The sequence below is a fragment of the Nocardia salmonicida genome (genome assembly GCF_036142455.1).
Taxonomy (GTDB): domain Bacteria; phylum Actinomycetota; class Actinomycetes; order Mycobacteriales; family Mycobacteriaceae; genus Nocardia; species Nocardia salmonicida.
Window position 1 is genome coordinate 5,907,445 of record NZ_CP108014.1, and the last position, 922,746, is coordinate 6,830,190.

The following is a 922,746-nucleotide window of genomic DNA, read 5'->3' on the forward strand; positions in this document are numbered from 1 at the left end:
GACATGGCCGATTTCGTCAGGCGCCGGGCCGCGACGGCGACCTTGTCCTCGCCGAGTGCCTCGATCGCCGCCGAGACCGCCTCGTGTTTGCCGTAGAGCGAGGTGGTGGTCACCAGCAACTGGGCGATGTCGGTCTGACGTTGCGACTCGGCCGAACCGAATTCGGCGGCGGCGAAACCGCCGAACAGGGTGTCGCCCTGGCTGACTCGCACGAAGTCGGGTTGCAGATCGCCGAGGCTGATCTGGTTGTCGTGCAGGCGAAGCAGCGAACGCCACACTCCGGGCAGCACCTGCGCCGACAAGGTCGCGATCGGCGTACCGCGAGGCATGGTGTGCGCGTACAGCATCCAGCCGCGACTCAGGCCCGCCACCACGACCTGATGGCTGTCGGCCATCCCGAGGTCACCGATCGCGATGCCGAGCAGCGCCCGATGTTCCACCGCACGGTGCATCGATCCGTGCAGCGGTGCGGTCTCGCTGGAGCGGAAGGTGATCCAGCGCCACACCTGCCGGAGCGCGCCGAAGCTGCGCTGGTTCTTGCCGTACAGCTCGACGACGATCTCGTCTTCGGGCCCGTCGACCTCGGTGGCGAGCAGCAACGGTCCGCGCCCGGCAGGCCGGTCCACCCGGAAGGCTTTCACGGTGTGCCCCCGCCCGGCGAGCACTCGGACCGCGGCGTCGAGGGGCACCTCGAGCGCGGGCGTGCCGACCAGCCAGACGATCACCGCGCCGACCAGCCAGCCGACCGCCAAGCCGAGCATCGCCCGCGCGGGCACCACCGAGCTCACCACCAGGTGGATCGGCGCGAACATCAACAGCAGAAACCACATCCAGCGCCGGGGCCGCACCGGCAGCCACGGGCTCGACACGGTGAGCATGGCCGCGAGCATCGCGATCCAGCGTGGATCGTCGAGGAACTGGGAAAGGAAGGTGTCGAAGCGGTCAGGGACCGGCATGTGCCATTTCGGCGTGGAGATGCCTGCGCCGGTGATCGACAGGGCGAGCACCGCGAACAGGCCCGCCGCCCCGTACCCGGCCAGCAGCTTCCACTGCCTGCGCAACACGAGTTCGATGAAGATGGCGAACGGCAGTGCCAGGATGAGCATTCCGTAGATCAGATAGACCATGGTCGCCTGGTCCTGGCTGAGGAAGTCCACGATCTTGGCGACCGAGCGTTCCAGCGCCAGCCACTCCGGCCGGGTGATCAGCGAGCCCGCGACCACCACGGCTACACCTATCCCCGCCAGCACCACCCGGACGATGTCACTGGTACGCCGGATCAGCGGTTGCAGGAGTTTTCCCGTGACCGGGATCTCCCGACCGTCGACTCGCATGAGCCGCACGATACACACCGACACGCCGCAGACCCGCCGGGACATCACCCAACCAGCACGGTCGTTCCCGCGTGCCGTGAAGCCGATCACAGGCCGTCACAAACACTGGCGTTACCCCGTCCAGGAAGTAGGAAAACCTCCACTCAGCCGGAAGGAACGATCATGCAGCTTCTGCTCGCAGGTGAGCCGGTTGGCCAACGACGAATTGGGTTGGAGTCCTCGATATTCCAGCGTTTCCGCCGGTCTCGCCGCCTGACGGATCGATCCACCGCTTCCGGATGCGTTACGCGGGTCAGTGCGGCGCTCTCGCCATGACAGCGGCGCGGTCGTGGCCGGGGATCACTTCGATATCGGCCGGAAGGGCGTGCAGTCGGTGAATGGTTTCGAAGGCCCGGTCGCGGTTGGCGTCGAGTAGTTCGCCCAGGAGCGGAGCCTTTTCCCGGATGAGGTCGATCTGCAGGGTGCTCCAGACCGCGTCGCCCGCGAGCAGGACGCGGGAGCCGTCGTCCACGGCGAGCAGGATGCCGACACTGCCGGGAGTGTGGCCTGCCAGGTCGACGATCAGGACGGAGCCGTCACCGAACAGGTCGTGACTACGGGCGAAGGTGAGTACCGGCGGGCCGTCGAGTTCGTAGAGGTCGAAGGCGCGCCCGCGCAGCGGCCCTCGGGCGACGCCGAGCGGCACCTGCGCACCGGCCATGGCCCACCGGTACTCGATATCGGGCACGCGGATCGGGACCAGGCCGGGCAGTTCGTACAGCCCCGCGACGTGGTCCCAGTGCAGATGTGTCGGCAGCACGAAGTCGATGTCGTTGCCGGTGAGGTCGTGGTCGGCCAGTACCTCGCTCAGCCCGTGCACCGGGCTGTCGGGGGCGACCAGCAGCGGCACCGGAAAGGGCAGCTCGGGCAGCACTCGCTGGTGCACGCCCGCGCAGATCGCCGGGTCGACCAGGAAGGTGGCCTCCGGGTGGCGGATCAGGAACGTCGACATGGTCAGCTGCGTGGACCGTAGGGTCCGCACACCCTCGGCGACGATCGCCGTCGGCGCGGACAGCTCCGCCTGCACGAGCGCGGTCAGACCTACGGTGTTGTGCGCGGGAGGGACGGGAACGCACTCCAGCCCGTCGAGAAATGCGGTGTCGGCGCCGCGCGGCCAGAGCAGCCGTGGACCCGTGGTGAGGACACCGACCCAGCAAGCGAGAACAGTCGATAACATCGTCGTGCGCTCACCCATATGTGCCACCGTAGGCGATCGCCCACACCCCGACCACCGGGCCAGGTCGAGCCGCTGTTGTCAGCGGCCAACGCCCGATAACATTCGGCGTCTAGTCGGTGCGGCCCATCAACCGATCTGTTTCGCGTCGTTCACGTTTCGTGGGCCGACCCGCACCACGCTCGCGCTGCGGCAGGGTGGCGAGGACTTCTTTCGGAGGCGGCGGCGGGCTGCGATCGATCAGGCACTGGGCGGCGACGGGCGGACCGACGCGCTTGTGGATGATCCGCTCGACGACGACGATGCGCTCGAGGCCGGCATGACGGACTCTGATCTCGTCACCCGGGCGGACGGTCAGCGCCGGTTTCGCCGTTACCCCATTAACGCGCACATGCCCGGCGCGGCAAGCTTCTGCCGCGGCCGAGCGTGTTTTGAACAGGCGCACTGCCCAGGTCCACGCGTCGACGCGGGCCTGGGTCTCGGAGTGCTGGGGGGTCACCCCTTAGACGATACGGCGAGCCGTGACGACGTCGTCTGCGCTGAGGTGGGTGTAGGACACCGGGGTGCCCGACTGCACGGCGTTGAGGAGCTGACCGTTGCCCGCGTAGATACCGACGTGGCCGCCACCGTTGGTGATGACGATGTCACCGGCCTGCAGGTTGTCGAACGAGACGGGAGCGCCGACGTGCGACTGCTCGAAGCTGGTGCGCGGCAGTTCGACACCGGCCTGGCGGTATGCCCACTGCACGAGGCCGGAGCAGTCGAAGCTCTGCGGGCCCGCGGCACCCCAGTTGTACTGGGCGCCCAGCTTGCCGCGAGCGGCATCGAGGGCGACGTTGCCTGCGGTCTGCTGCTGCGGCTGGGAGAACGGGTTCTCGAAGTTCACGCTGGGGAGCTGCGGTGCGGCCTGGCCCTGAGGGGCGACCATCGCCTGCAGCTGCTTCTCGACCTGCTGTGCCGGCTGCTCGAGCTCTGGCGGCAGATCGAAGTTGCCCAGACCGGGGATGTTGATCGTGGCAGCCTGCGAAATCGCGGGCATCGCACCGGTTGTAGCGGCCACCGCGCCCATGACGAGGGCGCCCTTGACGGAATTCGGCAGTCGAGAATCCCGCTGCAAGCTGTGTTTACCCACCGAGACGAGTCTCCGATCTTGCTACTCTCCCGCCGCTTCGTCGCGAATCGCTTGGCGATCATGACTATTCGGCGGTGACCCAGTGGCGCCGCTTCTCTGACGAACCGACAGACTCCACTAAGTCACGAGAAGATTACGGCCTGTGATGAGCGCTGTCCAGCGAAGCACGCAAGTTGTTTTCTTCCGACCGGAAAAGCCCAGAACAAGGGTTACGACACCGGCGTGTCGGCGCGAGTAACGGTTTCATCGTCATCGCCGCGCGGCGCGTTACCGATCGCGCAGCGCGCGCTCGAGTTCGTCGATGCGCGTCCTGGCGTCGGCCAGGTCGACCTCCAGCCTGCCCAACATGATCATCAGCGGCCCGATCGCCAGGTCGGCCACCACCTGCGGATCCGGGTCGTCGTAGCCCGCGCCGATCGTTGCCAGCAGGCCGCGCCGGATCGTGTCGGCCAGGTGCGCGCCCTGCGGCAGCGGCCAGCTCGCCACGATCTCCGCGGTGGTCTGAGGTTCGGAGGACATCGGGCTCCATTCCGGAATCGACGGCAGTTCTCGGTTTCGCTAGCAGTATCTAGGACACAGCCGAGAGTTACCGAGATTCTCCCGTGCCCACGCGCTACGGTTATCCGGCATGGACCCCGTGCGCAATCCGTATGCACCCGGCGCCGGCCAGCGTCCACCCGAATTGGCCGGGCGCGACAAACAACTCGCGGCGTTCGACATCGTGCTCGAGCGCATCGCCCGCGGCCGACCGGAACGCAGCGTGATGCTCACGGGCCTGCGCGGTGTCGGGAAGACCGTGCTGCTCAATCAACTTCGCTCCGCCGCCATCTCGCGCGGCTGGGGCACCGGCAAGATCGAGGCACGGCCCGACCAGGATCTGCGCAGGCCACTGTCCTCGGCTTTGCACATGGCGGTGCGCGCGATCGCGATGTCGCACCGCAATCCCGAGCGCGTCGACGATTTCCTCGGCATCCTCAAGGCCTTCGCGTTGCGCGCCACCGCGGACAAGGGCATGCGCGAACGGTGGCAGCCCGGTATCGATGTGCCCGCTGTGACCGGCCGCGCCGACTCGGGCGATATCGAGATCGATCTGATCGAACTGTTCAAAGAGGCGGCCGCCCTCGCCGCCGATATCGGGGTCGGCATCGGCATTTTCATCGACGAAATGCAAGACCTCGGCCCCGCCGACGTGTCCGCGATCTGCGGCGCGTGCCACGAACTGAGCCAGGACGGCGCGCCGTTGATCGTCGTCGGCGCTGGCCTCCCCCATCTGCCCGCAGTGCTCTCGGCCTCGAAAAGCTACTCGGAGAGACTCTTCAGCTACCACCGCATCGATCGCCTCGACCGCCAGTCGGCCGACCTCGCCCTCATCGCGCCCGCCGAACGCGAGGAGGTGAAGTTCACCGAAACCGCGCTCGATTCGCTCTACCAAAGAGCTGACGGCTACCCGTATTTCGTCCAGGCCTACGGCAAGGCCGCCTGGGATCAGGCACCCGAGAGCCCGATCACCGCCGAGGACGTCGCGGTGGCCTCCCCCGCGGCCGAAGAGGAACTGGCGGTCGGCTTCTTCGGCTCCCGCTACGAACGCGCGACCCCCGCCGAACGCGAGTACATGCGCGCTATGGCCGACCTGGCGGGCGACGACGCCCCGGTCGCCACCTCGGCGGTGGCCGCCGAGCTCGGCCGCAAGCCGGCCTCGGTCTCCCCCGCGCGTGACGGCCTGATCAAGAAGGGCCTCATCTACTCGGCCGAACGCGGCACGATCGGCTTCACCGTCCCCCACTTCGGCCGCTACCTCCGGAGCGTATGAGCGTCTTCGGGTTTCTAGTAATTCACCTAGAGATACGAAGAATGCCCTGCGGAGCTACGCCTCGACAGCAGTCTACAAATTTCTAGTGAAAGTGCTAGATCTCCGAAGATTGTCCTGAGTAACGATGCGCGCCCACCCGGAATCGTTTGCGCATCGAGTGGATAACGCGAGGGTTGACCGGTTAACACGCTGGAAACCTTCTCCGAAACACCAGGCAGGAACGCATATTCCTCAGGGCGTCCCGCCGCAGACGGAGGAGGCCGCAATGTCGAAGACCTTCCCTATCACCGGCACCGGCGGTCGCCGCTGCACTGTCGTCGCCGATGACGGTGTGCCCATCGCGGTCCGCAGCTTCGGCGACAATGACGCGGCCCTGACCGTCGTTTTCGTCCACGGCCACTGCCTGCACACCGAATCCTGGTCGTTCCTGCGCGAACATCTGCTGCGGGATTGGGCCGCCGACGCCCGCATGGTCTTCTACGACCATCGCGGCCACGGCGAATCCGGGCACGCCCACCACGCCACCTACACGATCGACCAGCTCGCCACCGATCTCGACGCGGTGCTGCGCGCGGTCGTACCGACCGGGCCCGTGGTACTCGTCGGACATTCGATGGGCGCGATGGTGGTGCTGGCCTACGCCCGCCTCTACCCGGCGGCCATCGGTCACCGGGTCGCCGGGATCGGCCTGATCGCGGGCGCCGCGGGCGGCATCACCGAGGTCGGCCTCGGCAGACTCCTCAATCGGCACGCTGTGGCCTCACTGCAGCGCGCGGTCGTGGCCGCGCCCAGGGTGATGCAGGCGTCGAAGCGCTTCTCCCGCTGGATCTTCGGTCCGCTGATCCGCGAGGCGAGCACGGGCACCCGGCGCCTGAACCCGCGCGTCGCGGCCATCGCCACCGCAGTGCTCAACGAGACCGCGCTGCTGACCATGTCCGGCTTCCTGAGCTCACTGCTCGACTTCGACGAGGCGAACACCCTCGCCCGCTTCGGCGATCTGCCCGCTCTCGTCCTGGCGGGCTCGGCCGATCTCATGGTGCCGTTCACCCACTCGGTGGTGCTGGCCTCGCAGCTGGCGGGCGCCGAGCTGGTGCGGATCGAAGGCGCCGGTCACAGCGTGATCCTCGAACACGCCGAGGACGTCGCCCACTCGATCACCACGCTGGTCGACCGGGCGAGGATCGGCGCGCGCACGGGCTACGCCGTCGCTGGGTGAGCGCAACAGTTACCGGACGGCAATCCTGTGTTCTCCCACAACATCGGGCGTAAACCGAAAAGATCCGTTATTGTGGTGGAGATCACGTTGTGTGGTGAGTCACACGGCTCGGTGCAGTGCGGCCCGGGACTTTTCGGGCGTACCCGTGATCCGGCGAGTCGGTATGCCCGCCATATACACAGGAGGTAACGATGACACGCAGCGATATCGCGGAACTGCGCTACGCGGTCGGCCAACTCCGGCAATCGATCGGCGCACTGCGCTCCAACTACGGCGACGCGGCCACCATCCGTCGTCTGGAGAACGACCTCGAGCGGCTCGTCATCGACGCCGAGGACTTCGAGCAGGCACCACCGCCGGAACTCGCCGTCCCACGCAGGTCGGAGCCGATCTACGTCCCCGACAGCAAGTCCGACGAAGCAGCATGGATGGGCGCCCAGGACGAAGGCCTCGGCTTCCACTCCCGCCCCAGAACGAAGTAAGAACCTGATCACCGGCGCGACGGCCCTGCCATCAGGGTCGTCGCGCCGACCAGTATTTCTGGAGCGCTGGCGCGCTCGAGCGGGGCCCTTCGGGCCCCCGATCTTCCCTCCCTACGGGTACTCCTTCGTCGCACCCTTCGGTCAGTCCAGATCGGGGCGGGCCCCTTCGGGTAAGGACATATCAGGACTACCCGGCTCGGTGTCGGCCCAGTTTGCGGGTTCGGGAGCCGTGGAAGCGGGCGCCTCGTGGGACTTCGGTCGGTTCGTCGGCTTCGGCCGATTCGAACAGGGCCGCGATCCCGTGATCGTGGCCGAGCGCGATGGCCTCCAGTCCGTAGCGACCGCCGGTGCGGCCCAGTTCGTGCAGCATCGTGGTCATGATCCGCAGGCCCGTGGCCCCGACCGGGTGCCCGAGCGCGATGTCGGAGCCGTTCACATTGAGCCGGTCGAGTGGGTCGAGTTCCCATTCGGTGGCCAGTGCGAGCACCTCCACCGCGTAGCCCTCGTTGATTTCGAGCAGATCGATCTCGTCCAGCGAGCAACCGGCTCGCCCGAGCAGCTTCGAGACCGCGGGCGCTGCCCCCAGTCCGGGACCCGCGTTGTCACACCCGGCCGCGGCCCAGCCCGCGAGAAACGCCATCGGCGTCACCCCGAGCTCGCCTAGCCGGTCCTCGGCGACGACCAGGCACGCCGACGCCCCGAGCCGATGCGAACTCATGTTTCCGACTGTCACCACGCCCTCGCGCAGCAGCGGGCGCAAACCGGCCAGCGTGTGGGTCGACAGGTCGTCGCGCACGCCCTCGTCACGGGTGATCTGGTGATCGCCGAACCCGGCGGCCACCCCGACGACCTCGGCCGCGAACGCGCCCTGCCGCCAGGCACGAGCCGCCTTGCGATGACTGGCCACCGCGAACTCGTCGGCGGCATTGCGGTCGATCCCGTAGTAGTGCGCCAACCGCTCTGCGTTGTGCAATCCCGCGGCCCCACCGGGTAGCCCCGCATGGGTCGTCGCACATTCCACCCCGCCCGCGACCACCACATCCGCGGCGCCGGTCTGGACCATCATCGCCGCGGTGATCACCGCCTGGAGACCGCTACCGCCGTGTTTGTCGGTGACGAAACCGGGTACTGCGAAAGGTAATCCGGCACCGCGAGCGGCGAGCGAACCGACCGCGGGCACATCGGAGAGGCCACCATCGATACAGGCCATGGCCACATCGTCGATGCGTAGCGGGTCGATTCCCGAGCGTTCGATCACGGCGGACAACACCGTGGTCGCCAGCCACTCGGCGGGCATCCCCGACAACGCACCGCCCTCCACGCCACTGGGCGTGCGGACGGGCGCCACGATCGCGGCTCTTCTCATTGCGCGTCACGCTCCTCTCCCCGGCACGGGGGAATACCTGTCACAGGGCACCACAGGTTTGTTGCGCAGGCATGACGGGTCGTCACGACCTTCACGCCTGTGATCGAGATCACCGCCATATGTGGTGACCGAGTGCGTGAGACCCACCGCGAGCGGCATGAACACAGGCGTATGGTGCTCCACATCACAATCCATCGCGGTGGGTAATGATCACTGCCGCAGACCCGAAGATCAGCGAGGCATCCACCGTGAGTGCCGCACCGACCGCTTCCCCCGCTTCCCACTCCGCGGGCACCGGCGTCTTCAGCAGAACGCGCGCCCGCATTTCCGCGCGCACCCTCCGCACCGACCGCTGGTGGCTACCGCCGCTGTTCACCGCGCTCGGGCTCGCCGCGTTCGTCACCTACGCGACGATCAGATCCTTTGTGCGGACGGCCTATTGGGTGCCCGAGTTCCACTATCTGACGCCGTTCTACTCCCCGTGCCTGAGCGACTCGTGCGTACCGGGATCGGCGCATTTCGGTACCCCGTTCCCCGAGCTGCCGATGTGGATCCCGCTGGGTTTCGTGGTGCTGCCGTTCCTGCTCGGCTTCCGGCTGACCTGCTACTACTATCGCAAGGCCTACTACCGCTCGGTGTGGTTCTCGCCGCCCGCCTGTGCGGTGGCCGAGCCGCACGCGCGCTACACCGGTGAGTCGCGGCTGCCGTTGATCATCCAGAACGCGCACCGCTATTTCTTCTACGTGGCGCTGGTGGTCTCGCTGATCAACACCTACGACGCGATCACCGCGTTCCACGGCAGCAGTGGCGGTTTCGGATTCGGCCTCGGCAATATCGTCCTGCTGGTCAACGTGATCCTGCTGTGGGCCTACACCCTGTCGTGCCATTCGTGCAGGCACATCGTGGGCGGGCGGCTCAAGAACTTCTCCGCCCATCCGGTGCGGTACTGGTACTGGACCCAGATCTCCAAGCTCAACACCCGCCACATGGCGCTGGCCTGGACCACCCTCGGCACCCTCGTGCTCGCCGACTTCTACGTGATGTTGGTTGCGAGCCAGACCATTTCGGACCTGCGGTTCGTCAACTGAGCCGCGACAACGCGAGGAGCTTGTATTTCAATGCCAGACGTGGAACGGCACGACTACGACGTCGTGGTGATCGGGGCGGGCGGCGCGGGTCTGCGAGCCGTGATCGAGGCACGCGAACAAGGTCTTTCGGTGGCGGTGGTGTGTAAGTCGTTGTTCGGCAAAGCGCATACCGTGATGGCCGAGGGTGGTTGCGCGGCGTCGATGGGCAACGCCAATGAGAAAGACAACTGGCAGACGCACTTCAAAGACACCATGCGCGGCGGCAAGTTCCTCAACAACTGGCGCATGGCCGAACTGCACGCGCAGGAGGCGCCCGACCGGGTGTGGGAGCTGGAAACCTATGGGGCGCTGTTCGATCGCACCGCCGACGGGCGGATCAGCCAGCGCAACTTCGGCGGCCACACCTACCCCCGCCTCGCCCATGTCGGCGACCGGACCGGCCTCGAACTGATCCGCACGATGCAGCAGAAGATCGTCTCGCTGCAGCAGGAGGACTTCGCGGCGACCGGCGACTACGAGGCCAGGATCAAGGTCTTCGCCGAATGCACGATCACCGAATTGCTCACCGACGGCGGGGCGATCGCCGGCGCGTTCGGCTACTGGCGTGAATCGGGCGGCTTCGTGCTGTTCAAGGCGCCCGCGGTCGTGCTGGCCACCGGCGGAATCGGCAAGTCCTACACGGTGACATCGAACTCATGGGAGTACACCGGCGACGGCCACGCGCTGGCACTGCGCTCGGGCGCGACGCTGATCAATATGGAGTTCCTCCAGTTCCATCCCACCGGCATGGTCTGGCCGCCGAGCGTGAAGGGCATCCTCGTCACCGAGGGTGTGCGCGGCGACGGCGGCGTACTGAAGAACTCCGACGGCAAGCGGTTCATGTTCGACTACATCCCGCCGGTCTTCAAGGGTCAGTACGCCGAAACCGAGGAAGAAGCCGATCAGTGGTTGCGCGACAACGATTCAGCGCGCCGCACTCCCGACCTACTCCCCCGCGACGAGGTCGCCAGGGCGATCAACGAGGAGGTGAAGGCGGGCCGCGGCACCGAACACGGCGGCGTCTACCTCGACATCGCCTCCCGGATGCCCGCCGACGAGATCGTGCGCAGGCTGCCGTCGATGCACCACCAGTTCAAGGAACTGGCCGACGTCGACATCACGGCCGAGCCGATGGAAGTCGGCCCCACCTGCCATTACGTGATGGGCGGGATCGAGGTGAACCCCGATTCCGGCGCGGCGCTCGTTCCCGGGTTGTTCGCCGCCGGTGAGTGTTCCGGTGGCATGCACGGCTCGAACCGGCTCGGCGGCAACTCGCTGTCGGACCTGCTGGTGTTCGGCCGCAGGGCAGGGCTCGGCGCGTCGGCCTACGTGCAGCAGCTCACCGACAAGCCGACCCCCGCCGAAGCCGACATCGAAGCGGCCGCGAACACCGCACTGGCGCCGTTCGACTCGCGCGCGGACGGCTCCGGCGAGAACCCGTACACCCTGCACTCCGAGCTCCAGCAGACGATGAACGACCTGGTCGGCATCATCCGCAAGGAACACGAGGTGCGCGCGGCGATCGACAAACTCGCCGAGTTGCGAGCCCGCTACGCCAACGTGGCGGTGCAGGGCAAGCGGCCGTTCAACCCCGGTTGGCATCTGGCCCTCGACCTCGCCAACATGCTGATCGTCAGCGAATGTGTCGCGCAGGCAGCGCTGTTGCGTACCGAGAGTCGTGGCGGCCACACCCGCGACGATCACCCCGGCATGAACCCGGACTGGCGCAACACGTTGCTGGTCTGCGCGGTCGATCCGTCGTCCGATGCCCAGATCCCCGACGTCACCGTCACCAGGGCCGATCAGACGCCGATGCGCGAAGACCTACTCGCCCTTTTCGAACTGAGCGAGCTCGAAAAGTACTACACCGAGCAAGAATTGGCTGAGCACCCGGCAGCCGAGGGAAAGGCGTAACCATGGGATACGACGCCCGGTTCCGGGTCTGGCGCGGCGACATCGAGGGCGGCAGCCTCGAGGACTACACGGTGGCGGTGAACGAGGGCGAGGTGGTGCTCGACATCATCCATCGCCTCCAGGCCACCCAGACTCCCGACCTCGCGGTGCGCTGGAATTGCAAAGCGGGCAAGTGCGGTTCGTGTTCGGCGGAGGTGAACGGGCGCCCGCGTCTGCTGTGTATGACGCGAATGTCGACGTTCACCCAGGACGAGGTCATCACCGTCACGCCGATGCGGGCCTTCCCGATCATCAAGGACCTGGTCACCGACGTCTCGTTCAACTACGAGAAGGCACGGGAGATCCCCTCGTTCACTCCGCCGCCCGGTCTCGCGGCGGGTGACTACCGGATGAAGCAGGTCGATGTGGAGCGCTCCCAGGAGTTCCGCAAGTGCATCGAGTGCTTCCTGTGCCAGGACACCTGCCATGTGGTGCGTGATCACGAGGAGAACAAGCCCGCCTTCGCGGGCCCGCGCTACCTGATGCGCATCGCGGAGTTGGAGATGCACCCGCTCGATACCCGCGATCGACGCGAAATGGCCCAGGAGGAAGCAGGTTTGGGCTATTGCAATATCACCAAGTGCTGCACCGACGTGTGCCCCGAGCACATCAAAATCACCGACAACGCGTTGATTCCACTGAAAGAACGGGTCGTGGATCGACAATTCGACCCTATTGTCTGGCTCGGCAATAAATTGTTCAGACGGTAGGTACTGTTGTCGCTGCGGGGTGCGAAGCCCCGCAGCGACGGCTGCCTACAAGACAGCGACAGTCCCTACAGCGACTAATCCGACCAGTAATCCGATGAACAACGCCGACAGCAAAGAGCTGGTGAGAACGTAGATTCCGATCGCCGATACCGCGAACAGCAGGATCACGATCAGGCGTTCCACCCCGTCCTCAGGCGCTAGCCTCCGGTACCGGGGTGGCATTTTCTTCAACCCTCGGTCCATATACCCGGGTTACCCGACCGAGCGTCGCATCAAACCTCGGCCTATGCCGAATATCTATCGTTCTGTGATCTAGCGTGATCAAGGACGATCGAACTCACCGTCGTGCACGCCCGCGGTGAAGGCGGTCCATTCACTCGGGGTGAAGATCAGCACCGGACCCTCGGGATTCTTGCTGTCGCGCAAGGCCACGTGCCCCTCTGCCAGCATGGCGACCTCCACGCTCCCGTCACCGGAGCCTGCCCGCAACCAGGTGGCGCCGGTGGTGTCGATGTCGCGCTTGGTGTTCACGCGAACGCGCCGGTGTCGATGCCACGGGTGAAGTCGTCCCAGCTCGCGCCGTCGAACACCAAGGCGGGACCCGCGGGATTCTTGCTGTCGCGCACCCCGACGTGCCCGCCGAACAGGAAAGCTACTTCGACGCAATCCTTGCCTGCACCACTCCGAGTGCTCTTGAACCAGTGTGCGTCAACAAGATCGAAACTCATGCCACATACTCCTTCGCGACCTGCCGTAGCAGGTCTCTACTCGGTGGGATATCCAGCGCATGGCGCTGGAGGCATTCGTGAGCCCGGTCGTACCTTCGAACATCCGCGCGTCGTTCCAGGTAGAGGTCGCCGGTAAAGCCTTCGGCGTACACCACCGGCGGTTCGACCGGTTGCCCCTTGCTGTCGGTACCGAACTCGAGAACCGTGAAAGGTCCGGTCGAGACTCCGAGTGGAACTCCGGCGGCAAACGGCAGGATGCGCAATGCGACATTACTTCGGGAACTCGCGTCGGCGAGGTGTCGCAACTGCGCAGCCATCACCTTCGCATCACCGACGATGGTACGCAATACCGATTCGTGCAGAACCACATCGATCTCGGCGGGTGAATGCTTGCGGGTGATCAACGCCTGACGTTGCATCCGCAGTGCGACCCGGCGATCGAGCTCGTCGACCGAATCCTTGGGAAAGCCGAGATGATTCAGTGCCCGTGCGTATTCCGCCGTCTGTAGCAGACCGGGAACCAGTTCGGATTGATAGGCGCGCAACCGGTGCGCCGATGCCTCCAGACCCACATAGATATCGAAATTCTCGGGAATCAGGTCCCCGTAGGCGTGCCACCAACTTTTGACGGCAGCCTGCTGCGCGAGGCCGGTGAGACCGCCGGCGAGATGGTCGGGAATGCCGTAGATCCGGCACAGTTCGTGGACATCGATGGTGCGGATGCGGTCGGCCTGCCCCTTTTCCAGCCGCTGCAGGGTGCTGGCGCCCCACTCCATCAGCCGGGCGGCCTCGGCGATGGTGAGCCCGGCCTGGGTGCGCCAGTCGCGCAGGTAGCGACCGAGTTGGCGACGCGGCAGGGTCGAGGAGACGCCTGCCTGCCCGTCTGTTCCGTTCGATGCCACAGCCCCACTCCTTCTGTGTCGCACGCCGCCATCCGCTCCGAGCCCCGCGGTGACGGTGGAATTCGTCCACTGTGGGGAATCCTGCACTCCCCCTTGGATCTTGTGCTGGGAATTCGTGCTAAATCTAGCCGATCGGGCGTGTACTCACCGTTAGCCGGGTATTTGCGTGCTGTGCTTGGTCCATGCAATTGAGCGAAGTGAACATGCGCGTCGCCACAGCACTGCTGAGTTGCTCCACCGATCCGGGTCCGATGGAGCCCGAACAAGCCCATGCCGCAATGCAATTGCACCTCGACTGCACCGTCGAAGAGTGTCGAGTGCGCAGGCGGGCGCGCAATACCCTCGTCGAAGCGGGCCGCTGCGTACTGGACGCGCGCGCTTCGCGCTAGTGGTGGCTCGCATCAGGGGTGGCCCGGCTCAGTGTCGGCCCCACTCAGCAGTGTCCCAACTCAGTGGTGACGATGGTCGGTGAGCGGGTCGCGCGGGCCGAACTTCGGTTTGTGCGCCTGCCCGCTCAGCCCGAGCAGTCGCACCGCGCGGTAGCGGTGCGGTTGTAGCGGTCGCAGGTATTCGACCATCGCGTCGTCGTCGATCGGGTGACCGAGCAGGCTCCAGCCGACGACGGCGGCGAGGTGGTAGTCACCGACCGAGAGGGCATCGGCATCGCCGAAGGCGCGTTGCGCGGTCTCGGCCACCGTCCATACCCCGATGCCGGGCAGGCTGCGCAAACGTCGCGCGGCCTCGACCGGGTCGAGGGTGGCGGTACGTTCGATCGAGTCGGCGACTCTGGCGGCGCGCACGATGGTCTGTGCGCGCTGCGGGCCGACATTGGCCCGGTGGTATTTCCATGACGGGATCAGCCGCCAGGTGCCGGCGTCCGGCGCGACCATCAGGCCGATCGGCGCCGGGCCGGGTGCCTTCGTCCCGAACTCGCGAACCAGGGTGCGCCAGGCCGCGAACGAGGACTTCGTGTGCACCTTCTGTTCGAGGACGGCCGGGATCAGCGACTCCATCACCAGGCCGGTCTTCAGCATGCGCAGGCCCGGAACCGTGCGATGGGCTTCGACCAGCTTGGGATGTTCCGGGGTGAAGTCGTCGAGGTCTTCCTCGAGGCAGAGCATGCGGTCGAGACCGGCCAGGAATTCCTCGGCGCCGGGGCCCCAGGCGCGGGCGGTGGCGCCGTCGCGGCCGTCCTGGGTCAGGCGGTAGGTGACCACGCCGGTGGGCAGTCGTGAGGCGTGCCAGTGGGAGCCGTCGGGGCCGACGTGGTGGCAGGGGTCGCCGCCGCCGCGGCGCAGCGGTGACACGGTGATGCCGACGTCGAAGGGTCTGCTCGACCGGACGGTCCTGGACAGCCCGGCCGACGCCAGGTCCTGGTCCAGGGTCTGATCACGCATCCGACCATTGTGCGCCTGTGATCGGGGTCAACCGATAGCCGGTCCGGTCGAGCAATCGAGCAGGTACCTGGCCAGATGCAGGCCGGGGGTGTGCGCGAGTTGATCGGCTTGGGTTCGGCACGAGAAGCCGTCGGCCAGGAACACGGCGTTCGGTGGCGCGTTTCTCAGCGCCGGGAGCAGCGCGTTCTCGGCGACCGCCACCGAGACGTCGTAGTGGCCGTTCTGCATGCCGAAGTTGCCCGCCAGGCCGCAGCACCCGGCCAGTTCCTGGACGGTGACGCCCATCGCGGCGAGGATTCGGCGTTCTGCGTCGAAGCCGCCGACGGCGTGCTGGTGACAGTGCGGTTGGACCACGACGGTGTCCTGCGGCCGCCGGGGTGGTTGCCAGGCGGGGTGCGCGAGGAGGAATTCGGCAAGGGTCCGGACGGCGGCGGCGACCTGTTTCGCTCGTGGATCGTCGGGGAGTAGTTCGGGGAGGTCGGCGCGCAGGGTCGCGGTGCAGGAGGGTTCGAGGCCGATGATCAGGCCGCCCGCCGCCGCGTGGTCGGCCAGTGCGTCGAGGGTGGCGCGAAATCGGGTGCGGGCGCCGTCGAGTTGGCCGGTGCTGATCCAGGTGAGGCCGCAGCAGACACGCGCTTGCGGGATGCGGACGCGGTAGCCGAGTTGTTCGATCAGTTGTCTGGCGGCGATCGCGTTCTCGGGGTCGAAACTGTCGGTGAAGGTGTCGATCCACAGCATGACTTCAGTAGCCGTCGACTCGTCGGCACCGGTTCGTTCGTTGTCGTCGGACCAGCGGCGACGCAACGACCTCGGGGCGAGTTGTGGCGCTTCTCGCCTGGGATCGATGCCGGCCAGCCGCATGCCCGCACGGCGGAGGCGGGGGCGGGCGACGACGGCGTTGGCGAGGCGCGGGAAGTGCTGGGCGATGGCGAGCCAGCGGGGGAGTCGGCCGAGGACATAGTGATCCAGAGGGCGTAGGCGTCCTCGGTAGCGGCGATACAGTGCCTCGGATTTGTAGGTGGCCATGTCGACGCCCGCGGGGCAGTCGGAGGCGCAGGCCTTACAGGACAGGCAGAGGTCGAGGGACTCTTCGACTGCCGGTGCGCGCCAGTCGAGTTCGCCGCGGACCACTTCCTGGAGCACTCTGGCTCGCGCCCGCGTGGTGTCCTTCTCGTCGGCGGTGGCCAGATACGAGGGGCACATGAAGCCGCCGGAACCCCCGGTGTCCGCGCGGCACTTGCCGATTCCTACACATCTGTGCACAGCTGTGGATAAATCGCCGGAGTCTGTGGACAGGGCGTAGCCGCGTGCTGGAACCGGCGTGAGCGCGACTACTCGCAGGTCGGCGTCGACGGGTTTCGGGGCGACGAGGACACCGGGGTTGAGGATGCCGTCGGGGTCGAACAGGGACTTGAAGCCCGCGAAGGCCGCACGGGCGGCCGGCGAGTACATGACTTCGAGCAGTTCGGATCTGGCGCGGCCGTCGCCGTGTTCGCCTGACAGCGATCCGCCGTGTCGCACTACGAGTTCGGCGGCGTCGAAGAGGAAGGTCCGGAATCGCCGTGGGGCGTCGGCGATCGGGAAGTCGAGGCGGACGTGGATGCAGCCGTCGCCGATATGTCCATATAGCAGCCCGCTCACGTCGTATTCGGCGGTGAGCGTGGCGAATTCGCGCAGATATGCCCCCAGATTCTCCGGCGGGACAGCGGCATCTTCCCAACCGGGCCACGCTGGATTCCCCTCGGGAGTTCTTCCGGCCAGACCTGCCCCGTCGGCACGGATACGCCAGAGTGCCGCTGTGGCAGCGGGATCGGTGACGATCCGGTGGTCATCGGCATTGCTCACCGTGCACAGTCGCTGGGCCGTAGCCAGTGCCTCCGCCGGGCTCGCTCCCGCGGTTTCGACGAACAGCCATCCGCGACCTCGCGGCAACTCGGGCACCGTCCCACGATGCGCGCGAACCACATCGACGAGTCCGGCATCGATACCCTCCACCGCGATCGGCGCGCATCCGGTCACCGCGGCGATATCGTCTGCGGCCGAGGCGATATCGGGATAGCCGAGCACGGTGAGCACGGTCGCGGCGGGCACCGACGTGAGCGCGACCTCCGCTTCCAGGAGTAGTCCACAGGTTCCTTCGGAGCCGACGAATGCCTTCGCCGCCGACGAACCACGTTCCGGCAGCAGATGTTCCAGACCGTAGCCGGATGCCTGACGATCGAACCGTCCCAGTTCGGTGCGCAGCACAGCCAGGTTCGCCGTGGTGAACTTCGCCAAGCCCGGCACCGCCGTCAAGTCGGCGCCTAGCGTTCTTCGCGCCCCCGCACCATCGAGAATGCGCAGCTCACGCACGGTATCGGAGGTGCGCCCCCAGGCCAGCGCGTGCGGTCCGCAGGCATTGTTGCCGATCATTCCGCCGAGCGTGCAGCGGTCCTGCGTCGACGGATCCGGCCCGAACCGCAACCCGTGCTGCCGCAGCCGCCGTTGCAGATCCGACAGCACCACCCCCGGCTGCACTCTCGCCGTTCGCGCCTCGACGTCGACCGCGCGCACCGCGTTCATGTGCCTGCTGAAATCCAGCACGATGCCGGGCCCGATGGCATTGCCCGCGACCGAGGTGCCCGCGCCGCGAGCGGTAATCGAGAGCCCGTTCTCGCGCGCGAAGTCCACCGTGGCGGCGACATCGTCCTCGGCACGTACGAACACCACCATGACCGGGCGGATGCGGTAGTTCGAGGCGTCGGACGAGTACTCGACGCGCCTGCGCACCGACGCGTCGACCGTGCAGTCGACCCGCGTGCGCAGGGCATCGGCCAGCATTTCCGCGCTCCGGTCGTCGTCCACCCGACCAGCCTATTCGGGTCGACGGACTGTGGTTCCGTGCTCGGCCGTCGTGGGCGCGACGGGCCGGTTCCAGATGGTCCAGGCGCGATTCGGTGGCCGGTTTCGCTCTGCGCGCAATCCGGTGCCGACGGAAAGTATTTGCTGTCAACCTTTGTTGAGGTTTTAGTGTCAGAGGGCAGGAGTTCAATGGGTGGGGAGCCTCGAGGAGAGTGGCAGTGAGTATCGAATCAGTGGCCTACAGCCAGATGTACCGACGCGTGAACGCGCCGGAGGAAAAGCGCCCGTTCAGCATGGTGACGGCGCGGCGGATCGTGCGGTTCGCTGAGCATCATCGGCGGCGGATCGGCGGGTTCTTGCTGCTCAGTGTGGTGGCCGCGGTGCTCGGGGTGGCTACCCCGGTGCTGGCGGGCCACGTTGTCAACGGGATCGTCGACGGTTCGGCGCCACGAACGGTGGTGCTGCTGGCGCTCGCTATCGCGGCGTTGGCAATCCTCGACGCTGGGCTCGGTATCGCTATCCGCTGGCTGTCGGCCCGGATCGGCGAGGGTCTGATCCTGGATCTGCGTACCGCGGTGTTCGATCACGTGCAGAAGATGCCGGTCGCGTTCTTCACCCGGACCCGTACCGGCGCGCTGGTGAGCCGACTGAACAGCGATGTGATCGGCGCGCAGCGGGCCTTCAGTGACACCCTCTCCGGCGTTGTCACCAACCTGGTCACCCTGGTGCTCACCCTCGCCGTCATGCTCAGCATCTCCTGGCAGATCACCCTGCTCGCGCTCGTGCTGCTGCCCGTCTTCGTCATCCCGGCCCGGCGCGCCGGCGACAAGCTCGCCGGCATGCAGCGTGAAGCCGCCCAGCTCAACGCCGCCATGAGCACCCAGATGACCGAGCGTTTCTCCGCACCCGGCGCCACCCTGGTGAAGCTGTTCGGCAGGCCGAACCAGGAATCGTCGGAGTTCGCGGAGCGCGCCACCCGGGTGCGCGACATCGGTGTGCGCACCGCCATGCTGCAGACCACCTTCGTCACCTCGCTCACGCTGGTCTCCGCGCTCGCGCTCGCCCTGGTCTACGGCCTCGGCGGCTGGTACGCGCTGACGGGCAGTCTCGACGCGGGCTCGGTCGTCGCGCTCTCGCTGCTGCTCACCCGCCTCTACACCCCGCTCACCGCGCTGGCCAGCGCCCGCCTGGAGATCATGTCGGCGCTGGTGAGTTTCGAGCGCGTCTTCGAGGTGCTCGATCTCAAGCCGCTGATCGAGGACGCCCCGCACGCCGCCCCGGTGCCCGACGGCCCGGTCGCGGTGGAACTGGACGCGGTGAACTTCGGTTACCCGTCGGCCGACAAGGTCTCGCTCGCTTCACTGGAAGACGTCGCGACCTTGGACGGCCGTGGCGGCGTCGAGGTGCTGCACGAGGTGTCGCTGCGCGCCGAACCCGGCCAGCTCATCGCCTTGGTCGGCTCCTCCGGTGCGGGCAAATCCACTATCGCCCAGCTGGTTTCACGTCTCTACGATGTCGACTCCGGCGCGGTCCGGCTCAACGGCTCCGACGTGCGCGACCTGACCACCGAATCCATCCAGCGCACCGTCGGCCTGGTCACCCAGGACGGCCACCTCTTCCACGACACCATCCGCGCGAACCTCCTGCTCGCCCGGCCGGAAGCCACCGAGGAACAGCTGTGGGACGCCCTCGATCGCGCCCGCCTGCGCGACCTGGTCGACTCACTGTCCGACGGTCTGGACACCGTGGTCGGCGAGCGTGGCTACCGCCTCTCCGGCGGCGAACGCCAACGCCTCACCATCGCCCGCCTGCTCCTCAAGCAACCACGGGTGGTGATCCTCGACGAGGCGACCGCCTCCCTCGACTCCACCTCCGAAGCAGCCGTTCAGGAAGCTCTCACCGAGGCCCTGATCGGCCGCACCGCACTGGTCATCGCGCACCGTCTCTCCACGATCCGCGCCGCCGACCAGATCCTGGTCCTCGAAGACGGCCGCATCGTCGAACGAGGCACCCACGCCACCCTGCTCAACGCCGACGGGCGCTACGCCGAGCTCTACCGAACCCAGTTCGCCGACGACCCGGTGGCCCCGGCCGTCGTCTGAGCGAAAGACCTGTTCAGCCCAGCTCCCAACGACCAGTCGACCGAGACAGAGGTCCGGGCGACTCGGTCGCGGGAGCTGGGCTAACCGTCGGCGTCCGGACTGTTTCCGAGGTCCGCGTGCCGTAGGGCGGTGACGATGGCCAAGGTGGGGGTACGGCCCGCCTCGGTATGGCTGAGCATGGCGTATTCGGCCAGGCGTTCGTCGCCCGAGGTGATCGCGTCGATGAGGTGTTGGTGTTCGTCACGCTGTTCCTCGGTGTTGCGTTCGGTGGTGAGGAAGAACAGCCAGGCCATGCGCGCGAGGATGGTGCGCATCAGCTGGGTGAGTAGGGAGTTGCCGGACAGTTCCACGATGGCGCCGTGCAGCTTCGCGTTCGCTTCGGCGATGCGCAGCGGATCACGAGACTCGGTGGCCACCTGCGCTTCCCCCAACGCGGCCTGCAACGGAAAGCTGTCGTGGCCCTGCCTGATGCGGGCGGCGGCCAAGCGGGCGGCGAGCGGTTCCAAGCCGATGCGGACGTCGAAGAGTTCTTCCACCGCGGTGGCATCCCAGGAACGCACGACCGCGCTGCGCCGCGGCAACGCGCTGACGATGCCGTCGAATTCGAGTAGTGCCAGGGCCTCCCGCACCGGAAGACGGGAAGTGCCGAGCATGGCGGCCAGGCGCGCCTCCGGCAGCTTCTCACCTTCTCGGTACTCCCCCGTGATGATCGCGCGACGCAGATCGTCGTAGATCCGGCGCGTCTGCGAAGTGTCGTCGACGGCTTCTACCGCCGGACGTAGGTTTCGGGCCACTCGGTCAGTCTACGAAGGTGTACAGGCGTCGGCGGTCGGCCGCCGCGCAGTGTAGCGACACTCATGCGAATTTCCATTCGGTAGACCAAATATATCTTTGACTCCTGTAATGACCTGCGCGCAAGCATGCCGAAACGGTCGAAAACTGGGCTTGACGTCTGCATTGCCGCCGGTTGCCAGCGTTGAATCATTCACGGACCCGAAACTTTCAGAACACAACGGGGATACACGGAAAATCAATTCTGTATACCGAATGACATTCTCGGCCCACAGAGAGGATCAGTGTTGGCCGTCTATCTGATCCGCCGCCTCGCCCAGGCGGTGATCACCGTGTTCGCCGTCATCTCCCTGGCGTTCCTGCTCGGCAGACTCACCGGCAGCCCCGTGGCTTCCCTCCTGCCGGAAACGGCGAGCGAGGCCGACATCGCGGCGCTCGAAGCCGAACTCGGCTTCGACAAACCACCGCTGACGCAGTACCTCGACTATCTGACCGGGATACTGACCGGCGACTTCGGGGACTCGTACCAGCAGTCCGGCACCTCGTCGATGACGCTGGTCCTCCAGCGCCTACCCGCGTCACTGCAGTTGGGTGCCGCCGGTTTCACGATCGGCCTCGCACTGGCCGTGGCGGTCGTGCTGGCCATCCATCTCAGCGGCCGCTGGTCGCTGCGCGGGGTGGCGCTCGGGGTCGGCGCGGCACGACTCGCGGTGCCGGACTTCCTGTTCGGATTGCTGCTGGTGCTGGTGTTCTCGGTGACGCTCGGCTGGTTGCCGTCGCTGGCCGGCGCCGATCCACTCGCGATCGTCATGCCCGCCGTGACCATCGCGACGGCACAGTTCGTCGTCTACTCACGCCTTCTGGACAACTCACTGGTGGCCGAAAGCTCCCAGGACTACGTGCGCACCGCGTATTCGCGCGGCGAGCGGCGGTCGTCGGTGCTGCTGCGTGAGGTGCTGCCCAACGCGCTGCTACCGGTGCTCACCATCTCGGGAATCACGCTGGGCACCTTGCTCGGTGGCCTTGTAATCGTCGAAAACGTCTTTGCCTGGCCTGGATTGGGCCAGCTGATGCTGGATGCGGTGTTCAACAGGGACTTTCCGGTGGTCCAGTCCGGATTGATCGTGATCGCGACCATCTTCGTGATCGTCAATTTCGGCATCGACGTCCTCTACGGCGTCATCGATCCGAGAGCGAGACTCCGTTGAGCCGTCCCCGCAATCCCGCCACGATCTTCGGCGTCGCGATGATCCTCGCGGTCGTGCTGTTCTCTCTGCTCTATCCCCTCCTGCCCGGCTATGACCCGTACGCGCAGCAACTCGCGTCGGCGTTCGTCCGGCCCTTCACCGACGGGCACTATCCGCTCGGCACCGATTCCCTCGGTCGTGACCTGGCGAGCAGGCTGGCGCTGGCCGGACGGATCACGCTCGGACTCGTCCTGGTGATCGTGGTGGTCAACGCACTGATCGGGATGACAATCGGGACAGTGTCCGGCTACTTCCGCGGAATCGTCGACAACGTCTTGATGGGCGTCGCCGATGTGCAACTCGCTGTCCCGATGACCTTGGTGATCATGGCGGTGTCGGCCATTCACGGCCCGAGTACCGCGCTGATGGCGACGATCCTCGGCGTCACCTTCTGGGTCGGCTATGCCAGGGTGGCCCGCTCGGTCGCACTCGGTCTGTCGGGCCGCGATTTCGTGATCGCGCCGAAGCTGCTCGGCGCACGCTCGGGCTGGGTGATGCGCAAGCACGTGGTCGGGCACGTCACCGTGCCGGTGCTGATTCTGGCCACCGCCGATCTCGGCAATGTGCTCATCATGATCTCGTCGTTCGACTATCTCGGGCTCGGCGTACAGCCACCGACCCCGAGCTGGGGCTTGATGATCACCGACGGGCAGAAGTACCTGCGCCAGGCCCCGTATCTGACGATCGTGCCCGCTGTCGCGTTGCTGCTGGTGATCGGCGGCACCTTGCTGGCCAGTAGGCGATTCACCGATGAGGGCCAAGGGCTACGCCGGGTCCGGCGAGCGCCACGTGCCCGCCGCGGCGCCCTCGCGAAAGAGGTTATGGCATGAACGCGCTCTTGGAGATCACCGATCTCACCGTGGGTTACGAGACCGCCGGTCGCCGGGTCGTGCTCGTCGACTCGGTGAGTCTGCGCCTCGACGAGGGCGAAGTGCTCTGTCTCGTCGGCGAATCCGGTTCGGGCAAGTCGGTGACGATGCTCGCCGTCCTCGGCCTGCTCCCGCCGCCGTTGACGATCTTCTCTGGCAGCGTGCGCTTCCGCGGCGATGAACTCGTCGGCGCCGACGACGAAACCCTGCGGCGGCTGCGCGGTGCGCAGCTCGGCATGGTCTTCCAGGATCCGATGACCACGCTCAACCCCGTGCGCCGGGTCGGCGCCCAGATCGGCCGTGCGCTGGCGGTCCATCAACGGCTCGATGCCAAGGCTCGCAAACGCCGGGTGATCGAACTGCTCGCCTCGGTCGGCATTCCACAACCCGCGCACCGGGCGCGCGCCTATCCCCATCAGTGGTCGGGCGGTATGCGTCAGCGCGCGGTGATCGCCATGGCCATGGCCAACGAGCCGGCGGTACTCATCGCCGACGAGCCGACCACTGCCCTCGATGTGACCATCCAGGCCCAGCTCATGGAGGTGCTCGCGCAGGCGAGGGCGCGCAGCGGCGCGGCAATGGTGCTGATCACCCACGATCTCGGACTGGTCGCCCAGCACGCCGATCGGGTGGCGATCATGTACGCGGGCCGGGTCGTCGAAACCGGGACGGTCTGGCAGATCTTCGCCGCCGCGGCCCATCCCTACACCCGTGGTTTGCAGCGCAGCCTGCTCGGGCAGGCGGGCGCGGGCCGCGCCTACGCCATTCCCGGCTCGCCACCCTCCCCCACGAAGCGACCGCCCGGCTGCGGCTTCGCTCCCCGCTGCGAGTTCGTGGGCAAGAACGGCGAATGCGACACCGCCACCCCAGCTCTCGTCGACTTCGGCGACGGACGCGACCTCGCCTGCCCGCCGGTGCTCACTGCCCCTCTCCGACAGGACCTTTCGGCATGACCGCGATCGATACCGCCGAGGAAGTGATCCGCGTCGACGGACTGGAGGTCAGCTTCACCAGCCGCCGCGGCCTCACCGGCAAACGCAGGCTACGTGCTCTCGACGGCGTCAGTTTCGGAGTCCGACGCGGTGAAACCTTCGGCCTCGTAGGCGAATCCGGCGGCGGTAAGTCGACCTTGGTACGCACGATCTTCGGGATCAACACTCCCACCGCCGGTTCGGTGCGCATTCTCGGCCGAGACCTGGCCACTCTGCGGCCCGCCGCGAGCCGGGCGCTGCGCAACAGGGTGCAGCTGGTGTTCCAAGACCCGTATTCCTCGCTCGACCCCCGAATGACAGCGCACGACATCGTCGCCGAACCGCTACAGATCGCAGGCGGTTACTCCCGCGCACGCGTCGTGGAACTGCTCGAACAGGTCGGCCTCGGCCAGGACGCGCTCGACCGGCGTCCCGCCGAGTTCTCCGGTGGGCAGCGGCAGCGGCTCGGCATCGCCAGGGCGCTCGCGCCGCGACCGGAGGTGCTGGTGCTCGACGAGCCGGTCTCCGCGCTCGACGCCTCGGTGCAGGCGCAGGTGATCAACCTGTTGCAAGACCTGCAAGCACAACTCGGGCTGTCGTATCTGTTCATCGCACACGACCTTTCGGTGGTCCGGCACCTGTCGGACCGGGTCGCGGTGATGCATCTGGGCAAGCTCGTCGAGATCGGCGCGACCGAAGACGTGTTCACCGGGCCCCGGCATCCGTACACGCGGGCACTGATCGCGTCGGCCCCCGTCCCAGACCCGCACCAACGGCGTCACGACACCTCCCTGCTGGTGCGCGGGGAACTCCCCGATGCGGCGAACCCGCCGAGCGGCTGCACCTTCCGCACCCGTTGCCCACTGGCGACGGACGAATGTGCGACACGCATCCCGGAACTCGAACCACAAGGTCCCGCCGACCATGTCGCGGCCTGCCTGCACCCGCTCGCACGCCCTTCGAAAGGAAACTGATGAAACCGATCACCCGCAGTGTGGCAACAGGACTCGCTGTCCTAGCGTTCTCCACCTTCACCCTCAGCGCCTGCGCACCGGCGGGCACCGAAACCGCGTCGACGAAGACGCTGGTCGTCGGTGCGGTCACCGAACCGACGGACGTGCCGGACCCGATCACCGACGGGTCGCTGGCCGGCTACAACTACTACTTCGCGACATTCGACCAGCTCGCCAGGTTCGACAGCGAAGGTGTGATCGGGCCGAAACTGGCGACCGAGTGGGAGCACAACGCCGACTTCACCCAGTGGACCTTCACGATTCGCGACGACGTGAAATTCCACAACGGCGAACCGGTGAAGGCCTCCGATGTGGCGTTCACCTACAACAAGATCAAAGCCACTCCCACCGGCGATCCGGCCACCTACATGGAGATGTTCGCCTCGGCGGCCGTCGGACCGGACAACACGGTGGTGTTCAGCCTCAACGCCCCCTTCTCCGCGTGGCCGACGATCACCACCGGCGTCTCGATCGTGCCCGAATCCGTCTACACCGCACTGGGTTCCGCCGGATTCGCGGCCGCGCCTGTCGGCTCCGGGCCGTTCGTCTTCAACCACTACACGCGCGGCGTCGAATACGTCGTCAAGCGCAATCCGGACTACTGGGGCGACAAGGCCACGCTCGAGACCGTGACCTTCAAGACGGTGGCCGACGCCGACGCCCGCCTCAACGGCGTTCAATCCGGCAGCCTCGATGTGGCGCTGGTGGCGCCGAATCAGGTCGCGGCCGTCGATGGTTCCAAGAATGTGCACATCGAGTCGCGGGTCTCCAATGGCGTCACCTTCCTCGGCATGAACGCCACGGCGGGCCCGCTGGCCGACCAACGGGTGCGTGAGGCGATCGCGCTGTCGATCGATCGGGACGGCATCGTCAAGAGCTTGCTCGCGGGCCGTGCGACGGTCGACAACCAGCTGGTCGCCAAGAATGTCGGGGGTTACGACCCCAAATATCCCGCTCCGGTGCGTGATACGGCCAAGGCCAAGCAACTGCTGGCCGCAGCGGGTTACAACGGCACGCCGATCCCGTTCCAGTACGCGACGAACGGGCGAATTCCGCTGAGTTCGGAGATCGCCCAGTCGATCCAGGCCAACCTGGCAGAAGTCGGGATCACCATCAGTCTGCAGGGCACCGATCAGAGCAGTCTGTCCCAGATGATCTACACGAAGAAGGCCGCCACCGGCATCTACCTCAATACCTACGCGCCGTCGACCATGGACGGTGACGCGCCGATCGCCTCGATGTTCGGCGGGCAGTGGAACGACTACGCGATGCTGCCGGAAACTCAGGCGCTGGTCGCCAAGACCCGCACCGTCGCCGGCCAGGCCAGGATCGATGTCTACCGCGACCTGTTCACCCTCAACGATTCGAAGGCGCTGCTGCTCGGCCTCTACACGCCCGATGCCAGCTACGCGGTGGACCCCGCGTTGAACTGGAAACCACGGGCGGACGGGATGATCACCGTCGACGCCGCGACCTTCGGCAAGGACTGAGCGCGTGGGTGATTCGCTTCTCGTCACCGATGTCCGCCCCTGGGGTGGCCCGCCGGTGGACCTACTGATCGAAAACGGGACGGTGGCCGCGATCTCCGCGGCCGCCGACTCGGCGACGCCTACCGGTGAGCACGTCGACGGTGCGGGCCGGTTGATCCTGCCCGCGCTGTCGGATGTGCACCTGCACCTCGACTCGAGCAGGCTCGGACTGCCCTTCCGTGCCCAGACCGGGATGCCGGGTCGGTGGGGCCGGATCATGAACGATCGCGAGCACTGGCGATCGGCGGAACGTTCCGTAGCCGAGCGGGCCTCGTTCACCCTCGCGGTCGCGGTAGCCAACGGCGCCACCAGAATTCGCAGTCACGCGCAGGTCGACGCCGACACCGGACTCACCAAGCTCGAAGGCGAACTCGCGGCGCGGGAACGCTACGACAAAGTATGCGATGTGGAGATCGTGGCGTTCCCGCAGGTCGGACTCCTGCTGGAGCCCGGTGTCATCGATCTCGTGGACGCGGCGCTGTCGGCCGGAGCCGACCTGGTCGGCGGGATGGACCCGTGTGAACTCGACCGCGATCCGGTGCGGCATCTCGACGCGGTGTTCGGGTTGGCCGCGAAACATCAAGTCGGCGTCGATATCCACCTGCACGAAGCGGGTGAGCTGGGACTGTTCACCTTGTCGCTGATCGTCGACCGCGTACAGGCGCTGGGGATGTCGGGCCTGGCGACCATTTCGCATGCCCGCTGTTTGGCCAGTGGGCTGCCCGGCGTGCCCGCGGCGATCGAGCGGCTGTCGGAGTTCGACATCGCCCTCACTCACGCGGCAGGCGCGCAGGGCTGGGCGCTGCCGTTGCTCGACCTGGCCGCGGCCGGTGTGCGCGTCGGGGTGGGTATGGATGGGCAGCGGGATTACTGGTCGCCCTATGGCAACGGCGACATGCTCGACCGCGCGTGGCAACTCGCGTTCGTCAACGGGTACGGGTCCGACGAGCACGTCGAACACGCGCTCGGCGTCGCGACCTGGGGCGGGGCGAGCGTCATCGACCGGACCCTGCGCCCGCTCGACGGCAGCAACGCGCATCCGGGTTTCGCGGTCGGCGACCCAGCCGAATTCTTCCTGGTCGATGCGGTGAGCCCCGCGGCGGCCGTGATGGATCGACCGGCCGAACGCACCGTAATCCACAGGGGCCACGTGATTTCCGTCGACACCGCACTGGATGGATTCGAGATTCCCGGTCGCTGGGGCGGGGAGAGGAGCTGAGGATGCGTCGCAGTATCCGTGCTCGCCACGTGCTCGCGTATGCAACGGCATCGGAGGCGCAGGTCCTGCTCACCGATGCCGAAGTGGTGGTGGAGGACTCGCGCATCGTCGCCGTCGGTCCACGCGGCTCGGAGCTCGTCGACGAGGTGATCGAACTCGGGGACGCGGTGCTGATGCCCGGCCTCATCGACCTCGACGCGCTGACCGATATCGACCACACCATCTTGGATTCGTGGCAGTCACGCGAGTTGGGGCTCGGCCTGCAATGGTCGCGTGACTACGCGACACATCGACGGCGAGCGGTGTTCGATGCCGAGGAGCGGGCGTTCATCCGGGAGTACGGGTTCGTCCAACTGCTGTTGCACGGAGTGACGACGGCGATGCCGATCGCGTCGGAGGTGCACAGCGATTGGGCGGAGACCTTCGCCGACGCCGTGGCGATGGCCGAATCCGCGCGGCGGCTGGGCCTGCGGGTCTATCTCGGGCCCGCGTACCGGTCCGGGGTCAACGTGGTCGATGCCGACGGCTCGCGGTCCATCTACTGGAACGACGAACTCGGACTCGACGGATTCGAGGACGCGGCGCGGTTCCTGGAGTGGGCCGCGGCGCAGGACACCGATCTCATCCACCCGACCTTGCTGCCCTGCCGGATCGAGACGTTGTCCGAGGATTTGCTGCACCGAACCGCGGCGCTGGCCACGGAGACCGGCGTGCTGGTCCGCCTGCACGCCCTGCAAGGGTTGCACGAGCGAGCGTTCGTGATCGAGCGGTTCGGGGTGCCACCGCTGGCGGTACTCGAGCAGACCGGCTTGCTGGGACCGAATCTGCTCATCCCGCACGGGATCTACATCGATTCGAATCCCCGCGTCGACGCCGATACCGATGACGATCTCGGGACGCTCGCGGCATCGGGAGCATCCATCGTGCACTGTCCGCTCACCTCGGCCAGGCACGGATCGGCGCTCGACAGTTTCGGTCGGTACCGTGCGGCGGGCGTGCGGATCGCCCTCGGCACCGACTCGTTCCCACCGGATCTGCTGCGCGGCATGGATATCGGCGTCACCTTGGCCAAGGTGCTCGCGTCTCGACTCGACGCGGCGACCTACAGCGACTACGTATCAGCCGCCACGCTCGGCGGGGCCGAGGCACTGCACCGACCGGACCTGGGCAAGCTGGTTGTAGGGGCGACCGCCGACCTGGTCGCCTTCCGGCTCGACGACCCCCGCGACGGAGTCCTCGACGATCCGATCCGCACCCTGTGCATGAACAGCACCGGGCGCGCCGCGGACTTCTCGATGATCGCAGGCCGAATCACCCTGCGCGACGGAGTGATTCCCGGCATCGATCTGCTTGCCATGACGCGGCGCGCGCAGTCACTGTTCGACCGGATGCGCGAGGCCTACACCGAACGCGACTACCTACGCCGCCCCGCCGGTGAACTGTTTCCGCCGTCCTTCCCTGCGAAGTAGTCAGTTCCCGGCGTCGGCGCACTGGATTCAGAACTCGTTGGCTACGCCGATCACGGTGCGGCCGGAGTGGGTACCGTCCTTGATCGACTGCAGGACGGTACCGACTTCGGTGATCGGGGTGAAGGACTCGATCGTCGAGAGGTGCTGCGGGCGAAGCTGTTTGCCCAGCGCGGTCCACAGGGCGCGGCGCTTCTCGATCGGCAACTGGACCGAGTCGATGCCGAGCAGGCTGACGCCGCGCAAGATGAAGGGGAGCACGGTGGTGGGAAGTTCGGCGCCGCCGGTGAGACCGCTCGCCGCGACCGCGCCGCCGTAGCCGATGGCGCTGAGAACGTGGGCGAGCGAGGCGCCGCCGACGCTGTCGACCGCCGACGCCCAGTTGGCCTTGTTGAGCGGGCGCGGCTTGGCGTCGGGGTCGAGGGGGAGTCGGCCGATCACCTCGTTGGCGCCGAGTTCGGCGAGCAGGTCGCTCGCGTCGGTCTTGCCGGTGGAGGCGATGACCTCGAAGCCGAGGCCGGAGAGGATGTCGACGGCGACGGTGCCGACACCGCCGGTCGCGCCGGTGACCAGGACGGCGCCGTCGTCGGGGGTGAGTCCGTGGTCGAGCAGGGCCTGCACGCTCATGGCGGCGGTGAAGCCCGCGGTGCCGATGGTGGCGGCGTCACGGGTGTCGAGGCCATCGAGCTTCACCACCCACTCGGCAGGCACCCTGGTGTATTCGGCGAAGCCGCCGTTACGGGAAACACCCAGGTCGTAGCCATGCGCGATCACCTGATCGCCGGGGGCGAAGTCATCGGTGTCCGAGGAGACCACCTCGCCGGTGAGGTCGATGCCCGGCACGATCGGATAGTTGCGAACCACCCCGCCGCGCGGCGTGATCGCCAGCAGATCCTTGTAATTCGCGCTCGAGTAATGGACCTTGATCGTCACGTCGCCGACGCCGAGGAAGTCGTCCCCCACCGTTTCGCGGGCGAGCACGATCCCACCGTCGGATTCACGGGCAACCATCGCTGAGAACTCCATCGCCCGAGCATACGAGTTCGCAGCCCCGATATGGAGGGGCCCGTGACGAAGGTCAGGGTGGGAGTAGTTCCAGGCGGACGCCGAGGAGGCGGACGGGGCGGTCGAGGTCGAAGCGGGCGATTATGGCGAGGGCGGTGTCGACGATGGTGGGGATGTCGTCGGTGGGGGTGGGGAGTTTTTGTTGTTTGCTGCGGGTGTAGAAGGTTTTGGTGCGGACGGTGACCGAGACTCGGGTGCTCGTTCGGTGGTTTTCGCGCATTTCCTCGGCGACTTCGGTGGCCAGGCGGGCAACCTCGCGGTGGATTTCCTCGGGTTCGGTGAGGTCGTGGGGGAAGGTTTCGGATTTGCTGCGGCCTACCGGGACTCGTGGGGTCGTCGAGAGTTCGGTGTCGCCCTTGCCGTGGCCGAGGACCCAGAGGTAGGGGCCGGTGCTCGGGCCGAATTCGGCGGCCAGGCGGGCGCGGTCGGCGGACATGAGGTCGGCGACCGTGGTGATGTCGAGGTCGGCCATGCGTTTGGCGATGCGGGCGCCGACGCCCCAGAGTGCGTCGGTGGGGCGGTGGCCCATGAGTTCGGTCCAGTTGGCGGCGGTCAGTTCGAAGATGCCCGCGGCGGCGCCCTCGTCGTGTTCGGGTTCGGCGGAGGTCTTGCCGGTGGATTTGGCGAAGCCGGTGGCGAGTTTCGCGGTGAGCTTGTTGTCGCCGATGCCGACCGCGCAGGTGAGTCCGAGTTCGATGATGGCGGTGCGGATTTCGGCGGCGAGCTGCCATGGATCGGCATCGGTGGCGACGAAGGCTTCGTCCATGCCCCAGACCTCGACGGCACCGGCCACCTGGCCGAGTGTCGCCATGATCTCCTCGGAGGCCGCCTCGTAGGCGGCCATGTCGACCGGCAGGAAAACGCCCTCGGGGCACTTGCGCTGCGCCATCTTCAGCGCCATCCCAGCACGCACGCCGAAGGCCCTCGCGGGATAGGAAGCGCAGGTCACGACCTTGCGGGGCTGGGCTGGATCGCCCTCACCACCGACGATGACGGGCTGACCGCGCAACTCAGGGCGACGCCGGAATTCCACCGCCGCCTGGAATTGGTCGAGATCGACATGCAGGAGCCACCGGGGCACGGTTCTGTCATACCCCATGGCACCGACAATCCGGCGTAACCGGGCGTGGCAATATCCGTAGCGCGCCAACCGATCACGACTGAGCTCGAAGAACGGAACACCCGATGCCGACCGAAGCCACCACCCTCGACCTCGACCTGGCGCGCCAGGTGCTCGCCGCGCAGCCTTTCGCCCGTCTGGTCGGCACCGAGCTCACCGAATTCGGTGATGGCGCGGCCACTCTCGTCATCGATATCCAGCCCGAACACGGTCAGCAGTTCGGCTTCGTGCACGGCGGGGTGCTCGCCTACGCCGCCGACAACGCCCTCACCTTCGCCGCGGGCACCGTCCTCGGCCCCAACGTGCTCACCGGCGGCTTCACCATCACCTACCTGCGCCCCGCCCAGGGCGAACGCCTGCGGGTGCACGCCACCGTCCTCGGCGCCACCCGCCGCCAAGCCGTCACCCACTGCGATGTGTACGCAGAAACCGAGGGTGAGGAACCCATCCTCTGCGCGGTCGCCCAGGGCACCACCCGCCGCGTCGAAAAGGACCTCGCTCCCTCCGCCGAGGAGGACGAATTCGACGACGATGTCGAACTCGACGACGACGACCAGGACAACTACGACACCGACCAGCTGGCAGTGGTCATCGTCGACGGCCCGGTACTGCCGCCGACCGTGAGCCGCTAGCGGGGCTGCGGATACGACGAACGGGCCGCGCGCGGATGACTGCGCACGGCCCGTCGACGGTTCGGATCAGGCGCTGACGGCGAAGGTCTTGCCGTCGGCGGCGGGTTCGGCGATGGGTTCGATGGCGTAGGCCAGGATGTCTGCCACGTCGGCGACGGGGCGGACGTTCAGTGCGGCGAGGACCTCGGCCGGGACCTCGTCGAGGTCCGGTTCGTTGCGGGCGGGGATGAAGACGGTCTTCAACCCGGCTCGCTGGGCGGCGAGGAGCTTCTGTTTCACGCCGCCGATGGGCAGGACGCTGCCGTTGAGGGTGACCTCGCCGGTCATCCCCACATCGCCGCGGACCGGGCGGCCGAGGGCCAGCGACACCAGGGCGGTGACCATGGTGACGCCCGCCGACGGGCCGTCCTTCGGGACAGCGCCCGCGGGGAAGTGGATGTGGATGTTGCGGTCGAGGACCTTGGGTTCGATGCCGATTTCCTCCAGGTGCGAGCGCACGTAGGTGAGGGCGATCTGGGCGGACTCCTTCATGACGTCGCCGAGTTGGCCGGTGAGCGTGAGGGAGCGTTCGCCCTCGGCGCCGTTGGCCTCGATGTAGAGCACATCGCCGCCCGCACCGGTCACCGCGAGGCCCGTCGCCACGCCCGGGACCGAGGTACGTTCCATCGAATCCGGGGTGAAGCGGGGACGGCCGAGGTAGTCGGTCAGGTTGTCGATGTCGACGACCAGTGACGTCACCGCTCCCGCAGGCTGCGCACCGGATTCGAGGTCGATGACATTGTCGTAGCCGAGCGTCGGGTCGTAGCCGAGCGCGGCGTCCTCGTCGTGAGCGGCTGCGTCACCGGTGACGAGGCGAGTCGCCGCCTTGCGCAGGGCTTTTGCCACCAACCGCTCCATCTGACGAACACCGGCCTCGCGGGTGTAGTTCGCCGCGATCTCGCGCAGCGCAGCGTCGGTGATCGACACCTCCTGCGCGGTCAGCGCATTGCGTTCCAGCTGGCGGGGGACCAGGAAGTCGCGGGCGATGGCCACCTTGTCGGCCTCGGTGTAACCGTCGACGGTGATGAGCTCCATGCGGTCCAGCAGGGGACCGGGGATGGTGTCCATGACATTGGCCGTCGCGATGAACAGGACATTCGACAGGTCGAGGTCCAGGTCGAGGTAGTGATCGCGGAAGGTGTGGTTCTGCGCGGGGTCGAGGACCTCGAGCAGGGCCGCCGCCGGATCACCACGGAAGTCGGAGCCGACCTTGTCGATCTCGTCCAGCAGGACAACGGGATTCATCGAACCCGCCTCCTTCACCGCACGCACGATCCGGCCGGGCAGCGCGCCGACGTAAGTACGGCGGTGACCACGGATCTCGGCTTCGTCGCGCACACCGCCGAGAGCGACGCGAACGAACTTGCGGCCGAGAGCCTTTGCGACAGACTCACCCAGCGAGGTCTTACCGACACCGGGCGGACCGACCAGCACGAGCACCGCGCCGGAACCACGTCCGCCGACGACCTCGAGACCACGAGCGGCCCGCCGCGTTCGCACCGCCAGGTACTCGACCATGCGGTCCTTGACCTCTTCGAGGCCGTGGTGATCGGCGTCGAGTACCGCGCGAGCGGCCGAAACATCGGTGCTGTCTTCGGTTTTCACCGTCCACGGCAGTTCGAGCACGGTGTCGAGCCAGGTGCGGATCCAGCCCGATTCCGGGCTCTGGTCGCTGGCGCGCTCCAACCGGCCGACCTCGCGCAGCGCCTCGGCGCGCACGTTCTCGGGCAGGTCGGCGTTCTCGACGCGGGTGCGGTAGTCGTCGGCGCCGTCGGGTTCGTCCTCGCCGAGTTCCTTGCGGATGGCGTTGAGCTGCTGGCGCAGCAGGAACTCGCGCTGGCTCTTCTCCATGCCGTCGCGGACATCTTCGGAGATCTTGTCGGTGACCTCGACCTCGGCGATGTGGTCTCTGATCCAGTCGATCTGCTTGGTCAGCCGCACGGCGACATCGGGGGTCTCGAGCAGCTCGCGCTTCTGGTCATCGGACAGGTACGGCGCGTAGCCCGCGGTGTCGGCGATGGCCTCGGCGTCGGCGAGCTGGTTCACGATGTCGATGATCTGCCAGGCCTCACGGCGCTGGAGCACGGCGACGACCAGCTTCTTGTACTCGGCGGCCAGCGCGATGGTGTGCTCGTCGGGCTCGACCGCCTCGACGAGTTCGGCCTCCACCCACAGCGCGGCGCCCGGCCCGGTGACCCCGTGCCCGATCCGCGCCCTGCGCTCGGCCTTCAACACGGCCGCGGGCGCGCCGCCGCGCATCCGGCCGACCTGTTCGATGGTGGCGACGACGCCGTAGGACGCGTACCCCTCGTCCAGACGCGGTGCGACCAGCACCGAGCCGGTTTTGGCGGCCTGCGCCGCGTCGATGGCGGCCTGCGCGGATTCGTCCAGTTCGATGGGCACGACCATGCCCGGCAGCACGATCGGATCGGTCAGGAACAGCACCGGCAGGTTCTGAGCTGAAGTCATGTCGACCCTTCCAGAGTTGAGCTTTGCTGACTCAACATGGGCCCCCGGTGGTTTGTTCCTGCAGGTGGCGCCGTTCACTCACGGCGAAAAAGTTCTCCGAAATATCTTTCGTCGGGGATGTCGAGAACGCGCGGGCGGCTCCGTCCCAGGGGTACGAGCAGCCGAACGGGCCTCGACGACATCGAAGGAGCGACCGCCATGGAACAGCACGAGATCACCGAGATCCTGAACCGCCCGCACAGCCAGGAACTGCTGGCCCGCGACCTGCTCCGCATGGCCTACGTCGCCAAGGACGGCACGCCGCGCAATGTCCCGGTCGGTTTCGCCTGGAACGGCGCGGAGATCGTCGTCTGCACCTCGACGAACGCACCGAAGCTGCCTTCGCTGCGCCACAACCCCGCCGTCGCGCTGACCATCGATACCGAGGTGCACCCGCCGAAGATGCTGCTGATCCGCGGGCGGGCGGAGCTGGACGTGGTGGACGGCATCCCGGCGGAATACCTGGAGATGAACGGCAGCTACGAGATGACCGCCGAGCAGCGCGTCGTGTGGGAGGCCGAGGTCCATTCGCTCTACGAGAGCATGGTCCGGATCGTCATCACGCCGACCTGGGTCAAGCTCATCGACTTCGAGACCACCCTGCCGTCCGCGGTCGAGGAACTCATCCAGCAGCGGGCCGAGCGTCAGAACGCCTGAAACCGACCTGTCCCGGCCAGAATGGGCCGAAACGAATCGAGGAGAACATCATGGCCAAGTACCTGCTGCTCAAGCACTACCGCGGCGCTCCCGCCTCGGTGAACGACGTGCCGATGGATCGGTGGACGCCGGAGGAAGTGACCGCGCACGTGCGGTACATGGAGGATTTCGCCGCACGGCTGCAATCGACCGGCGAATACGTCGACAGTCAGGCGCTGACCACGCAGGGCACCTTCGTCCGCTCCGACGGCGAGGGGCGCCCGCCGGTCACCGACGGGCCGTTCGCGGAGACCAAGGACCTGATCGCGGGCTGGATGATCATCGACGTCGACACCTACGACCGAGCCCTCGAACTGGCCGGTGAGCTGTCGGCGGCGCCGGGCGCGGGCGGGAAGCCGGTCCAGGAGTGGCTCGAACTGCGGCCGTTCTACGCGGAACTGCCCACGGTGACCGAATGAACGAAGCGCTGGTGCGCGAACTCGTCCCCGCGGTGATCGGGATCCTCGTCCGCCGCGGGGCCGAGTTCGCCGCGGCCGAGGACGCGGTACAGGAGGCGCTGATCCGTGCGCTGGAAACCTGGCCCGACGATCCACCGCGCGATGCGAAAGGCTGGCTCGTCGCCGTCGCCTGGCGCAAGTTCATCGATGCGACACGAGCCGAAACATCGCGGCGGGGTCGGGAATTCGCGGTCGATGCCGAGCCGGAAGCCGGACCGGTGCCCGCCACGGACGACACACTGTGGCTGTATTTCCTGTGCGCGCACCCTTCGCTGTCTCCCGGCTCGGCCGTCGCGTTGACCTTGCGCGCGGTCGGCGGCCTGACGACTCGGCAGATCGCGACGGCCTATCTCGTGCCGGAATCCACTATGGCGCAACGGATCAGCCGGGCGAAGAAGCGGATCGCGGGCTTGCCGCTCGACCGGCCCAGCGATCCGACGACCGTGCTGCGCGTGCTCTACCTCGTCTTCAACGAGGGCTACAGCGGCGATGTCGACCTGGCGGCCGAAGCCATCCGACTCACCCGCCAGCTCGCCGCCTCGACCGACGAGCCCGAGGTCTCGGGACTGCTCGCGCTGATGCTGCTGCACCACGCTCGCCGTGCGTCACGCACCGAAGGTCCCCGCCTGGTTCCACTCGCGGAGCAGGACCGAACACGGTGGGACACAAAACTTATCGCTGAAGGGGTGATCATTCTGCAGGCAGCGTTGGCCCGCGACCGGCTGGGCGAATACCAGGCCCAAGCCGCGATCGCCGCCCTGCACGCCGACGCCCCGAGCACCGCCGAAACCGACTGGGTACAGATCGTGGAGTGGTACGACGAACTGCTGCTTCTCATCGACAGCCCGGTGGTGCGCCTGAACCGCGCGGTCGCGCTCGGCGAGGCCGACGGACCTCGAGCGGGCCTGGCCGCACTGGCCGACCTTGACCCAGAACTGCCGCGCCACAACGCATCCCGCGCCTACCTGCTCGAACGGGCGGGCGACCTCGCGCAGGCCGCCACCCTGTACACCGAGGCCGCACACACCGCCACCACCGTGCCCGAGCGCGACCACCTCACCCGCGAGGCAGCCCGGGTACGGCAGCTGCTGTCCTGAGTCGCCTGCTCGTGAACCGTGGGCTAAGTGGACCGCGGCAGCCGATCGTCCGCGACCAAATAGGTGATGCCGAGATCGCGCAGGACGATGCCGGGCTCGCTCGTGTGAACCGGACCGAGCGCCTTCACCAGCTCCACCGATGTCAGATGATCGGCCGGGTGAACGCCGTCGGTGGGATGGAAATCGACTGTGGCCGTAGCGGTTCCAGCTGCGGTGGTGGTGACAAGGCGATAGCGCAGCGGAACGGCGCCGGTGCCTCGGGTGCGGATCGAACGGTAGGTGATCCGGTCACCCAGGGTGTAGACCGCATCGGCCTGCTCGGGAGTATCGAAGCGCGAGCCGGTGAAGGCGGCGTCTTCCAGTACGCGCAGACCGGAGAAGTAGTAACCGGACACCATCTCCTCCGGCACCGTGTTCCACGGATACACGCCGTCGTCGGGTAACTCGAGCTCCTCGATCAGTTCGATGCTGGTGATCTCCCGCGTCGCCGCGGCGAGCGAGCGGGTGAGCCGGGCCGCCACCGCCGACTGGAAGCCGCCGGTGGCGTGCAGGGTGGACGATCCGGTGCGGCAGGCATCCCGCACCTCGTCCAGGGGGAGGGCTTCGAGGGGCAGCGCGGTCACCACGTCGCGACCCGCGCCGAGCTGGGCGACTACCGCATCGACGTCGGCCGTCAGGTGGATGACCACCGCGGCCGAGGAAGGCGGTGCGACAGCGATACCGGGGTGCGCGGCGATCCGGTCGGCGAGCGGCCCGGCGCCGAGCACCGCGACCGGAAGCGGGGAGGTCATGCTGTCTCCAGACGGTATCGAGGGCTCAGATCGGGCGTCGCGACACCGGCCGGCGCCGCACACAGTTCCGGGATGACGTCGAGCATCGCCTTGACCGAGATGTCGGTGACCGCGGACCAATCGCCCTCGTACGACTCGTCGTCGAGTTCGTTGCGCATTTCGATCCGGGCGGGGCTGCCGTCCAGCGTGATCACGTGCCCGCCGGCCAGGCTGCGCGGATGGTCCGGCCCGAGGTGGGCGTTGCCCGGGCCGACGTGCCAGCATTCGGCGTTGGTCATGAACAACCGGTCGCCGAGGTAGCCGCGGTAGCTCATGTGGATGGCGCCGACCGTGCCCGGCTCGATCACACTGCCGCCGGCCCGCACCCGGGTCCGCGCAGGCACCGGATAGACGTGCCGTTCCACCCGAACGTCCTCGGCGCGGGCGCCGAACAGCGTGTGCGCGACGTTGGCGAGCACCGCGTCGAAGTAGAAGTGCTGCATGAGCGCGATGGCGTGGTTGGAGTCGACCGCGCTCAGCGGCATCCCGAAACCGAGGCTGGCCAGCCCGCCCCACATGCCGTCCGGTGCGGCCGAAAGATCGCCGACCTCCAGGAATTTCACCTCGCGCACCTCGTCGAGCAGCCCCGCCAGGCGTAGCAGCAGTTGCTCCACCATGAGTCCGGGGTGCAGCCCCGTGCCGTGCAGCGATACCCCGCCCCGCAGGCAGGCGGCCTGAAGTCGCTCGCCTGTGGCCCGGCGTGGGATAGCCCGGTCCACCACCGGCGCGGCCAGACGCTCCAGGACCGGACTGGCGAACCGGACCGGGCCCGAATCCGCTATGCGCATCAGTGTTTTCAGCGCCGACAGTGCCTTGGGCAACTGCGGCCCGAAGGCGCCTCCGGTCACCCGCATCTGCGCGACAGTGCGCAATACCTCCAGCGGCGAACGCGATTCGGACAGCCAGGTGGGCATGGCCGGATTGTGATAGGACGCCGCGGACACCACGTTCTTCCCGGACTCGAGCAGGTCGAGCACATCGGCGTCCGCGCCCTGCACCAGCGACGGTGTCGTCGGCGTGTGCACGACGCAATCCGCTGTCAGCGCAAGGATTTCCGCCTTGGACGTGGTCGCCGTGATACCCACCGGCGCCAGCCCGACCAGTTCGCCGATGTCCTTGCCGTGCTTGTGCGGACTGAACACCTTGACCCCGACAACCTCGAAATCGGAGGATTCCAGCGCCGTGCGCAGTGCCCGCCCGCCCATGTCGCCGGGACCCCAGATGATCAGCCGATACGGACGTGTCACAACCGCCTCCTTGCCATTGGCGGTATTTCTAACACGCCGAGTCGTGAGATATATGGGCTTTGACTCTCTTATTGTCTCGTTGCGCGATCTGCCGTAGCTTCCCCTTCGAGTCAATACGCTGATTTCGTTGAAGTTCTCTCACGATGGCGACAGCGCCAGAGGTGTCACTGTGCAGAATCAACCACCCGCAGCCGAGCTGCTGGAGTCCCTGGCCGAACTACTGGAGAGCACACTGCTGCCGGCCTTGCCGCCCGCTCTGCAGCACCGTGCGCGGGTGGGGGCGAATCTGGCCAGGATCGTGCGGCGCGAGATCGATCTCGCGCCTGCGGCGACGCGACATGAACACGAACTACTGGGCGCGGCCGACGACGAGCGCGCCTTGTGGCAGGCACTTGTCGAGGTGGTGCGCGCCGACCTGGCGATCGCCAAACCCGGTTACGACAGCTGGGAGGGGGAGTGACCACCGATCTCGTCGCAGGTCTGGCCGAGTTCCTGACCCGGACCTCGGCCGCGCCCACGCGAGTAGACGAGCTGGAGTACCTCTCGGCCGGCGCGCGGCGGCGCAATGTCGGCTTCACCGCGCACGTCGAGGGGGAGCGCGCCCGCAAGCTGGTCGCCACGCTCGTGCCTGCCGCCGTGCAGATCATGTCGGTCGAGGACGAGGCGGCGGTGCGCGAGCTGGCGCGCACGAACGGAGTGGCGGTGCCCGCGGTGGTAGCGGTCTGCGCGGATCCGGCCGTGGTGGGCGAGCCGTTCGTCGTCAGCGAGCATGTGGCCGGGGAAACCGTCCCGCGCAAGGTATTACGCCTCATCGCGGCCGCGGGCAACGCCGAGACGGTGGCCCGCGAGTGGGGCGAGGCGATGGGCAGGCTGCACGCCATCGATCCGGCCGCCGCTGCGCGCACCGTGCCCGCCGCGGGCGCCGATCCGGCCGCCGCCCTTTTCGCCGCGGCCGAGGCGGACGTGCGTGCGCTGCTCGGCGACCGGCCGGTGTTCACGCTGGCGCTGCGCTGGCTCGAACAGCGGCTCCCGGGCCCGCCGCCGCGCACCGCGCTGCTGCATACCGACCTGCGCAACGGCAATATCGTCGTCGCCGCGGACGGTGTGCGGGCCGTGCTGGATTGGGAGGGCGCTCAGCGTTGCGGCGACCCGATGCGTGACGTGGCCTGGCCCGCACTGCGAATGTGGCGCTTCGGTGCGGACGAACGGGAGTTCGGCGGTTTCGCCGACCGCGCGAGCTTCCTGCGCGGCTACCGGGCCGCGGGCGGTGACTTCGATCTCGACAGATTCCGCTGGTGGAAGGTGATGGGCACGCTGGCCTGGGGCGTCGGCCTCGCCGCCCAGGCCGCCGCGCATGTAGACGGCAGTGTGCGCGACATCGTCATGGCCGCCAGCGGACGTCGTGTTTCGGAAATCGAGTGGGACCTGCTCATGCAGATTCGCCCCGAGGCGAAAGTTTAGGAGAGACAGTGGATTTCGAACTGCCCGAAGATCTGGCCGGATATCTGACCGAGCTGGACGCTTTCATCGAGGCCGAGATCATCCCGCTCGAGCAGCAGGCCGACAATATTCGCTTCTTCGACCACCGCCGGGAGGACGCCCGCACCGACTGGGACCGTGGCGGCCTGCCTACCGCGCAGTGGGAGCAATTACTGGCCGAAGCGCGTCGTCGTGCCGATGCCGCGGGCCACTACCGCTATGCCTTCCCGCGCGAGTTCGGCGGGCGCGACGGCACCAATCTCGGGATGGCCGTGATTCGCGAGCATCTGGCCGGCCGGGGGCTCGGTCTGCATTGCGACCTGCAGAACGAGCACGCCATCGTCGCCAACAATGTGGGTCTGCTGCTGATGCTCGAGTACGGCACCCCAGCCCAGCGAGCCGAATGGGTGGACGGGCTGGCCGCGGGCACCAAGTTCTTCGCCTTCGGCATCACCGAGCCCGATCACGGTTCCGACGCCACCCACATGGCGACCACCGCTGTCCGGACGGGCGAGGACTGGATCATCAACGGGGCCAAGACCTGGAACACCGGAGTCCACATCGCCGACGCCGATCTGATCTTCGCCCGCACCGCGGGGCGACCCGGCGACGGACACGGCATCACCGCGTTCCTGGTGCCGACAGACGCGCCCGGCTTCCGCGTCGAGGAGTACCTCTGGACCTTCAACATGCCCACCGACCACGCGCGCATCTCGCTGACCGAGGTGCGGGTCCCGAATTCGGCGATCTTCGGGCAGGAGGGGCTCGGACTCGGCGTCGTCCAGCATTTCTTCAACGAGAACCGGATCCGCCAAGCGGCCTCCAGTCTCGGTGCGGCGCAGTACTGCATCGACCAGTCCGTGGCCTACGCCAAGGAGCGCAAGCCTTTCGGCAAGCCGCTGGCAGTCAACCAGGCCATCCAATTCCCACTGGTGGAACTGCACACACAGTGCGAGATGCTGCGCGCGCTCATCCACAAGACCGCCTGGTCCATGGACACCTACGGCACTTTCGCTGCCTCCGAACAGGTTTCGATGTGCAACTACTGGGCCAACCGGCTGTGCTGTGAAGCCGCCGACCGGGCCATGCAGGTGCACGGTGGTCTCGGCTACTCGCGGCACAAGCCGTTCGAGCACATCTATCGGCACCATCGGCGCTACCGGATCACCGAGGGGGCGGAGGAGATTCAGATGCGGCGGGTGGCCGGGTATCTGTTCGGGTTCATGGACCGAACCACGGTCAAAGGGGTGTGAGTCCGCAGATAACGACCTCGGCCTCCCCGGGTTGAGGACCGGGGAGGCCGAGGGCGTTGGGACAGGCGGTCTAGAGGTTCGAGGGACGAATCCGCTCGGTCGGCGGGTCGATCGTGCGGCGGGAGTTGGAGGCGCCGCTGCTGAGGAAGCCGAGGACGGCTCCCGCGATCAGGGCGATGGCGCCGACGATGCCCAGGATGATCGGCAGGGTCTTGCCGAAGAGGTCGAGCTTGTCGAGGCTCTCCTGGGTGACGGCCATCTGGGCCTCGATGGTCTCCTCGTCGAAGACGAGGTGCGACTTCAGCACGGAGACGTCGACCTGGTTGGCGCTACGGCCGTAGTACATGTGGATCTTCTCGCCACCCTTGAGGACCGCGCCGGTCCTCGGCTCCACCCACACGTCGCGGGTGTTGGTGTAGAAGCGGGTCATGGTGACCGGCTCGGTGCCCTCGAGGCCCCACTTGGCGGCGGGCAGGGCGAGCTGGTGGGAGGGGTGCTTGACGACGTCCCACATGTTCGTCACCGGGATGTCCTGACGGAAGTGGTAGACCGGCACGCCGTTGATCTCCGACTCCTCGATGAAATCGATGTCGTAGGTGGCGCGGGCGTTGAGGTCGAAGTACGGGTACGACTTCTTCTCGGTGCCGATCGGGAAGCGGTACTGCAGGCCGCGGCGCTGCTGCTCGACGGGGATCGCGGCGCCCGACTTGGGGTCGGCGGCGACGGCGATCGAACCGTTGGGCGAGGCGTCGATCGGCGCGCCGGTGACGCGGTCGAGGGTGACGCGGTCGACCGAAGCGGTGAGCAGGCCCTCCTTCGGATCCCGGTCGTCACGACGCAGGGTCTGACCGGCCTGGACGGTCATCTCCTCGGCGTCCGAGGGCTCCTCGACCGTCAGAAAGCGCTGCGAAACGAGCGGCACGTTGGTGTTCACCGTGGCCGCGCCCTCGGTCGCGGTGAGCGACTTCGAGTCCAGCACAAGGCTTTCCTCGCCGGGCACGCTCTTGGCGACCGTGGTGATGCGCAGGTCGAGCGGGGTCTTGGCGACCTTGTCGACCGTGTAGGTGGGGATCATGACGGCGGCCGCGAGCAGCAGCGCGCCGAGACCGACGAGGATGCAGGCGATGAGCCTGCGTACGTTGCTCATCGCGAGCCGTACTGCACGTTGCCGAGCAGCGACGAGCCCGGATCACCGGACTCCTCGGGCGCCGGGATCGAATTCTGTTGCGCGCCTGCGGTGATGCCGAGCACGGCAATCACCCCGATGACCGCGCCGGCCAGGCCGCTGACCAGGCCGGGGACGACAAACTTCATAAATCGAACTCCAATTGCGTGGTGCGAGACTCAGCCGACGGAGAAGAAACCGAGGGTCGGGGCGAACGAGCAGGTGCGGTCACCATCGGCGGTGGCCGTGGTGAGCGATCCGGTGATCACTGCCGCGACCCGGCCGGGACCGGTGTCGGCGATAGCGGTGAGAGTGGCCGGGCCGTCGGCGTTGATGCCGGCCTCGGTGGTGAGCGGCTGGGTGCCGGTGCGACGGTTGTCGAGGTTGACCCACTGCACCGTCATCGGCGGATTCTGCACGACCGTGGCGGTTTTCGTGCCGAGCGCGGTGAAGACGAAGCCGGTCTGGCCCGCGGCCGGTCCGGGCGGCGGCAGCTCGGCGGGGCCGGGGACGGCCAACGCGGTGCCGACGGAATCCGACGTCGGGCCGATGCAGCCCTTGCCGATGGTGGGGTAGAGGAACTGCGCGATGCGCGGACCCTCCGAAGGCGGCAGTTCGGGACCGCCGCCACCGCTGCCGTCGAGGAAGGTGATGACCTTTTCGAGAGTGGCCTTGACCTGCGCGGGGATACCGGGCGTGGCCAACAGCACGCGGGCCTGAGCCAGAATCGCGGCCTGCCCGCCGTCGGCGATGGGGCCGGGGGCGGAAATCGCGCCTACGATCGTCGGTGCCAGCGCGGCCAAAGTCTCGGAGGGGACATTCTCCGCGATGGCAGGGACGCTGGGCTGTGTCGCGGCGGACTGCGGGGCAGCCATCGTCGGCGTGGGTGCCACGAGTGCCGCACCCGCCGCTAGTACGAGGGCGGACAATGCGGTCCGCGATGCTCGGGTGCTCAGCACTGGTCGGCCGTCCTTTGTTCGGTGGATAGATGAAGCGACTCGGAAAGGTCAGTGTTATTCCGAGTTTCAGATACTTTGGAGAGGTGACTACAGCGGACAGGCGGTATGGGGGTCGCACGGTCGTCGCACGTAAAGCCGAACGACGACTGCGATTCCTGGAAGCAGCGACGCGAATTTTCGCGGAACGCGGGTACGCCACGTGCTCGCTCGCCGAGGTGTGCGCGGCAGCCGGGCTGTCCAAGCGGCAGTTCTACGAGGAGTTCGAGACCCGAGAAGACGTGCTGGTGGCGGCCTACGACCGGATCCAGGACGACGCGGCGGCCGCGGTGGGCACCGCGCTGATCGCGCTCGGTTCCACCGATCCGAAGCTCGCGCTGCGGGCCGGTTTCGGCGCGTACCTGGAGTCGCTCGGCTCCGACCCGTATCGCGCGCAGGTGGCGGTGATCGAGGTGGTCGGGGTGAGCGATCGGATGGAGACCCATCGCCGGACCCGCAGGCACGCCTGGTCGGCACTGATCGAGGGGGCGCTGGTCCAGGTCGGCGTGCGACTGCGTGGCGATGCCGAGCTGACCACCGCGTTGATCACGGGCGCGGTCACCGGCGTGGCGCACGAGTGGCTGCTGCGCGAGTCGCGCCCGCCCGTCGACGAGCTGGTCGATCTGCTCACCGGCGCGGCCCTGGCGCTGGTCACTTTCGACTGACATCAGGGCAGCCTTCGGGATGGTGGCAACAACGCTCACCTGCCGCCTGCTCAATCGACTCCCTTTCCGGACAATGTGAGACCGATCGGCTTCACAGTGTGGGCGAGAGTTTGACATATTAGTGACCCAGATCGCAATGCCAGAATTTCTGAGACCGGTGTCACCTGGGGTGATGCCATGACGGCAGCCATCGCTCAGCAGCCCACACAGGGCCCTGCCCGGGCGAGCACTCCTGGACAAATGACCGGATTTGCCCGCGCAGTGGCAGCCGTGGGCAATCCAGCGGCAACATGTTCCAGTTCGGTGGGGGTGCATCGTCAGCCTTTGCGGAGGGAGCCGGCGATGGTGCCGCCGAGATAGCCGGGTGTTCGGTAGGCGAGCGTGCCGTCGGATTGCAGGGTGACCGTCGAGGTGGCGCCCTGGTCCATGCATCCGCTCCCGGCGGTGAGCCTGGCGCGGAAGGTGAGACGGTCGGTGGTGGCCTCGGTAAGGGTTTCCGCGCGGGCGCAGCGGTCGTGGGACAGCGTGCCGGTGTTGGCGGAGGTGGCCAGTTCCTGACCGACGGCGCCCGCGGCGATGGTGAGTTCGATGTCGAACTGGACCGGACCGTCGGCGGCGCGGCCCTTCCAGGTACCGACGAACTCGGTCGGGACGGTGGTCGCGCCCGATCCGGTGGCGGTCGAACCGGGTGGAGCGGTGGTCGGACTGATGGCGACGGAGGTCTCGGCGAGTGCGGGGCTGGTTTCGGTGCCGCCGGTGGGCTTGGCGTTCAGTTGGGTGCCGATCAGATAGGCACCGATCGCGACCGCCACCGCGACCGTCGCGGAGGCGGCGATCAGCAGAGTCCGGGTTCGCCGCGACGCGGTAGCGGGCGGCGGGCGGCCGGTGAACGTGTCGGCTGGCTTGTGCGCGACTACAAAGGGCCGCGGGGTGAATTCGCTGCTCATCGCCGCGGAATACGGTCCCGGGTGAGTGGCCGGTTGCCGGGGCGCCTCGGCGGAACCCGAGGTGAATCCACCGGACTGGTTATAGGGAGTCGGTGCTGATCCGCTGGTGGCGGTCGGCCCGTACGGTCTCGACGAGCCGGTCGGCGAGGTATGCGTCGGGTTCGCGGTTGGCGAGTTCGGCACCGAAGTGGCCGTCGACCAGCCCGGTGCGGAAGTCGCGCCGGCGTCGGGATGCGAGTCGGCGGGGCCGTGATCCAGGTCGAGTAGACGGACGGCGGCGGTACTGATGTGCGCGACTACTTGTGGCGGCAGCCAACCGGAGCGTTCAGGCGCGCCGATGCCGTCCAGCTCCGAAAGGACCTGTTCCGGTGTCGGTCTGGCGGCGGGATCCTTGGCCAAGCAGGACGAGACGAGCGGTCGAAGGGCCGGGGGTAGGGCCTCGATGCGGGGTTCCTCGTAGACGATGCGCCAGAGCATCTGCATCACCTCGGCCGTGCCGAAGGGGCCGTGGCCCGCGGCGGCGAAGGTGAGGACGCCGCCGAGCGCGAAGACATCGCACGCGGGACTGAGGGTTTCGCCGCTCACCTGCTCCGGACACATGAAACCCGGTGAGCCGAGGAATTTTCCGGTCGTGGTGAGGGCCGAATCCGCGATCACCCTGGCGATGCCGAAATCGATCACCTTGGGTCCGTCGATCGCGAGCATCACGTTCGACGGTTTCAGGTCGCGGTGCACGATGCCCGCCGCGTGCACCGCGACGAGCGCTTCGGCGAGCCCGTGCGCCAGCGCCAGCAGCGCGGGCTCGGCGAACGGCCCGAACTGGGTGACCGCGTCGGTCAACGAGATCCCGGCGACGTAGCCGGTGGCCAGCCACGGCGCCTCGGCGTCGACATCGGCGTCGAGAACCGGTGCGGTGAAAGCGCCGCCGACACGTTGGGCGGCCGCGACCTCGCGACGGAACCTCGCGCGGAACTCCTGATCGATCAGATCCGGTCGGATCACCTTCACCGCGACGGTGCGCCCACCCGGATTCCGGCCCAGATACACCTTGCCCATGCCCCCGGCACCGAGCACGCCCAGCAGTCGGTAGTCGCCGATCCGCCGAGGATCGTTCGGGTCGAGCGGTTGCATCGCGGGTGGTTCCTTCGAATCAGGCGAGCTGGGCTCGGGTTTCGGCCAGTAGCTCCGACAGCATCGGTCTGGCCGCGTGATCGTCGGCCAGTGCGGCGACGGCCTCGGTGAGGATCTTCTCGGCTTCGGTGGGGCGGTTCAGGTCGATCAGGAGCACGGCACGCTCGTAGTCGGCGCGGGTGGCTTGGTCGGCGGCATCGATGGCGCGGAAGCCGATGGCAGCGGCCTCGGCGCGCGGGAGCGCGTCGGCGCAACGTTCGGCACGGCGCAGGATTCGGGCGGCATTGTGGTTGTGCCGGGCCGTGTGCCAGGTGAGGAGTTCGGTGTCGGGGTGGGCGGTGGCGAGCTGCGCGATCGCCGCGTCGGCGGCCGCGATGGCCGCGACCGCGGCCACGGAGTCGCCGGTCCAGTGCAGTGACAGCGCGGCGCTGTAGCGGGAGTAGGCGACGCGGATCGGGTCGCCGTGCCGCTCGGCGGTCTCGGCGGCCAGCGCGTAACGCTCGGCGGCCTCGGCGTCGCGATCGAGCGTGTCGAGTAGATCGGCGCTCTCGACGAGAGAATAGGACTCGCCGACGAGATTGCCGGTGGCGCGATCGAATTCGATGATCTCGTCGAGGACGGTGAGTGCTGCTTCGTCCTCGTCCAGTTCGCGATGCAGACCGACCAGCAGGAAGCGGCAGTTCCGGGCTTGCTCGTCGGCCCCGGCCCGCTCCAGCCCGGCGATGGTCTCTTCGGCCTGGTCGGCGGCGTCGAGGAATCGGCCGATGGCGCGGTAGGCGACAGCCAGATCCCACTGCACGTACGGCACGTGCGCACTACCTGCCGCGGTGCCGATCGCGATCGCGGTGAGCAGCTCGCTGACCGCCTCCTCGTGCCTGCCCAGGTGGATGAGCAGGGCGCCGCGCCGCGCGTGTAGGACAAGGCGCAAGCTGTCGGGAAGGTCGGCGTCGACCAGACCCACTGCCTCATCGATCATTTCCAGCGCCGCGGCCGAATCGCCTGCGTCACTGAGAATTCCGGAAAGGTATTGGGCCGCATCGGCCACCCGCCACGCCCGACCGGCCCGGCGATACGCCGCCACCGCCGCCTGTCCGGCCGTCGCGGCCTCGGCGAGTTCAGCGTTGTTCTGGTGCAGATACATTCGGTGCCTGGCCACATCGCCGAGCAAGCTGTCCTCGGCTGCCTCGGCGGCGTCGACCGCGGCCCGATCGAGCAAGCTCGGCAGCTCGGCGGCATCGTCACTCGACAACTCGCCTCGATCGAACAGTGCGAGCAGGCCGCCGGAAAGACGTAGCGTCGCAGTCGCTCTGATGTGCGGTTCGGACGAGCTCGCCAGGTAAGACAGAGAATCTCGAAGCAGCCCAACGGCTTCCGTCGCGTCGCCGTGCCTACTGAGTAACAGGCCGAGGCGACCCAGATCGGTCTGGCGACGGTCTTCCTCACCTGCTGCGGCGAAATACTCTGCCGCCCGACGCAATAGCGATTCTGCGCCGATGCGATCGGTCGTCTGCAAGGAACCGCCTGCCATCGCGGAGAGGCGTCTGCCTGCCAGGCTCGGCTCGGTCGGCTCGGGCTCGTCTGCCAGCCGCTGTGCCAACGCCCGCAATTCGGCGAGGGCGTGTTGCTCGTTCGCCTGCTCGGCGCGTTCGATCAGTTCGATGGTGGTGAGCTGGGGGATCTCGACGGCCGCAGCTGTCGCAGCCGACTCGACCGGCACCCGGTGCGCGGTGGCCGCGGACAACGGCAGGTAGTCGACAATCGGTGTACTCGCCAGCTTCGCGTGGACCAACGCGGTCTGGTGGTCGGTGCCGTTGCGCCGGTCGAAGCGGGCGGCGATGGCTAGTGCCTCATCGGTGAGATCCACTTGCATTGCGCGCGCTGTCGATTCGACGGCGGGCCGGTCGGCGTTGGCGGGGCGGCGCAGCTCGGTGTCGCCGTGACCCTTGTCGACGAGGGTGCGCAGGAGCAGTGCCGCGGAGGAGAGGAAGGTGAGCGCGTCTTTCGGACTCGGCGCGCGATCGAGCCAGGAGAAGTGGCGGTCGAGCAGTTCCAGGCCGCGCACCTGATTGCCGGACAGGGCGCAGAACTCGAGGTGGTCGCCGATCGCGGCGAGGTCCTGGGGTTTGGTGCGCAGCAGGCGGTAGGAGCGACGATGCGCGCTGCGGGCCTCGTCGAGTTGCCCCGTACGCAGGTAAGGCAGCAGGAGTTCGGTGAGGATCAGCTGCGGTTGCTCGGAACAGCCGAGTTCACCGCCGAGGACCGGGGCGGCCAGCTCCACGGCTTCGACGTCGCGGCCCTGGCTCGCGAGCCAGGCCACGCGGTTGGTCGGATCGCAGCCCTCACAGTCCGAATTCTCGTCGCGCGGTGTGGTGCACCATCTTTCGTACCATTCGGCAGCCGCGGTGAGGTCGCCGATGTGTTCGGCCACCCGGTGCCTGCGGCCGTAGACCGCGTTCAAGCTCTGGCCCTCGACCCGGTAGCGCCGTTCCATCTGATCGAGCGCCGCCAGCGCCCGATCCTTGGGCACCTCGGGGAATTTCGTCATCGCGCCCACCGCGGTCTTGAACTTCCACCGCAGCGACGGCGCCACCCACGACTCGTGGGCGCCGGGGTCGCGATCGTATTCGGCCAGGCAACGGGCGAACGGGACGAACAACTTGGCCGGGCTCATCCCGTGGCCGTACGCGTCGATCATCGCCATCCGGATGTGGAAAGCGAGCTGAGTGTGCCCGCCTGCCTCGGCATGGCGCAGGACCTGTTCCAGCAGTGCGTCTTTGGCGTCGCCGTAGGGCAGATCGTAGGCCTGGAACAGCAGCCGCTGTAGGTCGTCGGGGGTGTTGGCGGCTTCCGACATCAGAGCTCTCCGCGGGGATCGTGAACCGCCCAGTCGAGCAACCCGACGAATGATTTGTTCAGCAGCGCGGTGTCGACCGGGCGCATCGGATGCTGGCCGAGCAGCAGCGCCTGGCTGTAGAGCGCCTCGACCGCCGTCGTCACCAAGCGAGCATCCGCGAGCCCGGTGATACGGCGTACCAACGGGTTGCGGTAGTTGAGGACCAACTGTGGACGGTCGCCCGCCTGCTCGGTGTCGAAGGCGCCGAGGACATCGGCCCACAGTTCGTCGGCGACCTCGCGGGTGGCGCGCAGTTCGGCGCGGTGCTGGGCATCGCGGTCGAGCAGATACAGCGCGGCCAGCGACGGTGGGTCGAAAGTACGCAGCACCACTTCGCATTCGAGGCGGTCGAGCACGCGCTGGGCGGTGGTGAGGAAGGGGCGGAGCGCGAGTTCGGTGGCCGGGTCCACGAGGTCGAAATGGGTGGCCAGCTCGGCGGGATCCAAACGGAGCACCCGGATTTCGGGATCGATCGCGGGCAGGCGCTCGAGAATATCGGTGATATAGGAGTAGCCGCCGTTCACCAGGCCGATGCCCGCGGCACTCGCCACCGCGGCGAGCTGACGGAACTCCTCCACCGACGGGGTGTAGCGGACGACGCCGAAGCGACGGCGGAATTCGGCCAGCGGGATCTGGCCCGCATTGGTCTCCACCGGCAACCAGCGGTCCACCAAGCGCAACATGTCGTCGTCGTGCAGGGCCAGTGCCTTCACACCGAGGTCGTGAATGCGCAGGAAGCGGTGCAGCGCGGCCGGATCGGAGGTGGACAGTTCCACCAGCCAGTCCCTGATCCGGGCGCCGAGCGCTTCCCTTGTGCTCTCCAGCAGGTCGTCCTCGTAGAGGGCTTCGCGGCTCGCGGTCGGGCGCAGTTCGGTGGTGTCGACGACGCAGCGGACGAAGAAGGCCCAGTCGGGCAGCAGCCCGGTGACGCTCTCCGCCAGCAGCATTCGCTTCAGATATACGCGATGCCCGGCCTTGGCCGCCGGGTTCACCGGTTGGGGGAGCACGAAAGCCACACCGGTGACGCCGGATTCGGCACTGGCGAGATCGAAGGTGGCGAAGGGGGTGAACCCGAAGGTGTCCTCGGCGTAGGCGGCGAGCGCGTTCGCGCGGTCGGCGGGAGTGGGATGAGTGGCGCGCCACGGTACTTCGGGCTCGGTGATCGACTGCCCGTCGACGGTGACCTCGACGGGCAGCAGGCTACCGAACAGCCGTGCCAGCTCGACGACGGTCGTCGGGGTGAGCCACTGCTCGGCGCCGCGGCGGGGCGCGAGAATCACGGTGGTGCCTGGTTCGTCGCGTTCCTGCGCGGCGGGCTCGACGCGGTAGCGACCGTCGGCGAAACCGGTCCAGCGCACGGTCGGGCCGCCGCGGGCCGACCGGGTGAGCACCTGGGCCTCGTCGGCGACGAGGAAGCACGACAGCAGACCGATGCCGAACTGGCCGAGGAACTCGTGCCGGGCGAAGCCGAGGTCGTCGCGCTTGCCGCTGCGGTCGATCGTGGCGAGGAAGGTGTGCACCTCGGCCTCGGTCAGGCCGACACCGCTGTCGTGGACGCGAATGGTGCCGTCACCGGTACTCGCGGGCGTCTCGATCCTGACCTGTGCGCGAGCCTGCGGGTCGAGGGCGCGGCGGGCGGTGATGGCGTCGACCGCGTTCTGCAGCAACTCGCGGACGTAGACCCGTGGACTGCCGTACAGGTGATGACTGAGCAGGTCGACGATGCCCCGCAAGTCGACCTGAAATACCTGCTCCACCGGGGTTCCCTCCCACAACGCTGACCTTCTGCTCGGTCACTGTAACTGGATCTGCGACGGCTGGCGCCGCAGTTCTCTGTGTCTATTTGCGGCTGGCGCCGCGGTTCTCGGCGCTTGACTCCACCTCTTCCCTCCCTACGGGCACTCCTTCGTCGCACCCTTCGGTCAGTCCATCGGCGGAGGCGCGCCGAGAACACGGAGACTGCTGATCAGAATTGGCGGAAAGACAGCGACGGGGTTCGGGTCAGCGGGGGCCTCGGGTGATCTCGGTGCGGTTGGTGATGGCGAGTTTGGCGAGGATGTTGCGGACGTGGGTCTCCACCGTGCGTTCGGAAAGAACCAGGTGGGTCGCTATTTCCCGGTTGGTCAGGCCGGTGGCGACGAGGTCGTGTACTTCGCGTTCGCGGCGGGTGAGCGGGTCGGCGGTGCGGGCGGCCGTGGTGATCTCGGCGAGCAGGGCGTCGGCGGATCGCAGGCGGTATGGCATGTCGAGGCGGCGGAAGGCGGTGGCGGCTTGTTCAGCGGCGGTGCGGGCGGCGCGGAGATCGCCACGGGCGAGGAGGGTGCGGGCCAGGCCGAGGTGGCCGAGGGCGATGGCGGGACGGGCGCCGATCTCGGCGTCCATGGCCAGGCCCTGGCGGTAGAGGTCGACTGCGGCCTCGAGGTGGCCTGCCACGCGGGCGTTGTCGGCGCGGATGCGGGCGATCGAGCCGACGCAGAAGAGCGCGCCGGTGCCGTCGGCGGCGTAGTGGTGTTCGCGGCCGTCGAAGGCGCGGTAGACGCGGTCGGCGGTCTCGGCGTCGTCGAGGAGCTCGGCCACGATGCCCACCGAATACACGGTGCCGGACCAGCGCGGGCCGATCTCGAGGGTGTCGGGCAGCAGGCGGAACGGCGCGAACAGCGCCCTTGCCTCCTCGAGATCGCCCGCCAAGGCGTGCATCATCGGCGCGAACAGCTGGGCGATCGTGATCTTCGGGGCGAATGCCAGCGAAGCCAGCGTCGCGGTGAGCTCCTCGCGGTCGATGCGTCCGACGATCACGGCGTGCATGCCGCGGAAGGCATGGTGCAGACCCGCGAGGGAGTAGTCACCGATGCCGGCTGCCAGCTCGTAGGCGGCGGTGTCGAAGTCGAGGGCGGCGGGGAAGTCGCCGATCAGCGCCGCGCGAGTGGCACGAAGGCGCAGCAGGTGCCAGCGGGCGATCGGTAGGCGGCGGCGATCGGCGAGGAGCTCGATGTGGTCGAGGGCGTCGTCGAAGGCGGACAGGTCGCCGCGTTGCAGGGACGCGTCAGTTGTCCACACGTATCCCCAGAGTTGCGCGAGTGGCTGTTCGGCGTCGACCGCGATCTCGATCGCCCGTGCCGCGAGCTCGCTGCGCTCGTCGAGGAACTCGAGGGCGGCAAGGGAGAGATGACGGGCGTGGATCGCGTCGAGGACGACATCGGGGTCGGTGGACCGTTCGGCGGCGCGCATGGCCTGGTCGGAGAGTTCTCTTGCCTGGATACCCGCGCCTCGGTCGGCGGCGGACAGGGCGCGCTGGGCGAGAATCCGGGCGATCGAGTCGGGATACTCGTCGGGGTCGAGCAGGCGTAATGCTCTGCCGCAGAGCAGGTCCAATTGCGTCATCACCGCCGGGGTGGTGACGCCCTGGACGACGAGGCCCGCCTCGGCGAGAAGGTCAGGGCGTTCGGCCCGTTCAGCGAGGGCGCCCGCCTCGACACAGTGGTCGAGGCTGGTGGCGACCCAGCCCGCGGCGAACTCGTCGCGGGCCAGCTCGATCAGCAACTGTGCGCGTTCGGCATCGGGCGTGGCGGTACCCGCGGCGTCGATTGCCCACTGGCCGAATCGAATTGCCTCGGCGTACGCGGCGCTCGCCCGCGCCGACCGCGCGGCTCGACGTGACCAGTGGCGGGCCTGCGGCGAGTCGGCGCGGGCGCAGGCGTGGCGCCAGTGGGTCGCGATCGCGCCTGCCACTGCCGAATCCGGTCCACCGCGCGCGGCCAATGCCTCGGCCGCCGCGCGGTGGTAGGCGGCTCGCCGCGAGGGGACGAGATCGGCGTACACGGCATCGCGCACCAAGGCGTGCGTGAAACCCGTTGTCTCGTCGGCGAAGCGACGAACAATGCCCGCCGTGGTCGCCGTATCGAGCGCCTTCGACACCTGATCATCACTGCTCGGGGCGTGCTCCGACACCGAGGTGTATACCCGCGCCAGTAGATCGGCATCGATACGCTCGCCGAGAACACCGGCCGCACCGAGGATCTCGACTTCGGCAGGGTCGAAGCGGTCGAGCCGCGCGAGGATCAGGCGGCGGATTCCGGGGACCGAGAGCAAGGGGTCGTCTCCGAGATCCGTGCCGGATTCGATGACGAGGCGAACGAGCAGAGGAGTGCCGTCGGTGCGCTCGTGCACATGCTGTGCGAGATCGGTCGTGCGGCCACGCTGTTCGAGCCAGTAGCGAACCTCGTGTTCGGAAAGTCCTGGTACCGGCAAGGATTGGAAGTGAGGCAGGCGCAGCCAATCGGGCTGGTCGGCGAGCAGGGTCTCGCCCATCGGTTCGCGAGCGGTGCCCACGATGAGCACCTTGGTGCGCGGCGTCTCGGTGGCCACATGGGTGAGCAGGGCCAGCGAGGTGGGGTCGGACCAGTGCAGATCCTCGAGGACCAGCAGCAGCCCCGACGGCGCGGCGGCCGCGGTGAGGACATCGGCGACCTCGGTGAACATGCGGAAACGCTGGGCGGCGGGCCCACCGCCCGGTTCGGTGACGGTGTCGAGGGCGGCGGCCAGTTCGGGGAGCTCGCGGGCCGCGCGGCGCCACGGCCACAGCGGCGGCATCCCCGCGTCGTCGAGGGCATTGCCGCGGGCGACCCGCAAGCCCGCCTCGACCGCCAGCGTGGCGACACACTCGGCCAACCAGGATTTGCCGATCCCGGCCGGACCGCTGACCAGCACGAACCGGCCCGCACCCGAGGCCGCGGCCACGACCGCGGCGCGCAGGCGGGCGAGCTCCTCATGCCGTCCGACGGCCGGAGTCTGCACGCCTAAGTATCGCGCGCGGGCGCGAGTTCAGTACTGCGAATACGTACCGGCACTGATCCGCGCGCCACCGATCAGCGCGAGGCTTGATCTGTCCGATTCACCAGGTCAGGAGCAGAAATCATGTACGCACACCTCATTTGGTTCGACCAGCCACGCACGGCCGCCGAACTGGCCGCCGTCGACTTCGCCAATGCCAACCGCATCGAGCCCGCCGTCGCCACCGTGGCGGGCCTGCTCGACTTCTACGAACTGCGCCGCGCCGACGGTTCCGGCCTGGTGATCGGCATCGCCGAGACCGAGGAGTCGCTGCACGCGGTGCGCGAGGCGATCCTGGCCACCGAACTGCTGCCGGGGGAGGACCCCGCCTTGCTGCCCGGCCCCGACCGGGTGGAGATCTGCCCGGTGCTCACCCATCGCGACCGCGCCGCCATCTACGCGGAGGGGGCGATGTCATGAATCTGATCGTGCTGGGTGGCCGGATGCCGGTCGGCCGGTGTGTGGGCCTGGCCGTGCAAGCCGTCCTGCGCTACAGGTCGGCCAGCGCGATGCCCGTGAGCGGGCTGCCGAGCCGGACCAGGTCGGTATCGAAGCCGGTGCCGACGTGGACCAGGCGGATCGTGCCGGCGAGATCGCTCACATAGAAGCGGGAATCGAAACCGGTCACGCCGATCGCCTCGTGGTAGCCGGTGGAGATGATCGTCGGGGTCCCCACCTCCGGCTGGACCTCGGCCGCGTAGAGCGCGTTGCCGTGGGGCGCGGCGCCGCGGTCGGTCCAGACGAGATCGCCGACACCGTGGAGTTCGACATCGATCGGCTCCGGCAGGTTCTCCCAGAGCAGTTCGATATCGGTGCGGGCGGCGGGATCCGCACCGGGCGGCAGGTCCATGGGAACGCGGAAGATCCGGCCGTCGCCGGCTTTGGCCGCGCCCTTCTGGGTCCAGTAGAGCAGGCGGCGGTCGAGGTCGAGACAGATGCCGACGCACCAGTTGCGGGCGCTATCGGCGTCGACCTCGCCCTTGCCGGTGATCACGAGGGCGTGCAGGTCGTCACCGCGTAGGTCGCAGGTGAGGACCTGCATCCCTTCGCGATCACACCAATACAGCCGTCCCGCTTCGAAATCGGCGGCGAGTTGCTTGCCGGTGGTGAAGGCGCCGATCGGGACGATCGTGGTGCGATTGCCGCCGTCGAGGTCGACCCGCTCGACGGAACCGTTGCGGGAGAAGAACTCCGGCTCGACGCCGCGCTCGGGTCGCGCGTCGGGTGTGCCCATATTGGTCCAATAGATATGGCCGCGCAGTTTGTCGACGACAATACCGTCGGGAAACCGATCGAGGCCGTCGACCACGGTGCGCACCTGTTTACCGTCGAGCGAAATGGCGTGCATAGCACCGGCTTTGAGATCCAATGCCACAATTTCGGTCATGGGCTCAGCCCTACTTCGATTTCGGGTAATCGTCGTAGAAACCCGCACCGGTTTTCACGCCGAGTTTGCCCGCGTCGACATATTTCTTCAGCAGCTCGACCGGGCCCTTCGGCAGATTCGGATTCTCCTGCTCGTAGTGCTCCTCGATATCGAGCACCACATCAAGACCCACCTGGTCCATCATCCGGAACGGACCCGCCTTCGTGCCGAAGTTGCGCGAGAACATCTCGTCGACGTCGTGCGGTGTCGATACACCCTCGTAGACCACCTCGAGCGACTCACGCTTGATGGCGGCCCAGATGCGGTTGAAGATGAAGCCGGTCGACTCCTTGTGCACCAGGAACGGGTGCACGCCGTATTCCGGGAAGGTCTTCAGGACGAAGTCGAGAATTTCCTCGGACGTCTTGCCGTCCGACATCACGTCGAGCACCGTCGACTGCGGCGGCATGTAGAAGTGGGTGTTGAGCATGCGGTCGTTGGTCTTCAAGCCCTCGGTGAACAGCCGGCTCGCGTACGACGACGAGTTCGAGGCGACGATCGCATCGGCGTCGGCGTCGGCATCGAGCTGGGCGAAGACCTTCTTCTTCAGATCGAGGTTTTCCGGAACGGCCTCGACCACCAGCCACGCGCCCTTCACGCCGATGGCCTGATCCGGCACGTACTCGGCGGTGCCCGGCTTGCCGTCGGGCACCGTGGCGGCCACCTCGGGCAGCTGTTTCTCCACGAAGGCCACGGCCGCGTTGCCGACCTCGCCGTCGGGATCGATGATGCGGACCTCGCCGCCCCTGGTGGCGAACATCAGGGCGATCCGTCTGCCCAACGTGCCACCGCCGATCACAGCGACCGGACGCGCGAAATGATTCTTCGGAACAATGCTCACAGCGACTCCCTTTGCACAGGCGACGGGGATGAACTCGGTGACGCATACGACAGCCTTGCCAGCCTAGCGCCGACAGCGGATCACCAGGCTGTGGGACGCACCCGCTTGCGTGACACCCCGTCACCACCGGGCAGAATGTGGTTGCCTTATCCTCACGTTCTTCACGTATTTCGCGCGTCAGCACTAGGGGGCTCTTCGATGACCACACTGGCCTCCGGACTGTTCATCGATTGGGAAGAGCTGACGGGGCAGTCGAAGTTCGTCGTGGAGCTGATCAGTTTTCCGATCTTCAGCGCGCTCGCAGGCTGGCTCACCAACTGGACCGGCGTGCTGATGCTGTTCTGGCCGCTGTACTTCAAGGGCTTCCGGGTCCCGCTGCTGCACGTGCTGTATCCCTACCTACCTCGGCGCGTGCAGGTGTTGCCCACGTTCTCCGGTGACGGGCGCCAGCTCGGCTTCCAGGGCTTCATCCCGGCACGCGCGGAGAAGATGGCGAGCATCTGCGTGGACTCGGCGCTGTTGCGGATCGGCAGCCCGCGCGACTTCATCCACGAACTCGACCTCGACGGGATCGGCGACTATCTCGCCGAACGGGCGCGCGATCAGGTGCAGCCGATCGTCGACGAGATCATGTCCCGGGAGAACCCCGACCTGTGGCGCTCGCTGCCACGACCGGTGAAACAGGCCATCTACCAGCGGATCGACCGGCAGTTGCCCGCGCTGTGCCGGCGCGCGTTCGAGACTCTCGGCGACAATATCGACCAGTTGCTCGACGTGAAGAACTTCGTGATCCGGTATCTGGAGAAGAACCCGGCCATCCTCAAGGATCTGACCACCACCATCGCCGCGCCCGAGCTCAAGTTCATGGCGCGGATCGGCCTGCTCGGCGCGCCGTTCGGCCTGATTCTGGCGCTGTACCTGCACGTGCACTCGAAGATCCCCTACTTCGGCGCGATCCCGGCCTGGGTGATCGTGCTGTTCGCCTCGGCCATGATCGGCGTGACGGTGAACGTGATCGCGATCAAGATGGTGTTCGAACCCGGCGATCCACAGCCGCGCTACAAGTACCTGTGGCGCCAGGCGCTGCTGGCCAAGCGCCAGCCCCAGGCCGCCACCGACCTCGCGCACATCCTGGCCTACCAGGTGCTGACCGTGGAGAACCTGTCGGTCGAGCTCTTGGAAGGGCCGAACGGGGACAAGACCCGTCAGCTCATCGAACGGGTGGTGTCGGAGGAGATCCACAAGCAGCTCGGTGCGACCGCGTTCGTGGTGCGTGCCGCGCTCGGCAAGAAGCAGTTCGAGAACCTGGCGGTCTCCGGCGCCGGTGCCGGGGTGCTCTCGGCGCGCACGATGATCGAGGACGAACAGTTCGTGCTGGAACAGGCGAAGAAGATCGACGACTTCGCGGCGCGCAAGCTGCGGACTCTGACGCCCGGCGAGTTCATGGAGATGTTCTACGCGTCGGTCGAACAGGACGCGTGGTTGCTGTATCTGCACGGTGGGGCGCTGGGTATCGGTGTCGGCGCACTCCACCTCGTCACCTTCGGTTGGTAGTTCTCAATAACAAGCACGCGTGCTTGCATTTTTTGACGGTCGCTGCGACTCTTGGTGACGACGGCGCGCCGCTACCGGGTCGCGCCATGATCGGCAAGGGAACTCCATGGCTGACCTCGCAGCGCTGCTCGACGATTTCGCCGCCGAATGCGCGGATCTGGAAAACCTGGTCGCACCACTGACCCCCGAGCAGTGGAAGACGCCGACGCCCGCGCCACGCTGGGACATCGCCACCCAGATCGCCCATCTGACCTGGACCGACGAGGTGTCGGTGCTGGCCGCGACCGACGCCGATGCCTTCACCGCGTTCCTCACCGAGGCCGCGTCGCGAGCATTCACCCTCGTCGACGAAGGCGCCGAGGAAATCGCGCAGACACCACCCGACGAGCTGTTGGTCCGCTGGCGCGCAGGCCGCGAGCAGCTCATCGCCGCACTGGCCGCCGTGCCTCCCGGCACCAAACTGCCGTGGTTCGGCCCGCCGATGAGCGCCGCGTCGATGATCTCGGCCCGCATCATGGAAACCTGGGCCCACGGCCAGGACGTCGCCGACGCCCTCGAGGTAACCCGAGTCCCCACGGCCCGCCTGCGCACCGTCGCCCACATCAGCGTGCGCGCCAGGAACTACGCCTACCTGGTCAACGGCGAATCCGGCCCCACCGAAGAATTCCGCGTAGAACTCACCGCCCCCGACGGCACCCCCTGGACCTGGGGCCCCGAAGACGCCCCCCAGCGCGTCACCGGCCCCGCCCTCGACTTCTGCCTCGTGGCCACCCAACGCCGCCACCGCGAAGACACCGCCCTGATCACCGAGGGCCCGGATGCCGACCACTGGCTCGGCATCGCCCAAGCCTTCGCAGGCCCGCCCGGCCCAGGCCGCGAAGCAGGCCAGTTCACCTAACCACCGAACCCCACGTCGGCAAACCCCAAATCCGCCATGACCGCACTCCCAGCCCCGCACCCGCGACCCCTAGGGAGCGGCGGCCACGAAGTGGCCGGTCCGCGGCCGGGTCGCCGGTCAGGCGCCGGTGCGTAGGCGACGAAGGAGCAAGCACCGGTGCCTGACCGGCGGCCCCTCAGGGCCGCGGACACGCGCGCGCCAGCGCGCCAATAAACACAGCGTCAAACCATCTGGGACTACTGAACACCTGTTCACACCCCCCACATCAATCCCCCGAACAGGCGAGCGCCAGTCTCAGAGCGCCATTCGTGCCGACTGCCCCGGACTTCATTGGCCGGGGGTGACCACCGTGGCAGTCGTGAATGACGCTCGCCTGCTTCCATCAGATACCCGATACGCGGTGTGAGAAACACTTGCCCATGCGAAAACCCGCCCCGACTAGGAGTGATACGACATCGTTTCGGATGTGGCTCTGATCTCACTGCGGTGGAGCGGTTACTGTGCGGCTCAACACGTAACGTGGAATCAGCACGTGGCTTTCAACGATGCGGGCCCGTTCAACTCGGGTATACCCACAGCCACAGGAGGGAACCGCATCGTGACCGCACATCGGCCTGCTCAGATCGTGCGCCTGTCCGCGATCGTGATCTCCGGCGCAGCCAGCCTCTGCCTCACCTTCGCCGCGGGCGCCTACATCGTCAATCACATGCCGGAGCTCGGCCCGCCACCCGCGCACGATCAGGCGGAACCGACCGCGACGCCGAACCCCGGCCCTCATCGACCCTTCCCGCTCGAGGACTCCGCACCACGCGCCGGCGTCGAGCTGGCCATGTATTTCGGGGCGCCGACGCTGACCACCGAGCGCTCGGAACCCGCCGCCACGCGCACGCCGATCACTGCCCAGCAGTCCGGAGTCGGTGCGCGACCGGCCAATTCGCCGCTGACCGGACGGGTGGGGATCGGCGGTACCTATGTCGGCGCGCAGGTGGCGCCGCCGCGCAGCGACAGCGTGTCGTTCACCGTGGACACGAACCTCGTGACGGTGGCGGCGAAATACCTCGGCCTGACCCCGGATCCGGCTGCTGTGACCGCATTGCACACCGAATTCGACGCGCGCCGTGGGGAATTGGTGTTCGTATTGTCGGACCCCGGCCTCGGCAGCCACACGCTGCGGGTCGAGGGAACGGGCACCGAACCGGCCGAGACCCCCAGCTCCGAGACCTCCGGCACTGCCACGGAATCGGCCGACGACGACGGCGACGCCGAGGCACCGCGGTCCTCGATCGAGGACACCCCGACTACCGTCGGCGTGTGACTCCACCTCACGGCACCTCGAGCGGTGCGTACGACTTCTGCGTCGTCGGCGGCGGCATCGTCGGCGTGGCCACCGCGCACCGGCTGCTGACCGAGTATCCCGATGCGAGCCTGGTCCTCATCGAGAAGGAAGCCGCGCTCGGCGCGCATCAGACCGGGCACAACAGCGGCGTCATCCACTCCGGGATCTATTACCCCCCGGACAGTTTGAAGGCACGGCTGTGCCGGGCCGGTGCGCGATGGACGAAGGAATTCGCCGCGGCCCACGACATTCCGTTCCGTGAATGCGGAAAGTTGCTGGTAGCCACCGATTCCGCCGAACACGAGCGGATGCTCGCGCTCTACGAGCGCTCGATCGCCAACGGTGTGGAGGTCGAGGCGATCGATGCGGCCGAGCTGAGGCGGCGCGAACCACGGATCAGCGGCGTCGGCGCGCTGTTCGTGCCTGCCACCGGCATCATCGACTACACGAAGATCACCGCCGCGCTCGCCGCCGAGGTCGTGGCGATGGGCGGGGAGATCCTGCTCGGCACGGCTGTCGACGCGATCACCGAGAGCGCCTCAGCTGTCACGGTTTCGGGTCCGAGGGGCTCGGTCACCGCGGGCACGCTGATCGTCTGCGCGGGCTTGCAAGCCGACCGGATGGCGCGAAAGGCCGGGATAGACACCGATTTTCGTATCGTGCCGTTCCGCGGCGAGTACTACCGGCTCCCCGCCGAGCGCTCGGATCTGGTACGCACGCTGATCTATCCGGTGCCCGACCCCGCGCTGCCGTTCCTGGGCGTACACCTGAGTCCCACCATCGACGGCGAACTCACCGTCGGCCCGAACGCCGTACTCGGCCTGTCGCGGGAGGGCTACCGCAAGGGCAGCGTGAACCGACGCGACGCCATCGACGTGCTGAGCTTCGCCGGCGTGCGCCGGGTGGCCCGCGCCCATCTCGCCACGGGGGTGCGCGAACTCAGCAATTCGGTGTTCAAGCGCGGCTACCTCGCCGAATGCCGCAAATACTGCCCCGAACTCACCACCGACGACCTGCTGGCTCACCGCGCGGGCATCCGGGCCCAGGCGGTGCTCCGCGACGGCACCCTGGTGCACGATTTCCTCATCGAACGCACGCCCCGCTCGATCCACGTACTCAACGCGCCCTCCCCGGCCGCCACGTCGGCGATGCCGATCGCGGAATACCTGGTCGAACAACTCTATTCCGCTAAATAAACCGGAGATTTGTAGTACTTTTGGCTCCTGTACGCGTGGGCGAGGAAACCCATCCGGATCAGGGAGGGCCGATGGGCCACATCAGGTTTGCGAGTGACGTCGGCGCGACGGTAGACGCCGCCTTCGCCTATACCGAGGATTTCCGCCACGGGCAGCAGTGGATGTTCGGCGTCACCGAGGTGACGCCGCTCGGCGAACCGGATCAGGGGCTCGGTGCCGCTTTCGCGGTGAAAGTCCGGTTGTTCGGAGTGATTCCGCTGCGATCATCGGTGGAGATCACCGAATATCGGCGCAATGCCGTTATCGGGTATACCCTGCGTGGGCGGGTATACGGAACCGTTACCCTACGCTTCGATCCACTCGGCTACGAACGGTCGGTACTGACCTCCGAAGCCGACTATCCACCACCACGCGGCATGTTCGGCCGCCTGTGCCACGGCCTCGTCGACGCGGCCGCGAAATCGGCACTGCGCCGAACGGAATCGCGGTTGCGAAGGGAGATAGAGGCATTCCACGGTACCGATCTTGTCGGCCGCATCGCCTAGGGTGGCGGTCATGATCATCGTGAGCACCGACGGGTCCTGCCTGCGCAATCCCGGTGGTGCCATCGGCTGGGCATGGGTGAATCATTCCGGGCCCGCCGACAGCGGCGGTGCCGCCAGCGGCACCAACCAGATCGCCGAGCTCCGCGGCGTGCTGGAAGCCATCCTCGCCCACCCCGGCTCCGAACCGATGCTCATCGAGAGCGACTCCCAGTACGCCATCAAGTGCGCCTCGGAATGGATCACCAGCTGGCGACGCAACGGCTGGCGCACCTCCACCGGCGGCGCGGTGAAGAACGTAGAGATCATCAAGCAGATCGACCGGGCGATCACCGGCCGCGAAGGGCCGGTACGTTTCCGCTGGGTGCGCGGGCACGTGGGCAACTACTTCAACGAACAAGCCGACAAACTGGCAGGCGAGGCCGCGCGGGCAGTCCGCGACGGTGTACTGATACCTGCGGCGCCAGCCGCCCCGGACCCGGTTCTCGGCCGCCTTGATTCTGGACTGACCAGAGGGTGCGACGAAGGAGTGCCCGGCGGGAGGGAAGAATCGAGGCTTCGGGGCCGAGAACCCGCGGCACCAGCCGCAAATAATACGGTCTCCACAGGGAAGTCGGTCGCAGCTGACGCGCCGGTGGCAGGGACTCTCACCCTGTTCTAGGTGCGGTGCGACCGGAGTGGGACCGGACAACGAAACGCCGCGGGCGATGAATCTGCCCGCGGCGTTTCGGTTGGCTCAGTTTCCTGACGTGCTCAGTTCCCAGGTGTCGGGGCGGGCGCCGGAGCGGGAGCCGGTGCCGGAACCGCCTGACCGGGAGCCGTGCCGCCGCCACCGGCCGCGGCGCCGCCGCCGTTCTTGAGCAGCGGCGAGTCCAGCTTGCTGACCAGCCACTTGTCGCCGGAGCGCTCGAGGCTCATCTCGATCGCGAACATCATCCGATCGGGCTGGGTCTGGGTGAAGTTGGTGCGGTACTGGGTCATGGTGACCATGGCCTTGACGTCGTCGGTGCTGCCCGACATGTAGGCGCACTGCACGTCTTCGCCGGTCGACTTGACCTGGGCCTGCACCATCGCGCCCTTGAGCGCCTCGCTGGCATCGCTGAACTCCTTGAGGTAGTCGCCGGTGGCGCCCGCCTTCATCGACGCGATATAGCCGTCGAGATCCTTGGAGTAGTCGTAGTTGGCCAGGATGGCGCCGTAATCGCAGGCTGCCTTGGTGGACTCGGCGATAGCGTCGAGCTTTTCGGCCTTGTTGTTGTTCTGCAGGAAGAACACCACACCCGCGGTGATCGCGCCGACTGCGACCACACCGGCCACACCAGCGGCGATCCAGCCCGTCGAGCTCGATGTCGCGCTCGGGGCAGCGGCCGGAGCCGACGCCTCGGTCACGGTTTGCGCCTTGACAGTCGGCTGATCGACCTCGGGAGTCGCCGCCGCACCCTTCACGGTGTCGTCGGCCTTCGCCAGATCGGGCTTGTCTGCCGCGGCGGCATCGGACTTGCTCTGGGCATCGTCGCTGGTCATCGAATCAATCCTGCTCTTTCCCGGCGCACATAATCGCACCGATTTCCGATTGTGGTCCGTGAGCCGGGCCACACGTCTTCCCCGCGAGTATGCCCGGTCAAGCTGTGAACAGCCTGGCCGGGCACCATCTCACTTGGCGGGAATAGGTGTCCGCTCCTTCGGGTCGACACCGGGCGGCATCTGCGCGCCGTTATTGGGCACGTTCGGGCGCGGGGCGTTGGCCGAACCACGGATCTGCAGGTCAGAGGTCGGGTTGGTGCAGTAATTCCACTTCGGAATGCTGCCGTCCTGGACCTCTTCGTTGCGCCGGTACTCGGTGTCGTAGTTACACGTCGGACGTGGCCAGATATCGAGGATGGTGTGGAATTCGCCGTCGTGCGCCGGGGCGCCGATCGACCCGAGGCCCAGTGCCAGCGACGGGAACAGCAGTCGCAGGGCGGGCTGACGCAGCTGCGCCGCCTTGGTGATGGCCACGAAGTTGGCCGCCAGCGCGCTGATCGGATCAGCCGTCGAGTCCAGCACCGCACCGAGGGTTTCGAACTGCGCGGGCGCGTTGTCGAGCACGCCCTGCAGCTCGGCGTTGGCGTTGTTGAACTGGGTGAGCAGCGCGCCCGAATTACGGGTGAGCGTCTGCAGATCCGGCTGAGCGTTCGAGGTGGTCTCGGCGATCACCCGCAGGTTGGCGATGAGGTTCACCGTCTGCGGAAGCAGGTTGTCCAGACCCGCGACCACCAAGCTGACGCCGTTGATCAAGCCGCGCAGCTGATCGGGACCGGCACCGAGCGCGATATCGAGCTCGTCGAGGATCACGTCGAACTGCTTCGGATCCACCTGGGCGATCAGCGCGCTCGTGTCGTCGAGCACGGCCCACACCGGAACCGGCGTCTGGATCTGCTCCGGGCTGTACTTGATCACCGCGCCGTCGCTGAGGAACGGGCCGACATCGCTCTTCGGACGGAAGTCGATGTACTGCTCACCCGCCGCCGACAGCGCCGCCACCTGGATCATGGTGTCGACCGGGATCTTGAAATCCTTGTCGATCTGCGTCTTGGCGGCGATCGCCTCGCCGTCGTTGATCAGTTCGATCGAGGTGACCTTGCCGATCCGGAAACCACGCATGGTCACGTCGTTGCCCGGCTGCAGACCACCGGAGCGGTCCAGGTTCACGGTGACGTCGTACTCGGATCGCAGCGGATTGACCCGCATCACGTTGACCAGCAGGTACGTCCCGCCGAGCAACAGCACGACTACGAGCGCGCTGTTGGCCAGCAGGATCTTGCTGCCGGCGAACTTCTTCAGCCTGCTCATCGGTGGCCTCCCACTCGGCCCTGAACGATCTGCAGCACCTGGATGAAGCTGCCGACGAAATCGTTCACATCTTTCATGTCCCAGAGCTTGCTGTTCGCCGGGTCGGTCAGCGCGCCCACATCGAGGTTGGTCAGCGTCGCGTACGGCGCCAGACCCTTACCGAGGAACGTCTGGTTGGCGCCGGGGCGGATCGCGTGCAACTGATCCATCACATATCCGAAGTCGTTGCCGGTCGCGGCCAGCGCGTTCATCAGATTGTCGAGATTGGTGAGCAGGTCGGAGAGCTGATCACCGGTGGTGTTGGAGTAGTCGCCGAGGGCGGCGGTGGCCGTTGCCAGCTTGGTGAGCAGGTCACCGATCGCCTTGTTGTTCTCGGCGATCGCGCCGATGGCCTGGGGCAGCGTGTCGGCCACCTGGCCGAGCTGGCCCTTGTTGGCCTCGATGGTGTTGGCGAGGGTGTTGAACTCCGTCAGTACCGAGTCGACCTTGGCGCTGTTGTTGTTCAACTCGCCGATGACACCGGTCATCTCGTAGATCAGGTGGCCGAGTTCACCGCCGTGCCCGTTGAGGATCGAGCCGAGTTCGGTACCGAGCCTGCTCAGGCTGGCGACGCCGCCGCCGTTGAACAGCATCGACACCGAGACCAGCAGCTCTTCCACCGTGGCGCCGGCCGAGGTGGCTTCCAGGGTGAACGTGTCACCCGCGGCCATGTCGGGCCCGCCCGCGGCGTTCTTCGGGCTGCTCAGCGCGATGAAGACGTCGCCGAGGGGAGTGGCCTGGCGCAACTCCGCGGTGCTGCCCTTCGGCAGCTTGTAATCGACGTTGATCTCCATGTCGACCATGGCCTCGAAGTTCTTGGTCGTGATCGCCGACACGACGCCGACATCGGAACCACCGACCTTCACCTTGGCCTGATCGGGCAGGTTCAGGGCGTTCTCGAACTTCGCGTGCAGGGTGTAGGTCTCGCCGCCGGTGCCCGGCTTGGGCAACGGCAGATCCTCCACGGTGAAGCCACAGCCGGTCGTGATCGCGACCGTGGCCAATGCGGCCGCGGAGAGCAGCGCGCGGCGGGCCTTCATCGTCATTCGTCGGTTCATTTCGTCAGTCCGAGCAGTGCGGCGGTGAGCCCGTAGTCGGGGCCGAAGTCCTGGACATTGCCGGTGCGGCAACCATCGGGCCGCATCTGGATCCGCTCACAGAACACGCTGACGATCTCGCCCGAGAGAGCGGTACCGATCAGCGCCTGCAAGCGGACGAAGCCCTTTTCCTTGTTGATAGCGCCGTCGATGTTCTCCATGAGCAGCGGCACCACGTCGACGATCTCGATCATCGCGCCCGAGTTGGCACGCAACTGGTTGGTGACCGTGGTCAGGCCCGTCAGCGAGGCGGCCAGTTCTTCCTGATGCCCGGCGAAGGTCGTCGAGGTGTTGTTCAGGAACTGATTGAGCTGGTCGAGGGTGGCCTGTAGGCCGGGTGCCTGGTCGGCGAGCAGTCCCGACATGGCGGTCACCCGGTCGCTGAAGTCGCGCACGGACTGATCGTTGTCGGCCAGCATCGTCGTGAGCTCGTTGAGCTTGATGATGATGTTGGAGATGGCGTCCTTGTTGTCGACGCCGACCTTCAACGCACCCGAGAGCGCGTCGAGGGTTTCCCTGATCTTCTGGCCGTTGCCGTTGAGCACCGGGTAGAGCACCCGGCCCGACAGCGGGCCGAGACCCTCCTGGCCGGGTTCGGGCTTGAGGGCCGCGGCGAACTGGTCGATGGTCTTGATCATCGTGTCCAGCTCGACCGGAGTCCTGGTCCGCGCCTTGGGCAGGTGATCGCCGGACTTCAGCGTCTCACCGCCGGTGAAGGGCGGACTCACCTCGATGTGACGGTCGGTGACGATCGAGGGCGAGATGATCGCCGCGATCGCGTCCTTCGGGATCTTGACGCCCGAGTCGATGGTCATGTGGACCTCGACGTAGGTGCCCTTCGGCACGATCTTGTCGACCTTGCCCACCGCGAGGCCGAGGACCATGATCTCGTTGCCCTCGTACATGCCCGCGATGTTCTCGAAGTCGGCGGTGATCTTGGTCGAGCGGCCGAGCGCGTCGTCGAACTGGCTCGGCAGCAGCGAGCAGCTACCGAGGGCCAGCGCGGTGGTGGCGATCATCATCGTCCGCGCGATGCGGAGTTTGTTGGTCAGTTTCATCCTTGGCACCCCTGGATCACCTGAACGAAGCACAGCCAGTTGTCGGGGAACAACCACGGCAGCGCGACCGAGCCGTAGTTGCCGTTACCGAGGGCGTTGTTGAAGTAACGCGCCGTCGGCTGTCCGATCTGCAGCAGCTTGTCGAGATTGTCCTTGTTCTTCTGCAGGCCCTCGGCCATGGTGTTGAGCTGGCTGATGGTGCCGCCGAACTGGTCACCGTTCTGAGCGCCGATCTCCTCCAGCTGACGGGTCAGCGTGGCGACATTGTCGAGCAGCTGGCGCAGCAGACTCTGCCGCTCCATCACCCGGTTGGCGATGGCCTCGCCCTGGGTGATGACGAGCAGGATCGAGTTGCGGTTGTCGGCGAGCAGCTGCGTGACCCGGTTGAGGTCCTTGAGCAGGCTGTCGACCTCACCCTTGCGCTGATCGACCACCTTGGCGACCGCGCCGACGCTGTCGAGCGCCTGCGCCACCAGCTCCGGCGAATCGCCGAGCTGGGAGTTGATGGTGTTGAGCGAGGCGGCGAGCTTCTTGGTGTCGAGCGCCTCGAACTTCGGCGTACCGACCTGCACCACATCGGCGATGTTGTACGGCACGTCGGTGTTGTTGCGCGGGATCGTCTTGTCCTTCAAGCCCGATCCGTCGCCGGGCTGAAGGTCGACGTAGCGCGCGCCGAGCAGGGTCGCCATCTTGATCGCGGCGTGCGCGTCGGGACCGAGCTTGAGCGAGCTGTCCACGTCGAGGGTGACCACCACGTGATCGCCCTCGATCTTGGCGCCGGAGACCGTGCCGACCTGCACACCGGAGACCGCGACCTTGTCGCCGGTCTTGATGCCCGCGGCCTGCACGAACTCCGCGTCGATGGACTGTTTTCCGAGCCCGATGAACTGGTAGATGCTCGAACCGACCAGCAGCAACACGATGCACAGCGCACCGATCACACCCAGCCAGAAGTTGCGGTTACCGGCGAAGGCCGACTTGATCTTGCTCATCTGCACACCTCGGAATGGCTGTTGCCACCGATCTGGCTGAACAGACCGCGCGGGAAGAGGACCCCGTACAGCGAGACGTCCAGGCCACACAGGTAGGCGTTGGCGTGAGTGCCTTCCGACGTCATGCGGCCGAGGTCGGCGAGCATCGAAGGCATGTCGATCGCGACCTGGTCGAGCTTGGCGCCGTTGGCGAGCAACAGATTCAGCGCCGCGGTGGTCGAGTTCTGGGTCGCCGCCAGCTTCGGCTGGATCTTGCTCATCATCCCGACCAGCGCGGTCGTCGAATCGGCGAGGGTGACCGTGGAAGCCTGCAGCGACTGTCCCTGGTCGTAGAGCCCGCCGATCAGCGCCCTGGTCTGGGTAATCAGGGTCTCCAATTCGTCCCCTCGCTTTGCCAACCCGGCCATCACACCGGACAGGTTGGTGATCACGTCCGACAGGATCGCGTCGCGACGCTGGAAATCAGTGGCGAGCTGGGCAGCCTGGATGATGAACGCCGACAGCGAAACCCCGTCGCCCTGCAGCGCCTGGATCAGGGTCTCCGACATCGCGTTGACCTCGGCGGGCTCGAGCGCCTGGAACAGCGGCTGGAAACCGTTGAGCAGGGCCGAGATATCGAACGAGGGCTCGGTGCGGTCGAGCGGAATCGTGGAGCCGCTCTTGAGCGCCTCCGGACTCGGCGTCGCGCCCGGGGTCAGCGCCACATAGCGCTGGCCGATCAGGTTCTGGTACCTGACCAGCGCCTTGGTGTCGTTGAACAGTGTCTGGTCGCTCTGCACGATGAACGACACCTTGGCGTCGTTCTTGCCGTCGAGCTCGATGGCCTCGACCTTGCCGACGCGCACGCCGGCCATGCGGACATCGTCGCCGGGCCGCAGCCCGAGAACATCGGTGAAGATCGCGGTGTACTTGCGGGTGTCACCGTCGACCGTGCGAGCCAGTGTGTTCCACACGACCACGGTGACGAGCAGTGAGACGAGCGCGAAGATACTGAACCCGATCAGTGGCTTACGGATACTCATGCGCCACCCCCGTTTTCGGACACTTGCAGGGTTCCGCCCTTCAAAATCGGACCGAGCAGCAGATATTCGGACGCGTTCGGCTTGCGACCGAGCAGCTGAGTCATCGCCGCGTCACCGGAGTAGGAGATCGGTGTGGCGGCAGGCACCGTCGCCGGAGCGGGCGCCGAGGCCGGAGCGGCCGCGGGAGCGGGCGTACCACCGAGCAGACCGGGCAGACCCGGAACCTGGATCGTCGGGACGAGTCCCTCGAGCGGCGTGCCCTGGAACGGCTTGATCTCGGTGCCGTTGGCCGTGTGCATCGGCGAGACGCCGGGACTGGTCAGACCCGGGATGTCGGGCATGCCCGGGATCGACACCAACGGCGGGAGGCCGGCGGCCGAGTCGAGCCTGCGCGGACGCAGGTTCTCCGGAATCGGCGGCAGGGAGACCTGGGCCGGTGCGGTGAAGCAGCTCGGTCCGAGCAGATCGCCGTAGCGCGGGCAATCGGCGACGGTGTTGGGCTGGTACGGCGTCAACGTGATGCCGGCGTTCCAGACCATCTGCTTGCCGCTCGGGCCACCGTGGAAGGTGGTGTTGAGCTGGGCCAGCGAGGGACCGAAGACCTGGAAGGTCTTGGTGATCGACGCAGGATCGGCGGCCAGCGCACCCAGGGTGGCGTTCATGCCGACCGTGACTTCCTTGCCCACGTCGGGGTTCGACGCGAACAGGTCGTTCACCCGATCGGTGGTGGCGCTCGCACCGGCCAGCAGCGCGATCAGCTGTTCGCGTTTGGTGGCGATGGTGTTCGCGGTCTGCACCGAGGAGCCGAGCACATCGAGCAGTTCCGGCGCCGACTGGTTCAGCGCGTGCGCGGAGTCGGAGAAGTTGTCCAGCATGCCGCCCAGGTTCGGGCCCGCGTCGGCGACCGTGGTCAGCCAGTGGTCGAGGCGCTGGATGGTCGAGCCGGGAACCCGGCCGCTGCCGTCGAGGGCCTGGGTGAGCGTGCCGAGCACGCGACCGAACTGCACCGGGTCGACCTCGTCGAGGATGTCGCGCACCGTGGTGAGCGTGTCCTGCAGCGCGATCGTGCCCTGGCTGCGGTCCTCGGGAATCTGCGAACCCTCCTTCAGGTGCTGGCTGTTCGCACCGTTGTAGACCAGCTCCACGGAGGTGACCGCGAACAGGTTGGAGGGCACGACGCGTGCGGTGACGGTATTCGGGATGCCGTCGGCGAACTCGGGCTTGAGCTCGATGTTCACCTTCTGCTCGGCACTCTCGCCGATGTCGACGTTCTTCACAACGCCGACGAGCACGCCGCGGAACTTCACATCGGCGTCCGACGGCAGACCGTCGCCGGTGGTCGACAGGTTCGCGACCACGTTGACCTTGGGTACGAAGTAGCCCTGGTACCTGGCTGTGAGGAAACCCAGGATGATCGCGAAGACGATCAAACCGGCGGCACCTGCCACGTACAACTGCTTCATGGTGGGGCCGCGCCCACTCGGATCGATGATCATCGCGCCCTTACCCCGAGATCCTGATGCCGGGGTTGATGCCCCAGATCGCCAATGTCATGACGAGGTCGGCGAACACGACCAGGATGATGCACATCTTGATCGCGCGGCCGGCCGCGACGCCGACGCCTTCGGGACCGCCCGAGGCGAAGAAGCCGTAGTAGCACTGGATGAACGTCGTGATCATGACGAAGATGATCACCTTGAGCAGCGAGTAGAGCACGTCCGTCGGCACCAGGAATTGGAAGAAGTAGTGCGAGTAGGTGCCTGCCGCGGTACCTCCGATCAACTGCACGGTGACCGAGCAGGCCAGGTACGCGGTTGTCAGACCGACGGCGTACAGCGGCACGATCGCCATCACCGCGGCCATCATCCTGGTACTGACCAGGTAGGGCAGCGGGCGGATGGCGATCGACTCGAGTGCGTCGATCTCTTCGGAGATGCGCATCGCGCCCAGCTGTGCGGTGAATCGACACCCCGCCTGGGCGGCGAAGGCCAATGCCGCCAGCAGCGGGCCGAGCTCGCGGGTGGTGGCGAAGGCCGAGATCGCGCCGGTGATGGGGCTCAACCCGAGCAGGTTCAGCGAGGTGTGGCCCTGAATGGCCACCGTCATGCCGCCGAAGGCGCTGATGATCAGGATGACGCCGATGGTGCCGCCGCCGACGACGATATTGCCGTTACCCCAGGTGACGTCGGTGAGCAGACGCCAGACCTCCTTCGGGTACTGCTTGAAGGCCAGTGGGATGGAGCCGACCGAACGCAGGAAGAAGAAGACCTGATGGCCAAGGCGGGCGAGCAGGTCGCCGGGCGCCTTGCTGGCCTTCTGCAGCGACCGGATCGGCCGCAGTAGCGGAGGTACGTAAGTAGAGGACATGGCTCAGACCACCTGTGGGGGGAAGACGGCGGCGTAGATCTGGGTGATCGCCACGTTGACACCGAGCAGCATGACGGTGGAGCTGACCACCGCGGAGTTCACCGCGTTGGCGACACCGCCGGGGCCGCCGCGCGCATTGAGGCCGCAGTCGCAGGCGATGATCGAGGCGATCAGACCGAACAAGACCGACTTCAACAGCGCCACCGCGAGGTCGCGGGTCACCGCGAACGAGGCGAAAGTGCTCATGTAGGAGCCGGGCGTACCGCCCTGGGCGAAGATATTGAACATGTAGCCGGTGAGGAAGCCGACGAAGACGACGAAGCCGCAGAGCAGGAAGCTGACCAGCATCGCACTGCCGAGGCGGGGAGCCACCAGGCGGCGAAGCGGGTCGACGCCCATGACCTTCATCGCGTCGATCTCTTCACGGATGGTGCGTGAGCCGAGGTCGGCGCAGATGGCCGAACCGACGGCGCCCGCGATCATCAGCGCGGTGACCAGTGGGGCGCCCTGCTGGATGATGCCGAGACCGTTGGCCGCACCGATGAACGAGGTGGCACCGACCTGACCCGCGACCGCGCCGACCTGGATCGAGACGATCACCGCGATGGGGATGGCCACCAGCAGCGTCGGCGCCGCGGCGACGCTCGCCATGAAGGCGGACTGCCGGACGAACTCATCGAAAGGAAAACGCCGACGGAAGATCGCGACGAACAACTCCGTGATCGCTTCGATACCCATCGTGATCTGTCGACCGAAGGTTTCCAGCGACTTCTTCGGGTGGTCGTCCCAAAGGCCCTTCGTCCAGTCGACAGCCTCGCTGACTCGTGAACGTGTGGGCGGACTCTCGGTCGACTGCACTGCCATAACCCCTCTCGACGCCGGACCCTCAACGCTCCGGCGACTTGTTTGCTTGACGCACCTTACTACGGAGTAGCGCAGAACACATCACCGACATGTGAGCGCTGTCATAGATAGAGGTCACTGTCCGAAACGGCTATGAGACCCGCCATGCCGGACCCTACAGCCCATAATTCCAGGGTTTCGGAGATTACGCTCGGACGTCTTTTCCTAGATGGTTTCCCAGTACCGGCGGTCGCGGTAAAGAAATATTGCGGAAGTTTGTCATTCATAACGAACTCCACGCCGAATTATCCGAACACTTCACGCGAGAAACACGAACGACGCGCTGCGACACGATTTCAATAGGGAATCGCTATGACAACCACGTGGGAAGGCTTGTACGACTCGGCGGCAAACACACCGGTCCGAGGGCGCGCCCGGGATCGAATACAGGCACGATAGACAGACCGTATTGATATCGTGCGAGCTTCCGACATCTGGAGGGACATGTTCAGCAAACTCGCCAAGGTGGCCAACACCGCCTTCGCCCTCGCCCTCGGTGCAGCACTGCTCGGCACCGGCGCGGCCAACGCGCAAGCAGGCCCCCCGGTGATCGGCGGCGGCTCCGGCATCGTGATCGACAACGCGTTCGAGTGCACAGTCACCACGGTCGGCTACGACGGCGCGGGCAGGCTGGTCGGCCTGACCGCGGGCCATTGCGGCGACGCGGGCGCGACGGTCAGCGCCGAGGCGGATCGAGGCTACGGCGAGATCGGCCGTTTCGTGTACAGCAACTCCGAACTCGACTACGCGGTCATCCAGTTCACGCCGGGCCGGATCACCCCGGTCAACCGGATCGGCAACGTCACCATCACCGGCGTCGGCGGACCCGCGCAGTTCCCCACGATCGTCTGTAAGGAAGGCCGGACCACCGGCAATACCTGCGGCATCACCTGGGGCGACGTCTTCGCGACCAATACCGAGACCTGGTCGCAGATGTGCGTGGTCGAAGGCGATTCCGGCGCGCCGGTCGTCGTCGGCTCGACCCTGGTCGGCATGGTCAACGCCTATCTGGCCCTGGCCTGCGTCGGACCCGAGGTCGGCACCAATATGAACTCGATCATGGACGACATGAACGGCCGCGGCGGCGTGGGTTCGGGTTACCGCCCGATCTAGTCCCTCGCCTGTACTCCCCGGATGTCGAGCGGGTCGCGTGGTTGTCCACGCGACCCGCTCCTTTTCTATACGTCGTGTACGGCAAGCGATTTCGGTGCGAGCGCGGGGCCGTCGGCGCCCGCGCAGTGCGGCAGGCAGTCGACGCGTTCGAGCTGCGGCGGCTGACGCGGCACCCGGAGCAGCACCGCCGCGATGCCCGCGCCGATCAGCAACAGCAGCGCGCACCAGCGCATCGCGGTGTCGAAGCCCGCGGCGAAGGCGACGGGGTCGTCGAACGCACCGGACAACCCGGCCAGACCGGGCAACGCCGCCACGGCGAGTAGCTGTGCCGTTCGCGCGACGGCGTTGTTCACCCCGGACGCGATACCCGCCTCGCCCTCGCGCACCGCGGCGAGCACCGCGCCCGTCAACGGCGCCACCAGCACCGAAAGCCCCAGCCCGAAGACGAACACGCCGGGCAACACATCGGTGACATAGTCCGCGCCGGGTCCGATCCGCTGCAGCGCGAACACCCCGCCCGCGGCCAGCAGCGGACCGATCGTCATCGGAATCCGCGGCCCATGGCGCTGCGCCCACCGTCCCGCGGGCGCCGACAGCACCAGCATCAGCAGCGTGACAGGCAATCCCGCGGCGCCCGACGCCATCGGCGAGTAGCCGGCGACCAGCTGCAATTGCAGAACCAGCAGGAAGAAGACGCCGCCGAGCGCGGCGTACACGAGCAACGTCACCAGATTCGCCACCGTGAACATCCGCGAACGGAACAGCGAGGGCGGTACCAACGGATTCGGGCTACGCAGTTCCACCAGCACGAAACACACCAGCGCGACCACGCCGACCGTCGTCAGCACGACCCGCGAACCGATGAGTCCCAGGGTGAGGGCGCCGAGCGCGAGCGCGACGATCACCGCTCCCGGTACGTCGATCCGCGCGGGCGCCTGCGGATCACGACTCTCCGGCACGTATCTGAGTGTGACGACGGCGACCACCAGCGCGAGCGGCACATTGAGCAGGAAGATCGCCCGCCAGCCGACCAGATCGATCAATCCACCGCCGAGCAACGGCCCGAACGCACCGGCCACCCCGCCGAGTCCGGACCACAATCCGATCGCGCTGCCCTGATCGCGCCGATCGATCGACGCCGAGATCAGCGCCAGACTCCCCGGTGTGAGCAGCGCACCCGCCACGCCCTGCAGCAACCGCGCGCCGACCAGCATCTCGATATTCACCGCGGCCGCGCACAACAGCGAGGTGATCGCGAATCCGACGATCCCCCAGACGAAGACGCGACGGCGACCGAGCCGGTCACCGAGCGAACCGCCGAGCAGGATGAACGAGGCGAGGGTGAGGGTGTATCCGTTGACGGTCCACTGCAATCCGGCGACATCGGTGTGCAGCGATTCGCCGATGCGTGGCAGCGCCACGGAGACCACGGTGGCGTCCAGCGACGCCATCGACGAGCCGAGGATGGTGGCGAGCAGAATCCACCGACCCGATGCCGAGCTCAGCCGAACCGTCTGTGGCACGACTCCAAACTAGCCGCCACGCACGTCGTTCGTCGGACTACAGGCTCTCCACGCAGACGACGACGCGGCGCTCGGCGTACTTGAAGCCCGAATCGGCGGCGTCGGGGCAGTCGTCGACGCTGTCGGAGTTCTTGTTGATCGTGATCACCTTGACCGGTTCGGTCCCGCCCGCGTTGCAGTCGATGCGCTTGGGTTCGTCGCCGCCCACGTCGATGCAGCCGCCGATGACCCAGTCGATGTCGAGGCACAGCGCGCCGGTCTCGATGCCGTTGAGCGTCTCGGCGTAGAAGTTGTCGCGGTCGCCGACACAGCCGTTGCTGGTCTTGGCCTTGCCGATCACCTTGTAGTTCGACGAGCGGCTACCGCACGCGGCCTTCTCGATGGTCGCGTCGTTGACGGTGCCGCCGAGCGACACGCAATCGCCGATATTGGCCTGGAAGTCGGTCTTGCCGCCCTTGCTCGACGTCGGCGCCGGCTTGCTCGCGGTGGGTTTGCCGGTGGTCTTGCCCGGCTTGGTGGTCGGAGTCGCACTGCTCGTCGCGGGGACGACGTCGATCGCCGGCTGTGCGTGGCCGTCGATGGTGCCTCCGCAACCGGTCGAGACGAACGCGGTCACGGTGATGGCGATCGCGCCGACGAGCCGGCCGATTGGCAAATCTGCAAACACCTACTGTGAATACACCACCGGAGCTACCCCCGTCGACTCCAACCCGGCGGGTCTTGCCTGCGATACCCTTGGGATTCCGGTCGCCGAGTGCGGAGCGGGGCCCCCGATCGCGTATCAGGAGGTAGCCATGGTGTTTCCGAGGCGAGGCCGTCCGAGTAGTCCACGCACATCGTGAGTAGTAACCCGGCGCCGGTCGGCGATTTCGCGGCCCCACGGCAGATGGTGGTCGATCCGCGCTTCATCCGCCTCGCCGATCATTTCTTCGGGATGTTCTCCCAGCCCAGTCGTGGTGGCGGTGCGCTGGCCATCTATCTGGACGGGCGCCCGGTGGTCGATATCTGGGCGGGCTGGGCGGCCAAGGATCTGCGCTGGACCGGCGAGAACATCGCGCTCACCTTCTCCACCGGCAAGGGCGTCGCCGCCACCGTGCTGCACCGGGTGGCCGAGCGCGGGCTCATCGACTACGAGGAGCCGGTGGCCACCTACTGGCCGGAGTTCGGGGCACACGGCAAGGACGACATCACCGTGCGTGACGTGCTGTCCCATCGCGCGGGCCTGCATCGGGTACGCGGCCTTGTCCCCGGCCGCGAGGGCATTCTCGACTACGACGCGGTGGTGACCGCCCTCGCCGAGAGCCCCGCCGACCCGCGCCGCATCCGCACCTCGGGCTATCACGCGATCACCTTCGGCTGGTTGGTCGCCGAGATCGTGCAGCGGGTGACCGGTGAGCCCTTCACCGAGGTACTGCGTCGAGAAGTGGCCCAGCCGTTGGGTATCGACGAGTTCTGGTTCCAGGTACCGCCGGGCCAGCGGCACCGGATCGCGAAGATCTTTCCGCACCTGGCGCCACCGGGGATCCGCTGGAACACCGCGTCGTCGGTGCTGTCGTGGGTGCGGCCCGCGCGCGGGCTCGCCGAGGCGGGCATGCCGGAGAGTTTCGACGAACTCGTCCGCGATCCGCGGGTGCACGATGCGGTGATGCCCGGCTGGAACGGCGTGTTCTCGGCACGGGCGCTGGCCAGGATGTACGGGGCGCTCGCCAATGGCGGCCAGGTGGGTGAGGTGCGGTTCCTGCGGCCGGAGACGATCGAGACGATCAACCGGACCCAGCAGACCAGCAGCCGCGACTATGTCCTCGGACTACCGCTGCGGTTCACTCTCGGCTACCACCGGCCGGTGCTGATGACCAAGCAGCAGCCGCGAAATGCCTTCGGCCACTACGGCGTCGGCGGGTCTGGTGCCTACGCCGATCCTGATCTGGGGATGTCGATCGCGTTCGTCACCAACCGGCTGGGTGGGGCCGTCACGGCGCTCGGTGACGCACGGCTGGCCAAGCTGGCGGCGATCGCGCAGGGGACCGTACGCGCGGCGCGTCGCTGATCGAACCGCCGGGAGGAGCCCGCCGTAGTAAAGGACATGAGTTCGCTGAGCCCCGCGCCCGCCGCGCCGCGCCTTTCGCTGCTGCACGGCGTCGCCGCGGGGCGGGATTTCGAGGGCTACCTGCGACGACGCGCGGCGCGCAGTGATCCGTTCGCGGTCGGGTTCCCTGGGTTTCCGCCCGTGCTGTTCACCGGAACGGCCGAGGGCGCGCGCGAATTGTTCCGGGCGCCCGTCGCACTGCTCGAGCCGCCTCGACCCAATCCGATCGAGCCGATGGTGGGGGCCGCATCGCTGATTCTCAGTTCCGGGACGCGGCATCGCACGGATCGCGCGCTGCTGGCGCCGGCGTTGCACGGCGCTCGGATGCGGTTGTTGGGGAAGGTCATCCGGGATGCCGCACTGCACGAAATCCAGTGTGGCGCAGGTGGTCCCTGGCAACTCGGCACTCGGATCGATGCGCTCACGGCCGCGCGCGCCATCACCCTGCGCGTCATCCTCGCCGCGGTGTTCGGTTCCGATTCCGATCGCGCGGCCGAATACGGCCCTCCGGTCACCGATTTCCTCGCCGCGTTCACCACCCCACTGATGGTGGCGCCCGTATTGCGCCGCGGCATGGGCGGTTTCGGCCCGTGGGAGCGGTTCACCGCGACTCGGGAGCGACTGGACGAGCTGATCACGGCCGACATCACCCGGCGCCGCCGCACCGGCCCGTCCGACGGTGATCTGCTCGATCTACTCCTCGCCCTGCGCTACGACGACGGTACCGCGCCCACCGACCCCGAACTGTGCGACCAGCTACGCACCCTGCTCGTCGCGGGCCACGAAACCACCGCGACCACGCTCACCTGGGCGCTCTATCACCTGCACCGCGAACCCGGCCTGCTCGATCGCGTGCTCGCCGAGCTGCCCACCGCGGGCGACGACCCCGCCGAACAGGCCCGACTACCGCTGCTCGACGCCGTCTGCCAGGAAACCCTGCGCTTGCACCCGCCGGTGCCGATCGTGCTGCGCACGGTGAAGGAACCGTTGCGCTGGCGCGGAGTCGACGTGGCCGCGGGCGCCACCATCGGCCTTGCCGTCGGCGTCCTGCACAGCCAGCCGTCCACCTGGCCGGCGCCGCACCTGTTCCACCCCGACCGATTCCTCGGCCGCGCGGTCACCCCGTTCGAGTTCGCGCCGTTCGGCGGCGGCCACCGTCGTTGCATCGGCGCGACGCTGGCCGACTACGAGCTGCGGATCGTGCTGGCAACGCTGCTGACCGAGGTCAGGTTGGCCCTCGAGCCGTCCCTGGCGCTCGGTAGGCGACCACGCACGGTGCCGCGCAATCTCGCGACCGCGCCGGATCGAGCGATCCACTTCACACGCACCGAGTGATTTGCCTCACGTGACGTTTGAGACTCACACCTCTGTGCTTCCCGGCTGTTCGCGCGCACTGCCATCGACTCGCCGCTGTGAGCGCGGCGTTTGACGAAAGCCGATGAATAACAGCACGTTATGTGACCCACAGCACATAGTTGCCGCCCTGTTATCACCGCGCAACACGGCTGGCACCCGGTCACCTGGTGCGGGTAGTAATGGAGGGTCAGGGTCGGGGACGTCGTTACCCCGTAGAGACCCGTTGCGGCCTCTGCGTCAATGAGAAAAAGCGTCAATGAGTAGATCTCGGGCCGCCGCACGCGGAACGAGAGATGGAATGGACGAGAAACCTATGCACTACGAGGCAAATATGCGGCAATCGCGCTGGCTCCGCCGGGGTCTGCTGCTGTCGGCGGCGATCGCGGCGACCGGCGCGCTGATCGCCGTGCCCGCGCAGGCTCAGCCGACTCTGCCGGGCTTCGGCGCCGGTTCGAGCCAGCCCGCGGTGAACGAGCCCGCGCAGCAGGCGCCGTTCGCGCCGCCGAACATCAACATCGCCGACGGTGAGACCGTCGGCGTCGCGCAGCCGATCATCATCACCTTCCAGGAGCCGGTCGAGGACCGCGCGGCCGCCGAGCGGGCCATCAAGGTCACCTCGAGCACCAACGCGCCGGGCTACTTCTACTGGACCTCCAGCAAGCAGGTCCGCTGGAAGCCCGCCGAGTTCTGGCCCGCCAACACCAACGTGACCGTGGCCGCGGGTGGCACCACCAGCGCGTTCCACATCGGTGACGCGTTCGTCGCCACCGTCGACGACGCCACCAAGATGATCGTCGTGACGATCAACGGTGAGGTCGTGCGCGAGATGCCGACCTCGCTCGGCAAGACCGGTCACGAGACCCCCAACGGCACCTACATCGTGGGTGAGCGGCTCGAGAAGATGACGATGGACTCGTCCACCTACGGCGTGCCGGTCACCGATCCCGAGGGCTACAAGCTCGAGGTCCAATACGCCACCCGCATCTCCAACAGCGGCATCTTCGTCCACGCCGCACCGTGGTCGGTCGCGCAGCAGGGCTATTCCAACGCCAGCCACGGCTGCCTCAATGTGAGCACCGAGGACGCGAAGTGGTTCCTGGAGAACTCGCGCCGCGGTGACGCCGTGGTCATCACCGGAACCCAGGGCGGAACCCTCAGTGCGGGTGACGGTCTCGGCGACTGGAACTGACGTACTGAGCGCAACGCGCTGAACAAAACCCGAACAATACGATCAATCGAGGTCGTGTTGTTCGGGTTTTTGCTGTAATCGGCACTGTGTGCCCGATGTTCAGAAAATCGGCGGGCAGGGTTAACCAACGGTTCGCCATGCACCGTAAAGCTGCCGCGGTGCGAAAGAGTCCAGAGCGGGTACTCCCCGGGAGAAGCCGTCCGTGGCAGGACTACGCGCTGTTCGCAGTACTCGTGGTGCCGAACCTGGCGCTGCTCACCCTGTTCGTTTACCGACCGCTTGCCGATAACATCCGGCTATCGTTCACCGACTGGAATATCGCTGATCCAGTGGCGAATTCGGTCGGGTTCGACAACTACATCGAGTGGTGGCAGCGCGACGACTCATGGAAGGTCGTCAGCAATACGGTGATCTTCACCGTGGCGGCCGTCGTGGTGAGTATGGCGCTCGGTCTCGCGCTCGCCGTGCTGCTCGATCGAAAACTGTTCGGGCGCAATGTAGTCCGCTCCGCCATTTTCGCGCCGTTCGTGATTTCGGGCGCGGCGATCGGCGTAGCTTTTCAATTCATCTTCGATCCGAGTTTCGGTCTGGTACAAGATGTCCTGCACCGGCTCGGCGTAGACAATGTGCCGGATTTCTATCAGGACCCGGAATGGGCCCTGTTCATGGTGACGCTCACCTACATCTGGAAGAACCTCGGCTACGCCTTCGTGATCTATCTGGCCGCGCTGCAAGGCGTGCGCGCCGAATTACTCGAAGCCGCCGAAATGGATGGTGCGAACAGCTGGACTCGATTCACGAAAGTCCTTCTGCCACAACTACGCCCGACAACCTTCTTCCTGTCGATCACCGTATTGCTGAACTCGCTCCAAGTCTTCGACATCATCAATGTGATGACGCGCGGCGGACCGCTCGGCAACGGCACGACCACGATGGTGTTCCAGGTGTACGAGGAGTCGTTCCGCAATTTCCGGGCCGGGTACGGCGCCACCGTGGCCACGATCATGTTCGTGGTGCTGCTGGTGGTCACGTTGATCCAGGTGCGCGTGATGGACCGAGGCGAACGATGAAACATGTGGGCCCGCAGACGCTTTCGTACCAGCGTCGCCAACGCGCCGTCACCCTCCTCGGCTACGCGGCCATGGTGTGCGTGTTGATCATCGTCGGGGTCCCGATGTTCTGGATCCTGATCACCTCGCTCAAGGACCGCTCCGACATCTACACCCAGCCCGCGGTCTACTGGCCCCACAGCTGGCACCCGGAGAACTACAGCCACGCCACCACCACGGTGCCGTTCTGGACGTTCCTGCGGAACTCGCTGATCGTCACCGGCGTGGTGTCGGTGGTGAAGTTCGCGCTCGGTGTGTTCAGCGCCTACGGCCTGGTGTTCCTGCGCTTCCCCGGCAAGAACATCGTGTTCCTGGTGATCATCGCGGCGCTGATGGTGCCCAACCAGATCACCGTCATCTCCAACTACGCGTTCATCGCGCAGCTCGGCTGGCGAAACACCTTCCAGGGCATCATCGTTCCGCTCTGCGGCGTCGCCTTCGGCACCTTCCTGATGCGCAACCACTTCCTGTCACTGCCCGCCGAGGTGATCGAGGCGGCGCGGATGGACGGGGCGAACTGGTGGCGGCTGCTCACCCGCGTGGTGCTGCCCATGTCGGGGCCGACGATGGTGGCGTTCGCGGTGGTGACGCTGGTCAACGAGTGGAACGAGTACCTCTGGCCGTTCCTGATGGCCGATTCCGCCGACGTCGCGACGTTGCCGGTGGGCCTGACCCTGCTGCAGAACACCGAGAACCCCAGCGTCACCAACTGGGGGCCGGTGATGGCGGGCACCGTGCTCACCATGTTGCCGATCCTCATCGTTTTCCTTGCCCTGCAACGTCACATGATCAAGGGCCTCACCTCCGGTGCGGTCAAGGGTTAAATCTCGAACAGGAGTTCGCCAGTGTCCAACTCACGATTCCCGGCGTTGAGTCGCCGTGGCTTCCTCGGCCTGACCGGCGGCGTCGCCGCTGCCGCCGCGCTGTCCGCGTGCGCGGGCACCGGCGGCGGATCCGGCGATTCCGGTGACGCCGGCACCATCACCTTCTGGTCCAACCACCCCGGCACCTCCAAGGAACTGGAGCTGGAGCTGATCAACCGCTTCCAGGCCAAGTACCCCGACCTGAAGGTGAACCTGGTCGACGCGGGCAAGAACTACGAGGAGGTGGCGCAGAAGTTCAACGCGGCGCTCACCGGCGGTGAACTGCCCGATGTTGTTGTGCTGTCGGATGTCTGGTGGTTCAACTACGCGTTGAGCAAAGCCATCGAGCCGCTCGACGGGCACTTCGGCGCCGCGGGTGTGCAGCTGGGCGACTACGTCGACTCGCTCGCCGCCGACTACCTGTTCGACGGCAAGCACTACGCGCTGCCCTACGCCCGTTCGACCCCGCTGTTCTACTACAACAAGGACGTCTGGGCGAAAGCCGGACTGCCCGACCGCGGCCCGAACTCCTGGCAGGAATTCGACGAGTGGGGCCCCAAGCTTCAGTCCCTCGTCGGCGCCGACAAGTTCGCGCATGCCTGGGGTGACGCCAAGAACTACCTCGGCTGGACCTTCCAGGGCCCGAACTGGACCTTCGGCGGCGCCTACTCCGATCAGTGGAAACTGAAGTTCACCGATCCGGGCTCGATCGCCGCGGCCACGTACCTGCGCGACTCGATCAACGTCAAGAAGTACGCCGCGATCCGCCCGCAGATCGCGGTCGACTTCGGCACCGGTGTCGCCGCCTCGACCATCGCCTCCACCGGCGATTTGAAGGGCATCAAGAAGAACGCCGACGGCAAGTTCGAGGTCGGCACCGCGTTCCTGCCGCATCCGAACGGTCCCGGCGTCACCACCGGCGGCGCGGGTCTGGCCGTGCCTTCGCGGATCTCCGAGGCGCGAAAGGTGAATGCGCTCAAGTTCATCGAGTTCATCACCAACGCGGCCAACACCGCGTACTTCACGCAGAACACGGGCTACATGCCGGTGCGCAAGTCGGCCGTGACCGACCCGAGCGAGATCGACTTCCTGGCGAAGAACCCGAACTCCAAGGTCGCCATCGACCAGCTCTCGGTAGCGAAGTCGCAGGACTACGCCCGGGTGTTCGTGCCCGGCGCCGATCAGATCATCGGCACCGGTTACGAGCAGATCGGCCTCCAGAACGCGGATCCGGCAACGGTTCTCGCGAAGGTGGCCGCCGACGTGCAGGCGATCATCGACCGGCAGATCACGCCCAAGCTGCCCAAGTAGTTCCCCACGGGCCGGTGGTTCGTTGGACCACCGGCCCGTTTCGCATTCCCTGCTAGGAGAAGTCCCCATGGCGACAGTGCAGTTCGACGGTGTGACCCATCGCTATCCCGGCGCCGACGCTCCCGCCGTCGACGCACTCGACATCGACATCGCCGATGGTGAATTCCTCGTGCTGGTCGGCCCTTCCGGCTGCGGCAAGTCGACGAGCCTGCGCATGCTGGCCGGACTGGAATCCGTGGAGGCGGGCACGATTCGGATCGGTGAACGCGATGTCACCGACCTGCCGCCGCGCGCCCGCGACGTGGCGATGGTGTTCCAGAGCTACGCGCTCTACCCGAATATGACCGTCGCCGAGAACATGGGCTTCGCGCTGCGCAATGCGGGCATGTCGAAGTCCGACACCTTGGTTCGGGTGAAGGAAGCCGCGGCAATGCTCGAACTCGAGCCGCTGCTCGACCGCAAACCGGCCAAGCTCTCCGGCGGCCAGCGGCAGCGCGTCGCCATGGGCCGCGCCATCGTGCGCCGCCCGCAGGTGTTCTGCATGGACGAGCCGCTGTCCAACCTGGACGCGAAGTTGCGGGTGAGTACCCGTTCCCAGATCGCCGCGTTGCAGCAGCGTCTCGGCACGACCACGGTCTACGTCACGCACGACCAGGTCGAGGCGATGACGATGGGTCACCGGGTGGCGGTGCTACGCGAGGGCACGTTGCAGCAGATCGCGTCTCCCCGCGAGCTCTACGACAATCCGTTGAACACCTTCGTCGCCGGATTCATCGGTTCACCCGGCATGAACCTGCTCGAAGCACCCGTGCTCGATGGCCAAGCCGTGCTCGACGGACTGCGAATCCCGGTGCCGCGCGGCGTTTCCAGCGCTCGCGTGGTGCTCGGCATCCGTCCCGAGTCCTGGGAGGTCACCACCGACCCCGCCGGCATCACCGTCGTCGCCGAACTACTCGAGGAACTGGGCGCCGAATCGTTCGTCTACACCCACGGCGCGGGCACCGACTGGTCCACCCGCTCCGGCAAGATCGTGGTCCGCGTTGACCGCCGATTTCAGACCACCCTGGGCGAAACGCTGCATCTACGGCCGAAGCCCGAAGAGGTGTTCTTCTTCGACGCGGACACCGAACTGCGCCTGCGCTGAGACCTGCGTGTCAGGACAGGCCCGCCGCGGTGCGTCGGCCGATGGCCGCGTTGAGGGCGCCGAGTTCGGCGAGGATGTCTGTGGCGGCCCAGATGCGGTTTCGTTTGGAGTCGGAGACGACTTCGAGGATGCCGGCGGCGGTGAGGCGATCCAGAGCTCGGTAGGTGGCCGAGTCCGATGTGGTGGTGCTGGCCTTCGCTTCGGCGATCGTGAGGATCGGGTGCTCGAGCAGATTCGCCAGGAGCGCCTCGTCGGCGGAGCCGGCGCGGGGGCGGGCCCGGTCGCGCCAGCCCTGGGGGAGCGCGGTGAGTGCGCGGGCCGAGTCGATCGAGGCCTCGCTCGCGTACACCGCCGCGAGTGCCAGGTACACGACGAATTCCTCGGCGGCGCCGGTTCGGTAGGCGGCCAATTGGGCGAAGTAGCGCGAGGTGTCGGCGAGCATGACCGAGGAGAAGGGGACGGTCACCCGGTCGGTCAGGCCGCGTCGGCGCAGAATGGCGGCCACCAGGGCGCGGCCGATCCGACCGTTGCCACTGACGAACGGGTGGATCGACACGAACTGCGCGTGCGCGAGCGCGGCCTGCACGAGGATCGGCAGGTCCCCACGGGCGACGAAGGCCAGCAGGTCTGCCATCAGTTCGGGCAAGAGTTCCGGTGGGGGCGGCACGTAGAGCGCGTTGAGTGGCGTGTAGTCACTGCCCCCGATCCAGGTCTGGATGGTGCGGAAGCGCCCGGCCTTCTCCCACTCCGGGGCGATCAGCACCCGATGCGCACTCAGCAGACTCGCCTCGGTGATCCGGCCGTTCTCCGCCGTGTCGACCAGGCCGGTCAGCGCCCGCACTGCGGCCACTTGCGACGCCGCCTCGGGGCGAGCCGTCGCGCCACCGAAGGCTTTGCTGAATGCTCGCCAGCCCGCGTCGATGTGCTCGATTCTCGATGATGCGACCGCCTCGCTGCGCAGCAGGAACTCACGCAGGGGAGCCAGGCCACCGTGGCCGGCTTCGAGATGGGTCACCGCGATCGCCGCTGCCTCGCTGGCCGATGTCGTTCGCCTGGTGGCGAAATCGAGGTCGGCGATGCGCGGTGGGATCGACACCCCGACCTGTTCGGGCAGAGGGCCCACCCGCGCGCCGCGCGCCGTCCACTGTCGCTGTTCGACCTGGTGCGCTGGCCAATTCATCGGTTCTTGCAATACTTTCTGCTATCGAAACGCCACAAGCTTGCGAATTACTCGCGTTTTCCGGCTGGAACGAGAGTAACTAGTTCACTACTCGCGCGGTGAAAATCAGGTGAGATCGGCGGCCGCGTGGGCCCGAGCTCGGTCGACGGCTTGCCCGATGCCCTCGGTGAAGGGGTCACCGTGGCCGGGGAGGACCAGGTCGGCGGCGAGGGATTCGAGGGCTTCGAGGGCTGCCAAGGTTTCCGGGGTCGAGTGGTTGAAGAAGTCAGGGAGTAGTTGGGGGCCTTGGATTTTCGACGTGGGATGGGCGGTAACCAGCATGTCGCCGGTGGCTACCGCTCCCGCGTTCGGCAGGTAGAAGGCGCTGTGCCCGGAGGTGTGGCCGGGGGAGGGGATCGCGATCGGATTGCCGGGGAAGTCCAGTGCGCCTTCTGTGGGGAAGGGCCGGATATGAGGAACCGGGTTCTTGCGAAGGCCGCCGGCGGCGGTGATGCGGGCTGCCCAGCCGATCGTGTCGAGGTCGGTGAGGCGTTTGATCACATCGAGCGGGGTGGCGGATTCGTGGACCTCGCCACGGGCGTGGGCGACTTCGATTTCGCTGGTGTAGACCGGGATCCCGTAGTGGCGGTGCAGGTGGTTCAGTGCGCCGACGTGGTCCAGGTGGGCATGGGTCAGCAGGATCGCCTTGATGTCTTCGGGGCGGTGGTCCAGGGCTCGGATCGACTTCTCGATAGTGGCGGCGTCGCCGTGCCAGCCCGCGTCGATGAGCGTCAGATCGCGGCCGTCGCGGAGCAGGACCATGTTCACATGGGTGCCCGCGATGGTGAAGATATTGTCGGCTACCTGCTGGTGACGCATGGGTCCCTCTCCGGAGCAATGGATTTCGACCCTACCGGCGGGCAGGCCACCGGCAGGGTCGAGTCGCATCACCAGATTGTCACGCGCTCCTCGGGCTTCAGGAACAGCTTGTCGTCGGGGGTCACGTCGAAGGCTTCGTAGAAGCTGTCGATATTGCGGATCACCGCATTGCAGCGGAACTCCGGCGGGGAGTGCGGGTCGACGGCGAGGCGGCGGATGGCTTCCTCGGTGCGAGCCTTGGTGCGCCAGACCTGCGCCCAGCCGTAGAAGACGCGCTGCAGCCCGGTGAGGCCGTCGATGACCGGAGGTTCCTTGCCGTCGAGCGAAATCCTGTAGGCGGCCAGGGCGATGGACAGCCCGCCCAGATCGCCGATGTTCTCGCCGATGGTGAACTCGCCGTTCACGGTGTGCTCGTCGTCGAGGTCGGCGGGGGAGAGCACGTTGTACTGGTCGATCAGGGCCTTGGTGCGCTTGCCGAACTCGGCGCGGTCCTCGTCGGTCCACCAGTCCTGCATGTTGCCGTCGCCGTCGTACTTGGCGCCCTGGTCGTCGAAACCGTGGCCGATCTCGTGGCCGATCACCGCGCCGATCCCGCCGTAGTTGGCGGCGTCGTCGGCGTTCATGTCGAAGAACGGCGGCTGCAGGATCGCCGCGGGGAACACGATCTCGTTCATGCCGGGGTTGTAGTAGGCGTTCACCGTCTGCGGGGTCATGAACCATTCGCCGCGATCTACCTCACCACCCAGTTTGCCCAGGTCGCGATCGTGGTCGGCGGCGTGGCCACGGCGGTAGTTGCCGACGAGGTCTCCTGCGTCGATCTCGACCGCCGAGTAGTCACGCCAGGTGTCGGGGTAGCCGATCTTGGGGGTGAACTTCTCCAGCTTGGTGAGCGCGGCGGCGCGAGTGTCGGGGCCCATCCACTCGAGATCGGCGATATTGCGCCGGTATGCCTCCTGCAGGTTGGCCACCAGCTCGACCATCCGGGCCTTGGCCTGCGGCGGAAAGTGCCGGGCCACATACAGTTTGCCGACCGCTTCGCCGAGCAGTTCCTGCACCAGCGACACGCCGCGCTTCCAGCGCTCGCGGTTCTCCTCGGCGCCGGTGAGGGTGCGACCGTAGAAGTCGAAGTACTCCTCGACGATCTCGTCGGTGAGGAATCCGGCGCGCGCGTGCAGCACCTGCCACGCCGTCCACGCCTGCCAATCCGCTCGCGGCACCTCGGCCCACGCGGTGGCGAAGGCGCGCAGGTAGTCGGGCTGACGAACGACGAGCTCGGCGAACAGATCCTCGCCGTCACGGTCGAGACCGGTGGCGACGCCTTCCACCCAAGCGGCCCAGTCGAATTCCGGGTGCTCGGCGACCAGGTCGGCGAAGGTCGTGAGGTTGTAGCTCTTTTCGGCATCGCGGCGCCGAACCACATCCCAATGGCCCGCGGCGAGTGTGCGTTCCAGCTCGAACACGCGGCGGGCGGCGTCGGCCGGGTCCGCGGGGAGCAGGCCGTCCAAGGCCGCGTCGGCGGCGGCAATGGTGAACATCTTGGTGATGTGCGCGAGGTAGGCGTCGCGGATCGGCGCGAACTCATCAGAGCGGTAGTAGGACTCGTCGGGCAGCCCGATGCCCGACTGGGTCGCGTGCACCAGGTACCGGGTGGAGTTCTTGTCGTCGGTGTCGACGTAGTAGGCGAGCGCGCCACGAACTCCCGTGCGCTGCAAGCGTCCGAGCAGCGCGGCGAACGCGCTCGGGTCGGCGACCTCGGCGATCGCGCGCAGCTCGTCGGCGATCGGGGTGAACCCGGCCGCCGCGACCACATCGGTAGCCATGAAGCTCGAGAACAGATCCCCGATCTTGCGGGCATCGGCATCGTCGGCCGCACCGGAGGCACTGTCGGTGATGATCGCCTGCACATCGAGCTCGGCCTGGTCGTAGAGCGTGCGGAACGCACCGTCGACGGCCCGGTCGGCAGGAATCTCGTACCCGGCCAACCACTGCCCGTTGACATGCGCGAACAGATCGTCCTGCACCCGCACATCCTGATCGCGGAAGGACAGATCAATACCGGAGGGAGCACTCAGATCAGAAGTCACGCTCCCCAGTATGCCGAAACACCGGTGGTCGGCGACGTGGTCTTACACGCAGGCGAACTCGTCGTCTCGGACGCCGGCTACGAAGGCTTCCCATTCGGGGGCGGTGAAGTGGAGGAGGACGTCTTCGTGGCGGAGGGTGGTCGAACCGTCGGGGGAGGTATGGGCGACGAGGTCGGGGTGGCGGCGCGCGGTCCGGAGGTAGTGCAGGAAGGCTGTCCACAGGGGGGCGTCGACGGTGATGATGGGCTCGTCCAGGCCGGTGTTCATCGGGTTGCGGCGGAATTTGCTGTCTCGTACCTGGACAGAGTTTCCATCGAAACGAACCTCGACACATTGGTTGCCGTTATTGGAGTGCGACGAGCTGAACCAGCCGTGTTCGGCCGGGCGGCGACGAGCTGTGGTGGACATACCTCGAATCTTACACGCTCGCATACTCCCTGATCAGGGCGAGAGATTCGGTGCGAGAAAGAGATTGCTCGCGGGCACGCACGTAGGCGAAGCCGAGATCGCGGACCTGTTCGGCATCGTCGACATGACCACCGAACACCGCGCTCTCGGCCCATGCGAAGGTCGGTAGCTGATCGCTTGCGAAGTCGAGCAGATGGAAGCTGGAACCGCCGAGCACGGCTCCTTCGGGCGCACTGAACGGGATGACGCGCACGTCGACGGTGTCGAGCTCACGCACCAGCGTGACCAGGTGACGCAACTGCTCACGCAACACCGCACTACCGCCGGTCTGCTGACGAAGAGTGGCCTCGCCGAGGACGGCGGTGAGTTCGAGCGGATCGGGTTCGCGCAGCCGCCGCTGACGGCGCAGTCGTATAGAGACTAATTGGTCCACCTGCACCGGGCGGATCATCACATCGGCGCTGATCAGCGCCCGCGCGTATGCCTCGGTCTGCAACAGCCCCGGCACGATCATGCTGTCGTAGCTGCGAATACTCTCCGCGCCCGCCTCCATCCCGTACAACCGCTGCAATTCGGGACCGATCAGAGCCGAGGAGGCCGTCGTCCACCAGCCGCGTTGCTTGCTCGCCTCGAGCAGTGCGAGCAGTTCGCGGCGTTCGTCGGGCGTGACGTCGAGAACGTCGAGGACCGGCTCGATCGTGGTGCGGGTGAGCACCCGCCTGCCCTTCTCGACATGGGACCAATTGGCGGGAGTGAACCCGACGCGGCGGGCGAACCCGGCCGAATCGAACCCGCGCTGCTCGCGCAGTTCACGCAGGCGCAGGACGAGTTCCCACCGTGCGACAGTCGGCGAAACGGGAGCCATGGGCGAATATCGTACGCTGATCGACACGCTAGCTACTGACTATTGTCAGCGCGGTTGTGCGGCTATAGGCTGTCCGGAACGGTCTTTTTCTCTCATGTCCTGCCGTTATGAAAAAGTTTCCCGCGCCACCGGGCCTTGATGGTCCACCCCTTACCGAGATTCGCCCGAAGCGAGCGAACTCCCAGCTACATCGAGCCACCGTCGACAGAGACGAGGTCGTGATGAGCACGTTGCACACTGATGAGGACAAGGGCGGGTATACGGCGGCCGAGGAGTACTCGGCCACCCAGGACGCTTTGGCGCGCTGTCGCCACTACCGCAAGCACCATGGCCTCTACGGCGTCGTCGACGCCGCACTGGGGCGGATCGTGCTCGAGATCGGCGCGGTCGGCGCGGTGGTGATGCCGTCGACGCTGGGCGAACGGGTCCGCGGGCTGCTCGTCACGCGCGGCCTGCGCTGCGGGCCGATCATCGCCCATCCACGGTCCGGTCGCTGGACCTTCCTCACCGGGCCGGTCGACAACTCCTACCTCGACACCGTGCTGTTCGCCGAGCTGTTCCGGGTGTGCGCCTCGGTCGCCTTACCTGGCAGCGACATCGTGCTGCCGTCGCCGGCCGACGAGCGCAGTGGATACCGCACCTGGATGCAGGCGCCCGACGGTGATTTCCGGCCGGATTTCGCGACGATCGTCGCCGTGACCCGGACCAACGCCAAGTCGGCGACCTTGGCGCGCCAGCCGGGTTCGGCCTGAGTTCACCCGCCGCCGAGGCGCGCGTGCATCTCCCAGACCAGCACCTCGGCATCGCCGTGCGGACGGATCAACTGGCCGCCGGAGCGGGTCAGCCGGATCGCGTCGCCCTGCGACAGGGTACCGAGCCCCTCGACGTCGATCTCGCCGCGCGCGACGAAAACATGCAGGTAGGGCGCATCGGGGAGGGTCACACCGGGACTGTCGGCGGTCATCCTGGCGACGTGCATGGCGGCGTGTGAGGAGTTGATCGCGATGGCGGTGCGGTCGCGATAGCGGGGTAGGCCCGACGCGACCGTCACCAGATCGCCGCGTGCGAGCTCGTCATCGATCTCGAGCTGCTGGTAGCCGGGGTCGACGCCGGGCTCGTCGGGGACCACCCACATCTGCACGAAATGCACGGGCTCGTCGTGGGATCTGCCGTCCAGGCGCCACGAATCGTTCTTCTCGGAGTGCTGGATGCCGGTGCCCGCGCTCATCCGCTGGGCCAGACCCGGATAGATGACGCCGTTGTGTCCGAGCGAATCCTGATGCACGAGGCTGCCGCCGAGCACCCAGGTGACGATTTCCATGTCTCGATGCGGATGCGTGTCGAAGCCCTCGCCGGGCAGCACCACGTCCTCGTTGTTCACCAGCAACAGCCCGTGATGGGTGTTGTCCGGGTCGTAGTGCTCGCCGAACGAGAACGAATGCTTGGAGTCGAGCCACGGGATCCGCGTCTTCATCCGGTCGCCACCGCGGTGTAGTTCTAACCGCGGGGGTGTCGTCGATGGGGGCGTCACAGTTCAATTCTGGCACCAATCGTGGCGATGTACCGCTCACGGTGTGCGTGGTCCGCGGGCCGGTTCGCCGTGGCACTAGGGTCATGGCGTGTCGACTCATCCCTCTGACGGCTCGAATACGGCGGATGAGCAGCCGATCTCGATGAGACATCTGCTTCGCGACACCCGCGAGGTGATCCGTCGAAACCCGCGGATGCCGCGCCTCGCCCTGCTGCGCCTTGCCGCGCAATTCGGTGACGGGATGTTCCAGGCTGCCCTGTCGGGAGCGATCCTTTTCAATCCGGAACGCGAGACCGATCCGCTGGCCATCGCCGCGGGTTTCGCGGTACTGCTGCTGCCGTATTCGGTGCTCGGGCCCTACGCGGGCGCGCTGCTGGATCGATGGGATCGGCGCAATGTACTGCTGGTCGCGAGTGCGGCGCGGGCGATGTTGATCGCCACGGCCGCGATCACCTTGTTCGTCGGGGTTGGGGAGACGCCGCTGCTGGTGCTGGCCTTGGCGACGGTGGGGATCAGCAGGTTCGTGCTGGCCGGTGTGTCGGCGGCGCTGCCGCGAGTGCTCGAACAGCGTTGTCTGGTTCCGATGAACTCGGTGCTGGCGACGGTGGCCTCGGTGTGTGCCGGCATCGGCGCGGCGACATCGGTGTCGGTGATCGCGCTGATCGGCGCGGGTGACGCGGCCTCGGCGGCGGCGGTGGCGCTCAGCGGCATCGGCTCCTTGGTCGGCGTGGTGCTGGCCTACGGATTCCGCCCGCATGTGCTCGGGCCGGATCGCGGTTCGGCCGAGACCGAGACCGCCGTGCACGCCATCGCGACCGGTCTGCGCACCGGCGCGCGAGCGGTCTGGCATTCGGCGCAGGTGACGACGGCGATGATCGGAATCGGCGCGCATCGCATCGTGTTCGGGATGAACACGCTGATCATGGTCCTGGTGCTGCGTCAGCCGACCGACAGCGACGAGATGAGCGGCGGGTTGGTCGGCTTCGGGGTCGCGATCGGGTTCGCGGCGGCGGGGATGCTGGTGGCCGCGGTCGGCGCGCCGATCCTGATCCCGCGTCTCGGCAGACCGCGCACCGTGCTGCTCGGGCTCACGACGGCGGTGATCGTGCAGCTCACGCTGGTGACACCGATCGCGCTGGCCACCGGTCCGGCCGTCGACGATGCGCACCGGCTGCTGCTGATCGGCGCGTTCGGGCTCGGCCTCGCCGGTCAGACGATCAAGCTGACCGGCGACGCGAGCATGCAGATCGACATCGTCGACGATCAGCGCGGACAGGTATTCGCCCTGCAGGACACGGTTTTCAACGTCTGCTTCGTCTTGGCGATCGCGGTGACCGCGCTGGTGATTCCGGCCGACGGACGCTCTATCGGAGTGGTGCTGGCCGGCGCCGGGGTCTACGTGCTCGGCATCGCGGCCATCGCGCTCAATTCCCGTCGAGCCGGGGTGGGCCCAGCTCAACTCCGGGGATAGCCGAACACGCCTATGGCAGTAAGCCATCGTCGCCGTCGCTGAGGGTGCCCGCGGGTTCCTGCGCGAGGACCGTGCGGTGGTCGACGGTCGACAATGGGATGTCGGGGAGGAAAGCGTCGTAGTCGATGCCGGAGTCGTAGTCGACCCAGAGGGTGTCGACGACGCTCGTGTCGGCCAGTTCGTCGTGGCTCGACCAGTGGTGCACGACCGCGTCGCCGGTTCCGAAGACGTACTCGATTTCGCTCACATCTGCTTGGACGCACAGCAACAGCGATCGGTTCCGGTAAGTTCTCACAAGATCACAGGTGTTCCTCGCCGACACCGATTCCAGGGAGCCAGATGCGCGCAAGACCGGTATCGCACGGAACTGCCGCCGTGGGTGTGGCGCTGTCCGCGATCCTCGCTGTTCCCGCGCAGGCGGGACCGTTGCCCTGGCTGCCGCCGCCGGTGAATATCTGCGGGGAAACGGGATTCGACCCGGTCAACCGGCTGCCCGACCCGGCCGCGCCGCCCGCGCCGATCCTGCCGCCGAGCATCGATATCCCGATCTGGGTGCCGCAGCTGACGCCGGTCCCGATTCCCGACCCGCCGCACGACAACACGCGCGTGGCACAGGTTCCGCTGCCCTCGGATCCGTGCCGCAATCCGTGCCCGGAGGTACGGGACACGCCGGAACCGGAACCGGAAAGTACCGACGAGACAACGTCGACCGGTTCGGCGGTCGCGTTGCCGCGGATCAGAATCAATCCGGAGATCGAGCCCATCCCGATCCCGGTACCCGGCGGTGAGGGCGAGCCGGCCCAGGAAGCACCCGAGCCGGTGGTCCGGCCGACCGAACGGGGCCCGCTGGGAGCGCCGGTCATGCCCGCGAAGGTGGAGTCCGTGCGGCTCGTCGACCAGGTCACCGGGCACGGCTCGGCCAACCGGACCGATATGCGCTGGCAGGTCGACGGCACCGATCTCGGGCTGTTCTGGGAAACCGAGCCGGGCAAGGTGGCCATGGTTTTCGGCGACACCTTCGGCGAGGGCTGGGCTTACGGCGGCGCGGGCTCCGATTCCGCCGACTGGCGATCGAATGTGCTCGCCTACAGCACCGACAAGGATCTGAGCGACGGGATCACCATCGACTCGATGGTGCAGGACAGCGCCTGTCACGCCGCCGAGCTCCTCGGCAGCCGCAAGATCAGGAACTGGGAGACCACCACGATCCCGACCTCGGGATTCGCGCTCGGCAAACGGCAGTTCATGAGCTACATGTCGGTGAACCACTGGTCGAAGATCCCCGGCATGTGGATGACGAACTACGGCGGACTGGCCTACTCCGACGACGGCGGCTCGACCTGGACCAAAGATCAGCATGCCCGCTGGGAGAACATGTTCGGGCTCGGACAATTCCAGGTGGCGGCGATGGTGCCGCACGGCGACTACGTCTACATGTTCGGCACGCCCAACGGCCGGATCGGGATGATCGGCCTGGCCAGGGTGCGCAAGGCCGACGTGCTCAACAAGACGGCCTATCAGTACTGGGTGGACGGTAATTGGGCTCCAGCGGCCCAGAATTCGGCGACACCGCTCGTGCAAGGCACCGCCAGTGAGCTGTCGGTGCGGTACGACGAGGAGAGCCGGCAGTGGCAGATGGTCTATCTCGACTCGGCCGCGGGCCAGATCGTGCTGCGGACCGCGGGCCGGCCGCAGGGCGCGTGGACATCGACGGTGCCGCTGGTATCCACCGAGATGTATCCGAAGGCGTACGGCGGTTTCATCCATCCGTGGTCGACCGCGCAGGATCTGTACTTCACGATGTCGGCGTGGGACAGCTACAACGTGTATCTCATGCACGCACGGTTGAATCCGCCACGCTGATCGCCGGTGCCGCCACGAACACCAGTTTTTCTCCCGGGCGGGCCTGCGCGACACGGTCGACATCGGTATCGAGGACGACGGCGATCACCGGGTAGCCGCCCGTGATCGGGTGGTCGGCCAGGAACACCACCGGCTGACCGCTCGGCGGTACCTGCACCGATCCCAACGCAGTACGAGGCGATCCAGGCGCGCGCCGACCCGGTCGGTATCGGAAGAAACGATCCAGGAACCACGGAACAGCTGGTCGGGATCGGTGAACCAATCGGCGCGCGGGCCCGGACACGCCCGGATCGTGAGTAGTTCCGGTCGCCGCGGAACCGGCGCGAACTCCACGGTCGGAAGGGTGCGCGGCGGGGGCCCGACCGGTAACTGCGTGCCGATTGCCAGCGGGTCGGGGCCGATGCCGGACAACGTGTCACGGCTGCGCGAGCCGAGCACCTTGGCCACATCGATGCCGCCGCGCACCGCCACATAACTACGCAGACCGGTGCTCGCCGAGCCCAATCGCAGCACCTGGCCCTCGTCGAGTTCGAGCACGCTGGCATGTCCGACCGGAGTGCCGTCGACGGTGGCGGGGGCGGGCGCACCGGTGACCGCGACGGTGAGGTGACCGTCGGCGCGCAGGGCGAGGCCGCCGAGCAGTACTTCGATGGCGGCGAAATTCTCCGGATTGCCGACCAGCCGGTTCGCCAGCCGCAGTGACCCGCGGTCGGCCGCGCCCGCCTGACCGACGCCGGAATCGAACCAGCCCTGTCTACCCAGGTCCTGCACCGTCGCGAGCGGCCCCACCCGCTCGATAAAGATCAGCATGCGATCTCTCCCCGATTCGCTGTCGAGGCGGCACACCATTGAGCAGCCATTGTTTTCCGCCGAAGCGGCTATTCCGCGGAAGCGATGAATCTGACCGCCGAACCCGCCCGCACCAGCGCGGGTGGATCTCGGTCCACCGCCCACATTCGCAGATCGGTGGTGCCGATCAATTGCCATCCGCCCGGTGTGCCGCGCGGGTACACCGCCGAATATCCGCCCGCGAGTGCCACCGCGCCCGCCGGGATGGCCGTGCGGGCGCTGGTACGACGCGGCACCGTGAGCCTGCCGTCAGGCGAGGTGAGGTAGCCGAAACCGGGTGCGAAGCCCACGAACGCGCACCGCCAGACGGTGCCGGTGTGCGCCGCGATCACCGCCGGGATCGACAGGTCGAGCAGCCGGGCCACCTCGGGCAGATCCGCGCCGTCGTAGCGAACGGGAATCTCCACGACCGACTCCGTATCGGCCACTGTTCCACGGGAAACATCCGGCGAATCCGCTTGCGGTGGCTCGTGATCGAGCCGGTCGAGCAGCGCGACGAGTTCCCGGCGGACCTGCACGCCGTAGCTCACCGAATGCATGGTGACCAGCACGGTTTCCGCCGCGGGCAGCACATCCTCGACACCGGCGATCGCGTGCACGCGCAGCGCCGAGGCAAGGCGCTGCACCGGGCGCGGGTCGTCGAGGGTGATGAGCACGGCGCGGTCACCCGCGGGTCGGATCCGCGCGTTCCAATCGATGTCCATCGTGCCTCCCACCCCTCAGCTGAACGGCTCCACCGGTATTCCGGCTTCGTCGAGCGCTCCCCGAATCCGGCGAGCCATCTCGACGGCCGCCGGAGAGTCGCCGTGGACGCACACGCTGGCCACGGACACGGCGACCGTACCGGGACCGTCTACGGTACGCGCGGTCCCCGACAGCGCAAGAGTTGTCGCCTGCGCCACGGCGTCGTCGGCCGACAGCACCGCCCCGGCAACTCCGCGCGGGGCCAGCGAACCTGTTGCAGTGTAGGCCCGGTCGGCGAATCCCTCACCGACGAAACGCACGCGCTGCGCGGCACGTTCCAGTTCGGTGCCCGCCGGACCGAGCAGCGTGAGGCCCGGTTCTGCCTCGGCCACCGCGGCGACAAGGGCCTCGGCGAGCAGACGATCGCGCGCGGCCGCGTGATAGAGGGCGCCGTGCGGTTTCACATAGCGCACCCGATCACCCGCGGCCCGGGCGAAGGCGGCGAGGGCGCCGATTTGATAGAGCACCTCATCGCGCAGATCGGCCGGGGCGATGGCGACATCGCGGCGGCCGAAACCCACCAGATCGCGATAGCCGACATGCGCGCCGATCCGCACACCCTTGGCCACCGCCAGTTCACAGGTGCGGCGCATGATGGTCGGGTCGCCGGCGTGGAATCCACACGCGATATTCGCGCTGGTCACGATGTCGAGCATGGCGGCGTCGTCACCCATCCGCCACGGGCCGAAGCCTTCGCCCAGATCACTGTTCAGGTCCAGCGGCATGTGCTGCCCTCCGGTCTTCGCGGGTCACTCGCCGGGTATGTACCCCGGTTATTCGAGCATGAACGCACAGATTCATACCGTTATCACCGAGGGCGTGGTTCAGCAGGCGTACACGCGGACCTCGGTGGCCTTCACCGCGAAGTGCACCCGCGCACCGACGGTGAGCTGGAGTTGAGCGACGGCTGCCGGGGTCAGGTCGGCACACAGGCCGGGCGTCCGCGGTGCGTCACCGCGGACTCGGACGATGCCGCCGCGGTCGGTGATCTCCGCGATGTCGACGGTGAAGACGTTGCGTGGGCTGCCGCCCGGCCGGGTGCGGAACACCGACACCGCGGCCGGGGAGAACACCGCGGCCGCGCGGGCGCCGGGGACGAAATCGCCGACGACGCAGCCATCGACGCCCAGGTCTTCGACGAGCACGGTCCCGAAGGTCGGGGCAGGATCGCCGAGGTGCGTCCGCGGCATCGACGGTTCGCCTGCGCCTGAACTCGGCTGATCCCAGGACCGATCCTCGGCCGGCAGCGCTGACTCGACGCCGGTGCCGCGCAGGAGGTTGAGGCCGGCGATGCGGGCGGCGAAGGGGTTGCGAGGGTGCGACATCACCTCGGCGACCGGACCGGATTCGACGACGCGGCCTGCCTGAAGGACGACGAGCCGGTCGGCGAGGGTGATGGCGTCGATGATGTCGTGGGTGACCAGGACGGCGCAGCGTGGGTGGTCGCGGCCCGGTTCGTCGCGCAGGACGCGGCGCAGCAGGGTGCGCATGGCCGGGGCTACGTCTACGTCGAGGGCTGACATGGGTTCGTCGAGGAGCAGCAGGTCGGGGTCGACGGCGAGGGCGCGGGCCAGGGCGACGCGCTGGGCTTGGCCGCCGGAGAGTGCGCCGGGGTGGCGGTCGGCGAGGTCGGTGGCGTCGACCGCTGTCAGCCAGTCGGTGGCGATTCTTCGCGCGGCGGAGTTCTTCGCGCCGCGGCTGCGTGGGCCGAAGGCGACGTTGTCGAGCACGCTGAGATGGGGGAACAGCAGTGGATCCTGGGCGAGGAGGGAGACCGCGCGTCGATGTGGGGGGAGCGCGATGCCTTTCGCCGAGTCGGTGAGCGTGCGGTCGCCGAGTCGTACATGTCCTTCGTCGGGAACGATCAGCCCGGCGATCACCTGTAAGAGACTGGATTTACCCGCGCCGTTCGGACCGAGCACGGCCAGGACTTCGCCGGGGGCGACGTCGATCCGCAGGTCGAGATCGCGGGCGGCGATCCGCGCCGAGACCGAGAGCCCGGTCGAATCCCCGGTCACTTCGCACCGCCGATCACCGGCGCGTCACCGGTCGTCCGGGTGCCGGCGCTGCGGAGTTGTGTGCCGGGGATCGGACTGGTTCGACGGTAGGCGAGCAGGACTATCAGGACGGCGACGATGATCAGCACCACCGAGAGCGCGACGGCCGCATCGGGATCGGCTTCGCGCTGGAGGTAGATCTCCAATGGCAGGGTGCGGGTACGCCCCTGCAGGCTGCCTGCGAAGGTGAGCGTGGCGCCGAACTCGCCGAGCGCCCGGGCGAAGGCGAGGACCGCGCCGGAGATCAGGGCGGGGCGAAGCAGAGGCAGGGTGATCCGCCACCAGACCGTGCCCGGGCCCGCACCGAGCGTCGCGGCGATCTGCTCGTAGCGACTACCCGCCGTCCGCAACGCCCCCTCGATCGTGAGCACCAGAAAGGGCAGTGCCACAAAGGTTTGCGCCAGGACCACCGCGGTCGTGCTGAAGGCGATATGAATTCCGGCCGCCTCCAGATGTTCGCCCAACAGCCCACGCCGACCGAACACGTAGAGCAGCGCGATACCACCGACCACCGGCGGTAACACCAAGGGCAGCAACACCAGTGCCCGAAGTACCGGCAGCCCACGCCATCGAGCCCGTGCCAGCACCGCGGCCATCGGCACACCGAACACCACACACAACGCGGTGCTCGTGGTCGCCGTTCGTAGGCTCAACCACAATGCTTCCCTTGATGCTTCGGTAGTCACGAGTTCGACGAATCGCCCCCACTCGACCCCCCAGGCCAACGCCGCCAGCGGAAGCACCACCAATGCGAACCCGACTACGGCGGGTACCAGTAACCACCGGGGCAGCCCGGTGGTCACGCGGCGCCGACCCGCGCCGATCACGGTGCGCCGAACCCCGCGGCGGCCAGGGCTGCTCGGCCGGTGGGCCCGGTGACCAGTTCGGAGAACTTTCGCGCGTTCGCGGCTTGCTTCGAATCCGCCACCACCGCAATCGGATACGTGTTCACCGCGGCTGAGGCCTCGGGTACCGCGACGGTGCTCACCTTCGCTCCCGCGCCCGACGCGTCGGTGACGTAGACGAAGCCGGCGTCGGCTTGTCCGGAGGTCACCTTGGTGAGGACGTCGGCCACCGAGGATTCCTCGCTCACTGGACGCAGCGTGGCACCCGCGGCATCGGCGACCTTCTTCGTTGCCCGGCCACACGGGACCTGGGGGGCGCAGACGACCAGAGTGGCGTCAGCGAGGTCGTTGATCCCGTTGATGCCCTTGGGGTTTCCCGCAGCGGTGACCAGTGTGAGGACATTGGTGGCGAAAGTGGTGGGCGTAGCGGTGATTCGGCCACTGTGGACCGCCTTGTCCATGGTCGGCTGGTCGGCCGACGCGAAAACATCGGCGGGAGCACCGGCTTGGAGTTGCGCGGCCAGGTCGGACGATCCCGCGAACGAGAACTGCACGTCCACATCAGGATTGGCGGACTCGAAGTCCTTCTCCAGATCGGTGAAGACGCTCTTCAACGAGGCCGCGGCGAACACTGTCAGCGTGGATTTCTCTGTGCCACCGCTGTTCTCACCCCCACAGCCGCTGGCCGTGAGCACCACCAGCGCGGCGCCGACCGCGACCCGGCGGATCATTCGGCGGCCTTTTCGACCACCACGGTCGTGGCCTTGACGCTCGCCAGCGCGACGCTGCCCGGCTCGAGCCCCAGCTCGCGCACCGATTCGCTGCTCATCAGCGAGACCACCGTGAAAGGACCGCATTGCATCTCCACCTGTGCCATCACCGTGTCGGTCACCACGCGGGTGACCAGACCGGGGAACCGATTGCGCGCCGAGCTGGCACTACCCACCTGGGTCTGTGGCGTGCGCGCCTGGTCGACGGCGTGTTCGGCGAGCTCCCTGCCGTCCAGCACCAGGCGGCCCGCGGCATCCTTGGTCGCCGTCAGGGCGCCCGTATCGATCCAGCGACGCACCGTGTCGTCGCTGACGCCGAGCAGTTCGGCCGCTTCCTTGATTCGCAGTTTCGCCACGCGATCAGGATAGTTCCGCAGATTCGGACATAACAAGCAAACAACTCCGCACCTTCGGAAAGAACAGGTCGTGATATCCCATAATCGGGTCACACTTCATGGCCACCGACGATTCGGCCAAGTACGCTCATAGCCATCATGGCCACGTATTTCGATCCGAAGTCCTGGTCACTGGCGGGCGCTGTCGATATGGGCAAACGCCTGCTCGACCCGTCTTGGATCGACCAGTGGCTCGGCTTCACCACGTCCTGGGCCGATCCCGTCGCCGACCTGGGCTCCGGCACCGTCACCGCGCTCATGCCCGATGTGCTGATGACCGTGCTCAGCGAGGGCATCCTCAGCCGTTTCGGCGGTCAGGAGATCAGCGCCACGCTGCTCGAGCACGACCTCACCGCCACCCTCGACTCGTTCAAGCTGCGCAGACGCGGCGCTCACTTCCAGAGCAAGACGGTGCTGTCGAACCTGGTGTGGGACTCGCATCCCTTCGACACGGTCACCGTGGTCGCGCACGGCGTGCGGCTGATTCCCGGTGTGCCGACCAAGGTCCGGGTTCAGCAACTCGACATCGAGGGCGCCATCGGGATCGGCGCGATGGCCGAATGGGTGGACGCCCAGAACCTGGACTGGCGGGTGCGGCTCGACGAGCGCGGACACATCGTCGCGACGCATCGCACGCGCAAGATGCGGGCGGTCGTCGACGGGCAGGTCTATGACAACCTGCTCACCCTCGACATCCGCAGGGCCAGTTGGTACGGCATCCGGCTCCCCAAACGAGTCATCCCCGCACCCGCGCTACTGCTCGACGACCTGCCCAACCGGGCGAGCATTTCCTACGCGCACCGCCGCGGCGACGTGGTGAAATTCCGGCTCGAATTGCCGGAGACCACCGGCTCGTTCGACCTGACCCAGATCCGCGACGCCATCATCGCGGGCACGACACTGATCGTCTTCTGATCAGTTCTGCTGGGCCCACCATTCTCGGAGGGCCGCTTCGGCCTCTTCCCGCGTCATCGGACCGCGGTCGAGGCGCAGGTCTTTCAGGTACTTCCACGCTTTACCCACCTGCGGACCCGGCGGCAGCCCGAGCAATTCCATGATCGCGTTGCCGTCCAGGTCGGGTCGCACCCGTGCCAGATCCTCCTGCTCGCGCAGGGTCGCGATCCGCTCCTCCAGCTCGTCATAGGTCGAGCTCAGCGCGGCGGCGCGGCGCTTGTTGCGCGTGGTGCAGTCGGCGCGTACGAGCTTGTGCAGCCGATCGAGCAGGTCGTCGGCATCGGTGACATACCGGCGCACCGCCGAATCCGTCCACTGGCCCTTGCCGTAGCCGTGGAAACGCAGGTGCAGGAACACCAGGCGCGCAACCTCTTCGGTGAACGCCTTCGGGTACTTCAGCGCCCGCATCCGCTTGCGCACCATCTTCGCGCCGACCACCTCGTGGTGGTGGAAGCTGACGCCGCCCGCCGGCTCGTTGCGCTTGGTGTCGGGCTTGCCGATGTCGTGCAGCAGCGCCGCCCAGCGCAACACCAGGTCGGGGTCGCCTTCCTCCTGGTCGATCGCCTGCTGGAGCACGGTCAGCGAATGCTGGTACACGTCCTTGTGCTGGTGGTGCTCGTCGATCTCGAGCTTCATCGCGGGCACCTCCGGCAGCACCCGCTGCGCCAGACCGGTGTCGCACATGAGGTTGATGCCGTCGATCGGGTGGTCGGCGCCGATCAGCTTGTCGAGTTCGGCACGCACCCGCTCTGCGGTGATCCGGTCGATCTGATCGGCCATCTCGACGATCGCCGCCCGCACCCGCGGCGCCACCTGGAATCCCAGTTGGGCGACGAAGCGCGCGGCCCGCAGCATGCGCAGCGGATCGTCGTCGAACGAATCCTGCGGCGCCGCAGGGGTGTCGAGCACGCCTTCGAGCAGCGCGTCGATGCCGTCGAGCGGATCGACGAATTCCAGCGACCCATCGGCGGCGATCTTGACCGCCATCGCATTCACCGTGAAGTCGCGGCGCACCAGGTCGCCCTCGAGGGTGTCACCGAACGTGACCTCGGGATTGCGCGAGACCCGGTCGTAGGTATCGGCGCGGAAAGTGGTGATCTCGAGCTGCTGATCGTCCTTGGCCGCACTGACCGTGCCGAACGCGAGGCCACCGGTATCCCACAGATGGTCGGCCCACCCCCGCATCAGCTCCTGCACAACCTCCGGCCGCGCATCGGTGGTGAAGTCCAGGTCGTTGCCGAGCCGACCGAGCACCGCGTCACGCACGCTGCCACCGACCAGATAAAGAGTGTGCCCCCGCTCGGCGAACATCCCCCCCAACGGCGCCAAAACATCATTGAGCTGCCCCAACGTCACCGCCGCCCCCGCCAGCAGGCGAGCACGACGATCCGCCACAGCATCAGGGACAACATCGGGAGAAACCACATAGGCACTTTACCGACCCCGTCGAATCGTTTCCCTTCAGTCCACCACCCCCTACCCACACCCCACCCGAGCCCGCCAGAACAACACGACCAGCCACACCGCCCACCCCATACCCGCCGAAACCCCACGACCAACCACACCGCCCACCCCATACCCGCCATGACCGCACTCCCGACCCCGCACCCGCGACCCCTAGGGAGCGGCGGCCACGAAGTGGCCGGTCGCGGCCGGGTCGCCGGTTAGGCGCCGTTGCGTAGGCGACGAAGGAGCAAGCAACGGCGCCTAACCGGCGGCCCCTCAGGGCCGCGACTCGAGCGCGCCAGCGCTCCAATAAACACAGCCCCAAACCTCCCAGGACTACCGAACAACAAATCCCGCCCCCGCACCCTCACCCGCGCCCACACTCAATATGCACAGCTAAGCTGGCGGAGTGTCTCCTCCGGCCGATCGCGCGAACAGTCGACGCCGCCAGCCGCGGCGGCGCGGTTCGGCGAACACTGCCGGCAAACCCCGCATGCGCACCGTCCGGGAAACCTCCGCGGGCGGGCTGGTCGTAGAAGGTCTCGACGGTCCGAAAGAGCAGCGCACCGCCGCGTTGATCGGGCGGACCGACAGAAGAGGCCGTCTCCTGTGGTCGCTGCCCAAAGGCCATATCGAAGCGGGCGAGACCTCCGAGCAGACCGCGATCCGCGAAGTCGCCGAGGAAACCGGAATCGACGGCGAAGTGGTCGCCGAACTCGGCAGTATCGACTACTGGTTCGTGACCGAGGGCAGACGGGTACACAAGACCGTGCACCATTTCCTGCTGCGATGTCTCGGCGGTGAGCTGTCCGACGCCGACGTCGAAGTCACCCAGGTTGCGTGGGTTCCGTTGAGCGAGTTGGATTCCCGATTGGCCTACGCCGACGAGCGGCGGCTGGCCGAAGTGGCGAATCGATTGATCGACCGGATGGAGACCGGCAAGCGATGACGGGTGGACTGATCCGGCTGATCACGGCGGTCCTGACCATCTTGGGTTCGATGACGCTGCTGCCCGCGCACGCGCACGCTCAAACGGACGGGTCGGGAACACCGAAGTTTCTCAAGCTCACCCTGGACGCGGTGGCGCCGGGCACGGTGACCACCGGCAGCGATCCGAAGCTGACCGTGTCGGGCACGGTCACCAATATCGGCGATCGGGTTGTCGACGATGTGAGCGTGCGAATCCAGCGCGCGCCCGCGGTGGATTCGCCGAGCGGGCTGCGCAGTTCGCTGCGCCTGGACCAGGTGAACTACGAGGTGACAGGTCCGTTCCAGGATGTGGCGCCGCAGTTGAGTCCCGGTCAGCGCAAACAGTTCTCCGTGAGCATCGCATTGCGCGCGGGCTCGGAGGCCTCGCTCGGACTGACCGGTCCCGGGGTGTATCCGCTGCTGCTCAATGTCAACGGCGAACCCGCCTACGGCACCCAGGCCAGGCTCGACGACGCGCGCTTCCTGCTGCCCGTGCTCGGGTTGCCCGGCACCGACGACGCCAACCCACCGGTGTCGACGCCGCCGGAGGCCACGCCCGTCGCGACCACGATGATCTGGCCGCTGGCCGACCGGCCGCGCATGGTCGCGGGCAAACCCGGCGCGGTGAACGGCCAGGCCGAACTGCTCGATGACGAACTGGCGGCCTCGGTCGGCAAAGGTGGGCGTCTCGAACAGCTGGTCGCGGCGCTGGAATCGGTGGTGCCCGCGCCGGGCAAGGACAAAGGTGTGGCCGGATCGGTGTGTATCGGCATCGATCCGGACCTGGTCTCGACCGTGCAGACCATGACGCGCGGCTATCGGGTGCTGGCGAGTCCGTCGGATCCGAGCGGGGCGACCAGGGAGGGGACCGGGGCGGCGAGTGCGCTGGCCTGGCTCGACCGGTTGCGCTCGCTGGCCGGCTCGATGTGCACGGTGGCGTTGCCGTTCGCGCAGGTCGACGTGTCGGCGCTGGCCGCGGTGAACGATCCGGGACTGTCCGCGCGTGCCCTGCTCGCGCCCGCCGATGTGGTGGACTCGATCCTCGGCACGCAGTCGTTGCGCGGAGTGAGCCTGCCCGATTCGGGCAGCATCGACGATCCCGCCGGACGGCTGTTGCGCGAGCACGGATACGGCACGGCGGTGCTGGCCGGTTCGGCGGTCTCGGGTGACGGGGCGCCTGCCGATACCGACAACGCGCTCACCACCGCGCCGACCACGCTCACGCCCGATGTCGTCGTCGGAGGGGAACAGCCCGCGCCCGATGTCGTCCGGGTGCCGGATGTGAGCGTCGCCCCGCCCGTCGGCGCCGCCGCGGGCACCGATCCCGCGCTACGCGTGACCACCTTCGATATCTGGTCGGCGACCGCGCTGGCCGCGGTGGGTTCGAATCCGCCGACGCCGTCGTTCACGCCGTCGAAGGTGCGTTTCGACGTCACCAACGACTCGCGCGCGGCCCGGTTGCAGGACGCTCTCGGCGCGATGGCCTGGAGCGCGCTCAACCCGGCGCCGGACCGGCCGCGTTCGCAGCTGCTGATGCCGCCGCAGCAGTGGGGCGCCAGCCGGGAGGAGGGCGTGGCGCTGCTCAAGCAGGTCGAACTGCTCACCCGCAACAACCTCGCGAGTCCGCGCAGCTTCACCGATCTCGTCGCCCAGGCGCCCGATCCGCGCCCGTTCGCGCTGGAGTATCTGCCGCGCGCCGCACAGGATGCCGCGCCGGAACAGTTCATCGGACCGGTGCACGCCCAAGGCGCCCGGGTGACCGAGCTGATGCGCGCTCTGGTCGAACTGCCCGAATCCGAGCTCACGCCGCACGCGTTCCTGACCCCCGCGCGCGAGGATCTGCTGCGCGCGCTGAGCCTGTCCGACCGCAGGGCCGACAACGACACACTCGCCGACCTGCACGCCCAGCGACGCATCGATCAGGCCACCCGCGAACTGGACACGATGTTCTCCTCGGTGTCGGTGCTGCCGCCGGGCGGGGTGTACACGCTGGCCTCCGAGCAGAGCCCGTTGTTGCTGGTGGCGCGCAATGAACTGCCCGTCGCCATCCGGGTGATGTTCCGGATCGAGGCACCGGCCGAGACGAACATCACCGATATCGGCGAACAGCTGCTTCCGCCGTCCGGGACCCGGTCGTTCCAGATCCCGACCGAGGTGAGCGACAGCCGTAAGCTGGTAATTCCGATCGCCCTTACCACCCCGGACGGGATAGCGCTAGGAGAGGCCACCTCGGTCTCGGTGCGCTCGAACGCCTACGGTCAGGCGCTGGCCATAATTACCGCATGTGCCGCGATACTGCTGTTGCTGCTCGCCGGGCGCCGACTGCTGCGGCGGTTCCGCGGGCAACCCGATCCCGCCGACGAAGGGTTCGCCCCGGAGACGGTCGAACGGGCGGGTCGGCTGCGACGCGCACGTCAGCGGCTGCAACGGCAGTGAACCCCCGCGCCTGACGCGCGGTCAGGGGACCATGACAGACAAGGACGAGAGTGGCACTGGTGAGCGAAACGCTCATCGGACCGGCGGGATTCGCGGGTTACGCCGGGTACAGGAGGCATGATGGGCGACGATGATTCCGCTCATCGGCGCGACCACGACGACGACCCGACCCTGCGCCGGGCCCCCAGCGCTCCGTGGGAACGTGGGATGACGGCCGGGCAAGACGCCGATCGCGACGAGGCCGTGCCGCACGTGGATCGACGCCCTGGCGCGCCTGGTCATCGACCGGAGTTCGTCGCGCCCCGCGACGGCCGTCCGCCGGTCCGACCCGGTGATCCGGCCGTCGATCCGCCTGCGATGCCGCGTCATCCCGCTGCCGGCCAGCCCGGCACACCTCGTCATCCTGGTGTCCCCGGCGCCGAACTTCCGCCCGAGAATCCGGGTCGTGGCGGCTACCGACCTGTCGAACAGACCGGTTACCGGCCGGGATCCGCCGACCCCGGCGCACCGGCGCCGCCCTCGGCGCACCGCGGCCCCCGCCCTGCCATGCCGCCGGGTCAGCCGGGCTATCGCCCTGAACCGCCGCCGCCCGGGTACCGCCCTGGACCGGACGTGCCCGCTGGACAGCGCCCAGGACCCCGACCGGGTCCGCCCCAACCACCCGCCGGCTATCGCTCCCCGGATCCGCAGCGTCTGCCGCAGGGCGAACGGCCAGGGCCGGTCCCGAACCCGCGTCAACAGCCACCCGGTCCGGCGAATCGCTCGGGTGAGTTCCCCCAGCAGCAACGTCCCGGCGGCGTGCCGCCTCAGCGCGGCGGTCCTCCCGGACGCTCCGGCGAACCACCACGTCCTGCTGCTTACGGCCCCGACGGTCGGCCTGTACCTCCACCGCAACGCCGCGCACCGGGTTCCGCCGCGCGCTCGGGCGAGTTCCCACAACAGCAGCGCCCCGGGCCCGAGGGGTTCGCCCCACGGCGGCCCGGCCCGAACCCCTCGGGCGAGTTCCCCCAGCAACGACCGCTCCCGCCGCGTGGTGCGCCTTCCGGCGCCATTCCGAGACAGGATCGGCCCGATCAGGCCGGTGGACGCCGACCGGTTGCGCCGGAGCAGGGGCGGCCTGTGCCGCCGCCGCGTGGAGGTTTCCCCGGGATGCCTGCCGCGGATCCCGCGCGGGACGGGCGCCAGGCAGGATTCGACGACCGTGGACGAGCCGTGGGCGGTCCGCCTGCTGCTGATCGGTCGGCGGAGCGGACTCAGGTCATCGCCAGGCCGAAGAAGGTGGCGGCCGAACCTGCCCACAAAGCGGGCACCGCCCCGATGAGCGCCAACGCGAAGCTGCTCAAGGACTCGGGTTCGATCGCGGTCGCGACGCTGATCAGCCGGATCACCGGGTTCGCCAAGCAACTGTTGTTGCTGACGGTGCTCGGTCCAGCCATCGCGAGTGCGTTCATCTCGGCGAACCTGATCCCGAACATGGTCGCCGAGCTCGTTCTGGGCGCCGTTCTCACCGCCATCGTCGTGCCGACCTTGATCCGTGCCGAGCAGGAGGACGCCGACAACGGTGCCACGTTCGTGCGCAGACTGGTGACGGCGGCCTTCGCTGTGCTGTTCGTCGCCACCGTGCTGACCTTGGCGGCCGCGCCGATCCTGGCCGGTCACGTGCTCGTCTCCTCCGACGGCAAGGTGAACACGAACCTCACCGTCGCGCTCACCTACCTACTGGCGCCCGCACTGCTCTTCTATGGCATGTCGGCATTGTTCACCGCGATCCTCAACACCAGGCAGGCGTTCAAGCCGGGTGCGTGGGCCCCCGTGATGAACAATCTGGTCGCGTTGACGGTGCTGGCGGTCTACGCGCTGACACCCGGCGAGATCACCCTCGATCCGGTGCGGATGAGCGATCCGAAACTGCTGGTCCTCGGCCTCGGTATCACCGCGGGCGTGGCGACACAGGCACTGTGCCTGCTGCCCGCGATCCGCAGGCACGGGATCAACTTGCGGCCGCTGTGGGGAGTCGACGCGCGCCTCAAGCAGTTCGGCAAGATGGGCATCGCGATCATCCTGTACGTGCTGATCAGCCAGGTGGGCCTGGTGGTCGCGAACAATGTCGCCTCCCAGGCCGACGTGGCGGGTCCCGCGATCTTCGCGAACGCATGGGCACTGTTGCAGCTGCCCTACGGCGTGATCGGGGTAACCCTGCTCACCGCCATCATGCCGAGGCTGAGCCGCAGCGCCGCCGACGACGACACCCCCGCGGTGGTCGACGACCTGTCCGTAGCCACCCGACTCACGATGATCGCGATGATCCCGATCGTCACCTTCATGACCCTCGCGGGCCCCGAGATCGGCCAGGCCCTCTACGGCTACGCGCGATTCTCCGGGGACGCCGAACGGCTGGGCAGCGCCGTGAGCTGGTCGGCGTTCTCGCTCATCCCGTATTCGCTCGTGCTCATCCATTTGCGGGTGTTCTACGCGCGCGAGCAGGCCTGGACACCGACCTGGATCATCCTCGGCATCACGACGATCAAGATCCTGCTCTCGGCCCTGGCACCGGTCATCGCCCGCGACAGCGACGACGTGGTGATCGTGCTCGGTGTCGCCACCGGCCTCGGATTCACCGCGGGCGCGGTGATCGGCGGCGTGCTGCTGCACCGCAGCCTCGGCGACTTGCGGATGGTCAATGTCGGCCGAACTGTGACCAGAGTGTTGCTCGCCTCGATCGCGGGCGGCGCGGTGATGCTGATCGTCGACACGGTGACCGGACTCGACCGGGTCTCCGGCGGCGCGGGCTCGTTGCTGCGCGTCGTCATCGATTCGGTGGTGATGTTCTCGGTGGCCTTCGGCCTGATGCGTCTGGCCGGTATCCCCGAGGTCGTCGCTATCACCGTCGCGATCTCGCGCAAGCTCGGCATCACCCCGCCCGCGCCGGATCTCGGACTCGACGACACCCCGGCAGACGACATCTACGCGACCACCGTGCTCCGCCGTCCCGATACCTATGGATTCCCCGCATACGGGCAGTCTTTGGATACCCAGACCATGGTGCTCCCCGTCATTCGACCGGGCGCTGTTGACAGCACCGGTAAAGCACAGTTCCCGTACGCTGTTCCGCAGACCGACACGGGTTTTCAGGCCGAAGGAGGACCGAGGGTGAGCGATGACGCGGTGGGCGGCGTCCCGGCCGCTGATTCTGCGGCGCGCGCGGCAGCAGGAATGTCCACCGAGGTCGGGCCCGATGCGCCGAACTCGACGGATTCCGAGCATACCGACGCGCCAGACGAAGGCGATACGCACGAAGACGGCGCGCGTTCGGCCATGCCGCCGCACGATCCGACATACGACACCGGCATGTTGCCGATTCCGCCGCAGGTGCCCCCGAGCGCCGCGGCCAACCGTGGGCAACGTGGCCCCAAACTCATCCCCGGCGCGTCCGTCGCCGGTGGCCGATACCGATTGCTGGCCGGTCACGGCGGTGCGCGTGGGCTGAAGTTCTGGCAGGCACTCGATATCAAGCTCGATCGCGAGGTCGCGCTGACCTTCGTGGACGCCGATCAGACCTCCGGCGAGAACTCGGGTCACGACGGCCCGCAGGCGGTGCTGTCGCGCACGCTGCGACTGGGCCGGATCAATGCGCCCGGCTTGGCCAGGGTCCTCGACGTGGTCCGTGGCAGCTCCGGCGGCATCGTCGTGGCCGAGTGGACCCCCGGCCGTTCGCTGCGCGAGATGGCCGAGACCGTGCCGTCCCCGGTCGGCGCGGCCAGGGCCATCAGGGCGCTCGCCTCGGCGGCCGAACTCGCCCACCGTGGCGGCGGCTCGCTGTCGATCGATCATCCCGATCGGATCCGGATCAGTGCCTCCGGCGATGCCGTCCTCGCGTTCCCCGGCACCCTCGGCGATTCCGACGCGCAAGGCGATGTCCGTGGCCTCGGCGCGATGCTCTACGCCCTGATCACCGCGCGCTGGCCGATTCGCGTCGGCGGCGTCACCGGCTCGGCGGCCACCATCGGCGGTCTGCGACTGGCCGATTTCGGGCCCGACGGCACGCCGGTGGAACCGCGGCAGATCCGGCCGGAGGTGCCGTTCGAGATCTCGGCCGTCGCGGTGCGCTCGCTGGAATCCAACAAGGGCGTGCGCACCGCTGCCACCGTGCAGCACGTGCTCGAGCAGGCCTCGGTCGTCGACCAGAAGACCGACTTCATTCCGGTCTTACGACTGGGTCAGCGGGCGGTTGCCCCCGGCGCCGATTCGCTCGCCGACCCGGAACTGCTCGCCGCCGAGCGGGAACGCTCCAAGCGGATGATGTGGATCATGGTCGCCCTCGGCGTGCTCGCGGCGCTGGTGGTCGGCGTGCTGATCTGGTGGATGGTCAGCATCTTCGCGCCAGGCGCGTCGGACAAGCCACTCGACCAGCAGATCAATATCGGGCTCACCTCGAGTGTGGCGCCGCCCGCGGCGTCCGCACCGCCCGCCGAGGACCCCGCGGCACCGCCGACGAGTGTGCCGGTGCCGGTCGCCGGTGCCGCGGTGTTCTCCCCGGAGGGCACTCCCGACGGCGCCGCGGCGGCGGGTGCGGTGCTCGACCAGAACGCGGCGACGGTGTGGCGCACCGATCAGTACTTCCAGCAGTTCCCCGCCCTCAAGAAGGGCGTGGGGCTGCTGGCCACGCTGCCCACACCGGCGAAGCTGACCAATGTGTCGATCACCTCGCCCTCCGCGGGGAGCACCGTCGAGATCCGCACCTCGCCCACCGAGGCGCCCACCCTCGACCAGACCCAGCTGATCGGTTCGGCCAAGCTCGGTGACGGGGTCACCGATATCGCCGTGCAGACCGATCAGGCCGCTCGTTTCGTGCTGGTCTGGATCACCGGGCTCGCCAACTCCGGCGGTCAGTTCCAGACCGCGATCGCCGACGTCCGCTTCGACGCGGCCCCTTAGTCTCACTGCGCCGTAAAACTCTCCCGCCTCCGCATCGCCGCAGGTGGTCGATCATTTCCGGGTCCATCGCCGAGCTTTGTCGAACCGCGGTCCGGTTGGTGCGTAATTGTTATCAACGATATGATTCCTGCGCGCTCTCGGTTGAGAGTTACCCAGGATTTGTCGACGTCGATCCTGGACGCCGCGTTGTGGTCAGGTGATGGATCGGCCTTGTTTCGCCGACTCGAAGTCGCCGTAACGAGCGCTGTCCGAGGGATCAGTTTTGTCGCCGGAAGTCAACGAGCAAGTCCGCGGTGAGCCACCGCGGCAGGTCGCGTCCAGCGTCCGCTCGTTCCTCGAGAACGGCAGCGACAAGCAATTGCTGGCTGCCCACGTGCGCGGGGAACCGCATGTCTTCGCCGAACTACTGCGCAGGCACTCCGACCATCTCTGGCAGACCGCGCTGCGCACCTCCTACAACCGCGAGGACGCCGCCGACTGCCTGCAGGACGCCCTGTTCTCGGCCCATCGCACCGCCGCCTCGTTCCGCGCCGAGTCCGAGGTGCGCAGCTGGCTGCACGCCATCGTCGTCAATGCCTGCCTCGACCGGATCCGGCGCAACAAGACCCGCCGTGCCGTCTCGATCCTGCCCGACACCATGCCCGAGGCGGTCGACCCGCACGACGCATTCGCCGACTACGAGCTGTCCACCGTCGTGAGCGAGGCGCTGTTCACCCTCCCTGACGAACAGCGGTTGGCCCTGGTCATGACCGAGATGGAAGGCCGCAGCGTCGCCGAAACCGCCGCTGCGCTCGGCGTGGCGCCTGGCACGATCAAGAGCCGATGCGCCCGAGCGCGCGTACGTTTGCAAGAACGTTTGGAATTTTTCCGGGATCCAGGGAACCGGATGTAGCCGGGATGCGTCATTAACAGTGACGAGTAAGTCAGCGATGTAAATCCTGCGATCCGATATCGACAGAACAGGGGAGGTGCGAGGATGTCTCGATCCGTGCCGCAGCCTCCGTTCCCGTCGGAACTGCTGGCCGATCTGCATGCCGACAATCTCGCGCCCGAAGTGCGCGAGCAACTGTGGCCCGTGGTCCGCACCGACGTAGACGCGCTGCACTACCTGAACAAGCTCGACGAGGTGAACACCCACCTCCGCACGCTGGCCACCGACGAGCGGGTCACCCACCGCATGCCCGACGACGTGGCCGACCGCATGTTCCGTTTCGTCGCCCAACTCGACGCGGGCGACGGGCCGACCGACCGCATCACGCCGCTCTCGGCCGCCCAGACGCCTGCTGCCGAGCCGGTACCCACCGCCGACGAAGCTCCCATCTCGCTCGACCGCTACCGTTCCCGGCGCCGACTGGGGCTACTCGCCGCCGCCGCGGCCACGGTGGCCGTCCTGGCGGGCGCCGGTGCCGTGTTCAGCACGTTCGACACCACCGAGGGCACCCCCACGGCCGCACCGTTCACCGAACCGGCGGCCGCCGACGAGCTCACCACCGCCGCCGCACTGCGCACACTGGGCAAACGCGACGTGGTCGGCCCGCTGGCCGACGAGGCCGCCCTCACCCGCTGTGTGCAAGCCAACGGCATCGACCGAGCGGTGCTCGGAGCGTCGAATATCACCTTCCGTGGCTCCGACGCCGTCCTCGTCCTCGTACAGGGCGCCGAAGCTCCCACCATCACCGCACTCGTCGTCGGAACCGGTTGCACCACCGGCACCCCCGAGCAGCTGACCCTGCGCGACATCGGCTGAGAGCCGCCGGCGAACCGGCACCGAGAAGCAGCGGTGCCAGCCGCGAAGCCATCACCGGGAACAACACCGATTAGGGTGTTGTTGACCGACACGTCCCCAGATTGTTTTTTCGGAAGGGCCCCATGAGCACGCCAGTTCGCGACCTGATCATCGTCGGCTCAGGACCCGCCGGCTATACGGCGGCCGTCTACGCCGCCCGCGCGGAGCTTTCGCCGCTGGTCTTCGAAGGCACCCAGTTCGGCGGCGCCCTGATGACCACCACCGAGGTGGAGAACTTCCCCGGCTTCCGCGACGGCATCATGGGTCCCGACCTCATGGAGCAGATGCGCGACCAGGCCAAGCGTTTCGGCGCCGAGCTGCGCACCGAGGACGTCGACGCGATCGACCTGTCCGGCCCCGTGAAGAAGGTCACCGTCGGTGACGAGACCTTCGAGGCCTACGCCGTCATCCTCGCGATGGGCTCGGCCGCGCGCTACCTGAACGTGCCGGGGGAGCAGGACCTGCTCGGCCGCGGTGTGAGCGCCTGCGCCACCTGCGACGGCTTCTTCTTCAAGGGCCAGGACATCGTGGTGGTCGGCGGCGGCGACTCCGCCATGGAGGAAGCGACCTTCCTCACCAAGTTCGCCGCGAGCGTCACCATCGTGCACCGCCGTGAGGAGTTCCGTGCCTCACGGATCATGCTCGAGCGCGCCAAGTCCAACGAGAAGATCAAGTTCCGGCTCAACTCCGAGGTCGTGAAGGTCAACGGGGAGAAGAGCGTCACCAGCCTCACCCTGCGCGATACCCGCACCGGCGAGGAGTCCGAGCTCGACGCGACCGGGCTGTTCGTGGCCATCGGCCACGACCCGCGCAGCGAACTCGTCAAGGGCCAGATCGCGCTCGACGGCGAAGGCTATGTGCAGGTGACCGATCCGGGCACCGCCACCGATGTGGCAGGCGTGTTCGCCGTGGGCGACCTCGTCGACCACACCTACCGGCAGGCGATCACCGCCGCCGGCACCGGCTGCCGCGCCGCGATCGACGCCGAACGCTGGCTCGCCGAGCAGGGCGACATCACCGCCAACACGCTCGACCACGCCGACGGCCCGGCCGCCGTGCGCACCAACTGATTTCGAGTTCCACCCCTGTCGAGGAGACACCCATGGCCGAGAGCGCCAACACCATCACCGTCACCGACCAGTCCTTCGCCGATGACGTCTTGCTCAGCGAAAAGCCGGTGCTCGTCGACTTCTGGGCCGACTGGTGCGGCCCGTGCAAGATGGTCGCCCCCGTCCTCGAGGAGATCGCGGGCACTCACGCCGACAAGCTGACCATCGCCAAGCTCGATACCGAGGCCAACCCCGGTATCGCCCGCGACTACCAGATCCTGTCGCTGCCCACGATGATCTTGTTCCAGGGTGGCAAGCCGGTGAAGCAGATCGTCGGAGCCAAGGGCAAGGCCGCACTACTGCGTGAGCTCGACGGCCTCATCTAACACAGAGCATCCGATAAAAGCGTCTCCTACCGGCCGACGCGCCGTAGGATGCCTGGACCCGGGATTCCCGCAAAGCGGCCCGGGTCTGAGACAATCGACGGACGCTCCGGCCGAAGGAAAGGGCTCTTACGCATGCACCGACTTCGTCACGGCGATTCAGGACCAGCCGTCGCAGAGGTTCGGAGCACCCTCGCAAGCCTCGGCTTCCTGCATCTCCCACACGTCGAATCCACTGACGGACCGGAGTATTGGAAGGACACCGAGGCGGTGTTCGACCGACCGCTCGATTCGGCGATCCGCGCGTTCCAGCAGCAGCGCGGTCTTCTCGTCGACGGGGTGGTCGGTCCGGCCACCTACCGCGCGCTGAAGGAAGCCTCCTACCGGCTGGGTGCTCGCACATTGATCTACCAATTGTCGGCGCCGCTCTACGGTGACGACGTGGCCACCCTGCAGCGCAAGCTGCAGGACCTCGGCTTCTACGTGTACCGGGTGGACGGGCACTTCGGCCCGCACACCCACGAGGGCCTCAGCGCGTTCCAGCGCGAGATCGGCCTGTCCGCCGACGGTATCTGCGGACCCGACACCCTGCGCTCGCTGGATCTGCTCGGCGCGCGCGTCACCGGCGGCAACCCGCATCGCATCGCCGAGGAAGAAGTGGTGCATCGGGCGGGGCCGCAGCTCACCGGCAAGCGCATCGTCATCGATCCCGGATTCGGCGGCGCCGACAAGGGTTTCGCGGTGCCCACCGAATTCGGCGATGTCTTCGAGTCGGAGATCCTGTGGGATCTGGCATCCCGACTCGAGGGCCGGATGGCCGCGACCGGCATGGAAACCTTCCTGTCCCGGCCGTGGGGCGCCAACCCCACCGATGCCGAACGCGCCGACACCTCCAACGCCTTCGATGCCGATCTGATGATCTCGCTGCGCTGCGCGACCAGTGACAACCCGTCCGCCAAGGGAGTGGCCGGTTTCTACTGGGGCAACTCGCACGGTTCGGTATCGATGATCGGTCAGGTGCTCGCCGGCTTCATCCAGCGCGAAGTGGTGGCCCGAACCTCGGTGCAGGACTGTCGGACCCATCAGCGCACCTGGGACCTGTTGCGCTTGACCAAGATGCCGACCGTCCAGGTCGATCTCGGCTACCTCACCAACGACTACGACGCCTCGGTACTCACCAACCCGCGCATGCGCGACGTGATCGCCGAAGCGATTCTCATCTCGGTGAAGCGGCTCTATCTGCTCGGCCAGGACGACCAGCCCACCGGCACCTACACCTTCGCCGAGCTACTGGCCGAAGAGCTGGCTGCCGCAGACGCGGCCCCGCGCGTGTAGTTCTTCAGACAACAATGGCCCCGCGGTTTTCCGCGGGGCCATTGTTGTCGTCTCGGGTCAGTGCGCGCCGACGCGCGACGGCGGTTCCATCGACGCGGCGGCGAGGAGTTGGTCCAGCGCGCGCTCGACGTCTTCCTTCCAGCCGTGGTCGGAGTCGAGCTCCAGCCGCAGGCGCGGGAAGCGATGATGCGGGGCCACCACTTCGAAACCGACCTCGGCGAGGAAATCCGCGTCGATCATGCAGGTTTCGGGGGTGCACCTCGTCGCCGACGACGGGTCACGCAGTGGCGCCGCGATCCGTTCCATCAGCCGCATCGACGATCCGAAGCCTCGATCGGCCACCGAACTGGACGGTGGGCCGTTGCGAATGCCGAACGCCTCGAGCGCTCGCACGCCACGACGCACCAGATCGGCCACCACGGCCTGAACCAGGCGGTGGGCTACATCGGCCTCGTCGTAGGGGAATTCGGCCTGCAGCGTGGTCAGCAGGACCGCGTCCGGGCTTACGGGGGAGGTGGGGAACAGTGCGGAGCGCGGCACGGCGCTCGGAGGAGAGTACAGCGCGCAGCCCGCGAGGTTGTTCTCCACGTGTGCCACCTGCCCGCACGAGCCCCACTCGAGCATCACCGTCGAGAGCCAGGCTTCCTTCTCGAAGACCGGATCGCTGAATGCGTGCGAGTCCTCGGCGACGGCCGGATCGAGCTCCCAGAACACACACCGCCGGGTGTGCGCCGGGAGCTGACCCAACCCGTCGAGAGTCAAAGCCGTGACGCTGGTCGGCACCGCCCTGTTCAGCCTCCAGCTGTCGGATTCATCCACGCTCACGCCACATCACTATCCACAGTACGTGCCGCCTCTTTCAGTCACAGTGACGTTTCGGGGCCGACTTGCTCCATCAGCGCCACGATGCGCTCGAGATCTTCGACGGACCCGAACTCGACAACGATCTTGCCCTTACGTTTACCCAGGCTCACGGTGACCCGAGTGTCGTAGGAACCCGACAGCCGCTCGGCCACTTCTTGTAGACCCGGCATGTGGATCGGCTTGCGCTTCGGCGCCGGGGGAGCGGTCTCCGTGGGATTGCGGTTGGCGAGAGTCACCGCTTCCTCGGTGGCCCGAACCGACAAACCCTCGGCGACGATCCGCGCCGCCAATACTTCCTGTGCGTCCGCGCCGGCATCCAAGCCGAGCAGCGCCCTGGCGTGTCCAGCCGAGAGCACCCCGGCGGCCACCCGACGCTGCACGGGAATCGGCAGCTTCAGCAAACGAATCATATTCGTCACCACCGGTCGCGAGCGACCGATTCGCGAAGCCAATTCCTCGTGGGTGACATCGAATTCCTCGAGCAGCTGCTGATAGGCCGCCGCTTCCTCGAGGGGGTTCAGCTGCACCCGGTGGATGTTCTCCAGGAGTGCGTCGCGCAGCATCGAGCCATCGTCGGTATCGCGGATGATCGCCGGGATCGTGGCGAGTCCGGCCTCTTGGCACGCGCGCCAGCGGCGCTCGCCCATGACCAACTGGAACTTGTCGACGCCCGGTTCGACGCGGCGCACGACGATCGGCTGCATGAGACCGAACTCGCGAATCGAGTGCACCAGCTCGGCGAGTGCGTCTTCCTCGAAGACCTGACGCGGCTGCTTCGGGTTCGGCTCGATCAGTTCCGCGGGGACCTCGCGATACACCGCGCCGCCGGGGGAGACCAGATCGGATTCAGGCTCGGGCTCGGGCTCCGGCTCTGCGTCCGGTACCCGATGCAGGAATGCCTCGGCCGGTTGCGGGCCGATCGGATTGATCCCGATCACGCTCGCCGCGGCACTACTCAAGCCCGGCGCCACTGCCGGACCCGTCGGGATCAATGCGGCCAACCCGCGACCGAGACCGCCCTTTTTCGCCTGACTCATCGGCTACCGATCCCTTTCTCGTTCCAACTCACGCTTAAGACGCGTCTTGCTTCAGCTGCGCACGAGCGGCGAGCTCGCGTCCCGCGTCCATGTAGCTCATCGCACCGCGCGAGCCTGGATCGTAATCCAGCACGGTCATCCCGTAGCCCGGCGCCTCCGAGACCTTCACGCTGCGCGGGATCATCGACTTCAGGACCACGTCGCCGAAGTGGTTGCGCACCTCCTCGGCCACCTGGTCGGCCAGCTTGGTTCGGCCGTCGTACATCGTCAGCAGGACGGTCGACACGTGTAGTTCCGGGTTGAGGTGAGCCTGGACCAAACCGATATTGCGCAGCAGCTGACCCACGCCTTCGAGCGCGTAGTACTCGCACTGGATCGGGATCAGCACCTCCTTGGCTGCCACGAGCGCGTTCACCGTGAGCAGGCCCAACGAGGGCGGGCAGTCGATCAGCACGTAATCGATGTCGAAGCCGACCATGCCCGCCTCGCGGATCGCGGTCTTCAACCGACCTTCCCTGGCGACCATCGAGACCAGTTCGATCTCGGCGCCGGCCAGATCGATCGTGGCCGGAACACACAGCAGGCGTTCACTGTGCGGGCTCACCTGGATCGCGTCCTTGACCGTCACCTCGCCGATCAACAGCTCGTAGCTGGACGGCACACCCGAGTTGTGCGCGACGCCCAGCGCCGTACTCGCGTTGCCCTGCGGATCCAGATCGACCACAAGGACCGTCATTCCCTGGTGCGCTAGCGCCGCAGCGAGATTGACCGTCGTAGTCGTCTTACCGACGCCGCCCTTCTGGTTGGCGATAGTGATGATCCGTTGCTCGCGAGGTTTCGGCACATTGACCTTTCCTGGATGCAGAATCTGGCTGGCGCGTTGCGCTTCCGCCGCGATCGGGGTCTCGGCCGGGGAGATGTGCCCGAAAGGAGTATTCCCGAACGTCTCCGCGTCGAAGCTGCTGGAATCCAGCATCCCCGGGACCCGCGACGCTGTTTCCCGTGAAACATTCGCCGGACCGCTCGACATAGATTGCTCCTAACCCGAGAAACTTCAGATCACGTATCCCCGACGAACGTCGGCGCCGTGTCGTCACAAACAAACTGTGTCGGTGGAGAACTCGAAGACTCGAGGAGGGTGGCTCACTCCCGCCCGACTCTGACAGCTTGCCAGCCCCAAGACAGTTAGGAAAGCTGAATCGCGGCACGCCGACAAGGACACACCCAACACTCACGGATTTAATCCCGCGATCGATGTTTCACGGGAAACAACGGGGGAGTGGGGCACCAGAATCCGACGACCGTTGAGCGTCACAGCACCTAGGACGAGCTCGTCCAATCAGCTCCCACGCCAACTCAGTCCCGTTCCGCCCTGCCATGCCGCGCCCTGCCCTGGCCTACCCGTTCCGCTCCGGCCTGCCCCGACTCGCTCCGGCCTGGTCCACCCCGGTCTGCCCCTGCCCGCCCCGGGAGTCCGGGACCACGCTCCAACTTTCACTTACACGCACCGGCCCAACACCTCACGAAGCCCGCACCCCGACTGCTTGCCTCCCAACCAGCTGGGTGTGTGGGACAAGGGGTCAGTCCGGAGGATTCGATGCATCGCCGCGTTCGCCCCGCAGGGGTGAGCCCGCCAGTTCGGGCTGGATCCGATCCGCTTCCCTGGTAGCCAACCGCTTCCCCCGGCTCCTCCCGAACCAAGTCCTCACGCACGCCCAACCACACGCACGCCGCCCTCCCAGCGCCACGCCGTACCTACCGAGGACCACCGCCCTCCCGCGCTCCCGGCCGCACCGCGCCCCAAGTCCAAACCCTCCCGCACTCCGCCACAAGTCCACACCCTCCCGCGCCCCCAGCCGCGCTCCCAGCCACGCCGGGCTAAAGGCCCAAGCCCACCCGCACTCCCAGCGCCCCGCCGGTACACGCCAAAGTCCGCCACCCTCCCGCACTCCCAGCCACGATGCGCTCCCCAGATCCGCCATGACCGCACTCCCAACCCCGCACTCCCAACCCCGCACCCGCGACCCCTAGGGAGCGGCGGCCACGCAGTGGCCGGTCCGCGGCCGGGTCGCCGGTTAGCGCTCGAAGCGCATGCGCCGCAGGCGCGAGTCTCGAGCGCTAACCTGCGGCCCCTCATGGCCGCGGACACGCGCGCGCCAGCGCGCCAACAAACACAGCGTCAAACCGCCTGGGACTACCGAACATCCAGCCCCACCCACCATCACCCCGCACTACCCACCACCAAGCCACCCCCGAGTCCAGCCGAGAACACCCCTCAGCATCAACCCACCACCAACAACACTGACCTTGGAACACCGCCCACCGAACACAGTCACCCACTCGCCCCAGGCGCAGTCCTCGGCGTGGGCACCGAACCGCCACCCCGCAGAGTCAGTGCGGCGATCCCGCTCCCACATTCACCGCTCACCACACACGCACTTATCGCGCGCAGATCCATATGCCGCACGCAGTTGTCAGCGAAGGCGTCAGCTCACATCCCCAGCTGACATCCGACCTCCAAGCTTCCGCCCCCGCCTCACAGCCGGACCGGATACGCCCAGACAACCGCCAGACTTCCTCCCACACCGAACTCCACTGAACCACCATGGCCGCACTCAACAAGCGAACCGACTGCCGCCGAGAAGAACCGAAGCCGCGCAACTTCCCATCAGAACACCAACACCCAATACCGAACTGAAAGCGCGAACTGCCGCGCCGCAATTGGGCTAGCCCTTCTAAGCGCTGACAACGGGGGGAAGCCGGCGCGTATGAAGTGCCCGGAGAACGGGTTGGGTCCAGGCCCGCGAAACGTTCGACAGTCTCGTGCGCCTGGAACACACTCACCCACGGCGACTTCCATCCCCGGAACTGCCACACGACAAACGACCACATTCCCACCCTCGACTCCGCCGAACCTCACCCCACCCGACAGACCCCACCCGGCGATCACCCCTCCAGCGAGCCGAAGATCCGATGCCGCAGGACGACCCAACCCACCACACAGCGTTTCCGAGACAATGTCGCTCAGCTCACTCACGTCCGACAGAGCCGTCGACTCACTCAGCTACAAAGAGCATCTCGATGCGAGCAAGGCGAAGCAAGGAAAGGGCCGTCGCGTTCCACGTGAAACACTTCCACTCCACGAACACGCCACCCCTCCGCAACTACCGAAAATAGCCCCGCCCGAGCCCCATACAACGACCCTCGCCACGATTCGTCACGTTACGAAACGCACAAACCCGCAAGGCGGAAGAAATTTCAACCCGGTCAGCTTTCGCGACGCTTCCGAGCCTTCTTCTCCACCCCGGCAGCCTTCCGTTCACTACGACGAGTCGGACGCTCGGCACGGGGGAGTAGCTCGGCACTGATGACAAGCGTAGGGATTTCCACGATGCCGGCACCGCACCCGACAACACGAAGATCAGTAGCACCGTCGCGAATCAACTCAGCACCATCGCGCTCGAGTTCTTCGGCGGCACTGGTTCCTTTGAGAGCAAGCATGCGTCCGTGGTCACGGAGAAGGGGGAGCGACCAGTGAGCAAGTTTGGCGAGCGGAGCCACCGCGCGCGAAGTAACAACATCCGCTCCGCCCGCTTCCTTGATCACGCCGGACTGCTCCGCACGACCGCGAACCACCGTGACATCCAACCCTGCTTCTTCGATGAACTCGCTCAGGAAGATGGTCCGACGCAGCAACGGCTCCACGAGGGTGATGCGAAGATCTGGCCGGGCGATCGCGAGGGGGATTCCGGGAAGCCCGGCGCCGCTGCCGATATCGACAACCGAAGCACCCTCGTCGATCAGCTCGCCGATGACGGCACAGTTGAGGATGTGGCGCTCCCACAGCCGGGGAACCTCACGGGGACCGATGAGACCGCGTTCCACGCCGGCCGTCGCCAGGGCCGCGTAGTACCGGCGGGCGATGTCCAAGCGGTCGCCGAACACTCGGGCTGCGGCGGCGGGCGGTTCCTGCTCGTCGGACGGCGCACCCAAATCTCGTTCCACGTGAAACATCCTTCTCCGTTGAGGGCAAATGAAAAAGCCCCCGGTCCGAGACCGGAGGCCTAATCACATCGTTCGTGGTTGCGGCGGAAGTCAGCCTACTCGGGCACTACCACCACGTGACGATTCGGCTCGACACCTTCGCTCTCGCTCGCCACACCCTCGATATCGGCGACAGCGTCGTGCACGATCTTGCGTTCGAACGGGGTCATCGCGGACAGCGCCTCGGGCGCTCCCGACTCGAGCACCCGCTTCGCGGCAGCGACGCCGATCTCGCTCAGATCGGCCCGGCGCTGCGCCCGCCAACCGGCCACATCGAGCATCAGCCGGCTACGCACGCCGGTTGCCTGCTGCACGGCGAGCCGGGTCAGCTCCTGCAGCGCGTCGAGCACTTCACCATTGCGCCCGACGAGCTTGGTCAGATCGCGTCCCCCGTCGATGCTCACGATGGCGCGGTCGCCCTCGACATCGAGGTCGATATCGCCGTCGAAGTCGAGCACATCGAGTAGCTGCTCGAGGTAGTCGCCCGCGATCTCGCCCTCTTCGATCAACGCTTCTTCGGCGTCGTTCACGACGTCAACAGCAGTCGTCGCCACAGTGGCGTCCCCTCCGTCGGTCTCGGTCTCAACAGTCATTGGATTCCCTCTATCCGATCGCCGTCTCAGCGCTTACGCTTCTGGTTCGCACGGCCGCGGTTACCCGGCCGCTGCTGCCCGCCGGGCCTGCGCTTGCCGCCGCTCTGCTTGGCCGACTGTTTGGGGGCGGTGCCGTTGGTTGCCGCGGTGCCGTTCGTCGACGACTCGTCGTCCGCCGGGGCGTCCTGCTTCTTGCGGACGTCGACAGGCTTGACACCGGGCTTGGGTGCGTTCTGCGCCCGCAGCTCCAGCTTCTTCTGCTTGCGCTCTTCGTCTTCCTTTTCCATCCGGCCGAACACCAGGTGCTGCTGTCCGTAGGTCCAGATGTTGTTGGCCACCCAGTAGAGCAGGATGCCGATCATCAGGAAGGGGCCACCGACCATCACGCCGAGCGGGAAGACCCACAGCGACAGCTTGTTCATGATGGCGGCCTGCGGGTTGGCGGCGGCTTCTGGCGTCTGCCGCTGGACCGAGGCACGGGCGTTGAAGTGGGTCGCCAGACCCGCGATGATCATCAGCGGGACGGCGACGAGCGCGATGTTCAACTTCGTCGGGGTGCCGCCCCAGTCCGCGAAGGCTTCGAGCTGCTCGGGAGGCGCGGTGATGAACGCCGCGATCGGCGCACCGAAAATGCGGGCGGTCAGGAAGGACTGGACATCCGTCGCGCTGAAGATGTAGTTCGCGGTGTGCGCGTTGTCGTAGTTCGACATCCCGACCTGGCCCCAGCCGGTACCCGTCCGGTTGAACGAGCGCAGCACGTGGAACAGACCGAGAAAGACCGGCACCTGCACCAGGACCGGCAGGCAGCCCATGAGCGGGTTGAAGCCGTGCTCCTTCTGGAGCTTCTGCATCTCCTTCGCCATGGTCTCGCGGTCGTTCTTGTACTTCTTCTGCAGCTCCTTGATCTGGGGCTGCAGCTCTTGCATCTGTTTGGTTGTGCGTACCTGCTTGACGAACGGCTTGTACAGCACCAGGCGCAGCGTGAACACGAGGAACACGATCGCCAGTGCCCAAGTGAGACCGCTGTCAGGCCCGAACACAAAGCCGAAGGCCTTGTGCCAGAACCACAGAATTGCGGATACCGGCCAATAGATGATGTCGAGCACGGCTCTAGGTACTCCCGTCGTTCGTATCGCCGATCAGCGCGGGCGATGACTGTGTGCAGGCTTTCGACCCGCGCTCAGGCACGGGATCCCACCCTCCAGGGTGCCAGGGCGCGCATTTCGCGAGCCGCACGACCGTGAGCGCCGATCCGACGAGCAACCCGCGGGTACGCAAGGCAGTCACCGCGTACTCACTGCAGGTGGGGGTGAACCGGCAGATCGGCATCCGGGTGGGGGAGACATAGGTCCGGTAGAGCTCGATCAGGGCGATCAAGGCTTTCGCGGGCAGGCGGGTGAGGGTCCTCATCGCCGTTCACCGGCCGAGGTGCGACCGAGCGCGAGCTCCGGTTCCCCGCGCAAGCCGAGCTTGCGCAGGCCGGTGCGCAGCTGGCGCAGCAACTCGGCGGAATCAGCGGTAGCGGCGCCGGGCAGGGCCCGGATCACAACGTCGGTGCCGACCGGTAGTTCGTCGACCACCTGGGCGCACATATGACGCAGGCGGCGGGCCACCCGGTGGCGAACCACCGCGTTACCCACCGCCTTGCTGACAATCAGCCCGAACCGAGGACCGCCTACGCGGACCAGGGAATCGCCGTCGGCGACATCGTCGTACCCGTGCGTTAGCGCGTGTACGACGAGATCTCGCCTCCCGATTCGCTGACCGCGGCGCACCGTGCGGGAGAATTCGGCACGGTGGTGCAACCGATACGGCTCAGGCAACACCCGAGCGTCCGACTACGCGCGATCAGGCAGTCAGTTCGGTACGGCCCTTACGGCGACGCGCCGCAACGATGGCGCGGCCCGCACGGGTCCGCATCCGGAGACGGAAGCCGTGGACGCGCGCCCGACGACGGTTGTTCGGCTGGAACGTCCGCTTGCCCTTGGCCACGGTCAACACTCCTGTAGTAGGTGGGCACCATTCGGCGCCCGAAGTCTGTACAAATGATTTGTCTGCGCTGCGGACCGCGGTCTACGCACAGATTGCCTTGGCGATCGATGTGCAGCAGACAGCCGCCAACCGCGCCAAGGGGTGACTGTACGAGGGTACTTACCCCGAAGGAACGGGTCAAACTCGGCCCCCACGTACCTGTCACCGGCACGGGTCAAGGCTACCGGACTCCCGAATGGACCAGGGGATCGGCCCGACCAGGCACGACACGCCCGGGCTACAGTGACGCATCCGGCCACTTTTCGTGAGTTCTTCCACACCCCTGGCGTTGCGTGGCGCGGCCAGCTAACCTCTGTAGCCGGGGGATTGCTGAAGAACCGCAGGTCCAGCCCCATTCACTGCCACACGCTGGCAGAATTCCTTTATCCCCAGGTTTGTCCACATCTGTGGATAATTATGTGGACAGACGGCCGCAGTGGCATATTCGTAGGGCCGTCGGTGCCCGCGCCGCAGTCCGGAATCACCGGACCACAGCGTTCGAACCGGCTTCGGTTGTACGCAGGATCACTGGAATACACCTGTTCACGGGTGCTTTCCGGCGTGCGCGAAGGCCGTGGGCCCCAACAAACCGGTCCGGGGAGGACGCTGTATGGACGACGAGCAGAACGTGCTGGCCACAGTGTGGCCGGAGGTGGTTGCCGAACTCACCACCGGCTCGGCCGACGGCGCCATCCCCGCGGTGAGTCGCGCACAGCAGGCCTGGTTGAAGCTGGTGAAGCCGCTCACCGTCGCGCAGGGTTTCGCGTTGCTGTCGGTTCCGTCGTCGCTGGCACAGGAGGCGATCGAGCGTGATCTGCGCGAGCCGATCCTGCGCTCGCTCGCCCGTCGATTGGGTCCCCAAGTGGAAGGACTCGGCGTGCGCATCGCCGCGCCGAGCCCGGCCGCGGGGGAGCGGGCGGGTAGTTCGCCTCGGCACGCCAGGATGACGAGCAGGCCGGAACGTCCGCGCGAGCAGGTCCGTCCGCCCGCCGGATATCCCGGCCCCGATTTCAGTGTTCCCGACTATGCGGCCCGTGGTGAGTACGGCAGGCCGCGCTACGGCGCGGGCGAGTACCCCGTCCAGGGCGGCGAGTACGGCAACGACTATCAGTCGTCGCCCGACTATCCGGCCAATGGCGAGTACCCGAACAGCTACGGCGGCCGCGAGTACCCCGGACAGGCCGGCGAGTACGGCGAGCGCAACGACTACGCCGGGCACCGCGAGTACCCGATCGAACCGGACTACCAGCAGCAACAGCCCGAGTACCAGCAGGCACCCGCGGAATTCAGCCAGCCGACGGAGTACAAGCAGGCTCCGTCGGACTACGGCCAGCAGTCCGAATATCAGCAGGCGCCCTCGGAGTACGGCCAGCAGCCGGAGTACAAGCAGCCACCCTCCGAATACCCCCAGCAACCCGAGTACCAGGGTGAACGCAACGAGTTCCCCGGCAGCGATTTCGAGCCGACCGTTTCGTATCCGGCACCCGACTACCCCGGTGGCGAGTTCGGCGGCCGCGGTGAGTTCCGCGGTGCGCGTCCGGACCAGCGTGTTCCCGAGACCGCACCGCCCGCACGCCGTGAGCAGCCGGCCGCGCCGCGCCGCGACCACTCCGGGCAGGAGTCGCTGTTCACTCCCGAGCCGTCCGCGCAGCGCGCACCCAACCGCAGGCCGTCCGAAGAGCCCGCACCGGCCCGCGCCGAGGAGTCGAACGCCGACGGCCAGGACAAGCCGTTCCCCGGCCAGCCCGGCGCTCAGCCGGTCGACGACGAACCGGTGGTCAGCAACCGCAACAACTGGCCGACCTACTTCAACAAGTCGCCCGAGGCGCCGCCGCAGTCGTCCTCGTCGGCCAGTCTCAATGCCAAATACACGTTCGAGACCTTCGTCATCGGCGCGTCCAACCGGTTCGCGCACGCTGCCGCGGTCGCCATCGCGGAGGCGCCCGCACGCGCCTACAACCCGTTGTTCGTCTGGGGCGCTTCGGGATTGGGCAAAACCCACCTGCTGCACGCGGCGGGTCACTACGCGCAACGACTGTTTCCCGGCATGCGGGTGAAGTACGTCTCCACCGAGGAATTCACCAACGACTTCATCAACAGCCTGCGCGACGACCGCAAGGTCGCGTTCAAGCGGCGCTACCGCGAGACCGACATCCTGCTGGTGGACGACATCCAGTTCATCGAGGGCAAGGAAGGCATCCAGGAGGAGTTCTTCCACACCTTCAACACCCTGCACAACGCGAACAAGCAGATCGTGGTGTCCTCGGATCGCCCGCCCAAGCAGCTGGCCACCCTGGAGGAACGGCTGCGGACCCGCTTCGAGTGGGGCCTGATCACCGACGTGCAGCCCCCTGAGCTGGAGACTCGCATCGCGATCCTGCGCAAGAAGGCGCGGATGGACCGGCTCGATGTGCCGCACGACGTGCTCGAACTGATCGCCAGCCGGGTGGAGCGCAATATCCGCGAGCTCGAGGGCGCGCTGATCCGGGTGACGGCCTTCGCCTCGCTCAACGGCCAGCCGCTCGACCTCTCGCTGGCCGAGGTGGTGCTGCGCGACCTGATGCCCGACACCGCGGCCCTGGAGATCAACGCGGCGACGATCATGGCCGTCACCGCCGAGTACTTCAACACCACGCTCGAGGAGCTCACCGGGCCCGGCAAGGCGCGTCCGCTGGCGCAGGCCCGTCAGATCGCGATGTACCTGTGCCGTGAACTCACCGATCTGTCGCTGCCCAAGATCGGGCAGGCGTTCGGTCGCGACCACACCACGGTGATGTACGCGGAGAAAAAGGTGCGCAAGGAGATGACCGAGCGCCGTCGCGTCTACGACCAGGTCCAAGAACTCACAGCCCGAATTAAACAGCGCTCCCGCTGATTTCATCCCCAACCTCGAACACCGCCCTGACCTGGGGCGGTGTTCTTTTTTGCCCTGTGGATTCCTCGAGGAATTCCTGTGGACTCCTCAAGGAATCCACACCTTTGTGCACCGGTCGGTGCACAGGGTGTTGGGCGCGGGTGTGCAGCGTTCATGCACAGGCAGTTGTCCACATCATCCACAAGACGCTCCACTAACACCTGTGCACTAGCGGTGACCTGCAGTGTCACCGAATCCGGCCTGTGGATTCCTCGAGGAGTCCCTGTGGAGTCCTCGAGGAATCCCCACCGTTGCCACCAGGCTGGCCCGACGTGTGAACAACTGGGTGAATCCGGTGGAACAACTCGAGGACAACTCGAGGATGGAATGGGGACAACTCCGCCCCTCCACAGCCACCGCCGATTCATCCTCGAGTCACCCCAAGGCCATCCCCATGCCACCAAGCGCTCTGACCTGCGGATTCGGTCGAAATCCACAGATTCCACAGTGCCTACTACTACTTCAGTTCTCCTTCTAGAGAGAACTCTTTTAAAACAGGGTGTGTGGAAACTCGGTTGGGGAGGCTCGGCTTCGTCGGTTGTCCACTCACAGGCAGGCAAGGAGGAACAGGGGTAGTTCGACCAACAGGAATCGACCGGGAGGGTCGATGCGGAGTTCGCGCACTGCACGGGTACCGTTTGGTTGTCGGTTGGTTGTGCGAGACTCAATGCGCGGCCGACACAGCAGTTCAACTCCGCTGACACACCCCCGCACACGGATTCGAAACTCGGAGAGGACAAATCGGGCGATGGAGCTTGCGAGCATGAAGTTTCGGGTCGCCCGAGAGGACTTCGCCGAATCGGTGGCCTGGGTGGCGCGCAGTCTCCCGTCCCGGCCTCCGGTGCCTGTTCTGGGCGGTGTGCTGCTGGTGGCCGACGAGAACGGCCTGACGGTCTCCGGGTTCGACTACGAGGTCTCCGCGCAGATGCGCGTCGCGGCCGAGGTCGCCGGTCCCGGTCAGGTGCTGGTCTCGGGTCGCCTGCTCGCCGACATCACCAAATCGCTGTCGAACAAGCCGGTCGACGTCTCGGTCGACGGCACCCGCGTGCTCATCGCCTGTGGCAGCGCGAAGTTCTCCCTGCCGACCATGCCGGTCGAGGACTATCCCCAGCTGCCCGAGGTACCGCAGCAGACCGGTGAACTCACCGTCGAGGTGTTCGCCGAGGCCGTCGGCCAAGTCGCCGTCGCCGCCGGCCGTGACGACACCCTGCCCATGCTCACCGGCATCCGAGTCGAGATCGAGGGCAACGACGTGGTGCTCGCCGCCACCGATCGCTTCCGCCTCGCCGTGCGCCACCTGCAGTGGCAGCCGACCCGCTCCGATATCGAGACCGCGGTGCTCATCCCCGCGCGCACGCTGTCCGAGGCCGCCAAGACCCTCGGTGCCGCCGAGGCGCCCGTGCAGCTGTCGCTGGGCAGCGGTGGCGGCGCCGACGGCCTGCTCGGCATCGTCAACGGCGGCAGGCGCACCACCACCCGGCTGCTCGACGCGGAATTCCCCAAGTTCCGCCAGTTGCTCCCCAAGGAGCACACCTCCATCGCCACCCTGCCCGTCGCCGTGCTGTCGGAGGCGATCAAGCGCGTCGCCCTGGTGGCCGAGCGCGGTGCCCAGGTGCGGCTCGAGTTCTCCACAGACGGCGTGCTGTTGTCAGCGGGTGGGGACGACGCGGGCCGGGCCGAGGAATGGCTGGAGGCGGATTTCCGTGGCGAACCGCTCACCATCGCGTTCAACCCCGGCTACCTGACCGAGGGCCTCGCCGCGCTGCACACCGACCGGGTCACCTTCGGGTTCACCACCCCCAGCCGTCCCGCCGTGCTGCTGCCCGCCTCCGACGAGGAACCCAAGGTGCTCGAGTCGGGCGCGTTCGCGGCGCTGGAGAGCCAGTACATCTACCTGTTGATGCCGGTCCGGCTGCCCGGCTGAGCCGGCAGGCGCCGGTAAGGCCCGCATGTTCATCCGTGAGCTGTCGGTCCGTGATTTCCGTTCGTGGGAGCACGCCGACCTCGAGTTGTCCCCAGGGCGCACAGTGCTGTTGGGGGCGAACGGCAACGGCAAGACCAATCTGCTCGAGGCGGTCGGCTATCTGGCGACGCTCGGCTCGCACCGGGTCTCCGCCGACGCCCCACTGATCCGGATGGGCGCCACCCAGGCCAGGATCGGGGCCACCGTGGTGAACACCGGCCGGGAACTGCGCGTGGACGTGGAACTCAAGGCGGGCAGTGCCAATCGCGCGCAGATCAATCGCTCGCCGGTGCGCCGCTCCCGCGAAATCCTGGGGATTCTGCACACCGTCTTGTTCGCGCCGGAGGATCTGGCGCTGGTGCGTGGGGATCCGGGGGAGCGGCGTCGGTTCCTCGACGAGTTGTCCACAGCCCGGTTGCCCAGGCTCGCCGGTGTCCGAGCCGACTACGACAAGGTGCTGCGCCAACGCTCGGCCCTGTTGAAAACCGCTGGACGCCAATCGCGTTCGCGTGCCGATCTGGGCACTCTGGACGTGTGGGACGGGCATCTCGCCGACCACGCGGCGGTGCTGCTCGCCGAACGGCTGCGCCTGGTACATGACCTGTATCCCCATCTGTCCCAGGCATATCGGTCGATCGCGCCCGAATCGCGCCCTGCCGCAATCACTTACCGCTCGGGGTATCTCCCACCGGAACTCATCGATCCGGCCAGGGCCCCGGAGGCCGGTGACACACAGCTGCTGCACGAGATCATGCTGCGCGAGCTGGCCGCCGCACGGAACCGGGAGCTCGATCGCGGGGTCTGTCTGGTCGGCCCACATCGCGACGATCTGGAGTTGCTGCTCGGCAGCGCGCCCGCGAAGGGCTTCGCCAGTCATGGTGAATCCTGGTCGTTCGCCCTCGCGCTGCGGTTGGCCTCGTTCGAGCTGTTGCGCAGCGAGGGTTCCGAACCGGTGCTGCTGCTCGACGACGTGTTCGCCGAACTCGATCGTCGCCGCCGCGCCGCGCTCGCGGAGGTGGCCGCGGGTGCCGAGCAGGTGTTGATCACGGCCGCGGTGGCCGAGGATGTGCCGTCGGAACTGGCCGCCGAACCGTTGCGTGTGCAAACGACCGGCGAGGCCGACTGTCGTACCTCACATATCGTCACCGAAGTCGTCGAACACGCCGAAGATATGCACAGATCGCGATAGTTATCCCCAGCCCCTGTGGAAAACCGGCAACATGCTGGACATATGCCGGATCGGCGCTCGACGAGCCAGTCGGCGCCCCGGCGTAGACTCCATCCACACTCGGCCACCCTCGACACCGGAAGGCGGAAACCCGTGCCGGAAGAACCCGCACCGGAGCTGCGCGGCATCGATCTGGCCCGCCGCGCGCTGGAAGAGGCGCGTGCCGCGGCCAAGGCGAGTGGCAAGTCCATCGGGCAGGGCAGGGCCTCGCCGGTACGCAAGTTGCGGGCAGGCGGCAGGCGCCGCAGCGGCTGGTCGGGGTCGGGCCCCGACGCTCGCGATCCCCAGCTCCTCGGCGCGCTCAGCGGCTCGCTGGCGAAGAATCGTGGCTGGTCAGGCAAGGTAGCCGAGGGCACGGTGTTCGGCAGCTGGCAACGGGTGGTAGGCGAGGACATCGCTTCACACGCCACCCCGGTGACCCTCGAAGGCGGTGTGCTCAAGATCGCCGCGGAGTCCACCGCGTGGGCTACCCAGCTGCGCATGTTGCAGAGCCAGATCCTGGCCAAGATCAACGCCGCGGTCGGTCACGGCGTGGTCACCTCGCTGCGCATCACCGGCCCCGCCGCGCCGAGCTGGCGCAAGGGCGATCGACACATCAAGGGCCGTGGCCCGCGCGATACCTACGGGTAGCCGCGCGGTGACCGGGGCGAGATCCGTTGTGCCTGCGCCGCTCTCGCGCCTCGAGTTGTGGACATGTGCACAACGCCTGTGGATAACTTTTACCCAGAGCGACAGGCCGGATCTCGCACCACGCGCCCGCCGCCTCGGACGCGCCCGCCTATTCGCTCCCACGACCGTCAAAATTCCCGTAGAGGCGGAAATGTCCCGCGGTTGGGCGATTTCTTGCATTCACGGCGACGCCAGGGGTGTCGTAGGTGCACTGTAAGTTGGGCTTACCAGTAGGATGGTGACGTAACCAGCGGCGAACCTTCGGCGCGTGCTGTGCAGTCCGTGATATCTGATGGCTCTTTCCGAGCCGTGCGCGTGCTGCCCGGATCGCTGCGCCAGGGATCAGCAAGTAAGGAGAGCTACCGAGAAGTGGCTGCCAACGACTCCAACGCATCGGGCAACAATTCAGGCTACGGTGCCTCTTCCATCACGGTCCTCGAAGGCCTCGAGGCGGTGCGCAAGCGCCCTGGCATGTACATCGGGTCCACCGGTGAACGCGGTCTGCACCACCTCATCTGGGAGGTTGTGGACAACTCGGTCGATGAGGCGATGGCCGGCTACGCGAGCAAGGTCGAGGTGACCCTGCTCGCCGACGGCGGCGTCGAGGTGATCGACGACGGTCGTGGCATCCCGGTCGGGATGCACGCGCAGGGCGTGCCGACGATCGAGGTCGTCATGACCCAGCTGCACGCCGGTGGCAAGTTCGACTCCGACTCCTACGCGGTGTCGGGTGGTCTGCACGGTGTCGGTATCTCGGTGGTGAACGCGCTCTCGACCAAGGTCGAGGTCGAGATCGATGTCGACGGCTACCACTGGACCCAGACCTACAAGGATGCCAAGCCCGGCAAGCTCGCGCAGGGCGAGGCGACCAAGGCCACCGGCACCACGGTGCGGTTCTGGGCCGACCCGGACATCTTCGAGACCACCACCTACAACTTCGAGACCGTGGCGCGGCGCCTGCAGGAGATGGCCTTCCTGAACAAGGGCCTCACCATCAAGCTCACCGATGAGCGGGTCGCCGTGGGCGACGTCATCGACGAGGTGGTCAGTGAGACCGCCGAAGCGCCCAAGGACGCCGAGGTGGTCGCCGCGGAAGCGGCCGAGCACAAGGTGAAGACCCGCACCTACCACTACCCGGGCGGCCTGGTGGACTTCGTCCGCCACATCAACCGCACCAAGTCGGCCATCCACAACTCCGTCGTCGGCTACACGGTCAAGGGCACCGGCCACGAGCTCGAGGTCGCGATGCAGTGGAACTCGGGTTACTCCGAGTCGGTCCACACCTTCGCCAACACGATCAACACCCATGAGGGCGGCACCCACGAAGAGGGCTTCCGCGCGGCGCTCACCACGGTGGTCAACAAGTACGCCAAGGAGAAGAAGCTCCTCAAGGAGAAGGACGGCAACCTCACCGGTGACGACATCCGCGAGGGCCTCGCCGCCATCGTGAGCGTCAAGGTCGGCGAGCCGCAGTTCGAGGGCCAGACCAAGACCAAGCTCGGCAACACCGAGGTCAAGTCGTTCGTGCAGCGCGCCTGCAACGAGCACCTGCAGCACTGGTTCGAGGCCAACCCGGCCGACGCGAAGACCATCGTGCAGAAGGCGGTGTCCTCGGCGCAGGCCCGGATGGCCGCCCGTAAGGCGCGTGAGCTGGTGCGTCGCAAGTCGGCGACCGACCTGGGCGGACTGCCGGGCAAGCTGGCCGACTGCCGGTCGAAGGATCCGGGCAAGTGCGAGATCTACATCGTCGAGGGCGACTCCGCCGGTGGTTCGGCGAAGTCGGGCCGCGACTCGATGTACCAGGCGATCCTGCCGCTGCGCGGCAAGATCATCAACGTCGAGAAGGCCCGCATCGACCGCGTCCTCAAGAACAACGAGGTCCAGTCGATCATCACCGCGTTCGGCACCGGTATCCACGACGAGTTCGATATCGCCAAGCTGCGCTACAACAAGATCATCCTGATGGCCGACGCCGACGTGGACGGTCAGCACATCGCGACGCTGCTGCTCACGCTGCTGTTCCGCTTCATGCGTCCGCTGGTCGAGCACGGTCACGTGTACCTGGCCCAGCCGCCGCTGTACAAGCTCAAGTGGATGCGTTCGGAACCGGAGTTCGCCTACTCCGACCGTGAGCGCGACGCGCTGGTCGAGGCCGGTCTCGCCGCGGGCAAGAAGATCAACAAGGACGACGGCATCCAGCGCTACAAGGGTCTGGGCGAGATGAATGCCAAGGAGCTGTGGGAAACCACGATGGACCCCGCGGTTCGGGTACTTCGTCAGGTGACGCTCGACGACGCGGCCGCGGCCGACGAGCTGTTCTCCGTGCTGATGGGCGAGGACGTGGAAGCACGTCGCAGCTTCATCACCCGCAATGCCAAGGACGTCCGTTTCCTCGATGTGTAAGCGGCGCAGCGCCTGAAGGGCGCGCCCGCTCGCATGTCGGCCCCTCGAAGGAGATTTGATGACTGAGACCACGCTGCCACCGTCCGGCGGTGCGGGCGACCGGACCGAACCGGTCGATATCCAGACCGAAATGCAGAACAGCTACATCGACTACGCGATGAGCGTGATCGTGGGCCGCGCGCTGCCCGACGTGCGCGACGGCCTCAAGCCGGTGCACCGTCGCGTGCTCTACGCGATGTACGACAACGGCTACCGCCCCGATCGCGGCTATGTGAAGTCCGCGCGTCCGGTCGCCGAGACCATGGGTAACTACCACCCGCACGGCGACTCGTCGATCTACGACACCCTCGTGCGCATGGCCCAGCCGTGGTCGCTGCGCTACCCGATGGTCGACGGCCAGGGCAACTTCGGTTCCCGCGGCAACGACGGCGCGGCCGCCATGCGGTACACCGAGTGCCGTCTGACGCCGCTCGCGATGGAGATGCTGCGCGATATCGACCAGGAGACGGTCGATTTCGTCCCGAACTACGACGGTCGCTCGCAGGAGCCGACCGTGCTGCCCGCGCGCGTGCCCGCCCTGCTGATGAACGGCAGCAACGGCATCGCGGTCGGTATGGCGACCAACATCCCGCCGCACAACCTCAACGAGCTGGCCGAGGCCATCTACTGGGCGCTGGAGAACTACGAGGCCGACGAGGAATCCACCCTCGCCGCCTGCATGGAACGGGTCAAGGGCCCTGACTTCCCGACCCACGGCCTGATCGTCGGCGGCCAGGGCATCCACGACGCCTACACCACCGGTCGCGGTTCCATCCGCATGCGCGGTGTGGTGGAGATCGAGGAAGACGCGCGTGGTCGCACCACGATCGTCATCACCGAACTGCCGTACCAGGTCAACACCGACAACTTCGTCAACTCCATCGCCGAGCAGGTGAAGGACGCGAAGATCGCGGGTATCTCCGATATCCACGACGAGTCCTCCGACCGTGTCGGGATGCGCATCGTGGTCACGGTCAAGCGTGACGCGGTGGCGAAGGTGGTGCTGAACAACCTCTACAAGCACACCCAGCTGCAGACCAGCTTCGGCGCGAACATGCTCTCGATCGTCGATGGCGTGCCGCGTACCCTGCGCCTGGACCAGATGATTCGCTACTACGTGAATCACGAGCTCGAGGTCATCGTCCGGCGCACCCGCTACCTGCTGCGCAAGGCCGAGGAGCGGGCCCACATCCTGCGCGGCCTGGTCAAGGCCCTCGACATGCTCGACCAGGTCATCGCGTTGATCCGCGGCGCGGCCAACACCGACACCGCGCGCACCGGCCTGATGCAGCTGCTCGACATCGACGAGATCCAGTCGACCGCCATCCTCGACATGCAGCTGCGTCGACTGTCGGCCCTGGAACGTCAGCGCATCATCGACGATCTGGCCAAGATCGAGATCGAGATCGCCGACTACAAGGACATTCTCGACAAGCCCGAGCGTCAGCGCGCGATCGTGCGCGACGAGCTGGCCGAGATCGTCGAGAAGTACGGCGACGACCGTCGGACCAGGATCATCGCCGCCGACGGTGACGTCGCCGACGAGGATCTGATCGCGCGCGAGGACGTGGTGGTCACGATCACCGAGACCGGCTACGCCAAGCGCACCAAGACCGACCTCTACCGCTCGCAGAAGCGCGGCGGCAAGGGCGTGATGGGCGCCGGTCTCAAGCAGGACGACATCGTCAAGCACTTCTTCGTGTCGTCCACGCACGACTGGCTGCTGTTCTTCACCAACAAGGGGCGCGTCTACCGGGCCAAGGCCTACGAGCTGCCCGAGGCCAACCGGACCGCGCGTGGTCAGCACGTGGCCAACCTGCTGGCCTTCCAGCCGGACGAGAAGATCGCCCAGATCATCCAGCTCAAGACCTACGAGGACGCTCCGTACCTCGTGCTCGCGACACGCGCGGGCCTGGTGAAGAAGTCCAAACTCACAGACTTCGACTCCAACCGGTCCGGCGGCATCGTCGCGGTGAACCTGCGCGACGACGACGAATTGGTCGGCGCGGTGCTGTGCTCGTCCGACGACGACCTGCTCCTGGTCTCGGCGCACGGCCAGTCGATCCGCTTCGCGGCCACCGACGAGGCCCTGCGTCCGATGGGTCGGGCCACCTCCGGCGTGCAGGGCATGCGCTTCAACACCGACGACGAATTGCTCTCGCTCAACGTGGTGCGTCTGGAGACGTATCTGCTTGTCGCGACGGCTGGTGGGTATGCCAAGCGCACGGCGATCGAGGAGTACACGGCCCAGGGCCGGGGCGGAAAAGGCGTATTGACAATCCAGTACGACCCGAAACGTGGCAGCCTGGTGGGTGCGCTCATCGTCGACGACGAGGACGAGTTGTACGCGATCACTTCCAGTGGTGGTGTCATCCGCACCGCAGCCAAGCAGGTTCGTAAAGCCGGACGCCAGACCAAGGGCGTGCGATTGATGAACCTCGCGGATGGCGATACCTTGCTAGCGATCGCGCGCAACGCCGACGAGCCCGATCCCGATCAGCTCCTCGGCGACGTGGCTTCGGAGTAACACACCAAATAGCGGCGGCAACGAACGGATCTGAGGATTCCATTGACCACACCGAATCAGTCGAACGACGATCGGAACCAGACCAACGGCGTCACCGAGCGAATCGCCACGTCTCCGATCCCGCCGCGACCGATCCCACGCCAGGGCGGTCCGGCCGAGGGCGCAGCGCCGGAATCCGGTGCGGCCGGTGCCGATTCGCTCGACGGTAAGGGCAGCAAATCCTCGCCCTACCAGGACGGGTGGGCTCAGCTTCCGCAGCGTGAACCGCAGTCGAACCTGTACCGGCCCGGTGAAGCGCCGAGTCAGGGCCGACCCTCGTCCGGGGCCTCGGCAGGCGGGCTCAAGGGCAGTGGCGCGTCCAACGCACGCACCACCGCCGACCTGGCGGCCAAGGCGGCTCGCAAGGAAGCGGCGATGGTGAAGTCCGTCGGTATCGACGGGCCGACTCGCAGCATCGCGCGTCCGGAACTGGTCAAGGACATGCCCGACCTGTCCGACGTGCGCCACCCGGCACCCGAGGCGCCGGTGGCGCCGCCAGGGCTACCGATGGCGCCCCAGCCCCAGCAGTACAACCCGGGGCCGAGTGCGCGGGCAGCCGCGGCGGGCACGGTCTCGCCCGCGGTACCGGTGGCCATCGCGGCCGCCGCGTCGGGTGAGCCACTACGCGCGACGGTGCAGATTCGCCGGATCGACCCCTGGTCGACCCTGAAGATCACGCTGGTGATCAGCGTCGCACTGTTCTTCGTGTGGATGCTGGCCGTCGGCCTGCTCTACATCGTCCTGGCCGGCATGGGCGTCTGGGACAACCTGGACAACTCGCTGGGCGAAATGCTGAACCCGGAGGGCAACTCGTCGAGCCTGATCGACGCGGGCACGGTGTTCGGCTACGCCGGTGTGATCGGCCTGATCAACGTGGTGCTGTTCACCGCGCTTGCCACCGTCGGCGTGTTCATCTACAACCAGTGCTGCGATCTGGTCGGTGGCATCCAGGTAACCCTGGCTGATCCCGACTAGAACTGGGTTTTCCCGAACGGCCGGTCGGCTCAGGAAACTGGGCCTGACCGGCCGTTTTGGTTATCGGCAGCCAGGTAAGGTAACCTCGTTTCTCGTTGCGGTTCACTGCTCCGGCAGGGGATCGAAATGAGTTCGGGCCTATAGCTCAGGCGGTTAGAGCGCTTCGCTGATAACGAAGAGGTCGGAGGTTCAAGTCCTCCTAGGCCCACTCCCGAACAGCACAGTAGGGTGGGAATCATGAAGATTGTCCTCATGGTCGGTGTTGTGATCGCCGTTCTCATCGGTGTCAACAAATTCCGCAAGCGCGACGACGCAGACCTCTGGCGCGAGGTCACCACCCGCTGATTTCGGGTTGCCAACTGGTCAGCGACCAGTAAGGGGCCTTAGCTCAATTGGCAGAGCACTGCCTTTGCAAGGCAGGGGTTAGGGGTTCGATTCCCCTAGGCTCCACATCTGTGAATTCCTCGGTATTCGATTTTCTCCTCACCGCCACCCCCGCCGACTCGGTTTCGACTGACTTCGCGGCGGAATGGGCACGTCACCGCGCACGGTCCCGCGATTTCGCGAGTTCCATCGACCGCGCGGCGATCGCCGGATTCGACAGTGCCGGCACAGGTCCCGCGTTTCTCGGGGGATATCAGGAAGCGCTGCACGCGCTGGTGCCCTCGCTCGATCCCACCGAGCTGTCCTCGATGTGCGCGACCGAAGGCGCCGGCGCGCGGCCGTCGACGATGACCACCACGGTGGGCGAGGACGGCGCCGTCAGCGGAACGAAATCCTTTGCCACGCTCGGTACGTTCGCCGATCGGTTCCTGGTGATCGCCCGATCCGGTACCCAGCCCGACGGCAGGCCGATCCTGCGAGCTGTGCTGGTGCCCGCCGGTGCGGCCGCCGCGGTGTCGCCGTTGCCCGCGTTGCCGTTCGCGCCCGAGATCCCGCACGCGGGAGTCACCTTCGATGCCGCGCCGGGCGAAATGCTGCCCGGTGACGGCTACACGGACTATCTGAAGCCGTTCCGGACGGTCGAGGACCTGCATGTGGTGGCCGCTGTGCTCGGTCAGCTGGTTCGGGTGGCCAGGTTGTCCCAGTGGCCTGCTGAGCCCGTAGAACAGCTGCTGGCGCTGTTTGCGGCGGTACGTGGGGTCGGCGCCGAGGATCCGAGCTCTCCGGGTGTGCACATCGCGCTCGGCGGTCTCTTCGATCGGCTGACCGGCTTGCGGGCCGAACTGGAGCCACTGTGGGCGCCGGTGGACCCCGAGGTCAGGAAGCGCTGGGAGCGTGACGTTCCGCTGCTCGGGGTGGCGGGCAAGGTCAGGGCGGCGCGGCTGGCGACCGCATGGCGCGCGCTCGCCTGATCAACCGCTCTTGGCGAAGGTGCCGAGGCCGTTCTCGTCGAAGTAATCGATGGTCAGCCTGCCGTCGGTGAACCGTGCCGAGGAGACGCTGCCGGGCGGGGCGTTCTCGCCGCTGGGCTCGAAGGCGAAGGTGTCGCCCTCCCAGTGCCGCAGTGGGTACTCCCGCCGTGCGGGGCCGATGGTGAGGACCAGGCCGGTCGGTGTCGCCGAGATCGTCGCGGGGCCCCAGTAGTCGCTGTCGTAGGTGCCCGTGTAGGTCGACAGTGCCTGTGCGGGAGCCGGATCGGACGGGGCAGTCTTGCCGGACAGGTCGCCTTCCGGTGCGTCGGCCGCGACGAACGCGTCGCGGTACAGCCCGCGCCAGTCCTCGCGCACCTCGCCGAACTGCACCAGATCGCCGAACTCGGCGGTCAGGGTCTCCGGAATGCCCAGCGGCGCCGCGTTCGTCAGCGCGACGATGGCCACGTCGGCGGACGGGATCACCAGGAAGTTGGTCGCCGCGCCGAGGGAGAAGGCGCCGGAATGGCTGTTGGCGGTGCGACCCGCCGAGGAGACCGACACGTTGAAGCCGTACCCGTAGCTGCCTGCCCGTGCGGTGGGGGTCGTGGGCGGCGCCGAGACGATCTGGGGTGTGACGGCGGGCAGCAGGGCTTCGGGCGGGGCGATGGTGGTCGCGCCCGTCGTGCCGTCGCCGAGCAGCATCGTGAGCCAGCGGGCCATGTCGTTCACCGACGAGCTCGCGCCGCCCGCGGGGGACTGGGGGTCGGGGTCGCGCACGTAGCGGGCGACCCATTCGCCGTCGATGTTCACGTGCCCCACCGCGTGATTCGGACGGGCACGGAAGTCGTCGAAGCGAGAGCTGGTGTCGCGCATGCCGAGCGGTGTGTAGAGGGCATCGGCCGACAGCTGGGCCCAGTCCTTGCCGGCCGCCGCGGCGACGGATTCGGCCGCGGCGGTGAGCCCGAAGTTGGTGTAGTGGTAGGTGACGCGGAACGGGTCGAGGGGTTCGAGGCGAAGTTTGTCGAGGATCGCGGCCTGGTCGTAGCCGAGGTCTTCGAGCCGATCGCCCGCGTGGTCGGGCAGGCCGCTGCGGTGCGCGAACAGGTCGCCGACGGTGAGTTGGGCCGTGGTGGCGGGATCGGCCAGCGCGAACGACGGGAGATGAGCGACCACCGGCGTCGTCCACTCGACCGTGTTCGCGCCGACCTGGTTGGCCACGACGGTCGCGGCGAGCGACTTCGACACCGAGGCGAGCTGGAAGACGGTATCGGCGTCGATCTTGTCCGGAGCGCCGGCTTCGCGAACTCCGAAACCCTTGGCATACACGGTCTTTCCACCGTGGACGACGGCCACAGCCATCCCTGGGATACCACTGGAGTCCATCAGCGAGCCCGCCAGTTCGTCGAGGCGACCGATGGCCTTGTCGACCGCGTCGGCGGGCAGGGCGACGCCGGCGACTTGATTCGGGGGGACCTCGGCGGAGGGCGTCGCGGTGGGGTGTTCGTCGTCGGTGGAGCCGGTGCAGCCGACCAGGATCGTCATCGATAAGACGACCCCGGCGATCGCACCGCGACCAGGCACCATGGGGCGACGATAACCCTGGTAGCCGGGTGATCGCCGGAACGTGGCCGGACTGTGACGCTCGGCGTATCGGTGCGCATCGGGTGGTGTACCGAGCTGCGACCTTGCCGGAAAATGGGGAGCGGGCCTCGGCGAAGGGGGGGAGTTAGCCGAGGCCCGCGTAGGGTCGGCCCGGGGGGGAGGGGCCGACGTGAACGATCCTACGCGATACGCGCGGAATTAGTGTGCGCGCACCTGGCGAGTTGGCGAGATTTTCCTGGTGTCGGCGCGGGTATCGGTGGTGGTCCGGGGTGCGGCGAGGGGCCGGTGTGGGCGCTCGATACCTGTCAGGTGTCTTACGAAGAACGGAATCGGCTGGTACGCAAGGTTTTACGGGGAATTGCCGGTGAACATGTTCTCGTGCCGCGCCTGGCAACCACCCAGGGAACCGACGTACTCGTTCGTGCTCTGTGACAGAAAATCAGTCCGATTCGCCGCGTGTCGCATCGCGTCGGCATGTCGAACAATTGTGTACGTCTGAAGCGCGGGCCCGCTGAAATTTGGGGTGCGACTTGTCGGTGGGTAGGGCAATACTGGGCAAAACATCGCCAACCACGACTTCAGGAGAATCATGCCCGACGCAATCGTCGCCGAGGGTCTGGTCAAACGGTACGGGCAGCTCGTCGCCCTGGACGGACTCGACCTGTCCGTTCCGGAAGGTACCGTCACCGCGCTTCTCGGCCCCAATGGCGCGGGAAAGACCACGACTGTTCGCGTTCTCACCACTCTGCTGATACCCGATGAGGGCACCGCCACCGTCGCGGGCATCGACGTACTCAACAATCCACAGGCCCTGCGCTCGCGCATCGGCGCCTCCGGCCAGTATTCCGCGGTCGACGAATACCTCACCGGCTTCGAGAATCTCGAGATGGTCGGCAGGCTCTACCACCTCGGCACCCAGCGCAGTAAGGAACGGGCCCGCGAACTGCTCGACCGCTTCCGGCTCAGCGACGCCGCCGACCGTCCGGTGAAGGGCTACTCCGGCGGTATGCGCAGGCGCCTGGACCTGGCGGGCGCGCTGGTGGCCAATCCGCCGGTGCTGTTCCTCGACGAGCCGACCACCGGTCTCGACCCGCGTGCCCGGCTCGATCTGTGGGATGTCATCGAGGAACTGGTCGCCGGCGGCACCACGCTGCTGCTCACCACCCAGTACATGGACGAGGCCGACCGCCTCGCCGATTCGATCGCGGTGATCGACCGCGGCAAGGTGATCGCGCGCGGCACGGCCGACGAACTCAAGGCCCTCGTCGGTGGCGACCGGATCGAACTCACCGTCGGCGCCGTCGACCAACTGGCCGTCGCCCAGCAGGTGCTCAGTGGGCTCGCCGATGGCGAGATCCATCTCGAACCCGGGCTGCGCAAGCTCATCGTGCCGGTGGCCGACGGATCGCAGGACCTGGTCACCGCGATCGGCAGGCTCACCGAGCACAAGGTGGACATCAACGATGTCGCACTACGCAGACCCTCGCTCGACGACGTCTTCCTGACGCTCACCGGGCACGAGGCCGAAGAACTCGTCAACGGCGATCGCGAGTCGGAGACCGTGGGCGCCGCGGAAGGAAAGAACCGATGAGCGTCGCACTCGACAAGGCCGAGGTGCACCGTCCCAGCCTCGGCGAACGACTGTCGATGGTGGTGAGCGACAGCATCACTATCGCCAAACGCAATGTCATCAAGATCAAGCGCGTGCCCGACGTGCTGATCTTCACGACGATGTCGCCGATCATGTTCGTGCTCATGTTCGCCTACGTCTTCGGCTCGGCGATCAAGGTCGAGGGTGTGGAAGGCGGCTACCGAGAATTCCTGATCGCGGGCATCTTCGTTCAGACCGTGGTGTTCGGCGCCTCGTTCACCGGCGCGAGCTTGGCCGAGGACATGCAGAAGGGCATCATCGACCGATTCCGGACACTGCCGATGGCGTCATCGGCAGTGTTGGTCGGTCGCACCGTCAGCGATGTGGTGATCAACATCGTGAGCCTGGTGGTGATGTCGCTGACCGGCCTGCTCGTCGGCTGGCGTATCCGCGGGTCGTTCCTCGATGCGGTGCTGGCCTACGCGTTGATGTTGCTTTTCGCGTACGCGTTGTCGTGGATGATGGCCGTGGTCGGCCTGCTCGTACGGGCACCGGAGGTGTTCAACAACGCCAGCTTCATGGTGATCTTCCCGCTGACGTTCCTGTCCAACGCGTTCGTGCCGATCGACGCTCTGCCGACACCGCTGCGGGTGTTCGCCGAGTGGAATCCGATGTCCGCGGTCACCCAGGCGGTGCGCAACCTGTTCGGCAACGTCAACCCGCTGGCGCCACCCTCGCAGGCTTGGACGATGCAGCATCCGATCACCACATCGCTGGTCTGGATCGTGGTGATCCTGGTCGTGTTCGTGCCGCTGGCTCAGATCCAGTACAAGAAGTCGGTCAGCCGCTGATCGACAGCCGGAACTAGTGCGCCGAGCCGTTGCGGGAATACCCCAGACGCGGCGGCTCGGCGGCCGGTTCCGGCAGTTGCGGACGCTTGGCGCGGGCCAGGTAGGCCAGGGCGCCCGCCCCGGCGAGCGCGAGCGACGCGAGCAGTGGATTACGAAGCTTCATTCGACCACTGTGGCACAAACGGATTCGGCGTGCCGCGTGGCACCATAACTGCGTGACCTCACCCAACCAGACGGCCGTGGCGACTCTGCACACCAACCACGGCGATATCAGGATCGCGCTTTTCGGTAACCACGCCCCGAAGACGGTGCGCAACTTCGTCGGTCTCGCCGACGGCACCGCGCCGTACTCCACCGTCAATGCCGGAGGTACGGAAAGTGGCCCGTTCTACGACGGCGCCGTCTTTCACCGGATCATCCCGGGGTTCATGATCCAGGGCGGCGATCCGACAGGCACCGGCCGAGGTGGGCCGGGCTTCGAGTTCGCCGATGAGTTCCACCCGGATCTACGCTTCGACCGCGGCTATCTGCTCGCGATGGCCAATGCGGGCGCCGGTACCGAGACCAATGGTTCACAGTTCTTCATCACCGTCGGCGCGCAGCCGCATCTCAACCGCAAGCACTCGATCTTCGGCGAGGTGGTCGACCCCGATTCGCGCAAGGTGGTCGACGCGATCGCCTCGGTGAAGACCGATCGCAATGATCGCCCGACCGACCCGGTCATCATCTCAGCCGTGAGTATCGACTGATCACAGCCACAAAAAACTCCCCGCCGTGACGAATCACGGCGGGGAGTCCTTTGCTTCACGTGAAACAACGTCAGTCGGAGGTCACCGAGGCGAAGCCGTTGACGACCAGCGTGTCGTACACATCGTGGGGGTTGGTGCCGAGGTCCCAGCGGCCGAAGATCAGCAAGCGCTCGGTGCCCTCGTGGTGCACGTCGACCTCGAGCATCGCGCTTTTGCGGCCGATCCGGCGGTAGGACACCATCCGAATCCGGTCGATCCGGTCGATCGGGTAGTCTTTCGGACCGGTGAACGTGCCGACCACCAGGCGCGGCGCGGCGCCGGGAATCATGGTGAGCCGGGGGCGCTGCCGGAAACCGAGCACGGCCGTTGCCAGCACCGCCACAGCGGCGACGCCGACGAGTAGCCTGCTCGGCCCGTCCTGAGCGAGAATTGCGGCCACGACCAGCAGGATTCCGCCGCCGGTGACGACGAGCAGGCCTGCGGTAGGGGTCGACCACGAGACAGGTTGTGCGTCGTTCACGCGGTTGTTCGCCCCTCTATCCTCGAGTTGTGCACAGGGTTATCCACAGGTGTGCATGAATAACACGGGTGTAATCCGCTGCGATCAGCGCCATCGCATGGTCATGATCAGGCCGACGACCATCAGGCCGAACCCGATCAGGAAGTTCCAGGCACCCAGATCGAGCATGAAAGCGATGTGGTCCTGTGCCAGGTAGTAAACGATCAGCCACACCAGGCCGGCGAGCATGAAGCCCAGCATGATCGCGACGTACCAGACCGGCGACGGCCCCGCTTTCACCTTCACCGGCGTACGGCTGGCGGGGCTCGGGGTGTAGTCGGCCTTCTTGCGGACCTTGGACTTGGGCATGACGTCCTCGAATTCGGAGTACAGGTAACTCCTAGGCTATCCCACCAGGTAATGGATGCGACGACCTACTGGGTCGCCACGTACCCTCGACGCATGCGTGTATTGGTCGTCGACAACTACGACAGCTTCGTGTTCAACCTGGTCCAGTACCTAGGCCAGCTTGGTGCCGACGTCGTGGTCTGGCGCAATGACGATCCCCGCCTCGACGATCTGGACACCCTGCTCACCACCGGCGACGAGGGCGGCGCGTTCGACGGCGTGTTGGTGAGCCCCGGCCCCGGCAGCCCCGACCGGGCGGGAGCGAGCATCCCGCTCGTGCACGCGGCCGCGAAGCACACCATGCCGCTGCTCGGCGTGTGCCTCGGACATCAGGCGATCGGCGAGGCGTTCGGCGGCACCGTCGACCGAGCGCCCGAACTGCTGCACGGCAAGACCAGCGACGTGTTCCATCTCGGGTCCGGCGTGTTGGCCGGGCTACCCGACCCCTTCACCGCCACCCGCTACCACTCGCTGACCGTTCTCCCCGACACCATGCCCGACGAACTCGTGGTCGTCGGCCACACCGAGAGCGGCATCGTGATGGCGGTGCGTCACCGCACTCTGCCCATCCACGGCGTGCAATTCCACCCCGAGTCCGTGCTCACCCAGGGCGGGCACCGGATGCTCGCCAACTGGCTGGAGGTCTGCGGCGAACGTCCGTCGGAGGCACTCGTCGCCACGCTCGAGGCGGAGGTCGCCGCGCTGGTGACCAAATGAAGGTTTTGCTCTCGGTGGCGGCCAGTCTCGACGGCTATATCGATGACGCGAGTGCGCAGCGACTCCTGCTGTCGAACACGGCCGACTTCGATCGGGTCGACCAGATCCGCGCCGAATCCGACGCGATCCTGATCGGTGCGCAGACACTGCGCAGCGACAATCCCCGGTTGCTCGTGAACAGCGCCGAGCGCCGGGCCGCGCGGGTGGCGGCGGGCAAACCGGAGTATCCGGTGAAAGTGACCGTCACCGATTCCGGTGATCTCGATCCACACCTGAGCTTCTGGCACACCGGCGGCGACAAACTCGTCTACACCTCCAGCGCGGGCGCCGCGAAGCTGGGCGATCGGCTCGACGGACTCGCCGAGGTGGTCAGCCTCGGTGAGCGACTCGCGCTCTCCGCTCTCGTCACCGACCTCGGCGACCGAGGCATCCACAGGCTCATGGTCGAAGGCGGCACCGGCATGCACACCGGCTTCCTCGCCGCCGACCTGGTCGACGAGATCCGCCTGGCGATCGCTCCGATCCTGGTCGGCGACCCGGCGGCCCCACGCTTCGTCGGACCGGCCGATTTCCCCGGCGGCGCCGGTCGCAGGCTGCACCTGGCGGGTGTGGAACAACTTGGGGATGTCGCTGTGCTGAACTACCTGGTCAGACCTGATTCCAGGCCCCGCAACTAACTGGTACCGCGAATGGAATCACTGCACTGACCTGGGAAAATCGCACTGTCCACAGTTCGCGGACAACTTTTCTCCACACCTGAACATGACAGATTCCACATCACGCGAGGGTTGTGGATAACTCGCCCACCACAGGGAAAAGACATGAGCTACGACGACACCGACCACCGGTTCATGCACAGGGCGATAGAACTCGCCAGGAACTGTCCCCCCAGCGAGACGGCCTATTCGGTCGGCGCGGTGATCGTCGCCGACGGGGTGGAGATCGCGACCGGCTTCTCCCGCGAAACCGACGCGAAGGTACACGCCGAAGAGGCCGCGCTGAACAAGCTCGACCCCGACGACCCCCGCCTGACCAGGGCAACGATCTACAGCACCCTCGAACCGTGCTCCACCCGCGCCACCGCGACCCGGCCGCCGTGCACCGATCGCATTCTGGCCGCGGGCATTCCCACGGTGGTCATCGCCTGGCGCGAGCCGAGCCTGTTCGTCGCCGCCTGCGAGGGTGTGGACAAACTCCGCACCCACGGCGTGCGTGTAGTGGAGCTCACCGACCTGGCCACCGAAGCCATGTCGATGAACACCCACCTGGATTTGAGCTAGCTCACGGCCGTCCGTAGATGGCGGTCACGAATTCGCCGAGCTGATTGTCGTCGAGGTGGCGAGCGAGATCGGCCTCGCTGATCATTCCGACCAGGCGCTTGTTCTCGATCACCGGCATCCGCTTCACCCGGTGCGACTCCATCTGGTCGAGCACGTCTTCCACATCGGCGTCCGCGCTCACCCATCGCGGTGTCGACTCGCAGAGTTCCGCGGCCGTCGTCAGATCGGGAGACAGTCCGAGCGCGACGCACTTCACCACGATGTCGCGGTCGGTGATGATGCCGCACATGCGCTCGTCGTCATCGGCGACGACGAGCGACCCGACTCCGAGATCGGCCATCGCCGTCGCCGCGGTCGCCACGGTGTCACCGCGGGTGATCCACTGCGCACCGGGCTTCATGATGTCCCTGGCTGTCGTCATAGGGGCTATACCTCCTCGTCAGCAACGCTGGATGGGATGAAAGCAGCCTCATTCTGCGCCCGTGTAGGCGCGACAGACGCGTTCGCCATCCAATCGAGACCTCAACGCGGAATCGGTGAAGCTCCTACATGCAGCACCACATTGCCGTTGATCGTCACTGTCGAACCGGCCGCCGGACTCTGCCCGACGACCTTGCCCGAGGCATTGCCGTCGAGGGTGATCACCGTGGTCTGGCTGAGCTGACCGGTCCACCCTTCGCCGCGCAGTCTTTCCTGGGCCTGCACCGGCGTGAGCCCGGTGAGATCGGGGACGGTGATGCGGTCACCGGCGGAGACCTGGACCGTGATGGTCGAGCCCTTCTCCGCGTTGCTGCCGCCCGCCGGGTTGGTGGCGAGCACCTGGCCCTTCGGCAGCGAGGACTTCACCTCCTGGATCTCGACCTTGAAACCGGCGGGGTCGACCAGATTCGGCTGGGCGATCGAGATGTCCTGGCCCACCACGGTCGGCACCCGGACCTGCTCCGGACCGCTGCCGATGGTGACGACGATCGGCCGGTCGATGTCGACCCGCACGCCCTCGCTCGGATCCTGCGCGATCACCTTGCCGTTCTCGGCTGTGCTCGACGCCTTGCGCACCACGTTCGGATCCATTTGCAGGCCGATCGAATTCAGCTTCTGCTCGGCCTCGGTCTGGCTCATCCCGAACAGTCGCGGCAACTGCACCTGCGTCGGGCCGGTCGAGACCTGCAACGTCACCGTGCTGCCCTCGTCGATGCGCGAACCGCCGAGCGGCTGGGTCGCGATCACATTGCCCGGCGCCACCTTGCCGTCCGGCTTCTCCTGCACGGCCACATAGAAACCGGACTGCTGTAGTTCGTTCTGCGCCTGCTGAGCCGGCTTGCCCGACAGGTCGGGAACGGCCACCTGATCAGCCCGGCTGCCCGGCCCGACCAGCACCCAGAACAACCCGAACGCCACGGCGAGCGCGGCCGCGACACCGAGCGCGATCAGCCCGGTGCGGTTACGTTCCTCGCCGGGCGGCCCGACCGCGGGGTGCTCGGAGGTGTCGTCGCGGCGATCGTGGAAGGTCCGCGGGCCCGGCTCGTCGTCGTAGTCGGTGCGGTCTTCGTCGTTCATCACCATCGGCGCGCTCGGCTTCTGCCCGCCGAGCACCCGGATCAGGTCGGCCCGCATCTCCGCGGCCGTCTGGTACCGGTTGGCCGGGTTCTTGGCCATCGCCTTGAGGATCACCGAATCGAGCTCGCGCGGTACGCCGGGGTTGACCGACGACGGCAGCGGGGGATCTTCCTTCACGTGCTGGTAGGCGACAGCGACCGGCGAGTCACCGGTGAACGGCGGCTGCCCGGTGAGGATCTCGAACAGCACACAGCCGACCGAGTACACGTCGGAGCGCGCGTCGACGGTCTCGCCGCGTGCCTGCTCGGGTGAGAGGTACTGGGCGGTGCCGATCACCGCGGCGGTCTGGGTCATCGGGTTGGCGCTGTCGGCGATCGCGCGCGCGATGCCGAAGTCCATCACCTTCACCGCACCCGCGCGGTTGATCATGATGTTGGCCGGCTTCATGTCACGGTGCACGATTCCGGCCTTATGGCTGAAATCGAGCGCGGCGCACACATCGGCCACGACTTCCATCGCCTTGCGCGGCGCCAGCGGTCCCTTGCCGCGCACGATGTCGCGCAGGGTGTCGCCCTCGACGTACTCCATGACGATGTAGGGCAGCGGCCCGCCGTCGACGGTGGCCTCGCCGGTGTCGTACACGGCCACGATGGCCGGGTGGTTCAGCGCGGCCGCGTTCTGCGCTTCGCGCTTGAACCGCAGGTAGAACGTGGGATCGCGGGCCAGATCGGCGCGCAGCACCTTGATCGCCACGTCGCGGGACAGGCGAACGTCGCGGGCGCGGTGCACCTCCGACATGCCGCCGAACCCGATGATCTCGCCCAGCTCATACCGAGAGGAGAGATTCTTCGGGGTCGTCATGGTTGTCCTATGGTCGGGCCTACGGCAGTGTCGCTGTCGGGGAACGGCAGGTCGAAGGTGGGCAGCCGGGGGCGGCCCACGGTGGTTGTTCCGCCGGCGGGCGCCGTGGTGGTCGCTTCCGGTTTGGTTGTCTTCGGCGTCGTCGTCGGCTTGGTCTTGCTGGTGGTGGTCGGCGGCGCCGTGGTGGTGGTGGGCTCGGTGGTCGTCGTCGGCGGCTCGGTGGTGGTCGTCGGACGCGGCGGTTCCGTCGTGGTCGGCGGTTCCTCGGTGACGACCGGCGGCGGCACGGGCCTGGTGGTGGTCACCGGCGGCGGCACCGGCTTGGTGGTCTGCACGGTGGTGGTCGTGGTGCCCGAATCCCGGTTCGGTTCAGTGCCGAACAGCAACCACAGCACGCCGCCACCGAGCAGCAGCGCGCCGACACCGAGCGCGATCAGCCACTTCTGGTTGTTCTTGGCGTTGCTCGCGGGGACCGGCGCCGGCGCGGCCGCCTGGGTGGCCGGACCGCTGTAACCGCCGGTCGGCGGACCGACCGGGCCGCCCGGCTGATGGCCGAAGCGCATGGTCGCGCCGTCGTAGTCGGCCGCGGCGGCGGCACCGGCCGCGGCAATCGCGACGGTCGGGCCGGGCGGCAGCACCCGGGTCGCACCGGTCATCGACGGACCGGTGGCGCCGCCGGGGATCGGCGGCATGTGTCCGGCGCGCACCGCGGCCACGGCGTCGGCGAACTCGCCACCGCTGCTGTAGCGCTGCAACGGATCCTTGGCCATCGTGATGGCGATCAGTTCGTGCACGTTCGCGGGCAGGTCGTCGGGCATCGGCGGGGGCGCGTCGCGCACATGCTTCATCGCGACGGTGATCGCGCCCTCACCGGTGAACGGACGGACTCCGGCCAGTGCTTCGTAGCCGACGATGCCGAGGGAGTACACGTCGGAGGCCGCGGTGGCGTCCTCGCCGACGGCCTGTTCGGGCGCGATGTACTGGGCGGTGCCCATCACCATGCCGGTCTTGGTCACCGGCGAGGCGTCGACCGCCTTGGCGATGCCGAAGTCGGTGATCTTCACCTGACCGGTCGGCGTCACCAGGATGTTGCCCGGCTTCACGTCGCGGTGCACCACGCCTGCCGCGTGCGCGACCTCGAGCGCGCGCCCGGTCTGCTCGAGCATGTCCAGACCCTGGATGACCGAGAGCCTGCCCATGCGGTTGAGCACCGCGTTGAGCGGTTCGCCCTGCACGAGCTCCATCACCAGGTACGCGGTCTCGCCGCCCGACGGGTCGGTGGTCTCGCCGTAGTCGTAGATGCCCGCGATCCCGGGTGCGTTGAGCTGCGCGGTGGTGCGCGCTTCCACCCGGAACCGCGCACGGAAGGTCGGGTCGGCGGAGAACTCGGTTTTGAGGACCTTGACCGCCACCCGGCGATCGAGCCGGGTGTCCATCGCTTCCCACACCTGACCCATACCGCCCGTGGCGATGAGCCGCTGCAGGCGGTAGCGGTCGGCGATCATGGCGCCGTTGTTCAGCATCGGGGCCCCCGTGTTGTCACTCGCACACTCATTTCGTTCAGCCCCCTGCCAGGCCCGCGTCTAGCACAGACCTGGCGATCGGTGCCGCCACCGAACCTCCGGTGGCAGCCAACTGCCTGTTGCCGCCGTTCTCGACGATCACCGCGATGGCGATCTTCGGGTTCTGCGCGGGCGCGAAGGCCATATACCAAGCATGTGGCGGGGTGTTACGGGGATTACTGCCGTGTTCGGCGGTTCCGGTCTTCGACGCGATCTGGTAAGGCGACCGCCCACCGCCCACGGTATTGGCTTCCGAGGCGACCATCAGATCGGTCAGGGTCGACGCTACCTGGGGGCTCACCGCCTGCCCGACGCTGACCGGTTTGGTCTTGCTGAGCTCGGACAGATCGGGCGCCTGGGTCTGATCGACCAGATACGGCTGCATCCTGGTGCCGCCGTTGGCGATGGTCGCGGCGATCACCGCGACATTGAGCGGTGTCACCGACACGTCGCGCTGACCGATGCTCGACTGGCCGAGCGCGGCGTTGTCCGGGATCGGGCCGACGGTCGATTCGGCGACCGGGATCGGCACACTGGGCGGATCCTCGACTCCGATGCCGAACGCGGCGGCCTCGTCCTTGAGTTTGGCCGCGCCGACCTTCACGCCGAGTTCGACGAACGCGGTGTTGCACGAACGCCGGAACGCGTCGTAGAGGCTGGCCGTCGGCATGTCACCGCAGGTGGTGCCGTTGTAGTTCTCCAGCGTGGTGCTGGTCCCGGGCAGGGTGATGTTGGGCGCCGCCGTGAACTGGTCGTTCGGACCGGCGACACCGTTGGACAGCGCGGCCGCGGTGACGACGGTCTTGAACGTCGACCCCGGCGGATAGGTCTGCGAGACAGCGCGGTTGAGCATCGGCTGACTCGGGTCGGTGCTCAGCCGCTCCCAGGCCGCCCGACCCGCCGCGCCGTCGTGGCCCGACAGTTCGTTGGGGTCGTAGCTGGGCGTGGAGACCATGGTCAAGATCTTGCCGGTGCTCGGCTCGATCGCCACGACCGCGCCGGTGTAGCCCTTCGAGGTCATCTGTTCGTAGGCGACCTGCTGCATCATCGGATTCAGCGTGGTGAGCACGTTCGCGCCGCGCGGATCGCGCCCGGAGAACATGTCGATGAGCCGACGCCCGAACAGGCTCGAGTCGTTGCCCGAGAGCAGCGGGTCCGCGGCCAGCTCGAGCCCGGTCTTGCCGTACTGCATCGAGTAGAAGCCGGTGACCGGTGCGTACGCGGAGGGGTCGGAGGGGTATTCGCGCAGGTACTTGTACCGGTCGTCGGTCGCGACCGAGCCGGCGAGCACGGTGCCGCCCGCGGAGATCTGACCGCGCTGGCGCGAGTACTCGTCGAGCAGCACCCGTGAGTTACGCGGATCGCTACGCAGATCGTCGGCCTTGACCACCTGCAGGTAGGTCGCGTTCACGAGCAACGCCACCACCATCACCATGACGGCGACGGCGACACGACGCAGAGGTGTGTTCATTCGCTCACCCTGCTTTCCGGCCTGCGGACCAGTTCCGTGGCCGCGTCGGCGATCGGTGCGGGCGCGCGCTTACGGGCCGGTGCCGGTGCGCGAGCCGCATCGGAGATCTTCATCAACAGCCCGAGCAGCGCGTAGTTCGCCAGCAGCGACGAACCGCCGTAGGAGATGAACGGCGTGGTCAGACCGGTGAGTGGAATCAGTTTGGTGACACCGCCGACGACCACGAAGATCTGGATCGCGATGGTGAACGACAACCCGGCCGCGAGCAGCTTGCCGAAGCTGTCACGCACGGCCAGCGCGGTGCGCAGCCCGCGGACGATGAAGATCAGGAACAGCATCAGCACCGCGGTGAGCCCGATCAGGCCCAGTTCCTCGCCGATGGTGGTGACGATGAAGTCGGTCTTGGCGAAGGGCACCTGCTGGGGTCGTCCGCTGCCGAGGCCGGTGCCCGCGAGCCCGCCGGTGGCGAAGCCGAACATCGACTGCGAGATCTGGTAGCCGGTGTTGTGGTAGTCGTCGAACGGGTGCAGCCAGGTGTCCACGCGCACGCGCACATGCCCGAACAGCTCGTAGGCGAACACGAATCCGAGCGCGAGCAGCCCGCCGCCGATGATCAGCCAGCCCACCCGTTCGGTGGCGATGTAGATCATCACCAACACCGTGCTGAAAATGAGCAGCGAAGTGCCGAGGTCTTTTTCGAGCACGAGCACGCCGATGCAGACGATCCACACGATCAGGATCGGGCCCATATCGCGTGGCCGCGGCCACTCCATGCCGAGGAAGTGCTTGCCCGCCGCGGTGAACAGATCACGCTTGGCCACCAGAACGCCCGCGAAGAAGATGATCAGCAGGATCTTCGCGAATTCGCCCGGCTGCATGCTGAATCCGGGCAGCCGGATCCAGATCTTGGCGCCGTTGACTTCGGAGAACCGGCTCGGCAACAGTGCCGGAATCGCCAGCGCGACCAGCCCGACCAGGCCTAGTGTGTAGGTGTAGCGCGCCAGCGTGCGGTAGTCCCGCAAGACGATGAGCAGGCTGATGAACACCACGATGCCGAGGCCGGTCCACATGATCTGCTGGTTGGCGTCGGGGGAGGGGACCGCTGTCGCGTCGTACGCCGCCTTCTGCGCTTCGGCGAGATCGAGCCGGTGAATCAGCACCAGCCCCAATCCGTTGAGCAGCGCCACAATCGGTAGTAGGAGCGGGTCCGCGAACGGCGCGAACCGGCGCACCGCGAGATGCGCGATCCCGAACAGCGCGAGGAACGCCACCCCGTACTTGGCGATGTCGGTGGTGATCGACTGTTCCTGGCTCGCCTCGACGATGAACAACGACACCGTCGTGATGCCCGCCGCGCCCGCCAGCAACAGCAACTCCTGGTTGCGTCGCGTCGACGGCGGCGGCGCCGGCGCGAATCCACCAGGGGGACTGGGGAACGCCCCAGCCGACGGCGGTGGCGGTGCGGACATCAGTCCGTCACCCGGCAGTTCTCCCCTGAGATCTGCGGGGTTGTCGGAGGAACAGTTGTGGTGGTCGGCGCCGGGGTGGTCGTGGTCGGTGTCGAGGGCTGGTCAGGGCCGGGAGTCGGTGCGCCACCGGGGATCACCGGGGTCTGCTCGGGCGGCAGCACGCCGGGCTGGGGGACCGTTTCCTTCTTCGGGCAGGGCGGAAGGAGCTCGTTCTGCGCCAGCACCTTCATGCTGCCGCGCGCCTTGTCCAGCGAATCCGGCGGCAGGCCCTTCTGCACCTGTTCGCGCCCGGTCTGCTTCAGGTCGCTGACCATCAGCGTCTTGCAACCGCTCGGCGCGGGCTTGCCCACCTCGACGAGAGTGAGCTCGCTCTTGCTGTTCACACAGCCCGTGAGCTCCACGTCGTGGATCGAGTAGCCGAGGATCGAACCGGGCAGGCCGCGCATCACGACCACCTTGTCGTTGTCGGCGCCCACGTAGTAGTTGCTGCGAATCATCTTGTAGCCCACCACGAGTCCGATGGCCACCGCGGCGATCAACGCCAGCGACAACAGCAGCCAGCGCAGCTTGTGCGACTTCGTTTCCGGCGGCGGCGGCGCGGCGGCGGCCCGGCGCGGTTGCGCGCGGGGCGGACGCATGGCGGCGGCTCGCCCTGCCGCGGTATTCGGCGGCGGGGAGTCTTCCTCCTCCTCGGTGGAGGCGGCGCCCGCGAGAATCGGGTGGCTCTGGCCGTAGTCGAGGTCGATCACATCGGCGACGACGACGGTCACATTGTCCGGACCACCGCTGCGCAGCGCCAGCTCGATGAGCCGGTCGGCGCACTCGTCGGTGTTGCCCTCGCGCATGGTGTTGCCGATGGTCTCGTCGCTCACCACGTCCGAAAGTCCGTCGGAGCACAGCAGATAACGGTCACCGGCGCGGGCTTCGCGCATGATCAGCGTCGGCTCGATCTCGTTGCCGGTGAGGGCACGCATGATCAGCGAACGCTGCGGGTGGGTGTGCGCCTGTTCGGCGGTGATCCTTCCCTCGTCGACCAGCGACTGCACGAACGTGTCGTCGCGGGTGATCTGGGCGAGTTCGCCGTCGCGCAGCAGGTAGGCCCGCGAGTCGCCGATATGGACGAGGCCGAGCTTGCGGCCCGCGAACAGGATCGCGGTGAGCGTGGTGCCCATGCCGTCGAGTTCGGGTTCGGCCTCGACGTGGTCGGCGATGGCGGCGTTGCCGGAATGCGTGGCGTGGTCGAGCTTGCCGAGGATGTCCTCGCCCGGCTCGTCGTCGTCGAGATGCGCCAGTGCGGCGATCATCAACTGCGAGGCCACTTCTCCGGCGGCGTGCCCACCCATGCCGTCGGCCAGCGCTAACAGGCGTGCGCCCGCGTAGACCGAATCTTCGTTGTTGCCCCGGACGAGTCCGCGGTCGCTTCGCGCGGTGTAGCGCAGAACAAGTGTCACGATCGCAGCTCGATCACTGTTTTGCCGACTCGCACCGGAGTGCCGAGCGGAACACGGACGGCGGTGGTGACTTTCGCGCGGTCGAGATACGTGCCATTGGTGGAACCGAGGTCTTCCACGTACCAGTCGTCACCACGCTGAGACAGTCGCGCGTGCCTGGTCGAGGCGTAGTCGTCGGTGAGTACCAGCGTCGAATCGTCGGCGCGTCCGATGAGAACCGGTTGCGTGCCGAGGGTGATTCGAGTGCCGGCGAGTGAACCATGAGTCACCACTAGATACTTGGCGCCCTTCTGGCTTCGGCTGAAGGAGGGCAGACCGATGGATCCGCGATTACCGCGGGTTGCCCTCGGCTGTATCCGTATGCCGGATGCCGCGTAGATATCGCTGCGCAAGGTCCGCAGAACGGCCCAGACGAACAACCAGAGCAGCAGCAGGAACCCCGCGCGGGTCAATTGCAGGATCAATCCCTGCACGGCGTTCCACCTCCTGTTTGCCCGGGTACGTCGGTACGGCAGGTGCGGGCCGAACCACCCCCACCAGCGTGCTGGCTTGCGGGCCCCGAGGTCGGGACCGTGCGTGTAATGGCAGCATCATAGAGCCGACAGCGTCGACTCGTGACGTGCACCGCGCAGCTTACGGGATCAGACGATCCGGATCAGGATCTCGGAATGTCCGGCCCGGATCACGTCGCCATCGGCGAGCTGCCAATCCTGCACGGGGGAACCGTTGACGAGCGTCCCGTTGGTGGAACCAAGGTCCGAGAGCATGGCCGTCTGGCCGTCCCAGCGCACCTCGATATGCCGACGCGACACGCCCGTGTCGGGCAGCCGGAAGTGGGCATCCTGGCCGCGGCCGATGATGTTGGAACCCTCGCGCAGCGCGTAGGTGCGGCCGCTGCCGTCGTCGAGCTGGAGCGTGGCCGAGTAGCTCGACTGAGCGGCGGCGTAGCCCGCGCCCTGCTGCTGGCCGTAGCCCTGCTGGCCGTAGCCGCCTGCGGGCTGGGCGTAGCCGCCCTGCTCCTCCTGGCCGTAGGCGGGCTCGGCATAGCCGGGCTGCGCGCCGTAACCCTGCTGGCCATAGCCCTGCTGTTGGGGTTCGGCGTAGCCCTGCTGGCCGTAGCCGCCCTGCTGGTCGTAGCCCGGGTCGGCGTAGCCCTGCTGGCCGTAGCCGGCCTGCTGGCCGTAGCCCTGCTGTTGGGGTTCGGCGTAGCCCTGCTGGCCGTAGCCGCCCTGCTGGTCGTAGCCGGGCTCGGCGTAACCGGGCTGGGCGCCCTGCGCGCCGTAGCCACCCTGCTGGCTGTACGCCTGCTGGCCGTAGCCGCCCTGCTGGTCGTAACCGGGCTCGCCGTACGCGGGCGCGGCGCCGTAGCCACCCTGCTGGCCGTAGCCCTGCTGAGCGGGCGCGGCGGGGTCGTAGCCGTTCTGGTAGTCGCCACCCTGCTGGCCGTACGCGTCGCCATATCCGGGCTGCGCCTCGGGCGCGCCGTAGCCGCCACCGCGGCCGTAGTCGTCTGCCGGGTAGGGAGCCCCTGGCGCGCCGGCGGGCGGCGGTGCGTACCCGCGGTTGCGTGGATCGGACTCCGCGGGCTCTCGGCTTGGCTCGTAGCCTGAGTTATGCGTCATGGGGCCAGCTCCTGGTTGCGGGTGTGCGGGTCGTTGTGGCGGTCCGGTGCGAGGTGGGGCCGTCCCGCGACCGGCGTCGGGGTCGACGCGGCCGCTCGCTCTGAACATTCCGGTGTGCAGCGTAGGTGATGCCTCGAACGCCACGTGTACTTCGCCGTAGGTCTGCCAGCCCTGCTCCCGGATGTAATCCTGCAGATGTTTGGCGAACGCTTTGGTTGTCAGGTCGTGATCGGCGTCGAGCTTGCCGTGATCGGTTTCGTTGATCGTGATCACGTAGCTGTTCGGCGCGAGTCGATGTCCACCGTCCAGATCCTGGATCTGATCTGCGGCTTCGCGCTGCAGCGCGGCCTCCACCTCTTGGGGAACCACACTGCCGCCGAACACCCTCGCGAACACGTCACCGACAGCGCCCTGTAAGCGACGTTCGAATCTCGACACGATGCCCATCACAGCCCTCCCTTCGGTGCGCGTGTCCGCCCTCCTCGACACGCTGGTTACGGCGTGTCCGGACCCGACCACGTTCCTTGCATGATATCCACGATCCTCTACCTGGGTAACTCCCGGCGGCGCCCCCCGGTTCCCCGGCTGGATTCCGCGGCTTCGCCGCAGGTCAGGGAATCGATTTTATTTTCGCCCGCGGGGCATGTTAGATTTTTCCAGTCGCTCGGGCGAGTGGCGGAATGGCAGACGCGCTGGCTTCAGGTGCCAGTGTCCGTAAGGACGTGGGGGTTCAAGTCCCCCTTCGCCCACAAGACTAAAGGCTCGATCCTTCTGGATCGGGCCTTCTGTCGTTTCCGGGGTCAGGGGCGGGCGATGCGGAGCAGGGCGGCGCGAAGATCCGGTCGCGGGGACTGTGTGTCCAACTCGAGTAAGGCGGTTTCGGCTGTTGCCGCTACCAACAGGACGGCGACGGGCTCCGGGTCTGTCCAGCCCATCGCCGTGAGGTCGGTGGTGAGCAGGGTGGCGGCGGCGGAATTGCGGGCGCTCACTTCGGTGGCAAGGCCCGCGTCGGTTCGCGCCTGTACTAATAGGCCCTTTGTCGCGGGAGCGGCCAGGCAACCGTCGAGGTAGGCGGTGATCCCGGCCGCGAGGCGTTCCTCGCCGGGGGGTAGATCGGCGGTCGCCGTGCCGACCCGGGCGTCGAGCTCGTCGTGAAAGGCGCGGTGCAGGGCGAGTAGGTAGGACTCCCTGCTGGGCCAGTGCTGGTAGAAGCTGCCTTTGGCCATCTCGGCGGCGGCTGTGATGGCGTTGACCGAGAGCTTGCTCAGGTTCTCGGTGGCCAGCAGCTGCCTGCCCGCGTTCAACAGCGCCCGGCGACCGGGCTCGGCGGATCTCATTGCCGCATTCCAGCACGGCCCGCGAGAAACTCGCGCACGGCTTCGAGGAACAGCTCGGGGACCTCGGCGAACGGTTCGTGCCGGGTGGGCAGCAGTGCGACCGGTGCCGCGGGCAGGGCGCGGGCGATGCCGCGCCGGTTCACCAGCCAGGGGTTGCTCGGGTCGTTGCGGCCCCAGACCACCTGAACGGGAACCTCGGGGAGCAGCGGGGCGGCGCCGGCCAGGTCGACGCGCGGGTCGTCCAGGCTCCGCCAGAGACTGCGGTACACAGCGAGCCGGATCGGATCGCCCGGTATCTCACGAGCCCGCTCGAAGAGGGGCTGGACACCCTCGTTTCGTGGCGATCCCAGATACAGCCGTGCGTTCACGACCACGAACCGCCGGGCCACCGAGGGCCGCGCGATCAATCGGAACATGGCTCTGGTCACCACATTCAGTGGTGCGAACCCGGCCGACTGCACCAGCACCAGCCCGCGCACCAGGTCCGGTACGCGCTCGGCCAGGCGGACTGCCGCGTATCCGCCGACGCTGTTGCCGATCACCGTCAGCGAACCGAAACCGAGCTGCGCCAACGACTTCGACACTCGCACGGCTACGTCAGCGAGCGCGTCGACGGTGATCGCGTCCGGATCGATGACCGTCGACGCGCCGTAGCCCGGCCAGTCGATCGCCGCCACGGCCCACGTCGTGCCCAGCGTGGGAACGATCTGATCGAAGTCGCGGTGGTCGCCCGGATTCGCGTGCAGCAGGAGCAGTCCCGGCGCATCGGCGGGCGAGCGCCCGCTCAGGTGCACGACCACGTCGCCATGCGGTGTGGCGACGGTGATCGGTGTGCTCATGTCCCGACGGTAGCCATGACCGACCGGTCGGTCAAGAGTCCGATCACACCTTGCGGGCGACCAGCAGGTGGTGCGGAATCGGCGGATTCGCCAAGGTGCGCTGCTCCACGGTGAGTCCGGCGGAGCTGAGCGCCGCCACCACATCGGCGACCGGACGCAGCGTGAATCCGTAAGGGGTGAACGGCATTTTGGCCATGGCTTCGGGATCGCCGATGCCGATCACCGCGGTGCCGCCGGAGCGAAGGACGCGGGCGAGTTCGACGCAGGCGGCCGGGAGGTCGTCGAGGAAGTAGATGGTGTTGACGGTGATGGCGGCGTCGAGGCTCGCGTCGGGCAGTGGGAGCGCGGTGAGGGTGCCGTCGGCGAGCGCGAGGCGGCCCTCCGCGAGCTCCATGGCGAAACGGCCACGAGCGCGGACGTGCATATCGGCGGACGGCTCGATGCCGTGCACCATGCCTTCGGCCCCGACGCGGGCCAGCGACAACTCCAGTCCCACCCCACCGCCGAAGCCGATATCGGCGACCGTCGCGCCGGCTGTCGGCGACGCGGCATCCACAGCCGCCGCGATGGCGCGCTTGTTCCCCCGATTGAGCACGAACGCCACGCCCTTACCGAGCACACCGTGCGGATTGCCGAGCTGCCCGGCGATTGTCGTGAGCAGGCGATCTTTGACCCCGGTCATTTCGTCATCGTAGGCGGCGTTTTCGCGCCGTCGGTGCCGCAAGGTGAGCGGAATACTTCTCCTGAGCCCGGAATTCGGGTTCGATACAGACCGTGCCGTCTTCAACCCGCCGCCGCTTCCTTGCCCGCGCCGCTGTCCTGGTCCTCGCCTCGGCGTGCGCCTGGTCGGGTCCTGCGTCGGCGGACCCGGCGCCGGTCACCGGTCCGCTCGCGGCCAACCCCTTCCTCGGTCCGCTCGGGACGGCGACCATGCACGGGGACGCGGGGTCCTCGGATGTGACGCCATTGGCCGGGCCTGCTCCCGGGGCCGACGTCACGGTGTATCCGCTCGGCGCGGCTTGCCCGACACTGCTCGAAGGCGCGGATGGGCTGGTGGTGGGGCTGTGCACCGCCATCGCGGGGCAGACGCCGACGGTGTTCCTGTTCGACCCGGGTGCGTCGGGCTCGGTCGGTGGGGCGCTTGCCTCGTTGCCGTTGGCCAAGGGGAGCTTGCTCGGCGGGGTATACGCCTTTCTCGACAACGAGAATCGACTGGTGGTCGTCGACGGTGGGCGGCGGCTGTTGCGGGTCGCGCATGTTCGGGGTGAGGACGGTGCGTGGCGGTTGGTCGCCACCGTGCAGGCGGATCTGAGTGGCTCGATTCCGCAGGGCGACAACGTGACCGGACTGGTTCCCGATTGGACGGGCGATGTCTGGTTCGCGACCGGCCACGGGGTCGTCGGGTTCGTCGGACGAGAGGGGCGTGTCGCGACGGTGGCGCTGCCGTCCGGGGAACTGGTGGCCAACAGCATTTCGTCCGCGCCCAATGGTGGTGTGGCCGTGGCGAGTACACACGCGCTGTACGAGCTGCGCGCGAAAAACGATGAACCGGAGATTCTTTGGCGGTCTGCCTACGACCGTGGCACCGCGCGGAAACCGGGTCAGCTCAGCTGGGGTACCGGCTCGACGCCGACGTACTTCGGACCGGTGCGCGGCGACGAATATCTCGCCATCGTCGACAATGCCGACAACGGGGTGCGGCTGATCGTGGCGCGCTCCGGCTCGGGTGAGCAGGTCTGCTCGGTCCCGGTCCCCGTCGGCGGCAGCGAGAATTCGCCGATCGGGGTCGGTTCGTCGATCTTCGTCGCGAGTACCTACGGCTATCCGTATCCCACCGTTCCCGAGGGCGCGGGCCCGGCCGTTCCGGCGAGCGCGCCGTTCCGGGGCGGCCTGAGCCGGGTCGACCTCACTGCCGACGGATGTGTCCCGGTGTGGGACAGCGGGGTACGCAGCGCTGCCGTTCCGCGACTGTCTCTCGCCGACGGCGGCATCCACACCCTGCGCCGCATCGGACCGGACGCGACAACCCCCCTCGACGGATTCGACTATGTCGTTATCGACCCGGCAACCGGCGCTGTTCGCACCTCGACTCCGCTGCCGGGCACGGTCGCGGAGGACCCGCTGCAGATGGCCGCGCTCATCACCCGCGGCGGCGCGCTCTGGCAGGGAACCGTCACCGGGGTCGTCCGAATCGGGTGAGTGCGTCTCACACCCTGGATCCGACCTCACGCCTGTTTCGGCGGGCCCCTGACTACTGCCGCCGCGTGCCGACCTCGAAACGCCCGCCCAGCCGAAGGTCGGGTTCCTTTGCCCGCGGGCGGGTCGGATACTCCTGATTCCCGCAGGTGAGGCGAAAGTCACACTGCCCGTGCAACCTTGTATTCCGGATGTTCTTCTGCCGATATCTGTCCGTTCGGCGGCCCGTTCGCAACCAGTCGTCCGTCCAGTTTGAGGCGATGAATTCGGTGTTTCAGCGTGATTGCTGAGCGCGCATCTCGTTTGCAACGCAGTTAACAAACTTCAAGTCTCTTTTACCGTTTCAAGTAGGCGGCAACCGTAATTCCGTTGCCGAAACCCCAGGTGACAGCTATGTCCAGGACTCGGTGTGATCCGGGGCAACCTTGCTCGACATTCGCGCGCGGACTTCGCCGAGGATGCGCGACTCGTTATCGAAGGTTTGCCCGAGGTGAATTCTCGGTGCTGTCGACTGCTCGATGAATGCGGTGCCAGAAGTTTGCTGAGGGTGTGAAAATCGGTGCGTCCACAGGGCTTTGCATGTTCGCAGTTCGTACCCCGGACCTGCGCGTTGGGGGTTGCGTGGGGATAACGATTGTGTACAGTTGACGGTAACGCTGGCCGCAGTTCGAGCCCGACTCGCTGCGGCCAGCGGAACTCAAATGGGGGAGTTCGAAACCATCTCTTGACCTTCTGTAGCTGCCGATTGTCCGGTGCTGTCTCCGGGCGGTGTGCTCGGAGTTGTCGGCCTCACAGATGTACGTGCAGATGCGTGCTCACGCCCGGTCCAGAGCTTGTGGCTGCGCCATCAGCCACCGATCAGCCGGATCCGCCGACACGACCGGTACCGCTGCCTCGGCATCCTGTTCCTCGGCCACTCGCCTGCCGATCCCGAAGACGTAGTAGAGGAACAGCGCCTCGGCCGTGAACCCCAGCGCGATCCGCACGGGTACGGGCAGCGGGCTCGGCGTCACGAAACCCTCCAGCAGCCCACACACCAGCAGCACGCACACCAGCCCGAGCGCCACCGTCGCGGTCGCACGCCCCTGCCTCGCCATCGCGGCCGCTCTGCTGCGCGGTCCCGGATCGACCAGCGTCCACCCGAGCTTCAATCCCACCCCGCCCGCGACGAACAGCGCGGTGAGCTCGAGCGTGCCGTGCGGCAGGATGAAGCCGAAGAACGAATCCAGCCGCCCCGCCTCGGCCATCAATCCACCGGTTATCCCCAGATTCAGCGCATTCATGAACAGTGCGTACACAGCCGGGAGGATCAGTACGCCTGTGAACAACGCGATCGCCGACACCAGCGAATTGTGGGTCCAGACCTTCGCGGCGAAGGCCTCGTTGGGGTGCTCGGAGTAGTACGACTCGAACGAACCCCCAGGTCCGGTGACATCCGACAGGTCACCGGCGGGTATCCCCAGCGCGTCGCGGGCCGCGGCCGAATGATTCACAAGCACGCCGATCACCCCCGCGACGGCGAGCAAGATCGCAGTTGTCCCCAGCCACCAGGGCCAGGCTCTGTACACAGCCGCGGGAAAGTGCCGGGTGAAGAACCGGCCCACTTCGCGCCACGGTTGCGACCGCGCCGCGAGTACTCGCCCCCGGGCCCGCGCCAGCAGCGCACTGAGCCGGTCCACGAGCTCCGGATCCGGATGGTGCCCCTGCAATCTCGCCAACTGCTGCGAGGTCGACCGGTAGAGCCGGACCAACTCGTCGGCCTCCGCGCCGGACAACTTCCGCTGGCGGACCAGCTGATCGAGCCGATACCACGACCGTTGATTCGCCCAGCTGTAGGCATCGGTGTCCATATCGGGAATGCTAGCCACATGGCTGAATTCACCACCGGCGAAGCGGTGGCGCTCGAACTCCCGATCGCGCGCATTCCCAGCCGTGCGGGCGCCTTTCTGCTCGACCTGATGCTTCAGCTCGCGCTCGCCGCGACACTGCAATACGTCTTGATGCTGGTGCTGCTGGCCACCGACGCCGATTCGGCCTGGTTCTCGGTGACGGCGGTCATCACGTTGGTGACCGTGCTGATCGCCTATCCGGTGTGCAGCGAAACCGTCTCGCGCGGGCGTTCGCTGGGCAAACTGGCGTTCGGGTTGCGCGTCGTGCGGGCCGACGCGGGGCCGATCGACTTCCGGCACGCGCTCACCCGTGGCCTGGCGGGCGCGATCGTTGATTTCTGGCTGCTCGGTGCGTTCGGCGCGGTGGCCGTTGTCGCGTCGCTGTGTTCGCGCGATGGCAAGCGGGTGGGCGATGTGCTCGCCGGAACGGTAGTTGTGCACACCCGCCAGACCATGCCGATGCCGTCGCTGGCCGTCGCGCCGCCGTGGTTGACCGGCTGGTCGGCGCAGCTGGACCCGAGCGGGATCTCCGACGAACTGGCCGGGGCGGCGCGACGGTATCTGACCCGGCTGCCGACGCTCACGCCGCCCACACAGCACTATCTGGGCACTCAGCTCGTCGAGGCCATGTGTGCGGCGCTGCGCTGCCCGGTGCCCGTCGGCTACCCGCCATATCACGTACTCGGCGCGATTCTCGCTCGGCGACAGCAGCTTTCACGGGTGTAGATCACCAGCCTGTGCACGAACCCACCTGTGCACAGACCACCCTGTGGATGAATCTGTTGGCGAGTCGGTGGATGAACTGTGAGTACCGGTGGAAACTGCGGTTATCCACAACCACGTGCGGTTGTGCACAATTCGCGACGTCCACAGATCACAGCGAGCCGGACTGCTTCAGTTCGAGGTATTCGTCGGCCAGCGCCTCTGGCAGTTCGTCGGGGGCCGCGGCCACCACGGCCACCCCGCGCCTGCGCAGTGATTCCTGCACGAGAGCGCGTTCGGCCAGCACGGTTTCGGCGGCGGCCGCCGTGTAGACCGCCGAACGATCACGGGCAGCAGCGGCGATGTCAGGATCGGTGACAGACACGATCAGCACCCGATGACGTCGCGTGAGCGTCGGCAGTGCGGGCAACAGGTGCTCGGTGACGGTGGGCCCGTCGAGACTGGTGAACCACACGATCAACGCCCGCCTGCGAACCCGCGAGATCACGGTGCGGACCAGCCCGTCGGTGTCGGTGTCCACCAGCTGTGGAGTAACCCCAGCGAGGGTGTGCATAAGTTTGAGAGGCAACTGATTGCCGCCGACTCCACTCACTTCCGCGCGCACTCGCCGGTCGTAGGCCATCAGATCCACGGTGTCGCCGGCGGCCGCGGCCAGCCCACCGAGCAGCAACGCCGCTTCGATCGCACTGTCGAGTCGGGTTCCCTCGCCGACCCGGCCCGCACTGGCCCGCCCGGTATCCAGAACCATCAGCATGTGGCGGTTGCGTTCGGGCCGCCAGGTCCGCACCAGCACGTCGTTGGCACGTGCGGTGGCCCGCCAGTCGATGCTGCGCACGTCGTCGCCCGCCACGTACTCGCGGAACGAATCGAACTCGGTGCCCTGCCCGCGCGTATTGGCGACATTGCGCCCCTCGAGATGATGCAGCCGCTTCACTTTCGAACGCAGCAGCCGCTCACTGCGAAACGCGGGCAGCGCGCGCACCCTGGCAGGTACCTCGACGCGGCTCTGCCGTCCGGCCAGCCCCAGTGGTCCGAGTAGTCGAAGCGTCACCGGACCCGCGACCCGATCACCGCGATAGATCGGAGTCAGGCTGGTACGCAATCGGATTCGGGTGTGCGGGGTCAGATCCAGGTGCCTGCCGTCGATGTCGGCGCGGGCACTGTCGGGCCAGGCGTCCCACAGCATGCCGCGCACGGTGGCCGGGCCGGTATTGGTGACCACCAGTTCCACCTCGGTGCCGCGACCGAGCCGCACCACCGTCAACGGATCACGGGTCAGCGACAGCGAATCCGCGCGCGCGGTGAGCGCGACATCGGTCAGCAGCAGCGCCAGCAGCACCGCGCACGCGCCGAGCACCCCGACCCCTGTCGGCACCACGAACATCACCACCGCCGCCGCGACGGTGGCGAGCAGCGCGAATCGGCCTGTGACCACCACGTCGCTAGACCGGAACCGGCACCGAGACCAGCAACGACGAGAGCACGCCCTCGGTGCTCACCCCGTCCAGCTCGGCCTCCGGCCGTAACTGCAGGCGATGCCGAAGTACCGCCATCGCCACCGTTTTCACGTCGTCGGGCGTCACATACGTGCGCCCGTTGAGCCAGGCGAAGGCACGGGCGGCGGCCAGCAGCGCGGTCGCACCGCGGGTGGACGCGCCGTGTGCGACGGCGGGGGAGGAGCGGGTGGCACGGCACAGATCCACGATGTAGGCCAGCACCTCCGGGCTCACCGCCACCTCGCCCACCGCGGCGCGCGCGGCCGCGATGTGCGCGGGTCCGGCGACCGGCCGCAGCCCGGCGGCGCCGAGATCACGCGGGTCGAAGCCGCTCGCATGGCGTTGCAGGATGCGGAACTCGTCGTCGCGGTCGGGCAGACGGATGTCGACCTTGAACAGGAACCGGTCGAGCTGCGCCTCCGGCAGCGGATAGGTGCCCTCCTGCTCGATCGGGTTCTGCGTGGCGACCACCACGAACGGATCGGGCAGCGCACGCGGCTGACCGTCCACCGAAACCTGGCGCTCCTCCATCGATTCCAGCAGTGAGGACTGGGTTTTCGGTGGGGTGCGGTTGATTTCGTCGGCAAGCAGCAGGTTGGTGAAGACCGGGCCCTTGCGGAAGGTGAACTCGGCCGAATGCGGATCGTAGATCTGGGATCCGGTGACGTCGCCCGGCATCAGATCCGGGGTGAACTGCACGCGCGCGTGGTCGAGCGCCAGCGAGGTGGCCAGCGCGCGCACCAGCAGCGTCTTCGCTACGCCAGGAACACCTTCCAGCAGCACATGCCCGCGGCACAACAGGGCGAGCACCAGGTACAGCACGGCCTGGTCGTTGCCGACCACCGCCTTGCCGATCTCGGTGCGCAGCGCGGCCAGCGCCGCCGCGGCTTCCTGTGCGCTCGGCGCTTCCAGCGCGACAGCGTCCTTGGAAATATTTGTCATCCGAGCTCCGTCTCGATCCATTCGAGGTGTGCGGCAACATCATTGAGAGTCGTCTCGTCCGGCACGTCACCGAACAGGACAGTGCCGATCTGTTGAGCGGGGACGCCGAGTCGACTCGACACGACGGCGACGAGTTGATCGTCGGTGAGCTCGCCGCCCAGCCGAGGCTTGATCCGGCGCAGCGTCGCGGCGCGCAGGATGTGCGCCACATGGGCCACGTCGCCGGAGCGCCGGTACAGCCCCGCCTGCCCCGCGAGCAGCTCGTTCGCGGCGACCTCGACCGGGCGCGGCTCGCCGACCAGCGCGCCACGCCTGCGTGCTCGCCACCAGATCAGCGCCACGAAGGCCAGCAGGAACTGCAAGCCGCCGAATGCCAGCCAGCCGGGCAGCCGGGTGAAGATCGAGTCCTTGCCGCTGCCGAAATCGAGGTCGCTGTCGTCGGGCGGCGGCCTGTCGGGCGGGTCCGGCGGGTCTGGCAGGTCAGGGGCGTCGGGCGCGTTGGGGGCGCCGCACGACTGCATGGTGGCGTAGATCAGCAGCGCGATGGCGAGTCCGGCGGCCAGCGTTGCCCAGAAACGGGGGCTGCGCAAGATCCCGGGCAGCGGCGGAAGTTTCCTGCGCTGCTTGGGTTCTCGTTCGACGACCTCGATCTCGAGCGGGTCGAGGACCGGCGGCGGCGCGGATTGGGAGTACCGGTCGGCGTACTCGAGACGGCGGTACTCGTCCTCGGTGGCCGCGCGTCCGCCGTAGACGACTTCGTCGAAGCTGCGTGCCGCCGGATGCAATTCGGTGGATTGCTCCAGCGGGAGTGCGGTGGTCGCGTCGTCGGCGGTCTCCTGCGCTGTGCGCGAGCGGCGCACCGGCAGGCTGCCGTCCTGTTCGAGTCCGCGCAGGACGGCGCGGAAGCGTTCGCGCAGGGCGCGGTCGTAATCGCGTCGGCCCGCGGCATTCTCGGCGGCGGCGCGGTGTTCGGCGGCGGCGCCGAGGCGGGGCCGCGGTGGGACGCCACCGGGGGAGTCGGTCACCGGCGATCACCGGGGATTCGAATGTCCATGCCTTCCCGGACGCAGCGCCTGCTGATGTAGCAGAGCACGCGGCTGGTCGCCTCGACGATCTCGCTCACCGTCACCACCAGCAGGAACCCGCCGACGAGCAGAGTGATGACAGCCCAGCGGTGGGTGCCGGAGAAGTCGGAGAGGAAGAACGGAATACCGAACGCGGGCACCGCGAGTACGGCGAAGATGCACCGCTGGGTGAGCCACAGACCCGCCGTCGACCAGACGCCACCGTGCACGAGCTCCTTCGAACGGGCCACGCCCACACCGAAACCCGCGTGTTCGGCAACGATCACCGGTTCGGCGACGAACCGTCGCGCCCGCACGTGCGAGAGCCAGATCAGCGCGAGCGGGTAGGTGATCACCAGAATGCTGCCGAGCAGCAGCACCCCGATTCCGGTGAGCGTGAACATGATCTGCGCCAGCGCCAGCGGCATCGCCCGTCGGCCCGCGGCCCGCAACCCGTCGAGCACGCCGTAACGCACCCCGTGGAAATCGGCGAGTCCGATGGCGACGGTCGCGCCGCGCAGGACCAGGCGCACCAGCCACACACCTGCCGCGGTGGCCAGGATCGCGGCCCACGCGGTACCCGCGTCGGAACCGTCGGTGAGGTGGGAAACCAGCCCGGTGAGCCCGAGCACGCCGAGCACTGCCAGCACCAGCGCACTGCCGCCGAGCACCGCGAAGGTCCGCAGATGGACCTGGATCAGGGCGAACGGCTCATCGAGCAATTCGCGGAAACGCAAGGGGCGGATCGGCACCGTCGGCGGTGTTGGCGGCCCCGGCGCAGGCGCCCGTGCCGGATCGACTCCCGCCCCGACGGCGCCAACCGTTTCGACGGCGGGACGCACGGGCCCGAGTGTAGTCAATCCCACCCGAACCACCCGGTCATGCGTACTGCGCCCTACCGAACGTCGGCGGATCCACGCCCGGCAGAGGCGCCCTCGTCGGCCCGCTCGGACAGCCTCGGCAGCGCGACCTGCGTGGGCTTCAAACGCCCACGCAGGGTGACCGTCTCACCGAGAATCCACTGCGCGGATTCGGAGTCGGCGGCGGCGGCGAGCGTGGTCGCCGACGTGAGTAGACGTTCGTCGTACTGCTTGGACAGCTCACACAGCCGAGCGGCCTCGTTGACCGCATCGCCGATCACCGTGAACTCGTACCGGTTGTGCGTACCGACATTGCCCGCGACCACCCGTCCCGCCGCGACGCCGATCCCCGCGTCGAGATCGGACGCACCATGCAATCGACGCTGGATCGCCCGTCCGCACGACAGTGCCGAGCCCGCCAGGTCGTCGAGCGGAGCCGGAGTGCCGAACACGGCCAGCGCGGCGTCGCCCTCGAACTTGTTGAGCAGCCCACCGTGGCGTTCCACCTCGTCGACGACGATGTCGAAGAACCGGTTGAGGATGCCGACGATCTCGGGCGCGGGCAGGGTGGCCGCCATCGTGGTCGAGCCGATGATGTCGATGAACAGGGCAGCGGCCTCGGTTTCGGTGCCGCCGAGCACCGGCTGGGAGGCGATCGCCGCCATCGCGACATCGTGGCCGACGTGCTTGCCGAACAGGTCCTCGATCATCGCCCGCTCGCGCAGGCCGTGCACCATCGTGTTGAAGCCGCTCTGCAACTCGCCCAGTTCGGTGCCGTCGTAGAGGGCGATCTCGGCGTCGAGGTCACCGTTCTCCACGCGGCGCAGCGCCTGGCGCACGCCCTTGATCGGGGCCACCGTCGCCGCGACGACCTGGGCCATCAGGATCAACCCGAACACCAGCGCCGAGCCGCCGAAGCAGAGCATGCACACCGCGAGCCTGGCCTTGCTCACCGCGGGATCGGCCAAGGCCCAGATCGCCACCGTCATCGTCAGCGTCACCGGTACCCCGACGCCGACGAACCACGACAGCATGGTCCGGCCGAACACGCCGATGCCGCGGCGGCGGTGAGGGTCGGCGGCCAGCACGCGCGCGGTCACCGGACGCAGCGCGAATTCGATGATCAGATAGCTGTTGGCGCACACCACGATCGCCGCGGCGCCGATCGCGAGGACGACCTTGGGGATCAGCGCCGGTTCGAGCACGCCGTAGACAATGGTGAGCGCGGTCAAGGTCAGCGTCCACAGGAGGGCCTGCTGCAGCACCATCCAGCGCGGCGCCGACACGGTGACCTGCTGTTCGGCCGGCGTCGGCACATGCTCGGGATCGGTGGCCCAGCCCATCGATCGCACACCGGCCACGGTGCCCCACGTGGTGCCGACCGCCAGCGCGAGGGCGGCGCACACCGGCGTGAAGACGCTGTTCACCAACAGCAGTTCCTGGGTGAACACGGTCGGTCCCGGCAGCACGAAGCCCGCCAGCACCACCACCATCGTGATACCGATCAGATTGGCGATGAGCAGCGGAACGGTGAGCAACAACTGCACTCGAACGCGCCGGGCCGTCGACTTCTCGTCGGCTGGTCCGAGCAGTGGAGAGCCCCACGGCGCCGATCCCGCCGCGCGTGTCGATCCATCGCGGTTGATCACACTCGAACTGTAAACCGGCGAAACGACCAGTGACCACAGAGTTGCGTAGGTCACTGTTCGGGTCAGGTTGCTATACCAACTGGTGGCGATGGCTTTTGTGAGCCTCCACTGGCCCAGTGGTCGTGTCGTTGTTTACAGCGGAGTTCGGTGTACAAGCGTCCACTCAGTTGCGCGCTCGTGGGTTGTCAGCGTTGCAGCAGCCGGTCGACGACGGCGCGGTAGCGCGCGGGCTCGATCTGCGGCAGGCCGAGCAGGGCGCGCAGGTAGACCCCGTCGCCGACGAGGCGGATGATGTCGGCGCGGACGGGGTCGTCGACCTCGGTCTCCAGGTTGTCCGACCAGGCCGCCATCACCGCGTCGAGCGCGCGCTGCACTTCGTCGGGTTCGCTGCCCGCCGAGGCGTCGATGGTGCGCATGGTCGCCAGCAGCGAACGGTACAGGGCGAGTTCGACGGCATCGGCCTGCGCGGTGGGGTCGGGGGTCTGGAGGTACCACTCGGCGATCGAGCTCCCGCTCGCTCTGGCTTCGTCGAGTTGGGTGCGGGCGCGCTCGCCGAGTCGATGCACCAGCCCGACGAGCAGCGCGTCCTTGCTCTTGAAGTGGTAGAGCAGTCCGCCCTTGGACACCCCCGCCGCCGCGGCGACGTTGTCGAGGGTCATCTGGGCCGTGCCGCGTTCGAGCAGCAGGGTTTCCAGGGCGTCGAGGATGCGATCGCGGGTGCCGGGGCTCACAGCGCTCACTGTACCGTCTGGACGGTTTTCCTGTTACTGTACCGGCTGGACGGTTTACCAACCTGAAAGTCGAGAGACCGATGAACACCCCCACCGCACTCGCCCCGCCGCGCGCCACCCCGCGTGAGTGGGCGGGCCTCGGCGTACTCGCCCTTGCCCTGCTGCTGCTCGCCGTCGACGCGACCGTGCTCGACCTGGCCGTGCCCGCGATCAGCGCCGACCTGGCCCCGAGCACCCCACAGCTGCTCTGGATCATCGACGTGTACTCGTTCGTGCTCGCCGGCCTGCTGGTCGTGATGGGCAACCTCGGCGACCGGATCGGCAGGCGCAGACTGCTGCTGATCGGCGCCGTCGGCTTCGGCATCGCCTCGGCGCTGGCCGCATGGGCGGTCTCGCCCGAAATGCTGATCGCGGCGCGGGTGTTGCAGGGTGTGGCCGGCGCCACGCTGATGCCCGCCACCCTGGGGCTGATCCGCTCGATGTTCCAGGACGCGCGTCAGCGCACGATGGCCATCGGCGTATGGAGCGCGATGGCCGGTGGCGGCGCCGCGGCGGGTCCGCTGGTCGGCGGCTGGCTGCTCGAACACTTCTGGTGGGGCTCGGTGTTCCTGGTGAACCTGCCGGTGATGCTGGTGCTGCTGGCACTCGCGCCGCTGCTCATCCCCGAATCACGTGACCCGAATCCGGGTCGGTTCGACGCGCTGAGCGCGCTGCTGTCCATGCTGGCGCTGGTCCCGGTGGTCTACGCGGTGAAGGAAACCGCCGCGCACGGTCCCACGGTGAGTGCGCTACTGGTCGGCCTGGTCGGTGTGATCTCGGCCGTGCTGTTCGTGCGCAGGCAGCGTCGCCTGACCGATCCGATGCTCGACCTGCGGCTGTTCGAGTTGCCGAGGTTCCGGGTCGCGGTGTTCACCAACCTGCTCGCGGTGTTCGCCCTGGCAGGCGTGCTGTTCTTCGGCTCGCAGTATCTACAGCTGGTTCTCGGCCGCACGCCCCTGCAAGCGGGTCTGCTGATGCTGCCCGGACTCGCGGCGAGCGTGCTCGGCTCGCTGGCGGCTGCCCTACTCGTGCGGCGCTGGCGTGCGACGGTCGTGCTGGCCGGTGCGCTGGTTGTCACCGCGCTCGGCACGGCGGCTTTCCTCGCGGTCGACGTGGTGAGCGGCGCCGAAGCGTTCGTGCTCGGTTTCGTCGGAATCGGTCTGGGCGCCGGCGTGGCCATGACGGTGGCCTCCGACCTGGTCGTCGGATCGGCTCCGGCCGAACGTGCCGGTGCGGCCGCGGCGATCTCGGAGACCGCCTACGAGACCGGACTCGCACTCGGTGTCGCCCTGCTCGGGAGCACCGTGATGGCGATCTTCCGCCGTGGCCTCGACCTGTCCCTGCTGCCCGACGACGCGGTGGCCACCGCATCGGGTTCGCTCAGTGGCGCGGTCGAGGTGGCCGCCGAGCTGCCCGCCGCGGTGGCGCAGGAGTTCCTGTCCTCGGCGAATCAGGCGTTCGTCAGCGGCATCCATCTGACGGTGGTCGGCATCGTCGCGGTGTTGTTGTTCGCGGCCTACAGCGCGGTCCGGACGAAGACCACGCGCGGCTGAGCGGGAGTTCGGGACAGCGGGCACGGCCTGCTGTCCCGACTCGTGCGATCAGCGAGCGGGCGGCAGCTGACGACGGCCGCCGGGGAGCTCGCCCGCTCCGCCGCCGGGGAGTTCGTCGTGGCCCTGCGCCTCGGGCAGACCGTTGCCCTGTCCGGCGGGCAGGGCGGTGTAGGTCGGCGCCGATTGGTACTGACGCGGGTCCGGGTGGAAGCGGCTCGACGGCGCGTCGACCACGTTCGAGGCGATCTGCTGGGCATAGGGCTGATACGGCTGCTGGTACTGCTGCTGCGGGTAGGCGCCGGGCGGCAGGAAACCCTGCGCGGGCTGTCCCTGCAGCTGGTATCCGGCGGGAACCTGCTGCTGCGCCGAGGAATCCTGGGTGTCGACGGTGACCTTGCGCGAGCGGCGCAGCGTGAACGTCACCTCTTCGACCTCTTCGAACGCCTGTCGCGCGGTCCGCATCGGGTGGGTGGCCGAGTCGAACGCGTTGGCGACGAACGAAGGCACCAGCGGGCGAATCCAGCGGGCCGCGGTGTCGGTGAACGGCACTGTACCGATGATCGGCAGTTCGAGGCCGCCACCGCCGGTCGGCGCGGGCGCGGGGGCCTGCTGAGCAGGGGCCTGGTGCGCGGGGACAAGCGTCCCGGCGGGACCGGTGGGCAGCGCGTGCTGGACATAACCGGCGGGCAGCTGCGATGGCACGTTCGGCTCCAGAGACACGGAGTCGTCCTTTCGATGCGGCTCGGAGAACCCGAGCTCGAAACCGCCGATCGCGGCGATGATCCTGGTGCGCTGACGTTCTCGATCGATCACGGTATCGGCTTCGATGGCCAGTTGCGCGGCGGTGAGCTCGTGTTCGGCGCGCAATGCGGCCGTCTCGGTGCGAACCTCGGCGCGTTTCACCGCGATGGCGGCGTCGGCTTCGCGCTGGGCCCGGTCGGCCACGTCCGCGGCGTCGACCCGGCGGTCCAGCGAGGTTTCCCCCCGCCACCAGCGCAACAGCAGCGGCAGCAGGGCCACCACGATCCCCGCGAGCAGGATGAGAAGGCGCAGGGCAGCAGCCCCCGCGTGCGAAGCGGTGTAGCTGTTCATGGCCAGCCAGCGGGCGCCGAGACCACGGTCGCCCTCGGCGATCGCGCTGGTCCGCGCGGCGGCGAGGGTGGCGGATTCGGTGCGAATCCGCTGGTCGAGGCCCTCGACGCGGCCCTGCGCCGTGGCGAGCTGTTTGCGGGCGTCGTCGAGCATGTCGTTGGCGGTCTGGGTTTCCGGACCGCGACCGGGCACCCCGGTGATCCTGGTCCGCGGGCATTCCGGAGTGGGGTTGTACTCGCATCGGGCGATCACCAGCGCGCGGTCGATATCGGCCTGCGACTTGGCGATGCTCAGGTCGAGCGCGGCGCGGTCGGCGGTGGCCAGGTCGAAGGTGGTGCGGGCGGCGACCACGGCGGGCGCGTTCTCGGCGCCGGCCTGGGCGCGCACATCCAGTTCCCGGTCGACGGTCCCGCCGAGCAGCACAGTGGCGGCGAGTTCGGCGACGAACACCCCCGCCAGCACCCCGACCCCGATCCGGGCCGCGACGCCGAACCGGTCATCGTCGGCCCCGGGACGCGTGGTCGCCAGCGCCCGCCCGAGCGCGCCCACCGCGCCCGCGACGACCAGCGCGAACAGCACCGCGCCGACCACGCCGACATCGGCGGCGAGCAGCGCGCACAATGTGACGAGACCGGCGATCAGCGCGAACGACGACACTGCGGCACCGGTGACGAGATAGCGGCCTTGTTCGTGGCTGAAAGCCAGGTCAGCACCCGTTTCAGGGTCCCGGCGCCGAGGCGAGGCGAGGCCTCCGCCGAGCCAGGTGAGTAAGCCGGTCATGAATTCTCCCCGGGTCGTGCGCTCCACTGGGCATGGCGAAACTGGTAGGCATGGCAAAACTGGCATGGATTCGTTGTGTCAGCGTGACAGGCCGGACACCGACACACCGAGTGCCGAGGTGCTGCTTGTGGTCAGCCTCACAGTCGAGTGAGTCCAGCCATCGCGTCGACCGAGATATTTCCGTGCCCACCTCGGCGTGTCGTACGCGGCGAGCCGGGCTCGACCGCCGTCCGCGCCCGATTTGTGTCGAACGACACTGCCAAAAGTTAGCTGAGGGTGTGCTGTGGCGCACATTTCGCAATACAGACCGTACGGTCGGCTGACTGGCGCGCTTGTGGGGGCCTGTGTCGGGAATATCTCACAGTCCCCACCCCCGGTTAGCGGAGGTGGGAGGTTTGACCAGGGCATCTGTAGGGAAATCTGCTGCGGTGCAGGTGAGTTCAGCTTTCGACCCCGGGTCGGCGGCTGATTCGAGTCTGTTCGTCCACGGTGTTCACGCAGGTAGGAACGGGTTGTCCGGGATCGATCCGGTCCCCAGTCTGCTTTACACTGGACGACGCGCGCGACGATGCAAGCAGCCGTTACAAACCCCAGCTAGACGGGTTACTTAGCACAACCTTAGTTGGTTGGGTCTGCGGTCTGACTTATCGTTTGCTCTTACGCCGAACACACCCATGTTCGGCCAACCACCTGTTCGAGGCCCGGTGAAACCGGGCCAAGAGTAGCGGGTGAAACCCCGCGCAGAGGTAAGGGAGAAGTAAGCATCCCGTTACCTCTGAGCACCCCAACTACGTCAACGCCGCAAACCACCACCGTCGCTGGTTTCGGATCGTACGGACGCAGTCTTGACGGAGGCGAAACGACGAAGGGCCCACGCTCAGCTTGCTGGGTGGCCGACATCGACAGCCGACTTTCTTGAAGGCAGAGGCATGACGCAACTTCCTGGCCACAGGTCACCCGGAGTCACCGGGCTCTACGATCCGGCATTCGAACACGACGCCTGCGGCGTCGCGTTCGTCGCCGACATGCATGGACGACGCAGTCGAGACATCGTCGACAAGGCCATTACGGCCCTCCTGAACCTGGAGCACCGCGGTGCTGCGGGTGCCGAGCCGAACTCCGGCGACGGCGCGGGCGTCCTGATCCAGCTCCCGGATAAGTTCTTCCGCGCGATCATCGCCGAAAGTGCCGCCCCCTTCGAGTTGCCGCCGGAGGGCTCCTACGCCTCCGGTATCGCCTTCCTGCCGCAGGCCCGTCGCGAAGCCGCGCGTGCCGCTTACGGCGTCGAGAAGATCGTCACCGAAGAGGGCCTCGCCGTACTCGGCTGGCGCGAGGTGCCGATCGACGAGTCCTCGCTCGGCGCGCTGGCCCGTGATGCCATGCCGACCTTCCGGCAGATCTTCATCGGCTCGCCGAAGAACTCCGCCGAGCAGCTCTCCGGCATGGACCTGGAGCGTCGCGCCTATGTGATCCGCAAGCGGATCGAGCACGAGCTCGGTAAAGCAGGCCCCGGTGAGGGCACCGTCGGCAAGGAATCGGTGTACTTCCCGAGCCTGTCCGGCCAGACCTTCATCTACAAGGGCATGTTCACCACGCCCCAGCTGCGTGCGTTCTACCTGGACCTGCAGGACGAGCGCGTCGAGTCGGCCATCGGCATCGTGCACTCGCGCTTCTCCACCAATACCTTCCCCTCGTGGCCGCTGGCGCACCCGTTCCGCCGGGTCGCCCACAACGGTGAGATCAACACCGTCACCGGCAACGAGAACTGGATGCGCGCCCGCGAGGCGCTGCTGCGCAGCGACGTGTTCGGCAAGGACGAAGCGGGCAAGGACCGCCTGCAGAAGATCTTCCCGGTCTGTACCCCCGGCGCTTCCGACACCGCGCGCTTCGACGAGGTGCTCGAACTGCTGCACCTCGGCGGTCGCGAGCTGCACCACGCCATCATGATGATGATCCCCGAGGCGTGGGAGCGTAACGAGAACCTCGACCCCGAGCGGCGCGCGTTCTACGAGTACCACTCGATGCTGATGGAGCCGTGGGACGGCCCGGCGGCGGTGTGCTTCTCCGACGGCACCAAGATCGGCGCCGTGCTCGACCGCAACGGTCTGCGCCCCGGTCGTATCTGGGTCACCGAAGACGGTCTCGTCGTGCTGGCCTCCGAGGTCGGCGTGCTCGACATCGATCCCGCGACCGTGGTCCAGAAGATCCGCCTGCAGCCGGGCAAGATGTTCCTGGTCGACACCGAGAAGGGGCGCATCGTCACCGACTCGGAGGTCAAGTCCGAGCTGGCCGCGGCGCAGCCGTACCAGGAGTGGCTCGACGCCGGCGTGAGCCGGCTGGCCGATCTGCCCGATCGCCCGCACGTGCACATGTCGCACGACCGCGTGCTGATCCGTCAGCAGATCTTCGGCTACACCACCGAGGACCTGAACCTGCTGATCACGCCGATGGCCAAGACCGGCGGCGAGGCGCTGGGCTCGATGGGTACCGACACCCCGATCGCGGTGCTGTCGAACCGTTCGCGTCTGCTGTTCGACTACTTCTCGCAGCTGTTCGCACAGGTCACCAACCCGCCGCTCGACGCCATCCGCGAGAAGGTCGTCACCAGCCTCAAGCGCAACCTCGGCCCCGAGGCCGATCTGCTGCACCCGGGCCCCGACTCCTGTCGCATGATCGCGCTCGAACAGCCCATTCTCGACAACGACGAGCTGGCCAAGCTCGTCCACATCAACGACGACGGCAGCCAGCCGGGCCTGCGCTCGGTGGTCGTGCGCGGTCTGTACCCGGTCGCCGAGGGTGGCGAGGGTCTGCGCAAGGCGCTCGAGGCCATCAACACCCAGGTCTCGGCCGCCATCGACGGCGGCGCGCGCATCATCGTGCTGTCCGACCGTGAGTCCAACGAGAAGCTGGCGCCGATCCCGTCGCTGCTGCTCACCTCGTCGGTGCACCACCACCTGGTGCGCGAGCGGACCCGCACCATGGTCGGCCTGGTCGTGGAGGCCGGTGACGCCCGCGAGGTGCACCACATGGCCCTGCTGATCGGTTTCGGCGCCGCCGCGATCAACCCGTACATGGCCTTCGAGACCATCGAGGACATGCTCGAGCGCGGTTCGCTGCAGATTCCGGGCAGCACCGGCGATCTGTCCGCCGACTTCCGCAAGGCCGTCGCGAACTACTGCACCGCGGCCAGCAACGGCGTGCTCAAGGTGATGTCGAAGATGGGCATCTCCACCCTCGCCTCCTACAACGGCGCCCAGCTGTACCAGGTCATCGGCCTGGCCCAGGACCTGGTCGACGAGTACTTCACCGGCCTGCGCTCGCCGCTGGGCGGCATCGGTCTCGACGAGATCGCCGAAGAGGTGGCCATCCGCCACCGCGTCGCGTTCCTGGAGAACCGCAACGAGCGCGCGCACCGCGAGCTCGAGGTCGGCGGCGAGTACCAGTGGCGTCGTGAGGGCGAGTACCACCTGTTCAACCCGGACACGGTGTTCAAGCTGCAGCACGCGACCCGCACCGGTCAGTACTCGATCTTCAAGGAGTACACCAAGCTGGTCGACGATCAGTCCGAGCGCTTGGCCGCGCTGCGTGGTCTGTTCAAGTTCAAGTCGAACCAGCGCGCGTCGATCTCCATCGACGAGGTCGAGCCCGCGAGCGAGATCGTGAAGCGTTTCTCGACCGGTGCGATGAGCTACGGCTCCATTTCCGCCGAGGCGCACGAGACCCTCGCCATCGCGATGAACCGCATCGGCGCCCGCTCGAACTCCGGTGAGGGCGGCGAGAGCCCCGCTCGCTTCGAGGTCGAGGAGAACGGCGACTGGCGTCGTTCGGCGATCAAGCAGGTCGCGTCGGGTCGTTTCGGCGTCACCGCGCACTACCTGACCAACGCCACCGACATCCAGATCAAGATGGCCCAGGGCGCCAAGCCGGGCGAGGGCGGCCAGCTGCCCGCGCACAAGGTGTACCCGTGGGTCGCCGAGGTGCGTCACTCCACGCCGGGCGTCGGCCTGATCTCGCCGCCGCCGCACCACGACATCTACTCGATCGAGGATCTGGCCCAGCTGATCCACGACCTGAAGAACGCGAACCCGCAGGCTCGGATTCACGTGAAACTTGTCGCGGAGCCGGGTGTCGGCACGGTCGCCACCGGTGTGTCCAAGGCGCACGCCGACGTGGTGCTCATCTCGGGTCACGACGGCGGCACCGGCGCTTCGCCGCTGACCTCGCTCAAGCACGCCGGTGGTCCCTGGGAGCTCGGCCTGGCCGAGACCCAGCAGACCCTGCTGCTCAACGGCCTGCGTGACCGCATCGTCGTCCAGGTCGACGGTCAGATGAAGACCGGCCGCGACGTGATGATCGCCGCCCTGCTCGGCGCCGAGGAGTTCGGTTTCGCGACCGCGCCCCTGGTCGTCTCGGGTTGCGTCATGATGCGCGTGTGTCACCTCGACACCTGTCCGGTCGGCATCGCCACCCAGAACCCGGTGCTGCGCGAGCGCTTCACCGGCAAGCCGGAATTCGTCGAGAACTTCATGATGTTCATCGCCGAGGAGGTGCGTGAGCTGCTCGCCGAGCTGGGCTTCCGCACCCTCGACGAGGCCGTCGGCCGGGTCGACCTGCTCGACACCGCCAAGGCCAAGCAGCACTACAAGGCCGCCAAGCTGGACCTGTCGCCGATCCTGGACATGCCGGAAACGGCGTTCATGAACCAGAACACCCGGTGCACCACCACCCAGGACCACGGTCTGGACAAGGCTCTCGACAACGAGCTGATCGCGCAGAGCGCCCCCGCGCTCGAGCGTGGCCAGGCGGTCAAGATCGAAACCAAGATCACCAACGTGAACCGCACGGTCGGCACCATGCTCGGCCACGAGGTGACCAAGCTCTACGGTGGCGCGGGCCTGCCCGACGACACCATCGACATCACCTTCACCGGTTCGGCGGGCAACAGCTTCGGCGCGTTCGTCCCGGCCGGCATCACGCTGCGGGTGTTCGGTGACGCCAACGACTACGTCGGCAAGGGTCTGTCGGGTGGCCACATCGTGGTGCGTCCGTCGGCTTCCGCACCGGAAGCCTTTGTCGCCGAAGACAACATCATCGCGGGCAACGTGATCATGTTCGGCGCCACCAGCGGTCGCATCCTGATCAACGGTGTCGCGGGCGAGCGCTTCGGCGTTCGTAACTCCGGCGCCACCGCGGTCGTCGAGGGTGTGGGCGACCACGCGCTCGAGTATATGACCGGTGGCCGCGTGGTCATCCTCGGTGACACCGGCCGCAACCTCGGCGCGGGTATGTCCGGCGGCGTGGCCTACGTCTACGACCCCGAGGGCAAGCTGCCGGGCCGGGTCAACCCGGATCAGGTCGACGCGATCGAGCAGCTCTCCGGTGACGACTTCACCTGGCTGCGCGACATCATCGCGACCCACCGCGACGAAACGGGATCGGCTGTGGCCGAACGCATCCTGAGCGACTGGTCCCAGCAGGTGAACCACTTCGTGAAGGTCATGCCCCGCGAATACAAGAAGGTTCTACTCGCCATTTCCGAAGCCGAGAAGGCAGGCAAGGACGTGGATACCGCGATCATGGAGGCGGCTCGTGGCTGACCCACAGGGATTTTTGAAGCACACCTCGAGGGAAACCCCGGCCCGTCGTCCGGTCGAGCTGCGTCTGCTCGACTGGAAAGAGGTCTACGAGGAGAAGAAGTTCTCCCAGGACACCTTGAAGAGCCAGGCCAGCCGCTGTATGGACTGCGGAATTCCCTTCTGCCACCAGGGCTGTCCGCTCGGGAACCTGATTCCCGAATGGAACGACCTGGTCTACAAGGGCGCGTGGCGCGAAGGCATCGACCGCCTGCACGCCACCAACAACTTCCCGGAGTTCACCGGCCGCCTGTGCCCGGCTCCGTGTGAGGCGTCCTGTGTGCTCGGCATCAACCAGGAGCCGGTCACGATCAAGCAGGTCGAGGTCGAGCTCATCGAGAACGCCTTCGACGAGGGCTGGGTCACCCCGGTGTACCCGACCCGTCTCACCGGCAAGAAGATCGCCGTCGTCGGCTCCGGCCCGGCCGGTCTGGCCGCCGCCCAGCAGCTCACTCGCGCCGGTCACACCGTGACCGTGTTCGAGCGTGACGACCGCATCGGCGGCCTGATGCGCTACGGCATCCCGGAATTCAAGATGGAGAAGTCGGTCATCGACCGTCGTCTGGCCCAGATGGAAGCCGAAGGCACCATCTTCAAGGCGGGCGTCAACGTGGGTGTCGACATCACCGCCGAGCAGCTGCGTGAGCGTTTCGACGCGATCGTGCTGGCCGGTGGCGCCACCATCGCCCGCGACCTGCCGATCCCGGGCCGCGAGCTCGACGGCATCCACCAGGCGATGGAGTTCCTGCCGCTGTCCAACCGGGTGCAGCTCGGTGACGACATCGCCGACGCGGACGGCCTGCCGCCGATCCACGCCAAGGGCAAGAAGGTCATCATCATCGGCGGTGGCGATACCGGCGCCGACTGCCTCGGCACCTCGCACCGCCACGGCGCCGAGTCGGTCCACCAGTTCGAGATCATGCCGCGTCCTCCCGAGGAGCGCGCGGGCTCGACCCCGTGGCCGACCTACCCCCTCATGTACCGGGTCGCCTCGGCACACGAAGAGGGCGGCGAACGTCTGTTCTCGGTGAACACCGAGCGTTTCGTCGGCAAGGACGGCAAGGTCACCGGCCTCGACGCCCACGAGGTCAAGATGGCCAACGGCCGCTTCGAAAAGGTCGAAGGCACCGACTTCACCCTCGAAGCCGACCTGGTCCTGCTGGCCATGGGCTTCGTCGGCCCGCAGAAGCCGGGTCTGCTCACCGATCTCGGCGTCGGCTACGACGGTCGCGGCAACGTCCAGCGCGACAAGAGCTGGGCCACCAACATCCCCGGCGTCTTCGTCGCCGGCGATATGGGCCGTGGCCAGTCGCTCATCGTCTGGGCCATCGCCGAGGGCCGCGCCGCCGCGTCGGCCGTCGACAAGTTCCTCGAGGGCGAAACCGCGCTGCCCGCGCCGATCCCCCCGACAGCTGTCGCCCAGCGCTGATCGCGTAACCACCGAGGCGCCCGCGGACTTTTCGAGTCCGCGGGCGCTTTCGTGTTGCCGAGGGGATGCGTAGGGGGCTGAACGACGAAGTTACTCAATGGTTTCGATGGCTACGCAAACGACATGGCTGATCTTCCCTGCAGCACATAGACTTTCCGTGTCGAGGTGTACGGGAAGATCCGAGGGGGAGCTGTGCCGTTGCCGCCGGAAGCATTGGCGAACCTGCGTCGCGCCGCGGAGCGTGGTGACGGTACCGCTATGCACAATCTTGCCCACTTCTACCACGACCACAGCGATTTCGAGGCTGCCGAGTACTGGTTCCGGCGCGCCGCCGCCGCGGGACACACGCGTTCGATGAACAACCTCGCCGTCCTGCTCGATCAGTTCGGTGAACTCGACGAGGCCGAATCCTGGTACCGCCGTGCGGCGGCCGCGGGCAACTGCAACGCGATGTTCAATCTGGCCACCATGCTCTACCAGTGTGGTGACCGCCGCGATGCCGAGACCTGGTACCACCACGCCGCCATGGCGGGACACGTCGACGCCATGTACAACCTCGCCCGGCTCTTCGAGGACCAGCACCGCCTCGACGACGCCGAAGCCTGGTACGGCGAGGCCGCCGACCACGGCGACATCGACGCCGTCAACAACCTCGGCATCCTGCTGCGTCACCGCGGCGCCACCACCGAGGCCCGCCGCTGCTTCCGGCGCGCGGCCGACCTCGGCCACCCCCGTGCCATGGCCAACCTCGCCGCGCTCCTGGAATCCCAAGGCGCCCACCGCGAAGCGGAAACCTGGTACCGCCGCGCGGCGGGCTGATCGCGCAATTCTCGAGCACATCGGTGTGGCAGTGGTGTGCGCCGAGTCAGGCGAGGTCTGCGAAGACGCTGATTCGTAAGTTCGCCCGATGATCGCTGGAGGATGGAAAAGGCGAGTGATCACCGGTTATGTCGATGGGCAGCGAATGACCGCCGAAGTTACTGAAAAGTATTGATACCGAGCGGTTTTCCAGCAACCATCAGCAAACATATTGTGCGGCAGCAATTTTCCGGCGTACAAGATGCGAAGAATAGCGGCGGGGTATAACGTCTCGTCTCGATCAATAGTCGATGACGGTCGGGGGCTCGGTGAATTCGCTTGATGGGTGTCTGAAACGCATCATGGATATTCCCGGAGCGCGCAGTGCGACGCTGGTGGACGGGGCGAGCGGGTTGGCTGTCGCCGCCGCCGGAGAACACCAGGGCGTCGACGAGCACGAGGACGCGGCGGGGACCACCGATGTGGTGCGAGCCGCGCTCGGGTGCCCGGCACTGGGGAGTTCCGATGACGACCTCACCGAGATCGTGGTGTGCCGGACCAGGGGGTTCCATCTCCTACACCTGGTTGACGGTGACTTCGACGGCAGGTTGTTCATGCATGTCGTATTCGACGGCGATACAGGAAATCTCGGGATGGCGCGCTATCAACTCAGATCGGCACTGGAAGATTTGACGGGCGGGGGCCGATGAGTGTCGCGCTCGCCGATGAATTGCATCGGCTCGGCGAAGAAGGGTCTACCGGAGTATTGCGGGCCGGGGACGGCGAATTCCACTTGGTCCGTGGCGCTATCGCCTCGGTAGGCTGCGGGCGCACGATCGGGCTCGACCGATTGGTGGTCGAAGCCGGGGTGGCAACGGCGGAGGATTGGCGTCGCGCGGGCGCGGGCGATCCCGGCCCGCTGCTGGAACAACCGCAACTGGAAACCCTCGCGCTGCTGTCGGTCTTCGACGCTGCCTACTTTTTGCTGGCCTCGGCGGGCGAGCCGGAATTCCGCCCGACACCCGAACATTGGCTGGCCCCGGTCTGCCACATCGCCCCGCGCGCGCTTGTTCACGAATGCGAACGCCGCAACGACAACGACTACGGTCCGTGGTCGCCCGACCTGGTCACCACGGTCCCGGTGGTCCCGGCCCGGCGGGTCAAGCGAAACCAGGTGGTGATCACCGGAAGTCAGGCCGAAGTCCTCGCCGCCGCCGACACCCGCCGCAGCATCGCCGACATCGCGCGCGATCTCGGTCGCACCACCTACGGCTGCCTCGTCGCGGTTCGCGACCTCACCACAGCGGGCTTGATCGAGAACCCGGAGCCCATCCGGACCGAACAACCGCAGCGCGGACGTCATCTCGCCCTCGCCCCGGAACCGGCCGACCACCCGAGCTCGACACTGTCGACAACATCCGTGCCCACGCTGCCCAGGCGTATTCCCGGCAGCGCGGGACCGACCCGTTTCCAACAGGAGACGGGTGCACGAGCGGGCAGGCACGCGATCGACGAGGAAGCGACCGCGACCGCCCGACACCGCGGAGACCAGGGCCGAGCGGAACCCGAACGCTGGCGACAGGTCGACCGCGAAACACTCATCCGGCTCAGGGCGGCGTTGGAGGAGCTTGCGTGACCGTGCGGAAGAAGCTGCTCGGTGAATGGAGGGGAAGGTTGACCAAACCGGCGATGACCGCGCCCGAACCCCGGGTGCCCGAACATGCAGCACCCGAACACTATCCGGCCGTACTGGCCGAATTGAAGGCGTTGCGCGAGCGGCTACCGCAGCTCACCGGGTCGCTGGTGGCCTCGAGCGACGGGCTGCTCATCGAACACGACCTACCCGTCCATCTGGAACCCGCGGGCATGGCCGCGCTGTCGGCCGCGCAGTTGTCGCTGTCGTATCGGCTGGCGAACGTCGCGCACGGCGGCGGGTTCAGCGAAGTCGTCGTGCACGGCACCGAGGGGCAGGTGGTGATCTACGCCGCCGGCTACACCTCGTTGACCGTGCTCGCCGGACCAGAAGTGAATGTCGGTCGGCTCCACCTGGAGTCGCGACCTGTAGCTCGCGCCATCGCCGGCCATCTGGCGGCGGCGCACTCGCCCGGGAACGACCTGGCGAAGATCGACGAATGAAAGGCACGATATGTCGAATATGGATCTGGCTCTGAAGGACATGATGGTGATCGAAGGCGCGATCGGCGCCGCGATCGTCGACTACAGCAGCGGGATGGCGCTCGGAATGCTCAGCAGCACCAAGTCGCTCGACCTACAGGTCGCCGCGGCGGGCAATACCGAGGTGGTGCGGGCGAAGATGCGCACCATCGAGCAGCTCGGTCTCAACGAGGACATCGAGGACATCCTGATCACCCTCGGCACGCAGTACCACCTGATCCGCCCGATGACAGGGCGCAAGTCCAAAGGGCTTTTTCTCTACCTCGCCCTCGATCGTAGCCGGGCCAATCTGGCGCTGGCGCGGCACAAGCTCAAGGGCATCGAAGAAGACCTGGAGGTGTGAGTTCCGCGAACAGGGGGTGAGTCGGCGGTGACGTGCCGCCGACATCCCGTCACTGCGGTTGCGTAGCCGTGGGTCCGTCGGTGCAAACTGTCATAAGATCGAGAGGTCGTGTGGCACGGGATGGCTCGTACGCCTATTCTGATTCGCGGCGAGATCTGGGGCCAAACGTCCTTAATCGGGGTTGCTCTCACATCGATGGAGCAAGGGTGAACTGGAGCGGTATGCAGGTGAAGAAGGTTGTCGCGGCTCTGGGAGCATCCGCGGCGATGATGTCCGGAATTGTTGTCGGCAGCACGAGCGCGAGCGCGGCGCCCGCCTGCCCGAGTCTGTATGTGGTCGCCATTCCCGGTACCTGGGAAACCGGCCACGAGAAGACCCCCGGCCCCGGCATGCTCGCCGGCGTCACCAACGGCCTACCGAGAAACACCGACGTCGACTACGTCACCTATGCCGCCACTGCTTTCCCCTGGGAGGGCGATGTCTACGGCAACTCCAAGAAGCAGGCGGTCGACGCCGCCCGCGGGCTGATCAGCGAGAAGCTGGCCGCCTGCGGCAACACCAAGGCCGCGATCGTCGGCTACAGCCAGGGTGCCGACGCCGCAGGCGATCTGGCCGCCGAGATCGGCACCGGCATCAGCCCGATCCCGCAGGACCGGGTCGCCGCTGTCGGCCTCATCTCCGATCCGCGCCGTTCGCCGACCGATGTGCAGGTCGGTCCGTTCGCCCCGGGTGCCGGTGCCGGTGGCGCCCGGCCGGGTGGGTTCGGTTGGCTGAGCGATCGCACGCGCACGATCTGCGCGGTCGACGACCTGTACTGCGCGACCGCCAGCGACGACTTCGTGACGCGGTTCGCCGGGTTCCTCGCGCAGAGTTCGGATGCGAATCCGGCCAACCTGTGGCGCTACCAGCTCGAGGCCGGGGCGATCGTGACCGACCTGATGTCGCTCGGCGGCATCCCGACGCTGGGGGCGCAGCTGACGGACGCGGCCAACCAGAAGCGGGCCAAGGATCTCGAGCAGTTCTATCGGTCGCAGGCTCATACTCTGTACGGCAGTTACTCGGTGGGTGGCGGGCAGACCGCTATCACCTGGATGCACAACTGGATCGCTCAGGCTGCCTGAGTTTTTCGTGAAGGGCCCGGTATCGCTTCGGCGGTACCGGGCTCTTTTGTTTGTTGGGGCTACAGGGGTTCGGTAGTCCCGGACGGTTTGACTGTGTTTATTGGCGCGCTGGCGCGCGCGTGTCCGCGGCCCTGAGGGGCCGCCGGTCAGGCACCGGTGCTTGCTCCTTCGTCGCCTACGCACCGGCGCCTGACCGGCGACCCGGCCGCGGACCGGCCACTTCGTGGCCGCCGCTCCCTAGGGGTCGCGGGTACGGGGCTGGGAGTGCGGTCATGGCGGACCTGGGGTGGACGATGTGGCTAGGCAAGGTGGCAAGGTGGCGGTCTTGGGGTGCGCGGTGGGTCGGGAGGGGGGTTTCGGCGGATCTAGGGTGTGGTTCGGGACAGGGCCCTCGGGAGTAGGTTCCAGACGTGGCCGTTTTCGTTGATGGTGGCGGCTGTGCGGGTGCCGGTGCGGGAGTAGAGGATTCGGGTGATCGAGCAGTAGTCGATCGGGAAGGTCAGGGGGCGGGGGAGGGCCAGGATGTCGGCCAGGAGGGCGTTGATCACGCCGCCGTGGGCGAAGGCTACGACGGTGTCCTCGGGCGCTGTTGTGGAGACGAGGTTGTCGACGGCGGCCAGTACTCGGGCGGTGAACGCCGGGCCGTCGATCTGGTCGGGGAGGTGGCCCGCTTTGATGCGGGCGTAGGCCTCGGCGAATTCGGTTTTCGCGTCTTCGATGGGGATGTAGGCGGGCAGGTCGCGGTCGTACTCGGCCAGGTCGTCGATGACCTCGACGGGCAGGTCGCGGGCGGTCGCGGTGGGGAGCGCGGTGTCGCGGGCGCGGCGCTGGGGGCTGCTGACTACGCGAACGATGTCGTGGGGGGCGAGCGCGGCGGGGACACGGTCGGCTTGGAGTTTGCCGATGTCGGTGAGGCCGGGGTCGGCGGCGGCGGTCTCGCCGACCACGCGTTCGGGTTGGGCATGACGCACGAGTATCAGCTGCACGCTCACACACTTTGCCGTATCGAGGTATCCGGGGGGACTACGGCTCTTCGAACGGATGCTCGTTCGAGGACTCGCGGGGTCGCCTCGTCGACCGAGGGGATCGCCGCGAGTCCTCCGGGTCAGGACTGGCCGTAGGGCGGCTGGCCGTACGGCGGCTGACCACCCTGCGGGCCGTTGAACGGCGGCTGACCACCGTTGTGCGGCGGCTGGTCGTCCTTCTTCTTGTTCTTGAGCAGGTAGATGCCACCGACGATGAGCACCACGATCACCAGGCAGCAGATGCCGCCGATGATCAGGAAACTGCTGTTCTTCTTTTTCTTCTTCGCCGCGAGTTCCATCGCGGTGTTGACAGCGTCCGAACTGGCCAGGGTGTCGAAGCTGCTGGTGAACATGTGCGGATCGACGAGTGCGGCCGTGGTCAGCAAGTCCAGATACATGTGATCCCATCCCGATGTGTTGGTGGTCCGACATCCTCCCGGTGCCGGAACTCCGAGACTAGCGGTCTCGCTGCGACTTTCACTACGAAAGTCGCACGCGGGCCGGACGGAGCAGTTGTTGATCGCGAACGCGTCGCGATCCGTATACACCTGTACCCGTTCTCACCGTGGTTTCACCAAGGGGAACGGCAGCGTCTCGCGGATGCTGCGTCCGGTGATCAACATGACCACCCGGTCCACCCCCATGCCGAGCCCGCCGGTGGGCGGCATCGCGTGTTCGAGTGCGGCCAGGAAGTCCTCGTCGAGTTCCATCGCCTCCGGATCGCCGCCCGCGGCCAGCATCGACTGTTCGGTGAGCCTGCGCCGTTGCTCCACCGGATCGGTGAGTTCGCTGTAGGCGGTACCCAATTCGACGCCCCAGGCGACCAGGTCCCAGCGCTCGGCCACGCCGGGGATGCTGCGGTGCGAGCGGGTGAGCGGGGAGACCGAGGTGGGGAAGTCCAGATAGAAGGTGGGGTCGGTGGTCTGCGATTCCACCAGGTGCTCATACATCTCCAGCACCACCTGGCCCGCGTCCCAGCCGTGTTGGTAGGCCACGCCCGCCTCGTCGCACAGTTCGCGCAGCCGGGCCAGCTCGGTGCGCGGGGTCACCTCGGTGCCGATCGCCTCGGAGACCGCGCCGTGCACGGTCTTGACCCGCCACTCGCCGGAGATGTCGACGGTGTCGAATCCGCCGTCGTCGTTCGGGCGCAACGCCACCTCGGCCCCGTTGGCGGCCATCGCCGCGTGCTGGATCAGCCGACGGCACAGGTGCATCATCTGCTGGTAATCGCTGTGCGCCTCATAGGCTTCCAGGATCGTGAACTCGGGGTTGTGGCTGAAGTCCACACCTTCGTTGCGGAAGGTCCGGCCGATCTCGAACACCTTCTCCATGCCGCCGACGCACAGCCGTTTGAGGTACAGCTCGGGGGCGATGCGCAGGTAGAGATCGAGGTCGTAGGCGTTGATGTGGGTGCGAAACGGGGTCGCGTTGGCCCCGCCGTGCACCTGTTGCAGGATCGGCGTCTCCACCTCGAGAAAGCCCCAGACATAGAGGGAATCGCGCAGTGAGTGCAGCACCGCGCTGCGCTTGGCCATCACCTCGCGGGCCTCTGGGTCGATCGCCATGTCCACATACCGCTGCCGGACCTTGGCTTCCTGATCCGCCAGCCCACGCCACTTGTCGGGCAGCGGGTGCAGGCACTTGCCGTTCATCCGCCAGTCCTGCGCGAGCAGCGAGAGCTCACCGTTGCGGCTGGCGCCGATCTGCCCGCTCACCTCGATGAGATCGCCCAGGTCGAAGAATTCGGTGAACTCGTTGCTGCGATCGGCGCCGACCCGCTCGCGGTCGATCAGTAGCTGGATCTCGCCGGTCCAATCCCGCACCAACGCGAAGATCACGCCGCCGTAGTCGCGAATCCGCAAGAGCCTGCCCGCGATGCGCACCGTGGTGCCCTTGGGGCAGCGCCTCGCCGCGGCGATGTCGTGGGTCGGCGGGTAGGCGGGCGGATAGGCGTCGACGCCGGACGCGGTGAGCCGGTCGAGTTTGTCCAGGCGCACCCGTACCTGCTCCGGCCTGCGCGGACCCTGCTCGTCGTCGGCGCTTTCCGGCGTCTCCGGCGCGCTGCCGTCGGGGTGGAGGCCGGTGACGGTCGCGGGGACCGCCGCCTTCGTGCCGGTGTGCACGCCCGCGTCGGGCGCCTTGCCGAGGCGCGGCAGGAAACCTTCGGCCAGCCCGCTCGCCGTGGCCACCCGCGGCAGCTGCCTGCGTTCCTCGAACAGGAAGAACCGCGGCACCCAGCGTGGGTGATACTTCACATTCGACCGGTACAGCGCCTCGAGCTGCCACCAGCGCGAGAAGAACAGCAGCACACCGCGCCAGGCCCGCAGGATCGGACCGGCGCCGATCCGCCCGCCCTCCTCGAACACCGAACGGAACACCGCGAAGTTCAGCGACACCTTGGTGATGCCGTACTGATCGGAGTTCAGGGCGAGCTGGGAGATCATCAGCTCCATCACGCCGTTGGGGCTCTGCGGGTCGCGGCGCATCAGTTCCAGTGATGCGCCGGTGCGGCCCCAGGGGACGAGCGAGAGCATGCCGTGCACGCGGTCGTCGTGATCGACCGCCTCGACCAGCAGACAGTCACCGTCGAGTGGGTCACCGAGGCGACCCAGTGCCATCGAGAAGCCGCGCTCGGTCTCGGTGTCGCGCCAGGCGTCCGCGCGGGTGACGATCTCGGCGAACTCCTCGGCCGGAATGTCGCGGTGCCTGCGCACCCGCACTTCGAGGCCGTTCTTGCGCAACCGGTTCGCGGCCTGCCTGACCTGTTTCATCTCCGGGCCCGCGAGCGAGAACGTGCGGGTGTCGAGGATCGCCTCGTCGCCCAGACGCAGCGCCGACAGTCCGGCCTTGCGGTACGCGGTGGCGCCGAGTTCGCTCGCGCCCATCACCGCGGGTTGCCAGCCGAACCGGTCGGCCTGCTCCAACCAAGCCCGGATCGCCTGCGGCCAGCCCTGTTTCGGGCCGATCGGATCGCCACTGGCCAGGCACACACCCAACTCGACGCGATAGGTGATCGCGGCCTTGCCATTCGGCGCGAACACCACGGCCTTGTCGCGGCGGGTCGCGAAGTAGCCGAGCGAGTCCTCCACATCGCCGGCGGCCAGCAGTCCGCGGATAGCCGACTCGTCCAGGCCGGTCATCGCGTTGTCGGCACGTTGTGAGCGCAACAGCACGATCACCGCGGCCAGCAGCGCGATCGCGCCGAACAGGCCGAGCAGGAAGTTCACCCAGGCGTGCGGATGCCCGTCGAAGTGCTCGTTGTTCACCAGCACGGCGGCGGTGACCCGATACACCGCCCACAGCGGACGCTGCACGCCCTCGGGCAGTGAACCGGGGAACAGCTCCACCAGCCCCCAGCCGAGCAGGCAGCCGAGCGCCAACCCGGCCACCAGCACGCCGAGCGCTTTCCACAGCGCTCCCGGCCGAACCCGGGTGTAGAACTCCTTACGCGCGGCCAGCAGGATCGCGATCACCACCGCGTGCACGATGAAGGCGACCAGCGCGTCCACATCGTCGTCGGCGAAGAAGTCCAGGATGTTGGCCACCGCGTACAGCAGCAGATACACCACCAGCAGCCACCAGGCGATCCGCTTGCGGGCCGCGGTCGCCCCGGCGAGCAAGCCGACCACCAACGCCCACACCAGGCTGGTGTCGGGGGCGTCGAAGTAATAGGTGTCGACGTAGTGGCGTGGCACCTGCGTGAGGATCCGCAGGCTGGGCGAGAGGCTCCACAGGGTCAGCAGCACCGCGAACACACCGAGGGTCAATCCGGCGATGTGCGGTACCTCGGAAAGGCGGCCGTGCGCGCGATGCGGCACCGGCGTGCGGTCCTCGACGATGGGGTGTTGCTCGGCCTGCGTGGGAGTCACCGATCCAGTGTGCGTCCATTCGGGCCGGATCGGTGTGGCGGTGGCTGCGGCGTGTTCCACACCGCGGGCAACCGCGGGGCCGGTGCTCACCGGTTTCGCGTGACCGGGTAAGTATTAGCGCATGTCGGAACCAGTTGATGTGCCGATCGATGACGTTGTCATCCGGCTCGGGCAATTCCTGAAACTGGCCAACCTGATCGATTCGGGTTCCGAGGCCAAGACGGTGATCGCGCAGGGTTTGGTGCGCGTCAACGACGAAGTGGAGCTACGTCGCGGCAGGCAACTGCAGATCGGCGATGTCGTCATCCTCGCGGGCAACAAGGTACGGGTGTCCGAGGGCTGACCCTCGAACACCCGCGTCGCCCTCAGTCTTCGGCGCGAACCACGACGCCGTCGGAGTCGCTGTAGAGCATCTCGCCGGGCACGAAGGTGATGCCGCCGAATTCGACGGGCACGTCCTGCTCGCCGCTGCCGGTCTGGGTGCTCTTGCGCGGGTTGGTGCCAAGCGCCTTCACCCCGATGTCGAGGGTGCGCAGGATCGCGGAGTCGCGCACGGCGCCGTTGACGATCACGCCGGCCCAGCCGTTGTCCACGCCACGCCCGGCGATGATGTCGCCCACCAGCGCGGTGTGCACGCTCGCGCCGCCGTCGACGACGAGCACCTTGCCCTCGCCCGGCCCGCTCAGGGTCTGCTTGACCAGCAGGTTGTCCTGGAAGCAGCGGATCGTGGTGATCCGGCCCGCGAATTCGGCGCGGCCGCCGAACTGGATGAACTGCGTATCGCAGCTCCGGATCTCGGGGCCGATCTCATCGGCCAGATCGGCGGTGGCCACAACATTCGCTGATTCGGTCATAGGTCAGATTGTGTCAGGCCCGCCGGGCCGCGCCATTCGTAGGCTCTCAGACCTGCTCGCTGTGTGATTTCTCGATCTCGCGGATGAGAGCGTCGGTGGTGTGCTGAACCGCGATCTTCACGAACGGCTCGATCGTCTTGCCGAGCATCTTGCCCGTGATACCGCCGCCGACGGAGAAATCGATGTCCGCGTCCACTGTGCACGCGATATCGCCCTTGGGGATGAACCTGAAGGTCGCGACGATCTCGATGCCCTTGATCGACTTGGTGGCGATCAACCGGCCCTCTTCCCAGCCGACGACCTCGACGCGCGAGGTCAGCGACGCGGGGCCGAGCTTCATCTTCCCGTCGAACGTCGCGCCGAGGCCGTCGGTCTGCGCGGTGAGGGGTGTGAAGGATTCGATGCCGTACCAGAACTTCGGCAGATTGCGGTAGTCGTTCATGAACGCGAACGCTGCTTCGGCGGGCGCGGCGCAATCTTCGGCAATCCTCACTTCGGTCATACGAGTCACTCTAATTGGTGCGTATCGGCGTCAAATGGCATCGAGGCCGAACGTGACCGAGGCGACTACGCAGTGACGGCCAGTGTCGCCGCAAGGCCGAACGCCAGCGCCATCATCAGTACCTCGGCGGCCGCGTTGCGTAGCGAGGTCTCGGCGGTGACGCGGTGGTCGGCGGCCTTGCGGACCCAGGTTCGCCGCCACCACCAGCCCAGCGCGACCAGCACGCACAGGATGGCGAGCTTCGCCAGCAGGATTCGTCCGTAGCCGGTTGTCCACAGGGGGGTGATGCCGCCGAGTCGCACCACACCGTTGACCAGGCCGGTGAGCGCGACGACGCCGACCAGGGGCGCGGCGATCGCGGAGTAGCGAGGCAGGGTCGCGGCCCACTCGCCGCGCGTGCGCAGGATCAGGACCATGGCCAGCAGCAGGCCGAGCCAGCAGGCGGCGGCGAGCGCGTGGATCGCGGCGAGCACCGAACCGAACATCTGCTGGGACATGTGCCCGGTGATCGGACGCAGCGACAGCGCGACCGCCGCGAACACCAGCACCAGATCGGCCGACGCGGTATCGGGCCGCCGGAAGGCCAGCGCCGCGTAGCAGGCGATCGCGCCGGTGCAGAACAGGATCGCGATGCCGATCTGGCCGCCGCTGAGCCTGCCGAGGAAGGTGATGAAATCGCTCGCGTCGAGCTGGGTCACCGCGACGCCGACGATCTCGGCGGCCTCGCACACCAGCACGGTGAACTCGGCGGCGAACCAGACACCGGCGAAGGCGGCCAGCGGTCGCCACGCGACCGTCAGCCGGTCGTTGAGCCGGGGCAGCGCGGCGAGGCCGAGCACGACCGCGCCCGCGCAGTCGGCGAGTACGCGCGCGAACGCCACCCACGCGAAGTCGCCCGACCGGCGCAGGATCCAGGCCAGCACCACCCCGGCCAGCGCGGCGACAACGACCGGCGCCAGGACCCGCCACTGCCGCAGCGCGGCACCGGATTCCCGGCGACCGGTCGTCATCGTCGATTACTTCTTGCTACCGGACCGGCCGCCGAGCAACGCCACCGCGAGGCCGGCGCCGAACAGCACCACCCCGCCGGCGATGAACACCCACACGGGCACACCGCCGTCGCCGCCGTCGTCGGCCTTGTCCTCGCCCGGGCGGGCGCCCGGCGTGCCGGTGCCCGCCTTGCTCAGCGTGAAAGTCCTCGTCCCGCTCACGGGGTGACCGTCGGCCGAGGTGACCCGGAACGCGATCGTGTACTCACCGACCGGCCCCAGCTCACCCAGTTCCACGCTGACGCTGCGTCCTTCGACCAGCGCCTTGCCCTTGGACCACAGCCTGCCGTCCGGGCCGACCACGGTCAGCGACGGAAAGTTCTGCTGCAGTTCCTCGTTGAAGGTGATGCTGGCCCGCGCCGGTCCGACCTCCACGGTCGAACCGTTCTCGGGAACGCTGCTCACCGCGCCGGAATGCGCACTCGCCGTGCCCGCCGCCGCGAAGGCGCAGGCGAACAGGACCGCGAGTACGCCGACGAGCATCTTCCGCATCACGACGACCGCCGCGAGCGGAAGACGAGGCCGAGGCCGAGGGCTGCGGCGAACAGGCCGAGGGCGAGACCGATTCCGCCCATCCAGCGGGCGACCGAATCGGTCTGCGCCTCGGTGGATTCGCCCGAGGCGACCTGGTGATCGCCGCCCTCGGCACCGCCGTTCGCGGACAGGGTGAGCGCGGGCGCGGGGTGTTCCGGCTCGGCGCCATCGGTGCTCGGCTGATCCCAGGCCACGACCTTGCCGTCGCTGTAGGTCTGCTGCGCGGGGAAGTTCACGGTGTCCTGGGTGGGCAGCGGGCCGAGTGAGAGCACGAACCGCTGGAACTGGCCGGGCCCGACGCCGGGGTTACCCGGATCAGTCGACCACACTACGGCGACGCTCTCGCCCTTGTCGTTGCGCTCGATCTTCGATGTCCAACCCGGCATCGGCTCGGTGCGAACACTTTTCAGGTTCGGCACGGTGACGCGCAGTGCGGTGGTGGACGCGGTCTCGGATTCGGTCGGCACCTTGAAGGTGGCGACGGTGTACTTGCCCTGGGCGGCGCCCGGTGCGTCGACAGTCACGTGAGCGGCCGCCGAACCGCAGGCGGCGAGCACCACACCCGCCGCGAGGGCGGCGGTACCGGTGCTACGGGTGATGAAGTTGTGCATGGGATGCCTTGTCGTCCGAAGAATTCTGATGTCGTGGTGAATCAGGCGAACAACGGCGGTGCGCGCGGACATCGCGCACCCCTCGGACGAGCTCCGCGCGCGACGGCGACAGCGGCGAACCAGCGGACAGTGCGGTGCGCGAGCGCAGCGGGACTGCTGAGTACGGCTCGAATCACGCTCGACGCAACGAGATACATGCGCTCGGCGACGAGTATCAGTGCGGCACAAGCACCCGCCGCGACGAGGTGCGCGGCGATCATCGGCAGACTCGGCAGGTGGAGCAGCCCGTGATGGTCGAGCGTCGCCGACAGCGCGAAGTGTCCGGCCCACTGACCGCCGATCAACGCGGCGGCCGTGCGCACCGTCGCGGGCCGACGGTACGAATGTGTCCGCAGCCCAGCGCGTTCGGCGGTGACACCCGCGGCGAACATCCCGGCCGTCAGCGAAACCAGCAGCAGCAGTGCGATTTCCGACGACTTCGGCACTGTGCCGCCGCCGATCCCGTGCGCGGCCACAGCCAGCCCGCCCACGAGAACGCCGCAGCCACCACCGCGCAAGCGGGAGGTGAGCTGCGGCGTGGTCACGGCAGGCTCAGCGAACGCCGAGGCGGGCGAGCACGTCGTTCTCCAACACGGCCAGTTCGGCCGAGATCGACGCGTGGACAGCCTTGCGGCGCGCGGCGGGCATCTGCTCGGCCGTGCGCACCGCCACGTTCAGGTCGGCCAGGCGCGAGCGCGCCGCTTCGACGAACTTCTCGGTGTCGGCATCGCCCGCCTTGTCGGCGGCGATCTTCGCGAGGGCATCCTCGGTGTTGGTGATGCGGGCCTGCAGGCGCGCACCGTGCCCGCTGAACTCGCTGAGCTGGTCCATGCCGATACCGAGCTGCTGCGCCTTGCGGGCGTCGAGCTGACCGCGCACCATCGTGGCGCCGCGATAAGCCAGCGGGGCGAGCACGGGGATGAGGACTCGGGCCACCCCGATGTACTTGCGGACCTGACTCGCGCTGAACAGCTCACGATCGGCCCTCGCGGCGGCCTTCTGCGCGGCCTTTTCCTCGGCATGCAGGGTCGCGATCTGTGCCTTGGCCACCTTGTCGGCCGTGCGGGCCTGGGCCTTGGCCGCGCGTCGGTTCACGCGCTCGCCCGCCTTGGCCGCCTTGCGCTCGTTCTTGGCGCTCAGCTTCGCCTCCACCGCGGCTTTGTGCTTGAGTGCTTTCGCCTCAGCGCGTCGGCTCGGCCGCCGCTTCCGCTTGCTGAACAACCCCATGGGATCAGGCCCTCCGTCATGCTCGCCAAGTCATGAGGCAGCACCGCCTCCAAGCGGCCTGCCGTTCTCCGTAGCGTAGTGCGATCAGGGTAGCGATTGGGCATTGTGTCGGGGGTAAGGCCCATACTGCTTGCGTGCGTGCAGCCGAGGACGACTTCGACGGCGGGCCGGTGCGTAGCCCGGTCCCCGCTTCCGCTGCGGATTTCCGCACCGCCTTCCTGGACGCGCGTTCACTGATCGGATGCAGGCACCGGCTGCGCCTCGATGCCGAGAATCCGGGCGTGCTCGCCGAGGTCCGCGAGGATCCGGGCGTGCAGCAGCGGCGCGACGCCGCCACCGCTCACCGCACCAGGATCCGCGACGAACTGGTCGCGGCCGCCCCCGCCGACTGGGTGGTGATCGACCCGGAATTGCGTGGTGGCGCCAAAGCCGCCGCGACGATGGCGGCCATCGAGGCGGGCGCCCCGCGCATCTGGGGCGGACTGCTGCCGCAGGAAGCCGATACCGGTCGACGTGGCGGTGTCGAGATCCTGCTGCGCGACGACGATCGCGGCGGTTATATCCCGATCATCGTGGTCAACCACAAGGTCACCGACCCGCGCAGGCCCGACCCCGCCGATTTCCACCCGCTGACCTCGGATCTGTTCCAGTGGCAGCCCCGCCGCGACAAACACGTGAAACTGCGCCCGCAGCCGCGCGACCAGCAGCGCCTCGCTCACCTGTACCGGATGTTGCAGCGCTACGGCATGGCCAGTCCCGCCCTGATCGGCGGTGCGATCGGCCTGGTCGCCGACCGGATCCTGGTGCACGACCTGACGAGCGTGCTGGCCGATTACGACCAACGCTACGCAGACCGCATCGCCGTGGTGCGCGGAGAACTGCCGACCCAGCCGTCGAAAGTGCCAGAGTGCAGGCAGTGCCCCTGGTGGGTGCGCGGTCCTGAGGGCCAACCCAGCTGTGAGGCGACGCTGGCGCAGATGCGTGATGTGAGCCTGGTCGCACCGGGGTCGCGCGCGGATGTTCTGCGCCTGCACGGGATCGAGACGGTCGACGAACTCGCCGCCTGGGAGGGTGAGGAACCCGACGACTGGCAGCACGGGCCGTTCGCCGAAACCGTCGTCACCGCCCGCGCCTGGATCGACGGCGCCCCCCTGGTGCGCCGGTTCGAGCAGGTGAGCGTGCGTCGCGCCGATGTGGAGATCGACGTCGACCTGGAGAGCTACCAGGAAGACGGCGCCTATCTGTGGGGCACCCTGCTCGACGATGTCTACCGCCCGTTCTTCACCTGGGATCCGCTGCCCACCGAGGACGAGGGCCGCTCGTTCGGCGAATTCTGGACCTGGTTGATGGAGCGGCGCGCCGAAGCTCATGCCGCGGGCAAAACCTTTGCCGCCTACTGCTATTCGCGCACCGCCGAGGACAAGTGGCTCTACGAATCGGCCCGCCGATTCGCCGGGCGCCCCGGCATCCCGACCCACGAGGACGTGCGCGCGTTCGTCGACTCGAAGGAATGGGTCGACATGTTCCAGGCCGTCACCGAGCAGTTCATCTGCCCGAACGGTAAGGGGCTCAAGAAGATCGCGCCCGTCGCCGGGTTCGGATGGCGTGATCCGGAGGCAGGCGGGGAGGCCTCGATGGGCTGGTACCGCCGTGCCGTCGGGTACGACGACGTCATCGACATGTCGCAGCGCACCCGTCTGTTCGTCTACAACGAAGACGATGTGCGCGCCACCCAGGTGCTGCGCGATTGGATGTCGAAGCGGGCGGTCGCCGAGGTTCCCTCACTGGCCGATTTCGGCGCGGTGCGACCGGTGAGCTAGCGCGGCGTCACCACACAGGGTCCTCGGGAGAACCGCGACAGGCGCCGTAATACCATCGGGGGCGTGACTGAGCAGCACGTCGAAACCCTCGAGTTCCAGGCCGAAACCCACCAGCTCCTCGAGCTGATGATCCACTCGGTCTACTCCAACAAAGACACCTTCCTGCGGGAGCTGATCTCGAACGCTTCCGACGCACTGGACAAGCTCAAACTTGCCGCCTACCAGGACAAAGACCTGGGCGCCGACACCTCAGACCTGCACATCGAGCTGGAGGTCGACCAGGACGAGCGTGTCCTGACGGTGCGCGACAACGGCATCGGCATGTCCCGCGCCGAAGTGATCGACCTGATCGGCACCCTCGCCAAATCCGGCACCGCCGACCTGCGCCGCAAGCTCACCGAGGCCAAGTCCGACGCCGCCGCCGAGGAGCTGATCGGCCAGTTCGGCATCGGCTTCTATTCCACCTTCATGGTCGCCGACAAGGTCGTCCTCACCACCCGCAAGGCGGGCGAGACCGAAGGCACGCGCTGGGAAGCCGCCGCGGGCAGCTCCACCTACTCCATCGACACCGTCGCCGACGTACCGCAGGGCACCTCGGTGACCCTCGAACTCAAGCCCGCCGACGAAGACGATCACCTCTTCGATTACACGCAGGAATGGAAGCTGCGCGAGATCGTCCGCAAGTACTCCGACTTCATCGCCTGGCCGATCCGCATGCAGGTCGAGCGCACGGTGACCGAGGGGGAGGGCGAGGACAAGGTCGACAAGACCATCGTCGAGGACCAGATCCTCAACTCGCAGAAGGCTTTGTGGACGCGCCCCCGGAGTGAGGTGAGCGAGGAGGAGTACAAGGAGTTCTACCACCACGTCTCGCATGCCTGGGATGAGCCGCTCGAGATCATCCCGATGAAGGCCGAGGGCACCTTCGAATACCAAGCGCTGCTGTTCATTCCCTCGATCGCGCCGTTCGACCTGTTCACCCGTGAGCACAAGCGCGGTGTGCAGCTCTATGTGCGTCGCGTGTTCATCATGGACAACTGCGAAGAACTGATGCCGGAGTACCTGCGCTTCGTCAAGGGAGTCGTCGACGCGCAGGACCTCTCGCTCAACGTCTCGCGTGAGATCCTGCAGCAGGACCGCCAGATCCAGATGATCCGCAAGCGCCTGGTGAAGAAGGTGCTGTCCACGGTCAAGGACCTGCAGGGCGCCGAGGATCAGACCAGGTACCAGACGTTCTGGTCGCAGTTCGGTCGCGTCATCAAGGAGGGCTTGCTCTCCGATACCGACAACCGCGAAACCTTGCTCACCGTCTCCTCTTTCGCCTCCACCGCCTCCGAGTCCGAGCTCACCACGCTCGCGCAGTACGTGGAGCGGATGAAGGACGGCCAGGACTCGATCTACTACATGACCGGCGAAAGCCGTGCGCAGGTGGAGAATTCGCCACACCTGGAGGCCTTCACGGCCAAGGGGCGCGAGGTGCTGATCCTCACCGATCCCGTCGACGAGATGTGGGTCGGCTCGGTGCCCGAATTCCAGGGCAAGAGTTTCCAGTCCATCGCCAAGGGCGAGGTAGACCTGGAAACCGAGGACGAGAAGAAGGAAACCGAAGCCCTGCGCGAACAGCAGGACAAGGACTTCGGCGACCTACTCGCTTGGCTCGGTGGCACTTTGACCGATGTCGCCAAGGAGGTCCGCCTCACCAACCGCCTCACCACCTCGCCCGCCTGCCTGGTCGGTGACGTCTACGACTTCACCCCCATGCTCGAGCGCATGTACCGGGCCTCGGGTCAGGCGCTGCCGGAGTCCAAGCGGATTCTCGAGCTCAACCCCACCCATCCGCTGGTCACCGGCCTGCGCGACGCCTACGACGCGCGCAAGTCCGACGCCGACGAAGGCAAGGTTCCCGAGCTCGCCGAGACCGCCGAACTCCTCTACGGCACAGCGGTTCTCGCCGAGGGCGGCGAACTCAAGGACCCCGCCCGCTTCGCTCAGTTGCTCACCGAACGGCTCACCCGCACGGTCTGAGATCACCCGCACTGTGGACTGCCCGCTACCGGTTTCGGTGGCGGGCAGTTTTGTTCACCGCAATTCTGGTGCTGACAAGTCACGTCGGGGCACCATGGAGTGATGGTGGGGCACGAGATCCGACGGGCGAGACCCGACGACTACGACACCGTCATCGGCGTAGTCGACAACTGGTGGGGCAGAGCAGCGGTCCACAACCTTCCCCGCATGTTCCTCGACCACTTCCACCGCACCAGTCTCATCGCCTCCGATGACAACGGAATCTCCGGCTTCCTGGTGGGTTTCGGCTCACCGTCCGACCCGTACACGGCCTACATCCACTTCGTCGCGGTCCGTCCCGACGCCCGCAAGGCCGGCCTGGGCAGAACCCTCTACGAAGCCTTCTTCACCATCGCTCGCTCCGACAATCGCACCATCGTCACCGCGATAACGTCGCCCGCCAACTACACCAGCATCGACTTCCATCGCAGCCTCGGCTTCACCGTCGCGGGTCCCGTCCCCGACTACAACGGCCCTGGCCGCGCCCTGATCACCTTCACCCGCCCCGTGTAACCGCAGGTCATCCTGCCATCACCGCAGGTGGAGTAAATCTGTCGTGTCGGGTGTAGACATTCTCGGGTTCGGGGGTATATAGTCGCTCTCGTTCCTGTTAAGAAATCAGATGGCCGGGCAGGTGAACTGCCCGGAACGACAAGTTCGACCGTCCCTTCCGGCGGAGAAGAGAATCCGGTGCAGCAGGCCGGACCGCCGGAGTGGGCGAAGAAGCAAGGCAAGTGAAGTAGTAAGTGAAAACCGCAGGTATAACCGACGATTCAGGAGGTGGTGGCCACTGATAAGCCATTTACATGTCCCGCATCCCGGGAGTTGTCGGATGCGGTGTCTCAGAACATTCCCCCAGTCGTAAATCACGGCCCCGGCGCCCAGCGCCGGGGCCTTCCGGCGTTGAACCCGAGAGGCCTCGTGCAGCACCCGAACATCAATCCCGCCGACGGTCCCAGCGCGGCGGACAAGCTCGATGACGACACCTACCCCGCCTACAGCATGGGACGCGCCGCGGAGATACTCGGCGTCACCCAGGCGTTCCTGCGCGGCCTCGACGCCGCGCGGCTACTGACCCCGCAGCGCTCGGCCGGCGGGCACCGCCGCTACTCGCGCTACCAACTGCGCATCGCCGCGCGCGTGCGCGAACTCGTCGATGCGGGCAACGCGCTCGAGTCGTCGTGCCGGATCGTGATCCTCGAGGATCAGCTCGCCGAGGCACAGCGGATCAACACCGACCTACAGCGCGAACTCGACGACCGCCCCGACAATTGACCGGGGCAGCCTCACCCGAAAAACGAACGGCGCCTGGCCAGTACAGGCCAGGCGCCGCCGAACAGCAGATTTCTAGCGCGGTGCCATGCGCAGCGCGCCATCCATGCGGATGGTCTCGCCGTTGAGGTAGTCGTGGCTCGCGATGTACTCGACGAGCTGGGCGTACTCGTCCGGGCGGCCCAGGCGCGAGGGGAACGGGACGCCGGCTTCGAGGCCCGCGCGGTACTCGGGGGTGACGCCGGCGAGCATCGGGGTGTCGATGATGCCGGGGGCGATGGTGTTGACCCGGATGCCGAACTGGGCGAGGTCGCGAGCTGCGGGGACGGTCATGCCGTGGACGCCGCCCTTGGAGGCGGAGTACGCGATCTGGCCGACCTGGCCTTCGAAGGCCGCGACCGAGGCGGTGTTGATGACCACGCCGCGCTGGCCGTACTCGTCGACCGGTTCGGTCTTGGCGATGGCGTCGGCGGCCAGGCGCATCACATTGAACGTGCCGAGCAGGTTCACGGTGATGACGGTGCGGAACAGCTCCAGGTCGTGCGGGCCGTTCTTGGACAGGATACGACCCGCCCAGCCGACGCCGGCGCAGTTGACCACGATGCGCAGCGGCGCCGGGCCCTCGGTGATCTGGGCGATCGCGGCGGCGACCTCGTCACCGCTGGTCACGTCGGCCGCGATCAGGGTGACGCCCGCGGGGACGTTGTCGCCCGCGCGCTCGATGGACTGGGGGACATCCAGGCCGAAGACGGTGGCGCCCGCGTCGGCGAGACGCTTGGCGGTGGCGGCACCGAGGCCGGACGCGCCTCCGGTGACAATGGCGGCGGAACCCGAAATCTCCACTGATGGTCCTCTCTGTGTTTATTTGCGGCTGGTGCCGCTGTTCTCGGCGCTTGACTCCGCGCGCCGAGAACGCGCTCCTTCGTCGCACCCCCTACGAGGAGGGGTGCGCCTGGAACTCTATGGCCTACGGCTTATTGTGCCGGTTGCCAATAAGGGCACCTTAGCGTGAGGCGGGTGTGGTCTGGAACACCCATATCGGGCGGTGGGGAAATCGTCGTGAACACCGGTGTTTACCAGTGGTAGCGTGCCGTCATGAGATCGTTCGCCGGTCCTTCCGTGGCCGGACGCAAGGTCCTGATCACCGGGGCCGCACGCGGGATCGGCGCCGCGCTGGCTCGAAGATTGGCCGCTCACGGCGCCCATGTGGCTCTGCTCGGGCTCGAACCGGAACTGCTGGCCGAAGTGGCCGCCGAATGCGGTGGTGTGCCGTGGCGGTATTGCGATGTGGCCGATCGGGGGCAGGTCGAACGGGTGGTCGAGGCGTTGGTCGCCGAACTCGGCGGGCTCGATGTGCTGGTGGCCAATGCGGGGGTCGCCAAGCAGATGGCGATGATCGGCGGGGATCCGTCGGTGCTCGAGGAAACCCTCGCGGTGAATGTGCTCGGCGTCGCCTACACGGTGTCGGCGGCGGGGGCGCATCTTTCGCATCCGGGCGGGTATGTGCTGTTGATGTCGTCGATCTCCACGGCCGTGCAGTTGCCGCTCGGCGGGGCCTACAGCGCCTCGGCGGCGGCGGTGGCCTCGCTCGGCGCCACGCTGCGCGCGGAACTGCGGTCCACCGGGGCGAAGGTGGGGGTGAGCTATTTCGCCGGGATCGACACCGACATGACGGTGCGCGGATTCGGGACAGTCGCCGCGCGCACCGTGCTGGGGGAGACCAGCCTGACCGGCAGCTCGCCGGTCGGCCCCGCGGTGGAAGCGATGGAACGAGCCATCGCGCGACGAAGGAAGACCGTTGTCTCGCCCTGGTGGGTAGCGTTGGTCCGGCCGTTTCGGCTGCTGGCCCAACTGGTCGTGCAGCGGGTGCAAGGCGATCGCCTGGCCCGCGCCATCGACATCGCCCGCACCGAAGAGGTCCCCTTCACCACCGAACAGCCAGCCCGACCCCGCAGAATGGAACGGCAATCATGAACGATTCGACACTGCGGCAACAACTTCCGCGTGGACGCCACCACCTCTCGCGCGAAGAAGTCGTCGCCTCTCAGCGTGAGCGCATTCTCGTGGCGATGGGCGAGGCGATGACCGTGGGCGGCTATGTCGGCACGCCGGTCGCGGCCGTACTCAAGCGGGCCGGGGTTTCACGGGAAACGTTCTACGAGCTGTTCCGCTCGAAAGAGGACTGCTTCAACGCGGCCTTCGATCGGGTGTCGAACTCCCTGGCCGCGAAGCTGCAGGCGGTGATCGCCGACTGCGTCGACACCGACGCGCTCACCAGGATGGACCGCATCCTCACCACCTACTTCGACCACATGATCGACGACCCGGCCTCGGCGCGTCTGTTCCTGGTGGAGGTCTACGCGGTCGGCCCGTCGGCCATCGAGGCGCGCATGGACTTGCAGCATCGTTTCGTCGAGGTGGTGGCCACCATGCTCGGCGCCGAATCCGAAGACCAGCAGTTCGCCTGCGCGACCCTGGCCGCCGCCATCGGCGCGATGGTCACCGGCCGGATCGCCGCCGACGACCCGGAAAGCCTGCGCGGCATCAAAGACCAGCTGATCGCGTTGGCCGAACGCTCCGGCACGCTCTACGGCAACGCCTTCGCCCGCTGAGTCAGCGCGCCGCCATCTGCGTCGGGTCGGGCGCCGTCCGCCGCGCGGCGCGCCATACCCCGACGCCGAGACCGGCCAGTGCGGGGGCGAGCAGTGCCAGTCCGGCCGACGCCCAACCGCCGAGACCGGGCACGAACGCGTCGAGCACGGTCTTCGCGGCGAAGAACAGGAACAGCAGGCCCGATGCGATGGCGATGCCGCGCTCGGGCAGGTGCTTGCCCGCGATCTTGCCGACCAGGATCGCCAGCGCGCCCGCCGCGACCATGCCCGCGACCGAGCCGATCCAGACGGCCAGCCAGTTGTTGTTGGAGGCGAGGGCGGCGGCGGCGAACATGGTGCGGTCGCCGAGTTCGGCGAGGGTGAAGGCGGAGATCACCACGAGAAAGGCATTGCGGGTGCTCGACGGCGCGGGGGCTTGTTCGGAGTCGTCGTCGCCGGTGAGCGCATCGCGCAGCGTCCAGAGGCCGACCGCGAGCAGGGTGAGCGCGGTGATGACGGCGATAGCGTCCGCGGGGAGCGCGGTGCCGAGGAAATGGCCGACGCCCGCGGCGATGAGATTCACGGCCACGCTGGCGACGCTGATGCCCGCCAGCACCACCCACCAGCGGTAGCGCAGCGAGAAGGTGAGCGCCATGAGTTGCGATTTGTCGCCGAGTTCGGCGAGGAAGAGCACGCCGAAGCTCAGCAGGATCGTGGCGATCATGAAGTCAGCTCCCAGGAAAATACTCCGGCCTGTGGCTGAAAGACGGGTGCGCCTTCAGCCACACCGGTCGACGGATCGGTTCGTGGCCGAAGGTCTCGCCCACCGGTGGTCACCGGTTCACGCAGCCGGACCGCGCCGAATTCGGCGGCGATCAGTATGTCGACTGGGCGATTGCGGGCTACTCCCCTTCGCTGTTCATCACTCTAGCCCGATTGCTCCCGGTATGCCAAGCGCTGGTAATCCAAATCTCAATGGGCACAATAAGTTTGGGTGTACGGCGGCGATAGTTCGGTTTCCCTGATTTCTGTACAACGCAGACCCGTTGCCAGGCATTCGCCCGACCGTCACAGTCGAAAGACTCAGGACGCCAGCAGCATTGCGAGCACGGCGGTGTCGGGATCGCTGATCAGATCCATGCCGACCCGGCTCACCAGTGAGGTGATCGTGCCGTCGAGTTCGGCCTCCGCCCACGCCGCGCGATGCTCCAAACCGAGATGCGGCACGCCGGGCAGCAGCACGCAGCCCGAGGCCGCGCCCGCGCATTCGGGCAGCGACGGACGGGTCTCCGAGGGCGGATGCAGCATCAGCAGCGCGGGCGGCACGTGCGCGGCGAACCGGCCGGGTTCGATCGCCTCGTCGCCGAGCACCGGCCCTTCCGCCATCACCAGCCCCACCGTGCCGGGTTCCGGATCGTCGGGCAGCTCCTCGCGCACCCCGAATACCGTGGTGGTCACCAGCAGGCCGGGCATCGACGCGACCCGCACGGCCAGCACCAGTACCTGCGCCCATTCCTTGGTGGTATCCGGCCACCGCCCCGAAACCACGAATCCCCGTAGTCGACCGCGCGCCTGAAACGGCGTGATCCCGATCGGACCCTGTGTGTTCATGATGGCCTCCCGACTAACGGGGGCGACTGTGCCCGTATATGACAGGAATAGCCCCTAACCCATCTGGCACACAAGTACCAGTGAGTGCCAGAACGGGCAATCTACGCAAAAGACCCCCCAGTGAATAACTGGGAGGTCTTTCGCGCAACGCCTGATTTCGCAAGAACATGGGTAACTCGCCGGGCACGCCCAGAAGCCTGGGGCACACGACCGCGAGTCCGGTCAAGAACCCGTGGAGTTACCTACGGCCGGCAAAATACGCGGAGAGGCGGATCAGCCGAAGATGAGGCCCTTGCCCTGGCCGACGGCCCGGGCGAAGCGGTCCTGCACGTCAGCCCAGTTGACGACGTTCCAGAACGCAGTCACGTAGTCGGCCTTGACGTTCTTGTACTGCAGGTAGAAGGCGTGCTCCCACATGTCGACCTGCAGCAGCGGGATGATGCCGGTGGGCACGTTGGCCTGCTGGTCGTACAGCTGGAAGGTCAGCAGCTTCTGGCCGAGGGTGTCGTAACCCAGGACGGCCCAGCCGGAGCCCTGCAGGCCGTTGGCGGCAGCGGTGAACTGCGCGCGGAACTTGTCGAACGAACCGAACTGGTCGGCGATGGCCGCGGCCAGGTCGCCTTCCGGCTGGTCGCCGCCGTTGGGGGAAAGGTTCTTCCACCAAACGGAGTGGTTGTAGTGGCCACCCAGGTGGAAGGCCAGGTTCTTCTCCAGCAGCAGGATGGCAGCCAGGTCGCCGGATTCGCGAGCTTCCTCGAGCTGCTCGAGCGCCTTGTTGGCGCCTGCGACGTAGGCAGCGTGGTGCTTGGTGTAGTGGATCTCGTTGATCTCACCGGAGATGTGAGGCTCCAGTGCGCCGAAGTCGTAATCCAGTTCCGGCAGCGTGTAGACGGCCACGATGTCCCTTTCCGTGTGTCGGGCTGTGTGCGCCCAGTTCGGACGACAACACCAACCATCATTCGTACACCCGCCCCTTGCAACCCGCGAACCGTGCCCCCGATTCCCCGTAGGTCTCTACCGGCGGGGCCCGCCCTGATCTGGACTGAGTGGAGGGTGCGACGAAGGAGTGCCCGGAGGGAGGGAAGATCAGGGGCCCGAAGGGCCCCGCTCGAGCGCGCCAGCGCTCCAAAACTACAGCGGCGGCGCGATGTCGGCCTTCGTCGTCCTGGCATCGCCGGTGGCGTGCGCGTCCCACCAGCGCCGGCCGCCGTCGATGAACTCGTTCATCGGAATCTCGCGGCCCGCGGTGTCGGTGACCGAGATCTTGTCGAACCACACGCGGACGTCGAGTTCGCGCGGGTCGATGCCCTCCTCCTGGGAGAACTCGATGACATGGGCGGCGATGCGCTGATCGAGCACGGTGTCGAAGCTGAGCAACTCACTCCACAGCGTCCATCCGCTGTCGTCGAGGTCGATGAACTCCCACCCGTGCAGCCCGCCGCCGCCGAAGCTCTCGATGGCCTCGTCGAGCTGGTCGAGGGTCAGGGGAAGTACACGGGCGTCGACATCGTCCCAGCGCTGGATGCGCAGGGAGGCCGCGACGCGGGTGACTCCGGTGAAGGTGAGCAAGACTTTCGTGTCGATCGGCGCGGGTCCATCCGTGGGTAGCGTCAGCACCTCCAGAGCGAGTTGCAGCCTGCCCGCCGCGGCATCCACTTCTACCCCTAGACACGTGGATTCGGACAAAGCGGTATTCAAGCCGTTGATGTCGAAACTGTCGAGTAGCCCCCTGCTCACGTTCATGCGCCCAGGCTACCGATCCGGCCGCCCAGATCCCAGGATTTAAGATTTTCTCTAGTGTTCTCGTTTTTATGGAACCGAATCGGTCCCGCTTGCGTCCAAGTAGATGTCGGGACAGAACACAGTCCACGAATCCCGACGTCAGCGGCGAACGACCGCTCCGGGATGACATGGAGGGGAGTCCCGGATCGGTTGTTCCCGGCTGGTTTCACCCGGCTGTCGGCGTCGTCGGCAGCCGGTTCCCGTTGGATGTGTGCTGACCGATAGCTGAGGCTCGTGGATCGCACCGTCCTCGCACAGCCTCGCCCGGCGATCCGTGCGGCATGGCAGGATCGAGGCGTGACGAGCTCCGATGTCCCCACGGTGCCGGTGGGTGCGGTACCCGCCGCGTTCGATGACGCGGACCCGGCGCCGGGCGCGCAGCTGCTCGACGTGCGCGAACCCGACGAATGGAACCTCGGCCACGCGCCGGGCGCGGTCCACATCCCGATGGCCGACGTGCCCGCCCGCCTCGACGAGCTCGATATCGACGCCGAGCTCTACGTCGTGTGCAGACAGGGTGGCCGGTCCATCGAGGTCGTCCGGTATCTCGCCCACATCGGGTACGAAGCGGTCAATGTCGCGGGGGGCATGGTGGCCTGGCAGCAGACCGGCCGCCCGGTGGTCGCCGACGGCGACCACGAAGCCAAGATCTACTAGTCCGGAAGCGGGGTGCGCGGGTGAGTTCGGTGGTGCAACCATGTGCACGCTGTGGTGCGCGGTGGGCCGTACAGGGCGCGCCGATGCACTGGTGCCCGCGCTGCCGAGGGGTGCTGCTCTCGCCCGGCAGGGTCGACGCACCGGCCACCCAGCGCAACTACCGCTGGGTCGCGCGCCGACCCGATCACCGCACCCGTAAGGCGGGCGCGACCACCTCGGCCCCGCTCGGGCCGACCCCGCGCTACACCGAGACCCCGCGCTGGGGGCTGCTCGATCCGCCGCCGTCCGCGGCCCGCCCGTCCGAGCGCCCCCTGCGCGGCCTCGCCGTCCGCCGCGATCGGCTGCTGGTCACGACCGCGCTCGCGTTCCTGCTCGCCGGCCTCGCCGAATACGGCCGCTACCTGATCCTGTTGCAGAACCGCGCCCGGCTCATCCCCGGCTGGCTGCTGTCGATCTCCGACGCGACGGTGCTGGTGTTCGGCGTCATCGCGCCCCTCTGCGCGCTGGTGGCGGCCGTGTCGCTGGTCGCCTGGCTGATCGAAGCGCGCACGATCGTGTTCACCGCCTACGGCAAGCGTGACCCGCGCAAACGATGGTCGCTGATCGCGGGATGCCTGGTGCCGGGCGTCAATCTGATCTGGCCCGGCGTATTCCTCACCGAACTGCTCGGCGCCGACCCCGATCCACGTTCATGGCGGGCGGTGCGGATCTGGTGGGCCGCTTGGGCATTCAGCGGGCTGCTGTTGATCGCGGCGACGCTGTGGCGCGACGCGTCGACCCTGCAGGCCGAGGCCGACGGTGTCTCCTTCACCGGTTTCACCGACCTGTGCGCGGCCGGGTTCGCGGTCCTGACGTTGTGGATGGTGCGCACTCTGGAGGGCCGTGACCTGCGTGGGGAGGTCAGATCGGCGCACCGCTGGGTGATGGCGGCCGATCCCGCCGAGGTTGTCATCGCGCCGGTCGAGCCGGGCGCTGCGGCGGCGCGCGATGACGTGGCGCGCGATGACGTCGGGCACGATGAGGCCGAACGCGCGGATTCCGTCCGGACAGGCGAGAATACGCAGGAGGAGGTCGTGGCCAAGTGAGCCAGAGCAATCGCCCACCCTTCGTGGTGGCGCATCGTGGTGCGTCGGCGGCACGACCCGAGCACACCCTCGCCGCGTACGAACTAGCGCTGCAGGAGGGCGCCGACGGTGTCGAATGCGACGTCCGGCTCACCCGCGACGGCCACCTGGTCTGCGTGCACGACCGCACCGTCGACCGCACCGCCGATGCCACCGGCCTGGTCAGTGAGCTGACGCTGGACGAGTTGCGCGACATGAACTTCGGCACCGACGAAGAGCCGCAGGGTGTGCTCGCGCTGAGCGATCTGATCGGCCTCGTCCTCGACTGGCGCACCCGTCCGACAAAACTGTTCATCGAGACCAAGCACCCGGTGCGCTACGGCGCCCTGGTGGAGAACAAGGTGCTCGCCGAACTCCAGCGTTTCGGCATCGCCACGCCGGCGTCGGCCGATCACTCCCGCGCGGTGGTGATGTCGTTCGCGGCGACCGCGGTCTGGCGGATCCGTCGTGCCGCCCCGCTGTTGCCGACGGTGCTGCTCGGCGAATCGTCGCGGTTTCTCGGCGGGGGCGCGGCCACCACGGTCGGCGCGACCGCGGTCGGCCCTTCGGTGAAGACGCTGCGCGAGCATCCCGAACTCGTCGACAAGGCCGCCGCGGCGGGCCGGGCCACCTACTGCTGGACCGTGGACGAGCCCGAAGACGTGACGTTGTGCGCCGACCTCGGCGTCAGTTGGGTCGCGACCAACCACCCGGGCCGCACGAAGGCGCTACTGGCCGGAGTCTGATCGCCCACACCGGACACGGCGGGCGTGGGCAGGGGGCGCGGTAAGCGAACTCGCCGCTCGGCCATAAACTCCACGCGTGGGTAAAAGCAAGCGGAACAGTCCGAAGCCCGACAGTAATCGGGCTCAGCGTCTCGCGCAGCGGCGTGCGGCGCAGGAGCAGGCATCCGCGGCCGTGACACGGCCGTTCGAGGGTCTTGCCGCCGAATGTGATCTGGTGGCGCTGCGGGAGTTCGTGCCGTCGGCGACCGCGACCTTGAAGCTCGCGCCCGGTGTGGCCGCGCAGCGTGAGGTCACCCTGGCGACGGTGCTGCCCGGCGCGGTGGCCGCGCTGGTGCGCGCCGGTGACGAGCCCATCGGCTTCGTCGGCACGCAGATGCAGTTCCGCGGCGAAGACCCGTCGGCCGATATCGCGGCGGCGATCCTGTGGACCCAGTCGGCCGAGCCCGGTGAGTCGCTGAACTCCGCCGACGCCGTCGACGGTGGTCCGCGCCTTGCCGATGTCATCGATCCCGGCGCCGACCTCGAGCTCACCGTGCACCAGGACTTCGACTGGTGGGTGCCCGAGGGCGTCACCCCGGATCCGCAGGTGGCGGCGACGATCGAGCAGGCCAAGCAGGCCATCATGCCGTCGGCGCGCCTCGACCTCGGCCCGGATTCCGTCGGCGCGGCCTGGTGGGTCGACGCGGGCGACAAGGCGCATGTGCGCTGGGTGCGACCCGAGGACGAAGACGCGCTGATGCTGGCCCTGGCTCGCGTGCACGCCACCGGTGGCCTGCACCTCGGTGAGGGTTCGCGCTTCGCCGGTTCGTTCCGCACGCACGGCCTGCTGGTGCCGGTGTTCGACCTCGATCCCGAGCGGCACCCGGCCGAATGGGAAGCTCCGGCGCGGGAATTCGGTGCTCGCCTGGCCGAAGCGCTGGCGTCCGACGCGCCCATGACCAGCGAAGAACGTCGTTCGCGCGATGGTCTGCGTTCGCGTCAGGTCACCCTGCGCTGAACTTAATGAAACATGTCTCTTTCACAGATTCGGTCCGCTAGGTTCACGACTGAACCGGACAATCGGTGATGAGGAAAGTAAGAGGCATCGTGGAATTTCTCGGATCTATCGCTGGACTCGCGCAGATCTTGATCGGCACCGTGCTGGCCAACACCGGCTCGGGTGGCTCCGGCTCCGGCTGGTAAACGCGCACACAGGATTCGGCTCGCTGCCCGCGAGCCGAATCCTGTGCGGAAGAGCTAGACGCTGCCGCCCGCGACCGACGGTGCCCCGGCGGCATCCTTCGGGGTGCTCAGCTCGCGCCACATGAACTCCTCCAGGTCGAACAGGTTCGACCCGGCGCGATCGGCGATATTGAGCAGCGTGGTCATGTGCGCCACTTCTTCGACCTGTTCCTTCAGGAACCACTGCATGAACTGCTCGCCGAGGTAGTCGCCCTCTTCACGGGCGGTGCTCGCGAGCTGCACGATCTGATCGGTGACCGTCTTCTCCTGGGTCAACGCCAGTTCGATCGGCTCACGGGCGGACTCGAACTTCGACTTCGCCGCGTCGATGCCCGAGATCTCCACGGAGATGTCACGGTCCACGAAGTACTGCACGATCATCATCGCGTGATTTCGTTCTTCCACGGACTGGGCGTAGAAGCGCTTGGCCAGCTGCGGCAGGTCGTGGTTGTCGAACCACACCGCGATCGCGATGTACTGGTGCTCGGCATTGAACTCATGCCGGATTTGATCTTGGAGCAGAGTGTGGAACTTGCTTCGCGGGGCTTCCGGATGAATCGACATGGCCGCCACATTAATGCTGGTCATCAGGGGTTGTCATCCAAGTGCAGCCTTATTGAGGGCAGTATTCCCTAACCAAGTATTTCCTAAGTCGCGCCTGCCATTCGGGGTGCGGTGGTATCGACTCGCACCGTCCCGCGCAGTTCACGGCGGATGAATTCCTCGACGTCGAACAGATTGTCCTGCCGGTCGAGCACGGTCAACAGCGTGGTCATCGCGGCGACATCGTCGACCTGCTCGCCCAGGAACCACTGCATGAATTGTTCGCCCAGGAAATCGTTGTTCTCGCGCGCGGCCGCGGCGAGAGCGCTGACCTGCGCGGTGGTGACCCGTTCGCGGTCGAGCAGAAAGGCGATCGTGGCGCGCGGGGAATCGAATTCCGAGCGGACCTCGTCGAGCCCGCCGATCGCGATCGGCACATCGCGGTCGAGCAGGTACTGCACCATGCGCATCGCGTGCCCGTGATTCGACGTCGAACGCGCGTAGGTTTGCCCGGCCAGCTCGGGTAAATCCTGCGCGTCGAAATAGACGGCGGCGGCCAGATACTGGTGCGCCGCGGTCAGACCGGCTCTGACCTGGTCACGGAGGAGTTCGGTGAACGACAGGTTCTCGGGCATACCTCGACGTTACCGCGTCAGCAGCTCCTCTGGGATCTGCTGATCGGTGGCGAGCGCCTCGAAGAAATCAGAGGCCTTGGTCTTGTCCCAGAGCAACACGTTGCCCACGTCGGTGTCGTCGAATCCGCCGATCGGAACGGTGGTGGTCACGGTGTCGCCGCGCATCGCCCAGCCGAGTGCCGCCAGGTTCCAGATGTGATCGCCGTCGTCGACCTTCAGTGAACCGGCGACCCCGGTTGCCATGGGCCACAACGAGAACGGATTCGCGAGGGTGCCCATGCTCGTGGCCTTCTTCAACAGCGCCGCCATGAACATGCGCTGATGATTCATCCGGTCGACATCGGCGTTCGGGGTGGCCCTGGTGCGAACGAAACCGAGTGCTTGCGGGCCCGACAGTTCCTGGCAGCCCGCGGGCAGGTCGAGCCCGGCCAGCGGGTCGACGATCGGTTCGTCCAGGCACATCTCGAGCCCACCCAACGCGTCGACGACACTGGCGAAACCGCCGAAGCCGATCTGCGCGTAGTGGTCGATCCGCACGCCCGTCGCTTCCTCCACCGTTTGGACCAGCAGCGACGCGCCGCCGATCGCGAACGACGCGTTCAGCTTGTCCTTGCCGTGGCCGGGGATGTTCACGTAGGAGTCGCGCGGGAGGCTGACCATGGTGGTCGGGCCGGAGGACGCGATGTGCACCATCATGATCGTGTCGGTGCGTTCGGGTCCGGTGTCGCCGCCGGTCGCGAGTTCCTGCTCCTGCTCGGTGGAGAGGTCACCACGGCCGTCGGAGCCGACCAGCAGCCAGTTGGTGCCGGGGGTATTGCTCACGCGGTCGCTGTAGGAGGGCAGCGCGGTGATACGGGCGAGTGAGTTGTCCAGGTGCACGACCGCGGCGATCAGTCCGGCGATCAACAGCACGACGATCACCATCAGCCACCGGAACGGATGACGTTTGCGCCTGCGCCGGGGCGGCTGCGGCTGCCTGCCCCCGGCGACCGGCGGGGGAGTGCGCCGGGGCGGGAGGGCGTCGTGGTGGGGCACCGGCCGCTGGGTCGGTGCGTGTCTGACCTGCTCACGAGGCGGTCGCGGCGGCGGTGGTGGTGGCTGACGCGGCTTCTCACGCTCGTAGGGCAGCTGCGAATAGGCCAGTGGCTGGTCACCGGAGTTGCCGCGGTGCATCACCTGGGTAGGTTCGATGTGTGACGCGCCGCGTCGAGGCGCCGGGTTGTAGCGAACCGTCGGACCGTCCTCGGGCTGCGGGCGCCGGTCGTCGCCGGGCGGGCGGCCGTAGCGCGGATCCGGAGGCATCGCGCGACCCTGAGGCGGCAGGGGGCGACCTTGTGGGGGCACCGCGGGACCGCCGGGGCGGCCGGACGTCGGCGGCACCCGGCGCCTACGGGGGTCCTCGCGGGGATCGTCGCCGTTCATCACCGTCAAACTCTACTGATCGTGGGGAGTGCGAGTCGGTTTCCGCGCGCTCGTTACTACTGGGATACCCCGCGCGAGGGCCACTGTTAGCGCGAAACGCGGTGATGTGGTGAAACTCGCCGCGACACGCCGTTCACATCAGTGATCATGGCAGCCAGCCGACCCGCCCGCGCAGCACGTTGTAGCCGAGATAGGCGACAGCGTCGATCGTCGCGTGGGCCAGGATCAAGGGCCACAGGCGGTTGGTCCGCTGCCAGTATCGGCCGAAGATCAGGCCCATCACGATATTGCCCAGCCCGCCGCCGATCCCCTGGTACAGGTGATAGCTGCCGCGCAGCAGCGCCGACGCGGCCAGCGACGAGTTCTCCGACCAGCCGAGCCTGCGCAGCCGGGTGATCAGATAGCCCACCACCACCACTTCCTCGGCGACCGAATTCGCACAGGCAGACAAGATCAGGACCGGCAGCCGCCACCAGTGTTCCGACAGCGAACTCGGCACGATGGTGACGCTCACCCCCATCGTGTGCGCGACCAGATACAGCGCGAGCCCCGGCAGCCCGATCACCGCGGCGAGCACGAGGCCTGCCACGATGTCGCCACGCCGGATCCGGGCCAACCCGATCATCCGTGGCGCGATCCCGCTGCGCCACAACAGGTACAGCGCCAACGCCGCCCACGCCATCAGCCGGGTCACCCCGACGAGCTGGAACAGCAGATCGAGGAATGAATTGTTCGACCGCGACGCGTTCAACGCCACGGTCCGCCCACCGACCCCACCCGGCGACAGCGCCGAATCCAGCAGGGAAAGTGCGGCACTGATCCCACTCAACCCGAAGGTCACGAGCAGAACGATCGTGATCTCGACTCGCAGCCCGAACCTGTCCCGCTCGCTCAGCTGGGTATCCGGAGGATCGACGCGCATGCCGCGCAGTGTAAGCAGTGTTGGTCGGCGCGCTGGCGCGCGCGTGTCCGCGGCCCTGAGGGGCCGCCGGTCAGGCACCGTTGCTTGCTCCTTCGTCGCCTACGCAACGGCGCCTGACCGGCGACCCGGCCGCGGACTGGCCACTTCGTGGCCCGCCGCTCCCTAGGGGTCGCGGGTGCGGGGTCGGGAGTGCGGTACGGCTGTAGGCATCGGCGTGGGGAACGCGAAGGATCGTGGGGAAGCGCGAATGATTCAGATGCGGCGCAGGCCGTTCAGGAACGGGCAGCCCGCCAGGACGCGGACCGCGCGGCTCAGCGATTCGATGTCGTCGGCGGGGGTGGGGAAGGGCAGCCGGACGTCGTGGTCGCCGTCGTTGCTCTCGACTCGCAGGGTCAGGCCGTAGCGGTCGATGGCGAGGGGGTGCACGAGGCCGCCACGCAGCCGGGTCGGCAGGTGGCGGGCCAACTGGGCCACCACGTCGGCGTGATCCTCGGACATGTGTTGCAGCCAGGCGCTTTCCAGCTCGCAGAACGGGTCGGCGGTGGCGGCGCGCAGGTCGGCGTGGTCGACGGATTCCGCGCCCGCGGTGTCGGCCAGTACCGCCGAGTTCACCACGATCCGCAGCAGTGTGACGCCGTGGCCGACGTCGAGCAGGCCCGGATGCGGGAAGTCCTTGGCGATTTCGACGGCGAGCGCGCGCTGCGCCTGCTCTGGCACTTGTCGCACCCAGCCGCGCAACCACACCAGCGCCCTGACCGGCTCACGCAGCGGCAGGGGCGCGTGATCGGTGAGTTCGAGGACCGCGGAGGTCTCGTTGGCCGTGGCGGCCAGCGCGGCCGCGAGTGAGGACCCTGGCACCGCGATCACCGCGTCGCCGCACCGGCGCAGGTGGTGCAGCGTGGTGGGGACAGGGTCGATCCCGGGGAGCGCGAGCACCGCTGTCTCGGCGTGAGCGCACGCACTCCGCACCCGCTCGGCGGTGGTCGGCGCGAGGATCGTGGTGGGGCTCGACATGACAACCTCCGCGAACGTTTGATTAGGTAAACCTAAGCTAAGTTACTAACGCCCGCCACGCAAGAGGACACCCCGATGAATCGAGCCGATACGGTGAACGGATGACGCACGACGACCACGGCGACGACCATTCCGCCCCCGCCGCCCCCGTCCTGCTGAGCCTGTCGGCCCCCGCCCGCCGCAGCCTCGTGGCCGACCTGGTCCGCCCCGACGGCAGTTCCCCCGCCCCGGTCGACGTCGACATCCCCGACCCCGACCTCACCGCCTTCCTGGCCGGCATCGCCCACGCCGACCACGGCTTCACCGCCCGCACCACCAGCGGCCCCCGCGCCCTCGCCGTGGTCGCCGGCACCGTCGCGGCGCTCTGCGGCGAAGACATCCCCACCGCCCTCACCACCCCCGACCTCGCCTTCCTGAAGTCGCTGAAGCCCGCCGCGATCGAGGCCACCCGCACCGTCCTGCTGGCCATCGAGACCCCTGACGAACAGGCGATCACCGACGCGCTGCGAGTACTGGACAACTGACCCCGCCGACCGCCACGCGTTAGCTGCCGCACCACATGCCCGGCCTTCGAGTCCGAAAAGCAGTCGGCGCCAGCCGCTAAAGTTGCAGTGTGCCGCGTATAGCGTATTTCGGACCGTCCGGGACCTTCACCGAGATGGCTCTGGCGAAGTTCGAGAACTCGGGGGCCTTCGACGGGCCGGTCGAGCGAGTCGCCGCGCCCAGCCAAGGGGCAGCGCTCGACCTGATCCGGACCGGACAGGTCGACGGCGCGGTGGTGCCGATCGAGAGTTCGGTGGAGGGCTCGATCCCGGCGACCCTGGATTCCCTCGCCATCGGACCGCGTTTGCAGATCATGGCGGAGACCGAGCTCGAGGTGACCTTCACGATCTTGGCGCGCCCCGGAACCGCGCTGGCCGACGTGCGCACCCTGGCCGCCTATCCGGTGGCGGCGGCGCAGGTCAGGGAATGGGTGGCGCGGAACATGCCGGATGCGCGCCCGTTCACCTCGGCATCCAACGCGGCCGCCGCCGAAGACGTGGCGGCCGGCACCGCCGACGCCGCGATTTCGACCGCACTGGCGGGTGAACGACTCGGCCTGGTGACCCTGGCGAGCGGCGTGGCCGATCACGACCAGGCCATCACCCGCTTCGTCCTGGTCACTCACCCGGGCCTCGCACCGGGAGCCACCGGCGCCGACCGGACCTCCGTGGTGCTCGAACTGCCCAACGAGCCCGGTTCGCTGATGCGCGCGTTCGCCGAATTCGCTACGCGTGGAGTCGATCTCACCCGCATCGAATCGCGCCCGACCCGCACCGGCATGGGCACCTACCGGTTCTATCTCGACTGTGTCGGACACATCGATGACCCGGCGGTAGCGGAAACACTGAAAGCCCTGCACCGCACCACCCAGGTCCGCTTCCTCGGATCTTGGCCTGCGACAGCGGCAGTCGGCACACCGCCGCCGTCGGACGAACCGGCCGCAGAATGGTTGACGCAATTGCGAAAGGGGGTCGCGGACCTATGACTACCCGCGCGAAACTGATTCTGGTGCGCCACGGCGAGACCGAGGGCAATGTCGCGAAGATTCTCGACACCGCGGTTCCTGGCCTGCCGCTGACCGAACGTGGTGTGGCGCAAGCGAAAGCGTTCGGCGCCGGGCTCGAGCGAGCGCCCCAGGTGCTGGTGTCGTCGGACGCGCTACGTGCCCGCCAGACCGCAAGCCACATCGAAGAGGCCACCGGCACGCCGGCATACGTCCTCGACGGCCTGTACGAGGTGCAGGTGGGCGAACTGCACGGCCGCTCCGACCGGGAAGCGCACGAAATCTTCCAGCAGATCTATCGCGGCTGGCACCTCGGCGAACTCGACGGCAGAGCCCCCGGCGGCGAATCCGGCCACGAAGTGCTGGCCCGCATCCTGCCCGTCCTCGAGGGCCTGCGCGCGGAGTTCCTGACCGACGACGCCGACGGTGACGTGGTGGTGGTGAACCACGGTGCCGCCATGCGCCTGATCGGTAAGGCGCTGGCCGGGGTGGCGCCGCCGTTCACGACGAACAACCACCTCGACAACACCGAGACCATCGAACTGCTCCCCACCGAAGACGGCGGCTGGGAATGCCTGCGGTGGGGCAAGTTCACCCCACCGTTCACCATTCAGGCCGACCCGTCAGCCGACGACCCCATGGGTTGAACGCTCCGGCTGCGCCTACGGTTCACGGCTGAGTTGTGGGGGCGTTTGGTGGGGCGGTTTCGATGGGGGTGGGCTTACGCCGGGTTACTGGCTGCCGCGGTAGGGAATTCGGTGCGGACCGGGAGGGACTCGATGAGGTCGGCTACCGCGGTGCGTAGGCGGGCGTTGGTGCCGCTGGCGATGGACGACCACTTCACGCCGTCGTCGGCGACGCTGGCGGTGATGATGAATCTGCCTGCGCGCGTGTTGAAGACGGCGATGTGGTTGTCCTGGATGTCGCGGGTGCCGTCACCGTAGGCCACGCCGACGATCTCGGCGTAGGAGTGGATCTCCACCAGCGCCGAAGCCAGTACCTGGGCATCGGTGGTCGGATTGCCCACCGCGAGCAGGCGCCGCGTGGTGGCGGCCGCGTCACCGGTGTCGCCGAAGATCGGCGCCAATTGTTCGGTGGGAGCGTTCATCCCGTACAGCTCGAGCGCTTCGACCGGTCCGAGCGCCTGCAGCACCGCGCCGGGCAGATCGAGGCCGGCGTCGTCGATGACGTAGGACTCCGGCCCGCGCAGGGCGACGACCGCACGGTCGTCGCCCTGCGCCAGGCAGAATCGGTTGACCTGACCCGCCACCACCCACCGCAGCGCGATGATCCACTGCGGCCGGTAGAGCACCCGTAGCCGTTCGGCGAGCTCGGGTGCCACCACCTGGCCGAACAGCAGCTCGCGTTCGGCCAGGGCGGACTGTGCCACGTTCATGGCGGCGTCGTGCGCGGTGACGTTGTCATAGCGGCCCATGGCGTCGAGCACCACGGGCATCTCGTCGAACTCCAGTTTCTCCAGGAGGAACTGCATGTCGTCGAGCGAGAGCACGACGGCGCCGAGCAGCGAACCTCCGCTGCCCGTGCCGAGAACCGTCACTTGGCCGATCCGGTGAGGTCGGCGCCGATCACACCTTCGGCCGCGTAGCGACCATCGGTGAACTCGTCGGAGCGCACGTAGTCGACGCCATCGTGCTCGTCGTCCTCCTCGCCCTTCTGCCGGTTGCCCATCAGCGGGTTGCCGCCGCTGCCGGTGTTGCGCACGGGTGCGCTCTCGACCCGGTTGACGATCGATTCCGACACCGGCGCGCTCGCGGACGCGCTCGCGGCGGGCGCACCCCAGCCCTCGGGCAGCTTCAGCGAGCCCGCGCTGACGCCACCGAGGCTGGCCGACGTAGTGGCCATGCCACCGACCGCGGCACCAGCGGCACCGACACTCGCCATGGCAGGAGCGACGGCGGCACTCGCGGGCGCGGTGGCCGTAGCTGCCGAGATCGCGGAAGCGCCGATGTTGCCGGCCGTGCTGACACCGCTGGTGAGCACGCCGCCCGCGGTGTTGGCCGCCTGAGTGGCCGCGCTGACCACACCGGGGTTGGAAACGAAGGCCTGCGCGGCGGCGACCGCGGTCTGCAGCGGATCGCCACCACCGAAGTCGCCCTCACCGGCGGAGCCCGCACCGCTGGCGATGGCGGGCGGCATGGTGAACTCGCTGGGTACGGCGACGGTGGCCGAGGTGGCGGCCTCGTAGGTCTCCATCACCAACGCGGCGCGGATGTCCATGGCGTTGCGCGCGACCTCGGCGACCTCGAAGGCACCGGAGACGACACCGGGCGGGTTGGCCGAGGCGGCCACCGCGCCGTTGGTGGCGATGATCTCGGGCAGGCTCGGCATCGCGATCGACGCGACGGTGTAGGCGGTGGCGTTGGCCGCGCACTTGGCGCTGATCGCCGCGGCCGCGATGCCTTGCTGGCTGGCCCAGCCCGCGAACGGGGCCAGACGGGCGAGCACGGCGATACCGTTGACGCCCTGGAGGCCGACACCGACCTCCGCGATCACGCGCGTGATCGTGAAGGCGGCGTCGCCCCACGCGGCGGCCAGCCCGCCCCACGAGGTGGCCGCGGCGCTGATCGGGATCGCGTGTGCGCCCGTATTGAGGGTTGTCGAGTTCACTTCGGCCATACGAGGCAGCCAGAACACCCCGGTGATCCCTGCGGTCATGCTTGTTTCTCCCCTGAGTAAATGATCGTCGACAGGATCGGTGCGACTACACCTGGATGGCGTTGATCGTTGCCCCGCGGACCACGTCTTCCCCGATATGAGTGGTCAGCTGCGAGCGCAAGGTCGCGGCCGCGTGATGCAGCTCGAGGATCGCCTGGGCGACCGAACCGTCGTGCTTGCCCGCCGCGGTGTTGAAGTGGGTCGCCGCGAGCAGCGACACCTCTTCGGCGCCCGAGGGCAGCACGTGCGTGGTCGGGCCGGCGAGCCCGGCCGCGATGGCGAGACGCTCGGCGAGCAGATCCAACTCCGCGGACGCGGCGAGGACGATTTCAGGTGCAACGAGAACGTGTCCAACCATGACCCGACTCCTTCTGGTGGCGGCTATCGGGAACCACGAGAATTCCCCCTACGAGTACTAGGACGCGAGAGCGGGTCATTCGGTTCCATCGATTCCCCACCCAGTTTCGCTAACCCCATCCCAGCTCATGCAACCGGTCGTCGTCAATCCCGAAATGGTGTGCTATTTCATGGATCACGGTGATCGTGACTTCTTCGACCACCTCGTCGTCGGTGTTGCAGATGTCGAGAATAGCTTCTCGATAGATCGTGATGGTATCCGGCAACGATCCGGCGTAATAGCTGTCGCGCTCGGTGAGGGCGACCCCGTGGTACAGCCCCAGCAGCGACGGTTCCTCGTCGTTTCGGGGCTCCACCAGCACCACAACATTGTCTATGGCACTGGACAGCTCAGCCGGGATCTGGTCGAGGGCATCACTCACCAACTCCTCGAAACGCCACTCCGGCATCCGCTCGGACAACGTCACCTCGGCTGGGGCTGCGGTGGCAGTGGCGCGGCGCCCGGCAGCGGGGCCGGAGTGGAGCGTCCGGTGTTCGGCGGGGGCACCGGGGCCTGGCCGTCGATCAGGATCTCACCGCGAGCCGAGCCGACGATGGGCGCGAAACCCTCACGGTCAGCGCCTTTTCCGAGCCAGCAGTCCAGTTTGTGGCTGCCCGCGAGCCAACTGGCGGGCTCCAGATAGTCGAAGAACAGGGTCAGCGTCTTGTTGCGGATGGCGTCGGGGCTGCCGAGGTAGTCGCCGGAGAGCCGATTGCATTCGGCCTCGACGAACTTGTCCTGATCGGCTTCCGACGGCGGCCCGCCGGTGAAGGCGGTGGACAGGTCGACGGTGCCGACGATCTCCACCGAGTGCGGTTGGGCGCAGTCGATCGGGTCGGTCGGCAGGTTCTGATTGATGCCGAGGCAGGTACCGGTGGCATGGATCTTGGACTGATCGCTGTCGGCCAGGCTGCCGGTGGTGGCCGGGCTCGTGGCGGTGGCGGCGACCTGGACGCCGCAGCGCAGGGTCCGGTCGCCGTGTTGCCAACCGGCCGGGCTCGGCGACATCACATTCACCATGAACTTGCCGCGCGGATCGAATCGCCCGCCCAGATACTTCTGGACAGCGGTCACGCAGTGCTCGTCCCGCAATTCGGTCATGCGCAGTGAATCGGGGTGACGGGTGCCGTCGGCGAACTCACGCCCGGGATAGGCGCTGAGGTCGATGACGCCCGCCACTTCGAACAGGTGCTTGTCGCCGCAGCCGACCTTCACCAGATCGCTTCGGTCGGGTCTCGACCAGGTCAGACAGTCGCCCTGCGCCGCGTTGCTGAACTCTTTGTCGCGTACGACCGGTTCGGCACCTGGCTGGTGCGCTTCCACCTTGTCGGTGTCGAAGCCTGTCACGGTCATGGTGACCATGGCCGCGATCACCGCCCCGAGGGCGCCTATCAGCAGCCCCCAACGCAGTTTCGTCGCGGACAGGTGCAGGGCGCCGCCGCGACTGGGCGCGGCGGGTCCCTCGGCTGGGTTGCTCTGCTTCTTCGACATCGTCGACGAGTGTATTTGTCGTGGCGGGCCGCCGGGTCAGCCCCGCAGAGCTGACACGAAGATGCCCGGGATGCGGCGCAGTTTGCCGTCGCCGTAGAAATCGGTCAGTTTGCGTCCGGTGGCGGTGCCGGTCTTGTTCGAGACGAACCACGGCGGCTTCGGGGTGAGGGCGAATTCGCCGCGCAGAATCGAGCGCGGAGCGGGGCGGAAGGGGCCGCGGACCACGGTGCGCTCGACGTCGTCGAGGAGGAAGGCGTTGTGTACGACGCCGATACCGCTCTGGATGTCGTCGAGGGTGTGGCCGGGGTAGGCGCCCCAGCTGGCGCGCGGGGTCAGGAACGCGAGACCGGTCCAGGCGTTGAGGGCGACGGTGCCGTAACGCAGGTTCTCGATCGCGGTGTCGAGTTCCGCGCCGAGCGTGGCGATCGTCGCGGGGTCGGCGATGATGTTGGCGCCCAGGGTGCCCATCAGCTCGTCATTGGCGAAATCGACCGCATTGCTGAGGAATTCGGCCCCGGTGCCGGGCAGTTCGACCACGCCGAGAACGGGCGAGAAGTACTCGGTGCGCAGCAGGGGAGTGTCGCCGGCGGGCAGGTTCTCGACCAGCAGCCGGCCGTTGGCGCGGGCGGCGTCGGGGTAGGACTCGAGTGCGCCCGCCACGCGGTTGTCGCTGCCCGGGTAGTAGGCGGTGCGCGCGGGAGCGTTGTCGATCGCGGCGCGCAGTTCGGTGAGGAACTGTTCCTTGAGCGGCCAGTCCGCGGCGAGCACCACGGTCTGCGCGGCGACACAGTTGTAGCCGCCGTTGTGCAGGCGCTGGGTGGCCACGTGCTCGGCCTGGAACTTCAGATCGGCGGCGGCCCAGTCGCCGGGAACCACGATGCACGGCGCGACACCGCCGAGTTCGCTGGTGATCGGCTTGTCCAGGATGGGCTCGCCGGTCTTGTCGGCGCCCGGCCCCCACACGATCGCGTCGTGAGTCGGCGCGCCGCCGGTCATGTGCACGTGCGCGACGAGCGGATGGTTCACCAGGTAGCCGCCCTCGGGGGCCCCGCCGGTGAGGATGCGCACCACGCCGAGCTCGATGAACGGTGCGAAGATCGCCTGGAACACCGGCAGCAGCGGATCGGTGATCGGGTTGAGCTTGAGCGCGACGACGCGGTTGTTGGCGTAGAGCTCGTAGAGGGTGTCCAGCGGCGCGATCGACATGATGTTGCCCGCGCCGAGCACCGCGCCGACACCGTTGGTCTTCGCGGGATCGCGCTGGGCAAGGCCCGCCTTGCGACGCGCGGTCGCGGCGTCGACACCGGGCTTGAGCCACACATCGGCGCTGAATCCGCTCAGCAGCAACTTGTCGTAGATGCCGTGGGGCAGTGCGGGCACGGCTACGCGGCCGCCGGGGGCGGTGACGAGTTCGACACCGTCGAGCGGGCTCGTGCCCTTTTCGAGAGCGGCCATCGACTCACTCAGCGCCTGCGCACCGGCGAGCATCGTCATCGGGCCCGACATCCACTCCTCGCCGAGCAGCGGGCTGTCGGCATCGAGTTTCTTGATGGTGCGGGCGGCGGCGACCCAGGCCTCGGCGTCGCGGGCGGTGAGCGCGTGCAGTTCGTCGAGCAGTTCGCGGCGGCGACGCAGGTCCGTCGCGGCCCAGGTCTTTTCCCCTTGGGTGAGATCGGCGAGCGCGGTATCGATGACAGCGGTGTCGAAAGAGGTACTCACACCCCAACTATGCCCCTTGTACTGCCCGATTGGCACTTCAACTAGGCTGTTTCCTCATGATCGACCTCCGATTCCTGCGCGAGAACCCGGAAGCCGTCCGTGCCTCGCAGCGGACCCGCGGTGAGGACCCCGCGCTCGTCGACGCCCTGCTCGAATCCGACGCCGCGCGTCGGGCCGCCGTGGCCACCGCCGACAACCTGCGCGCCGAGCACAAGGCGATGGGCAAGGTGATCGGCAAGGCGAGCAAAGAGGAGCGCCCCGCGCTGCTGGCCGCCGCCACCGACATGTCCGCCAAGGTCAAAGAGGCCGAACTCGCCGAGGGCGCCGCCGACGCCGAACTCGACGCCGCGCAGCGCGCCATCTCCAATGTCGTCCAGGACGGTGCGCCCGCGGGCGGCGAGGACGACTATGTCGTACTCGAAACCGTCGGCACCCCACCGGTTTTCGACTTCGAGCCCAAGGATCACCTCGAGCTCGGCGAGTCGCTGCACATCATCGACATGGAGCGCGGCGCGAAGGTGTCGGGCTCGCGGTTCTATTTCCTCACCGGCTACGGCGCCTTGCTGCAGATGGGCCTGTTGCAGCTGGCCGCGCAGAAGGCCGTCGCCAACGGCTTCACCATGATGATCCCGCCGGTGCTCGTGCGCCCGGAGATCATGGCCGGTACCGGATTCCTCGGCCAGCATTCGGCCGAGGTCTACCACCTCGAAGAAGACGACCTCTACCTCGTCGGTACCTCGGAGGTGCCGCTGGCCGGGTACCACTCGGGGGAGATCCTCGACCTCAGCGCGGGCCCGAAGCGGTACGCGGGCTGGTCGTCGTGCTTCCGCCGCGAGGCCGGTAGCTACGGTAAGGACACCCGCGGCATCATCCGCGTGCACCAGTTCGACAAGGTCGAGATGTTCGTCTACACCACCCCTGAGCAGGCCGATGCCGAGCATCAGCGGCTGCTGGCCTGGGAGCGCGAGATGCTGGCCGCCATCGAGGTGCCCTACCGGGTGATCGACGTGGCAGGTGGCGATCTGGGTAGCTCGGCGGCGCGCAAGTTCGACTGCGAGGCCTGGGTGCCCACTCAGCAGACCTACCGCGAACTCACCTCCACCTCGAACTGCACCACCTTCCAGGCACGCAGGCTCTCGGTGCGCTACCGCGACGAGAACGGCAAGCCACAGGTGGCGGCCACGTTGAACGGCACGCTGGCCACCACACGCTGGATCGTGGCGATCCTGGAGAACCACCAGCAGGCCGACGGTTCGGTGCGCGTGCCTGCGGCATTGGTCCCGTTCGTAGGCACCGAGGTACTGAAGCCGTAAGATGCTCATTGTTTGCTGACGTTCATTTGGCGGATGTGGCAAACACCCTGACCCATCAACATCTAGGCTGGTGCTCGTGCGAGGAATCGGGGCGCGCGGCGATACCCGAACCCGGGTGCGGGCGGCATCGGCGTTGGCGACGGCAAAGGTCATGGCCAGGACAACGGGGGCGTTCTACGTTCTCGGTGGTGTCCTCGGCCTGATGATCACTGCCGTCGCACCGGGCGACGACGGTAATCGCGCTGTTGTCGGTACCGCGGCGGCCATCTCGGTCCTGCTCGGGCTCACGATGCTCGCGTGGGGCCCCCGGATGCCGCACGGCCTGCATCACGTCTACCTCGCCACCGCGACCGTGCTCGTCGCGATCGCGGTCTACGACTTCCCCAATTTGGTCGGCGCCATCACCCTGGCCTCGTTCTTCGTGTTCGTGGCCTGCGACGCGGCGCTGTTCTTCGCCTGGACCCAGGCCGCCGCGCATATCGGTTTCGCGATGGTGCTGTGTCTGCTGGTGTTGCCCGCGCGCGGGTTGCCGTGGTGGTCCGGGCTGATCCCCGCCGGTGTCACCTTCGGCGCGGGCGTGGTGGTCGGCATCCTCACCAGAATGGCGTCGGAAGCCGACATCGACGTGCTCACCGGTCTGCTCAACCGGCGCGGCTTCGAGAAGCAGCTCAACCCGGCGATCGATGCGGCCAGTCGCGGCGGTCAGGGCATGGCCCTTGTGCTGGTGGACCTCGACCGATTCCAGAAGATCAACGACCACCTCGGCCATCGCGCGGGCGACGCCGTCCTGCAGCGGGTCGCCGACACCTGGCTCGACCTGCTCGCGCCCGGTCAGGTGCTGGCCCGTTTCGGCGGCGACGTGTTCGCGCTGCTGTTGCCGGGGACCACCGAGCAGGCCGCGATCCTGCTCACCGAACAACTGCGTGCCGCGGTCACCATGGGCTGTTCGGCCGGTGTCACCTCCTGGCAACCGGGCGAGTCCGGTTCGCTGCTGGTCAGCCGCGCCGATGTCGGTCTGTATCGGGCCAAGCAGGCGGGCCGCAACCGCACGGTGCTCGAATCGTCGCGTCAGCTTCCGCTGGCGGTGGAATTGCGCGAGGCCATCGATCGCGGTGCGCTCGACGTGCACTATCAGCCGATCGTCAGCCTGACCGAGGACGGCGGCCAGGCGGTCGGCGTCGAGGCGCTGCTGCGCTGGTCGTCGAGCGCGCAACCCGAGGTCACCACCGAGGGCCTGATCCGCGTGGCCGAGGAATACGACCTCATCTCCGATCTCGACGAGTTGGTCCTTCGCCGCGCCTGCGCCGACGCCGCCCGTCTCCAGGAGAGCTTCGCCTCGTTGAACCTCACCCTCAACGTGAATGTCTCCGGCCTCGAACTGGCCGAGACCGAGTACGCCGAGCGGGTCGCGACCATCCTGTCCGATACCGGCTGGCCCGCCGACCAACTCGTCCTCGAGGTCACCGAGAGCGAACTGGCCGCGGAATCCCAGACCGCGATCACCAACCTGCACACCCTGCGCGACCGTGGCGTGCGCATCGCCATCGACGATTTCGGCACCGGGTACTCCTCGCTGAGCCGCCTCGCCACCATCCCCAGCGACATCCTCAAGGTCGACCAGTCCTTCGTCGCCGCCATCCGCTCCGATTCCCCCGCCCCGCCGCTGCTGAGCGTGATCGCCGCCCTCAGCAAATCCCTCGACTTGCAGGTCATCGCCGAGGGCGTGGAAACCGAGTACCAGGCCGCCGTTCTCACCGAACTCGGCTTCGCCCTCGCCCAGGGCTACCACTACAGCGACTCGCATCCGGTCTCCGAACTCATCAACGACCTCAACGACGGCCGCCCCCTGGTCGGCACCACCGACGACGATGATTCCCTCGCTGCAAACGGCTGGATCCCGCTCGGATAATCGCTTGACCCGGCCGGTCGCGACGCGAACGATAGAACCCATGCGGATGCTCTTCTACGGCTGTTGACCTTCCCCGCTCCGGCACGCGGTGGCCTGGTTGAGGCGTGATCCGACCGGTGTCCGCGACCTCACGGTGCGCGCGGTCCTGTTCAAGGGCACGCGTGACCTGCTACCGATCTATGCCCTCTACGGCGTTCTCTTCGCCGATCACGGACTGAGTACCGCACAGATCTCGCTGTTGCTGGCGATCTGGTCGGTGACCGCGTTCCTGCTCGAGGTGCCCTCGGGCGCGTGGGCCGACACGGTGTCGCGCCGCCGACTGCTCGTCCTGAGCTGCGTGTTGCAGGCCGCGTGTTTCGCCCTCTGGATGCTGGAGCCGTCGTTCGTCGGCTTCGCGCTCGGCTTCCTCGTCTGGGGTATCGCGGGCGCACTGGAATCGGGGACGTTCGAGGCGTTGATCTACGACGATCTGGTCGCACGCGGCGAACCGTCCGCCTACGCGCGAATCATGGGTTGGGCGCGTGGTGCGCAGGAGAGCACCGTACTCGTGGCGATCCTCGCCGCCGCACCGCTGTTCGCGCTCGGCGGCTATGAACTGGTCGGCTGGGTCAGTGTCGGTGTCGGTCTGCTGCACACGCTGACCGCACTGGCTCTGCCCAGCGCGCCCGTCGCCATCTCCGCGACCGCCGTCGATGATCTCGACGACGAGCCGGCACCAGGACCGGTCGGCCCGCACGTCAAACCGGGAGCGGCGTCGGCTGGCGCACCACCGTCGAATTCGCACGGGTCCACTTCGTCGCGCTATCTCGCCATGCTCAAAACCGGCCTCTCCGAAGCACTTCACGTCCGCAGGGTCCGCCGAGGTGTGCTGCTCGGCGCACTCCTGTACGGCGTCACCGCCTTCGACGAATACTTCGGCCTACTCGCGGTCTCCGGCGGCGCTTCGACCAGCACCTCGGCATTACTGGTCGGAGTCACCGTCGCGGGTTCGCTGATAGGTTCGTTGTCGGCCGGCCGTACCGAGGTCGTGTCGAATCGAACGTTGGCCATCGCGCTGTTCGTCGCCGGAATCCTGTTCGTCGCGGGCGCGTTGGCGGTCGGAGCGGCGCAGGGCCCCGCGCTGGTCTGGGTGGGATTCGTCGGTATCGGCATCGCCTACGGCATCGACTTCAATGCCGAGGTCATCGCGGGTGCTCGGCTCCAGGATGCGATCGAAGGCCCGGCCAGGGCTACCGTCACCTCGGTCTCCGGGCTGCTCTCCGAGATCGTAGCGCTCGGTGTATTCGCGTTCGTCGCGCTCGCGACCCAGTGGCTCGCGATGTCGACGACTATCGCGTTGCTCGGGTTGGTCATCTTGGTCGCCGCCGCGTTGACGCCTACCTGGCTGCCGCCGCGTCCCGTCGCCGCGCGTGATAGGACTGAGAACGCAACCCCGGATCAAGAGGGAGAACGTGAGGCCGACCGCTAGCCGTCATGACCCCGGACGACCCGCAGGAGCCGCGGGCAGGCGGATGAGCCTCGGGCTGATATTCGGGTTCGCTATCGGGGCGGGTGTCGCGGTGCAGGGGCGGATCAACGGGGCGCTGGGCGCGCGGCTGACCGATGGGATCGCGGCGGCCACCATCAGCTTCGGCACCGGTCTGCTCGCTCTGCTGATCGCTTTCGCGTTCAGCCCGGCGTTGCGAGCGGGTGTCACCAAGGTGCGTACTGCGGTGTCGGAGGGCGGATTGCCGCTGTGGCAGTTGCTCGGCGGATTGTGTGGCGCGTTCTTCGTGGCTGCTCAGGGCCTCACCATCGCCGCGATCGGCGTCACCGCCTTCACCGTCGCGGTGGTCGCGGGTCAACTCCTGAGCAGCCTCGTCGTCGACCGACTCGGCCTCGCCCCGAACGGTCGAACCCCGATCACCCCATGGCGTGTATTCGCGGCCGCCCTCGGCATCACCGGGGTCGTGCTCTCGGCCGGCGGCAGTTCCGCCCCGACCACCGTCGTCACCGGCGTCCCCGACCTCCCCGCCCTACTCATCGTCCTTCCCGCCCTCGCGGGAATCGGCCTGGCCTGGCAACAAGCGGTCAACGGCCGAGTAGGCGCCACCGGCGGCCCCTTCACCGCCGCCCTGATCAACTTCGCAGTCGGCCTGACCGCCCTACTCCTGCTCGACCTCTACATCCTGTCCACCACCGGCCTGCCGACCGAATTCCCCACCGAACCTTGGCTTTACACCGGCGGCCTGATCGGCGTCGCGTTCATCGCTCTGGCCGCGGTCACGGTAGGCATGATCGGTGTCCTGCTGCTCGGTCTCACTTCGGTGGCGGGTCAGCTTGTCGCCGCGATGGTTCTCGACGCGGCCGACGGAAGACTGTCGCCAACGACCGTCGTGAGCTGTGTGATCGTGCTGGGTGCGGTGGTGGTGGCGAGCCGGAGCAGTCGCTGACCCAGACGCCGGAATGCTAGGTTTCAGGCGAAATGCGGCCGGGTGATTCGGCCGGTCTGCCGGTGCGGCGGACAGGGAGTTGGGGGAGTACCGAATTGATCGATCCGCTGTCGACGAGTGAATCGCCGATGATCGGGCGCTACCGGGTGCACGGTGTGCTCGGTGCTGGCGGGATGGGTCGGGTGGTGCTGGCAACGGGGCCCGACGGCCGATTCGTCGCCATCAAACAGATTCATTCGCATCTACTCGACGATCGTGAATTCCGGGCCAGGTTCGAGCGAGAGGTCGCCATCTCCGCCCGGGTGTCGGGAGCGTTCACCGCCGCGGTGGTCGACTTCGATACGGCAGGCGAAACACCTTGGCTCGCTTCGGTGTTCATCGCAGGTGTGCCTCTGGACAAAGCGGTACGAGAGCTCGGCCCACTGCCGGTCCCGGCGCTGCGCACGCTGGCCTCTGGAATGGCCTCCGCACTCCACTCGATCCACAGCGCGGGCTTGGTGCATCGAGATCTCAAGCCCGCCAACGTGATTTTGGCCGCCGACGGACCGCGCGTGATCGACTTCGGCATCGCGCAGGCGGTCGGTACCGGGGCGCAGCTCACCGAAGTGGGCGCCGTGGTCGGCTCGCCCGCGTACATGTCACCGGAACAGGCGAACAGCGAACCGATCACCTCCGCGAGCGATGTCTTCTCGCTCGGCTCGCTGCTGTGCATGGCCGCGACCGGAACGGCACCGTTCGCGGCGTCCTCCGCTCCCTACGCCCTGTTCAACATCGTCCACAGCGAGCCGCAACTCGACCAGGTCCCTGCGCCGCTGCGCGACCTGATCGCGGGATGTCTACGCAAGGACCCGAGGGCCAGACCGACACCCGCTCAGATTCTGGACTACCTGGGTGTCCTGCCCGTTCAATCGCAGCCGTGGCCCGCGCCGATCCATGCTGAAATCGCGGCGCAGACGCAGAAACTCGTCGCGCTGACCTCAGACCCCGAAGCGACGCAGATTATTTCGGCGCACACACCGATCGCACCGCCGACCGTCGAGGTTCCTGCCGAGAAGCGCCGGACCGCACTTCGGCTGGGAATTGTCGCGGCGACCGCGGTTGTAATCGCGGGAGCGATCACAGCGGTTGTCCTGCGCGGCAACGAGTCCGCGACAACACCTCAGGACAAGCCACAGGCGATACCGACCGCGACTCTTCCCGGCCTCGACAAGCTGCGTGGCACCGATGCGTGCACCTGGCTGCCACAGGCTCTCGGAGAGAGACTGCCCACCGAGGTCGCCGAGAAGGCATCGCCGGATGTCTCGGCCTGGCGCTGGCAGGCGACGTCGAGTTGGGGATGTGACGGCACCTCGGGTGGTGCGCGCATGGCCGTCGAGATCGGTGCCGCGCTGGACGGATTCGAATCCGGCAAGCAGGTGGTCAACGGTTACGCGATTGCCCGCCGCAGCGACGACTGTGCGTTCGCGATCGAGGGCGGCGAGCAAACCGCACGTTGGGGCATCATCGTCGACACCTTCTCGAGCGGCGAATGCCGCCTCGCCGACCATGTCCTCGAACGGCTCACCGCCTCGCTCGGCGAACTGCGTCCCGACACCGCTGCGCAGAAATCTCTGTCGTCGGTAGATCCCTGTGCCCTGGTAGACAATTCGGCCTTCGCCGCCCTCGGTCCCGTCGTGGCGAAATCCGCTCACTCCTGCGAGTGGTCAGGTGACTCCACCGTGCGGATCACCTTGTCGCAGCCACGGCAACCAGCGACCTCCATGGAGGAGAAGGTGATCGATATCGGCGACGGTGTGCTGGTCGACAATCGCGACAGCGTGATGCTGGGGCCGAACGAATGCCGTCGGGTGTATCAGTTCCGCAAGGTCGGCGAGACTTTTCGCGAGGATGTCGAAGTGTCCGTCAGCAATCCGAACCAGCGCGAAGAGCAACTCTGCGCGATCGCCGATCCGCTCGTGAAGCAGGCGGTCGGCCGGTTGCCCGCGCGGTAGCGGCGCCGAACTCGCAGGTGATAGTTTCACGGCAGAGTTCGGGAGGGGCCTGGCGTTCGACGCTGCGGTCGGAGGGGAATGTTCGTGCGTATTCGGTTGCGTTGGCTGGCGCCGTTGTTATCCCTCACCCTGCTCACCTCGGCATGCGGTGACAACGCCGCACCCGATCACGGTGACTATGCCCTCGAACCGGTGGCGGGCGACTACGACGACGCGCCGAATGCGGTGCGTGGAACGCTGGTGGAATCCGTGCGCATCGGCGAGCGGTTGCTGCTGGCCGACCGCGTCGACCCGGAATTGACCGAGGGCGACGGTGACGGGCTGATCGTCGGGGTAGGCGGTGTCGACAGAATGCTCTCGGGCGTACAGCGAAGCGCGCTCGGGCCGTTCGACGTGCTGGCCGGCTACGGCGCGATCGCGAGCAACGGCCAGTCGGACAACGAATCGAAGCACAAGTTGCTGTCGATCGCGATCCTGTCCCTACCTGATGAGGCCCAGGCGACGGCGGCCGCGCAGGCAATGGCTGCCGCGGATTTCACCGCGAACACCGAGAACGCTTCGTTGACTCTCCCGGAATATCCGGCCGCACTGTCACATTGGAGACCCGGTGTGCCGACGGTCGGAAGCTGGTTGGTGTGGAAGAACCTGGTGATCAGGTTGTACGCCAAGATCATCGAGCCCAGTCCCGAACTGTTGACCGATCTGCTCACACGGACTTACCGCGCACAGTTGACCGAGCTCGGCACCTTCGTTTCGACGCCCGCCGCCGATGTGCCGAAGCTGAAACTCGACAGCGACAAGTTGCTCACCCATGTGGTGAAGACCGGCGACTACTGGCCCGACAAGTGGGACTTCATGGTGTACGGACCTCGTTCCTATGCCCTGTTGCGCGACCATCCGTCGGTCAACTTGCGTGAGTTCGAACAGAGCTCGATCGACGCGATCGCGGTGTCGTACAACAAGTTCCTGTACCGCGCGCGTGACGCCGAAGCCGCGAAGATCTACGCCGACACCGAGGAAAAACATTCGCTGGCAGCTGATTACACGCCGATGACGGGTCCGCCGGGACTTTCGGGTGTTTCCTGCTACCGCGCGGCGAGGCCGGACAACAGGTCGGTTGCCGCCCGGCGGTTCTCCTGCCTGGTGCGCCACAACGAGTTCGTGGTCCGCCTCTACAGCAACCAGGAAACCGACATTCGACAGCAGGCGGTCGCGCAGCAAGCGCTACTGAGCGGGTCGTGGTGAACACGGGAGGCGCGGCGATGAAACCGCTGGGATCGCAGGATCCCGAACAGCTGGGCCGCTATCGCCTGCTCGCGGCAATCGGCCGGGGTGGCATGGGCCAGGTGCTGCTCGGCCAGGGCCAGGATGGTCGGTTGGTCGCGGTGAAGCAGATCCACCGCCAGTTCACCGGAAATCCGGAGTTCCGTGCCAGGTTCCGGCGGGAGGTGTTGGCCTCACAACAGGTCACCGGCGCGTACACCGCGGGGGTGGTCGACCATGACGCGGATTCCGAAACGCCATGGCTGGCTTCGGAATACATCGCGGGTCCCGGCTTGCAGGACATGATCGGCGAGTTCGGCCGCCTCAACCTGAACGGGCTGAAACTCCTGGCCACCGGCTTGGCGATGGCGCTGCTCGAGATCCACCGCACCGGCCTGGTGCATCGCGACCTCAAGCCGAGCAACATCCTGCTCACCAACGATGGTCCACGCGTGATCGACTTCGGCATCGCCAGGGCGCTCGAGGACGACGTCAACCTCACCGCCACCGGCGCGGTAATCGGCTCGCCCGCGTACATGTCGCCCGAGCAGGCCGAATGTCGAACCCTCACATCGGCTTCCGATGTTTTCGCCGTCGGTGCGGTCCTCGCGATGGCGGCCACCGGTGCGAGTCCGTTCGACGCGGCCTCCACCCCGCAGGTCCTCTACAACGTGCTCTACAGCTCCCCGGACACCACCGGAATTCCGGAGCCGATCCGCGCGCTGGTCGATGCCTGCCTCGCCAAGGACCCGTCGGCGCGCCCGACCCCCGAGCAGTTGCTCGACGCGGCGAGCCGGATCGACGCCGAACCCGTCTGGCCGGTCCGGATCCGCCGACGCATCGCCGACTGCCAGGCCGAGGCTGGTCGCTGGGCTGACGGAACCGCCGCTGCCGCAGCGTCGATCGCGCCCGAACCACCGAAACCGAAGTGGGCGCGACTGGCTCCCGCCGCCGCGGCGGTGTCCGCACTGGTGCTGGCCGCCATCGCGTTCTGGGGCGTCGGCGTAGAGGGCAACGCGGTGGCGATGGACGATCCGCCACTGGCGCTGACTCACGACGAATCCCGCCGTCTCGACATCTGCGCGCTGCTCGATCCGTCGGTGCTCGGTGAACTGGGTACGGCGACAAGTGAAGAAGTTTCGGACGCCATCGGCGGCTGCACTGTCGGGTATCGCGATCAGGCCGGCCGCAAGATGTCTTTCAGCCTGAGTACCGGCGAGAGTGTCGCCGACGTGCGTGACGACAAACAGCCGATGGGTAGCACCATCAATTGGATGCCGGTGCTCGGACGCTACAAGGAGTCCGCCTCCTGCGACCGCATGGTGGTGACGCAGAGCGGTTTGCCGATGGTACTCAAGATGAGTGCGAGCACCTTTCCGCCCGCGGGGGACCTCTGCCCGGAGTCCGAACGCGCACTCGCGGCGGTGGTCCGGCGACTGTCGGTCAATCCGCCACTACGGACCTACCCGCAGGGCTCGCTGCTGCCGCTCGACCCGTGCACGCTGATCGACCTCGCGGCAACCCGTTCGTCGCTCGGTGATCTCGTGCGCTCAGCGACCCCCCACGGCTGCGCGTTGACCGGCGCCAACGGCCTTTTCACGGTCGACGTCGTCGAGACCATCCGGCCGGACAATGTCACGAGCCGAAAGGCCCGGCCGACACGCACGATCGGGGAGCACACGGTCTATCTCGACGGCAGCGGTCCCACATACTGCACTTTCATCCTCATGGTGATGCCGACCAAAGACGATCAGGCCGAGCAGCTGCGGGCCTCGTACTACCCGAACAACCCGGGGGGCGATGGTAACTGCGAGATCGTCGCCGATCTGTTCGAACCCGTACTCGAGAAGTTGCCCCCATCATGACGATCCATCCGCCCGGTCCCAGCGATCCGCCCACCATCGGCCGCTACCGTGTGCTCGGCACGCTCGAGTCCGCGGCCGGATTCCGGTCCGTGCTCGCCACCGGCCCCGATGACTCGTTGGTCGTCGTGCGGCAGGCGCTACCGGAACTCCTCGACGAGCCGGAGTTCCGGATCAGGATGCGGCACAGTGCGATTGCCGCGATGCGTGTCTCCGGCTCCGCCAACACCACGGTGATCGACGTCGACGCCGACGCTGAGAAGCCTTGGTTGGCATCGGCATTCGTTCCCGGTGTGCGCCTCGACACCGCTGTTGCCGAACACGGGCCGCTGCCTGTGCCTGCCGTTCGCATCCTGGCCGCAGCCCTCTCCTCGGCGCTGCGAACCGTGCACGCCGCTGGCCTCGTGCATAGAGGCATCCGGGCCGACACGGTGCTGTTGGCAAGGGACAGTGGTCGTCTCGGTGAAGTCGGTATCTCCCCGGCCGCCGGGACCGCCACCGCGTCGGCCATGGGCACGCCGGACTTCCTGTCACCGGAACAATCGCTCGGGTATGAGCTGACGCCGGCCTCGGACGTGTTCTCCCTCGGTTCCGTCCTCGCGTTCGCCGCCTCCGGCGTCGCACCGTTCGCCGCGCCGTCGGTGCCGTACACGCTGTTCAACATCGCCCAGCGCGAACCCGATCTGAGCCGGGTGCCGGAGCCGCTGTTCGAGATGCTGGCCGCGTGCCTGCGCAAGGATCCGGCGGCCCGCCCCACTCCGGGGCAGATCCTCGACTATCTAGGAGCCCAGCCGAGCGGTCCGCCACCGTGGCCCGCCCCCGTGCTCGATGACATCGGGCGCCAGCAGCACGAGATCTCGGCACTGCTGGCCGCACTGCCCGCGATCACCGCACCGGAACCCGCACCTGGACGACCCTTTGCGGTGGTCATGGTCGACAAAGGTCGTGCGAGCGTCGAATACGGCAGGCGTGTACTGGAATCCGGGCGTCGTCGCTGGAGTGCGGCGAGTCCGAGGGCCCGGAGCGGCCTGGCAGGTGGCCTGGCAGGTGGCCTGGCGGCACTGCTCGTGGCGCTCGTCGGGATCACCTACTTCGCGACGCGCGAAGAAGGTCAGCCGGGGCCGGTGACCGGGCTGACCCTGGCGCAGCTGCGGCAGATCGACGCCTGCCCCTGGCTGGCCTCGGCCTTCGGCGACTCGGTGCCGGTCGCGCCGACACCACTGGCCGCGGATACCTGGGAGCTGAGTCCGTCCCCGAGCTGGGGGTGTACCGCCAGTTCCAACCGCTATGCCTTCTACCTGCATCTGGGGAAGGGGGACCAATACCTGACACCGAATAAGACAGTGGTGGAAGGGGTTCCGATTGTCGACGGCAGCTCGGCTGGCTGCACGCGGGCCATCGCGAGCCCAGGCGCCGAGCACGAATCCGGCATCGTCATCATGCTCAGCAATCCGTCCGGGGTGAAGGAATGCGCGGGTCTCGACTACATCGCGGCTAACCTCGCCCGGTCACTGACGACCGCGCCGCGCGCCGAGGGCAGGGAGTCCTCGCTGGCTCTGGCGGAACCGTGCGCGCTGCTCGACCGCGACACCGTCGCCGAGAAGATCGGCGTCCTGCCACCCGAGCCCACGATCGCCGACGCGCACACCTGCCAGTGGGACGCGCGCGTGCGAGTCACCCTAGAGCTTGTGAGCACCAGTACGAGCACTACGGGCAAGGATCTGGAGATCGTCACGGTCGACGGGGTCCAGATTCATCTCGGCAAGGGCGGTTCGAAGGCCATCTGCTCCCGCGCTTATTTGATGCCGGATGCCGGGAAGGAGACCATCGAGGTCTCGGTACACGGAAACGAGGAAATCCGCGACGAGATTTGCGCGATTGCCTCGTCCCTCCTGCGACAGGCGGTCGGGAAACTGCCCGAGCGCTGAGACAAGCCCGGCTACGGTGAACACCCGACCCCGCAGACCACCACGAAAGGGCAGCCATGGACCAGCTCGGAGTAGCGGTAGTCGGATACGGCCTGGCCGGGTCGGTGTTCCACGCGCCGCTCATCGCCGCCGATCCGCGGATGCGAGTGGCCGCGGTGGTGACCTCCTCGGAGGAGCGGGCCGCGCAGGCGCGGGCCGAGTATCCGGGAGTGCGGGTGTGGAAGTCGGCGCAGGAGATGTTCGTCGAGGACGAGGACGTCGATCTCGCGGTGATCGCCACGCCGAATCGCTCGCACGCGCCGCTGGCGCTGCAGGCGTTGGCCGCCGGGTTGCCGGTGGTGGTGGACAAGCCGTTCGCGGTGACGGCGGCCGATGCCGAGGAAGTGGTCGACGCTGCGGCGCGGGCCGATCTGCCGCTGAGTGTTTTCCAGAATCGCCGCTGGGACAACGATTTTCTGACCGTGCGCGCACTGATGGATGCCGGTGAACTGGGTGAGGTCCGGCGGTTCGAGTCCAGGTTCGAACGGTGGCGGCCGGTTCCCAAGGGTGGTTGGCGCGAAGTCGGCGATGCCGAGGACGGCGCGGGCATTCTGTTCGATCTGGGCAGTCACCTCGTCGACCAGGCGCTGACGCTGTTCGGCCCGGTCATCGAGGTCTACGCCGAACTCGACCGTCGCCGCCCCGATGTCAAAGCTGACGACGACGCCTTCATCGCCCTCACCCACGCCAACGGCACCCGGTCGCAATTGTGGATGAGCGCCGTTGCGCCGCAACTGGGTCCGCGTCTGCGCGTGCTCGGATCCGCCAACGGCTACACCGTGTCCGGCCTCGACCCCCAGGAAGACGAGCTGCGCGCAGGCCGCCGCCCGGACGACGGAAAACCCTGGGGCACAGTCGCACCCGAAAAGTGGGGCACCTTCGGCGCGGGCGAGGAGCTACGCCCGATCCCCACCCTCCCGGGCGACTACCCCGCCTTCTACGCGGGAATGGCCGCCGCCCTGCTCGACGGAGCTCCGGTCCCAGTCGACCCCCGCGATGCCGTGGAAACCCTGCGCATCCTCGAATACGCCCGCCACGTAGCGGAACCCGCCGATCTCACTTCTTGAAGATATCCGGCGACTACTGCGCCGGTGCGATGTTCTGGTTCAGGTGGAACAGGTTGGTCGGGTCGTAGGTCTTCTTGACGCCGGCCAGACGGTCGAAGTTGGGGCCGTAGTTGGCGCGGATGCGGCCCTGGTCGTCGGAGGCCATGAAGTTGATGTAGCCGCCGTCGGCGGTGTGGGGCTCTAGCGCGGAGTGGTAGTCGCGCACCCACTTGATGTTGACTTCGTTGTCGGCCGGATCGGGCCACATACCAGCGATCACCGGGGCGAAATTCGCGGTGCGGTACGCGAACGCGGTGTCGTCCACCGCGACATCCTGCACGGCGCCGTCGATCGAGTAGAGGTGCATGGTGGACTGCACCGCGGGCACGCGCGGGCCGAACTCGAGGTGGGTGGCGAGGGCGCCGTCGGTGAGTTCGGGTTGGAACGCCGCTTTCCAGTAGTGCTGCAGGCCAGGGGGCAACAGACCGTCGAAGGCGCTGTTGAGGGCCGGGTAGGGCATTCTGCCGACGTGTTCGGCCACCGGTGCCGCGACCGCCCGCAAGTCCGCGAGCAGTGCTTCGGCCTCTTCGTCGGCGCCGTTGAAGCAGGACACCAGGAGTACGAACGGCTCGCCGACGCGTTCCGGGGGGATGAACGGCAGCGGCGGCGCGATCTGGAAGCCGGGAAAGGCGCCCATCGCGCGTGGTGCCGCGGCGATCCAGTCGCGGTAGGTCCGCAACAGTTCTTCGGCGACGTCGAGCTCGAAGAACATGGGTCCGCCGTAGATCGTGTCCACCGGGTGCAGGTCGAACTCCATTTCGGTGACCACACCGAAGTTGCCGCCGCCGCCACGCAGCGCCCAGTACAGATCGGGGTGCTCGGTCGCGTTCGCGGTCACGAAGGATCCGTCGGCCAGCACCACATCGGCGGACCGGAGGTTGTCGATGGACAGACCGTAGGCGCGGGCAAGGTAGCCGATGCCGCCGCCGAGGGTCAGGCCGGTGACGCCGGTGGTCGAGATGATGCCGCCGGTGGTAGCGAGCCCGAAGGAGTGCGCGGCATGGTCGAAGTCGCCCCAGTCGCAGCCGCCCTGTACGCGGGCCGTTCGCTGCTCCGGGTCGATGCGGATGCCCTTCATCGCGCTGAGGTCCAAGACGATGCCGTCGTCGACGGTGCCGAACCCCGGCACGCTGTGGGCGCCTGCGCGGATGGCGAGGTCGAGTCCGCCCTCGCGGGCGGCATCGACGGTGACGCGCACGTCGGTGACGTCGACCGCGCGGACCACCGCGAGGGGTCGGCGGTCGATCATCGCGTTGTACACCGAGCGAGCCTCGTCGTAGACAGGCGACTGCGCGGTGATCACCTCGCCGCGGACCGCTTCGAGCATGGTCAGTACGGGTGTGCCGTTCATTTTCGCTCCCTGGACGGGTCGGATCGGTCAGCTGAACAAGCGCAGTGCGTGTTCGTGGAACTGGCGCATCGGCGCCACGTGGCCGACCTCGAGGAAAACGGCTCCGTCGGCCGAGGTCGCGGTGTGCCCGGCGGGCCAGTAGTAGACCTCGCCCGCGCTCGCGGTCTCCACCGTGCCGTCGGCGTGCTCCAGCCGCAGCGACCCCTCGAGCACGATTCCCCAGTGCGGAGAGGGACAACGGTCATCGGGCAGGCCCCGCAGCACCGGACCGAAGTCGGTCCCGGCAGGCACTCGGGCGTGCCGGACAGCCATGTCACCCAACTCGATATACCGGGTTTCCATCTCGCCCTTGGCGACCTCGATGGGCAGATCCTCGATCGGCGTTGCCATGGTGTGCTCCTTCGGCGGGCGCTGTGGTTCTTCTGACGGTACGAAGAACCGGTTGCGCGCACCTGACCTGATCTGACCGAATCGGCGCGTTGGTGAGGGGGTCAGATCGGACTATTCGCTGGTCATAGAATCCGGCTATGGTCGACAGGTGACGGAATCGGCTTCGCCGAGCAGCGGCACCGACTTCGTCGGTCGGCATGCGGAAGTCGAGCGGCTCGAAGCCGTCTGGGCGGCCGTCGAGAGCGACCGGCGCCAGGTCGTCTTCGTAGGTGGGGAACCCGGCGTCGGTAAGACGAGATTGGTCGCCGAGGCCGCCGCCGCGTTGCGTCCCCACGCCACGGTGCTGTGGGGTGCGTGCCGCGAAGATCTCGACATCGCCTACCGGCCCTTCGTCGCGATCCTCGAACAAGCACTCGAGCAGTTGCCGCCGGAGGTCTTGACCGACATCGCGCCCACGGCGGCGGCCCCGCTGCGACGCCTCACCGCGAGCGTGTCGCGGTACTGGCCGACCGCGGAACCGATTCCCGGCGGGCCGGACTCGCGGCCCGCCCTGTTCGACGCCGTGTTGCGGGTATTGCTGGCGACCGCCGAGCGACGCCCGCTGGTGCTGGTTCTCGAGGATCTGCACTGGGCCCAGGAACCGACCCTGGCGATGCTCACCCATCTGGTCGAGTCGACGGCAGGTGAGCGACTACTGGTACTGGCCACCCGCCGGACCACCGCCCCTGATCTCACCGACGCGGTCAGCTTCGCCCTCGCCGATCTGCACCGCCTCGACGGCGTCGCCCGGATGGACCTGGTCGGCCTGAGTACCGAGGACGTGGCCGAATACCTCGTCCGGGCGGCCGGGGTGTCGCCCGGCTCGGCGAGATCGGCCGCGCCGGTACTGCGCGACCACACCGGCGGGAATCCGTTCTTCCTCCAGGAATACTGGCACGACCTGGCGAATCGCGGCGGCCTCGCCGCGGTTCGTTCCGGCGTCGCCGCGCCGCGTTCGGTCCAGGACGCGCTCGCCCGCAGGCTCGCGGTGGTCGATGTCGACCACGCGCGAGTGATCGAGCTGGCCGCGGTGGCAGGCGACGCCGTCGACCCCGCGCTCTTGGCCGACGTGCTCGGTTCGGCCGAAGTCCTCGCGGGGATCGACTTCGGTGTGCGCGCCGGACTTCTCGTCGCGGACACCGACGGTGAGTACCGCTTCGCGCACGCCCTGGCTCGCCAGGCCGTGCTCGACCGAATGTCATCGAGCGATCTAACGGCGGCGCACGCCGGGGTCGCGCGGGCGATCGAAGCGCGGGATCCAGCTCTCGTCGTCGCACTCGCTCACCATTATTTCCGTGCCCGCGCCGGCGGGTACGCGGACAAAGCAGTGCACTATCTCGTGCTCGCCGCGCACCAGGCCGAGCGAGGTATCGCCCACCGCGAGGCCGCGGTGCTGTACGAGCGCGCCGCGCAGGTGCGGGTCGCGCAGGGCCCGACGCGGGTCGAGCTTCTTTCGGCGGCGGCGCGCTGCCACATGCACGGTGGTGACTTCGCCACGGCTAGAAGGCTTTACGAAGATCTGTCCGCCGACGAGGACCCCCGCGTTCGGCTGGCGGCCGCGATCGGGCACGAGGACGCGTCGTGGCGTCCCTCCGCGAATGGTCAGCGTTCGCTGGCACTGCTGCGCGAGGCGCTCGCCGCCGCCGACCTGGACCGTGACGATCCGCTGTCGGTGCGCGCCGGCGCGAGTATGGGGCGGGCCGCCGCGTTCACCGGCGATTCCCAGCAGGCTCGACAGATCGGCGAGGACGCGCTGACGCGCGCCAGGGCTCTGGGCGACGAGGAACTGCTCGCGCACGCGTTGAGTACGACACTGTGGCAGGGCCTGCGCCCGGACCTGGCGCCTGAGCTGCTGGCCAGAGCGGTCGAGCTCAACGAGATCGGCGCGCGCCTGGGCGACGACGACCACCGCGGTCCCGCCGCCTTCCACCGGGCGCTGTTCGCCTACCTGCTCGGCGACGAGCCCGCCTGGAGCAGCGCCCAGCGTGATCTGACCGAGCTGGCGCTCGCACGCGGGCAGCCGTTCTTCCGCTATGTCGCTGGTTGCTCTCGCTGCGCGCACCGGTACGCGGTCGGCGACTTCGCGGGCACCGAGCGCATCATCGAGTGGCTCGACGACCAGTTCACCCACGAGTTCGGCGGCGCCACCGAAGGCTCGTGGGGCGTACAGCAATTCATGCTCCGGCGGGTCACCGGCGGCCTGGAACAGGTCCGCCCGCTCATCACCGGCGCAGAGAGCTTCGACGACCACTGGTTGCCGGGCCTGCTCGCCCTGTACACCGAGCTGGAGATGTGGCCGTCCGCCGCCCGCCTGCTGATCCACCTGTGCGCCAGGCTCGACGATTACCGTTCGGGCGCGCAATGGGCCGGGGTACTGGCTTTCGCGACCGAGGCGGCGGTCCGGCTCGACGACACCGTGGCGGCGGTGACGTTGCGACCGTTGCTGGCCGAATACGCCGGGGCCAACCTGATGGCAGGCGCGAGCGTCGCGGTGTTCGGCAGTGCGGATCGCTATCTCGCCGAGCTCGACTCCGTGCTCGGCGCGCAGACCGCGGACCAGAACTTCGAGCGAGCCCTGGCGATGGACCGGCGGATGGGCGCGGTGACCCACCAGACCGAAACGCTGGCGGCCTGGAGTAGGCACCGGCTCCGTACCCCCGACGCCGTGGCAGGCCCTTCCGCGGCCGACCTCGCCACTGAGGCACGCGCGCTGGCACGGCGGATCGGTCACCGCCGCATCCTGCGCGATCTCGACGCCGACCCGGCGCCGCATGCCGACCACATGCCGTTGCCGAACGGACTGACCGATCGCGAGATCGACGTACTCCGCCTCGTCGCCGATGGCCTGTCCAACCGGGAGATCGGCGAACGGCTGTTCATCAGCGCCAATACCGCCGCCAACCACGTGCGCAGCATTCTGATCAAGACCGCGGCACCCAATCGCACCAGGGCCGCGATCTTCGCCACCGAGCACGGGCTGCTCTAGCTACATCGACGCGAAAGTGCCGTCCGGTGTGATCGTGCCGGACAGTTCCATGATCGCGTCGGCGGGGATTCCCGCGCGGACCGCCGCGGCGCGGATCGCGTCGACGTTGTCCGCCTCGTAGAGACAGAACGTCTTGCGTTTGTCCGAGGACAGGAAGGAGCTGAGCCAGCGCACCCCGGCCTCGTCATTGATCCGGTTGATCTCCGCGGCCGTCTCCGGGGCGATCTCCAGCTGTTGCGCGAAGTGCCGCTCCACCATGAATATCGGCATCGACTGTGCCCTTCATCGTGCTCGGTCCCCGAACTCAAGCTACCTCGGCGGCCGTCCCCGGTTCAAGGTTCAGAGCTTGCGCGAGCGCAGTTCGTGGCCCTTGGAGGTCTTGCAGCGTCCCGACTCCAGGTCCCACTGCCAGCCGTGCAGGTTGCAGGTGAGGTTGTTGCCTTCCACCACACCGAATTTGGACAGGTCGGCCTTGAGGTGGGGGCAGCGGCGCTGGACTTCCCAGCCGTCGAGTTCGGTGACGGCGGAGTCGTCGTGCGCCTCGGAGAACCAGCCGTCGGCGTAGGCGATCCGCTCGTCGGTGAGGCACTTGAAGAAGGTGTAGAGGAACTCGTTGTAGCCGCCGATGCGCCACGCCTGGAAGCGGGTGGACAGGAAGATCGTGTTCACCCAGTCCGGCTCGTTGTCGCGCAGCACGGTGCGCACCAGTTCCGGGGCGATACGGAAGCCGTAGCGGTAGCGACCCTCGCCTTCCAGCGGTGCGCGCACGGTGCGGTGCGGGAAGTCCAGAACGACGGTCTCCTCGCCGATCACCAGGCCGACGGGGTAGCCGATGCCGTCGCTGATCAGCGCGCTCTGCTTCATGATCGGTTCGAACAGCTCACGCAGCGGCTCGAGCAGCGAACCCTCGCCGGTCTCCCACGTCGCCTTCTCCGCGGCCAGCACCGGCGCGAAACGCTGCGCCATCTCCTCGATGTAGGCGGCCTTGTCGCCGTAGATCCGATCCGGGTCGAACGGGTGCGCGAGGTCGAGTTCCTTGCCGCGCACATCGGCGACCGAACCGGGGATCATCAGGATCCCGCCCGGGTTGCCGTGGATGCTCATCTGATCGAGGAAGACGATCTGATCGGGGAAGATGTTGCCTTCGTCGCCGCGATCGTCGTTGAGATAGCGCAGCTCGGAGTCGAGGAACACCGGCGGACCGGCCGACGGCACCACCCAGGTCGCGCCGACCTGCTCGATGTAGGAGCGCGCGCGATCCATCCCGCGCTGACGCTTCTGCTTGCCGAAATTGGCCTTGGTCCGAGCCGGGATGTCGTACACCGCCGGGTACCAGATCGCGCCCGAGTACTGCAGCAGGTGGATGTCGATGTCGCCGAACGCGTCGTGGATGACGTCCATATCCACCGGACGGGCGTCGTTCATGTTGAAACAGGTGGTCTCACCGTCGGAGATGAGAATGCCGGAGTCGCCGATCGGGCCGTCGGCGGGCGCGCGCAACGCCACGATCATGATGTCGACGGAGCCCTTCGGCCCGGTGATCGTGTGCTTGACCGAGTCCTCGGTCTCGAAGAACTTGGTGAACCCGAGCGCCTCGAGCTCACGGCGCAGGTCGAGCACCGGGTAGTCGGGCAGCAGGATCGTCGCGTCCTTGTTCACGTACTTCGCCAGGTGCGCGGCGTCGAAGTGGTCGCGGTGCAGGTGCGAGACGTAGAGATAGTCGACATCGCCGAGGGACTCCCAGTCGAGCTGAGAGTTGTCCGGGAACGGAAACCACGACGCGAAGTACGCGGGGTTGACCCAGGGATCGCACAGGATCGTCCCGGCCTCGGTTCGGATATGGAAGCCGGCATGTCCGACGCTGGTGATCTGCACGAGCTGTTTCCTCCTACCAGGATCTGATTCGCCGGATCAATGGCGAGCTACCGCCTCAGGCCCCCTGATTGCTTCGGCGTACCAGCCAACCAGGGTAGTGGCTAAATCGTTACGTCACCGATGCAATAGCCCTCAGCGGTCGCGACAACGGTGAAAGTGCGTGTCCGCGTGCCTCCGGGAGAGGTGGTCACAGGGACGTGAACTGCCAGGTAGTCGCCACGAACCTGGTCGGATCGTAGCTCCTCGCCGGTGAAGGAGGTGACATTGCCTACTTTGCCCGAGTCGCCTGTCAAGGGGGCTGCTGTGGGGTTGCCGGTGCCCTCGGGATCCCAATTGGCGGGAGAGGCCTTGCAGGTCAGTGGATGGTCTGCTTCGATGTCGGCCGCGTCGAGCGGTTTGCCGGTGGCGCGAGCTAGATAGCGGCGAACGGTGTGGCGCGCGTCCGCGTCGTCGTAACCGGGCTCGACGCCCGCCGCCGACACCCTGCCGCAGGCATAGCCGGACGCGACGGACTCACGGTCGACGGTGACGGTGGTGGTGCGGTTACGCCAGGTCACGGTGTCGGCGGTCGCGATGCCCGGTGCGGCGAGCGCGGCCAGCACCGACTGTGGGTCGGCGTACATCTTGGCGACGGTGGCCGGGGGAATGGTCCAGCAGTTGTCCTGGAGCTCCTTCACCGTGCCGTTTTGTAGGTCGGCCGCCCAGCGGCGCACGGCGGTGACGGCATCGGCATGGCCGGCGACGGTGCCGACCTGCGGTGCATCGGCGGGGAGTGGACTGTTCGGCGCCGGTTCGCCGGGTGCGATGGCCTGGGTCGCCGTGGTCGTCGGCACGGCTGACGTGGTGGACGCGGTAGTGGTCGCCTCGACCGGATCGCCCGGGATGCCCGATACCGAGTCGCATCCGGTGACCAGGGCCGCCACGGCGAGTCCGGCGACCAGCGCGTAGGCGCGGCGAGTCGTAGCGATCGGGGTCGATTGAGCGCGTTCCACTTCGACGTTCCTCAATTCCTAGGCCGTGGCACCCGCGTGCGATGCGGGCGGTGACTGTCGGGGCGAGCGGACTCGCCGGGTGTAGACCGGTGTGCGCGAAGCGGATTGGCTGCGCGGGCGAACGCCGCGATTCTACGGTGATCGGGCCCACCGAACGCACCCCTGCCGACGGGAAGATCTACGACTACGCTTGCGTAATTGTGGAACCCCTCTACTTCTCGATCATCGGCGTGGCCCGAACACTGTTCTTCCTCGAAGGTCTGAAGTTCACCGTCAAGGGAGCGGAGAACATCCCCGCTACCGGCGGTGCCGTGCTCGCGGTCAACCACACCGGCTACATGGACTTCACCTACGCGGGTCTGCCCGTGCGCACTCCGCGTCGCTACATCAGGTTCATGGCCAAGCAAGAGGTGTTCGACAACAGCATCTCCGGCCCGATCATGCGCACCCTCAAGCACATTCCGGTCGACCGCACCGCGGGCGCCGACTCCTACCAGTCGGCGGTGCAGTACCTGCGCGACGGCGAGCTCGTCGGCGTCTACCCGGAGGCCACGATCAGCCGTAGCTTCGAGATCAAGGAATTCAAATCCGGCGCGGCCCGTATGGCGCTGGAAGCCGAGGTGCCGATCATCCCGATCACCATCTGGGGCGCCCAACGCGTGTGGACCAAGGGCTTCCCGAAGCGACTCGGCCGCACCAACACCCCCATCTCGATCGCGGTCGGCGCCCCCATCCAGCCTTACGAACCCGTCGCCGACCTCACCGCACAACTCCGCTCCACCATGCAGGAAATGCTCGCCGACCTGCAGGAATCCTACGAACACGAGCCCGGCGCCTACTGGGTCCCGAAACGGCTCGGCGGCAGTGCCCCGACCCTCGAAGAGGCAACCGCGCTCGACGACGCCGAAGCGGCTGAACGTTTCGCCCGCAAGGCCGAGAAAACGCAGGAGAACGAAGGCTGACGTTCGCCCTCGCGCGGGCATACGCTCGATAGATGACCACCGCGGCGGAGTTGAAGGCCCTGCAAGCTCCGGTGAAACAGCGCTACCGGGAAGACCCGGCCGCCGCGGTCACCGCGCTGCGCGGTGCGGGCTCGTTCACCGACCCCGGCATCACCTGCACGGTGCGGACCTTCGCGGGCCCGGTCCGCGCGGGCCTGCACCGCGCCACCGGCGGTGACGGCACCGATGCCTGCTCGGGCGACATGCTGCTCGAAGCGGTGGCGGCCTGCGCCGGGGTGACGTGCCGCAGCGTCGCCACCGCGATGGGCCTGCCGCTCACCGGGGCCGATGTCGAGGCGACAGGCTCGTTCGACGCCACCGGCACCCTCGGCATCGATCGCACCGCTGAAGTCGGGGTTTCGCCGATCGCCGTGACGATCACCGTCACCACCTCGGAAGCGGTCGACGACACTGCTCTGGCCAAGCTCGCCGAACTCACCGAGCGCTACTGCGTGGTCGGCCAGAGCCTGCGGCATCCGCCGACGATCCGCGTGGTGCGCACTCCCGCGCCGTGATCGCGAACCACTCAGCGTGGCATCTGGCAGCGGGTCGGTGTGGGGAGCTTGCCGCGCAGGTAGGCGGCGGGTGGGACGCCCATCAGGGTGCGGAAGTCGGCGGTGAGGTGGGATTGGTCGTAGTAGCCGGTGTCGGTGGCCAGGTGCGACCACGGGGTGTTGCCCGCGAAGGCGAGCACGCGGCGCAGGCGTTGGATGCGGGCGAAATGCTTGGGGGACAGGCCGATTCCCGCTGTGAACAGGTTGCGCAGCTGGCGTTCGCTGACGGCCAGCTGGGCGGTGAGTTCGGCAAGTGCGGGGGCATTGTCGGCGGTGAGCGCGGAGATCGCCTCGCGTAGCACGATCCGGTGCGCGCGTTCGGTAGGTGATTCCGAGACATGCTGCGGCAGTTGGTCTTCCAGGTAGCTGATCGCCTGCTCGGTCGGCAGCTCTGTCAGCTCCGGTGCGAAACCACCCAGCGGACCGGGCAATTCGTCGAGGCGAAGGACGCGGTCGGTCAGTTCGGTGGCGGCGACGCCGAGGAGCTGACGTGTGACACCCGGTTCCAACCGCAGCCGCACGCAACCGGCTGGCTCATCGGGTCGCGAGTAGGACGCCTTCGTCTGCGCGCCGACGACGAATGCCCTACTGCGGCCGGATTGTTCGGTGCGCAGCACCACCGTGGTCGTCGCCGCGGGAGGATGCGTGAACGGCTGAGCGAGATCGTCGAACATCGGCGTGCTGGTGAGTTCGGTGAGCCAGGGGCGCAACGATTCCGGTGTCGTCACGGGGGTCTCGATGTGCGCCGAGGTCAGATACTCCACCTGATCGACTGTAGGTGGCGCGAGCCGCCGTGTCCGTGCCGATTTCTCCTATATTCGCAGGTAGCCCGGCGGCCATGCTCATTCCATGATCCTGATCACCGGTGCGACAGGCACCATCGGAAGCGACATCGTTCGACAGTTGGTAGCCGAGGGCGTCGCCGTCCGGGCGGCGACCCGCGACCCGAAGCGGACCGAGTTCCCCGCCGGGGTCGAGGTGGTTCGGGTCGATTACCGCGACCCGACAACGTTCGGGCCGGCCATGCGGGGTATCGAGGCCGCGTTTCTCGTCGGGATCCCCGGCCCGGACGACACCGGCACCGATGCCGCACTGGTGGCTGCCGCGCGCGAGGCCGGTGTGCGGCGCGTGGTGAAGCTGTCCGCCGTCGGCACCGGCGATCCACGGTTGGGCGTGCCGGGCTCCTGGCATGTGCCGGGGGAGCAGGCCGTGCGCGACTCGGGTCTGGAGTGGACGATCCTGCGCCCCAACACTTTCGCCTCGAATACGTTCAGCTGGATCGAACCGCTCAGCAACGGTCACCCCGTCCCGAACCTCACCGGCGAGGGCAGACAGGCCGTAGTCGACCCGCGCGATGTCTCGGCGGTCGCCGCAGCGGCGCTGCGCTCCAACGACCACCACGGCCGCACCTACACCCTGACCGGCCCCACCCTGCACACCGGCCGCGACCAGGCCGCCGTCCTCGCCGAGATCATCGACCGCCCGATCGCCGTCACCGATATCGCCGAAGCCGACGCCCGCGCCTTCATGGTCGACGCGGGCCTTCCGCCCGCCTTCGTGGACGGCGCACTGACCGGCCAAGCCTTCATCCGCGGCGGCCACAACGAACTGATCACCGACGACGTCGAACGCGTCCTCGGCCGCCCACCCCGCAGCTACGCCACCTGGGCCGCCGACCACCGCGCCGCCTTCATCGACCGCGCCGCGGCAACCCCCCGCTGACCAGGCAGACGGGTCCGGCGCGTGGCGGCGCACCGGACCCATCGGCTCAGTTCATCGTCAGCACCCACGACCCGTTGCACCCCCTGCGGGCGTTCATATTGCCGTCGTAGACCCAGTTGAACCTGATCGGCGGGTTGGTGCGCACATTCCAATTCCCGGACGGCGAGGTCACCAGCTTGCCGTTGCGCGTCAGCACACCGACCTGGTCATGGTCGAACTGCCACTTTCCCCCGCTGGTCGGGTAGTTCAACCGCACCGTCACCCGCCCGCCCGTGTGGTTCTGCACCACCAGACACGACCCCGGTTCGGTCCGGCTGACCGCGTACTCCCCGAAACCATCGTCCTCCACGTTCTCCCCACTGTCGGTGTACTCCACCGGATCGGTGAAGTCGGCGTGCGCGGGCCCGGCCCCCAACACGGCCACCGCCGTCACCGCAACGCCCGCCGCAATCATCCCCAGAGTCTTCATGCTGTTCCTCCCACTATTCCCGCAGCGATTGCTGCTGTCGAAAAGCCTTTCCCCGCACCGATATCCTGCGCAGAACGGGCATCGGTCAACTCGCGGTGAAGATCCACGACCCGTTGCAGCTCCCGCCGCGCGTGGCACCGGTGTCGAAGACCCAGGAGGCCTGCACAGGTGGGTACACACGCAGCTGCCAGTGGCCGCTCGGCGAGGTCACCGGGGAGTCGCCCCAGTCGAGCCAAGTGACCTGTTCGGGGTCGATCTCCCAGTGGCTGTACCCGGTGGGGTAGTCCATCCGGACGGTGAGGGTGTCGCCGATGTGGTTCTGCACGATCAGGCACGACTGCGGGTAGTCGGTTGCCGCGTAGTTGTCGGTGCCGACGAAGTCATCAGCCTGTGCCGAGCCCGCGCCGACGGCTGATAGCGCCACGGCCACGAGGGGCGTGGCGAGTAGTGCGGAGACTTTCATGGTGATCCTCCCGTTGTTGTGAAAACCCTCCCGCACAATGTCTTTCGATTGCTTGGCGCGCGCTTAACGAGCCTCGTCGGCACCAGATCCCACAGCTACCCGAGCCGGGTGGGTGAGCCCGGATTTCGTAGTTCGGGAGTTTCGCGCTAGAGTTCCTTTTCGCACGACGAAGTCACCGGCGGTCGCCGGATCGGCTTCGGAAGGCACGCGGATGTGGCGCAGTGGTAGCGCATCACCTTGCCAAGGTGAGGGTCGCGAGTTCGAATCTCGTCATCCGCTCAACGAAAAGCCCGGCCATCGTGCCGGGCTTTTCTCATTGTCGGCGCTGTTCGAGGCGCTCGCGATTGAGCGGCGGCAGGAACTCGCCGATCAGTGTTCGGCGCCACCAGATCCGCTCGCGGAACAGTTCGGCGGGCGTACTGAAGTGGTACTCGTACAGTCGGGCGCGCAGGTAGCGCGGCGGTGTGTCGGGGAAGGGGCAGTGCCGCAGCAGGCGCAGGGTGTCGGGGTCGTTGTCGAGCAGCCGGATGACCAGCGGCAGCGCCCACGAGCGCGCGTAGGAGGGGGACAGCGCGGCGAACCACATCAGCCAGTCCAGTCGCAGGTGATACGGCGCCCATTGGCGCGGGCGAGACCGCAGGGCACCTGGTTTGCCCTTGAACTCGTATTCGCGCCACACCGTGTCCGGCTCCAGATGTGTGGCGTCGGTGCCCTCCAGCACGATCTCCTGACGTACCCGGGTGATACTGCCGAACGCGCCATAGGTGTTGACCAGGTGCAACGGTTCGAAAGAGGCATTCATCGCCTGCCGCGCGGACAACAGGTTGCGCACCGGCCAGAAACTCAGCACGACGACCGTCGCGACGAAAGCGAGGACAGCGCCGAGGAACCATCGGGGCGGCTCGGCCACCGCCTGCGCGTCCGGCAGCACCGGGTACGCGCTGACAGCGGTCGTCGCCAGGAGCAGGGTCACCCAGTTCAGCCAGGCGAAATTGCCCGAGATCACCAGCCACGACTGCGTGACGATGATGATGCCCGCCGCGACGCTCGCCACCGGCTGCGGCGCGAACAGCCCGAAGGGCACGATCAGCTGGGCGACATGATTGGCCGCCACCTCCACCCGGTGCAGCGGCCGGGGCAGATGGTGGAAGAACCAGCTCAGCGGGCCGGGCATCGGCTGGGTCTCGTGGTGGTAGTACAGGCAGGTCAGGTCACGCCAGCACCGATCGCCGCGCATCTTGATCAGTCCGGCCCCGAACTCCACCCGGAACAGCAGCCAGCGCGCGGCCAACAGCACCAGCAGGGGCGGCGCGACGGTGTCGTTGCCGAGAAAGATCGCCAGAAAACCCGCCTCGAGCAGCAGCGTTTCCCAGCCGAACGAGTACCAGGCCTGCCCGACATTGACGATCGACAGATACAGCGCCCACAGCGCGAACCACAGCGCCATCGACGCCCATAGCGGCACCAGATCCGCGACTCCTGCCGCGATGGCCGCCGCCAGCACCGCTCCCGTCCAGGCCAGGACGGCATAGAACCGGTCGGAGTAGTGCAGGTGGAACAGGCTCGGTGACCGGCGGAACGGGGTCCGAGCCAGGTAGCGAGGCACGGGCAGCATCCCCCGCTCGCCGAGCAGCGCGCGGAACTGCAGCGCGGCGCCGAGGAACGCGAGCGCGTAGACCACCGCCAGGCCACGCTGGAAGATCAGCCTGCCCTGCCAGTACTCGGGCGCCGTGAACCACTCCATGCACTAGCTCCCGCACGGTCGGCCTCCCCGGTTCGATTGTCCTCTTGATGCCCGCTCGGCGGAATGCCCTCGTCAGTCGCTGAGCAGGACCCGCACATCGTCATCGCGCCACCGCCCGACGACCCCCGGGCATACCCGCAGATACTCGACGATGCGATCGGTGTCCCAACCGTGTGACTCGCGCAGGCCCGCGCCGATCATGGTGAGGTACCGGGCCGACGGTCGTTGCGGTGCAACAGTTTCCGGATTCCATGGCGCGGTGAAGGTAAGAATGGGCACACCGTCTCTCGTGCCCGCGTGCAGCACGGTCTCGTAGCGACCCGGCCCGAGACGCACCGCGCCATCGGCGAGCACCCGCGCCAGGTCGAAGTCGGCGCCGGGTTCGCGGTACATCTCCTGAGCTTGAAGATCGGCGAACTGATCGACCGTGAGCAGATACCCTCGGGCAGCGGTCGGCCGATCCACGGTGGGCAGGTCGGCGTAGAAGGCGACGCCGCCGGTCCAGACCGGGCTCTGCCAGGCGAAATACAAGCTGCCGCGCAGCGTGAGGGCGGTGACGGCCGTGGGTGGAGTGGGATCGCGGAACCCCGGATAGGTGTGCGTGGTCTCCGGTGGCGTGCCGCCGCAGCGGTAGAAGTCGAAGCGCGCGGCATGCATATTGGAGCCGTACGCGGCGTACCAGACGTGCTGAGCTGTGGTCACGGGCTCACCTAGTGGGTCACGGTTCCATGAGCGAAGGAAACGAATTCGCTCCCGCTCTCGATTCTTCCTTCGAAAGGTCACCGAGGACATCGAGGGGGAGAGTTCATGAGATCAGTCATCGTGGTGGCCGCGCTGGTGGCACTGGCGGGAGGTCTCACCGCCTGCGACAACCAGGATTCCGCCACGCGGCCCACCGACTCGTCCACATCCCAGACCGCCGCGACCGGCACAGAACCGACCGTTGCGCCCGGCAATGCCGCCCCGACCGACCTGCCCTCCCGCGACGCCGCCACCGTCGACGCCCGCGACTACCAGCAGCGCGACAACTTCTACTTCCAGTCGCCCACCGGCAATATCCTGTGCGGCTTCGTCGAGGAGGGCACGCTCGGCGTCGGCTGCCAGCTGGCCGATACGCGCGTGATCCCGCCCGAACTCCCCACCTGCGACAATTCCCCGGCCCGCAAGGTCGCCGCCCATGTGTACGGCGGCACAGCGGAATTCCTGTGCACCAGCCAGGGCGTCTTCGTCGGCGAACCGGTGGACGGCACCGACAAGGGTGGCGGCAGAACCCTGAACTACGGCGACACCATCATCGTCCGCGGCGCCGCCTGCACCTCCACCGAACAGGGCGTCCGCTGCGACGTCGGCGGCCACGGCTTCTTCATCTCGGCCGACCGGCAATACCTGTTCTGATCCTGGTCATTGCCCTACTGTGCGGTCGACTCGAACCGGCGCAGACGCAGGCTGTTGCTCACCACGAAGACCGAGCTGAACGCCATGGCCGCGCCGGCCAGCATCGGGTTGAGCAGGCCCGCCATGGCCAGCGGGATGGCGGCCACGTTGTAGGCGAAGGCCCAGAACAGGTTGCCCTTGATCGTGGCGAGGGTGCGCCGCGACAGGCGGATCGCGTCGGCGGCGGCGCGGAGGTCGCCGCGGACGAGGGTGAGGTCGCTGGCCTCGATGGCGACATCGGCGCCGGTGCCCATCGACAGGCCGAGGTCGGCCTGGGCCAGGGCGGCAGCGTCGTTGACGCCGTCACCGACCATGGCGACGACCTTGCCTTCAGCCTGCAGCCGCTTGACGGTGTTCACCTTGTCCTGCGGCAGTACCTCGGCGATGACCTCGTCGATGCCGACTTCGTCGCCGATGGTGCGGGCCGCGCGGGCATTGTCGCCGGTGAGCAGGATCGGCGTCAGACCGAGCTCGCGGAACTGGGCGATGGCCTGCGCCGAGGTCGGTTTCACCGCGTCGGCGACAACGAGCACGCCGCGCGCTTTGCCGTCCCAGCCGATGGCCACCGCGGTCCTGCCCGCCGATTCCGCTTGCGCCAGTGCGGTTTCCAACTTCTCGTCGAGCGGCTGCGACCAGTCGGCCAGCAGTCGCGCCCGGCCGACGATCACCGCGTGCCCGTCGACCACGCCCTGCACGCCGAGCCCTTCGGCATTGGCGAAGCCCTCCACCGGCAGCAGCGTGCCGAACTCCTCCCGCGCGCCCTTGGCGATCGCCTGAGCGATCGGGTGCTCGGACGAATCCTCCAGTGCACCAGCGAGTTCGAGTACCTTGCTGCCCAGTTCGCCGTCGGCGGGGATCACGTCGAGCAGGGTCATCTTGCCGGTGGTGACGGTGCCGGTCTTGTCCAGCACGATGGTGTCGACCTTGCGGGTCGATTCCAGCACCTCGGGTCCCTTGATCAGGATGCCGAGCTGCGCGCCGCGTCCGGTGCCCACCATCAGCGCGGTCGGCGTGGCCAGGCCGAGGGCGCAGGGGCAGGCGATGATCAGTACCGCCACGCCCGCGGTGAAGGCGGCGGCGATGGAACCGCCTGTACCGAGCCAGAATCCGAGGGTGGCGACGGCGAGCGCGATGACGATCGGAACGAAGATGCCGGAGATCTTGTCGGCCAGCCGCTGTGCCTGCGCCTTGCCGATCTGCGCGTCTTCGACGAGCTGTGCCATCTGGGCGAGCTGGGTGTCGGCGCCGATCCTGGTGGCGCGCACTACGAGTCGGCCGCCGACGTTCACGGTGGCGCCGGTGACGCCGTCGTCGACGCCGACCTCCACCGGCACCGACTCACCGGTCAGCATGGACGCGTCGACCGCCGACGTGCCCTCGGTGATCACACCGTCGGTGGCGATCTTCTCGCCCGGCCGCACGATGAACTCGTCGCCGACGGCCAGCTGCTCCACCGGAATTCGCGTCTCGACTCCGCCGCGAAGAACCGCGACGTCCTTCGCTCCGAGCTCGAGCAAGGCCCGCAGCGCCGCGCCCGCCCGTCGCTTCGACCGCGCCTCGAAATACCGCCCGGCCAGGATGAACGTGGTCACACCCGCCGCCGCTTCGAGGTAGATGCTGCCGGTGCCGTCCATCCGCGCGATGGTGAGTTCGAACGGGTGCTTCATCCCCGGCGTGCCCGCCGTGCCCCAGAACAGCGCGTACAGCGACCAGCCGAACGCGGCGAGCGTACCCATCGACACCAGCGTGTCCATGGTGGCGGTGCCGTGCTTAAGGTTGGTCCACGCGGCCTTGTGGAAGGGGAGCGCGCCCCAGATCACGACCGGCGCGGCCAGCGTCAGCGACAGCCACTGCCAGTTGGTGAACTGCAACGCCGGGATCATCGCCATCGCGATCACCGGGACGGTGAGCAGCGCCGACACGATCAGCCGGGTGCGCAGCGAGGCCGTCGGGTCTGCTTCGGCAACGGGCGTCGGTTCGGTCTCGGGCTTCTTCGGCGTGGGGAGCGCCGCGGTGTACCCGGCCTGCTCGACGGTGGAGATCAGCTCCTCGGGGGAAACGTCACCGGTGAAGTCGACGCGCGCCTTCTCGGTCGCGTAGTTGACCGTGGCGGTGACCCCGTCGAGCTTGTTGAGCTTCTTCTCGATCCGGTTCGCGCAGGAAGCGCAGGTCATGCCACCGATCACCAGTTCTACCTGGCCGGTGCCCGGTGGGTGCGTCACGGTGGTCATGGGATGCTCCTTCGTTCCTGATAGCAATTCTTGCTGAGAGGTCGCGGGTAGAACAGGTGGGGTCAGTGGCCGTGGCCGGGTATGCCGAGGTCGGCGGGTGCGCTGGTCGGGGCGGGGTTGCTCGCACCGGCGGCGTTCGGCGTGGCGACCCGCACCGTGAACTCGGCGGTGCGCACCACGCCCTGGTGCTGGAAGTCGAGGAACAGGCGGTAATCGCCCGCGCTCGGCGCGTTCACCACGAAATCGATGCCGGGCCCGGCGGGGGTGACTCCGTCGCCGGGTGAGCCTTCGGGGTGAACGTGCAGGTAGGCGAGGTCGGCGGCCCGGAGCGCGACCAGGTGGCCGTAGGCGCCGAGGTAGGGCTGGAGGTCGGTGACCGGGGTGCCGTTGCGGCTGACCGTGAGCGTCACCTCCGACGCGGTACCCGGCGTGACCGCGCCGTTCAGCGCGACCGTGTACTCGCCGACCTGCGCGGTGGCGGCCGGGGCGGGGAGTGCCTGCACGTCGTAGTTGCCTGCCACGCGCAGATCGGCGCCGAGCGTCAGGTTCGACCCGCCCACTGGGGTGAAATCGGCGTAGACCCGGTAGTCACCGCCCCGACTGAGGTTCAGCGGAACAGTCCAGGTCCCGGCCGGATCGAGGACGGGGTGGACATGCTGGAAACCCGCCATGTCGCGCCGGACCACGATCAGGTGCAGGTCCTTGTCGTGGCTGTTCACGTACTTCGTGACCGGCACGCCGTTCGCGTCGAGGATGCGAAAACTCGTCGGCGACTGCGGTGCGGTGGTGGTGTCGGGCTTGTCCAAGGCGAGTGTGTAGCCCTGATCGGTGGCGAGTAGTCCGCCCGGCAGATCGGCAGACGGCGCCGCCGCGCTCGCGTGCTCGCCGTGCCCGGCCGGTTCGGAAGGTTCCGGACCGACCAGGGCGCCGACGGCCAGAGCGATCCCGAAGACCGCCGCGAGGCCGAGGGCGAATCCGGCGAACTTGCCTGTTGCGTTCATCGGGATGCTCCGTATCCGTTCAGTCTGCGAGTCGGTTAGTTTTTACCATACCCCCCTAGGGTATTTTGTCAACAGTCGCGTCGGCCTTGTCCGCGGCCGGGGTCCGCATGGTCGCCGCGGTGATGCCCGCGCCTGCCAGGGCGAGCACGCCCGCCCCGAGGAAGGCCGCGGAATAGCCGTCGGTCAGCGCCGAGGTGTCGCCGAGCTTGCTCGCGCCGAACGCGGCGGCCACCGCCGTCATCGCGGCCAGGCCGAGCGCCGAACCCACCTGGTAGCTGACGTTGACGATGCCCGAGGCCAGTCCGCCTTCCTCGGGACGCGCCGCCGAGATGGCGGTGCCGAGCGAGGGGATGAAGGCCAGCGACATACCCCCCGCGGCTATCAGTGAGGCGGGCAGCACGTCGACCCAGAAATTGCCGGTCGGTCGCACCAGCGACATCACCCCGAGGCCGAGGCCGAGCATGATCAGGCCGGTGACGATCATCGGCTTCGCGCCGAAACGCTGCATCGCCTTCGGCGCGAGAACCACCATGCCGAGCATGATCAGCGTGGTCATCGGCAGCAGTGCCGCACCCGACGGGAACGCGCTGTAGCCGAGTACCTGCTGTAGGTACAGGTTGAGGAAGAACCACATCGGTACCCACGCGGCGGCCAGCGCCAACTGGGCGAAGTTAGCGGCGGCCAGGTTCGGTGCGCGGAAGATGCTCAGCCGCATGAGCGGTTCACCGCGCCGGGACTGGATCACGACGAAGCCGGCCAGCAGCGCAGCGGCCAGCACCAGCACGCCCCAGGTCTCACCCGAAGCCCAACCGACCTCCGGTGCCTGCACGATCGCATAGACGGCGGTGGCCAAGCCGGTTGTCACAGTGACGGATCCAGCGATATCCAGAGATCCCTTGCGCGCCGGGGCAGCGGGCATCAGCAGCGGCACAGCGATCAACGCGAGCACCGCGATCGGAATATTGATGTAGAAAACCCAAGGCCAGCTGATGTATTCGGTGATCACGCCACCGAGAAACACCCCCGCCGTACCACCGGCGGGCGCGGCCGCGCCATACACCGCGAGCGCCTTGGTGAGCTCCTGCGGCGAGCCGCCGAACAGCATCATCAGCAGCGTGAGCGCCGACGGTGCGATCAGTGCCGCGCCACCACCTTGAATCGCCCGACCCGCCAACTCGACGCCGACATTGCTTGCCGCACCGGCGATTACGGACCCGACACCGAGCACCACCCACCCCGCGGCGAACACCCGGCGAGCGCCGAGCAGGTCGGAGAGCCTGCCGCCGAGCAGCAGTAGACCGCCGAAGGCGACCACGTAGGCGTTGAACACCCACGTCAGATTGCCCGGCGTGAATCCGAGTTCGGCCTGCATCTTCGGCAGTGCGATCCCGATGATCGAGGTGTCCATGATGACCATGAACTGCGCGGCGGCGATCACCGCCAGCGCCCACCGCTTCCGGGTGGATTGCGATTGCGTAGTCACGACTTTCGTCCTTTCGAGCGGAGTGCTTCTCGTGCTCGGTACCATACCCCCCTAGGGTATTTACCTGTCAAGCAAAAACCCGGCTCGCGTAGTGGTGCGAGCCGGGTCTGAGTGCTGTCCCGAGGTGGTGCCTCGGACCTAGTCGGCGTGGAGGTTGCGCGCCGTGGGGGAAGTCGGTGTCGTGGCCGGGTCGGGGGCCGTGCCGAGGAGGCGGTCGGCGGTGCCGGAGGTGGTCACGGTGAACCAGTAGTGCTCGTTCTTGTAGTGGTGGTGGCGGTGATTGCGCCAAATTGCCCGGTAGAGGGCATGTTTCGGCTTGTAGTCGGTGTGGATCAGGTAGTGCGTCCACTCGTAGAGCAGGCCGAGGGTGGTGATGGTGAGCAGGAAGGTGAGGCCGAGGCCGGTGCGGGGGAAGGCGAGTAGGGCGATCGCGACCAGGGCGACGATCGTGAGCAGCAGAGACTTCGGCGGGATGAAGATCAGCGGGATGTCGCGCGGATCGACGTGGTGCTCGCGGTGTTTGCGGGCCAGTTCGCTGTCGATGGTCAGGGGGCCGAGATGTCTCGGGCGCCAGTGCAACACGGTGACATGGATGACCCATTCGATCACCGGGAACGCGGCCAGGATCAGCACGGGGACGAGAGCGTCGGTGAGCTGCCAGTCGCCGATGGCGACGCGAGTGGTCACCGCGACCACGAAGACCGCGGCGATCATCCAGGGTGACGGATGCCGAAGGAATTCGCGGGCTGCCTCGCTCAGGGGCATACTGCGCCGGATCGCACGCGGCGAGCCGCGGTCGGGAGTTCGGCGGCGTTCGGTCGCACGGGTTTCGTCGGCGTTGTCGTGCGACGTCGTTGTCGGACGGTGCTCGGTCATATCATTCCTCGGGTAATTCACGCCACGTCGAGGGCATGGATCAGGGCGGTGGTCGCCGGCTCGAGCAGTGCTCGGGCGGAATCGGCGGCCCGTTCCGGCTCGCCCGCGGCGATCGCGGCGGCCAGGTCTCGATAGGCGTCGGCATTGCCCACCTCGGCGGACATGATCGGCGCCAGCGCGGCCAAGGCGGGTTCGTAGGCGGCGCGCAGCATGGAATACATCAGCCGGAAGGCGATCGAATCGGCCAGATCGAGGATATGGTCCCAGAATTCGAGGGCGATCAGCTGCTGGGTAAGGGGATCGGATTCGGCGACAAGGGAATCGACGGATTCGCGCAACACCGCCAATTCGCCCCCGATCCGCGGATCGGTCGCACCTCGCGATCGAACCCGCGCGGCGGCGAGCTCGGCGATCTTCGGTCCGTTGTGCAGCCGCGCCTCGAGAATGCTGCGTGCGACCGCGGGATCGATGGAATTCCCCCGAAGCAACAGTCGCGGCAGCACCTCCAGCCCAGCGCTGCGCCGATAGTCGAGCACAGTCGTCGCCTCGCCTTGCCGAACGGCAACCAGCCCGGCCGCGGCCAGCCGCTGCAACGCCTCCCGCACCGCGGGTCGTGAAACTCCCAACGCCTCGGCCAACTGCCGCTCACTCGGCAACGTGCTCCCCGCCGCCAACTCCCCACCCAGCACTTCGGCGGCGATCTGCTCGAACACATCACCGGAAACCGAGCGCTTCACCACGGGAGTCCATGCCATACCCCGATAATGCGCCTTCGATGGTAAGAGGTCAAGTGGTCAGACCAGTTGCGGCCACTGAGGTGAGTATCGGCCGAGTAGAACCCCCAGGTCAGCTGGGGTCGGAGCCTCGGATGGCGGAGAGCCAGGTGAAGGCAGCGGCGGCGACCGTGGTGGTGGCGACGAACGCTCCGAGGCCGCCGCCCATGACGTAGACCCAGAGCAGGCCGACCAGGGGAGCGCCGATCGCGGGCTGGAGATCGAGGATCACACGGCGGGCCACCCCGACAGCGGGTGGATCGGTGGGGCGAGTGGGGTTGTCGACGAGCTTGCCCGTCGGCTCGGTGGTGCGAACGCGGCCCGACGGGTAGAAGCGAGTGTTGCCCTGGCGGATGGATCGGCCGAGCAGTTCTAGTTCGGTCGGAGTGAGCACCGACAATGCCGGCTCATAGAAGACCGGCTGCCACACCAGACGATCACCACTGCCGATCTCCAGCCACGACCGGCTGACCAGTCGATATTGCTGCCGAACCCGTTTACCACGCACCGTTCCTATCGCAACCAACCCCGTGGGAAACACACCGAAGGCAAGCCCCAATTGATAAGCGGTGTAAGCGAGTACAGCGAGAGCGACCACGGCGAGCGCACTCAGCTGATCGATATCCGCGAACGGCACCCACGCGGCGACGACCGCGAGGGTGCCGCTCGTGACGAGCAGCGGATAGGTGAGTGCGCGCGCCGGGCCGGAACTCACTTCAGGAAGCCGACCTTGGTGTAATCGGCCGAGGCGAGGCCGAACGCGCCGAAGTTCGCCAGATTCTCGCGGGTCGCCACGGCTCCGGCGGACTGCACGAGCGGCAGCGAGAACCCTTCTTCGAAGATCATTCGATCGGCCTTGTTGGCCAATTCGATCGCCTTCTGTGGATCGAGTTCCGCGATGGTCTCCTTGATGAGCGCGTTGAGCTCAGGGGAACCGATGCTGCCGTAGTTGCTCAGCTTGTTCGCCGGATCGTAGTAGTAGATCTGGGGGAGCGCACCGAGTGGGAAAATGCTCTTCATCCAGGCGAATTGGGCGATATCGAAGTTGCCGGGATCGATGATGTCAGTGAAAAAGGCTGTACCCGGATAGGTTTCGATGAGCAGCTTCACCCCGATCTCCGCCAGGTTCTGTTGTGTGATCGTGGCGACCTGGACCTGTACATCGTTCTGGGCCATCACATCGCGGATCACCAGCTGACGGCCGTCCTTTTCGCGGACGTCACCGTTGAGCTTCCAGCCCAGTTCGTCGAGCATGCGGGCCGCCGCGGCCGGGTCGAAGGACACCGACTCGGCATTGTCCTCGAAACCGGTCTGGCCGACCAGGTACAGGTGGTTGTTCAGCGGCTTCGGGTCGGTGACCAGACCGTTCTGAATGGCGGTGGCGATCGCCTGCCGATTGATGCCCTTGGAGATCGCGATGCGCAGTTTCGGATCCGCGAGCAGGGCACCGGGTGCGCCGTTGAAGGTCGTGTGCATGAACCGATTGGCCGGGGCTCGGCGAACCTGGATGCCGGGTGTATTCGTCGCGGTCTTGATCTCGTCGATGGTGCTCAACGGATCGACGGCGTCGAGTTCGTTGTTCTGCAGCGCGCTGAGTTGGGCGGCGCTGTCGAGGATGCTGTAGGTGACATTGGTGAGTTTGGGAGTGTCACCCCACCATTTCGGGTTGCGGCTGAGCACGATCCGCTGCTGGGCGCGGTCGATGGAGGTGATCATGAACGGTCCCGCCGACAGCGGCATATCGTTGCGATAGAAGTCGTCGAAGGCTTGCGGTGTGGCAGTGGCCTGCTGGGGATACAGGGGGTTGAACAGCCCCTTCCACTCCGCGTAGTGCTCGGCGAAGGTCACGATCGCCTGCCTGTCGTCGACGCCGCGCTCGACCTTCTCGACGCTGCTGTAGGCCTGGGTCGCCGAGACCTTGAAAGCCGGGTCACGACCGCTCAGTGCGCCGACTTGGGACCGCAGGTCGTTCCAGGTGATCGGGGAGCCGTCGGACCACACCGCTTTCGGGTTGATCGTGTATTCGATCGTTTGCGGGTTGGTGTTGATGAGCTCGACGGAGGTGAAGTAGTTGGTATCGGTGGTGAGATTTCCGGCGGCGTCGGCGGTGATAGTGCCCGGGATGGTCCAGCCGGTCACCTCGCTCACATAGCCATCTGAATCGACATGGCTGCTGTTGAACGTCGCCGGGAAGCCGGGAATGGCCAGCCGAAGATTGCCGCCGTCCTGCACGGCATCGCGTTCCTGCGGATTGATGTCATTGACCGAGCCGATTGTGCTCGAACCCGATTGCACGTCCGTACCGGACCCACAACCGCCGAGCACCAACGTCAAGGCGAAAACAGGTACCGCGATGCGGAGACCGGCCCGGCGTAAACGCCTGGCGTGAGTAGCAGTGGTCATTTCGTGAATCCGATCTTCGTGTAGTCGTAGGTTGCCAATCCAGGGGAGCCGATGTTGGCGAGGGTGGTGCGGGCGCCGAAGCTGCCGTCGGACTGCATCAGGGGCAGGGAGTGGCCTTCTTCGAATACCTTGCGGTCGACCTGGTTCGCGAGGTCGATGGACTTCTGTGGGTCCAGTTCGGTGAGGGTTTGTTCGATGAGAGCGTTGAGTTCGGGGGAGCCGATGCGGCCGTAGTTGGCTTGAAGGTCGGTGGGGTCGTAGTAGTAGATCTGGCGGATGCTGCTCAGCGGGAAGGGGTCGCCCTCGTAGACGTACTGGGCGGCGTCGAAGTCGCCGGGCTGGATGACATCGGTGAACAGACCGGCGGCGGGCTTGGTGTCGATGTTCAGCTGCACGCCGATGGCGGCCAGGTTCTGCTGGATGATCTGGGCGATCTGGACCCAGGTGGGGTCGTTGTACATGACATCGCGGATGACCAGTTTGCGGCCGTCCTTCTCGCGCACCTCGCCGTTGAGTTTCCAGCCGAGGTCGTCGAGTTGCTGTGCCGCGGCGGCGGGGTCGAAGCCGAGACTGTTGTCCTGGTACCCCTTTTGGCCTTGCAGGAAGACATGGTTGTTCAACGGCTTCGGGTTCTCGACCAGCCCGTTCTGCATCGCGTTGACGATCCCCTGACGGTCGATGGCCTTCGAGATGGCCACGCGGACGCCTTCTTCGGCCAGGATCGAGCCGGGTGCGCCGTTGAAAGTGATGTGGCGCCAGCGATTACCGGGAGCGCGACGTACCACCAGTCCCTCGGTGCCACGCACCGTCTTCACATCGTCGAGGGTGGTCAGGCGAATGAGGTCGAGTTCGTTGTTCTGCAACGCCTGGACCCACGATGTGGCGTCGAGCACGCTGTAGGTGATGGTGTCGAGAACTGGCTTGTCGCCCCACCACTTCGGGTTGCGACCCAGGGTGATTCGACCCTGAGCGCGGTCGGTGGCGCTGACGACGAACGGCCCGGCGGTGAGCGTGATCGCGTCGGTGAGGCTGGTGTTGAAGGCCTCCGGCGTGCTGGTCACCGACTTCGGGTAGAGGGCGGAGTTGCCGGAGAACTGACCGCGCCAGTCGGCGTAGGGCTTGCTGAAGGTGAGGACGGCCTGTTGGTCGTCGACACCTCGCTCCACCTTGTCGACGAATTCGAAACCATTGGTGATCGCGATCAGATAGCTCTTGTCCCGGCCGCTGAGCGCGTGCGCTTGCGAGGCGAGGTCTTCCCAGGTGATCGGCGAACCGTCCGACCAGACGGCTTTCGGATTGATCGAATACGTCACCTGCATCGGATCGGAGCCGGTCAGCTGGATATCGGTGAAGAAGTCGGTGTCGACGCTGAGCTGGCCCGCCGCGTCGATCTCGTAGGACCGCGGCAGCATCGCGCGCACGATGTAGCCGATCTCGCCGTTGTTGCCGTCATTGGAGAGGATGTTCCAGTTGGCGGGGTAGCCGGTGGTGGCCAGGCGCAGGTTGCCGCCCTCGCGGAGTTGGTCGCGTGGGGTGGGGTTCACGTCGCTGGTGGTGCCGATCGCATCGCTGAGACCGGTGGCCGATTCATCGGCGCCGCCACACCCCGCCACGATCATCCCGGCCGCCACTACCACTGCGGCACAGCGCAATCGGGCTCCACGTGCGTGCATGCGTCGGGTTCTCATGGCACCTCCTGCTCGGGTCCTACCCGCTGACGACGGGTTCCGGTACGGCCGCGATGAGCGAGCGCGTGTATTCGTGCTGAGGATCGGCGAAAATCTGCTCGGCCGGGCCGGATTCGACGATCTTGCCCTGCAACATCACCGCGATGTCGTGGGCGAGATTGCGCACCACCGACAGGTCGTGGGAGACGAACAGGTAGGACAGGCCGTGCTCGGCCTGCAGGTCGCGCAGCAGGTTGAGCACGCCCGCCTGGATCGAGACGTCCAGAGACGAGACGGGTTCGTCGAGTACCAGCAACTGGGTGTCCAGGGCCAGCGCGCGGGCGATGCTGACGCGCTGCTTCTGGCCGCCGGAGAAGTCGGACGGGTAGCGATCGGCGTGTTCGGGACGTAATCCCACCTGCCGCAACAACTCCGGCACCCGGCGATTGACCTCTTCGCGAGACCGGCCATCGATGCGCAGTGGTTCGGCGAGGACGTCGAAGATCGGCAGGCGCGGGTCGAGTGAGGAGCTGGGGTCCTGGAAGACGATCTGCATCTTGCGGCGGATCTCACGGGTGCGGGCCTTGGTGAGGGTGGCGACGTCGTTGCCGAGCACCTCGATGCTGCCCGACTGCGGTCGCGCCAGGTCCATGATCTGCGACAGGGTCGTCGACTTGCCCGAACCGGATTCGCCGACCAGCGCGAGGGTGCGGCCCGCGCGGACCGAGAAGCTGATGCCGTCCACCGCGCGGACCTCGCCGGTGCGGCGGCGCAGCAGCACGCCCGAGGTGAGGGGGAAGGTCTTCACCAGGTCGGTGACCCGCAGGACCACCTCGTCGTCGGTGCGGTCGGGGTGGGCCGGGGTCGGGATCTCCTCGCGGTAGGCGTCGAAGAGCTGGTGGCTGCCGACCTCGGCCGTGCGGATGCAGGCCACCGAGTGGCCGGGGCTCACCTTTTCCAGCGGGGGCTCGGCGGCGACGCAGTCGCTGATCGCGACCGGGCAGCGCGGCGCGAACGAGCAGCCGGGCGGCAGGGCGTGCATGGCTGGCGGGGCGCCGAGGATGGGGATCAGCGGGGTGCGCGGCGGGCCGTCCATGCGCGGGATGGAGCCGAGCAGGCCGACGGTGTACGGCATGCGCGGCGTCGCGAAAAGCTCTGCGACCGGCGCGGTTTCGACGACCTTGCCCGCGTACATCACCGCGACCCGGTCGGCGACGGTGGCCGCGATGCCCATGTCGTGGGTGATCATGATGACGCCCGCGCCGGTGATATCGCGCGCCTCGCGCAGCAGGGTGAGGATCTGCGCCTGCACAGTCACGTCGAGCGCGGTGGTCGGTTCGTCGCAGATGATCAGGGCGGGATCGTTGGCGATGGCCATAGCGATCACCACGCGCTGGCGCATACCGCCGGAGAACTCGTGCGGGAAAGCCCTGGAACGAGCCCTGGCATCGGTGATGCCGACGAGTTCGAGCAGCTCGACGGCTCGCTCGCCCGCTTCCTTGCGGCTCATTTTCCCGTGCGCGAGAAGGGCTTCCGCGATCTGATCACCGACGCGGTACACCGGGGTCAGCGCGGAGAGCGGATCTTGGAAGACCATGCTGATCGAGGAACCGCGCAGCTTCGACATCTGCTTGTCGCCGAGGCCGAGCAGTTCGCGGCCGCGCAGGCGCACCGATCCCTGCACCCGTGCCTGGTCGGGCAGCAGGCCGATCACCGCGAGCGAGGACACCGACTTGCCCGAACCGGACTCGCCGACGATGGCGAGCACCTCGCCGTCGGCGACGGTGTAGTTCACCCCGCGCACGGCCTCGACGCGGCCTTCCTCGCCGGGGAACGAGACCCGCAGGTCGGTGACTTCGAGCAGGGGTGCGGTCGACGCGGTCATCGCTTCTCGGCTTTCTTCAACTCCACCTGCGCCTCGTTCTTGTGCTCGGCGACTTCCTTGCGCGATTTGCGCGCGCCACGGGCACCGGGGTCGAAGGCATCACGCAGACCGTCGCCGACCAGGTTGGCGCTCAACACGATCGTGATCAGCAGGCCACCGGCGAACAGGAACAACCACGGGTAGGTGAGCGCCGATTTGGTGCCCGCCGCGATCAGCGAACCCAGCGACACATCCGGTGGTTGCACGCCGAAACCGAGGAAGCTCAAACCGGTTTCGGCGCTGATCGCCGCACCGACCGCGAGGGTGGTGTCGATGATCAGGATCGAGGCGATGTTCGGGATGATGTGACTGAGGATCACAGTGCGGGTCGGTGCGCCCATATACCGTGCGGCGCGGACGAATTCGCGATCACGCAGGCTCAGGGTGAGGCCGCGGATGATGCGCGCGGCGATCATCCAGCCGAACACGCTCAGCAGCACGATCAGGATCGCGATCGACCCCGAACCCTTGGTGCGCGGCGCGAACAGCGCGATGATGATGAAACTGGGGACCACCAGCAACAGATCGACGAACCACATGATCGCGCGGTCGGGCCAGCCGCCGAGCAGTCCGGCCACCGCGCCCGCCGTCGCGGCGATGACGCTGGAGCAGATCGCCACGCAGAAACCGATGATCAGGGACTTCTGCAGTCCGCGCATGGTCTGGGCGAGTACGTCCTGACCGATCTGGGTGGTGCCGAACGGGTGCTCGAGGCTCGGCGGCTTCAGCAGCGCCTTGTAGTCCATCTGCTGGTAGTCCCACGGCAGCAGCGGCGGCAGTACGAAACTGGCCACGAACATCAGCACCAGGATCACCGCACCGACCACGGCGGGCTTGTTGCGCAGGAAGCGTCGCCACACCAGTTTGCGGCGACCGGCCGCGGCGATCTCGGGCGCGCCGACGGCGATGAGTTCGGTTTCGGTCATGAGACACGCACCCTCGGATCGAGCAGGGCAAGGACGACATCGGAGAGCAACCCCGATACCAGCACCACCAGGCCGGCGAACGCTGTCACCGTCACCACCACGTAGAGGTCCTGGGAGTTGATCGAATCGATCAGCCATTCGCCGACACCGTGCCAGCCGAAGATCTTCTCGACGAAGGTGGCGCCGGTGATCAGGGCGCCGAGACTGTAGGCGAACAGCGTCGCCATCGGGATCAGCGCGGTGCGCAGGCCGTGTTTGTAGAGCGCGTGATTGCGGGTCAGGCCTTTGGCTCTCGCTGTTCGGATGAAATCGCTGCCGAGCACATCGAGCATGGCGTTGCGCTGGTAACGGCTGTAGCCGGCCATGGCGCCGAGCGCCAGCGCCAAGGTGGGCAGCACCAAATGCTGTGCGCGGTCGACCATTTGGTTCCAGAACCCGTTGACCTGTGTGGCAGACGTTTCGCCGGTATAGAGGAAGATCTGCGTCCCGGTCATCGTATTCACCTGCAGTGCGCCGTATTTCAACAGCGTCGCCAGCAAGAAGATCGGCGTCGAGATGATCAGCAGCGACAGCACCGTCGAGAAATAGTCGCTGAACTTGTACTGCCGGATCGCCCCCGCCGCGCCGATCAGCACGCCGAGCACGGTGCCGATGACCGAACCGAGAATCAGCAGCCGCAGACTCACCGCCACCCGTCTGCCCAGTTCCTCGCTCACCGGCTGCCCGGCCAGGGTGGTCCCGAAATCGCCGTGCACGACGCCGCCCAGCCAGCTGAGATAGCGCTGTGGGATCGGCTCGTCGAGATGCAACTGGTCGGCCTTCGCGTCGATCACCGACTGCGGCGGGCGCGGGTTGCGCTGCTCGAGGCTCTCGAGCGGGTTGAATGTGAGTGAGGCGAGGCTGAAAGTCAGAAATGATGCCAGCAGAAGGAGCACAACGTAGTTGAGTGTGCGCCGCACCAAGAAGCCGGTCATCAGTCCCCTCTGGATCGGGTAATCAGGCCCTGATCATAGGGACAGTCCGTCGTCCTCGCGTGGCGACGTGCGGCAGGATAGACGGGATGACGAACCTGCACCCGAAACCGCAGCTGGTGGCCAGCGACGTCGACGGCACATTGATCGACGACTCCGACAAGGTTTCGGCGCGCACCAAGGCCGCCGTCGGAGCGCTCGTCGCCGACGGCGCCACCTTCGTGCTCGCCACCGGCCGCCCGCCCCGCTGGATCGACCCGGTCGTCAGCGAACTCGGGTACGCACCGCTCGCGATCTGCGGAAACGGCGCTGTCATCTACGACAGTGCGACCGATCGGGTGCTGTCCAGTCACACCCTCGACGTCGACACATTGAGCTGGCTGGCCGAAGTCGCCGAACACGCGCTGCCCGGTTGTGGGCTGGCGACCGAGCGGGTCGGGGCCAGCGCCCACGACGCCGTGACCCAGCAGTTCGTCAGCTCGCCGACCTACGAACACGCCTGGCTCAATCCCGACGACACCGTCGTCTCGCACGCCGAGGTCATCGACTCCCCCGCGATCAAGATGCTCATCCGGCTCAGCTCGGCCCGCAGTTCCGAGATGCGCGCCGCCCTCGCCCCGCTCATCGGCGACCGCGCCGAGATCACCTACTCCACCGAGAGCGGGCTGATCGAGTTGGCGGTGCCGAAGGTGACGAAGGCGTCCGGACTGGCCGAGGTGGCCCGACGGATCGGCGTCGAGAATTCGTCGATCGTGGCGTTCGGCGACATGCCCAACGATGTGCCGATGCTGGCGATGGCCGGGCACGGCGTCGCGATGGGCAACGCGCACCCGGAGGCTCGGGCGGCGGCGGACGAGGTGACCGGCAGCAATATCGACGACGGTGTGGCGATGGTGCTCGAGCGCTGGTGGCGATAGCTCCGACGACACAGTAAAACGGCCGGTGCCCCTCGCTCGGAGGGTGCACCGGCCGTTCTTCGCCGTGACCGGGTTCAGCCGGTCGGGGCGGGCTCGGGGGCAGGCGGGTCAGCCGGGGCTTGTTCGGCAGGTGCCGGTTCGACCGGGGGAGCCTGCTGTTCGGCGGGTACCTGTGGAGCTTCGGTCGGGGCAGGCACGGCAAGTTCGAGCGTGGGGTGGGTCGCCGCCTGTCCTGGCTTCGGCTGTCCGTTCATTTCCTGCTTGTAGGTCTCGTCGTAGGTCTTCCAGAACGTGGTGACGATGCCCGTGAGCTCGTTGAGCACCAGTGAACCGTGCTGGAAATCGGTGCGGAGACCGTTCGGGACCAGGTAGGAACTGGCGGTCGGCAGGCCGAGTACGCCCGAGTCGGCGCCGAGGCTCAGGTAGCGGTCGAGAATCGCGCCGACCACCTCGAACACCGCACCGCCCTCGTCCGCGTAGACGAAACCGTTGGCGAATTTCGCGTACTGACGGCCCTGCGCGCCCGCGAGCAGGTCCGACTGCGGCGCGCCGAGCGGCCCGTCGACCCCGCCCTTTGCCACCCAGTGCTTGGCGATCGCGTTGTCGCCGGACAGGCCGAGGAACTTGTCGACCATCGCGCCCAGCTCGGCCATGTTCCCCTGCGGGGCACGGGCCTGCTGACTCGGCGGGCGATTCGCCGTCGGGGGCGAGGTATAGGTGCCGGAATTGCCCGCCGCGATCCCGCGGATGCGATCCATCAGCGCATAGGCGGCGTCGCCGGGGCAGTCGGTGTTGCCGACATCGCGGTGGGCGAACACCACCGGCAGGTCGACCGCTTCGTCGTACTCGTACGGCGTGAACTCGGTGCCCTCGGAGTACATCGTGGTCGTGCCCTTGGGGTTGATCCCGGCGAGCTTGGCCCGCCAGCCGATGAACTTGCCGATCGCGTTGAGCGACTCGTTGCTCGGGTCCTCGTTCTCGTAGTTGCCCATCAGCGCCACACCGGCGGTGTTCTCGTTGAAACCACCCGCGTGCGCGCCCTGCACCGCGCGGTCGAGGCCACCGTAGCGGCCCTCGAAGATCTGGCCGTACTGGTCGACCAAGGCGTTGTAGCCGATGTCGCACCAGCCGAGCGTTTCGGCGTGATAAGCGTAGATCGCGCGGACGATGCCCGCCGATTCGGAGCGGCTGTATTCGTTGCGACCGGCCGTGTGGTGCACGGTGATGCCGCCGACGCCGTCGTCGTAGGTGGGTTCCTGGCAGCGGATCGACTCGTCGGCACCCCATTGCGCGCGGGTGATGACCTTCGGTCCGCCACCGGGCAGCGCCGCCGCGACGTCGTTGAGCGCGGCATCGATCGCGGCCCGGCCCGGATTGATCAGGACGGCCTTGAGCGCGGCCTCGGTGAGGTGGGCCGGGTCGTGGTCGGGGCCTGCGGCGGGCTTGCGGGTGACCAGCATCTGCACCGCGGTGGTCTCGCCGACGTAGATCGGTTCGGTGCCGGTCGGTGCGTCGGCGGGAGTCTGATCGGTGGCCCTGGTGTCGACCGGATCGGCGTTGTACCAGGGGCCCCAGTTGCCGTCCAGCTGGCGAGCCCGGAGCTTTGTTGTGGTGTTCGCCAGGTCGCGGGCGGTGAGAGCGACCATGCTGAACGGCGTGTCCTGGGTGATTTCCTTGACCTGCGCGCCCACCTGGTCGATGACGTCGGAGCCGACCGCGCCGGGGGAGAGGGCGGGGGTGTCGGGGGTGGTGCCGGGTTCGAGATTCTCCGGGTCAGCGATGAATTTTGCTCCGGTGGAACGGCTTTGGGCTACCGGTGCGCCGGCGGGAGGTGCGGCCGCGGCGGGGGGCGGTGCGGCGGGCGCCGGTGCCGGTTGAGCGGGAGCCGCAGGTGCGGCTGGAGGCTCGGGGGCCGGGGCAGGCGCGGCCGGAGCCGCTGGCGCACCGGGCGCGGGAGCCGCCGGGGCAGGAGCGCCCGGAGGTTGGGCTTGGGGGACCGCGGCCGGCGGAGCCGGGGGCGCGGTGGGGACCGAGGTACTCGGGACCGGTGGGCGCGCGGGCGGTGCGGCGGGGGCGGGTGTCGCGGCGCCCGGCGTGGCCTGCTGCGTCGGGGTCGACTGCGGCTTGGTCGGCAGCTGCGGCAGCGGGATCTCGGTGGGCAGCGCCACGCCCGGGGGGACCGGCAATCCCGGCGGAATCGGAATCGAACTCGGCAACTGCAACATGCGCAGGTCCGACAGGTGCAGGTCGGGCAGGTCGAGGCCGGTCAGGTCGCGCAGCGGAACCGTGATGTCGGGAATCGAGGTCAGCGCGACCTCGGCCAGCTGCGTCGGCACGGCCGCGACCTGGGAATCGTTGGCGCTGCGGTAGTCGGTCGAGTCGCTGAGAGCGAACGCGCCGATCGGTGCGGCGACAACGAGGGTGGTGACCACCGGGAGCACGTAGGAACGTTTCGGCTTTCGGTATCTCACGTGCGGCTCCTATCAGGGTCGAGCTCGTGTTTTTCCCCGCATGTGATGCTTGCTTCCTCTAACCTCACGCATCACACTAGTTAACATACGTCACATATCTCAACCTCAACTCGAGACTTATGTGATTGCTCGAATGTAGCCCTCGGATCCCGCCCGGCGACGACGACATGCCGACGCGAGCTCCGCCGGTCGAACCATGAAACCGTGGGAGCACAGTATGAGAGCGGACACCAAGATCACCCGCAGTACCGGCCGTGGCACCCGTCGCCGGGCTGTGCCGGTCATCCGAACCGTGCCGCTGCCGCTGCTGGTCAGCGGTACTGTGCTGGCGTTGACCGGGGCGATCGGGCTGTGGCAGATCCTGCCGGGTCAGATCACGCCGACCGCAGGCGCGGGACACGGTCGCGGGATGAGCCAGGTCGGCGCCTTCGACAACGCGCGGGCGGGCTGGACGGCCGAGGAGATTCTCGGCCACTACTACCCCGGAGCTGATCTCGGGCAAATCGGGGCGACAGAGATCGGTGTCCGCCTCCAGGCGCAGGACGACGCCACCCTCGACACCTTCGCCGCCGCCGGTGCGCAGGTCGCCGGTCGCATGATCGGCCCAGGCGACGCGGCCCATCTCACTCCGCTGCCCGACGGCGGGGCGAACGTGGTGGTGACCGCGGGCTGCGACGGCGAGGTGTTGTGGCAGGCCGCGACCGACGATCCGTTCGTCTATCCGATCGGCGCCGGTGCGGGCAGGCCTGCCGAGGAACACCTGACCCTGTGCGGTGGCACGGCCTATCGTGGCGCGCTCGGTGTGGCGCTCGAAGGCGAGTCCTTCCGCACCGTCAACCAGGTGGACCTCGACGACTACCTCGCCGGCGTACTGCCCGCGGAGATGCAGGCCAACTGGGCCGACCAGGGCGCCTTCGAAGCCTTACGCGCGCAAGCGATCGCGGCCCGCTCCTACGCGCTGGCCGAGAGTCGTTACGACTACGCCCAGACCTGCGACACCACCGACTGCCAGGCCTATCCCGGTACGGTGAAAGAGGATTCGCGCAGTACCGAGGCGGTCGCCGCGACCACGGGCACGGTGTTGTTACGTGACGGGCAGATCCTGCGCTCGGAATACTCCGCGGCTCCCGACGGCGGTCGGCCCGCCGATATCGAAACCTTCGCGGTCGGACCGGCGCCCAGTGACCTCGTCGAATCCGCCCCGCCCCCTGCGGTTCCCGCCGTACCGGCCGAGCCTGATCTGACCATCGAAGCGCTGGCGGGTGAGTCGGTGATCGACACCGAGTATCGGCGGATCGGCGGCGCCAACAGCGCGGTAGGCGAGCCGATCGGCCCGGAAATGCTGCTGCCGCAACGGGCAGGCACGTATCGGCTGTACACCAACGGTGTCATCGTCGCGACACAGACGCTCGGCGCGCAGGTCGTCGACTTCTCCACGCTGCTCCAGCTCGTCCCCGACGCGGGTGATCAGTTGCCCGCGACGGCTTCGGGCAAGCCAAGGCTGAAGATGCCGGAAGGTGGTTTGTCCCAGTTGGGTTCGCCCGGCGGTGCGGGGGGCGTGCAGATTCCCTCGGTTGCCGACGTCAGGGGCGAACCCGTCCACGGCCCGGTGAACCCCGGGGTGCACGACGGCGGATACGGCCCGGCCGCTGGTCCCGGCATCCACGACGGGGAGTAACCGCGCTCGGCGCTGTTCTGGTCAGTCCAGCGTGGTGTCGTCCAGTGCGACGGCCAGGGTGCGCAGCAGGTCGGCGAGTTGCTCGCGATCCGTGGCACCGAGGGTGGCGAGCAGGCGCTGCTCGTTGGCCACGTGCAGCGGCAGCAGCCGGTCGACGAGTTCGCGGCCCTCGGCGGTGAGCTGCACGAAGACGCAGCGGCGATCGTCGGGGGACGGGACGCGCCGGACCAGGTTCTTCGCCGCCAGACGGTCGATGCGGTTGGTGATGGCGCCCGAGGTGACCATGGCGGCCCGGTTGAGCGCGCCTGCGGTGAGGCCGGTCTCGCCACCGGAGCGACGCAGCGTGGCCAGCACGTCGAACTCCCAGAACTCCAGGCCGTGACCTGCGAAGAAGCGCTTCAGATCCTGTTCGAGCACGCGCGAGAGTCGGGTGATCCGACCGATGATCGCCATCGGTGACACGTCGACATCAGGGCGTTCGATGTTCCAGTGCTCGGTGATCAGGTCGACCGCGTCGCGCATCTCTTTTCCCTCTCGGTTGAAACTCTTAATGTTCATCTACTTGACGAAGAGATATCTCGGCGAGTAGATATTTCAATGTTGAGATTATCAATCAGGAGTGAACATGACGACCGCAACCCGCTCCACCGGCTACGCGGGCACCCTCGCGCTCACCGCCCTCACCCCGATCGTGTGGGGCTCCACCTACGCGGTGACCACTGAATTCCTGCCGCCCGACCGGCCGCTGTTCACGGCCCTGATGCGCGCGCTGCCCGCCGGGTTGGTGCTGCTCGCACTGACCAGGGTGCTGCCGCACGGTCAGTGGCTCGGTCGGGCCGCGGTGCTCGGCGTGCTCAATATCGGCGCGTTCTTCCCGCTGCTGTTCCTGGCCGCGTATCGGCTGCCGGGTGGGGTCGCGGGGGTGCTCGGCGCGGTGGCGCCGATGTTCGCGCTCGGATTCGCCGCGGTACTGCTGGCCGAAGCGCCGTCGAGGCGGAAGGTGATCGCGGGTGTCGTCGGTGTGCTGGGAGTCTCGCTGGTGGTGCTTCGCGGCACTGTCGAACTCGATCTGATCGGCGTGCTCGCCGGGCTCGCCGGTGCGGCCTCGATGGCGGCGGGCACCGTGCTCACCAAGAAGTGGGGACGACCCGATGGCGTCGGCCCGCTGGCGATGACCGGCTGGCAGCTCACCGCGGGCGGACTGTTCATCGCGCCGCTCGCCCTGCTGATCGAAGGCGCGCCGCCCGCGCTCGACGGACAGGCCATCGGCGGGTACCTGTACCTCGGCGTCATCGGCACCGCGCTGGCCTACTGGCTGTGGGTGCGCGGAATCTCGCGGGTGCCTGCGACTTCGGTGTCATTCCTCGGGCTGCTCAGTCCCGTGTCGGCCGCGGTGATCGGTTGGATCGCGCTGGGTCAGGCGCTGACCGCTCTGCAGATCATCGGCCTCGGCGTCGCTCTCGCGGCCACGGTCTTCGGACAGATGCCGTCCAGGTCGGTCGACCGTTCGGCCGGAGGTGTTGTGGGAGAACAGGTGCCGCCTGTGGGTGATCCGGTCGAACGCCGCGACGATGCCGAGCCGACAGTGAACTCGGTTGCGCCGGAATTGGTTTCGGCGGCTAATCGGGTCTGAGCGTGCCGATCGGGTCAGCCGCGCATCGCCTGCATCAACTGGTCCTCGGTGAGGGCCGGAACCGGCAGGGGGTGCGCGGCTTTCGCGCGTAGGCCGTCGAAGATGAGGGCGAGGTTGCGCCGCCAGATGTCGGGGGCGACGGTGCTGGTGGCGGCGAGAACGCTGATGTGGGACCAGGTGATGAAGGCGATGTCTTCGAGGGTCCAGTCCGGACGCAGGGCGCCTGCCTCCTGGGCGCGGGCGATGATGCGGCGCATGAGGCCGTGGCCGTATTCGCGTGCGCGCTCGACGGCGGCGCTGGGGGGATTTCGCAGGGCGAGATCGCCGAGAATGCGGTCCGCCGCCTGGAGTTCGCAGATCTTCTCGACCAGAAAGACGAACGACTCCCACGGGTCGGTGAGCGCGAGTGCCTGTTCGGCGACCCGGCCGCCTGCTTCCAGGCGGTCCGCGGCGGCGGCGGCGATCAGTGCGTCGCGGGTGGGGAAACGGTTGTAGAGGGTGCCGATCGCGACGCCCGCGCGGGCGGCGATGTCTTTGAGCGGGGCGTCGAGGCCGCGTTCTTCGAAGACCTCGCGGGCTGCCGTCACGAGCGCGGCGCGGTTGCGTTCGGCGTCGCTGCGCAACGGCTTGTCCTCGGGCATCCGCTGATCCTACAAATCTGGTGGTCGAAATATCTTGAGCATAGGTTCAACTTAGTGCTACGTTCGGCATAACTTGAACCAACACTCAACTTAGGAGCACCTGATGAGTACGCTCGCGATCTTCGGCTACGGACCAGGACTCGGCGCCGGGACGGCACAGCACTTCGGCCGCAACGGTTTTCGGATCGCGGTGATCGGCCGCGAACCGGTAGAGCGCGCCGCGGCCCTGCGCGCGGAGGGCATCGATGCCGAACCGTTCGTCGCCGACGTCACCGATCCCGCGCAAGTGCTCGACGTGGTCGGCCGGGTCGAGGAGAAGCTGGGGCCGATCGATGTCGCGCTGCATTCGGCGGCCGCCGACATGTCGGTACGCAGCGCCACCACCATCGACGTCGACCTGCCATCACTCGAGCTACCGATCGCGCTCAAGGTGTACTCGCCGATCCTTCTCACCCGCGCCTTGCTGCCCGCGATGATCGCCCGCGGCAGTGGCACGCTGCTGTTCACCTCCGGCGCCTCGGAGGAGTTTTTGCAGCCCTACCTGGCGAATGTCGGGGTCGCGCTGGGAGCGCAGCGCGCCTACGTGCGGCAGTTGGCGCGCGAAGTGGAAGGCACCGGTGTCTACGTCGGGCTGTTCGCCATCGGCTCGCTCATCGAGAACAGTGCGGTCCAGTCGGTCATCGACGCGAATCCCGACCTCGTGCCCGCCGGGCTGGTGCTGCCGCGGATCGGTAATGCCGAGCTGGGCGCGCGGTTGTGGCGCATGTACACCGAGCGCGACACGGTGGAGGTCGAAGTCGGCTTCGCGTCTTGACCTTGACGTAGCGTCAACTTGCAGAGTGGAGGAACCGGCGAGAAAGGGAGCAGGTCATGGTGGGTGAATGGTCCATTCAGGACCTCGCGAAGGCCGCGGGAACCACCAGTCGTACGTTGCGCCACTACGGGCAGCTCGGGCTGTTGGAGCCGAGCCGGATCGGGGCCAACGGCTATCGCTATTACGACCAGACCTCTCTCGTTCGACTGCAGCGAATCCTGCTGCTGCGCGAACTCGGCCTCGGCCTTCCCGTGATCGCCGAAGTCCTCGCCGGCGAACAGGACACCGCCGGTGCGCTGCGGACCCACCTGGAACTGCTTCGGCAGCAGCAGGATCGGGTGGCGCGGCAGATCGAGTCGGTGTCGACCACTTTGCACAAGACGGAAAGAGGTGAACCGCTTATGGCCGCAGAGGTTTTCGACGGTTTCGACCACACGCAGTACAGGGACGAGGTCACCGAGCGCTGGGGCAAGGAGGCCTACGAGAGCGGTGATCGCTGGTGGCGCTCGCTGACCGATGCCGAGAAGAAGCGTTTCCAGCAGACCCAGCTCGACATCGCCGCCGACTTCGGGAAGGCCTTTACCGCAGGGCTTCCCGTGGAAGGCGACGTCGTCCAGGCGATCGTCGCCCGGCATCGTGCCTGGCTCGGTGACGGCACGCAGGGCAAGCCGGTGTCGAACGAATACCTGCTCGGCCTCGGCGAAATGTACGTCGCCGACCCGCGCTTCCGCGGCAACTACGACGTGCACGGCGAAGGCGTTGCCGAGTACATCCTGGAAGCCTTCCGGGCTTACGTCGCAGCGCATCCCGCCTGACGGGCTGGTGGGCGGGCGGTCGCACTCCGAGCGGGCATCCGCACCCGGGCAGTCGGTGTCCGGGTGCGGTTGTCGTCGAGGACACTAGGCTGCCGAAGACCGAATGATGTGCTGCACGAGGTCGCGAGGGGGAGCGATGGATGACCAGCAAGGACCGCAGGGTCATGTGCCGCAGAAGAGCGAATCGTTGTCGAGTCCGCCCGTCGCTGTCTTGCTCGGCGGCATCGGGTCCGTCGTGGTCGGGCTGTTCGGGCTGAGCCGAGCCGCGGCGGCCCTCTCGGCTCTGCACGCTACGTCCACCCGATGGAAACAGTCGCAACTGCCCGTCGATTGGAATCTCCAGATGCTCGAGCATCAAATCGACCTCGCGGTCGGCGCGGTGCTCGCGGTGTTGCTCGGGTTGGGCGGAGTCCTGGTGCTCGGTCGGCGTGCGCGCGGACTGAACATGGTGATCATCGGTAGCGGGCTCGCGATATTCGCGCTCTGGGGCGCAGCGTCGATGTCTGCCAGCTCCGACGAGCTGGTGTTCTTCGTCCTGTACTCGCTGCTCCCGTGCGGGACTCTGCTCGCCGCGCTGCTCCCATCGAGTCAACGATGGATTGATTCCGGGCCGAACGCCCAGCTCGCACAGTCGAACACCCCGCACCCGCCGGTTCCGCCGTATAACTGACGGCGACGTCGACAGATTTGCGGGGGCAGTGGTGGAACAGGTGCGGCCGGAGCGGCCTTCGCGAGCGGTGACCGCGCTGATCGCGGGCCGGCTCGGGGTGCTGGTCGGCGCGGCGGGAATCTTCGTCGGCACGGCGACCGCCGTACTGCGGGCAACAGGGCGCGAGATCGACCTCGATTACGTGGGCGCTGGGATCGTGGGTGGGCTCGGGGTGGTCTATCTGGTCGGGGCGATGCTGCTGTTGCGGCGACGGATGGTCGGCAGGCGGTTACTGCTCAGCACGGCGGCGGTGATGGCGGGGGCGACCTTGCTGGTCATCGTGCTCAACGGGGCCAGCCATGGATGGGGGGTCGGGCCGCTGGATTTCTGGTTGATCGTCAATGTGGTGATCCTCGCGCTCAGTCTGAGCGAGCCGACGCGGCGTTGGACCACTACGCGTTGAGGCTGTCCGGGATACGGTCGGGGGATGGTCGTGCTGGAGACGAAGTCGAAGAGCGGTGAGGTGGCGGCGATCGTGGCCGTGTGCCTCGCGGGGTGCGCCGCGGTGGCGAATCTGGTGGGGGCCGTGGTTCTCGTGCGGTCGTTCCTGAGCGATCCGGGCGAGCTCGACGACTCGCTGACGCTGTTCGCCACGCTCGGCGCGCTGGTGTCGGTGTTCGCGTTCGTCTACGGCGGCGTGCTTGTGGCGCGGCGGGACGAGGCCGGGCGATGGGTGATCATGGTCGCCGCGGGCACGCAACTCGCCCTCGGCGTCCTCGGCCTGCTCGCCACGCTCGTGAACTACGACTCCGGGTACGGGATCCACTGGTTCGCCGACGAATCCGTCGTTCGTTCGCTTCTGATCGGCCTCGGTGGGGTACCCGGTGCCGTGACGGCGATCGTGAATCACAGTTGGGCGGCGGCACTTTCGGGTGCGGTGTTCGGTGGGCTCGTGCTGTCGGCCGCGGCGCTGCCGCAGACCGCGGCGCACACCCTCGCTCGCCCGGAAAGTGTTGTCGGACCGAACGTATAGTTTCAGCAGGTCAGCATCGCCGCGGCGGGTGCTGCGAGGCCGCGACGCGAGATGCGGCCACAGGTACAGCTTGTCAGGAGGGGGACACCATGGGGTATCCGTACGGTCCACAGCAGGGCCACGACCCATACGCGGGACAGGGGTACGCGCAACCCGGCTACGGGCCCGACCCGTACGGGGGTCAGCAGGGTTACCCGCAGCCCTATGGCGCACCCGTCCAAAATGGTTATGGCGCACCGGCTTACGGCGCACCCTATTCGTACGCACCGGGCTACGGTGAGCCGCGAGCAGGCGGCGGCACGGCGATCACCGCCGCGGTGATCTCACTGCTGCTGTCACTGATCGCATTGGGCGGCCTCGGTATCGCCGCGGCGTTCCTGTTCGGCGAGGACACCGGCCGCGCCGCCGGGGACGAGGTTCGATCCGCGGCAGCCGTCAGCCTGCTGGTCGGGGCCGCGGTGAGCCTGCTGTGGTTGCTCGGCGCGATTCTGCTGTTCCGTCGCAAGACCGCGGGCCGGGTGATTCTCATCCTGCTGTCCACGCTTGCCCTGATCTTCAGCGCGATATCGATCGTGGCGGCGGTCTCGAGCGGGTCGGAAGAGCCGGCGGTCACCCTGATCGGCGGCATCATCACCAGCCTCATCCCCCTCCTGATCCTGGTCCTGGCGGCCGCTCCGTCCACGGGCCGTTGGATCCGAGCAGGGCGGTCCGGCGGTTATCAGCACTACCCGCAGTACCCGCCTCAGGGGTACTGACGGTGGACTCGGGGTCGGTCACTTTCATCTGGGATGAATCGGCCCTGGTCAAAGCGTGGTCGGAGACTCCGCCGGGACAAACGGTGGTCTTCCGATACGCTGGGCACCCGTGACCGCCGCATCGTCCTCGGGTAATTCCGTCAACGCAGATTCCAACGCCCCGGCAAACCAGTACGACCTGATCGTGGTCGGCTCCGGTTTCTTCGGGCTGACCGTCGCCGAGCGTGCAGCGAACGTGCTGGGCAAGCGGGTGTTGGTGATCGACCGCCGCTACCACCTGGGTGGCAACGCCTACTCCGAACCCGAACCGGAAACCGGTATCGAGATCCACAAGTACGGCGCGCACCTGTTCCATACGTCGAACAAGAAGGTCTGGGACTACGTCACCCAGTTCACCGAGTTCACCGGGTACCAGCACCGGGTGTTCGGGCTGCACAAGGGCCAGGCGTACCCGCTGCCGATGGGTCTCGGCATGATCTCGCAGTTCTTCGGCCGCTACTTCACCCCGGAAGAGGCCCGCCAGCTCATCGCCGAGCAGGCCGCCGAGGTCGAGTCCGCCGACGCGCAGAACCTCGAGGAGAAGGCGATCTCGCTGATCGGGCGCCCGCTCTACGAGGCGTTCATCCGCGACTACACCGCCAAGCAGTGGCAGACCGACCCGAAGGAACTGCCCGCGGGCAACATCACCCGCCTGCCCGTGCGCTACACCTTCGACAACCGCTACTTCAACGACACCTACGAGGGCCTGCCCAAGAACGGCTACACCAAGTGGCTGGAGAACATGGCCGCCTCCGACCTCATCGAGGTCAGGGTGAACACCGACTGGTTCGACGTGCGTGACGAGATCGTCGCGGCCAACCCGGACGCCCCCATCGTCTACACCGGCCCCCTCGACCACTACTTCGACTACGCCGAGGGCGAATTGGGCTGGCGCACCATCGACTTCGAGACCGAAGTCCTCGAGACCGGCGACTACCAGGGCACCTCGGTGATGAACTACAACGACGCCGATGTCCCGTTCACCCGCATCATCGAGCCGCGCCACTTCCACCCCGAGCGCGACTACCCGACCGACAAGACGGTCATCATGCGCGAGTTCTCCCGCTTCGCGCAGACCGGCGACGAGCCGTACTACCCGATCAACACCCCGGAGGACCGCGCCAAGCTGCTGGCCTACCGTGAGCGGGCCAAGCAGGAGACCGCCGAGAAGAAGGTGCTGTTCGGCGGCCGTCTCGGCACCTACCAGTACCTCGACATGCACATGGCCATCGGTTCGGCGCTGAGCATGTTCGAGAACGTGCTCCGCCCGCACCTCGAATCGGGCGCGGCGCTGGTGGACGAGGCATGACCAAAGCGATGCTCGAAGACGTGACCACCGAAACTCGCGCCATCTCGCTGCTGCAGCGGGTGATCCTGCCGCGACCGGGTGAGCCCCTCGACGTGCGGACCCTCTACCTGGAGGAATCCACCACCAACGCCCGTCGCGCGCATGCCACCAGCCGCACCGCGCTGTCGATCGGCGCGGAGTCGGAGGTGTCGTTCTGCACCTACTTCAACGCGCTGCCCGCCAGCTACTGGCGTCGCTGGAGTGTGCTGAAGTCGGTGGTCCTTCGCCTGGAACTGGCCGGGCACGGCCGGGTGGACGTCTACCGTTCCAAGGCCGACGGCTCGCGAATTCACGTGCAGGGCAAGGAGTTCGCCGTCGCGCAAGGCGCGGACTCGGTGGACGTGGAGTTCGAAACCGATCTCGGCCCGTTCGAGGACGGCGGCTGGATCTGGTTCGATATCACCACCGACACAGCCGTCACGCTGCTGTCCGGCGGTTGGTACGCACCCCAGCAAGCGCCGGGGACGGGCTCCATCGCGGTCGGCATGCCCACGTTCAATCGCCCCACCGACCTGGTCAAGACGCTCGGCGCGCTCGGCTCGGATCCGTTGGTGCTCAACAACATCGCCGCGGTGATCGTCGCGGACCAGGGCAACCGCAAGGTCGTCGACGAGCCCGGTTTCACCGAAGCCGCCGCGACCCTCGGCGACCGGCTCGCCATCTGCGACCAGCCCAACCTCGGCGGCTCCGGCGGGTACAGCCGGGTCATGTACGAGGCGCTGAAGACCGACGCCGAGTACATCGTCTACATGGACGACGACATCGAGATCGAGCCCGACTCCATCCTGCGCGCCCTCGCGTTCTCCCGGTTCGCGAAGTCGCCGCTGCTGGTCGGCGGGCAGATGCTGAACCTGCAGGAGCGTTCGCACCTGCACAGCATGGGCGAGGTCGTCGATCGCTCGATCTTCATGTGGTCATCGGCGCCGAATGTCGAATACGACCACGACTTCTCGAAGTACCCGCTCAAGGACCGCGACAACTCCAAGCTGCTGCACCGACGTATCGACGTCGACTTCAACGGCTGGTGGACCTGCGTGATCCCGCGTCAGGTCGCCGAGCAGATCGGCCAGCCGCTGCCGCTGTTCCTCAAGTGGGACGACGTCGAGTACGGCCTGCGCGCGCGCGACGCCGGCTACCCGACCATCACCCTTCCCGGTGCTGCCGTCTGGCACATGGCCTGGTCCGACAAGGACGACGCCATCGACTGGCAGGCGTACTTCCACCTGCGCAACCGTCTCGTGGTCGCCTCCCTGCACCTGCCCGGTGACGGCAAGCCGATGATCGTGAACACGATCAAGGCCACCCTCAAGCACCTGCTGTGCCTGGAATACTCCACGGTCGCCATCCAGAACGAGGCGATCCGCGACTTCCTGGCAGGCCCGGAGGGTCTGTTCGACCTGCTCCCCACCGCGCTGGGCAAGATCCACGGCATGCGCAAGGAGTTCCCGGACGCGGTCGTGGTGCCCTCGTCCACCGAACTGCCGCTGGCCAATCGCCACGGTGTCGGCGCGGTCGGCGAACCGGGCAACCCGCTCGCCAAGGTCGCGCGCCTGGCCAAGGGCGTGGTGCACAACTTCCGCAAGGCCGATCCGGCCGCCTACGAGACGCCCCAGCTCAACGTGCCGACGCTGGACGCGCGCTGGTACCTGCTCTCGCAGGTCGACGGTGTCACCGTGACCACCGCCGACGGTCGCGGCGTCGTCTACCGCAAGCGTGACCCGCGTCAGGCCCGCGACCTGCTCAAGGAAGCGATGCGCCTGCGCAAGGAACTCACCGCCCGCTTCCCGGAGATGCAGCAGCGTTACCGGGCCGCGCACGCCGAGCTCACCAGCACGGCGGCGTGGGAGAAGACCTTCGGCCTGAACGGAACCGAGAAGTGACCGACACCGAACTGCCCGAGCTCGAACTGGCCGACGAAGGTTGCTGCGGCGGCTGCGATTGCAGCGGCGACTACGTCGAGGTCCCGGTCGAGGTCGCGATCCTCAACGCCGTCCAGGGCACCATCGGCAACAACCCGGCCGTCGTCTCCGCCGCGCGCGGCATGTCGCATTTCGGCGAGCACGCGCTGGGCTGGGTCGGCATCGCCGCCGCGGGCTGGCTGGTCGACAAGCCGCGTCGTCGGCAGTGGGCCGGTGTCGCTGTCGGCGCTGTGGGCGCGCACGCCGCGTCCATCGTGATCAAGCGGATCGTGCGGCGTCCTCGCCCCAATGATCCGTCGGTGCAGGTCAACGTGTCGACGCCGAGCAAGTTGAGCTTCCCGTCCTCGCACGCCACGTCCACCACCGCGGCGGCGGTGTTGCTCGGTCGCCTGACCGGGCTACCCTTGCCTGCGGTGATCGTCCCACCGATGCTGCTGTCCCGAGTTGTGCTCGGGGTGCATTACCCTTCCGACGTGATCGCCGGTTCCGCTTTGGGGGCCGCGTCGGCTGCTGCCGTGCTAGCCGCCGAAAAGAGACTCCGACAGTGACCGCAACTGAAAGAACCTTGGCTGAGATGAGCGAAGAACCGTCCGCTGCCGTCCTTGACGAGGGTGCTGTGAAGGGCCCGCCGAAGACGCTGCTCGGTGGTGTCATCAAGGCCATGCGCCCACGTCAGTGGGTGAAGAATGTCCTGGTGCTCGCCGCACCACTGGCCGTCGGACCGGAAGCGGTCGGCGACGCGAGCGTGCTCGTGCATGTCGCGATCGCCTTCGTCGTGTTCTGCATGGCGGCCTCCGGCATCTACCTGGTCAACGACTCGCTCGATGTCGACGCCGACCGGGCCCACCCGACCAAGCGGTTCCGGCCGATCGCCGCGGGCGTCGTTCCTGTCAACCTGGCTTACGCCCTCTCGGCCGTGCTGCTGATCGGCTCGATCGCCGGTTCGTTCCTGGCGTCGTGGCATCTGGCCGTGGTGATGGCGATCTACATCGGCATCCAGCTGGCGTACTGCCTCGGCCTCAAGCACCAGGCCGTGCTCGATATCTGCATCGTGTCCTCTGGCTTCCTCCTGCGCGCTGTCGCCGGTGGCGCGGCGGCGGGCATCGCCCTTTCGCAGTGGTTCCTGCTGATCATGGCGTTCGGATCGCTGTTCATGGCCGCGGGCAAGCGCTACGCCGAACTGCAGATCGCGCTGGACACCGGCGCCAAGATCCGCAAGTCGCTCGAGTACTACACCCCGACCTACCTGCGCTTCATCTGGACGCTCGCGGCCACCGCCGTCGTGGTCTTCTACGGCCTCTGGGCATTCCAGCAGGACTCGGCTCGAGACACCCAGTGGTACTCGATCTCGATGATCCCGTTTACCATCGCAATCCTGCGTTACGCGGTCGACGTCGATGGTGGCGAGGCCGGTGAACCCGAAGAGATCGCGTTGGGGGACCGCATCCTGCAGTTCCTCGCTATTGCCTGGATCGGAGCGGTAGGTGTCGCTGTCTATCTCACCTGACGAGATGTTGGTAGCGGAGCAGGATTCAACCGAAGACGAGCAGCTACGCGACGACGAGTCGCCGCGTAGCGATGCGCGTTCCTCGGTTCTGTCCCGCGCCATCTTCGTCGGTGGGGTGGTCATCACGGCCGTGCTGTTCACGGTCGGTGCGTGGCAGCGGCGCTGGATCGCCGATGACGGCCTGATCGTGCTGCGCACGGTCCGCAACCTGCTCGCGGGCAACGGCCCGGTCTTCAATGTCGACGAGCGGGTCGAGGCCAATACCAGTACCGCGTGGACCTACCTGATCTGGTTCTTCTCCTGGCTCACCCAGGCCCGTCTCGAGTACGTGGTGCTCGGGGTGGCGCTGGGGGTCTCGGTGCTCGCGGTGGTGTTCGCGATGCTCGGCACCGCGCGGCTGTGGGGTGGAACCAGTGGTCAGCTGCTGATTCCGGCCGGTGTGCTGGTCTACATCGCACTGCCGCCCGCGCGTGATTACGCCACCTCCGGGCTGGAGAGCGGTCTGGTGATCTGCTGGGTCGGGCTGCTGTGGTGGCTGATGATCCGCTGGAGCCAGGCCGCTGTCGTTCGCGTGCCCAGCCTGTTGGGCCTGGTCTTCCTGGCCGGGCTCGCGCCGCTGGTTCGCCCCGAGGCGACGCTGATCGGCGTGCTCGCGCTCGGCATGATCTTCCTGACGCCGATGCCGCAGTTCCGGTTCGGGCCGGTCGCGCTGCGCGCGTTGATCGTGCTCGTCGCCGGGATCGTGCCGGTGGGCTACCAGATCTGGCGGATGGGCTACTACGGCCTGCCCTATCCGAACACCGCGGTCGCCAAGGACGCGGGCGGAGCCAAGTGGGGCCAGGGGGCCACCTACCTGTGGGACCTGGTCGGACCGTACTACCTGTGGATTCCGCTGCTCGTGCTGCTGATCGCAGGTGTGGTCGCGGGGATCGCGCGTGGCTTCGCGCTGCCGAGGTTGTCGGTGGCGGGTGTGCGGGCGTGGCTGCGTTCGCCGAGCGCGGTGGTCGTGATGGTGCTGGGCAGCGGTCTGCTGCTCACCGTGTACGCGGTGCGCGTCGGCGGCGACTTCATGCACGGGCGAATGCTGCTCACCCAGCTGTTCCTGCTGCTGTTGCCGGTGGCTGTGCTGCCGATTCCGACGCGCCTCGGGAAGGCCGATTGGTCGGTCGTGGCGCTGCTGATCGCACTGCTCGGCACCGCGGGCTGGTCGCTGTACGCGTCGAACACGACCGCGATCACGACCGGCACCAAGATCCGCTCGTCGGGCATCGTCGACGAGCGCATCTACTACGTGCTCAACACCGGCAAAGACCACCCGATCCGGGCCGAGGACTATCTCGACTATCCGCGGATGCGGGCCATGGTCAACGACATCGCCGCTAACCCAAAGGGCGGCCTGCTGCTGAACTCGCCCGCGTTCACGTTCTGGTACCTCGACCCGCCGCCGGAGCCGATCCCCGATGGGGGCTCCGGGCACACGGTCTACTTCCTGAACCTGGGCATGACGAGCATGAACGTGCCGCTCGACGTGCGCGTGATCGACCCGATGGGCCTGGCCTACCCGCTTGCCGCACACTCGGACCGGCTGGCGGACGGCCGCATCGGCCACGACAAGAGCCTGCTGCCCGACTGGGTGGTGGCCGACTCGGGAATGGTCGACATCCACCCGTGGATGCCCTGGTACATGGATGAACAATGGGTCACCCAGGCGCGCACGGCGATGTCGTGCCCGCAGACCCAGGCGCTGATGGTCTCCGTCCGCGAGCCGCTCACCTTCGCCCGGTTCAAGCACAACTTCCGCAACGCCCTGGCGTTTTCGAAGTACCGAATCGATCGGATCCCCAAGTACGAGATCCAGCGTTGTGGTCTCATCGACCCGTTCCCCGAACCCCCGCGCTGAATCGGCCCGGTCGGTCGGTATAAGTACCCCTAGACCTATGACTTACACCGGCTGGCCAGCGCTTATTTAGTGGCGTTCGCCGCTAAATCACTTTTCGGTAACGCCAAGCTATCGATGTAGCGATATGGTCACTGGAGGAACGGCCCGTCGGCGCACTGGTGTGCCGGTAATCAGTCGGCGGTCATTGCAACCGCGGTTCCGCGCGAACCGCATGAGGAAAGGCCCATAACAGAATGCGTGGCGGACGTCTCAGAGCCCGGGGAGCCGGCTGGCTCAAACGATCGGTGCTTCTCTCCCTGGCTGTAGTGCTGCCGATCGGTGCGGCGGTGGCCGGTCCCGCCGGCACCGCGACGGCGGCTTTCGATCCCACAGGTTTCGACTTCTGGGTCGACTCGGAGATGGGCCCGATCAAGTCGCGGATCTTCCGCGCGGCCGATGGCAACACCAATCGGGTCGTGTACGCGCTCGACGGTATGCGTGCGGGCGACGACCTCAGCGGCTGGGAGAAAGACACCAATGTCGCCCGCGCCCTGATGGACGCCAACATCAACGTCGTGATGCCGGTCGGCGGCCAGTCCAGTTTCTATGCCGACTGGAACGCACCGAGCAGCTACTTCGGTCTCGATGCCGGTTCGGGTGGTAGCTCCACCGGTTCGGCCGCGACCGGATCGTCGATGACCGGTTCATCGGTAGCGCCCACCCAGGTGGCAGGCAAGAAGAACACCTACAAGTGGGAAACCTTCCTCACGAGCCACCTGCGCAACGCGCTGTCGGCGCGCCTGGGCTTCAATCCCAACAACAACGGCGTGTTCGGTCTGTCGATGGGTGGCTCCGCTGCCCTGACGCTGGCCGCCTACCACCCCGACCAGTTCAGCTTCGCGGGCTCGTTCTCCGGATACCTGAACATCTCGGCGCCCGGTATGCGTGAAGCCATGCGTGTCGCGATGATCTCGGCCGGTGCCTTCAACATCGACGCGATGGCGCCGCCGTGGGGCCAGCAGTGGTTCCACATGGACCCGTTCGTCTTCGCCCCGCGTCTGGTCGGCAACGGCACCCGCATCTGGGTCTCCGCGGCCAGCGGTATCCCCGGCGCGGGCGATGTGTCCAACCCGATGGAGATCGTCCAGGGCGTTCCGCTGGAGCTGCTCGCGATGGTGAACAGCCGCGCGTTCCAGGTCCGCATGGCCACCCTCGGCGGCGGCAACGCCCACTTCGACTTCCCGATCACCGGCGTGCACAACTGGCGCAACTGGGAGACCGAAGTCAACCGCATGATCCCGGACCTTTCCGCGAACATCGGCTAGTCGAACCCGCAAGACCCGAAGCCGCCCGGTGCCTCGTCGCACCGGGCGGTTTCCTCGTTTTCGTCACGATCCGAGCGACACGCGGTGACGAATCATGTGCGACAGATCACCGGGAGTTGTGCTCCGGGTCACTTTCCAGCAACATGTAGACCATTCGTCACCGATTAATACACAGAGAGCATGCGTCGAGGTTGAATCGTCCGTTTTGCCCTGGATCGATTCCCATCGACGTCCGATGAGGGATCCGACTGCGTAGCTCGGGATTTGCGCGTTCGGTCTGCGAGAAAGGTCTAGTCGAATGCGAACACTGCGCCGCAAGCGTGGGCCCGTGAAGGCCGCAGCCCCTGGTTCGTGGGCTCGGCGCTGGGCCGCGGGCGTATCCATGGCTCTGCTCGTTCCGATCGCGACGGCTGTTACCGGGGGAATCGCGCCTGCCTCGGCCGGATTCAACGGCAATGCCTTCGATTTCTGGGTCGATTCCGGGATGGGTCCGATCAAATCGCGCGTGCTGCGCGCCGCCGACGGCAACACCAACCGCGTCGTCTACGTCCTCGACGGCATGCGCGCACCGGAGAATCTCAACGGCTGGGAGATCGAAACCGATATCCCGAATGCGCTGGCCGCGGCGAATATCAATGTGGTGATGCCCGTCGGCGGTATGTCCAGCTTCTACGCCGACTGGAACGCGCCGAGTGATTTCTTCGGCATTCCCGGCAACGGCGCGCCGTCCTCTGGTTCGGGCGCGGGCAACGCGCTGTCCGGTGGACCCGGCAAGAGCTACCGCTACCAGTGGGAATCGTTCCTCACCGGCGACCTGCGCAACGCCCTCGCCGACCGCCTCGGCTTCAACCGGTTCCGCAACGGTGTGTTCGGTCTGTCGATGGGTGGCTCGGCCGCACTGACGTTGGCCGCCTACCACCCGGACCAATTCTCCTTCGCCGGTGCGTATTCCGGTTACCTGAACATCTCGGCCCCCGGCATGCGCGAGGCGATTCGCATCGCGATGCTCGACGCGGGCGGTTACAACGTGGACGCCATGGCACCGCCGTGGGGCCCACAGTGGCTGCGGATGGATCCGTTCGTGTTCGCCCCCAACCTGGTGGGCAACAACACCCGGCTGTGGATAGCGGCGGGCTCAGGCTTGCCGACCAGTACCGACGGCCCGAACATGGGCACCGTCAACGGGATGGCGCTGGAAGCCTTGGCGCTGGCCAACACTCGGGCTTTCGAAGTCAGGATGGCGACGCTCGGCGCCCGTAACGTCACCTACTCTTTCCCGGCCTTCGGCATCCACGCCTGGAACAACTGGAATGACGAAGCCCTGCGGATGATCCCGGATTTGTCCGCCAACATCGGGTGAACATCACGGAACCGGCACCGCGAGACTTGCGGTGCCGGTTCTGTCTGCCCGGACCACCGCAGCGACTGAACAATACGTTCATATGACGACCACGCCACGCAAATAACTCGACAGCCACGGGTTTTCGGCCGCCTCGGATCCGAAGGGCGAGACGGAACGCCGAAGGCGCAGTATCGCCCTTCGGATTCGAGGCCCGCAGGGCCGAAAACCCCGCGGCGCCAGCCGCCAATGTCACTGCCCTTGCAGTTAATTCGCGCGTGGAATATCCTCCAGCGAGCGTAAGTGTGACCAGATCGTTGTTTCATCCGTCTGATCGACCGGGCTGTCGGGGCCGTGTCGGCGGCGGCCAGCGTGTCTGGCATGCCATAACAGCAGAAAGAGAGCGGAATTCACATGCGTTTCGGCAAGGCCGTCGCGCCGGCATCTCGTAGTTGGCGTAATCGAATTCTAGCTGTCGGCGCTGCAGCCCTTGTGCTGCCGATCGCCGCGGGAGCGGCCCCGACCGCGCTCGCCGCACCGGTGTCGGCACCCGCGCTGCGCGCACCGGCCGGTGGCTACGAAGAACTGATGGTGCCCTCGAAGATGGGCCCCGTGAAGGTCCAGGTGCAGTGGGCGCGCAACGGCGGCAACGCCGCGCTCTACCTGCTCGACGGCCTTCGCGCCCGTGACGACCGCAACGCCTGGTCGTTCGAGACCAACGCGATGCAGCAGTTCAGCAACGACAACGTCACCCTGGTGATGCCGGTCGGTGGCCAGTCCAGCTGGTACGCCGACTGGACCGCCGCCAGCAACACCAACGGTCAGAAGACCACCTACAAGTGGGAGACCTTCCTGACCGAAGAGCTCCCCACCTTCCTCGAGGGCTACGGTGTGTCCCGCAAGAACAACGCGGTGCTCGGCCTGTCGATGTCGGGTCCGGCGGCGCTGCGCCTCGCCGCTCTGAACCGCGATCAGTTCAAGCACGCGTCCTCGCTCTCGGGCCCGCTGAACTGGAGTGCCCCCGGCATGCGTGAGGCCATCCGCGTGATGATGCTCGACGCGGGCCGTTTCAACGTCGACGCCATGGCCGCTCCGTGGAGCTCGGCGTGGCTGCGGATGGACCCGATGGTGTTCGCCCCCGAGCTGCGCGGCCTGCCGCTGTTCATCTCCTCGGCCAACGGCCTGCCCGCCCAGCACGACAACCCTGCCGGTGCCGGTGCCGCCTTCAACACGGCCACCGCGATGGGCATCGAGGCCATCTCGTTCGTGAGCACGCTCGCGTTCCAGCGTCGCCTCAACACCCTCGGCATCAACGCCGTCTACGACGTCGGTGCCTCCGGTACCCACTCGTGGAAGTACTGGGAAGACGAGCTGTGGAAGGCCCGTCCGCACATCCTGAATGCACTGGGCGCCTAGTAGTTTCCGCCCAGCAACTTCCTGAAGACCGGCTCACCCCCAGGGTGGGCCGGTCTTTTTGCTGTATCCATCCCTCGCGTGTCCTCCCCAGTTATCGCCGCTGACTGCGGTACAACCGACGGTGAGGCTGTGTCCCAATTCCGGGATGAGGAAGGTCGCGTGTGATGAAACATCGTGTCTCGGTACATAGTGTCTCAGCGCCGATGCGGCGGATCCTCGGCATCGCGGCCATGTCGGCGGCGCTGTTCGCGCCTGCTGTGGCCGTTCCCGCGCAGGCCCAACCGGTGGTGTCCGGGGTACAGCGGGTGGACTGGCTCTCGGACCGGCGAGTGGCGCTGTGGGTGTACTCGGCCGCCATGAAGACCCCGATCCAGGTGCAGATGCTGTTGGCGCGGGACTGGAATGCGCGGCCCGACGCGAAGTTCCCGATGATGCTCATGCTCGACGGTCTGCGCGCGCAGGACGACGAGAACGGCTGGACCAAGGACGCCGACGCCGAGGGCTTCTACGCCGACAAGAATGTCAATGTGGTGCTGCCGGTCGGCGGCCAGTCGAGCTGGTATTCGGACTGGCTCGCGCCCGACAACGGCTTCACCTACAAGTGGGAGACATTCCTGACCAAGGAACTCCCGCCGATCCTGGAACGTGACTGGCGAACCACGGATGTTCGTGGCGTGCAGGGACTTTCGATGGGTGGCACGGCGGCGATGAACCTGGCGGGGCGCAACCCCGGGCTGATGAAATACGTGGCCTCGTACTCGGGCCTGCTCACCACGACAACGCTCGGTATGCCGCAGGCGATCACCTTCGCCAACAAGGACGCGGGCGGCTTCGACGCGGGCGCGATGTGGGGCCCGCCGGGCAGCCCTGAGTGGGACGCGCACGACCCCTATCAGCTGGCCGACAAGCTCAAAGGCGTCAGCATGTACGTCTCCAGCGGCAGCGGACTGGCGGGCTCGCACGATCAGCTCGGGGAAGTGCCGTTGATGAGCGAGAACTGGGCAGGCACCGGCCTGGAGATCCTCTCGCGGCTGTCGACTCAGAATTTCGTCGCCAAGCTCGAGAAGCTGGCGATTCCGGTGCAGGCGAATTACCGGCCCGCGGGCACACACACGTGGCCGTACTGGGATTTCGAGATGCGGCAGTCGTGGTCACAGGCCGCGGCGGCGCTCGGTACCGATCCCGGCGGCTCGACCTGCGCGCTGGGCGGGGCGATCGGCGGGGTCGCGCAAGCCGCGAACTGGCTGGGCAACTGCCTGACCGCCGAGTACCCGGCGGGCGCCGGAATGGTGCAGGACTTCCCGAACGGTCGGGTATTCCACTCCGCCGCGGCGGGCACGCACGCGGTGGCGGGGCGCATCGGTGGCACCTACGCCGGTATCGGCGGCGCGTCCTCGCCGCTCGGCCTGCCCAACGGTGACGAGCGCGGTCTGCCCGACGGGCGCGGCCGCATGCAGACCTTCGAAGGCGGCTCGATCTACTGGACCCCGCAGACCGGCGCGCAGGTGATGCGCGGCGCGTTCCTCGAGGAGTGGGGCAAGCAGGGTTACGAGGGCGGTCCCGCCGGCTATCCGGTGGCCGCCGAGGCGCCGACACCCAGCCGTGCAGGCTCGGTACAGGCCTTCGAGAACGGCCCGATGTTCTACAGCCCGGCCACCGGCGCACACCGGGTGCAGGGCTTCGTCCTGGACAAGTACAGCCAGCTCGGCTTCGAGAACAGCCCGCTCGGTTTCCCGGTCGCCGGGGAGGCGCCGCTGAAGGATCTCGGGCGCTACAGCCGGTTCGAGGGCGGCAATATCTATTGGAGCCCGCTGTCGGGCGCGTGGTCGGTGCGCAACGGCGCGCTCGCCGACACCTGGGGGGCGCAGGGGTTCGAAAACGGCAGACTCGGGTATCCGGTGAGTGACGAGTTCGCCGTTCCCGGCGGAATCCAGCAGAACTTTCAGACCGGGTTCATCGTGGTGCGAGACGGCAAATCCGAAGTACACGGGGTGTGATCTCGGGCTGAGAACTCTCTGAGCTTCGCCGCTCGGTGCCCGGCACCGCCGATTGTCCGGCTAGCCTGGTCTGCGACCGCTTCCCTGACGAACGATCGAGGAAAGACATCTTCATGCATCGGATCTCTGGCAAGGTAGCCGGATCGGTCGCGGCCCTGGCTGCCGTCGCCCTGCTGTCCGCCTGTGGCGGCAACGACTCGACCGCGTCGCAGACGCCCACCCTGTCCACCAGCGCGGCCGCGAAGGTGACGACGACGCCGCCCGTGGTCATCGAGCCGCCGGCCGAGGCCCCGTCGAGCACCGCACCGGAGACCAGTGCGTCCGCCGAGGAGCCGACACCGCTCCCGCAGACCAGCGCCGCCGCGCCCGCGACCGGCAAGGACAAGGCGTTCCTGAACGAACTGGCCAAGAACGGGATCACCCCGGGCGACCAGACGACCGCGCTGACCACGGCGACCTACATCTGCTCCACCAAGGGCACCGGTGCCAGTGACGCCGATGTGGCCACCTTCGTCGGCGCGATGGCGGGCACCGACCCGTCATTCGACGCGTCGAAGATGGATGTCAACAAGGCAGCACAGATCTACATCGCTGCCGCGAACTCCACCTACTGCTAGTGACGCCCCGACCGACGCGACGCTCCCGCGGGTTCTGGCCTGCGGGGTGCTTCACCGTGCTGGCGCTGCTCGTGCTGGCGATCATCGTCATCGTGCTGCTGTGGTACCTGCTCGCGGGCCGGTTGAAGGAGCCGGGGCCGACGCCGCCCGGCCCGCCGCCGCCGACCTCGCAGTCGGCGGATTGCCCCGATGTGATGCTGCTCTCGATCCCGGGCACCTGGGAGTCGTCGAGCGCCGACGATCCGTACAACCCGCAGGCGAACCCGATCTCGTTGATGCTCAGCGTTTCCGGGCCCCTGCGCGCGCAGTTCCCGGACAACCGGCTCGAGGTGTACACGGTTCCGTACGTGGCGCAGTTCTCGAACCCGATCGCGTTCCCGCCCGACGGCCAGGCTTCCTACAACAACAGCCGCACCGAGGGCACCGCGCGCGCCACCGACGTGCTGGCTCAGCGCCACAAGGAATGCCCGTTGACGAACTTCGTCATCGCGGGCTTCTCCCAGGGCGCGGTGATCGCCGGTGACGTCGCCGCGCAGATCGGCGCGGGCAACGGCCCGATCCCGGAAGCGAATGTGCTCGGCGTGACGGTGATCGCCGACGGCCGTCGCACCGCGACCGGTCCCGGTCAGCCCACCGAGATCGGCGACCCGCCGCCGGCGGGCGAGGGCGCCGAGGTGGCGCTCAAGGGCGTCAACGTCCCCGGCATCAGCATGACCGGTCCCCGCCCCGGCGGTTTCGGCACGCTGGCGCCCAAGGTGAACTCCGTCTGCGCACCCGGCGACATGATCTGTGACGCACCACGCCAGGCACTCAATCCGGCCAACGCGCTGGGCAGCCTCGCGGCGCTGATCCGCTCCGCGGGTAACCCGGTGCACGCGCTGTACGCCTCGAATCCGGTAGACGGCGACGGCACAACGGCGACCCAATGGACGGTCAACTGGGCTGCGGGGCTCATCGAGAACGCACCGCATCCGCCCCATTCTTGACGGAGTTGTCACAGTCACAGTGGGGGCATGATTGCCATGGATCATGCCTCGCTGTGACATCCGCACGCCGGATCGCTCGCACGCTGTAAAGTGCGCTGGGAATTGCGCCCGAGTACACACCAGCCAGGAGCGAAGAGTTCATGACCGAAGCTGCCGCACCCGTCGGTGAATTGACCGCGCTGGGTACGCCGCTGCGTCCGTTCCGCTTCGGAGCGGCCGGAGAGGGCAACAAGCAGGAGGGTGGCGCGCGCAAGTTCGTTCAGACGGCGCAGGAAGCCGAAGAGATGGGTTACGACACCTTCTTCGTTCCTGATCACCTGGGCGATCAGATCGGCCCGATCGCCGCGCTGGGCGCACTCACCCAAGCCACCTCCAAGATCCGCCTCGGCACTTCGGTGCTGGCGAACGGTTTACGCCATCCGGTCGTGGTCGCCAAGGAATTGGCCACCCTCGATGTCCTGTCCAAGGGACGGCTCGAGGTCGGCGTCGGCGCGGGCTGGATCAAGGAAGAGTTCGACAACGCGGGCATCCCGTTCGAGCGTCCCGGCATCCGGCTGGAGAAGCTCGACGAGTCGCTGACCATCCTGGACACGCTGCTGCGCGGTCAGGAGTGCAATTTCGAGGGCAAGCACTACCAGGTGCGTGGCATCAAGGGCACTCCGCGCCCACGGCAGGGCCCGCGCCCGCCGTTGTGTACCGGTGGCGGCGGTCCGAAGATGCTGGCACTGGCGGCCAAGCACGCCGACATCGTCTCGGTCGTGCCGCAGACCACCAAGAACGGCAAGGGTCTGCTCTCGGGCATCACGCTCGAGAAGACGATCGAGAAGGTCAACATCGTCAAGGCCGCTGCCGGTGACCGGTTCGCCGACATCGAGCTGAACTGGGCCATCACCGCTATCGTCATCACCGACGACCGGGAGAAGACCGCCGAGATGGCGCTGCGCGCGATCGAACGCGGCCTGCATCCCGACCTCGAAGTCGACGTCGAACTGACCGTCGAGGAAATCCTGAGCTCGCCCTACATCGCGATCGGCACGTTCGAGGAAATCGCCGAACAGGTCAAGCGTGTGCGGCAACTCACTTCGATGTCGTATGTGGGCATCTTTCCCACCCAGATGGACGCATTCGCGCCTGTCATTCCGCTGCTGCGGGAGGACTGAGCGGGGGCTCTCTGTAACATGACTCTGGTTTGAGAACATCTAGCCGATAGCGGTCACCGCGCAGACCGCTCGAAAATCCGCAGGCTGTCGACGCACGTTCGTGTGAGTTCGACGGCCGGTGGCGATATAGCGAGTCGAGGCCGCAGAGCTTGTCATCGCGTCCTCGCAAGGAGAAGAAGGAATGGAAGAGACTTTCGACGACTACCTGGACGCAACCGGGAATATCAACATTCCCGAGGGTCGGACCCTGGTCGATCACGTCGAGAAGCACACCCGTAACGATGCGAATACGCTCGCGTACCGCTACATCGACTATTCGCGGGAACGCGACGGCGAGGTGCACGAGCTGACCTGGCAGGAGTTCGGAGTACGGCTGCGCGCGGTGGCCGCTCGCCTGCAACAGGTGACCAACCCGGGCGACCGGGTCGCGATCCTCGCGCCGCAAGGCCTGGATTACGTGATCTCCTTCTTCGCGGCGATCTACGCCGGCACCATCTCGGTGCCGCTGTTCGATCCCGACGAGCCGGGTCACACCGACCGCCTGCACGCCGTCCTCGGTGACTGCGAGCCGTCGGCGATCCTCACCGCGACCTCTTCGGCCGCCGGTGTGCGCCAGTTCTTCCGCTCGCTGCCCGCCGCGCAGCGTCCGCGCATCATCGCCGTCGATGCCATCCCGGACACCCTCGGTGACTCCTGGGTGCGCCCCGACACCGCGATCGACGACATCGCCTACCTGCAGTACACCTCGGGTTCCACCCGGGTGCCCGCCGGTGTGGAGATCACCCACCGCGCGGTCGGCACCAACCTGCTGCAGATGATCAACTCGCTGAACATGAACGAGAACTCGCGTGGCGTCACCTGGCTCCCGCTGTTCCACGACATGGGCCTGCTCACGGTGATCCTGCCCGCCGTCGGCGGCAAGTTCATCACCATCATGTCGCCGAGTGCGTTCGTGCGTCGTCCCTCGCGCTGGATCAACGAGCTGGCCGCCGTTTCCGACGGTGCGGGCACCTTCGCGGCCGCGCCGAACTTCGCCTTCGAGCACGCTGCCGCGCGCGGTGTGCCCAAGGCCGGCGAGTCGCTCGACCTGTCGAATGTGATCGGCCTGATCAACGGGTCCGAGCCGGTGACGGTCTCCTCGATGAAGAAGTTCAACGAGGCCTTCGCGCCGTACGGGCTGCCCAAGACCGCGATCAAGCCCTGCTACGGCATGGCGGAGGCGACGCTGTTCGTCTCGGCTACCCGCGCCGAGGACGAGGCCAAATACGTCTACGTCGATCGCAACGAGCTCAACGCGGGCCGCATGGTGCGCGTGGACCAGTCCGACGAGACCGCCATCGCGCAGGTGTCGTGTGGCTACGTCGGGCTGTCGCAGTGGGCCGTGATCGTCGATCCGGAATCGGCGGACACCGCGCAGGGTCGCGAGCTGCCCGACGGGCAGGTCGGCGAGATCTGGCTGCACGGCAACAACATGGGCATCGGTTACTGGGGTCGCCCCGCCGAGTCCACCAAGGCGTTCCGCAACAAGGTCACCGAGCCGGTCGAAGGCGGGCACGCCGAGGGCACCGGCCCCGATGCCGACTGGATGCGCACCGGCGACTTCGGCGTCTACTTCGAAGGTGAGCTCTACATCACCGGTCGCGTCAAGGACCTGGTGATCGTCGACGGGCGCAACCACTACCCGCAGGACCTGGAGTTCTCCGCGCAGGAGGCGTCCAAGTCGCTGCGTCCCGGTTTCGTCGCGGCCTTCGCGGTGCCCGCCAATCAGCTGCCCGCCGAGGTCTTCGCCGCCGACAGCCATTCCGGCCTGAAGTTCGACGTGGACGACGCGTCCGAGCAGCTGGTGGTCGTGGCCGAACGTGGTCCCGGCGCCGGTAAGGCCGACCCCGGCCCGATCGCCGACGCGGTGCGCGCCGCGGTGTCGCTGCGCCACGGCGTGACCGCTCGTGACATCCTGCTGGTGCCCGCGGGTTCCATCCCGCGTACCTCCAGCGGCAAGATCGCCCGGCGCGCCTGCAAGGCCGCCTACCTCGAGGGAACGCTGCGCGGTGGTTACACCCAGCAGGCTTTCCCCGATGCACCGGAAGAGTAATTCGGCACGTCCGAAAAGGAGGTGACGCCCGGTGTGCGATGCAGGCCGGGCGTCATTCCACGGCGCGCCCTGTACGCAGACAGGTAGCTTGAGGAATTGATGGCTAACAACGAGGGCACGCCCACCCCGAACCCTGACGTCCCTGCCGAGACGAACGATCTCTCGGTGGCCGAGCTGCGTGAATGGCTGCGCCGCTGGGTCGCCGATGCGACCGGGCAGTCTGTCGACGCGATCACCGTCGACCGGCCGATGGAGGAGTTCGGGCTCGCCTCGCGCGACGCTCTCGCCCTCGGTGGTGACATCGAGGACCTCACCGGTGTGGTGCTGACTCCGACGGTGGTCTACCAGCACCCGACGATCGCCTCGCTGGCCGAGGTCATCGTGCACGGTGAGCCGGAGCCGCCTGCCGAGGACTCCTCGGAGTACACGGCCGCGTTCGCGCCTTCCGAGGCGCATGATGTCGCGGTGGTCGGCCTGTCCACGCGTCTGCCGGGTGCGGGCACCACGCCTGAGTCGACCTGGGAGTTCATCATCGGGCGCGGTGACGCGATCCGTGAGCTGCCCGAAGGTCGCTGGTCGGAGTTCCTGACCGATCCGTCCGTGGCCAAGACCATCGACCAGGCCAACACCCTCGGCGGCTACCTGGAACAGGACGTCATCAAGGGTTTCGACGCCGAATTCTTCGCGATGTCGCCGATCGAGGTCGAGCAGGTCGACCCGCAGCAGCGGCTGATGATGGAGCTCACCTGGGAGGCGCTCGAGCAGGCGCGCATCCCGGCGAGTGACCTCAAGGGCGGGCAGGTCGGCGTGTTCGTCGGCTCGTCCACCAACGATTTCCAGATGATCGCCTCGCTCGGCCTCGGCGACACCGATCCCGACGCGCCTGCCTCGTCCCGCGGATACGCGCTGCTCGGCGGCTCGACCGGCATCATCGCCAACCGCGTCTCCTACTTCTACGACTTCCGTGGCCCGTCGGTCACCGTCGACACCGCCTGCTCGTCGACCATCGTCGCCGTGCACCAGGCCGTGCGCGCGCTGCGTACCGGCGAGGCCGACGTGGCGCTCGCCGGCGGCGTGAACATGATCCTGGCCCCGGTCATCACCCTCGGTTTCGACCAGAACGGCGCCGTCGCCAAGGACGGGCACATCAAGGCGTTCTCCTCCGATGCCGACGGCATGGTTCGCTCCGAGGGCGCGGGCATGATCGTGCTCAAGCGCCTGGCCGACGCCGAGCGCGACGGCGACAACATCATGGGCGTCATCAAGGGTTCCGCGGTGAACTCCGACGGCCGTTCCAACGGCCTGTTCGCGCCCAACCCCGACGCACAGGCCGACGTGCTGCGCGCCGCCTACCGCGACGCGGGCATCGTTCCCAACACCGTCGATTACATCGAGGCGCACGGCACCGGCACTCCGATCGGCGACCCGATCGAAGCCGAGGCGCTGGCCCGCGTGATCGGCCGTGGCCGCGACGCCGACAAGCCCGCCCTGCTCGGTTCGGCCAAGACCAACTTCGGTCATCTCGAATCCGGCGCGGGCGCGGCGAGCCTCGCGAAGGTGCTGATGTCGTTCCAGCACAACGTGATTCCGCCGAGCATCAACTATGCGGGTCCGAGCCCCTACATCCCGTTCGAGCAGGCCAATCTCAAGGTCGTCGACGAGGCCACCGAGTACCCGCGCTACAGCGGCGTCGCGACCGTCGGCATCTCCGGCTTCGGTTTCGGTGGCACCAACGCGCACGTGGTGCTGCAGGAGTACGTGCCAACGGCCCCGGTTGTCGAGGACGTGACCGCCGAGCAGGTCGCCGCCGAGGAGATCGTGGGCGAGGAGATCGTGGGCGAGGAGACCACCGATGTGGTCGCCGAGGCCATCGCGATCACCGAGGCCGCCGTCGAGCCGGTGGAGCCGGTCGTCGAATGGGACGGCGAGCGCGACGAGCCGCTGCCCGTGGTCCTTGCCGTCTCGGCCTACCTGCCCTCGCGTCGCAAGCGCGCCGCCACCGAGTTGGCCGACTGGCTCGAAGGCGCGGGCAAGGATGTGCCGCTGGCCGACGTCGCCCGCGCGCTGGCCAAGCGCAGCCACCAGCGTTCGCGCGGTGTGGTGGTGGCCAAGACCCGCGAAGAGGCCGTTGCCGGCCTGCGCGCCATCGCCGAGGGCAAGCCGGGCGCCGGGGTGTTCACCGCCGATTCGCCCGCGTCCAACGGGCCGATCTGGGTGTTCTCCGGTTTCGGCTCGCAGCACCGCAAGATGGCCAAGCAGCTCTACGGCGAGAACTCGATCTTCCGCAAGACGGTCGACGAGGTCGACGAGCTGGTGCAGGACGAGGCCGGTTACTCGATCCGCGAGATGTTCCTCGACGACGAGCAGGACTACGACGTCGGCACCTGCCAGGTCGGCATCTTCACCATCCAGCTCGGCCTCGCCGCGTTGTTGCGTGCCCACGGCGCGGAACCGGCCGCGGTGGTCGGTCATTCGATGGGTGAGGTGGCAGGCTCCTACATCGCCGGTGGCCTGTCGATCGAAGACGCGGTGCGCGTGATCTGCGCCCGTTCGCGCCTGATGGGCGAGGGCGAGCAGATGCTCACCGACGACGAAGTGCGCAATATGGCGCTGGTCGAACTCAGCGCCCACGATGTGGCGCTGCTACTGCCGAAGTACCCCGACGTGGAGTGCGCGGTGTACGCCGCGCCGACCAACACCGTCATCGGCGGGCCCCGCGAGCAGGTGGAGCAGATCGTCGCCGAGGTCGAGGCGATGGGCAAGTTCGCCCGCATCCTGCCGACCCGCGGCGCGGGCCACACCTCCCAGATGGACCCGCTGCTCGGCGAACTCGCCGCCGAACTGGCAGGCATCGAGCCGACCTCGCTGAAGACCGGCCTGTACTCCACCGTGCACGAGGGCCTGTACTTCAAGCCCGGTTCCGACCCGATCCACGACGAGCCCTACTGGGTGAAGAACCTGCGCCACAGCGTGTGGTTCACCAACGCGGTGAAGGCCGCCGTCGACTCCGGGCACACCACGTTCCTCGAGCTGGCGCCCAATTCCGTTGCGCTGATGCAGGTTCTGGGCACCACCTTCGCGGCGGGCGTGCACGACGCGCAGCTCATCCCGACGCTCAAGCGCAAGGAAGACGAGTCCGCCGGTGTGATCGGCGCGCTCGCGCAGCTCTACGTCCACGGCCACGCCGTGAACCTGAGTTCGCTGCTGCCCGAAGGTGATTACGCCGACGTGCCGCGAACCGCGTTCGTGCGCAAGCCGTACTGGCCCAAGGTCTCGATGTCCTCGGGCGGCGGCAACACCCGGGTGCCCGGTGCGCACGTCGCCATGCCGGACGGCCGTCACGCCTGGGAGATCCAGGCTTCTTCGGTGAGCGACCTGGCCGCGCTGGTGCAAGCCGCTGCCGCACAGGTTCTTTCCGATGTCGCGGTCTCGGTCTCACATCCGCACGCCGCGCTGCCCACCGCGGGCACGCTGACCACCACGTTGACTCCGCACCTCGGTGGCGCGTCGGTCCAGGTGCACGCCAAGTCCGCGGCCGGGTTCACCCTGCTGTTCGACGCGGTCGTCACCTCCGGCGCCGCTCTCCCCGAACCCGTTGCCGCCGTGGCGGTTCCGGCCGAGGAAGCCGCACCGACCGCCGCCGAGATCGCCATCGCCACCGGCGACCGCTGGAGCGCCGACAGTGGCGAGACCATCGAGCAGCGGCTGTGCGTCATCGTCGCCGAATCCATGGGCTACGCCGTCGAGGATCTCCCGATGGAGATCCCGCTGATGGAACTCGGCCTCGATTCGCTGATGGCGATGCGCATCAAGAACCGCGTCGAATACGAATTCGACATCCCGCAGCTGCAGATCTCGGCCGTGCGCGACGCCAGCCTCAACGAGGTGTCGAAGGTGCTGCGCTACGCGATCGAGCATCGCGACGAGGTCGCGGCGATGGCGGAGAAGCAGGCTGCCGCCAAGGCCGCGGGTGAAGATGTCGAGCTGGGTGTCGACGCCAACTTCGTCGAGGCGGCTCGGGCCGCGATCGCCGCGGGTGAGGATCCGCTGGCGGTGGCGAAGAAGGCCGAAGCCGAGCTGTCGCCGGAAGCCGCTGCTGTCGAACCGGTTTCGGAAGCCGATGCCAGTTCGCCCGCCGCTGTCGCCGAACCGGTTTCGGAACAGGCGCCGGCCGAGTCGGCTGTCGCCGACATCGACTACTTCGCTGATGCGAGCGCCGACGAGGACAACGTTCCGCCACGTGACGCTGCCGAGCGTCTCGCCTACGCCACGTGGGCGGTTGTCACCGGCACCTCGCCCGGTGGCGTCTACAACACCCTGCCGATCCTCGAAGAAGAGGTCGCCGAGAAGATGGCGGCCCGCCTCACCGAGCGGGTCAAGGCAGAGGTCACCGTCGACGATGTGCTCGATTGCGAGTCGATCGAGCAGCTCGCCGAGATCGTGCGCAATCTGCAGGACAGTGGCGCCGATGTCGACGGCTTCGTGCGCCCGCTGCGTGCGCGTACCGAGGGCTCGGACGCCGTGCCGGTCTTCGTGTTCCATCCGTCGGGTGGCAACACCCTCGTGTACGAGCCGCTGTTGAAGCGTCTCGCCTCGGATACCCCGATGTACGGATTCGAGCGGGTCGAGGGCGATATCGAAGAACGCGCCCGCCAGTACCTGCCGGAACTGCGCAAGCTGCAGGGCAACGGCCCGTACGTGCTGTACGGCTGGTCGCTCGGTGCGGTGCTGTCGCTGCAGGTCGCTCAGCTCCTTCGCGAAGAAGGCGCAGATGTGCGCGTCGTCGGTCTGATCGACCTGGCGCTCCCGGTCAAGGGTGAGGACAACAGCCCCGAGGAGCGGGTTCGCCGCATTCAGCGCTACCAGCAGTTCGCCAAGACCACCTACGGCGTAGAGGGCGAGTTGCCCGACGAGCAGCTGCAGGAACTCGCCCAGGCCAACGACGAGGAGCAGTACGACATCGTCGCCAGCCTGGTGAAGCTGACCGGCGCGAAGATCCCCGGCGGTGTGCTCGAACACCAGCGCACCTCGTGGATCGAGAGCCGCCATCTCGCCAAGGCGAAGCCGACCCAGTATGACGGTGACGCGGTGCTCTACCTGGCCGATCGCTACCACGATGGCATGATCCAGCTCGAGCCGCGCTTCGCGGACCGCAAGCCCAACGGTGGCTGGGATGAGTACATCCCGAACCTGGAGGTCATCCACATTCCGGGCGACCACCTACAGATTGTCGACGAACCGCGGATCGGTCAGATCGGTGCCGACCTCGCCGCCAAGCTGGCCGCGATTTCCGCAAAGGGAGAGTAAGTAAGTGAGCACGACCGCCGAAAAGCTTGCCGATCTGCACGAGCGGCTCGAGCTCGCCAAAGAGCCCGCGGGCGCGAAGGGCATCGCGAAGCGGGCGCACAAGGGCATTCCCAGTGCCCGCGACCGGATCAACCAGCTGCTCGATCCCGGCACCTTCGTCGAGATCGGCGCGCTGGTGCGTAAGCCCGGCGACGCGACCGCTCTCTACGGTGACGGTGTCGTCGTGGGCCACGGCAAGGTCGAGGGCCGCCCGGTGGCGGTGTTCTCCCATGATCAGACCGTCTACGGCGGTTCGGTCGGTGAGGCGTTCGGTCGCAAGCTGTGCGGCCTGATGCAGTACGCCTCCAAGGTCGGCATCCCGCTGGTCGGCATCAACGATTCCGGTGGCGCGCGTGTGCAGGAAGCGATCAGCTCGCTGGCCTGGTACGCCTGGATGGCGACCAACCTCGAGCCGCTGTCCGGCATGGTGCCGCTGGTCTCGGTGATCCTCGGCAACTGCGCCGGTGGCGCGGTGTACGAGCCGATCTGCACCGATGTGGTGGTCGCGACCGAGTCCGCGCACATGTTCGTCACCGGCCCGAAGATCATCAAAGAGGTCACCGGCGAGGACGTGAGCCTCGAGGAACTCGGCGGCGCGCGCACGCAGGCCCAGTACGGCAACATCCACCACGTCGCCAAGGACGAGGAGGCGGCCTTCACCTGGGTGCGCGAGTACCTGGGTTATATGCCGAGCAGCTGCCAGGAACTGCCGCCGGTGGTGAATCCGGGTCTCGAGCCGGAGATCACCGACTCCGACCGCGAGCTGAACACGTTCATGCCCGACTCCGACAACGCGGGCTACGACATGTACGACATCCTGCTGCGCATCTTCGACGACGGTGAGTTCAAGGAGATCAGCGCCGACACCGGCCAGAACATCATCACCGGTTACGCCCGCATCGACGGCCGCACCGTCGGCGTCGTCGCCAACCAGCCGATGTCGGCGGCCGGCGCGCTCGACGCCCGCGCCTCCGACAAGGCCTCGCACTTCGTGCGCCTGTGCGACGCCTTCGAGATCCCGCTGGTCTTCGTCGTCGACACCCCCGGCTTCCTCCCCGGTGTGGAACAGGAGAAGGTCGGCGTCATCAAGCGCGGCGGCCGCTTCCTGTTCTCCTACGTCGAGGCCTCGGTCCCCAAGATCACCCTGGTGGTCCGCAAGTCCTACGGCGGCGGCTACGCGGTGATGGGCTCCAAGCAGCTCGGCGCCGACATCAACCTCGCCTGGCCGACGGCCCGCATCGCGGTCATGGGCGCCGAGGGCGCCGTCAGCCTCCTCGGCGCCGCCCAGATCGCCGCCGCCCCCGAAGACCAGCGCGCCGCCATCCGCCAGAACCTCATCGATTTCTACAACGCCAACGTCGCCACCCCGTGGGTGGCCGCCGAACGCGGCTTCATCGACGCCATCATCGAACCGGCCTCCACCCGCCTCGAACTGCGCCGAGCCCTGAAACTGCTCCAGGACAAGAAGATCCAGCGCAACCCGCGCAAGCACCACGTCCTGCCGCTGTAGATCGAACCCGAACGGGCCGCCACGGAAAACTCTCCGAGGCGACCCGTTCGTTCAGTCTGGATCAGATTATCCCGAGGTCGATCTCCACGGGAAAGGGAGCCGAGACATCGACCGCTCCTGTGAACATGTCGCCGGTCCGGTATGACCCGGTCGCCGGGTCGAGAATGTAGGTACAGATCAGCGGGACACCGTTGGCCGCCTGCTCGATCCGCCAGTAGAAGGCGATGCCCGCCTTCGCGTATTGGTCCACCTTGACGATGCGGTCGGTGGTCTCCGAGCCGGGCGAGACGACCTCGACGACCAACAGCACGTGTTCGGGCCGGGTCGGCGTCAGGTCGATCGTATCGGCGCGATAGACAACGACATCGGGTCGCCGATTGGTGAGCGGAACATCCTGGAGTCGGACGTCGAAGTCGGTGTCGGCATTCCAGTCCGGTCCGGCCGCGGCGTCGAGCGCGTTGGCAAGGATCCGAGCCAGCCGGTTATGCCGCTTGGACGCACTGGGCCTCACAACAACCATCCCGTCCACGATCTCGATGCCCGCACACTGCTCCTCGGACCAGGTGTCGTACTCCGCAGCCGTGATCTGCTCGTGCATCCACGCGGGGGCGATGGCAGTCATGGCGCTCCTTCCGGACATCTTCGAGCGGTCGGCGAACCCGCTGGACCAAGTCTAATCGTGTGACTTGGAAGCTCGAAGGAATGACCCGTTACCGCCGGTAGTTCGGGTTCGGGTTGTACCCGGCGCCCGGGTGCGGTGCGGGCGGTTGGTTCTGGGGGTGTGGCGCGTAAGCGGGTGCGTTGTATCCGGGAGCTTGCTGCGGCCACTGGCCCTGGGGTTGCGGCGACCCGTACGGAGCGGGTGCGGCCTGCTGCCATTGGCCCTGTGCCTGTGGCAGTCCATGCGGGGTGCCGGCGGGCGGGAAACCCCGCGGCGCGGTAGCGGCGCGGCGAGCCCGGCGCGAACGAAGATTGCTCCGCAGCCAGAACGCGGAGCCGATGCTCATCACGGCGCCGCCGCCGATCAGCATCCACCCGGTGCGCTTGTTCTGGGCTTCTTGTTCGGCGGCGTCACGCTCCACCGACGAACCCTTACTGGTCGTCACGCAGATCTCGCGCGCCGACATCGCCTTGCCGTCGCAGTCGGCACCGCTGTTGAGCGTGACGATTCCGCCGAAAACGAGGAAGGCGCCGAACACTACGCCCAGCGCCGAGTAAAGAAGGTCTTTCACGTATTCCCCCAAGAACTTTGAACAGTCGAAACACCGTACCGCGTGCGCTGCAACACCTTCACGATCGCATCGGTGACGACTCGATAATCAAAAAACGGGCCGCCACCGAGGAATTCGGTGGCGGCCCGCCGCACTGCGTCGAGAAATCAGGCGACAGAGGCGGATTCGATGATGACGTCGTCGACCGGGACGTCCTGGTGGGGGCCGGCGCTGCCGGTGGTGACGGCGGCGATCTTGTCGACTACCTCGAAGCCGTCGGTGACCTTGCCGAAGACGGCGTAGCCCCAGCCCTGGCCCTGGGGGGCGGAGTGGTTGAGGAAGGCGTTGTCGGAGATGTTGATGAAGAACTGCGCGGTGGCCGAGTGGGGGTCGTTGGTGCGGGCCATCGCGACGGTGTACTTGTCGTTCTTCAGGCCGTTGGTGGCCTCGTTCTGGATCGGCGCCTGAGTCGGCTTCTGCTTCAGGCCGGGCTCGAAGCCGCCGCCCTGCACCATGAAACCGGGGATGACGCGATGGAACACGGTGCCGGCGTAATGGCCCGAGTTCACGTAGTTCACGAAGTTGGCGACCGTGTTCGGCGCGGCCTGGTCGTCCAACTCGAGCACGATCGGTCCGTAATTGGTTTCGAGATTCACCTTGGTCATGGAGTCGAGTCTAGGGCGAACCGCCGAGCGTTCTGGCAGGTGCTGCACGGTCGGAGTGCCGGGCCGAAAGCCTCGGGCGTAAATCTGCTGGTGATGAAGGTCAGCTCGCCAGCGCGGAGAGTTGGCCGGTGTCGCCGCCGAGCAAATGGCGGGCGCGTACCAAATGATCCGCGGCGGCGATGATTCGGTCGTAGCGCGTGGTTGTGTCGGGGATGCCGTAGTGCTCGGCGAACCACCGCGCGGCTTCGGTCCATGAGTACAGCGCGTAACCGTCACCGCTCATCGGCGCGGGGAAGCCGCCCGGCCCGCGATCGCCATTGGCGAGTCGACGAACGCTTTCGTATGTGCGACCGGTCCTGGCTGCGATCGTTTTCAGGGTCACCAGGTTCTCGGTGCGCACGCCCACGACGGCGAAACCGGCGGTCTCGACCTGGCCGACAGCACTGATAATGGCCGATGCCAGGGAGTCATCATCACGATGCAGGTGCAGTAGAGGGGTCGTGCGTGGGCCGAACTCGGGAGTTGAATCGTCGAGCCCCGCGTCGTAGAGCGCGTCGAGGTCGTCATCGGTTGGCGTGTGATCGAGTACCAGCGTGAATTCATGGCGACCCATGACGATTCCTTTCAATCGGTCGACCAGATAGCAATCGTGTCACCGCTGGAACGGTGGCGGACGACGCCCCAGCGGTGTCCGCGGTGGATTTCTTCGACCTCGAAACGATCGAGGTCGAGCTCTGCGAGGGCCGTATTGATTGCCTTTTTCGGATGCCGCCCCCTGCTGACCATGTGGTGTGACTATGCACCGATGGTGCATAGTCACACCAGCTATTTTACCGACTCGGCGTGCGACCCCTCACAAGTACCGAGGGACCGATAGCATGTCGAACCGTGCCAGACGCCGCTACAGCCGTTCTTACCAAGCCTCCTGCCGAACCGGTGGCCACCGCGAAGGACTTCCGGATCGCGCGATGGATCGCGATCGTCGCCGGGATTCTCGGTGCGCTGTTCGCGGTGGCCACGCCGTTTCTTCCGGTCACCCAGACGACCGCGCAACTGAACTGGCCGCAGAACGGCACGCTCGCGAACGTGGCCGCACCGCTGATGTCGCAGGTGCCGATCGACCTGAATGTGTCGATCCCGTGTTCGGCCGTGGCGACGCTGCCGGAACAGGGCGGCATGCTGCTGGCGACCGCGCCGCCACAGGGCGATCGCGCGGCCCTGGAGGCGCTGTTCGTGCGCGTGTCCGATACGGCCGTCGATGTGGTGGATCGCAACGCGGTGGTCGCCTCGGCGGACCGGTCGGCGATGGACGGGTGCTCGGCGATCCGGATCAGTTCCGATCAGAACCGCACGAGTGCGGAGTTCGTGGGGCTGAGCAAGCAGGTCGAGCGGCCGGTCGCCGGTCAGCCGGGCGTGGTGGAAACCGTGCAGGTGCCCGTGCAGGGGCAGCTCGCCGGTGACCTGCGGCCCCAGATCGTCGGCGTGTTCACCGATCTCGAAGGCGCGGTGCCGCCGGGTCTCTCGCTGACCTCGACGATCGACACCCGCTTCTCGTCGAGCCCGTCGCTGATCAAGCTGGTGGCGATCATCGCGGCCGTGCTGTGCACCCTGCTGGCGCTCGGCGCGCTCGGTCGTCTCGACGGCAGTGACGGGCGTGGGCACCGCCGCTTCCTGCCGCGCAACTGGCTGAAGCCTACCTGGGCCGACGGCGCGGTGGTCGGCACGCTGCTGGTCTGGCATTTCGTCGGCGCCAACACCTCCGACGACGGCTACATCCTGTCGATGGTGCGCGTGGCCCCCGACGCGGGCTATATGGCCAACTACTTCCGCTGGTACGGCGTCCCCGAGGCGCCGTTCGGCTGGTACTACTACGTCATCCAGGTGTTCGCCGAGATCTCCACGGCCAGCCCATGGGTGCGCGTGCCCGCGCTGATCTGCGCGATCCTGTGCTGGATGGTGATCAGCCGCGAAGTGGTCCCTCGCCTCGGCAATGCGGTGAAGCGCTCTCAGGTGGCGCTGTGGACCGGTGGACTGGTGTTCCTGGCGTTCTGGCTGCCCTTCGACAACGGTCTGCGCTCGGAGCCGATCGTCGCCCTCGGCGCACTGCTCACCTGGGTTTCCATCGAACGCGCCATCGCCACCGGCCGCCTGCTGCCCGCGGGTATCGCGGTGCTGATCGCGGCGTTCACCCTCGCTGCCGCGCCCACCGGCCTGATGTGTATCGCCGCGCTGCTGGCCGGTATCCGGCCGCTGGTGCGGATCATCGTGCGCCGTCATCGCGAGTTCGGCACGCTCGCGCTGCTGGCTCCGATCGCGTCGGCGGGCGTGCTCGTGCTCACGGTCGTCTACGGCGACCAGACCTTCGCGGGCATCCAGGAAGCCAACCGGGTGCGTCAGGCCACCGGCCCGAACCTGGCCTGGTACGAGGACTACCTGCGCTACTACTACATGTTCGTCGAGACTGTCGACGGCTCGCTGGCTCGCCGTTTCGCCTTCCTGGTGATGCTGCTGTGCCTGTTCACGACGCTGCTGGTGCTGCTGCGCCGCCGTCAGGTGCCGGGGATCGCGTCGGGTCCGACCTGGCGTTTGATGGGCATCGTCTTCGGCACGATCTTTTTCATGATGTTCAACCCCACCAAGTGGACCCACCACTTCGGCGCCTACGCGGGCATCGCGGGTGGGCTCGCGGCGGTGACCGCGGTGGCGGTGTCGCAGAGCGCGCTGCGGTCACGCAAGAACCGGGCGATCTTCCTGGCCGGATTGCTGTTCGTGCTCGCGCTGTCGTTCTCCGGCATCAACGGCTACTGGTATGTGTCCAGCTACGGCGTGCCGTGGTTCGACAAGACCATCTCGCTGCGCGGCGTGCACTCGAACACGGTGATGCTCATCCTGTTCGGCGTGGCATTGGCCCTGGTCGGCTGGTACGCGCTGCGCGAGGACTATGTGCGGCCGGTGCCGTCGGCGAAAACCAAGCGCGGCAGACGGATCCGCAAGTTCGCCGCCATCCCGCTCACCATCGTGGTCGGCCTGATGGTGCTGTTCGAGGTGCTCTCACTGGTCAAGGGCGCGACCCAGCAGTACCCCGGCTACTCGCTCGGCCGCTCCAACATCGACGCGTTGAGCAACAACTCGTGTGGCCTGGCCAACGACGTGCTGGTCGAACCCGACCCGAACGGCGGCAGGCTCGACCCGATCGTCGACCCGGCCCGTCCGTTCACCGACCCCAACGACCCGCTCGCGGGCACCGGCTCGGTCGGGTTCACCCCCAACGGGGTGCCGAGCGACCTGTCGGCAGACGCGGTCGAGGTGAAGCCGGGCACCGGCAACACCAGCAACCAGTCGGTGGGCGCGGCCTTCGCCGAAGGCGAGAGCGCGGGCACCGGCGGCGGCGAGGGCGCACGCGGCATCAACGGTTCGACCGTGGCGCTGCCGTTCGGCCTCGACCCCGCTCAGACCCCGATTCTGGGCTCCTACCAGGAGGGCATGCAGCAGCCTGCCCACCTGGAATCGGCCTGGTACGGTCTGCCCGCCCGCTCGGACGACTCGCCGCTGGTCGTGATCAGCGCGGCCGGTCGCATCGCCTCCAAGGACGACTCGGGCTCCGACAAGTACGGCCAGGCGCTGTTCGTCGAATACGGCACCCGCAACCCCGACGGCAGTGTCACCACGCTCGGCGCTTACCAGCCGCGCGATATCGGCCCCGCCCCGTCGTGGCGCAACCTGCGGGTGCCGCTGGCCGACCTCCCGGCCGAGGTGAACGCGGTACGCGTGATGGTCAACGACCCGATCCTGATCGGCGATCAGTGGCTGGCGTTCACCCCGCCTCGGGTGCCCAAGCTGCAGACTCTGGACACGTTCGTCGGCCGTGACCAGCCGGTCCTGCTGGACTGGGCCGTCGGCCTGCAGTTCCCGTGCCAGCGTCCGTTCGCGCACAAGAACGGCGTGGCCGAGGTGGCGAACTACCGGATCCTGCCGGACCGTCCGCTGGCGATCTCGTCGACCGATACCTGGCAGGCGCAGGAGTTCGGTGGTCCGCTCGGCATGACGCAGATGTTGGCGAGCCGGGTCACCATCCCGACCTATCTGAAGGACGACTGGGCTCGCGACTGGGGCTCGCTGGAACGCTACGACCAGTACGCGCAGGCCACGCCCGCCGAGCTGGAGACCGGCACCGCGCCGCGCAACGGGCTGTGGAGCCCGGGCCCACTGCGGGTGTTCTGACCTCGGCCGGACAGTAAAAGGCGCGGATCACAGGATGTGGTCCGCGCCTTTGTGGTCGTATGAGGGACAGGAGTCAGACGTTGAGCATGCGACGGTTCAGGTCGCGGCGTAATACCTCTTGTGAAGGCAGTCTTTCCAGTACCCGCATTACGGCCGGTCGTAGTTCTTGCTTCTCGTCGTTGCTGAGCAACTCGACGAGATCTCGTAGATCCATGTCATCGAAGGCTCCTGTCATACCCACAAGGGTACGTGCTCAAACGTGCAGGCACAGGACCTTTACCATGTCATTTACAGGTGTTTCATCAAATCGAAACCCTAACGGGCACTGAAGGTTTCATGAGAGACCTGCGCCAATGCCCGGTCACTGCCCTTACGCTGCCAGTGTCCCTACGTAGTCCTACTGTGCCCGAATTGCCGGTTCTTTGGCGCGTCCTGTCTGATCGATCACAGTCACGCCGATCTTCGCGGGCGGTGCGGGCTGATACGGCGTGAACCGCTCCAGCGAGCCCCAGTCACGGCCGAGATCGTGGTCGAGATAGGTGGGCACAGTCTCGGCCTTCAACAGCAGATTTGTCCACCCGAGCGGGCCGCCGCCGATGTCGTCCTGCCAGGCGTTGGACGCGTCCGAACCGACCCTGTCGGGCATGATCCGCCACTGTGGGGCCTCCGCGACGCCGTCGTGGTGCTCGAACGGACGCTGGCAGGGGAACGCGAGGCCGACGTGCCAGTCGAGCAGCACCGGGTCCGTCCGGCCGACCACCGAGTCCAGGGTGGCCAGTTTCGGCAGGCGCGGCGGTGTGACCGCGAGCCACTGCTTGCCGGTGATGTCGTTGTCGGCGGCGACCAAGCGAACCGCGTTCACGCCGACGGGCAGCTGATCGATCGGCACGCGCAGGTTGCGCCACGACGGGGCGGGGCCGATATCCATCGGCGCGACCGAGCCGGTGACCTCGACGGAACCGTCGGGGGCGCGGGTGCCGTATTCCAGGCGCAGATCCTGGCCGTAGTGCACCACGCCGTCGGTATCGACGTAGCGGATCCGCCCGGCCGCGGTGACCACGAGGGCCTGATAGGCGGGATCGTCGCGCACGCTGTCGCCGAGGTCGACGCGATACCACTGTGAGGTCAGCTTCGCCTGCTGCTGCACGCCGTCCTGGAAGGAGCCGAGGACCGGTGTTCGGGCGGGGTCCAGGCCGAACGGCAGGGCGACGGTGCTGCCGTTGATGCCGGGTTCGGCGCTGGTGCCGCCGCCGGTGCCCGCGCCGGTGGTCTCGGTGGTCTTGTTGGCGGAATCGGTGTCGACCGAGTTGGCGCCGCCGACCACGGTTTCGTCGGCATCGGCGGTGAGATCGTCGGCGACGCCGTCCGGGGTGAAGCCGGTGGATTCGGCGTTCAGCCCGTCGGCGGGGGCGCCGGTGTAGGGGGTGAGCAGTGAGTCGGCGGTATTCGTTTCCACCAGAACGTCATTGGCGAGGCCGCACGTATCGCCCTGCAGCGAATTGATATTCGACTTCGCGATGGAATAGGCGGGGTACTGGGTGATGGCCCCCTTGGCCATCGACGCCACCTCGAACAGCACGAGCAAGGCAGCCGCGATGGTCAGCGGCATGGTCGCGAAACGATCGAAACGCCCGGTATCCGAAGGGGTTCGGTAGGGGTCGCGCAGGTGGAAATACAGCGCGACGAGGAGAGCGAGGATGCTGAGTCCGAGGAACAGGGTCGACACGCCCTTGCCCGCCACCATCGGCGCCTTGTCCCAGAACGGCACGCCGTAGCTGGACACGTACCACCAACCGTTGGAGCCGGTGAAGGTCATCGCGAGCAGGAACAGAACGGCCGCCGCGAACAGCGAGCGATTGCGGGGGGCGCGAATTCCGTTGGTGCCCACAGCCACCGCCGCCAAGGCCGCCAGCGAGCCCGCGAGGCCCGCGTAGACGCCGAAGTGGTGGGTCCACTTGGTCGGCGTCCACATCATCAGCAGGAGTGCCGCGAAGACGATGCCGAGGATGCGCACCGAGGGGCCGCGTGAGGTGCCGGGAATGCGGCCCTTGCGCAGGACCTGCAGGATGCAGACGAGCAGGCACAGCAGCATCACCAGGACGCCGAAACGGCGGGCCAGCGAGCCGTCGGGGGAGAGCATGAACAGCGAGTCCCAGCGGGTGCGCTCGTCGAACCAGGCGACGTTCGGGCCGACGAGAGTGCGGACTCGGGTGGCTTCCATGACGGTGGCCAGCGTCTGGTCGGCGAAGACGATGATGAGCACCAGCGTGCCCGCCGCGACGCCGGGGGCAAGGAGCGCGGCATAACGGAAGATCTTGGTGCCCAGTGAGAGTCGTTCGGGCTTGCGGCCGGCAGGCGCGGAACTCTGGTCGGCGGCGTCGACCGCATTGTCGGCGGCGATCCGGCGTGGTCGCAGACCTTGCGCGCGTTTGATGATGATCTGCATGACCGGGCGGGTGCCCGCGAGCAGCGCGGCGATGCAGATCAGTCCGGTCGGGCCTGCCGCCAGCGAGAAGGCGGCCACGAGGACGGCCAGGGCGGCGGGCAGCAGTCGCGCGGTGGCGATGGCGCGTTCGATGAGGCACCAGGTGAGCAGGGCGCCCGCCGCGATCAGCGGTTCGGGGCGAAGGCCGTTGTCGTAGGGGAGCCAGAAGGCGAGGAACACCAGCCCCGCCGTCCACAGCGCCACCTTGTCGCGGCGCACGCGAGCACCGAGGCGGGGCAGCACTTCTCGGCTGATCACGGCCCAGCAGACCAGTCCGGCGGCGAGGGCGGGCAGGCGCATCCACGGGCTGGCGTCGGAGACCTTCGTCATCCAGGCGAGCAGTTCGTAGGACCAGCCGAACGGGGCCTCCGGCACGCCGAACCAGCGGTAGTAGTTCGCCATGTAGCCCGACGGGCCCGACGCGCGCGCCATATTGAGGATGTAGCCGTCGTCGGAGGTGTTGGCGCCGATCACATGCCAGCCGAGCAGCGTAACGACCACCACCACGTCGGTGGGAGTGATCCGCCACCAGTGCCGGGGCAGGAAGCGCCGCGCGCGGCGGCCGTCGGCGGTGTCGAGCAGGTGCAGCGCGATCAACGCGAGCAGGGTGAAGACCCCGGCGCCGATCATCGCCACGAGTTTCAGCGTGGTCGGCGTCGAGGTGAAGCGGGAGTCGATATCGGCGTGCAGCCGGGCGCCGGTGAGGGCCGCCGCGTCGAGGTCGGTGTAGACGCCGACGATCTGCGGGCGCTTGTCGACGGTGACGGTGTTGCGGAACGGGGTGCCGTCCTGGCGCGCGGCGCCGATGAACTCGACGGTCGTCGCCTCGATGGTCGAGACGATGCTGATCCGCTCGCAACCGCCGATCTCGGCGATCGGCGCCGACAGCATCGGCACATCGCGCGCCTGCACTCCCACCACGCCGTCGCGCACGCTGACGCTCAGCCCGCGGTCGGCTTTGCCGGAGGCGACCGGAATCGTCGTCAACAGGGTGGTCGTGCTCGGGTTCTCCGCGCCGGGGCCGGGCAGCCCACTCAGCATCGTGCACGGCAGCTGCGCATCGAGCCGCTGCGGCACATACGACACCAGCGGTGCCTCGACGCTGGTCGCGCCCGCCTGCGGCCAGTCCAGGCTCGCGCGGTCTTGGCGCACCGGCAACAGCGGTGTGAGCAGGGCAAGCACGAACCCGAGCAGCCCACAGACAAGGGCGATCAGGCGGTATCGGGTGAACGCTCGTTCAGATCGGTCCGGTCGCACGGGGACTGATGCTAAAGCGTGCCGTCGCACTTTGGTGTGAGTGGTACGGCACCGCCCTTCTCGGGCGTCCATCGGTTCAGACAGCGGATGCTGGCCGAACGTCGGTTCCCACGTCATTCAGACCTGTTTCACCGACACGGAGGTGGCGGCCAGAGCGGGACTGTCGGTGGGCGTTGATGACCGGGCCTCCTGCTTGGGGGTCCCGGACCTGGGTGGCACGCTGTTCGGCCCAGGTGGCGAGATTGATCGCGGCATTCAGGTCACGATCGAGCGCGGCGCCGCACGTGTCGCAATTGAACACTCGCTCGTGCAGTCTCAGATCAGCGCGGGCGCAACCGCAGGTGGAGCATGTTTTAGAAGACGGGTACCAACGCTGCGCTCTCACCAATTCACCGCCGCGCCACTGCTGTTTATAGGTGAGTAGCCGGGCGAATTCGGCCCAGCCGGCATCGCTGATCGCGCGAGCGAGACTGCGGTTGCGGAGCATGCCCTGCACGTGGAGGTCTTCGATGACGAGCCGGTCGTGGCTTTTGACCAGCTGATTCGAAACCTCGTGCAGGAAATGGCGGCGGATGTTTGCGATGTGGTGGTGGTACTTTCCGAGCTGGGCAGCAGCCATCCGCCTGTTGCGTGAACCCTTCTCCTTACGCGTGACAGCTCGGGAGAGGTAGCGCTGCCGCCGCAGCCCACCCGTCAGGGGTTTCGGATGATCTGTGATCCGAACACGCTCTTCGCCGTCACTGGTCGCCGCAACGGCAAACGCGGACAGTCCTCGATCCACGCCTACCCATCCACCTGCATCACCGCTCGGCCGTGCAGTGTGCTGCATGGCGGGATGCGTGTCCGCGGCCTCCACAGTCACGCTGATCCACCATCGTCCGGCTCGCTGGCTGATCGTGGCGAACAGAATATTCGCCCGACCGCTTCCGAGAAGTCGCCGCAGGCGCCGGGTGTCATCGTGTACCGGAATCAGGCCGAGTCCCGGCAGTGTTACCGATCTCGGCCGCTGCCCGTCGCCGATACGGATGGTGGGCTTCTTGGGAGATTTATTGCGCAACCGGAACGAAGGCAGGCAGTGGCCTTTCCGCTTGAATCGGGGATGCCCCACCCGGGGTCCAGCGCGTTTGTGACGTCGGGAGTCCGTCCATGCTTTCAGCGCCCGGCCGCAGTCGACGGCTGATTCTTCGAATACCTGCTGACAAACGCTGTTCCGCCAAGCCAGCCCGGTGGCCGTGACATCGGCGCTACCTGTGCTGTCGACGGTGATGACGCGGCCCGCATGCACGGTCTTCTTCCATGCATTGAAGACGTTGATCAGATCGAATCCAGTCCACGGCACTGGCACAGCGGCCTGCCGTTTGTGGGCACGTCGTGCAAGCAAATGCAGTTGCAAACATTGGTTGAACGCGAACCTTGCCGCGCCCGCATGCCGAACAAGGCTGTTCAGCTGCTCGACCGTTGGATCGAGGCAGTAGCGGAAGGTGGTGTGCCTGCTCATGACAGCGGTCAGCCTGCCATAGAGCACTGACAGCTATCCGGTGCGGCGGTCGGCCCAGTCGAGCTGGGTTCGGGCCCAGTCGGGGATCTCGGTGTCGGGGCGCGGGAAGGCGGTGAATTCGGCGCGCAGGTCGTCGGCCGAGACCTCCGGCATCCAGTCCGCGACGGCGACGGTGGAGTAGTTGGTCTTGTATCGCGTGGGGCCCGCGATGAAGATCTCGGCGCTGAGCCAGGCCCCGGTCTCGGGGTCGTAGGACATGCGCTTGTGATCGGTCAGGTATTCGAGCACCTCGGTGGGCGGCATCAGGTTGGTGACCGTTCCATTGCGCTCTTTGATCTGTACCCCGGCGACGGTCTGCTCGCCGACCTGCAGCGACCACAGCAGTGCGAATTTCTGGCCGGGCGCGAGCAGGGCGATGGTGGCGTCGATGACGACCCGTTCGATCGCGGCGAGTGAGTCGAGCTGCTCGCGCGGTTCGGGTTCACGGCCGAGACGTTGCGTCCGTGTCAACAAAAGATCGATCCGCTCCGGTCGGTTGAGCGTCATAGCTATACCTCTGCATCCGTACCGATCAGCGCTACCAAAACCTGATTTCGGTCGGCCGAACTTCCAACATTTCGCAGCGTACTCGCCCCGCGACACCGACCGCGCGGTTTGTTGACACTGACCGGACATATTGTGGTCTATCGAGCTCCCGCACACCAGTAGCTATCGGGTGTCGATAGACACAGGGTCGATGCCGTCACACCGCGGGGATCGGCTCACGCCGCCGATGCGCGCAGCGCGAACCAGCCATCGCGCGGGTCGGCGAAGCCGTGATAGACGAGGGGAATGCGCTGGTCGATCGCGAAATACCGATAGACGGCCTCCATCGCCTGGCGGACCGAATGCGCCTGGAAATCATCGATGCGGCGCACGCCGATGCGTCGTTCGGGCAGCATCGCCAGCCGGGTGAGCTCGGCCGGATCGTCCACATCGAGCCCCCACGGCGCGGGTTCTTCGATGAGATGGTCGTGCAGAACCTCCCGCGCGACCGGCGGATCGTGGCGCGGACCGGAGAACGCGACCTGCTGCGCGCGAGCGAGCCCACGCGTATCCAGCGGCGTGCGCACGGCCTGGATCAGGTCGATCAGTTCGGTGTCGGGGGTGGGTTCGAGTATTCGCCCGGCGACCGGGGCCTGTTCGAGCAGGTGCATCATCTGCCCGCCCAGAACCAGCGGTTCGGGCACCAGGAAAACACTGATGCTCGGGCAGGAGCAGTTCAGGCCGGTGAGGCACACCCTCGTGTGCAACGGATCGGACATACGTCCTCCTCCGGTAGCGGGTCGCCGGGACCCGTGACGTGCAGGATCTGATTCCAACAGCCGCCGATGGGGTTGTGCCGCTCCGTCGGCGACGACCGTGCCGCACCCGTCAGTGTAGTGCCGTAGGGCGGGATGAACACCTGGTTCCGGCACGGATCGGACACGATCGGCACCGCGTCACGGTGCGACCGATTCGGTGTAGCGGCGGGCCAGGGTGCGCAGGTGCGCGACCAGTTCCGGCGGGCCGTCGACGCGGAAATCCATCATCAACATGCTGAGGTAGATCGCGATCGTCTCCATCGCGTCGGCGCCGGTGAGCAGCACACAACTGTGCTCGTCGATGGGCTCGACCACACCGACCGCCGGGTTGATCCTGGCGATGACGGACTCGGCCGGTTCGAGGACGGTGACGCGGGCGTGCACCCGCCAGCCGGTGGACGCGATGTGGCGCATGACGAAGGCGACGAGGTCGTCGTCCGGGAGTGCGCGCGGGGCGAAGACGCGAGCGCCGGCCTCGGCCCGGGTGATCCCGGCAGCTGGGAGGGCCGTCCAGTCATGGGTGTTCATGCTGTAGGCGACGAGGTACCAGCGGCGTTGCCAGTTGATCAGCCGGTAGGGCTCGAGCTCTGTGGTGCCGTCGGATGTTTCGACGGTGACGGCGGTGGTGCGGCGGACGGCGTCGGCGAGGGTGGTGAGGATGCCCGTGGCGACCGGTGCGTCCGGTTCGCGTGAGCCGGTGGTGGCCGGGCCGATCTCGGTGGCATCGCGCAGTGCGGAAACCTTGCGCTGCAGGCGTTTCGGGAGGATCTGTTCGATCTTGCGCAGTGCTCGGGTGAGCTGCTCGCCGATGTCGGAGACGGCGAGCGAGCCGTCGTGGGCGACAGCGATGGACAGCGCGACCGCGACGGCTTCCTCGTCGTCGAGGAGCAGCGGCGGCATGGTCGCGCCTCGGCCGAGGCGATAGCCGCCGATCGCGCCCCGTTCCGCGTGCACGGGATAGCCGAGTTCGCGGAGTCGCGAAATGTCGTTGCGCACGGTGCGTTCGGTGATGTCGAGTCGCTCGGCGAGTTCGCGGCCGGTGTAGCCGCGGTCCTGCAGCAGGGCGAGCAGACGCAGGACGCGCGGGGTTGTCGCAGCCATTTTCCACCTCGGAGAAAATTAGGAAAGAAATGAGCCTAATAGGTTTCTAGGCTGGAGTCATCACCGAAACGAAAGGCACCATCATGAACAGCACCGCAGCCCTCGAAACCGTCTGGCGCGACGTGGTCGCCACCTCCTACCAGGCCCTCAGCGACGCCGTCGCCGGTATCGCCGACGACCAGTGGGACCTGCCCACCCCCTGCTCGGACTGGACCGTCACCCAGGTCATCCAGCACGCGGCGGGCGATCAACTCGCCTACGCCGCTGCCCTCGGAGTCGGCCCCGGCCCGTCCTACAACCCCTTCGACCCCTCCGGCGCCATCGACGGCACCGCCGCCGCGCTGGTCCGCGAAGCCATCGACCAGACCGCCGCGGCCTGGGCCACGGTCGCCGCCGCCACCGCCACCGTGCCCACGCCTCTCCCGCACGGCGATCTCCCCACCCCCGTCGCCGCCACCCTCGCCGCTCTCGACGCGGCGGTGCACGCCTGGGACATCGCGATCGCCACCGGTCAGCCGTCGCCCCTCACCGACGAACTGTCGGCCCACCTTCTCGCGGCCGCCCGCACGATCCACCCGGCCCCCGGTTCGGGCGCCGACGCCGAGATCATCGAACCCCTCCGGCAGTGGGGCGCCTACGCCCCGATCGTCGAAGGACCGGCAACCACGCCCACCGCCGAACTCCTCCACTATCTCGGCCGCACCGCTGCGTGAACGGGGATCGGCCGAACGTGGCCTCGGATCAGCGCACGGTAATCAGGGTGAAGGGACCGATCTCGGTGGCGGTGAAGGCGGGATCGGTGAACAGGGACTTGGGGAACGACACCGTGTAGCGCTTGACGTTCGGGTCGTTCGGGTAGACGTCTTCGGCCAGGCGCAGGGTGTAGTTGTCGCCGTCGTTGCGGAAGAGGAAGGCGTCGGGGGCCCGCCACGGCGACTTCGACAGTGCTTCGACCAGGGCGGGGGAGTCGGGGAGCTTGCTCCAGTCGGCGATGGTGGCGGCGCGAGCCTTGAAGTCGGACAAGGGGTTCGCGTAGTGGGAGGTGAGGGCCTGGAAGCCCCAGTAGGGGTAGAAGGCCAGGAAGGTGGTGTCGGCGGTGAGGACAACGGATTCGTCGCGGGGCCTGCCGGTTCGGGCCAGGATGGCCTCGTCGACGGCGTGGTAGTACGCGACCGCGGAGGGCTTGCGCTTGTCGGCGCGTTCCCCGTAGGTGCCGTCGGCGTTCGGGACATCGGTGGGCACGGTGTCGGTGTAGGCGGTGTCGATTTCGTGGGTGAGGACGGTGGGGATCATCTGGGCGAAGGCGAGAGCGCCGAGGACGGCGATCGCCGCCGCGGCGGTTCGGAAGGGGGCGGGTTCGTTCAACGCCTGGTAGACGGCGGTCGCGCCTTCGACGAAGCCGAAAACGCCGGCGGCGGCGAGCAGTGCGAGCAGGACCGGCTCGAGTCGGAAGGACAGCAGGGTCGTGCCCGCCGCGGTCGCCGCCATCGAGAGCAGCGTCCACAGATAGATCGATACGACGCCGATGCCCAGTGCCTGTGCGCGCCTGGATGATCCGGCCCGAATCACCAGCCACAGCACACCGAGCAGGCAGAACGCTCCGCGCAGGGAGAACTCGAGCATCGGGAACGCGAGCTGGGCGCCGGATTCGGGCAGGTAGTGGAAGGCGTTGCCGGACGGCAACTTCGCGCCGGACAGCATCTTCAGCAGATACGGCGTCCACACGACGAGGGCCAGCACGACGGCGATACCGCCGATGGCCGCCAGCCTGGTCAGCGGCGCGATCGCGGCACGCCACGCGGGCGACGCGCTGCTCGAAGTAGCTCCGGCGTCAGTGGCCGCCGAGTCGGCCCGTGCTCCGCCGACCCGGTGTGCCCGACGCCCGGCTGCCCGCTGCGAGTAGACCGCGAACCCGGCCGCGACCACCCCCATGATCACCACGGTGAACGCCGCGATCGCCAGATACAACGTGTAGAAACACGCGGCCACCCCGAGGAACACCCCGGTTCCGAGCACCGCGCCCCACCCGCCGGAACGACGATGCAACGCACCCCACGCCAGTACCAGCACCGGCGGAATGAACACCACGAGCACCGCGCCATACGCCTCCGGCGAGGCGTAAGCCAACGTCATCGCCGTGACAGCGGCAGCCGCCCCCACCGCCATATCGGCCCGCACCAATTGCATCCACAACACCAGCGCCACCGCGGCGGCAATGGCGAGCAGCCCGATCGCGTACGGCTTGAACACTTCCCAGCCGTCCAGGCCGAGCACGTTGCCCACGCGCCCGCCGATCCAGAACCACCCGGCCGGATAGAACGGCGGCAGATCCACATAGGTCATATCGCGCAGAGCGGCGCTGTCGGTGAGCCGCGTCAGATACTCGGTCCGGAATTCCTGATCCACCGAGACACCGAACAGGTACAACTTCGTCGCGGCCAGCGGCATCCCCAGCGTGACGGTGACGAAGCTCGAAATACCGACCCAGGACAGCAGTTTCGCCGCCACCGGCCACTTCCGCAGGCGGATCAACAGCACCGAGACCACCAGCAGCGCGATCGCAACGACCTGGCCCACCGTGGTCAGGGCGCGAGTCACATGGGAGGAGTTGAACGCGGGCCACTGCACCGCCGAGAACGCGAACAGTCCCACCGCGGCGACAACGAGTGCCACCACCGCGGCGGCGACCCCTTCACCGACCCCGGTCCAGATCCTGCGCCCCGCCCGCACCTCGTCATTGGTCGTCATCGGCGCGCAATCCTCCGGCTCCACTGTGCTCCACGGTCCGGGCCAGCCTAGTGGAGCCCGAACGCAGAACTGCCGCACCATCCGGGGATGATGCGGCAGTCCGAAACGCAGTCGATCAGATCGGGAGCTTGCGGAAGATCGGGCGCGGCACGTGGCGCAGGGCCGACATCAGGAAGCGGGCCTCGCCGGGGGCCCAGACGATCTCGGTGCCCTTCTCCGAGGCGGCGACGGCGAGCTTGGCGACGTCTTCCGGGTCGACGGTGAGCGGGGCTTCCTTGGAGCCGGTGGCTTCCCAGTGGGCCTTGGTCGCCGAGGTGCGCACCTGCATCGGGCGGATGACGGTGACGCGAGGGCCGAAGGGGCGCAGCGCTTCGCCGAGACCGAGGTAGAAGCCGTCCAGGCCCGCCTTGGTGGAGCCGTAGACGAAGTTGGAGCGGCGAACGCGCTCACCGGCCACCGAGGACATCACGATGATCCGGCCGTGGCCCTGTGCCTTGAACTTGTCGCCGACCAGCACGCCCACCGAGACACCGGCGGTGTAGTTGATGCCGACGGTCATGACCGCCTTGCGCTGGTTCTGCCACAGCTCCTCGGCATCGCCGAGCACGCCGAACGCCACGATCGCGACATCGACGTCACCCGCGGCGAACGCCGAATCGACGACCTTCGGGTGCGAGTCGGTGTCGAGCGCGTCGAAGTCGATGACGTCGACCTGGGTCGCGCCTGCGGCCTTCAGCGTGGTGACGGCGTTCTCGAGCAGCGGATCGCCGGGCAGGTTCGCCAGGATGACCCGGGCCGGGCTCTTGCGCAGGTACTCGGCGCAGATCGCGAGACCGATCTCGGAGGTGCCACCGAAGAGCAGGATGGTCTGCGGGTTGCCAACTGCGTTGATCACTGGAGCTCCAGCCTCCTGGCCATATCGGACATGAACACGCCATTCGGGTCGACGCTGCGGCGGACCTTGATCCACTCGTCGATCCGCGGGTACATCTTGTGGAACGCCTCGGCGGAAGTGCGTGAGTCCTTCGCGGTGTACAGCCGCCCGCCGAACTCCATCACGCGCCGGTCCAGATCGGTGACCAGCTCGTTGAGGCCCTTCTTGATCGGGAAGTCGACGCAGATGTTCCAGCCCGGCATCGGGAAGCTCAAGGGAGCCTGGTTACCCGGACCGAACAGCTTGAACACATTCAGCGCCGAGTAGTGCCCGGACGCCTGGATGTCGATGATGATCCGCTTGAATTCTTCGACGGCCTCGGTCGGCACCACGAACTGGTACTGCAGAAAGCCGTTGGAGCCGTAGCCGCGGTTCCACTCCGAGATCATGTCGAGCGGGTGGTAGAACTGCGTCAGATTCTGCACCTTGCCGGTGTAGTTCCCGCCCATCGCGTAGTACGCCTCACCGACGGCCGACAGCGTCAGCTTGTTCATGGTGAAGTTCGGGAAGATATCCGGCACCGTCATCAAGTGGGGCGCGTCGAACGCGAGCGGCTTCTTCTGCAGCTTCTTTGGCAGCTCGTCGAGCTTGGCGAGGCGTCCTCGGGTGATCGTGCTGCGACCGAGCTTGGGCAGCGGGCTGATCACGTCGAACCACGCGCTCGAGTACGTGTAGTCCGCTTCGCTGCCGTCGCTGTGTGCCGCGATCGTCTCGTCCAGCGTCGAGGTCTTGACGCCGTCGTTGAGGAAGTACGCGGTCTCGGTGGGCGCCATCTCGATGGTGGCGCGCAGGATGATGCCGGTCAGGCCGTTGCCGCCGACAGTCGCCCAGAACAGCTCGGCGTCCTCGGTCGGCGAGATCGTGCGCACCGCGCCGTCGGCGGTGAGCAGGTCGATCGAGCGGACGTGGTTGCCGAAGCTGCCCTCGCTGTGGTGGTTCTTGCCGTGGATATCGGAGGCGATGGCGCCGCCGATGGTCACCTGGCGAGTACCGGGTAGCACGGGCACCCACAGACCGAACGGCAGCGCGGCCTTCATCAGCTGGTCCAGGCTCACACCGCCGTCCACCTCGACCATGCGCGAATCGCGGTCGATGCGGTGAATGCGGTTGAGCGCGGGCATGTCGATGACCAGCCCGCCCGCGTTCTGGGCATGATCGCCGTACGAGCGGCCTAGGCCACGCGCGATCACGCCGCGTCGCAGATGCGCCGGCTTCGAGTCGTTGTCCTGCGCCACCATGCTCACGGCCTTGGCGATCAGTTCCGGATCGCTGGTCGAGAGCACTTCGGCGGAGGTGGGTGCGGTGCGACCCCAACCGGTGAGCTTGCGGGTGCGCGTGGGTAGCGCGAACGCGTCATCGTTGGTGGTCGAAATGTTCTCAGACATCGGCTAAGAGGCTACATGCATGGCGCGAGGAGCGACCGGTCTCGTAGTCTTCCTCACGTGCAAGCCCAACCGCATCTGCCGCTGCCCGCCGAAATTCCCCTGGTCGACGAGCCAGGAGGGACCGATGTAGACCTCAAGACGCAGATCGTGCGGTTCACGCTGACCGGTGGTTTGTCGGCTGTCGTCGACTTCGGCCTGCTCACCCTGCTGTCGAACGTGCTCGGTTTGCCGGAGGTTCTCGCCAAGGCGATCAGCTTCATCGCGGGCACGACCACCGCGTACCTGATCAATCGGCGCTGGACGTTCAACGCCGAGCCGAGCAGGGCACGGTTCCTCGCGGTGGTCGCGCTGTACGCGGTGACCTTCGCCGTGCAGGTCGGGATCTACGCGGCGATGTACTTCGCGCTGGCCGACGAGTGGTGGCGTCAGCCGCTCGCGTTCGTCGTCGCTCAGGGCACCGCAACGGTCATCAACTTCGTGGTGCAGCGTGCGGTGATCTTCAAGCTCGAGTAGGTCAGCCCGCTTTGGCCTCGACATGCTGTCGGCCCGCCTTGACGCCGAAGTAGTCGCCACCCTTGGCGCGCACATTGTCGGTACCCCATTCGCGCTGATCCCGGGCGACCGGCACCATCTGCGGAATGTGTTTGCGGCAGTGGATGTAGGCCTCCTCGACATCGACGACGACCCACACCTGCGAGGTTTTCCCCCGCTCGGCAGGTGGTAGGTCGGTGACGGTGCCGCGCAGCTCGCTGTCGGCGACCATGCGGGCTTTCCCGTTGATGTGCAGGCCGATGAGATCGCGAACGAAGTCGATCATCAGGATCCCGACATGCGGGTTCTCGAGGATATTGCCCAGGCTGGCCATCACCCCGTTACCTCGATACTCGGGGTACGCAATCGTGCGATCGTCGATCACGTGCAGAAATCCGGGCGGCCCCGCCCGGAAGCTGGAGTCACATTCCCCGTGTGAATCGGCAGTGGCGATGAAGGCCATGTCCATGCGGGCGACGAAATCCACCATTGTGGGGTTCAGGTAATCGATCACCTGGTCGTCGTAGAAGCGCTCGGCCCTGTCCGAGGTTCCCAACGTGTCCTGTAGCTCGTGTTCTCCGTCGCTGCCGACGAATTTTTCGGGCATCGGGCCCCCTCTGCTAGCCGTACCGGTTGATGCGGGCCTCTAGACGAAACCCCCGCTGTGACCGCAATCTCACCCAGTCTAGGGGACTCTCACTGTCGGTGGGGCGTCTCCATTGTTGCGAATGGGATGAAAGCCGAGTTTGCGCAACAGTTTCCAGGCCGGGACCGATCAGGCCGGACCTACCGTCACCGGCACTCCGTTGAACACAGCGGTGCCGGAAACCGCGTCCACCACCGAATCATCGGTCAGCACATTGGCATTCACCCCGGCGTGCGCCAGCGCGACCGACTGGGTGGTGCTCGCGCCGTGGCCCCAGCCGTGCGGCAGGCTCACCACGCCGGGCATGATCGTCGGCGTCAGCTCCACTTGCACCGTCAACGAGCCGGCCGCCGAGGTGATCTCGGCCTGTTCGCCGAGACCGAGACGGGTCGCGTCGTCGGGGTGTACCTGCAGCGTGCAGCGGTTGGAGCCGCCGACCAGGCCCGAGATGTTGTGCATCCAGCTGTTGTTGGAGCGCAGCTGACGTCGGCCGATCAGCACCATCGCGGGCGCGATGTTCGCCAGGCCGGCCCGCAGGCGCGTTACGTCCGCCAGCAATTGCGGCGGGGCAAGCTCGACCCTCTTCGACGCGGTACGCAAGATGCCGGGCAGCCGCGGCCGCAGCGGGCCGAGGTCGATGCCGTGCGGGTTGTCGAGCAGGGTTTTCAGGCTCAGTTCACCACCGTTCCAGGCACCGTACGGGCCGAGCTTGAGCATCAGATCGAGGCGCTGCTCGGTGGTGTTCGCGCCGGTCAGCTCCTCGCGGCGTTCGCTCATGTCGGCCTTGTGCAGGGTGCCCGCGATGACGAGTTCGTCGATCATCGCGATCGGGCTCGCCGCTCCCGTTCCGGTATGAGGCTGACCGCTCACCGCGGCCGCGAGGCGGGCCACCACCGCCGATTCCGACGGCCGATCGCCCAGGGGGACCACCGGCGGTGAGTAGCGCGCGTAGTTGCGTACCGCGAACTGCAGCAGCGCGAAATCGAAGTGCGGCGACTGCACCGAGCGCGGCGGCGGCAGGATCACATTCGCGTGTCTGGTGGTTTCGTTGACGTAGCGATCGACGCTGACCATGAACTCCAGCCCGGCCAGACCCTTGTCCAGTCGCGCACCGCTCGGCGCGGAGAGCACGGGGTTGCCCGCGACCGTCACCAGCGCCTTGATCTGCCCCTCACCCGGGGTTTCGATCTCGTCGGCCAGGGTGGCGACGGGCAGTTCGCCCATCGACTCCGGCAGCTCGCGAACGCGGCTGGTCCAGCGGCCCAGCCGGAACGGCTTGGATCGCTGCACTCCGCCCGCCGCCGCGTCGGCGAACATGGCGCCGCCGGGGGAGTCGAGGTTGCCGGTGAGGGTGTTGACGGCGTCGACCAGCCACTGGGTGAGCGTGCCGAACTCCGCGGTGCAGGTGCCGATCCGCGCGTAGACCGCTGACGTGGGCGCCGCGGCGAGTTCGCGGGTCAGTACGCGGATCGTGTCGGCGGAGATGCCGGTGCGCTCGGCCACTGCTTCGGGCGGGAACTCGAGCGCGGCAGCGCGTAGTTCGTCGAGCCCGGCGACGTCGACGCGCACGTCCGTGAGACCTTCGTCGAACAGCGTGTGCACCACCCCGAACAGCAGATAGGCATCGGCGCCCGGCCGGATGAACAGGTGCTGGTCGGCGAGTGCGGCGGTTCTGGTCTCGCGCGGATCGACCACGACCAGCTTGCCCCCGCGAGCCCGCAACGCCTTGAGCCGGCCGGGAAAATCGGGCGCGGTGCACAGCGACCCGTTGGACTCGAGCGGATTGGCGCCGAGCATCAGCAGGAAATCGGTGCGGTCGAGGTCGGGGACCGGGACCTCGAGCGGGTCGCCGAACATGAGCCCGGCCGCGACCTGTTTCGGCATCTGATCGGCCGAACTCGCGGTGTAGACGTGGCGGGTGCTCAACGCGCGGATGAGCGCGGGCAGATAGAGCGCGCCCGCGACGGTGTGCGCGTTGGGATTGCCCAGGTACATGGCGGACGAGCCGCGGGGGATCTCGGCGAAGGCGGCCGCGATGAGGTCGAACGCCTCGTCCCAGCCCGCGGCGCGGAATCCGTCACCGTCGCGGATCAGCGGGGTGGTGACCAGGTCGGGATCGTTGTCGAGTTGGCCGAAGCTGGCGCCCTTCGGGCACAGGAAGCCCTTGCTGAACGGGTCGTCGCGATCACCGCGTACCGACAACACCCGGTCGGCGTCGTCGAGAGTGAGCGTGAGACCGCAGACGGCCTCACACAGCGGACAGGTACGCAGAGCGGTCCGAGAAGACAGCGAACGAGAAGCCATATCTCATGCTTACGCCCACCGGGGTGGGCGATGGCCGGAAACGCCGAAAACCCGCGAGCTGCGACGTCGGGGAGGCGTCGCGGCTCGCGGGTTCGGGCTGGTTCAGGTCAGCTGGCCAGAGTCAGCGCGGTGCGCTTGCCGGTCTGCTTGGTGCCGGTCTGCTTGCGCGCCATCGCCGAGCGCACGGCCGCGCCGAGGGCGACGACCGGCGGGATCCAGCGAGCCTCGGTGGGAGCGACACTCCAGGAGGCGCTGCCCGCGGCCAGCTGGGTCGGCGGCAGCGGGATGCTCGCACCGTCGGTGTGCACGATGACGCCGGCCTCACGCATGGCCTCGATCGCCATGGCGGCCTTGCGGACTCCGGTGACCAGGTGGATCTCGCGACGCTCCTGGCCCGGGATCTCGATCACGGGGCCGGACAGGTTGTTGGCGCGCAGGAAGCGGCGGACATCGCCCGCGATCTCACCGGTGATCTCGATGGCCGAGACCTCGTCATCGGTGATCAAGCACAGACCATTGGTGGTTTCAGCGACCGTCCATCCACGCGCGGTGTACTCCTGCGCGGCGGCACCTTTGTCGGCGGCCGTAGTGGTGGTCGGAAACGTCGTGCGCACTGTGTGTTCTCCATTCCCCGAAGAGCTCTGTTCCTGCGTTCATGGGCGTATCGGCGCGGGGTAGTCCACTTGTTACGCCGTTACCGAAAAATATTCGAGAGTGTCTGCTTCGTCTCAGTTCGGTAACCTTCGCTATCGCAGGTATGGCGCCGCCCGGGTTGGCGTAGGGGCCGAAAGCGGGCAGGATTCGGACTATGACCGAAGCGCCTGGCACCCCCGAGTCGAACGACGAGGATGCCGAGGAGTTCGAAGCCGAATCACGTTGGCTCTCTTGGAAAGAGAGCGACGGAAAGCGTCCGGCTCGTCCTGCCGAGGGTACGTATGAGGCAGACCTGGCACGCGACGCGGGGTTCGAAGAGCCCTTCCGCACTACCGGTTCGGCCAAACAGTGGGCTGCCGAAGCGGGCCGTTCCCTGCTCGACGTGCAGTTCCGTAGGCCCGCGACCAGGACATTGCTGCCGCTCGCCTACGTTCTCGGCGTCGTTTCCTTCGGCATCGGCGTGCCGATCGCGCTCACGGTGCTGATGTGGAGGGCCTCGGCGCTGCTGGGGGTGCTCGCCGCGCTCGTCGCCGTGCCGCTGGGGCTCACCATCGCGGCCTCGGTGCGCCTGATGCTCGAATTCGCCGACAACGCGGCCCGGCTGGCAGGCCGCGTCGAGCACATCAGCGAACTGGCCGATGGCCTGTTCCAGGCCCTCTCCGATGTCGCCGAGCCGGTGAACCAGCTCTCCGAAGATGTTCGAGCAGTGCAGTTCTGGCGGTTCCGCAAGAAAAAATAGGTCTTGCGCAGTGTCCGATTCATTGTGAAACAATCCGTACGCAGATCCGACGATATGTCGGCCGCGTAGGGCGGTCTCCGAAAGTTCTGTCCGGAGACCGGAGTTCGGATACAGGGGGGAAGTATGGCTTCACCACAGGGCGTCACGGGTTCCACGATGCCGCGCAGGCAGTTGGGCAGGCACCTACGTGACCTGCGCAATCGTGCGCGGATGACAACGAGAACCGCGGCGGCGCAACTGGAGTGGTCGGAAGCGAAGATCTGGCGGATCGAAACGGGGCAGACGTCGTTGCGCAGCCTCGACGTCGAGGCCATGTGCAAGGTGTACGGCGCGCCGGCCGATCTGGTCGAACCGCTGGCCGCCCTGGCTCGCGAAACCAAGGCACGGGGTTGGTGGACGAGCTACGGCGATGTGATCGCGGAGGGCTTCGAGGTCTATATCGGCCTCGAGGAAGCCGCGTCGGGGCTGGCACTCTACGAGGACGGCCTGATCCCGGCACTGCTGCAGACCCAGGACTATGCGAAAGCGCTGTTCGAGCAGACGATTCCTGACCTGACCGAGGCGGAACTCGAGCGCAGGCTGCGGGTGCTCGCCGCCAGGCAGGCTCTGGTCACCAGGGCCGATGCCCCGTTGCGGCTGGACGTGGTGCTGGCCGAGTCGGTGCTCACCCGCTTCATCGGTGACGAGCGCGTGCGTGCGGGCCAGCTCGCGCGATTGCGGGAGCTGGCCGAGCGCGACACGGTCCGCATCCAGGTGGTTCCCGGCGATTCCGGCTATCACGCCGGTCTCGAATCCGGCCGGTTCGTGATCCTGGATTTCGGGGTCGACGATTCGGTGGATCGACCGGAGCCGCCGGTGGTCTACGTGGAAACCTTCGCGGGCAGCAGCTATCTGGACAAACCGGCCGAATGCGACCGCTACCGGCGGGCGTTCACCGATATCACCGTGGCGGCTACGGGCACGCTGTAGGGCTGTCCCACGAACCGGCGAGCACCGAACGGTGGGTGGGCAGGGCGCGGTCGTAGACCGCCCTGCCCTTGTCGGTGAGTTGGACGAAGATGGCGCGACGGTCGAGATCGCACATGCTCCGCTCGACCAGTCCGTCGCGTTCCAGTCTGGCCACCGCGCGCGACAGCGCGCTCTGGCTCAGGTAGATGTCCTGGGCCAGTTCCGTCATGCGGTACTTCTGACACGCCGCGTCGACCAGTCGGTCCAGCGTTTCGAATTCGCTGAGGCCGATCTCGTGGTCCCTTTGGAGCGCCTTCTCCAGGGCGCAACTCACGGCGGCATGCCTGCCGAGTAGTTCGCGCCACTGACCGACCAGCTCGGTGGGCGCTTCAGTGCGCCGAGCTGACGTTACGGCCGGGGGGTTCATGGCCCCATCTTAGTGGTCCGCGCATGTTCATGCAACGGCATTTTATGTGTTGGCAATTAATGCACACGCATGTAATGTCCTCCGCATGACTTCGCCAGCAACGCTCTCGGCCGCAGATCAGGCGACCGATCCCACCAGGTGGCCCCTCCGGCTCTGGGGCATGCTGATCACTCTGTGCATCGTTCTGTTCCTCGACGGGCTCGACGTCTCGATGATCGGCGTCGCGCTGCCGTCCATCGGCGCCGAACTCGATCTGTCCACCTCCACCCTGCAGTGGCTCGTCAGCGGCTACATCCTCGGCTACGGCGGCCTGCTGCTGCTGGGCGGACGCACCGCCGACCTGCTCGGACGCCGCAAGGTCTTCCTCATCGCACTCGCGGTGTTCGCCGTCGCATCACTGGTCGGCGGCCTGGTGAGCGACCCCGCTCTGCTGATCGCCACCCGTTTCGTCAAGGGCCTGGCCGCCGCGTTCACCGCGCCGACCGGTCTGTCGATCATCACCACCACCTTCGCCGAAGGAAAAGCGCGCAACAAGGCGCTGTCGATCTACACCGTCTTCGGCGCGGGCGGCTACTCCATGGGTCTGCTGTTCGGTGGCCTGATGACCGGCGTCGGCTGGCGCTGGACCTTCCTGCTGCCCGTCCCGATCGCCGTCGCCGCGCTGATCGCCGCGTTCGCGCTGGTGCCCAAGGACGGTAAGGCCGAAGAGGGCGGACACGATCTACTCGGCGCTCTCCTGTCGACGGCGGGCATGTTGTTGCTGGTCTACACCGTGGTCACCGCGCCGGAAGTCGGATGGGCCTCGGGCCGCACCATCGGTTCGTTCCTCGCCGTGATCGCCCTGTTCGCCGCGTTCGTCGTCACCGAGCAGCGCGTGAAGCACCCGCTGGTTCGCCTGGGCATCCTGCGCAAGGCCTCGCTCGTGCGAGCCAGCCTGGCCATCATCGCGGTCGCCGGTTCGTACTTCTCCTGGCAGTTCATCGTGACCCTGTACATGCAGGACACCCTGGAATGGTCGGCGCTGAAGCTGGCGATGGCCCTGCTGCCGGTGGGCATCCTGGTCGTCGGGTCGGCGTTCTTCTCCGAGAAGCTGATCGACCGTTTCGGCACCGGGCCGGTCATCGCGGTCACCATGAGCGTGATGGCGATCGGCTACCTGCTGTTCCTGCGGATCGACACGGCACCCGGCTACTTCACCGTGCTGCTGCCCGCGATCCTGTTGATCGGCATCGGCTGGGTCGGTTTCCCGGCGATCAATGTGCAGGCCACCAGCGGTATCGAGGACGACGAACAGGGTCTCGCGGCAGGCGTGCTGCAGACCTCCATGCAGGTCGGCGCGGCCATCGTGCTCGCGGTGACCACCGCCATCGTCACCTCCGGCGGGCACGGAACGAGTGCCACTCCGCAGCAGATGCTCGACACCTACCGGCCGGGCCTCGAGTTCGCGGCGGGCGTCACCATCGTCGGCGCACTGGTCGCACTGACGGTCTTCCTGCCCCGGTTCCGCAAGCCGGTCGCGGTCGCCCCGGTCGAGGCGAAGCTTCTCGAACCGGTCGCCTGATCGGAAAACGCTGAACGGCACCACCTCTCGCAGGTGGTGCCGTTCGTGGTTTCACGTGAATCAGTCGGAAAACTTCGGCGCTGCTTCGTCTTTCGCCGAGCGAACGTAGGTCAGCGGGCGGCCGTCGCGGCCCTCGGTCGGCCAGGAGATACCGAGGCGCGGATCGAAAGCGTCCATGTCCCTGTCGAATTCGGGAGAGTACTCGAGCGAGCAGAGGTAGGTCACCGTCGAGCGGTTCTCCAACGAGAGGATGGCATGGCCGAGGCCCTCGGACAGGAACACCGAGCGGCGCGACACGTCATCGAGCAACACGCTGTCCCACCGGCCGTAGGTCGGCGAGCCGGGTCGCAGGTCGACCACCACGTCCAGGAACGCACCGCGTACGCAGGTCACATACTTGGCCTGACCGGGGGGATCGTCGGTGTAGTGGATCCCGCGCAGCACCCCGTCCGCCGAGACGGAGGTGTTCACCTGGTGCAGTTCGAACGGGCGCCCGGTAGCCTTCTCGAACTCCGAGGCCTTGAACGACTCACAGAACATGCCGCGGTCGTCGCCGAGCAGGCGCGGGGTCACCACCCAGGCGCCGGGGATCGCCAGTTCACGAAACTCCATGCGTTACCAGTCTTTTCCGCGGTCGATCAGATCCAGCAGGTAGCGGCCGTAGCCCGAGCGCACCATCGGTTCGGCGAGCTTGCACAGCTGTTCGTCGGAGATCAGGCCGCGCCGCCACGCCACTTCCTCCGGCACGCCGATCTTGAGGCCCTGACGTTCCTCGATGGTGCGCACGTAATTGGCGGCATCGAGCAGGGAGTCGAAGGTGCCGGTGTCGAGCCAGGCGGTGCCGCGCGCCAGCACGTCGACGCTGAGCCGGTTCTGCTCGAGATAGGCGCGGTTGATGTCGGTGATCTCGTACTCCCCGCGCGCCGACGGGCGTAGCTCGCGGGCGATCTCGACCACGTCGTTGTCGTAGAAGTAGAGGCCGGGGATGGCGTAGTTCGAGCGCGGGACCTTCGGCTTCTCCTCGATGGAGACCGCGCGGCCGTGATCGAACTCCACCACGCCGTAGGCGGTGGGATCCTTCACCCAGTAGGCGAACACCGCGCCGCCGTCGATGTCGTGGAAGCGTTCCAGGCTGGCGCCGAGACCGGGTCCGTGGAAGATGTTGTCGCCGAGGACCAGCGCCGCGGGTTCGGTGCCGATGTGGTCGGCCCCGAGTACGAAGGCCCGTGCGAGGCCGTCGGGTTCGGGCTGCACCACATAGCTGATCGCGACGCCGAACTGACTGCCGTCGCCCAGTAATCGGGAAAACGCGTCGGCGTCCTCCGGCGTGGTGATGACCAGAATGTCGTCGATCCCTGCCAGCATGAGGGTGGACAGCGGGTAGTAGACCATGGGTTTGTCGTAGACCGGGACGAGCTGCTTGCTCACCCCGCGCGTGATCGGGTGCAACCGTGAGCCGGTGCCGCCCGCCAAGATGATTCCGCGCATAGGTGGCAAGTCTGCCAGTTCCCTCCTCCCCGGAGACGGGGAGGTTCCGACACGTCGTCGAATTGGTCACGAACGTTTGATGGCCGGGTGTGTCGGGCGATAACTGAGACAGACATGGCGCTCATCTGATTATGTGAGCTCCGATGTGTGAAACATCACTGTGTTAGATGTCAGCGCCGACATCCGATCCGGGGGGTTACGCCTTGGTCAGGGGTCGACGCGCCAGCTGTGAGGTAGGTGCGCGATGGTAACCACGAAGATCACCGGCGTGATGGGTGGGCTCGCGCCCGTGGCCCCGATCGGCACCACGAGTAGGCCGGAGCCGGGCATCATCGTCAACTCCGGCCGGACCAGCACCTCCTCGCGGGTCCTGATGGGCGCCTGCCTCGGCCTGATCGGACCGCTGCTGCGCACCGTGCCGATCAATCGGGCCACCATTCCGGTCGGCGCCGTCGCGGTCGACCTGTTGTCGCGGCTGCGGCCCGAACCCCACGGCATCGAACGCGAGCAGATCCAGCTCAGCGATTTCAAGATGGAGATGGTGCGGCCCGCGGGCGGCTCGCGCGCGCTGCGCCACGGCGCGGTGCTGTACATGCACGGCGGCGGATTCGCCGTCTGTGGATTGCAGACGCACCGTGCGATCGTGGCCGGACTGGCGAGGCGCACCGGGCTGCCCGTGCTCAATGTCGAATACCGGCAGCTGCCCGGTTCGATCGACGCCTCGATCGACGACTGTGTGCTCGCCTACCGCTGGCTGCTTCGCCACGGCGCCGACCCGTCGCGCATCGTGTTCGCCGGTGATTCGGCCGGTGGGTTCCTGACCTTCGCCACCGCGATCCGCTCCCGCGAGATCGGCCTGCCGCTGCCCGCCGCCCTCGTCGGCCTCAGTCCGCTGCTCGATCTGGATTACCGGGCCAAAGAGGGGTACGTCAATGTCAACCGGGATGCCTACCTTCCGCTGAAAGGGCTCGAGGCGGTCGTCCACCTCGGCGCCGAGCACGAAGGTCCGCTCGATCCAGCGCTGTCGCCGGTCAACGCCGACCTGGCGGGAATGCCGCCGGTCCTGCTCATCGCGGCCGAAGACGAACTGCTGCGCTACGACTGTGAACTGATGGCCCAGCGGCTCACCGCCGCGGGCGTACCGAACACGCTGGAGCTGTGGCGGGGGCAGGTGCACGCATTCATGAGCATCCTGCCGAGCATGCCGGAGAGTCGTTCGGCGCTGGGGCGGGTGGCGAAGTTCGTCCGCACCGCGGTGGAACCGGCCCAGCGGGCCCGCACGGCCTGAGAACGGCTCGGGCGGTTCTGATCGCGGTCGGCCGACCGAGCCACCCTCGGTAGACAAAGAAGCGGCCCCCGCTCGGATTTCTCCGGGCCGGGGCCGCTTTCCTTCTGTCCTACGGCGAAATTACTTGGCCGGGGGGGTGAAGGGCTGGCCGATCGTGGCGAAGTACTGGATCGCAGCACCGATCGCGACCGGGGCGGTGACGAAGATCTGGCCCAGGATGACGCCGAGGGCGCCGATGCTGGTAGCGCCGACGACGCAACCCGCGAGCGGGCCCGCGCCGAACAGAGCGAGCAGCACGCCGGTCGCGACCAGGCCGATCGCCGCACCGGTGACACAACCGATGGCAGCGCCGGCGAGGCCACCGCCCAGGGTGCCGATGGTGGCGCCCATGGAGATGGTGGAGGTCAGACGGCTCCAGGCGGCCTGCTCACGCTCGTACTCGGTCTTCCACGGCGCCACGTTCTCGTAAGGCAGGGCGACCGGCTTGTAGACAGCCTTGGCCGGATCCAGCTGCGGGGTCAGGGTCGCGGTGTTGCCCGAGATCTCGGCCGCGATCGGCAGCTCGAACTCGTCGAGACGGAAGCTCAGCGGGGTACCGGCGACGGTGGTGCCGTTGGCAGCCTTGATCTTGAAGGCGCCGTCTTCGACGACCAGCGAGCCCGCGTCGGTGGTGATGACGGACTTGGAACCGTCGACAACCTCGGCGGTGTAGTTGATCGGGGCGGCCTCTTCGACCGGCGCGGCGTTGACGGTGCCGGCAGCAACGCCCATGGCAGCGATCAGCAGCGCCGACGTGGCGGCGAATTTCCTCATCAGCATTTTTGTTGAACCTCAAGTTTGGAGCGTGCGGAGGGGACTTGTAGATCAAAAGCTCTCGCAGCTAACCAGAGGTGAACCCGCTGTGACCGTTAGTTCAAGTTTTGTTCACCATTGATACCCCGGTGCCGGTGCGCTGATAGAAACCTGAGCGTTGACCGGGGTTTTTCTCAGTAAAACCAACCCTGAGTCTTAACCTACTTACAGGTAGTGTGACGGAGATCACTGTGCGAATAGATGGCGGGTCACAGGTCAGAGACGTTCCAGCAACGCATAACGGCGGTCCTTTCGTCACGAGGGCTCTCGGAATGCCCGTATCGTTGACCGAGTGCGAGTGCTCGTAACCGGCGGGGCCGGGTTCATCGGTGCGAATTTCGTCCAGCAGACCGTGGCGACGCGCCCGGATGTCCAAGTGACCGTGCTCGACGCGCTCACTTACGCGGGCAACCGGGCGTCGCTGGATCCGGTAGCGGATCGGATCGAATTCGTGCACGGCGATATCGCCGACCTCGATCTGGTCGACAATCTGGTCAGCGGGGTGGAGGCGGTGGTGCATTTCGCCGCCGAATCCCACAACGACAACTCCCTGGCCGAGCCGTGGCCGTTCGTGCAGACCAATATCGTCGGCACCTACTCGCTGCTGCAAGCCGTGCGGCGCCACGATGTGCGCTACCACCACATCTCCACCGACGAGGTGTACGGCGATCTCACCCCCGACGAGCCGGGTTTCACCGAATCCACCGCCTACAACCCGTCGAGCCCGTATTCGGCCACCAAGGCGGGTAGCGACATGCTGGTACGCGCCTGGACCAGGTCGTTCGGTATCCGCGCCACCCTGTCGAACTGCTCGAACAACTACGGCCCGTACCAGCATGTGGAGAAATTCATCCCCCGTCAGATCACCAATCTGATCGACGGGGTGCGCCCGCGCCTCTACGGCGCAGGTCATCAGGTACGCGACTGGATTCACGTCGAGGACCACAACCGCGCGGTCTGGGACATTCTCGAGCGCGGCCGCACGGGTCGGACATATCTGATCGGGGCGCAGGGCGAGCTCGATAACCTCACTGTCGTCCAGCTCATCCTGCAGGCATTCGATCGTGAGCCCACCGATTTCGATCATGTGACGGATCGTCCAGGCCACGACCAGCGCTACGCCATCGACGCGAGCCTACTTCGCGAGGAACTGGGCTGGTCACCGCGCTACGCGGACTTCCGGGCCGGGCTGGCCGACACCGTCGCCTGGTACCGCGACAACGAGAACTGGTGGCGATCGAAAAAGGCCGATACCGAACGCGCCTACGCGGCCGCGGGCGAAAAGACGCTGTAAACCCCCACCGTCGTCTGGGGAATTATCCCCAGACGACGGTGTAATACGTTGCAACAGTAGCGATAAGCGCGAAAGTCGACGCACAGGCCACGGTGATGGCGGTTCCGCGGGTCGGAATCACCCCGTCGGCATTCGAGAGCCGCAGTGGTACCACGCGGGCGAGCACCGCAAGCGCCATGATCGCCAGCGGCACGAAATACCGGCCCTGTACGCCGTCGATGATATAGAAATCGACCGGCGTGAACGACATGTACAGCGTCACGTAGATCATCGCCACGCTCGCCAGCACCGTCAGCGCCACGATCAGCGTGCGACGGAAAGTGGCGGTGGCAGTACTCATTCGGTCGACGATGCCGAAACTCACCGCGAAAGCGAGCAGGCACGCCAGCATCGAGATAGCCGGTGCGTCCACATACGCGAAACCGAGTTCACCGAAGAACTGGTTGAACCAGCGATGATCGCGCAGCGCGATGCTCTCGCCGAAGGTATGCACGAATTGCACCGGATCGCTGAGGATTCCCTTCAGCTGATCGCCCGGTCGCACCTGACCCCACTGATGGGGCGGACGCATCAGGCCCATGCCGTCGCCGGTGGGCGCCGCGATCTTCGTCCAGGCGAGGAAAAGTACCCCGCCCGTCACCGCGAATGCCCACGGCAGGAATTTCAGCTTTCCGGCGAAACCGAGCCGGTCGGCGGGGACCACCACGACGAGCATCGCCAGCAGCACGTAGGTCGGTTTACTCAGCGGCAGCGCGATCGTCGCGGCGAGCAGTGCGGCGGTTTCGGCTCGGTGCAATCGATCACCGACGAAAAGCGCTTTCAGCAGCAACGCCGACACCATCATGGCGAGTGCGTTGGTGAGCGTGTCCGCGGTGACGGTGCCCGCCTGGAACAGTGCGATCGGCAGCACCGCGACGGTGAATACCAACCACTGGCTACGCCGCTCACGTAGCGCGTAGAGCCCGAATCCGACCACCGCCAGATAGGCCACCAGTCCGGCGAACCGTGCCAGCAAATACAGGCCACCCACGTTGAGGCCGAGCGCCTCACCCAGCCGAATGCCAACGGCCGCAGGCACATACGGCACCGGCGAGTAGGCGGCGGTGTTGGTGAACCACATCTGCCGCGTCGTCGAGGAGATCTCGGCCGCGCCGAGCCGGTCGTAGGCGGCAGGGTCGGCCACCATCGCGTCGGGCTCTTCGGGGTTGTCGTTGTAGTCGATGAACGCGTAGCCCATCAGCTCGTCGACGGAGACCGGAATCTGGCCGCCGTAGGCCACACCGCGATCGTCGACGATGCGCTGGGGGAACACCCCGCCGTGCGCGACCTGGTAGGCGCGGCCGAACTGGGTGATCTCGTCGTGGCCCCAGAAGGCGGGCGTGAGCACAGCGAACACGGCACCGAACACGGTCGCGACCATCGCGAACGCCACCGTGGCGGCGCCGAATCGCTGGGTCAGCGCGCGCACCGGCGCCAACGCTCGATCCTTACGCGCGGGGGTCTCGCTGGGTTCGACAGCCGTCGTCTCGGGCTCGGTAGAGGTGGTCACCGAGGCTCTCCGGCCGCGACGTCCTCGCTCACCCCGGCGGCCGCATAGCGCAGGTAGACCAGGCGCGCCGTCTCATGGCGCGAGCGACGGATGCCGTCGAGGATCAGGCCCGCTGTCCAGGCGAGGCTGCCGAGCAGCAGCAGCGTGAAGGCCAGGAACAGCGTCGGGAACCGCGCCACCAGGTGGGTGTTGTAGTAATCGATCACGATCGGCACGGTCAGGATGACCGAGATCAGCCAGGCCACGGTGCCGAACAGGCCGTAGAACGCCACCGGGCGTTCGTGGCGGGCCAGGCCGAGGATCAGCGCGAGGATCTTGGTGCCGTCGCGGTAGGTGCGCAGCTTGGACTCGCTGCCCGCGGGGCGGTCACGGAAACCGACAGACACCGAGGTCTGCGGAACGCGCAGGTGCAGCGAATGCACGGTCAGCTCGGTCTCGATCTCGAATTCCCGCGACACCGCGGGGAAGCTCTTCACGAACCGGCGCGAGAACACCCGGAAACCGCTCAGCATGTCTTCGACGTTCTCGCCGAAGACCTTGCCGACTACGCCGTTGAGCACCTTGTTGCCGGTCTCGTGGCCGCTGCGGTAGGCGCTGGCATCGGCGGCGTCCTGCTTGCGCACGCCGAGAATGTGGTCGTAGGGGCCCTCTAGCAGCGTCTTGATCATCAGCGGAGCGGCCGACGCCTCGTAGGTGTCGTCGCCGTCGATCATCAGATAGACGTCGGCATCGATATCGGCGAAGGCGCGGCGCACCACATTGCCCTTGCCCTTGGTGTTCTCGTAGCGCACGATCGCCCCGGCCTCGCGGGCACATTCGGCGGTGCGGTCGGTGCTCAGATTGTCGTAGACGTAGACGACGATCCCCGGCACGGCGGCTTTGAGGTCGGCGACGACCTTGGCGACCGCGGCCTCTTCATTGTGGCAGGGAACCACGGCGGCAATGCGAAGCTCGGTGGAGTCCACCCGGGTCAATCCTCGGAGTTAGGCAGCAGTGGGACACCGGGAGGCTACAGGATTTTTGGCGGCGCGGGCGCCGCGTGTTCGCGGCCCTGAGGGGCCGCCGGTTAGACGCCGTTGCTTGCTCCTTCGTCGCCTACGCAACGGCGTCTAACCGGCGACCCGGCCGCGAACCGGCCACTTCGTGGCCGCCCCTCCCTAGGGGTCGGGGGTGGGGTTGGCTACCGTCATGGCGTGTCGCAATCAGTTGAACCGTCTGCTGTTCCCTTCATGTCGAAGGTGATAGCTGGGTTGCGGCAAGGTGCGGCGTTCCTTGTTGTCGGGGCTATCGGGTTTCTCGTCGATGCGGGGACTTACAACCTGTTGGTGTTCTGGGGTGGGGGTTTTTCCCTCTCCGAGGGTGTGCTGTATCACTCGCCGCTGGTCGCCAAGATCATCGCGATCGTGGTGGCGACGGTGGTCACCTACTTCGGGAACAAGTGGTGGACCTACTCGCACCGCAAGTCCGACAGCCCCGCTCGCGAATATCTTTTGTACGCGATCGTCAATGTGGTAGCGATCCTCCTGCAACTCGGCTGCCTCGGGTTTTCCCGATATGTGCTCGATCTGTCGTCGCCGCTGGCGGACAACATTTCCGCCACCGTGGTCGGCCAGACGATGGCGGTCGTATTCCGCTATTGGGCCTACAGCAAATTCGTTTTCACCGGTTCGTCGGCAAGCGGTGAGCAACACGCGCGGGGTGCGGCTACACCTCACTGACCACGCGAGGGCGGCGCGCGATTGATATCCTCGCCCCGCCCGCCGCGACGCCCACTTTTACGTGACTCCCTGCGCCGGCGCAGTCGATACCGAGAATTTCGAGGACTTCATGGAGCAGTCGGCTACCAAAGCCGTGACCGAATCGAACGATCGGCGCGAGGCCGCGCCCGCATCGCTGCGGGGTGAACACTCAGCGCCCGAGCGGCTCGTGCTGGCGCGAGGCATCTTCACCGGGCCGTCGGCGCGGGTGAGCGATGACCTCTACGCGGTCGTCAAGGGGGGTGCCGCGGTCCGTGAACGGCACTCGCTGCACCTGCCGAAGGGCGCGACCGCCCACACCAACACCTACTTCGGCCGGTTGGCTGCCAGTTACTGGCAGCGCTGGACCACCGTCACCGAGGTGTCGGTGGGTGCGCAGCTGACTGTCGGTGACAAGGCGAACGTGCGTCTGGTGGCCTCCGATATCGCCGGGCACCGCCGCATCATCGCCTCGCTGGTGGCCACCAGCAGCGGGTACGTCTCGCTCACCGCGCCGTTGGATCAGTACGTCGACGGTGGCGCGCTGTGGCTCGAGTTCGATGCCGTCGGGGGCGAACTCGACATCACCGAGCTCGCCTGGACCGCGCAGGCGCCCGAGAAGGTCCGCCCGGTCGCCATCGCGATCTGCACCTTCAACCGGGCCGAGGACTGCGCGCACACCGTCGCCGCGCTGGCGTCGGACGCGACCGTACTGGCCGCGATCGACGCGGTGTACGTCGTCGACCAGGGCACCGATCTGGTCGAGGATCGCCCGCTGTTCCAGCAGGTCCGCCCCGACTTCGGCGACAAGCTGCGCTACATCCGCCAGCCCAACCTCGGCGGCGCGGGCGGCTTCACCCGTGGCCTGTACGAGGTGTCGGCGGCCAACGAGCACGCCGACGTCATCCTGATGGACGACGACATCCTCTGCGAGCCCGAGACTGTCCTGCGCCTACAGGCGTTCGCCAACCTGACCGTCGAACCGACCCTGGTCGGCGCGCAGATGCTGTTCCTGCTCAACCCCGACTACCTCAATGTCGGCGCGGAAGAAGTGCATCTGCACGAGCTCAAGCACGGCCAGAAGGTGCCAAAGGCACTACGCAACACCTCCATGCTCAAGAAGAACCAGGAGCGTCGCGTCGACGCGGGCTACAACGCCTGGTGGACCTGCCTGATCCCGGCCGAGGTGGTCGCCGAGATCGGGCTGCCGGTGCCGATCTTCTTCCAGTGGGACGACGTGGAATACGGCATCCGGGCGCGCGAGCACGGTTTCGTCACCGTCACCCTGCCCAACGCCGCCGTCTGGCACGCCGACTTCTACTGGAAGGACTACGACGACTGGGCGCGGTACTTCTCCACCCGTAACTCGCTCATCGTCGGCGCCCTGCACACCGATCTCGACGGCAAGGCGATCACGCGCGAATTCTTCCGCTACATCGCCGAGCACCTCGTCGGCATGCAGTACGGGCTGGTGCACACCACCCTGCAGGGCATCGAAGACTTCATGAAGGGCCCGAAGGCGTTGCGCGACGGCGGTATCGACGCACTCGCCGCCGCCCGAAGCACTCGCAACGACTATCCCGAAACCATCAAGCACCCCGCGGCCACCCCGCCGGTGAACTCCGCCGACATCTCCGTGCGCCGGGCCGGCGGCGAACCGAGCCGCGTCACCCTCGTGCTGATCAAGCGCGCGATCACCCAGTGGACCGGCCGCACCCAGCCCGGTCTGATCGGCGTCACCCGTGAGGACGCGCACTGGTGGCACATCGGCCTGTTCGAGCACGTGGTGGTCACCGATGCTTCCCAGTCCGGCGTGCGGGTGCGTCGCCGGGACAAGGCTCGTGCTCGCGCCCTGCTCATTCGCGCCTACCGCACCTTGCGCAAGCTCCGTAAGGAACTCCCGGCGCTGCAGGCCGAATACCGAAGGGCCGTACCGGAACTCACGAGCCGGGAGAACTGGGCGCGGCTGTACGGCATCGACCCGAGCTGACCCATGACCCGTTTCGTCCGGCCCGCCTCCGCTGCTGACGCGGAGGCGGCCGCCGGGCTGCTGACCGAGTTGCACGCGCATTTCGAGGTGCACCGTCCGGCCGACATCGTGCGCCGCACGCGGCGGCTCACCCAGAACGACTACTCCGTCTGGCGGCCGGCGCCACTGCTGATCGTCGAGGACGAAACACCGCTCGGATTCACGACCTACGAGTTGTTCCAACCGAGCAAGTGGTCGGCGGGCGATCTACGGATCTCGGAATTCCTGATCACCGAGTCGGCGCGCGGCACCGGTGCGGGCGCCGACCTGCACTCCGCCTTACAGGAGCTAGCAAGCGCCGCGGGAGTATCGGTGAGCGAGCCGAACCAGGCCGACCCGGATGTGTTCACGACCGTGGAGCGCTACATCGGTTCCCATGTCATCGACTTCGCCTACGAGCGGCGTAAGGCCGGGCACTGGTCGTCGCTGCGTGCCGAAGCCGCGGAAAAGGGTTGGCCCGCGCCACGACTCAACGACCTGTGGCACACCGAACTCCACGACGATCCCGAGCCCGGCCACCTGTACGCCGAGGGTGAGGTCCCGTTCATCCTGCTGCCCGACGGCCGGGTGGTCACCGCACGATTCCGGACGATCTATGTCGAGGAATACCTCGGTCACGGCCCGGAGAACCGCTGGACGCTGGCCCTGTCCGGGAGCGAGTTGCGCACGGTGGGCGGGCTGGAGATCGACCACAGCTGGTCACGTGCGGAGAACCGTCCCGCGCTCGCGGTGACCATGGACGACGGCCGACTCATGGTGAATTACTCCTACTACGCCGGCAATCACTTCGGCTCCGACCGGGGCGACATCGACTACTTGATCGACCTGTCCGAGGCCACCGCGTCCCAACGCGCCCACGTCATCTTCGAACAGGATTAGCGAGATCATCAGGCACTGTGAGTGCCTGATGATCGACTGCTCTGGCTCAGCGTCGGCCGCGTTCGCGGTACTGCTTGCGGTGCTGTTTGCTGATATCGCGCCAGACTCGCTCGCGTTCGGCGGCCAGGCGCTTGTCCGTGCGGGCCGCCATCCACTCGTTCTCTCTGGCGAGTTTGCGATAGCTGGTCAACCTGCGTTCGGTGATGGTGCCATCGGCCAGTCCGGCCTGGACCGCGCAGCCGGGTTCGGTCTCGTGGGCGCAGTCGGCGAAACGGCAATCGGCGGCGAGGGATTCGATGTCGCTGAAGGTCTTGCCGATGCCTTCGGCGGCGTCGTAGAGGCCGATGCCACGCAGGCCGGGAGTGTCGATGAGTGTGCCGCCGCCGGGCAGCGGTCGCAGCTCACGGTGCACTGTGGTGTGGCGGCCTTTGCCGTCCACCGCGCGAACCGCGTTGGTGGCGAACACTTCCGCGCCTAGCAGTGCGTTGGCGAGGGTGGATTTGCCCGCACCGGACGGCCCGATCAAGGCAACGGTGCCGCTGAGGACAGCCGTGAGCACATCGAGACCGACCGCGACGGCGGCAGAGACCGCCACCACGGTCGCGCCGGGCGCGACCGCACGCACCTCGTCGAGCGGAAGATAGTCCGCCGCATCGGCTTTGGTGAGCACGACGACCGGCTGGGCATTGCTCTCCCAGGCCAGCGCCAGCATCCGTTCGATCCGCCCCAGGTCGACATCACCGTCGGCGGCAGAACAGATCAGCACGGTATCCACATTGGTGGCGAGCACCTGCGCCACCGAGCGCCCCGACACCGACGATCGCATGATCGCCGAGCGCCGTGGGAGCAGTTGTCGCACAGTGCCTTCGGCATCGAGTCCGACCCAATCGCCGGTGCACAGTCCGGTGATGTCACGCGGGCAGGAAGCGCGCGCCTGGCCGTGCGGGGTGACCACATCGCATTCGCTGCGGTCCATCCGAACGATGCGGGCAGGCGCGAGATCGCCGAGCAGCGGCAGATATTCAGAAGCTACGGTTTCGGTCCAGCCGTAAGGGACGAGCAGGTCGTAGTCGACCATTGTAAGAAATCCTTCGTCGGGTGCCGAACCCGAACGAGGGGTTCAGCGAGCAGAGGTGATGTCCGGAGCAACCTGGGCAGGCGCACAATCGCGCCGCCCGGCCACGGCAATCCACACGTGTGTACTCACGGACATCCACCTCCTCTCCAACGTTCGATTTCCTCACTCTGCCCCAACGCTCTGGGGCAGAGCAACCTATTTTTTCGCCCTGGTGAGGTCGACTGTGCGACAGTCGATCAGGGAACGAAGACCTCGGTTGTCTGGGGAAGGTTGGGCTTGTCGGTGCGGACGGTGACCTGGACCCGACCGGGGCCGGTGTTCGCGATCACGTCCTGGACCGGGTAGGTGCTGGTCTTGTCGGCCGGGACGAAGCGGGTCACCGAGCCGGTGGCGCCGTTGTCCAGGTTCTTCCAGTCGACGACGACGTTCACATCACAGGCCAGCAAGGTGGGTGCCCAGTTACCGAGCGGGGAGAATCCCTGCGAGAGGGTCAGCGCGATGCTGTGGGTGGCGCCGGGGGCCACGCTGGGGGAATTGAGCGGTCCGTCGAACGCGGTGCCCGCCACGTTCAGGATGCCGACGCAGACGCCGTTGCCCAGGGTCGCCACCGGTGCGGTCCGAAGTTGGTTCATCACGCAGGAGCGTGGGCCGACATTGGACCAGCCGAGCTGGCAGGTGTCGTCCGCTTGGGCGGTGCCGGGTGCGGCGAGACAGAGCGCGGCGCCGGCGAGCACGGTCGCCGCGGCGGAGGCAAAACTCTTTGCGAAGGTCACGTTTCGCATAGTAGGACCGAACCACCGATTGTTGCCAGAGCGAACTACCCCCTAGTTTCAGGGGCTAGTCGGGTTTACCGAAGTGCTCGTTGCGGCCCAGAGAGCGCAGCCGGAACCATTCCTTGAGCCCGGCCGGGTCGCGGCGGGTCACCAGGAAGAACCAGGAGAAGCGGATCCACTCCTGCGGCAGCAGCTTGCGCATACCGGGCTGCGACATCAGGTAACCGCGATTGCGGTAGGTGAAGTAGCGCTTCACCGGGTCGTCCGGGTACTGGGTGTGCATCCGCCCGCCCAGGATCGGCTTGAACTCCTCGGCACCGTTGGGATGCAGGTAGGCGGTTTGCAGACAGGTGCCGAACGGCAGCCCGGAGCGAACGAGGCGGCGATGTACCTCCACCTCGTCGCCACGCACGAACAGGCGCAGGTCGGGCACACCGATCAGATCCACGGCTTTCGCCGAGATCAGCGCGCCGTTGAACAGCGACGCGATGCCGGGCAGGAAGTCCTCGTCACCGAGCTCCGAACGCAGCCGCCGCCACACCACGCCACGGCGCAGCGGGAACGCGAGACGATCCGGTTCGTCGATATCGCAGACCACCGGCGACACCTCGACCAGGTTGTGCCTGCGCGCGCAGTCGATCAGTTTCGCGAGCACTTCGGGGCCGTCGGGGCGGCCGTCGTCGTCGGCCAGCCACACCCAGTCCGCACCCTGGGTGAGCGCGTGCAGCATGCCGAGCGCGAAACCGCCCGCGCCGCCGAGGTTGTGGCGTGAGCCCAGGTAGGTGGCCTCGATCGGCTGCTGCGCGACCAGCTCGGCCACCGCGTCCTCGTTGGCATTGTCGACAACGATCAGATGGTCGACCGGACGTGACTGCGAGGCGAGCACTTTCAGCGATTCGGCGAGCAGCTCGCGGCGCTTGTGCGTGACGACCACCGCGATGATCCGCGCGGTCGGGCCGGTGTCGGTCGTGATGTCGGCGGGTTCCGCGCCGACCGGCAGCTCCGCGTCGTCGGCCAGTACAACGGGTTGCGCGGGCTCGGGATCATCGGGCAGCACAGCGGCGGGTTCGACGGGTGCCGGAGTCGCCTCTAGTCGGTCGGTCATGCTGAACCCACCCGGCACGGCAGCCGGGGCAGCCTCGTCACGTTGACCGCTCATACCTGATTCTGCTCCAGCTTCTTCTCGCCCGCCGCGCCGCCGGCGCTCTCGGTCTCCAGTTCGCGCAGCACCTGTGCCACGTGATTACCCGCCTCGGGCCCTTCATACGCTCGCACAACGTCCTCGATCCCGCCCTGTTCGCGGATCTGACCGTGGTCGATCCACATCGCGGTATCGCAGAGTTGGGCGAGGAATTCGTTGGAGTGGCTGGCGAACACGAGGATGCCCGAACGCGCGACCAGCGACTGCAGCCGCGTGCGCGCCTTCTTCATGAATTCCGCGTCGACCGCGCCGATGCCCTCGTCGAGCAGCAGGATCTCGGGATCGATCGAGGTGACCACACCCATCGCCAGCCGCACCCGCATACCGGTGGAGTAGGTGCGCAGCGGCATCGACAGATATTCGCCCAGCTCGGTGAAGTCGGCGATCTCGTCGATCTTGGCCATCATCTGCTTGCGTGTCTGGCCGAGGAACAGGCCGCGGATGATGATGTTCTCGTAGCCGGAGATCTCCGGGTCCATGCCGACGCCGAGGTCGAACACCGGGGCCACCCGGCCGCGGATGCGCGCACTGCCGCGCGAGGGTTCGTAGATGCCCGACAGCAGGCGCAGCAGCGTCGACTTGCCCGCGCCGTTGTGGCCGACCAGGCCCACCCGGTCGCCTTCTTTGAGCGAGAGGTTGATGTCGCGCAGCGCCTCGACCACCACCACATCGGAGCTGTTGCGCCCGATCGCGCCGCCCGCCTTGCCGAGGAACGCCTTCTTCAGCGACCGCGACTTGGCGTCGAAGATCGGGAACTCGACCCACGCCTCATGGGTTTCGATACTCACACGGCTCATCGAGAACTGCTCCTAAACCCAGTACGGGACGCGGGCACGGTACTGCTTGAGCGCCAGGACCGCGACGGCCCAGCCGACGACGGTGAACGCGCAGACGATCGCCCAGTGATGCCACTCCGACGGTTCGCCGAGCAGGGGAGCGCGCACGATCTCCAGGTAGTGATAGGTGGGGATGATCTCGAGGAGCTTGGCGCGTTCGCCCGCGCCGCCGACCGAGTTCTCCAGCGCCTTCGTCGACCACATCACCGGGGTCAGCACGAACAGCATCAGCGTCATCGAGCCGAGGATCGGGGCGATATCGCGGTAGCGGGTGGAGAAGATGCCGAAGACGATCGTCACCCACATGGCGTTGAGGAACAGCAGCAGGATCGCGGGGATCACCAGTAGGAACGACCAGTCCAGATCGCGCCAGATCGAGAACGCCACCACCAGGACCGCGTAGATCGCCGCATTGTGGATGAAGAACAGGAACTGCCGCCACACCAGGCGATACACGTGCACGCTCAAGGCCGACGGCAACTGCTTGATCAAGCCTTCGTTGGCGATGAAAACGTCGGAACCCTCGAGGATTGCCCCGTTGATCACGTTCCAGACGATCAAGCCCACCGTCACATACGGCAGGTACTCACTGATCGGCTGATCCAGCAGCGTCGAATACAGCAGACCCATCGCCAGCGCCTGCAGCCCGGTCGCGATGGTGATCCAGAACGGACCGAGCACCGACCGGCGATACCGCTGCTTGATGTCCTGCCAGCCCAGCGAGAGCCATAGCTCCCGCTGATGGAAGCCCTCCCGCATGTCTTTGAACGCACGCCCGAAGGTCTGCGAATCCGACACCATCGGCGTCTTCACCAGCAGCGGCGCGTCAGCGGTGTGCTCGGCAGCGGCGGCTTCGGCCAGCTCTGCCTCGGTGGGGGTGTCTTGGGGATGCACGGGGCTCTCTTCGGTACGCACGTCACTGCGATCGGAGACCGAATCAGGACGAGCGGCAGCGGCGGGCACGGTCCCCGACCTTACAGTGTTGTTTTCCGGCTGGCGCCGGGTGTTCGCGGCCCCGGGGGGCTTAAAGGGACTCGGCGGGTCTACAGGTACTGGCCGCCGCCCACATGGCCGCCTGCCTTGGCGTCGGCCGCGTGCATTCCCGGCGGCAGCGCACCCTGGCGCATCTGCTCGAGCTGGGCGCGGGCGGCCATCTGCTGGGCGAACAACGCGGTCTGGATGCCGTGGAACAGGCCCTCCAACCAGCCGACGAGCTGAGCCTGGGCGATGCGCAGTTCCGCGTCCGACGGCACCGAGTCGTCGGTGAAGGGGAGAGTGAGGCGTTCGAGTTCCTCGCGGAGTTCCGGGGCGAGACCCTGTTCGAGTTCGCGGACCGAGGACTTGTGGATCTCCTTGAGGCGCGAGCGGCTGGCGTCGTCGAGCGGTGCGGCGCGAACCTCTTCGAGAAGCTGCTTGATCATCGTGCCGATGCGCATCACCTTGGCGGGCTGCTCGACCATGTCGGTCAGCGACTCGGCCGACTCGCTCGCGGCCTTCTCGTCGTCGGGCACGACCTGCGCGGTGAACGCGGACGCGTTGTCGGCGTCGGCGGGCACGGTCAGTGGACGGCCGTCGGGACCGATCACGACGATGGATTCGGGGACATCCTCCGAGTGCGTCATATCCCCATCATTGCGCGTGCGCCGGCTTCGCGCTAAAACCCCTACGCGGTTACACCGGGAGGCCCCCTGCCCTTAAAGTGGCCACCATGACTTATGACGTCGCGAGGGTTCGGGGCCTGATACCGTCCCTGGGCGACGGCTGGATCCATCTGGACCCGCAGGCGGGAATGCTGGTTCCCGATTCGGTATCTCGCGCCGTCTCAACGGGTTTCCGTACCTCCTCGTTTTCCCATATCGGCCGCCACGGTGCGGCATCGCGCAGCGGCGCGATCCTCGACGCCGCCAGGGAAGCGGTCGCCGATCTGGTCGGCGGAGATCCGGCCGGCGTCGTGCTCGGCCCTGATCGTGCGGTACTGCTGGCCTGGTTGGCCGAATCACTGAGCTCACGCCTAGGCCTCGGTACCGGCATCGTGCTCTCCCGCTTGGACGACGAGGCCAACGTCGCCCCGTGGCTGCGCATCGCCAACCGGTACGGCGCGCATGTGCGCTGGGCCGAGGTGGAGATCGAAACCTGTGAGATGCCGTCGTGGCAGTTCGAGGAGCTGATCGGACCCACCGCGCGCCTGGTCGCGCTCACCGCCGCATCGCCGATCGTGGGTTCGGCGCCCGGCGTCCGGGTGGCGGCGGATCGGGTGCACGACGTGGGCGGACTGCTGGTGGCCGACGCGTTCGGCGCCGCACCCTACGCGCTGATCGACATCGACGACCTCAACGCCGACGTCGTCGCGCTGAGCGCCCCGTCGTGGGGCGGGCCGCAGGTGGGCGCGCTGGTTTTCCGCGACCCCGCGTTCCTCGACCGCATCCCCTCGATGTCGCTCAACCCCTATGCCAAGGGTGCTGAACGCCTCGAGGTCGGCGGACATCAATACGCCCTGCTGGCCGGGCTCACCGAATCGATCGACTTCCTCGCCGGACTCGACGAACGTGCCACCGGCACCCGCCGCGAACGCCTCGAGATGTCGATCACCTCGCTGCAGGACTATCACGACCAGCTCTTCGACCACCTCATGCAGGTACTGGAGAAGATCGACAACCTCACCGTGATCGGCCGCGCCTCCACCCGCATCCCGACGGTCAGTTTCACGATGGCCGGGATGCAGGCGGAGAAGGTGGCGGCCAAGCTGGCCGATGCCAGGATCGGCACGGTCAGCGGGGTACACGGCGGGAGTCGACTGCTCGACGCGCTCGGCGTGAACGATGAGGGCGGTGCGGTGACGATCGGTCTGGCGCCCTATACGACCCGCCACGAGATCGACCAGCTCGGTCGCGCCCTCAGCGCCCTCGAATAACCCGCGCGTCCGTGCGCTCGGCGTGGCTCTCAGTCACCGACGCGCAGGATCACCTTGCCGAAGGTCTGTGAGTCGTCGAGCATCTCGTGCGCGCGGGCGGCCTCGGTGACCGGCAGTTCGGTGGAGATCACCGGAACGATCTCGCCTGCCACGACCTGCGGCCACAACTGGGCGCGGACCGCCGCGATGATCTCGGCCTTGCTGCCCGGACCCACTCGTGGGCGGCTGCGCACATTGGTCGCGTGCACCGAGCCCCACTTACGCAGCAGCGTCGCGACATTCAGCTCGCCGGTGGTGCCGCCCTGCATGCCGATCACCACCAGCTGTCCGTGCGCGGCCAGCGCTTCCACATTGCGTTGCAGGTAGACAGCGCCCATGTTGTCGAGGATCACGTCGGCGCCGCCCTGTTCCGCGAGCACCGCGACGAAGTCCTCGCTCCGATAGTTGATCAAGATCTCCGCCCCCAGTTCGGCGCACTTGGCCAGCTTCTCGGCCGACCCGGCCGTCACCGCCACCCGCGCCCCGAGCCCTCGCATCACCTGGATCGCGTGTGTCCCGATCCCGCCGCCGCCACCGTGAATCAACACCAGCTGCCCCGACCGCACACCCGCCGTCATCACCAGATTCGACCAGACCGTCGCCGCCACCTCCGGCAACCCCGCGGCCGCGATCGCGTCCATCCCCTCCGGAATCGGCAACAGCTGCGTCACCGGCACCGCCACCAACTGCGCGTACCCACCTCCCGCCAGCAACGCGCACACCCGATCCCCGACCTGCCAGTCCGCGACCCCCGCCCCCAACTTCACAATCGTCCCCGAACACTCCAGTCCGAGTATCGAACTGGCGTCGGCAGGCGGCGGATAGAACCCCTTCCGCTGCATCACATCCGCCCGATTGACCCCCGCTGCGGCAACTTCCACCAATACCTCACCGGGCCCCGGCTCCGGATCGACCGCCACGGTCCACTCCATGACTTCCGGCCCGCCGAACCCGTTCAGTTGAATCGCATACATAGGGTGCAATCCTGCCCCCGCCGACGTCACGGAACCAGAACCCACGCCGCCTCTGATCTGCCGATCAGCTACGATCCAGGGCAGGGAGACGTGGCAGAGCGGCCGAATGCACTCGCCTTGAAAGCGAGCATGGGTAAAACCATCGGGGGTTCAAATCCCTCCGTCTCCGCCAAAGACCGCAGGTCAGCCAGCGGACTTGCGGCGCGACACGGTTTGTCGTACACCGACCGAGAGCTGCCGCCGATGCCGACGCCCGCCTGTCCCGCCGCGGTTCGCCCCGATGTCGAGACGCTGTGGCAGTACAACCAACTCGACCATGACATCCGACCGACCGACGTCGGCATCGGTCTCGGTAGCCATGATCCAGGCGTCGCCACCCACACCGCACAGCTCTATCAGGCCGGGATGTTCCCACTCATCGTGTTCACCGGCGCGAACGCCCCGACAACAGTCGAACGATTCCCACGTGGTGAAGCCGTGCACTACAGGGAACACGCCATCGAGCGAGGAGTGCCCTCCGAGGCAATCCTTCTCGAACAAAAAGCCGAGAACACCAGCGAGAACATCGATTTCACCCGCGCCCTGCTCGCGGATCACGGCCTGGCCGACTCGATCCGAACCGCAACCCTCATATCGAGGCCGTACCAGCAGCGACGTAGCTACGCCATATTTCGCAAACACTGGCCGGAGGTCGAGGTCATCTGCTCGTCCCTCCCGCTCGAACTCGACGATTACATCGCCGCTATCGGTGATGCCGATCGAGTCATAGACATGCTGGTCGGCGACACCCAGCGCATCTGGCTGTACCCCGAGCGCGGTTGGGCTATCGAGCAAGATGTCCCAGCAGCTGTCGAGAACGCCTACGAACGACTCGTCAACGCCGGGTACACATCTCGACTCCTTCCTACTTGACCTACTGGATCGTGGTCATCGGCATCTCCCGAAACCGTTGTCCTGCAGCCTTTACGACGGTACGGCGAGCCGGGTCATCCCACGCCGCGTAGGCGCAATCGCGGCACTCTTCGAGGTGGCGGAAAAAGTGATCAGGTGGGTGACAGATGTAGTGGTCGGTCCCATCGCCCGAGGCCGGATCGCATCCGCTGAGCGTTCGGTAGATAATCGAACGTATGTGCGAATCGGTCCGGCTCTATCTGCGCAATGGGCGCTGGACGGAACCGGCTCCCCGCTACTGTCCGAACGGTCACCGGCTCGGCCCCGGCCAGGTACTCATCGGCGCGGTGCCCTGTATTCGGATCGGTGGTCACCATCGAACGCACACGTGCCGGGCCTGCCTCGCGACGACCTACACCCCGCCACTGCACGCCGACTGTGATCACTACTCGTAGAGATGGCCACTGCCGCAGGTGTCACGCAGCGGTGACAAAAGGCCCCGGACACGACGAAACCCTCACGGACGAATTTCAGCAGACGTCGAGACCGTCACCATCGGACTTACAAGCGAGCGCCACGATCTCCTCCGCGCGGATGCTCACCCACTCCAACAAGCCATGGAGCTTGTCGGCTACCTCGTGACCCATCGGTGTCAGCGCGTAGGAAACCCGTGGCGGCACAGTGGGTTCGACTGTGCGCTCGGTCAGGCCGTATTCGGTGAAGGTGCGCAGGTTCTGCGACAGCATCTTTTCGCTGATGCCACCTATTCGGTCGCGCAGGACGTGGTATCGCATCGGGCCGTCGCGGAGCGCCGCCAGGATCAGGACGCCCCAGCGGCTGGTGACCTTGTCGAGGATGGTGCGGGCCGGGCAATCCTTGTCGAATACGTCACGTCGTCCGACGGGTGTCTGCTCGCTGTCCGGGACTCCTACCGTCATGTCATGAGCTTACTTGTGGGTATGTCCTATCCAGAAGTAAGTGCCCTTCGTACGGTTGGCCCATGGCGGATATCAGCAAGGTTCTGGTGATCGGGGCGACCGGTCATGTCGGCGGCCAGGTGGCGGCCCAGCTCGTCGCGGGCGGGACACCGGTGCGGGCGTTGGCTCGCGATCCGCGGGCGGCGTCGCTGTCCCCGGATATCGAGGTGGTGCAAGGGGATCTGACCGCTCCCGACACTCTGGACGGCGCACTCGATGGCATCGACGCGGTCTACCTGACCTGGCCGATGTTGTCGGCGGAGATCGCGGAGCAGGTGGTCGCCCGCATCGCCGCACACGCGCGCCGCATCGTCCTGCTCTCCTCCGGCGCGGTCCGCGACAATCGGGAGCAGGACCATCCGATCGGCCGGGCACACGCCATTGTCGAGCAGCCGATCACCGAATCCACCCTGGAATGGACCTTCCTTCGCCCCGGCGGTTTCGCCACGAACACACTCGAATGGGCACCGCAGATCCGCGCAGGCAACGTAGTGCGCGGCGCGTACGGTTCCGCCTCGGTGGCCCTGGTGCACGAGGCGGATATCGCGGCGGTCGCCGTGCGTGCCCTGACCACCGACGGGCACGCCGGGGCGAAGTACATCTTGACCGGCCCGGCCCCGCTGAGCCGGATCGACCAGGTCGAAGCCATCGGCGCCGCACTCGGACGCACGCTGGTCTGGGAGGAGATCAGCCCCGAAGCGGCGGTGGCGCACATGGGTTGGCTCCCACCCGACATCGCCCGCGTAGTGCTGAGCGGGCTCGCCGGCTACGTCGACACACCGGGCACTGCGACCACCACGGTGCAGGATGTCACCGGATCGCAGGCCCGCGACTACCGCCGGTGGGCAGCCGACCACGTCGCTGATTTCCGCTGACTACCCTTCGTCCCACGCCTGGATCGAGGTCTGGTCGATGATGCGGCCATCACGCAGGTCGGCCATCGAATGCGACAGCACGCGGGTGCCGTCCGGGTAGCGGCACGATTCCACGAAGGCGATGTGGTCGCCATCGATCAGGACGCTGTCGAGGGAGTGGGTCATCTCCCTGGCGCACACGTCGTCGAACATCGCGCTGATCGCCGAGCGGCCGTGCATCACCCGGGGATGGCTGGGTTGGTCGCGGTGGTCGACCATGCGGATCTCGGCATCGTCGCTGTAGAGCGTCAGCAGTGTTGCGGCATCGCGGCTTTCGATTCCGCGGCGCAGTGCATCGGCATCGAATCCTGAGCTGGACGCGGTGCTCATCGGAGTCTCCCTCGCTCGTCGAAACGAGCCGGACCAGGGCGATTCGGCCCGTATGAGAACCCTACGCTCGCCCGCGACCGGGCGAAACCCGCTCGGACCTCCAGCCGCCCACCGGATGGTGGGCGGCTGGTTCGACTGATCGAACGGTGCGCTGTGGGGGCTAGGGCGCCTCGCGGCGCCGGTCGTCGACGCGCAGCTGCTCCTCCGAGCGCACCATCGAGTCGTCGGTGTGCCTGGCCTGCGCGGGGTCGCCGTGGGTCATCGGCATCTCGTCACCGGGGCGGATCTGCGGGCGACCGTAGGTATTCCACCCCGCGGCCCGTGGATCCACGTGATAGTGCTCGAACAGCTCTTGCTCGGACTCAGCGCTGATCCGGCCGCCGTCGTCGAGGTGCGGCGCGGACTTCACCTGCTCCTTGGCGACATGCAGCTTCAGGGTGTTGTCGTCGGCCTGATGCTCGGCGCCTGCCAGCGGTACCAGCGAGTCGTGGCTGAACAGTCCGGTCGAGACAGCGGCCCACGTCGGCGAGCCGGAGTTGTTGTCGAGGTAGATCTGCTTGACCTTGCCGATCTTGGCGCCGTGATCGTCATAGGCGGTGGCGCCGATCAGCGATTCCAGGGTTGCCTTGGTCATGATGATTCCCTCCTACCTGACGCGGAGGCCGAACGCGGACATGTGAGGTCCGTTCGTCGGTCCCGCTGGGTTGTTGGGCGATCAGTCGGTCCGCAGCGCCCGGCACGACCGGGCTCGGCTACGTCATAGCAAATACCCGGCCGCGCACGGGCCAAACAACCCGCCGTAGATCAATCTCGGCGGACGAAATTCGGTCGAATGTCCAGGTCAGGTGCGTCGTAGTATCGATGGAAGGTGGGCGTGAGTCCGGAGGAGATGGGCGGATTGACCCAACTCCAGTCGGTCGGGCACGCGCGCCCGGCGGCTTCCTCGCGCTGCACGTGATCGCAGAACTGCTTGGCCACGGTGTGGTGGTCGACCATGTGTACACCGGAGGATCGAAAACTGTGTAGCACAGCATGATTGAGCTCGATCAGGGCCTTGTCCCGCCACAGCGTCCGCACCGATGACGTGTCGAGACCCATCATGTCGGCGATCAGCGGCAGCATGTTGTAGCGATCGGCGTCGCTGAGGTTGCGTGCGCCGATCTCGGTGCCGACATACCAGCCGTTGAAGGGAGCGAAGGGGTAGCAAACCCCGCCCACGTCCAGATCCATGTTCGAAACAGCGGGCAGCGCATGCCACTTCAGGCCGAGCGCGGCGAACCACGGGTAGTCGGGATGGACCAGGTCGACCTCGCGGACCAGCTCGCGTGGAACGTCGAAATACTGCACGTCCTCGGTGGGCGTGCTGATCAGCACCGGCAGCACGTCGAACGGTGTGCGCTCGCCGCGCCAGCCCAGCTCCAGCGCCTGCTCGGTGGCCGCGATATTGGCCGGATCGCCGGTGACGGTGCCGTCGCCGTTCGGGTATCCGGCGTAGCGGATCAGCTGCGAACTCTCGATCCGGTATTCACCACGGCCGGGCACGGCCGCCGGGCCGACCGTGATCATCGACTGAATCGCGCCGCCATTGGTTGCCAGTCGCAAATGCTGCCAGCACACTTCGGAAAGTTCCCGCGCAGAAGTAACCAGACGGGCATCGAGTAGTTTCAGCGATCGCCAATGTTTGCGTCCCACGCAGCGAGCGTGGTTGCGCCACGCCAATTTCGCGCCGATCAGAATCTCTTCGGCGGTCTGTGTGTAGGTGCCGGTATCACGCAATTCGGCGAGCGCGCCGAGGCGACGCTGGGTGGGCAGATGCCCGAGTTCGGGGTAGCGGAAGAACTCGTCGCAGTCGCGTAAACGGCGATCCAGCTCGATCGGCGGCGGCGCGGTAACCGCGACCTCTGCTGCCAATATGGCTGTAGGGGTTGGGTTTTCGCAGACTGCGGGGCGAGAGCTCTGGTTCACGGTACATCTCCGGTCGGGCAGCAGGGTGCGGGGCCGTGCGGGCGTACCCTCCGTCGCGGGAAGATTGCCCGCCGAGAACACATTCACTCGACCGGTGGCGCGCGTCGACCAGGTAATCGGTCGGTCGTCGCCGCATGCATATTCATCCTGTTCGAACACCGAAATCAGTTTCGAGCCAGCCTACGACCGGTGTGCTGGCAGTGTGCTCCAATTCGCGGTAATCCCACCGCAAACCAGCGTCAAGGGATGCTGACCCTGTCCCGAACTAACGGAATCGGGCCGCCGTTTCGGGTGCGGTGGCGAAGTCGAGGAACTGCTCGTTCTCATGCGGATCGCCGACCGTCACCCGCACGCCGTCGCCGGCGAACGGCCGAACCAGCACTCCCGCAAGGGCACTCGCCTCGGCGAACTCGATACTGCGCTCGCCCAGGGGCAACCACACGAAATTGGCCTCGCTCGGCGGCACTTCGTAGCCCGCGGCCAGCAACGCGTCACGGAGCCGATGCCGTTGTGCCACCAGCACATCCGTGCGATCGAGCAACTCTCCCCGCGCCTGCAACGAGGCGATCGCGGCGACCTGCGCGATCCGGTTCACGCTGAACGGGATATGCACCTTCAGCAGCGCGGCGATCACCTCGGGATCGCCCACCGCGTAGCCGACGCGCAGCCCGGCCAGACCATAGGCCTTCGAGAAAGTGCGCAGTACAACGACATTCGGCCTGGCGCGACCGATCTCGACGCCGTCGGGGCGAGTCTGCGGGGTCAGCCGCAGGTACTCGTAGTAGGCCTCGTCCAACACGACGAGAACGTGCGGGGGCACTCGATCGAGGAACCGTTCCAGCTCTGCACGCCCGTGGGCGGTGCCGGTCGGGTTGTTCGGGTTGCAGACGAAGATCAGCTTGGTGCGCTCGGTGACCGCGTCGGCCATCGCGTCCAGATCGTGCAGATAGCCAGGGGCGAGCGGCACCTGCACCGCGGTCGCGTTGCCCACCTGCGTGACGATCGGATACGCCTCGAACGAGCGCCACGCGAACACCACCTCGTCGGTGGGTGCGTCGCAGGTGATCTGCACGAGTTCCTGGCACAGCGCCACGCTGCCGCAGCCGACCGCGACATGGGCGACGGTGACGTCGAGGAACTCGGCCAGCGCCGCCCGCAGCTCACTGACCTGATTGTCCGGGTAGCGGTTGGCCTGCTCGGCGGACTCCGCGATCGCCTTCGTAGCGCTCGGCAACGGACCGAACGTGGTCTCGTTGGACGCGAGCTTCACCGCATCGGGGTGGTTACGCCCGGGAACGTAGGCCGGGATGGTGGCGAGGTCGGGACGGATGTGCGCGGTCACGCCTCCACCCTACGATGATCGGTCGCCAGGACATGCGGCGCGGCCTTCTAGGCCTACCCAAGTCCAGTTCTGCCGCCTACGCTGGGTTTATGCCGGGCACTTACGACGATGTCGCCCCCTTGCGGCCGGTTGATGTCGACACGGACACCGTCGCGAGACGCACTGCCGTGCCGATCACGGTGGTCGAGCCCGAACGGGTGGCCCGCGGCGGCATCGTTGTCCTGCACGAATCCCGTGAATTCTCATCCCAGCTGCTCGACCTGATGCGTGCGTTGTCCGCCGAGGGCTGGATCGTCGTCGCGCCGCATCTGTTCGACCGCATCGCCGACCCGCTGGCACAGGAGGTCTTCGGCGAGGAACTCTTCGACGACTTCGACGCGGGCTTCGACTGGCTCACCGGTCGCGGCGTCTTCCCCGACACCATCGGCGTCCTCGGCTTCGACAGTGCGGGCACCGCTGCCTTCCTCGTCGCCGCCACCCGCCCGATCGGCGCTGCGGTGAGCGTGTCCGCCCCCGGCATCACCGAACCGCTCCCCGATCAGAACGCCGCCCTGGTCGATGTCGCCGCCGACCTCCAAGCTCCCTGGCTCGGCCTCTTCGGCGCCGACGATCCGGCCACCCCGCCCGAGGCGGTCGACCGCCTGCGCGAGGCCACGGCGAAGGCGGATGTGGCCAGTCTCACTATCAGTTATCCCGGCCTGAGTCACCGCGCCGATCGCCCCGATCCCGAGGACGAGGCGGCCGCCGCCATCCGCATCGATTCCCAGACCCGTATCTACGACTGGTTCGACAGCAATTTACGCTGATTGACCAGGCGTTTTGGACTACTACGACTGCTCGTGTAATCTTCATTCCCGGCGGTTCGACAAGGACCGGTGCCCTCGAAAGAGAAGGCTCCAGGAGGCGTGCCAGAGCGGCCGAATGGGACTCACTGCTAATGAGTTGTCCCTTCACGGGGACCGGAGGTTCAAATCCTCTCGCCTCCGCCACGCCCAGTTCGCTGGGTAACAACTGAAGATGCACGACCATGCGCCCGTAGCTCAACGGATAGAGCACTTGACTACGGATCAAGAGGTTAGGGGTTCGAATCCCTTCGGGCGCACAAAGAACCGCCCCTCACCAGGACTTCCTGGTGAGGGGCGGTTCTACGTTTCGGGGAAACTCCCCAGATCCACTACTTTCCCCCTACGGACGATCCACTACTTTCCTCGGCGAGCCTGGTCACCACGTCTTGTTGACCAATTCACCGCCCGGCGTAATTGCGTTGTTTCCGCTGCTCGAGAAATCGATGGAACAGGTCGCATCAGAACTCGAAGTCACCGGCTCGGCCGGGCATGCACTGGATTTCGAGCATGTCCTAGAACGAGCGATCGCGGGATGGAGCCCCCACTGGGCTGAGCTCGCGGTTGCCTGGCTCGAGGCCGGATTCCCTCGGAATCCTTGAGAACGCGACGCCACACGCTGTATTCGGCAATTAGAGGACGTTCGATGTCGGACAGCTCGCATGGGACCAACCTCCCGAAGTTGTCACGCAGGTGCCGCAACTCGTGCATACGACCCCGGACACGACGAAACCCCACGGAAGCATTTTCAGCACTTCGCGTAGGGGTACGGACGTCAGTAGACTCCCGGCGGACGGTCGCCAGTCGACGTGAAAGCGAGCATGGGTAGACCATCGGGGGTTCGAACCCCTCCGTCTCCGCAAACGCCGGGCTCGAGGCCCGATGCTCAGCTCGAGGGGAAATCTCATGACCGGTGTCGTACCCGGGCCCGCCGTTCCGGCGCAGCAACAGTTCCGTGCGGTGCCGGGGGAGACCGGCATCGTCGTCCACACGTGGAAGCTGCCGATCGCCTTCGGTATCGGCACGAAGGTCGCGGTCAACGGCTATCCGATCCCGAACACCAAGTGGGGTGCCAACTTCGTTCCCGGACCGCCCGGTGTGCACACGGTGGCAGTCGACGCCACGCAGTGGGGGACGGCCTACGGTGGCAACTTCGCCCAGGTTCAGGTCTTTCCCGGGCACACCACCGAGGTGCACTACACCGCGCCGGCGCAGATCTTCATGAAGGGCGCGCTGGCCGCCGAGCGTCAGCCCGCGCCCGGTGCGGTGCTCAGCTACGTCGCCATGGTGTTCGTCGTCATCATGATCGCGGCGTACGTTGCGCTGATCGTCATGTGAGCAAGCCGCCCACCGGGCACACCGACTTTTTTTGCGGGGCTGGTCGCTCCGGGACTCTGTTGAGGCGGAGGTGCTTTCGCCGAAGCGGGCTACTTCCAGGCCGGCAGCGGCGGTAGGGGGCCGGTGAGGTTGTTGCCCGAGGTGCGGCCGACGAGCCACCCCAGGAGAGCCCAGGCGGGGCCCAGGACGGTGTGGTGGGGGCGGCCGGGGCCTACGGTGGCGATGAAATCCGTGTCGGTGGACTGGATGTCGAAGGTGGGGGTGGCTTCGGGGAGGAGTTTGGCGGAGAGGTCGGTGATGGTTTCGGGGAGCAGTCGGGCGACGAAGGGGGCGGGCCAGTCGGCGGGGGTGTAGCCGATGTCGAGGTCCACGTGGTGGATTTCGGTCTCGCGCAAGCGCATCCAGGGGATCTGGTCGGCGGTGAGGGTGCCGCCCTGGCGATTGCGGACCTCGGCCTGCCAGTCGGCGGCGGGCATGGTGGTGGCGACAGCCTGCCAGCGGTGCGCGGTGGCGGTGAAGTCCGCGTGCTGCACGGTCAGCGGGCGGGGTGCGCCCGCCTCGATGTCGGCATCGCGGACGGCGACGTTCGGATACTGCGGCAGCTCTATGCCGGTGCGGGCCCACAGCAGCAGGTTCAGCAGGCTGTCGGCATTGCGGGACAGGTGGGCGAGCACGTGACCGCGGGTCCACCCCGGTAACAGGGAAGGTTCGGCCAGGGCCGCATCGGTGAGCGTGCCGATCGCGGTGTCGATACGCGCGGTGGAGTCGGCGAGCTGATCGAGCAGGTCGGTGGGAGTAGCCGTTTCGCTGGTCACAGATTCGAGAGTAGTGGTCAGGTCTCCGGCGCACAGGCGATAACGACGGCATCGAAACTTGCCCTGTGGATAACTCTGAGCCTGTGGATAACCAGGCGTTTTCCGCTGTCGGCGCCGGAGAGCCGGAGTTGGCCCGTGTGACGATTCAGTCAGCGATGATCGCGTCCGCCTCGATCTCGATCAGCAGTCCGGGCGCGATCAACGCGGTGACCTCGTACATGGAGGCCGCGGGGCGGATCGTGCCGAACACCTCGGCATGCGCGGCCGCGACCTCGGGCCAGCGGGCGATATCGGTGACGAACATGCGCGTGCGCACCACATCGCGCACACTCGCCCCGGCCTGCTCGAGTGCTGCGGCGATACGGGCCAAGACCTCACGGGTCTGCGCGCCGATGTCGTCGCCGCCGACCGCGCCACCACCGGCAACGGCCGCCGTGGTGCCGCTGACGACGACCTGGTTGCCGACCCGTACCGCCCGCGAATACCCGACGACATCTTCGAAATCGGAGGCTGAGGAAATGTTCACCCGAGTTGTGGTCATGATCGCCAGAATGGTCCACCGAGGGGTGGAGGACAATTCATTTGCCGGTCGTCTACTGGTCGGCTCGCGACGGTATGCATGCCAGGTGAACGCACGTCCAGGTCTACGCCTCCTTCCTCTCACCGCCGCTCTGTGCGCTGCCGCCGTTGTGGCGGGCTGCTCGGCGCCGGATCCCGACGCCGGTTTCACCGCTGGCAAGGACCAGCCGCTGGTGATCTCGCTCGATGACCTGGTGGCCCAGGCCGGTACCAGCGCGGTGCTCGGGGTCAGCCTCGAGCCCGAGCACGGCAACATCACCCGTCGGGCCGACGGCGCCTACGTCTACACACCGAGCGCCGGCTACATCGGTCTCGACCAGTTCACGGTCACCACCACCGACGCGGTTCGCCTCTACACCACCGACATTCCGGTGCTCGGCGAACTCGGCGGCACTACGGTGCAGGGCAGTGGATTCGGGTCGGCCTGGACTCCCGTGCCGGGTAGCGCCGACGAGTTCTACGGACTCACCGACCGCGGCCCGAACGTCGACGGTCCGGCCAAGAATGAAAAGCTCTCGCCGACACCGAATTTCGTGCCCAAGATCGGCCGGTTCAAGCTGGTCGACAACAAGGCCGTGCTGCAGTCGAGCATCGAGCTGCGCAGCAAGTCGGGTGCACCGTTCAACGGCCAGGTGGACATCTCGGCCACCACCGGCGAGACCATCAAGGACCTCCAGGGCAATGTCCTGCCGCCCACCGATCACGGTATCGACCCCGAAGGCCTGGTGGCACTGGCCGACGGCACATTCTGGATCTCCGACGAATACGGGCCGTTCCTGGTGCATTTCGATGCCAAGGGCACCGAGCTCGAGCGGCTCGCCCCGGGCAACGGCCTGCCGAAGGAGATCGCCCTTCGCACACCCAATCAGGGCATGGAGGGGCTGACCATCACTCCCGACGGCAACACCCTGGTAGGGATGGTGCAGAGCGCGCTCAACACCCCCGGGCTGAGCGGTTCGGCCAAGGAGGTGCCGTTCGCGCGCATCGTGACGGTGGACCTCAAGACCAAGGCGCAGAAGGAATTCCTCTACCCGCTGGAAAACCCGAAGCAGTCCAAGGTCGCGGTCTCGGAGATCACCGCTCTGAGCGCCACCACCTTCCTGGTCGACGAGCGCGACGGCAACCTCGCACCCGAGTCGAACAAGAAGATCTGGACCATCGACATCGCGGGTGCCACCGATGTCGGCCCGCAGGCCGCGGTGCCCGGCGCGACCTACGACGCAGAGAAGGGCGGACTGCTGATCGACGGCAAGCCGCTGGAAACGCTGATCGGCGTCACCCCGACCGCTGATGCCGTCGCCGCGCTCACCAAGGCTGGCGTCATCCCCGTCGCGAAGAAGAGCAACCTGGATCTCTCCGCGTTGGTCGCCGCGCTCGACGAGAAGGGCCGGTTCTTCGGTCACGACAAGATCGAGGGCATCGCCACCCTCGACGGTGGCAAGACCATCTACATCGCCAACGACAGCGACTTCGGTCTTGCCGCTAGCCAGGGGGAACAGCCCCCGTTCGGCCTGAAGCCCAAGACATTGCCCAATGGCATGCAGGACACCGGCGAGGTGCTCGCGGTCGACACCACCAAGCTGCCCGCGAAGATCGGCGGTTACACGGTGAAGATCACCGTCAAGTAGTCCACTCGCGGGCTTCGACGAGGACCGCGGTGGCCAGGGCGAGCAGCCACAGCGACATGGTGCCGACCTGGATTCGCTGGGCGATGCCGAGTGCGTAGGAGCCGGACAGGTTGTCGGCGACCATCATCCAGATCGTCGCCGCCGACCCGAGAATCAGCACGGCGAGGCCGAACTCACGCAAGATCCGCCACCGGTGGTAGCGATAGGCGGCGGCGCTGAACGCGAACGCCGCCACCGCGATCGAGGTGACGGCCAGGGTGCTCGTCAGCGCGTGTGGTTGGTGCAGTTGCGGGAACAGGCCGCTGTCGCCGCCACACGTGCTGTCACCCGGGTCGCAGTCGTGCAGCGGGAGCAGTGCGTCGGCGATGGTGGACGCACCGAAGCAGAGCAGGGCTGTCCAGCCGATCGTGGTCAACCGGCGGCGCCGGAAAACGAGCAGTCCACCCAGCGCCGCCGGGATCAGCAACAGGCCGACCACTTTGTCGGCGGTGCCGAACACCTCGCGGTACGGCTTGCCCTCGGCATCGAGTTCGCTGAGGAAGTTGTTGACCGGGTCGGTATCGATCGGCAGCACGAATTCCAGCAGCCAGGACGAATAGCACAGGCCTGCGATCGCGATCGCGAGGGCGATCAGCAACGAGTAGCCACGGGTGTGCCGTGCGGATTCGGTCACACCGACCATTGTGCGTGTCCTGCCCACGCCGCCCCGATCAGGCACGTCTAGAACGCGGACGTGGTTTCATCGAGCAGCACAGGCACGCACACAGGTTGCTGTCAGGTTCACCGTGCAGGGTGGTTGGTAACCAACGGAGAGGTCTTCGATGAGCTATGTGATCGCGCTGGCAGGTTTCGCCACGATCCTGGCGCTGGCCGTGTCCGGCTTCGTAGCGGCGGATGCGTCGCGCGTACGGGTGCGGGTTCGCGCCGAAAGCGCTCCGCGTCGTCGCTGAAATTGTAAATCGCAGGTCAGCTGGGCTTTGATCGCTCCACCAGTGCGGTGATCCGCTCAGCTGCCGCGTGCGGATCCTCGTGCTCCCACACCCGCACGACCCGCCAGCCCGCCGCCGTCAGCGCGGCATCGGTGGCCCGGTCGCGGGCGACATTGCCTGCCAATTTGTCGGCCCACCACTGCGCGTTGTTCTTCGGATCGGTCGCGTGAGCAGGGCAGCGATGCCAGAAACACCCGTCGACATACACGGCGATGCGCAGCCGGGGAAACACCACATCCGCACGCCGACGTTGACCTTTGATGGGCGGTCGGTCGACGAAATAGCGCAGGCCGGCGCGGTGTAATTCGCGGCGTAGCGCCAGCTCGGGAGCGGTGTTCGCGCGTCGCTGCTTGGACATGCGTGCGCTCGTCGCCGCGTCGGTCGGTGGCGACATGACCCGCCGCGCGCTCATGCCGCCCAGCCGCCCATGCGGTCGAGGTGGTCGCGGACATCGTCGAGGAATCCGGGCGGAAAGCGCAGGTTTCCCATCTCGGTGCGACGCAGGAATCCCGCCGTCGCGCGGGGAGAAAGCAGGCGGGGCTCGGTGAGGAAGTTCTTCAGGTCCTCGTAGGGCTCGTGGACCGGCCAGGTGGAGAGGGGAACGCGGTGCACGACGCCCGCGTGACCCCAGGCCGCGCTCGGCCACGGTTGGCCCGCGGCTATCGGTTCTCCCACGGTGAGCGGGTCCGACGGTGCGGCCAGGCGTTCACCGACCCAGTTCGCCATCCGCACACTCACCGCGTTGCCCACCAGTTTCCAACGATGACCGTGGCGCACGCCGGGAACGTCGATGGCGGGGGCGGTCCAGTCGGCGTCGAAGCCTTGTAATCGTTCACCGTCGACGATGCCCGGCGTCACGATCTCGCCCGCGGGCAGCCGGATCGCAGGCGGACTGGCGATGCCGAGCCCGGAGCCACCCTTGAGGGTCGGCACGGCGTTCACCGCCCAGCCGAGGCCACGCACACCTTCGGTCCAGTAGAAACCACATGGATCGCGCTCCGGGTCGCCGTAGTCGCGGGGGCCCGCGTCGTCGCCGAACAGCACCTGACGGGGGTCCTCGGTGCGCGAAGCCAGCATCAGCACGCGCTGACGCCGCTGCGGCAAGCCGAACGCGCGGCCGTCGACGACCCGGTACGCCCAGGCGTACCCGAGCTCCTCCAGCGCGGCGGTGATGTGGCGCATCGCCGCACCACGACCCAGCTGCAGCATGAACGGGACATTCTCGATCAACAACCAGCGCGGCCCACGCTGCCTGCGAACCAGCCGGAACACCTCGTCGACCAGGCCGGATCGACGCCCGGTGATGCCCGCCGTGCGCCCGGCCTGTGACAGGTCCTGGCAGGGAAAACCGGCCGCGACGAGCTCGGTGCCCGCGGGCAGTGAACGCAGTCGGGTGATGTCGCCGTGCAGGTCGGTATCGGGGAATCGAGCCGAAAGGACGCCCTGGGCGCCGGGGTCGATCTCGCACAGCAGCTCCGAGGTCCAGCCATGCCTGCTCAGACCGAGTTCGAGCCCGCCGATCCCGGCGAACAACCCGACCATCCGCATCAACGACCCCTGTGTCTTCGGAGCGCGGCCGCGCTCGAGTTCGCGGCCCTGAACGGCCCGCTGGTCGGCGGCCGATACTCGTGCCTGCGCCGCATTGTATCGGGCCCGCTGAACAGCAAGCCGACCGCGAACGAGGGGCCGACTGCTTCATCAGATGGACGGTGGGGCGGCGTTGGGTCACATAGGTGGACGAAGGGGCGTTGCCGGGAGGAAAATCGGTGGCTGGAGGTGGGGGTGCTCTGGGACTCTTGAAGGGCCGAACTTGTCGGACCCCGGTGCGAACATCACCTGGCGTCCGTACCGGAAAACCAACCAGCCGACCGGGCATCAAGGGGGAGTTTTGTCTGTCACATCAGAGCTGGCGGCCGCCGAATCGGAGGCCGACAGATCGGAGCGGCCTGCGCCGCGGTCGAGTGGGGGGATGCGGTCGCTGAGGCGATTTCTGCCCTTTCTCCGCCCCTATCGGGTGCCGCTACTGCTGGCGAACGCGCTGGCGATCGTTACCGCGAGCACCGCGATCGCGATTCCGCTCGTTATCGCGCGGGTGGTCGACGGGCCGATCGCACAGCGGGATTTCGTCGGCTTGCTGGCGCCCGTCGCGCTGATCTTTCTGCTCGGATCGCTCGAATCGTTCGGCATGTGGGGCAGGCGATGGCTGGTATCGAAGCCTTCGACGATGTTCGAGATCACCATGCGCGCCAAGCTTTTCACCCAGCTGCAGGCGCTCTCGATCGGACGCCACGACGGCTGGCAGTCGGGCCAGCTGCTCTCGCGCGCCATCGACGACCTGTCGGTGCTGCGGCGGTTCGTCGCGTTCGCAGGCCCGTTCCTCGTCGTCAACGGGGTGATCATGCCCATCGGGCTGATCGTGCTGTTCGCGATGAATTGGCAAGTGGGACTGATCTTCACGGTCACGTCCCTGCCGTTGACGCTGTTCTGCGCGCGATTCGTCCGCCGGTTCGAGGTGGCCTCGCGCCGTTCGCAGGACCAGTCCGGCGACCTGGCCACCATCGCCCAGGAATCCGCGCAGGGCGTACGGGTGCTCAAGGCGCTGGGTCGTGGCCAGTTCTTCGGTACCCGCTTCACCGCCCTGTCCAGGGAACTGCGGCGCACCGAGATGGAGAAGGTGCGCCTCGACGCGACACTGTGGGCGGCGTTGGTGACCCTGCCGACCGCGTCTATCGCGGTGTCGCTCGGGGTGGGCGGCTACTCGGTGGTGCACGGGTCGATGACGATGGGCACGCTCGTCGCGAGCATCACCCTTGCCACGTTCCTGCAGTGGCCGATCATCTGGTTCGGATTCCTGTTGTCGGAGCTGTTCGAGGCGCGCACCGCGGCCGATCGCTTCTGGGAGATCATCGATACCCCGCTCGACATCGCCGACCCACCGAACCCCGCGGAACTACCCACCACCCTGCGCGGGGAACTGGTGATCGACCGTGTCCGCTTCGCCTACCCGCGATCCGGAGACGGGCCTGAACACACCGTGCTGGAAGAGATTTCGCTGCGGATCAGGCCGGGGGAGACGGTCGCGCTCGTCGGCGCGACGGGCAGCGGTAAAACCGCGCTGCTCGAGCTGATTCCCCGGCTCTACGACGTGAGCGGCGGCAGCATCACCATCGACGGCGTCGATATCGCCACCCTGCGGCTGGCCGAGCTGCGCCGGGTGGTGACGGTGGCCTTCGAGGAACCGGTGCTGTTCTCGGCGAGCGTGCGCGAGAACGTCGCACTGGGCGACCCGCGCGCCACCGACGCCGATGTGCGTCAGGCGCTCGATATCGCACAGGCGGGCGAGTTCGTCGACGCGTTGCCGTGGGGGCTCGACACCCGCATCGGCGAGCAAGGCATGAGTCTGTCCGGCGGACAGCGTCAGCGGCTGGCTCTGGCCAGGGCCGTGCTCACCGGTGACACCGCGGCGACCGGCCGGATCATGGTCCTCGACGATCCGCTCTCGGCCCTGGACGTGGAAACCGAAGAGCGCGTGCAGGATCAGCTGCGCTCGGTGCTCTCCGGAGCGACCACGCTGCTCGTCGCGCACCGGCCGTCCACCGCCGCACTGGCCGACCGCGTCGCCCTACTCGCCGACGGTCGCATCGTCGCCGAGGGCAGCCACGAAAAACTGCTGCGCACGAGCAGCCACTACCGCGAACTGATGGGAGGTGAGGCATGAGCACCGAGACCGTGACACCGGAAGAGGCAGCGCCGGAGAAGGAATCCGATCTGGCCGCCGACTGGCGGGGTATCGCCAAGGAGGACGACACCGTCACCGGAACCGGAAACCTGGTGCTGGCCGGTCGATCCCGGCGACTGCTCCTCGATCTGGTGCGCCCCTACCGCAAGCAGGCGATCGGAACCTTCGTCCTGATCCTGCTCGACAACGCGGCCAAGGTGTCGCTGCCGCTGTTCATCGCCTACGGCCTCGACCACGGCATCAGCCAAGGCCGCCAGGGCAATTGGACGCCGATGCTCGCGACCGTCGCCGGCTTCGTCGGGGTGACGGTGCTGTCGGGGCTCACCACGTTCGCCTTCCTGCGGGCCTCCGGGTGGCTGAGTCAGCGGGTGCTGTTCGACCTGCGGGTGCGCGCGTTCCAGCACACACAGCGGTTGAGCGTGTCCTTCCACGAGAAGTACACCTCGGGCAAGGTCGTCACCCGGCTCACCAGCGATATCGAGGCCCTACAGGAGCTGCTCGAAGGCGCGCTGAATCAGGCGCTGAGCGCGGTGATCTCGGTGGTGACCATCGCGGCGCTGCTGATCTGGCTCGATCCGATGCTCGCCTCGATCGTGTTGATCGGGTTCGTGCCGCTGGTGCTGGTCACCCGGTGGGCGCAGCGGCGTCAACGGGCGGGCTACCGGCGCACGCGCGGTGCGATCTCGCGCGTTGTCGTGCAGTTCGTCGAATCGATGAGCGGTATGCGCGCGGTGCAGGCGTTCCGTCGCGAACACCGCAACGAGGAGGTCCTCGGCGCCGAGGACTCGGTGTACCAGAAGGCGACCACCGGCGCGGTTCGCGGAATGGGCGACTATGTCGGGCTGTCGAATTTCATCGGCAAGCTCACCACGGTGATCGTGCTGCTGGTCGGCGCGTGGCAGGTGATGGAGGGCAACCTCGCGATCGGTGTACTGGCCGCGTACCTGCTCTACCTCGACCAGTTCTACGGCCCGCTCGACGAGCTCGCGCAGGTGTTCAACTCCTACCAGTCCGCCGCCGCGGCGCTGGAGAAGATCTCCGGCGTGCTCGAGGAGGAACCGGCCGTCGCCGAACCGCAACGCCCGGCCACCCTCGACCGCTCGACCGGCGCGGTGCGGATGGACAAGGTCAGCTTCGGCTACAACGCCACCTCGGTGCTGCCGGAGTTCGACCTGGAGATCCCGGCCGGACAGGTGGTGGCGCTGGTCGGCGCCACGGGCGCGGGCAAGTCGACGTTGGCGAAACTGCTCACCCGGTTCTACGACCCGAGCGGTGGCGCCATCACCCTCGACGAGGTGGATCTGCGCCACCTGGCCGATGCCGAGCTGCGCAGGCACATCGTGATGATCACGCAGGAGGCCTACCTGTTCTCCGGCACCATCGCCGACAACATCCGGCTCGGCAGGCCCGACGCGACCGACGTCGAGGTCGCCGCGGCCGCGCGTGCGGTGGGGCTGGACGTGTTCGTCGCGGGACTGCCCGACGGGTATGCCACCGACGTGCGTACGCGCGGCGGCAGGCTGTCGGCGGGGCAGCGTCAGCTGGTGGCGTTCGCGCGGGTGTTCCTGGCCGATCCGGCGGTGATCGTGCTCGACGAGGCCACGTCCAGCCTGGACATCCCCGGTGAGCGGCTGGTTCAGCACGCGCTGGAGACGCTGCTGCGCGACCGCACGGCCGTGATCATCGCGCACCGACTGTCCACCGTGGCCATTGCCGACCGGGTGCTGGTGCTCGACGGCGGCCGGATCGTGGAGGACGGCGCACCGACCGAGCTGATCGCGGGCCAGGGACGCTTCGCCGGATTGCACGCCGCCTGGCGGGATTCGCTGGTGTGATGCGCCCGTGTTGTGTGGCGGCGGGGCTGGTGTCGCTTACCGTAGAGAGGTGACGACCCCAGCCCCGGGCCCGGCCGACGGCCCCACCGAGATCAAACCGGCCTCCCGGTGGCCTACGGTGCTCACCTGGCGTGCCCACGACAACTCCCGCATGGAATCGGTGCGTGTGACGGTGAACGGCAATCGGATCAGGGCGGCGGGCCGACTGATAGGTAGTGCCGGCGACGAGCACCCGGCGTTCAGCGCGTCTTACGACCTTGTCACCGATGAGGCGGGCGCCACGCGGCGGTTGTCGCTGCGCACCACCACCGCGGCCGGTGAACGCCACGCCTCGATCTCGCGTGACGAGGAGAACTACTGGCTCGTCGACGCGGGCGGCACCCACGTGCGCTCCACCTTCGGCGGCGCACTCGACGTCGACGTGGTGCTGAGTCCGTTCTTCAACACCCTGCCGATCCGGCGGTTCAGCCTGCAACACGCCGTCGGCGACGTCCAGGTCCCGGTCGTCTACGTGCGACTACCCGACCTGCTGGTGCAGGAGGCCGAGCTCACCTACTCGAGCGCGGCCGACGGCATCAACGTCCTGTCCCCGGTGTCGAGCGCCACCCTGACGGTCGACCCGGAAGGTTTCGTCCTGGACTATCCGGGACTGGCCGAGCGCGCCTGATCCGGCGAAGGCAGGGACTCAGAGTGCGCGCAGCACGCCACCGTCGCGACCCGCACGATGCAGTTCGCCGAGCCAGTCGCCGGTGCCGGGAGTGATGCCGGTGATGTCCCAGGTCGTGCGGTCGTCGTAGGCGGTGCGACCGCGGAAACCCGTCTCGACAAGTTCGCCGAGGTCGCCGTCCGCACGCAGGGAATCGCGTGCGGTGACGAGTGTCTCGATGGCTTCGTCGAGGACCCGTCCCAGCGCGGCCGCGTTCGGTTCGCAGATGGCGCGCACGAGGTCGGGGGCGGTACCCGCGACGCGGGTACCGTCGCGGAACGAACCCGCCGCCAAGCCGAGCGCCAGCTTTCCGCCCTCGGCACCCGCAGCGGCCAGCGCTTCGGCCAGCACGTGCGGCAGATGCGAGATCCGCGCGACGGCCTGATCATGTTCCTCGGCGAGCACCGGAACCACCACCGACCCGCAATCCAAGGCGAGCCGTACCACTCGCGACCACGGTTCTACCCGCGTGCCCTCGTCCACCCCGACGGCCCACACGGCACCCTGGAAGAGATCTGAATCTGTTGCAGCCCAACCGGATTGGGCGGTGCCGGTCATCGGATGCCCGCCCACATACAGTGCCTCGAGCCCATGCTTTCGCACCGCGTCCAGCACCGGCCCCTTCACGCTCACCACATCGGTCAGCGGGCAACCGGGCGCGAGCGCGGCGATGTCGGCCAGCAGAGATGCGACGGCGGGCATCGGTACCGCGATTACCAGCAGCGCGTTCGCTTCGGCGGCCCGAATCAGCACCGCGGGCAGGTCGCCGGAGACGTCGAAGCCGTCCTGACACGCCGCGGAAACCCCGGATTCGGAGCGGTTGTAGCCGAACGCCCGGTAGCCCGATGCGGCGGCGGCGCGCAGCAGTGAACCGCCGATCAGACCGGTCCCGAGGACGCAAACAGCCCCACGCTCGTCGATGCTCATCGGAACAGATTGGCACACGAGTTCATCATTAGGGGTGGGACAGACTACCGTTTGGTCCATGGCAGCACAGCGCTCGGGCACGAACAGGGCGACGTCGGATGACGACTTCGACGTCGAAGGGTTCGCAGTGGCCGTGGTCCGCGAAGAAGGCACGTGGCGGGTCAGCCCGCTCAGCTCCGATGCCCTGCACGATCTGTCGGCCGCGGAGACCGAACTGAAGGCTTTGCGCAGCTCAGGTGCGGTGTTCGGCCTGATCGACGTCGACGACGAATTCTTCATCGTGTTGCGTCCCGCGCCGAGCGGCACCCTCCTGCTCGTCTCCGACGCGACCGCGGCGATCGACTACGACATCGCCGCCGACGTCCTCGACGCGCTCAATGTCGAGATCCCCGATATCGACCCCGACGACCTCGACGACGTCGAACCGTGGGAAGAGGGCGACCTCGGCGTCTTGGCCGACCTCGGCCTCCCCGAACCGGTCCTCAGCGTGATCATCGCCGAAACCGACCTCTATCCCGACGAGCAGCTCGGCATGATCGCCCAGCGCCTCGGTTTCGCCGACGAGTTCGCCGCGGTCCTGGACAAAATGCCGAGGTGACCGACGAAGAGATGATGCGTGCCGCCCTGGCGGCCGCAGCCGACGCCGACCCGCGCGATGTGCCGGTCGGCGCTGTCGTCTTCGACGCCCGAGGCCGCGAACTCGCTCGCGCCACCAACGCCAGGGAAGCCCTCGGCGACCCGACCGCCCACGCAGAAGTGCTCGCCCTGCGCGCGGCCGCGGCTGTCCACGGTGACGGATGGCGTCTCGAGGGCGCGACGCTGGCCGTCACCCTCGAACCGTGCACCATGTGCGCGGGCGCGCTGGTTCTGGCCCGGGTCGGCAAGGTCGTCTTCGGCGCGTGGGAACCCAAAACCGGTGCCGTCGGCTCGCTCTGGGACGTGGTCCGCGACCGCCGCCTCAACCACCGCCCCGAAGTCCGCGGCGGCATCCTCGAATCGGACTGCGTCGCCCTCCTCGACACCTTCTTCAAAAACCAACGCTGACCAGCCGATTTAACAATCGCCCACCCACTCCGGTACCGTAGTCGGCGGTGGCGTGTCCGAGCGGCCTAAGGAGCACGCCTCGAAAGCGTGTGAGGGGTAACCCCCCTCCGAGGGTTCAAATCCCTCCGCCACCGCCAAGAGCCCCCCACTTGTTCACGCAGGTGGGGGGCTTTTTCTTGTCTGGAAAGTGCGGCGGTAGGACGAGGGTGAGGTTCGGACGGCTCGGGTGAAGTGGTGCCGGAAGGTGACCGGGGTGGCGAAACCGGCTGCGGTCGCGATCTCTTCGATCGGTGCGTCGCCGGTCTCGAGCATTGCCAGGGCTGCCTGAATCCGCTGGGCGATCAGCCATTTGCTCGGGGTGGCACCGGTTTCCCGGACGAAATGGCGCAAATAGGTGCGGGGGGACAGGCCTGCCACCCTGGCCAGGTCGGGGACGCCGATCGGATCGGCGAGGTGTTCCAGTGCCCAGGAGAGGCTGCGGGCGATGGGCGCGTCGAGGGGTTCGGGGGGCATGGGGGATTCGATGTACTGGGCTTGGCCGCCCGTGCGGTGTGGCTGGATGACGAGTCGACGGGCGACCGCGTTGGCGACGGAGGCGCCGAGGTCGGTGCGCACCAGGTGCAGGGCCAGGTCGAGGCCCGCGGCGCAGCCCGCGCTGGTGAGGATGTCGCCTTCGTCGGTGTAGAGCGGTTCGGGGTCGACGTCGACAGCGGGGTAGCGCTCGCGCAGTAGGTCGGCGTATCGCCAGTGGGTGGTGGCTCGGCGGCCGTCGAGCAGGCCCGCGGCGGCGAGGGCGAAGGCGCCCGAGCAGATCGACACGATCCGGGAGCCGTTGCTGTGTGCCCGGCGGAGCGCGTCGATCAATTCCGGCGAGGTCCGCGCGTGGGGGTCGGCGACGCTCGGGACGACGACCGTATCGGCGGCGGCGAACTCGGCGAGACCGTACGGGGTGGTCATGGTCGCGCCGCCGATCACGCGGATGGGGTCGGGGGTTTCGGTGCAGATCTTCAGCTCGTACCAGGGCTGCTCGATATCGGGCCAGGTCAGACCGAAGACCTCGATGACGATGCCGGTCTCGAACGCCGTCATCCCGTCGTAGGCAAGCACGGACACAGAGCTCATGTCTAAATCTTAGCGATAGTCGTCATCTACGCCACTTCTCCCGATGACGCGGAAGTCCGACCATGGAGATATGTTGAAGCAACTGAAGGACTTCGCCATCGGAATCCACGCCGCGAACGCGATCAGGCACGGCATCCGCCCGCCTGTCGAGGCTCGGCGCGGAAGCCGGAAGCCACAGTGCGGGAGCGAGTGCGGCCCCCGATAACGGTCGCGGTTCGAGAGCGGGCACGATCTGTCGTCGGGTATTCACCTGCGTCCGACCTGCGGTGTATTCCTCGCGTAATAGACTGGGTTACACCGAATCCTGGAAGGAACGATGTTTATGCGCGGGCGACAGCCGCCACCCGCGAAGTCCGGGATGGGGCTCGGGGGAAAGCTGATGGTTCTCATCGTGCTCGGCTGGGTTGCCGTCGGGCTGCTCGCCGCTGGTCAGCGGCACCACTTCGCTCACCTGCCCAAGCAATGTTCGGACTGGGCGACCATCGCGGTCACGGCCGCGGCGGGGCCGGCGAACTACATCGGGCTCAATCCGCGTGTCACCGAATGCCAAGTGCCGCAGCCGAGTCAATAGAGAAATGGCCGGGGAACCAGAGTTCCCCGGCCATCGATGCTCAGCCTTACGGTACCGGTGCGACCTCGCGCTGATCGGCCTGGATCTCGCGCAGCCGCGAGCCTTCGACGTCGATATCGGGCACGATCCGGTCCAGCCACGTCGGCATCCACCACGCCCACTTGCCCAGCAGCACAAGCAAAGCGGGAATGAGCACCATCCGGACGACGAACGCGTCCAAGGCCACGCCCGCCGCCAGCGCGAAGCCCATCGACTTGGCGGTGACGTCGGATTCGAGCAGGAACGAACCGAACACCGAGATCATGATGATCGCCGCCGAGGTCACCACTCGCGCACCGTGGTGATAGCCCTTGATCACGGCCTCGGTGGGATCGGAGCCGTGGACGTATTCCTCGCGCATGCGAGTTACCAGGAACACCTGGTAGTCCATCGCCAACCCGAATACCAAGCCGATCAACATGATCGGTAGGAAGCTGACCAGCGGATGTGGATCCTTGATCAGCCCGAGCTCGCCCTCCTGGAAGATCAGCACGGTCGCGCCGAAGGTGGCCGCCATGGACAACAGGAAGCCGAGCGCGGCGGTGAGCGGGACCAGGATCGAGCGGAACACCAGGATCAGCAGGATGAACGCCGCACCGGCCACGATCGCCATGTACGGAACGATCTTGCTCAGCAGTACATGGTCGATATCGGCGTAGATGGCGGTGGTCCCGGTGATGCCGTACGACATGTTGTACTGCTCGTTCAGATCGGATTCCGCAGCGCGCGCCGACTGCACCAGATCCTTCGTCGACTGGGCGTTGGGTCCGGTCTCGGGGATGCCGTTGATCAGCGCACCCGCCCCGTCCTTGCTCATCTGCGGCTCGGTGACCAGATCCATGTCGGGGTAGGACTGCAGCTTGACGCGCAAGGCATTCAGCGCCGCCGGACGCTGGTCGACGGGGGTTTCGCTGAGGTCGACGGCCACCTGGAGCACACCGTTGCTGCCCTCTCCGAAGCCTTCGGTGCGCAGGTCGTAGGCCTTACGGACGGTGGTCGACTTGGGCAGGCTGTCCTCGCCGGGCAGGCCGAGGTTCAGGTTCAGCGCCGGTGCGGCGAGCAGGCCGAGCACCACGATGGCCAGGATCATCGTGACCGCGGGGAATTTGGCGATCACTCTCGCCACGCGGGTGCCGTTGGTGACGACGCTGTCGTCCTCGGGATCGTGCTGGGCGATCACCGGCAGCTTCGGCTTGAACAGCGCCTTGCCGAACGCGCCGAGCAGTGCCGGCATCAGCGTGATGGCAGTGAGCACGGCGAACGCGGCGGCGATGGCGCCGCCCAGACCCATGAACGTCAGGAATCTGACCCCGACGATGCTCAGCCCGACCAGCGCGATGATGACGGTGAGCCCGGCGAACACCACTGCCGAACCCGCAGTTCCCAATGCCGAGCCCGCCGCTTCCTCGGCGGAATCCTGCACCGCCAGTTCATGTTTGTAGCGCGAGACGATGAACAGTGCGTAGTCGATCGAGAGCGCGATGCCGATCATCGAGGCGAGGAATGTGGTGAAGCTCGGCACCGACACCACCGACGTCGACAGGAAGATCAGCGAAGTCGCCGCGCCGAGTCCGACGATCGCGGTGATGATCGGCACGAACGCGGCGACGATCGCGCCGAACGCCACGATCATCACCACCAATGCCACAGCCATACCGATCATCTCGGACTTGCCGCTCGGCATCTCCTGTTCCATCGCGATGGTGCCGCTGATCTCGACCGTCAGCCCGGCCGCGCGGGCGGTGTCGCCCGCGTTGTAGGCGGCCTCGCGTTCCTCGGCGGTGATGTCGGCGAAATCGGTGATCGCGAACGGGACGCTGAAGTACGCGACAGTCTCGGGTGCGGTCTCGTTCAGCACATTCAGGGGTGCGCCACTGCAGGTCGACGGATCGGGTTGCCCTGTGAGGCAACCCATTTCCTCGGTAGCGGTGATCGGATTCACGATCGGCTCGGCGTGGTCGACGATGTCGAGTTGCTCGAGATTGCCGATCAGCTCGTCGATCGCGGCCCGGTTGGCCGGGTCGGTGAGTTTCTGGCCCGCGGGCGCGCCCACGACATAGGTGCCGGTCACGGCGTCGAACGCGAAGGCCTCCGACATGCCGGGGAAGTGCTTGTCGAGGATTTCGGTGGCCCGTTCCGAGGGCAGGTTCGGCATGCTGAAGTCATCGGTCATCGGCTTCTGCAACGAGGATCCCAGCCCCGCGAGCACCATGAAGAGCAGCAACCAGACGGGCAGCACAATCCATTTGCGGCGGAAGGCCAGCTTGCCCCACCGGTAGAGATAGACAGACACGGTTCTTCTCCTCGTGGATCGGTGCAGAGCGCGGATCGGAGGTATAGCCGGGTCGAACTAGCCCTGAGTCTGGTGCCCAGCAACGGCGATATCAAGCACCGGTGCAGCGCGGATGCCGAAAACGAACGGCCCCGCGATCCGGTAGCGGATTGCGGGGCCGTGCGGTTCAGTGACGGATCAGCCGACCGAAACCGGGTGTTTCACCGTTTCGACGGTCTCGTTACGCAGCTGCTCGAGCTTCGCGCCTTCGACGTCGATATCGGGCACGACGCGGTCGAGCCACTTCGGCATCCACCAGGCCCACTTGCCCATGATCACCAGCAGCGCGGGGACGACGATCATGCGGACGATGAACGCGTCGATCGCCACACCGGCGGCCAGCGCGAAACCGAACGACTTGGCGGTGACATCGGTTTCCAGGATGAAGGAGCCGAACACCGAGATCATGATGATCGCGGCCGAGGTCACCACGCGAGCACCGTGGTGGTAGCCGGAGACCATCGCGTCCTTGGGCGATTTGCCGTGCACGAATTCCTCGCGCATGCGGGTCACCAGGAACACCTGGTAGTCCATCGCCAAACCGAACACCAAGCCGATCAACATGATCGGCAGGAAGCTGACCAGCGGCTGCGGATCCTCGATCAGGCCGAACTTGCCCTGTTGGAAGATCAGCACGGTCGCGCCGAAAGTGGCGCCCATCGACAACAGGAAGCCGAGCGCCGCGGTGAGCGGGACCAGGATCGAGCGGAACACCAGGATCAGCAGGATGAACGCGGCACCGGCCACGATCGCCAGGTACGGCAGGATCTTGCTGAGCAGCACGTGATCGACATCGGCGTAGATGGCGGTGGTGCCGGTGATGCCGTAGGCCATGCCGTACTGCGCGTTCAGATCCGCTTCCGCGCCACGTGCTTCGGCGACCAGATCCTTGGTGTCCTGGTTGTTCGGACCGGACTTCGGGACACCGTTGAGCATGGCGCCCTGGTTGTCCTTGCTCCACACCGGCTCGGTGACGTAATCCATGCCTTCGTAGGACTCGAGCTTGGCACGCAGCGCACCGACCGCGGCCTTACGCTCGGCCTCTGGCGTCGCACTCAGGTCGGCGGCGACCATGAGAACGCCGTTGCTGCCTTCACCGAAGCCTTCGGTCCGCAGGTCGTAGGCCTTACGGATGGTGGAGGTCTTCGGCATGCTGTCGTCACCGGGCAGGCCCAGGTTCAGACCGGCGGCGGGTGCGGCGAGCGCACCGAGCACGAGCACCGACAGGACCAGCGCGACCCACGGCGCCTTGGCGATCACCTTGGCGAAACGCTGACCGTTGGTGACCGAGTTCTCGTCGTCGGGATCGTGCTGCGCCACGATCGGCAGCTTCGGCTTGAACAGCGACTTGCCGAAGGCGCCCATCAGGGCGGGCATCAGAGTGACGGCGGTGAGCACCGCGAACGCGGCGGCGATGGCGCCACCGAGACCCATGAAGGTCAGGAACTCCACGCCGACGATGCCGAGCGCGCCGAGGGCGATGATGACGGTGAGACCGGCGAACACCACGGCCGAACCGGCGGTACCTAGCGCGGTGCCCGCGGCTTCTTCGGCCGAATCACGCACGGCCAGTTCGTGCTTGTACCGCGAGACGATGAACAGCGCGTAGTCGATCGACAGCGCGATACCGATCATCGAGGCCAGGAAGGTGGTGAAGCCGGGCACCTCCATCACCGAGGTACCGAGCATGATCAGCGAGGTCGCCGCGCCGAGGCCGACGATGGCGGTGATGATGGGCACGACCGCTGCCACGATGGCGCCGAAGGCCACCACCATCACGATCAGCGCCACACCCATGCCGATTAGTTCGGACTTGCCGCTCGGCTGTTCCTGCTTCATCGCGATCGAGCCGCTGAGCTCGACGGTGAGTCCGGCGTTGCGGGCTTCGGTGCCGACAGCGAAGGCGGCGTCGCGCTCGGTGTCGGTCACATCGGTGACCGCCTTGATGGTGAACGGAACGCTGAGCACGCCGACGGTGTCGGGTGCGGTCTCGCTCAGCACGTTGAGCGGGGCGGACGAGCACTTCGACGGGTCAGGGGCGGCGAGGCAGCCCATCTCCTCGGTGGCTGCGACCGGGCTGGTCAGCTTCTTCTCGTGATCGACGATCGACAGGTCGTTGAGCTTGGCGATGAACGCCTCGATCGCGGCCCGGTTGGCCGGGTCGGTGAGCTTCTGCCCCTCCGGCGCGCCGATCACGTAGGTACCGGTGACGGCATCCATCGAGAACTGCTTCGACATGCCTTCGAAGTGCTTGTCGAGGATCTCGTTGGCGCGAGCCGACGGGAGCTCGGGCATGCTGAAGTCGTTGGACATCGGCTTGCTCAGCGTGGCGCCGAGGCCGCCGAGCAGCACGAACAGCAGTAGCCAGGCCGGCAAGACAATCCATTTACGGCGGAAAGCGAACTTTCCCCATCTGTACAGGTATACGGACACGCGGGTGCTCCTAGCGCGAATAACGGGTGGGTGGCATGGCTCGTAGACAGCACTTGCGGGCCACCCCTGCGGGACCCGCCTCCACAACATCGTTTTCTGCCTACCGTGCGGTAGGTAGACTACCTAGGAGATAAGTGGAGGAGCAACCTCGATATCGGGAGCTCCGGATGCGTCACACCGAATCATGGGAGGATTGCCGCCATGCCCGCCCGAGACATCGCCGAGCCCGTCACCGCAGGTGGGGGTACTAAACAGGCGATCCGTGATGCCGCGGTTGCGTTGTTCGCCGCCAAGGGTTTCGAGCAGACGAGCCTGCGCGAGGTCGCGGATGTGGTGGGAATCACGAAGGCTTCGCTCTATTACCACTACGCTTCGAAGCTCGATCTGCTCCTCGCGATCATCGATCCGATCATCGATCACATGCGCGACATCGTCGAAGACATCGACGCCGTGCCCTATGACGACGAGGGTATCCGCGCGGTCCTGCGCACCTATCTGCGCGGCATGATCCGCCACCGCGCAGCGGGCGCGCTCTGCGTGCGCGATACCGCGGCCATCGTCAACGCCATCGCCGACCGCTACCCCGACCTGATGGAACCCACCCGTGAGCTGCGGCTGTGGCTGGCCGGACCCGACCCGACCCAGAACTCGATGCTGCGCGCCGCCGCCGCCATCGAGGTGCTCGGGGTGGCGCTGCTGTCCTCGGAGCTGGCGCCGGGCGCCACCGACGAGATGGTCGAGAGGACTCTGCTCGACGCGGCAACCTGCGTACTGACCGCGTGCGGCACCGCGTAAGTTCGACACCGTGCATATCACCGCCAGGGTCGATTACGCGGTGCGAACGCTGCTCGAGCTCGCTGCGGCCGATGGAGTCGTCAAGTCCGAGGCCATCGCCGCCGCCGCGCAGATCCCACCGAAGGTGCTGGAGACGGTGCTGGCCGAACTGCGTCGCGCCGAGCTCGTGCTGAGCAGGCGAGGGCCCGACGGCGGGTATCGCCTCGGCAGGCCGGCGACGGAGATCTCGGTGGCCGATGTGATCCGCGCGGTGGAGTCGCCGCTGGCGTCGGTGCGCGGGCAGCGGCCCGAAGACGTCCGATATCCCGGTGCGGCGGAACCGTTGCAGCAGGTGTGGATCGCGCTGCGGGTCAATATCCGGGCCGTGCTGGAGAACGTCTCCATCGCCGAGATCGCCGCCGACCGACTGCCCGATTTCATCGGTGAGCTGGTCGCCGACCCCGGCGCGTGGGCGCGCCGTGAACCACGCACACCGGCAGGCGCCTGAGTTATCCACAGGCTGAGAGTTATCCACAGGGCTGGTAAAAGTACGAGGCGCGGGTCATCGACGCGCTGTAGCCTTCGTCCATCATGTTGATCACCCTGCTGCGGACCTACTTGGCCCCGTACCGCGCTCAGCTGGCGGGTGTCCTCGTACTCCAGCTGATCTCGGTTATCGCGATGCTCTACCTGCCCAGTCTCAATGCCGACCTCATCGACAACGGGGTGACCAAGGGCGATATCGGTTACATCTGGACCACCGGATTGTGGATGCTCGCTGTGAGCTGCGTGCAGATCGTGGCCTCGTCGGCGTCGGTGTATTTCGGCGCGCAGGCGGCGATGGGCGCCGGTCGGGATATGCGCGGTGGCGTGCTGCACCGGGTGGAGACGTTCTCGGCCAGGGAGGTCGGGATGTTCGGCGCGCCATCGCTGATCACCCGCTCGACCAACGATATCCAGCAGGTCCAACTGCTCATCGTGATGTCGGTGACGATCCTGGTGATGGCGCCGATCATGTGCGTCGGTGGCGTCATCATGGCGTTGCGTGAGGATCTCGAACTGTCGTGGTTGCTGTTGATCGCGGTGCCCCTTCTCGCGCTGTCCATGGGCACGATCGTGACCAAGATGGTGCCGGGATTCCGGGAGATGCAGGCCCGGATCGACAGCGTCAACCGGGTGCTGCGCGAGCAGATCACCGGCATCAGGGTGGTGCGCGCGTTCGTGCGTGAGCGGCAGGAGATCTGGCGCTTCGGGATGGCCAATACCGCACTCACCGATGCTTCGCTGCGCGTCGGCAAGCTGATGGCGTTGATGTTCCCCACCGTGATGTTGATCAGTAATCTGACCGCAGTCGGGGTGATCTGGTTCGGCGGTCACCATGTGGACAACGGCACGATGCAAATCGGTTCGCTCACCGCGATGCTGTCCTACGTCATGCAGATCCTGATGGCCGTCATGATGGCCTCGTTCCTGGCGATGATGGCCCCGCGTGCGGCCGTCTCCGCCGATCGGATCGGCGCGGTGCTCGAGACCGAGTCCTCGGTTCGCCCGCCGCGACTGCCGCAGGCGTTCAAGGGCGACCCGGCAACGGTCGACATGCAGTTCGCCGAATTCGCCTACCCCGGCGCGGAGAAGCCGGTGCTGCGCGGTATCCGATTCCAGGTCACGCCCGGTACCACCACCGCCGTCGTCGGTTCGACCGGTGCGGGCAAGACCACACTGATCAACCTGATCCCGCGCCTGATCGACGTCACCGACGGCGCGGTCTACGTCGGCGACACCGACGTGCGCCACCTCGACCTCGAACTACTGCGGGGTGAGATCGGATTGGTGCCGCAGAAGGCCTACTTGTTCTCCGGCACCATCGCGACCAACCTGCGCTACGGCAAGCCCGACGCCACCGACGAAGAACTCTGGCACGCGCTCGAGGTCGCCCAAGCGGCCGATTTCGTGAGTGAGATGCCGCAGGGTCTCGACACTCCGGTGGCCCAGGGCGGCACCACGGTCTCGGGCGGCCAGCGCCAGCGGTTGTGTATCGCCCGCGCGCTGGTGCGCCGGCCGCGCATCTACCTGTTCGACGATTCCTTCTCCGCGCTCGATGTCGCCACCGACGCCCGGCTGCGTGCCGCGCTGAAGCCCGAGACCGCCGACGCGTCGGTGATCATCGTGGCCCAGCGGATTCAGACGATTCGCGATGCCGACCAGATCGTCGTGCTCGAAGACGGTGCGATGGCTGGCATCGGTACCCATGACCAATTGATGCAGCGCTGCTCGGAGTACCGCGAGATCGTCGAGTCGCAGCTGAGCGTGGAGGAAGCCCGATGAGGCCAGGTGGACCCGTTCCCGGAGCGCCGGGAACGAAGGCCAAGTCGTTCACACCGTCGCTGAAGCGACTACTGCGCAGACTGGCGCCCGAGAAGTTCACCGTCGGCCTGATCGTCGCGCTGGTGATCACCTCCGTGGTGCTCAATACGCTCGGCCCGTATCTGCTCGGCAAGGCGACGAACCTGGTGTTCGACGGCTTCGTCGGCAAGCAGCTCGAACCCGGGCTCACCAAGGACCAGACCATCGAGCTGCTGCGCGAGCAGGGCCAGACCACCCGCGCCGACATGCTCTCGGCGATGAACGTGATCCCCGGTACCGGCATAGATTTCGACGCTGTCGGGCGCGTGCTGATGCTCGTGCTCGCGCTGTATGTGGCCGCCGCGGTGTTCGGGTGGCTGCAGGGCTACCTGCTCAATATCGCCATCAACCGGACCGTGAAGCGCCTGCGCGACGACGTGGAGCAGAAGCTGCACCGGCTGCCGCTGCGCTACTTCGACACCGCACCACGCGGTGACGTGCTCAGCCGCGTCACCAACGACGTCGACAACGTCTCGCAGAGCTTGCAGCAGACGATGAGTCAGCTGCTGGTCTCGCTGTTCTCCGTGATCGGCATCCTGATCATGATGTTCTGGATCTCGCCGCTGCTGGCGCTGATCGCGCTGCTCACCGTGCCCGCCGCGATCGTGGTCACCGCGCAGATCGCCAAGCGATCCAAGCCGCACTTCGTCAACCAGTGGAAGTTCACCGGCGAGGTGAACTCCTCGGTGGAAGAGGCATACACCGGCCACGAGATCATCACCGCGTTCGGTCGTGGTCGTGAGGTCGGCGAGGAATTCGACCACCGCAATCAGAAGCTCTACGACGCGAGCTTCAAAGCGCAGTTCATCTCCGGCTTGATCATGCCCGCCATCATGTTCCTCGGAAACGTGAACTTCGTGTTCATCGCGCTGATCGGCGGGCTGCGGGTGGCCACGGGCAACCTGTCGCTCGGCGACGTCCAGGCGTTCATCCAGTACTCGCGCCAGTTCAGTCAGCCGCTCACCCAGATCGGTGCGATGGCGAACCTGCTGCAGTCCGGCGTCGCCTCGGCGGAGCGGATCTTCGAGATCCTCGATGCCGAGGAACAGAGTCCCGATCCGCTGGTGGAGAACTCGCGCCCGGTGGATCGAGGGCGGGTGGAGTTCGAAGCGGTGTCCTTCGGTTACAGCCCGGAAACGCCTGTCATCGAACGGCTTTCGCTGGTCGCCGATCCCGGTCATGTGGTCGCCATCGTCGGCCCCACCGGCGCGGGCAAGACCACCCTGGTGAACCTGCTGATGCGCTTCTACGAACTCGACGCGGGCACCATCGCGATCGACGACGTCGACATCACCACCATCACCCGCGACCACCTGCGTTCGCGCATCGGCATGGTGTTGCAGGACACCTGGCTGTTCAAGGGCACCATCCGCGAGAACATCGCCTACGGCAACCCGACGGCCTCCGAAGCCGATATCCAGGCCGCGGCCCGCGCCGCCTACGTGGACCGGTTCGTGCACTCGCTGCCCAACGGGTACGACACGGTCATCGACGAAGAGGGCGGCGGGGTGAGCGCGGGCGAGAAGCAACTGATCACGATCGCCCGCGCGTTCTTGGCCAAGCCGTCGATCCTCATCCTGGACGAGGCGACCAGCTCGGTCGACACCCGCACCGAGTCGCTGGTCCAGCATGCCACCGCGGCCCTGCGTCGTGATCGCACCAGTTTCGTGATCGCGCATCGTCTGTCGACGATTCGAGACGCGGATCTGATCGTCGTGATGGACAAGGGGCGCATCGTCGAACACGGCACCCACGACCGGCTGCTCGCCGAGCGCGGACCGTACTACAACCTGTACAACGCCCAGTTCGCGGCGGCTCAGTAATACCGCCGTCTCCGCCCTGGCACGATGGGGCCGTGGCCGACAGCAGCGAGTTCTCCTTCGAAGTAGGCACCCGTCTCGACGGGGGCAGGCATGGTCGGACCGGGGTGATCGGCACCCCACACGGCGAGATCGCCACGCCCGCTTTCATCCCGGTGGGGACGAAGGCTTCGGTGAAGGCTGTCCTGCCGGAGACGATGAAGGAGATCGGGGCACAGGCGCTGCTGGCCAATGCCTATCACCTGTACCTGCAGCCCGGCGCCGATGTGGTCGACGACGCGGGTGGGCTCGGCAAGTTCATGAACTGGCCGGGACCCACCTTCACCGACAGCGGTGGGTTCCAGGTGATGTCGCTGGGGGTCGGGTTCAAGAAGGTCCTCGCCATGGAGGCCGTGGACATCCGGTCCGACCAGGTGATCGCGGCGGGCAAGGAGCGGCTGGCCACCGTCGACGACGACGGGGTCACCTTCCGTTCGCATCTGGACGGTTCGAAGCATCGATTCACGCCCGAGGTGTCGATGGGGATCCAGCACCAACTGGGGGCCGACATCATGTTCGCCTTCGACGAGCTGACCACCTTGATGAATACCCGCGGCTATCAGGAGAAGTCGTTGCAGCGCACGCACGAATGGGCACAGCGTTGTATCGATGAACACGAACGGCTCACGGCCGCGCGCGGTCATCGGCCGTACCAGGCGCTGTTCGCGGTGATCCAGGGTGCGCAGTACGAAGACTTGCGGCGCAAGGCTTGTCGTGAGCTGGAGACGATCCGGGGTAGCGGCGGAACGGAATTCGACGGTTACGGCATCGGCGGCGCCCTGGAGAAGCACAATCTCGGCACGACCGTCGGGTGGTGCTGTGATGAGCTGCCCGAGTCCAAACCGCGCCACATGCTGGGAATCAGTGAGCCCGAGGACATGTTCACCGCGATCGAGAACGGGGCGGACACCTTCGACTGCGTCAATCCGTCGCGGGTGGCGCGCAATGCCGCGATCTACGTCGACGAGGGTCGTTTCAATATCAACACCGCGCGGTTCCGTCGGGACTTCACGCCGATCGACGAGAACTGCGACTGCTACACCTGCGCGCACTACACCCGCGCCTACCTGCATCACCTGTTCAAGGCCAAGGAGATGCTCTCGGCGACGCTGTGCACGATTCACAACGAGCGCTTCACGATTCGGCTCGTCGATCGGATCAGGGCCAGCATCGAGGGCGGGTACTTCGATGAGTTCAAGAAGGAGTTCTTGGGGCAGTGGCGAGGGCGGATCAAGGTGCCGGGGGAGTAGGCGGCGGACCTTACGATCCGCCGCCGGCACCGCGAACTAGTCGTGCAGGGCGTCGACCTTCGCCGGGGCGTAGGTCGGTTCGGTCTTCTTGAGGATCGCGATGACGCGGTAGGTGATCGGCATGACGAGTACCTCGCACAGGGTTTTCCACAGGAAGCCGACGATGACGTAGTTGATGAACGACTGCCAGGTGTTGATGCCGATGGCGGTGGCGGCGATCGAGCAGAAGATCAGGGTGTCGGCGAACTCGCCCACGACGGTGGAACCGATCAGGCGGGCCCACAGGTGCTTTTCCTTGGTGCGCTCTTTGATCAGCACCAGGGTGGCCGAGTTGAGCAACTGGCCGACGAAGTAGCCGGCGAGACCGGCGAGCACCAGCTGGGGGGTGGTGCCGAGGACCGTGCGGAAGGCTTCCTGGTTCTCGTAGAAGCCGGCGGGGGGCAGCTGGATGGCGATATAGAAGCAGGCGACGGTGAGCAGCAGCGCGCCGAAACCGGTGTAGATGGCGTGGCGGGTGGCGCGGAAGCCGTAGACCTCGCTGAGCACGTCGCCGAGGATGTAGGCCAGCGGGAACAGGAAGAAGGCGCCGTCGGTCGCGATCGGCAGGATCTGGATCGGGCCGAGCATCACCGAACTGTCGGTGAAGAACTCCACGCCCTTGGTGGCACAGATGTTGGAGATGATCAGCGTCGCGGTGAACAGGGCGACGATTACCGGATAGAACCCCCGCGCAACCTGGGCGAATGCCGCATGTTCCGGCGCGGGGTGCCCAGATTCAGCTGGTTTGTCGAGCGAGTTTGTATCAGTCACGCCCCCATTCTCCCAACCCTGACCCCGTCCACCACCCGGACCCGGCAAACCCGATATGTCCTACCCGAGGGGCCCGCCCCGATCTGGACTGAGTGGAGGGTGCGACGAAGGAGTACCCGGAGGGAGGGAAGATCGGGGGCCCGAAGGGCCCCGACTCGAGCGCGCCAGCGCTCAAAAGACACAGATGGAATACCCTGTAGCAATGACGAATCCCGGCGATTCCGACGAGTGGTGGAAGCAGTACGGCGGCTCCGGCGTGTCTCCGGAGTCCGGCGCGCCGGGTTCGGTGCCGCAGCATCCGACCGCCCAGCCGTCGCAGCCTTCCAATTACCCGTCGTCGCCGCAGTATCCCCAGCAGCCGGCGCCGCCACCCTCGCAGCCGCAGTACCCGCAGCAGCCGCCGTCGCAGCCGCAGTACCAGCAGCCCAACCAGCCGCAATATCCGCAGCAGCCGCCCGCTTACGGGCAGCCTCCTGCCTACGGCGGTTATCCGGCCGCGGGTGCCTATCAGCCGTACGGGCAGTACCCGCAGCCGCAGGGCACCAACGGGCTGGCGATCGGCGCGCTGGTCTCCTCGCTGATCGGCCTGTGCAGCTGTGGCCTCGGCGCGATCGTCGGCATCATCCTCGGCGTGATGGCGCTCAACCAGATCAAGGAGCGCGGCGGCGAAGGTAAGGGCATGGCGCAGGCAGGCATCTGGATCGGTGTCGCCGCGATCGTGGGCTGGATCCTCTACATCCTGTTCTTCGTGGTGCTCGGCATCGCTGGTGGCCTGGATTCGTCCACGACCTACTGACGTCGAAAAACAACAGGGGCGCTTCCGGATTCCGGAAGCGCCCCTGTTGTTTTCGTCAGGTGAAGGGAAATCAGCCCTTGACGACCTGCGTGCCGCCGGCGAACTTGTCGTGCCAGCCCTGATTGTTCGGGTCGTTGCTGATCGTGACCATGATGTAGATGGCAAGGCCGAGGCTGACGAGGCCGCCGACGCAGGGGATCAGGCCGACGATCGTGAAGAGGTTGCGCTTGAGAGACTGCTCGGGCGTCAGGCTCGGCGCACCGCCGGGTGCGAGCACGCGCAGGCCGAGGATCTTCTTGCCCAGTGTCTGACCGTTCTGCGTGACCTCCATGGCCACGAAGTAACCGTAGATGGCCAGCGACAAGATCAAAGTGGTGACGATCTGGCCGCCGGTGCCACTGCCGACGATGAGCCCGAGCAGGATCGCGACGGGGATGCCGACGATCAGGTAATCGATCAAGCGCGCACCGATCCGGATTCCCAGATCCGCGGACTGCACGCCGCCGAAGCCCTGCTGCTGACCGTACTGGCCCTGCGGCTGACCGTATTGGCCCTGCTGCGGGTAGCCCTGCTGCTGACCGTACGGGTCCTGCCCGTAGGCCGGCTGCTGCTGACCGTAGGGGTCCGGCTGGCCGTAACCGGGCTGGGGTGCGCCGCCGTGTCCGGGCTGGCCGTACGGCTGCTGCTGGCCGTAGCCGGGCTGCGGCTGCTGCTGGCCGTAGGGGTCCTGGCCGTAGCCGCCGGGCTGACCGCCCTGCGGGTACTGGTTGGGGTCGTAACCACCGCTGGTCATAATCTCAGTCCTCGTATTGATCTTCTAGATCGGTCAATGCGTACGTTACGGACATCCCTCTGGTCGGAACAACCCGATAGGCTCGAGTATCCACGGTTTCTCAGGGATGCGTGCGGGGTCGAAAACTTCGCGTAGTTCGGCAGTGGTCCGCGCGGTATATCCGAGGGACTCCGTGATCGCCGCCACTACGTCCTCGGGAGTGTGACCCAGGGCGCGTTGATCCGAAAGGCTCACGGCCCCGTCACGTTTCGCGAGCCGCTTGCCTTCTTCGTTGAGCACCAGCGGTACGTGGGCGTAGGTCGGAGCGGTGAGTCCGAGCAGTTCCGCGAGATAGGCCTGGCGCGGGGTGGACTGCAGGAGGTCGTCACCGCGAACAACCTGGTCAACACCTTGGGCGGCGTCGTCGACGACGACGGTGAGGTTATAGGCGGGGATACCGTCGCCGCGACGCAACACCAAATCGTCGACAGCGCCTCGATATCGGCCGTGTAGCAGATCGGTGATCTCGTACTCGGTGACCTCGGCACGCAATCGCACTGCGCCGGTGCGCCCTTCGGCCCGCTTGGCCGCGCGCTCGGCCTCGCTCAGCTGACGGCAGGTGCCGGGGTAGGCGCCCATCGGTCCGTGCGGCGCGGTGGCTGCCTGCTGGATTTCGCGTCTGGTGCAGAAGCATTCATACGTGCGTCCGGCCGCGGTAAGTTCGGCGACAGCGGCCGCGTAGATCGGCAGCCGGTCGGACTGGTAGACCACCGGACCGTCCCAATCGATACCGATCGCGGCGAGGTCGTCGAGCTGGCGCTGCGCGGCGCCGGGACGAACGCGGTCCAGATCGTCGACACGAATCAGGAACTCGCGCCCCGAGGTTCGCGCGAAAAGCCAGGCGAGCACCGCGGTACGCAGGTTTCCCACGTGCAGCTCGCCCGAAGGGCTCGGCGCGTAGCGGCCCGCGCCTCGACTGGTTGGCACCCCTCGATCCTAGGTGGGCTCTCGGCACAGCCGCGTCCGTAGCCGTTCCTCGGTGATGGCGTCACCGGTATCGAGCGCGACGAGCAGCTCCTGCGCGTGCGCGACGAGCCCGGCGCGGTCGACATCGTGCTGCTGGGCATTCGCCGGATAGGACTCGAGCCGCTCACTCGCGCGGCGCAGCAGAGTACCCGCGCCTTTGGCGTTGCCCCGCTGGATGTGGGTGAGGCCCACGGCGTATTGGGCCAGTCCCTGCCAGAGCATCCGTTCGGCAACCGGCCCGTTCTTCCACGCTGCCTCCAATACCTCGTGGGCATTGAATGCCAATCCGTCGTCCAGCAGTTGCTGAGCGAAGGCCAGAGTTTGCTGGGGCCCGAGTTGGAGATCGTCGGGAATTCGGGCGACTCCGGCACTGCCGGGAGGCAGCGGTCGGCCGAGTCGGTCGCGGGGTCGGTCGTTACGGGCACGACCTGCGGTGTCACGGTCACGGGAGATCATTCCCCCATGATCCACGTCTGCCCTCGATGGTGCTCATGTGACTGTTGGGACGCTCGAGAAATTGACGTATCACGGACTAATCACATGGAAGTAAATCGGGATGTGTCAACCGGATCGAGAATGGGTAAGAGGGCTGGCAATGCCCCCGCAAACGTGAAGCTTCGCAAGGTTGGCAAAACGATATGGGAAAGCAAATTCTCTTCCGCAACATTGCGGAAGACCTGCTAGTGTTTCTTCCGCGGGGGCAGCCCCCGGAGGCGGAAACGCCTCGATGCGCTGGTTCGTGCCGGTCAGTTGCGCGCGCCGTGTGGCAGTGCCTTGTGTGCCACGAAGTAACTCATCGGTCGCGCCGGATTTCGGAATGTTGCAACGATTCCAGGAGTTATCCCTCTTCTCGATGGACCAAAGGAGCAAGTGCCGTGGAAGTTGATGTGACCGATGCTGTGTGGCGGAAGAGCACCTACAGCGGACCCGATGGGAACTGCGTCGAAGTAGCCTTTCTCGCCGGCGGCGATATCGCCGTTCGCGACACCAAGGATCGCGGCCGCGGACCCGTGCTGGCCTTCGGTCCAGGGCAGTGGCGAGCCTTTCTCTCCGATGTCACCGCGGGAGAGTTCGCGCGCGGCTGAGCCGCGAGATGCATCTCGAATGGGCAACACCGGCCCCGAGTCGAGCGGACTCGGGGCCTTCTCAGTGACCTCGGAGGTTTGGCCTATCGTGGCCGGATGACCACGATGGCCGCGCGTGACGCGACGATGTACTGGCTGTCACGCCGCACCGCCAACGACGTGTTCCTGCTCTACTCTTTTGCCGAAACCGATACCGCCACTGACGAACTCCATGATTTCGTCGCCGCGCGTGCCGCGCGCATTCCGGATCTGCGGATTCGGTTACAGGAGATACCGGGCGATCTCGGCTATCCGCGCTGGGTTCCGGTCGAATTCACGTCCCAGCAATTCACCCACCACCACCCCGACGGCCTGTCGTGGCAGGCGTTGCTCGCGGATCTGGGCGAACTCTTGGGTACCCGTGTCGTGGCGACCGAATACCCATGGCGCATCCATGTTTTCCGGGCTGTCCACGGTGCCCCGCGATCGACGGAGCCCGTTGTGGTGGTGGTGCTGCAGCTTTCGCACGCACTCGCCGACGGCACTCGAGCCGCCGCCATCGCGCGAGCGCTCTTCGGGACGGCTGTGGATGAAGCTGTTGTCCACAGCACACCCGGTGCGCCTGTGGATAACTCGGCATATCACCCGGTCGGGCCTGCCCAAACTTCCACACCGCCTGTGGATTCCTGTGGACAACCCTGTGGATGGATTGCGCGACGGGTAGATCCGAGAGTGATTGGAGTGCTGCGCTTTCCCGGACAGCTCGCCGCGACAGCGTGGCGCGGGCGGGCCGCGTACCTGGCCCAGCGGGAATTGGCTGACCGGACGGCAGCGGGTGAAGTTCCGGCGGCCGCACCCGGATTCGCGCCGAGTGCGCTGAACCCGGCCTCCCCGGTTGCCGACCACACGGTGCGAATGCTGGTCGTCGATGTGGACGACCTCCGCATTCCGGGCAAAACCGTTACTGTCGTTGCGCTGACGGCGATTTCGTCCGCGCTGGTCGACTACCTCACCGAGCGCGGTGAGCGACCGGAACGGTTGGGGACGGCGCTACCGATGGCTCTTCCGGCGCCGAGCACGGCGCGCAACAACTACCGCGGACTGTCCATCGACCTGCATATCGACGAACCCGACCTGCGTCTGCGCGCGAATCTCATCGCCGATGACCTCGCCACCCGTCGTGAACGGGCGCTCAATCCGCTGCTCTCCGCACAGGATCGAGTCGGCGAGGTGGTCCCCGCTGTCCTGGCGGTGCGTGATGTCGAACGCGCCGACCTCGACGACGTGCCCGCGATGCTCGACGGCAACACCGTCGTCTCCAGCGTCTACCGCGGCCAGGGCGACCTCGCCTTCGCCGGTGGCCCGGTCCTGTTCACCGGTGGTTTCCCTGCCCTCGGCAGCGTCATGCACCTCACCCACGGGGTCCACGGAATCGGTGAAACCATCACGCTGTCCGTGCATTCCGATCCGCGGGTGATGCCCGATCCCGACCGCTACCTGCAACTGCTCGCCGAGGCGCTCGACAGGGTCGTCGCCGCGCACCGCTGAGCGCCCGGTTTCACCGAATTCGTCCGGGGCCGGTGCTGTTTCCCGGCCGGTTCAGCTCGGCGCCCACCGCGAGCAGCGCCGAGCGCACAGCCGTCGCCGCATCGGTTCCAGCGGCTTCGCCCTCGAGCACACCGTCGATGCGGAACGGGCAGAAGTACCCGGTTCCGCTGTCTCCCTGGTGTGGTCGCCCGATCTCGATGAGCGGGCCCGTCCGGTGTGCGGCGGCGATCGCCGCCGCGAGTGCGGCGTCGGCGGCTCGCGGATCGCGTCGGCGAGTGCCGGGTAGCGCGGGCCTCGATTGCGCGTGTACCCGCTCGTACCAGGCAATCACCTCGAAAGATGCTGCTCGCGCACCGGTTTCGTAGTGACCGAGCGCCGCCCTGCTGTACGGAACGCGAGTGGCCAACGCGGCCAGTGACAACCCCGCCTCTTCCCGCAGTCGCCGCAACCGAGCTCCGACGATGCCGTTCCCCTGCTCGCCCCGACTGGACATGGACTCATCGTAGAGAACTGTAGACGTTTGTAGACGCTTTTTGCTGTCCAAAAGGTCTTGACGGCGACCATACTTTTCGTGGCGGCTCAGAAGCCACAATACCGCGCCACTCGTGCAAGCACTGACTCGTTCGGAGGGGAACCGATGGAGATCTTTCTGTGGATTGCTCTGGGGCTGTTCGTATTCGGGGCGCTGAGCCGCTACCTACTACTTCTGCCGCCCGAGGACGACGGGCGTCCGAGCGTCGCCGAGATCCGGCGGCGGCTTCAGGCCGAGCGAGAGGGGCCGGGCCACGATTCGACACTGCCGTCGGTACGCAACATTTCCGCCAGAAGCTTTTCGGCGTCGGACTTCTCCCGCGCCAGGACGCTCCAGCCGCGCACCAGGCCGTCGGGGCCCGATTTCGTCGTCCACGAGCCGACCGCATGAGCACCCTGGGGATGGAGCGAGTAGTAGATGGTGCCTACCGGGAACGCGATATCCATGCCGCGGACCCAGCCGGTGAGCGCCTCGCCCTCCCAGACCCGCATCTCGCCACGCACCTGGGTGATCGGATCCGATTCAGGCGCAGGCGATTCGGTGGCCGAGTCGAGCATCAGATGGTCGCCCTCGTGCCGGATGGTCACCGCCGCTACCTCGACCTCGTCCGGGTGGTTCGCCGGTTTCTGCCAGGCTGCCCACCAGTTACCCGCCAGGTCGACGCGGTTGTCCACGATGCCGGCCAGCTCCGCCAGCGAGACCTGCAGCGCGTCGGCCAAGCGGACCGCGACCGGCAGCGTCGGCGATTGCTCTTCGGACTCGTACCTGGTGATCTGGCGCGAGCTCACCCCGATCGCGGTGGCCAGCGCGGGCTGCGAGAGCCCGAGCAGCCTGCGCCGCTCCTGGATCACCTTCCCCGTCCCGGTGTTCATACAGTCATCGCCTCCATAGCCTGCCCCTCCCGTCACACCCTGCTGGACACATCCGCACCAGACCCGCCGACATCGCGGGCCGCCGTCCTCCGTCACGAAGACCACTGGCGCGCCGCACATGCCGACTGTGTGGCCGATTCTTCCATTTCTTCGCTCCAGCAGGCCCGTTTCGTGCTGACTCAGCACAATGGCTGTGGTCCTCGCTGCCTCCAGCACCTGGCCGCGACGGCCTACAGCACCGGACTGATCGACGACATCTGAGGGTGAACTCCAGGTCAGCAGGCCCGACACGTTGACGAACTGGTTGCGAGACGGCGAAGGCGCTGCGATCGCCGTTACCGTCGAGGTATGAGTGCGGACCCCCTGGCGGAAGGCGACGGCGCCACGATTCTCGAACGCCCAGGTCTGCGCCGCCGGTGGTGGCGGTTGCGCCGACCGTTCGTGCTGCCGTCGCAGCGCGCCACCGCCGACAACATCGTCGCCGCACCCACCCCGCTGCAACCGATCGATCTGGCCGACGACGCCGAGGTGTCGCAGGTACTCGACCTTGCGGTGCGGGTGGGTGAGGTCGTGCTCGCGGCGGGCACCGGTGTCGGCGACACCACCGCGCAGGTCCGTTTCATCGCTTCCACCTACGGTTTGAACAGCTGCGATATCGACGTCACCTTCGACGCGATCCGTATCTGGGCCGACCGAGGACCGCGACTGCCGCCGGCCAGCGATATGCGGGTGGTGAAGTATCGCTCGCTCGACTTCACCCGATTGGCCGCGGTCGACCGGCTCACCCGACGCATCCGCAGCCAGATCGTCCCCGTCGACCAGGCGCACGCCGCCCTCGACGAGCTCATCTCGTCACGGCACCCCTATCCGCGCTGGGTGTCGACGGCGGGCTGGTCGTTGCTCGCGGCGGCGATCGCGGTGCTGCTCGGTGGTGGGTTCATGCTCGCCGCCATCAGTTTCGCGACAACCGCGGTGATCGATGTGGTGAACCGGGTGCTGCATCAGCTCGGTCTGCCGTTGTTCTTCCAGCACATGATCGGCGGTGTCATCGCCGCCGCCCCCGCCATCGCGCTCGCCGCGTTCAGTGAGCACTGGCGGGCTGATGCCGCGCTGATCGTGGCCGCGGGGATCACGGTGCTGCTGTCGGGTCTGCAGTTGGTCGGTTCGGTGCAGGACGCGATCACCGGCGCGCCGATCACCGCCGCGGCCCGCATGCTCGAAGTGGTGATGATGACCGCGGGCATCGTCGCGGGTATCGGTTTGGCGCTGCGTATTTCGACGATGATGGGGATCGCGGTGCCGGAGATCGCGGCGAGCGCCGGTCGCGATATCGAATATCTGCCGATCAAACTGATCGCGGGTGCCGTCGCGGCGATCGCGTTCGCGCTGGCCTGCTACGCCGAGCGGCGGGCGCTGGTCGCGGCCGGGCTCAGCGGTGCGGGCGGCATCTTGGCCTTCCTCGGCGCGCAGGATATCGGCTTCGGGCCGGTGGTGGCGGCGGGGCTGGCCGCGACGCTGATCGGTCTCGCCGGTGGTCTGATGGCGCGTCGCGCGCTCACCCCGCCCTTGGTCGTCGCGGCGGCCGGAATCACACCGCTGCTGCCGGGTCTGAAGGTGTATCGCGGGTTGTACGCCCTGCTCGAGGACGAAACGCTGCTCGGTTTCGGGCAGATCCTCGGTGCGTTCGGTGTCGGCTGCGCGCTGGCCGCGGGCGTCATTCTCGGTGAATGGTTCGACCGCTTGCTGAGCCGCCGCGGTGCGCCGCGCGACTTCGATCCGACCTACACCAGCGACCGGTGAACGGACCGGTACGCGGGTGGGCTAGATCTGCACGAGGGTGCGAGGCCCGTCGGCCGCCGTGTCGGCGGGCGCCGGGTCCTGGATGCGCGGCTTGCCTGCCGCCCAGCGCATCTGGCTGCGGGCCGCGGGCGCCTCGGTGGCCGCGGGGATGACCAGCAGCGCGAGCGCGGCGCCGTTGCTGCCGACCACGTGCATGATGCGCGCGGCCTGGTCGGTGCGGGCCGTGCTGTCGCCGGATTCACCGGCGGTCCAGTCGAATCCGAGCCGGGCCAGCTTGCCGATCCGCGGTCCGACCGCGGCCACCAGCTGGTGCAACTCGGTCATCGGCTGGTCGGTTCGCGGCCACCAGGCGCCGTCGATCGGCCCGGTGGTGGCTGTGCGGTCACGCAGCATCAGCCGGATCTGCCCGGACGCGTCGCGCCCGATGCTCGTTTCAGGTGATGTCTTCACTTCGTCGTTTACTTTCTGATTTCTGTGCGATCGACGCCGCTCACGGCATCGATCGGCGCGGTCCCAACTCGGACCGGCGCGAAAGGTTGGGTACCCACTGGACTGTGTCGGCACGCACGTTAGTTTTTGGGGGGCGGCGACGACGGTATATGGGTGTGGTGGGGGTCTCCCGCACCATCGGGGCTCACTCTACGGAAGCCCACTGACAGATCCACCGATTAAACGAACAGGGCCCCGACCGGCGAACCGATCAGGGCCCTGCTGTTGCGGAGGATAGGGGATTTGAACCCCTGAGGGCGTTAACCCAACCCGCGTTCCAGGCGAGCGCCATAGGCCACTAGGCGAATCCTCCGTGGAGCAGCATAGCGGGTTGCAGGGGGTCGATGCCAAACCGGCCCCCTGCGACGGGTTCTGACCTGCTACTTCTTCAAAGCTGCCAGCACCTTGCGAACCTGCGTCTCGGCGGCGGTGCGCATGGCCGCCTTGTCGACGGTGCGCATCGTCGACACCTCGATCTCCACCTTCACCGAGATATTGCTGTCCTGCGCGGCCACCACGACGGAGTAATCGCTCGGGATGGAACCGTAGGTGTGCTGCTCGCTGGCGTAGTACGCCTCGGTGCCGAGACCGCTCACCGGGCCGTGGTCGTAGTCCTTGCCGGTTGTCTTGGTGTCGTAGCCCTTCCAGCGCGCGTAGTCGGACTCGGTCTCGCTCTCGGTCTTGAACTCGACCTCGAGCCCCAAGCTCGCGTCGTTGGCGTTGCGGCCCGTCTCCTTGTTCTTGGCGTCGCAATCGTAGGAGCCGCCACCGATGTACTCCGACGGTCCGCGCTCGGTGTGGGTGGTCGTCTCGCGGGTGGACGACCACTGGTTCAGCACCGTGAGATCGACCAGGTCGCAGGCATTCTTGCCGTCCTTGTAGACGTAGCTGCCCGCCCACTTGTCCGGATCGGGTCCGAAGGGGTTGTCGTCGACCTTGTTGGCCGTGAACGCGATCAACCCGATCACGAGCGCGCCGACCGCGACGATGGCACCGCCGACGATCCACCACACCGCCTTGTTGCCCGACGAGGGCGGCCGCGGCGGTGGCGCACCCCACTGCGGCTGCGGCGCCTGATAGGCGCCCGCTTGCGGATGCGCGTACTGCTGCGGCTGCGGGTACGGCTGTGGGTTCACGCCGCTCTGGTAAGGCCCGGGTGGGGCGGTATAGGGCTGTGGGTTCGCGCCGCTTTGATACGGCGTGGGCGGTGCGGTGTACGGACCGGGCGCGCCGATATTGCCGCGCAGCACGGTCGGGTCGGCTTGTGCGGGGTTCTGACCTGCGCCTTCGCCTGGTCGTTCCCACCACGCGACAGTGGGATCGGACGGCGGCACACCGTCGCCGGGTGGTTGTTGATTCGGGCCGGTCACGAGCGGGCCCCCTCTCCAGTCATGGGGAACCGGAACCCCCCGCTGCCGATATCGGATAGATCGTAGCCAGCGTCACCGTCGGGGCGGCGGTTATACGGCTGCGTACACTCGAGTATCGACTGGTCGGGTGTGGTCGTCGTCGATGGATATGAGGTGGAACACGTCGTGGGTACCGCGCGAACTCCCCGGATCAGATGGGTCGAGGAAGGTCTGGCCGTGCTGGCGTCCTCGGGCGTCGACGCGGTCCGGATCGAGGCGCTGGCCAAACGCATCGGCGTGACCAAGGGCGGGTTCTACGGTTACTTCGCCGACCGCGACGCACTGCTCACCGCGATGCTCGACGCGTGGGAGAGCGAGGCGACCGACCAGGTGCTCGACCACGTCGAGCACGCGGGACTCGACCCGAAGACCAAGGCGCGCGTGGCCGGGCTGCTCACGTTTTCCAGCCACCGTCTGCTCCCGATCGACCTGGCGATCCGTGACTGGGCTCGCCGCGACGACGACGTCGCCGAACGCCTGCGCCGCGTCGACAACAAGCGAATGGCGTTGCTGCGCGAGACAATCGGCGTGTTCTGCGAAGATCCCGACGAGGTGGAAGCCAGGAGCCTGCTCGCCTTCTGCGCCACCATCGGCAGCCACTTCCTCGCCGCCGATCACGAGGGCCGCACTCGCGTCGAAGTACTCACCCGGGCCGCCGACCTGCTGTTCGAAGACCGGAATCGCTAGTAGGCAGAACTACCGCTACACTGGCCGACGGATCCCGCGCGGCGAGCATCCTGTGAACTCCCCCAGGGCCGGAAGGCAGCAAGGGTCAACGGGCTCTGCCGGGTGCGCGGGGTCCCCTTTAATTTCCGGGGGTCCCTTCTCCGACTGATCGGCCTACGCACCTTCGCAGCGTGCGAGCCTGATCCGGGTACGGATACCCCACCGATTCCGACCAGCCGCCGGGTAACGTTGCGGAAGTCAGCACGCGCAGCGTGCACACCCCCACCTTGCTGCTTCGAAAGGCTGCCCAGGATGCCCCGGCAAACGCAGATCGGTTTGATGAGCCACGAGGAACTCGTGTCCGAGCACGAGTCCCAGACCGCGAATTACGCGACGCTCCGAACCGAGAAGCTCACCCTGGACCTCACCCGAGGTAAGCCGTCGCCGGAGCAACTCGACCTGTCCGTGTCGCTGCTTTCCCTGCCGGGCGACGGTGACTTCCGCGACAGTTCGGGCACCGACTGCCGCAACTACGGCGGCCTCACCGGCCTGCCGGAACTGCGCGCGATCTTCGGCGAACTGCTCGGCATCCCGGTCGAGCGGCTGCTGGCGGGCAACAACGCCAGCCTCGAGATCATGCACGACCTCATCGTGTTCTCGATGCTCTACGGCACTCCCGACTCCCCGCGCCGCTGGGCCGACGAGCCGATCAAGTGGCTGTGTCCGGCCCCTGGCTACGACCGTCACTTCGCCATCACCGAGGCGCTCGGCATCGAGATGATCACCATCCCGATGCGCCACGACGGCCCCGACACCCACGCCATCGCGACGCTGCTGGCGAACGATGCGCAGATCAAGGGCCTGTGGGCGGTGCCGAACTACTCCAACCCCACCGGTGTCGTCTACTCCGAAGAGGTTGTCCGCGAACTGGTTTCGATGCCCGCCGCGGCGCCCGACTTCCGCCTGTTCTGGGACAACGCCTACGCGGTACACCCGCTCACCGATACCGCGGCCCCGGTCATCGACGTGCTCGGCCTGGCCGAGGCGGCGGGCAACCCGAACCGTCCGCTGGTGTTCGCGTCGACCTCCAAGATCACCTTCGCCGGTGCGGGCGTGAGCTTCTTCGGGGCGTCGCAGGCCAATATCGACTGGTACCTGTCGCACGCGTCGAAGAAGAGCATCGGCCCCGACAAGCTCAACCAGCTACGGCACCTGCGCTTCTTCACCGATGCCGAAGGTGTGCGTGAGCACATGCAGAAGCACCGCGCGCTGCTCGAGCCCAAGTTCGCGCTCGTGCGCCGCATTCTGGAAGACCGTCTCGGCGCCTCGAAGGTGGCGTCGTGGACCGAACCCAAGGGCGGCTACTTCATCAGCCTCGATGTGCTCGACGGCACCGCGGCTCGGGTGATCGCCCTGGCCAAGGAGGCCGGCATCGCGCTCACCGCCGCGGGCTCGGCCTTCCCGTACAGCAAGGATCCCGAGGACAAGAACATCCGCATCGCCCCCAGCTTCCCGCGGCTGCCGGAGCTGGAGAAGGCGATGGACGGATTGGCGACCTGCGTGCTGCTGGCGGCCACGGAAAAGCTGCTCGAGAGCTGAGTTGGCGGCTGGACTCAGGTCGGTTTGTGGACCAGGGCGCCGAACAGGGTGACGGAGATGTGGATATCGCCGCGGTCCGCGCCTGTTCGTAGGTCGGCGAGGAGTTGGTCGCGTTCGGTCGCGGTGATCACGCCGCGCAGGACCGCGAGGTCTGCGATCCGGCGCACCAGCGCGCCCGCGCCGACCGTTCGGTCCTGCACCAGCGCGTGCGAGCCGATCTCGTCGACCACCAGTCCGGTTCCGCTGAGCAGCCCGGCGAGCCGGCGACCCGACAGCGGATTGGTGGTCGAGGAGATCAGGGTGTCGATCACCGCGCTCACCACCCGCGGGTTGCCCGGATGAACGATCGCGGTCGCCCAATCGCAGTCGACCACCACCGCGCGCCCACCGGGTCGCAGCACCCTGGCGATCTCGGCCGCCGCTCGCGCGGGTGCGGTGAGATGCTGGAACACCCGCTCGCACAGCACCGCGTCGAAGGTGTCGCCGCCGAACGGCAGGCCGTAGGCGTCACCGGAGACGAACGCCGCCTTCGACCCGGACTCGACCGCGCGGCGCTGCGCCGAGGCCAGCAGATGCGGGTCCGGCTCGACGCCGACCGCGGTGCCGCTGGGCCCGAGTTCCTCGGCGAAGGTGAATACCTCCGATCCGGTGCCCGACCCGACATCGAGAGCGCTCTCGCCGGGCCGCAGCGCCAGCGCGCTGTGACTCCAGGCGCCCAGCGCGCGCATTCCGGGTCGGGTGACTTCCAGATCATGGGCGTCGATCAGCTGATCCTGGCCTGCTTGGTCGAAGCGGGCCGGGCGTGGGGTGTAGTCGGTCATACGCACCGCCAGTGTGGGAGCAGTCCTCGTGAGCATGGACTCAGAGGCTACTGGTGAAATGTGTCACGATGAATGTATGACTCGCACGCTGTGCCTCGCGCAGGAATCCGAGGCCGACGAACTGCTCAGCACCGACGATTTCGCGCTGCTGGTGGGGATGTTGCTCGACCAGCAGTACCCGATGGAGCATGCGTTTCGTGGGCCGCGCAAACTCGCCGAGCGGATGGGCGGATTCGATCTGCACCGGATCGCCGAAGCGGATCCGGCCGAATTCGAGGAACTCGCGGCCACCCCGCCCGCGATTCACCGCTATGGGCGGTCGATGGCGCGGCGGGCGCAGGCGCTCGCCCAGTATGTGATCGAGCATTACGACGGTGTACCTGCGCAGATCTGGACCGCGGGCGACCCCGATGGCAAAGAGGTGCTGCGCCGATTGCAGGACCTGCCGGGGTTCGGGGCGCAGAAGGCGAAGATTTTTCTCGCGCTGCTCGGCAAACAACGTGGGGTGCAACCGGACGGCTGGAAGAAAGCGGCCGGATCCTACGGCGACGACGGATCGCGACGGTCGGTCGCCGATGTCGTCGACGCCGAAACGTTGTCAGAAGTAAGGGAATTCAAGAAGCAGGCCAAAGCCGCGGCGAAAACCGCAGGGTGAATTCTTAGTTACGATCCGGTTGCTTTTATCCCTCGTCACCGGGGTGGATCTGTTCGAAGCTTGTTTCTCGAACAGCTCCACAACAGATGAGGGATTGGCAGTTTTATGAAGATGAGGAAGTTCGCCGTTGTCGCGGCGCTGTTGACTGTGGCTACCGGCATCACCGCAGGAACCGTCAACGCCGCGCCGACCGCGCAGGCCGATACCCCCGTGAACTTCACGGCCCAGGAGGTCAACGGCACGTCGGTGATCACCACCGATGCCGGCTCGCTGGTCGCGGAGGACGGCGCCTTCAAGGTGAAGGCTGCGAACGGCACGACGATCGCGGCCACGCCGCTGACGTTCCGGCTCGACGATTTCGAGCTGCCCATCGCCGCGGAGATCGCGGGCAACACCGCGACCCTGACGCCCCAGCTCGACGTGTCCAAGGCCGTGTACAAGCCGGTTGCCCTTCCGTTCGAGGACAAGGCGCCGTTCAAGACCGAATACGACCGTGAGGTCGCGGCCTGGAACCGGTTGACCAGCACGATCTCCCTCGGTGCTGCGGTCGGCACCCTGCTCGGTGGCCTCACCGGCGGTGCCGTCGGTTGCGTCCTCGGCGGCATTGCCGGCGCGACCGTCGCCGCGGCGACCATCGTCGGCCTCTTCGGCCCGTTCCTGCCCGCGGCGGCTATCGGCTGCATCGGCGGCATTCTGGCGGTCGGCGCCCTCGGCACGCTGGTCGGTCAGATCTTCATCACGGCTCCGGTCGCGATCGGTGCCGCTATCCAGTACTTCACCACTGTCAACGCACCCTTCACAGCCCCGGCCAAGTAGCCACGCGCAACCCCTCCCGGAACTTCGGTTCCCGGAGGGGTTTTGCCGTTTTCGGGATGATGCGCACTGTATTGCGCGCCCAGGGCGCCGCGCTGAACTGGGAGTATGGTGTGCCGCACCGCACAATTCGCCGGTTTGGGTTGGATGGGTCGGGATTCGGTGTTAACTTGATTGTTATGTCCAGCAACCGTCTGTCCGCCCAGCGGGTCACCTACGTGACCGCCGCTCTGGGCTTGCGGTTGCCGTTGACGCGCGAACTGTGTCGTTCCTGCTTCTGCAGCTGATCCCCTCAGGTTCGCGAGCTGCCACGCCCCACGTGTAGGCAATCCCGTTGAGATGACGGGATTTTTTGGCAAGGAACTTCATATGTCTGCTCCCATCATCGATCGCCCCGCCTCCCGGACGGGCGCCGCTCGACCTCGTGTTTCCCGCCCTGTCGTGCCGCCGGAGCTGCGTCGCAGCGACAACCCCGCCGCCGCGGTGCTGCGAACCGCAGCTTCTGGTCCCGTCTCGCGTGACAACGCCGCGCGGGCAACGGGTTTGAGTATCGCCACCGTGAATCGGCAAGTGGCGTCGCTGCTTTCGGCCGGACTGCTGCGTGAGCGGCCCGATCTGACCGCCGCGGGTGCGGTCGGTAGGCCGCGGGTGCCGTTCGAGATCGATCACGACGCCTATCTGACGCTCGGCATCCATATCGGTGCCGAGGCAACGAAGATCGTCGCCGCTGATCTGCGTGGGCGCATTCTCGGTGGGCTCGCCATCGCCACACCGCAGACCGGGCAGGAGTTCGCGGTCACCACCGTCGCTCGCAGCGCCAAGGCGTTCCTGCAGCGCTGGCATCGCCGGACCCCGCTGTGGGCGGGCGTGGCCATCGGTGGCCGGGTGGATCCGCAGAGCGGTGTGGTCGACCATCCGAAGCTGGAATGGAAGGGCGCGCCGATCGGGCAGGTGCTCGGTGACGTACTCGAGCTGCCGGTTTCCGTCGCACCGCACGTCGAGGCGATGGCGGCTTCGGAGCTGCTGCTGCCGACCTTCGATGCTCGTCGGCCCGAGCCCGATACCGAACTTCCCGCTGTGCAGCACGGCAGCAGCCTCTACTTCTATGTTCGTGAGACCGCGGGCATCGCCGTGACTCTCGACGGACGGGTCCATACGCCGAGCAACGGGCCCGGGTCGATCGCGCACCTCCCGACCGGGTCCGATGTGCAGTGCACGTGCGGACGGCGTGGGTGCTTGGAAGTGACCGTCGGTGACCGGGCTCTGCAGGCTCGGGCTGTCGGTCGCGGAATCATCCCGGCGCACAACGGGACTGCCGGCACGACGATCAACGATCTGTATCGGGCCGCTGAGTCCGGGTCCGAATCGGCGCGGGAATTGCTCGCCGAGCGGGCGACGATGCTCGGGCAGACCGTCGCGCTGGTTCGGGACATGCTCAACCCGGACCGAGTTGTCCTGGGCGGACAGGCATTTACGGGTTACCGACCCGCGCTGGGGCATGTGGCCAGGGCGTTCTCGCAGAGTACGCAGTTGGCGGCCACGGATATCCGTATCAGTGGATTCGGCGGCAAGGTACAGGAATTCGCCGCGGTGGTCACATCGCTGAGCGCGCTGTACGCCGACCCGCTGGCGGCTATTCGTCGGGTATAGAAACCAGGACATAGAAAACGCCCCGCGACTCGTCAAGAGTCGCGGGGCGTTTCGCGTAGGCGGATCAACGCGGGTTGAACGCGCCTTCCAATGCCGTGATGAAGAACGGGAATTGCGCGGCGAAGCGGTGCAGGTTGGGGTCTCGGTCGTAGCCGGCGAACCAGTAGAGACCCGGTTGTGAGTCGGCGGCCGGGTTCATATCGCGGAAGGTGCGGATCCAGTTGTCGACTCTGCCGCTGATCACCGTGTAGGGGAGCGCGCGGGAGAAGATCGTCTCCTGGTCGATGGGGGGAATCCGGTCGCGGGTGACGGTGTCGAGGCCACGGTGCATGGCGCGGATTCGGCCTGCGACGGTGTCGCCCAGTGGGGTTCGGGTGGGGAGGTAGTTGGGGAGCAGCAGCGCCGCGCCACCTGCGAGGGCGATGGCTACGCCCACCAGGGCGTGGCCGGAGGTCAGGGCGAGCGTGACCGTGATGATCACGCCGAGGGCGATCAGGGCGGCGCCGATCCAGCGGGGCAGCGCCCGCTGCTTCGGGTCGGCGAAGGCGCCGGTGGCGACCGCGTCGTTGCGCATGGCGGCGCGGATCGGGTCCAGCTGCAGGCGGCCCGGGGTGCGCAGTTCGCGGACAGCGACGGTGTCGGTGCCCTCGGGGAGCAGCATGTCGTAGACGGTGCGTTCGTAGTCGCGCAACTGGTCGTCGGGGGCGTTGACGCGGCTGATGCGCCAATCGTCTTCGCCGCGCGCGTTCACCGGGGTGATCCACAGGTAGCGGCGGACGGCGAGATCGACGACGGTGGCGGCGATGTCGACCGGATCGGCGTGCTCGTCGATGATCAGGCCCGCCTCACCGGGGAGCACACCGTCGGGGGAGACGAACTCGACCCGGCCGCCCTGCTGGATCAGCGGATCGAAGTCGTCGCTGCCCCTGACCGCGGCGGCGGCCCGCTTCCGCGCCAGCAGCACGTAGGCGATCATGCCCGCCAGTGCCAGCAGCAGGGCGCCGAACGCGGCGAGCACGGGCGTGGTGAAGGCGAAGGGGCCCGTACCGCCGCCGCGCACATCGGCATTCGCGGGCACGGTGCCGGGGGGCATCTGCAAGGTGAGGTCGATGGCATCGCCCTTGCGCAGGTCGGTCTGGTGCAGGTACAGCACGCCGTCGGGCTCGGTGTGGACATCGGCGCACGGCTTGGCATTGCCCGCGGAGCCGAGTTTGCAGTCCACGATGCCCATTTGGAAGCTCGGGCTGATCACCGAGACGTCGAGCACGGCGATATCGGCATTGAGCACGCCCAGCCAGTGGAACACCTGGGTGCCCGGCATGTCGGAGACGGTGTTGTGCACCGTATACGTGAACTTCGATTCGCCAGGCTCGGCTTCGACGACGAACTGGTCGTTGACGGTGGTGGCGGTGCCCGAACCGCTCGCGGTCACATCGGTGACCTTGAAGACCCGCTCGACATCGTCACCGACCTTGAGGCGCAACGGCAGCGACATCGTGAAATTTCCGTCGGCGGGCACCGCGACAGTTTCGATGACCTCGAGCACACCGGTTTCGGTGAGCGTGAGGTCGGCGGTGATCGAAACACCGGTGGTCGCGGGCTGCGTGTTGGCTACCGGCGCGGCCATGAGCAACCCCGCCGCAGCGAGCAGCAGCGCGCCCGCGGCGCCCCCCCGAAAAGTCAGCATGGGTGCTTACTCTAGACAGCTTGCTATTCTGCGTCAGCGGCTGTCGACGACTCATGAGACGAGGGGGGTACGGGGGAGTGACTCAACCACCGTACGGTTATGGGCCGAACGGCCCAGGTGGACGACCGGTTCCGCCGCCCCCTGGCTATGGTCCGCCCCCGGGATACCGGCCACAACCGGGATATGGGCAGCCAGGTTATCCACAGCCTCAGGGTTATCCACAGGGTTACGGGCAGCGTCCGGCGTACGGTCCGCCGCCGGGATACCGCCCGCCGCCCATGCCCTACGGACCGCCGGGCAGGCCGACTCCGCCGCCTCGTAAGCGCGGTGGTGGCTTCACCTCGGTAATCCTCGTCGTCATCTTCCTGCTGGTCGGTGGCTTGGTGAAGTACGCCGTCAACACCGGCGTCGACCTCGGCATCGGCGCGATCGGCCCGAAACCGACCACCACCTACACCCCCCAGCCCGGTACCGCGCCCGCCGCGACCGGGGACAACCCGCTGCTCACCGACTCCGACGGCACCCTGGTACCGGCATCGTGCAACTACGCGCCGTGGGGCACCCAGGTGGACAGGGCACGCGCCTTCTTCGAATCGGCCGCGGAGTGCCTCGAGTCGGCGTGGAAACCACTGCTGGCGGAGAACAATCTGCCCTTCGAGTCGCCGACGCTCAGCGTCACCGCGACCACCGACGGCATCACCACCCCGTGCACCGGATCGACAAGCAACTTCGCCGCGTTCTACTGCCCGGCGAACAAGACCATCTACATGCCGATCAGCCAGCTGCAGACCGAGCAGTTCCGCGACAACTGGGTCGTGTACCTGTCGGTGTTCGCGCACGAGTACGGCCACCACGTGCAGGCCCAGTCGGGCATCCTGCGCAAGGCCAACAGCGAGCGCGTCGACGCGGGCGCCCGCTCGGCCAAGGGGCTCGAGCTCTCGCGCCGAGTCGAGTTGCAGGCCAACTGCTTCGACGGCATGTTCATCGCCTCCTCGAAGGGCGGCGGCTCGCTGACCTCCTCGCAGGTCACCGTCGCGACCAAGGATTCCCACGGCCGCGGTGACGGCCCCGGCGACATGCGCGACCACGGCACCGCGGAGCACGGCGGCCAGTGGTTCGAAACCGGCTTGGATCGCAACCTCACAGCTCAGTGCAACACCTTCACGGTGTCTGCGAGCGAAGTGAACTAACTGATGTCACAACCGCCCGGCTACGGGCCCTATGGGCCCTACGGCCCGCCGGGATATCCGCCGCAGCAGCCCTACGGGTATCCGGCCTCGCAGGACCAGCGACCGATGTCGCCGCCTTACGGTCGGCCGCTGCCGCCGCCGTACGGCTATGCGCCGCAGGGGTATCCGCCGCCACCACGTCGTGGCGGATCCGGCGCGGTCGGTGTGGTGCTGACGGTGTTGACCGTGTTCGGCGTCATCGGGCTGCTGTTGGTCGCGGTGACAGTGTCGGATCAGAGCTCGCCCGGTTCGGTCGCTAAGACAACGCCGCCGAGTTTCACCTACAGCTCGAATTCGCCGGTGCCGACCACGAATCCGACGTCGGCGCGAACCACCACCACCGCGCGTACCACCGCGCCGACGACGACCAAACCCGCAGGCCCGCAACCCGTTATCGCTCTCGGCCAGCATCCGCTGTTCAAGAACGACGATGCGGGCCTGACGAACATGGACTGCGATCTGCCGCGCTGGTCGACCGACGCGGCGGTGGCCAAGGCCTACTTCGCAGCGGCGCAGGTCTGCCTCGATCAGATGTGGCGGTCGAATCTGGCTGCCGCGAATCTGCCGTTCACGAGCCCGGGTCTGGTTGTCGCCGAACAGCCTTCGCAGCTGTCGTCACCGTGTGGCGGCGCCACCAGCGACGCGTTCTACTGCAGTGCCTCGAGCACCATCTACATGTCGACGGCGGGTCTGGTCCTGCACAACACCCCGTATCCGCCGATGGAAGCGCTGTCGGTCTACGCACACGAGTACGGCCATCACATCCAGGGGCTCACCGGCCTGCTGCAGGCATCGTCGAATCAACGTCGTGAGCAGGGCACGATGTCGGCGGGTGGACTGGAGACCTCACGCCGAATGGAGTTGCAGGCCAGCTGCTTCGGCGGCATGTACATCGGTTCGTCGGAAGCGGGCGGTTCGTGGACCTCGCAGGAGGGCTACGCCGCGGTGAAACACAACTACAACCGCGGTGACGGCAACGGCCGCCACCGCGATCACGGAACCCCGGACCACAACGGCAATTGGTACAACCAGGGCTACTCGAAGAACCGTAACTTCGAATGCAACACCTGGCTGGCACCGTCCGACGAAGTGAGCTAGGTCCCGTAGTGGCCCTCGCCGAAGCGGCGGGGGGAGGAACCGTGCACGCCTTCGGCATAGGCGGTTTCGGCGTGGAGGGCGAAGTCGATGCCCGCGGTTTCGTCTTCCTTGCTCACGCGGAAGCCGATGATCTTGTCGACCCCCTTGCCCAGCACCCACGAGACCGTGAAGGCATAGGCCGCGACCACGAATACCGCGACCAGCTGCTTGCCGAGCTGGGTGAAGCCGCCGCCGTAGAGCAGGCCGTTCACGCCGCCGGTCATCACCTGGGTGGCCAGCAGGCCGATCAGGACGGTGCCGACGATGCCGCCGACGAAGTGCACGCCCACCACGTCGAGCGAATCGTCATAGCCCGCTTTGTGTTTCCAGCCGACCGCGAACGAACACACCACACCGGCGGCCAGACCGACGATGACCGCGCCGAGGGTGTTCACCACGCCGCAGGACGGGGTGATCGCGACCAGACCGGCCACCGCACCCGAGGCCGCGCCGAAGGTGGTGGGCCGACCGTCGCGGACCTGTTCGACGATGAGCCAGCCGAGCATGCCGAGGCTGCCCGCGACCAGGGTATTCAGGAAGACCGCCGCCGCGGTCCCGGTGGCGCCCAGCGCGGAGCCCGCGTTGAATCCGAACCAGCCGAACCACAGCAGGCCGGCGCCGAGCAGCACGAACGGCAGGTTGTGCGGACGCATCGCATCGATGTTGAATCCGATCCGCGGCCCGAGGACCAGCGCCAACGCCAAGGCCGAAGCGCCGGAGGCGATCTCGACCACCAGGCCGCCCGCGTAGTCGAGCGCGCCGAAGTTCAGCAGCCAGCCGTCGGGTCCCCACACCCAGTGCGCGATCGGCGCGTACACCGCCAGCGTCCACAGCGGAACGAAAGCCATCCAGCCCGCGAACTTGGCGCGGTCGGCGATGGCGCCGGAGACCAGGGCCGCGGTCAGGATGGCGAACGTCAGCTGGAAGGTGACGAACAGCAGCTCCGGAATGGTGCCGCGGACGGAGTCGGGGGTGATCCCGGCCAGCCCGAAGTGCTCGAGATTGCCGATCAGGCCACCGCCCGCGTCGTCGCCGAACGCGAGGCTGTAGCCGGCGACCAGCCAGACCACGGTGACCAGCGGGATCGCGATGAAGCTCATCATCAGCATGTTCAGCACGCCGGTCGAGCGCACCATCCCGCCGTAGAACACGGCCAGCGCCGGCGTCATCAACAGCACCATGGCGGTGGCCGCGAGTAGCCAGGCGGTGGCCGCCGGGTCGATCGTTGCGGGCACGGGAACTCCTTTCACGCGTGAATGCGTTGCAAGGAAGTTACCGAACGCGCACAGGATAAAACCCGTCAGTCCTGTCGGCCGACCAGCGCGGTCACCCGGATCTCGACGCGCATGCCGGGGGCGCCGAGGGCGGCTACGCCGATCTGAGCTGGCGCTAGGCCCGGTTCTCCTTGGCCAGCGCCCGCACGCCGCGCTTGCCGGGAACGGGCAGGTCATCGCCGTCGGCGAGCCATTCGGCGGTGGTGAGCCAGCGGCGCTGAGCATGCGCGTCGGCCACGTCGAAGAACAGGCGGCGGCCGCGATCGTCACGCGCGTCGCGGGCGAGCACGGCCCAGCTCGGCGGCTTGCCCCGTTCGGCGGTGTGTTCCACGACGAAGCCCGCGACCAGCTTGCCGACCATGTTGACCGGCTTCTGCGAGACCCGATTGCCGTATTTCGTGGTGTGCCAGCGCCGCGCCGGGCACAGCGAACCCGGGCTCGCGTTCGAGGCGATCCAGCCGGCGCGTTGCGCCCGCTCGATCAGCCACAGATGCTTGACCGCCGACGGCGCGATCTCACCCACCCGTTCGGCGATGAGTTCGCAGACCTCGGTATCGGCGAGGATGTCGCGCCTGGTCGGACCGATATTGTGGTCGGTCCAGTGCGCGGCGGCGAGGCGGGCGAGGATGCGACCGAACTCGTCGATGCTGCGCTGGGCGCGACGGCCGAGCCGCTCGATCCGCTCGGCCTCGCGGCGCATCTCGTTCTGCGCGGTGAGCGTGCGAATGGCCGCCATCGTGGGTACCTGCCCGCGTTCGAGCAGTTGCAGGATGGCGTCGGCGGTTGCCGGGTCGGCCGCGGCCGCGACGGGTAACGAGTCGCGTTTGATGTCGAAGTCTTGTGGGCTGATCGCCCGACTCAGTAGCCCGACCGCGGCGTTGTCGCCGGCGAAGTCGGTGTGGGCGAGCCAGGCGGTTGCGATGTCATCACACGACAGCACGGTGAAACGTTCCTCCGGTCGGTGCGGTGGGGGAGCGATCGGTGCGCGAAGGTTGTGCCCCGGTCGGGATGAGGGACCGGCCGGGGTCACCAACCTGATGAAGGTTTGGCCACCGAAGTTGCCGAGACCCACGGTAGCCAGGCACTTGCGCTGCTGTCACGACCGTTCATTGTTTCGTTACATCTAGTAAGAAGCCGTCAATCGGGGATTGAGTATGTATTTCTGCGGCAACCAGGATCGATAGATTGGTCGATAGCGGATTCGCCGCGAGGATGGCAGTCGATAGCTCGACCGTTGCGTATGTTGGACCGCTTTGCTCCTACGCTTCAGACCGCACAATTCAATGTGATTTGCATCACAACATGGTCATCGCTTCGTTACCGCGTGACCGCACAGTGCCAGCCGCCGATAAAGCCTGTCGGACACGCTCGGTAGCCTGTGGGTCGTGGCTCTGTACCGGAAGTATCGACCGGCGACATTCGCGGAAGTAGTGGGTCAGGAGCACGTCACCGACCCGCTGAGTACGGCGCTGGATACCGGCCGGATCAGTCACGCGTATCTATTCTCCGGGCCGCGTGGCTGCGGTAAGACGTCGTCGGCTCGCATCCTCGCGCGCTCGTTGAACTGCGTGGACGGACCTACCTCGACGCCGTGCGGTACGTGCTCGTCGTGTGTGGCGCTCGGGCCTGGTGGGTCGGGCAATCTCGACGTCATCGAGCTCGACGCGGCCAGCCACGGTGGTGTCGACGACACCCGTGAGTTGCGCGATCGCGCCTTCTACGCGCCCGCGGAGTCGCGTTATCGCGTGTTCATCGTCGACGAGGCGCACATGGTCACCACGGCCGGTTTCAACGCGCTGCTCAAGATCGTCGAGGAGCCGCCTGCCCACCTGATCTTCATCTTCGCCACCACCGAGCCCGACAAGGTGCTGCCGACGATTCGCTCACGCACGCACCACTATCCGTTCCGTCTGCTGCCGCCCGCCACCATGCGCGGACTGCTCGGCAAGATCTGCGAGCAGGAGAACGTGCCGGTGGAGGAGGCGGTGTATCCGCTGGTCATCCGCGCCGGTGGTGGTTCGCCGCGCGACAGCCTCAGCGTGCTCGACCAGCTGCTCGCCGGTGCCGGACCCGACGGTGTCACCTACCCTCGCGCGGTCTCGCTGCTCGGCGTCACCGATGTGGCGCTGATCGACGACGCCATCTACGCGTTGGCCGCCGATGACGGCGCCGCCCTGTTCAATACCGTCGATCAGGTGATGGAGGCGGGTCACGACCCGCGTCGTTTCGCCGTCGACCTGCTCGAACGGCTGCGCGATCTGATCCTGCTGCGCGCGGTCCCCGACGCCGCCGACCGCGGTCTGGTCTCCGGTCCCGGCGATGTCATGGAACGGATGCGCGACCAGGCCGAACGCCTCGGCCCCGCCACCCTCACCCGCTACGCCGAACTCCTGCACGAGGGTCTGGGCGAAATGCGCGGCGCCACCGCCCCGCGCCTCCTGCTCGAGGTGATCTGCGCCCGCATGCTCCTGCCGTCGGTGTCCGACGCCGAGTCGGCGACCCTGCAACGGCTGGAACGCCTGGAACGCGGATTCGCCGGTGGATCGGTCCCCGCGCCGGTCCGCCCGGGTCCTGCCGCAGGTGAGGCGCCGGTGGAACGTCCTTCCGCGCCTGCGTCGAGCGGGGAAAGCCGCCGTCGTGGCGCCGAACTTCTCGCCGCTGCCCGCGCGGAGAAGGAAGCGGCGACCGGTGGTTCGTCGGCACCTGGCGCCGTGAGCCCTGTTGTCGCGGAACAGAAGACAGCTCCTCCGGCCCCCGCGACTTCCGTCCCGACGGTGCCGTCGGCTCCCGCAACCGCCGCGTCGACTACGCCCTCGGCGGCCGTGACCCCGGAATCGACCGTGACGTCGGCGGCCGTGACTCCGGACTCGACTGTGGCGTCGGCTGCGATGACCTCGGATTCGACTGTCCTCCCGACGGCCGTGACCTCCGACTCGACCCCGGCGGCCGCAGCGCCCGCCCCACGTGGGCAATCTGCACCGTCGGTGCAATCAGCGGAGTCCGAGCCGCTCGCGGAGTCCGCACCGCCCACGCAGTCCGCACCGCCCGCTGTGCAATCTGCGGATGCTGTGCCGCCAGTCGATTCCGGCCGAGATGTTGCCGGAACGTCCTCACAAGAGGCTGCGCCCGAACCGCTTACGACAGAAGTCTCGCCGACCGAAGATGAGAACGCCGCGCGGTCCGACCTCGGCGCACGACCGGAAAGCTCTGGCGCCGAGCGGCTCCCCGCGCCGCCGACCGAAGCCGCCGCGCCGCGCCGCGCCGCCGAATCGAGGCCGGTTCCGGAAGCGGTAGCACCGCAGGCGGATTCGCCGGCGCAGCCCGAACCCGCTCAGGCGCCGACACCGGTCGAGGACGCCCCGCCGCAGGCGGAGCCGCAGGTCAGCGCAGCCGGGCCGCAGGCTGTGGCCGAGGACCTGGTCGCCATCGTCGATGCCGCGTGGCCGGAGATCAAGGGTCGAGTGCGGGAGTTCGGGGCCACCTTGCAGGCGCTTTTGTCGGGCGCGGCGGTATCGCGGGTCGACGGTGACGTGATCGTGTTCGCGCATCAGAGCCCGCCGTTGGCGCAGCGACTGTCCGATCCGCGCAATATCGACGCCGTGCGTTCGGCGGTACGGGCCGTGCTCGGGCGTGAACTGGATGTGCGCTGGGAGACCGGAGCTCCCGCGCCGCGACCCGCGCCCGCCGCCAAGGCCGGGGCGGCACGGGGGACGGGAACTCCCGAGAGCAAGCCGGCGGGTCGGCCGAAGTTCTCCCGGCCGAGCCAGGCCGGGGGCAACCAGTCGTCGAACCGGGCGAACCGGCCGCCCGACGATGACATTCCGCCGCCCGATTTCCCCGACTTGCCCGACGATCCCGGCCCGGACGACGGGCCGGAGTCCCGGTCCGGCTCGGATTCCGCGCGCAACGCCGCCGTTCTCGCCCCGCCGACCCCCGAAGAAGAACGAGAGATGCTGGCCGCCGCGGCGGTGCCGGTGGCTCCCGGTGACCGCCAGGACCCGGACGAGGTCGCTCTGGCGTTGCTACGTGAACAGTTCGGAGCAAAGAGTCTGGATGGTTGACACCCACCGTCCTCAGCGCGTTAAGTTAACCGGAGTTCGCACACCACGGTAGTATGAACGGGTGGCCGGGATCGCCGGATGGGCATGGTTCTATGCTCCGCTGGTGCTTGCCGGGATTTGTACGGCGTCGAGACAATTGGTCGTGGCGTTCGTGCGGCCACCGCACCCCAAGGAAGGAAACACTCCGATATGACCACAGAGGCCTACATCTACGAGGCCATCCGCACTCCGCGCGGCCGCGGCAAGAAGAACGGCTCGCTGCACTCGGTCAAGCCGATCGATCTGACTGTTGGTCTGATCCAGGAGCTGCGTGGCCGCTTCCCGAACCTCGACGAGGACCAGATCTCGGACCTGATCCTCGGCTGCGTCGCGCCGGTCGGTGACCAGGGCGCCGATATCGCCCGCGTCGCCGTGACCGTGTCGGGCCTGCCCGACACCGTCGGCGGCTTCCAGCTCAACCGCTTCTGTGCCTCCGGCCTCGAGGCCGTGAACCTGGCTGCGCAGAAGGTTCGCTCCGGCTTCGACGATCTCGTCATCGCCGGCGGCGTCGAGTCGATGTCGCGCGTCCCGATGGGCTCCGACGGCGGCGCCTGGGCGATGGACCCGGCGACCAACTACGACTCCTACTTCGTGCCCCAGGGCGTCTCGGCCGACCTGATCGCCACCATCGAGGGCTTCTCCCGCGACGATGTCGACGCCTACGCCGTGCGCTCGCAGGAGCTGGCCGCTGCCGCGACCACCGGTGGGTACTTCGCCAAGTCGATCGTTCCGGTCAAGGACCAGAACGGCCTCATCGTGCTCGACAACGACGAGCACATGCGTCCCGGCACCACCGCCGCCGACCTCGGCAAGCTCAACCCCTCCTTCGCCGGCATCGGCGAGATGGGTGGCTTCGACGCCGTCGCGCTGCAGAAGTTCACCTACATCGAGAAGATCAACCACGTCCACCACGGTGGCAACAGCTCGGGCATCGTCGACGGCGCCGCCCTGGTGCTGGTCGGCTCCGAGGAAGCGGGCAAGAACTCGGGTATGACCCCGCGTGCCCGCGTCGTCGCGACCGCCACCTCCGGCGCGGACTCCACCATCATGCTGACCGGCCCGACCCCCGCCGCCAAGAAGGCGCTGGCCAAGGCCGGTCTGACGATCGAGGACATGGACCTCGTCGAGATCAACGAGGCGTTCGCCTCCGTGGTGCTGAAGTTCCAGAAGGACCTGAACGTCCCGGACGAGAAGCTGAACGTCAACGGTGGCGCGATCGCGATGGGTCACCCGCTGGGTGCCACCGGCGCGATGATCACCGGCACCATGATCGACGAACTCGAGCGTCGCAACGCGCGCTACGCGCTGATCACTCTGTGCATCGGTGGCGGCATGGGCGTTGCCACCATCATCGAGCGCGTCTGATCCCCGGCCGAAACTTCTCATAGGAGAGAACGAAAAACTATGACTGACAACATCATCGGCTGGGAGAAGGACGCCGACGGCGTGGTCGTCCTCACCATCGACGACCCCAGCCAGGGCGCCAACACCATGAACGACGCGTACATCGCCTCGATGGCCGCGACCGTAGACCGCCTGGAAGCCGAGAAGGACGACATCACCGGTGTCGTGCTCACCTCCGGCAAGAAGACCTTCTTCGCCGGCGGCGATCTGAAGAACATGATGCAGGTCGGCCCGGACAACGCGGCCGACGTCATGAAGATGCTCGACGACGTCAAGGGCCCGCTGCGCCGCCTCGAGCAGCTCGGCAAGCCGGTCGTCGCCGCGATCAACGGCGCCGCCCTCGGCGGTGGCCTGGAGATCGCGCTGGCCACCCACTACCGCGTCGCCGCGGATGTCAAGGGCGTCGTCATCGGCCTGCCCGAGGTCAGCCTGGGCCTGCTGCCCGCCGGCGGCGGTGTGATCCGCACCGTGCGCATGCTCGGCCTGCAGAACGCGCTGATGCAGGTGCTGCTGCAGGGCCAGCGTCACCGCGTGAGCAAGGCCAAGGAACTCGGCCTGATCAACGAGGTCGTCGGCTCGATCGAGGAGCTGGTGCCCGCCGCCAAGGCGTGGATCGCGGCCAACCCCGATGCCGCGCAGCCGTGGGACAAGAAGGGCTTCAAGATCCCCGGTGGCGCCCCGGCGTCCCCGGCGATCGCGGCGAACCTGCCCGCGTTCCCGGCCAACCTGCGCAAGCAGATCAAGGGCGCCAACATGCCGGCCCCGCGCGCCATCATGTCCGTGGCGGTCGAGGGTGCGCAGGTCGACATCGACAACGCGTCGCTGATCGAGTCGCGCTACTTCACCGGTCTGCTGACCGGTCCGGTCGCGAAGAACATGATCCAGGCGTTCTTCTTCGACCTCAACCACATCAACGGTGGCGGCTCGCGTCCGTCCGTCGCGGATGTGCCCAAGCGTGAGATCAAGAAGATCGGCGTCATCGGCGCCGGCATGATGGGCGCGGGCATCGCGTACGTCTCGGCCAAGGCCGGCTACGAGGTCGTGCTCAAGGACGTCGAGCTCGCCAACGCCGAAAAGGGCAAGGGCTACGCCGAGGCCATCGAGGCCAAGGCGCTCTCGCGTGGCAAGACCACCCCGGAGAAGTCGGCCGAGCTGCTGGCTCGCATCACCCCGTCCGCCGACGCGGCCGACTTCAAGGGTGTCGACTTCGTCATCGAGGCCGTGTTCGAGAACCCGGACCTCAAGAACAAGGTCTTCCAGGAGATCGAGGACATCGTCGACGCCGATGCCCTGCTCGGCTCGAACACCTCCACCCTGCCGATCACCCTGCTCTCCGAGGGCGTGAAGCGGTCCGAGGACTTCATCGGTATCCACTTCTTCTCCCCCGTGGACAAGATGCCGCTGGTGGAGATCATCAAGGGCAAGAACACCTCCGACGAGGCGCTGGCTCGGGTGTACGACTACACCCTCGCCATCAAGAAGACCCCGATCGTCGTCAACGACAGCCGTGGCTTCTTCACCTCGCGCGTGATCGGTACCTTCATCAACGAGGCCATCTCGATGGTCGCCGAGGGTATCGACCCGGCCACCGTCGAGCAGGCCGGTCTGCAGGCGGGCTACCCGGCCGCGCCGCTGAAGCTCAGCGACGAGCTGAACTTCACCACGATGCAGAAGATCTACAAGGAGACCTCCGAGGCCATCCTCGCTGCCGGTGGCGAGCTCAACGCCGCGTCCGCGAAGACCGCCGAGGTCCTCAACACCCTGATCGACAAGTACGACCGCAAGGGCAAGCTGGGCGGCGCGGGCTTCTACGAGTACGTCGACGGCAAGGCCACCGGTCTGTGGGACGAGCTGCGCGAGATCTTCAGCTCGAGCCGTGAGCTCCCGGAGGGTGTCACCTTCCAGGACCTCAAGGACCGGATGATGTTCGCCGAGTCCATCGAGACCCAGAAGTGCTTCGACGAAGGCGTGCTCACCAGCACCGCCGACGCGAACATCGGCTCGATCTTCGGCATCGGCTTCCCGGCCTGGTCGGGTGGCTCGCACCAGTTCATCGTCGGCTACCCCGGTGGCCAGGAGGCTTTCGTGGCCCGCGCCGACGAGCTGGCCGCGAAGTTCGGCCCGCGTTTCGAGGTTCCGGCCTCGCTGCGCAAGTAAGTCGGTAGTTCCGGTTTCGGCCGGGTCCGGACGCCCGTCACCTCGTTGAGGTGGCGGGCGTTCGCCGTTTATCGCGGCTTGGCGTAGTCGGCGTAGCCCTGCCAGTCGAGCACCACGCACGGCTCGGCGCCGACGACCCAGGCATCGTGTCCGGGGGAGGCGATCATGACGTCGCCGGGGCCGAATTCCAGCTGTTCGCCGTCGTCCATCTCCACCACGATCCGCCCGGACAGGCAGTACCCGATGTGCGCGGCCTGACAGCTGTCGGTGCCCGCGATCGGTTTCACGTGCTCGCTCCATCGCCAACCGGGTTCGAAGATCGCACGGCCGACCGGGCCGCCTTCGACGTTGACCAGGTCGAGTCGACCCTTGCCCTGCTCGAACGGCCGGGTTTCCTCGGGCGCGTCGAAACTCATGCGTACCAGCGTGGACATGACATCTCACTTCTGCTCGGGTGATGAGCGGTCATGTCGTGGTCCACCGCGTGGAGCCCAGTGCGGCCCACGGCCGAGCCCACCGAGGATCCAATTCTTCGCCGATTCGCGGAAGGTAGCAAGGGGCGCCGGCGGAGGTCCGACAGTTCGGGTGGTGTTCACCTGGGGGTGTGCTGGGGTGGATAGCTTGTCGTCCATGGGACATCGGGTGGCCGCAGTGGTGCTGGGAATCGTCGTCGCGGGGGGCGTGGTGCCGGATGCGGGGGCTGAGGCCGGTGGGGTGCGGGTACTGGGTGAGCAGGTAGTCGAGCACGATCTCGAATTCGACGCGACGGTGGTCGGTGGGCTGTCTGGCATCGATTACCTGTCCGGCAGTGGGGAATTCGTATTGATCAGCGATGACCGGTCGGAGAAGGGACCTGCGCGGGTATACACGGCTCGGATTCCGTTGGGGGAGGACGGGATCGGTCCCGTGAGCTTCGTCGGCACGAAGCCGCTGCTGCGGCCTGACGGAAGTGTGTATCCGCCGAAATCGGTGGATCCAGAGGATATTCGGGTCGATCCGTGGACGGGGGACTATTTCTGGACGCAAGAGGGAGAGCGCGCCGGTGGGGTGCTCGCCGATCCGTCGGTGCGGGTAGCTCGCGTGGACGGTGGGTTCGTCGCGGAGTTGCCGATTCCGGAAAACGAACGGATGCGCGCGGATTCGGGGCCGCGGCAGAATCAGGCGCTCGAAGGGGCGACGTTCGCGGCAGGCGGTGCGTTGTTCGTGACCGCGATGGAAGGGCCGCTGCTCCGGGACGGGCCGGGCGCGACCACGACGGCGGGGGCGACGACGCGCATCACCGTCCAGGCCAGGTTCGGGCCGGTGCTGGCCCAGTACGCCTATCCGCTGGAGCCGGTATTCGCCGAGTCCCGGCCGGAGGCCGGCCAGGCGAGCAACGGCGTGACCGCGATCCTCGCCGAGGACACGCTCGCTCCGACTCGATTCCTGGTGGTCGAACGGGCTTTCGCCAAGGGTGTGGGAAATCGGGTGCGGATCTTCGAGATCGACACCGCGTCCGCGAGCACTGTGCTCGACGCGCCGATCTCGGGTGCTCGTCCGGTCACGAAACGGCTGGTCGCCGATCTCGCCGACCTCGGGATCGAGGCGGTCGACAACATCGAGGCGATGACGTGGGGCCCGCGCCTGCCTTCGGGTGAACGCACGTTGGTGCTGGTCGCGGACAACAACTTCGCGTCGGAACAGCGCACCCAGTTGATCGCGCTCGCTGTGCGCTGAGTTCCGGTTCGGACAACCGATGCCGCCACAGCGTCGAATCTCCACCCGATAGATGCCGGATCGCGCTAGCTTGGATATGTGCGGTGATGCCGGTGACGGCCCGCATACCGACCGAAACGCCGGTGACGCCGATGGTGAGAGGTGGTCACATGGATCCGGAGCAGACGCGTATGCAGCGCGGGCCTGCCGAGGCGGCGCCGGTGGGGCTGAATACGCAGCGGACGATGGCGCCGGGGGTGCCCGACGAAGCCGTGATCGCGGAACTCGATGCCATGGGGCTCACGGGCGCCAAGGAGATCGGGCGCGGCGGGTTCGGTGTGGTGTACCGGGCATTGCAGCCGGCGCTGGATCGCGTGGTCGCGGTGAAGGTGCTGTCCTCGGAGATCGACGTGGAGAGCCGGGAGCGGTTCCTGCGCGAGGAACAGGCGATGGGCAGGCTGTCCGGTCACCCGAATATCGTCGACATCCTGCAGGTGGACGTGACCGAGACCGGGCTGCCGCTGATCGTGATGCCGTACTGCTCGCGTGGCTCACTCGAACGGCTCATCCACGATCGCGGCCCGCTGACCTGGTCGGATACCCTGCGGGCCGGGGTGAAACTGGCGGCGGCGATCGAGTCGGCGCATCGGGCGGGCATCCTGCACCGGGATGTGAAACCGGCCAACGTGCTGATCAGCGGCTACGGCGAACCGCAACTCACCGACTTCGGCATCGCCCGCATCCCCGGCGGTTTCCAGACGTCGAGCAGCCTGATCACCGGCTCGCCCGCGTTCACCGCGCCGGAGGTACTCAAAGGCAATGAACCGACCGTTCGGTCGGATATATACGGCCTCGGCGCGACCCTGTTCGCCCTGCTCACCGGCCACGCCGCGTTCGAACGCCACGCGGGGGAGAAGGTGGTTGCCCAGTTCCTGCGCATCACCACCCAGAACGTTCCCGACCTGCGTGCCCAGGACATCCCCGGTGACGTGGCGGAGGTGATCGAACGCGCCATGTCCCCCGAGCCCGCCGACCGTCCGGCCTCGGCCTACGAGTTCGGCGAGATGCTGCGCGAAGTCCAGCGCGCGCACGGCCAGATGCCGGACGAAATGGCGTTGCTCGACTCCGAGGAGACCATCGACGACGCCCCGGAGGTTCTGAAGTCGGTCACCGGCCGCCGCAGCTGGCCGCTGACCCTGCAGCCCGCCGGCGCCTCGGTACCCATGCCGAGCTCGACGACGGGCACCTTTCCGCCGACCGCCGCCACCAAATTCCGCCCGCCCACGCCCGCGCGCGAGCCCTTCCCCCGCCAGCGCCTGCTCGACGTGCTGCGTGAGGGCGGCGCGCGTCGACTCGCCCTGATCCACGCGCCCGCCGGTTTCGGCAAGAGCACCATCGCCACGCAGTGGCGCGCGGACCTGGCCACCCGCGATATCCCGGTGGCGTGGCTCGGCGTCGACCAGGACGACGACAGCGAGATCTGGTTCCTGGCCCACCTCATCCATGCCATCCGCCGCGTGCGCCCCGATGTCGGCGCGGGCCTGGAACAGGTGCTGGAGGAGCGTCCCGCCGACGCCGTCGCCTACGTGATCGCCACGCTGATCGATGAGATCCACGCCAGCGGGCAACCGGTGGTCGTGGTGGTCGACGACTGGCACCGGGTGCGCGACCCCGGCGTGCAACGGGCGATGGCGACGTTGCTCGACAACGGCTGCCACCACGTGCGGTTCGTCATCACCAGTCGCGATCAGTCCGGCCTGCCGATCAGCAGGTTGCGGGTGCGCGACGAACTGGTGGAGCTGGACGCCGCCGCCTTGCGGCTCACCGAATCGGAGACTCGTCAGATCCTGGTGGAACGCAACGGTTTCGCGCTCACCGACGAGCAGATCGAGCAGATCCACCTCGCGACCGACGGCTGGCCCGCCGCGATCCAGTTGGTGAGCCTGACGCTGCGCGGTAAGGCCGACCCGACGCAGCTGCTCGCCTCGCTCGCCGAGGGCGGCCACGGGATGCGGGAGTACCTGGCCGAGAACGTGCTCGACGCGCTGGCGCCGGAGCAACTGGAGTTCCTGATGGCGATCTCGGTGGTCGAGCGGGTGAACGGCTCCCTGGCCGGGGTGCTCGCCGACGTCGCCGACGGCGCCGCGATGCTGGCCCAGGCCGAGCAGCGTGAACTCTTCCTGCATCGGATCCAGCACGATCCGGAGTGGTATCGCATGCAACCGCTGTTCGCCGAGCATCTACGCGCCCGGCTCGATCGCGAACATCCCGGGCGTTCGAAAACACTGCACCGCAAGGCCGCTCGCTGGTACGCCGAGCATCAGCTGCTGCGCAAGTCTGTGGATCACGCACTGGCCGCGACCGATCTCAAACTCGCCGCCGACCTGCTCGAAAGCGGCGGCATGGACCTGATCGACGGATCCCGGCTGGGCACCCTGCTCGGCACCGTCTCGAAACTGCCCGTGCAGCAGGTGACGTCACGGTCGAAGCTGTTGATGGCGGTGGCCAGGGCGAATATGAACATGCAGCAGACCGGGACCGCCCGCAACGCGCTCGGCAGGCTCTCGAACCTGCTGGCCCGCAGCGCGCCCGGTGCGCCGGAGCTGACCGAACAGCGGTGTGTGGCAACGGTACTCGACGCCGCCGATCGGGTGGCCCACGATGACATCGCCGAGGTGGCCGACAGCCTGGCCGGCATTCTGGAAGAACCCGGCGACCTGCCCGCCTGGACGGTGTCGACCGCCGCCAATCTGATGTCGTTCGTTCGGCTGTGCGAGTTCGACTTCGACGCGGTGACCGACCTACAGAATTGGGCCGCCGACTATCACACCCAGTCGAAGGACCCGCTCGGCCCGGTCTTCGGGCTCTGCGCGTTGGGCGACGCCGCCTACGAGCAACTCGACATCGCCGCTGCTACCACCGCTTTCGAGCAGGCCTACGAGACTGCCAGAACCAGGGCGGGTCCGCGCTCGGACGCCGCACGCATCGCGGCCGCGCTGCTCGGCGATCTGGCCTATCGCCGAGGCGATCTGGCGCTGGCCGATCGGCTCCTCGACGAGAGCCATGAGTTGGTCACCCGGGTCGGTCCCGTCGACTTCCTGATCGCGACCTTCGTGACCGGGGCCAGGGTGAAGGCCGCGCTCGGCGACCAGTACACGGCCTCGGCGCGCCTCGACGAAGGCGCGCGCGTGGCCGCGGAGAACGGATTGGCCCGCCTGGATGCCCAGGTGCGGGCCGAACGGTCCAGGCTCGGATTCCCCACCGGCGACGACGGCTTCGTTCCTGACACCTCCGGCAACGGCGCGCGGCGCAAGAAGGGCGCCGCCGCGCTGATCACCGAGGCGCGCGCCATCGCCGATATCCGGATTCTGCTGGCCGAACAACGGCTGCGCGCCGATGATCGCGCCGCACGCCATGCCAGGGTGATCTACGCGAAGACGCTCGAACAAGGCCGTCCCCGCGCGGAATTGGACGCGACCTTGCTACTCGCCGAATGCCTCGCATCGGCGGGATGGGTCGGGGAAGCGACCGGGCTGGTGCTGCCGGTCCTGCGCACCTGTGCCGAACTGGGCTGGAGCAGACCACTGCTGGACGCGGGCCCGGGGGTGGTCGGCCTGCTGCACGTGTTGCGCACGCAATCGCATGACGGGCAGGACCATCCGATCCTGCAGAACCTGCCCGGTCACTTCCTCGACGAACTTCTGTAATTTTGGCGGCTGGCGCCGCGGTTCTCGGCGCTGAACTTCACCTCTTCCCTCCCTACGGGTACTCCTTCGTCGCACCCTTCGGTCAGTCCATCGGCGAAGGCGCGCCGAGAACACGGCAAACGCTACGGCTGCCACCACGGACGCAACGGGACATCCCAGGCGCCGTTCGAATCGAGCTTCACACCGAGCACATGGTGCAGCTGGATCACATTGCGCTGGAAGCCGAGTCGACAGCCCGCCATGTACAGCCCCCACACCTTCGCGGTGCCCTCGCCGACCTCGGCGACGGCCGCGTCCCAATTGGTGACCAGGTTCTTGCACCATTCGTGCAGCGTCAGCGCGTAGTGCTCGCGCAGGTTCTCCTCGTGCAGCACTTCGAGGCCGACGTTCTGGATATCGGAGATGATGCGGCCGGAACCGATCAGCTCGCCGTCGGGGAAGACGTAGCGGTCGATGAAATCGCCCGCCTTGGTGGTGCGGGTGTTGTCGTGGCGGGTGATGCAGTGGTTGAGGAACAGCCCGCCCACCCGCAGCTTGTCCTTGATGTAGCCGAAGTAGAACGGGTAGTTGTGCACGCCGATGTGTTCGGTGAGGCCGATCGAGGAGACGGCGTCGAATTCGCCCTCGGGGATGTCGCGGTAGTCGCTGTGCCTGACCTCGGCGAGCTCGCCCAGACCTTCCTCGGCGATCTTCTGCTGCGCCCAGGCGGCCTGTTCGGCCGACAAGGTCGCCCCGATCACCTTCACGCCCCGGCGTGCCGCGTAGCGGACCATGCCGCCCCAGCCGCAGCCGATGTCGAGCAGCCGGTCGCCTTCCTTCAGGCGCAGCTTCTCGAAGATCAGGCGGTACTTGTTCTCCTGTGCCTGCTCGAGCGTCCAGTCCTCGTCGCCGTACACCGCGCAGGTGTAGGTCATCGACGAGCCGAGGACGTACTCGTAGAACTTGTTGGAGACGTCGTAGTGGTGGTGGATCGCCTCGGCATCGCGAGTCTTGGAGTGGCGCAAGCCTTCCAGTGCGATCCGGCGCCAGCGCGGCAGCGTCTCCTGCGGCGGAGGCGCGATCGGCTTGAGCCGCTCCCAGCCCAGCGATCGGGCGATGGTGACCAGCGACAATGCCGAAGGACGATGGAACTTCATGTCCTGCATGGCTTTCAAGATGTCGTACGGGTCACCGGGATGCACCCCCTCGGCGATCATGTCCCCGGCGATGTAGGCCCGCGCCATCCCGAGGTCGCCGGGGGCGCCCGCCAGGTAGTTGATGCCGCGTGGGGTCTTGATCTCGAGGGTGTACGGCGCGTTCTCCGGGCCGGTCGCGCTGCCGTCGTAGGCGGTCACGCGCACGGGGATCTCGCCGTCTACCAGGCTTTCGACGACCTCGGCGATGTTGAGCCGGGTCCCCAGCTCTGCCAATACCTCGGATCGGTCCTTGAATGTCGTCACTTGCGTTGCACCGCCTTCGAATACAGATTCAGCAGTCGTTGGTCCGGGTCGTAACGGGTCTTCAGTTCGATATAGGTGTCGCCGCCGTAGAGCTCGGCGAACTCTGCCTCGTCGTAGTAGGAGTCCGAGTAGAGCGATTTGTGTCCGTCGAACGCGGACACGATCTTCTCGATGGCGCGGTTGGCCGCCCCTTCCGGTTGACCTCGCTCGGTCGGCACCGCCGACCAGAATCCGACATTGACGTAGGTGCGCTGTGGCTCGAGCGGATACAGCGGCCACGGACGCGCGCCGTCCGTGGCCGGCGCGTCGTCGAGCGCACGCAAGCGCAATGGGCACAACCAGATCGGCTCGATCGGTATTTCCCGCAGGAACCATTCGACGAAGTCGGCGGTGTGTTGCACCGGAACCTCGATGTCCTGCACGACGCGTTCCTGCGGGGGATTGCCCTTGCGGGCCTGCCTGCGATCATCGATGTGGTACTTGCGATCGAGCGCGACCAGTTTCCAGTAGAAACTGCTGCGGCGCTTCGACTTCGGCCAGAGTCTGCGGATCTTCGGATTCTGGGCGCCGAACGCGCGTGAGCACCAGAACCAGTCCGTGTCCCAGCGCCACAGGTAGTCGTGGATGGTGAGCCGATCGCGGGTCACGCCGTCGGGGTGCTGCAAGGAGCGGTAGAAGATGTCCATACCGGTGTAGTCGCTGACCGGGCCCGGCTCGTCGGTCTGGCGACCCAGAGTCAGGTAGCTCTCGCCCGCGCTGAACACCACGCCATCGATGTAGTCGACTTCTTCACCCTCGAAGCGGCGTTCGATGACGATCCGGTCGAGTTCGGCTTCCAGTTCGCGCAGGTCGTGGAAGCGCACGTGCCGCAGTTCCACGAACGGCAGGACGGGCTCGAGCTCGATCTTCAGCCGGACGGAGTAGCCGAGAGTGCCGTAGGAGTTGGGGAAGCCGTGGAACAGGTCGGCGTGCTCGCCGGTGGGCGTCGCGGTGACGATCTCGCCGGAGCCGGTCAAAATGTCCATTTCCAGGACGGATTCGTGGGGCAGACCGTTGCGGAACGAGGTCGATTCGATGCCGAGGCCGGTCACCGCGCCGCCCAGGGTGATGGTCTTGAGCTGGGGTACCACCAGCGGCGCCAACCCGTAGGGGAGGGTGGCCGCCACCAGGTCCTCATAGGTGGTCATGCCCGCGACGTCGGCCGTGCGGGCCTGCGGGTCCACCGCGATCACCTGCCCGAGGCCGGACACGTCGAGACCGGGCGCAGTGGGTGCCGCCCTGGCCCGGAACAAGTTCGATGTCTTCTTCGCCAGTCTGACCACGGCACCGGATGGAATGGCGCGATAGCTTTCCAGCAGTCGCTCCACACCCGCCCGATGCGCGGCATATCCGGACTCGCGTGTGGCCGGTTCGTGACCAGCCCTACCCAAAAGACTCACTGCCACCCTTTGACGCTAGTACGACCGTGTCCGCCGGGCCACCGGATACTTGCGTGCCGCGACAAAATGTCACGCATATGTTCCCGCACCGCCCCGACCTGGTCGGGTGAACCGGTCGGGGACAGGGCAGGATGTAACACGGTCGAGATATCGCCACACCCCCCAGCAAGGAGTCAACAGTGGGACAGGTCAGCGCCAGCAGTTCGATCGTCGTCGCCGCGGATCCGCAGCGCACGCTCGCAGCGATCGGCGATTACGAGACGATCCGGCCGCGCATTCTTTCCTCGCACTACCGCGACTACAAGGTTGTCGAAGGCGGCAACGGCGCCGGCACCGTGGTGGAGTGGACGCTGCAGGCCACCGAGAAGCGCTCACGCAACGTGCGCGCGACCGTGACAGTGGCGGATTCGGTGCTCACCGAACGCGACGCCAACTCCACCATGGTCAACACCTGGACCGTCACCCCCGACGGCACCGGCTCGAAGGTCACCGTCGAGACCACCTGGAAGGGTGCGGGCGGCATCTCGGGCATTTTCGAGGGCATCTTCGCCCCGCTCGGCCTGAAGAAGATCCAGGCCGAGGTGCTGGGCAACCTCTCGCGCGAACTGGCCTGAGCTCAGTTCACGGGTCAGTCCTTGCCGATGTCGAAGAGGTTTCCTTCGGGGTCGGCGAGGGTGGTCCACTGGATGCCGTACTCATCGAAGTCGCCGATGTGCTTGCCGCCCAGGCTGACTGCGCGTTCGATGTAGTCGGCCCACTCCGCCGTGTGGAAATCCAGGTGGACCACATTTTTGCCAGGGGTCTTGTCGGGGACCTGGATGAACATCAGGATCGGGGCGAGGCCGGCGGATTTGCCGACGGTGGCGAAGAACGGCGATGCCTCCGGGTCGACGGGCACATCGAGCAGTTGTGCGTAGAACTCGGCCTGGGCGGTGGCGTTGTGGCAGTCCATGGTGATGTTCGCCAGGGCGATGGGCATCAGATCTCTCCTTCGGTGATCGGCCAGCACACCTCGGTGCGGTAGTCGGCCTGGTTATCGGTGGTGTCCGGTCCGACGAGGTAGCGCTCGCGGACCGGTTCGTCCGGCAGCGCGGCGCCGTGCTCGGCGACGTGGCTGCCGAGCGCGCCATAGGTGCGGTCGAAGTCTTCGAACGGGCCGTCGTGGACGGCAACGGCGAAGTGGCGAGCCGGGAATTCGACGACGGCGAAGGCGCCGGTGGGAACCAACTCCGCGCCGGGCGGTAGCGGCACGAACGCGGTGACCGCACCGTTGTCGTTGGTGAAGAATTCGTTCGAATATGTCGCTCCCGCAACACCTCCCGGGTCGACGCCCGACGCGAGCAGAGTCGTGTACAACTGCTCGAACGCGGTGCCGCACCAGTCGGCGATGGCGATGCGCTCGATCCGGTCGGTGACTGTGAGCGCCGTGAACGCGGGCTCGATCCGGTAATCGACCTCGATCGGTGATGAGGGTGCGGTGAGCAGGGCGCGCAGCGAGACCACCACCTCGCGGGTGCGTTCGAGCGCGGCCTCCATCCTGATCAGGTGCGCCCGCAGCGCGGTGTCCCGCTCGCCGGGATCCGCGGTGGCGAGCACGGTGCGGATCTCCGGGAGCGGCATGTCCAGGTCGCGCAGTCGGCGGATCAGATGGGCCTGCTCCACCTGGTCGGTGGAATATCGGCGATAGCCGGTACCCGCGTCTACCTCGACCGGCTCGAGTAGCTCGATCTCGTGGTAATACCGCAGCGTCTTGACGCTCAGGTGGGTGAGGCGGGCGAACTCTCCGATCGCCACGGTTGCTGTCATGACGTCCAGACAACACCCTCCAGCGGGTGGAGGGTCAACAACGATCAGGCAGGCGTCAGGACGAAGGCGGCGAGCAACGGCCACTCGCCCTCACGCCACCACGAATAGCCGAACCAGACGCCCGGAGTGACCTCACGGATCTCGTCGTAGACCTGCGGGGTGGGCGAGGGCGCGTAGTTCAGCGCCCAGGTGGGGGCGCCGTCGAGGATCGACGGTGCTCGATAGACATCGGCCGGGAACGCCTCGATCCCGGCGCCGGTGACCCGGTTGGTCAGTGTGCCGCCGTCGGGCCCGGTGTTGAACACTTTGCCGATCCACAGCGCCGGTGCGGCGGCTCCGAGTTGCGGCGGGCGCGTCACCCAGCCGTTCGTGACGCCGTTCGCCACCGCGCCCGCCTGTGCGTCGCGGTAGATCTGGTCCTGCTGAGTGACGCTGCAGCGGAAGCGCAGCGAATCTACGGTCGCCGCACGATTGCCCGGATCGAGTACGCAGCCGTTGCCGTAATTGGTGATCCCGTCCCCGGGCTCGGCCGATACGACGGCGGGTGAGAGAAGGAGCAGGCTGAAGATGGATGCGCTCGAGGCTATGATCGATGCCAGGCGCGCACGGGATGCATTCATCGACTCTCCTAGAGATTGCTGAATCATTGCCCTATCAGGGCTGATCGTATGCCCGAAGTCCCGGCGGAGCCATTCATTCAGCCCCCATTTCCCACGACTAAACTGGCAACGGCACGCGGCCATGCCCCGCACCCGACGTACCCCCACGGTTTTCGGCCGCCTCGCACCCGAGGGGCGAGACGGAACGCCGAAGGCGCAGTATCGTCCCTCGGGTGTGAGGCCCCCAGGGCCGAAAACCCCGCGGCGCCAGCCGCCGAAAATACAGGAGCGTTGTGCAACCCGGTGATGGTCAGTTCGATATGCAGGCACTGCTCGCCCAGGCTCAGCAGATGCAGCAGGCAGTGATGCAGGCGCAGGCCGAGCTCGCCGAGACCGAGGTGGCCGGTCAGGCCGGCGGCGGTCTGGTGCAGGCCACGATCAAGGTCAGCGGCGAGGTGATCGCACTGACGATCGACCCGAAGGTGGTCGATCCGGAGGATGTCGACGGACTGCAGGACCTGGTGATCGGCGCGATCAACGACGCGATGACCAATGCGCAGCAGCTCGCGGCCGAGCGCCTCGGCCCGCTGTCGCAGGGCCTCGGCGGCGGTTCGATGCCCGGTCTGCCCGACTTCTGATGTATGAGGGGCCGGTTCAGGATCTGATCGACGAGCTGGGCAAACTGCCCGGCGTCGGTCCGAAGAGCGCACAGCGCATCGCTTTTCATCTACTGCAAGTGGAGCCGCCGGATATCGACCGTCTGCAGGCCGCCCTGCAGAAGGTGCGCGACGGCGTCCAGTTCTGCGTCTCGTGCGGCACCGTCGCCGATGGTGAGCTGTGCCGAATCTGTGCCGACCCACGCCGCGACCGCACGATGATCTGTGTGGTCGAGGAACCCAAAGACGTGCAGGCCATCGAGCGCACCCGCGAGTTCCGTGGTCGCTACCACGTGCTCGGCGGTGCGCTCGATCCGCTCAGCGGCGTCGGCCCCGATCAATTGCGGATCAGGGAGTTGCTGACCCGCATCGGCAATCAGGAGGACGGCATCGATGTGAGCGAGGTGATCATCGCGACCGACCCGAATACCGAGGGCGAGGCGACGGCCACCTATCTCGTGCGGATGCTGCGCGATTTCCCCGGACTCACCGTCACCCGGTTGGCCTCCGGGCTGCCGATGGGCGGCGATTTGGAATTCGCCGACGAACTGACGCTCGGCCGGGCGCTTTCCGGCAGGCGGACGTTGTAGGACCGACGCGGCTCAGAGCTCGACGCGGGTCCAGGTGACGCCCTCGCTGGTGGCGGGCTTGCCGTTGGCCCAGTCCCAGATGATGCGGGCGACCTCCGCCGGGTCGTCGAGGGTCGTGCCGAAATGCCGGTCGGGGGCGCCGTCGCGGTATTCGAGGGTGTAGGGGCCGCTCGCATCGCGGTAGGTCTGGATGTAGCGCTGTTCGCCCTGCTCGACGATGAGGTACGGGTTGGGGGCGGCGAGCCCGGCGACCCACTGGTGCGCCAATTCCTCGGTGAGATAGGGGAATTCGCCCGCGCCGCCGTGCGTGACATTGATCGCGATGTGGTCGGCCGGGTCGATGATCCAGGTCAGCTGCGGATCGTAGACGGCGTAGCCGCGCGGGGTGGCGAGGTCGAAGAGCAGGTTGCGGACGAAGCCGATGGCGTCGTACGGCGAGGGGATGTAGAGCGTGTCGCCGCTGGGGCCGCCGACGGATTCGACGCTGAGGAACGAGTCGTCCACCGGCAGTTCGGCGTTGCGCGCGTTCAACTCGGCCGCGATCTCGGCGATCGGTTCGGACTCGGTCAGGCCCTCCTGGGCGGCCAGGTAGGCGTCGATTTCGTCGACAGAGCTGGCGACGCCGGACGGCAGCAGGATGTGGTCGTAGCTCACGCTGTCACTCTAGCGGCTGGCCCCGCGGGTCTCGGCCGGCTATTACCGGGGTGTTTCGAAAGGGGGGCCGGTCGGGAAACTCCGGTTTCGTCGGCCCGCGCGGTGCCGGGGGTATGTGGTCAACTTGGTGAATGGGCATCAAGGTGTCACTCGAGCACCGCACGGCATATTCCTTCGATCGTCTCGTCGAGGTGCATCCGCATGAAGTGCGGTTGCGCCCCGCACCGCATTCGCGCACACCGATCGAGGCGTATTCGCTCGAGGTGTCACCGGCCGAGCACTTCGTCAACTGGCAGCAGGACGCGTTCGGCAATTTCGTTGCGCGCCTGGTTTTTCCGAATCCGACGAAGGAGTTGTCGATCACCGTCGGGTTGATCGCCGACCTCGAGGTGGTCAACCCGTTCGACTTCTTCATCGAGGACTACGCCGAGTTCTTCCCGTTCGAGTACGACACCGCACTCGCCGAGGATCTCGGGCCCTATCTGCGGCGCGTCGACGAGGCGGAGCCGGGCAGCGGGCCGGGGAAGTTGCTGCGCGACTGGGCGCAGGCCCACCGGCCGCAGGGCCCGACTCGTGCCATCGACTATCTCGTCGAACTCAACTACGCGCTGCGCAACGCCGTCGACTACACCGTGCGTATGGAGGCGGGTGTGCAGACGCCCGACCACACGCTGCGCACCGCGCTCGGATCCTGCCGCGACTCGGCCTGGTTGCTGGTCGGCGTGCTGCGTGAGCTGGGATTGGCCGCTCGTTTCGTGTCCGGCTACCTGGTCCAGCTCACCTCCGACGTGCCGTCGCTGGACGGTCCGTCCGGCCCGACCGCGGACTTCACCGACCTGCACGCCTGGACCGAGGTGTATCTGCCCGGCGCCGGCTGGGTCGGGATGGATCCCACCTCCGGCCTGTTCGCGGGTGAAGGCCACATTCCGCTCGCCGCCACCCCGCATCCCGGCGCCGCCGCCCCGATCACCGGCGCCACCGGGATCACCGAGGCCACCCTCGACTTCAGCAATGTGGTTCGCCGGATCCACGAGGACCCGCGAGTCACGCTGCCCTATACCGATTCTCAGTGGGACCGCATCGTCGCCTCCGGTGCCGCGATCGACGCTCGGATGGCCGGGGCCGATGTCGGCCTCACCATGGGCGGCGAGCCGACCTTCGTATCCATCGATGACCAGGTCAGCGCCCAGTGGACCACCGACGCCGACGGCAGGCACAAACGCGAGCGCGCTGTCGACCTCGCCGACCGCCTCCGCTCGATCTACGCGCCGACCGGCATCGTGCAGTACCGCCAGGGTAAGTGGTATCCCGGAGAACCGTTGCCCCGCTGGGAGATCGCGATCGCCTGGCGGGCCGACGGCGTGCCGATCTGGCAGCGGCAGGACCTGCTCACCGATCCGTGGACGCCGGTTTCGCGGCATACACCGGCCCCGAAGGGTGCCACCGAAACGGCGGGCTCCACCCCCTCGAACGGATACGCACCGGCCGGCGCCGAGGTCGCGACCGCCGTGGTCGCGCTCGGCCTGGCGGACGAGTCCGGCCCGATCGCGGCCGATGACGTGCCCGCGTCGGTCGACGCGGTATCGGTGCTCGATGAGCGCCCGCCCACGGTCGTCCCTGTCGACATGGTCGCGGTCCTCGACCCGCGTCGTCGGGTCGGTGGTGACGAAGTCGCTGCCGCTGTCGTCGCGCTCGGCCTCGCCGACGATGACGACTTCCGACGCGACGGCGAGATGAGCGGTGCCGACCAGGTCGACGACGCCGTTGCGGGCGATCTCGCGCAGGAGGCAGAACCTGCCGTCGAGGTCGAAGGTCTCGAAGAGGTGGAGTCCGGCGACGGACCGGTGCTGATCGACGAGCCCGTCGAGTTGGTCGCCGCCGAGCATCGCCGCACCGCGGAGAGCCAGCAGGCCTGCGCCGACGCCGGTGGCAGTGATCGCCCGGTGACGAAGGCCGAGGTGTCGAAGCGGGAAGCGAAGGCGTCGGCCGAGGCTGCCGAGAAGGCCACGGACGAACTGCGAAGGATCCTGGGGATAAAGAAAGTTCGCGGCAAGAACGACAGGAGATCCGGGAGTGCGCCGCAGACGGCCCACCCGCACATCCAGCTGACCCGCTCCCAGCCGAGCAACTCGGCCGCCGGGGTGCTCCACGACCGGGTGCCCGCCGCCGAGATCGGTGCGGCCAAGGCCTTGATCGCCGAGATCGCGGGCACCCTCGGCTTGCCCGATGCGCAGGTGCGGCCCGCGTTCGAGGATCCGTTGGCGCGGTTGGCGGCGACAGTGAGTGCGCCGTACGGCGATCCGCCGCCCGCCGATATCGACCCGACCGAGGACTCGCCCGAGGTGCGGCGGGTATTGCTCGAGAGTTTGGAGGAGTCGGTCGATCAGCCGTCGGCGTATGTGCTGCCGATTCATCGGCGGGCCGACGGGGCGGGCTGGGCCAGTGCTGACTGGCAGCTGCGTCGTGGACGGGCCGAGGGCGGTCGCGGTCGGATCGTGTTGGCCGATGGCGATTCGCCTGCCGGACTTCGTCTGCCGATCGGATCGGTGTCCTGGCACGCACCGCCGATCCTGCCCGACAGCGACCCGCTCTACCAGCAACCGCTGCGCGCGGAACGGGTCGAGCCGCCCGCCGCGGTGGAGTCCGCCGATTTCACGCCGACGACCGCACTGGTCGCCGAGGTCAGGCAGGGGCGGCTGCATGTGTTCCTGCCGCCGGTCACCGAGCTCGACGACTTCCTCGATCTGATCGCCAAGGTCGAGGCGGCGGCGGTGGCGATCGGGCAGCCGGTGGTGCTCGAGGGCTACGCGCCGCCGAGTGACGCTCGGCTGCAGACGTTCTCGGTGACGCCCGACCCCGGCGTGATCGAGGTGAACATCATGCCGACCAGCTCGTTCGCCGAGCAGGCCGAGGTGCTGAACACCCTCTACGAGCAGGCCAGGCTCGCCCGGCTGAGCACGGAATCCTTCGACGTGGACGGCACACACGGCGGTACCGGCGGCGGCAACCACATCACCCTCGGTGGCGTCACCCCGGCGCGTTCGCCGATGCTGCGCCGCCCCGACCTGCTGGTTTCCATGCTCACCTACTGGCAGCGTCATCCCGCGCTGTCGTACCTGTTCGCGGGTCGTTTCGTCGGTCCGACCTCACAGGCGCCCCGCGCGGACGAGGGTCGTGAAGGCGCGCTCTACGAACTCGAGATCGCCTTCGCCGAGGTCGCCCGGCTCACCGCCGAGCAAGCACCCGGTCCGACGCCCTACGAAATTCAGTCGGCCCCTTGGCATATCGACCGCGCGCTGCGGCATCTGCTCACCGATCTCACCGGCAATACCCACCGTGCCGAGTTCTGCATCGACAAGCTGTACAGCCCCGACTCGGCCCGCGGTCGACTCGGACTGCTGGAGCTGCGCGGCTTCGAGATGCCGCCGCATTTCCAGATGGCGATGGTGCAGTCGTTGCTGGTGCGCGGTCTGGTGGCGATGTTCTGGGACAAGCCGCTGCGCGCGCCGCTGATCCGCCACGGGTCCAACCTGCACGGTCGCTATCTGCTGCCGCACTTCCTGATGAACGACATCGCCGAGGTGGCCGCCGACCTGCGCGCGGCGGGCGTCGACTTCGACACCGCCTGGCTCGACCCGTTCACCGAGTTCCGCTTCCCCCGCATCGGCACCGCCATGATCGGTGAGGCGGAGCTGGAACTGCGCGGCGCGATCGAGCCGTGGCTCACCCTCGGCGAACAGACCACCGGCCAGGGCACCGCTCGCTACGTCGACTCCTCGGTGGAACGGTTGCAGGTGCGCCTGGTCGGCGCCGACCGCGGCCGCTACGTCCTGACCTGCAACGGCATGCCGGTACCGCTGCTGGCCACCGACAAATCCGACGTGCAGGTGGCGGGCGTGCGCTACCGCGCCTGGCAGCCGCCGAACTCCCTGCACCCCTCGATCACCGTCGACGCGCCCCTGGTGTTCGACCTGGTCGACGTCGCGACGGGTATCTCCCGCGGCGGCTGCACCTACCACGTCGTGCACCCCGGCGGCCGGGCCTACGACGACGCACCGGTCAACGCGGTCGCGGCCCAGTCACGCCGAAATCGCCGTTTCGAGGCCGCCGGCCATACGGTGAACCCGATGGATCCCGCCGAACTCCGTGCGAAGATCTCGGCACAGTCGACCGATGTCGGAGCACCAGGCATCCTTGACCTACGCCGCGCACGAACCGTGTGGGGTACATAGTCGGTCATTTGGCGCCAGCCGCAATCAACACAGGAGGCTCGGTGGCTCAGCGCGACGAAGCGCAACGGGGCGGGAATCGGCAGGGATCGGGCGTACGCGCCCAGGTTGCCGAGCAGTTCGCGCGGTATCGGGTTGAAAGCTCGGCGGGTTCGCGCTTCGACGAGTGCGGCAGGCCGACCACGGGCTATTACGACGAGTTGGTCGACGGGCGCGGGCGGGTGCGGTCGATGTGGTCGGAGTTGTCCGCCGACTTCATCGATCAGGGGATCGGCGGGATCGATCGGATCGATCACCGGGTGCGCAGACAGATCGAGGACGACGGCGTCACCTACACCGAGGTCGGTCTCGGCGGCGAGGACGACACCGCGATACCGCAACCGTGGCGCCTCGACCCGATTCCGCTGCTGGTCTCCGCCGAGGACTGGACCCGCCTGGAAACCGGGCTGGTGCAGCGCTCGCTGGTGCTCGACGAGGTGCTCACCGATGTGTACGGCCCGCGCCGACTGCTGAGCTCGGGTCTGCTGCCGCCGGAGGTGGTGTTCGGCAATACCGGGTATGTGCGGGCAGCGCACGGCATCACGATCCCCGGCACCCACCAACTGTTCCTGCATGCCTGTGACATCAGCCGTTGGAGTGACGGGCAGTTCCGGGTGCTGGCCGACTGGGCGCAGGCTCCTTCGGGCGCCGGGTACGCCCTGGCCGACCGGCGCGTTGTGGCCTCGGCGATCCCCGAGGCTTTCGAGCACGCGGGGCCGCGTCCGCTCAGCCCGTTCGCCAGGGCAATGCGGTTGATGCTCGAGGAGGCGGCGCCCGAGCTGGCCGACGAGGAAGAGCCGGTCGTCGTCGTGCTCAGCCCGGGTTCGCATTCCGAAACTGCTTTCGACCAGGCATATCTCGCGCAGATGCTCGGTTTTCCGCTGGTCGAGAGCTCCGATCTGGTGGTGCGCGACGGCGCGTTGTGGATGCGCTCGCTCGGCAGCTTGGAACGGGTCGATGTGGTGCTGCGGCGCGTCGACGCCGAGTTCTCCGACCCGCTGGATCTGCGACCCGATTCGCGGCTGGGTGTGGTGGGTCTGGTCGAGGTGCTGCGCCGCGGAGCGGTGACGGTGGTGAACACCCTCGGCAGCGGGCTGCTGGAATCGCCCGCGCTGAGCCCGTTCCTGCCGCGCATCGCCCGCTCGGTGCTCGGCGAGGATCTGTTGCTCGACGCGACCCCCACGTACTGGGGTGGCGACGACACCGAACGCGCGCACCTGGTGTCGCATGTCGGTGATCTGGTGCTGCGCTCCGCCGTCGACGGCTCCACGATCTTCGGACCGAGCCTGTCGGCGGCCGAACGCGCCGACACCGCCGCCCGGATCGAGGTCGAACGGTGGAAGTGGGTGGGGCAGGAACCCGCCGAATTCTCGGTCGCGCCCGCGGTCGACGGCCCGGCGGGGTTGGCGCCCGCGCCGGTGGGCATGCGGTTGTTCTCGCTGGCCAGGCGGGGCGGCTATACGGCGATGTCGGGTGGACTCGGCCAGCAGCGCATGCGGCTCGAACCGACCCGCAGCGTGATCAAGGTCGCCGCCAAAGACGTGTGGGTGCGCGCGGCCCCGGCCACCGTGCCCGCGGTGGGTTCGGAAGCGCCGCCAGAGGAGCGGTTGCGCAGGGCGGTGCCGGTCGTCGAGGCGATCAGTTCACCGCGTGTGCTCAACGACCTGTTCTGGATGGGCCGCTACAGCGAGCGCGCCGAGTCGGTGGTGCGCTTGCTCGCCGCCACCCATGACGTCTACCAGGACTACCGCTACCGCCCCTGGCTGGACGGCGCCGAAGCCTTGCCGATCCTCATGCGCGCCCTGTCGGTCACCACGGGCACCGTCGCTCCGCAGTCGGTGCTGCCCGACGGAATCGGTCAGCTGACAGCGGTGCGGTCCCGCGATGCCGCTGCCGCGGAGGTTTCGAATTCCGCTGCTGAGCGAGATGATTCGGCAGGTGTCGAAGAACCCGCTCGCGACGCACCGTCATCGAGCGACGAAGAAGCAACGGACGCGGTGCGTCACGACGCTCCGTCCGAGCCGAAGGCAGCACAGTCGGCGGTGCAGAGCCAGAGCGCCGGGCAGGATCGATCCACAGCTGGCGAGCCCGAACCCGATTCCGGGGTCGATGAGGCGGAGGCGCCTTGGGAGCGGGCAGGAACCAGTGCGCTGGCGCGCGCGTTGCGCACCACCGGCGTCACGCCCGAACGTGGTCCGGAGCCGGTTCCCGACCCCGAGCCCGAGCCGGTTCTCGCCCGGTCGCGGCAGGCGCAGGGCCAGTTCACCCATCGCGCGATGGATTCCAGTGGTCAAGAGGGTGTCGCCGCGCGACGTGCGGTGGCGGGGGCTTCGGCCGAGGGATTCCAGTACCTGGCCTCGGTGACCGGCGATCGTGAGCTGGCCGGGTCGCTGTCGTACGCGGTGGATCACTACGGGTCCGCCGCGCGGGCGGTGCGCGATCAGCTCTCCGGAGACACCTGGATGATCGTCGGTGCTGTCGATCGCGCGCTGGCCGAATTCCGCAGTGCCAGTACCGAACAGGAGACGGCGCTGTCGGCGGTGCATTCGCTGACGTTGGCGGCGTTGCTGTCGCTGTCGGGGATCGGCGCCGAGTCGATGGTGCGCGACACCGGCTGGTACGTCATGGATATCGGCAAACGGATCGAGCGTGGACTCGCCGTGACGTCGCTGATCAATGCCGCTCTGGGGCAGCGGAGTTCGGCCGAGGCGCAAGGAGTGGTCGCCGAGGCCGTGCTCGCCGCGACCGAGTCGGCGGTGAGTTACCGTCGCCGCCATCGTGGTGCGCCGCGCGTTGCCGCGCTGGCGGGATTGCTGCTGTTCGATGCGGGCAATCCGCGTTCGCTGATCTATCAGCTCGACCGTCTCGAGGCCGATTTCCAGGCACTGCCGGGCGGTTCCGGCGTCTCGCGCCCGCAGCGGCTGCTCGCCGATGCCCAGCGCATGCTGCGCCGGGTCGACCCGGCCGACCTGGAGAACACCGATGACGACGGCGTACGGACCGAGCTGGTGGAACTGCTGGAGGGGGTGCACTTGCGACTGCGCAAGTTGGCCGAATCGTTCGAAACCACCAAACTCGCTGTCCCGGCGGGTATCCAGCCTCTCTGGGGTAACACCAGGATGGTCGGATGACCCGGCGATACATGGTGGTGCACCGCACCACCTACAGCTACTCCGACGAGGTGACCAGCTCCTACGGTCGCGCGTACCTCACCCCGCGCGAGTACCCGGGCCAGCGCTTGCTCGAGCACGAGATCTACATCGACCCCGTCCCCTCGGACCGCTCGGTGGGCACCGACGTCTACGGCAACACCACGACGTATTTCCATGTGACCTCCGAGCATCGCAATCTCGAAGTCACCGGTGAATCCCTGGTCGATGTCGACGGCGAACACCCGGGGAGCATGCCGGGCGTCGATATGCCCTGGGAGGCAGCGCGTCCGAGCACCGCCACCGGACCGCTCGCCGTCGAGTTCACCCTCGATCTGCTCCCGCCCGAGATCACCCCCGACGTGATCGTCTACGCGGCGGAGAGTTTCCCGCCGGGCAGGCCGCTGCTCGAAGCCGTCACCGAGCTGAACACGCGCATCCACAACGACTTCCAGTACCGCTCGGGCTCCACCACGGTGAGCACCAGCGTGGCCGACGTGTTCGCCGCCCGCGAAGGCGTCTGCCAGGACTTCGCCCGGATCGGCGCGGCCTGCCTGCGTTCGCAGGGCCTGGCCGCCCGCTACGTCTCCGGCTACCTCGCCACCGACCCGCCTCCGGGTAAGGAGCGCATGGTCGGCGTGGACGCCACCCACGCCTGGGCGGCGGTGTGGTTGCCGAGTACCGACGACGCCGATCGCACCGGGCGCTGGATCGCCTTCGACCCCACCAACGACCAGTTCGCCGACGAGCGGTACGTGACGGTGGCGTGGGGCCGCGATTACCAGGACGTTCCGCCGCTGCGTGGCATCATCTACACCGATGCCAAGCAGTCCACAATCAAGGTGTCGGTCGATGTAGCTCCGGTGGAGGTGTAGTCCGTGCGTGACTTCGTTTGTCCGAATTGTGGTCAGCAGCTGGCTTTCGAGAACTCGGTCTGCCTATCGTGCCGCAGCGCACTGGGTTTCAGCCTCGGCGAGCGTGCGCTGGTGGTGATCGGTGACCCGCCGAGTGACGAGGCGATCGACCACGTGGCGGGCGTCGTCGACAGCGACCGCTTCCGCCTGTGCGACAACCTGCATGTGGCGCAGTGCAATTGGCTGGTCGACGGTGACGCGTCCGGCCCCGGTCTGTGCGTGTCGTGCAAGCTCACCAGGACCAGGCCCAACGACACCGATACCGACGGCCTCGCCGCCTTCGCCGAGGCCGAGACGGCCAAACGGCGATTGATCTTCGAACTGGTCGAGCTCGGCCTGCCGATCGTCGGCCGCGACGAGGATCCCGAGCGCGGGCTGGCCTTCGATCTGCTGTCCAGCCGGACCGACGACGTGCTCACCGGCCATATGAACGGCGTGGTCACCCTCGATTTGGCCGAGGCCGACGACCCGCACCGCGAGCAGTTGCGCGTCGAGATGGCCGAGCCGTACCGCACTTTGCTCGGCCACTTCCGGCACGAGACCGGGCACTACTACTTCTCCGTGCTGGTGGCCGATGACGCTGCCCTGCAACGCTTTCGCGACCTGTTCGGCGATCCCTTCGCCGACTACCAGGCGGCCCTGGACCGCCACTACTCCCAGGGCGCGCCCAGCGGCTGGAAACGCGACTACGTCTCCTCCTACGCCACCATGCACGCCGCCGAGGACTGGGCCGAGACCTTCGCCCACTATCTGCACATCCGCGACACCCTCGATACCGCGGCGGCCTTCGGCCTCGCCCCCGCGGGCGCGACCCTCGACCGCCCGCAGATCGGCCGCGCGGGGTTCGACAAGATCATCGAGCTCTGGCTGCCGCTGACCTGGTCGCTGAACATGGTCAACCGCTCGATGGGCCGCGACGACCTGTACCCCTTCGTCCTGCCCGAACGGGTGCTGGAGAAGATGCGCTTCGTCCACGATCTGTGCACCGGCAGTCATGCCGCCGCCCCGGAGGCTGTCGTCTCGACGGGGTGATACGTTCTCGATTCCACTGCGACGAGCGTCACAGCTGGCTACGCTGCTTGATTGAGACCGATGCGTCTCAATCCGGTCGGTACCTCGACTCGGACTGCTCGACGAGAAGTGTGTGGCTATGAACTCTCCACTGGTATCAGTCGGTCTGCCGTTGGCGCTGGCGGTGATCATGTTCGGCCTCGGGCTCTCGCTCACCGGCGCCGACTTCGCCCGCATCGCGAAGACTCCGCGCATCGTCGCCATCGCGCTGGTCTGCCAATTGCTGGTGCTACCGGTGGTCGCGTTCGGTCTGGTGCTGCTGTTCGACCTGACGCCGATTCTGGCAGTCGGCATGATGCTGCTCGCCGCCTCGCCCGGCGGGACGACAGCGAACCTGTTCAGCCACCTGTTCCGTGGCGACGTGGCGCTGAATGTGTCGCTGACCGCGGTCAATTCGATCATCGCGGTCGTCACGGTGCCGCTGGTGACGAACTTCGCCATCGGCTACTTCGAGCCGAGCGGCGAGGACGGTTCGGTCGGTCTGCAGCTGACCAAGGTGATCCAGGTATTCGCGATCGTGCTGGTTCCGGTCGGCCTCGGCATGCTGGTGCGCCGCTGGTCGACGGAGTTCGCGGATCGGATGGACAAGCCGGTGCGCATCGGGTCGGCGATCACGCTGCTGCTGGTGATCGTCGGAACGATCGTCAGCGAGCGCGAGACGTTGGCAGGCTCGCTCGCCGACGTCGGCGCCATCACCGTCGTGTTCTGCCTGATCAGCCTGACGGTCGGCTACTACCTGCCGCGCCTGCTCGGCGTCGCCGACCGCCAGGCCATCGCCTGCTCGTTCGAGGTCGGCATCCACAACAGCACGATCGCCATCACCATCGCGATCAGCGTGCTCGACAGCAGCGAAATGGCCGTTCCCGCAGCGGTGTACGGCGTGCTGATGTTCCCGCTCGCCGGGCTCGTCGGCTGGCTCATCACCCGTGGACAGGTGCGATCAGCTGTCGCCGCGGAGTGAGTCAGGCGTGCGCCGCGTAGATGTGGCGGGCCAATTCGTCTCGGAGGGCACTGAACTCGGGGTCGGCGCGGATCGTGGCGAAGTCCGCGCCGGCCTCGAACGTGGGCGTGACGTCGTGCACGATCCGGCCGGGCTCGGTGCCCATCACCAGGATTCGGGTGCCGAGGAGAATCGCTTCCTCGATGCCGTGGGTCACGAACAACACCGTCTTGCGGCGATCGCGCCACAGGGTGAGCAGCTCACGCTGGAGTCGCTCCCTGGTCAACGCGTCGAGTGCGCCGAAGGGCTCGTCCATGAGCACGATGCCGGGATCGTTGATCAGCACGCGGGCGATCTGCGCGCGCTGCTGCTGGCCGCCGGAGAGCTCGTAGGGCTTGCGGTCGCCGAGCTGGTCGAGTCCGACCAGCTCCAGCAGCCGCTGCGCGTCGGCCCGCCGAGTCTGCTTCGACACGCCACGGACTTTCGGACCGAACTCGACATTGCCGCGGACCGAGAGCCAGGGGTAGAGGTTAGCCTGCTGGAAGACCACGCCGCGGTCGGGATCGGGTCCGTCGACCACCCGATCGCCGACCCGCACCGCACCCGAGGTCGGTGGGAGGAATCCGGCGAGGATGTTGAGCAGAGTGGACTTGCCGCATCCGGAAGGGCCGATGACGCAGACGAATTCGCCGGGTTCGATGGTGAGGTCGGTCGGCGCGAGCACCACGACATCGCCGTCTGGACCGGGGTAGCTCTTGCTCACCCCGGTCAACGTCACCCGCTCGGCGTCGGCGGCCACCGGCCCCGCGGTCACGAGCCCGCGCCCGCCGCGGCGGTGGCGGAGATGCCGTCGCGGTACTGCTGATCGGTGCCGACCGCGGCGATGCCGCCCTGGCTCAACAGGAATCGTGCGGTACCGGCGAGGTCCGCGCTGAAGCCGCCACCCAGGTACTTCGCGCCTGCCTGTTCGGCAGCGGGCAGATACTGGTAGCCCGCCAACTGCGGAACGACCTTGTCGGGGGCGATACCGAGCTGCGCGCCGATCGACACCGCTGCCTCGGCCTGCTGGTTCTTCAGCTGACCGACGGCGTAGTCCTGCACCTTGGCCCAGGTCTTCGCGAACGCGGCATTGTCGGCGAGGAATTTCTTGTCGGCGATGGCGACGTCGAAGGTCGGCGCACCGCCCGCCGCGGTCTCGGCACTACTGGTGAGCACCGTGCCACCCGCCGCGGTGAGCTTGGACAGCGTCGGGTCCCAGACCCAGGCCGCGTCGATCTGATTGCCCTGCCACGCACCGGGAATCGCGTCCGGAGCGAGGTTGATCAGCTCCACCTTGCCGGTGAGTCCGGCCTTGTCGAGCGCGGCGAGCAAGCTGTAGTGGGAGGTGGAGCCGAAGGGCGTCGCCACCTTCTTGCCCACCAGCCCGGCCAGGCTGGTGATCGACTTGTCCCGCACGACAAGCGATTCCGAGGTGCCGATCACGTCGTGGATCCACACCACCTGCACGGGCAGGTTCAGCGGTGCGGACAGTGCCTTGGTCGCCGGGCTCGAACCGAGCGTGCCGATGTCGAGTCCGCCCGCGCCGAAGGCCTGCACCACGTCGGCGCCGGAGGAGAACTGGCTCCAGGTGATCTTCGCGTTCGGCAGGCACGCCTGCAGCAGGTTGCGGTCCTTCACCACCAGATCACCGTTGGGGATGGCTTGGAAGCCGAGGCGAACGGTGCTGGTCACGCTCGGATCGGCGGCGAACGGGCAGCTCGCGGCCGCCCCGGTGTCCTCGCGCCCCGATTCCACGCAGCCCGCGGTGACAGCGACTACGGCGGAGAGTGCGGCCGAGGTCGCGACGACCCTGCGCAGTGCGGTTTTCATACTTTGCCTTTCCATGGAACAGCTCGGGCGCCGATGAACACGATCACCGCGTCCAGCAGCATCGCCGCCACGCCGATCACGATGATGCAGGCGATGGTGAGCGGCGTATTCAGTTGCGTGCCCGCGATATACGCGAGTCCGCCGATACCGGGAATGCCGTTGTTGAGTTCGGCGGCGACGACCGTGGTCCAGGCGAAAGCCGTCGCGATGCGGACACCGCTGATCACAGTGGGCAGGGTCGCGGGAAGCACGACGAGTGAAATGACCTGTGCGCGACCGGCACCCAGTGAGCGCGCCGCGTTGAGGTAGTCCTGTTTGACGCCGAGTACGCCGTCGAGCGTCGCGATGACGATCGGCGGGAACGCGGCGAGGAACAGCAGCCAGATCTTGGCGGTGTCGCCGATACCGAACCACACGATGAGCAGACCGATGTAACCCAGCGGCGGCAGGGCGCGCAGAAAGTTCAGGATCGGCTCGGTGACCCACCGCACCGGCGCCACCATGCCCATCACGAACCCGACCAGCGGCCCGACGATGATCGCCGCACCCACCCCGATCGCGATCCGCTGCAGACTGGCCAGCAGGTGTTCCCAGAGGTAGTAGTTCTGCTCACCGACAACGAACCGGTCGATGCCGTCGGCGATCCGATGCGTGGAATTGGCCCGTACGAAGGCATCCCACACCGCGCGCGGCGAGGGCAGATACAGCGGGTCGACCACACCGGCCGCCGTCACCACCGTCCACGCGACCAGCACGATGCCGAGGGCCACCACCGCGGCCAGCACCGAACCACCCCGCCGCGGCGCCTTCACAGAGGTGGGTTTCGGACCGGCCGCCTCGTCGACGTCCACAGTCGACACCACTGCCGTCACCCAGCACTCCTCACCTCCGGTGCTGCGGCGGATACGCCGAGCACTGCGAGGCAGACGCTATCGGCGCAGGTAGCCGTCGAGGGAGGTTAAAAGTCGCGCTGAGCGGAAGTCGGCTCGGCGGTTCAGGCGCGCAGGCGCTCCTTGCGGAGTCGATCCACCTCGGGGAGGTCGAAGGGGGCCAGCTCGGCGGCCGGGATGCCGAGGGCCATGGCGATGAGGAGGTCGGCCAGCTCGGGGTTGCGGGCCAGCGCGGGGCCGTGCAGGTAGGTGCCGAAGACCGAACCCTGGACTACGCCCTCGGTGCCGTCACCCACGCCGTTGCCGACACCACGGGTGACGCGGGCGAGCGGAGTGGCGTCGGCGCCGAGAGTCGTTCCGCCCCGGTGGTTTTCGAACCCGGTGAGGGGTGCTTTGAGCCCGGGGACGAGGGGAGTGGTCGTCACTTCGCCGATGGCGCGAATCTTCTGGGGGGAGGTGGTGACGTCGAAAAGGCTCACGCCGTCGACCTTTTCGCCCGCCGAGGTCTCGTACCAGTTGCCGAGCACCTGGATGGCGGCGCAGATGGCGAGGACCGGAGCGCCCTTGGCGGCGGCCTGCTGGAGACCTGGGTACTTCTGGAGATGACGGGTGGCCAGCCGCTGGGCGGAGTCCTCGGCGCCGCCGAGGGTGTAGATGTCGAAGGAGTCGGGGACGGGATCGGCGAGGGTGATGTCGATGATCTCCGCCTCGTAGCCGCGCATGCGCAGGCGTTGACGCAGGACCAGAGCGTTGCCGCCGTCGCCGTAGGTGCCCATCACGTCGGGCAGGACGAGGCCGATACGAATGGTTGACTCGCTCACTTGCGGGCCTCCAGGTCACGGTTGAGATCGCGGAACGCGGTGTAGTTGGCCAGCACCTCGACGTGCCCGGCGGGACAGGACGCGATGGCGCGCACCGGATCCGGGATGAGCGTGTGTTCGACGCCGGCGTAGGTCAGGCGCACCGCGAGGTCGGTGGCGCGCTCGCCCGAGGCGACCACCTGCACGCCTTCGAAGTGCTCGAACCGCACGTCCCACAGCCACGACAGGTCCTCGCCATCGGGCACCTGACCGTTCACCGCGATCACCAGACCGGCCGAGGTCGGCTCGATCATCGACAGCGCTTCCTGCCAGCCCGCGGGGTTCTTGGCCAGCAGCAGACGGGCATCGTGTTCGCCGACGGTGACGGTGCGGTAGCGGCCAGCGATCTCGCGCACGGTGCCGGTGGCGTCGGTCGCCTTCGCCGGCTCGGCGCCCATCGCGACCGCGGCGGCCACAGCCTGGGCCGCATTGCCGCGATTCGCGCGGCCGGGCAGGGCCAGATGCAGCGGAGCGCGGAAACCGTCGGGGCCGCACAGGTCTTCGCCGTCGAGCCACCACACCGGTTGCGGGCGGTGGAAATCGGCGCCGGTCGAGCGCCAGTTCTCGCCCTCCCAGACGATCGGCTCGCCGCTGCGCGGACAACTCGTCGCGTCGACGGCCCAGCCGCTGCCCGCCGACACCCACACCACATTCGGGTGGTCGTAGGCGATGGAGGCCACCAGCACGTCGTCGCAGTTGGCGATGACGACCGCGTTCGGATGACGCAAGAGCCCGGCGCGCAGCTTGCGTTCGATCATGTTGATCTCGCCGACCCGGTCGAGCTGGTCGCGGCTGAGATTGAGCAGCACCACGGCGGCGGGGTCGAGCGCGTCGCTCACGTGCGGCAGATGCAGCTCGTCGACCTCGATCGCGGCCAGCGCCACACCGGGGTGCAGTCTGAGCGCGGCCACGATGCCCGCGTCCATATTGGCGCCGTCGGCCTGGGTGGCGACATCGCCGAGCGTGCCCAGCGCCGCGGTCGTCATCCTGGTGGTGGTCGACTTACCGTTCGTGCCGGTGATCAGCACTGTTCGCCGACCGCGTCCGAGCTGCGTCATGATCGACGGATCGATCTTCAACGCGATCAGGCCGCCGATCATCGAACCCTTGCCGCGACCTGCCTTCTGCGACGCCCACGACGCTGCCGCCGCTGCTCGCAAGGCCAATCGCCCACGCACCGAGATGTCTGCCACGCCGCGAGTCTATGTGCGTACCGTCCGGGCGCGCGTGCGGGAGCGGTGTGAGCTGCGTCCGGGTCAGGCCGGGTCGTCGAAAAGGTTGGGCAGACCCTTGGCGTAGCGGTCGATGTCGAGAAGCCGCAGCGGCTCTAGTTCGGGGGTGCGCCGCAGGCGGAAACCGCGGCAGCGCTGCGCCGACGAGCCCGCCACGTCGAGCAGCGCGTTCACCGCGGCGCGGGCCGACTCGTTGGCGCCCTCCATGGTCGCCAGGTCGATATCGGTGCGCACGTAATCACCGGCGAGGAACAGGTTCTCGATCGATCCGTGCGGCTCCGGCCGGGCATCCCACGAGCCCGCGGTATTGATGAGCAACGGGTCGGCATTCGCGTTGCGACTGCCCTGCCAGGTGATTCCCGGATCGAGAAACCAGGAATGCACGTCGGCGGGGCGAAGCAGTTGTTCGCGATCGTTGAGATGGCTGCTCAGCTGCTCCCAGACTTCGCGGAAGATCTCCTCGTGGGTGCATTCGACGGCGGGTTTGCCGTAGAGCATTCCGGGCGAATTCCAATCGGAGATATCGACCGAAAGACAATCGGCCACCGACCCGTCGCCGAAGGAGGGAAGTTTGTCGGCCCACAGCTGATTCTGGCTGATCGAGGTGAGTGACCACGGCGAATCCACATAGGCCGTGTGTCCGCGCGAAATACGCAGTGGCGCACGGAAATAGATCTGCATTCCGTTCATCCAATCGACGAAGAGCCGATCCGTCACGGCGAGTTCCGGCGCCACGGCGAGCACTTGCGACGACCACAGTTTTCTGGCCTGTTCCACCGGCAGCGCCACCACGAAATAGTCGGCCTCGACGGTGCGCGCCCCCGTGGCATCGGTGATCCGCGCGGCGCGGATCCGCCGGTCGCGTACCTCGAGTTCGCTCACCCGTGCGCCGAGTTCGAAACGAACGCCGAGGTCACGCAGGTGGCGTACCCACGGGTCGATCCAGGCGGTGTTGGTCGCGTTGTTGAGCACGCGGTCCAGGCCGCCGTCGTTGCCGAGGCCGAGCGGATTGCCGAGGAACTGTTCGCCCATGCTGCCGATGGTGCGGGTACTGGCCAGGTTCTCCTTGGCGGCGACCATGATGGAGGTGAGCGACCTGGACACGACCGCGCGGAACTCGTGCGAACGCTCGTGCCCGCGCACGAAGTCGTACCAGGAGGTGTGCTCCCACTGCCCGAATCGGCGGGCATCGCAGCTGGTGTTGAACACCATCAGCCGGTTGGCGAAGAACATGCCCTCCGCCGCCGACATCCTGGCGGTCGTGGCGATGGTGGCGGCCAGGGTTTCCCTGATCGAATCCGGGGTGGCCTGTGTGGCGGTGATGCCGTCGGGCAGGGCGAGCAGGATGTCGTCGCCGTCGCGGCGCGAGAACCTGGCCTCCGGCACCGAGACGAGGTTGTTCCACACGCCGTCGGCATTGCCGGCGAACGGAATTCGGCGCATCGTGTCGGGCAGGTTCTGATAAAAGCCGGGGAAGAAGCGGAACCCGTGCTCGCCGGGCAGATCGGGTCTGCCGTCGCGGCCGGTGCCCGGCACGCCCATGCTGCGCGCCTTGCCGCCCAGCCCCCGCGCCTCGTACACGGTGACCTCGAACCCGCGTTCGGCCAATTCATGGGCGGCGGTCAGTCCGGCGACACCGCCGCCGAGAACGGCGACCCGTCGGCCGGGTGGCGCGGCGAATCCCGGCGCTCCTGCTACGGCCCCCGCCGATATCACCCCCGCTGCGACCGTGCCGCGAAGTAGGTTCCTTCGCGAAACGGGCCACCGCTGTTCCGCCATATGCTGTTCAGCTGCCTTGCTCGAGTATTGCCTGGGATTTGCTACCACTCTAGAGCGCGGCGAAGACCTGGCTGTATCGACCTGTGCGTCGTTCGCGAGCTCGAAACCGGCCGGTCGCACAACAACCGCATCGGCGACCGGTCACATGCTAGCCAGAGCTCGCGCGATCGTGGGTCGAAATCGGGTTCAGGCTCGGGCCAATTCGGGAGTGGGGGCGGGCGACGCTGCCTTCGTGAGCCCACGGCCGGTGGTGGCCGCGAAGGCCCCCGCGATCACGATCGCCCCGCCGACCAGCGCGGCCACCGACGGCTGCTCGTCGAGAACCGCCCAGGCGGCCGCGATGCCGACGACCGGCACGAGCAGCGACAACGGCGCGACCGTCCCCGCGGGGTAGCGGCTCATCAGGTAGGTCCACAGGCCGGAACCGCAGACGGTGGCGAGGACGGCGATGTAGGCCAGCGCGGCCAGTGCGGGCAGGCCGTCGACGGAGAACGCGGCGCCGATCGCGCGGAAACCGGTTCCAGGCCCCTCGACAACCATCGACAGCGCCAGCATCGGCAGCACGGGGACCACCGACATCCACAGCGTCAGGTGCATCGGGTTGTAGCCGGGGGAATCGGCGCCGGCCTGGCGGGCGCCGATATTGCCGAACGCCCAGCCGAGGCCGCCTGCCAGGGTCAGCAGGACGGGCAGCAGGGTGGCATGGGCCATCCGATCGGCGCCGATCACCACCATGCCGAGCACGGCGACGGCGAGGCCCGCCATCTGCACGGGCCGTAACCGCTCGCGCAGCAGTACCGCGCCGAGCACCACCGTGAACGGCGCCGACGACTGCAGCACCAGTGAGGCGAGACCGGTCGGCATCCCGGTGCGCATCGCCGTGAACAGGAACGCGAACTGCAGGATGCCGAAGCCGGTGCCGTAGAGCAGCAGCCAGCGGGTGCGCACGGCGGGGCGCGGGATGAAGATCAGCACGGGGATCGCGATCACGGCGAAGCGCAGTGCGACGAAGAAGAAGGGCGGGAAGTGGTCGAGGCCGATGCGGATGGCCAGGAAGTTCAGGCCCCAGAGCACGACGACGGTCAGTCCGAGCAGGCGGTCACGGGAGGTCACGCCCTTATCGTGCGGGCCGCTAAAGATCAGCACAATCGAATAAATGTGGACGAATAACGTAGTTTTACTTCATGTTCTCGATCGAGCGATTGCGGATCCTGCGCGAGCTGGCCGACCGTGGCACGGTCGCCGCCGTCGCCGAAGTGCTGTCGATGACGCCGTCGGCGGTCTCGCAGCAGTTGAAGGTGCTGGCCAGGGAGGCCGGGGTCGCGCTGCTCGAACCGGACGGGCGCCGGGTGCGGCTCACCGACGCCGGGCAGGCGCTGGTGTTGCGGGCCGACGACGTGCTCGCCGCGATGGAGCGGGCCACCGCGGAGATGGCCCACTATCGGGGCTCACCACGCGGGCAGGTGCGGGTGGCGTCGTTTCCGTCCGGGGCCGCGCTGCTGCTGCCGCCCGTGCTGGCCACGCTGGCCGCCAGCGGGGTCGAGCTGGTGGCGGGTGACGAGGACCTGCCGCCGAGTGAGGCGTCGAAACTGCTGGCCGACTACGACATCGTGCTCACCCATCGCGACGAACGCGCGCCGTCGCTGTCCGCGCCGCGGCTGGCGGCGCGGGTGCTGATGCGCGAGCCGATCGATGTCGTTGTCGCGCCGGATCATCCACTGGCCGGGCGGTCTTCGGTGCGTCCGGAAGAACTCGCCGATGAGACCTGGGTGAGCGTGCGCGGTGGGTTCCCGGTCGACGATGTGCTCGAATCCATTGCCACCGTCACCGGGGTGCGGCCACGGATCGCGCAGCGGCTCAACGAGTTCCGAGTGATCGAGACGCTTGTGGCCTCCGGCTACGGTGTCGCGCTGATGCCGCGCTACGCCGTAGCCCACCCCGACCTGTCGGTACTACCGCTGGCCGGGGTCCGCGCGGCCAGGGTCTACGAGATCATCACCCGCCCGCAGGCGCACCGCAGCCCGGCCGTCGCCACGGTGCTCGACGCGTTCGAGGCCGCGGCGCGCGAAGTCATCGCGCGGTGACGGATCCGCGCGCCGAGAATTCGTGCTGCGTCAGAACTGGCCTGGCTGATACTGCTGACCCGGGTAGGGCTGGCCGGGCTGATACTGCTGTTGCTGGGGCTGACCGTGGTAGCTGAAGTCATCGGCGACCATCGCGGCCAGTTCGAGCAGGGCCCGCCTCGTCGGCTTGCTGACCAGCTCGAGGTCGATCTCGGCGCCCTCGGCCAGGTGATCGTCGAACGGAACGATCTGCACGGCGCGGGTGCGGTCGAGGAACAGCTTGCGTAGCTGGTCGAGGTCGACCGTGGACGCGCCACGGCGCGAGGCGTTCACGACGACGACGGTGCGCTCGACCAGCTTGCTGTAGCCGTGGTGGTCGAGCCAGTCCAGCGTCGCCGAGGCGCTGCGCGCACCGTCGATAGCGGGGGAGGTGACCAGCACCAGCGAGCTCGCCATATCCAGCACGCCCGACATCGCCGAGTGCATCAAACCGGTGCCGCAGTCGGTGAGGATGATGTTGTAGAACGACTGCAGGATGCCGATGGCCTTGCGGTAGTCGGCCTCGCTGAAGGCCTCCGACACGGCCGGATCCTGTTCGGAGGCAAGCACTTCCAGTCGGCTCGGGGCCTGCGAGGTGTGCGCGCGAACATCGGAGTAACGGGTGATCTGCTGGTCTTCGAGCAGGTTGCGCACCGTCGAGCGGGTCTGTCGCGGCACACGGTGGGCGAGGGTGCCCAGGTCGGGGTTGGCGTCGATGGCGATCACGCGGTCGCCGCGCTGGGAGGCGAAGGTGGAGCCGAGACCGACCGTGGTGGTGGTCTTGCCGACGCCGCCCTTGAGCGAGAGGATCGCGATCCGGTAATCGCCGCGGACGGGCTGGTTGACCCGCTCGCCGAGATCGCGGTAGACGACATCGGCCGCCGACTCACCGGGGTTGATCACACCGCCGGACACCTTGTGCACGGCCTTGCGCCACCCGCTACGCGGTGACTTGCGCGCGCGCTTGAGCAGGTTCAGATCGTTGACCGAATGACCGGGCTGGTTCGGTGCCTGCATGTGCTGGGGCTGGAACGGCTGCTGCTGCGGGGGCGGACCGCCCTGCCACTGCTGGCCGGGCGGCGGACCCGGCTGGCCGAGCTGACCCGGGAACTGCCCCGGGTGACCGGGGAATTGTCCCTGCTGCTCGGGCTGGCCAAGTGGCATCCCACCCTGCATCGGCTGCTGGTACATCGGCGGCGGCGGAGGCGCCCAGCTGTAGATGGGCTCGGACTGCGGCCCCTGCTCCGGCGCGGGGAACTGTTGCTGCTGTTCGGGTCCGGGATAGGGCGGGCCCTCGGCGCCCGGGTACTGCGGCTGCTGTTCGGCGCCGGGGTACTGCGGCGGCAGGCCCGGTTGCGGCTGCTCGCCGGTCGCATGCGGGCCGGGGTAAGGCTGTTCGGCGCCCGGCTGACCCGGCAGCCACGGCTGCTCGCCCGGCTGGCTCGGCCACGGCTGCTGCTCGGGGCCGTTCATCGGCGGCGCGCCGCTGTGCTGATACGGATCGGGCACCGAGTACGGAGCACCCTGCGCGAACTGACCCGGCGGCGCGAAACCCGCGGGCTGATACACGGTTTGGTCGGCGAGGCCGGCATGGCCGGGCTCGGCGACGGGCTGGTCACCGGTCGACGGATCGCTGCCTTCACCGACTGGGTCGGCGGCGGTTTCGGCGGGCTCGATGTCGTCCTCGGTCGCGGTCTGCACACCGGAGGGACCGGACGCAGCCTCGGACGCGTCAGCCGACGGACTCTGCAGCCACGGCGGCGAGGTCGGATTATGGTCGTTGTTGGTCACAGTTCCCCCACTTGCTCGCTGAACGAGCAGGAAAGCTCGGCGCTGAATATGCCCTAAAACGCTAACACGGAGCCAAATTTCGCGCGCCGGTGGCAGCTGCCACGCACGGGCGGATGGGAATCGAAAGCGCCCAGCTCAACCGGTATATCCGGCGCGAAGCCGACCAGCCGGACCGCGGTTATCCACAGGATCGTAAAACTATCCACAGGTCAGCATGGTGGCCGAGACTCCGGTCCCGGCCACCATGGAGCAACCTATTGCGCGGCGCGGTTCACGGCCGAGACGACCGCGCGCAGCGAGGCGGTGGTGATCGAGGTGGCGATGCCGACGCCCCACACGACCTTGTCGCCGATCGCGACCTCGACGTAGGCGGCGGCCTGCGCGTCGTCACCGGCGGACATCGCGTGTTCGCTGTAGTCGAGCACGCGCACGTCGAAGCCGACGGTCGCGATCGCGTCGACGAACGCGGCCAGCGGGCCGTTGCCCGAACCGCTGATCTCCTGCTCGACGCCCTCGACCTTGACGGTCACCACGATCGAGTCCACGCCACCGTCGGTCTCGGCCGCGGTGACCTTCTGCTTGATCCGCTCGAGCGGCAGGATCGGGTTCAGGTACTCGGTGGCGAAGACATCCCACATCTCCTTGGGCGTCACCTCGCCGCCCTCACCGTCGGTGATCGCCTGGATCGCCTGCGAGAACTCGATCTGCAGGCGACGCGGCAGCACCAGCCCGTGATCGGTCTTCATGATGTAGGCCACGCCGCCCTTGCCGGACTGCGAGTTCACCCGGATCACGGCCTCGTAGGTGCGGCCGACATCCTTGGGGTCGATCGGCAGGTACGGAACCTCCCAGACGATGTCGGATACGTCGGCGTCGCGCGCGTCGGCGGTGGCCTTCATCGCGTCCAGGCCCTTGTTGATGGCGTCCTGGTGGCTGCCCGAGAACGCGGTGTAGACCAGGTCACCGCCGTAGGGGTGACGCTCGGCGACGGCCAGCTGGTTGCAGTACTCCACCGTGCGACGGACCTCGTCGATATCGGAGAAGTTGATCTGCGGGTCGATGCCGCGCGAGAACAGGTTCATGCCCAGCGTCACCAGGCAGACATTGCCGGTGCGCTCACCGTTGCCGAACAGGCAGCCTTCGATGCGGTCGGCGCCGGCCTGGTAGCCCAGCTCGGCGGCCGCGACGGCGGTGCCACGGTCGTTGTGCGGGTGCAGCGACAGCACGATCGAGTCGCGTCGGGCCAGGTTGCGGTGCATCCACTCGATCGAGTCGGCGTACACGTTCGGGGTGGCCATCTCGACGGTCGCGGGCAGGTTGATGATCAGCGGCTTGGCCGGGGTCGGCGCGATGATCTCGGAGACCGCGTCGCACACCTCACGGGCGTAGTCCAGCTCGGTGCCGGTGTAGGACTCCGGGCTGTACTCGTAGCGCCACTCGGTGTCGGGGTAGCGCTTCTCGATCTCCAGGCACAGCGCCGCCGCGTCGGTGGCGATCTTCTTCACCGCGTCGCGGTCGGCGCGGAAGACCACCCGGCGCTGCAGGATCGAGGTGGAGTTGTAGAAGTGCACGATCACGTTCGGTGCGCCCGCGCAGGCCTCGAAGGTGCGCTCGATCAGCTCGGGGCGGCACTGGGTGAGGACCTGGATGGTGACGTCGGCGGGGACAGCGCCGTCTTCGATGATCTCGCGGACGAAATCGAAGTCGGTCTGGCTCGCGGCCGGGAAACCGACCTCGATCTCCTTGTAGCCCATCCGCACCAGCAGGTCGAACATGCGGCGCTTACGGGCCGGGCTCATCGGGTCGATGAGGGCCTGGTTGCCGTCGCGCAGGTCGACGGCACACCACGCGGGCGCGCGATCGATGATCTTGTCCGGCCAGGTGCGGTCGGGCACCGTGATCGGCTCGACCTCTTCGGCGAAGGGGCGATACCGGAACGCCGGCATCGAGGAGTTCTTCTGGGTGTTCCAGGCGGGCTGGTCGGCCGGTGCGGGTTTGCCGGGGGCCGAAATGGTGCGCGAAGCGGATACGAATGCGTCAGCCGAGGACATGCAAGTTTCTCCGTGGGTGTGATGGATTCCCTGAATGGGAGCGGGTCGACCGGCGCGTTGGAACCCCGCGACGGGAGCCGGTCCGTATCAGGACCCGTCGCGGCGGCCGAGAAGAAGAGCCCGCTGCAGCATGATCCTTCGAGCTTACCGCGTGCCCACCCCTGCTTGTAAGCGGCCCGGACCAATTCGACGAATCGAGTCCGCTGCCTTTCGCTCACCGGTTGACCAGTACGGTTTCCCCCATAACGCACGCTTGTACGGACTTCACGTCCGACGAGACGTACCAAAGGAATTCGAATGACTTGGCTACAACAGGTGGCCATCTTCGCCGCGGGTATCGCGGCGGGTGGCATCAATACGATCGTCGGATCGGGCACGCTGATCACCTTTCCCACGCTGCTCGCGTTCGGGTTGCCGCCGGTGACAGCGAATGTGTCGAACACGATCGGTCTCGTCCCCGGCTCGGTGAGCGGGGTCATCGGCTATCGGCGGGAACTGGAAGGACAGCGGTCCCGACTGCTACAGCTGGGCACCGCGTCGCTACTCGGCGGCATCACCGGCGCGATCCTGCTGCTGACCATGCCCGCGGCGGCGTTCAAGGCGATCGTCCCCGTCCTCATCATCGTGGCGCTGATCCTCGTCGTCGTGCAGCCGCGACTGGCCGCATGGGTGAAGAAGCGCCGGGCGGACGGCGCGTCGGCGACGCCGGAACACGGCGGGCCCATTCTGCTGGTCGCGGTCTTCGCCACCGGCATCTACGGCGGCTACTTCGGGGCCGCCCAGGGCGTGCTGCTGATCGGTCTGCTCGGGGTGTTCGTGCACGAGGACATCCAGCGGCTCAACGGCGTGAAGAACGTGCTCGCCCTGATCGTCAACGGGGTGTCGGCGGTGATCTTCATCGCGATCGCCGAGGTGGACTGGCAGGTGGTCGCGTTGATCGCGATCGGCTCGATCATCGGCGGGCAGCTCGGCGCGAAGGTCGGGCGGAAGTTGTCGCCGACTGTGCTCAGAGGGGTGATCGTGGTGGTCGGCACCATCGCGGTGATCCGCCTGCTCACCAGCTGAGGCCCCGGTAGCCTCACGCGCTCGTCGTGACTTGTGACAAATGTGGTCGCCACCGGGCGATCCTTCATGTTGCGGGGTATTCTTCGCGTCGGCCATGCGTGATGAGGGAGGTGGCCTGGTGCACAGACGTGCCTTTTTCAAGGCGGCGGGACTGGCGGCTGTTGCCGGTGCCGTGGGAACGACGCTGGCGAGCGTGCCCGCTTCGGCGGATCCGCGCGAGACGATGTTCCAGTCCTGGGTACCGGAGATCTTCGCCCCGATCCCGGACGCGCCGGCGCATACACAGGCGATCGTCATCGGATCCGGCTTCGGCGCCGCCGTCACGGCGCTGCGCCTGGCCGAGGCCGGGATCACCAATACGGTGCTGGAGCGCGGTTCGCACTGGCCGAACGATCCGTGGCGCGAGATCTTCACCGGCGACGATCTGCCCGACGGCCGCGGGTTCTGGCATCGCACCAGCTTCACCGGCGTCACCAAGGTGCCGATGAGTTTCAGCGCGTTCGGCGGGGTGCTGGATGTGACCGAGTATTCCGGTATCGACGTGTGGCGGGCCGCGGCTGTCGGCGGCGGATCGGTGATCTTCACCGGGGCGATGGTGGCGCCGGAGCGCAGGCTCTTCGACCAGGTCTTCGGTGGTGTGGTCGATTACGGCGAGCTCGAAAGCGTCTACTACCCGCGGGTGCGCCAGATGCTGCGGCTCGACCAGATGCCCGCCGACATCTATCACTCCTCGCCGTTCGCGCACTCGCGCGCCTGGGACGAGCAGGTGCGTGCCGCCGGTTACCAGCCGCTGCCCAACGATTCGATCTTCACCTGGGACGTGCTGCGCAGCGAACTCGCGGGAAGCTCGCGTGCCTCGGCCACCTCGGCCCGCTCCAACCTCGGCAACTCCAACGGCGCCAAGTTCGACCTCAACCAGAACTACCTGCGCTACGCCCGCGAGACCGGCAGGTCCCAGGTGTTCCCCGGCCACCGCGTCGACGCTATCGCCCAGGAGGCGAGCGGCAGGTTCGTCGTCGCCGTGTCGAAGCTCGCGCCGAGCGGTCAGGTACTGAGCACCCGCCACCTGACCTGCGACAAGCTGTTCCTCGGCGCCGGTTCGATCGGCACCTCGGAGCTGCTGGTCCGCGCCCAGGCCACCGGCACGCTGCCCAACCTCAACGAACACATCGGCGACGGCTTCGGCACCAACGGTGACGTGGTGCTGGCCCGCGGCGCGAGCGCCATCGCGGGCCAGGGCCAAGGTGTGCCGAGCGCCAGCCGGATCCACGACGATTCCAACGTGCCGGTCACCCTGGAGAACTGGTACATCCCCGGCATCCCGTTCGAGACCGGCGCGCTGGCCTCGCTCGGCATGGTCCTCGATCCGACCCGCGCTCGCTTCGGCTATCACGCCGCGACGGGCGGCGTCGGCCTGAACTGGTCGACGGCCACGCAGCACGCGGTCGCCGCGGCGGCTCGCGTCGTCGATCACCGGATCGCCGACCGCGCGGGCGCGGTCGCCGAATACGGCGCGCTCGGTTACGACGCCAACGCCCAGTTCACCGCGCACCCGCTCGGCGGCGCGGTCCTCGGCAAGGCCACCGACGCCTTCGGTCGTGTTCACGGACACCCCGGCCTCTACGTGATGGACGGTGCCGCGATCCCCGGCAGCACCGCGACCGTCAACCCGTCATTGACCATCACCGCACTGGCAGAACGCAATATCGAGGCCGTCCTGCGCGGCTGAACACGCCATCGACCGGCGTCCGCAACTCCCCTCGCGGCGCCGGTCCACCAATTAGCGTGGGCAGTGATGTCAAGGCCGACCTACGCGGCGCCGACCGCCAGATATTCAGGAGCAACAGTGGCTTCACCGGGGATCGAACGGGTCGAGGCCCTGCCGGACGTGCGCTCGAAGACGCCCAGCCTGCGCACCGACATCTTCATGCTGATCCTCGCCATCGTCTCGGTGGTGCTGGTCGTGTGGATCACCTTCTTCCAGGTCAGCGGGCCGACCTACCACGCGATCGTCGTCGTCGACACGTCGATCTGCGCGATCTTCCTGGTCGAGTTCCTGTGGCGCTGGCGCCGGGCGGGCTGGCCGTGGTCGTTCCCGTTCATCTACTGGTACGAGGTCCTCGGCATGATCCCGGTGACCACCCCGCTGTTCCGCGGGTTCCGGCTGTTGCGCATCGTGGTGATCTTGATCCGGCTGGGCCGGGTCGCCGACCGGGCGCTGGGGGAGCGGGTCACCGCGACGATCGTCAACCGGTTCGTCGGGACGATCGTCGACGTCATCAAGCGTCCGATGACGATCGCGATCCTCGACGAGGTCTCCAAGGTCCTGCGCGCGGGCCACTACACCCAGAACATCGCCGCCGCGCTCGAGGAGAACCACGCCGAGGTCGATCAGCTGATCATGGACCTGATCAAGAACGACCCGCAGACCGGCAAGCTGCGCTACGTCCCGTTCCACGACGACATCATCCGGCTCGTCGCCGACACGGTCTACCGCATGCTGCGTCAGCTGCTCGACGACCCGCGCACCGACGAACTCGTCGCCGACATGCTGCGCGAGAACCTCGACCAGATCAACGACGCCGTGCGGGCCGGGGTGACGGTGCCGCCCTCACACCGTGGGGCGACGCCCGCCGAGCACAGCGTGCGCCACCACATCGGTCAGATCAAGCGTGCCTGATCTGGTCACGCGGCTGCGCGAAGCGCAGGGTCTCGAAGATCACCAGCGCGGCCAGCACGGTGCACAGCACGGCGAGCGAGGCGAGCGCGGGCAGGTGCGCGGCGGCCGGGATCAGCGCGAGCAATAGGACCACGGTGATCACGCGCGCGATCGACACCGATTTCGAGGCATAGTATTTCGCCACGACGACGCCGAGGATGAACAGCGCTGGTCCCGCGTAGAGCGCACCGAGCGGGATGCCGTAGAGCGGGTCGGTGAGCTTGTGGTGCGAGGAGTCGCCCACGTAGTACAGCACCTTCTTCAACCCGAGCGAGAGCGCGATCACGCCGACGATCATCGGAAAGTGCCAGTAGGTGTAGCTGTTCTGCGCGATCTTGATCTGCGCGGCGCCCTTGGCATGGGCCAAACTGTGTTCGATCGAGAGCGCGGCGACGTCGAAGTAGAGCCACCACAGCAGACCCGAGACCGCGAGCCCGAGCATCGAGCCGAGCGCGATCGGCCACGAGATCGGCAGTCCGGCCACCCCGATCCCGATCGAGACGATCGATTCGCCCAGCGCCACGATGACGATCAGCCCGTAGCGTTCGGCGAAGTGCTTGGCCGAATTGAGCCGCCAGTCGGTGCCCGCGACGAAGGTCCACACCATGTCGCCGACGATCGCGGCGATCCACAGCAGGATCTGGGTGAGTCCCGAGGTCATCGCGGCGATCACCAGCAGCGTGGTGCCGACGGTGATCGAACCGAGCGCCCAGCGCAGCAATTGCCCGCGCAGCTGGGAGTCCTCGGCGCTGACCGCCCAGAAGATGGCGACGTGCACCAGCCGCACCACCAGGTAGGCGATGGCGAAGACCAGCGGACCGAACCAGCCGCCGGGCAGGTCGGTGAACGCCTCGGGAATGGTGAGCGCGGCGATGAACGCACCGCCCATCGCGACGAAGATGCCCACCCGCGCGATGCCCTCGTCGGCGCGCACCACATTGCCCAGCCACGAGTAGGCGATCCACAGCCACCACATCAGGGCGAGGACCAGCGTGGCCCGCAGCATGTTCGCCGCCGTGGTCTCGTCTGCCGCCAGGTCGGTGACCATGGTGAAGGCGAAGACGATCACCAGGTCGAAGAACAATTCGAGCTGGGTCACCGAGCTGTCCGCGGTGACCGGACGGAACCGGACCCGTCGATTTCCGATCATGCGTCAATGTTCGCACCCGAGGCCCTGATCCGCGCGCGGCGACGATGGTTTCGCAGACGGCGCAATCAGCCGGCCACGTAGCCCCCGATCTCGGGATATCGCTCGGCGAAGTCGATGAAGTTCGCGACCGTCTCGTCGTGCAGCTTGCGCAGTGTGCGGTTGAACAGGATGCCCGGAATGGGCAGCGGAAGTGAGAGCTCCACGTGGTAGTCGACCTCGGTGCCCTCGGGAGTCTCGAGCAGCTCGATCCAGCCCCCGCCCTTGGAACCGCGACTGCTGTCGACCACCTGCCACGACGACCGGTACTGCTCCCAGGTGTACTCGAGCACCTGGGCGTCGGAGTTTCCCATGAAGTGGGCGGTGGCGAAGACCCGGCGCGGCCTGCCGTCGGCATCGCGCGGGCCCACCCGGACATCACTGAGCGAGGTCGACCATTCCGACATCAGGTCAACGGCCAGTAGTGCGTCCATCACTTGGTCGATCTCGGCGTCAACGGTGAATCGGATGTCGATCTTCGAGCGCATCTGTGTCTATCCTCCGAACCCCCGCAGCTTTCGCGCCCGATTGTGCACAGTCGTACTAGTGATCGTCAACACGTCTATGGTCTGGACAAATGACCGGGTCAGGTGCGTATCACACGCTCGACGGCCGTTTCGATCAGCGCCATGCTCTGTTGCTCGGTGAAGATTCCGGGCAGCGTGAGGTGTTCGACGATGAGCCAGTTCAGCGACAGGTAGAGCAGTAGTACCGACTCCGCGTCGCCTGGCATGCCGGATGCCAGATGGTTGCGCACGTTGAAATCGATGTCGGCGCGGACGCGTTCGGTGAGCACCGTGCGGAGCTCGGGACGCCGGGTGGCCTCGAGGCGGAGTTCCAGCAGCGCGAGATAGGCCTTGCGATGCGATTCGATGCGTCCGACCACCTCTTTCATCAGCGTGGTGATGTTGTCGATGTCCTTCGGTCCATCGCTGACCAGTGCCATCGTCTCCTCGCTCGGCTGCACCACCTCGTAGAAGCGCACCCCGGCCTGCGTCAGGAGCTCGTCACGATTGGCGAAGTAGTTCGACGCCGTGCCCGCGGGGACCGCCGCCTGTTTGTCCACCGCGCGGAAAGTGAGGCCGCGGGCGCCTTCGTCGGCGAGGACCTCGATGGCCGCGTCGAGGAGAGCTTGTCGTCGTTCGGGGTTGGTACGCACTTGACACCACTCCATCTGTAGTACTACCTTGAAACCACTTCAATCATAGTACAACAACTAAGGCGGTAACCATGCGAAAGCTTGTCTATTACATCGGCGTCTCCCTCGACGGCTACATCGCAGGTCCCGGCGGTGAATTCGAGTTCTACCCGACCCCGCCGGAATACTCGGGCTGGCTCAACGGCGAATTTCCCGAAGCGATCCCGGTCCACCTCCGCCCGCATTTCGGCATCGACGTCGATACGCCGAACAAGAACTGGGACACCATGCTCATGGGTCGCGGCACTTACGCGGCCGCCTACGACGCGGGCATCCTCAGCCCTTTCGTCCACATGAAGCAGTACGTCTTCTCCTCCTCGCTCGGCCCGGTCGACGCCCCCAACATCGAGATCGTCGACGGCGATCCGGTCGAGCTGGTGCGCGAGCTCAAGCAGCAGGAAGGTCTCGACATCTGGCTGTGCGGCGGCGGGAAGCTCGCGGGGCAGCTCCTCGACGAGATCGATCAGCTGATAGTCAAGACCTACCCGGTCATCGCTGGCGAGGGCATTCCCGCCTTCACCGGCGTCTTCAAACCGACACTTTTCGCTCCGACCCGACGCAAGGAATTCGACAGCGGCGCGCAGGTCACCTGGTTCGATCGGAGCTGAATCCGGCGGTTATCCACAGGTGACAAGCCTGTGTCGTTTTCCACAGGCAGGGCAGGTAGCAGCAAAACCGGTGGCCGGGGCCCGGTACTCTTGGTCGCTGATACCAATCTGACACTCGATCGTGAAGGACCTGCTGTGGCTCTCGTAGTTCAGAAGTACGGAGGATCCTCGGTGGCTACCGCCGAGCGGATCCGGCGCGTCGCTGAACGGATCGTGGAGACCAAGAAGCAGGGGCACGACGTGGTTGTCGTGTGCTCTGCCATGGGCGACACGACCGATGAGTTGCTCGATCTCGCGGAGCAGGTGGCCCCGTCGCCGCCTGCTCGCGAGATGGACATGCTACTCACCTCGGGCGAGCGCATCTCGAATGCCTTGGTGGCCATGGCTATTCACACTCTCGGCGCCGAGGCTCGCTCGTTCACCGGTTCGCAGGCAGGCGTGATCACCACCGGCGCGCACGGCAACGCCAAGATCATCGACGTGACCCCCGGCCGTCTACAGGAGGCGCTCGCCGAGGGCCAGATCGTGCTGGTGGCCGGCTTCCAGGGCGTGAGCCAGGACAGCAAGGACGTCACCACGCTGGGCCGCGGCGGTTCCGACACCACCGCCGTCGCGCTGGCCGCGGCGTTGAAAGCCGACGTCTGCGAGATCTACACCGACGTCGACGGTATCTTCTCCGCCGACCCGCGCATCGTGGCCGACGCCCAGAAGCTCGACAACATCTCCTACGAGGAGATGCTCGAGATGGCGGCCTGCGGCTCGAAGGTGCTCATGCTGCGCTGCGTGGAGTACGCGCGCCGCTACAACGTTCCCGTTCATGTTCGGTCGTCCTACACCGACAAGATCGGCACCACTGTTTTCGGATCGATGGAGGACATTCCCGTGGAGCAGGCAATCCTGACCGGCGTCGCGCACGACCGCAGCGAAGCCAAGGTGACCGTCGTCGCCCTACCGGACGAGCCGGGCTACGCGGCCAAGGTGTTCCGCGCGGTGGCCGACGCCGAGATCAACATCGACATGGTGCTGCAGAACATCTCCAAGGTCGACACGGGCAAGACCGACATCACCTTCACCTGCCCCAAGACCGACCTGGTCCGCGCGGTGCAGAAGCTCACCGAGCGTCAGGCCGAGATCGGCTTCGCCGAGATCCTCTCCGACGATCACATCGGCAAGGTTTCCCTGGTCGGCGCCGGGATGAAGTCGCACCCGGGCGTCACCGCCACCTTCTGTGAGGCGCTGGCCAACGCGGGCGTCAACATCGACCTGATCTCCACCTCGGAGATCCGGATCTCGGTGCTGGTGCGCGACACCGAACTGGATGAAGCGGTGCAGGTGTTGCACAAGGCATTCGATCTCGGCGGCGAAGAGGCCGCTGTCGTCCACGGCGGAACGGGGCGTTAGGCAATGGGTGTACGTGTAGGTGTTGTCGGTGCGACCGGTCAGGTCGGCACCGTCATGCGCAAGCTGCTCGAAGAGCGCAACTTCCCGGCCGACGAGGTGCGGTTCTTCGCCTCCGCTCGGTCCGCGGGCAAGACGCTGCCGTGGCGCGGCGGCGAGATCATCGTCGAGGACACCGAGACCGCTGATCCCTCGGGTCTGGACATCGCGCTGTTCTCGGCAGGCGCCACCATGTCGCGTGTGCAGGCCCCGCGCTTCGCCGCGGCAGGCGTCACCGTGATCGACAATTCCTCGGCCTGGCGTAAGGACCCCGATGTGCCGCTGGTGGTGTCGGAGGTCAACCCCGAGGCCACTCGCAACCTGCCAAAGGGCATCATCGCCAACCCGAACTGCACCACCATGGCCGCGATGCCGGTGCTCAAGCCGCTGCACGATGTGGCCGGTTTGCAGCGCCTGATCGTGTCGAGCTACCAGGCAGTTTCGGGTAGCGGGCTGGCCGGTGTGGAGGAGCTCGCCTCGCAGATCCGCGCGGTGGCCGCCGATGCGGAGAAGCTGGTGCACGACGGTTCGGCCGTGGAGTTCCCCGCGCCGAACAAGTACGTCGCGCCGATCGGTTTCAACGTGATCCCGCTGGCCGGCGCCCTGGTCGACGACGGCTCCTTCGAGACCGACGAAGACCAGAAGCTGCGCAACGAGAGCCGCAAGATCCTCGGCCTGCCCGACCTGCTGGTGAGCGGCACCTGCGTGCGCGTTCCGGTCTTCACCGGGCACTCGCTGTCGATCAATGCCGAATTCGCCGAACCGATTTCGGTGCAGCAGGCTCAGGAACTGCTGGCCAAGGCGGCGGGCGTGCGTCTGGTCGACGTGCCAACCCCGCTGGCTGCCGCGGGCCAGGACGACTCGCTCGTCGGCCGCATCCGCCAGGATCCGGGCGTGCCGAGCGGTCGCGGTCTGGCGCTGTTCATCTCGGGTGACAACCTGCGAAAGGGCGCTGCCCTCAACACGATTCAGATCGCGGAAGTTCTGCTCGAGAACCGCTGACCGAGCACGCGATCGGACCGGGTCACCACTCCAGGTGGCCCGGTCTGCTGCGTTTCACGTCCGGCGCAGGCCGTCGAGTATCACCGAGAAGGCGAGTCGGCGTCTGCGGTCGTCCGCATCGCGGGTGGCGTTGAACCCTGCTTTCAGGATGAGCATCAGGTCGTCGACGTCGATGTCGGGTCGGATCGCGCCGGTGCGCTGTGCCCGCGCGAGCAATGTGCCGATCGCCCCGGACAGATCCGCCGACGCGCCGAGGGCGGCGAGTCGATCCGATCCGACGGCATCGGCGAGGTCGCGTTTCACACCGTTCTCGCGCGCCAGGAAGGCGAGGAATTCGAAGAAAGCGACACCTGCGTCGTCGGCGGTGGTGAGTTCGCGGGCGTACGCCACCGCGCGTTCGACGCGATCGATGATCGCGGCTGTGAAGAGCGCTTCTTTGCTCGGGAAATGCCGATAGACCGTGCCGGCGCCGACACCGGCCCGCCGGGCGATCTCGTCGAGGGGAACCGAAATGCCCTCGCTGGCAAAGGCTTCCTGCGCCGCGCTCAGCACGAGCTCCCGATTGCGGCGGGCGTCGGCGCGCAGTGGGCGTGGGTCGTCGGACACGGGTCTCAGTCTAGGCGAGGTCTTGACAAACGGGGCGAATGTTCCGGATAGTAACCGGGGTAATCGTTCCGCTTATCGGTGAGGTGCCTGATGCCCGAGAGCCCGGTCCAACTCGTCGAACGGCTACTGGCCGTGCTGCCCAGCCGCGATGCGGCGGCTTTCACCGCCGGATTCGCCACCGACGCCGCCTTCGAGATGCCGTTCGCCCCGCCCGGCGTACCGACCCGCATCGAGGGCAGGGCGGCGATTCACGCAGCCCTCGAACAGCGCTGGACCGCGACGTCGGCCGTCCGGTTGCACGCCATCCACCCTCGGATCTACGCCACCGACGATCCTGAGATCGTTGTTGTCGAAAACGAGGTGGAGGTAACTCGGCCGGGCGCGGAACGCACCAGGGTCCGGTCGTCGGTCAACGTGATCCAGGTGCGCGACGGCGAGGTGGTGCTGTTCCGCGACTACATAGACTCGGCCCGTTTCCAGGCGGCCGCGCTCAACGGATAGTTCGGATCCCCGGGGTGCGCGGGTCGTTGCCGACGCACGCCAGGATGGCGCAGCCCGGTGGGATGCTGGCGAAGGGGGCGGCCAGCGGTTGGTTGAGGCAGTTGAAGACGGTGCAGCCGGGGTAGGCGCCGGGGCCGATGCCGAAGACGGCCAGCAGGATGTTGGCGTCGATGAGTTTGGCCGCGTCGAACTCGAGCGGGGGCTCCACATAGGGTTCGGCGACCGGCGCCTGTGTGTCGGTGAAGGCGGCGAACAGGCGGCGGAAGAATTCGTGGGGCAGTTCTTCGGCGTGGGCGAGGATGCCGCTCGGGCCGTAGGCGGTCTGGTTGCCGAAGGGGCCGGTCCACATCACCGTCAGGTCGAGGCTCGGCAGGAAGAAGACGTTCTGCAGGCCGAGCCCGGACATGAAATAGCTGTCCGGGGGCATGAAGTCGGGGGATTCGCTGCAATCGGCGCCGAGCCAGAACAGATAGCCGTAGCAGCTGTTCGCCTTCGACGGTGTGCGGGCTTTGCGCAGATAGTCCGAGGAGACCACGCGGTCGGCCCCCCAGCGGCCGTCGTTGGAGACGAGCAGTCCGATCTTGGACAGGTCGTTGGGCGGCAGCATGAGATGGGCGTAGCCGTAGGTGTGGCCGGATCGGTCACTGGCCCAGTAGTAGTCGCTGCGCGGAATGCCGAGCGGGTCGAACAATTCGCGCTGCGCGAACTGCTGCAGCGGTTCGCCGACGGCCAGTTCGATCACGTAGGACAGCAGGTCCACATTGCGCTGGCTGTAGCTGAACGTGGTGCCGGGCGGGTTGGTCAACTGCACCGACAGCGCCTGCACCGCCGAGTGCGGGTCGATCGGGATCACCGCGGTGACGCCCTCCGACAGCACTCCGACCTGCATGCCCGAGGATTCGGTGAGCAGGTTCTCGACGGTGATCGACCGGTGCACCGCATCGCCGAGGCCGGGCGGCAGATAGCGATCGATAGGGGCGGCGATATCGATTTTGCCTTCGTCGGAAGCGATTCCGGCCAGCATCGACACCACCGATTTGGTGACGCTCCAGATGTTCCACGGCGTATTGCCGGTCTCGTCGTTGCGCAGCCCTTCACCGACGAGGCAGTTGTGCCGGAAGATCTGGACGTTGAGGCGGTTGCGAGTGGCGGCGAACTGCAGTGCCGCTTCGAGTTTCGCCGAATCGAGCCCGACCTGTTCGGGTTGGGCGCGTTCCAGCTCGCGAGCCGACGTCACCCCACAGGTTGTGCTCGGCGCGGCGTGGGCCGGGACGGCGAATAGGCTCGCCGAGGCCAGCACCGTAGCGATCGTTCCTGCGAAAACGCTCGTGATGGGCCGCATGCGGCCGAGAGTAGCCCTTGCCGCGCACCGTAACCCGTATAGCGTGGCCGCCGAACCCACTGATCACAGGCATGTTCACCTCCTGGCAACGCGGCGGATCCCGTACACCCCCGCACCGATCGCGAGCACCCCGAGCCCCGCCAGCACCGACCCGATCGGCAACGCGAACCCGAGCACCACACATCCCACCGCGCCGAGCACCGGTACCCACCGCTGCGGCCTTCCCTCCGCGGCGGTCAGGGTGGCCGCCGACAGATTGGCGATCAGGTAGTACGCGAGCACCGCGAACGACGAGAACCCGATCGCCGCCCGCAGATCCACCGTCGCCGCGAGCACCGCCACCACCACACCTATCGCCAGCTCGGCTCGATGCGGGACGGCGTACTTCGGATGGATCCGGGCCAGGCTCTGGGGCAGATGGCCGTCACGCGCCATTGCCAGCGAGGTCCGCGAAACCCCGAGGATCAACGCCATCAGCGAACCCGCCGCCGCCAGTACCGCACCGATCCGCACCACCGGCGTGAGCCAGCCCGCCCCCGCCGCCTCGACGACCCGCGCGAGCGGATCACGCGCCGCCGCAAGCCCGCCCGACCCCAGCGTCAGCAACGCGGCCACCGCCACCAGTGCGTACACCGCCAGGGCCACCGCCAACGCGAGCATGATCGCCCGCGGAATCGTCCGCTCCGGCTCACGCACCTCTTCGCCGAGCGTGGCGATCCGCGCATACCCCGCGAAGGCGAAGAACAACAGCCCCGCCGCCTGCAACACCCCGTACGGCCCGATCTCCTTGTCGAGCACCGCTGCCCCCGAATGATTCCCGCCCACGCCCACCACGACGACCGCCAGCAGCACGGTCAACACCACCGCCACGATCACCCGCGAAGCCGATGCCGACTTCTGCACCCCCACGTAGTTGATCCCCGTCACCACCACCACGGCCCCCACCGCCACCGCGTGCGCCTGCCCCGGCCACGCGTAGCTCCCCACCGTCAATGCCATCGCCGCACACGACGCGGTCTTCCCCACCACGAACCCCCACCCCGCCACATACCCCCAGAACGCCCCGAGCCGCTCCCGCCCGTACACATACGTCCCCCCGGACACCGGATACAACGCAGCCAGCCGCGCCGACGACATCGCATTGCAATAGGCGATCACCGCGGCCACCCCCAAGGCCACCAACAACCAAGACCCGCCCACCCCCGCCGCGGGCCCCAACGCCGCGAAAACCCCGGCCCCCACCATCGCCCCCAACCCCACGACCACCGAATCCCGCAAGCCCAGCCCCCGCCGCAACTGCCCATCCGAAGTCATAGACCCATCCTCGAGCATGGGTGCGGGGCCCGCGACCCGGAGACGACAAACGCCGCCAGGTCGATGAGGGTGACCTGGCGGCGTTCGAGTCGATGGGCCACCTCGAGGACGGCCCGTCAGGGTGTCGACGCCCCACAAGCGCCTCTCGGCGGGTGGTCGCTCGTAGCGACAAAGGGGTGAGGCCCGGGGCTGTTCGGACGTCGACAGTGTGTCCAACCGCGGCTGCCGGTGAACTATTCCGGCGGCTCGATGTGACCCGCGCTACGCCTCATCTCATAGGCGGGCGCGGGCTTGGTTCCGGGCTCCAGTGGTCGATGACAGGGGTCAGAAGTTGCTGAACCAGTACAGAAGGCATGCCAGCAACCAGACGATCGCGGTTTCCATAGTCGATCTCCTTGCGTCGGTCCATCCATCATCGCCGAAAACCCGCCTTCGCCGACAAGTTGTTCTTAAGAAGCTCTAGAGACCGACACCGCATTGTTGCTTCAGACACCGGAACAACCGGGTCCGATCGGTCTCGAGGGGTGATCGGTCGGACCCGGCGGTGCAGACCAGAAGGTGGCTCTTCCAGACGCTGAAGACGCACTGCCGACGGTAACCACACCGACGGGCTGGGCCGAAGATGTTCCACGTTGTGTCGGCGAGTACGCGTGCCGGGCCGGTCGGTCGAGGGGTTGATCGGCCCGGGCGTTTGCGTATGGCTCGAATTCGGGTAAGTGTTGGGGGGTGGTCGATATTGCCGAGCACTCCGACGCGCTCGACCGTGCCGAGGCGCGGCTCCGCGAAGAATTCGCGACGATGTTCGATCTGCAGACGATCCATCGTTTCCTGCATACGTCCTATGAGAACTTCGCCGCTCGCGCGACGGTGACGATGTACTTGCCGCTGCTGGCCGAGCGATTCGGGCGGCAACGGTTGCAGGCGCTGGCCAAGATCGAAGGCAAGGTGGCCCGGCCGCGCCCCACGGTGCTGTTCCTGTGTACGCACAACGCGGGCCGGTCGCAGATGGCCCTCGGCTTCTTCGAAGATTTGGCGCTGGGGCGGGCGGTGGCCTGGTCGGGCGGGTCGGTGCCGGGCGGGCAGCTCAATCCGGCCGCGGTGGCGGTGATGGCGGAGGTGGGCGTCGACATCTCGCGTGAGTATCCGAAGCCGTGGACCGATGAGATCATCCGCGCCGCCGACGTGATCGTCACGATGGGCTGCGGCGATACCTGTCCGCTGGTGCCGGGGGTGCGCTACGAGGAGTGGATCATCGAGGATCCGGCCGGGCTCGATGTCGAGCTGGTGCGGCCCATCCGCGACGACATCGGTCATCGCGTGACGGGCCTGCTCGCCGAGCTCGGCATCGACGTCACCGATCCCGTAGATACGCCACCCAACTCCCGAACCGGGTGATGTCGGTGGCTGCGACGGCGGCGTCGTAGCTGCAGGCGAAACCGACCACCGCGCGGCCATCCGACAGTTCGATGCTGGTCAGTGCCATCGGTGGCGGTAGTTCGGCGAGGAATCGGCCGAGGCCCGCGGGGGATACCAGGAACAGTTCGCCGAGGATCGGTGCGCCCTGTCCGTCACCGTGGCGGACCAGACCGGGTTTGGACGGCGTGGTGTCGAGGGCGGTGAGGCGGTAGGCGTCGGTGGTCGTGATCTCGCCCGCGAAGCGCGCGCCCAGCTGTTCGAGTTGCCAGTGCAGGGGTTGGCCGCGCAGGTGGGCGCCGAAAACAGCAAGGGGCACACCGGTTTCCACGAGAAGCGGCGCCGGGGTGCCGGTGATGCGGGCGGCGAGGTCGACGGCGAGTTGGTCGGCGAAGGCGGGAACCACGACCGTCACGCCGAACGGGAGACCGTCGGCGGTGGGTTTGCCGGGGACCGCGACGGCGGCGAGGTCGAGCAGGTTGCAGAAGTTCGTGTAGGTGCCGAGGCGGCGGTTGATCGCGAGAGGGTCGGCTTCGACTTCGGCGATCGAAGGGTGCTCGGTGGTGGTGGGGAGCAGCAGGCCGTCGAAGCCGGCTAGCAGTGTCGTCGCGGTGGTGCGTGCGCGGGCCAAGGTGTCCAGGTCGTGGGCGAAGGAGTGTGCGTCGAGTTCCTTTGCGGCGCTGATTATTCCGGCGACGGTAGCGTCGAGACCCGGAGCGCCCTTGTCGACGAACTCGCCGACCGCCGCGTATCGCTCGGCGACAATCGCGCCGTCGTAGAGCAGGCGGGCCGCGTCCAGAAGTGGCGAGATGTCGATCTCGGTAGCGCGCAGGCCCTGATCACGCAGGGCGGCAACGGTTTCGGTGAAGGCGGTGCGGTAGGCCGGGCTCAGCGGTTCGAGGTCTTCGGGTCGGGGGATGGCGATCTCGGGTTCGGCGGATGCCGAGAGACGGATGTCGGCAGGCCATTCGCGGCTGCGCGGGTCTCGAGAATCCTTGCCCGCCATCGCCTTTGTGGCGGTGACCGCCAGGTCCAATTCGGCGGCGAAGACGGTGACCGCGTCGTAGTCGGCGCAGGCGGCGACGACGCCATGGGTGGGGATCACGCCGAGGGTGGCCTTGATGCCGACGATTCCGTGCAGCGCGGCGGGCACGCGGCCCGAGCCTGCCGTATCGGTGCCGATGGCGAGGTCGGCGATGCCGAGCGCGACAGCAGCCGCCGAGCCGGAACTCGAACCGCCCGAGATCAATGCGGGGTGCAGTGCGTTGCGGACGGCGCCGTAGGGGCTGCGCGTGCCGACCAGGCCGGTGGCGAACTGGTCGAGGTTGGTCTTGCCGAGGACCAGTGCGCCCGCCGCGACCAGCCGCTGCACAGCTGCGGCGTTTTCGGTCGCGTCATAGGCGAATTCGGGGCAGGCGGCGGTGGTGGGCAAACCCGCCACATCGACGTTGTCCTTCACCGCGAGGAGCAGACCCGCCAGCGGGAGTTTCTCGCCCGAAGCGACCCGGCGTTCCAGGTCGACGGCTTCGGTCGTCAGATCCTCCTGCGAACGCAGCGTGATCCAGACCTCCGGCCGATCCACCTCGGCGATCCGTGCGTAGGCGGCGGCGACCCGCGCGGTCGGGGTTACAGACATTGACGCTCCTCTGATTCCTACGGGCTCTACTCGCTGAGAGACATGGCGGCGACGGCACGCGAGATCCGCTCGAGCACCACATCCAGCGAATCGCCGATGTGGGTGTGCAAGAGCTGCTGAGCGAGCGTGAGGTCACCGGCGAGAACGGCGTCGAGGATGCCGAGGTGCTCGCTGATCGTGGTCTCGATGCGGTTGTTGATCATGAAGTCGTACATGCGCACATGCCGGATCCGGGAGTTCACCGCCACCAGGGCGCGCACCATCTCGGCATTGCCCGCGGCGGTCAGCAGTGCGACATGGAACTCCTCGTCGACCACGACGAAACCCGGTTCCTGGGCGGGCGGGTCGGCCTGCAGCGTCAGCCATTTCTGCCGCTCGGCACGCAGCAGCGCGGTGTCGTGGGTGATCCGCGGATCTACCCGCACCCGCGTCATCCCGCCCAGTTCCAGGGTCAGCCGCAGTTCGTAGAGATCGCGAATTCGCGACACGCTCGGCCGCACCGGACTGAACCCGAACTCCTCCCGCTGCAACAGCCCGTCCGAGCAGAGCATCGTGAGCGCCTCCCGAACCGGTGTGCGGGAGATCCCGAATCTGGTCGACAGCTTCGGCTCGGTGAGTCGCTCCCCGAACCGGATGTCGCCGTTCATCAACTCCCCCCGCAACGTCGTGTAAACGACGTCGCGCAACGGCCTTCCCGAGCCATCGCCCGGTGCATCCACCCTTGTCGACATGGGTGTATACGCTATCGACCGCTAATTTCTATCAAGTGACAGAAAGTAAGCGCCAGGTTATCCCTTGCTCACACCAGCGTCCTCACCACGCAGAGCCTGGCGTGGGGAGAACTTCTCAACCAACCCCGAACACGCAGGCAACCCCACTTGTCATGGATACGGCCACACTCGAACCACGAGCCCACCGCCGCGCTCCCACCTCCGCTCACCCCGGAAGGGCGACCCCCATGTGCCCCACCATTCTGGCCCTCATCCTCGGCTTGCTCTCCCTCACGGCCCTCACCATCTGCTGGCCGAACCCCCTCGACCGCAAGCCCCCACAGGCGAGCGAAGAGCCCCTGGCCGGTGAACTGGTCAGGGGCTCTTCCGCATCTCGGCCGGCACGTCGGGATGACAGGATCTGAACCTGCGACCAACGCGGGAGCTCCTTCGCGGATCTTCACCGACGAGGACCTCGCCGACGTACATGGCCGAAGAGTCTGGAATTCGTCCAGGTCCAGACGCTGGGGGCAGGCCCGTGGCCCGCGGGGATGTCGCGCCGGCTCAGCAGCGCCGCTGCTGAGAAGCACAGTGCGCCGAGGAAAGTTCCGAGGTTCGCCCACAGCTGGCTGACGAAATCGGAGGTGGCCGGGACAATGTACGCCCCGACCGCGGACACCCCGAAGAACACCGATCCCACCATGTTCAGCCAGGTACAGCGCCACGTCCGCGCTTTCGGGTCCCACAAGCGGTCCCGCTCGGTCGTCGCGACGACCGCGAGCGCACTGGCCACCAGGAAGCAGACCGATCCCCGGGCGTCCGGGCGCCAGCCCGATCCGACGCGCGCGTTCTCGTTCACGGCACTGATGAGAGCCGCACTCGTGCTGAGGTTGAAGAAGAGCGTCCCGACGAACTGCACCACGGCTGCCCACCAATCAGACCGAACCGCCCGATCGGAGCCTCGGCGAGCTGGGCGCCGACCGCTGAGCGCCAGCTGGATGAACGCCGCCAGCGTGAAGAAGATCGCCCCGACGAAGAACGTCGTGTTGGTGACGACGGCGCCCACGGCGTCGGCGTAGAACGGCACCGCTCCGACGGCGAAGAACACAGATCCGATCGCGAATCCCCACGCTTCACGGCGGAGGCGCACCCGGCGCTCTGGCGTCATGATTCGAGCGTACGACCGGCCGCGGCGTGAACGTCATATGCGCGGCACGACGCAGGGCGCGACTTCTGGGATGGTCGGCGGCGCTCACTCCCGATACGTACACAGACCCCTCGGAAACGTGCTGCGTACCCACCCGGCAGTCGAGGGCGGATAGCAAAGAACCCCTGACCCAGGAGTCCCAGGTCAGGGGTTCTTTTGTGTCTCAACCAACACGTCGGGGTGACAGGATTTGAACCTGCGACCTCTTCGTCCCGAACTATGGCGTTCTGTAAAATCCCAGTTCAGGGCGATTTTGGTAGCTGTTGGGGATGTTGGCTGACCAGCGGTTTCAGTGCTGGCGAGGTTGGCTACAACCGAGAGCCCTCGGTGTTGCTGCGTACAGATTGCGTACGGCGAAGTCCCACTCGTCCAAATGCTCGCGATCTACAAGATCAAGCATGTTCCGACAACGGCGCCGATCTATCGATGTGAAGGGCAACCTAGAACTGGCTAGTGAGCGGTACTGCGGGGTGACGGTGGATGCGCATGGGCGGAGTTCATTGTGCAGGCCACAGGCGGCTTGCGCACCCACGAGATTGCCACGAACCACACCAGTGTTGGGGCGGTCGAGGCCAAGGACCCCGTTCGCAGTTGGTGAGGTTCTGCTCATAAGGATCGCCGAGTAGCAGGCAGTGTTCGGAAACGACCATATATTGAACACTGGCCGAGACGGCAGCGTCAGCGGAGAGAGTGTTCGGGAGCCCGATTGTTTCCCCGTAGCGCGGCTCATCGTCAGCGACCTGCCGGTGATGCTCTCGATCGGCCGATGAAAGTATCGCTCAGCTCGTCTCGTCCCCCGAGGAAGCAGATCTCAACCAGTCGGCCACCCTATGCGTTCGTTCCATATCGGCGTTGTACAGCACAGGATGCTGTTCGGCCAGGCGTTGGTAGATCCGGACCGCCTCCTCGATCGCGGTCAGCCCGTCCTCGCGGCGTCCCAACGCCCCCAACCGGATCGCGAGGTTGGTCAAGCTCGAGGCGAGGTCGGGGAGGTAGGCGTCAGGATGCTGTTCGGCCAGACGCCGACGGATCCGGACCGCCTCCTCGATCGCGGTCAGCCCGTGCTCGTGGCGTCCCGACGCCCCCAAATCGATCGAGAGGTTGTTCAGGCTCGAGGCGAGGGTGGGGAGGTAGGCGTCAGGATGCTGTTCGGCCAGGCGTTGGTAGATCCGGACCGCCTCCTCGATCGCGGTCAGCCCGTCCTCGCGGCGTCCCGACGCCCCCAAATCGATCGAGAGGTTGTTCAGGCTCGCGGCGAGGGTGGGCAGGTAGGCGTCAGGATGCTGTTCGGCCAGACGTTGGTAGATCCGGACCGCCTCCTCGGACGCGGGCAGCCCGTCCTCGCGGCGTCCCAACGCCCCCAACCGGTTCGCGAGGTTGGTCAAGCTCGAGGCGAGGGTGGGCAGGTAGGCGTCAGGATGCTGTTCGGCCAGACGCCGACGGATCCGGACCGCCTCCTCGATCGCGGTCAGCCCGTCCTCGTGGCGTCCCAACGCCCCCAACCGGATCGCGAGGTTGTTCAGGCTCGAGGCGAGGTCGGGGAGGTAGGCGTCAGGATGCTGTTCGGCCAGACGCCGACGGATCCGGACCGCCTCCTCGGACGCGGTCAGCCCGTCCTCGCGGTGTCCCAACGCCCCCAAATCGGCCCCGAGGTTGGTCAAGCTCGAGGCGAGGTCGGGGAGGTAGGCGTCAGGATGCTGTTCGGCCAGACGCCGACGGATCCGGACCGCCTCCTCGGACGCGGTCAGCCCGTCCTCGCGGCGTCCCAACGCCCCCAAATCAACCGCGAGGTTGTTCAGGCTCAAGGCGAGGTCGGGGAGGTAGGCGTCAGGATGCTGTTCGGCCAGACGTTGGTAGATCCGGACCGCCTCCTCGGACGCGGTCAGCCCGTGCTCGTGGCGTCCCGACTCCCCCGACCAGTTCGAGAGGTTGTTCAGGCTCGAGGCGAGGTCGGGGAGGTACGCGTCAGGATGCTGTTCGGCCAGACGCCGACGGATCCGGACCGCCTCCTCGATCGCGGTCAGCCCGTCCTCGCGGCGTCCCAACGCCCCTAACTGGACCGAGAGGTTGTTCAGGCTCGCGGCGAGGTCGGGGAGGTAGGCCTCAGGATGCTGTTCGGCCAGGCGTTGGTAGATCCGGACCGCCTCCTCGATCGCGGTCAGCCCGTCCTCGCGGCGTCCCAACGCCCCCAAATCAACCGCGAGGTTGTTCAGGCTCGAGGCGAGGCCGGGGAGGTAGGCGTCAGGATGCTGTTCGGCCAGACGTTGGTAGATCCGGACCGCCTCCTCGGACGCGGTCAACCCGTCCTCCCTGCGCCCCAACGCCCCCAACCGGTTCGCGAGGTTGCTCAAGCTCGCGGCGAGGGTGGGCAGGTAAGCGTCAGGATGCTGTTCGGCCAGACGTTGGTAGATCCAGACCGCCTCCTCGGACGCGGTCAACCCGTCCTCCCTGCGCCCCAACTCCCCTAACCGGACCGAGAGGTTGTTCAAGGTCAAGGCGAGGAGTGGGTAGTCGCCGGTTTCGCGGTAGTGACCGGTGAGGGCCAGGGTGAGAGTTGCTGCGGTGTCGGCTAATACCCGGGTCTGGTGTGGGATGGCGTCGTGGAGTGCGCCGAGTGTCTCGGGTGGAATGTCGGGTGTCGTGGTGATCCGGTCGAGTGCGGTGATCAACGGTTCGGGGTTCTCGACACGGGTAGCGACCCGGACCGCAGCCACATGCAGGGTGGGATACTCGACACACCACTGGGTGAGCAGGGCGCCGGTGTCGGTCAAGGTGGAGTGGCTGTTCGCGCGCGAGCACACGGTGAGCAACTGCTCGGCTTCCCCACCGTCGGTGGTAGCGGCAAGGCTCTCGATGACGCAGTCGCGAGTCGGGTCGAGCATCAACCTGCCGATCAACTGCTCAGCGAGCCGGTCGGGCACCAACCCGGAATACGCGCCCGGAACCGGGCCGGGATACAGGCTCATCAACCAACCACGAACCTTGGTGTGGATCAGACCCGGTTGATCGGCGAGGTCGGGCACCCGCCGCAACACCTCGTCGAGGCCTTTCCGTGTGGTGGTGCCGAGCACGATCGTGGCAGCCAGGACATCTTTGAGCGTGGCGATTCCCAGCCCGTCGAGACCGTGGCGGCCGGCAGTGGCAGTCCAGTACCGGTGTTCGTGGTCGAGGACCCGGTCCTCGAGACTCTGCTGCCCCGCCACCGCAGGCGGGTTCGGGTGTCGGGTGTCGAGAAGGTCGGCGAGCGCACTCATCTGCACCCCGAGCACCGTCGTACTGTCCCCGAGATCGCGAAACGGTCGCGCCGACACCGCGGTCGCGGCCTGTTCCCAGACCGTCTCGTCGGTGTCCTCGAGCGCAGGCAGCTTTTCGGCGAAGGCGTGCACGGCGTCGCGGTAGGTGACCTGACGAGCAGCAGGGTCGGCATCGAGTGGGAGCAGCCCGGTGTGACGGGTGTAGGCGGTGATGTCGGCGACCGCGTCGCTGGTGGCGGTGAGCTGGGTCCACCACTCCCCGACGGTCCGCGCCAACAACAACACCTTCACCGGCCGATCTCCCAGGTGAGCGGCGAGTTCGGTGAACAAAACCCCCAACTGGGCCGCGCGGGCCTCGGCGTAGTCGACGATCACCAGCAACGGCGTCGTGACCTGCCCCAGAACCTGCAACCCTGGGGCGGTGTCGATGGTGGGATCGAGCCACACCACCGACCACCGCCGCGCGGTCAGTTCGGTGCCGAGGTGATGAGCCAACCGGGTTTTGCCCTGCCCACCCGCACCTTGGACCAACCACGCACCCACCCCAGCCACCTCAACCCACGCCCGGAGTTCGGTGAGCAGGTCCTCACGCCCACGGAACCCGACCACCGCCCGCCGCGCGGCCAGCAACGTTGCCGGCGTCCGGGCCGGGGTCGTGTCCCGGGTGGGAGATTGATGATCGGCCAACTCCTGCAACTCGACCGGCGCCCAGTCCAACCCGGTTACTCCGCAGTGCTGTTCGACCACCGCCCGGAACAGTGGCTGTTCCAGCAGAACATAGGCGGGGACCACTCCGAGGGCAGCGTGATCGCGGCCCTCGGGATCGGTGGCGACCACCCCGGTCAGCAGATTCCCGCAATAGACCGCGGCTCCGGAGATCCCTTTCCACGGCGACTGCACAATCCCGGTGGGTGGGTGTTCGTTGAGGTGGAGGATGTGGTGGTTCCCGACGTATCCGTCGCCGGGGTTAAGCGTGCCGGTCGGCTGCTCGGTATCGGTGGGTTTGTTCGCGCGCTGGGCGAAGTCGGGTAACCCCCATGTCCGGCAGGCGATTCCGGGCTGATGGGTGACCGTGCGACCCCAGATCACCGGCCCCACCGCCGGTGGTTCCCATGACAGGTCGTCGATCTCGACGAGCGCGGCGTCACTGACACCACCCGCGCGTCCACACCAGCGCACCGTCGCGGTGTACACGCCGCGCTGGCCCGGCTGCGTCACCGTCAGTTCGGTGCGGTTTGTCCCGACTACGTGTGCCGAGGTCAGGACCAGCCGGGGTGCGATCAAATACCCCGATCCCGACTCCGTACCGGTCACACCGACCAGTTGCTTCCACCGCACCTGCCCGAATCCCTTCTCACGCCACCGAACCCGCCGATCCGAGAACCCGGACGGGTTAGGGCTCGTAGTGCTCGTCGTCCTCAGCGGGGCCACGGTGTTCCTGATCGCTACCGACCAAGACGTCCCCACCGCCAGGGTTCTTCGGAGTCAGGGTCAAGGTCACGCGCTGTTTGCGGGAGTGCCCGGCCCCGGCTTCGACGTCGCCGGTGACCACCCACGCCTTGAACCCGGCCTTGGCTTTCGCGTCGCGGCGCAACTCGACCTCGAACGACAACTCGATCGGCCCCACCTCGAACTGCAAACCCGCTCCGGCACCCCTAGCGGATGCCGTGAGCAACTCATCACGCAACGCGGCGACTGCATCCGCCAACTCGATCTCCATAACCACCCCTATCGCCACCGGCAGCACTACTGCTACACGCCCCGCTCATCCTGCCTCAACGCAGCAGGGCGAGCACGAAAACCTGCGCGCGAAAACGTGTTTCACCGACAGATCAGGGCCATCGGCTCAACAGTGGTGCTCACCCTAGGCTTCTTTGCCGCGCTGAGGTCAAACGGCGGACAGTCAGAACGCCGGTGGAACCGCCTGTCGCGTCGCTACGTCGAACCGGGCATGGGAATGGACTCTGTCGACCGCGACGCACTCACCGATGCAGGCCTCGATCCAGATGACCCGAAGGTTTGGGCCGACCAGCAATGTGTGAGCGATCTGCTCGTCTGCTACGGGCTTTCGCTACGAATGTGATCGCACGGACATGAGCTGGGGCGACGACGTTTGGAGGGTGCCAAGCTGAATCATGCAACCGCAGCCGACGGCGGGCGGTTGCATGGCCAAAGCGTTGATGCTGTCCGGGACTCGTCCGGGACTTGTCTGGGATCTATCCGGGACTTGTCCGGGACCTACTGAGTCCCGGACAAGTCCCGGACGATCTCGCCCGATACCCCAGCTGAGCTGGGGTGTTTTGCGCCGCCTTCCTCCCTCCCTGGGTGTCACTCTCTCGCTTCGCTGAGAGAGTGACACCCAGGGAGGGAGGAAAACAACACAAAACAAAGAAGGGGGAGGGGAAGTAGGAGTGAGAGTGAAGAGAAGAGAGGAAGAGAGGACCACAAGGAAGGGACAGAGTTGGGAGCGTGGCTGGGTTGGATAGCGCCCGTTGCGTTCTCGACGTAGTCGGTGAGCGGTTGCGTCAGAGTGAGCGTCGGGGTTCAGGACGCGCGTAGCGGGTCTGGTTCAGCGGGTTGCCGCGGAGCGGTTGCTAACGCAGCAAAGAGGACCACAACGAAGGGGTCGCCTCAGTCGGGGAAGTCCGCGCAGACGCGGACACTGGATCATCGCGCTGCAGGCAAGGCATGTGGGCGACCGGTGGTACCCGCCGATCCGGACGCGTTTCTGCACGCTGCTGATCCACAACGAGGAGCGATCGGCGGCATCAGTCCAACGAGGTGCCCGCCGTGCATGGCATGCGCCGGCGATCCGTCATCGGACGTGGTGGCCTCAGGCACGGAAAATGGTGCCGTTGCAAAAGGCTGTTCATGCGAATACTCGGCAGAATTTCGTCACCCGCTGACGAATTGATTTCGGGAACTACCTGAATCGCGTTTTAGTGGCGCCCTGATGTCATTGATGGGTCGTTTGCGCTCTCGCCGGGCGGGTTTGTCAGCCGCTACTGAACTGATCCTTTGTCCAGCTTTGGCGAAACTGGCGTCCGCTGCTCAGGTTTGCCCGAACGCCCCCGTGCCCCCACGGGTGAGGCGAGTGAACGAGCGAAACTGGTTACCGGCCAGTAGATTACCCCAATTTTGGGGACCATACTCGTGTTCCTCGAGGGAAGTGTGCTGCTCGTCCGAAATGTGGTGGACATCACAAAACAAACCCCCGGGGGGTTATGTGTTGCTGGTTATGTGCTAGCCAATTCAACCCTGAGCAGGGGAGATGCGCTGTAGGCGTCGCGTTATCTACCCGTAATAGCTATCGGGCCCGTTGTTCTGAACGCCACAGCTCCGGTGTCGAAAGTGCGTTCGACAGTTGTGCGACGCAATTCTGTCGGGGTGACTTGCTACGATTAGTTCGGCTCCATGCGGACATCCCCGGGGATTTCTGGGGATGATCCACATGGAGCCGAATGATGTCTGGACCGCCGCGGTGGAACGCGGCGAACCAGGCGTCGAATGCTGGGCGCGGACGCCGCATCAGGTGACTCTTGGTAGGGGTCACTCAGTAGCGTACCGGGGTTCGTGTGGGTCGTCGACCCCGCCCCGTTCGTGTCCGGCGCCCTACTGAGTTAAGGAGTTGAAATGGCAGCAATCAGCAGCCACTACGGAATCCTCGGGCATGTGCCGTTCATCGATGTCGAACTGACCGTCGACAATCGCCTCTATGTGGACCCCCACCGGATCCGGTTGATGAGCGGGCCCGAGCCGCACGCGAGTGACGCCCGCAAGGCGATGGACACCTTTACGGCCGAGGTGGCCCGCTGCGTCCTCTCGTCCAACGCCGCTGACCACCGGCGCGGTCGTGATCTGCTCCAGCATTTCAACGAGCCGCGCGAGACCCGCCTCGGCATGTCCGTCGCAGGAATCAATGGGCATGGTGGCGCGAAGTTGCTCGGTGCGTCGATCTGGGACTCGCTCACTGGCCCTGACATTCGGCCCTTGCTCGAGTTCGGCATCTTCCGCGAGTTGGAAGCAGTGCCGGTCTACGTCGAGGGGATCGGCAACGACATCACCAGCGACTTGACCACGCGCATCATCTTCGCTGCGCTCGTTGCATTTACCGCTGAGATGGTCGCGAAGTACCCCGAGTTCCGGCGTCACCCCGAAGGGATGACAACGGTTCAGCGACCCGTATGGGACGGGAGTGAGCGGCGGTGGCGCGATCAGTTCGTCGAGCTTCCGGTTGCCGATGGCCGACCTCTGCTGCTCGTTCCGGAAGGTTGGGCCGGGAACAGCCTGATGATGTCTCATGGTCGGTTTTTCGACACCGAGGTCCTGAGTTGGGCTCAGTTGGAGCAGGCCGTGTTCCGGGATGGGCGGGTCCTGAAGACGTCGAAGCACGATCTTCGGCGGCAGCCGGGCCTTTCCCGCGGACGGTCCACCACCATCGCAGTCACTATGCGTGCGTTTGAGAACGAAGATGTCGATCTCTTCGCCCGCTTCCGGGCGTACGTCGATGGGAAGTGGGAGCCGCCGCACCGCCGCACTGCCGCGTAACAAGCACGGAAGGGGCGCCCTGGTGTGAGCAGGTCGCTGCCGCCCGCTATTGGGGCAAGGCGTGAGTCGTTCGATTCGCCCTTCCCTCGATAGCGGGCGGCCTCTTTCCGTCACAGCCGGTGCATGACCACCAATGGATTCTTCTAAAATGGTCGTCTACCAGCAGCTACTTTGCTGGTCAGTACAACGCTGAAAGTGTTTGATCTCATAATCTGCGGCTGCTCAAGCGGCGCGAAGAGGGTCCCGCCAGACGGCTCGGACGATTCGCGTTATCTCGTCGGCGAACGTCCGCGCAGTGTCGCCCGAATTCGCCGACACTGCAACATGTTCGAGGGTTCTTGCGAGTCCTGAGCGGGCACAATGATGTGATGACCGCCTTCACGCTGTCCCCAGAACGCCGAGACCAACTGGCCACGCTTCTCTCGGATGAGGTGAGGCTGCAGACCGAGTATCCGAAGGTTGCCGAGTATCTCGACACCGCCGCCAGCTTGGCAGGCGGCGCGGATCCTGAGCAGGACCGACTGCTGGATCTTCGGATGCTCCACTTCCTTGCAGGCGGCGAGAGTGCGAACCCGTACTGGGAGATTGTCGAGCCGCTTGTCGGCGTCAGACCGGATGGGCGGCGCCGGATTCCAGGGGACGCTGAGAAGGGGAGCGGCCGACTCGGGTACGCGCAGACCGTTCTCCAGGAGACTTACGCATATGCGGTCCCGTCGCCGGGCACGCTGGAGTGGATCGATCGGATCGTAGGTGGCCGTGGGCTCTGTGAGGTCGGCGCGGGCCGAGGCTATTGGGCGGCAATGCTGGCGGCGTACGGGCTGAGCGTTGTGGCATTCGATTCGGAACCGCCGCAGCTCACTGCCAACCCGTCTTTCCCTGGCGCGCCAGGACGGCGATCCACCTGGCACCAGGTGGATGGGCTCGAACAGCTTGCGGAGGGGTGGGAATCACAGGCCCTCGGCGACCGGGTGCTGTTCTTGTGCTGGCCTCCGGGATGGGAAGACCCGATGTCTGAGCAAACGTTGAACGACTATGTCGCCGCCGGGGGCAATCGCGTGATCTACATCGGCGAGCCCAAGGGTGGGAAGACTGGTTCGAATCAGTTCTTTGATCAGCTCTCCGCTGATTGGATTCTCGACACTTGTGACGAAACGTTCGTGTCTTGGTGGAACCTCGACGATGTAGCCCAGAGCTGGAGCTTGCGCTGACGGCGTGACGCCACGGGCGGCACGCCGCCGCTGGTGTGTCGGACTTATTGCCGTACATTTTCTGCGTATACGCAGGCTCTTCGTTTGCGGCTTCTAACCGAGAGGGGTGCTCGATGCCAGAGCCGAAATACGTGGCGATCGCGAACAAGTACGCCGCCGATATCCGGAAGGGCGCGATCCCGCCGAACGTTTGGCTCCCCAGCCATGCAGAGATCGCCCGCGAGCACGGCGTGTCCGAGATTGTTGCCCGTCAGGCGATCGGCCAGCTGCGACGATGGGGGCTCGTGACGACTGTCGAGAGGCGGGGGACGCAGGTTCTTGCGCAGAGGGATGGCACCCGAGTCTCTCCGGAGCGGCAGACGGAAAGTCCTGAGACCACCTACGAAAATGAGACGACCGCAGATGTCGAGGTAGTCATCGACCGCAAGGTCACCGAGGTTGCTGCCAGCGAGGCGCTCGCCGACGAGTTTGGCCTCGATGTTGGGGCGGTGCTGGTGCACGAGCTTGTTCGCGCATCGGAGGATGGGCGGCCGATTTCCATATCGGACACGTACCACCTGCCGAATCAGTCGCCGCCGGCGGCGGACATCCTTGAGGAGGAACTGTCCGAGCGCGTGCCTCCCGAGTTGCATACAGAGTGGCTCGGGATACCTGCTGGTGAGCCGCTCATGATGGTCAAGCAGCGGTTCCTGACGTCCGCCGACAAGCTGCTCATGATGTCTGACGTCTCCTACATACCTGGGCGGTACCGCACTTTTTCTTTCCGGATGGTTCTGCCCCGCGAGTGATGCGGAGTCGGCGCATGCCGTCGTGACTCGCTGTCAATAGCCCTGATCAGTCTTCTGATCAGGGCTTTTTGCTGCTCACTTCACCTTGCGTATACGCAATGCTTGAGCGTATACGCAGTTGCGTATACGCTCGTGTGTATACGCAAGCTGCATATGTGGAAGGAGCTGCATAGATGAACACAGGGGATAGCTCGAAGGGACCCGTTCTGATCGGGCTTCGGGATGCTGGGGTGCTCGCTGGCGGAGTGCATCCGACCACCGTTCGCCGGTGGGTCAAGTCGGGCCTGCTGCAGGCATTCCTGGTCGGCCCGCGGCTGATCAAGGTCGACCGCGACGAGGTTCTGGCGCTCAAACGCCCGCTCATCGAGGGCGGTGCGAAGTGAGCGCGCCGGTTCGAATCAAGCGGAGCATCGCCGGCGCGGTAAGCGCGGATGGCAGTGATCGTCCGATCAAGCGGAAGTCGCGGACCGTGACCACGGCGCCCGACGTCTCCGACTACCTCGACGAAATCGTCGACCAGGCCCCTCCGATGTCCGCCCAGGCTCACGCCAAGCTCGCAGCGCTGCTGGGCCGCTTGGCGCGGAGGGCGGCCTGATGCGCGCCAGGACAGTTCTGACCGCCGTTGCGCTGTTGTCCGTGGGCTACATGGTCCTGACCGCGCCGGACGTATTCGGGTTCGTGCTGATGGTCGTCGGTGCTGTGTGGTTCTGGCGCGCGACGAAGCGTGCGGGAGTCCGGCGGTGAGCGGGCTGTTCCGGTCGCCGCGCGAGGACCGCAACGCGGTAGGGCGCAGCGCCGGTCAGTCGATGACTCGCCCCGAGTTCGTCGGTGTCGGCGCGGTCTACGCCCCGATCAACCACCTGCCGCCTGCGCTGCGACTGATCGTGCTGGCCGTATGTGTGCTGATCGGAATGGTCGGTTGCTCGATCGCCTGGGTCGACCAGCAGAGCCACCAGCCCTCGCTGAACATCTGCCGCACCGCCGACGAGAACGTGCGCGTCGCGCAAGTCGAACCGTGCCCGGTCAATTCGCGGCTGTGAGCAGACATTCCGAAGCAGGGAAGGAGCGAACATGAAGATCGACCACAAGCAGAAAACGGCCCGATGGGCTGCGCTGGAAGTCGAAGCGCGCGACGAAATCATTGCCGGACTGCGTGATTCGGGCCTGACCTACCGCGACATCTCCCGAGTGCTCGGTGTCCGAGCCCGACGAGTCGTGGCCGCCCTCGGCGAAATCAGTGCGCTACACAGCCGCGGTCTGAGCCTGACAGAGATCAGCGCACGGGTCGGGTTGCCGCGGAGCACCGTCCACGTCCTGGTCGGTGCCGCCCGCCCACTGTCGACCGGTCGCAAGACCGCCGTGCTTGCCGCGATGTCGCAGATGCACGGCATGCAGGTCGACACGCTGGGCTGGTTCCTTGGGATGGAACGCAACCATGTCTACGCGCTGGTCGCCGACCTTGTCCGGGCGAACGAGGTGCACGAGCTCAAGCAGGTCCAGCCGGGCGAGAAGTGGGTTGTCCCGACCAGGATCACCGCGGCCCGGTACCTGGGGTGGCGACCGCCGGAGTGGCAGCCACCGCTGATGTTCGCCGAGCACTACCGTGCCGTCGCCCAAGCGCGGGTGATGTTGGTCGGCTCTGATCCGCAGTCTTGGGTTTCGGAGCGGACGTTGCGTCACCGCGTCCAGGGCGAGACCCAGCCGGGGCCCCGCAAGTCGACGGCCACGGTTTCGAGCGGGCGCGAACCGAAGCTGGGTCGCCCGCATATCCATGACGGCCGGTCGGGCACAAGTCGGCTGCGCTCACCCTTGATACGTACGCGGATCTGTTTCCGGACGATCTGGAGGCCGTCGCCGAGGCACTCAACGCGGCGGCACTGGCTGCTCGAAAACGCGCCGCAGGCTGACCGGAGAAATCGCGCTGCGTACAGCCTGCGTACAAGGCGCCGATCCAGCCCCTTACTGCGGGTGCAATGCAAAAAGCCTCTGACCTAGAAAACCAGGTCAGAGGCTTTTTGGTGTCTCAACCAACACGTCGGGGTGACAGGATTTGAACCTGCGACCTCTTCGTCCCGAACGAAGCGCGCTACCAAGCTGCGCCACACCCCGTGAGGCGAACCTGAAGTAGCTTACAACGCGGGGTCGGGAAACGTTAAATTGGCTGGTCAGGCGGGGACTAGTCGAGGGATCTTATGGTGCTGAAGATGCGCTTGGCTTCTGCGGCGTCGATGGCGCCGGGGACACCGGTGTCGGCGATCATCACCATGACGAAGCTGCCGTCCTTGGCGCCTTTGAAGGCGTAGGTGTAGACGGAGTAGGTGGCGGCGCAGCCGGGTTTGGGGGCGGGGACGGTGCCGGTGGTCTCGGTGAACATGCCCTCGGTTCTGCCGTCGATCGACTTCAAGGGCTGGGCGGGGCCGGGGGTTCCTTTGGAGCCCTGGTACGCGAGGGGGGCGGCCTTGGTGCCGAGTTCGGCGCCCGCTGCGGCGTTGTCGGCGTTCTTGGAGCCGGTGAGCAGCGACATGGTGCGGGTGGAGTTGGGGCAGTAGTCGCGGCCGTCGGAGGCGTAGCCCTTGCCGACCACCGAGTCGCCGGGGGGTTCGCCGACGCCGCCGATGGTGGTTTCGGTGGCGACCTTCCATCCCGCCGGGACGTCGTAGGCGGCGCCACGGTCGGGGGAGGCGACTACCTGGTAGCCGTCGATGAGAGGTTTGCGGTTCGACGCGGCGCCCGGGGGGGAGGGGGTGGTCGTGCTGGGTTTGGGCTTGCTCGACGAGGACGGTCCCGGGGTGGTGGACAGGGCGCTGACCATCGACGGGGTGGCGCCCGCGGTGGTGTTCGGTGCGTCGTCGCCTCGGGTCAGCACGACCGCGGTGATCGTGCCGCCGACCAGGAGCAGCGCCGCCACGCCTGCCGCGGCCCAGATCGCCGCCTTGCTGCCGGATTTCTGATCGGGAGGGAAGGGCTGGCCGTAGGACTGGACGCCACGGTGATCGAGCGGGGGGATTTCACCGTATTGCTGCTGCGGCGCCTGCTGCTGCCAACTCGGTGCGCCCCACTGCTGCTGACCGGGCGGATTCACCGGACCGCCTGCACCCCATTGTTGCTGTCCACCACCGGCGGGCGCGCCCCACTGCTGAGTAGGAGGTACGGGCGCGCCCCACTGGCCCGGAGGTTGTTGTCCGGCAGGCGGATTCATGCCCGGCTGCCACTGCTGATTCGAACCAGGTTGGCCGCCTGGAAAATTGGCGCCGACCGGGCCACTCAGCTGCGGGCCTCCGGGATGCCACTGCTGGCCAGGCTGTCCGGCAGCCGGATTCATACCGGGCTGCCACGGCTGACTCGAACCCGGCTGACCCACAGGCGGATTCGCGCCTGGCCAGGGCGCCGGCTGACGCAGCTGGGTGGGATCGGCCTGTCCTGGCTGCGGAACCTGCTGTCCCGCGGCAGGGTTACCGGAATCCTGCCAATCCTGCGGACCCGCCGGTGCCCATTGCGTCGGTTCGGGGAGCCCGGGTGGCGGGCCGGAACCGTCCCACCGCAGGGTCGGTGGGAGGCCGGTGCTGCCCGGCGTCCAGACCGCGGTGGGATCAGGCGTACCAGGATTCGGCTGTTCCGTAGCCGGATCCGGCGAACCGGGCCGCTGCCACTGCTGATCGGGCTGGTTCGGTGCGCCGGGGCCGCCGAATACGGTCGGGTCGTCGCGCCTGTCGTCGGATCCACTGCTCACGGTCGCGACCCTAGCGGGCTACGGCCTCCGAGGTGGAAATGCCGAAGCCGGTATCGGCGGAGGGCCGCTTGGGCTGGGAGCCGACCAATGTCAGCAGCGTGGCTTCGGGGCGGCAGCAGAAACGGTAGGGCGCCCACGGGGAGGTGCCGATGCCCGCCGAGACGTGCAGCTGGGTGTGCGCGCCCCACTGGGAGGCGCCCTTCACGCGCGACTTGTCGATGCCGCAGTTGGTGACCAGCGCGCCGTAACCGGGAACGACCAGCTGCCCACCGTGGGTGTGCCCGGCCAGCACCAGGTCGTAGCCGTCTTCGGCGAAGCGATCGAGCACGCGTGGCTCGGGCGAGTGCGTGACACCGATGCTGAGCTGGGCCAACTGGTTCGGTGCGCCCGCGACGGTGTCGTAGCGGTCGCGCTGCAGGTGGGGGTCGTCGACGCCGGCGCTGGCGATGCGGATGCCCGCCACCTCGAGGTCGCGCCGGGTGTGGGTCAGGTCGAGCCAGCCGCGTTCGGTGAATGCCGCCCGCAGGTCCTTCCACGGCAGCGGATCGCCGTAGACGCGACGGTGATCTTTCTTGAAATACTTCAGCGGATTCTTCGGCACCGGCGCGAAATAGTCATTCGAACCGAACACGAACAAGCCCGGTCGAGCCAGCAGCGCACCGAGGGATTGCACCACGGCGGGCACGGCCTTGGGATGGGAGAGATTGTCGCCGGTATTCACGACCAGGTCGGGTTCGAGGCGGTCGAGTTCGCGCAGCCACTGTTGTTTGAGCTGCTGGCCCGGCATCATGTGCAAGTCGCTGACGTGCAGAATGCGCAACGTCGGCGAACCGGGCGCGAGCACCGGCATCGTGGCTTCACGCAGGACGAACGCGTTCCGTTCGATCAGCGTGGCGTAGCCGATGCCTGCGACGGCGGCCCCTGCGGCTCCCAACGCGGTTCGGCGGACAGCGGACGTCGAGATAACGGGCATTTGCCCAGCATAGGCGACCCCCTCCCGGATCGGCGCGTGTGTTTCCGCACAAACGGTCTGGAATTTCCGTCGCGACGAAAATGTGATGGGACTCCACACAGCGAACGACTACGGTAAACCGCATGTCGGAACTGAAAGCCAAGCTGCGCGCGGATATGACCACCGCGATGAAAGCCAAGGACAAACTGCGTCTCGCGACCCTGCGGATGCTGCTCGCCGCTATCCAGACTTCCGAGGTCTCCGGTACGGAGGCGCACGAACTCGCCGATGCCGATGTCGTATCGCTGTTGCAGAAGGAAGCGAAGAAGCGCAACGAAGCGGCCGTGATCTTCGAGCAGAACGGTCGCGGTGAACTGGCCGCGAACGAGCGCGCCGAGCAACAGATCATCGAGGAGTACCTGCCGACTCAGCTCGACGACGCCGAGGTGGCCCAGATCGCCGACACCGCGATCGCCGAGGTCGCCGAGCAAATCGGTGAGCGCCCGAGGATGAAGCAGATGGGCCAGGTCATGAAGGCCGCTACCGCGCTCGCCGACGGCAAGGCCGACGGTTCGCGACTGTCCGCCGCGGTCAAAGCCAGGCTCTGAAAACGTGAAGGCCGCCGTCCGATTCGGACGGCGGCCTTTGTCGTGTGACTAGCGCGGCACCGGGATGGGGATCGGTGGCAGGCGCGGAATCTGCGGCAGCCCCGGAATCACCGGTGCGGGCGCGGCGGGCGGGGGAGTCGTCGGCGCGGGCACCCGCACGGTCCCGTCACTGATGTAGATCGTGACCACCGAGCCCGGAATGGCCGAGCCGTTCGGCGAACTGCCCATCACCGTGCCCTTGGGCTGCGAGCCTGCCCCCGTCACCGCGGAGACCTGGAAGCCCGCGCCGGACAGGATCGAGGTGGCCTCGCCCTGCGACTTGCCCGCGACATCGGGGACCTGGGAGTTGTTCGCGCCACGGACGTACTTGTCGTCCACCGGCGGCAGCCCCGGCGGCGGGAATCGGTCCATCAACGGTTTGATGGCGTTGAACCAGGTGCGGGCCGGTTCGTTGCCGCCGAACAGGCCGGAGGCGTCACTGGCGCCACAGTTGCGCAGCGGGAACGAGCAGATCTCGCCGGGGGTCGGGCTGTCGCCGTAGACGTAGACCGACGATGCCAGCGCGTTGGTGAACCCGAGGAACGCCGAGGAACGGTGGCTCTCGGTGGTACCCGTCTTGCCCGACATCGGCGCTGCCCACCCGGCGGCACGTGCCGCGCCCGCGGCGGTACCGCTGACGTCGTCCTTGCTCATCGCGTTGGCGAGGGTATTGGCCAGGCCCGGGTCCACCACCTGCTCGCAGGCCTGCTGGGTGAGCGGAACGGCCTTGCCGCTGCGGTCGACGACTTCCTTGATCGGCGAGGGCGGGCACCACTTGCCGCCGGAGCCGAGCGTGGCGGCCACATTCGACAGTTCGAGCGGGTTGATCGCGAACGGGCCGAGGGTGAACGAGCCCATGTTGTTGTTCTTGATGTGGTCGGCCAGGCTCGCGTTGCCGTGCCCCGAGGTGCCGGGATCGGTGTAGGACCGCATGCCGAGGCGCACGGCCATGTCCACCGCCGAGGCGACGCCGACGTCCTGGATCATCTTCACGAAGGCGGTGTTGGGCGAGGTCGCGAGCGCGTCGGTCACCGACATCGACCCCGGGTAGTTGCCCGCGTTCTTGACACACCACGAGTCGGCCGGGCAACCCGGCGAATTCGAGTAGCCCATGCCCCTGGCCGCGTAGGTGCCCGGTACATCCACCTGGGCGGCGATACCGAGGCCCTTCTCCATCGCGGCGGCGGTGGTGAACAGCTTGAAGATCGAGCCCGCGCCGTCACCGGCCATCGAGTACGGCTGGCCGAGCAGCGTCTCGTTGGCGTCGCGGTTGAGGCCGTACGTGCGGCTCGACGCCATCGCGAGAACGGGGTGCGAATCCTGACCGGGCGCGACCACCGACATGACCTCGGCGATGTTGTCGAGGTCGGGTTTGGCCTGCTCGTTCACCGAACGCTTCACCGATTCCTGCAGCACCGGATCGAGCGTGGTCTTGATCAGGTAGCCGCCCTTGTCGATCTGCTCGCGGCTGATCCCGGCCTCGGCCAGGTACTGCAGCGCGTAGTCGCAGAAGAAGCCCTTGTCGTTGGCGGAGATGCAGCCGCGCGGCAGACCCTTGGGCTCGGACAGCACACCGAGCGGTTCGGCCTTGGCCTTGCGGAACTCCTCGGCGCGGTGCGGGATGTTCTGAATCAACGTGTCGAGCACGGTGTTGCGGCGGTCGGTGACGCCGGCGACGTTGGTGTAGGGGTTCAGCTTGGAGCTGGACTGCACCATGCCCGCCAGCATCGCCGACTGGGTGATGGTGAGCTCGGACGCGTCGACGCCGAAGTAGGTCTGGGCGGCGTCCTGGATGCCGTAGGAGCCGTTGCCGAAGGGCACCAGGTTCAGATAGCGGGTGAGGATCTCGTCCTTGGACAGCTCGCGGTCCAGCGTGAGCGCCATCCGGATCTCGCGCAGCTTGCGCGCCGGTGTCGTCTCGATCGCGGCGCGGCGCTCGGCATCGGTCTTGGCGACCACGAGCAGGTTGAAGTTCTTCACGTACTGCTGGTCCAGGGTCGACGCGCCCTGCTGCACCGCACCCGAGGAGGTGTTGGTGAGGAACGCGCGCAGCGTGCCCTGCCAGTCCACGCCCTTGTGGTCGGCGAAGCGCTTGTCCTCGATGGACACGATCGCCAGCTTCATGTTGTTGGAGATGCGATCGCTCGGCACCTCGAAGCGGCGTTGCTCGTAGAGCCACGCTAGGGGCGACCCGTTCGCGTCGACCATGGTGGAAACGGCGGGGACGGTGCCCTCCACCAGTTCGGCTGAGACATTGTCGACGGCATCGGCGGCGCGGTTGGAGATGAATCCGAACCCACCGGCCATGGGGAACAACAGCCCAGCGACAAGCACGGCGGCCAGCGCGCAGCTGCCGGCCAGCCTCGCGAGCGTTTGAGTGATCGGCACGATCCCAGACTAGAGGGTGGGGTGGTGAGGTTCACGGCTGTGCTGCTCGACGGGGAATGTCCGGGCGGTGCCAGGGGGGTTGCTCGGGCGTGTCAACAAAATGATCACATCGGCGTGTCGCGACCGGCCACGCCGGTGATCAGCACTACTGCGCGGTTCTGACCCGATTTGAATGGACGCCCGTACCAAAAAATCGGGGGGCGGTCTTGCGTAACCGCCATACCTTTACCTAGATTGAGAACCCAGTGTGATAGAGCTAACACTCAAAGTGGAATGTGGTGCGGGCCGCAGCGGTAGTTGGGTTGCTGTGATCCGCGCTCGCGATTCTGGAGCGCCGCACAACGGTGTTCGGACTGCAAAGGGGCACATCAAATGCACATCACAACCCCCATCGCTCGACTGGATGTAGAGCAGGCCGAGGCAAGGATCGCTTGGGTTGCCCAGGCGCGATGCAAGGAAGTGGACCCTGATCAGCTGTTCGTTCGCGGTGCGGCGCAGCGCAAGGCGGCAACGATCTGCCGGCACTGCCCGGTGCTGATGCAGTGCGGCGCCGATGCGCTCGACAATCGGGTCGAGTTCGGAGTGTGGGGCGGGATGACCGAGCGACAGCGGCGTGCGCTGCTCAAACAGCATCCCGACGTGACGTCGTGGGCGGAGTTCTTCAACGCCCAGCGGCAGCACCAGGTGGCCATCTAGCCGACGAGACCGGACCGCTATCACAAACGGCGCCGAGACCGCATGGTTTGCGGAATCGGCGCCGTTCGTGAGTGTTACCGGATTGTCAGCTATAGCGGATTTGTCTGAATCAGTCAGGCCGAAGCCGGAGTACCTGTCAGTTGATCGCCTACCGCGCGCAACGCTTCGAGGTCCGAGACCTCGAAGGGCAGCGCCGTCACGGAGACGATCCGCACGTGCGGATGCGCCCCGGTGAACCGATGCAGCAGCCGCCGCTCCCGTGCTGCCGTCGACACGCGATCGGCGTGGATGCGCAGCACGGAGGCGATCAGCGGGTCGGAACCGGCCAGCTGGTCCGCCGCGGTCAGCGCGTGATCGCCGGACAGCTCCGACAGCGCGGGATGGGTCCGGTTCAGCACCAGACCGGCCAGCGGCATCTTCTCGGTCGACAGCCGGTCGACGAAGAACGACGCCTCGCGCAGCGCGTCCGGCTCCGGCGCTGCGACCACCAGGAAATGGGTGCCCGGCTTGGACAGCATCGCGAAGGTGCGCTCGGCCCGATCCTGGAACCCACCGAACAGCGATTCCAGCGACTGCAGGAACGTCGAGGCGTCCTTGAGCATCTGCCCACCGACGATGGTCGAGACTCCACGCATCGCCAGGCTCATCGCCCCGGTGACGATCCGGCCGACACCGCGCCCCGGTGCCATGATCAACCGGATCATCTTGCCGTTGAGGAAGGTACCGAGCCGTTTGGGCGCGTCGAGGAAATCCAGCGCGTTGCGCGAGGGGGGAGTGTCGACCACGATCAGGTCCCACTCCTTGCGCGCGGCCAGCTGGCCGAGCTTCTCCATCGCCATGTATTCCTGTGTGCCGCCGAACGAGGACGCCACCGTCTGATAGATCGGATTGGCGAAGATCTGCTCGGCCTTGTCCGCGCTGGTGTGCTCGAGCACCATGTCGTCGAAGGTGCGGCGCATGTTCAGCATCATCGCGTGCAGCTCGCCGGGCACCTCGGGACCGAGTTCCACGCGCTGCGGGTTGTTGTCCAACTCGGCCACGCCGAGCGACTGCGCCAGCCTGCGCGCCGGATCGATGGTCAGCACCACCACCTTGCGACCCGATTCCGCCGCGCGCAGCGCGATCGAGGCCGCGGTGGTGGTCTTGCCGACCCCGCCGGACCCGCAGCACACGATCACCTTGGCGTTCGGATCGGCGATGATCTTCGAAACGTCCAATAAGGGCGGGGTGGAAACGTGCTCGCTCATCGGACTCCCTGCGCGGATAGCTGTTCGGCCAGTTCGTAGAGGCCGCCCAGGTCGATGCCGTCGCCGAGGGCGGGCAGCGACAGCTGGGGGATATCGATCTGCGCCAGTTCGGCGGCACTCACGTTCTGTGCCGTGAGCACCGTCGCGTGGTCGACTGTTTCGGCGATCAGGCCGTCGAAGTCGGATTCGGACAGGGTGATGCCGGCCTTCGTCAGGCCGGCGGCGACGGCGGTGGTGTCGAGTTCGCCCGCCACGACCGCGTCGCGCTGGGCCGGGGTGAGCTCGGCGGTGGCCGCCCGGTTGACGATCACCGTGCCGATCCGCAGATCGTCGGCGGTGAGTTCGGCGATCGCGTCGGCGGTCTCCTGCACCGGCAGCGCCTCGAGCAGCGTCACCAGGTGGATCATCGTCTGATCGGAGTGCAGCAGCTTGGACACGCCCTCGGCCTGCGAGGCGATCGGGCCGCCCTTGGCGATCTCGGCCATGGCCGTGGTGACGTCGAGGAACCCGGCGATCCGGCCGGTCGGCGGCGCGTCGACGACGATGTCGTCATAGGCGGGCTTGCCGTCCTTACCGACCCGCACCACGCATTCTTTGATCTTGCCGGTGAGGATCACATCGCGCAGACCTGGCGCGATGGTGGTAACGAACTCGATGGCGCCCATCCGTCGCATCGCCCGCCCCGCGAAGCCGAGGTTGTAGAACATGTCGAGGTATTCGAGGAACGCGTACTCGATGTCAAGAGCCAGCGCCGTCACCTCGCCACCGCCGTCGGCGCTGGCGATCAGGGTCTCGGTGGGCGGCAACGGTGGCCGGTCGAAGAGTTGCGCGATGGACTGGCGACTCTCGACCTCGACCAGCAGCACTTTGCGTCCCCCCGCGGCGAGCGCGAGTGCGAGTGCGGCCGAAACGGTCGACTTGCCGGTGCCTCCCTTGCCGGTCACGTAGTGCAAGCGGGCCTCGGCCGCGCGCTGTGGCCATCCGGTCGACGGTTCGGGAACCGACGAAACCGGCTCTACTGTTGGTGCTCCCACGTCGCCGAGCCTATAACCCGTTTCTCCCAGGCGTTCGGGGTGAGCCCTAAACTCACACCATGAGTGAAGTCACCCTGTGGGAGTACGCGACCGTGCCGCTGTTGACGCACGCGACAAAGCAGATCCTCGACCAGTGGGGGTCCGACGGCTGGGAGCTCGTTTCGGTGCTGCCAGGACCGACCGGCGAACAGCACGTCGCCTACCTGAAGCGGCAGAAGTAGCCGTGGCCACCGCGTGGAAGGACGCGCTCGACCGGCTCGGTGTCACGCTGCCGCCGGTCGCCGCTCCTGTCGCGGCCTACATCCCCGCTGTGCGCACCGGTTCGCTGGTGTACACCTCCGGTCAGTTGCCCTTCGTCGACGGTGAATTGTCGGCGGTCGGCAAGGTCGGGGCCGAGGTGGATGTGGAGCAGGCCAAGGAGGCAGCTCGGCTGTGCGCGTTGAACGCGCTCGCCGCCGTGCACGATCTGGTCGGACTCGACCAGGTGGTGCGGGTCGTGAAGGTCGTCGGATTCGTCGCCTCGGCGCCGGGGTTCGGCGATCAGCCGATCGTGATCAACGGCGCGTCGGAGTTCCTCGGTGAGGTGTTCGGCGAGGCGGGCGTGCACGCGCGCTCGGCGGTCGGCGTCTCGGAATTGCCCAAGAACACGCCCGTCGAGGTGGAATTGATCGTCGAGGTCGGATAGGTAGCCGTCATGGCATCAGAACATCCCGCGTACGGCCAGGTCAGGCAGGTCACCCCGACGGCATCGGTACTTCTGGCCGACAACCCCGGTCAGATGACGCTCGACGGAACCAACACCTGGCTGCTGCGCGGCCCGGACAGCGACTCCTACGTGGTCGTCGATCCGGGACCGAAGGACAGGAAACACACCGCCGACATCGTCGAGGCCACCGGCGGCCGGATCGCGCTGACCCTGATCACCCATCACCATCACGATCACACCGGCGGTATCGATCACCTGGTGAAGGCCACCGGGACGCCGGTGCGTTCGGTGGATCCGGCGTACCTGCGCGGTGCGGTCGTGCCGTTGGCCGACGGCGAGGTCATCGAGGTCGCCGGTGTGGGGATCACGGTGCTCGGCACGGCGGGACACACCACCGATTCGGTGAGTCTGCTGCTCGACGACGCGGTGCTCACCGGTGACACGGTCCTCGGCCGTGGCACCACGGTGCTCGAATCCGCGCCGGGTGCGCTGGCGAACTTCCTCGCGTCGCTGGAAAAGCTCCGTGAGCTGGGCGCGGGCAAGGCATTGCTGCCCGCGCACGGGCCTGATCATCCCGATGCGGTACCGGTGGTGCAGTACTACCTCGACCACAGGCGTGAGCGGCTCGATCAGGTGCGGGCCGCGCTGGTGGAACTGGGTTCCGACGCGGGCGCCCTGGCGGTGGTCCGCAAGGTGTACGCCGATGTGGACAAACGGCTGTGGCCCGCCGCACGCAGTTCCGTGCAGGCGCAGCTGGAATATCTGCGGGCCGAACAGAACTGATACCGACTCGATCGCCGACGCGCTTGCTCGCTCGGCGATCGAGTCGTGTCACGGCGACAACGCAGACGTCCCGGCACGACGAAACCGCGCTGGTGTGGACGAGGCCCTCTCCTCGCAGCCCACACGCAGACGCGGTCCCGTCGTACCGGGACGGCCGTGTGTCAGAACGTCAGCGAGCGCGACGTGCCAGACGCTCGGAATCCGAGATCAGCACGCTCTTGCCCTCGAGCCGCAGCCACCCGCGATGAGCGAAGTCGGCGAGCGCCTTGTTGACGGTTTCCCGGGAAGCACCGACCAGCTGGGCGATCTCTTCCTGGGTCAGGTCGTGGGTCACGCGCAGCGCGCCCGCTTCCTGGGTGCCGAAACGCTGTGCGAGCTGCAGCAGCGCCTTGGCGACGCGACCTGGCACGTCGGTGAAGATCAGGTCGGCGAGGTTGTTGTTGGTGCGGCGAAGGCGTCGTGCCAGCACGCGCAGCAGCTGTTCAGCGATCTCGGGGCGCTGATCGATCCACGACTTGAGAGCGTCGCGATCCATCGTCACGGCGCGGACCTCGGTGACCGTGGTTGCGGTCGAGGTACGCGGGCCCGGGTCGAAGATCGACAGTTCACCGAACATGTCGGACGGCCCCATGATGGTCAGCAGGTTCTCCCTGCCGTCCGGGGACCGTCGGCCGATCTTCACCTTGCCCGTCGTGATGATGTACAGCCGATCGCCGGGTTCGCCCTCGTTGAAGATGACGTGGCCGCGCGGAAAATCTACCGGCTGCAGCTGCTTGGCGAGCGCGGCCACCGCGGTGGGCTCGACGCCTTGGAAGATGCCTGCTCTGGCGAGGGCCTCGTCCACGAATGTGCTCCTTATGGGATATGGCTTGCGAACCTGGTCGAGCGAATCGACCAACCGCGCAGTCTACGCGGCATTCCGGCACCGCAGTGACAGACACCACGTAAAGAGTGGATTGCGCGTTGAGAATCGATCGTTTATCTATCGGTCAGCTTGCCCGGGCCACATCCAATTCGGAGGTGCGGGAACGGCGCTTGCGCACGCGCGCCACGGCGGCGGGCAGGCCGAGCTTCGTCAGCTCTTTCACTTCGGCGTTGCTTGCGTTGTCCAGGTACTGCTGAACCTCTTCGTCGGGTTCGAGAAGCTTTCGGAGCCGATTCTCGACCCGCTCCATCCCCAGCGCGAACAGCATCAACAGCACTGGGAAGAGCACCACAGCGAGTCCTTGCATGACTGGCAGTAAACACGGTCCAGGTCTCAGATGGAACACAGCGGGCAAACTGGCCGGGCAATGTTGTCGTAGTGGTTCCGTATGGTGAAGCAGTGCCCGTTTCCCCTGCCCCCGCCGCCGCGGGCGATGCCGATCCGGCCGTGGAAACGGCCGCCGCGCCCACCGGCATCACCGCCGCCCGCAAGCGTAAGAACCGTGCGATAGCTGCGGAAACGCGGATCGGACTCGTTCGCCGCGCACGTCGGATGAACCGCACGCTCGCCGAGGCGTTCCCCGACGCGCACTGCGAGCTCGACTTCACCACTCCGCTGGAACTGGCCGTCGCGACGATCCTGTCCGCCCAGTGCACCGACGTCCGGGTCAACCTCACCACTCCGGCCCTGTTCGCGAAGTACCGCAGCGCTTACGACTACGCGCAGGCCAACCGGGTGGAGCTGGAGGAATACATCAGGCCCACCGGCTTCTACCGGAACAAGACCAGTTCGCTGATCGGCCTCGGCCAGGCGCTGATCGAAAAATACGACGGTGAGTTGCCTCACACTCTGGACGAATTGGTGAAATTGCCCGGCATCGGGCGCAAGACCGCCAACGTCATCCTCGGCAACGCGTTCGATGTTCCTGGCATCACCGTCGACACCCACTTCGGGCGGTTGGTGCGCCGCTGGAAGTGGACCGACGAAGAAGATCCGGTCAAGGTCGAGCACGTGGTCGGCGCGCTGTTCGAGCGCAAGGACTGGACGATGCTCTCGCACCGGGTGATCTTCCAGGGGCGCCGGGTGTGCCATGCGCGCAAACCGGCCTGTGGCGCGTGCGTGCTCGCTGCCGACTGCCCCTCGTTCGGACTCGGCCCGACCGATCCTGCGGTGGCCGCGGAGTTGGTGAAGGGGCCCGAGCGCGAACACCTGCTGAATATGGTCGGCCTGTGAGCGAACCCTCGCTGCTGCGGCGGCCCGCGTTGCGCTGGGTGCTCGCCGCGGTGATCTTGGTCGCGGCGGCCACGGTCGCGCTGTGGCCGCGTGAGGGCGCCGAGACCGCAGGCACCGTTTCGCAGACATCGCGACAGGCGTCGGGCGTGTCGGCCGAGGAACGAGCAGCGGCGGGGTCGGCGCCGTGCCCGGCACCGGCGACCGCGACGGCGACCGGGTCGGGTCCCCTGGCCGGTCTCACGCTGAGCTGTCTGGCCGATGGAAAGCCCGTCGATCTCGCGGCTGCCCTCGGCGGAAAGCCCGCGCTGCTCAATCTGTGGGCCTACTGGTGTGGCCCCTGCGCCATCGAGCTGCCCCACCTGCAGGAATTCGCGCAGCGGGCAGGTTCGGAACTCACGGTCATGACCGTGCACAGCGATCCCGACGAGGCGAAGGCACTGTCGCGGCTGAGCGGGCTCGGCATCACCCTGCCCGGTGTCGAGGATCCGCAAGCCGCGGTGCGCAGCGCGGTGGGTGCGCCCGCGGTCCTGCCCGTTTCGGTACTGGTGCGGGCCGATGGCACCATCGCGAGTGTGGAGGTGCGTACCTTTGCCGACGTGGCCGACATCGCGGATACGGTAGCCGCGAAGCTCGGTGTAACGGTATGACAGAGGACGTAATGGTGGCGTGCGGATCGAAGGCGATGGCGTGAACGATGTAGCGAGGCTCGACGATTCCGGCATTCCCCCCTGGTTGCGCACCGCGACCAGAACCGGCGGCCCCGATGCCGACGACACCCTCGCTACCTCCCGCGCACTACGCCGGGCCATGTCGATCACCGGCAAACCACGCCAGGCCGCCGTCCTCGTGCTGTTCGGCGGCTCGCCCGACGCCGACGAGTCGGCCCCCGGCGGCGTGCCCGCCGACGCCGACGTCCTGCTCACCCAGCGCGCCTCGACGATGCGCCAGCACCGCGGCCAGATCGCGTTCCCCGGCGGCGCCGAGGATCCCGGCGACGGAGGCCCGGTCGGCACCGCGCTGCGCGAGGCAGCCGAGGAAACCGGTCTCGACCCCTCGGGTGTCGATCCGTTCGCGCTGCTGCCGAAGCTGTTCGTGCCGCCGTCGAAATTCGACGTCACTCCGGTACTCGGCTATTGGCGGGCACCCAGCGCGGTCCGCGTCGTCGATCAGGGCGAAACCGAGCGTGTCGTGCGTGTGCCGCTCGCCGAATTGCTCGATCCAGCACACAGATTCATGGTGCGTGGCAGTCTCGGCTACCAGAGCCCCGCGTTCCAGGTCGACGGCATGCTGGTGTGGGGACTCACCGGCGGTATCCTCGCCGGCATCATCAAATCCGCTGGGTGGGAAAGAAGCTGGGATCGGGGCGACGTGCGTGACCTGGAGAGCTCGCTGGCTGCGGTCGGAATGACCCTGTGAGCGCCTCGGTATGGCTCGATATCGCGGTGGTATTGATCGCGTTGGTCGCGGCGTCCACCGGCTGGCGGCAAGGCGCGGTGGCGTCGGCGCTGGCGTTCTTCGGCGTCGCGCTGGGCGCGGTCGCGGGCATTCTGATCGCACCGCACATCCTCAAACACCTCAGTGAGGGCCGCAGTCGGGTACTCGGCGGCATCCTGCTGATCGTGCTGCTGGTGATCGTGGGCGAGGTCGCGGGCATGGTGCTCGGCCGGGCCGCGCGCACCAGCATCCGTCAGCCGGTCGCGCGCAGTGTGGACAGCGTCGTCGGTGCGATGTTGCAGGCGGTGACCGTGCTGGTCGCGGCCTGGCTGCTCGCGTTGCCGCTGGCTACCGCGTCCCAACCCGCGGTCGCCGCCGCGATCAACGGGTCGAAGGTTCTCGCCGACGTCAACTCCGTCGCGCCGGACTGGCTGCGCAAGGTACCCAACGAATTCTCCAGGCTGCTCGACACATCCGGTCTGCCCGATGTGATCGGCCCGTTCGGCCGCGCGCCGATCGCCGCCGTCGAACCACCGGATCCGTCCGTACTGGCGAGCCCGGTGGCGGCCTCGTTGCAGCAGAGCGTGCTGCGCATCCGCGGCACGGCACCGAGTTGCCAGCGGGCGCTGGAGGGTTCGGGCTTCGTCGTCGCGCCGGAACGTGTGATGACCAACGCGCACGTCGTCGCTGGCACCAACACCGTGTCGGTCGACACCGCCCGTGGCGCGCTCGACGCCACCGTGGTGCTGTTCGACCCGTCCAAGGACATCGCGGTCCTCGCGGTACCGGGGCTCACCGCTCCGGTCCTGAAACAGGCCCCCGAGCCCGCGGATTCGGGCGAGAGCGCGATCGTGCTCGGTTACCCCGGTGGCGGGCCGTACACGGCCAGCGCCGCTCGCGTGCGCGAGACCCTCGACCTCACCGGCCCGACCATCCACCGCGACGGCACCGTCGAGCGTGAGGTGTACACCGTCCGCGGCCAGGTCCGCGCCGGCAACTCGGGCGGACCACTGGTCGACGCCGAGGGACAACTGCTCGGCGTGGTCTTCGGCGCGGCCGTCACCGACGACGACACGGGCTACGTGCTCACCCTGAACGAAGTCGCCTCAGAACTGAAAGCCGCAGCCCCGAGCAGCGCCCCGGTGAACACCGGCGCCTGCGTCCTGACCTGATCATCCCCTCCCCCGGGCCGGGTTCACCCCGTATGTCTCTACCCAAGGGGCCCGCCCCGATCTGGACTGACCGAAGGGTGCGACGAAGGAGTACCCGCAGGGAGGGAAGATCGGGGCCTCAGGGGCCCCGCTCGAGCGCGCCAGCGCTCCAAAAACACAACCCCCAGCAACCAGGACCCGGTCAAACCCGATATGCCCTAGCTCCAACTTACGGAGAGACCAGGTCGTCATAAGGCGACCCGTTCACCCCGTTCTGCTCGCGCCAGCGCGTTGTCAGCACCTCGTTGACCCTGCCCGGGTTCTCCTGATGCGCGTAATGCCCGGCATCGGGAATCGACACCAGCGTCCGATGTGGAGACCACACCTCGCCACGCTGGAATGTGGCATCCAACAGATACCGATCGTGCTCGCCGCGCAACATCAGTACCGGAATGTCGATCGGCGTGCGCATCGTGGCCATGAACCGCTTACCGTCGGGCCGCCACTGACTGCGAAAGGCCCAGCGCTGATATTCCAGCGCACTGTGCGCTGCCCCCGGAATCCGGATGGCATGGCGCATCCGCGACGCGGTCTCGACGAATTCCGCACTGCGTGACCAGGGCTCACCGACCCGATCGTGCAGCAGCCGTTCGACCTCGGCTCCACCACGCCGGGTAAGCAGGTTCTCGGGATAGCGCGGCAGCTGATACCGCAGGAAATCGGGTAACCAGGTCGCACGTTGCGCCGGATCGCGCAGGACAGCGCTCTTCAGCGCGGCGGGATGCGGCGAGCTGACCAGCGCGATCGAGCGGACCAGTCGCGGATGCAGCACCGCGGTGGCCCAGCAGACCAGTCCGCCTTCGGCGTGTCCGACGAGTGTGGCCTCGGTGTGTCCGAGTGCCCGGATCAGTCCGGCGATGTCACCGGCGAGGGTCCACCCGTCGTAGCCGCGCGGTGGTTTGTCGGTGTCGCCGTAGCCGCGCAGGTCCACCGCGACGGTGCGGTACCCGTGGTCGGCGAGCGCGGTCAGTTGATGCCGCCACGACCACCAGAAGTCGGCGAAACCGTGCAGAAGCAGCACCAGGGGCGCCTCGGAGCGGTCCGTACCGTCGGCTTCGACGACATGGAATCTGATTCCGTTGGCGTGCACGTCCCGGTGGGTCCACGGTCCGTCGAAACGGACGCTGGAGGGATCCGGGAATGAGTTAGCCGACACGCCGATCGAGCCTAGTGGGCGGGTCCGGCTGTTGCGACCGGGCCCGCCCGGCGCGTCATCGGTTGCTCGACTTGTCCAGCGAAGTGGCGCCCGCACCGCGAGATCCGATGGCCGCATGCGCGTCGGCCGCGTCGCGGTGGGTGAACGCCGCGGGCAGCACCTCGGCGGCCTGCTTGAGCGAGCCGATCGTCTTCTCCGGCGCGCGCACCTTCCGCACCTTGAGCCACCCGAGCAGTGCCAGCAAGACAGTGGTGAGCACCATCAGCAGGAACACGATCAGGAACGCGGCCCAGCGCCACAGCCACATGTCGAGCAGCTCGGCGAGGAAGAAGAAGAAAAAGAACGAGCTGAACAGCAGCACTGTCAGCGCGAGGATGAAGAAGACGCTGCCGGTGAGGCCCTTCTTGATCTCACCGGTGACCTCGGCCTTGGCCAGCGCCACCTCGGCGCGAACCAGTGTCGACATCTGCTCGGTGGCATCGCGCACGAGGCTGCCGATGCTTGCCGATCCGGGCGGATTGGCGTCGGTCAACGGGATCGAAGTGACCGTCCGACCGTCATTTCCGCCTTGGGTGTAACTCACTTCGTCGACCCTTCTCCCTGTGGTAACTGGTCTGCATCGCGGCGCGCCTGGTGCACACGTCCTCGGCGCAACAGTAGCGCCGATCCGATCAGCGATGCTGCCATCGAGGTCACCAGAACGGCGGCCTTGGCAAGATCGACTGCATCGGTGCCGACGTCGGCGAGCGCGAGTTCCGCCACGAGAAGGCTAACGGTGAACCCGATCGCGCCGAGTACCGACAGGGCGAACATGTCGCGATACTCCAGTCCGCCTGGACGTTTCGCCCAGCCGAACTTGATGACTACCCAGCTCACACCGAAGATCCCGATCGTTTTGCCGAGCAACAACCCGAGGATGATCGCCAGGGAGAGCCGGTCGGTGAACAGTGATCCGAACACCGCGCTGTTGAGTGGCACACCGGAGGCGAACAGCGCGAACACCGGCACACAGAACCCGGCCGAGATCGGTTGCACCACATGCTCGAGATGCGTCGCGGGCGCGGTTTTCTCGCCGGGATCCTTGCGGACCCTGGTGAGCAGCCCCAGCGCGACACCGGCCAGCGTCGGATGGATGCCCGCCTCGTGCAGCGAGTACCAGCACACCAGCGCGACCGGAATGTAGAACAGCGGCGTGTGCAGTCGCAGCTTCTGGGCCAGCGCCCACGCGCCGCAGCAGGCGATGGCGGCGGCCAGCCACAGCAGCGACAGCGAGGCGGTGAACAGCACCGCGATGAGAATGATGGCGAGCAGGTCGTCGACCACGGCCAGGCTCAGCAGGAACACCCGCGCGCTGGCGGGAATCCGCGAACCGGTCATCGCGAGGATCGCGAGGGCGAAGGCGATATCGGTGGCGACGGGAATGGCCCAGCCCTTGTCCATGCCGGGCACGCCGTGGCCCACCGCCAGCGCGATCACGGCCGGGGTGATCACACCGCCCACCGCGGCGATGATCGGCAGCGCGGCCCGTTTCGGGTCGGCCAGCTCACCGACTGCGAACTCGCGTTTGAGCTCGAGCCCGGCGACGAAGAAGAAGATCGCGAGCAACCCGTCTTTGGACCAGTCGGCCAGGGTGAGGTCGAGGTGCAGCGCGGGAATGTCGAGCTGGGTGTCGATCATCGTCTGATAGCTCGCGCCCCACGGCGAGTTCACCCAGATCAGGGCCACCGCAGCGGCCACGAGAAGTAGCGCACCGCCGACCGTCTCGGTGCGGAGATAGCGGGTGAGCTCCGAGCGAACGCGCGTGATCAAGGGCAAGCCTTCCGGCAGGGGTCGACTGAGTTGCGGGCGCTCATCAACTCGATTCACGACCGCATGCCGACCAGACTTCCCGGCACACCTTGACGTGATCCTAACGGACCCGGCCGGCGACATCGGGTGTCGCCGGCCGGGTGCACGTCACTTGCCCTCGGCGCGAATGGCCTCGAAAACACCCGGATCGACCAGCGTCGAGGTGTCGCCGAGCTCGCGTCCCTCGGCCACATCGCGCAGCAGCCTGCGCATGATCTTGCCGCTGCGAGTCTTCGGCAGCTCCGGCACGATGTGGATCTCACGCGGCCTGGCGATGGGGCTGATCTCCTTGGACACCTGCGCCTTCAGCTCGGCGACGAGCTCGGGCCCCGCCGATCCCGCCGCCTCACCGGTGAGGATGGCGAACGCGACGATCCCCTGCCCGGTGGTCGCGTCCGTGGCGCCGACCACCGCGGCCTCGGCGACGGCCGGATGCCCCACCAGCGCGGACTCGACCTCGGCGGTGGAGATGCGATGCCCGGAGACGTTCATGACATCGTCGACCCGGCCGAGCACCCACAGGTCACCGTCGGTGTCGAGCTTGGCGCCGTCGCCCGCGAAGTACCACCCCTGCTCGGCGTAGCGCTCCCAGTAGGTGGAGCGGTAGCGATCCATGTCGCCCCAGATGCCACGCAGCATCGACGGCCACGGCTTGTCCAGCACGAGGTATCCGTTGGCCTCGGTTTCCCCGAGCTGCACCGGGTTGCCCTCTTCGTCGACAACCGTCGCGGAGATCCCGGGCAACGGACCCATCGCCGCGCCGGGCTTGGTCGCGGTGACGCCCGGTAGCGGCGAGATCATGATGGCGCCGGTTTCGGTCTGCCACCAGGTGTCGACGATCGGAGTCTTGTTCGCGCCGAACACTTCTCGGTACCAGCGCCATGCTTCGGGGTTGATCGGTTCGCCGACGGAGCCGAGCACGCGCAGGGTGCTCAGATCGTGTGCGTCGGGGATTTCACGCCCCCACTTCATGAAGGTGCGGATCAAGGTAGGCGCGGTGTAATAGATGGTGACGCCGTATTTTTCGATGATCTGGAAGTGTCGGTGTTCGTCGGGGGAGTTGGGGGTTCCCTCGTAGACGACCTGGGTGGCGCGGTTGGCGAGTGGTCCGTAGACGATGTAGCTGTGTCCGGTGACCCAGCCGATGTCGGCGGTGCACCAGTAGACGTCGTGTCCGGCTTTGTGGTCGAAGACGTTGTGGTGGGTGTAGGCGGTTTGGGTGAGGTAGCCGCCGGTGGTGTGCAGGATGCCCTTCGGTTTACCGGTGGTGCCGGAGGTGTAGAGGATGAACAGTGGGTGCTCGGCGGGGAAGGGTTGTGCCTCGTGGGAAGTCGAAGCGACAGCGACGGTCTCGTGCCACCACAGATCGCGCCCATCGGTCCACGGCACCTCCGTGCCGACCCGGCGCACCACGAGCACGTGCTCCACCGACGACGGCACGTCGCCCTTGGCTGCCAGCGCCTCGTCGACGGCCTCCTTGAGCGGTGCGGGCTTACCGCGCCGCCACTGGCCGTCGGTGGTGATGATCAACCGGGCTTCGGCATCGTCGACCCGCTGGCGCAGCGCGCTCGGCGAGAATCCCGCGAACACCACCGAGTGCGTGAGCCCCAGCCGCGCGCACGCCAGCATGGCCACGATCGCCTCGGGCACCATCGGCATGTAGACGGCAACGCGATCGCCTGCCTCCAGCCCGAGCTCGGTCAGGTAGTTCGCCGCCCGCGAGACTTCCTCCAGCAGTTCGCGGTAGGTGATGTCGCGCGAGTCGCCCGGTTCGCCCTCCCAGTGGATGGCGACCTGGTCGCCGTGCCCGTCGACGACGTGGCGGTCGACGCAGTTGTAGGAGACGTTGAGCTCGCCGTCGCCGAACCAGCGTGCGACCGGCGCGTCGGTCCAGTCGAGCACCTCGGTGAAGGGTTTGTGCCAGTGCAGTCGGTTGGCCTGTTCGGCCCAGAAGCCGTCGCGGTCGGTCTCGCCTCGCTGGTAGAGCGCGGCGTCCGCGTTGGCGGCGGCGGCGAATTCCGCACTCGGCGGAAACGAATCCTGTTGTCCTGCAGCGGTTTCGGTCACGTCGTTTCAGCCTCACATGCCTGGTGCGGTCGGGTCGGTCGCCGGGGTGCGGCCCGGCTGTCTCGACACTAGTCAACAGACCCGCACCGAGGTGGACTGTTGTCCCGGCGACGTTTCGCGGCGGTCAATAGGGCTAGTTCATCCGATGACTTCGCGGACAGACCGGCCGGTCGCGGGCTATCGTTTTTACTCAACGGTTCAGCTGATGGTTTCCGATTATTGTTCATATTTTTCTGCCGAAGGCGAGGGGCTCGGCAATTCTTCCCGCGTTTCCAGCGAGTAACCGTACTGATACATGTGAAGTGAAAATGGCTCGGATCGCTGAAAAATCCAGCCGGAGCCGCTAACCTCCGACCGTTAGCCACGGAATCGAACCGGGAGAGAGCGTTGAGATTCATCAGAGCGACCGCGCTGGTCGCGGCGGGACTGGCGGCCACAAGCCTCGGTCTCACCGCGTGCTCGTCCGACGACAGTGTTGATTCGAGCATTGTCACCACCAATGCGGGCGAGCCGCAGAATCCGTTGGTGCCGAGCAATACCAACGAGAACATGGGTGGCCGCGTTGTCGACCGTTTGTTCGCCGGGCTGAAGTACTACGACGCCAACGGTGAGGCCCGCAACGAGGTAGCCGAGAAGATCGAGACGGCGGATCGGAAGTCCTACAAGATCACCATCAAGCCGAATTGGAAGTTCACCGACGGCACCACGGTGACCGCGAAATCGTTCGTCGACGCGTGGAACTACGGCGCACTCGCCGACAACGCGCAGTTGCAAAGCTACGTGTACAGCCCGATCGCCGGGTTCGACGAGGTGAGCGCCGAGAAGCCCACCGTCAAGACGATGTCGGGCTTGAAGGTCGTCGACGACCGCACCTTCACCGTCGATTTGAAGTCGCCCTCGATCGACTTCGAGAGCGCGCTCGGCTACGCGCCGTTCTATCCGCTGCCCGATTCCGCTTTCAAGGATATGAAGGCGTTCGGTGAGAAGCCGATCGGCAACGGCCCCTACGCGTTCGGTTCGTGGGAACACAACGTCAAGATCGATCTCACGCCCAACCCGGACTATCCCGGTGGTCGGCCCGCCAAGAACAAGGGCCTCCGATTCGTGATGTACCAGTCCTACGACACCGCGTACGCGGATCTGCAGGCCGGAAATCTCGACACGCTCGACACCATTCCCGACAGCGCGATCACCACGTACCAGAGCGACCTCGGCGACCGTGCGATCACCAAGCCGACCGCGCAGAACCAGCACATCGGCATCCAGACCACCGTGCCGCATTTCGGTGGCGAGGAAGGCATTCTGCGTCGTAAGGCCATCTCGATGGCGATCAACCGCCCGCAGATCATCGACAAGATCTTCAACGGCACGCGCACGCCGTCGCGCGACTTCACCGCCGCGACCCTGCCCGGCTACAACGCGAACCTGCCCGGTTCGGAAGTGTTCGATTACAACCCCGACCAGGCCAAGAAGCTGTGGGCACAGGCCGACGCGATCTCGCCGTGGTCGGGTCAGTACCAGATCACCTACAACAGCGACGGCGGTCACCAGGCCTGGATCGAAGCTGTGGCGAACAGCGTGAAGAACACCCTCGCCATCGACGCGGTCGCCAACCCGATGCCGACGTTCAAGAACATCCGCGACGCGGTGAACGCCAAGACGATCGGTACCGCGTTCCGCTATGGCTGGCAGGGCGACTACCCGACGATGATGCAGTTCCTCAGTTCGCAGTACTACAGCTTCTCCGAGACCAACAACGTCAACTACAACAATCCCGAGGTGGACCGGCTGTTCGACGCCGCCCTCGCTGCCCCGACACAGGCGGATTCCTACAAGCTGATCGCGCAGGCGCAGGCGATCATGATCAAGGAGATGGCAGACATCCCAGTGTTCGACTACGTCGCCAACGCGGGTCGCTCGGACAAGGTCACCAAGGCCGAGCTCGCCTGGAACGGCCTGTTCGACTTCGAGAACATCGAGAAATAGAACTCGACAGCTGGGCCGGGTCACTGCGAAGTGGCTCGGCCCCAGTTCGTTTTCGGAGGAAGCGATGGCTTGGTACGTAGTTCGGCGTCTGCTCCAGATGATCCCGGTGTTCCTGGGCGCGACGCTGCTCATCTATGCAATGGTCTTTCTGATCCCGGGTGACCCGATCAAGGCGTTGGCCGGTGAGAAACAGTTGACGCCGGCGGCCGAGGCGGTACTGCGCGCCCGATATCACCTCGATCAGCCATTTATCGTGCAATATCTGCATTACTTGAAAGGGATTCTCACTTTAGATTTCGGCACCTCGTTCTCGGGCAGGCCGGTCCGCGAAGAACTCGAACGCGCCTTCCCGATCACCATCAGACTGGCGTTTCTAGCCGTATTCATCGAAGGTTTGTTCGGCATCGTTTTCGGCATGATCGCGGGGTTGCGCAAGGGCAAACTCTTCGATTCGACCATGCTCATCGCGAGCCTGGTGATCATCGCGCTGCCGGTATTCGTCGTCGGTTATCTCGCGCAATTCTTTCTCGGCGTGAAATGGGGGATAGCCCCGGTTACGGTCACGGGTAAAGCGAGTCTGAGCGAGTTGATCGTACCCGCGTTCGTGCTCGGGTCGCTGTCATTCGCCTATGTGCTGCGATTGACCCGGAACTCGGTGGCGGAGAACAAAACCGCCGATTTCGTTCGCACGGCGACGGCGAAGGGACTCGGACGCCGCCGCGTGGTGTCGGTGCACATTCTGCGGAATTCGATGATCCCTGTTGTCACCTTTCTCGGCGCCGATTTCGGTGCGCTGATGGCGGGCGCGATCGTCACCGAGGGCATCTTCAACATCCCCGGCGTCGGCGGCACCATGTACCAGGCGATCATCCGTGGCGAGCCGCCGACCGTGGTGTCGTTCGTGACGGTGCTGGTGGTGGTGTTCCTGATCGTCAACCTCGTGATCGACCTGCTCTACGCCGTCCTGGACCCGAGGATCCGCTATGCATGACAACCAACAGCATTTCGTGGCCCCCGCCGACGAGGTGGAGGTGCTCGCCACCGATCGTGTCCTGGACAAGGGCACTCCGACCAGCATCTGGGGCGACGCGTGGCGACGACTGCGCCGCAACCCGGTGTTCGCGGTCTCGGTGGTGTTGATCGTGTTCGTCATGCTCGTGGTGGTGTGGCCCGCGCTGTTCACCGATCAGGACCCGCGGTTGTGCCTCGGCGAGTTCGGCATGGACGGCCCGCGCGAGGGTCATCCGTTCGGATTCGACAAGCAGGGCTGTGATGTCTACGCGCGCACCATCTACGGCGCGCGTGCGTCGGTGAGCGTCGGCATGGCGTCGGCAATGCTGTTTCTGCTGGTAGGCGGAATCCTCGGTGCGGTTTCCGGCTTCTACGGTGGTCTGCTCGACACGATCGTCTCGCGCATCGCCGAGATCTTCTACGCCATTCCGATGGTGCTGGCCGCGATCGTGCTGCTGCAACTGCTGCGGCCCGCGGGGATCATGACGGTCGTCGCGATCCTGGTGGCATTCACCTGGCCGCAGGCCGCGCGCATCACGCGTGGCGCGGTGATCGAGGCCAAGAACAGCGAATATGTCACCGCCGCCAAGGCGCTGGGTGTCTCGCGGCTCGGCCAACTGATGAAGCACGTGCTGCCCAACTCGGCTAGTCCGCTGATCGTGGTCGCCACGATCTGGCTCGGCGTCTTCATCGTCACCGAGGCGACGCTGTCCTACCTCGGCGTCGGCCTGCCGCCGAGCATCGTGTCGTGGGGCGCCGATATCGACCGCGCCAAGACCGAGATCCGTACCTCGCCGATCCTGTTCTATCCGGCGACCGCGCTGGCCATCACGGTGCTGAGCTTCATCATGCTCGGCGACGCGGTGCGCGACGCGCTCGATCCGAAGGAGCGCACCCGATGAAGCCCCTGCTCGAAATCCGCGACCTGGACGTCGGTTTCACCTCCGACGGCAACCAGATTCCCGCCGTGCGCGGGGTGAACCTCACCGTCTATCCCGGCCAGACCGTCGCGATCGTCGGCGAATCCGGCTCCGGCAAGTCGACGACCGCGCACGCGATCATCAACCTGCTGCCCGGCACCGGCAAGGTGACCGGCGGCTCCATCCTGTTCGACGGCAAGGACCTGACCGCGGCGTCGGAGAAGGAGATCGTCGCGATTCGCGGCAACGGCATCGGCCTGGTCCCGCAGGATCCGATGTCGAACCTGAATCCGGTGTGGAAGATCGGCTTCCAGATCAGGGAAACCCTGGTGGCCAACGGCATCGCCACCGGCGACGCCGCCCGCAAACGCTCCGTGGAACTGCTGGCGGAGGCGGGGATGTCCGATGCCGAACGCAGGGTGAACCAGTATCCGCACGAGTTCTCCGGCGGTATGCGCCAGCGCGCGCTCATCGCGATCGGCCTGTCGTGCAGGCCGAAACTGCTGATCGCCGACGAACCGACCTCGGCACTCGACGTCACGGTGCAGCGCCAGATTCTCGGCCATCTCGAACAGCTCACCACCGAGCTCGGCACCGCGGTGCTGCTGATCACCCACGACCTCGGCCTCGCCGCGGAACGGGCCGAGCACCTGGTGGTGATGTATCGCGGCAAGGTGGTGGAATCCGGTCCCGCGCTGCAGATTCTGCGCGATCCGCAGCATGCCTACACCAAGAAGCTGGTGAACTCCGCGCCGTCGTTGGCGGCATCGCGAATGTCGTCGTCGCGGCAGCGGGCCGAAGTGCGCACTCGAGCCGTCGAGGTCGCGGAGAAGGTCTCCGACGATCTTTCCGACTCCGTGCTCGAGGTGCGAAACCTGTCCAAGGCGTTCAAGATTCGCGGCAAGCGACCATGGCAGTCGGCTGACTTCGTTGCCGTCGACGACGTGAGTTTCACGGTCGGCCGAGGTACCACCACCGCGATCGTCGGTGAGTCGGGCTCGGGCAAATCGACCATCGCGCAGATGGTGCTCGGCCTACTCGAACCGACCTCGGGCACCGTGGCTTTCGACGGCAAGGACGTCGCCAAGCTGGACAGCAAGGGCGCGTTTGCTTTCCGTCGCCGGGTCCAGCCGATATTCCAGAACCCGTATGGATCGCTCGACCCGATGTACTCGATCTTCCGCACGATCGAGGAACCGCTGCGGGTGCACAAGATCGGTACCGCTGCCGAGCGCGAAGCGGTGGTGCGCGATCTGCTCGACAAGGTGTCGCTGCCGACGACGGTGCTGCGGCGGTATCCCAACGAGTTGTCGGGTGGGCAACGTCAGCGGGTGGCGATCGCCCGCGCGCTCGCCCTCTCACCGGAGATGGTGGTCTGCGACGAGGCTGTCTCGGCCCTGGACGTGCTGGTCCAGGCGCAGATCCTCACCTTGCTCAACGACCTCCAAGCGGAGCTGGGGCTGACATACCTGTTCATCACCCATGACCTGGCCGTCGTCCGGCAGATCGCGGACAACGTACTGGTCATGCGTGAAGGGAAAGTGGTCGAGGCGGCAACGACCGACGAGGTGTTCGCGTCGCCGCGTGAGGAGTACACGCGGGCGTTGCTCGAGGCGATTCCGGGGCGGGAGTTGCTCACGGGATAGCGGTGTTCTGCCCTGAGGGCCAGCAGTGCGGTGGGCGGGGTGTGGAGAAAGTCGGGACGGGCTGGTGGGTAGTTGGGCTCTCGAAACTCTTCGAGCGTTCACCCGCGGCGGCGTACCGTGGGTTCGTCCGAGGTGGTGCGGTGTGGATCGCAGGGGTTGGAGACGCCGGTGGATCGGATCGATGCTGAACGGCTGGCCGAGCGGGAAGCGCGGCGGCGCAGGGCGGTGACCCCGGCGGCCAAGCGGCTCGCCGAGGTGCCGTGGCCCGATCGCAGCTGGCCGACGGTGCGCGGGATATACGTGACCGTGGGGGCCCCACTGTACGAGCGGTAACCTCCATGCCGTGACTGATCCGCTGCAGCCCCTGGTCGACCTGCCCGGCGTGCGCGAGGCCGCCGACAAGGCGCGCGACGCGCTCGCGGCCGTGCACCGGCACAAGTCGAACCGACGCGGCTGGGCGACCACCGCCGCCGAAGCCGCCGTCCGAGCCGCCCGTTCCTCGGCCGCCATCGAAGGCGCGAGCACCGACCTGCCCGCCGACGGCCAGGTCAGCGATCCGGTACTGGCCGGCGCGTTGCGGGTGGGTCAGGCGCTCGACGGTGACGCGCTCACCAACCTCGTCGGGACCTGGCGGCGCGCGCCGCTGCAAGCGCTGGCTCGGCTGCACCTGCTCGCCGCCGCTGATCTGGTGACCGACAAGCAGGAGCTCGGCCGCCCGCGTTCGGCTCCCGGCGTCGCCGAACGGCTCGATATGCTCGCGCAAACCGTCCAGTCGAATAAGGCGCCCGCCCCCGTGGTCGCGGCGATAGTGCACGGCGAGCTGCTGTCGCTGCGTCCGTTCGGCACCGGCGACGGGGTGGTCGCGCGCGCTGCTTCGCGCCTGGTCGCGGTGGCCAGCGGATTGGATCCGCGCAGCCTCGGCGTGCCCGAGGTGTTCTGGTTGCGCCGCCGTCAGGCCTACTTCGACGCGGCCGCCGGATTCGGCATGGGTACCGCGGAGGGCGTCGGCGGCTGGGTGCTGTTCTGTGCGGGGGCGCTGGAAGACGGGGCCCGCGAAGCGAACTCGATCGCCGACGCGGCGGCAGGCTGAGCCGACCGCACACATCGAAACGGGCGGCGTTGTCGATTGCTCGACCTCACCGCCCGCTAGCACGGAACACCCGGTTACCAAGCGTGCAGGGTGGGTTGTGTTCGGTGGCCTCGGCGATCATCCCAACCTCGCCGGTTCATCCCCGCAACCTGTGCGAGGCGTTCGCCGACGTCGGCTCGAATTTCGCAGGCCCACAACTCTTTCGGCCTTGTCGCGGCGCGCTCCGCGTGGGTGCCTGGTGTCCGTGCTGGGAAGGGTGGGATGGGAGGCGAAACCTTCTCTTCCGGCTCCGTCTTGGCCTTCCGTCCTTCCGTGCCTCCATTCTTACACTGTGACGGCACTCACATCAAGGGTTTCGGAGGCATTGCCGAATCCCGGTGAATTCGGCGTGTCGCTCGGCGATTCGTGCTGACGGGAGCTGGTCAGCGCCGTTTGCGGAGCAGTCGATAGCTGATCGCGCCCGCGATGATCGCGCTCAGTCCGACGGCGGCCGTCGCGGCGACGGTGGTGGTCGACGGCGTCTGGAATCGCGACCACAGCGATACCGGATTGGAGAACGCGAGCACAGGCCAGCCGCGGCTCGCCGCCTCCTTGCGCAGCGCGCGATCGGGGTTGACCGCGGTCGGATGCCCGACGGCGCTGAGCATCGGCACATCGGTCACGGAGTCGGAGTAGGCGTAGCACCGCGACAGGTCGTAGCCCTGCTCGGCGGCGAGCTTCTCGATCGCGGCGACCTTGCCCTCGCCGTAGCAGTAGAACTCGATGTCGCCGGTGTACTTGCCGTCCTGGACCACCATCCGGGTCGCCTCGGTGTGCGAGGCGCCGAGCACCTCGGCTATCGGCCCGACGATCTCCTCGCCGGAGGCGGAGACGATCACCACATCGTGCCCACGGATCTTGTGATCGGCGATCAGATCGGCGGCTTCGGCGTAGATCAGCGGGTCGACCAGATCGTGAAGTGTCTCGGCGACAATGCTTTTCACCTGCTCCACATCCCAGCCCGCGCACATGTTCGCGAGGTTTGCCCGCATCCGTTCCATCTGGTCGTGATCGGCACCGGAAAGGAGGAACAAAAAGTGTGCGTAGCTGCTCTCCAGCACGGCTCTGCGGTTGAGCAGACCCTGTGCGTAGAAGGGTTTGCTGAACACGAACGCGCTCGACTTCGCGATCACCGTTTTGTCGAGATCGAAGAACGCGGCCACCCGCCCGCCCGGCACCGGGCCCGAGCCCGTTTTGCCGAGTCTTGCGTCCGTAGGCGAGGTCTGGTCGCGTTCTGGCGTCACGTCAACAGAATAGGCACGACCTGCGCTCACCGCAGATTCGACTGTCCGCACCGTGGAAAAGGGTTTGCCCTGAGGACGCCCGGCGGCGCGAATCGCCGAAGAATGTCGGCGAATGCTACTTGCGCCCGAAGCAGGGGGTGGGTGTAGTATTGCTGGCACCTGGACTTAGTCCAGGCGCGTTCAGCCCGACCCCCCGGGGCTGAACCCGACGGCCCCAGCCTCCTCCCCCCCGGCTGGGGCCGTCCTCTATTTCGGGGACGATCGTAAAGTTCTCCACACCCCCGAGTTATCCACAATCGCCCTTTTCGGGGTGTTGACAACCTCCTCGCTCGGCAACGCTGAGTCGCATGAACCCAGCCCCGATACGCAGTGGCACCCCACCTATCGCGCCCGCTCTCGTGCTCGTACGTGACGACCGGTTGCGCGCGGAGGTACGCCGAGTCGCGGCGGCCGCCGAGCGTGTCACCGACGAACGGGTGATGCCTGTCGGCAGGCACGCGTGGGCAGGGGCCGGGATGGTGATCCTCGATACCGCCGCCGCTGTTTCGGCCACAGTCGCCGGCTGTCCGCGCCGGTCGGGCGTGGTCCTGGTCACCGAGGGGGAGCCTGCCGTGCCCGACTGGCAGGCGGCGACCGCGGTAGGCGCCGAGCGGGTGGTCGCGTTGCCCTCGGGCGCGGTCGCACTGGTCGAACAGTTCGCCGAACACGCTGAATCCCGCACGGGTGAAGGGATAGTCGTCGCGGTGGTAGGCGCGGGTGGCGGCGCCGGGGCATCCACGCTCGCCGCGGCCACCGCGCTGCGCGGAGCCGCCCGCCGGGTCCGTCGCGACACGGTACTGATCGACGGTGCTCCGCTCGACGGCGGGCTAGATCTGGTGTTGGGCATGGAGAACGTGCCAGGGCTGCGATGGCCCGACCTGATCATCGAGGACGGCCGGGTATCGGCCGCGGCACTGCACAATGCGTTGCCCGCCGCGTCCGCGGGCCTGGCGGTGCTGTCCTGCGGGCGAGCCCGTCCAGCTGCCGCGGGCCAGGGCCGGTCACCGACTGTCTCGCCTGCCGAGGCCGAGCAGCCGCGGATCGGCCGCTCATCGACCGAGCTGTCTCCGGCGGCGGTGCGCGCGGTCATCGAATCCGGCAGGGATGCGGGCGATCTCGTGGTCTGCGATGTCTCGTCCGAGCGTGGTCCCGCAGCCGACGCGATGCTCGACGCCGCCGACTTGGTCGTCCTCATCGTCCCGGCGCGGCTGCGCTCCATCGCCGCGGCGGAAGTCGTCTCGGCCTATCTGGGCGAACGAAACCCCAACCGAGGCTTGGTTGTTCGCGGTCCGGCGCCGGGCGGCCTGCGCGGCGCGGAAGTGGCGGAATTGCTCGGGTTGCCGCTGCTGGCCGCTGTTCGCGGACAAGCAGGCCTGGCGTCGCGCCTCGAACGCGGAGGACTGAGTGTGCGCCGTCGTGGCCCGCTGCGCGACGCCGCCGACGCCGTCCTGGCGATGGTAGGGGCTGAGGCCTCGTGACTACTTCTGCCCTCGCTGGACATTCGAGCCACTCGGGTAGGGCCGTTCGCAGGGACGGAGCAGGCGCGCCATGACCACATTCGTCACCGCCGATCTTCTCGAGCGCGTCCGTGAGCGCCTTGCCGAACATCCGGGCGTCCCTGACGCCGCACAACTCGCGGCTGCGATCCGTACCGAAGCGGGCGGTGTACTCGCCGACACCGACCTGCTCCGGGCGCTACGGCTGCTGCAAACCGAGATGACCGGGGCGGGGCTGCTCGAACCGTTGCTGCACGATCCGCAGGTCGCCGATGTGCTTGTCACAGCACCGGACTCGGTCTGGATCGACCGTGGTCGCGGGCTGGAGCTGACCGATGTCCGCTTCGCCGACGAAGCCGCTGTTCGCCGCCTCGCACAGCGCCTGGCTCTGGCAGCGGGCCGCCGACTCGACGACGCCCAACCCTGGGTCGACGGCAAACTCGCCGGAACCGAAGCGGCCCTTGGTGATGCGTTCGGCGTCCGACTGCACGCTGTGCTGGCACCAGTTGCCCATGACGGCACATGCCTTTCCCTACGCATCCTCCGCCCGGCCACGCAGGGCCTCGACGCGCTGGCCGCCGCCGGTTCGATACCCCAGGACGCCCGCCGACTACTCGGCGATATCGTCCGCGCCCGCCTCGCATTCCTCGTCGTGGGTGGCACCGGCGCCGGGAAGACCACCTTGCTCTCGGCGCTGCTCGCCGCCGTCGATCCCGCCGAACGAATCGTGTGCGTCGAAGACGCCGCCGAACTCGCTCCGGTCCATCCTCATGTCGTACGCCTGGTCGCCCGGACCGCCAATGTCGAAGGGGTGGGCGCTGTTACGGTCCGCGATCTGGTTCGCCAGGCATTGCGAATGCGCCCGGACCGCATAGTCGTCGGCGAGGTACGCGGCGCCGAAGTCGTCGACCTACTGACCGCACTCAACACCGGTCACGACGGCGGCGCGGGAACGGTCCACGCCAACTCGCCCCAGGAGGTCCCCGCTCGTCTGGAAGCGCTGGCAGCCCTGGGCGGTATGGACCGCGCTGCCCTGCACAGCCAACTGGCGGCGGCGGTTCAGGTGGTCCTGCACGTCCACCGGCGATCAGATGGCACTCGCGCGCTTCGCGAAATCGGCGTCCTGCAACGCGATTTCGACGGCGTCCACATTGCCCCGGCCTGGCGATCGGACACCCACCCGACTCCCGCCGCCGACGAACTCCAGCGACTACTCGAGGTGCGGGTCGGATGAGGAGTCGGCAGCAGGGGATCGGTAGCAGAGCAGCAGGTTTCGTTCTGAAGGGGGTGAGTTCGTGGGTAGCGCATTGCTCTGTTGTGCGGTGGCGATGCTGGTACTTCCTGTGGCGGGCGGGCAACGGCGGTTCACGCGGTTGTTCGGCGTGGGCGGGCGCAGTGCACCGAGGCGGGTGCCTGTGGAGTGGTGTGCAGGAATCGGACTCGGGTGTACGGCATTCACGTTCGGCCCTGGTGTCGGGCTCGCGGCTCTCATGCTGGGAGCCACTGTGGCCGTGCGGAGGCGGCGTGGTCGAGGTGACCGCGAGCGACGCCGTGAATGTGGATATCTACTGGCCGGCCTCGAAGCCGTGGTCGGTGAGCTCCGCGTCGGTGCGCACCCGAGCGCGGCGGCCGAATCCGCCGCAGGCGAATCGCGGGGCGAAGCCGCGCGAGTACTGGCGATCAGCGCGGGCCGCAGCCGCCTCGGCGGGTCCGGCGCCGACGGCTGGGTCCAACCGGATTCGATTGTCGCCGAAGAACTGTCGAGGATCGCTGCCGCCTGGCGAGTGGCCGAAGAACACGGCCTTGCCCTGGCGGAACTGCTCTCGGCCGCCAGATCGGATCTACTCGGTCGCATCCGCTTTCGAGACCGTACCGAAGCCGCACTGGCCGGCGCCCGAGCATCGGCCACCGTCCTCGCCGGCCTCCCGCTGGTCGGCATCGGCCTGGGTCAGCTGATGGGCGCAGCTCCGCTCACCATCCTGTTCACATCTCCGGCCGGCGAACTACTTCTTCCACTGGGCGCCGCTCTCGCCTGCTGTGGACTCCTGTGGACAGATGTCATCACCCGCAAGAGCACAGCCTGACTCCCCGTCCCATCGCTGCTGAACGGTTGGCGGAAGTGGCCGCCGACTCGAATGCCTGTGGACAGATGTGCATCCCACCAGACCGCAGGCTGACCCGCGTGGTGTTCGGGAGGTCGGCTCGGATCAGGTGTGGACAGGTGTGGATCAAACTTCGAGGAGGGATTGCTTGTGCAGGGGATGGCTGGAGTTGCCTCGCCGGAGGCGTTGCTGATCGCGGCGCTGGCGATCGTGGTGTTACCAGGGCGCGTTGCCGTCAGTCGACGGGTGCGTGCGCTCGGACCGGCATCAGTCGGCGTGTCCGGGGCACAGGGCAACGCCGCGAAGGTCGACCCGCTCGGGTCCGCCTCCGCATTCGATCTGCTGGCCGCGTGTCTACGAGCGGGACTGCCGATGGCCGCGGCCGCACGAGCGAGCGCTCCGACCGCACCGCCGATTCTTCGGGCCGCATTGCTGAGGGCCGCAGACCTTCTCGCGCTGGGCGCCGACCCGGCGACGGCATGGGAGCGGGCAGCCACCGACGCCGCCGGGTCCGTCGGCGCCGATGACGTGGAGTCGCTGGCCAGGATGGCCCGCCGTTCGGCCCGCTCCGGTGCCTCGTTGGCGACGGCGGTCGGCGAACTGGCCACGCAGCGCCGGGAAGCCGTGGAAGACGCTGCCGTCGCACGCGCCGAACGCGCGGGCGTGCTGATCGGCGGGCCGCTCGGTCTGTGCTTCCTACCCGCTTTCGTCTGTCTCGGCATCGTCCCGGTCGTCATCGGCCTCGCCGACAGCGTGCTCGGAGACGGAGGACTGCTGTGACCGGCCTCGACGAGGCCACCGAAGCTTCACCGCGCGGACCAGCCGCGCGGTGCAACCAGAGAGGGGATCACGATGACGTTCGTCCACGCCGTATACCTGGGGGCCCGCACTCGATTCACGCGCCTGCTGCTCGACGACGACGGCATGTCCACAGCGGAATACGCGATCGGCACGATCGCCGCCGCAGCCTTCGGGGCCGTGCTCTATGGGGTCGTCACCGGGGACAGCATCGTCAACGCGCTGACCGGCATCATCGACAAGGCGCTCAACACCAGCGTGTAAACCATCGCGACACAAGCACTCTCGGTGCCGATGCGGGCGCGGTGACGGTCGAGGCCGCCATCGCCCTCGCGGCACTGGTGTGCGCCGTCGCCCTGTGTGTCGGCGCCCTCCTCGCCGGATCCACCCAGGTCCGCTGCACCGACGCGGCCCGCGAGACCGCCCGCCTGGCCGCTCGCGGTGACACTTCGCGCGCGATCACCGCGGGCAAGGCCGTTGCTCCGGCAGGGGCGAGCGTCGAACTCCGGATCGAAGGAGACCGAGTGATAGCCACCGTCGCCGCGAACACTCCGCTCCTGCCCGGCCTGCGGCTGCGCGCCGAAGCTGTAGCCGTCACCGAGCCGGGAGTGGAACCGTGACGGCAAGCCACGATGGATCGGCGAACGCACAGATCCGGGCGCCGAAGCTGCCGCGAGAGTCCGGGGCGGTCTCCCGGAGATCGATGTGGCGTGGGCTGGCTGGCGATGCCGGCGGGGCGTCGGTGTTCGTCTGTGTGGCGTTGGCGGGATTGATCTGTCTGACGTTGTCAGCCGGGCAAGTGGGCGGGGTGGTGGTGGCTCGGCACCGGGCGCAGGGGGCCGCTGATCTGGGGGCGTTGGCCGCGGCGGGGGTATTGGCGGAGGGCGCCGAGTCGGGTTGTGGGGAAGCCGGGGAGATTGCTCGGCGGATGAGGGTTCGGGTGCGGCGGTGTGTCGTCGCGCAGTGGGATGTCGTTGTCGAGGTCGAGGCGAATGTATCGGTGGGAGTGTTCGGCGTGCGCACTGTGCGGGCTTCGGCACGCGCGGGTCCGGCGGAAGAGAATGAGTGACTCGGAAGAGTTATCACTGGTCGGTGGTTGTTCCGCACCGAACCAATTCTGAATTTACCGGAAGCGCATTTGCGCTATTTCATGCGCATTCTTTGATCTTGGCCTGAAAAAAATGAAAAGAACGATGTAGTCCTGCCCAGTGATCCCGGTTGGCTATGAACCAGTTAATAGAAGAGTGGTCCTTTTTAATCGACGGCCGGATGCATGTCACGATATCTTCGCTGGTCAACACCAATTCGGACGAGTGACCAGCATTCTTTGAGTGCGGTGTATCCCCGGTCACGTAGTGGGTTGGTGCACATCATGTGTCGGCGGGCCCGTCGCAGTGGGTCCGGAGTTCGCTGAGAACAGCGGCTAGCAAGCGTGCGGCAGCGTCCTTGTCCAGGGGGTTGTTGCCGTTGCCGCACTTGGGCGACTGCACGCACGAGGGGCACCCGTCCTGGCACGCACAGCTGCGGATCACGCTCGCGGTGGCGGCCAACCAGTCCGTGAGCTGGGCGAATCCGCGCTCGGCGAAGCCGGAACCGCCGGGCTGCCCGTCGTAGACGAACACCGTGGGCGCACCCGTATCGGGATGTTCGGCGATGGAGACACCGCCGATATCCCAGCGGTCGCAGCCCGCGACCAGCGGCAGCATGCCGATGGCGGCATGCTCGGCCGCGTGGAGTGCGCCGGGTAGCTGTTCGTCGGAGATGTCCGCGGCGGCAAGCAGCCGGGGTGTGACGGTATAGAGGACAGCCTTGGTGTGCAGCGTGTGCGCCGGCAGATCGAGCTCCACCTGGTCGAGCACCTCACCGGTCACCAGCGTCCGCAGGTAGCCGACGACCTGGTTGGTGACCGCGACCTGCGCGGATGCCGCGGTCACCGCGCCGAACACGCGTTCCTCGATCACCCCTTCCACAGTGATCGAGGTGATCTGCCGGGAACTGGTGGTGAAGCTGGGATCCACCTCGTTGACGAACGCGACGCCACCCTCGAGGTCGAGCTCGTCGACGAGATAGGTCTCGCCCTGGTGCAGATGTACAGCCCCCGTGTGCAGGGTGGCCGGGGCTCGGCCCGCGTCGGCGGTGCCGAGCAGTCGTCCGGTTTCGGCGTCGACGATCGCGACCGGCGAACCGAGCCCACCGCGCACATCCACGTCGTCGTGCGGGTGGGTGTGCGCGGTGACATGCCAGCGCGCACCCGCGCCACGGATACTCGGCCTGCGCCGGATCAATCCCTGTTCGGCCAGGTCAGCAAGCACTTCATCGGCTCTGAGCTCGCTCACCTCTTCATCGGTGAGTGGCAGCTCCATCGCGGCGCACAGCAACTGGGGGCCGAGGATATAGGGGTTGTACGGGTCGGTGATGGTGGCCTCGATCGGCCGGTCGAGCAGCGCTTCCGGGTGATGAACCAGGTAGGTGTCGAGCGGGTCGTCGGTAGCCACGAGCACCACCAGCGAACCTTGCGACCGCCTACCCGCCCGCCCGGCCTGCTGCCAGAACGAGGCGACCGTCCCGGGAAAACCGGCGATGACCACGGCATCGAGGCCCGCGATGTCGACACCGAGCTCGAGCGCGTTGGTACTGGCGGCGCCTAGCAACGTCCCCTGCGACAGCGACTGCTCGAGTTCGCGCCGATCCTCGGCCAGATAGCCCGCCCGATAAGCGGCAACTCGTTCTTGCAGCTCAGGAGCGGTTTCAGCAAGGACGCGCCGAGTGTCGAGCGCGATCAGTTCAGCACCGCGCCGCGAGCGAACAAAGGTGAGAGTCCGAGCGCCCTCGGTCACCAGCGCCGCCATGATCTTGGCTGCCTCGCTGGTCGCGGTCCGCCGCACCGGCGCCCCGTTCTCCCCGGTCAGCGACGCGCTCAGCGGCGGTTCCCAGAGCGCGACGGTCCGGGCGCCGCGCGGCGACCCGTCCTCGGTGACAGCCACGACCTGCGCGCCGATCAGCCTGCTCGCCGACGCGGCCGGATCGGCGCTGGTGGCCGAGCACAGGATGAACACCGGATCGGCGCCGTAGAACCGGGCGAGCCGACGCAGCCTGCGCAGTACCAGCGCGACATGCGAACCGAACACTCCTCTATATGCGTGGCATTCGTCGACGACCACATACCGCAGGTTGCGAAGCACCCGCGCCCAGCGCTGATGCGAGCGCAGAATCCCGACGTGCAGCATGTCGGGATTGGTGAAAATCCAGCGTGCGTTGGCCCGAACCCACTGCCTGACCTCGGCGGGAGTGTCGCCGTCATAGCTCGCCGGATGCGCCTCACGCAGCGGATTGTCGTGGATCAGGCTGCCGACGGCGCGGAGCTGATCGGCGCCGAGCGCCTTGGTGGGGGAGAGGTACAGCGCGGTGGCGCGCGGGTCGTCGAGCAGCGCGGTGAGCACCGGCAACTGGTAGCCGAGCGATTTCCCCGATGCGGTTCCGGTGCTCACCACAACGTGGTTTCCGGTCGCCGCGAGGTCGGCCGTGCGGGTCTGGTGTCCCCACGGCAGTTCGATTCCCTGCGCGTCCAGGGCTGTGACCAGCTCCGATGGCACCCATTCCGGCCACGCTGTGGTGTCGGCGCGCTGTGCGGGCAGCTCCGCCACATGGGTGAGCGGGTTGCCGCCGGCTGCCGCTTCGGTCAGGACACGATTCAGCAACGATCGCCCGTAGCTCTCGCTCGTATCGCGCTCCCGAACGCCGGTCCGGTCTGCCGGATTCATCCAGTCCTCCTCTCACGCGACACGCGAAGTGTGAAACGTGTGTGTGCGACAACCACTACCTGGTATTTCGTAACCCAGTAGCGATCTGGGTCACAGCATGTTTGCTGGAAGCTCACTCGGTTATCAAGAAGCAAACAGACCGAAAGTACGGATACACCCAATCTCTCCCTTACCTGCACATTCGCAAGATCATGAATTTTGCAAATACTCGGTAACTCGACTGTCGAATTGCTCAGAGACATGGTTCACTGGGTCTCGGTCGCAAGCTTCTGTGTTCGAGGGACGGATCCAAGGTCCAAACCATCAGCAGGATCGTTGTTGCGAACGCCGTGCTCAGGATTTCCTTGCAGGGGGACCAACGGTACAGCGGTCGGAACGGGCCCGGTGGACGAACCCAGTTGTCCGCCGTTTCCGGTAGAAAGAGAAGGAAACAGAATGGCACAGGGAACTGTGAAGTGGTTCAACGCGGAGAAGGGGTTCGGCTTCATCGCGCCCGAGGACGGCTCAGCTGACGTCTTCGTCCACTACTCGGAGATCCAGGGCACGGGCTTCCGTACCCTTGAGGAAAACCAGAAGGTCGAGTTCGAGGTCGGCCAGGGCACCAAGGGCCCCCAGGCCACCGGCGTTCGCGCGCTCTCCTGAGCTGCGAAACACAACAACGCCTCGTCCCCCTCCTCCGCATGCGGAGGAGGGGGACGAGTCATTTCCGGGTAGCATCGCCCAGGACAGCGCCCGCGACGTGAAACGCCGCAAATGCCTCTACCCCAAGTGCGCAGGGTATAAACGTCACTGGTGGTGATGTCCGAACGTCGCCGTCTGCCCCAGCCGCGCACCGAGCGGACCTCCCGACGCGCGGATCTAGAAGGAAGGTGTTCGCCGGTGGCAACACGAGACCGCAGTTCAGCCGATCAGGGCCGACCCCTGCGTCGTCTCGTGATCGTCGAGTCGCCGACCAAGGCCCGCAAGATCGCGCCCTATCTAGGTCGCAACTACACGGTCGAGGCCTCGGTGGGCCACATCCGTGACTTGCCGCGCGGTGCCGCTGACGTGCCGGCCAAATATAAAGGTCAACCGTGGGCCCGCCTCGGTGTCGACGTCGATCACGACTTCGAGCCGATCTATGTGGTGAACCCGGATAAGAAGGCCAAGGTCGCCGAGCTCAAGAGCTTGCTGGCCGACGCCGACGAGCTCTACCTCGCCACCGACCCCGACCGTGAGGGTGAGGCGATCGCCTGGCACCTGCTCGAAACGCTCAAGCCGAAGGTCCCGGTTCGCCGGATGGTCTTCCACGAGATCACCGAGCCCGCCATCCTCGCCGCCGCCGCCGACACGCGCGAGCTCGATAACGACCTGGTAGACGCCCAGGAAACCCGCCGCATCCTGGACCGCCTCTACGGCTACGAGGTCTCTCCGGTGCTGTGGAAGAAGGTCATGCCTCGGCTTTCCGCCGGTCGCGTGCAGTCCGTCGCCACCCGGGTGATCGTCCAGCGTGAGCGTGAGCGCATCGCTTTCCGCTCCGCCGGGTACTGGGATATCGCCGCCAAGCTCGACGCGGGTCCCGACGAGAAGTCCGATTCGACCAACCCGCGCACGTTCGGCGCGCGCCTGGTGCAGGTCTCCGGCGACCGCGTCGCCTCCGGTCGTGATTTCGGTTCCGACGGTCAGCTCAAGTCGGCCACCGGTGTCGTCGTGCTCGACGAGGCCTACGCCCGCAGGCTGGCCGAGGCGCTCGACGGCGCCGCGCTCGAGGTCAGCTCGGCCGAGGCCAAGCCGTACACACGCAAGCCGTATCCGCCGTTCATGACCTCCACGTTGCAGCAGGAAGCGGGCCGCAAGCTGCGGTTCACCTCCGAGCGCACGATGCGGGTCGCGCAGCGGCTGTATGAAAACGGCTACATCACCTATATGCGTACCGACTCCACGACGCTGTCGGAGTCGGCCATCGCGGCGGCTCGCTCGCAGGCGACTCAGCTCTACGGCGCGGAGTACGTCTCGCCGTCGCCGCGCCAGTACACCCGCAAGGTCAAGAACGCGCAGGAGGCACACGAGGCGATCCGTCCCTCGGGCGACACCTTCATGACGCCAGGTCAGCTGGCCTCCAAGGTCGACAACGACGAGTTCAAGCTCTACGAGATGATCTGGCAGCGCACGGTCGCCTCGCAGATGGTCGACGCGCGCGGCACCACGCTGACCCTGCGCATCACCGGCACCGCGGGGACCGGCGAGGAGTGCGTGTTCTCGTCCTCGGGCCGCACCATCACCTTCGCCGGGTTCCTCAAGGCCTACGTCGAGAGTGTGGACGAGGAGGCGGGCGGCCAGTCCGACGACGCCGAATCTCGTTTGCCCGCACTGGAAGAGGGTCAGAGCGTCACCGCCGTCGAACTCACCCCCGACGGCCACAGCACCAACCCGCCCGCCCGCTACACCGAAGCCTCGCTGATCAAGACACTGGAAGACCTCGGCATCGGCCGCCCGTCGACCTACTCCTCGATCATCAAGACGATCCTCGATCGTGGGTACGTCTACAAGCGCGGTAGCGCGCTGGCCCCGGCCTGGGTGGCGTTCGCGGTGGTGGGACTGCTCGAGGCCTACTTCGGTCGGCTCGTCGACTTCGACTTCACCGCCGCGATGGAGGACGACCTCGACGCGATCGCCGGTGGACGCGAGCAGCGCGGAAACTGGTTGTCCAGCTTCTACTTCGGCGGCGAATCCGGCGCGGAGGGTTCGGTCGCGCGCTCGGGTGGCCTGAAGAAGATGGTCTCCGTGCAGCTCGACGACATCGACGCGCGCGAAGTGAACTCGATCAAGATGTTCGTCGACGAAGAAGGCCGCGATGTCGTGGTCCGCGTCGGCCGCTTCGGTCCGTATCTGGAGCGGATGATCATCAATCCCGATGACCCCGAGGGTGATCGGATCTCGCAGCGGGCGAACCTGCCCGACGATCTGCCGCCCGACGAGCTGACGCCCGAGGTCGCCGAGAAGCTGTTCTCCACGCCGCAGGAGGGTCGCTCGCTCGGCGTCGACCCGGTGTCGGGGCACGAAATCGTTGCCAAGGAAGGACGTTTCGGCCCGTACGTCACCGAAGTACTGCCGGAACCGCCCGCACCCGACCCGGACGCCGCGCCCGCGAAGAAGACCAAGAAGGCCGCGGAGGTCAAGCCGCGCACCGGTTCGCTGTTCAAGTCGATGGACCTGGCCGAGATCACCCTCGACGACGCGCTGATGCTGCTCTCGTTGCCCCGTGTGGTCGGCAACGACCCCACCTCGGGCGAGGAGATCACCGCGCAGAACGGCCGGTACGGCCCGTATCTGAAGAAGGGCACCGATTCCCGTTCGCTGGCGACCGAGGATCAGCTGTTCTCGGTCACCCTCGACGAGGCGCTGAAGCTCTACGCCGAGCCCAAGCGTCGCGGACGTCAGGCCTCGGCCGCGGCCCCGCTGCGTGAGCTGGGCAACGACTCCGCCACCGACAAGCCGATGGTGATCAAGGACGGCCGCTTCGGTCCGTACGTCACCGACGGCGAGACCAATGCCAGCCTGCGCAAGGGCGACGAGGTCGAGTCGATCACCGACGAGCGCGCCTCCGAACTGCTTGCCGATCGTCGGGCGCGTGGTCCGGTGAAGAAGGCGGCGAAGAAGACGACCGCGAAGAAGGCGGCCAAGAAGGCGCCGGCCAAGAAGGCCGCGGCGAAGTCGACCGCGACCAAGACGGCTACCAAGACCGCGGCCAAGAAGTCGACCGCGGCCAAGAAGGCTCCGGCGAAGAAGGCCGCAGCGAAATCTGCTGGGACCGAAGACGATTGAGCAAGTGGTGAACCTGGCCGCCGCATCCGCTGGTTGTCGATGATCCAGGCGTCCGGAAGTGTTGTCGGACCCCGTGGCTAGGGTGTAGCGCGTGGCAGGTGTCTTCGATCGACTGGTCGGCCAGGACGTGGTCGAGACCGAGCTGGCCGCTGCCGCGAAGGCGGCGCGGGCAGGGGTGGTCACCGGGGCGATGACGCATTCGTGGCTGTTCACCGGGCCGCCCGGGTCGGGGCGGTCCGTCGCGGCGCTGTGTTTCGCGGCGGCGCTGGAGTGCACCGATCCCGACATCGTCGGCTGCGGGAAGTGTCACGCGTGCACCACCACGATGGCCGGTACCCACGGCGACGTGCGGCGCATCATCCCCGAGGGGCTGAGCATCAGCACCAAGGAGATGCGCGCGATCGTGCAGATCGCGGCCCGCCGTCCGAGCACCGGTCGCTGGCAGGTGGTAGTCGTCGAAGACGCCGACCGCCTTACCGAGGGTGCTGCCAATGCCCTGCTCAAGGTCGTCGAAGAACCACCGGACCGCACGGTCTTCCTGCTGTGCGCCCCCACCGTCGACCCCGAGGACATCTCCGTCACCCTGCGCTCGCGCTGCAGACACGTACACCTGGTGACCCCGACCGTCCCCGCTATCGCACAGGTCCTGCGCGAGCGCGACCAACTCGACGCGAAAACCGCCGACTGGGCGGCTTCGGTCAGCGGCGGCCACGTCGGCCGAGCCCGGCGCCTCGCCACCGACGAAGACTCCCGCCAACGACGCAAGCGCGCCCTCGCTCTGGTCACCGCGACCGAACGCCCCGGCGCCGCCTACGCCGCCGCCGACGAACTGGTGAAATCCGCCGACGACGAAGCCAAGCTGATGAGCGCTGACCGCGACGACCGCGAACGCGACGAACTCGCCACCGCCCTCGGCGCAGGCGGCACCGGCAAGGGCTCCGCCTCGGCCACCCGCGGTTCGGCCGGTGTCCTCAAAGACCTCGAACGCCGCCAGAAATCCCGCGCCACCCGCACCGGCCGCGACGCACTCGACCGCGCCCTCATCGACATCGCAGGCATGTACCGCGACGCCCTGGCCATGCGTTTCGCAGGCCGCGGCACCCCCATCACCCTCACCCACCCCGACATGGCAAGCGAGATCACCGACCTCGCCACCAATGTCCGCCCCGAAGGCCTCCTGCGCAGCATCGACGCCGTCCTGGCCTGCCGCGAAGCCCTCGACCTCAACGTGAAACCTCGCTTCGCCATCGCCGCCATGGTCGCCACCCTCATCACCGCCCGCACCACCTGACCACCCGTTTTCGCGTTCTACCGGTTCCCGCGATAGACTCGCGTCGCCGAAATGGCACGCCGCCTTAGCTCAGTCGGTAGAGCGCTTCACTCGTAATGAAAAGGTCGCGAGTTCGATTCTCGCAGGCGGCTCAAAAAGCCAGTAAAGGGCGGGCACCGGATACATCCGGTGCCCGCCCTTTCTGCATTTCTCTGAACATCGACCGGGGCAGGTCATCCGGGCTCGGATGCGAATCAGCCCACCTGTCGCGGCCTGGTCTTACGGCGGAGGCGGTCGTTGCCGGCGTTGGTGCCTTCGAGACTCAGGATCCGTGCAATCCCAGCCAGGTTCACGCCCGGCGGTGCGGTAGCGGCGGGTACCGCCGTCGCTCCAGCTCGGCTGTTGCCGAGATCGCGTACACCGCCTGCCTCGAGCGGGTATGACCACGGCAAATGCTGGTGAGGTTAGCCCTCATCGGGTTAGAAAAAATCTGCTGTGCCGGGTGTAGACATTTTTCTGGAGGCGGTATACAGTCGCTGTCGTTCAGAAGATAAATCCAGAGGCCGGGCAGGTGAGCTGCCCGGGAGTAGGTAGTTCGACCGTCCCTTCCGGCGGAGAAGAGAATCCGGTGCAGTAGGCCGGACCGCCGGAGAGGGCGAAGAAGCAAGACGAAGAACGAAGTGAACAAGCAATGAGGGCAAGACCGGCGATCCAGGAGGTGGTGCCCACTGAGTAGTCATTTATCAGTTCCGCGTCTCAGGGAAAGTCGGATGCGGTGTACGGCATCGGCCCATTCGGCCGGTGAGCAGAGTTGACATTGAATCCAACCTCGTAGTCCCAGGCCCCGGCGCATGTGCGCCGGGGCCTGCTGGTTTCGAACCCCGTCGTAGAGTGTTGTTGCATAAACTCTTTGCACAGATAACTGTGCAAAGAGTACTGTGCAACTATGGCCGACGAGGTACCACCCAGAGAGATCACCGATCCCGCTGCCCTGCGCGCGCTCGCGCACCCGCTGCGGCAGCGGATCTTGCGCGCCCTTGCCGAGAACGGGCCTGCGACCGCGACGGCTTTGGGGGCGCAGTTGGGCGAGAACACCGGTGCGACCAGTTATCACCTGCGCCAACTCGCCGAACACGGCTTCATCGAGGAGGCGCCCGAACTGGCCAAGGGCAAGGAGCGGTGGTGGCGTTCGCCGCCGAAGGACCTGCGCTACCGGATGGATCGGGAACAGTCGCCGGAGTTGCGTGAGCTGATGGAAGGTCTTGTCGCCCAGCACATCACCGAAGACATCGAGATGTTCCAGCGCTTCCAGGCCGAGCGTGCCGAGTTGAGTGAGTGGGCCGACATGATGCCCTTCTCGCGCGGCGCGATCTACGCGACGCCCGCCGAACTCGAGGAATTCTTCGAGGACTACATGACGCTGCTCAAGCGTTTTCAGCAGTCGCACCCGCAGGATCGCCCTGGCGTCCGCCGCGTGCTGACGCGCTTTCTCGCCTTCCCGGCACCTCGCACGAACACCGCAGACTAGGACATGGAGTGCTCTCGATCTTCCGACGAATCATTCTGCTCGCCATCATGATCGCCGCCGTCGCTGGGTTTCCGGCGGCGCATGCACAGAACACCGTCACCGTCGACATCACCTTCACCCGCACAGACGGCACAACCACCTCTGGCACAGTGCACGCCCCCGCGGGAGCGACCGGCAGGCCGGGCGTCGTGCTCGTCCACGGCTCGGGCAACGGTAGCGGCGAGCACTACGACCTGGTCGCCGAGGCATTCGCCCGAGCGGGCATCGTCGCGTTGCGATACGACAAGCGCACCGAGGGATACACGCCATCGCACCGTGACTATTCACTCCTGGCCGACGATGCGCTGGCAGGCCTTGCCGCACTGCGGAATCGGCCCGAAGTCGATCCGGCGCGCGTCGGCCTGTGGGGACTGTCGGAGGGTGGATGGGTCGCACCACTGGCTGCTTCACGATCCACCGAGGCCGCGTTCCTGATCACGATCGGCGCCAACTCGGTCCAACCGGCCGCGCAACAGGCGTGGGCCAACGAGACCCGGTTCGGTGCGGCAGGCGTACGCGGCTCGATGGTTGATGTATTGGCCCGCAACGGTATTCGTCAGCTGGTAGCCGCCGATCAGTTCGCGCAAGCCGATTACGACCCGATCCCGGTACTGGAGAGAATCCCGCAGCCGGTTCTCGCGATCTGGGGTGACCAGGACCGCCTCACCCCACCCGGTGACAGCCTGCGCGGCTTCCAGACCGCCTTCGACCACGCCGGAAAGACGAACTACACGCTGCGCACGCTCCCGAACGCCCAGCACGCCGGACAGCCGACCACCGATGGCTTCGACAAACTTCCTGGCTTGGCGTCGGGATACGGCGAGCTCATGGGTGATTGGGTCAACGGTCTTCCCGGTTCGGCGACACCGCCGACCACGGATCAGCCAGCAGCACAGGGATATCCGGTGCGGGCGCTGGCGTCGGCCTCCTGGTGGGAATCGACCGCGGTGCAACTGACCCTGTTGTTCGGCATGATCCTGGCGCTGAGCGGTTACGCGTTCACCGGGATGGTCGGGCGATGGCGGCTGCCCGATCGGCTGCCCGCGCGAGTATTGGTGTGCGCGATAGTGATCGGCATCGTGGGCACTGTGGTCCAGCTCGGCTACATCCTCACCACCCGTGCAACCTCGTTCGGCCCCTTGTTGTTCGGCCGCACCCTGCCGTGGCTGGCACTGCAACTGGTCGCCCTCGGCGCGGTGGTCGCGCTCGGTGTCGTGCTCGCCCGCGCCCGCCACACCCTGGGCGGAGCAAGCGATGGTGCGCGGATCCGATGGACCCTGTTAGTTTGCGGCGGAACAGGTTTCGTGCTCTGGTCGCTGTATTGGGGCCTGCTGCTCCCATGACCCGACGACAAAGGCCCCCGACGAGGTCGGGGGCCTTCTTCGCGGTTACTCCTGAGCCGATCGCCGTTGATCGGTCTCAGGAGAACTGGCTCGGGTCAGCGGACAGCGACGTTGCGGCGGGTGGCCCGAGAGTTCGAGGAGCTGCGCAGGATCTGGTGCACCACGGCATCGAAGGCGTCGGTGTCTTCGACATTGCTGAGGTGACCGTGCGGCAGCACATGGAAATCGGCCAGGTGGCCGGTGCGGCGCAGGATGTCGACGATCGGGCGCGAAAGGCGCTGCGGGAGCAGCCGGTCCCTGGCGCTGGCGATCACAGTGGTCGGCACGGTCAGGTTGGCGGTGCCCGCCGACAGATCCATATCGGCCATGGCGGCGGCGTGGCGGGCCCGCGCGACCGGACGGCAGGAGCGGACGATGCCCATCGCGAAGTCGACCTCGTCGGCGGTGGCCTCAGCGGTGAGAACCCGACTGCGGAGAATCTGCTGGGTGAGCCAGCCGCCGGGGATCGGCAGCGGCGCGAACAGCAGCGACTCGCTGACCGGCTGCGGCATCCGCACCGGCGCGCCGAGCAGGGTGACCGGGTACTGCCCGACGGTGAGCTGCTTGTTCAGCACCGGCACCATGTCGGTTTCCCAGCGGATCGCGGCATTGGCGGTGTTGGCCAGCAGCACGGCGGACGCGCGCTGCGAGACCTGCTCGGGGTGATGCTTGGCCCAGGCCTGAATGGTGAGCCCGCCCATGCTGTGCCCGGCCAGGACGGCCTTCTCGTCCCCGCGCAGCGTCGCGTCGAGGACGGCGGACAGATCGTCGGCGAGGGTGTGCTCGCTGGGGACGGCGGTGCCGAGGGTGGACTCGCCGTGGCCGCGCTGGTCGTAGCTGACCACGCGGTACTCGCCGGCGAAGGCGGTGATCTGCGGGTTCCAGTATTCGATACTGCAGGCCCAGCCATGGATGAGGACCAGGGTGGGGGCGGTATCGGGACCGTAGACGTGGACCCGGAGCTGCGCGCCGTCCGCGGTGGCCACCGGGACGACCCGGTGCTCGGCGGTGGGAGCGTTGAGTTTCGCGGTGGCGAAACTGCGGGTACGCAGCCCGGCACGGAACTGTGCGGTCAGTGCGCCGGTCTCGAGGTGAGAGACCATGGTTCGCGCTGCCGCGAGCGTCATCATCGACTTCGCAAGCATGTGGCACTCCTTTGTGTCGTAGGCCACCGTACAGTGCGAGCTGGGGTGCTAGCTAGTGTTAGCGGGTCACAGTGTCCCACTTGTTGTGAACTGAGTCACCGAGCATGCCGGCACTGTGAAATCGCCAGAATCCGGCGAAAGATTACACGGAAAGAGCACGATCAGGCATCGTTCGCGCCAGGCTTCTGCTGGCGGCGGTGATCGGCCGCCGCTACCGTAGGGGAGTGGACAAAACGCACGTCACGGCCGAGTTTTCCGGCGCAGACCCGAACCGGGGTGGCCCGCGCTCGACCTGGCAGCGGATGACACCCCCGGTGATCGCCGCCGGTCTCGGCATCGGGACGCTGGCCCTGCTGCATTTCCGCGACCCGCACGTCGAGGGTTCCTACGGCCTGTGCCCGGTCTACGTGCTGTTCGGGGTGTACTGCCCCGGCTGTGGTGGCATGCGCGCGATGCACAACCTCACCGACGGCAACATCATCGACTCGCTGCACAGCAATCTGCTCGCCGTGCCGCTGACCGTCGCGTTCGCGGTCTTCGTCATCGACTGGATCCTGCGTGCTCGCCGTGGACAACGGTGGCGTCTGCCCAGTCTGAGCCCGGTGATCGTGTGGTCCTTCTTCGGGCTACTCGCCGTCTACTCCGTACTCCGCAACACGCCGTGGGGAACCTGGCTCACGCCTGTCTGACAGTGGTTCGCAACCCGAATACCGGGCAAGCTGGACCTATGGGCGATTCACTGAAAGACAGAGTCAGACAGAAATTGCAGCGCCAGCTCGCCCAGGACGGGCCGGATCCCGAGCACGACGACGCCAGGACCATCTCGGTGGCCGACGACCTCGAGGCACTGGAGATGGTGCAGGCCGAGGATCCGCTCATCGAGGAACTGGCCCAGCGCTACCTGGTGTTCTGATGCGCCTGCCCGCCCAGCGGCGGTAGTTGTGGCAGCGGCTTGGTCCCGAGCCAGATCGCGAACAGCCCGCGCAGCGGCGCCACACTGTAGTGGCCTGCCAGGTCGACGAATTCCTCCGTAGTAATAGAGGAGTGCCGGTATCGCGCGGTCCACTCCCTGATCAGTTCGAAGAACAGGTGATCGCGCAGTTCCAGCCGCAGCGCGTGCAGGGTGAGCGCGCCACGCTTGTAGACCCGGTCGTCGAACATGTCCTTGGGTCCGGGATCGCCGATGATGATGTCCTGCGGCTGACGCGCGAGGTTCGCCCGCGCGGCCCGGGCCAGCTGATCGGCGGTCGGCCCACCGGAGGCTTCGGACCAGATCCATTCCGCGTAACAGGCGAAACCCTCGTGCAGCCAGATGTCTTGCCACCGCTTCAGCGTGAGGCTGTTGCCGAACCACTGATGCGCGAGTTCGTGTGCGACAAGACGTTCCGCGCCGCGCTTGCCATCGCAATGGTTGGCGCCGAAGATCGAGATCCCCTGCGCCTCGATCGGGATGTCGAGTTCGTCGTCGGTGACGACCACGGTGTAATCGTCGAACGGGTACGGCCCGAACCGCTCGGTGAACAACGCCATCATCTCGGGCTGGCGCGCGAAGTCGTGGTCGAAGCTCGCTCGCAATCGCGGCGGGATGACAGCGTGCATCGGCACCGGTTCGCCTGCGGCGCCGACCCGGTACTTGCGGTAGCTGCCGATCTGGATCGTCGCCAGATAGCTCGCCATCGGCTCGGCCATCTCGTACACCCAGGTGGTCTGGCTGGCCTTGGGCTGCTTGCTGAGCAGGGTGCCGTTGGCCAGCGCGTAGAACGGGCTGTCGGTGGTGATCGAAATCCGGTAGGACGCTTTGGAACTCGGGTGGTCGTCGCACGGGAACCAGGAGGCCGCGCCGTTGGGCTGACTCGCGACCAGCGCGCCCTCGGTGAGCTCTTCCCAGCCGACCTCGCCCCAGGGCCCGCGCACCGGCTTGGGGGTGCCCGCGTAATGGACGGTGATCTCGAGAACGCCACCGGCGGGGATCTTCTGCTGCGGCGTGAGCGCGAGCTTGCCCTGCTGATGGACGAATTTCACCGCCTTCGACCCGTTGACGAGCACCTTCGACACCATCAGCGCCTGCGATATGTCGAGGGTGAACCACGGCCGCACCGTCGTGGTGACCGCGATGATCACCGCGCGTCCGGCGAGCCGGTTGCTGGCCGGTTTGTAGCTCAGCTCCAGCTCGTAGCGGGACACGCGATAGCCGCGATTGCCGTTCTGCGGCAGGTAGGCATCGATGGGTTCCTCGTAGAACTTGCTCCGCATCAGGCGGCTCCGCGCTGCCTCGACTCCCGCGTCACGGCAGGATCGGTCCAGTGCGAGATGGGGTTGCCCCACCAGCGAGTCGAGGGCGGAACCACATCGCCACGCATGACCAGCGACGCCGGTCCGATGGTGGCGCCCGCGCCGATGTGAGCGGCGGGCAGGGCGACGCAGTGCGGCCCGAGGGTGGCGCCCGCTTCGAGGGTCACCGTGTCCATGGACATGATTCGGTCGTGGAACAGGTGCGTTTGCACCACGCAGCCGCGCTCCACGGTCGCGCCGTCACCGAGTGTCACCAGGTCCGCCTCCGGTAGCCAATAGGACTCGCACCATACCCCGCGGCCGATCTTGGCACCGAGTCCGCGCAGCCACAGATTCATGACGGGAGTACCCGTGGCGGCACGCGCGAACCACGGCGCCGCGACGGTTTCGACGAAGGCGTCGGAGACTTCGTTGCGCCACACGAACGAGCTCCACAGCGGGTATTCGATCGCGCGAATTCGCCCGACGATCAACCACTTCGCCGCCACGGCGATGGTTCCCGCCAGCGCGCCCGCGGCCATCAGGACCAGGCCCGAGACAAGTGCCGCGACCAGGTAATCGGTGTGCTGAGCGATCAACGCGAGCACGAGCAGTACCCCGAGACCGATGGCGAAGGTCACCATCACCGGGATCAAGCGGCACGTCTCCACGAAGGCCCGTGCCAGCTTCAAGCGCAGCGGCGGATCGAAGGTGCGCGAGGTGTCGCTGGACTCGGTCGCGCGACGCAACCGCACGGGCGGACTGCCCAGCCACGACGAGCCCGCCTTCGCCTTGTTCGGGGCGGCCGAGAGCACCGCGACGAGGCCGTTCTTGGGCACGCGCCGACCGGGCGCGGTCATCCCCGAATTGCCGAGGAAGGCGCGCTTGCCGACCTTGGATTCGCCGATGCGCAGCCAGCCGCCGCCGAGTTCGTAGCTGCCGATCATGGTGTCGTCGGCCAGGAACGCGCCGTCGGAGATCACGGTGAACTTGGGCAGCATCAGCACGGTCGACGCCTCGACGTTCTTGCCGATCTTCGCGCCGAGCAACCGCAGCCAGACCGGGGTGAGCAGGCTGGCGTAGAGCGGGAACAGGAAGGTGCGGGCGGAGTCGAGCAGGCGCTCGGTGGCCCACACCTGCCAGCCGGTGCGGCTGCGCACGGGGTGGTAGCCCTCGCGCAAACCGATGCTGAGCAGGCGCACCGCGATCACGGTGGCCACGGCGTAGACGCCGAGACTGAGCAGCGTGGCGAGCGGCAGGATGGCGAAACCGCGCAGGGCGGCGGCGCTGATGGTGGTCTCCTCGCGGACCCACCAGGCGATGAAGGTGCCGCCGACGGCGAGGCCGAATACGGGCATCGCGGCCAGCACCATCGACGACAGACCGAACACGACCAGCCAGTGCCTGGCGCGTTCGGGGGAGTGGTCGGGCCAGCGGCGCGGCGCCTTGCCGGTCTTGGTGGCGGGTGAGCCCGCCCATTCCTGTTCGCCCTTGACCTTGCCCGATACCGCGGAGCCGGGCGCGATCTCGGCCTTCTTGCCGATCTTGCTGCCGGGCAACAGGATCGAGCGGGCGCCGATCACCGCGCCGTCGCCGATGGTGATGGCGCCGATGTGCACGATGTCGCCGTCGACCCAGTAGCCGGACAGATCCACTTCGGGTTCCACGCTGGCGCCGTCGCCGAGTTCGAGCATGCCGGTGACCGGGGGCAGGCTGTGCAGGTCGACGCCCTTGCCGATCTTGGCGCCGAGTGCCCGCGCGAACGGGACCATCAGCGGTGCGCCGGAGAGACTTTCGGCGCCACTGGCTTCGGACAGCCGGACAGCGGCCCACAGCCGTAGGTGCACGGACGACCCGCGGGGGTAGGACCCGGGACGCAGCCCGGCGAGCAGGATTCTCGCACCGGCCACGCAGATCGTCATCCGGCCGATCGGCGAGATGAACAGCACGAATGCCAGCAGGATCCACCACCACGACAGGCGCGGCAGCCACGGCAGCGAACCCGACCAGCCTGCGATGCCGGAGACCACGGTCAGCCAGGTGACCCACTGCAACCCGGTGAGGGTGGTCAGCGGAATCGTGGCCAGTACCTGGGTGATCTGCGCGCGCAGCGGTGTCGGTTCGACGACGCGCACGTCGACGGCCGCGACCGGTGCGCTGCCGTCGAGGAGTTCGACCAGCGAGCCGAGGCGCGGGTGGTCGTAGAGATCGGCGACGGTGACGTGCGGGTACCGCTCACGCAACGCGCCGACGAGCTGTGCCGCCGAGAGCGAGCCGCCGCCCAGATCGAAGAATTCCGCATCGAGGTCGGTGGCCTCGGCGCCCAGGATCGCGTCCCACAGACCCGCCACCCACGCCGCCGTGCCCGACAGTCCTGTCTCGGCGGGTTCGTCGGTGCTCGGCAGCGGCCACGGCAGTGCGTCGCGGTCGACCTTGCCGGAGGTGCGCGTAGGCAGATCGGCGACGATCGCCAGGCGCGGCACCAGCGGCGCCGGAAGTTGTTCGGCCAGAATCTCTCTGGCCTTCTTCACGTCGAAGTCGGGACCAGGTCCAGTGAGGTAGCCGACGAGGATCTTGTTGCCCGCCTTGGTGGTTCGGATCGCGGCAGCGGCACCGCTGACACCGGGCAGGTGCTGTAGCGCATTGTCGAGCTCGCCGAGTTCGATGCGACGCCCGCCGATCTTGATCTGGTCGTCGGCGCGGCCGAGGAAGATCAGGCCCTGGTAGTCGTTGCGCACCAAATCGCCACTGCGATAAGCGCGTTCCCAGCCGAGCGAGGGCAGCGGGGCGTATTTCTCGGCGTCCTTGGCAGGATCGAGATAGCGGGCGAGGCCGACGCCGCCGATCACGAGTTCGCCGGTTTCGCCTTCGGCCACCGGGTTGCCCTGGGGGTCGACGACGGTCAGATCCCAGCCGTCGAGGGGCAGGCCGATGCGAACGGGCATCTCGCCGGAGAGCAGCGCGGCGCAGGCGACGACGGTTGCCTCGGTGGGGCCGTAGGTGTTCCACACTTCGCGGTCGGCGCCGGCGAGCCGTTCGGCCAGTTCCGGGGGCACCGCTTCGCCGCCGAAGATCAACAGCCGCACCGATTCCAGCGCTTCGGCGGGCCAGGTCGCGGCCAGGGTGGGCACCGTGGAGACGATGCTGATCTCGCGGCGCATCAACCACGGGCCGAGGTCGGCGCCGGTGCGCACCAGGTCGCGCGGAGCGGGGACGAGGCAGGCGCCGTTGCGCCAGGCCAGCCACATTTCCTCGCAGGAGGCGTCGAAGGCCACCGAGAGTCCGGCCAGCACGCGGTCGCCGGGACCGATCGGGGCCTTCCGCAGGAACAGGCGGGCTTCGGCGTCGACGAAGGCGGCGGCGTTGCGATGGGTGACCGCCACACCTTTGGGGGTGCCGGTGGAGCCGGAGGTGAAGATGATCCACGCGTCATCGGCGGGGGTGGGCAGGGTGTTCCAGTCGTGTTCGCCCGTAGCCGTGGTGGCCGACTCGATGCCGTCGCCGGTGGCGATCGCGCTCACCCTGGCCTCGCCGAAGACGAGCTTGGCTCGCTCCTGCGGGTCGTCGGCGTCGACGGGCACGTAGGCGGCGCCGCAGTAGAGCACGGCCAGAATCGTCACGTAGAGCGCGGCGGTGCCCGACGGCATCCGTACGCCGACCCGGTCGCCCGGCCGCACGCCCGCCTCGGTGAGTTCGGCCATCCTGGCCTCGATCGCGGCGATCAATTCCATGTAGCTGAGCACGACGGTGCCGTCGTCGACGGCCGGTGCGTCAGGGTGTGCGAGGGCGGTGCTGGTCAGGATGTCGACCAGGGTCCGTGGCGGTGCGGCGAGATCGGCGCGCAGCAGCGGGTCGCGAAGAACCGCCGCTACCTCAGTGTGTGGCTCGAGCATCGTGCTCAGTCCACCTCTCATCGGTTGACCCCCATCGGTGGTGTCTGTTGTTTCATGAGCGGGTTACCGGAGGGCAAACAGGATGGTCACCAGATGCCAACGGTACTCGGTGCGGGTGTTGCCGGACGGCAGCGAAGCGCGTGCCGTCGGCGCTGTTCACGACGGCGATTCCGGCATCTCGCCGAGGGCGGTGACCGCCAGCCGGTGCAGCGTCCGCTGTTCTTCTTCGTCCAGGCGTCCCAGCACGCGGGCGGTGGCCTCGGCGATCAGCTTGTCGGTGCGTTTGCACTGCTTGCGCCCCGCCTCGGTGATCCGCAGCCGGTACTTGCGGCGATCCTTGCCGTCGCGGGTGCGTTCGACCAGTTCGGCGCGTTCCAGCGCGTCGATCAGGCGCACGACTTCACTGCGGTCGATACCGAGCGCGTCGCCCACTTTCTTCTGCGTCAGGTCGGCGTTCTCGGCGATGAAGGTGAGCACCCAGTGATCGCGCAACGGGACGTCGATCTCGGCGTGCAGGGCCTTGGTGAGCCGTCCGAGCGCGTACACCGGGTAGCGCGGCAGGCCGCGGACGGAGTTCGTGTTCGTGGACATGAGTGGGAACTCTAGCAAATGGTGGAGGTGCCCAATCATTCGGTTCCTCCATCATGGGGTGTGTAGATGGTTGAGAATTGGGTGTGAGCAGGCAACTCGGGGGCAATCCCGCGCATTCGCGTCGGAGACCGGGTCGGCGTGTCGAACCGGGCGAGGTCGTGTGCGGTCGGCGGCGACTCGGAGCGCGGTCGGCGAAAGGTGGTTGACAGGTCCGGCGGTCGTCTGTCACTCTCGTTTCAGGTCACGAGTACCAGCGTTCAGCCCCGGCTTGCTGGTCGGCAACCCTCCTCCGCGGTGGGGTGCTCCGGGTGACGACCAGGCTGACGTCCGAATTGGGCGCGGCAAGCGCGGGCCACCTCTCTGGAGCGGGTCCCTGAGCCGACGGGATTTCGTCATGACTGCTGTAATCGACCCCACCTGTGCCATCGCCGCCGTTTCCGGTGCCGACCTGCAGGTTCCGCTCGTTCAAGGCGGCACCAGCTCCTACGCCAACTTCGACTACGCCGCGAGTGCGCCGGCATTGAAGCAGGTCACCGACCGGATTTCGCAGTTGCTGCCGTACTACGCCAGCGTGCACCGGGGTGCGGGCTACGCCTCGCGGATCTCGACCGAGTGCTACGAGGCTTCCCGTGGCGCGGTCGCCCGGTTCCTCGACGCCGACGACGACCAGGTCGTCGTGTTCACCCGCAACACCACCGATTCGCTGAACCTGCTGGCCGGATGCGTGCCCGGGGAGACCGTGGTGCTCGATATCGAGCACCACGCCAACTTCCTGCCGTGGACCGCGCACGGTCGCCGGGTGGTACGGGCCGCCGCCACCGTCGAGGAGACGATTCAGCGAGTCGTCGCCGAGCTGTGCAGCAAGCCCGCCGCGCTGCTCGCGGTGACCGGGGCATCCAATGTCACCGGTGAGGTACTGCCGCTGGAGCGCCTCGCGACCATCGCCCACCTGTGCGGTGCGCGCATCCTCGTCGATGCCGCGCAGCTGGCTCCACATCGACGGATCTCCTTGCGCGAGAGCGGGATCGACTATCTCGCGTTCTCCGGGCACAAGCTGTACGCCCCGTTCGGTTCGGGCGTGCTCGTCGGCCGACGCGACTGGCTGGACCAGGGTGAGCCCTACCTGGCGGGCGGCGGTGCGGTGCGCAATGTCGGTGTGTCGGAGGTCGAATGGGCTTGCGCGCCGCAGCGGCACGAGGCCGGTTCGCCGAATGTGTTGGGCGCGGCCGCTATCGCCGCCGCGTGCGACGCACTCGCCGCGATCGACTCCACTGAACTCGTTGCCCACGAACGCTTTCTGGCGGACCGTCTTCGTGACGGTTTGTCCGCGATCGCAGGCGTCGACCTGGTCACCATCTGGTCCGACAGCCCCGACTGTGTCGGCATCGTCGCCTTCACCGTCGCCGACCACGCCCCCGGTAAGGTCGCCTCCTACCTCTCCGCAGAACACGCCATCGGCGTACGCGACGGCCGTTTCTGCGCCCACCCGCTGCTCACCAGCCTCGGCCTCGACGCGGCCCTCCGTGCCAGCATCGGCCTCGGAACCACCGCCGCCGACGTCGACCGCCTGATCGGCGCGGTCGCTACCTTGGTCACCAACGGGCCCACCTGGGAATACGCCGCCACCGACGGCCACTGGAACCCCACCCCCGAAACCCGCCCCCTCACCGCTTCCCTCGACGGCGCGGCCCCCTGCCTGATCGGCTGAATCGCAGGCAGGGCTAGACCACCCCGAATGTCGGCCGCTGAGAGCTGTTCTCGGCGGCCGATACCCTCCGAAAAATTGCAGGTTTGATGTGTTCCCAGCTGGGTAACGCATGTCGAACCGGTCGCGATGAAGCCCCCGAGATCGCCCGATAATCGAAGGGGACACAGTGACTCGACCGATTCAGCCGCCCGATCCGTGGGCGCGTCCGCCCAGGCAGTCCGAGAAGAAGCGGCGTTGGCCGTTGGTGGCGGGAATCGGAGTTGTCGGCGTACTCGGTCTTTCGGTGGTCGCCGGTCTCAACGACGGCGAGCCGACCGCACGGACATCCCCGACCTCCACCACTCGCGTAGTCGAATCATCAACGACGACAAAGGCTTCGACAACTACCCCGGCACCGACCACCATCGCGTCGAGCGCGCTGACACTCGCGCCGACCACGACGGTTGATCTACCAGTGGCTCCTGCTGTGCCGACTACGACTGTCGCGGCACCTCCGCCGCCTGTCGTTGTCCCTGCGCCGACTACAACAGTCGACATCCCCGCGCCGCGAATCGCGGCGGTACCGGAGCCGGAAGCGCCCGCGCCTGCCAGCGCCTATTACAAGAACTGTGCCGCCGCCAAAGCCGCAGGCGCGGCCCCGCTCCACACGGGCGACCCCGGCTATCGCTCCGGTTTGGATCGAGACGGCGATGGCGTGGCCTGCGAATAGGCGCCCCGTCACGTATTTATCGAGTGGATCACGTCATCGACGCGGACGTGTCGGGAGATCTCATCCGAGAAGGTGAACGAGAGTTCGCCTCTCGGGGAGCGATGGATTTCGAACGCTCGAAGGACTCCTCGAGCGATGACCTCGCCCGCCCGCCGGAGCTCGACAGCGCTGCCGACGTCGAAATTGCCGATCGCGTGGCCGACGACAAACGGGTCCGGTCTGAAGCTGACCGGGAAGATGCCGGTCACCCGAAACTCACTCATGAAGACAAGTTTCCGATCAGGTATCAGTCGAGATCCGCATCGAGGGCGTCCCAGGTGATAGTGACGTCGAGCGGATCGGTGATCGCGATCGCGGTGGGGCTGTGGGATCGGAAGCGGGTTTCGGTGGAGACGTAGACGGCTGCGGTGTTGAGACGGAGGATTTCGATGGACTTCACGCGGCCGTCGTTGTTCTCCATGCGGACGATCCAGTACTGCTCGATTCCCAGGCGGGCGTATTCGGCTCGCTTGTCCACGCAATCGGCGGTAACCGTCGCCGGTGATACCACTTCGACGACCAGCAGGGTGTCTCCTGCTGTCGGCTTGGTTTTCCACTTGTCGCGGTGGTCTTCGACGCAGCGGTACACAATGGCGTCGGGGCGACGGAAGTTGAAGGGGACCTCGGAGACCAGCATGTCCAGTTCGCCGCCGGCCTTCAGGCATGGTTGCCCGGTGGCGCGTTTCCGGATGGCTTCCCGGAGGGACTGTTCGATCACGTCGGCGATGGCGATGTGATTCGGCGAAGGTGAGTCACAGTGCACCAGCAGGCCGTCTTTGACCTCGATCACCCGAGAGAGGTCTTCCGGCAGCGCCAAGTACGTGTCCAGGTCGATGGCCGGAACACCGGCGCGCAACCACGACCAGTCGTATGCCTCGCTCACCGGACCAACACTAGCTGTCGCAGGCTGAGGTAGACGCTCTGATCAGGTGTCGAGTGGGGTGGGGCGGTGGTATTTGCCGTTGTAGTACAGCAGCGGTGCTGCTGAGGGTGACTCTTCGGTTTGGTCGTGGACTCGGGTTACCAGGCCGACGGCGAGGGTGTGGTCGCCCAGGTCGATGAGTTTGTGCAGGGTGGTGCGCAGCCAGATGGGGGTGCCGTGCAGGACTGGTTCACCGGTGTCGAGGGTGGTCCAGAGGGCGCGGTCGGAGAAGCGGTCGGCTGCGGTGCGGGAGAAGCGGTGGGCCAGGTGTTGTTGGTGTTCGCCGAGGAAATGGATCACCACCGAGTCCGCGGCTCGCAACGCGTCGATGCTCGATGACGTGTGCGCGATGTTGAACGACACCAGGGGCGGTTCCAGTGACAGCGAGGCGAACGAGGTGGCCGTGAAACCCACCGGTCCACTCTCGGCCCCGAGCGTCACCACTGTGACGCCGGCCGGATAGTGCCGCATAGAGCCTCGATATTGATCGGCCGTTATCCCGCTCAGATCATCGGGAACCACCAGTCCGGCCTCAGAAGGTTGCACATCGCCCACCGCCCCCAACTTACGCCCGCCCACCCTGCACCCTCACGTCCACTGTGTCCGTTTGATCCAACTCGCCGGTCGGGATCAGAACCCGAATTCAGTCGATGTCGATCGGCAGGCCCGCTGTGATGCGGACCAGTTCGCGGAAGTTGGTGCGGAACACGGTGTTCGGGTGGCCTCCCGCTGCCCAGACTTCGGGGTGGGCGGCCAGGGCGGTGTCTACCCAGGTGGGGAGGTTGGTGGGGTGGCCGAGGGGGGCAGTGCCGTCGATGGGTTGGCCGGTGATGCGTTCGACCAGGGCCGTGGGGGCGGGGGTGAGGGTGCCTTCGAGGCGTTTGCCGGTGCGGACGAGGTCGACGTGGTGGTGGTCGGCTACCAGCAGCAGGACCGGGTCGTCGTCGAGGAGGAAGACCTGGGCGGTGATGATCGCGGTGGGATGGACGCCCATGGCGCGGGCGGCCTCGGCCGCGGTGAGCGACGGCGTCTCGGGGCAGACGATGACGCCGTGGTGCCCGCGGGCGATGAGAGTTTCCGCGACCCGGCATGCGACCGGCGGCAATGACGACCTGCGCATACACCCAGAGTAGGTCGATTGCGGGAAATGCGCTGTGTTACTTGGAGTTCTGGCGAACTCGAGTTCGCGGCCCTGCCGGTCCCGTCGATCAGGCACCATTGCTTGCTCCTTCGTCGCCTACGCAACGGCGCCTGATCGACGGGACGGCCGCGAACCCGGCCGCTGCGCGTCCGGCCCCTCCCTGAGGGTCGGGGGGTCGGGGCTGAGTGGGCGGCATGTTGGCGTGGTGGCAATAATCGGGGCATGAGTGAATGGAAGGCTTTTACCGTCGAGATCGCCGACAACGTTGCCCAGGTCACGTTGATCGGGCCGGGTAAGGGCAATGCGATGGGACCCGACTTCTGGCGTGAGCTGCCGGAGGTCTTCGCCGAGCTCGATGCCGATCCGCAGGTGCGGGCCGTGGTCGTCACGGGATCGGGCAAGCATTTCTCGTTCGGTCTCGACCTGGCTGCGACGGCGGGAACGCTGGCGCCGGTCCTGGCCGACGACGCGAAGGCAGGGCCGCGCACGGAGTTCCTCAAGGAGGTCCGCGGGATGCAGGCCGCGGTGACGGCGCTGGCCGAGTGCACCAAGCCGGTGATCGCGGCGGTGTCGGGTTGGTGCATCGGCGGTGGCCTCGATCTGATCGCCGCGGCCGATATCCGGCTGGCCAGCGAGGACGCCAAGTTCAGCCTGCGTGAGGCGAAGGTGGCGATCGTCGCCGACATCGGTTCGCTGCAGCGGCTGCCCGGCATCATCGGCGAGGGCAATCTGCGTGAGCTGGCCTTCACCGCCAAGGACATCGACGCGGCACGGGCCGAGCGGATGGGTCTGGTGAACGAGGTGTTCGCCGACCAGGAGGCCGTGCTGGCCGCCGCGCACGCGATGGCGCGCGAGATCGCGAGCAACCCGCCGCTGGTGGTGCAGGGCATCAAGGACGTGCTCGAGCAGCGGACCAGCCCTGCGGTGGCCGACGGCCTGCGGTATGTGTCGACGTGGAACGCGGCGTTCCTGCCGTCGAAGGACCTGCCGGAGGCGATTTCGGCGGTGTTCCAGAAGCGCGCGCCGGAGTTCAAGGGCGAGTAAAGGCAGTTCAAACGGTTGCCCCGGTGACCGTTCTGCCTACATACTTGCATCACACAACTAATTGATTGATGCAAGTAAAGGTAAAAGTGTGAGTGAGAGTGAGCCCGCGATCGACGCGATCGCTGTCCAGCTGGCGCGCCTGCACCGGCTGCGCGACCGGGCGATGGCCCAGATCAAGGACCGCTCGGGGATCGACCCGGCGGGCTTCATGGTGCTGTTCCGGCTGGTGTGTGACGGGCCGATGCGGTCGGGTGCGCTCGCCGAGGCGGTGCATTCGGACGCGTCGACCGTGAGCAGGCAGGTAGCGCAACTGGTGGAGCGTGGCCTGGTGGTCCGCACCGCCGACCCCGACGACGGGCGGGCCACCGTGCTGGAGGTGACCGATCACGGGCGCGAGACCGCCGATCGGATCCGGTCACGCCGCCGGAACTCCGTCGCCATCATCACCGAGGACTGGTCGGCCGACGATCGCGCGCTCTTCGCCGGACTGCTGACGCGGTTCGTCGAGGACTACGACGCGGCCCGCCCGGTCCTGCTGACCCAGCCGCCCGCACTGAGTACTACGGAGAACGTTTCGTGACGACAATCGCGGCCCCGGTGGAATCACCGGCAGGCTTCACCCATCGCCAAATCCTGACCATCCTGTCGGGCCTGATGCTCGGCATGCTGCTGGCCTCGCTCGATCAGACGATCGTGTCGACGTCGATTCGCACCATCGCCGACGATCTCGACGGCTATTCGCTGCAGGCCTGGGCCACCACGGCCTACCTGATCACCGCGACGATCAGCACTCCGCTCTACGGCAAGCTCTCGGACATGTTCGGCCGCAAGCCGTTCTTCCTGGCCGCGATCGGTCTGTTCATCGTCGGTTCGCTGCTGTGCACGCTGGCCACTTCGATGTATCAGCTGGCCGCGTTCCGCGCGTTCCAGGGTCTCGGCGCGGGCGGACTCATGTCGCTGGCGCTGGCCATCATGGGCGACATCATCGGACCTCGCGAGCGTGCCCGCTACCAGGGCTATTTCCTCGCGGTGTTCGGTATTTCGAGTGTGCTCGGCCCGGTGCTAGGCGGTCTGCTGGCCGGACAGGACACCATTCTCGGCATCACCGGCTGGCGCTGGGTGTTCCTGGTGAACGTGCCGTTGGGGCTGCTCGCCCTGGTGGTGGTGACCCGGGTGCTGCACCTGCCGCGCAAGCCACACGCCACCCATCGCATCGACTTCGCGGGCGCGGTGGTGCTCGCGGTCGGACTCGTTCCGCTGCTGATCGTGGCCGAGCAGGGTCGCGAATGGGGTTGGAGTAGTACCTCTTCGGTGGTCTGTTACGCGATCGGCGTGTTCGGCCTGATCGGGTTCGTGGCGGTCGAGAAGTACATGGGCGACGCGGCGCTGATCCCACTGCGGATCTTCGACAACGTGACGTTCGCCCTCGGCGTGGTGATCTCGTTCGTCGTCGGTGCGGCGATGTTCGGCGGCATGCTGCTGCTGCCGCAGTACCTGCAGGTGGTGCGCGGTGCCGGGCCGACCGAGGCAGGTCTGCAGATGCTGCCGATGGTGCTCGGGCTGATGACCGGTTCGATTCTCTCGGGCCGGCTGATCTCGAAGACCGGGCGCTACCGGGCCTTCCCGGTGATCGGCGCGACCATGCTGACGCTCGGGTTGTTCCTGCTGCATCTGCTCGACGCCGACAGCCCGCTGTGGCTGGCGATGCTGTTCATGGCGGCCACCGGCTTCGGCCTCGGCAACCTGATGCAGCCGCTGACCCTGGCTCTGCAGAACGCGTTGCCGCCCAAGGACATGGGCGTGTCGACCGCGTCGGCGACCTTCTTCCGTCAGATCGGCGGTACCCTCGGCGCCGCGGTGTTCCTGTCGATCCTGTTCTCGCTGCTCACCCCGAACATCACCGAGCAGATGCAGCAGTCGGCGGCTGATCCGACCTATCAGCAGGCTGTGATCGAGGGTGCGCAGAGCACGAACCCGGCCGACGCCGCCCTGGCGAAGGGCCTGCTCGCCCACGACACGTCGGCCGCGGGCAAGGTGCTGCAGGACAGCTCGATCATCCAGCAGCTCGACCCCGAACTGGCCAAGCCGTTCCAGGTGGGCTTCGCCGACTCGATGTCGACGGTGTTCCTCGTCGCGGCCGCGGTGGCCCTGATCGCACTGCTGCTCGTGCTGTTCTGGAAGGAAGTTCCGCTGCGCATGTCGGGCGGAATCCAGGCTGTCGGCGATGCCAAGGCCGCCGAAGGGGTTGGTGCGTTGATCGACACCGCCGCGCAGTCCAGTGCTCCCACCGAAGATCGGCATGGCCCACAGGCGGGTGGTCGCCCGGGGACAGGCGCGCCCCCGGCATGATCATCGGGTGAGTCGATTCGGCAGCGGCGGTGTAGTGCGACGGTTACGTCGGCTGCCCGCCGCTGTCGGCTATCTGGTGGTCGGTGGGCTGACCGGGGTCGCGTCGTTGTTCGCGGTGGTCGCGCTGGCGATCGTCGCGGCCGCGAGCCTGATCGGGATCGGCATTCCCGCGTGGCCGGAGGCGGTCAAACTGATCCGGCCACTGCTCGGTGTCGAGCGACGCAGGGCGGGCAAGCGGCTCGGCACGCCGATTGTGCCCGCCTATCAGCCGTTGACCGGCGACCTGCGTCATCAGCTCGCGACGCTGGCCGCCGATCCGGCGAATCGGCGTGATCTCGCCTGGCTGGTGCTGCACGCGATCGTCGGATTGCCGCTGGCCGCGCTGGCGGTGGCGCTGCCGTTGAGCGCGGTGCAGCATCTGGCCGTTTCGAGCTACTGGGGTGCGGGGGGCCGCGGTGCGGTATCGAGCGGCGGCATCGTCATCGATTCCTGGACCGCCGCCGTGGTGAGCGCGGTGATCGGCATCGTCTACGGCGCCCTCGCGCTGCGTGCGCCCGAGGCGGCGACCGCGCAGGCCCGGGTGGCGGCCGCGTTGCTCGCACCGGATGAGAACGCCCTGCTGGCCGATCGGGTCGCCGAACTGACCGCGACCAGGGCCGCCGCGTTGGACGCGCACGGTGCCGAACTGCGCCGCATCGAACGCGACCTGCACGACGGCGCCCAAGCCAGGATCGCGGCGGTGATCATGCAACTGGGGCTGGCCGAGCAATTGCGCGACCGTGATTCCGAGGCCGCCGATCGGATGGTGCGGACCGCCCAGGACACAGCTTCGGCGGCCCTGGCCGAACTCCGCGATGTGGTGCGCAGCGTCTATCCGCCGGTGCTCTCGGATCGGGGTCTGAACAGCGCCGTTTCCGCGCTGGCCGCCCGTAGTCCGATCCCGTGCGTACTCGAGACGAACGGCATCACCCGGCGGCCGATGGCGGTGGAGGCCGCCGCCTATTTCGTGATCGCCGAGGCGATCGCCAATGCGACCAAACACTCCGGCGCCGCCACGCTGTCGATCGAACTGGGCGGGCCGCCCGATCTGCTCACCGTCGAGATCCGCGACGACGGTGGGGGTGGAGCGCGGGTGACCGACGGCGGTGGCCTGGCCGGCATCCGGCGCAGGGCCGAGGCGCTCGACGGGCAGATGACGCTGAGCAGCCCCGCCGGTGGGCCTACTGTGGTGCGGGTGGAGTTGCCGTGCGGGTCGTGATCGCCGAGGACGACGCCCTCCTTCGGGAAGGCCTCGCCCTGCTGTTGAAGACGGCCGGAATCGACGTGGTCGCCGCCGTCGACAACGCCGATGATTTCCTTGCGATCGTCTGCGCCGACCGGCCGGACGCGGTGGTGGTGGACGTGCGGCTCCCGCCCACCTTCACCGATGACGGCCTGCGCGCCGCGGTACACGCCAGGACCGTCCACCCGGGGCTGCCGGTGCTCGTGCTGTCCTCCTATGTGGAGGACAGTTACGCCTCCGAACTGCTCGGAGACGGTGGCGGCGGCGTCGGGTACCTGCTCAAGGAACGGGTCGGCAAGGTCGACCGGTTCCTCGAATCACTGCACCGCGTCGCGGCCGGTGGCACCGCGATGGACCCGGAAGTGATCGCGCAACTCTTGGTGCGCCGCAAGGCCGACGATCCGCTGTCCACGCTGACCGCCCGCGAACGCGAAGTGCTCGCGCTGATGGCCGAAGGACAGGACAACTCCGCCATCGCGGCACGCCTCGTCGTCACCGAAGGCGCTGTGCTCAAACACATTCGCAGCATCTTCGCCAAGCTCGGGCTCGCCGCCGACGAATCGGGCCACCGCCGGGTCCTCGCCGTACTGGCCTACCTGGACTCGCGGCCCGGATCGTCCTGACAGATCAGGTCGGTGTCGGGCAGCGTGCCGTCGCGGAGATAGGTGTTGACCGTCGTGTCCACACAGGTGTTCGGATAATTGCCGTAGATCCAGTGCACCGCAACGTCTTCCAAGGTCACCATGCGTGAGCCCGTCATTGCCCGGTGCATGACCTGCGCGCCCGCATGGGTGGTGCGGGTGTCGTCGGTGGACTGGACGATCAGGCTCGGCACCGCATTGCCGATCACGGTCGGCCGCTCGACCGGGGGAGCCCAGAACGCGCACGGCGGGATGTTGTTCGCGAACGCGCCGAACAGTGGTTGATCGGCACGGCTCGCCTCGATATTGCGCCAGTACCAGGCCGGATCGCGCGGTACTTCCACATCGCCGCACAGGACGGCCAGCGCCGGTGAGTAGTCGCGTGGCTGCGCGGTGAGCATGAAGGCGAGTGAGGCGGCCAGCTCGGGTTCGGGCCGGACCTCCATGCCGTCGGCGGCGTCGGCGAGTTGCCGGATCTGGCGCGCCAGCAGCGGATAGTTGCGCGGATCGTCGAGCCCGCGGTAGAGCACCATCGGCAGGCTGTGTTCGTCGACGGTGAACTCTCCGATCCGGATCGGCACGTCGTTCGCGCGGCGGACCATGTTCTGCACGGTCTCTCTGACCGCGAAACGATCCGCGCCGAAACGGAACTCGGCGTTGTGCGTGGTCACCCAGTCGGCCCATCGGTCGAACGCCGCCTCGTTGACCGGGCCCATGGCGCGGATCATTCCGACCGATCCGTAGTGCTCGGGGTCGACGGCACTGTCGAGGACGAACCGGTCGCTGCGCTCGGGAAACAGCTGGGCGAAGACCGCGCCGAGGTAGGTGCCGTAGGAGGTGCCGAAGTAGCTGATCCGGTCTTCGCCGAGGGCTGCGCGGATGACGTCCATATCGCGGGCGGTGTTGCGCGTGGTGATGTGGTTGAGCCGAGGCCCCTCATTCGCCACGCACAGTGCGGCGAGTTCGGCTTGCTGGGCAACGCTTTCGGCGAAACCGACACCGTCGAGACCGGCGGACTCCAGCCCGAACCCGTGCTGCCAGCGGCAGTTCACCGGAGTGGAGCGGCCGATGCCGCGCGGATCCATGCCGATCAGGTCGTAGCGGTCACGGACGTCAGAGCTCATCGCCTCGCGCACGTCGATCATGAAGTCGAGACCGGGGGCGCCGGGGCCGCCCGGATCGGACAGCAGCACGCCGCGACGTTTCGCCGGGTCCGTGGCGGGGAGCCGGGAGATGGCCACGGTCATCGTTTCCGCCTGTGGCGCCGAGTAATCCACCGGCACGGTCACCTCCGCGCATTGGGCACCCGCCGGATCGAGGCGCGGATCATCGCAGGGCTGCCAGGTCAGCGACTGCTGGCGGAAGCGTTCGAGCGGGTCGATATCGGCCGATGCCGTTGTAGCGCCGAGTAATCCGGCGGCGATCGCGGAAACCGCGACGGCCATGATCGCGCGTCTCACGAGGCGCACACCACGGTGTCGAAGGCCCGCTCGACAACCTCTGCCTGCTCCTTGCTGCTCGGCAGCTCGTTCACGGTGATGGTTATCGCGACGCCGTCGGCGGTGACGCCGGTACGGGTGTCGAAACCGGGGATGCTGCCGCCGTGGGCGACGGTCTTCCTACCGCACGAGGTGGTCTGCTCGACCAGGCCCAAACCGTAACCAGCCGAGGGCATTCGATCGAACGGCACCGTCTGGCGCATCTGTTCCAGTTGCGCCGCGGGCAGCAGCTTGCCGTCCAGCAGGGCGAGGAAGAAGCGGTTCAGATCCGAGCCGGTGGCGATCATCGCACCCGCGGTATCGCCCCAGGAGGGATCGAAATCGGTGAAATCGATACGGGTGCCGTCGATTTTCTGGTAGCCGCGCGGGTGTGGTGCGCGCAGACCGATGTCGCCCGCAGCGGGAAAGTAGGTGTCGCGCAAGCCGAGTGGCTCGATGATCCTGGTGCTGATCTCGGTGGCGGCGGGGCGGCCGGTGACCTGCTCGATCAGCATGCCGAGCAGGATGTAGTTGGTGTTGGTGTAGACCGAGCGGGCGCCGGGTTCGTACTGCGGCGGCATCGTCATCGCGATGCCGACCAGCTCGGCAGGCGAGAAGTGGCGCAGGCGGATGACCTCCGGGTCGGGTGCGATCTGCTGCGTGCCGGGGGCGGCGCGCAGGTTGGGATCGCCACCGGCCAGGTAGTCCGGTAGACCGCTGGTGTGCTGGAGCAGTTGGCGCACGGTGATCCGAGCGCCGTCATTGCCGCTGCCTCGGACGACACCGGGTAGGTACCGCTCGACGGGACCGTCGAGGTCGACCTTGCCCTCGGCGACCAACTGCATGACCACGGTCGCGACGAAACTCTTGGTGTTGCTGCCGATTCGGACGTAGGCGTTGTCGGGAATCGGTGCGCCGGTGCCGATATCGCCGACCCCGGCGGTAATGGTCTGTTCGCCCGCCGCGTCGGTGATCACGGCCTGGGCGCCGGGGAATCCCGCCTGCACCACCGATTCGAGCGCCTGCCGGATCTCGGGACGATCGGGTTGCGCCGCGGTGGCGCTGTTCTCGGGCCCGCACGCTGTGACGGCGAGTAGTGCGAGCATTCCGGTTCCGGCCGCGAAGGCGCGCAGTGACTTACTCGAAAAAGTGGTGTTGAGCTGCATGATTCGAGCCTATGAACTGGCGGCGGCCGTGCCTATGCCGTGCGCGCCCGAATCGAAGGTGGTGCCAGCACTACCGATCCGAGGGTGGGGTAGGTGAAGCGACCAAGGGGAGAGCGAACCTACCCCTAGGGGTGGCTGTTCGAACCGCTGCGCCGCAATAACTTCGAGAAGTCGGAATTGCCCGCGTCAGGAGAAACAACATGCGCATCAAATCCACTATCGCCGCCGCTCTGCTGGCCGTCGCGACCGTCGCCGGGGTGTCGGCGGTCGGTGCGGGCAGTGCCGCCGCCGCGCCGTATGGGACCTATTACGGCACCTACTACGAGCTCTACCAGTGCCGCGCGGCCGGGGAGGATCCCTACACCGGCGGGTACTACTGGGAGTGCACGGAGACCTGGGACGGCTGGGATCTGTACATCTGGTACTGACACGAAAACGGGAAGTCCGAAAACTCTTCGGACTTCCCGTTTTTCGTAGGGCTATCGGCTCAGTGGCCGGATTCCTTCAGCCGGGTGAAGGACTCGTCGATGATCTTCTCGGCCTCGGCGCGGCCCAGCCACTCCGAACCCTCGACGTACTTGCCGGGCTCGAGATCCTTGTAGCGCTCGAAGAAGTGCTTGATCGCCGACAGTTCGAACTCCGAGACGTCGCCCAGGTCCTGGACGTGGTCCCAGCGCGGGTCGCCCGCGGGCACGCACAGCACCTTGTCGTCGCCGCCGGCCTCGTCGGTCATCCGGTACACGCCGACAGGGCGGGCCTCGACGATCACGCCGGGGAACACCGACTCGGGCAGCAGCACCAGCGCGTCGAGCGGGTCGCCGTCCTCGCCGAGGGTGTTCTCGATGAAACCGTAGTCGGCCGGGTAGCCCATGGAGGTGTACAGGTACCGGTCGAGCTTGACCCGGCCGCTCTCGTGATCGACCTCGTACTTGTTCCGAGAACCCTTGGGAATCTCGATGGTGACGTCGAACTCCACGCCATCTCCTTGTTCGTTCGGTGCTGGTCTGTGCCGAATCGCCAGATCGTTCTGGGGAACCGTTGCGCAACGAGGATAGTGTGGTGTGCTGGTACACCGGTGCGGCAGGCGGCTGTAGTCGCGCAGTCGAGGCGTGTCGGGCGGCGTTGAGGGAGACACGGGCGTGGTCGGTACAAGCGGCAGCAATCCGGGATCGCAGGTGCAGGGGCGCCGCGGGTCCCGCTGGATCTGGTTGTCGGCGGTGATCGTCGCGCTGTTGGTGATCGCGGGCGGTTTCGCGGCGATCGCACGGCCGTGGACGCCGGAATTCCGGCACGGCGGGCTCACGGTGGCGCCGCCGCCGGACACGGGTCAGGTGTTTCCCGAGGTTGCGCCCGCGCGATCGGACGCGCCCGCGCCGACGGCGGCGGGAATCGCCGCGGCGCTCGCGCCGGTGGTCGGGAACCCTGATCTCGGTGCGTTCGCGGGTCAGGTGACCGATCCGAGCAGCGGAGCGGTGCTGTGGAGTCAGGACCCGACCAAGGCGATGATTCCGTCGTCGACGGCGAAGATCATGCTGGTCGCGGCCGCGTTGCTGACGTTGCCCGATGATCAGCGGGTGGCCACGAAGGTGCTCGCCGGTGTGCCCGGCGAGCTGGTGCTGGTGGCCGGCGGGGATCCGACGCTGACCACCCGCGCCACCGGCGGTTACTACACCGACGGCGCGCGGATCTCGGATCTGGCCGCGCAGGTGCGGGCCGCGGGGACGCAGGCGAAGGCGATCGTGGTCGACACCTCCGCCTACACGGGGCCGACGATGGCTTCGGGCTGGGATCCGGTCGACATTCCGGAGGGGTCGATCGCGCCGATCGAACCGATCATGCTCGATGGGGGCCGGTTCGACCCTTCGGCCGACTATTCCCCGCGCACCGCGAACCCCGCGCTCGACGCGGGTCGGGCGCTGGCCGCCGAGCTCGGTATCGATCCCGGCGCCGTGCGGGTCGGTCCGGCCGCGCAGAGCGGGGTCCAGCTGGCGAAGGTCGAATCGGCGCCGCTGCGAGTTCGGCTGCACGACATGATGATTCATTCCGACAATGTGCTGGCTGAGACCATCGGACGTGAGCTGGCGGTGGCGTCGGGGCAGGCGGCGTCCTTCACCGGTGCTGTGGCGGCTACTTCGGCGGCCCTGACGGCGGCCGGGTTCGATGTCACCGGGTTGCATTTGGCCGACAACAGTGGACTTTCCGTGGATGACCGGGTGACGCCGAAGCTGCTCGATTCGATCATCGCCACCGCCGCCGAGCCGACCGGCGCCGCGGCAGTAGCGCCTGCCGGAACACAGGCCAAGCCCGAAAACGACCCGCGCGCAGCGGCTCTCGCGCCGATGCTGGACTACCTGCCCGTCGCGGGCGGCACCGGTACGCTCGCACCGCGCTTCGTCACCCAGAACCGGCAGGGCGCGGGGTGGGTGCGGGCCAAGACCGGAACTCTGAGTGTGGCCAGCGCGTTGGTCGGATATGTACTCGACCGCGACGGCCGGGTGCTCACCTTCGCACTCATGTCGAACGACCGGTTGCCGGAGCTCAGCAGGCCGGCGCTCGACGCGGTGGCGGGTGCCCTGCGCAACTGCGGATGCTCGTAGAGAACGGGTGGTTTATGACCGACAAGACCGAGCGCAAGAGTTCCAGCTTCAGCGGAGCGGTGGACTGGCCGTTGGCCGCGCGGACCGGGGCGCTGCTGGCGCCCTCCGGCCCGCGCGCGTCCAGGGCCACGGCCGAACAGGTCGTCGCCGAGTTGGCGTCGGCCTCGGTGCTGGCAGAACTGCCGGTCCGTGAGGTCAGTGGGTTGCTCGACGATCGGCCGGTACCGGAGGCGCGGATCGTCGACCGGCCGGGCTGGATCGCCGCGGCCGCCGATTCGATGGCGGTGCTCACCGGCACCGAATCCACGGACGGCGGCAAGTTCGTCGGGAAGCCCGCGGGCGTCCAGGCCGGGACCATGCTGGCGTTCCTGTCCACCGCGATTCTCGGGCAGTACGACCCGTTCACCGGCGAGGACGGCACATTGCTGCTGGTCGCGCCCAATATTCTCGGCGTCGAGCGGGCGCTGGGTGTCGATCCGAGCGACTTCCGGTTGTGGGTGTGCCTGCACGAGGTGACGCATCGGGTGCAGTTCTCGTCGGCGCCCTGGTTGGCCGGGTATATGCGCACCAACGTCGACATCTTGAGTGAGGTCGGCGAGGAACCGATGAGCGAGCTGCTCACCCGGTTGGTCGGCGAGGTGCGGTCGCGGCGCAACGGTGACAACGCCGACGATCCGAACAGCCGTGGCGTGGTCGGGCTGTTGCGTGCGGCCCAGGCGCCGCCGCAGCGCGAGGCGCTGGATCGGCTGTTGATGCTCGGCACGCTGCTCGAGGGGCACGCGGATCATGTGATGGACGCCGTCGGGCCCGCGGTGGTGCCCACTGTCGCCGATATCCGGGCGGCCTTCGATCGGCGCAGGCAGCGGCCGTCGAATCCGGTTCAGCGGCTGCTGCGGGCGCTGCTCGGGGTGGACGCGAAGGTCGCGCAGTACGTACGAGGCAAGAAGTTCGTCGACGCCGTGGTCGAACGGGTGGGGATCGCGGAGTTCAACACGGTGTGGACGAACGCGGACACACTGCCGTTGCTGGACGAGGTCGACGAGCCCGAGCGGTGGATTCGCCGGGTGCTGGGGTAGATGACGGAACCGGGCGGTATCCGGCTGCCGGAGACGGCGGCGGTGCTCGCTGTGCGGCGGGGGGTGCGGGAGTGGGTGGTCGCGCAGGGTGGCCGGCGGCCGGTGGTCGTCGGGTTGTCGGGCGGGGCCGATTCGCTGGCCTTGGTGGCCGCCGCTGTCGTCGAGGCCGGTGAAGTGACGGCCGTCGTGGTCGATCATCGGTTACAGGACGGTTCGGCGGAGGTCGCTGAGCGGGCCGCTGAGCGGGCGCGCGCGCTCGGGTGTGCGGCGGCGGTGGTCGTTCCGGTCGAGGTGGGGCGCGAGGGTGGCGTAGAGGCGGCCGCGCGCGCGGCTCGGTACGAGGCGCTGGAGTCGGTGCGGGCGGGGCGGCCGGTATTGCTCGGGCACACGCTCGATGATCAGGCCGAGACGGTGTTGCTCGGGCTGGCGCGCGGGTCCGGCGGGCGGTCGATTCAGGGGATGGTGGCGTGGAAACCCCCGTGGGGGCGGCCGTTGCTCGGGGTGCGGCGGGCCCAGACGGTGCGGATGTGTGCCGATCTGGGGATCGAAGCGTGGGACGACCCGCACAACGCGGACCTCAGATACACGCGAGTGCGAGTCCGCAACGAAGTGCTCCCGCTGCTCGAACAGGTGCTCGGTGGTGGCGTGGCCAAGGCGCTGGTTCGCACCGCCGATCAACTACGGGAGGACGGGGCGGTCCTCGATGTCTACGCCGACGAGCTGCTGCGGACGGCGCGCTCGCACGGCAGTGGCACCGGCGACAACGATCGACCCACTGTCTCGATCGAGATCCTGGCCACTGCGCCGCCCGCGCTGCGTCGCCGGGCCGTGCGCGCCTGGCTCGCCGATCAAGGCGTCACCGGGCTCATGAATGCCCATTTACAGGCGATCGACGAGTTGGTTAGCAATTGGCGCGGGCAGGGCGGGGTGGCCGTGGGAGGCGGGCCGAGGGGCCACAGGTTGGTCGTGACGCGCGAACATGGCACGCTGGCGGTGCGAGCACAGCCGCGCATTTGATGCCACGAAGGGACACCCACTTCCGTGTACGGAGACGACATCGCATCGGTGCTGATCACCGAAGACGAGATCAAAGCCAAGATCGAGGAACTGGCCGAGCTCGTCGCCAAGCGATACCCGCCCGATTCCCCCGAAGGTGACCTCCTGCTGATCTGCGTCCTCAAAGGCGCGATCTTCTTCATGACCGACTTCGCCAGGGCGCTGTCGATTCCCACCCAGCTCGAATTCATGGCCGTGTCGTCTTACGGTTCGTCCACCTCGTCCTCGGGCGTCGTGCGCATCATGAAGGACCTGGACAAGGACATCGCGGGCCGCAACGTCCTGATCGTCGAGGACATCATCGACTCGGGTCTGACCCTGTCCTGGCTCAAGCGCAACCTGTCCACCCGCAACCCGGCCTCGCTGGAAGTAGTCACCCTGCTCCGCAAGCCCGACGCCTTGCGCACCCCCGTCGACGTCGCCCACGTGGGCTTCGACATCCCCAACGAATTCGTCGTCGGCTACGGCCTCGACTACGCCGAGCGCTACCGAGACCTGCCTTACATCGGCACCCTCAACCCAGCCGTGTACTCCTAGTTCTGACCGGGGGATCGACGACTCTGATCAGTGCCCGGATATCGGCTTCGATCGCGCGGAACAGCACGTACGAGCCGATGAAGGCGACGACGCTGCCGAGGTAGACCGCGCGCAGCGAGACCAGGGTCGGCAGCAGGTCCTCGGTGGGGAGCAAGGTGATGGCGACCATCGCGATCAGCGGGATGGACGCGGCTACCGCCAGGTACCAGCCGCAGCGCTGCAGGAGTCCGCGCAGCGTTGCGGCATCGGTGTGGAACAGGTGGCCCTGCTGGAGGAAGATCGGGTAGACGCAGCGGACCATGTAAAAGGTGATGAGGAAGAACGCGTAGGTCGCCGCGACCGCGCAGCCGATGGCGTTCGACGTCAGGAATTGCACCGTGGTCCGGGCCTCCAATTCGCCGGTGCTCGCCTTCACCGTGGCGGGCAGAATCGCGGCTGCGGTGATCCAGAACAGCAGCGCGACAACAACTGCCCGGTCACCCAGAAGTAGCGATTGCCTTCCGGCCCGCCCCAACTCGTCGGTACTCACGCGCCGTCCCGCTCGCAATGCGCGCGGGATGAGGATCGCGTGGCGGGACAGGAAGACCAGCATCACCGCGCCGAGGGCGAACGAGATCACGTTGGTGACCACCGAGACGATGTGCAGCGCCTCGCGAGCGGCGGGCTCGAGCCGATGCACCAGCAGGCCGGAGTTCTGCCAGGTCTTGTATCGCACGGCGAGCGCGTTGGGTACCGCGATCGCCAGTGCCATCAGCACAACCATGAAGGGCCGCAGGCGAATTCGATAGGAACCAGCGGGTGGGTCGACCAGGTTTCTGCTGCGGGGGTCGAGGCACAGATCGAACTGTTCGGCGAGAACGGTGCCATCGGGCCAGCGGTCTGTTCGTTCGGGTTCCAAGCAGCGCAGCAACACTCGACGCAGTGCGGGCGGGCAGTTCGGCGGAAGTTGCCGCAGCGCGGAACTACTCACGCCCGCGCGCCGTGCGGCGAGCATCGCCTCGAGTCTGGTCTGATCGCCCCAGGCCGGGTCGTCGGCACCGGTGTCGTCGAATGGTTTTGTGCCGGTAAGTAATTCCCACAGCAGCACGCCCAGCGAGAAGAGATCGGAGCGAGCTTCGAGGTCGGCGGCACTGCGGTCGTGGCCGGGATGGCTGGCCTCGAGCTGTTCGGGCGACATGTACGCCAGCGACCCGCCGAAATACGAGAGCGGGCTGGTACCCGCGTTCTCGCTGAAACTGATGTTGAAATCGGCGAGCTTGGGCACACCCTCGGCCGTGAGCAAAACGTTCGCCGGCTTCACATCACGGTGGAGCACACCCCGGTCGGCCGCGTGATCCAGCGCCGCGGCCAGCCGTCGACCCAGCCAGGCCACGGTGTCGGGCCAGCTGAGGTCGGCGATCTCGCGGCGCACGCTCGAATCCGCGGGACGGATTTCGCCCTTCTCCGTCATCGCCGCGTCGATCGCGTCGAGCAGGAGTCGGCCGCTGCGTTCGGCGGGTGGGGTCGCGCGGACCCAGCGCAGCAGGCCCAGCAGGGTGCCGCCGGGCAGGAATTGCATGTACAGCAGGCGCAGGCGGGGTGAGCCGTCGTCGGGCGGATCGAGCACCAGCTGATCGAAGACTCGCACGATGTAGTCGTGGTCGAGCTGGGCCAGGGTTTGTGGCTCGGTGCCGCTGTCGGCGGAGATCTTCACCGCGACCAAGCGCTGCATCGAGCGTTGCCGGGCGAGGAAGACCCGGGCGAACGCCCCTGAACCGAGCTCGGTGAGCAGCTCGAAGTCGCCTACTCGCGCGCCCACCTCGAACCGGTCGAGCCCGCGACGAACGGTGGGGTGCATGGTGGCGGTGCGGTCGAGCGAGGGGCGGGTCGCCTCGGTGATCACTGTCGAGCTCACGACGGGGGATACGGACGCGGGCGCGCGGAAGTTCATCCGTGCAGGGCAGCGTCAGCTGACTACGCGTTCCAGCGCCTTCAAGTCGGCTTCGAGTGCTCGGAACATCAGGTAGGAGGCGATGAAGGCGAAGATGCCGCCGACGCAGAGGACCCGGACGGCGACGATCACGGCCGGGATATCGCCGGGCGGGAGGAAGGTGACACCGGCTACGGCGAGCAGAGGGACCGAGGCCGCCACCGCGAGGTACCAGGTGCAGCGGCGGCTCAGCGCGCGCAGCCAGATGCCGTCGTCGGTGCTGGTTTCGCCGTGCCGAAGGAAGATCGGGTAGATGCAGCGGACCAGGTAGAACGTCACGAGGAAGAACGGGTAGGCGACCGCTATCGCGCCGCAGACCAGCAGGGACGCGAGGAAGTGGACCACGGCGTGGCCGGGGACGTCACCCGCGGCCAATTGCAGGGCGATGGGGAAGGTGAGTCCCGAGATCGCCCACAGCGAGAACGCGACGATCACGACCCGATCGCCCATGCGCAAGGTGTCGTGTCTGGTGCGGCGCAGGGTCGGCGGGTCGTAGCGGCGGCCGTGGCGAAGGCCGCGCGGCACGGAGAGCACGAAACGGGCGAGGTAGATGAGCATCGCGGCGCCCAGTGGGAAGAAGACCAGGTTCACGCCGGCGGTGATCACGACGAACGATTGCTGGGCGGTCTCATTGAGCCGACTCACCACCAGGGTCTGGTTGTGCAGGATGTTGTACCAGGACGCCAGTGCGTTGGGGATGCCGATCGCCAAGACCATCACCAGCAAGGGCCATTTGCGCCACACCATCCGCCAGCTGTTCGGCGGCGGGTCGACGAGGTCGCGGGCGCGCGCGTCCAGGCACAGGTCGAACTGCTTGGCCAGCACCGCACCCTCGGCCCAGCGGCGCGACCTGTCCGGGTCGAGGCAGGTCAGCAGGACCCGGCGCAGGGCAGTGGGACAGTTCGCCGGAACCCGGTCAAGCGCGGCCTGGTCGACGCCGACGGTTCGGCGTTCGAGCATCGCTTCGAGCGTGGTTTCGTCGCCACGACCCTCGGCGGCGGCGGTGCTGTCGTCGAAGGGCTTCGCGCCGGTCAGCAGTTCCCACAGGACCACACCGAGGGAGAAGATATCGCTGCGGGTGTCGAGGTCGGCGGCGCTGCGGCCGAGGCCGGGGTGGCAGGCCTCGAGCTGCTCGGGCGACATGTAGGACAGCGATCCGCCGAAGTAGGCGACCGGGCTGGTGCCCTCGACGCTGCGGCTGAAGCTGATGTTGAAGTCGGCGAGCTTGGGGACGCCCTCGGCGGTGAGCAGCACATTCGCCGGTTTCACATCACGGTGCAGCACACCGTGCGCGGCCGCGTAGTCCAGGGCCTCGGCCAGCCGCCTGCCCAGCCAGGCCACCGTTTCCGGCCAGGTCAGGGCGGCGATCTCGGAGCGCACGCTCGAATCGGTCGGGCGGATCTCGCCCTTCTCCTCCATGGCCGCGTCCACGGCGTCGAGCAGCAGTTTGCCGCTGCGTTCGGCGGGCGGGGTCGCGCGGACCCAGCGCAGCAGGCCGAGCAGGGTTCCGCCGGGCAGGAACTGCATGTAGAGCAGACGGAGGCGACGCGAACCCGAGGGCGCCGAGTCGGTGTCCATCAGTTGCTGGTCGAACACGCGCACGATGTAGTCGTGGTCGAGCTGGGCCAGCGTCTGCGGCTCGGTGCCGCGGTCGGCGGAGATCTTCACCGCGACCAGACGCTGCATCGAGGTCTGCCTGGCCAGGAAGACGCGCGCGAACGCACCGGAACCGAGCCCGGTGAGCAGCTCGAAATCGCCGATGCGCTGGCCGATTTCGATGCGGTCGAGCGGCTCGAACGACCCGGGATTCGAGAGTGCGTCCGTCGACGACGTCGCGGCCGAGGTGGCGGTCGCGGTGAGGTCGAGCTGCGGGCTGGTCATCTGGGTACTACGGGTCGAGTCCAGCGTTTGGTTCACCGTCGCGTCGAGATCGTCGGCCCGGTGGGTGCTCTGGTCGAGTTCCTCGGTATTGAGCAGGCCGCGCAGACTGGCCGCCTGCTCGGGGTATTCGCGCAGACAATCGCGCGGATCCACGCGTTCGCCGCTGTGCCTGCGGATGACGAATTCCTCGAACACCAGCCCGGCGGGCAGCGATGCCCGATCGAGCTCGGGGAACTCGGCGCAGTAGTTGATCAGTCGCTTGCGGGCGATGTCGGTGCCCGTGTGATGCAGCCAGCGCTGGCGCAGGTCGACGCGGATCAGTTCGTGCAGCGCCTGCGCGCGCAAGGTGGCCGCGTCGGGAAGGAACTCGGCGATCTCGGGCGGGTGCTCGGCGGCCGTGCCCCACGCGGCGGCGAACGCCTCGACCATGTCGAAGCGCACATTCGTGCCCCGACCGGGCGTCGCGTCGGGTTGTTGCCCGCTTGCGGTGCTATCGCTCATCACCCGACCTAAGTGTTCGCGCGGATCGGTGCGAAATTCATTCCGCCACACCCGCCGCCATCGCCGGAGAGCTGTACTAGAAATGATAACTTGCGCCTCTAGAGCTGATCACCCGAATTTCGACGACCATGCGACGGGGGCGAATCCGCAGATGAACGAAGACCTCACAGCGGTAGCATGGGAGTCCGTCGACGACGACGGCGTAACGGACGCTGAGGTGACGATGGACTCGTCCCGCCCTGCCGACGAATACCCCATCGGGGGCCCCGCTGCAGCACTGGCTGCCCGGGTCCGCGCGGGTACCATCACGCCCGCCGACGTCACCGCCGACGCACTGGCCCGCATCGCCTCGGAGAATCGCAAGATCAACGCGTTCACGGTGGTGCGAGGCGAGCGGGCAAGGGCCGAAGCGCGCGAACTGGCCGCCAGACAAGACCTCGACGAGCTCCCGCTGGCCGGTGTGCCGGTGGCGGTGAAGCAGAACATCGCGGTGGCGGGGGAGCCGACCCGCGCGGGTTCGGCGGCCACCTCCGCCGAACCGGCCGACGCCGATCACCCGGTGGTGGCCAGGTTGCGGGCCGCGGGCGCGATCGTCGTCGGGTTGACGGCCATGCCGGAACTCGGATTGTGGGCGACTACCGATTCCGAAGGAAGTGTCACGCGCAATCCACGCGATGTCGGCCGGTCGACGGGTGGATCCTCGGGTGGCGCGGCCGCCGCGGTGGCCGCCGGACTCGTCCCGATCGCGCACGGCAACGACGGCCTCGGTTCTATCCGGGTGCCTGCCGCGGCGTGCGGAGTTTTCGGCATCAAGCCGGGTAGACATGTCGTGCCCTCGCAGATCGGCGCCGATTCCTGGGCCGGACTCGCCGAGAACGGCGTCCTCGCGACCACGGTGTCGGACGCGGCGCTGGCGCTTTCGGTGTTGGCGGGCCGCTCCGACCTGGCCGAACTACGCAAACCGCAGCGACTACGTATCGGACTGGCCGTGGCTCCGCCGTCGCGACTGGTCCGCATGGATCGGCATTGGACGGCGGCGGCGCGCACCGCGGGTGCGCGCGCGGCAGTGGCCGGGCACGAGGTGCAACCGGTCGAGCTGCCTTACGGCGATGCGGCGCTGCTGATGCTGCTGCGCTGGCCGAGCGCTGGTCTCGGTGACGCCGACGCGCTCCCGAAGCCCGAACTACTCCAGCAACGGACCCGACGTCATCTTGCGCTCGGCAGAGTGATCCGGCGGCTCGGTCTGGTCCGTCCCAGCCAGATCGACCGGACCGAAGCCAGACTGCTCGAATTCTTCGAAGACTTCGACGTGGTGATCACGCCGACGCTCGCCGCGCCGCCGCCGAAGGCCAGACAGTGGAGCGGGCGCGGTTGGCTCGCGAACGTCGTGTCCTCGGTGCGCTACGCGCCGTTCACCGGACTGTGGAATCTGCTCGGCTGGCCCGCGGCGTCACTGCCGATGGGTACTCACCCCGAGGCGCATACGCCGTTGGCCGCGCAACTGATCGGTCCGCCGGGCAGCGAGGCCACCTTGCTCGGCCTCGCCGCCCAACTGGAACTGTCGAACTAGGCGCGCCCTAGACCGCGATCGGCTGCGGCTGCGGTGTCGGCTCGGAGAAGCCGCCGTCGACGGCGCGACCGGCGAATTCCAGAATGGTCGGGCGAGTGTCGTCGGCCCGCCACGCCACCGCCAGCTCACACGGGGTGAGACCGGCGACCGGACGCGCGGTGAGCCCGGGCCAGCGGTACATCGGCACATTGTTCTCGGCCAGCAGGCACACACCGAGGCCGAGGCTCACGGCCTCCAGCTTGTCCTCGGGGGTGGCCGCCTCGGCGCCGATCTTGGCCGCCTTGCCGCCACGGGCGTCGTTGCCGAGCCAGAAGTCGCGGACCGCGCCCGCTTCGGTGGGCAGGGCGACGAACGACTCGTCGAGCAGATCGGCGAACTCGATGCTTTCCTGCTCGGCCAGGGGGTGCGTCTCGGGCAGCAGCACCCAGCGCGGCTCGGTGCGCAGCACCTGCCAGCGATAACGGTTGGGGTCGGGCAGCGGCAGCCAGACCAGCGACAGGTCGGCCTGTCGACCGGCCAGACCGCTGGACGGGTCGTTCCACGACGCCGCGTGCAGGGCGAGACGATGCCCGCTCGCGCTCTCGAGGTCGTTGAGCAGGCCGCGGCCGAGTGCGGACTGGATACCGACGCGCAGCACCTCGCCCGCTTCCTGGAGGGACACGTTGGTCACCTCCCACAGCTCGAGGATCTTGCGGGCGCCTTCGAGGAGTTCCTTACCGGCGACGGTCAGGGCGACACTGCGCTGGTTGCGGTCGAACAGGACCACGTCGAGCTGGCGTTCGAGCTGACGGATCTGGCGTGACAACGTCGGCTGAGCGATGTGCAGCCGCTGTGCGGCGTTGGTGAAGTGCAGTTCCTCAGCGACGGCGACGAAATACCGCAGATCGCGCAAATGCGGGTCCATAGCACCTTGCTATCAGAATCAGTCGGGAAAATCCAGCCAAAACAGGCAAGGAAGTTCGCGGAAGTGGATCAAAACAGTCACCAGGTTGGTAATGCACAGCATATGGCCTGACATGGTGAGCTGCACCATCGGATTGCGTTTTGTTCACTGCGATCGGTCGCTGAGCGGATCGACGGCGAAGCTGGGCGGCTGACCAGCGAAAATGCGTCGACATTCACACTCGCTGCCCGAATGTAAGCCCCGCCGTGTCGCCGTCGGGCACGCCGAAAGGTGCCGCTGACCACGGCGTGCGGTACGGGGAGGGCTTGGTCGGTGACGTTGATCACAAAAAGTTTCGAGCGGCGAATCCGGCTGCGCGCGAGTACGCGTCGCAGCCGGAAGTCAGCTAGTCGCTCTTCTTCAGGCGCAGCACCGTCGGCAGGTCGATCCGGCGCATCCCGCGCGCGCCGGCGGCCCGCATCGCCGCGACCGCGAAGACCAGCTTGTTCATGTCATAGGGGTACCAGAACAATTCCTTGCCCATGGTCGGCAGTTTCGGCTTCGTCATCGCCTGCGCGCGACAGTATTTCCGCAGGCCGGACGCACCGCCCCAGCGCGCGCCGACGCCGGACAGGCCCCAGCCGCCCATCGGCATCGCGGGATTGAACAGGTTCGAGAACACATCGTTGATGTTCACCGCGCCGGTGTTCAACTGCCTGGCCACGCGTTCGCCGCGTGCCTTGTCGCCGGTCCAGACCGACGCCGAGAGTCCGTAGATCGAGTCGTTGGCCATCCGGATCGCCTCGGCCTCGTCGGCCACCTTCATCACCGGCAGCGTCGGGCCGAAGGTCTCCTCGGCGACGCACGACATCGAGTGGTCCACATCGACGAGCACGGTCGGCTCGAAGAAGGTGCCGACGCCGGTGCGTTTGCCGCCGGTGGTCACCCGGGCGCCCGCGGCGATCGCGTCGTCGACGTGGCGCTGCACGATCAGCACCTGGTTCTCGTTGGCCAGCGCGCCGACGTCGTTGCTCGACTCGCGACCGTCGGCGCCCTGGCGCAGCGCGGCCACCGCCGCGGTCAGCTTCGTGACGAACTCGTCGTAGACCGGCGCCTCGACGTAGACCCGCTCGACGGAAATGCACACCTGACCGGCATTGAACATGCCGCCGAAGGCGATGCCGTGCGCGGCGCGGTCGATGTCGGCGTCGGCGAGCACGATCGCCGGGTCCTTGCCGCCGAGCTCGAGGCTGTAGGGCACCATGCGCTCAGCGCAGGCGGCCGCGATCTTGCGGCCGGTCGCGGTGGAGCCGGTGAACTGGATGTAGTCGGTCTTCTCGACGACGGCCGCGCCGGTCGCGCCCGCGCCGGTGACCACCTTGAACACCGGCGGCGCACCGATCTCGGCCCAGCCGCGGGCCAGCTCCACCGCCGACAGCGGCGTCACCTCCGACGGCTTGAGGATCACCGCGGCGCCGGCGGCCAGCGCGGGGAACACATCGATCGCGGGCATCGCGAGCGGGAAGTTCCACGGCGTGATCACCCCGACCACGGGGTACGGGCGATAGGCGACCGTCAGCGTCTTCACCCGCGCGAGCGGGCTGTGTGGGGACGGGTGATCGTCGGCGAGGAATTTGGCGGCCCGGCGCGCGTAGTAGCCGAGGATGTCGACCGCGAACGCTGGATCGATGATCGCGTCGACGCGCGGCTTGGCGGTCTCCGACTGCAGCACCGCGGCCAGGTGCTCGGTGTTGTCGATCAGCCAGTCCTGCATTTTCAGCAGCCACTTCTTACGACCGGCGGGCCCGATCGCCTCCCACTCGGGCTGGTACAGACGCAGCTCACGGACCGCGGCCGCCACCTCGTCCGGCGGGGTGACCGGCACGGTGCCGGCGAGTTCGCCCGTCGCCGGATTGTGTACTTCGATCACCGCGGTGGTCTTGTCGAGTTCGCTCACTGGTCTTTCTCCTTGTGCATCCGCTGAATTCGATCCACCGACTATTGCGGCACGACCAGAGGAAATGGCGTGCCCGCTCAGGCCAATTAGAACACGTTGCAGTATGGAGTTCGCCGATCCTACGAAGTCTCGCTGACCTCGTTTTCGCGGGCCGCGATCCGGCGCAGCGGTGGCTCGGTAGGCGGCGGGACTCGCCGATCGGGCAGTTCCGCCAGCAACGCCGTGGTGGCCGCGGCGATAGCCGCGACCGCTTTGTCGACCGCGGGCTTGGTGGCGCTACTCAGGCCGGAGATGCCGCCGACTTTGCGCACATATTGCAAGGCGGCAGCGTAGATCTCCTGCTCGGTGGCGGCAGGCTCCAGACCACGCAAGACGGTGATATTTCTACACATGTCAGAACCATAGACCTGTGCGGCATGACACGACAGGTGAAGAATGAGGCGATCTGAAAATCTCGTAATGCAGGTGAGATTCGCAGGCCGCACGTGATCGCGGTCACCGCACTAGACTCGGCCGCATGCCTGCCAGGGGAGTACCAGCGCTGACCACTTTTCCGTATCCGGAACTAGACGAGCGCGAAGAAGACCACTGGTCGGGCGCGGGAGTGAGCGACGACGAGCTGCGCGCGCTCGCGCTCGGAGCCTTCTACTCCACGCGCTGGGACGCCTTCCACGACGCCATGCTGCTCGGCCCCGAACGCGAGCACCCGCTCGGTGACCGCCGTGAACTCGCCATCGACACTCTCACCGGCGCCTGGGGCATCACCGACGGCACCGAAGCCCGCGCCTCGATGGAGCAGTTGCTCGAAGGCATGCACGCACCGTTGTATTCGCTGGTGCATCCGCTGGTGATGGCCTCGGTCAACGCCAGCGAGCGCGACCGTTTCGGTGAGCGTGCCGACAAGCAGCGCGCGTTTCTGCGTCAGGTCGGTTCGTTTCGGGGGATGGACAATCCCGAGGCGCTGGTCCGCGACTACGACATCTGGGCCCAAGCCATCAAGATCGGCTTCACCGACCACCTATCGCGTCCGCTACCCAACGACATCCACGCCTGGGACCTGGCCCGCGTCGTCGCGGTGGCCCGCATGGCGTTCACCGCGGGATATATCGACGCCGACGTGGCGTGGGAATACTGCATGCGCGCGCTGGTGCCCGCGCAGCGCCGCTACCGCAACTGGCGTCAGTTCGGCGACGCCTACCTCACCGGCTGGACCTACTGGCAGGCCACCGAGGACCTCGCCGAGCTGAAGAACGGCGGCGTCGACCGGCGGATGGAACTGGTGCGCCTGTGGACCCGGCCGACGAGCCCGTGGCGCCGTATCGAGCTCAACGAGCCCGAGCAGAAGGCGGAAACCGAAGCAGCCGAACCGAATTGATCATTCGGTTCGGCCGCCGGTGACTACAGGCTGCGGAGGATCCCGCGGCCGTAGCGCTGGAATTGCGTGTCGTCGACCATGCCGAGCGAATGCCGCTCGACCAGCAGTTCCCACTCCGCGTAGAGCTGGTTGACGCCCGGATCGGCGGGGCCTGCGGCACCGTCGGCGGCCTGTCTGCGGACGGCGAAGTTCACCGCGCAGGTGACCCGCTCGGTGTCGGCGCGATCCACGCCCGCGAAATGCAGGGTGCGATTGCCGTCGTTGATGTCGATGCCCGATCCGCCGTGGCGTGTATCGACCTCACCCGGCGCCGAGCGCGTGCCCTCGATGGTGCGGGCGCCGAGAACGGCGGCCACCGCCAATTCGAAGGCATAGCGTTCGCCGCTGCTGCCGATCGAGATGAACAGCACGCGAGAGGTCGTCGCCGCGAGCAGACCGGTACCGGATCCCGCGGGCGGGGCGGCCACGGCGATCGCCGTTTCCAGGACGTATTCGTCGGGGGTGACGTACCGATTCAGCGCGGTGACGGCCGTACGGGCGTCCTTGCGCGGGGCCATCCGGCGCACGGCGCGCTCGACATCGGCGCGGGTCGGGCCCGACTTTCCCCACTCGGGCGGGGGCGGGGTCAGATCCGGCGCGGCCACGTCGATGCGCTGGGTCGTCATGATCTGGTCGTTGATCCGGTCGACGATGCCGAGGGCGGCAGGCACGTCGTGCTCGGCGATGAGCACCGGAAGGGGAGTGCGGTCGGCGGGAACGCCGGTGAGGACCGCCGTGGGATAACGCAGATATATTTCGATGACCACCGCTTCGTCGGCGCGCCGATTGAGGCGCACCTTGAGCAGGTCGGCAATGGGAACGTCGAGAACACGTTCGCCGTCGGTACCCGGCCGGAGGACGACAAGCCGTCCACCGCCGTGGCGCAGAATCGCTGTGGGTGTTCGTAGCTCGACGATGTCTATACCCCCTGCGCTGTAGTTGTGTCGTCGCCCACGATAAGGCGGGCATGACATGATTGTGGCCACTTGCCACAACCCGGTCGGAGCGTTCGGGAACCTCTTGCGTTCTCCGGCCGTTTACCAGTGCAACTGCACCAGCAGCCGAACTGCGCGATGTATCGAACTAGACCGTACGCGGTAACGTGGCATGTCCGCATCCGAAACCCGCCGATCTCGACGCTTCGCAAGCACACCCGGAGTAATAACCGGAAAGGACTGGGCCGTCCGGCCGACGCTCTATGAACCGCAAGACAGTGTTTCGCACCTTGGCGATCATCTCGGGCATCATGCTCATGATCTGGCTGTTCAGCTTTCTCAGCGATGACACGCGCGGTTGGGAGAGTGTCGACACTTCCGTTGCGCTGACCCAGCTCGAGGACAAAGCGAACGTCAAGAACGTGCAGATCGATGACAAGGAGCAGCAGCTCCGCATCGAACTGAACAACGGCAACGAGGCCACGAGCAACAACTCCAAGATCGTCGCCAAGTACCCCAGTGGCGGGGAGAACTCCGCGCAGGTCCTCAACGCTGTGCAGAAGTCCGGCGCGCCGTACGACACCGTGGTCAAGCAGGAGAGCTGGCTTTCCCAGCTGCTGCTGTTCATCGTGCCGATGGTGCTGTTGGTCGGCCTGTTCATCTTCGTGATGTCGCGCATGCAGGGCGGCGGCCGTGGCGGAATGATGGGCTTCGGAAAGTCCAAGGCCAAGCTGCTGACCAAGGACATGCCGAAGACCACGTTCTCCGACGTCGCCGGTGCCGACGAGGCCGTCGAAGAGCTCTACGAGATCAAGGACTTCCTGCAGAATCCGGCCCGCTACCAGGCGCTCGGCGCGAAGATCCCCAAGGGCGTGCTGCTCTACGGGCCGCCCGGAACCGGTAAGACGCTGCTGGCCCGCGCCGTCGCGGGCGAGGCCGGGGTGCCGTTCTTCACCATCTCCGGTTCGGATTTCGTCGAGATGTTCGTCGGTGTCGGCGCCTCCCGCGTGCGCGACCTGTTCGAGCAGGCCAAGCAGAACAGTCCGTGCATCATCTTCGTCGACGAGATCGACGCGGTCGGCCGCCAGCGCGGTGCCGGCCTCGGCGGCGGTCACGACGAGCGCGAGCAGACCCTCAACCAGCTCCTCGTCGAGATGGACGGCTTCGGCGATCGCTCCAACATCATCCTGATCGCGGCCACCAACCGGCCCGACATCCTCGACCCCGCGCTGCTGCGTCCGGGCCGGTTCGACCGGCAGATCCCGGTCGGCAACCCCGACCTGGCCGGTCGCCGCGCGATCCTGCGGGTGCACTCGGCGGGTAAACCGATCTCGCAGGACGCCGACCTCGAGGGCCTGGCCAAGCGCACCGTCGGTATGTCCGGTGCCGATCTGGCCAACGTCATCAACGAGGCCGCGCTGCTCACCGCGAGGGAGAACGGCACGGTCATCACCGGCGAATCGCTCGAGGAGTCGGTCGACCGCGTGATCGGCGGCCCGCGCCGCAAGAGCCGCATCATCAGCGAGCACGAGAAGAAGATCACCGCCTACCACGAGGGCGGCCACACCCTGGCAGCCTGGGCGATGCCCGATATCGAGCCCGTCTACAAGGTCACCATCCTGGCGCGCGGCCGCACCGGCGGTCACGCCATGACGGTGCCGGAGGACGACAAGGGCCTGATGACCCGCTCGGAGATGATCTCGCGGCTGGTCTTCGCGATGGGTGGCCGTGCGGCCGAGGAACTGGTGTTCCACGAGCCGACCACCGGCGCGTCCTCCGATATCGACCAGGCCACCAAGATCGCCCGCGGCATGGTCACCGAGTACGGCATGAGTGCCCGCCTCGGCGCCGTGCGCTACGGCCAGGAGCAGGGCGACCCGTTCCTCGGCCGCTCGATGGGCGTGCAGGCCGACTACTCGCACGAGGTCGCCCGCGAAATCGACGAGGAGGTGCGCAACCTCATCGAGGCCGCGCACACCGAGGCATGGTCCATCCTCAGCGAATACCGCGAGCAGCTCGACGCGTTGGCCACCGCGCTGCTCGAGCGCGAGACGCTGCACCGCAAGGATCTCGAGACGATTCTGGCCGGTGTCGAGAAGCGTCCGCGGATCACCGCGTTCAACGATTTCGGTGACCGGCATCCGTCGGACAAGCCGCCGGTGAAGACGCCGGGCGAGCTGGCCGTAGAGCGCGGCGAGCCGTGGCCGCCGGTGCAGCCCGCTCCGGTGCCGGTGCCCAACGGGGCGCCGCCGGTCGAGCCCAACGGGTACCAGGGTCAGCCTTACGGCCAGCCCGCACCGCCCGCGGCCGGCTACCCGCTGCCGACCGCGCCGACCCAGGCGTTCCCCCGGCAGTCGGGGACGCACGGTTCGCGGCCCGATTACGGTGCACCGGCGGGTTGGTCGGCTCCCGGCTGGCCGCCGCGCGACGAGCAGCAGCCACCGCAGCAGCAGCCTCAGCAGCCGCAGCAACAGCCCCAACCGTCACAGGATCAGGGCAGTGCCTGGGGTCGACCCGAGCAGCAGCCGCGGCACGCCGGCGACGGCTTCCAGCCGTGGGGCGTCCAGCCGCAGCCGCCCGCGCGTGACGCCGATCCTGAGAACAAAGACTGGGAAGGGCCGAACGGCCGCCACTGACCGGTGGCCAACTACGCTCGAACGTCGAATGCCGGACGATTACCGGCGTCGACACAGGTTCTCGGCCCGCACTGAAGGATTTCGGCGGTGCGTCCCGGTTCGCCAGGGACGGACGTGGTGAACAGGGCCGAGAACCGCGGCGCCAGCCGCAAATATCACGGAGGTGCGGAGAAGTTGTCGGCCAACAAGCAGGATCTCGATCCGGCAGGTGAGCTGGGTGCTACGAGTCCGTCGGTGCTGACGGCGCTGGCGACCGGTTTGCCGTTCGATCAGCAGCGCGCGGAGAACGCGGTGCGTGAGCTGCTGATCGCGGTGGGTGAGGATCCGGACCGCCCCGGTCTGCTCGATACGCCCGCACGGGTGGCGCGCGCGTACCGGGAGATGTTCGCCGGGCTCTACACCGAGCCCGACGCGGTACTGGCGACCACGTTCGACGAGGGCCACCAGGAACTCGTGCTGGTCCGCGACATCCCGATGTTCTCCACCTGTGAACATCACCTGGTCTCGTTCCACGGCGTCGCGCACGTGGGTTACATCCCCGGCTCGCACGGCCGGGTGACGGGGCTGTCGAAGCTGGCCCGCGTCGTCGACCTCTACGCCAAGCGCCCGCAGGTCCAGGAGCGGCTGACCAGCCAGATCGCCGACGCGGTGATGCGCAGGCTGGATCCGCGCGGGGCGATCGTGGTGATCGAGGCCGAGCACCTGTGCATGGCCATGAGGGGGATCCGCAAGCCGGGCGCCAGCACCACCACCTCGGCGGTGCGCGGCCAGCTGCAGAGCGATGCCGCCTCGCGATCCGAGGCGCTGGACCTGATCCTTCGCAAATGAGCGAGCCACTGGTGACCGCCCGTGACCACCGTTCGTGTGTGGTCATGGGTGTGGTCAACGTGACCGCTGATTCCTTCTCCGACGGCGGTCGCTACCTCGATCCCGAACTCGCGATCGCGCACGGTGTCGAGTTGTACGAGGCAGGCGCCGACATCGTCGATGTGGGTGGTGAATCCACCAGGCCGGGCGCCGACCGGGTCGATCCCGCCGCCGAGGTCGCTCGCGTCACCCCGGTGATCCGCGGGCTGGTCGCCGCGGGCGTGCCGACCAGCGTCGACACCATGCGCGCCGAGGTCGCCGAGGCGGCGCTGGAGGCGGGCGTCTCGGTGGTCAACGACGTCTCCGGCGGCCGCGCCGACCCGAACATGGTGAAGGTCGTCGCCGAAGCCGGTGTGCCGTGGATTCTCATGCACTGGCGGGCCGGCGCCGACTACCGGCACACCGGCCCCGCCGACCACTACGACGACGTGGTCGCCGAGGTCCGCGCCGAACTCGACGCCCAGGTCGAACTGGCTGTCGCCGCCGGGGTGACCCCGGACCGGCTGATCCTCGACCCCGGCCTCGGTTTCGCCAAGAACGCCGAACACAACTGGGAACTCCTGGCCGCCCTGCCGGAACTGGCGGCGCGCGGCTTCCCGATCCTGATCGGCGCCTCCCGCAAACGTTTTCTCGGCGCCTTGCTCGCCGACGATTCCGGCCCCCGGCCCCCTGACGGCCGAGAAACCGCCACCGCGACGTTGTCCGCCTTGGCCGCCACCCACGGCGCCTGGGGTGTGCGCGTCCACGACGTCCGTGCCTCCCTCGACGCCATCGCCGTCGTCGATGCCTGGCGTCGAGCCGCCGAAGCCCGTGCCACCGCCGCCCGAGGAGTCCATCGATGAACCTGCCCCTGCTGCCGCCGCCCGCAGGCAGGTCCGCGTCGTCGCGGATCGAGCTGCTCGGGCTGACCGCGTTCGGCAGGCACGGTGTGTTCGATTTCGAGCGTCGTGACGGCCAGGAGTTCGTCGTCGACCTGACGGTATGGGTCGATTTCGCCGCGGCCGCCGCGTCCGACGACCTCGCCGACACGGTCGACTACGGCGCGCTCGCCGAGCGTGCCGTTCGCATCGTGACCGGTCCGCCGCGCAATCTGATCGAGACCGTGGTCTCCGAGATCGCCGACGACGTGATGGCCGACCCTCGGATCGAGGCGGTGGAGGTGGTCGTGCACAAGCCCTCGGCGCCGATCCCGCACACTTTCGCCGACGTGCGCGTGGTGGCCACTCGGTATCGCACGGTGGTCCCCGGGTCGCGGCGATGACTCGCGCGGTGCTCTCGATCGGCTCGAATCTGGGCGATCGGCTCGCGCATCTGCGCAGCGTCCTCGACGCGCTGGGGGAGCGGGTCGTGGCGGTCTCGCCGGTGTACACCACCGCGCCGTGGGGCGGCGTCGACCAAGACGATTACCTCAATGCTGTTGTCGTAGCGGAAGATCCGGCCTTCGACGATTACGCGTGGTTGCGGTTCGGTCAGCAGCTCGAGCAGGCGGCGGGCCGTGTGCGCGAGATCCGCTGGGGTGCGCGCACCCTCGACGTCGACGTGGTCCAGTGCACCGACGACACCGGCGCCGCGATCGCCCGCGCCACCGACTCCACGCTGATCCTCCCGCACCCGCAGGCCCACAACCGGGCCTTCGTGCTCATCCCGTGGCTGGCCGTCGAACCGTCCGCGCACCTGCTCGTCGACGGCGTCGCCCAGCCGATCGCGGAGTTGCTCGCCGGACTCGACCGGTCCGAGAAGGACGGCGTGGTCGTCACCGATCTGGTGCTGCGTGACGAAAGCGCCCGCCCGTGCTGAAACCCACCCGGGTACTCGACCTCGCGCTGAACGTGGTGGTGGCCGCCGCGGTGGCCTGGGTCGCCACCCGGTTCGCCTATTCCAGCTTTCCGTCGATCTCGGTGGCCGCCGGTGCCTCGCTGCTGCCGGTCGCCGCGATCGAGGCGGCGCTCGGCTTCGCGATCAAGGCCAAGATCGCCGATGAGCAGATCGGCGACGGCTCGGGCCAGATGCACCCGATCAACGTCGCCAGGGGTGTGGCGTTGGCCAAGGCGTCGTTGCAGGTGGGTTCGCTGGCCGCCGGTGTATGGCTGGGTTTCCTGCTGTGGGTTTTCCCACAGCGCGGCACCGTGACCGCCGCCGCTGCCGATTCGCCGGGCGCGGTCGTGGGTCTGCTGGCCGGTTCGACCCTGGTTGCTGCGGCTTTGTGGCTGGAGTATTGCTGCCGGGCGCCCGAGGACCCGCACGACGACCCCGCTACTACATAGCAACTTGCGAATGGAATCACCGCCACCTTTGGTGGGCCGACCAGCCGATTCCGGCTACCCTGGCCCTCATGGTTTCACCCTCCCGCAGCACGGCGCCCCGACGACGGCGGGACGACGCGGGAAAATTCTTCGTCGGTTTCCTCATCCTGCTCGGTCTGACGGCCAGTGTTTTCCTGATCTTCAGCGAAAACGTCCAGTACGTCAGGATCGGCCTGGTAGCAGCCCTGTGGGCAGCGGTGATCGGCGCGCTCGCGGCCACCCGCTACCGCAAGGACGCGGCCGTCGACAAGGCGAAGGTGCGCGATCTGCAGACGGTGTACGAGTTGCAGCTCGAGCGCGAGATCAACGCGCGCCGTGAGTACGAGATGGGTGTCGAGGCGAGGGTGCGTGCCGAAGTCGGCGCCGACTCCTCCGAAATCGCCGCGTTGCGCGCCGAGCTGACCCTGCTGCGCCAGAATCTGCAGGTTCTCTTCGACGGCGCGCTGCCCGACGAGCAACCTGCGCTGCAGGCCGACGCGGTGCGGATCGACGCGTTGCCCGCCGGTGGCTTCAATGCCTTCGACGAGCCCGACCACGATTTCGACGTTAGCCCCGAGGATGCCACCGCCGCCTGGTTCGGCCCGTGGCAGCAACCGCCCAGCGCACTGAAACCCGTCTTCATGCAACCGGTTTCGGCCAATTTCGCCGACCCGTACGACGACCCGGTCACCGCGGAAACCTCCGCCGTCCAGCTGGACGAGTACGCCGAAACCCAACAGCAGGCGGCCACCCCGCCGCAGCCCGCCGCCCCGCAGCCCGCCGCGCCGACCACATCATCGGGGAAGACGCCCCCGCCCCGGCTGTCCTCGCCGAACACCCGCAAGGTGGCCGACACCGTCCTCCCGGCCGAGCCCGCCACCAACGGCGACTCGTCGACCCCGGCTCCCGCCGAGCCCGTCGCCGAGCCTGTCCCGGCTCCGGTCGCCGCGGCCGAACCCGCCCCGGCAGCCACACCCGACCCGGAACCGGCCCAGCCCCCGGCCACCCGCCCCGACAAGGCCCCAGCGGTCGGCACCAGCTCCCGTCGACGCCGCCGTGCCGAAACCGAAGGCACCGCCCGCCTATCGGTGGCCGACATCATGGCCAACCTGGAATCGGAATCCACCCGCTGACGCACCACACCACCTAGATCCGGCCTGGAGACGCGGGGAGGCGTAGATCACGGCGGGGGTGATGGCGCCTCGCCCACGAACCCCTCTATCCTCGACTCGTAACGTCTGGTACCCGCACCGCGGGACTGGAACGCAAATCGAGAGGACAACGTTGACCTCGAGAAGTGTCAACCCTGATGGCGCGACCACGAGTGTTGACCCAGCGCCCGCACGACTGACGGTAGGAATCGTCTCGGCGGGACGAGTGGGTTCCGCACTCGGCGTAGCGCTCGAGCGAGCCGGCCATGTGGTCTTCGGCGTCGCCGCGATCTCCGACGCCTCGGTGCATCGCGCCCGTACCCGGCTGCCAGAGGCCCAGGTGCTGCCGATCGAACAGATCGCCCAGCGCAGTGAACTGCTCCTGCTCGCCGTTCCCGATGCCGAACTGGCCGGGCTGGTGCGCGGGCTCGCCGGTGCGAACGTCGTGCGCCCCGGCACCATCGTCGTGCACACCTCCGGCGCGAACGGTGTCGCGATTCTCGAGCCGCTGACGAAACAGGGCGCGCTCGGCCTCGCGATCCATCCCGCCATGACCTTCACCGGCCACGACGAGGACATCGCTCGCCTGGCCAACGCCTGCTTCGGCGTCACCGCCGCCGACGAGGTCGGTTACGCCATCGCGCAAGCGCTGGTGATCGAGATGGGTGGCGAACCGGTTCGCGTCGAAGAGAACCAGCGTTCGCTCTATCACGCCGCTCTCGCGCACGGCAGCAATCACCTGGTCACGGTCATCGTCGACGCCGTCGCCGCGCTGCGCGAATCCCTGTCCGGCCCCGGCCTGCTCGGCCAGCCGATGGTCGACGATCAGCCCGGCGGCCTCCCCGAACGGCTGCTGGCCCCGCTCGCCTCGGCGGCGCTCGACAACGCGCTGCGCCGCGGCCAGGCCGCGCTGACCGGCCCGGTCGCCCGCGGTGATGTCGACGCCGTCGCCGCCCACCTCGCCGCGCTCGAGCAGGTCGACCACCGCCTGGCCGAGGCATACCGGGCCAACTCGCTGCGCACCGCCGAACTCGCACAAACCGATCCGGCACTGCTGGAGCTCCTCGCCAAGGAAGGCCACTGATGGAACCCCGAGAAGTGCACCACCACCAGGGCGGCCCGCGCGCCACCGGCGCCTTCAAGGCAGGCGTCCTGACCGTGCACCACAACCCCGAGGTGCTCGACACCGTCGCCAAGGCTCTGCGCGGCGCCGGGCGCACGGTCGGCTTCGTGCCGACCATGGGTGCGCTGCACGAGGGTCACCTGGCGCTCATCCGCCAGGCCAAGCTCGCCAACCAGGTCGTGATCGTCTCGATCTTCGTCAACCCGCTGCAGTTCGGCGCGAACGAAGACCTCGACGCCTACCCGCGCACCCTCGACGCCGACCTCGAACTGCTCCGCACCGAGGGCGTCGACCTGGTCTTCGCGCCGACCGTCTCCGATATGTACCCGGACGGCATGCGCACCACCATCCAGCCAGGCCCGCTCGGCGCCGAGCTCGAAGGCGGCAGCAGGCCGACGCATTTCGCGGGCATGCTCACCGTTGTCGCGAAGCTGCTCAACATCACCCACGCCTCCGAGGCGTATTTCGGTGAGAAGGACTACCAGCAGCTCACGCTGATCCGGCAGATGGTGCGCGACCTGAACATGGACGCCAAGATCGTCGCCTACCCGACGGTCCGTGAGCCCGACGGCCTCGCCCTTTCCTCGCGCAACCGCTTCCTCGACGCCACCCAGCGCGAATCGGCGCTGGCGCTGTCGGCCGCGCTCGCCGCGGGCCGTCACGCCGCCGGCCTCGGCGCGGACGCGGTCGTGCAGACCGCTCGCTCGGTTCTCGACGCGGTCGACGGCCTCGACGTCGACTACCTCGAACTGCGCGATGCCAACCTCGGCCCTGCCCCCACCGCGGGCAACGCTCGTCTGCTGGTCGCGGCCAGAGTCGGCGACACCCGCCTGATCGACAACGCTGCTGTAGTACTGGGCGCCCAAATCGATGGACACCCCGACGCGAACTCCCTGCCTGCCTCGCAGGCGCACTGAAAGGCGACGACGATGTTGCGCACCATGATGAAGTCGAAGATCCACCGTGCCACCGTGACCCATGCCGACCTGCACTACGTCGGCTCGGTGACCGTCGACCAGGACCTGCTCGACGCCGCCGATCTGCTCGAGGGTGAGCAGGTCTGCATCGTCGACATCGACAACGGCGCCCGCCTCGAGACCTACGTGATCGCCGGCGAGCGCGGTTCGGGCGTGATCGGCATCAACGGCGCCGCCGCCCACCTCGTGCACCCCGGTGACCTGGTCATCCTCATCGCCTACGGTCAGATGGACGAGGCCGAGGTCCGCGACTACGACCCGAAGGTGGTCTTCGTCGACGACCACAACCGTCCGGTGGAGCTGGGCAGCGACCCCGCGCACGCACCGGAGGGCTCTGGCCTCACCTCACCGCGTTCGCTGTCGTTCGTCTGAGCCGGGCGGGGGACCCAGGGCAATGCTGCTGACGATCGACGTCCGCAACACCGGTATCGAACTCGGTCTGTTCTCCGGTAGTGGCGAACACGCGAACCTGGTGCGGCACTGGCGGATTCACACGAATCCGCTGATCACCGCGGACGAGTTCGCGATGCAGGTGCGCGGCCTGGTCGGCGAGGATCTCGACCGGATCGTCGGCGTCTCCGCGCTGTCGACCGTGCCGCCGGTGCTGCGCGAACTGCGCGCGATGCTCGCGCGCTACTGGTCGCATGTGCCGCACGTGCTGGTGGAACCCGGTGTGCGAACAGGCATTCCACTGCTGGTCGACAATCCGAAGGAAGTCGGCGCCGACCGCATCGTCAACTGCCTCGCCGCCTTCCGCAGCTTCGGCGGGCCCGCGATCGTCGTCGATTTCGGCACCGCGATCTGCGTCGATCTGGTGTCGGCCAAGGGCGAATTCCTCGGCGGGGTGATCGCGCCCGGTGTGGAGATCTCCGCCGAGGCGCTGGTGGAACGCAGTGCGATGCGCCGCGTCGAGCTGGCGCGGCCACGTTCGGTGGTGGGCAAGAACAGCATGGAGTGCATTCAGTCCGGCGCGATTTTCGGCTTCGCCGGTTTGGTCGACGGTCTGGTCGACCGCATCCGCGACGAATTCGACGCGTTCGCGGGCACCGATGTCACCGTGGTCGCCACGGGGGCGGGCGCACCGCTGATCGTGCCGGAGTCCGAGACCATCGACCAGCACGTCCCACATCTCACGCTGACGGGACTGCGTCATGTCTACGAGCGCAACAAAAAGTAGTGTCTGCTAAACTATCGCTCGTGATCTTCCGTGTGAGCACCCAGGAGTGTTGTCGAGGCTAATCTGCCTCGACCGTTCGAGGCTGACGTTTTCCCTCGACCGATTTCTCACCTTCTGGAGATGCGCTCATGCGTTCCTCTGTTCTTTCCCTTTCGTCCGCACGCGACGAATACTCCGCGACGCCCCCGCTCGACCGGGCGATCGCTTCGGCCCTGCCAACCCGGTTGCGTCCCGCTGACCTGCTGCGACTCACCGACGAAGGCGCCGAAGACGTGATCTCCGGCCGCTACGACCACCTGCTGCCCGCCGATGGCATCTGGCCCACCGAAGAGCGCTGGGCGACCCGTCTTTCGCACGACGACGAGGTCGATGTCTGGCTGATCAGCTGGACGCCGGGGAAATTCACCGATTTGCACGACCATGCCGGCTCGCTCGGCGCGTTGACCGTGCTGAGCGGCGCCCTCTCGGAATACCGCTGGAATGGGTCGGAGTTACGCAGGCGCACGCTGGCCGCGGGTGATCAGGCGTCGTTCCCGATCGGTTGGGTGCACGACGTGGTGCGCGCGCCCGCCGCCGCGGAATCCGTCGGTCCGCTGGATCCCACCTTGAGCGTGCACGCGTATTCCCCGCCGTTGTCGGCGATGTCGTATTACGAAGTGACCGGCCATGGAACGTTGCGCCGAACCAAAACCGTCCTCACCGACCAGCCCGAAGGTGATCTGTGATGAGCCGTTTGACGATTGATCAGATGCTCGAGAATGCTCGCGAACGACTACATCGGGTGTATGTGTACGACGTGGCCGCCGCGCTGGAGCGTGGCGCGATTCTGGTCGACATCCGGCCCGCAGCACAGCGCGTGCGCGAAGGCTCGCTGCCCGGCGCCCTGGTGATCGAGCGCAATGTTCTGGAATGGCGACTGGATCCGACCTCGTCGGCACGGTTGTCCCTCGCTGTTGATCATGATGTGGAATGGATTATCTTCTGCTCGGAGGGCTACACGTCGAGTTTGGCCGCGGCCGCCCTGCAGGAGTTGGGCTTGCACCGGGCCAGCGACGTGATCGGCGGCTACCAGGCGCTGAAGTCGGCGGGGTTGCTGACCGTGGGTGTCGGCGTCCCGCATTTCGCCCGTGAGATGGACTCCCTGGCCTCGCTGTAAGCTCCCCCGCCTCTCCGCGAATTCAGCGTGCCGTTCGCGAATTCGTGAGGTTCGCCCTCGGTCTCACGTCCGGCGCGCGACGACTCCGAGGTGGTTGGGGAGTTACCCAGGTCGTCGCGAAATCAGTGAGGCACTTCACAATTCATAGGCGGGTGGCGCGGTGAGGCGGGGGAGGGGTAAAACCCTTTCAGGCGACCGCTAATGTTGTCGGATGTGAGCACTCCTAACCCCGCCGCACCCGGCCGCGCCGCCACTTCCGCCGTGGACATCGATGTTCCCGAGCAGATGCGGATTCGTCGGGACAAGCGTGAACGGCTGCTCACCGAGGGCGGTGAGGCCTACCCGGTGGTGGTGCCGCGAACCCACACGCTGGCCGAAATCCGTGCCGCCTACCCGGATCTGGAAGCCGACACCCAGACCGGTCTGCAGGCCGGTATCGCGGGCCGCGTCATTTTCGTTCGTAATACCGGCAAGCTGTGCTTCGCCACGCTGCAGGAGGGCGACGGCACCAAGCTGCAGGCGATGATCAGCCTCAACGGCGTCGGAGCCGACGCGCTGGCGGCCTGGAAGGCCGATGTCGACCTCGGTGACTTCGTGTTCGTGCACGGTGAGGTCATCTCCTCGCGCACCGGGGAATTGAGCGTGATGGCCGATTCCTGGTCGATGGCGGCCAAGTCGCTTCGCCCGCTGCCGGTGGCGCACAAGGAGATGAACGAGGAGTCGCGCGTTCGTCAGCGCTATGTCGACCTGATCGTGCGTCCCGAGGCCAGGGAAATGGCCCGTACTCGCGTGAATGTGGTCCGTGCGCTGCGCAACGCGCTCGAGCGCCGCGGCTTCCTCGAGGTCGAGACCCCGATGCTGCAGACCATCCACGGCGGCGCCGCCGCGCGCCCCTTCGTGACCCATTCCAATGCGCTGGACATGGATCTTTTCCTGCGTATCGCGCCGGAGCTGTTCCTCAAGCGTTGTGTGGTCGGCGGCCTGGAGAAGGTCTTCGAGATCAACCGGAACTTCCGCAACGAAGGCGCCGACTCCACCCATTCACCCGAGTTCGCGATGCTGGAAACCTACGAGGCATACGGCACCTATGACGACTCGGCGACGATGACCCGGGAATTGATCCAGGAAGTCGCGCGGGAGGCATTCGGCACCCTCCTTGTGACACTTGCCGACGGCACTGAATATGATCTCGGTGGCGAGTGGACGACCGTCGAGATGTATCCCTCGCTGTCGGAGTCGATCGGTGTCGAGGTGACTCCGGAAACCACTGTCGAGGAATTGCTCGCACTCGCCGATCGGGTAGGTCTGGAAATTCCTTCCGACAAGGGCTACGGTCACGGGAAACTGGTCGAAGAACTGTGGGAACACGCGTATGGCGACAAGCTCTACGCGCCGACTTTCGTTCGCGACTTCCCGGTCGAGACTTCACCGCTCACCCGTCAGCATCGCAGCAAGTCCGGTGTCACCGAGAAGTGGGACCTCTATGTTCGCGGCTTCGAGTTGGCAACGGGCTATTCGGAACTGGTAGACCCGGTGATCCAGCGTGAACGCTTCGTCGACCAGGCGAGGTTGGCCGCGGCAGGCGATGACGAGGCCATGGTGCTCGATGAAGACTTCCTCGCCGCGATGGAACACGGCATGCCGCCGACCACTGGAACGGGTATGGGAATCGATCGCTTGTTGATGGCACTCACGGGTTCGGGAATCCGGGAAACGATCCTGTTCCCGATTGTCCGACCCACTAGTCGCTGACCAGTGAATTCTCGGGGTGAAGACCCCGTGTTGGAAATTTCGCATTTCGGGGTATTCTTGCCTCGGGTATTCGGCCTGGAGGCAGGCTTGACGATTTCGAGAGGACGTTCATCTCATGGCAAAGAAGGTCACCGTTAGCCTGATCGACGATGTCGACGGTGAGTCCATCGCGGACGAGACCATCGAGTTCGCTATCGATGGGGTGTCGTACGAGATCGATCTGTCGGACGCAAATGCGGCGCGCCTGCGTGAAGGCCTGGACGAGTGGGTCGCCAACGCCCGCCGTGTGAGTGGCCGTCGCCGGGTGAAGGCTGCCGGTGCACCCGCGCCGCAGGGTAAGAGCCGCGTTTCCATGGACCGTGAACAGAGCGCCGCAATTCGCGAATGGGCTCGGCGTAAGGGCCACAAGGTCTCGGCCCGCGGTCGTATCTCGGCGGAAATCACCGACGCGTACAACAAAGAGGTCGGCAAGAACTGAGTTATTTGCGGCGTGGGCGCCGCGTGGTTCGCGGCCCCGCCGGTCCCGCTGTTGAGGAGCCGTTGCTTGCTCCTTCGTCGCGTACGCAACGGCACCTCAACAGCGGGACGGCCGCGAACGGCAGGCTGCGCCTGCCTGCCCCTCCTCGGGGTCGGGGCGTGTGGGGTCGGGTTTTGTGGGGTCGCCCGATTTCTGGTCGGGTTTTCGAGTCCGGGTCGTGTGGGGTCGGGGTGGTAGGGAAGTAGACTGTTGGCCGTGCACAAGGTGTTTCGAGTATCCGGCGGAGTCGCGCAGTGAGTTCCTTCCTGCGGTATACCGACGACACCGGTAAGCAGCATGAACTGGCCCTCGAGGCCGGGCAGCAGCGTGTGACCATCGGGCGCAATGTGCAGGCCGACCTCGTGCTCGCGTGGGACGTCGAGGTGTCCCGTCTGCACGCGGCCGTCGAACATCTCGGTGCGCACTGGACCATCATCGATGACGGACTTTCGCGTAACGGCACCTTCGTCAACGGTGAGCGGCTGGTCGGTCGGCGTCGATTGAGTCCTGGCGACCGTATTCGGGTCGGGACCACGCTCGTACATTTCTTCGATTTCGGCGGTGTGGTGGACGACGCCACGCATACCGCGTCGGGGTCCATCCCCACGATGCGTTCACTGACCGAGACCCAGCGCGCGGTGCTGGTCGCGCTGTGCCGTCCGTACAAGCACGGCACCGGATTCGCGACGCCCGCGTCGAATCAGCAGATCGCCGAGGAATTGTTCCTCTCCATCGACGCGATCAAAACCCACCTGCGCGCCTTGTTCGCGAAGTTCGGGGTGGAAAATCTCCCGCAGAACCAGAAGCGCACCCGACTGGCCGCGCTGGCCATGCAGAGCGGACTGATCTCCGACCACGATTTGTGACCGCGACGCTCGCGTAGATCCGTGAGCGCCTGAACTATGTCGCGGACGCGCGCTGGGCGGTTGACTTACTCGTATCACCGGAGCACGGGATCGAAGCTCCGGACCACGAGTCAGGAGACATCGCATGTTCGCAGTTCGGATGGCCACCATGGTGCTGGCCTTGCTCAGTACCGGACTCATCGCCGGGGTGTTCTACGCGTACGCGATCTCGGTGATGCCCGCGCTGGCTCGCACCGATGACCGCACGCTGATCGACGTCATGCAGAAGATCAATGTCGTGATCATCAACCCCTGGTTCATGTTCGGCTTCATGGGCACGGTCGGATTCACCGCGCTCGCGGCCGCTCTGCACCTCGGTAAGGAGCAGCGCTCGACGCTGATCTGGATCGGAATCGCGTTGGCGCTCAACGTGATCGCGTTCGCCGTCACCGCGGGCCTGAACGTGCCGCTCAACGACGCGCTCGCCGCGGCGGGTGATCCCGCCTCGATCGCCGACACCGCCGCCGTGCGTGCGGATTTCGAGGCGACCTGGGTTCGCTGGAACATCGTGCGCGCGGTGGTGCACACTGCCGCATTCCTGGTGCTGTGCGGTGCGCTGTTCGCGGCGGGCGTGCAGCAGGGCAAGTCGAGTTCGTCCGCTGACGTGGCTGCCGGACAGTCCTTCTCACAGGGTCAGAGCTTCGCTCAGGTCGGCGGCCCTGTTGCCGGACAGCAGTTCGCGCAGCAGTCGGGCGCTCCGATCGCCGGAGCGCCGCACGGCGCGCAGCACCAGCGTCGATGATTTCCGGCCGGTAGCGCCACGCGATCACTAGAACGTGTTCCATGATAAGTGGAACACGTTCTAGTGAGGAGTCGTTCATGCGACGTAGTTCGCTCGCGGTGCTGGCCGCGGCCCTGTTCGCCTGTCTGCCCGCCACCGCATCGGCCCAGCCGCTCCCGGTCGACTACAACTTCTTCGCCGGCATCCCCCCGGAGCTCACCAACCCGGGCGGCTCACTTCCCGGCTCGAACGACCCGGGCTGCGTCCCCTCGGCCGAACATCCGGATCCGGTGGTCCTGCTGCACGGCACCGGGGGCGGAGCGCAGACGAACTGGGGCGTATACGCCCCGCTGCTGGCCAACGAGGGCTATTGCGTCTTCTCTCTCACCTACGGCGCCTACGCCCTGCCATGGCCCGTCTCGGCGATCGGCGGGATGCGTCCCATCGAGCAGAGCGCCGCCGAGGTCGCGGCCTTCGTCGACGGTGTGCTGGCCCGCACCGGCGCCGAGCGGGTCGACCTGATCGCCCATTCGCAGGGCAATATCGTCGGCAACTACTACGTCAAGCGGCTCGGCGGCGGGGACAAGGTCGGCAAGCTCGTCGGGATCGCGCCGCCCTGGCTCGGCACCAACGCGTTCGGGGCGGGCGATATCGCCCACTTCAGCCGGGCGCTCGGCGCGGGACCCGCTTTCGACGCGGTCAGTTCGTCGCTGTGTCAGGCCTGCGGACAGATGTTCACCGGCTCGCCCTTCATGACCTCGCTGAACGCCGACGGCGTGTACGACCCGAGGGTCACCTACACCAATGTCGTCTCCGCCATCGACGAGTTGGTCGTCCCGCACACCTCGGGCCTGGTCCCCGGCCCGAACGCCACCTCGTTCGTCGTGCAGGACGGTTGTGCGCAGGACTACTCCGAACACCTGGCCATCGCGGGCAGTCCCCGCGCGGCCGGTCACGTTCTCAACGCCCTCGATCCGGCCAGACAGGCCCCCGTTCCGTGTGAATTCGTCCCACCCTTCACCGGATAACACCCCGACGGCGATTTCGCTGTAGGCAAAACTGAACAGGAAACGAATGCCGCGACGTGCGCGTTGTCAGTAGGTGACCATGTTGTCGCCGGTCTTCAATAGGGTGGACCGGCGGCGGCGGAATCCCCTGCCAACTAGAGTGGATGGCGGGGGCCGCAACCCCCGGGCTTCATGGCAGGCTGACGGCGAAGTTGTCGGTCCGACGCCCTAGGTTGTATCGAGCATACTGCGGCGTCTGTTGCCAGAATGTCGGAGCAGGAGAGTGAGGGAGCGATGTTCGAGAGGTTCACCGACCGCGCGAGGCGTGTCGTTGTCCTGGCCCAAGAAGAGGCCCGGATGCTCAACCACAACTACATCGGCACCGAGCACATCCTGCTTGGGTTGATCCACGAGGGCGAGGGCGTGGCGGCGAAGTCGCTGGAGTCCCTTGGTATCTCGCTGGAGGGTGTGCGTAGCCAGGTCGAGGAGATCATCGGGCAGGGCCAGCAGGCGCCGTCCGGTCACATCCCCTTCACCCCGCGTGCCAAAAAGGTGCTGGAGCTGAGCCTGCGCGAGGCGCTGCAGCTCGGCCACAACTACATCGGTACCGAGCACATCCTGCTCGGCCTCATCCGCGAGGGCGAGGGCGTCGCGGCCCAGGTGCTGGTCAAGCTGGGTGCCGACCTCAACCGTGTCCGTCAGCAGGTCATCCAGCTGCTGTCCGGGTACCAGGGCAAGGAGCCCGTCGAGGGCGCCGGTCCGCGCGGCGAGGCGGGCACTCCGTCCACGTCGCTGGTGCTCGACCAGTTCGGCCGCAACCTCACTCAGGCCGCGCTCGAAGGCAAGCTCGACCCGGTCATCGGCCGCTCGAAGGAAATCGAGCGCGTCATGCAGGTGCTGAGCCGCCGCACCAAGAACAACCCGGTGCTGATCGGCGAGCCCGGTGTCGGTAAGACCGCTGTCGTCGAGGGCCTGGCACAGGCCATCGTCAACGGCGAGGTCCCCGAGACCCTCAAGGACAAGCAGCTCTACACCCTCGACCTGGGCTCCCTGGTCGCGGGCAGCCGCTACCGCGGTGACTTCGAAGAGCGCCTCAAGAAGGTGCTCAAGGAGATCAACACCCGCGGCGACATCATCCTGTTCATCGACGAGCTGCACACGCTCGTCGGCGCGGGTGCTGCCGAAGGCGCCATCGACGCGGCCTCGATCCTGAAGCCGAAGCTGGCCCGTGGCGAGCTGCAGACCATCGGCGCCACCACTCTCGACGAGTACCGCAAGTACATCGAGAAGGACGCCGCGCTGGAACGACGCTTCCAGCCGGTCCAGGTGGGCGAGCCGACCGTCGAGCACACCATCAACATCCTCAAGGGTCTGCGCGACCGCTACGAGGCGCACCACCGGGTCTCCATCACCGATGGCGCTCTCGTCGCCGCCGCCACCCTGGCCGACCGCTACATCAACGACCGGTTCCTGCCGGACAAGGCGATCGACCTGATCGACGAAGCGGGCGCGCGCATGCGCATCCGCCGGATGACCGCTCCGCCGGACCTGCGCGACTTCGACGACAAGATCGCCGATGCTCGTCGGGAGAAGGAAAGCGCTATCGACGCGCAGGACTTCGAAAAGGCCGCGCGTCTGCGCGACAAGGAGAAGCAGCTCGTCGCCAAGCGTGCCGAGCGGGAAAAGCAGTGGCGTTCCGGTGATCTGGACGTCGTGGCCGAGGTCGACGACGAGCAGATCGCGGAGGTGCTGGCCAACTGGACCGGCATCCCCGTCTTCAAGCTCACCGAGGAGGAGACCACCCGTCTGCTCCGCATGGAAGACGAGCTGCACAAGCGGATCATCGGCCAGGAGGATGCCGTCAAGGCCGTCTCCAAGGCGATCCGCCGCACTCGCGCCGGTCTGAAGGACCCCAAGCGTCCGTCGGGCTCGTTCATCTTCGCCGGCCCCTCGGGTGTCGGTAAGACCGAGCTCGCCAAGTCGCTGGCGAACTTCCTGTTCGGTGACGACGACGCGCTCATCCAGATCGACATGGGCGAGTTCCACGACCGCTTCACCGCTTCTCGTCTGTTCGGTGCCCCTCCCGGGTACGTGGGCTACGAGGAGGGCGGCCAGCTCACCGAAAAGGTGCGCCGCAAGCCGTTCTCGGTGGTGCTGTTCGACGAGATCGAGAAGGCGCACCAGGAGATCTACAACACCCTCCTGCAGGTGCTCGAGGACGGCCGTCTCACCGACGGTCAGGGTCGTACGGTCGACTTCAAGAACACCGTGCTGATCTTCACCTCGAACCTGGGCACCTCCGACATCTCGAAGGCTGTGGGCCTGGGCTTCACCCAGTCCAGTGTCGAGGGCTCGAACTACGAGCGGATGAAGCTCAAGGTCAACGACGAGCTGAAGAAGCACTTCCGTCCCGAGTTCCTCAACCGCATCGACGACGTGATCGTCTTCCACCAGCTCACGAGCGAACAGATCGTGATGATGGTGGACCTGATGATCGCTCGCGTCGGCAAGCAGCTGAAGAACAAGGACATGGCCATGGAGCTGACCGATCAGGCCAAGAGCCTGCTCGCGAAGCGTGGTTTCGACCCGGTCCTCGGCGCTCGTCCGCTGCGTCGCACGATTCAGCGCGAGATCGAAGACCAGCTGTCGGAGAAGATCCTCTTCGGCGAGATCGGCGCGGGCCAGACCATTCTGGTCGACGTCGAAGGCTGGAACGGCGAGGGTCTCGGCGAGGACGCCAAGTTCACCTTCACCGGCAAGACGAAGCTGACCAAGGCTTCCGCAGGCGACGACAAGCCAGAGGTTGTCCTCACCGGCGCCGCCGAGGGCACTGCGCCCGAGGCCGCCGCCTCCGGCGAGTAATCAACTGAACCGAAAAGCCCGCCCCCTAGAGCAGGGGGCGGGCTTTTCGCTTCTCCGATTACTGACGCGCGCGTTCGAGCACCGGGGCGAAGGCGGTAGCCAGCTCGCCGGGGACGATCAGTTCGTCGATTCCGTAGCGCTCGCTGCGGGATTCGAGGATTTCCACAGCGGCCTGTGGATCGCTGGGGAGAAGTCCGGCGGCACCCGCGGCGCGGAGTTTTTCGGGGGTGTGGCCGAGCCGTGTGCTCAGCCAGGTGGGCAGGTGCTCGCCGATACCGACGAGTTGGAGGGTGAATCGGACGTCGCGGTCGGTGTGGGCGGTGACGGTGCCGACCATCCGGGCGAGGTCGTCTTCGGTCGCGTCCGGTGCGGCCGCCAGCAGGATCCGATCGGCGTACTCGGCCGCGGTGGTGAGCATTCGCGGGCCGCTCGCCGCGATCACCACCGGTGGAGCCGGGTCGACCTGGGTACGCACCGCGGTGATGGTGTCGATCAGCTGGTTGCGTCGTTCGGCCGCCGAACCCCATGGCATGGCGAGCCTTTCGGCTTCCACCCGAGCGTCCGGCCTTCCGGTGCCGATTCCCAGTTCGAACCGTCCGTCCGAAAGTAGTTGCAGCGCAGCTGTGTCCCGAACGGTGGCGGTGGACGACCGGAACGGCGCGGCCAGCACATTCGGTCGCAACCGCACGTTCTCTGTCACCGCGGCGGCCGCGGCCAGGGCGATGAGTGGTGAGGGCGTGTACAGCGTGTCCGGCAGCATCAGCGTGTCGTAGCCCTGCGCCTGCGCTCCGGTGACCGCACGCGCCCACTCCGGTCCGGACCGCGGCATGAGCACGATTCCGAATCGCATCCCGATCCCTCCCTACTTCTTCTCGCGCCCGCGCGGTTCGTTCAGCACCGCGAGCCTGCCGCGGTACTCGTCCTCGGTGATCTCGCCGCGAGCGAACCCTGCCCGCAGGGCGGACACCGCGCCACCGCGGCCCACGCACCGTCGGCGGGCGAAGAACACCACCGCGATCACCGTGATCCAGAACAGCAGCGGAAAGATCCAGAAGAACGGCCAGGGATGCCACCCTCCGTCGTAGTGGTCGGCCAGCAGAGTCAGCGTCGTCGCGCTGTCGAAAATGTTCATGGCTCAACCCTGCTCGCCCGGACGCGCGACGACATCGGCCGCGAGACCCGATCCGGCGTACGTCCCGACGCGTATGTCCCGACCGGTACCGTGAAGTGCATCGAAGTTCCATCACGAGGGGTGCGCAGTGACACAGGCCGAAGGTGCGCAGAGCCTCGATGATGTGCTGGCCGGTGTGCAGTGGCGGTTCGCGGGACGCGACGAGTTCACGCTGACGCCAGGTCAGTGGGAGTTCATGACCGAGCCGAGTGCGTTGGTCGTGCTGGACGGGCTGGTCCGCGTCGAGGGACTCAGCACGACAGAGGATCTGGCGAGCGGCGACTTCCTGTTCGTTCCCGGCACAGTCCGGTTCGCGATCAACGCGCTGTCGGCGGGCCGGGTGCTCCGGGTGCGCCTCGATCCCGTCGGGACCGGCGGCGCCATGACCGCGCTGCCGCAACGACTGCTGCTGACCGGTTTCGTCGAGCACACGCCGTTGGCCGCCACCATGTTTCGCCACCTGGTCGAGCAGTGCCCCGACCCGTTCGGTGTTCAGGGCGACCGGGTGGCCACGTTGATCACCTCGATGGCGATCGAGTCCTGGCATGCCCGTGGATGCGCGCCGCAACGGTGGCTACTGAAGGTGAACGAGCCCGGAGTAGCGCAGGCGGTGGCCGCGATGCATGCCGATCCTGGGCAGGAGTGGACAGTCGAGGGGCTGGCGAAGATCGCGCTGGCCTCGCGGTCCGGGTTCGCCGCCCGGTTCCAGGCGGCGACCGGCCTCACGCCGGGCCGGTACCTGACGAAACTGCGGATCGAGCGGGCGCAGCTGTTGCTGACCGACCACGCTGTGCCGGTCGGCGCGGTGGCGCGCCGCCTCGGCTATCGCTCGGAGACGGCGTTCGGGCGGGCCTTCCGGCGGCACACGGGCCACACGCCGACGGATTGGCGGCGTGCGACCCGAGCGCCTGCGGATGTCAGCGCGCCGCCAGGGTGAGTGAGCGTCGGATCAGCACACCACCGAGCACCGCGGCGAGGGCGCCGAGCGCGTAGGTGGCGGCCAGGCCGATGCTGTCCACCCCACGACCGCCGACCGCCGAGCCGAGGATGATCGCCAGCTGGAAACCGCCGACGATCAGCCCGCTGCCCGCTTCCATCCGATCGGGCAGCACCCGCGACACCCACACCTGCACGAGATTGAGGATGCCGCCGAACGCGGCGCCCCACACGACCACGGCCAGGTAGGCGAGCGGGGCGAACGTCGCGGAGGCGATGATCGCGAGCAATGACAGGCCGATAGCCGTGGGCACCGCCAGCAGCAGGGCGCCGAGGTGGCGGTCGGCGAGGGCGCCGAGAACGAAGTTGCCGAGCAGTCCACCGACGCCGAACAGGGCGAGCAGGACCGGGATCACCGCCGGGCCCGCGCCGAGCAGTTCAGCGAGGGCCGGGCGGATATAGGTGTATCCGGCGAAGTGTCCTGCGACGACGGCGACCATGCTGAGCAGGCCGAGCGTTACGCCCGGAGCCCGAAGGGCGCTACCGAGTGCGGCGAACCCGACGCCCTTGCTCGGTGCGATCGGCGGCAACATCAGCCGCACGGCGACGGCAGTGGCGGCGGTCAGCGCGGCCGCGATCAGGAAGGTCGTCCGCCAACCGGCGTAGGTGCTCAGCAGCACACCGAGCGGTACTCCGGCCACCGTCGCGACCGTGGTCCCCGCGTTCACGATCATCATCGCTTTGCCGAGCCGCTCGGCGGGCACGAGCTTGGCGGCGATCACCAGCGCCATCGACCAGTAGCCGCCGACAGCCAGCCCGAGGAGCAGACGCGCGATCAGCAACAGCACGATGTTCGGTGCGAGCGCCACCACCACGTTCGACACCGCCGCGCCGATGGTCAGCCCGATCAGCAGGGTGCGTCGATCCAGGCGGGGAAACAGCGCGCCCAACCCTAGTGCGGCTAGCAAGGCGGTCAGGGCCGTCGCGCTCACCGAGAGCCCGACGACTCCCTCGGGCACATTCAGATCGGTTGCCAGCGCGGTGAGTACGCCGGGGGGCAGGAATTCGGCGGTCACCAGCGTGAAGCTGCCGAGGAACATGGTCAGCAGGGCGGGCCAGACCCGGCGATCGGTGTTCTCCACCGTCGCGTCGGCCGTCGAAGTCGTTGTCATGCCAGGTGCAACAGCGCCATTCGCCGCCGTCCTCGCCCGAAACGCCACCGCATCCGACTCAAACGCCGCGTTCGAGCGGCGTCGAGAACGAGCCGAAGTCGCGGCTATTCGAACCGGGAGAGCACGGGCGAGTTCTTCGCACTGGCGAACAGCAGGAATTCCACCAGTCCTTCGTAGTGTTCCCGCAGATATTCGTGGCAGAAGTCGGTGTCCCAGATATCCGGGTACACGTCGTTGTCATCCATGTCGTCCGGGGCGAAGTGTTCGGCGAGGGCGGTGAACGGTGTCGCGGCCAGAGTGTGAGCTGCGGTGGACACCTCGTCGGGTGTCCAGAGGCGCGGCTCGCCGTCGCCTGCCCACGGGTCGAGGTCACGGAGCAGGTCGACATCGACTCTTGCGGCTGCCAGTAGGTAGCGCAGTCCGTCCCAGGACTTGTCGATGTCGCCGACTGGTTCGCCGGTGTTGTCGATGGCTTCGACGAGTTCGAATGCGGCCTCGGCATCGGCGGTGATGCGGGCGGCGTCGGCCTCGGAGATGCGGTGGAATGCGAGCACTGGTCCCATGGTGGGAAAGGTAGAAATCCAGGCTTGGCGATACCTTGGCGACTTCTTTTCGCCGGTCGGAGCGCCCTCTTTCGCGGCGTACGGTGGGAATTGCTCGTCCAACCGACACGGGGGTGTTCGCACACATGACTGATTCCGACCGCACACTGATCGCCGTTCTGCTCGACCGCTCCGGGTCCATGCAGACCATCAAGGCCGACACCGAAGGTGGGTTGGCCGCCTATTTCGAACAGCAGCGCTCGGTGCCGAAGAAGATCGAGGTCACGCTCGCTCAGTTCGACACCACCTACGACGTGGTCTACGCGAATGCGCCGTTGGATCGGGTACCGGCGCCGAGCTTGCATCCGCGCGGTGGGACTGCGCTCTACGACGCACTCGGCAAGCTCGTCACCAGCGTGGGCGCCGAACTGGCCGACCGCCCCGAACACGACCGCCCCGGCACCGTGATCATCGTCGTCCTCACCGACGGCCACGAGAACTCCAGCCGCGAATGGACCCACGCCGCCGTGAAGTCGCTCATCACTCAGCAACAAGACGCCTACAACTGGACCTTCGTTTTCCTCGGCGCCAACATGGACGCCGTCGAAGTAGGCTCCAACCTCGGCTTCGACCCCGGCTCGGCGATCACCTACGCACCGGTCGCCGGTGGCGTCCGAGGCGCCTTCGACGCCCTCTCCGCCTACTCCGCCCGAGCCCAAGCCGCCCCAGCGGGCGCCGCCCGCCGCGCTCGCTTCTCCGCCTCCGAACGCCGACAAGCAGACCAGGGCAAGTGAGTCGCCTACTGCCAACCCGGGCGGACCAGGCCTGATTCGTAGGCGAGGACTACGAGTTGGGTGCGGTCTCGGGCGGCCAGTTTGGTGAGGATTCGGCTGACGTGGGTGCGGGCGGTGGCGGGGGACATGTAGAGGCGGGCGCCGATTTCGGCGTTGGTGAGGCCCTCGGCTACCAGGATCATCACTTCGCGTTCGCGGTCGGTGAGTTCGGCGAAGGCGGCGGGGGGTGGTTGTTTTGCGTGGGTGGAGAACTCGGCGAGCAGGCGGCGGGTGACGCCGGGGGACAGGAGGGCGTCGCCTGCCGCCACGACGCGGACGGCGCGCAGCAGATCGGCGGGTTCGGTGTGTTTGACCAGGAAGCCCGCGGCGCCAGCGCGGATCGCTTCGAAGACGTATTCGTCGAGTTCGAAGGTGGTGAGGACGACGACGCGCACCGGCGCCAGCTGGGGGTCGTCGGCGATCATGCGGGTGGCGGCCAGCCCGTCGAGGATCGGCATGCGGATGTCCATCAGCACCACGTCCGGGACAAGAGCGCGGGTCATCCGGACCGCCTGCTCACCGTTTTCGGCCTCACCGATGACTTCGATGTCGTCCTGCGCGTCCAGCAGGGCGACGAAACCACCACGCACCAGCGCCTGATCATCGGCGACGAGGAGACGGATCTTCGCTCGGCCCGCTCCGATCGGCGGCAGTTCGGCAGGGTCGCTCACGCGCCGGCCTCCTTGCCGGATGACTCCGAAGACCGCGCCGACGTGCTCGAAGCCACGGGGCGAGCGGGCAATCGAGCCGCGACCCGGAACCCGCCCGACGGTCGCGGACCCGCGGTGAGCGCCCCGCCGAGCGCATGTGCCCGCTCCCGCATCCCGATGATCCCGTTGCCGCCGATCCCGGTTCGAACAGCGGTCTCGGTCGGGCGGGTGTTGTCGACGGTGATGTCCACCGATTCCGGTGCGTAGCGCAGGGTGATCAGCGCCGTCGCGCCGGGCGCGTGGCGCACCACGTTGGTCAGCGATTCCTGAATGATCCTGGCCGCCGCTACATCGATCACGCTCGGCAGCTTCTTGGGCGTACCGATGATCTTGGTGTCGACGTCGAGCCCGGTCGCCCGGGTGCGTTCGAGCAGGGTGTCGAGGTCGTCGAGGGTCGGTGCGGGAGCGCGCGGCGCGGGGCGGGGCGGAACAGGTACGTCATCGGGGACGCCGACATGTTCGGGGTACTCCGGCACCACGGCGGTCCCGCTGCGAATCGCGTGCAGCAGCGTGTGCACCTCGGTGAGCGCCTCTTTCGATGTCGTCTTGATGGTCGCCAGCGCCGCGGCAGCCTGCTGTGGCTTGCGGTCGAACAACTCCAGCGCCACCGACGACTGCACATTGATCAGCGAAAGGCTGTGCGCGAGAACATCGTGCAGCTCGCGGGCGATGGCCAACCGCTCCTCGGACGCTGCCCTGGCCTGCTGGGCCTGTTCGTCGCGCTGGGCGGCCTCGGCCCGCTGCTTGCGCGCGAGCACCACCGCGCGTCGCTGCCGCATCCCCTCCGCGATCGCGACCAGCACGCCCATCCACGCCAGCAGCCCGAATATCTGCCACGCGTCGGAGTGCCGCCCGAGCAGGGCGGGCAACGGCCACACCATCGTCAGGTAGCCGATCGCGACCACCGGGTATGTGCGCCAACGGGATCCAGTGACGGCTGCCGACAGGAAGGCGATCACCAGCGAGAGGAAAATCGGCCCGTACCCGTAATCACGCAGCACATAGGTCACTGTGGCGACCAACGCCACCAGCAGCACCGGTTCGGGCAGCACCCGCCGGAAACCGAGCGCGATCGGCCCCGCGAGCAGCAGCAGATACGCGAACGCGTCCAGCGACCGCACTCCGGTTTGATGCGAATTCGCACCGGAACTACCGGCCAGCTGGATCACCGCGACCACCACTGCCAGGCCCCAGTCCTGAACGACCGAGCCACGCTCCCACTTCGCAGACGCTCCCACGTGCTCAACCCTATTGTGTGCGCCCACCCACCGCGTCGGCCTGCGCACGTATTTCCTGTGCGAGGCCGCGTAGTCCGCGCGGCGTAGCGCCGAGCACGCCGCGGGACGGATGCCCGGGCACCCCTCGAACGCGGATTCTGATTCCCATGAACGAATCGATCGTGGTCACCACCGAGTTGACCAAACGCTATGGCGAGCACCTCGCGGTGGACGCGGTGAGCATGCGGGTCGCGGCCGGGGAGATCTACGGATTCCTCGGCCCCAACGGCGCGGGCAAAACCACCACGTTGCGCATGCTGGCCGGCCTCATCCGACCCAGTGCGGGCACCGCGACCGTCCGGGGCCGCACGCCGGGCGACCCGGAGGTACTGCGCGGAATCGGCGTCCTCATCGAGGGCCCAGGCTTCTACCCCTACCTCTCCGGCCGCGACAACCTGCGGGTACTGGCCCGCTATCGCGGCCACGGCGATGCCGAGGTCGAGACGGCGCTGGAACGGGTGGGCCTGGCCGACCGGGCAGGCGACCGTTTCCGCACCTATTCGCTCGGCATGAAGCAGCGTCTCGGGGTCGGCGCGGCCATGCTCGGCGACCCGGATCTGCTGATTCTCGACGAACCGACCAACGGCCTCGACCCAGCGGGCCTGGCCGAGATGCGCACGCTCATCACCGATCTCGCGGCCGACGGACATACCGTGCTGCTGTCGAGCCACCAGCTCACCGAGGTACAGGAGATCTGCCACCGTGTCGGCGTGATCTCCGGTGGTCGCTTGCTCGCGGAATCCACGGTGTCGGAATTGCGCGGCACCGCGACACTTCTGCTGCGCGCCGAGCCCGTGGACGTGGCGCTCGACGCGGTGCGCGCGGTCATCGACGCCCCCGCACGAGCGGGTGCGGACGGAATCAGGGTCGAAACGAGCGCCGCGATGGCGCCGGAGGTGGCGCGGGCTGTCGTCTCGGCGGGCGCGGACCTGCTCGAACTGCGGGTGGACGAGAAATCCCTGGAAGAAGTGTTCTTCGAGATGACAGCTGTGGAGGTAGCGAAATGAACACCATGACAAGGGATCTCGTTGCCAGCGTGCGCGCGGAGGCGGTACGTCTCGGACGCTGGCCCGCCTTCTGGATCGTCCTCGGCACCTGGATTCTGCTCAACCTGACCTTCGCCTACCTGTTCAACTACCTCGCTTACACCTCCGGCGAGAGCAGCGCGATGTCGGACGGTCTCCCACGCGACGTTCTTCTCGGCCAACTCATGCCCGCTGCCGTTCCCGAAGTGTTCACGCAGGGCATGTCGATGTTCGGCGGCGCGCTGGTGCTGATCCTCGGCGCCCTGGCCGTCGGCAGCGGATACGGCTGGGGCACCTGGAAAACCGTGTTCACCCAGGGGCCGAGCAGAGCCGCGGCGGTAGCGGGACTGCTGTTGTCCCTGCTGGTGGTGGTCCTCGCGCTCGTCCTGGTCGCCTTCGTCGTCGACATCGGCATCGCCACCGTGATCGCGGCGGGCGAGTCCCAGCCGATCACCATGCCGTCGCTCGATGACACCCTGATCGGAATCCTCACCGGTACCGCCATTCTCGGCATGTGGACCCTCGCGGGCGCCCTCATCGGCGCCATCGCCCGCGGCCCCGCCCTGGCTGTCGGTCTCGGTCTGGTCTGGGTCCTGGTGGTGGAGAACCTCCTACGTGGCGTGGCGGGCATCTTCGGCCCGATCGAAGCCGTCACCAACCTGCTTCCGGGCACCGCCGCGGGCTCGCTGGCGGGCGCGATGCGCACCGTGGAGGGTCCAGCCAACCCTGGCGTTCTCGACATCCTCACCCGCGGCGAATCTTTCGCTCTCCTGGCCGCGTATGTGACGGCCTTCGCGGGCGGCACGATCTGGTTGATGACTCGCCGCGATCTCACCTGACCTGCGATCAACCGGTAGCGGCAGTCCGAAACGGGCTGCCGCTACCTACACTTCGGCCTCACCTCGAGTCAGGACCAGCCTGCCGGGTTCGAGGCCGTTTCGCGGGAGATGCCCGAGCCGGTCTTCGGAAATCCGCCGAAGCGCTCATTGTGTAGGTGGGCGAAGAAATAGCACATTCTCTCGCATTCGGCGTCGGTGATCGCGGCCTCGGGGTCGGAATTGACGGCGTCGTAGTAGTCGCGGCCCATGGCCACGATGAATCCACGGGCGTAGAGGAAGCCGTCGTCGGAGCCGTCGGTGATCGCCTGGATTTCGGCGCGGTCGATGTCGTAGAGCGCGCGTTCGGCGACACGGTCGAGGGCGGTCAGTTCCTCGCTGGTGAAATCTGTCGACAGGGCGCTCAACTGGGCGAGGAACGCGTCGAGTCGGTTCTGGAGGCCGTCTTCCGTCGATCGCAGAACGGCGGCCGGTTCGGTACCGGTGGCCGCCCAGGCCGATGCGATCAGATTCCAGAATCTGGCGTTGTCTTCGGGGGTGCTCGTCACCCGTCGGACGGTACTGCTCGGGTCCGACACGTAGCTGCTGTCAGTGGTTCTCGGTCAGACACCCAGCAGGCGCTGGGCCAGTGTGGTCAGACCGGCGGTGATCTGCTCGGGTGACAATCCGCGTTCGCATTGCTGGAGGTAGACCTCGGCGGCGAGTGGCGCGAGGACCGTATCGACCAGCGAATCCGGTTGTGGCACCTCGGCTTCGATCAGCAGCGAGCGCACGTGCACCGACCAGAAGCCATAGGCCCCGGTGCTGAAACGGGCGCCGCCGGTCTCCGCGCCGAGCACCAGATGGGCATGGGCGGTGAGTAATTCGACCATCGCCGCGTAGAAGGCGGCGAGTCGATCGGCCGGGGGCGCGCCGGGGCCCAGCGGGGGCGCGCCGCGTAGTAGCTCTTCCTGAAGGGCGCGTTCGTGCTCGTCCAGGAGGGCGACGGCGATCGCGTTGCGGTCGGGATAGCGGCGGTAGAGGGTGCCGCGACCGACGCCCGCGGCCTTGGCGATGTCGTCCATGGTGACCGTGCGCGGGTCGCGGGTGGCGAAGAGTTCGGCGGCCGCCGCCAGCACCTTCGCGCGATTGCGCGCCGCGTCGGTGCGCTCAGAGGGCGGCGGCGCATCCAGCGACGCGCCGGTGAGCAGGTCGGATCGGGACTCCATGGGTCGACTGTAGCCCAGAAAAGAATATGTGGACATCATGTCCACTTGTGTTCTATCGTCGAGAAATCGACAAGCGGACATCATGTCCAGTTAGGAACCCTGTGATGACACACCTGCTGCACCTGGACTCCAGCGCTCGTGCGAACTCCCTCAGTCGTGAGCTCGGCAGGGAGTTCGTCCAGGCCTGGCGCGACGCGGAACCCGGCGGTACTTACACCTACCGTGACCTCGCCGCCGAGCCGACGCCGTTCATCGACGAGGGGTGGACCGAACTGTGTGACGCTGCGCTCGCCGCCGGGGTCACCGACCTCGACCGACTCGCGGAACTCGCCGTGACGCCCGCGGCTCGGGCCGCGTGGCGGGTGGTCGAACCGCTGCTGGCGCAGGTGCTGGCCGCCGACGTGATCCTGATCGGTACCCCGATGTACAACTACTCCGTCCCCGCCTCGCTCAAGGCATGGCTCGACCAGGTCACGTTTCCTCGAATGTCGTTGGGGCGGCGCAGATTCGTGGTGGTCACCGCCCGTGGCGGCGCGTACTCGCCCGGTGCGCCGAAAGCCGCGTTCGATTATCAGGAACGCTTCCTGCGTGACTTCTTCGCAGGCCACTTCGCCGTCACCGACACGGTTTTCGTCAACGCGGAGCTGGCCAATGCCGTTCAGGATCCGAACCTGGCTCACCTGCGCGACGCCCACGAGGCATCGCTCGCCGCCGCGCGGGCCGAAGTGCGCTCTCTGGCAAAGGACTACGCGCGATGAGCTGGCTGGTGCTCGGCCTGGCCGGGCTCGTCGAAATTCTCTGGTCGCAGACCATCAAACCGACCGAGAACTTCACCAAACTCGGCCCGACCCTGCTCTGTGTCACGCTCGGCTCGCTGGCCGTGTATCTGCTCTCGCGTGCCATGCAGACCCTCCCGGTGGGCACCGCCTACGCGGTATTCACCGGTATCGGGGCGCTCGGCGCGATCGGTCTCGGTGTGCTCGTGCACAAGGATCCGCTCAGCGCGGGCCGCGCGCTGGCCTTGTCGCTGATCCTCGGCGGCATCGTGCTCGCGCGCGTGACGAATCCTGAGTAACGCTGTCGCACACCCGATGAGAGGATCGGCCGGTCATGACCGGTAAGGTCGGCTGATGGACCAGCCAGTTCGCCCCCCGGACCTGTCCACGCGGCCACACGAGCTCACGGTCGAGCGCGTGATGAAAGCCTCGCCCAGCCTGCTCTACGCGGCCTGGACCCAAGGCATGGACCTGTGGCTGGCCGTTCCCGGATCGGTGCTGATGCGCCCCGCCGTCAACGAGCCCCTCTACTTCGACACCGGCTCGCCCGAGAAACGCAACCCCCATTACGGCCGCATCCTGCTGCTCGAGCCGAACCGGCGCATCGAGTTCACCTGGGTCACCGCCGCCACCGACGGCGTCGAAACGGTGGTCGCCGCCGAATTCCTCAAACAACCACGCGGCATCCGCCTGCGCCTGCGCCACTCCGGTTTCCCCACCGCGGCGATCCGGGATCTGCACAAGCAGGTCTGGCCGGACAAACTCGAGCGGCTCGACGAAATCACCAGCGCCACCGTCTGACCGGCATACCGGGCCGATCGTCGGCCGAGCGCTGTTCGGCTCGCGTAGGTTCGACACCGAACGCAACACCTCCGAATCGAAGGGATCGCAATGCCGACTCGTAGCGCACGCACACTCTGGTCAGGCGGACTCCAGGACGGGTCCGGGCAGGTCGAACTGGTCAGCTCGGGTGTGGGCAAGTTCGATGTGAGCTTCCCGCGCCGCACGGCCGAGACGGCCGAGGGCACCAGCCCGGAGGAGCTGATCGGGGCGGCGCACTCGTCGTGCTACTCGATGGCGCTGTCGGCGGAGATCGCCAATGCGGGCGGGACGCCGGAAAGCCTCGACGTCAACGCGGACGTGACCCTCGCGCCCGACCCGGCCGGTGGTTTCCGGATCAGCAAGATCAAGCTCACCGTGCGCGGACGTGCGTCGGGCCTCGACGCCGACGGGTTCGCCGCGGCGGCCCTCGCGGCCAAGAACGGGTGCCCGGTCAGCAAGGCGCTCGCCGGCGTGGCCGAGATCGAGCTCGACGCCGCATTGGGCTGACCAGCTCCGCTGTGATCGTGCGATCGGCCGCGACCGATCGCACGATCACGCCGGTCGTCAGTGCCGGGTGAACCAGCGGTGCGCGGCGGGGGTGTACATCGCCGGAATCGCGATGACGACCGCCAGGATGTGAACGGTTCGGCAGCCTGCCAGCACGGTCGAACTGGGGGACATGCCGTCGAACAGTGTCGTGTAGTCGTCGGTGGACAACACGACCGCCAGCGGCTCGATGATCAGCGAGACCAGGCCCACCACGCCGATGCCGACGGTCAGCAGAGCGCGGGCCACCCGACTGCCGTTGAGCATGTACAGCGCGACCCCCGCGACCGCCAGGTAGATGGCGAGCCGGGGTAGTAGACCCGCGGCGGTGGCGCCGAACTCGTCGCCACCACGCGCGGCGCGCAACAGTCCTTCGGCGACACCCGCGGCGAGAGCGGTGACGAGTCCGCCGAACGCGACGTTCACGGCGCGGGGGCGAGTGGTGGAAACAAGAAAGGCAGGGCCGGTCATGACACCGACACTGCCGTTCTCAGCTGCTCGCGAGGATCACCCTGCGGTAGGAACCTTGTCCACTACCGGAGTGCTACGCCGCGAAGCGAATTCCGTGAGCGCGGCGAACGCCAGCCCCAAACTCACCCACAGAGTGGTGGTTTCGGCCAGCGAGGCCACCCGGAAATTCCACAGCAGAGTGGCGGGGAAGTCGTCGGCCACCTCGTTCACGCCGGGCAGCAGCACGTAGCCGACCGTGGTGACCACGACGAACGCGCCGACCCCGGCGATGAGCCGGAGCGTGTCCGACGCGGCGACCGCGCGGTAGGCCGCGACGGCTGCCGAGACGGCAAGAAGGCCGAGTACGACGGCCGCGACCCACAGCCAGGTGCGGTCGTTGATGGTGTCCGGATCACCCACCGCGGGCGGGTTGGCCGGATACTTGAAGAACGGCACCGCGACGATCGCCGCCCACGCGAGAACCGCTGTGGTCAGCGACAATTGGGGTCCGGACAGGGTGGTGAACCGGCGTGCCGCATTCACCGCCGATGCGAACAACGCGCCGAACGCCATGCCCGCCAAACCGAGTGCGAGGAACTGTCCCGCCTTCTGGCCCGACCGGCTGACCAGCGGTTCGTCCTCGTCGCCGTGGGAATGGCCCTGCGGCTGCGCGGCTTCGTGGCCGTGTTCGGCCGGAGCGGCCGCGGCTTCTTCGATGGCGATCGCGGCGTCCACCTGGGGCTCGCCGACGAAGTAGCCCACTGTCGCGGCCAGCAGGCCGGCGATCAGGCCGGCCAGCAGGCCGCGCAACAGCAGGGTCTTGAGTGATCCGATCAGTGGCACGGAACGCCCAGCAGGTGACGTCCGTCGTGCATCAGCTCGTGCAGGAACATCCCGCTACGCGAGACGGCCCCTTGGTCGAAACCGACCAGGTACAGGGCGAGCAGTGCAAGCAGGACGACGCCGACCGTGACGAGCACGGTTGCGAGGGTGTCGAGGCCGGTAGATCGGCTGGGTGAATGAACGATTGCCATTCGGGTCCTCCTTCAGGGATACGCGTCCCACGGTTGAAGTGTGGTGCGAAGGTGCCGGTGTCTGGCTCTCCGGCACCGGGGACCCGGTACTTGGATACAGTGGCGCGACCGCTCCGGATTCACACCGGAATTACCGCGCACCCTCGCGTATGTTCCCTCGAACTGTGACAGCCGCGAGCCGTCTACGTCAATACAGGCAACCGCATGTCCAGCGGAAACGCCGCTGTCAGCCCTTCGCGGGCACGTCGAGGACGACCTCGAACTCGAGCAGCGAGGCGCCCGTCGACACCGGCTTGGGACGCTCGCCCTCGCCGCCGTTTCCGGCGTGCGCCGCGCGGGCCGGACCGTCACGCCACGTGGCGAACGATTCCTCCGAATCCCATTGCGTCACAACGAAATACCGGTTGTCACCGGCGACCGGGCGCAGCAACTGGAAGCCGAGGAATCCGGGGGAGTTCTCCACCGCACCCGCACGCGCGGCGAACCGCTTCTCCAACTCGGGGCCTGCGCCCTCGGGAACCTCGATCGCATTGATCTTCACAACAGCCATGGTGGTGATTATTGCGGCTGGTGCCGCCACGTGACAGGGCTGGGGCAGTATCGGGGTGTGTTGAACGACGAAGGTGGGTCCGGTACCCCGATCCTGCTGCTGCACGGGCTGATGGGGAGCGCGCGGACCTGGGCCGATCAGGTGCCGTGGTTGCGCGGTTACGGGCACGTCTATGCCGTCGACGCCGCCGGGCACGGGCGGCCGACACCGGCCGAGCTCACCACGGAGGCATTCGTGGCCGACCTGGCCGAGCTCACCGCCGAGATCACCGAACCGATGGTGATCGTCGGGCATTCGATGGGCGCGATCCACGGGTGGGTCTTCGCGGCGACCTATCCCGAGCGGGTGCGCGCGATCGTCGTCGAGGACATCGCCCCCGATTTCACCGGCCGTACCGCCGCCCACTGGGCCGAGCTGATCCACTCATGGCCGCAACCGTTCGCCGACGAACAGGCGGTGCTCGACTACTTCGGCCCGGTCGCGGGCGCCTATTTCCTTCGCGCGTTCACCGCGGCGCCCGACGGCTACCGCCTGCACGGCGAGGTGGACACCTTCCGCGCGATCTCCGAAGAGTGGGGTACGCGCGACTTCTGGACGGAATGGAAGTCGCTGCGGGTCCCCGCGCTGCTCATCGAAGGCGAGCACACCATCACCCCGCCGCGGCAGATGCGCACGATGACCGAGGTGCATCCCGATGCGGAGTATGTGCGCGTCGCGGCGGCGGGGCACCTGGTGCACGACGAACAACCCGAGGTCTACCGCGAACACGTCGGCCGGTTCCTGCAACGCGTCACGGGGTGAGCCGGTCGGCCTCGCTACGCGCGAAGTGTCACCCGGCGGCGCTTCCCTCGCCCGCCAGGGCGAACAGTCCGTCATCGGTCTGCTCGATCAGCCCGTCGACCAGCAACGAATCCAGCGCCCGCGCGCGCTGACCCGGATCTCGGGTCCAGGCCAGGTCGAGGCGGATCCGCTCGACCGGGCCCGAGGCGTCGCGAAGGACATCGAGCAGCCGGCCACGAGCCTGACGGTCGGTGCCCTCGAACTTCTGCACCTTGCGGGCCACCGCGGCGGCGGGTTTGCCCGCCTCGACCCACGCACAACTGGGCAGCGGGCAGCGGGCGCAGTCGGGATTGCGGGCCGTGCAGACCAGGGCGCCCAGCTCCATCAGGGCCGCCGAGAAGGTCGCGGCGCGCGGCACCGGGACGGGCAGCAGGGCTTCGGTCTCCGCGAGATCGCGCGAGGACGGGTTCCCCGGCTCGCGGCCGTGCACCGCGCGCGCGACCACGCGTCGAACGTTGGTGTCCACCACGGGAACCCGCTGTCCGTAGGCGAAGCAGGCCACGGCGCGGGCGGTGTACGCGCCGATTCCGGGCAGGCTCAGCAGCACGTCGACGTCGGCGGGAACCACGTCGCCGTGTTCGGCCGCCAACACCCGCGCGCACTCGTGCAACCGCAGCGCCCGGCGCGGATACCCCAACTTGCCCCACGCCCGCAGCACCTCGGCTTGCGTCGACGCCGCCATCGCCGACGGCACCGGCCAGCGCGCCACCCACTCGCGCCAGATCGGCTCCACGCGCACCACCGGCGTCTGCTGCAGCATGATCTCGCTCATCAGGATGTGCCATGCGGTCGCGTCCGGCTCGCGCCACGGCAGCGCGCGCGCCGTCTCGCCGAACCAATCGAGCAGGGCTTCCGCGTCGATGCTCACCGTTCCCGTTTCCTCTGAGCCAGTCTCTCTTTGCCGACGCTTAACGTGGCGGACTCGCTGGTAACCAAGGGCCTGTGCACAATGGTCGGTATGCCTGGTTCCAATCCGATAAGCGCCTGGAAGTCGTTGCGCGAAGGCAATGAGCGTTTCGTCAACGACACCCTGCAGCATCCTAGCCAGGGCGCCGCAGACCGAGCCAAACTCGTCAAGGGCCAAAACCCTCACGCGATTCTGTTCGGCTGCGGTGATTCCCGCGTCGCCGCCGAACTGATCTTCGATCAGGGTCTCGGCGACATGTTCGTGGTGCGCACAGCGGGCCACGTCGTGGACAGTTCGGTGCTCGGCTCGATCGAATACGGCGTCGAGGTGCTCAATGTGCCGCTGATCGTGGTCCTGGGCCACGACAGCTGTGGTGCGGTGAAGGCCACCATCGACGCACTCGACGGCGGCGAAGTACCCGGCGGGTTCATCCGCAGCGTGGTCGAGCGGGTGACGCCGTCGATCCTGGTCGGACGACGCGAAGGGCTCACTTCGCTCGACGACCTCGAAGCGCGTCACGTGGTGGAGACCAGCAAGCTGCTCATGCAGCGGTCGATGATCATCTCCCAGCGCGTTGCCACTGGTCAGTGCGCTATCGCCAGCGTCACCTACAAGCTCGAAGACGGGCGTGTGCACCTGCGGCGCACCGTCGGCAATATCGGCGAGGTGGTCTGAGCCGGGGACTCACGCCCGGTTCGGCTCCCGACACGCCGAGGTCATCGAGCGCGCCCCCGCGCGCTGCGCTTACCTTTGAGGTGTGCTGGAACCGAATGGACCGCTCTCACCGGAGATCTACTGGCGCCGCCGTGCACTCGCGATCGGCGTCATCGTCGTCGCGCTCGCGATCGTGATCTGGCTCGTCACCATGGTCGCGCGCGGTGGGGACTCGTCCGGAGCCGGCAGTGCGGCAGCGAGTACCACCACGTCGGCGGAGTCGAGCGCGAGCGCGTCCGCGACCAGTTCGACGCCGAGTAGCTCGTCGAGCAGTGCGTCGGCCACGCCGAGCGCGACGACCTCCGCCGCCGACCAGCCCGCGGCACAGCCGTGCTCGGATCAGTCGCTGGCGCTGAAGGTGACGGTCGGGCAGCCGACCTACCGGGTGGGCGACCAGCCGGCGTTCGGCACCGTCATCACCAACATCTCGTCCGCGGCCTGCGCGCGCGACCTCGGTGCGGGCCCGCAGTTCCTCGTCTACACCCTCGACGGGCAGCGCAGGCTCTGGGCGAGCAACGACTGCAACCAGGACGACCCGGCGGAAATGAAGACGCTCAAGGCCGGTGAACAACTCTCGTACAAGGGCACCTGGTTCGGCACCACCTCGCAGCCGCAGTGCGCGGGCGACCGACTGCAGGTGCCCGCGGGCGCGTACATGGTCGTCGCCCAACTGGGCGCCGTTCGCAGTGCCGCGGAGCCCTTCAACCTCGCCTCCTGACGCCGCGTTCCCGCTGCCGGGGGCATTGTGCGGGTGCGCCATTGGTCACATGTTCGAGTTGGGTCGATTTGCAGTGTTCGCAGGATCGGTCAGCCCGTCAATGGACATTGGCGTGGAAATGGATGATCGGTGCTGATTCGGGCGGTTGCCGGGGTTATTCCACTGCCACGACCTCGCGGGGTGCGCGGGATTTGCGGAGCTCGGCCAATCGCAGCGCCGAGCGTAGGTCCCCGACCTCGTGGATACGCATCGTGCCGGTCTTCGTTTTCTCCGAACCGGGCGGGACGAGAGCGGTGGTGAACCCCAAACGCTCGGCTTCGGCCAGGCGCCTGCCGAGCCCGGTGACCTTGCGGACCTCACCCGCCAAGCCGACCTCGCCGAGGATCACCCAGCCCGCGGGCAGGGCGATATCGGCCTCGGCGGACGCGATGGCCAAGGCGATGGCCAGATCGGCGGTCGGCTCGAGCAGACGCATGCCGCCGACGGTCGCCGCGTACACATCGTGCTTGCCGAGGAAGACCCGCCCTCGGCTCTGCAGCACCGCGAGCACCATGGCGACGCGGTTGTAGTCCAGCCCGCTCACGGCTCGGCGAGGCTGCGGGATCTCGGTCTTCACGGTGAGCCCTTGCACCTCGGCCACCAGTGGTCGTTTGCCGTCCATCGCGACGGTCACCGCGGTGCCGGGGACGGTGTCGGTGCGATGGTGCAGGAACAGCCCGGAGGGATCGTCGACGCAGGCGATGCCGTCGTCGTGCAGTTCGAAGCAGCCGACCTCATCGGCGCTACCGAAGCGGTTCTTGATGCCGCGAACCATCCGCAGCGACGAATTCTTGTCGCCCTCGAACTGCAACACCACGTCCACCAGGTGCTCGAGGGTGCGCGGGCCCGCCACGTTCCCGTCCTTGGTGACGTGGCCGACCAGCAGCACCGCGATCCCGGTCGCCTTGGCCAGCGAGGTGAGTGCCGCCGTGACCGCGCGTACCTGGGTGACACCGCCGATCACACCGTCCACCTCGGGCGCCAGCATGGTCTGCACCGAGTCCACCACCAGCAGCGTCGGCCGTACCTGCTCCACATGCCCGAGCACGATCGACAGATCCGATTCGGCCGCCAGATACACCCGGTCGTGCACCGCGCCGGTCCGATCGGCCCGCAGCCGCACCTGCCCGGCCGACTCCTCGGCGGTCACATACAGCGCGGTCTCCTCGCGCGCCGCCGCCCACCGGAACGCGACCTCGAGCAGCAGCGTCGACTTGCCGACCCCCGGCTCGCCCGACAGCAGCACCACCGAGCCCGGCACTACTCCGCCTCCGAGTACCCGATCGAGCTCGCTCACCCCCGTCGACCGCGCCTGCGTGACCTTGGAGTCGATCTGCGACAACGGCGCCGCGGCCGTACTCGGCAGCATCGCCCGGCGGCCCGGCGCCGCGGTGGATGCCGAGACGGCCACCTCGTTCACCGTTCCCCAGGCGCCGCAATCAGGGCACTTACCCACCCATTTGGACACCTCGTGCGTGCACGCGGAGCACCGGAAGACTGCTTTGGTCTTGGCCACACGCGCACCCTACGGACCGAGACCGACACAAAGAGAAGAGCCGCCGCGAAGTTCGCGACGGCTCTTTCCTGCTGCGGGTCTCAGTGACCGCCCGCACCCTCGGGCGCGGGGCCGGACTTCTCGTTCTCGATGCGCGCGACCGCGGCGGCGTCGACCGGGACCGACACCTGCACGGTGCCCGCGTCCTTGAAGTTGAACGTGACGTTGTAGGTCAGGCCGGGGACGATGTCCTTGGTCAGACCGGTGATCTCGATCGTGGCCGGGGTCTTCACCGGATCGTTCGAGGGGAGGTCGACGCCCGCGGCGGCACCGGTCGGGGTGGCCGAGGTGGTGCCGTGGTGATCATCGGCCGCGGCGGGCTCGGTCTCGCCCGTCCCCACGAACACGGTCTGCTGCGGCTTCAGCACGAACTTGGGGTCGGCATTGGGACCGGTGATCTTGACCTGGCCCAGGTCGGTACTCACGCTGGTCAGCTCATCGGTGATGATCTCGCTGTTGTTGATGATCGACAGCGAGAGCGTCGCCTTGCCGCCCTTGTCGTGCTCGGCGGCGGCCTCCGGGTACACGATGTGCACATTGCGCAGGGCGATCTCGCCGATGTTGGCGTGGTTGCCGTTGATGGCGGCTTCCTGCGTCGAGGTCTGGGTGATCTGGCCGGCACTGCAGCCGGTCAGGGCGATGCCCGCGGCAGCGGCGAGCGCGGCAACCGTCACCATGCGACGTCGCGCCGACTGGGCGGTCACAGCTTTCAGGGCAGTCACGGTTTGTCCTCCATGTCGACCGGGCTACTCCGGTCCACGCGGGGACCGGAGGGTAGTAACTAGGCAGCGTAGTAGTTCACTCCGCGCGGGTGACGTTCGGGCTCGCGACGCGCGGGTGCGGAAGTAACGGTTCGGTGTCTCGAGCGGGTTTGCCGGATCGATGCCGGGTTGCCGATGCGCGATAACCGGTCGCTATGCTGGTAGTTAACCCGTTCTGGCGCAACACAATGCACATCAATTCTGCAATGTCAACCCCTGCGATGGCCTCGTTGTGGCCCTGACCTGCACAGTTGATCGCGCCGTTATCGAGTCGCATGTTAAACTGTGAACATCGAAAGGGGCACGGGACACATGATTTTTAAGGTCGGAGACACCGTCGTTTACCCCCACCACGGAGCGGCGCTGATCGAAGCAATCGAGACCCGCACCATCAAGGGTGTGCAGAAAGAGTATCTGGTCCTGAAGGTTGCGCAAGGCGACCTGACCGTTCGGGTTCCCGCAGAGAACGCTGAATACGTCGGCGTCCGTGACGTCGTCGGCCAAGAAGGTCTCGACCGCGTCTTCCAGGTGCTGCGCGCGCCACACACGGAGGAGCCGACCAACTGGTCCCGCCGTTACAAGGCCAACCTCGAGAAACTCGCCTCCGGCGATGTGAACAAGGTGGCCGAAGTGGTTCGTGACCTGTGGCGTCGTGAGCAGGACCGCGGCTTGTCCGCCGGTGAGAAGCGAATGCTTGCCAAGGCTCGTCAGATTCTCGTCGGTGAGCTCGCGCTCGCCGAGGGCACCGACGACGGCAAGGCTGAATCGCTGCTCGACGAGGTCCTCGCCGCGGCTTCCTAGAAATAAACAAGTGCGACCTGTCGTAGCACTGGTCCCTGCCGCCGGTCGTGGCGTGCGCCTGGGTGAACCCACCCCGAAGGCGTTCGTTCCGGTCGGCGGCACACCTATGGTCCGGTTGGCCGTCGACGGCCTGATCGCGTCCGGTGCGGTGCACCGGGTTGTCGTGGTCGTACCCGCCGAACTGGTCGAGGCCGCATCCACGTTGCTGTCCACCACCACCTCGCTGACCGGCGGTTCGATGCCCCCTGTGCCGGTGCAGGTGGTCGTGGGCGGCGCCGAGCGCACCGATTCGGTGCGCGCGGGCATCGCGGCCGCACCCGACGCCGCGTTCTACCTCGTGCACGATGCCGCACGCGCGCTCACACCGCCGGAGCTGATCGCGCGGGTGGCCGCAGAGCTACAGGCAGGCAGTCAGGCCGTGGTCCCCGCGTTGCCCGTTGTCGACACCGTGAAATCGGTCGACGACGCGGGCATCGTCACCGGGACCCCCGATCGCGCCCACCTGCGCGCCATCCAAACTCCCCAGGGCTTCGCCGCCGACCTGCTTCGCCGCGCCTACGCCACCGACGTCGGCGCCACCGACGACGCGGGCCTGGTCGAACGCCTCGGTATCGCCGTGCACACCGTCCCCGGCGACCCGCTGGCGTTCAAGATCACCACCCCCCTCGACCTGCGCCTCGCCGAGGCGCTTCTCGCCGACTGCAGCCGGTCCCCGGCCGCCCGGCACCCGGGTGTCGACGCCTCCTCCGTCGTGCAGGCGGTTGCCCGATGAGAGTCGGAATCGGCAGCGACGTGCACCCCATCGAGCCCGGACGCCCCTGCTGGATGGCCGGTCTGCTGTTCTCCGAGGCCGACGGGTGCGCCGGCCACTCCGACGGCGACGTCGCCGCCCACGCCCTCTGCGACGCCCTGCTTTCCGCCGCAGGACTGGGTGATGTGGGCGCTGTCTTCGGCGTCGGCCGCCCCGAATGGGCAGGCGTCACCGGCGCCGCCATGCTCACCGAAGTCCGCAGGCTGCTGGCCGAAGAAGGCTTCGAGGTCGTGAACGCCGCGGTGCAGGTGATCGGTAATCGCCCGAAGATCGGCCCGCGCCGCGCCGAGGCGCAAAAAGTACTCGGCGAACTTCTCGACGCCCCTGTTTCGGTGTCCGGCACCACGACCGACGGTCTCGGTCTCACCGGTCGCGGCGAAGGTATCGCCGCCATCGCCACCTGTCTGATCGCGGCATGTTCGTAGCCCCGACGGGCCACTGAACCTTTCTTTCCGCGCATCGCTTTTCGCCGATTCGATCAGCTGTTCCGTTCACCACGGCGCCACGAACCGGCCGGTCAACCCCACCACAATCCCACCGACTAGGATCGAATGCCGTGACCTTGCGCCTTTTTGACACCGACACGCGAACCATGCGGGAATTCACCCCGCTGGTCCCCGGCCGTGCCTCGGTGTATCTGTGTGGGGCCACCGTCCAGGGGCAACCCCATATCGGTCATGTGCGCAGTGGCGTCGCCTTCGACGTGCTGCGTCGCTGGCTGCTCGCGCACGACTACGACGTGCGGTTCATCCGCAATGTCACCGATATCGACGACAAGATCTTGAACAAGGCCGCCGAAGCGGGCAGGCCGTGGTGGGAATGGGCCGCGACGCACGAGCGCGCTTTCGACTCCGCCTACGAAACCCTCGGGGTCCTGCCGCCTTCGGCTGAACCGCGCGCCACCGGTCACATCACCCAGATGGTCGACCTGATGCAGCGCCTGATCGAGCGCGGTCACGCCTACGCCGCCGAGGGCGATGTGTATTTCGACGTGATGAGCTGGCCGAATTACGGCGAGCTGTCCGGCCACCGCCTCGACGACGTGCACCAGGGCGAAACTCCGACCCGCTGCAAACGTGATCCTCGCGACTTCACGCTGTGGAAGGCCGCCAAGCCGGGCGAGCCGAGCTGGCCCTCGCCCTGGGGTCCCGGTCGCCCCGGCTGGCACCTGGAATGCTCGGCGATGGCCGAGTTCTATCTCGGCCCGGAATTCGATATCCACTGCGGTGGAATGGATCTGATTTTCCCGCACCACGAGAACGAGATCGCCCAGTCCAAAGCGGCAGGCGACGGTTTCGCGCGTTACTGGCTGCACAACGGCTGGGTGACGATGGGCGGAGAGAAAATGTCGAAGTCACTCGGCAACGTGCTCTCGGTGCCGAATGTTCTCACCCGGGTGCGCCCGGTAGAATTGCGTTTCTACTTGGGCAGCGCGCATTACCGCTCGATGCTCGAATACTCCGACAAGGCACTCGACGACGCGGTCGCCTCGTATCAGCGCATCGAAGCCTTCGTGCAGCGAGTGCTGGACCGAGCGGGCGAGGTGCCGATCGGAAAATGGACCGACGGATTCGCCGCCGCGATCGATGACGATCTGGCAGTCCCGAAGGCGCTCGCCGAAATTCACCACGTGGTGCACGAGGGCAATCGCGCGCTGGAAGCGGGTGCGGTCGAGACCGCGGTCGAACTGGCCGGTCAGGTGCGGGCGATGCTGGGAATTCTCGGCGTCGACCCGCTCGACGAACAGTGGTACACCCCCGCCGACAATTCGGCGGCGATCGACGCGCTCGACGTGCTCGTCCGCACGGAGCTGGATCGCCGGGCGAACGCGCGGGCCGACAAGAACTGGGCAGAAGCCGATGCCGCACGGGATCGGCTCATCGCCGCGGGTATCGAGGTAACCGATACCCCGCAGGGGCCGGAATGGTCGCTGGGCGCATCGAGCGGAAAGGCGAACTGATGGCAGGCAATTCACAGCGACGCGGAGCGGTACGCAAGGGCGGCACCAAAAAGGGGCAGGTCGCCGGTTCCGGTGGCAAGCATCGCCGCGGGCTGGAGGGCAGGGGTGCTACCCCGCCCGCCGTCGCGCGCACCAAGCACCCCGCCGCCAAGCGGGCCAGAGCCGCCGAGAAGGCCAAAGCCAATGCGGCACAGGGCCGTCCGACCGGTAAGTCCGGTGTGCCGCGCGTCGGCCGCAAGTCCGACGAGGGTCCCGAGTTGGTGCTCGGCCGTAACCCCGTGCTCGAGTGTCTGCGCGCCGAGGTGCCCGCGACCGCCCTGTTCGTGGCGGTCGGCACCGAGAACGACGACCGGCTCTCGGAGAGCGTGCAGCGCGCCGCCGATATGGGCATCTCCATCCTCGAGGTGCCGCGCACCGATCTGGATCGGCTCAGCGCCAACGGAATGCACCAGGGCGTTGCCCTGCAGGTGCCGCCGTACCGCTACGCCCACCCCGACGATCTGATGGACCGGGTGAAGTCCACCGCCGAGCCCGCCCTGCTGGTCGCGCTCGACAACATCACCGACCCGCGCAACCTCGGCGCCGTCATCCGCTCGGTGGCCGCGTTCGGCGGTCAGGGCGTGGTGATCCCGCAGCGTCGCAGTGCCAGCGTCACCGCCGTGGCGTGGCGTACCAGTGCGGGTGCGGCTGCCCGCCTCCCCGTCGCCAGGGCCACCAATCTGACTCGCACACTGAAGGATTGGGCCGCGCAGGGCATCCAGGTGATCGGCCTCGACGCCGACGGCGACACCACCCTCGACAACTTCGACGGCAGCGTCCCGACGGTCGTGGTCGTTGGCTCGGAGGGCAAGGGCCTGTCGCGTCTGGTGCGGGAGAACTGTGACTCGATCCTGAGCATCCCGATGGCGGGTCCGGTCGAGTCGCTCAACGCCTCGGTAGCCGCGGGCGTCGTCCTCGCCGACATCGCCCGTCAGCGCCGTCTGGGCTGAGTCCGCGCGGTTGACGGGCAAAACCGCTCTGTCACCGTACAATTCGTGCTGTGGCGATCCCTAATCAGCCGATCGGCGAAACGGTCGAGCACCCGCAGGCCAATATGATCCTTGTGCTCGGGCTGCTCAGCCCGTTCTGCTGTGGGATCTTCGGGCCGTTCGCGTGGGTGCTCGGCAAGCGGGCACTCAACGAGATCGACGCGTCCTACGGTGGGCTCAGCGGCCGGTCACAGGTGGTGATCGGCTACATCGCGGGCATCATCGGCACGATCCTCATGCTGATGTTCGCCCTGCTGTATCTGGCCGGTTCCTGCAACGGGAACTTCTGAGTTCAGTCCAGGCTCGGGCGCTCGCCGGGAGCGTCCCAGGCCGGCCATTCGTCGTTGACACTGCCGGTCCAGTTCGGCGGGCGACGTTCCTTGAACGCCACCATCGCCTCGCCACCGTCGACACTCTTGGCAACCTGCGCGTTGAGCTCGGATTCGAGCTGCCCGACCACGGCCGGGGTCATGCCGAGGCTCTCCCAGATCAGCCGCTTGGTGAGCGCGACCGGTAGGGGAGCGGTCCCGGTCGCGATGTCGTGGGCCACCGACATCGCCGTCGTCAGTACTTCGTCGGCGGGCAGCGAGGCATTGCCCAAACCGAGCGACTTGGCTTCGTCACCGTCGAACGTACGCCCGGTGAGCATGATGTCGGCGGCGTTGGCCAGCCCGGCCAGCCGTGGCACCGTCCAGTGCGCGAACCCGTCGGCGAGCACCCCGCGCCGCACCTGGTTCAGCCCGTAGACGGCATCGCGAGCGAAGTACCGCAGATCGCACTGCAGCGCCAGGGCCAGGCCGATGCCGACCGCGTGTCCGTTCACCGCGGCGATCACCGGCTTACGCACCTGCCAGGGCGGCGGATCGAGGGTCGCGCTCACGTCGCCGCCGCGCGCCGCGAGATCCGCGCCCGCGCAGAAGGCCGGTGGGGTTCCGGTGATGACGACGGCGCGGATCGCGTCCTCGATATCGCAGCGACGGAGCGCGGCGCTCAGCTCGGCCGCCATCGTGGGGGTGACGGCGTTCTGCTTGGCAGGTCGGTTGAGCGTCAACAAGGCGACGCCGCCTTCGACATCGACGAGCAATTCCGAACTCATGGGACCGAATCGTACTAGCGACCGGACAGCAAGTGTCTGCCGATCGCATACTTGTGCACTTCCGTCGGCCCGTCGTAGAGACGGAACGCGCGCATATCCCGGAACAACATCTCCACGACCGTCTCGTCGCTGATCCCGATCCCGCCGAGCACCTGCACGCAGCGATCGGTGACTTTGAACAATTCCTCGGACACATACGACTTGGCCATCGACGATTCGTGCCTTGCCTGCTGCCCCTGATCCATCAGCCAGCAGGCGTGCCAGATGGTCAGCCTGCACTGGTGCAGCGCCACCTCGTTGTCGGCGAGCATGAACGACACGCCCTCGTGTTCGCCGATCGGCTTACCGAAGGCGGTGCGGGTGCGCGCGTAGTCCAGTGCGATGGACTGGGCGCGAGCGGCCGCGCCGAGCCAGCGCATACAGTGCGTGAGCCGGGCGGGAGCGAGCCGTAATTGCGCGTACCGCAGCGCCTGTCCGGTGCGACCGAGCACGGCCGTCGGCGGCAGCGTGAGATTGTCGAACCGCACCACCGCGTGCCCGCCGACGTAGTTGCGGTCCATCGTGTTCATGATCCGCTCGATCACGATGCCCGGCGCGTCACCGTCGGTGATGAACAATGTCGGCCCCGCGGGCAGGTGCGGGTTCTCGGCGAGCAGCGCCATGATGATCCAGGTCTTGGCGCCGTCGGCCCCGGTGATCAACCATTTGCGACCGTTGATCACGAAATTCTCGCCGTCGAACACCGCCTCGGTGCTGAGCTGTCCGGGATCCGAACCCGCCCCACCTGGCTCGGTCATCGCGAAGACCGAACGCTGTTCGCCCCGGATCACCGGCATCAGATACTGGTCGATCTGCTCCGGATCGGCGATCTTGCCGAGCAGATACATGTTTCCCTCGTCGGGCGCGGCGCAGTTCATGGCGACCGGCCCGAGCGTGGACCACCCCGCCGCCTCGTACACCAGCGCCTGCTCGATGTGGCTGAGTCCAAGGCCGCCGTATTCCACCGGCGCCTGCACGGTCAGCAGCTTCTCGGCGCGAGCCAGCTCCACGAGTTCGGCCCGCAATGCGTCGGTCGGGCCGTGCGCGGTGAGGCGGGGATCGCGCTCGAACGGCACGATCTGCTCGACGACGAAGTTCCGGGCTCGGTCACGAAGGGCGGCGAGATCGTCCGGCACTGAGAAATCGATCATGAATCGATTGTGTTCTATCGGTTCAGCGCGCGGGTACGAGTTGCCGATTGCGATGTCCGACGAACCGGCACACCAGGTAGATGCTGAACGAGATCGCGGTGACGAAGGTCGACACCGGAACTCCGGGCGCCAGCGACAGCAACAGCCCGCCCACGGCGGCGACCTCGGCGAAGATCACCGAAAGCACGGTCGCCCGCATCGGGCTGGAGGTCACCTGCGCGGCGGCCGCGGCCGGGGTGATCAGCAACGCGAGCACCAGCAGCGCGCCGACGATCTGCACGCCGAACGCGGCGGTGATCCCGAGCAGCACCGCGAACACCACCGACAGCGCCCGCACCGGCACGCCACGCGCGATCGCGACCTCGGGATCGGCACTCGCGAACAGCAACGGCCGATACACCACAGCCAGCACGGCGAGCACGCCCGCGGTACACGTGACCAGCAGCGCGAGCCCGTCATAGCCGACCCCGGCCACCTGCCCGGTGAGCAGCGAGAACTTCGACCCGGCCCGCTCCGGCGCGAGCCACAGGAACAACACCGACAGCCCGAGCCCGAACGACAGCACCACCGCGATCACCGAATCACGTTCGCGCGCACGAGAGCCCAGCCATCCGAACAGCACGGCCGCGACCACCGAACCGGCGATCGCCCCGAATCCGACCCCGACCCCGACGAGCAGCGCCGCCGACGCGCCGGTCAGCGACAGCTCGCTGGTCCCGTGTACCGCGAACGACATCTGCCTGGCGACGATCAGCGGCCCGATCAACCCCGCCAGCAACCCCAGCAGCGCACTGGCCAACAGCGCCTGCTGCACGAAGTCGTAGCCGAGCAGATTCGCGGTGGTGCCGAAGTTGAACATCTGCTCGAACACCTTGGTGAGCTTGTCCATCAGGCCGTCCCGCCCAGCGCGTCCATGTCGTCACCGGTTCCGACCACGACAAGGCGTCCGCGTACCCGCAACACCTCGACCTCGGTGCCGTACAACTCCGACAGCGTTTCCGACGTCATCACCTCATCGGGCGTACCGATCCGGAAGCCGCCGTCGACCAGATACAGCACCCGGTCCACCAGCGGCAGGATCGGATTGATCTCGTGGGTGACGAACAGCACCGCCGTGTCGTGTTCGCGGCGACGCTTGTCGACCAACTCGGCTACCAGCCGCTGATTCGCCATATCGAGGCTCAGCAGCGGCTCGTCACACAGCAGCACCGACGGATCGCCGACCAGCGCCTGCGCGACCCGCAACCGCTGCTGCTCGCCACCGGACAGCGTCTCCAGCGGCGCGTGCGCGAACGACCCGGCACCCACCGCGGCAATGGCGCTGTCGACCTTCTCGGCCCTGCCGCGTCGACCACGCCAGCCGAGCCCCCACCGGTGCCCGTCCACGCCGAGGCCGACCAGATCGATCCCGCGCAGCTGCACACCGGCGTCGATGGTCTTCTGCTGCGGGATGTAGCCGATGCCCGGATTGCCGACCCCGGCGCGGCGCCCCGCGATCTGCGCGTTGCCCGAGCTCAAGGCGAGGGTGCCGAGCAGCACCCGCAGCAGCGAGGTCTTGCCGGAGCCGTTGGGTCCGAGGACGGCGATGAACTCACCCGGGCGCACGTCGAGGTCGAGGTCACGCCATAGCGTGCGGTCGCCGAAGGCCATGGTCGCCGCGCGCAGACGGATCGCCGCGTCGGCGGCGTCGACATCGGGCGCGGTGGTGGTTTCCGACAGTGCGGTTGCCTCGGTCATGGGCGTCCTCAGCGCAGGGCCGCGGCGAGCGCCTTGGCGTTGGCGGTCTGCCACTGGATGTAATCCATTCCGGCGGGCAGGGTTTCGGTGACCTCGACAACGGCGATGCCCGCGGACTGCGCGGTGGCCCGCAGGTCCTGGGTGATCTTGTCCTCGGTCTGGGTGTTGTAGATCAGCGCCTTGACCTGCTTGGCGGTGATCAGGTCGCGAGTGGCGGCGACGGCGGCCGGGGCCGGGTCGGTCTCCTGCTCGATCGCTTCCTGGAAGTCGCGCGGGGTCTTGTCCTGCGCGGTCGCGGCCTGCAACAGGTAGTGCGCGAGGGGCTCGGACTGGGCGACCGGCGCGTTCGGCGTCTGGGTGGCGATGGTGCCGGTGATGGTGCTGACGCCGATCAGCTGGTTCTTGAAGGCCACCGCGCGTTCGGCGTAGGCGCTCGCGTGCGCGGCGTCGACCTCGCCGAGCTCGGCGGCGATCCGGTCGGCGACGGCGGCCACGGTACTCACGTCGTACCAGACGTGCTCGTTGTCGTCGCCCTTGTTCGGGCGCTGTTCGAAGGCTTCGACGGTCCGCTTGTCCTTGCCCGAGATGGCCTTCTCGATGAACTCGTCGTAGTGCCCGCCGTTGAACACCACCAGATCCGCGTCGCTGATCTCGGCGGTATCGGTGGCCGAGGTCTCGAACGAGTGCGGGTCGGCGGCGGGATCGCTGATGATCGAGGTCACCTGCGCATCCGGCCCGGCGACGGCGGTCGCGACGGAACCCCACACATTGGTGGAGGCGACGATCTGGGGGGTACCGGAATCGGTGGAGCTTGTTCCGCAGGCGCTGAGGACGACCACGGCCGCCACTCCCGCCGTGAGACCGGCAAACAAGCGGGCGAATCGAGGGTTCACGCGGCACTCCTGGCGTACAAGCACTAGATCATAATGGAAATCGTTACCGTTTTAGATTAGCAGCTACGAAAACCCGGTACGAACCGCATCGAAAAGCCGGGCTCGAGATTCGAACCCGGCTTTGTCGAGCGCTGTCAGACCAGGGCGTTGACCGGCTGGCTCAACAACTGGGCGCAGCGCAGCAAGCCGAGGTGGCTGTAAGCCTGGGGGTGATTACCGAGGGAGCGTTCGGCGACCGGATCGTATTCCTCGCTGAGCAGGCCGGTGGGGCCTGCCGCCGCGACCAGCTGTGCGAAGAGCGCCTCGGCGTCGGAGCGCCTGCCGATCAGCAGGTAGGCCTCCACCAGCCAGGCGGCGCACAGGTGGAAGCCGCCCTCGCCGCCGGGCAGTCCGTCGTCGTGGTGATAGCGGTACACCGTGGCGCCACTGCGCAGCTCGGCCTCGGTGGCCACCACCGTCGCGGCGAAGCGCGGGTCGGCCGGGTCGATCAGGCCGCTCAGGCCGATGTGCAGGGTGGCCGCGTCCAGATCGGTGCCGTCGTAGGCCGCGGTGTAGGACTGGACCTCGTCGTTCCAGCCCTTCGCCCGCACCTCGTCGGCGATCGTGTCGCGCAGCGTCGCCCAGTCGGGATCGGCTCCACGATCGAAGCGCTCCGCCAGGGTGAGGGCCCGATCGATCGTGAGCCAGCCCATCACCTTGGAGTACACGTGGTGGCGGGGATTGCCGCGGATCTCCCAGATGCCGTGGTCGGGTTCGGTCCAGCGACGCTGCACCGCCGACACCATCGCGTGCACCAGTTCCCAGTCGGCATCCGGCAGCGCCTTGGCCGGGGCGATGATGCCCTGACGCTCGCGTTCGTGCGCCATCGAGGTGATCAGGTCGACGATCGGCCCGAACACGTCGAGCTGCACCTGCATATTGGCCGCGTTGCCCACCCGCACCGGCCGCGAACCGGCGTAACCGGGCAGCAGGTCGATCACGGCCTCGGGCGGCAGGGTCTCGCCGTAGATCGTGTACAGCGGGTGCAGGCGCTCCGGCCCTGGCAGGGTGTCGAGCACCTTGTGTACCCAGCCGAGGAATTCCTCGGCCTCGGTCAGTGAGCCGAGCGTCACCAGGGCCTGCGCGGTCAGCGACGCGTCACGCAGCCAGCAGTAGCGGTAGTCCCAGTTGCGCACGCCGCCGATGTCCTCCGGCAGCGAGGTGGTCGCCGCGGCCAGGATCGATCCCGACGGGCGATGCACCAGTCCGCGCAGTGTCAGCGCCGAGCGCTTCATCAGATCCGGCTTGAGCGGCGGCAGCTGCAATCCCGCCGCCCACTGCGACCAGTACTGCTCGGCGAGCTGGCGGCGCTGCGGCTCCGGCGTCATCGAGGGCGTGAGATCGGCGGTGCCGCAGCGCAATTCGAGCACAACCGGCCCGATCGACGGATCGACCACCGCACGGGCCTGGTCGTTGGTGCCGTCGGACAGGATCTCCCACTCCACGCCAGGGGAGCGCAGCACCATCGGATCGTTGGTGCCGCTGACCTGGATTCCGTTGCGCACAACCTCCATGCGCACCGGCACCTGGCCGAACTCGGGCTGCGGCGCGAAGACGACGACGGCCTTCGCGGCGCCGGTGATCACCCTGGTCAGGTCGGTGCGGTCGGCGGTCACGTCGTGCGGCAGATAGTCGGCCACTTGCAAACTGGCCCACCGTGTCTCGACTGTCATCGTGCCGTCCACATACCGCTGCGACAGCGGCAGGCTCGGCCGCTCCGGCGCCACTGTGAAATGCCCGGCCGCCGCGCCGCCGAGCAGGTGGGCGAATACCGCCGCCGAGTCCGGCTCCGGATGGCAGAACCAGGTGACCGTCGCGTCAGGGGTGAGCAGTGCGACCGAACGCGGGCTGGCCAGCATGCTCAGCCGCTCGATCCGAGGGGCGCTCGCCCCGGCCAGCCAGGTGCGCCGCTCCTCGACCAGGAACGCCAGCGCGCGCGCCACGTCCTCGGTGGAGTTCACGTGCAGCTTGGCGATGCTCTCGCCCTCGCCGACCTTGATGCCGACGTCGGGCCCCGACAGCACGCGGAACGCCTTCTCGTCGGTCACGTCGTCGCCGAAGAACACTGCGGCAGAGGCGCTTTCCTGATGGCGGATGGTGTCGAGCGCGGTGCCCTTGTCGGTCGGGATCACCGCGAGCTCGATCACCGCCTTACCCTCGGTCACCTGTACGCCCACCCAGCGAGCGGGACCTTGACGCGCGGAAGCCAGTGCGCGCCCAGCGATTTCGGGGTCGGCGTTACGAACGTGCAGCGCGGCGCTGGCCGGCTTCATCTCGACAGCCACGCCCGGGTTCTCGGCGGCGATCTTCGAGAACGCCGAATTGATCTCTGTCAGTAGCCGTTTGGCGTCGCTGTCGATCGCGTGCACGAAGCCGACGTCGAACTCCGAGCCGTGACTACCGATCAGCTGTACCTCGACCGGCAGGCGAGACAGCGCGGCCAGATCGCGTAGCGCTCTACCGGAAATCACCGCCGCAGTAGTGTTCGCCAACCCCGCCAGCGCGCGTAACGCGCTCACCGATTCCCGTTGGGGAAACGCTTTCGACGGGTCGGACACGATCGGGGCAATAGTCCCGTCGTAGTCCGAGGCAACCAAGAGCCGTGGCACGCGCGCAACCGACGCCAGTGCACGGCGGACATCCAAGGGCAGTTCCTGTGCGCTCACGCATCCAACCTAGTGATGGGAGGAGTTGATCAGGGGGCGCGAAAAACAATACTGCGTCAATTTTGCCGCGCGAGCGGCGCGGCACGTTGTGCGCACGAACCCCGGTCGTTTGCTCGCGACTTTACGGCAAATTACCGACCGGTCGGCTACCGTCGTACGCCGGATCCATCGAGCTCACCGGGCATGCGGCGGCCTCGGCGAAGCGCGCGAGGCCGGTAGATGCGCTGTTTCGCATATGCGACGTCGGCTATGCATCTTCCTACTGGAAGACGCACAGCCGACGGGTGTCAACAGCGATGGGCGATTTGTGATGATGCGGCAGCGAGGTTTGCCGGGTTGCTAAGTTATCCGCGATCGCCCAGCAACAGGTCGACGGTGAGCTCGAGTCGTTCCGTGACATCGGTCGCGGACGCTCGCCGGGTGAGCCAGGCCACCAGGTTCGACAGCCACACATCGGAGATGACGCGGGCGATCGCGAGCTGGCGGTCGTCGGGTTCGCCGTCGCTCATCGCGCGGGCGAAGACCCGGTCCATCACCTTGCCGACCCGATCGACCTCCGCGGCGGCCGAGGCGTCGGCGAACATGAACGCGCGCGTCATCGCCTCGGTGAGAAGTGGGTCGCGCTGCATCATCCGGGTGATCTGGGTGAGCAGGGTGTGCATTCGTTCGGAGGGGCCGTCGCCGGGTAGCGGCTTTCGCTTGCCCTCGAACATCTCGAATTCCCTGGCCAGAGCCGAAACGAGCAGGTGCACCTTGGACGGGAAGTAGCGGTACAAGGTGCCGACGGCGACGTCGGCGCGTTCGGCGACCGCACGCATCTGCACGGCGTCGTAGCCGCCCTTGGAAGCGAGCGCGAGGGTTGCGTCGAGGATGCGCTTGCGCCGGTCGCGCTGCGCGCTGGAGCTGAGTTCTTCCTCGGACAGCGTGGTCACGGTGGGCGTTGGTGCGGGACTGTCCATCGTGGAAACCCTTTCGCTTCAGTGCAAATTCAACGGCTGAGCCGCGTGAGAAGTGTGGAGCGAGTGTAGCGCTCTTGACTTATGCCCGGCACAGATATTAGAACATGTTCTAGGAGTGGTAACCACGCCGGAAGGGCGGATCTTCTTGTGACCATCGCCACCACTGACGAGCACAAAGCCGTCGCGGCGTCGCTGCGGAGCTGGGCGAGTACGGTCGCGCCGATTGAAACAATGCGGGCAGGCGGTGCGGGTGCCTGGCGCGATTACTGGCCCGCGCTCGGTGAGTTCGGGCTGTTCGAGGTCGCGCTATCGGAGGACAATGGCGGGCTCGGCGGCACGGTCGCCGACCTCGCGGTGATGCTCGAGCAGACCGGCGACGATCTGGTCGGCGGTCCGGTGCTGGCCACCGCGCTGGCCGGGCTGATCACCGAGGGCGCGCTTGCCGAGGGCGCCCCGTGCGCGGTCGCGGTGCCCGGCGACGAGCAGGCCGCGAAGGCGACGGCCACCGATGCGGGCTGGAGTGTCACCGGCACTTGGGATTTCGTCTACGGCGCCGATGCCGACACGCAGGTCCTGGTGCCTGCCGACACCGTTGACGGCACCCGCTGGTTGCTGATTCCGGCTGCGGCAGTGACGATTACGCCGCTGGCGCACGGTGACCACACCGTGCCGCTGGCGCGGGTGAGCGCCGCCGAGGTAGCTGTCCCCGCCGAACACGGCTTCACGTCGACGGCCGATGTCACCGATCTCTTCGTGGCGCTCGCGGTCTCCGAACTGGCCGGTGTGGCCGGCTGGTGCCTGCGCACCGCTGTCGAATATGCCCGCGTCCGTGAACAATTCGGCAAACCCATCGGCACCTTCCAGGCGATCAAACACCTGTGCGCCTGGATGCTGTGCCGCACCGAGCTGATCCGCGCGGTCGCCGCCGACGCCGCCGCCGCGATCGACGAAGGCGGTGACGAGCTACCGATCGCCGCCGCTGTCGCCGCGTCGGTGGCGCTGGACGCCGCCGTCGACAACGCCAAGGACGCCATCCAGGTTCTCGGCGGCATCGGCTTCACCTGGGAACACGACGCGCACTTCTACCTGCGCCGGGCGAGCTCGCTGCGCCAGCTCCTCGGTGGTTCGGCCCGCTGGCGTGCCCGCGTCGCCGAGCTCACCAGGGCCGGTCAGCGCCGCACCACCGGCGCCGAACGGGTACTCGGCGACGCCACCGTCGACACCGAGCTGGCCGCCGAGATCACCGCCATCGCCGCCCTCGACCCGGCGCGGCGGCCGCGTGCGCTGGTGGAGGCGGGCCTGGTGATGCCGCATTGGCCGCGGCCCTACGGCCGCGCCGCCGATCCGATGACCTGCCTGCAGATCGCCGAACAACTGCGCCGCGTCGACCTGGCGACCCCCGACCTCGCCGTCGCGGGCTGGGCCGTGCCGACGCTGTTGCGGTTCGGCACCGAGGAGCAGATCGAACGCTTCGTCTGGCCGACCCTGCACGGCGAGGTCATCTGGTGCCAGCTGTTCAGCGAGCCCGGCGCCGGCTCCGATCTCGCCGCCCTGCGGACCACCGCCGAGAAGGTCGACGGCGGCTGGGTGCTGCGCGGCCAGAAAGTGTGGACCTCGCTCGGCTCCACCGCGAACTGGGGCATCTGCCTGGCCCGTACCGATCCGTCGGCGGCCAAGCATCGCGGCATCAGCTACTTCCTCGTCGATATGCGCGCCGCGGGCGTGCAGGTGCGGCCGCTGGTGCAGATCACCGGCGAGGAGAAGTTCAGCGAGGTCTTCCTCGATGACGTGTTCGTAGCCGACGATTGCCTGGTCGGCGCGCTGAACAACGGCTGGAAGATCGCGCGCACCACGCTCTCGGCCGAAAGGGTCGCCATGGGTGGCGGCGGCATCGGCGGCGCGCTCGAAGCCCTGCTCGATCGCTTCCCGGTCGGCGGATGGGGAACAGAACTGCGTGAGGACCGTTTCGGCGCACTGATCACGTCGTCGATTGCTGGATCATTGCTGGAACAGCGAATCGCGGTGGCGACGGTGGCAGGCGTCGACGCGGGGGCCCAGGCGGGCGTCCGCAAGCTGGTCGGCGTCCGGCATCGGCAGGAGCTGGCGGAATACGCGCTCGAACTAGTCGGCCCAGAAGGTTCTCTGGACAGCGATGCTCTGAAAGAATTCCTGCTTACACGGTGTCTCTCGATTGCGGGCGGTACCGAGCAGATCCTGTTGACCGTGGCCGCCGAACGGATTCTCGGCCTGCCGCGCGATGCGGACAGTTAGCTCGATGAGGGAGGACGCCGTGGATTTCACCCGCGACGAAAGCGCCGACGCCGTAGCCGAGGTAGTGGTAAGCCTGCTCGAACGTGAGTCGGCCAGGGATATGGCCCTGTGGCCGAGCCTGATCGACTCCGGCCTGCTCGCCGTGCCGGTACCGGAGCGATTCGGCGGCGACGGCATGGGATTGCTCGAAGTATCGGCGCTGCTCATGGAGTTGGCCACCGATGCCGCCGCCGTGGCGGCACTGCCGACCTTCGGGTTCGGTGTGCTGCCGCTGCTCGACCTGCTGTCGGACGAACTGGCCGAGCGCGTGCTCGCCGAGGTCGGCAAGGGCATCGTGCTCACCGCCGCGCTCACCGAACCGGGGGCGCCGTTCACCACCGCGCCCACCACCAAGGCGGTGCGCGACGGCGATACGGTGCGGATCACCGGCCGCAAGTCCGGCGTGATCTACGCGTCGGAGGCCCGGTGGATTCTGGTCCCCACCGATAGCGGCGTGGCACTGGTCGATTCGGTCGCGCCGGGCCTCGAGATCATCCCGGTGGCCGGTTCGGCGGGCATTCCGGAGGCGACGCTGGTGCTCGACGACGTCGAGATCCCGGCCGACCAACTGCTGCCCGACGTGCTGCCCGTTCTGCACCGTCACGCCCTTGCCTGCATCGGTGCGGTCGCCGACGGCCTGTTGAAGGGCGCGCTCACGCTCACCGCCGAGCATGTGCGCACCAGGGAACAGTTCGGCAGGCCGCTGGCCGAATTCCAGGCCGTGGCTCAGCAGATCGCCGATCTGTACGTGGTGTCGCGCACGTTGCACGTCGCGGCCGAGTCGGCGTGCTGGGCGCTGGCGCAGCCCGATCCGTCGCCGGAACTCCAGGACCGCATCGACGAGGACCTCGATGTGCTCGCGTACTGGGCCGCGGCCGAAGTTCCGCGCGCCATGCAGAAATGTCACCACCTGCACGGTGGACTGGGTGTGGATATCACCCACCCGATGCACCGCTACTACTCGCAGGCCAAAGACCTCGCCCGGCTTCTCGGCGGAGCGGGTCTTCGGCTCGACCTTCTGGGAGCAAGATGTTCATCGATCTGACCGCTGAACAGCGGCGGTTGCGCGAAGAATTGCGTTCCTATTTCGCCGATCTCATCAGCCCGGCCGAGGCCGCGGCGATGGCGGTGGACCGGCACGGCGACACCTACCGCGAGGTGGTGCGCCGGATGGGCCGCGACGGCTGGCTCGGTGTCGGCTGGCCCAAGGAGTTCGGCGGCCAGGGTTTCGGCCCGATGGAACAGCAGATCTTCTTCAACGAGGCCGTCCGCGCCGATGTTCCGCTGCCCTTGGTCACCCTGCTGACCGTGGGGCCGACCCTGCAGAAGTACGGCACCGACGCGCAGAAGAAGAAGTTCCTGCCCGGAATCCTTTCCGGCGACATCCATTTCGCCATCGGCTACTCCGAGCCGTCGGCGGGCACCGACCTCGCCGCACTGCGGACCACCGCGGTGCGCGACGGTGACGGTGACTGGATCGTCAACGGGCAGAAGATCTTCACCACCGGCGCCCACGAAGCCGACTACGTGTGGATGGCGTGCCGCACCGGCTCGGTCGAGTCCCGCCACCGCGGCATCACGATCCTCATCGTGGACACCAAGGACCCCGGCTATTCCTGGACCCCGATCATCACCTGCGACGGCGCCCACCACACCAACGCCACGTACTTCGACGATGTGCGGGTGCCCGCGGACATGCTCGTCGGCGAGGAGAACCGCGGCTGGCGGCTGATCACCACCCAGCTCAACCACGAGCGCGTCAGCCTCGGCCCCTCCGGCAAGATCGAACAGCTCTACGACCGCCTGCGTGACTGGTCGGCGCAGCACAGCCTGCTCGGCGAGCCCGAGGTTCGGCGCGCGCTGGGTCGGGTGCGAACCATGGTGCGGCTCAACGAATTGCTGAACTGGCAGGTCGCGGCGGCCGATACGTCCGCGGCGCAGAACGCGGTGATCGCCGACGCCTCGGCGACCAAGATCTTCTCCACCGAATCGCTGCAGGACGCGGGTCGCATTGTGGAGGAGATCATCGGCCGCTACGGCGACTCGGCCGAGCCCGGCACCGCCGAACTGCTCGGCTGGCTGGATCGGCGCACCAAGCAGAACCTCGTCGTCACCTTCGGTGGCGGCGTGAACGAGATCATGCGCGAACTGGTCGCCACGGCCGGCCTCGACCTCCCGCGCGTACCCCGATGAACAAGGAGCGGCGCGTGCCGGAATCGGTCACCGCAGAAGAACTCGCAGAGGGTGCGGCGAAGATCGTCGCGGCGGGGGAGTCGGCGCCGCGCGTCGGTCGTGATCCGGTGAACCAGCCGATGATCCACAACTGGGTCGAGGCCCTCGGCGACGCCAACCCGATCTACGTCGACGACGAAGCCGCCAGGGCTGCGGGGCATCCCGGCATCGTCGCGCCGCCCGCGATGGCCCAGGTGTGGACCATGCAGGGACTGCACGGAGTCCGGGCCGCCGACGACCCGATGAACCTCGCCAACGAGCTGTTCGACGCGGCGGGCTACACCTCGGTCGTCGCCACCAACTGCGAGCAGACCTACCACCGTTATGTGCGGCCCGGCGAAGAGGTGCAGGTCACCAGCAAGCTGGCGGAAGTCAAGGGCCCCAAGCGAACCGGGCTGGGCGACGGCTGGTTCCTCACCTACGCCACCACCTGGTCGGTCGGTGACGAGGTCGTCACCGAAATGCTGTTCCGGCTGCTGAAGTTCGCCCCCGGCACCGCCGCGGCCGCGCCCGCCAGGGATGGGATCGAGACCGCGCCCGAGGGCCGGGTCGGTCCGGTGATCTCGCGTGACACCGAATTCTTCTGGGCCGGTACCGAAATCGGCGAGCTGCGGATCCAGCGGCTGCCCGACGGCTCGCTGCGGCACCCGCCGATTCCCGCCCTGTGGCAGGACAAAGCGGAGCCAGGCGACTACGTCGTGGCGGCGGGCACCGGCACCGTGTTCAGCTTCGTGGTGCACCACGCGCCGAAGGTGCCCGGTCGCGACCTGCCCTTCGTCGTGGCCCTGGTGGAACTCGACGAAGGTGTGCGCGTGCTCGGCGAACTGCGGGGCATCGACCCGGCCGAGGTCGCCATCGATGTGCCCGTCCGCGTCGCCTTCGAAAAGCTCGCCGACGGAACCGTGCTGCCGTACTGGCAGGCCGTGTGATGACCGCAAAGGACGCCTCGATGACCCCCACGGTCGAACTCGCCACCCTCGCGGTGGGAACTGTGCTGCCGGAGTTGGCGATTCACGCCGATCCCACCTTCGTGATCAGCACCGCGCTGGCCACCAGGGACTTCCAGGATGTGCACCACGACCGCGACAAGGCGGTCGAGCGCGGGTCGAGCGACATCTTCGTCAACATCCTCACCGACACCGGTCTGGTGCAGCGCTTCGTCACCGACTGGGCCGGTCCGCGTGCGCTGGTCAAGCGCATCTCCCTTCGTCTCGGCGTGCCGCTGTACGCCGGTGACACCCTGACCCTTTCCGGCACGGTCACCGAGATCGACGGCACCCAGGTCACCATCGACGTGCACGGCAAAGACAGCCTCGGCGAGCACATCACCGCCACGGCCGTCATCGCCCTTCCCGATCTGGAGCCGAAATGAGCACCACTGCCCGGGCCGGTCTCTCCGGACACGCTGCCATTGTCGGCATCGGCGCGACCGACTTCTCCAAAGACTCCGGTCGCAGCGAATTGCGTTTGGCCGCAGAGGCTGTGAGCGCGGCGCTGGCCGACGCGGGTCTCACACCCGCCGACGTCGACGGCCTCACCACCTTCACCATGGACACCAACACCCAGGCCGCGGTGGCCAGGGCAGTCGGCATTCCGAGCCTGAAGTTCTTCAGCCACATCGGATACGGCGGCGGCGCGGCCTGCGCGACCGTGCAGCAGGCCGCGATGGCCGTGGCCACCGGGGTGGCCGATGTGGTGGTCGCCTACCGGGCGTTCAACGAACGGTCCGGTGCTCGGTTCGGTCAGTTCTCGCCCGCGCTGGCCGCCGCGCCCACGTCATCGGGGATCGACGCGGGCTGGGCCTACCCACAGGGTCTCGGCACGCCCGCCGCGCAGGTCGCGATGGTCGCCCGCCGCTATATGCACGTCAGCGGCGCCACCAGTGCCGACTTCGGCGCCGTGGCGGTCGCCGACCGCAAGCACGCCGCGGTGAACCCCAATGCCTTCTTCTACGACAAGCCGATCACCCTGGAACAGCACCAGGATTCGCGCTGGATCGCCGAACCGCTGCACCTGCTCGATTGCTGCCAGGAATCCGACGGCGGTGTCGCCATCGTGGTCACCAGCGCCGAACGTGCCCGCGACCTCCCGCAGCGCCCCGCGATCATCGCGGCCGCCGCACAGGGCAGCGGAGCCGATCAGTACGTGATGACCAGCTACTACCGCGACGCCATGACCGGCCTGCCGGAAATGGGACTCGTCGGCGACCAGCTGTGGGCGCAGAGCGGCCTGACCGCCGCCGATATGCAGGCCGCGATCCTCTACGACCACTTCACCCCGTTCGTCCTCATGCAGCTCGAGGAACTCGGCTTCTGCCCCCGCGGCGAAGCCAAGAACTTCATCGCCGACGGCGCCATCGAGATCGGCGGGCGCCTTCCGCTCAATACCCACGGCGGCCAGCTCGGTGAGGCCTATATCCACGGCATGAACGGCATCGCCGAGGCGGTCCGTCAGATCCGCGGTACCTCGGTGAACCAGGTGGATGCCCTGGAACGCATCCTCGTCACCGCGGGCACCGGCGTCCCCACCTCCGGGCTGGTGCTGACGTCATAGCCTCGGCCCTTCTACGCTCGACCAGGTGACTCCCCGCCACCTGGTCGACGTGCACATCCTGCTGATCCGCGGCGACGAGGTCCTGCTGAGCCTGCGCCGCAGCGGCGACGGGTTCGATCACCGCTGGCACCTGCCCGCGGGAAAACTCGAGGCCGACGAATCGGCGGCGACGGCCGCGGTCCGCGAAGCCGCGGAGGAGGTCGGGGTCGAGATCGATCCCGCTGCCCTGCGCTTGGTGCACGTCGCCCATGTCACCGCACCGGGCCGCGACTCCCGTCTCGGCCTTTTCTTTCGCGTCGAGGATTGGCGCGGTGAACCTTTCAATCGCGAGCCCGATAAATGCTACGCGCTGCAATGGTTTTTGCTCGGCGAACTACCCGACGACCTGATCGAATATTCCGCGCTCGGATTGGCGGCGTTGAATTCGGCCGAGCCTTATTCCGAATTCGGTTGGCAGGGCTGATAGTTACGACCACTTGTGAGGAAATCAGCCAGTGGTCGGGCGAGCTGATCGACGTCGGCCGCCGATCCCGCGCGCAGTCCCGCGAACCGATCGAAGACGAGTCCTTCCAGTAGCGCGAGGAAGTCGCGGGCTGACGCGCGGGGATCGACGGCGCCGAGCGCGGCGAACAGCGCGGTGGCGCGGTCCAGCGAGAACAGGCTGCCTGCCAGGCGGGCGTGTAGCTCGGGCTCGGACAGGACTTCGATGATCAAGGCGTGCCGGGCGATCAGGTCGTTGCGGCGATGAGTGAGCAGCTGCTCGAGCCACGTCGCGATATCGCGCGCGACCTGGGCTGGGTCCAGTGATTGCCGGTTCGCGAATTCCCGCTGTGCGGCGAGGAAATCCGCGCGCGATCGAGCGGTGATCCCGTCCGCCACCGCCTCGATCAACGCTTGCCGCGTGCGGAAGTAATAGGAGGTCGAACCCGGTGGCAATGCCAGTCGGGTATCCACCGCGCGATGGGTGAGTGCGCGGATTCCCTGTGTCGCGATGAGTTCGACAGCACCCGCCACGATCCGTACCCGTCGGTCTGTGGACATCGTCACCTCTCCTGGCCGTCCGCGACGCCCGTCCTCTACAACTGTAGAGGACGAAGGAGTACGCATGAAACCCGACACCGTGGTGCTCGACCCCGCACAACAGGCGGCCCTGCGCGCGCTCGAATCACTGTTGGACCCGGGCCGCTCCCTCGGTGCCCGGCGCCCCGCTGAACGCGGCGATCGGCGCACGGGCTGGTTCGGTCCGCTCACGCGTCCCTTCGGACGCGGCAATGCTGGTCGACCCGAGCAGCCTGCCGACCTGCGCCCGGATCGGTCCGGCGTCTACCTGCACGGCCGCCCGGGTCGGGGCAAGACCATGGTGATGGACCGCTTCTTCGCCACGGTCGACACAGAGCGCAAGCGCCGCTTCCACTTCCATGCCTTCTTCGCATCCCTGCACGCGGCCACCCACGCCCTCGGCTCGATCGAACGCGCGATCGGCGAACTCCTCGGCGACGCCGACCTGGTCTGCTTCGACGAATTCCACGTCACCGATATCGGCGACGCCATGCTCGTCGCCCGCATGCTCGACACCCTCTTCGCCGAGCGCCGCACCCTCGTGGTCACCTCCAACTACCGGCCCCAGGACCTGCTGCCCAACCCTCTGTTCCATGACCACTTCCTGCCCACCATCGCGCAGATTCTGGCTAATCTCGACACCGTCACCCTCGACGGACCGCTCGACTACCGCACCAGGACCGCACACCGCGATACCGGCTTCCTCGCGGGTCGTTACGTGGTCACAGCGGATATCGGATCAGCGTTCCCTCGCGTCGACGTGCCCATCGGTAACGGCCGAACCCTCCGCGCCCACGCCACCGCCGATGCCATCACCGTCGGCTTCCACGACATCTGTGCCGCCCCCACCAGTGCCGCCGACTATCTCCGTCTCGCCGAGCGCTACCGCCACTGGACCCTGCGCGAGGTCCCGCCGCTACGCGATGTCCCGCCCGACTGGGCCATGCGCTTGGTGAACCTCGTCGACGTCCTCTACGACGCCGATCTCCCGTTCACCGTCCACGCCCCCGAAGCCCCACACGAGCTGACCGGGGGCATCCCCGCGATTCCCGATCTGGCGCGCACCGCCAGCCGACTCGGTGAGTTGCCATTAACTGGCGAGTTAAACGTTCGCACTGCGTAGCATGCCCTTGATCCCAGGGGGACAATATTAGGAGAGGGTCCAAAAGCATCGATTTTCTCTCGAGCGGACCACTCGGCATGTAACTATGTGGCTGTTTTGTGCAGTCTCTCGGGGTTTGGTGGTACAGCTGTGATCGGGGTGAATCAGCCCATTACGCGGGCGATTGTCGTGATCGCACTGGTCGTCGCCGCGACGATCGCGTTGCAGGGCAGTCTGCCCGGCGCCGGGTCGAACTCGACCAGCGCTCCTTCGCCGCTGCTCGTCGCCGTGATGCCGGTCCTGCTGCTGGTCTCGATCGTCATCCTGGTGGCGGGCGTGATCGCCAGCCAGCATCGACTGCCGCTGGCGATGCCCGAAGCCGAACGCGACGCCATGCCGCGCATCCAGTGGCGCAGGATGGCGCTGCTGGTCCCGATCGCCGTGGCCACGGTCGCGCTGATCTTCGCCGGTGGCGTCACCGCGCTGTTCCTGCTGCCCGGCGCCCGCCCGATGCGCCCGGCCGCCGAAACGCTGGCCGAGGGCTCCGGCCCCGTACCCACCACCGACACCCATGCCGCGGACCCCACGACCGGACCCACGGAACTCACCGGCACCGCCCTGGTGATCGCGGCGATCCTGGCCATCGTGCTGATCGTGGTCGCGCTTGTCGGTCTGGTCGTCGTCGCCGTGGCCGCGCGCCGCGAACCGGCCCCTGCCGCGCCCGTCGAGAACGAACCGACCGCCAGTGAAGTCGATTCGCTCACGCGCGCCGCCGAAATGGGCCTGGCCGCGATGAACGCCCCGGGTCAGGACCCGCGTACCGCCATCATCGCCTGTTATGTGGCGATGGAGCGCGGCCTGTCCAGCGACCTCGCCGCCCGCCCGCTGGCCTCCGACACCCCGATGGAAGTGCTGGCCAGGGCATTCGAAAGCGGTGTGCTGCACGATGCTTCGGCCCGTGAGCTGGTCGCGCTGTTCGAGGAGGCGCGGTTCAGCCCGCACTCGATGCTCGAATGGCAGCGCATGCGCGCCGAACAACTGCTGCGCATCGTGCTCACCGACCTGCAACGCCGGCTGGTGACGGCGTGAATCGGACCTCGGTGATCGTCACGGCCATACTCGCCGTCGCTGTGATCGAAGTGGCGTTGGTGCGTCTGGATCGTGACTCGGTGCTGCTCGCCGTCGCCGTTCCGGTGGCCGCGGCGCTCGCGATGCTGGTCTGGTCGCTGCGCCACCGCGTGACCCGCGAGGAACCGCTCACCGAATACATCGACAACGGTCCCGCCGAGATGCTCGTTCGCTGGCACGCGCGCGCCGAGATGCTCACCGCTCGCGCCGACGGCACCCGTGCCGACTGGGACCGACACCTGCGGCCCCTGCTCGCCAAGGAATTCGAGCTGTCGACGGGGCTGAGGGTTTCCAAGAATCGCCGGGCCACCGAGGCCGCCGGTCAGCTGCAGTTCGGACCCGAACTGTGGCGCTGGGTGGATCCGGCGAACTCCGCGCTGCGCGATCAAACCGGACGCGCACCGGGTAAAGAGGCGCTGGATGAGATCCTGCGCCGTTTGCAGACGATGTGAGGGGTTAGAGGCCACCGATGACAATGCCGTTGAACGTGACCGTCCAGCGCTCCGATGCCGTACTGCGTGAGCTGGGCCGTGTCGTGGTCGGCAAGCGAGATGAGATGCAGCTCATCATGATTGCCGTGCTGGCCGGAGGGCACGTACTCATCGAGGACCTGCCAGGCCTCGGAAAGACCTTGATCGCGCGGTCTTTCGCGGCCGCGCTCGGACTCGACTTCACCCGCGTGCAGTTCACGCCGGATTTACTGCCCGCCGACCTGCTGGGTTCGACGATCTACGACATGGCGTCGGGCCGGTTCAACTTCCGTCGCGGTCCGGTCTTCACCAATGTGCTGCTCGCCGACGAGATCAACCGCACTCCGCCCAAGACCCAGGCCGCTCTGCTCGAGGCCATGGCCGAGGGGCAGGTGAGCATCGACGGCGAGACCTTCCTGCTCCCACAGCCGTTCGTGGTGCTGGCCACCGACAACCCGATCGAGTACGAGGGCACCTACCCGCTGCCCGAGGCCCAACTCGACCGCTTCGCCATCCAGCTGCGCCTTGGCTACCTCTCCGAGGCCGACGAGACGCAGATGATCCGGCGCAGGCTCGAGCGTGGTTCCACCGCACCGCAGGTGGGCCAGGTCGTCGACGCGCAGGGTCTGATGGAGATGCGTCAGTCGGTCGAGTTCGTTACCGTGCACCCCGACGTGGTGAGCTACGTCGTGGCGCTGGCCTCGGCTACCCGCAGCCATCCCCAGGTGGAGGTCGGCGCCAGCCCGCGTGCCGAACTCGATCTGGTGCAGATGTCACGGGCGAGGGCCCTGCTGCTCGGGCGCGACTACGTGATCCCCGAAGACGTGAAAGCGCTGGCGGTGGCGGCGATGTCGCACCGCATCACCTTGCGCCCCGAGATGTGGGTCCGCCGCATTCGCGGTGAGGACGTCATCACCGAACTACTCCGCCGGCTACCGGTGCCCCGCGCCACGAGCACATGAAGCATCGCGACGAATCCAGAACGGTCGAGGTCGACCTCCGGTGGCGGCCCGCGCCGCTGGTGTTCATCCTGGCCGGTTGCGCGGCAGCGGCACTGGTCGTCGCGGTGCTGCTCGGGCAGTGGCAGCTGGTCGTCTTCGCCGCGCCGATGCTCGGTGTGCTCGCCACCGCGCCGTGGCAGCAGGCGCCGACCAGAGTCCAGGTCGACGGCAGCGGCACCGTGCGCTGTTTCGAGAACGAGGTGATCGGTTGCAGTGCTGTCGCTTTCGTCGAAAGCGGGCACGCACTGCTACGGATGACAGCCCTGCCGCTGCCCGGCCTGGAACTCGAGGTCGAGGAAGCCCACGATTCCGGCGGTGCGCCAGCGGGCATGCGGCTCGGGCTCTCCGCCACCCGCTGGGGACGGTATCCGGTGCAGGTGAAGGTGTCCGCGCTGAGCCCGGCCGGGCTGGCGGTCGCGACGACCGAGCTGCCCGCGGCCAAACTCTACGTCTACCCCATCGCTGATCCGCAGCGAATGCGCTTGCCGCGCACAGAACTTCCCGACCGCATCGGCACCCACCTGACCCGCAGACACGGTCCTGGTGTCGAATACGCCGACATCCGCGCCTACACGCCGGGCGATCAGCTGCGCGCTGTGAACTGGCCGGTGAGCGCGCGGCGCGGCAGGCTCTACGTCACCCAGCGGTTCACCAACCGCTCCGCCGACGTGGTCGTCATGGTCGACACCTCGCTACAGGCGCCTGGTCCGGCCAGCGCCTCGCTGGAACTCTCGGTGCGCGGCGCGGCGCAAGTGGTGCAGTCGACACTGCAATCCGGCGACCGCACCGCCGTGGTCTGCCTCGGCGAAGCGCCTCGCTGGCTGCGCCCCGATATCGGACGCAGGCAGTTCTATCGCATCGTCGACACCGTCCTCGGCGTCGGTGACGAACACGTCGAGACCACCGGCACCCTCGCGCCCCACGCCGCCGTTCCGATCGGCGCGATCGTGGTCGCCTTCTCCACCCTGCTCGACACACAGTTCGCGCTGGCCCTGATCGACCTGCGGAAACGCGGCCACGTGGTCGTCGCGGTCGACGTCTTGCGCGGCGCTCCCTTCGAGGACGGCCTCGACCCCACCATGGCCAAGATGTGGCAGCTCGAGCGCGCCTCGATGTACCGGGATATGGGCACCGTCGGCGTCGACATCATCCCCTGGCCCGAAGACACCCGCCTCGACCAAGCCATGCGCCTGCTCCCCGAACACCGCCGAGCCGTACGGGTACGCCGATGACGAGATTCCTTGCCCTCTTGGCCGGCCTGCTGCTGGTCGCCGCGGTCGCGCTGATCAACCCCATCGCCGGAGTGCCCGCGCTGGCGCTGATCATCGCGAGCTGGTGGTGGCGCCCGGCCTCGGTCGGCGCGGTGCTGATCACCATCGCCGCGCTCGCCGTCTCCGATGTCGGCGTCATAGCCTCGGCGGCAACAGGTTTGGTCGCGACCACCTACCTGCTGAATGCCGCCGTCCTGCACGCCCCCGAAGGAGTGGTCCCCACCACCATCCCCTCGGTCGGCGGCGCGGTCCTGTTCACCATCGCCGCGGCTACCGCGGCCTGGGTCCCCGTCCAGTTGATCTGGGCCCCCTTGGCCGCGCCCATCCTCATCGTCGCGATCTACGCCCTGCTGGTGAGCGGCCTGTCGGCCAAGGGGCCGACCGTAGAAGAGATCCGCGTCGAGGAGGACTCGGGCCTCAAGCGGGGTCTTTGATAAGCACCGCTCGGGTGTAGAGCAGCGCGAAACCCTGGGCCTGGGAGTTCTTCTGGGATTTCGATCCCGGCTCGGTGGTGACGACCGCGAGGTCGCAGTCGGCCGCGGCCGCGGCGCCGAGGCGGGCCGAGAGCAACGCTGTCTGGACGCCTTGTCGACGGTGCTCGGGCAGGGTCGCCGCCCCGGCGAGCGCGGCGATGCCGTCGGACATGCGGAGGCTCGCGCCGCCTGCGGGAATGCCGTCTCGGTAGGCCAGGTAGCGGTGCGTGTCGCCGGTGGCGGCGAGGTCTCGTATGACAGCGGCGAGAATGTCGCGGGGGAACTCTTCGTGGGTGGGTAGACCGTCGTCGGGGTGGGCGAAGCCGTCGACGACGGTATCGAGCCAGGTATCGAACCCGTTCTCGTCATCGCGACGCACCTCGACCGACCGCGATGTCGGCCAGGCGCGTCCCCGCGGACGCAGGCCGAGCACGTTCTCGAACGAGGTCAACCGATACCCACGAGCGGTCAGGTCGACCCCGATCCGTGGGTCGGCGAGATGCGCCAATTCCACCTGGACCGGTGCCCCCACCTCGGCATAGGCCTGTTCGACCGCCGCCCACTGCGCCACCGTCGGCACCCCGGCGAAGCCGACTCCGACCACCTTGTTCAGCGGGGATCCGGGCCCCGCGAAACATGCCGCGCCACCGGCGATCTCGTGAGCGAACCCGGTGAACTCCGCCTCCCCCCGACGAAGCCCCGTGCTCACCCCGCCGGTGATGGCATCGGTCTCCATCCGCTCGATCCGGGCAGCCATGCCGGTATCGCAGAACAATATCGCCGCATCCTCGCTCATCAGCCAGTTATATCGCCGCTGTCCAGCGGTTTTTGCGATCAGTGGACTAACGGTCGGGACGCCACGGGATTCGGCCGTTGCCGTCGCCGGAGGACGTCCGGTTCTCGGACCAGTCCCATAGGGGTTGCAGGGATTCGGCGAGGAGGGCGCCCTCGGTGGTGAGTTCGTAGGCGCCGCGTTGGCCGTTCTTGCGGATCAGTGCCGCGGACTGGAGCTGCTGGAGTCGGTCCGAGAGCATGCTCGATGAGCAGTTGCCCATGCGTCGGCGGATGTCGAGGAAGCCGAGGGGGCCGGGCTCCAGTTCCCAGATCACGCGCAGCATCCAGCGCTGGCCGAGTAGGTCGATCGCGGCCAGGATCGCTTGCGAGGGCTCGTCGCCGGTTGCGCTTCTCATTCAGAAGCACGATAGTTGCTTCTGAATCAGAAGCATGATGGCCGGTCGGGGATGGACGAGGAGATCGACGATGGATTCGACAGTGCGGCAGGGTCAGCGGATCGTGCTGGTCACCGGGGCTTCACGGGGGATCGGGGCGGAGGCGGCGGCGCAGTTCGGCGCGGCCGGGGCGCATGTCATCGTGAACTTTCGGGAGAAGCGCAAGCGGGCCCAGGATGTCGTGGACGCGATCGTAGCCACGGGTGGGAGCGCTTCGGTGCTCGGTGCCGATGTCTCCGATCCGGCGGCTGTCGAGGCGATGGTCGCGGAGGTCGGCCGGACCTTCGGGCGGCTGGATACCTTGGTGCTCAACGCATCCGGCGGGCTCGAACGGGATGCCGATCCCGGGTACGCACTGCGGCTCAACCGGGATGCGCAGGTGAACCTGGCCACGGCGATGCTGCCGCTGATGCCGGAGGGCGGTCGGATCGTGTTCGTCACCAGCCATCAGGCGCACTTCATCCACGAGAACGACGATGTGCCACAGGGTTACACGCCGATAGCGCGCAGCAAGCGGGCAGGCGAGGACGCGCTCCGAGCGCTGATCCCCGAATTCCGGGAGCGCGGAGTCGGTTTCACGGTGGTGTCCGGCGACATGATCGACGGGACGATCATCGTCCGTCTGCTGGAACGGCGCGATCCGGGCAGTGTCGAGTCCCGCCGCGCGGCAGGCCCGTTGCCCACCGTCGAGGACTTCGCGCGCGTGATCGTTCGGGCAGGCACCGAAGCGGTCGCCGACGGCCACACGTACTTCGTCGGCGGCGACGACTATCTCGCCGCCGGTGCGCTCACGCGGTGAAAAACGTTGTGGGCCCACAACGCCGAACGGCGTGACCCGGGGGTCACGCCGTTCGGAGGGTCCGCATCAGGCCGAGGCGGTAACCGAAGCTTCGCGCTGGAGTTCCAGGGCGATATCGATGAGCTGGTCTTCCTGGCCGCCGACGAGCTTGCGCTTGCCTGCGCGGACGAGCATTTCGGCGGCGGAGACACCGTAGCGTTCGGCCTGGCGTTCGGCATGGCGCAGGAAGCTGGAATAGACACCCGCGTAGCCCATCATCAGCGCCTGACGGTCGAGCAGGCATTCCGACGGCATCGCCGGGCGAACCACGTCCTCGGCGGCGTCGGTGACGGCGAAGAAGTCGACGCCGGTCTTGATACCGAGCTTGTCGCAGACGCCGATGAAGGCTTCGACCGGCAGATTGCCCGCGCCCGCGCCGAAGCGGCGAGCCGAGCCGTCGATCTGGGTGGCGCCCGCGCGCACGGCGTAGACCGAGTTCGCCACGGCGAGGCCGAGGTTCTCGTGGCCGTGGAAGCCGACCTGGGCGTCGTCGCCGAGTTCGGCGACCAGGGCCGAGACGCGGTCGGAGACCTGCTCGAGGACGAGTGCGCCCGCGGAATCGACGACGTAGACGCACTGGCAGCCCGCGTCGGCCATGATGCGGGCCTGCGCGGCCAGCTTCTCCGGCGTGGTGGAGTGGGCCATCATGAGAAAGCCGACGGTTTCGAGGCCGAGGTCGCGGGCGTAGCCGAAGTGCTGGATGGAGACGTCGGCTTCGGTGCAGTGGGTGGCGATCCGGCAGATGGACGCGCCGTTGTCCTGGGAGATCTTGATGTCTTCCTTGACGCCGACGCCGGGCAGCATGAGGAAGGCGATCTTGGCCTGCTTGGCGGTTTCCGCGGCAGCCTTGATCAGTTCCTGCTCAGGGGTTTTCGAGAAGCCGTAGTTGAACGAGGAACCGGCCAGGCCGTCACCGTGCGTCACCTCGATGACCGAGACACCCGAACCATCAAGGGCAGCAACGATATCGCGCACCTCGGCCACGGTGAACTGGTGACGCTTGTGGTGCGAGCCGTCACGCAGCGAGGTGTCGGTGACACGCACATCGAGTTCGCCCGAGAAGGGCTTGAGGATATTGCTCATGGTCGAAACTCCTTACACCCGAGCCGAGATGATCTGGTCGGCCAGCACGTCACCCACGCGGGTGGCGGCGGCGGTCATGATGTCGAGGTTGCCCGCGTACGGCGGCAGGAAGTCGCCCGCGCCCTCGACCTCGACGAAGATCGACACCTTCGCCAAGCCGCCGGATACCAGCGACGGTTCGTCGAACTGCGGGTCGTTGAGCAGCCGGTAGCCGGGCACGTACTCCTGAATGGACTTCTCCATCCGGAAGATCGACTCCGAGATCGCGTCGCGATCGGCATCCTCGGGGATGGCGCAGAAGATGGTGTCGCGCATGATCATCGGCGGCTCGGCCGGGTTCAGGATGATGATGGCCTTACCGCGTTCGGCGCCACCGATGGTCTCCACACCCTTGGAGGTGGTCTTGGTGAACTCGTCGATGTTCGCGCGCGTACCCGGACCGGCCGACACCGAGGACACCGAGGCCACGATCTCGGCGTAGGACACCGGGACAACCCGCGAGACCGCGTTGACCATCGGAATCGTGGCCTGGCCACCGCAGGTGATCATGTTGACGTTCGCCGCGTCCCGCAGCGAATCCAGGTTCACCGGGGGGATCACGGCCGGGCCGACGGCGGCCGGGGTGAGGTCGACGGCGCGGATACCCGCGGCCTCGTATTTCGGCGCGTACGCGCGGTGCACGTAGGCGGAGGTGGCCTCGAACAGCAGATCCGGCTTCTCGTCGAGGGCGAGCAGCCAGTCCGCGCCCTCGGCGGAGGTTTCCAGACCCAGCCCGCGTGCCCGCTTCAGCCCCTCCGAATCCGGGTCGATGCCGATCATCCAGCGCGGCTCGATCTTGTCCGAGCGCAGCAGCTTGTAGAGCAGATCGGTGCTGATGTTGCCGGACCCCACGATCGCGGCGGTGACTTTGCTGGTCACGGTGTTCTCCTAGGAAGTCTGGTTCAGCTGAAACGCAAACGGACGGAACCGAGTCCGGTGAACTCGGCGAGGAAGTCGTCACCGGGGCGGGCGTCGATGGCGCGGGTGCAGGAACCGGGTAGCACGATGTCGCCCTTCTTCAACCGCACCCCGAAGGTCGCGACCTTGCGCGCCAGCCACGCGACGGCGATCACCGGATCGCCCAGCACCGCGTCGCTGCGGCCCTCGGCGATGACCTCGCCGTTGCGGGTGAGCACGGCGTCGATTGCCTTGATGTCGATGTCGCCGGGTGCGACGCGTTCTTTGCCGAGCACCCATCCGGCCGAGGAGGCGTTGTCGGCGATGGTGTCGGTCAGGCCGATCTTCCAGTCGTTGATACGCGAGTCGATGAGTTCGATCGAGGGCGCGTACGCGACGGTCGCGGCCAGCACGTCGGCCTCGGTGCAGTCCTCGCCGGGCAGGTCGGCGCCGAGCACGAATCCGACCTCGACCTCCACGCGCGGCAGCAGGAACTTCGAGGTGTCGACGGGGACGTCCTCGTAGACCTCCATGTCGGCGAGCAGGTGGCCGTAGTCGGGCTCGTCGACGCCCATCATCTCCTGCATCGCCTTCGACGACAGCCCCACCTTGTGCCCGACGACCTTCGCGCCGGACCGGAGCCGCCGCTGGATGTTGAGCAGCTGGATCTCGTAGGCGTCGACCACATCGATATCGGGGAACCGGTCGACGAGCGGCAACACGGCGACACGCTCGTCTTCGGCGCGGGCCAGTTCGTCGGCGAGATGGGTTCGTACCGCGTCAGGCAGCACGCGGACCTCCTTGGCAGCACGGTCGGAAGGATCTAGACGTCAAAACTGTAACCGGTTTTCCAGTCCAGCATCAGCCGTTCACCTGACAATACAACGCTACATCTGGTGATTTCTGCAACATGTTCTACTGAGTTCTATTTTTATCTGTCCAACGACCGGACCCTTCTATAACGTGTTCTACATGAGTGATCGGGAATACGATGTCGTGGTCGTCGGTAGCGGCGCCGCCGGGATGACCGCCGCCCTCGCGGCGGCGCACAAGGGACTGAGCGTTGTGCTGCTGGAGAAGGCCGCGCACTACGGTGGGTCGACGGCCCGATCCGGCGGTGGCGTCTGGATTCCGGGCAACAAGGCGTTGCTCGCCGCGGGCCGCCCCGACGACCGCGAGGACGCGCGCACCTACCTGCACAGCATCATCGGCGACGTGGTGCCCGCCGAGAAGATCGATACCTACCTCGATCGCGGCGCCGAGGCGTTCGACTTCGTCCTCGACCACACCCCGCTGAAGATGAAGTGGGTTCCCGGCTACTCCGACTACTACCCCGAGGCGCCGGGCGGCCTCGGTCAGGGGCGTTCGTGCGAACCGACGCCGTTCAACGGCAAGGTGCTCGGCGCGGAACTGGTCAACCTGGAACCGCCCTACGCCAAGGCGCCGCTGAACGTGGTCGTCATGCAGGCCGACTTCGTGCGGCTCAACCTGATCCGCCGTCACCCCAAGGGCGCGATGCGGGCGCTGCGCGTCGGCGCGCGCACCTACCTGGCCAAGTGGACCGGCAAGCATCTGCTCGGCATGGGGCAGGCCATCATCGCCGCCATGCGCAAGGGCCTGCTCGACGCGGGCGTGCCGGTGCTGCTCAACACCCCGCTCACCGACCTGGTGGTCACCGACGGCAAGGTCACCGGGGTCGAGGCCACCGTCGACGGCGAACCGGTCACCTTCACCGCGCGCTACGGCGTGGTGCTCGGCGCAGGCGGGTTCGAACACAATGCCGACATGCGGGCCAAGTACCAGCGTCAGCCGATAACCACTGAGTGGACAACCGGTGCCGCGGCCAACACCGGCGATGGCATCGTCGCGGGTATGGCAGCGGGTGCGACGGTCGGTTTCATGGAGGACGCCTGGTGGGGTCCGACGATCTTCAAGGGCGGCAAGCCCTGGTTCGCGCTGGCCGAGCGCAATCTGCCCGGCACCATCATGGTCAACGACCGGGGCGAGCGGTTCGGCAACGAGTCGGCGCCCTACGTCGAGGCGGTGCACACCATGTACGGCGGTGAGTACGGTCAGGGCGCGGGCCCCGGCGAGAACGTGCCGTCCTGGCTGGTGTTCGACCAGCGCTACCGCAACCGCTACATCTTCGCGGGCCTGCAACCGGGCCAGCGCTTTCCGTCGCGCTGGATGGAGAACGACTACATCGTCAAGGCCGACACGATCCAGGAGCTGGCCGAGCGCATCGGCGTGCCCGTCGACAATCTGACCTCGACGATCGAGCGTTTCAACGGCTTCGCCGCCGCGGGCAAGGACGAGGACTTCGGTCGCGGCAACAGCCACTACGACCGCTACTACGGCGACCCGACCGTGAAGCCGAACCCGTGCCTGGCCGAACTGTCGCAGGGCCCGTTCTACGCGGCGAAGATGGTGCCCGGCGACCTCGGCACCAAGGGCGGACTCGTCACCGATACCGCCGCGCGGGTGCTGCGCGAAGACGATTCCGTCATCGACGGCCTCTACGCCGCGGGCAACACCAGCTCGCCGGTGATGGGCCACACCTACGCGGGCCCCGGCGCCACCATCGGCCCCGCGATCACCTTCGCCTACCTGGCTGTGCTCGACATCGTCGCCAGGAAGAAGACCGACTCGGCGAAGGCGAACGCATGAGGGTGAGCCCGACGATCACCATCGGCTACCTCGCAGTGCTCGACGTCGCCACGACCGGTTCGGCGGACGAGCCGACACCCACAGGAGAAGACCGTGCCCATTGATCTAGCGACCGCGCTCGGCGCGACTCTGCCCGCGCGCGAGTTCAGTTGGACGCCCACCGACGTGCAGCTCTACCACCTGGGCCTCGGCGCGGGCGCCCGCCCGACCGACCCGGCCGAGCTGGCCTACCTCGACGATCGCGCACCCCAGGTGCTGCCGACGTTCGCGACGGTGGCGCCGACCCTCGGTGAAACCGAGCCGCCGCGAGTGAGCTTCCCCGGGATCGAGATCGACCTGGCCAAGGTCGTGCACGGTCACCAGGAAGTGGAGGTGCACAAGCCGATTCCCGCCACCGGCAAGGCGGTCTCGGTCGGCCGGATCGCCGAGATCTGGGACAAGGGCGCCAACGCGGTGATCGTGCAGGAGCACACCGTCACCGGGTCCGACGGTGAACCGCTGTGGACCGTGCGGTCCTCCATCTTCGCCAAGGGCGAGGGCGGCTTCGGCGGCGAGCGCGGCCCGAGCACCCGCACCGAACTGCCGGATCGGGCCCCCGACGCGGAACTGCTCACCCCGACCTTGCCGCAGCAGGCCCTGCTGTACCGCCTCTCCGGCGACCGCAACCCGCTGCACTCGGATCCCGAATTCGCCCGTGGCGCAGGCTTTCCCGCCCCGATCCTGCACGGCCTGTCCACCTACGGCACCGTCTGCAAAGCCCTCACCGACGCCCTGCTCGACAGTGACGCGGGCCGGGTCGGCGGTTTCCGGGCCAAGTTCGCCGGCGTGCTCTACCCGGGCGAGACCCTGCGCACCAAGGTGTGGCGCGAGGGCGACCAGTTGATCGCGGTCGTCACCGTGGTCGAACGAGACGACGCCCCCGTCCTCAGCGACGTCGTCTTGCGAATCGCCTGATCTGGACCACTGATCACCAGGTCGCCGGAGCGTGAGAACTCCGGTGGCCTGGTGATCATCTTTCGAGCGCGGTGATCGCTTGGGCGATGCGGCCGTCGGCGCAAGCCGATTCGATGGCCGCGAACCCGGCCGGGCGCATCCGCCCCGCGGCGATGAGGGCTTCGGCCTTGGCGACGTTGACCTGCGACCAGGGGCTCCGTGCTCGACGCGGCGAGTATCGCTGCAGGTAGTGGTGGGCGTCGAGGCTGCGGCGATGGCTGTCGATCCAGCCGTAGCAGAGCGCGCCGTCCAGGGTTTCGCTGATCGTCACCGAGGGCTCGGGTGCGCCCTTCTTCGCGATTCGCACCCAGACCTCACCAGCGGACGAGTGGTGGGCCGACAGCCACGCTTCCCAAGCGTTCGCGTCTGTGCAGATGAGGTATTCGATGGTCATAGAACCATCATCCGAGCCAAAGTGCTCAAAGAATGAGCACTTAAAACAGAAAAACGGGAGCTGCCGCACGTTGTGTGTGCGGCAGCTCCCGTTCAGCTCACAGCCAGGTGTCGAGGCTGGTGGTGGTAAGGAAGTGGTCCAGGTCGGCGCGCCAGGGGGCGGGAGTGGTCTTGTCCGGCTCGATGCCGGTGTACTGGCCGCGATAGAACAGCAGCGGACGGCCGCCGGTGGTGGCCGATTCCGCGAGCGCGTGGACCCGGCCGATCACGATGTAGTGGTCGCCGCCGTCGACGACGGAGTCGACCGTGCATTCGATGGTGGCCAGCGAATCATCGATCACCGGAACGCCGAGTTCGGAGGTGTGCCAGGCGACGCCGGCGAACTTGTCGGTTTCCCGTGAGCCGAAACGCGCGCACGTGGGCTGCTGTTCCTCGGAGAGCACGTTCACGCAGAACCTGCCCGCCGCCTCGATCGCCGCCCACGACCGCGACCCCTTGGTGGGGCAGAACAGCACAAGGGGCGGGTCGAGGGACAGCGCGGCGAAGGACTGGCAGGCGAACCCGATGGGCGCACCGTCCGGATCGAGCGCGGTGATGACGGTGATGCCGGTGCAGAACTGTCCCAGCACAGTGCGGAACTGCCGGCCGTCGATAGCCGGTCTCTGTTCAGTCATGTCCTTCGCCGCCGTTTCCTATTGCTGCCGAAATCCGACAGTGAAATCGTGACCCCACAGGCTGACCGCGGTCGATTCGCGGGCAATCCACTCGTGGTCGTCGACTTCCAGTCCTTCACAACCGAATTCGATGTCGAATCCGCCGGGAGTCTTCATGTAGAAGGACAGCATCTTGTCGTTGATGTGCCGACCGAGCGTGGCCGACATCTTCACCTTCTTGCGGATGGCGCGGTCAAGGCAGAGGCCGACGTCGTCGGAGTTCTCCACCTCGACCATGAGGTGCACGATGCCGGTCGGATTCGGCAGCGGCAGGAACGCCAGCGCGTGGTGGCGCGGGTTGCAGCCGTAGAACCGCAGCCAGGCCGGGTCGCCGTCGGCGGGACGGCCCACCATCTGCGGCGGCAGCCGCATGGAGTCGCGCAGCCGGAAGCCGAGGATGTCCTGGTAGAACGCCTGCGCCGCGGCATCGTCGGTGCAGGTCAGCACCACGTGGCCCAGACCCTGCTCGGCGGTGACGAACTTGTGGCCGTAGGGGCTCACGAAGCGGCGGCCCAGGTACTGCGCGCCGTAGAACGCCTCCAGGGTGTTCCCGGATGGATCCTGGAACCGGATCATGCCCTCGACGCGGCGCTCACCCAGCTCTTCCTTGGTGCCCTCGGTGAAGGCGACCCCGGCCTTGCTCAGGGTCTCGCGCAGCTGCTGCAGACCGGGCGCGTCGGTGACCTCCCAGCCCGAGACCAGCAGCCGGTCCTGCTCGCCGGGAACGATCACCAGTCGCGCGGCGAAATCGTCCATGCGCAGATAGAGCGCGTCGGGATTCAGCCCGGTGCCCTCCATCATGCCGAGAACCTTGAGGCCGTACTCGCGCCAGGCCGCCATGTCGGTGGCCTCGATGCGCATGTAGCCCAGGGCGCGAATGCTCATTACTTCTCCCCGAGGAAATCGACCGTGAGCCGGTTGAACTCGTCGAACTTCTCCAGCTGTGCCCAATGCCCGCAGCCGCCGAACACATGCAGCTGGACGCGTGGGATCACCTTGGTGGCTACGAGCGCGCCGTCCAGAGGGTTCACCCGATCCTCGCGACCCCAGATCAGCAGTACCGGCTGACGCAGCTTGTACGCGTCACGCCAGAGCATGCCCTTCTCGTAGTCGGCGCCGGCGAAGGACTTGCCCATCGCCCGCATCGCGGCCAGCGATTCGGGGGTGTTGGCCAGTGCGAATCGCTCATCGATCAGTTCGTCGGTGACCAGCGACTGGTCGAAGACCATGATCCGCAGGAACTTCTCCAGGTTGTCCCTGGTCGGTTCATAGGTGAACTTCGAGAGCAGCTTCACGCCCTCGGTGGGGTCGGGCGCGAACAGATTGGTGCTCAGCCCGCCCGGACCCATCAGCACGAGTTTGCCCGCGCGCGTGGGGTGATCGAGCGCGAACCGCACCGAGGCGCCGCCGCCGAGGGAGTTGCCGAGCAGGTGCACCCGGTCGGTGATCTCCAGGTGATCGAGCAGCGCGAGCAGTGCGTCGGAGCTGTGCACGAAGTACTGCGGGTGGTCGATCGGCTTGTCGGACTTGCCGTATCCCGGCTGATCGGGCGCGATCACGTGATAGCGCTCGGCCAGGACCGGGATGTTGCGGGCGAAGTTCGACCACGCCGAGGCGCCGGGTCCGCCGCCGTGCAGCAGCACGATCGTGGTCGGGTTGCCCACACCGGCTTCGTGATAGTGCAGCTTCAGGTCGGGGGTGACCTGCGCGAAGCGTGAGGTCGATGCGTAAGTCAGTTCAGCGGTCTGGGTCATCGGCTACACCATGGCGTCGGTGACGGGCAGCCCGAACTCGTGCGTGCCGTACATGACGTAGGCGCGCTCGGGATCGTTGGCCGCGTGCACCCGTCCGGCATGCGCGTCACGCCAGAAGCGCTGCAGCGGGGTGCCGTTGGCGAGCGCGGTCGCGCCGGAGGACTCGAAGAGCTTGTCGATCGAGGCGATCACGCGTCCGGTGGAACGCACCTGGTCGCGCCGGGCGCGCACGCGCAGATCGAACGGCACTTCCTCGCCCGCCAGCAGCAGCGCGTACTCCTCGGCGACATTGCCCGAGAGCTGACGCCACGCGGCGTCGATGTCGCTGGCCGCCTCGGCGACGCGCACCTTGGCGAACGGATCGTCCTTGGCGTTCTCGCCGGCGAAGGCCGCGCGCACGCGCTTGCCCTGGTGCTCGACGTGCGCCTCGTAGGCGCCGTAGCCCATGCCCACGATCGGCGTGGAGATGGTGGTGGGGTGAATGGTGCCCCACGGCATCTTGAAGACGGGGTCGGTGTTCTGTTCGAGACCGGGCGCGCGGCCCTCGCTCATCGCGCGGAAGCTCAGGAACCGGTGCGACGGGACGAAGACATCCTCGACGACCACGGTGTTGGAGCCGGTGCCACGCAGACCGACGACGTTCCAGACGTCATCGATGCGGTAGTCCGAGCGGGGGATCAGGAAGCTGCCGAAGTCGACCGGCTTGCCGTTCTTGATCACCGGACCGCCGAGTACCGCCCAGGTGGCGTGATCGGAACCCGAGGACCAGGCCCACGAGCCGCGCACGATGTAGCCGCCGTCGACGGCCTGTCCCGCACCCATCGGCGCGTACGACGACGAGATGCGCACATCGGTGTCCTCGCCCCAGACATCCTGCTGGGCCTGCTGATCGAACAGCGCGAGGTGCCAGTTGTGCACGCCGATGATGCCCGCGACCCAGCCGGTGGAGCCGCACGCGCTGGCGATCTTGCGCACGGTGTCGTAGAAGACCACTGGATCGGCGGCGTGGCCGCCCCACTGCTTGGGCTGGAGCAGCCGGAAGAAACCGGTCTCCTGCAGCGCCTTCATGGATTCTTCGGGGATGCGGCGCAGGTCCTCGGCCTCCTGCGCGCGCTCACGCAGCGTCGGCAGCAGTGCCTCGACCCGTTCGGTCACTTCTTGCGTCATTTCGGAGCCCGCTCCTGCCTGTGTCGGATCGACAACCGGTTCTATTCGTCTCTGAGATTAGAACAGGTTCTCGTTTCTGTCGAGAAGATCGCCTTACCTCGGATATAACAGGAGTCAACAGAGGAGTTCGCTGGATAACTGGCGTGAAGTGGCTCAGTTTTGTAACGTGTTCTAGTGAACGAGGAGGGTTCGGGATGGCGATCAACCCCAAGGTGAGGGAACTCGACGTCGGTGCACCGCCGACGAGGTTCGCACGCGGCTGGCATTGTGTCGGTCTCGCGGCGACGTTCCGCGACGGCAAACCGCACGCGGTCGAGATCTTCGGTACCAAGCTCGTCGTGTGGACCGATACCGACGACCAGATCCGCGTGCTCGATGCCTACTGCAGGCATATGGGCGGCGATCTGAGCATGGGCACGGTGAAGGGCGACGACATCGCCTGCCCGTTCCACGACTGGCGCTGGGGCGCGAGCGGAAAGTGCACCGCGATTCCGTACGCGCGCCGCGTTCCGCCGCTGGCCCGCACCCGGAAGTGGACCACGCTCGAGCGCAACGGCCAGCTGTACATCTGGCACGATCACGAGGGCAACGAACCGCCCGCCGAGGTCACGATCCCGTATATCGAGGGTCCGTACACCGACGAACAGGGCAATCCGACCGAGACCCACGACAGCGGCTGGACCGACTGGACGTGGGACTCGTTGCTGATCGAGGGCGCCAACTGCCGCGAGATCATCGACAACGTCGTGGACATGGCGCACTTCTTCTACATCCACTACGCCTTCCCGACGTTCTTCAAGAACGTCTTCGAAGGGCATGTGGCGACGCAGTTCCTGGAGACCAAGGGTCGTCCCGACGTCGGCATGGCCGCCAAGCACGGCGGTGACACGCTGCTGAAGTCGGAGGCGTCCTACTTCGGACCGTCCTACATGATCAATCCGCTGGTGAACATCTACAGCGGGTACGAGATCAAGGTCCAGCTGATCAACTGCCACTACCCGGTCAGCCAGGATTCGTTCGTGCTGCAGTGGGGCCTGAGCGTCGAGAAGCCCAAGGGTCTGCCCGACGAGGCCGCGAAGAAGCTGGCCGACACGATGGCCAAGTTCTTCGGCGACGGCTTCCTGCAGGACGTGGAGATCTGGAAGCACAAGTCCAAGGTCGAGAACCCGCTGCTCTGCGAGGAGGACGGCCCGGTCTACCAGCTGCGCCGTTGGTACGACCAGTTCTACGTCGACGTCGCCGACGTCACCGAGAAGATGACCCAGCGCTTCGAATTCGAGGTCGATACGACCAAGGCGAATCAGGCGTGGGAGGCCGAGGTGGCGGAGAACCTGCGCCGCAAGGCCGAGTCCGAAGAAGCGGGCGTATGAGTTCCAGGTCGGGCGAGCCGCAAAGGTCCGGCGATCCGTCGCGGCCCGCTCCGACCTGGGCCAAAGCACCCGATTTCGCTGATCAGCCCGTGCGACGGGCTGCAGTGCAGGCGCAAACCGTGGTCGACAAACAGCACTACCTCGACTCGGGCATGACGCCACTGCGGTGCCAGACGTGTTCGGCGCAGGTGCTGGTGCGCAAGGCGAGCGCGCACCAGACCTCGGTGCAGTGGACCGACCGGCCCGACGCGCACTGCCCGATCTTCGCGCAGTTGACCGCACACGGTGCGCGGCCGGGTCGGCCGGAATCGTGTCCGTCACTGGAGAAGTCGATCAAGTGGGCGGTCGATGAGGGCGTCCTCGAAGTCGGCGAATAGTCAGCTGAACGGTGTGTGCGGGCGATCCTGTCGCACACCGTCCAGGTAGATGTCGACCTTCTCGTTGTAGAAGCACGCCAACCCGGCCACCTTCTGGCTCTCCGGCAGCGGCGTGCGATAGATCCAGACGACGTCCGAGTGATCGGTGTCGCCGACCCGGACATTCCAGTAGTCCGCGGTGCCCTTGTACGGGCAGCTGGTGTGGGTGTCGGACGCGGTGAGCAGATCCATCCGGACGTCGGTCAGCGGCAGGTAATACCGTGCGGGCAAACCGGTTTCGAACAGAATGCGCGGCGAGTGCGAGTCCGCCACGGTGACCCCGTCGATCTCCACCCGCACATGCCGCGTACTGCCGAGGATGTCCACGCGCGAATACGGATCGCGGGGATGGACGAACACCTGCTCGTCTTCCTCGAACCAATCGAAGGCGGCGATATCAAGTCGCACAGCGTCTTTCAGTTCCGTGAGCGGGGAGTCGAGGTAGCGCCGCGCCGCACCCTCGGCCCGCAGGCCCTCGACCGCCACGTCGTATCCGGTCGCGTCGCCGCGGCTGGGGGAGTGCTCGGTGATCCCGTTCGGGTCCAGGTCGGCGCGCACGTCGGTGAGCGGCACGTAGTAGGTCGGGTAATACGGGACTTCCCAGACCAGCAGCGGCCGCAAGGTGTCGGCCACCAGCTTCCCGCGCAGATAGACCCGTACTCGCTTCTGTCCCGTTTCCACCTTGACGCGCCCGCGTCGGTCCTCGGCCATGGCATCGACGCTACGCCCGAGACAGCGAATCGCCCCTGATACTCGTGGTACCGGGGGCGATTCGGGTGCACCGGCGGGGATGGGGTCAATCGCCGACGGTGATGGCCTGTGCCTCCTCGACGGAGTGCGGGGCGGGGTCGTGATCGTCGATGTGGGCCAGTGCGCCGCGCCCGAGGAACAGCACCGCGACCGCGGCGGCGGTGAAGGCCGCGCCGAGCCAGAACGGCAGCGACATATTGTGCTCACCGAGCTTGCCCGCCACCCACGGCGCCGCCGCGCCGCCACCGAATCGCACGAAGCTGTAGGCCGCCGACGCGGTCGAGCGCTCGACCGGCGCCGAGATCATCACGGCCTCGGTGATCAGCGTGTTGTTCACGCCGAGGAACGCACCGGCGATCACGACGCCGACGATCAGCACGATCTTGTGCTCGGTGAACATCCCCATCACGGCCAGATCGATCGCGAACAGGGCCAGCGACAGGGCCATCATCGGCAGCGAACCGAAGCGCGCCTGCAGTTTCGGGGCGAGGAACACCGAGGACAGGGCGAGCAGGATGCCCCAGCCGCAGAAGATGAAGCCGATCGCGTAGGTGCCCATGTCCAGCGGGAACGGGGTGAACGCGAGCAGGGTGAAGAAGCCGAAGTTGTAGAGCAGCGCGGTGATGCTGACGGTCAGCAATCCCTTGTGTCGCAACGCCTTGAACGGCGCGGTGATCGAGGTCGGATGCGCCGGTTTCGGCATTTCGGGCAGCAGCACGATGATCGCGATGAAGGCGACGGCCATCAGCACCGACACTCCGAAGAACGGTCCACGCCAGCTGATGCCACCGAGCACACCGCCCAGCAGCGGGCCGGTCGCGATACCGATACCGAGCGCGGCCTCGTAGAGGATGATCGCCTTGGCGACGCCGCCGGTGGCCGCGCCGACAATGGTGGCCAGCGCCGTCGCGATGAACAGGGCGTTGCCGAGGCCCCAGCCCGCCCGGAAACCGATGATCTCGCCGATGCTGCCGGACATGCCGGCCAGCGCGGCGAACACGATGATGATCGCCAGCCCGGACAGCAACGTCTTCTTCGCGCCGAAGCGGCTCGAGATCACGCCGGTGACCAGCATGGCGACACCGGTCACGGCCATGTAGCTGGTGAACAGCAGCGACACCTGGGACGGCGTCGCGTTCAGCTGTTCGCCGATCGGCTTGAGAATGGGATCCACGAGGCCGATGCCCATGAACGCGATCACGCTCGCGAAGGCGACGGCCCAGACAGCCTTGGGCTGGCCGGATGGGGAAGTGGCTGCGGCAGTGTTGTCGCGAGTCAACTGGGGGATGCTCACTGGCGCTCCTGTTGCTTCACTGATGACCGCGGGCAACCGAGCGGAGGGCTGTCAGCAGGTCGTTCATGTCGGTATCGAGACGGATCAGCCGGTCGAGATCGAAATCGGCGAGTCCGGGCGCCATGGCGGCGGCGAACGCGCGTCTGGCCTCGGTGAGTCGGGACCGGCCGGCCGGGGTGAGCTCGACGAGCGCTGCTCGGGAATCGCGCGGGTCCTTGGTGCGGGTGGCGAATCCGTCGGTGACGAGTCGACCGATCAGCGCCGTTGCCGCCGGTTGGGAACATCTGTCGATCCGAGCGAAATCGCTCACCCGCAGACCGCCGTGCTCGTCGAGCACGGCCAGGGCCCGCAGGACCGCGCGGGGCAGATCGTCGTTGCTGATCGCCCCGGCCAGTCGGGTGAGCCGACCAGCAGTGACCAACAGGTCGACCACGATGTCGTCCGCGGATGGCTGCGGTGTCTGCTTCACGAGGTTTAATATTACATAAGCTAACTATCTAAATCCAGTGTGGATTTAGCCCCCGGCCCGGTGAAATGGCGCACAGCATGCCGAAAGCCCTGGCCGCGGGGCTGCGGCCAGGGCTTTCGGTGAATATCGGCTAGGCCGCGACCGGGCGCCTACCGGTGCCGAACAGCTCGGCGGTGGCGTGGGCCCGTTTGAAGTAGAGGTGGGCGTCGTGCTCCCAGGTGATGGCGATGCCGCCGTGCAGCTGGATGGTCTCGGCCGCCACCGTGGAGAAGGTCTCGGTGCAGTGTTTGCGCGCCACCCAGGCATCCTCCGCGGCCGACGAGCTGTTCTCGGCGACTGCCTGGGCAGCGGCAAGCGCCGCCGATTCGGCCGACTCGACCAGCACGTACATATCGGCCATCCGGTGCTTGAGCGCCTGGAAGCTGCCGATCGGGCGTCCGAACTGCACGCGCGATGCCGTGTACTCGACCGTCATCTCGAGGCAGTGCCTTGCCGCCCCGACCTGCTCGGCAGCCAGCGCCGCCCAGGCGATTTCGCGCAACCGGCGGCGCAGCGTCGCGGGGTCGCCGGTGCCGATCCGGGTGGCGGGGGCATCGGTGAAGGTGATGGTGGCGAGCTTGCGCGTGGGGTCGAGTGTGGGGGTCGCGGTGAGGACCACGCCGGGGGCGTCGGCTGTCGTCTCGTACAGCCCGTCGTCGGTCAGTACCAACAGCAGGTCGGCCTGCGCCCCGTGCAGCACGTAATGGGCCGCGCCGCTGAGCTTCCCCTCGGTCACGCCGACGCCGAGCGAATCCCAGCCGTTGGCATCGGCCCAGCACAGGGCCGCAGTGCGCGACCCGTCGGCCAGGTCGGGCAAGAGTCGGGCGCAGGACGGTTCGTCGTCGGCCAGCAAGATCGCCTGCACCCCGAGCACCGCCGACCCGAGCATCGGCACCCCACTCAGCGTCCGTCCCAACTCGCCGACCACCATGAGTGATTCGACGAGGCCTGCCCCCGCGCCACCCCACTCCTCCGGCACCGCGAGCGCGGCTACACCGACCTGCTCGCACAGCATCCGCCACAACTTCGGGTCGTACCCGAGGTCGGTGTCCATCGCGGTACGCAGCGCGGCCGACGTCGCGTGCTTGCCGAGCAGGGCCCGCACGGAGGTCCGGAATTCGAGTAGTTCATTCGATGACATGGAGTTCCTCGTAAGGCTCGGTGATGGCGCGGTGTGCGGCCGGGGTCGGCGGTGGCATCGCGGTCTCAGCTCGTGGCGGCAGCGGGTTCGGCGGCGCGTAGGGCGTCGGCGATCCTGCCCCGATGGAAATCGGCTGTGCCCCAGGCAGTGCGCAGGGCGGCGACCTTGGTGAGCCACAACGACAGGTCGAACTCCGCGGTGTAGCCGATGGCGCCGTGCACTTGGAGCCCGGCGCGCGCTGCGCGATGAGCAGCGTCGCCGCAGGTCACCAGGGCTGCCGAGACATCGCGAGCGCGGTCGGCGGAATCCAGGGTGAGCGCCGCGCGGTACACCAGCGGCTCGGCCAGATCCAAGGCGATCAGCACATCAGCGAGTTGCTGTTTCACCGCCTGGAATTCACCGATCGCACGACCGAACTGCTTGCGCTGCTTCGCGTACGAGGTGGTCTGCTCGAGAATCGACCGGCCCGCACCGAGGAGTTGTGCGGCACAGCCGAGAACGCCGATGTCGAAGGCGTAGTCGATGGCGGCTTCGGCCTCGGGACCCTCGGCGATCAGTTCGTCGGCCGTGACGCGAAACAGCTTGCGGGCGGGGTCGATCGAGGTCACCGGCTCCGTTGTCGCGTCCGCGCCGGAGCCGGCGGGCAGGCCGAGCGTCAGTCGACCGTCGGTGGCGACGAGCACCGGCTCGGCGATATCGGCGTCGAGAGCGATGCCGCGTTGCGGCTCGAAGGTGACGGTGCCGAGCGCGTCGCCGCTCGCGAGCGCGGACAACCAGCGCTGCGCCGGAGCGTCATCTGGAAGGCGTTGCAGCAGAGCCGGAATCACGGCAGCCGACTCGATCGCCGGGCCGGGGACAGCGCCACGACCCAGTTCGATCAGCGCGACGACGAGATCGACCGTGGTCGCGTCCGCCCCGCCGTACTTCTCGTCGACGATCAAGCCGAAGACGCCCATCTCGGCGATCTGCCGCAGCAGTGCGCGGCCCTTGGCGGGGTCACCGTCCGCCCAGGCACGCACCGCGGCGGGCGCATGGCCTGCCTCGAGGATCTTGCGCAGCTCGGCGGCGAAGTCGAGTTGTTCGGTACTGAGCGCGAATCTCATCGCAGGCCTCCTGAGTAGAAATGCACGTTCATCGCTTGCTCTCGCGGGGCAGGCCGAGGATGCGCTCGGCGATGATGTTGCGCTGGATCTCGTTGGTGCCCGCGTAGATCGGGCCCGAGAGCGAGAAAAGATAGCCATCGGTCCAGCTGCTGCGTTGCTCGGCGGCCGGGCCGAGCAGGTCGAGCGCCGTCTCGTGCATGGCGATGTCGAGTTCGGACCAGTACACCTTGGTGATCGACGATTCCGCGCCGAGTTGGCCGCCATCGGTGAGGCGAGTGACGGTGCCGAAGGTGTGCAGCCGGTAGGACTCGGCGCCGAGCCAGGCGTCGACCACCGAGTTCCTGGCCGCGGTATCGCTCGGGTCGGCAGTCTCGCGCCACAGCTCGATGAGCCGATGCGCGGTGGCGCTGAACCGCCCCGGGCTGCGCAGCGAGAGGCCGCGTTCGTTCGACGAGGTCGCCATCGCGACGCGCCAGCCCTCGTTCACCCCGCCGATCACATCGTGGTCGGGCACGAAGACATCGTCGAGGAAGATCTCGGCGAAGCCGGGTTCGCCGTCGAGCTGGGGGATCGGGCGCACGCTCACGCCCTCGGCGGTGAGCGGGAACATCACGTAGGTGAGTCCGTGGTGGCGCTGGGCCTCGGGATCGCTGCGGAACAGGCCGAACGCCCAATCGGCGAAGGACGCACGCGAACTCCAGGTCTTCTGGCCGTTGAGCAGCCAGCCGCCTTCGGTGCGTCGAGCGGTCGAGCGCAGGCTCGCGAGGTCGCTGCCCGACTCCGGTTCCGACCAGGCCTGCGCCCAGATGTCGTCACCACGGGCCATGCGCGGCAGGATCCGCGCGAGCTGTTCGGGGGTGCCGTGCTCGAACAGGGTCGGCGCGAGCAGGAAGATGCCGTTCTGCGCGACTCGCCCCGGTGCGCCTGCGGCGTAGTACTCCTGCTCGAACAGCACCCATTCCAGGATCGACGCGTCACGCCCGCCGAACTCGCGCGGCCACGAGACGGCGGACAGCCGCGCCTGCGCCAGCTTCGCCTCCCATTCCCGGTGCGCGGCAAAGCCTTCCGCCGTATCCATCGACGGCAATGGTTCGGCGGGAACATTGGCGGCGAGGAACTCGCGCACCTCCAGCTGGAATTCCCGGGCAGCCGGGTCGATCTCGAGATCCACTTACTTCGTCCCGTTCTGTTCGGCGGAGGTGGCGGCGCCCTTCATCGAGCGGGCGTTCATCCCGCCGAGCGAATCGGCGCCGACCTCGGCATTGTGCGCGTGTGCGAAATGGTGCAGGCCGAAGACAGAGTCCATGCCGGAGCGCATGCCCATCAGATCCTCGGCCTGGTTGACAGCTTTCTTGGTGAGCGCGAGCCCGAATTGCGGCATGGCGGAGATCTTCTCGGCCAGGCCCATCACCTCGGACTCGAGCTCGTCGCGCGGCACGACCCGGTTGACCATGCCCCACTCCTTGGCCTGCGCCGCCCCGAACCGGTCACCGGTGAACAGGAACTCCTTGGCCGCGCGCGGACCCATCACCCACGGATGCGCGAAGTACTCCACGCCCGGAATGCCCATCCGGACCACCGGATCGGAGAAGAACGCGTCGTCGGAGCAGACGATCAGATCGCACACCCAGGCCAGCATGAGCCCGCCCGCGATGCACGCGCCCTGCACCATCGCCACCATCGGCTTGGGGATTTCCCGCCAGCGCCTGCACATGCCGAGATACACCTCGGACTCGCGCGCGAACCGCTGATCGCCGCCGGGGCGGTCGAGGTGGTCCCACCACAGCGCGGCCTTGTTCTCGTAGTGCACATCGTGGTCGCGACCCGGCGTGCCGATGTCGTGCCCGGCGCTGAAGTGTTTCCCGTTGCCCGCCAACACGATCACCTTGACCTCGGGATCCTCGACGGCCCGCACGAAGGCGGCGTCGAGGGCGTAGGTCATCTTCGAGTTCTGCGCGTTGCGGAAGTCGGGCCGGTTCATGGTGACGACGGCGACCGGTCCACGCACCTCATAGGTGACGACCTCGGCCTCGGTTTCGGGACTCACGACTTCTCCTCACGTAGCTCACGCTTGAGCACCTTGCCCGCGGCGCTGTAGGGCAGCTGGTCGCGGAACTCGACGAGCCTTGGCACTTTGAAATTCGCCAACTGACCTGCGGCGAAGGCGATCACCTCGTCGGCGGTCAGCGTGGATCCGGCCCTGCGGACCACGACGGCCTTGCCGACCTCGCCCATCCGCTCGTCGGGCACGCCGATCACCGCGGACTCGGCGACGCCGTCGAGCCTGGCCAGGGTCTGTTCGATCTCGGCGGGATAGACGTTGAATCCGCCGGTGATGTACATGTCCTTGAGCCGATCGGTGATCTTCAGGTAGCCGCGCTCGTCGACGATGCCGATGTCGCCGGTGTGCAGCCAGCCCTCGGCGTCGATGGCCTCGGCGGTGGCCTCGGGGTCGTCGAGGTAGCCGAGCATCACGTTCGGTCCGCGCAGCAGCACCTCACCGGCGTCGGACAGACGCAGCTCGAAGCCCGCGATCGGTCGTCCGCAGGTGTTGGCGATGGTGGCGGCGTCGTCCTCGGGGCGGCACATGGTGCCGAAACCGGCCGTCTCGGACAGGCCGTAGGCGGTAATGACCACCTCGAAGGCGAGGTCGTCGCGCATCCGCTCGATCAGGACCACCGGCACGGTCGCCGCGCCGGTCACCGCTACCCGCAGCGAGGTCAGCGCACGGTCGGCGCGCTGTGGATGCTCGAGGATGGTCTGGTAGATCGTCGGCGGACCGGTGAGCACGGTGATCTGCTCGGACTCGATGAGCGCCAGCGCGGCGGGCACGTCGAAGGTGGCCTGCGGCACGATCGTGGCCCCGGTGACCAGGCACGCGAGAATGCCCGCCTTGTACCCGAAGTTGTGGAAGAACGGCGGGATCACCAGGTAGCGGTCGCTCGCGCGCAGAGTCGAGCACTCGACCCACCCGCGCACCACATCCAGGGCCTGCCGGTGCGCGACGAGCGTGCCCTTGCTGCGGCCGGTGGTGCCGGAGGTGAACAGGATGTCGGAGATGTCGTCGGGGGAGACCTGCGCGGCCCGCTCCTCGCCGACCGCTTCGGACACGGTCGCGGCCTGTTCGAGCAACTCGTCCCACGTCACGGTCGTGGATGTGGGCGCTCCCGCGGCGCGGGCCGGTTCGTCGCCGATCGGGATCACGACGACGGTCCCGATGCCCAGTTCCGGTGCCGCCGCCGCCAGTTCCGTCGCTCGATCGCGACCGAGGAAAGGACCGGCGACGAACAGGGCCTTCGCGTCGACGCGGGCCAGCACATCGACGGCCTCGGCCGCCACGTACCGGGTGTTCAGCGGTACCAGCGCGGCCCCGACCGAATGCGCGGCCAGGGCGGCGATCACCCAGTGATAGGTGTTCGGCGCCCACATCGCGACCCGGTCGCCGGGGGAGATGCCACGGGCGATCAGGGCGCGGGCGGCCACCCGGACCTGGTCGAGCAGCTCGGTCCAGTCCAGGCGGATCGCGCCGTCGATCAGGGCAGGCTCGTGCGGATGCGTCGCTGCGATGTGTCGCAGCGCCTGCGGAGTGGTTTGTGCAGGGGGTGTCACGGGGTCCTCACCGTTGTGCGGTTCGCTGTTCTTCCGAAGCAGCTAACAAAGCAAGTGCTTGGTAGGTTATCCTACCGAGGTGGGCGTGATCCAGACCTCAGATTCCGATACCGCGACTTCCGACGCGGAGTTTCGCGCGGAAATACGCGATTGGCTCGCCGAGAATCTTTCGGGCGAGTTCGCTGACCTGCGCGGCACCGGTGGACCCGGCCGCGAGCACGAATTCTTCGAAGAGCGGTTGGCGTGGGACCGACACCTCGCCGCGGCGGGCTGGACCTGCCTCGGCTGGCCGGTCGAATACGGCGGTCGCGGCGCGAGCGTGCGTCAGCAGGTGATCTTCCATGAGGAATACGCCAAGGCCGACGCGCCCGCTCGGGTCTCGCACGTGGGCGAGGAACTGCTCGGCCCCACCGTGCTCGCCTTCGGCACCGACGAGCAGAAGAAGCGCTTCCTGCCGGGCGTGCGCTCGGTCGGCGAACTGTGGTGCCAGGGCTATTCCGAGCCCGGCGCCGGTTCCGACCTGGCCGCCGTCGCGACGACCGCGCGCCTCGACGGCGACAAGTGGGTGATCAACGGCCAGAAGATCTGGACCTCGCTCGCGCACGTCGCCGACTGGTGCTTCGTCATCGCCCGCACCGAGCGCGGCTCGAGCCGTCACAAGGGCCTGTCCTATCTGCTGGTCCCGATGAACCAGCCGGGCATCGAAGTGCGGCCGATCGAACAGCTCACCGGCACCTCCGAATTCAACGAGGTCTTCTTCGACGATGCCGTCACCGACGCGGACCTGGTGGTCGGCGCGCCGGGCGACGGCTGGCGAATCGCGATGGGCACGCTCACCTTCGAGCGCGGCATCTCCACCCTCGGCCAGCAGATCCGCTTCGCGCGCGAACTCTCCGACATCGAAGACCTGGCCCGGCGCACCGGCGCCGCCGACGACCCGCTGATCGCCGATCGCCTCGATCGCGCCTGGGTGGGACTGCGGGTGCTGCGCGCGCACGCGCTGCGCACCATGAGCGAGGACCACGACGACGCGGGCGGCGCCTCGGTGTCGAAGTTGTTGTGGGCCAACTGGCATCGCGACCTCGGTGAACTGGCGATGGCCGTGCAAGGCGCGGTGGGCCTGCTCACCGGCCCCGACGACATGACCGCATGGCAGCGGCTGTACCTGTTCAGCCGCGCCGACACGATCTATGGAGGTTCGAACGAAGTGCAGCGCAACATCATCGCCGAGCGGGTGCTCGGTCTGCCGCGAGAGGCGCGCCCGTGACCGAGCAGAATTCCCCGCTGTCGGTCGCTCCGGCGCCGATCCCCGGGCACGGCCTGCTGACCGGACGCAAGGCCGTGATCACCGCGGCGGCGGGCACCGGTATCGGTTCGTCCACCGCGCGCAGGCTTCTCCAGGAAGGCGCCGATGTCGTCGTCTCCGATTGGCACGAACGGCGTTTGACCGAAACCGCCGAGCTGCTCGCGAAGGATTTCCCGGAGCGCACGGTCGGTGCCGTGGTGTGCGACGTCCGCGCCACCGGGCAGGTCAACCAGCTGATCAGCGCGGCCGCCGCGGAACTCGGCCGGATCGACATCATGGTCAACAACGCCGGCCTCGGCGGTGAGACCCCGGTGGTCGACATGACCGACGAGCAGTGGGACCAGGTTCTCGACATCACCCTCACCGGCACGTTCCGTTGCACCCGGGCCGCTCTCGGCTACTTCCGTGGCGCGGGCCACGGCGGCGTGATCGTCAACAATGCCTCGGTGCTGGGCTGGCGTGCCCAGCACGGCCAGGCGCACTACGCGGCCGCGAAGGCGGGCGTGATGGCGCTGACCAGGTGCAGCGCGGTCGAAGGCGCCGAATTCGGCGTGCGGATCAATGCCGTCGCGCCGAGCATCGCCCGTCATCCGTTCCTGGACAAGGTGAGTTCGGCCGAGTTGCTCGACTCGCTCAGCGAGCGCGAGGCCTTCGGTCGCGCCGCCGAGCCGTGGGAAGTAGCGGCAACGATCGCCATGCTGGCCAGTGACTACACCTCGTATCTGACCGGCGAGGTTGTCTCGGTGAGCAGTCAGCGCGCATGATCGCCGTGGCGGGTAACCCTGAACCAAGCAAGTGCTTGGTTGTACGATGACGGGTGTGACCGCACCCGACACCGTGAAACGCACCCGCCGCGCTGAACTGCTCGGTCTCGCCGCCGACCTGTTCGCCGAACGTGGACTGCGTGCCACCACGGTGCGCGACATCGCCGACTCGGCGGGCATCCTGTCCGGCAGCCTCTACCACCACTTCGATTCCAAGGAATCGATGGTCGACGAGATCCTGCGCGGCTTCCTCGACGACCTGTTCGGCCGCTACCGCGAGATCGCGGCCGCCGGCCTGAGCTCGCGAGACACGTTGGAGTCCTTGGTGATCGCCTCCTACGAGTCGTTCGACCGGCACCACGCCGCCGTCGCGATCTACCAGGCCGAGGCCAAGAACCTGCGCGATGTCGAACGCTTCGGTTACATCCGCGACTTCAACACCGAGTTCCGCGAGCTGTGGCACCGCGTGCTCGCCGCCGGCGTCGCCGACGGCAGCTTCCGTGCCGAACTCGATGTGGAACTGGCCTTCCGCTTCCTACGCGACACCGTGTGGGTCGCGGTGCGCTGGTACACCCCCGGTGGCCCGATCACCGTGCAAACCCTTGCTCAGCAATATCTCACCATCGTGCTCGACGGGCTGACCGTGCCCGAGGGCACCGCGAAATAGGAGTTCCAATATGACCGCATCCGCCGAGCGCCGTCCCTACGCCCCGCTACGGGAGGCCTATGTGATCGATGCGGTACGTACCGCTGTCGGCAAGCGCGGTGGCGCGCTGGCCGAGGTGCACTCCGCCGATCTCGGCGCCGCCGCGCTGCGTGGCCTGGTCGAGCGCACCGGCATCGACCCGGCCGTCGTCGACGACGTGATCGTGGGCTGTGTCGACAATCTCGGTCCGCAGGCGGGCAATATCGGCCGCACCATGTGGCTGGTGGCCGGCTACCCCGAAGAGGTGCCCGGCGTCACCGTCGACCGGCAGTGCGGTTCCAGCCAGCAGGCGATCAATTTCGGCGCGCAGGCCATCATGAGCGGCACCGCCGAGGTCATCGTGGCAGGCGGCGTGCAGAACATGAGCGCCATCCCGATCGGCGCCGCCATGATCGCGGGCAAGCCGTACGGCTTCGAGTCCTCGTTCATCGGCGCGAAGGGCTGGGACTCGCGGTATGGCACCGGTGAGGTCTCCCAGTTCAAGGGCGCGGAGATGATCGCGGAGAAGTGGGGCATCAGCCGCGAGGACATGGAGCGCTGGGCGCTGCAGAGTCATCAGCGCGCCAAGACCGCCATCACCGAGGGCCGTTTCGACAACGAGATCGTGCCGGTCGGCGACTTCACCGTCGATCAGGGTCCGCGCGAGACCAGCCTGGAGAAGATGGCGACGCTGCAGCCGCTGTCGGAGGGCAGCCCGCTCACCGCGGCGGTCGCCAGCCAGATCTCCGACGGCGCCAGCGCCACCCTGCTCGCCTCCGAATGGGCGGTCAAGGAATACGGCCTGACCCCGCGTGCCCGCATCCACCACGTCAGCGCGCGCGGCGCCGACCCGATCTTCATGCTGAGCGCACCGATCCCGGCCACCCAGTGGGCGCTGGAGAAGACCGGCCTGACCATCGACGACATCGACGTCATCGAGATCAACGAGGCCTTCGCCTCGGTGGTGCTGGCCTGGATCAAGGAGATCGGCGCCGATCCGGCGAAGGTGAACGTCAACGGCGGCGCCATCGCGCTCGGCCACCCGCTCGGCGCGACCGGCGCCAAGCTGTTCGCCACGCTGCTCAACGAGCTCGAGCGCGTGAACGGCCGCTACGGCCTGCTCACCATCTGTGAAGGCGGCGGCACGGCCAACGTGACGATCATCGAGCGTCTGGACGCCGACAAGAAGTAGCTCCGCACTACGAAAAGTGGTGGTCCTCGGCGTATTTCGCCGGGGGCCACTCTTCGTTCACCACCAGCGGGTCACCACATCCCAGCGCTGCAGCGTCCGGTCTCGGCGGGGGTGATTCATCCCACCTATGATGGCCTGGTGAAGGTGCTCGGTGCATGCCCGCTCGACTGCCCCGACGCGTGCTCGTGGGTGGTGACCGTCGAGGACGGGGTGGCCACAGGGCTACGAGGGAACAAGGAACACCCGGTCACGCGCGGTGCGCTGTGCGTGAAGGTGAACCGCTATCTCGAGCAGGTCGGTGCGCCGGATCGGCTCAGGTATCCGATGCGCCGGGTCGGGCCGAAGGGGTCGGGGCGGTTCGAGCGGATCAGCTGGGACACCGCGCTCGACGAGATCGCCACCCGGGTCACCGGGATCATCGACGAATTCGGTGGTGAGGCGGTCTGGCCGTTCCACGGCACCGGCAGCCTGGGCTATATCCAAGGGCTGGAAGGCTTTCCGGGGCGCAGGATGTTCAACCTGCTCGGCGCGTCGCACCACGCGCCGACCATCTGCTCGGTCGCGGGCGGCGCGGGCCTTCGCTACGCCCTCGGCACCTCCGGCGGCATGGACCCCGAGGACTTCGCGAAGTCGAAGCTGATCCTGCTGTGGGGCACCAATCCGCTCAGTTCCGGGCACCACCTGTGGAAGTTCATCCAGGACAGCGGCGCCTATCTGGTCTCCATCGACCCCGTCCGCACCAAGACCTCCGAACGCTGCGACGAACACCTCGCGCCGTTGCCCGGCACCGACGCGGCGCTGGCCCTCGGGTTGCTGCATGTGGTGGTGTCGCTGGGCGCGCAGGACACCGAGTTCATCGCCGAGCACACCGAGGGCTGGCCCGAATTCCGCGACCGTATCGAGGAATACACGCCCGAACGCGTCGCCGCGATCACCGGCCTGCGGGCAGAACAGATCGTCGCGCTCGGTGCGCGGATCGCCCGCACCAGGCCGACCGCCATCCGCGCCTCGCAAGGTATGCAGCGCCACGCGGGCGGCGGTATGGCGCTGCGGGTGCTCGGCTGCCTGCCCGGCGTGACCGGCGACTGGGCGATCCCCGGTGGGGGACTGCACTATTCGACGAGTGGGCACTTCCGCCTCGACGAGGCCGCACTGCGCCGCGACGACCTGCTGCCGCGACCGGTCCGCACTCTATCGATGACCCGGCTCGGCGAAGCCCTGCTCGAGACCGATGGTCCGCCGGTCAAGGCGCTGTTCGTGATCGGGGCGAATCCGGTCGGCTCGAATCCCGATCAGCGGCGCGTGATCGAGGGCCTGTCCCGCGAAGACCTGTTCACCGTGGTCCTCGAGCACTTCGGAACCGACACCGTCGACTACGCCGACATCGTCCTGCCCGCCACGATGCAGCCCGAACACCTCGACGTGCTCGCCGGTTACGGGCACCTCTATCTGATCTGGAACGAACCGGCCGTCGAGCCGCCCGGCGAATGCCTGTCCACCACAGAGACTTTCCGTCGACTCGCGCGGCGCTTCGGTCTCACCGAGCCCGCGCTCTACGACTCCGACGAAGAACTGGCCAGACAACTGCTGAAAGGCCACGACCTCGAACGTCTCAGGGCCGACGGATTCCTGAAGGTACAGGCAGGCCCGGTTCCCGCGGGAAAGCTCCAGTTCGTCTCCGCCAGAGCGGAACTGGACGGTCACGACGCGCTACCGGCCTACACCCCGCCCGCCGACCCCGGCGACGGCCTGGTGCTGATCTCCGCCGCCTCGCACTACTTCCTGAACACCACCTTCGGCTCCAACCCCGAATTGCGACGTCGCGCCGGCGAATCCAGCATCACGCTGCACCCCGACGACGCCGCCGCACGCGGTATCGCCGACGGCGCCGCGGTGATCGTGTCCAACGCCCGCGGTTCCTTCGAGGCGGTCGCCGAGGTCTCGGACCGGGTCCGGCCCGGCGTCGCGGGCACGACCAAAGGTCGCTGGGCCAAGTTCACCGGCGGCGCGACCGTGAATGCCACGATCGCCGAACGTGATTCGGACTACGGCGGCGGCGCGGTCTTCCATGACAACCGCGTCGAGGTCGCGCTGCGATAGTTCTTCGCCGGGGGCGTCGCGGACAACAGCGAAAAGCGCCGGACCCGGGCGCGCCTCGTGGGCGTCGCACCTGGTCCGGCGCTCTGATCACCCGGCGAATTCGACGGACGCTCCAGGCCGTCGAGTCGGGGGCGAGCTTCGATCGGTCAGCGCGTTTCGGCGGCGGGCTCGCTGGTCAGCGCGCTCACCGCGGCGATCCGGGCCACCGCGTCGGCGACGATCTGTTCGACCAGTTCGGCCACGGTCGGCAAGCTGTCGATGATGCCGGTGACCTGGCCAGCGGGCAGCACGCCCGCGTCGGTGCGACCCTCGACGAGACCCGCCTTGGTCAGCATCGCCGAGTTCGCCGCCATCACGACCTGAGACCAGCTGAGGTCCTTGGTCTTTCGCATCGCCAGGCCGTCGCGCATCAGCGTGGACCACTTCATGCCGGTCATGGACTTGAACTTGGCCGCGTTGCTCACCGCGGCCGACAGTCCGCGCCAGCCGCCGGAGTGTTCCAGCTTCTCGACCAGCTCGGTGTTGAGCATCCGGTGCGGCATGCCGTCGACCTTCACCGACACCACCGTGTCCTGGAGGCCGCGGGCAAGGTACTCCTGCTTCACCGCCTCGGGGACGGTGCTCTCCTGGGTGAGCAGGAAGCGGGTGCCCATCGCGACGCCCGCCGCGCCGTAGGACAGCGCGGCAGCCAGACCGCGACCGTCGAAGAAGCCGCCCGCCGCGATCACCGGGATGTCGACGGCGTCGAGTACCGACGGCAGCAGCAGGGTGGTGGCGACCGGTCCGGTGTGCCCGCCGCCTTCACCGCCCTGCACGATCACCGCGTCGGCGCCCCATGAGGCCACCTTCACCGCGTGCTTGGCCGCGCCGATCGACGGAACGACCACGACACCGGCATCTTTGAGCCGAGCGATGAGTTCCTTCTTCGGCGCCAGCGCGAACGACGCGACCCGCACCTGCTCGCGGATGAGCAGTTCGATGCGTTCGGGAGCGTCGGTGGCGTCGGCGCGGATGTTCACGCCGAAGGGCTTGTCGGTGAGCGACTTGGTCTTGGCGACCGCCGCCTCGAGCTCCTCGAAAGTCATCGTCGCCGAGGCGAGAATGCCGAGTCCGCCCGCGTTGGCGGTGGCCGCGACCAGTCGTGGACCGGCGACCCAGCCCATCCCGGTCTGCACGATCGGGTGCTCGATGCCGACCAGCTCGGTCAGCGGAGTCCGCAAGCGCGCGCTCATGCCGCTACTTCCTTCTCCCGGAAACCCTTAGGATCGAGCACGGTTCGGATGATCCGCAGCTCTTCCTCGGTCGGCAGCCTGGTCTCGCCCGCTTCGCCCAGCTCGGCTACCTCGAAGGAGGTGTTCTCGGCGACCTCGGCCGCGCTCACGCCCGGATGCAGCGACAGCGCGCGCAAGGTGTGGTCGGGGCCGTTGAAGTCGAACACGCCCAGGTTGGTCACCACGCGGTGCAGATGATGGAAGCGGTACGCGGGGTTCTCGGGATCGATTCTGTCGTAACCGATTCCGGAGATGATGTCGACCTTGTCGACGAACACCCGATTGTTGTGCCGGGGCACGAAGTAGCTGGTCGCGTGGTTGATGGTGTTGCCCGGCGCGCCACGCACACCGAACATCTGCCTGGTCGGCTGCTGGAGCGGACCGAAGGCCGACAGGTTCTGGTTGCCGAACCGGTCGATCTGGTTGGCGCCCATCACCACATGGCGACGGCCCGAGGCGACGACGTCGAACACCCGGGAGAACGGAATCCAGCCCTCGACAGGGGCTTTGGCGCCGATCGCCGGTACCTCGGCGAAGAACAGCGCCTCGCCGTCGGAGAGCAGCAGGTCGGGTTCGAAGGTGAGCCGGGCCAGCCGGGCGCCGATGGTGGTGACCGTCGACATCGGACTGGCCATGATCTCACCGGCCCCGCGGAAGATTTCCGCGGCGGCGACGACGCAGACCTCAGCACGAGTAATAGTCATAGCTTCTGCTCCTCAGCGAACGCGGCCACGGCGGACTGGTATTCCTCTTCGGAGACATCCAGGTAGCGAGCCTTGAACTCGGCCCACGACTCCGGCGTCTTCGCGGCGGCCACATAGTGCTTCTGAAACTTCTCGTCGCGCCCGTAGCTGCCCGAGAAGGTGAAGTGCGCGCCGCCGGGCGACTCGACCACACCGTCGACCAGCATGCGGTTGAGGATGATCGACTGTTGTGGAACGGCTTTCACCAGTTCCTCGGTCTCGACGATGCGATCCACCGAGACGTAGCGACGCTCGGCCGCGAGGCAGTACAGATCGTCGAAGTACGGGTCGACGCCCGTGTAGGCCGCGTTGCCGTGCTTGTCGGCCAGATCCAGATGCACGAACGACGCGTCGAGATTCAGCGCCGGCATCGCGACCAGTGTCTCGACGCGACCGTCGGCGGCGGGATACGGCGACGCGACGGTCTTCAGCTCGCCCTCCCAGAAGTCGAGCACCGCGGACCCGAGCCCGGCCCGGATCGGCAGGAACGGTAGTCGCGCTGCGGCCGCTTGCAGCCCGCACTTCACCATTCCCTCGTCCATCTCGCGCACGGTGATCGCGCCCTCGGTGCGCGCCTTCGCGAACCACGGGTCGTAGAACGGCGCCGAATCCAGCGACACGAACCCGTAGTACGCCTTGCGGACCTTGCCCGCCGAACACAGCAGGCCCAGGTCGGGGCCGCCATAGGTGACCACGGTCAGGTCGGTGACATCGGAGCGCAGCAGCGCGCGCACCAGCGCCATCGGCTTGCGCCGCGAACCCCAGCCGCCGATCCCGATGGTCATGCCGCTGCGCAGCTCACCGACCACCTCGTCGAGGGTCATTCTCTTGTCGCGCATGGCTTTCAGCTCTCCTTCTTCTGCGCGGCGAGATCGTCGTCGAAGCGCGCCCTGATCTCGTCGGCGACCCCGGCGAGGTTGAGCTCCATCGTGAAGCCCTGTTCGTAGCGGTAGGAACGGTGTACGTCCTGCACGTCGATGCCGTTGAGCGCGCGTTTGGCGGCCCGGATCACCCGGCCGTCCTTGTTCGCGATGTTCTTGGCGACATCCATCGCGGCGGCGTCGAGCTCAGCGCGCGGCACCACCTTGTACACGGAACCGAAGTGGTGCAGCTGCTGGGCGGTGAGCTTGCCCGCGGTGTAGAACATGGTGCGCATCAGGTGCTGGGGGACCAGCCGAGACAGATGCGTGGCGGCGCCGAGCGCGCCACGGTCCACTTCGGGTAGCCCGAAGGTGGCGTCGTCGGAGGCGACGATGACATCGGAGTTGCCGACCAGGCCGATGCCGCCGCCGAGGCAGAAGCCGTTCACGGCGGTGACCACGGGCACCTCACAGTCGTAGACCGCGGCGAAGGCGTCGAAACAGCCGTGGTTGGCGCGGATCAGCGCGGTATGGCCGACGTCGGCGTTCATCTCCTTGATGTCGACGCCCGCGTTGAACCCGCGGCCTTCCGCGCGCAGGACGACCACTCGGGTCTCCTGGTTGCGGCCCGCTGCTCTGACGGCGTCGGCCAGTGCGAACCAGCCGTCCGAGGGCAGGGCGTTGACCGGCGGATAGTCGACTGTGACGACCTCTACCCCGTCGGCTTCGGTGTGACGGTTAATCCCCATCGCGATGTCTCCTCGTGCGCGCCCCGGCGAACCCGAGACAAAGCAAGCAATTGCTTGGTAGGTTAACACGGTGGCTGTAGAAATCGACCTTTCCGAGCAGATCGTTCTGGTGACGGGCGGCGTACGCGGCGTCGGCGCCGGAATCAGCCGGGCCTTCCTCGCCGCGGGCGCGACGGTGCTGACCTGCGCGCGCAGACCGGCCGACGAACCGATCACGGCAGGCGGCCGCAGCGCCGAGCACCTCACCTGCGATGTGCGCGACGCCGACGCGGTCGCGGCGATGTTCGCCGAGATCCTCGCCAGGTACGGCCGAGTCGACCATGTGGTGAACAACGCCGGTGGCGCCCCGTTCGCGATGGCCGAGGCCGCGAGCCCTAAATTCCACGCCAAGATCGTGGAGCTGAATCTGCTCGCGCCCCTGCTGATCTCCCAGCAGGCCAACGCGCTGATGCAGAAGCAGGACGCGGGCGGCTCGATCGTGATGATCACCAGCGTCAGCGGGCACCGGCCCTCGCCGGGCACCGCCGCCTACGGTGCGGCCAAGGCGGGCCTGGACAATCTGGTCACCTCGCTGGCAGTCGAGTGGGCGCCGAAAGTCCGGCTCAACTCCGTCGTCGTCGGCCCGGTGGAAACCGAACTCAGCCACCTGCACTACGGCGACGCAGACGGCGTGGCGGCCGTCGCGAAAACTGTCCCCCTCGGCCGCCTCGCCAGCCCCGCCGACGTCGGCAACGCCGCCCTCTTCCTGGCCTCACCCCTGGCCGCCCACATCACCGGCGCCGCCCTACTCGTCCACGGCGGCGGCGAACGCCCTGCCTTCCTCGACGCCGCCAACGCGAACAACTAGGCGCCGATGCGAACCCTCAGTAGCCACCCCGTCTAGAGACTGAACGTCCCCCAACCTGCCGCAACCAACGCCACCCGCCCAACCCAACCACCACGATTTTCGGCCGCCTCGCATCCGAAGGGCGAGACGGAACGCCGAAGGCGCAGTATCGCCCTTCGGATGCGAGGCCCACAGGGCCGAAAATCCCGCGGCGCCAGCCGCCGATAAACACAGGAGTGCAATATGGACGACCAGTCAATGTGCGCCGGCCGCACGGTAATCGTGACCGGCGCCGGAAGAGGGATCGGCCGCGCCCACGCCCTGGCTTTCGCAGCAGCAGGCGCCCGCGTGGTGGTCAACGATGTCGGCACCGCGCTCGACGGCGCCGCGACCACGGAAACCCCCGCTCAGCAGGTTGTCGACGAGATCGTCGCCGCCGGTGGCGAGGCCGTCGCCAACTACGACGACGTCGCCGACTGGGAAGGCGCTCGCCGCCTGATCCGCCAGGCCGTCGACACGTTCGGCGGGCTCGACGTGCTGGTCAACAACGCCGGCTTCGTGCGCGACCGCATGCTGGTGAACCTCGGCGAGGACGAGTGGGACGCGGTGGTTCGCGTGCACCTCAAGGGCCACTTCGCCACCATGCGGCACGCGGCTGAATACTGGCGGGCCGAGTCGAAGGCGGGCCGTCCGGTGGACGCCCGCGTGATCAACACCAGCTCCGGCGCCGGTCTGCAGGGCAGCGTCGGCCAGGGTAACTACGGTGCGGCCAAGGCGGGTATCGCGGGTCTCACCCTGACCGCGTCGGCCGAGTTCGGCCGGTACGGCGTGACCGTGAACGCCATCGCCCCCGCCGCCCGCACCCGGATGACCGAGACGGTCTTCGCCGACACCATGTCCGCTCCCGACGCGGGCTTCGACGCGATGGCTCCGGAGAACGTCTCACCGCTGGTGGTGTGGCTCGGCAGCGCCGAATCCGCCGGGGTGACCGGCCGGATGTTCGAGGTAGAGGGCGGAAAGGTCGCGCTGGCGCAGGGCTGGCTCCATGGCACTCCGGTCGATCGCGGCGCTCGCTGGAACCCCGCCGAGCTGGGTCCGGTCGTCAAGGAACTGATCGAGAAGAGCACTCCGCCGGAGCCGGTTTACGGCGCATAGCTAACTCTGAGGCGTCAGGCCGGGGAAAAGTCCCCGGCCTGCGGCTATGGCATGTCACACACGTTCAGGGGGCTGGACGACTCTTGCTCTCTTCTGCGGGGCTGAGGCACTGGGTTTACTATGGGCTACTGTTCGTCGATCCCGGAATGTGTCGCGACCGGGGGTTAATGCTGCGCTGAATGACTAAGGGGATGATCTAGCGCATGGCCATTGGTCGCATGTTGCGCGTGTTTGCCGCTGCGAGTGTCCTGGCCGGCTGTGCGCTCTTAGGGCCCGCTGTCGCGATGGCCGCCCCGGAAAAACCGCCTACACCCGCCGCGCAGGCGCCCGACAGCGGAAGCAGTGGGCAGGGGAACGGCAACCCGCAGTCGGGCGCCTCCGTCGCAGACGACGGCGAATGGGCCCCCCTCACCATCCCCGGCCAATCGAGCGATGACGTCCCGAAGAAGGAAGTCGCGGGCCCACTTTCCGGCTCAGCGGCCGTCGGCTCCGCCGCGGCAGGCACGGGCTCGGCAGCCGCGGGCGTTGTCCTCGGCACCGGTTCGGCCGGGCTCGGCGTGCTGCTCGGTACCGGGTCGGCGGGCTTGGGCGTAGTACTCGGCACGGGCTCCGCAGGCGCGGCCGCCATCCTCGGCACCGGCTCGGCAGGTGCGGCAGCGGTTCTCGGCACCGGCTCGGCAGGTGCGGCAGCGGTTCTCGGTACGGGTTCGGCCGCGGTCGGCTCGGCCGCCGCGGGCACCGGTTCGGCCGCACTGGGCGCGGGCTCGGCCGTTCTCGGAACAGGTTCTGCCGCAGTCGGTTCCGCCGCGGTTGGTTCCGCGGGGGTAGGTTCCGCTGGCGCGGGTTCTGCCGCAGTCGGTTCGGCCGCGGTCGGTTCGGCGGCAGTCGGTTCGGCCTCGCCACTGCTGCTGCTCCTGATCCCGATCCCCTCGGTCCCGGCCGCACCGGCTCTGCCATCGATCACGATCCCCGCCGCACCGGCCATCCCCGGTGCTCCGAATATCGCTGTGGCAGTGCCTGTTCCGGCAGCCGTGCCACCTGCGGCGCAGGCCCCCGCCGCGGCCGCACCGGCGCCGGCGCCGGCGGCCAAGCCGAACCACGAGTTCAAGCCGACCAGCGACAACAGCGCCCTGCCCGAACCCGAGCTGCTGTCGGTGATCGGCGGCCTGATCGCGCTGACCCTGGCCGCGACCGGTTCGGGCGCAGTGAGTTTCCAAGGTGCCGCGGCAGCCCAAGCGCGGGTGAACGCGGCGCGTGCCGAGTTCTTCGGACCGAGGTCGTGAGGGGATCTTCGATGAGTAAGAGCAAGACCCAGAGCACCTCCCGGTCCTATCGCCGCGTCGCCGCCGCCGTCGACGCGGTGTGCGCGGTCGCCGCCGACTTCGACGCCACCACCCTCGACGAGGTGGTCCACGCCATCTCGCTGGAGCGGCAACGCGAAATCGAAATAACCAGTGCGAACCTGGGCCCTGGCGTATGCGGTCAGCGCCGGTTCTATCCCGAGCGCGACATCATCGTGCTCGCCGACGCCCTCCCCAGTCGCGATCACACCCTCGCGCACGAACTCGGCCACATCGTCTTCGATCACGAGGGCGCGCCCGCGGTGGAGACGACCCTCGAAGTCAGCGACGACCTGATCGCCTACATGCTCAGCCAGCGCGCCCACGCGCAGATCGTCGACGACGGCGCCGACGACCTCGCCGAATGGGAAGCCGAGACCTTCGCGGCGATGCTCATGACGCGACTTCGCGTATTCAGCAACCGGGGCGCAGGCGTCTCGGTCCTTCGATTCGATGAGGCGCTCGGATGACACTCTGGTTGACAGCCCTGCTGGTCTGGGTTGCCGCGGGTGCGCGAGTGGGTCGCGTGCTGGTGAAGCCCGCGACGACCGCTCGCGTGGCCATCGTCGTCGCGGTCGCCGCCGTGGCGCTCGCGGTCACCGCCGCCATTCCGGAGATGGCCGTCGCCATCGACAACCTGATGAAGGGTGGGGTGCACAGCGGCTGGCTGTCCACCGGCATCGTCATCTCCGCCTGGATCCTGTTCACCACGGCCACCTCGGTGGTGGCCTCGGCCGCGTGGCCGGTGGTCTCGCGGCGCAACCTGCGCCAGGTCGCGATGATCGTGTACGGCATCGGCGCGGTGGCGATCGCGATCACCCTGGCGTGGTCGTTCACCTTCGGCTGGGTCGCGGTCGCGCTCGGCGCGGTGTTCATCGTGACCACCGGTCTGCGCAACCTGGACTGGACCATCCTCGGTCGCGGCATCGCCGTCTACATCACGGGCACCGCGCTGGTCGCGGTGCTCGCCGTGGCCAATGTGGGCCGCGCCCTCCAGGACGCCGCGCCGACGCCGCCCGACGAACCGCTGTGGGGATGGGTCGCGTGGGAGATCGCCGCGCTGCTGATCGCACTCGGTGCCGTGTCGATCGTGATCGAGCTCTGGTGGCGGGCCAAGGTTCTGCTGCGCCGGATCCGGCCGCTGCACCAGCTGATGGTGGGTCGGTTCCCCGAGGTGGTCGCGCCCGAGCAGAACGCCACCTCGGCACAGCTGAAGGCTTCCGATCACATGGCACAGGTGATGGACGCGCTGTATCTGCTCTCGGGCAGCGGCATCGTCATCCCGGCGGCAGGCGAGCCGCCGAACTCGGTGCCGAAGCGGGCCGAGGTGGTGGCCGAGTGGGCGCGAAATCCGTTGGGGGACTTATTCGTCGACGCGCGCTGGATCGCCCCGCCGCCCGGCATCAGCCCCCGCGGCTGGGTGCTCGCGCTCGCGAATCAGTACGAGAGCGCGGTGTCTGCCGCGAAGTCGGCACCGCAGAACGCCGCTGCGTCGAGCTGACCGCTCGACGCAGAAAACGGGCCTGAGCTGGTGATTTCCACCGTCTCAGGCCCGTTGTCTGCGTATCCGACGTTTTTACGGCCGTACCCAGGACACCATCAGGTGCGTCAGGCCGACCGGTTGCGTAGATCCTATTCTGTTCCGTCCGGAGGAATTTCGGGCAAGCCTTCGCTGGCCCGCAACTTCTCCGCCATCGATGTGAGCAGATTTTGTGATTCTTCGGACAGATCGAATGCCCTACTCGACAGTCGACGAAGTCCGTAACCCTGCAGCTGCGCGAGCAGCTCCAGGTCGTGATCGATCTTGGCCGCGTAGATATCGTTGAAGAAGTAGTCAGGCTTGACCTTGAAGAACTTCGCCAGGGCGGCCACCGTCTCGTCGGACGGATTCGTTCGTTGTCCCGACCGCAACTGCGAGAGATACGGCTTCGAGATCGGATGCCCGGAGGCAGTCAGCGCAGCCGCAACCTCTGCGTTGGTATGCGGCTTGCGCCCCGGGGGATGCACGGTTTCGAACAGCTTGTTCAGCCGCGCCGCGAAATCAGCCATTGTGAGCCGCCCAATTCCCTTCACTGTACTAACAGTCGTTATCTCGGATACGTATCATTGATATTAGCGGCTCAGTAACTGAAAACCTACGCCTGATTCGGGATTTCTCGACGATTTCCGACGCTCACCTGCGTGCAGGGGCGGCGGCGGACGCGTTTGCGGGTCAGGCCAACGACTCTTGCGGAGCGCAAGGGGGCCCGGGTTCGTGCCCGTCGCGGGGCTCTTCAGCCCTCACCACACGATAACCCAAAGATAGCTGACATCTCATCATCCCCCTGCCCCCCGTGACTTTGTGGCGTACGACACGTTCCGGGCGCCCTGGGATGAATGTTCAACCTGGGCGCCCGGTTTCGGTATGGGTCAGTCTACAGGCGTTCGATGATGGTCCCGGTCGCCAGTGCGCCGCCGGCGCACATGAGCACCATGGCAGTGCCCTGACCTGTGCGTTCGAGTTCGTGTAACGCGGTTGTGATCAATCGGGAGCCGGTAGAGCCGACAGGATGCCCGATTGCGATCGCGCCGCCGTTGACATTTACACGGTCCATGTCAGGTTGATGTACGGCAGCCCACGAAAGTGCGACCGACGCGAATGCTTCGTTGATCTCGAATAGATCGATATCGCCAATCGTCATTCCCGAACGCTCGAGAAGGCGGGTGCACGCCTGAACCGGACCGTCGAGATGGAACTCCGGTTCGGCGCCGACGAGAACCTGGGTATGGATCCGGGCGCGCGGGCGCAAACCCTTTCGGCGCGCCACGGTTTCGTCCATCAGCAGCACCGCGGCGGCGCCGTCGGAGATCTGCGACGAGGTGCCAGCGGTGTGGATGCCGTCGGCCACGACCGGTTTCAGCGCGGACAGCCCCTCGATGGTGGTGGCGCGCAGACCCTGGTCGCGGGCAACCTCCACCTTCTCCCCGGTGGCCACGCCTTCGCCGTCGAGTACCGGTGCCGAGATCGGCAGCACTTCGCGGTCGTAGCGGCCCTCGGCCCACGCCTTGGCTGCCAATTGCTGTGAGCGCAAGCCGAATCGGTCGATATCGGAGCGGGTGATCCCGCGCCTGCGGGCGATGCGCTCGGCGGCGCCGAACTGGTCGGGCAGATCGATCGACCACGACGCGGGCCGTCGGGTACCCGCCTCGGTGCCCACATTGGCGCCCAGCGGCACCCGGCTCATCGCCTCGACGCCGCACGCGACGCCCACGTCGATGGCGCCGGTGGCGATGAGGCCCGCGATGAGGTGGTTGGCCTGCTGGGCCGAACCGCACTGGGCGTCGATCGTGGTCGCGCCGGTCTGCCACGGCAGGCCCGCGTGCAGCCAGGCCACGCGGGTGACGTTGTTGGACTGCTCGCCCGCCTGGGTGACGCAGCCGCCGATCACCTGCTCGACCTCGGCGGGGTCCAGGCCCGCCCGGTCGAGTAGTCCGCGCTGGGCCAGGCCGAGTAGTTCGGCCGCGTGCAGTCCGGAAAGCTGCCCTCGCCGTTTGCCGATCGGAGTGCGCACGGCTTCGACGATCACGGGTGTGCCCATCTGAATCTCCCTCATAACTGCAACAGGTTCTGATCTTGAGTCCAGGGTAAAACCGCGAGGTTCTTCCGTCGCGGCAACCCCTGTGCTTGAATGATTGTAGAACGTGTTTCAGTTTGTCGAAGGAGACATCTGGTGGTAGATCCGAGCACCGAACACGCCGGCCCTGTGACGGGTGCCCGGCCGAACCTGCCGGACGGGTTCGACGTTACCGACCCGGCCATCTACGCCGAGCGGATTCCGGCCGAGGAGTTTGCCGAGCTGCGTCGTACGGCCCCGGTCTGGTGGAACGAACAGTCGCCCGAGGTGGGCGGGTTCCATGACGACGGCTTCTGGGTGGTGAGTAAGCACGCCGATGTCAAAGAGGTGTCGCGCCGCAGCGATGTGTTCTCGACCTTCGAGAACACCGCGATCCCGCGCTTCAACGACGACATCCAGCGCGAGCAGATCGAACTGCAGCGCTTCGTCCTGTTGAACAAGGACGCCCCCGAGCACACCAAGCTGCGCAAGCTGATCGCCAAGGGCTTCACCCCGCGCGCGATCAACGGTCTGCGCGCCGAACTCTCGGCCCGTGCCGAAGGCATCGTGAAGCGAGCGCTCGAGTCCGGCAGCGGTGACTTCGTCACCCAGGTGGCATGTGAGCTGCCGCTGCAGGCGATCGCCGAACTGATCGGTGTGCCGCAGGAGGACCGGATGAAGGTCTTCGACTGGTCCAACGACATGACCAGCTACGACGATCCCGACAGCACCGCCGATCCGGTCGCCGCGTCGATGGAGATCCTCGGCTACGCCTACCAGATGGCCGAGGCCAGGAAGGCCTGCCCGGCCGACGATCTGGTGACCACGCTGATCGAGGCCGACGTCGACGGCGAGCACCTCACGCCGGAGGAATTCGGCTTCTTCGTGATCGTCCTGGCCGTCGCGGGCAACGAGACGACCCGCAACGCCATCACCCACGGCATGATCGCCTTCATGGAGAACCCCGACCAGTGGGAGTTGTTCAAGAAGGAGCGCCCGGCCACCGCGGCGGACGAGATCATCCGCTGGGCGACCCCGGTGACCTCCTTCCAGCGCACCGCGCTCGAGGACACCGAACTCGGCGGCGTGCAGATCAAGAAGGGTCAGCGGCTGGTGATGCTGTACCGCTCGGCCAACTTCGACGAGGACGTCTTCGAGAATCCGGAGACGTTCGACATCACCCGCGCCGACAACCAGCACCTGTCCTTCGGCGGCACCGGCGCCCACTTCTGCGTCGGGGCGAACCTGGCTCGGCTCGAGGTCGACCTGATCTTCAACGCGATTGCTGATCATCTGCCCGATATCACGCAAATCGGTGATCCGAAACGTCTGCGTTCGGGTTGGCTCAATGGGATCAAGGAGCTGCCGGTCGATTACAAGCCCGCCGGTTGCCCCGTCGCGCACTGAGTCGTCACAGCGAGAACAGCCCGGGACCGAAAGGTCCCGGGCTGTTCTCGTGTTTGCTGCTATACGGGGCGCGTGGTCGCGACCGCGCGGTCCACTTCCCAGAAGGCGCGCAAAGCGGTGATCTTTCCGTCGGCGCGAACCTTGTAGGTGAACACACCCTCGGCATCGATGACATGGCCCGCCATGGTGGTGCGGATCAGGCCGGTGAAGGCGATTTCATTGCCGCACGCGAAGGAGTCCTCGAAGCGGAATTCGATGGATTCGGTGAGGGCGATGGCCTTGTCCCAGAATGCGCCGATGGCCTCGTGGCCGCGGTGGCCCACGCCTTCGGGGTCGAAACCCGAAGGGCCGACGGGGTCTTCGACGATGCCGTCCTCGGCGAACAGGGCGACCCAGGCGGCCCGATCCTTGGCCCGGACCGCGGCCTGGGACGCCAGGCCCGCGGCGCGGGCGGAATTCTCGACTACGGTCTCGGTCATGGCGCTACCTTCGCGATGATGGGGTCGGCGATGTATTTCTCGGCGAACTTGCGCATCGAGTCCTGCTTGGCTGCCAGCTCGCCGTCGAACCCGATACCGTCGGCCAGCCAGGGAACCACGATGTTGTCGGTGACGCCCGCGTCGGCCAGATCCTGATAGCCGTCGCGACCGAACTTGTCGATGCAGACGGCCTGGATCTCGAACGGCTCCTCGGACCGGCCGTATTCGGCACGCAGGTCGCCCAGCGTGCCGATGGTGGTGACGAGGTCGTCGAACTTCATCATCGCCGAGGTCCAGCCGTCACCGATGCGGGCGGCCCGGCGCAGCGCCGGACCGGTGTGCCCGCCGATGTAGAACGGCACCCGCTCGCTCGGCGCCGGACTCATCTGCAGCTCGTCGAAATCGAAGAACTCGCCGTGGAATTCGACCATGCCGCCGTCGAGGACGAGCCGGATGACCTCGATCATCTCGTCGACCCTCGCGCCGCGGCGGGCGTACGGAACGCCACACCACTCGAATTCCTCAGGCGCCCAGCCGATGCCGATGCCGAAGCCGAAGCGGTTGCCCGACAAATTGGCGATCGAGCCGACCTGGCGAGCCAGCAGGAGCGGATTGCGCGAGCCGAGCTTGAGGACGTTGGTGTAGAACCGCAGCTTCGTGGTCACCGCGGCCATCGTCGCCGCGGCGATCAGCGGGTCGACCCAGGGAGTCTCCGGGCCCCAGAAGCGGCTGCCGTCCGGGGTGTACGGGTAGTCGGCGGCCTGCGACTTCATATAGAACAGCGAGTCGGGCAAGCCGATGGAGGTGAACCCGCATTCCTCGGCCGTCTTGGCCAGCTCCGCGAGCTGTTCCAGCGGGCTCAGCGCGATACCGACGGTGAACTTCATGCCGGGGGCTCGCTTCCGACGACCCACATCGAGAAGTACTGGGAACCGCCGCCGTACGCGTGGCCCAGTGCCTTGCGCGCGTTCGACACCTGGTAATCGCCTGCGCGTCCCATCACCTGCTTGGCGGCTTCGGCGAATCGGATCAGGCCCGAGGCGCCGATCGGGTTGGACGAGAGAACGCCGCCCGAGGGATTCACCGGCAGGCGTCCGCCGATTTCCGTCTCGCCCTTGTCGGTGAGCTTCCAGCCGTCGCCCTCGGCGGCGAAACCGAGGTTCTCGAGCCACATCGGCTCGAACCAGGAGAACGGCACATAGATCTCGGCGACATCGATCTCTTCCAGGGGATCGGTGATCCCGGCCGACTTCCACAGGGCGGCGGCCGCGTCCCGGCCCGCCTGCGGGTTCACCTGGTCGCGACCGGAGAAGGTGGTCGGCTCGGTGCGCATCGCGGTCGCGTGGACCCAGGCCACCTTCTTACCTTCGGCTTCGACCACCGCCGCGGCCTCGGCATCGCCGATCACCAGCGCGCACGCGCCGTCGGACGACGGGCAGGTCTCATCGAAACGGATCGGGTCCCAGAGCATTTGGGATGCCAGGACCGAATCGAGGGTGATGTCGGGCTGATGCAGGTGCGCGAGCGGGTTCTTCGCGCCGTTGCGCCGATCCTTCACCGCCACCATCGCGCCGATGTGCAGTGGCGCGTTCGAGCGACGGATGTAGGAGCGCACGTGCGGGGCGAAGTAGCCGCCCGCGCCCGCGCCGACCGGCATGGTGAACGGCACCGGAATCGACAACGCCCACATGGCATTCGACTCGGACTGCTTCTCCCAGGCGATGGCGAGCACGCGTTTGTGCACGCCGGCCTGTACGAGGTTCGCCGCGACGACGCCGGTGGAGCCGCCGACCGAACCGGCGGTGTGCACGCGCAGCAGCGGTTTGCCCGCCGCGCCGAGTGCCTCGGCGAGATACAGCTCGGGCATCATGACGCCCTCGAACATATCGGGCGCCTTGCCGACGACGACGGCGTCGATATCGGCAATGGTCAGGCCCGCGTCATCGAGTGCGCGATCGATCGCCTCACGGCACATGCCCGCCATGGACACGTCCGTACGTTTTGTCACGTGATGAGTTTGGCCGGTGCCGAGCACCGCCGCGGGGAAGCTCATCGTGCCTCCGATTCGAGAACGGCGACCAGGTTCTGCTGCAGCGCAGGGCCGCTGGTCGCATGAGCGAGAGTCCGGTTGGCAGTGCCGGAGATGATGGCCTCGGCGGCACACCCGATCCGTTCCAGTCCGGCCGAGAACATCGGGTTGGCGGCGAGCGCGCCACCGGAGGTATTCACCGGCGTGCCCGCGGGCAGACCGATCGCCTCGGCCAGGATCAGCTGCTGGTGGCTGAACGGCGCGTGCAGTTCGGCGAGGTCGAAGGTGGTGTTGCCGCCGGTCGCCACCGCGGCGGCCTTGGTGGTGGAGGGGGAGCGGGTCAGGTCGCGACCACCGAGCGCCTGGGCGTCGATGTTGTGCGCGATGCCGGTGATCCACGCCGGGCGCTCGCACAGTTCCCTGGCCCGGTCGCCGACCGCGAGCACGATGGCGGCGGCGCCGTCGGTGATCGGCGCGATGTCGTGGGCGCGCAGCGGATCGGCCACATACGGCGCGGCGAGCAAGGATTCGATGTCACCGCCGGCGACAGCGGCCATCTCCTGCTCGGTCCACCGGCCGGAATCGAGCCCGGCTCGCGCCTGCAATCCGGCGACCGAGACGGCGTCCGGCCACAGCGGCGCGACCAGATACGGGTCGAGCTGCATGGTCAGAACCTGATGCAGATTACCCGCCGAGGCCTTGCCGAAGCCGTACACGAGCGCTGTCTCGGCCTGGCCGGAACGCAGTTTCACCCACGCCTCGTAGAGGGCCCATGCCGCGTCCATCTCCACGTGCGATTCGTTGATCGGCGGCACCGCGCCGATCGCGTCGACCGCGGAGATGAACGAAAAGGCACGACCCGCCATGTAATCCGAGGAGCCGGAGCACCAGAAGTCGATGTCGGTCTTGGTGATGCCGAGGGTCGCGTAGAGCTGCTGGAAGCACGGCACGAGCATCTCGACGCCATTGGTCGTGCCGAAGGTCTCCGGCACATGCGGTGCGTGGGCGAACCCCACCACCGCGATTTCGGGAATGGTCACCGTCGCCTCTCTAGAGGTGGTTCTGGAAGGACTCGTACGGTGCATCGGGCTCACCGCTGGGCTGGAAGTGGTCGATATTGGCCATCGTGTGACCCCACTCCTCACGGGGTTTCCACACCGCCTCGACCCGCATTCCCATCCGCACCTCGCTGGCCTCGCAGCCGAGCACCAGGTGCAGGAACGGAATGTCGGCGCCGTCGAGCAGGATGTAGGCGGCCACATACGGCGGCTTGATCCGCTGGCCGAGGAACGGCACGTTGACGATGCAGAAGGTGGTGACGATGCCCTTGTCCGGCAGCTCGACCAGGTCGTTGGTCGGGGTGCCGTCGGTCGGATTGGCGCCGCGCGGCGGGAAGTAGACCCGCCCGCCCGCCTCGGACCGGCCGCCGATGAGCTTGCCCTCGGCGAGGCCGCGCAGGTAGATGCTCTCCTGCGGGGAGGCGGTGTGCTTGTAGTTCAGGTCTACGGGAGTGGTCAGCATGGTGACCAGAGCTTCGGTGTCTTCGGCGGAGATCGCGGTCTGGGTGGTCTCGCCCGGCGCGAAGCAGGCGATGTCCTGGATGCGGCCGGTGCGCTCGTCGGCCCAGCGGGCACTGACCCGCATTCCCGTGCTGAGCTGGCCGGGGTCGGTAACGTCGAGGGCGTGCAGCAGAGCTGTGTCGGCGCCGTCGAGCTGGATCAGCGCCCAGGCGAACGGGCGGTCGAACGGCTGGCCGGGCAATGGCTCCGACACCCACGTCCAGGACGTGACGGTGCCCGTTGCCGCGACCTCGACCAGCTCGCCTACCGGCGCGCTGGTGAGTGGATCGTATTCGGGCGGTGGCACGAGTATCCGGCCGTCGCTGCCGCGAGCGCCGAGTATCCGGCGTTCGCGCAGTCCGGTCAGAAATGCGCCGATGATGGGTCCGACGGACCTGGTGTAGTCGAATCGCACCCGAAGGGGTGCACTCAATACTTCCACTGCGGTATTCCCCTGGGTCACGATATCGAGTAGAACAGGTTCTTATTCTGCTCGCAAGGATTCGCCGAAAGGGCGCCGATCATGAAATTCGGACTTCAACTCGGATACTGGGGCGCGCAGCCGCCCGTCAACGCCGGCGAACTGGTGATCGCGGCCGAGGAATCGGGGTTCGACGCGGTGTTCGCGGCTGAGTCCTGGGGCTCGGATGCCTTCACTCCGCTGGCCTGGTGGGGGTCGTCGACCGAGCGGGTGCGCCTCGGTACATCGGTGGCGCAGATGTCGGCCCGCACTCCCGCGGCGGCCGCGATGCACGCGCTCACGCTGGACCACCTCAGCGGCGGCCGGGCCATCCTCGGCCTCGGCGTCTCCGGTCCGCAGGTGGTGGAGGGCTGGTACGGGCAGCCGTTCGCCCAGCCGCTGAAGCGCACGCGTGAGTACGTCGACATCGTGCGCAAGGTGCTGGCCCGCGAGGCGCCGGTGACCTCGGAGGGCAAGCACTACGGCCTCCCGTACGGGGGTCCAGGCGCCACCGGGCTCGGCAAACCGCTCAAGCCGATCGTGCACCCGCTGCGCGCTGATCTGCCCATCTGGCTGGGCGCGGAGGGCCCGAAGAACGTCGCCCAGACCGCCGAGATCGCCGATGGCTGGTTGGCGATCTACTACGCCCCGCGCCTGGCGGGCATGTACAACGAGTGGCTCGACGAGGGCTTCGCGCGTGCGGGCGCGCGCCGTTCGCGGGCCGATTTCGAGATCGCGGCCAGCGCGCAGGTGGTGATCACCGACGATCCGGCGGCCGAGATCGAGCGGATGCGCTGGGTGAGCGCGCTCTACATCGGCGGCATGGGCGCTCCCGAGCTGAACTTCCACGCCCAGGTGTACAAGCGGATGGGCTACGGCGCCGAGGTCGACGAGATCTCCGCGCTGTTCCAGGCGGGACGCAAGGCCGAGGCCGCCGCGGCGGTGCCCGACGAGCTGATCACCGACACTGCGATCTTCGGCGACGAGGCCCACGTGCGCACCCGGCTGAAGGAATGGGAGGACGCGGGCGTGACGATGATGCTTGTCTCGGTGTCGGATGCCGAACAAATGCGTCGGCTCCAACCCCTTGTCACCATGTAGAACACGTTCTAAATTCGAAGGGTGAGCAGCCAGCAGACAACGGAAGTCCTCGGACTGTGGAATATCGCCGAGGCCGATCCTGAACGGATCGCCCTCGTCGACCCGGACGGTAGGGAGATCAGCTATCGAGAATTGGCCACCCTCGCCAACCGCTACGCCAACGGACTACGCGGCATCGGATTGCGCACCGGCGACGTCGTGGTCAGCATGCTGCACAACGGGGTCGAGGCGATCGCCGCGTACTTCGCCGCCTACCAGGCCGGTTTCTACATCGTCGCGGTGAACTGGCACCTCACCGCGCCGGAGATCGCCTACATCCTCGGCGACAGCGAGGCATCGGCGTTCCTGGCCAGCGAAAGGTTCGCCGACACCGCGGCCGAAGCGGCCGACCTCGCGGAACTCTCCGCCGAAGCCCGCTTCTCGGCGGGCACGATCGCCGGGTTCCGGCCGGTGTCGTGGCTCGGTGCCGCTGACACCGGCCGTCCGGACGAGCGGTCCATCGGCGCGCCGATGCTCTACACCTCGGGCACCACCGGTCGGCCCAAGGGCGTTCGCCGCCCGCTGACCGGCGCGGATCCCGATGTCGTTCCCGCGGCGAACCAGGCCTACTTCAGTCTGTTCGGCCTCGGTCCCTACGACGATCACGTGCACATCTGCGGTTCGCCGCTCTATCACACGGCCGTGCTGAACAACTCGACGATCTCGATCCAGATGGGGCACAAGCTCGTTCTGATGGATCGCTGGGACGCCGAGGGCATGCTCGCGCTGATCGAGAAGTACAAGGTCACCCACAGTCACATGGTGCCCACGCAGTTCAACCGGCTGCTGGCCCTGCCCGACGAGGTGCGGGCCCGCTACGACATGTCCTCGCTGCGCAGCATGATCCACGGTGCGGCGCCGTGCCCGCCCGACACCAAGCGACGCATGCTCGAGTGGTGGGGACCGGTCGTCACCGAGTACTACGCCGCGACCGAGGGCGGCGGCACGGTGATCACCGGCGCCGAGTGGCTGGAAAAGCCGGGCTCGGTGGGCAAGGCGTGGCCGTGGTCGGTGGTGAAGGTGCTCGACGAGCAGGACGGCACCGAACTGCCCGCGGGCAAAGAGGGCCTGATCTACATGAAGATGGGCGCATCCAGCTTCGAGTATCACAAGGCCAAGGAGAAGACCGAGGAGTCGCGCGTCGGTGAGATGTTCACCGTCGGCGACATCGGCTACTTCGATGAGGACGGCTACCTGTTCCTCTGTGATCGGCGTTCGGACCTGATTCTCTCGGGCGGGGTGAACATCTACCCGGCCGAGATCGAGGGCGTGCTGATGAGCCACCCGAAGATCGCCGATGTGGCGGTACTCGGTGTGCCCGACCCGGATTGGGGTCAGCAGGTGAAGGCGTTCGTGCAGCCGGTGCCCGGCACCGAGGGCAGCGACGAACTCAGCGCCGACATCCTGGAATTCGCCGCCGGTCAGCTCGCGAAGTACAAGCTGCCCCGCACGGTGGAATACCGTGCGGAGCTGCCCCGCGATCCCAATGGAAAGCTGTACAAGCGCCGCCTGCTGTGAAAACCGTTCTCGCTCAGACGGGCTCGCGCCACTCCGGTTCGAGCCCGAAGAGTGGGAACAGGCGCTGGGTGTCGAGGAAGAAGTTGAGGCCGGCGATGGTGTTGCCCTCCAGCTCGAGCACCGTGATCGACCACGGCACCCAGACGCCGGGCTCCTCGCTCGGCTTGTAATGGCCGAAGGCGGGCGAGCCGTTGGCGCCGACCAGCGGCACCATCCGCGAATCGCGGCACGCGCTGCCCGTACTGAGCATGAACGCGGCCACGTTCTCCGGGCCCGAGATCCAGAGATCGAACGGCGGCATCGACAGCGCCACATCGGCTTTGAGCAGCGTGGTGAGCGCGTCCATGTCGTAGGCCTCGAACGCGGTGACGAAATCGTCGATCAGTTTGCGCTGATCGGGATCGGTCTCGTCGAAACTGTCGGTCACGGTGGGCTGCACCTTCGACATGGTGGCCCTGGCCCGCTGGAGCGCGCTGTTCACCGACGCGGGCGACATCATCAGCGCTTCGGCGGTCTCACCTGCGGAGAAGCGCAGCACCTCGCGCATGATCAGGATCGCGCGCTGAGTGGCGGGCAGGTGCTGGCAGGCCGCGACGAAGGCGAGGCGCAGGGTGTCTCTGGTGGAGGCGTGGTCGGCCGGGTCGGCGCCGAAGGCGAGCGCGTTCGGAATCGGCTCGATCCACACGTAATCGGGCTGTGGCATGGGCAGCGGCGAATCCGGGCGGCCCGGCCCGTTGAGATCCATCGGTCTGGCACGACTCTGTGGACGGTCGAGCATGTCCAGACAGATATTGGTGGCGATCTTGTACAACCACGAGCGCAGACTCGCGCGACCCTCGAAGGAATCGTAGGAGCGCCAGGCTCGGGTGAAGGTTTCCTGCACCGCGTCCTCGGCCTCGAACGAGGAGCCGAGCATGCGATAGGCGTAGGCGCACAACTCGCGCCGATGCGTCTCGAATTCGGCGAGTACAGCGGGATCAGGCCCGGTGGTGGCGGTTGCGGCGTCGCTCATAGTTTCACGATGCCACAGGGGTCCGACAGCCGACAGAGCCGAAAACGGACTATCCCGATTCCGCGAACTTTGTGTGGATGCGATGAATCCGGACGAGCCGACGCGTCTACATGAACGAGACCGCAACGACGCCCCGAAAGGCTGATCCCATGAGCAACAAGATGATCTTCATCAACCTCCCTGTCGCCGACCTCGACCGTTCCAAGGGGTTCTACGAGGCGCTCGGCTGGAAGGTCAACGAGGATTTCACCGATCAGAACGCGTCGTGCATCGTCATCGACGACAACATCTGCCTGATGCTGCTGACCAAGCCCTTCTTCTCGACCTTCAGCAAGCGTCCGATCGCCGACACCATCAACACCGCCGCCGCGGGGTACGCGCTGTCGCTGGCCAGCGCCGATGAGGTCGACGCGCTGACCGACGCCGCCGTCGCCGCGGGTGCCACCGAGGAGACCAACGACGACAAGCGCGCCCAGGAGGCCGAGGTCGGGATGCACGGTCGCACGTTCATCGACCCCGACGGTCACCAGTGGGAGCCTTTCTACATGAACTACCCGGGCGCGTAAGCACCCCAGCCGACCAGGGCGCGGGGCCTCGAGCCCAGCGCCCTAGTGGCGTTCAGGAACCGGTGAAGTTCGGCTTGCGCTTCTCGGCGAAGGCTCGCGGCCCTTCCTTGGCGTCGGCTGATCTGAACACCTCGATGCCGATCTTCGCCTCGATGGGGAACGCCTCGTTCTCCGGCATGGCCTCGGTTTCGCGCAGGGTGCGCAGCATCGCCTGGACGGCGAGCGGGCCGTTGTCGGCGATCTGGCCTGCCAGCGCCAAGGCCTTGTCGAGGGCGGTTCCGTCGGGGACCACATGGCCGATCAGGCCGATATCCTTGGCCTCGGCAGCGGTGATGTGCCGACCGGTCAGCAGCAGATCAGCGGCCACCGTGTACGGGATCTGCCGGGCCAGCCGCACTGCGGAACCACCCAGCGGGAACAGGCCCCAACGGGCCTCGGAGACGCCGAACTTGGCGCTTTCCCCAGCCACGCGCAGGTCGGTGCCCTGCAGGATCTCGGTGCCACCGGCAATGGCAGGGCCCTCTACTGCCGCGATCAGCGGCTTGGCCAGTCGCCGCCCCTTCAGCAGTGCGGGGAGGTAGGCCGGGTCCCAGCTGCCGCTGGAGGCGGTGTCCCCAGGATGCTGCGAGCTCATCGCCTTCAGATCCATCCCCGCACAGAAGGCCCCGCCCGCACCGGTGAGGATCGCGACGCGGATGTCGGGATCGCTGTCCACCTGGTCCCAGGCGTCGCGCATGATCGCCATCATCTCGCCGGAGAGGGCGTTGCGCGCCTCGGGGCGGTTCATGGTGACGATGAGGACATGGTCGCGTTTCTCGACCAGGCAGTGGGCCATTTTCGTACTCCTGACAAGTTGAGTCTTGTCAGAAACAGTAACACGTTCTATTTTTGTCCTTGTGAGCTACAACATAGCCGATCTCGTCGAACATGCCGTCGACTTGATGCCCGACCGGATCGTGCTGGTCGGCGAACATCGAGAGTCGACCTACGCCGAACTAGAGGAGCGGGCCAACAAACTGGCCCACTACCTGCTGGAACAGGGTGTGCGTCCCGGCGACAAAGTCGGAATCTATTCCAGGAACACCGTCGAGGCCGTCGAGGCGATGGTGGCCGTCTTCAAGGCGCGGGCGGTGATGATCAATGTCAACTTCCGCTATGTCGAGAACGAGTTACTGCACATCTTCGACAACTCCGACATGGTGGCGCTGATCCACGAGCGCCGCTACACCGACAAGGTGGCGGCGGTGCGGGACAAGGTGCCCGCCCTGAAGACGGTGATCGTCATCGACGACGGCACCGAGGGTCCCACCGGCGCGGACACCGTGGAGTACGAAGCGGCGTTGGCCGGTTCGTCGGGTGAACGCGACTTCGAGGAGCGCTCGCCCGACGACATCTACATGCTCTACACCGGCGGCACCACGGGCCTGCCAAAGGGCGTGATGTGGCGGCACGAGGACGTCTGGCGGGTGCTCGGCGCGGGCATCAACTTCGTCACCGGCGAGTACACCAAGGACGAATGGGAGCTGGCCAAGATCGGCGCGGAGAACCCGCAGATGGTGCGCTTCCCGATCCCGCCGATGATCCACGGCGGCTCGCAGTGGGCCACCTTCCACAGCCTGTTCGGCGGCGGCAAGGCCGTGATGATCCCGGAGTTCAGCGGGCACGGTGTCTGGCAGGCCGTCGACAAACACGGCATCAACCTGATCTTCATCACCGGTGACGCGATGGCCCGCCCGATGCTCGACGCGCTCGCCGAAGGCAACCCGGAAACCGGTGAGCCCTACGATCTTTCGACCCTGTATGTGCTGGCCAGCAGTGCGGCACTGTTCTCGCCCTCGCTCAAGGACAAGTTCCTCGAGGTGCTGCCCAACCGGATGATCTCCGACTCCATCGGCTCCTCGGAGACCGGCTTCGGCGGGCTCTCCCTGGTCGCCAAGGGCGCCACCCACACCGGTGGTCCTCGGGTGAAGATCGACGCGGCCACCCAGGTACTCGACGAGGAAGGCAATCCGGTGGAGCCGGGTTCCGGTGTCGTCGGCCTGCTGGCGCGCAGCGGCCACATCCCGCTCGGCTACTACAAGGACGAGGTCAAGTCGGCCGCGACGTTCAAGGAGTTCAACGGGGTCCGCTTCGCGATCCCCGGCGACTACGCGCGCGTCGAGGAGGACGGCTCGGTCACCATGCTCGGCCGCGGTTCGGTGAGCATCAACAGCGGTGGCGAGAAGATCTACCCCGAAGAGGTGGAGGGCGCCCTCAAGGCGCACCCCGACATCTTCGACGCGCTGGTGGTCGGTGTCGAGGATGCCCGCTGGGGCCAGCGAGTCGTCGCCGTCGTCCAGTGCCGCGGTGAGAACCGCCCCACCCTGGCCGACCTGAAACCGGTACTGGCGCAGGAGATCGCGTCGTACAAGCAGCCACGCAGCCTGTGGTTCGTCGACGAGATCAAGCGCTCGCCCGCGGGCAAGCCGGACTACCGCTGGGCCAAGTCGCAGACGGATGAGCGCCCTGCCGACGAGCACGCCGAGGCGGGCTCGGTCTAAAGCGGCCGGTAGATCGCTGTACCAGTTGTAAAGCCTGGCCGTCGGTGCGGATACGCGCACCGGCGGCCAGGCTCGCGCATGCTGTCGCTGTCGCGCGGAACGTCGCCTCGGTCACAATGGCCTAGACCTCGATGGTGGTTGAGGGCGCAGGCTGTGGTCACCAACCGAGACGCGGAGGAAGCCATGCGACCGAACCTGAACGACCCGACCGCCGACCCGACCACGAAGGCCGTGGCCGCCGAACTCGCCGGCGAATTGCAGCGGGCTCTCGAGACCGGCGACGCCGATCTCTACGACAACTCGTTCGCCGCGGATGTGTTGTGGGGCACTCCTTTCGGTGCTCTGGTCATCGGTCACAGCCAGATCAATGCCATCCATCGCGGCATGATGCAGCCGGCGAATTCACCCGCACCGGCCTCCCGTTTCGAGGTCGTGGTCGCCACCAGTCCGGCTCCGGGGCTGATCGTCACCCAGATCCGCAGGCAAGCCGTCGATCCCGGTGGCTTCTCCGAGGTCGCACTGTATGTACTGGTGGAACGCGAGGGGAAATGGTGGCTGTCCGCAGCGCAGAACACGCCGATCGACGAATCGAAATCGGCCTTGAAACGCGTGAACTCCGATTCCGCCTCCTGATCCGCCTGGGTTCCTGATCGGCCTGCACCCTCGTGCGCGGTCGGTTATCGCTTACTCATCTCGTCGCCCCGTTCGGCAGTCCGCCGGGCGGGGCGACGTGTGCGCGCCGTCAGTGGTTGCCGAGTTCGGACAGTTGGTAGGCCAGCTTGCCGCGTACCGCGGGGATGCGGGTGAGGAGGCGGAAGGCGGTGTTGCGCGCGGTGCGAGCGGGGGCCGACCGCAGGGTCGCCATTGTGGTCATACGGTCGGTGAAGGCTACGACTTCGAGGGCGATCGGCCTGCGGATGGTTTCGTAGGTATCGAGAATCGAATCCGGCTCGCCTGCGGTGACTTTCGCCAGGAGGGTGCCGAGCAGGGCGGCGTCCTGGATGCCGGTGTTCATGCCCTGGCCGCCTGCCGGGCTGTGGACGTGGGCGGCGTCGCCCGCGAGGAGGACGCGGCCCGCGCGGTAGTGGTCGGCTACGCGGTGGTGGACGCGGAAGCGGGAGCTCCACAGGACCTCGTCCACACGGATCTCGCCTGCGGGGCCCCTGGTGTCGAGTAGTGACTGGATGTCGTCGAGGGTGGGGTGTTCCGGTGCCTGGTCGACGGTGGCGACGACGCGGTAGCGGTTCTTCGCCTCGTCGGGGAGTGGCGCGACCACGGTGACGCCTTCGGGGGAGAGGTGCAGCGATACTTCCGAACGTGAAGCAGGCCAGCTCATGTGGACGTCGGCCAGGATGAAGGAGGCCGGGTAGGTGTCTCCGGTGAAGCCGATCCCCACCTGCTCGCGCACGACACTGTGCATGCCGTCGGCGCCGATGACATAGTCGGCCTCGATCTCGCCGCGCCGGTCGTCCTCGTCGACGTATTCGACAGTGACGCTGCCGTTCTCCTCGGTGACCTTGGTGACGGTGAGCGGCCGGTACACCGCGCCGCCCAGTTCGTGCAGCCGGTCGAGGAGCACCTGCTCGGTGACGTCCTGCGGCACCATCAGCGTGTACGGGAACTCGGTGGGGAGATCGCCGAATTCTATGGTGGCCAACGTCTTCGCGCCGTCGTGCAGCTTGAAGGTCGGCACCTCGATTCCGCGTTCGACGAGTGCGCTCGCGATGCCGAGCCCGTCGAGCACCTCGAGCGTCCTGGCATGCACTACCGCGGCCCGAGAAGTGTTGGCGCCCTCGCCGAGTCGATCGATGAGCACATGGTCGACGCCGGCTTCGGCGAGCACGATCGCGGCGGTGAGCCCGGCGGGGCCCGCGCCGACGATGACGACGGAGGTGGCTTCGGGCAGTGAGGTGGCGGGCATTTCGACTCCTGGTCAACGCTTGTTTGCCAACGCTTGTAGGCATAACGGTAAACCCACTCGCGGATGAAAGTCAACAGTTGTTGGCCTACAATCGTTGACATGCCTGACCAGGAGATTCCCACCCGTCGTTCCGACGTGACGAAGGCTGCCATCCTCGAGGCCGCCCGTGCCCGCTTCGCTGCCGACGGCTACGCCAAGGCCACGATCCGTGCGATCGCCGCCGACGCCGAGATCGACCCCTCGATGGTGATGCGTTATTTCGGCAGCAAAGACGGCCTCTTCGCCGCCGCCGCCCAGATCGACCTGGACCTCCCCGACCTGAGCGCCGCCGACCCGAACACCATGGGCGAGTTGATGATCCGCCGCTTCCTCGAGATCTGGGAGGGCAACGACAACACCGTTCTGCTGATCCTGCTCCGCTCCTCGATCACCGACGAGGCGGTAGCGGCCCGCTTCCGAGAGATCTTCGCCGACCAGGTCCTGCCCGCCGTCCTCCGCTTCGGCACCCCCACCGACGCCCCTCGCCGTGCCGCTCTGATCGTCACCCAACTCCTGGGTCTTGCCCTGTGTCGCTACGTCCTGCGGCTGCCCCCGGTGGTCGCGCTCACTCCGCGACAGATCATCGAAGACATCGCCCCCACCCTCCAGCGCTACTTGACGATGACCGGGTCTTCGGCGTGAAGACGCGAAAAGGGCCGGTACCGATCGGATTCGATCGGTACCGGCCCTAGGACGATAGTGGGCTAGTTCGCCAGCTCGGCGCCCAAGGCGAGCAGGTGGGGAGTTGCCCCGCCGAGCGCGAATTCGTTGTGCTTGGCGGCGGTGAAGTAGTTGTGGGTGATGTGGTCGCGGTCGATGCCGAGGCCGCCGTGGATGTGGACGACGGTGTGGGCGACCTTGTGCCCGGCCTCGGCCGCCCAGAACTTGGCGATGTGGATGGCCTCGGCGGCGGGGAGGTCCTCCGAGAGGCGCCAGGCGGCCTGGGTGACCGTGAGGCGCAGGCCGCCGATGTCGATATAGGCGTCGGACAGGCGCTGGGCGACCGACTGGAACGAGCCGATCGGTTTGCCGAACTGTTCGCGGGTGCGGGTGTGCTCGGCGGTCAGCTCGAGCGCGCGCTCCAGGGTGCCGAGTTGCAGGGCCGACACCCCGAGCCAGGCGTATTCGCGCAGCCAGGTGAGGATGTCGGCGCCGGCCTCGATGGTGCCGAGCAGGTCGGCCGGAGTGGCGGCGAGCTCCACAGCGAACTCGGGGCTCAGGTCGACGACCTGCTGGGCGGTGCGGGTGACCGACGCGTGCTCCGGATCGACCACGAAGACACCGACGCCGTTGGAGGTGATGGCGGGCACCAGGATTCGTGCGGCGCGGTCGGCGTAGGCGACGGTGGTGGCGGTGCCGGTCAGCGTCCACCCGGCACCGGCGGCCTCGGCGACGATGCCGGGTGCGTCGGTGGTAGCACGCAGTTCCTCGGCGAGCGCGGCGGTGAGCACGATTTCGCCCGCGCCCGCCTGCGCGGCCAGCGCCTGCTGATCGGCATCGCCGAACTTCGCCAGCGCGCCGGCGCCGAGGACGATCGACCACAGGTAGGGCACCGCGGCGACGACGCGGCCGAGTTCACGCAGGATCGCGGTCTGCTCGAGCATGCCGAAATCGCTGCCGCCCAGTACTTCCGGTAGCGCGGCGGCCAGCACGCCGGTCTCGGCGAGCGACTTCCAGAGCTGCTCGTCGAAGCGGGCGGCGGTGTCGAGTTCACGCAGCCGATCGGCGGTGACGAGCTTCGCGCAGACCTCGCCGGTCAGCCGGGCGAGATCGGTCTGGGCTTCGGTAGGAGTGAAATCCATGGGAGATACCGGCTTTCGGGATCAGCGGGCGGATGCGGGCTGGCGCAGGGCGGTCATGGCGATGATGTCGCGCTGCACCTCGTTGGTGCCGCCGCCGAAGGTGAGAATGAGTGCGGCGCGGTGCATCCGCTCGAGCCGGCCGAGCAGGGCGGCGCCGGGGGAGTCCTGGCGCAGGTAGGCGTGGGGGCCGACGACTTCCATCAGCAGGCGGTACGCCTCGGTGGAGAGCTCGGTACCGTAGACCTTGCACGCGGACGCGTCCCACGGCTTCGGCGCCGCCTCGCCGCCCAGGTCGGCGCGGCTGGCGATCTCCCAGTTCAGCAGCTTGAGGTATTCGACCTTGGCGTGCACCTTGGCCAGATTGAGCCGGGCCCATTCCTGGTCGATCACGCGCCTGCCGTCGGACAGGGTGGTTTCCTTGGCCCACTCGACGGTCTGCGCGACCGCGAGGCTCAGCGGACCCGCCGAGGTGAGGGCGACGCGCTCGTGATTGAGCTGGTTGGTGATCAGCGACCAGCCGCCGTTCTCCGGACCGACCACCGACGAGACGGGCACCCGTACGTCCTGGTAGTAGGTGGCGCTGGTGTCGGGGCCCGCCATCGTGTGCACCGGCGTCCAGGAGAACCCGTCGACGTCGGTCGGCACGATGAGCATCGTGATGCCCTTGTGCTTCTTGGCCGTCGGATCGGTGCGCACGGCGAGCCAGATGTAGTCGGCGTAGGCGATGAGGCTGGTCCACATCTTCTGGCCGTTGATCACGAAGTCGTCGCCGTCGCGCACCGCGGCGGTCCGCAGCGAGGCCAGGTCGGTGCCCGCGCCCGGTTCGGAGTAGCCGATGGCGAAGTGCAGCTCACCCGAGGCGATCTTGGGCAGGAAGAACTTCTTCTGCTCCTCGGTGCCGTACTGCATGATGGTCGGCGCGACCGAGTTGAGCGTGAGGAACGGGACGGGCGCGCCCGCGATGGCCGCCTCCTCGACGAAGATCAGCTGATCCATCGTGGTGCGGTCCTGGCCGCCGTACTCCTTGGGCCAGCTCAGCGTGAGCCAGCCGTCGCGGCCCATCTCGCGCACGACCTCGCGGTAGACGTTGCCGGAGCCGTATTCGCCGGTGGTCATGCTCAACGCCGCGCGACGTTCCGGCGTCATCAGCTTCGCGAAATATTCGCGCAGCTCGGCGCGCAATTCTTCCTGCTGCGGCGTATACGCGACGCGCATGCTTCCTACCTCGGTGTCGAGCTGAAAGGGCGGGTGGCGGGGCGCAGGGGGTGAGCCCCGCCGAAACCGATCATTGCATACGAACTGGAACATGTTCCAGTATTGATAGTGATTCGGCGCCTGTTCCGCTCCGTGGACCGGGGTGTCTGAGTTAGTGTCGCCAAGACCGCGTGGAAGGAAGTTCTCATGAAGATCATCGTCGATTTCGACCGGTGCGAAGCGAACGGCGTCTGTGTCGGAATCGCCCCTGACATGTTCGAACTTGATGACGACGACATGTTGACCGTCGCCGAGGGCGATGTCGCGCCCGATCGTCTCGCCGATGCCGAGGAGGCGGTGGCGCAGTGCCCCAAGGCCGCACTGAGGTTGGCGTGATCGCCTCTTGTCGGATGGTGGAACACGTTCTAGAGTCGGCCGAATGAGTGTGACGCAGATTTCATTGGAGGGCCGGGTCGCCGTCGTGACCGGTGCGGGCGCGGGGCTCGGCAGGGCCGAAGCTCTCGCGCTGGCGTCGGCCGGGGCGGCGGTGGTCGTCAATGACCTGACCGAGGACGCGGCGGCCGAGACCATCGCCGCCATCCGCGAGCTCGGTGGCAAGGCGGAATTCGTCGGCGGCTCCATCGCCGAGCGCTCGACGGCCGACGCGCTCGTCTCGACCGCGCAGGAATCGCTGGGCGGGCTCGACATCGTCGTCAACAACGCGGGCATCACCCGTGACCGCATGCTGTTCAACATGTCCGACGAGGACTGGGACGCGGTGATCGCGGTGCACCTGCGCGGACACTTCCTGCTCACCCGCAACGCGGCCGCCTACTGGCGCGCGGCGTCCAAGGCGGCGGGCGCGCCGGTCTACGGCCGGCTGGTCAACACCTCCTCGGAGGCGGGCCTGCTCGGACCGGAAGGCCAGGCGAACTACGGTGCGGCCAAGGCGGGCATCACCGCCCTCACGCTGACCGCGTCGCGCGTGCTGTCCAGGTACGGCGTGCGTGCCAACGCGATCTGCCCCCGGGCCAGGACCGCGATGACCGAGGCGGTCTTCGCGGACGCACCCGACGGCGCGGTCGACCCGCTGGCGCCCGAACATGTGGCCAAGCTCGTGGCCTACCTTTCCTCACCCGCCGCCGACGCGGTGAACGGTCAGGTGTTCGTCGTCTACGGACCGATGGTGGCGCTGATGGCGGCACCGACGGTCGAGCAGCGCTTCGACGCCGAGGGCGCCGAATGGTCCGAGGCCGACCTCGCCGCCACCCTCGGTGGCTACTTCGCGGAGCGCCCCGCCGATCACACGTTTTCGGCGCGTGACCTCCGCGATCTGGGCTGAAACGCCCGGTTGGCGGTTTGCCCGATGTTGGCCCGCCACGCACTCCGTCCGTTTTGTCACGCCTGTCGTGTTGATCACCGGTCCAGGTGTTGGTAGACATGAGCGTCGGAGTGTGTGACGGCTCACAGGAGGTTCGCGGATTTGAATAACTATCCGTTTCAGTTTTAACGGCGATTTACGGCAAAAAGTCCTGTTCTGAGTCTACGAAAATGGCAGACATTAGCAGGAACATGTTCTAGTCTTTGGGCAGTCTTCAGATCGGGGTGGCGGTGAAGTACGGGTACGCGGACAAATCAGTCCGCCCGTCGATTGAGGAGGATTCGGTATGACAAACCTCCTTGCTGTCCCGTTGCGGGCGGTCGGCGGATTCTTCGAACTCGGCGCGGAAGTGGCGCGCGCCACCGTCCGCAAGCCGTTCCAATGGCGTGAATTCATCGACCAGGCCTGGTTCGTGGCTCGCGTCTCGATCGTGCCGACTCTGCTTGTGGCCATTCCGTTTACGGTGCTGGTGGTTTTCACCCTCAACATCCTGCTGCGCGAAATCGGCGCTGCCGACCTCAGCGGTGCGGCCGCCGCGTTCGGTGCCGTCACCCAGGTCGGCCCGATCGTCACCGTGCTGATCGTGGCAGGCGCAGGCGCCACTGCGATCTGCGCCGACCTGGGCGCACGCACGATTCGCGAAGAGATCGACGCGATGAAGGTGCTCGGCATCGACCCGGTCAGCCGACTGGTCGTGCCGCGCGTGTTCGCCTCGATGTTCGTGGCACTGATGCTCAACAGCCTGGTGTGCACCATCGGCATCGCCGGCGGCTTCGTGTTCTCGGTCTTCCTCCAGGGCGTGAATCCCGGCGCGTTCGTCAACGGGATTCCGCTACTGACGAATCTGTCCGAGCTGATCATCTCCGAAATCAAGGCGGGCCTGTTCGGCCTGATCGCCGGAATGGTCGCCTGTTATCTCGGGCTCCAGGTCAAAGGCGGACCCAAGAGTGTCGGTGACGCTGTGAACCAAACAGTGGTATTCGCATTCATGGCGTTGTTCGTGGTGAATGTGGTTGTCACCGCGATCGGCCTGAAATTCACGGTGCGGTGACACGATGGCATTCATAGTTCGCAGCAAGTTTCCGCGCACGGTCCGCCGTTTCGACCGGATGTCGAAATCGGTGGATTCCCTGGGCGATCAGGCGATCTTCTACGTCAAGGCGCTCGGCTCGGTGCCGCGCGCGCTGGTGCACTACCGCACCGAGACCATCCGGCTCATCGCCGAGATCAGCATGGGCAGCGGTGCTTTGGCCGTGATCGGCGGCACCGTGGTGATCGTCGGCTTCCTGACTCTCATGGCGGGCGGCACCATCGCGGTGCAGGGCTACAGCTCGCTCGGCAACATCGGTGTCGAGGCGCTGACCGGCTTCTTCGCCGCTCTCATCAACGTGCGCATCGCGGCGCCGGTGATCTCCGGCATCGGCCTGGCCGCCACTATCGGCGCAGGCGCGACCGCACAGCTGGGCGCGATGCGAGTGGCCGAGGAGATCGACGCGCTGGAATCGATGGCGATCCGGCCGATTCCGTTCCTGGTCGGCACCAGGGTGCTGGCGGGCATGATCGCGATCGTGCCGCTCTACGCACTCGCGGTGATCGCCTCGTTCATCGCCAGCCGCTTCGCGACCGTCGTGATCTACGGGCAGTCGGCAGGCGTCTACGACCACTACTTCTCGACGTTCCTCATCCCGAGCGACATCCTGTGGTCCTTCGCGCAGGCGATCGTGATGGCACTGGCCGTAATGCTCATCCACACCTACTACGGTTTCCACGCCGCGGGTGGTCCGGTCGGCGTCGGCATCGCGGTCGGTAACGCGGTGCGGTCGTCCCTGATCGCGGTCGTCACTGTGACGCTGCTGATCTCGCTGGCCATCTACGGCACCTCCGGCAACTTCCACCTCTCGGGATAGCGTGATGGACTCTTCACGGATCGTTGCCGCATTGCAGGGCGGGCTCGGGCGCAAGCTCGCCGCGCTCACGATGATCGGCTTGCTCGTCGGGCTCGCGGTTTTCGCGTTCGCCCTGTTCCAAGGCGCGTTCACCACCACCGCGAAGGTAGTGGTCGACGCTCCCCGCTCGGGCCTCGTGCTCGACCCCGACGCCAAGGTGAAGGTGCGCGGCGTCGAGATCGGCCGGGTCGCCGAGATCAACCTGCACGACGACGGCGCGCAGATCCTGCTCGAGGTGGACCCCGAACAGCTGAAGCTGGTGCCGTCGAACGCGGGTGTCGATATTCGCTCGACCACGGTGTTCGGCGCCAAATACGTGAATTTCGTGGTCCCCGAACAGGCTTCGTCCAGCTCGCTGAAGCCGGGCAGCACGGTCGCGGCGAGCTCGGTGACAGTGGAGTTCAACACGCTGTTCCAGCACCTGTCCGATGTGCTCGCCCAGGTGGAACCGGAGAAGCTCAACGCCACGCTGACCGCGCTCGGTACCGCGCTGCAGGGCCGCGGCGACAAGTTCGGCGACCTGCTCGTCCGATCGGATCGCTACCTGCGCGAGATCAACCCGTATCTACCCACCCTGCAACAGGATCTGGACAAGACAGCCCAGGTGACCAATATCTACGCCGATGCCTCCGGGGCACTGCTGCGCACCGTGGACAACGCCACGGTGACCGCGAAGACGATCGCGGAGTTGCAAGCCGAGCTCGACAATGTGCTGGTGAACGTGATCGGACTGGCCGATACCACCGGTTCGGTACTGCGGGAGAACGAATCCCAGCTCGTCACCGCGCTCGATCTGCTGCGGCCGACGACCAGCCTGCTGTTCGAGTACGCGCCTGCGTTGAGCTGCGTCATCAACGGCCTCGGGCCGCTGATGCCGTTGGCCGAGGAGGTATTCGGCGGATTGCTGCCCGGCGTCGGTATGAACGCCTCGCTCATGCCCGGCTCCAAGCCCTACACCTATCCCAAGGACCTGCCCAAGGTGAACGCCACCGGCGGACCGCATTGTGAGGGCGTTGTCACCCGCGCGCCGGACAGCCACTCGAACTATGTGGTGACCGATACCAGTGAGGGCGGGCCGTACACACCAACAACCGCGCCCCCCGCATTGAACGACAAGGCGCCAAAGATTTTCCAGCTCTTGCTGGAAGGGCTGCCGGGAGTGACACGGTGAAGAACACGGCGACAACAGTCAAGCTCGCGATCTTCACCGTGGTGATGACACTCGTGTTCGCAGGCTTGGCGATCGTGCTCAGTCAGGCACGGTTCTCCAGCGAGAACGGCTACAAGGCGGTGTTCACCAACTCCTCGGGCATGCTGCCCGGTTCGAAGGTGCGGATCGCCGGAGTGCCGGTCGGCTCGGTGTCCTCGGTGAAGGTCGGCGACGACGATCTCGCGCACGTCGAGTTCGACGTGGATACCAAGTACTCCGTGCTCTCGAGCACGCGCCTGGTGATCAAGTACGAGAACCTCGTCGGTGACCGGTATCTGGAGCTGCAGGAGGGCCCGGGCTCGGCGCGTCGACTGCCGGACGGTTCCACCATCGGCAAGGAGCAGACCACGCCCGCGCTGGATCTCGACCTGCTGCTCGGCGGGTTCAAGCCGCTGCTGCGCGGCCTCGATCCGGGTCAGGTCAACGACCTGACCTCGGCGCTGCTGCAGATCTTCCAGGGTCAGGGCGGCACGCTGGTCTCACTGCTCAACAGCGGTGGCAGCTTCGCCAAGACCCTCGCCGACCGTGATGCGCTGATCGGCAGCGTGATCGACAACCTGAATACGGTGCTGGCCACCATCGACGATCGCGACGAGCAGTTCGCCACCACGATCGACGAATTACAGCGCCTGGTCAGCGGATTGGCCGCCGAGCGCGATCCGATCGGCGCCGCGCTGCCGCGGATCGCCGGTGCGACAAAGGAACTCAACGACTTGCTCACCACCGCCCGCCCCGACCTGCGCAACACGATCGAGCAGACCGGCAGGCTGGCTACCAACCTCGACAACGGCTCCGACCACCTCGAATGGGTGCTCGAGAAGCTGCCGCAGACCTACAAGCAACTCGTCCGCGTCGGCGCCTACGGTTCGTTCCTGCAGCTGTACATATGCGGCACCAACCTCGTCGTCGACGGCCCGAACGGCCAGCCGATGGAAGTGAAGTTGCCGGGTCTGCAGGCGACCGGAAGGTGTACGCCCAATGAGTGAGAAGAAGTCGTCGTCGGTCGTCGTCGGCATCGTCGGCATTGTGCTGGTGGTGACGATCTCACTCGCCACTCTGCAGTACACCAAGCTGCCGTTCATCCGCTCCGGCGCGACCTTCACCGCGTTCTTCGTCGACGCGGGCGGGCTGGTGCCGGGCGACCCGGTGCACGTGGCCGGCGTGCGGTCCGGCGAAGTCGATCAGGTCTCGCTCGACGGACCCAAGGTACTGGTGAAGTTCACCCTCGACGAGTCGATCGTGCTGGGCCAGAAGACATCCGCCGCGATCAAGACCAACACGGTCCTCGGTCGCAAGTCCCTGGATGTGGTGCCGACCGGACAGGGCGCGCTGCGTACCTCCGACACCATTCCGCTCGACCGGACCACCTCGCCGTACTCGCTCAACGAGGCACTCAGCGACCTCGGCGCGACGGTCCGCGATCTCGACCTGGATCAGGTCGACAAGACCCTGGATGTGCTCTCGGCCGCCTTCGCCGATACACCGGGCCCGCTGCGCAACGCCCTCGACGGTGTCACCGCGCTCTCGCGCAGCCTCAATACGCGCGACCAGGCGCTCACCGATCTGCTCGGCCGGGCGCAGAACGTCACCAAGGTGCTGGCCGACCGTAGTTCGCAGCTCAACGCGCTACTGCTCGACGGCAACAACCTGCTCGGCGAACTCGACAATCGTCGTGCCGCCATCAACCAGCTGATCGTCTACGTCGACTCGGTCGCCAAGCAGCTCTCCGGGCTGGTCGCCGACAACGAGGCGCAGATGAAACCGACACTGGACCGGCTCAATTCGGTGCTCGGTCTGTTGCAGCGCAACAAGCAGAACCTGACGGAGGCGCTGGAGCGTATCGGCCCCTACGCCTCGGCACTCGGCGAGCAGGTCGGCAACGGTCCGTGGTTCAACGCCTACGTGGTGAACGCGACGAGTACCGAGCTGCGTCCACTGGTGGACGCACTGGTCTGGCCCGAGCACCTGCCGCAGGACCTGATCGACATCTTCACGCACCCGGCGCCGCCGAGCATCGTGCCGACCGAGGAGGATCCGCCGCGATGAGCATCGCATCGAAAGTCCGTGGCGTGCCACGTTGGACGCTCGCGGTCGCCGTGGTGGTGATCGTCGCGCTGGTCGCGGTCGGGGTCTACACCACCCTCGGCATCGGCAAGACCAAGATCACCGCCGCCTTCACCTCGACCACCGGCCTGTACGCGGGCGACGAGGTACGGATGCTCGGAGTCAGGATCGGCAAGATCGACGCGATCGAGCCCGGCGAGGGCCGGGTGCAGGTACGGATGTCCGTCGACCGCGGCATCGACCTGCCCGCCGACGCGCGCGCCGTGCTGATCGCACCGTCGCTGGTGTCGGCCCGGTTCATCCAGCTCGCGCCCGCCTACGACGGTGGCCCGAAGATGGTCGACGGCGCGCAGATCCCGATCGAGCGCACCGCGGTCCCGGTGGAGTGGGACGACATCAAAGCCGAACTCTCCAATCTCGCAACCGCTCTCGGGCCTGTCGGCGACGACAAGCAGGGCTCGTTCGGGCGTTTCGTCGACACTGCCGCGGACAACCTCGACGGCAACGGCCAGAAGTTCCGTGACACCCTGCGCGAACTGTCGGCCACGCTGAATACGTTGTCCGACGGGCGAACCGACCTGTTCGGCACCATCCGCAATCTGCAGAAGTTCGTCGAGGTGCTCTCGGCGAGCAACGAGCAGATCGTGCAGTTCGGCGGCCGTCTGGCCTCGGTGGCTTCGGTACTCGCCGGTGCGTCGGAGGAGCTGGGTGCGGGACTGGACAGTCTGGATGTGGCGCTCGCCGATGTGAAGCGTTTCCTCGAAGGCAGTGGCGCCGAGCTCACCGACAGTGTCGAGCAGCTCGCCGATGTCACCCAGACGCTGGTCGACAAGCGGCCGGAGATCGAACGGCTGCTGCATTCCGCGCCGACCGCGCTGGTGAACTTCTACCAGATCTACAAGCCGGCCCAGGGCTCGCTCAGCGGCTCTGTGTCACTGAACAATACGTCCAGCCCGCTGACCTTCCTCTGCGGTTCCGTCCGCGCGCTCGAGCACAACGACTCGGACCGGTCGGCGGACCTGTGCGCGGAATTCATCGCCCCGGTGATCAGTTCGCTGGCGATGAACTACGTGCCGATCATGCTCAACCCGGTCGGCGGCACGCAGGCCCTGCCCGGCCAGTTGACGTACAGCCCGCCGAGTTTGGCCGCGGAGGTGCCGTCCACGCCGGTGGCCCCGACGACGGCTCCGATCACCGTGCCGAGCGGTCTTGCCGGACTCGCGGTTCCAGGAGGACAACGATGACGCCCCAACGCATGCTCGCCGGGCTGGCGGTGGGCGTCGCTGTGACGCTCGGCGCTACCGGCTGTCAATGGGACGGACTGAACTCGCTACCCATGCCGGGCTCCGAGGGCCGAGGGCCCGGTTCGTACACCGTGCGGATCCAGATGCCCAATGTCACCACGCTGACCCGGAATTCGCCGGTGCGCGTGGACGACGTCGAGGTCGGCAATGTCACCGGGATCGATGTCGAGGGTTGGCACGCGCTGGTGACGGTGTCGCTGAATCCCGAGGTGAAACTGCCTGCCAACGCGATCGCCAAGATCGGGCAGACCAGCCTCCTCGGCAGTAATCACGTCGAGCTGTCCGCGCCTACCAATACACCCGCTCAAGGTCAGCTGCGAAACAATGACGTGATCCCGCTGGAGCGGGCCGGGGCCTACCCGACCACCGAGCAGGTGCTGTCTTCGCTGTCGGTCGTGCTCAACGGCGGCGGCATCGCCCAGCTCGAGACCATCACCAGGGAGATGAACGCGGCGCTCAGCGGTCGCGAGGCCGAGATCGCCGACCTGCTGCCGCAGCTCAACGAGCTGACCACCGGCCTGGACAAGCAGACCGGCAACATCATCGCCGCGATGGAGGGCCTCGACCGGCTGGCGGGCAACCTCGCCGACCAGAAGGACGTGCTGGCCCGCGCGATCGACGAGATCCACCCGGCCCTGACCGCACTCGCCGACCGCACCGCCAACATCACCAGGGCGGTCACCGCGCTGGGTGAGCTCAGCGATGTCACCGAGCGAATCATCCAGACCAGCGGCGACGATCTGAAGGCCAACCTGGCCAGCCTCGGCCCGGTGCTGGAGACCCTGGCGAACACCGGTACCAACCTCGTCGACGCGATGGGCATCCTGCCCTCCTTCCCGTTCCCGATCAGGAACATCGGCAACGCGATCAAGGGCGACTACCTCAACCTCTACATCACCTTCGACCTGACCGGTAAGCGCTTGGACAGCAACTGGCTCACCGGTACTCCGCTCGGCGGACGCTTCGGTGGTGTCGAGGGCGTGCTCGGTACTTTCGCGCCGTCGACGGCGACCGACGCGGGCGATCCGACGAAGCTTCCGCAGGCGCCCGCCCCCAGTGCGGCGCCGACGCCGACCCTGCCCGGACTGCCACCCATTCCCGGTCTGCCCTCCATCCCCGGAATCACCGTGCCGCTGCCCGGCCAGGAAGGGGCGGGACGATGAAACTCACCAGGTTCGTCCATGTTCAGCTCGCGATCTTCGCGGTCCTCACCGTGATCGGCTTGGTCGTGATGGGTGGGACGTATGTGCAGCTGCCCGCGATGTTCGGCATCGGCCGCTACAACGTGGTCGTGCAGCTCGCCGCCACCGGCGGGTTGTATCCGACCGCCAATGTGTCCTACCGCGGCACCAACATCGGCAAGGTCGAAGCGGTGCGGCTCACCCCCGCCGGGGTCGAAGCGGATCTGTCGATCAACAGCGACTACAAGGTGCCGTCGGACTCGACCGCCTGGGTGCGCAGTGTTTCGGCGATCGGCGAGCAGTACGTCGACCTGGTGCCGGAGCCGAATTCCACCTCGGGCGATCTGCGCGAGGGTTCGGTGATCCCGGTGCAGCGCACCAAGCTGCCGCAGGACGTCGGCTCGCTGCTCGATCAGACCGACAAGCTGCTCTCGACCGTCGCCGATACCCGACTGCGCCAGGTGATCGACGAGGCGTTCCTGGCGTTCAACGGCGCAGGTCCTGACCTGCAGCGGTTCATCGACTCGGCGGCACTGCTGGTGCAGCAGGCCGAAACCGATGTGGAACCGACGAAGAAACTGCTGGATCAGATCGGCCCGCTGCTGGACACCCAGATCCAGTCCGACGCCAATATCCGGTCCTGGACAACCGATCTCGCGACTCTCACCGATCAGCTCCGCGAGTCCGACCCGACCTTGCGAAACCTGTTGCACAACAGTCCTTCCGCGATGCAAAAGGTGACCGAGCAGTTCCAGAGTCTGCGTCCGACGCTGCCGTTGCTGGCGAACAATCTGGTGAGTCTCGGCCAGGTCGGTGTGACGTATCACGCGGGTGTCGAACAACTTCTGGTCGTTCTCCCGCCGTTGATCGCGGCGTTGCGGACGGTCCTGCGCGGACCCACCAAGTACGGCGCGATGGTCGACTTCATGACCGTGGTCCACGACCCACCCGCCTGCACCACCGGCTTCCTACCCGCCGACCAGTGGCGTGAGCCGAGTGACTTCAGCCCGATCGACACTCCGGAAGGGCTGTACTGCAAGGTAGCTCAGGATTCTCCGATCGAAGTGCGCGGTATTCGCAACAGTCCGTGCATGGAGTATCCCGGTGTTCGGGCACCCACTCCCGAACTGTGCCGGACGGGGTACGTGCCACAGGGCACGAACCCGCCGTTCGGCGCGCCGCAGCCGGTAGCCCCGGCCTCGGCCCCCACCGGGGCGTCCACCGGCGGAGTCACCCCCGCCGTTACGCGCCCCTATGATCCGTCCACGGGCAGCTATCTTGGCCCGGACGGACGCATGTACCGCCAAGGTGATATCGCCGCCGACGGTTCGGGCACTGTCCCGGCCAGCTGGCAGGCGATGTTGGAGGAGCAGCAGAGATGAGTGAGAGCAACAACGGCCGCCCGCGTCGGCGGGCAGCCAGGTCGGCGGGTCCGCCGGTGGAGGACGGGCAGGTCGTCGACGTGACAGTCGACGCGGGTGCGGTTGAATCGGCCGAGGTGGCCGATGCCGAGGAAGCCACAGTAGTCGCGGTTCCCGTCGAGTTGACGAAGGCCGCGGTGGTGGACGAGGCCGACGATGATTCGGCCGAGCTCGACGAAGAAGATGCGAAGCTGACGCGGCTCGGGCAGATCATCGGGCTCGCCGCCGCGGCGGTGCTGGTGTTGGCGCTGGTCGTCGGTGCCGGGTTCGCCGCGTTCGCCGCGCGGTCGGGGAGCCAGGACGAGGATCTGCGCGCGCAGTACACCCAGACCGCGCGTCAGGCGGTCATCAACCTGACCACCATTCGCGCCGACTCCGCCAAGGAGGACATCGACCGGATCCTGTCGGTGGCTTCGGGGGAGTTCAAGAACGAGTTCGACGGTCGCGTCGATCCGTTCATGGATGTGGTGAAGCAGGCGAAGGTGGTCTCCACCGGCGAGGTGGTCGAGTCGGGCATCGAGTCGGTCGACGAGAATTCGGCGAAGGTTCTGGTCGCCGCCAAGCAGATGGTGAGTAATACCGGGTCGGCCGAACCGCAGGCGCGGCAGTACCGATTCCGGATCACGGTGTCGAAGGGCGATTCCGGGATGACCGTGTCGAAAGTGGAGTTCGTGGGATGAGCAACCGAATCAAGATCGTCTTCGGCGCCCTCGCGGCGGCTGGTTTGATCGCGGCCATCGTCCTCGGTGTCAGCGGATATCAGCTGTGGCAGCAGGACAAGACCGAGCAGGCGCGCACCGACGCGATGAGCAGCGCGAGCCGGACGGTGAGTGCGATGTTCACCTATGAGCCCGCCACCGTCGACACCGAACTGCCGAGGGCTGCCGACAATCTCACCGAGTCGTTCCGCGCCGAGTACCTGAAGCTGATCGAACAGGCCATCGCACCCGGCGCCAAGGAGAAGCAGCTCACCGTCAAGGCCACCACCCAGGCCGAGGGCGTCGTCTCCGCCGACCCCGAGAAGGCGGTCGTCCTGCTCTACCTGAACCAGCTGACCACCAGCAAGGACTCACCAGAGGGCACTACCTCTGGCAGTCGCGTGCGGGTCTCGCTGGACAAGGCAGACAACCGCTGGCTGGTCTCCCAGGTCACGCCGGTCTGACCTACTCGCCGCGCGGTAGGCGCACCACGAAGGTGGCGCCGCCGCCGGGAGTCGATTCGACGCGCACGGTGCCGCCGTGCGCCGCGACGAGCGCGGCCACGATGGACAGGCCGAGCCCGCTGCCGCTTGTGTGTACGCGGCGGGTGCGGGAGGCGTCGGCTCGGTAGAAACGTTCGAAGACGTGGTCGGCTTCCTCGGTGGAGAGCCCGGGGCCGGTGTCGACGACCTCGAGCTGGACCTCGTCGGCGGCGGGGGTCAGGCGGACGGTGATCGAGGTGCCGTCGGGGGTGTGGGTGCGGGCGTTGCCGAGGAGATTGGTGAGGACCTGGCGGAGGCGATGTTCGTCGCCGAGGATCTCCAGGGTGCCGGTGCCTTCGGCGATCTCGAGGGTGATCGGGCGGTGTTGTCCTTCGGCGGCTTCGACCGCGCGGGCGCTGTGGACGGCGTCGCCCGCCATCGCCAGTAGATCCACCGGGCCCAGTTCGACGGGGCGTTGGGCGTCGAGGCGGGCCAGCATGAGCAGGTCTTCGACCAGCAGGCCCATGCGTTGGGCCTCGTGCTCGATGCGGTTCATGAACATCGCCGGATCGGTGGTCGCGCCCTGGCGGTACAGCTCGGCGAAGCCGCGGATCGTGGTGAGGGGCGTGCGTAGTTCGTGGCTGGCGTCGGCGACGAAACGGCGCATCTTCGCCTCGGATTCGCGGGCCGCGGTTTCGGAGGCCTCGGTGGCCGCGAAAGCCTGCTGGATCTGGGTCAGCATGCTGTTCAGCGAACGGGACAGTCGGTCCACCTCGGTGACATTGCCGTGCACCGGGATTCGATGATGCAGCTCGCCGCCCGCGATCGCCGCCGCCGTCGCTTCGACCCGGTGCAGTGGGCGCAGGCTGCCGCGCACCACGAAATAGGCCGCGATGGCCAAGACGATCAGCACGATGGCGCCGACGATCAATTGCAGCACAACGAGATTGCGTAGCGTCTCGATGTTCTCGGCCAGCGGCCACGCGACCGTCGCCGTCGCACGATGGCCGTTGACCGTGAGCACTCGCCACTGGTCGCCCGAGTCGTCCAACGAGCCGACCGTGACCGGCTGTAGTGCGGGAGGGTCGGGGAGGTCGGGCTCGGCATTCGTACCGAAGACATTGTCGAGGCGTACTTTTCGGGTGCCGTCGGTGCTCTCGGCCGTGACGAAGTAGCGCCCGGGCGGCTGTCCGGATTCCGAGGAGGGCGGGGGCAGATTGGGTGCGGGCAGCCCCACCCGCCGCTCCCATTCCATCGCCGCGTCCTGCAACTGCTGATCGGTGCGGTTCTGCAGCGAGTTCTCCATCGCCTTGGTGACCACGAAACTCGAAGCGACCAAACCGGATCCGGCCAACACGACCAACATCAGCACCAACGTCACCCGCAAGGGGAGTCTGCTCACCGCTTCGGCTCACGCATCACATAGCCGACCCCACGCAGCGTGTGGATCAATCGCTGCTCGCCGGTGTCGACCTTCTTGCGCAGATACGACACATAGGTCTCCACCACGCCGACTTCACCACCGAAGTCGTAGCGCCACACGTGATCCAGGATCCGCGGTTTGCTCAGTACACTTCCCGCGTTCACCACGAAATAGCGCAACAGCGTGAACTCGGTGGGGGACAACGCAACCGGCTCGCCGTCTTTCCACACCTCGTGCGTGTCGTCGTCGAGTTCGATATCGGCGAAGCGCAACCGGGTGCTCGCCCGCTCGGGCTCGGCGTGGCCGGCGCGACGCAGGATCACCCGCAGCCGCGCCACCACTTCCTCCAGGCTGAACGGCTTGGTGACGTAGTCGTCGGCGCCGAGGGTGAGCCCGGTGATCTTGTCGTCGACATCGTCGCGCGCGGTCAGGAACAGCACCGGTGCGTCGATCCCGTCGGCGCGCAGCCGGCGCAGCAGACCGAAGCCGTCCATGCCGGGCATCATCACGTCGACGATCAGCGCCTGCGGCCGGAACGTGCGCGCACGGTCCAGCGCCTCGGCGCCGTCGGCCGCCGTCGCCACCTCGAACCCCTGGTAGCGCAAACTCACCGCCAGCAGCTCGACGATCATCGGTTCGTCGTCGACGACGAGCACCCGCGCCTCGGGCACATCAGGCACACCACTCATGCCCCTATGCTCCACCACCCCGCTGGGAAGTGGCTGGACCGACGCTGTGAGGTCGCTGTGTGCGTCAGCGTTGGTCGGCCGGGTAGGTCTGCTCGTCGCTCATCAGGGCCGAACCGGCGATATTGCTGTGCGACAGCGCGTCGAGGAAGGCGCGCGCCCAGCGTTCGACGTCGTGGGTCAGCACCTGACGGCGCAGCGACCGCATCCGGCGGCGCTTGGTGTCGCGATCGTCGTCGAGTGCGCCGATGATCGCGTCCTTCACGCTGTCCAGGTCGTGCGGGTTGCACAGGTAGGACTGGCGCAGCTCCGCCGCGGCACCGGTGAACTCGCTCAACACCAGCGCGCCGTTGAGGTCGCTGTGGCAGGCCACGTACTCCTTGGCGACCAGGTTCATGCCGTCGCGCAGGGGCGTCACCAGCATGGCGTCGGCGGCGATGAAGAAGGCGATCAGTTCGTCGCGGGGGATCGGGCGGTGCAGATAGTGCACCACCGGGTAGCCGACACGGGCGAATTCACCGTTGATCCGGCCCACCTGGCGTTCGATGTCGCCGCGCATCTTGATGTAGCTCTGCACGCGTTCGCGGCTGGGGGTGGCCAGCTGCACCATCACCGTCTCGGTCGGGTCGACGCGGCCCTCTTCGAGGAGCTCCTGCAACGCGTTGAGCCGGATGTCGATGCCCTTGGTGTAGTCGAGGCGGTCGACGCCGAGCATGATGTTCTTGGGATTGCCCAGCTCGGCCCGGATCTGTGCGGCCCGCTCCCGCACCGACCGACGGCGGGAGGACTCGTCGAGTTCGGCGGAATCGATCGAGATGGGGAACGCGCCCACCCGGACCGTGCGGAAACCGACCTGCACGACACCCAGTTTCGAGCGAACGCCGATGGTGCCACGGGAAGTGGGCTGACCGGCCAGTCTGCGGGCCAGGTAGAGGAAGTTCTGTGCCCCGCCCGGCAGGTGGAAACCGATCAGGTCGGCGCCCAGCAGGCCCTCGACGATCTCGGTGCGCCACGGCATCTGCATGAACAGCTCGACCGGCGGGAACGGGATGTGCAGGAAGAAGCCGATGGTCAGATCGGGGCGAAGCATGCGCAGCATCTTGGGCACCAACTGCAGCTGGTAGTCCTGCACCCATACTGTCGCACCCTCGGCGGCCACCTTCGCGGTCTCCTCGGCGAAACGCCGGTTGACCTCGACATAGGCCGCCCACCAAGCCCTGTCGTACACCGGGCGCACGATCACGTCGTGATAGAGCGGCCACAGCGTGCCGTTGGAGAACCCCTCGTAGTAGTCCTCCACCTCCTGCGCCGTGAGCGGCACCGGATACAGCTCGAGCCCGTCTTCGATGATCGGTTCGACCTCGACATCGGGCACGCCTGCCCAGCCGACCCAGGCGCCTTTGTTGCTGCGCAGCACCGGTTCCAGCGCGGTCACCAACCCGCCGGGGCTGCGCTTCCATCTGGTGGTGCCGTCGGGCAGGCGTTCGAGGTCGACCGGAAGCCGGTTGGCGACGACAACAAATCCCGAACCCGCGCCGGTCGGCGCGAGGGGTTCACTGCTTTCGGACGGACGGTCATTGGACGGTTGATCGATCATTTGGTCCACTCACGCATCCTTATGCGTCGCAGGGGTGCGCTGTGTCAGGCGGGGGCGATGCCGAGCATGGACAGCAGCATGCGGCACTCGTCGGCGTCTTCGGCGTGTGCCGCGACGACCTTCTGTGCCTGGCGGGCGGTTTCGTCGGCAAGCGGCTCGAGTTCGTCGTCGGCGATGTCGTTGGCGGTGCTCTTCGCGGCCATAATGGGTTCGTCCTCCCGGTTTCCCTGCGCTCTACCTGCGAGTGATCAATACTATCGGGCGCCGGCGCACGGCCGATGAAGTAGCGACGCGTAACACCCCGCCCCGGTGCCGTGTCGTGGCGGTCCCGTTACCGTGGGGTAGCACACGATCAACCCCGCAGAGAGGTTTGTTTCATGCCACTGGCCACGGTGAACGGCATCGCACTGAATTATCAGGTCAAGGGCGACCGTACCAAGGGCACGGACGTCAAGGGCGGTGGTCCGCTGGTGGTGTTGATCATGGGGACCGGGTCGCCTGGGCGCGTGTGGGAGCTACATCAGGTTCCCGCGCTGGTCGCGGCGGGTTATCGGGTCTGTGTGTTCGACAACCGGGGGATCGCGCCGACTTTCGAGGCCGCGGGCGGAATGCGGATCGAGGAGTTGGTGGCCGACACCGCCGCGCTGATCGAGTTCCTGGACGAGGGTCCCGCGCTGATCGCGGGGACCTCGATGGGCGCGCGGGTGGCGCAGGAGCTGGCGCTGGCCCGGCCCGACCTGGTTCGCAAGGCCGTGTTCATGGCCGGTCACGGCAGGCTTGATCAGTTCCAGAAGACGCTGTCGGCCGGTGAGCAGGAGCTCGACGCGTCGGCCGTGAAGCTGCCCGCGAAGTTCGAGGCGGCCTTGAGCGCGGTGATGAACCTGTCACCGGCGACGATGGCCGACACCAACGCGGCGCGCGATTGGCTCGACCTGTTCGAGTTCTCCGTGGGGGCCCCTTCGCCCGGTGTCCGGGCGCAGCGGGCCATGGACCACGAATTCGACCGAGTCGCCGCCTACCGTTCGATTACGGTGCCCTGCTTGGCAATTGGGTTCGCCGATGATCGGATGATTCCGCCGTACCTGTCGCGTGAGGTGGCCGAGGCTATTCCCGGCGCCCGCTACCAGGAGATCCCGGATACGGGTCATTACGGGTACCTGGAGCGTCCCGAGGCGGTCAACAAGATCTTGCTCGACTTCTTCGCCGCATGAGACTCTGACCGGAACAGCATCGGGTAACTCCCTACCAGTAACGTATGCCTTGCTAGGGTCGACACAACGCTCGTGGCTTAGCGGCCGCGCAGTGATCCTGTACACAGCGCCAGTATCCAGTGAGGTGAAATGAGCACCAACCCCTTCGACGACGAGGACGGCCGCTTCTTCGTTCTGGTCAACGATGAAGAGCAGCACTCCCTGTGGCCCGCGTTTGCGGAGGTCCCGGCGGGCTGGCGTGTCGTGTTCGGCGAAGAAAGCCGGGCAGCGTGCGTCGAGTACGTCGAGAAGAACTGGACCGACATGCGGCCCAAGAGCCTGCGTGATGCGATGGCCGCCGACGACGCAGCTCGCGCCCAGTCCTGATCTCCTCCGCCACCGCGTGACACCCATCCGGTGTCACGCGGTCGGCGTGCGCGGCTATGATGGTCGCCGCAGTACCCGCCTCCTTAGCTCAGTGGTAGAGCACCGCTCTTGTAAAGCGAAGGTCGTCAGTTCAATCCTGACAGGGGGCTCATCTCGAAAGAAAGGCTCTGGCCCAGGTCAGAGCCTTTTTTACGCGCTAGCCGCCTTCGGGGAACTGGCGTTTGGCCTCACTTTGGACGCACTCTGTTCCAGCCGTTCGGCCACGGCGTCCAAATCGTCATCGAACAAGTCGGCGTAGACGTCCAGCGTCATCGCTGCCGACTTGTGCCCCAACATCTTCTGGACGGCCTTCACGTTGGCCCCGGCCGACACGGCCAGAGACGCGGCGGTGTGCCGCAAGTCGTGCGCGGTGACCCTGGGGAACGTCTCATCCGCAGCCATGCACCGGGCCACCGCGCCGGACATCCATGAATCCTTGGACGCGGGCGGGCCGAGGTGTTCGCCCTTGCTATTCGCCCAGATCAATTCGTCGCGGCCCTTGCCCCTGCACACCGCTGCGATTTCGTCGGCCACGAATTTCGGAATCGGAACGGTGCGATTGGTGTGGCCCTTCAATGAGCCGACGACCACCTCCGTGCCGACCATCGGCGCATTCTCGATGAGCGTCATGCGGCGGCGCAGGAAATCAATATCGCGCACCCGCAGCGCGGCCAGCTCACCCCAGCGCAACCCGCAGTAGGCCAGCAGCACCACGATGGCCGAGTGCTTCGCCTGGTCGGCCAGCACGGCCACCTGGGCGTGCGTCAGGTACCTGCGGGCCTTCGGGCGGCGCTTCGGCAACTTCACCCCGCGCGCAGGGTTGCTGACGATCCTGCGGTCCGACACGGCGTCGGCCAGCACCCCGGCGAGCACCCGCAAGCACGTCTCGATGGTGCTGGCACTGAGCCCCGTGTCTGTCCTCCGGCCGGTCTTCGGTGCCGTCGACAATTCGGTGACCCACGCCTTCACGGCCGTGGGTTTGATGGCGCTGACCGGCGTCTTGCCCCAGTGCGGTTCGACGTGGATGCGCCAGGCCGAGTCATAGGACCGGTAGCCGCTGGGCTTCATGTGGCCGCGCTGGTTGCTCAGCCAGTGCGGGCCGAGATCTCCCACGGTGATCTTCCCGGCGCTGGGATCGACGTAGACGCCGGTGTCCTTGCTGACCTCCACACTGTTGCCGAAGCGTTCGGCGTCGCGCTTGGTCGTGAATCCGCGCTTGCGGGTCGGTCGGCGGTCAGGGGTGCGGTATCGCACTTCCCAGAACACGCCGCCCTTGTTCTCGTACTTGTGAACGGTGGCCATCGAATTTCCTTCTCGTCGTGTGTTTCTCGTGGTGGTGGAGCTGCGCAGCGACTACGGCATGTCACCGCCTCCTTTCTCGACACCGATCACCTTTTTCCGGCGCGGCAAGGGCTTGTTCGGAAGGAGTCCTTCGGCCTTCGCCTTGCGGATCAATCGGCCCGCCTGCGCGGTGCCGATGTTCAGGCGCTCGCCTACGAACTCCAGGATCTGGACCGGATCGCCCTTCTTGATGGCCTCTAGCGCGTCGCCGACGTGTCCGGCCACGTCGATCAATCTCGCGTCGTTGATCCGATGGTGGCGGCGGATATCGTCGGATTTCTCCGGCGTGGCAAACGACTCCACTTCGCCGGGTGCGGCGAAGTGTCCGCCGCCGCTGGCCAGGTAGCGCAGCGCGGCGTGTGTGAGGCGGCGCAGATTCACCGACCTCAGCACCGCATGGTCTACCGGCGTCGAGTCGTCGCTCAGGATGCGCAGGTCGGTCAGGACCGGGCCGTCGTCGGCAGTCCTGGTCACCCGCACCACATACCGGTGCGGACGGCCGTGCAGTTCGACCACGACCGGGCTGTCCATCGCGGGGAACTGCCCGTCCATCACCGGTTCGCCTTCTCTGCGTGAAGGGTCCGGCAGGCGCACGGCCTTCACGGTGCCCGGTGCGGCGCTCATAGGGGTGTCTCCGATCATCGTGTGAGTTGCGGAAAGGATCTTTTAAAGGGTATCTGACGATCGTTCTTTAGGGCAATCTATTGACAGAGAACGAAACGCTCACCACGGAGGAACGCCGAAATGTCTTCTCGCACTGTCGAATTGCCCGAGCTACTGACCTGCGCGCAGACCGCCGAGTACCTGGGGCTCACGCCGGGCGCGCTGGCGCAGGATCGCGCGCGGGGCACCGGCCCGCGCTACATCAAAGAAGGGCTGCGGGTCCGCTACCGCGCGCAGGACATCGCCGAATGGTTGGAGGCGCGCCTGGTGACCCCCGGCAGGGGTTGACGCAGAGCACGTAATTCGCACTCGCACAACGACTTTGACAGCAGAACGGCCCGCCTGACCGAGGAGTACGGAGGCGGGCCGTCTAGCAAGGGGAAGGGGGTCCCTTCAGTGGACAATCATACCGCCGACCAGGCCGACCGCGCCGAATACGCCGATCGGGTCTACACCGATGAGGCCACCGAGATCATGAGCGGCCATCTCGCCGCGCTGCTGGCCGGGTGGGACCGTGACGACGACATCGCGAAGCGGCTCGGTGAGGGATCGAACGGGCTGGAGTTCCTGCGCAAGTTCTACGACCGGCACGAACAGGACCAGCCGATCACGTTCGACGGTGCACCCGTCGTGCGCCGTAGCTGGGTCGCGGCGTACCTGCCCGAAGGCCGCCCGACGCAGCAGGAACAGGCCGACCACGTCGCCGCCCATGTCTACGACGACCCCACCGCAGTAGCCGCGCAGTGGAAGCGGCAGACCTGGGAGCGGAACGAACGTCGCAGGCGCGTGCGCGCCGGGAACAAGGTCGCAGTGGACGCCGTGCGCGCCGGTGGGCTGGACCCCAACACCAAGTACACCCCGGGCGAAATCGAGCGCGCTGGGACCGACTGGGCGGCAAGGGCGGTCGGCTGGTGGCGAGACGATCATGCTGCCCAAAGGGCGCAGGGGCGGCGCTATGACGTGTGCCTGACCATGACCGCCGCCCAGTTGGTCCAGTGCGGTGCGACCGTTGACGAACTCGCCGCACTGCGTCCCGCCGACACGGCGGCGCTGGCCGAAGCGGGTCGCCGCCTGGATATCGAGCGGCAGGCCGATGCGATCGAAACACGTACTGCCGCACAGAAACTCATCGTTCAGCGAGCAGGCGGTGTGGTCGCGCCGCCGGAGTTCGTCAGCCTGACCGACCTGCTCTCAGAACCTGACGACGCTGCTGCGTACCGCATCGGCGAACTCTGGCCTATCGGTGGGCGCGTGCTGCTCGCCGCCGCCTACAAGTCCGGCAAGTCCACCACGGTCGGCAACGCCGCGCGGGCGCTGGTCGACGGTGGTGCGTTCCTGGGGCGGTTCCCTGTCGAGCCCGTGGGCAAGGTGGTGCTGATCGACACCGAGTTGGATACGCGGACCCTGCGCCGCTGGCTGCGTGACCAAGGCATCCGCAGTACCGACGCCATCACCGTGTTGTCGCTGCGCGGCAAGGTATCTGCGTTCGACATCCTGGACCGCACCGGGCGAACCGAATGGGCGCGGCGCTGCGCCGGGGCCGATGTCGTCATTCTCGATTGCCTTCGCCCGGTGCTGGACGCGCTGGGTCTGTCCGAGGACAAGGACGCCGGGCGGTTCCTGGTGGCCTTTGACGACATGCTGGCCGAAGCGGGGGTCGGTGAGGCGCTCGTGGTCACCCACATGGGCCACCAGAACGAACGCGCCCGTGGTGATTCCCGTCTACTCGACTGGCCGGACGCGCTGTGGAAAATCGTGCGCGACCCGAAGGCGCAGGACACCGACGAAGACGCCGCCCGGTACTTCTCCGCGCTGGGTCGTGACGTGTCCCTGTCCGAAGGCGCGTTGTCGTTCGACCCGGATACCCGCCGCCTCGCCTACGAAGGCGGTAGCCGCAAGGACGCCGCCGGGAGCGCGATGCTGCCCGGCCTGTTCGCGGTTCTCCGTACGCAGCCCGGTCTGTCAGGGCGCGCGATCGAAACCGAGTTGATGAACCAGGGCGCTTCGCAGGCGGATGTGCGCGCAGCCATCCGGCGGGCACGGGCCGATGGTCTGATCCGGGTCGAACCGGGGCCGAAGAACTCGCATCGGCACTACGTCGAGGAGAGCGGGGGACCGTTTGATCTGCGCGAATGACCCCAGTGCGTTAGTGCGTTGGTGTGCGTCAAAACGCACTAACGAACTGCTCCCGGAGTGTGCGTCAGTGCGTTATAGGGACGCACTGCACACGGAGAACACGCAGGGGAGCTGCGGGAAGGAATCCCGCAACGCACACACACAGATCCCGGGCGGCGGAATGACGCCCTCGCCGACACGGAGGTAACCCCATGAGCCAGACCCGCATCCGCATCCCCGGCGATACGCCGGAGGACCGTCTCCGTGCTGTTGCCCGGCTGCGCTCGCATGACGGCACCGCGCCGGATGAACGCCGACACCCGCCCCGCCCGCCTTCGCCCGAACCGGGCACGGCCATCGAGCGCGACCGCCGCGACACCCTGCGACGGCTCACCGAGACCGACACCGACGCCTGACAGCAGACGACCCCCGAACGGGCGCAATCCGTTCGGGGGCCGAGGAACAAGGGAGAACACCATCATGGCAAACACCGTCACCACCCCGCAGCCGACCACTGAGCCGCTCGGCATGCCTGACTACTGCGCCAGCTGCGTCCGCGCAGGGTGTACCCGGCTCGACACCATCTGCGACCCGTTCGCCCTTCAGTGGCGCGGTGGCGCGGCACCGGTCCTCGCCCTCTACGCATGCCCCTGCGGCCACACCTGGAGCTGCGTGTGGAGCCACCACTATCTGCTGCCTGCCGACGACGAAATCTGACCCGTGATTCGCCTCACCTACAGCAAGCCATAGTCCCCGCGGCCTGCCATAACAGCAGGTCAGACTCTATAAATAGAGGAAATATCATGTCTGCACCGACCTATTTCGGCACCCGCTCCGGGTACATCGTGCGCGAACACGATCACCGTGCCGACGACCAGAACACCAAGCGCGACCGCCGCCGGAAGAACCTGGCGACGGAGTACGACGAGCAGTTCGTCTTGTCCACCGAGGTGGCCGCGATCCTGTCCGACCTGCCCGCGCGGGTCATGGCCGACCCGACCCAGACCCGCGTCCGGGCGACGGTCTACACGACCGTGAACGGTATGCGGGAGGCCCTGACCGAGATCGCGAGGAAGTTGGCCCGCGTCCCTGTGTCGGAGTTCGCCGAGATGAGCGCGAGCGCGGTCACCAGCGGGTCCTGGGCGGTGGCCCTGATCGACGCCGCCCGGGCCCTGGACGGGCCGCTGGCGACCGCACTGGCCCGTGGCGGCACGGTCGCCAACGGTGAGCCTTACCGGGAGTACTTGCTGGCGCGCGTGCGGGCGATGGACCAGGCGGCGACCAACCTGGCCGCCGCCCTGGAACTGGCAGCGGTGACCGACGCCGTGTCCGCGCCGACCTCCGAACGGGTTGCCGTGAACGCGCTGCGGGCACGGCACGCGGCCGAACGGCATGCGCTGGCCGACAAGCACCGTGCCGAACTTCAGGGCCTGCGCCATGGGTAAGGCCGACCCCCTCCAGCGCGCTGCCCGTCTGACCGATGGGCAGTGCCCCGACTGCGGTACGCCGACCACGGTGTACCGGGGCAACATCCACAAGTTCCGCTGCCTCGAGTGCGTGACCGATGTCGTCGGCCTGGCCTACCGCCCCGCCGATCCACAGCCCCGGCGCGATCGTGTCGGCCATCCCGTTCCGCCCGGCTGTGATGCACATGGCAGGCCGATCCTGCCGATGGGCAGCGGGCGCACCACCACCCTGACGACGAACACGGAGACGAACCGATGAGCAAGCTGACACTGGCCGACCTGACCGACGCCGAGCGCACCCGCCTGCGGGTGGCCGTCCATGAAGCTGGGCATGCCACCTGGGCGGTGCTGTCCGGCGCACGGGTCCACGGAATCACTGCCGGGGCCGATGACGGCGTGGTGACGTTCACCGGGGAAGGCCCGCACGGGGCGGAGATCGCTTACGCAGGCATCTACGCCGAAGCGGTGTTCGCCTGCGGTGGCACGCCGTCCTGGGAGGACATGCGGGAGGCGGTGCGCAACGGCAGCGCCGAGGACCGCGAGTACTTCGGGGAGACCGTGCGCGTGCCCCGGCACATCGAACCGGATATCAGGTACGTCATGCCCAAGGTGAAGGCCCTGGCCCGTCACCTGTACCGGCACGGGTCGGCCACGCACGCCGATGTGGAGGCGGCGCTGGGGGTCACCCGCGACGTCTCGGTGGCCCTGGTGGCCAGCTGCATTCGGTCGCGCATGGGGTGGCCCGTGAGCGGCGGTGTTCGGTGAGCACCGCCGACGAGCAGCGGGCCGCGATGATTGCCGAACACGTGCTCATCTGCCGGGACATCGGGCGCGTGATGGGTCCGAAGGCCGTGGCGGGAGACCCGCGCGCCGTCGAAATCGTCCACCAGGCCGCCGAACACGTGCGACGACTCGGTTTCACGCAGACCGATCACCGGGGGTGATGACATGGCGATGCCGGACAGGGCCACCACGCAGGAACGGGACCGCCAGCGCAAGGCCATGGAACTCCACCTGTCGGGCTGGACGTACGACGATATCGCGCAGGAACTCGGATACGCCGATCACAGTGGGCCGGTCCGGGCGGTTCAGGCGATGTTGAAACGGGTGGAGTCCCCGCTGGTGGATGAGCTGCGCAAGGTGGAGGACATGCGCTTGGAGGCTCTGTTTCGTAGGCACTGGCCGGATGCGATCGGCGGTGACCAGAAGGCGGCGGAGTTGGTTCTCAAGATCCACGACCGGCGGGTGAAGCTCCACGGTCTGGCGATGCCGGAGAAGTACGTCATTGCGCAGGTGGGACAGGTCGACAAGGACCAGGCGGCCCTGGACATCATGGGCGATCTGGCCGCGCTAGGGTACTCGCCGCCGGTGACGCCGCTGGAGGTCGACACTGGCGGCGAGTGGTCGAACATCGAGGAATCACCGAGTCGACCGCCCATCGGCCAGTTCGGGGTCGGTACGCCGCACCATCGACAGATGACAACCTTTGGACCTCCCGACTCGAAATCTGACGATGATGTTCTGGAAGGCATTTCATTCTGGGATGCGAAGGCCGCGCAGTACGACAGCGACGGCGAGCCCGATGCGGCTGCGCAGTGTCGCGAGGAGGCTGCCAAGTATCGGGCGGAGGCAATCAAGCGCGGCATTCTCTGACCGGTGAATTGCGGCCGATTCTGACCGCCGATAAGTGAATGTTATCGGCGGTCAGAAGGTGCATTCGGCCGGTCGAGCAGGAACTCGATCATCATGCTGTCCACCACGGCCGAGCGCGGGCTCAATCATCATGCTGTTCACCACGGCTGCGGGTGGCGGTGACCGCGACGGCCTGCGCGCTCGGACTCGATGCGTGCCCGGATCGCGTGCACCGTGCGGTCCTGGGGAATCGGCTCCGGCCACACGATCGTGCCGAACAGCACGATCAAGGGCAGGCCGATCGCGATGGCGAAACCGAGCGCCGTCATCACCCGTCCGCCCTGACGCCGGTGCGGTCCTGCGTGTTCCCCTGCGCATCGCGCTGTTCGGCTGCGGTCAGCCAGTCGGCCACGTTGTCCAGCGACCCGTGGCAGACGACCCGGAACGGACTGTAGAGCTCCCAGCCATAGGGCGGCTCATGTGCGCGACGGATCGCCATGGACCGCAGCGCGGCCCGTTTGGTCAGGCCGTTCAGCCGGTTCTGTATCGCCTTGCTCACGGGTCCCCCTGGTGGCTGTTGCTTGGGTTCCACTCACGGCGGGGACTCTTAGTTCACCCGCCGTGAGCGTTGGGGAAAATCCTGCGCCCGGCGCGCACCAGGGTCCGGTGGCCGCGAACCACCCTGCGCGGTAGGGGGATTCCCCCTACCTGAGTCCCTGGTGAGACACGCCTACCGGGCCTTATCCTGGGGTGACCTCTTCGCGGAGGACTTCGCCCCCGGTCGACGGACCGGGGGTATCCGCGAAGCGGTCCACCCCGCGAAGAAGGCAGGCCGCAATGCCGACTCCTGACGAACTCGCCGCGAAGGCGATCGGCGAACGCATCCAAGCAATCCGCACGCGCACCGGCAGGACCCGCGCGGTTGTCGCCGGTCTGGTCGGCCGGTCCGAGGACTGGCTACGCGACGTGGAGAAAGGCCGCCTCCAGCACCCGCCCGGCCTGGAGATGCTGCTGCGCATCGGGCAGGCGCTGGGCGTACGGGACCTGACCGAGATCACCGGCGAGCATGAGCTGTTGATCGGCATCTCCCGCCGCGCAGGGCATCCCGTGGTTCCGGCGATCCGTGAGGCCATCGAGGGCGTGGACCTGACGCCAACGCCTTCCCCGGTCGACACCAGCGAGCTGGCCGCCCGGGTCGAACGCGCGTGGAGGCTGTGGCACACCTCCGATACGCCCCGCGCCGACGCCGGTGCGATGCTCCCCGAACTCATCCGTGATGGCCGCCGGGCGCTGCGCACCCTGGACGGGCAGGAACGTCGTGCTGCTGCGGCTGCCCTGTCGGGTGCGTACGCCCTGTCCGAACAGGTGCTCGCGTGGGTGGCTGACGCGCCGCTGTTGTGGCTGGCCGCAGACCGGTGCATGTCCGCAGCCGAGATAGCCGACGACCCGGTGACCCTGGCGTCGGCCAGCTGGGTGCTGGGCAATGTCTGGAGGTCGACCGGTCGCGAAGATGATGCGTACCGGCTGGCGTCCGATGCCGTCGCCCTGCTGGAGCCGCAGCTCGATGATGACGCCGACGCGCGAGCGCTCTGGGGTGCCTGCCAGCTCCACGGAGCGATCACCGCCGCCCGCATCGGCCGCGAAGGCGATGCACTGCGCGGCATAGACCAGGCGATGGGGATGGCCCGCGCGATGCCGGTGGGCAGCGCTCACCCCTGGACGCTGTTCGGCGTCGCCAACACGGAGATCAGCGCCGTGTCAGTGCAAGTGGAGCTGCGCAAGTCCGGCGGTGCACTCGACGCGGCCAGCCTGGTCGACCCCGACGCGGTGCCATCCGTGGACCGGCGTGCACGCCTGTGGCTCGAGCTGGCGCGCGCCTACTCGCAGCAGCGCGATTGGCTGGGCACCCTGGGCGCGCTGCGCACCGGCACCACCGTGTCCGAGGAGTCCATGCGCAGCCATCCCCTGGCACGGTCCCTGGTAGCTGATCTGGTCTCCCACGGGGGTCGGATCACCGAGCGGGAATCCCGCGCGCTGGCCGGTCGATTGGGTGTCACGGCCTGACCGCCGACACCGAGGTCAGCGCCGGTATCCGCTGGCCTCACATTGGCCTCAATCGTGGTAACTACGAGTCATTGGATTAATCGCCTGTCATATGATTCGGGCAGGTCGGGACATGAAAAGGCCCCCTGCCTGGACTGACCCGTGAGTTCAATCCTGACAGGGGGCTCACTTTTGATGAAGGCTCCGACCCAGGTCGGGGCCTTTTTTCATGCCCGGGGTGAGAAAGTTTCAGCAATCTCGGTGTGAGTTGTCGTATTCGCGTTCGGTCGTTCGTGGTGTGAGTAGAGGCAGCCGATCGGCGGCCACCGACGAAGGGAGATCGTCATGACCCAGTACCTGCTTTCCGTTGTTGTCGACCCGAGTGCCTACGACATTCCGCAGGAGGAGGCGCAGCCGCAGTACGACGCCACAGGGAGGTTCAACGACGAGCTCCAGGCCGAAGGAGTGTGGGTGTTCGCAGGCGGGCTCGGGCGGGTAGACGAGGCGACCACGGTGGACAACACCGGAGCTGACGTGATTGTCACCGACGGGCCGTATGCCGAGACCAAGGAATGCCTCGGCGGGTTCTGGGTCGTGGAGGTACCCGACCTCGATGCCGCGCTGAAGATCGCCGCAAGGGCGTCGAAGGTCTGCGAGCAGAAGATCGAGATCAGGACGTTCGACGGCGCATGAGCGACGACACTCGCGCGCGGATCGATCGGATCTATCGCGAGGAGTACGGCCGGGTGGTCGCCTCGCTCGCTCGCCGTTTCGGCGATCTCGACATCGCCGAGGACGCCGCGGGCGAGGCCCTGCTCACAGCCATCGAACGGTGGCCGGTCGACGGCATACCGCCCAACCCGGGCGGCTGGCTGACGAAGACCGCGGGCAACCGCGCGATCGACCGGATCCGCCGTGAATCACTGCGCGACGCGAAACACCAGGCAGCCATGATCATCGACGATCGCACACCGCACGAACCGACCGGACCGGTCAACGACGATCGCCTCCGGCTCGTATTCACTTGTTGCCATCCGGCATTGGCGCCGGAGGCGCGAGTCGCGCTGACATTACGCCTGCTCGGCGGGCTCACGGTCGGCGAGATCGCTCGTGCGTTCCTTGTTGCCGAAACGACTATGGCGCAACGTATCACCCGCGCCAAAGCCAAGATCAAAGCCGCGCACATCCCGTTCCGAGTGCCCGATCGCGATGACGTCACCGATCGGCTCGGCGGGGTGCTGGCTGTCATCTATTTGGTCTTCAACGAGGGATATCTGGCCGGCGCGCAATCGATTCGGACCGACTTGATGGCCGAGGCCATTCGGCTCGGTCGCATCATGCGAGATCTGCTGCCCGACGACGGCGAGGTTGCCGGGTTGCTCGCGCTGATGTTGCTCATCGATGCGCGCAGTGCGGCGCGCGTCGCGGGCGGAGAACTGGTGACGCTCGACGAGCAGGACCGTGGCGGCTGGGACCACGCCCTCATCGCCGAGGGACATGCCCTGGTGCGTGAATGCCTGCGTCGCGTCGCGGCGGGCGGGGCTCGACCCGGCCGCTATCAGCTCATGGCGGCGATCAACGCGGTCCACACCGACGCGGCCGACTCCCGCGATACCGACTGGAACCAGATCGTCGCCCTCTACGACCAGCTCTACGCCGTAACCCCGACCGCGATAGTCGCCCTCAACCGAGCCGTCGCCATCGCCGAACTCGACGGGCCGAATGTAGCTCTGGCACAAATAGATTCATTGCCGCTCGACGGGTATCACGCTTGGCATGCCGCGCGCGCCGATCTGCTTCGCAGGTTGGGGCGCGGCGCCGAGGCGAGGTCCGCCTACGACGCCGCGATCGCCGCCACGCAGAACCCGGCGGAGCGCGCGTACCTGACCAGGAGGCGCGAGCATCTCGTGTAGCAGGGGCTCGCTCGGTCAGCGCGGTCCGTTCGTATTGAGGTAGAGGACAGGGCCGTCGCCGAATCTGCCCTGCTCGTTCATCGCCAGCAGTGCCGCCATGGCCTTGGCGGTGTAGACGGGTTCGAGGTTCAGGTGCTCGCGGTCGGCTGACAAGGTCTGGGCGCGTTCGCCTTCCGCTGTGGGGTGGCCGTAGCCGCTGCCGAGCCAGTCGGTGACGATGTCGATGTCCTCGACTCGCGGTTCGAGATCGGACAGGTCCGCGCCTCGCTTGCGAAGCAGTTGCGCGGTACGGCGGGCGAGCCGGGTGATCGTCGCTGGATCCAACCGCAGCGTGTCGTTGACTACGACACCCACTGCTCGGGTCGTCAGGCCTGCCATCCGCAAACCGAGCTGCAGCCCCGCGATCGTGCCGCCGGATCCGACGGCGGTCACGATGTGGGTGGGCTCGGGTAGCTCGCCGCGGTGTACCTGTCCGGCCAGTTCGAGCGCGGCCTCGACGTATCCGAGGACGCCGACCGGCGAGGATCCGCCGGGAGGCAGGTAGTAGGGCAGATGCCGCCCGCTGGTGTGCCGGGCGAACAGCATCGGCGCGGTGAGAATGGTCCGCGTCTTCGAACGCGTGAAATAGAGCGTGGCGCCGCTGTTCTCGAGTCGACTCAGCTGTGCACGGACGTGCTCGTCCACCGGCTGGTCGACGAGGGCGAGAACGGTGTCGAGTCCGTGGTCGCGTCCGTACAGGGCGACGGCCAGTCCCCAGTTCGTACCCACTCCGCCAACGGTCAGGATGGTCCGGGAGCCGCGCCGGTGCGCATCGGGGAGAATCCATTCCAGCTTGCGGACTTTGTTGCCACCCCACCCGCCGTCACCGAACGCGCAGTCGTCCTTGAGCCAGACCGGCGCGCCACCGGTCGGCAGCGCATCGAGTCGACGGACCGGTGTCGGGCCGGAGCTCAGTCCGATATGCGGCAGGGTTTCGCGTAGGTGTGGAAAGCGTTGGTGCAGAAGCGGAGTGTTCATCAGCTGCCGTTCGTCAGGACGATGTCGTGGAACTTGTCGCCGATCCGTGAGCGCGGCACGTTCCCCTCCTCGGATTCGGTGCTGCCCAACTCTCGCAACCCTTGTCGCGAAAGTCGAACAACTTGCCGAAACCGCACTGAACGCCGCAAGCGCCCGCCACTCGATGATCCGGCCGGCTGGCCAGCACTACGCCACGTAGAGGTGACCTGTCGTATTCGACCGGTCCTGTTCGTGGAACTGAGGAGAGGCGGCAACGGGCTGCCCACACCACCCAGGAGCTCGCCATGACAACTTCCGCATACGCCGCGCCCACCATCCGCAGCAGCTCCGCCTTCTGGCGTCCGGCCGCACTGGCGGCCGTCGTCGCCGCGGCCGCGACAACGGCCGTAGCCGCCGTCGCCCACGCCGCCGGCGTGTCCCTCGCCATCGAAGGCGAACAGATCCCACTCGCCGGATTTACCCAGATCACCTTGATCTTCGCCGCGATCGGCATCCTCTTCGCCGCCGCCCTACGCAAGTGGGCCCGACACCCGCGCGCAGTGTTCGTACGCACCACGATCACCCTGACCGCGCTGTCCCTTGTCCCCGACCTGATCGTGAACGCAGCCGCCGACACCAAGCTCACTCTGATGCTCACCCACCTTGTGGCCGCCGCGGTCGTCATCCCAGTGGTCGCCGCTCGGCTCGCTCACCAGGTCTCGCCTGAATGACGGAGTCGCCGCTGGCCGGATGCGGTGACGGAGGTGATCGTGTACAGACGCCCCGTGGCTGTACACGATCTACCTGTCGATTCAGCGAGTGGTGTTGTCTACCAGACTGATTGGCGAGTGGTGGCGGTTGCTTGGTCGACCAGGCGTTGGAGGTCGGCTTCGATTTTGTCGGCGGTGGCTGGGGTGGCTTCTATTCGTTCGCCTTCGTGGATGAGGTAGCGGCCGTCGTTGGTGTAGTCGACCATTTGGATGGTGGTGCCGCCTTCTTGCCAGCCGTCGAGTGCGGGGCCGGTGGCTACGCGGAATTCGGCGTAGGTGGTGAAGGGGCGTTTGAGGAATTTGAGGGCTTGTTCGGCGGGGGTGCGGTGGCGGGCGTAGGGGTCCGGGGTGGTGGTGAAGTCGTCGCGGTGGACGTTGAAGCCGCCGGTGGTGCCCGCGGGGGTTTTCGGGAGGATGGCCAGCAGGCGGGCGGTGATGGCATGGGCGGGGCGCAGGGAGATCAGGATGTTGCCGCCCTGGCCGTATTCGGGGCCGGGGAGTTGGGCGGCGACTACGCCGTTGCCTGCCTCGGTGGTGGCGCAGGCGCGGACCATGCGGGTGCGGCCGTCCAGCCGGTGGCCGAACAGTTCGATGCGGATTTCGGGGTGCGCGAGGGCATGTAGGGCGTGGTAGAGGGATTCGTCGGTGCCCATTGTGGCGATCAGCGCGTCCGCGGCGCGACGGCATTCCAGGTCGAATTCGACCTGGGTTTCGACGCCTGCGGTGAACGTGAGGGGCCAGGGCATGCGGTCGCGGCCGAGCGTTTCCCAGGCGACCCAGAATTCGAACGGGGTCAGCTCCCAGGTGTCGGTCATGCGTCGCCGCCGATCACCGGCGGAACGTGCAGGCGTTCGGGGCCGAGCAATTCCTCGTGAACGCCGCGCAGGTAGTCGGGGGTCTGGTGCTCGTTCTCGTCGTCCTTGCCGCCGCCGCGTGCGCCGGGCGCGCCCATACCGCCCATGCCGGATGTGCCTGCGCGGCCCGAGGATGCGCCGGAACCCGCGCCCGCTCCCGTGCCTGCGCCCTGCTTCTGACCGGCGGTGCCGGGGACTGCTGCGCCGGGGGTGCCCGCGCCTGCTCCCGCACCTGCGCCTGCTCCCGCTCCTGCTCCGCCGCCGGAGCCGAGTCCGCCCGGGGATGTGCCAGCCGGGGTCGTGCCCGGGGTGGTGCCTGACGGGGTAGTGGAGGTGGGGGTTTCCGGAGTTGTAGTAGCGGCGGTGGTCTCGTCGCCAGTGGTGTCGTCAGTGGTCTGGTCGTCGGTGGTGTCGTCGTCACCGGGGTCGGTGGTGGTGGGGGTTTCCGGCTCCGTGGTGGAGGTGGTGGTGTCGTCGGTGCTCGGCTTGGTGGTGGTACCGGTGGGTTTGTCGGTGGTGGTGCCAGTCGGCTTGTCCTTGGAGGTGTCGCCGGTTGGCTTGTCGGACTGGGGTTTCGTCGGTGTCGGGACCTTCGGGACTTGCGTGTCCGACTGTTTGGCGACCGGCTTGTAGACGGTCGTCATCACGTCGCGGGCGGCTGCCTCGGCAGCGTCGGCGCGGCCTGCGCTGGTGCTGTCCATGAGGAGGCTGGTTGCGGTGCCGAGCCCGGGCAAGGCGACGCTGGAGAGCGCGGAAACAACTATTCCCGCTCTGGTGGTGCTTTGTTTCTCGGACTCATGGGGAACCGAGTACTTCACCTGCTGGAGGCCCGAACGCGCCTCGTCCATCTTGTTGGCGATCAATCGTGCAGCTTGATCGACCTTGTGGACGTCGGTGAGGTACGCCTTGGTGCTGGCAAGGGCTTGATTCGCGGCATTGCCCGACCAACCACGCTCCATTTCCTTCTGGATATTGTCGTGGAAGGCGGTTGCCTTGGCGCTGGTGTCGTCCGCGAGACTCGTCCAACCCTGGATGCTTGTGCTCAGCTGGTCTTCTTTGATCGATTCCACGAATTTCATAATGCGGGAGTGATCCATGTCGAAGAATTGTTCCATGACCGGGGGCACGACTTGTTCGGCGTATTCGCCGGAAAATCCGGAGGCCAGCGCTTGATTGTCGCTATAGATTTTTGTGCGCTCTTTGTCGCCATCAGCCTGCGCGGTCAGTTCGGACTCAGCAGGGGTGATCGTGGTCTCGAACAGTTCGCCGAAACGCTCACCGAGAAACTCCCCTCCGCTGCCGGCAACTTTACTGCCGAGTCCGCTCATGAAATCTGTGAATGTCATGGATCCCCCCCTGAAATCAGTCGAGCTTGTTGGTCTGTTGCTTGATTGCCAACTGGGTGGCTTCGTCGCAGTTCTTGTATGCTTCACCGGCTTTGCGGTACATATCAGCCATCGCGGCCAGAACCTCCTGGTGCTGGCGGATAGCCTCGGCGTAGGAGCCACTCCCGGCGTCACCGTTGGCAAGTTTGGCGAACTTCCCGCCAAGGGCGATGGCCGATTCCAGATCACCGAACGAGTCGACCTGAACCATTCGTTGGGCGCGGAAGGAAAGTTGGTCGAGTTCTGTCCGATAGTCCTCGCACCGCTGTGCGCACCGCTTCGCTGCGTCTTCTTCGATAACGAGGCGGCCAGCAGAGGCCTCACCTGCAAGGGTTTGAAATTGTTTCGCGGTCTCGTTAATGTCTGCCATTGTTGGCTTCCTTCTATATCAACGTCGACTATTGGGGAAGGAGCTGCACAAAATGAGGTGCTACCTCATTCACCCGAGTGCAGGGTGGGGTGGTCGACTTGCTGCTCGACGCTTTGCTTGCCAGCACCTCGATCCTGCCCTCGCTCGTGTCGAATACGACGCCGCATTCATCGGAAGGCTTCTTTTCCCCGAGTTGGTATTGCAGCGCACTTCTTCCGCCGACAGTAACTTCTTGAAAGTCGTGATAGTAATCGTTCGCGCGATACTCGGAGATTGTGTACGTACTTGACAGGAAAGAAATAAAGAAGTCGCCTGCTCGCCAACCGCACCCCTTCCAATCAGCCCTCGGCACCGAGAAAGGCTTATCGTCTTTCGTCGCAGGATCGGCCCCCGCCGCCTGCAACACACTGTCCGACACCGTGCACGGATCGAACAACTGCTCCTTGGTCAGCGGAGCGCCACTGGCCTCGGGCTGCCCATCGACCGCTTTAGAACATCCGGCGAGCGCCAGCACAGCGCACACTCCTGCGGCAAAGCCAACCAGTCGCATCGTCTCTCCTCTTTCGCGCACAACAACCACTCGCTGTGTTAGACGCACGCCCGGTCGTTTCGGTTCCATCCAGGGCAAAAATCAGGCGGGGACGTTGGCTCCGTGGCCGAGGTCGCGGAGGGCGGCCTTGATCTTGGTCTGGGCCCCGTCGAGGGATTCGGGGGTGGGGTCGGTGTTGGCGCCCGAGATGTCGAAGTCGCCCATGCTGTAGGCGGGGAAGACGTGGGTGTGCAGGTGGGGGACCTCGAGGCCGGCGATGAGCAGGCCCGCGCGGGGGGCGTCGAAGGCGGCGCGGACGGCCTGGCCGATCTTCTGGGCGAGGGTTGTCATTCTGGTCATCACGGCGGGATCCACGTCTTGCCACTGGTCGATCTCCGCGCGCGGCACGATGAGGGTGTGGCCCTGGGTGACGGGGGCGATGGTGAGGAAAGCGACGAACTCGTCGTCCTCCCAGACGAAACGACCGGGGATCTGACCTGCGATGATCGCGCTGAAGACGGATGCCATACGGGTGAGCGTAGCTAGACCGAGACGAAATGCGACAGGATGCCCTGCACCTCGTAGATGTCGACCTGGCGGTTGAATCGCTGCTTGACCGGCTCGTTGTCGCTGCCGATCCAGATGTAGAGCTCGGCGTCGAGGTCGAAGGTGCCCGCGGTCTCGACGGAGAAGTGGCTGATCGAGCGGTAGGGGATGCTGTGGTAGCTGACTTTGCGGCCGGTGACGCCCTGCTTGTCGACCATGACCAGGCGGCGGTTGGTGAACAGCATCGCGTCGCGGACCAGGATGAACGCGGCGTACACCTGTTCGCCCTGGCCGAACAGCTTCGCGTACTCCTGCTGGGCGGCGGCCGGATCTATGCGACCGGCATTGCCCATCATCCCGTCGAGCAGTCCCATGGTTTTCCCCCGTTTCGGTGGCGGCTGCCGCGCCACCCCTGGTTCCATTGTGGCGCAGGTGAAGCCGGGCCGCGAGATGGTTGCGCCGCGCCGGCGCGAGGATCGGTGAACGCCCAGCGTGGTCGGCCCTATCGCGGAGACCCAGGACGGCGCGACTAATCTATGGCGGTGCGCGTACTCGTCATCGGTTCCGGAGCCCGTGAACATGCCCTCGTCCTGGCGCTGCGCCGGGATCCGTCGGTGACGGCGGTGATCGCCGCCCCGGGAAATCCCGGTATCGGCCAGCAGGCCGAGCTACGCCCGGTCGATCCCTGCTCCGGCGAAGCCGTTGCCGCGCTGGCCGCCGAGGTGGCCGCTGACCTGGTGGTGATCGGACCCGAGGTGCCGCTGGTGCTCGGCGTCGCCGATGTCGTGCGCGCGGCCGGGTTCCCGGTGTTCGGTCCGTCGGCCGACGCGGCCCGGATCGAAGGGTCGAAGGCCTTCGCGAAGGACGTGATGGCGGTGGCCGGGGTGCGGACCGCGCACAGCGAGATCGTCGACAGCCCGGCCGAGCTGGACGCGGCGCTCGACCGTTTCGGCCCGACCTGGGTGGTCAAGGACGACGGGCTCGCCGCGGGCAAGGGCGTGGTGGTGACCGCCGACCGGTTCGCGGCCCGCGATCACGGTGCCGAACTGCTCGAGCAGGGCCATCCGGTGCTGCTGGAGTCGTTCCTCGACGGGCCGGAGGTGTCGCTGTTCTGCCTGGTCGACGGCGAAACCGTGATTCCGCTGCTGCCCGCGCAGGACCACAAGCGGGTCGGCGACGGCGATTCCGGCCCGAACACCGGCGGCATGGGCGCCTACACGCCGCTGCCGTGGCTGCCGTCCGAGACGCTCACCGAGATCATCGACGACGTGGTGAAGCCGGTCGCCGCCGAGCTCGTCGCGCGTGGCAGTTCGTTCTCCGGCCTGCTGTACGCGGGTCTGGCGATCGGCACGAACGGCCCCGCCGTCGTCGAATTCAATTGCCGCTTCGGCGATCCCGAGACCCAGGCGGTGCTGGCGCTGCTGGACAGCCCGTTCGCCGAACTCCTGCACGCCACCGCGACCGGGCGGCTGGCCGAGGTCGAGGCACCGCGCTGGAAGGACGGTTCCGCGATCACCGTCGTGCTCGCCGCCGAGAACTACCCGGCGCGGCCGCGCACCGGCGATGTGATCACCGGCGCCGACGACGGCGCGCTGGAGGGCGAAACGCTGGTGCTGCACGCCGGTACGGATCAGCGCGAGGACAAGACGCTGGTGTCTGCGGGTGGCCGTGTGCTGAATGTGGTCGGGGTCGGTGCCGATCTGGCGCAGGCGCGGGAGCGGGCCTATGCGCGGCTCGCCGGAATCAAGCTCACCGGCAGCCATTTCCGGACCGATATCGGTGCGACCGAAGTTGTTGTACCGGAACGCAACAGCGTCGCCGGGTAATACGCGCGATCGGTGATCAGCGGTAGGACCGCTGATCACCACCGAGCGAGGCGTTGGCTAGCTCATGGTGAGGTCGACGATGTCGGCGCCGGGGGCATTCGCCTGAATAGAGGCGATGCCCTTCTTGGCGCCGTCTTTGCTTTCGTAGCCCTGACTTTCGAGGACGATTTCGCCGTTACCGGCCTTCAGGTGGAAACGGAACTAGGGAAACACTCGACAGGTTTCACATTAACGTTCCCGTGATATCGGTGGTCTCGACGCGATGTCAATCGAGACGCAATCCATGCAGTGCGAGCCAGGCTTGTGGATCCACATGTTGACCGTTCTGGACGATCTCGAAATGCAGGTGCGGCCCGGTGGAATCGCCGCGATTGCCGATGCGCGCGATCTGCATTCCGGCGGGGACACGCTCGCCCTGGGAGACGAAGAAGTCGTACATGTGGCCGTAGATGCTGATGGTGCCGTCGTCGTGGCGGATCCGGACCCACAGGCCGAAACCCTGCGCGGGTCCCGCCTCCACCACGGTGCCGTCGGCGACGGCGTAGATGGGGCTGCCGATGGGGCCCGCGATGTCGATGCCGCGGTGCATGGTGCCCCAGCGGGAGCCGAAGCCGGAGGTGAACGCGCCCTTCGCGGGCAGGCTGAACCCGCCGACGGACGGGGTCGATCCGGGCACCAGCACGCCGGGGACCACCGGTGCGCGCTGGCCCATCCAGTCCTGCCATTCACCTGACGCGGCGGCCGCCGCCTCCGCCTTGGCGCGTTCGAGGGTGGCGCGGGCCGCCGCGGCGACCACATACGCCTCGCGGCGCTTCTCACCTGCGGCGATGGCGTCCAGCATCGGGGTCACCGACTGCGGGTTTGGCAGCAGTTGCGGGGGATAGGCGATGGCCACGTGCAGCGCCTCGCCCGGTGCGAGCGGCCGCTCGTCGACGGCTCCGCCGAACTGTCCGTCGGCCGCCACGAACACCGCGACCGCGAGCACCCCGGCGATGAGCACGCGTTGTTCGAGCAGCACCTGACGCACCCGTTCGCGACTCGGCCTACGCGCCCACATCCCCTCGGCCTGCGCTTTGGGCCGCTGCCAGAAGACCTTGCGCACCTCGCCGCTACGAAGCTCGCCCGCGATCTCGCCGACCAGCGGATACCGCGCGGCCCACTCGGTCATCCGATCGCGCGCGGCAATCTTGACCGGCAGTTGTTCGCGCCAATTGGCTTGCAGAATACGGCCGTTGACGCTGACGGGTCGACGGCGAAACGGCTCGTGGTCGCCGGTCGTTTCGATGTCGTCGACCGCCGCTGCCTCGCCCCCGATATCCGTGCCGACAGCGGAGGTGGATTCCGCGCGCTCGTCATCCGCGCGGGTGCCTTCGCCCACGCTCCGCGCCGTCCCTGTCCGCTTCATCTCGCCCCCGCGCCCCGGCCCCGACGTGACCGCAGGGGTCGCGTCGGTGGCTGCGTAATCGCTGTCGGAGCCATTGTGCCGACCATATCCGTGAACGCCCGCAATCGGGTGCTCTACCGTCGTTCGGGTGTCCAGAGAATCGCGCCGGTCGGCCATTGCCCCTTTCTACGTCATGGATGTGTGGAAAGCGGCCGCTGAACGCGCCAGGTCGCACGGCGATGTGCTGGTGCTCGCGGCGGGGCAGCCGTCGACGCAGGCGCCCGCGCCGGTGCTGCGGGCGACCAGAGCCGCTATCGATCACGAATTGCTCGGCTACACCGAGACATTCGGCATTCTGCCGCTGCGCGAAGCGATCGCGGGCCATCACAGCGAGACCTACGGCTACGACGTGCACCCGGACGAGGTGGTGGTGACGACCGGCTCGTCGGGCGCGTTCACGCTGATCTTCCTCGCCGCCTTCGACGCGGGTGACACCGTGGTGGTGGCGCGCCCCGGCTATCCCGCCTACCGCAACACGCTGTCCGCGCTCGGTTGTACGGTCGTCGAATTGGACTGCGGCCCGCAGACCAGGTTCCAGCCGACCGTGGCGATGCTCGAAGCCTTGCCGGAGCCGCCCAAAGGTCTGGTGGTGGCCAGCCCGGCCAACCCGACCGGCACCATGATCGACCCCGTCGAGCTCGCCGCGCTGGCGCGCTGGTGCGAGCAGCACGGCACGCTGCTGATCTCCGACGAGATCTACCACGGCATCACCTATGCGGGCGCGAGCACGCCGACCTCCTCGGCGTGGGAGTTCTCTCGCGAGTCGGTGGTGATCGGTTCGGTGTCGAAGTACTTCTCGATGACCGGTTGGCGGCTGGGCTGGATGCTGGCCCCGGCCGACCTGCGCCCGGCACTGCAACGGCTGGCGTCGAATATGACGGTGTGCCCGCCCGCCATCTCGCAGTACGCGGCGGTGCACGCGTTCGGACCGGAAGCCAAGGATGAACTGGACGGCCATGTGCGCCGGTACTCGCGCAACCGGTCGCTGCTTCTGGAGGGCCTACCCGCGATCGGAATCACCGATCTCGCACCCGCCGACGGCGCCTTCTACGCCTATGCCGATATTGGACATTTGACCGACAATTCGCGCGCCTGGTGTGCCGAGGTACTCACCGAAACCGGTGTGGCACTGGCGCCCGGACTAGATTTCGACACTGTAAATGGAAACCACACGGTCCGTTTTTCCTTCGCGGGCGCCACCGACGACATCGCCGCAGCGCTGGAGCGTCTGGGACGGTTCCTGAAGGGCTGATTCGACCGCTTGTCAACAGTGATGTGCGACAACAACTTTGCGTAGTACGAACACATCTGTGCCGGGATACGGTAAAACTCAGTTATCCCGAATTCCCAGTGTTTCCCCGATGACGATTGCGCACGGTTGAACTGATGATGACTGGCACTCCTGCACGGTGACCACCGCAACGACCCCGAAAGGCGAACGACGTCGGCAGGCTCTGGTGGCGGCGGCGGCTGAGCTGTTGCTCGAAGGCGGCTTCGACGCCGTGCGGCATCGTTCGGTGGCCTCGCGAGCCGATCTTCCACTCGCTTCGACCACCTACTACTTCGAATCATTGGAGGATCTGATCGCCCGCGCCGTCGAGTTCAGCGGCGCGATCGAACTCGACGCGATGCGCCGCCGGGTCGGCGAGGTCAGTCATCGCAGGCGCGGCACCGAGGCGACGGTCGAGCTCGTGCTCGACGTGCTCGTCGGCCCCGACGACGGCGACCTCGACGCCCGCGGCCAGCTCATCGCCCGCTACGAGCGTTCGGTGGCCTCGGCCCGTCACCCCGAGTTACGCGAGGTCCAGCTCCGACTACGCACCCAGCTGGAGGACCTGCTCGCCGACGTGCTGCGCCGCTCCGACCGGGTGGTGCGCCCCGAGCAGTTACGCAGGATGGTGGCCGTAGTCGACGGTGCGGTGGTCGCCGCGCTGATCGAGGGCCACCCCGAACCACGCCGACCGGCACGGGCCGGTCTGCTGGAAATGATCGACATCGTCGCCCCGCCCGTGGTCCCGAACATGATGCCCTCCCAGCCCGAACGGGTGCGGCAATTAGACTGAGTGCTCGTGAGCCTCGTCCCGAATGTCCTCGCCACCCGATACGCCAGCCCGGAGCTCGTCGCGCTCTGGTCGCCCGAGAACAAGATCGTGCTCGAGCGCCGGCTGTGGCTGGAGGTGCTGCGTGCGCAGGCCGAACTCGGAATCGATGTCCCCGCAGGGGTTGTCGAGGATTATGAACGCGTCGTCGACCAGGTGGACCTGGCCTCGATCGCCGAGCGTGAGCGGGTCACCCGCCACGACGTGAAGGCGCGCATCGAGGAATTCAACGCTCTCGCCGGGCACGAACACGTGCACAAGGGCATGACCAGCCGCGACCTCACCGAGAACGTCGAGCAGCTGCAGATCAGGCTCTCCCTCCAGCACGTCTACGACCACGGCATCGCCATCGTGGCGCGGCTGGCCGAGCGGGCCGCCGAGTACCAGACCCTGGTGATGGCCGGGCGCTCGCACAATGTCGCCGCGCAGGCCACCACGCTGGGCAAGCGCTTCGCCTCGGCCGCCGACGAGATGCTGGTCGGCCTCGCGCGCGTGCGTGAGCTGATCGAGCGCTACCCGCTGCGCGGGATCAAGGGCCCGATGGGCACCGCCCAGGACATGCTCGACCTGCTCGACGGTGACGCGAACAAGCTCGCCGCACTCGAGCAGCAGGTGGCGACCCACCTCGGCTTCGCGAACGTGTTCACCAGCGTGGGTCAGGTGTACCCGCGTTCGCTGGATCACGACGTGCTGTCCGCGCTGGTGCAGCTGGGAGCCGGGCCGTCGTCGTTCGCGCACACGATTCGGCTGATGGCCGGTCATGAGCTGGTCACCGAGGGTTTCCAGCCGGGGCAGGTCGGGTCGTCGGCGATGCCGCACAAGATGAACACGCGGTCGTGCGAGCGGGTGAACGGCCTGCAGGTGATCCTGCGCGGCTACGGCTCGATGGCGGCCGAGCTGGCGGGCGCGCAGTGGAACGAGGGCGATGTGTTCTGCTCGGTGGTGCGCCGGGTCGCGCTGCCGGACGCGTTCTTCGCCATCGACGGGCAGATGGAGACCTTCCTGACCGTGCTCGCCGAGTTCGGCGCCTACCCGGCGGTGGTCTCGCGAGAGCTCGATCGGTACCTGCCGTTCCTGGCGACCACCCGCATCCTGATGGCCGCGGTGCGCGCGGGCGTCGGCCGCGAGACCGCGCACGAGGTCATCAAGGAGCACGCGGTGGCGGTGGCGCTGGCGATGCGCGAGCAGGGGCGTGAACCCGATCTGCTGGATCGTCTGGCCGCCGACGAGCGGATGCCCCTCGACCGGGCGGGACTCGACGCGGCGCTGGCCGACAAGGCCGCGTTCATCGGCGCGGCCTCGGACCAGGTGTCCGAGGTGGTCGCGCAGGTGCAGAAGCTGGTCGAAGCCAATCCGGAAGCCGCGCGCTACTCGCCGTCGCCGATTCTGTAGAGCCGTGCGAATCAGCCCGCCACTGCCGCTTTTTCGGCGCAGGTGGCGGGCTTTCGTGCGCAAAGGTCGATACCGTACGCGGGTGAATCCGTACACGATCTTCGCCGACATCATCGCCGGGGCCGCCCCGTCCTCGAAGGTTTACGAGGACGACGAGGTCCTCGCCTTCATGGACATTCGTCCTGTGACACCGGGCCATGTCCTGGTGGTGCCCAAGGTGCCCGCGCCGAGTCTGGCCGATCTCGATCCCGCGTTGGGCGGCAAGCTCTTTCAGGTCGGGCAGCAGATCGCCGCCGCGCTGCGGAGCAGTGAGGTAGCGGCCGACGGGGTGAACTTCTTTCTCGCCGACGGGGTGACGGCCGGGCAGGAGGTCTTCCATGTGCACCTGCACGTGATCCCACGGACGCCCGGTGACGGTTTCGGCTTGCGCGCGCGGCCGACGTCACCCGCGCGGGCGGATCTCGACTATCTGGCGGGCTCGATCCGGGGCGCGCTCACCCGCTGACCCGGAATTCGGACGAAGCGGTCATCGCAGACTCGAAAGTTTGCTGAAGAAACGCCATAAACGCTGAATGCTTCCAGTTTGCTGCCCTGTGGGTTACCTTGGACTGTCATTGGCATGCGGTTATGGAGGGTACATCGTGCGTCGTACAGGAGTTGCTGCGGCAGTGCTGGCAATTGCTCTCGGTGTGCTCGGGCCGACGGTGGTTCATCCCACGACGGCATCTGCCGCACAGATCATCGGCGTCAACGAACTGACTCCCTTCCGGACGGCCATCACCGTCACCTCGCCTGCGATGGGCCGCAATGTCGATCTGCAGGTCCTGCATCCGGCCGGCGGTGGCTCGCGCGGCACGTACTACCTGCTCGACGGCCTCGACCCCGGCATCGGTCAGAGCACCTGGACCAACGCCACCGACGCCGAAGCCTTCTTCCGCGACAAGAATGTCAACGTGGTGCTCCCGATGGGCGGCCAGGCCAGCTACTACACCGACTGGATCGTCGACGATCCGCGTTTCGGCCGGTACAAGTGGGAAACGTTCCTCACCCAGGAACTGCCGGGGCTGATCGACGGGCAATTCAACGGCAACGGCCTGAACGGCATCGGCGGGCTGTCGATGGGCGGCAACGCGGCCTACATCCTGGCCGCCCGCCACCCCGGCCTCTACCGCGCGGTCGCCGGTTACAGTGCCTGCCCCGACATCGCGATGGCGGCGGGCGCGATGATGTTCTCCATCGTCAATCGCGGCGGCAACCCGGTCAACATGTGGGGAGCGCCCGGCAGCCCCGACTGGGCCTCGCACGACCCGGCTCTGATGATCGACGGGCTGCGCGGCAAGGCGCTGTATTTGTCGACCGGCACCGGCATCCCCGGCCCGCACGAGGCCGAACTCAAGCCGACACTGGCCGAGAACATCTTCCTCGGCGGCCCCATCGAACTCGGCGTCAACACCTGCATGGTGGCCTTCGACCAGCGGCTGCGTGGCGCGGGCATCGGCGCCAGGATCGACTACCACCCGGTGGGTACCCACTCCTGGTCCTACTGGCAGGACGCCCTGCACGCCTCGTGGCCTGTCATCGCACCCGCGCTCGGGGCCTGAGACTACTTCGCGGACCGTCGGCGCAAGACCGCGCTCGCGATAACGCCGATCACCGACAGTCCGGCCACGATCAGTACGTAACCCGCGGGCAGGCCCAGGATTTCGACGTACTCCTTGCTCACCACGCGGTCCCGTACGGGGACGTCCTCGGCGGCGGAGCCGAAAAGGAAATCGCTGGTGATCGCGGCGGGATCGGGGATGTAGACCGAGAGTTCGGTGAGGTAGTTGTCTGCTGCGGCAAGCGCTTTCAGGTCCGGTTCGCTGGGTTCGGCCACAGGAGAGGCGAATTCGGTGATGACGGTGTGGGAATCGGTGTCGGGATCGATGCGCGCCACCCGGTGGTCACCGAAGATGTAAAGGTGAACCGATTGTGGTGTGGTCGCGGCGGCCGACATGCGCATCGGATAAACGAGGCGGTCGGAATCGAAGGTGAGACGGACCGGGTCGAGGGCGCCGGAGAGGGGTTCGGCGCTGGTGAGGCGCATGGCGACGAAAGACCAGCCCTCGCGGAGGTAGGGGTCGAGGGTGGCGCTCACCTCGGGACGGAGTCGATAGCCGTTGGCGTCGAGCCACTCTCGGATTCCGGTGAGATCTCCGCCGCGCAAGGTGGTTGCCTCCAACGGGCCCAGCTGCACCCGGCCGAGCACATCGGGGCCCGAACCCGGAGCGGCGCCGGATGCGTCGCCACCCAGCGAACCGCTGCCGAACCAGTCGTACTCGGTGACCCGCTCCGGCGCGGTCATGCGCGAGAGCTCCGCGAACGAGTCCGAATTCCCGGCTGAGACAGTCGCGGGCGTCGGCGTCGGCACGATCAGCGCCGCGTCGGCGCCGGCGAACCGCATCCCCAACCGCATCAGCACGGTCTCGCGCCGCCCGTCCCAGCCGAGGACCGCCGTTTCGCTGTTCACTCGCGCCGAACTGTCCCCGCTGACGACGCCGCCGCACGCACACGCGTTGGCCGACATCACCGCCCCCGATCCCGCGGCCAGCGCCACCCCAGCAGCAAGGACCAACGATCGAACTGCGTACCGCATCCCCATGCGGTCAGATTACGCAGAGCGGGCCCAGCGCAGATGCGCAGAAATACTCAGTCATCCGGTGCGAGCACAGTGCTGTCGAGCGCCCGCGGCCGAGTTGGCGGGCCCGGTTGGAGTGGGGCGGCTACGGTGGACCAATGGCTGGCGAGAATGAGACTGTGTCGGCGCCGATCGCGAAGAGGGCGCCCTTCGAGCGGGTCCACCACGGTGACACGTTCGTCGACGACTACGAGTGGCTACGGGACAAGGAAGACCCCGAGGTCATCGCGTATCTGGAGGCGGAGAACGCCTTCACTGCGGCGCAGACCGACCAGCTGCAGCCCCTTCGGGACAAGATCTTCGACGAGATCAAGGCCAGGACGCAGGAAACCGATCTCTCGGTGCCGACCCGCCTGGGCGATTACTGGTATTACTCGCGCAGTTTCGAGGGCAAACAGTACGGCGTGCATTGCCGCTGTCCGGTCGACGCGAAGGCCGAGGGTATCGACGCGTGGACGCCGCCGCAGCTGGAAGCGGGCTCGGCGATCGAGGGCGAGCAGGTACTGCTCGACAGCAATATTCTCGCCGAGGGTCTGGACTTCTTCGCCCTCGGCGCGTTCTCGCTGAGCCACGACGGCAACCTGCTTGCCTACTCCGTCGACAGCTCCGGCGACGAGCGCTACACGCTGCGGATCAAGGACCTGCGCACCGGCGAGATGCTGCCCGACGAGGTGGCGGGCGCGGCGCCGGGCGCGACCTGGTCGCTGGACGGCACGCACATCTTCTATCAGACCGTCGACGAGTCCTGGCGCCCCGACACCGTGTGGCGCCACCGCGTCGGCACCGGCTCCGACGCCGATGTGACGGTGTTCCACGAGCCCGACGAGCGCTACTGGGTCAGTGTCGGTGCCACCCGCTCCGAGAAGTACCTGATGGTCTGGCTCGGTTCCAAGATCACCACCGAGGGGTGGGTCCTGGAATCGGATAACCCCGAGGGCGAGTTCCGGGTGCTGTTGCCGCGTCGGGAAGGCGTGGAGTACTCGGCCGAGCACGCGGTGATCGCGGGCGAGGACAAGTTCCTGATCCTGCACAACGATGTGGTCGACGGGGTGAAGGCGGAGAACTTCGTGCTCGCCGTCGCGCCCGCCACCGACCCGTCGGACATGACGACCCTGATCGGGCATCGTGAGGACGTGCGGCTCGAGGACATCGACGCCTTCGCCAACCACCTGGTGCTCGGCTACCGGCGCGACGCGCTGCCGCGCCTTTCGGTGTGGCCGCTCACCCCGGAAGGCTTCGGTGAGCTGACCGAGCTCGACTTCGGCCTCGAATTGTTCTCCGCCGGTGCGGGTTCGAGCCCGGAGTGGGAGCAGCCGACGCTGCGCGTGGGAGTCACCTCGTTCATCACGCCGATGCAGGTGTTCGATTACGTGCCCGCCACCGGTGAGCTGCTGCTGCGCAAGGAACAGCCGGTGCTCGGCGGTTACGACGCCGATGACTACGAGCAGCATCGTGATTGGGCCGTCGCCGCCGACGGCACCCGGATCCCGATCTCGATCATCAGGCGCAGTGGGCTGCCCGACGGGCCGAAACCCACCCTGCTCTACGGCTACGGCTCCTACGAGGCCAGCATCGACCCGTCGTTCTCGGTCTCGCGCCTGTCGCTGCTCGATCGCGGCATGGTGTTCGCGGTGGCGCATGTGCGCGGCGGCGGCGAGATGGGCAGGCTCTGGTACGAGCACGGCAAGACGCTGCTGAAGAAGAACACCTTCACCGACTTCGTCTCCTGCGCAAGCCATCTCATCGACACCGGCGCCACCGCGCCCGATCGGCTGATCGCCGACGGCGGCAGCGCGGGCGGACTGCTGATGGGCGCGGTGGCCAACCTGGCCCCCGAGCTGTTCAACGGCATCCTCGCCAACGTCCCCTTCGTCGACCCCCTCACCTCCATCCTCGACCCGTCGCTGCCGCTGACGGTGATCGAGTGGGACGAGTGGGGAAACCCGCTGGCCGACAAGGACGTCTACGAGTACATGAAGTCGTACTCGCCGTACGAGAACGTCGAGGCCAAGAACTACCCGGCCATCCTGGCCATCACCAGCCTCAACGACACCCGCGTGCTCTACGTGGAACCGGCCAAGTGGGTCGCCAAGCTGCGCGCCACCAAGACCGGCGACAACGAGGTGCTGCTGAAAACGGAGATGACCGCGGGCCACGGTGGTGTGAGCGGGCGCTACGAGAAGTGGAAGGAAGTCGGCTTCGAGTACGCGTGGGTGCTCGACCGAGTGGGTCTCGCGGACGCGTGATCCGAGGGGCCCCGGCGTCGGCCGGGGCCCTTTTCTTTTGTCAGGGCAGGGGTTTCGGGGCGAGGAGTTTGCCGAGCAGGGTCGTGAGCTGGGTGCGTTCGGCGCTGGTCAGGGCGGCGAAGGTGTCGTCGAGGAAGGCCGGGGTGGCGGCCTCGGCGTGGTGTAGGCGGTCGCTTCCCGCGGGGGTGAGGGTGACGGCGTAGGAGCGGCGGTCGAGCGGATTACGTTCGCGCCGCACGTATCCCGAGGATTCGAGATCGTCGCAGACCGTCACCATCACGCTGCGGTCGATGCGCAATTCCTCGGCGAGGGCCTGCTGGGAGCAGGCGCCGACCTCGGCGAGCATCTTCAGCACGAGGTGCTGGCCGACGCCGATGCCCTGCGCGCCCGCGTACGCTTCCGCCGCGCGCGCGACCGCCGTGGATGCCCGGCACAGGGCGATGTCGGGCCGTTCGGCGGCGAGCTGGGGGAAATAGGTGGGCTTGGGTGGCATGCGACTCCTCGGGTCCGTGACTCCATTAAATCATCTGTGCGCAGATTGTTTGACGACAGACGGTTGGCGCTCTACCGTCATAATCGTCTGAGCACAGATTGTCCGCTGCCAGACGATTCCTGCGTGGCACGAGGAGCGCCCATGACTCTCGATCTGACCCCGGACCAGCTGCTGTCGACCACCCGCGCGGTGCGCAAACGGCTCGACTTCGATCGGCCGGTGCCCCGCTCGCTCATCGAAGAGTGCGTCGACCTGGCCACGCAGGCGCCGACCGGTCGCAACCGTCAGCGCTGGCACTACCTGGTGGTCACCGACAAGGCGCGACGTGGCGAGCTGGCCGACATCTTCCGGCGCGCGCTGCCCCTCAGTCAGGGGACACCGCTCACCGCGCGTGACACGGAGCGGATGAACGTGTCCCCACGCTCCACCGAGCGGGTCTTCGACGGCCTGCGCTACCTGAGCACCAATATCCACCGGGTGCCCGCGTTCGTCATCCCGGCCGTCGAGGGTCGTACCGACCGCGCCTCGGTGGAAGTCCAGGCGGGCACGTGGGGCTCGATCCTGCCGTCGGTGTGGAGTTTCATGCTGGCCGCGCGGGCTCGCGGATTGGGCACCGTGTGGACCACCGCGCAGGGGCCCCTGGAACGGGAACTCGCCGCGGTACTCGGCGTTCCGTACGACAAAGTCATGCTGGCGGCGTTCCTGCCGCTCGCGTTCACGATCGGGACCGATTTCAAACCTGCCGTGCGGGTGCCGCGCGAGGAGGTATTGCACTGGCAGGGGTGGTGAGTGGTGCGCCGAAATTCGTCGGGGCGTCATCGGGGCAGCACGCCTGCGTCACCTCGGGCTGTCACCGTTGGTGCATGAACGCTGAGTTGATCGTTTCGGTGTCGGGGATCCGGGATACGACTCGCGATGCCGCGATCGAATTCGCCGGGGAGATGGACGCGCGCGGGGTGCGGCTGTCGTTGCTGGTCGCGCCGCGTCTGAAGGGCAAGTACCGACTGGTCGACGATCCGGCGACGCAGTCGTGGCTGCGCGGACGTCGGCTCGAAGGCGACGCGATCGTGCTGCACGGCTACGACCAGGCCGCCACCAAGGCTCGGCGCGCGGAGTTCGCCGATCTGCCGCGGCACGAGGCGACGTTACGGCTCAAGGCCGCCGATCGGGTGATGGAGCGGGTGCAACTGCGCACCCGGCTGTTCGCCGCGCCGCGCTGGGACGCCTCCTCCGGTGCGTTGGCGGCGCTGCCCGAGGTCGGGTTCCGGATGGCCTTCGGGCTGACCAGCATGCTCGACCTGGAACGTGATGTGGCCCAACGTGCTCGGGTGTACGGGATCGGCGAGGGTTTCCGGGCCGAGCCGTGGTGGTGCCGGGCGCTGGTGATGGGTGCGGCGCGCACCGCTCGGCGCGGCGGAGTACTGCGGCTGGCGGTGTCGGCGGCGCAGTTGCAGCGGTCGGGGCCGCGCCAGGCGATGTTCGACGCGGTCGATCTCGCGCTCTATCACGGCGCCCGCAGCGACGTATACCGCTGGGAGCCCTACTCGGCGGCCAGAGCTGCCTGACCGGCCGCCGCCGCGCGCGTACCGGCGATCAGCGCGCGGCGGTGGCCCTGATACCTCCCTGCGCGATTTATCATTCATCCGTTGATCGAGTGGTTTCCGCTAGTTGTGTAAACGCAGCAGGAGGCAACGCTGATGACGGGCACCGCGACGAAAGCCGCGACTACGACGAAATATCTTTCCTGGGTGACCCTGGCGCTGATGACCACGAGTTCGGTGGCCAGTCTTCGATCGGCGCCCACCATGGCCGTCTACGGATTGGCCTGCGTATTCCTCTACGTCATTCCCGCGATTCTGTTTCTCATGCCGACCTCGCTGGTCGCCGCGGAACTCGCGTCGGGGTGGCAGGGCGGGGTGTATCAATGGGTCAGCGAGGGGTTGAGTAAGCCGCTCGGATTCCTTGCCGTCTGGTGCCAATTCGCCATGACGATTTTCTACTATCCGAGTTTGCTCGCTTATGTAGCAAGCACTTTCGCGTACATCATTCATCCGTCGCTGGCATCCAACGGGCTCTATGTGGCGATCGTGATCATCACTGTGTATTGGGCAGGGGTGTACGTGTCCTCGCAGGGGACGAAAACGGTGGCCGGATTGTCGAGTATGGGCCTGGTGATCGGCACACTGATCCCCGGCACGCTGTTGGTCGTACTCGGCCTTGTATTCCTCGCGCAGGGCAATCCTTCTGCCGCGCCGATGAATTCGGACCATCTGCTGCCCGCGTGGGCCGGTCTGGCGAGTCTCGTGTTGATCGTGAACAACTTCCTGTCCTACGCGGGCATGGAGATGAACGCGGTGCATGTGTCGTCGCTGAAGAACCCGGCCAAGGAATTCCCGAAGGCGATGTTCCTCGCCATGGGCCTGGTGCTGGTGATCTTCATCCTGCCCGCGCTGGCAATCAGCTGGGTCGTCCCCGCGGCCAGCTTGAGTCTCACCGCCGGCGTGATGCAGGCTTTCGACGCCTTCTTCAGCCATTTCGGAATCGGCTTCCTCACCCCGATCGTCGGCATCGCGCTGGTGGCCGCCGCGGTCGGCGGCATGCTGACCTGGTTGGCCGGACCGTCGAAGGGCCTGTTGCTGATCGGGCGCAGTGAGGGGTACCTGCCACCGTTCCTGACCCGGCTCAACAAGCACGGCGTGCAGCAGAACATGCTGGTGGCCCAGGGTGTGTTCACCACGTTCATCGCGCTGCTCTACGCCTTCATCCCCAATGTCTCCAGCGCGTACTGGATTCTGTCGGTGATCACCACGCAGGTGTATCTGATCATGTACGTGCTGATGTTCGCCGCGGCCGCCAAGCTGCGCAGGGACGATCCGGATCACCCGCGCGGCTACCGGGCGCCCGCGCTGATGGCGCTGTGCGCGCTCGGCGCGGCCTCCTCGATCGCCGCGTTCACGATCGGCTTCGTGCCGCCCTCGCAGTTCGGCGCGGGCAGTCCTTGGGTGTACCTGCTCATCGTCGGTGGCGGTCTGGGCATCGTCGGGCTGCTCATTCCGTACCTGTTCTACCGAAACCGCAGGGAAAGTTGGAAGTTCGCCGTACCGGAAGGGCAGCAGGCATGACGACCGGAGACGCCCCGTACCGCAAGCGACGGTGGATCTACATCACGACCGGTGTGCTGCTCGTGGTGTTCGCCCTGATCGGGCTCTTGACCTTCAGCGCGATCCGCGAGAGTACGCAGGCGAACTCGAAAGCCGAGCAGTTGCACAACAATTTGGTCGCCGCGGGTCTGCCCGCGCCGGAGGCGAATGTGATCGCCGACGCGCTCGGCGAGAACGGCGGGTCGGTCTGCCAGGACCCGACTGCGCCGATGATCAAGGCGAAATATCAGGCCTCGATCACCAACGGCGCGGCCGGGCCGGGGCAGCGTCCGGTGATCGGCCCGCGCGATACCGCCGAGGCGGTGGCGCTCACGATCGCCACCTATTGCCCGGATCGTCTGCAGGACTATCTTTCTCATCTCGAAACCCTGAAGCTGGACGACACCACGAAGTGAGGCCGAAGAGATGACCGACGATGTGACGGCGCTGCGCGGCAAGGTTTCCGGGCTGATGGGACAGGCGAAAAAGGATCTGGCCCAGCTCGTTTCGCTCAAATCCGTCGCCGACCCGCGTCAGTTCCCGCCGGAAGGCTGCGCGCAGACGGCCCAGTGGGTGGCCGACGCGTTCGCCGCGGCGGGGCTGACCGAGGTCGGTCTGCACGAGACGCCGGACGGCAGCTCGGCTGTCATCGCGTCGAAGCCGGGGCCGCCCGGCACGCCGACGGTGCTGCTGTACTGCCACTACGACGTGCAGCCCCCGCTCGACGATGCCGCGTGGAAGACGCCGGTCTGGACGCTGACCGACAAGGACGGGCGCTGGTACGGGCGCGGAGCGGCCGATTGCAAGGGCAATATCGTCACCCATCTCACGGCCTTGCGCGCGATCGGACCCGACTTCCCGATCGGGATCAAGGTGGTGGCGGAGGGCTCGGAGGAGCAGGGCACCGGCGGCCTGGAGAAGTTCGTCGTCGCCGATCCCGCACTGCTGCGATCGGATGCGATCCTGGTCGCCGACTGCGGTAATTTCGCTGTCGGGGTGCCGACGTTCACCCAGACCCTGCGCGGGATGGTGAATGTGGTGCTGACGGTGAAAACCCTCGAAGGGCCGATGCATTCGGGGATGTTCGGCGGACCGGCGCCGGACGCGCTCGCCGCGATGATCCAGCTGCTGGCGTCGTTGCGCGATGCCGAGGGCAACACCACGATCGACGGACTCACCGGCGATCAGAAGTGGGCGGGTGCGCAGTACCCCTCGGCGGACTTCCGGTCCGACGCGGGTGTGCTCGACGGTGTCGACCTGCTCGGCAACGGAACCGTATCCGACATGCTGTGGGCGCGGCCCGCGCTCACCGTGCTCGGAATGGACGTGCCCGCGGTGGTCGGGTCGTCGGCGGCGATCCAGCCGAGCACCCGCGCCCGGCTCAACCTGCGTATTCCGCCGGGCACCGCGCCGAAGCAGGCCTTGGACCTGCTGGAGAAGCACCTGCACGCGCACGTGCCGTGGAACGCCGAACTCGACATCGAGGTCGAGGCGCTCGGTGAGCCGTTCGTCGCCTCCGAACAGGGACCCGCCCGCGACGCGCTCGGCAAGGCGATGGAGGCCGCCTACGGTCGACCGGTCACCACCGAGGGCCAGGGCGGGTCGATCCCGCTGTGCAACGTCTTCGCTGACACCTACCCGGAGGCCGAGATCATGCTGATCGGGGTGGAGGAGCCCAAGTGCCTGATCCACGCGCCGAACGAGAGCGTGGACCCGAGCGAGATCGAGCACATGGCACTGGCCGAAGCGCTGTTCCTGACCAGCTACCGCTGAATCAGAACTGGCCCTGGTCCTCGGCTTCGAGTACGCGGAACTCGGTGCCGGCCGGGGCCATTTCGGTCAGCCTGCCGAAGTAGACGCCGTAGGCGGCGGGCTCGACGATGCCGAAGTGGATGGGGATCGCGGTGCGTGGATTGACCGCGCGTAGGTAGTCGACGGTGTCCCAGATCCGCATCCACGGGGCGACGGCGGGGATGGCGAGCACGCCGACCGGGACCGGCGGCACCCACAGTGAGTCGCCGGGGTGGACCAGCTGGGCGGGGTCCGACGCGGTGCCGAGCTGGAAGACGGTGTTGTCGACCACCGGGATCTCCGGGTGGATCACCGCGTGCCTGCCACCGCCGCCGGTGATCTGTAACTCGCCGATGTCGAGCACCTGACCAGCCGAAACCGGCTCCCAGCCCTCGCTGCGCTGCTGCGCGGTCTGCGGATCCGACAGCAGGCGGGCGCCGGGATTGTGCTCGATGAGCTCGCCGATCCGGTTCGGATCGATGTGGTCGGGGTGCTGGTGGGTCACCGCGATCGCATCCAAGCCGGTGATGCCCTCGAATCCGTGCGCGAAGGTGCCGGGGTCGAACAGCACTTTCACGCCGTGCAGTTCCACGAGGATGCAGGAATGTCCGAAGTGGGCGATGCGCATACCCGATGCTAAGCCGCCGTGACCCCGGAACGCGGGCACGACGTCGGTGTCAACTAGGATTTCTGAGGTAACCCACACACCACTTGAGGAGCAACGCGTGGCACGAGTCGTGGTCGAGGTCATGCCGAAGGCCGAGATTCTGGACCCCCAGGGGCAGGCCGTGGTCGGCGCGCTCCCGCGTTTGGGATTCGCCGGGATCTCGGATGTGCGGCAGGGCAAGCGATTCGAGCTCGAGGTGGACGACAGTGTGTCGGACGCCCAGCTCGAGCAGATCGCCGAGGCGCTGCTGGCGAACACGGTGATCGAGGACTGGAAGGTCGTTCGGGTCTCGTGAGCGCACGTATTGGCGTTATTACCTTTCCCGGAACGCTCGATGATGTCGATGCCGCTCGCGCGGTTCGGTTGGCCGGCGCCGAGGCCGTGAGCCTGTGGCACGCCGATGCCGATATCAAGGGTGTCGACGCTGTCATCGTGCCCGGTGGATTCTCCTACGGGGACTACCTGCGGTGCGGGGCGATCGCACGGTTCGCGCCGGTCATGGGCGAGGTCGTTCGCGCCGCCGGGCAGGGTCTGCCGGTGCTCGGTATCTGCAACGGCTTCCAGGTTCTGTGCGAAGCCGGGCTGCTGCCGGGTGCGCTGACCCGCAATGAAGGACTGCACTTCATCTGCCGGGACGAGTGGTTGAAGGTCGAGGGCACCGATACCGCGTGGAGTTCGCGGTATGAGCCGGGTGCGCAGATCCTTGTTCCGCTGAAGTCGGGCGAGGGGCGTTTCCAGGCTTCGGAGAAGGTGCTCGACGAGCTCGAGGGCGAAGGTCGCGTGGTGTTCCGGTACGCGGGTGAGAACCCGAACGGATCGCAGCGCGGGATCGCCGGAATTTCCTCGGCCAACGGGCGGATTGTCGGTTTGATGCCGCACCCCGAGCACGCCACCGAGGCATTGACCGGACCGAGCGATGACGGTCTCGGAATGTTCTTCTCGGTGATCGATAGTTTTGTCGGGGCCTGATAACTCGGTAGTCCCCGGTCGGCGCTAGAGGGTGTCGATGATGTCGAAGTCGACCCCGTTCGCCGTTGCCAGGTGGGCGGGGCCGACTGCTTGATTGCCGAGGAAACCGCGGCGCGCGGCCGGTCCGTTCAGCACCAGACCGGTTTCCGTCGCGGCGGAGATGGTTGCCACGTCGAGGGTGCCTGTTGCTTCGGACATGGCGTTCAGCAGGTGGATCGCTTCGTAGGTGGAGTTGCTGAAAGTGGTCAGCGCCGGGGCGAATCGGCCATGGTGGCGGTGGTAGCGGGCGCGTCGGGATCGGCCCTCGGTGGTGTTGTTGTCGAGGAAGAAGCTCGAGGCCACGTAGAGGTTGGTGTTCGCCGACGGGCCCGCGCTGAGGAGGACGTTCTCGTCGACCGCCGGGCTGAGGCGGGGCATCACGGCGGGGAGGCCGGTGGTGGTGAACTGCCGGTTGAAGCGGGCGGTGTCGGCGCCGACCATGAGGATCAGGACAGCATCGGCGAGCAGGAGCGTGGGGTTCTCCAGGAAACGGCGGAAATCGGTGGTGCCGAGGGGGACGTAGTGCTCGAGGATGATGTCGTACGGGTTGGGCAGGGACCGGCGCAGGGCGAGAGCTGTTCGGCGAGGCCAGATGTAGTCGTTGCCGATCACCGCCCAGCGACGCTTTCCCAGTTCGCGGGCCATCCAGGCCGCCGCGGGAACTGTTTGGTGGTCGGGGTGTTCGCCGACCAGTAGGACGCCGGGGCGTTCGTCGGGCAGGCCCTCGTGGTCGGTGGCGTAGAGATAGGGGACGCGGGCGTCCACGGCCGTGGCAACCGCCCGCCGCACCGCGGAGGTGTGCCAGCCGGTGATCGCGCCGACCATTCCGGTGGCGAGGAAGGCCCCCACCTCGGCCGCCACCTCGTGTGGTTCGCGACCGCCGTCGATGGTGGTGAGGTGTATTTCTCGGCCGAGAATTCCTGTGCCGCTATTGATTTCGTCTACGGCCAGGGAAATCGCGGCGGTACACGATGGTGCGATGATGCCGCCGGGGCCCTGCGTGGGGACGATCGAGAGAATCTCGATCGTTTCATCCCGGCTCTGACCATAGAAAGGCACTCTGTACTCTATCGCCTAGCGCGAACAGGATTGTTCTAATGAATTTCTCGGCAGGTGGGAATGCAATCGGTGTCCATCATGAGTGGGTATTCCACGCTGCACGGGGCCCTGCGCTCCGCGGAGCGCAACTGGGTAGGTCGGCTCGAATCGGCGCTGTCGGCTGACAATCTCACGGCCGACCACTGGGCGATTCTGTCGCAGTTGTCCACCGACGACGGGATGACCATGTCGGAACTGGCCGCCCAGGCGCGGCTGGCCCCGTCCTCGGCCACCCGGCACGCGGACAACCTGGCCGAACGCGGGCTGATCTTCCGGGTCGCCGCCACCGACGATCGACGTCGGATCCTGATCGGGCTGAGCAGTCTCGGCGCCAAACTGGCCGCCAGGATCCGCGCGCAGGAAAAGCTCGCGGAGGACGAACTGCGCTCGCGCCTCGGGATTCGCCGCTACGGCGAATTACTGGCCGCGCTCGTGGTTGTCGCCGAACGCGACGACTGATCCGAGCGCGGTATTCCGGGGCGGGATGCCGGGGCGCGCCATCGTGCCTAGGATCGCAGGATGCCGGTTTCCTTGACAGCGGCCACGGCCAGCGGATTGTGTGCCTTCATCGATGCGTCACCCTCGCCGTTCCATGTGTGTGCGACGGTGGCGGCCGAGCTGGACGGCAACGGGTTCACGCCGTTGACCGAGGCGTCGGCGTGGGACGACGCGGGCGGGAAACACTATGTGGTGCGCGGTGGTTCGCTGATCGCGTGGGCTGACTACGACGCCGTGCCCGCCGCTCCCTTCCGGGTGGTCGGCGCGCATACCGACAGCCCCAATCTGCGGGTGAAGCAGCATCCCGACCTCGCGGGGTCCGGGTGGCAGCTGGTCGGGCTCGAGCCGTACGGCGGGGCGTGGCTGAACTCCTGGCTGGATCGGGAGCTCGGTCTCTCGGGGCGGCTCAGTGTGCGCGAGGGCGCGCGGATGCGCGATGTGCTGGTGCGCATCGACGAGCCGATCCTGCGGGTGCCGCAGCTGGCCATTCACCTGTCCGAAGACCGTCGCGGGGTCACCCTCGACCCGCAACGGCACGTGAACGCGATCTGGGGAATCGGTGACGCGCCCGCGCCGTTCCTGGACTTCGTCGCCGAGCGGGCCGGGGTGAACGGCGCCGATGTGCTCGGCTGGGAACTCATGACCCACGACCTCGCGTCGAGCACGATCGTCGGTCGCGATCTCGATCTGGTGAGCGCGCCGCGGCTCGACAACCAGGGCACCTGCTACGCCGGATTGCAGGCGTTCCTCGCGGCCGCCGACGAGCCGGGGGCGGCGACGGCCGTGCTGGTGATGTTCGACCACGAGGAGGTCGGGAGCCAGTCCGATCGCGGGGCGCAGTCGGATCTGCTGCCGGCGGTGCTGGAGCGGATCGTGCTGGCCCGCGGTGGTGGACGTGCCGATTACCTTGCCGCGCTTGCCGGTTCGGTGGTCGCCTCCGGCGATATGGCGCACGCGACGCACCCGAACTATCCGGACCGGCACGAGCCCGCGCATCGCATCGAGGTGGGCGGTGGACCGGTGCTCAAGGTGAATCAGAACCTGCGCTACGCCACCGACGCGGCGGGCGCGGGCGCGTTCGCGCTCGCCTGCGCGCAGGCCGAGGTGCCGCTGCAACGCTATGTCCACCGCGCCGACCTGCCGTGCGGCTCGACCATCGGCCCGATGACGGCCGCCCGCACCGGGATGTCGACCGTCGACGTCGGCGCACCCCAGCTCGCCATGCACTCGTGCCGCGAACTCATGGGCGCCGCCGACGTGCCCGCCTATGCCTCGGCTCTCGCGGCGTTCCTGACCCCGGAAGCGACGGACTGACCGACTCGGCCTGGCTCAGTTCGTCGCGAGTTCCGAGGTCGCCGAAGGCTTTCGGGCCGGGCGGTAGGTGATCACCGCGTAGACGATCACGGCGAACGTGGTCCACACATAACTGCTGCCGATGATCTGCTGCCACCAGGCCCAGGCGAGTTCCTTGTCGCCCGAATGCGGCAGAACCCACTGCGGGCCGACGATGAACATCAGTGTGAACACGATGACAACGGTGGTGAAGGCCCGGGAGCGGCGGCGCACGGCCAGGCTCACGGCGACGACCAGCGCGGGGGCCACCCAGACCCAGTGATGCGACCACGACACCGGCGAGACCAACAACACCGCGGCCGCGTTCACCAGTAGCGCGCCGACATCGTTGCCCGCGCCGATCAGGCGGTACATCCACACCGAGGCCAGCGCGATCGTCAGCGCGGACAGGCCCAGCCACAGGCCCGTCGCCAGCGATTCGTCCATGCCGAGGCGGAACAGCGTGCCCTTGATCGACTGGTTGCCCGCGAAGTAGGGGGTGCCGATGCGGCCGGTGTCGGAGACGGTGTGGAACCAGTATTCGACCGAATCCTTCGGGAACAGCAGGAAGCCGACGCCCACCGCGGCGGCGGCCGACGCGACCATGGTGGCCGCGGCTTTCCAGTCTCGGCGGAGCAGGAAATACAGCAGGTAGCCTGCCGGAATCAGCTTGATCGACACCGCGATGCCGATCAGCATCCCGCGTGGCCAGAAGGGCTTGCGCACGAGAATGTCGAGGGTGACCGCGGCCATCAGGATCAGGTTGATCTGGCCGAAGTTGAAGGTCTGGCGGACCGGTTCGAGGAACTGGGCAAGGCCGAGCCCGGCGATCAACACGGTGAGGACCGAGATGCGGTCGAGCTCGGGACGCACGCGAACCAGTACCAGCCACAGCACGATGGCCAGGCTCGCCAGCGAGGTCGACAGCACGACGACCTCGGCGACCACCAGCGGCATCAGGGCCAGCGGCACGAAGAACATCGCGGCCAGCGGGGGATAGGTGAACGGCAGGCCGAGGCCGTGGACCGGCGGCATCGGGCCGTACAGGTCGCCGCCGTCGAGCCACACGCGCGCGCCGTTGCGGTAGACCTGCAGGTCGATGAACCCGTGCCACCAGTGCGCGAGGAGCGCGACGGCCGCGGAGACGACGAACAGTCCGACGGCCGCGGTCAGCCGGCGACGTTGACGCTCCACGTGGTCGGGATCGGGAATACGCGGCTCGACCTGCTCGGCAACCCCCGGACTTTCGTTCACGGCGCCAGAGTAACGGGTACTCCGATGCCCCAGCCGCAAGTGTGACCAGACCGAATCCGGCCGCCTCCCCAGCGTGAGGGCAGGACGGGCGGCAGGCGGTTACCCCGCAACCATTAGACTCTGCAGATCAAGTTCCCCCCGGCCGAAAGGACCCTGGTCTCCCGTGACACTGCAGGTCGACACCGTCGCTACCGCCGCAGCCACCCCGGATGCTCCGCAGCCGTACAAGGAACTCGGTCTCAAAGACGACGAGTACGCCCGCATCAAGGAAATTCTGGGCCGTCGGCCCACTGATGCCGAGCTGGCGATGTACTCGGTGATGTGGAGCGAGCACTGCTCCTACAAGTCCTCCAAGGTGCACCTTCGCTACTTCGGTGAAACCACCACCGACGAGATGAAGGCCTCCATGCTGGCCGGGATCGGCGAGAACGCCGGCGTGGTCGACATCGGCGACGGCTGGGCCGTCACCTTCAAGGTGGAGAGCCACAACCACCCCTCCTACGTGGAGCCGTATCAGGGCGCGGCCACCGGCGTCGGCGGCATCGTGCGCGACATCATGGCCATGGGCGCGCGTCCGATCGCGGTGATGGACCAGCTGCGCTTCGGCGCGGCGGACGCCCCCGACACCCGTCGCGTGGTCGACGGTGTGGTGCGCGGCGTCGGCGGTTACGGCAACTCGCTCGGCCTGCCCAATGTCGGCGGCGAGACCGTCTTCGATGCCTCCTACCAGGGCAACCCCCTCGTGAACGCGCTGTGCGCGGGCGCGATGCGCGTGGAAGACCTGCACCTGGCCTTCGCTTCGGGCAACGGCAACCGGATCATCCTGTTCGGTGCGCGCACCGGCCTCGACGGCATCGGCGGCGTGTCCGTGCTCGCCTCGGACTCCTTCTCCGGTGACGAGTCCGGCACCGGCCGCAAGAAGCTGCCCGCCGTGCAGGTGGGCGACCCGTTCACCGAGAAGGTGCTCATCGAGTGCTGTCTCGACCTGTACGCGGCCGGGCTGGTCGTCGGTATCCAGGACCTCGGCGGCGCCGGGCTGTCCTGTGCCACGTCCGAACTCGCCGCGGCGGGCGACGGCGGCATGCACATCGACCTGACCAGGGTCCCGCTGCGCGCCAAGAACATGACCCCCGCCGAGATCCTGTCGAGTGAATCGCAGGAGCGCATGTGCGCGGTCGTGACGCCGGAGAACGTGGACGCGTTCATGGCCGTCTGCAAGAAGTGGGACGTGCTGGCCACCGATATCGGTGAGGTCACCGACGGCGACCACCTCGTGATCACCTGGCACGGCGAGACCGTGGTCGACGTGCCGCCGCGCACCGTGGCCCACGAGGGCCCGGTCTACGAGCGCCCCGTGCAGCGTCCCGACACCCAGGACGCGCTGATCGCCGACACCACCGCCACCCTGACCCGGCCGAAGACCGGCGACGAGCTGCGCGAGACCTTGTTCACGATGATCGCCAGCCCGCAGCTGTGCAGCCGCAAGTGGATCACCGAGCAGTACGACCGCTACGTACGCGGCAACACCGTGCTGGCCGAGCACGCCGACGCGGGCGTCGTCCGCATCGACGAGTCCTCGGGCCGCGGTATCGCCCTGGCCACCGACGCGTCGGGCCGCTACACCAAGCTCGACCCGTACACCGGCGCGCAGCTGGCGCTGGCCGAGGCGTTCCGCAATGTCGCCACCACCGGCGCCACCCCCAAGGCCGTCACCAACTGCCTGAACTTCGGTTCGCCGGAGGATCCGGGCGTGATGTGGCAGTTCCAGCAGGCCGTGCGCGGTCTGGCGGATGGTTGTGCGGCGCTGGGCATTCCGGTGACCGGCGGCAACGTGAGCTTCTACAACCAGACCGGCAAGGACGCCATCCTGCCCACCCCGGTGGTCGGCGTGCTCGGCGTGATCGACGATGTGCACCGCCGCATTCCGACCGGCCTCGGCCTCGAGCCGGGCGAGTCGCTGATCCTGCTCGGCGAGACCCGCGACGAGCTGGACGGCTCGATCTGGTCGCAGGTGGTCCACGATCACCTCGGTGGCGTGCCGCCGCGGGTCGACTTCGCCCGCGAGCAGCTGCTCTCGGAGGTGCTCACCTCGGGTTCGCGCGACGGCATGATCTCCGCCGCGCACGACCTGTCCGAGGGTGGTCTGGCGCAGACCGTCATCGAGGCGGCGCTGGCAGGCGAAACCGGCTGCCGCATCGTGCTTCCCGAGGGTTCGGACCCGTTCGTGCAGCTGTTTTCCGAGTCGGCGGGGCGCGTGCTCGTCGCGGTGCCGCGTTCGGAGGAGACCCGGTTCACCAAGATGTGCGACGCGCGGCAGCTGCCGTGGGTGCGTATCGGCGTGGTGGACCAGGGTTCGGATTCGGTCGAGGTGCAGGGGCAGTTCTCCGTGACACTCGCCGAATTGCGTGAGGCATTCGAAGGCACGCTGCCTAAGCTGTTCGGAGCGCATACCGCCTGATCGATCGGACGAGGAGTCGAGCTTGACCACTGAGAGTACGGGCTCGACTTCTCTGTCCGCGGCGCGCGAGGATCCCGCGCACAACAACCTCTTCGTCCGGGGAATTCACCTGGTGGAGAGGTTTTTTCATCCGGATTACGTCGGCCTGATCGTGGCCACGATGTTCTTCGGACTGTCGCTGACACCCTCGCTGCTTCCGCGTGACTGGTTCTTCCAGGGACTGCTCAGCGGGATCAACGCCACGATCGGCTACGGGCTCGGCTGCGCGCTGTCCTGGGTCTGGCGCAAGTGGATCGCGCCCCGGATCACCTGGCCCGCCCAGGTCTCGTCGGCCTGGAGCCGGCGGCCCGGCTGGCTGCTGGTGGCGGTGAAGGGCGCGATCGTGGTGGCGTGCCTGGTCTTCGCGGTGCTGATGAGCATCAAGTCCTCGCAGTGGCAGCGCGAGATCACCGATCTGATGGGGATGGCGCCGGTGTCCGACGCCGGGTATCCGCGCACGGTGTTGCTCGGCGCGGTGGTGGTGGGTCTGCTGATCTGGATCTCGCGTCTGGTGGTTCGGCTGGTACGCACGGTGGCGCGCGCGCTGAACCAGTGGGTGCGGATTCCGGCTTCGTTCGCGCGGCCGCTCGGGGCGATCGTCGTGCTGGTGGCCGCGGTGCTGTTGTTCAACGGTGTGTTGGCGAAAGGCTTTTTCGCCGTGGCCAACTCGGCGTTCAGCGCGCGCAACAGCCATACCTCGCCGAACGCGGTCCAGCCGACGCTGCCCGAACGTTCCGGTAGCCCCGATTCGTTGGCCAAGTGGGAAACGCTGGGCTCGGAGGGCCGATGGTTCGTGGCGAACGCGCCGACCGCTCTCGCGATCGGCGAGGTCACCGGAAAGCCCGCGCGCGAACCGATCCGGGTCTACGCGGGCCTGGAATCCGCGGACGGCGTCGAGGCGCAGACCGATGTGGCCGTCGCCGAACTCGAGCGCACCAAGGCTTTCGAACGCGAAGTGCTCGTGGTGATCAGTACCACCGGCACCGGCTGGGTCGATACGGCCAGCGCCGAGGCGGTCGAGCTGATGTTCGGCGGCGACACCGCGCTGGTGGCGACGCAGTACTCGTATCTGCCCAGCGCGCTGTCGTTCCTGTCCGACCGGGACAAGTCGATGACCATGGGGCGCACGCTGTTCGACAAGGTGTACGACCGCTGGTCGGCGCTGCCCGAAGACGCAAGGCCCAAGCTGCTCGTCTACGGCGAGAGCCTCGGGTCGCAGGGGTCGGAGGGCGCGTTCTCCGGTCTGGCCGATATCCGTAACCGCACCGACGGCGTGCTGTGGGTGGGGCCGCCCAACTCCAACCGGCTGTGGTCGGAATTCGTGACCAGGCGCGATCCCGGCACCGAGGAGATCACCCCGATCTACGCCGACGGAATGTCGGTGCGGTTCGCCGCGAGCGCCGATCAGCTCGCCCGGCCGACGCCGGTCTGGAACGACCCGCGCATCGTCTACCTGCAGCATGCCTCCGATCCGGTGGTGTGGTGGTCGCCGGATCTGCTGTTCAGCAGTCCGGACTGGTTGCGGGAGAAGCGCGGACCCGATGTGTCACCGGCGATGTCGTGGTACCCGATCGTCACGTTCTGGCAGGTGGCGGCGGATCTGCCCCGCGCGCAGACGGTGTCGGACGGGCACGGCCACAACTACGGCAATCTGCTGCCCGACACGTGGGCCGCGGTGGCCCGACCACCGGACTACACACCGGAATTGGCCGCCCGGATCAGCGCGTTCATCGAAGAATCCATGGCCACCGAGCGCGAGTTGAAGTGACGAACCACGCGGCGCCGAACCCCTCGATCGGCGCCGCGCGGTGGGGGTTCACGACACCGATTTGAACGGATTGTGTTCGGCGATCAGCTGTTCCAGCCGAGCTTCGTCGATCCGGCCGATCAGTGACTGGGTCTCCTGCTGGTCGCGCACGACCTTGGCCAGGGTGAAGCAGCTCGTCACCAGGAACAGGCCCGACATCGCCAGGAACGCGCGCTGCCAGCCGTCCAGCGGCAGGTAGGCGATTCCGGCGCCGGTCCCGAACAGGCTGACAGCGAAAGCGATCGCGGCCTGGGCCATGTAGGCCGAGGTGTTCTTCGGCTTGGTGTTTGTGCTCATGGTTCTCAGTGTGCGCAGCCACGGCGTCGCGATCGCGCGTACAACTACTCGAGCGCGGTACGTAGTTTGTGAGCGGCTCCGCAGTGACAAATCCGGTGATTGTCGGTAGCGGCGGCCATACTGAGGCGGTGACCGAGCGCGCTTCGACTTCTGCGATGCTGCGTGCGCGCGGCGGCGTTGTCGTGCGGCGCGTGGAAGCCGTGGTCGATCTGAATTATGTCGGATTGGTGCTGGCGACGCTGTTTTTCGGGCTGTCGGTGACGCCCTCGCTGGTGCCGCGTGACTGGCTGTTCCAGGGGCTGATCAGCGGAATCAACGCCGCGATCGGGTACGGGCTCGGCTGCGTGCTCGAATGGGTGTTCCGGCGGTGGGTGCGGGCTCTGATTCCGATTCCCAGCCCGTCCGATCGGGTGCGATACGTGCTCAAGGCGATCTTGCTGGTGGGGTGTGCGCTGGTCGCTGCGGTGATGCTGGTGCAGTCGGCGCGATGGCAGCGCGAGATCACCTCGCTGATGGGGATGGCCGGGACCACCACGCCCGCGTATCTGCGCACCGGGTTGCTCAGCGTGGCGGTCGGGGTGGCCGTGGTGGCCGCGTATCGGACGGTGCGCGTGATGGTGCTCGGGCTGGCTCGTCAACTCAATCGGTGGGTGCGGGTGCCGCGAGAGCTGGCGCCTGCCGCCGGGTTGCTGGTGTTGGTCGTTCTCACGGTGACGATGGTGAACGGTGTCGCCTCGCAGGCGTTCTTCGCGGTGGCCAACTCGGCGTTCAGCGTGCGCAACGACCGGACCACACCGTACGCGGTGCAGCCGGTCGCGCCGGAGCGTTCGGGGAGCCCCGAGTCGCTCGCGCCGTGGCAGACGTTGGGGTTCGAGGGGCGGTGGTTCGTGTCCAACGGTCCGAGCGCGGCCGCGATCACCGAGGTGACGGGGAAGCCCGCGCGCGAACCCGTTCGGGCGTACGTGGGGTTGGAGTCGATGGCCAAGGGGCAGACCGCGGCGCAATTGGCTGTCGCCGAGCTCGAGCGGACCCGCGCCTTCGACCGAGAGGCGATGGTGGTGGTCACGACTACCGGTACCGGGTGGGTCAACGGGATGGCCGCGGCGGCCGTGGAATACCTCTACGGCGGCGATACGGCGATCGTCGCGACCCAGTTCTCGTATCTGCCCAGCGTGCTCTCGTTCCTGTCGGACCGGGAGAAGGCGGCCGCGGCCAGCCGGGAGCTGTTCGACGCGGTGTACGAGCGGTGGTCGGCGCAGCCGGAAGGGCATCGGCCGAAGTTGTTCGTCTACGGGGAGAGCCTGGGTTCGCAGGGGTCGGAGGAGGCCTTCGACGGGTTGGCCGAATTGCGCGAGGAGGTCGATGGAGCGTTGTGGGTCGGCCCGCCGAACTCGAATCGGTTGTGGCGGCAGTTCGTCGATCGTCGCGATCCGGGTTCGCCCGAGGTAGCGCCGGTGTACGCGGACGGGCTCGTCGTTCGCTTCGCCGATGACGCGACAGATTTCGACAGTGCGGAGCCGTGGCGCGAACCCCGCATCGCCTACCTGCAGCATCCCTCCGACCCGATCGTGTGGTGGTCGGCCGATCTGATCTTCACTCAGCCGGATTGGTTGAGCGAGCCACGCGGTTCCGATGTGTCGACCCAGATGCGGTGGGCGCCTTTCGTGACGTTCTGGCAGGTCACGGCCGATCTCACGAACGCGCAGGGGGTCGTCGACGGGCACGGGCATCGGTACGGGAGTTTGGTGCTCGACGGATGGTTGGCCGTCGCGGCTCCGCCCGGGTTGGACGGCACTGTCATCGAAAGGATCCGTGCCGCACTGGAATCAGCGGAAACCTACGAGCGCGAGGTGAAGTGAGGCGACTCGAAAGTGCTGCGGCGCTGATCCTTCCGCTGCTGTGGAGCAACCGGGTCCTGCCAGCTCTCGATCTGCCCTTGCGCGGCCGTACCGTCGCGAACACGGCTTTCGCCGCGGGATATGCCAAGCTCTTCCGTGGTAGTCCGAACTGGTTGTCGCCCAGCGGTTTCCGATGGGGACTCGGGAGCTCGGGGATCGTCCTCATCGGGTACGCCGTTGCCCTGGCGATCCCGTCCCTGCGACGCCTCCCACTCGAAATCGCCGTCCGCGCACCAGAGACCTCGACTCTCGAATGGATTGCCCTGCACATCCCCGTCGGTACCGTCCTGGCCGAAGAAGCGATCTTCCGGGGGACCCTCGATCCCTTGCTCGCCGAGAGCCTCGGCCCACCGGCTCCGGTGATCAGCGCCCTCGACTTCGGCCTCTGGCACATCCAACCGGCAAGAGCCGCAGAAGACCCGGTATTCCCGACGGTCGCGGCCACCACCCTGGCCGGGCTCGTCTTCACCGAACTTCGCCGTCGGTCCGGCAGTGCCACCGCGCCCGCGCTCCTGCATCTGGCGATCAATGCCGGGGGAGCGCTCGCGCCCAGCGCCGCCCGGTGGGTCGACGGGCTGAGGCGCTAGCGCGGCTCAGGCGGTGGCGACGAAACCGGCGACGGCCTCGGTGAAGGCGTCGTTGTCGTCGCCCGCGGCGGTGTGGGCGGCCGTGCTGATCTCGGCAAGGCGGGCGTGCGGTGCGAGCGCGAGGAAGGCCGCGGCGCCCTCGTCGCTGACGACATCGGACTTGCCACCGCGGATCAGCAGGACCGGGATGGTCAGGGCCTCGGCGGCGGCCTCCATCTCGACGATGCGGGCGTCCGGGTCTTCGTTGACGTCGCTGATCAGGTCGGGGTCCCAGTGCCAGTACCAGCGGCCGTCGCGCTCGCGCAGGTTGCGCAGGAGGCCGTCGGCGTTGTCGGGGCGCGGGCGGTGCGGCAGGTAGGCGGCGACCGCGTCGGCCACCTGGTCGAGGGTGTCGAAGCCGTCGCGGTGCTTGCCGAGGAAGTCCATGACGCGGCTCACGCCCGCGGATTCCGAGCGGGGCACGATGTCGACCAGAACGAGCGCGCGGATCGCGCTGCCACCCGGTCTCGCCGTGGCGAGCAGCCCCGTGATCCCGCCCATGCTCGCCCCGACGACCACCGCACCCGCGTCCGGCGTCGCGCCGAGCTGTTCGAGGACGGCGTGCAGGTCGCCCACCATCGCGGTCCTGCCGTAGTCGGCGGTCGGCGACCAATCGCTCTCACCGTGCCCACGCGCGTCCACGGTGACGACCCGCATCCCCGCCGCCGCGAGCGCCCGCCCGGTCCGCTTCCACGAATACCGGTTCTGCCCGCCACCGTGCAGCATCACGACCAACGGGCCGTTCTCGGCACCGAAGCTGTCGGCGACCAGGGTGAGCCCGTCAGCACTGCGCAATCGCAACGTGGTCGGCTCGAGGGGACCGGTGACACTCATAGGACGAATGTACGACGCGGTCCACGCTCCGGCATCGCCGGGCATTCGATCGGTCTGCGGTGTTGCCGTGTCAGCTGGCGGACTCGGTCCCGCTCAGGTGTTCGGCGTCGCTAATGCTCGGGTGCCGGAGTGTCACGGGCCCTCGGTAGCGTCTCGGGGTATGGCTGGACGGAATGTGGTCGATCCCGCGCAGGTGCGGGCGGCGGTGTTGGGTGTGGGGGAGTGGTTGCGGGATCCGGCGTTGCCGGTGCCGGGGCGGCGGGAGTTGGGGGCCGCGGTGAAGGGGACGGTGCGGGCGTTGGCGGGGAGTGCGCCGGGGCATTCGGTGGAGGTGCGGGTGCCGCCGTTCGTCGCCGTGCAGTGCATCGAGGGGCCTCGGCATACCAGGGGGAACCCGCCGAATGTGGTGGAGACCGATCCGCGGACGTGGTTGCTGCTGGCCACGGGGCTGTTGACGTTCGAGGCGGCGGCCGAGTCCGGTGCGTTGACGGCCTCGGGGACCAGGGCGGGGGAGATCGCGGGGTGGCTGCCGATCGTGGCGTTGCCCGACCCGGCTGCCGGATAAGCGGCAACCGGGTCAGGGCTCAAGCGGCCGTGGTGTGCTTGCGGTGCAGGCCCTTGTAGTCGTAGTAGCGGGTGATGATCGTGCCCGCGACGACGGCGATCGTGATGCCGAGCAGCGACATCCAGATGCCCCGGTCGAGACCGGCCGCGTAGCCGGCGTCGAAGTACAGGATCGAGCGGACGCCGAGGAACACCTGGTGCATCGGCTCGAATTCGGCGAGCCACGCGAGGTAGGTCGGGGTCGCCTCGATCGGGACGGTACCGCCGGAGGAGGGCAGGCCGAGGATGACGAACAGCGTCAGGTTCACCAGCAGCCCCGCGGTGCCGAGGGCGGCCAGCGTCATCAGGGCGGTCCAGCCGACCGCGGTCATGGCGAGCACCGAGAACAGGACCAGGGCGAGCGGATTGTCGATCGGCATGCCGACCGCCTTGCCCACCAGCAGGAACACCAGCGAGGCGATGACCGCGACCAGCGCCGATATCCCCCATTTGATCAGCAGCGTGTGAAAGCGCGAGATCGGAGTGGGGGGATAGTGCACCGACCACGGGCCGTACTCGGTGGGGAGGAAACCGAGTTGGGCATCGACCATCGTGTGGATCACCATCGCCCCGACCATGCCGGCCAGCAGCAAGAGCAGTGAGAAGAAGAACGCTGTCAGGCCGATGCCGGTGCCGCTCGGCAGCGGACGGAAGTCCTGCGCGACCACGTCGATCGGACTCTCGAGGGTGAGCATCGCCGCGCCGGACACCTGCGGCGGCGGTGCGCCCGCCGGCGTCTCGGCCAGGGTGGCCCGTACCTGCTCGGTCAGTTGGAGGCCGACCTGTTTGTCGACTTCGGTCAGCGCCTGGTTGCCGATGCGCTGCATGATCCCGACGCCGTAGGCGCCCATGCGCGGGTTGGCTTGCAGGGTGATGATCGGCCGTTCCATCTCGCCGGGCACGATGCTGCCCGTGCCGAGAATGCCCAGGCGTTTGCTGAAATCGCCGGGGATGATGATCGCGCCGTAGATCTGTCCGGTGCGCAGCAGTTGTTCGGACTCCGATTTTCCGACGACGTGCAGGTCTACCTTGTCGGCGGGGATACCGGCGACGAGTGCGTCGGCGACCTGCTTGCCGAAATTGACCTGCTTGGTCTGCTCGCCCGAACCCATCACGTCGCCGACATCGGAATTGACCAGCGCGATCGGGAAGTCGTGCAGATTCTCCTCCGGGTCGGCGATATAACCGAGGTACATCACCCCGAGCAGGGCGGTGAGCAGGGTCAGCACCGCAGTCGGCGAGAGCACGATCCGAGCCCAATGGCGCCGACCCAAGGTCGGTGTGGCGAACGTCGCTTCGCTTGCGGGCGGCTGCTCGGGATCAATCGGCTTCGCGCTGGTGTTCTCACTATCCGACCCGGTTCCACCGGCTGCAACGTGTGCACTGTCGTCCGTCGTCACGATCCGCACCGTAACAGCTCATCGGGGCTATCGGCGGGTTCGTGACCGGCGGATTGCTGCCGGGATGCGAGCGCGCGTACTACCTGCCCATGATTCACCCGTAGACTGACTAGTGCCCCCAGCCCGCCCGAACAGGGAGCAAACGGTGACCGACGTCGATCCTACGATCGTCCCCACGCCCCATACCCCCGACGAGATCGAACACGACCCTCGTGAGGAGTGTGGCGTCTTCGGCGTCTGGGCTCCCGACGAAGACGTGGCCAAGCTCACTTACTACGGCCTGTACGCCCTGCAGCATCGCGGGCAGGAGGCGGCCGGAATCGCCGTTTCCGATGGTTCCCAGATCCTCGTCTTCAAGGATCTCGGCCTGGTCTCCCAGGTCTTCGACGAGCAGACCCTCGCGGCCATGCCGGGGCATATCGCCGTCGGACACTGTCGCTACTCCACGACCGGTGGAGTCACCTGGGAGAACGCGCAGCCGATATTCCGCACCACCTCGGTCGGCTCAGGCCTGGCGCTCGGCCACAACGGCAACCTGGTGAACACCGCTGAATTGGCCGGTCGCGCACGCGAACTCGGCTTGATCGGCACCGGTGTGATCGATGGCCGCCCGCAGATGACCGGCGCCACCTCCGACTCCGACATCGTCACCGCGCTGCTGGCGCACGCCTCGGCGGACTCCAGCATCGAGGCCGCGGCGATGGAGCTGCTGCCGCAGTTGCGCGGCGCGTTCTGCCTCACCTTCATGGACGAGCACACCCTCTACGCCGCGCGCGACCCGCACGGCGTGCGCCCGCTGGTGCTGGGCAGGCTCGATCGTGGCTGGGTCGTCGCGTCCGAGACCGCCGCGCTCGACATCGTCGGCGCCGCGTTCGTCCGCGAGATCGAGCCGGGCGAGCTGCTGGCCATCGACTCCGAGGGCGTGCGCTCGATGCGCTTCGCCAACCCCGAACCCAAGGGTTGCGTCTTCGAGTACGTGTATCTGGCCCGTCCCGACACCACGATCGCCGGTCGCTCGGTGCACTCCACCCGTGTGGAGATCGGCCGCAAGCTGGCCAAGGAGCATCCGGTCGACGCCGATCTGGTGATCCCGGTGCCCGAGTCGGGCACGCCCGCCGCGGTCGGTTACGCCCAGGGCTCCGGCATTCCATACGGCCAGGGTCTGATGAAGAACGCCTACGTGGGCCGCACCTTCATCCAGCCCAGCCAGACGATTCGTCAGCTGGGTATCCGGCTCAAGCTCAACCCGTTGAAGGAAGTAATCCGCGGCAAGCGACTGATCGTCGTCGACGACTCCATCGTGCGCGGCAACACCCAGCGCGCGCTGATCCGCATGCTGCGCGAGGCCGGTGCGCTCGAGATCCACGTGCGCATCGCGTCGCCGCCGGTGAAGTGGCCCTGCTTCTACGGCATCGACTTCGCCTCGCGCGCGGAGCTGATCGCCAACGGCACCGGCGCCGACGACAGCTACGCCGACATGGTCGAGAACGTGCGCCGCTCCATCGGCGCCGACACGCTCGGCTACGTCTCCACCGCGGGCATGATCGCCGCCACCGAACAGCCGCGCTCGCGACTGTGCACCGCCTGCTTCACCGGCGACTACCCGATCGAACTGCCGCCGGAGGCCGCGATCGGCAAGAACGTGCTCGAGGGGATGCTCTCGGGCAAGGCCGAGTCGAAGCTGCTCGGCGAGAACGCCAACGTGGACGCGCTCAGTCGCCCCTGACGCTGCACACGAGGGGTCGGACAGGATAAACCTGTTCGGCCCCTTTTGCGTTGTGTACGAAGGTAATTCCGGTAACCGGTAATTTCGTAAGATTAGTTCATAACATGGCGGCAATAATTCGGACCATTTGAAACTGGGCGGTAATGGTTCACCTGTACGGTCCCTCGTTATATCGCTAGCTCACCATGTAGTCGTCGCCTCTGTGATCCGGGGGCGACGACTGCACGGCGTTCGAGAATGGGACCTGATGTTGAACAAGGCACGAAGCATGCGCGCGAAACGAATTGCCGCGGTGGGGATTACCGCCGCTGTCGCCGCCGCGCTGGCCGGTTGTGGCTCCGGCCGCACCGATGAAGCGGGCTCCGGTGCGGGCCTGGTCGTCGGCACCACCGACAAGATCTTCTCGCTCGACCCGGCCGCGGCGTACGACAACGGTTCGCTGCTGGTGGAGAACCAGATCTATTCGTATCTGCTGAACTTCGCACCGGGCGATACCACGCCCAAACCCGATGCGGCGGAAAAGTGCGAATTCACCACTCCGACGGTCTACACCTGCAAGATCAAATCCGGGCTGAAATTCGCCAGCGGTAACCCGTTGACCGCCAAGAGCGTGAAGTTCTCCTTCGACCGGATGGTGAAGATCAACGATCCGCACGGTCCCGCGTCGCTGCTCGGCAATCTCGACAAGACCGATGTGGTCGACGATCTCACCGTCGCGTTCACCCTGAAGGTCGCCAATGATCAGACCTTCCCGACGATCCTCCCGACCCAGGCGGGCCCGATCGTCGACGAGCTGGTGTTCCCGGCCGACAAGGTCGCCACCGACGACGAGGTCGTCGCGGCCAAGGGCTACTCCGGCCCGTACACGATCTCCAGCTACGACAAGAACAAGCTGGTGGAATACCGGGCCAATCCCGATTACCAGGGCATCCTCGGCACGCCGAAGACCGCGACGGTGTCGACCAAGTACTACGCCACCTCCGACAACCTGAAGCTGGACCTGCAGAACGGCGCCATCGACGTCGGCTACCGCTCGTTCACCCCCACCGACATCGACTCCCTGCGGGCCGATTCCAAGGTGAAGGTCACCGACGGCCCCGGCGGCGAGCTGCGCTACGTGGTGTTCAACATGAACACCATGCCGGGCAATACGCCGGCGCAGAAGCTGGCCGTGCGCAAGGCATTCGCGTCCTCCGTCGACCGTGAGGCGCTGGCCAACGGTGTCTACAAGGGCACTTACCAGCCCGCCTTCGGCTACGTCCCCTCGGGCATGGCCGGGTCGGCCGAGCCGCTGAAGGATCTCTACGGCGCCAAGCCCGACAAGGTCGCCGCCGCGAAGTTCCTCGCCGAAGCGGGCGTCGCCACCCGGTGACGCTGAACCTGCAGTACAACCCCGACCACTACGGCTCCAGCTCCTCGGAGGAGTACGCGGCGGTCAAGTCCCAGCTCGAGGCCTCGGGTCTGTTCAAGGTGAACCTGCAGTCCACCGAGTGGGTGACCTACCAGAAGGAGCGCGCCTCCGACGGGTACCCGATGTACCAGTTCGGTTGGTTCCCGGACTTCCCGGACGCCGACAACTACCTGACGCCGTTCTTCGGCCCGAACAACTTCCTGCAGTCGCACTTCGAGAACCCCGGCATCAACGCCCAGCTCACCGCCGAGGCCACCGAGTCCGACGCGACGAAGCGAATCGAGTTGCTGAAGAAGATCCAGGCCGATCTGGCGCAGAACCATCTGCCGACCCTGCCGTTGCTCTCGGGTAAGCAGGTCGCGGTGTCGAAGCCGGGCGTCACCGGTGTGGATCAGACCCTCGACGGCTCCTTCAAGTTCCGGTTCACGGTCCTAGGCAAGTGAGTGACGTTGCCGCCGCGCCCGGATCACCGATCCGGGCGCAGCGTTTCGGGTGGATGCGCGGCGGGGGTTCCCGCCAGGTGGCTTTGCTGCGGTACCTGCTGATTCGGCTGTTGCTGATTCTGCCGACCGCATGGTTGCTGGTGACAGTGGTGTTCTTCCTGATGCGGGTGATCGGTGACCCGATCAGCGCCGCCATGGGCGGCCGACTGACCCAGGACCAGATCGAGGAACGCAAGGAAGCCGCAGGGCTCAATCGCCCTATCCTCACGCAGTATTGGGAGTACATCACCGGCTTCCTGCACGGTGATTTCGGCCGGACACAGGACAACCAGGCGATCAGCGATGTGGTGATCACCTACGGTGCCGCCACTTTCGAACTCGTCTTCTGGGGCCTGCTCGTCGCCTTCGCCGTCGGTGTGCCGCTGGGCAGATACGCTGCGACACATCGGGATACAGCCTCGGACGCGTTCCTGCGGTTCTCCGCGGTGCTGGCCTACGCGGCGCCGGTGTTCTTCGTGGGCATGCTGCTCAAGCTGATCTTCTCGGTGTGGCTCGGCTGGTTCCCGGTCGGCGGCCGCGCCAGCACGGATGTAGAGCTCGCGCTGCAACATGTCTCGCCGAAGACCAACATCCTGATCGTCGATGCGATCCTCTACGGCGAACCGTCCTATGTGCTCGACGTACTCGAACACGCGGTGCTGCCCGCGGTGGCGCTCGGTTTGCTCACCGGCGGCATCTTCCTGCGGCTGGTGCGGGTGAACCTGATCCAGACGCTGCGCAGTGATTTCGTCGAGGCGGCGCGGGCTCGTGGGTTGTCCACGCGGGTGGTCACCGGCAGGCACGCGGTGCGCAACGCGCTGATCCCGATCATCACGGTGATGGGCATGTGCATCGCGATGATGCTCGGCGGCGCGGTGCTCACCGAGACCACGTTCGAATGGAAAGGTTTGGGCTATCAGCTCGCCGAGTATCTGCGGGCGCGCGACTTCATCGCGGTGCAGGGCATCGTGGCGTTCATCGCGCTGGTCGTCGCGGTGATGAGCTTCGTCGTCGACGCCATCGTCGCGATGATCGACCCGAGGGTGAGGTTCTAGTGACCACCGCTGTGCAACGTCGGCGTCTGCCCGGCGCCGAGCTGCTGTCGAAAACCTCGGGGCTGCAACGAGTCACGCTCATCACCGGATTGGTGCTGGTCGGTGTGTTCGTGTTCGTGGCGGCGTTCGCGCCGTTGCTCGCGCCGTACGGGCTGGCCCAGAACTCCGCTGACGGTGTGGCTTTCGTGCCGCAGCAGGGTCCGTCGGCCGAGCACTGGTTCGGTACGTCGGTGCGTAGCGAGGATGTGCTCTCGCGGGTGCTGTTCGGCGCGCGCACCGCGCTGCTGGTGATCGCGATCTCGGTGACGCTGTCGCTGCTGGTCGGCGTGCCGCTGGGCCTGCTGTCGGGGTTCGTGGGGCGCTGGATCGACAAGACGCTGGTGCTGATCATGGACGCCATCTACGCGTTTCCGTCGCTGCTGCTGGCCATCGTGGTGTCGATCGTCGTCGCCGGTGGTACGTCGAGCAGTCTCGGCGGCATGCTGTCGGCGGCCATCGCGATCACGGTTGTCTATGTGCCGCAGTACTTCCGGGTGGTGCGCAACGCGACGGTCGCGGTGAAGACCGAGCCGTACGTGGACGCCGCCCGGGTGACCGGCGCCTCGACGACGCGAATCATGTTCCGCCACATCCTGTCCAACGTCACCGGCTCGCTGCCGGTGATCGTCACGATCAATGCCGCCGACGCCATCCTCACCCTCGCCGCGCTCGGCTTCCTCGGGTTCGGCATCGAGCCGACCCAGGCCGCCGAATGGGGCTACGACCTGAACAAGGCGCTCAACGATGTCTCCAACGGCATCTGGTGGACCTCGATCTTTCCCGGAACCGCGATCGTGCTGGTCGTGCTCGGGATGACGCTGGTCGGCGAGAGCCTCGACGAAACGCTGAACCCGCTGCTGCGCACCAGGCGTGCGGTCACCTCGGCAGACAAGGAAACAGTCGATGAGTGAAAAGACCGCCGCACTGGCTGTTTCGGGACTGTCGGTCACCTTCTCGACCGACAGCGGACCCGTGAACGCGGTGCGCGATGTGTCCTACGAGGTTTTCCCCGGTGAGGTACTCGCGATCGTCGGCGAGTCCGGGTCGGGCAAGTCGGTGAGTTCGCGCACCGCGATCGGGCTGCTGCCGCATTCGGCCTCGGTGCGCGGGCTGGTGACCATCGGCGATCGGCCGGTCACCTCGATGACCGAGCGTCAGCTCACCGCGCTGCGCGGTGGCGAGGTGTCGATGGTGTTCCAGGAACCGGCGCGTGCGCTCGACCCACTGTTCACCGTCGGGTTCCAGATCTGGGAGGCGCTGCGCGCGCACAGTGGCATGGGCCGAAAAGCCGCCAAGGCCAAGGCGATCGAGCTGTTGCGCACGGTCGGGCTGCCCGATCCCGAGCATCGGGTCGACTACTACCCGCATCAGCTCTCCGGCGGGCAGAAGCAGCGCGTGATGATCGCGATCGCCATCTCGTGCGAGCCGAAGGTGATCATCGCCGACGAGCCGACCACCGCGCTCGATGTCACCGTGCAGGCCGAGATCCTGGAACTGCTGCGCGATCTGCGCGATCGACTCGGCAGTGCGATCGTGCTGATCACCCACAACATGGGCGTGGTGGCCGACCTCGCCGATCGGGTGGTGGTGATGCGCGCGGGCGAGGTGGTCGAACAGGCGCCGGTGCACGAACTGTTCGCCAGTCCGAAGGCCGAGTACACCAGGGCGCTGCTCGATGCCGTTCCGCATCTCGGTGCGGCGACCATCGAGCGGCCTGCGATCGACCGGACCGTCGAGCCGGTGCTCGATGTGAAGGATCTGGTCGTCACGTTCCCCGGGCCGTTCGGTCGGCCGGCGTTTCGTGCGGTCGACGGCGTCAGCTTGCAGATCAGGCCGGGGGAGACCCTCGGCCTGGTCGGTGAGTCGGGGTCGGGCAAGTCGACCATCGGGCGCTGTGTGGCCGCGCTGCAACGGCCGAGCGAGGGGCACGTGCTGATTCGCGGGCAGGACATCGCGGATCTGTCCCAGCGCAAGCTGCGGCCGATCCGGCGGCGGTTCGGGTTCGTGTTCCAGGACCCGGCCGGTTCGCTCAACCCGCGCCTGACGGTCGGCGAATGCGTCGCCGAGCCCCTGGTCGTGCACGGCATCGGCGACAAGGCGAGCGTCCGCGCGCGGGTGCGGCACACGCTCGACGACGTGCAGCTGCCCGCGGGCACGGAGAAGCGGTACCCGCACGAACTGTCCGGCGGGCAGCGTCAGCGGGCGAGCCTGGCGCGGGCGCTGGTGCTCGACCCGGATCTGCTCGTCGCCGACGAGCCGACCAGCGCGCTCGATGTCTCGGTGCAGGCGGCAGTGCTCGAACTGTTCGCCGAACTGCAGCGTGGGTGTGGTTGGGCGTGTCTGTTCATCAGCCACGACCTCGCCGTCGTCGACCAGCTCGCGGACCGGATCATGGTGCTGCGCGAGGGATCCTGCGTCGAGGAAGGCGACAACGAACAGATCCTGCGCAACCCCCAGCACGAGTACACCCGCCGCCTGGTCGCGGCCGTTCCCGTCCCCGACCCGGTCGAACAGAGGCGCCGGCGCGCGGAGATCGCCGCCACATTCGCCACTGAACCGGGACAATGAGCTGGAGCCGCACGACAGCTGAACTGGCGGATCACTTAGAGTTACTAGGCATCTATCCGCCGATTCGGTTTGGAGCTTTCCCCCACAATGACTGAACAGACACCCAGCGGTGCAGGCGCTTCCTACGCTGCGGCAGGCGTGAGCATCGAAGCCGGTGACCGCGCCGTCGAATTGTTCGGACCATTGGCCAGGAAGGCCAGCCGACCCGAGGTGCAGGGCGGTATCGGCGGCTTCGCCGGGCTGTTCGCGCTCAAGGGCGGCTACCGGGAACCGCTGCTCGCCGCCTCCACCGACGGTGTCGGCACCAAGATCGCCGTCGCCCAGGCGCTGGACAAGCACGACACCGTCGGGCTCGATCTGGTCGCCATGGTCGTCGACGACCTGGTGGTGTGTGGCGCCGAGCCGCTGTTCCTGCAGGACTACATCGCCATCGGCAAGGTGATCCCGGAGAAGGTCGCCGAGCTGGTCTCCGGCATCGCCGAGGGCTGCATCAAGGCCGGTTGCGCGCTGCTCGGCGGCGAGACCGCCGAGCACCCGGGTCTGATGGATCCCGATGACTACGACCTGTCCGCCACCGGCGTCGGCGTCGTCGAGGCCGACGCGGTGCTCGGCCCCGACCGGGTGCGTCCCGGCGATGTCGTCATCGCGATGGGGTCGTCGGGCCTGCACTCCAACGGCTACAGCCTGGCGCGCAAGGTGCTGCTCGACATCGACCGGATGTCGCTCACCGGCTACGTCGAGGAATTCGGCCGCACCCTCGGTGAGGAACTGCTCGAGCCGACCCGCATCTACGCCAAGGACTGCCTCGCGCTGATCGCCGAAACCGATGTGCGCACCTTCTCGCACGTCACCGGCGGCGGTCTGGCCGCCAACCTGGCCCGCGTGCTGCCCGCAGGCCTGGTGGCCGAGCTGGATCGCGGCACCTGGAACCCGGCGCCGGTGTTCAAGATGATCGCCCAGCGCGGACGCGTGGAGCGGATCGAGATGGAGAAGACGTTCAACATGGGCGTCGGCATGGTCGCGATCGTGGCGCCCGAGGACGCCGATCGTGCGCTGGCGGTGCTCACTGCCCGCCACATCGACTGCTGGACGCTGGGCCAGGTCAAGAAGGCCGCCGATGTCGCGGCGCCGCGTGCGGTGCTGCTGGGCGATCACCCCAGGTTCTGATCTTTTCGAGTTACCACCGAGCCGGGTCGCGACGAGCGGCCCGGCTCGTGTGCGTCCCGGGTTTGTTCCGGCCACTGAGTGGCTATCCCATAGCTGGAGGGTTCGTGCCCGTCGGCTCGGGGTGGTCGGGGCCTCGAGGCGGCGAACACGACGAGCGTCCTGTGTGTGCACAGGACGCTCGTCGTGTATTCAGGTATTCGCCGTAACTGCTACTACGAGCCTGTCGTCACTCACCTGAGAACGGCTGGAAGGGGGAGGCCCTCAGGCCTCCCCCTTCGTCGCTGTCAGGTCAGCGGCGCCAGCTGTCGTAGCCGTCGTCCTCGTCGTTCCAACGAGACGGCGACTCGTCCGCATCATGCTCATCGGACAGCACTGCACTACTCCTGGGTTGGGAGTAGGGCGGAGCATCGCTATCCGACAGCTCGCGCTGAAGGCTCGCGAAGTCGGTCGGCGCGGAGCTGTACTTGAGCTCACGTGCGACTTTGGTCTGCTTTGCCTTAGCCCGGCCACGGCCCATGGCTGACCCCCTCGCGTCACTGCGGGGCGGCCTGGGGTTTGTTGGCGGCCCCGTTCGAATTAATACTCTTCCTGACAGACACTTTAGCGTGTGTCAGAGCGTCGCGCTCCCAGGAGTGGGTGAAGACCTGTCGAAGCGCCCCGGTTTGCCCCTTCTTCGCCCAGACCGCCCGGTCTCAGATGACTCCCGGAATCGCGCGGATCACACCGACTCTGGCGTCGCCGCCGAGCACCGCGGTGGCCGCGAGCCGGGTGTGCTGATCGGTCCACTCGACGCCGAGTTCGCGCAGAATCGCCAGCGTCAGCGGCATCCGGGCCCGATCGTGACCGTCTTCGATCTTGTACGCGAAGGCCCTTCCGTCGGGTAGCGCACCCGCGTGCACGCCGTCGGCGCCGATCTTGCAGAACAGTCCGGGGGTTGCCGACATGGCCGAGAGATCCGGGCCGCCGGTGCCGGAAATCACTCGTGGATTCGCCCGAACGGCGTCGGCGATCCGGCGCGGCGCGGTGCCGGACTCGGCCGTGGTGAAGCCGGCGAAGGCGCGCGCGAGGTTGATCAGCGAGACGGGAACGATCGGCAGGCCGCAGCCGTCGATACCCAGATCGGTCTCCGGTTCGCCGGTGACGTCGGCGACGGTGGCCAGCACCGCTTGCTGGATCGGGTGCTCGATCTCGAGGTACCCGGTGCGCGGCCAGTCGTTGATCGCGCAGGTCGCCAGCATCGCGGCGTGTTTGCCCGAACAGTTCATGTACAGCGGGCTCTGGCCGTCGCCGGTGATCGCGGCGGCGCGGGCCTTTTCCTCGAAGGGCAGGTCGGGCGGGCAGGCGAGGTCTTCGGCGGTGAAGCCGAAGCGGTCGAGCAGACGACGGACCAGGGCGATGTGGTCGGGCTCGCCGAAGTGGGAGGCGGTGGCGATGGCGAGCTCGTCGTCGTCGACGGGGTCGAAACCGTTGCGCAGCAGGGCCAATGCCTGCATCGGCTTGTTGGTGGAGCGCGGGAAGATCGGGCCGTGGATCTCGCCGAGTTCGAGGGTGGGGGTGCCGAAGGCGTCGAGGATGACGACGGATCCGCGGTGTACGCACTCACGAAAGCCGGAGCGGACGACTTCGACCAATTCGACACTCATGCGCGGGCCTCCACGGTGACGTCGGTGCGGGTTCGGCTGTGGCGGTCGATCTGCATGCGCACGTCGGCGGAGATCGTCGGTTCCTCCGCGCGCAGGCGCTCGAGGCGGGCGGGGTCGGCGCCGGTGAACAGGTCGCGCACGGTGATGCCGTGATCGGGAACGTGGACGACGCGGACTTCGTCGCCCGCGCCGATCGTGCCCTCGGTGAGTACCCGGAAGTAGGCGCCGGTGTCGGATCGCAGGGCGAAGCGTTTCACCCACCGCTGCTCGCCCGACCACTGCTGGAAGGTCGCGCAGGGCACGCGGGGCGCGCTGACCTCGAGCAGGGTGTCGCCGATAGCCCAGTGCGCGCCGAGCACCGCGTCGCTGACCGGCAGGCCGGTCAGGCGTAGGTTCTCGCCGAACCAGCCCGCGGGCAGTTCGCGATCGAGTTCGCTCGCCCAGCGGCGGGCGTCTTCGTCGGCGTAGGCGTAGACGGCCTGGTCGACGCCGCCGTGGTGGGCGGTGTCGCAGACGTGGTCACCGTTGAGGCCGAGCGCGGCCACGGCTACCCGACCGTCGACCGGACGCTTGTCGATGGCCGTGCGGCCGACGCGGGTGCGTACCTCGATCTCGGCGTGGACGACGCACACGGCCTCGACGCGGCCGGTATCGCCGACGCGCATGACCGGACGGTTCATCGCCCGCGCAACCGGTTGACGGCGGCGCGCCCCGCCTGCTCGGTGTCGTCGGCGGGGATCGAGTCGGGGTCGATGGCCGCGGCCATGCTGCCGACCACCAGTTCGGTGCCCGCGGGGACCGAACGTTTGATCAGAGCCAGGGCGATCGGGCCGAGTTCGTAGTGGTCGACGACGGTGCCGAGGCGTCCGACGGTTCGGCCGGCCGCTGTCACGTCGTCACCGGTCGCCGGGCGCTCGTCGGCCGAGCCGTCGAGGTGCAGCAGCACGAGATTGCGCGGGGGCTTGCCGAGGTTGTGGACCCTGGCCACGGTTTCCTGGCCGCGGTAGCACCCCTTGTTGAGGTGGACGGCCCCGTGCTCGTCGATGCCGCCGATCCAGCGGGCCTCGTGCGGGATGGTGCGTTCGTCGGTGTCGACGCCGATGCGCGGCCTCAGCGCGGCCACGCGCAGCGCCTCGTAGGCCCACATGCCCGCCGGAGCGGCTCCCGCCTCGGTGAGCCTGGTCCACCACGCCGAGAGCTCGGCACGGGGCACGATCAGATCGAAGGAGTCCGGCATCCGCCGCAGGAATCCACCACTGGGCAGCGCCGCGGCGGCGTAGATGTCCGGCAGCTGCGCGATGCCGAGCGCGTCGAGCAGCGTGTCCACTCGCGGGCCCAGCAGGCTCAGCACGGCGTGATCGGGCGCGTCCTCCGGCTTGGCGTCGGCCCAGAAGACCATCTTCTTCAGGAACGCCAGCAGCTCGGCGCCGCGGTCGGCCTCGGTATCGAGCCACAGGGTGCCGTCGAGGTCGGTGACGACGAAGTGATTGAGGACCCGGCCGTTGAGATCGAGGTCGAGAGTCTCGGCGCTGTGCGCGTCGGGCAGCGCGGCGATGTGCTGACTGGTGATGGTGTGCAGCCAGCTCAGGCGCTCGGCGCCGGTGATCGTGGCGAGGCTGCGGTGGGAGCGGTCCACGACCGCGACCTGCTGCGCGGCAGCCTTCTGCTCACCGAACGGGTCACCGTAATGCCAGGCGACCGCGGCGTCCGGAGTGTCGGGAGCACCCGCGACGGCACCCGGCGTATGGAGAACAGGACTGGGGACGACGACCTGTGACACGACACCCACTGTAGGCGCGTCTGCCGACATGCGCCGCACGCGGTCTTCTTCGCGACGCGCGTCGCGAGCTCGATTCGATGCAGCCATAGGCATAACAGAGCGATAACGCCTACGCTCGGCGCATGGGAGAACGGGTTCTTGTGACACTCGATGGGACGGTCGCTGACGCGAACGTGCCGTCGCTTTATGCCGACGACATCGGCGCCCTTCGCGGCGATGGAGTATTCGAAACGATTTTGGTGCGCGGCGGCACGGCCACCGCGCTGGAATTCCACCTGGCGCGGCTGCGTCGTTCAGCGCAGGCGCTGGAACTACCGGAGCCGGGACTGTCGAGATGGCGCACCGCGGTAGAGCTGGCTGTGAAGGAATGGGGATCGGAAGAGGAAGGAATGTTGCGGCTGATCTACACGCGCGGTCGCGACTCGGAATTCGACGCACCGCGCTCGGAACTGGCGCCGGAGGACCCGCAGCCCACCGCGTATGTGCTCGTCTCCCCGGTGCCCGCGCGGGTCGAGACGGCGCGCGCCGAGGGCGTGAAGGTGATGTCGCTGGCGCGCGGCATCTCGGTCGACCTCGCGCAGGCGGCGCCGTGGCAGCTGCTCGGCGCGAAGACGCTGTCGTACGCGACCAATATGGCCGCGCTGCGGTTCGCGCGGCGCATGGGCGCCGAGGACGTGATCTTCCACAGCACCGAACACAAGGTCCTCGAGGGGCCGCGCTCGTCGGTGGTGATCGCCCGCGGCAAGCAACTGATCACCGTGCCCGCCAAGAGCGGCGTGCTGCCCGGCGTCACCCAGCGTGCGCTGTTCAACGTGGCGGAGAAGGCCGGCTGGGAGTGCAAGTACCAGACGCTGTTCACCGCGGACCTCTTCGACTGTGACAGCATCTGGCTGCTGTCGAGCATCACCCTCGCCGCGCGAGTGAACCAGCTCGACGGCGTGCGCATGTCGGCGCCCGACAATGCCCAGGAGATCATCGACATGGTCGATCTCGGCATCGAACGGCCGGGGACCATCGGGGACTGGTGATCCCTGTGTGGGGCACGGGTGGGCGTGCCCCTGCGGGAACGGTTTCCGCGTGCCGTGGCGGTTGTCACGCTCGAACGGGGTGAATCCCGGCGTACGATCTACTACAAGTTGTCGTAGTAGATCGGTGGAGGTCGGATGGACACCCTTGATGTCTCCCGGTGGCAGTTCGGGATCACGACCGTCTACCACTTTCTGTTCGTCCCGCTGACCATCGGACTCGCTCCGCTGATCGCGATGATGCAGACCGCCTGGGTGATCACGGGCAACGAGCGCTGGTACCGGCTCACCAAATTCTTCGGCAAGCTGTTCCTGATCAACTTCGCCCTCGGGGTCGCGACGGGCATCGTGCAGGAATTCCAGTTCGGGATGAACTGGAGCGAATACTCCCGCTTCATCGGCGACGTCTTCGGTGCGCCACTGGCGTTGGAAGCGCTGATCGCCTTCTTCATGGAGTCGACATTCATCGGGTTGTGGATCTTCGGGTGGACCAGGCTGCCTCGACTGGTGCATCTGGCGACGATCTGGATCGTTGCCATCGGGGTGAACGCTTCGGCGTTCTTCATCATCGCGGCCAATTCGTTCATGCAGCATCCGGTGGGCGCTCGGTACAACCCGGAGACCGGACGTGCTGAGCTGGAAAGCATTTGGGCGCTGTTGACCAACAACACGGCTCTGGCCGCGTTTCCCCATGTGGTGGCGGGCGCCTTTCTCACCGCGGGTACTTTCGTGGCGGGCATCGCGGGTTGGTGGATGGTGCGTAACGCGCGCAGTGCCGATCCGGCGAAACTCGAAGAGGCGCAAACAATGTGGCGGCCGGTGGGGCGGTTCGCCCTCGTGGTGGTCGCGCTCTCCGGCGTCGCCCTGATCTTCACCGGTGATATTCAGGGCAAGCTGATGTTCGAGCAGCAGCCGATGAAGATGGCATCAGCGGAATCGTTGTGCCACACGGCGACCGATCCCGACTTCTCCGTTCTCACCGTGGGCACGCACAACAATTGCGACAGCGTGATCCACGTGCTCGAGGTGCCCTACGTGCTGCCCTACCTCGCCAAGGGCGAGTTCAGTGGGGTGACGCTCGATGGTGTGGTCGACCTACAGAAGACCTACAACGTCGCCTACGGGCCCGGCGACTACCGGCCCAACCTGTTCGTCACCTACTGGTCCTTCCGCGCCATGATCGGGCTGGCAGGCGGGTCGGTGCTGCTGCTGTTGGCCGGGTTCTGGGTGACGCGCGGTGGCCGGGTGCCGAATCAGCGATGGTTCTCCTGGCTGAGCCTGCTCGCGATCCCCACGCCGTTCCTGGCCAATGCCGCCGGGTGGGTATTCACCGAGATGGGGCGTCAGCCGTGGGCGGTGGCGCCCAATCCGACCGGCGACCCGAACATTCGAATGACGGTGCAGCAGGCGGTCTCCGAACACGATGCCACGACCGTGCTGTTCTCGCTGGTGGTGTTCACGCTGCTCTACGGTGCGCTCGCGCTGGTGTGGTTCTACCTGATGCGCCGGTATGTCGTGGCGGGGCCGGACACGCAGACGCACGCCGAGAATTCGACCGACTCGGATACTCCCCAACTTTCCTTCGCGTACTAGGAGCCGACGATGGGTCTGCAACAGTTCTGGTTCCTCTTGATCGGCGTGCTGTTCACCGGCTACTTCGTGCTGGAGGGATTCGACTTCGGGGTGGGCATGCTGATGCCGATTCTCGGTAAGGGGTCCGATACACGCAGGCGCGTGGTGCTCAATACGATCGGGCCGGTCTGGGACGGCAACGAAGTGTGGCTGATCACCGCCGCCGGTGCGCTGTTCGCGGCGTTTCCCGAGTGGTACGCCAGCATGTTCTCGGGGTTCTATCTGGCGCTGCTGCTCCTGCTGGTCGCGTTGATCCTGCGGGTGTGCGCGATCGAATACCGGGGCAAGATCAATGATCCGCAATGGCGGGCCTGGTGCGATATCGGGATCGGTATCGGGTCGTGGATTCCGGCGCTGGCCTGGGGCTGGGTGTTCGCGAATATGGTGCGTGGCGTGCCGTTGAACGCGGAGAAGCAGATGGTCGGATCGGTGGGGGATCTGCTCAGCCCGTACGCGTTGCTCGGTGGGTTGACCACCGCTGTGCTGTTCGCGCTGCACGGTGCGGTGTTCCTGGTGCTCAAGACCGCCGGTGAGGTTCGGACCGACGCTGTGCGGAGTGCCAAGTCGCTGCTGATTCCCACCGTGGTGGTGGTCGGCGGATTCGGATTGTGGACTCAGCTCGCCTACGGCGCGGGGTGGACCTGGATCGTTCTGGCGACTGCTGTGCTCGGACTCGTGCTCGCCGCGGTGACGAATATCGCGGGGCGTGACGGATGGGCCTTTGTCGGCACGACGCTTACCGTTGTCTCGGTGACGGTGTTGATCGTCGGGTCGATGTTTCCGAATGTGCTGCCCTCGACCATCAGCCCGCTCTACGACCTCACCATCTACAACGCGTCGTCGACGCCGTATACGTTGAAGGTGATGAGCTGGGCGGCGGTGATCGCGACGCCGGTGGTGCTGATTTATCAGGGATGGACCTATTGGGTATTCCGGCAGCGGATTCGGGTCGAACAGATTCCGCCGCCGGTGGGTTTGCCGCGCAGCGGTAAGGGCTGACCGATGGCGTCTGCCCTGCCTCGGGAAAGTGTCGCTCGCGAAAGGTCGGACGCTGTGGTGTCGGAGAGCTTGTCGCAGGATGGACCGGGGCCGGGCGAGGGGACGCCGAAACGGTCTAGGCGCGGACCGGTGGATCCGCGGTTGTGGCGGTACGCGCGGTCGGCGCGGCCGCATCTGGTGATCGCTGTCGCGCTGGCGTTGGTGATCACGGCGACGATCGTGGTGATCGCCATCGTGTTGGGACGCGTGCTCGCCGGGGTCATCACGGATCCGAGCAAGCGTGAGTTCGGTGCGTGGACCACGGAATTGGCTGTACTCGCGGGAGCCGTCGCGGTGCGGGGGCTGGCGAGTTGGTGGCAGGCGCGGTTGGCTCATCGAGCCGGCAGCGCGGTGGTCGCGGAGCTGGAGACGGCGGTGCTGCGGGCAGGCGCCGAACTGCCGCCGCGGGAGCTGGACGTACGGCGAACCGAGATCGCGGTCGTCGTCGGCAACGGTCTCAGCGGTTTGCGCGGGTGGTTCACCGGTTATCTGCCCGCGCTGTTGCTGGCCTGTCTGGTGCCGCCGGTGGTGTTGGTGGTCATCGCCCTGCACGATCCGACCTCGGCGCTGATCGCGGTGATCACCGTGCCGTTGATCCCGGTGTTCATGGTGCTGATCGGGCTGCTCACCCAGGGACGGGCCGAGGCGACGCTGGCGGCGACCACCCGGTTGTCGGACCAGATTCTGGACCTTTTCGCGGGCATGCCCACCCTGCGCGCCCTCGGACGCGAGGGGGCGGGCGGTCCTTCGATGGTGAATCAGGTGCAGGCCCTCGGCGATTCGCTGCGACAGCGGACCATGCGCGCGCTGCGGATCGCCTTCCTGTCCTCGATGGTGCTGGAAAGTCTCGCGACGCTGAGTGTCGCGTTGATCGCGGTGGCGATCGGGCTGCGGTTGGTGTTCGGGGAGATGGCGTTGTACAGCGGGCTGGTGGCGTTGATTCTCGCGCCGGAGGTGTACTGGCCGCTGCGGCAGGTGGGGGAGAAGTTCCATGCGGCGCAGGACGGAATGGCCGCGGCTGACCGGGCTTTCGCGGTGCTCGAACCGCCCCTGCGGACCGAGCCGGCGCCTCCTCGCGCCGCCTGGGGCGAGGTCATCGCCTCCGGCAGCCGGACGGTGGCCGTGGCAGGACTGCGTGATGTGGGTGTCGGGCCTGCGCGAATCACCTTGCGCGGTTTGTCTGTTGCCGCCAGGACGGGCGTTGCGCCCGATCGATTGACGGCCGAGCTCGAGCCCGGACTGGTGACCGTCCTGACCGGGCCGAACGGGTGCGGGAAATCGACCACTGTGCAGGCGATTCTGGGGCTGGTCGAACCCGATGAAGGCGCCGTCTTCGTCGACGGCACCGATGTTCGTGACCTCGACCTCGACAGCTGGTGGAGTCGGATCGCCTGGTTGCCACAGCGGCCGGTGCTGGTTCCCGGAACCTTGCGCGAGAATGTCGAGTTGCTCGGGGCCGTCCCGGACCCGAGCGCCGATGATCTCCGAGCCGTCTGCGCCGCAACGGGATTCGACAGCGTGCTGGCCGAACTCCCCGACGGCTGGGACACCGTCGTGGGTCAGAACGGCACCGGCCTCTCCCTAGGCCAACGCCAACGCCTCGCCCTCACCCGCGTGCTCGCTGCCCACCGCCCGATCCTGCTTCTCGACGAACCCACCGCCCACCTCGACTCCGAGAGCGAGCAGCGCGTGCTCACCACCCTGCGCGAATACGCGGCCGCCGGCGCGACCGTCGTGGTCGTCGCCCACCGTCCGACCGTGCTGGCAGCGGGCGATGTGGTGATCGAGGTTGTCGCGGGGCACACGCCTTCCGTGGCAGCGAGCGAACCCCCGCCTGGCGCCGACTCGCAGCCACGTCGCGAGGTGGGTACCGCCAGGGAGTCGGCCGGTCGTCCGTACGGAGTGGAGGTCTCATGATCGGCGATCTGCGGGAGATATGGCGGCTGCTCGCGTTGTCGCCCGCGCGGGTCGCGGTGGCGATCGCCTGGGGCGTGGCGGCGTTGGGGAGCGGGCTCGGATTGGCCGCGCTCGCCGCGTGGTTGATCGCGCGGGCCTGGCAGATGCCGCCGGTGCTGGATCTGAGCGTCGCGGTGGTCGCGGTGCGGGCGCTCGGCATCTCGCGAGGTGTGTGCCGGTATCTGGAGCGGTTGGCCACCCACGATGTGGCGCTGCGGGCGATGACAACGGCCCGGACCTCGGTGTATCGCACGTTGGCACAGTCGGACGTCTGGTGGTGGCGAGACCGGAGCCGCGCTGACCTGCCATCGGGCTCGGGTGGTGTGGTGCGGCGCGGGGATGTGCTCGTCCGGATCGGTGCTGATATCGACGATCTCGGGGCGGTGGTTGTTCGGGTGCTGGTGCCGGTAGCCGTCGCCGTGGTGTTGTCGCTGGCCGCCGTGGGGCTGATCGCGACGATCTCGCCGTTGGCTGCGGTGATCCTCGCTGTCGCGCTGGGGGTTTCGGGGATTCTCGCGCCGTGGATGTCGTCGGTGGCCGCGCGAGAGGCCGAGCGGGCGGTGCGGTTCGATCGGGCCGAGTTCACCGCCGAGGGGCTCACGGTGCTCGATCATGCTGCCGAGCTCCGTGTCGCGGGGCGGCTGGATGCGGCCCTCGCAGTGGCGGACACGGCTTCTCGGCGTGCGGTGATCGCGGAGGATTCGGCTGCCTCGCGGAGTGCGTGGGCGGCCGCGGCCACTCCGCTGTCGATCGGGGTCAGCGCGTTCGGTGCGCTGCTGGTCGGCATCGCCGCCTACGGGCCGACCGGCGGGCTCCCTGGCGGCATGACCCCGATGGCTTTGACGATCCTGGTGCTGGTCCCGCTGTCCGCCTTCGAAGCCGTGGGCGCGCTTCCCGCCGCCGCGACCACCCTCACCACTTCCCGTGCGGCCCTGCATCGCCTCCGCGGCATCTCGGCAGGATCCCGCGGCACTGTCGGCGCCGACAGCGGCGGGAGCGAGCGCCGCGAGTGGGCAGCGGTCGAGGCTGCTTCGGCCGACGTCGACCGGGAGTCTCTGGGGATTCGAGAACGCGCGCGGTCGGTGGTCGTTGACGAGGGACCGGTGGCCACGGCCAGGCGGATCCCGATGCCGACGGGGTCGCGGGTGGTCGTTGTCGGACCGAGTGGGGCGGGCAAGACGACGCTGCTGATGGCGTGGGCCGGCCTGTTCGATACGCCTCGGGACGGGGTCACGTTCTTCGCGGAGGACGCGCACCTGTTCGGCACCTCGCTTCTGGAGAATCTGCGAGTGGCACGTGGTGACCTCACCCTCGACGAGGCCGAAAGCGCGATGCGCACAGTCGGTCTCGGCCCGTGGCTCGATTCGCTGCCGGACGGTCTGCACACCTCGCTCACCGCGGGTGCGGCCGCTGTATCCGGTGGACAACGCCGCCGCATCCTGCTGGCCCGCGCCCTCGTCGCCCCCGCGCACACGCTGCTCCTCGACGAGCCGACCGAACACCTGGCCGCCGCCGAAGGCGATCAACTTCTGCGCGAGCTCCTCGATGTGGACAGTGGTCTCGTCGGTCCCGATCGCACCGTCGTCGTTGTCACCCACCAACTTCCGCGCGGGCACGGAGCCGACACCGTCGTCACCGTCGATGCGACCGGCACCTGCCACATCGAACATCCCCGTGCCGCGACATCCTCGGCAACCCGACGCATACACCCAGGTCAGCATCACAATTAATTCCATTGCCGACTGCGCCGAGCGGGGCTAAATTCATCAGTACACAAGAGAGGAGGTGGTCTGAAGAATGTATGTTCATCGGATGCGTGAGGTGGCTGCCCGCTAGCAGCTCCACTGCGGGAGATTCCCCAGCGGTGCGCTGAGCGAATCCCAGGCAGTCACCCGACCCCCGAGCCCCCGGACGATCCAACCGGGACCGTCGCGTTCAGAGAACGTGGCGGAACGGCTCGGGGGTCGCTCCATGTCAGGACGAAAACGGCCCGCCCAGAAATATCTGGACGGGCCGTTCGCGAAGAATCTCAGCCGATGTAGCGGACCAGCCGTGCCGACAGGCGGGGGACGAGCGCGCCGTCGGGGTCTACGCGTTCTTCCACGTAGGCGAGGTCGCCGTTCTCGACGATGCCGTAGAGGCGCTTAGCGCCGCCGACCACCACGCCGGAGGTGCTGCGGATGGAGACGTCGGTCGCGAGCTCCCAGGAGGCATGGTTGCGGGCCTGGCCGTAGTACAGCTCGATGACGCCGTTGCTGTGGGTGAGCAGGAGTTCGAGCATCTCGTCGGCGCCCTCGCCACCGACGCGCCAGTAGCCGCTCTCGCGCAGGTCGGGACCGGTGTATTCGCCCTCGGCGTCGAGTTTCCAGGTCTGCGATTCCCAGGCCAGGTAGTCGCCGCCGTCGTGGGAGACGATGATCTGCTGGCCGAAGCGGTAGTCGCCCTCGGCGGGGTGGTTGCCTTCGCCCTCGCCGCGCCACACGCCGACCAGCGGCAGCAGGGCGAGCATGGCGTGGTTCAGGTCGGGGCCGAGGCGCAGATTGGCCGTGTCCTCGGGCAGCGGAAGACCAGGCAGCACCGAAATGTTTCGGGCGCCGGTCTCTTTGGCCCGTTCAGCCGCGACATTCACTGCCTCGTCGCCACTACGACGCTCGGCCGGAGCGCCTTGCTCGTTGCTCGCTCGCTCGGCCGGTTCGTTACCTTCGCCAGCGAGCCCGCTCATGACTCGGTGAAGAGGCGGTAGAGGACGTAAAGGCCGAACCAGCCGATGAGAATCGACACGGCAACAAGGAGTACCTCGAAGAAGATGACCACAATCGGAGTCTAGCTACTCCCGGCAACGGATACGAAAACGGCCCTGGTAGTTCCCGCACAGGAACTACCAGGGCCGTTGTGAGCTTCTTACTTCGCGACCGCGACGTCCACGGCGTGGATGCCCGCGCCCTCGGGGCTGATCTCGGCGGAGCCGTTGCCCGACGAGGACAGCGCGCGCAGGGTCCACGAACCCGGCGCGGCGAAGAAGCGGAAATCACCGGTGCCGGAGGCGACGACCTCGGCGGTGAAGTCACCGTTGCCGTCGAGCAGACGCACGAACGCGCCGCCGACGGGCTGGCCGTCGGTGCTCAGGACACGGCCGGTGATGACCGTTTCCTTCTCCACATCGACGCCGGCCGGGATGGCCTGACCCTGGGTAGGTGCTGCACACATATTGATTACGCTCCCAACTCGATAGGCGCTCCGACGAGGGAACCGTATTCGGTCCAGCTGCCGTCGTAGTTCTTGACGTTCTGGTGGCCGAGCAGCTCCTGCAGCACGAACCAGGTGTGCGAGGAACGCTCGCCGATGCGGCAGTAGGCGATGGTTTCCTTCTCGCCGTCCAGGCCCGCGTCCTTGTACAGCTCGGCCAGGTCGGCGTCGCTGCGGAAGGTGCCGTCCTCGTTCGCGGCCTTGCTCCACGGCACGTTGATCGCGCCCGGGATGTGGCCGGGACGCTGGCTCTGCTCCTGCGGCAGGTGCGCGGGGGCGAGGATCTTGCCCGAGAACTCGTCGGGGCTGCGCACGTCGACCAGGTTCTTGGTGCCGATGGCCGCGATGACCTCGTCACGGAACGCGCGGATGCTCAGGTCGGGAGCGGCGGCCTTGTACTGGGTGGCCGGGCGCGAGACCGCGTCACGCGAGAGCGGACGACCGTCGAGCTCCCACTTCTTACGGCCGCCGTCGAGCAGCTTGACGTCGTTGTGGCCGTAGAGCTTGAAGTACCAGTAGGCGTAGGCCGCGAACCAGTTGTTGTTGCCGCCGTAGAGCACCACGGTGTCATCGTTGCCGATGCCACGCGCCGAGAGCAGATCGGAGAACTGCTCCTGGTTCACGAAGTCGCGACGGACCTGATCCTGCAGGTCGGTCTTCCAGTCCAGGCGGATGGCGCCTTCGATGTGGCCACCCTCGTAGGCGGAGGTGTCCTCGTCGACCTCGACGAAGACGACGCCGGGGGCGTTGAGGTTCTCTTCGGCCCAGTCAACGGAGACCAGGACATCGGAGCGAGCCATGTTGTTCCTTTCAGAGACGTGCAAGGGGGTCAGTTCGGTGCCGGGGCTGGTGACCGGCGGAAGCGAGCTACCAGCGGATAGATCTGGCAACCCAGGCAGACCCCGAACGCCGCGTTCAAGAACGCCGCGAACAGGGCGAAGCCGGCGAACACCGCGCCGACGATCGAGGAGCCGAGCGCGAAGCCCAGCAGGGAGAGACCGGCGAACACGAAGCCGAGCGCTTGCGCGAAACGCAGCGGCGGCACGGGCTCGGTCTCGGTGGGCGGACCGTTACGCGGCGCGACGAACGCGGCGTAGATCCGACCGTAAGGGTGCTTGGCAGGGCCCGCGATCGCGCCGATCGCGAACACCACGGCCTGCAGGCCGATCAGGATCGCGGCGGCGACGGTCGAGAAGGCGCTGACGAGGAGCACCAGGATGAGGACGCCGGTGGTGATCCAGGCCACGAAACGCGGCCCTCGGACGTCAACGCGAGGTGAGGAATCAGAATCGGTCATTGTGCGAACTCCTGCGCTTCAGATGAGCACTTCCAGGGGGATCTACCTGTTCGCCGGGGGATCGATGAGGATCACTCGCGCGGCGGGCATAGATCGACGTCAGAAATCTCGGGAGAGAACGAGCCGATCGTTCAGCAGCACAGGCAGCAACAACCACCGAGGCGACACAGGTCAACTGTGCGGCGTCGGGTGAGCATCAGCTCGTGGTCGGTTTGCACGAGAAGTAGTTTACCCGGTCTCCCCGGAGAATGTCTCGGCCCCCCTGGATATGGGGCTTGATCACACAGTCAGGGGCTCGAGGGCGGTACGCAGGTCGCCCGCCTTCGGGACGCCGGAGATGCGGAAGCGTTCCTTGCCCTCGGCGTCGAAGACGAAGGTCGTCGGCAGGGAGAGGACATTGAGCTCGCGGGCGAGCGCGGGATCGGCATCGATATCGATCTCGATGTCGCGCGGGGCATTCGGGGATTCCGCCAGTTCGGCGGTGACGCCCGCCACGACCCGGCGGACCGCATCACACGGGCCGCACCAGTCGGCGGAGAAGTGCAGCACCGCGGGGGCCTCGCCGGTCACACCGGCGGCGTCGAGCAGCAGCGCGCGCTGGTGGTTCTCGGGGTCGAGGGAGGCGGGACGAACCTGCCCCTGCTTACGCGACAGCGCGAAGCCGACCGCGACGGCGGCCGCGATGACGACGGCCAGAATGACGATCTCGATCATGGTTGCTGCAATCGGTCCAGGTCGATGGTGACGTTGCGGCCGACACCCTCGACGACGATCTGGCCGCCGAGCGCCGACACCTCGGTCGGTGCGACACCGAACGGCAACTCCTTGATATCGATCGTACGGCTGAATCGAGCGAGGACAGCGGCGTGATCGGTCTCGGGGATCTTCGAATCGGTGGTCACCGCGGCGGTCGTGTCGGCGGTGCTGGTGGTGTCGGTGTAGAAACCGGTTGCCTGGATGCGGACCTTGTCGCCCTCGAGCAACAGGTCGGCCTGGATCTGCACCGGCACGCGCGTCGCGGAACTGGACGGGGTGACACCGACGGGGAGGACGCGCCCGTTCGCCGTGGTCGGCAGGGTGCCCTTCAGGACGAGGACGCCCGCGGTCGTCATACCTGACCCGCCGGAGCCGCCTGTCCCGTCGGACTTGTCGGCGGGCGGAGTGTGAACCTGCAGGTCCGGGATGCCGAAGAGTTTGCCGAGCTCGGTGGGCTCGAACCGCATCAACGCGTCGATCCGGTCGACCTGCACCTTGCGGGCCGCGCCGTCGAGCAACTCGCTCGCGGGGGCGTGCAAGCCCTGCAGCTTGGCCTCGATGCCGACCTCGCCGGGGATGTCGGGCCGCACGCCGCGGGCGCGGATGGTCACGTCGTCGTAGCGGCCGCTCATCGCCTGCGCCGTGAACGGAAATCCGTGGAACGTCACTTCCGGGTCAGCCGAGAGATCCGCGCCTGCCCGCAGTTGACGGGAGACGTGGTACTCCGAATAGGCGGCGGCGCCGAAATCGAGGACCACCGCCAAACCGGCCAGGCAGAGAAGCCCGATGATCAGCTTGCGCATGATGTGACACTAGCGGCTGGCGCCGCGGGTCACGGGCCCCGCCCGCGACCAGGACAGCAGTGAAGGACACAAAACGGACGCCGTGTTGCGAGGTCGTGGTGGTAGAGGCGCTAATGTTGCAGACGACTTAACCTGTGTTTCGGCGACGTAGCTACGCGGCTGCTGTCGTCCGCGGAGCAACGAGATAGGAGGAGAGCCCCATGGAGCTGCTCCTACTGACCTCCGACCCCAACCCCGACGCGGTCCTGCCGTCGTTGACGCTACTGGCGCACAACGTCCGGCCCGCGCCGACGGAGGTGTCGTCCCTGCTGGAGGCGAGTAGTGCCGATGTCGCGCTGGTCGACGCCAGAACGGACCTGGCCGCCGCGCGCGGTCTGTGCCGACTGCTCGGCAGCACCGGGTCCTCGGTGCCGGTGGTCGCGGTCCTGACCGAGGGCGGCCTGGTGGCCGTCAACGCGGACTGGGGCCTGGACGACATCCTGTTGCCCGGCACCGGCCCCGCCGAGCTCGATGCGCGCCTGCGGCTGCTGGTCGGACGCAACGGTGGGGTCGCCAGCCCGGAGAACACCGGCAAGATCACCCTGGGTGAGCTGGTGATCGACGAGGGCACCTACACCGCGCGGCTGCGTGGTCGCCCGCTCGACCTCACCTACAAGGAATTCGAGCTGCTCAAGTATCTCGCTCAGCACGCGGGCCGGGTCTTCACCCGTGCCCAACTGCTGCAAGAGGTCTGGGGCTACGACTTCTTCGGTGGCACCCGCACCGTCGACGTGCACGTACGACGCCTGCGCGCCAAGCTCGGCACCGAATACGAGTCGCTGATCGGCACCGTGCGCAATGTCGGCTACAAGGCCGTGCGCCCGGCTCGAACAGCCGCCGCCAAGGGCGAGGTGGTGACCTTCGTCGACGAGGACATCGACGGCGACGACTCCTTCGCCCCGGTGAACGGCTCCGCGCAGTAGCGCTCGTCGGCGCGGCGCAACACGGTGACCGTGCCACGCTTCGAGAGGACGCGATGTCGGACACAGCAACCCTGACCTGGAACGATCAGGTCGAGCCCGGCACCGTGAACACGGTGCGCGCACTGCTCGAACGCGCGGCTGAGGTCGACGGCGTGGCCCCGGTCTCCGAGCAGGCGGTGCTCTCCCTCGCCGAAGTCGACCCCTCGACCAGGCATGTGCTCGCGGTCCGCGCCGGTGAGCTGGTCGGCTACGCGAATCTTGTTGCGGCACATGACGAACACCCCGCAATGGCCGAGGTTGCCGTAGACCCGACCGCGCGTGGCGCCGGTATCGGTACGGAGCTGGTGCGCGCCGCGCTGGCCGAAGGTGGCGCGGGCGCCAGGGTGTGGGCGCACGGCGATCTGCCCGCGGCCAAGGCGCTGGCGACCGGCCTCGGACTGAGCACCGCCCGCGAGCTGTGGCAGATGCGCCGATCACTGGCTACCCCGGAGCTACCCGAGCTGGAGGTCCCCGAAGACCTCATCCTGCGTACCTACGCGGGCCAGGTCGACGACCTCGAAATCCTGCGGGTGAACAACGCGGCTTTCGCCTGGCATCCCGAACAGGGCGGCTGGACCGAGCGTGAGATCGCCGCTCGACGCGGGGAATCCTGGTTCGAACCGGCCGGTCTCTTTCTGGCTTTCGACGCCGCCGATCCGAGCCGCCTGCTCGGTTTCCACTGGACCAAACAGCACCCCGACGCCGCCCCCGCCGGTGAGGTGTACGTGGTCGGGGTCGACCCGGCCGCGCAAGGGCGTGGCCTCGGCCGACTGCTGACCCTGGCCGGTCTGCGACACCTGCGCGCGACCGGATCCTCGGAAGTCCTGCTCTATACCGAAGCCGACAACACGGCCGCGGTGCACACCTACACCAAGCTCGGATTCACCCCGGCCCATATCGACGTCGCGTACTCGCTGCCGTGATGCGATTCGCCTCACACGCGAGGTGAATTCTGGTGCGCGAGGAGAATATTGCGCGGATGACCGGGTACCTGCGAGTAAAACTGGGGCTAACGTCACATTCGCCGCATCGATCGCGCCGGGCTGTTCATTTTCCGTTAACCCACGTCGGGCCCACTGTCAACCGGGCGACCCTAGGTTACTTCTGGGCGGCACAGTCGTCGCCTGGTGCGCGCATTCCTCCGGGGATCGCCTGCACCCCCAGCCTCGCTCGGGCCGGTGAGGGACCGAGTGAGACACCCAGCATTGTCGGAGGAAAAGTGAACTTCAAGCGCACCAGTGCCCTGGTCGGCGTCTTCGCCGTGGGCGCCATGACCCTGGCCGCCTGTGGCAGTGATGACAACAGCACCGGTGGCGACACCAGCAACGCCGCCAACACCAGCGTTGCCTGTGGTGGCAAGAAGGCGCTCAAGGCGTCGGGCGCTTCCTCGCAGAAGAACGCCATGGAGCGTTTCGTCGCGGCCTACGAGAACAACTGCGACGGCTACACCCTGAACTACACCTCGAGCGGCTCGGGCGCGGGCGTCAACGAGTTCATCGGCGGCCAGACCGATTTCGGCGGCTCCGACTCGGCGCTGAGCTCCAAGAAGGAAGAGCCGGCCAAGGCCGCGGAGCGTTGTGGCGCCCCCGCGTGGAACCTGCCGACCGTCTTCGGCCCGATCGCGGTGACCTACAACGTCGACGGCGTCACCGACCTGGTGCTCGACGGCCCGACCGCCGCCAAGGTGTTCAACGGCTCCGTCGCCACCTGGGATGCCCCCGAGATCAAGGCGCTCAACCCGAACGCCAAGCTCCCCTCGGAGAAGATCGCCGTGATCTTCCGCTCCGACGAGTCGGGCACCACCGACAACTTCCAGCTCTACCTCGACGCGGCCTCGGACGGCGCGTGGGGCAAGGGCGGCGGCAAGTCCTTCAACGGTGGCGTCGGTGAAGGCGCCAAGGGCAACGAGGGCACCTCGGCGGCCATCAAGAGCACGAAGAACTCGATCACCTACAACGAGTGGTCCTTCGCCAAGGCGCAGAACCTGTCCATCGCGCAGATCGTCACCTCCGCGAGCAAGGACCCGGTCAAGCTGTCGGCCGAGTCGGCCGCCAAGGCCATCGACGGCGTGAAGGTCAAGGGCGAGGGCAACGACCTGGTCCTCGACACCAGCTCGTTCTACAAGCCGACCGTCGCGGGCTCGTACCCGATCGTCATGGCCACCTACGAGGTCGTGTGCTCCAAGTACGCCGACGCCGAGACCAGCAAGGCCGTCAAGGCCTTCCTGACCTCGGCCGTCACCAACGGCCAGAACGGTCTGACCGAGGCGGGCTACGTGCCGCTGCCCGACGCGTTCAAGACCAAGCTGACCACCGCGATCAACGCCATTTCCTGATCGCGTCCTGGCCATGACCATGCACCCTGAGGTGACCGCAGTGGGCTCGTCGAACTCGACGAGCCCACGGGCGGCCGGAGATACTGCGAATATGCCGACCGAACCGAAAATCGACAAGGCCCCTGACGGGGGTCGTACCGGCCGCCTGAACGCCGAGACGATCTTCCGGTGGACGGCCACCGCGGCTGGCGCCACGATCGTGGCCGCCATCGCGTTGATCGCGCTGTTCCTGCTGATCCGCGCGATCCCTTCGATCAGGGCTGACGAGGTCAACTTCTTCACCAGTACCGAATTCTCGACCGGTGACGCGAACAACCTGCGCTTCGGTATCCGCGACCTGTTCATGGTCACGGTGCTGAGCTCGGTATTCGCGCTCATCGTCGCGGTGCCGATCGGTGTCGGTATCGCGCTGTTCTTGACGCATTACGCGCCGTCGCGGCTGGGTAAGCCGCTCACGATGCTGGTCGACCTGCTCGCCGCGGTGCCGTCCATTGTGTTCGGTCTGTGGGGCTTCCTGGTGCTGGCACCCAAGATTGTGCCGGTCCAGGAATTCCTGAACGAGAACCTCGGCTGGTTCTTCCTGTTCTCCCACACCGAAGGCGGAATCTCGATCAGCGGCGGCGGCACGATTTTCACCGCTGGCGTCGTGCTCGCTGTCATGATCCTGCCGATCATCACCTCGGTGTCGCGCGAAGTCTTCTCGCTGACTCCGCGCGCACACATCGAGGCAGCGCAGGCGCTCGGCGCGACCAAGTGGGAAGTCGTGCGAATGACTGTCCTGCCGTACGGCCGCAGCGGTGTGATCGCCGGTTCCATGCTCGGCCTCGGTCGCGCGCTCGGTGAGACGATCGCCGTGCTCGTCGTGCTGCGGACGGCGTCGGTGCCCGGCACCTGGTCGCTGTTCGACGGCGGCTACACCTTCGCCTCCAAGATCGCCTCGGCTGCGTCGGAATTCAGCTCGCCGCTGCCGACCGGCGCCTATATCGCCGCGGGCTTCGTTCTCTTCGCGCTGACCTTCGTAGTCAACGCACTGGCCCGCCTGGCCTCCGGTGGAAAGGTGAACGGCTGATGACCACCACAACGTCGCTCGACAAGCCGGTAAAGGCTCGGACCTTTCGTGAGGTCAGCACCACCAGGCGGATCAAGAACAATGTCGCCACCGGCCTGGTCACGCTCTGCTTCGTCATCGCGCTGATCCCTCTGGTGTGGGTGCTCGGCCTCGTGGTCACCAAGGGCATCACCGCGGTTGCGTCCGCTGACTGGTGGATGAACTCGCAGAAGGGCATCCTGCCGGATCAGACCGGCGGCGGCGTCTATCACGCGATCTACGGCACGATCGTACAGTCGCTGGTCGCCTCGATCATCGCGGTGCCGCTGGGCATCATGGGCGCGGTCTACCTGGTCGAATACGGTCGCGGTCGACTCGCCAAGGTCACCACGTTCATGGTTGACATCCTGGCCGGTGTGCCCTCGATCGTCGCCGCGCTGTTCATCTTCGCGCTCTGGATCGCCACCTTCGGCATGCCGCAGAGCTCCTTCGCCGTCTCGCTGGCGCTAGTGCTGCTGATGCTGCCGGTGGTGGTGCGCAGCACCGAGGAAATGCTGAAGCTGGTGCCCGACGAGCTGCGTGAGGCTTCCTACGCGCTCGGTGTGCCGAAGTGGAAGACCATCCTGCGGATTGTCATCCCCACTGCGGCGCCCGGCATGATCTCCGGCATCCTGCTCTCCGTGGCCCGCGTCATGGGCGAGACGGCCCCGGTGCTCGTGCTGGTCGGCTACAGCAAGTCGATCAACCAGAACATCTTCGACGGCAACATGGCCTCGCTGCCGCTGTTGATCTACCAAGAGCTGGCCAACCCGGAGGCTGCCGGCCGCGAACGTGTCTGGGGTGCGGCGTTCACGCTGATCCTCATGATCGCACTGCTGTACCTGGCTGCCGCCGGCGTCAACAAGCTGCTCACCCGGAACCGATAGAAGCGAACGGAATACTCAGATGGCCAAGCGGATCGACGTCAAAGATCTCAACATCTATTACGGCAGCTTCCACGCCGTGGCGAATGTGGAACTGACCGTGCTGCCGCGCAGCGTCACCGCCTTCATCGGTCCCTCCGGCTGTGGCAAGTCCACCGTGCTGCGCTCGCTCAACCGCATGCACGAGGTGACCCCCAACGCCCGTGTCGAAGGCGCCGTGCTGCTCGACGGTGAGGACATCTACAGCTCCTCGATCGACCCGGTCGGCGTGCGCCGCACCATCGGCATGGTGTTCCAGCGCCCGAACCCGTTCCCCACCATGTCGATTCGCGACAACGTGGTGGCCGGGCTGAAGCTGCAGGGCGTGCGCAACAAGAAGGAACTCGACGAGGTCGCCGAGCGCTCGCTCAAGGGCGCCAACCTCTGGAACGAGGTCAAGGACCGGCTCGACAAGCCCGGTGGCAGCCTCTCCGGTGGTCAGCAACAGCGTCTGTGCATCGCCCGCGCCATCGCGGTCTCGCCCGACGTCCTGCTGATGGACGAGCCGTGTTCGGCCCTCGACCCGATCTCCACCCTGGCGATCGAGGACCTGATCACCGAGCTCAAGAAAGAGTTCACGATCGTCATCGTCACCCACAACATGCAGCAGGCCGCCCGGGTGAGCGACCAGACCGGTTTCTTCAACCTCGAGGCCCAGGGCAAGCCCGGCCGCCTGATCGAGATCGACGACACCGAGAAGATCTTCTCCAACCCCACCCAGCGCGCCACCGAGGACTACATCTCCGGCCGCTTCGGGTAAGAAGAAGCACCACGGAAAGCCCCGCGCTCCTTCTCGACGGAGCGCGGGGCTTTTCTCGTTGTGGTGCCGAAACGAAAAAGCCCCCGCGGTGAGCGGGGGCCGACTCGTGTTCTCTCAGCTCGTTTCGATGTCCTCGTCGACCGGGAGGACACCAGTCACCAGGAAGATCACGCGGCGGCCGATCTCCACGGCGTGGTCGGCGAAGCGCTCGTAGTAGCGGCCAAGAAGCGTCACGTCGACGGCGGAGGCCACACCGTACTTCCAGTCACGGTCCATCAGGAGGGTGAACAGGTGGCGGTGGAGGTCGTCCATCGCTTCGTCGTCCTGATTGAGCTGGGCGGCGCGCTCGGGGTCGCGGGTCTCGAGCACCTCTTTGGCGCCAGCGCCCATGTTGACCGCGATGCGGCCCATCTCGGCGAAGTAGCCGTTGACCGACTCGGGCAGGGCGTGCGCGGGGTGGCGGCGGCGGGTCACCTTGGCTACGTGCAGCGCGAGGGCGCCCATCCGGTTGACGTCGCCCACGATCTGGATCGCGCTGACGACCTGACGCAGGTCGCCCGCGACAGGTGCCTGCAGTGCGAGCAGCGCGAACGCCTTCTCCTCGGCCTCGGTGATCATCACCGAGATCCGATCCTGCTCACCGATGACCTGCTCGGCCAGACCGAGGTCGGCCTGCAGCAGTGATTGGGTGGCCTGTTCCATGGCCTGGCCAGCGAGACCGGCCATCTCGCCGAGGAGGTTGGCGAGGTCGGCCATTTGCTCGTTGTAGATGACACGCATGATTGCTGACCCTAGTGGGTACCCGGATCCCTGTCACCCAACAGTGGGTTAATGCCGCATGGCAGTGTCGTGGCAGGTCAGCGCGGTCAGTCGCAGCTGGTGTCGGCCGCGTTCATGTGTTCGAGGTCGGACGGCAGGGTTACCGGCGCCGCGGTGATCGGTTTGCCGGTGCCCACGTCGGGGATTTCGGTGCCGACCGAGGCCGGGGTGCGGACCTGTCCGGCGTAGTTCGAACCCAGGATGACCTCGATGATTCCGTCGAGTTCGTCCGCGCGTTCGAGCATCGCGCCGGGAATCGAACTCGCGACGGTGGCGGCCGCGGCCTCGTTGCCGGTGGAGAAGCGGACCACGGTGGATTCGCTGCCCTGGGGGTAGTTGCCGACGTTGTAGATCCCGAAACCCATGTTGGAGAGCTTGTTCGCGGCCTGTTGCGCCACGCCGGTGCGGCCGGTTCCGTTCGAGATCCGCAGCGAGACCGAGCCGGGACTGACGGCGAAGAGCTTGGGCGCCTGGGTCGGCGGCGCTTCGCTCGAGCTCGTCACCGGCGGCGCGGTTTCCTCACCGGGCAGCGGCTGATCATCGATGATCGAGCGGAAGATCGCCTTGATGTCGGACTCACGGGGAATCTCGTTGCCGTAGGCGGTGGTACCGGCAGTGGGCGCGGTGATGAAGGTGACAGCGCCCGCGTTGACCTTCTGCAGCGACCGGCCGAGCAGAATCAGATCCTGCGTGCCGACACCGTCGACGAAGGTGTGCTGACGGAATGCCTCGACGAAGCCCTGCAACTTCGCCGGATCGAGCAGTACTTTGCTCGACAACGCGCCGCGTAACAGCGCCGCCAGGAACTGCTGCTGCCGGTGGATCCGGTCGTAGTCGCTGCGTTCCTCGCCGATCACGTGCCTGGCGCGGACGTAGTTGAGTGCGGTTTCGCCGGTGACGCGCTGCTTGCCCGAGCTCTCGAGCACCGTGCCGAGTACGCCGTCGATGATCGGTTTGGTCGAGCACACCTCGACACCGCCGATCTGGTCGACCATGGCCTCGAAGCCGGCGAAGTCGATGCCGATGAAGTGACCGATGGTCAGGCCCGACATCTTGCGGACCACGTCCACCAGGCAGCGCGGCCCGCCGAGGGCGTACACCGCGTTGAGCTTGTCGCCGATGGCAGAGGGGAATTTCTGCTCGGTGTAGGTGGCCTTCTCGTTGTCCCACCCGGCGCACTGCGGCCTGGTGACGTCGAGGTCGCGCGGAAACGACACGACAACTACCCGTGAGCGGTTCTTCGGGATGTGCACCAGCATCGCCGTGTCGGCGCGAGCGCCTTCGGTGTCGGCGGCCGAACCCGCGCCCATATCGGCGTTGACGCCCGCTCTGGTGTCGGTGCCGACGATGAGGTAGTTCTCGTCGCCGAGCTGCATATCGCCGTCGAGCACGTCGCCGGAGGCGCCGCCGCCGAGCGCGTCGACCTGGGTGAAGCTGCTGTTGGTGGCCTGTAGGTAGCTCCAGCCGCCGCCGGTGATGACGAGGGCGAGCACCGCCACGAACGTCAGCGTGACCCGGCCGGCCATCCGAGCCTGCTTGCTGCGCCGACCTTCGGTGCCCGGACGACGCGGCGGTGCGGCGGAGGCGGTTTTCACCGGCCTGGCGCGCTCGGGCTCCGCGTTGTCGACCGTGGGCAGGATGTCTGTGGGCGGATCGATCGATTCGGCGGCCACGCGTCGCGCCAGGGGAGCCTTGCGTGCCTGCTCTTTCGCCTGGGCGGGTAGCGCGGTGGTCGCGGTGCGGTCGGCGGGGGATTCGGCGCGGTGGGGTGGCTTACCCGCGATGTCGTCGACGACGGGGGAGCCGTCGGTGCGGGGTGCGATGTCGGGACGTGGGGTGGGCCGCGGCGCCTGTTCGCGGGCTCGGCGGCCCGCGCGCGAGCCGGGCTCGGCGCTCTCGGCGGGGGGAACTCGTCGGCCGCGCCTGGTGCGTTCGCTGTCGACGCGGTTGACCAGATCGGCCACCGTCAGCGGCGCGGCGGTCCCGGTGTCGGGCGTCGCGTCCGCGTGCCGGGAACGTCGAGAGCCGGTATCCGGTTGCTCGGGAGGTTCGGCCGTCGGATAACGCTCCCAGGGGGCGCGATTTCCAGGCCGGGGCGTACGCCCGCGCCGATCGTCACCCACCAACGAACCTCACTCCTCTATCTGGCGCAGCCTGCGCGTCATCGCCCGGCTCCGATCGAACCAGAGTCGAACGATCCCGCAATGATAACGATTCCGCCACGAGTGGCCACTCCAGTGCACACCGGAATCGCCGACGAATTGCTCGAGAAGGTTCGCCAGGCTCAGGAAAGCCCTGTTCGAGCGGGTACGGTCGGCCGAAACAGCGACGGCTTACGAATTGATGTCGACCCGTTATCGGCGCCTGATCAGCCGCCGCTGTGCATCACATCGGCCGCGGCCGGAACAGTGTCGTCTTCCGGGTCGTCGAGCCAGCCTTCGGGGAGCACGACCTTGGTCTGCGGCGAACCCTGCCGCCCGCGCGGACCGAGCGCGTCGGTGGGGAACGGCACAGTGGGGTCGAGCTGTCCGACCAGATCCTCGATCTGCGACAGCTTCGACACGGTGGCGAAGCTGCGCCGCAGCTGTGAGCCGACCGGGAAACCCATCAGGTACCAGGCCATGTGCTTGCGAATATCGCGCATGGCCTTGTCCTCACCGTCGTGCTCGGTGAGCAGGGTGGCGTGGCGCACCAGGATCTCTCCGACGCGGCCGAGCGTGGGCCCCTCCGGGATCGGTTCGCCGCGCAGGGCCGCGCTGAGTTCGGCGAAGAGCCAGGGTCGACCGAGGCAGCCGCGGCCGACGACCACGCCGTCGCAGCCGGTTTCGTTCATCATCCGCAGCGCGTCGTCGGCGGTGAAGATGTCGCCGTTGCCGAGCACCGGGATGGAGGTGACGGCTTCCTTGAGTCGTGCGATGGCCGACCAGTCGGCCGCGCCCGAGTACAGCTGGGCGGCGGTGCGCGCGTGCAGCGCCACGGCAGCCGCGCCCTCGGCCTCGGCGATGCGGCCGGTGTCGAGGTAGGTGTGGTGGTCGTCGTCGATGCCGATGCGGAACTTGAAGGTCACCGGCACACCCGCCGGTTCGGCCGCGGCTACCATCTCGCGCACGATATTGGCGAACAGCCTGCGCTTGTACGGCAGCGCCGAACCACCGCCGAGCTTGGTCACCTTGCGCACCGGGCAGCCGAGGTTGAGGTCGATGTGGTCGGCCCAGCCCTCGCCGACGATGATCCGCACCGCCTCGCCGAGCGTCTTGGGATCCACACCGTAGAGCTGCATCGAGCGCGGATGCTCGTCGTCGTCGAACGACATCATGTGCAGCGTCTTCTCGTTGCGCTCGACCACCGCGCGTGCGGTGATCATCTCGCACACGTAGATCGAGGTAGAGCTACCGAACTCCCTGCACAACCTGCGGAAGGCGCGGTTGGTGATGCCCGCCATCGGCGCGAGCACAACCGGCGGGTCGACCGGGTAGGGCCCGATCCGCAGCGCGGTGGGCGCCTGGGGCAGCGTGGTAGTCACGCGAATGATTGTCTCATCCGCCCCGATGTGATCGATCTCGCGTCCGAGCGCTTATCACCGGGTCATCGCCGCCACTGCGACCTCGCCGCCACCGTTTACCTGCTACGCCGTGTCCGGAACGGTTCCGAAACCTCAGTAGCCTTACGCTGCTGGCATCGTCGCCTCCGGCGGTGCGCTGTCCCCACGTAATCGGAGAAGACCCCATGGCCGAAAGCAACGAAGGCGCCACCGACCTGACGAAATCCCCTGCCACGCCCACCAAGGGCACGGTCGCCGTGCGCGTCTCGTCGCTGGTGGGCGGCGCCGTGATCGCCGTCCTCGCGATCATCGCCCTCGTGCTCGGCGTGCTGCTCGGCTCGGCGCGCTCGGAGATCTCCGACATGAAGGACCAGGCCGCCGACAACGCGAAGGCCGAGCAGATCGCGCTCGACTACTCCGTCGGCTCGGCCACCCTGAACTACCAGGACGTCGACGCCTGGGTCGCCAAGCTCAAGGCCGGTACCTCCCCCGAACTGTCGAACAAGTTCGATGCCACCGGCGACAAGCTCGAGCAGATCATCATCCCGCTGAAGTGGACCTCCACCGCGGCGCCGATCACCGCCAAGGTGCTCTCGCAGGAGGGTGAGGTCTACAAGGTCGCCGCCTTCGTCGACGTGAGCACCACCAACGCACAGAACCCCGACGGCCTGCGCAACACGGTGACCTACAACATCACCGTCGACGCGGGCAAGGACTGGAAGATCACCGACGTCGGCAGTGCCGACGGCGCCCTCCCGATCAAGTAACCCCGGACAGACAGAAGCGCCGCCTACCGGAAACCCGGTGGGCGGCGCTTTCGTGGTGAAACCTAGACGCTGGCCATTTCGCGCTTCTTGGCTTCGCGAGCGAGCATCCGGTCGCGCTGCTCCTCGAACTTCAGCACGTCCTCGCCCAGCTTCTCCAGGAAGCCGGCCAGGCGTTCACGGGTGGCCTCGCCGCGTGCGGTGAAGTCGGTGCGATCGAAGACGTTCCACTTCTTGAGCACCGGCTGCACGACCTCTTCGAGGTGCTGACGCAGGTCGTAGATGCCGTGCTTGGCCATCAGCACGCCGTTGCGACGGAAGTTCGGCATCCCGGCGCCGGGCATCTGGAAGTTCTCGACGATCAGCGAGATCGCCTCGATGGTCTGGTCGGGGCTCAGGTCCATCGCCGCGCCGCAGAGGTTGCGGTAGAAGATCATGTGCAGGTTCTCGTCGGCCGCGACGCGCTGCAGCATGCGGTCGGCGATCGGGTCGTCGCACACCCTGCCGGTGTTGCGGTGGCTCACCCGGGTGGCCAGTTCCTGAAAGGTCACGTAGGCGACCGAGTGCAGGAAGCCGGCGTCGACCTCGGTGGGGGAGGCGAAGCCGTTGGTCATGTGGATCATGCGCGCCTCTTCGAGGGCGACCGGATCCACGCCGCGGGTGACAACCAGGTAGTCGCGCATCACGATGCCGTGCCGGTTCTCCTCGGCGGTCCAGCGACCGACCCAGGTGCCCCAGGCGCCGTCCTGGGAGAAGTTCTCCGCGATCTCACGGTGGTAGGACGGCAGATTGTCCTCGGTGAGCAGGTTGGTGATCATGGCCGCCTTGGCGACCTCGCTGAGCTTGGACTGCTCAGGATCCCAATCGATGCCGCCCATGGCGGCGAAGTTGCGGCCCTCGTCCCACGGGACGTAGTCGTGCGGATGCCATTCTTTGGCCAGCGACATGTGCCGGTTGACGTTTTCCTCGGCAACCGGCTCCAACTCCGTGAGCAGTTCGAGTTGAGTCAGATCCCTTGCCATGTAAAAACCCTTCGCTGTCGTGCTTGCGGTCGAACGTCGCGATGCGGCCATACCTTACGGCACCGTAGGTGTGATGCGAAACGCAACAGAGCGGTTTTCCGACGATGTTGAGCAACGCCACAACTCGTCAGTAGATCCGATGGTCTTGCTGACGAGTCTAGGCGTTCGACCCGCAGCATAGGGACTATCGCTGCGGGCCCCGCGACGTTAACTACACGTAGATGAACATCTCAGCGCTTGCCGCCGAGCAGGCCGCCGAGCACGCTGCCCAGCGCACCGCCCGCGTTCTTCGACAGGGCATCGCCGATCATTCCGCCGAGCCCGCCGCTATTGCTGCTGCCGCCGAGTAGACCGCCGAGCAGATCGCCGAGACCGCCACCGGAGGCCTGCGTCTGCTGCGGTGCCGGTGCCGCGGCGCCGCCACCGGTGAGCTGCTTGGCCAAGTAAGCGAGCACGATTGGCGCCAGAATCGGCAGCAGCTTGCCGATCAGATCGTTGCCGCCGGTCCCGCCCCCCGCACCGAGCGCGCTGATGACAGTGTTCTTCTCGTCGCCGAAGACGTTGTCGACGATCTTCTCGCCGTCGCCGACGTCCACCTGCCCGAGATCGACCGCGCCGTCACCGTCGACGAGGCCGCCGTGATTGTCGAGCGCGCCGAGCAGCGACGCCGCGCCCTGCGGCTCGGCGGCATTGACCTTTAGCCCGCCGAGCAGCGTCGGCAGCGCGGCCTGCACGGCCGTCGTCGCGGTCGCCTGGTCGACGCCGAGTTGGTCGGCGATCTGGGCGATGGGTACTTGGGAGAGCAAATCGTCGAAGGAAGTCATCTCACTCCGCCTGAGGTTGTGGGCGCCCGGGAGCCCGGGTCGCGCTCAGATTAGGTGCATCGATGCAAGAACCCGGCGGTTTCGGCGGCGTCTGCGTTTGGCGCGTCGCCACGTGACGATGGTCACGGTAGTAGTTGGTGGTGCCCCCTGTAGGACTCGAACCTACGACCTAGTGATTAAAAGTCACCAGCTCTACCAACTGAGCTAAAGGGGCGCGCAGCGGAGTCTAGCGGACACGGTGCCGAAGGGCCGAACCGTGGTCCCCGGTCGCGTTGCGGGCGTCTGATCGCCGCTGGTGGCGGCCGGTAACGGTGGGGGCGTCCACGACGATTCTCGGTAAACACCTGGTGCCCAGCACCGTTCGCGCTACCGGTTGCGTATGGTTGTCGAATACTGTTGTATCGCAACATCTTTCGACAAGCTGGGGTGCAGGAGCGATGGAGTGGTCCACGATGGGCGCCGGTCTCGCGACCGTTCGGCGAACTTCGGCGGTGCCGGTGAGCCGGTCAACCGGGCTGCGCGCCTACGGAATTCGTACCCGGACTAACCATTCCGGTTGCGCTTCGTTTGCTGATGTGGATAACCGGACCGGATGTTCGGATAGGTACACCAATCGCCGCGTGTCGTCTCGGGAATGCGGGTACGGTGATCGCCTGGTGAATTTCGAAACAATCACCGGTGCCGCGTTTTCCGTGGCTCCGGTGCAGGGTGCGGCGTTTCGTAATTCATCGACAGATTGCAGGCCGAGGTGATCGCGATGGGTGCGCGAACTCCCGGCAAAGGGGTAGACGTCGCCGCAGGAGGAGGCGGTTCTCACCGGTGGCGGGGCCGCTGTGCGAGGCACCGCGAGTCTTTCATACCGAAAGTTTGAATTAAAACCACAATTCGCACCAGCGGTCTGTATTCGACCGCCGGCGTCGAGAAGGTTCGGAGGCGTTTCGAGCATGGCACGGCAGCAAGAGCGGGCGCGCCGGACACGCGCGGCAATAATCAAATCCGCGGCCGTCGAGTTCGGGAAGAGTGGATATGCCGCGGCATCGCTCAACCGCATTCTGGAAGGTTCGCGTGCCACCAAGGGTGCGATGTACTTCCACTTCGACTCCAAGGAAGATCTGGCGCGCGCGGTGCTCGAGACCGCGGTCGAGCGGTACCGGATCTGCGCGGAGCGCTGGCTGGCGCGCGCCGACCTCGGTCCGCTCGATGTGCTGCACGGCATGGTCGACGAGATCGCCCTTCGCCTCGAGCACGACACCATCGTGCAAGCGGAATACCGCCTCGTGATCGAACCCGACTTCCATCGCGACACCGGCAACGGCGGCGGACGCATCGTCGGCCGAGCCACCCGCGTGCTCGCGGTCCGCGCCATCGACGACGGACAGCTGCGCGCCGACGCCGACCCCGACCGCTTCACGCGAACCCTGTCCGCGGCGCTGGCCGGACAGCGATATCTGGTCGACCCCATCTCCAATGGTTCCGCCGCCGACTTGCGTGCCCGCTTCGCCGAGGTGCTGGAGGTTATCGTGGAGGCGATGGCGACCCCGTTGTGGATCCAGACTTTCCGCACCGAGGGCTGGCGCGAGCAAGCACGCCTGGATGACCTCGGTTTGGGCGCCTGACCAGGCGATTTGGAACTCTGCGCACACCTGTCATAAGCTATGCGAGCTCCCAACGGAAACGTTGAAGCCGCCCCGGAGAGATTCGGAACGAGCCCCCTTCGTCTAGCGGCCTAGGACGCCGCCCTTTCAAGGCGGTAGCGCGGGTTCGAATCCCGTAGGGGGTACAGTCTTCGGACTGTGTCTAGTAGTACTGCAGGTATGCATGGCCCTGTAGCGCAGTTGGTTAGCGCGCCGCCCTGTCACGGCGGAGGTCGCGGGTTCGAGTCCCGTCAGGGTCGCACGTAGTACCAGAGCAATCCGGTACTTCCGGCCAGGTAGCTCAGTTGGTACGAGCGACCGCCTGAAAAGCGGTAGGTCGCCGGTTCGATCCCGGCTCTGGCCACCTTCGATCCCCTCACCGAAGTACACGGTGAGGGGATTTTTTCGTTGGTGGGCGGCGAGAGCCGGTCAGCTCGTGACCGGCATCCGCAGGGCGTTGGCCCACAGGCGCGACAGGGTGTGGACAACTTCTTCCATCGGAATCCGAGTGCCGTCGAACTCACCGTCGCCGATGACGAAGTAGTTGAAGGCCATGCGGCTGACCATGCCCGAGAGGGCGCGCGAGGTGAGCATCGGATCGATGTCGGGGTCTGCCAGGCCGCGTCGCTGGAGATCGGCGATGCCGCGGGCATTGCGGCCGATGAAGGCATCGGCACGGTGCTGGCGCAGCTTGCTGAATTCGGGGTCGATCTGGGCGACCTGCTCGAGCAGGCCCATCAGCTTCGCATTGCGTTTGTAGGCCTCGAAGTAGGCCAGGTTGGCGGCTTCGATGATCGAGGCCGGATCGTCCTCGCCCGTCACATGCGGCATCCCGGGATGCATCATGTCTTCCTGGGCGTGCTCGAGGATCGCGGCGAAGATCTCTTCTTTGCTCGCGAAGTAGGTGTAGAAGGTGCCCGAGGAGCAGTGGGCTTCCTGGGTGATGTCGATGAGCCGAGTATCGAGATATCCCATCCGCTCGAACACCTTCCGGCCCGCCGCGATCAGCGCGTCCCGCGTACGCAGTCCGCGCTGGGTGGCAGGCAGGTCGCGCAACAGCGAGGTGCGTGCCATCGAGGGCAGCGCGCCCTCGCTGTCGGGGTCCGCGGAACGTTCCATGGTGTAGTTATATACCGGCGTTCACGGGCGGAACACGACGCGGCCGACGGTATCGCCGTCGCCGAGGCGGCCGAGTCCGGCGGGGATGTCGCCGAACGAGAGCCGCTCGCTGATCAGCGGTTTCACCTGGCCCGCCGCGGCGAGCCGGGTCAGCTCGGCATGGCAGTCGTGGATCGCCTGCTGGTTGTACTGCTTGTAGAGACCCCAGTGCAGGCCGATGATCGAATAGTTCTTGATCAGCGCGTGATTGAGCGCTGGCTGGGGGATGGTGCCGCCGGCGAAGCCGATCACGAGGATGCGGCCTTCGAAGGCGATGCACTTGGTGGACTTGGCGTAGGCGTCGCCGCCGACCGGGTCGTAGACCACGTCGGCGCCGCGGCCACCGGTGAACTCCTTGACGAGCGGCACGAAATCCTCGGTGTGCCGATCGATCACGAGGTCGGCGCCGAGCTCGCGGCAGTAGTCGGCCTTCGCGGGCCCGCCGACGACGCCGATCACCCGTGCCCCCGCCGCCTTGCCCAACTGCACCGCGGAGCTGCCGACGCCACCCGCCGCGGCGTGCACCAGCAGCGTCTCGCCGGGCTGCAGCCGAGTCCGGCGGTGCAGCGCGAACCAGCTCGTCTGATAGCCGATGACCAGCGCCGACGCCTCGGCATCGTCGAGGGATTCCGGTGCGGGGAAGGCGTTTTCGGCATCGAGTACGGCCAGCTCGGCGAACGCGCCGCCGGGCAGGTTCGCGGTGCCGACGATCCGGTCACCGATCGCGAACCGGTCCACACCCGCACCGACCGCCAGCACTTCGCCGCACAGTTCCACGCCAGGGGTGAACGGCAGTGGTGGCTTGATCTGATATTGCCCACGGCACAACAGCACATCGGGGAAGTTGGCGGGCGTCGCGAGAACGCGCACCAGCAGCTGCCCCTCGCCCGCCACCGGGTCGTCGATGTCGTTGAACTGCAGTACTTCCCGTGGTTCGCCGAGTTCGGCCAACTGCCAGGCTTTCATGTGATCAGTGCTCCTGTTCCAGTGCGGTCATCTCAGTTGCACTCCCTGTACTTGTTCAGTTCCTGACGTGCGATGGCCCGCTTGTGCACTTCGTCGGGTCCATCGGCGAGCCGGAGCGTGCGCAGGTGCGCCCAGGCGGCGGCGAGCGGGAAATCGTCGGTGACGCCGCCCGCCCCGTGCACCTGAATGGCCCGGTCCACGACCTTCAGCGCGATGTTCGGCGCGGCCACCTTGATCGCGGCGATCTCGGTGCGCGCGGCCTTGTTGCCGACGGTGTCCATCAGATAGGCGGCCTTGAGCGTGAGCAACCGGATCATCTCGATGTCGATGCGCGACTCGGCGATCCAGTCCTGAATATTGGCGTTCTCGGCCACCGGTTTGCCGAAGGTGATCCGCGCCTGCGCGCGTTTGCACATCATCTCCAGTGCGCGCTCGGCCATGCCGATGCTGCGCATGCAGTGGTGGATGCGCCCCGGCCCGAGCCGGGCCTGGCTGATCGCGAAACCCTCGCCCTCGCCCTTGAGCACATCGGTGGCGGGCACCCGCACGTCGGCGAAGTCGATCTCGGCGTGGCCTTCGCGTTCCTGGAAGCCGAACACCGGCAGCCCGCGGATGATCGTGACGCCCGGCGCGTCGATCGGGACCACCATCATGGTCTGCTGGCGGTGCGGTGCTGCGGTGGGATCGGTCTTGCCCATCACGATCAGCACGCGACAGTTCTTGTGCAAGGCGTTGGTGGCGAACCACTTTCGACCGTTGAGCACGTAGTCTTCGCCGTCGCGCACCATCGACAGTTCGATATTGGTGGCATCGGAGCTGGCCACTCGCGGTTCGGTCATCGCGAAGGCCGAGGCCATGGTGCCCTCGAGCAGCGGCTTCAGGTACTTCTCTTTGTGTTCCTCGGTGCCGAACAGTTCCAGCACTTCCATGTTGCCGGTGTCGGGGGCGTTGCAGTTGCAGGCCTCGGACGCGAGATGGCTACGGCCCATGATCTCGGCCAGCGGCGCGTATTCGAGGTTGGTCAGGCCGGGGCCTCGGCCGGGGTGCGGGTGGAAGAGGTTCCACAGTCCGCGTCGTTTGGCCTCGGCTTTGAGCTCTTCCATGATGGGCGGCTGGAAATGGGGGTCGCCGGATTCGCGCATCTGCACGTCGTAGACGGCCTCGGCCGGGTAGACGTGGGCGTCCATGAAGTCGAGCAGTTCTTCGGAATACTTCTTCGCGCGATCGCTCAGATCGAACAGTGTCATGACTTGATCTCTCGCTCAGTGGGTTTCGGCCAGCAACGACGACTGGTAGCGGCGCATGCCGCGCAGCCAGCGGTCGTAATCGGCGCCTTTGTGGCGGTACATGTCCAGCACCTGTGGATGCGGCAGGATCAGGAACTCCTCGGCGTCGACGGCCGCGAGCACGATGTCGGCCACCGCGGCGGGTTCGAGGACATCGCCCGCCGAGACGACGGCGCGGGTCGCGGTGGCGCCGATTTCCTCGCCCGAATCCCGGCCCGCGTAGAGCAGTTTCGTATTGACGCCCATCGGGCACAGGCAGCTGACGCGAACGCCCTGGTCGCCATAGGTGACACTGAGCCACTCGGCGAACCCGACCGCGGCGTGCTTGCTCACCGAGTAGGTGGCCGAGCCGATCTGGGTGAGCAGCCCCGCGGCGGAAGCGGTGCTGATGAAGTAGCCCGCACCGCGTTCGACCCACTCGGGCACCAGCAGTCGCGCGGCGCGGGTATGGGCGCGCAGGTTCACCTCGAGGGCGCGGCTCCAGTCGTCGTCGGTGACGTCGAGCCCGGGGGCGCCGACGATGCCCGCATTGGCGAAGTACAGGTCGACCGGCCCGAAGTGATTCCGCGCAACCGCGATCAGACCTCTGATCGCCTCGGTGTCGGCGGCGTCGGCGCCGACACCCACGACGGCGCCGGGGTGGTCGGCATCGATCTGCTCCGACACAGCCAACGCGGCGGTCTCGTCGATGTCGGACACCACCACCTTCGCGCCTGCCGCGGCGAGTGCGGCCGCCAGCGCGGCGCCGATGCCCGCGCCGCCACCGGTCACGATGGCCACCTTGTCGGTAACTCTCACGGGAAGTCCTTTCGAAGGGGGGTCTGTCAGTACGTCGGCCGAATTTCGATGCCTGTCCGCTGGCCGGGTTCGATATCGCGGACTCCCGGTGACTCCGCAGGGACGAAGATATTAGAACTTGACGTCAACTTCAAGTAAGTGAGCGCTTGCTTAGTATCGTTCACAAAGGATGTAATGTCAATCACATGCAGCTGTCGGCGGCTGCTCAGGATCCTGCGCGCGCCCGGCTGTTGACGAGGGTCGCGATCCACGCGCGGGTGTCGGCGGGGTCGATCACATCGTCGAGTTCGAAACCCGTGGCGGCGGTGAGCGCCTTGCCCTGCTGGTAGGCCAGAGTGAGCAACTGCTGGAAAAGGGTCTCGCGCTCGTCCGGATCAGTCACGGCGGCGAGCTCTTTGCTGAAGCCGAGGCGAACGGCGCCCTCCAACCCCATCGGGCCGATCTCGCCGGTGGGCCAGGCGACGGTGAAGTTCGGCGCGCGGAAATGGCCCGCCGTCATCGCCATCGCGCCGAGTCCGTAGCCCTTGCGCAGGATGACGGTGCCGAACGGGACGCTCATCTGTGCGCCGAGCACGAACAACTTGCTGAACCGGCGCACCGTCGCGGTCTTCTCCGCCTCCGGTCCGACCATGAAACCCGGTGTGTCGCACAGGGAGACGATCGGCAGTCCGAACGATTGGCACAGGGTGAGGAAATCGCCCATCTTGTCGGCGGCCTCGGCGTCGATGGCGCCGCCGAGGTGATGGCTGCTGTTGGCGATCAAGCCGAACGGTTCGCCGTGCACCCGCACCAGCGCGGTGACGACGCCGACCCCGTAGTCCGGCCGCAGCTCGAGCACCGAGCCGACGTCGACGATCGCGTCGATGGCGCGATGGATGTCGTAGGCGCGTAAGCGGTTCTCCGGCACCACATGTCGGGCCAGCCGTGGGTCCGGTGCGTCGAAATCCTCGACCCGGCCCTGGAAATAGCCGAGGTACTGCTTGGCCAGCGCCACCGCGTGCGCCTCGTCACGGGCCACCAGGTCGACGACGCCGTTGCGTCGTTGCACGTCGATCGGGCCGATGTCCTCCGGGCGGTAGGCGCCGAGCCCGCCGCCCTCGATCATCGCCGGACCGCCCATGCCGATATTGGCGTCCGGTGTCGCGATGATCACGTCACAGGAGCCGGCCAGCGCGGCATTGCCCGCGAAGCAGCGGCCCGACACGATCGTCACCAGCGGCACCTTGCCGCGCAGGGCGCCGAGCGCGCGGAAGGTCGTCACCTCGAGGCCCATGCCGGTCCAGTCGGTGTCGCCCGGCCTGCCGCCACCGCCCTCGGCGAACAGCACAACCGGAACCCGCTTGCGTTCGGCCAGTTCGAAGGCGCGGTCGGTCTTGGCGTGGTTGTTCTTGCCCTGGGTGCCCGCGAGCACGGTGTAGTCGTAGGAGATCACCACCGCCTCGGCGTTGTCGAAGTGTTCGGCGCCGATGGTCGCCAGGCCGGTGATCAGGCCGTCGGCGGGGGTGTTGGCGATCAGGTCTTCTTCGGTGCGTCTGGTGCGTTGGGCGGCGAACGTGAGTGCGCCGTACTCGATGAAGCTGCCCGCGTCGACGAGGTCGGCGATGTTCTCCCGTGCGGTGCGTCGGCCGATCCGGTGCCGCTTCTGTACGGCCGCCGGGCGGGATTCGTCGAGCGTCACCCGGTGCCTGGCACGGATCTCGTCGACATCGGCGCGGGTCCGGCCGGGATCGAGATCGGCGTGCGCGCTGCCGGTGTCGTCGGCGCCGGTGCGGGTGATGACGACCAGCGGATCGCCCGGCGCGACGACCCGGCCGGGGCGAACAAGCACCCGGACGACCCTGGCGGCATCCGGCGCGGCGAGTACGTGCTGCATCTTCATCGCCTCGAGCACCACGAGCTGACCACCGGCGCCGATGTCGACGCCCTCGTCCGCCACCTCGACCACCGTGCCCGCGAGCTGCGCGCGCACAGCTTCCTGCCCCGGATACAGCTCGACCGCGGTGACCGCGACCTCGGGCTGATCGGTCTGTGCCGCCGCGACCAGTTCGGTCAGTCGCTCCGTGAGAAAGCCGGTGTTGGCCTGGCCTGATTGGAAGGTGCTGTCGGCGAGGATCTCTCGCAGGAACGAGATATTCGTACCGATGCCGGTGACGGTGAACTCGGCGAGCGCTGTCGCGGTCTTGCGGGCGGCGGCGGGGAAGGACTGTCCGCGGGTGCGGGTGATCACCTTGGCCAGCAGCGAGTCGTAGCGCGGGCTCGGGGTCAGCCCGGAGCGGCCGAAGGTGTCGACCCGCACGCCCGGCCCGGTCGGCGGTGCGAAGGTGGTGAGCGTGCCCGCGGTCGGCACCGCCGAACCGTCGGCCGCCATCGTTTCCATGTTCACTCTGGCTTGGATGGCGATGCCCTCCGCGACAGCCGGATCACCGGTGGATTCCGTTCCGTCGGAGACGATTCCGCGCGGCAACCCGAGGTCGTCGAAGTGCGCGCCCTCGGCGATCGCGAGCTGCACGGCGACCAGATCGACCCCGGTCACCTCCTCGGTCACGGTGTGCTCCACCTGGATTCGCGGATTGACCTCGAGGAACACGAACTCGCCGTCGGAGACCAGGAATTCGACGGTCGCCAGTCCGCGATACCCGACATGGGCGCACAGCCGGGCCGCCGCGACGTGGAGGTTCCTACGCAGCCTCTCCGAAAGCCCCTGCGCGGGAGCGATTTCGAGGAGCTTCTGATGCCTGCGCTGCACACTGCAATCGCGGTCTCCCAGCGCCAGCGCTCTGCCGCCCGTGGCGACGATCTGCACTTCGATGTGCCGGGCGTTCTCGAACAGCAACTCGGCGAACACCGCGGGGTTACCGAAACCGAGCTGCGCCTCCGCGCCGCACTTCCGATACGCGTCGTCGATCTCCTCGACCGCTCGCACCACCCGCATGCCACGCCCGCCGCCCCCGGCCAGCGCCTTGATCATGATCGCGCCGGGGTGCGTACCGAAGAACCTGTGAACCTCCTCGGCGGTGGTCGGTCCCTCGGTGGCGGGCAAGACGGGCACGCCCGCGGCCACGGCGGTCGCACGGGCCGAGGACTTGTCACCGAACAGGTCGAGCACCGCGGGATCGGGCCCGACGAACGTGACGCCATCGGCCGCGCAGGCACGGGCGAATGCGGCGTTCTCGCTGAGGAATCCGTAGCCGGGATGGATGTAGTCGGCGCCGGATTCCTTGGCGGCGGCCAGGATCGCGGAGTGGTCGAGGTAGGGCGTGGCGCCGGTGCCCGCCAACGCGATCGCCTCGCCCGCCGCGTGCACATCGGGGTTGTCGGCATCGTCGTCGGCGTAGACCGCCACGGTGTCGATGCCGAGTTCGGTAGCCGTGCGGATGACGCGCAGGGCGATCTCGCCGCGATTGGCGATCAGCAGTTTCACTGGATGTCCTCGGATTCGGTGGCGGCGGGTTCGACGAGGGCACGGTGACCTGCGCCTGGCTTGTGGTCACCGTCACAAGTGTTATTGACGTTGACGTCAGTGTCAACGGTCGATTCACCGCCTGACCTGTTCGGTTACCGAAAGCGGTGCCCACCGGGTAATATCGCTCCCCGATGCAAGGAAGCAAGGCCCTGTAGCGCAGTTGGTTAGCGCGCCGCCCTGTCACGGCGGAGGTCGCGGGTTCGAGTCCCGTCAGGGTCGCCACGCGGAAAGTCCCCCACACCGGAATCGGTGCGGGGGACTTTCGCGTTCCAGGACCTGCTCAGTTGCGATGGTCGATGCTGGTGATGCGGTGACGACCGGGCGCTACCTCGGTGGTGCGCATGACCTGGTTGATCTTTTCGGTGGTGGCGTCGCCCGGCCATTTCTGGTGGATGGTCACGTTCCAGAGGGTGGGGTCGGCGGCGTCGGCTTTGGTGATGTGCACGCAGTACTTCACATCGAGGGGTAGGGAGCCGATGCCCTCGGCCAAGGCCGACGCGTTGCCCACATGGGCGTTGTCGGTGACGAAGGAACGGGCCTTCGCGGCGTCGCGGTCGACGTAGTAGCTGTATTCGAAGCCGAGGATGGCGCCCTCGGGGCTGGCGGTGTCGCCACGTTCGGCGCTGATGGTGATCGAGGGGGTGCGGAAGGATTCGCAGCCCGACAGGGCGTGTGCGGGAAGTGGGGGCACCACGGTGGACGTCGTTGCCCGCGCGCCGGAGACAGCGGCCTGTGCCGTGGTGGTCGGTTTGTCGGCGGGGCCGAGGAAGATGGTGGCGGCCAAGCCGAGAAGCACGACGAATACCACTGCTCCGATGATGCCTTTGATCGCGGCCGCGGCCTTCACCTTGCCACCGCTTTCGTCGTAGCGTTCGTCGTCGAAGTTCCTGCGGGGGCGCCGGGCGATCTGGCCGCCGCCGCCGAAGTCCTTGAGGCGCGGCAATACCGGTATCTCGACATGGTCGCCGCTCTGTTCGGTCGCGGTGGCGGTGGCCCAGTCGTTCCAGTCGACATCGTCACCGCGCTGCGGCTGGACCGGCACGTCGGCGTCGTTCCAGTCGTTCCAGTCGCCGGTGAACCCGTCGTCGTCATCGGGATTTCGGTACACCGGTTCGACGGGCGCGGGCTGGAACGGGCCGTCGTCGAACGGTTCCGGGTCGGGCGGCGGCCAGGTCTCGGGGTTCGTGCCGATCGTCTGCGGCTCGGCCTCGCGCCGTCGCCTGCGCCGCCGTTTACCTTGCGGGCGACGGCGGCCGGGCGACGTGGCGTCCGGCGACGCGAAGTAGGCACCGAACGGATTGTCCATGCGGTCGTCCTACGCCGGCGCCGGGACGACTCCCGGTTGCCCGTGTTTAGGCGCGGCGGAGGGTTTCTCGGTCTCCTGCTCCTGCTGCGGACGAGCAGCGGGCGGCACCACTCCGCCTTGCATCGGCTGCTGCGCGGGCGCGGGTGTACTCGGAGCCTGTTGGGGCTGTTCGGCTTTCGGCGTCTGATTCTGGAACGGAGCAGCCTGCGCGGGTGCTTCCGGCTTCGCCGAAGCGCCGCTGTTGTTGTTCGCGGCGCCACCGCTGTTGGCGCCGCCGCCGGTGCTGGTGCCGCCACCCAATCCGCCGAACAGGGTGCTCGTGCCGGTCCCGCCGCCATTGGTCGACGGCGCGGCGGGCGTGGTGCCCGCGGGTGTGGTGGATGTGGCGCCCTCGGTGCCTGCGGCATTCGCGGCGAGAGTGTCGATTCCGGTCGTCGCCAGCTCGGTACCCTTGTCGAGTCCGTGCATCGCGACTTCGGCGATCTTGTCGATCAGATGCGTACCGAACGTGACGCCGGCATCGATCGCCGCGGTGCCCAGGGACACCCCGCCGTCGATCAAGGCCTCCTGCAACGCGATCTGCGCCGCTGTCGCCGGATCGATGTTGTCGTCCTCGTTGTCCCACGACGAGTCGTCATCCCAGGACGACGTATCGGACCCACCGGTGCCGAGTACGTAGACGCCGGGCGCCACCTCCGTCGCGCCGACGGGAACGGTCACCCCGTTGGTCCCGCCGAGATCGCTGGTGAGTCCCTTGGTGTCTCGGGTGTACTGATCCATCTCGGTGCTGGCATTACCCACCACCCCGACCGCTTCGGAGATGGCCTCTTCGGCGAGTTCGACGATGGCGTCGAGGTTGTTGCTGTTCACCGCGGGCGCGGCCTTCTTCGCCTTGGCCCGGAAGTCGGCGATGATCGCGTCGACCTTGGCCGCCGCGGTCGACTGCGTCGAATGGGCCTGCCCGAGCAGGGAACTCAATCGGGTCCCACGATCGGCCGCGGCCGAGACCTCGGTCGCGGTCTGCCGCAGCGCGGGTGTGGCGGGAGCGGCGGTCTCGGTCGACTCGAGGGCGTACAGCCCCAGCCGATGCGGGTCCTCGGTGGCTGTCGTCGCGGCGGAGGCCGACGTCAGCGCGGCGACCACCGAGGCATCGGGATCGGCGGAAGTATTACTGCCCAACGATCTACGCAACTCGAGCAACGGCACTTCGAGCAGCGCGATCACCGGCGCGATCTTCGCCTCGGCCTCGGCGGGGGTGATCGTGCTCAACGTGGTCTCGGTGGCCAGCGACTTGGTACGCATCACGCCACCTCGCTCTCGACCGCGCGCAGATCGCCCGCCAGCCCGGTGTCGATGCCGGTCACGCTGTCGCCGAAGCGATTCAGGATGCCCTGATAGGCGGTGACCAGGTTGCCCGCGGTACTCAGCGTCGAAGCGTGTTCGCCCGCTGCCTGTGTCCAGGCGGCGGCGAATTCACGCCCGAGCACGCCGAGCCCGGACAGATCGACCCCGGCCGCGGTCGTCGTATCATTGGCCGCTGTGCCAAGAAGTTCGGAAACCCGAGCTGCCGCACGCTGATAAGCGTCGAGCGCTGACGGGTCGAAAGACATTTCTGCCACGATGTCTGCCCCTTCACGATCGCGGATCCCGGCACGGCCGGTGCTCAAAAGCGTAACCACCGAGCGCCGTTTGCGGGAGGGTCCCGTCCAGATGGACGGATCGATCTCGAGACTACGCAGGTCAAGGACTTTCACCGCGAAGCCGGTGTGGTGCTGGTGTGACTGACGGGTCGGTGACCGAACATGACCGGCGAGTAGGGTCGGCCACGACATGGATGGGTATCGACTGTTCGCCCTGTTCGGGTTCGCTCTGCTCGATGCGCTCGACGTGCTGCTGGTGGCGATCACCACGGCCGTGGTCGCCGACGCCAGGCTGACCCGGCGTTCGCCGATGACGGGGGTGCTCAGTTTCCTCGGCGGGGTCTTCGCGGTCTCGGTGGCCTTCGGCGTGTGCACCGTGCTCGGCATCGACTTCCTGGTTCGGCTGTTCGACTTCGAGCTGACCCCAGCCCTGCGCTACTGGGGCGAGTTGGTGATCGGCCTGGTGCTGATCGCGGTCGCCGCGCTTCCGGTCGACACCACCACGTCCACCGGCGGCCGCTGGATCGAGCCGGTGCGCAGATATCCGTGGCTGCTCGGGGTGATCGGGTTCACGCTGGGTCTGGCGAAGGTGCCCACCTCGGTGCCCTATCTCGCGGCCCTCGCGGTGTTGTCCGCGCAGCGCCCGCTGCCGGTGGCGTGGCCGGTGATCGTGGCGGCCTACTGCGCGGTCGCCCTGGTCCTGCCACTGGTCGTGCTGGCTCTGGCCATGCGGCGAACGCCGCGCGCACGGCGGGTCTACCGCCTGCTCGTGCGGGGCATCACCCGTTTCGGGCCGCCGGCCATCAGGGTGCTTTTCGTCGTCTTCGGCGTCGGACTGATCGTCGACGCACTGGTCCACGCGGGCCGGCTGTGGTGAGCGCCCGCACGGCCACTCAGGAAAGCGTCAGGACCATCGAGTACCGTCATAACGAATCGATGACATGCCCCGTGCCCGCATCCTGGGCCGCGGGGCTATCCAGGTGAGCAGGGAGGGCGACCCTTGAGGGTTACCGTTGTTGTGCCGACCTACAACGAGCGGGAAAATCTGCCGGTGGCGGTGGAGCGGCTGACGGCTCTGCCGGTGTCCGATCTGCACGTGCTGGTGGTCGACGATAATTCACCCGACGGCACGGGTGACGTCGCCGACAAACTGGCGGCCGAGCTGCCGAATGTGGTGAGCGTGCTGCATCGCACCGAGAAGGACGGCCTCGGCCGCGCCTACATCGCGGGCATCACCGCGGCGCTCGACGAGGGTGCCGATGTGGTGATCCAGATGGACGCCGATCTGTCGCATCCCGCCGAGGTGATCCCGTCGATGCTCGAGAAGCTGAGCTCCGACGATGTCGGCGTAGCGCTGGGGTCGCGCTACGTGCCGGGTGGTTCGACCGCCGCGGAGTGGAAGTGGTACCGCAAGGCCCTGTCGGCCTGGGCCAACTTCTACGTGAACCTGATCCTGCGCCTCGGCGTGAAGGACGCGACCGCCGGTTTCAAGGCCTGGAAGGCCGACACCCTGCGCGCGATCGACGTGGCTTCGATCCGCAGCAACGGCTACTCGTTCCAGGTCGAGATGAACTACCGCGCGATCAAGAAGGGCTACACGATCGCCGAGGTGCCGATCCGCTTCGAGGAGCGCACCGTCGGTGCGTCGAAGATGAGCCTGAAGGTGCAGCTCGAGTCGGCGCTCATGCCGTGGAAGCTGCTGTTCGGCCGCTCGGTCTAGAGCTCGATACGCGAAAGGCCCCACCGATGGTTTCGGCGGGGCCTTCGCTGTTTGTCCGGGTCACTTCGCGGTGATGCCGCGACGCACACCTTCCAGGGCGATCACCATGACCGGCACCAGCACCACGTGCATCACCGACAGGGCGATGGTGGAGGCGGTGTCGAAGTCGGCGGCCACGGTCAGTCCGATGGTCGCGATCGACAGCGCCGACCCGACCACGGCGGCGGTCCGCAGCACGCCGGTCCACAGGTAGGACACCAGCACGGCGACGGTCAGGCCGATCAGGACCGGCACGGCCGACATCAAGATCACCCCGCCGGGCGCGGCATCGGTGACCTTGCCGTCGGCGATCGTGGTGAACGACCCGCCCGCGGCGGCGCCGATGGCCCAGACGATCAGATTCAGCACCACGGCGACGGCAGCGGCGCCCAGCACGGCGACGGGCCGGTTCAGTGGGGGGACGGTGTAGGCGGTGGGGGCGGTGACGGTGCTCATGATGTTCTCCCTCATTCGGTGGTGAGACAAGCATCAAACCTGAACCATTGTTAATGTCAAGCCCTCGGTCGAATTGGATTGCGCCGCATCGTCGAGACCCTGGTCACAGGCCCTGGGCCCCGCACCTACGACAGAAGGTCGTAGCATGGCGGCGTGGGCTCTCCGACGGATCACACCGCGCGCTTACGCGGCGCGGCAGTGGGTTCCGCGTCCGGCGCCGTCGCGATTCTGGCGCACGGACTCGGTGGTGCTACCGCCGTTCCCGGCGGATCCGCCCTCGCGCTGTTGTTCGCCGCGTGCGCCCTGATCGGTGTCGTAGTCACCGCGCTGCCGCGAGGAAACAGCGCGATGTCGACCATGGTGGTACTGGCTGTCGGCCAGTGCGTCGGGCACACCGCGCTGTCGTTGGGACATTTCCAGCACCACACGATTTCGGGTGCGATGGTGCTCGCTCACCTGGTGGCGATCCCCGTCGGCGCCATCGCGATTCGCGCCGCCGAGGTCGGTGTGCGCCGGGCGATCACCAGCGTGCGGCAGCTGGTCCTCGTGCTGGCCGGGGTCACGTGCCCGCCCGACCGCCCGGTCCGGCTACCCGTCGCCGACGAGCGTGCGGTGCTACGGCAGCTCCTCCTACGACCGGACATCGGGCTGCGTGGTCCGCCCTGGATGGGCGCGACCGCATCCAACCCCGTTCCGGCTTAGGACAAGGCCGACGAATTCCACTGTCTCGGTGGATGATTCGCCGTGCGGACAGGCCGGTCCGGGGCACACCTCACCCCGATGATCGGAGTTCTCCCATGTCCGTCTTTCCGCATGTCCACCTGCGTGCCCGCCGTGTCGGCGCTGCCGCCGCCTGTGCCGTCCTCGCCGTGTTCGCCACCGCCTGCTCGGATTCCGAGCCTGCCCCGCCCTCGTCCGTGGCGACGGCGGACCGGATCACCATGAGCGACCAGTGGATCAAGGCCGCCGAGTCCGGAATGTCGGCGGCCTTCGGCACCCTGCGCAATGCCGGTGACGCCCCGATGACACTGGTAGCCGCCACCAGCCCGGCCTCGGAGCGGGTCGAGATCCACGAGGTGGTGCCCGACAGCACCGGCGCGAAGACCATGCGCCCGAAAGCCGGTGGCATCACCGTCCCGGCACGCGGCGAGGTGACGTTGAAGCCGGGCGCCGAGCACCTGATGTTCATGGACCTGAAGCAGCCGCTGCGGACCGGCTCGGAAACCTCGCTCACGCTGACCTTCGCCGACGGCTCGAGCACCGTCGTCACCGCACAGGTGCGTGATTTCGCCGGCGGCAAGGAGAACTACGCGCCGGGCACCGACAATCCGATGCACGGTGGCTGATTCGCGGCCCGGACTCTCTCGCCGACGGTTGCTCGGCGGGGGAGCCGCGGTGGCGGGTGCGGCCGGCATCGCCTGGGGTACGGCCGAACTAGTGCGCCCGGAGGCCGTTCGGGACGAGGCGCTCGACATCGTCGCGTTCTACGGCGCTCATCAGGCGGGCGTGGAGACGATGCCACCAGGTCACGTGGCTTTCGCGGGCTTCGACCTGGCGTCCGGTGTCGGTCGCGAGGACGTGATCGGGCTGCTCCGTATCTGGACCGACGACGCGGTGCGACTGACCACGGGCGTGCCCGCGCTCGCCGACACCGAACCGGAGCTCGCCGCCAGACCGGCCCGTCTCACGATCACCGTCGGCTTCGGGCCCGACCTGTTCACCGTCGCGGGGCTCACCGAGCGGAGACCGGAATGGCTGCGCCAGCTCCCGCCATTTCCCATCGACCGGCTCGACCCCGGCTACACCGGCGCCGACCTGGTCCTCCAGGTCTGCGCCGAGGAGGCGACGACGGTCGCGCACGCGGTGCGGGTGCTGTCCAAGCACGTGAAATCGCTGGTGACGGTGCGGTGGGTGCAGCGCGGATTCCGGGACGCGCCGAACGGCCAGACGATGCGCAACCTCATGGGGCAGGTCGACGGCACCGTGAACATCGCCCCGCGCACGGTCGACTTCGACCGACTGGTCTGGGACGACGGCGCGTCGACGCCGTGGCTCGCCGGCGGCACCTCCCTGGTGCTGCGCCGGATCGCCATGGACCTCGACACCTGGGACGAACTCGACGCCGACGGTCGCGAACTGACCGTCGGCCGCCGGGTCGCCAACGGTGCGCCGCTGACCGGTATCGCCGAACACGACGAGCCCGATCTCGCCGCGGTGGACCGCCACGGCATCCCGGTCATTCCGCCGTCGTCGCACGTGGCGCGGGCCAGGCACACCCACGACGGTGAACGGTTCCTGCGCCGCGGGTTCAACTACGACGAGAACCCGGCGCCGGGGCAGGTGTCGAACTCGGGCCTGCTGTTCGTGGCCTATCAGCGCGATATCGACCGTCAGTTCCTGCCGGTGCAGGCGCGACTGGCGGAATTCGACGCGCTGAACGAATGGACCACGCCCATCGGGTCGGCCGTGTTCGTGATCCCGCCCGGTGTCCCCGGTCCGGGGCACTATCTCGGGCAGCAGCTGTTCGAGAGCTGAGCATCCGGCCGGGCGCACCTCGCGCCCGGCCGGTTCAGGCTCGTGGCCAGTCCAGCAGCGTGTTCTCGAACAGCTGCCGGACGCCTTCCACCTCGGCGTCCATGTCGGCGGGGTCCCAGCCGGAGACATCGATCGGCGCCAGCACCGCCACGTCGACGATGCCGGCGCGGGCGATAGGCGAATCCCGCCAGGCGATTTCGCCCGCGTTGCGGACCACCACGGGGATCACCGGCACGCCCGCCTGGATGGCGATATGGAACGCGCCCTTCTTGAACGGCCCGACACCCGGAGTGAACGAGCGAGTTCCCTCGGGCGCGACGGCGATGGAGAGTCCGTCGCGCAGGGTCGAAACCACCGGGGCGAGGGAGGCTTTCGCGCGCTCGGTGTCGGTTCGGTCGATGAAGGTGACGCCGACGAACCGCATCAGCGGACCGAACAGCGGATGATTGCGCAGCTCCTTCTTGCCGATGCCGGTCACCGCGCCGTCGAGGACCTTCGGGACGATGATCACGTCGAACTGGCTCTGGTGGTTGAACAGGAATACCGCGGGCCGCGGCGCGCGGGCGTTCTCGGCTCCGACCACGCGCAGTTGGACGTCGATGGCGCGCAGGGTCGCGGTGGTGGCGTCGTGCATGAGTGCGTCGGCCATCGTCTGCCGCTTGCCGGTGTAGGACTTGCGAAGGACGCCGACCAGCGCACCGCCGATGAGTCCGGCGAATCCGACGATGGTGCGCAGATAGTCGACGGGGCGCGGGGCTCGACGCAGGCGGAAGGTCAGTGCTGGCCAGCCGTTGTCGGCGGCGATCGCGGCGAGAGCCGGGTCGGGGTCGATCACGGTCGGATGCTGGGCGAGTTCCAGCAGCGGCAGGTCGGTCACGCTGTCGGCATAGACGTAGCCGATCTCGAGATCCCGCGCGAATTGGGTTACTGCCGTGGACTTTCCGGTACGCCACAGCGGCGCGCCCGCCGGTCGGCCGGTCAGTACGCCGTCCTCGACGGCGAGTTCGGTGCACAGCACGTTGTCGATGCCGAGCCGCTCGGCGACGGGACGCACCTGGAATCGCGTGAGCTCGCTGACCAATATCACTGTGTGACCAGCCAATTGGTGTGCGCGCACGAGGTGCCACGCCTCGGGGAACAGCCGCCCGTAGATCTCCTTGCTGAAAGCCTTGCGGCCGAGCTGGTCCAGCTCGTTCTCCGACGCGCCCGCCCATGTCCGTTCGACGGCTTGCAGGAATCGTCCGTAGTCACCGTCGTTGCCGCCGCGCTGGATGCCACCGAGCAGGGTGGCCAGGCGTTCCTCACCGCGCCGGAACACCTTGCCCGCCAGTCCGCGTCGCGGCAGACCGTCGACGACGGTGCCGCCGAAATCGAACACCGCGGCGATCCGCGCACCTTGCGGACCCGAACGGATCGCGGCCACGGCGTCGGCGAGTGTGCTCATCAGTTCGTGTTCCTGTTCGACGGATCGAGCGAGGCCGCCCGCGCGATCCGGTCACCCAGATCGCGCAGCTGATCGGCGAATTCCTGGCGCTTGTCGATCAATTCGGCTTCGGCGCCCTCAGCCGCGGGTGCGATGAGGCCGTGGTTGTCGGCCAGTTTCCAGGCGCTGGTGAACAGTTCCGACGATACCGATTCCGGGCTGTTCAACCGCTGCTGCAACAGCATCTGCTTGCCCACCGCCACGCACTCGTCGATGAATTCCTTGCGATCGATCGCCGCGTCGGCGGGTCGGGCCACCAGCCGCTCGGCGACCACCAACTGCGCGTCGAAGAACGAACGCAGCACGCGATGGGCCATCACGAACCCGGATTCGGTGACAGCGCCGAGGAATTGGCGATCCAGTCGATCGTCGGGGGTGTGCTCGTCCCATTCGGGCACGATGATGCGCACCTCCTCGATGATCTGGTCGGCGAACTCCTTGCGTTCCGGGAAGAAGAATTCGAACTTGAGCAGATCGCGCAGCGCGAACGCCGCCTTCCACGCCGCCCGCAGCGGGTCGTCACCCGGCTGCTCCACCGCGGTGAGGGCGGCCAGTTCGAGGATGGCGCGGTTGACGAACCAGTGCACCGCGCTGTTGCGGTAGAACGCCGCCTCGAGATGCGCGCCGGGTTCGATCGCGTACACCGGTTCCAGCCCACCGCGATACACGGTGACAACGCCCGCCAGCGCGAGCTGTTCGAGCACCACCCGCAGGCCCTGTTCGTCGCGCAGCGTGGTGAGTTCGCCGCTGGGCAGTTTGCGCCCGACGATATAGCCGAGCACCGGGTCGAGCACCGTTCGCACCTGGCCGAGCGTGAGCGCTCGTTCGTGCACGCCGAGCAGGGCCAGGGTGACCAGCGCGTTGACGGTGATCGGGGTGACCTCGTTGATCCCGACCGCGACGTCGAAAGCCAAGCGCTGCACGGCTTTGTGCTCGGCGTCGGCCAGCGTCTTCTCGTCGGGAACGGTGGCCGAACCGGTTTCGGTGTCGCGCAGCGGGATGGTCACCGGCCGCTGATCGAGTGGATCGCCGTACACCCCCAGCCGCTCGCGGGCCGAAATGGCTTCGCCGAAGCGCACATACACACGTCCGGCCGAATGCTGCTGGCTGCGTACATATCTGGCCAGCCAGCCGATTCCCTCGGCCTTCTTCTTGCCGCCGGCCTGTTCGATGGCGATCGCGCCGAGCTCGTTGAGTCGCTCATAGGTGATCGAGACCGGCACGAGCATCACATCGTCGACCCGACGTGAACGCACCGCGGCGGCAAGGTAATTGAGGAGGCCGTAGCGCGGTGGGCGCAGTTTGCCCGTCCTGGTGCGCCCGCCCTCGAAGTACCACTCCATATTGAAGCGCTTGGCCAGCAGGTAGGCGAAGTACTCCTCGACGACTGCCTTGTAGACCTCGTCGTCGCCGAAGCTGCGCCGGATGAACACCGTTCCGGTGCGCCGCGCGATCGGACCCATCGGCCAGAAGTTGAGGTTCGCGCCGCCGATCACATGGTTGGGCGGAAAATCATTGCGCGCCAACACGTCGCCGAGTACGAACGCGTCGACATAGGAGCGGTGCGAGGGCAGGAAAACCAGCGGGTGCTTGCGGTTGAGCTTGCGCAACGCGTCGAGGCCGCGCAGATCGGTGTCGACCTTCCACGTCGAGGCGTGCACCGGTCGCATCGCCTGGGTGAACAGGTCCGAGACCAGCCTGCTCTGCGCGGCGACCAGCTCGCGCAGCGCCTTCTCCGCGTTGCGGTACACCTGGTCGGGTTCGGAGCCGATCTCGTCGGCGATGTAGTCGAGCTTGCGCTGGAATTCCGGGGAGTCGAGGATCTCCTCGGCTACCAGCTGGGGCACCTTGTACCGATCGCCGATGACGGTGCGTTCGGCGCGTTCGAGCGCCACCACCGCGGCGCGTACCACCGCGCGCGCGAACGGGTCGGCTGAGCCCGCGCGCAGCAGCGCCGCGGCCTCGGGGTTGTTGGTGCGCAGCGCGCTGAGCCGAGCGGGCGCGCCGACGAGCACGCGGTGGCGGTCCGGTTCGGTGCGCAGCAGCCTGCGCTGGACGAGCCGGTTGGGTTTGCGCGGGTTGGTGAGCATCACCAGGTCGGCGAAGGTCACCCGGCGCACACCGTCGCGTTCGGGCGGCAGCCACAGCACCCGGACCGGCACGACCAGCGGGTCGTCCTGCCTGCCGACGAGGCGTCTGGTGATGGCCTTCGCGTCGAGGTCGAGCTGGGTCACCGGGGCCGTGGAGTCGATCTCCCTGTCGAGACCACCCTGGGCTATCCAGTCGCCGATCACTTCGCGTTCGACGGCGGAGGCCGCGTCGACCAGGGCGACCACCGAGTCTGCCTGCGGGCCGCGCCGCCCACCTTTGTCGATCATTACTCCATTCAAGCCGCAGATCTGGTTCGGCGCATCGAACTTGGGCTACAGCGCGTTGCGCGGCGTGTGCGGAGCGGCCGATGTCGGGCGCGAGCTACAGTGCTGGAGGTTTGCCCGGCGTGGTGCGGCAGTGGCGAACAATACCCAGCTATGGGTCTGGCTAAACGGCGAGGTAATGCTAACCTAACCAAGAAAAGTTAGGTCAGCTTTACCTTGGAGGATCGTTGTCGTCGACGGAACAGCCCGTACGGGTGGAGCACGTGACCGACCCGGCGGCAGCGATGTCACGTCTGGCCGTCTCTGATCGGTTCGGTGAGTACGTGATGTACGAGCAGCCCGGTGTGTGGGTGTTCGCCGCCGATCCGCTCGGTAGCGTGGAACTCGATGCCGGTGAGCTGCGCACCACCTGGGGTGGTGAGACCACCGCTCGCGCGTGGTCCGGCAGCCCCGCCACCGCCATCGACACCGCACTGGCGACCCTGCCGATCGACGGCCGCAACGCCTATGGCTGGATCGGCTTCGAATTCTGCGCCTACTCGCTCGCGGCGACCCACCATCTCAATCCGCTGACCTCGTTGGCGCACCTGATGGTTCCGCGGATCGAGGTGCGCATCGATGCCACCGGCGTGCGGATCAGCGGCGCCACCCCGAACGAGGCGTGCGATATCCACGATCTGATCTCCGGCTCGCAGGGTGTCGACCTGCCTGCCCCGACGTCGGTCGATGTGCGGGTCGACCCGACGAACTACGAGGAACGGGTCGCCACGGCGGTCGCCGAAATCCGGTCCGGCAGCTATCAGAAGGTGATTCTGTCGCGCAAGGTCGAGCTGCCGTTCGCGGTGGACGTGCCCGCGACCTATCGCCTCGGCCGGGCCAACAACACCCCCGCCCGCTCGTTCCTGCTGCGGCTGGGCGGGCTCGAAGCGGCCGGGTTCAGTCCCGAGTTGGTGGCCTCGGTCGACGACGATCGCGTCGTCACCACCGAACCGCTGGCCGGTACGCGCGCGTTCGGACTCGGTCCCGAGGCCGACGGTGCCGCCCGCGCCGAACTGCTGGCCGACCCGAAGGAGATCGTCGAGCACGCGATCTCGGTGCAGACCTCCTTCGCCGAGATCGCGGAGGTGGCCGTACCCGGCACGCCCGCGGTCTCCGATTTCATGGCGGTGCGCGAGCGCGGCAGCGTGCAGCACCTGGCATCCACCGTGCGCGGCACCCTCGCCGCCGACCGCACCGCGTGGGACGCGCTCGAGGTGCTGTTCCCGTCGGTGACCGCGTCCGGCATCCCCAAGCGGGCAGGCGTCGATTCGGTATTCCGCAATGATCACGATCCGCGCGGGCTGTATTCCGGTGCGGTGGTCTGTGTTTCGCCGACCGGCGCGCTCGAGGCGACGTTGGTGCTTCGCGCGATCTACCAGACCGGCGAAGGCGCGTGGTTGCGCGCCGGTGCGGGAATCGTGGGGCAGTCGCGTCCCGAGCGTGAGTTCGAGGAGACCTGCGAAAAGCTGGGCAGCGTAGCGCCTTACGTGGTCAAGGCTATTACCGCCTCTCCGTGACTTCTGCCGGCCGTGGGGTGCGCAGGGCTTGCGCACCGGGCCGACGGTATGGGCCGTGGCCAGGGCCGGGCGTTCCCGGTGAGTTACCCGTGTTCACGCGAAATCAGTTGTCCCGGAAGACGCTGTCGGCAAGAGGTTTCGGACCGTCAACCGTGCAGGGCACGCAAGGCCTTTTTGTCGATCTTGCCGACTGCGGTGATCGGCAATGAATCCGCCTGGCGGATGAGGTCGGGGAGCTTGTAGGTGGCCAGGCCGCGTTCGGTGAGGAAGGTCTTGATCTCGCCGAGGGTGGGCAGTTCGCCGGTGACAACCAGGACGACACAGGCCTTTTCGCCGAGTGCGGCATCGGGCAGGCCGACCGCGGCGGCGTGGCGGACCGCGGGGTGGGCGAGCAGGTGCTCCTCGAGTTCATCGCAGGAGATGTTCTCGCCACCGCGGTTGATCACATCCTTGATCCGGCCGCTCACGACCAGGTGGCCGCTGGGTAGTTGCCGGACGAGATCGCCGCTGCGGTAGAAGCCGTCGGCGGTGAAGGCGCGCGAATTGTGCTCGGGCGCACGGTAATACCCGCGCAGGGTGTAGGGGCCGCGGGTGAGTAGTTCGCCCTCTTCGCCCGGGCCGACGTCGTTGCCGTCGGCGTCGACGATGCGCAGTTCGTCGGCGGGGGAGAGCGGTCGGCCCTGGGTGGTGCACACCAGTTCTTTGTCGTCGTCGAGACGGGTGTAGTTGAGCAGCCCCTCGGCCATCCCGAACACCTGCTGTAAGGTGCACTGCAACGCGGGCTCGACATCGCGGGCGTTCACCTCGGCCAGTCGCGCCCCGCCCACCTGCAACAGGCGCAGCGAACTCAGGTCGGCCTCTTCCCAATCCACTGCCGCGCTCCACAGCTGAGCCAGCGGCGGGACGACGCCGGTGACGCTAACCCCGTGCTTCTCGATCGCGGCGAAGGCGGCCTCGGGGCTCGGGTCGAGGGTGAAGGCGATGGCGCCGCCGGTCGCGACGGTGCCGAGGATGCCGGGACAGGCCAGCGGGAAGTTGTGGGCCGCGGGCAGGGTGGCGAGGTAGACGTCCTCGGGGCCGAGCTCGCAGACCCGCGCGCTGGCGGTCGCGTTGTAGACGTAGTCGTCGTGGGTGCGGGCGATCAGCTTCGGCAGGCCGGTGGTGCCGCCGGAGACCAGCATCACCGCGATATCGGACGGGTCGACCGTGGGCAGCGAATCGCCTTCGCGAGCAACCGAATCGAGGGCGACGAATCCGGCAGTACTGCCGTCGGCGTCCGGCGCCCCGGTGCCTGGATCACCGGCGACCAGCACGTGCCGCAGGCTCGGTACCGCTTGGCGCACCGTCGCGGCCAGCTCGCGGTAGTCGAAGTCGCCGAGCTGGTCGGGGATGAGATAGGCAACCGCTTCGGACAGCGCGGCCAGGTGCTCGATCTCGACGCGGCGGTGTGCGGGCAGGGTGAGCACGGGGATGATCCCGGCGCGCAGCACGCCGAACAGGGCCGTCGCGAATTCGGGAATGTTCGGCAGCTGCACGATCACGCGGTCACCGGGATTGATCCCGAGGGCGAGCAGCCCGTGCGCCATCCGATCGGCTGCGGCGTCGAGTTCGGCGTAGGTCTGCGCACCGGCGTCGCTGAGGACGGCGGGCCGCTGCGGCCGGCTGCGCGCGGTGTCGCGCAGGAGATCACCGAGTGTGCGCCCGGCCCAATAGCCCGCGGCCCGGTACTCCTGGGCGGCTGCTTCGGGAAATGGGACGTAGCCCTCGCGGTGGCCGGTTGCCGATGTCGACGTCACGTACTGCCTCACTCGAGTCTCGCTACACTTGCAAAGGTTAGGCAACCCTATCCCAATGGAGTAGGCTGCCGCCGGGCAGTACCGAATCCGTCCGGGACGGGCGGCGAGCAAGGAGTGATCGGCAGATGGAGAAAGCACCCGCAGGCGGCGCCGGGATCGACCGCGCCGAGATCCGCGCCGCGATCGCCCGTCACCTCGACCTCACCCCCGACGCCGTCGCCGAGGCCGACGATCTGATCCAGCTCGGCCTCGACTCCATCCGCACGATGAAGCTCGCCGGCGCCTGGCGCAAACGCGGCATCGCCGTGAACTTCGCTCTGCTGGCCGCCCACCCCACCGTCGACGCATGGTACGCCCTCCTCAACGGCGCCGACCCCGACGACCTCGCGGCAAGCGACAGTCCGTCGACTGTGGCCGACCAAGCCGCCGATGACGCCGCTCTCGAACCGGGTGAGCCCGGTTCGGCCGACTCCGCCACGCCGGTCGACAACCCGGCTGGATCGGGAGGTTTCGACAACTTCGGTTCTGCCGCAGACGAATCCGTGATCGTTCCCGACGACGGGACGCCGTTCGCCCTCGCGCCTATGCAGCACGCGTATTGGATCGGGCGGTCCGATGCGCAGGAGCTCGGCGGTGTCGCGGCGCATCTCTACGTCGAATTCGACGGGGCCGATGTGTATCCGGAGCGGCTCGAGCGGGCTGTCGAACAGCTGCTGTCGCGCCATCCCATGCTGCGCACCCGGTTCCTGCCCGACGGCACCCAGCAGACTCTCGACCGGCCCGGCCGCGCGGTGTTCGGCGTGACCGATCTGCGCGAGGCGTCCGCCGACGAGGCCGAGCAGCGGCTCGCGGAGCTGCGCGGCGCGCGCACGCACCAGCGGATGGCGGTGGAGGACGGGCAGGTGATCGATATCGCGCTCACCCGCCTCGCCGACGGCCGCACCCGTCTGCACCTCGATGTCGATATGCTCGCCGCCGACGCGATGAGCTACCGCATCCTCATCACCGACCTCGCCCGGCTCTACCACGGCGAACCGCTGCCGCCGCAGGACTACACCTTCCGTCAGTACCTGGCCGAGCACACAGCGACCCACGTTTCGGACAATGCCGCCGCGCAGCAGCAGGGCACTGCCGCCGGCCTCCCGCAGGGGCCGAGCGCCATCGCGGACGAGCGCACCCGTGACCGCGCCTGGTGGCAAGATCGCCTGAGCGAGCTGCCCGGCGCTCCGGAACTCCCTCTTGCCCAGCACACCGCGGACCCGAATCGCACGATCCGTCTGCACCGCTGGCTCTCCCCGCAGGCCAAAGCACAGGTCTTCGACGCGGCCCACGCCCGGGGGATCACCCCCGCGATGGCGCTGGCCTCGGTGTTCGCCGAAACCATCGGCGGCTGGTCGGCTCAGCGTCGCTTTCTGCTGAATCTGCCCCTGTTCCACCGTGAACCGGTGCACCCGCAGGTCGACGGCGTCGTCGGCGACTTCACCTCCTCGGTCCTGCTCGAAGTCGACGTCACCGAGCCGGCCACCGTCGCCGATCGTGCGCGCGCGCTCCAGCAGCGCCTCCACGAAGCGGGCGCGCACTCCGCGTACTCGGGCCTGGAAGTCCTGCGCGACCTCGGGCGTCATCGCGGCGAACCGGTGCTGGCGCCCATCGTGTACACCAGCGCCCTCAACCTCGGCGAACTGTTCCCCGACATCGTCACCGACACCTTCGGCGACCCCGTCTGGATCATCTCCCAGGGCCCGCAGGTCCTGCTCGACGCCCAGATCACCGAGGTCCGCGGGGGTCTGCTGCTGAACTGGGACATCCGCGAAACCGCCTTCCCCGCGGGCATGGTCGACGCCATGTTCGCCCGGTACATCGAGGCGATCGAACGCCTCGGTGGCCGACCTTTCGAGCTCGCCGAGGCCTCGGCGAATTCGTCGGATGCAGGCAGTGCGCAGCCGAAGGCAGTCGAGGCCGCGCCGACCGAGGTGAGCTCGGCGATGTCGCCCGTGGTGCCCGCTGACGGGGCTGCGGTTTCGTTCGGACGCACTAGGTTTGCCGGGGGAGCGGGATGGCAGGCCGAAGCCGGAGTCCGGATTCCGTTGGAGCAGGCCGCTACTCGGGCGCGCGTGAACGCCACCGCGGGGCCGGTGAGCGGCGGGCTGCTGCATACCGGCTTCTTCGCGAACGCGGCGACGACTCCGTCCGCGCCCGCGGTGCTCTGGGAGCCTGCCGGGCAGCTGACCTATGGCGAGCTGGCAGCGGACGCGCTGGCGGTGGCCGGTGCGCTCCGGGAAGCCGGTGTGACGCCCGGTGATTCGGTCGCGGTGCAGCTCCCGAAGGGCCCCGACCAGATCGTCGCGGTGCTCGGCGTGCTCGCGGCGGGCGCGGTGTACGTGCCGATCGGGTTCGATCAGCCTGCCGCTCGTCGCGCCGAAATCCTCAGCACCGCAGACGCTGTCGCCGTGCTCACGGTCGGCGGTACGCAGATTCCCGACGTGCGCGCGATCGACCTCGCCGAGGCTCGCGCGCACGCGCAACCGTTTGCGCGCCCCGTCTTCGGCGATCCGGAGAACATCGCCTACGTGCTGTTCACCTCCGGCTCCACCGGCAAGCCCAAGGGCGTCGAGGTGCCGCATCGCGCCGCGATGAACACCATCGACGACCTCAACGAGCGATTCGACCTCGGCCCCGCCGACCGGGCGCTGGCCCTCTCGGCCCTCGAATTCGACCTCTCCGTCTACGACATCTTCGGCCTGCTCGCCGTCGGTGGCGCGGTGGTCACCGTCGACGACGTGCAGCGCACCGACCCTGCCGTCTGGGTCGAACTCGTTCGCCGCCACCAGATTTCGCTGCTCAACTGCGTCCCGAGCCTGCTCGACATGCTGCTCACCGCCGCGCCGGGGTCGTCGCAGCTCGCCGACCTCCGCACCGGGTCCGCTACCGCCACGCTGCCCGAGCCCCTTGCCTCACTTCGAACGGTGATCCTCGGCGGCGACTGGGTTGACGTCGCCCTCCCCGCACGTCTCGCCGCGGTGGCCCCGAACAGCCGTTTCGCCGGTCTCGGCGGCGCCACCGAAACCGCGATCCACTCCACCATCTGCGAGGTCGTGGACGCCCAGGTCCCTGTCGAATGGGCTGCCGTCCCCTACGGCACCCCGTTGCGCAACGTGCAGTGCCGCGTCGTCGGCCCGGCGGGCAACGACTGCCCCGATTGGGTGAGCGGCGAACTCTGGATCGGTGGCGACGGCGTGGCCGCCGGCTACCGCAACGACCCGGAGCGCACCGCCGACCGTTTCGTCGCCCATGAGGGTCTGCGCTGGTACCGCACCGGTGACCTGGCCCGCTACCTGCCCGACGGCGGTCTGGAATTCCTCGGCCGCGCCGACCACCAGGTCAAGATCCGTGGCTACCGCGTCGAACTCGGTGAGGTGGAGAGCGCCCTGCGCGCGGTCCCCGGTGTCCGCCACGCCGTGGCCGCGGTGGTCGGGACGGCGGCGCCGAAGCTGGTCGCCCTGGTGGTGCCGAGCCCGGGCGAAACCCTGCACGTCGAGGCGGTGCTCGCCGCGACCGCTGACCTCGTCCCGTCCTACATGGTGCCGACGCGCCTGGAACTGCTCGCTGAACTGCCCCTCACCCCGAACGCCAAGCCGGACCGCAAGGCCATCCGCGCGGTACTCGAAAAGCACGAGGGCGCAGACGAATTCGTCGAGCCGCGAACCGATCTCGAACGGGCGCTCGTCGCGGTCGTCGCGGAGGTGCTCGCCACCGAGCGTATCGGCGTCACCGACGACTTCTTCGCCCTCGGCGGCGATTCGGTGCTCGCCACCACCGCCGTGGCCCGCATCCGCGAATGGCTCGACGCCCCCGACACCGTTGTGGCCGACCTGTTCACCGCCCGCACCATCGAGGGGCTCGCGGCGCGCATGTCGGACCGGGAGAAGGACTCCGGCGACACGGGCCGACTCGAACTGGTCGCCGCGATGTATCTCGAAGTCGCCGCGCTGACCGATGAAGAGGTACTGGCCCAGTCGTGACGAGGGCAGAAGCGAACTACGCACCGGCTCTTGCCGATTCGCGCATTTCCCCTGCGTCGCTAGACTTCCGCCAGTGAGTAAGTGGACTGTCGCCGACCTGCCGGACCAAACCGGTCGCACGATCATCGTCACCGGTGCCAACAGTGGTCTCGGCGCCGCCACCGCGCGGGCGCTGGCGGCGGCGGGTGCGCGAGTGGTCCTGGCCTGTCGCGATACGGCCAAGGCCGAGCGGGTAGCCGCGGGGATGCGCGGCGAGACCGAAGTCCGTGAACTCGACCTGGCGAACCTGAATTCGGTGCGCGCCTTCACTGATTCGATCGAACGCGTCGACGTGCTGATCAACAACGCGGGTGTGATGGCCCTACCGCTGCGCCGCACCGCCGACGGCTTCGAGATGCAGTTCGGCACCAACCATCTCGGTCACTTCGCGCTCACCAACCTGTTGCTCGACCGCATCGCCGATCGGGTGGTGACGGTGTCGAGCGTGGCGCACCGCATCGGCAGGATCGATCTGGCCGACCCCAACTGGGAGCAGCGCCACTACGACCGCTGGCTCGCCTACGGTCAATCCAAGCTGGCCAACCTGATGTTCGCCTTCGAGCTGCAGCGTCGCCTGGCCGGTGAGGGCGCCGCGGTGATCTCGGTGGCCGCCCACCCCGGTTACGCCGCGACCGAACTCATGTCGCACACCGAGACCGTCCAGGACGCGGTCATGTGGCTGGGCAATCGCATGCTCGCCCAGGACGCCCACCAGGGTGCGCTGCCCACGCTGTTCGCCGCCACCGCCGCGGTGAAGGCGGGCACGTTCTACGGCCCCGACGGTTTCCTCGGCCTGCGCGGCAACCCCGCCCGTGCGGGCAGCGCGCCCACGGCGCGCAATCGCAAGGTCGCGGCCGAACTGTGGGAGCTCTCCGAGAAGCTCTGCGGCCTCATCTGATTCGTGATAGACGTCACACGACGTCACACTGCGAACGGCTACCTCGTCGTCTTTGTGAACCCCACGACGAAGGAGTCATCATGGAAGCGCGCTTCAACCTCTACGGCAACGCCATCGCCGCGAGCTTCAGCAAGCGAATGATCATGGCGGGCAAGGTCATCGACGATTCGCCGCTGCCCAAGTCCACGCATGAACTGGTGAAGATCCGGGCCTCGCAGATCAACGGGTGCAGCTACTGCGTCGACATGCACACCAAGGACGCCGCCCACGCCGGTGAGACCGCGGTGCGGATCAACCTGGTCGCCGCCTGGCGGGAGGCCAATGTCTTCACCGAGCCGGAACGGGCCGCCCTCGCCCTCACCGAGGAAGCGACCCGCACCGCCGACGGCGGACATGTCAGCGACGACACCTTCGCCCTGGTCCGCAAGCACTACGACGACGACCAGATCGCCGCCCTGATCGGTGCCATCGCGATCATCAACGCCTGGAACCGTCTCAACGCCATCGCCCACACTCCCGCCGGTGACTATGTCCCCGGTCAGTGGAGCTGATCAACGGAATCGGTGCCCGTGCTCGGCCGCCCACTGCGTGAAGGTGCGCGGGTCGGCCGAGCACTTGCTCCACCGTCGGATCGACCGTGTACGACTCGGGACTGTGATGCGCCGCACCGCCCGCGTCGACGGCCTTGCCGATCAACTCGGCGCCGACGTCGGCGAGTCCGTTGGTCACCGTCACGTGCAGTCGATTACTTTCTCGTCGGCGCGGGCGGGCGCCGCGATGTGACGGTCCACACTCCCGGCAACCGGGGCAGGCCTTTCGACGTTTTACCGGTGGTACAGTCCATCCCATGCAGCGCGCATATTTCTGGTTTAGCTATCCGGCCCTGGGTGGGCCGGTCTGCGACCCTGCGCGCTGACTTCCTCCACCTCGAGCCGGATAACGCCCGGCTCGACGGTAGCGATTTCCGTGGGTCGGCCTCTTAACGCAAAGGACCCACATCTCATGACCACCGCAGCCGATGTCGACTCGCGGCATTCCGATCTCGACGACCAGCGCACCCTCAGCGTGAGCCCGCTGCGCTCGCCCGCCGAGGTCCGCATGGTTCACCAGATCACCGATGCCCTCGCCGACACCGTACGTTCGGGCCGCAAGGCCACCGTCGACGTGCTCAACGGCGACGACGACCGCCTCATGGTGATCGTCGGCCCGTGCTCGGTGCACGACCCCGTCGCCGCGCTGGAATACGCGCGCAAGCTGGCCGAGAAGGCCGCCGAGCTCAGCGACCGGCTGCACATCGTGATGCGCGTGTACTTCGAGAAGCCGCGCACCACGCTGGGCTGGAAGGGTCTGATCAACGATCCGCACCTGGACGGCTCGTTCGACGTGAACACCGGCCTCGGCATCGGCCGCAAGGTGCTCGTCGACATCACCGCCCTCGGCCTGCCGGTCGCGTGCGAGTTCCTCGACCCCATCACCCCGCAGTACATCGCCGACCTGGTCTCCTACGGCGCGATCGGTGCCCGCACCGCCGCCAGCCAGGTGCACCGGCAGCTGTCCTCGGCGCTGTCGATGCCGGTGGGCATCAAGAACGGCACCGACGGTGACGTGCAGGTCGCGGTCGACGGTGTGCGCGCCGCCGCCGCCAGCCACGTCTTCCCCGGCACCGACCTCGACGGCCGCTCCGCGCTGATCCGCACCTCGGGCAACCCCGACTGCCACGTCATCCTGCGCGGCGGCAGCAACGGCACCAACTTCGACGCCGCCTCCTGCGCCGAGGCCAAGCTGCGGCTGGAGAAGTCGTCGCTGGCTCAGCGCTTGGTCGTCGACGCCAGCCACGGCAACAGCAACAAGGACCACAACAAGCAGGTCGACGTCGTCACCGACATCGCCGACCGGATCGCCGCGGGCGAGCAGGGCGTGGTCGGCGTGATGCTGGAGTCGTTCCTCGTCGCGGGCCGCCAGGACCTGACCCTCGGCAAGGCCGACGATCTGACCTACGGCCAGTCCATCACCGACGCGTGCATCGACTGGAACACCACCGCCACCCAGCTCGACCGGTTGGCAGACGCCGTGGCCGCGCGCCGCGGCTAGTTCTTCGATCGACAGTGCGGGCCTCGGATTCCGGGGCCCGCACTGCTGTGTCTATTGGTTCTGCACCGCGAGTCGCCCCGCGAGAGCGACGAAGGAGACGCCGAACACCCGCCGCATCCACCGGACCACCACCGGGCGCGACAGCACATAGGTGCGCATCGCGGCGGCGACAGCTCCGTAGCCCGCGAACACTACGAACGTGACCAGCATGAACAACCCACTGAGCTCGAGCATGCGGCCCAGCGCGTTCGGCGCGCCGGTCGGCACGAACTGTGGGAGGAACGCGAAGAAGAAGATCGTCACCTTCGGGTTCAGGATATTCAGCAGCACCGCCGAGGTGACGACCTGTCGCGCCGAAGGCTCCACCTCGATGCTTTCCTCCGGAATCGCGAGCGCGCCCTTGTCCCGCAACGTATTCCACGCCATGTAGAGCAGATACGCGACACCGAGATACTTCAAGGTCTGGAACGCGACCGCGCTGGTGTTCAACAGCGCGGCCAGCCCCGTGATCGCCGCGAGCATGTGCGGAACGATCGCCACTGTGCACCCGAAGGCGGCGATCACGCTCGCCTTCGTTCCCCGGGAAAGCCCGGCCGCGAGCGTGAAAAGGGCGCCCGTACCCGGCGTGGCGACGATGACAAGCGTGGTCAACGCGAACTCGATGCTCATCTCCCGCAGCGTAACTGCCGATCGACCATGGGAAAATACCTCGCGGCGTCGGTTCGGAACGGGGCCGTCGTACCGCTTCGCACCGCGATGACATGGTCGGCCGCCGTCGGGCGGTGGAAGCGGCGGGCAGGCGGAGCGGCAGACTGGTCGGTGATGAAGCTTCCCGAACTTCCCGACCTTCCGGTGCGACCGGAGCTGGAGCGGATCACCGCGACGTTGGCTGATCGCGGGGTCGCGGTGCTGGTCGCGCCGCCGGGTACCGGTAAGACCACGTTGGTGCCGTTGGCGCTGGCGGCGGGGTCGTCGGGGCGCATCGTGGTGGCGGAGCCTCGGCGGTTGGCGGCGCGGGCGGCGGCTGCGCGGATGGCTGCGTTGTTGGGGGAGCGGGTGGGCGAGACCGTGGGGTACGCGGTGCGGGGGGATCGGAAGGTGGGGGCGCGCACGCGGGTCGAGGTGGTGACCTCGGGGTTGCTGGTGCGGCGGTTGCAGCAGGATCCCGAGTTGGGCGGGGTGGGGACGGTGGTGCTCGACGAGTGTCACGAGCGGCATCTGGACGCGGATCTGTTGTTGGCGCTGTTGCTCGACGCGCGGTCGGGATTGCGGCCGGATCTGCGGGTACTCGCCACGTCGGCGACCGTCGCGGCTGATCGGCTCGCGGTCCTGCTCGGCGGGGACGAGGAGCCCGCGCCGGTGGTCGAGGTTCGTGGGCGCGCGTATCCCGTGGAGATCGGGTACGTGCCGTCGCTGCCGCGTGAGCGGATCGAGGGGCAGGTGGCGCGGGCGACGCGGGGCGCGCTGGCCGGAACAGACGGTGACATCCTGGTCTTCCTGCCCGGCGTCGGCGAGATCAACCGAACGGCGGGACTGCTGCGTGACCTCGACGGGGTCGATGTGGTCCCACTGCACGGCAGGCTCGCCGGCGCTGCCCAGGACCTCGCGCTGCGGCCGGGCTCGCGGCGGCGCGTCGTCTTGTCCACCGCGGTAGCCGAATCCAGTCTCACCGTCCCTGGCGTGCGCGCGGTCGTCGACTCCGGCCTGTCCCGCGTCTCCCGTGTCGATCACCGCCGTGGCCTGTCCGGCCTCGCGACAGTGCGTGTTTCGGCCGCGGTCGCCGAACAGCGCGCGGGCCGCGCGGGCCGCGAAGCCCCCGGCCACGCCTGGCGCTGCTGGCCCGAATACGAGCACCAAACCCTGCCCGCCTATCCCGAACCCGAGATCCGCACCGCCGAACTCACCCGGCTCGCACTGGAATTGGCCTGCTGGGGCACGCCCGACGGAACCGGCCTCGCCTGGTGGGACGCCCCGCCGGAAGGCGGCCTCGCCGCGGCCCGAACCGTCCTACACGCACTCGGCGCACTCGATCATTCCGACCACATCACCGCCCGCGGCAAGGCCATGGCTGCCCTCGGCCTGCACCCGCGCCTCGCCCGCGCCCTCCTCGACGGCACCGACCGAGTCGGCGCGAAAGCCGCTGCCGAAATGGTGGTCCTGATGGACGACGACTCGCTCGCCCACACCGTCGACGCCACGGCAGCCCTGCGCACCCTTCGCACCGAACGCCCACCGCGTTGGTCCCGGGAAGTCCAACGCCTGACGCGACTCGTCGCGACCACATCGAGCGATCGTGCCGGCGAGGTCGGGAACGAGAGTGGTGGATCGGGAACGGATGTCGCGGCCCTGTTGATCGCGTTGGCGCAGCCGGAGCGGTTGGCTCGTCGGCGGTCGAGTGGGTCGTCGACGTATCTCATGGCGGGTGGCACCGCCGTGACACTGCCGCCGGGTTCCGGTCTGGCGGCGGCGGAATGGCTCGCGGTGGCCATCGCCGATCGCGATCCGGGGCGAGCCGAGGGGCGAATTCGCTTGGCGGCCATAGCCGATGAAGACCTCGCCCGGGAAGCTGCGCCTGGGTTGGTGGTCGTGGCCGATGAGGTGCGATGGGACGGCGGGGATGTGGTGGCTCGCCGGGTGGAGCGGTTGGGCGCGATTCTCCTGTCGGAGAAGGTGATACGTCAGCCGGATCGACTGTTGGTGGAACAGGCTGTGCGGCAAGGACTTCAGTCGGAAGGTCTCGGTCTGCTGCGGTGGAGCGATGACGCCCGTGGTCTGCGGCAACGGCTGGACTTCCTGCACCGGACCCTAGGCGCACCATGGCCCGCTGTCGACGACGACACGCTCCTCGCCGACCTCGACACCTGGCTCGGCCCCGAACTGTCCACTGCCCGACGCCGTTCCGACCTCGCCCGCATCGACGCGGGCACCGCGCTACGCCGTCTGCTCCCGTGGCCCACCGCCGCCCGCCTCGACGAGCTGGCCCCCGAACGCCTGGAAGTCCCTTCCGGCAGCCGAGTCCGCCTCGACTACTCCACCGACCAGCCCGTTCTCGCGGTCAAAGTCCAGGAGATCTTCGGCTGGACCGACCCGCCCACCCTCGCCGACGGCCGCGCCCCCATCCTGCTGCACCTGCTCTCGCCGGCCCAGCGCCCCGTCGCCGTCACCGCGGACCTGGCCTCCTTCTGGAAGAACGGCTGGCCCCAGGTCCGCGCCGACCTGCGTGGGCGCTACCCCAAGCACGCCTGGCCCGAAGACCCAACCACCGTCGTCGCCCACCGAGGTACCGCTCGCCGAGCCACCCGCCCGAACTGACTTCGATCGTCAGGTCAGTGGCGTGGCTCGGGCGGCGAGGAGGGTATCGGTGGTGACGGCGCCGAAGCCGGCCACCCGTCTACCGGCCCGGCCGGGTCGGTGGGGAGTCGGGCCGCGAGCCACTCGTCGACCCGGGCGCCGCGCTGCACCCCGCCCGAGCGGGCCAGTCCTTCGTAGTGGAAGCCGTTGCGGCGGACGACGGCGGCCGAAGGAATATTGCCGACTATCGCGCGCCAGGTGATCCGGTCCAGCGCGAGACCGTCGGGGGCGAAACCGAAATCGCACACCAGGGTGATGGTGCGTGACATCAGGCCGCGCCCGCGGTGGTCCGGGGTGAGCCAGAAGCCGATCTCGCAGGTGCCCGGCCCGCGCGTGTGCAGGCCGACCATCCCCTCGACCTGCCCGTTCTCGGCGGTCCGGATCGCCCAGACCGGCGCATTGCCCGCCCAGCCGGGAGCGACGACGCGGTCGAGGAACTCCTCGGTATCGCCGCGCTGATACGGCACGGGAACAGTGGTCCAGCGCTGCACGTCAGGGTCTTGACAGCACTCCACGATGCGGTCGATATCGGCCCCGGTCGGACGGGTGAGCCAGACGGTGCCGTCGGTGAGCGTGTGCTCGTACATCCGGCCATCTTGACAGTCGGCGCCGAAATTCTCGCCGGATTTTCAGGGCCTGCCCGCGCCCGGCGCGGGCGCGGGAAAGGCGACGACCTGTCCCGTCGGTCCGGTCGCCTCGGCGTCGCCCCAGCTCTGTCCGACGACGTACAACCGCGGATCCGCGCCTCGGCTGAGGGTGCACGAGAACGCACCACGGTCGAGTCGGACCTGCGCCGACACCTCGCCGCCTTCCCCGACCCGGACACAATGGTGGTTGCCCACATCCGCGTACCAGATCTGACCGTCGGCATCGAGGCAGATGCCGTCGGGGTGATCGCCAGGGGTCGCCGCCCACACGCGCCGATTGCTGAGCCCGCCGTCGGCCGCGATGTCGTAGGCGGTGAGCTGCTCGGCGTAGGACTCGGCCACGATCAACGTCGAACCGTCGGGAGTGATCGCCATGCCGTTCGGAAACGCGAGTCCGTCGGCCACGCGGCGCACCGCACCGGTGAGCGTGACGCACACGATGAAGCCGGGCACGAACTCCCCACCGGGGAAATCGAAGCCGATGCTGTTGACATAGGCATTGCCGCCCTCGTCGATGACGATGTCGTTCCACGGCTTGTCCGACACGGGCGAGAGGTCGGCGTAGGCCACCAGCGACCCGTCGGGGTCGCGCCGAAGCAGCCGCTTGGCGGCGGAGTCGACGATCACCAAGCGTCCATCGGGGAGAAAGTCGATGCACATCGGAAACGACGGAACCTGGGCGACGACCTCTGGGCGGTGATCGTCGTCGAGAACGATCACCTGGTTCGCTCCCCAGTCCGCGAACCACAGTCGTCCGTCGTGCCAGCGCGGTGACTCGCCGAACACGATTCCCTCCAGCACGATCTCAGGTGTACTCATCAGCGTCCTCCGTAGGCGGCAGTAGTAGTACAGACGAGATGAAGTGTGCGAAATCACCGGTGTCCGACCCGTGAGGCCGGGCGCGGTGGGGTACTCCGTAGGATCTTCCTCGATGGTTTCCCCGTTTCTCGCAGACCTGTTCGAATCGCATCGAACGCACTTGCTTTCGGTCGCCTACCGGCTCACCGGAAGCGTCGGCGACGCCGAGGACGCGGTCCAGGAGAGCTGGCTACGCATGGCTGGGGTGCACCAGTCCGAGATCGACGATCTGCGCGCCTGGCTCACGACGGTGGTCAGCCGAATCTGCCTCGACCACTTGCGAAGTGCCGCGGTGCGCCGCGAAACCTATGTGGGGCAATGGCTTCCGGAGCCGATCGTGTCGGCGGCGATGTCGTCACGCACCCCGGATCCCCTGGATGTCGTGGTCCGCGATCAGGACAGCCGGATGGCGGCGATGGTGGTGCTCGACGCGTTGACGCCGCAGCAGCGGGTCGCGTTGGTGCTGCACGAGGGACTCGGCGTGCCGTTCGACGAGATCGCCGAGATCCTCGGCGTCTCCGCCGATGCCGCGAGGCAGTTGGCGGTGCGTGCGCGCGGCGCGGTGGCGAGGGCGCCGGAACCGGTCACCGACGAGGTGCACGATCAGGCGGTGCAACGGTTCCTGGCCGCGCTGGCCACCGGCGATGTCGCCGCGGTCGCCGCCACGCTGCACCCGGACACAACCTTCACGGCCGATGCCGGCGGCACCACCGAGACGGCACTGAATATCGTTGCCGGACAGGACAGGGTCGCCCGGCTGGCGCTCGGCCTGTGGCGCAAACACCAGGAAGAACCCGGCTTGGACATGACCGAGGCCGCGGTGAACGGGCAATCGGGCTTGGTATTCACCGACCCGAACTCACCGTTCGGGCGCCCGGTGCGGGTGCTCGGGTTCTCGGTACGAGACGGAAAGATTTGGGCGACTTACGATTTCGCCAACGTGGTGAAACTATCCGGCGCCCGTCCCCGCTGACCCCGCAACACCGCAAAAGGCCTGCGGGGGTCAGCGGTTCGCTTCACAGCGCCGGGCTGATCTGCACAGCGACACGGACTACATCGCATCGCATCGCTGAGGGCTAGGGGTAGGTGGAGCCCCAGTTGTGATCGCCGGTAGACGATCCGAGGTTGAAGTCCCCGGTCGAGGAGCCCATGTTGTTGTCCGGCGTCGCCGAACCCGTGAACCAGTCGACGATCGGACTGGCGACGTGGTCGTGGATGAATCGCAGGGCCGAACCGGCTACCTCCGACGCAGCCGGTTGCAGGATGAAGTCGAGCAGAGGTGAGGCCATGTGAGCCCCTTTCGATATACCACCACGCAGTGGTGTGTGAGGTAGAACACGGCGAGGCTAGCTGAGGTTGGGGAAACGCACAATAGCGCAGGTCAACACGGGAAAACGTTTGTGAAACATGCGTGTTCGCTATCGTTCGGCAACGTGATGGAATAGTGGGATACGCTGCGAAGATGCCGCCTGTGCCGCCCACCGTCGCCCGCCTGCGCCCCTTCGGATCGACCATCTTCGCCGAGATGACCGAGCTGGCAGTCCGCCACGACGCGGTGAATCTGGGCCAAGGCTTTCCCGATACCGACGGGCCGGTGGGCATGCTCGACGTCGCGCGCGCGGCCATCGCCGACGGGCTCAATCAGTACCCGCCCGGCCGCGGAATGCCGGTGCTGCGCCAGGCGATCGCGGACGACCGAGCCCGCCGCTACGGCACCGCCTACGACCCGGCCACCGAAATCCTGGTGACCGTCGGCGCGACCGAGGCGATCAGTGCCGCCGTGCTCGGTCTGGTGGAGCCCGGCCAGGACGTGGTGCTGATCGAGCCGTACTACGACTCCTACGCCGCCGCGATCGCCCTCGCCGGCGCGCGGCGACGGACGGCTCGACTGGTGCCCGACGGCGACCGATTCGTGCTCGACCTGGACAGTCTGCGGGCCGCGATCACACCGAAAACCCGTATGCTGGTGGTCAATTCGCCGCACAACCCCACCGGTGCGGTGCTCGACCGAGCCGACCTCACCGCGATCGCCGAAGTGGCTGTCGAACACGATCTGCTGGTGCTGACCGACGAGGTGTACGAGCATCTCGTCTACGACGGCGCCGAGCACATCAGTATCTCCACGCTGCCCGGGATGCGCGAGCGCACCATCGTGGTGTCCAGCGCGGCGAAGACTTTCAATGTCACCGGGTGGAAGATCGGTTGGGCGTGCGCGCCCGCGCCATTGCTCGACGGTGTACTCGCGGCCAAACAGTTCCTCACCTTCGTCGGCGGTGGGCCGTTCCAGCCTGCCGTCGCGCACGCGATCAAAGAGGAATCGGACTGGGTACTCGCCCAGCGTGACGGGCTGGGCGACAAGCGAACGCGGCTGTCGGAGGCGTTGCGCGACACCGGATTCACGGTCTCGGCCAGCGACGGCGGTTACTTCGTCTGCGCCGATATCCGGCCGCTCGGCGCCGAGGACGGACTGGCGTTCTGCCGTGAACTCCCGGCGCGACTCGGCGTCGCCGCCGTGCCGGTCAGCGTCTTCGCCGACCACCCCGCGGACTGGAAACACCTGGTGCGCTTCACCTTCAGTAAACGTGACGAGACGATCGACGAAGGAATCCGCCGACTCCGAACCGGCACCACAGTGCACTGACCCGAGCCGGATGCTCCTGGTCCGGTGAACCTGGACGACACGAGTCAGTCACGCGCGTGGCGGGCCAGCGGCGCATGCCACTGATAGTGCCGAGCCAGCAGCCGAAACCCCACCGCCCCCGCAGCGGCGAGTAGTCCCGTCCACGCTTGGTACAGGTCGAACGACAGCAGCGCGGCGGTCGCGGCCGCGCCGAACAGGGCCGGGATCGCGTAGAGGTCCTGGTCCGGGCGTAGGACGGTGGGCACCTCGCCACTGAGCACATCGCGAATCACCCCGCCGCCGATGGCGGTTGTCATGCCGAGCAGGGCGGCGGTGGGTGCTCCGAGCCCGGCCGAGTCGGCGATCACGGTCCCGGTGACGCAGAACAGCCCCAGCCCGATCGCGTCGGCGATTTCGAGCGGCCCCTTGGTGAGTCGGCGCGACGGCGCGATGAAGTACAGGACCAGCGCGGTCAGTATCGACGCGGACAGATAGGTGAGGTCGGTGAACGCGGCCGGGGGAGTTCGCCCGATCAGCAGGTCGCGCACGATGCCGCCGCCGAGCGCGGTGGCGCACGCCATCACCACCATCCCGAACAGATCGAGCCGCTTGCGCACCGCGACCAGCGCCCCCGACGCGGCGAAGGAGATGACTCCCATCATCTCGCCGCCCCGATGCACCGCGCTCACCGCCGAATCCAGCTCGCTGATCGAAGGCCCGGCCAACGCCGCCACCAGCACACCCACGCTCACCACGCACTCCATTCGCCTCGCTGCTCCGAAGCAGCGTGACACGCAGGAGCGCGGCGCCGGCGACCGGTCCCCGGCGACGGAGACATGGATCTCAGGCGGGGGCGGGGCGGGCCTTGTCGGTGGCGAGGAGGACGGCGATGGCGCCGAGGGCGGTGCCCATGAGGTAGCGCTGAGTGCGCAGCCACAGCGGGCGCGCGGCGAGGAAGGTGGCCAGGCCCGCGGCGCCGAGGACGATCATGGCGTTCACCGTGAGGGCCACCGTGATCTGGATCGCTCCCAGCGACAGGCTCTGCAACCAGAGGGCGCCGCGAGCGGGGTCGACGAACTGGGGGATCAGTGCCATGTACATGATCGCGATCTTCGGGTTGAGCAGGTTGGTGGCCAATCCCATCGTGAACAGTCGCCGCGCGGGGTCGTGCGGCAGGTCGGCGGGCGCGAACACCGAGACCCCGCCCGGCCGGATCGCCTGCCAGGCCAGCCACAGCAGGTAGGCCGCCCCCGCCAGCTTCACCGCCAGATACAACCCGGGGACAACCGCGAACACCGCCGTGATCCCCGCCGCGGCCGCCATCAGATAGACCCCGAACCCCGCCGCGACCCCCAGCAGCGAGATCATCCCGGCCCGACGCCCCTGCGCGACGGTGCGCGAGACCAGATACATCATGTTCGGTCCCGGCGTCAGCACCATGCCGAGCGCCGCCGCCGCAACTCCGAGAACCGCCGTTGTCTGAAGCATGCACTGAGTTTGACCTGGTCAGACCGCAGTTGTCGCGGTCCAGTCGGCACCCGCTGGACCGGTGCTCACTGCTCGCACACCATCGCCGCACGAGCCGTGTCGGACCAGGTCCGTACAATCGAACGAGCCGCCCACCAGGGCATGGCACATCAACTCAGAGCATCTAGGCCGAACGCAACCCCGCACAGGGCGAGTCTTACGAGCCCGTTCGGGGCCGCCCCCTCGATTCAGCGCTCGAAGCGCATGCGCCGTAGGCGCGAGTCTCGAGTGCTGAATCGAGGGGTTACAGGCCCCGAACCCGCGGCCCCGGCCGCAAAGGAGTCCAGTGACCGACGGTCCGCTGATCGTGCAGAGCGACAAGACTCTGCTGCTAGAGGTCGACCACGAGCTGGCAGGCAACGCTCGGCAGGCCATTGCCCCGTTCGCGGAGCTGGAGCGCGCGCCCGAGCATGTGCACACCTATCGGATCACGCCGCTGGCGCTCTGGAACGCCCGCGCGGCCGGCCACGACGCCGAGCAGGTCGTGGACGCGCTGGTGAACTTCTCGCGGTACGCCGTGCCGCAGCCGCTGCTCGTCGACATCGTCGACACGATGGGCCGCTACGGCCGATTGCAGCTGGTCAAACATCCAGCGCACGGCCTGTGCCTGATCAGCCTGGATCGCGCAGTGCTCGCGGAAGTGTTGCGGCACAAGAAGATCGCACCGATGCTGGGCGCTCGCGTCGATGACGACACCGTGATCGTGCACCCGTCCGAGCGCGGGCACATCAAGCAGATGCTGTTGAAGATCGGCTGGCCCGCGGAGGACCTGGCCGGTTATGTCGACGGCGAGGCGCACGACATCGGCCTCGATTACACCGAGGGCAAGTGGCACCTGCGCGACTACCAGGAGATGGCCGCCGACTCCTTCTGGGCGGGCGGTTCCGGGGTGGTAGTGCTGCCGTGTGGCGCGGGCAAGACGATGGTCGGCGCGGCCGCGATGGCCAAGGCCAAGGCCACCACCTTGATCCTGGTCACCAATACCGTGGCGGGCAGGCAGTGGCGGCGCGAACTGCTGGCACGTACCACGCTCACCGAGGAGGAGATCGGCGAATACTCCGGCGAGCGCAAGGAGATCCGCCCGGTCACCATCGCCACCTACCAGGTCATCACGCGTAAATCGAAGGGTGAGTACAAGCACCTCGAGCTGTTCGACAGCCGCGACTGGGGCCTGGTGATCTACGACGAGGTGCACCTGCTGCCCGCGCCGGTCTTCCGGATGACCGCCGACCTCCAGTCGCGCCGCCGACTCGGTCTCACCGCCACACTGGTGCGTGAGGACGGCCGCGAGGGCGACGTGTTCTCGCTGATCGGCCCGAAGCGCTACGACGCCCCGTGGAAGGACATCGAGGCGCAGGGCTGGATCGCGCCTGCCGACTGTGTCGAGGTGCGGGTGACGCTCACCGACGCGGAGCGGATGGCCTACGCCGTCGCCGAGCCGGAGGAGCGCTACAAGCTGTGCTCCACCGCGCGCACCAAGATCCCGGTCGTCGAGTCCATCCTCGCCCGCCACAAGGGCGCGCCGACCCTGGTGATCGGCGCCTACCTGGATCAGCTCGACGAGCTCGGTGTCGACCTGAACGCTCCGGTCATCACCGGCGCCACCAAGAACCGGGAACGTGAGGCGCTGTTCGACGCCTTCCGCTCCGGTGAGGTCCCGGTGCTGGTGGTGAGCAAGGTCGCCAACTTCTCCATCGACCTGCCGGAAGCGTCTGTGGCGGTGCAGGTTTCGGGCACCTTCGGCTCCCGCCAGGAAGAGGCCCAGCGCCTCGGTCGACTGCTGCGACCGAAACAGGATGGGGGGCAGGCCCATTTCTATTCGGTGGTCGCGCGCGACACGCTCGACGCCGAATACGCCGCGCACCGGCAGCGCTTCCTCGCCGAGCAGGGCTACGCCTACCGCATCGTCGACGCCGACGACCTGCTCGGTCCGCCCATCGGCGACGGCGTGTAGCACTGTTCGCCAGGTCAAAGGGGGGTAGCGTGCGATGTGCGAACCCCTCGGCAGATAAGTGGAGGCAATTCCTCCGCAACTTGTGCTAGGAAGGAAGGCGTGCGCCGCTTCGAATTCGTGGTCGACCGTGAACACGCTCATGCGGTCAATGAGACGTTCACCGGGTTGCGCAGGTTGCGCCTGGTAGCACTGCTGGTCGCCGGTCTCGCCGTGGCGGCCACGGTGGCGCTGGTGTGGAGCGGGCAGGCGTGGGGTTTTCTGCTCGCGGTGGTGTGCGTGCTCGTCGCGGCCATCGCGCTGTGGGTGGCATTGTGGACGCCGCACCGTTCCAGTATCGACAAGCTCTACCACGACGGTGTTCTCGTACCCGCCGTCGTCAGCGATGCCGAGCCGGGCGGCATCGTGTTGCTCGCCCTGGTCGATATCGCCGAACCCGCCGCCGCGGAGCGCAGTTGGGCGCTGATCACCCGCAAGGTGCGCGCGCTGCCCGGCCACACGCCGCAGCGGGGTGAGCGAGTGCCCGCCGTCGCGGTGCGCACCGATCGCGCCCCTCGCCAGGTCGGCGAACGGTGGCAGCTGGTCACGGCCATGCCGATCGCCTGGGGCACGCGGGACGACGCGGTGATCGAGCGGGCCTGCGACGCCATCAACGAGGTCGAATGGCGGCTGCTCACGCAGAACCTGGCGCTGGCCTCACGGGTGAAGCGCACGGCGACCAAACGCCTGCTGCTCGACCCGCAGCAACTGCCCACCGACCTGGGCTAGGCGTACCGCGGCCCATCAGGGCCCGCGCGCGCCTGCGACGATGGTCGGGTCCGTGCGATCCGCCTCGGCGAAAGGTGTCTTCGGCATGCGTTGGTCGGCCGGGTTGTGCGTGGTGTTCGCGCTGGTGGCGCTGGGAATTCCGCCGGTGGCGGCGGATTCGGCGTTGATCGGGGCGCCCGGGCTGGGTGATCCCTACTATCCGCTCGACGGCAACGGCGGCTACGACGTCACCCACTACGACGTGTCGATCGACTACGAACCCGGTGATCACCACCTGCGCGGCACGGCCCGCATCGAGGCTCGTGCGACCCAACCCCTGGCGCAGTTCAACCTCGACTACAGCGGGCCCGAGGTGCTGATGGTGACGGTCAACGGTCAGCCCGCGGGCTTCGCCCACGACGGCGAGCACGAACTGGTGGTCACGCCACTGCTGCCCCTGCCACCCGGACTTCCGATGCGGATCATCGTCGACTACGCGGGCGCTGCCGCCGATACCGACGGCGAGGGCTGGACCTACGCACCCAGCGGCGGCGCCTTCGCCGCCGGCGAGCCGCACAGCGCGAGCACCTGGTACCCGCTCAACGACACCCCGATGGACAAGGCGACTTTCACCCTGCATGCCACGGTGCCCGCCGAGTGGGAGGTCATGTCGACCGGTGACCGCACCGAGCATGTGGTGCGAAACGGCCGACTGGTCACCACGTGGGAGACACGACAGCCCACGATCGGCTACCTGACCACGGTCGCGGTGGACCATTTCACCTTTCTCGAGCAGCGGCGGGCGAACGGGACCACGGCGCTCAGCGCGTTCGCGCCGGAATCGGAGGGCAATCGCGAGGAGGAACAGCGGCTGCCCGAGATCCTCGACTTCCTCGAAAATCTCTACGGTCCCTACCCGTTCGACGTGGCCGGTGGGATCTATGTGGATACGGAGCTGCCGTTCTCGCTGGAGACCCAGACCCGCCCCATCTACGCGCCGTGGACCGACCTGAACACGGTGGTGCACGAGCTGGCCCATCAATGGTGGGGCGACACGATGTCGGTGCGGCAGTGGTCCGACATCTGCCTCAACGAATGCTTCGCCAGCTATACCGCCGACTATCTGTGGCCGGAACGGGTCGACCACGCCGATGTCGACACCGAGTACCGCGAGACGATCGCGAAATACCTCGACGAGCCCAAATTCTGGAAGATCGCGTTGGCCGCTCCCGGTGTCGGCGACGAGTTCACCTCCGTCTACTACCGGGGCCCTCTTTTCCTGCACGCGCTGCGCAAATTGATCGGTGAGGACGTGTTCTTCACGGCGATCAGGGATTTCGTGAACGCGCACCGCGACGGCCACGCCTCGATGCCGGAGTTCCGGGAGTTCTTGCAGAGCCGGACCTCGATGCCGCTGGGTGAGTTCCTGGCCGAATGGCTCGATGGGACGAGGCCGCCGCGTGACGCGTTCCTCTATCCGGGCACCCTGGGCCCCTAGTCCTCGCTCAGTCGCGCGCGGGCTCGCTCGACCCAGCGCCGCATCCGGTCGAATTGACTACGCGCGGCGGTGAATTCGCCACGCGCTCGATGTTCGGCGGTGTGGGCGAAATGGCGTTGCTGTTCGGCGTGTTCGAGCTCGTCACGGAGGTCGGCGATGCGGGTCTCGATCTCGTCGAGGTCGGACTTCGCCTGTACGGCAGCGGCTTCGGCCTCATCTCGATCGACGCGGGCTGCCGCCAAGCCGGATTCGGCGTCGTCGAGTTCCTGTTGGGCCTCGGCTCGCCGATCGGCGTCGGTGTTCTTCGGGGTGGGTTTACTCACGCGCTTGGGCGTGGCTTTCCCGCCGGTGATCGCGACCAGACCGGCCGGGCCGAAACCGTCGTATGTGACGGTGGTCGGCAGCACACCGGCCCGAACCAGGTCGGCGACATCGGAGTCGGCCAGCGCCGCGGTGAGGGTCTGGCCGACCTCACGCAGCACCTGTCCGCTCGCCGGACGGTCGTGTTCGGCGGCCAGTTCGGCGGCTCGCTTGGTCATCGCGTTCACGACCTGCTGACGCTGGGCGCCGAGGGCGCGCAGCTTGTCGCCGGAGAGTTGCCGTTGGGCCGACCGGAGGGCATCGCCGAGATCGAGGAGGGTGGCGATCTCCCGCGGTGCGTGGTGGGCCAGCAGGTTGACCGTCCAGGCGGCGACCGTGGGTTTGCGCAAGGCGGTGATGGCCTTGGCCAGGTCGCGGTCGCCGTCCGCGCGGGCCTGGGCGGCGCGCTCGGCGCGGGTCGACACGAAGTCGCCGGGGTCGAGGGTGTACAGCTCGCCTGCGACGTCGTCCAGGGTCATCTTGTGATGGTAGACAGCTTGCTCGACGGGGGAGCGCGGGCTCGGGGCACTTGGGTATCGTCACCGACGTTGTGTTCACCCTGAACCGTTCGGTGAGTGAGGTTTTCAGTGATTTTCCCGGAGAAGCGGCTGTTGGCGCGGATCGTGCTCGGCCCGGTGGCCGCGATGGCCCTGGTCGGTGCCGTGGTTTCGTGCTCGTCCGATGACTCGTCGTCGGCCGGTGCTGTCGCGGTGGGGTCGTGCGTGGAGGTCAGTGACAACGCCGCCGACGCGATGAAGGCGACGGTGGGCGACTGCTCGTCGGCGAAGTCCGGCTACCGGATCGCGAAGGTCGGCACGGCGGACTGCGCGGCCGACAACGCCGCCTTCAACGGCACGGTCGGGGACGCGAAGAACACCCTGTGCCTGGCGCCCAACTTCGCCGAGGGCAGCTGCTACGCGGATGCGGGCAAGCGGCCGGCGAAGTCTGTCGCCTGTACCGCGCCCGAGGCCACGTTCAAGGTGGTCAAGCGGATCGACGGGCAGACCGATGAACTGCTGTGCGGGGTGGACGCCACGCAGTTCCGGACGGTGCCCGATCCGAAGACGACCTTCTGCATGGCGAAGCCCTAATCGAGCAGGGCCACCGACGCGATTCGGTGGAGGGTGAAGTGGCGGGTGGCCCCGCTGACCGGGTCCACCGCGTCCAGCTGGCCGTTGCCGACGCGCAGCGGCTCGACCACTCGCTGGGTTGCTACGCCCTGCGCGTCCACGTAACCGATGTTCACCGGGCGGCCCACCCTCGCTGCCAGTTGGAGCAGGGCGAGGGTGGCCGCGGTGCCGGTGCGGCTGCCGTCGGTGCGGACCGAGCGGCCGGTGCGGGCGCCCGCCGCGCGTTCGCCCGCGCGGAGTTCGGTGACCAGTTGGGAGAGTTGGTCCTCGTTCGGCGGGGTCGGGCGGTACGGCCTGCGGGCCAGGGGACGGACCGAAATCCGCGCGCCTCGGGGGCGCAGGTCGACGATGGTGCCGCCGGAATCCTCGCCCGCGGGCGCGAAACCCGCTTTGCGGAGTTGGTCGAGCATTTCGCTCAGCGGGGCCAGGGCGATCGCCACGGTGGGGGCGATCGCGCGTAGCGCCAGGGTGTCGGCTACCGGGGCGGCGAGGACCTGGGCCAGCAGCGCGGGATCGTCGCTGCGGAGGAAGGACTGGGCCATGCCGACCCGGAGTTGCCCGTGGCGGCGGGCCACATCGTCGATGAGGTAGGTCAGCGACTGCGGCACGGGGGTGCGGGAGTGGGTGGCGAACAGGGCGTGGAGTTCGGCGGCGGTGAGACCGGCGTCGAGGGCGCGCCGGACCGTGGCGTCGCTGACTCGGTACACCGTCGCGGCGCCCGCCGATTCGACGTTGGCCACCAGGGCGATCTTGCCGCGGAGTTCCGGGACCAGGGGGCCGGGCGCGATCACGGTCAGGTCGGCTTGGACCAGGACGTGGTCGACCGGTTTCGGCAGCGCCGCGGCCATCTCCGATTCGGCGTCGGCGACGGAACCGTGCAGCAGGGCCCTGGCGGCGGAGTCGAGAGCGCCGCGGCCCAACAGGCCGACGACCGCCGCTTCGGCGAGCGTCGCGGTGACGGCTTCGAGGCGGAAATGTCTGCGGCGGCGTGGCATCCGCCAGGCCAGCAGCTTGCCGATGTCGGCGGGCGTCACGGCGGTGCCGGTCGGGTACTCGGCGAGCAGGCCGAGGATCGCCGCGCGGTCACGCACCGCATGGGGGACGCGCAGCTCCGCCGACAGGGCCGCGAGCGGCTTGTCGGCGGCGTCGCGCAGGCCGATCATCCACGGCATCCGATCCAGCTCCAGCCACGCTTGCGCCAGCGTCACCCAGCGGGTCGAGGGCGGGGCGTCGAGCCAGGCATCCGCGGCCGGTGTCGGCGCCCAGAAGTCGTCGGTGGAGTCGAGGTCGGGCGTCGGCTCCGGCAGGCCCTTTTCGACGAGTTTCGCGGCGGCCAGCAATTCGAGCAGCAGGCCGGTGCGTTGTTCGTCGATGCCGGTCTGTTTGGCCAGTCTGCGCAATTCGCGCACGCCGAGTCCGCCTGCGCGCAGCGAAGGGGCGGGCAGGTTGCCGAGAGCGTCGATCAGGTCGCCTGCGTCGCGCAGCAGTTCGCCGACCTCGCCCGCGCCCACGGCATTCACCTCGGTGGCGGCGTTCTTGACGAGTGCGGGTTTGGGCGGGGCGAGCGCGTGCGGGTCGGTGACGGGCTCGCCGCGCAGGACCTGGCCGACGGTGACGGGCAACTCCACGGTCTCGTCGTCGATCCAGTGCAACAACCGCGCGGCGAGCAGTCGCGGCACCGGACGATCGGGGTCGGTGCCCGGTGCGGCATCCCTGGTGCGACCGCGCGGGCCGGTGGTCGCGAGTTTGTCCAGCAGCGCGCGTTCGGGCGGGCTCGCGGTGGCCAGCGCGGTGGTGACCTCGGGCTCGGTGAGGGCGTCGGGGAGCGCTGTCGTCGCGCCGAGCGGCCAGGGGAGGGCTTCGGCGGCGCTCGGTGTGAGGTCTAGGTCGTCGCCGATCTGCCAGACGAGTGCGCGGTCGAACAGCCGGGTCAGCGCGGCGGTGAGCGCGGTCTTGGTGACGCGACCCTCGAGCTGCGCGTGCAGGGTGGTGCGAGTGAGCGGGGTGAGTTCGGCGCCGATGGTGCGGGCGTCCTCATTGGCCGTGAGCGCCTCGATGATCGCGAACTCGAGGGTGTCGAGGTCGTCGGCGGCCCGCAGCACCGACGCGCGCTGCTGGGCGCGCACCGCGAGCACCGACATCGACGCGGGCAGCGGCACCGCCAGGTCGGGCCGCAACTGCAGCAATTTCACCAGCTGGGCATCGGTGCGCGCACCGAGCCAATCGGCGAGAGAGTCTGTCGCGATCACCGATCGAGCCTACAGTTCTCGGCCGCCTTGATCTGGACTGAGCGGAGGGTGCGACGAAGGAGTGCCCGGAGGGAGGGAAGATCGAGGCCTCGGGGCCGAGAACTGCGGCGCCAGCCGCTGATGGGCACTGTGGCCGGTGTGCTTGAATGAGCCGGTGGTGAACAAATCGAAGAAACCCTACGTCGACAACGGCTGGCCCGAGGTGGCCGACGGCGAGCACGCCGTGACCGAACTGTCGTCGACCCGTGCCGGTAATCTCTCGCCTTTCGGTGAGGACACCGAGTTTCCCGTCCCGGCCGCATCGCTGCCGTACGTGCACCCCCAGACCACCATCAACCGGGTGTAATTCGGACGAGAAAGACAAGAGCCCGCATCCTCGAGGATGCGGGCTCTTGTTATGTGTGCGGGCGATCAGGAGGGCAGCAGACCCTTGTTCGCCTGGAAGAAGTCGATCACGGCCGGGTCCAGCGGAGCACCCTTGGCGGAGTTGACGAAGTCGAGAGCCTGCTGCGGCACGGCGATGCCCTGCTGCTGCACGACGGTGAGTGCGCGGTCGACGGCCGAGAACACTTCCTGGCTCGGATCCTGGATCTGCGGCACGTTGACCTGCGGGGCCCAGCTCGGCGTCGAGGGAGCGACACGCTCGGACGGTCCGCTGCTCAGACCCAGCTGCGAGGAGCAGGAGGGCCAAGCGCCCCAACCCTGGGAAGCGAGAACCTTTTCGGCGACCACGATCTGCTGTTCGCGGCTGGCCTGGTTGGCGGAGGCGGCGTACTCGCCACCACCGTGCGCAGTCCAGGTGGAGGGCGAGAACTGCAGCCCACCCTGGAAACCGTTGCCGGTGTTGATACCCCAGTTGCCGCCGGCTTCACACTGTGCGAGGCGATCCCAGTCGGAGTCAGGGGCCGCGCTGGCGTTTCCTGCGAGGGCTGCGGCTGCGGTGCCGAAGATCGCGCCGGTGACGGCGACCTTGGCAGCAGTGCGCCCGGTGGAAGTCGGCTTGCGGTGGCGTCCACTCATATCGGGTTTCTTCCTCTCGTTCGCACCTGCATGTGGCCCGGACTGAGAGGTCTCCCGGTCCGCCCTCATCCCTTGTTTCCAATCGGGGTCCGGTACCCGCGGGGTGAGGTTCGATGCGGCGGGCCGGTGGTTCCGGGGGTTACCCCGGCTGAGAGAAACGGTACGACGGTCAGCGGCGAATGTCACTATTTGGTAACCGGCGGGTCCCGGTGGGTCTCGGGGTCGTCTCAGGGTGATCCCTGATGCGTCCGCGCAGGTAGTCGCGGTGGCGAATGTGCGCTACGGCTGTGCGCTCACTTCGTAACCGGACCGTTATGTGACGAAGATCACATGTTTGGCTGGAAGGTATCTGGAGGGGTACCCGGTTGACGCATCAACGTGCGCGTCGGCCCGACCACAGCGCGAATATCAGCGCGAGCAGGAAGCCGACCGGTGCGAGCATCGCGAGGCCGTACAGCCACAGACCCGGTTCGCTGTCGGACACGATCGGCGTCACGAAGATCCCGATCACCGCCAGGATTCCGATGCCGAACAGGGCGAGAGCCACGTGCAGGAGGCGATCGCCGGAGCGTCGCGGACCGGGCGAGGCCGGATCTGGTGAGTTCGTCACCGGTGAACCGTAAAACTGATGTGCTCGCGTTATAGCCACCGGGGTAGACTCGCACCACATCGCGTCCCGCCTTGTTGGGGGGCGCGTTCTTTTCGCGACAAGCAAAAGTGTGTAACCCGGGCCACAAGGGTCCGGGTGCCGAATGATGAACGGGTGAGCGCAGTGCCGACCGGCCGGGTGAAGTGGTACGACGTCGAGAAGGGCTTCGGCTTCCTGTCTCAAGACGAGGGCGAGGACGTCTATGTGCGCTCGTCCGCACTGCCCGAGGGCGTCGAGGGACTCAAGCCCGGACAGCGTGTCGAATTCGGCATGGCCGCCGGTCGCCGAGGGCCGCAGGCGCTCAGCGTGACGGTGCTGGAGGCGCCGCCGACCGTCGCGCGCGATCGTGACCGTGGGCAGATGCCCGCGCGCAAGGACGCCGGGCCGCGCAAGTCGCCCGACGAACTGCACGGCCTGGTCGAGGACATGATCACGCTGCTCGAGAGCACCGTGCAGCCGGACCTGCGGCGGGGCAAGTACCCGGATCGCAAGATGTCCCAGCGGATTTCCGAGGTCGTGCGAGCCGTGGCTCGCGAACTCGACCACTGAGTCTCGACGAGACCGGCCCCGAACGCACGCGTTCGGGGCCGGTCTCGTTTTCTGGGTCAGGGCTCGCGCGGCTCCGGTTCGGGAGTGACGATCGACCAGGCGGCGTGGGGGACATAGGTTTCCCGGCCGGTGGCGATATCGCGGGCCAGGATCGGCAGCTGTACTTCGATGCCGCTCAGGCGCAGACCCGGTTCCGGATTCGACTCGATGGTCAATGCCCTGGCGCGGTCGGGGTAATCGGCGAAACTGAGCACCCGGTCCAGCTGTTCGCCGCTGGGGCGCTGGTAGATCAGCTGGATGAGCCACGGCGATTGGGAGATCGCGTCGGGCAGCGAGAGCTGCACGGGTTCACCGGCGGGGACGACGAGCGGCGCGGTTTCGCCGTATCGACAGTTCTCCATCCTGACCGTGCAGTACATGAACGGGTCGACGGTGATGGTCGTGCCGTGCGCGTACGCGGTGAGCTTCGGATTGTGCGCGGGCGCCTTCGACACAGCGAAGGCCACCAGTCCCGCGGTCACCGCGACGACGGCGAACAGTCCGGCCGCGACCAGCGCGACGATCGTTCGAGCGTTGAGCTTGCTCACCAGGTGGGGTCTCCTGTCCCTCTCGGATGGGTGTTGGGCACTTCCTGCTCGACGTGCTGGGGGCGATTGCCGCCCAGACCCGGCAGCAGCGAGTGCCCGGTATAGCTGACGAACGTCTGCAGCAGACCGGCCAGCAGGATCACGCTGATCAACGCGAAACCCTTCCAGTACTCGATCGGCATCAACACACCGGCCGCCCCGCCGACGACCCAGCTCAGTTGCAGCACGGTCTCCGAGCGGCCGAAGCCGGACGCGATCGACTCCGGCGGGAGGTCGTCCTGGATGGCGGCATCGAGGGATACCTTCGCGAGCGCGCTGGCCGCCGAGGCCACCAGCGCGGCCACGGCGGCGCCGAAGAGGTTTCCGGTGAACGCGGCGAACAGCGCCACCACCGCGCACGCGCCGGTGCAGCCGAGTACCACCGGCGACGGTCTACCCAGTTGCAGCCGGGCGCCGGTCGCATTGCCGCTGAAGTTGCCGATGCCCGCCGCCGCGCCGACCAGGCCGAGCATCGCCGCCTGTTCGGTGGGGCTGCCGCCGGAACCCTTGGCCACGAAGGCGATGTAGAAGGTGAGGAACCCGGTGAGCACCCGAATCGAACTGTTGCCCCACAGGCCGGTGACCACGGCTCGGCCCAGCGGCTGACGCCGTTTCCGCGCGGGCACCGGGGAATCCTGGCCGCGTTCGATCACCTCGGTCTTGGCATCGGGGCCGTGGTAGGTCAGCGTCGCGGGGACCTCGCCCTCGGTCACCTCGACCCAGCTCGGAATGCGCAGGCTGAGATACGCGCCCGCGATGGCGATGCCGGTGGCGAAGATCAACGCACCGGTGGAACCAGCGATCAGGGCGGCGAGCGCGGCCAGCGCACCCGCGCCGATGGTGCCGCCGACCAGGCCGAAGACGGTGAGCCGGGAATTGGTGCGGACCAGGTCGATATCCGGTGGCAGCACGCGCGGAGTCACCGCGCTCTTGAGGACCGCGAAGGATTTCGAGCCGACCATCATGCACAGGGCGAGGGGATACAGGCCCCAGGTGTCGATGTTGAAGATCAACAGCAGCGCGAAACCCGCGCGCAGGCCGAAGGTCGTCGCCAGCGCCAGCCTGCGACCGCGTTGCAGGCGGTCGAGCAGCGGACCGATCAGGGGCGCGATCAGCGCGAACGGGGCGATGGTGATCAGCAGGTACAGGGCCACCTTGGTTTTGGATTCGGCGGTGGCGCTGGCGAAGAACAGGGTGTTGGCCAGGGCGACGGCGATCGCGGCGTCGAGCGCGAAGTTCGCCATGGTGGCGTAGGTGAGCGCGGTCAGGCCGGACTGATCGGCGCCGTCGGCCTTGGCGGCGCGCTGGAAGGTGGCGATGCCGCGTTCGGTGAGTTCACGGCTGCGCATGGCGGCTACGCGGGTGACGGTGAGTTTGCGTGGAACGCGCTGGTTGATCGGGTCGTCGACACCTTCGTCGCGGGGGAAAGGGCGGGTGCCGTCCGGGCCGGTGCCATCGTGATCCGGGATCGACCGTGGCTGCTCGTCACGCGCCGGGTCGGCGTGCCATCGCTCGTCGCGTGGTGCGGCCGGTCCGCTCTTCGGATACTCCGTCGGTGCGCGCGCGGCTTTTCCCGCTGTCGGCACCGGGGTGGTCGGGGCGGCCGGGTCGACGGGGCGGTTGCGGCGGAACAGGCTCTTCGACCGGACCGTCGGCGGCTCGGCGGGCAGCGGCCGTTCGGGCCGGGGGAAGACCTTGCGCGGTGCGCGCGGCGGGTACTGCCCGTAGCCGGGGTGCGGGTCGGCGGCAGTACCGTCCCGGCGACCACGGTCGGGACCGGATGGATCGCGGGGCGTAGTCACAAGTCCAATTCTGTCGCACTCGGGCTGTGCGTGTTCACTCGCGCCGTGGCAATGTCGGCCACATCGTCCTGATTCACCCTGTGGAGGTACCCCTATTTCTCGACAAAACGTACTTCGAACATGCGCGGCCAGTATTTTCCGGTCAGCAGGAAACGATCGGTGCCGGGTAGGTGAGCGATGCCGTTGAGCACATCGGTGCCCGCTCGTTCAGTGGGTGTGAGCAGCCCGGCCGCCTCGATGACGGCGAGAATCCGGCCGGTCTCGGGATCGATGTGCAGTATTTCGTCCGTCGGGTAGTTGTTCGCGTAGACCGTGCCGTCCTCGGCGCAGTCCAACTCGTTCGGCTTCGGATCGCGATAGCCGGACAGGGTCACCGAGCCGGTCTGCGCGAAGGTCACCGGGTCGCGGAAGGTGAGCGTGCCGGTGCCGTCGCTCATCACCAACCGGTGTGGTTGCGCGCACAGACCCCAGCCCTCGCCCACGTAGGCGGCGCGACCGGTTTCGGCGAGGGTCACCGGGTCGCGGGCGATGGCGAAGCCGTCCTGCCACGTCAGCTGCCAGACGATCGCGCCCGCCCGGGTCATGCCCTCGCCGAACATCCGGCCGGGCAGGTCGACGCGGGCTGTTTCGGCGCCCGTGCGCTGGTCGGCGGCCCGCGCGGTCGACACGCCCCACATGCCGGTGCTCTCGTAGCGGATGCCGTCGACCACTTCCAGGCCCTGGGTGAAGGCCTGTGGATCGTGCGGTGACGAGCCGATCACCTCGACGCGCAACCGCGCCGGACCTGGCTCCTCGGGTCCGCCACAAGCCCCCGCGCCGAGCACACTGACCAGCACTGCGACGGCCAACGAACTGCGATTGCACTTCATACGGCAAAATGTATGCCGTGAGCGCAGTATCTGTTTCGGAGTCCGGCGTGCGTCCCGTTCTGGCCGACGCGGCCGAGGTCGCACGTCGTGCGCTCGTCGCGTTGGAACCCGACGGGGTAGGAGTCCATCTGGGGGTGAGCGCCGAGGACGACACCGCGGCCACCCACCGGTTCGAGGCGACCCTGCCCGGCTACCGCGGCTGGCAGTGGGCCGTCGTGGTCGCCGCGCCCCCGGGTGCCGACCACGCGACGGTGAGTGAGTCGGCGTTGTTGCCTGCCCTCGATGCCCTGATCGCCCCCGATTTCATCCCGTGGGACCAGCGTGTGCGCCCCGGCGACCTAGGCCCCGGCGACCTGCTCGCCACGCCCGCCGACGACCCCCGCCTCGTCCCCGGCTACGTGGCCACCGGCGATCCGGTGATCGACGAGGTGGCCCGCGAGGTCGGCCTCGGCCGCGTGCAGGTTCTCAGCGTCGAAGGTCGCGCCGATGCCGCCGAGCGGTGGTTCACCGAGTTCGGCCCCGATACCGAGATGGCCAAGGCAGCCCCGGCGACGTGCGGCATGTGCGGCTTCTACCTGCCGCTGGCCGGCGCCCTGCGCGAGTCCTTCGGCGTCTGCGGCAATGCGATGGGCGCCGACGGTCACGTCGTCCACATCGCCTACGGCTGTGGCGCCCACTCCGATGTGGTCGCCCCCAGCGGCAACGGATCGCCGCTGTACGAGGCGTTCGACGACCACGCGGTGGACTTCGTCGACATCGTCCGCCCGGCTGTCGAGAAGGCGATCGACGAGGCCGAGTCCCAGGTGGCCGCCGAAGACCCGGCAACGACCGTCGACGATGCCGCGCCCGAGACAGCCGACGCCGCAACAGCGGTCGTGGAGGTTGTCGCCGAGACGACCGCCGACCCGGCGATCGAGGTTGTGGAGGTTGTCGCCGAGACGACCGCCGACCCCGCGATCGAGGTTGTGGAGATCGCGGCTGAAACGATGACCGACCCGGCGACCCCGGTCTCCGCGACCGAGCCGAGTCCTGACTCGTTGACCGCGGTCGGCGAGGCAGCGGCCGAGCAGGCGGGCGATCAGCAGGAAACCGCCGAGGCCGCGGCAGTGGCCGCGGTGGACGCCGAGCGTTCGGCGCTCGCCGAGGGTGCGCTGCCGGAGTCGGCCGACGAGGTCATCACGGCCGAGACCGCACCGGTCACCGAGGCCGCGGAGTCCGCTGACGCCAGTGAGCACGGATCGTCGGTGTCGAGCTGAACGGAGCGGGGGACCCGTTCGGTACTGCGCAGCTGCGGGCCGGAGTACTCGCGGCGTGGCGGGATTCGCCGACGCGGTTGCGGGAGGACAGTGCCAGTGAGGCGGATCTGGTGGCCGCGGGCTACCGGGATCGGTTGCTCACCGAACTCGCGCAGAACGCGGCCGACGCCGCGGCGAAGGCCGGAGTCGCGGGCGCGCTGACCGTGCGGGTGCTCGACGGCCGTTTGCACGTCGCGAATACCGGCGAGCCGTTGAGCGTTTCCGGTGTGCACGCGTTGACGGCACTGCGTGCCTCCGACAAGGCCGACACCACCCAGGTGGGCCGCTTCGGCGTCGGCTTCACCGCGGTGCGGTCCGTCGGCGACGAGATCGAGGTCCGCTCGACGACGGGATCCCTCCGCTTCTCCCGTGTGGCGACACTGAACGCCTTGCACGACACCGGCATCGGTATCCCCGACGACCTGGCCGCCATCGCGCCCCCGGTCCTCCGGCTCGCCTGGCCGGTGCCGACCACCCCACTCGCGGGCACCGACACCGAGATCGTCGTCCACCTCCGCGGCGACATCGACGCCACCGCCCTCCTCGACGCCATGCGAGCCGAGGCCCCCGACCTCCTCCTGGAACTGCCCGCCCTACAGCGCATCCGAATCGAATCCGACGAATTCACCAGCGCGATAACGATTCTTGCCACCAATCAACCCGCTGATGCCATTCGCTCCGACGCCACGCTGTCGAGCATCACCACTGCCGCCGCCGCTACGGTCGGCACTGCCGCTGCCACGGATGACGCCGCCACGGTCGCCGACGAGACCGGCACACTCTCCCAGCTGACGATCACCCTCCCGTCCGGCACGCGCCGAGCCTGGTGGCAGTACCGCACTCCCAGGGCCCGCTGGCTACTCCCACTGCGCGAGGGCCGTCCCGTCGCGACCGCCCCGGACGTCCTGCGCGCCCCCACCCGCTCCGACGAGGAACTCTCCCTCCCCGCGATCTTGGTTGCCGACATCCCCATGCAACCCGATCGCCGCCGCCTCCTCCCGGGCGCCCGACTCACCGAATTGGCAACGGGCTACGCGGATTTCGCTCGCGCTCTCCCGCCGCGGGACCGTCTCGTCCTGGTCCCCACCCCCGGCTTCGCCCGCAGCGAAGCCGACGCCCTCCTCCGCGAAGCGCTGATCACCGAGCTTCGCACCAACCCCTGGCTCCCGGTCTGTGCCGCCCGCACCGCGGAACCGGCGGACTCGTGGGACCCCATGGAGCCCGCACCGGACCATGCCGAACCCGGCGGCACAACGGGCGAATCGGCAGCGCCCGGCGGCATCTCCGCCTCCGTCGGTCCCGATGAATCCACGCCGGTCGGCAAGGCTGTTCCAGACCTCATGGATCTGTTCGCGGCTGACGAAGCCGACGGCTCTCACCTGACTACGACGTTCGGACCGGGCGAATCCGCACCGTACAGCGACCCTTTCGCGTCGGCGGAGTCGTCCACGTACGAACCGACCGCAGCGGACTCGCCGTGTAGCACGCCCACCCGCGCGAGCGTATTCCCCGATCTCACACCGGAATTAGCCGCGATCCTGGCCGAGATCACCGGTCCGCTGGTGATTCCGGAGCTGTCCGGCCGCGCCGGTCAGGACAAGCTGGCGGTCCTCGACGTCCATCGGCTCGGGCCTGCCGCGCTGGCCGAGCTGTCGAGCGGGTTGCACCGTGAACCACGGTGGTGGCGGCGGTTTTACGCGACCCTCGAACCGTTCGTCGTCGATACCAGGACCGCCGAGGAATTCGGCGCGCTGGCCGTGCCGCTCACCGACGGACGGTTGGTCACCGGCCCGCGGACCGTGGTGCTCGATGATCAGCTCACGGTGGCCGTGCCGGTGCATTGGGCTCGTCTGGTCCACCCGGACGCCACGCACCCGCTCCTCGGTCGCCTGGGTGCCCGCAGCGCGAGTTCGGATGACCTGCTCACCGATCCCGCTCTGCACGACCTGCTCGAGCACGATCCGGCCGACCCGGACACGGTCGCCGCGGTACTCCAGCTGGCGCCCTACGCCTCTGCCGGCTCGCTGCCCGACTGGCTCGGCCTACTCGAATTACCCGACGACACAGGCGAACTGAGCCCCGCCGACGAGCTGCTGCTCCCCGGGGCGCCGCTCGCCGAGGTCCTGGCGTCCGATGCCCCCTTCGGCACCGTCGCCGACACCGTCGTCGCCGAGTACGGCGAGCAAGCGTTGCGCGCGATCGGTGTCGGCTGGGGCTTCGCGGTACTCACCGATCCAGAGCCGATCGGCCCCGACCACGACCTCGACGACGAACAATCCTGGTGGAACAGCCTTTCCGAAGACCCCCGCGAGCTCACCGCGGTCCGCGACCTCGACCTGGTCGACGAAGACCGCTGGCCACAAGCCCTGCGCCACTTGCTGTCCGAGCCGCGCACCCGCGCGCTGCTCGCCGATCGCGACGGCTACACCACCTGGTGGCTGCACCGCCACGCCCACATCGACGGCATCCCGCTCGGCCGACTCCACCACCCCGACGACAACGAATTCGCCGGGCTCCTACCGGTGTTCGCGGCAATCGGCATCGACGGTACCGACCTCGACGCGCTGCGCCCCGCGCTCGTCCGCCCCGACGTCATGTCCGCCGAGCTGGCCGAGGAACTCCTCGACGCACTGGCCGATCCGTCGAAATCGCCTGCCCCCGAGGTGATCGCCCGCACCAATGCCCGCCTTGCCGCGGCGGTCGCGGCCGGCGTCCTCGATCCGCGCGAACTCGATCTCCCCGAGCAGATCCGCGCCCTGTCCGGCGACGTCGTCGACGCGAGCACCGCCATGGTTCTCGACCAGCCTTGCTTCGGCTTGGTCGTCCCGCCGCAACGCCTCGTCGTCGGGGACACGGCACACGCCGAGGCGCTGGCCACCTTGCTCGATCTCCCGCTGGTCTCGGAGGAGATCAGCGGCGAGGTGCTCGGGACCGGCCGCCGGAGCACCTGGGCCGCAGAACCTTTGGGCGTAGTGCTGCGCCAGCTGTGGTCCCCGCGCGACAGCACCGGCGAGCTGGTCCTGCACGAGACTCTCGAAGTGCATCTGCGCGGTGCGCTCTCGGGCACCGTCCGCGTCCCGTGGTGGTGCGAAGGAGATGTCGTCCACGTGCAGGTGCCGCGCGGGTAGATCCGCGTCGAGCTATGCCGCGTGGGCGGTGATCATCTCGGCGAGCAGATCGAGCTGAGTCTGCACGGATTCGCTGTCGTCATCGACCAGCCACCGCAGCACGATCCCGTCGATCACATTGAGCATGAATCGGCTCAGCGTCGGCACCGGTGTGTTCCATCGCGTTTCGGTCGCCTCGCTGCATTGGTTGATCACATCGGCGATGGTGCTGTCGTTGAACCCGTACTGCTCGCGGGCGATCGCCAGCTTGGCCGGTGTCGACTCACCCTCGCGCAGCGCGTAGGTGGTGGTCTCGTAGGTCAGCAACTGTCGTTCGGGAGTGGCTTCGATGTTGCGCCACATCAGTTCCAAACCGCGGCGCACCAATTTCTGAAGTGCTTCTTTTCCTGTTCCGGCGTCTTCCCATACCGATTCATCGGCATCGACGGAATCGCGCAATTCCATTGAGAGCGCTTTGACCAGCTCGGTCATCAGCGCGTCCTTGTTTTCGAAACAGTAATGCACCACACCTAACGAGACACCGGCCGCTTGGGCGACATCACGCGTGGTCACGCCCGCCACGCCCTTTTTCTCGGCGAGACCGATCGCTGCCTCGATCAGGTGGGCTCGTCGTTCTTCGACGCTCAATCGGGAGGACACTGTGCGAGTTAAGCGCCCACGCCACGAACAGTCAATTCGCCGGTCCGCCAGAAAATCCTGGACATTTGACCAGTTGATGTGGTTGTCTCCGAAATGGAAGTTACGAAGGAGTCGCCCGATGTCCCTGTCCCGCCGCACGATGCTTGCCGCCTCGGCACTGAGTGCCAGCGCCCTGCCCGTCATCTCCACCATGGGAATGCCGGTCGCACACGCGAATCCGGAGGGATTCGAATTTGGGCTCGGTATCGCCGACCTCACGGGCCCGGCCGCGGAATGCGGCATGATGGGCTACTCGCAGTTCGAACAGGCCACAGCGGGAATTCATCTGCGCCCGCGTGCTCGCGCGTTCGTGATCGGGGCGCGCGGAAATCGGATCGCACTCGTCGCGGTGGAGAACGGTGCGTTGTTCGGCTCGGTCCACGGCGCGGTGCTGCTGGCGCTCGCCCGCCGTTTCGGCGATCGATATTCCGAACGAAATGTTGTCCTCACCTCCACGCACACCCACGCCAGTTGCGGTGGTTCCGCACACGACTACGCCTACACGCTGGCGACGATGGGATTCCAGCAGCAGGTCTTCGACGCCGAGGTCGACGGGATCGTGGAGGCGATCGTCGCGGCCGACGCGGATGTCGCGCCGGGTTCGATCACCCTCGGCCGCGCGCAATTGCACGACGCCAGCGTGAACCGCTCGCGCGTGGCCTTCGACCGCAATCCGGCCGCCGATCGCGCGGTCTTCCCCGACGCGATCGACCCGGCGGTGACCACGTTGGAGTTCGCCAGGCAAGGCCGTCAGGTCGGTGCGCTCACCTGGTTCGCCACCCACAACACCTCGATGACCAACGCGAACCGCCTGATCAGCTCCGATAACAAGGGCTACGCCAGCTACGCCGCCGAACACCTCGAACACGGCGTCCGCCACCTCGACGGCGCCGACTTCATCGCCGCCTTCGCGCAGACCAATGCCGGTGACATGTCGCCCAATCTCGGCCTCACGCCCGGCAACGGACCGACCACCGACGAGTTCGCCAACACCAGGATCCTCGGCGAACGCCAGCACCACGCGGCGAAACAGGCCGCGGCGCAGGGCACCGCGCAGCGGGCCGAGGTGGCCTCGATGCTCTGCTACATCGACCTCGCCGCGCTCACGATCGACGGCCGCTTCACCCCCGACGGCGCCCCGCGACGCACCGCCCCGGCCGCGGCGGGCGTCTCGCTGGCAGCGGGCAGTGTCGAGGACGGACCCGGCCTGCCCGGCGGCCCGATTCCCGAAGGCGTGCGCAACCCGATGGTCGACTTCCTCGGCGGCATCGACCATCCGCACCCCGCCTGGCTCGCCGACGCCCAGGCCCCCAAAGCGATCTTCGCCCCGCTCGGGTTGATGCCGCCGGTGCCGTGGGTGCCCAATGTGGTGCCGATCCAGCTGGTTCGCATCGGCGACCTGTATCTGGCCGCGGCCGGCGGGGAATTCACGATCGTCGCGGGGCTGCGCGTGCGTCGCGCGGTGGCGGCGGTGCTCGGCGTCGAGTTGGAGCAGGTGCTGCTACAGGGCTATTCGAACAGCTACCACGAATACGTCACCACGCCGGAGGAGTACGACGCGCAACAGTACGAGGGCGCCTCGACGCTGTTCGGCCGCTACACGCTGTGCGGGTATGTGCAGGAATTCACGAGACTGGCAGAGGCGTTCGCGGCGGGGCAGACCGTCGGTCGCGGCCCTGCGCCGCGCGATGTCTCCGCGCTGCAGCCGAACTTCGCCCCCGTGCCGGGCCCCGACGCGACCCCGCCGGGTCGTGGGTTCGGCGATGTCCTGGTCCAGCCCGCGTCCTGTCGACGGGGCGAACAGGCGGTGGTCGAATTCGTTTCGGCCCACCCGAAGCACAATCCGCGCCGGGGCGACACCTTCCTGCATGTGCAGCGACAGACCGCGGCGGGTTGGGCGCGGGTAGCCAACGAGGGCGAGTGGGACGTCCGTTTCCACTGGCGCAAGGAGGGCGCCGCGGTCTCGATCGCCCGCTTCACCTGGGATATCCCCGCGACGGCCGAACCCGGCAGGCACCGATTCGTGCACTACGCCGACGTATTGGGCGCCGACGGCACGCTCCGTCCCCTCACCGGGACCAGTGACGAATTCGAGGTGGCCTAGTCGGTGTCGAGTCCCACCTGGGCGCCCTTGTCGCCACGTCGCGCGGAACGCCGCTGCGCGAGGAAGATCGACGACCCCAGTACGCCCACCACGAGCCCCATCAGGCACACCGGGAGGGCATCGGCCCAGCTCTCGTTCATCCACACGACCACGGTCGCGATAGCCCACAGGGCGAAGCCGGCCAGCACTACGGGGCGCGGGTCGACCAGGATTCGGGGCAGTTGAGGTATCTCGGGACTGACAGGTCCGGCATCCATACCCAAACAGTAGCGGTGTGAAACCCGTCAGCCCAGCCGGATTTACCGTAGAGTTCTGCACTGTGACAACGCCATCGGACGTCCGCTCCCTGGCCGGTGACCTTTCACTGGCTGTCGTGCGGCTCACGAGACACCTGCGCGGACGCCGTTCCGACGCGCAGATCTCGCTTACTCAGCTGTCGGCTTTGGCGACGCTGGCTCGTGATGGCGCGATGACGCCCGGCGCGCTGGCGGGCAAGGAACGCGTGCAACCACCGTCGATGACCCGTGTCATCGCCTCGCTCACCGACCTCGACCTGGTCCAACGTCGCCCGCACCCGACCGACGGCAGGCAGATCATCGTCTCGCTCTCGCCCGCCGGCCGCGCGCTGATCGCCGACGAGACCAATGCCCGCGAGGTATGGATGACCGGTCAGCTCGCCGGACTGCGCCCCGAGCAGATCGCGGTGCTCGGGGAAGCTGTCGGCATCATGAACCAGATCGTCGCCGAATCGGAGTGATCGGCTCGCCTATCGCACCGCGTCGGCCGACACCACGTCATGGCCGAGCGGGAACAACGACAGTGGTACCAGCTTGAGATTCGCCCAGGCGAACGGCAGCCCGATGATCGTCACCGCCAGCGCGATGCTGGTGAACACATGGCCCAACGCCAGCCACCAGCCCGCGAAGACGAACCAGATCACATTGCCGATCAGCGAGCCCGCGCCCGCGCTCGGTTTGTCGACCACCGTGCGTCCGAACGGCCACAGCACGTACCCGGCCAGGCGCAGCGAGGCTATCCCGAACGGGATGGTGATGATCAGGATGAAACAGATCAGTGCCGCGAGCAGGTACCCCAGCGCCATCCAGAATCCGCACAGCACCACCCAGAGCACGTTCAAGATCAACTGGACAATCTTCATGCTTCCAGCATGCCAGGATTAGCCGGTGGCCGAAGTGATCGATATCGACGACCCCACCGACCCGCGCGTCGACGACTTCCGTGACCTGTCCAATGCCGACCGCAGGCCGGATCTGCCGGGCCGCAAAGGCCTGGTCATCGCCGAGGGCGTCGTGGTCGTCCAGCGGATGCTCGACTCGCGTTTCACGCCGAACGCGCTGCTCGGGGTCGGGAAGCGCTTCGAGACCCTCGCCGATGATCTCGCCGATCGTGATCTGCCGTACTACCGCGCGAGCGCGGAGGTGATGGCCGAGGTGGTCGGATTCCATCTCAATCGCGGCGTGCTCGCCGTCGCGCCGCGTCCAGCGGACTTGACGGTCGACGAGGTGCTCGACGGCGCGCGCACGGTGGCGGTGCTGGAAGGCGTCAACGATCACGAGAACCTGGGTTCGATGTTCCGAAATGCCGCGGGCCTCGGCGCGGATGCGGTGCTGTTCGGCGACCGATGCGCCGATCCGCTCTATCGGCGGGCGGTCCGGGTTTCGATGGGGCATGTGCTCCGGGTGCCGTTCGCGCAATTGCCGCAGTGGCCCGAAGGTCTCGACCTCGTGCGGAACAAGGGATTCCAGATCATCGCATTGACGCCGAATCCCGAGGCGGTCAATCTGGCGACGGCGATGACGGGGGAGCGGGTGGCGCTGCTGCTCGGCGCCGAAGGCCCCGGCTTGACCGAAGAGGCCATGCGCGCCACCGATATCCGTGCGCGGATCCCGATGTCACCCGGCACCGATTCGCTCAATGTCGCGACCGCGGCGGCGATGGCGTTCTACGAACGAGTGCGCAGGTCATGAGCCAGGAATGCGACGGCCCCTATCGGGCCCAAGCGGATTCGGTGCCGTGGGTGGCGGGCGGCACCGTTGTCGTGCTGGTCGCGTTGCTCGGCGGGGTCGCGGTGTACGCCTTCGGCTGCGCGCTCGCCGCGGTCAATCCGCTGCTGGCGATCGGGGTGAACGTGGTGGCGGCGGGTGGGGTGGCGCCGACGGCGTGGCGATGGCGGTTCACGCCGGTGGTGCGGTGGGTGCTGGCCGGTGCGGCGGCGGCGGTGGTGCTCGGCTGGATCGCCGCGACCGTCTATGTGATCAGCTGAGGGTCACACCACCCGATCGGCGCCGTGCAGCCACCCGAAGATCCCGCGCTTACGCCGCGTCGCCGCACCGGGGCGACCCATCGGCACTTGCTTCTGTTCGGGCGCCTGGCCTTTCGGATACAGCGTGAAACCGCAGACCGCCAGGTCGATGGGGGCGGGCTGCCCGGGAGCGGCCGGGGCCAGGTAGCGGAAACCGAGCCATTCGTCATTGGCGGCGTCGGCGAAATCCGGGGGATCGAACGGCAGCGATTGCGGTTCGGGATGGTCCGCACCCCGCCACGGCACCGGATGCTCACCCGCCCAGAACGTCCGCTCCCACACCATCGGGAGCCCCTCGTTCTCGAGAATGTCCACCCGGGTGGAACTGAACGACCGCCGGAATTCGCCGCGCTCCCAATGCGCGAACGCGCCCCAGTGCAGTTTCGCGTCGTAGGACACGAGATAGGTGTGCTCGGAAGCGAGCGGTCGCACCAGCAGGTCGGGCAGTTTCGTCGGCCGAACCAGGGCGGCCTCGGCCGTGCACACCACGGTCAGTCCGGGATAACACCCGATGTAGACCTCGTCCCGATCCGGTGCGGCGCACCCGGCCAGCGTCCCGACCATGTGCGGCCGAACGTCGTGGTCGGCATACAGCTGCCCGGCCAATGCCGCCGCCGCGACAGGATCCGCCTCGACCTGACTTTTCAGGACGGAAACAGGATCAGTGGTATCGACGTACCAGAGCGTAGAAGCCACTGTTCCGCCTCCTTGTCCGCCACTCCGCGTATTCAAGCCAGATCTAGGTGGGTAGCACGACGGCGTCTGCGGCTGACGGAGGTGCGTGTGTTACCTCAGCTCGTACCCGGTGAGTTACCCATGTGCTGACGAGATCTCGGGGTATTGACGAGATCTCGGAGTTCGGTTAGTTCCCGGAGCTGCGGACGCCCAGCAGGACGTCCTCCCACGACGGCATGGGCGCCTTACCGCGCTTGGTGCGTGCGGGCTTCGGGGCGGGCTTTTCGGCCGCCGGCTCCTCAGCGGGCTTCTCCTGTTGCGCCGCGGGCTGACTCGGCGCGGCGGGCACGGCAGGAATCGGCGCAGCGGGCTTCGGAGCGGCAGCGGGGATCGGCGCCGTGGGGATGGGTGCGGCCGGAATCGCCGCTGTCCCACCGCCTGCCGCGACCTGACGCTGCTCGTAGTACTCGTCCACGTTCGGCGCGGGCCGACTCTGCGGCCGGGCCGCCGGTGCGGCGATCTGCTCGCGCGGACGCGGCTCCACCGAGGTCGGCGGCTCCGGCACCGGCGAAGCGGCCGGAACCGGCGTGGGCAGGATCGTCGCCAGTCCGCGCAGCGCGCGGCCGAAGTCGGGATCGATCAGATCGTTGGCCGGATCGTCGAGCGGGGACACCGAGCCACCGTGCGCGTCGGGCTGGTAGCGCCAGTGCGCGGCGATCTCGGAGTGACCGTGGCGCCACTGCAATTGGGCGACCCAGAAACCCTTTTCGTCTTTCCAGGCGTCCCACTCGGCCTGTTCGATGGTGTGGCCGCGCTCGGTGAAGGCTGCGGTGACGATCTCGTGCAGCGTTTCCACCGAGGGGCCGTCGGGGCGCACCGGGTGCGCCTTCTGCGCCAATTCGGCTGCGCGCGCTCGCTCGAGCAAGACGGGGTAGGCGAATCGCTCGACTTTGGATTCCGGCATACCGGACTCTGCCGTGACCTGCTCGACGGACGCTCCAGCGCGAATACGGGCCTGGATATCGCGAGGACGCATAGTCGCCTCCGTTTCGATCTCGATCTGGCCGAATCGTGCGAGGTCGCCGCGCGCCGCCGCGCGGAGCTTGTCGTCGGCGGGCAACCGGAACTTGGTACCGGACTCGGTGTCGCTGCACACGATGTGCGTGGAGTCGGGCGTCACCCCGATCACTCGAAGTTCACGCACCGTTACCTCCCTATCGCGTCGGCTACGACACCGCCCACTTTCCTAGACAGTAGTGCACATTACTTGGCCGTGGCAGCAGACACGCACGACTTAAATCGCGCGCCAAGGCTGCCCAGGGGGCTAATCTGAGCGGCTCACCGTACGAATTCGGCTTGTGTACAGGGGTTTTGGTGATAGATCAACATCAAATCTCGGTACCGAGATCTGTCGAAACTCGGCGAATATTGCGAATGTGTGCAGTCATGACAAAGAAGGCCGGTGTGCCGCGAACCGAAAAAAGTTCGCCGCACACCGGCCCGATGTCGGTCTTATCTCAGAGCTGACCGACGACCCAGTCGATCGAACGGGTCAGCTGCGAAACATCTTCCGGGTCGATAGCCGGGAACATGCCCACACGCAGCTGGTTACGGCCCAGCTTGCGGTAGGGCTCGGTGTCGACGATGCCGTTGGCGCGCAGGATCTTGGCGACCTGGGCCGCGTCGACCGCGTCGTCGAAGTCGATGGTGCCCACGACCTGCGAGCGGTGCGCCGGGTTCGACACGTACGGGGTGGCGAACGAGCTCGACTCGGCCCACGAGTACAGGCGCGAGGACGAATCCAGGGTGCGCTTCACGGTCCAGTCGAGGCCGCCGTTGGCGTTCATCCACTCGATCTGATCGGCGAACAGCAGCAGGGTGGCCAGCGCCGGGGTGTTGTAGGTCTGGTCCTTGGAGGAGTTGTCGACCGCGATCGGCAGCGACAGGAACTCCGGGGTCCAGCGACCCGATTCCTTGATCTCGGCGACGCGGGCCAGTGCGGCCGGGCTCATGATCGCGATCCACAGGCCACCGTCGGCGGCGAAGCACTTCTGCGGGGCGAAGTAGTACACGTCGGAATCGGCGATGTTCACCGGCAGACCGCCCGCACCGGAGGTGGCGTCGATGGCGATCAGGGCGTTCTCCGAGCCGACCGGACGCGACACCGGGATGGACACACCGGTGGAGGTCTCGTTGTGGGCCCAGCCGATGAGGTCGACCGAGGGGTCCGACACGGGCTCGGGCGCGCTGCCCGGCTCGGCCTTGACGACGATCGGATCACCGATGAAGGGGTTGCCCTTGGCGACCGAGGCGAACTTCGAGGAGAACTCGCCGTTGGTCAGGTGCAGCGAACGCTCGCGGATCAGGCCGAAGGCGGCGGCATCCCAGAACGCGGTGGTGCCACCGTTGCCGAGGACGACCTCGTAGCCGTCGGGCAGGGAGAACAGCTCACGCAGGCCGTTGCGAACGCGGGCGACCACGTCCTTGACCGGCTTCTGGCGATGCGAGGTGCCGAAGACCGAGGCGCCGACAGTCACCAGGGACTGCAGCTGCTCCGGGCGGACCTTGGAGGGGCCGCAGCCGAACCGTCCGTCGGCGGGCTTGAGGTCAGCGGGAATTGTCGGGAACGCACTGGTCATGGGGGCGAGTTTAGTGGTCCGCCGAAGCTCGTACGCGCACGGGGGCGGGTCGGGAAGAGGCTGTGAGGCGGCCCACTCGCGTTCGTCACGGTTGTTCAGGGAACGCCGGTCATGAAGTCGACCAATCCGTGCGGCGCGCTGTCGCCGACGCAGAGGTCGAGGATTCGGTGCGCGTCCGCGGCCGCCCTCGCGCTACGGGGGAACAGCGCCGCTTCGTAGGCGGTGAGCGCGGCTTCGACGTCGCCGAGGTGCGCGGCGATCGCCATGGCGAGTTCGGCGCCGTCGAGCATGGCGAGGTTGGCGCCATCGCCCGCCGGGGGCGCCAGGTGCGCGGCGTCGCCGAGCAGGGTCACACCGGGGACGCGGTCCCAGCGGTGGCAGGTGGGCAGCGTGTTGATCGTGCGCGGGACCGGCGGGGTGTCGCCGTTCGTGATCAGCGCGGTGAGTTCGGGCGCCCACCCGTCGAATTCGGCTGCCACCCGGGCGAGTGCGGCGGTGGGGTCGGTGACATCGATGCCGTCGAGCCAGTCGGCGGGGCGGGCGAGCTCGGCATAGGTGTGGATGACATCGCCCGCCTCGCGGTGCGCGGAGATGCCGTTGCCCGGTGCGAGCGCGAACATGCCACCGTCGCCCACCACCGCGGCCGCCGTCGGGTGCCGGTTGTCGACGTCGTAGAGGTAGGTCTCGACGAAGACGGCGCCCGCGTATGCGGGTCGCGCCTCCGAGAGCAGCGGGCGGATCCGCGACCAGGCGCCGTCGGCGCCCACGAGGAGCGCGGTGCGCACGATCGAACCGTCGGCGAATGTCAGCTCGTGGTGGCCGCCGCCGACGGCGGTGACGTCGGTCAGCTTCTTGCCCCACCGGACCGTGCCCGCGGGCAGGGCGTCGAGCAGGATGCGTCGCAGGTCGCCGCGCAGGACTTCGGGCCGCCCGGTGCTGCCGTCGTCGGGCTCGTCCAGGAGCAGCTCGCCGTGCCGGTCGAGAATCCGGGAGGCCGCGCCGCCCTCGTGGATGATCGCGTGGAACTCGGCGGTGAGGCCCGCCGCGGCGAGGGCGAATTGGCCGTCGTGTTCGTGGATGTCGAGCTGGCCGCCCTGGGTGCGAGCGCCCGCCGACGGCTCGGCTTCGTAGACCGTCGCGGGGATCCCGTGGACATGGAGGACTCGGGCGAGCGTGAGGCCGCCGAGGCCGGCGCCGATGATCGTGACCGCTGTCGTCATAGTGCTTCCTTTCCTAGACTGGAACGTCGTTCCATCGATCCCAGTTTGGAACGTTGTTCCAGAAGTGTCAAGATGGTGTGCATGGCGACACGTCCCCCACGGACCACCCGGCGCACCGACGCGCTGTCGAAGCAGCGGATCGTGGACGCCGCGATCGAGATCCTCGACGCCGACGGCGAACGCGCGCTCACGTTCCGCGCCCTGGCTTCGCGTCTGGAGACCGGCAGCGGCGCGATCTACTGGCATGTCGAGAACAAGGGCGATCTGCTCGTCGCCGCGTCCGACGACCTCATCGCCCGTGTCCTCGCGAGCTCGGACGACAGCGCTGAGCCCTTCGCCTCGATCCGTGCCGTCGCGCTCGGGCTGTTCGACGCGATCGACGCTCATCCGTGGGTGGGCGCCCAGCTCGTCCGGGTGCCGTGGCAGCTGGCGATGCTGCGGATCTACGAGCGCATCGGCGCGCAGTTGCGGATACTCGGCGTCCCCGAACGGTCGATGTTCTATGCCGCGTCCGCGCTGGTGAACTACATCCTCGGCGTCGCCGGGCAGAACGCGGCGAACGCTCGACTCGAGGTGCCCGAGGGAGACCGCTCGGCCTTCCTCGCGGCCGTCGCCGCCCGCTGGACACAGCACGATCCGGCGGAATTCCCGTTCGCCCATCAGATCGCCGAGCAGCTGTGCGAGCACGACGACCGCGAACAATTCCTCGCCGGAATCGATTTCATCCTCGCCGGGATCGCCGCCCTCGGCTGACCACGCGGATGCGGTGAGTGCGGGGAATTTGCCCTTGCGCGAAGGGTGTTCGCACTACTCTGCTGCCATGAGCCTCGTTGTGGCCGACTCGGGTCGGACCCTGCTCGACCGGTGTGCCTGGGCGTTCGGGAGGCGGCCGGGGTTGCTGTCGGAGAGCGGCAGGCGGGAACTGCTGATCAGGGGGCTGCCCGCGATGGCGAGTGTGCTGTCGGTGCGGACTCGGCGTGGCGAGGGCGGGTACCGGTTCAGCGTGCGGGTTTCGGTGCCGGGGGAGTTGGCCTACGACGCGCGGGTCCGGCAGCGGGTGCGTAGCCAGGATCTGGAGTGGATGCAGACCGGCGACGTGGTCGGCTGTCGAGTCGACCCCGGGGACCGGGAGCGAGTGGTGCTGTTCGTGCCCGAGGTGCCGGAGTCGGGGCGTAAGGCGGCGGCCAAGATCCTGGCGAATGGGCGGCGGGCCGAGGCGACGGTGCTCGCGGTGGCGCCGATCGCGGCCGACTACACGGGGCGCGATGATCCGGTGCTCCGACTCGATCTGGAGATGCGGGCCTGGGACGAGCCGTTGCCGTGGCGGGTGCGGTTGATTCAGCCGGTGCCGCTGTCGGCGGTCGGGCAGATCGAACTCGGGACCCGGTTGGCGGCCGCGTTCTTCACCGTCGATCGGGGAGCTTCGGTCGCGCTCGACTTCGAGGCGCTGACTCGCTAGCGCCGCACTCAGAAGGGTCGTGCTGACTCGTCAGAGGTGGACGAAGGTAAAGCCCGCGGCCCGCAGGGCTGGGAGTGCGGCGGCTATGCCCGCGGCGGTGCCCGAGCGCGGGCGATGCATGTGGGCCAGGGCGATACCACCGGGAGCGGCCGCGCTTATGGCGCGCTTGACCTGTGCTGATGAGGCAGTCGCGCCGAAGTCGACATTCACGGTGAAACCCAGTGGGGTCTCACCCAATTCGTGGACGATCGCGACCGCCACCTCGTCGTAGTGGGCCGTGCCCGCGCGGAAGAAGCGGGGCGCGCGGCCGGTGAGTTCGGTGAGCCGTTGGTGGTTGTCCCACACCTCGTACGCCGCCTCCTCGGCCGAACCCGTGCCCGCGATCTTGTAGGCCGAGTGCCCCGAAACCGACAGCGGTTTGTGCGCGGCACCATGATTGGCCAACTCGAACAATGGATTCGCGGCGAGCCGCTGCACCCGACCCGGATCGGCATCGACCCACCGCTTGTTGAGAAACAGGGTGGCAGGCACCTGCTCGGCGATCAGCAGGTCGATCAGCGCCTGGTCGATATCGCTGTTGCCCGGGCCGCCGCACGCGTCGAGAGTGAGCGCGAACTGTTTGCCGCCCGCGGGGAAGCTGCTGGTGATGCCGGGCAGGTCGACGCCCCACTGATGCGGGATCATGCCTGCGTGCCGGGCTGCCACCTGGGCAGGGAAAAGGGGTGGCACAGCCTGGGGAGTGGCGATCGGGTGCGCGCTCGCCGGTGGAACGGTGCGGCTCGTCATCTCGGAAGCAACCGAATCGCCTTGTGCGACAGCGCATCCCGTAGCAAAACCGGCGGTCAGAGCGGCGCAGGCGCCGAACAGTCGACGTCGCGACAAACCGTTGCTGACCACAATCCACCCCTCACGAACATGTTCGCTGGGATGTTATCGCCGATCCGGCCTCTGCGCGCGTCGGACGCATACGCGCAGGTCAATCATTAGAGATGGCAAGTAGCTGAGAGTGAACCGGGCGTCGATGATCCGGCGCCCGGTTCAGCCGACTCAGTGCTGCGAGATGGTGGACCAGCCCGGAACTTCGTTCGGGGTGCGCGGGCCGGGCCCGGTGTAGATCGCGGCGGGGCGGACCAGCTTGCCCAGCTGCTTCTGCTCGAGGATGTGCGCGCACCAGCCCGCGGTCCGACCACAGGTGAACATCGCGGGCATCATGTGCGCCGGGACCTCGGCGAAGTCGAGGATCACCGCGGCCCAGAATTCGACGTTGGTCTCGATGGCGCGATCCGGGCGACGCTCGCGCAGCTCGGCCAGGGCGGCCTGCTCCAGCGCGGCGGCCACCTCGAAGCGCGGGGCGTCGAGGCGCTGGGCGGTGGCGCGGAGCACGCGGGCGCGCGGGTCTTCGGCGCGGTACACGCGGTGGCCGAAGCCCATCAGCTTCTCTTTGCGGTCGAGGATGCCCTTGACCAGCGCACGCGCGTCACCGGACTTCTCGACGGCCTCGATCATCGGCAGCACGCGGGCCGGGGCGCCGCCGTGCAGCGGGCCGGACATCGCGCCGATCGCGCCGGACAGCGACGCCGCCACGTCGGCGCCGGTGGAGGCGATCACGCGGGCGGTGAAGGTGGAGGCGTTCATGCCGTGCTCGGCCGCCGACACCCAGTAGGCGTCGATCGCCTCGGTGTGGCGTGGGTCCGGGTCACCCTTCCAGCGGGTCATGAACCGCTGGGTGACGGTGTCGCACTCGTCGATCTTGCGCTGCGGAACGGCGGGCTGATAGATGCCGCGGGCGGACTGCGCCACATACGACAGCGCCATCACCGAGGCACGGGCGAGGTTCTCGCGGGCGGTCTCGTCGTCGATGTCGAGCAGCGGCTCGTAGCCCCAGATCGGGGCGAGCATGGCCAGGCCCGCCTGCACGTCGACGCGCACATCGCCGGTGTGCACCGGCAGCGGGAACGGCTCGGCGGGCGGCAGGCCACGGCCGAACTCGCCGTCGACCAGCAGGGCCCACACGTCGCCGAAAGTCACCTGGTCGGTGACCAGATCCTGGATGTCGACGCCGCGATATCGCAGCGCGCCACCGTCCTTGTCCGGCTCGGCGATGTCGGTGGTGAAGGCCACCACGCCTTCCAATCCGCTGACGAAATCCTGTGGTACCGAGCTGGTAGTCATGGTGACTCTCCTTGCAGGGGCATGCCGATATTTCTGAACCCTAGACCCGGTCGTACCGCGGAGTAATCTCGCCCCTATGCGTGACCTGGACCCCGCCGCGACCACCGCGCCCGACCTCGCCGCGATGCGTGTCGACTACGGCAATCCCCTGATCGTCGCGGCCACCGAACCCGATCTCGACGAGACCTGGGTGGCCGGTGGCTGGGAACCGTTGCTGCGCAGCTGGATCGAGCAGGCGCGAGGCGCCGGCGTCGCCGAACCCAACGCGATGGTGCTGGCCACGGTCTCGCTGACCGGCCCCGCGCCGCGACCGGTGGCGCGCACGGTCCTGTGCAAAGGACTCTCGCCCGAGGGCGTCACCTTCTATACGAACTACGACTCGGCCAAGGGCACCCAGCTCGCCGCCGATCCGTACGCGGCGGCGAGCTTCGTCTGGCCCGCGCTGGCCAGGCAGGTGCATGTGCGCGGCGTGACCGAGCGGGTGTCCGCCGAGGTGACCGCGGCCTATTGGGCGGCGCGGCCACGGGAGTCACGGCTGGGTGCGTGGGCTTCACAGCAGTCGCGGCCGGTGTCCTCGCGAGCCGAACTCGATCGCGTGCTGGCCGAGACGACGGCGCGATTCGCCGACGTCGACGACATCCCCGTGCCCCCGTTCTGGGGCGGTTACCTGCTGCGCCCCGACGAGGTGGAGTTCTGGCAGGGCAGGCACGGCAGGTTGCACAACCGGATCGTCGTGCGGATCGATGGGCAGACCACAACGATCGAACGCTTGCAGCCGTAATCGGTGGTGGCCGATGTCACTGCGCGCAAACATGGGATGACCGTGCCGGAGTGGCTAATCTGCGCCGAGTGAAGCTGCTCGCCGACACCGAACCCCTGCGTAATCGCGACTATCGCAGGTTGTGGACGACCAATATCGTCACCGTCATCGGCGCGCAGCTTTCGGTGGTCGCGGTACCGCAGCAGCTGTTCCAGATCACGGGCAGCTCCGGCTACGTGGGCCTGGCCGGCTTGTTCGGCCTGATTCCGCTGGTGGTGTTCGGACTCTGGGGCGGTGCGCTCGCCGATGTGATGGACCGGCGCACCCTGCTCGTCTTCACCACGGCGGGCACCGGTCTGACCGCGGTCGCGTTCTGGGCGCAGGCCGCGCTCGGCCTGAACAATGTGTGGCTGGTGCTCGGGCTCTTCGCCACCCAGCAGGCGTTCTTCGCGGTCAACCAGCCCACCCGCAGCGCCCTCATCGCCCGATTGCTGCCGCCGGAGCAGATGGCCTCGGCCAGTTCGCTGAGCATGACCGTGCAGAACGTCGGGATGATCGCGGGGCCGGTGCTGGCCGGTGTGCTGATCCCCGTGATCGGCCTGCCGATGCTGTATCTGATCGACTCGATCGCCCTGCTCGCGACGCTGTGGGCGGTGTGGCGACTGCCCCCCTTCCCACCGACCGGCGAGCAGCGCCGGGCCGGGCTGCGCGCCGTACTCGACGGGTTCCGCTATCTCGGGGGTCAGCGCATCCTGCTCGCCTCATTCGTCGTCGACATCATCGCCATGGTGTTCGGCATGCCGCGTGCGCTGTTCCCGCAGATCGCGCACGAGACCTTCCACGATCCGGCCGAGGGCGGGGTGGCGCTCGGCCTGCTGTTCGCGGCCATCGCGGCGGGTTCGGTGATCGGCGGCGTGTTCTCCGGGTGGATACCGCGGGTGCGCAGGCAGGGGCTGGCGGTGATCGTGTGCATCGCGCTGTGGGGTGTGGCGATGGTCGGCTTCGGGCTCGCGGTGGGGTTGGCCGGGCACTGGTTCGGACTGGGCGTGTGGCTGTGGATCGCCGTGGCCTTCCTGGCGTTCGGCGGCGCGGTCGACATGGTCTCGGCGGCGTTCCGCACGGCCATGTTGCTCAACGTGTCCACCGACGAGATGCGGGGACGGTTGCAGGGCGTGTTCATCGTGGTCGTCGCAGGTGGGCCGCGAATCGGTGACGTTGCCCACGGTTTCGCGGCGGCCAGCATGGGTACTGCTGTAGCGGCTGCCGGTGGCGGCGTCCTGGTGGTGATCGGAGTGGTGCTCGCCGCGCTGGCGTTCCCCGCCTTCGTTCGCTACCGCGTCACTCGCGCACCCTCGACCGTGGCCGCGAATTGACTTGTGCGGCAATCGGATTCAAGCATCGGTTTCGCACGTCGGACAATCGTTCGACACCGCCGCGTCGAGGGTACGGAAAACGGGATCGGCGCAGGTCCCCGGCCCTGCGCCGACCTCACCGCCGCACGTGACCGGTGTGAGAACAGGACAGGACAACCCTGATTGCTCGTCCTGACCGAACAACAGCTAGCGTTAGCGCAAGCGCACCTGTGCCGACCGCACCGGTGCCTATGGTTCTAGCCTGAGAGGGATCCTTCCGTGCCCGCTGAGAACATCACCAACGTCACCGAAGACGCCAAGGCGGTACTCCAGTACCCCGGTGGCGAGTTCCCGATCTCGGTCACCAAGGCCGCGGAGGGTAACGACGGGCTCGACTTGGGCAAGCTGCTGGCCAGCACCGGTTACGTCACCTATGACCCCGGTTTCATGAACACCGCGTCGACCAAGTCGGCCATCACCTACATCGACGGTGAAGCGGGCATCCTGCGCTACCGCGGTTACCCGATCGACCAGCTGGCGGGCCGCTCGACCTTCATCGAGGTCAGCTACCTGCTCATCTACGGCGAGCTGCCGACCCAGGCCCAGCTCGACGACTTCACCGATCGCATCCGTCGCCACACCCTGCTGCACGAGGACCTGAAGCGGTTCTTCGACGGCTTCCCGCGCAACGCGCACCCCATGCCGGTGCTGTCGTCCGCGGTGAACGCGCTGTCGGCGTACTACCAGGACTCGCTGGACCCGCGCGATCCCGAGCAGGTCGAGCTGTCGACCATCCGCCTGCTGGCGAAGCTGCCGACCATCGCGGCCTACTCGTACAAGAAGTCGGTCGGTCAGCCGTTCCTCTACCCCGACAACTCGCTGTCGCTGGTCGAGAACTTCCTGCGGATGACCTTCGGCTTCCCGGCCGAGCCCTACGAGGTCGACCCCGAGGTCGCCGCCGCGCTCGACATGCTGCTGATCCTGCACGCCGACCACGAGCAGAACTGCTCCACCTCGACCGTGCGCCTCGTCGGCTCCTCCGACGCCAACCTGTTCACCTCGGTGTCCGGTGGCATCAACGCGCTCTGGGGCCCGCTGCACGGCGGCGCGAACCAGGCCGTGCTCGAGATGCTCGACGAGATCAAGGCCAGCGGCGGCGACGTCAAGGAATTCATCCGCAAGGTCAAGAACAAGGAAGACGGCGTGAAGCTCATGGGCTTCGGGCACCGCGTCTACCGCAACTACGACCCGCGCGCGACGCTGGTCAAGCAGGCCGCCGACAAGATCCTGTCGAAGATCGGTGGCGACGACCAGCTGCTCGATATCGCCAAGCAGCTCGAAGAGGCCGCCCTCACCGACGACTACTTCGTGTCGCGTCGTCTGTACCCGAACGTCGACTTCTACACCGGCGTCATCTACCGCGCCATGGGCTTCCCCACCCGCATGTTCACCGTGCTGTTCGCGATGGGTCGCCTGCCGGGCTGGATCGCGCACTGGCGTGAGATGCACTCCGAGCCGCTGAAGATCGGTCGCCCGCGTCAGATCTACACCGGCTACGGTGAACGCGACTATCGTGCGATCGACAACCGCTAGTTTCGAATCAGCTGTTGTTGGCAAACTTGTTGGGTACAGCAATCTATCGAAGGGGATAGCCCGCATGACCAAGCCGGAGATCGAATTCCAGGAGGGCCCCGCGCCCACCGAGCTCGTCATTACCGACCTCATCGAGGGCGAAGGCAAGGAAGCGGTGCCCGGTGGCACCGTCGAGGTGCACTACGTCGGCGTCGAGTTCGATAACGGTGAGCAGTTCGACTCCTCCTGGGATCGCGGCGAATCCATCACCTTCCCGCTGCGCGGCCTGATCCAGGGCTGGCAGGACGGCATCCCCGGCATGAAGGTCGGCGGCCGTCGTCAGCTGGTCATTCCGCCGGAGCTCGCCTACGGCGGCGCCGGCTCGGGCCACGCCCTCTCCGGCAAGACCTTGGTCTTCGTGATCGACCTGCTCAACGCGAACTGATACCAGTTCTTCGGCCCGTGTCTCCCCAGGGAGACACGGGCCGTTGCTGTTTCAGGGGTAGGAGATCGGTCTCTCGAGCCGCCGGGTAATGTGCCCCGCGTATGACGGAGCCCCGATGGCTCCCGTGTGATTCGTTTCCAATGCGTTGTCCATGACAGTGACTTGTTCGATTCGCCCGGGGCCGGGTTCTTCGGGAGTTTCGGGAGGGAGATTCTCGATCATGTTCCAACACAAGGTTGTTCGCCGCGCGCTGGCCGTGGCGCTGCCCGTCGCGGTGGCGGTGAGTCTGGCCGGCGTCTCGTCCGCGGAGGTCGATCAGCAGACGCGGTACGCGGCGGGATTGTCGAGTGCGGGGGAGGGCTATCGCACCACGGTCGCGCCGGACCTGCGCACCGTTTCCGCCTCGGTCGACGAGGGCCGGTTCCTGCTCGCACCCGACCGGGGCCGGGTCATCGTCGAGTCGGCGACCGGCGATCCGATCGGGGAGGTCCCCACCTCGTTCACCACGGTCAGCGGCAATGTGATCGCCATGGCGACCGAGATCGCGGCTGACGGGCGAAGCATGACGGTGACGCCGCGGCCCACCTCGGAGGCGAGCGACGAACTGAAGACCATCGCGACCACCCCCACCGCGAAATTCCCCGACCCGGTCCAGAACGCCGCCGCCATCGGCGCCGGCATCGGCGCGCTCATCGCCGCCGTCGTCTGCATCCCGATGATCACCACGATGATCCTCTACCTGCCGTGCGTCGGCCTGGTGGGTCTCCCGAACGCCTTGATCGGCGCGTTGATCGGCGCGGTGGTCGGAGTGGCCGCACCGACCATCGTCCCCCAGGTCCTGCCCTGACCCTGAAAACCACTGCGGCCCGGTCGGATCCACCGACCGGGCCGCGGTGCTTTCACTCCCGGACGACTTCGACGGGGTCGGTGAGGGCCAGGGCGAGGGCGGATTGTTGGGACTGGCCTCGTGGGGGGAGGGCTTCGAGGGCCTTGCCGGTTTGGGTGTTGAGGTTGCCGACGATGTTCTGTAGGGCGCCTACGCCGCCGGTGAGTTGTTCTACGGCCGAGAGGAGTTGGGCGCCGCCCTGTTCGGCGAGGGTGGGCAGGCCCTTGGCGAGTTCGGCGCCCTGGGTGAGTTGGTCGCGGGCGCTGTTGAGGCGGGCGACGACGGTGCGCAGGAGGGTGCCCAGGTCGGTGTTGGGATCGACTGCGGCGCCCGTCAATTCGCTGAGGCCGTCCAGTTGGGTGCCCGCCTGGTTCGACACTCCTCGTAGTGCTTCGAGTTTGGTGATGATGTCGGTGAGTTGGGGGTCGCCCGCGAAGGGGAGGGCCTTCAGCAGCGGCAGGATCTGGTCGAGGCCGGAGCCCATGGCCGCCGCGCCGGCTTGGACGCCTGCGATGGTGACGCCGGTGGCGCCGAGGGCATCGGCCAGCTGGGTGGCCTGCTTGGCGGCGCCGTCGACGGTCTGGTTCAGCAGCTCGATGGCCGAAGTGAGTTGGCCCGCGCCCTCTTTCGCATAGTCGAGGAACCCGAGCATCTGTTCCGCACCGCCGCTGAACTGGCTCGCGCCGTCGGCGGCGGCGTTCACGCCCGCGCTGAGCAGCTGCGCGGTGAACTGGACGGAGGTCATCTGGTTGCGTGCCTGCGAGACCGCGGCCAGCGCGGCGTCGACGCCGGACGCGCCGATCCGGTGGGTCACCACGTCCACCGCGCCGTTCACGGTGTTCACGTCGGCGCCCTCGTGGCTGGTGACGGTGACCTTGGCGCGCTTGGGTTCCGGGGTGGCGAGGGTGGCCATCGACGCGGTGAGATCGGCGGGCAGGGTGATCACTGCGGCGAAATCGTCTTCGTCGATCTCTCCGGGCTTCGCGACCGTCCATTCGTAGCCGCCCGCGTCCTGCACGGCCTTGGCCACGCGCTCGCCGGTGGGCCCGGAATCGGCGTTGACGAGCGCCATCCCGGTCGGCGTCGCCTCCTTGCCCGTGCAGGCGACAGCACCGCCCGCCAGCGCGAGGGCAGTGGCAAGGCAGAGCAGACGCGCGCGTTTGTCGATCACATCGGTGAAGGTATCCCCGGATTCCGGTGCCGGAGATGGGAGATGTCTGAGAGTTCTTTGAGGAAGGGCCGGTCGCCGGTAGCTGTCGGTGTGCCGGCCGAGCGGGGTGAGCGGTCGCTCATCGATAGCTGGCTTTTCAAACTATGCCTTGTGTCACAACGGGTTACGCAATCCTGTGGTGGTTCGGTACAACTCTCGAGTCAATCGACATCGAGATTTTTTCGATTCGTCCGGGGGGTTCGGGGATTCTTCGGAAGCATCGGGAGGGAGCACCGAATAATGTTCAAGCACACCATCACTCGCGCCGGTCGCCGCGCGGTCTTCGCCGCACTGCCGCTGGCCGTCGCCGCCTCGCTCGTCACCACGGGCACCGCGGCCGCCGACGTCACCGTCGAGCGCCAGGGCGAGATCGCGACCGCGCTCGGTAGCGAGGGCGTTTCCGAGGGCGTCGGCTACAAGACCGTCGTCTCGCCGGACCTGCGCACCATCTCCGCGACCGTCGACAACGGCACCTTCGTGCTCTCGCCCGACTCCGCCAACGTCGCCGTCATCTCCGCCACGGGCGCCAAGGTCAGCGAGTTTCCGCTGACGCTGGCTACCGCGGGCGGCAACAACGTCGCGCTGGCTTCGGTCATCTCCGAGGACGGTCGCACCCTGCAGATCGCCCCGCAGCTGTCCGCCGCCACCACCGACGAGCTGAAGAGCATCGCCACCAACCCCGAGGCCGGCAACCACGACCCCGTCCAGAACGGTGCGGCCGCCGGTGCCACCGTCGGCTTCCTGACCGCGGCGATCCTGTGCATTCCCGCACTGGCCGCGTTCATCATCGGCTACTTCGTCTGCGCGTTCACCTCGGGCGTCTCCATGGCGATCACCGGTGCGGTGCTCGGCGCGGTCATCGGTCTGGTCATCCCGGATGCGATCCCGCAGGTTCTGCCCTGATCAAAGCTTCAGTCGCTGCGCGTTAACTGTGCGGTAGTCTCGCGAGTGTCTTCACCCGTGCCGGGTCAGGCGCGGAACTCACGAGAGTGGAGGTTCGATGTCCGACACCGACGATGCCAAAGCCAAGGCCAAGGCCGAGGGCGAGAAGATCGAGGCGGAAGCGAAGAAGGCAGCGGCCAACGTGAAGGCTGCTGCCGAGCGCGCGGCGGGCAGAGTGAAGGACGCTTTCAAGAGCGACAAGTAGTAGCGAGCTCGGCCCCGCACCCACCATCAGGATGGGTGCGGGGCTTTCGTGTTTCTACCGGGCCGGGCGAGCGGGCAGGTCGATGACGAGGCGGGCGCCGCCGAGCGGACTGTCCTCGAAGTACGCCAGCCCACCGTGCAACTGGGCCTGTTGGGCGACCAGCGCGAGGCCAAGCCCCGAACCGCCCTTGGCGGCGTTGGTGCCACGGGCGAACCGTGCGAAGACCGCCGCGCGTTCTTCCGGCGCCACTCCGGTGCCGTTGTCGTCGACGGCGATGACGATCCGACCGTGCGGAGTGCGGTGCGCCGAGACGACGGCAGCGGTGGCGCCGCCGTGCTTCACCGAGTTGGTGAGCGCGTTGTCGACGGCGAGGCGCAGGCCGGCGGGCAGGCCGCGGGTCACCAGTTCGACGTCGGTGTCGATGCGCACCGACAGGCCGGGGTTGTGGCGCATGGCGTCGTGGGCGGCCTGGTCGCACAGGTCGGCGACATCGGTGGGGACGTGATCGGTTTCGGCGGTGAGATCGCCGCGGGCGAGCCGTTCGAGCGCGGACAGGGTGGTTTCCACCCTGGTCTCGTTGCGGGCGAGGTCATCGAGGATCTCGCGGCGCTGTTCGTCAGTGAGGTCGAGGGTACGCAGGACCTCGAGGTCGGTGCGGATCGCGGTGAGCGGGGTGCGCAGTTCGTGGGCGGAGACGGCGGCGAAATCGCGGGCCGTCTCCAGGGCGGCAGCGGTCTCGGCCTGTGCCTGGTCGACGCGGGCCAGCATGGTGTTCACCGCGTCGGCCAGCTTCACCGCCTCGTCGACACCGGAGCCGTCGACCGGTCGATCGTGCTCGTCCGGCTCGCCGCCCGCGCTGCGGGCCGACACCTGCCTGGTCAGCTTCACGATCGGGCCGACCGCGCGCCCGGCGAGCAACCAGCCCAGCGCCGCCGCGGCCGCCACCGCGATCGCCGCACCCGCGAGGACCCAGCGCTGCTGGTCGTCGGTCGCCTTGGCGGCCTCGGTGGTCGGAATCGCCAGTGAGACAGTGCGGCCCGTGGGCTGGTTCTCGGTGGTGGTCAGCACCCGATAGGGCTGGCCGTGCAGCTCGACGGTCTGCGAGCCGGGGGGCAGGTCCGGCAGTTGGGTGGAGCTCGACGCGGTCACCTGGCCGTCGTCGCGCACCGTGAGCGCCATGGTGTTCTGCAGGCCGGTCAGGTTGACGAAACCGGTTGCCAGCACCGGCTCGATCAGCACGATGCGCGAAGCGATTTCCAGTTGCTGATCGGTTTGGGTCACATTATTGCGTTCGATTGCTTGGAAACCCACGAAAGCGGCGATCGTGACGATGATGACCGCACCTGCCGCAGCCGCTCCGGCGACTCTGGTCCGGAGCGAAAACGATTGTCTGCGACGATGTTTCAGCGGAGGTTCGGGGATCATTTCGATTCCCGGAGTACGAAACCCACCCCGCGAATCGTGTGCAAAATCCTTGGCGTGTCATCTATTTCGAGTTTCCTGCGCAGGTATCCGACGAACACATCGACCACATTCGTATCTGCTATGAAATCGTAACCCCACACCAATTCCAGCAGTCGCTCGCGCGTCAACACCACACCGGCATTCCGGGCGAGCGTGGACAGCAATTCGAATTCCCTTTTGGTGAGCTCGATTTCGCGTCCACGCAGGAGAGCGCGATATCCCGCGACATCGACCAGCAGCGGGCCGACAGTCAGCGCACCGGGCGCTACGGGGTCGGGCGTGTCGGTGCGACGGCGCAGCAGGGCCTTGATCCTGGCCACCAGTTCGGCGAGCTCGAACGGCTTCACCAGGTAGTCGTCGGCGCCGGATTCGAGGCCCGCGATCCGGTCGTCCACCGAGGCGCGGGCGCTGAGCACGCAGATGGGTACGTCGTTGCCCATCGCACGCAGGGCGGTGACGACCCCCGCACCGTCGAGGACCGGCATGTTCATGTCGAGGACCACCGCGTCGGGCGCCTGCTCGGCGACGGCTCGCAGCGCGGCGCCGCCGTCGCGCGCGACCAGCACCCGGAACCCGGACAGTCGCAGGCCACGTTCGACCGAGGCGAGAACGTCCTCGTCGTCATCGACCACGAGGACCGTAGAGGAAGTCACGAGGGTGATCTTAGGTGGTCACGGGGTCGGGGAAACCGGGTCGTTGTCCTGTTCGGGGGTGGCGGTTGTGGTGAGGCTGCCGAGCGGGGGGTTGGCGAGGATGCGGTCGGCGAGGGCCGTCAGGACGTGGGGATCCTCGATGGTCGCCGGGGTTTCGACGTGTTCGCCCGCGGTGAGCTGACGGATCGTCTTGCGCAGGATCTTGCCCGAGCGGGTCTTGGGCAGGCCGGTGACGATGATCGAGTCGTGCAGGGTGGCGATCGCACCGATCTGGGCGCGGACCCGGTCGTCGAGTTCGGCGCGCAGTTGCTGCTGGTCGATGTCGACGCCCTGCTTGAGCACCACATACGCCAGCGGCAGGCTGCCCTTGAGTTCGTCGGGCATGCCGATCACCGCGCATTCGGCGACGGCCTCGTGCCCGGCGATGGCGGCCTCGATGCTGCCCGCCGACAGTCGGTGCCCGGCGATGTTGATCACGTCGTCGCTGCGGCCGAGGACGTAGAGGTAGCCGTCTTCGTCGAAGTAGCCGGAGTCGCCGGTGAGGTAGTGGCCGGGGAAGGCCGACAGGTACGAGCGGATGAAGCGTTCCCGGTCGCGCCACAACCCGGTCAGGCAGCCGGGCGGCAGCGGCAGCCCGATGACGATGTTGCCCTCGGTTCCGGTGGGCACCGCGTTGCCGTTCGCGTCGAGTACCCGCAGCCGGTAGCCGGGCACCGGCACACTCGCCGAACCGGGCTTGACGGGCAGTTCCTGCAGGCCGAGCGGGTCGGCGCAGATCGGCCAGCCGGTCTCGGTCTGCCACCAGTGATCGATCACCGGGGTGTCGGGATGCTCGGCGAGCAGGGTGCTCGTCGCCCACTCGAGGGTGGCCGGATCGAGCCGCTCGCCCGCGCAGAACAGCGCGCGCAGCCGGGACAGGTCGTAGCGGTTGGCCGCGGTGGCGTCGGGGTCGGCACGGCGGATCGCGCGCAACGCGGTGGGCGCGGTGAACAGCACCCGCACGTCGTGCTCGTCGATGATCCGCCAGAACGCGCCCGCGTCGGGGGTGCCGACGGGCTTGCCCTCGTAGAGCACCGTCGTCGCGCCGACCAGCAGGGGCGCGTAGACGATGTAGGAGTGGCCGACGACCCAGCCCACATCGGAGGCGGCCCAGAACACCTGACCAGGGCCGACGTCGTAGATGTTGCGCATCGACCAGGCCAGCGCCACCGCGTGTCCGCCGTTGTCGCGCACCACGCCCTTCGGCTTTCCCGTGGTGCCCGAGGTGTAGAGGATGTAGAGCGGATCGGTGGCGGCCACCGAGACCGGATCGGCGGGCGCGACGCCGTCGACGCAGGCATCCCAATCGACCCAGCGGGCGGCGACGGTCTGCTCCGAGGACGGCAGCACGTCGGTGGCGGGCAGGGCGGCGGGGAACTCGATCGTGGTGAACTCGGGTCGCTGCTTGACGATCACCGTGCGCACCGACGCGGTCTCGGCGAGGTCGAGCGCGGCCATCACGATCGGCGGGTAGTCGATCCGGCGATGGGGTTCGAGCCCGCCCGAGGCGGTGACGATCAGGACCGGCTCGGCGTCGTCGATGCGGGCGGCGAGTTCGGGCGCGGCGAACCCGCCGAACACCACCGAGTGCACCGCGCCGATGCGGGCACACGCCAGCATCGAGATCACCGCTTCGGGGATCATCGGCAGATAGATCACCACTCGATCACCGGCCACCACACCGAGATCGCGCATGGCCCCGGCGAACTCGGCCACTTTGTCGAGCAATTCGGCGTAGGTGTAAATCGTGGTGGTGTCCGTCATAGCGGAGACATATATGAGGGCGGGTCGATCAGCGTGTCCACCCTCGTCGACAGTGCCCGCTCGGACGTGGCGGTCGAGGGCGTTCACGCAGGTATTGAGGCGGGCGTCGGGGAACCATCGGGCCGATCGCTTATCGGCGGCATCGACGATCTGCTGGGGTTCGACATCCCACTCGATGCTCTGAGCTGCGGCGGACCAGAAGTCGGCTGGGTCGACCAGGCTGGTCTGATAGACCGGCCGGTACTCGTGTTCGGTGTCCAACCCCGTGACTCCCTAGCCTCGCTTCGATGCCCGCTCGATAGATCCAGATGATTGTGGCAGACTTCACGCGACACCCGAGGGGGTGCCGCGACCTTTGGTTTTGCCTACAACGGGCTGGTCATGGAGCGGACCTCGACCGGGAGTCAGCCAAGAAGTTATTGATCCGTTAGAATCCGATGTCACTTATTCGGGCAGTCGTAGACGCAATTTCTCGGCCAGCCGTAGTTCTCGGCCAGCAGCCACTGGCGAGCCACCATCGCGCCTGTGGAGGTTCGCCTCAGGCGTACGGTACGAGGCCAGTTTGGAAAGTGAGTGGGAGATGCGTGACGCCGCTAGGTCCGGCAGTAAACGCTGGGCGCTCGGCAACTGGGACCTGCGTTGGAAGGTTACGGCCGTGCTTGCCGTGCCACTCGCGGTCGCGGTCGGGCTCGGCGTGTCGAGAATTACCTCGGAGTTCTCGGAAGCCAACCGGCTGTCGAGCATCAATGAGCAGATCGACACGATTCCTGCGGTCACCGCGCTGAGCGCGAGCACCGCGAAGGTCGCAGGCAGCCAGATAGTGCCCGCAGGCCCCGGAATCAGCTTGGTCACCGAGAAGGACCTCACCGAGCTCGACGCCGCCATCGCTTCGGCCGAAGTCGCCCACGGCAAGTTGATCGATCTGCCGAAGGCGCACTCCGCGCTGGAACGGATGATCACCCAGGCCAAGACGGTGCGTGGGCAGGGCACGGCGTTGACCACGTCGGCCGAGCCCGCGCTGGCCTCGGTCGAGCAGATGCGTAAGGAAAGCGTCGACATCGTCGAGACGACCGTGGCGCAGGTGAGCGATCCAGTGATGGATACGGCCAAGCTGCGACTGGTCGACTCTCTCAACACCCGCTCGCTCCTCGTCGACGAGCTCGCCGGGCTCTCCGAGATGCTGCGTGGTCTGCCGACCGGATCGCAGAATTTTCTCACCGGCGTCAGCACCGAGAACCACCTGCTCGAAGTGCTCGCCATCCGCTTCCCGGCCGGTGACCGGGTCATCGCCGACCTGAAGGCACAGGCCGACGTCCGGAAGAACCTGATCAGCAGTCCCGAAGTGCAGGCAGGCAAGTTGCCCGTCAGCGACCTGCGTACTTCGCTGTACACCAGCCTCATCGGCTACGAGGGCGTCGTCAACGAGGCCACCAGGGCGATCGAGTCCTCGATGGACGAGCTGGCAGGCGCGGCCGCCACCGGGGCCTGGACCTATACCGCGGTCGTCATCGCGACGATCCTGGCCGCGTTGCTGCTGGCCGTGTTCGTCGCCCGCTCGATGATCGTGCCGCTGCACCGCCTTCGTCTTGCCGCGCTGCGCGTCGCCGAGTCCGATCTGCCGCACGAGGTCGCCCAGCTCCGCAACGGTGCCGCGCCCGAGGACGTGCCGCTGGAGCCGATGCCGGTGCGCTCCGACGAGGAGATCGGCCAGCTCGCCCGCGCCGTCGACGATATCCACGGTCAGGCGCTGCGTCTGGCCAGTGACCAGGCGCAGATGCGTTCGCAGGTCAACGACATGTTCGAGACTCTGGCCCGGCGCTCCAAGTCGCTCGTCGACCATCAGCTCACCCTCATCGAGGCGATGGAGTACGACGAGAAGGACCCGCGCCTGCTCGAGAACCTCTTCCGGCTCGACCACCTCGCCGCGCGCATGCGCCGCAACGGTGACAACCTGCTGATTCTGGCCGGTACCAAGCAGCGCCGGACGAAGTCGGCTCCGGTCGAGATCGCCGACGTGCTGCGCGCCGCGATCTCCGAGGTCGAGGACTACGAGCGGGTCAAGCTCGGCGCCACGCCGCGCGGCTCGCTGGTCGAACCGGCCGCCTCCGACATGGCGCACCTGTTCGCCGAGTTGCTCGACAACGCGCTGCGGGCCTCCCCGCCCGAGACCGACGTCAAGTTCACCTTCGCCCAGGCACACGACCAGGGCCTGCTGATCGAGGTCGCCGACCGCGGTATCGGTATGCCGCCCGCTGAGATGTCGGAGATCAACCACCGGCTCGGCCAGACCGCCGAGCCCGGTCCCGACACCGCCCGCCACATGGGTCTGTTCGTGGTGGGCCGACTAGCCGAGCGCCACGGTCTCACCGTGCGACTTCGCCCGACCTTCGATACCGCCCGCGATCCCGGCGTCACCGTCACCGTGCATGTGCCGGTCGGCCTGATCGTCGCGGTGGCCGGCGGCACCGTGATCCCGCCACAGCAGTTGCAGAAGCAACAGCCGAGCCCGCAGACACCGCCCCAGCAGCAGCCGAACCCGCAGCATCAGCCGAGCACCATGCAGACCCGCGCGATCACCCGCACCCCGGGTGGCAACGTGATGGTCACCGTGGATCCCGGCGTCAGCGGGCCGGCGGGTGCCGGTGGTGGGTTGCCGCAGCGCCAGCCGGGTAACTCGATGGCTGCGGGCGCTGCTCAGGACGCGACCGAGCAGTCGTCGCCGTCGCTGCGCCCGCCCGCGCCGGGACAGACGAACGTGCCGCAGCGCGGCAAGCTCGCCGCGGCGAATCTGCCCAAGCGCAATCTGGCGCCGGGTGTGCCGCCGCGTCCGCCCGCCGGGCCGGGTCAGCAGGGTCCGACCGAGCAGAAGCTCGGTGGATCGCCGCAGGCCGGTGGGTTGCCGCAGCGTCAGCCGGGTGCCAACGGTGCGCCGTCGCGCGACTCCGCGCAGCCGCAGGCTCAGTCGCCGCGTGATTCGGCACCGCCTCAGCGCGATCCGGCACAGCATCGGGGGAGCACCCCTGGTGGTCTGCCGCAGCGTTCGCCGGGCGCCAACGGCGCCCCGCAGCGTGATCCTTCGGTCGGGCTGCCGCAGCGCGACCAGGCACCGCGGCCGCCGCAGCGTGAGCCGACCGGTGGTCTGCCGCAGCGTGACCCGTCGACCGGCCTCCCGCAGCGTGAGCCGACCGGTGGTCTGCCGCAGCGTGATCCGGCCAACGGCCTGCCGCAGCGTGAGCCGACCGGTGGTCTTCCGCAGCGTGATCCGGCAACGGGTCTGCCGCAGCGTGACCCCGCGAGTGCGCAGCGTGATCCGTCGCAGTCGACCGGATTGCCGCAGCGTGGTCAGGCAAGCGCCGCACCGCAGCGTGATGCCACGCCGCCGCAGCGTGATCCGTCGACCGGTCTTCCGCAGCGTGGCAATCCCGCAGGCGGTCTGCCGCAGCGCGATCCCGCGCCGCGTCTGCCGAATCGGGATCAGTCCGGTGGGTTGCCCAGGCTCGATCAGACCGGCGGTCTTCCGCAGCGTGAGCCGACCGGTGGTCTGCCCCAACGTGACCCGTCGACCGGCCTCCCGCAGCGTGAGCCGACCGGTGGTCTGCCGCAGCGTGATCCGGCCAACGGCCTGCCGCAGCGTGAGCCGACCGGCGGTCTGCCCCAACGTGATCCGGCCAACGGCCTGCCGCAGCGGGCCCAGCCCGCCCGTCCGGCCAACGGCCTGCCGCAGCGCGCAACCCCTGCGCCGCAGCAGGATCCGGCCGACAACGGTCTGCCGCAGCGCGCCCCGGCCGTGGGTCAACCGCAGCGGGACGCACCCAACGGACTGCCTCAACGTGCGGCTGCGCCGAATGGGCTGCCGCAGCGCGATCCCGGGGCTAGTGTTGTACCGCAGGCGACCGCCGGGCCAGGAGTGGCTCTGCCGCAACGGGATCGGGACCCTGCGGGGCCGGATAACGCTGCGTCGGCAGGGCGTGATCCGGGTCGGCACAGCTTCCGGTCCAATCCGGTCAAGGCTGCGTCGTTCTTCCAGACCAGGTTGCAGCCGGCACCGGAAGGTGATTCCGTGATGGGCGGAACACCGATCTTCGCGGAGATGATGTCGTCGTGGCTCACGGACGAGAATTCCGACCGGAACCAGATGGCCGCGTCCTTCGAATCACCCGGTGATGACGGCTGGGAGGCTGCTCGCGCGGCGAGCGAAGCCCAGTCCGAGGTGCGTACCGCCGCCGGCTTGCCTCAGCGCAGTCCGGGCGGGAGGCTTGTGCCGGGTGGTGTGAGCGGCACCGCCGATCGCACTCCGCAGCAACGCGATCCCGCCACGATCCGCAACAGCCTGAGTCGTCACCAGCAGGGCGTCCGGGATGGCCGCGCAATGAAGGCAATGAACCTAACCGGAGATAAAGGAGACCGATGAACCCCGATCTAGGTGGTACGAACCGTCAGCTGGATTGGCTGGTTTCGAACTTCGCCAACGAGGTTCCTGGCGTAGCCCATGCCGTCCTGGTCTCGGCTGACGGACTGTTGATGGCCGCGAGCGCTCAGCTCCCGGTCGACCGCGCCGAGCAGCTCTCCGCTGTGACCGCCGGACTTGCCAGCCTGTCCGTCGGCGTGTCGAATCTGTTCGAAGGCGGTACGGTACTCCAGTCCGTCGTCGAGATGGAGCACGGATACCTGCTGCTCATGGCAGTCGGCGACGGCTCATATCTAGCGGTCCTGACCAACACCTCGTGTGACATCGGTCAGGTCGGCTACGAAATGGCACTTCTGGTCGAGCGCGTTGGCCAGACGGTCCAGGCCACGCCTCGCGTCACGATGGGTTCCTGATGGTGGGATGGACATAGACGATCACCGCATGGGGAGCGCCGAGCCCAGCCTCGTTCGCCCGTACTCCTTGACTGCCGGCCGCACCAGGCCGGCGGTCGAGTTGGCGCTGGAGGCACTCGTCGCATCGCATCCGGTCGCCATGGAGCGGCAGTACGAACTGAACAACCTCGAAACGTCCATCGTGGAGTTGTGCAGGCAATCGCCGTCCGTTGCCGAGATAGCTGCCCAGCTGTACATCCCGATCGGGGTGGCCCGGGTACTCGTAGCCGACCTGATCGAGGCCGGTCATGTCCGGGTTTCGGCAACTTTGAAAGACGATTCCAGCGACGATGAACGTCGCGAGCTGATCGAAAGGGTTCTCAGTGGACTCCGGCGTATTTGATTCGACGGCGCAGGTCGACACCCGCACGGCCAAGCCGACTTCGGCGAAGATTGTGGTCGCCGGCGGCTTCGGCGTGGGTAAGACCACGATGGTCGGCGCGGTGTCGGAGATCGTTCCGCTGCGCACCGAGGCGTTGGTCACCAACGCCAGTACCGGAATCGACAACCTGACCGGTATTCCGCAGAAATCGACCACCACGGTGGCGATGGACTTCGGTCGCATCAGCCTCGCCGACGACCTGGTCCTGTACCTGTTCGGTACGCCGGGCCAGTATCGGTTCTGGTTCATGTGGGACGACCTGATCCGCGGTGCCATCGGCGCCGTGGTGTTGGTCGACACCCGCAGGCTCGAAGACAGCTTCGCCGCTGTCGACTACTTCGAGGCCCGCGGGCTGCCGTTCCTGGTGGCGCTCAACGAGTTCGACGACGCGCCGAAGTACCCGCTCGAGGACATCCGCCAGGCCCTCGCGGTTCCCGCCGACGTGCCGATCATGTCGATCGACGCCCGTCGCCGGGAACCGGCCAAGCAGGCCCTGGTCGCCTTGACCGAGTACGCGTTGCGCAAGGTCATGCAGGGCCACTGACGTGAGACGGGGCTGCCGCGATGAAGGCCGCAGCCCCGCCCTCGTTCGGGCCGTGTCCGGTCAGGACTCTGGTTCGGGATCGGGCCGGGTCCAGCCGAGGATCATCGCCGGTGCACAGCCGCCTGCCATGATCGTGGCCAGCATCATCAGTCCGCCCGCGTAGGCGATGTTGTAGGCGTCGGTCTCCGGTGAGAACGTGCTGCCGAAGATCAGGTACGCCAGTGGCGGCATGGTCAGCGACTGGGTGAGCGCGAGCCCCACCGAACGTGCCTTGTTGCGCTCGGTGATCTCCAGTTCGTCGAGCATCTGGTCGGGTGCGTGGTCCTGCCCGCCCGACGCGATCCGCAACATCGTCCAGCTCGGCAGGAACAGCAGCGCCGAGATGAGCGCGATCACGGGCGCGCCGGACAGGTCCAGCGCGCGAATCACCCCCGCGCCCGCGAGCCCGAGCAGTGCGATAGTCACGACGACGACGAGAATCCGCCGTCGACGCAGCGGTCGCCAGCTTCTCAGCATCCCCGAGGTCTGCTGCTCCTGGGCCAGCCAGCGCCGGACGCGGTAATTCTGGTAGCGGTCGATGAGCGTGCTGGTCATGGCATCTCGCCTTTCGTGCGTGGGTAGAGCTCGGCCGACAACGGCCCGAATTCCTTGCGGGAGAACACGACTTCGACCGGCAGCGCGAACACATCGCAGATGCGCATCGCCAGATCGAGGCTCGGGTAGTGATCGCCACGCTCGAGCGCGCCGATCGTCTGGACATTGACGTTGACGGCCTCGGCAAGCGCCGCCCTGCTCATCCGATGCTCCGCGCGCAACACGGCGATGCGATTGAAGATCGGCAGGGTTTCCCCTCGTCTGACTGGGCTCACCTAACAAAGTGTTGTAAAAACACAACAGAAAGTCAAGGTGTGGCAACGCGACGCCACGATTGTGTGAACCACTCGAATCCGGTCCGGCTACGCTCACAGCGTGCATATGTCGGCCGATGACCTGCTCGAACAGTTGCTCGACGCGGACTCTTTCGTGAGCTGGGATCGTGCGCCGATCGAGCCTGTGATGTCGCCGCGTTATCGGCAGGAGCTCGTCGCCGCGGCGGAACGGGCGGGTACCGATGAGGCGGTGTTGACGGGGGAGGGGTTGTTGCGGGGGCGCCGGGTCGCGGTGATCGCCTGTGAGTTCGCGTTTCTGGCCGGGTCGATCGGGGTGGCCGCGTCGGAGCGAATCGTGCGCGCGGTCGAGCGCGCTACCGAACTCGGCCTGCCGCTGATCGCCTCGCCGACCTCCGGCGGCACTCGGATGCAGGAGGGGACAGTCGCTTTCGTGCAGATGGTGAAGATCGCCGGCGCGGTGGCTGTGCACAAGGCGGCGGGGCATCCGTATCTGGTGTACCTACGCGATCCGACGATGGGTGGGGTGTTCGCCTCGTGGGGTTCGTTGGGACACATCACCTTCGCCGCGCCCGGCGCGCTCATCGGATTCCTCGGGCCGCGCGTGTACGAGGCGTTGTACGGCAAGGCTTTTCCGCCCGGCGTGCAGACCGCGGAGAACCTCTATCGCAACGGTGTGATCGACGGAGTGGTGACGGTGGAGATCTTTCGCCGCATCGCGCACCGGGCGATGAGCGTCGCGGGCGGCGCCGTTGTTCCGGTGACGACCGAGCCGGGTTGGGCTGCGCCGGTGCGTAGTCCGGCGACACCGGCGAATCCGACTGCGAGCGCCTGGGATTCGGTGCTCAGCTCGCGCAGGCCGGGCAGACCGGGCATTCGGGACCTGCTTCGCCATACGACGCAACGGGTTCCGCTCAGCGGCACCGGCCGTGGCGAGTCCGATCGCACGGTGCTGCTCGCCCTCGCACGCTTCGCCGGACAACCCTGCGTCGTCTTCGGACACGACCGATCCGGCCAGGAGGGCGAGCACACCATGGGCCCGGCCGCCCTGCGCGAGGCGCGGCGCGCGATGGTCCTTGCACGTGAATTGCGGTTGCCGCTGGTGCTCGTCATCGACACCGTCGGCGCTGCCCTGTCCAAAGAAGCCGAGGAACGCGGCCTCGCTCCCGAAATCGCCCGCTGCCTGGCCGATCTCGTCACTCTCGACACCCCGACGGTCTCCGTGCTGCTCGGTCAGGGCACCGGCGGCGGCGCGCTCGCGCTGTTGCCCGCCGACCGGGTGCTCGCCGCCAGGCACGGCTGGCTCGCCCCGCTGCCGCCGGAAGGCGCGAGCGCCATCGTGTTCCGCGACACCACTCACGCGCCGGAAATGGCTGCGGCGCAGGGCATCAGATCGGCGGACCTGCTCGAAGACGGCGTGGTGGACCAGATCGTCGAGGAGTATCCCGACGCCGCCGACGAACCCGTCGCCTTCGCTCGCCGCACGGTTCTCGCGATCGCCGCGGAACTGGCAGCGCTGCGCACCCACGAGCCCGCCGAATTGCGCACGATGCGGCAGGCTCGATACCGGCGAATCGGACTTGCCGGAGCCGGGTACTGAACCGGGGGCGATCCCCTGACCAGCGCCCCGCTACGAGCGAGGGGGAAACACGCGACGCGCCGTCGTTGACGCCACACCGAACCACTTCTACCTTCGAGAGGGTGACCTTCCGCAGCGAGAGCAGCCCTGTCCCCACCATCGTGCTCAATGACGGGAACGTGATCCCACAGCTCGGCTTCGGTGTGTTCCAGGTGCCCGCGGAAGACGTCACCGGGGTGGTGGCCGAGGCGTTGAAGGTCGGCTACCGCAGCATCGATACGGCCGCGGTCTACGGAAACGAGGAAGGCGTAGGCCGCGCCGTCGGTGAATCGGGGATTCCCCGCGACGAACTCTTCATCACCACCAAGCTGTGGAACGCAGACCAGGGCTACGACAGCACCCTGCGCGCCTTCGATACCAGCATGCAACGCCTCGGCCTGGACTATCTCGACCTGTATCTGATCCATTGGCCGGTCCCGTCCGCCGGACGCTACGTCGACACGTTCCGCGCGTTCCAGGCGCTGAAGGCGCAGGGCCGGATCGGCTCGATCGGTGTCTCCAACTTCCGGGTGATCGACCTGGAGACCCTGATCGCCGACGCGGGCGAGGTCCCCACGGTGAACCAGATCGAATTGCATCCCACGCTTGCCCAGCGTGACCTGCGCCAGTACGGCGCCAATCACGCGATCGCCACCGAGGCGTGGAGCCCGCTCGGGCAGGGCGCGCTGCTCGACAACCCGACCATCGTCGGCATCGCGAAGGAACTCGAGCGCACGCCCGCGCAGGTCATCATCCGGTGGCACCTGCAACTGGGCAATATCGTCATCCCGAAGTCGGTCACGCCGTCGCGGATCGCCGAGAACTTCGACGTGTTCACCTTCGAGCTCGATGCCGAGGCGATGGAGTCGATCAGCCGCCTCGACGCGGGCAAGCGGGTCGGCGGCGATCCGGCCACATTCAGCGTCGGTCTGGACTGATCCCGAGGTAGTCGGTCAGTTCGCGCGCCGCGGCCCGGCCCGCCCGGTTGGCGCCGATCGTGCTGGCCGACGGTCCGTAGCCGATGAGATGGATGCGCGGGTCGACGGCCACCTGGGTGGCCAATCGCCCGGTCATGGTGATCCCGCCGCCGGGTCCGCGCAGCCGCAGCGGCGCCAAGTGATCCAGTGCGCTGCGGAAACCGGTCGCCCACAGGATGACGTCGGCGGCCTGGAAACTGCCGTCCGCCCATCGCACGCCGGTGGGCTCGATCCGCTCGAACATCGGCAACCGCCGCAGCGCACCCCGCTCGCGCGCGGCCCGCAATCGCTCGTCGAGGGGCAGTCCGGTCACCGACACGACCGAGCCGGGCGGCAGTCCCGCGCGTACGCGGTCCTCTACCAAGGCCACCGCGTCGCGCCCGTCTTGCTCGGCGAACGGCGTCTCCCGCCACCGTGGCTCCGACCTGGTAACCCATGTGGTGGAACTCACGAGCGAGATTTCGTCGAGCAACTGCACCGCCGAGATTCCCCCACCGACGACGACCACATGTTTGCCCGCGAACTCGTCGGCGGTGCGGTAGTCGCGGGTGTGCAGTTGGCGGCCCGCGAAGGTATCGGCGCCCGGATAGCGGGGGATGAACGGGTGCTCCCAGGTGCCGGTGCCGTTGATCAGCCCCCGCACACGCAGGGTGCCCGCCCCCTCGGTTTCGACCTGTAGTACCTCGCCGCGGCCCGCGCAGCTCTTGCCATCAGCGGTCCGATCGCACACTACTTTCACCGTCACCTGTCGTTGAACCCGCAGGTCGAAGCGCTTTTCGTAGAGCTCGTAGTAGTGCGGCACCGCGGTGGCCGCTCGCGCCGACTCCGATCCGGCGGGCAGTGTCTCGGCGAACGACATCCCCGGCAGATCGTGCACTCGGTTCACCGTCGTCAAGGTCAGCGACGGCCATCGGAACTGCCAGGCGCCCCCTGGCCCCGGTGCGTGGTCGACGATGCGGAAATCGCGTTCGGGCGCCAGACCCAGCTTGCGCAGGTGGTAACCGGCGGACAGTCCCGCCTGACCCGCACCGATCACCAGGATGTCTGGGGCAGAATAGTCATCGACCACAGCGGTCGATGCTATCGCCTTGCGGGGCGTTGTCGGCGGGCTGTGGCAGAGTGTGAACATCCACGAAATCCGCTGATTCTGGGGAGGATGCATGCTCGGCGTGACTCGCGATGGTGATGTGGTCACCATCGAACTGCAGCGCGAGGAACGGCGCAACGCGCTCAACGACGACCTGGTCGGCCAGTTGCGCGCCGCGGTACTCGACGCGGTGGCGCAAGGTGCGCGCGCCATCGTGCTCACCGGCCGCGGGCCGATCTTCAGCGCGGGCGCCGATCTGTCGGGGGTGTACTCGGAGTCGTTCCTCGGCGGTCTGCTCGACATGCTGCACACCATCGAATCCGTTCCGGTTCCGGTGATCTCGGCGATCAACGGCGGCGCGCTCGGCGCGGGTGTGCAATTGGCGCTGGCCTCGGACCTCCGGGTGATCGAGCCCGACGCCTACATCGCGGTGCCCGCGGCCAAGCTCGGCATCTCGGTGGATCGCTGGACGGTATCGAGGCTGGCGGCCCTGATCGGTGGCGGCCCCGCCCGCACGATCCTGCTCGGCGCCGAATCCGTCTCCGCCGCAGACGCTTACGCCTACGGCTTCGCCAACAAGCTCGGCACGCTCGCCGATGCCAAGGACTGGGCCAAGTCCATCGCGGCACTCGCGCCGCTGTCGCTGCAAGCCATGAAACTGATGCTCAACGACGACGGCACCGGCGATCCGGCGAGCGATCAGCAGCGGGCCGCGTTGGAAGCCGCGTGGAGCAGCGACGATGCCAAAGAGGGCCGCCTGGCCCGACAGGAGAAGCGCCCGGCGAAGTTCGTGGGCCGCTGATGCGCATCACACGCCTGGCGGGTTCGGTGGCGAGCACCTTCGGTCTCGCCTGGGTGGCACGCGCGGTCTGGGGTCTGCCCACCTCGATCGGCGCGAGTCCGTCGGCGATCGCGCCGACCGCGATCGGCAAGTCCTCCTACCGCGACGGCCGTTTCCACAACACCGAGCCGAGCTCCATGCTCGCCGCCGGTGCCGCACCGTCGCTGATCTGGTCGGGGCTCACCAAGGGCAGTATCGGCCGCCCGGCGAACCCTGTCCCACTGGTCACCCCCGCCGTTCCGGAGCAGGCCGCCGACCTCGCGGTCACCTGGTACGGACATGCGAGCGCGCTGGTCGAACTCGACGGCTACCGCGTGCTGGCCGACCCGGTGTGGAGCGAACGGGTCTCCCCGTCCCCGGTGGTCGGCCCGGCCCGTCTGCACCCGGTCCCCGGTGAGCTGTCGCAGGTGCCGCAGGTCGACGCGGTGATCATCTCCCACGATCACTACGACCACCTCGACAAAGCCACCGTCGACGAGCTCGTCCGCACCCAGCTCGCGCCGTTCGTCGTGCCCACCGGCATCGGCGCCCACCTGCGCCAGTGGGGCGTGCCCGAATACCGGATCATCGAGCTCGACTGGGGTGGCTCGGTCTCGCTCGGCCATGACGCCGACGACCGTGGGCTCACCATCACCTGTGCCGAGGCCAGGCATTTCTCCGGCCGCGGCCTGGTCCGCAACACCACGCTGTGGGCGTCGTGGGCGCTGTCGGGCCCGACCAAGCGGGTCTACTTCGGCGGCGACACCGGCTACACGAAGGCGTTTTCCCAGGCGGGCGCGGTGCTCGGCCCCTTCGATCTCACACTGCTGCCCATCGGCGCCTACGACGAGCGCTGGACCGATGTGCACATGAACCCCGAAGAGGCGGTGCGCGCGCACGCCGACCTGTGCCTGGGCGACGCTTCCTACGGACTGCTGGTCCCGATCCACTGGGCCACGTTCAATCTGGCTTTCCACGGTTGGTCCGAACCGGTCCGGCGCTTTGTGTCGGCCGCCGCCGATGCGGGTACTCCGGTGGTAGTGCCCAAGCCGGGCCAGAGGGTGGTTCCGAATGACCTCCCACCACGGGATTCGTGGTGGGAAGATGTGGAGTGACCGTTGCCTGTGGTGAGCGAACACGAGTGAGGCTCCATCAGGCAGCCGCACCTTGAGGTGAAGCGGTCCCCGCCGAATCCAGCTCACGCTGCGTCGGGGTTCGCCCACCATCAAGAGGTAGGTCTCGCCGAGTCGGGCGAGGTTGATCGCGGCATTACGATCACGATCAATCGACAGATCACAAGACTCACAGCTATAGACGCGGTCGGCGAGGGTCAGGTTCAACCCCTTCTTCCGGGCACCGCCCGCGGATCGCATCCCGGCCGCGTTCAGTGTTCCGCGGTGATCACCCGGTACTGCTGGGCCAGTTCAGTGGTGGTCTTGTGGAGAACATCGCGGCGGACTGCGGCGGCCCGCCCGTGCGTGCGGGCGATCCGTGCCGTGGTGGCCCGCCACCGCTTCGATGGCTTCCGCCGGGTTTTCGAAATCGGATCATAAGGGCCCCGCTGACGCGCCGCTCGCTGTTGCAATACCCGCAGCCGGGCCTGCGCGGCAGTCAGGGGTTTCGGCGCTCGAACACGAGCGACCTCACAACCGTCAGGGGTCGCGATCACCAGAAGTGCGTCCGCTTTGACCCCGACATCGACCCGACCACTGGGTGTGGTGACCGGCGAGCATGTGGTTGAACGCGAACCTGGATGCACCGCAATGCGATCGGAGTACCGGTTGTTGTCGCGGGGTGGGGTCGAGCGCGAATCGTTAGGCCTGCATCGTCCATCCGTCAGGGATGTCGAACCTCGACATCAGCGATCAACTCCTTCCCGCTGGGTATCGTTGCTGCTCACCGATAGCGGTTACGATGTCATAGCGGTGAGACATATTTCGATCCATGTCGGCGGTCGGGCCGCGACAGTGCTGATGTGTGCTTACGTTCGATCAGATTTTCTGATGAAACACCGAGCGGCACAGAATCTCCTCTTGAAAGGAACACGGTCAGATGAGTCTCGTGGATACGCTGAAGGGCTTGCTCGGTAAGGGCAAGGTTGCGGTCGAACAGAACGCCGACAAGATCAATGAGGCGGTCGACAAGGCCGGCACCTTCATCGATGACAAAACCAAGGGCAAGTACAGCGACAAGATCGAGAAGGGCAAGGACGCGGCCAAGAAGGTCGTGCCTCCGCAGGCAGGCCCCGGCACTACCAACGGCGGCCCCGCTCCGACAGATCCCGGACCCAAGGCCTGATTCGGTGCGCGGGGACCGCTAGCGGTCCCCGCCACTGGCGATCACGTCGATGGTCCGCCGCGAATTTCGGGGTGCACCGGGTGAACCGGACATCGAGGTTGAGCTCAGCAACCTCGACAAGGTGCTGTACCCGGAGAGCGGTACCACGAAAGGCGAAGTGATCGCCTACTATTCGGCGATCACCGAGGCGGCGCTGCCGCATCTCGTCGGTCGCCCGGTCACCAGGAAACGGTGGCCGAACGGCGTCGACCACTCCGATTTCTTCGAGAAGAACCTGCCCGAACACGCGCCCGCGTGGATCCACCGCGCCGCGATCGAGCATTCCAGCCGCCGGGTGGTGTACCCGCTGATCGATTCCGAGGCGGGCATGGCCTGGCTCGCACAGCAGGCGGCGCTGGAAATCCATGTGCCGCAATGGCGTTTCGACGCGAACGACCGCGGCCCGGCTACCCGGATCGTGTTCGATCTCGACCCCGGTTCCGGTGCCGGGCTGGCCGAATGCGCGCAGGTCGCGCTGGCGGTGCGGGAGATGGTCGCCGATATCGGCATGCGGGCGTTCCCGGTGACCAGCGGCAGCAAGGGCATCCACGTCTACGTGCCGCTGGATCGGCCGCTGAGTTCGCGTGGCGCGTCCACCGTCGCCAAGCAGGTGGCCGCCAATCTCGAAGCGCTGCAACCTGATCTGGTGACGGCGACCATGGCGAAGGTGGCCCGGCGAGGCAAGGTGTTCCTGGACTGGAGCCAGAACAACGCCGCCAAGACCACCATCGCCCCCTACTCGCTGCGCGGTCGCGCCGAACCCAACGTGGCCGCCCCGCGTGCCTGGGCCGAGATCGAAGACGCGGATACGTTGCGTCAGTTACGTTTCGACGAGGTACTCGCCCGCTGGAAGGCCGACGGCGACCTGCTGGCCGATCTCGATCCGCCACTGCCGGCCCGCCCCGACTCGCTGACCGAATACCGCAGCATGCGCGACCCGAAGCGCACGCCCGAGCCGGTCCCCGAGGCCGCGCCGGAACCCGGCCCTGGCAATCGCTTCGTCATCCAGGAACATCACGCCCGTCGCCTGCACTGGGATGTGCGCCTCGAGCACGACGGCGTCCTCGCCTCCTGGGCGGTGCCGAAGGGCCCGCCGACGGAACCGAAACACAATCGCCTGGCCGTGCGCACCGAGGACCATCCGCTCGAATACCTGCACTTCCACGGTGCGATTCCCCAAGGCGAATACGGCGCGGGGGAGATGACGATCTGGGATTCGGGCACCTATATCACCGAGAAGTGGCGCTCCGACGAGGTGATCGTCGAACTCGATGGAGAGCGTGTGTCCGGCCGCTACGCGTTCATCCAGACCAAGGGCGACCAGTGGCTCATGCACCTGATGCGCGATCAAGTACGTCGGGAACCCCTGGTGGACAAAGGGTTCCCGCGAGGATTGTCGCCGATGCTGGCCACCGCGGGCGATGTCGAATCGCTGACCCCCACGGATTGGGCCTTCGAAACCAAGTGGGACGGCTTCCGGGTGATCGTCGAGATCGACGACGGCGCGGTCACTGTCCGCAGTCGCGCGGGCAACACGGTGACCGCCCGGTATCCGCGCCTGGCTGTTCTCGGCGAGGAACTGGCCGGGCACCAGGTGGTGCTGGACGGCGAAGCGGTGGTGCTCGATGATGACGGACTCTCGGATATCTCGGCGCTGCAAGCGGATTCGGCCCGTGCGGTGTTCGTCGCGTTCGACGTGCTCTACCTCGACGGCACCTCCCTGCTGCGCAAGAAGTACACCGACCGTCGCGCTGTGCTCGAGGCGCTGGGCGAACTGTCGCCATCGATGAATGTCACTGCGCTGCTGGATGGTTCGGGGGCCGAGGCGATGAAGGTCAGTCGCGAGCAGGGGCAGGAGGGGGTCGTCGCCAAGCGGCGGGAATCGGTGTACCAGCCGGGCAAGCGCAGCCTGACCTGGCTCAAACAGCGCAACTGGCGCTCGCGCGAGGTGGTGGTCGGCGGGTGGCGGCGCAGCGACAAGCGGCCGTTCAAGTCGCTGCTGCTCGGGATGCCACACGAGGACGGCCTCATCTACGTCGGCCGGGTGGGGACCGGATTCGGTGACGAACAAGCGCGGCGGATCGCCGCCGAGCTGGCCGGGCTGCGGCGCGCGACTTCACCGTTCACCAACGAGATGACCGCCGACGAACGCCACGACGCGCAATGGGTCGCCCCCGAGCTCACCGGCACGGTCCGCTTCCAGGCCTGGACCGACACCGGACGCCTGTGGCACCCCGTGTGGGACGGTGTGACGAGTTCGCCACGATGATGCTCACCGCGAAATCTGCGATGTTGCTACGGTTATCGCGTTGTACCCGGTGTCGAATCAACGAGGAGTACGCGGTGGATTTCAAGAACCTGGCCGGCAAGGCGATGGACCTGGCCGCTCAGCATGCGGACAAGGTCGACGGCGTCATCGACAAGGCCGGTGACGTGGTGGACGAGAAGACCGGCGGCAAGTTCAGCGGCCAGGTGGATTCCGCCCAGGACGCGGCCAAGAACGCCCTGCGCGAGAAGGCCTGATCGTCTCGGCGGGCCGATGATCACCGGCCCGCCGAATCCGCACGCTGACTGTTTGCCGCGCTGTCAGTTCCCGGCCATCAGGCCGGAGATCGTCTCGATATCGGTGACCAGCGCATTGCCCTGGAACGCGAAGTCGTCATAGGCCCGCGCCATCGCTTCCTTGTCGCGACCGCCGCAGGCGTCAGCGATCACCACGGGCACGAAACCCAGATCGGTGGAGTGGGTGACGGTGGGCGCGATCCCGATTTCGAGCGCGACCCCGGCGATGGCGTAGGAGCCGATCTTCAGATCGCGCAGCAGAGTGGCGAGCGGTGTGCCCTCGAACGCCGACATCGACATCTTGTCGAAGACCAGCTCGTCCTCGCGCGGCACCAGCTCCGGCACCAGCTCGAACGCGGGCGTATCGCGTTGCAGAATGAAGGCTACGTCGTCGACGGATTCGGCGTTCTGCCAGCTCATCAGCAGCCGCATCCCGTACACGCCGGTCAGTCGCCGCGGCGGGAAGAAGTGCCGCAGGAAGATCACCGGATAGCCGCCGCGCCGGGCGGCCTCGACCACTCGCACGACACGATCGGTGATCTCCTGCCCGTCGGGCAGCTGGCCGAGGACACCGACCTGCATGTCGTAGACGATCAGCGCCATCCGGTCGGGCGCGCACAGATCGCCGAGGGTTTCGGGAATGTCGAGTCCGTTTCCTTGTCGCACCGACGCCAGTGTAGGCGTCGGTGCGACGGGGGAATCAGACTGTGGCACAGACTATTTGGTCTGGGTTGCCCACTGTGTGGTGCCTGCCGGTGCCTGCATGGTGTTGATCAGGTCCATCCCGGCGATGACCAGCGCGGGTCCACCGACAATGAGCGTGCCGATGATGCCGCCGACGGAGGCGCCGGTGACGAAGCCTGGAATCGCGCCGACGCCGGGGATGAGAACACCGCCGACGACCAGGCCGATCACCGCGCCGAGGCCCATGCCGACGAAGCTGCCGACGGCGGTGGCCAGGCCGAAGGTCGACGCGAAATTCGCCTGTGCCGCGTAGTTCTCGGCGGGCGAGGCGACCGGCGTGAGGTTGGGCTTCGCCGCGGCGACGTCCTTCACCGCGGTCAGCTCGAGTACGTGGCCCTCTTCGCGAACCGTATGCGGCAGCGGGTATTCGAACTTGCCGTCGCGGACCGACAGCGGCATCGAGACCAGGGTGGCGCCCGCTTCGTCGCGGATGTCGACCGCACCGCCGGTGACGGTGAAGGTGCCGTGCGTCAGGGTGGTGATGAGGGTGTTGCCGACGACCTCGGTGCGGTACTCGACGTTCGGCGTCACCGGGTCGGCACCGGCTACTCCGGTTCCCACCAGGGCAGCAGCGAGCATCGGGATGGCGGCCGCGGCGATCTTGCGGATGATCATATGAACATTTCCCATCTGGAGTTCATCAGGCGTGAGTGTTCGAACAAGCGCCGTGGCGTGATTTCCCCCGAGAAAGCTCGTGACCGGCGCGTGAAGCTGCCTAGCTCGATTTTCGTGACGAACCATATCTCGCCATAGGGTTTCGGGGCAGTGAATTCGGGGTATTGCGGAGTGGCTCAGCCGATGACGTTGCTGAGCAGCACCGCGCCCGCGCAGACCGCGACCACGAGGGTGAGGGCGATCGCGTCCCGACGGTGCGGTGCGCTCGGGTGCGCTGTCAGCATTCCCGTGCCGCCACGTGCGGTGATCGCCTCGCCGAGTTCGCCCGCCCGCCGCGACGACACCGCCATGCACGCGGTGAGGATGTCGATGAGCGGGTTGTCGGCGGCGCGGTGCAGCAGGTTGTCCTTGGGCCGCAGCTTGCGTGCGGCGCGCAGTACCCGGATCTCGTCCAACAACAGCGGCAATCCGCGCAGCGTCAGTGCCACCACGACGGCCCATTCGTCGATGGGCAGCCGCAATCTACGCAACGGCGCACCGAGTTTCGCGAGCGCGGGGGCGATCTCGCCCATCGGGGTGGTGAAGGCGATCAGGAACGAGGCGGCCACCAGGACCAGTCCGAACACGAAGATCTGGATGTAGCCGAGCACCGCCTTCATCCCGATCGGCGCGTTGATCAGACCGCCGAGCGCGACAAGTCCCCAGAACCACCACGGCAGTCGGGGAATCGCGCCCAGCGGCAGCCGCGCGAGCACCCAGATGAGGACCAGGAAAGCCGTGATCACGCCGAGTACCGGCCAGGACGGCAGGAACATCAGCAGCAGGCTGATCAGGAACGCCGCGATCATCTTCGTGCCTGCCCACAGGCGGTGCACGACGCTGTCGACCGGTACTTCACGCAGCAGCACTGTGCTCATGGGGTGGTGCCTTTCGGTGCGCTGGTGTGTGCCGTCGCGCCTTCGTCACCGCGACGGCCAAGGGGCAGACCGGCCACGAAAGCTGATTTCTCCAGTGCGCGTTCGGTTCTCGGGATCGCGTGGCCGTCCGCCGAGACCACGACGCCGCCGTCCAGGTGCACCGTGCGGTCGCAGACCATGGACATCTCGGCGACGTCGTGGGAGATGATGACCAACGTCAGACCCGAATCCCGCAGCCGGGCAAGCAGTTCCACGATCTCTGCGCGACCCTGTGGATCCAGGCCCGCCAGTGGTTCGTCGAGGACGACCACCTGCGGACGACTCGCCACCATGGCGGCCAGGACCACCCGCTTGGCCTGCCCGCCGCTGAGTTCCTCGACGGAACGAGCGGCGAGGCGGCGATCCAGGCCCACCGCGTCCAGTGCCTGCCCGACCGCGCCCGACCCGGTCGCCCGTCCACCCCAGTCGGCGATCTCGGCGCCGACGGTCTGCTTCTGTAGTTGCAACCGGGAGTGCTGGAAGGCCAGCGCGACCCCGCCGACCTGCTTGTCGACCGCGGTGCCGCGCAGTTCACAACGTCCCGAGCTCGGCGCGATCAGCCCCGCGATGATCCAGGCCAGCGTCGACTTGCCCGACCCGTTGCCGCCGACGATCAGGAGTGCCTCGCCCTTGTGGACCGACAGGTCGACGCCGTGCAGGGCCGGTGCCTCCCACGGCGTGCCGCGGTTGTAGGTGTGGTGCACGTCGGCGAGTTCGAGCACGAGGGCACCCATCGGCCTGCGGCGCTGGTCGCGGACGGGGTGTGGCCAGCTCGCGAGATGGTCGACCATGCGCCCGTCGGCGAGGTGGATCACCCGGTCGGCGGCGGTCGCGTCGGCTTCGTGGTGGGTCACCAGGACCACGGCGGTGCCGTGTCGGCGCGGGAGTTCGGCCAGCAACGCGACGAGTTCGCGGCGGCCGTCGGGATCGATCATCGAGGTGGCTTCGTCGGCGATGAGCAGAGCCGGGCGGCGGGCGAGCGCGGCGGCCACGGCCAGACGCTGTTGCTGGCCGCCGGAGAGGGTGGCGGTTTCGCGGGCGCCCATGTCGGCGAGGCCGACCTCGGCGAGCAGCGCGTCGACGTCGACCTCGGCGGCCGATTCCGCCGACAGTCCCCACACGACATCGTCGGCGACCGAGACGCCGAGAGTTTGGCTCTCGGGACGTTGCAGGACCAGCGCGGTCCCGCCGAGCGCGCCCAGGCCCGCCGAACCAGGGCGGTCCACCGCGCCCGATGTCGGCGGCCTGCCTGCCAGAACTCTGGTCAGCGTCGACTTGCCGGATCCGTTGTGCCCGACGACGGCGACGAACTCGCCCGGCCGGATGGTGAGATCGATATCGGCCAACGCATCGATATTGGTGCCTTTGTACCGATAGCCGACCCCGTGCAGAGACACCGGCAGCGGTCCCACCGGCCGATCGTCGGGCGGCGCGTCGAGCCGATCGCTGCCCGGCAGCCATGCCAGTCGATCGAGTACCGCCCCGAGAACGAACCAGGAGATCACCGTGCTGACCAGCACGCCGAGCGCCACCGTGGTACCGATGTAGATCCACCACCAGCGCAGCACCACGTCGACGGCCTCGGCGGCCATGCGGCCGAGCGGCTCCAGTGCAGGCGTCCGGCCCGCCAGATTCTCGATGCCCTTGGCGGTGTTGCGGAACGCTTCGAAGAACAGGTCCCTGGTTCGTGAGAAGAGCAGCAGACTGCCGACGGAGAACACTCCCCAGCCCACGCCCGCGACGACTCCGAGAGCGAGCACCGCGGGGAATCCGCCGCCACGGCGTTTCACCGTTCCGATGATTCCGGCCATGGTGGCCGCGCCCATGACGCCGAGAGCCGGCATCACACCGGCGGCGACGAAGGTGACCAGCGTCGCCGCGATCGTGGCGGTGACCAGCGCTCGCAATCGATACCGCTGGGCGAGCAGGCCCAAGGGCACTGCCGCGACGAGTTGGAGGGCGGCAGCCATGGGAACCAGTGAGCCGACGGTGATGAGGCCGACGGTGAGTCCGGCCATCACCGCGCCGCTTGCCAGTTCGATCGGGCGCAGGGGACCGCTGGGCAGACCCGCGGGCTTGTCTCTCACGTGTCCAGTCTGCCAGGGGGTCGCGGTTGCGGGTGTGGGGCTGATGTGGAGTTTGTGTGGGTTTGCCGGTAGATGGCAGCGGTGGCTACCGATAGGCCGGGGCCGTACCGTCCTGGACTATCGGTGCGGTCTGTGGGCGTCGGTGGAACATACTCGGCCGCAAACGGGCGATCGCGACGCCGGTCAGGCACAGTGCGCCACCGAGCAGTGCGGTGAGAGTGGGGACCTCGGCGAGGAAGATCCATGACATAACGATTGCGAGCGCGGGGACGGCGTAGCTCGATGAGGCAGTCACTCCCGCAGGGGTGTGGGCAAGGGCGTAGGCCCACAGCAGGAAGGCGAGGGCGGTCGAGACCAGGCCCAGGTAGACCACGCCGATGGTGGCGGAGAGAGGGGCTTCGGCCAGTTCGTGTGCCATTTTCGGTGCCCACGGCAGCAAGACGACGGCACCGGCCACCGCGCCGAGGGCTGTCGCGGTCAGGGGGTCGGTGGAGCGCAGGACGAGTTTCTGCGCCACCACGCTGATCCCGTAGAGCAGGGCGGCGGCCACCGCGAGCAGTACGCCGACGCGGTCGCGCTGCCCCGGTCCGGTGAACGCGATGATCGCGGCGCCGCTGAAGCTGACGGCGATTCCCACCACGAGCAGCGGCGGGAAGCCTTCGTTCAAGAACAACCCCGCCAGCACCGCGACCACGATGGGCGCGATATTCACCAGGAGTGCGGTGGTGCCCGCGTCGAGATGCTGTTCGGCGGCGTTCACCAGCACCGTGTACAGCCCGAACCACAGTGCGCCGTAGGCCATCGTGAGCCACAGCGCCAGGCCGCGCGGCATCCGGCCGCCGCGAAACACCAGCACCAGCACCAGCACGATCGCACCGACGAGCAGTCGCCCGGACGCCATCGCCGCGGGCGAGACGTAGGGCGCGATGCCGCGGATGATCACGAACGACGATGCCCAGGCCAGCATCACAGCGACCAGGGCGAGCGCGGGCAGGTGTGACTTCATGCCTCTACGGTGGACCCATGAAGAGGTAAGCACAAGCGGGTATTCGCCATCTAATATTCAGTAGAACTGAATCGAGGAGTCCTATGATCGACACGCACCGCTTGATGATCTTCCGCTCGGTGGTCGCGACCGGCTCGGTGGCCGCGGCGGCGGCCACGCTGGGCTATTCCCCGTCGGCGATCTCCCAGCACCTCACCGCGCTCCAGCGGGAAACCGGTTTGCGGTTGCTGGAACGCGTCGGTCGCGGCGTGGAGCCGACCCCGGCGGGGCGGGTGATCGCGGGCGAGGCCGCCAAGGTGCTCGACGAGTTGACCGCGCTCGGGTCGACGGTGTCGGACCTGCGGGCAGGCAAGGCCGCCCGGATCACGATCAACTCGTTCAGTTCGGCGGGCACCAACTGGATGCCCGACGTGGTCGCCACCCTCACCCACGAATTCCCCGACACCAGGGTCCGGCTCCGGATCGTCGACGAACTGGCCGCGATAGCGGACAACCGCCCCGACATCGCCCTTACGGTGCGCCTCGACAAACCAACCCAGGTCTCCGGCTACTCCCACCGCGACCTGATCACCGAGCCGTACGTGGTGGTGGTCCCCGGCGACCACGAGCTCGCGGCGCGCACCACCGTCGACGTCGCCGAACTCGAGCAGTACCGCTGGATCGACAACGACACCAGCCACGGACCCTGCCGGCAGGCGATGCTGAATGCCTGCGCCGCAGCGGGTTTCACCCCCCGATTCGTCGTGGAGACCACCGACTACCCGTCCGCGCTGCGATTCGTGGCGCGCGGTGTCGGCCTCACCGTTGTCCCTCGCCTCGGCGCCACGGATCTGCCGTCCGGTGCCTGTGCGCTGGAGCTGACCAACCCGACTCCACGTCGCACGATCTGCGCGCACATCAAGGACTCCGAGTCGTACAACCCGGTCGTCACCCGGACGATGGAGTTGCTGCGGGCAGCCGCTGTCGACGGCCGATCAGGCGGGCGGAGGCTCGGCTAGCCAGCCGCCCATCGCCACTGTGCGGAAATGCGTTGTCAGGCCGAAGTTCTCATCGATGACGTGCAGGGCGATGGCCGGGTCCGGGGCATAGTCCATGACGCGGTGGGGCAGCGTCAGTTCCCATTCGCCGCCGAGGACCGAGGCGGTGCTGGGGCCGGTGATCATGGGTTTGCCCGCGAAGGTCGTCGCGATGGGGGAGTGGGCGTGGCCGGTGAGGATGCCGACAACGCGTGGATCGCCTGCCACGACAGCGGCCAGTCGGCCGGGATCGGCGAGCGCGATGACATCGACCACGGGACTGAACACCCGCTTGGGCGGGTGGTGCAGGGCCACCAGGATGGGGCCGTCTGGCGCCTCGGCGAGCGTCGCGCGCAGCCAGTCGAAGGTGTCCTCGCCCAGCAGGCCGGCCGGTTCGCCGGGGATGCTCGAGTCGAGCATGATGACGGTGAGCGGGCCGACGCGGTGGACGCTGTTGACAGGGGTGGTCGAGGCGGGCTCGCCCAGCAGAACGGTGCGGAAGTTCACGCGGTCGTCGTGGTTGCCGGGCAGCAGGTACACGGGAATGTCACCGCCCTGCAGTGCCAGGCGTGCTTGCGCGTACTGCTCCGGCGTGCCGGAATCGGTGATATCGCCGGTCACCAGGATGACGTCGGGCCTGCGTGGCAGGTCCGCCAGGTACCCCATCACCGCCTCCACCCGTTCGGTGTTGCGCGCGCTGAGGTCGAAGTGGGTATCGCTGAGCTGAGCCGCCAGGATCATCGGCAGTCGCTTTCTTCTCTGGGATCGCTCCGTTGCGTCAGAGTGCGCCGGTATGACTCATCGACACCTCTCCAGGCTAGATGACCTGCGATTTTTCGTCTTCATGAGCCGTACCACGGCCGAAAACCTGTTCAGTGGTCTGTGTCACCTTTCACGCCCGCGGATCCGGCCGTTCCGGCGTGCGTCGCGCGCCGATGCACTAGCGGGAAACCTGCGCGAGCATTCTCGTACGTTCGAGGCTCGACGTTGCGTAACTTTGTCTATGTGTCCAACACTGATGCTGTGCGTCATCCCAGTACCCGAGTCGTACTGAGTGCCTTGTCGATTCCGTTGACGCTCGCCCTATTCGGGTGCAATGCGTCGGTCTCGATCGGCGGCCCGGATTACGGGGCGCTGGAGAAGAACATCACGACGGAGCTCGACAACGCCTACGCGTCGATGTCGCGCAAGGTCTCCTCGGTGAAATGCCCACGACTGGCCGACGATCCGAAGGCAGGCGACACCTTCGTCTGCGTCGCCGACCTCGGCGGCAACGACGTACGCGTCGATGTGACGGTCGAAAACGACGAGGGCTCGGTGAAGTTCAATACCCGTGACATCGTGTTCGACCTCGCCGCGACCGCGAACCGACTCACGACCGATGTCGCGACCCAGGTGGGCTTTCCGGTGACGGTGGACTGCGGGCAGGGGCTGAAGATCGTCGAGGTCGGCAGCACCTTCACCTGCACAGCACTCGATGCGCAGGGCGACTCGGGCACGATCGAGGTGACCGCCCGCAACGAGGGTGACAGCGACTGGCGACTCGTGGAATAGCCCCCGGTGGCCGCCGGTCGAGGTCAGCCGCCGATGAGCTGTCGCGCGGTGTCGAGTAGTCGCGCGGCCTCGTCGGGGTCGCGCGTCACCGGCGCCCAGAAGTCGGGTCCGGGGGTGGCCTCGAGGTCGAGGACCGGTGGGTTCAGCCAGGCGGCGTCGAGGCCGAGTCGCCAGGAATGCAGGTGGGTGCGGGGGAGCGCGGCGGTGCGGTCGAACAGCGGGTCACCCAGGATCGGATGACCGATCCAGGCCAGCTGCACGCGAATCTGATGGCGTCGCCCGGTCACCGGCCGCACGGCGAGCAGCGCGTGATCGCCGTTCCGGGCGACGGTGCTGAACAAGGTCCGCGACGGATAGTTCTTCGCAGGCAGCAGGTCTGCCTCTTCGATGAACCACCGATCACCCTCGCGCTTGATCGCCTCCCTCGGCGCCGCGATCCGCACCCGATTCTTGCGCCCCACGCTCAACGGCAGATCGATCTCGCCGCGATCGGGCAGCTCGGCGCCCGACACGATCGCCAGATACGCCTTACGCGCGGTCTGATTGTTGAACTGCCTGGTCAGCGGTCCGTGTGCGGCCAGATCGGTGGCCAGCAGCACCAGTCCGGAGGTCACCTTGTCGATCCGGTGCACCGGATACAGCTGCGTCCCCGCCGCCTGCGCCAGCTCCACCAGATCGGTGTCGTGGCGCTCGCCGGTCACCGAGATCCCCGACGGTTTGTTCAACGCGAGCACCGCGTCATCGGCGAACACGGTGTAGTCCTCGCGCACGCTGCGCCAATCCAAGTCCACTACGACACCCTAGGCAATGGTGTGCCCGCTCTGCTCGACGGCTGGTCAGCGAGCCGCGGCGCAACGTCGCACAGGCCGATCATGCCTGCCGCAGGCGGTGGGGGCGTAGACGGTTGAAGCCGCGCACGCGCACGCTGCGCAGATGGCGGATGGCGAAATCGGGGTGGCCGTCGAGGGCGTCCGCGGCGGCGTCGTCGATGAGGATGTTGCCCGGTCGGGCGACGCCGGTGAGGCGGGCGGCGATATTGACCACCGAGCCGTAGAGGTCGCCGAAGCGCTGCAGCACCTCGCCGTAGGCGAAGGCGACGCGCAGTTCCGGGGTGCCGCCGACGAGCATGGTCGATTCCTGGATGGCCAGCGCGATGTGGCCGGCGGCGGTCGCGGTCTCGGCGGCGAACATCACCTCGTCGCCGACGTTCTTGATCACCCAGCCGCCGTTGTCGGTGATCGCCGAGGTGGTGGTCGACTCGAAAGCTTCGAGGAGCGTGGACAATTCGTCGTGGTGCAGATGTCTGGTAAGCCTGGTGTAGCCGACCATGTCGGCGAATCCCACCGCCAGCGTCCGCAACGAGCCTTCGCCCTGCGTCTCGCTCGATCTGGCGACCGCTGCCGCCAGGTGCCTGCGCCACACATACGACTGCAACTGATCGATGCTCGCCATGGTGGATTCCGTTGCGGCACCGACCCGTTCCGCCAATGGAATCGCAGGATCGCCCGCGACGACGCGCGCCTTGATCTCGGCCAGCACCAGGTCGGCCTGCCACTCCGCCAGCCGCGCCATGCCCTGACCGATGGTCCGAGCAGCTGCGGCCTGCTGCCGAATATTCGACGCGGGAACAACTTTCATGCTCCGAAAGTTGGTGACCGCCGTGATGTCGAGCTGGGTGAAGTCGACCTGGTCGTCCTCATTGGCCGGAAATCCCAGCGCCGTCCACAGCCGCCGCGACTCAGCCTCCGGCACCCCCGACTGCTCGGCCACCTGCGTGCGCGTATACCGCCGCGGTCCACCGAGCAGCGCCTCTTCGACGCTGCGCTGCACCAACTCGGTCATCTCGGGGTCCGACATACCCAGACTCTACGACTGTGTGGCGCGAGCGACAGGCATCCTCGTCTTCGCATTGGCAACGTTCATAAATCCGGACACCGCTTCCCCGCCGGTGACACCAGGCACAGTCGCGGGCGGCACGGCGCGCAGAGCGTCACCGCGGTGATCGAGCAGCTGAAGACGCGTCAGCGCAGCACGCTGTAGGTAGCCGACAGGGTGAAGCCGTGCTCGCCGACCTCGCAGCTCACCGTCCCCTGGTACCCGACGCCGCAGGTGGTGTTCTCCCGGGTGATCCGGTGACCTTCGGAGAGCACCTTCGCGGCCGGGTGGGTGAAGATCGGGCTGTCGGCGTCGATGAAGTGCGCTGCTTCGAGGATTCCCACCCGGAGCTGGTCGGTGCCCGCGGGCGCGTCGATCGGGACGGCGTCACACCCGGCCGGGCCGTTGTTCCAGTAGATGGCGCAGTGCCGTCCGTCGGGCGTGGTGAAGAAGACGCTGCCCGCGTATTCGGGTTCGCTGACCTGGTACTCGACCGGGTCGACCGGCGTGTAATCGCCGAGTCCCGATTGGGCGGCGGCTTGCCCGCCTGCCAGGAATCCGGCTGCCAGCGCGGCCCCGGAGATGATGGTGAGTGCGGATCGAATCAACACTTCGGCGTCCTCCCTCGACGTGGTGTTACCTGGTATTTCGCCGCCCCGCCGCACCTCGTTAACCGGTCGAACAAATCTCTTCGCAAGACGCGATGCACGCGAGCCCGCATCTACCTTCTACGCTGGCTGCCATGTCGTCACCCGCTCTCGGCGAGTTCCTTCGGACCCGGCGCGCCCGCATCCAACCCGCCGCCGTCGGACTGAGCGAATACGGTCGCCGCAGGATGGTCGGACTACGACGCGAGGAAGTCGCCCAGCTGGCCGGAATGAGCGTGGATTACTACACCCGGCTGGAGCGGGGGCGCGGCGCGGACTTCCCCGATTCGGTGCTCGACTCCGTCGCCCGCGCCCTGCGTCTCGACGCCGCCGAGCGCGACCACCTCTACACGCTGGTCCGCCCCGCCGACCCCGACTACAACTACGCCCCGACGATCCGCTCCGGCACCCGGCTGCTGCTCGACTCGATCACGACGCCCGCGTTCGTGCTCGGCCGTCACATGGAAGCACTGGCCTGGAATGCGATGGGCGACAAGGTATTCGGTTTCGCGGCTGCCGAATCAGAACGCAATCTGGCTCGCTTCACGGTCCTGCACCCCGACGCGGGCATCTTCTATCCCGACTGGGAGCCGGTCGCCGCGGAGACCGCTGCCTACCTGCGTCGCCAGGTGACCCGCTGCCCGCGCGATCGCCGATTGACCTCGCTCATCGACGAACTCACCGCGGGTAATCCGGTGTTCCACCGCATCTGGTCGATCCAACCCCCGGCGGGTAATTCGCACGGCAACAGACTGATTCACCATCCAGTGGTCGGCCGGATCGAATTCGGATACGAGACATTGAACCTGCCAGGTGATGCGGATCAGATGCTGGTGGTGTACACCGTGGATCCGGGATCGGCCGCCCGCGACGCCGTCGACGCGCTGTCCGCGCGGGAGCTGGTCGGCGTCAGCTGATCGGTTCTTGGAGCAGGCCGCGTCTGGATGAGACGCTCGAGGCATGACAATCGAGGAAATCATCGAGTACGTGACCGGCCTCGGTGGAGTGCTGGCCATGCAGCCGACCGAGGGGAGTGAGGCCCCCGAGATCGCCTGGGGCGACACCTTCTTCTACTACGCCCCCGACGGTGTCGTCCCCGCCGGTCAGCCCTTCGCCACCATCGTGACAAAGGACTACCCCGGCGACGAGACCTCCGACCTGAACCGCCCCGGCAGCTTCCGCGTCAACATCGCCGTGAGCAAGACGACCTTCACCGATGCGGCCGCCCCGACCGACGCGAGTCTCGAAGACACCGTCGTCGCCCACCCCCTCTACGCTGCCGCGAACTGGCTCGCGGTGGTGAATCCGGGGGCCGCTACCGACGCGTCAATCCGTGAGATGTTGCGTGAAGCCCACGACCGGGCCCGGGCGCGATCCGAGCGTCGCGCGGCCGAATAGCCCCGTCGACCGCTGACACTTTTCAGTCGCTATTGATTTGCTGATATCGATTTACGCGACGGCTGGTCTTATGGCGGCGGTTATTCCATTCGGCGCGGTACCTTTCAGATACCAACGAAAGGGGAGGTCATGTCAGTACCTATCCGGCCGATGCGGTCATTAGTCGATGTCAGACTCGACTCCGTCGAATTGGTCACCGGTGGATTGCTGTCGATAGCCGCGGCGCTGGCAATGATCGGACCCCTGGTCGCCGCCCTGCTGATCCGCCGCAGCGGCGCGGGCCGAACCGACGCCATGGCCACCGTCCCCTTGATCCTGCTGGCCCTCGCCGTAACCCTGGCCCTCGCCGCCGGCTTCACCATGTTCGCCGTCGCTCGTCGTCGCAGAGGTTCGGAAACCGATGGGGCGTAACCGGATCGGCTATCCTGGTGGCGATCAGGGAGGTCGCTCGTGCCCATCAAGTTCCGTCAACGCAAATCCTTCGGTCCGCTGAAGTTCAACTTCACCCAAGCGGGCCTGTCGTCCTGGGGCATCAAAATCGGCCCATGGTCCTGGAACTCCCGCACCCGAAAGAACAGCGTCGACCTCCCCGGCCCGCTGAGCTGGCGCCAACGCTGACCCGGCCCGATCGGTTGACACTCGCCGCGACCCGCACAGTCGCGGTTATGTCCCGTCGGCTGTAGCATTCGCCAGTTGTCATCAGCGCGGCACCGCCGCACATGCATGGGGGAACTGGTTCTGTGTGGAAGTTTTTGATAGAGAGCGCATTCGGGCCCGTGTTCGCGATCGCGGGCGCGGGCCTGATCCTGCTCGTCTTCGCGGCGTATCTGTGGGACGTGGTCGCCGCTGCGGTGCACCGGGTTCGTGATCGTTTCGGGGGAGCGGAGGTCGCTGAGCCGATCCGCGAGCGCGAATCGACCAACACCCGTCGCACCGCTGAAAGCCGCGACCGTCGGTCTGCTCGTATTGCCGCACGCCGCAGCGCTATCCACGCAAAGCAGGCATCGGCTGCGGACGTCGACAGCTAGCGATGTGCGGAGGTGGGGCGAACCAGCGATGGTTCAACGCTCCAGCTCGGCGCGCAGTCGATCGAATGCCCGGTTCGTCCTACCTCGGGCGAGGAACGTGACGATCTGGGACGAGCAGTCTTCGATCGTGTCACCGCCGGTGTCGAGTTCGAGATCGTATGATGATGTCGTTGCCCGCCGAGACCATCGCGGCGACGGCTCGGTGGAACCCCGCTCGGGTTCGCCTGAGGACATCGGCGAGTTCGTCCGAACCGAGCTCATGGGTCCGCGATTCCGACCGCATCGCGCCGATCATGTCGACACCCATGTGAAAGAAGGGCCGTTCGAGGTCGATCAGCAGCCGCCGCGCGATGCTCGACTTGCCCGAACTAGACACCCCGTTGAGAAGAACGACTGACCGCCCTGCTCCGCCCGACCCCATGAAACCGACACTCATCCACTCAATACGAATAGAGGGTTTATCTACTTACGAAGCTCAGAGGCTTTACGTGGCAGTAGATCGGCGGCCCGATGTATAGACGGATCGTACTGTGAGTCGACGATCTGCCGAAGGGTGTGCCGTCGATCTGCCGGTTGATCCGCTGGCCCTCGGAGATGGCTTCGGTCAGCGCCCGTCGATGGTCCGACCAGATCGTGTCACCGAACGCTCGTGTCGGTTTCGTCCAAGACAGGGTGGGGAGGGTTCCCTAGGCTGATCGCAGGCAGTTTCCGACGCTGGTATTCAGGAGGATTGTGATGGCACGCGAACTGGTTTACACGGGGTTCATGTCGCTCGATGGTGTGGTTGACTCGCCCGGCGGGAAGGTCGAGGGGCATCGCAGTGGCGGGTGGGTGATGGAGACCGAGTTCGTGCCGGAGGCGTTTTCGCTCAAGGGGGAGGAGCTCGCCGATACCACCGCGCTGATGTTCGGCCGTCGCAGCTACGAGGCGTTCGCTCCGATCTGGCGCGATTCCGAGGATCACGCCGCCTACAAGGATTTGCCCAAATATGTTGTCTCCTCGTCGCTTACCGACGACGCGCTGATCGACGGCTGGGGTGAGATCACCCTCCTGCGCTCGACCGAGGACATCGAAAAGCTCAAGCAGACCGAGGGTGGGCCGATCTACATCCACGGCAGCGCCGCACTGGCGGAGAGCCTTTCGGACGCCGACCTGATCGATCGATACAACTTGCTCGTGTTCCCGGTGCTGCTCGGCGCGGGCAAGAGCCTGTTCGGACGGGCGGATCGACCCAAACAGCAACTGCGCCTGCGTGACTCGGCGACCTACTCCAACGGCGTCGCCAAGCTCGTCTACGACGTCGTGCGCTGAGTGAGATCCAGCGCGATCACACCACTGCCGCCCTCGCGCAGCTGCCGCGCCGTCCGGCCGACGAATCGGCGCAGCGCGCGGGCGAGGTGGGGCTCGTCGTAGTAGCCGAGCTTGTCGACGACATCGCCCGGCATCTCACCCGCGCTCAGCAGTAGCGCCGCGGTGCGCGCCCGCTCGATCTGACGCACCGCGCCCTGGGTGAGGCCCGTCGCCGCCCGGAAGCGACGTTCGAGCGTGCGTTCGGTGATCGCGTGCGCCATGCCACGCATGGTGTCGGCGACCAGGGCATCGCGGACCACGACCTCGTGGTCGACGAGCCGCTGGACCAGCGCCTCCGCATCGTCGACGTGCGGAGTCTCCCAGTGGGCGCCGTCCAGCCAGAAACCCCGGTCGGTGACGTCGGGCAGGACGATCCCGCTGTCGACCAGCGTCGTGGCGGTCACCGCGCGCAGCGAGGTACCGACCGCGAACTGGATGCCGACGAAGTCCGCCCCCTCGGGAACGGGCGCGGTGCCGGTGGCGACTTCGGGTCCGGTGACCGCCGCACAGGGCACGCCCTGCTCCTCCCAGAACACCAATCCCCAGGTCTCGGTCGCCACGGAGGTCATCTCCGCGACCTGCTCACTCCGGCAGGTCCAAACCGACTCCACCCACGGCGAATCCGACCGCCGGGTCTCGAACACCAATCCCACCGCCACGATCCTAATCGCTGCGACGACCATTCGAGCTGATACCAGGGGCGGTCGAGATCGGTACCGAGGCGACTGCAATGCAGTACCGCGGGGTGATGTCGCGCAGCGTGGGCCGTCGATAGGTTGCGGATTGTGCGAAAGGGGCGCCCGATGCGATATGCGATGACAGCCGTAGCGCTTGCTCTGGTCTTGGTAGTCAGTGGCTGTGGTGCCGAGCCCGACACCCTGCAACGCGACGTCGATGCGATAACGGCGCTCGGCACCACCGGAGTGCAGGCCAGAGTTGTGGATGTCGCGGCTGGTACCGATCGGTCCCGGGTGGCGGGGCAGTCGGATGTCATTACTTCGGAACAGGTGTCACCAGTTGGCCATTTCCGGATCGGCAGTCTGACCAAGACGCTGGTCGCGACCGTGGTCCTCATGCTGGTCGGCGAGGGGCGTCTCACGCTCGACGACACTGTTCAGCAGTGGGTGCCGGATACGGTGCACGGCAACGGGAACGACGGAGCCGGCATCACGGTCCGTCAACTTCTGCAGCACACCAGCGGTATTCATGAAAACGCGCCCGAAATGGCGACCGCCGACGACTATTACCGGCTTCGCTATCAGGTGCGCGACCCGCGCGAGACTGTGGCATCGGCCATGCGGCACCCACCCGAGTTCGCACCGGGCACGGGGTGGTCCTACTCCAACGTCGGCTACGTCCTGTTGGGCATGATCATCGAGCGGGCGGTCGACCGTCCCTGGTACGACGAGGTCCGCGCGCGAATCCTCGAACCGCTCGGGCTGCGGGATACCCACTGGCCCGGTGACACGGCAGGACTGCCCACTCCGCACGCGAGGGGTTACCAGCAATTCGAGGTCGACGGGCCGCTGATCGACGTCACCGAGCTGGTGGACGCCGACGCCTCCGCGGGCTATCTCTCCACCACCGCCGATGTGGGCACGTTCTACCGAAGCCTCCTCGGCGGCAAGCTGTTACGGCCCGAGGAACTGGCGCAGATGCGGAAAACAGCGCCGGTCGACGGCGTGATCGAGCAGGTCTGGCCGGGTGCGGGCTACGGTCTCGGCCTGTTCTCGGTGCCGCTGTCCTGTGGCGGCACCTATTGGATGCACAACGGCGGCCAGACCGGCTTTCTCACCAATGTCGGAGTGACCGAGGACGGTAACCGCAGCGCTGTCGTCTCGTTGTCGGCCACTCTCGCGGTCGGGGAAGATGTCCCGCACAGCAAGGGATTCGCGCAACTGCGCGCGGCGGAAGAATTGGTGGACCACGCACTCTGCGAAAACCGAGGCGGGTCTGGCGCCGAGCGGTGATCGGGAGCACAGTGGGTGCGAACGAGAGGATCGCCAATGAACGTCCGTACTCGCAGATTCGGCCTTGCCGTGGTGTTCGGCGCCGTGCCGACCATGATCATGGCCGCGCCGCACGCGACCGCCGCGGTCACCGGAGTGAGCGTGGAGCAGCCGGCCGAAGGACTCCGTACCGGGTGCGCCTATACGGTGACCGTCGGGGTCGACGCACCGGTTTCCGAGGCAGGCGAGGTGACTGTCGGTATCAGCGGCGGTTCGGTCCCCGGCAATGGTGAGCGGCTCGGGGTTGCCGTCTATCACCCGGAGAACGGCACCGCGACTTTCGAGTGGACCCCGGTGTACTCCGGCAGCCAAAACGTCTTCGCCCAGCAGTTCAAACCCGGGCAGGTCACCTCTACGGGGTACGTGACGGTCGAGGTCGTTGGGCGCGGTGTGAACACCGGAAGCTCCTGCCTGCCGCTCCCATAGACGCCGAACATGGACAGCTGGGAAACGGCCTGGTCGTAGTCCAGATGTAGCGGGTCTGAGTGGCGTCGCTGGGCCTGTCGGCAACGCTCAGGCGGCGACAAATCCAGTAGGCGTATCAGTCCGGTACTATGCATTTAGATGGTTAATAGCCATCTAAATGCATACTCTTACCGGAAGGTGTGGTGCTGATGGCTGAGCATCGCAGCACCGTGCTGCCCAGTGAACTCTGGCGAGCACCCCTTCGAACGCTGCGGCCGCAGGACTTGGCCGACATCTACGCACAACCGGGCCCCGAGATCGCGCGGCTCGTGGAACGGGGCGTGCTGCACCGCGTTGCCCACGGCTATTACGTGCTCGTCGCGCCGGACCATGTCGGTCGGCCCTGGCTGCCCGCCCTGGAAGCTGTCGCCGCGGGTATCGCGACGTCTATATACGGGCCGGCTCACGCCATTGTCATGGGAATCAGCGCGGGGCGCCTGCTAGGAGCCGTGCCGCGTGCGCTGGCGACCGCGATTGTGGCTGTTCCGCGCCAGCATCGGCCGATCGCACTGACCGATCGCCGCGCCCGAGTCCAGTTTGTTCGCCGCGATACCGAAGCACTCGACGCCGAGCGTATCGAAACGCCGCTGGGCCCCGCGCTGGTCACGACGCCGGAGCAGACCGTGCTCGATCTGGCCCGACGGCCGGAGCTGGGCAGTGCCGAGATGGAGGTTCGTCCGGCGATCGATACGCTCTACCGCCGTAGCGATCCGGTGAGACTCGCGCAGCTTGCTACTGACCAGCGCCTCGGTGCGGCGCTTCGACGCGCGCAGAGCTGGGTGGGTGCATGAGGTTCGACGAACGCGACAGCGTCGCAGTGCAATTCGGTGTTTCCCCCGAGCAGGTCGAACGCGACCATCTGATCTCCCATCTACTGGCGGCAATCAGCGAAAGGTTCGGCGAGCGGCTGTACTTCATCGGCGGAACCGCCCTAGCCCGTACACATCTGGTGAGTGGCAGGCTCAGCGAAGATATCGATCTGGTCGCCTTGGACAACCGGACAGTGCTGGCAGCTGAACTCGACGCTTCTTTACCGCGATCGGTCGCACGAAGCTATGGTCGGCTGGAATGGGCGCCGTCGTTGAGCACTGTCCCGGATACCGGGGCCGCCCACCTTCGCTCCGCGGCCGGTGTTTCGGTCAAAATTCAGTTGCTGTCGGCACATGGCAGACCGGTGTGGCCGACCGAACTCCGCGACCTCGAGCAGCGCTACACCGACGTGGCACCGGCCGAGCTTCTCGTGCCCACGCTGCCGGCTTTTGTCGCAGGGAAGACTGTGACATGGCATGACCGGCACGCATCACGCGACCTGTGGGACCTGTGGGCGCTGAACGGCGTCGGCGCGATCGACGACACTGCGGGAGAGTTGTACCGGAGGTTTGGCCCGACCAACCGGCTGCCCGCCCCGCAGGTGTTCGACCGAGCACCGAACGAAGACGACTGGAACGCACAACTGGCCGGCCAGACTCGGCTGACGATCAACGCCGAGACCGCGCTGTCCGCGGTTCGGGCGGCGTGGGCGCGAATTCCGTACAGCCGCTGAGCTGCGGCACCTGGGTGAACGCTGTTCTGTCACTCATCTACGACCGAGAAGCTGTGCTGGTGGAGGTTGGTGCCCTCGGCAGGACACACAAAACATGGGCAACCGGAAGACACCTGGTCATCGCGGATTTCTACACGATCTAGCGATCCCGGTTCGCCGGTGCCGATCCTATCGCGTTCCCATCTCCGATGGCGGGCACATCGGAGATGGGAACGCGCGTGACCTGGGCAGTTGTACTGGTCAGCTGATTATTGAGGCGGTTTTCGCACTTGATTGAGGGGAAAGGACCGGATCTCACCAGCTGCGCCCCCGGTGGCCCCAGCTCTTCTCGCTACCCCGGATAACAGGATCGTTTTCCGGGGTAGCGCTTGTCGGGGCATGCGGAGTGCTGTGGGTTACTTTCCGCTGTAGACGGGGAAGACGCTGTGCTCGCCGTAGTCGCGGGCGCGCAGATTCCGCAGTGTGCTCATGTCGTCGTCGTTGATCTCGAAGTCGAGTTGGGCGTTGCTGCGCATGTGGTCGGGGTTGGCGGTCTTGGGGAGGGCGACGGTTTCCAGTTGCAGGGTGTATCGGATGCACAGCTGTGGAACGCTGACCCCGTATCGGGCGGCAATCGCCGCGACGTCGGGGTTGTTCAGGATTTCCCCGTGAGCGATGGGTGAGTACGCCTCGACGAGGATGTTGTTGTCCTGGCAGCAGGCGATCAGCTCGGTCGGGGTGTTGCCTGCGTGGACGAGTAGCTGGTTCACCTGCGGGGTGACGGTGCAGGTCGAGAGGATGTTGTCGAGGTCGTGCCGCTCGAAGTTGGAGACGCCGATCGAGCGGAGTTTGCCGGCCTGATAGGCGTTTTCGAGCGCACGCCATGCCTCGCGGTTGCCCTCGGCGTAGTCCCCGCCGCGGAAGTCGTTCCAGGGCTGGGGGCTGTGGATCAGCATGAGATCGACGTGGTCCAGGTCGAGGGTGGCCAGCGATGCGTCGATCGCGGCGACGGCTCGGTCGTAGTCCTTGATCTCGGCGGCGAGCTTGGTGGACACGAACAGCTCCTCGCGTGAGAGGCCGCTGGCACGGACCCCGTCGCCGACGCCGCCCTCGTTGCCGTATGCCTGCGCGGTGTCGATGTTGCGGTAGCCGATCCCGATCGCCGCCTCGACCGCGTCGGCGGCGGAGTCGTCGTCGATAAACCAGGTGCCCAGGCCCAGTTTCGGGATCTCGACACCGTTGGACAGTGTGTATGTCTCGTTCAGGATGGTCATGCGTGGTCTCCGTTCGTCGCCGGCAGCTCGCTGTATACCTCGTCGGTGACCGGTTCGAGCCATTCGTTGCTGACGTTGTTGCCCGGGGTGATGAAGGCGAGGTGGGAGAACCACGAGTCGGCCTTCGCCCCGTGCCAGTGTTTGGTGCCCGCCGGAACGCGGATGGTCGTTCCCGGCTCCATACTGACCGGTTCCTCGCCCTCGGTCTGGTACCAGCCGGACCCTGCTGTGCACAGCAGGATCTGGTCGCCGCCGCCGTCGGTGCCGTGGTGGATGTGCCAGTTGTTGCGGCAGCCGGGCTCGAAGGTGATGTTGGCGACGGGAACGCTCCCTGCGGTCAACGGAGCGTTGTAGCTCTGGCCGATGAAGTATTGCGCGTAGGCGTCGTTGGGTTCCCCGATCGGAAAGATCTGGTCGAATCCGTTGGTGCTCACCGTGTCTCCTGTTCTGCGCTTCGTGAAAGGGCGTCGCCAGGCGTCGAGCTGTGTATCGGCGCCAGGGCGTAGGCAGCTGGGTTGTTATTCAGTCGCCGAAGACCTGTTTCGCGACAGTCATGGCGCTCATGCCGTTGGGCCAGCCGGTGTAGAAGGCGAGGTGGGTGATCGCTTCTTTCAGTTCGGTCTCGGTGACGCCGTTCTGTCGGGCGTAGTCGAGGTGGAAAGTGAGCTGATCGGTCTTGCCCATCGCGGTGAGCGCGGCGACGGTGATCAGGCTTCGGTCACGTTTGGACAGGTCCTCGCGTTCCCATACCTCGTCGAAGAGGACCTTGTCGGTGTAGTGGGCCAGTCCGGGCGCGAAGTCGCCGAACGCGTCGTGCCCGCCGGTCCAGCCGGTGCTGTGCTCCTGAGTCATTGCTCGTCCTTTCGTTGTCGGTGCCAGGCCCTGGCCCGTGCGTGCGGGGGATCGCCTCGAACACTGCTGGGGATCAGGCCAGGTTCTGGGTGTAAAAGGCGGTGAGTTTGTCGAAGGGGATGAGTTCGGTGCGGTCGTAGAGGTCGACATGTCCGGAGCCGGGCACGATCACCAGTTCCTTGCGGTCACCGGCGAGGCGGTATGCCTCTTCGCTGAACTCGCGGGAGTGGGCGTTCTCGCCGGTGATGAACAGCATCGGGCGCGGGGAGATGGTCTCGATATCGTTGAACGGGTAGAAGTTCATGAACTTGGTGTTGCTCGACAGGGTCGGGTGGGTGGTGGTGTCGGCGGTGGCGCCTTCGGGTGTGACCGCGCCGCGCTGGGTGCGGTAGAAGTCGTAGAACTCGCGCTCGACCGGGGTGGAGTTCGCGGTCAGTTCGTGCACGGTGCCGCCGGTGTATTCGGTTGGTCCGCCACGGAATTCGACGTCGCGCCGAGCGGCGGCCTGGGCGATGACCTGCTGACGCTGTTCGGGGGTGACCGAGTGGCCCAGCCCGTTGCGGTTGGCCGCGCCCATGTCGTACATGCTGACGGTCGCCACGGCCTTGATCCGAGGGTCGATCTTGGCGGCGGAGATGACGAAACTGCCGCTGCCGCAGATGCCGAGCGCGCCGATGCGTTCGGGGTCGACGGTGTCCTGGGTGCGCAGGTAGTCGACTCCAGCGGAGAAGGTTTCGGTGTAGATGTCAGGGGCCACCGCATTGCGCGGGTTGCCGTCGCTGCTGCCCCAGAACGCGGTATCCAGGGCGAGGGTGACGAAGCCTTGCTCGGCCATCTTGGTGGCGTAGAGGTTGGCCGATTGTTCCTTGACCGCGCCCATGGGGTGCCCGACGACCATGGCGGCGGCGCGGGTGTCGGGGGCGAGGTTCTTGGGGACGAACAGGTTGCCGGTGACGTCCATCTGGTACTGGTTCTTGAACGTCACGGGGGTCATGGTGACCTGGTCGCTGGTGTAGAAGTTGTCCGCACCGCGAGACAGGTCCCCGGAAGTCAGGCCCGCGATGGGGGTGACCGGCGCGGCCGAGGTGGTGGTGTCGGCGCCGGAGCATGCCGAGGCCGCCAGGACAGCGAGAGTGGCGATACCGGCTCCGGTGATGCGGGCCCAGCGGCGCGGTGTTGTGGTCGTGGTGTTCATGGTGGTGCTCCTGGTGCGGTGTTCGGAAAGGTCAGAGGGTGAGCAGAGTTTTGATGGCGCGGCGTTCGTCCATGGCCCGATAGCCTTCGGCGGCCTGGTCGAGGGGCAGGGTGAGGTCGAAGACCTTGCCGGGGTCGATGCTGCGGTTCCAGATGCGGTCGATGAGGTCGGGCAGGAACCGGCGAACCGGGGCTGGGCCGCCGAGGAGATGGACTTCGGCGAAGAACAGCTGGTCGGCAGGCAGAGTGACACCGTCGTGGGCGACGCCGACGTAGCCGACGTGCCCGCCGGGGCGGGTGGAGTTGATGGCCTGCATCATCGATTCCTGCGTACCGACGGCTTCGATGACGCCATGGGCGCCAAGCCCGTTCGTGAGGTCCTTGATCGCGGCGACGCCTTCATCACCGCGGGCTTCGACGATGTCGGTGGCGCCGAACTCGCGGGCCAAGGCCTGGCGGTCGGCGTGGCGGGACATGGTGATAATGCGTTCGGCGCCGAGCTGTTTCGCAGCGAGCACACCCATCAACCCGACGGCGCCGTCGCCGACGACGGCGATGGTCTTGCCAGGTCCGGCGGCTGCGGCATCGGCGGCGAACCAGCCGGTACCGAGTACGTCGGATGCTGCCAGCAGCGACGGGATCAGCTCGGGTTCGGGCATCGTCGGCGTCGCGACGAGAGTGCCGTCGGCATAGGGGATCCGGGCGAGTTCGGACTGGGTGCCGATGGCTCCGGCGACGAAAGAACCATGCAAACAACGGGATTGGAATCCAGAGCGGCAGATTTCGCAGGTGTTGTCGGAGATGCAGAACGAGCCGACGACGAAATCACCGACCTTAAGCGTGTGCACGTCGTCACCGACTTCTTCGACAACGCCGACGTATTCGTGACCCATGAGAGTGTGCTCGACCGGTTCGATGCCTCGGTAGGGCCACAGGTCCGAGCCGCAGATGCAGGTGGCGGTGAGCCGGATGATCGCGTCGGTGGGTTCGATGATCTCGGGGTCTTCACGGTCGACGACGCGTACGTCGCCGGGGGCGTACATGACTACTCCACGCATGGGGTGTCCTCTCGGTTTGGGTCAGCGGGCGGTGTAGCCGCCGTCGACGGGCAGGGCGACGCCGATGACGTAGGAGGCGCCGGGGCTGCACAGCCACAGCACGGCGGCAGCCATTTCCTCAGCGGTGCCCAGGCGGCCGATGGGTTCGTCGGCGGCGGCTTGTGCTGGGTCGAGGTCGCCGGAGTCGAACATCTTGGTGACCATGGGGGTTTCGATGGTGCCGGGGCAGATGGCATTGACGCGGATGCCGCGTGGTGCGTATTCCAGTGCGGCGGAACGGGTCAGGCCGATGACGCCGTGTTTGGCGCCGTGGTAGGCGGCGCGGCCGGGCAACCCGACCAGCCCGCCGAGTGAGGAGCAGTTCACGATCGCTCCGGAGCCCTGTTCGCGCATCTGGGCGAGTTCGTGTTTCATGCACGCCCAGACCCCGCGCAGGTTGATGCCGGTGACCCGGTCGAAAACCTCGCCGGGTTCGTCGGCGGCATCGACGGTGGGGGACTGGATACCGGCGTTGTTGTAGGCGAGGTCCAAGCGCCCGAATGTGGCGACGGTCTCGGCGACGGCGGCAGCGACCTGGTCTTCGTCGGAGACGTCGCAGTGCACGGTGAGTACCTGGTGTCCGGCGGCGCGCAGCTCGGCGGCCGCGGTCTCGAGGGCGGCGTCGTCGACGTCGGTGAGGGTGACTGCGGCTCCGGCCCTGGCGAAGGCGGTCGCGGTGGCCAGGCCCATGCCTGAGGCGGCGCCGGTGACGAAGGCGACCTGTCCGGTGAAGTCGTAGGTGGGATTCACGGCGAGTCCTTTCGGGTCGGTGGTCAGGCGGCGGTGATGGTGAGGGTGGTTCCGGCGGATTCGGCGGTGATCGCTTCCAGGCCGGTCTCGATCTCGCCGATCATCACGATCCCGGGCGAGGGAATGCGGAAGCCGTCTTCGAGGTAGTAGACGGCCAGGTCGTGGCTGGGTGCCCAGTAGCCGAGTTGTCCTGCGCGGTAATCGGATCGGCCTCGTCCGTCGGCGAGTTCGCGGGGCAGAGTGCCGGCCTTCTCCCGGCCGCCGAGGTCGTGGACGGTCATGGTCAGCGGCAGGAGGGACGCGAAGTCGCGGGCGGTGGGATTGTCGTAGAGGCGGGCGGTGACCTCGCCGGCCCCGGTGCTCAGCCGGATCTGCATGTAGGTGTCCTCCTGTGCCGGTGACGTCGTTGTCTGCTCGGTGGCAGACGTGCCCGGCGCCGGTGCGGGTGGGGCGGCGGTGCAGGCCGCGACCGTCATCGCCGCCGTAGTGGTGGTCAGCGCGATCAGGGTGGCGAGCGCTCGCATGCGGCGTCTCCGTTCGGGTCTGTTCGAGCTGGCCATGGCTCAGCTCACTCCGGTCAGGACGGGTTCGGGTTGGTGGCCGGGTCGCGTCGGCGTGTTGTCGCCCTCCCTGCGGCGGCGGGTGCGGGCAAGGACCGCGATCGGGATCAGGGCGGTGGCGGTGAGGAAGGCGCCGAGCACGGCGGGTCCAGTGAGCCCGAGCGCGGTGGACAGGGTGGTCGCGGCCAGCGCGGATCCGGCGGCGGTGCCGAGGTTGAACGCCGCGGTGGCCAGCGAGGACGCCAGCCGCGAACCCGCCCCAGCGAAACGCATGGTCTGGGCGATCAGGACCGGGTTCGCGCCCAGGCCCGTGGCACCGAGCACGATGACTACCGCGACGACGATCGTCGAATGGGCGGCGGTGGCGGCGAGGACGAGCAGCAGGATCGAGGTGAGCGTGATCGCGATGGCGATGGTGCCCAACGGCCACCGGTCACCGACCCGCCCACCCCGGGCGGTTCCGGCGAGCGCGCCGATGCCGAACCCGACCAGGACCAGCGGGACGAGCGTGCTGGGGATTGCGGCGCGGTCGGTCAGCAGCGGGCTGATGAAGCTGTAGGCACCAAGGAAACCTGCTTGGGCCAGCGTGATCGCGGCCAGGACCGCCCACACCCGCCACGGACGGACTGCGGCCATTTCGGCACGCGCCGACACCGGGCTCTCCTCACTGTTGACCGAGAGTGGGGTGAAACGCAGCACGGCGGCGATGGCGGGTACTGCCAGGGCGGCCAGTATCCAGAACGGACCGCGCCAGCCGGTGAACTGTCCGGCGAAGGTGCCCAGCGGCACTCCCGCGACAACGGCCAGGCTCAACCCGCCAGACATCACTGCCAGCGCCCGAGCGCTCGCACCCGGCCCGGCGATAGCCGCCGCGACTACAGCACCGGTCGCCCAGAATGTGCCGGTCGCCAGCGCGGTCACCACCCGAGAGACCGTGACGACGGTGAACGAGTCACTCACTGCGGCCACCACATGCCCGGCGGCGAAGACCGCCAGCGCACCGATCAGAGTGGCCCGAGCGGGAAGCCGCAGCGTGGCCAGCGCCATCACCGGCGGCCCGATGATCATCCCGACCGCGAACGCGGTCACCAGCAGTCCGGCGCGGGCGATGTCGACACCGAGGTCGGCAGCCACATCCGGCAGCAGTCCGGCGATCATGAACTCGGTCGTGCCCATCAGGAAGATCCCGGCGGCCAGCACATATACCAGTACCGGCAACCGAGTCCCGGTTGCGGGCCGGTCGATCCGCGACGTGCTCATCTCACCTCGTCGATGTCGAAGGATTGGGGATTGGAGCTCTCGGCTCCGCAACCCATGCAACGCCCCGAACTCAGGTTGTGGGAGGCGAGGATCAGGGGGGTGCTGGCAGCACCCCCCTCACAGCACCTGGCAAACACGCAGGCAGGCGGCCTAGCCTCGAACTCATGGAGTCGAGCAACCGAGCTGCCGAGATCGGCCAGTTCCTGGCCTCACGCCGCGCCAAGATCACCCCCGGACAGGTCGGGCTGCCGGTCTACGACGCCGCCAAACGCCGCGTCCCTGGCCTTCGCCGCCAAGAGGTCGCCACCCTGGCCGGACTCTCGGTCGACTACTACACCCAGATCGAACGCGGCAAGGTCAACAGCGTCTCCGAATCTGTCATCGACGCCATCGCCCGCGCCCTCGAACTCGACGACGCCGAACGCTCACATCTGTTCGACCTGCACCGCAACGCCCTGATCAGCCCACAACGCCGCCCCCGCCGCACCGCCAAAACGGTCCGGCCCGGCGTGCAGGCCCTACTCGACAGCTACAACGGGCCCGCGTTCGTCCGCAACGCCCGCCACGACCTCGTCGCGGCCAACCCGCTCGGCTACGCCTTCTACAGCCCGCTCTACCCCGACCCCCTCGCACCCGAGGTCACCAAACCGGTCAACTTCGTCCGGTTCTGCTTCCTGGACCCTCGCGCCCACGACTTCTACCCCGACTGGAACCACATGGCCGACGGCTCGGTCAACCTGCTGCGCACCGACGCCGGACGCGACCCCTACGACCGAGGCATCTCCGACCTGGTCGGCGAACTGTCCACCCGCAGCGAGGAATTCCGCACCCGCTGGGCCAAACACAATGTGCGCCTGCACTACACCGGAACCAAGAACTTCCACCACCCCGTCGTCGGCGACATCGCCATCGACTACGAAACCATGCCCCTGCCCGCCGACCCCGGCTTGGTCCTCACCTTCTACACCGTGCAACCCGCCACTCCCTCAGCTGACGCGATGGCACTGCTCGGCGCATGGGCCGCCACCAATATCCACCCACCGGCACACGCGGACCCCGCCATCAACGTGGGCGACTAAAATGCCGGTGCTGCGCAGGCCAAGGCCACACTGTTGAGTCGGATGCAGGATCGCGGCGATACCGATCCGTGCTGAATCCGGTGTCGCCCCGGTTTCCCGGTCCTCGTCTGCCGACGGTTCGTGCTAGGAAGTGGTTCCCCTTGCGCGTTCGCGGCGGAAATGGGGCCTGGACCACGTTGCGGTTCCCGTAGGGATCGAACCTGCGACGCCAAAATCAGCCTGCCACCTGCGGAGATGCAGGTGGGAGGTGGTGCCCCCGGCAGGATTCGAACCTGCGACCTGCCCTTTAGGACATGGGGTGGGGCCTCGATGGTCTGTGGTGCCCTCGGCAGGATTCGAACCTGCGACCTGCCCTTTAGGACATGGGGTGGGGCCTCGATGGTCTGTGGTGCCCTCGGCAGGATTCGAACCTGCGACCTACCCTTTAGGAGAGGGTTGCTCTATCCCCTGAGCTACGAAGGCGTGGCAGCCTCGGCTGGCCGAGCTGAGTATAGCGTGGGGCCGGGCTCGGTGGAGTAGGCCCGTTGGGTGGAGATCAGAAGGCGTCGAAACCGCCGCCGCCGCTGTCGAAGCCACTGCCGCTGTCGAAACCGCCTGAGCTGTCGAAACCGGTATCGGAGTTGCCGGGGTCGTATCCGCCCTGGTCGTATCCGGGATCGGCGGCGACGTCGCCGGTGCCGTCCTCGAACGCCTGCGCGTCGTAGCCGACCCCGCCCATTCCGGCGAACATCGTCGTGAACAGCAGGGCCGACCCCGCACCCCAGGCTCCCGCGATCAGCGCGGGCTTCCACCACGGCTCGGAGTACCACCCGGCCGGGACAGGACGACCCGCCACGCGACCGCCGGGGAAGTAGTTCGGGGTGCCTGCCGAGGGGGAGGGCGACGCGGTGACCGTGCGGCCGTTGTGGGCGACGGTGCGCTTCTCGTCGACCTGGCCCGCGATGTCCTGGCCTGCGATGGCCGGGATCGGCGGGCCGGGGTCCATGTCCATCGCGGTGCGGGCGGCGCGAATGTAGTAGAGGCCCTCCAGGGCGGACTGCTTGGCCAGTTGGGCTTGCACGGGCAAGCTCGCGCGGTCGATCTGGCCGCCTGCGGCGTTGTACCGCTCGGACGCGTCGGCCAACGCCTGCCGGGCCGCTTCGTTGCTCGGCGACAGCTGGTAGACCTGCCCGCCGAGCCGCTCGATAGTCGCCCTCGCGTCGGCCTGTGCCTCCTCGAGCTCGCGCGCGTTGCGCTTGTTCTGTTCGGCACGCAGGTACAGCAGAGCGCCCACCGACACGATCACGATCACGATCAACCACCACAGCATCGCGCGCCTCATTTCGTCGAGGTCTCGAGATGCTGTTCAGTTTACTGATCAGTTGCCCAAACGCGCTAACCAGCGATGATCAGTGCATTACAGATTAGCTACCCTGCCAGATGCCGAGCGATGACCAGGCGCTGGATCTGATTGGTCCCTTCGAAGATCTGCATGACCTTGGCTTCGCGCATGTAGCGCTCGACCGGGAAGTCCTGGGTGTAGCCGTAGCCGCCGAAGACCTGGACCGCGTCGGTGGTCACCTTCATGGCCGCATCGGTGGCGACGAGTTTGGCGACCGAGGCCTGCCGGGAGTAGGGCAGGCCGGCGTCGCGGCGGCGGGCGGCGTCGAGGTAGGTGGCGCGGGCGGTGTCGACGGCCGCCGCCATGTCGGCGAGGACGAAGCCGAGGCCCTGATGGTCGATGATCTTGCGGCCGAAGGCTTCTCGTTCCTTGGCGTAGGCCACCGCTTCGTCGAGCGCGCGCTGGGCGACACCGGTGGCGACGGCGGCGATGCCGAGGCGGCCCGCGTCGAGGGCGCTGAAGGCGATCGAAAGTCCCTGTCCCTCTTCGCCGATGCGACGTTGCGCGGGCAGGAAGGCGTCGTCGTAGGCGGCGGTGGTGGTGGGGATGCCGCGCAGGCCCATCTTCTCCTCGGGCTTGCCGAAGCTCAGGCCCGCGGTGTCGGCGGGGACCAGGAAGCAGGAGATGCCGCGCGAACCCTCGCCGGTGCGGGCGAACAGGGTGTAGAAGTCGGCGCGGCCACCGTTGGTGATCCAGGCCTTGGTGCCGTTGAGGTTGTAGCCGCCGTCGACGGGGGTGGCGCGGCAGCGCAGCGCGGCCGCGTCGGAACCGGCGTTGGCCTCGGAAAGGCTGTAGGCGCCGATGGTTTCACCCGAGAGCATGCCGTCGAGCCACTGCTGCTTCTGCTCGTCGGTGCCGTAGGTGAACAGCGGATGGCAGGACAACCCGTGCACGCTCACCGCCACGGCGACGGCGGCCCAGCGGCTCGCGATTTCCTCGAGCACCTGCAGGTACACCTCGTACGGCTGCGCGCCGCCACCGAATTCCTCCGGGTACGGCAGGCTGAGCAACCCGGCCGCGCCGAGCGCCGGAAACACGCCGTCCGGGAAGACTCCGGTCTTCTCGCTGTCGGTGACACGCGGCTCGAGCACCTTGTCGGCGATGTCGCGGGTCAGTTCGATCAGCTCACGTGCCTCGTCGGTGGGCAACATCCGGTCTACAGCCATGCTCATGACAGTACGCTGAGCACTGAATTGCGTGCAATGTGACATGTAATTTTATAGCCCTATACTGGAGTTATGTCTGCGCTGCCACCGAACAAGCATCAGGAGAAGAGTCTGCGGACCCGGACGCTGCTGCTCGATGCCGCCATCGAGAGTCTGGCCGAGGTCGGCTACGCGGGCGCCTCCATCGCCGACATCACGGCCAGGGCAGGCGTGACGCGTGGTGCGCAGCTGCATCAGTTCCACACGCGCGGTGAACTGTTCGCTCAGGCCATCGGCCATCTCACCGATCGTCAGCGAGAAGCGATGCTGCGCAAGGCGAAAGCGGTGCCGGACGGCACGTCGGCGGGTGCTGTGCTGGTGGAGTTGGTTACCGCTACCTTCGCGGGCAAGCTCGGTCGTGCCGCGGTGGAGCTGTATGTGGGAATCGCCAACGACGCGGCGCTGCGCCGCGAAATGCTGCGGGTGCAGCACGAACTCACCGTCGAGCTGCTCGACCGCTGTGCCGGGCTGATCGACCCCGCCATCACCGGTGAGCGCTTGGAGAGCACCTTCTGGCTCACCATCAACCTGGTCCGTGGCGCCACTCTCGACGAGATGGTCGGACGTGACCGCGTTCGTCGCAAACAAGTGCTGGCCGACTGGACCGCGCTCGCCGAGATCGCTTTGCGCTGAGCGGATCCGGTCGCGACGGGGCGATCGCGCAGATAACTAATCGCCGGTGGGCAGCGACTCGGCGTAGGTCCTGAGCATGTCTTCGATCAAGGTGAGGATCGAGGCATCCAGGTCCGGGCGGGCGTAGACGGGGCGGACGATCGCCTCGCCCGAAAACAGGTGCAGGAGCAAGAAGAAGACGGATTCTCGAAGCTTGTCGGGGAACTGGCTCAGTACGCCGGTCTGCTCGACGCCGTCGACCATCGCGGCGTAGTAGCTCGCCACTGTCGGCTCGATGCGCGCGCGCAATTCGGCATCGGATCGGGCGGCGAGGTAGATCTCACGCAGCGCGTGGGTGATGTTGGAGGATTGGGCCTCGCGCAGGAATCGCAGGGCGGTGTCGAGCGAATCCTCTTGTGCGCCCATGTGTTCCATCAGCGTTCGGAACGCGGCGAGTTGGCGAGCGAAGACTTCGTCCGCGGTCCGCACGATCAGGTCCAGCCTGCTGTCGAACTGGCGGAACATCGCGCCGACGGACAGTCCGGCGCGCCCGCAGATTTCTTGGACGGTAGTGCGCTGATACCCCAGCTCGCCGATCGCCGCGATCGTGGCGTCGACGAGTTTGGCCACCGTCGCGGCACGGCGTTGCTCCTGAGTGCGGCGTGGGCGTGGGGTAGCGGCGGTCATGGCCGATCATCCTGCCGTTCGGGCGGTCGTCGGCGATCCCCGGGGGACGTGATCGTTGACACAGTGACTCTCCTCGTCCTACAGTCGTCCCACTTAGGAAACAATCACTCTCTTTTCGTGGTCGGCATCCGCCACCACCTGGGGATTCGAGGAGCCGAATATGAAGATCGCCACCACTGGCAGGGTGCTCGCAGGGGTGTGCCTGGCCCTGATCGCCGGGCTCACGGTCGCGACCTGCCCCGCCGTGGCGAGTCCGGCCGTGGCGGATCCGGTGCCGGTGGCCCCGCCGCTGCCGTTCCCGGTGCCGCCCGCACCGCCGTTCCTCGACCCCGCCTTCTACAACCCGGACCCGGCGCGGGTGGCCGCGGCCGCACCCGGCGAGATTCTGTCCGCGCGACAGGTGAACCTGGCCAACTTCTGGTTGATACCGCTCGACGTGCGCGCCTGGCAGTTGTCCTACCGCAGCACCGATACCCACGGCGAGGCGATTCCCGCCGTCGCGACGGTGATCGTGCCGCATCGGCCCGCGCCGACGGGGGAGCGCAGTCTGGTCTCCTTCCAGTTCGCCGAGGATTCGTTGTCGCAGAACTGCGCGCCGTCCTACGCCCTGCAGATGGGATCGCTGCCGAACCCGCTCAACAGCGTGATCGGGCTGGAATTCATCGAGGTGCAGTCGATGCTGCAACTCGGGCACGCGGTCGTGGTGCCCGATCATCAGGGCCCCGACGCGGCCTACGCCGTCGGTCCGCTCGGCGGCCGGATCACCCTCGACGGAATTCGCGCCGCGCAGAACTTCGATCGAGCCGGGTTGTCCGGCGCGGCGACCCGCACCGCGATGTGGGGCTACTCCGGCGGTGCGATTCCCACCGCGCATGCCGCCGAACTACAGCCGGAGTACGCGCCCGAACTGAACCTGGTCGGCTCGGCGACCGGCGGCCTGCTCGCCGATATCCGGGCCGCCGTGGACTACAACAACGCGACGTCGACCTTCGGCGGCGCCGTGCTCGGCGGCCTGTTCGGTGTCGCTCGCGAATATCCCGTAGTCGACCGATTCATCGAGCAGTACATGAACTCGCTCGGCAAGGGTCTGCGCGTGGTGCACGAAGAGCAATGTGTCGCGGTGCAATTCGCGGCGTTCCCGTTCGTGAACATCAAGGGCCTCTTCGACTACCCCGGCGACCCGATGCGCGCTCCCGAAATGCAGACGGTGCTCGACGAACTGACCCTCGGAAACCGTGGCACCCCGACCGCCCCGCTCTACATCTACCAGGCGCCGCTGGACGAGGCGATGCCGATCAACGCCGTCAACAAGCTCTACGACACCTACTGCCAGGATCCGGCCGCGACGGTCTCCTACACCCGCGACCTGTTCAGCGAACACGGCATCGCGGCCGTCTCGGGCGCGGGCTCGGTCGCGATGTGGCTGAACGACCGACTCAACGGCGTGCCTGCACCGGCAGGCTGCCAAAACCGCGATGTATACAGCCAGATTCTCGATCCCGGTGCCTTCGACGCGTTCGTCGGCGCCCTCGGCCAGACGCTCGCGTCGGCACTGGGCATGCCGGTCTGACGAACCTCGGATCGGTGGATACGGGGGACCGCGGTCGGCGATCTATTATCTGCGCATGAATGCAGATGACCGCTCGCCGCTGGCCGAAGATCAGGTGGGCTTGGTGGTCGAGGTGTTCCGCATGCTGGCCGACCCGACTCGGGTCCAGGTCCTGTGGGCCCTTGCCGACACCGAACTCTCGGTGAACGAACTGGCGAACCGGGTCGGCAAGCCGGGGCCCTCGGTGTCCCAGCACCTGGCGAAACTGCGCATGGCCCGACTCGTGCGGACCCGCCGAGAGGGCACGACCATCTTCTACAGCCTCGACAACGACCACGTCCGCAGGCTGGTCGTCGACGCTGTGCACAACGCCGAACACGCAGGCCCGGGCGTGCCGTCGCACCATAGCGGCCCCGATGGTCAGCCGCCCCATGAAGTGGCTCCTGGTTCGCGATGACCAGCCGACCTGCAGGAATGTTGTCGGAGGAAACGATTGCGACGTTCAAACCTTTCGGTAACATCCGGTTGTGACGTGGCTCATGCCACGGCAGGGACTTGAAGGAGCACCGATGCTGAGCACCATGCAGGACGACCAGCTCTCGCTGGCCAAACTGCTCAACTATGCCGCAACTTTCCAGGGCGATTCGACTGTGTCCACATGGACCGGTGACGGTGTTCGCACCATGACCTACCGCGAGCTGGGTGCGGATTCGGCTCGGCTGGCCAACGCGCTGCGTGGGCTCGGCATCGAAGAGGGCGACCGCGTCGGCACCTTCATGTGGAACAACAACGAGCACATGGTCGCTTACATCGCGGTGCCCGCGATGGGCTCGGTGCTGCACGCGCTCAACATCCGGCTGTTCCCCGAGCAGTTGGTCTTCGTCGCCAACCACGCCGAGGACAAGGTGGTGCTCGTCGACGGCACGCTGCTACCGCTGTTCGCGCAGTACCTGCCGAACCTGAAGACCGTGCAGCACGTGATCGTCGTCAACGGCGATGCCGCCGCGCTCACCGCGCCCGACGGCGTGACGGTGCACTCCTACCGTGAGCTGCTCGACGCCCAGTCCGCCGACTTCGACTTCCCGGTTGTCGACGAACGCTCCGCTGCCGCAATGTGTTACACCTCCGGCACCACGGGCGACCCGAAGGGCGTCGTCTACTCGCACCGCTCCAACTGGCTGCACGCCATGCAGGTGAACTCGCCCAACGGCATGGGTTTCCAGGGTTCGGACTACGTGCTGGCGATCGTGCCGCTGTTCCACGCCAACGCGTGGGGCCTGCCGTACGCGGCGCTGATGTCGGGCGCGAACGTCCTGATGCCGGACCGCTTCCTGCAGCCCGGCCCGCTGCTGGAGATGATGGCGGCCGAGAAGCCGACCTTCGCCGCCGCGGTGCCCACCATCTGGGGTGGCGTGCTGGCCGCACTGGCCGCCGCGCCGCAGGACATCTCGCACCTTCGCACCGCCGTGGTCGGCGGTTCCGCGGTGCCGCCCGCGATGATGCGCGCGTTCGAGGAGAAGCACGGCGTGCGCATCCTGCACGCGTGGGGCATGACCGAGACCTCCCCACTGGGCAGCGTCGCGCACGCGCCCTCCGGTGTCAGTGAGGACGAGGCCTGGGAATACCGCTACACCCAGGGCCGCTTCCCGGCCAACGTCGAGGCCCGTCTGGTCGGCGACGACGGCAAGGTCGTGCCGAACGACGGTGAGTCCCTCGGCGAGCTCGAGGTCCGCGGCGCGTGGATCACCGGCTCCTACTACTCGCCCACCGGCGCGGAGATCGACCCGGACAAGTTCGACGACGGCTGGTTGCGCACCGGCGATGTCGGCAAGATCAGCCCCAACGGCTACCTCACCCTGGTCGACCGCTCCAAGGACGTCATCAAGTCCGGTGGCGAGTGGATCTCCTCGGTGGACCTGGAGAACTCGGTGATGGGCCACCCGGCCGTCGCCGAGGCCGCCGTCATCGGTGTGCCCGACGAGAAGTGGGACGAGCGTCCGCTGGTCGCCATCGTGCTCGCCGAAGGCGCTGCCGCCGAGGCCACCGAACTGCGTGACTACCTGGCCGACAAGTTCGCCAAGTGGCAGCTGCCCGAGCGCTGGACCTTCATCGCCGAGGTCCCGAAGACCAGCGTCGGCAAGTTCGACAAGAAGCGCCTGCGCGCCCAGTACGCCGAGGGCGAGCTCAACGTCGTCACGGTGTAATCGGAGCGCTGGCGCGCTCGAGTCGCGGCCCTTCGGGCCCCGAAGTAGCAGCAAGAAAGGCGGGCGTGGAATCGCTTCCACGCCCGCCTTTGTGCTGCAATAGCAGCCGCCGAAAAATCAGCAGTTGCGCAGCTCGGGGCTCTGGTTGAGGAGCTGGGCGCGCGGGCTGATGTAGCGGGTGTAGGTCTCCCCGCCGACGGCCGACAGCGGGAACGCCGCGACCCGGTGGCAGTTCTGGAAGGCCAGCTTCACACCGAAATGCCGCTCTAAACCACCGCGAATGGCGTCGGAGGCCAGGGCGCGCAGCAGCTGACCGCGGGCCACCTCGTCCGGCGGCGGCACCCGATTGTCGGCGTACTCATCGGTGCCGGTGCGCAGGTCGTCCGCGACCCGGCTCACCACCTCCCACGCGTAAGGCAGTGAGGTACGGACACATTCGACGAATTCGGCGTCGTCGATATCGCCCTGTTCGGCGCGTTCGAGTAGTGCGGCGGGAACATCGAGGGACATGGCGCTCTCCTCCTGCTTGGGGGGTGGTCGGCGGGATGCGATGCCAGGTCCGAGTCTAAACGAAATTCGTTGTCAATAACCCTGAATTCGTTCCGAAAGTGCTTTTCGGAGTGCGCTTTTCGCGTCGGCGGCCAGATCGGCGACCAGTTCGCCTGCCGGTTGCCCGGTGCTCAGCGAATGAGCTTGCCCCGCCCACAGATTCACTTCGTCGGTGTTGCCGCCCGCTCGCGCGGCGGCCCGCAACGGGGCAGTGGCGTAATGAATTTCGGGGTAGGCGGCCGGTGCGTCGGCGGTGTGTTCGATGAGGAAACGGTTGCGAATGCCGCGGGCGCGACGTCCGGTGAACGCGCGCGTCAGCATCGTCGGTTCCGGCGTGCCGATCGCACCGCGGTGCACGGCGTTGGTGCCCGCTTCGGGGCAGCGCAGCAGCGCGGTGCCGATCTGCGCCGCCGACGCACCGGCCGCCAGCACCCCGGCCACCCCGGCGCCCGTGGCGATCCCGCCCGCCGCGACGAGCGGACGTGAGGTGACGGCGGTGAGCAACTGGATCAGGGTCAGCAGCCCGGGCGGGTCGATGGGGTCGTCGGCGGGGTCGTCGAGGAAGGTCGCGCGATGCCCGCCCGCCTCGGCGCCCTGGGCGATCAACACATCGGCGCCCGCGTCGACGGCGATCAGTGCCTCGGCGGGCGAGGTGACCGTCACCCACACCTCCGAGCCGACCGCGTGCAGCCGGTCCACCTCCACCGCGGTGGGGCAGCCGAAGGTCGTCGAGACCACCGCTACCGGATCGGCCACCAGCAGATCGAGCTTGTCGGCCCATCCGTCGGTGTCGTGCTCGGGGGTGCCGATCGGGAACTCGGCGCCGAGTTCGGCGAGGTAGGTGGCATAGACAGCCGGATCTGCCACCGCTCCAGGCGCGAACAGATTCACGCCGAACGGAGCCGCGGTGGCAGCTCTCGTCGCCTCGATCTGCGCGGCCACCGCCTCGGTGCCGAGGTATCCGGCGGCTAACTGTCCGAACCCGCCCGCGGCCGCCACGGCGACCACCAACTCGGGTGTGGACGGGCCGCCGGCCATGGGCGCGGCAACGATGGGGGCAGTCAAGGTCTCGATCACCATGGGTCGAGTCTGGTCCGTCGGGGCCGTGTTCAGGCCCGGTGACAGCGTGTGTGATGGGTCGGACACCGTGATTGTTACTGTGCGGCACGTCATCTACCTGCGATTTCGTGACAGAAGGTTGCGGAATGGTCACGGCCGGGTAGAGTTCCCGTCACAACGTATGCCGAACCGTTACACATAGTTCGGCGGTGGAGAACGCCCAGGTGGTCTCCGGGCCGGTCGCAGACCGGCTTCGTTTCCTTGTTGTCGGAACGCTAGGACGAGATCTTGTCGCAGCACCGTGTGGGTCCCGAATCCATCTCCGTGCAGGCCCTGCTTGCACACGCGGATGGCCGGAGCCCGAGCAGGAGCAGGCACCGCGCCGAGGCATCGCGTTCGGATCGTGTGCGGGTCGCCGCGAGTGCCGCGGTCGCCGCCGGCGCGCTGGTCGGCGTCACCGCTCAGATCGCCCCGGCCCTGGCCTTCGCCGCGCCGCTGCTGCCGACCCACGACGACAGCGTCGCGGAATCGGTCGCCCCCGAGTCGGCGCGCCAGGATGTCGCCCTGGTCGCCGCGCAGGAAGTCGCCGCGCATGTCGAGACCGCCCCGGTGAGCGCGATCGCCGCGCCGATCGCCGCCCCCGTGGCCGCGCCCTTCGGCATCGGCAACCTGCCTCCCGAGATCTCCGGCCCGCTGTCGCAGGTCGAGGACATCCTGCAGGGCATCCAGCACCAGGTCGCGCCGCCGCAGGCCGCGCGCCCGGTCGCCGGCCCGATCAGCTCCGGCTTCGGCGCCCGCTGGGGCGCCATGCACTACGGCCTCGACTTCGCCGACTCGATCGGCGCCCCGATCAAGTCCGTGTCCAGCGGCACCGTGATCGAGGCGGGCCCGGCGTCAGGCTTCGGCCTGTGGGTGCGGGTGCTGCACGACGACGGCACCACCGGCGTCTACGGACACGTCAACGACATGCTCGTCAGCGAGGGCCAGCGGGTCAACGCGGGCGATGTCATCGCGACCGTCGGCAACCGCGGTCAGTCCACCGGCCCGCACCTGCACCTCGAGATCTGGGATCAGGGCGGCAGCAAGATGGACCCGATGCCGTACCTCGCCGCCAAGGGTGTCCCGCTGGAGTGGGGCCCTTCCGCGCACTGAGCGGTGTGAGCGCGGAGCTTTCTCCGCAGAGCGAGTGACGGTGGTTCTTATGAGCCCCGTCACTTTGCTGTTGAAGCGGCAACACGTGCGCGGGCCGATCCGATAGTCCTCTGGGCCCCGAGTACCGGGGGCACGCTGACTCGGCCGCTGGGTTGCCGGTCTATATGATGGCTCGATCTGCACGGTGCGGGATCGCCGCGCGTTCAGGCTCGATGAGAGGTGAATGAACCCGAATGGAAACTGCCCGTCGTTCTGCCCGCGGTAATCGCCGTCGCCGATCGAGCAGTCCGACCTTCGGGCAGTTGCTGACGGGGGCCGTCGAATCGGCCGCCGATCGGGTCGCGGTTCGGTTCAACCCCTCCGGCGACCCCGCCGACCAGCGTCAGCTCACCTATTCCGAGTTCGACCAGCAGTCCTCGCAGCTGGCGCGCGCGCTCATCGGCCGCGGCATCGGGCCCGGCGACGTGGTCGCCATCGGCATCGCCCGCGGCATCGAGTCGGTACTGGCCGTGTGGGCGATCGCCAAGACCGGCGCCGCCTACGTCCCGGTCGACCCGAACTACCCGGCCGACCGCATCGCCCACATCGTCTCCGACTCCGGCGCGGTGCTCGGGCTCACCACCGGCGCGTACCGCGAGGTGCTCGGCACGGCGCTGACCTGGCTCGAGCTCGACGACGCCGAGACGGCCACCCACATCGCGGCCCAGCCCGCGCACCCCATCTCCTACACCGACCGGATCCGCAGTCTCGACGAGCGGCATCCGGCCTACGTCATCTACACCTCGGGCTCCACGGGTAAGCCGAAGGGCGTGGTGGTGACCCACACCGGTCTGGCCGGTCTGGTCGCCGCCGAGCGAGCGCACTATCGCGTCACCACCGACTCGCGTGTGCTGCACGTGTGTTCGCCGAACTTCGACGTGTCGGTGCTCGAATTGCTGCTCACCTTCTCCGCGGGCGCCACCCTGGTGATCGCCCCGCCCGGAGTGTTCGGTGGCTTCGAGCTCGCGGATCTGCTGCGCCGCGAACAGGTTTCGCACATGCTCATCACCCCGGGCGCGCTGGAATCGGTCGACCCGGCGGACCTGGACGACCTGCGGGTAGTGGTCGTCGCGGGTGACAAGTTCGGACCGGAGCTGGTCGGTCGCTGGGCCGTCGGCGAGCGGGAGTTCTACAACGGCTACGGCCCCACCGAGGCCACCATCCTGGCCACCAGCACCCCGCCGATGGACCCGGCCGCGCCGGTGACGATCGGCGCCGCGATCGCCGGTGTCGGCGCGTTCGTGCTGGATTCGCGGCTGCGGCCGGTGCCCGCGGGCGTGATCGGCGAGCTGTATCTGTCGGGTCCCGCGCTGGCACAGGGTTATCTGAACCGGCCCGCGCTGACCGCGGAACGTTTCGTCGCCAGCCCCTTCGGCGCCGAATCCGGCGACGCGAACGCGCGGCTGTACCGCACCGGCGACCTGGTGCGCCGCGCCGAATCCGGCGACGGCGTCATCGAATACATGGGGCGCTCGGACTTCCAGGTGAAGATCCGTGGCTTCCGGATCGAGCTCGGTGAGATCGACAACGCGCTCACCTCGCACCCCGCTATCGACTTCGCGGCCACCCTCGGCAAGACCTTGCCTTCCGGTGTGACGGCGCTGGTTTCGTACGTGATGCCGTCGTCCGGCGCCACCGTCGACGTGGCCGCGCTCGATGCGTTCCTCGCGAGATCGTTGCCCGGCTACATGATTCCGGCCGCGATCATGGTCCTGGATCGGATCCCGCTGACGCCGGTCGGCAAGCTGGATCGAAAGGCGTTGCCGGAACCTGTTTTCGCCGTGCGCGAGTTCCGCGCGCCCGCCACTCCGGTACAGCAGGTGGTGGCCGGTATCTTCGCCGAGCTGCTGACCGCCGGTGCGCCGGAAGAGATCCGGGTCGGCGCCGACGACGACTTCTTCGAGCTCGGCGGCAACTCGCTGCTGGCCGCGCAGGCCGCCACGCGCATCGGCGCCGCGCTCGACACCCGGATTCCGGTGCAGGTGCTGTTCGAGGCCAGCACGGTCTCGGGGCTGGCCGAACGCGTCGAACGCCACATCGGCACCGGTTCGGGCCAGGAGCTGGTCGCCCAGCAGCGCCCCGATGCGATCCCGCTGTCGTTCGCCCAGCAGCGGATGTGGTTCCTCAACCAGTTCGATCCGGCCAGTGCCGTGAACAACATGCCCATCGCGGTGCGCCTGTCGGGTGCTCTCGATGTCGACGCGTTGCGCGTCGCGGTCATCGATCTGGTGGCGCGCCACGAGGTGCTGCGCACGATGTATCCGCCGGTCGACGGGGTCGGCACGCAGCTGGTACTGCCGCTGTCGGACCCGCGCGCCGTGCCCACCCTTGTCGCCGACGACGCCACCGAGGACGCGATCGCCGCCCTGGTCGCCGAGACCGTCGGCGCGGGCTTCGATGTCACCGTCGCCCCGCCGCTGCGGCTGCGCCTGCTGCGGCTGAGCGCGACCGAACACGTGTTGGTCTGCGTGATGCACCACATCGCCGGTGACGGTGTGTCGATGGGCCCGCTCACGCGCGACCTGATGACGGCCTACGTCCAGCGCAGTGCGGGCAACGCGCCGGGCTGGCCCGAATTGGCCGTCCAGTACGCCGATTTCACGCTCTGGCAGCGCGCGGTGCTGGGCACCGAGGACGACCCGGAGTCGATCCTGACCCAGCAGATCGACTTCTGGCGCACCCAGCTCGCCGGTGTGCCCGATCAGCTCGAGCTGCCCACCGACCGGCCGCGGCCCGCGACCGCCTCCTACCGTGGGGCGAGCCTGGACTTCCGGATTCCGGCCGAGATACACGCCGGGCTGGATCAGCTTGCGCGCGCCCATAATTCGACGCTGTTCATGGTGGTGCACGCCGCGCTGTCGGCACTGCTGGCCCGGCTGTCGGGCAGCACCGACATCGCCATCGGCACGCCTGTCGCCGGTCGTGGTGACGCCGCGCTCGACGACCTGATCGGCATGTTCGTCAACACTCTGGTGCTGCGCGCCGAGGTCGACCCGGCGGCAAGCTTCGAAGAGCTGCTCACCCGGACCCGTGCGGTCGATGTCGCGGCCTTCGGTCACGCCGACGTGCCGTTCGAGCGCCTGGTCGAACTGCTCGACCCGGCCCGTTCGACCGCGCGCCATCCGTTGTTCCAGGTGATGCTCGCCTTCCAGAACATGGCGCGCACCGCCCTGGAGCTGCCCGGACTGACCGTCGCGGGCGTCGAGCTGACCATTCCGTTCGCCAAGTTCGACCTGCAGTTCGAGATGGTGGAGGACACCGATCGCCACGGTGCGCCGCACGGCATCGCGGTCGGGCTCACCTATGCCACCGACCTGTTCGACGCCGACACCGTCGCCGGGTTCGCCGACCGGTTCCAGCGGTTGCTGGCCGCCATCGTGGCCGCACCCGCCGAGCCGCTCGGTGCGATCGAGCTCTTGGAACCCGCCGAGCTGGACCGAATCCTGGTGCAGTGGAACGACACTCGCCACGACCTCGCGCCGGAGCTGTTGCTCGACGGTTATCGGCGTGCCGTGGCCGAATATCCCGATGCCGTCGCCGTCGTCTACGAGGGCGCCGAGCTGACCTATCGGGAGTTCGACGAGCGGGTCAACCGGCTCGCCCGGCTGCTGATCACACAGGGTGTCGGTCCCGAATCCCTGGTCGGACTGGCGGTTCGGCGTTCGCTCGACCTGGTGGTCGGGATGTACGCGATCCTGACCGCCGGTGGCGCGTATGTGCCGATCGACCCGGATCATCCGGCCGATCGCATCGCGCACATTCTCGAGACCGCCGCGCCCGCCGCTGTCCTGAGCACCACCGCGGATGCGATCGAGGTGCCCGCGGGTGTGCCGGTGATCCTGGTGGATTCCGTACCGCTCGACGAGTTCTCGGCCGCGCCTGTCGAGTTGGCCGAGTCGGTTCGGCCCGAGAATCCGGCCTACGTCATCTTCACCTCCGGTTCCACCGGGCGGCCCAAGGGTGTGGCGGTGTCGCACGCGGCGATCGTCAACCAGATGATGTACATGGGCGCCGAGTACGGGGTCGGTCCGTCGGATGTGTACCTGCAGAAGACGCCCGCCACGTTCGACGTGTCGCTGTGGGGTTACTTCCTGCCGCTGCGGACCGGCGCGAAGCTGGTCGTGTCGACCCACGACGGGCACCGAGACCCGGTGTACCTCGCCGAAACCATCGCGGCGCAGCGTGTCACGCTCACCGACTTCGTGCCGTCGATGCTCTCGGTCTTCGCCGCGCACACCACCGCCGGTTCGATCCCGAGTCTGCGCGCGGTATTCGCCGCCGGTGAGGCGCTGCCCACCGAGACCGTCGCCGACGTCGCCCGCGTCTGCACGGCGCGAGTGCACAACCTGTACGGACCTACGGAAGCTGCCGTCACGGTGACGCGTTGGCCCGCAAGCGATTCCGATCGCGGTTCGGTGCCGATGGGTGTGCCGGAGTGGAATACCCGTGTCTACGTTCTGGATTCGCGGCTGCGTGCCGTGCCCGCTGGCGTGGTCGGCGAGTTGTACCTGGCCGGTGACCAGCTGGCGCGCGGTTATGTCGCCCGTCCCGGTCTGACCGCGGATCGGTTCGTCGCCAACCCCTTCGAGCCCGGCGCGCGGATGTATCGCTCCGGTGACCTCGTACGCTGGGGTGGGGCGTCGGCCGAGCCCGCGCTGGAATACCTGGGCCGCACCGACTTCCAGGTGAAGTTCCGCGGTCAGCGCATCGAGCTCGGCGAGATCGAGACGGCTCTGCTCGCGCAGGACGCGATCAGCCAGTCCGTGGCTCTGGTGCTCGATACCGCATCGGGCCAGCATCTGGTCGCGTACGTGGTCGCGCGCCCCGGTGAACAGCCGGACGCCGCGGCGCTGCGGACGGCCGTGGCGGAATCGCTGCCCGCCTACATGGTTCCGACCGTGGTCACGGTGCTCGACAGCTTCCCGCTGAACCCGAGCGGCAAGCTCGACCGCAAGGCTCTTCCCGCCCCGGCCTTCACCGCGGGCGAGTTCCGCGCGCCCGCCACCCCCGCCGAGGAGATCGTCGCCGGGGTCTTCGCGGAACTGCTCGGCATGGCCCGCGTCGGCGCCGACGACGACTACTTCGCCCTCGGCGGCAACTCGCTGCTGGCCACCCGCGCGATCGCCCGCATCAACGAGGCGCTCGACGCGCAGCTGGCCATCCGCGACCTGTTCGAGTCGCCCACCGTGTCGGCCCTGGCCGCGCGCATCGGCGGTGCGAGCGGTGCGGCCGCGCGCCCGCCGTTGGTCGCCACCGAACGCCCGCAGCGCATTCCGTTGTCGCTGGCCCAGCAGCGTATGTGGGTGGTCAACCAGGTCGACCCCGCCTCCGGCTCCTACAACATCCCCTTCGCGATCCGCCTCACCGGCGAACTCGACATCGCCGCCCTCGACGCCGCGGTCACCGATGTACTCGGCAGGCACGAGTCGCTGCGCACCTACTTCCCCGTGGTCGGCGACGCGGGTACCCAGGACTCCGGCGGCTCCGGTCGCGCACAGACCAGTGGTGACGCCGCTGTGGTGGCCGACGGCATGCCCGTCCAGGAAATTCTCTCCGTGGCCGAAGCGCTGCCCGGCGGGCTCCAAGTCGAGACGACCACCGACATCCTCACTCGTGCGGCCGAATTGGCCGGAACGGGCTTCGATGTGACGCGTGAGGTTCCGCTGCGCGCGCGATTGCTCACCGATGGAACTTCCGCGGACCGGCTGCTTGTTGTTGTGGTGCACCATATTTCGGCCGACGGTGCGTCGTTGGCGCCGCTTGCTCGCGATCTGATGACCGCGTATGTGGCTCGTGCCGCGCACCAGGCCCCGGCGTGGACACCGCTGGAAGTTCAGTACGCGGACTACGCGCTGTGGCAGCGGGCGGTCGTCGGCGACGACGAGCAGCCGCAATCCCTGGCCACCGCACAGCTCGACTACTGGCGCGAGCAGTTGGCCGACGTGCCCGCGCTGCTGGAGTTGCCGCAGGACCGCCCGCGTCCCTCGGTGCCGACGCTGCGCGGCGCCACCACCGAGCTGCGTCTGCCCGCCGAGGTGCACACCGCGCTGAATCATCTCGCGCGCGAGCACAAGTCGTCGCTGTTCATGGTCGTGCACGCGGCGCTGGCCGTGCTGCTCGGCCGGTTGTCGGGCACCTCCGACATCGCCATCGGTAC

At 67.3% G+C, this 922,746-nt stretch carries 850 protein-coding genes, 19 tRNA genes, 1 other RNA gene, 7 pseudogenes and 1 riboswitch (2 of these 878 cut by a window edge); of the genes and pseudogenes, 460 read left to right on the top strand and 417 right to left on the bottom strand.

The window, feature by feature from the left end:
* The 5 genes from OHS03_RS27680 to OHS03_RS27700 form a co-directional block, all read right to left on the bottom strand.
* Nucleotides 1-1,334: the 5' portion of a lysylphosphatidylglycerol synthase domain-containing protein gene (locus OHS03_RS27680; RefSeq protein WP_328658104.1), read on the bottom strand. 1,039 nt of this gene lie to the left of the window's left edge; the window shows 1,334 of its 2,373 coding nt (coding positions 1-1,334); the start codon lies at nt 1,332-1,334; its stop codon lies beyond the left edge, outside the window.
* Nucleotides 1,335-1,626: 292 nt separating this feature from the next.
* A complete protein-coding gene (locus OHS03_RS27685; RefSeq protein ID WP_328658106.1) occupies nt 1,627-2,568 on the bottom strand; it encodes an MBL fold metallo-hydrolase in 942 nt (313 codons plus the stop codon).
* A gap of 91 nt (nt 2,569-2,659) precedes the next feature.
* The gene (locus tag OHS03_RS27690) at nt 2,660-3,046 is read right to left on the bottom strand and encodes an RNA-binding S4 domain-containing protein (protein ID WP_062990501.1); all 387 of its coding nucleotides are present in this window, start codon (nt 3,044-3,046) and stop codon (nt 2,660-2,662) included.
* 3 nt (nt 3,047-3,049) lie between these two features.
* Nucleotides 3,050-3,616: a C40 family peptidase gene (locus OHS03_RS27695; RefSeq protein ID WP_056823990.1), complete on the bottom strand. Its 567-nt coding sequence runs from the start codon at nt 3,614-3,616 to the stop codon at nt 3,050-3,052.
* Nucleotides 3,617-3,946: 330 nt separating this feature from the next.
* Nucleotides 3,947-4,198 carry a hypothetical protein gene (locus OHS03_RS27700; protein ID WP_062990497.1) on the bottom strand — a complete coding sequence of 84 codons (252 nt, stop codon included), beginning with the start codon at nt 4,196-4,198 and terminating at the stop codon, nt 3,947-3,949.
* Between the two features lie 109 nt (nt 4,199-4,307).
* Between OHS03_RS27700 and OHS03_RS27705 the strand changes: the two genes are divergently transcribed.
* The 3 genes from OHS03_RS27705 to OHS03_RS27715 all read left to right on the top strand — a co-directional run bounded on the left by OHS03_RS27705 (nt 4,308) and on the right by OHS03_RS27715 (nt 7,187).
* Entirely contained in the window at nt 4,308-5,489 is a 1,182-nt protein-coding gene (locus OHS03_RS27705) for an ATP-binding protein (RefSeq protein ID WP_062990495.1), read from the top strand.
* 265 nt (nt 5,490-5,754) lie between these two features.
* Complete coding sequence (locus OHS03_RS27710) at nt 5,755-6,705, top strand: alpha/beta fold hydrolase (RefSeq protein ID WP_328658108.1); 951 nt, start codon at nt 5,755-5,757, stop codon at nt 6,703-6,705.
* A 191-nt stretch (nt 6,706-6,896) separates the two neighbouring features.
* Nucleotides 6,897-7,187, top strand: coding sequence for an Rv0250c family protein (locus tag OHS03_RS27715; protein ID WP_056824003.1), 291 nt, complete (start codon nt 6,897-6,899; stop codon nt 7,185-7,187).
* Between the two features lie 187 nt (nt 7,188-7,374).
* Here the strand turns inward: OHS03_RS27715 and OHS03_RS27720 are convergent, their stop codons facing one another.
* Complete coding sequence (locus OHS03_RS27720; RefSeq protein WP_328658110.1) at nt 7,375-8,553, bottom strand: thiolase family protein; 1,179 nt, start codon at nt 8,551-8,553, stop codon at nt 7,375-7,377.
* A 248-nt stretch (nt 8,554-8,801) separates the two neighbouring features.
* On the opposite strand from OHS03_RS27720, the gene sdhC reads away from it, so the two are divergent.
* From sdhC to OHS03_RS27735, 3 genes are read left to right on the top strand one after another with little or no spacing between them, the layout of a single operon-like run.
* The gene (sdhC, locus tag OHS03_RS27725) at nt 8,802-9,641 is read left to right on the top strand and encodes a succinate dehydrogenase subunit SdhC (RefSeq protein ID WP_200950551.1); all 840 of its coding nucleotides are present in this window, start codon (nt 8,802-8,804) and stop codon (nt 9,639-9,641) included.
* Between the two features lie 30 nt (nt 9,642-9,671).
* Nucleotides 9,672-11,594, top strand: coding sequence for a fumarate reductase/succinate dehydrogenase flavoprotein subunit (locus OHS03_RS27730; RefSeq protein WP_063005687.1), 1,923 nt, complete (start codon nt 9,672-9,674; stop codon nt 11,592-11,594).
* Between the two features lie 2 nt (nt 11,595-11,596).
* Entirely contained in the window at nt 11,597-12,343 is a 747-nt protein-coding gene (locus OHS03_RS27735) for a succinate dehydrogenase/fumarate reductase iron-sulfur subunit (protein WP_328658112.1), read from the top strand.
* 45 nt (nt 12,344-12,388) lie between these two features.
* On the opposite strand, the gene OHS03_RS27740 is transcribed toward OHS03_RS27735, so the two are convergent.
* The 4 genes from OHS03_RS27740 to OHS03_RS27755 all read right to left on the bottom strand — a co-directional run bounded on the left by OHS03_RS27740 (nt 12,389) and on the right by OHS03_RS27755 (nt 13,973).
* Nucleotides 12,389-12,526 (bottom strand): hypothetical protein, encoded by a 138-nt coding sequence (locus OHS03_RS27740; protein WP_240505140.1) that lies wholly within the window; start codon nt 12,524-12,526, stop codon nt 12,389-12,391.
* 138 nt (nt 12,527-12,664) lie between these two features.
* A complete protein-coding gene (locus tag OHS03_RS27745; RefSeq protein ID WP_328658114.1) occupies nt 12,665-12,874 on the bottom strand; it encodes a DUF397 domain-containing protein in 210 nt (69 codons plus the stop codon).
* Complete coding sequence (locus tag OHS03_RS27750) at nt 12,871-13,071, bottom strand: DUF397 domain-containing protein (protein WP_056824017.1); 201 nt, start codon at nt 13,069-13,071, stop codon at nt 12,871-12,873. The genes OHS03_RS27745 and OHS03_RS27750 overlap by 4 nt, the downstream gene beginning before the upstream one ends.
* Nucleotides 13,068-13,973, bottom strand: coding sequence for a helix-turn-helix domain-containing protein (locus OHS03_RS27755; protein WP_056824020.1), 906 nt, complete (start codon nt 13,971-13,973; stop codon nt 13,068-13,070). The genes OHS03_RS27750 and OHS03_RS27755 overlap by 4 nt, the downstream gene beginning before the upstream one ends.
* Before the next feature lie 182 nt (nt 13,974-14,155).
* On the opposite strand from OHS03_RS27755, the gene OHS03_RS27760 reads away from it, so the two are divergent.
* Nucleotides 14,156-14,362, top strand: coding sequence for a hypothetical protein (locus OHS03_RS27760; protein ID WP_328658116.1), 207 nt, complete (start codon nt 14,156-14,158; stop codon nt 14,360-14,362).
* Nucleotides 14,363-14,422: 60 nt separating this feature from the next.
* Here OHS03_RS27760 and OHS03_RS27765 read toward each other — a convergent pair whose 3' ends face one another.
* Complete coding sequence (locus OHS03_RS27765; RefSeq protein WP_328658118.1) at nt 14,423-15,370, bottom strand: DNA-3-methyladenine glycosylase family protein; 948 nt, start codon at nt 15,368-15,370, stop codon at nt 14,423-14,425.
* 27 nt (nt 15,371-15,397) lie between these two features.
* On the bottom strand, nt 15,398-18,190 hold the full coding sequence (locus OHS03_RS27770; protein WP_328664435.1) for an FAD-binding and (Fe-S)-binding domain-containing protein: 2,793 nt from the start codon (nt 18,188-18,190) through the stop codon (nt 15,398-15,400).
* 239 nt (nt 18,191-18,429) lie between these two features.
* Between OHS03_RS27770 and OHS03_RS27775 the strand changes: the two genes are divergently transcribed.
* Nucleotides 18,430-20,313, top strand: a complete 1,884-nt coding sequence (locus OHS03_RS27775) for an ABC transporter ATP-binding protein (protein WP_328658120.1) — start codon at nt 18,430-18,432, stop codon at nt 20,311-20,313.
* Between the two features lie 80 nt (nt 20,314-20,393).
* On the opposite strand, the gene OHS03_RS27780 is transcribed toward OHS03_RS27775, so the two are convergent.
* Entirely contained in the window at nt 20,394-21,107 is a 714-nt protein-coding gene (locus tag OHS03_RS27780; RefSeq protein WP_328658121.1) for a GntR family transcriptional regulator, read from the bottom strand.
* Nucleotides 21,108-21,392: 285 nt separating this feature from the next.
* On the opposite strand from OHS03_RS27780, the gene OHS03_RS27785 reads away from it, so the two are divergent.
* The 7 genes from OHS03_RS27785 to OHS03_RS27815 are packed head-to-tail and all read left to right on the top strand — an operon-like array spanning nt 21,393 to nt 29,422.
* Nucleotides 21,393-22,313, top strand: a complete 921-nt coding sequence (locus tag OHS03_RS27785) for an ABC transporter permease (RefSeq protein WP_063893795.1) — start codon at nt 21,393-21,395, stop codon at nt 22,311-22,313.
* Nucleotides 22,310-23,182 (top strand): ABC transporter permease, encoded by an 873-nt coding sequence (locus OHS03_RS27790; RefSeq protein WP_328658123.1) that lies wholly within the window; start codon nt 22,310-22,312, stop codon nt 23,180-23,182. The genes OHS03_RS27785 and OHS03_RS27790 overlap by 4 nt, the downstream gene beginning before the upstream one ends.
* Nucleotides 23,179-24,174 carry an ABC transporter ATP-binding protein gene (locus tag OHS03_RS27795; RefSeq protein ID WP_328658125.1) on the top strand — a complete coding sequence of 332 codons (996 nt, stop codon included), beginning with the start codon at nt 23,179-23,181 and terminating at the stop codon, nt 24,172-24,174. The genes OHS03_RS27790 and OHS03_RS27795 overlap by 4 nt, the downstream gene beginning before the upstream one ends.
* A complete protein-coding gene (locus OHS03_RS27800) occupies nt 24,171-25,166 on the top strand; it encodes an ABC transporter ATP-binding protein (RefSeq protein WP_328658128.1) in 996 nt (331 codons plus the stop codon). The genes OHS03_RS27795 and OHS03_RS27800 overlap by 4 nt, the downstream gene beginning before the upstream one ends.
* Entirely contained in the window at nt 25,166-26,695 is a 1,530-nt protein-coding gene (locus OHS03_RS27805; RefSeq protein ID WP_328658129.1) for an ABC transporter substrate-binding protein, read from the top strand. Before OHS03_RS27800 ends, OHS03_RS27805 begins: the two co-directional genes overlap by 1 nt.
* A 4-nt stretch (nt 26,696-26,699) precedes the next feature.
* Nucleotides 26,700-27,953, top strand: coding sequence for an amidohydrolase family protein (locus OHS03_RS27810; RefSeq protein ID WP_328658131.1), 1,254 nt, complete (start codon nt 26,700-26,702; stop codon nt 27,951-27,953).
* Nucleotides 27,954-27,955: 2 nt separating this feature from the next.
* Entirely contained in the window at nt 27,956-29,422 is a 1,467-nt protein-coding gene (locus OHS03_RS27815) for a chlorohydrolase family protein (RefSeq protein WP_328658133.1), read from the top strand.
* A 27-nt stretch (nt 29,423-29,449) separates the two neighbouring features.
* Here OHS03_RS27815 and OHS03_RS27820 read toward each other — a convergent pair whose 3' ends face one another.
* Both OHS03_RS27820 and OHS03_RS27825 read right to left on the bottom strand, forming a co-directional pair.
* Nucleotides 29,450-30,445, bottom strand: coding sequence for an acrylyl-CoA reductase family protein (locus OHS03_RS27820; protein WP_328658135.1), 996 nt, complete (start codon nt 30,443-30,445; stop codon nt 29,450-29,452).
* A gap of 52 nt (nt 30,446-30,497) precedes the next feature.
* On the bottom strand, nt 30,498-31,565 hold the full coding sequence (locus tag OHS03_RS27825; protein ID WP_328664437.1) for a DNA polymerase IV: 1,068 nt from the start codon (nt 31,563-31,565) through the stop codon (nt 30,498-30,500).
* Between the two features lie 104 nt (nt 31,566-31,669).
* Here OHS03_RS27825 and OHS03_RS27830 point away from each other — a divergent pair.
* Nucleotides 31,670-32,077, top strand: a pseudogene (locus OHS03_RS27830) (PaaI family thioesterase); the annotation flags it as partial.
* Between the two features lie 225 nt (nt 32,078-32,302).
* On the opposite strand, the gene lon reads toward OHS03_RS27830, so the two are convergent.
* Nucleotides 32,303-34,744, bottom strand: a complete 2,442-nt coding sequence (gene lon / locus OHS03_RS27835) for an endopeptidase La (protein ID WP_328658136.1) — start codon at nt 34,742-34,744, stop codon at nt 32,303-32,305.
* Nucleotides 34,745-34,942: 198 nt separating this feature from the next.
* Here lon and OHS03_RS27840 point away from each other — a divergent pair, with 198 nt between their 5' ends.
* Genes OHS03_RS27840 through OHS03_RS27850 form a run of 3 tightly spaced genes read left to right on the top strand, consistent with a single transcriptional unit; the run spans nt 34,943 to nt 37,034 of the window.
* Complete coding sequence (locus tag OHS03_RS27840) at nt 34,943-35,440, top strand: pyridoxamine 5'-phosphate oxidase family protein (protein ID WP_328658139.1); 498 nt, start codon at nt 34,943-34,945, stop codon at nt 35,438-35,440.
* A gap of 50 nt (nt 35,441-35,490) precedes the next feature.
* Entirely contained in the window at nt 35,491-35,898 is a 408-nt protein-coding gene (locus OHS03_RS27845; RefSeq protein WP_328658141.1) for a YciI family protein, read from the top strand.
* A complete protein-coding gene (locus OHS03_RS27850; protein ID WP_328658143.1) occupies nt 35,895-37,034 on the top strand; it encodes an RNA polymerase sigma factor in 1,140 nt (379 codons plus the stop codon). Before OHS03_RS27845 ends, OHS03_RS27850 begins: the two co-directional genes overlap by 4 nt.
* A 23-nt stretch (nt 37,035-37,057) precedes the next feature.
* On the opposite strand, the gene OHS03_RS27855 is transcribed toward OHS03_RS27850, so the two are convergent.
* Both OHS03_RS27855 and OHS03_RS27860 read right to left on the bottom strand, forming a co-directional pair.
* Nucleotides 37,058-37,825 (bottom strand): hypothetical protein, encoded by a 768-nt coding sequence (locus tag OHS03_RS27855; RefSeq protein ID WP_328658145.1) that lies wholly within the window; start codon nt 37,823-37,825, stop codon nt 37,058-37,060.
* Nucleotides 37,822-39,111 carry a hypothetical protein gene (locus OHS03_RS27860; RefSeq protein WP_328658147.1) on the bottom strand — a complete coding sequence of 430 codons (1,290 nt, stop codon included), beginning with the start codon at nt 39,109-39,111 and terminating at the stop codon, nt 37,822-37,824. Before OHS03_RS27860 ends, OHS03_RS27855 begins: the two co-directional genes overlap by 4 nt.
* 169 nt (nt 39,112-39,280) lie before the next feature.
* Here OHS03_RS27860 and OHS03_RS27865 point away from each other — a divergent pair, with 169 nt between their 5' ends.
* From OHS03_RS27865 to OHS03_RS27875, 3 genes are read left to right on the top strand one after another with little or no spacing between them, the layout of a single operon-like run.
* Nucleotides 39,281-39,571 (top strand): DUF6285 domain-containing protein, encoded by a 291-nt coding sequence (locus OHS03_RS27865; RefSeq protein ID WP_301904155.1) that lies wholly within the window; start codon nt 39,281-39,283, stop codon nt 39,569-39,571.
* Nucleotides 39,568-40,572, top strand: a complete 1,005-nt coding sequence (locus tag OHS03_RS27870) for a phosphotransferase (RefSeq protein ID WP_407942418.1) — start codon at nt 39,568-39,570, stop codon at nt 40,570-40,572. Before OHS03_RS27865 ends, OHS03_RS27870 begins: the two co-directional genes overlap by 4 nt.
* Nucleotides 40,573-40,580: 8 nt before the next feature.
* Entirely contained in the window at nt 40,581-41,843 is a 1,263-nt protein-coding gene (locus tag OHS03_RS27875) for an acyl-CoA dehydrogenase family protein (RefSeq protein ID WP_328658150.1), read from the top strand.
* Between the two features lie 70 nt (nt 41,844-41,913).
* Here OHS03_RS27875 and pgfA read toward each other — a convergent pair whose 3' ends face one another.
* The 3 genes from pgfA to OHS03_RS27890 are packed head-to-tail and all read right to left on the bottom strand — an operon-like array spanning nt 41,914 to nt 43,967.
* Nucleotides 41,914-42,990 (bottom strand): cell envelope lipid trafficking protein PgfA, encoded by a 1,077-nt coding sequence (gene pgfA / locus OHS03_RS27880; RefSeq protein ID WP_328658153.1) that lies wholly within the window; start codon nt 42,988-42,990, stop codon nt 41,914-41,916.
* The gene (locus tag OHS03_RS27885; protein WP_082844323.1) at nt 42,987-43,157 is read right to left on the bottom strand and encodes a DUF2613 domain-containing protein; all 171 of its coding nucleotides are present in this window, start codon (nt 43,155-43,157) and stop codon (nt 42,987-42,989) included. The genes pgfA and OHS03_RS27885 overlap by 4 nt, the downstream gene beginning before the upstream one ends.
* Nucleotides 43,158-43,187: 30 nt before the next feature.
* A complete protein-coding gene (locus OHS03_RS27890) occupies nt 43,188-43,967 on the bottom strand; it encodes an Rv1157c family protein (RefSeq protein ID WP_056824092.1) in 780 nt (259 codons plus the stop codon).
* Nucleotides 43,968-44,050: 83 nt separating this feature from the next.
* Between OHS03_RS27890 and OHS03_RS27895 the strand changes: the two genes are divergently transcribed.
* Nucleotides 44,051-44,668 (top strand): TetR/AcrR family transcriptional regulator, encoded by a 618-nt coding sequence (locus OHS03_RS27895; RefSeq protein WP_328658155.1) that lies wholly within the window; start codon nt 44,051-44,053, stop codon nt 44,666-44,668.
* Between the two features lie 317 nt (nt 44,669-44,985).
* Here the strand turns inward: OHS03_RS27895 and OHS03_RS27900 are convergent, their stop codons facing one another.
* From OHS03_RS27900 to OHS03_RS27915, 4 genes are all read right to left on the bottom strand, one after another.
* Nucleotides 44,986-46,746, bottom strand: a complete 1,761-nt coding sequence (locus tag OHS03_RS27900; RefSeq protein WP_328658158.1) for a serine/threonine protein kinase — start codon at nt 46,744-46,746, stop codon at nt 44,986-44,988.
* A gap of 19 nt (nt 46,747-46,765) precedes the next feature.
* Nucleotides 46,766-49,600 carry a tetratricopeptide repeat protein gene (locus OHS03_RS27905; RefSeq protein ID WP_328658161.1) on the bottom strand — a complete coding sequence of 945 codons (2,835 nt, stop codon included), beginning with the start codon at nt 49,598-49,600 and terminating at the stop codon, nt 46,766-46,768.
* Nucleotides 49,600-51,396 (bottom strand): HSP90 family protein, encoded by a 1,797-nt coding sequence (locus tag OHS03_RS27910; RefSeq protein WP_328658163.1) that lies wholly within the window; start codon nt 51,394-51,396, stop codon nt 49,600-49,602. The genes OHS03_RS27905 and OHS03_RS27910 overlap by 1 nt, the downstream gene beginning before the upstream one ends.
* A 244-nt stretch (nt 51,397-51,640) precedes the next feature.
* On the bottom strand, nt 51,641-54,433 hold the full coding sequence (locus OHS03_RS27915) for an ATP-binding protein (protein ID WP_328658164.1): 2,793 nt from the start codon (nt 54,431-54,433) through the stop codon (nt 51,641-51,643).
* Between the two features lie 120 nt (nt 54,434-54,553).
* Here OHS03_RS27915 and OHS03_RS27920 point away from each other — a divergent pair, with 120 nt between their 5' ends.
* Nucleotides 54,554-54,889: a hypothetical protein gene (locus tag OHS03_RS27920; protein ID WP_328658166.1), complete on the top strand. Its 336-nt coding sequence runs from the start codon at nt 54,554-54,556 to the stop codon at nt 54,887-54,889.
* A 70-nt stretch (nt 54,890-54,959) separates the two neighbouring features.
* On the opposite strand, the gene OHS03_RS27925 is transcribed toward OHS03_RS27920, so the two are convergent.
* Together OHS03_RS27925 and OHS03_RS27930 are read right to left on the bottom strand one after the other, a co-directional pair.
* Complete coding sequence (locus OHS03_RS27925) at nt 54,960-55,856, bottom strand: hypothetical protein (protein ID WP_328658168.1); 897 nt, start codon at nt 55,854-55,856, stop codon at nt 54,960-54,962.
* 10 nt (nt 55,857-55,866) lie between these two features.
* Complete coding sequence (locus OHS03_RS27930; RefSeq protein WP_328658172.1) at nt 55,867-56,736, bottom strand: 3-hydroxyacyl-CoA dehydrogenase family protein; 870 nt, start codon at nt 56,734-56,736, stop codon at nt 55,867-55,869.
* Between the two features lie 198 nt (nt 56,737-56,934).
* On the opposite strand from OHS03_RS27930, the gene OHS03_RS27935 reads away from it, so the two are divergent.
* From OHS03_RS27935 to OHS03_RS27960, 6 genes are all read left to right on the top strand, one after another.
* On the top strand, nt 56,935-58,290 hold the full coding sequence (locus OHS03_RS27935; RefSeq protein ID WP_056824112.1) for a DUF445 domain-containing protein: 1,356 nt from the start codon (nt 56,935-56,937) through the stop codon (nt 58,288-58,290).
* A gap of 106 nt (nt 58,291-58,396) precedes the next feature.
* A complete protein-coding gene (locus OHS03_RS27940) occupies nt 58,397-59,188 on the top strand; it encodes a TIGR03084 family metal-binding protein (RefSeq protein ID WP_328658174.1) in 792 nt (263 codons plus the stop codon).
* Nucleotides 59,189-59,786: 598 nt separating this feature from the next.
* Nucleotides 59,787-60,503 (top strand): hypothetical protein, encoded by a 717-nt coding sequence (locus OHS03_RS27945; RefSeq protein WP_328658177.1) that lies wholly within the window; start codon nt 59,787-59,789, stop codon nt 60,501-60,503.
* Nucleotides 60,500-61,720 (top strand): L-2-hydroxyglutarate dehydrogenase, encoded by a 1,221-nt coding sequence (lhgD, locus tag OHS03_RS27950; protein ID WP_328658178.1) that lies wholly within the window; start codon nt 60,500-60,502, stop codon nt 61,718-61,720. The genes OHS03_RS27945 and lhgD overlap by 4 nt, the downstream gene beginning before the upstream one ends.
* 71 nt (nt 61,721-61,791) lie before the next feature.
* A complete protein-coding gene (locus tag OHS03_RS27955; RefSeq protein ID WP_056824125.1) occupies nt 61,792-62,265 on the top strand; it encodes an SRPBCC family protein in 474 nt (157 codons plus the stop codon).
* A gap of 10 nt (nt 62,266-62,275) precedes the next feature.
* Nucleotides 62,276-62,923, top strand: coding sequence for a ribonuclease H family protein (locus OHS03_RS27960; protein WP_328658180.1), 648 nt, complete (start codon nt 62,276-62,278; stop codon nt 62,921-62,923).
* Nucleotides 62,924-63,015: 92 nt separating this feature from the next.
* On the opposite strand, the gene OHS03_RS27965 is transcribed toward OHS03_RS27960, so the two are convergent.
* The 9 genes from OHS03_RS27965 to OHS03_RS28005 all read right to left on the bottom strand — a co-directional run bounded on the left by OHS03_RS27965 (nt 63,016) and on the right by OHS03_RS28005 (nt 72,533).
* Nucleotides 63,016-63,786, bottom strand: a complete 771-nt coding sequence (locus OHS03_RS27965) for a hypothetical protein (protein ID WP_328658182.1) — start codon at nt 63,784-63,786, stop codon at nt 63,016-63,018.
* A gap of 129 nt (nt 63,787-63,915) precedes the next feature.
* Nucleotides 63,916-65,094 carry an MlaD family protein gene (locus tag OHS03_RS27970; protein ID WP_063057059.1) on the bottom strand — a complete coding sequence of 393 codons (1,179 nt, stop codon included), beginning with the start codon at nt 65,092-65,094 and terminating at the stop codon, nt 63,916-63,918.
* Nucleotides 65,091-66,179 (bottom strand): MCE family protein, encoded by a 1,089-nt coding sequence (locus OHS03_RS27975; RefSeq protein ID WP_056824133.1) that lies wholly within the window; start codon nt 66,177-66,179, stop codon nt 65,091-65,093. The genes OHS03_RS27970 and OHS03_RS27975 overlap by 4 nt, the downstream gene beginning before the upstream one ends.
* Nucleotides 66,180-66,187: 8 nt before the next feature.
* Entirely contained in the window at nt 66,188-67,288 is a 1,101-nt protein-coding gene (locus tag OHS03_RS27980) for an MCE family protein (protein ID WP_328658184.1), read from the bottom strand.
* Entirely contained in the window at nt 67,285-68,280 is a 996-nt protein-coding gene (locus OHS03_RS27985; RefSeq protein WP_328658186.1) for an MCE family protein, read from the bottom strand. The genes OHS03_RS27980 and OHS03_RS27985 overlap by 4 nt, the downstream gene beginning before the upstream one ends.
* Complete coding sequence (locus OHS03_RS27990) at nt 68,277-69,302, bottom strand: MCE family protein (protein ID WP_328658188.1); 1,026 nt, start codon at nt 69,300-69,302, stop codon at nt 68,277-68,279. The genes OHS03_RS27985 and OHS03_RS27990 overlap by 4 nt, the downstream gene beginning before the upstream one ends.
* A complete protein-coding gene (locus tag OHS03_RS27995) occupies nt 69,299-70,798 on the bottom strand; it encodes an MlaD family protein (RefSeq protein WP_328658190.1) in 1,500 nt (499 codons plus the stop codon). Before OHS03_RS27995 ends, OHS03_RS27990 begins: the two co-directional genes overlap by 4 nt.
* A gap of 7 nt (nt 70,799-70,805) precedes the next feature.
* Nucleotides 70,806-71,669 carry an MlaE family ABC transporter permease gene (locus OHS03_RS28000; RefSeq protein ID WP_056822703.1) on the bottom strand — a complete coding sequence of 288 codons (864 nt, stop codon included), beginning with the start codon at nt 71,667-71,669 and terminating at the stop codon, nt 70,806-70,808.
* Between the two features lie 3 nt (nt 71,670-71,672).
* Nucleotides 71,673-72,533 carry an MlaE family ABC transporter permease gene (locus OHS03_RS28005; protein ID WP_371852065.1) on the bottom strand — a complete coding sequence of 287 codons (861 nt, stop codon included), beginning with the start codon at nt 72,531-72,533 and terminating at the stop codon, nt 71,673-71,675.
* Between the two features lie 483 nt (nt 72,534-73,016).
* Here OHS03_RS28005 and OHS03_RS28010 point away from each other — a divergent pair, with 483 nt between their 5' ends.
* Nucleotides 73,017-73,685, top strand: a complete 669-nt coding sequence (locus OHS03_RS28010; RefSeq protein WP_056822702.1) for a S1 family peptidase — start codon at nt 73,017-73,019, stop codon at nt 73,683-73,685.
* A gap of 65 nt (nt 73,686-73,750) precedes the next feature.
* On the opposite strand, the gene OHS03_RS28015 is transcribed toward OHS03_RS28010, so the two are convergent.
* Together OHS03_RS28015 and lppU are read right to left on the bottom strand one after the other, a co-directional pair.
* On the bottom strand, nt 73,751-75,208 hold the full coding sequence (locus OHS03_RS28015; protein ID WP_328658192.1) for an MFS transporter: 1,458 nt from the start codon (nt 75,206-75,208) through the stop codon (nt 73,751-73,753).
* A gap of 37 nt (nt 75,209-75,245) precedes the next feature.
* Nucleotides 75,246-75,863 carry an LppU family putative lipoprotein gene (gene lppU / locus OHS03_RS28020; protein WP_328658194.1) on the bottom strand — a complete coding sequence of 206 codons (618 nt, stop codon included), beginning with the start codon at nt 75,861-75,863 and terminating at the stop codon, nt 75,246-75,248.
* A gap of 231 nt (nt 75,864-76,094) precedes the next feature.
* Between lppU and OHS03_RS28025 the strand changes: the two genes are divergently transcribed.
* The 7 genes from OHS03_RS28025 to OHS03_RS28055 all read left to right on the top strand — a co-directional run bounded on the left by OHS03_RS28025 (nt 76,095) and on the right by OHS03_RS28055 (nt 84,266).
* On the top strand, nt 76,095-77,255 hold the full coding sequence (locus OHS03_RS28025; RefSeq protein WP_062990704.1) for a serine hydrolase domain-containing protein: 1,161 nt from the start codon (nt 76,095-76,097) through the stop codon (nt 77,253-77,255).
* Nucleotides 77,256-77,291: 36 nt separating this feature from the next.
* Nucleotides 77,292-78,629, top strand: coding sequence for a cytochrome P450 (locus OHS03_RS28030; protein WP_328658195.1), 1,338 nt, complete (start codon nt 77,292-77,294; stop codon nt 78,627-78,629).
* A gap of 319 nt (nt 78,630-78,948) precedes the next feature.
* Nucleotides 78,949-79,839 carry a L,D-transpeptidase gene (locus tag OHS03_RS28035; protein ID WP_328658197.1) on the top strand — a complete coding sequence of 297 codons (891 nt, stop codon included), beginning with the start codon at nt 78,949-78,951 and terminating at the stop codon, nt 79,837-79,839.
* 158 nt (nt 79,840-79,997) lie between these two features.
* Entirely contained in the window at nt 79,998-80,909 is a 912-nt protein-coding gene (locus tag OHS03_RS28040) for a carbohydrate ABC transporter permease (RefSeq protein ID WP_328658199.1), read from the top strand.
* Nucleotides 80,906-81,772: a carbohydrate ABC transporter permease gene (locus OHS03_RS28045; RefSeq protein ID WP_328658201.1), complete on the top strand. Its 867-nt coding sequence runs from the start codon at nt 80,906-80,908 to the stop codon at nt 81,770-81,772. The genes OHS03_RS28040 and OHS03_RS28045 overlap by 4 nt, the downstream gene beginning before the upstream one ends.
* 21 nt (nt 81,773-81,793) lie before the next feature.
* Nucleotides 81,794-83,122, top strand: a complete 1,329-nt coding sequence (locus OHS03_RS28050; RefSeq protein ID WP_328658203.1) for an ABC transporter substrate-binding protein — start codon at nt 81,794-81,796, stop codon at nt 83,120-83,122.
* Nucleotides 83,123-83,189: 67 nt separating this feature from the next.
* Nucleotides 83,190-84,266 carry an ABC transporter ATP-binding protein gene (locus OHS03_RS28055; protein ID WP_328658205.1) on the top strand — a complete coding sequence of 359 codons (1,077 nt, stop codon included), beginning with the start codon at nt 83,190-83,192 and terminating at the stop codon, nt 84,264-84,266.
* 10 nt (nt 84,267-84,276) lie between these two features.
* Here the strand turns inward: OHS03_RS28055 and OHS03_RS28060 are convergent, their stop codons facing one another.
* The 5 genes from OHS03_RS28060 to OHS03_RS28080 all read right to left on the bottom strand — a co-directional run bounded on the left by OHS03_RS28060 (nt 84,277) and on the right by OHS03_RS28080 (nt 89,661).
* Nucleotides 84,277-85,446, bottom strand: a complete 1,170-nt coding sequence (locus tag OHS03_RS28060; protein ID WP_328658206.1) for a Fic family protein — start codon at nt 85,444-85,446, stop codon at nt 84,277-84,279.
* Nucleotides 85,447-85,551: 105 nt separating this feature from the next.
* Nucleotides 85,552-86,304 carry an MBL fold metallo-hydrolase gene (locus OHS03_RS28065; protein ID WP_328658208.1) on the bottom strand — a complete coding sequence of 251 codons (753 nt, stop codon included), beginning with the start codon at nt 86,302-86,304 and terminating at the stop codon, nt 85,552-85,554.
* Nucleotides 86,305-86,372: 68 nt separating this feature from the next.
* Entirely contained in the window at nt 86,373-88,388 is a 2,016-nt protein-coding gene (locus OHS03_RS28070; protein WP_328658211.1) for a M13 family metallopeptidase, read from the bottom strand.
* Nucleotides 88,389-88,430: 42 nt separating this feature from the next.
* Nucleotides 88,431-88,796 carry a DUF397 domain-containing protein gene (locus OHS03_RS28075; RefSeq protein ID WP_328658213.1) on the bottom strand — a complete coding sequence of 122 codons (366 nt, stop codon included), beginning with the start codon at nt 88,794-88,796 and terminating at the stop codon, nt 88,431-88,433.
* Nucleotides 88,797-88,806: 10 nt separating this feature from the next.
* Nucleotides 88,807-89,661, bottom strand: coding sequence for a helix-turn-helix domain-containing protein (locus tag OHS03_RS28080; RefSeq protein WP_056822671.1), 855 nt, complete (start codon nt 89,659-89,661; stop codon nt 88,807-88,809).
* Between the two features lie 221 nt (nt 89,662-89,882).
* Here OHS03_RS28080 and OHS03_RS28085 point away from each other — a divergent pair, with 221 nt between their 5' ends.
* Nucleotides 89,883-90,413, top strand: a complete 531-nt coding sequence (locus OHS03_RS28085; RefSeq protein ID WP_328658215.1) for a hypothetical protein — start codon at nt 89,883-89,885, stop codon at nt 90,411-90,413.
* A 2-nt stretch (nt 90,414-90,415) separates the two neighbouring features.
* Here OHS03_RS28085 and OHS03_RS28090 read toward each other — a convergent pair whose 3' ends face one another.
* Entirely contained in the window at nt 90,416-91,135 is a 720-nt protein-coding gene (locus OHS03_RS28090) for a pirin family protein (RefSeq protein ID WP_062990724.1), read from the bottom strand.
* A 199-nt stretch (nt 91,136-91,334) separates the two neighbouring features.
* Between OHS03_RS28090 and OHS03_RS28095 the strand changes: the two genes are divergently transcribed.
* Nucleotides 91,335-92,663 carry an MFS transporter gene (locus tag OHS03_RS28095; protein WP_328658217.1) on the top strand — a complete coding sequence of 443 codons (1,329 nt, stop codon included), beginning with the start codon at nt 91,335-91,337 and terminating at the stop codon, nt 92,661-92,663.
* Nucleotides 92,664-92,673: 10 nt separating this feature from the next.
* On the opposite strand, the gene OHS03_RS28100 is transcribed toward OHS03_RS28095, so the two are convergent.
* Nucleotides 92,674-92,910: a hypothetical protein gene (locus tag OHS03_RS28100; protein ID WP_328658219.1), complete on the bottom strand. Its 237-nt coding sequence runs from the start codon at nt 92,908-92,910 to the stop codon at nt 92,674-92,676.
* A gap of 92 nt (nt 92,911-93,002) precedes the next feature.
* Here OHS03_RS28100 and OHS03_RS28105 point away from each other — a divergent pair, with 92 nt between their 5' ends.
* The gene (locus OHS03_RS28105) at nt 93,003-94,526 is read left to right on the top strand and encodes a DUF4185 domain-containing protein (protein WP_328658221.1); all 1,524 of its coding nucleotides are present in this window, start codon (nt 93,003-93,005) and stop codon (nt 94,524-94,526) included.
* Here the strand turns inward: OHS03_RS28105 and OHS03_RS28110 are convergent.
* The 7 genes and pseudogenes from OHS03_RS28110 to OHS03_RS28140 form a co-directional block, all read right to left on the bottom strand.
* Nucleotides 94,495-95,336: pseudogene (locus OHS03_RS28110) on the bottom strand (5-oxoprolinase subunit C family protein). The gene OHS03_RS28105 and the pseudogene OHS03_RS28110 overlap by 32 nt on opposite strands.
* A gap of 68 nt (nt 95,337-95,404) precedes the next feature.
* Entirely contained in the window at nt 95,405-96,079 is a 675-nt protein-coding gene (locus OHS03_RS28115) for a 5-oxoprolinase subunit B family protein (RefSeq protein ID WP_328658222.1), read from the bottom strand.
* Between the two features lie 15 nt (nt 96,080-96,094).
* Entirely contained in the window at nt 96,095-96,844 is a 750-nt protein-coding gene (locus tag OHS03_RS28120; RefSeq protein WP_056822648.1) for a LamB/YcsF family protein, read from the bottom strand.
* 99 nt (nt 96,845-96,943) lie between these two features.
* Nucleotides 96,944-98,137: a sulfate/molybdate ABC transporter ATP-binding protein gene (locus OHS03_RS28125; RefSeq protein WP_328658224.1), complete on the bottom strand. Its 1,194-nt coding sequence runs from the start codon at nt 98,135-98,137 to the stop codon at nt 96,944-96,946.
* Nucleotides 98,134-99,003, bottom strand: coding sequence for an ABC transporter permease (locus OHS03_RS28130; RefSeq protein ID WP_328658227.1), 870 nt, complete (start codon nt 99,001-99,003; stop codon nt 98,134-98,136). Before OHS03_RS28130 ends, OHS03_RS28125 begins: the two co-directional genes overlap by 4 nt.
* Nucleotides 99,000-99,752: a molybdate ABC transporter substrate-binding protein gene (gene modA / locus OHS03_RS28135; protein ID WP_328658229.1), complete on the bottom strand. Its 753-nt coding sequence runs from the start codon at nt 99,750-99,752 to the stop codon at nt 99,000-99,002. The genes OHS03_RS28130 and modA overlap by 4 nt, the downstream gene beginning before the upstream one ends.
* The gene (locus tag OHS03_RS28140; RefSeq protein ID WP_328658231.1) at nt 99,749-100,147 is read right to left on the bottom strand and encodes a TOBE domain-containing protein; all 399 of its coding nucleotides are present in this window, start codon (nt 100,145-100,147) and stop codon (nt 99,749-99,751) included. The genes modA and OHS03_RS28140 overlap by 4 nt, the downstream gene beginning before the upstream one ends.
* 138 nt (nt 100,148-100,285) lie before the next feature.
* On the opposite strand from OHS03_RS28140, the gene OHS03_RS28145 reads away from it, so the two are divergent.
* Nucleotides 100,286-101,101 carry a hypothetical protein gene (locus OHS03_RS28145; RefSeq protein ID WP_328658233.1) on the top strand — a complete coding sequence of 272 codons (816 nt, stop codon included), beginning with the start codon at nt 100,286-100,288 and terminating at the stop codon, nt 101,099-101,101.
* Here OHS03_RS28145 and OHS03_RS28150 read toward each other — a convergent pair whose 3' ends face one another.
* Complete coding sequence (locus OHS03_RS28150) at nt 101,102-102,565, bottom strand: CCA tRNA nucleotidyltransferase (RefSeq protein ID WP_328658234.1); 1,464 nt, start codon at nt 102,563-102,565, stop codon at nt 101,102-101,104. It abuts the gene before it with no gap.
* 514 nt (nt 102,566-103,079) lie between these two features.
* Between OHS03_RS28150 and OHS03_RS28155 the strand changes: the two genes are divergently transcribed.
* Complete coding sequence (locus OHS03_RS28155) at nt 103,080-103,535, top strand: NUDIX hydrolase (RefSeq protein WP_056822633.1); 456 nt, start codon at nt 103,080-103,082, stop codon at nt 103,533-103,535.
* The gene (locus OHS03_RS28160; RefSeq protein ID WP_328658237.1) at nt 103,532-105,991 is read left to right on the top strand and encodes a DUF6049 family protein; all 2,460 of its coding nucleotides are present in this window, start codon (nt 103,532-103,534) and stop codon (nt 105,989-105,991) included. The genes OHS03_RS28155 and OHS03_RS28160 overlap by 4 nt, the downstream gene beginning before the upstream one ends.
* 72 nt (nt 105,992-106,063) lie before the next feature.
* Here OHS03_RS28160 and OHS03_RS28165 read toward each other — a convergent pair whose 3' ends face one another.
* On the bottom strand, nt 106,064-106,393 hold the full coding sequence (locus tag OHS03_RS28165) for a hypothetical protein (RefSeq protein WP_328658239.1): 330 nt from the start codon (nt 106,391-106,393) through the stop codon (nt 106,064-106,066).
* A gap of 915 nt (nt 106,394-107,308) precedes the next feature.
* Here OHS03_RS28165 and OHS03_RS28170 point away from each other — a divergent pair.
* From OHS03_RS28170 to OHS03_RS28195, 6 genes are all read left to right on the top strand, one after another.
* Nucleotides 107,309-110,926, top strand: coding sequence for a murein biosynthesis integral membrane protein MurJ (locus tag OHS03_RS28170; RefSeq protein WP_328664441.1), 3,618 nt, complete (start codon nt 107,309-107,311; stop codon nt 110,924-110,926).
* A 358-nt stretch (nt 110,927-111,284) separates the two neighbouring features.
* The gene (gene sigM / locus OHS03_RS28175; protein ID WP_062990799.1) at nt 111,285-111,818 is read left to right on the top strand and encodes an RNA polymerase sigma factor SigM; all 534 of its coding nucleotides are present in this window, start codon (nt 111,285-111,287) and stop codon (nt 111,816-111,818) included.
* A gap of 84 nt (nt 111,819-111,902) precedes the next feature.
* Nucleotides 111,903-112,673, top strand: coding sequence for an RsmA family anti-sigma factor (locus OHS03_RS28180; RefSeq protein WP_328658241.1), 771 nt, complete (start codon nt 111,903-111,905; stop codon nt 112,671-112,673).
* A 122-nt stretch (nt 112,674-112,795) separates the two neighbouring features.
* Complete coding sequence (gene trxB / locus OHS03_RS28185) at nt 112,796-113,782, top strand: thioredoxin-disulfide reductase (protein ID WP_063055341.1); 987 nt, start codon at nt 112,796-112,798, stop codon at nt 113,780-113,782.
* A 32-nt stretch (nt 113,783-113,814) separates the two neighbouring features.
* Complete coding sequence (gene trxA / locus OHS03_RS28190) at nt 113,815-114,147, top strand: thioredoxin (RefSeq protein WP_056822621.1); 333 nt, start codon at nt 113,815-113,817, stop codon at nt 114,145-114,147.
* Between the two features lie 132 nt (nt 114,148-114,279).
* The gene (locus OHS03_RS28195) at nt 114,280-115,479 is read left to right on the top strand and encodes an N-acetylmuramoyl-L-alanine amidase (RefSeq protein ID WP_328658243.1); all 1,200 of its coding nucleotides are present in this window, start codon (nt 114,280-114,282) and stop codon (nt 115,477-115,479) included.
* A 57-nt stretch (nt 115,480-115,536) separates the two neighbouring features.
* Here the strand turns inward: OHS03_RS28195 and OHS03_RS28200 are convergent, their stop codons facing one another.
* The 9 genes from OHS03_RS28200 to rpmH all read right to left on the bottom strand — a co-directional run bounded on the left by OHS03_RS28200 (nt 115,537) and on the right by rpmH (nt 124,009).
* Nucleotides 115,537-116,262, bottom strand: a complete 726-nt coding sequence (locus OHS03_RS28200) for a hypothetical protein (protein ID WP_056822618.1) — start codon at nt 116,260-116,262, stop codon at nt 115,537-115,539.
* An 80-nt stretch (nt 116,263-116,342) separates the two neighbouring features.
* A complete protein-coding gene (locus OHS03_RS28205; RefSeq protein WP_063005873.1) occupies nt 116,343-117,380 on the bottom strand; it encodes a ParB/RepB/Spo0J family partition protein in 1,038 nt (345 codons plus the stop codon).
* A 34-nt stretch (nt 117,381-117,414) separates the two neighbouring features.
* Entirely contained in the window at nt 117,415-118,410 is a 996-nt protein-coding gene (locus tag OHS03_RS28210; protein ID WP_056822612.1) for a ParA family protein, read from the bottom strand.
* A 2,237-nt stretch (nt 118,411-120,647) separates the two neighbouring features.
* A complete protein-coding gene (gene rsmG / locus OHS03_RS28215; RefSeq protein ID WP_063055337.1) occupies nt 120,648-121,394 on the bottom strand; it encodes a 16S rRNA (guanine(527)-N(7))-methyltransferase RsmG in 747 nt (248 codons plus the stop codon).
* A gap of 86 nt (nt 121,395-121,480) precedes the next feature.
* A complete protein-coding gene (locus OHS03_RS28220; protein ID WP_328658245.1) occupies nt 121,481-122,017 on the bottom strand; it encodes a Jag family protein in 537 nt (178 codons plus the stop codon).
* 26 nt (nt 122,018-122,043) lie between these two features.
* On the bottom strand, nt 122,044-123,123 hold the full coding sequence (gene yidC / locus OHS03_RS28225; protein ID WP_328658247.1) for a membrane protein insertase YidC: 1,080 nt from the start codon (nt 123,121-123,123) through the stop codon (nt 122,044-122,046).
* 4 nt (nt 123,124-123,127) lie between these two features.
* Nucleotides 123,128-123,427 (bottom strand): membrane protein insertion efficiency factor YidD, encoded by a 300-nt coding sequence (gene yidD, locus OHS03_RS28230; RefSeq protein ID WP_056822602.1) that lies wholly within the window; start codon nt 123,425-123,427, stop codon nt 123,128-123,130.
* Entirely contained in the window at nt 123,424-123,843 is a 420-nt protein-coding gene (gene rnpA, locus OHS03_RS28235; protein ID WP_056822600.1) for a ribonuclease P protein component, read from the bottom strand. Before rnpA ends, yidD begins: the two co-directional genes overlap by 4 nt.
* A gap of 22 nt (nt 123,844-123,865) precedes the next feature.
* A complete protein-coding gene (gene rpmH / locus OHS03_RS28240) occupies nt 123,866-124,009 on the bottom strand; it encodes a 50S ribosomal protein L34 (RefSeq protein WP_082843828.1) in 144 nt (47 codons plus the stop codon).
* Between the two features lie 649 nt (nt 124,010-124,658).
* On the opposite strand from rpmH, the gene dnaA reads away from it, so the two are divergent.
* The 11 genes from dnaA to OHS03_RS28295 all read left to right on the top strand — a co-directional run bounded on the left by dnaA (nt 124,659) and on the right by OHS03_RS28295 (nt 138,160).
* Entirely contained in the window at nt 124,659-126,923 is a 2,265-nt protein-coding gene (gene dnaA, locus OHS03_RS28245) for a chromosomal replication initiator protein DnaA (protein WP_328658248.1), read from the top strand.
* Nucleotides 126,924-127,710: 787 nt separating this feature from the next.
* A complete protein-coding gene (gene dnaN / locus OHS03_RS28250) occupies nt 127,711-128,886 on the top strand; it encodes a DNA polymerase III subunit beta (protein ID WP_328658249.1) in 1,176 nt (391 codons plus the stop codon).
* A gap of 25 nt (nt 128,887-128,911) precedes the next feature.
* A complete protein-coding gene (recF, locus tag OHS03_RS28255) occupies nt 128,912-130,114 on the top strand; it encodes a DNA replication/repair protein RecF (protein WP_328658252.1) in 1,203 nt (400 codons plus the stop codon).
* 132 nt (nt 130,115-130,246) lie between these two features.
* Nucleotides 130,247-130,783, top strand: a complete 537-nt coding sequence (locus tag OHS03_RS28260) for a DUF721 family protein (protein WP_328658254.1) — start codon at nt 130,247-130,249, stop codon at nt 130,781-130,783.
* A gap of 408 nt (nt 130,784-131,191) precedes the next feature.
* Nucleotides 131,192-133,225, top strand: coding sequence for a DNA topoisomerase (ATP-hydrolyzing) subunit B (gyrB, locus tag OHS03_RS28265; RefSeq protein WP_062990773.1), 2,034 nt, complete (start codon nt 131,192-131,194; stop codon nt 133,223-133,225).
* 58 nt (nt 133,226-133,283) lie between these two features.
* Nucleotides 133,284-135,791, top strand: coding sequence for a DNA gyrase subunit A (gene gyrA, locus OHS03_RS28270; RefSeq protein ID WP_056822588.1), 2,508 nt, complete (start codon nt 133,284-133,286; stop codon nt 135,789-135,791).
* A 42-nt stretch (nt 135,792-135,833) separates the two neighbouring features.
* Entirely contained in the window at nt 135,834-136,805 is a 972-nt protein-coding gene (locus OHS03_RS28275) for a DUF3566 domain-containing protein (RefSeq protein ID WP_056822585.1), read from the top strand.
* A 134-nt stretch (nt 136,806-136,939) separates the two neighbouring features.
* Nucleotides 136,940-137,013, top strand: a tRNA-Ile gene (locus tag OHS03_RS28280).
* Between the two features lie 29 nt (nt 137,014-137,042).
* Entirely contained in the window at nt 137,043-137,150 is a 108-nt protein-coding gene (locus OHS03_RS28285; protein WP_214516728.1) for a DLW-39 family protein, read from the top strand.
* A 32-nt stretch (nt 137,151-137,182) separates the two neighbouring features.
* Nucleotides 137,183-137,255, top strand: a tRNA-Ala gene (locus OHS03_RS28290).
* Nucleotides 137,256-137,260: 5 nt separating this feature from the next.
* A complete protein-coding gene (locus OHS03_RS28295) occupies nt 137,261-138,160 on the top strand; it encodes an acyl-CoA dehydrogenase family protein (protein ID WP_328658256.1) in 900 nt (299 codons plus the stop codon).
* Here the strand turns inward: OHS03_RS28295 and OHS03_RS28300 are convergent, their stop codons facing one another.
* Nucleotides 138,161-139,744: a serine hydrolase gene (locus OHS03_RS28300; RefSeq protein ID WP_328658257.1), complete on the bottom strand. Its 1,584-nt coding sequence runs from the start codon at nt 139,742-139,744 to the stop codon at nt 138,161-138,163.
* Between the two features lie 607 nt (nt 139,745-140,351).
* Between OHS03_RS28300 and OHS03_RS28305 the strand changes: the two genes are divergently transcribed.
* Nucleotides 140,352-141,353 carry an ATP-binding cassette domain-containing protein gene (locus OHS03_RS28305; protein WP_328658260.1) on the top strand — a complete coding sequence of 334 codons (1,002 nt, stop codon included), beginning with the start codon at nt 140,352-140,354 and terminating at the stop codon, nt 141,351-141,353.
* A gap of 56 nt (nt 141,354-141,409) precedes the next feature.
* Complete coding sequence (locus OHS03_RS28310; protein WP_056822830.1) at nt 141,410-142,204, top strand: ABC transporter permease; 795 nt, start codon at nt 141,410-141,412, stop codon at nt 142,202-142,204.
* 13 nt (nt 142,205-142,217) lie between these two features.
* Here the strand turns inward: OHS03_RS28310 and OHS03_RS28315 are convergent, their stop codons facing one another.
* A complete protein-coding gene (locus OHS03_RS28315; protein ID WP_165610294.1) occupies nt 142,218-142,367 on the bottom strand; it encodes a hypothetical protein in 150 nt (49 codons plus the stop codon).
* 52 nt (nt 142,368-142,419) lie between these two features.
* Between OHS03_RS28315 and OHS03_RS28320 the strand changes: the two genes are divergently transcribed.
* Nucleotides 142,420-142,953, top strand: coding sequence for a peptidylprolyl isomerase (locus OHS03_RS28320; protein WP_056822577.1), 534 nt, complete (start codon nt 142,420-142,422; stop codon nt 142,951-142,953).
* Nucleotides 142,954-143,023: 70 nt separating this feature from the next.
* On the opposite strand, the gene OHS03_RS28325 is transcribed toward OHS03_RS28320, so the two are convergent.
* Together OHS03_RS28325 and crgA are read right to left on the bottom strand one after the other, a co-directional pair.
* A complete protein-coding gene (locus OHS03_RS28325; RefSeq protein ID WP_063055334.1) occupies nt 143,024-143,473 on the bottom strand; it encodes a PH domain-containing protein in 450 nt (149 codons plus the stop codon).
* An 84-nt stretch (nt 143,474-143,557) separates the two neighbouring features.
* Nucleotides 143,558-143,821 (bottom strand): cell division protein CrgA, encoded by a 264-nt coding sequence (crgA, locus tag OHS03_RS28330; protein WP_056822573.1) that lies wholly within the window; start codon nt 143,819-143,821, stop codon nt 143,558-143,560.
* A 93-nt stretch (nt 143,822-143,914) separates the two neighbouring features.
* On the opposite strand from crgA, the gene OHS03_RS28335 reads away from it, so the two are divergent.
* From OHS03_RS28335 to OHS03_RS28345, 3 genes are all read left to right on the top strand, one after another.
* On the top strand, nt 143,915-144,577 hold the full coding sequence (locus OHS03_RS28335) for an aminodeoxychorismate/anthranilate synthase component II (protein WP_328658262.1): 663 nt from the start codon (nt 143,915-143,917) through the stop codon (nt 144,575-144,577).
* Nucleotides 144,574-145,254, top strand: a complete 681-nt coding sequence (locus OHS03_RS28340; protein WP_328658265.1) for a RibD family protein — start codon at nt 144,574-144,576, stop codon at nt 145,252-145,254. The genes OHS03_RS28335 and OHS03_RS28340 overlap by 4 nt, the downstream gene beginning before the upstream one ends.
* Before the next feature lie 144 nt (nt 145,255-145,398).
* Entirely contained in the window at nt 145,399-145,857 is a 459-nt protein-coding gene (locus OHS03_RS28345) for a deaminase (protein WP_056822568.1), read from the top strand.
* Between the two features lies 1 nt (nt 145,858).
* Here OHS03_RS28345 and OHS03_RS28350 read toward each other — a convergent pair whose 3' ends face one another.
* The 8 genes from OHS03_RS28350 to OHS03_RS28385 form a co-directional block, all read right to left on the bottom strand.
* Nucleotides 145,859-146,278 (bottom strand): CBS domain-containing protein, encoded by a 420-nt coding sequence (locus OHS03_RS28350; protein WP_056822566.1) that lies wholly within the window; start codon nt 146,276-146,278, stop codon nt 145,859-145,861.
* Nucleotides 146,279-146,379: 101 nt separating this feature from the next.
* A complete protein-coding gene (gene pknB, locus OHS03_RS28355; protein ID WP_328658267.1) occupies nt 146,380-148,275 on the bottom strand; it encodes a Stk1 family PASTA domain-containing Ser/Thr kinase in 1,896 nt (631 codons plus the stop codon).
* A complete protein-coding gene (locus OHS03_RS28360) occupies nt 148,272-149,798 on the bottom strand; it encodes a protein kinase domain-containing protein (RefSeq protein WP_328658269.1) in 1,527 nt (508 codons plus the stop codon). Before OHS03_RS28360 ends, pknB begins: the two co-directional genes overlap by 4 nt.
* 37 nt (nt 149,799-149,835) lie before the next feature.
* Entirely contained in the window at nt 149,836-151,308 is a 1,473-nt protein-coding gene (locus OHS03_RS28365; protein WP_056822559.1) for a peptidoglycan D,D-transpeptidase FtsI family protein, read from the bottom strand.
* Nucleotides 151,305-152,777 (bottom strand): FtsW/RodA/SpoVE family cell cycle protein, encoded by a 1,473-nt coding sequence (locus tag OHS03_RS28370; RefSeq protein ID WP_328658270.1) that lies wholly within the window; start codon nt 152,775-152,777, stop codon nt 151,305-151,307. The genes OHS03_RS28365 and OHS03_RS28370 overlap by 4 nt, the downstream gene beginning before the upstream one ends.
* Nucleotides 152,777-154,228: a PP2C family protein-serine/threonine phosphatase gene (locus tag OHS03_RS28375; RefSeq protein WP_328658272.1), complete on the bottom strand. Its 1,452-nt coding sequence runs from the start codon at nt 154,226-154,228 to the stop codon at nt 152,777-152,779. Before OHS03_RS28375 ends, OHS03_RS28370 begins: the two co-directional genes overlap by 1 nt.
* Nucleotides 154,225-154,701 carry an FHA domain-containing protein FhaB/FipA gene (locus OHS03_RS28380; protein ID WP_062992366.1) on the bottom strand — a complete coding sequence of 159 codons (477 nt, stop codon included), beginning with the start codon at nt 154,699-154,701 and terminating at the stop codon, nt 154,225-154,227. Before OHS03_RS28380 ends, OHS03_RS28375 begins: the two co-directional genes overlap by 4 nt.
* A 168-nt stretch (nt 154,702-154,869) precedes the next feature.
* On the bottom strand, nt 154,870-156,297 hold the full coding sequence (locus OHS03_RS28385) for an FHA domain-containing protein (RefSeq protein WP_328658274.1): 1,428 nt from the start codon (nt 156,295-156,297) through the stop codon (nt 154,870-154,872).
* 219 nt (nt 156,298-156,516) lie between these two features.
* Here OHS03_RS28385 and OHS03_RS28390 point away from each other — a divergent pair.
* Nucleotides 156,517-156,599, top strand: a tRNA-Leu gene (locus OHS03_RS28390).
* A gap of 51 nt (nt 156,600-156,650) precedes the next feature.
* Here the strand turns inward: OHS03_RS28390 and OHS03_RS28395 are convergent.
* From OHS03_RS28395 to OHS03_RS28405, 3 genes are read right to left on the bottom strand one after another with little or no spacing between them, the layout of a single operon-like run.
* Nucleotides 156,651-157,187 carry a TetR/AcrR family transcriptional regulator gene (locus OHS03_RS28395; RefSeq protein WP_328658276.1) on the bottom strand — a complete coding sequence of 179 codons (537 nt, stop codon included), beginning with the start codon at nt 157,185-157,187 and terminating at the stop codon, nt 156,651-156,653.
* The gene (locus OHS03_RS28400) at nt 157,184-158,026 is read right to left on the bottom strand and encodes an alpha/beta fold hydrolase (RefSeq protein WP_328658278.1); all 843 of its coding nucleotides are present in this window, start codon (nt 158,024-158,026) and stop codon (nt 157,184-157,186) included. Before OHS03_RS28400 ends, OHS03_RS28395 begins: the two co-directional genes overlap by 4 nt.
* A gap of 43 nt (nt 158,027-158,069) precedes the next feature.
* Nucleotides 158,070-158,708, bottom strand: a complete 639-nt coding sequence (locus OHS03_RS28405; protein WP_328658281.1) for a class I SAM-dependent methyltransferase — start codon at nt 158,706-158,708, stop codon at nt 158,070-158,072.
* Between the two features lie 83 nt (nt 158,709-158,791).
* Here OHS03_RS28405 and OHS03_RS28410 point away from each other — a divergent pair, with 83 nt between their 5' ends.
* Nucleotides 158,792-160,225, top strand: a complete 1,434-nt coding sequence (locus OHS03_RS28410) for a hypothetical protein (protein ID WP_407942526.1) — start codon at nt 158,792-158,794, stop codon at nt 160,223-160,225.
* An 812-nt stretch (nt 160,226-161,037) separates the two neighbouring features.
* Here the strand turns inward: OHS03_RS28410 and OHS03_RS28415 are convergent.
* The gene (locus tag OHS03_RS28415; RefSeq protein WP_328658283.1) at nt 161,038-162,072 is read right to left on the bottom strand and encodes a stage II sporulation protein M; all 1,035 of its coding nucleotides are present in this window, start codon (nt 162,070-162,072) and stop codon (nt 161,038-161,040) included.
* A gap of 18 nt (nt 162,073-162,090) precedes the next feature.
* Between OHS03_RS28415 and OHS03_RS28420 the strand changes: the two genes are divergently transcribed.
* Entirely contained in the window at nt 162,091-162,837 is a 747-nt protein-coding gene (locus OHS03_RS28420) for an RDD family protein (protein WP_062992350.1), read from the top strand.
* A gap of 148 nt (nt 162,838-162,985) precedes the next feature.
* On the opposite strand, the gene OHS03_RS28425 is transcribed toward OHS03_RS28420, so the two are convergent.
* From OHS03_RS28425 to OHS03_RS28450, 6 genes are all read right to left on the bottom strand, one after another.
* Nucleotides 162,986-164,272: a DUF58 domain-containing protein gene (locus tag OHS03_RS28425; RefSeq protein ID WP_328658284.1), complete on the bottom strand. Its 1,287-nt coding sequence runs from the start codon at nt 164,270-164,272 to the stop codon at nt 162,986-162,988.
* A gap of 4 nt (nt 164,273-164,276) precedes the next feature.
* Complete coding sequence (locus OHS03_RS28430) at nt 164,277-165,272, bottom strand: AAA family ATPase (RefSeq protein WP_056822533.1); 996 nt, start codon at nt 165,270-165,272, stop codon at nt 164,277-164,279.
* Entirely contained in the window at nt 165,269-166,297 is a 1,029-nt protein-coding gene (locus OHS03_RS28435; RefSeq protein ID WP_328658286.1) for a DUF4129 domain-containing protein, read from the bottom strand. Before OHS03_RS28435 ends, OHS03_RS28430 begins: the two co-directional genes overlap by 4 nt.
* On the bottom strand, nt 166,294-167,178 hold the full coding sequence (locus OHS03_RS28440) for a hypothetical protein (protein ID WP_328658288.1): 885 nt from the start codon (nt 167,176-167,178) through the stop codon (nt 166,294-166,296). Before OHS03_RS28440 ends, OHS03_RS28435 begins: the two co-directional genes overlap by 4 nt.
* A gap of 53 nt (nt 167,179-167,231) precedes the next feature.
* Entirely contained in the window at nt 167,232-168,845 is a 1,614-nt protein-coding gene (locus OHS03_RS28445) for an adenylate/guanylate cyclase domain-containing protein (protein WP_328658291.1), read from the bottom strand.
* Nucleotides 168,846-169,030: 185 nt separating this feature from the next.
* On the bottom strand, nt 169,031-169,576 hold the full coding sequence (locus OHS03_RS28450) for a TetR/AcrR family transcriptional regulator (protein WP_328658292.1): 546 nt from the start codon (nt 169,574-169,576) through the stop codon (nt 169,031-169,033).
* An 80-nt stretch (nt 169,577-169,656) separates the two neighbouring features.
* Between OHS03_RS28450 and OHS03_RS28455 the strand changes: the two genes are divergently transcribed.
* Nucleotides 169,657-171,168, top strand: a complete 1,512-nt coding sequence (locus tag OHS03_RS28455; protein ID WP_063005955.1) for an MFS transporter — start codon at nt 169,657-169,659, stop codon at nt 171,166-171,168.
* A 48-nt stretch (nt 171,169-171,216) separates the two neighbouring features.
* Here the strand turns inward: OHS03_RS28455 and OHS03_RS28460 are convergent, their stop codons facing one another.
* Nucleotides 171,217-173,040, bottom strand: coding sequence for a DUF4407 domain-containing protein (locus OHS03_RS28460; protein WP_328658294.1), 1,824 nt, complete (start codon nt 173,038-173,040; stop codon nt 171,217-171,219).
* Nucleotides 173,041-173,969: 929 nt separating this feature from the next.
* Between OHS03_RS28460 and gltB the strand changes: the two genes are divergently transcribed.
* The 8 genes from gltB (at nt 173,970) to OHS03_RS28500 (ending at nt 184,539) form a co-directional block, all read left to right on the top strand.
* Complete coding sequence (gltB, locus tag OHS03_RS28465) at nt 173,970-178,637, top strand: glutamate synthase large subunit (protein ID WP_328658296.1); 4,668 nt, start codon at nt 173,970-173,972, stop codon at nt 178,635-178,637.
* Complete coding sequence (locus OHS03_RS28470; RefSeq protein WP_328658297.1) at nt 178,630-180,102, top strand: glutamate synthase subunit beta; 1,473 nt, start codon at nt 178,630-178,632, stop codon at nt 180,100-180,102. Before gltB ends, OHS03_RS28470 begins: the two co-directional genes overlap by 8 nt.
* 192 nt (nt 180,103-180,294) lie before the next feature.
* A complete protein-coding gene (locus tag OHS03_RS28475) occupies nt 180,295-180,921 on the top strand; it encodes a tetratricopeptide repeat protein (RefSeq protein ID WP_328658299.1) in 627 nt (208 codons plus the stop codon).
* Between the two features lie 341 nt (nt 180,922-181,262).
* Nucleotides 181,263-181,610 (top strand): hypothetical protein, encoded by a 348-nt coding sequence (locus OHS03_RS28480; protein ID WP_328658301.1) that lies wholly within the window; start codon nt 181,263-181,265, stop codon nt 181,608-181,610.
* A complete protein-coding gene (locus OHS03_RS28485; protein WP_328658303.1) occupies nt 181,607-182,536 on the top strand; it encodes a hypothetical protein in 930 nt (309 codons plus the stop codon). The genes OHS03_RS28480 and OHS03_RS28485 overlap by 4 nt, the downstream gene beginning before the upstream one ends.
* Nucleotides 182,533-183,036 (top strand): roadblock/LC7 domain-containing protein, encoded by a 504-nt coding sequence (locus tag OHS03_RS28490; RefSeq protein WP_328658305.1) that lies wholly within the window; start codon nt 182,533-182,535, stop codon nt 183,034-183,036. Before OHS03_RS28485 ends, OHS03_RS28490 begins: the two co-directional genes overlap by 4 nt.
* A 10-nt stretch (nt 183,037-183,046) precedes the next feature.
* Entirely contained in the window at nt 183,047-183,418 is a 372-nt protein-coding gene (locus OHS03_RS28495; protein ID WP_056822511.1) for a hypothetical protein, read from the top strand.
* A 221-nt stretch (nt 183,419-183,639) separates the two neighbouring features.
* On the top strand, nt 183,640-184,539 hold the full coding sequence (locus OHS03_RS28500; protein ID WP_328664445.1) for a cutinase family protein: 900 nt from the start codon (nt 183,640-183,642) through the stop codon (nt 184,537-184,539).
* Between the two features lie 365 nt (nt 184,540-184,904).
* Here OHS03_RS28500 and OHS03_RS28505 read toward each other — a convergent pair whose 3' ends face one another.
* From OHS03_RS28505 to lysX, 3 genes are all read right to left on the bottom strand, one after another.
* Complete coding sequence (locus OHS03_RS28505; protein WP_328664447.1) at nt 184,905-185,525, bottom strand: histidine phosphatase family protein; 621 nt, start codon at nt 185,523-185,525, stop codon at nt 184,905-184,907.
* Between the two features lie 119 nt (nt 185,526-185,644).
* Complete coding sequence (locus OHS03_RS28510) at nt 185,645-185,962, bottom strand: hypothetical protein (RefSeq protein WP_056822509.1); 318 nt, start codon at nt 185,960-185,962, stop codon at nt 185,645-185,647.
* Between the two features lie 162 nt (nt 185,963-186,124).
* A complete protein-coding gene (lysX, locus tag OHS03_RS28515; RefSeq protein ID WP_328664449.1) occupies nt 186,125-189,403 on the bottom strand; it encodes a bifunctional lysylphosphatidylglycerol synthetase/lysine--tRNA ligase LysX in 3,279 nt (1,092 codons plus the stop codon).
* A gap of 151 nt (nt 189,404-189,554) precedes the next feature.
* Here lysX and OHS03_RS28520 point away from each other — a divergent pair, with 151 nt between their 5' ends.
* The gene (locus OHS03_RS28520; protein ID WP_194825319.1) at nt 189,555-189,776 is read left to right on the top strand and encodes an RNA-binding S4 domain-containing protein; all 222 of its coding nucleotides are present in this window, start codon (nt 189,555-189,557) and stop codon (nt 189,774-189,776) included.
* Nucleotides 189,777-189,798: 22 nt separating this feature from the next.
* On the opposite strand, the gene rraA is transcribed toward OHS03_RS28520, so the two are convergent.
* The 7 genes from rraA to OHS03_RS28555 form a co-directional block, all read right to left on the bottom strand.
* Entirely contained in the window at nt 189,799-190,287 is a 489-nt protein-coding gene (gene rraA / locus OHS03_RS28525) for a ribonuclease E activity regulator RraA (protein ID WP_328658307.1), read from the bottom strand.
* 46 nt (nt 190,288-190,333) lie between these two features.
* A complete protein-coding gene (locus OHS03_RS28530; protein WP_194825321.1) occupies nt 190,334-190,789 on the bottom strand; it encodes an SRPBCC family protein in 456 nt (151 codons plus the stop codon).
* Between the two features lie 65 nt (nt 190,790-190,854).
* A complete protein-coding gene (locus tag OHS03_RS28535) occupies nt 190,855-191,799 on the bottom strand; it encodes a CopD family protein (protein ID WP_328658309.1) in 945 nt (314 codons plus the stop codon).
* A gap of 6 nt (nt 191,800-191,805) precedes the next feature.
* Complete coding sequence (locus OHS03_RS28540; protein WP_328658311.1) at nt 191,806-192,330, bottom strand: copper resistance CopC family protein; 525 nt, start codon at nt 192,328-192,330, stop codon at nt 191,806-191,808.
* Nucleotides 192,330-192,983, bottom strand: a complete 654-nt coding sequence (locus tag OHS03_RS28545) for a YcnI family copper-binding membrane protein (RefSeq protein WP_328658314.1) — start codon at nt 192,981-192,983, stop codon at nt 192,330-192,332. Before OHS03_RS28545 ends, OHS03_RS28540 begins: the two co-directional genes overlap by 1 nt.
* A 41-nt stretch (nt 192,984-193,024) precedes the next feature.
* Complete coding sequence (locus OHS03_RS28550) at nt 193,025-193,567, bottom strand: hypothetical protein (protein WP_328658316.1); 543 nt, start codon at nt 193,565-193,567, stop codon at nt 193,025-193,027.
* A gap of 7 nt (nt 193,568-193,574) precedes the next feature.
* On the bottom strand, nt 193,575-194,249 hold the full coding sequence (locus tag OHS03_RS28555) for a DUF6474 family protein (RefSeq protein WP_056822491.1): 675 nt from the start codon (nt 194,247-194,249) through the stop codon (nt 193,575-193,577).
* A gap of 170 nt (nt 194,250-194,419) precedes the next feature.
* Between OHS03_RS28555 and OHS03_RS28560 the strand changes: the two genes are divergently transcribed.
* From OHS03_RS28560 to OHS03_RS28575, 4 genes are all read left to right on the top strand, one after another.
* The gene (locus OHS03_RS28560) at nt 194,420-196,069 is read left to right on the top strand and encodes a TM0106 family RecB-like putative nuclease (protein WP_328664450.1); all 1,650 of its coding nucleotides are present in this window, start codon (nt 194,420-194,422) and stop codon (nt 196,067-196,069) included.
* Nucleotides 196,070-196,132: 63 nt separating this feature from the next.
* Complete coding sequence (gene htpG / locus OHS03_RS28565; RefSeq protein ID WP_255284791.1) at nt 196,133-198,094, top strand: molecular chaperone HtpG; 1,962 nt, start codon at nt 196,133-196,135, stop codon at nt 198,092-198,094.
* 102 nt (nt 198,095-198,196) lie between these two features.
* Nucleotides 198,197-198,646: a GNAT family N-acetyltransferase gene (locus OHS03_RS28570; protein WP_328658319.1), complete on the top strand. Its 450-nt coding sequence runs from the start codon at nt 198,197-198,199 to the stop codon at nt 198,644-198,646.
* Nucleotides 198,647-199,054: 408 nt separating this feature from the next.
* Nucleotides 199,055-199,408, top strand: coding sequence for a MerR family transcriptional regulator (locus OHS03_RS28575; protein WP_235569872.1), 354 nt, complete (start codon nt 199,055-199,057; stop codon nt 199,406-199,408).
* 72 nt (nt 199,409-199,480) lie between these two features.
* Here OHS03_RS28575 and OHS03_RS28580 read toward each other — a convergent pair whose 3' ends face one another.
* Entirely contained in the window at nt 199,481-200,248 is a 768-nt protein-coding gene (locus tag OHS03_RS28580; protein ID WP_056822485.1) for an SDR family NAD(P)-dependent oxidoreductase, read from the bottom strand.
* 252 nt (nt 200,249-200,500) lie between these two features.
* Here OHS03_RS28580 and OHS03_RS28585 point away from each other — a divergent pair, with 252 nt between their 5' ends.
* Complete coding sequence (locus OHS03_RS28585) at nt 200,501-201,379, top strand: SDR family NAD(P)-dependent oxidoreductase (RefSeq protein WP_328658321.1); 879 nt, start codon at nt 200,501-200,503, stop codon at nt 201,377-201,379.
* Nucleotides 201,376-202,017, top strand: coding sequence for a TetR/AcrR family transcriptional regulator (locus tag OHS03_RS28590; protein WP_328658323.1), 642 nt, complete (start codon nt 201,376-201,378; stop codon nt 202,015-202,017). The genes OHS03_RS28585 and OHS03_RS28590 overlap by 4 nt, the downstream gene beginning before the upstream one ends.
* A 1-nt stretch (nt 202,018) precedes the next feature.
* Here the strand turns inward: OHS03_RS28590 and OHS03_RS28595 are convergent, their stop codons facing one another.
* The 4 genes from OHS03_RS28595 to OHS03_RS28610 all read right to left on the bottom strand — a co-directional run bounded on the left by OHS03_RS28595 (nt 202,019) and on the right by OHS03_RS28610 (nt 205,350).
* The gene (locus OHS03_RS28595; protein WP_328658325.1) at nt 202,019-202,720 is read right to left on the bottom strand and encodes a TMEM165/GDT1 family protein; all 702 of its coding nucleotides are present in this window, start codon (nt 202,718-202,720) and stop codon (nt 202,019-202,021) included.
* Between the two features lie 359 nt (nt 202,721-203,079).
* Nucleotides 203,080-203,607, bottom strand: a complete 528-nt coding sequence (locus OHS03_RS28600) for a hypothetical protein (RefSeq protein WP_056822475.1) — start codon at nt 203,605-203,607, stop codon at nt 203,080-203,082.
* Between the two features lie 273 nt (nt 203,608-203,880).
* On the bottom strand, nt 203,881-204,504 hold the full coding sequence (locus OHS03_RS28605) for a superoxide dismutase (RefSeq protein WP_056822473.1): 624 nt from the start codon (nt 204,502-204,504) through the stop codon (nt 203,881-203,883).
* 234 nt (nt 204,505-204,738) lie between these two features.
* Nucleotides 204,739-205,350 carry a hypothetical protein gene (locus OHS03_RS28610; protein ID WP_056822471.1) on the bottom strand — a complete coding sequence of 204 codons (612 nt, stop codon included), beginning with the start codon at nt 205,348-205,350 and terminating at the stop codon, nt 204,739-204,741.
* Between the two features lie 336 nt (nt 205,351-205,686).
* Here OHS03_RS28610 and OHS03_RS28615 point away from each other — a divergent pair, with 336 nt between their 5' ends.
* The 4 genes from OHS03_RS28615 (at nt 205,687) to OHS03_RS28630 (ending at nt 208,892) form a co-directional block, all read left to right on the top strand.
* Entirely contained in the window at nt 205,687-206,046 is a 360-nt protein-coding gene (locus tag OHS03_RS28615; protein WP_328658327.1) for a rhodanese-like domain-containing protein, read from the top strand.
* 83 nt (nt 206,047-206,129) lie between these two features.
* On the top strand, nt 206,130-207,131 hold the full coding sequence (locus OHS03_RS28620) for a DUF4328 domain-containing protein (protein ID WP_328658329.1): 1,002 nt from the start codon (nt 206,130-206,132) through the stop codon (nt 207,129-207,131).
* A complete protein-coding gene (locus tag OHS03_RS28625; protein ID WP_062991024.1) occupies nt 207,128-207,895 on the top strand; it encodes a glycerophosphodiester phosphodiesterase in 768 nt (255 codons plus the stop codon). The genes OHS03_RS28620 and OHS03_RS28625 overlap by 4 nt, the downstream gene beginning before the upstream one ends.
* 76 nt (nt 207,896-207,971) lie before the next feature.
* Nucleotides 207,972-208,892, top strand: a complete 921-nt coding sequence (locus tag OHS03_RS28630) for a DUF5926 family protein (protein WP_328658330.1) — start codon at nt 207,972-207,974, stop codon at nt 208,890-208,892.
* Nucleotides 208,893-209,131: 239 nt separating this feature from the next.
* Here the strand turns inward: OHS03_RS28630 and OHS03_RS28635 are convergent, their stop codons facing one another.
* The 5 genes from OHS03_RS28635 to OHS03_RS28655 all read right to left on the bottom strand — a co-directional run bounded on the left by OHS03_RS28635 (nt 209,132) and on the right by OHS03_RS28655 (nt 213,652).
* Nucleotides 209,132-209,680, bottom strand: a complete 549-nt coding sequence (locus OHS03_RS28635; protein ID WP_056822460.1) for a ferritin — start codon at nt 209,678-209,680, stop codon at nt 209,132-209,134.
* An 83-nt stretch (nt 209,681-209,763) separates the two neighbouring features.
* Nucleotides 209,764-210,294: a ferritin gene (locus OHS03_RS28640; RefSeq protein ID WP_328658333.1), complete on the bottom strand. Its 531-nt coding sequence runs from the start codon at nt 210,292-210,294 to the stop codon at nt 209,764-209,766.
* Nucleotides 210,295-210,303: 9 nt separating this feature from the next.
* Nucleotides 210,304-211,596, bottom strand: a complete 1,293-nt coding sequence (locus OHS03_RS28645) for an LCP family protein (RefSeq protein ID WP_407942419.1) — start codon at nt 211,594-211,596, stop codon at nt 210,304-210,306.
* A gap of 265 nt (nt 211,597-211,861) precedes the next feature.
* On the bottom strand, nt 211,862-212,638 hold the full coding sequence (locus OHS03_RS28650; RefSeq protein WP_328658335.1) for a CPBP family intramembrane glutamic endopeptidase: 777 nt from the start codon (nt 212,636-212,638) through the stop codon (nt 211,862-211,864).
* A 252-nt stretch (nt 212,639-212,890) separates the two neighbouring features.
* The gene (locus OHS03_RS28655) at nt 212,891-213,652 is read right to left on the bottom strand and encodes a DUF2470 domain-containing protein (RefSeq protein ID WP_062991016.1); all 762 of its coding nucleotides are present in this window, start codon (nt 213,650-213,652) and stop codon (nt 212,891-212,893) included.
* A gap of 101 nt (nt 213,653-213,753) precedes the next feature.
* On the opposite strand from OHS03_RS28655, the gene OHS03_RS28660 reads away from it, so the two are divergent.
* The 3 genes from OHS03_RS28660 to OHS03_RS28670 all read left to right on the top strand — a co-directional run bounded on the left by OHS03_RS28660 (nt 213,754) and on the right by OHS03_RS28670 (nt 215,845).
* Complete coding sequence (locus tag OHS03_RS28660; RefSeq protein WP_328658338.1) at nt 213,754-214,176, top strand: hypothetical protein; 423 nt, start codon at nt 213,754-213,756, stop codon at nt 214,174-214,176.
* Nucleotides 214,177-214,265: 89 nt separating this feature from the next.
* On the top strand, nt 214,266-215,180 hold the full coding sequence (gene pheA, locus OHS03_RS28665; protein WP_056822448.1) for a prephenate dehydratase: 915 nt from the start codon (nt 214,266-214,268) through the stop codon (nt 215,178-215,180).
* Nucleotides 215,177-215,845: a histidine phosphatase family protein gene (locus tag OHS03_RS28670; RefSeq protein ID WP_328658340.1), complete on the top strand. Its 669-nt coding sequence runs from the start codon at nt 215,177-215,179 to the stop codon at nt 215,843-215,845. Before pheA ends, OHS03_RS28670 begins: the two co-directional genes overlap by 4 nt.
* A gap of 74 nt (nt 215,846-215,919) precedes the next feature.
* On the opposite strand, the gene OHS03_RS28675 is transcribed toward OHS03_RS28670, so the two are convergent.
* The 6 genes from OHS03_RS28675 to OHS03_RS28700 form a co-directional block, all read right to left on the bottom strand.
* Nucleotides 215,920-216,756 carry an ESX secretion-associated protein EspG gene (locus OHS03_RS28675; RefSeq protein ID WP_062991008.1) on the bottom strand — a complete coding sequence of 279 codons (837 nt, stop codon included), beginning with the start codon at nt 216,754-216,756 and terminating at the stop codon, nt 215,920-215,922.
* Nucleotides 216,753-217,874, bottom strand: a complete 1,122-nt coding sequence (locus OHS03_RS28680) for a PPE domain-containing protein (RefSeq protein WP_328658342.1) — start codon at nt 217,872-217,874, stop codon at nt 216,753-216,755. Before OHS03_RS28680 ends, OHS03_RS28675 begins: the two co-directional genes overlap by 4 nt.
* 46 nt (nt 217,875-217,920) lie before the next feature.
* Nucleotides 217,921-218,232 carry a PE family protein gene (locus tag OHS03_RS28685; RefSeq protein WP_328658343.1) on the bottom strand — a complete coding sequence of 104 codons (312 nt, stop codon included), beginning with the start codon at nt 218,230-218,232 and terminating at the stop codon, nt 217,921-217,923.
* 109 nt (nt 218,233-218,341) lie between these two features.
* The gene (locus OHS03_RS28690; protein ID WP_131816868.1) at nt 218,342-218,680 is read right to left on the bottom strand and encodes a metallopeptidase family protein; all 339 of its coding nucleotides are present in this window, start codon (nt 218,678-218,680) and stop codon (nt 218,342-218,344) included.
* Between the two features lie 14 nt (nt 218,681-218,694).
* Entirely contained in the window at nt 218,695-219,762 is a 1,068-nt protein-coding gene (locus OHS03_RS28695; RefSeq protein WP_062991002.1) for a septum formation family protein, read from the bottom strand.
* A gap of 36 nt (nt 219,763-219,798) precedes the next feature.
* Complete coding sequence (locus OHS03_RS28700) at nt 219,799-221,481, bottom strand: aldehyde dehydrogenase family protein (RefSeq protein ID WP_328658346.1); 1,683 nt, start codon at nt 221,479-221,481, stop codon at nt 219,799-219,801.
* A gap of 56 nt (nt 221,482-221,537) precedes the next feature.
* On the opposite strand from OHS03_RS28700, the gene serS reads away from it, so the two are divergent.
* From serS to OHS03_RS28745, 9 genes are all read left to right on the top strand, one after another.
* Nucleotides 221,538-222,794: a serine--tRNA ligase gene (serS, locus tag OHS03_RS28705; protein WP_328658348.1), complete on the top strand. Its 1,257-nt coding sequence runs from the start codon at nt 221,538-221,540 to the stop codon at nt 222,792-222,794.
* Nucleotides 222,795-222,870: 76 nt separating this feature from the next.
* Nucleotides 222,871-224,703 (top strand): putative bifunctional diguanylate cyclase/phosphodiesterase, encoded by a 1,833-nt coding sequence (locus OHS03_RS28710; protein WP_235569871.1) that lies wholly within the window; start codon nt 222,871-222,873, stop codon nt 224,701-224,703.
* A gap of 88 nt (nt 224,704-224,791) precedes the next feature.
* The gene (locus OHS03_RS28715) at nt 224,792-226,171 is read left to right on the top strand and encodes an MFS transporter (RefSeq protein WP_328658351.1); all 1,380 of its coding nucleotides are present in this window, start codon (nt 224,792-224,794) and stop codon (nt 226,169-226,171) included.
* A gap of 43 nt (nt 226,172-226,214) precedes the next feature.
* The gene (locus OHS03_RS28720; protein WP_328658354.1) at nt 226,215-227,135 is read left to right on the top strand and encodes a DMT family transporter; all 921 of its coding nucleotides are present in this window, start codon (nt 226,215-226,217) and stop codon (nt 227,133-227,135) included.
* Nucleotides 227,136-227,230: 95 nt separating this feature from the next.
* Nucleotides 227,231-229,126 (top strand): serine/threonine-protein kinase, encoded by a 1,896-nt coding sequence (locus tag OHS03_RS28725; RefSeq protein WP_328658356.1) that lies wholly within the window; start codon nt 227,231-227,233, stop codon nt 229,124-229,126.
* An 84-nt stretch (nt 229,127-229,210) separates the two neighbouring features.
* Nucleotides 229,211-230,371, top strand: coding sequence for a DUF7373 family lipoprotein (locus OHS03_RS28730; RefSeq protein WP_328658358.1), 1,161 nt, complete (start codon nt 229,211-229,213; stop codon nt 230,369-230,371).
* A 17-nt stretch (nt 230,372-230,388) separates the two neighbouring features.
* Nucleotides 230,389-232,254, top strand: coding sequence for a serine/threonine-protein kinase (locus OHS03_RS28735; protein WP_328658360.1), 1,866 nt, complete (start codon nt 230,389-230,391; stop codon nt 232,252-232,254).
* The gene (locus OHS03_RS28740; RefSeq protein WP_328658362.1) at nt 232,251-234,179 is read left to right on the top strand and encodes a protein kinase domain-containing protein; all 1,929 of its coding nucleotides are present in this window, start codon (nt 232,251-232,253) and stop codon (nt 234,177-234,179) included. Before OHS03_RS28735 ends, OHS03_RS28740 begins: the two co-directional genes overlap by 4 nt.
* Nucleotides 234,180-234,235: 56 nt before the next feature.
* A complete protein-coding gene (locus tag OHS03_RS28745; RefSeq protein WP_328658363.1) occupies nt 234,236-235,285 on the top strand; it encodes a Gfo/Idh/MocA family protein in 1,050 nt (349 codons plus the stop codon).
* Between the two features lie 13 nt (nt 235,286-235,298).
* On the opposite strand, the gene OHS03_RS28750 is transcribed toward OHS03_RS28745, so the two are convergent.
* Together OHS03_RS28750 and OHS03_RS28755 are read right to left on the bottom strand one after the other, a co-directional pair.
* The gene (locus tag OHS03_RS28750) at nt 235,299-236,675 is read right to left on the bottom strand and encodes an FAD-binding oxidoreductase (RefSeq protein WP_328658365.1); all 1,377 of its coding nucleotides are present in this window, start codon (nt 236,673-236,675) and stop codon (nt 235,299-235,301) included.
* A 27-nt stretch (nt 236,676-236,702) separates the two neighbouring features.
* Nucleotides 236,703-237,065, bottom strand: a complete 363-nt coding sequence (locus OHS03_RS28755; protein ID WP_328658367.1) for a cupin domain-containing protein — start codon at nt 237,063-237,065, stop codon at nt 236,703-236,705.
* A gap of 148 nt (nt 237,066-237,213) precedes the next feature.
* On the opposite strand from OHS03_RS28755, the gene OHS03_RS28760 reads away from it, so the two are divergent.
* Entirely contained in the window at nt 237,214-240,090 is a 2,877-nt protein-coding gene (locus OHS03_RS28760) for an ATP-binding protein (protein ID WP_328658368.1), read from the top strand.
* On the opposite strand, the gene OHS03_RS28765 is transcribed toward OHS03_RS28760, so the two are convergent.
* The 3 genes from OHS03_RS28765 to OHS03_RS28775 form a co-directional block, all read right to left on the bottom strand.
* On the bottom strand, nt 240,091-240,360 hold the full coding sequence (locus OHS03_RS28765) for a DUF4242 domain-containing protein (protein WP_328658370.1): 270 nt from the start codon (nt 240,358-240,360) through the stop codon (nt 240,091-240,093).
* Nucleotides 240,361-240,429: 69 nt separating this feature from the next.
* A complete protein-coding gene (locus tag OHS03_RS28770) occupies nt 240,430-241,965 on the bottom strand; it encodes a Rieske 2Fe-2S domain-containing protein (protein ID WP_328658372.1) in 1,536 nt (511 codons plus the stop codon).
* Between the two features lie 101 nt (nt 241,966-242,066).
* Nucleotides 242,067-242,957 carry a hypothetical protein gene (locus OHS03_RS28775; protein ID WP_328658373.1) on the bottom strand — a complete coding sequence of 297 codons (891 nt, stop codon included), beginning with the start codon at nt 242,955-242,957 and terminating at the stop codon, nt 242,067-242,069.
* A 200-nt stretch (nt 242,958-243,157) separates the two neighbouring features.
* Between OHS03_RS28775 and OHS03_RS28780 the strand changes: the two genes are divergently transcribed.
* Together OHS03_RS28780 and OHS03_RS28785 are read left to right on the top strand one after the other, a co-directional pair.
* Nucleotides 243,158-243,919: a lysophospholipid acyltransferase family protein gene (locus OHS03_RS28780; RefSeq protein ID WP_328664455.1), complete on the top strand. Its 762-nt coding sequence runs from the start codon at nt 243,158-243,160 to the stop codon at nt 243,917-243,919.
* Between the two features lie 32 nt (nt 243,920-243,951).
* Nucleotides 243,952-244,473, top strand: coding sequence for an OsmC family protein (locus OHS03_RS28785; protein ID WP_328658375.1), 522 nt, complete (start codon nt 243,952-243,954; stop codon nt 244,471-244,473).
* A gap of 11 nt (nt 244,474-244,484) precedes the next feature.
* Here OHS03_RS28785 and OHS03_RS28790 read toward each other — a convergent pair whose 3' ends face one another.
* The gene (locus OHS03_RS28790; protein ID WP_328658377.1) at nt 244,485-245,276 is read right to left on the bottom strand and encodes an AraC family transcriptional regulator; all 792 of its coding nucleotides are present in this window, start codon (nt 245,274-245,276) and stop codon (nt 244,485-244,487) included.
* An 85-nt stretch (nt 245,277-245,361) separates the two neighbouring features.
* On the opposite strand from OHS03_RS28790, the gene OHS03_RS28795 reads away from it, so the two are divergent.
* Nucleotides 245,362-246,234, top strand: coding sequence for an NAD(P)H-binding protein (locus OHS03_RS28795; protein WP_328658379.1), 873 nt, complete (start codon nt 245,362-245,364; stop codon nt 246,232-246,234).
* A gap of 46 nt (nt 246,235-246,280) precedes the next feature.
* Here OHS03_RS28795 and OHS03_RS28800 read toward each other — a convergent pair whose 3' ends face one another.
* Nucleotides 246,281-246,703 carry a hypothetical protein gene (locus tag OHS03_RS28800; RefSeq protein WP_328658381.1) on the bottom strand — a complete coding sequence of 141 codons (423 nt, stop codon included), beginning with the start codon at nt 246,701-246,703 and terminating at the stop codon, nt 246,281-246,283.
* Between the two features lie 85 nt (nt 246,704-246,788).
* Nucleotides 246,789-247,166 (bottom strand): hypothetical protein, encoded by a 378-nt coding sequence (locus OHS03_RS28805; protein WP_328658383.1) that lies wholly within the window; start codon nt 247,164-247,166, stop codon nt 246,789-246,791.
* A gap of 207 nt (nt 247,167-247,373) precedes the next feature.
* On the opposite strand from OHS03_RS28805, the gene OHS03_RS28810 reads away from it, so the two are divergent.
* Nucleotides 247,374-247,445: transfer RNA gene (locus OHS03_RS28810), tRNA-Gly, on the top strand.
* A 34-nt stretch (nt 247,446-247,479) separates the two neighbouring features.
* On the opposite strand, the gene OHS03_RS28815 is transcribed toward OHS03_RS28810, so the two are convergent.
* Together OHS03_RS28815 and OHS03_RS28820 are read right to left on the bottom strand one after the other, a co-directional pair.
* On the bottom strand, nt 247,480-248,910 hold the full coding sequence (locus OHS03_RS28815; RefSeq protein WP_328658385.1) for a lipase maturation factor family protein: 1,431 nt from the start codon (nt 248,908-248,910) through the stop codon (nt 247,480-247,482).
* 72 nt (nt 248,911-248,982) lie between these two features.
* Nucleotides 248,983-249,612, bottom strand: coding sequence for a histone deacetylase (locus OHS03_RS28820; protein WP_328658387.1), 630 nt, complete (start codon nt 249,610-249,612; stop codon nt 248,983-248,985).
* Nucleotides 249,613-249,717: 105 nt separating this feature from the next.
* Here OHS03_RS28820 and OHS03_RS28825 point away from each other — a divergent pair, with 105 nt between their 5' ends.
* Entirely contained in the window at nt 249,718-250,305 is a 588-nt protein-coding gene (locus tag OHS03_RS28825; RefSeq protein ID WP_328658389.1) for a DUF6636 domain-containing protein, read from the top strand.
* A gap of 14 nt (nt 250,306-250,319) precedes the next feature.
* On the opposite strand, the gene OHS03_RS28830 is transcribed toward OHS03_RS28825, so the two are convergent.
* From OHS03_RS28830 to OHS03_RS28880, 11 genes are all read right to left on the bottom strand, one after another.
* Nucleotides 250,320-252,575, bottom strand: coding sequence for a heavy metal translocating P-type ATPase (locus OHS03_RS28830; protein ID WP_328658391.1), 2,256 nt, complete (start codon nt 252,573-252,575; stop codon nt 250,320-250,322).
* Between the two features lie 62 nt (nt 252,576-252,637).
* Complete coding sequence (locus OHS03_RS28835) at nt 252,638-253,576, bottom strand: DUF8832 domain-containing protein (RefSeq protein ID WP_328658393.1); 939 nt, start codon at nt 253,574-253,576, stop codon at nt 252,638-252,640.
* A 55-nt stretch (nt 253,577-253,631) separates the two neighbouring features.
* Nucleotides 253,632-255,059 (bottom strand): MFS transporter, encoded by a 1,428-nt coding sequence (locus tag OHS03_RS28840; RefSeq protein WP_328658395.1) that lies wholly within the window; start codon nt 255,057-255,059, stop codon nt 253,632-253,634.
* 138 nt (nt 255,060-255,197) lie between these two features.
* Entirely contained in the window at nt 255,198-255,824 is a 627-nt protein-coding gene (locus OHS03_RS28845) for a sterol desaturase family protein (protein WP_328664457.1), read from the bottom strand.
* A 128-nt stretch (nt 255,825-255,952) separates the two neighbouring features.
* Complete coding sequence (locus tag OHS03_RS28850) at nt 255,953-256,690, bottom strand: FadR/GntR family transcriptional regulator (RefSeq protein ID WP_328658397.1); 738 nt, start codon at nt 256,688-256,690, stop codon at nt 255,953-255,955.
* 91 nt (nt 256,691-256,781) lie between these two features.
* Nucleotides 256,782-257,423: a hypothetical protein gene (locus tag OHS03_RS28855; protein WP_328658399.1), complete on the bottom strand. Its 642-nt coding sequence runs from the start codon at nt 257,421-257,423 to the stop codon at nt 256,782-256,784.
* Nucleotides 257,420-259,111, bottom strand: coding sequence for an ABC transporter family substrate-binding protein (locus OHS03_RS28860; RefSeq protein WP_328658401.1), 1,692 nt, complete (start codon nt 259,109-259,111; stop codon nt 257,420-257,422). The genes OHS03_RS28855 and OHS03_RS28860 overlap by 4 nt, the downstream gene beginning before the upstream one ends.
* A complete protein-coding gene (locus tag OHS03_RS28865; RefSeq protein WP_328664458.1) occupies nt 259,108-260,784 on the bottom strand; it encodes an ABC transporter family substrate-binding protein in 1,677 nt (558 codons plus the stop codon). Before OHS03_RS28865 ends, OHS03_RS28860 begins: the two co-directional genes overlap by 4 nt.
* Before the next feature lie 34 nt (nt 260,785-260,818).
* The gene (locus OHS03_RS28870; protein WP_328658403.1) at nt 260,819-262,663 is read right to left on the bottom strand and encodes an ABC transporter ATP-binding protein; all 1,845 of its coding nucleotides are present in this window, start codon (nt 262,661-262,663) and stop codon (nt 260,819-260,821) included.
* On the bottom strand, nt 262,660-263,628 hold the full coding sequence (locus OHS03_RS28875) for an ABC transporter permease subunit (protein ID WP_328658405.1): 969 nt from the start codon (nt 263,626-263,628) through the stop codon (nt 262,660-262,662). The genes OHS03_RS28870 and OHS03_RS28875 overlap by 4 nt, the downstream gene beginning before the upstream one ends.
* On the bottom strand, nt 263,625-264,602 hold the full coding sequence (locus OHS03_RS28880) for an ABC transporter permease (RefSeq protein WP_328658407.1): 978 nt from the start codon (nt 264,600-264,602) through the stop codon (nt 263,625-263,627). The genes OHS03_RS28875 and OHS03_RS28880 overlap by 4 nt, the downstream gene beginning before the upstream one ends.
* Nucleotides 264,603-264,688: 86 nt before the next feature.
* On the opposite strand from OHS03_RS28880, the gene OHS03_RS28885 reads away from it, so the two are divergent.
* Nucleotides 264,689-265,516 (top strand): Cof-type HAD-IIB family hydrolase, encoded by an 828-nt coding sequence (locus tag OHS03_RS28885; protein ID WP_056822356.1) that lies wholly within the window; start codon nt 264,689-264,691, stop codon nt 265,514-265,516.
* Nucleotides 265,517-265,590: 74 nt separating this feature from the next.
* Here OHS03_RS28885 and OHS03_RS28890 read toward each other — a convergent pair whose 3' ends face one another.
* Nucleotides 265,591-267,987, bottom strand: a complete 2,397-nt coding sequence (locus OHS03_RS28890) for an N-acetylmuramoyl-L-alanine amidase (protein ID WP_328658409.1) — start codon at nt 267,985-267,987, stop codon at nt 265,591-265,593.
* A gap of 217 nt (nt 267,988-268,204) precedes the next feature.
* Between OHS03_RS28890 and OHS03_RS28895 the strand changes: the two genes are divergently transcribed.
* On the top strand, nt 268,205-269,665 hold the full coding sequence (locus OHS03_RS28895) for a SpoIID/LytB domain-containing protein (protein WP_328658410.1): 1,461 nt from the start codon (nt 268,205-268,207) through the stop codon (nt 269,663-269,665).
* Nucleotides 269,666-269,686: 21 nt separating this feature from the next.
* Here the strand turns inward: OHS03_RS28895 and OHS03_RS28900 are convergent, their stop codons facing one another.
* Nucleotides 269,687-270,223 (bottom strand): MarR family winged helix-turn-helix transcriptional regulator, encoded by a 537-nt coding sequence (locus OHS03_RS28900; RefSeq protein ID WP_328658412.1) that lies wholly within the window; start codon nt 270,221-270,223, stop codon nt 269,687-269,689.
* Nucleotides 270,224-270,290: 67 nt separating this feature from the next.
* Between OHS03_RS28900 and OHS03_RS28905 the strand changes: the two genes are divergently transcribed.
* Nucleotides 270,291-271,298 carry an EamA family transporter gene (locus OHS03_RS28905; RefSeq protein ID WP_328658414.1) on the top strand — a complete coding sequence of 336 codons (1,008 nt, stop codon included), beginning with the start codon at nt 270,291-270,293 and terminating at the stop codon, nt 271,296-271,298.
* Nucleotides 271,299-271,312: 14 nt separating this feature from the next.
* On the opposite strand, the gene OHS03_RS28910 is transcribed toward OHS03_RS28905, so the two are convergent.
* A complete protein-coding gene (locus OHS03_RS28910; protein WP_328658416.1) occupies nt 271,313-271,939 on the bottom strand; it encodes a TetR/AcrR family transcriptional regulator in 627 nt (208 codons plus the stop codon).
* A 103-nt stretch (nt 271,940-272,042) separates the two neighbouring features.
* Between OHS03_RS28910 and OHS03_RS28915 the strand changes: the two genes are divergently transcribed.
* The 21 genes from OHS03_RS28915 to OHS03_RS29015 all read left to right on the top strand — a co-directional run bounded on the left by OHS03_RS28915 (nt 272,043) and on the right by OHS03_RS29015 (nt 300,485).
* Nucleotides 272,043-272,753, top strand: coding sequence for an SDR family NAD(P)-dependent oxidoreductase (locus OHS03_RS28915; protein WP_328658418.1), 711 nt, complete (start codon nt 272,043-272,045; stop codon nt 272,751-272,753).
* Between the two features lie 56 nt (nt 272,754-272,809).
* A complete protein-coding gene (locus tag OHS03_RS28920; RefSeq protein WP_328658419.1) occupies nt 272,810-273,568 on the top strand; it encodes a MerR family transcriptional regulator in 759 nt (252 codons plus the stop codon).
* 136 nt (nt 273,569-273,704) lie between these two features.
* Nucleotides 273,705-274,238 carry a hypothetical protein gene (locus tag OHS03_RS28925; RefSeq protein WP_328658421.1) on the top strand — a complete coding sequence of 178 codons (534 nt, stop codon included), beginning with the start codon at nt 273,705-273,707 and terminating at the stop codon, nt 274,236-274,238.
* A 31-nt stretch (nt 274,239-274,269) separates the two neighbouring features.
* Nucleotides 274,270-274,680, top strand: a complete 411-nt coding sequence (locus OHS03_RS28930; RefSeq protein ID WP_328658423.1) for a hypothetical protein — start codon at nt 274,270-274,272, stop codon at nt 274,678-274,680.
* Between the two features lie 24 nt (nt 274,681-274,704).
* Nucleotides 274,705-275,250 carry a hypothetical protein gene (locus tag OHS03_RS28935; RefSeq protein ID WP_062989430.1) on the top strand — a complete coding sequence of 182 codons (546 nt, stop codon included), beginning with the start codon at nt 274,705-274,707 and terminating at the stop codon, nt 275,248-275,250.
* Nucleotides 275,251-275,339: 89 nt separating this feature from the next.
* On the top strand, nt 275,340-276,005 hold the full coding sequence (locus OHS03_RS28940; RefSeq protein WP_328658425.1) for a hypothetical protein: 666 nt from the start codon (nt 275,340-275,342) through the stop codon (nt 276,003-276,005).
* Between the two features lie 109 nt (nt 276,006-276,114).
* Nucleotides 276,115-277,353 (top strand): UDP-galactopyranose mutase, encoded by a 1,239-nt coding sequence (gene glf, locus OHS03_RS28945; protein ID WP_328658427.1) that lies wholly within the window; start codon nt 276,115-276,117, stop codon nt 277,351-277,353.
* Entirely contained in the window at nt 277,350-279,272 is a 1,923-nt protein-coding gene (locus tag OHS03_RS28950; protein ID WP_328658430.1) for a glycosyltransferase, read from the top strand. Before glf ends, OHS03_RS28950 begins: the two co-directional genes overlap by 4 nt.
* Before the next feature lie 98 nt (nt 279,273-279,370).
* Entirely contained in the window at nt 279,371-279,859 is a 489-nt protein-coding gene (locus OHS03_RS28955; RefSeq protein WP_056822783.1) for a phosphatase PAP2 family protein, read from the top strand.
* A 26-nt stretch (nt 279,860-279,885) separates the two neighbouring features.
* Complete coding sequence (locus tag OHS03_RS28960; protein WP_056822319.1) at nt 279,886-280,818, top strand: decaprenyl-phosphate phosphoribosyltransferase; 933 nt, start codon at nt 279,886-279,888, stop codon at nt 280,816-280,818.
* A gap of 4 nt (nt 280,819-280,822) precedes the next feature.
* Entirely contained in the window at nt 280,823-282,718 is a 1,896-nt protein-coding gene (locus OHS03_RS28965) for an arabinofuranosyltransferase AftB family protein (RefSeq protein WP_328664460.1), read from the top strand.
* A gap of 233 nt (nt 282,719-282,951) precedes the next feature.
* Nucleotides 282,952-284,022 carry an alpha/beta hydrolase gene (locus OHS03_RS28970; protein WP_328658432.1) on the top strand — a complete coding sequence of 357 codons (1,071 nt, stop codon included), beginning with the start codon at nt 282,952-282,954 and terminating at the stop codon, nt 284,020-284,022.
* Nucleotides 284,023-284,320: 298 nt separating this feature from the next.
* The gene (locus tag OHS03_RS28975) at nt 284,321-285,382 is read left to right on the top strand and encodes an alpha/beta hydrolase (RefSeq protein ID WP_328658433.1); all 1,062 of its coding nucleotides are present in this window, start codon (nt 284,321-284,323) and stop codon (nt 285,380-285,382) included.
* A gap of 393 nt (nt 285,383-285,775) precedes the next feature.
* Nucleotides 285,776-286,777, top strand: a complete 1,002-nt coding sequence (locus OHS03_RS28980; RefSeq protein ID WP_328658435.1) for an alpha/beta hydrolase — start codon at nt 285,776-285,778, stop codon at nt 286,775-286,777.
* Nucleotides 286,778-286,980: 203 nt separating this feature from the next.
* Nucleotides 286,981-288,774 carry an alpha/beta hydrolase-fold protein gene (locus OHS03_RS28985; protein ID WP_328658437.1) on the top strand — a complete coding sequence of 598 codons (1,794 nt, stop codon included), beginning with the start codon at nt 286,981-286,983 and terminating at the stop codon, nt 288,772-288,774.
* 113 nt (nt 288,775-288,887) lie between these two features.
* On the top strand, nt 288,888-289,391 hold the full coding sequence (locus tag OHS03_RS28990; protein ID WP_328658438.1) for a DUF732 domain-containing protein: 504 nt from the start codon (nt 288,888-288,890) through the stop codon (nt 289,389-289,391).
* Nucleotides 289,385-290,377: a cutinase family protein gene (locus OHS03_RS28995; protein ID WP_405151468.1), complete on the top strand. Its 993-nt coding sequence runs from the start codon at nt 289,385-289,387 to the stop codon at nt 290,375-290,377. The genes OHS03_RS28990 and OHS03_RS28995 overlap by 7 nt, the downstream gene beginning before the upstream one ends.
* A gap of 140 nt (nt 290,378-290,517) precedes the next feature.
* Nucleotides 290,518-291,537, top strand: coding sequence for an LLM class F420-dependent oxidoreductase (locus OHS03_RS29000; RefSeq protein ID WP_056822285.1), 1,020 nt, complete (start codon nt 290,518-290,520; stop codon nt 291,535-291,537).
* Nucleotides 291,538-291,718: 181 nt separating this feature from the next.
* Nucleotides 291,719-293,629: a long-chain-fatty-acid--AMP ligase FadD32 gene (fadD32, locus tag OHS03_RS29005; RefSeq protein ID WP_056822283.1), complete on the top strand. Its 1,911-nt coding sequence runs from the start codon at nt 291,719-291,721 to the stop codon at nt 293,627-293,629.
* Between the two features lie 99 nt (nt 293,630-293,728).
* On the top strand, nt 293,729-298,936 hold the full coding sequence (gene pks13 / locus OHS03_RS29010; RefSeq protein ID WP_328658440.1) for a polyketide synthase Pks13: 5,208 nt from the start codon (nt 293,729-293,731) through the stop codon (nt 298,934-298,936).
* Between the two features lie 4 nt (nt 298,937-298,940).
* Nucleotides 298,941-300,485, top strand: a complete 1,545-nt coding sequence (locus tag OHS03_RS29015; protein WP_062989442.1) for an acyl-CoA carboxylase subunit beta — start codon at nt 298,941-298,943, stop codon at nt 300,483-300,485.
* A 61-nt stretch (nt 300,486-300,546) separates the two neighbouring features.
* On the opposite strand, the gene OHS03_RS29020 is transcribed toward OHS03_RS29015, so the two are convergent.
* The 4 genes from OHS03_RS29020 to OHS03_RS29035 form a co-directional block, all read right to left on the bottom strand.
* A complete protein-coding gene (locus OHS03_RS29020; RefSeq protein ID WP_328658442.1) occupies nt 300,547-301,107 on the bottom strand; it encodes a Uma2 family endonuclease in 561 nt (186 codons plus the stop codon).
* Between the two features lie 88 nt (nt 301,108-301,195).
* Nucleotides 301,196-301,717, bottom strand: coding sequence for a hypothetical protein (locus tag OHS03_RS29025; protein ID WP_328658444.1), 522 nt, complete (start codon nt 301,715-301,717; stop codon nt 301,196-301,198).
* A gap of 146 nt (nt 301,718-301,863) precedes the next feature.
* Nucleotides 301,864-302,361, bottom strand: coding sequence for a peptidylprolyl isomerase (locus tag OHS03_RS29030; RefSeq protein WP_056822265.1), 498 nt, complete (start codon nt 302,359-302,361; stop codon nt 301,864-301,866).
* A gap of 100 nt (nt 302,362-302,461) precedes the next feature.
* Nucleotides 302,462-302,974, bottom strand: a complete 513-nt coding sequence (locus OHS03_RS29035) for a hypothetical protein (RefSeq protein WP_328658446.1) — start codon at nt 302,972-302,974, stop codon at nt 302,462-302,464.
* A 275-nt stretch (nt 302,975-303,249) separates the two neighbouring features.
* On the opposite strand from OHS03_RS29035, the gene OHS03_RS29040 reads away from it, so the two are divergent.
* Nucleotides 303,250-306,582 carry an arabinosyltransferase domain-containing protein gene (locus OHS03_RS29040; protein WP_407942420.1) on the top strand — a complete coding sequence of 1,111 codons (3,333 nt, stop codon included), beginning with the start codon at nt 303,250-303,252 and terminating at the stop codon, nt 306,580-306,582.
* A gap of 73 nt (nt 306,583-306,655) precedes the next feature.
* Here the strand turns inward: OHS03_RS29040 and OHS03_RS29045 are convergent, their stop codons facing one another.
* The 6 genes from OHS03_RS29045 to OHS03_RS29070 form a co-directional block, all read right to left on the bottom strand.
* A complete protein-coding gene (locus OHS03_RS29045) occupies nt 306,656-306,817 on the bottom strand; it encodes a hypothetical protein (protein WP_156677619.1) in 162 nt (53 codons plus the stop codon).
* A 162-nt stretch (nt 306,818-306,979) separates the two neighbouring features.
* Nucleotides 306,980-310,324: an arabinosyltransferase domain-containing protein gene (locus OHS03_RS29050; RefSeq protein ID WP_328658449.1), complete on the bottom strand. Its 3,345-nt coding sequence runs from the start codon at nt 310,322-310,324 to the stop codon at nt 306,980-306,982.
* A gap of 76 nt (nt 310,325-310,400) precedes the next feature.
* Nucleotides 310,401-311,822, bottom strand: coding sequence for an RNA-guided endonuclease InsQ/TnpB family protein (locus OHS03_RS29055; RefSeq protein ID WP_328658451.1), 1,422 nt, complete (start codon nt 311,820-311,822; stop codon nt 310,401-310,403).
* 33 nt (nt 311,823-311,855) lie between these two features.
* Nucleotides 311,856-312,368 carry a hypothetical protein gene (locus tag OHS03_RS29060; RefSeq protein ID WP_328658453.1) on the bottom strand — a complete coding sequence of 171 codons (513 nt, stop codon included), beginning with the start codon at nt 312,366-312,368 and terminating at the stop codon, nt 311,856-311,858.
* A gap of 215 nt (nt 312,369-312,583) precedes the next feature.
* The gene (locus tag OHS03_RS29065) at nt 312,584-313,126 is read right to left on the bottom strand and encodes a hypothetical protein (protein WP_056822254.1); all 543 of its coding nucleotides are present in this window, start codon (nt 313,124-313,126) and stop codon (nt 312,584-312,586) included.
* Between the two features lie 177 nt (nt 313,127-313,303).
* Nucleotides 313,304-314,266, bottom strand: a complete 963-nt coding sequence (locus tag OHS03_RS29070) for a helix-turn-helix transcriptional regulator (RefSeq protein WP_328658455.1) — start codon at nt 314,264-314,266, stop codon at nt 313,304-313,306.
* An 83-nt stretch (nt 314,267-314,349) separates the two neighbouring features.
* Between OHS03_RS29070 and OHS03_RS29075 the strand changes: the two genes are divergently transcribed.
* The gene (locus OHS03_RS29075) at nt 314,350-314,979 is read left to right on the top strand and encodes a TIGR03086 family metal-binding protein (RefSeq protein ID WP_328658458.1); all 630 of its coding nucleotides are present in this window, start codon (nt 314,350-314,352) and stop codon (nt 314,977-314,979) included.
* Between the two features lie 28 nt (nt 314,980-315,007).
* On the opposite strand, the gene OHS03_RS29080 is transcribed toward OHS03_RS29075, so the two are convergent.
* The 3 genes from OHS03_RS29080 to dprE1 all read right to left on the bottom strand — a co-directional run bounded on the left by OHS03_RS29080 (nt 315,008) and on the right by dprE1 (nt 319,333).
* On the bottom strand, nt 315,008-317,014 hold the full coding sequence (locus tag OHS03_RS29080) for a galactan 5-O-arabinofuranosyltransferase (RefSeq protein ID WP_328658460.1): 2,007 nt from the start codon (nt 317,012-317,014) through the stop codon (nt 315,008-315,010).
* 115 nt (nt 317,015-317,129) lie between these two features.
* Nucleotides 317,130-317,909: a decaprenylphospho-beta-D-erythro-pentofuranosid-2-ulose 2-reductase gene (dprE2, locus tag OHS03_RS29085; RefSeq protein ID WP_056822241.1), complete on the bottom strand. Its 780-nt coding sequence runs from the start codon at nt 317,907-317,909 to the stop codon at nt 317,130-317,132.
* The gene (dprE1, locus tag OHS03_RS29090) at nt 317,906-319,333 is read right to left on the bottom strand and encodes a decaprenylphosphoryl-beta-D-ribose oxidase (RefSeq protein ID WP_056822239.1); all 1,428 of its coding nucleotides are present in this window, start codon (nt 319,331-319,333) and stop codon (nt 317,906-317,908) included. Before dprE1 ends, dprE2 begins: the two co-directional genes overlap by 4 nt.
* A 15-nt stretch (nt 319,334-319,348) precedes the next feature.
* Here dprE1 and OHS03_RS29095 point away from each other — a divergent pair, with 15 nt between their 5' ends.
* Entirely contained in the window at nt 319,349-319,846 is a 498-nt protein-coding gene (locus OHS03_RS29095) for a GtrA family protein (protein ID WP_328658462.1), read from the top strand.
* A 1-nt stretch (nt 319,847) separates the two neighbouring features.
* Here the strand turns inward: OHS03_RS29095 and OHS03_RS29100 are convergent, their stop codons facing one another.
* From OHS03_RS29100 to OHS03_RS29110, 3 genes are all read right to left on the bottom strand, one after another.
* Nucleotides 319,848-320,471 (bottom strand): pyridoxamine 5'-phosphate oxidase family protein, encoded by a 624-nt coding sequence (locus OHS03_RS29100; protein ID WP_056822236.1) that lies wholly within the window; start codon nt 320,469-320,471, stop codon nt 319,848-319,850.
* 168 nt (nt 320,472-320,639) lie between these two features.
* Nucleotides 320,640-322,814 (bottom strand): molybdopterin oxidoreductase family protein, encoded by a 2,175-nt coding sequence (locus tag OHS03_RS29105; protein ID WP_328658464.1) that lies wholly within the window; start codon nt 322,812-322,814, stop codon nt 320,640-320,642.
* A gap of 107 nt (nt 322,815-322,921) precedes the next feature.
* Nucleotides 322,922-323,428, bottom strand: coding sequence for a hypothetical protein (locus OHS03_RS29110; protein ID WP_328658466.1), 507 nt, complete (start codon nt 323,426-323,428; stop codon nt 322,922-322,924).
* Between the two features lie 194 nt (nt 323,429-323,622).
* On the opposite strand from OHS03_RS29110, the gene OHS03_RS29115 reads away from it, so the two are divergent.
* Both OHS03_RS29115 and OHS03_RS29120 read left to right on the top strand, forming a co-directional pair.
* On the top strand, nt 323,623-324,207 hold the full coding sequence (locus tag OHS03_RS29115) for a DUF4282 domain-containing protein (protein ID WP_056822226.1): 585 nt from the start codon (nt 323,623-323,625) through the stop codon (nt 324,205-324,207).
* A gap of 123 nt (nt 324,208-324,330) precedes the next feature.
* Nucleotides 324,331-325,176 carry a helix-turn-helix domain-containing protein gene (locus OHS03_RS29120; protein ID WP_062989457.1) on the top strand — a complete coding sequence of 282 codons (846 nt, stop codon included), beginning with the start codon at nt 324,331-324,333 and terminating at the stop codon, nt 325,174-325,176.
* Here OHS03_RS29120 and OHS03_RS29125 read toward each other — a convergent pair.
* On the bottom strand, nt 325,160-325,582 hold the full coding sequence (locus tag OHS03_RS29125) for a MarR family winged helix-turn-helix transcriptional regulator (RefSeq protein ID WP_328658467.1): 423 nt from the start codon (nt 325,580-325,582) through the stop codon (nt 325,160-325,162). The genes OHS03_RS29120 and OHS03_RS29125 overlap by 17 nt on opposite strands.
* An 85-nt stretch (nt 325,583-325,667) precedes the next feature.
* On the opposite strand from OHS03_RS29125, the gene OHS03_RS29130 reads away from it, so the two are divergent.
* Nucleotides 325,668-327,143: an MFS transporter gene (locus OHS03_RS29130; RefSeq protein ID WP_328658469.1), complete on the top strand. Its 1,476-nt coding sequence runs from the start codon at nt 325,668-325,670 to the stop codon at nt 327,141-327,143.
* A 60-nt stretch (nt 327,144-327,203) separates the two neighbouring features.
* Here the strand turns inward: OHS03_RS29130 and OHS03_RS29135 are convergent, their stop codons facing one another.
* Entirely contained in the window at nt 327,204-327,755 is a 552-nt protein-coding gene (locus tag OHS03_RS29135) for a dTDP-4-dehydrorhamnose 3,5-epimerase family protein (protein ID WP_328658471.1), read from the bottom strand.
* 3 nt (nt 327,756-327,758) lie between these two features.
* Nucleotides 327,759-328,631 carry a glucose-1-phosphate thymidylyltransferase RfbA gene (gene rfbA, locus OHS03_RS29140; protein WP_056822215.1) on the bottom strand — a complete coding sequence of 291 codons (873 nt, stop codon included), beginning with the start codon at nt 328,629-328,631 and terminating at the stop codon, nt 327,759-327,761.
* Nucleotides 328,632-328,875: 244 nt separating this feature from the next.
* Between rfbA and OHS03_RS29145 the strand changes: the two genes are divergently transcribed.
* The gene (locus OHS03_RS29145) at nt 328,876-329,919 is read left to right on the top strand and encodes an alpha/beta hydrolase (RefSeq protein WP_328658474.1); all 1,044 of its coding nucleotides are present in this window, start codon (nt 328,876-328,878) and stop codon (nt 329,917-329,919) included.
* A gap of 120 nt (nt 329,920-330,039) precedes the next feature.
* Here the strand turns inward: OHS03_RS29145 and OHS03_RS29150 are convergent, their stop codons facing one another.
* On the bottom strand, nt 330,040-330,738 hold the full coding sequence (locus tag OHS03_RS29150; protein ID WP_328658476.1) for a DUF8020 domain-containing protein: 699 nt from the start codon (nt 330,736-330,738) through the stop codon (nt 330,040-330,042).
* Nucleotides 330,739-331,063: 325 nt separating this feature from the next.
* Here OHS03_RS29150 and rfbB point away from each other — a divergent pair, with 325 nt between their 5' ends.
* On the top strand, nt 331,064-332,065 hold the full coding sequence (rfbB, locus tag OHS03_RS29155) for a dTDP-glucose 4,6-dehydratase (RefSeq protein WP_328658478.1): 1,002 nt from the start codon (nt 331,064-331,066) through the stop codon (nt 332,063-332,065).
* A 22-nt stretch (nt 332,066-332,087) separates the two neighbouring features.
* Here the strand turns inward: rfbB and OHS03_RS29160 are convergent, their stop codons facing one another.
* Together OHS03_RS29160 and OHS03_RS29165 are read right to left on the bottom strand one after the other, a co-directional pair.
* Complete coding sequence (locus tag OHS03_RS29160; RefSeq protein WP_328658480.1) at nt 332,088-333,614, bottom strand: DUF2142 domain-containing protein; 1,527 nt, start codon at nt 333,612-333,614, stop codon at nt 332,088-332,090.
* Nucleotides 333,611-334,579: a glycosyltransferase family 2 protein gene (locus tag OHS03_RS29165; protein ID WP_328658482.1), complete on the bottom strand. Its 969-nt coding sequence runs from the start codon at nt 334,577-334,579 to the stop codon at nt 333,611-333,613. Before OHS03_RS29165 ends, OHS03_RS29160 begins: the two co-directional genes overlap by 4 nt.
* A 264-nt stretch (nt 334,580-334,843) precedes the next feature.
* Between OHS03_RS29165 and OHS03_RS29170 the strand changes: the two genes are divergently transcribed.
* The 3 genes from OHS03_RS29170 (at nt 334,844) to OHS03_RS29180 (ending at nt 338,258) form a co-directional block, all read left to right on the top strand.
* Complete coding sequence (locus OHS03_RS29170; protein WP_328658484.1) at nt 334,844-335,332, top strand: GtrA family protein; 489 nt, start codon at nt 334,844-334,846, stop codon at nt 335,330-335,332.
* A gap of 109 nt (nt 335,333-335,441) precedes the next feature.
* On the top strand, nt 335,442-337,340 hold the full coding sequence (locus tag OHS03_RS29175) for a glycosyltransferase (protein ID WP_328658487.1): 1,899 nt from the start codon (nt 335,442-335,444) through the stop codon (nt 337,338-337,340).
* Nucleotides 337,341-337,343: 3 nt separating this feature from the next.
* The gene (locus OHS03_RS29180; protein WP_328658488.1) at nt 337,344-338,258 is read left to right on the top strand and encodes a GNAT family N-acetyltransferase; all 915 of its coding nucleotides are present in this window, start codon (nt 337,344-337,346) and stop codon (nt 338,256-338,258) included.
* A 46-nt stretch (nt 338,259-338,304) separates the two neighbouring features.
* Here OHS03_RS29180 and rsgA read toward each other — a convergent pair whose 3' ends face one another.
* From rsgA to OHS03_RS29210, 6 genes are all read right to left on the bottom strand, one after another.
* Nucleotides 338,305-339,336 (bottom strand): ribosome small subunit-dependent GTPase A, encoded by a 1,032-nt coding sequence (gene rsgA / locus OHS03_RS29185; RefSeq protein ID WP_328658490.1) that lies wholly within the window; start codon nt 339,334-339,336, stop codon nt 338,305-338,307.
* A 236-nt stretch (nt 339,337-339,572) separates the two neighbouring features.
* Entirely contained in the window at nt 339,573-340,109 is a 537-nt protein-coding gene (locus OHS03_RS29190; RefSeq protein WP_245661570.1) for a hypothetical protein, read from the bottom strand.
* Between the two features lie 64 nt (nt 340,110-340,173).
* Nucleotides 340,174-341,268, bottom strand: coding sequence for a galactofuranosyltransferase GlfT1 (gene glfT1 / locus OHS03_RS29195; protein WP_328658492.1), 1,095 nt, complete (start codon nt 341,266-341,268; stop codon nt 340,174-340,176).
* Complete coding sequence (wzt, locus tag OHS03_RS29200) at nt 341,265-342,107, bottom strand: galactan export ABC transporter ATP-binding subunit Wzt/RfbE (protein WP_328658494.1); 843 nt, start codon at nt 342,105-342,107, stop codon at nt 341,265-341,267. The genes glfT1 and wzt overlap by 4 nt, the downstream gene beginning before the upstream one ends.
* Nucleotides 342,108-342,119: 12 nt before the next feature.
* Entirely contained in the window at nt 342,120-343,007 is an 888-nt protein-coding gene (wzm, locus tag OHS03_RS29205) for a galactan export ABC transporter permease subunit Wzm/RfbD (RefSeq protein WP_435831195.1), read from the bottom strand.
* Nucleotides 343,008-343,189: 182 nt separating this feature from the next.
* Complete coding sequence (locus tag OHS03_RS29210) at nt 343,190-343,768, bottom strand: bacterial proteasome activator family protein (protein WP_328658496.1); 579 nt, start codon at nt 343,766-343,768, stop codon at nt 343,190-343,192.
* An 86-nt stretch (nt 343,769-343,854) separates the two neighbouring features.
* On the opposite strand from OHS03_RS29210, the gene OHS03_RS29215 reads away from it, so the two are divergent.
* Nucleotides 343,855-345,057, top strand: a complete 1,203-nt coding sequence (locus OHS03_RS29215) for a cysteine desulfurase-like protein (protein WP_063055272.1) — start codon at nt 343,855-343,857, stop codon at nt 345,055-345,057.
* Between the two features lie 29 nt (nt 345,058-345,086).
* On the opposite strand, the gene OHS03_RS29220 is transcribed toward OHS03_RS29215, so the two are convergent.
* Nucleotides 345,087-346,070, bottom strand: a complete 984-nt coding sequence (locus tag OHS03_RS29220) for an NAD(P)H-quinone oxidoreductase (RefSeq protein WP_328658497.1) — start codon at nt 346,068-346,070, stop codon at nt 345,087-345,089.
* An 84-nt stretch (nt 346,071-346,154) separates the two neighbouring features.
* Here OHS03_RS29220 and OHS03_RS29225 point away from each other — a divergent pair.
* Together OHS03_RS29225 and OHS03_RS29230 are read left to right on the top strand one after the other, a co-directional pair.
* Nucleotides 346,155-346,242: transfer RNA gene (locus tag OHS03_RS29225), tRNA-Ser, on the top strand.
* Complete coding sequence (locus tag OHS03_RS29230; RefSeq protein WP_328658499.1) at nt 346,200-346,982, top strand: YdcF family protein; 783 nt, start codon at nt 346,200-346,202, stop codon at nt 346,980-346,982. Before OHS03_RS29225 ends, OHS03_RS29230 begins: the two co-directional genes overlap by 43 nt.
* A gap of 509 nt (nt 346,983-347,491) precedes the next feature.
* On the opposite strand, the gene OHS03_RS29235 is transcribed toward OHS03_RS29230, so the two are convergent.
* Entirely contained in the window at nt 347,492-347,899 is a 408-nt protein-coding gene (locus tag OHS03_RS29235; RefSeq protein WP_328658501.1) for a winged helix-turn-helix transcriptional regulator, read from the bottom strand.
* Between the two features lie 62 nt (nt 347,900-347,961).
* On the opposite strand from OHS03_RS29235, the gene OHS03_RS29240 reads away from it, so the two are divergent.
* Nucleotides 347,962-348,813: an NAD(P)H-binding protein gene (locus OHS03_RS29240; protein WP_328658503.1), complete on the top strand. Its 852-nt coding sequence runs from the start codon at nt 347,962-347,964 to the stop codon at nt 348,811-348,813.
* On the opposite strand, the gene OHS03_RS29245 is transcribed toward OHS03_RS29240, so the two are convergent.
* From OHS03_RS29245 to hisC, 4 genes are all read right to left on the bottom strand, one after another.
* Nucleotides 348,814-349,182: a nuclear transport factor 2 family protein gene (locus OHS03_RS29245; RefSeq protein WP_328658504.1), complete on the bottom strand. Its 369-nt coding sequence runs from the start codon at nt 349,180-349,182 to the stop codon at nt 348,814-348,816.
* Nucleotides 349,183-349,342: 160 nt separating this feature from the next.
* Nucleotides 349,343-349,816 (bottom strand): PRC-barrel domain-containing protein, encoded by a 474-nt coding sequence (locus OHS03_RS29250; RefSeq protein ID WP_328658506.1) that lies wholly within the window; start codon nt 349,814-349,816, stop codon nt 349,343-349,345.
* Between the two features lie 170 nt (nt 349,817-349,986).
* Nucleotides 349,987-351,093: a nitric oxide synthase oxygenase gene (locus OHS03_RS29255; protein WP_328658508.1), complete on the bottom strand. Its 1,107-nt coding sequence runs from the start codon at nt 351,091-351,093 to the stop codon at nt 349,987-349,989.
* A 319-nt stretch (nt 351,094-351,412) separates the two neighbouring features.
* Nucleotides 351,413-352,489 (bottom strand): histidinol-phosphate transaminase, encoded by a 1,077-nt coding sequence (hisC, locus tag OHS03_RS29260; protein ID WP_328658510.1) that lies wholly within the window; start codon nt 352,487-352,489, stop codon nt 351,413-351,415.
* Nucleotides 352,490-352,578: 89 nt separating this feature from the next.
* Between hisC and OHS03_RS29265 the strand changes: the two genes are divergently transcribed.
* The 5 genes from OHS03_RS29265 (at nt 352,579) to OHS03_RS29285 (ending at nt 354,669) form a co-directional block, all read left to right on the top strand.
* Nucleotides 352,579-353,295: a dienelactone hydrolase family protein gene (locus OHS03_RS29265; protein ID WP_328658513.1), complete on the top strand. Its 717-nt coding sequence runs from the start codon at nt 352,579-352,581 to the stop codon at nt 353,293-353,295.
* A gap of 93 nt (nt 353,296-353,388) precedes the next feature.
* Nucleotides 353,389-353,478 (top strand) — tRNA-Ser (locus tag OHS03_RS29270).
* A gap of 40 nt (nt 353,479-353,518) precedes the next feature.
* Nucleotides 353,519-353,591 (top strand) — tRNA-Arg (locus OHS03_RS29275).
* Nucleotides 353,592-354,095: 504 nt separating this feature from the next.
* Nucleotides 354,096-354,191 (top strand) — tRNA-OTHER (locus OHS03_RS29280).
* A 46-nt stretch (nt 354,192-354,237) separates the two neighbouring features.
* A complete protein-coding gene (locus OHS03_RS29285) occupies nt 354,238-354,669 on the top strand; it encodes a hypothetical protein (RefSeq protein ID WP_328658515.1) in 432 nt (143 codons plus the stop codon).
* 89 nt (nt 354,670-354,758) lie between these two features.
* Here the strand turns inward: OHS03_RS29285 and OHS03_RS29290 are convergent, their stop codons facing one another.
* Both OHS03_RS29290 and OHS03_RS29295 read right to left on the bottom strand, forming a co-directional pair.
* Complete coding sequence (locus tag OHS03_RS29290) at nt 354,759-355,484, bottom strand: maleylpyruvate isomerase family mycothiol-dependent enzyme (RefSeq protein ID WP_328658517.1); 726 nt, start codon at nt 355,482-355,484, stop codon at nt 354,759-354,761.
* Nucleotides 355,485-355,629: 145 nt separating this feature from the next.
* Complete coding sequence (locus tag OHS03_RS29295) at nt 355,630-356,025, bottom strand: Rid family hydrolase (protein ID WP_063055264.1); 396 nt, start codon at nt 356,023-356,025, stop codon at nt 355,630-355,632.
* 85 nt (nt 356,026-356,110) lie between these two features.
* Here OHS03_RS29295 and OHS03_RS29300 point away from each other — a divergent pair, with 85 nt between their 5' ends.
* Nucleotides 356,111-357,691 carry an esterase-like activity of phytase family protein gene (locus tag OHS03_RS29300; RefSeq protein ID WP_328658519.1) on the top strand — a complete coding sequence of 527 codons (1,581 nt, stop codon included), beginning with the start codon at nt 356,111-356,113 and terminating at the stop codon, nt 357,689-357,691.
* On the opposite strand, the gene OHS03_RS29305 is transcribed toward OHS03_RS29300, so the two are convergent.
* The gene (locus tag OHS03_RS29305; RefSeq protein WP_328658521.1) at nt 357,684-358,364 is read right to left on the bottom strand and encodes a DUF998 domain-containing protein; all 681 of its coding nucleotides are present in this window, start codon (nt 358,362-358,364) and stop codon (nt 357,684-357,686) included. The two genes, OHS03_RS29300 and OHS03_RS29305, sit on opposite strands and share 8 nt — an antisense overlap.
* A 148-nt stretch (nt 358,365-358,512) precedes the next feature.
* Between OHS03_RS29305 and OHS03_RS29310 the strand changes: the two genes are divergently transcribed.
* Nucleotides 358,513-358,641, top strand: coding sequence for a hypothetical protein (locus tag OHS03_RS29310; RefSeq protein ID WP_255284736.1), 129 nt, complete (start codon nt 358,513-358,515; stop codon nt 358,639-358,641).
* A 16-nt stretch (nt 358,642-358,657) separates the two neighbouring features.
* Here the strand turns inward: OHS03_RS29310 and OHS03_RS29315 are convergent, their stop codons facing one another.
* Nucleotides 358,658-359,092 (bottom strand): very short patch repair endonuclease, encoded by a 435-nt coding sequence (locus tag OHS03_RS29315; RefSeq protein WP_328658523.1) that lies wholly within the window; start codon nt 359,090-359,092, stop codon nt 358,658-358,660.
* On the bottom strand, nt 359,089-360,222 hold the full coding sequence (locus tag OHS03_RS29320; protein WP_328664468.1) for a DNA cytosine methyltransferase: 1,134 nt from the start codon (nt 360,220-360,222) through the stop codon (nt 359,089-359,091). The genes OHS03_RS29315 and OHS03_RS29320 overlap by 4 nt, the downstream gene beginning before the upstream one ends.
* 427 nt (nt 360,223-360,649) lie before the next feature.
* On the opposite strand from OHS03_RS29320, the gene OHS03_RS29325 reads away from it, so the two are divergent.
* Genes OHS03_RS29325 through OHS03_RS29335 form a run of 3 tightly spaced genes read left to right on the top strand, consistent with a single transcriptional unit; the run spans nt 360,650 to nt 364,921 of the window.
* Nucleotides 360,650-362,398: an ABC transporter ATP-binding protein gene (locus tag OHS03_RS29325; RefSeq protein ID WP_328658525.1), complete on the top strand. Its 1,749-nt coding sequence runs from the start codon at nt 360,650-360,652 to the stop codon at nt 362,396-362,398.
* Nucleotides 362,395-364,254 (top strand): ABC transporter ATP-binding protein, encoded by a 1,860-nt coding sequence (locus OHS03_RS29330; protein ID WP_328658527.1) that lies wholly within the window; start codon nt 362,395-362,397, stop codon nt 364,252-364,254. The genes OHS03_RS29325 and OHS03_RS29330 overlap by 4 nt, the downstream gene beginning before the upstream one ends.
* A 49-nt stretch (nt 364,255-364,303) precedes the next feature.
* The gene (locus OHS03_RS29335; RefSeq protein WP_131816641.1) at nt 364,304-364,921 is read left to right on the top strand and encodes a putative glycolipid-binding domain-containing protein; all 618 of its coding nucleotides are present in this window, start codon (nt 364,304-364,306) and stop codon (nt 364,919-364,921) included.
* 18 nt (nt 364,922-364,939) lie between these two features.
* On the opposite strand, the gene OHS03_RS29340 is transcribed toward OHS03_RS29335, so the two are convergent.
* Complete coding sequence (locus OHS03_RS29340; protein ID WP_328658529.1) at nt 364,940-365,887, bottom strand: prephenate dehydrogenase; 948 nt, start codon at nt 365,885-365,887, stop codon at nt 364,940-364,942.
* Between the two features lie 58 nt (nt 365,888-365,945).
* On the opposite strand from OHS03_RS29340, the gene OHS03_RS29345 reads away from it, so the two are divergent.
* The 3 genes from OHS03_RS29345 to OHS03_RS29355 all read left to right on the top strand — a co-directional run bounded on the left by OHS03_RS29345 (nt 365,946) and on the right by OHS03_RS29355 (nt 367,068).
* Nucleotides 365,946-366,485, top strand: coding sequence for a tRNA adenosine deaminase-associated protein (locus tag OHS03_RS29345; RefSeq protein WP_062989500.1), 540 nt, complete (start codon nt 365,946-365,948; stop codon nt 366,483-366,485).
* Between the two features lie 11 nt (nt 366,486-366,496).
* Nucleotides 366,497-366,931, top strand: coding sequence for a nucleoside deaminase (locus tag OHS03_RS29350; protein WP_132369802.1), 435 nt, complete (start codon nt 366,497-366,499; stop codon nt 366,929-366,931).
* 46 nt (nt 366,932-366,977) lie between these two features.
* A tRNA-Ser gene (locus tag OHS03_RS29355) sits at nt 366,978-367,068 on the top strand.
* Nucleotides 367,069-367,084: 16 nt separating this feature from the next.
* Here OHS03_RS29355 and OHS03_RS29360 read toward each other — a convergent pair.
* A complete protein-coding gene (locus OHS03_RS29360; RefSeq protein WP_328658531.1) occupies nt 367,085-368,053 on the bottom strand; it encodes a GlxA family transcriptional regulator in 969 nt (322 codons plus the stop codon).
* A 322-nt stretch (nt 368,054-368,375) separates the two neighbouring features.
* Here OHS03_RS29360 and OHS03_RS29365 point away from each other — a divergent pair, with 322 nt between their 5' ends.
* Nucleotides 368,376-368,624 (top strand): hypothetical protein, encoded by a 249-nt coding sequence (locus OHS03_RS29365; protein ID WP_235569860.1) that lies wholly within the window; start codon nt 368,376-368,378, stop codon nt 368,622-368,624.
* A gap of 46 nt (nt 368,625-368,670) precedes the next feature.
* On the opposite strand, the gene OHS03_RS29370 is transcribed toward OHS03_RS29365, so the two are convergent.
* Nucleotides 368,671-370,956 carry an MMPL family transporter gene (locus tag OHS03_RS29370; protein ID WP_328658533.1) on the bottom strand — a complete coding sequence of 762 codons (2,286 nt, stop codon included), beginning with the start codon at nt 370,954-370,956 and terminating at the stop codon, nt 368,671-368,673.
* Between the two features lie 177 nt (nt 370,957-371,133).
* Entirely contained in the window at nt 371,134-373,428 is a 2,295-nt protein-coding gene (locus OHS03_RS29375; protein ID WP_328658535.1) for an MMPL family transporter, read from the bottom strand.
* A gap of 201 nt (nt 373,429-373,629) precedes the next feature.
* On the opposite strand from OHS03_RS29375, the gene OHS03_RS29380 reads away from it, so the two are divergent.
* The 5 genes from OHS03_RS29380 to tgt all read left to right on the top strand — a co-directional run bounded on the left by OHS03_RS29380 (nt 373,630) and on the right by tgt (nt 379,714).
* Nucleotides 373,630-374,223 (top strand): TetR/AcrR family transcriptional regulator, encoded by a 594-nt coding sequence (locus OHS03_RS29380; protein WP_328658537.1) that lies wholly within the window; start codon nt 373,630-373,632, stop codon nt 374,221-374,223.
* Nucleotides 374,224-374,233: 10 nt separating this feature from the next.
* A complete protein-coding gene (locus tag OHS03_RS29385; RefSeq protein ID WP_328658539.1) occupies nt 374,234-374,710 on the top strand; it encodes an RrF2 family transcriptional regulator in 477 nt (158 codons plus the stop codon).
* A gap of 83 nt (nt 374,711-374,793) precedes the next feature.
* Nucleotides 374,794-376,527, top strand: a complete 1,734-nt coding sequence (locus OHS03_RS29390; protein ID WP_328658541.1) for an ABC transporter ATP-binding protein — start codon at nt 374,794-374,796, stop codon at nt 376,525-376,527.
* A complete protein-coding gene (locus OHS03_RS29395; protein ID WP_328658543.1) occupies nt 376,524-378,428 on the top strand; it encodes an ABC transporter ATP-binding protein in 1,905 nt (634 codons plus the stop codon). The genes OHS03_RS29390 and OHS03_RS29395 overlap by 4 nt, the downstream gene beginning before the upstream one ends.
* A gap of 32 nt (nt 378,429-378,460) precedes the next feature.
* Nucleotides 378,461-379,714: a tRNA guanosine(34) transglycosylase Tgt gene (gene tgt, locus OHS03_RS29400; RefSeq protein ID WP_056822073.1), complete on the top strand. Its 1,254-nt coding sequence runs from the start codon at nt 378,461-378,463 to the stop codon at nt 379,712-379,714.
* A 36-nt stretch (nt 379,715-379,750) separates the two neighbouring features.
* Here the strand turns inward: tgt and OHS03_RS29405 are convergent, their stop codons facing one another.
* Nucleotides 379,751-380,524 carry a queuosine precursor transporter gene (locus OHS03_RS29405; RefSeq protein ID WP_328658545.1) on the bottom strand — a complete coding sequence of 258 codons (774 nt, stop codon included), beginning with the start codon at nt 380,522-380,524 and terminating at the stop codon, nt 379,751-379,753.
* Nucleotides 380,525-380,726: 202 nt separating this feature from the next.
* On the opposite strand from OHS03_RS29405, the gene OHS03_RS29410 reads away from it, so the two are divergent.
* Complete coding sequence (locus OHS03_RS29410; protein ID WP_056822069.1) at nt 380,727-381,320, top strand: DUF4190 domain-containing protein; 594 nt, start codon at nt 380,727-380,729, stop codon at nt 381,318-381,320.
* Nucleotides 381,321-381,390: 70 nt separating this feature from the next.
* On the opposite strand, the gene OHS03_RS29415 is transcribed toward OHS03_RS29410, so the two are convergent.
* From OHS03_RS29415 to OHS03_RS29425, 3 genes are read right to left on the bottom strand one after another with little or no spacing between them, the layout of a single operon-like run.
* Nucleotides 381,391-382,113 carry an RDD family protein gene (locus OHS03_RS29415; protein WP_328658547.1) on the bottom strand — a complete coding sequence of 241 codons (723 nt, stop codon included), beginning with the start codon at nt 382,111-382,113 and terminating at the stop codon, nt 381,391-381,393.
* Nucleotides 382,114-382,158: 45 nt separating this feature from the next.
* A complete protein-coding gene (gluQRS, locus tag OHS03_RS29420; protein ID WP_328658548.1) occupies nt 382,159-383,079 on the bottom strand; it encodes a tRNA glutamyl-Q(34) synthetase GluQRS in 921 nt (306 codons plus the stop codon).
* A 9-nt stretch (nt 383,080-383,088) separates the two neighbouring features.
* On the bottom strand, nt 383,089-383,574 hold the full coding sequence (locus OHS03_RS29425) for a DUF309 domain-containing protein (protein WP_328658550.1): 486 nt from the start codon (nt 383,572-383,574) through the stop codon (nt 383,089-383,091).
* 419 nt (nt 383,575-383,993) lie between these two features.
* Here OHS03_RS29425 and OHS03_RS29430 point away from each other — a divergent pair, with 419 nt between their 5' ends.
* Both OHS03_RS29430 and OHS03_RS29435 read left to right on the top strand, forming a co-directional pair.
* A complete protein-coding gene (locus OHS03_RS29430) occupies nt 383,994-384,203 on the top strand; it encodes a DUF397 domain-containing protein (RefSeq protein WP_056822060.1) in 210 nt (69 codons plus the stop codon).
* 96 nt (nt 384,204-384,299) lie between these two features.
* A complete protein-coding gene (locus OHS03_RS29435) occupies nt 384,300-385,730 on the top strand; it encodes a WS/DGAT domain-containing protein (RefSeq protein ID WP_328658552.1) in 1,431 nt (476 codons plus the stop codon).
* 10 nt (nt 385,731-385,740) lie between these two features.
* Here OHS03_RS29435 and OHS03_RS29440 read toward each other — a convergent pair whose 3' ends face one another.
* Together OHS03_RS29440 and OHS03_RS29445 are read right to left on the bottom strand one after the other, a co-directional pair.
* A complete protein-coding gene (locus OHS03_RS29440; protein ID WP_328658554.1) occupies nt 385,741-386,223 on the bottom strand; it encodes a helix-turn-helix domain-containing protein in 483 nt (160 codons plus the stop codon).
* A 266-nt stretch (nt 386,224-386,489) separates the two neighbouring features.
* On the bottom strand, nt 386,490-387,134 hold the full coding sequence (locus OHS03_RS29445; RefSeq protein ID WP_328658556.1) for a helix-turn-helix domain-containing protein: 645 nt from the start codon (nt 387,132-387,134) through the stop codon (nt 386,490-386,492).
* Nucleotides 387,135-387,482: 348 nt separating this feature from the next.
* Between OHS03_RS29445 and OHS03_RS29450 the strand changes: the two genes are divergently transcribed.
* Nucleotides 387,483-388,934, top strand: coding sequence for a threonine/serine exporter family protein (locus OHS03_RS29450; RefSeq protein WP_328658557.1), 1,452 nt, complete (start codon nt 387,483-387,485; stop codon nt 388,932-388,934).
* A gap of 21 nt (nt 388,935-388,955) precedes the next feature.
* Here the strand turns inward: OHS03_RS29450 and OHS03_RS29455 are convergent, their stop codons facing one another.
* The 3 genes from OHS03_RS29455 to OHS03_RS29465 all read right to left on the bottom strand — a co-directional run bounded on the left by OHS03_RS29455 (nt 388,956) and on the right by OHS03_RS29465 (nt 390,793).
* Entirely contained in the window at nt 388,956-389,384 is a 429-nt protein-coding gene (locus tag OHS03_RS29455) for a DUF5994 family protein (RefSeq protein WP_056822051.1), read from the bottom strand.
* 267 nt (nt 389,385-389,651) lie between these two features.
* A tRNA-Ser gene (locus tag OHS03_RS29460) sits at nt 389,652-389,736 on the bottom strand.
* Between the two features lie 67 nt (nt 389,737-389,803).
* Nucleotides 389,804-390,793: a hypothetical protein gene (locus tag OHS03_RS29465; protein WP_328658559.1), complete on the bottom strand. Its 990-nt coding sequence runs from the start codon at nt 390,791-390,793 to the stop codon at nt 389,804-389,806.
* Nucleotides 390,794-390,958: 165 nt separating this feature from the next.
* Here OHS03_RS29465 and OHS03_RS29470 point away from each other — a divergent pair, with 165 nt between their 5' ends.
* From OHS03_RS29470 to OHS03_RS29480, 3 genes are all read left to right on the top strand, one after another.
* Entirely contained in the window at nt 390,959-391,519 is a 561-nt protein-coding gene (locus OHS03_RS29470; RefSeq protein ID WP_174551979.1) for a TetR/AcrR family transcriptional regulator, read from the top strand.
* A 26-nt stretch (nt 391,520-391,545) separates the two neighbouring features.
* An RNA gene (ffs, locus tag OHS03_RS29475) (signal recognition particle sRNA small type) lies at nt 391,546-391,640 on the top strand.
* 170 nt (nt 391,641-391,810) lie between these two features.
* Complete coding sequence (locus OHS03_RS29480) at nt 391,811-393,097, top strand: aspartate aminotransferase type Ic (protein ID WP_328658560.1); 1,287 nt, start codon at nt 391,811-391,813, stop codon at nt 393,095-393,097.
* Between the two features lie 14 nt (nt 393,098-393,111).
* On the opposite strand, the gene OHS03_RS29485 is transcribed toward OHS03_RS29480, so the two are convergent.
* Nucleotides 393,112-393,954 carry a methyltransferase domain-containing protein gene (locus OHS03_RS29485; protein ID WP_371852062.1) on the bottom strand — a complete coding sequence of 281 codons (843 nt, stop codon included), beginning with the start codon at nt 393,952-393,954 and terminating at the stop codon, nt 393,112-393,114.
* A gap of 40 nt (nt 393,955-393,994) precedes the next feature.
* Here OHS03_RS29485 and OHS03_RS29490 point away from each other — a divergent pair, with 40 nt between their 5' ends.
* The 3 genes from OHS03_RS29490 to OHS03_RS29500 all read left to right on the top strand — a co-directional run bounded on the left by OHS03_RS29490 (nt 393,995) and on the right by OHS03_RS29500 (nt 397,036).
* On the top strand, nt 393,995-394,573 hold the full coding sequence (locus OHS03_RS29490) for an HhH-GPD-type base excision DNA repair protein (RefSeq protein WP_328658562.1): 579 nt from the start codon (nt 393,995-393,997) through the stop codon (nt 394,571-394,573).
* A gap of 105 nt (nt 394,574-394,678) precedes the next feature.
* Complete coding sequence (locus tag OHS03_RS29495) at nt 394,679-395,389, top strand: DUF8020 domain-containing protein (RefSeq protein WP_328658564.1); 711 nt, start codon at nt 394,679-394,681, stop codon at nt 395,387-395,389.
* 366 nt (nt 395,390-395,755) lie between these two features.
* The gene (locus OHS03_RS29500; protein ID WP_062990218.1) at nt 395,756-397,036 is read left to right on the top strand and encodes an ROK family transcriptional regulator; all 1,281 of its coding nucleotides are present in this window, start codon (nt 395,756-395,758) and stop codon (nt 397,034-397,036) included.
* 64 nt (nt 397,037-397,100) lie between these two features.
* Here OHS03_RS29500 and OHS03_RS29505 read toward each other — a convergent pair whose 3' ends face one another.
* Nucleotides 397,101-398,723: a DUF2207 family protein gene (locus OHS03_RS29505; RefSeq protein ID WP_328658566.1), complete on the bottom strand. Its 1,623-nt coding sequence runs from the start codon at nt 398,721-398,723 to the stop codon at nt 397,101-397,103.
* Between the two features lie 278 nt (nt 398,724-399,001).
* Between OHS03_RS29505 and OHS03_RS29510 the strand changes: the two genes are divergently transcribed.
* Together OHS03_RS29510 and OHS03_RS29515 are read left to right on the top strand one after the other, a co-directional pair.
* A complete protein-coding gene (locus OHS03_RS29510) occupies nt 399,002-399,913 on the top strand; it encodes a neutral zinc metallopeptidase (RefSeq protein WP_328658567.1) in 912 nt (303 codons plus the stop codon).
* A 3-nt stretch (nt 399,914-399,916) separates the two neighbouring features.
* Entirely contained in the window at nt 399,917-401,050 is a 1,134-nt protein-coding gene (locus OHS03_RS29515; RefSeq protein ID WP_328658569.1) for a neutral zinc metallopeptidase, read from the top strand.
* Here OHS03_RS29515 and OHS03_RS29520 read toward each other — a convergent pair.
* Together OHS03_RS29520 and OHS03_RS29525 are read right to left on the bottom strand one after the other, a co-directional pair.
* Nucleotides 401,047-402,324, bottom strand: coding sequence for an ammonium transporter (locus OHS03_RS29520; RefSeq protein ID WP_328658571.1), 1,278 nt, complete (start codon nt 402,322-402,324; stop codon nt 401,047-401,049). The two genes, OHS03_RS29515 and OHS03_RS29520, sit on opposite strands and share 4 nt — an antisense overlap.
* Nucleotides 402,325-402,478: 154 nt before the next feature.
* Nucleotides 402,479-403,303: a hypothetical protein gene (locus OHS03_RS29525; RefSeq protein WP_056822732.1), complete on the bottom strand. Its 825-nt coding sequence runs from the start codon at nt 403,301-403,303 to the stop codon at nt 402,479-402,481.
* A 445-nt stretch (nt 403,304-403,748) separates the two neighbouring features.
* Here OHS03_RS29525 and OHS03_RS29530 point away from each other — a divergent pair, with 445 nt between their 5' ends.
* From OHS03_RS29530 to OHS03_RS29540, 3 genes are all read left to right on the top strand, one after another.
* Complete coding sequence (locus OHS03_RS29530; protein ID WP_328658573.1) at nt 403,749-406,424, top strand: DNA polymerase III subunit gamma and tau; 2,676 nt, start codon at nt 403,749-403,751, stop codon at nt 406,422-406,424.
* A gap of 189 nt (nt 406,425-406,613) precedes the next feature.
* Nucleotides 406,614-407,828, top strand: a complete 1,215-nt coding sequence (locus OHS03_RS29535; protein WP_328658575.1) for an acetyl-CoA C-acetyltransferase — start codon at nt 406,614-406,616, stop codon at nt 407,826-407,828.
* Between the two features lie 39 nt (nt 407,829-407,867).
* Nucleotides 407,868-410,024, top strand: coding sequence for a 3-hydroxyacyl-CoA dehydrogenase NAD-binding domain-containing protein (locus OHS03_RS29540; protein ID WP_328658577.1), 2,157 nt, complete (start codon nt 407,868-407,870; stop codon nt 410,022-410,024).
* Nucleotides 410,025-410,092: 68 nt separating this feature from the next.
* On the opposite strand, the gene OHS03_RS29545 is transcribed toward OHS03_RS29540, so the two are convergent.
* Nucleotides 410,093-410,440, bottom strand: a complete 348-nt coding sequence (locus OHS03_RS29545) for a cupin domain-containing protein (protein WP_255284763.1) — start codon at nt 410,438-410,440, stop codon at nt 410,093-410,095.
* 214 nt (nt 410,441-410,654) lie between these two features.
* Between OHS03_RS29545 and OHS03_RS29550 the strand changes: the two genes are divergently transcribed.
* Together OHS03_RS29550 and OHS03_RS29555 are read left to right on the top strand one after the other, a co-directional pair.
* Nucleotides 410,655-411,740, top strand: a complete 1,086-nt coding sequence (locus tag OHS03_RS29550; RefSeq protein ID WP_328658579.1) for an esterase-like activity of phytase family protein — start codon at nt 410,655-410,657, stop codon at nt 411,738-411,740.
* Nucleotides 411,741-411,889: 149 nt separating this feature from the next.
* Nucleotides 411,890-415,426 (top strand): protein kinase domain-containing protein, encoded by a 3,537-nt coding sequence (locus OHS03_RS29555; protein WP_328658581.1) that lies wholly within the window; start codon nt 411,890-411,892, stop codon nt 415,424-415,426.
* A gap of 122 nt (nt 415,427-415,548) precedes the next feature.
* Here OHS03_RS29555 and OHS03_RS29560 read toward each other — a convergent pair whose 3' ends face one another.
* Nucleotides 415,549-416,865, bottom strand: coding sequence for a class I SAM-dependent methyltransferase (locus tag OHS03_RS29560; protein ID WP_328658583.1), 1,317 nt, complete (start codon nt 416,863-416,865; stop codon nt 415,549-415,551).
* The gene (locus OHS03_RS29565) at nt 416,862-418,304 is read right to left on the bottom strand and encodes an FAD-binding oxidoreductase (RefSeq protein WP_328664470.1); all 1,443 of its coding nucleotides are present in this window, start codon (nt 418,302-418,304) and stop codon (nt 416,862-416,864) included. The genes OHS03_RS29560 and OHS03_RS29565 overlap by 4 nt, the downstream gene beginning before the upstream one ends.
* 179 nt (nt 418,305-418,483) lie before the next feature.
* Here OHS03_RS29565 and OHS03_RS29570 point away from each other — a divergent pair, with 179 nt between their 5' ends.
* Nucleotides 418,484-418,918: an SRPBCC family protein gene (locus OHS03_RS29570; protein WP_056822013.1), complete on the top strand. Its 435-nt coding sequence runs from the start codon at nt 418,484-418,486 to the stop codon at nt 418,916-418,918.
* 14 nt (nt 418,919-418,932) lie between these two features.
* Here OHS03_RS29570 and OHS03_RS29575 read toward each other — a convergent pair whose 3' ends face one another.
* From OHS03_RS29575 to OHS03_RS29585, 3 genes are read right to left on the bottom strand one after another with little or no spacing between them, the layout of a single operon-like run.
* The gene (locus tag OHS03_RS29575; protein ID WP_056822010.1) at nt 418,933-419,283 is read right to left on the bottom strand and encodes a VOC family protein; all 351 of its coding nucleotides are present in this window, start codon (nt 419,281-419,283) and stop codon (nt 418,933-418,935) included.
* Nucleotides 419,283-420,110 carry a MerR family transcriptional regulator gene (locus OHS03_RS29580; RefSeq protein WP_328658585.1) on the bottom strand — a complete coding sequence of 276 codons (828 nt, stop codon included), beginning with the start codon at nt 420,108-420,110 and terminating at the stop codon, nt 419,283-419,285. The genes OHS03_RS29575 and OHS03_RS29580 overlap by 1 nt, the downstream gene beginning before the upstream one ends.
* Nucleotides 420,111-420,154: 44 nt before the next feature.
* Nucleotides 420,155-420,730, bottom strand: coding sequence for a hypothetical protein (locus OHS03_RS29585; protein ID WP_328658586.1), 576 nt, complete (start codon nt 420,728-420,730; stop codon nt 420,155-420,157).
* 299 nt (nt 420,731-421,029) lie between these two features.
* Between OHS03_RS29585 and OHS03_RS29590 the strand changes: the two genes are divergently transcribed.
* Together OHS03_RS29590 and recR are read left to right on the top strand one after the other, a co-directional pair.
* Nucleotides 421,030-421,347 (top strand): YbaB/EbfC family nucleoid-associated protein, encoded by a 318-nt coding sequence (locus OHS03_RS29590; RefSeq protein WP_393339326.1) that lies wholly within the window; start codon nt 421,030-421,032, stop codon nt 421,345-421,347.
* Nucleotides 421,347-421,955, top strand: coding sequence for a recombination mediator RecR (gene recR, locus OHS03_RS29595; protein ID WP_056822003.1), 609 nt, complete (start codon nt 421,347-421,349; stop codon nt 421,953-421,955). The genes OHS03_RS29590 and recR overlap by 1 nt, the downstream gene beginning before the upstream one ends.
* Nucleotides 421,956-421,967: 12 nt before the next feature.
* On the opposite strand, the gene OHS03_RS29600 is transcribed toward recR, so the two are convergent.
* A complete protein-coding gene (locus tag OHS03_RS29600) occupies nt 421,968-422,609 on the bottom strand; it encodes a hypothetical protein (RefSeq protein ID WP_301904475.1) in 642 nt (213 codons plus the stop codon).
* Between the two features lie 131 nt (nt 422,610-422,740).
* Here OHS03_RS29600 and OHS03_RS29605 point away from each other — a divergent pair, with 131 nt between their 5' ends.
* From OHS03_RS29605 to OHS03_RS29625, 5 genes are all read left to right on the top strand, one after another.
* Nucleotides 422,741-426,841: a transglutaminase family protein gene (locus OHS03_RS29605; protein WP_328658588.1), complete on the top strand. Its 4,101-nt coding sequence runs from the start codon at nt 422,741-422,743 to the stop codon at nt 426,839-426,841.
* 41 nt (nt 426,842-426,882) lie between these two features.
* Entirely contained in the window at nt 426,883-430,008 is a 3,126-nt protein-coding gene (locus OHS03_RS29610) for a circularly permuted type 2 ATP-grasp protein (RefSeq protein WP_328658590.1), read from the top strand.
* Nucleotides 430,005-430,901 carry a transglutaminase family protein gene (locus tag OHS03_RS29615; protein ID WP_328658592.1) on the top strand — a complete coding sequence of 299 codons (897 nt, stop codon included), beginning with the start codon at nt 430,005-430,007 and terminating at the stop codon, nt 430,899-430,901. Before OHS03_RS29610 ends, OHS03_RS29615 begins: the two co-directional genes overlap by 4 nt.
* 3 nt (nt 430,902-430,904) lie before the next feature.
* Nucleotides 430,905-431,972 carry a zinc-binding metallopeptidase family protein gene (locus tag OHS03_RS29620; RefSeq protein WP_062990183.1) on the top strand — a complete coding sequence of 356 codons (1,068 nt, stop codon included), beginning with the start codon at nt 430,905-430,907 and terminating at the stop codon, nt 431,970-431,972.
* Nucleotides 431,973-432,090: 118 nt separating this feature from the next.
* A complete protein-coding gene (locus OHS03_RS29625) occupies nt 432,091-432,972 on the top strand; it encodes a bile acid:sodium symporter family protein (RefSeq protein WP_328658595.1) in 882 nt (293 codons plus the stop codon).
* 1 nt (nt 432,973) lies between these two features.
* On the opposite strand, the gene OHS03_RS29630 is transcribed toward OHS03_RS29625, so the two are convergent.
* The 7 genes from OHS03_RS29630 to OHS03_RS29660 all read right to left on the bottom strand — a co-directional run bounded on the left by OHS03_RS29630 (nt 432,974) and on the right by OHS03_RS29660 (nt 440,694).
* Complete coding sequence (locus OHS03_RS29630) at nt 432,974-433,765, bottom strand: ABC transporter ATP-binding protein (protein ID WP_328658596.1); 792 nt, start codon at nt 433,763-433,765, stop codon at nt 432,974-432,976.
* Nucleotides 433,762-434,820, bottom strand: coding sequence for a taurine ABC transporter substrate-binding protein (locus OHS03_RS29635; RefSeq protein ID WP_328658598.1), 1,059 nt, complete (start codon nt 434,818-434,820; stop codon nt 433,762-433,764). Before OHS03_RS29635 ends, OHS03_RS29630 begins: the two co-directional genes overlap by 4 nt.
* On the bottom strand, nt 434,817-435,683 hold the full coding sequence (locus OHS03_RS29640) for an ABC transporter permease (protein WP_407942527.1): 867 nt from the start codon (nt 435,681-435,683) through the stop codon (nt 434,817-434,819). The genes OHS03_RS29635 and OHS03_RS29640 overlap by 4 nt, the downstream gene beginning before the upstream one ends.
* Before the next feature lie 131 nt (nt 435,684-435,814).
* On the bottom strand, nt 435,815-436,531 hold the full coding sequence (locus OHS03_RS29645) for a type 1 glutamine amidotransferase (RefSeq protein ID WP_328658600.1): 717 nt from the start codon (nt 436,529-436,531) through the stop codon (nt 435,815-435,817).
* On the bottom strand, nt 436,528-437,763 hold the full coding sequence (locus OHS03_RS29650; protein ID WP_328658603.1) for a MurT ligase domain-containing protein: 1,236 nt from the start codon (nt 437,761-437,763) through the stop codon (nt 436,528-436,530). Before OHS03_RS29650 ends, OHS03_RS29645 begins: the two co-directional genes overlap by 4 nt.
* A gap of 63 nt (nt 437,764-437,826) precedes the next feature.
* Nucleotides 437,827-439,581 (bottom strand): hydroxysqualene dehydroxylase, encoded by a 1,755-nt coding sequence (locus tag OHS03_RS29655; protein WP_328658605.1) that lies wholly within the window; start codon nt 439,579-439,581, stop codon nt 437,827-437,829.
* 186 nt (nt 439,582-439,767) lie between these two features.
* Nucleotides 439,768-440,694, bottom strand: coding sequence for an EamA family transporter (locus tag OHS03_RS29660; RefSeq protein WP_328658606.1), 927 nt, complete (start codon nt 440,692-440,694; stop codon nt 439,768-439,770).
* A 71-nt stretch (nt 440,695-440,765) separates the two neighbouring features.
* On the opposite strand from OHS03_RS29660, the gene OHS03_RS29665 reads away from it, so the two are divergent.
* Nucleotides 440,766-441,665 (top strand): LysR family transcriptional regulator, encoded by a 900-nt coding sequence (locus OHS03_RS29665; RefSeq protein WP_056821971.1) that lies wholly within the window; start codon nt 440,766-440,768, stop codon nt 441,663-441,665.
* A 30-nt stretch (nt 441,666-441,695) separates the two neighbouring features.
* Here the strand turns inward: OHS03_RS29665 and OHS03_RS29670 are convergent, their stop codons facing one another.
* Nucleotides 441,696-443,156: a MinD/ParA family ATP-binding protein gene (locus OHS03_RS29670; RefSeq protein WP_407942528.1), complete on the bottom strand. Its 1,461-nt coding sequence runs from the start codon at nt 443,154-443,156 to the stop codon at nt 441,696-441,698.
* 572 nt (nt 443,157-443,728) lie between these two features.
* Entirely contained in the window at nt 443,729-445,525 is a 1,797-nt protein-coding gene (gene leuA / locus OHS03_RS29675; RefSeq protein ID WP_056821969.1) for a 2-isopropylmalate synthase, read from the bottom strand.
* 297 nt (nt 445,526-445,822) lie between these two features.
* Between leuA and OHS03_RS29680 the strand changes: the two genes are divergently transcribed.
* The 3 genes from OHS03_RS29680 (at nt 445,823) to OHS03_RS29690 (ending at nt 449,270) form a co-directional block, all read left to right on the top strand.
* Complete coding sequence (locus OHS03_RS29680) at nt 445,823-446,590, top strand: sulfite exporter TauE/SafE family protein (RefSeq protein WP_328658610.1); 768 nt, start codon at nt 445,823-445,825, stop codon at nt 446,588-446,590.
* Between the two features lie 118 nt (nt 446,591-446,708).
* The gene (locus OHS03_RS29685) at nt 446,709-448,319 is read left to right on the top strand and encodes a GMC oxidoreductase (protein WP_328658612.1); all 1,611 of its coding nucleotides are present in this window, start codon (nt 446,709-446,711) and stop codon (nt 448,317-448,319) included.
* Between the two features lie 117 nt (nt 448,320-448,436).
* Nucleotides 448,437-449,270: an ion transporter gene (locus tag OHS03_RS29690; RefSeq protein WP_328658615.1), complete on the top strand. Its 834-nt coding sequence runs from the start codon at nt 448,437-448,439 to the stop codon at nt 449,268-449,270.
* Here OHS03_RS29690 and OHS03_RS29695 read toward each other — a convergent pair.
* The 3 genes from OHS03_RS29695 to OHS03_RS29705 form a co-directional block, all read right to left on the bottom strand.
* Nucleotides 449,257-450,459 (bottom strand): low temperature requirement protein A, encoded by a 1,203-nt coding sequence (locus tag OHS03_RS29695; RefSeq protein WP_328658617.1) that lies wholly within the window; start codon nt 450,457-450,459, stop codon nt 449,257-449,259. The genes OHS03_RS29690 and OHS03_RS29695 overlap by 14 nt on opposite strands.
* Nucleotides 450,460-450,524: 65 nt before the next feature.
* Nucleotides 450,525-450,983: an SRPBCC family protein gene (locus OHS03_RS29700; RefSeq protein WP_056821960.1), complete on the bottom strand. Its 459-nt coding sequence runs from the start codon at nt 450,981-450,983 to the stop codon at nt 450,525-450,527.
* 98 nt (nt 450,984-451,081) lie between these two features.
* Nucleotides 451,082-451,654: a TetR/AcrR family transcriptional regulator gene (locus OHS03_RS29705; protein ID WP_328658619.1), complete on the bottom strand. Its 573-nt coding sequence runs from the start codon at nt 451,652-451,654 to the stop codon at nt 451,082-451,084.
* A 71-nt stretch (nt 451,655-451,725) separates the two neighbouring features.
* Here OHS03_RS29705 and OHS03_RS29710 point away from each other — a divergent pair, with 71 nt between their 5' ends.
* The 3 genes from OHS03_RS29710 (at nt 451,726) to OHS03_RS29720 (ending at nt 454,740) form a co-directional block, all read left to right on the top strand.
* On the top strand, nt 451,726-452,301 hold the full coding sequence (locus OHS03_RS29710) for a dihydrofolate reductase family protein (protein ID WP_062990159.1): 576 nt from the start codon (nt 451,726-451,728) through the stop codon (nt 452,299-452,301).
* Between the two features lie 135 nt (nt 452,302-452,436).
* Nucleotides 452,437-453,702 (top strand): aspartate kinase, encoded by a 1,266-nt coding sequence (locus OHS03_RS29715; RefSeq protein ID WP_328658621.1) that lies wholly within the window; start codon nt 452,437-452,439, stop codon nt 453,700-453,702.
* 3 nt (nt 453,703-453,705) lie between these two features.
* Nucleotides 453,706-454,740 (top strand): aspartate-semialdehyde dehydrogenase, encoded by a 1,035-nt coding sequence (locus tag OHS03_RS29720; RefSeq protein ID WP_328658622.1) that lies wholly within the window; start codon nt 453,706-453,708, stop codon nt 454,738-454,740.
* A 54-nt stretch (nt 454,741-454,794) separates the two neighbouring features.
* On the opposite strand, the gene OHS03_RS29725 is transcribed toward OHS03_RS29720, so the two are convergent.
* A complete protein-coding gene (locus OHS03_RS29725) occupies nt 454,795-455,346 on the bottom strand; it encodes a TetR/AcrR family transcriptional regulator (protein WP_328658625.1) in 552 nt (183 codons plus the stop codon).
* Between the two features lie 90 nt (nt 455,347-455,436).
* On the opposite strand from OHS03_RS29725, the gene OHS03_RS29730 reads away from it, so the two are divergent.
* Nucleotides 455,437-455,847 (top strand): nuclear transport factor 2 family protein, encoded by a 411-nt coding sequence (locus OHS03_RS29730; protein WP_328658627.1) that lies wholly within the window; start codon nt 455,437-455,439, stop codon nt 455,845-455,847.
* Here OHS03_RS29730 and OHS03_RS29735 read toward each other — a convergent pair.
* Both OHS03_RS29735 and OHS03_RS29740 read right to left on the bottom strand, forming a co-directional pair.
* Entirely contained in the window at nt 455,837-457,189 is a 1,353-nt protein-coding gene (locus tag OHS03_RS29735) for a serine hydrolase domain-containing protein (protein WP_328658629.1), read from the bottom strand. The two genes, OHS03_RS29730 and OHS03_RS29735, sit on opposite strands and share 11 nt — an antisense overlap.
* 75 nt (nt 457,190-457,264) lie before the next feature.
* Complete coding sequence (locus OHS03_RS29740; protein ID WP_328658631.1) at nt 457,265-458,503, bottom strand: APC family permease; 1,239 nt, start codon at nt 458,501-458,503, stop codon at nt 457,265-457,267.
* Between the two features lie 726 nt (nt 458,504-459,229).
* Between OHS03_RS29740 and OHS03_RS29745 the strand changes: the two genes are divergently transcribed.
* Entirely contained in the window at nt 459,230-459,898 is a 669-nt protein-coding gene (locus tag OHS03_RS29745; RefSeq protein ID WP_328658633.1) for an arsenate reductase ArsC, read from the top strand.
* Here the strand turns inward: OHS03_RS29745 and atzF are convergent.
* The 5 genes from atzF to OHS03_RS29770 form a co-directional block, all read right to left on the bottom strand.
* Nucleotides 459,855-461,552 (bottom strand): allophanate hydrolase, encoded by a 1,698-nt coding sequence (atzF, locus tag OHS03_RS29750; RefSeq protein ID WP_328658636.1) that lies wholly within the window; start codon nt 461,550-461,552, stop codon nt 459,855-459,857. The two genes, OHS03_RS29745 and atzF, sit on opposite strands and share 44 nt — an antisense overlap.
* Nucleotides 461,553-461,578: 26 nt before the next feature.
* Nucleotides 461,579-462,283: a GntR family transcriptional regulator gene (locus OHS03_RS29755; protein WP_328658637.1), complete on the bottom strand. Its 705-nt coding sequence runs from the start codon at nt 462,281-462,283 to the stop codon at nt 461,579-461,581.
* Between the two features lie 439 nt (nt 462,284-462,722).
* Nucleotides 462,723-463,430 carry a hypothetical protein gene (locus OHS03_RS29760; protein ID WP_328658639.1) on the bottom strand — a complete coding sequence of 236 codons (708 nt, stop codon included), beginning with the start codon at nt 463,428-463,430 and terminating at the stop codon, nt 462,723-462,725.
* A gap of 818 nt (nt 463,431-464,248) precedes the next feature.
* Nucleotides 464,249-468,061, bottom strand: coding sequence for a tetratricopeptide repeat protein (locus OHS03_RS29765; RefSeq protein WP_328658641.1), 3,813 nt, complete (start codon nt 468,059-468,061; stop codon nt 464,249-464,251).
* 55 nt (nt 468,062-468,116) lie between these two features.
* Nucleotides 468,117-468,443 carry a trypco2 family protein gene (locus OHS03_RS29770; protein ID WP_328658643.1) on the bottom strand — a complete coding sequence of 109 codons (327 nt, stop codon included), beginning with the start codon at nt 468,441-468,443 and terminating at the stop codon, nt 468,117-468,119.
* Nucleotides 468,444-470,356: 1,913 nt separating this feature from the next.
* On the opposite strand from OHS03_RS29770, the gene OHS03_RS29775 reads away from it, so the two are divergent.
* The 9 genes and pseudogenes from OHS03_RS29775 to OHS03_RS34805 form a co-directional block, all read left to right on the top strand.
* On the top strand, nt 470,357-471,271 hold the full coding sequence (locus OHS03_RS29775; RefSeq protein WP_328658645.1) for a DUF8370 family protein: 915 nt from the start codon (nt 470,357-470,359) through the stop codon (nt 471,269-471,271).
* A gap of 368 nt (nt 471,272-471,639) precedes the next feature.
* Nucleotides 471,640-472,479: a class I SAM-dependent methyltransferase gene (locus OHS03_RS29780; RefSeq protein ID WP_328658646.1), complete on the top strand. Its 840-nt coding sequence runs from the start codon at nt 471,640-471,642 to the stop codon at nt 472,477-472,479.
* A gap of 113 nt (nt 472,480-472,592) precedes the next feature.
* On the top strand, nt 472,593-473,267 hold the full coding sequence (locus OHS03_RS29785) for a GntR family transcriptional regulator (RefSeq protein ID WP_328658648.1): 675 nt from the start codon (nt 472,593-472,595) through the stop codon (nt 473,265-473,267).
* Between the two features lie 173 nt (nt 473,268-473,440).
* Nucleotides 473,441-473,650 (top strand): MerR family transcriptional regulator, encoded by a 210-nt coding sequence (locus OHS03_RS29790; protein WP_194826262.1) that lies wholly within the window; start codon nt 473,441-473,443, stop codon nt 473,648-473,650.
* A complete protein-coding gene (locus tag OHS03_RS29795; RefSeq protein ID WP_328658652.1) occupies nt 473,647-473,862 on the top strand; it encodes a hypothetical protein in 216 nt (71 codons plus the stop codon). The genes OHS03_RS29790 and OHS03_RS29795 overlap by 4 nt, the downstream gene beginning before the upstream one ends.
* Nucleotides 473,862-474,011 carry a hypothetical protein gene (locus tag OHS03_RS29800; protein WP_328658653.1) on the top strand — a complete coding sequence of 50 codons (150 nt, stop codon included), beginning with the start codon at nt 473,862-473,864 and terminating at the stop codon, nt 474,009-474,011. Before OHS03_RS29795 ends, OHS03_RS29800 begins: the two co-directional genes overlap by 1 nt.
* Nucleotides 474,008-474,307: a hypothetical protein gene (locus tag OHS03_RS29805; protein WP_328658655.1), complete on the top strand. Its 300-nt coding sequence runs from the start codon at nt 474,008-474,010 to the stop codon at nt 474,305-474,307. Before OHS03_RS29800 ends, OHS03_RS29805 begins: the two co-directional genes overlap by 4 nt.
* A gap of 31 nt (nt 474,308-474,338) precedes the next feature.
* Nucleotides 474,339-474,578: pseudogene (locus OHS03_RS34800) on the top strand (helix-turn-helix domain-containing protein); the annotation flags it as partial.
* Nucleotides 474,579-475,048: 470 nt separating this feature from the next.
* Nucleotides 475,049-475,174, top strand: a pseudogene (locus OHS03_RS34805) (site-specific integrase); the annotation flags it as partial.
* Between the two features lie 128 nt (nt 475,175-475,302).
* On the opposite strand, the gene OHS03_RS29820 reads toward OHS03_RS34805, so the two are convergent.
* From OHS03_RS29820 to OHS03_RS29830, 3 genes are all read right to left on the bottom strand, one after another.
* A tRNA-Pro gene (locus OHS03_RS29820) sits at nt 475,303-475,376 on the bottom strand.
* A 67-nt stretch (nt 475,377-475,443) separates the two neighbouring features.
* A complete protein-coding gene (locus OHS03_RS29825) occupies nt 475,444-476,997 on the bottom strand; it encodes a DUF8017 domain-containing protein (protein ID WP_328658657.1) in 1,554 nt (517 codons plus the stop codon).
* A 10-nt stretch (nt 476,998-477,007) separates the two neighbouring features.
* Nucleotides 477,008-477,970, bottom strand: a complete 963-nt coding sequence (locus tag OHS03_RS29830) for a metallophosphoesterase (RefSeq protein WP_056821935.1) — start codon at nt 477,968-477,970, stop codon at nt 477,008-477,010.
* A gap of 122 nt (nt 477,971-478,092) precedes the next feature.
* On the opposite strand from OHS03_RS29830, the gene OHS03_RS29835 reads away from it, so the two are divergent.
* Complete coding sequence (locus tag OHS03_RS29835) at nt 478,093-478,557, top strand: GatB/YqeY domain-containing protein (protein WP_328658659.1); 465 nt, start codon at nt 478,093-478,095, stop codon at nt 478,555-478,557.
* 48 nt (nt 478,558-478,605) lie between these two features.
* On the opposite strand, the gene OHS03_RS29840 is transcribed toward OHS03_RS29835, so the two are convergent.
* Complete coding sequence (locus OHS03_RS29840; RefSeq protein ID WP_328658660.1) at nt 478,606-480,984, bottom strand: penicillin-binding protein; 2,379 nt, start codon at nt 480,982-480,984, stop codon at nt 478,606-478,608.
* A 372-nt stretch (nt 480,985-481,356) separates the two neighbouring features.
* On the opposite strand from OHS03_RS29840, the gene OHS03_RS29845 reads away from it, so the two are divergent.
* Nucleotides 481,357-481,680 carry a WhiB family transcriptional regulator gene (locus OHS03_RS29845; protein WP_056821932.1) on the top strand — a complete coding sequence of 108 codons (324 nt, stop codon included), beginning with the start codon at nt 481,357-481,359 and terminating at the stop codon, nt 481,678-481,680.
* Between the two features lie 113 nt (nt 481,681-481,793).
* On the opposite strand, the gene bagB is transcribed toward OHS03_RS29845, so the two are convergent.
* Both bagB and bagA read right to left on the bottom strand, forming a co-directional pair.
* Nucleotides 481,794-482,927 carry an ATPase BagB gene (gene bagB / locus OHS03_RS29850; protein WP_328658662.1) on the bottom strand — a complete coding sequence of 378 codons (1,134 nt, stop codon included), beginning with the start codon at nt 482,925-482,927 and terminating at the stop codon, nt 481,794-481,796.
* Entirely contained in the window at nt 482,924-483,961 is a 1,038-nt protein-coding gene (gene bagA, locus OHS03_RS29855; protein WP_328658664.1) for an ATPase BagA, read from the bottom strand. The genes bagB and bagA overlap by 4 nt, the downstream gene beginning before the upstream one ends.
* A 59-nt stretch (nt 483,962-484,020) precedes the next feature.
* Here bagA and sp36 point away from each other — a divergent pair, with 59 nt between their 5' ends.
* From sp36 to OHS03_RS29870, 3 genes are read left to right on the top strand one after another with little or no spacing between them, the layout of a single operon-like run.
* On the top strand, nt 484,021-484,182 hold the full coding sequence (sp36, locus tag OHS03_RS29860; protein ID WP_101464811.1) for a Sp36 family protein: 162 nt from the start codon (nt 484,021-484,023) through the stop codon (nt 484,180-484,182).
* Nucleotides 484,183-484,184: 2 nt separating this feature from the next.
* Nucleotides 484,185-484,646 carry a RidA family protein gene (locus OHS03_RS29865; RefSeq protein ID WP_056821924.1) on the top strand — a complete coding sequence of 154 codons (462 nt, stop codon included), beginning with the start codon at nt 484,185-484,187 and terminating at the stop codon, nt 484,644-484,646.
* 9 nt (nt 484,647-484,655) lie between these two features.
* A complete protein-coding gene (locus OHS03_RS29870; protein WP_328658666.1) occupies nt 484,656-485,450 on the top strand; it encodes an MBL fold metallo-hydrolase in 795 nt (264 codons plus the stop codon).
* A 169-nt stretch (nt 485,451-485,619) separates the two neighbouring features.
* Here OHS03_RS29870 and OHS03_RS29875 read toward each other — a convergent pair whose 3' ends face one another.
* Both OHS03_RS29875 and OHS03_RS29880 read right to left on the bottom strand, forming a co-directional pair.
* Nucleotides 485,620-486,294, bottom strand: a complete 675-nt coding sequence (locus OHS03_RS29875) for a Crp/Fnr family transcriptional regulator (protein ID WP_040703546.1) — start codon at nt 486,292-486,294, stop codon at nt 485,620-485,622.
* A gap of 145 nt (nt 486,295-486,439) precedes the next feature.
* A complete protein-coding gene (locus tag OHS03_RS29880) occupies nt 486,440-486,682 on the bottom strand; it encodes a hypothetical protein (RefSeq protein ID WP_056821920.1) in 243 nt (80 codons plus the stop codon).
* Nucleotides 486,683-486,849: 167 nt separating this feature from the next.
* Between OHS03_RS29880 and nth the strand changes: the two genes are divergently transcribed.
* From nth to OHS03_RS29900, 4 genes are read left to right on the top strand one after another with little or no spacing between them, the layout of a single operon-like run.
* Entirely contained in the window at nt 486,850-487,608 is a 759-nt protein-coding gene (gene nth, locus OHS03_RS29885) for an endonuclease III (RefSeq protein WP_328664474.1), read from the top strand.
* Complete coding sequence (locus OHS03_RS29890; RefSeq protein WP_328658668.1) at nt 487,605-488,255, top strand: TlpA family protein disulfide reductase; 651 nt, start codon at nt 487,605-487,607, stop codon at nt 488,253-488,255. Before nth ends, OHS03_RS29890 begins: the two co-directional genes overlap by 4 nt.
* A 40-nt stretch (nt 488,256-488,295) precedes the next feature.
* On the top strand, nt 488,296-489,024 hold the full coding sequence (locus OHS03_RS29895; RefSeq protein WP_328658670.1) for an NUDIX hydrolase: 729 nt from the start codon (nt 488,296-488,298) through the stop codon (nt 489,022-489,024).
* Nucleotides 489,021-490,214, top strand: a complete 1,194-nt coding sequence (locus tag OHS03_RS29900; protein ID WP_063004595.1) for a MarP family serine protease — start codon at nt 489,021-489,023, stop codon at nt 490,212-490,214. The genes OHS03_RS29895 and OHS03_RS29900 overlap by 4 nt, the downstream gene beginning before the upstream one ends.
* A 208-nt stretch (nt 490,215-490,422) precedes the next feature.
* On the opposite strand, the gene OHS03_RS29905 is transcribed toward OHS03_RS29900, so the two are convergent.
* The 4 genes from OHS03_RS29905 to acs form a co-directional block, all read right to left on the bottom strand.
* Nucleotides 490,423-491,409, bottom strand: coding sequence for an alpha/beta fold hydrolase (locus OHS03_RS29905; RefSeq protein WP_056821914.1), 987 nt, complete (start codon nt 491,407-491,409; stop codon nt 490,423-490,425).
* A gap of 55 nt (nt 491,410-491,464) precedes the next feature.
* Nucleotides 491,465-491,992 (bottom strand): phage holin family protein, encoded by a 528-nt coding sequence (locus OHS03_RS29910; protein WP_328658672.1) that lies wholly within the window; start codon nt 491,990-491,992, stop codon nt 491,465-491,467.
* On the bottom strand, nt 491,989-493,218 hold the full coding sequence (nhaA, locus tag OHS03_RS29915; RefSeq protein WP_328658674.1) for a Na+/H+ antiporter NhaA: 1,230 nt from the start codon (nt 493,216-493,218) through the stop codon (nt 491,989-491,991). The genes OHS03_RS29910 and nhaA overlap by 4 nt, the downstream gene beginning before the upstream one ends.
* Nucleotides 493,219-493,365: 147 nt before the next feature.
* The gene (acs, locus tag OHS03_RS29920; protein WP_328658675.1) at nt 493,366-495,324 is read right to left on the bottom strand and encodes an acetate--CoA ligase; all 1,959 of its coding nucleotides are present in this window, start codon (nt 495,322-495,324) and stop codon (nt 493,366-493,368) included.
* 387 nt (nt 495,325-495,711) lie between these two features.
* On the opposite strand from acs, the gene OHS03_RS29925 reads away from it, so the two are divergent.
* From OHS03_RS29925 to OHS03_RS29950, 6 genes are all read left to right on the top strand, one after another.
* On the top strand, nt 495,712-497,310 hold the full coding sequence (locus tag OHS03_RS29925) for a peptide ABC transporter substrate-binding protein (RefSeq protein WP_328658677.1): 1,599 nt from the start codon (nt 495,712-495,714) through the stop codon (nt 497,308-497,310).
* 64 nt (nt 497,311-497,374) lie between these two features.
* Nucleotides 497,375-498,301 (top strand): ABC transporter permease, encoded by a 927-nt coding sequence (locus tag OHS03_RS29930; protein ID WP_063004592.1) that lies wholly within the window; start codon nt 497,375-497,377, stop codon nt 498,299-498,301.
* The gene (locus tag OHS03_RS29935) at nt 498,294-499,223 is read left to right on the top strand and encodes an ABC transporter permease (RefSeq protein WP_056819135.1); all 930 of its coding nucleotides are present in this window, start codon (nt 498,294-498,296) and stop codon (nt 499,221-499,223) included. Before OHS03_RS29930 ends, OHS03_RS29935 begins: the two co-directional genes overlap by 8 nt.
* Complete coding sequence (locus tag OHS03_RS29940) at nt 499,220-500,887, top strand: ABC transporter ATP-binding protein (RefSeq protein ID WP_328658679.1); 1,668 nt, start codon at nt 499,220-499,222, stop codon at nt 500,885-500,887. Before OHS03_RS29935 ends, OHS03_RS29940 begins: the two co-directional genes overlap by 4 nt.
* Nucleotides 500,888-501,055: 168 nt before the next feature.
* The gene (locus OHS03_RS29945) at nt 501,056-501,220 is read left to right on the top strand and encodes a hypothetical protein (RefSeq protein ID WP_328658681.1); all 165 of its coding nucleotides are present in this window, start codon (nt 501,056-501,058) and stop codon (nt 501,218-501,220) included.
* Nucleotides 501,221-501,230: 10 nt separating this feature from the next.
* Entirely contained in the window at nt 501,231-501,977 is a 747-nt protein-coding gene (locus tag OHS03_RS29950) for a Fic family protein (RefSeq protein ID WP_328658683.1), read from the top strand.
* 422 nt (nt 501,978-502,399) lie between these two features.
* On the opposite strand, the gene OHS03_RS29955 is transcribed toward OHS03_RS29950, so the two are convergent.
* Entirely contained in the window at nt 502,400-503,194 is a 795-nt protein-coding gene (locus OHS03_RS29955) for an HAD-IB family hydrolase (RefSeq protein ID WP_328664475.1), read from the bottom strand.
* Between the two features lie 413 nt (nt 503,195-503,607).
* Here OHS03_RS29955 and ssd point away from each other — a divergent pair, with 413 nt between their 5' ends.
* The 7 genes from ssd (at nt 503,608) to OHS03_RS29990 (ending at nt 508,764) form a co-directional block, all read left to right on the top strand.
* Nucleotides 503,608-504,777 (top strand): septum site-determining protein Ssd, encoded by a 1,170-nt coding sequence (gene ssd, locus OHS03_RS29960; protein WP_328658685.1) that lies wholly within the window; start codon nt 503,608-503,610, stop codon nt 504,775-504,777.
* A 70-nt stretch (nt 504,778-504,847) separates the two neighbouring features.
* The gene (locus OHS03_RS29965) at nt 504,848-506,029 is read left to right on the top strand and encodes a TadA family conjugal transfer-associated ATPase (RefSeq protein ID WP_328658687.1); all 1,182 of its coding nucleotides are present in this window, start codon (nt 504,848-504,850) and stop codon (nt 506,027-506,029) included.
* Between the two features lie 271 nt (nt 506,030-506,300).
* Nucleotides 506,301-506,879: a type II secretion system F family protein gene (locus tag OHS03_RS29970; protein WP_328658689.1), complete on the top strand. Its 579-nt coding sequence runs from the start codon at nt 506,301-506,303 to the stop codon at nt 506,877-506,879.
* 177 nt (nt 506,880-507,056) lie between these two features.
* Nucleotides 507,057-507,677: a type II secretion system F family protein gene (locus OHS03_RS29975; RefSeq protein WP_328658691.1), complete on the top strand. Its 621-nt coding sequence runs from the start codon at nt 507,057-507,059 to the stop codon at nt 507,675-507,677.
* 72 nt (nt 507,678-507,749) lie between these two features.
* Nucleotides 507,750-507,959, top strand: coding sequence for a DUF4244 domain-containing protein (locus OHS03_RS29980; RefSeq protein ID WP_056819118.1), 210 nt, complete (start codon nt 507,750-507,752; stop codon nt 507,957-507,959).
* 41 nt (nt 507,960-508,000) lie between these two features.
* Nucleotides 508,001-508,315 carry a TadE family type IV pilus minor pilin gene (locus OHS03_RS29985; RefSeq protein ID WP_328658693.1) on the top strand — a complete coding sequence of 105 codons (315 nt, stop codon included), beginning with the start codon at nt 508,001-508,003 and terminating at the stop codon, nt 508,313-508,315.
* 83 nt (nt 508,316-508,398) lie between these two features.
* Nucleotides 508,399-508,764, top strand: coding sequence for an Rv3654c family TadE-like protein (locus OHS03_RS29990; RefSeq protein WP_328664477.1), 366 nt, complete (start codon nt 508,399-508,401; stop codon nt 508,762-508,764).
* A gap of 301 nt (nt 508,765-509,065) precedes the next feature.
* Here the strand turns inward: OHS03_RS29990 and OHS03_RS29995 are convergent, their stop codons facing one another.
* Nucleotides 509,066-511,456: a DEAD/DEAH box helicase gene (locus tag OHS03_RS29995; RefSeq protein ID WP_328658695.1), complete on the bottom strand. Its 2,391-nt coding sequence runs from the start codon at nt 511,454-511,456 to the stop codon at nt 509,066-509,068.
* Nucleotides 511,457-511,891: 435 nt separating this feature from the next.
* Between OHS03_RS29995 and OHS03_RS30000 the strand changes: the two genes are divergently transcribed.
* From OHS03_RS30000 to OHS03_RS30025, 6 genes are all read left to right on the top strand, one after another.
* Nucleotides 511,892-512,098, top strand: coding sequence for a cold-shock protein (locus OHS03_RS30000; protein WP_019044597.1), 207 nt, complete (start codon nt 511,892-511,894; stop codon nt 512,096-512,098).
* Nucleotides 512,099-512,335: 237 nt separating this feature from the next.
* Entirely contained in the window at nt 512,336-515,260 is a 2,925-nt protein-coding gene (gene topA, locus OHS03_RS30005) for a type I DNA topoisomerase (protein ID WP_328658697.1), read from the top strand.
* A 91-nt stretch (nt 515,261-515,351) separates the two neighbouring features.
* Nucleotides 515,352-516,551, top strand: coding sequence for a DNA polymerase III subunit delta' (locus OHS03_RS30010; RefSeq protein ID WP_062991417.1), 1,200 nt, complete (start codon nt 515,352-515,354; stop codon nt 516,549-516,551).
* A gap of 58 nt (nt 516,552-516,609) precedes the next feature.
* Nucleotides 516,610-516,682, top strand: a tRNA-Thr gene (locus tag OHS03_RS30015).
* A 794-nt stretch (nt 516,683-517,476) separates the two neighbouring features.
* A complete protein-coding gene (locus tag OHS03_RS30020; RefSeq protein WP_328658698.1) occupies nt 517,477-518,058 on the top strand; it encodes a helix-turn-helix domain-containing protein in 582 nt (193 codons plus the stop codon).
* An 8-nt stretch (nt 518,059-518,066) separates the two neighbouring features.
* Nucleotides 518,067-519,440: an alpha/beta hydrolase gene (locus tag OHS03_RS30025; RefSeq protein ID WP_328658700.1), complete on the top strand. Its 1,374-nt coding sequence runs from the start codon at nt 518,067-518,069 to the stop codon at nt 519,438-519,440.
* A gap of 95 nt (nt 519,441-519,535) precedes the next feature.
* Here the strand turns inward: OHS03_RS30025 and OHS03_RS30030 are convergent, their stop codons facing one another.
* Nucleotides 519,536-520,624, bottom strand: a complete 1,089-nt coding sequence (locus OHS03_RS30030) for an alpha/beta fold hydrolase (RefSeq protein WP_328658702.1) — start codon at nt 520,622-520,624, stop codon at nt 519,536-519,538.
* Between the two features lie 224 nt (nt 520,625-520,848).
* Here OHS03_RS30030 and OHS03_RS30035 point away from each other — a divergent pair, with 224 nt between their 5' ends.
* Together OHS03_RS30035 and OHS03_RS30040 are read left to right on the top strand one after the other, a co-directional pair.
* Nucleotides 520,849-521,313 (top strand): DUF2752 domain-containing protein, encoded by a 465-nt coding sequence (locus tag OHS03_RS30035; RefSeq protein ID WP_328658704.1) that lies wholly within the window; start codon nt 520,849-520,851, stop codon nt 521,311-521,313.
* A 38-nt stretch (nt 521,314-521,351) separates the two neighbouring features.
* A complete protein-coding gene (locus tag OHS03_RS30040) occupies nt 521,352-521,537 on the top strand; it encodes a hypothetical protein (RefSeq protein WP_056819096.1) in 186 nt (61 codons plus the stop codon).
* Here OHS03_RS30040 and OHS03_RS30045 read toward each other — a convergent pair.
* The 3 genes from OHS03_RS30045 to OHS03_RS30055 form a co-directional block, all read right to left on the bottom strand.
* Nucleotides 521,522-522,877 (bottom strand): M1 family metallopeptidase, encoded by a 1,356-nt coding sequence (locus tag OHS03_RS30045; protein WP_328658706.1) that lies wholly within the window; start codon nt 522,875-522,877, stop codon nt 521,522-521,524. The two genes, OHS03_RS30040 and OHS03_RS30045, sit on opposite strands and share 16 nt — an antisense overlap.
* Nucleotides 522,877-526,788: a Pls/PosA family non-ribosomal peptide synthetase gene (locus OHS03_RS30050; protein WP_328658707.1), complete on the bottom strand. Its 3,912-nt coding sequence runs from the start codon at nt 526,786-526,788 to the stop codon at nt 522,877-522,879. The genes OHS03_RS30045 and OHS03_RS30050 overlap by 1 nt, the downstream gene beginning before the upstream one ends.
* Nucleotides 526,789-526,944: 156 nt before the next feature.
* Nucleotides 526,945-527,379 (bottom strand): MarR family winged helix-turn-helix transcriptional regulator, encoded by a 435-nt coding sequence (locus OHS03_RS30055; protein WP_328658709.1) that lies wholly within the window; start codon nt 527,377-527,379, stop codon nt 526,945-526,947.
* A gap of 239 nt (nt 527,380-527,618) precedes the next feature.
* Nucleotides 527,619-527,733: riboswitch (SAM riboswitch) on the top strand.
* Between the two features lie 40 nt (nt 527,734-527,773).
* Here OHS03_RS30055 and OHS03_RS30060 point away from each other — a divergent pair.
* Nucleotides 527,774-529,087 (top strand): aminotransferase class V-fold PLP-dependent enzyme, encoded by a 1,314-nt coding sequence (locus OHS03_RS30060; protein WP_328658711.1) that lies wholly within the window; start codon nt 527,774-527,776, stop codon nt 529,085-529,087.
* A gap of 180 nt (nt 529,088-529,267) precedes the next feature.
* Here OHS03_RS30060 and OHS03_RS30065 read toward each other — a convergent pair whose 3' ends face one another.
* Nucleotides 529,268-529,525 (bottom strand): hypothetical protein, encoded by a 258-nt coding sequence (locus OHS03_RS30065; RefSeq protein WP_328664537.1) that lies wholly within the window; start codon nt 529,523-529,525, stop codon nt 529,268-529,270.
* A gap of 28 nt (nt 529,526-529,553) precedes the next feature.
* Here OHS03_RS30065 and OHS03_RS30070 point away from each other — a divergent pair, with 28 nt between their 5' ends.
* A complete protein-coding gene (locus OHS03_RS30070) occupies nt 529,554-529,796 on the top strand; it encodes an excalibur calcium-binding domain-containing protein (RefSeq protein WP_328664478.1) in 243 nt (80 codons plus the stop codon).
* A gap of 8 nt (nt 529,797-529,804) precedes the next feature.
* Here the strand turns inward: OHS03_RS30070 and OHS03_RS30075 are convergent, their stop codons facing one another.
* The 4 genes from OHS03_RS30075 to OHS03_RS30090 form a co-directional block, all read right to left on the bottom strand.
* The gene (locus OHS03_RS30075) at nt 529,805-530,044 is read right to left on the bottom strand and encodes a hypothetical protein (protein ID WP_328658713.1); all 240 of its coding nucleotides are present in this window, start codon (nt 530,042-530,044) and stop codon (nt 529,805-529,807) included.
* Nucleotides 530,045-530,082: 38 nt separating this feature from the next.
* Nucleotides 530,083-530,718: a Uma2 family endonuclease gene (locus tag OHS03_RS30080; protein WP_328658714.1), complete on the bottom strand. Its 636-nt coding sequence runs from the start codon at nt 530,716-530,718 to the stop codon at nt 530,083-530,085.
* Nucleotides 530,719-530,760: 42 nt separating this feature from the next.
* Nucleotides 530,761-531,228, bottom strand: a complete 468-nt coding sequence (locus OHS03_RS30085) for a flavin reductase family protein (protein ID WP_235569731.1) — start codon at nt 531,226-531,228, stop codon at nt 530,761-530,763.
* A gap of 172 nt (nt 531,229-531,400) precedes the next feature.
* Nucleotides 531,401-531,877: a YbaK/EbsC family protein gene (locus OHS03_RS30090; RefSeq protein WP_062991399.1), complete on the bottom strand. Its 477-nt coding sequence runs from the start codon at nt 531,875-531,877 to the stop codon at nt 531,401-531,403.
* Between the two features lie 243 nt (nt 531,878-532,120).
* Between OHS03_RS30090 and OHS03_RS30095 the strand changes: the two genes are divergently transcribed.
* The 5 genes from OHS03_RS30095 to OHS03_RS30115 all read left to right on the top strand — a co-directional run bounded on the left by OHS03_RS30095 (nt 532,121) and on the right by OHS03_RS30115 (nt 537,196).
* A complete protein-coding gene (locus OHS03_RS30095) occupies nt 532,121-532,942 on the top strand; it encodes a crotonase/enoyl-CoA hydratase family protein (protein ID WP_328658716.1) in 822 nt (273 codons plus the stop codon).
* Nucleotides 532,943-533,030: 88 nt separating this feature from the next.
* Nucleotides 533,031-533,522, top strand: a complete 492-nt coding sequence (locus OHS03_RS30100; RefSeq protein ID WP_328658720.1) for a MarR family winged helix-turn-helix transcriptional regulator — start codon at nt 533,031-533,033, stop codon at nt 533,520-533,522.
* 5 nt (nt 533,523-533,527) lie between these two features.
* On the top strand, nt 533,528-535,291 hold the full coding sequence (locus tag OHS03_RS30105; RefSeq protein WP_328664480.1) for an MDR family MFS transporter: 1,764 nt from the start codon (nt 533,528-533,530) through the stop codon (nt 535,289-535,291).
* Nucleotides 535,292-535,298: 7 nt separating this feature from the next.
* Nucleotides 535,299-536,549, top strand: coding sequence for a sensor histidine kinase (locus OHS03_RS30110; RefSeq protein ID WP_328658721.1), 1,251 nt, complete (start codon nt 535,299-535,301; stop codon nt 536,547-536,549).
* Entirely contained in the window at nt 536,537-537,196 is a 660-nt protein-coding gene (locus OHS03_RS30115; protein WP_062991392.1) for a response regulator transcription factor, read from the top strand. Before OHS03_RS30110 ends, OHS03_RS30115 begins: the two co-directional genes overlap by 13 nt.
* Here OHS03_RS30115 and OHS03_RS30120 read toward each other — a convergent pair.
* Together OHS03_RS30120 and OHS03_RS30125 are read right to left on the bottom strand one after the other, a co-directional pair.
* On the bottom strand, nt 537,166-538,674 hold the full coding sequence (locus OHS03_RS30120) for an alpha/beta hydrolase (RefSeq protein ID WP_328658723.1): 1,509 nt from the start codon (nt 538,672-538,674) through the stop codon (nt 537,166-537,168). The genes OHS03_RS30115 and OHS03_RS30120 overlap by 31 nt on opposite strands.
* Nucleotides 538,671-539,858, bottom strand: a complete 1,188-nt coding sequence (locus OHS03_RS30125; protein ID WP_328658725.1) for a serine hydrolase domain-containing protein — start codon at nt 539,856-539,858, stop codon at nt 538,671-538,673. The genes OHS03_RS30120 and OHS03_RS30125 overlap by 4 nt, the downstream gene beginning before the upstream one ends.
* 200 nt (nt 539,859-540,058) lie before the next feature.
* Between OHS03_RS30125 and OHS03_RS30130 the strand changes: the two genes are divergently transcribed.
* Nucleotides 540,059-540,286 (top strand): hypothetical protein, encoded by a 228-nt coding sequence (locus OHS03_RS30130; protein ID WP_056819071.1) that lies wholly within the window; start codon nt 540,059-540,061, stop codon nt 540,284-540,286.
* Between the two features lie 59 nt (nt 540,287-540,345).
* Here OHS03_RS30130 and OHS03_RS30135 read toward each other — a convergent pair whose 3' ends face one another.
* Nucleotides 540,346-540,834 carry an inorganic diphosphatase gene (locus tag OHS03_RS30135; protein ID WP_056819069.1) on the bottom strand — a complete coding sequence of 163 codons (489 nt, stop codon included), beginning with the start codon at nt 540,832-540,834 and terminating at the stop codon, nt 540,346-540,348.
* Between the two features lie 163 nt (nt 540,835-540,997).
* Between OHS03_RS30135 and dacB the strand changes: the two genes are divergently transcribed.
* Genes dacB through hpt form a run of 4 tightly spaced genes read left to right on the top strand, consistent with a single transcriptional unit; the run spans nt 540,998 to nt 545,124 of the window.
* The gene (gene dacB / locus OHS03_RS30140; RefSeq protein WP_328658726.1) at nt 540,998-542,455 is read left to right on the top strand and encodes a D-alanyl-D-alanine carboxypeptidase/D-alanyl-D-alanine endopeptidase; all 1,458 of its coding nucleotides are present in this window, start codon (nt 540,998-541,000) and stop codon (nt 542,453-542,455) included.
* A 14-nt stretch (nt 542,456-542,469) separates the two neighbouring features.
* The gene (locus OHS03_RS30145; RefSeq protein ID WP_056819065.1) at nt 542,470-543,531 is read left to right on the top strand and encodes an Rv3626c family coenzyme F420 biosynthesis-associated protein; all 1,062 of its coding nucleotides are present in this window, start codon (nt 542,470-542,472) and stop codon (nt 543,529-543,531) included.
* Entirely contained in the window at nt 543,532-544,548 is a 1,017-nt protein-coding gene (gene tilS / locus OHS03_RS30150) for a tRNA lysidine(34) synthetase TilS (RefSeq protein ID WP_328658728.1), read from the top strand.
* Nucleotides 544,549-544,572: 24 nt separating this feature from the next.
* A complete protein-coding gene (gene hpt, locus OHS03_RS30155) occupies nt 544,573-545,124 on the top strand; it encodes a hypoxanthine phosphoribosyltransferase (protein WP_056819061.1) in 552 nt (183 codons plus the stop codon).
* Here the strand turns inward: hpt and OHS03_RS30160 are convergent.
* Nucleotides 545,102-547,018, bottom strand: a complete 1,917-nt coding sequence (locus OHS03_RS30160; RefSeq protein WP_328658730.1) for a serine/threonine-protein kinase — start codon at nt 547,016-547,018, stop codon at nt 545,102-545,104. The two genes, hpt and OHS03_RS30160, sit on opposite strands and share 23 nt — an antisense overlap.
* 51 nt (nt 547,019-547,069) lie before the next feature.
* Complete coding sequence (locus tag OHS03_RS30165) at nt 547,070-549,475, bottom strand: protein kinase domain-containing protein (protein ID WP_328658732.1); 2,406 nt, start codon at nt 549,473-549,475, stop codon at nt 547,070-547,072.
* 223 nt (nt 549,476-549,698) lie between these two features.
* Between OHS03_RS30165 and OHS03_RS30170 the strand changes: the two genes are divergently transcribed.
* Nucleotides 549,699-551,045, top strand: coding sequence for an amidase (locus OHS03_RS30170; RefSeq protein WP_405151480.1), 1,347 nt, complete (start codon nt 549,699-549,701; stop codon nt 551,043-551,045).
* Between the two features lie 7 nt (nt 551,046-551,052).
* Here OHS03_RS30170 and OHS03_RS30175 read toward each other — a convergent pair whose 3' ends face one another.
* The 3 genes from OHS03_RS30175 to OHS03_RS30185 all read right to left on the bottom strand — a co-directional run bounded on the left by OHS03_RS30175 (nt 551,053) and on the right by OHS03_RS30185 (nt 554,277).
* The gene (locus OHS03_RS30175) at nt 551,053-551,949 is read right to left on the bottom strand and encodes a LysR family transcriptional regulator (RefSeq protein ID WP_056819057.1); all 897 of its coding nucleotides are present in this window, start codon (nt 551,947-551,949) and stop codon (nt 551,053-551,055) included.
* A gap of 385 nt (nt 551,950-552,334) precedes the next feature.
* On the bottom strand, nt 552,335-553,885 hold the full coding sequence (locus tag OHS03_RS30180; protein ID WP_328658736.1) for an aldehyde dehydrogenase family protein: 1,551 nt from the start codon (nt 553,883-553,885) through the stop codon (nt 552,335-552,337).
* Nucleotides 553,886-554,004: 119 nt separating this feature from the next.
* Entirely contained in the window at nt 554,005-554,277 is a 273-nt protein-coding gene (locus OHS03_RS30185; RefSeq protein ID WP_056819053.1) for a DUF2277 domain-containing protein, read from the bottom strand.
* A gap of 125 nt (nt 554,278-554,402) precedes the next feature.
* On the opposite strand from OHS03_RS30185, the gene OHS03_RS30190 reads away from it, so the two are divergent.
* The gene (locus tag OHS03_RS30190; RefSeq protein WP_062991379.1) at nt 554,403-555,260 is read left to right on the top strand and encodes a DUF1266 domain-containing protein; all 858 of its coding nucleotides are present in this window, start codon (nt 554,403-554,405) and stop codon (nt 555,258-555,260) included.
* A 23-nt stretch (nt 555,261-555,283) separates the two neighbouring features.
* Here OHS03_RS30190 and OHS03_RS30195 read toward each other — a convergent pair whose 3' ends face one another.
* Entirely contained in the window at nt 555,284-556,273 is a 990-nt protein-coding gene (locus OHS03_RS30195; RefSeq protein ID WP_328658737.1) for a hypothetical protein, read from the bottom strand.
* Between the two features lie 224 nt (nt 556,274-556,497).
* On the opposite strand from OHS03_RS30195, the gene ftsH reads away from it, so the two are divergent.
* The 19 genes from ftsH (at nt 556,498) to OHS03_RS30290 (ending at nt 575,367) form a co-directional block, all read left to right on the top strand.
* Nucleotides 556,498-558,870, top strand: a complete 2,373-nt coding sequence (gene ftsH, locus OHS03_RS30200) for an ATP-dependent zinc metalloprotease FtsH (RefSeq protein WP_328658739.1) — start codon at nt 556,498-556,500, stop codon at nt 558,868-558,870.
* Nucleotides 558,871-559,083: 213 nt separating this feature from the next.
* Entirely contained in the window at nt 559,084-559,698 is a 615-nt protein-coding gene (gene folE, locus OHS03_RS30205) for a GTP cyclohydrolase I FolE (RefSeq protein ID WP_328664482.1), read from the top strand.
* Complete coding sequence (folP, locus tag OHS03_RS30210; protein WP_328658741.1) at nt 559,695-560,579, top strand: dihydropteroate synthase; 885 nt, start codon at nt 559,695-559,697, stop codon at nt 560,577-560,579. Before folE ends, folP begins: the two co-directional genes overlap by 4 nt.
* Nucleotides 560,576-560,998, top strand: coding sequence for a dihydroneopterin aldolase (gene folB, locus OHS03_RS30215; protein WP_062992622.1), 423 nt, complete (start codon nt 560,576-560,578; stop codon nt 560,996-560,998). The genes folP and folB overlap by 4 nt, the downstream gene beginning before the upstream one ends.
* Nucleotides 560,995-561,534 (top strand): 2-amino-4-hydroxy-6-hydroxymethyldihydropteridine diphosphokinase, encoded by a 540-nt coding sequence (gene folK, locus OHS03_RS30220; RefSeq protein ID WP_328658743.1) that lies wholly within the window; start codon nt 560,995-560,997, stop codon nt 561,532-561,534. Before folB ends, folK begins: the two co-directional genes overlap by 4 nt.
* On the top strand, nt 561,528-562,001 hold the full coding sequence (locus tag OHS03_RS30225) for a DUF3180 domain-containing protein (RefSeq protein ID WP_062992626.1): 474 nt from the start codon (nt 561,528-561,530) through the stop codon (nt 561,999-562,001). The genes folK and OHS03_RS30225 overlap by 7 nt, the downstream gene beginning before the upstream one ends.
* Nucleotides 562,002-562,069: 68 nt before the next feature.
* Entirely contained in the window at nt 562,070-563,152 is a 1,083-nt protein-coding gene (locus tag OHS03_RS30230; RefSeq protein WP_328658745.1) for a DUF6779 domain-containing protein, read from the top strand.
* 61 nt (nt 563,153-563,213) lie between these two features.
* A complete protein-coding gene (locus OHS03_RS30235) occupies nt 563,214-564,254 on the top strand; it encodes a Rossmann-like and DUF2520 domain-containing protein (RefSeq protein ID WP_407942424.1) in 1,041 nt (346 codons plus the stop codon).
* Nucleotides 564,254-565,210: a pantoate--beta-alanine ligase gene (gene panC, locus OHS03_RS30240; RefSeq protein WP_056819035.1), complete on the top strand. Its 957-nt coding sequence runs from the start codon at nt 564,254-564,256 to the stop codon at nt 565,208-565,210. The genes OHS03_RS30235 and panC overlap by 1 nt, the downstream gene beginning before the upstream one ends.
* Before the next feature lie 12 nt (nt 565,211-565,222).
* The gene (gene panD, locus OHS03_RS30245) at nt 565,223-565,642 is read left to right on the top strand and encodes an aspartate 1-decarboxylase (protein WP_056819033.1); all 420 of its coding nucleotides are present in this window, start codon (nt 565,223-565,225) and stop codon (nt 565,640-565,642) included.
* Between the two features lie 22 nt (nt 565,643-565,664).
* The gene (locus tag OHS03_RS30250) at nt 565,665-566,447 is read left to right on the top strand and encodes a type III pantothenate kinase (RefSeq protein WP_056819031.1); all 783 of its coding nucleotides are present in this window, start codon (nt 565,665-565,667) and stop codon (nt 566,445-566,447) included.
* 128 nt (nt 566,448-566,575) lie between these two features.
* A complete protein-coding gene (locus tag OHS03_RS30255) occupies nt 566,576-567,172 on the top strand; it encodes a cysteine dioxygenase (RefSeq protein ID WP_056819027.1) in 597 nt (198 codons plus the stop codon).
* On the top strand, nt 567,172-567,603 hold the full coding sequence (locus OHS03_RS30260; protein WP_328658749.1) for a rhodanese-like domain-containing protein: 432 nt from the start codon (nt 567,172-567,174) through the stop codon (nt 567,601-567,603). The genes OHS03_RS30255 and OHS03_RS30260 overlap by 1 nt, the downstream gene beginning before the upstream one ends.
* Before the next feature lie 285 nt (nt 567,604-567,888).
* Complete coding sequence (gene lysS / locus OHS03_RS30265) at nt 567,889-569,355, top strand: lysine--tRNA ligase (RefSeq protein ID WP_056819379.1); 1,467 nt, start codon at nt 567,889-567,891, stop codon at nt 569,353-569,355.
* 115 nt (nt 569,356-569,470) lie between these two features.
* Nucleotides 569,471-569,833, top strand: a complete 363-nt coding sequence (locus OHS03_RS30270) for a histone-like nucleoid-structuring protein Lsr2 (RefSeq protein ID WP_056819023.1) — start codon at nt 569,471-569,473, stop codon at nt 569,831-569,833.
* Between the two features lie 293 nt (nt 569,834-570,126).
* Complete coding sequence (locus OHS03_RS30275) at nt 570,127-570,738, top strand: FHA domain-containing protein (RefSeq protein ID WP_082843641.1); 612 nt, start codon at nt 570,127-570,129, stop codon at nt 570,736-570,738.
* Nucleotides 570,739-570,862: 124 nt separating this feature from the next.
* Entirely contained in the window at nt 570,863-571,519 is a 657-nt protein-coding gene (locus OHS03_RS30280) for an anthrone oxygenase family protein (RefSeq protein ID WP_328658751.1), read from the top strand.
* Nucleotides 571,520-571,596: 77 nt separating this feature from the next.
* Nucleotides 571,597-572,526: an esterase/lipase family protein gene (locus OHS03_RS30285; RefSeq protein ID WP_328658753.1), complete on the top strand. Its 930-nt coding sequence runs from the start codon at nt 571,597-571,599 to the stop codon at nt 572,524-572,526.
* Nucleotides 572,527-572,799: 273 nt separating this feature from the next.
* Nucleotides 572,800-575,367: an ATP-dependent Clp protease ATP-binding subunit gene (locus OHS03_RS30290; RefSeq protein ID WP_056819377.1), complete on the top strand. Its 2,568-nt coding sequence runs from the start codon at nt 572,800-572,802 to the stop codon at nt 575,365-575,367.
* Nucleotides 575,368-575,425: 58 nt separating this feature from the next.
* Here OHS03_RS30290 and OHS03_RS30295 read toward each other — a convergent pair whose 3' ends face one another.
* Nucleotides 575,426-576,217: an LLM class flavin-dependent oxidoreductase gene (locus OHS03_RS30295; RefSeq protein WP_328658755.1), complete on the bottom strand. Its 792-nt coding sequence runs from the start codon at nt 576,215-576,217 to the stop codon at nt 575,426-575,428.
* 12 nt (nt 576,218-576,229) lie between these two features.
* Nucleotides 576,230-576,499 (bottom strand): SHOCT domain-containing protein, encoded by a 270-nt coding sequence (locus OHS03_RS30300; protein ID WP_328658756.1) that lies wholly within the window; start codon nt 576,497-576,499, stop codon nt 576,230-576,232.
* A gap of 127 nt (nt 576,500-576,626) precedes the next feature.
* Here OHS03_RS30300 and OHS03_RS30305 point away from each other — a divergent pair, with 127 nt between their 5' ends.
* The gene (locus tag OHS03_RS30305) at nt 576,627-577,475 is read left to right on the top strand and encodes a helix-turn-helix domain-containing protein (RefSeq protein ID WP_328658758.1); all 849 of its coding nucleotides are present in this window, start codon (nt 576,627-576,629) and stop codon (nt 577,473-577,475) included.
* On the opposite strand, the gene OHS03_RS30310 is transcribed toward OHS03_RS30305, so the two are convergent.
* Together OHS03_RS30310 and OHS03_RS30315 are read right to left on the bottom strand one after the other, a co-directional pair.
* On the bottom strand, nt 577,456-578,646 hold the full coding sequence (locus tag OHS03_RS30310; RefSeq protein ID WP_328658760.1) for an MFS transporter: 1,191 nt from the start codon (nt 578,644-578,646) through the stop codon (nt 577,456-577,458). The two genes, OHS03_RS30305 and OHS03_RS30310, sit on opposite strands and share 20 nt — an antisense overlap.
* A 104-nt stretch (nt 578,647-578,750) precedes the next feature.
* Nucleotides 578,751-579,209 (bottom strand): YfbM family protein, encoded by a 459-nt coding sequence (locus tag OHS03_RS30315; protein WP_328658761.1) that lies wholly within the window; start codon nt 579,207-579,209, stop codon nt 578,751-578,753.
* Between the two features lie 125 nt (nt 579,210-579,334).
* On the opposite strand from OHS03_RS30315, the gene OHS03_RS30320 reads away from it, so the two are divergent.
* Nucleotides 579,335-579,982, top strand: coding sequence for a vWA domain-containing protein (locus OHS03_RS30320; RefSeq protein WP_328658763.1), 648 nt, complete (start codon nt 579,335-579,337; stop codon nt 579,980-579,982).
* 5 nt (nt 579,983-579,987) lie between these two features.
* Here the strand turns inward: OHS03_RS30320 and OHS03_RS30325 are convergent, their stop codons facing one another.
* On the bottom strand, nt 579,988-580,692 hold the full coding sequence (locus OHS03_RS30325; RefSeq protein ID WP_235569726.1) for a response regulator transcription factor: 705 nt from the start codon (nt 580,690-580,692) through the stop codon (nt 579,988-579,990).
* Complete coding sequence (locus OHS03_RS30330; RefSeq protein ID WP_328658765.1) at nt 580,689-581,969, bottom strand: sensor histidine kinase; 1,281 nt, start codon at nt 581,967-581,969, stop codon at nt 580,689-580,691. Before OHS03_RS30330 ends, OHS03_RS30325 begins: the two co-directional genes overlap by 4 nt.
* Nucleotides 581,970-582,115: 146 nt before the next feature.
* On the opposite strand from OHS03_RS30330, the gene OHS03_RS30335 reads away from it, so the two are divergent.
* Nucleotides 582,116-583,015, top strand: coding sequence for an ABC transporter ATP-binding protein (locus OHS03_RS30335; protein ID WP_328658767.1), 900 nt, complete (start codon nt 582,116-582,118; stop codon nt 583,013-583,015).
* Entirely contained in the window at nt 583,012-583,872 is an 861-nt protein-coding gene (locus OHS03_RS30340) for an ABC transporter permease (protein ID WP_328658769.1), read from the top strand. The genes OHS03_RS30335 and OHS03_RS30340 overlap by 4 nt, the downstream gene beginning before the upstream one ends.
* 68 nt (nt 583,873-583,940) lie before the next feature.
* On the opposite strand, the gene OHS03_RS30345 is transcribed toward OHS03_RS30340, so the two are convergent.
* Both OHS03_RS30345 and OHS03_RS30350 read right to left on the bottom strand, forming a co-directional pair.
* Nucleotides 583,941-584,417 carry a DUF4240 domain-containing protein gene (locus tag OHS03_RS30345; RefSeq protein WP_328658772.1) on the bottom strand — a complete coding sequence of 159 codons (477 nt, stop codon included), beginning with the start codon at nt 584,415-584,417 and terminating at the stop codon, nt 583,941-583,943.
* 54 nt (nt 584,418-584,471) lie between these two features.
* On the bottom strand, nt 584,472-585,077 hold the full coding sequence (locus OHS03_RS30350) for a TetR/AcrR family transcriptional regulator (protein WP_328658774.1): 606 nt from the start codon (nt 585,075-585,077) through the stop codon (nt 584,472-584,474).
* A 104-nt stretch (nt 585,078-585,181) separates the two neighbouring features.
* On the opposite strand from OHS03_RS30350, the gene OHS03_RS30355 reads away from it, so the two are divergent.
* The 4 genes from OHS03_RS30355 (at nt 585,182) to OHS03_RS30370 (ending at nt 587,182) form a co-directional block, all read left to right on the top strand.
* Complete coding sequence (locus tag OHS03_RS30355) at nt 585,182-585,835, top strand: FMN-dependent NADH-azoreductase (protein ID WP_328658776.1); 654 nt, start codon at nt 585,182-585,184, stop codon at nt 585,833-585,835.
* Nucleotides 585,832-586,152: a DMT family transporter gene (locus OHS03_RS30360; RefSeq protein WP_328658778.1), complete on the top strand. Its 321-nt coding sequence runs from the start codon at nt 585,832-585,834 to the stop codon at nt 586,150-586,152. The genes OHS03_RS30355 and OHS03_RS30360 overlap by 4 nt, the downstream gene beginning before the upstream one ends.
* Before the next feature lie 55 nt (nt 586,153-586,207).
* Nucleotides 586,208-586,654 (top strand): SRPBCC family protein, encoded by a 447-nt coding sequence (locus tag OHS03_RS30365; RefSeq protein WP_056818993.1) that lies wholly within the window; start codon nt 586,208-586,210, stop codon nt 586,652-586,654.
* Between the two features lie 90 nt (nt 586,655-586,744).
* On the top strand, nt 586,745-587,182 hold the full coding sequence (locus OHS03_RS30370) for an OsmC family peroxiredoxin (protein WP_328658780.1): 438 nt from the start codon (nt 586,745-586,747) through the stop codon (nt 587,180-587,182).
* Between the two features lie 57 nt (nt 587,183-587,239).
* Here the strand turns inward: OHS03_RS30370 and OHS03_RS30375 are convergent, their stop codons facing one another.
* From OHS03_RS30375 to OHS03_RS30390, 4 genes are all read right to left on the bottom strand, one after another.
* A complete protein-coding gene (locus OHS03_RS30375; protein ID WP_328658782.1) occupies nt 587,240-587,692 on the bottom strand; it encodes a hypothetical protein in 453 nt (150 codons plus the stop codon).
* 36 nt (nt 587,693-587,728) lie between these two features.
* Complete coding sequence (locus OHS03_RS30380) at nt 587,729-588,514, bottom strand: CbtA family protein (RefSeq protein WP_328658785.1); 786 nt, start codon at nt 588,512-588,514, stop codon at nt 587,729-587,731.
* Complete coding sequence (locus OHS03_RS30385; protein WP_056818985.1) at nt 588,505-588,705, bottom strand: CbtB domain-containing protein; 201 nt, start codon at nt 588,703-588,705, stop codon at nt 588,505-588,507. Before OHS03_RS30385 ends, OHS03_RS30380 begins: the two co-directional genes overlap by 10 nt.
* A 226-nt stretch (nt 588,706-588,931) precedes the next feature.
* Nucleotides 588,932-589,255, bottom strand: a complete 324-nt coding sequence (locus OHS03_RS30390) for an antibiotic biosynthesis monooxygenase family protein (RefSeq protein ID WP_056818984.1) — start codon at nt 589,253-589,255, stop codon at nt 588,932-588,934.
* Between the two features lie 57 nt (nt 589,256-589,312).
* Between OHS03_RS30390 and OHS03_RS30395 the strand changes: the two genes are divergently transcribed.
* Nucleotides 589,313-590,056 carry an alpha/beta fold hydrolase gene (locus OHS03_RS30395; protein WP_328658787.1) on the top strand — a complete coding sequence of 248 codons (744 nt, stop codon included), beginning with the start codon at nt 589,313-589,315 and terminating at the stop codon, nt 590,054-590,056.
* A 28-nt stretch (nt 590,057-590,084) separates the two neighbouring features.
* On the opposite strand, the gene OHS03_RS30400 is transcribed toward OHS03_RS30395, so the two are convergent.
* Complete coding sequence (locus OHS03_RS30400) at nt 590,085-590,963, bottom strand: iron-sulfur binding domain-containing protein (RefSeq protein WP_328658789.1); 879 nt, start codon at nt 590,961-590,963, stop codon at nt 590,085-590,087.
* A gap of 90 nt (nt 590,964-591,053) precedes the next feature.
* Here OHS03_RS30400 and OHS03_RS30405 point away from each other — a divergent pair, with 90 nt between their 5' ends.
* On the top strand, nt 591,054-591,677 hold the full coding sequence (locus tag OHS03_RS30405; RefSeq protein WP_056819369.1) for a carbonic anhydrase: 624 nt from the start codon (nt 591,054-591,056) through the stop codon (nt 591,675-591,677).
* An 82-nt stretch (nt 591,678-591,759) separates the two neighbouring features.
* Complete coding sequence (locus OHS03_RS30410; protein WP_328658791.1) at nt 591,760-592,434, top strand: hypothetical protein; 675 nt, start codon at nt 591,760-591,762, stop codon at nt 592,432-592,434.
* A 154-nt stretch (nt 592,435-592,588) separates the two neighbouring features.
* Here OHS03_RS30410 and radA read toward each other — a convergent pair whose 3' ends face one another.
* Together radA and OHS03_RS30420 are read right to left on the bottom strand one after the other, a co-directional pair.
* Complete coding sequence (gene radA, locus OHS03_RS30415) at nt 592,589-593,989, bottom strand: DNA repair protein RadA (protein WP_328658793.1); 1,401 nt, start codon at nt 593,987-593,989, stop codon at nt 592,589-592,591.
* A gap of 80 nt (nt 593,990-594,069) precedes the next feature.
* Entirely contained in the window at nt 594,070-594,750 is a 681-nt protein-coding gene (locus OHS03_RS30420) for a copper chaperone PCu(A)C domain-containing protein (protein ID WP_328658795.1), read from the bottom strand.
* Nucleotides 594,751-595,101: 351 nt separating this feature from the next.
* Here OHS03_RS30420 and carD point away from each other — a divergent pair, with 351 nt between their 5' ends.
* From carD to OHS03_RS30450, 6 genes are all read left to right on the top strand, one after another.
* On the top strand, nt 595,102-595,590 hold the full coding sequence (gene carD, locus OHS03_RS30425; RefSeq protein WP_019044685.1) for an RNA polymerase-binding transcription factor CarD: 489 nt from the start codon (nt 595,102-595,104) through the stop codon (nt 595,588-595,590).
* Nucleotides 595,591-595,600: 10 nt separating this feature from the next.
* Entirely contained in the window at nt 595,601-596,362 is a 762-nt protein-coding gene (gene ispD, locus OHS03_RS30430; protein ID WP_328658797.1) for a 2-C-methyl-D-erythritol 4-phosphate cytidylyltransferase, read from the top strand.
* A complete protein-coding gene (gene ispF / locus OHS03_RS30435; RefSeq protein ID WP_328658799.1) occupies nt 596,359-596,826 on the top strand; it encodes a 2-C-methyl-D-erythritol 2,4-cyclodiphosphate synthase in 468 nt (155 codons plus the stop codon). The genes ispD and ispF overlap by 4 nt, the downstream gene beginning before the upstream one ends.
* Nucleotides 596,827-596,957: 131 nt before the next feature.
* On the top strand, nt 596,958-598,361 hold the full coding sequence (gene cysS / locus OHS03_RS30440; RefSeq protein ID WP_063004562.1) for a cysteine--tRNA ligase: 1,404 nt from the start codon (nt 596,958-596,960) through the stop codon (nt 598,359-598,361).
* Nucleotides 598,361-599,350: a 23S rRNA (guanosine(2251)-2'-O)-methyltransferase RlmB gene (gene rlmB, locus OHS03_RS30445; protein WP_056819366.1), complete on the top strand. Its 990-nt coding sequence runs from the start codon at nt 598,361-598,363 to the stop codon at nt 599,348-599,350. Before cysS ends, rlmB begins: the two co-directional genes overlap by 1 nt.
* Before the next feature lie 50 nt (nt 599,351-599,400).
* Nucleotides 599,401-599,679 carry a DUF4190 domain-containing protein gene (locus OHS03_RS30450; protein ID WP_056818970.1) on the top strand — a complete coding sequence of 93 codons (279 nt, stop codon included), beginning with the start codon at nt 599,401-599,403 and terminating at the stop codon, nt 599,677-599,679.
* Between the two features lie 2 nt (nt 599,680-599,681).
* Here the strand turns inward: OHS03_RS30450 and OHS03_RS30455 are convergent, their stop codons facing one another.
* The 7 genes from OHS03_RS30455 to kstR all read right to left on the bottom strand — a co-directional run bounded on the left by OHS03_RS30455 (nt 599,682) and on the right by kstR (nt 607,969).
* Nucleotides 599,682-600,485 (bottom strand): enoyl-CoA hydratase/isomerase family protein, encoded by an 804-nt coding sequence (locus OHS03_RS30455; RefSeq protein WP_301904623.1) that lies wholly within the window; start codon nt 600,483-600,485, stop codon nt 599,682-599,684.
* A gap of 14 nt (nt 600,486-600,499) precedes the next feature.
* Nucleotides 600,500-601,675 (bottom strand): acyl-CoA dehydrogenase family protein, encoded by a 1,176-nt coding sequence (locus OHS03_RS30460; protein WP_328658801.1) that lies wholly within the window; start codon nt 601,673-601,675, stop codon nt 600,500-600,502.
* Nucleotides 601,676-601,697: 22 nt separating this feature from the next.
* On the bottom strand, nt 601,698-602,564 hold the full coding sequence (locus OHS03_RS30465) for a metal ABC transporter permease (protein ID WP_174562632.1): 867 nt from the start codon (nt 602,562-602,564) through the stop codon (nt 601,698-601,700).
* Nucleotides 602,564-603,412, bottom strand: a complete 849-nt coding sequence (locus OHS03_RS30470; RefSeq protein WP_405149453.1) for a metal ABC transporter ATP-binding protein — start codon at nt 603,410-603,412, stop codon at nt 602,564-602,566. Before OHS03_RS30470 ends, OHS03_RS30465 begins: the two co-directional genes overlap by 1 nt.
* Before the next feature lie 8 nt (nt 603,413-603,420).
* Nucleotides 603,421-604,305 (bottom strand): metal ABC transporter solute-binding protein, Zn/Mn family, encoded by an 885-nt coding sequence (locus OHS03_RS30475; protein WP_328658803.1) that lies wholly within the window; start codon nt 604,303-604,305, stop codon nt 603,421-603,423.
* A 134-nt stretch (nt 604,306-604,439) separates the two neighbouring features.
* Entirely contained in the window at nt 604,440-607,010 is a 2,571-nt protein-coding gene (otsB, locus tag OHS03_RS30480; RefSeq protein ID WP_328658805.1) for a trehalose-phosphatase, read from the bottom strand.
* A 344-nt stretch (nt 607,011-607,354) separates the two neighbouring features.
* Nucleotides 607,355-607,969 (bottom strand): cholesterol catabolism transcriptional regulator KstR, encoded by a 615-nt coding sequence (gene kstR, locus OHS03_RS30485; protein ID WP_056818959.1) that lies wholly within the window; start codon nt 607,967-607,969, stop codon nt 607,355-607,357.
* Nucleotides 607,970-608,116: 147 nt separating this feature from the next.
* Here kstR and OHS03_RS30490 point away from each other — a divergent pair, with 147 nt between their 5' ends.
* The 7 genes from OHS03_RS30490 to OHS03_RS30520 are packed head-to-tail and all read left to right on the top strand — an operon-like array spanning nt 608,117 to nt 615,527.
* A complete protein-coding gene (locus OHS03_RS30490; protein ID WP_328658807.1) occupies nt 608,117-610,240 on the top strand; it encodes an acyl-CoA dehydrogenase family protein in 2,124 nt (707 codons plus the stop codon).
* Nucleotides 610,241-610,244: 4 nt separating this feature from the next.
* Nucleotides 610,245-611,324 (top strand): acyl-CoA dehydrogenase family protein, encoded by a 1,080-nt coding sequence (locus tag OHS03_RS30495; protein WP_328658809.1) that lies wholly within the window; start codon nt 610,245-610,247, stop codon nt 611,322-611,324.
* Nucleotides 611,309-612,472 carry an acyl-CoA dehydrogenase family protein gene (locus OHS03_RS30500; protein WP_328658810.1) on the top strand — a complete coding sequence of 388 codons (1,164 nt, stop codon included), beginning with the start codon at nt 611,309-611,311 and terminating at the stop codon, nt 612,470-612,472. Before OHS03_RS30495 ends, OHS03_RS30500 begins: the two co-directional genes overlap by 16 nt.
* Entirely contained in the window at nt 612,469-613,440 is a 972-nt protein-coding gene (locus OHS03_RS30505) for a bifunctional MaoC family dehydratase N-terminal/OB-fold nucleic acid binding domain-containing protein (protein WP_405149457.1), read from the top strand. The genes OHS03_RS30500 and OHS03_RS30505 overlap by 4 nt, the downstream gene beginning before the upstream one ends.
* Before the next feature lie 20 nt (nt 613,441-613,460).
* Nucleotides 613,461-613,883: a MaoC family dehydratase gene (locus tag OHS03_RS30510; protein WP_328658815.1), complete on the top strand. Its 423-nt coding sequence runs from the start codon at nt 613,461-613,463 to the stop codon at nt 613,881-613,883.
* Nucleotides 613,880-615,064, top strand: coding sequence for a lipid-transfer protein (locus OHS03_RS30515; RefSeq protein ID WP_328658816.1), 1,185 nt, complete (start codon nt 613,880-613,882; stop codon nt 615,062-615,064). Before OHS03_RS30510 ends, OHS03_RS30515 begins: the two co-directional genes overlap by 4 nt.
* A gap of 25 nt (nt 615,065-615,089) precedes the next feature.
* Complete coding sequence (locus OHS03_RS30520) at nt 615,090-615,527, top strand: NUDIX domain-containing protein (RefSeq protein WP_328658818.1); 438 nt, start codon at nt 615,090-615,092, stop codon at nt 615,525-615,527.
* Here the strand turns inward: OHS03_RS30520 and OHS03_RS30525 are convergent.
* Nucleotides 615,500-616,105: a TetR/AcrR family transcriptional regulator gene (locus OHS03_RS30525; protein WP_328658821.1), complete on the bottom strand. Its 606-nt coding sequence runs from the start codon at nt 616,103-616,105 to the stop codon at nt 615,500-615,502. The two genes, OHS03_RS30520 and OHS03_RS30525, sit on opposite strands and share 28 nt — an antisense overlap.
* 64 nt (nt 616,106-616,169) lie before the next feature.
* Here OHS03_RS30525 and zapE point away from each other — a divergent pair, with 64 nt between their 5' ends.
* The 6 genes from zapE to OHS03_RS30555 all read left to right on the top strand — a co-directional run bounded on the left by zapE (nt 616,170) and on the right by OHS03_RS30555 (nt 621,529).
* Entirely contained in the window at nt 616,170-617,246 is a 1,077-nt protein-coding gene (zapE, locus tag OHS03_RS30530; protein ID WP_328658823.1) for a cell division protein ZapE, read from the top strand.
* A gap of 138 nt (nt 617,247-617,384) precedes the next feature.
* The gene (locus OHS03_RS30535; protein ID WP_328658825.1) at nt 617,385-618,314 is read left to right on the top strand and encodes a DUF4129 domain-containing protein; all 930 of its coding nucleotides are present in this window, start codon (nt 617,385-617,387) and stop codon (nt 618,312-618,314) included.
* Nucleotides 618,311-618,805 carry a hypothetical protein gene (locus OHS03_RS30540; RefSeq protein WP_328658827.1) on the top strand — a complete coding sequence of 165 codons (495 nt, stop codon included), beginning with the start codon at nt 618,311-618,313 and terminating at the stop codon, nt 618,803-618,805. Before OHS03_RS30535 ends, OHS03_RS30540 begins: the two co-directional genes overlap by 4 nt.
* Nucleotides 618,806-618,822: 17 nt before the next feature.
* Nucleotides 618,823-619,785: an AAA family ATPase gene (locus tag OHS03_RS30545; protein WP_056818940.1), complete on the top strand. Its 963-nt coding sequence runs from the start codon at nt 618,823-618,825 to the stop codon at nt 619,783-619,785.
* Nucleotides 619,782-621,056 (top strand): DUF58 domain-containing protein, encoded by a 1,275-nt coding sequence (locus OHS03_RS30550; RefSeq protein WP_062982801.1) that lies wholly within the window; start codon nt 619,782-619,784, stop codon nt 621,054-621,056. Before OHS03_RS30545 ends, OHS03_RS30550 begins: the two co-directional genes overlap by 4 nt.
* On the top strand, nt 621,053-621,529 hold the full coding sequence (locus OHS03_RS30555; RefSeq protein ID WP_328658829.1) for a hypothetical protein: 477 nt from the start codon (nt 621,053-621,055) through the stop codon (nt 621,527-621,529). Before OHS03_RS30550 ends, OHS03_RS30555 begins: the two co-directional genes overlap by 4 nt.
* Here OHS03_RS30555 and OHS03_RS30560 read toward each other — a convergent pair.
* Both OHS03_RS30560 and OHS03_RS30565 read right to left on the bottom strand, forming a co-directional pair.
* Nucleotides 621,513-622,343, bottom strand: a complete 831-nt coding sequence (locus tag OHS03_RS30560; protein WP_328664485.1) for a GNAT family N-acetyltransferase — start codon at nt 622,341-622,343, stop codon at nt 621,513-621,515. The genes OHS03_RS30555 and OHS03_RS30560 overlap by 17 nt on opposite strands.
* A 67-nt stretch (nt 622,344-622,410) precedes the next feature.
* Nucleotides 622,411-622,758 (bottom strand): winged helix-turn-helix transcriptional regulator, encoded by a 348-nt coding sequence (locus OHS03_RS30565; protein ID WP_056818933.1) that lies wholly within the window; start codon nt 622,756-622,758, stop codon nt 622,411-622,413.
* A 70-nt stretch (nt 622,759-622,828) separates the two neighbouring features.
* Between OHS03_RS30565 and OHS03_RS30570 the strand changes: the two genes are divergently transcribed.
* Nucleotides 622,829-623,596, top strand: coding sequence for an SDR family oxidoreductase (locus OHS03_RS30570; protein ID WP_328658831.1), 768 nt, complete (start codon nt 622,829-622,831; stop codon nt 623,594-623,596).
* Between the two features lie 66 nt (nt 623,597-623,662).
* On the opposite strand, the gene dmpG is transcribed toward OHS03_RS30570, so the two are convergent.
* The 3 genes from dmpG to OHS03_RS30585 are packed head-to-tail and all read right to left on the bottom strand — an operon-like array spanning nt 623,663 to nt 626,445.
* The gene (gene dmpG / locus OHS03_RS30575; RefSeq protein ID WP_328658833.1) at nt 623,663-624,718 is read right to left on the bottom strand and encodes a 4-hydroxy-2-oxovalerate aldolase; all 1,056 of its coding nucleotides are present in this window, start codon (nt 624,716-624,718) and stop codon (nt 623,663-623,665) included.
* 12 nt (nt 624,719-624,730) lie between these two features.
* The gene (locus OHS03_RS30580; protein ID WP_056818927.1) at nt 624,731-625,636 is read right to left on the bottom strand and encodes an acetaldehyde dehydrogenase (acetylating); all 906 of its coding nucleotides are present in this window, start codon (nt 625,634-625,636) and stop codon (nt 624,731-624,733) included.
* A gap of 23 nt (nt 625,637-625,659) precedes the next feature.
* Nucleotides 625,660-626,445: a 2-keto-4-pentenoate hydratase gene (locus OHS03_RS30585; RefSeq protein ID WP_056818926.1), complete on the bottom strand. Its 786-nt coding sequence runs from the start codon at nt 626,443-626,445 to the stop codon at nt 625,660-625,662.
* Between the two features lie 172 nt (nt 626,446-626,617).
* On the opposite strand from OHS03_RS30585, the gene kstD reads away from it, so the two are divergent.
* A complete protein-coding gene (gene kstD, locus OHS03_RS30590) occupies nt 626,618-628,321 on the top strand; it encodes a 3-oxosteroid 1-dehydrogenase (RefSeq protein WP_328658835.1) in 1,704 nt (567 codons plus the stop codon).
* 93 nt (nt 628,322-628,414) lie between these two features.
* Nucleotides 628,415-629,275 (top strand): enoyl-CoA hydratase ChsH3, encoded by an 861-nt coding sequence (chsH3, locus tag OHS03_RS30595; protein ID WP_056818922.1) that lies wholly within the window; start codon nt 628,415-628,417, stop codon nt 629,273-629,275.
* 55 nt (nt 629,276-629,330) lie between these two features.
* Here chsH3 and OHS03_RS30600 read toward each other — a convergent pair whose 3' ends face one another.
* The 5 genes from OHS03_RS30600 to hsaA all read right to left on the bottom strand — a co-directional run bounded on the left by OHS03_RS30600 (nt 629,331) and on the right by hsaA (nt 633,341).
* The gene (locus OHS03_RS30600; protein WP_328658838.1) at nt 629,331-629,708 is read right to left on the bottom strand and encodes a YdeI/OmpD-associated family protein; all 378 of its coding nucleotides are present in this window, start codon (nt 629,706-629,708) and stop codon (nt 629,331-629,333) included.
* Between the two features lie 97 nt (nt 629,709-629,805).
* Nucleotides 629,806-630,381: a 3-hydroxy-9,10-secoandrosta-1,3,5(10)-triene-9,17-dione monooxygenase reductase subunit gene (gene hsaB / locus OHS03_RS30605; RefSeq protein ID WP_056818918.1), complete on the bottom strand. Its 576-nt coding sequence runs from the start codon at nt 630,379-630,381 to the stop codon at nt 629,806-629,808.
* 18 nt (nt 630,382-630,399) lie between these two features.
* Nucleotides 630,400-631,305, bottom strand: coding sequence for an iron-dependent extradiol dioxygenase HsaC (gene hsaC, locus OHS03_RS30610; RefSeq protein WP_056818916.1), 906 nt, complete (start codon nt 631,303-631,305; stop codon nt 630,400-630,402).
* Nucleotides 631,305-632,174: a 4,5:9,10-diseco-3-hydroxy-5,9,17-trioxoandrosta-1(10),2-diene-4-oate hydrolase gene (hsaD, locus tag OHS03_RS30615; RefSeq protein WP_328658840.1), complete on the bottom strand. Its 870-nt coding sequence runs from the start codon at nt 632,172-632,174 to the stop codon at nt 631,305-631,307. The genes hsaC and hsaD overlap by 1 nt, the downstream gene beginning before the upstream one ends.
* A 3-nt stretch (nt 632,175-632,177) precedes the next feature.
* Nucleotides 632,178-633,341, bottom strand: a complete 1,164-nt coding sequence (gene hsaA / locus OHS03_RS30620; protein WP_062982778.1) for a 3-hydroxy-9,10-secoandrosta-1,3,5(10)-triene-9,17-dione monooxygenase oxygenase subunit — start codon at nt 633,339-633,341, stop codon at nt 632,178-632,180.
* A gap of 194 nt (nt 633,342-633,535) precedes the next feature.
* On the opposite strand from hsaA, the gene OHS03_RS30625 reads away from it, so the two are divergent.
* Together OHS03_RS30625 and OHS03_RS30630 are read left to right on the top strand one after the other, a co-directional pair.
* On the top strand, nt 633,536-634,711 hold the full coding sequence (locus OHS03_RS30625) for a 3-ketosteroid-9-alpha-monooxygenase, oxygenase component (protein WP_328658842.1): 1,176 nt from the start codon (nt 633,536-633,538) through the stop codon (nt 634,709-634,711).
* Nucleotides 634,708-635,088 carry a hypothetical protein gene (locus OHS03_RS30630; RefSeq protein ID WP_056818908.1) on the top strand — a complete coding sequence of 127 codons (381 nt, stop codon included), beginning with the start codon at nt 634,708-634,710 and terminating at the stop codon, nt 635,086-635,088. Before OHS03_RS30625 ends, OHS03_RS30630 begins: the two co-directional genes overlap by 4 nt.
* Here OHS03_RS30630 and OHS03_RS30635 read toward each other — a convergent pair whose 3' ends face one another.
* From OHS03_RS30635 to OHS03_RS30670, 8 genes are all read right to left on the bottom strand, one after another.
* A complete protein-coding gene (locus OHS03_RS30635; RefSeq protein WP_328658843.1) occupies nt 635,089-635,838 on the bottom strand; it encodes a DUF427 domain-containing protein in 750 nt (249 codons plus the stop codon).
* Nucleotides 635,839-635,923: 85 nt separating this feature from the next.
* The gene (locus OHS03_RS30640; protein ID WP_084503572.1) at nt 635,924-637,171 is read right to left on the bottom strand and encodes an MFS transporter; all 1,248 of its coding nucleotides are present in this window, start codon (nt 637,169-637,171) and stop codon (nt 635,924-635,926) included.
* 16 nt (nt 637,172-637,187) lie between these two features.
* The gene (locus OHS03_RS30645) at nt 637,188-637,640 is read right to left on the bottom strand and encodes a MarR family winged helix-turn-helix transcriptional regulator (protein WP_063054690.1); all 453 of its coding nucleotides are present in this window, start codon (nt 637,638-637,640) and stop codon (nt 637,188-637,190) included.
* Nucleotides 637,641-637,770: 130 nt separating this feature from the next.
* Nucleotides 637,771-638,820 carry an acyl-CoA dehydrogenase family protein gene (locus tag OHS03_RS30650; RefSeq protein ID WP_328658845.1) on the bottom strand — a complete coding sequence of 350 codons (1,050 nt, stop codon included), beginning with the start codon at nt 638,818-638,820 and terminating at the stop codon, nt 637,771-637,773.
* A gap of 65 nt (nt 638,821-638,885) precedes the next feature.
* Nucleotides 638,886-639,923 carry an acyl-CoA dehydrogenase family protein gene (locus OHS03_RS30655; RefSeq protein WP_328658847.1) on the bottom strand — a complete coding sequence of 346 codons (1,038 nt, stop codon included), beginning with the start codon at nt 639,921-639,923 and terminating at the stop codon, nt 638,886-638,888.
* Between the two features lie 28 nt (nt 639,924-639,951).
* Nucleotides 639,952-641,094 (bottom strand): acyl-CoA dehydrogenase family protein, encoded by a 1,143-nt coding sequence (locus OHS03_RS30660; RefSeq protein ID WP_328658850.1) that lies wholly within the window; start codon nt 641,092-641,094, stop codon nt 639,952-639,954.
* Nucleotides 641,095-641,970, bottom strand: a complete 876-nt coding sequence (locus tag OHS03_RS30665) for an enoyl-CoA hydratase (protein WP_328658852.1) — start codon at nt 641,968-641,970, stop codon at nt 641,095-641,097.
* A complete protein-coding gene (locus tag OHS03_RS30670) occupies nt 641,967-643,532 on the bottom strand; it encodes a FadD3 family acyl-CoA ligase (protein WP_328658854.1) in 1,566 nt (521 codons plus the stop codon). The genes OHS03_RS30665 and OHS03_RS30670 overlap by 4 nt, the downstream gene beginning before the upstream one ends.
* Before the next feature lie 79 nt (nt 643,533-643,611).
* On the opposite strand from OHS03_RS30670, the gene OHS03_RS30675 reads away from it, so the two are divergent.
* From OHS03_RS30675 to OHS03_RS30695, 5 genes are all read left to right on the top strand, one after another.
* A complete protein-coding gene (locus OHS03_RS30675) occupies nt 643,612-644,799 on the top strand; it encodes an acyl-CoA dehydrogenase family protein (protein ID WP_084465504.1) in 1,188 nt (395 codons plus the stop codon).
* A complete protein-coding gene (locus OHS03_RS30680) occupies nt 644,796-645,602 on the top strand; it encodes an SDR family oxidoreductase (protein ID WP_328658856.1) in 807 nt (268 codons plus the stop codon). The genes OHS03_RS30675 and OHS03_RS30680 overlap by 4 nt, the downstream gene beginning before the upstream one ends.
* Nucleotides 645,603-645,648: 46 nt before the next feature.
* Complete coding sequence (locus OHS03_RS30685) at nt 645,649-646,269, top strand: TetR/AcrR family transcriptional regulator (protein ID WP_062982761.1); 621 nt, start codon at nt 645,649-645,651, stop codon at nt 646,267-646,269.
* A 10-nt stretch (nt 646,270-646,279) separates the two neighbouring features.
* The gene (locus OHS03_RS30690) at nt 646,280-647,479 is read left to right on the top strand and encodes an acetyl-CoA C-acetyltransferase (protein WP_328658857.1); all 1,200 of its coding nucleotides are present in this window, start codon (nt 646,280-646,282) and stop codon (nt 647,477-647,479) included.
* 138 nt (nt 647,480-647,617) lie between these two features.
* Nucleotides 647,618-649,579 (top strand): molybdopterin-containing oxidoreductase family protein, encoded by a 1,962-nt coding sequence (locus OHS03_RS30695; RefSeq protein ID WP_328658859.1) that lies wholly within the window; start codon nt 647,618-647,620, stop codon nt 649,577-649,579.
* 146 nt (nt 649,580-649,725) lie between these two features.
* Here the strand turns inward: OHS03_RS30695 and OHS03_RS30700 are convergent, their stop codons facing one another.
* The 4 genes from OHS03_RS30700 to OHS03_RS30715 are packed head-to-tail and all read right to left on the bottom strand — an operon-like array spanning nt 649,726 to nt 653,202.
* A complete protein-coding gene (locus OHS03_RS30700) occupies nt 649,726-650,811 on the bottom strand; it encodes an NAD(P)H-dependent flavin oxidoreductase (RefSeq protein WP_328658861.1) in 1,086 nt (361 codons plus the stop codon).
* Nucleotides 650,808-651,554 carry a CoA-transferase subunit beta gene (locus tag OHS03_RS30705; protein WP_328658863.1) on the bottom strand — a complete coding sequence of 249 codons (747 nt, stop codon included), beginning with the start codon at nt 651,552-651,554 and terminating at the stop codon, nt 650,808-650,810. The genes OHS03_RS30700 and OHS03_RS30705 overlap by 4 nt, the downstream gene beginning before the upstream one ends.
* Nucleotides 651,551-652,441, bottom strand: coding sequence for a CoA transferase subunit A (locus OHS03_RS30710; RefSeq protein ID WP_266297857.1), 891 nt, complete (start codon nt 652,439-652,441; stop codon nt 651,551-651,553). Before OHS03_RS30710 ends, OHS03_RS30705 begins: the two co-directional genes overlap by 4 nt.
* The gene (locus OHS03_RS30715) at nt 652,438-653,202 is read right to left on the bottom strand and encodes an enoyl-CoA hydratase family protein (protein ID WP_056818882.1); all 765 of its coding nucleotides are present in this window, start codon (nt 653,200-653,202) and stop codon (nt 652,438-652,440) included. The genes OHS03_RS30710 and OHS03_RS30715 overlap by 4 nt, the downstream gene beginning before the upstream one ends.
* A gap of 70 nt (nt 653,203-653,272) precedes the next feature.
* Between OHS03_RS30715 and OHS03_RS30720 the strand changes: the two genes are divergently transcribed.
* From OHS03_RS30720 to OHS03_RS30740, 5 genes are all read left to right on the top strand, one after another.
* Nucleotides 653,273-654,049 (top strand): SDR family oxidoreductase, encoded by a 777-nt coding sequence (locus tag OHS03_RS30720; protein ID WP_056818880.1) that lies wholly within the window; start codon nt 653,273-653,275, stop codon nt 654,047-654,049.
* A 222-nt stretch (nt 654,050-654,271) separates the two neighbouring features.
* Entirely contained in the window at nt 654,272-655,183 is a 912-nt protein-coding gene (locus OHS03_RS30725; RefSeq protein ID WP_056818878.1) for an SDR family oxidoreductase, read from the top strand.
* A 203-nt stretch (nt 655,184-655,386) separates the two neighbouring features.
* Nucleotides 655,387-656,466: a hypothetical protein gene (locus OHS03_RS30730; RefSeq protein WP_328658865.1), complete on the top strand. Its 1,080-nt coding sequence runs from the start codon at nt 655,387-655,389 to the stop codon at nt 656,464-656,466.
* Between the two features lie 11 nt (nt 656,467-656,477).
* Nucleotides 656,478-656,993: an ImmA/IrrE family metallo-endopeptidase gene (locus OHS03_RS30735; RefSeq protein WP_056818874.1), complete on the top strand. Its 516-nt coding sequence runs from the start codon at nt 656,478-656,480 to the stop codon at nt 656,991-656,993.
* Nucleotides 656,990-658,024, top strand: a complete 1,035-nt coding sequence (locus OHS03_RS30740) for a hypothetical protein (RefSeq protein WP_328658867.1) — start codon at nt 656,990-656,992, stop codon at nt 658,022-658,024. The genes OHS03_RS30735 and OHS03_RS30740 overlap by 4 nt, the downstream gene beginning before the upstream one ends.
* A 131-nt stretch (nt 658,025-658,155) precedes the next feature.
* On the opposite strand, the gene OHS03_RS30745 is transcribed toward OHS03_RS30740, so the two are convergent.
* On the bottom strand, nt 658,156-658,572 hold the full coding sequence (locus tag OHS03_RS30745; RefSeq protein WP_019044759.1) for a helix-turn-helix domain-containing protein: 417 nt from the start codon (nt 658,570-658,572) through the stop codon (nt 658,156-658,158).
* 365 nt (nt 658,573-658,937) lie between these two features.
* Nucleotides 658,938-660,101 carry a steroid 3-ketoacyl-CoA thiolase gene (locus OHS03_RS30750; protein WP_062982750.1) on the bottom strand — a complete coding sequence of 388 codons (1,164 nt, stop codon included), beginning with the start codon at nt 660,099-660,101 and terminating at the stop codon, nt 658,938-658,940.
* Between the two features lie 132 nt (nt 660,102-660,233).
* On the opposite strand from OHS03_RS30750, the gene OHS03_RS30755 reads away from it, so the two are divergent.
* A complete protein-coding gene (locus tag OHS03_RS30755; protein WP_281220884.1) occupies nt 660,234-661,523 on the top strand; it encodes a cytochrome P450 in 1,290 nt (429 codons plus the stop codon).
* Nucleotides 661,524-661,582: 59 nt separating this feature from the next.
* On the opposite strand, the gene OHS03_RS30760 is transcribed toward OHS03_RS30755, so the two are convergent.
* Genes OHS03_RS30760 through OHS03_RS30780 form a run of 5 tightly spaced genes read right to left on the bottom strand, consistent with a single transcriptional unit; the run spans nt 661,583 to nt 666,053 of the window.
* Complete coding sequence (locus OHS03_RS30760) at nt 661,583-662,002, bottom strand: nuclear transport factor 2 family protein (RefSeq protein ID WP_056818869.1); 420 nt, start codon at nt 662,000-662,002, stop codon at nt 661,583-661,585.
* Nucleotides 661,999-662,889: a TIGR03619 family F420-dependent LLM class oxidoreductase gene (locus OHS03_RS30765; protein WP_328658869.1), complete on the bottom strand. Its 891-nt coding sequence runs from the start codon at nt 662,887-662,889 to the stop codon at nt 661,999-662,001. Before OHS03_RS30765 ends, OHS03_RS30760 begins: the two co-directional genes overlap by 4 nt.
* On the bottom strand, nt 662,886-664,055 hold the full coding sequence (locus tag OHS03_RS30770) for a thiolase family protein (protein WP_056818865.1): 1,170 nt from the start codon (nt 664,053-664,055) through the stop codon (nt 662,886-662,888). Before OHS03_RS30770 ends, OHS03_RS30765 begins: the two co-directional genes overlap by 4 nt.
* A complete protein-coding gene (locus OHS03_RS30775; protein WP_328664486.1) occupies nt 664,052-665,065 on the bottom strand; it encodes a thiolase family protein in 1,014 nt (337 codons plus the stop codon). The genes OHS03_RS30770 and OHS03_RS30775 overlap by 4 nt, the downstream gene beginning before the upstream one ends.
* A 16-nt stretch (nt 665,066-665,081) precedes the next feature.
* Entirely contained in the window at nt 665,082-666,053 is a 972-nt protein-coding gene (locus tag OHS03_RS30780; RefSeq protein ID WP_056818863.1) for a Zn-ribbon domain-containing OB-fold protein, read from the bottom strand.
* 60 nt (nt 666,054-666,113) lie between these two features.
* Between OHS03_RS30780 and OHS03_RS30785 the strand changes: the two genes are divergently transcribed.
* Entirely contained in the window at nt 666,114-667,151 is a 1,038-nt protein-coding gene (locus tag OHS03_RS30785) for an LLM class F420-dependent oxidoreductase (protein WP_056818861.1), read from the top strand.
* Between the two features lie 21 nt (nt 667,152-667,172).
* Nucleotides 667,173-668,708, top strand: a complete 1,536-nt coding sequence (locus tag OHS03_RS30790; protein ID WP_328658871.1) for an acyl-CoA synthetase — start codon at nt 667,173-667,175, stop codon at nt 668,706-668,708.
* A gap of 13 nt (nt 668,709-668,721) precedes the next feature.
* Here OHS03_RS30790 and OHS03_RS30795 read toward each other — a convergent pair whose 3' ends face one another.
* On the bottom strand, nt 668,722-669,720 hold the full coding sequence (locus tag OHS03_RS30795) for a sigma-70 family RNA polymerase sigma factor (RefSeq protein WP_328658874.1): 999 nt from the start codon (nt 669,718-669,720) through the stop codon (nt 668,722-668,724).
* 149 nt (nt 669,721-669,869) lie between these two features.
* Here OHS03_RS30795 and OHS03_RS30800 point away from each other — a divergent pair, with 149 nt between their 5' ends.
* Nucleotides 669,870-670,286: a VOC family protein gene (locus tag OHS03_RS30800; protein WP_328658877.1), complete on the top strand. Its 417-nt coding sequence runs from the start codon at nt 669,870-669,872 to the stop codon at nt 670,284-670,286.
* Between the two features lie 52 nt (nt 670,287-670,338).
* Here the strand turns inward: OHS03_RS30800 and OHS03_RS30805 are convergent, their stop codons facing one another.
* Nucleotides 670,339-671,121, bottom strand: coding sequence for a crotonase/enoyl-CoA hydratase family protein (locus tag OHS03_RS30805; RefSeq protein WP_056818853.1), 783 nt, complete (start codon nt 671,119-671,121; stop codon nt 670,339-670,341).
* A 61-nt stretch (nt 671,122-671,182) separates the two neighbouring features.
* Here OHS03_RS30805 and OHS03_RS30810 point away from each other — a divergent pair, with 61 nt between their 5' ends.
* A complete protein-coding gene (locus OHS03_RS30810; RefSeq protein WP_328658878.1) occupies nt 671,183-672,826 on the top strand; it encodes an acyl-CoA synthetase in 1,644 nt (547 codons plus the stop codon).
* A gap of 183 nt (nt 672,827-673,009) precedes the next feature.
* Entirely contained in the window at nt 673,010-673,459 is a 450-nt protein-coding gene (locus tag OHS03_RS30815; protein ID WP_328658880.1) for a DUF4440 domain-containing protein, read from the top strand.
* 109 nt (nt 673,460-673,568) lie between these two features.
* On the opposite strand, the gene OHS03_RS30820 is transcribed toward OHS03_RS30815, so the two are convergent.
* Nucleotides 673,569-674,747, bottom strand: a complete 1,179-nt coding sequence (locus OHS03_RS30820; RefSeq protein WP_328658882.1) for an FAD-dependent oxidoreductase — start codon at nt 674,745-674,747, stop codon at nt 673,569-673,571.
* A 99-nt stretch (nt 674,748-674,846) separates the two neighbouring features.
* Between OHS03_RS30820 and OHS03_RS30825 the strand changes: the two genes are divergently transcribed.
* Entirely contained in the window at nt 674,847-675,428 is a 582-nt protein-coding gene (locus tag OHS03_RS30825; protein ID WP_328658884.1) for a TetR/AcrR family transcriptional regulator, read from the top strand.
* Between the two features lie 62 nt (nt 675,429-675,490).
* Here the strand turns inward: OHS03_RS30825 and OHS03_RS30830 are convergent, their stop codons facing one another.
* Together OHS03_RS30830 and OHS03_RS30835 are read right to left on the bottom strand one after the other, a co-directional pair.
* Entirely contained in the window at nt 675,491-676,588 is a 1,098-nt protein-coding gene (locus OHS03_RS30830) for an acyl-CoA dehydrogenase family protein (protein ID WP_328658886.1), read from the bottom strand.
* Between the two features lie 21 nt (nt 676,589-676,609).
* Nucleotides 676,610-677,803, bottom strand: a complete 1,194-nt coding sequence (locus tag OHS03_RS30835) for an acyl-CoA dehydrogenase family protein (protein WP_062982731.1) — start codon at nt 677,801-677,803, stop codon at nt 676,610-676,612.
* Nucleotides 677,804-677,989: 186 nt separating this feature from the next.
* Between OHS03_RS30835 and OHS03_RS30840 the strand changes: the two genes are divergently transcribed.
* The 12 genes from OHS03_RS30840 to OHS03_RS30895 all read left to right on the top strand — a co-directional run bounded on the left by OHS03_RS30840 (nt 677,990) and on the right by OHS03_RS30895 (nt 689,451).
* Nucleotides 677,990-678,178, top strand: a complete 189-nt coding sequence (locus OHS03_RS30840) for a ferredoxin (RefSeq protein WP_056819344.1) — start codon at nt 677,990-677,992, stop codon at nt 678,176-678,178.
* A gap of 43 nt (nt 678,179-678,221) precedes the next feature.
* Nucleotides 678,222-679,124 (top strand): 3-oxoacyl-ACP reductase, encoded by a 903-nt coding sequence (locus OHS03_RS30845; protein ID WP_328658888.1) that lies wholly within the window; start codon nt 678,222-678,224, stop codon nt 679,122-679,124.
* A gap of 325 nt (nt 679,125-679,449) precedes the next feature.
* On the top strand, nt 679,450-680,214 hold the full coding sequence (locus OHS03_RS30850) for an MlaE family ABC transporter permease (protein ID WP_194825668.1): 765 nt from the start codon (nt 679,450-679,452) through the stop codon (nt 680,212-680,214).
* 4 nt (nt 680,215-680,218) lie between these two features.
* Nucleotides 680,219-681,070 carry an MlaE family ABC transporter permease gene (locus OHS03_RS30855; protein ID WP_062982725.1) on the top strand — a complete coding sequence of 284 codons (852 nt, stop codon included), beginning with the start codon at nt 680,219-680,221 and terminating at the stop codon, nt 681,068-681,070.
* 4 nt (nt 681,071-681,074) lie between these two features.
* Nucleotides 681,075-682,280 carry an MCE family protein gene (locus OHS03_RS30860; protein WP_328658889.1) on the top strand — a complete coding sequence of 402 codons (1,206 nt, stop codon included), beginning with the start codon at nt 681,075-681,077 and terminating at the stop codon, nt 682,278-682,280.
* Complete coding sequence (locus OHS03_RS30865) at nt 682,277-683,305, top strand: MCE family protein (RefSeq protein WP_328658891.1); 1,029 nt, start codon at nt 682,277-682,279, stop codon at nt 683,303-683,305. The genes OHS03_RS30860 and OHS03_RS30865 overlap by 4 nt, the downstream gene beginning before the upstream one ends.
* Nucleotides 683,298-684,365 carry an MCE family protein gene (locus OHS03_RS30870; protein ID WP_328658893.1) on the top strand — a complete coding sequence of 356 codons (1,068 nt, stop codon included), beginning with the start codon at nt 683,298-683,300 and terminating at the stop codon, nt 684,363-684,365. Before OHS03_RS30865 ends, OHS03_RS30870 begins: the two co-directional genes overlap by 8 nt.
* The gene (locus OHS03_RS30875) at nt 684,362-685,627 is read left to right on the top strand and encodes an MCE family protein (RefSeq protein ID WP_328658894.1); all 1,266 of its coding nucleotides are present in this window, start codon (nt 684,362-684,364) and stop codon (nt 685,625-685,627) included. Before OHS03_RS30870 ends, OHS03_RS30875 begins: the two co-directional genes overlap by 4 nt.
* Entirely contained in the window at nt 685,624-686,850 is a 1,227-nt protein-coding gene (locus OHS03_RS30880) for an MCE family protein (RefSeq protein ID WP_328658896.1), read from the top strand. Before OHS03_RS30875 ends, OHS03_RS30880 begins: the two co-directional genes overlap by 4 nt.
* Nucleotides 686,847-688,250 (top strand): MCE family protein, encoded by a 1,404-nt coding sequence (locus OHS03_RS30885; RefSeq protein ID WP_328658897.1) that lies wholly within the window; start codon nt 686,847-686,849, stop codon nt 688,248-688,250. Before OHS03_RS30880 ends, OHS03_RS30885 begins: the two co-directional genes overlap by 4 nt.
* Complete coding sequence (locus OHS03_RS30890; protein WP_328658899.1) at nt 688,247-688,969, top strand: Rv1363c family protein; 723 nt, start codon at nt 688,247-688,249, stop codon at nt 688,967-688,969. Before OHS03_RS30885 ends, OHS03_RS30890 begins: the two co-directional genes overlap by 4 nt.
* Nucleotides 688,966-689,451 (top strand): Rv1363c family protein, encoded by a 486-nt coding sequence (locus tag OHS03_RS30895; RefSeq protein ID WP_328658901.1) that lies wholly within the window; start codon nt 688,966-688,968, stop codon nt 689,449-689,451. Before OHS03_RS30890 ends, OHS03_RS30895 begins: the two co-directional genes overlap by 4 nt.
* Nucleotide 689,452: 1 nt before the next feature.
* Here OHS03_RS30895 and OHS03_RS30900 read toward each other — a convergent pair whose 3' ends face one another.
* The 4 genes from OHS03_RS30900 to OHS03_RS30915 all read right to left on the bottom strand — a co-directional run bounded on the left by OHS03_RS30900 (nt 689,453) and on the right by OHS03_RS30915 (nt 693,378).
* Nucleotides 689,453-690,835, bottom strand: coding sequence for a sensor histidine kinase (locus tag OHS03_RS30900; RefSeq protein ID WP_328664488.1), 1,383 nt, complete (start codon nt 690,833-690,835; stop codon nt 689,453-689,455).
* A 32-nt stretch (nt 690,836-690,867) separates the two neighbouring features.
* Complete coding sequence (locus OHS03_RS30905) at nt 690,868-691,581, bottom strand: response regulator transcription factor (protein ID WP_328658903.1); 714 nt, start codon at nt 691,579-691,581, stop codon at nt 690,868-690,870.
* A 64-nt stretch (nt 691,582-691,645) separates the two neighbouring features.
* Nucleotides 691,646-693,175, bottom strand: a complete 1,530-nt coding sequence (locus tag OHS03_RS30910) for an alpha,alpha-trehalose-phosphate synthase (UDP-forming) (RefSeq protein WP_056818823.1) — start codon at nt 693,173-693,175, stop codon at nt 691,646-691,648.
* Between the two features lie 44 nt (nt 693,176-693,219).
* Nucleotides 693,220-693,378 (bottom strand): hypothetical protein, encoded by a 159-nt coding sequence (locus OHS03_RS30915; RefSeq protein ID WP_165610244.1) that lies wholly within the window; start codon nt 693,376-693,378, stop codon nt 693,220-693,222.
* 174 nt (nt 693,379-693,552) lie between these two features.
* On the opposite strand from OHS03_RS30915, the gene OHS03_RS30920 reads away from it, so the two are divergent.
* The 3 genes from OHS03_RS30920 (at nt 693,553) to OHS03_RS30930 (ending at nt 694,901) form a co-directional block, all read left to right on the top strand.
* A complete protein-coding gene (locus OHS03_RS30920) occupies nt 693,553-694,386 on the top strand; it encodes an alpha/beta fold hydrolase (RefSeq protein ID WP_056818821.1) in 834 nt (277 codons plus the stop codon).
* 129 nt (nt 694,387-694,515) lie between these two features.
* Nucleotides 694,516-694,752: an MbtH family protein gene (locus OHS03_RS30925; RefSeq protein WP_022565839.1), complete on the top strand. Its 237-nt coding sequence runs from the start codon at nt 694,516-694,518 to the stop codon at nt 694,750-694,752.
* Nucleotides 694,753-694,829: 77 nt separating this feature from the next.
* Nucleotides 694,830-694,901 (top strand) — tRNA-Thr (locus OHS03_RS30930).
* 40 nt (nt 694,902-694,941) lie between these two features.
* Here the strand turns inward: OHS03_RS30930 and OHS03_RS30935 are convergent.
* Complete coding sequence (locus OHS03_RS30935; RefSeq protein ID WP_328658905.1) at nt 694,942-696,093, bottom strand: tyrosine-type recombinase/integrase; 1,152 nt, start codon at nt 696,091-696,093, stop codon at nt 694,942-694,944.
* 51 nt (nt 696,094-696,144) lie between these two features.
* A complete protein-coding gene (locus OHS03_RS30940) occupies nt 696,145-696,756 on the bottom strand; it encodes a hypothetical protein (protein WP_328658907.1) in 612 nt (203 codons plus the stop codon).
* A gap of 120 nt (nt 696,757-696,876) precedes the next feature.
* Between OHS03_RS30940 and OHS03_RS30945 the strand changes: the two genes are divergently transcribed.
* The 9 genes from OHS03_RS30945 (at nt 696,877) to OHS03_RS30985 (ending at nt 702,029) form a co-directional block, all read left to right on the top strand.
* A complete protein-coding gene (locus OHS03_RS30945; RefSeq protein WP_194825683.1) occupies nt 696,877-697,083 on the top strand; it encodes a helix-turn-helix transcriptional regulator in 207 nt (68 codons plus the stop codon).
* Nucleotides 697,084-697,191: 108 nt separating this feature from the next.
* Nucleotides 697,192-698,931, top strand: coding sequence for an AAA family ATPase (locus OHS03_RS30950; protein ID WP_328658909.1), 1,740 nt, complete (start codon nt 697,192-697,194; stop codon nt 698,929-698,931).
* A gap of 191 nt (nt 698,932-699,122) precedes the next feature.
* Nucleotides 699,123-699,326 carry a hypothetical protein gene (locus OHS03_RS30955; RefSeq protein ID WP_328658912.1) on the top strand — a complete coding sequence of 68 codons (204 nt, stop codon included), beginning with the start codon at nt 699,123-699,125 and terminating at the stop codon, nt 699,324-699,326.
* A 64-nt stretch (nt 699,327-699,390) separates the two neighbouring features.
* On the top strand, nt 699,391-699,627 hold the full coding sequence (locus OHS03_RS30960; RefSeq protein ID WP_194825686.1) for a hypothetical protein: 237 nt from the start codon (nt 699,391-699,393) through the stop codon (nt 699,625-699,627).
* 86 nt (nt 699,628-699,713) lie between these two features.
* A complete protein-coding gene (locus tag OHS03_RS30965) occupies nt 699,714-700,355 on the top strand; it encodes a hypothetical protein (RefSeq protein WP_328658914.1) in 642 nt (213 codons plus the stop codon).
* Entirely contained in the window at nt 700,348-700,635 is a 288-nt protein-coding gene (locus tag OHS03_RS30970; protein ID WP_328658915.1) for a hypothetical protein, read from the top strand. Before OHS03_RS30965 ends, OHS03_RS30970 begins: the two co-directional genes overlap by 8 nt.
* Complete coding sequence (locus tag OHS03_RS30975; protein ID WP_328658917.1) at nt 700,632-701,141, top strand: M50 family metallopeptidase; 510 nt, start codon at nt 700,632-700,634, stop codon at nt 701,139-701,141. Before OHS03_RS30970 ends, OHS03_RS30975 begins: the two co-directional genes overlap by 4 nt.
* Nucleotides 701,138-701,320, top strand: coding sequence for a hypothetical protein (locus tag OHS03_RS30980; RefSeq protein ID WP_328658919.1), 183 nt, complete (start codon nt 701,138-701,140; stop codon nt 701,318-701,320). The genes OHS03_RS30975 and OHS03_RS30980 overlap by 4 nt, the downstream gene beginning before the upstream one ends.
* 4 nt (nt 701,321-701,324) lie before the next feature.
* Nucleotides 701,325-702,029 (top strand): RNA polymerase sigma factor sigma-70 region 4 domain-containing protein, encoded by a 705-nt coding sequence (locus OHS03_RS30985; RefSeq protein ID WP_328658921.1) that lies wholly within the window; start codon nt 701,325-701,327, stop codon nt 702,027-702,029.
* Nucleotides 702,030-702,166: 137 nt separating this feature from the next.
* Here the strand turns inward: OHS03_RS30985 and OHS03_RS30990 are convergent, their stop codons facing one another.
* Nucleotides 702,167-702,337, bottom strand: a complete 171-nt coding sequence (locus OHS03_RS30990) for a hypothetical protein (RefSeq protein ID WP_328658923.1) — start codon at nt 702,335-702,337, stop codon at nt 702,167-702,169.
* Nucleotides 702,337-702,567 (bottom strand): hypothetical protein, encoded by a 231-nt coding sequence (locus OHS03_RS30995; protein ID WP_328658925.1) that lies wholly within the window; start codon nt 702,565-702,567, stop codon nt 702,337-702,339. Before OHS03_RS30995 ends, OHS03_RS30990 begins: the two co-directional genes overlap by 1 nt.
* Nucleotides 702,568-702,845: 278 nt before the next feature.
* Here OHS03_RS30995 and OHS03_RS31000 point away from each other — a divergent pair, with 278 nt between their 5' ends.
* From OHS03_RS31000 to OHS03_RS31010, 3 genes are all read left to right on the top strand, one after another.
* Nucleotides 702,846-704,072 (top strand): helix-turn-helix domain-containing protein, encoded by a 1,227-nt coding sequence (locus OHS03_RS31000; protein WP_328658927.1) that lies wholly within the window; start codon nt 702,846-702,848, stop codon nt 704,070-704,072.
* Nucleotides 704,073-704,396: 324 nt separating this feature from the next.
* Nucleotides 704,397-704,744: a YciI family protein gene (locus OHS03_RS31005; protein ID WP_056818818.1), complete on the top strand. Its 348-nt coding sequence runs from the start codon at nt 704,397-704,399 to the stop codon at nt 704,742-704,744.
* Complete coding sequence (locus tag OHS03_RS31010; RefSeq protein WP_328658929.1) at nt 704,741-705,964, top strand: RNA polymerase sigma factor; 1,224 nt, start codon at nt 704,741-704,743, stop codon at nt 705,962-705,964. Before OHS03_RS31005 ends, OHS03_RS31010 begins: the two co-directional genes overlap by 4 nt.
* A gap of 15 nt (nt 705,965-705,979) precedes the next feature.
* Here the strand turns inward: OHS03_RS31010 and OHS03_RS31015 are convergent, their stop codons facing one another.
* Nucleotides 705,980-706,981, bottom strand: coding sequence for a 1-aminocyclopropane-1-carboxylate deaminase/D-cysteine desulfhydrase (locus OHS03_RS31015; protein ID WP_328658931.1), 1,002 nt, complete (start codon nt 706,979-706,981; stop codon nt 705,980-705,982).
* 284 nt (nt 706,982-707,265) lie between these two features.
* Here OHS03_RS31015 and OHS03_RS31020 point away from each other — a divergent pair, with 284 nt between their 5' ends.
* Nucleotides 707,266-707,691, top strand: coding sequence for a DUF6069 family protein (locus OHS03_RS31020; protein ID WP_328658933.1), 426 nt, complete (start codon nt 707,266-707,268; stop codon nt 707,689-707,691).
* A 98-nt stretch (nt 707,692-707,789) separates the two neighbouring features.
* Here the strand turns inward: OHS03_RS31020 and OHS03_RS31025 are convergent, their stop codons facing one another.
* From OHS03_RS31025 to OHS03_RS31050, 6 genes are all read right to left on the bottom strand, one after another.
* Nucleotides 707,790-708,545 carry an ESX secretion-associated protein EspG gene (locus OHS03_RS31025; RefSeq protein WP_328658935.1) on the bottom strand — a complete coding sequence of 252 codons (756 nt, stop codon included), beginning with the start codon at nt 708,543-708,545 and terminating at the stop codon, nt 707,790-707,792.
* A complete protein-coding gene (locus OHS03_RS31030; RefSeq protein WP_328658937.1) occupies nt 708,542-709,912 on the bottom strand; it encodes a hypothetical protein in 1,371 nt (456 codons plus the stop codon). Before OHS03_RS31030 ends, OHS03_RS31025 begins: the two co-directional genes overlap by 4 nt.
* Nucleotides 709,913-709,946: 34 nt before the next feature.
* Complete coding sequence (locus tag OHS03_RS31035) at nt 709,947-710,339, bottom strand: hypothetical protein (protein ID WP_156677512.1); 393 nt, start codon at nt 710,337-710,339, stop codon at nt 709,947-709,949.
* Nucleotides 710,340-710,367: 28 nt separating this feature from the next.
* Nucleotides 710,368-710,889 (bottom strand): DUF3558 domain-containing protein, encoded by a 522-nt coding sequence (locus OHS03_RS31040; RefSeq protein ID WP_328658939.1) that lies wholly within the window; start codon nt 710,887-710,889, stop codon nt 710,368-710,370.
* 81 nt (nt 710,890-710,970) lie between these two features.
* Nucleotides 710,971-711,396, bottom strand: coding sequence for an HIT family protein (locus OHS03_RS31045; RefSeq protein WP_328658941.1), 426 nt, complete (start codon nt 711,394-711,396; stop codon nt 710,971-710,973).
* Between the two features lie 14 nt (nt 711,397-711,410).
* Nucleotides 711,411-711,788, bottom strand: coding sequence for a PH domain-containing protein (locus tag OHS03_RS31050; RefSeq protein WP_056818801.1), 378 nt, complete (start codon nt 711,786-711,788; stop codon nt 711,411-711,413).
* A 168-nt stretch (nt 711,789-711,956) separates the two neighbouring features.
* On the opposite strand from OHS03_RS31050, the gene purD reads away from it, so the two are divergent.
* The gene (purD, locus tag OHS03_RS31055) at nt 711,957-713,240 is read left to right on the top strand and encodes a phosphoribosylamine--glycine ligase (protein WP_328658942.1); all 1,284 of its coding nucleotides are present in this window, start codon (nt 711,957-711,959) and stop codon (nt 713,238-713,240) included.
* Between the two features lie 57 nt (nt 713,241-713,297).
* Here purD and OHS03_RS31060 read toward each other — a convergent pair whose 3' ends face one another.
* Both OHS03_RS31060 and OHS03_RS31065 read right to left on the bottom strand, forming a co-directional pair.
* The gene (locus tag OHS03_RS31060) at nt 713,298-713,429 is read right to left on the bottom strand and encodes a YegP family protein (RefSeq protein ID WP_407942529.1); all 132 of its coding nucleotides are present in this window, start codon (nt 713,427-713,429) and stop codon (nt 713,298-713,300) included.
* A 76-nt stretch (nt 713,430-713,505) separates the two neighbouring features.
* Nucleotides 713,506-714,618, bottom strand: coding sequence for a M23 family metallopeptidase (locus OHS03_RS31065; protein WP_328658944.1), 1,113 nt, complete (start codon nt 714,616-714,618; stop codon nt 713,506-713,508).
* 154 nt (nt 714,619-714,772) lie between these two features.
* Here OHS03_RS31065 and OHS03_RS31070 point away from each other — a divergent pair, with 154 nt between their 5' ends.
* The 5 genes from OHS03_RS31070 (at nt 714,773) to OHS03_RS31090 (ending at nt 719,776) form a co-directional block, all read left to right on the top strand.
* On the top strand, nt 714,773-715,936 hold the full coding sequence (locus OHS03_RS31070) for a pyridoxal phosphate-dependent aminotransferase (RefSeq protein WP_328658946.1): 1,164 nt from the start codon (nt 714,773-714,775) through the stop codon (nt 715,934-715,936).
* A 157-nt stretch (nt 715,937-716,093) separates the two neighbouring features.
* Complete coding sequence (locus OHS03_RS31075; protein WP_056818795.1) at nt 716,094-716,747, top strand: TetR/AcrR family transcriptional regulator; 654 nt, start codon at nt 716,094-716,096, stop codon at nt 716,745-716,747.
* A 6-nt stretch (nt 716,748-716,753) separates the two neighbouring features.
* Entirely contained in the window at nt 716,754-718,175 is a 1,422-nt protein-coding gene (gene purB, locus OHS03_RS31080) for an adenylosuccinate lyase (RefSeq protein ID WP_328658948.1), read from the top strand.
* Nucleotides 718,176-718,257: 82 nt separating this feature from the next.
* Nucleotides 718,258-718,680, top strand: coding sequence for an HIT family protein (locus OHS03_RS31085; protein WP_056818792.1), 423 nt, complete (start codon nt 718,258-718,260; stop codon nt 718,678-718,680).
* 163 nt (nt 718,681-718,843) lie between these two features.
* Nucleotides 718,844-719,776 (top strand): alpha/beta hydrolase, encoded by a 933-nt coding sequence (locus tag OHS03_RS31090; RefSeq protein ID WP_328658950.1) that lies wholly within the window; start codon nt 718,844-718,846, stop codon nt 719,774-719,776.
* A 2-nt stretch (nt 719,777-719,778) separates the two neighbouring features.
* On the opposite strand, the gene OHS03_RS31095 is transcribed toward OHS03_RS31090, so the two are convergent.
* Entirely contained in the window at nt 719,779-720,816 is a 1,038-nt protein-coding gene (locus tag OHS03_RS31095; protein WP_328658952.1) for a DUF2330 domain-containing protein, read from the bottom strand.
* Between the two features lie 134 nt (nt 720,817-720,950).
* Here OHS03_RS31095 and OHS03_RS31100 point away from each other — a divergent pair, with 134 nt between their 5' ends.
* Nucleotides 720,951-723,098 carry a S9 family peptidase gene (locus OHS03_RS31100; protein WP_056818786.1) on the top strand — a complete coding sequence of 716 codons (2,148 nt, stop codon included), beginning with the start codon at nt 720,951-720,953 and terminating at the stop codon, nt 723,096-723,098.
* A gap of 40 nt (nt 723,099-723,138) precedes the next feature.
* Here OHS03_RS31100 and OHS03_RS31105 read toward each other — a convergent pair whose 3' ends face one another.
* The gene (locus OHS03_RS31105; RefSeq protein WP_328658953.1) at nt 723,139-723,591 is read right to left on the bottom strand and encodes a MarR family winged helix-turn-helix transcriptional regulator; all 453 of its coding nucleotides are present in this window, start codon (nt 723,589-723,591) and stop codon (nt 723,139-723,141) included.
* A 141-nt stretch (nt 723,592-723,732) separates the two neighbouring features.
* Here OHS03_RS31105 and OHS03_RS31110 point away from each other — a divergent pair, with 141 nt between their 5' ends.
* From OHS03_RS31110 to OHS03_RS31130, 5 genes are all read left to right on the top strand, one after another.
* Entirely contained in the window at nt 723,733-724,380 is a 648-nt protein-coding gene (locus OHS03_RS31110) for a nitroreductase family protein (protein WP_328658956.1), read from the top strand.
* A 74-nt stretch (nt 724,381-724,454) separates the two neighbouring features.
* Entirely contained in the window at nt 724,455-725,156 is a 702-nt protein-coding gene (locus tag OHS03_RS31115; protein WP_328658958.1) for a DUF2334 domain-containing protein, read from the top strand.
* A 132-nt stretch (nt 725,157-725,288) separates the two neighbouring features.
* Nucleotides 725,289-726,713, top strand: coding sequence for a glutamate/gamma-aminobutyrate antiporter GadC (gene gadC / locus OHS03_RS31120; protein WP_063004827.1), 1,425 nt, complete (start codon nt 725,289-725,291; stop codon nt 726,711-726,713).
* Nucleotides 726,710-727,147: a hypothetical protein gene (locus OHS03_RS31125; protein ID WP_062982682.1), complete on the top strand. Its 438-nt coding sequence runs from the start codon at nt 726,710-726,712 to the stop codon at nt 727,145-727,147. The genes gadC and OHS03_RS31125 overlap by 4 nt, the downstream gene beginning before the upstream one ends.
* A gap of 10 nt (nt 727,148-727,157) precedes the next feature.
* Complete coding sequence (locus tag OHS03_RS31130; protein WP_328658960.1) at nt 727,158-728,504, top strand: dipeptidase; 1,347 nt, start codon at nt 727,158-727,160, stop codon at nt 728,502-728,504.
* Nucleotide 728,505: 1 nt separating this feature from the next.
* Here the strand turns inward: OHS03_RS31130 and OHS03_RS31135 are convergent, their stop codons facing one another.
* Nucleotides 728,506-729,150, bottom strand: coding sequence for an MBL fold metallo-hydrolase (locus tag OHS03_RS31135; RefSeq protein ID WP_056818771.1), 645 nt, complete (start codon nt 729,148-729,150; stop codon nt 728,506-728,508).
* A gap of 97 nt (nt 729,151-729,247) precedes the next feature.
* Here OHS03_RS31135 and purS point away from each other — a divergent pair, with 97 nt between their 5' ends.
* Together purS and purQ are read left to right on the top strand one after the other, a co-directional pair.
* The gene (gene purS / locus OHS03_RS31140) at nt 729,248-729,484 is read left to right on the top strand and encodes a phosphoribosylformylglycinamidine synthase subunit PurS (protein WP_056818769.1); all 237 of its coding nucleotides are present in this window, start codon (nt 729,248-729,250) and stop codon (nt 729,482-729,484) included.
* Entirely contained in the window at nt 729,481-730,158 is a 678-nt protein-coding gene (gene purQ / locus OHS03_RS31145) for a phosphoribosylformylglycinamidine synthase subunit PurQ (protein WP_328658962.1), read from the top strand. Before purS ends, purQ begins: the two co-directional genes overlap by 4 nt.
* Before the next feature lie 24 nt (nt 730,159-730,182).
* Here the strand turns inward: purQ and OHS03_RS31150 are convergent, their stop codons facing one another.
* On the bottom strand, nt 730,183-731,256 hold the full coding sequence (locus OHS03_RS31150) for a substrate-binding domain-containing protein (protein WP_328658963.1): 1,074 nt from the start codon (nt 731,254-731,256) through the stop codon (nt 730,183-730,185).
* Between the two features lie 78 nt (nt 731,257-731,334).
* On the opposite strand from OHS03_RS31150, the gene OHS03_RS31155 reads away from it, so the two are divergent.
* Both OHS03_RS31155 and OHS03_RS31160 read left to right on the top strand, forming a co-directional pair.
* Nucleotides 731,335-731,754, top strand: a complete 420-nt coding sequence (locus tag OHS03_RS31155; RefSeq protein ID WP_328658966.1) for a MarR family winged helix-turn-helix transcriptional regulator — start codon at nt 731,335-731,337, stop codon at nt 731,752-731,754.
* 60 nt (nt 731,755-731,814) lie between these two features.
* Nucleotides 731,815-733,107 (top strand): M18 family aminopeptidase, encoded by a 1,293-nt coding sequence (locus tag OHS03_RS31160; protein ID WP_328658968.1) that lies wholly within the window; start codon nt 731,815-731,817, stop codon nt 733,105-733,107.
* Nucleotides 733,108-733,122: 15 nt separating this feature from the next.
* On the opposite strand, the gene OHS03_RS31165 is transcribed toward OHS03_RS31160, so the two are convergent.
* Nucleotides 733,123-734,379: a glycosyltransferase 87 family protein gene (locus tag OHS03_RS31165; protein ID WP_328658971.1), complete on the bottom strand. Its 1,257-nt coding sequence runs from the start codon at nt 734,377-734,379 to the stop codon at nt 733,123-733,125.
* A 163-nt stretch (nt 734,380-734,542) separates the two neighbouring features.
* Between OHS03_RS31165 and purL the strand changes: the two genes are divergently transcribed.
* Nucleotides 734,543-736,837 (top strand): phosphoribosylformylglycinamidine synthase subunit PurL, encoded by a 2,295-nt coding sequence (gene purL, locus OHS03_RS31170; RefSeq protein ID WP_056818760.1) that lies wholly within the window; start codon nt 734,543-734,545, stop codon nt 736,835-736,837.
* A gap of 22 nt (nt 736,838-736,859) precedes the next feature.
* Nucleotides 736,860-738,644 carry an alpha/beta hydrolase gene (locus OHS03_RS31175; RefSeq protein WP_307591128.1) on the top strand — a complete coding sequence of 595 codons (1,785 nt, stop codon included), beginning with the start codon at nt 736,860-736,862 and terminating at the stop codon, nt 738,642-738,644.
* A 48-nt stretch (nt 738,645-738,692) separates the two neighbouring features.
* Here the strand turns inward: OHS03_RS31175 and OHS03_RS31180 are convergent, their stop codons facing one another.
* Entirely contained in the window at nt 738,693-738,980 is a 288-nt protein-coding gene (locus OHS03_RS31180; protein ID WP_056818759.1) for a YiaA/YiaB family inner membrane protein, read from the bottom strand.
* A 128-nt stretch (nt 738,981-739,108) separates the two neighbouring features.
* Here OHS03_RS31180 and OHS03_RS31185 point away from each other — a divergent pair, with 128 nt between their 5' ends.
* Nucleotides 739,109-740,839, top strand: a complete 1,731-nt coding sequence (locus OHS03_RS31185; RefSeq protein ID WP_442942348.1) for an alpha/beta hydrolase — start codon at nt 739,109-739,111, stop codon at nt 740,837-740,839.
* A complete protein-coding gene (locus OHS03_RS31190; protein ID WP_328658973.1) occupies nt 740,836-741,465 on the top strand; it encodes a CPBP family intramembrane glutamic endopeptidase in 630 nt (209 codons plus the stop codon). Before OHS03_RS31185 ends, OHS03_RS31190 begins: the two co-directional genes overlap by 4 nt.
* A 6-nt stretch (nt 741,466-741,471) precedes the next feature.
* Here OHS03_RS31190 and OHS03_RS31195 read toward each other — a convergent pair whose 3' ends face one another.
* Nucleotides 741,472-742,338 carry an alpha/beta fold hydrolase gene (locus tag OHS03_RS31195; RefSeq protein WP_056818754.1) on the bottom strand — a complete coding sequence of 289 codons (867 nt, stop codon included), beginning with the start codon at nt 742,336-742,338 and terminating at the stop codon, nt 741,472-741,474.
* Nucleotides 742,339-742,498: 160 nt separating this feature from the next.
* On the opposite strand from OHS03_RS31195, the gene OHS03_RS31200 reads away from it, so the two are divergent.
* Nucleotides 742,499-742,903: a sterol carrier family protein gene (locus OHS03_RS31200; protein WP_328658975.1), complete on the top strand. Its 405-nt coding sequence runs from the start codon at nt 742,499-742,501 to the stop codon at nt 742,901-742,903.
* Nucleotides 742,904-742,922: 19 nt separating this feature from the next.
* Here OHS03_RS31200 and OHS03_RS31205 read toward each other — a convergent pair whose 3' ends face one another.
* Entirely contained in the window at nt 742,923-744,188 is a 1,266-nt protein-coding gene (locus tag OHS03_RS31205; RefSeq protein WP_328658977.1) for a YhgE/Pip domain-containing protein, read from the bottom strand.
* A 298-nt stretch (nt 744,189-744,486) separates the two neighbouring features.
* On the opposite strand from OHS03_RS31205, the gene purF reads away from it, so the two are divergent.
* From purF to purM, 6 genes and pseudogenes are all read left to right on the top strand, one after another.
* Nucleotides 744,487-746,067: an amidophosphoribosyltransferase gene (purF, locus tag OHS03_RS31210; protein WP_062982663.1), complete on the top strand. Its 1,581-nt coding sequence runs from the start codon at nt 744,487-744,489 to the stop codon at nt 746,065-746,067.
* Between the two features lie 268 nt (nt 746,068-746,335).
* Nucleotides 746,336-747,921, top strand: a pseudogene (locus OHS03_RS31215) (ABC transporter substrate-binding protein).
* A gap of 53 nt (nt 747,922-747,974) precedes the next feature.
* Nucleotides 747,975-749,015, top strand: coding sequence for an ABC transporter permease (locus OHS03_RS31220; RefSeq protein WP_328664491.1), 1,041 nt, complete (start codon nt 747,975-747,977; stop codon nt 749,013-749,015).
* Nucleotides 749,015-749,965: an ABC transporter permease gene (locus tag OHS03_RS31225; protein WP_328658979.1), complete on the top strand. Its 951-nt coding sequence runs from the start codon at nt 749,015-749,017 to the stop codon at nt 749,963-749,965. The genes OHS03_RS31220 and OHS03_RS31225 overlap by 1 nt, the downstream gene beginning before the upstream one ends.
* A complete protein-coding gene (locus tag OHS03_RS31230) occupies nt 749,958-751,622 on the top strand; it encodes an ABC transporter ATP-binding protein (RefSeq protein WP_328658981.1) in 1,665 nt (554 codons plus the stop codon). Before OHS03_RS31225 ends, OHS03_RS31230 begins: the two co-directional genes overlap by 8 nt.
* Before the next feature lie 87 nt (nt 751,623-751,709).
* Nucleotides 751,710-752,789: a phosphoribosylformylglycinamidine cyclo-ligase gene (purM, locus tag OHS03_RS31235; RefSeq protein ID WP_056818742.1), complete on the top strand. Its 1,080-nt coding sequence runs from the start codon at nt 751,710-751,712 to the stop codon at nt 752,787-752,789.
* 289 nt (nt 752,790-753,078) lie between these two features.
* Here purM and OHS03_RS31240 read toward each other — a convergent pair whose 3' ends face one another.
* The 4 genes from OHS03_RS31240 to ygfZ all read right to left on the bottom strand — a co-directional run bounded on the left by OHS03_RS31240 (nt 753,079) and on the right by ygfZ (nt 756,242).
* Entirely contained in the window at nt 753,079-753,306 is a 228-nt protein-coding gene (locus OHS03_RS31240) for a DUF3073 domain-containing protein (protein WP_301904780.1), read from the bottom strand.
* Between the two features lie 175 nt (nt 753,307-753,481).
* Nucleotides 753,482-754,432 (bottom strand): asparaginase, encoded by a 951-nt coding sequence (locus OHS03_RS31245; protein WP_056818740.1) that lies wholly within the window; start codon nt 754,430-754,432, stop codon nt 753,482-753,484.
* The gene (locus OHS03_RS31250) at nt 754,429-755,097 is read right to left on the bottom strand and encodes an MOSC domain-containing protein (protein ID WP_328658983.1); all 669 of its coding nucleotides are present in this window, start codon (nt 755,095-755,097) and stop codon (nt 754,429-754,431) included. The genes OHS03_RS31245 and OHS03_RS31250 overlap by 4 nt, the downstream gene beginning before the upstream one ends.
* Before the next feature lie 11 nt (nt 755,098-755,108).
* Entirely contained in the window at nt 755,109-756,242 is a 1,134-nt protein-coding gene (gene ygfZ, locus OHS03_RS31255) for a CAF17-like 4Fe-4S cluster assembly/insertion protein YgfZ (protein ID WP_328664492.1), read from the bottom strand.
* A gap of 92 nt (nt 756,243-756,334) precedes the next feature.
* Between ygfZ and OHS03_RS31260 the strand changes: the two genes are divergently transcribed.
* The 5 genes from OHS03_RS31260 to cydC all read left to right on the top strand — a co-directional run bounded on the left by OHS03_RS31260 (nt 756,335) and on the right by cydC (nt 763,593).
* Nucleotides 756,335-757,240 (top strand): aminodeoxychorismate lyase, encoded by a 906-nt coding sequence (locus tag OHS03_RS31260; RefSeq protein ID WP_056818736.1) that lies wholly within the window; start codon nt 756,335-756,337, stop codon nt 757,238-757,240.
* 135 nt (nt 757,241-757,375) lie between these two features.
* Complete coding sequence (locus tag OHS03_RS31265) at nt 757,376-758,830, top strand: cytochrome ubiquinol oxidase subunit I (protein ID WP_328658985.1); 1,455 nt, start codon at nt 757,376-757,378, stop codon at nt 758,828-758,830.
* Between the two features lie 9 nt (nt 758,831-758,839).
* Nucleotides 758,840-759,868: a cytochrome d ubiquinol oxidase subunit II gene (cydB, locus tag OHS03_RS31270; RefSeq protein WP_328658987.1), complete on the top strand. Its 1,029-nt coding sequence runs from the start codon at nt 758,840-758,842 to the stop codon at nt 759,866-759,868.
* Nucleotides 759,869-759,997: 129 nt separating this feature from the next.
* Nucleotides 759,998-761,824 (top strand): thiol reductant ABC exporter subunit CydD, encoded by a 1,827-nt coding sequence (gene cydD, locus OHS03_RS31275; protein ID WP_328658989.1) that lies wholly within the window; start codon nt 759,998-760,000, stop codon nt 761,822-761,824.
* Nucleotides 761,821-763,593, top strand: coding sequence for a thiol reductant ABC exporter subunit CydC (gene cydC, locus OHS03_RS31280; protein WP_328658991.1), 1,773 nt, complete (start codon nt 761,821-761,823; stop codon nt 763,591-763,593). The genes cydD and cydC overlap by 4 nt, the downstream gene beginning before the upstream one ends.
* Before the next feature lie 299 nt (nt 763,594-763,892).
* On the opposite strand, the gene OHS03_RS31285 is transcribed toward cydC, so the two are convergent.
* The 6 genes from OHS03_RS31285 to OHS03_RS31310 form a co-directional block, all read right to left on the bottom strand.
* Nucleotides 763,893-764,585 carry a heme-binding beta-barrel domain-containing protein gene (locus OHS03_RS31285; RefSeq protein WP_062982648.1) on the bottom strand — a complete coding sequence of 231 codons (693 nt, stop codon included), beginning with the start codon at nt 764,583-764,585 and terminating at the stop codon, nt 763,893-763,895.
* A gap of 179 nt (nt 764,586-764,764) precedes the next feature.
* On the bottom strand, nt 764,765-765,070 hold the full coding sequence (locus OHS03_RS31290; RefSeq protein WP_056818727.1) for a DUF1416 domain-containing protein: 306 nt from the start codon (nt 765,068-765,070) through the stop codon (nt 764,765-764,767).
* A 5-nt stretch (nt 765,071-765,075) separates the two neighbouring features.
* Nucleotides 765,076-765,909, bottom strand: coding sequence for a sulfurtransferase (locus tag OHS03_RS31295; RefSeq protein WP_056818725.1), 834 nt, complete (start codon nt 765,907-765,909; stop codon nt 765,076-765,078).
* 29 nt (nt 765,910-765,938) lie between these two features.
* Nucleotides 765,939-766,406 carry a DUF4395 domain-containing protein gene (locus OHS03_RS31300; protein WP_328658993.1) on the bottom strand — a complete coding sequence of 156 codons (468 nt, stop codon included), beginning with the start codon at nt 766,404-766,406 and terminating at the stop codon, nt 765,939-765,941.
* Between the two features lie 279 nt (nt 766,407-766,685).
* Nucleotides 766,686-767,120, bottom strand: a complete 435-nt coding sequence (locus tag OHS03_RS31305) for a thioredoxin family protein (protein ID WP_328658995.1) — start codon at nt 767,118-767,120, stop codon at nt 766,686-766,688.
* Complete coding sequence (locus OHS03_RS31310; protein ID WP_328658997.1) at nt 767,117-767,965, bottom strand: LmeA family phospholipid-binding protein; 849 nt, start codon at nt 767,963-767,965, stop codon at nt 767,117-767,119. The genes OHS03_RS31305 and OHS03_RS31310 overlap by 4 nt, the downstream gene beginning before the upstream one ends.
* Before the next feature lie 200 nt (nt 767,966-768,165).
* Here OHS03_RS31310 and OHS03_RS31315 point away from each other — a divergent pair, with 200 nt between their 5' ends.
* The 6 genes from OHS03_RS31315 to pstB all read left to right on the top strand — a co-directional run bounded on the left by OHS03_RS31315 (nt 768,166) and on the right by pstB (nt 774,071).
* Entirely contained in the window at nt 768,166-768,927 is a 762-nt protein-coding gene (locus OHS03_RS31315) for a winged helix-turn-helix transcriptional regulator (RefSeq protein ID WP_056818720.1), read from the top strand.
* A gap of 53 nt (nt 768,928-768,980) precedes the next feature.
* Entirely contained in the window at nt 768,981-769,889 is a 909-nt protein-coding gene (mshD, locus tag OHS03_RS31320) for a mycothiol synthase (RefSeq protein WP_328659000.1), read from the top strand.
* Nucleotides 769,890-770,185: 296 nt separating this feature from the next.
* Nucleotides 770,186-771,301 (top strand): phosphate ABC transporter substrate-binding protein PstS, encoded by a 1,116-nt coding sequence (gene pstS, locus OHS03_RS31325; protein WP_131816670.1) that lies wholly within the window; start codon nt 770,186-770,188, stop codon nt 771,299-771,301.
* Nucleotides 771,302-771,392: 91 nt separating this feature from the next.
* Nucleotides 771,393-772,370: a phosphate ABC transporter permease subunit PstC gene (pstC, locus tag OHS03_RS31330; protein ID WP_063054653.1), complete on the top strand. Its 978-nt coding sequence runs from the start codon at nt 771,393-771,395 to the stop codon at nt 772,368-772,370.
* On the top strand, nt 772,370-773,275 hold the full coding sequence (pstA, locus tag OHS03_RS31335; RefSeq protein ID WP_328659002.1) for a phosphate ABC transporter permease PstA: 906 nt from the start codon (nt 772,370-772,372) through the stop codon (nt 773,273-773,275). The genes pstC and pstA overlap by 1 nt, the downstream gene beginning before the upstream one ends.
* A gap of 19 nt (nt 773,276-773,294) precedes the next feature.
* Nucleotides 773,295-774,071, top strand: a complete 777-nt coding sequence (pstB, locus tag OHS03_RS31340) for a phosphate ABC transporter ATP-binding protein PstB (RefSeq protein WP_056818713.1) — start codon at nt 773,295-773,297, stop codon at nt 774,069-774,071.
* A gap of 114 nt (nt 774,072-774,185) precedes the next feature.
* On the opposite strand, the gene phoU is transcribed toward pstB, so the two are convergent.
* The 3 genes from phoU to dusB form a co-directional block, all read right to left on the bottom strand.
* Nucleotides 774,186-774,851 (bottom strand): phosphate signaling complex protein PhoU, encoded by a 666-nt coding sequence (gene phoU / locus OHS03_RS31345; protein ID WP_328659004.1) that lies wholly within the window; start codon nt 774,849-774,851, stop codon nt 774,186-774,188.
* A gap of 86 nt (nt 774,852-774,937) precedes the next feature.
* On the bottom strand, nt 774,938-777,013 hold the full coding sequence (locus tag OHS03_RS31350; RefSeq protein ID WP_328659006.1) for an LCP family protein: 2,076 nt from the start codon (nt 777,011-777,013) through the stop codon (nt 774,938-774,940).
* A gap of 245 nt (nt 777,014-777,258) precedes the next feature.
* Nucleotides 777,259-778,413, bottom strand: a complete 1,155-nt coding sequence (gene dusB, locus OHS03_RS31355; protein ID WP_328659008.1) for a tRNA dihydrouridine synthase DusB — start codon at nt 778,411-778,413, stop codon at nt 777,259-777,261.
* Nucleotides 778,414-778,616: 203 nt separating this feature from the next.
* Between dusB and OHS03_RS31360 the strand changes: the two genes are divergently transcribed.
* Nucleotides 778,617-779,198 (top strand): hypothetical protein, encoded by a 582-nt coding sequence (locus OHS03_RS31360; RefSeq protein WP_328659010.1) that lies wholly within the window; start codon nt 778,617-778,619, stop codon nt 779,196-779,198.
* A gap of 62 nt (nt 779,199-779,260) precedes the next feature.
* Here OHS03_RS31360 and OHS03_RS31365 read toward each other — a convergent pair whose 3' ends face one another.
* From OHS03_RS31365 to OHS03_RS31375, 3 genes are all read right to left on the bottom strand, one after another.
* Nucleotides 779,261-780,217, bottom strand: a complete 957-nt coding sequence (locus OHS03_RS31365) for an acyl-ACP desaturase (RefSeq protein WP_301904800.1) — start codon at nt 780,215-780,217, stop codon at nt 779,261-779,263.
* Between the two features lie 230 nt (nt 780,218-780,447).
* Nucleotides 780,448-781,041 (bottom strand): DUF937 domain-containing protein, encoded by a 594-nt coding sequence (locus OHS03_RS31370; protein ID WP_328659012.1) that lies wholly within the window; start codon nt 781,039-781,041, stop codon nt 780,448-780,450.
* Nucleotides 781,042-781,179: 138 nt separating this feature from the next.
* A tRNA-Lys gene (locus tag OHS03_RS31375) sits at nt 781,180-781,255 on the bottom strand.
* A gap of 730 nt (nt 781,256-781,985) precedes the next feature.
* On the opposite strand from OHS03_RS31375, the gene OHS03_RS31380 reads away from it, so the two are divergent.
* The 4 genes from OHS03_RS31380 to OHS03_RS31395 all read left to right on the top strand — a co-directional run bounded on the left by OHS03_RS31380 (nt 781,986) and on the right by OHS03_RS31395 (nt 783,039).
* Nucleotides 781,986-782,657 carry a TetR family transcriptional regulator gene (locus OHS03_RS31380; protein ID WP_056818701.1) on the top strand — a complete coding sequence of 224 codons (672 nt, stop codon included), beginning with the start codon at nt 781,986-781,988 and terminating at the stop codon, nt 782,655-782,657.
* 91 nt (nt 782,658-782,748) lie between these two features.
* Nucleotides 782,749-782,821, top strand: a tRNA-Glu gene (locus OHS03_RS31385).
* A 40-nt stretch (nt 782,822-782,861) separates the two neighbouring features.
* A tRNA-Asp gene (locus OHS03_RS31390) sits at nt 782,862-782,935 on the top strand.
* Nucleotides 782,936-782,965: 30 nt separating this feature from the next.
* A tRNA-Phe gene (locus OHS03_RS31395) sits at nt 782,966-783,039 on the top strand.
* 65 nt (nt 783,040-783,104) lie between these two features.
* Here OHS03_RS31395 and OHS03_RS31400 read toward each other — a convergent pair.
* The 5 genes from OHS03_RS31400 to OHS03_RS31420 form a co-directional block, all read right to left on the bottom strand.
* Nucleotides 783,105-783,794 (bottom strand): TetR/AcrR family transcriptional regulator, encoded by a 690-nt coding sequence (locus OHS03_RS31400; protein WP_062982625.1) that lies wholly within the window; start codon nt 783,792-783,794, stop codon nt 783,105-783,107.
* A gap of 21 nt (nt 783,795-783,815) precedes the next feature.
* Nucleotides 783,816-784,799: an NADPH:quinone oxidoreductase family protein gene (locus OHS03_RS31405; RefSeq protein ID WP_328659014.1), complete on the bottom strand. Its 984-nt coding sequence runs from the start codon at nt 784,797-784,799 to the stop codon at nt 783,816-783,818.
* Nucleotides 784,800-784,831: 32 nt separating this feature from the next.
* Nucleotides 784,832-786,046 (bottom strand): acyl-CoA dehydrogenase family protein, encoded by a 1,215-nt coding sequence (locus OHS03_RS31410; protein ID WP_328659017.1) that lies wholly within the window; start codon nt 786,044-786,046, stop codon nt 784,832-784,834.
* 15 nt (nt 786,047-786,061) lie between these two features.
* Nucleotides 786,062-786,883: an SDR family oxidoreductase gene (locus tag OHS03_RS31415; RefSeq protein WP_328659019.1), complete on the bottom strand. Its 822-nt coding sequence runs from the start codon at nt 786,881-786,883 to the stop codon at nt 786,062-786,064.
* Nucleotides 786,884-787,088: 205 nt separating this feature from the next.
* The gene (locus OHS03_RS31420; RefSeq protein ID WP_328659020.1) at nt 787,089-790,304 is read right to left on the bottom strand and encodes an acetyl-CoA carboxylase family protein; all 3,216 of its coding nucleotides are present in this window, start codon (nt 790,302-790,304) and stop codon (nt 787,089-787,091) included.
* A gap of 187 nt (nt 790,305-790,491) precedes the next feature.
* On the opposite strand from OHS03_RS31420, the gene OHS03_RS31425 reads away from it, so the two are divergent.
* Nucleotides 790,492-790,568: transfer RNA gene (locus OHS03_RS31425), tRNA-Asp, on the top strand.
* A 58-nt stretch (nt 790,569-790,626) separates the two neighbouring features.
* On the opposite strand, the gene OHS03_RS31430 is transcribed toward OHS03_RS31425, so the two are convergent.
* Genes OHS03_RS31430 through OHS03_RS31440 form a run of 3 tightly spaced genes read right to left on the bottom strand, consistent with a single transcriptional unit; the run spans nt 790,627 to nt 793,271 of the window.
* Nucleotides 790,627-791,652, bottom strand: coding sequence for a DUF8176 domain-containing protein (locus tag OHS03_RS31430; protein ID WP_328659022.1), 1,026 nt, complete (start codon nt 791,650-791,652; stop codon nt 790,627-790,629).
* 9 nt (nt 791,653-791,661) lie between these two features.
* Nucleotides 791,662-792,954 (bottom strand): hypothetical protein, encoded by a 1,293-nt coding sequence (locus tag OHS03_RS31435; RefSeq protein ID WP_328659024.1) that lies wholly within the window; start codon nt 792,952-792,954, stop codon nt 791,662-791,664.
* Complete coding sequence (locus tag OHS03_RS31440) at nt 792,954-793,271, bottom strand: hypothetical protein (protein ID WP_194825757.1); 318 nt, start codon at nt 793,269-793,271, stop codon at nt 792,954-792,956. Before OHS03_RS31440 ends, OHS03_RS31435 begins: the two co-directional genes overlap by 1 nt.
* 211 nt (nt 793,272-793,482) lie before the next feature.
* Between OHS03_RS31440 and OHS03_RS31445 the strand changes: the two genes are divergently transcribed.
* Nucleotides 793,483-794,169, top strand: a complete 687-nt coding sequence (locus OHS03_RS31445; protein ID WP_056818688.1) for a GAP family protein — start codon at nt 793,483-793,485, stop codon at nt 794,167-794,169.
* Between the two features lie 123 nt (nt 794,170-794,292).
* Nucleotides 794,293-795,012 carry a polyprenol monophosphomannose synthase gene (locus tag OHS03_RS31450; RefSeq protein ID WP_228536832.1) on the top strand — a complete coding sequence of 240 codons (720 nt, stop codon included), beginning with the start codon at nt 794,293-794,295 and terminating at the stop codon, nt 795,010-795,012.
* Nucleotides 795,013-795,072: 60 nt separating this feature from the next.
* Here OHS03_RS31450 and OHS03_RS31455 read toward each other — a convergent pair whose 3' ends face one another.
* Nucleotides 795,073-795,507 (bottom strand): DUF6069 family protein, encoded by a 435-nt coding sequence (locus OHS03_RS31455; protein ID WP_328659026.1) that lies wholly within the window; start codon nt 795,505-795,507, stop codon nt 795,073-795,075.
* Between the two features lie 153 nt (nt 795,508-795,660).
* Here OHS03_RS31455 and OHS03_RS31460 point away from each other — a divergent pair, with 153 nt between their 5' ends.
* The 3 genes from OHS03_RS31460 (at nt 795,661) to OHS03_RS31470 (ending at nt 798,042) form a co-directional block, all read left to right on the top strand.
* The gene (locus tag OHS03_RS31460) at nt 795,661-796,209 is read left to right on the top strand and encodes a hypothetical protein (protein ID WP_328659028.1); all 549 of its coding nucleotides are present in this window, start codon (nt 795,661-795,663) and stop codon (nt 796,207-796,209) included.
* Nucleotides 796,210-796,304: 95 nt separating this feature from the next.
* On the top strand, nt 796,305-796,853 hold the full coding sequence (locus OHS03_RS31465; RefSeq protein WP_328659030.1) for a copper chaperone PCu(A)C: 549 nt from the start codon (nt 796,305-796,307) through the stop codon (nt 796,851-796,853).
* Nucleotides 796,846-798,042, top strand: a complete 1,197-nt coding sequence (locus tag OHS03_RS31470) for a Dyp-type peroxidase (RefSeq protein WP_328659032.1) — start codon at nt 796,846-796,848, stop codon at nt 798,040-798,042. The genes OHS03_RS31465 and OHS03_RS31470 overlap by 8 nt, the downstream gene beginning before the upstream one ends.
* Before the next feature lie 34 nt (nt 798,043-798,076).
* Here the strand turns inward: OHS03_RS31470 and OHS03_RS31475 are convergent, their stop codons facing one another.
* Nucleotides 798,077-799,486 carry an HAD-IB family hydrolase gene (locus OHS03_RS31475; RefSeq protein ID WP_328659034.1) on the bottom strand — a complete coding sequence of 470 codons (1,410 nt, stop codon included), beginning with the start codon at nt 799,484-799,486 and terminating at the stop codon, nt 798,077-798,079.
* Nucleotides 799,486-801,903 (bottom strand): glycerol-3-phosphate 1-O-acyltransferase, encoded by a 2,418-nt coding sequence (locus tag OHS03_RS31480; RefSeq protein ID WP_328659036.1) that lies wholly within the window; start codon nt 801,901-801,903, stop codon nt 799,486-799,488. Before OHS03_RS31480 ends, OHS03_RS31475 begins: the two co-directional genes overlap by 1 nt.
* 251 nt (nt 801,904-802,154) lie before the next feature.
* Here OHS03_RS31480 and OHS03_RS31485 point away from each other — a divergent pair, with 251 nt between their 5' ends.
* A complete protein-coding gene (locus tag OHS03_RS31485) occupies nt 802,155-803,456 on the top strand; it encodes a salicylate synthase (protein ID WP_407942530.1) in 1,302 nt (433 codons plus the stop codon).
* A gap of 146 nt (nt 803,457-803,602) precedes the next feature.
* Here OHS03_RS31485 and OHS03_RS31490 read toward each other — a convergent pair whose 3' ends face one another.
* Nucleotides 803,603-805,252, bottom strand: a complete 1,650-nt coding sequence (locus tag OHS03_RS31490) for a (2,3-dihydroxybenzoyl)adenylate synthase (protein ID WP_328659040.1) — start codon at nt 805,250-805,252, stop codon at nt 803,603-803,605.
* Between the two features lie 125 nt (nt 805,253-805,377).
* Between OHS03_RS31490 and OHS03_RS31500 the strand changes: the two genes are divergently transcribed.
* The 4 genes from OHS03_RS31500 (at nt 805,378) to OHS03_RS31515 (ending at nt 812,302) form a co-directional block, all read left to right on the top strand.
* On the top strand, nt 805,378-809,274 hold the full coding sequence (locus OHS03_RS31500; protein ID WP_407942428.1) for a non-ribosomal peptide synthetase: 3,897 nt from the start codon (nt 805,378-805,380) through the stop codon (nt 809,272-809,274).
* A 73-nt stretch (nt 809,275-809,347) separates the two neighbouring features.
* On the top strand, nt 809,348-810,211 hold the full coding sequence (locus OHS03_RS31505; RefSeq protein WP_328659042.1) for an oxidoreductase: 864 nt from the start codon (nt 809,348-809,350) through the stop codon (nt 810,209-810,211).
* An 80-nt stretch (nt 810,212-810,291) separates the two neighbouring features.
* Nucleotides 810,292-810,762, top strand: a complete 471-nt coding sequence (locus OHS03_RS31510; protein WP_328659044.1) for a carboxymuconolactone decarboxylase family protein — start codon at nt 810,292-810,294, stop codon at nt 810,760-810,762.
* Nucleotides 810,763-811,213: 451 nt separating this feature from the next.
* Complete coding sequence (locus tag OHS03_RS31515) at nt 811,214-812,302, top strand: 3-deoxy-7-phosphoheptulonate synthase (RefSeq protein WP_062982592.1); 1,089 nt, start codon at nt 811,214-811,216, stop codon at nt 812,300-812,302.
* A 51-nt stretch (nt 812,303-812,353) separates the two neighbouring features.
* On the opposite strand, the gene OHS03_RS31520 is transcribed toward OHS03_RS31515, so the two are convergent.
* Nucleotides 812,354-812,971 carry a LysE family translocator gene (locus tag OHS03_RS31520; RefSeq protein WP_328659046.1) on the bottom strand — a complete coding sequence of 206 codons (618 nt, stop codon included), beginning with the start codon at nt 812,969-812,971 and terminating at the stop codon, nt 812,354-812,356.
* Nucleotides 812,972-813,124: 153 nt separating this feature from the next.
* Between OHS03_RS31520 and hrpB the strand changes: the two genes are divergently transcribed.
* Complete coding sequence (gene hrpB, locus OHS03_RS31525; protein WP_328659048.1) at nt 813,125-815,614, top strand: ATP-dependent helicase HrpB; 2,490 nt, start codon at nt 813,125-813,127, stop codon at nt 815,612-815,614.
* 14 nt (nt 815,615-815,628) lie between these two features.
* Here the strand turns inward: hrpB and OHS03_RS31530 are convergent, their stop codons facing one another.
* Complete coding sequence (locus tag OHS03_RS31530) at nt 815,629-816,240, bottom strand: GNAT family N-acetyltransferase (RefSeq protein WP_328659050.1); 612 nt, start codon at nt 816,238-816,240, stop codon at nt 815,629-815,631.
* Nucleotides 816,241-816,282: 42 nt separating this feature from the next.
* Nucleotides 816,283-817,119 (bottom strand): SMP-30/gluconolactonase/LRE family protein, encoded by an 837-nt coding sequence (locus tag OHS03_RS31535; RefSeq protein WP_328659053.1) that lies wholly within the window; start codon nt 817,117-817,119, stop codon nt 816,283-816,285.
* 112 nt (nt 817,120-817,231) lie between these two features.
* Between OHS03_RS31535 and sigJ the strand changes: the two genes are divergently transcribed.
* Entirely contained in the window at nt 817,232-818,131 is a 900-nt protein-coding gene (sigJ, locus tag OHS03_RS31540; RefSeq protein WP_328659055.1) for an RNA polymerase sigma factor SigJ, read from the top strand.
* Between the two features lie 103 nt (nt 818,132-818,234).
* On the opposite strand, the gene OHS03_RS31545 is transcribed toward sigJ, so the two are convergent.
* Nucleotides 818,235-818,447, bottom strand: coding sequence for a hypothetical protein (locus OHS03_RS31545; RefSeq protein WP_056818652.1), 213 nt, complete (start codon nt 818,445-818,447; stop codon nt 818,235-818,237).
* A gap of 173 nt (nt 818,448-818,620) precedes the next feature.
* On the opposite strand from OHS03_RS31545, the gene OHS03_RS31550 reads away from it, so the two are divergent.
* Nucleotides 818,621-819,799, top strand: a complete 1,179-nt coding sequence (locus OHS03_RS31550; RefSeq protein ID WP_328659056.1) for a pyridoxal phosphate-dependent aminotransferase — start codon at nt 818,621-818,623, stop codon at nt 819,797-819,799.
* Between the two features lie 44 nt (nt 819,800-819,843).
* On the opposite strand, the gene OHS03_RS31555 is transcribed toward OHS03_RS31550, so the two are convergent.
* Together OHS03_RS31555 and OHS03_RS31560 are read right to left on the bottom strand one after the other, a co-directional pair.
* Nucleotides 819,844-820,542 (bottom strand): trimeric intracellular cation channel family protein, encoded by a 699-nt coding sequence (locus OHS03_RS31555; RefSeq protein ID WP_405149621.1) that lies wholly within the window; start codon nt 820,540-820,542, stop codon nt 819,844-819,846.
* 79 nt (nt 820,543-820,621) lie between these two features.
* Nucleotides 820,622-821,266 (bottom strand): LysE family translocator, encoded by a 645-nt coding sequence (locus tag OHS03_RS31560; protein ID WP_056818643.1) that lies wholly within the window; start codon nt 821,264-821,266, stop codon nt 820,622-820,624.
* Nucleotides 821,267-821,591: 325 nt separating this feature from the next.
* Between OHS03_RS31560 and OHS03_RS31565 the strand changes: the two genes are divergently transcribed.
* The 3 genes from OHS03_RS31565 to OHS03_RS31575 all read left to right on the top strand — a co-directional run bounded on the left by OHS03_RS31565 (nt 821,592) and on the right by OHS03_RS31575 (nt 825,501).
* On the top strand, nt 821,592-823,259 hold the full coding sequence (locus OHS03_RS31565) for a DNA repair helicase XPB (protein ID WP_056818641.1): 1,668 nt from the start codon (nt 821,592-821,594) through the stop codon (nt 823,257-823,259).
* A gap of 99 nt (nt 823,260-823,358) precedes the next feature.
* Nucleotides 823,359-824,024: a DUF3239 domain-containing protein gene (locus OHS03_RS31570; protein ID WP_328659060.1), complete on the top strand. Its 666-nt coding sequence runs from the start codon at nt 823,359-823,361 to the stop codon at nt 824,022-824,024.
* Between the two features lie 85 nt (nt 824,025-824,109).
* Nucleotides 824,110-825,501: a M1 family metallopeptidase gene (locus tag OHS03_RS31575; RefSeq protein WP_328659061.1), complete on the top strand. Its 1,392-nt coding sequence runs from the start codon at nt 824,110-824,112 to the stop codon at nt 825,499-825,501.
* Here OHS03_RS31575 and OHS03_RS31580 read toward each other — a convergent pair.
* Nucleotides 825,498-826,340, bottom strand: a complete 843-nt coding sequence (locus OHS03_RS31580) for a hypothetical protein (RefSeq protein WP_328659064.1) — start codon at nt 826,338-826,340, stop codon at nt 825,498-825,500. The genes OHS03_RS31575 and OHS03_RS31580 overlap by 4 nt on opposite strands.
* 96 nt (nt 826,341-826,436) lie before the next feature.
* Between OHS03_RS31580 and OHS03_RS31585 the strand changes: the two genes are divergently transcribed.
* On the top strand, nt 826,437-826,952 hold the full coding sequence (locus OHS03_RS31585; protein ID WP_157125117.1) for an LppU/SCO3897 family protein: 516 nt from the start codon (nt 826,437-826,439) through the stop codon (nt 826,950-826,952).
* Here the strand turns inward: OHS03_RS31585 and OHS03_RS31590 are convergent.
* A complete protein-coding gene (locus OHS03_RS31590; RefSeq protein ID WP_328659066.1) occupies nt 826,949-829,240 on the bottom strand; it encodes a helicase-associated domain-containing protein in 2,292 nt (763 codons plus the stop codon). The two genes, OHS03_RS31585 and OHS03_RS31590, sit on opposite strands and share 4 nt — an antisense overlap.
* Nucleotides 829,241-829,394: 154 nt before the next feature.
* On the opposite strand from OHS03_RS31590, the gene OHS03_RS31595 reads away from it, so the two are divergent.
* On the top strand, nt 829,395-829,586 hold the full coding sequence (locus OHS03_RS31595; protein ID WP_062982571.1) for a hypothetical protein: 192 nt from the start codon (nt 829,395-829,397) through the stop codon (nt 829,584-829,586).
* A gap of 65 nt (nt 829,587-829,651) precedes the next feature.
* Here the strand turns inward: OHS03_RS31595 and OHS03_RS31600 are convergent, their stop codons facing one another.
* Nucleotides 829,652-830,260 carry a transglycosylase family protein gene (locus OHS03_RS31600; RefSeq protein ID WP_328659068.1) on the bottom strand — a complete coding sequence of 203 codons (609 nt, stop codon included), beginning with the start codon at nt 830,258-830,260 and terminating at the stop codon, nt 829,652-829,654.
* A 373-nt stretch (nt 830,261-830,633) separates the two neighbouring features.
* Complete coding sequence (locus OHS03_RS31605) at nt 830,634-830,870, bottom strand: hypothetical protein (protein WP_328659069.1); 237 nt, start codon at nt 830,868-830,870, stop codon at nt 830,634-830,636.
* A 162-nt stretch (nt 830,871-831,032) separates the two neighbouring features.
* Between OHS03_RS31605 and OHS03_RS31610 the strand changes: the two genes are divergently transcribed.
* Entirely contained in the window at nt 831,033-831,458 is a 426-nt protein-coding gene (locus OHS03_RS31610) for a cold-shock protein (protein ID WP_056818628.1), read from the top strand.
* A 56-nt stretch (nt 831,459-831,514) separates the two neighbouring features.
* On the opposite strand, the gene OHS03_RS31615 is transcribed toward OHS03_RS31610, so the two are convergent.
* The 3 genes from OHS03_RS31615 to OHS03_RS31625 form a co-directional block, all read right to left on the bottom strand.
* A complete protein-coding gene (locus tag OHS03_RS31615) occupies nt 831,515-832,045 on the bottom strand; it encodes a DUF2771 domain-containing protein (protein WP_328659071.1) in 531 nt (176 codons plus the stop codon).
* Complete coding sequence (locus tag OHS03_RS31620) at nt 832,042-833,886, bottom strand: MFS transporter (protein WP_328659074.1); 1,845 nt, start codon at nt 833,884-833,886, stop codon at nt 832,042-832,044. The genes OHS03_RS31615 and OHS03_RS31620 overlap by 4 nt, the downstream gene beginning before the upstream one ends.
* 92 nt (nt 833,887-833,978) lie before the next feature.
* Nucleotides 833,979-834,755, bottom strand: a complete 777-nt coding sequence (locus OHS03_RS31625; protein WP_328659076.1) for a glutaminyl-peptide cyclotransferase — start codon at nt 834,753-834,755, stop codon at nt 833,979-833,981.
* 8 nt (nt 834,756-834,763) lie between these two features.
* On the opposite strand from OHS03_RS31625, the pseudogene OHS03_RS31630 reads away from it, so the two are divergent.
* Together OHS03_RS31630 and OHS03_RS31635 are read left to right on the top strand one after the other, a co-directional pair.
* Nucleotides 834,764-835,612: pseudogene (locus tag OHS03_RS31630) on the top strand (DUF3027 domain-containing protein); the annotation flags it as partial.
* A gap of 395 nt (nt 835,613-836,007) precedes the next feature.
* Entirely contained in the window at nt 836,008-839,178 is a 3,171-nt protein-coding gene (locus OHS03_RS31635) for a sacsin N-terminal ATP-binding-like domain-containing protein (protein WP_407942531.1), read from the top strand.
* A gap of 12 nt (nt 839,179-839,190) precedes the next feature.
* On the opposite strand, the gene OHS03_RS31640 is transcribed toward OHS03_RS31635, so the two are convergent.
* A complete protein-coding gene (locus tag OHS03_RS31640) occupies nt 839,191-840,009 on the bottom strand; it encodes a TetR/AcrR family transcriptional regulator (RefSeq protein ID WP_328659078.1) in 819 nt (272 codons plus the stop codon).
* Between OHS03_RS31640 and OHS03_RS31645 the strand changes: the two genes are divergently transcribed.
* Nucleotides 839,936-841,960: a neutral/alkaline non-lysosomal ceramidase N-terminal domain-containing protein gene (locus OHS03_RS31645; protein ID WP_328659080.1), complete on the top strand. Its 2,025-nt coding sequence runs from the start codon at nt 839,936-839,938 to the stop codon at nt 841,958-841,960. The two genes, OHS03_RS31640 and OHS03_RS31645, sit on opposite strands and share 74 nt — an antisense overlap.
* Here the strand turns inward: OHS03_RS31645 and OHS03_RS31650 are convergent.
* Nucleotides 841,957-842,217, bottom strand: coding sequence for a DUF2530 domain-containing protein (locus OHS03_RS31650; RefSeq protein ID WP_328659082.1), 261 nt, complete (start codon nt 842,215-842,217; stop codon nt 841,957-841,959). The genes OHS03_RS31645 and OHS03_RS31650 overlap by 4 nt on opposite strands.
* A gap of 62 nt (nt 842,218-842,279) precedes the next feature.
* Between OHS03_RS31650 and OHS03_RS31655 the strand changes: the two genes are divergently transcribed.
* Nucleotides 842,280-842,717: a MarR family winged helix-turn-helix transcriptional regulator gene (locus OHS03_RS31655; protein ID WP_056818616.1), complete on the top strand. Its 438-nt coding sequence runs from the start codon at nt 842,280-842,282 to the stop codon at nt 842,715-842,717.
* A gap of 9 nt (nt 842,718-842,726) precedes the next feature.
* Here the strand turns inward: OHS03_RS31655 and OHS03_RS31660 are convergent, their stop codons facing one another.
* A complete protein-coding gene (locus OHS03_RS31660) occupies nt 842,727-843,119 on the bottom strand; it encodes a YccF domain-containing protein (RefSeq protein ID WP_062982559.1) in 393 nt (130 codons plus the stop codon).
* 25 nt (nt 843,120-843,144) lie between these two features.
* Between OHS03_RS31660 and OHS03_RS31665 the strand changes: the two genes are divergently transcribed.
* Nucleotides 843,145-843,948: a TrmH family RNA methyltransferase gene (locus OHS03_RS31665; RefSeq protein WP_062982557.1), complete on the top strand. Its 804-nt coding sequence runs from the start codon at nt 843,145-843,147 to the stop codon at nt 843,946-843,948.
* Nucleotides 843,945-844,244, top strand: coding sequence for a DUF2537 domain-containing protein (locus OHS03_RS31670; RefSeq protein WP_062982555.1), 300 nt, complete (start codon nt 843,945-843,947; stop codon nt 844,242-844,244). Before OHS03_RS31665 ends, OHS03_RS31670 begins: the two co-directional genes overlap by 4 nt.
* A 3-nt stretch (nt 844,245-844,247) precedes the next feature.
* Here the strand turns inward: OHS03_RS31670 and OHS03_RS31675 are convergent, their stop codons facing one another.
* The 4 genes from OHS03_RS31675 to OHS03_RS31690 form a co-directional block, all read right to left on the bottom strand.
* Nucleotides 844,248-844,979 carry a DUF6928 family protein gene (locus OHS03_RS31675; protein ID WP_328659084.1) on the bottom strand — a complete coding sequence of 244 codons (732 nt, stop codon included), beginning with the start codon at nt 844,977-844,979 and terminating at the stop codon, nt 844,248-844,250.
* 166 nt (nt 844,980-845,145) lie between these two features.
* Nucleotides 845,146-846,162, bottom strand: a complete 1,017-nt coding sequence (gene sepH / locus OHS03_RS31680; RefSeq protein WP_328659086.1) for a septation protein SepH — start codon at nt 846,160-846,162, stop codon at nt 845,146-845,148.
* 313 nt (nt 846,163-846,475) lie between these two features.
* Nucleotides 846,476-847,597, bottom strand: a complete 1,122-nt coding sequence (serC, locus tag OHS03_RS31685; RefSeq protein WP_056818606.1) for a phosphoserine transaminase — start codon at nt 847,595-847,597, stop codon at nt 846,476-846,478.
* 95 nt (nt 847,598-847,692) lie between these two features.
* Nucleotides 847,693-848,817: an FAD-dependent oxidoreductase gene (locus tag OHS03_RS31690; protein WP_328659088.1), complete on the bottom strand. Its 1,125-nt coding sequence runs from the start codon at nt 848,815-848,817 to the stop codon at nt 847,693-847,695.
* 81 nt (nt 848,818-848,898) lie between these two features.
* On the opposite strand from OHS03_RS31690, the gene OHS03_RS31695 reads away from it, so the two are divergent.
* Together OHS03_RS31695 and OHS03_RS31700 are read left to right on the top strand one after the other, a co-directional pair.
* Nucleotides 848,899-849,570: a TetR family transcriptional regulator gene (locus tag OHS03_RS31695; protein ID WP_328659090.1), complete on the top strand. Its 672-nt coding sequence runs from the start codon at nt 848,899-848,901 to the stop codon at nt 849,568-849,570.
* Nucleotides 849,571-849,637: 67 nt separating this feature from the next.
* Nucleotides 849,638-850,276, top strand: a complete 639-nt coding sequence (locus tag OHS03_RS31700; protein ID WP_056818600.1) for a hypothetical protein — start codon at nt 849,638-849,640, stop codon at nt 850,274-850,276.
* A 30-nt stretch (nt 850,277-850,306) separates the two neighbouring features.
* Here the strand turns inward: OHS03_RS31700 and OHS03_RS31705 are convergent, their stop codons facing one another.
* Nucleotides 850,307-850,981 carry a polysaccharide deacetylase family protein gene (locus OHS03_RS31705; protein ID WP_328659091.1) on the bottom strand — a complete coding sequence of 225 codons (675 nt, stop codon included), beginning with the start codon at nt 850,979-850,981 and terminating at the stop codon, nt 850,307-850,309.
* A 342-nt stretch (nt 850,982-851,323) separates the two neighbouring features.
* Nucleotides 851,324-852,448: a citrate synthase 2 gene (locus tag OHS03_RS31710; protein WP_056818598.1), complete on the bottom strand. Its 1,125-nt coding sequence runs from the start codon at nt 852,446-852,448 to the stop codon at nt 851,324-851,326.
* A gap of 76 nt (nt 852,449-852,524) precedes the next feature.
* On the opposite strand from OHS03_RS31710, the gene pdxH reads away from it, so the two are divergent.
* The 5 genes from pdxH (at nt 852,525) to OHS03_RS31735 (ending at nt 857,424) form a co-directional block, all read left to right on the top strand.
* The gene (gene pdxH, locus OHS03_RS31715; protein ID WP_328659092.1) at nt 852,525-853,229 is read left to right on the top strand and encodes a pyridoxamine 5'-phosphate oxidase; all 705 of its coding nucleotides are present in this window, start codon (nt 852,525-852,527) and stop codon (nt 853,227-853,229) included.
* A gap of 68 nt (nt 853,230-853,297) precedes the next feature.
* Entirely contained in the window at nt 853,298-854,581 is a 1,284-nt protein-coding gene (locus OHS03_RS31720) for an MFS transporter (RefSeq protein ID WP_405151498.1), read from the top strand.
* A gap of 258 nt (nt 854,582-854,839) precedes the next feature.
* Nucleotides 854,840-856,153 (top strand): citrate synthase, encoded by a 1,314-nt coding sequence (locus OHS03_RS31725; RefSeq protein ID WP_082843607.1) that lies wholly within the window; start codon nt 854,840-854,842, stop codon nt 856,151-856,153.
* Between the two features lie 64 nt (nt 856,154-856,217).
* Nucleotides 856,218-856,577 carry an FKBP-type peptidyl-prolyl cis-trans isomerase gene (locus OHS03_RS31730; protein ID WP_056818595.1) on the top strand — a complete coding sequence of 120 codons (360 nt, stop codon included), beginning with the start codon at nt 856,218-856,220 and terminating at the stop codon, nt 856,575-856,577.
* A gap of 220 nt (nt 856,578-856,797) precedes the next feature.
* A complete protein-coding gene (locus tag OHS03_RS31735; RefSeq protein ID WP_328659094.1) occupies nt 856,798-857,424 on the top strand; it encodes a DUF8020 domain-containing protein in 627 nt (208 codons plus the stop codon).
* Between the two features lie 52 nt (nt 857,425-857,476).
* On the opposite strand, the gene OHS03_RS31740 is transcribed toward OHS03_RS31735, so the two are convergent.
* Complete coding sequence (locus OHS03_RS31740) at nt 857,477-858,634, bottom strand: YhgE/Pip domain-containing protein (RefSeq protein ID WP_328659097.1); 1,158 nt, start codon at nt 858,632-858,634, stop codon at nt 857,477-857,479.
* A gap of 279 nt (nt 858,635-858,913) precedes the next feature.
* Between OHS03_RS31740 and OHS03_RS31745 the strand changes: the two genes are divergently transcribed.
* Both OHS03_RS31745 and OHS03_RS31750 read left to right on the top strand, forming a co-directional pair.
* A complete protein-coding gene (locus OHS03_RS31745) occupies nt 858,914-859,576 on the top strand; it encodes a DUF8020 domain-containing protein (protein ID WP_063004788.1) in 663 nt (220 codons plus the stop codon).
* A 97-nt stretch (nt 859,577-859,673) separates the two neighbouring features.
* A complete protein-coding gene (locus tag OHS03_RS31750; RefSeq protein ID WP_156677508.1) occupies nt 859,674-859,820 on the top strand; it encodes a hypothetical protein in 147 nt (48 codons plus the stop codon).
* 54 nt (nt 859,821-859,874) lie between these two features.
* On the opposite strand, the gene OHS03_RS31755 is transcribed toward OHS03_RS31750, so the two are convergent.
* From OHS03_RS31755 to OHS03_RS31765, 3 genes are all read right to left on the bottom strand, one after another.
* Nucleotides 859,875-861,101, bottom strand: a complete 1,227-nt coding sequence (locus OHS03_RS31755; protein WP_328659099.1) for a sensor histidine kinase — start codon at nt 861,099-861,101, stop codon at nt 859,875-859,877.
* A gap of 140 nt (nt 861,102-861,241) precedes the next feature.
* Entirely contained in the window at nt 861,242-861,937 is a 696-nt protein-coding gene (locus OHS03_RS31760) for a response regulator transcription factor (RefSeq protein WP_056818585.1), read from the bottom strand.
* Between the two features lie 18 nt (nt 861,938-861,955).
* Entirely contained in the window at nt 861,956-864,001 is a 2,046-nt protein-coding gene (locus tag OHS03_RS31765; protein WP_328659101.1) for an AMP-binding protein, read from the bottom strand.
* 319 nt (nt 864,002-864,320) lie between these two features.
* Between OHS03_RS31765 and OHS03_RS31770 the strand changes: the two genes are divergently transcribed.
* Genes OHS03_RS31770 through OHS03_RS31785 form a run of 4 tightly spaced genes read left to right on the top strand, consistent with a single transcriptional unit; the run spans nt 864,321 to nt 869,526 of the window.
* Nucleotides 864,321-868,151, top strand: coding sequence for a sensor histidine kinase (locus OHS03_RS31770; RefSeq protein ID WP_328659104.1), 3,831 nt, complete (start codon nt 864,321-864,323; stop codon nt 868,149-868,151).
* Nucleotides 868,148-868,561 (top strand): roadblock/LC7 domain-containing protein, encoded by a 414-nt coding sequence (locus OHS03_RS31775; protein ID WP_011207200.1) that lies wholly within the window; start codon nt 868,148-868,150, stop codon nt 868,559-868,561. The genes OHS03_RS31770 and OHS03_RS31775 overlap by 4 nt, the downstream gene beginning before the upstream one ends.
* A gap of 7 nt (nt 868,562-868,568) precedes the next feature.
* Nucleotides 868,569-868,943 (top strand): DUF742 domain-containing protein, encoded by a 375-nt coding sequence (locus tag OHS03_RS31780; protein ID WP_056818578.1) that lies wholly within the window; start codon nt 868,569-868,571, stop codon nt 868,941-868,943.
* The gene (locus tag OHS03_RS31785; protein ID WP_328659105.1) at nt 868,924-869,526 is read left to right on the top strand and encodes a GTP-binding protein; all 603 of its coding nucleotides are present in this window, start codon (nt 868,924-868,926) and stop codon (nt 869,524-869,526) included. Before OHS03_RS31780 ends, OHS03_RS31785 begins: the two co-directional genes overlap by 20 nt.
* A 60-nt stretch (nt 869,527-869,586) precedes the next feature.
* Here OHS03_RS31785 and OHS03_RS31790 read toward each other — a convergent pair whose 3' ends face one another.
* Both OHS03_RS31790 and OHS03_RS31795 read right to left on the bottom strand, forming a co-directional pair.
* Nucleotides 869,587-870,120 carry a hypothetical protein gene (locus OHS03_RS31790; protein ID WP_328659107.1) on the bottom strand — a complete coding sequence of 178 codons (534 nt, stop codon included), beginning with the start codon at nt 870,118-870,120 and terminating at the stop codon, nt 869,587-869,589.
* On the bottom strand, nt 870,117-870,395 hold the full coding sequence (locus OHS03_RS31795; protein ID WP_056818574.1) for a helix-turn-helix transcriptional regulator: 279 nt from the start codon (nt 870,393-870,395) through the stop codon (nt 870,117-870,119). The genes OHS03_RS31790 and OHS03_RS31795 overlap by 4 nt, the downstream gene beginning before the upstream one ends.
* Nucleotides 870,396-870,501: 106 nt before the next feature.
* Between OHS03_RS31795 and OHS03_RS31800 the strand changes: the two genes are divergently transcribed.
* Nucleotides 870,502-872,013, top strand: a complete 1,512-nt coding sequence (locus OHS03_RS31800; RefSeq protein WP_328664499.1) for a carboxyl transferase domain-containing protein — start codon at nt 870,502-870,504, stop codon at nt 872,011-872,013.
* A 101-nt stretch (nt 872,014-872,114) separates the two neighbouring features.
* A complete protein-coding gene (locus OHS03_RS31805) occupies nt 872,115-872,969 on the top strand; it encodes an aldo/keto reductase (RefSeq protein WP_056818570.1) in 855 nt (284 codons plus the stop codon).
* Here the strand turns inward: OHS03_RS31805 and OHS03_RS31810 are convergent.
* Nucleotides 872,950-874,077 carry an NAD(P)-binding domain-containing protein gene (locus tag OHS03_RS31810; protein ID WP_062982533.1) on the bottom strand — a complete coding sequence of 376 codons (1,128 nt, stop codon included), beginning with the start codon at nt 874,075-874,077 and terminating at the stop codon, nt 872,950-872,952. The two genes, OHS03_RS31805 and OHS03_RS31810, sit on opposite strands and share 20 nt — an antisense overlap.
* Nucleotides 874,078-874,168: 91 nt before the next feature.
* Here OHS03_RS31810 and OHS03_RS31815 point away from each other — a divergent pair, with 91 nt between their 5' ends.
* Together OHS03_RS31815 and OHS03_RS31820 are read left to right on the top strand one after the other, a co-directional pair.
* Nucleotides 874,169-874,897, top strand: coding sequence for an enoyl-CoA hydratase (locus OHS03_RS31815; RefSeq protein WP_056818567.1), 729 nt, complete (start codon nt 874,169-874,171; stop codon nt 874,895-874,897).
* Nucleotides 874,897-876,030, top strand: coding sequence for an MBL fold metallo-hydrolase (locus tag OHS03_RS31820; RefSeq protein ID WP_056818565.1), 1,134 nt, complete (start codon nt 874,897-874,899; stop codon nt 876,028-876,030). The genes OHS03_RS31815 and OHS03_RS31820 overlap by 1 nt, the downstream gene beginning before the upstream one ends.
* A 269-nt stretch (nt 876,031-876,299) precedes the next feature.
* Here the strand turns inward: OHS03_RS31820 and OHS03_RS31825 are convergent, their stop codons facing one another.
* Together OHS03_RS31825 and OHS03_RS34750 are read right to left on the bottom strand one after the other, a co-directional pair.
* The gene (locus tag OHS03_RS31825; RefSeq protein ID WP_407942429.1) at nt 876,300-876,584 is read right to left on the bottom strand and encodes a hypothetical protein; all 285 of its coding nucleotides are present in this window, start codon (nt 876,582-876,584) and stop codon (nt 876,300-876,302) included.
* Nucleotides 876,568-876,717, bottom strand: a pseudogene (locus tag OHS03_RS34750) (helix-turn-helix domain-containing protein); the annotation flags it as partial. The pseudogene OHS03_RS34750 and the gene OHS03_RS31825, both read right to left, overlap by 17 nt.
* A 250-nt stretch (nt 876,718-876,967) precedes the next feature.
* On the opposite strand from OHS03_RS34750, the gene OHS03_RS31830 reads away from it, so the two are divergent.
* From OHS03_RS31830 to OHS03_RS31840, 3 genes are all read left to right on the top strand, one after another.
* The gene (locus OHS03_RS31830) at nt 876,968-877,213 is read left to right on the top strand and encodes an antitoxin (RefSeq protein ID WP_056818564.1); all 246 of its coding nucleotides are present in this window, start codon (nt 876,968-876,970) and stop codon (nt 877,211-877,213) included.
* 49 nt (nt 877,214-877,262) lie between these two features.
* Nucleotides 877,263-879,521, top strand: a complete 2,259-nt coding sequence (locus OHS03_RS31835) for an ATP-dependent DNA ligase (protein WP_328659110.1) — start codon at nt 877,263-877,265, stop codon at nt 879,519-879,521.
* 74 nt (nt 879,522-879,595) lie between these two features.
* Nucleotides 879,596-879,775: an antitoxin gene (locus OHS03_RS31840; RefSeq protein ID WP_056818562.1), complete on the top strand. Its 180-nt coding sequence runs from the start codon at nt 879,596-879,598 to the stop codon at nt 879,773-879,775.
* A gap of 63 nt (nt 879,776-879,838) precedes the next feature.
* Here the strand turns inward: OHS03_RS31840 and OHS03_RS31845 are convergent, their stop codons facing one another.
* From OHS03_RS31845 to OHS03_RS31865, 5 genes are all read right to left on the bottom strand, one after another.
* A complete protein-coding gene (locus OHS03_RS31845) occupies nt 879,839-880,480 on the bottom strand; it encodes a cysteine hydrolase family protein (protein WP_328659112.1) in 642 nt (213 codons plus the stop codon).
* Between the two features lie 51 nt (nt 880,481-880,531).
* Nucleotides 880,532-881,188, bottom strand: a complete 657-nt coding sequence (locus OHS03_RS31850; RefSeq protein ID WP_328659114.1) for a DUF8020 domain-containing protein — start codon at nt 881,186-881,188, stop codon at nt 880,532-880,534.
* A 161-nt stretch (nt 881,189-881,349) separates the two neighbouring features.
* Entirely contained in the window at nt 881,350-882,090 is a 741-nt protein-coding gene (locus OHS03_RS31855; protein WP_328659117.1) for an energy-coupling factor transporter transmembrane component T family protein, read from the bottom strand.
* On the bottom strand, nt 882,087-884,216 hold the full coding sequence (locus OHS03_RS31860) for an ABC transporter ATP-binding protein (RefSeq protein WP_407942430.1): 2,130 nt from the start codon (nt 884,214-884,216) through the stop codon (nt 882,087-882,089). The genes OHS03_RS31855 and OHS03_RS31860 overlap by 4 nt, the downstream gene beginning before the upstream one ends.
* 85 nt (nt 884,217-884,301) lie before the next feature.
* A complete protein-coding gene (locus OHS03_RS31865; RefSeq protein WP_328659120.1) occupies nt 884,302-885,222 on the bottom strand; it encodes a DMT family transporter in 921 nt (306 codons plus the stop codon).
* An 83-nt stretch (nt 885,223-885,305) separates the two neighbouring features.
* Between OHS03_RS31865 and OHS03_RS31870 the strand changes: the two genes are divergently transcribed.
* Nucleotides 885,306-886,220, top strand: coding sequence for a LysR family transcriptional regulator (locus OHS03_RS31870; RefSeq protein ID WP_328659123.1), 915 nt, complete (start codon nt 885,306-885,308; stop codon nt 886,218-886,220).
* Here OHS03_RS31870 and OHS03_RS31875 read toward each other — a convergent pair.
* Nucleotides 886,197-886,979, bottom strand: a complete 783-nt coding sequence (locus OHS03_RS31875) for a phosphodiesterase (protein ID WP_063004779.1) — start codon at nt 886,977-886,979, stop codon at nt 886,197-886,199. The two genes, OHS03_RS31870 and OHS03_RS31875, sit on opposite strands and share 24 nt — an antisense overlap.
* A 264-nt stretch (nt 886,980-887,243) precedes the next feature.
* On the opposite strand from OHS03_RS31875, the gene OHS03_RS31880 reads away from it, so the two are divergent.
* On the top strand, nt 887,244-887,792 hold the full coding sequence (locus OHS03_RS31880) for a DUF4333 domain-containing protein (protein ID WP_328659125.1): 549 nt from the start codon (nt 887,244-887,246) through the stop codon (nt 887,790-887,792).
* Between the two features lie 23 nt (nt 887,793-887,815).
* On the opposite strand, the gene OHS03_RS31885 is transcribed toward OHS03_RS31880, so the two are convergent.
* The 3 genes from OHS03_RS31885 to OHS03_RS31895 all read right to left on the bottom strand — a co-directional run bounded on the left by OHS03_RS31885 (nt 887,816) and on the right by OHS03_RS31895 (nt 890,278).
* Nucleotides 887,816-888,583: an RluA family pseudouridine synthase gene (locus tag OHS03_RS31885; protein WP_328659127.1), complete on the bottom strand. Its 768-nt coding sequence runs from the start codon at nt 888,581-888,583 to the stop codon at nt 887,816-887,818.
* A 79-nt stretch (nt 888,584-888,662) separates the two neighbouring features.
* Nucleotides 888,663-889,649, bottom strand: a complete 987-nt coding sequence (locus OHS03_RS31890; protein WP_405149667.1) for an adenylate/guanylate cyclase domain-containing protein — start codon at nt 889,647-889,649, stop codon at nt 888,663-888,665.
* Between the two features lie 164 nt (nt 889,650-889,813).
* Nucleotides 889,814-890,278, bottom strand: coding sequence for a hypothetical protein (locus OHS03_RS31895; RefSeq protein WP_328659129.1), 465 nt, complete (start codon nt 890,276-890,278; stop codon nt 889,814-889,816).
* 131 nt (nt 890,279-890,409) lie between these two features.
* Between OHS03_RS31895 and OHS03_RS31900 the strand changes: the two genes are divergently transcribed.
* The 5 genes from OHS03_RS31900 (at nt 890,410) to OHS03_RS31920 (ending at nt 892,740) form a co-directional block, all read left to right on the top strand.
* Nucleotides 890,410-891,231: a helix-turn-helix transcriptional regulator gene (locus tag OHS03_RS31900; RefSeq protein WP_328659131.1), complete on the top strand. Its 822-nt coding sequence runs from the start codon at nt 890,410-890,412 to the stop codon at nt 891,229-891,231.
* 43 nt (nt 891,232-891,274) lie between these two features.
* Nucleotides 891,275-891,712 carry a DUF6194 family protein gene (locus OHS03_RS31905; RefSeq protein WP_056818537.1) on the top strand — a complete coding sequence of 146 codons (438 nt, stop codon included), beginning with the start codon at nt 891,275-891,277 and terminating at the stop codon, nt 891,710-891,712.
* A gap of 150 nt (nt 891,713-891,862) precedes the next feature.
* Nucleotides 891,863-892,123 carry a hypothetical protein gene (locus OHS03_RS31910; RefSeq protein WP_328659133.1) on the top strand — a complete coding sequence of 87 codons (261 nt, stop codon included), beginning with the start codon at nt 891,863-891,865 and terminating at the stop codon, nt 892,121-892,123.
* Nucleotides 892,124-892,162: 39 nt separating this feature from the next.
* On the top strand, nt 892,163-892,330 hold the full coding sequence (locus OHS03_RS31915) for a DUF4236 domain-containing protein (protein ID WP_082843603.1): 168 nt from the start codon (nt 892,163-892,165) through the stop codon (nt 892,328-892,330).
* A 158-nt stretch (nt 892,331-892,488) separates the two neighbouring features.
* Entirely contained in the window at nt 892,489-892,740 is a 252-nt protein-coding gene (locus OHS03_RS31920) for a hypothetical protein (RefSeq protein WP_328659135.1), read from the top strand.
* A 130-nt stretch (nt 892,741-892,870) separates the two neighbouring features.
* Here the strand turns inward: OHS03_RS31920 and OHS03_RS34755 are convergent, their stop codons facing one another.
* Entirely contained in the window at nt 892,871-893,176 is a 306-nt protein-coding gene (locus OHS03_RS34755; RefSeq protein ID WP_407942431.1) for a phosphotransferase-like protein, read from the bottom strand.
* A gap of 299 nt (nt 893,177-893,475) precedes the next feature.
* On the opposite strand from OHS03_RS34755, the gene OHS03_RS31925 reads away from it, so the two are divergent.
* Entirely contained in the window at nt 893,476-894,051 is a 576-nt protein-coding gene (locus OHS03_RS31925) for a dihydrofolate reductase family protein (protein ID WP_056818531.1), read from the top strand.
* On the opposite strand, the gene OHS03_RS31930 is transcribed toward OHS03_RS31925, so the two are convergent.
* The gene (locus OHS03_RS31930) at nt 894,033-894,743 is read right to left on the bottom strand and encodes a helix-turn-helix domain-containing protein (protein ID WP_328659138.1); all 711 of its coding nucleotides are present in this window, start codon (nt 894,741-894,743) and stop codon (nt 894,033-894,035) included. The genes OHS03_RS31925 and OHS03_RS31930 overlap by 19 nt on opposite strands.
* Nucleotides 894,744-894,893: 150 nt before the next feature.
* Between OHS03_RS31930 and OHS03_RS31935 the strand changes: the two genes are divergently transcribed.
* The 4 genes from OHS03_RS31935 (at nt 894,894) to OHS03_RS31950 (ending at nt 898,107) form a co-directional block, all read left to right on the top strand.
* Nucleotides 894,894-896,060 carry a serine hydrolase domain-containing protein gene (locus OHS03_RS31935; protein WP_328659140.1) on the top strand — a complete coding sequence of 389 codons (1,167 nt, stop codon included), beginning with the start codon at nt 894,894-894,896 and terminating at the stop codon, nt 896,058-896,060.
* Between the two features lie 36 nt (nt 896,061-896,096).
* Nucleotides 896,097-896,525, top strand: a complete 429-nt coding sequence (locus OHS03_RS31940; RefSeq protein WP_056818527.1) for a hypothetical protein — start codon at nt 896,097-896,099, stop codon at nt 896,523-896,525.
* A gap of 188 nt (nt 896,526-896,713) precedes the next feature.
* Nucleotides 896,714-897,355 carry a type IV toxin-antitoxin system AbiEi family antitoxin domain-containing protein gene (locus OHS03_RS31945; protein WP_328659141.1) on the top strand — a complete coding sequence of 214 codons (642 nt, stop codon included), beginning with the start codon at nt 896,714-896,716 and terminating at the stop codon, nt 897,353-897,355.
* On the top strand, nt 897,352-898,107 hold the full coding sequence (locus OHS03_RS31950; protein WP_328659143.1) for a nucleotidyl transferase AbiEii/AbiGii toxin family protein: 756 nt from the start codon (nt 897,352-897,354) through the stop codon (nt 898,105-898,107). The genes OHS03_RS31945 and OHS03_RS31950 overlap by 4 nt, the downstream gene beginning before the upstream one ends.
* 395 nt (nt 898,108-898,502) lie before the next feature.
* Here OHS03_RS31950 and OHS03_RS31955 read toward each other — a convergent pair whose 3' ends face one another.
* The 8 genes from OHS03_RS31955 to OHS03_RS31990 form a co-directional block, all read right to left on the bottom strand.
* Nucleotides 898,503-899,360, bottom strand: a complete 858-nt coding sequence (locus tag OHS03_RS31955) for an aldo/keto reductase (protein ID WP_328659146.1) — start codon at nt 899,358-899,360, stop codon at nt 898,503-898,505.
* Complete coding sequence (locus OHS03_RS31960; protein ID WP_328659149.1) at nt 899,357-899,794, bottom strand: cupin domain-containing protein; 438 nt, start codon at nt 899,792-899,794, stop codon at nt 899,357-899,359. Before OHS03_RS31960 ends, OHS03_RS31955 begins: the two co-directional genes overlap by 4 nt.
* A gap of 88 nt (nt 899,795-899,882) precedes the next feature.
* Nucleotides 899,883-900,212: a carboxymuconolactone decarboxylase family protein gene (locus OHS03_RS31965; RefSeq protein WP_328659151.1), complete on the bottom strand. Its 330-nt coding sequence runs from the start codon at nt 900,210-900,212 to the stop codon at nt 899,883-899,885.
* Between the two features lie 73 nt (nt 900,213-900,285).
* Nucleotides 900,286-901,407: an alpha/beta hydrolase gene (locus OHS03_RS31970; RefSeq protein WP_328659153.1), complete on the bottom strand. Its 1,122-nt coding sequence runs from the start codon at nt 901,405-901,407 to the stop codon at nt 900,286-900,288.
* Nucleotides 901,408-901,438: 31 nt separating this feature from the next.
* Nucleotides 901,439-902,464: a zinc-dependent alcohol dehydrogenase family protein gene (locus OHS03_RS31975; RefSeq protein WP_328659155.1), complete on the bottom strand. Its 1,026-nt coding sequence runs from the start codon at nt 902,462-902,464 to the stop codon at nt 901,439-901,441.
* Nucleotides 902,465-902,485: 21 nt separating this feature from the next.
* Nucleotides 902,486-903,253: an SDR family oxidoreductase gene (locus OHS03_RS31980; RefSeq protein ID WP_328659157.1), complete on the bottom strand. Its 768-nt coding sequence runs from the start codon at nt 903,251-903,253 to the stop codon at nt 902,486-902,488.
* A 23-nt stretch (nt 903,254-903,276) separates the two neighbouring features.
* Nucleotides 903,277-903,777, bottom strand: coding sequence for a cyclophilin-like fold protein (locus OHS03_RS31985; protein ID WP_328659159.1), 501 nt, complete (start codon nt 903,775-903,777; stop codon nt 903,277-903,279).
* Between the two features lie 39 nt (nt 903,778-903,816).
* Entirely contained in the window at nt 903,817-905,073 is a 1,257-nt protein-coding gene (locus OHS03_RS31990) for an MFS transporter (RefSeq protein WP_328659162.1), read from the bottom strand.
* Between the two features lie 164 nt (nt 905,074-905,237).
* Between OHS03_RS31990 and OHS03_RS31995 the strand changes: the two genes are divergently transcribed.
* Nucleotides 905,238-906,152, top strand: coding sequence for a helix-turn-helix transcriptional regulator (locus tag OHS03_RS31995; RefSeq protein ID WP_328659164.1), 915 nt, complete (start codon nt 905,238-905,240; stop codon nt 906,150-906,152).
* A gap of 386 nt (nt 906,153-906,538) precedes the next feature.
* Here OHS03_RS31995 and OHS03_RS32000 read toward each other — a convergent pair.
* From OHS03_RS32000 to OHS03_RS32010, 3 genes are all read right to left on the bottom strand, one after another.
* Nucleotides 906,539-906,614, bottom strand: a tRNA-Arg gene (locus OHS03_RS32000).
* Nucleotides 906,615-906,687: 73 nt separating this feature from the next.
* On the bottom strand, nt 906,688-907,461 hold the full coding sequence (locus OHS03_RS32005; protein ID WP_063004769.1) for a hypothetical protein: 774 nt from the start codon (nt 907,459-907,461) through the stop codon (nt 906,688-906,690).
* Between the two features lie 98 nt (nt 907,462-907,559).
* A complete protein-coding gene (locus OHS03_RS32010) occupies nt 907,560-908,699 on the bottom strand; it encodes an acyl-CoA dehydrogenase family protein (RefSeq protein WP_328664505.1) in 1,140 nt (379 codons plus the stop codon).
* 72 nt (nt 908,700-908,771) lie between these two features.
* Here OHS03_RS32010 and OHS03_RS32015 point away from each other — a divergent pair, with 72 nt between their 5' ends.
* Complete coding sequence (locus OHS03_RS32015; RefSeq protein WP_328659166.1) at nt 908,772-909,371, top strand: TetR/AcrR family transcriptional regulator; 600 nt, start codon at nt 908,772-908,774, stop codon at nt 909,369-909,371.
* Nucleotides 909,372-909,407: 36 nt separating this feature from the next.
* On the opposite strand, the gene OHS03_RS32020 is transcribed toward OHS03_RS32015, so the two are convergent.
* Nucleotides 909,408-910,037: a TetR/AcrR family transcriptional regulator gene (locus OHS03_RS32020; protein WP_328659167.1), complete on the bottom strand. Its 630-nt coding sequence runs from the start codon at nt 910,035-910,037 to the stop codon at nt 909,408-909,410.
* A gap of 160 nt (nt 910,038-910,197) precedes the next feature.
* Between OHS03_RS32020 and OHS03_RS32025 the strand changes: the two genes are divergently transcribed.
* From OHS03_RS32025 to OHS03_RS32035, 3 genes are all read left to right on the top strand, one after another.
* A complete protein-coding gene (locus OHS03_RS32025; protein ID WP_328659169.1) occupies nt 910,198-911,607 on the top strand; it encodes a lipase family protein in 1,410 nt (469 codons plus the stop codon).
* Between the two features lie 55 nt (nt 911,608-911,662).
* The gene (locus OHS03_RS32030; RefSeq protein ID WP_328659171.1) at nt 911,663-912,043 is read left to right on the top strand and encodes an ArsR/SmtB family transcription factor; all 381 of its coding nucleotides are present in this window, start codon (nt 911,663-911,665) and stop codon (nt 912,041-912,043) included.
* Nucleotides 912,044-912,155: 112 nt separating this feature from the next.
* Nucleotides 912,156-913,790 (top strand): long-chain fatty acid--CoA ligase, encoded by a 1,635-nt coding sequence (locus OHS03_RS32035; protein WP_328659172.1) that lies wholly within the window; start codon nt 912,156-912,158, stop codon nt 913,788-913,790.
* A gap of 117 nt (nt 913,791-913,907) precedes the next feature.
* Here the strand turns inward: OHS03_RS32035 and OHS03_RS32040 are convergent, their stop codons facing one another.
* Both OHS03_RS32040 and OHS03_RS32045 read right to left on the bottom strand, forming a co-directional pair.
* The gene (locus tag OHS03_RS32040) at nt 913,908-914,300 is read right to left on the bottom strand and encodes an SCO5389 family protein (protein WP_062982488.1); all 393 of its coding nucleotides are present in this window, start codon (nt 914,298-914,300) and stop codon (nt 913,908-913,910) included.
* Between the two features lie 72 nt (nt 914,301-914,372).
* Nucleotides 914,373-915,419: an NAD(P)H-dependent flavin oxidoreductase gene (locus tag OHS03_RS32045; RefSeq protein WP_328659175.1), complete on the bottom strand. Its 1,047-nt coding sequence runs from the start codon at nt 915,417-915,419 to the stop codon at nt 914,373-914,375.
* A gap of 267 nt (nt 915,420-915,686) precedes the next feature.
* Between OHS03_RS32045 and OHS03_RS32050 the strand changes: the two genes are divergently transcribed.
* Both OHS03_RS32050 and OHS03_RS32055 read left to right on the top strand, forming a co-directional pair.
* Nucleotides 915,687-916,550: a M23 family metallopeptidase gene (locus OHS03_RS32050; protein ID WP_328659177.1), complete on the top strand. Its 864-nt coding sequence runs from the start codon at nt 915,687-915,689 to the stop codon at nt 916,548-916,550.
* A 233-nt stretch (nt 916,551-916,783) separates the two neighbouring features.
* On the top strand, nt 916,784-922,746 hold the 5' portion of the coding sequence (locus tag OHS03_RS32055) for a non-ribosomal peptide synthetase (RefSeq protein WP_407942432.1). 1,387 nt of this gene lie beyond the right edge of the window; 5,963 of the gene's 7,350 nt are visible here — the first part of the coding sequence; the start codon lies at nt 916,784-916,786; its stop codon lies off the right edge, out of view.

Coding starts and splice junctions, on each gene's coding strand:
- OHS03_RS29500 (WP_062990218.1), top strand. CDS start 395,756: ATGTCTGCTCCCATCATCGATCGCCCCGCCTCCCGGACGGGCGCCGCT.
- OHS03_RS30835 (WP_062982731.1), bottom strand. CDS start 677,803: ATGCGCGTCGCGTATACGCCGCAGCAGGAAGAATTGCGCGCCGAGCTG.
- OHS03_RS29615 (WP_328658592.1), top strand. CDS start 430,005: ATGACCCGGCGATACATGGTGGTGCACCGCACCACCTACAGCTACTCC.
- OHS03_RS30685 (WP_062982761.1), top strand. CDS start 645,649: ATGACGGGTGTGACCGCACCCGACACCGTGAAACGCACCCGCCGCGCT.
- OHS03_RS27685 (WP_328658106.1), bottom strand. CDS start 2,568: ATGGGTGAGCGCACGACGATGTTATCGACTGTTCTCGCTTGCTGGGTC.
- OHS03_RS31800 (WP_328664499.1), top strand. CDS start 870,502: ATGTCGGCCGATGACCTGCTCGAACAGTTGCTCGACGCGGACTCTTTC.
- OHS03_RS29940 (WP_328658679.1), top strand. CDS start 499,220: ATGAAGCCCCTGCTCGAAATCCGCGACCTGGACGTCGGTTTCACCTCC.
- OHS03_RS29635 (WP_328658598.1), bottom strand. CDS start 434,820: ATGAAAACCGCACTGCGCAGGGTCGTCGCGACCTCGGCCGCACTCTCC.
- OHS03_RS30465 (WP_174562632.1), bottom strand. CDS start 602,564: ATGGACAAGCTCACCAAGGTGTTCGAGCAGATGTTCAACTTCGGCACC.
- OHS03_RS31050 (WP_056818801.1), bottom strand. CDS start 711,788: ATGGGACTGCTCGACGGGATGATGGGCAATGCCGGTCGCATAGATCCG.
- OHS03_RS30570 (WP_328658831.1), top strand. CDS start 622,829: ATGGATTCGACAGTGCGGCAGGGTCAGCGGATCGTGCTGGTCACCGGG.
- OHS03_RS31770 (WP_328659104.1), top strand. CDS start 864,321: ATGCGTGACGCCGCTAGGTCCGGCAGTAAACGCTGGGCGCTCGGCAAC.
- OHS03_RS30050 (WP_328658707.1), bottom strand. CDS start 526,788: ATGCTCGAGCCACACACTGAGGTAGCGGCGGTTCTTCGCGACCCGCTG.
- dnaN (WP_328658249.1), top strand. CDS start 127,711: ATGGAGCTTGCGAGCATGAAGTTTCGGGTCGCCCGAGAGGACTTCGCC.
- OHS03_RS28030 (WP_328658195.1), top strand. CDS start 77,292: ATGAGTTCGCTGAGCCCCGCGCCCGCCGCGCCGCGCCTTTCGCTGCTG.
- OHS03_RS30545 (WP_056818940.1), top strand. CDS start 618,823: ATGACAATGCCGTTGAACGTGACCGTCCAGCGCTCCGATGCCGTACTG.
- OHS03_RS29055 (WP_328658451.1), bottom strand. CDS start 311,822: ATGAGCAGGCACACCACCTTCCGCTACTGCCTCGATCCAACGGTCGAG.
- OHS03_RS29485 (WP_371852062.1), bottom strand. CDS start 393,954: ATGCTCACGAGGACTGCTCCCACACTGGCGGTGCGTATGACCGACTAC.
- ssd (WP_328658685.1), top strand. CDS start 503,608: ATGAACCCAGCCCCGATACGCAGTGGCACCCCACCTATCGCGCCCGCT.
- OHS03_RS30635 (WP_328658843.1), bottom strand. CDS start 635,838: ATGGCCGAGGACCGACGCGGGCGCGTCAAGGTGGAAACGGGACAGAAG.
- OHS03_RS30970 (WP_328658915.1), top strand. CDS start 700,348: ATGGGTAAGGCCGACCCCCTCCAGCGCGCTGCCCGTCTGACCGATGGG.
- OHS03_RS30875 (WP_328658894.1), top strand. CDS start 684,362: ATGAGCATCGCATCGAAAGTCCGTGGCGTGCCACGTTGGACGCTCGCG.
- OHS03_RS29020 (WP_328658442.1), bottom strand. CDS start 301,107: ATGACTGCCATCGCCCCCGCGTGGATGCACGAGCAGATCACGGCTGCG.
- OHS03_RS29480 (WP_328658560.1), top strand. CDS start 391,811: ATGCCCCGGCAAACGCAGATCGGTTTGATGAGCCACGAGGAACTCGTG.
- trxB (WP_063055341.1), top strand. CDS start 112,796: ATGAGCACGCCAGTTCGCGACCTGATCATCGTCGGCTCAGGACCCGCC.
- glfT1 (WP_328658492.1), bottom strand. CDS start 341,268: ATGAGCGGTCAACGTGACGAGGCTGCCCCGGCTGCCGTGCCGGGTGGG.
- OHS03_RS28940 (WP_328658425.1), top strand. CDS start 275,340: ATGGGGTATCCGTACGGTCCACAGCAGGGCCACGACCCATACGCGGGA.
- OHS03_RS28310 (WP_056822830.1), top strand. CDS start 141,410: ATGGTGGTGAGCGACAGCATCACTATCGCCAAACGCAATGTCATCAAG.
- trxA (WP_056822621.1), top strand. CDS start 113,815: ATGGCCGAGAGCGCCAACACCATCACCGTCACCGACCAGTCCTTCGCC.
- OHS03_RS28520 (WP_194825319.1), top strand. CDS start 189,555: ATGTCGGAACCAGTTGATGTGCCGATCGATGACGTTGTCATCCGGCTC.
- OHS03_RS29735 (WP_328658629.1), bottom strand. CDS start 457,189: ATGCGGCCCATCACGAGCGTTTTCGCAGGAACGATCGCTACGGTGCTG.
- OHS03_RS29605 (WP_328658588.1), top strand. CDS start 422,741: ATGGGCATCAAGGTGTCACTCGAGCACCGCACGGCATATTCCTTCGAT.
- OHS03_RS28905 (WP_328658414.1), top strand. CDS start 270,291: ATGACGACCGCAACCCGCTCCACCGGCTACGCGGGCACCCTCGCGCTC.
- OHS03_RS28720 (WP_328658354.1), top strand. CDS start 226,215: ATGAGCCTCGGGCTGATATTCGGGTTCGCTATCGGGGCGGGTGTCGCG.
- OHS03_RS31260 (WP_056818736.1), top strand. CDS start 756,335: ATGGGAGAACGGGTTCTTGTGACACTCGATGGGACGGTCGCTGACGCG.
- OHS03_RS28115 (WP_328658222.1), bottom strand. CDS start 96,079: ATGGACATCGATTGGAACGCGCGGATCCGACCCGCGGGTGACCGCGCC.
- panD (WP_056819033.1), top strand. CDS start 565,223: ATGTTGCGCACCATGATGAAGTCGAAGATCCACCGTGCCACCGTGACC.
- OHS03_RS30370 (WP_328658780.1), top strand. CDS start 586,745: ATGCCGACTCGTAGCGCACGCACACTCTGGTCAGGCGGACTCCAGGAC.
- OHS03_RS29115 (WP_056822226.1), top strand. CDS start 323,623: ATGACCGAAGCGCCTGGCACCCCCGAGTCGAACGACGAGGATGCCGAG.
- OHS03_RS28590 (WP_328658323.1), top strand. CDS start 201,376: ATGAACGATTCGACACTGCGGCAACAACTTCCGCGTGGACGCCACCAC.
- OHS03_RS28910 (WP_328658416.1), bottom strand. CDS start 271,939: ATGCCCGAGGACAAGCCGTTGCGCAGCGACGCCGAACGCAACCGCGCC.
- OHS03_RS31040 (WP_328658939.1), bottom strand. CDS start 710,889: ATGCGACTGGTTGGCTTTGCCGCAGGAGTGTGCGCTGTGCTGGCGCTC.
- OHS03_RS29510 (WP_328658567.1), top strand. CDS start 399,002: ATGCCCTACGGACCGCCGGGCAGGCCGACTCCGCCGCCTCGTAAGCGC.
- purM (WP_056818742.1), top strand. CDS start 751,710: ATGACTGAACAGACACCCAGCGGTGCAGGCGCTTCCTACGCTGCGGCA.
- OHS03_RS31405 (WP_328659014.1), bottom strand. CDS start 784,799: ATGAAAGCCTGGCAGTTGGCCGAACTCGGCGAACCACGGGAAGTACTG.
- OHS03_RS31195 (WP_056818754.1), bottom strand. CDS start 742,338: ATGAGTGTCACCGGTCCCCTCGAGCCGACCACGTTGCGATTGCGCAGT.
- OHS03_RS29780 (WP_328658646.1), top strand. CDS start 471,640: ATGACCGCCTTCACGCTGTCCCCAGAACGCCGAGACCAACTGGCCACG.
- OHS03_RS30565 (WP_056818933.1), bottom strand. CDS start 622,758: ATGAGAAGCGCAACCGGCGACGAGCCCTCGCAAGCGATCCTGGCCGCG.
- OHS03_RS31230 (WP_328658981.1), top strand. CDS start 749,958: ATGAGTGAAAAGACCGCCGCACTGGCTGTTTCGGGACTGTCGGTCACC.
- OHS03_RS30385 (WP_056818985.1), bottom strand. CDS start 588,705: ATGGCAATCGTTCATTCACCCAGCCGATCTACCGGCCTCGACACCCTC.
- OHS03_RS30525 (WP_328658821.1), bottom strand. CDS start 616,105: ATGTCCACAGACCGACGGGTACGGATCGTGGCGGGTGCTGTCGAACTC.
- OHS03_RS27770 (WP_328664435.1), bottom strand. CDS start 18,190: ATGCTGGCCGATGCCCTGCGCACGCGGGTCGACTGCACGGTCGACGCG.
- OHS03_RS28785 (WP_328658375.1), top strand. CDS start 243,952: ATGACCACCGCGGCGGAGTTGAAGGCCCTGCAAGCTCCGGTGAAACAG.
- OHS03_RS31475 (WP_328659034.1), bottom strand. CDS start 799,486: ATGAGCACACTCGCCGACGCCGTGGCCGCGATCCGTTCGGGTCCGCAA.
- OHS03_RS28620 (WP_328658329.1), top strand. CDS start 206,130: ATGCACTGGTGCCCGCGCTGCCGAGGGGTGCTGCTCTCGCCCGGCAGG.
- OHS03_RS30825 (WP_328658884.1), top strand. CDS start 674,847: ATGCCTGACCAGGAGATTCCCACCCGTCGTTCCGACGTGACGAAGGCT.
- OHS03_RS29425 (WP_328658550.1), bottom strand. CDS start 383,574: ATGATCTCCCGTGACCGTGACACCGCAGGTCGTGCCCGTAACGACCGA.
- OHS03_RS29625 (WP_328658595.1), top strand. CDS start 432,091: ATGAACTCTCCACTGGTATCAGTCGGTCTGCCGTTGGCGCTGGCGGTG.
- OHS03_RS30170 (WP_405151480.1), top strand. CDS start 549,699: ATGGACTCGTCCCGCCCTGCCGACGAATACCCCATCGGGGGCCCCGCT.
- OHS03_RS28635 (WP_056822460.1), bottom strand. CDS start 209,680: ATGTCGATTCATCCGGAAGCCCCGCGAAGCAAGTTCCACACTCTGCTC.
- OHS03_RS29495 (WP_328658564.1), top strand. CDS start 394,679: ATGAAGATGAGGAAGTTCGCCGTTGTCGCGGCGCTGTTGACTGTGGCT.
- OHS03_RS28570 (WP_328658319.1), top strand. CDS start 198,197: ATGGTGGGGCACGAGATCCGACGGGCGAGACCCGACGACTACGACACC.
- OHS03_RS30805 (WP_056818853.1), bottom strand. CDS start 671,121: ATGGCCCACTGCCTGGTCGAGAAACGCGACCATGTCCTCATCGTCACC.
- OHS03_RS31030 (WP_328658937.1), bottom strand. CDS start 709,912: ATGAGCGGACTCGGCAGTAAAGTTGCCGGCAGCGGAGGGGAGTTTCTC.
- OHS03_RS31400 (WP_062982625.1), bottom strand. CDS start 783,794: ATGGAACGTTCCGCGGACCCCGACAGCGAGGGCGCGCTGCCCTCGATG.
- OHS03_RS30625 (WP_328658842.1), top strand. CDS start 633,536: ATGGCGATCAACCCCAAGGTGAGGGAACTCGACGTCGGTGCACCGCCG.
- OHS03_RS31580 (WP_328659064.1), bottom strand. CDS start 826,340: ATGACCCTGGACGACGTCGCAGGCGAGCTGTACACCCTCGACCCCGGC.
- OHS03_RS28680 (WP_328658342.1), bottom strand. CDS start 217,874: ATGACCGCAGGGATCACCGGGGTGTTCTGGCTGCCTCGTATGGCCGAA.
- OHS03_RS29075 (WP_328658458.1), top strand. CDS start 314,350: ATGAACAGCACCGCAGCCCTCGAAACCGTCTGGCGCGACGTGGTCGCC.
- OHS03_RS31035 (WP_156677512.1), bottom strand. CDS start 710,339: ATGGCAGACATTAACGAGACCGCGAAACAATTTCAAACCCTTGCAGGT.
- OHS03_RS29210 (WP_328658496.1), bottom strand. CDS start 343,768: ATGACGCACTCGGAGGATGTCCCCGAATCCATCGTCGTGATCGGTCCC.
- OHS03_RS30230 (WP_328658745.1), top strand. CDS start 562,070: ATGGTTTCACCCTCCCGCAGCACGGCGCCCCGACGACGGCGGGACGAC.
- OHS03_RS30460 (WP_328658801.1), bottom strand. CDS start 601,675: ATGATCGATTTCTCAGTGCCGGACGATCTCGCCGCCCTTCGTGACCGA.
- OHS03_RS29360 (WP_328658531.1), bottom strand. CDS start 368,053: ATGAGCTCTGTGTCCGTGCTTGCCTACGACGGGATGACGGCGTTCGAG.
- OHS03_RS30990 (WP_328658923.1), bottom strand. CDS start 702,337: ATGACGGCGCTCGGTTTCGCCATCGCGATCGGCCTGCCCTTGATCGTG.
- OHS03_RS31250 (WP_328658983.1), bottom strand. CDS start 755,097: ATGCGCGTCGGCGATACCGGCCGCGTCGAGGCCGTGTGCGTCGTCCAC.
- OHS03_RS30900 (WP_328664488.1), bottom strand. CDS start 690,835: ATGTTGGTCGTGTTGGCCGGATCCGGTTTGGTCGCTTCGAGTTTCGTG.
- OHS03_RS31200 (WP_328658975.1), top strand. CDS start 742,499: ATGGCTGGACGGAATGTGGTCGATCCCGCGCAGGTGCGGGCGGCGGTG.
- OHS03_RS29555 (WP_328658581.1), top strand. CDS start 411,890: ATGGATCCGGAGCAGACGCGTATGCAGCGCGGGCCTGCCGAGGCGGCG.
- OHS03_RS31910 (WP_328659133.1), top strand. CDS start 891,863: ATGCGGTCATTAGTCGATGTCAGACTCGACTCCGTCGAATTGGTCACC.
- OHS03_RS28990 (WP_328658438.1), top strand. CDS start 288,888: ATGCATCGGATCTCTGGCAAGGTAGCCGGATCGGTCGCGGCCCTGGCT.
- OHS03_RS29130 (WP_328658469.1), top strand. CDS start 325,668: ATGACTTCGCCAGCAACGCTCTCGGCCGCAGATCAGGCGACCGATCCC.
- OHS03_RS29150 (WP_328658476.1), bottom strand. CDS start 330,738: ATGCTGATGAGGAAATTCGCCGCCACGTCGGCGCTGCTGATCGCTGCC.
- kstR (WP_056818959.1), bottom strand. CDS start 607,969: ATGGACAGTCCCGCACCAACGCCCACCGTGACCACGCTGTCCGAGGAA.
- OHS03_RS28950 (WP_328658430.1), top strand. CDS start 277,350: ATGACCAAAGCGATGCTCGAAGACGTGACCACCGAAACTCGCGCCATC.
- OHS03_RS28595 (WP_328658325.1), bottom strand. CDS start 202,720: ATGATCGCCACGATCCTGCTGAGCTTCGGCGTGCTCTTCCTCGCCGAA.
- OHS03_RS30830 (WP_328658886.1), bottom strand. CDS start 676,588: ATGGATTTCACTCCTACCGAAGCCCAGACCGATCTCGCCCGGCTGACC.
- OHS03_RS28660 (WP_328658338.1), top strand. CDS start 213,754: ATGACGCACGACGACCACGGCGACGACCATTCCGCCCCCGCCGCCCCC.
- OHS03_RS31905 (WP_056818537.1), top strand. CDS start 891,275: ATGACAATCGAGGAAATCATCGAGTACGTGACCGGCCTCGGTGGAGTG.
- OHS03_RS30785 (WP_056818861.1), top strand. CDS start 666,114: ATGAAATTCGGACTTCAACTCGGATACTGGGGCGCGCAGCCGCCCGTC.
- OHS03_RS28195 (WP_328658243.1), top strand. CDS start 114,280: ATGCACCGACTTCGTCACGGCGATTCAGGACCAGCCGTCGCAGAGGTT.
- OHS03_RS28895 (WP_328658410.1), top strand. CDS start 268,205: ATGAGAGCGGACACCAAGATCACCCGCAGTACCGGCCGTGGCACCCGT.
- OHS03_RS31445 (WP_056818688.1), top strand. CDS start 793,483: ATGGATGGGTATCGACTGTTCGCCCTGTTCGGGTTCGCTCTGCTCGAT.
- OHS03_RS29655 (WP_328658605.1), bottom strand. CDS start 439,581: ATGGCGGAACAGCGGTGGCCCGTTTCGCGAAGGAACCTACTTCGCGGC.
- OHS03_RS31530 (WP_328659050.1), bottom strand. CDS start 816,240: ATGTACGAGCACACGCTCACCGACGGCACCGTCTGGCTCACCCGTCCG.
- OHS03_RS31290 (WP_056818727.1), bottom strand. CDS start 765,070: ATGTGTGCAGCACCTACCCAGGGTCAGGCCATCCCGGCCGGCGTCGAT.
- dprE1 (WP_056822239.1), bottom strand. CDS start 319,333: ATGTCTGAGAACATTTCGACCACCAACGATGACGCGTTCGCGCTACCC.
- OHS03_RS30940 (WP_328658907.1), bottom strand. CDS start 696,756: ATGAGCGCCGCACCGGGCACCGTGAAGGCCGTGCGCCTGCCGGACCCT.
- OHS03_RS30335 (WP_328658767.1), top strand. CDS start 582,116: ATGAACGAATCGATCGTGGTCACCACCGAGTTGACCAAACGCTATGGC.
- OHS03_RS31045 (WP_328658941.1), bottom strand. CDS start 711,396: ATGGCATCCGTCTTCAGCGCGATCATCGCAGGTCAGATCCCCGGTCGT.
- OHS03_RS28825 (WP_328658389.1), top strand. CDS start 249,718: ATGAGATCAGTCATCGTGGTGGCCGCGCTGGTGGCACTGGCGGGAGGT.
- recR (WP_056822003.1), top strand. CDS start 421,347: ATGTATGAGGGGCCGGTTCAGGATCTGATCGACGAGCTGGGCAAACTG.
- OHS03_RS32030 (WP_328659171.1), top strand. CDS start 911,663: ATGAATGCAGATGACCGCTCGCCGCTGGCCGAAGATCAGGTGGGCTTG.
- OHS03_RS27980 (WP_328658184.1), bottom strand. CDS start 67,288: ATGAAACTGACCAACAAACTCCGCATCGCGCGGACGATGATGATCGCC.
- OHS03_RS28835 (WP_328658393.1), bottom strand. CDS start 253,576: ATGAACGCAACAGGCAAGTTCGCCGGATTCGCCCTCGGCCTCGCGGCG.
- OHS03_RS29415 (WP_328658547.1), bottom strand. CDS start 382,113: ATGACCAGCGGTGGTTACGACCCCAACCAGTACCCGCAGGGCGGTCAG.
- cydB (WP_328658987.1), top strand. CDS start 758,840: ATGGGTCTGCAACAGTTCTGGTTCCTCTTGATCGGCGTGCTGTTCACC.
- OHS03_RS29740 (WP_328658631.1), bottom strand. CDS start 458,503: ATGACTTCGGATGGGCAGTTGCGGCGGGGGCTGGGCTTGCGGGATTCG.
- OHS03_RS27995 (WP_328658190.1), bottom strand. CDS start 70,798: ATGATCATCGATCCGAGTGGGCGCGGCCCCACCATGAAGCAGTTGTAC.
- OHS03_RS30915 (WP_165610244.1), bottom strand. CDS start 693,378: ATGGCCGCGAAGAGCACCGCCAACGACATCGCCGACGACGAACTCGAG.
- OHS03_RS31100 (WP_056818786.1), top strand. CDS start 720,951: ATGGCTGGCGAGAATGAGACTGTGTCGGCGCCGATCGCGAAGAGGGCG.
- OHS03_RS29995 (WP_328658695.1), bottom strand. CDS start 511,456: ATGAATCCGGCAGACCGGACCGGCGTTCGGGAGCGCGATACGAGCGAG.
- OHS03_RS30470 (WP_405149453.1), bottom strand. CDS start 603,412: ATGACCGAGGCAACCGCACTGTCGGAAACCACCACCGCGCCCGATGTC.
- OHS03_RS31965 (WP_328659151.1), bottom strand. CDS start 900,212: ATGACTCAGGAGCACAGCACCGGCTGGACCGGCGGGCACGACGCGTTC.
- OHS03_RS28165 (WP_328658239.1), bottom strand. CDS start 106,393: ATGACGAGGTGTGCCGGGCTGGCCGGCAGCGGGATGACGCGGCATCGC.
- OHS03_RS28610 (WP_056822471.1), bottom strand. CDS start 205,350: ATGAACGTGAGCAGGGGGCTACTCGACAGTTTCGACATCAACGGCTTG.
- OHS03_RS29575 (WP_056822010.1), bottom strand. CDS start 419,283: ATGCCCATCGCCCTGGCGAACATCACCATGGACTGCCACAACGCCACC.
- pstA (WP_328659002.1), top strand. CDS start 772,370: ATGACCACCACAACGTCGCTCGACAAGCCGGTAAAGGCTCGGACCTTT.
- OHS03_RS31985 (WP_328659159.1), bottom strand. CDS start 903,777: ATGCGAGCGCTCGCCACCCTGATCGCGCTGACCACCACTACGGCGGCG.
- OHS03_RS31500 (WP_407942428.1), top strand. CDS start 805,378: ATGGAGAAAGCACCCGCAGGCGGCGCCGGGATCGACCGCGCCGAGATC.
- OHS03_RS30055 (WP_328658709.1), bottom strand. CDS start 527,379: ATGTCCACGAACACGAACTCCGTCCGCGGCCTGCCGCGCTACCCGGTG.
- OHS03_RS28755 (WP_328658367.1), bottom strand. CDS start 237,065: ATGGCAACGCCGATCGAGGATCTGCCCATCGAGGTCGCCAAGGGCGAG.
- OHS03_RS29835 (WP_328658659.1), top strand. CDS start 478,093: ATGTCGGAACTGAAAGCCAAGCTGCGCGCGGATATGACCACCGCGATG.
- crgA (WP_056822573.1), bottom strand. CDS start 143,821: ATGCCCAAGTCCAAGGTCCGCAAGAAGGCCGACTACACCCCGAGCCCC.
- OHS03_RS30300 (WP_328658756.1), bottom strand. CDS start 576,499: ATGAACATTTTCGACAGCGCGACGACGCTGACTCTGCTGGCCGACCAC.
- modA (WP_328658229.1), bottom strand. CDS start 99,752: ATGATCCGCCGGGTCGCGGTCGGCGCCGCGCTGGTGGTGCTCACGGCC.
- OHS03_RS28670 (WP_328658340.1), top strand. CDS start 215,177: ATGACTACCCGCGCGAAACTGATTCTGGTGCGCCACGGCGAGACCGAG.
- OHS03_RS31820 (WP_056818565.1), top strand. CDS start 874,897: ATGCGCATCACACGCCTGGCGGGTTCGGTGGCGAGCACCTTCGGTCTC.
- OHS03_RS28350 (WP_056822566.1), bottom strand. CDS start 146,278: ATGACGACAGCCAGGGACATCATGAAGCCCGGTGCGCAGTGGATCACC.
- OHS03_RS28735 (WP_328658360.1), top strand. CDS start 230,389: ATGAAACCGCTGGGATCGCAGGATCCCGAACAGCTGGGCCGCTATCGC.
- wzt (WP_328658494.1), bottom strand. CDS start 342,107: ATGAGCCGTGTGAGTATCGAAACCCATGAGGCGTGGGTCGAGTTCCCG.
- OHS03_RS30730 (WP_328658865.1), top strand. CDS start 655,387: ATGGCCATTGGTCGCATGTTGCGCGTGTTTGCCGCTGCGAGTGTCCTG.
- OHS03_RS28005 (WP_371852065.1), bottom strand. CDS start 72,533: ATGGCAGTGCAGTCGACCGAGAGTCCGCCCACACGTTCACGAGTCAGC.
- OHS03_RS30770 (WP_056818865.1), bottom strand. CDS start 664,055: ATGAGCTTCCCCGCGGCGGTGCTCGGCACCGGCCAAACTCATCACGTG.
- OHS03_RS31900 (WP_328659131.1), top strand. CDS start 890,410: ATGTCGTCACCCGCTCTCGGCGAGTTCCTTCGGACCCGGCGCGCCCGC.
- OHS03_RS29365 (WP_235569860.1), top strand. CDS start 368,376: ATGCGCGGGCGACAGCCGCCACCCGCGAAGTCCGGGATGGGGCTCGGG.
- OHS03_RS30555 (WP_328658829.1), top strand. CDS start 621,053: ATGACGAGATTCCTTGCCCTCTTGGCCGGCCTGCTGCTGGTCGCCGCG.
- OHS03_RS30045 (WP_328658706.1), bottom strand. CDS start 522,877: ATGCGGAGCAAGTTCTACGAGGAACCCATCGATGCCTACCTGCCGCAG.
- OHS03_RS28540 (WP_328658311.1), bottom strand. CDS start 192,330: ATGCGGAAGATGCTCGTCGGCGTACTCGCGGTCCTGTTCGCCTGCGCC.
- OHS03_RS28065 (WP_328658208.1), bottom strand. CDS start 86,304: ATGCGTCACCAGCAGGTAGCCGACAATATCTTCACCATCGCGGGCACC.
- OHS03_RS30630 (WP_056818908.1), top strand. CDS start 634,708: ATGAGTTCCAGGTCGGGCGAGCCGCAAAGGTCCGGCGATCCGTCGCGG.
- OHS03_RS29380 (WP_328658537.1), top strand. CDS start 373,630: ATGCCCGCCCGAGACATCGCCGAGCCCGTCACCGCAGGTGGGGGTACT.
- serC (WP_056818606.1), bottom strand. CDS start 847,597: ATGACCAGTGCGTTCCCGACAATTCCCGCTGACCTCAAGCCCGCCGAC.
- OHS03_RS29445 (WP_328658556.1), bottom strand. CDS start 387,134: ATGAACACCGGGACGGGGAAGGTGATCCAGGAGCGGCGCAGGCTGCTC.
- OHS03_RS31695 (WP_328659090.1), top strand. CDS start 848,899: ATGGCGACACGTCCCCCACGGACCACCCGGCGCACCGACGCGCTGTCG.
- OHS03_RS31690 (WP_328659088.1), bottom strand. CDS start 848,817: ATGACGACAGCGGTCACGATCATCGGCGCCGGCCTCGGCGGCCTCACG.
- hsaA (WP_062982778.1), bottom strand. CDS start 633,341: ATGACGCAAGAAGTGACCGAACGGGTCGAGGCACTGCTGCCGACGCTG.
- lysS (WP_056819379.1), top strand. CDS start 567,889: ATGCGGATTCGTCGGGACAAGCGTGAACGGCTGCTCACCGAGGGCGGT.
- OHS03_RS29180 (WP_328658488.1), top strand. CDS start 337,344: ATGACCCGTTTCGTCCGGCCCGCCTCCGCTGCTGACGCGGAGGCGGCC.
- OHS03_RS31155 (WP_328658966.1), top strand. CDS start 731,335: ATGAGTGGGTATTCCACGCTGCACGGGGCCCTGCGCTCCGCGGAGCGC.
- OHS03_RS29070 (WP_328658455.1), bottom strand. CDS start 314,266: ATGGCTGCGACAACCCCGCGCGTCCTGCGTCTGCTCGCCCTGCTGCAG.
- OHS03_RS28000 (WP_056822703.1), bottom strand. CDS start 71,669: ATGTCCTCTACTTACGTACCTCCGCTACTGCGGCCGATCCGGTCGCTG.
- OHS03_RS32035 (WP_328659172.1), top strand. CDS start 912,156: ATGCTGAGCACCATGCAGGACGACCAGCTCTCGCTGGCCAAACTGCTC.
- OHS03_RS28875 (WP_328658405.1), bottom strand. CDS start 263,628: ATGACCGAAACCGAACTCATCGCCGTCGGCGCGCCCGAGATCGCCGCG.
- OHS03_RS27760 (WP_328658116.1), top strand. CDS start 14,156: ATGCAATTGAGCGAAGTGAACATGCGCGTCGCCACAGCACTGCTGAGT.
- OHS03_RS28870 (WP_328658403.1), bottom strand. CDS start 262,663: ATGACCGCGTCGACCGCACCCCTGCTCGAAGTCACCGACCTGCGGGTC.
- OHS03_RS29880 (WP_056821920.1), bottom strand. CDS start 486,682: ATGCAAGGACTCGCTGTGGTGCTCTTCCCAGTGCTGTTGATGCTGTTC.
- OHS03_RS31025 (WP_328658935.1), bottom strand. CDS start 708,545: ATGACCGACACCTGGGAGCTGACCCCGTTCGAATTCTGGGTCGCCTGG.
- OHS03_RS30310 (WP_328658760.1), bottom strand. CDS start 578,646: ATGACAACGACTTCGACGGCCGACGCGACGGTGGAGAACACCGATCGC.
- OHS03_RS31410 (WP_328659017.1), bottom strand. CDS start 786,046: ATGACACTGTTCGATCTGAGCGATCGCGCGAAGAAGTATTCCGAAGAA.
- OHS03_RS27900 (WP_328658158.1), bottom strand. CDS start 46,746: ATGCAACCGCTCGACCCGAACGATCCTCGGCGGATCGGCGACTACCGA.
- OHS03_RS29310 (WP_255284736.1), top strand. CDS start 358,513: ATGAGCTATGTGATCGCGCTGGCAGGTTTCGCCACGATCCTGGCGCTG.
- OHS03_RS28075 (WP_328658213.1), bottom strand. CDS start 88,796: ATGTCCACCACAGCTCGTCGCCGCCCGGCCGAACACGGCTGGTTCAGC.
- OHS03_RS29145 (WP_328658474.1), top strand. CDS start 328,876: ATGGTAACCACGAAGATCACCGGCGTGATGGGTGGGCTCGCGCCCGTG.
- OHS03_RS31560 (WP_056818643.1), bottom strand. CDS start 821,266: ATGCTTCAGACAACGGCGGTTCTCGGAGTTGCGGCGGCGGCGCTCGGC.
- OHS03_RS28860 (WP_328658401.1), bottom strand. CDS start 259,111: ATGACCACTGCTACTCACGCCAGGCGTTTACGCCGGGCCGGTCTCCGC.
- OHS03_RS29720 (WP_328658622.1), top strand. CDS start 453,706: ATGGGTGTACGTGTAGGTGTTGTCGGTGCGACCGGTCAGGTCGGCACC.
- OHS03_RS30020 (WP_328658698.1), top strand. CDS start 517,477: ATGGCCGACGAGGTACCACCCAGAGAGATCACCGATCCCGCTGCCCTG.
- OHS03_RS30095 (WP_328658716.1), top strand. CDS start 532,121: ATGAGTGAATGGAAGGCTTTTACCGTCGAGATCGCCGACAACGTTGCC.
- OHS03_RS29800 (WP_328658653.1), top strand. CDS start 473,862: ATGCGCGCCAGGACAGTTCTGACCGCCGTTGCGCTGTTGTCCGTGGGC.
- OHS03_RS30000 (WP_019044597.1), top strand. CDS start 511,892: ATGGCACAGGGAACTGTGAAGTGGTTCAACGCGGAGAAGGGGTTCGGC.
- OHS03_RS28925 (WP_328658421.1), top strand. CDS start 273,705: ATGGATGACCAGCAAGGACCGCAGGGTCATGTGCCGCAGAAGAGCGAA.
- OHS03_RS29730 (WP_328658627.1), top strand. CDS start 455,437: ATGCCCGAGAGCCCGGTCCAACTCGTCGAACGGCTACTGGCCGTGCTG.
- OHS03_RS30130 (WP_056819071.1), top strand. CDS start 540,059: ATGCGCATCAAATCCACTATCGCCGCCGCTCTGCTGGCCGTCGCGACC.
- OHS03_RS27970 (WP_063057059.1), bottom strand. CDS start 65,094: ATGAGCAGGCTGAAGAAGTTCGCCGGCAGCAAGATCCTGCTGGCCAAC.
- OHS03_RS27815 (WP_328658133.1), top strand. CDS start 27,956: ATGCGTCGCAGTATCCGTGCTCGCCACGTGCTCGCGTATGCAACGGCA.
- OHS03_RS28105 (WP_328658221.1), top strand. CDS start 93,003: ATGCGCGCAAGACCGGTATCGCACGGAACTGCCGCCGTGGGTGTGGCG.
- dmpG (WP_328658833.1), bottom strand. CDS start 624,718: ATGAGCAATATCCTCAAGCCCTTCTCGGGCGAACTCGATGTGCGTGTC.
- OHS03_RS30360 (WP_328658778.1), top strand. CDS start 585,832: ATGAGCTGGCTGGTGCTCGGCCTGGCCGGGCTCGTCGAAATTCTCTGG.
- OHS03_RS30735 (WP_056818874.1), top strand. CDS start 656,478: ATGAGTAAGAGCAAGACCCAGAGCACCTCCCGGTCCTATCGCCGCGTC.
- OHS03_RS29930 (WP_063004592.1), top strand. CDS start 497,375: ATGGCTTGGTACGTAGTTCGGCGTCTGCTCCAGATGATCCCGGTGTTC.
- OHS03_RS30885 (WP_328658897.1), top strand. CDS start 686,847: ATGAAACTCACCAGGTTCGTCCATGTTCAGCTCGCGATCTTCGCGGTC.
- OHS03_RS30495 (WP_328658809.1), top strand. CDS start 610,245: ATGAGGGAGGACGCCGTGGATTTCACCCGCGACGAAAGCGCCGACGCC.
- gyrA (WP_056822588.1), top strand. CDS start 133,284: ATGACTGAGACCACGCTGCCACCGTCCGGCGGTGCGGGCGACCGGACC.
- OHS03_RS29515 (WP_328658569.1), top strand. CDS start 399,917: ATGTCACAACCGCCCGGCTACGGGCCCTATGGGCCCTACGGCCCGCCG.
- OHS03_RS27985 (WP_328658186.1), bottom strand. CDS start 68,280: ATGAGCAAGATCAAGTCGGCCTTCGCCGGTAACCGCAACTTCTGGCTG.
- OHS03_RS28460 (WP_328658294.1), bottom strand. CDS start 173,040: ATGACCGGCTTACTCACCTGGCTCGGCGGAGGCCTCGCCTCGCCTCGG.
- OHS03_RS30800 (WP_328658877.1), top strand. CDS start 669,870: ATGAGCAACAAGATGATCTTCATCAACCTCCCTGTCGCCGACCTCGAC.
- OHS03_RS28495 (WP_056822511.1), top strand. CDS start 183,047: ATGTCGAATATGGATCTGGCTCTGAAGGACATGATGGTGATCGAAGGC.
- OHS03_RS31135 (WP_056818771.1), bottom strand. CDS start 729,150: ATGCGCATCGCCCACTTCGGACATTCCTGCATCCTCGTGGAACTGCAC.
- OHS03_RS30280 (WP_328658751.1), top strand. CDS start 570,863: ATGTTCGCAGTTCGGATGGCCACCATGGTGCTGGCCTTGCTCAGTACC.
- OHS03_RS27695 (WP_056823990.1), bottom strand. CDS start 3,616: ATGGGCGCGGTGGCCGCTACAACCGGTGCGATGCCCGCGATTTCGCAG.
- tilS (WP_328658728.1), top strand. CDS start 543,532: ATGACGGAACCGGGCGGTATCCGGCTGCCGGAGACGGCGGCGGTGCTC.
- OHS03_RS29065 (WP_056822254.1), bottom strand. CDS start 313,126: ATGTCCGATCCGTTGCACACGAGGGTGTGCCTCACCGGCCTGAACTGC.
- OHS03_RS31130 (WP_328658960.1), top strand. CDS start 727,158: ATGACCGACGATGTGACGGCGCTGCGCGGCAAGGTTTCCGGGCTGATG.
- OHS03_RS31835 (WP_328659110.1), top strand. CDS start 877,263: ATGGTCCGCCGCGAATTTCGGGGTGCACCGGGTGAACCGGACATCGAG.
- OHS03_RS30515 (WP_328658816.1), top strand. CDS start 613,880: ATGAGCACCACTGCCCGGGCCGGTCTCTCCGGACACGCTGCCATTGTC.
- OHS03_RS28285 (WP_214516728.1), top strand. CDS start 137,043: ATGAAGATTGTCCTCATGGTCGGTGTTGTGATCGCCGTTCTCATCGGT.
- OHS03_RS31640 (WP_328659078.1), bottom strand. CDS start 840,009: ATGGTGGAGATGACGGGCAGGGCGCTGGCACTCAGTGCCGAGGCGGCA.
- OHS03_RS30745 (WP_019044759.1), bottom strand. CDS start 658,572: ATGGCTGATTTCGCGGCGCGGCTGAACAAGCTGTTCGAAACCGTGCAT.
- OHS03_RS30905 (WP_328658903.1), bottom strand. CDS start 691,581: ATGAGTGGTGTGCCTGATGTGCCCGAGGCGCGGGTGCTCGTCGTCGAC.
- OHS03_RS31535 (WP_328659053.1), bottom strand. CDS start 817,119: ATGAGTACACCTGAGATCGTGCTGGAGGGAATCGTGTTCGGCGAGTCA.
- OHS03_RS30600 (WP_328658838.1), bottom strand. CDS start 629,708: ATGACCATCGAATACCTCATCTGCACAGACGCGAACGCTTGGGAAGCG.
- OHS03_RS30185 (WP_056819053.1), bottom strand. CDS start 554,277: ATGTGTAGAAATATCACCGTCTTGCGTGGTCTGGAGCCTGCCGCCACC.
- OHS03_RS28315 (WP_165610294.1), bottom strand. CDS start 142,367: ATGAAGCTTCGTAATCCACTGCTCGCGTCGCTCGCGCTCGCCGGGGCG.
- OHS03_RS28880 (WP_328658407.1), bottom strand. CDS start 264,602: ATGACCGGCTTCTTGGTGCGGCGCACACTCAACTACGTTGTGCTCCTT.
- OHS03_RS28210 (WP_056822612.1), bottom strand. CDS start 118,410: ATGTCGAGCGGTCCGGCGAATGTTTCACGGGAAACAGCGTCGCGGGTC.
- OHS03_RS29540 (WP_328658577.1), top strand. CDS start 407,868: ATGACTGACAACATCATCGGCTGGGAGAAGGACGCCGACGGCGTGGTC.
- OHS03_RS29830 (WP_056821935.1), bottom strand. CDS start 477,970: ATGCCCGTTATCTCGACGTCCGCTGTCCGCCGAACCGCGTTGGGAGCC.
- OHS03_RS31435 (WP_328659024.1), bottom strand. CDS start 792,954: ATGCGTACCAAGTCGCTGGCCACCGAGACCACGTTGAGCACGATCACC.
- OHS03_RS30880 (WP_328658896.1), top strand. CDS start 685,624: ATGACGCCCCAACGCATGCTCGCCGGGCTGGCGGTGGGCGTCGCTGTG.
- OHS03_RS32020 (WP_328659167.1), bottom strand. CDS start 910,037: ATGACCGCCGCTACCCCACGCCCACGCCGCACTCAGGAGCAACGCCGT.
- OHS03_RS28060 (WP_328658206.1), bottom strand. CDS start 85,446: ATGAATTGGCCAGCGCACCAGGTCGAACAGCGACAGTGGACGGCGCGC.
- OHS03_RS28400 (WP_328658278.1), bottom strand. CDS start 158,026: ATGAGCACACCGATCACCGTCGCCACACCGCATGGCGACGTGGTCGTG.
- OHS03_RS30090 (WP_062991399.1), bottom strand. CDS start 531,877: ATGCGCAGGTCGTCATTGCCGCCGGTCGCATGCCGGGTCGCGGAAACT.
- OHS03_RS31815 (WP_056818567.1), top strand. CDS start 874,169: ATGCTCGGCGTGACTCGCGATGGTGATGTGGTCACCATCGAACTGCAG.
- OHS03_RS31925 (WP_056818531.1), top strand. CDS start 893,476: ATGGCACGCGAACTGGTTTACACGGGGTTCATGTCGCTCGATGGTGTG.
- rfbA (WP_056822215.1), bottom strand. CDS start 328,631: ATGCGCGGAATCATCTTGGCGGGCGGCACCGGCTCACGGTTGCACCCG.
- OHS03_RS30510 (WP_328658815.1), top strand. CDS start 613,461: ATGACCCCCACGGTCGAACTCGCCACCCTCGCGGTGGGAACTGTGCTG.
- OHS03_RS31940 (WP_056818527.1), top strand. CDS start 896,097: ATGAACGTCCGTACTCGCAGATTCGGCCTTGCCGTGGTGTTCGGCGCC.
- OHS03_RS30860 (WP_328658889.1), top strand. CDS start 681,075: ATGGACTCTTCACGGATCGTTGCCGCATTGCAGGGCGGGCTCGGGCGC.
- OHS03_RS29060 (WP_328658453.1), bottom strand. CDS start 312,368: ATGACGCTCAACCGACCGGAGCGGATCGATCTTTTGTTGACACGGACG.
- OHS03_RS30365 (WP_056818993.1), top strand. CDS start 586,208: ATGGACCAGCCAGTTCGCCCCCCGGACCTGTCCACGCGGCCACACGAG.
- OHS03_RS29330 (WP_328658527.1), top strand. CDS start 362,395: ATGAGCACCGAGACCGTGACACCGGAAGAGGCAGCGCCGGAGAAGGAA.
- OHS03_RS28010 (WP_056822702.1), top strand. CDS start 73,017: ATGTTCAGCAAACTCGCCAAGGTGGCCAACACCGCCTTCGCCCTCGCC.
- rsmG (WP_063055337.1), bottom strand. CDS start 121,394: ATGTTTCACGTGGAACGAGATTTGGGTGCGCCGTCCGACGAGCAGGAA.
- OHS03_RS27800 (WP_328658128.1), top strand. CDS start 24,171: ATGACCGCGATCGATACCGCCGAGGAAGTGATCCGCGTCGACGGACTG.
- OHS03_RS30870 (WP_328658893.1), top strand. CDS start 683,298: ATGAGTGAGAAGAAGTCGTCGTCGGTCGTCGTCGGCATCGTCGGCATT.
- OHS03_RS27805 (WP_328658129.1), top strand. CDS start 25,166: ATGAAACCGATCACCCGCAGTGTGGCAACAGGACTCGCTGTCCTAGCG.
- OHS03_RS30350 (WP_328658774.1), bottom strand. CDS start 585,077: ATGGAGTCCCGATCCGACCTGCTCACCGGCGCGTCGCTGGATGCGCCG.
- OHS03_RS31875 (WP_063004779.1), bottom strand. CDS start 886,979: ATGATCCTGGCGGCTCAGCTCAGCGATACCCACTTCGACCTCAGCGCG.
- OHS03_RS29990 (WP_328664477.1), top strand. CDS start 508,399: ATGTGGCGTGGGCTGGCTGGCGATGCCGGCGGGGCGTCGGTGTTCGTC.
- OHS03_RS32040 (WP_062982488.1), bottom strand. CDS start 914,300: ATGTCCCTCGATGTTCCCGCCGCACTACTCGAACGCGCCGAACAGGGC.
- OHS03_RS30295 (WP_328658755.1), bottom strand. CDS start 576,217: ATGCGATTCGGAATCGTGCTCATGCCGCGGTCCGGACCGGAGTGGGCG.
- OHS03_RS28300 (WP_328658257.1), bottom strand. CDS start 139,744: ATGGTGCCTGGTCGCGGTGCGATCGCCGGGGTCGTCTTATCGATGACG.
- OHS03_RS32005 (WP_063004769.1), bottom strand. CDS start 907,461: ATGCTGTGGTGGTTGATCGTGATCGTGATCGTGTCGGTGGGCGCTCTG.
- OHS03_RS34755 (WP_407942431.1), bottom strand. CDS start 893,176: ATGAGTGTCGGTTTCATGGGGTCGGGCGGAGCAGGGCGGTCAGTCGTT.
- OHS03_RS31265 (WP_328658985.1), top strand. CDS start 757,376: ATGGACACCCTTGATGTCTCCCGGTGGCAGTTCGGGATCACGACCGTC.
- OHS03_RS28830 (WP_328658391.1), bottom strand. CDS start 252,575: ATGACCACCGTGACGCACCCACCGGGCACCGGCCAGGTAGAACTGGTG.
- OHS03_RS29235 (WP_328658501.1), bottom strand. CDS start 347,899: ATGACGGTAGGAGTCCCGGACAGCGAGCAGACACCCGTCGGACGACGT.
- OHS03_RS31730 (WP_056818595.1), top strand. CDS start 856,218: ATGACCAAGCCGGAGATCGAATTCCAGGAGGGCCCCGCGCCCACCGAG.
- OHS03_RS27735 (WP_328658112.1), top strand. CDS start 11,597: ATGGGATACGACGCCCGGTTCCGGGTCTGGCGCGGCGACATCGAGGGC.
- OHS03_RS31105 (WP_328658953.1), bottom strand. CDS start 723,591: ATGCCACCCAAGCCCACCTATTTCCCCCAGCTCGCCGCCGAACGGCCC.
- OHS03_RS29295 (WP_063055264.1), bottom strand. CDS start 356,025: ATGACCACAACTCGGGTGAACATTTCCTCAGCCTCCGATTTCGAAGAT.
- OHS03_RS28965 (WP_328664460.1), top strand. CDS start 280,823: ATGTTGGTAGCGGAGCAGGATTCAACCGAAGACGAGCAGCTACGCGAC.
- OHS03_RS29590 (WP_393339326.1), top strand. CDS start 421,030: ATGCAGGCACTGCTCGCCCAGGCTCAGCAGATGCAGCAGGCAGTGATG.
- OHS03_RS30715 (WP_056818882.1), bottom strand. CDS start 653,202: ATGGGGATTAACCGTCACACCGAAGCCGACGGGGTAGAGGTCGTCACA.
- OHS03_RS31515 (WP_062982592.1), top strand. CDS start 811,214: ATGACCACCGCAGCCGATGTCGACTCGCGGCATTCCGATCTCGACGAC.
- OHS03_RS31020 (WP_328658933.1), top strand. CDS start 707,266: ATGACAACTTCCGCATACGCCGCGCCCACCATCCGCAGCAGCTCCGCC.
- folK (WP_328658743.1), top strand. CDS start 560,995: ATGACTCGCGCGGTGCTCTCGATCGGCTCGAATCTGGGCGATCGGCTC.
- OHS03_RS27905 (WP_328658161.1), bottom strand. CDS start 49,600: ATGTCGGAAGCCGCCAACACCCCCGACGACCTACAGCGGCTGCTGTTC.
- OHS03_RS28805 (WP_328658383.1), bottom strand. CDS start 247,166: ATGAAAGTCTCCGCACTACTCGCCACGCCCCTCGTGGCCGTGGCGCTA.
- OHS03_RS28045 (WP_328658201.1), top strand. CDS start 80,906: ATGAAACATGTGGGCCCGCAGACGCTTTCGTACCAGCGTCGCCAACGC.
- OHS03_RS28920 (WP_328658419.1), top strand. CDS start 272,810: ATGGTGGGTGAATGGTCCATTCAGGACCTCGCGAAGGCCGCGGGAACC.
- OHS03_RS30945 (WP_194825683.1), top strand. CDS start 696,877: ATGTCTTCTCGCACTGTCGAATTGCCCGAGCTACTGACCTGCGCGCAG.
- OHS03_RS29870 (WP_328658666.1), top strand. CDS start 484,656: ATGGCATCAGAACATCCCGCGTACGGCCAGGTCAGGCAGGTCACCCCG.
- OHS03_RS30815 (WP_328658880.1), top strand. CDS start 673,010: ATGCGACCGAACCTGAACGACCCGACCGCCGACCCGACCACGAAGGCC.
- ispF (WP_328658799.1), top strand. CDS start 596,359: ATGAGAGTCGGAATCGGCAGCGACGTGCACCCCATCGAGCCCGGACGC.
- OHS03_RS30855 (WP_062982725.1), top strand. CDS start 680,219: ATGGCATTCATAGTTCGCAGCAAGTTTCCGCGCACGGTCCGCCGTTTC.
- OHS03_RS31790 (WP_328659107.1), bottom strand. CDS start 870,120: ATGACCAGCACGCTCATCGACCGCTACCAGAATTACCGCGTCCGGCGC.
- OHS03_RS31550 (WP_328659056.1), top strand. CDS start 818,621: ATGCCGCCTGTGCCGCCCACCGTCGCCCGCCTGCGCCCCTTCGGATCG.
- OHS03_RS30455 (WP_301904623.1), bottom strand. CDS start 600,485: ATGAGTTCGGAATTGCTCGTCGATGTCGAAGGCGGCGTCGCCTTGTTG.
- OHS03_RS27845 (WP_328658141.1), top strand. CDS start 35,491: ATGGCCAAGTACCTGCTGCTCAAGCACTACCGCGGCGCTCCCGCCTCG.
- OHS03_RS30650 (WP_328658845.1), bottom strand. CDS start 638,820: ATGTCATCGAATGAACTACTCGAATTCCGGACCTCCGTGCGGGCCCTG.
- OHS03_RS30655 (WP_328658847.1), bottom strand. CDS start 639,923: ATGAGATTCGCGCTCAGTACCGAACAACTCGACTTCGCCGCCGAGCTG.
- OHS03_RS30235 (WP_407942424.1), top strand. CDS start 563,214: ATGGCGCCTCGCCCACGAACCCCTCTATCCTCGACTCGTAACGTCTGG.
- OHS03_RS28340 (WP_328658265.1), top strand. CDS start 144,574: ATGAAGGTTTTGCTCTCGGTGGCGGCCAGTCTCGACGGCTATATCGAT.
- OHS03_RS30175 (WP_056819057.1), bottom strand. CDS start 551,949: ATGGACCCGCATTTGCGCGATCTGCGGTATTTCGTCGCCGTCGCTGAG.
- OHS03_RS29245 (WP_328658504.1), bottom strand. CDS start 349,182: ATGAGCACCGCGTCCAGCTCAGGATTCGATGCCGATGCACTGCGCCGC.
- OHS03_RS29785 (WP_328658648.1), top strand. CDS start 472,593: ATGCCAGAGCCGAAATACGTGGCGATCGCGAACAAGTACGCCGCCGAT.
- OHS03_RS28090 (WP_062990724.1), bottom strand. CDS start 91,135: ATGAAGACGCGGATCCCGTGGCTCGACTCCAAGCATTCGTTCTCGTTC.
- OHS03_RS30315 (WP_328658761.1), bottom strand. CDS start 579,209: ATGGGACCAGTGCTCGCATTCCACCGCATCTCCGAGGCCGACGCCGCC.
- OHS03_RS29315 (WP_328658523.1), bottom strand. CDS start 359,092: ATGAGCGCGCGGCGGGTCATGTCGCCACCGACCGACGCGGCGACGAGC.
- OHS03_RS28535 (WP_328658309.1), bottom strand. CDS start 191,799: ATGACGACCGGTCGCCGGGAATCCGGTGCCGCGCTGCGGCAGTGGCGG.
- OHS03_RS29285 (WP_328658515.1), top strand. CDS start 354,238: ATGACCGGTGTCGTACCCGGGCCCGCCGTTCCGGCGCAGCAACAGTTC.
- OHS03_RS30165 (WP_328658732.1), bottom strand. CDS start 549,475: ATGAGCGATAGCACCGCAAGCGGGCAACAACCCGACGCGACGCCCGGT.
- OHS03_RS31650 (WP_328659082.1), bottom strand. CDS start 842,217: ATGGATGCCGGACCTGTCAGTCCCGAGATACCTCAACTGCCCCGAATC.
- phoU (WP_328659004.1), bottom strand. CDS start 774,851: ATGCGTGTCATCTACAACGAGCAAATGGCCGACCTCGCCAACCTCCTC.
- OHS03_RS29845 (WP_056821932.1), top strand. CDS start 481,357: ATGCACATCACAACCCCCATCGCTCGACTGGATGTAGAGCAGGCCGAG.
- OHS03_RS30820 (WP_328658882.1), bottom strand. CDS start 674,747: ATGCCCGCCACCTCACTGCCCGAAGCCACCTCCGTCGTCATCGTCGGC.
- OHS03_RS31300 (WP_328658993.1), bottom strand. CDS start 766,406: ATGACCGATTCTGATTCCTCACCTCGCGTTGACGTCCGAGGGCCGCGT.
- OHS03_RS28970 (WP_328658432.1), top strand. CDS start 282,952: ATGCGTGGCGGACGTCTCAGAGCCCGGGGAGCCGGCTGGCTCAAACGA.
- OHS03_RS29105 (WP_328658464.1), bottom strand. CDS start 322,814: ATGGCTTCTCGTTCGCTGTCTTCTCGGACCGCTCTGCGTACCTGTCCG.
- OHS03_RS29215 (WP_063055272.1), top strand. CDS start 343,855: ATGACTTATGACGTCGCGAGGGTTCGGGGCCTGATACCGTCCCTGGGC.
- OHS03_RS30925 (WP_022565839.1), top strand. CDS start 694,516: ATGAGCACCAACCCCTTCGACGACGAGGACGGCCGCTTCTTCGTTCTG.
- OHS03_RS28795 (WP_328658379.1), top strand. CDS start 245,362: ATGATCCTGATCACCGGTGCGACAGGCACCATCGGAAGCGACATCGTT.
- OHS03_RS30255 (WP_056819027.1), top strand. CDS start 566,576: ATGCGTTCCTCTGTTCTTTCCCTTTCGTCCGCACGCGACGAATACTCC.
- OHS03_RS27965 (WP_328658182.1), bottom strand. CDS start 63,786: ATGACCAGCGACGATGCCCAGAGCAAGTCCGATGCCGCCGCGGCAGAC.
- OHS03_RS27925 (WP_328658168.1), bottom strand. CDS start 55,856: ATGACCGAAATTGTGGCATTGGATCTCAAAGCCGGTGCTATGCACGCC.
- OHS03_RS29135 (WP_328658471.1), bottom strand. CDS start 327,755: ATGGAGTTTCGTGAACTGGCGATCCCCGGCGCCTGGGTGGTGACCCCG.
- OHS03_RS30985 (WP_328658921.1), top strand. CDS start 701,325: ATGGCGATGCCGGACAGGGCCACCACGCAGGAACGGGACCGCCAGCGC.
- OHS03_RS29120 (WP_062989457.1), top strand. CDS start 324,331: ATGGCTTCACCACAGGGCGTCACGGGTTCCACGATGCCGCGCAGGCAG.
- OHS03_RS31015 (WP_328658931.1), bottom strand. CDS start 706,981: ATGAACACTCCGCTTCTGCACCAACGCTTTCCACACCTACGCGAAACC.
- OHS03_RS31455 (WP_328659026.1), bottom strand. CDS start 795,507: ATGAGCACCGTCACCGCCCCCACCGCCTACACCGTCCCCCCACTGAAC.
- OHS03_RS28545 (WP_328658314.1), bottom strand. CDS start 192,983: ATGCACAACTTCATCACCCGTAGCACCGGTACCGCCGCCCTCGCGGCG.
- OHS03_RS28530 (WP_194825321.1), bottom strand. CDS start 190,789: ATGACCGAAGTGAGGATTGCCGAAGATTGCGCCGCGCCCGCCGAAGCA.
- OHS03_RS31365 (WP_301904800.1), bottom strand. CDS start 780,217: ATGGCAAGGGATCTGACTCAACTCGAACTGCTCACGGAGTTGGAGCCG.
- OHS03_RS30320 (WP_328658763.1), top strand. CDS start 579,335: ATGACTGATTCCGACCGCACACTGATCGCCGTTCTGCTCGACCGCTCC.
- OHS03_RS30405 (WP_056819369.1), top strand. CDS start 591,054: ATGCCTGGTTCCAATCCGATAAGCGCCTGGAAGTCGTTGCGCGAAGGC.
- OHS03_RS30690 (WP_328658857.1), top strand. CDS start 646,280: ATGACCGCATCCGCCGAGCGCCGTCCCTACGCCCCGCTACGGGAGGCC.
- OHS03_RS31545 (WP_056818652.1), bottom strand. CDS start 818,447: ATGGCCTCACCTCTGCTCGACTTCATCCTGCAACCGGCTGCGTCGGAG.
- OHS03_RS30765 (WP_328658869.1), bottom strand. CDS start 662,889: ATGAAGTTCACCGTCGGTATCGCGCTGAGCCCGCTGGAACAGCTCGCG.
- OHS03_RS29700 (WP_056821960.1), bottom strand. CDS start 450,983: ATGCGCTCGAAGATCGACATCCGATTCACCGTTGACGCCGAGATCGAC.
- OHS03_RS30975 (WP_328658917.1), top strand. CDS start 700,632: ATGAGCAAGCTGACACTGGCCGACCTGACCGACGCCGAGCGCACCCGC.
- OHS03_RS31160 (WP_328658968.1), top strand. CDS start 731,815: ATGCCGGTTTCCTTGACAGCGGCCACGGCCAGCGGATTGTGTGCCTTC.
- OHS03_RS30285 (WP_328658753.1), top strand. CDS start 571,597: ATGCGACGTAGTTCGCTCGCGGTGCTGGCCGCGGCCCTGTTCGCCTGT.
- pknB (WP_328658267.1), bottom strand. CDS start 148,275: ATGACGACCCCGAAGAATCTCTCCTCTCGGTATGAGCTGGGCGAGATC.
- OHS03_RS29790 (WP_194826262.1), top strand. CDS start 473,441: ATGAACACAGGGGATAGCTCGAAGGGACCCGTTCTGATCGGGCTTCGG.
- OHS03_RS31125 (WP_062982682.1), top strand. CDS start 726,710: ATGACGACCGGAGACGCCCCGTACCGCAAGCGACGGTGGATCTACATC.
- OHS03_RS27920 (WP_328658166.1), top strand. CDS start 54,554: ATGTACGCACACCTCATTTGGTTCGACCAGCCACGCACGGCCGCCGAA.
- OHS03_RS31315 (WP_056818720.1), top strand. CDS start 768,166: ATGGAGCTGCTCCTACTGACCTCCGACCCCAACCCCGACGCGGTCCTG.
- OHS03_RS28645 (WP_407942419.1), bottom strand. CDS start 211,596: ATGCCTCCGGATCCGCGCTACGGCCGCCCGCCCGGCGACGACCGGCGC.
- dnaA (WP_328658248.1), top strand. CDS start 124,659: ATGGACGACGAGCAGAACGTGCTGGCCACAGTGTGGCCGGAGGTGGTT.
- OHS03_RS28370 (WP_328658270.1), bottom strand. CDS start 152,777: ATGTCCGCACCGCCACCGCCGTCGGCTGGGGCGTTCCCCAGTCCCCCT.
- OHS03_RS30840 (WP_056819344.1), top strand. CDS start 677,990: ATGAAGATCATCGTCGATTTCGACCGGTGCGAAGCGAACGGCGTCTGT.
- OHS03_RS28695 (WP_062991002.1), bottom strand. CDS start 219,762: ATGTCGAAGAAGCAGAGCAACCCAGCCGAGGGACCCGCCGCGCCCAGT.
- OHS03_RS29965 (WP_328658687.1), top strand. CDS start 504,848: ATGACCACATTCGTCACCGCCGATCTTCTCGAGCGCGTCCGTGAGCGC.
- OHS03_RS30740 (WP_328658867.1), top strand. CDS start 656,990: ATGACACTCTGGTTGACAGCCCTGCTGGTCTGGGTTGCCGCGGGTGCG.
- OHS03_RS31520 (WP_328659046.1), bottom strand. CDS start 812,971: ATGAGCATCGAGTTCGCGTTGACCACGCTTGTCATCGTCGCCACGCCG.
- OHS03_RS30355 (WP_328658776.1), top strand. CDS start 585,182: ATGACACACCTGCTGCACCTGGACTCCAGCGCTCGTGCGAACTCCCTC.
- OHS03_RS28935 (WP_062989430.1), top strand. CDS start 274,705: ATGGTCGTGCTGGAGACGAAGTCGAAGAGCGGTGAGGTGGCGGCGATC.
- OHS03_RS27765 (WP_328658118.1), bottom strand. CDS start 15,370: ATGCGTGATCAGACCCTGGACCAGGACCTGGCGTCGGCCGGGCTGTCC.
- OHS03_RS28180 (WP_328658241.1), top strand. CDS start 111,903: ATGTCTCGATCCGTGCCGCAGCCTCCGTTCCCGTCGGAACTGCTGGCC.
- OHS03_RS31890 (WP_405149667.1), bottom strand. CDS start 889,649: ATGTCGGACCCCGAGATGACCGAGTTGGTGCAGCGCAGCGTCGAAGAG.
- OHS03_RS29100 (WP_056822236.1), bottom strand. CDS start 320,471: ATGCCCGAAAAATTCGTCGGCAGCGACGGAGAACACGAGCTACAGGAC.
- OHS03_RS28420 (WP_062992350.1), top strand. CDS start 162,091: ATGGCTGAATTCACCACCGGCGAAGCGGTGGCGCTCGAACTCCCGATC.
- OHS03_RS30845 (WP_328658888.1), top strand. CDS start 678,222: ATGAGTGTGACGCAGATTTCATTGGAGGGCCGGGTCGCCGTCGTGACC.
- OHS03_RS31465 (WP_328659030.1), top strand. CDS start 796,305: ATGTCCGTCTTTCCGCATGTCCACCTGCGTGCCCGCCGTGTCGGCGCT.
- OHS03_RS31645 (WP_328659080.1), top strand. CDS start 839,936: ATGTCCCTGTCCCGCCGCACGATGCTTGCCGCCTCGGCACTGAGTGCC.
- OHS03_RS29325 (WP_328658525.1), top strand. CDS start 360,650: ATGCGGTCGCTGAGGCGATTTCTGCCCTTTCTCCGCCCCTATCGGGTG.
- OHS03_RS28555 (WP_056822491.1), bottom strand. CDS start 194,249: ATGGGGTTGTTCAGCAAGCGGAAGCGGCGGCCGAGCCGACGCGCTGAG.
- sigJ (WP_328659055.1), top strand. CDS start 817,232: ATGGTTTCCCCGTTTCTCGCAGACCTGTTCGAATCGCATCGAACGCAC.
- OHS03_RS30850 (WP_194825668.1), top strand. CDS start 679,450: ATGACAAACCTCCTTGCTGTCCCGTTGCGGGCGGTCGGCGGATTCTTC.
- OHS03_RS29935 (WP_056819135.1), top strand. CDS start 498,294: ATGCATGACAACCAACAGCATTTCGTGGCCCCCGCCGACGAGGTGGAG.
- OHS03_RS29580 (WP_328658585.1), bottom strand. CDS start 420,110: ATGACAGCAACCGTGGCGATCGGAGAGTTCGCCCGCCTCACCCACCTG.
- OHS03_RS27990 (WP_328658188.1), bottom strand. CDS start 69,302: ATGAGTATCCGTAAGCCACTGATCGGGTTCAGTATCTTCGCGCTCGTC.
- OHS03_RS28510 (WP_056822509.1), bottom strand. CDS start 185,962: ATGTATCTGGACTTGCTGACCACGGCCGCACTCGTCGATCCGCACATG.
- OHS03_RS28345 (WP_056822568.1), top strand. CDS start 145,399: ATGAGCTACGACGACACCGACCACCGGTTCATGCACAGGGCGATAGAA.
- OHS03_RS31285 (WP_062982648.1), bottom strand. CDS start 764,585: ATGAGCGGGCTCGCTGGCGAAGGTAACGAACCGGCCGAGCGAGCGAGC.
- ygfZ (WP_328664492.1), bottom strand. CDS start 756,242: ATGTCGGCAGACGCGCCTACAGTGGGTGTCGTGTCACAGGTCGTCGTC.
- pdxH (WP_328659092.1), top strand. CDS start 852,525: ATGCGTGACCTGGACCCCGCCGCGACCACCGCGCCCGACCTCGCCGCG.
- OHS03_RS28335 (WP_328658262.1), top strand. CDS start 143,915: ATGCGTGTATTGGTCGTCGACAACTACGACAGCTTCGTGTTCAACCTG.
- OHS03_RS28865 (WP_328664458.1), bottom strand. CDS start 260,784: ATGCACGCACGTGGAGCCCGATTGCGCTGTGCCGCAGTGGTAGTGGCG.
- OHS03_RS29030 (WP_056822265.1), bottom strand. CDS start 302,361: ATGACCAAGGTGAATCTCGAAACCAATTACGGACCGATCGTGCTCGAG.
- OHS03_RS29340 (WP_328658529.1), bottom strand. CDS start 365,887: ATGAGCATCGACGAGCGTGGGGCTGTTTGCGTCCTCGGGACCGGTCTG.
- OHS03_RS29250 (WP_328658506.1), bottom strand. CDS start 349,816: ATGACCAAGGCAACCCTGGAATCGCTGATCGGCGCCACCGCCTATGAC.
- OHS03_RS30500 (WP_328658810.1), top strand. CDS start 611,309: ATGTTCATCGATCTGACCGCTGAACAGCGGCGGTTGCGCGAAGAATTG.
- ftsH (WP_328658739.1), top strand. CDS start 556,498: ATGAACCGCAAGACAGTGTTTCGCACCTTGGCGATCATCTCGGGCATC.
- OHS03_RS29220 (WP_328658497.1), bottom strand. CDS start 346,070: ATGTATGCGATTCAACTGAACGGGTTCGGCGGGCCGGAAGTCATGGAG.
- OHS03_RS28035 (WP_328658197.1), top strand. CDS start 78,949: ATGGACGAGAAACCTATGCACTACGAGGCAAATATGCGGCAATCGCGC.
- OHS03_RS29535 (WP_328658575.1), top strand. CDS start 406,614: ATGACCACAGAGGCCTACATCTACGAGGCCATCCGCACTCCGCGCGGC.
- sp36 (WP_101464811.1), top strand. CDS start 484,021: ATGAGTGAAGTCACCCTGTGGGAGTACGCGACCGTGCCGCTGTTGACG.
- OHS03_RS30955 (WP_328658912.1), top strand. CDS start 699,123: ATGAGCCAGACCCGCATCCGCATCCCCGGCGATACGCCGGAGGACCGT.
- OHS03_RS31380 (WP_056818701.1), top strand. CDS start 781,986: ATGGCACGGCAGCAAGAGCGGGCGCGCCGGACACGCGCGGCAATAATC.
- OHS03_RS28815 (WP_328658385.1), bottom strand. CDS start 248,910: ATGGAGTGGTTCACGGCGCCCGAGTACTGGCAGGGCAGGCTGATCTTC.
- OHS03_RS29125 (WP_328658467.1), bottom strand. CDS start 325,582: ATGAACCCCCCGGCCGTAACGTCAGCTCGGCGCACTGAAGCGCCCACC.
- OHS03_RS29680 (WP_328658610.1), top strand. CDS start 445,823: ATGACTTGGCTACAACAGGTGGCCATCTTCGCCGCGGGTATCGCGGCG.
- OHS03_RS30190 (WP_062991379.1), top strand. CDS start 554,403: ATGCCTGCCAGGGGAGTACCAGCGCTGACCACTTTTCCGTATCCGGAA.
- OHS03_RS29410 (WP_056822069.1), top strand. CDS start 380,727: ATGACGAATCCCGGCGATTCCGACGAGTGGTGGAAGCAGTACGGCGGC.
- OHS03_RS29035 (WP_328658446.1), bottom strand. CDS start 302,974: ATGGGTCGCCATGAATTCACGCTGGTACTCGATCACACGCCAACCGAT.
- OHS03_RS31510 (WP_328659044.1), top strand. CDS start 810,292: ATGGAAGCGCGCTTCAACCTCTACGGCAACGCCATCGCCGCGAGCTTC.
- OHS03_RS27750 (WP_056824017.1), bottom strand. CDS start 13,071: ATGAGTTTCGATCTTGTTGACGCACACTGGTTCAAGAGCACTCGGAGT.
- OHS03_RS29775 (WP_328658645.1), top strand. CDS start 470,357: ATGGCAGCAATCAGCAGCCACTACGGAATCCTCGGGCATGTGCCGTTC.
- OHS03_RS30505 (WP_405149457.1), top strand. CDS start 612,469: ATGAACAAGGAGCGGCGCGTGCCGGAATCGGTCACCGCAGAAGAACTC.
- OHS03_RS31010 (WP_328658929.1), top strand. CDS start 704,741: ATGAGCGACGACACTCGCGCGCGGATCGATCGGATCTATCGCGAGGAG.
- OHS03_RS30965 (WP_328658914.1), top strand. CDS start 699,714: ATGTCTGCACCGACCTATTTCGGCACCCGCTCCGGGTACATCGTGCGC.
- OHS03_RS27850 (WP_328658143.1), top strand. CDS start 35,895: ATGAACGAAGCGCTGGTGCGCGAACTCGTCCCCGCGGTGATCGGGATC.
- OHS03_RS31310 (WP_328658997.1), bottom strand. CDS start 767,965: ATGCGCAAGCTGATCATCGGGCTTCTCTGCCTGGCCGGTTTGGCGGTG.
- OHS03_RS28305 (WP_328658260.1), top strand. CDS start 140,352: ATGCCCGACGCAATCGTCGCCGAGGGTCTGGTCAAACGGTACGGGCAG.
- OHS03_RS28690 (WP_131816868.1), bottom strand. CDS start 218,680: ATGCCGGAGTGGCGTTTCGAGGAGTTGGTGAGTGATGCCCTCGACCAG.
- OHS03_RS28745 (WP_328658363.1), top strand. CDS start 234,236: ATGGACCAGCTCGGAGTAGCGGTAGTCGGATACGGCCTGGCCGGGTCG.
- OHS03_RS30910 (WP_056818823.1), bottom strand. CDS start 693,175: ATGATCGATCAACCGTCCAATGACCGTCCGTCCGAAAGCAGTGAACCC.
- OHS03_RS28975 (WP_328658433.1), top strand. CDS start 284,321: ATGCGAACACTGCGCCGCAAGCGTGGGCCCGTGAAGGCCGCAGCCCCT.
- atzF (WP_328658636.1), bottom strand. CDS start 461,552: ATGTCTGTAACCCCGACCGCGCGGGTCGCCGCCGCCTACGCACGGATC.
- OHS03_RS30145 (WP_056819065.1), top strand. CDS start 542,470: ATGACCGACAAGACCGAGCGCAAGAGTTCCAGCTTCAGCGGAGCGGTG.
- OHS03_RS28640 (WP_328658333.1), bottom strand. CDS start 210,294: ATGCCCGAGAACCTGTCGTTCACCGAACTCCTCCGTGACCAGGTCAGA.
- OHS03_RS31005 (WP_056818818.1), top strand. CDS start 704,397: ATGACCCAGTACCTGCTTTCCGTTGTTGTCGACCCGAGTGCCTACGAC.
- OHS03_RS27885 (WP_082844323.1), bottom strand. CDS start 43,157: ATGAAGTTTGTCGTCCCCGGCCTGGTCAGCGGCCTGGCCGGCGCGGTC.
- OHS03_RS29045 (WP_156677619.1), bottom strand. CDS start 306,817: ATGACAGGAGCCTTCGATGACATGGATCTACGAGATCTCGTCGAGTTG.
- OHS03_RS29980 (WP_056819118.1), top strand. CDS start 507,750: ATGACGTTCGTCCACGCCGTATACCTGGGGGCCCGCACTCGATTCACG.
- OHS03_RS32025 (WP_328659169.1), top strand. CDS start 910,198: ATGAAGATCGCCACCACTGGCAGGGTGCTCGCAGGGGTGTGCCTGGCC.
- OHS03_RS28585 (WP_328658321.1), top strand. CDS start 200,501: ATGAGATCGTTCGCCGGTCCTTCCGTGGCCGGACGCAAGGTCCTGATC.
- OHS03_RS29770 (WP_328658643.1), bottom strand. CDS start 468,443: ATGGAGATCGAGTTGGCGGATGCAGTCGCCGCGTTGCGTGATGAGTTG.
- OHS03_RS29230 (WP_328658499.1), top strand. CDS start 346,200: ATGGGTAAAACCATCGGGGGTTCAAATCCCTCCGTCTCCGCCAAAGAC.
- OHS03_RS29545 (WP_255284763.1), bottom strand. CDS start 410,440: ATGAGTTTCGACGCGCCCGAGGAAACCCGGCCGTTCGAGCAGGGCAAG.
- OHS03_RS27840 (WP_328658139.1), top strand. CDS start 34,943: ATGGAACAGCACGAGATCACCGAGATCCTGAACCGCCCGCACAGCCAG.
- OHS03_RS28405 (WP_328658281.1), bottom strand. CDS start 158,708: ATGACCGGGGTCAAAGATCGCCTGCTCACGACAATCGCCGGGCAGCTC.
- OHS03_RS30085 (WP_235569731.1), bottom strand. CDS start 531,228: ATGCGGCACTATCCGGCCGGCGTCACAGTGGTGACGCTCGGGGCCGAG.
- folP (WP_328658741.1), top strand. CDS start 559,695: ATGAGCGAGCCACTGGTGACCGCCCGTGACCACCGTTCGTGTGTGGTC.
- folB (WP_062992622.1), top strand. CDS start 560,576: ATGAACCTGCCCCTGCTGCCGCCGCCCGCAGGCAGGTCCGCGTCGTCG.
- OHS03_RS31735 (WP_328659094.1), top strand. CDS start 856,798: ATGTTCCAACACAAGGTTGTTCGCCGCGCGCTGGCCGTGGCGCTGCCC.
- cydC (WP_328658991.1), top strand. CDS start 761,821: ATGATCGGCGATCTGCGGGAGATATGGCGGCTGCTCGCGTTGTCGCCC.
- OHS03_RS31780 (WP_056818578.1), top strand. CDS start 868,569: ATGGACATAGACGATCACCGCATGGGGAGCGCCGAGCCCAGCCTCGTT.
- OHS03_RS31700 (WP_056818600.1), top strand. CDS start 849,638: ATGAGCCTCGTTGTGGCCGACTCGGGTCGGACCCTGCTCGACCGGTGT.
- OHS03_RS31220 (WP_328664491.1), top strand. CDS start 747,975: ATGCGCGGCGGGGGTTCCCGCCAGGTGGCTTTGCTGCGGTACCTGCTG.
- OHS03_RS28685 (WP_328658343.1), bottom strand. CDS start 218,232: ATGGTTGGACACGTTCTCGTTGCACCTGAAATCGTCCTCGCCGCGTCC.
- OHS03_RS29320 (WP_328664468.1), bottom strand. CDS start 360,222: ATGGTCGGGTTGTTCGCCGGGATCGGCGGGCTCGAACTCGGTCTGAGC.
- OHS03_RS30030 (WP_328658702.1), bottom strand. CDS start 520,624: ATGCTTGCGAAGTCGATGATGACGCTCGCGGCAGCGCGAACCATGGTC.
- OHS03_RS28980 (WP_328658435.1), top strand. CDS start 285,776: ATGCGTTTCGGCAAGGCCGTCGCGCCGGCATCTCGTAGTTGGCGTAAT.
- rsgA (WP_328658490.1), bottom strand. CDS start 339,336: ATGGTCGACTACGACCTGCTCGTCCCTTACGGCTGGACCGAAACCGTA.
- OHS03_RS28480 (WP_328658301.1), top strand. CDS start 181,263: ATGGATATTCCCGGAGCGCGCAGTGCGACGCTGGTGGACGGGGCGAGC.
- OHS03_RS28740 (WP_328658362.1), top strand. CDS start 232,251: ATGACGATCCATCCGCCCGGTCCCAGCGATCCGCCCACCATCGGCCGC.
- OHS03_RS31995 (WP_328659164.1), top strand. CDS start 905,238: ATGGAGTCGAGCAACCGAGCTGCCGAGATCGGCCAGTTCCTGGCCTCA.
- OHS03_RS30725 (WP_056818878.1), top strand. CDS start 654,272: ATGGACGACCAGTCAATGTGCGCCGGCCGCACGGTAATCGTGACCGGC.
- OHS03_RS31370 (WP_328659012.1), bottom strand. CDS start 781,041: ATGACTTCCTTCGACGATTTGCTCTCCCAAGTACCCATCGCCCAGATC.
- gadC (WP_063004827.1), top strand. CDS start 725,289: ATGACGGGCACCGCGACGAAAGCCGCGACTACGACGAAATATCTTTCC.
- OHS03_RS30960 (WP_194825686.1), top strand. CDS start 699,391: ATGGCAAACACCGTCACCACCCCGCAGCCGACCACTGAGCCGCTCGGC.
- OHS03_RS31295 (WP_056818725.1), bottom strand. CDS start 765,909: ATGGCTCGCTCCGATGTCCTGGTCTCCGTTGACTGGGCCGAAGAGAAC.
- OHS03_RS28155 (WP_056822633.1), top strand. CDS start 103,080: ATGCGCACCGTCCGGGAAACCTCCGCGGGCGGGCTGGTCGTAGAAGGT.
- OHS03_RS30760 (WP_056818869.1), bottom strand. CDS start 662,002: ATGACCGAGACCGTAGTCGAGAATTCCGCCCGCGCCGCGGGCCTGGCG.
- OHS03_RS28750 (WP_328658365.1), bottom strand. CDS start 236,675: ATGAACGGCACACCCGTACTGACCATGCTCGAAGCGGTCCGCGGCGAG.
- rlmB (WP_056819366.1), top strand. CDS start 598,361: ATGGCAGGCAATTCACAGCGACGCGGAGCGGTACGCAAGGGCGGCACC.
- OHS03_RS27820 (WP_328658135.1), bottom strand. CDS start 30,445: ATGGAGTTCTCAGCGATGGTTGCCCGTGAATCCGACGGTGGGATCGTG.
- OHS03_RS27955 (WP_056824125.1), top strand. CDS start 61,792: ATGGGCCACATCAGGTTTGCGAGTGACGTCGGCGCGACGGTAGACGCC.
- OHS03_RS29975 (WP_328658691.1), top strand. CDS start 507,057: ATGGCTGGAGTTGCCTCGCCGGAGGCGTTGCTGATCGCGGCGCTGGCG.
- OHS03_RS30390 (WP_056818984.1), bottom strand. CDS start 589,255: ATGGCTGTTGTGAAGATCAATGCGATCGAGGTTCCCGAGGGCGCAGGC.
- OHS03_RS28800 (WP_328658381.1), bottom strand. CDS start 246,703: ATGAAGACTCTGGGGATGATTGCGGCGGGCGTTGCGGTGACGGCGGTG.
- OHS03_RS29095 (WP_328658462.1), top strand. CDS start 319,349: ATGCATGGCGCGAGGAGCGACCGGTCTCGTAGTCTTCCTCACGTGCAA.
- OHS03_RS27940 (WP_328658174.1), top strand. CDS start 58,397: ATGGCTGACCTCGCAGCGCTGCTCGACGATTTCGCCGCCGAATGCGCG.
- OHS03_RS29710 (WP_062990159.1), top strand. CDS start 451,726: ATGCGAAAGCTTGTCTATTACATCGGCGTCTCCCTCGACGGCTACATC.
- pstB (WP_056818713.1), top strand. CDS start 773,295: ATGGCCAAGCGGATCGACGTCAAAGATCTCAACATCTATTACGGCAGC.
- OHS03_RS27710 (WP_328658108.1), top strand. CDS start 5,755: ATGTCGAAGACCTTCCCTATCACCGGCACCGGCGGTCGCCGCTGCACT.
- OHS03_RS28900 (WP_328658412.1), bottom strand. CDS start 270,223: ATGAACATTAAGAGTTTCAACCGAGAGGGAAAAGAGATGCGCGACGCG.
- OHS03_RS31110 (WP_328658956.1), top strand. CDS start 723,733: ATGACTCTCGATCTGACCCCGGACCAGCTGCTGTCGACCACCCGCGCG.
- mshD (WP_328659000.1), top strand. CDS start 768,981: ATGTCGGACACAGCAACCCTGACCTGGAACGATCAGGTCGAGCCCGGC.
- OHS03_RS28415 (WP_328658283.1), bottom strand. CDS start 162,072: ATGGACACCGATGCCTACAGCTGGGCGAATCAACGGTCGTGGTATCGG.
- OHS03_RS31575 (WP_328659061.1), top strand. CDS start 824,110: ATGCGTTGGTCGGCCGGGTTGTGCGTGGTGTTCGCGCTGGTGGCGCTG.
- OHS03_RS31600 (WP_328659068.1), bottom strand. CDS start 830,260: ATGAGTGGACGCCACCGCAAGCCGACTTCCACCGGGCGCACTGCTGCC.
- OHS03_RS28430 (WP_056822533.1), bottom strand. CDS start 165,272: ATGACAAATATTTCCAAGGACGCTGTCGCGCTGGAAGCGCCGAGCGCA.
- rraA (WP_328658307.1), bottom strand. CDS start 190,287: ATGACCGAATCAGCGAATGTTGTGGCCACCGCCGATCTGGCCGATGAG.
- OHS03_RS29080 (WP_328658460.1), bottom strand. CDS start 317,014: ATGACGACCAATGACGAGGTGCGGGCGGGGCGCAGGATCTGGACCGGG.
- OHS03_RS28765 (WP_328658370.1), bottom strand. CDS start 240,360: ATGCCGATATTCATGGTGGAGCGGCACTTCGCGCAACAGCTGGAGATC.
- hsaD (WP_328658840.1), bottom strand. CDS start 632,174: ATGACCCAGACCGCTGAACTGACTTACGCATCGACCTCACGCTTCGCG.
- OHS03_RS28960 (WP_056822319.1), top strand. CDS start 279,886: ATGAGCGAAGAACCGTCCGCTGCCGTCCTTGACGAGGGTGCTGTGAAG.
- OHS03_RS29435 (WP_328658552.1), top strand. CDS start 384,300: ATGACCACGATGGCCGCGCGTGACGCGACGATGTACTGGCTGTCACGC.
- OHS03_RS30795 (WP_328658874.1), bottom strand. CDS start 669,720: ATGAGCGACGCCGCAACCGCCACCACCGGGCCTGATCCCGCTGTACTC.
- OHS03_RS29395 (WP_328658543.1), top strand. CDS start 376,524: ATGAGGCCAGGTGGACCCGTTCCCGGAGCGCCGGGAACGAAGGCCAAG.
- OHS03_RS30340 (WP_328658769.1), top strand. CDS start 583,012: ATGAACACCATGACAAGGGATCTCGTTGCCAGCGTGCGCGCGGAGGCG.
- OHS03_RS28915 (WP_328658418.1), top strand. CDS start 272,043: ATGAGTACGCTCGCGATCTTCGGCTACGGACCAGGACTCGGCGCCGGG.
- OHS03_RS29350 (WP_132369802.1), top strand. CDS start 366,497: ATGATGCGTGCCGCCCTGGCGGCCGCAGCCGACGCCGACCCGCGCGAT.
- OHS03_RS31000 (WP_328658927.1), top strand. CDS start 702,846: ATGCCGACTCCTGACGAACTCGCCGCGAAGGCGATCGGCGAACGCATC.
- OHS03_RS31180 (WP_056818759.1), bottom strand. CDS start 738,980: ATGAGCACAAACACCAAGCCGAAGAACACCTCGGCCTACATGGCCCAG.
- OHS03_RS28025 (WP_062990704.1), top strand. CDS start 76,095: ATGGTGGTCGATCCGCGCTTCATCCGCCTCGCCGATCATTTCTTCGGG.
- OHS03_RS30290 (WP_056819377.1), top strand. CDS start 572,800: ATGTTCGAGAGGTTCACCGACCGCGCGAGGCGTGTCGTTGTCCTGGCC.
- OHS03_RS31360 (WP_328659010.1), top strand. CDS start 778,617: ATGGCCGAAAGCAACGAAGGCGCCACCGACCTGACGAAATCCCCTGCC.
- OHS03_RS29760 (WP_328658639.1), bottom strand. CDS start 463,430: ATGACGCCAGAGCGCCGGGTGCGCCTCCGCCGTGAAGCGTGGGGATTC.
- OHS03_RS30260 (WP_328658749.1), top strand. CDS start 567,172: ATGAGCCGTTTGACGATTGATCAGATGCTCGAGAATGCTCGCGAACGA.
- OHS03_RS30935 (WP_328658905.1), bottom strand. CDS start 696,093: ATGGCCACCGTTCACAAGTACGAGAACAAGGGCGGCGTGTTCTGGGAA.
- OHS03_RS31625 (WP_328659076.1), bottom strand. CDS start 834,755: ATGAAGTGCAATCGCAGTTCGTTGGCCGTCGCAGTGCTGGTCAGTGTG.
- OHS03_RS29490 (WP_328658562.1), top strand. CDS start 393,995: ATGACTCGCACGCTGTGCCTCGCGCAGGAATCCGAGGCCGACGAACTG.
- OHS03_RS29585 (WP_328658586.1), bottom strand. CDS start 420,730: ATGAATGCATCCCGTGCGCGCCTGGCATCGATCATAGCCTCGAGCGCA.
- OHS03_RS31990 (WP_328659162.1), bottom strand. CDS start 905,073: ATGAGCACGTCGCGGATCGACCGGCCCGCAACCGGGACTCGGTTGCCG.
- pstC (WP_063054653.1), top strand. CDS start 771,393: ATGCCGACCGAACCGAAAATCGACAAGGCCCCTGACGGGGGTCGTACC.
- zapE (WP_328658823.1), top strand. CDS start 616,170: ATGAAACCCGACACCGTGGTGCTCGACCCCGCACAACAGGCGGCCCTG.
- hsaB (WP_056818918.1), bottom strand. CDS start 630,381: ATGACTGAACAGAGACCGGCTATCGACGGCCGGCAGTTCCGCACTGTG.
- OHS03_RS28385 (WP_328658274.1), bottom strand. CDS start 156,297: ATGGGCATCGTGTCGAGATTCGAACGTCGCTTACAGGGCGCTGTCGGT.
- lon (WP_328658136.1), bottom strand. CDS start 34,744: ATGACTTCAGCTCAGAACCTGCCGGTGCTGTTCCTGACCGATCCGATC.
- OHS03_RS29345 (WP_062989500.1), top strand. CDS start 365,946: ATGGCAGCACAGCGCTCGGGCACGAACAGGGCGACGTCGGATGACGAC.
- OHS03_RS30125 (WP_328658725.1), bottom strand. CDS start 539,858: ATGCAGCTCAACACCACTTTTTCGAGTAAGTCACTGCGCGCCTTCGCG.
- OHS03_RS29440 (WP_328658554.1), bottom strand. CDS start 386,223: ATGTCCAGTCGGGGCGAGCAGGGGAACGGCATCGTCGGAGCTCGGTTG.
- OHS03_RS31240 (WP_301904780.1), bottom strand. CDS start 753,306: ATGGGCCGTGGCCGGGCTAAGGCAAAGCAGACCAAAGTCGCACGTGAG.
- OHS03_RS31745 (WP_063004788.1), top strand. CDS start 858,914: ATGTTCAAGCACACCATCACTCGCGCCGGTCGCCGCGCGGTCTTCGCC.
- carD (WP_019044685.1), top strand. CDS start 595,102: ATGATTTTTAAGGTCGGAGACACCGTCGTTTACCCCCACCACGGAGCG.
- OHS03_RS31115 (WP_328658958.1), top strand. CDS start 724,455: ATGAACGCTGAGTTGATCGTTTCGGTGTCGGGGATCCGGGATACGACT.
- OHS03_RS27855 (WP_328658145.1), bottom strand. CDS start 37,825: ATGACCTCCCCGCTTCCGGTCGCGGTGCTCGGCGCCGGGCCGCTCGCC.
- OHS03_RS29390 (WP_328658541.1), top strand. CDS start 374,794: ATGTTGATCACCCTGCTGCGGACCTACTTGGCCCCGTACCGCGCTCAG.
- OHS03_RS30920 (WP_056818821.1), top strand. CDS start 693,553: ATGCCACTGGCCACGGTGAACGGCATCGCACTGAATTATCAGGTCAAG.
- OHS03_RS27795 (WP_328658125.1), top strand. CDS start 23,179: ATGAACGCGCTCTTGGAGATCACCGATCTCACCGTGGGTTACGAGACC.
- leuA (WP_056821969.1), bottom strand. CDS start 445,525: ATGTCCTCGGCTGACGCATTCGTATCCGCTTCGCGCACCATTTCGGCC.
- OHS03_RS28170 (WP_328664441.1), top strand. CDS start 107,309: ATGAGCGCCAACGCGAAGCTGCTCAAGGACTCGGGTTCGATCGCGGTC.
- OHS03_RS31670 (WP_062982555.1), top strand. CDS start 843,945: ATGAGCCAGGAATGCGACGGCCCCTATCGGGCCCAAGCGGATTCGGTG.
- OHS03_RS29755 (WP_328658637.1), bottom strand. CDS start 462,283: ATGTCGACAAGGGTGGATGCACCGGGCGATGGCTCGGGAAGGCCGTTG.
- OHS03_RS28650 (WP_328658335.1), bottom strand. CDS start 212,638: ATGCGCGTCGATCCTCCGGATACCCAGCTGAGCGAGCGGGACAGGTTC.
- OHS03_RS31950 (WP_328659143.1), top strand. CDS start 897,352: ATGAGGTTCGACGAACGCGACAGCGTCGCAGTGCAATTCGGTGTTTCC.
- OHS03_RS30375 (WP_328658782.1), bottom strand. CDS start 587,692: ATGACCGGCCCTGCCTTTCTTGTTTCCACCACTCGCCCCCGCGCCGTG.
- OHS03_RS31850 (WP_328659114.1), bottom strand. CDS start 881,188: ATGGGAAATGTTCATATGATCATCCGCAAGATCGCCGCGGCCGCCATC.
- OHS03_RS27720 (WP_328658110.1), bottom strand. CDS start 8,553: ATGAGAAGAGCCGCGATCGTGGCGCCCGTCCGCACGCCCAGTGGCGTG.
- OHS03_RS32045 (WP_328659175.1), bottom strand. CDS start 915,419: ATGGTGATCGAGACCTTGACTGCCCCCATCGTTGCCGCGCCCATGGCC.
- OHS03_RS28080 (WP_056822671.1), bottom strand. CDS start 89,661: ATGGCTCCCGTTTCGCCGACTGTCGCACGGTGGGAACTCGTCCTGCGC.
- OHS03_RS29450 (WP_328658557.1), top strand. CDS start 387,483: ATGAGTGCGGACCCCCTGGCGGAAGGCGACGGCGCCACGATTCTCGAA.
- OHS03_RS28360 (WP_328658269.1), bottom strand. CDS start 149,798: ATGCTGAACAACGGCGCCATGATCGCCGACCGCTACCGCCTGCAGCGG.
- OHS03_RS31710 (WP_056818598.1), bottom strand. CDS start 852,448: ATGACTACCAGCTCGGTACCACAGGATTTCGTCAGCGGATTGGAAGGC.
- OHS03_RS28485 (WP_328658303.1), top strand. CDS start 181,607: ATGAGTGTCGCGCTCGCCGATGAATTGCATCGGCTCGGCGAAGAAGGG.
- OHS03_RS30250 (WP_056819031.1), top strand. CDS start 565,665: ATGCTGCTGACGATCGACGTCCGCAACACCGGTATCGAACTCGGTCTG.
- OHS03_RS31430 (WP_328659022.1), bottom strand. CDS start 791,652: ATGGACAATCCGTTCGGTGCCTACTTCGCGTCGCCGGACGCCACGTCG.
- yidD (WP_056822602.1), bottom strand. CDS start 123,427: ATGAGGACCCTCACCCGCCTGCCCGCGAAAGCCTTGATCGCCCTGATC.
- OHS03_RS30040 (WP_056819096.1), top strand. CDS start 521,352: ATGGGCGATTCACTGAAAGACAGAGTCAGACAGAAATTGCAGCGCCAG.
- OHS03_RS29665 (WP_056821971.1), top strand. CDS start 440,766: ATGTTCTCGATCGAGCGATTGCGGATCCTGCGCGAGCTGGCCGACCGT.
- OHS03_RS27730 (WP_063005687.1), top strand. CDS start 9,672: ATGCCAGACGTGGAACGGCACGACTACGACGTCGTGGTGATCGGGGCG.
- OHS03_RS28220 (WP_328658245.1), bottom strand. CDS start 122,017: ATGACTGTTGAGACCGAGACCGACGGAGGGGACGCCACTGTGGCGACG.
- OHS03_RS29175 (WP_328658487.1), top strand. CDS start 335,442: ATGGAGCAGTCGGCTACCAAAGCCGTGACCGAATCGAACGATCGGCGC.
- OHS03_RS31970 (WP_328659153.1), bottom strand. CDS start 901,407: ATGAACACCACGACCACAACACCGCGCCGCTGGGCCCGCATCACCGGA.
- bagB (WP_328658662.1), bottom strand. CDS start 482,927: ATGAGCGAGCACGTTTCCACCCCGCCCTTATTGGACGTTTCGAAGATC.
- OHS03_RS28500 (WP_328664445.1), top strand. CDS start 183,640: ATGCAGGTGAAGAAGGTTGTCGCGGCTCTGGGAGCATCCGCGGCGATG.
- OHS03_RS27935 (WP_056824112.1), top strand. CDS start 56,935: ATGACCACACTGGCCTCCGGACTGTTCATCGATTGGGAAGAGCTGACG.
- OHS03_RS28885 (WP_056822356.1), top strand. CDS start 264,689: ATGACGAACCTGCACCCGAAACCGCAGCTGGTGGCCAGCGACGTCGAC.
- OHS03_RS29505 (WP_328658566.1), bottom strand. CDS start 398,723: ATGCTGACTTTTCGGGGGGGCGCCGCGGGCGCGCTGCTGCTCGCTGCG.
- OHS03_RS28600 (WP_056822475.1), bottom strand. CDS start 203,607: ATGAACACACAGGGTCCGATCGGGATCACGCCGTTTCAGGCGCGCGGT.
- OHS03_RS30750 (WP_062982750.1), bottom strand. CDS start 660,101: ATGGGCACACCCGTGATCGTCGAAGCCGTGCGCACTCCGATCGGCAAA.
- OHS03_RS29265 (WP_328658513.1), top strand. CDS start 352,579: ATGCCGGGCACTTACGACGATGTCGCCCCCTTGCGGCCGGTTGATGTC.
- OHS03_RS31830 (WP_056818564.1), top strand. CDS start 876,968: ATGAGTCTCGTGGATACGCTGAAGGGCTTGCTCGGTAAGGGCAAGGTT.
- OHS03_RS31865 (WP_328659120.1), bottom strand. CDS start 885,222: ATGAAGTCACACCTGCCCGCGCTCGCCCTGGTCGCTGTGATGCTGGCC.
- OHS03_RS31855 (WP_328659117.1), bottom strand. CDS start 882,090: ATGAGCACAGTGCTGCTGCGTGAAGTACCGGTCGACAGCGTCGTGCAC.
- OHS03_RS28120 (WP_056822648.1), bottom strand. CDS start 96,844: ATGCCGCTGGACCTGAACAGTGATCTGGGCGAAGGCTTCGGCCCGTGG.
- OHS03_RS31480 (WP_328659036.1), bottom strand. CDS start 801,903: ATGATCGACAAAGGTGGGCGGCGCGGCCCGCAGGCAGACTCGGTGGTC.
- pks13 (WP_328658440.1), top strand. CDS start 293,729: ATGGCTAACAACGAGGGCACGCCCACCCCGAACCCTGACGTCCCTGCC.
- OHS03_RS31945 (WP_328659141.1), top strand. CDS start 896,714: ATGGCTGAGCATCGCAGCACCGTGCTGCCCAGTGAACTCTGGCGAGCA.
- pgfA (WP_328658153.1), bottom strand. CDS start 42,990: ATGAGCAACGTACGCAGGCTCATCGCCTGCATCCTCGTCGGTCTCGGC.
- hrpB (WP_328659048.1), top strand. CDS start 813,125: ATGAAGCTTCCCGAACTTCCCGACCTTCCGGTGCGACCGGAGCTGGAG.
- serS (WP_328658348.1), top strand. CDS start 221,538: ATGATCGACCTCCGATTCCTGCGCGAGAACCCGGAAGCCGTCCGTGCC.
- OHS03_RS29240 (WP_328658503.1), top strand. CDS start 347,962: ATGGCGGATATCAGCAAGGTTCTGGTGATCGGGGCGACCGGTCATGTC.
- OHS03_RS28095 (WP_328658217.1), top strand. CDS start 91,335: ATGAGACATCTGCTTCGCGACACCCGCGAGGTGATCCGTCGAAACCCG.
- OHS03_RS28850 (WP_328658397.1), bottom strand. CDS start 256,690: ATGGCATGGACTCCCGTGGTGAAGCGCTCGGTTTCCGGTGATGTGTTC.
- OHS03_RS28205 (WP_063005873.1), bottom strand. CDS start 117,380: ATGAGTCAGGCGAAAAAGGGCGGTCTCGGTCGCGGGTTGGCCGCATTG.
- OHS03_RS31245 (WP_056818740.1), bottom strand. CDS start 754,432: ATGAGTGTCGAATTGGTCGAAGTCGTCCGCTCCGGCTTTCGTGAGTGC.
- OHS03_RS27700 (WP_062990497.1), bottom strand. CDS start 4,198: ATGTCCTCCGAACCTCAGACCACCGCGGAGATCGTGGCGAGCTGGCCG.
- OHS03_RS30060 (WP_328658711.1), top strand. CDS start 527,774: ATGACTGCTGTAATCGACCCCACCTGTGCCATCGCCGCCGTTTCCGGT.
- OHS03_RS27975 (WP_056824133.1), bottom strand. CDS start 66,179: ATGACGATGAAGGCCCGCCGCGCGCTGCTCTCCGCGGCCGCATTGGCC.
- OHS03_RS32010 (WP_328664505.1), bottom strand. CDS start 908,699: ATGGCTGTAGACCGGATGTTGCCCACCGACGAGGCACGTGAGCTGATC.
- OHS03_RS31555 (WP_405149621.1), bottom strand. CDS start 820,542: ATGGAGTGCGTGGTGAGCGTGGGTGTGCTGGTGGCGGCGTTGGCCGGG.
- OHS03_RS31660 (WP_062982559.1), bottom strand. CDS start 843,119: ATGAAGATTGTCCAGTTGATCTTGAACGTGCTCTGGGTGGTGCTGTGC.
- OHS03_RS31935 (WP_328659140.1), top strand. CDS start 894,894: ATGCGATATGCGATGACAGCCGTAGCGCTTGCTCTGGTCTTGGTAGTC.
- OHS03_RS30705 (WP_328658863.1), bottom strand. CDS start 651,554: ATGACTATTACTCGTGCTGAGGTCTGCGTCGTCGCCGCCGCGGAAATC.
- panC (WP_056819035.1), top strand. CDS start 564,254: ATGGAACCCCGAGAAGTGCACCACCACCAGGGCGGCCCGCGCGCCACC.
- OHS03_RS30890 (WP_328658899.1), top strand. CDS start 688,247: ATGAGTGAGAGCAACAACGGCCGCCCGCGTCGGCGGGCAGCCAGGTCG.
- OHS03_RS31095 (WP_328658952.1), bottom strand. CDS start 720,816: ATGGGGATGCGGTACGCAGTTCGATCGTTGGTCCTTGCTGCTGGGGTG.
- OHS03_RS28160 (WP_328658237.1), top strand. CDS start 103,532: ATGACGGGTGGACTGATCCGGCTGATCACGGCGGTCCTGACCATCTTG.
- OHS03_RS30700 (WP_328658861.1), bottom strand. CDS start 650,811: ATGAGCGCGCGCTTGCGGACTCCGCTGACCGAGCTGGTCGGCATCGAG.
- OHS03_RS31975 (WP_328659155.1), bottom strand. CDS start 902,464: ATGCGTGGAGTAGTCATGTACGCCCCCGGCGACGTACGCGTCGTCGAC.
- OHS03_RS28085 (WP_328658215.1), top strand. CDS start 89,883: ATGAGCACGTTGCACACTGATGAGGACAAGGGCGGGTATACGGCGGCC.
- OHS03_RS28055 (WP_328658205.1), top strand. CDS start 83,190: ATGGCGACAGTGCAGTTCGACGGTGTGACCCATCGCTATCCCGGCGCC.
- OHS03_RS27715 (WP_056824003.1), top strand. CDS start 6,897: ATGACACGCAGCGATATCGCGGAACTGCGCTACGCGGTCGGCCAACTC.
- gltB (WP_328658296.1), top strand. CDS start 173,970: ATGACGCAACTTCCTGGCCACAGGTCACCCGGAGTCACCGGGCTCTAC.
- OHS03_RS30270 (WP_056819023.1), top strand. CDS start 569,471: ATGGCAAAGAAGGTCACCGTTAGCCTGATCGACGATGTCGACGGTGAG.
- OHS03_RS29670 (WP_407942528.1), bottom strand. CDS start 443,156: ATGAACGGCCCCGAGCAGCAGCCGTGGCCGAGCCAGCCGGGCGAGCAG.
- OHS03_RS28365 (WP_056822559.1), bottom strand. CDS start 151,308: ATGAACACACCTCTGCGTCGTGTCGCCGTCGCCGTCATGGTGATGGTG.
- OHS03_RS28985 (WP_328658437.1), top strand. CDS start 286,981: ATGCGGCGGATCCTCGGCATCGCGGCCATGTCGGCGGCGCTGTTCGCG.
- OHS03_RS29170 (WP_328658484.1), top strand. CDS start 334,844: ATGTCGAAGGTGATAGCTGGGTTGCGGCAAGGTGCGGCGTTCCTTGTT.
- OHS03_RS29550 (WP_328658579.1), top strand. CDS start 410,655: ATGGGACATCGGGTGGCCGCAGTGGTGCTGGGAATCGTCGTCGCGGGG.
- OHS03_RS30895 (WP_328658901.1), top strand. CDS start 688,966: ATGAGCAACCGAATCAAGATCGTCTTCGGCGCCCTCGCGGCGGCTGGT.
- OHS03_RS27960 (WP_328658180.1), top strand. CDS start 62,276: ATGATCATCGTGAGCACCGACGGGTCCTGCCTGCGCAATCCCGGTGGT.
- OHS03_RS28845 (WP_328664457.1), bottom strand. CDS start 255,824: ATGCCCCTGAGCGAGGCAGCCCGCGAATTCCTTCGGCATCCGTCACCC.
- OHS03_RS30550 (WP_062982801.1), top strand. CDS start 619,782: ATGAAGCATCGCGACGAATCCAGAACGGTCGAGGTCGACCTCCGGTGG.
- OHS03_RS28655 (WP_062991016.1), bottom strand. CDS start 213,652: ATGTCGAGCCCCACCACGATCCTCGCGCCGACCACCGCCGAGCGGGTG.
- OHS03_RS31305 (WP_328658995.1), bottom strand. CDS start 767,120: ATGATCGAGATCGTCATTCTGGCCGTCGTCATCGCGGCCGCCGTCGCG.
- OHS03_RS32015 (WP_328659166.1), top strand. CDS start 908,772: ATGTCTGCGCTGCCACCGAACAAGCATCAGGAGAAGAGTCTGCGGACC.
- OHS03_RS28395 (WP_328658276.1), bottom strand. CDS start 157,187: ATGAGATCCGCCGAGCCCGGTCGCCGGGCGCTGTTGAACGCGGGCAGG.
- fadD32 (WP_056822283.1), top strand. CDS start 291,719: ATGGAAGAGACTTTCGACGACTACCTGGACGCAACCGGGAATATCAAC.
- OHS03_RS31750 (WP_156677508.1), top strand. CDS start 859,674: ATGTCCGACACCGACGATGCCAAAGCCAAGGCCAAGGCCGAGGGCGAG.
- OHS03_RS30195 (WP_328658737.1), bottom strand. CDS start 556,273: ATGTCATGCCCGCCTTATCGTGGGCGACGACACAACTACAGCGCAGGG.
- OHS03_RS29000 (WP_056822285.1), top strand. CDS start 290,518: ATGACCGAAGCTGCCGCACCCGTCGGTGAATTGACCGCGCTGGGTACG.
- OHS03_RS31955 (WP_328659146.1), bottom strand. CDS start 899,360: ATGACCATCCTGAACGAGACATACACACTGTCCAACGGTGTCGAGATC.
- OHS03_RS27705 (WP_062990495.1), top strand. CDS start 4,308: ATGGACCCCGTGCGCAATCCGTATGCACCCGGCGCCGGCCAGCGTCCA.
- recF (WP_328658252.1), top strand. CDS start 128,912: ATGTTCATCCGTGAGCTGTCGGTCCGTGATTTCCGTTCGTGGGAGCAC.
- hsaC (WP_056818916.1), bottom strand. CDS start 631,305: ATGAGCATTCGCGCCCTGGGCTACATGCGCATCGAGGCCACCGACATG.
- OHS03_RS28455 (WP_063005955.1), top strand. CDS start 169,657: ATGAACACCCCCACCGCACTCGCCCCGCCGCGCGCCACCCCGCGTGAG.
- OHS03_RS31870 (WP_328659123.1), top strand. CDS start 885,306: ATGATCGACACGCACCGCTTGATGATCTTCCGCTCGGTGGTCGCGACC.
- OHS03_RS29695 (WP_328658617.1), bottom strand. CDS start 450,459: ATGATCGGAAATCGACGGGTCCGGTTCCGTCCGGTCACCGCGGACAGC.
- OHS03_RS31775 (WP_011207200.1), top strand. CDS start 868,148: ATGAACCCCGATCTAGGTGGTACGAACCGTCAGCTGGATTGGCTGGTT.
- OHS03_RS28145 (WP_328658233.1), top strand. CDS start 100,286: ATGGCCACGTATTTCGATCCGAAGTCCTGGTCACTGGCGGGCGCTGTC.